Annotated in this window: 852 protein-coding genes, 18 tRNA genes, 2 other RNA genes, 12 pseudogenes and 3 riboswitches (2 of these 887 only partly in view); of the genes and pseudogenes, 499 read left to right on the top strand and 385 right to left on the bottom strand. The window is 59.9% G+C overall.

Annotated features, from left to right (window positions below; all coding sequences use genetic code 11):
- On the top strand, positions 1-10 hold the end of the coding sequence (locus ACMGGK_RS05060; RefSeq protein ID WP_420276735.1) for an ATP-binding protein. It extends 1823 nt beyond the left edge of the window; 10 of the gene's 1833 nt are visible here — the last part of the coding sequence; its start codon lies off the left edge, out of view; its stop codon occupies positions 8-10.
- A 2-nt stretch (positions 11-12) separates the two neighbouring features.
- The gene (locus tag ACMGGK_RS05065) at positions 13-222 is read left to right on the top strand and encodes a KTSC domain-containing protein (RefSeq protein ID WP_038434469.1); all 210 of its coding nucleotides are present in this window, start codon (positions 13-15) and stop codon (positions 220-222) included.
- A 352-nt stretch (positions 223-574) separates the two neighbouring features.
- Here ACMGGK_RS05065 and ACMGGK_RS05070 read toward each other — a convergent pair whose 3' ends face one another.
- Positions 575-949 carry a winged helix-turn-helix transcriptional regulator gene (locus ACMGGK_RS05070; protein ID WP_420276736.1) on the bottom strand — a complete coding sequence of 125 codons (375 nt, stop codon included), beginning with the start codon at positions 947-949 and terminating at the stop codon, positions 575-577.
- 122 nt (positions 950-1071) lie between these two features.
- On the opposite strand from ACMGGK_RS05070, the gene ACMGGK_RS05075 reads away from it, so the two are divergent.
- Entirely contained in the window at positions 1072-1905 is an 834-nt protein-coding gene (locus ACMGGK_RS05075; protein ID WP_164053226.1) for an enoyl-CoA hydratase/isomerase family protein, read from the top strand.
- A 14-nt stretch (positions 1906-1919) separates the two neighbouring features.
- Here ACMGGK_RS05075 and ACMGGK_RS05080 read toward each other — a convergent pair whose 3' ends face one another.
- Both ACMGGK_RS05080 and ACMGGK_RS05085 read right to left on the bottom strand, forming a co-directional pair.
- On the bottom strand, positions 1920-3701 hold the full coding sequence (locus ACMGGK_RS05080) for an ATP-binding protein (RefSeq protein WP_420276737.1): 1782 nt from the start codon (positions 3699-3701) through the stop codon (positions 1920-1922).
- Complete coding sequence (locus ACMGGK_RS05085; protein WP_016929736.1) at positions 3698-4330, bottom strand: response regulator transcription factor; 633 nt, start codon at positions 4328-4330, stop codon at positions 3698-3700. Before ACMGGK_RS05085 ends, ACMGGK_RS05080 begins: the two co-directional genes overlap by 4 nt.
- 175 nt (positions 4331-4505) lie before the next feature.
- Between ACMGGK_RS05085 and ACMGGK_RS05090 the strand changes: the two genes are divergently transcribed.
- Both ACMGGK_RS05090 and ACMGGK_RS05095 read left to right on the top strand, forming a co-directional pair.
- Entirely contained in the window at positions 4506-4820 is a 315-nt protein-coding gene (locus ACMGGK_RS05090) for a lipoprotein (RefSeq protein ID WP_004941478.1), read from the top strand.
- A gap of 195 nt (positions 4821-5015) precedes the next feature.
- A pseudogene (locus ACMGGK_RS05095) lies at positions 5016-8107 on the top strand (autotransporter outer membrane beta-barrel domain-containing protein).
- Between the two features lie 138 nt (positions 8108-8245).
- Here ACMGGK_RS05095 and rluF read toward each other — a convergent pair.
- The 3 genes and pseudogenes from rluF to ACMGGK_RS05110 all read right to left on the bottom strand — a co-directional run.
- A complete protein-coding gene (gene rluF, locus ACMGGK_RS05100) occupies positions 8246-9115 on the bottom strand; it encodes a 23S rRNA pseudouridine(2604) synthase RluF (protein WP_420276739.1) in 870 nt (289 codons plus the stop codon).
- 125 nt (positions 9116-9240) lie between these two features.
- Positions 9241-10044 (bottom strand): aminoglycoside adenylyltransferase family protein, encoded by an 804-nt coding sequence (locus ACMGGK_RS05105; RefSeq protein ID WP_420277432.1) that lies wholly within the window; start codon positions 10042-10044, stop codon positions 9241-9243.
- A 42-nt stretch (positions 10045-10086) separates the two neighbouring features.
- Positions 10087-10524: pseudogene (locus ACMGGK_RS05110) on the bottom strand (winged helix-turn-helix transcriptional regulator); the annotation flags it as partial.
- 95 nt (positions 10525-10619) lie between these two features.
- On the opposite strand from ACMGGK_RS05110, the gene ACMGGK_RS05115 reads away from it, so the two are divergent.
- A complete protein-coding gene (locus tag ACMGGK_RS05115) occupies positions 10620-11843 on the top strand; it encodes an MFS transporter (RefSeq protein WP_420276740.1) in 1224 nt (407 codons plus the stop codon).
- On the opposite strand, the gene ACMGGK_RS05120 is transcribed toward ACMGGK_RS05115, so the two are convergent.
- From ACMGGK_RS05120 to ACMGGK_RS05135, 4 genes are all read right to left on the bottom strand, one after another.
- The gene (locus ACMGGK_RS05120; RefSeq protein ID WP_016926687.1) at positions 11840-12265 is read right to left on the bottom strand and encodes a GNAT family N-acetyltransferase; all 426 of its coding nucleotides are present in this window, start codon (positions 12263-12265) and stop codon (positions 11840-11842) included. The genes ACMGGK_RS05115 and ACMGGK_RS05120 overlap by 4 nt on opposite strands.
- Positions 12266-12335: 70 nt before the next feature.
- Positions 12336-14300: an FUSC family protein gene (locus tag ACMGGK_RS05125; RefSeq protein WP_420276741.1), complete on the bottom strand. Its 1965-nt coding sequence runs from the start codon at positions 14298-14300 to the stop codon at positions 12336-12338.
- A 4-nt stretch (positions 14301-14304) separates the two neighbouring features.
- A complete protein-coding gene (gene mdtN, locus ACMGGK_RS05130) occupies positions 14305-15342 on the bottom strand; it encodes a multidrug transporter subunit MdtN (RefSeq protein WP_420276742.1) in 1038 nt (345 codons plus the stop codon).
- Positions 15343-15352: 10 nt separating this feature from the next.
- Positions 15353-15616, bottom strand: coding sequence for a YtcA family lipoprotein (locus ACMGGK_RS05135; protein WP_004941494.1), 264 nt, complete (start codon positions 15614-15616; stop codon positions 15353-15355).
- 217 nt (positions 15617-15833) lie between these two features.
- Here ACMGGK_RS05135 and ACMGGK_RS05140 point away from each other — a divergent pair, with 217 nt between their 5' ends.
- The 4 genes from ACMGGK_RS05140 (at position 15834) to ACMGGK_RS05155 (ending at position 18806) form a co-directional block, all read left to right on the top strand.
- Positions 15834-16448, top strand: a complete 615-nt coding sequence (locus ACMGGK_RS05140; protein ID WP_033639635.1) for a TetR/AcrR family transcriptional regulator — start codon at positions 15834-15836, stop codon at positions 16446-16448.
- 91 nt (positions 16449-16539) lie between these two features.
- A riboswitch (TPP riboswitch) is annotated at positions 16540-16636 on the top strand.
- Between the two features lie 35 nt (positions 16637-16671).
- The gene (gene thiM, locus ACMGGK_RS05145) at positions 16672-17463 is read left to right on the top strand and encodes a hydroxyethylthiazole kinase (RefSeq protein ID WP_028128367.1); all 792 of its coding nucleotides are present in this window, start codon (positions 16672-16674) and stop codon (positions 17461-17463) included.
- The gene (gene thiD, locus ACMGGK_RS05150; protein ID WP_016926689.1) at positions 17463-18263 is read left to right on the top strand and encodes a bifunctional hydroxymethylpyrimidine kinase/phosphomethylpyrimidine kinase; all 801 of its coding nucleotides are present in this window, start codon (positions 17463-17465) and stop codon (positions 18261-18263) included. The genes thiM and thiD overlap by 1 nt, the downstream gene beginning before the upstream one ends.
- Before the next feature lie 84 nt (positions 18264-18347).
- Complete coding sequence (locus ACMGGK_RS05155) at positions 18348-18806, top strand: inhibitor of vertebrate lysozyme family protein (protein ID WP_016926690.1); 459 nt, start codon at positions 18348-18350, stop codon at positions 18804-18806.
- A 39-nt stretch (positions 18807-18845) separates the two neighbouring features.
- Here the strand turns inward: ACMGGK_RS05155 and gutQ are convergent, their stop codons facing one another.
- The 15 genes from gutQ to yegS all read right to left on the bottom strand — a co-directional run bounded on the left by gutQ (position 18846) and on the right by yegS (position 33630).
- Positions 18846-19817, bottom strand: coding sequence for an arabinose-5-phosphate isomerase GutQ (gene gutQ / locus ACMGGK_RS05160; protein WP_016926691.1), 972 nt, complete (start codon positions 19815-19817; stop codon positions 18846-18848).
- On the bottom strand, positions 19810-20583 hold the full coding sequence (gene srlR, locus ACMGGK_RS05165) for a glucitol operon DNA-binding transcriptional repressor SrlR (protein ID WP_016926692.1): 774 nt from the start codon (positions 20581-20583) through the stop codon (positions 19810-19812). Before srlR ends, gutQ begins: the two co-directional genes overlap by 8 nt.
- An 83-nt stretch (positions 20584-20666) precedes the next feature.
- Entirely contained in the window at positions 20667-21023 is a 357-nt protein-coding gene (gene gutM, locus ACMGGK_RS05170) for a transcriptional regulator GutM (RefSeq protein WP_164053248.1), read from the bottom strand.
- 46 nt (positions 21024-21069) lie between these two features.
- Positions 21070-21849 carry a sorbitol-6-phosphate dehydrogenase gene (srlD, locus tag ACMGGK_RS05175; RefSeq protein ID WP_028127783.1) on the bottom strand — a complete coding sequence of 260 codons (780 nt, stop codon included), beginning with the start codon at positions 21847-21849 and terminating at the stop codon, positions 21070-21072.
- Positions 21850-21859: 10 nt separating this feature from the next.
- The gene (srlB, locus tag ACMGGK_RS05180) at positions 21860-22222 is read right to left on the bottom strand and encodes a PTS glucitol/sorbitol transporter subunit IIA (RefSeq protein ID WP_033639642.1); all 363 of its coding nucleotides are present in this window, start codon (positions 22220-22222) and stop codon (positions 21860-21862) included.
- A 22-nt stretch (positions 22223-22244) separates the two neighbouring features.
- A complete protein-coding gene (srlE, locus tag ACMGGK_RS05185; RefSeq protein WP_016926695.1) occupies positions 22245-23225 on the bottom strand; it encodes a PTS glucitol/sorbitol transporter subunit IIB in 981 nt (326 codons plus the stop codon).
- A gap of 15 nt (positions 23226-23240) precedes the next feature.
- A complete protein-coding gene (srlA, locus tag ACMGGK_RS05190; RefSeq protein WP_004941528.1) occupies positions 23241-23789 on the bottom strand; it encodes a PTS glucitol/sorbitol transporter subunit IIC in 549 nt (182 codons plus the stop codon).
- A gap of 236 nt (positions 23790-24025) precedes the next feature.
- The gene (fbaB, locus tag ACMGGK_RS05195) at positions 24026-25075 is read right to left on the bottom strand and encodes a class I fructose-bisphosphate aldolase (RefSeq protein ID WP_015378749.1); all 1050 of its coding nucleotides are present in this window, start codon (positions 25073-25075) and stop codon (positions 24026-24028) included.
- A 206-nt stretch (positions 25076-25281) separates the two neighbouring features.
- A complete protein-coding gene (locus ACMGGK_RS05200; protein ID WP_016926696.1) occupies positions 25282-25968 on the bottom strand; it encodes a GntR family transcriptional regulator in 687 nt (228 codons plus the stop codon).
- A gap of 98 nt (positions 25969-26066) precedes the next feature.
- Complete coding sequence (locus ACMGGK_RS05205; RefSeq protein WP_048325252.1) at positions 26067-27398, bottom strand: MFS transporter; 1332 nt, start codon at positions 27396-27398, stop codon at positions 26067-26069.
- Positions 27379-28884 (bottom strand): mannitol dehydrogenase family protein, encoded by a 1506-nt coding sequence (locus tag ACMGGK_RS05210; RefSeq protein ID WP_197759098.1) that lies wholly within the window; start codon positions 28882-28884, stop codon positions 27379-27381. The genes ACMGGK_RS05205 and ACMGGK_RS05210 overlap by 20 nt, the downstream gene beginning before the upstream one ends.
- Before the next feature lie 54 nt (positions 28885-28938).
- Complete coding sequence (locus ACMGGK_RS05215) at positions 28939-30228, bottom strand: MFS transporter (RefSeq protein WP_015378745.1); 1290 nt, start codon at positions 30226-30228, stop codon at positions 28939-28941.
- 91 nt (positions 30229-30319) lie between these two features.
- Positions 30320-31336 carry a Zn-dependent oxidoreductase gene (locus ACMGGK_RS05220; RefSeq protein WP_110147594.1) on the bottom strand — a complete coding sequence of 339 codons (1017 nt, stop codon included), beginning with the start codon at positions 31334-31336 and terminating at the stop codon, positions 30320-30322.
- A gap of 5 nt (positions 31337-31341) precedes the next feature.
- Positions 31342-32556 (bottom strand): D-mannonate dehydratase ManD, encoded by a 1215-nt coding sequence (gene manD / locus ACMGGK_RS05225; protein ID WP_016926700.1) that lies wholly within the window; start codon positions 32554-32556, stop codon positions 31342-31344.
- 168 nt (positions 32557-32724) lie between these two features.
- Positions 32725-33630: a lipid kinase YegS gene (yegS, locus tag ACMGGK_RS05230; protein WP_143779312.1), complete on the bottom strand. Its 906-nt coding sequence runs from the start codon at positions 33628-33630 to the stop codon at positions 32725-32727.
- 249 nt (positions 33631-33879) lie between these two features.
- On the opposite strand from yegS, the gene ACMGGK_RS05235 reads away from it, so the two are divergent.
- Positions 33880-34041 (top strand): hypothetical protein, encoded by a 162-nt coding sequence (locus ACMGGK_RS05235; RefSeq protein WP_162838157.1) that lies wholly within the window; start codon positions 33880-33882, stop codon positions 34039-34041.
- Between the two features lie 56 nt (positions 34042-34097).
- Here ACMGGK_RS05235 and yegQ read toward each other — a convergent pair whose 3' ends face one another.
- Together yegQ and ACMGGK_RS05245 are read right to left on the bottom strand one after the other, a co-directional pair.
- The gene (gene yegQ / locus ACMGGK_RS05240) at positions 34098-35450 is read right to left on the bottom strand and encodes a tRNA 5-hydroxyuridine modification protein YegQ (RefSeq protein ID WP_420276743.1); all 1353 of its coding nucleotides are present in this window, start codon (positions 35448-35450) and stop codon (positions 34098-34100) included.
- Positions 35451-35628: 178 nt separating this feature from the next.
- Positions 35629-35967, bottom strand: coding sequence for a YegP family protein (locus ACMGGK_RS05245; protein ID WP_004941561.1), 339 nt, complete (start codon positions 35965-35967; stop codon positions 35629-35631).
- 337 nt (positions 35968-36304) lie between these two features.
- Between ACMGGK_RS05245 and ACMGGK_RS05250 the strand changes: the two genes are divergently transcribed.
- Entirely contained in the window at positions 36305-36568 is a 264-nt protein-coding gene (locus ACMGGK_RS05250; protein ID WP_004941563.1) for an antitoxin, read from the top strand.
- 3 nt (positions 36569-36571) lie between these two features.
- Positions 36572-36961 carry a type II toxin-antitoxin system VapC family toxin gene (locus ACMGGK_RS05255; protein WP_016926704.1) on the top strand — a complete coding sequence of 130 codons (390 nt, stop codon included), beginning with the start codon at positions 36572-36574 and terminating at the stop codon, positions 36959-36961.
- A 6-nt stretch (positions 36962-36967) separates the two neighbouring features.
- Here the strand turns inward: ACMGGK_RS05255 and baeR are convergent, their stop codons facing one another.
- The 6 genes from baeR to ACMGGK_RS05285 are packed head-to-tail and all read right to left on the bottom strand — an operon-like array spanning position 36968 to position 47953.
- Positions 36968-37684, bottom strand: coding sequence for a two-component system response regulator BaeR (gene baeR / locus ACMGGK_RS05260; protein ID WP_004941568.1), 717 nt, complete (start codon positions 37682-37684; stop codon positions 36968-36970).
- On the bottom strand, positions 37684-39066 hold the full coding sequence (gene baeS / locus ACMGGK_RS05265; protein ID WP_016926705.1) for a two-component system sensor histidine kinase BaeS: 1383 nt from the start codon (positions 39064-39066) through the stop codon (positions 37684-37686). The genes baeR and baeS overlap by 1 nt, the downstream gene beginning before the upstream one ends.
- Complete coding sequence (gene mdtD, locus ACMGGK_RS05270; protein ID WP_193843016.1) at positions 39063-40493, bottom strand: multidrug transporter subunit MdtD; 1431 nt, start codon at positions 40491-40493, stop codon at positions 39063-39065. The genes baeS and mdtD overlap by 4 nt, the downstream gene beginning before the upstream one ends.
- 10 nt (positions 40494-40503) lie before the next feature.
- The gene (mdtC, locus tag ACMGGK_RS05275) at positions 40504-43584 is read right to left on the bottom strand and encodes a multidrug efflux RND transporter permease subunit MdtC (protein ID WP_016926707.1); all 3081 of its coding nucleotides are present in this window, start codon (positions 43582-43584) and stop codon (positions 40504-40506) included.
- Entirely contained in the window at positions 43581-46700 is a 3120-nt protein-coding gene (locus ACMGGK_RS05280; protein ID WP_110147268.1) for an MdtB/MuxB family multidrug efflux RND transporter permease subunit, read from the bottom strand. The genes mdtC and ACMGGK_RS05280 overlap by 4 nt, the downstream gene beginning before the upstream one ends.
- Entirely contained in the window at positions 46700-47953 is a 1254-nt protein-coding gene (locus ACMGGK_RS05285) for an MdtA/MuxA family multidrug efflux RND transporter periplasmic adaptor subunit (RefSeq protein ID WP_193843015.1), read from the bottom strand. Before ACMGGK_RS05285 ends, ACMGGK_RS05280 begins: the two co-directional genes overlap by 1 nt.
- A 272-nt stretch (positions 47954-48225) precedes the next feature.
- Here ACMGGK_RS05285 and ACMGGK_RS05290 point away from each other — a divergent pair, with 272 nt between their 5' ends.
- Both ACMGGK_RS05290 and ACMGGK_RS05295 read left to right on the top strand, forming a co-directional pair.
- Complete coding sequence (locus ACMGGK_RS05290; protein WP_033632388.1) at positions 48226-49179, top strand: aldo/keto reductase; 954 nt, start codon at positions 48226-48228, stop codon at positions 49177-49179.
- 61 nt (positions 49180-49240) lie between these two features.
- Positions 49241-49858 (top strand): pyridoxamine 5'-phosphate oxidase family protein, encoded by a 618-nt coding sequence (locus tag ACMGGK_RS05295; protein ID WP_016926711.1) that lies wholly within the window; start codon positions 49241-49243, stop codon positions 49856-49858.
- On the opposite strand, the gene ACMGGK_RS05300 is transcribed toward ACMGGK_RS05295, so the two are convergent.
- Together ACMGGK_RS05300 and yegD are read right to left on the bottom strand one after the other, a co-directional pair.
- Entirely contained in the window at positions 49855-50421 is a 567-nt protein-coding gene (locus ACMGGK_RS05300; protein ID WP_151254627.1) for a GNAT family N-acetyltransferase, read from the bottom strand. The genes ACMGGK_RS05295 and ACMGGK_RS05300 overlap by 4 nt on opposite strands.
- Positions 50422-50472: 51 nt before the next feature.
- Positions 50473-51825, bottom strand: a complete 1353-nt coding sequence (yegD, locus tag ACMGGK_RS05305; RefSeq protein WP_033639655.1) for a molecular chaperone — start codon at positions 51823-51825, stop codon at positions 50473-50475.
- A 164-nt stretch (positions 51826-51989) separates the two neighbouring features.
- On the opposite strand from yegD, the gene alkA reads away from it, so the two are divergent.
- Positions 51990-53480, top strand: a complete 1491-nt coding sequence (gene alkA, locus ACMGGK_RS05310) for a DNA-3-methyladenine glycosylase 2 (RefSeq protein ID WP_420276744.1) — start codon at positions 51990-51992, stop codon at positions 53478-53480.
- An 8-nt stretch (positions 53481-53488) separates the two neighbouring features.
- Here the strand turns inward: alkA and ACMGGK_RS05315 are convergent, their stop codons facing one another.
- The 6 genes from ACMGGK_RS05315 to ppk1 all read right to left on the bottom strand — a co-directional run bounded on the left by ACMGGK_RS05315 (position 53489) and on the right by ppk1 (position 63078).
- Positions 53489-53842 (bottom strand): DNA-binding protein, encoded by a 354-nt coding sequence (locus ACMGGK_RS05315; protein ID WP_143779304.1) that lies wholly within the window; start codon positions 53840-53842, stop codon positions 53489-53491.
- A 195-nt stretch (positions 53843-54037) separates the two neighbouring features.
- On the bottom strand, positions 54038-57367 hold the full coding sequence (locus tag ACMGGK_RS05320) for a diguanylate cyclase (protein ID WP_049299956.1): 3330 nt from the start codon (positions 57365-57367) through the stop codon (positions 54038-54040).
- A 185-nt stretch (positions 57368-57552) separates the two neighbouring features.
- Positions 57553-58986, bottom strand: coding sequence for a magnesium transporter (gene mgtE / locus ACMGGK_RS05325; protein ID WP_016926718.1), 1434 nt, complete (start codon positions 58984-58986; stop codon positions 57553-57555).
- A 103-nt stretch (positions 58987-59089) separates the two neighbouring features.
- The gene (locus tag ACMGGK_RS05330; RefSeq protein ID WP_049299954.1) at positions 59090-59272 is read right to left on the bottom strand and encodes a YfgG family protein; all 183 of its coding nucleotides are present in this window, start codon (positions 59270-59272) and stop codon (positions 59090-59092) included.
- Between the two features lie 181 nt (positions 59273-59453).
- On the bottom strand, positions 59454-61004 hold the full coding sequence (ppx, locus tag ACMGGK_RS05335; protein WP_016926719.1) for an exopolyphosphatase: 1551 nt from the start codon (positions 61002-61004) through the stop codon (positions 59454-59456).
- Between the two features lie 10 nt (positions 61005-61014).
- Positions 61015-63078: a polyphosphate kinase 1 gene (gene ppk1 / locus ACMGGK_RS05340; RefSeq protein ID WP_004941606.1), complete on the bottom strand. Its 2064-nt coding sequence runs from the start codon at positions 63076-63078 to the stop codon at positions 61015-61017.
- A 396-nt stretch (positions 63079-63474) separates the two neighbouring features.
- On the opposite strand from ppk1, the gene ACMGGK_RS05345 reads away from it, so the two are divergent.
- Genes ACMGGK_RS05345 through pstB form a run of 3 tightly spaced genes read left to right on the top strand, consistent with a single transcriptional unit; the run spans position 63475 to position 68133 of the window.
- Positions 63475-65646, top strand: coding sequence for an ABC transporter permease subunit (locus ACMGGK_RS05345; RefSeq protein WP_420276745.1), 2172 nt, complete (start codon positions 63475-63477; stop codon positions 65644-65646).
- Entirely contained in the window at positions 65643-67292 is a 1650-nt protein-coding gene (gene pstA / locus ACMGGK_RS05350) for a phosphate ABC transporter permease PstA (protein WP_193843009.1), read from the top strand. The genes ACMGGK_RS05345 and pstA overlap by 4 nt, the downstream gene beginning before the upstream one ends.
- A gap of 28 nt (positions 67293-67320) precedes the next feature.
- The gene (gene pstB, locus ACMGGK_RS05355) at positions 67321-68133 is read left to right on the top strand and encodes a phosphate ABC transporter ATP-binding protein PstB (protein ID WP_019452422.1); all 813 of its coding nucleotides are present in this window, start codon (positions 67321-67323) and stop codon (positions 68131-68133) included.
- A 65-nt stretch (positions 68134-68198) separates the two neighbouring features.
- Here the strand turns inward: pstB and ACMGGK_RS05360 are convergent, their stop codons facing one another.
- Both ACMGGK_RS05360 and ACMGGK_RS05365 read right to left on the bottom strand, forming a co-directional pair.
- A complete protein-coding gene (locus ACMGGK_RS05360) occupies positions 68199-68690 on the bottom strand; it encodes a TIR domain-containing protein (protein ID WP_048795067.1) in 492 nt (163 codons plus the stop codon).
- Positions 68687-70141 (bottom strand): SIR2 family protein, encoded by a 1455-nt coding sequence (locus ACMGGK_RS05365; RefSeq protein ID WP_420276746.1) that lies wholly within the window; start codon positions 70139-70141, stop codon positions 68687-68689. Before ACMGGK_RS05365 ends, ACMGGK_RS05360 begins: the two co-directional genes overlap by 4 nt.
- A gap of 369 nt (positions 70142-70510) precedes the next feature.
- Here ACMGGK_RS05365 and ACMGGK_RS05370 point away from each other — a divergent pair, with 369 nt between their 5' ends.
- From ACMGGK_RS05370 to ACMGGK_RS05390, 5 genes and pseudogenes are all read left to right on the top strand, one after another.
- Positions 70511-72178 (top strand): ShlB/FhaC/HecB family hemolysin secretion/activation protein, encoded by a 1668-nt coding sequence (locus ACMGGK_RS05370; protein WP_212562940.1) that lies wholly within the window; start codon positions 70511-70513, stop codon positions 72176-72178.
- Positions 72179-73063: 885 nt separating this feature from the next.
- Positions 73064-73519, top strand: a complete 456-nt coding sequence (locus ACMGGK_RS05375) for a polymorphic toxin type 17 domain-containing protein (RefSeq protein ID WP_420277434.1) — start codon at positions 73064-73066, stop codon at positions 73517-73519.
- Positions 73516-73743, top strand: coding sequence for an Imm31 family immunity protein (locus ACMGGK_RS05380; protein ID WP_151254632.1), 228 nt, complete (start codon positions 73516-73518; stop codon positions 73741-73743). The genes ACMGGK_RS05375 and ACMGGK_RS05380 overlap by 4 nt, the downstream gene beginning before the upstream one ends.
- Before the next feature lie 168 nt (positions 73744-73911).
- A pseudogene (locus ACMGGK_RS05385) lies at positions 73912-75750 on the top strand (DUF637 domain-containing protein); the annotation flags it as partial.
- Positions 75751-75759: 9 nt separating this feature from the next.
- Positions 75760-76125, top strand: a complete 366-nt coding sequence (locus ACMGGK_RS05390) for a DUF596 domain-containing protein (RefSeq protein WP_164053807.1) — start codon at positions 75760-75762, stop codon at positions 76123-76125.
- A 208-nt stretch (positions 76126-76333) separates the two neighbouring features.
- Here ACMGGK_RS05390 and ACMGGK_RS05395 read toward each other — a convergent pair whose 3' ends face one another.
- From ACMGGK_RS05395 to purM, 4 genes are all read right to left on the bottom strand, one after another.
- Complete coding sequence (locus tag ACMGGK_RS05395; RefSeq protein ID WP_164053805.1) at positions 76334-76549, bottom strand: hypothetical protein; 216 nt, start codon at positions 76547-76549, stop codon at positions 76334-76336.
- A gap of 201 nt (positions 76550-76750) precedes the next feature.
- Positions 76751-77302 (bottom strand): spermidine N1-acetyltransferase, encoded by a 552-nt coding sequence (gene speG / locus ACMGGK_RS05400; RefSeq protein ID WP_004941631.1) that lies wholly within the window; start codon positions 77300-77302, stop codon positions 76751-76753.
- Between the two features lie 113 nt (positions 77303-77415).
- A complete protein-coding gene (purN, locus tag ACMGGK_RS05405; RefSeq protein WP_004941635.1) occupies positions 77416-78054 on the bottom strand; it encodes a phosphoribosylglycinamide formyltransferase in 639 nt (212 codons plus the stop codon).
- Positions 78054-79091, bottom strand: coding sequence for a phosphoribosylformylglycinamidine cyclo-ligase (purM, locus tag ACMGGK_RS05410; RefSeq protein ID WP_016926726.1), 1038 nt, complete (start codon positions 79089-79091; stop codon positions 78054-78056). Before purM ends, purN begins: the two co-directional genes overlap by 1 nt.
- A 255-nt stretch (positions 79092-79346) precedes the next feature.
- Between purM and upp the strand changes: the two genes are divergently transcribed.
- Both upp and uraA read left to right on the top strand, forming a co-directional pair.
- Positions 79347-79973, top strand: coding sequence for a uracil phosphoribosyltransferase (gene upp / locus ACMGGK_RS05415; RefSeq protein ID WP_004941642.1), 627 nt, complete (start codon positions 79347-79349; stop codon positions 79971-79973).
- A gap of 207 nt (positions 79974-80180) precedes the next feature.
- On the top strand, positions 80181-81470 hold the full coding sequence (gene uraA, locus ACMGGK_RS05420; RefSeq protein WP_004941645.1) for a uracil permease: 1290 nt from the start codon (positions 80181-80183) through the stop codon (positions 81468-81470).
- 47 nt (positions 81471-81517) lie between these two features.
- Here uraA and ACMGGK_RS05425 read toward each other — a convergent pair whose 3' ends face one another.
- The gene (locus ACMGGK_RS05425) at positions 81518-81766 is read right to left on the bottom strand and encodes a GlsB/YeaQ/YmgE family stress response membrane protein (RefSeq protein WP_016926728.1); all 249 of its coding nucleotides are present in this window, start codon (positions 81764-81766) and stop codon (positions 81518-81520) included.
- Between the two features lie 33 nt (positions 81767-81799).
- The gene (locus ACMGGK_RS05430; protein WP_016926729.1) at positions 81800-82315 is read right to left on the bottom strand and encodes a hypothetical protein; all 516 of its coding nucleotides are present in this window, start codon (positions 82313-82315) and stop codon (positions 81800-81802) included.
- A gap of 272 nt (positions 82316-82587) precedes the next feature.
- Here ACMGGK_RS05430 and hda point away from each other — a divergent pair, with 272 nt between their 5' ends.
- A complete protein-coding gene (gene hda, locus ACMGGK_RS05435) occupies positions 82588-83289 on the top strand; it encodes a DnaA inactivator Hda (protein ID WP_025159568.1) in 702 nt (233 codons plus the stop codon).
- A gap of 48 nt (positions 83290-83337) precedes the next feature.
- Here hda and arsC (ACMGGK_RS05440) read toward each other — a convergent pair whose 3' ends face one another.
- Both arsC (ACMGGK_RS05440) and ACMGGK_RS05445 read right to left on the bottom strand, forming a co-directional pair.
- Positions 83338-83691, bottom strand: a complete 354-nt coding sequence (gene arsC, locus ACMGGK_RS05440; protein WP_015378717.1) for an arsenate reductase (glutaredoxin) — start codon at positions 83689-83691, stop codon at positions 83338-83340.
- Between the two features lie 20 nt (positions 83692-83711).
- Positions 83712-85181, bottom strand: a complete 1470-nt coding sequence (locus ACMGGK_RS05445) for a tetratricopeptide repeat protein (protein WP_004941664.1) — start codon at positions 85179-85181, stop codon at positions 83712-83714.
- A 339-nt stretch (positions 85182-85520) separates the two neighbouring features.
- Here ACMGGK_RS05445 and ACMGGK_RS05450 point away from each other — a divergent pair, with 339 nt between their 5' ends.
- Positions 85521-86060 (top strand): RrF2 family transcriptional regulator, encoded by a 540-nt coding sequence (locus tag ACMGGK_RS05450; RefSeq protein WP_004941666.1) that lies wholly within the window; start codon positions 85521-85523, stop codon positions 86058-86060.
- A gap of 164 nt (positions 86061-86224) precedes the next feature.
- Complete coding sequence (locus ACMGGK_RS05455; protein ID WP_143779303.1) at positions 86225-87433, top strand: NAD(P)/FAD-dependent oxidoreductase; 1209 nt, start codon at positions 86225-86227, stop codon at positions 87431-87433.
- 34 nt (positions 87434-87467) lie between these two features.
- On the opposite strand, the gene ACMGGK_RS05460 is transcribed toward ACMGGK_RS05455, so the two are convergent.
- Complete coding sequence (locus ACMGGK_RS05460; RefSeq protein ID WP_004941672.1) at positions 87468-87929, bottom strand: Lrp/AsnC family transcriptional regulator; 462 nt, start codon at positions 87927-87929, stop codon at positions 87468-87470.
- 193 nt (positions 87930-88122) lie between these two features.
- On the opposite strand from ACMGGK_RS05460, the gene ACMGGK_RS05465 reads away from it, so the two are divergent.
- The gene (locus tag ACMGGK_RS05465; RefSeq protein ID WP_420276747.1) at positions 88123-88740 is read left to right on the top strand and encodes a LysE family translocator; all 618 of its coding nucleotides are present in this window, start codon (positions 88123-88125) and stop codon (positions 88738-88740) included.
- Between the two features lie 2 nt (positions 88741-88742).
- Here the strand turns inward: ACMGGK_RS05465 and ACMGGK_RS05470 are convergent, their stop codons facing one another.
- A complete protein-coding gene (locus ACMGGK_RS05470; RefSeq protein ID WP_016926733.1) occupies positions 88743-89195 on the bottom strand; it encodes a GNAT family N-acetyltransferase in 453 nt (150 codons plus the stop codon).
- A 43-nt stretch (positions 89196-89238) separates the two neighbouring features.
- Positions 89239-89841 (bottom strand): XRE family transcriptional regulator, encoded by a 603-nt coding sequence (locus ACMGGK_RS05475; RefSeq protein WP_049299948.1) that lies wholly within the window; start codon positions 89839-89841, stop codon positions 89239-89241.
- A 43-nt stretch (positions 89842-89884) separates the two neighbouring features.
- On the opposite strand from ACMGGK_RS05475, the gene ACMGGK_RS05480 reads away from it, so the two are divergent.
- On the top strand, positions 89885-90577 hold the full coding sequence (locus ACMGGK_RS05480) for a B3/4 domain-containing protein (protein ID WP_033639670.1): 693 nt from the start codon (positions 89885-89887) through the stop codon (positions 90575-90577).
- Between the two features lie 6 nt (positions 90578-90583).
- Here the strand turns inward: ACMGGK_RS05480 and ACMGGK_RS05485 are convergent, their stop codons facing one another.
- Positions 90584-90799 (bottom strand): hypothetical protein, encoded by a 216-nt coding sequence (locus tag ACMGGK_RS05485; RefSeq protein ID WP_420276748.1) that lies wholly within the window; start codon positions 90797-90799, stop codon positions 90584-90586.
- Positions 90800-91651: 852 nt separating this feature from the next.
- Between ACMGGK_RS05485 and ACMGGK_RS05490 the strand changes: the two genes are divergently transcribed.
- Positions 91652-92728 carry an AI-2E family transporter gene (locus ACMGGK_RS05490; RefSeq protein WP_016926738.1) on the top strand — a complete coding sequence of 359 codons (1077 nt, stop codon included), beginning with the start codon at positions 91652-91654 and terminating at the stop codon, positions 92726-92728.
- Positions 92729-92772: 44 nt separating this feature from the next.
- Here ACMGGK_RS05490 and bcp read toward each other — a convergent pair whose 3' ends face one another.
- Together bcp and ACMGGK_RS05500 are read right to left on the bottom strand one after the other, a co-directional pair.
- Positions 92773-93237: a thioredoxin-dependent thiol peroxidase gene (bcp, locus tag ACMGGK_RS05495; protein ID WP_015378709.1), complete on the bottom strand. Its 465-nt coding sequence runs from the start codon at positions 93235-93237 to the stop codon at positions 92773-92775.
- 2 nt (positions 93238-93239) lie between these two features.
- A complete protein-coding gene (locus ACMGGK_RS05500; RefSeq protein ID WP_369783268.1) occupies positions 93240-93845 on the bottom strand; it encodes a glycine cleavage system transcriptional repressor in 606 nt (201 codons plus the stop codon).
- A 110-nt stretch (positions 93846-93955) separates the two neighbouring features.
- Between ACMGGK_RS05500 and dapA the strand changes: the two genes are divergently transcribed.
- The 6 genes from dapA to ypfH all read left to right on the top strand — a co-directional run bounded on the left by dapA (position 93956) and on the right by ypfH (position 100748).
- A complete protein-coding gene (gene dapA / locus ACMGGK_RS05505; protein ID WP_029988781.1) occupies positions 93956-94837 on the top strand; it encodes a 4-hydroxy-tetrahydrodipicolinate synthase in 882 nt (293 codons plus the stop codon).
- Between the two features lie 16 nt (positions 94838-94853).
- Positions 94854-95906: an outer membrane protein assembly factor BamC gene (gene bamC / locus ACMGGK_RS05510; RefSeq protein WP_015378707.1), complete on the top strand. Its 1053-nt coding sequence runs from the start codon at positions 94854-94856 to the stop codon at positions 95904-95906.
- A gap of 170 nt (positions 95907-96076) precedes the next feature.
- Entirely contained in the window at positions 96077-96790 is a 714-nt protein-coding gene (gene purC / locus ACMGGK_RS05515) for a phosphoribosylaminoimidazolesuccinocarboxamide synthase (RefSeq protein WP_004941708.1), read from the top strand.
- 209 nt (positions 96791-96999) lie between these two features.
- Positions 97000-97869, top strand: coding sequence for a neutral zinc metallopeptidase (locus ACMGGK_RS05520; RefSeq protein ID WP_048325299.1), 870 nt, complete (start codon positions 97000-97002; stop codon positions 97867-97869).
- Between the two features lie 56 nt (positions 97870-97925).
- Positions 97926-99938 carry a tRNA(Met) cytidine acetyltransferase TmcA gene (locus tag ACMGGK_RS05525; protein WP_049299946.1) on the top strand — a complete coding sequence of 671 codons (2013 nt, stop codon included), beginning with the start codon at positions 97926-97928 and terminating at the stop codon, positions 99936-99938.
- 120 nt (positions 99939-100058) lie between these two features.
- Positions 100059-100748 carry an esterase gene (gene ypfH, locus ACMGGK_RS05530; RefSeq protein WP_016926743.1) on the top strand — a complete coding sequence of 230 codons (690 nt, stop codon included), beginning with the start codon at positions 100059-100061 and terminating at the stop codon, positions 100746-100748.
- Between the two features lie 30 nt (positions 100749-100778).
- Here ypfH and ACMGGK_RS05535 read toward each other — a convergent pair whose 3' ends face one another.
- From ACMGGK_RS05535 to ACMGGK_RS05555, 5 genes are all read right to left on the bottom strand, one after another.
- The gene (locus ACMGGK_RS05535; RefSeq protein WP_004941720.1) at positions 100779-100964 is read right to left on the bottom strand and encodes a YpfN family protein; all 186 of its coding nucleotides are present in this window, start codon (positions 100962-100964) and stop codon (positions 100779-100781) included.
- A gap of 2 nt (positions 100965-100966) precedes the next feature.
- Entirely contained in the window at positions 100967-101641 is a 675-nt protein-coding gene (locus tag ACMGGK_RS05540; RefSeq protein ID WP_016926744.1) for a M15 family metallopeptidase, read from the bottom strand.
- Positions 101638-102765, bottom strand: coding sequence for a succinyl-diaminopimelate desuccinylase (gene dapE / locus ACMGGK_RS05545; protein ID WP_016926745.1), 1128 nt, complete (start codon positions 102763-102765; stop codon positions 101638-101640). Before dapE ends, ACMGGK_RS05540 begins: the two co-directional genes overlap by 4 nt.
- Positions 102762-103148, bottom strand: coding sequence for an ArsC family reductase (locus ACMGGK_RS05550; RefSeq protein WP_004941730.1), 387 nt, complete (start codon positions 103146-103148; stop codon positions 102762-102764). The genes dapE and ACMGGK_RS05550 overlap by 4 nt, the downstream gene beginning before the upstream one ends.
- Positions 103149-103401: 253 nt before the next feature.
- Positions 103402-103953 (bottom strand): LuxR C-terminal-related transcriptional regulator, encoded by a 552-nt coding sequence (locus tag ACMGGK_RS05555; protein ID WP_004941733.1) that lies wholly within the window; start codon positions 103951-103953, stop codon positions 103402-103404.
- 546 nt (positions 103954-104499) lie between these two features.
- Here ACMGGK_RS05555 and ACMGGK_RS05560 point away from each other — a divergent pair.
- Positions 104500-104910, top strand: a complete 411-nt coding sequence (locus ACMGGK_RS05560; protein ID WP_049300039.1) for a GNAT family N-acetyltransferase — start codon at positions 104500-104502, stop codon at positions 104908-104910.
- Between the two features lie 7 nt (positions 104911-104917).
- Here the strand turns inward: ACMGGK_RS05560 and ACMGGK_RS05565 are convergent, their stop codons facing one another.
- Positions 104918-105349 carry a GNAT family N-acetyltransferase gene (locus ACMGGK_RS05565; protein WP_004941740.1) on the bottom strand — a complete coding sequence of 144 codons (432 nt, stop codon included), beginning with the start codon at positions 105347-105349 and terminating at the stop codon, positions 104918-104920.
- Positions 105350-105358: 9 nt separating this feature from the next.
- Complete coding sequence (locus tag ACMGGK_RS05570) at positions 105359-105838, bottom strand: tetratricopeptide repeat protein (protein ID WP_016926749.1); 480 nt, start codon at positions 105836-105838, stop codon at positions 105359-105361.
- Between the two features lie 216 nt (positions 105839-106054).
- Here ACMGGK_RS05570 and ypfM point away from each other — a divergent pair, with 216 nt between their 5' ends.
- Positions 106055-106114, top strand: a complete 60-nt coding sequence (gene ypfM / locus ACMGGK_RS05575) for a protein YpfM (RefSeq protein ID WP_100396732.1) — start codon at positions 106055-106057, stop codon at positions 106112-106114.
- 126 nt (positions 106115-106240) lie between these two features.
- Here the strand turns inward: ypfM and acrD are convergent, their stop codons facing one another.
- A complete protein-coding gene (acrD, locus tag ACMGGK_RS05580) occupies positions 106241-109378 on the bottom strand; it encodes a multidrug efflux RND transporter permease AcrD (RefSeq protein ID WP_420276749.1) in 3138 nt (1045 codons plus the stop codon).
- 292 nt (positions 109379-109670) lie between these two features.
- On the opposite strand from acrD, the gene ACMGGK_RS05585 reads away from it, so the two are divergent.
- Positions 109671-109949, top strand: coding sequence for a winged helix-turn-helix domain-containing protein (locus tag ACMGGK_RS05585; RefSeq protein ID WP_016926751.1), 279 nt, complete (start codon positions 109671-109673; stop codon positions 109947-109949).
- Between the two features lie 32 nt (positions 109950-109981).
- On the opposite strand, the gene ACMGGK_RS05590 is transcribed toward ACMGGK_RS05585, so the two are convergent.
- Positions 109982-110614 carry a response regulator gene (locus ACMGGK_RS05590; RefSeq protein WP_004941753.1) on the bottom strand — a complete coding sequence of 211 codons (633 nt, stop codon included), beginning with the start codon at positions 110612-110614 and terminating at the stop codon, positions 109982-109984.
- Positions 110615-110775: 161 nt separating this feature from the next.
- Positions 110776-112452: a nitrate/nitrite two-component system sensor histidine kinase NarQ gene (gene narQ / locus ACMGGK_RS05595; protein WP_016926752.1), complete on the bottom strand. Its 1677-nt coding sequence runs from the start codon at positions 112450-112452 to the stop codon at positions 110776-110778.
- 358 nt (positions 112453-112810) lie between these two features.
- Between narQ and nudK the strand changes: the two genes are divergently transcribed.
- Entirely contained in the window at positions 112811-113386 is a 576-nt protein-coding gene (gene nudK / locus ACMGGK_RS05600) for a GDP-mannose pyrophosphatase NudK (RefSeq protein ID WP_016926753.1), read from the top strand.
- 50 nt (positions 113387-113436) lie between these two features.
- On the opposite strand, the gene tkt is transcribed toward nudK, so the two are convergent.
- The 3 genes from tkt to rpiB all read right to left on the bottom strand — a co-directional run bounded on the left by tkt (position 113437) and on the right by rpiB (position 117052).
- The gene (tkt, locus tag ACMGGK_RS05605; protein ID WP_154870965.1) at positions 113437-115431 is read right to left on the bottom strand and encodes a transketolase; all 1995 of its coding nucleotides are present in this window, start codon (positions 115429-115431) and stop codon (positions 113437-113439) included.
- A gap of 18 nt (positions 115432-115449) precedes the next feature.
- A complete protein-coding gene (gene tal, locus ACMGGK_RS05610; RefSeq protein ID WP_016926754.1) occupies positions 115450-116400 on the bottom strand; it encodes a transaldolase in 951 nt (316 codons plus the stop codon).
- 193 nt (positions 116401-116593) lie between these two features.
- A complete protein-coding gene (gene rpiB / locus ACMGGK_RS05615; protein ID WP_004936593.1) occupies positions 116594-117052 on the bottom strand; it encodes a ribose 5-phosphate isomerase B in 459 nt (152 codons plus the stop codon).
- Between the two features lie 318 nt (positions 117053-117370).
- Between rpiB and ACMGGK_RS05620 the strand changes: the two genes are divergently transcribed.
- From ACMGGK_RS05620 to ACMGGK_RS05645, 6 genes are all read left to right on the top strand, one after another.
- On the top strand, positions 117371-118483 hold the full coding sequence (locus ACMGGK_RS05620) for an MDR/zinc-dependent alcohol dehydrogenase-like family protein (protein WP_028127773.1): 1113 nt from the start codon (positions 117371-117373) through the stop codon (positions 118481-118483).
- A 66-nt stretch (positions 118484-118549) separates the two neighbouring features.
- Positions 118550-119818, top strand: a complete 1269-nt coding sequence (locus ACMGGK_RS05625) for an MFS transporter (RefSeq protein WP_004936588.1) — start codon at positions 118550-118552, stop codon at positions 119816-119818.
- A 35-nt stretch (positions 119819-119853) separates the two neighbouring features.
- A complete protein-coding gene (locus tag ACMGGK_RS05630) occupies positions 119854-120624 on the top strand; it encodes an SDR family oxidoreductase (protein ID WP_042705973.1) in 771 nt (256 codons plus the stop codon).
- Positions 120625-120653: 29 nt separating this feature from the next.
- Positions 120654-121655 carry a dihydroxyacetone kinase subunit DhaK gene (locus tag ACMGGK_RS05635; RefSeq protein ID WP_033639686.1) on the top strand — a complete coding sequence of 334 codons (1002 nt, stop codon included), beginning with the start codon at positions 120654-120656 and terminating at the stop codon, positions 121653-121655.
- Positions 121656-121658: 3 nt separating this feature from the next.
- Positions 121659-122315 carry a dihydroxyacetone kinase subunit DhaL gene (gene dhaL, locus ACMGGK_RS05640; protein WP_033639687.1) on the top strand — a complete coding sequence of 219 codons (657 nt, stop codon included), beginning with the start codon at positions 121659-121661 and terminating at the stop codon, positions 122313-122315.
- Positions 122316-122410: 95 nt separating this feature from the next.
- The gene (locus ACMGGK_RS05645) at positions 122411-123373 is read left to right on the top strand and encodes a sugar-binding transcriptional regulator (protein WP_004936575.1); all 963 of its coding nucleotides are present in this window, start codon (positions 122411-122413) and stop codon (positions 123371-123373) included.
- A gap of 66 nt (positions 123374-123439) precedes the next feature.
- Here ACMGGK_RS05645 and ACMGGK_RS05650 read toward each other — a convergent pair whose 3' ends face one another.
- Positions 123440-124033, bottom strand: a complete 594-nt coding sequence (locus ACMGGK_RS05650; protein ID WP_004936574.1) for a lytic polysaccharide monooxygenase — start codon at positions 124031-124033, stop codon at positions 123440-123442.
- Positions 124034-124437: 404 nt separating this feature from the next.
- Between ACMGGK_RS05650 and ACMGGK_RS05655 the strand changes: the two genes are divergently transcribed.
- On the top strand, positions 124438-125379 hold the full coding sequence (locus ACMGGK_RS05655) for a LysR family transcriptional regulator (protein WP_033639688.1): 942 nt from the start codon (positions 124438-124440) through the stop codon (positions 125377-125379).
- An 85-nt stretch (positions 125380-125464) separates the two neighbouring features.
- On the opposite strand, the gene ACMGGK_RS05660 is transcribed toward ACMGGK_RS05655, so the two are convergent.
- Positions 125465-126964 (bottom strand): glycosyl hydrolase family 18 protein, encoded by a 1500-nt coding sequence (locus ACMGGK_RS05660; RefSeq protein ID WP_049299552.1) that lies wholly within the window; start codon positions 126962-126964, stop codon positions 125465-125467.
- A gap of 292 nt (positions 126965-127256) precedes the next feature.
- Between ACMGGK_RS05660 and ACMGGK_RS05665 the strand changes: the two genes are divergently transcribed.
- From ACMGGK_RS05665 to ACMGGK_RS05695, 7 genes are all read left to right on the top strand, one after another.
- On the top strand, positions 127257-127583 hold the full coding sequence (locus ACMGGK_RS05665; protein WP_004936551.1) for a phage holin, lambda family: 327 nt from the start codon (positions 127257-127259) through the stop codon (positions 127581-127583).
- Complete coding sequence (locus ACMGGK_RS05670) at positions 127573-127974, top strand: M15 family metallopeptidase (RefSeq protein WP_049299551.1); 402 nt, start codon at positions 127573-127575, stop codon at positions 127972-127974. The genes ACMGGK_RS05665 and ACMGGK_RS05670 overlap by 11 nt, the downstream gene beginning before the upstream one ends.
- Positions 127971-128348, top strand: a complete 378-nt coding sequence (locus ACMGGK_RS05675) for a DUF2570 family protein (RefSeq protein ID WP_197758841.1) — start codon at positions 127971-127973, stop codon at positions 128346-128348. The genes ACMGGK_RS05670 and ACMGGK_RS05675 overlap by 4 nt, the downstream gene beginning before the upstream one ends.
- The gene (gene lysC, locus ACMGGK_RS05680) at positions 128242-128502 is read left to right on the top strand and encodes an Rz1-like lysis system protein LysC (protein WP_420276750.1); all 261 of its coding nucleotides are present in this window, start codon (positions 128242-128244) and stop codon (positions 128500-128502) included. The genes ACMGGK_RS05675 and lysC overlap by 107 nt, the downstream gene beginning before the upstream one ends.
- 214 nt (positions 128503-128716) lie before the next feature.
- Positions 128717-130996, top strand: coding sequence for an NADP-dependent oxaloacetate-decarboxylating malate dehydrogenase (gene maeB / locus ACMGGK_RS05685; protein WP_016926766.1), 2280 nt, complete (start codon positions 128717-128719; stop codon positions 130994-130996).
- Between the two features lie 109 nt (positions 130997-131105).
- On the top strand, positions 131106-131315 hold the full coding sequence (locus ACMGGK_RS05690) for a type II toxin-antitoxin system Phd/YefM family antitoxin (RefSeq protein WP_004936539.1): 210 nt from the start codon (positions 131106-131108) through the stop codon (positions 131313-131315).
- Complete coding sequence (locus tag ACMGGK_RS05695; RefSeq protein WP_044030725.1) at positions 131312-131668, top strand: type II toxin-antitoxin system death-on-curing family toxin; 357 nt, start codon at positions 131312-131314, stop codon at positions 131666-131668. The genes ACMGGK_RS05690 and ACMGGK_RS05695 overlap by 4 nt, the downstream gene beginning before the upstream one ends.
- Before the next feature lie 9 nt (positions 131669-131677).
- Here ACMGGK_RS05695 and mmuM read toward each other — a convergent pair whose 3' ends face one another.
- Together mmuM and mmuP are read right to left on the bottom strand one after the other, a co-directional pair.
- Positions 131678-132616: a homocysteine S-methyltransferase gene (mmuM, locus tag ACMGGK_RS05700; protein ID WP_420276751.1), complete on the bottom strand. Its 939-nt coding sequence runs from the start codon at positions 132614-132616 to the stop codon at positions 131678-131680.
- The gene (gene mmuP / locus ACMGGK_RS05705) at positions 132606-134015 is read right to left on the bottom strand and encodes an S-methylmethionine permease (protein ID WP_420276752.1); all 1410 of its coding nucleotides are present in this window, start codon (positions 134013-134015) and stop codon (positions 132606-132608) included. The genes mmuM and mmuP overlap by 11 nt, the downstream gene beginning before the upstream one ends.
- Before the next feature lie 177 nt (positions 134016-134192).
- Between mmuP and ACMGGK_RS05710 the strand changes: the two genes are divergently transcribed.
- From ACMGGK_RS05710 to ACMGGK_RS05725, 4 genes are all read left to right on the top strand, one after another.
- Positions 134193-135032 carry a ChaN family lipoprotein gene (locus tag ACMGGK_RS05710; protein WP_164053732.1) on the top strand — a complete coding sequence of 280 codons (840 nt, stop codon included), beginning with the start codon at positions 134193-134195 and terminating at the stop codon, positions 135030-135032.
- A 102-nt stretch (positions 135033-135134) separates the two neighbouring features.
- The gene (locus ACMGGK_RS05715; RefSeq protein ID WP_143778435.1) at positions 135135-135932 is read left to right on the top strand and encodes a TonB family protein; all 798 of its coding nucleotides are present in this window, start codon (positions 135135-135137) and stop codon (positions 135930-135932) included.
- 54 nt (positions 135933-135986) lie between these two features.
- Entirely contained in the window at positions 135987-138113 is a 2127-nt protein-coding gene (locus ACMGGK_RS05720; RefSeq protein ID WP_143778434.1) for a S9 family peptidase, read from the top strand.
- Between the two features lie 120 nt (positions 138114-138233).
- Positions 138234-140474, top strand: coding sequence for a TonB-dependent receptor domain-containing protein (locus tag ACMGGK_RS05725; protein ID WP_016926772.1), 2241 nt, complete (start codon positions 138234-138236; stop codon positions 140472-140474).
- A gap of 22 nt (positions 140475-140496) precedes the next feature.
- Here the strand turns inward: ACMGGK_RS05725 and ACMGGK_RS05730 are convergent, their stop codons facing one another.
- The 3 genes from ACMGGK_RS05730 to amiA all read right to left on the bottom strand — a co-directional run bounded on the left by ACMGGK_RS05730 (position 140497) and on the right by amiA (position 142819).
- Positions 140497-140952 (bottom strand): YaiI/YqxD family protein, encoded by a 456-nt coding sequence (locus ACMGGK_RS05730; protein ID WP_028127767.1) that lies wholly within the window; start codon positions 140950-140952, stop codon positions 140497-140499.
- Positions 140952-141872 carry an oxygen-dependent coproporphyrinogen oxidase gene (hemF, locus tag ACMGGK_RS05735; RefSeq protein WP_016926774.1) on the bottom strand — a complete coding sequence of 307 codons (921 nt, stop codon included), beginning with the start codon at positions 141870-141872 and terminating at the stop codon, positions 140952-140954. Before hemF ends, ACMGGK_RS05730 begins: the two co-directional genes overlap by 1 nt.
- A 65-nt stretch (positions 141873-141937) precedes the next feature.
- A complete protein-coding gene (amiA, locus tag ACMGGK_RS05740; protein WP_049299544.1) occupies positions 141938-142819 on the bottom strand; it encodes an N-acetylmuramoyl-L-alanine amidase AmiA in 882 nt (293 codons plus the stop codon).
- Positions 142820-143024: 205 nt separating this feature from the next.
- Here amiA and ACMGGK_RS05745 point away from each other — a divergent pair, with 205 nt between their 5' ends.
- Entirely contained in the window at positions 143025-143450 is a 426-nt protein-coding gene (locus ACMGGK_RS05745; protein WP_004936504.1) for a GNAT family acetyltransferase, read from the top strand.
- A 41-nt stretch (positions 143451-143491) separates the two neighbouring features.
- Here ACMGGK_RS05745 and ACMGGK_RS05750 read toward each other — a convergent pair whose 3' ends face one another.
- Positions 143492-143890, bottom strand: coding sequence for a YgiW/YdeI family stress tolerance OB fold protein (locus tag ACMGGK_RS05750; protein ID WP_016926776.1), 399 nt, complete (start codon positions 143888-143890; stop codon positions 143492-143494).
- Positions 143891-144064: 174 nt separating this feature from the next.
- Between ACMGGK_RS05750 and ACMGGK_RS05755 the strand changes: the two genes are divergently transcribed.
- The 10 genes from ACMGGK_RS05755 to ACMGGK_RS05800 all read left to right on the top strand — a co-directional run bounded on the left by ACMGGK_RS05755 (position 144065) and on the right by ACMGGK_RS05800 (position 153589).
- Positions 144065-144529 carry a DUF2919 domain-containing protein gene (locus tag ACMGGK_RS05755; protein ID WP_016926777.1) on the top strand — a complete coding sequence of 155 codons (465 nt, stop codon included), beginning with the start codon at positions 144065-144067 and terminating at the stop codon, positions 144527-144529.
- 156 nt (positions 144530-144685) lie between these two features.
- Positions 144686-145273 (top strand): RpoE-regulated lipoprotein, encoded by a 588-nt coding sequence (locus ACMGGK_RS05760; RefSeq protein WP_004936494.1) that lies wholly within the window; start codon positions 144686-144688, stop codon positions 145271-145273.
- A 177-nt stretch (positions 145274-145450) separates the two neighbouring features.
- Positions 145451-146350, top strand: a complete 900-nt coding sequence (locus ACMGGK_RS05765) for a Dyp-type peroxidase (protein WP_016926778.1) — start codon at positions 145451-145453, stop codon at positions 146348-146350.
- Positions 146351-146551: 201 nt separating this feature from the next.
- The gene (locus tag ACMGGK_RS05770) at positions 146552-147574 is read left to right on the top strand and encodes a sulfate ABC transporter substrate-binding protein (RefSeq protein ID WP_033632428.1); all 1023 of its coding nucleotides are present in this window, start codon (positions 146552-146554) and stop codon (positions 147572-147574) included.
- Entirely contained in the window at positions 147575-148414 is an 840-nt protein-coding gene (gene cysT, locus ACMGGK_RS05775) for a sulfate/thiosulfate ABC transporter permease CysT (protein ID WP_004936486.1), read from the top strand.
- A complete protein-coding gene (gene cysW / locus ACMGGK_RS05780) occupies positions 148414-149289 on the top strand; it encodes a sulfate/thiosulfate ABC transporter permease CysW (RefSeq protein WP_164053723.1) in 876 nt (291 codons plus the stop codon). Before cysT ends, cysW begins: the two co-directional genes overlap by 1 nt.
- Positions 149279-150367, top strand: a complete 1089-nt coding sequence (cysA, locus tag ACMGGK_RS05785; protein ID WP_025303786.1) for a sulfate/thiosulfate ABC transporter ATP-binding protein CysA — start codon at positions 149279-149281, stop codon at positions 150365-150367. The genes cysW and cysA overlap by 11 nt, the downstream gene beginning before the upstream one ends.
- An 81-nt stretch (positions 150368-150448) precedes the next feature.
- Positions 150449-151330 carry a cysteine synthase CysM gene (gene cysM, locus ACMGGK_RS05790; protein ID WP_028127766.1) on the top strand — a complete coding sequence of 294 codons (882 nt, stop codon included), beginning with the start codon at positions 150449-150451 and terminating at the stop codon, positions 151328-151330.
- 252 nt (positions 151331-151582) lie between these two features.
- On the top strand, positions 151583-152263 hold the full coding sequence (locus ACMGGK_RS05795) for a response regulator transcription factor (RefSeq protein WP_016926783.1): 681 nt from the start codon (positions 151583-151585) through the stop codon (positions 152261-152263).
- Between the two features lie 6 nt (positions 152264-152269).
- The gene (locus ACMGGK_RS05800) at positions 152270-153589 is read left to right on the top strand and encodes an ATP-binding protein (protein WP_143778433.1); all 1320 of its coding nucleotides are present in this window, start codon (positions 152270-152272) and stop codon (positions 153587-153589) included.
- Positions 153590-153887: 298 nt separating this feature from the next.
- On the opposite strand, the gene crr is transcribed toward ACMGGK_RS05800, so the two are convergent.
- The 5 genes from crr to cysZ all read right to left on the bottom strand — a co-directional run bounded on the left by crr (position 153888) and on the right by cysZ (position 158790).
- Positions 153888-154397, bottom strand: a complete 510-nt coding sequence (gene crr / locus ACMGGK_RS05805; RefSeq protein ID WP_004936467.1) for a PTS glucose transporter subunit IIA — start codon at positions 154395-154397, stop codon at positions 153888-153890.
- 49 nt (positions 154398-154446) lie between these two features.
- Entirely contained in the window at positions 154447-156174 is a 1728-nt protein-coding gene (ptsI, locus tag ACMGGK_RS05810) for a phosphoenolpyruvate-protein phosphotransferase PtsI (protein WP_015378671.1), read from the bottom strand.
- A gap of 46 nt (positions 156175-156220) precedes the next feature.
- Complete coding sequence (gene ptsH / locus ACMGGK_RS05815) at positions 156221-156478, bottom strand: phosphocarrier protein Hpr (RefSeq protein ID WP_004936458.1); 258 nt, start codon at positions 156476-156478, stop codon at positions 156221-156223.
- Between the two features lie 399 nt (positions 156479-156877).
- Positions 156878-157846: a cysteine synthase A gene (gene cysK, locus ACMGGK_RS05820; RefSeq protein WP_016926786.1), complete on the bottom strand. Its 969-nt coding sequence runs from the start codon at positions 157844-157846 to the stop codon at positions 156878-156880.
- A 185-nt stretch (positions 157847-158031) separates the two neighbouring features.
- Entirely contained in the window at positions 158032-158790 is a 759-nt protein-coding gene (gene cysZ, locus ACMGGK_RS05825) for a sulfate transporter CysZ (RefSeq protein WP_033639704.1), read from the bottom strand.
- A 221-nt stretch (positions 158791-159011) separates the two neighbouring features.
- Between cysZ and zipA the strand changes: the two genes are divergently transcribed.
- From zipA to ACMGGK_RS05840, 3 genes are all read left to right on the top strand, one after another.
- The gene (gene zipA / locus ACMGGK_RS05830; protein ID WP_420276753.1) at positions 159012-160037 is read left to right on the top strand and encodes a cell division protein ZipA; all 1026 of its coding nucleotides are present in this window, start codon (positions 159012-159014) and stop codon (positions 160035-160037) included.
- A gap of 79 nt (positions 160038-160116) precedes the next feature.
- Complete coding sequence (gene ligA, locus ACMGGK_RS05835) at positions 160117-162138, top strand: NAD-dependent DNA ligase LigA (protein WP_115436371.1); 2022 nt, start codon at positions 160117-160119, stop codon at positions 162136-162138.
- Positions 162138-162353, top strand: a complete 216-nt coding sequence (locus ACMGGK_RS05840; protein ID WP_004936441.1) for a DUF3820 family protein — start codon at positions 162138-162140, stop codon at positions 162351-162353. Before ligA ends, ACMGGK_RS05840 begins: the two co-directional genes overlap by 1 nt.
- A 26-nt stretch (positions 162354-162379) precedes the next feature.
- Here the strand turns inward: ACMGGK_RS05840 and ACMGGK_RS05845 are convergent, their stop codons facing one another.
- On the bottom strand, positions 162380-163372 hold the full coding sequence (locus ACMGGK_RS05845; protein WP_049299539.1) for a bile acid:sodium symporter family protein: 993 nt from the start codon (positions 163370-163372) through the stop codon (positions 162380-162382).
- 96 nt (positions 163373-163468) lie between these two features.
- Between ACMGGK_RS05845 and ACMGGK_RS05850 the strand changes: the two genes are divergently transcribed.
- Positions 163469-164389 (top strand): LysR family transcriptional regulator, encoded by a 921-nt coding sequence (locus ACMGGK_RS05850; protein WP_016926791.1) that lies wholly within the window; start codon positions 163469-163471, stop codon positions 164387-164389.
- Position 164390: 1 nt separating this feature from the next.
- Here the strand turns inward: ACMGGK_RS05850 and ACMGGK_RS05855 are convergent, their stop codons facing one another.
- Together ACMGGK_RS05855 and ACMGGK_RS05860 are read right to left on the bottom strand one after the other, a co-directional pair.
- On the bottom strand, positions 164391-164858 hold the full coding sequence (locus ACMGGK_RS05855) for a FlxA-like family protein (protein WP_239043730.1): 468 nt from the start codon (positions 164856-164858) through the stop codon (positions 164391-164393).
- Between the two features lie 52 nt (positions 164859-164910).
- A complete protein-coding gene (locus ACMGGK_RS05860) occupies positions 164911-165459 on the bottom strand; it encodes a nucleotidyltransferase family protein (protein ID WP_049299538.1) in 549 nt (182 codons plus the stop codon).
- Between the two features lie 159 nt (positions 165460-165618).
- On the opposite strand from ACMGGK_RS05860, the gene ACMGGK_RS05865 reads away from it, so the two are divergent.
- Both ACMGGK_RS05865 and eutC read left to right on the top strand, forming a co-directional pair.
- Positions 165619-167004, top strand: a complete 1386-nt coding sequence (locus ACMGGK_RS05865; protein WP_420276754.1) for an ethanolamine ammonia-lyase subunit EutB — start codon at positions 165619-165621, stop codon at positions 167002-167004.
- Positions 167001-167792: an ethanolamine ammonia-lyase subunit EutC gene (gene eutC / locus ACMGGK_RS05870; RefSeq protein ID WP_206194860.1), complete on the top strand. Its 792-nt coding sequence runs from the start codon at positions 167001-167003 to the stop codon at positions 167790-167792. Before ACMGGK_RS05865 ends, eutC begins: the two co-directional genes overlap by 4 nt.
- On the opposite strand, the gene ACMGGK_RS05875 is transcribed toward eutC, so the two are convergent.
- Positions 167771-168673: a LysR family transcriptional regulator gene (locus ACMGGK_RS05875; RefSeq protein ID WP_151254460.1), complete on the bottom strand. Its 903-nt coding sequence runs from the start codon at positions 168671-168673 to the stop codon at positions 167771-167773. The two genes, eutC and ACMGGK_RS05875, sit on opposite strands and share 22 nt — an antisense overlap.
- 451 nt (positions 168674-169124) lie before the next feature.
- Between ACMGGK_RS05875 and budA the strand changes: the two genes are divergently transcribed.
- From budA to ACMGGK_RS05890, 3 genes are all read left to right on the top strand, one after another.
- Positions 169125-169904, top strand: a complete 780-nt coding sequence (budA, locus tag ACMGGK_RS05880; protein WP_004936416.1) for an acetolactate decarboxylase — start codon at positions 169125-169127, stop codon at positions 169902-169904.
- A 32-nt stretch (positions 169905-169936) separates the two neighbouring features.
- On the top strand, positions 169937-171622 hold the full coding sequence (gene alsS, locus ACMGGK_RS05885) for an acetolactate synthase AlsS (RefSeq protein WP_197758851.1): 1686 nt from the start codon (positions 169937-169939) through the stop codon (positions 171620-171622).
- A gap of 140 nt (positions 171623-171762) precedes the next feature.
- On the top strand, positions 171763-173349 hold the full coding sequence (locus tag ACMGGK_RS05890; RefSeq protein WP_016926798.1) for an ABC transporter substrate-binding protein: 1587 nt from the start codon (positions 171763-171765) through the stop codon (positions 173347-173349).
- 28 nt (positions 173350-173377) lie between these two features.
- On the opposite strand, the gene ACMGGK_RS05895 is transcribed toward ACMGGK_RS05890, so the two are convergent.
- The 9 genes from ACMGGK_RS05895 to ACMGGK_RS05935 form a co-directional block, all read right to left on the bottom strand.
- Positions 173378-174184, bottom strand: a complete 807-nt coding sequence (locus ACMGGK_RS05895) for an ABC transporter ATP-binding protein (RefSeq protein ID WP_016926799.1) — start codon at positions 174182-174184, stop codon at positions 173378-173380.
- A 17-nt stretch (positions 174185-174201) separates the two neighbouring features.
- The gene (gene fepG / locus ACMGGK_RS05900; RefSeq protein WP_016926800.1) at positions 174202-175239 is read right to left on the bottom strand and encodes an iron-enterobactin ABC transporter permease; all 1038 of its coding nucleotides are present in this window, start codon (positions 175237-175239) and stop codon (positions 174202-174204) included.
- Positions 175239-176294, bottom strand: coding sequence for a Fe(3+)-siderophore ABC transporter permease (fepD, locus tag ACMGGK_RS05905; protein ID WP_143778427.1), 1056 nt, complete (start codon positions 176292-176294; stop codon positions 175239-175241). The genes fepG and fepD overlap by 1 nt, the downstream gene beginning before the upstream one ends.
- A 212-nt stretch (positions 176295-176506) precedes the next feature.
- Positions 176507-177514 carry a Fe2+-enterobactin ABC transporter substrate-binding protein gene (gene fepB / locus ACMGGK_RS05910; protein ID WP_033639716.1) on the bottom strand — a complete coding sequence of 336 codons (1008 nt, stop codon included), beginning with the start codon at positions 177512-177514 and terminating at the stop codon, positions 176507-176509.
- Between the two features lie 207 nt (positions 177515-177721).
- Positions 177722-177846: non-coding RNA, RtT sRNA (locus ACMGGK_RS05915), on the bottom strand.
- Positions 177847-177921: 75 nt separating this feature from the next.
- Positions 177922-177997, bottom strand: a tRNA-Lys gene (locus ACMGGK_RS05920).
- Between the two features lie 7 nt (positions 177998-178004).
- Positions 178005-178080: transfer RNA gene (locus ACMGGK_RS05925), tRNA-Val, on the bottom strand.
- 39 nt (positions 178081-178119) lie between these two features.
- Positions 178120-178195 (bottom strand) — tRNA-Val (locus tag ACMGGK_RS05930).
- A gap of 29 nt (positions 178196-178224) precedes the next feature.
- Positions 178225-178300 (bottom strand) — tRNA-Val (locus tag ACMGGK_RS05935).
- Between the two features lie 294 nt (positions 178301-178594).
- Here ACMGGK_RS05935 and gltX point away from each other — a divergent pair.
- Positions 178595-180010, top strand: coding sequence for a glutamate--tRNA ligase (gene gltX / locus ACMGGK_RS05940; RefSeq protein ID WP_176062837.1), 1416 nt, complete (start codon positions 178595-178597; stop codon positions 180008-180010).
- Positions 180011-180075: 65 nt separating this feature from the next.
- Here the strand turns inward: gltX and ACMGGK_RS05945 are convergent, their stop codons facing one another.
- Positions 180076-180861, bottom strand: coding sequence for a formate/nitrite transporter family protein (locus tag ACMGGK_RS05945; protein WP_420276755.1), 786 nt, complete (start codon positions 180859-180861; stop codon positions 180076-180078).
- Between the two features lie 308 nt (positions 180862-181169).
- On the opposite strand from ACMGGK_RS05945, the gene ACMGGK_RS05950 reads away from it, so the two are divergent.
- Positions 181170-181245, top strand: a tRNA-Ala gene (locus tag ACMGGK_RS05950).
- Positions 181246-181304: 59 nt separating this feature from the next.
- Positions 181305-181380: transfer RNA gene (locus ACMGGK_RS05955), tRNA-Ala, on the top strand.
- 118 nt (positions 181381-181498) lie between these two features.
- On the opposite strand, the gene ACMGGK_RS05960 is transcribed toward ACMGGK_RS05955, so the two are convergent.
- A complete protein-coding gene (locus tag ACMGGK_RS05960) occupies positions 181499-182686 on the bottom strand; it encodes a NupC/NupG family nucleoside CNT transporter (protein ID WP_004936373.1) in 1188 nt (395 codons plus the stop codon).
- Positions 182687-183063: 377 nt separating this feature from the next.
- On the opposite strand from ACMGGK_RS05960, the gene ACMGGK_RS05965 reads away from it, so the two are divergent.
- Complete coding sequence (locus ACMGGK_RS05965; protein WP_004936371.1) at positions 183064-184299, top strand: Nramp family divalent metal transporter; 1236 nt, start codon at positions 183064-183066, stop codon at positions 184297-184299.
- Between the two features lie 41 nt (positions 184300-184340).
- Here the strand turns inward: ACMGGK_RS05965 and ACMGGK_RS05970 are convergent, their stop codons facing one another.
- Complete coding sequence (locus ACMGGK_RS05970) at positions 184341-184751, bottom strand: DUF2502 domain-containing protein (RefSeq protein WP_004936369.1); 411 nt, start codon at positions 184749-184751, stop codon at positions 184341-184343.
- A gap of 222 nt (positions 184752-184973) precedes the next feature.
- Positions 184974-185963 (bottom strand): L-glyceraldehyde 3-phosphate reductase, encoded by a 990-nt coding sequence (gene mgrA, locus ACMGGK_RS05975; RefSeq protein WP_016926806.1) that lies wholly within the window; start codon positions 185961-185963, stop codon positions 184974-184976.
- 188 nt (positions 185964-186151) lie between these two features.
- On the opposite strand from mgrA, the gene ACMGGK_RS05980 reads away from it, so the two are divergent.
- Positions 186152-187813 (top strand): alpha-keto acid decarboxylase family protein, encoded by a 1662-nt coding sequence (locus ACMGGK_RS05980; RefSeq protein WP_028127763.1) that lies wholly within the window; start codon positions 186152-186154, stop codon positions 187811-187813.
- Here the strand turns inward: ACMGGK_RS05980 and ACMGGK_RS05985 are convergent.
- Positions 187810-188679, bottom strand: coding sequence for a LysR family transcriptional regulator (locus ACMGGK_RS05985; protein WP_049300107.1), 870 nt, complete (start codon positions 188677-188679; stop codon positions 187810-187812). The genes ACMGGK_RS05980 and ACMGGK_RS05985 overlap by 4 nt on opposite strands.
- 98 nt (positions 188680-188777) lie before the next feature.
- Here ACMGGK_RS05985 and ACMGGK_RS05990 point away from each other — a divergent pair, with 98 nt between their 5' ends.
- Positions 188778-189230: a multidrug/biocide efflux PACE transporter gene (locus ACMGGK_RS05990; protein ID WP_049300106.1), complete on the top strand. Its 453-nt coding sequence runs from the start codon at positions 188778-188780 to the stop codon at positions 189228-189230.
- Between the two features lie 66 nt (positions 189231-189296).
- Positions 189297-189989 carry an aspartate/glutamate racemase family protein gene (locus ACMGGK_RS05995; RefSeq protein ID WP_016926810.1) on the top strand — a complete coding sequence of 231 codons (693 nt, stop codon included), beginning with the start codon at positions 189297-189299 and terminating at the stop codon, positions 189987-189989.
- On the opposite strand, the gene ACMGGK_RS06000 is transcribed toward ACMGGK_RS05995, so the two are convergent.
- Positions 189986-191233, bottom strand: a complete 1248-nt coding sequence (locus ACMGGK_RS06000) for an ion channel protein (RefSeq protein WP_049190183.1) — start codon at positions 191231-191233, stop codon at positions 189986-189988. The genes ACMGGK_RS05995 and ACMGGK_RS06000 overlap by 4 nt on opposite strands.
- A gap of 310 nt (positions 191234-191543) precedes the next feature.
- On the opposite strand from ACMGGK_RS06000, the gene glk reads away from it, so the two are divergent.
- Positions 191544-192506, top strand: a complete 963-nt coding sequence (gene glk / locus ACMGGK_RS06005) for a glucokinase (RefSeq protein ID WP_164053311.1) — start codon at positions 191544-191546, stop codon at positions 192504-192506.
- 69 nt (positions 192507-192575) lie between these two features.
- On the opposite strand, the gene ACMGGK_RS06010 is transcribed toward glk, so the two are convergent.
- The gene (locus ACMGGK_RS06010; protein ID WP_164053309.1) at positions 192576-193805 is read right to left on the bottom strand and encodes an OFA family MFS transporter; all 1230 of its coding nucleotides are present in this window, start codon (positions 193803-193805) and stop codon (positions 192576-192578) included.
- A gap of 397 nt (positions 193806-194202) precedes the next feature.
- Here ACMGGK_RS06010 and ACMGGK_RS06015 point away from each other — a divergent pair, with 397 nt between their 5' ends.
- Positions 194203-194535 carry a DUF2502 domain-containing protein gene (locus ACMGGK_RS06015; RefSeq protein ID WP_016926814.1) on the top strand — a complete coding sequence of 111 codons (333 nt, stop codon included), beginning with the start codon at positions 194203-194205 and terminating at the stop codon, positions 194533-194535.
- Positions 194536-194539: 4 nt separating this feature from the next.
- Here ACMGGK_RS06015 and ACMGGK_RS06020 read toward each other — a convergent pair whose 3' ends face one another.
- From ACMGGK_RS06020 to ACMGGK_RS06030, 3 genes are all read right to left on the bottom strand, one after another.
- Positions 194540-195274 (bottom strand): LytR/AlgR family response regulator transcription factor, encoded by a 735-nt coding sequence (locus ACMGGK_RS06020; protein WP_004936341.1) that lies wholly within the window; start codon positions 195272-195274, stop codon positions 194540-194542.
- On the bottom strand, positions 195271-196962 hold the full coding sequence (locus tag ACMGGK_RS06025; protein WP_016926815.1) for a sensor histidine kinase: 1692 nt from the start codon (positions 196960-196962) through the stop codon (positions 195271-195273). The genes ACMGGK_RS06020 and ACMGGK_RS06025 overlap by 4 nt, the downstream gene beginning before the upstream one ends.
- 91 nt (positions 196963-197053) lie before the next feature.
- The gene (locus ACMGGK_RS06030; protein WP_346403334.1) at positions 197054-198298 is read right to left on the bottom strand and encodes a DUF1479 domain-containing protein; all 1245 of its coding nucleotides are present in this window, start codon (positions 198296-198298) and stop codon (positions 197054-197056) included.
- A 168-nt stretch (positions 198299-198466) separates the two neighbouring features.
- On the opposite strand from ACMGGK_RS06030, the gene ACMGGK_RS06035 reads away from it, so the two are divergent.
- The 3 genes from ACMGGK_RS06035 (at position 198467) to ACMGGK_RS06045 (ending at position 200991) form a co-directional block, all read left to right on the top strand.
- Positions 198467-199006 (top strand): GNAT family N-acetyltransferase, encoded by a 540-nt coding sequence (locus ACMGGK_RS06035; protein ID WP_016926817.1) that lies wholly within the window; start codon positions 198467-198469, stop codon positions 199004-199006.
- Between the two features lie 119 nt (positions 199007-199125).
- Positions 199126-200355 carry an alanine transaminase gene (gene alaC / locus ACMGGK_RS06040; RefSeq protein ID WP_016926818.1) on the top strand — a complete coding sequence of 410 codons (1230 nt, stop codon included), beginning with the start codon at positions 199126-199128 and terminating at the stop codon, positions 200353-200355.
- Between the two features lie 111 nt (positions 200356-200466).
- A complete protein-coding gene (locus tag ACMGGK_RS06045; RefSeq protein ID WP_016926819.1) occupies positions 200467-200991 on the top strand; it encodes a cytochrome b in 525 nt (174 codons plus the stop codon).
- Positions 200992-201057: 66 nt separating this feature from the next.
- On the opposite strand, the gene ypdK is transcribed toward ACMGGK_RS06045, so the two are convergent.
- The 3 genes from ypdK to ACMGGK_RS06060 all read right to left on the bottom strand — a co-directional run bounded on the left by ypdK (position 201058) and on the right by ACMGGK_RS06060 (position 202664).
- Positions 201058-201132, bottom strand: coding sequence for a membrane protein YpdK (gene ypdK / locus ACMGGK_RS06050; protein WP_099782600.1), 75 nt, complete (start codon positions 201130-201132; stop codon positions 201058-201060).
- 558 nt (positions 201133-201690) lie between these two features.
- The gene (locus ACMGGK_RS06055; RefSeq protein ID WP_004936322.1) at positions 201691-202128 is read right to left on the bottom strand and encodes a hypothetical protein; all 438 of its coding nucleotides are present in this window, start codon (positions 202126-202128) and stop codon (positions 201691-201693) included.
- Between the two features lie 83 nt (positions 202129-202211).
- Positions 202212-202664, bottom strand: coding sequence for a DUF805 domain-containing protein (locus tag ACMGGK_RS06060; RefSeq protein WP_164053304.1), 453 nt, complete (start codon positions 202662-202664; stop codon positions 202212-202214).
- A gap of 285 nt (positions 202665-202949) precedes the next feature.
- Here ACMGGK_RS06060 and mltB point away from each other — a divergent pair, with 285 nt between their 5' ends.
- Positions 202950-204038, top strand: a complete 1089-nt coding sequence (mltB, locus tag ACMGGK_RS06065; protein WP_015378637.1) for a lytic murein transglycosylase B — start codon at positions 202950-202952, stop codon at positions 204036-204038.
- A 57-nt stretch (positions 204039-204095) separates the two neighbouring features.
- On the opposite strand, the gene ACMGGK_RS06070 is transcribed toward mltB, so the two are convergent.
- Positions 204096-205247 carry a porin gene (locus ACMGGK_RS06070; protein ID WP_015378636.1) on the bottom strand — a complete coding sequence of 384 codons (1152 nt, stop codon included), beginning with the start codon at positions 205245-205247 and terminating at the stop codon, positions 204096-204098.
- Between the two features lie 397 nt (positions 205248-205644).
- Here ACMGGK_RS06070 and ACMGGK_RS06075 point away from each other — a divergent pair, with 397 nt between their 5' ends.
- From ACMGGK_RS06075 to ACMGGK_RS06085, 3 genes are read left to right on the top strand one after another with little or no spacing between them, the layout of a single operon-like run.
- A complete protein-coding gene (locus tag ACMGGK_RS06075; RefSeq protein ID WP_028127760.1) occupies positions 205645-205935 on the top strand; it encodes a hypothetical protein in 291 nt (96 codons plus the stop codon).
- Between the two features lie 46 nt (positions 205936-205981).
- Positions 205982-206905 (top strand): DMT family transporter, encoded by a 924-nt coding sequence (locus ACMGGK_RS06080; RefSeq protein ID WP_033639733.1) that lies wholly within the window; start codon positions 205982-205984, stop codon positions 206903-206905.
- 3 nt (positions 206906-206908) lie between these two features.
- Entirely contained in the window at positions 206909-207211 is a 303-nt protein-coding gene (locus ACMGGK_RS06085) for a hypothetical protein (protein WP_033639734.1), read from the top strand.
- A gap of 11 nt (positions 207212-207222) precedes the next feature.
- Here the strand turns inward: ACMGGK_RS06085 and dsdC are convergent, their stop codons facing one another.
- From dsdC to ACMGGK_RS06100, 3 genes are all read right to left on the bottom strand, one after another.
- On the bottom strand, positions 207223-208152 hold the full coding sequence (gene dsdC / locus ACMGGK_RS06090; protein ID WP_151254455.1) for a DNA-binding transcriptional regulator DsdC: 930 nt from the start codon (positions 208150-208152) through the stop codon (positions 207223-207225).
- A gap of 465 nt (positions 208153-208617) precedes the next feature.
- Positions 208618-208869 carry a CsbD family protein gene (locus tag ACMGGK_RS06095; RefSeq protein WP_016926832.1) on the bottom strand — a complete coding sequence of 84 codons (252 nt, stop codon included), beginning with the start codon at positions 208867-208869 and terminating at the stop codon, positions 208618-208620.
- 134 nt (positions 208870-209003) lie between these two features.
- Entirely contained in the window at positions 209004-210500 is a 1497-nt protein-coding gene (locus tag ACMGGK_RS06100) for a helix-turn-helix transcriptional regulator (protein ID WP_151254454.1), read from the bottom strand.
- 228 nt (positions 210501-210728) lie between these two features.
- On the opposite strand from ACMGGK_RS06100, the gene ACMGGK_RS06105 reads away from it, so the two are divergent.
- The 4 genes from ACMGGK_RS06105 (at position 210729) to ACMGGK_RS06120 (ending at position 214724) form a co-directional block, all read left to right on the top strand.
- Positions 210729-211697 carry a DUF4013 domain-containing protein gene (locus ACMGGK_RS06105; protein ID WP_028127757.1) on the top strand — a complete coding sequence of 323 codons (969 nt, stop codon included), beginning with the start codon at positions 210729-210731 and terminating at the stop codon, positions 211695-211697.
- 6 nt (positions 211698-211703) lie between these two features.
- Positions 211704-211925 (top strand): hypothetical protein, encoded by a 222-nt coding sequence (locus tag ACMGGK_RS06110; RefSeq protein WP_004936288.1) that lies wholly within the window; start codon positions 211704-211706, stop codon positions 211923-211925.
- A gap of 703 nt (positions 211926-212628) precedes the next feature.
- Positions 212629-213429 (top strand): helix-turn-helix domain-containing protein, encoded by an 801-nt coding sequence (locus ACMGGK_RS06115; RefSeq protein ID WP_420276756.1) that lies wholly within the window; start codon positions 212629-212631, stop codon positions 213427-213429.
- 20 nt (positions 213430-213449) lie between these two features.
- Positions 213450-214724: a lactonase family protein gene (locus ACMGGK_RS06120; protein WP_228009737.1), complete on the top strand. Its 1275-nt coding sequence runs from the start codon at positions 213450-213452 to the stop codon at positions 214722-214724.
- Positions 214725-214817: 93 nt separating this feature from the next.
- Here ACMGGK_RS06120 and ACMGGK_RS06125 read toward each other — a convergent pair.
- Positions 214818-214892 (bottom strand) — tRNA-Arg (locus ACMGGK_RS06125).
- 129 nt (positions 214893-215021) lie between these two features.
- Positions 215022-215948: a formate/nitrite transporter family protein gene (locus ACMGGK_RS06130; RefSeq protein ID WP_049300086.1), complete on the bottom strand. Its 927-nt coding sequence runs from the start codon at positions 215946-215948 to the stop codon at positions 215022-215024.
- Between the two features lie 229 nt (positions 215949-216177).
- Between ACMGGK_RS06130 and ccmA the strand changes: the two genes are divergently transcribed.
- The 10 genes from ccmA to mlaA all read left to right on the top strand — a co-directional run bounded on the left by ccmA (position 216178) and on the right by mlaA (position 224031).
- Complete coding sequence (gene ccmA / locus ACMGGK_RS06135; protein WP_048795088.1) at positions 216178-216810, top strand: cytochrome c biogenesis heme-transporting ATPase CcmA; 633 nt, start codon at positions 216178-216180, stop codon at positions 216808-216810.
- A complete protein-coding gene (gene ccmB / locus ACMGGK_RS06140; RefSeq protein WP_016926839.1) occupies positions 216810-217469 on the top strand; it encodes a heme exporter protein CcmB in 660 nt (219 codons plus the stop codon). Before ccmA ends, ccmB begins: the two co-directional genes overlap by 1 nt.
- Before the next feature lie 120 nt (positions 217470-217589).
- Positions 217590-218327 (top strand): heme ABC transporter permease, encoded by a 738-nt coding sequence (locus tag ACMGGK_RS06145; protein WP_004936270.1) that lies wholly within the window; start codon positions 217590-217592, stop codon positions 218325-218327.
- Complete coding sequence (gene ccmD / locus ACMGGK_RS06150) at positions 218324-218560, top strand: heme exporter protein CcmD (RefSeq protein ID WP_016926840.1); 237 nt, start codon at positions 218324-218326, stop codon at positions 218558-218560. Before ACMGGK_RS06145 ends, ccmD begins: the two co-directional genes overlap by 4 nt.
- Positions 218557-219051, top strand: a complete 495-nt coding sequence (ccmE, locus tag ACMGGK_RS06155; RefSeq protein WP_197758878.1) for a cytochrome c maturation protein CcmE — start codon at positions 218557-218559, stop codon at positions 219049-219051. Before ccmD ends, ccmE begins: the two co-directional genes overlap by 4 nt.
- Positions 219048-221018 carry a heme lyase CcmF/NrfE family subunit gene (locus ACMGGK_RS06160; RefSeq protein WP_420276757.1) on the top strand — a complete coding sequence of 657 codons (1971 nt, stop codon included), beginning with the start codon at positions 219048-219050 and terminating at the stop codon, positions 221016-221018. Before ccmE ends, ACMGGK_RS06160 begins: the two co-directional genes overlap by 4 nt.
- A complete protein-coding gene (locus ACMGGK_RS06165; protein WP_016926842.1) occupies positions 221015-221566 on the top strand; it encodes a DsbE family thiol:disulfide interchange protein in 552 nt (183 codons plus the stop codon). Before ACMGGK_RS06160 ends, ACMGGK_RS06165 begins: the two co-directional genes overlap by 4 nt.
- Positions 221563-222030, top strand: coding sequence for a cytochrome c-type biogenesis protein (locus ACMGGK_RS06170; RefSeq protein WP_049300083.1), 468 nt, complete (start codon positions 221563-221565; stop codon positions 222028-222030). The genes ACMGGK_RS06165 and ACMGGK_RS06170 overlap by 4 nt, the downstream gene beginning before the upstream one ends.
- Positions 222030-223244 (top strand): c-type cytochrome biogenesis protein CcmI, encoded by a 1215-nt coding sequence (gene ccmI, locus ACMGGK_RS06175; RefSeq protein WP_420276758.1) that lies wholly within the window; start codon positions 222030-222032, stop codon positions 223242-223244. Before ACMGGK_RS06170 ends, ccmI begins: the two co-directional genes overlap by 1 nt.
- 28 nt (positions 223245-223272) lie before the next feature.
- Positions 223273-224031 (top strand): phospholipid-binding lipoprotein MlaA, encoded by a 759-nt coding sequence (gene mlaA, locus ACMGGK_RS06180; protein ID WP_033639746.1) that lies wholly within the window; start codon positions 223273-223275, stop codon positions 224029-224031.
- 118 nt (positions 224032-224149) lie between these two features.
- Here the strand turns inward: mlaA and fadL are convergent, their stop codons facing one another.
- Positions 224150-225472 carry a long-chain fatty acid transporter FadL gene (gene fadL, locus ACMGGK_RS06185; protein WP_033634181.1) on the bottom strand — a complete coding sequence of 441 codons (1323 nt, stop codon included), beginning with the start codon at positions 225470-225472 and terminating at the stop codon, positions 224150-224152.
- Positions 225473-225877: 405 nt separating this feature from the next.
- On the opposite strand from fadL, the gene ACMGGK_RS06190 reads away from it, so the two are divergent.
- The 4 genes from ACMGGK_RS06190 (at position 225878) to sixA (ending at position 230717) form a co-directional block, all read left to right on the top strand.
- On the top strand, positions 225878-226174 hold the full coding sequence (locus ACMGGK_RS06190) for a YfcZ/YiiS family protein (protein WP_072270911.1): 297 nt from the start codon (positions 225878-225880) through the stop codon (positions 226172-226174).
- A 196-nt stretch (positions 226175-226370) separates the two neighbouring features.
- Positions 226371-227681, top strand: coding sequence for an acetyl-CoA C-acyltransferase FadI (gene fadI, locus ACMGGK_RS06195; RefSeq protein ID WP_420276759.1), 1311 nt, complete (start codon positions 226371-226373; stop codon positions 227679-227681).
- Positions 227681-229846: a fatty acid oxidation complex subunit alpha FadJ gene (gene fadJ / locus ACMGGK_RS06200; protein ID WP_016926849.1), complete on the top strand. Its 2166-nt coding sequence runs from the start codon at positions 227681-227683 to the stop codon at positions 229844-229846. The genes fadI and fadJ overlap by 1 nt, the downstream gene beginning before the upstream one ends.
- Positions 229847-230234: 388 nt before the next feature.
- Positions 230235-230717: a phosphohistidine phosphatase SixA gene (gene sixA / locus ACMGGK_RS06205; RefSeq protein WP_004936230.1), complete on the top strand. Its 483-nt coding sequence runs from the start codon at positions 230235-230237 to the stop codon at positions 230715-230717.
- 68 nt (positions 230718-230785) lie between these two features.
- On the opposite strand, the gene smrB is transcribed toward sixA, so the two are convergent.
- Positions 230786-231316, bottom strand: a complete 531-nt coding sequence (gene smrB / locus ACMGGK_RS06210) for an endonuclease SmrB (RefSeq protein WP_420276760.1) — start codon at positions 231314-231316, stop codon at positions 230786-230788.
- Between the two features lie 170 nt (positions 231317-231486).
- On the opposite strand from smrB, the gene prmB reads away from it, so the two are divergent.
- From prmB to ACMGGK_RS06240, 6 genes are all read left to right on the top strand, one after another.
- Positions 231487-232419: a 50S ribosomal protein L3 N(5)-glutamine methyltransferase gene (gene prmB / locus ACMGGK_RS06215; RefSeq protein ID WP_028127753.1), complete on the top strand. Its 933-nt coding sequence runs from the start codon at positions 231487-231489 to the stop codon at positions 232417-232419.
- Between the two features lie 65 nt (positions 232420-232484).
- On the top strand, positions 232485-233570 hold the full coding sequence (gene aroC, locus ACMGGK_RS06220) for a chorismate synthase (RefSeq protein ID WP_004936219.1): 1086 nt from the start codon (positions 232485-232487) through the stop codon (positions 233568-233570).
- Between the two features lie 5 nt (positions 233571-233575).
- Positions 233576-234403 (top strand): penicillin-insensitive murein endopeptidase, encoded by an 828-nt coding sequence (gene mepA / locus ACMGGK_RS06225; protein WP_033639752.1) that lies wholly within the window; start codon positions 233576-233578, stop codon positions 234401-234403.
- A gap of 3 nt (positions 234404-234406) precedes the next feature.
- Positions 234407-235213, top strand: coding sequence for a sulfite exporter TauE/SafE family protein (locus ACMGGK_RS06230; protein WP_016926853.1), 807 nt, complete (start codon positions 234407-234409; stop codon positions 235211-235213).
- Between the two features lie 80 nt (positions 235214-235293).
- Complete coding sequence (locus tag ACMGGK_RS06235; RefSeq protein ID WP_151254452.1) at positions 235294-235851, top strand: elongation factor P hydroxylase; 558 nt, start codon at positions 235294-235296, stop codon at positions 235849-235851.
- 32 nt (positions 235852-235883) lie between these two features.
- On the top strand, positions 235884-236165 hold the full coding sequence (locus ACMGGK_RS06240) for a YfcL family protein (RefSeq protein ID WP_016926855.1): 282 nt from the start codon (positions 235884-235886) through the stop codon (positions 236163-236165).
- A gap of 41 nt (positions 236166-236206) precedes the next feature.
- On the opposite strand, the gene mnmC is transcribed toward ACMGGK_RS06240, so the two are convergent.
- Entirely contained in the window at positions 236207-238228 is a 2022-nt protein-coding gene (mnmC, locus tag ACMGGK_RS06245; protein ID WP_079450348.1) for a bifunctional tRNA (5-methylaminomethyl-2-thiouridine)(34)-methyltransferase MnmD/FAD-dependent 5-carboxymethylaminomethyl-2-thiouridine(34) oxidoreductase MnmC, read from the bottom strand.
- Between the two features lie 170 nt (positions 238229-238398).
- Between mnmC and fabB the strand changes: the two genes are divergently transcribed.
- On the top strand, positions 238399-239619 hold the full coding sequence (fabB, locus tag ACMGGK_RS06250) for a beta-ketoacyl-ACP synthase I (RefSeq protein ID WP_004936203.1): 1221 nt from the start codon (positions 238399-238401) through the stop codon (positions 239617-239619).
- 212 nt (positions 239620-239831) lie between these two features.
- Positions 239832-240053 (top strand): hypothetical protein, encoded by a 222-nt coding sequence (locus ACMGGK_RS06255; RefSeq protein ID WP_004936201.1) that lies wholly within the window; start codon positions 239832-239834, stop codon positions 240051-240053.
- A gap of 52 nt (positions 240054-240105) precedes the next feature.
- Here ACMGGK_RS06255 and apbE read toward each other — a convergent pair whose 3' ends face one another.
- On the bottom strand, positions 240106-241140 hold the full coding sequence (apbE, locus tag ACMGGK_RS06260; RefSeq protein WP_115436331.1) for an FAD:protein FMN transferase ApbE: 1035 nt from the start codon (positions 241138-241140) through the stop codon (positions 240106-240108).
- A gap of 152 nt (positions 241141-241292) precedes the next feature.
- Here apbE and ACMGGK_RS06265 point away from each other — a divergent pair, with 152 nt between their 5' ends.
- The gene (locus ACMGGK_RS06265) at positions 241293-242405 is read left to right on the top strand and encodes an SLC13 family permease (RefSeq protein ID WP_079450310.1); all 1113 of its coding nucleotides are present in this window, start codon (positions 241293-241295) and stop codon (positions 242403-242405) included.
- Here ACMGGK_RS06265 and pepT read toward each other — a convergent pair.
- Positions 242402-243649: a peptidase T gene (pepT, locus tag ACMGGK_RS06270; protein WP_079450309.1), complete on the bottom strand. Its 1248-nt coding sequence runs from the start codon at positions 243647-243649 to the stop codon at positions 242402-242404. The two genes, ACMGGK_RS06265 and pepT, sit on opposite strands and share 4 nt — an antisense overlap.
- A gap of 217 nt (positions 243650-243866) precedes the next feature.
- Between pepT and ACMGGK_RS06275 the strand changes: the two genes are divergently transcribed.
- Positions 243867-244763 (top strand): endonuclease/exonuclease/phosphatase family protein, encoded by an 897-nt coding sequence (locus tag ACMGGK_RS06275; protein WP_016926861.1) that lies wholly within the window; start codon positions 243867-243869, stop codon positions 244761-244763.
- Positions 244764-244790: 27 nt separating this feature from the next.
- On the opposite strand, the gene ACMGGK_RS06280 is transcribed toward ACMGGK_RS06275, so the two are convergent.
- The gene (locus tag ACMGGK_RS06280) at positions 244791-246224 is read right to left on the bottom strand and encodes a PLP-dependent aminotransferase family protein (RefSeq protein ID WP_420276761.1); all 1434 of its coding nucleotides are present in this window, start codon (positions 246222-246224) and stop codon (positions 244791-244793) included.
- Between the two features lie 93 nt (positions 246225-246317).
- On the opposite strand from ACMGGK_RS06280, the gene ACMGGK_RS06285 reads away from it, so the two are divergent.
- A complete protein-coding gene (locus tag ACMGGK_RS06285; protein WP_016926863.1) occupies positions 246318-246773 on the top strand; it encodes a rhodanese-like domain-containing protein in 456 nt (151 codons plus the stop codon).
- A 4-nt stretch (positions 246774-246777) separates the two neighbouring features.
- On the opposite strand, the gene flk is transcribed toward ACMGGK_RS06285, so the two are convergent.
- Positions 246778-247806 carry a flagella biosynthesis regulator Flk gene (gene flk / locus ACMGGK_RS06290; protein ID WP_164053294.1) on the bottom strand — a complete coding sequence of 343 codons (1029 nt, stop codon included), beginning with the start codon at positions 247804-247806 and terminating at the stop codon, positions 246778-246780.
- 205 nt (positions 247807-248011) lie between these two features.
- Here flk and ACMGGK_RS06295 point away from each other — a divergent pair, with 205 nt between their 5' ends.
- From ACMGGK_RS06295 to ACMGGK_RS06310, 4 genes are read left to right on the top strand one after another with little or no spacing between them, the layout of a single operon-like run.
- Positions 248012-248374, top strand: coding sequence for a hypothetical protein (locus ACMGGK_RS06295; RefSeq protein WP_033639760.1), 363 nt, complete (start codon positions 248012-248014; stop codon positions 248372-248374).
- 49 nt (positions 248375-248423) lie between these two features.
- A complete protein-coding gene (locus tag ACMGGK_RS06300) occupies positions 248424-250460 on the top strand; it encodes a protein-disulfide reductase DsbD family protein (RefSeq protein WP_420276762.1) in 2037 nt (678 codons plus the stop codon).
- On the top strand, positions 250457-251173 hold the full coding sequence (locus ACMGGK_RS06305; protein ID WP_049300074.1) for a DsbA family protein: 717 nt from the start codon (positions 250457-250459) through the stop codon (positions 251171-251173). The genes ACMGGK_RS06300 and ACMGGK_RS06305 overlap by 4 nt, the downstream gene beginning before the upstream one ends.
- A complete protein-coding gene (locus ACMGGK_RS06310) occupies positions 251166-251666 on the top strand; it encodes a protein disulfide oxidoreductase (protein ID WP_016926868.1) in 501 nt (166 codons plus the stop codon). The genes ACMGGK_RS06305 and ACMGGK_RS06310 overlap by 8 nt, the downstream gene beginning before the upstream one ends.
- On the opposite strand, the gene ACMGGK_RS06315 is transcribed toward ACMGGK_RS06310, so the two are convergent.
- On the bottom strand, positions 251663-253129 hold the full coding sequence (locus tag ACMGGK_RS06315; RefSeq protein WP_016926869.1) for a PLP-dependent aminotransferase family protein: 1467 nt from the start codon (positions 253127-253129) through the stop codon (positions 251663-251665). The genes ACMGGK_RS06310 and ACMGGK_RS06315 overlap by 4 nt on opposite strands.
- A gap of 172 nt (positions 253130-253301) precedes the next feature.
- On the opposite strand from ACMGGK_RS06315, the gene ACMGGK_RS06320 reads away from it, so the two are divergent.
- Together ACMGGK_RS06320 and ACMGGK_RS06325 are read left to right on the top strand one after the other, a co-directional pair.
- Complete coding sequence (locus ACMGGK_RS06320; RefSeq protein ID WP_079452187.1) at positions 253302-254297, top strand: DMT family transporter; 996 nt, start codon at positions 253302-253304, stop codon at positions 254295-254297.
- A gap of 156 nt (positions 254298-254453) precedes the next feature.
- Positions 254454-255083 carry a CatB-related O-acetyltransferase gene (locus ACMGGK_RS06325; RefSeq protein WP_049300072.1) on the top strand — a complete coding sequence of 210 codons (630 nt, stop codon included), beginning with the start codon at positions 254454-254456 and terminating at the stop codon, positions 255081-255083.
- Positions 255084-255117: 34 nt separating this feature from the next.
- Here ACMGGK_RS06325 and ACMGGK_RS06330 read toward each other — a convergent pair whose 3' ends face one another.
- The 3 genes from ACMGGK_RS06330 to ACMGGK_RS06340 are packed head-to-tail and all read right to left on the bottom strand — an operon-like array spanning position 255118 to position 258074.
- A complete protein-coding gene (locus ACMGGK_RS06330) occupies positions 255118-256635 on the bottom strand; it encodes a tripartite tricarboxylate transporter permease (protein WP_079450301.1) in 1518 nt (505 codons plus the stop codon).
- Between the two features lie 11 nt (positions 256636-256646).
- Entirely contained in the window at positions 256647-257078 is a 432-nt protein-coding gene (locus tag ACMGGK_RS06335) for a tripartite tricarboxylate transporter TctB family protein (RefSeq protein WP_420276763.1), read from the bottom strand.
- A gap of 15 nt (positions 257079-257093) precedes the next feature.
- On the bottom strand, positions 257094-258074 hold the full coding sequence (locus tag ACMGGK_RS06340; RefSeq protein ID WP_028127751.1) for a Bug family tripartite tricarboxylate transporter substrate binding protein: 981 nt from the start codon (positions 258072-258074) through the stop codon (positions 257094-257096).
- Positions 258075-258460: 386 nt separating this feature from the next.
- Here ACMGGK_RS06340 and ACMGGK_RS06345 point away from each other — a divergent pair, with 386 nt between their 5' ends.
- From ACMGGK_RS06345 to ACMGGK_RS06355, 3 genes are all read left to right on the top strand, one after another.
- Positions 258461-258679, top strand: a complete 219-nt coding sequence (locus ACMGGK_RS06345; RefSeq protein ID WP_228009735.1) for a hypothetical protein — start codon at positions 258461-258463, stop codon at positions 258677-258679.
- Between the two features lie 167 nt (positions 258680-258846).
- Entirely contained in the window at positions 258847-259521 is a 675-nt protein-coding gene (tctD, locus tag ACMGGK_RS06350; RefSeq protein ID WP_420276764.1) for a transcriptional regulator TctD, read from the top strand.
- Positions 259508-260926: a sensor histidine kinase N-terminal domain-containing protein gene (locus ACMGGK_RS06355; protein ID WP_420276765.1), complete on the top strand. Its 1419-nt coding sequence runs from the start codon at positions 259508-259510 to the stop codon at positions 260924-260926. Before tctD ends, ACMGGK_RS06355 begins: the two co-directional genes overlap by 14 nt.
- On the opposite strand, the gene ACMGGK_RS06360 is transcribed toward ACMGGK_RS06355, so the two are convergent.
- Positions 260923-261843 (bottom strand): DMT family transporter, encoded by a 921-nt coding sequence (locus tag ACMGGK_RS06360; RefSeq protein ID WP_049300070.1) that lies wholly within the window; start codon positions 261841-261843, stop codon positions 260923-260925. The genes ACMGGK_RS06355 and ACMGGK_RS06360 overlap by 4 nt on opposite strands.
- 117 nt (positions 261844-261960) lie before the next feature.
- On the opposite strand from ACMGGK_RS06360, the gene ACMGGK_RS06365 reads away from it, so the two are divergent.
- The 15 genes from ACMGGK_RS06365 to hisP all read left to right on the top strand — a co-directional run bounded on the left by ACMGGK_RS06365 (position 261961) and on the right by hisP (position 276270).
- On the top strand, positions 261961-262734 hold the full coding sequence (locus tag ACMGGK_RS06365) for an AraC family transcriptional regulator (protein ID WP_015378596.1): 774 nt from the start codon (positions 261961-261963) through the stop codon (positions 262732-262734).
- Positions 262735-262787: 53 nt separating this feature from the next.
- Entirely contained in the window at positions 262788-263909 is a 1122-nt protein-coding gene (gene pdxB / locus ACMGGK_RS06370; protein ID WP_193842986.1) for a 4-phosphoerythronate dehydrogenase PdxB, read from the top strand.
- A gap of 108 nt (positions 263910-264017) precedes the next feature.
- Positions 264018-265028: an aspartate-semialdehyde dehydrogenase gene (locus ACMGGK_RS06375; RefSeq protein ID WP_420276766.1), complete on the top strand. Its 1011-nt coding sequence runs from the start codon at positions 264018-264020 to the stop codon at positions 265026-265028.
- Positions 265028-265849: a tRNA pseudouridine(38-40) synthase TruA gene (gene truA / locus ACMGGK_RS06380; RefSeq protein WP_004936132.1), complete on the top strand. Its 822-nt coding sequence runs from the start codon at positions 265028-265030 to the stop codon at positions 265847-265849. Before ACMGGK_RS06375 ends, truA begins: the two co-directional genes overlap by 1 nt.
- Positions 265850-265927: 78 nt before the next feature.
- Positions 265928-266590: a DedA family protein gene (locus ACMGGK_RS06385; RefSeq protein ID WP_004936130.1), complete on the top strand. Its 663-nt coding sequence runs from the start codon at positions 265928-265930 to the stop codon at positions 266588-266590.
- Between the two features lie 232 nt (positions 266591-266822).
- Entirely contained in the window at positions 266823-267731 is a 909-nt protein-coding gene (accD, locus tag ACMGGK_RS06390; RefSeq protein ID WP_028127750.1) for an acetyl-CoA carboxylase, carboxyltransferase subunit beta, read from the top strand.
- Between the two features lie 190 nt (positions 267732-267921).
- On the top strand, positions 267922-269187 hold the full coding sequence (folC, locus tag ACMGGK_RS06395) for a bifunctional tetrahydrofolate synthase/dihydrofolate synthase (protein ID WP_420276767.1): 1266 nt from the start codon (positions 267922-267924) through the stop codon (positions 269185-269187).
- A complete protein-coding gene (dedD, locus tag ACMGGK_RS06400; protein ID WP_143778406.1) occupies positions 269188-269940 on the top strand; it encodes a cell division protein DedD in 753 nt (250 codons plus the stop codon).
- Between the two features lie 234 nt (positions 269941-270174).
- Complete coding sequence (cvpA, locus tag ACMGGK_RS06405) at positions 270175-270675, top strand: colicin V production protein (protein WP_004936119.1); 501 nt, start codon at positions 270175-270177, stop codon at positions 270673-270675.
- 21 nt (positions 270676-270696) lie between these two features.
- A complete protein-coding gene (purF, locus tag ACMGGK_RS06410; protein ID WP_004936117.1) occupies positions 270697-272214 on the top strand; it encodes an amidophosphoribosyltransferase in 1518 nt (505 codons plus the stop codon).
- Positions 272215-272347: 133 nt separating this feature from the next.
- Positions 272348-272920 carry a UbiX family flavin prenyltransferase gene (locus ACMGGK_RS06415; protein ID WP_016926883.1) on the top strand — a complete coding sequence of 191 codons (573 nt, stop codon included), beginning with the start codon at positions 272348-272350 and terminating at the stop codon, positions 272918-272920.
- A 303-nt stretch (positions 272921-273223) separates the two neighbouring features.
- Positions 273224-274006, top strand: coding sequence for a histidine ABC transporter substrate-binding protein HisJ (gene hisJ, locus ACMGGK_RS06420; protein WP_004936109.1), 783 nt, complete (start codon positions 273224-273226; stop codon positions 274004-274006).
- 82 nt (positions 274007-274088) lie between these two features.
- A complete protein-coding gene (locus tag ACMGGK_RS06425; protein WP_016926884.1) occupies positions 274089-274775 on the top strand; it encodes a histidine ABC transporter permease HisQ in 687 nt (228 codons plus the stop codon).
- Positions 274772-275476: an ABC transporter permease gene (locus ACMGGK_RS06430; RefSeq protein WP_004936100.1), complete on the top strand. Its 705-nt coding sequence runs from the start codon at positions 274772-274774 to the stop codon at positions 275474-275476. Before ACMGGK_RS06425 ends, ACMGGK_RS06430 begins: the two co-directional genes overlap by 4 nt.
- 20 nt (positions 275477-275496) lie before the next feature.
- A complete protein-coding gene (gene hisP, locus ACMGGK_RS06435; RefSeq protein ID WP_004936098.1) occupies positions 275497-276270 on the top strand; it encodes a histidine ABC transporter ATP-binding protein HisP in 774 nt (257 codons plus the stop codon).
- Between the two features lie 7 nt (positions 276271-276277).
- Here the strand turns inward: hisP and ACMGGK_RS06440 are convergent, their stop codons facing one another.
- From ACMGGK_RS06440 to yfcG, 3 genes are all read right to left on the bottom strand, one after another.
- Positions 276278-277192, bottom strand: coding sequence for a TIGR01777 family oxidoreductase (locus tag ACMGGK_RS06440; RefSeq protein ID WP_016926885.1), 915 nt, complete (start codon positions 277190-277192; stop codon positions 276278-276280).
- Between the two features lie 16 nt (positions 277193-277208).
- Positions 277209-277580, bottom strand: coding sequence for a dihydroneopterin triphosphate 2'-epimerase (folX, locus tag ACMGGK_RS06445; RefSeq protein ID WP_004936094.1), 372 nt, complete (start codon positions 277578-277580; stop codon positions 277209-277211).
- A gap of 111 nt (positions 277581-277691) precedes the next feature.
- Complete coding sequence (gene yfcG, locus ACMGGK_RS06450) at positions 277692-278321, bottom strand: GSH-dependent disulfide bond oxidoreductase (RefSeq protein WP_016926886.1); 630 nt, start codon at positions 278319-278321, stop codon at positions 277692-277694.
- A 233-nt stretch (positions 278322-278554) separates the two neighbouring features.
- Between yfcG and yfcE the strand changes: the two genes are divergently transcribed.
- Together yfcE and yfcD are read left to right on the top strand one after the other, a co-directional pair.
- Complete coding sequence (gene yfcE / locus ACMGGK_RS06455) at positions 278555-279106, top strand: phosphodiesterase (RefSeq protein WP_016926887.1); 552 nt, start codon at positions 278555-278557, stop codon at positions 279104-279106.
- Between the two features lie 99 nt (positions 279107-279205).
- Entirely contained in the window at positions 279206-279751 is a 546-nt protein-coding gene (yfcD, locus tag ACMGGK_RS06460) for an NUDIX hydrolase YfcD (RefSeq protein WP_004936086.1), read from the top strand.
- 54 nt (positions 279752-279805) lie between these two features.
- Here yfcD and ACMGGK_RS06465 read toward each other — a convergent pair whose 3' ends face one another.
- On the bottom strand, positions 279806-280825 hold the full coding sequence (locus tag ACMGGK_RS06465) for a LacI family DNA-binding transcriptional regulator (protein ID WP_016926888.1): 1020 nt from the start codon (positions 280823-280825) through the stop codon (positions 279806-279808).
- Between the two features lie 310 nt (positions 280826-281135).
- Here ACMGGK_RS06465 and ACMGGK_RS06470 point away from each other — a divergent pair, with 310 nt between their 5' ends.
- The 7 genes from ACMGGK_RS06470 to ACMGGK_RS06500 all read left to right on the top strand — a co-directional run bounded on the left by ACMGGK_RS06470 (position 281136) and on the right by ACMGGK_RS06500 (position 286354).
- Positions 281136-281579, top strand: a complete 444-nt coding sequence (locus tag ACMGGK_RS06470) for a PTS sugar transporter subunit IIA (protein WP_016926889.1) — start codon at positions 281136-281138, stop codon at positions 281577-281579.
- A 92-nt stretch (positions 281580-281671) separates the two neighbouring features.
- The gene (locus ACMGGK_RS06475; protein ID WP_015378585.1) at positions 281672-281953 is read left to right on the top strand and encodes a PTS sugar transporter subunit IIB; all 282 of its coding nucleotides are present in this window, start codon (positions 281672-281674) and stop codon (positions 281951-281953) included.
- Between the two features lie 23 nt (positions 281954-281976).
- Positions 281977-283356, top strand: a complete 1380-nt coding sequence (locus ACMGGK_RS06480; RefSeq protein WP_016926891.1) for a PTS ascorbate transporter subunit IIC — start codon at positions 281977-281979, stop codon at positions 283354-283356.
- Between the two features lie 13 nt (positions 283357-283369).
- Positions 283370-284221, top strand: a complete 852-nt coding sequence (locus ACMGGK_RS06485) for a transketolase (RefSeq protein ID WP_176062853.1) — start codon at positions 283370-283372, stop codon at positions 284219-284221.
- Positions 284214-285173, top strand: coding sequence for a transketolase family protein (locus ACMGGK_RS06490; protein WP_016926893.1), 960 nt, complete (start codon positions 284214-284216; stop codon positions 285171-285173). The genes ACMGGK_RS06485 and ACMGGK_RS06490 overlap by 8 nt, the downstream gene beginning before the upstream one ends.
- A gap of 222 nt (positions 285174-285395) precedes the next feature.
- The gene (locus ACMGGK_RS06495; protein WP_016926894.1) at positions 285396-285935 is read left to right on the top strand and encodes a hypothetical protein; all 540 of its coding nucleotides are present in this window, start codon (positions 285396-285398) and stop codon (positions 285933-285935) included.
- The gene (locus tag ACMGGK_RS06500; RefSeq protein WP_016926895.1) at positions 285932-286354 is read left to right on the top strand and encodes a putative T6SS immunity periplasmic lipoprotein; all 423 of its coding nucleotides are present in this window, start codon (positions 285932-285934) and stop codon (positions 286352-286354) included. Before ACMGGK_RS06495 ends, ACMGGK_RS06500 begins: the two co-directional genes overlap by 4 nt.
- Positions 286355-286427: 73 nt before the next feature.
- On the opposite strand, the gene pta is transcribed toward ACMGGK_RS06500, so the two are convergent.
- Complete coding sequence (gene pta, locus ACMGGK_RS06505) at positions 286428-288584, bottom strand: phosphate acetyltransferase (RefSeq protein ID WP_028127748.1); 2157 nt, start codon at positions 288582-288584, stop codon at positions 286428-286430.
- A 74-nt stretch (positions 288585-288658) separates the two neighbouring features.
- The gene (gene ackA / locus ACMGGK_RS06510) at positions 288659-289861 is read right to left on the bottom strand and encodes an acetate kinase (protein ID WP_004936063.1); all 1203 of its coding nucleotides are present in this window, start codon (positions 289859-289861) and stop codon (positions 288659-288661) included.
- A gap of 358 nt (positions 289862-290219) precedes the next feature.
- Between ackA and yfbV the strand changes: the two genes are divergently transcribed.
- From yfbV to ACMGGK_RS06530, 4 genes are all read left to right on the top strand, one after another.
- On the top strand, positions 290220-290675 hold the full coding sequence (gene yfbV, locus ACMGGK_RS06515) for a terminus macrodomain insulation protein YfbV (RefSeq protein ID WP_004936061.1): 456 nt from the start codon (positions 290220-290222) through the stop codon (positions 290673-290675).
- Positions 290676-290817: 142 nt separating this feature from the next.
- A complete protein-coding gene (locus ACMGGK_RS06520; protein ID WP_016926898.1) occupies positions 290818-291312 on the top strand; it encodes a YfbU family protein in 495 nt (164 codons plus the stop codon).
- A 17-nt stretch (positions 291313-291329) separates the two neighbouring features.
- Entirely contained in the window at positions 291330-291986 is a 657-nt protein-coding gene (locus ACMGGK_RS06525; protein WP_016926899.1) for a sugar phosphatase, read from the top strand.
- A gap of 79 nt (positions 291987-292065) precedes the next feature.
- Positions 292066-293916: an SLC13 family permease gene (locus tag ACMGGK_RS06530; protein WP_197766405.1), complete on the top strand. Its 1851-nt coding sequence runs from the start codon at positions 292066-292068 to the stop codon at positions 293914-293916.
- A 27-nt stretch (positions 293917-293943) separates the two neighbouring features.
- Here ACMGGK_RS06530 and yfbR read toward each other — a convergent pair whose 3' ends face one another.
- Together yfbR and ACMGGK_RS06540 are read right to left on the bottom strand one after the other, a co-directional pair.
- Positions 293944-294543: a 5'-deoxynucleotidase gene (gene yfbR, locus ACMGGK_RS06535; RefSeq protein ID WP_015378582.1), complete on the bottom strand. Its 600-nt coding sequence runs from the start codon at positions 294541-294543 to the stop codon at positions 293944-293946.
- Between the two features lie 107 nt (positions 294544-294650).
- Positions 294651-295865, bottom strand: a complete 1215-nt coding sequence (locus ACMGGK_RS06540) for a pyridoxal phosphate-dependent aminotransferase (RefSeq protein WP_004936047.1) — start codon at positions 295863-295865, stop codon at positions 294651-294653.
- A gap of 855 nt (positions 295866-296720) precedes the next feature.
- Here ACMGGK_RS06540 and lrhA point away from each other — a divergent pair.
- The 14 genes from lrhA to nuoN all read left to right on the top strand — a co-directional run bounded on the left by lrhA (position 296721) and on the right by nuoN (position 313440).
- Complete coding sequence (gene lrhA, locus ACMGGK_RS06545) at positions 296721-297665, top strand: transcriptional regulator LrhA (protein ID WP_049300063.1); 945 nt, start codon at positions 296721-296723, stop codon at positions 297663-297665.
- A 708-nt stretch (positions 297666-298373) separates the two neighbouring features.
- A complete protein-coding gene (nuoA, locus tag ACMGGK_RS06550) occupies positions 298374-298811 on the top strand; it encodes an NADH-quinone oxidoreductase subunit NuoA (RefSeq protein WP_004936040.1) in 438 nt (145 codons plus the stop codon).
- A 15-nt stretch (positions 298812-298826) separates the two neighbouring features.
- On the top strand, positions 298827-299501 hold the full coding sequence (locus tag ACMGGK_RS06555; RefSeq protein WP_004936039.1) for a NuoB/complex I 20 kDa subunit family protein: 675 nt from the start codon (positions 298827-298829) through the stop codon (positions 299499-299501).
- Positions 299502-299597: 96 nt separating this feature from the next.
- Positions 299598-301394, top strand: a complete 1797-nt coding sequence (gene nuoC / locus ACMGGK_RS06560; RefSeq protein WP_004936036.1) for an NADH-quinone oxidoreductase subunit C/D — start codon at positions 299598-299600, stop codon at positions 301392-301394.
- 2 nt (positions 301395-301396) lie between these two features.
- Positions 301397-301948 (top strand): NADH-quinone oxidoreductase subunit NuoE, encoded by a 552-nt coding sequence (gene nuoE, locus ACMGGK_RS06565; RefSeq protein ID WP_004936034.1) that lies wholly within the window; start codon positions 301397-301399, stop codon positions 301946-301948.
- Positions 301945-303291: an NADH-quinone oxidoreductase subunit NuoF gene (gene nuoF, locus ACMGGK_RS06570; protein ID WP_004936030.1), complete on the top strand. Its 1347-nt coding sequence runs from the start codon at positions 301945-301947 to the stop codon at positions 303289-303291. Before nuoE ends, nuoF begins: the two co-directional genes overlap by 4 nt.
- A gap of 76 nt (positions 303292-303367) precedes the next feature.
- Positions 303368-306106 carry an NADH-quinone oxidoreductase subunit NuoG gene (gene nuoG / locus ACMGGK_RS06575; protein WP_176062855.1) on the top strand — a complete coding sequence of 913 codons (2739 nt, stop codon included), beginning with the start codon at positions 303368-303370 and terminating at the stop codon, positions 306104-306106.
- Positions 306103-307080, top strand: coding sequence for an NADH-quinone oxidoreductase subunit NuoH (nuoH, locus tag ACMGGK_RS06580; protein WP_004936022.1), 978 nt, complete (start codon positions 306103-306105; stop codon positions 307078-307080). Before nuoG ends, nuoH begins: the two co-directional genes overlap by 4 nt.
- Positions 307081-307094: 14 nt before the next feature.
- On the top strand, positions 307095-307637 hold the full coding sequence (gene nuoI, locus ACMGGK_RS06585; protein ID WP_025160170.1) for an NADH-quinone oxidoreductase subunit NuoI: 543 nt from the start codon (positions 307095-307097) through the stop codon (positions 307635-307637).
- A 13-nt stretch (positions 307638-307650) separates the two neighbouring features.
- Positions 307651-308208 carry an NADH-quinone oxidoreductase subunit J gene (gene nuoJ, locus ACMGGK_RS06590; RefSeq protein ID WP_004936018.1) on the top strand — a complete coding sequence of 186 codons (558 nt, stop codon included), beginning with the start codon at positions 307651-307653 and terminating at the stop codon, positions 308206-308208.
- Positions 308205-308507 carry an NADH-quinone oxidoreductase subunit NuoK gene (nuoK, locus tag ACMGGK_RS06595; protein WP_004936014.1) on the top strand — a complete coding sequence of 101 codons (303 nt, stop codon included), beginning with the start codon at positions 308205-308207 and terminating at the stop codon, positions 308505-308507. The genes nuoJ and nuoK overlap by 4 nt, the downstream gene beginning before the upstream one ends.
- Positions 308504-310351 (top strand): NADH-quinone oxidoreductase subunit L, encoded by a 1848-nt coding sequence (gene nuoL, locus ACMGGK_RS06600; RefSeq protein ID WP_015378577.1) that lies wholly within the window; start codon positions 308504-308506, stop codon positions 310349-310351. The genes nuoK and nuoL overlap by 4 nt, the downstream gene beginning before the upstream one ends.
- A 95-nt stretch (positions 310352-310446) precedes the next feature.
- The gene (gene nuoM / locus ACMGGK_RS06605) at positions 310447-311976 is read left to right on the top strand and encodes an NADH-quinone oxidoreductase subunit M (protein WP_004936002.1); all 1530 of its coding nucleotides are present in this window, start codon (positions 310447-310449) and stop codon (positions 311974-311976) included.
- A 6-nt stretch (positions 311977-311982) separates the two neighbouring features.
- A complete protein-coding gene (gene nuoN / locus ACMGGK_RS06610; protein ID WP_025303659.1) occupies positions 311983-313440 on the top strand; it encodes an NADH-quinone oxidoreductase subunit NuoN in 1458 nt (485 codons plus the stop codon).
- 60 nt (positions 313441-313500) lie between these two features.
- Here the strand turns inward: nuoN and ACMGGK_RS06615 are convergent.
- Positions 313501-314366, bottom strand: a pseudogene (locus ACMGGK_RS06615) (LysR family transcriptional regulator).
- A 347-nt stretch (positions 314367-314713) separates the two neighbouring features.
- Here ACMGGK_RS06615 and ACMGGK_RS06620 point away from each other — a divergent pair.
- The 14 genes from ACMGGK_RS06620 (at position 314714) to menE (ending at position 329264) form a co-directional block, all read left to right on the top strand.
- Complete coding sequence (locus tag ACMGGK_RS06620) at positions 314714-316543, top strand: thiamine pyrophosphate-binding protein (protein ID WP_028127746.1); 1830 nt, start codon at positions 314714-314716, stop codon at positions 316541-316543.
- Between the two features lie 82 nt (positions 316544-316625).
- Positions 316626-317051, top strand: coding sequence for a cupin domain-containing protein (locus tag ACMGGK_RS06625; protein ID WP_420276768.1), 426 nt, complete (start codon positions 316626-316628; stop codon positions 317049-317051).
- Between the two features lie 43 nt (positions 317052-317094).
- A complete protein-coding gene (locus tag ACMGGK_RS06630; RefSeq protein WP_016926911.1) occupies positions 317095-317958 on the top strand; it encodes a DMT family transporter in 864 nt (287 codons plus the stop codon).
- Between the two features lie 19 nt (positions 317959-317977).
- The gene (locus ACMGGK_RS06635; protein ID WP_079450290.1) at positions 317978-318514 is read left to right on the top strand and encodes a DUF2938 family protein; all 537 of its coding nucleotides are present in this window, start codon (positions 317978-317980) and stop codon (positions 318512-318514) included.
- Between the two features lie 137 nt (positions 318515-318651).
- Complete coding sequence (locus ACMGGK_RS06640) at positions 318652-319896, top strand: MFS transporter (protein ID WP_016926913.1); 1245 nt, start codon at positions 318652-318654, stop codon at positions 319894-319896.
- A gap of 234 nt (positions 319897-320130) precedes the next feature.
- On the top strand, positions 320131-320640 hold the full coding sequence (locus ACMGGK_RS06645) for a DUF1097 domain-containing protein (protein ID WP_016926914.1): 510 nt from the start codon (positions 320131-320133) through the stop codon (positions 320638-320640).
- A gap of 363 nt (positions 320641-321003) precedes the next feature.
- Entirely contained in the window at positions 321004-321768 is a 765-nt protein-coding gene (gene idnO, locus ACMGGK_RS06650) for a gluconate 5-dehydrogenase (protein ID WP_016926915.1), read from the top strand.
- Positions 321769-321790: 22 nt separating this feature from the next.
- Entirely contained in the window at positions 321791-322822 is a 1032-nt protein-coding gene (idnD, locus tag ACMGGK_RS06655) for an L-idonate 5-dehydrogenase (RefSeq protein ID WP_033639792.1), read from the top strand.
- 81 nt (positions 322823-322903) lie between these two features.
- Positions 322904-323215, top strand: coding sequence for a stress response protein ElaB (gene elaB, locus ACMGGK_RS06660; RefSeq protein WP_028127745.1), 312 nt, complete (start codon positions 322904-322906; stop codon positions 323213-323215).
- A 380-nt stretch (positions 323216-323595) separates the two neighbouring features.
- Positions 323596-325272, top strand: a complete 1677-nt coding sequence (gene menD / locus ACMGGK_RS06665) for a 2-succinyl-5-enolpyruvyl-6-hydroxy-3-cyclohexene-1-carboxylic-acid synthase (RefSeq protein WP_049300060.1) — start codon at positions 323596-323598, stop codon at positions 325270-325272.
- The gene (menH, locus tag ACMGGK_RS06670; protein WP_049300059.1) at positions 325269-326039 is read left to right on the top strand and encodes a 2-succinyl-6-hydroxy-2,4-cyclohexadiene-1-carboxylate synthase; all 771 of its coding nucleotides are present in this window, start codon (positions 325269-325271) and stop codon (positions 326037-326039) included. Before menD ends, menH begins: the two co-directional genes overlap by 4 nt.
- A gap of 11 nt (positions 326040-326050) precedes the next feature.
- On the top strand, positions 326051-326908 hold the full coding sequence (gene menB, locus ACMGGK_RS06675; protein WP_016926920.1) for a 1,4-dihydroxy-2-naphthoyl-CoA synthase: 858 nt from the start codon (positions 326051-326053) through the stop codon (positions 326906-326908).
- Positions 326908-327891 (top strand): o-succinylbenzoate synthase, encoded by a 984-nt coding sequence (menC, locus tag ACMGGK_RS06680; RefSeq protein ID WP_016926921.1) that lies wholly within the window; start codon positions 326908-326910, stop codon positions 327889-327891. The genes menB and menC overlap by 1 nt, the downstream gene beginning before the upstream one ends.
- Entirely contained in the window at positions 327879-329264 is a 1386-nt protein-coding gene (menE, locus tag ACMGGK_RS06685; RefSeq protein ID WP_164053657.1) for an o-succinylbenzoate--CoA ligase, read from the top strand. The genes menC and menE overlap by 13 nt, the downstream gene beginning before the upstream one ends.
- A gap of 44 nt (positions 329265-329308) precedes the next feature.
- Here the strand turns inward: menE and katA are convergent, their stop codons facing one another.
- On the bottom strand, positions 329309-330745 hold the full coding sequence (katA, locus tag ACMGGK_RS06690) for a catalase KatA (protein WP_015378563.1): 1437 nt from the start codon (positions 330743-330745) through the stop codon (positions 329309-329311).
- Between the two features lie 338 nt (positions 330746-331083).
- On the opposite strand from katA, the gene ACMGGK_RS06695 reads away from it, so the two are divergent.
- Positions 331084-331623, top strand: coding sequence for a YfaZ family outer membrane protein (locus ACMGGK_RS06695; protein ID WP_004935943.1), 540 nt, complete (start codon positions 331084-331086; stop codon positions 331621-331623).
- Positions 331624-331684: 61 nt separating this feature from the next.
- Here the strand turns inward: ACMGGK_RS06695 and tyrP are convergent, their stop codons facing one another.
- Entirely contained in the window at positions 331685-332893 is a 1209-nt protein-coding gene (tyrP, locus tag ACMGGK_RS06700; RefSeq protein ID WP_015378562.1) for a tyrosine transporter TyrP, read from the bottom strand.
- A gap of 245 nt (positions 332894-333138) precedes the next feature.
- On the opposite strand from tyrP, the gene ACMGGK_RS06705 reads away from it, so the two are divergent.
- Positions 333139-334335, top strand: a complete 1197-nt coding sequence (locus ACMGGK_RS06705; RefSeq protein WP_049300056.1) for a nicotinamide mononucleotide deamidase-related protein YfaY — start codon at positions 333139-333141, stop codon at positions 334333-334335.
- On the opposite strand, the gene ACMGGK_RS06710 is transcribed toward ACMGGK_RS06705, so the two are convergent.
- Complete coding sequence (locus tag ACMGGK_RS06710) at positions 334325-334747, bottom strand: FAD-dependent oxidoreductase (protein ID WP_420276769.1); 423 nt, start codon at positions 334745-334747, stop codon at positions 334325-334327. The genes ACMGGK_RS06705 and ACMGGK_RS06710 overlap by 11 nt on opposite strands.
- 253 nt (positions 334748-335000) lie before the next feature.
- Here ACMGGK_RS06710 and ACMGGK_RS06715 point away from each other — a divergent pair, with 253 nt between their 5' ends.
- Positions 335001-335153 carry a Hok/Gef family protein gene (locus tag ACMGGK_RS06715; RefSeq protein WP_004935921.1) on the top strand — a complete coding sequence of 51 codons (153 nt, stop codon included), beginning with the start codon at positions 335001-335003 and terminating at the stop codon, positions 335151-335153.
- A gap of 59 nt (positions 335154-335212) precedes the next feature.
- Here ACMGGK_RS06715 and yfaE read toward each other — a convergent pair whose 3' ends face one another.
- The 4 genes from yfaE to ubiG all read right to left on the bottom strand — a co-directional run bounded on the left by yfaE (position 335213) and on the right by ubiG (position 340127).
- Entirely contained in the window at positions 335213-335473 is a 261-nt protein-coding gene (gene yfaE / locus ACMGGK_RS06720) for a class I ribonucleotide reductase maintenance protein YfaE (RefSeq protein WP_016926927.1), read from the bottom strand.
- Between the two features lie 3 nt (positions 335474-335476).
- A complete protein-coding gene (nrdB, locus tag ACMGGK_RS06725) occupies positions 335477-336607 on the bottom strand; it encodes a class Ia ribonucleoside-diphosphate reductase subunit beta (protein WP_004935915.1) in 1131 nt (376 codons plus the stop codon).
- Between the two features lie 67 nt (positions 336608-336674).
- On the bottom strand, positions 336675-338963 hold the full coding sequence (nrdA, locus tag ACMGGK_RS06730; RefSeq protein ID WP_016926928.1) for a class 1a ribonucleoside-diphosphate reductase subunit alpha: 2289 nt from the start codon (positions 338961-338963) through the stop codon (positions 336675-336677).
- A gap of 438 nt (positions 338964-339401) precedes the next feature.
- Positions 339402-340127 (bottom strand): bifunctional 2-polyprenyl-6-hydroxyphenol methylase/3-demethylubiquinol 3-O-methyltransferase UbiG, encoded by a 726-nt coding sequence (gene ubiG, locus ACMGGK_RS06735; RefSeq protein WP_004935909.1) that lies wholly within the window; start codon positions 340125-340127, stop codon positions 339402-339404.
- A 212-nt stretch (positions 340128-340339) separates the two neighbouring features.
- Between ubiG and gyrA the strand changes: the two genes are divergently transcribed.
- Together gyrA and rcsC are read left to right on the top strand one after the other, a co-directional pair.
- Positions 340340-342982, top strand: a complete 2643-nt coding sequence (gene gyrA, locus ACMGGK_RS06740; RefSeq protein WP_028127742.1) for a DNA topoisomerase (ATP-hydrolyzing) subunit A — start codon at positions 340340-340342, stop codon at positions 342980-342982.
- A gap of 166 nt (positions 342983-343148) precedes the next feature.
- Positions 343149-346010, top strand: coding sequence for a two-component system sensor histidine kinase RcsC (gene rcsC, locus ACMGGK_RS06745; protein ID WP_143778397.1), 2862 nt, complete (start codon positions 343149-343151; stop codon positions 346008-346010).
- Positions 346011-346071: 61 nt separating this feature from the next.
- Here rcsC and rcsB read toward each other — a convergent pair whose 3' ends face one another.
- The 4 genes from rcsB to ACMGGK_RS06765 are packed head-to-tail and all read right to left on the bottom strand — an operon-like array spanning position 346072 to position 351054.
- On the bottom strand, positions 346072-346722 hold the full coding sequence (rcsB, locus tag ACMGGK_RS06750) for a response regulator transcription factor RcsB (protein WP_004935900.1): 651 nt from the start codon (positions 346720-346722) through the stop codon (positions 346072-346074).
- Positions 346715-349417, bottom strand: a complete 2703-nt coding sequence (rcsD, locus tag ACMGGK_RS06755; protein ID WP_420276770.1) for a phosphotransferase RcsD — start codon at positions 349415-349417, stop codon at positions 346715-346717. Before rcsD ends, rcsB begins: the two co-directional genes overlap by 8 nt.
- A 20-nt stretch (positions 349418-349437) precedes the next feature.
- A complete protein-coding gene (locus ACMGGK_RS06760) occupies positions 349438-350592 on the bottom strand; it encodes an MFS transporter (RefSeq protein ID WP_048324445.1) in 1155 nt (384 codons plus the stop codon).
- Positions 350593-350646: 54 nt separating this feature from the next.
- Positions 350647-351054 carry a DUF4186 domain-containing protein gene (locus ACMGGK_RS06765; RefSeq protein ID WP_028127740.1) on the bottom strand — a complete coding sequence of 136 codons (408 nt, stop codon included), beginning with the start codon at positions 351052-351054 and terminating at the stop codon, positions 350647-350649.
- A gap of 695 nt (positions 351055-351749) precedes the next feature.
- Here ACMGGK_RS06765 and ompC (ACMGGK_RS06770) point away from each other — a divergent pair.
- Together ompC (ACMGGK_RS06770) and ACMGGK_RS06775 are read left to right on the top strand one after the other, a co-directional pair.
- Positions 351750-352880 (top strand): porin OmpC, encoded by a 1131-nt coding sequence (ompC, locus tag ACMGGK_RS06770; RefSeq protein WP_028127739.1) that lies wholly within the window; start codon positions 351750-351752, stop codon positions 352878-352880.
- Between the two features lie 151 nt (positions 352881-353031).
- Positions 353032-353448: a VOC family protein gene (locus ACMGGK_RS06775; protein WP_079450283.1), complete on the top strand. Its 417-nt coding sequence runs from the start codon at positions 353032-353034 to the stop codon at positions 353446-353448.
- Here ACMGGK_RS06775 and ACMGGK_RS06780 read toward each other — a convergent pair.
- Positions 353442-354020, bottom strand: coding sequence for a TetR/AcrR family transcriptional regulator (locus ACMGGK_RS06780; protein WP_097101627.1), 579 nt, complete (start codon positions 354018-354020; stop codon positions 353442-353444). The genes ACMGGK_RS06775 and ACMGGK_RS06780 overlap by 7 nt on opposite strands.
- Before the next feature lie 106 nt (positions 354021-354126).
- Here ACMGGK_RS06780 and ACMGGK_RS06785 point away from each other — a divergent pair, with 106 nt between their 5' ends.
- The 4 genes from ACMGGK_RS06785 (at position 354127) to ACMGGK_RS06800 (ending at position 355378) form a co-directional block, all read left to right on the top strand.
- Complete coding sequence (locus ACMGGK_RS06785) at positions 354127-354594, top strand: DUF1348 family protein (RefSeq protein WP_197817739.1); 468 nt, start codon at positions 354127-354129, stop codon at positions 354592-354594.
- A gap of 127 nt (positions 354595-354721) precedes the next feature.
- Positions 354722-355051, top strand: a complete 330-nt coding sequence (gene osmE / locus ACMGGK_RS06790) for an osmotically-inducible lipoprotein OsmE (protein WP_004935874.1) — start codon at positions 354722-354724, stop codon at positions 355049-355051.
- A 157-nt stretch (positions 355052-355208) separates the two neighbouring features.
- A tRNA-Ser gene (locus ACMGGK_RS06795) sits at positions 355209-355296 on the top strand.
- A gap of 6 nt (positions 355297-355302) precedes the next feature.
- A tRNA-Thr gene (locus ACMGGK_RS06800) sits at positions 355303-355378 on the top strand.
- Between the two features lie 75 nt (positions 355379-355453).
- Here ACMGGK_RS06800 and ACMGGK_RS06805 read toward each other — a convergent pair.
- Complete coding sequence (locus ACMGGK_RS06805) at positions 355454-356131, bottom strand: S24 family peptidase (RefSeq protein ID WP_049299858.1); 678 nt, start codon at positions 356129-356131, stop codon at positions 355454-355456.
- 242 nt (positions 356132-356373) lie between these two features.
- On the opposite strand from ACMGGK_RS06805, the gene ACMGGK_RS06810 reads away from it, so the two are divergent.
- From ACMGGK_RS06810 to ACMGGK_RS06885, 16 genes are all read left to right on the top strand, one after another.
- Entirely contained in the window at positions 356374-356736 is a 363-nt protein-coding gene (locus tag ACMGGK_RS06810) for an antiterminator Q family protein (RefSeq protein ID WP_016926941.1), read from the top strand.
- A 573-nt stretch (positions 356737-357309) separates the two neighbouring features.
- Positions 357310-357621 carry a phage holin family protein gene (locus tag ACMGGK_RS06815; protein ID WP_028127738.1) on the top strand — a complete coding sequence of 104 codons (312 nt, stop codon included), beginning with the start codon at positions 357310-357312 and terminating at the stop codon, positions 357619-357621.
- Positions 357618-358058, top strand: a complete 441-nt coding sequence (locus ACMGGK_RS06820; RefSeq protein ID WP_016926943.1) for a lysozyme — start codon at positions 357618-357620, stop codon at positions 358056-358058. The genes ACMGGK_RS06815 and ACMGGK_RS06820 overlap by 4 nt, the downstream gene beginning before the upstream one ends.
- Positions 358059-358114: 56 nt before the next feature.
- Positions 358115-358504, top strand: coding sequence for a hypothetical protein (locus ACMGGK_RS06825; protein ID WP_048796965.1), 390 nt, complete (start codon positions 358115-358117; stop codon positions 358502-358504).
- The gene (locus tag ACMGGK_RS06830) at positions 358501-358893 is read left to right on the top strand and encodes an HK97-gp10 family putative phage morphogenesis protein (RefSeq protein WP_016926945.1); all 393 of its coding nucleotides are present in this window, start codon (positions 358501-358503) and stop codon (positions 358891-358893) included. The genes ACMGGK_RS06825 and ACMGGK_RS06830 overlap by 4 nt, the downstream gene beginning before the upstream one ends.
- 41 nt (positions 358894-358934) lie before the next feature.
- Complete coding sequence (locus ACMGGK_RS06835; protein WP_016926946.1) at positions 358935-359390, top strand: major tail shaft subunit; 456 nt, start codon at positions 358935-358937, stop codon at positions 359388-359390.
- 116 nt (positions 359391-359506) lie between these two features.
- Complete coding sequence (locus tag ACMGGK_RS06840; protein ID WP_016926947.1) at positions 359507-359872, top strand: phage tail protein; 366 nt, start codon at positions 359507-359509, stop codon at positions 359870-359872.
- Positions 359873-360103: 231 nt separating this feature from the next.
- Entirely contained in the window at positions 360104-362281 is a 2178-nt protein-coding gene (locus ACMGGK_RS06845; protein ID WP_143778339.1) for a phage tail tape measure protein, read from the top strand.
- Positions 362281-362619, top strand: coding sequence for a phage tail protein (locus ACMGGK_RS06850; protein ID WP_420276771.1), 339 nt, complete (start codon positions 362281-362283; stop codon positions 362617-362619). Before ACMGGK_RS06845 ends, ACMGGK_RS06850 begins: the two co-directional genes overlap by 1 nt.
- Positions 362620-362628: 9 nt before the next feature.
- A complete protein-coding gene (locus ACMGGK_RS06855; protein ID WP_162807762.1) occupies positions 362629-363381 on the top strand; it encodes a phage minor tail protein L in 753 nt (250 codons plus the stop codon).
- A 9-nt stretch (positions 363382-363390) separates the two neighbouring features.
- Complete coding sequence (locus ACMGGK_RS06860; RefSeq protein WP_115436311.1) at positions 363391-364095, top strand: C40 family peptidase; 705 nt, start codon at positions 363391-363393, stop codon at positions 364093-364095.
- A gap of 39 nt (positions 364096-364134) precedes the next feature.
- On the top strand, positions 364135-364494 hold the full coding sequence (locus ACMGGK_RS06865; protein WP_143778336.1) for a hypothetical protein: 360 nt from the start codon (positions 364135-364137) through the stop codon (positions 364492-364494).
- A gap of 56 nt (positions 364495-364550) precedes the next feature.
- Positions 364551-365177 (top strand): tail assembly protein, encoded by a 627-nt coding sequence (locus ACMGGK_RS06870; protein ID WP_049300461.1) that lies wholly within the window; start codon positions 364551-364553, stop codon positions 365175-365177.
- 53 nt (positions 365178-365230) lie between these two features.
- Entirely contained in the window at positions 365231-368818 is a 3588-nt protein-coding gene (gene gpJ, locus ACMGGK_RS06875) for a TipJ family phage tail tip protein (RefSeq protein ID WP_049300462.1), read from the top strand.
- A gap of 49 nt (positions 368819-368867) precedes the next feature.
- Positions 368868-370025 (top strand): tail fiber domain-containing protein, encoded by a 1158-nt coding sequence (locus ACMGGK_RS06880; RefSeq protein WP_049300463.1) that lies wholly within the window; start codon positions 368868-368870, stop codon positions 370023-370025.
- On the top strand, positions 370022-372043 hold the full coding sequence (locus tag ACMGGK_RS06885) for a prophage tail fiber N-terminal domain-containing protein (RefSeq protein ID WP_075205920.1): 2022 nt from the start codon (positions 370022-370024) through the stop codon (positions 372041-372043). The genes ACMGGK_RS06880 and ACMGGK_RS06885 overlap by 4 nt, the downstream gene beginning before the upstream one ends.
- A gap of 154 nt (positions 372044-372197) precedes the next feature.
- On the opposite strand, the gene ACMGGK_RS06890 is transcribed toward ACMGGK_RS06885, so the two are convergent.
- From ACMGGK_RS06890 to ttrS, 3 genes are all read right to left on the bottom strand, one after another.
- A complete protein-coding gene (locus ACMGGK_RS06890; RefSeq protein WP_004935803.1) occupies positions 372198-372440 on the bottom strand; it encodes a DinI family protein in 243 nt (80 codons plus the stop codon).
- A gap of 91 nt (positions 372441-372531) precedes the next feature.
- A complete protein-coding gene (gene ttrR, locus ACMGGK_RS06895) occupies positions 372532-373131 on the bottom strand; it encodes a tetrathionate respiration response regulator TtrR (protein WP_049300465.1) in 600 nt (199 codons plus the stop codon).
- Positions 373106-374824 (bottom strand): tetrathionate respiration histidine kinase TtrS, encoded by a 1719-nt coding sequence (gene ttrS, locus ACMGGK_RS06900; protein WP_239044589.1) that lies wholly within the window; start codon positions 374822-374824, stop codon positions 373106-373108. Before ttrS ends, ttrR begins: the two co-directional genes overlap by 26 nt.
- Positions 374825-375053: 229 nt before the next feature.
- On the opposite strand from ttrS, the gene ttrB reads away from it, so the two are divergent.
- From ttrB to ttrA, 3 genes are read left to right on the top strand one after another with little or no spacing between them, the layout of a single operon-like run.
- On the top strand, positions 375054-375791 hold the full coding sequence (ttrB, locus tag ACMGGK_RS06905) for a tetrathionate reductase subunit TtrB (protein ID WP_143778331.1): 738 nt from the start codon (positions 375054-375056) through the stop codon (positions 375789-375791).
- Positions 375788-376813, top strand: a complete 1026-nt coding sequence (gene ttrC / locus ACMGGK_RS06910; RefSeq protein ID WP_420276772.1) for a tetrathionate reductase subunit TtrC — start codon at positions 375788-375790, stop codon at positions 376811-376813. The genes ttrB and ttrC overlap by 4 nt, the downstream gene beginning before the upstream one ends.
- Positions 376806-379877 (top strand): tetrathionate reductase subunit TtrA, encoded by a 3072-nt coding sequence (gene ttrA / locus ACMGGK_RS06915; protein ID WP_420276773.1) that lies wholly within the window; start codon positions 376806-376808, stop codon positions 379875-379877. Before ttrC ends, ttrA begins: the two co-directional genes overlap by 8 nt.
- Before the next feature lie 38 nt (positions 379878-379915).
- Here ttrA and ACMGGK_RS06920 read toward each other — a convergent pair whose 3' ends face one another.
- Positions 379916-380824, bottom strand: a complete 909-nt coding sequence (locus ACMGGK_RS06920; protein ID WP_033639826.1) for a LysR family transcriptional regulator — start codon at positions 380822-380824, stop codon at positions 379916-379918.
- Positions 380825-380949: 125 nt separating this feature from the next.
- Here ACMGGK_RS06920 and ACMGGK_RS06925 point away from each other — a divergent pair, with 125 nt between their 5' ends.
- The 4 genes from ACMGGK_RS06925 to maiA are packed head-to-tail and all read left to right on the top strand — an operon-like array spanning position 380950 to position 384737.
- Entirely contained in the window at positions 380950-382299 is a 1350-nt protein-coding gene (locus ACMGGK_RS06925; RefSeq protein ID WP_033639827.1) for an MFS transporter, read from the top strand.
- 18 nt (positions 382300-382317) lie between these two features.
- A complete protein-coding gene (gene gtdA / locus ACMGGK_RS06930; protein ID WP_143778327.1) occupies positions 382318-383355 on the top strand; it encodes a gentisate 1,2-dioxygenase in 1038 nt (345 codons plus the stop codon).
- Between the two features lie 15 nt (positions 383356-383370).
- Positions 383371-384072 (top strand): fumarylacetoacetate hydrolase family protein, encoded by a 702-nt coding sequence (locus tag ACMGGK_RS06935; protein WP_025303616.1) that lies wholly within the window; start codon positions 383371-383373, stop codon positions 384070-384072.
- A gap of 20 nt (positions 384073-384092) precedes the next feature.
- The gene (gene maiA, locus ACMGGK_RS06940; RefSeq protein WP_028127735.1) at positions 384093-384737 is read left to right on the top strand and encodes a maleylacetoacetate isomerase; all 645 of its coding nucleotides are present in this window, start codon (positions 384093-384095) and stop codon (positions 384735-384737) included.
- Between the two features lie 139 nt (positions 384738-384876).
- Here maiA and ACMGGK_RS06945 read toward each other — a convergent pair.
- The 4 genes from ACMGGK_RS06945 to ACMGGK_RS06960 all read right to left on the bottom strand — a co-directional run bounded on the left by ACMGGK_RS06945 (position 384877) and on the right by ACMGGK_RS06960 (position 387215).
- Positions 384877-385005: non-coding RNA, RtT sRNA (locus ACMGGK_RS06945), on the bottom strand.
- 36 nt (positions 385006-385041) lie between these two features.
- Positions 385042-385118 (bottom strand) — tRNA-Pro (locus ACMGGK_RS06950).
- A gap of 78 nt (positions 385119-385196) precedes the next feature.
- A complete protein-coding gene (gene yejM, locus ACMGGK_RS06955) occupies positions 385197-386978 on the bottom strand; it encodes an LPS biosynthesis-modulating metalloenzyme YejM (RefSeq protein ID WP_016926966.1) in 1782 nt (593 codons plus the stop codon).
- A gap of 9 nt (positions 386979-386987) precedes the next feature.
- Positions 386988-387215, bottom strand: coding sequence for a YejL family protein (locus ACMGGK_RS06960; protein WP_004935782.1), 228 nt, complete (start codon positions 387213-387215; stop codon positions 386988-386990).
- Positions 387216-387426: 211 nt separating this feature from the next.
- Between ACMGGK_RS06960 and yejK the strand changes: the two genes are divergently transcribed.
- Complete coding sequence (gene yejK / locus ACMGGK_RS06965; RefSeq protein WP_004935779.1) at positions 387427-388434, top strand: nucleoid-associated protein YejK; 1008 nt, start codon at positions 387427-387429, stop codon at positions 388432-388434.
- Positions 388435-388518: 84 nt separating this feature from the next.
- On the opposite strand, the gene rplY is transcribed toward yejK, so the two are convergent.
- Both rplY and ACMGGK_RS06975 read right to left on the bottom strand, forming a co-directional pair.
- The gene (rplY, locus tag ACMGGK_RS06970; protein ID WP_004935776.1) at positions 388519-388803 is read right to left on the bottom strand and encodes a 50S ribosomal protein L25; all 285 of its coding nucleotides are present in this window, start codon (positions 388801-388803) and stop codon (positions 388519-388521) included.
- Positions 388804-388965: 162 nt separating this feature from the next.
- Positions 388966-390723: a DEAD/DEAH box helicase gene (locus ACMGGK_RS06975; RefSeq protein WP_049300470.1), complete on the bottom strand. Its 1758-nt coding sequence runs from the start codon at positions 390721-390723 to the stop codon at positions 388966-388968.
- Between the two features lie 319 nt (positions 390724-391042).
- Between ACMGGK_RS06975 and rsuA the strand changes: the two genes are divergently transcribed.
- The 3 genes from rsuA (at position 391043) to ACMGGK_RS06990 (ending at position 393933) form a co-directional block, all read left to right on the top strand.
- A complete protein-coding gene (rsuA, locus tag ACMGGK_RS06980; protein WP_016926969.1) occupies positions 391043-391756 on the top strand; it encodes a 16S rRNA pseudouridine(516) synthase RsuA in 714 nt (237 codons plus the stop codon).
- Positions 391757-391797: 41 nt separating this feature from the next.
- The gene (locus ACMGGK_RS06985; RefSeq protein WP_015378537.1) at positions 391798-392994 is read left to right on the top strand and encodes a Bcr/CflA family multidrug efflux MFS transporter; all 1197 of its coding nucleotides are present in this window, start codon (positions 391798-391800) and stop codon (positions 392992-392994) included.
- 594 nt (positions 392995-393588) lie between these two features.
- Positions 393589-393933 carry a YejG family protein gene (locus ACMGGK_RS06990; protein WP_004935763.1) on the top strand — a complete coding sequence of 115 codons (345 nt, stop codon included), beginning with the start codon at positions 393589-393591 and terminating at the stop codon, positions 393931-393933.
- Positions 393934-393941: 8 nt separating this feature from the next.
- Here the strand turns inward: ACMGGK_RS06990 and yejF are convergent, their stop codons facing one another.
- The 8 genes from yejF to ACMGGK_RS07030 form a co-directional block, all read right to left on the bottom strand.
- A complete protein-coding gene (gene yejF, locus ACMGGK_RS06995; RefSeq protein WP_016926971.1) occupies positions 393942-395552 on the bottom strand; it encodes a microcin C ABC transporter ATP-binding protein YejF in 1611 nt (536 codons plus the stop codon).
- Position 395553: 1 nt separating this feature from the next.
- Positions 395554-396579 (bottom strand): ABC transporter permease, encoded by a 1026-nt coding sequence (locus tag ACMGGK_RS07000; protein WP_420276774.1) that lies wholly within the window; start codon positions 396577-396579, stop codon positions 395554-395556.
- On the bottom strand, positions 396576-397667 hold the full coding sequence (locus ACMGGK_RS07005; RefSeq protein ID WP_164053371.1) for a microcin C ABC transporter permease YejB: 1092 nt from the start codon (positions 397665-397667) through the stop codon (positions 396576-396578). The genes ACMGGK_RS07000 and ACMGGK_RS07005 overlap by 4 nt, the downstream gene beginning before the upstream one ends.
- 9 nt (positions 397668-397676) lie before the next feature.
- Positions 397677-399485: an extracellular solute-binding protein gene (locus tag ACMGGK_RS07010; RefSeq protein ID WP_016926974.1), complete on the bottom strand. Its 1809-nt coding sequence runs from the start codon at positions 399483-399485 to the stop codon at positions 397677-397679.
- Between the two features lie 89 nt (positions 399486-399574).
- Complete coding sequence (locus tag ACMGGK_RS07015) at positions 399575-401161, bottom strand: cyclic di-GMP phosphodiesterase (protein WP_420276775.1); 1587 nt, start codon at positions 401159-401161, stop codon at positions 399575-399577.
- A 413-nt stretch (positions 401162-401574) separates the two neighbouring features.
- The gene (gene mepS / locus ACMGGK_RS07020; RefSeq protein WP_025303553.1) at positions 401575-402150 is read right to left on the bottom strand and encodes a bifunctional murein DD-endopeptidase/murein LD-carboxypeptidase; all 576 of its coding nucleotides are present in this window, start codon (positions 402148-402150) and stop codon (positions 401575-401577) included.
- A 410-nt stretch (positions 402151-402560) separates the two neighbouring features.
- Positions 402561-403271, bottom strand: coding sequence for a phosphatase PAP2 family protein (locus ACMGGK_RS07025; RefSeq protein WP_049300473.1), 711 nt, complete (start codon positions 403269-403271; stop codon positions 402561-402563).
- 77 nt (positions 403272-403348) lie between these two features.
- Positions 403349-404323: a CobW family GTP-binding protein gene (locus tag ACMGGK_RS07030; protein WP_049300474.1), complete on the bottom strand. Its 975-nt coding sequence runs from the start codon at positions 404321-404323 to the stop codon at positions 403349-403351.
- Positions 404324-404641: 318 nt separating this feature from the next.
- On the opposite strand from ACMGGK_RS07030, the gene ACMGGK_RS07035 reads away from it, so the two are divergent.
- Positions 404642-404950, top strand: a complete 309-nt coding sequence (locus ACMGGK_RS07035; RefSeq protein ID WP_016926977.1) for a type 1 fimbrial protein — start codon at positions 404642-404644, stop codon at positions 404948-404950.
- 62 nt (positions 404951-405012) lie between these two features.
- Here ACMGGK_RS07035 and ACMGGK_RS07040 read toward each other — a convergent pair whose 3' ends face one another.
- Positions 405013-406485 carry a mannitol dehydrogenase family protein gene (locus ACMGGK_RS07040; protein WP_049300475.1) on the bottom strand — a complete coding sequence of 491 codons (1473 nt, stop codon included), beginning with the start codon at positions 406483-406485 and terminating at the stop codon, positions 405013-405015.
- Positions 406486-406778: 293 nt separating this feature from the next.
- Here ACMGGK_RS07040 and uxuA point away from each other — a divergent pair, with 293 nt between their 5' ends.
- Positions 406779-407969 (top strand): mannonate dehydratase, encoded by a 1191-nt coding sequence (gene uxuA / locus ACMGGK_RS07045; protein ID WP_049300476.1) that lies wholly within the window; start codon positions 406779-406781, stop codon positions 407967-407969.
- A gap of 42 nt (positions 407970-408011) precedes the next feature.
- On the opposite strand, the gene yeiP is transcribed toward uxuA, so the two are convergent.
- The gene (gene yeiP / locus ACMGGK_RS07050; protein WP_004935725.1) at positions 408012-408584 is read right to left on the bottom strand and encodes an elongation factor P-like protein YeiP; all 573 of its coding nucleotides are present in this window, start codon (positions 408582-408584) and stop codon (positions 408012-408014) included.
- 126 nt (positions 408585-408710) lie between these two features.
- Complete coding sequence (mtr, locus tag ACMGGK_RS07055) at positions 408711-409955, bottom strand: tryptophan permease (protein ID WP_420276776.1); 1245 nt, start codon at positions 409953-409955, stop codon at positions 408711-408713.
- Positions 409956-410226: 271 nt separating this feature from the next.
- On the opposite strand from mtr, the gene ACMGGK_RS07060 reads away from it, so the two are divergent.
- A complete protein-coding gene (locus ACMGGK_RS07060) occupies positions 410227-410481 on the top strand; it encodes a YkgJ family cysteine cluster protein (protein WP_015378527.1) in 255 nt (84 codons plus the stop codon).
- On the opposite strand, the gene ACMGGK_RS07065 is transcribed toward ACMGGK_RS07060, so the two are convergent.
- From ACMGGK_RS07065 to ACMGGK_RS07080, 4 genes are all read right to left on the bottom strand, one after another.
- On the bottom strand, positions 410478-411653 hold the full coding sequence (locus tag ACMGGK_RS07065; RefSeq protein WP_016926982.1) for a sugar efflux transporter: 1176 nt from the start codon (positions 411651-411653) through the stop codon (positions 410478-410480). The two genes, ACMGGK_RS07060 and ACMGGK_RS07065, sit on opposite strands and share 4 nt — an antisense overlap.
- A 155-nt stretch (positions 411654-411808) precedes the next feature.
- The gene (torA, locus tag ACMGGK_RS07070; protein WP_016926983.1) at positions 411809-414283 is read right to left on the bottom strand and encodes a trimethylamine-N-oxide reductase TorA; all 2475 of its coding nucleotides are present in this window, start codon (positions 414281-414283) and stop codon (positions 411809-411811) included.
- Positions 414284-414295: 12 nt separating this feature from the next.
- Positions 414296-415456 carry a NapC/NirT family cytochrome c gene (locus tag ACMGGK_RS07075; RefSeq protein ID WP_016926984.1) on the bottom strand — a complete coding sequence of 387 codons (1161 nt, stop codon included), beginning with the start codon at positions 415454-415456 and terminating at the stop codon, positions 414296-414298.
- Positions 415457-415670: 214 nt separating this feature from the next.
- Positions 415671-416093: a nucleotide triphosphate diphosphatase NUDT15 gene (locus tag ACMGGK_RS07080; protein ID WP_016926985.1), complete on the bottom strand. Its 423-nt coding sequence runs from the start codon at positions 416091-416093 to the stop codon at positions 415671-415673.
- Between the two features lie 247 nt (positions 416094-416340).
- Here ACMGGK_RS07080 and fruB point away from each other — a divergent pair, with 247 nt between their 5' ends.
- The 3 genes from fruB to fruA are packed head-to-tail and all read left to right on the top strand — an operon-like array spanning position 416341 to position 420109.
- Entirely contained in the window at positions 416341-417474 is a 1134-nt protein-coding gene (fruB, locus tag ACMGGK_RS07085) for a fused PTS fructose transporter subunit IIA/HPr protein (RefSeq protein ID WP_033639846.1), read from the top strand.
- Complete coding sequence (gene fruK, locus ACMGGK_RS07090) at positions 417471-418412, top strand: 1-phosphofructokinase (RefSeq protein ID WP_015378523.1); 942 nt, start codon at positions 417471-417473, stop codon at positions 418410-418412. Before fruB ends, fruK begins: the two co-directional genes overlap by 4 nt.
- Before the next feature lie 11 nt (positions 418413-418423).
- Positions 418424-420109, top strand: coding sequence for a PTS fructose transporter subunit IIBC (gene fruA, locus ACMGGK_RS07095; RefSeq protein ID WP_420276777.1), 1686 nt, complete (start codon positions 418424-418426; stop codon positions 420107-420109).
- Positions 420110-420170: 61 nt separating this feature from the next.
- Here the strand turns inward: fruA and nfo are convergent, their stop codons facing one another.
- Positions 420171-421010 (bottom strand): deoxyribonuclease IV, encoded by an 840-nt coding sequence (gene nfo / locus ACMGGK_RS07100; RefSeq protein WP_049205268.1) that lies wholly within the window; start codon positions 421008-421010, stop codon positions 420171-420173.
- Between the two features lie 98 nt (positions 421011-421108).
- Entirely contained in the window at positions 421109-422182 is a 1074-nt protein-coding gene (locus ACMGGK_RS07105) for a YeiH family putative sulfate export transporter (RefSeq protein WP_097101661.1), read from the bottom strand.
- A gap of 292 nt (positions 422183-422474) precedes the next feature.
- Here ACMGGK_RS07105 and ACMGGK_RS07110 point away from each other — a divergent pair, with 292 nt between their 5' ends.
- On the top strand, positions 422475-423704 hold the full coding sequence (locus ACMGGK_RS07110; protein ID WP_420276778.1) for a tyrosine-type recombinase/integrase: 1230 nt from the start codon (positions 422475-422477) through the stop codon (positions 423702-423704).
- Positions 423705-424086: 382 nt separating this feature from the next.
- Here ACMGGK_RS07110 and ACMGGK_RS07115 read toward each other — a convergent pair whose 3' ends face one another.
- From ACMGGK_RS07115 to ACMGGK_RS07130, 4 genes are all read right to left on the bottom strand, one after another.
- Entirely contained in the window at positions 424087-424470 is a 384-nt protein-coding gene (locus ACMGGK_RS07115) for a hypothetical protein (RefSeq protein ID WP_197763168.1), read from the bottom strand.
- A 1-nt stretch (position 424471) separates the two neighbouring features.
- Complete coding sequence (locus ACMGGK_RS07120; protein ID WP_420276779.1) at positions 424472-424681, bottom strand: hypothetical protein; 210 nt, start codon at positions 424679-424681, stop codon at positions 424472-424474.
- A gap of 76 nt (positions 424682-424757) precedes the next feature.
- A complete protein-coding gene (locus tag ACMGGK_RS07125) occupies positions 424758-425291 on the bottom strand; it encodes an antA/AntB antirepressor family protein (RefSeq protein ID WP_420276780.1) in 534 nt (177 codons plus the stop codon).
- Positions 425288-425590, bottom strand: coding sequence for an ash family protein (locus tag ACMGGK_RS07130; RefSeq protein ID WP_366812216.1), 303 nt, complete (start codon positions 425588-425590; stop codon positions 425288-425290). Before ACMGGK_RS07130 ends, ACMGGK_RS07125 begins: the two co-directional genes overlap by 4 nt.
- A 431-nt stretch (positions 425591-426021) precedes the next feature.
- Between ACMGGK_RS07130 and ACMGGK_RS07135 the strand changes: the two genes are divergently transcribed.
- Both ACMGGK_RS07135 and ACMGGK_RS07140 read left to right on the top strand, forming a co-directional pair.
- Positions 426022-426291, top strand: coding sequence for a hypothetical protein (locus ACMGGK_RS07135; protein WP_197763166.1), 270 nt, complete (start codon positions 426022-426024; stop codon positions 426289-426291).
- Positions 426292-426293: 2 nt separating this feature from the next.
- Positions 426294-426710 carry a hypothetical protein gene (locus ACMGGK_RS07140; RefSeq protein WP_197763165.1) on the top strand — a complete coding sequence of 139 codons (417 nt, stop codon included), beginning with the start codon at positions 426294-426296 and terminating at the stop codon, positions 426708-426710.
- 152 nt (positions 426711-426862) lie between these two features.
- Here the strand turns inward: ACMGGK_RS07140 and ACMGGK_RS07145 are convergent, their stop codons facing one another.
- Both ACMGGK_RS07145 and ACMGGK_RS07150 read right to left on the bottom strand, forming a co-directional pair.
- Entirely contained in the window at positions 426863-427324 is a 462-nt protein-coding gene (locus tag ACMGGK_RS07145) for a hypothetical protein (protein WP_420276781.1), read from the bottom strand.
- Positions 427325-427523: 199 nt separating this feature from the next.
- Positions 427524-427838 (bottom strand): annotated as a pseudogene (locus tag ACMGGK_RS07150) (hypothetical protein); the annotation flags it as partial.
- Here ACMGGK_RS07150 and ACMGGK_RS07155 point away from each other — a divergent pair.
- From ACMGGK_RS07155 to ACMGGK_RS07210, 12 genes are all read left to right on the top strand, one after another.
- Positions 427734-427961 (top strand): Cro/CI family transcriptional regulator, encoded by a 228-nt coding sequence (locus ACMGGK_RS07155; RefSeq protein WP_420276782.1) that lies wholly within the window; start codon positions 427734-427736, stop codon positions 427959-427961. The pseudogene ACMGGK_RS07150 and the gene ACMGGK_RS07155 overlap by 105 nt on opposite strands.
- Positions 427962-427979: 18 nt before the next feature.
- Positions 427980-428270, top strand: a complete 291-nt coding sequence (locus tag ACMGGK_RS07160; RefSeq protein WP_420276783.1) for a CII family transcriptional regulator — start codon at positions 427980-427982, stop codon at positions 428268-428270.
- A gap of 15 nt (positions 428271-428285) precedes the next feature.
- On the top strand, positions 428286-428531 hold the full coding sequence (locus ACMGGK_RS07165) for a DUF4222 domain-containing protein (protein WP_420276784.1): 246 nt from the start codon (positions 428286-428288) through the stop codon (positions 428529-428531).
- Positions 428528-429322 (top strand): Rha family transcriptional regulator, encoded by a 795-nt coding sequence (locus ACMGGK_RS07170; protein ID WP_420276785.1) that lies wholly within the window; start codon positions 428528-428530, stop codon positions 429320-429322. The genes ACMGGK_RS07165 and ACMGGK_RS07170 overlap by 4 nt, the downstream gene beginning before the upstream one ends.
- Positions 429277-429384 carry a hypothetical protein gene (locus tag ACMGGK_RS07175; RefSeq protein WP_420276786.1) on the top strand — a complete coding sequence of 36 codons (108 nt, stop codon included), beginning with the start codon at positions 429277-429279 and terminating at the stop codon, positions 429382-429384. The genes ACMGGK_RS07170 and ACMGGK_RS07175 overlap by 46 nt, the downstream gene beginning before the upstream one ends.
- A 227-nt stretch (positions 429385-429611) precedes the next feature.
- Positions 429612-429848, top strand: coding sequence for a ParD-like family protein (locus tag ACMGGK_RS07180; RefSeq protein WP_420276787.1), 237 nt, complete (start codon positions 429612-429614; stop codon positions 429846-429848).
- Positions 429817-430152: a type II toxin-antitoxin system RelE/ParE family toxin gene (locus tag ACMGGK_RS07185; RefSeq protein WP_420276788.1), complete on the top strand. Its 336-nt coding sequence runs from the start codon at positions 429817-429819 to the stop codon at positions 430150-430152. The genes ACMGGK_RS07180 and ACMGGK_RS07185 overlap by 32 nt, the downstream gene beginning before the upstream one ends.
- 248 nt (positions 430153-430400) lie before the next feature.
- Positions 430401-430477 (top strand) — tRNA-Ile (locus tag ACMGGK_RS07190).
- Positions 430478-430479: 2 nt separating this feature from the next.
- Positions 430480-430558 (top strand) — tRNA-His (locus tag ACMGGK_RS07195).
- 2 nt (positions 430559-430560) lie between these two features.
- Positions 430561-430635 (top strand) — tRNA-Gly (locus ACMGGK_RS07200).
- 460 nt (positions 430636-431095) lie between these two features.
- Positions 431096-431290: a hypothetical protein gene (locus ACMGGK_RS07205; protein ID WP_420278066.1), complete on the top strand. Its 195-nt coding sequence runs from the start codon at positions 431096-431098 to the stop codon at positions 431288-431290.
- A 139-nt stretch (positions 431291-431429) separates the two neighbouring features.
- Positions 431430-432026: a tail fiber assembly protein gene (locus ACMGGK_RS07210; protein ID WP_420276789.1), complete on the top strand. Its 597-nt coding sequence runs from the start codon at positions 431430-431432 to the stop codon at positions 432024-432026.
- A 1282-nt stretch (positions 432027-433308) separates the two neighbouring features.
- Here the strand turns inward: ACMGGK_RS07210 and ACMGGK_RS07215 are convergent.
- Both ACMGGK_RS07215 and ACMGGK_RS07220 read right to left on the bottom strand, forming a co-directional pair.
- Positions 433309-434190: a hypothetical protein gene (locus ACMGGK_RS07215; protein ID WP_420276790.1), complete on the bottom strand. Its 882-nt coding sequence runs from the start codon at positions 434188-434190 to the stop codon at positions 433309-433311.
- Positions 434183-434920 (bottom strand): hypothetical protein, encoded by a 738-nt coding sequence (locus ACMGGK_RS07220; RefSeq protein WP_420276791.1) that lies wholly within the window; start codon positions 434918-434920, stop codon positions 434183-434185. Before ACMGGK_RS07220 ends, ACMGGK_RS07215 begins: the two co-directional genes overlap by 8 nt.
- A 1343-nt stretch (positions 434921-436263) precedes the next feature.
- Here ACMGGK_RS07220 and ACMGGK_RS07225 point away from each other — a divergent pair.
- The 5 genes from ACMGGK_RS07225 to ACMGGK_RS07245 all read left to right on the top strand — a co-directional run bounded on the left by ACMGGK_RS07225 (position 436264) and on the right by ACMGGK_RS07245 (position 440796).
- Positions 436264-436776 (top strand): DUF2165 family protein, encoded by a 513-nt coding sequence (locus ACMGGK_RS07225; RefSeq protein WP_420276792.1) that lies wholly within the window; start codon positions 436264-436266, stop codon positions 436774-436776.
- Positions 436777-437010: 234 nt separating this feature from the next.
- The gene (locus tag ACMGGK_RS07230) at positions 437011-437298 is read left to right on the top strand and encodes a hypothetical protein (RefSeq protein WP_420276793.1); all 288 of its coding nucleotides are present in this window, start codon (positions 437011-437013) and stop codon (positions 437296-437298) included.
- Between the two features lie 626 nt (positions 437299-437924).
- Positions 437925-438122, top strand: coding sequence for a hypothetical protein (locus ACMGGK_RS07235; RefSeq protein ID WP_016926990.1), 198 nt, complete (start codon positions 437925-437927; stop codon positions 438120-438122).
- Positions 438123-438229: 107 nt separating this feature from the next.
- A complete protein-coding gene (yieE, locus tag ACMGGK_RS07240) occupies positions 438230-439096 on the top strand; it encodes a DNA-binding transcriptional regulator YeiE (protein WP_016926991.1) in 867 nt (288 codons plus the stop codon).
- A 221-nt stretch (positions 439097-439317) separates the two neighbouring features.
- Positions 439318-440796 (top strand): amino acid permease, encoded by a 1479-nt coding sequence (locus ACMGGK_RS07245; RefSeq protein ID WP_028127733.1) that lies wholly within the window; start codon positions 439318-439320, stop codon positions 440794-440796.
- A 45-nt stretch (positions 440797-440841) separates the two neighbouring features.
- Here the strand turns inward: ACMGGK_RS07245 and ACMGGK_RS07250 are convergent, their stop codons facing one another.
- Complete coding sequence (locus ACMGGK_RS07250) at positions 440842-441942, bottom strand: GGDEF domain-containing protein (protein ID WP_016926993.1); 1101 nt, start codon at positions 441940-441942, stop codon at positions 440842-440844.
- A gap of 364 nt (positions 441943-442306) precedes the next feature.
- Between ACMGGK_RS07250 and ACMGGK_RS07255 the strand changes: the two genes are divergently transcribed.
- A complete protein-coding gene (locus ACMGGK_RS07255; protein ID WP_004935667.1) occupies positions 442307-443389 on the top strand; it encodes a FecCD family ABC transporter permease in 1083 nt (360 codons plus the stop codon).
- Positions 443386-444174 carry an ABC transporter ATP-binding protein gene (locus ACMGGK_RS07260; RefSeq protein ID WP_060444535.1) on the top strand — a complete coding sequence of 263 codons (789 nt, stop codon included), beginning with the start codon at positions 443386-443388 and terminating at the stop codon, positions 444172-444174. Before ACMGGK_RS07255 ends, ACMGGK_RS07260 begins: the two co-directional genes overlap by 4 nt.
- Positions 444175-444207: 33 nt before the next feature.
- Here ACMGGK_RS07260 and ACMGGK_RS07265 read toward each other — a convergent pair whose 3' ends face one another.
- The 5 genes from ACMGGK_RS07265 to puuR form a co-directional block, all read right to left on the bottom strand.
- Positions 444208-445161 carry a siderophore ABC transporter substrate-binding protein gene (locus ACMGGK_RS07265; RefSeq protein WP_176062898.1) on the bottom strand — a complete coding sequence of 318 codons (954 nt, stop codon included), beginning with the start codon at positions 445159-445161 and terminating at the stop codon, positions 444208-444210.
- Positions 445162-445216: 55 nt separating this feature from the next.
- Positions 445217-447205, bottom strand: a complete 1989-nt coding sequence (locus tag ACMGGK_RS07270; RefSeq protein WP_420276794.1) for a ligand-gated channel protein — start codon at positions 447203-447205, stop codon at positions 445217-445219.
- Positions 447206-447449: 244 nt separating this feature from the next.
- Positions 447450-448445 carry an ABC transporter permease gene (locus ACMGGK_RS07275; RefSeq protein WP_240430009.1) on the bottom strand — a complete coding sequence of 332 codons (996 nt, stop codon included), beginning with the start codon at positions 448443-448445 and terminating at the stop codon, positions 447450-447452.
- Complete coding sequence (locus ACMGGK_RS07280) at positions 448442-449953, bottom strand: sugar ABC transporter ATP-binding protein (protein WP_028128354.1); 1512 nt, start codon at positions 449951-449953, stop codon at positions 448442-448444. Before ACMGGK_RS07280 ends, ACMGGK_RS07275 begins: the two co-directional genes overlap by 4 nt.
- Positions 449954-450108: 155 nt before the next feature.
- Positions 450109-450666, bottom strand: a complete 558-nt coding sequence (gene puuR, locus ACMGGK_RS07285; RefSeq protein ID WP_016927000.1) for an HTH-type transcriptional regulator PuuR — start codon at positions 450664-450666, stop codon at positions 450109-450111.
- Positions 450667-451061: 395 nt separating this feature from the next.
- Between puuR and ACMGGK_RS07290 the strand changes: the two genes are divergently transcribed.
- Entirely contained in the window at positions 451062-452480 is a 1419-nt protein-coding gene (locus tag ACMGGK_RS07290) for a glutamine synthetase family protein (protein ID WP_028127730.1), read from the top strand.
- A 535-nt stretch (positions 452481-453015) separates the two neighbouring features.
- Positions 453016-454383, top strand: a complete 1368-nt coding sequence (locus ACMGGK_RS07295; RefSeq protein ID WP_004935642.1) for an APC family permease — start codon at positions 453016-453018, stop codon at positions 454381-454383.
- A gap of 71 nt (positions 454384-454454) precedes the next feature.
- Here ACMGGK_RS07295 and sbcB read toward each other — a convergent pair whose 3' ends face one another.
- The 3 genes from sbcB to ACMGGK_RS07310 all read right to left on the bottom strand — a co-directional run bounded on the left by sbcB (position 454455) and on the right by ACMGGK_RS07310 (position 456422).
- Positions 454455-455882 (bottom strand): exodeoxyribonuclease I, encoded by a 1428-nt coding sequence (sbcB, locus tag ACMGGK_RS07300; RefSeq protein ID WP_016927002.1) that lies wholly within the window; start codon positions 455880-455882, stop codon positions 454455-454457.
- Between the two features lie 90 nt (positions 455883-455972).
- Positions 455973-456161 carry a DNA polymerase III subunit theta gene (locus tag ACMGGK_RS07305; protein WP_016927003.1) on the bottom strand — a complete coding sequence of 63 codons (189 nt, stop codon included), beginning with the start codon at positions 456159-456161 and terminating at the stop codon, positions 455973-455975.
- 54 nt (positions 456162-456215) lie between these two features.
- Entirely contained in the window at positions 456216-456422 is a 207-nt protein-coding gene (locus ACMGGK_RS07310) for a hypothetical protein (RefSeq protein WP_016927004.1), read from the bottom strand.
- A 258-nt stretch (positions 456423-456680) separates the two neighbouring features.
- Between ACMGGK_RS07310 and ACMGGK_RS07315 the strand changes: the two genes are divergently transcribed.
- On the top strand, positions 456681-457790 hold the full coding sequence (locus ACMGGK_RS07315; protein ID WP_049298904.1) for an SDR family oxidoreductase: 1110 nt from the start codon (positions 456681-456683) through the stop codon (positions 457788-457790).
- A 34-nt stretch (positions 457791-457824) separates the two neighbouring features.
- On the opposite strand, the gene ACMGGK_RS07320 is transcribed toward ACMGGK_RS07315, so the two are convergent.
- Positions 457825-458571 (bottom strand): S24 family peptidase, encoded by a 747-nt coding sequence (locus tag ACMGGK_RS07320; RefSeq protein ID WP_019453597.1) that lies wholly within the window; start codon positions 458569-458571, stop codon positions 457825-457827.
- A gap of 175 nt (positions 458572-458746) precedes the next feature.
- Here ACMGGK_RS07320 and ACMGGK_RS07325 point away from each other — a divergent pair, with 175 nt between their 5' ends.
- The 10 genes from ACMGGK_RS07325 to araD all read left to right on the top strand — a co-directional run bounded on the left by ACMGGK_RS07325 (position 458747) and on the right by araD (position 468684).
- A complete protein-coding gene (locus tag ACMGGK_RS07325) occupies positions 458747-459514 on the top strand; it encodes an N-acetylmuramoyl-L-alanine amidase (protein WP_197834823.1) in 768 nt (255 codons plus the stop codon).
- 94 nt (positions 459515-459608) lie between these two features.
- Positions 459609-460676 (top strand): FUSC family protein, encoded by a 1068-nt coding sequence (locus ACMGGK_RS07330; protein WP_016927008.1) that lies wholly within the window; start codon positions 459609-459611, stop codon positions 460674-460676.
- Positions 460677-460836: 160 nt separating this feature from the next.
- Positions 460837-461154, top strand: coding sequence for a PTS system regulator TmaR (gene tmaR, locus ACMGGK_RS07335; protein ID WP_004935612.1), 318 nt, complete (start codon positions 460837-460839; stop codon positions 461152-461154).
- A 354-nt stretch (positions 461155-461508) separates the two neighbouring features.
- Positions 461509-462576, top strand: a complete 1068-nt coding sequence (locus ACMGGK_RS07340; protein ID WP_016927009.1) for an erythritol/L-threitol dehydrogenase — start codon at positions 461509-461511, stop codon at positions 462574-462576.
- 135 nt (positions 462577-462711) lie between these two features.
- The gene (locus ACMGGK_RS07345) at positions 462712-463629 is read left to right on the top strand and encodes an ABC transporter substrate-binding protein (RefSeq protein ID WP_016927010.1); all 918 of its coding nucleotides are present in this window, start codon (positions 462712-462714) and stop codon (positions 463627-463629) included.
- A 53-nt stretch (positions 463630-463682) separates the two neighbouring features.
- Positions 463683-464660: an ATP-binding cassette domain-containing protein gene (locus tag ACMGGK_RS07350; RefSeq protein WP_420276795.1), complete on the top strand. Its 978-nt coding sequence runs from the start codon at positions 463683-463685 to the stop codon at positions 464658-464660.
- Positions 464657-465646, top strand: a complete 990-nt coding sequence (locus ACMGGK_RS07355; protein ID WP_079452223.1) for an ABC transporter permease — start codon at positions 464657-464659, stop codon at positions 465644-465646. Before ACMGGK_RS07350 ends, ACMGGK_RS07355 begins: the two co-directional genes overlap by 4 nt.
- A gap of 8 nt (positions 465647-465654) precedes the next feature.
- Positions 465655-467142, top strand: a complete 1488-nt coding sequence (locus ACMGGK_RS07360; protein WP_197817567.1) for an FGGY-family carbohydrate kinase — start codon at positions 465655-465657, stop codon at positions 467140-467142.
- Positions 467129-467998 carry an L-ribulose-5-phosphate 3-epimerase gene (locus ACMGGK_RS07365; protein ID WP_420276796.1) on the top strand — a complete coding sequence of 290 codons (870 nt, stop codon included), beginning with the start codon at positions 467129-467131 and terminating at the stop codon, positions 467996-467998. Before ACMGGK_RS07360 ends, ACMGGK_RS07365 begins: the two co-directional genes overlap by 14 nt.
- Positions 467992-468684, top strand: a complete 693-nt coding sequence (gene araD, locus ACMGGK_RS07370) for an L-ribulose-5-phosphate 4-epimerase (protein ID WP_228009729.1) — start codon at positions 467992-467994, stop codon at positions 468682-468684. Before ACMGGK_RS07365 ends, araD begins: the two co-directional genes overlap by 7 nt.
- Before the next feature lie 6 nt (positions 468685-468690).
- Here the strand turns inward: araD and ACMGGK_RS07375 are convergent, their stop codons facing one another.
- A complete protein-coding gene (locus tag ACMGGK_RS07375; RefSeq protein ID WP_021505897.1) occupies positions 468691-469695 on the bottom strand; it encodes a LacI family DNA-binding transcriptional regulator in 1005 nt (334 codons plus the stop codon).
- Positions 469696-470046: 351 nt separating this feature from the next.
- On the opposite strand from ACMGGK_RS07375, the gene ACMGGK_RS07380 reads away from it, so the two are divergent.
- The gene (locus tag ACMGGK_RS07380) at positions 470047-470973 is read left to right on the top strand and encodes a hypothetical protein (protein ID WP_420276797.1); all 927 of its coding nucleotides are present in this window, start codon (positions 470047-470049) and stop codon (positions 470971-470973) included.
- A gap of 76 nt (positions 470974-471049) precedes the next feature.
- A complete protein-coding gene (locus ACMGGK_RS07385) occupies positions 471050-471667 on the top strand; it encodes a hypothetical protein (protein ID WP_420276798.1) in 618 nt (205 codons plus the stop codon).
- A 46-nt stretch (positions 471668-471713) separates the two neighbouring features.
- On the opposite strand, the pseudogene ACMGGK_RS07390 reads toward ACMGGK_RS07385, so the two are convergent.
- Together ACMGGK_RS07390 and ACMGGK_RS07395 are read right to left on the bottom strand one after the other, a co-directional pair.
- Positions 471714-471952, bottom strand: a pseudogene (locus ACMGGK_RS07390) (transposase); the annotation flags it as partial.
- Positions 471953-472173: 221 nt separating this feature from the next.
- Positions 472174-473085, bottom strand: coding sequence for a LysR family transcriptional regulator (locus tag ACMGGK_RS07395; RefSeq protein ID WP_420276799.1), 912 nt, complete (start codon positions 473083-473085; stop codon positions 472174-472176).
- A gap of 107 nt (positions 473086-473192) precedes the next feature.
- Here ACMGGK_RS07395 and ACMGGK_RS07400 point away from each other — a divergent pair, with 107 nt between their 5' ends.
- Positions 473193-474500 (top strand): serine hydrolase domain-containing protein, encoded by a 1308-nt coding sequence (locus ACMGGK_RS07400; protein WP_420276800.1) that lies wholly within the window; start codon positions 473193-473195, stop codon positions 474498-474500.
- Between the two features lie 108 nt (positions 474501-474608).
- Here ACMGGK_RS07400 and ACMGGK_RS07405 read toward each other — a convergent pair whose 3' ends face one another.
- From ACMGGK_RS07405 to ACMGGK_RS07445, 9 genes are all read right to left on the bottom strand, one after another.
- Positions 474609-475382, bottom strand: coding sequence for an ankyrin repeat domain-containing protein (locus ACMGGK_RS07405; RefSeq protein ID WP_420276801.1), 774 nt, complete (start codon positions 475380-475382; stop codon positions 474609-474611).
- A 136-nt stretch (positions 475383-475518) separates the two neighbouring features.
- Positions 475519-476277, bottom strand: coding sequence for an ankyrin repeat domain-containing protein (locus tag ACMGGK_RS07410; RefSeq protein ID WP_420276802.1), 759 nt, complete (start codon positions 476275-476277; stop codon positions 475519-475521).
- 325 nt (positions 476278-476602) lie between these two features.
- Entirely contained in the window at positions 476603-477682 is a 1080-nt protein-coding gene (gene lptG, locus ACMGGK_RS07415) for an LPS export ABC transporter permease LptG (RefSeq protein WP_049298864.1), read from the bottom strand.
- Entirely contained in the window at positions 477679-478749 is a 1071-nt protein-coding gene (gene lptF, locus ACMGGK_RS07420) for an LPS export ABC transporter permease LptF (RefSeq protein WP_016927022.1), read from the bottom strand. The genes lptG and lptF overlap by 4 nt, the downstream gene beginning before the upstream one ends.
- Positions 478750-478777: 28 nt before the next feature.
- Complete coding sequence (locus ACMGGK_RS07425; protein WP_028127727.1) at positions 478778-479344, bottom strand: YtfJ family protein; 567 nt, start codon at positions 479342-479344, stop codon at positions 478778-478780.
- Between the two features lie 20 nt (positions 479345-479364).
- The gene (locus tag ACMGGK_RS07430; protein ID WP_016927024.1) at positions 479365-480234 is read right to left on the bottom strand and encodes a hypothetical protein; all 870 of its coding nucleotides are present in this window, start codon (positions 480232-480234) and stop codon (positions 479365-479367) included.
- Positions 480231-481568 (bottom strand): lipopolysaccharide biosynthesis protein, encoded by a 1338-nt coding sequence (locus tag ACMGGK_RS07435; protein ID WP_004935553.1) that lies wholly within the window; start codon positions 481566-481568, stop codon positions 480231-480233. Before ACMGGK_RS07435 ends, ACMGGK_RS07430 begins: the two co-directional genes overlap by 4 nt.
- Before the next feature lie 72 nt (positions 481569-481640).
- Complete coding sequence (locus ACMGGK_RS07440; RefSeq protein ID WP_048794863.1) at positions 481641-482435, bottom strand: hypothetical protein; 795 nt, start codon at positions 482433-482435, stop codon at positions 481641-481643.
- Positions 482436-482465: 30 nt separating this feature from the next.
- The gene (locus tag ACMGGK_RS07445) at positions 482466-483191 is read right to left on the bottom strand and encodes a lipoprotein (RefSeq protein ID WP_033632594.1); all 726 of its coding nucleotides are present in this window, start codon (positions 483189-483191) and stop codon (positions 482466-482468) included.
- Positions 483192-483563: 372 nt separating this feature from the next.
- Between ACMGGK_RS07445 and ACMGGK_RS07450 the strand changes: the two genes are divergently transcribed.
- Positions 483564-484295 carry an ATP-binding protein gene (locus ACMGGK_RS07450; RefSeq protein WP_015378484.1) on the top strand — a complete coding sequence of 244 codons (732 nt, stop codon included), beginning with the start codon at positions 483564-483566 and terminating at the stop codon, positions 484293-484295.
- Positions 484296-484365: 70 nt separating this feature from the next.
- Here the strand turns inward: ACMGGK_RS07450 and spt are convergent, their stop codons facing one another.
- Genes spt through ACMGGK_RS07470 form a run of 4 tightly spaced genes read right to left on the bottom strand, consistent with a single transcriptional unit; the run spans position 484366 to position 488467 of the window.
- Positions 484366-485538, bottom strand: a complete 1173-nt coding sequence (gene spt, locus ACMGGK_RS07455; protein ID WP_004935542.1) for a serine palmitoyltransferase — start codon at positions 485536-485538, stop codon at positions 484366-484368.
- Entirely contained in the window at positions 485525-485785 is a 261-nt protein-coding gene (locus tag ACMGGK_RS07460; RefSeq protein WP_004935539.1) for an acyl carrier protein, read from the bottom strand. Before ACMGGK_RS07460 ends, spt begins: the two co-directional genes overlap by 14 nt.
- Before the next feature lie 31 nt (positions 485786-485816).
- Positions 485817-486731, bottom strand: a complete 915-nt coding sequence (locus ACMGGK_RS07465; RefSeq protein ID WP_420276803.1) for an NAD-dependent epimerase/dehydratase family protein — start codon at positions 486729-486731, stop codon at positions 485817-485819.
- On the bottom strand, positions 486728-488467 hold the full coding sequence (locus ACMGGK_RS07470) for a fatty acyl-AMP ligase (RefSeq protein ID WP_033645743.1): 1740 nt from the start codon (positions 488465-488467) through the stop codon (positions 486728-486730). Before ACMGGK_RS07470 ends, ACMGGK_RS07465 begins: the two co-directional genes overlap by 4 nt.
- Before the next feature lie 738 nt (positions 488468-489205).
- Between ACMGGK_RS07470 and ACMGGK_RS07475 the strand changes: the two genes are divergently transcribed.
- The 3 genes from ACMGGK_RS07475 (at position 489206) to ACMGGK_RS07485 (ending at position 491918) form a co-directional block, all read left to right on the top strand.
- Positions 489206-490330, top strand: a complete 1125-nt coding sequence (locus ACMGGK_RS07475) for a hypothetical protein (protein ID WP_016927031.1) — start codon at positions 489206-489208, stop codon at positions 490328-490330.
- Between the two features lie 219 nt (positions 490331-490549).
- Positions 490550-490915 (top strand): diacylglycerol kinase, encoded by a 366-nt coding sequence (locus ACMGGK_RS07480; protein WP_004935528.1) that lies wholly within the window; start codon positions 490550-490552, stop codon positions 490913-490915.
- A 103-nt stretch (positions 490916-491018) separates the two neighbouring features.
- On the top strand, positions 491019-491918 hold the full coding sequence (locus ACMGGK_RS07485) for a LysR family transcriptional regulator (RefSeq protein ID WP_420276804.1): 900 nt from the start codon (positions 491019-491021) through the stop codon (positions 491916-491918).
- Here the strand turns inward: ACMGGK_RS07485 and ACMGGK_RS07490 are convergent.
- Together ACMGGK_RS07490 and ACMGGK_RS07495 are read right to left on the bottom strand one after the other, a co-directional pair.
- Positions 491893-492699 carry a substrate-binding domain-containing protein gene (locus tag ACMGGK_RS07490; protein ID WP_151254638.1) on the bottom strand — a complete coding sequence of 269 codons (807 nt, stop codon included), beginning with the start codon at positions 492697-492699 and terminating at the stop codon, positions 491893-491895. The two genes, ACMGGK_RS07485 and ACMGGK_RS07490, sit on opposite strands and share 26 nt — an antisense overlap.
- Before the next feature lie 27 nt (positions 492700-492726).
- Positions 492727-494022 (bottom strand): MFS transporter, encoded by a 1296-nt coding sequence (locus ACMGGK_RS07495; RefSeq protein ID WP_028127724.1) that lies wholly within the window; start codon positions 494020-494022, stop codon positions 492727-492729.
- A gap of 438 nt (positions 494023-494460) precedes the next feature.
- Here ACMGGK_RS07495 and ACMGGK_RS07500 point away from each other — a divergent pair, with 438 nt between their 5' ends.
- From ACMGGK_RS07500 to ACMGGK_RS07510, 3 genes are all read left to right on the top strand, one after another.
- On the top strand, positions 494461-494814 hold the full coding sequence (locus tag ACMGGK_RS07500) for a type II toxin-antitoxin system RelE/ParE family toxin (RefSeq protein WP_420276805.1): 354 nt from the start codon (positions 494461-494463) through the stop codon (positions 494812-494814).
- Between the two features lie 4 nt (positions 494815-494818).
- Positions 494819-495121, top strand: a complete 303-nt coding sequence (locus tag ACMGGK_RS07505) for an XRE family transcriptional regulator (protein WP_016927038.1) — start codon at positions 494819-494821, stop codon at positions 495119-495121.
- Positions 495122-495535: 414 nt separating this feature from the next.
- Entirely contained in the window at positions 495536-496744 is a 1209-nt protein-coding gene (locus tag ACMGGK_RS07510; protein ID WP_420276806.1) for an aldose 1-epimerase family protein, read from the top strand.
- Between the two features lie 73 nt (positions 496745-496817).
- Here the strand turns inward: ACMGGK_RS07510 and ACMGGK_RS07515 are convergent.
- Positions 496818-496893: transfer RNA gene (locus ACMGGK_RS07515), tRNA-Asn, on the bottom strand.
- Between the two features lie 455 nt (positions 496894-497348).
- Between ACMGGK_RS07515 and ACMGGK_RS07520 the strand changes: the two genes are divergently transcribed.
- The 5 genes from ACMGGK_RS07520 to ACMGGK_RS07540 all read left to right on the top strand — a co-directional run bounded on the left by ACMGGK_RS07520 (position 497349) and on the right by ACMGGK_RS07540 (position 502387).
- Positions 497349-498467: a branched-chain amino acid ABC transporter substrate-binding protein gene (locus ACMGGK_RS07520; protein ID WP_016927040.1), complete on the top strand. Its 1119-nt coding sequence runs from the start codon at positions 497349-497351 to the stop codon at positions 498465-498467.
- Positions 498468-498590: 123 nt separating this feature from the next.
- Positions 498591-499505 carry an ABC transporter permease subunit gene (locus ACMGGK_RS07525; protein WP_016927041.1) on the top strand — a complete coding sequence of 305 codons (915 nt, stop codon included), beginning with the start codon at positions 498591-498593 and terminating at the stop codon, positions 499503-499505.
- Between the two features lie 10 nt (positions 499506-499515).
- Positions 499516-500802, top strand: coding sequence for a high-affinity branched-chain amino acid ABC transporter permease LivM (livM, locus tag ACMGGK_RS07530; protein WP_016927042.1), 1287 nt, complete (start codon positions 499516-499518; stop codon positions 500800-500802).
- Positions 500799-501674: an ABC transporter ATP-binding protein gene (locus tag ACMGGK_RS07535; protein ID WP_016927043.1), complete on the top strand. Its 876-nt coding sequence runs from the start codon at positions 500799-500801 to the stop codon at positions 501672-501674. Before livM ends, ACMGGK_RS07535 begins: the two co-directional genes overlap by 4 nt.
- On the top strand, positions 501671-502387 hold the full coding sequence (locus ACMGGK_RS07540) for an ABC transporter ATP-binding protein (protein WP_151254639.1): 717 nt from the start codon (positions 501671-501673) through the stop codon (positions 502385-502387). The genes ACMGGK_RS07535 and ACMGGK_RS07540 overlap by 4 nt, the downstream gene beginning before the upstream one ends.
- A 30-nt stretch (positions 502388-502417) precedes the next feature.
- Here the strand turns inward: ACMGGK_RS07540 and ACMGGK_RS07545 are convergent, their stop codons facing one another.
- Positions 502418-502840, bottom strand: a complete 423-nt coding sequence (locus tag ACMGGK_RS07545; protein WP_016927044.1) for a winged helix-turn-helix transcriptional regulator — start codon at positions 502838-502840, stop codon at positions 502418-502420.
- An 86-nt stretch (positions 502841-502926) separates the two neighbouring features.
- Between ACMGGK_RS07545 and ACMGGK_RS07550 the strand changes: the two genes are divergently transcribed.
- Positions 502927-503874 (top strand): aromatic alcohol reductase, encoded by a 948-nt coding sequence (locus ACMGGK_RS07550; protein WP_164053044.1) that lies wholly within the window; start codon positions 502927-502929, stop codon positions 503872-503874.
- Positions 503875-503891: 17 nt separating this feature from the next.
- Here the strand turns inward: ACMGGK_RS07550 and ACMGGK_RS07555 are convergent, their stop codons facing one another.
- Positions 503892-504578: an aspartyl/asparaginyl beta-hydroxylase domain-containing protein gene (locus tag ACMGGK_RS07555; protein WP_420277439.1), complete on the bottom strand. Its 687-nt coding sequence runs from the start codon at positions 504576-504578 to the stop codon at positions 503892-503894.
- A gap of 260 nt (positions 504579-504838) precedes the next feature.
- Here ACMGGK_RS07555 and ACMGGK_RS07560 point away from each other — a divergent pair, with 260 nt between their 5' ends.
- From ACMGGK_RS07560 to ACMGGK_RS07585, 6 genes are all read left to right on the top strand, one after another.
- The gene (locus ACMGGK_RS07560) at positions 504839-506029 is read left to right on the top strand and encodes a sugar transporter (protein WP_028128352.1); all 1191 of its coding nucleotides are present in this window, start codon (positions 504839-504841) and stop codon (positions 506027-506029) included.
- Between the two features lie 174 nt (positions 506030-506203).
- The gene (locus ACMGGK_RS07565; RefSeq protein WP_420276807.1) at positions 506204-507598 is read left to right on the top strand and encodes an MFS transporter; all 1395 of its coding nucleotides are present in this window, start codon (positions 506204-506206) and stop codon (positions 507596-507598) included.
- Between the two features lie 142 nt (positions 507599-507740).
- The gene (locus ACMGGK_RS07570; protein ID WP_016927049.1) at positions 507741-508571 is read left to right on the top strand and encodes an alpha/beta fold hydrolase; all 831 of its coding nucleotides are present in this window, start codon (positions 507741-507743) and stop codon (positions 508569-508571) included.
- A 9-nt stretch (positions 508572-508580) separates the two neighbouring features.
- Positions 508581-509006, top strand: coding sequence for a DoxX family protein (locus tag ACMGGK_RS07575; protein WP_016927050.1), 426 nt, complete (start codon positions 508581-508583; stop codon positions 509004-509006).
- A complete protein-coding gene (locus ACMGGK_RS07580; RefSeq protein ID WP_420276808.1) occupies positions 508999-510609 on the top strand; it encodes an MFS transporter in 1611 nt (536 codons plus the stop codon). Before ACMGGK_RS07575 ends, ACMGGK_RS07580 begins: the two co-directional genes overlap by 8 nt.
- 96 nt (positions 510610-510705) lie before the next feature.
- The gene (locus ACMGGK_RS07585) at positions 510706-511758 is read left to right on the top strand and encodes an NAD(P)H-dependent flavin oxidoreductase (protein WP_420276809.1); all 1053 of its coding nucleotides are present in this window, start codon (positions 510706-510708) and stop codon (positions 511756-511758) included.
- A gap of 107 nt (positions 511759-511865) precedes the next feature.
- Here the strand turns inward: ACMGGK_RS07585 and ACMGGK_RS07590 are convergent, their stop codons facing one another.
- From ACMGGK_RS07590 to ACMGGK_RS07615, 6 genes are all read right to left on the bottom strand, one after another.
- Positions 511866-513248 (bottom strand): serralysin family metalloprotease, encoded by a 1383-nt coding sequence (locus ACMGGK_RS07590; protein ID WP_049299778.1) that lies wholly within the window; start codon positions 513246-513248, stop codon positions 511866-511868.
- Positions 513249-513750: 502 nt separating this feature from the next.
- Complete coding sequence (locus ACMGGK_RS07595; RefSeq protein ID WP_420278068.1) at positions 513751-515037, bottom strand: alginate export family protein; 1287 nt, start codon at positions 515035-515037, stop codon at positions 513751-513753.
- Between the two features lie 44 nt (positions 515038-515081).
- Complete coding sequence (locus ACMGGK_RS07600) at positions 515082-515879, bottom strand: VOC family protein (protein ID WP_162835078.1); 798 nt, start codon at positions 515877-515879, stop codon at positions 515082-515084.
- Positions 515880-516463: 584 nt separating this feature from the next.
- Positions 516464-516823, bottom strand: coding sequence for a DUF805 domain-containing protein (locus tag ACMGGK_RS07605; protein WP_049299776.1), 360 nt, complete (start codon positions 516821-516823; stop codon positions 516464-516466).
- A gap of 113 nt (positions 516824-516936) precedes the next feature.
- Positions 516937-519132, bottom strand: coding sequence for a catalase/peroxidase HPI (katG, locus tag ACMGGK_RS07610; RefSeq protein ID WP_016927059.1), 2196 nt, complete (start codon positions 519130-519132; stop codon positions 516937-516939).
- A gap of 259 nt (positions 519133-519391) precedes the next feature.
- On the bottom strand, positions 519392-520816 hold the full coding sequence (locus ACMGGK_RS07615; protein ID WP_260967179.1) for a coniferyl aldehyde dehydrogenase: 1425 nt from the start codon (positions 520814-520816) through the stop codon (positions 519392-519394).
- Between the two features lie 204 nt (positions 520817-521020).
- Between ACMGGK_RS07615 and ACMGGK_RS07620 the strand changes: the two genes are divergently transcribed.
- The 4 genes from ACMGGK_RS07620 to ACMGGK_RS07635 all read left to right on the top strand — a co-directional run bounded on the left by ACMGGK_RS07620 (position 521021) and on the right by ACMGGK_RS07635 (position 524695).
- The gene (locus ACMGGK_RS07620; RefSeq protein ID WP_049299773.1) at positions 521021-521851 is read left to right on the top strand and encodes an alpha/beta fold hydrolase; all 831 of its coding nucleotides are present in this window, start codon (positions 521021-521023) and stop codon (positions 521849-521851) included.
- A 67-nt stretch (positions 521852-521918) separates the two neighbouring features.
- Positions 521919-522863: an NAD-dependent epimerase/dehydratase family protein gene (locus ACMGGK_RS07625; protein WP_016927062.1), complete on the top strand. Its 945-nt coding sequence runs from the start codon at positions 521919-521921 to the stop codon at positions 522861-522863.
- 231 nt (positions 522864-523094) lie between these two features.
- Positions 523095-523970, top strand: a complete 876-nt coding sequence (hchA, locus tag ACMGGK_RS07630) for a glyoxalase III HchA (protein WP_049299772.1) — start codon at positions 523095-523097, stop codon at positions 523968-523970.
- A complete protein-coding gene (locus ACMGGK_RS07635; RefSeq protein ID WP_420276810.1) occupies positions 523967-524695 on the top strand; it encodes a PA1136 family autoinducer-binding transcriptional regulator in 729 nt (242 codons plus the stop codon). Before hchA ends, ACMGGK_RS07635 begins: the two co-directional genes overlap by 4 nt.
- Here the strand turns inward: ACMGGK_RS07635 and ACMGGK_RS07640 are convergent.
- Complete coding sequence (locus ACMGGK_RS07640) at positions 524692-525582, bottom strand: LysR substrate-binding domain-containing protein (protein ID WP_049299770.1); 891 nt, start codon at positions 525580-525582, stop codon at positions 524692-524694. The two genes, ACMGGK_RS07635 and ACMGGK_RS07640, sit on opposite strands and share 4 nt — an antisense overlap.
- A 128-nt stretch (positions 525583-525710) precedes the next feature.
- On the opposite strand from ACMGGK_RS07640, the gene ACMGGK_RS07645 reads away from it, so the two are divergent.
- Together ACMGGK_RS07645 and ACMGGK_RS07650 are read left to right on the top strand one after the other, a co-directional pair.
- Positions 525711-526283: a hypothetical protein gene (locus ACMGGK_RS07645; RefSeq protein ID WP_420276811.1), complete on the top strand. Its 573-nt coding sequence runs from the start codon at positions 525711-525713 to the stop codon at positions 526281-526283.
- Positions 526284-526813: 530 nt separating this feature from the next.
- Positions 526814-528508 carry an AAA family ATPase gene (locus ACMGGK_RS07650; protein WP_420276812.1) on the top strand — a complete coding sequence of 565 codons (1695 nt, stop codon included), beginning with the start codon at positions 526814-526816 and terminating at the stop codon, positions 528506-528508.
- A 221-nt stretch (positions 528509-528729) separates the two neighbouring features.
- Here ACMGGK_RS07650 and ACMGGK_RS07655 read toward each other — a convergent pair whose 3' ends face one another.
- Positions 528730-529650: an AraC family transcriptional regulator gene (locus ACMGGK_RS07655; RefSeq protein WP_049299768.1), complete on the bottom strand. Its 921-nt coding sequence runs from the start codon at positions 529648-529650 to the stop codon at positions 528730-528732.
- A gap of 105 nt (positions 529651-529755) precedes the next feature.
- Between ACMGGK_RS07655 and ACMGGK_RS07660 the strand changes: the two genes are divergently transcribed.
- A complete protein-coding gene (locus ACMGGK_RS07660) occupies positions 529756-530589 on the top strand; it encodes an oxidoreductase (protein ID WP_049299767.1) in 834 nt (277 codons plus the stop codon).
- Between the two features lie 95 nt (positions 530590-530684).
- On the opposite strand, the gene ACMGGK_RS07665 is transcribed toward ACMGGK_RS07660, so the two are convergent.
- The 3 genes from ACMGGK_RS07665 to dpiA all read right to left on the bottom strand — a co-directional run bounded on the left by ACMGGK_RS07665 (position 530685) and on the right by dpiA (position 534753).
- A tRNA-Asn gene (locus ACMGGK_RS07665) sits at positions 530685-530760 on the bottom strand.
- A 114-nt stretch (positions 530761-530874) separates the two neighbouring features.
- Positions 530875-533964, bottom strand: a complete 3090-nt coding sequence (locus tag ACMGGK_RS07670) for a beta-galactosidase (RefSeq protein ID WP_420276813.1) — start codon at positions 533962-533964, stop codon at positions 530875-530877.
- A gap of 102 nt (positions 533965-534066) precedes the next feature.
- Positions 534067-534753, bottom strand: coding sequence for a two-component response regulator DpiA (gene dpiA / locus ACMGGK_RS07675; protein ID WP_004940807.1), 687 nt, complete (start codon positions 534751-534753; stop codon positions 534067-534069).
- A gap of 313 nt (positions 534754-535066) precedes the next feature.
- Between dpiA and citC the strand changes: the two genes are divergently transcribed.
- From citC to dhbA, 11 genes are all read left to right on the top strand, one after another.
- Complete coding sequence (gene citC / locus ACMGGK_RS07680) at positions 535067-536137, top strand: [citrate (pro-3S)-lyase] ligase (protein WP_028127715.1); 1071 nt, start codon at positions 535067-535069, stop codon at positions 536135-536137.
- Positions 536137-536445 carry a citrate lyase acyl carrier protein gene (gene citD / locus ACMGGK_RS07685; protein WP_046687418.1) on the top strand — a complete coding sequence of 103 codons (309 nt, stop codon included), beginning with the start codon at positions 536137-536139 and terminating at the stop codon, positions 536443-536445. Before citC ends, citD begins: the two co-directional genes overlap by 1 nt.
- Positions 536429-537349, top strand: a complete 921-nt coding sequence (gene citE / locus ACMGGK_RS07690; RefSeq protein WP_016927085.1) for a citrate (pro-3S)-lyase subunit beta — start codon at positions 536429-536431, stop codon at positions 537347-537349. The genes citD and citE overlap by 17 nt, the downstream gene beginning before the upstream one ends.
- Positions 537349-538854, top strand: coding sequence for a citrate lyase subunit alpha (gene citF, locus ACMGGK_RS07695; RefSeq protein ID WP_028130661.1), 1506 nt, complete (start codon positions 537349-537351; stop codon positions 538852-538854). Before citE ends, citF begins: the two co-directional genes overlap by 1 nt.
- A gap of 3 nt (positions 538855-538857) precedes the next feature.
- The gene (gene citX, locus ACMGGK_RS07700; RefSeq protein WP_143778296.1) at positions 538858-539406 is read left to right on the top strand and encodes a citrate lyase holo-[acyl-carrier protein] synthase; all 549 of its coding nucleotides are present in this window, start codon (positions 538858-538860) and stop codon (positions 539404-539406) included.
- A complete protein-coding gene (gene citG, locus ACMGGK_RS07705) occupies positions 539387-540271 on the top strand; it encodes a triphosphoribosyl-dephospho-CoA synthase CitG (RefSeq protein ID WP_420276814.1) in 885 nt (294 codons plus the stop codon). Before citX ends, citG begins: the two co-directional genes overlap by 20 nt.
- A gap of 25 nt (positions 540272-540296) precedes the next feature.
- Positions 540297-541760, top strand: coding sequence for an anion permease (locus tag ACMGGK_RS07710; protein WP_016927089.1), 1464 nt, complete (start codon positions 540297-540299; stop codon positions 541758-541760).
- 146 nt (positions 541761-541906) lie between these two features.
- A complete protein-coding gene (agp, locus tag ACMGGK_RS07715) occupies positions 541907-543136 on the top strand; it encodes a bifunctional glucose-1-phosphatase/inositol phosphatase (RefSeq protein ID WP_420276815.1) in 1230 nt (409 codons plus the stop codon).
- Positions 543137-543297: 161 nt separating this feature from the next.
- Positions 543298-543990 (top strand): 4'-phosphopantetheinyl transferase family protein, encoded by a 693-nt coding sequence (locus ACMGGK_RS07720; RefSeq protein WP_337060983.1) that lies wholly within the window; start codon positions 543298-543300, stop codon positions 543988-543990.
- 188 nt (positions 543991-544178) lie between these two features.
- The gene (locus ACMGGK_RS07725; protein WP_048796519.1) at positions 544179-545369 is read left to right on the top strand and encodes an isochorismate synthase; all 1191 of its coding nucleotides are present in this window, start codon (positions 544179-544181) and stop codon (positions 545367-545369) included.
- A gap of 102 nt (positions 545370-545471) precedes the next feature.
- Positions 545472-546230: a 2,3-dihydro-2,3-dihydroxybenzoate dehydrogenase gene (gene dhbA, locus ACMGGK_RS07730; protein WP_025303452.1), complete on the top strand. Its 759-nt coding sequence runs from the start codon at positions 545472-545474 to the stop codon at positions 546228-546230.
- Position 546231: 1 nt separating this feature from the next.
- Here dhbA and rarD read toward each other — a convergent pair whose 3' ends face one another.
- Positions 546232-547110: an EamA family transporter RarD gene (gene rarD / locus ACMGGK_RS07735; protein WP_164053028.1), complete on the bottom strand. Its 879-nt coding sequence runs from the start codon at positions 547108-547110 to the stop codon at positions 546232-546234.
- A gap of 139 nt (positions 547111-547249) precedes the next feature.
- Between rarD and alkB the strand changes: the two genes are divergently transcribed.
- The gene (gene alkB, locus ACMGGK_RS07740; RefSeq protein WP_033635177.1) at positions 547250-547897 is read left to right on the top strand and encodes a DNA oxidative demethylase AlkB; all 648 of its coding nucleotides are present in this window, start codon (positions 547250-547252) and stop codon (positions 547895-547897) included.
- Here the strand turns inward: alkB and ACMGGK_RS07745 are convergent.
- Complete coding sequence (locus ACMGGK_RS07745; RefSeq protein ID WP_151254644.1) at positions 547880-548815, bottom strand: LysR family transcriptional regulator; 936 nt, start codon at positions 548813-548815, stop codon at positions 547880-547882. The genes alkB and ACMGGK_RS07745 overlap by 18 nt on opposite strands.
- A gap of 85 nt (positions 548816-548900) precedes the next feature.
- Between ACMGGK_RS07745 and ACMGGK_RS07750 the strand changes: the two genes are divergently transcribed.
- The 3 genes from ACMGGK_RS07750 to nadS all read left to right on the top strand — a co-directional run bounded on the left by ACMGGK_RS07750 (position 548901) and on the right by nadS (position 550252).
- Positions 548901-549530: an alanyl-tRNA editing protein gene (locus ACMGGK_RS07750; RefSeq protein WP_420277440.1), complete on the top strand. Its 630-nt coding sequence runs from the start codon at positions 548901-548903 to the stop codon at positions 549528-549530.
- 64 nt (positions 549531-549594) lie between these two features.
- Complete coding sequence (locus tag ACMGGK_RS07755; protein ID WP_173890115.1) at positions 549595-549918, top strand: type II toxin-antitoxin system RelE/ParE family toxin; 324 nt, start codon at positions 549595-549597, stop codon at positions 549916-549918.
- Between the two features lie 37 nt (positions 549919-549955).
- On the top strand, positions 549956-550252 hold the full coding sequence (nadS, locus tag ACMGGK_RS07760) for a NadS family protein (RefSeq protein WP_060420390.1): 297 nt from the start codon (positions 549956-549958) through the stop codon (positions 550250-550252).
- Positions 550253-550259: 7 nt separating this feature from the next.
- On the opposite strand, the gene ACMGGK_RS07765 is transcribed toward nadS, so the two are convergent.
- A complete protein-coding gene (locus tag ACMGGK_RS07765; protein WP_004940831.1) occupies positions 550260-550502 on the bottom strand; it encodes a hypothetical protein in 243 nt (80 codons plus the stop codon).
- 304 nt (positions 550503-550806) lie between these two features.
- On the opposite strand from ACMGGK_RS07765, the pseudogene ACMGGK_RS07770 reads away from it, so the two are divergent.
- The 6 genes and pseudogenes from ACMGGK_RS07770 to ACMGGK_RS07795 all read left to right on the top strand — a co-directional run.
- Positions 550807-551469 (top strand): annotated as a pseudogene (locus ACMGGK_RS07770) (ABC transporter substrate-binding protein); the annotation flags it as partial.
- Positions 551470-551478: 9 nt separating this feature from the next.
- A complete protein-coding gene (locus ACMGGK_RS07775) occupies positions 551479-552423 on the top strand; it encodes an ABC transporter permease (protein ID WP_176062943.1) in 945 nt (314 codons plus the stop codon).
- Complete coding sequence (locus ACMGGK_RS07780) at positions 552420-553310, top strand: ABC transporter permease (protein ID WP_049242395.1); 891 nt, start codon at positions 552420-552422, stop codon at positions 553308-553310. The genes ACMGGK_RS07775 and ACMGGK_RS07780 overlap by 4 nt, the downstream gene beginning before the upstream one ends.
- Positions 553307-554965, top strand: a complete 1659-nt coding sequence (locus tag ACMGGK_RS07785; protein ID WP_420276816.1) for a dipeptide ABC transporter ATP-binding protein — start codon at positions 553307-553309, stop codon at positions 554963-554965. Before ACMGGK_RS07780 ends, ACMGGK_RS07785 begins: the two co-directional genes overlap by 4 nt.
- Positions 554962-556005 (top strand): putative FMN-dependent luciferase-like monooxygenase, encoded by a 1044-nt coding sequence (locus ACMGGK_RS07790; protein WP_420276817.1) that lies wholly within the window; start codon positions 554962-554964, stop codon positions 556003-556005. The genes ACMGGK_RS07785 and ACMGGK_RS07790 overlap by 4 nt, the downstream gene beginning before the upstream one ends.
- Positions 556002-557114, top strand: a complete 1113-nt coding sequence (locus ACMGGK_RS07795) for an alkylhydroperoxidase domain protein (RefSeq protein WP_143778290.1) — start codon at positions 556002-556004, stop codon at positions 557112-557114. The genes ACMGGK_RS07790 and ACMGGK_RS07795 overlap by 4 nt, the downstream gene beginning before the upstream one ends.
- A gap of 84 nt (positions 557115-557198) precedes the next feature.
- On the opposite strand, the gene ACMGGK_RS07800 is transcribed toward ACMGGK_RS07795, so the two are convergent.
- Positions 557199-559115 (bottom strand): sigma-54-dependent Fis family transcriptional regulator, encoded by a 1917-nt coding sequence (locus tag ACMGGK_RS07800; RefSeq protein ID WP_143778289.1) that lies wholly within the window; start codon positions 559113-559115, stop codon positions 557199-557201.
- A gap of 277 nt (positions 559116-559392) precedes the next feature.
- Between ACMGGK_RS07800 and ssuD the strand changes: the two genes are divergently transcribed.
- The 8 genes from ssuD (at position 559393) to ACMGGK_RS07840 (ending at position 568893) form a co-directional block, all read left to right on the top strand.
- On the top strand, positions 559393-560565 hold the full coding sequence (gene ssuD / locus ACMGGK_RS07805; protein ID WP_197829818.1) for an FMNH2-dependent alkanesulfonate monooxygenase: 1173 nt from the start codon (positions 559393-559395) through the stop codon (positions 560563-560565).
- A complete protein-coding gene (locus ACMGGK_RS07810; protein WP_420276818.1) occupies positions 560565-561944 on the top strand; it encodes an FAD/NAD(P)-binding protein in 1380 nt (459 codons plus the stop codon). Before ssuD ends, ACMGGK_RS07810 begins: the two co-directional genes overlap by 1 nt.
- A gap of 84 nt (positions 561945-562028) precedes the next feature.
- Positions 562029-563435 (top strand): LLM class flavin-dependent oxidoreductase, encoded by a 1407-nt coding sequence (locus ACMGGK_RS07815; protein ID WP_049300268.1) that lies wholly within the window; start codon positions 562029-562031, stop codon positions 563433-563435.
- Between the two features lie 7 nt (positions 563436-563442).
- The gene (locus ACMGGK_RS07820) at positions 563443-564462 is read left to right on the top strand and encodes a methionine ABC transporter ATP-binding protein (RefSeq protein ID WP_060444572.1); all 1020 of its coding nucleotides are present in this window, start codon (positions 563443-563445) and stop codon (positions 564460-564462) included.
- Positions 564459-565163 (top strand): methionine ABC transporter permease, encoded by a 705-nt coding sequence (locus ACMGGK_RS07825; protein WP_016927110.1) that lies wholly within the window; start codon positions 564459-564461, stop codon positions 565161-565163. Before ACMGGK_RS07820 ends, ACMGGK_RS07825 begins: the two co-directional genes overlap by 4 nt.
- A gap of 2 nt (positions 565164-565165) precedes the next feature.
- A complete protein-coding gene (locus tag ACMGGK_RS07830) occupies positions 565166-566041 on the top strand; it encodes a MetQ/NlpA family ABC transporter substrate-binding protein (RefSeq protein ID WP_079449906.1) in 876 nt (291 codons plus the stop codon).
- Between the two features lie 183 nt (positions 566042-566224).
- Positions 566225-567658, top strand: coding sequence for an MFS transporter (locus ACMGGK_RS07835; RefSeq protein ID WP_143778284.1), 1434 nt, complete (start codon positions 566225-566227; stop codon positions 567656-567658).
- 17 nt (positions 567659-567675) lie between these two features.
- A complete protein-coding gene (locus ACMGGK_RS07840) occupies positions 567676-568893 on the top strand; it encodes an acyl-CoA dehydrogenase family protein (protein WP_197817572.1) in 1218 nt (405 codons plus the stop codon).
- 8 nt (positions 568894-568901) lie between these two features.
- On the opposite strand, the gene ACMGGK_RS07845 is transcribed toward ACMGGK_RS07840, so the two are convergent.
- Positions 568902-569537: a flavodoxin family protein gene (locus ACMGGK_RS07845; RefSeq protein ID WP_143778283.1), complete on the bottom strand. Its 636-nt coding sequence runs from the start codon at positions 569535-569537 to the stop codon at positions 568902-568904.
- Between the two features lie 115 nt (positions 569538-569652).
- On the opposite strand from ACMGGK_RS07845, the gene ACMGGK_RS07850 reads away from it, so the two are divergent.
- The 3 genes from ACMGGK_RS07850 to ACMGGK_RS07860 all read left to right on the top strand — a co-directional run bounded on the left by ACMGGK_RS07850 (position 569653) and on the right by ACMGGK_RS07860 (position 571630).
- A complete protein-coding gene (locus ACMGGK_RS07850; RefSeq protein WP_420276819.1) occupies positions 569653-570549 on the top strand; it encodes a LysR substrate-binding domain-containing protein in 897 nt (298 codons plus the stop codon).
- A gap of 69 nt (positions 570550-570618) precedes the next feature.
- Entirely contained in the window at positions 570619-571206 is a 588-nt protein-coding gene (locus ACMGGK_RS07855; protein ID WP_015378412.1) for a nitroreductase family protein, read from the top strand.
- A 130-nt stretch (positions 571207-571336) separates the two neighbouring features.
- Positions 571337-571630: a DUF2623 family protein gene (locus ACMGGK_RS07860; RefSeq protein WP_016927116.1), complete on the top strand. Its 294-nt coding sequence runs from the start codon at positions 571337-571339 to the stop codon at positions 571628-571630.
- Positions 571631-571643: 13 nt separating this feature from the next.
- On the opposite strand, the gene ACMGGK_RS07865 is transcribed toward ACMGGK_RS07860, so the two are convergent.
- Positions 571644-572213 (bottom strand): helix-turn-helix domain-containing protein, encoded by a 570-nt coding sequence (locus ACMGGK_RS07865; RefSeq protein ID WP_115436245.1) that lies wholly within the window; start codon positions 572211-572213, stop codon positions 571644-571646.
- A 38-nt stretch (positions 572214-572251) separates the two neighbouring features.
- Between ACMGGK_RS07865 and ACMGGK_RS07870 the strand changes: the two genes are divergently transcribed.
- The gene (locus ACMGGK_RS07870; protein WP_016927117.1) at positions 572252-572770 is read left to right on the top strand and encodes a GNAT family N-acetyltransferase; all 519 of its coding nucleotides are present in this window, start codon (positions 572252-572254) and stop codon (positions 572768-572770) included.
- A gap of 17 nt (positions 572771-572787) precedes the next feature.
- Positions 572788-573228 (top strand): DMT family transporter, encoded by a 441-nt coding sequence (locus tag ACMGGK_RS07875; RefSeq protein WP_044030891.1) that lies wholly within the window; start codon positions 572788-572790, stop codon positions 573226-573228.
- 85 nt (positions 573229-573313) lie between these two features.
- Here the strand turns inward: ACMGGK_RS07875 and ACMGGK_RS07880 are convergent, their stop codons facing one another.
- Positions 573314-574177 carry a hypothetical protein gene (locus tag ACMGGK_RS07880; protein ID WP_228009718.1) on the bottom strand — a complete coding sequence of 288 codons (864 nt, stop codon included), beginning with the start codon at positions 574175-574177 and terminating at the stop codon, positions 573314-573316.
- Positions 574178-574419: 242 nt separating this feature from the next.
- Between ACMGGK_RS07880 and ACMGGK_RS07885 the strand changes: the two genes are divergently transcribed.
- The 3 genes and pseudogenes from ACMGGK_RS07885 to ACMGGK_RS07895 all read left to right on the top strand — a co-directional run.
- On the top strand, positions 574420-575151 hold the full coding sequence (locus ACMGGK_RS07885; protein ID WP_143778281.1) for a hypothetical protein: 732 nt from the start codon (positions 574420-574422) through the stop codon (positions 575149-575151).
- Positions 575152-575376: 225 nt separating this feature from the next.
- Positions 575377-575958, top strand: a pseudogene (locus ACMGGK_RS07890) (transposase); the annotation flags it as partial.
- A gap of 81 nt (positions 575959-576039) precedes the next feature.
- Positions 576040-576261 (top strand): annotated as a pseudogene (locus ACMGGK_RS07895) (MFS transporter TsgA); the annotation flags it as partial.
- Positions 576262-576323: 62 nt separating this feature from the next.
- On the opposite strand, the gene ACMGGK_RS07900 reads toward ACMGGK_RS07895, so the two are convergent.
- Positions 576324-576399: transfer RNA gene (locus ACMGGK_RS07900), tRNA-Asn, on the bottom strand.
- Positions 576400-576461: 62 nt separating this feature from the next.
- Between ACMGGK_RS07900 and ACMGGK_RS07905 the strand changes: the two genes are divergently transcribed.
- Both ACMGGK_RS07905 and nac read left to right on the top strand, forming a co-directional pair.
- A complete protein-coding gene (locus ACMGGK_RS07905) occupies positions 576462-576686 on the top strand; it encodes a hypothetical protein (RefSeq protein ID WP_126186879.1) in 225 nt (74 codons plus the stop codon).
- A 51-nt stretch (positions 576687-576737) separates the two neighbouring features.
- Entirely contained in the window at positions 576738-577661 is a 924-nt protein-coding gene (gene nac, locus ACMGGK_RS07910; RefSeq protein WP_016927119.1) for a nitrogen assimilation transcriptional regulator NAC, read from the top strand.
- Between the two features lie 36 nt (positions 577662-577697).
- Here the strand turns inward: nac and ACMGGK_RS07915 are convergent, their stop codons facing one another.
- Positions 577698-579161: an AMP nucleosidase gene (locus tag ACMGGK_RS07915; RefSeq protein WP_015378406.1), complete on the bottom strand. Its 1464-nt coding sequence runs from the start codon at positions 579159-579161 to the stop codon at positions 577698-577700.
- Positions 579162-579298: 137 nt separating this feature from the next.
- The gene (gene opgB / locus ACMGGK_RS07920; RefSeq protein WP_420278070.1) at positions 579299-581602 is read right to left on the bottom strand and encodes a phosphatidylglycerol--membrane-oligosaccharide glycerophosphotransferase; all 2304 of its coding nucleotides are present in this window, start codon (positions 581600-581602) and stop codon (positions 579299-579301) included.
- A 286-nt stretch (positions 581603-581888) separates the two neighbouring features.
- Between opgB and ACMGGK_RS07925 the strand changes: the two genes are divergently transcribed.
- Complete coding sequence (locus tag ACMGGK_RS07925; RefSeq protein WP_350024243.1) at positions 581889-582629, top strand: transporter substrate-binding domain-containing protein; 741 nt, start codon at positions 581889-581891, stop codon at positions 582627-582629.
- On the opposite strand, the gene ACMGGK_RS07930 is transcribed toward ACMGGK_RS07925, so the two are convergent.
- The 4 genes from ACMGGK_RS07930 to ACMGGK_RS07945 are packed head-to-tail and all read right to left on the bottom strand — an operon-like array spanning position 582630 to position 585785.
- Positions 582630-583565, bottom strand: coding sequence for an ABC transporter substrate-binding protein (locus tag ACMGGK_RS07930; protein ID WP_420276821.1), 936 nt, complete (start codon positions 583563-583565; stop codon positions 582630-582632).
- A gap of 35 nt (positions 583566-583600) precedes the next feature.
- Positions 583601-584368 (bottom strand): ABC transporter permease, encoded by a 768-nt coding sequence (locus ACMGGK_RS07935; protein WP_049299639.1) that lies wholly within the window; start codon positions 584366-584368, stop codon positions 583601-583603.
- Positions 584365-585105: an ABC transporter ATP-binding protein gene (locus tag ACMGGK_RS07940; protein WP_049299638.1), complete on the bottom strand. Its 741-nt coding sequence runs from the start codon at positions 585103-585105 to the stop codon at positions 584365-584367. Before ACMGGK_RS07940 ends, ACMGGK_RS07935 begins: the two co-directional genes overlap by 4 nt.
- The gene (locus tag ACMGGK_RS07945) at positions 585102-585785 is read right to left on the bottom strand and encodes a TenA family protein (protein WP_016927125.1); all 684 of its coding nucleotides are present in this window, start codon (positions 585783-585785) and stop codon (positions 585102-585104) included. Before ACMGGK_RS07945 ends, ACMGGK_RS07940 begins: the two co-directional genes overlap by 4 nt.
- A gap of 62 nt (positions 585786-585847) precedes the next feature.
- A riboswitch (TPP riboswitch) is annotated at positions 585848-585950 on the bottom strand.
- Positions 585951-586099: 149 nt separating this feature from the next.
- On the opposite strand from ACMGGK_RS07945, the gene ACMGGK_RS07950 reads away from it, so the two are divergent.
- From ACMGGK_RS07950 to gap, 4 genes are all read left to right on the top strand, one after another.
- A complete protein-coding gene (locus ACMGGK_RS07950; protein ID WP_049299637.1) occupies positions 586100-587122 on the top strand; it encodes an LLM class flavin-dependent oxidoreductase in 1023 nt (340 codons plus the stop codon).
- Positions 587123-587135: 13 nt separating this feature from the next.
- Positions 587136-587870 (top strand): SDR family NAD(P)-dependent oxidoreductase, encoded by a 735-nt coding sequence (locus ACMGGK_RS07955; protein ID WP_420276822.1) that lies wholly within the window; start codon positions 587136-587138, stop codon positions 587868-587870.
- A gap of 126 nt (positions 587871-587996) precedes the next feature.
- The gene (locus tag ACMGGK_RS07960; protein WP_115436733.1) at positions 587997-588971 is read left to right on the top strand and encodes a GlxA family transcriptional regulator; all 975 of its coding nucleotides are present in this window, start codon (positions 587997-587999) and stop codon (positions 588969-588971) included.
- A gap of 78 nt (positions 588972-589049) precedes the next feature.
- Positions 589050-590051 (top strand): type I glyceraldehyde-3-phosphate dehydrogenase, encoded by a 1002-nt coding sequence (gap, locus tag ACMGGK_RS07965; protein ID WP_420276823.1) that lies wholly within the window; start codon positions 589050-589052, stop codon positions 590049-590051.
- Positions 590052-590201: 150 nt separating this feature from the next.
- On the opposite strand, the gene ACMGGK_RS07970 is transcribed toward gap, so the two are convergent.
- The 3 genes from ACMGGK_RS07970 to mtfA all read right to left on the bottom strand — a co-directional run bounded on the left by ACMGGK_RS07970 (position 590202) and on the right by mtfA (position 595779).
- Complete coding sequence (locus tag ACMGGK_RS07970; RefSeq protein WP_282676949.1) at positions 590202-594254, bottom strand: NACHT domain-containing protein; 4053 nt, start codon at positions 594252-594254, stop codon at positions 590202-590204.
- A 549-nt stretch (positions 594255-594803) separates the two neighbouring features.
- A tRNA-Asn gene (locus tag ACMGGK_RS07975) sits at positions 594804-594879 on the bottom strand.
- A gap of 99 nt (positions 594880-594978) precedes the next feature.
- Positions 594979-595779, bottom strand: coding sequence for a DgsA anti-repressor MtfA (gene mtfA, locus ACMGGK_RS07980; RefSeq protein WP_048795162.1), 801 nt, complete (start codon positions 595777-595779; stop codon positions 594979-594981).
- Between the two features lie 92 nt (positions 595780-595871).
- Between mtfA and ACMGGK_RS07985 the strand changes: the two genes are divergently transcribed.
- The 5 genes from ACMGGK_RS07985 (at position 595872) to ACMGGK_RS08005 (ending at position 600358) form a co-directional block, all read left to right on the top strand.
- Positions 595872-595961 (top strand) — tRNA-Ser (locus ACMGGK_RS07985).
- Between the two features lie 471 nt (positions 595962-596432).
- On the top strand, positions 596433-597920 hold the full coding sequence (locus tag ACMGGK_RS07990; RefSeq protein ID WP_420276824.1) for a UbiD family decarboxylase: 1488 nt from the start codon (positions 596433-596435) through the stop codon (positions 597918-597920).
- Positions 597910-598380, top strand: coding sequence for a MarR family winged helix-turn-helix transcriptional regulator (locus tag ACMGGK_RS07995; protein ID WP_420276825.1), 471 nt, complete (start codon positions 597910-597912; stop codon positions 598378-598380). The genes ACMGGK_RS07990 and ACMGGK_RS07995 overlap by 11 nt, the downstream gene beginning before the upstream one ends.
- A 119-nt stretch (positions 598381-598499) precedes the next feature.
- A complete protein-coding gene (locus ACMGGK_RS08000) occupies positions 598500-599132 on the top strand; it encodes a helix-turn-helix domain-containing protein (protein WP_016927167.1) in 633 nt (210 codons plus the stop codon).
- 263 nt (positions 599133-599395) lie between these two features.
- Positions 599396-600358, top strand: a complete 963-nt coding sequence (locus ACMGGK_RS08005; protein WP_420276826.1) for a hypothetical protein — start codon at positions 599396-599398, stop codon at positions 600356-600358.
- A 51-nt stretch (positions 600359-600409) separates the two neighbouring features.
- On the opposite strand, the gene ACMGGK_RS08010 is transcribed toward ACMGGK_RS08005, so the two are convergent.
- A complete protein-coding gene (locus ACMGGK_RS08010; RefSeq protein WP_016927169.1) occupies positions 600410-600844 on the bottom strand; it encodes a DoxX family protein in 435 nt (144 codons plus the stop codon).
- Between the two features lie 217 nt (positions 600845-601061).
- On the opposite strand from ACMGGK_RS08010, the gene ACMGGK_RS08015 reads away from it, so the two are divergent.
- The 3 genes from ACMGGK_RS08015 to ACMGGK_RS08025 all read left to right on the top strand — a co-directional run bounded on the left by ACMGGK_RS08015 (position 601062) and on the right by ACMGGK_RS08025 (position 603285).
- A complete protein-coding gene (locus ACMGGK_RS08015; protein ID WP_016927170.1) occupies positions 601062-601262 on the top strand; it encodes a hypothetical protein in 201 nt (66 codons plus the stop codon).
- Positions 601263-601338: 76 nt separating this feature from the next.
- Positions 601339-601737: a type II secretion system pilot lipoprotein GspS gene (gspS, locus tag ACMGGK_RS08020; RefSeq protein WP_016927171.1), complete on the top strand. Its 399-nt coding sequence runs from the start codon at positions 601339-601341 to the stop codon at positions 601735-601737.
- 114 nt (positions 601738-601851) lie between these two features.
- Positions 601852-603285: an EmmdR/YeeO family multidrug/toxin efflux MATE transporter gene (locus ACMGGK_RS08025; RefSeq protein WP_049300304.1), complete on the top strand. Its 1434-nt coding sequence runs from the start codon at positions 601852-601854 to the stop codon at positions 603283-603285.
- A 28-nt stretch (positions 603286-603313) separates the two neighbouring features.
- On the opposite strand, the gene ACMGGK_RS08030 is transcribed toward ACMGGK_RS08025, so the two are convergent.
- From ACMGGK_RS08030 to gabD, 4 genes are all read right to left on the bottom strand, one after another.
- Positions 603314-603493: a hypothetical protein gene (locus ACMGGK_RS08030; protein WP_015378373.1), complete on the bottom strand. Its 180-nt coding sequence runs from the start codon at positions 603491-603493 to the stop codon at positions 603314-603316.
- Positions 603494-603890: 397 nt separating this feature from the next.
- Positions 603891-606263, bottom strand: a complete 2373-nt coding sequence (locus tag ACMGGK_RS08035) for a glucose/quinate/shikimate family membrane-bound PQQ-dependent dehydrogenase (protein WP_049300302.1) — start codon at positions 606261-606263, stop codon at positions 603891-603893.
- A gap of 147 nt (positions 606264-606410) precedes the next feature.
- Positions 606411-608549, bottom strand: coding sequence for a TonB-dependent receptor PqqU (pqqU, locus tag ACMGGK_RS08040; RefSeq protein WP_176062978.1), 2139 nt, complete (start codon positions 608547-608549; stop codon positions 606411-606413).
- 518 nt (positions 608550-609067) lie between these two features.
- Positions 609068-610543 (bottom strand): NADP-dependent succinate-semialdehyde dehydrogenase, encoded by a 1476-nt coding sequence (gabD, locus tag ACMGGK_RS08045; RefSeq protein WP_176062980.1) that lies wholly within the window; start codon positions 610541-610543, stop codon positions 609068-609070.
- Positions 610544-610757: 214 nt separating this feature from the next.
- Here gabD and ACMGGK_RS08050 point away from each other — a divergent pair, with 214 nt between their 5' ends.
- Positions 610758-610973 carry a glycogen synthase gene (locus tag ACMGGK_RS08050; protein WP_004935234.1) on the top strand — a complete coding sequence of 72 codons (216 nt, stop codon included), beginning with the start codon at positions 610758-610760 and terminating at the stop codon, positions 610971-610973.
- A 37-nt stretch (positions 610974-611010) separates the two neighbouring features.
- Here ACMGGK_RS08050 and ACMGGK_RS08055 read toward each other — a convergent pair whose 3' ends face one another.
- A complete protein-coding gene (locus tag ACMGGK_RS08055) occupies positions 611011-611925 on the bottom strand; it encodes a pyridoxamine 5'-phosphate oxidase family protein (protein ID WP_049300299.1) in 915 nt (304 codons plus the stop codon).
- 4 nt (positions 611926-611929) lie between these two features.
- Complete coding sequence (locus ACMGGK_RS08060; protein WP_143778272.1) at positions 611930-612547, bottom strand: glutathione S-transferase family protein; 618 nt, start codon at positions 612545-612547, stop codon at positions 611930-611932.
- Positions 612548-612645: 98 nt separating this feature from the next.
- Here ACMGGK_RS08060 and ACMGGK_RS08065 point away from each other — a divergent pair, with 98 nt between their 5' ends.
- From ACMGGK_RS08065 to ACMGGK_RS08085, 5 genes are all read left to right on the top strand, one after another.
- Entirely contained in the window at positions 612646-613557 is a 912-nt protein-coding gene (locus ACMGGK_RS08065) for a LysR family transcriptional regulator (RefSeq protein ID WP_115436221.1), read from the top strand.
- A gap of 147 nt (positions 613558-613704) precedes the next feature.
- Positions 613705-614502 (top strand): alpha/beta hydrolase, encoded by a 798-nt coding sequence (locus tag ACMGGK_RS08070; protein WP_193842885.1) that lies wholly within the window; start codon positions 613705-613707, stop codon positions 614500-614502.
- A gap of 1 nt (position 614503) precedes the next feature.
- Complete coding sequence (locus ACMGGK_RS08075; RefSeq protein WP_033639957.1) at positions 614504-614875, top strand: RidA family protein; 372 nt, start codon at positions 614504-614506, stop codon at positions 614873-614875.
- Between the two features lie 58 nt (positions 614876-614933).
- On the top strand, positions 614934-616121 hold the full coding sequence (locus tag ACMGGK_RS08080; protein ID WP_110147141.1) for an aromatic amino acid transaminase: 1188 nt from the start codon (positions 614934-614936) through the stop codon (positions 616119-616121).
- Positions 616122-616141: 20 nt separating this feature from the next.
- Positions 616142-617539 (top strand): amino acid permease, encoded by a 1398-nt coding sequence (locus tag ACMGGK_RS08085; RefSeq protein WP_049300295.1) that lies wholly within the window; start codon positions 616142-616144, stop codon positions 617537-617539.
- 39 nt (positions 617540-617578) lie between these two features.
- Here ACMGGK_RS08085 and paaY read toward each other — a convergent pair whose 3' ends face one another.
- From paaY to paaA, 13 genes are all read right to left on the bottom strand, one after another.
- Positions 617579-618175, bottom strand: a complete 597-nt coding sequence (paaY, locus tag ACMGGK_RS08090; RefSeq protein ID WP_016927186.1) for a phenylacetic acid degradation protein PaaY — start codon at positions 618173-618175, stop codon at positions 617579-617581.
- Between the two features lie 12 nt (positions 618176-618187).
- Positions 618188-619126 (bottom strand): phenylacetic acid degradation operon negative regulatory protein PaaX, encoded by a 939-nt coding sequence (gene paaX, locus ACMGGK_RS08095; protein ID WP_016927187.1) that lies wholly within the window; start codon positions 619124-619126, stop codon positions 618188-618190.
- A gap of 79 nt (positions 619127-619205) precedes the next feature.
- Positions 619206-620513 carry a phenylacetate--CoA ligase PaaK gene (paaK, locus tag ACMGGK_RS08100; protein ID WP_016927188.1) on the bottom strand — a complete coding sequence of 436 codons (1308 nt, stop codon included), beginning with the start codon at positions 620511-620513 and terminating at the stop codon, positions 619206-619208.
- 15 nt (positions 620514-620528) lie between these two features.
- On the bottom strand, positions 620529-621734 hold the full coding sequence (gene pcaF / locus ACMGGK_RS08105; RefSeq protein WP_143778268.1) for a 3-oxoadipyl-CoA thiolase: 1206 nt from the start codon (positions 621732-621734) through the stop codon (positions 620529-620531).
- On the bottom strand, positions 621731-622171 hold the full coding sequence (paaI, locus tag ACMGGK_RS08110) for a hydroxyphenylacetyl-CoA thioesterase PaaI (RefSeq protein WP_079449876.1): 441 nt from the start codon (positions 622169-622171) through the stop codon (positions 621731-621733). Before paaI ends, pcaF begins: the two co-directional genes overlap by 4 nt.
- A complete protein-coding gene (locus ACMGGK_RS08115; RefSeq protein WP_143778267.1) occupies positions 622168-623700 on the bottom strand; it encodes a 3-hydroxyacyl-CoA dehydrogenase in 1533 nt (510 codons plus the stop codon). Before ACMGGK_RS08115 ends, paaI begins: the two co-directional genes overlap by 4 nt.
- Before the next feature lie 2 nt (positions 623701-623702).
- Positions 623703-624494 carry a 2-(1,2-epoxy-1,2-dihydrophenyl)acetyl-CoA isomerase PaaG gene (paaG, locus tag ACMGGK_RS08120; RefSeq protein ID WP_015378353.1) on the bottom strand — a complete coding sequence of 264 codons (792 nt, stop codon included), beginning with the start codon at positions 624492-624494 and terminating at the stop codon, positions 623703-623705.
- 3 nt (positions 624495-624497) lie between these two features.
- Positions 624498-625271, bottom strand: a complete 774-nt coding sequence (gene paaF, locus ACMGGK_RS08125) for a 2,3-dehydroadipyl-CoA hydratase PaaF (protein WP_115436216.1) — start codon at positions 625269-625271, stop codon at positions 624498-624500.
- An 8-nt stretch (positions 625272-625279) separates the two neighbouring features.
- Positions 625280-626338, bottom strand: a complete 1059-nt coding sequence (gene paaE / locus ACMGGK_RS08130) for a 1,2-phenylacetyl-CoA epoxidase subunit PaaE (protein ID WP_049300292.1) — start codon at positions 626336-626338, stop codon at positions 625280-625282.
- Between the two features lie 13 nt (positions 626339-626351).
- Complete coding sequence (gene paaD, locus ACMGGK_RS08135; RefSeq protein ID WP_060444593.1) at positions 626352-626849, bottom strand: 1,2-phenylacetyl-CoA epoxidase subunit PaaD; 498 nt, start codon at positions 626847-626849, stop codon at positions 626352-626354.
- 9 nt (positions 626850-626858) lie between these two features.
- The gene (paaC, locus tag ACMGGK_RS08140; protein WP_016927195.1) at positions 626859-627617 is read right to left on the bottom strand and encodes a 1,2-phenylacetyl-CoA epoxidase subunit PaaC; all 759 of its coding nucleotides are present in this window, start codon (positions 627615-627617) and stop codon (positions 626859-626861) included.
- An 8-nt stretch (positions 627618-627625) separates the two neighbouring features.
- Entirely contained in the window at positions 627626-627913 is a 288-nt protein-coding gene (gene paaB / locus ACMGGK_RS08145; protein ID WP_004935173.1) for a 1,2-phenylacetyl-CoA epoxidase subunit PaaB, read from the bottom strand.
- 21 nt (positions 627914-627934) lie between these two features.
- On the bottom strand, positions 627935-628873 hold the full coding sequence (paaA, locus tag ACMGGK_RS08150; protein ID WP_049300290.1) for a 1,2-phenylacetyl-CoA epoxidase subunit PaaA: 939 nt from the start codon (positions 628871-628873) through the stop codon (positions 627935-627937).
- A gap of 316 nt (positions 628874-629189) precedes the next feature.
- On the opposite strand from paaA, the gene paaZ reads away from it, so the two are divergent.
- Complete coding sequence (gene paaZ / locus ACMGGK_RS08155; RefSeq protein ID WP_016927196.1) at positions 629190-631256, top strand: phenylacetic acid degradation bifunctional protein PaaZ; 2067 nt, start codon at positions 629190-629192, stop codon at positions 631254-631256.
- 49 nt (positions 631257-631305) lie between these two features.
- Here the strand turns inward: paaZ and ACMGGK_RS08160 are convergent, their stop codons facing one another.
- A complete protein-coding gene (locus ACMGGK_RS08160) occupies positions 631306-632199 on the bottom strand; it encodes a Kdo hydroxylase family protein (protein WP_028128136.1) in 894 nt (297 codons plus the stop codon).
- Positions 632200-632678: 479 nt separating this feature from the next.
- Positions 632679-634232, bottom strand: a complete 1554-nt coding sequence (locus tag ACMGGK_RS08165) for a sensor domain-containing diguanylate cyclase (RefSeq protein WP_033639975.1) — start codon at positions 634230-634232, stop codon at positions 632679-632681.
- 160 nt (positions 634233-634392) lie between these two features.
- Between ACMGGK_RS08165 and ACMGGK_RS08170 the strand changes: the two genes are divergently transcribed.
- Positions 634393-634587: a hypothetical protein gene (locus ACMGGK_RS08170; protein WP_016927199.1), complete on the top strand. Its 195-nt coding sequence runs from the start codon at positions 634393-634395 to the stop codon at positions 634585-634587.
- 15 nt (positions 634588-634602) lie between these two features.
- On the opposite strand, the gene yjdN is transcribed toward ACMGGK_RS08170, so the two are convergent.
- Together yjdN and ACMGGK_RS08180 are read right to left on the bottom strand one after the other, a co-directional pair.
- Positions 634603-635022: a VOC family metalloprotein YjdN gene (yjdN, locus tag ACMGGK_RS08175; RefSeq protein WP_016927200.1), complete on the bottom strand. Its 420-nt coding sequence runs from the start codon at positions 635020-635022 to the stop codon at positions 634603-634605.
- Between the two features lie 176 nt (positions 635023-635198).
- Entirely contained in the window at positions 635199-636119 is a 921-nt protein-coding gene (locus ACMGGK_RS08180) for a Kdo(2)-lipid IV(A) acyltransferase (RefSeq protein ID WP_028128135.1), read from the bottom strand.
- Positions 636120-636747: 628 nt separating this feature from the next.
- On the opposite strand from ACMGGK_RS08180, the gene ACMGGK_RS08185 reads away from it, so the two are divergent.
- From ACMGGK_RS08185 to ACMGGK_RS08195, 3 genes are all read left to right on the top strand, one after another.
- Positions 636748-636945: a glycine zipper domain-containing protein gene (locus ACMGGK_RS08185; RefSeq protein WP_004935148.1), complete on the top strand. Its 198-nt coding sequence runs from the start codon at positions 636748-636750 to the stop codon at positions 636943-636945.
- 14 nt (positions 636946-636959) lie between these two features.
- Entirely contained in the window at positions 636960-637208 is a 249-nt protein-coding gene (locus ACMGGK_RS08190; RefSeq protein ID WP_004935146.1) for a GlsB/YeaQ/YmgE family stress response membrane protein, read from the top strand.
- Positions 637209-637303: 95 nt separating this feature from the next.
- Positions 637304-637696, top strand: coding sequence for a YidB family protein (locus tag ACMGGK_RS08195; protein ID WP_016927203.1), 393 nt, complete (start codon positions 637304-637306; stop codon positions 637694-637696).
- Between the two features lie 3 nt (positions 637697-637699).
- Here the strand turns inward: ACMGGK_RS08195 and ACMGGK_RS08200 are convergent, their stop codons facing one another.
- Positions 637700-638632, bottom strand: a complete 933-nt coding sequence (locus ACMGGK_RS08200) for a LysR family transcriptional regulator (RefSeq protein WP_033639977.1) — start codon at positions 638630-638632, stop codon at positions 637700-637702.
- Positions 638633-638742: 110 nt separating this feature from the next.
- Here ACMGGK_RS08200 and ACMGGK_RS08205 point away from each other — a divergent pair, with 110 nt between their 5' ends.
- Positions 638743-639795, top strand: coding sequence for an SDR family oxidoreductase (locus ACMGGK_RS08205; protein WP_206194792.1), 1053 nt, complete (start codon positions 638743-638745; stop codon positions 639793-639795).
- 44 nt (positions 639796-639839) lie between these two features.
- Here ACMGGK_RS08205 and ACMGGK_RS08210 read toward each other — a convergent pair whose 3' ends face one another.
- From ACMGGK_RS08210 to ACMGGK_RS08220, 3 genes are all read right to left on the bottom strand, one after another.
- A complete protein-coding gene (locus tag ACMGGK_RS08210; protein WP_176062993.1) occupies positions 639840-640847 on the bottom strand; it encodes an NAD(P)H-quinone oxidoreductase in 1008 nt (335 codons plus the stop codon).
- Between the two features lie 153 nt (positions 640848-641000).
- Positions 641001-641210 (bottom strand): hypothetical protein, encoded by a 210-nt coding sequence (locus ACMGGK_RS08215; RefSeq protein WP_004935132.1) that lies wholly within the window; start codon positions 641208-641210, stop codon positions 641001-641003.
- A 512-nt stretch (positions 641211-641722) separates the two neighbouring features.
- The gene (locus ACMGGK_RS08220; protein ID WP_033639980.1) at positions 641723-642100 is read right to left on the bottom strand and encodes a hypothetical protein; all 378 of its coding nucleotides are present in this window, start codon (positions 642098-642100) and stop codon (positions 641723-641725) included.
- 377 nt (positions 642101-642477) lie between these two features.
- Here ACMGGK_RS08220 and cspE (ACMGGK_RS08225) point away from each other — a divergent pair, with 377 nt between their 5' ends.
- Complete coding sequence (gene cspE, locus ACMGGK_RS08225) at positions 642478-642690, top strand: transcription antiterminator/RNA stability regulator CspE (RefSeq protein WP_004935122.1); 213 nt, start codon at positions 642478-642480, stop codon at positions 642688-642690.
- Positions 642691-643010: 320 nt separating this feature from the next.
- Complete coding sequence (gene dsrB, locus ACMGGK_RS08230; protein ID WP_004935117.1) at positions 643011-643211, top strand: protein DsrB; 201 nt, start codon at positions 643011-643013, stop codon at positions 643209-643211.
- A 217-nt stretch (positions 643212-643428) separates the two neighbouring features.
- Here the strand turns inward: dsrB and rcsA are convergent, their stop codons facing one another.
- Entirely contained in the window at positions 643429-644058 is a 630-nt protein-coding gene (rcsA, locus tag ACMGGK_RS08235) for a transcriptional regulator RcsA (RefSeq protein WP_004935115.1), read from the bottom strand.
- A 797-nt stretch (positions 644059-644855) separates the two neighbouring features.
- On the opposite strand from rcsA, the gene ACMGGK_RS08240 reads away from it, so the two are divergent.
- Positions 644856-645497, top strand: coding sequence for a GNAT family N-acetyltransferase (locus ACMGGK_RS08240; RefSeq protein ID WP_016927209.1), 642 nt, complete (start codon positions 644856-644858; stop codon positions 645495-645497).
- Positions 645498-645510: 13 nt separating this feature from the next.
- Here the strand turns inward: ACMGGK_RS08240 and ACMGGK_RS08245 are convergent, their stop codons facing one another.
- Positions 645511-646926, bottom strand: a complete 1416-nt coding sequence (locus ACMGGK_RS08245) for a pyridoxal phosphate-dependent decarboxylase family protein (protein WP_420276828.1) — start codon at positions 646924-646926, stop codon at positions 645511-645513.
- A 101-nt stretch (positions 646927-647027) separates the two neighbouring features.
- Here ACMGGK_RS08245 and ACMGGK_RS08250 point away from each other — a divergent pair, with 101 nt between their 5' ends.
- Positions 647028-647903, top strand: coding sequence for a LysR substrate-binding domain-containing protein (locus ACMGGK_RS08250; RefSeq protein ID WP_016927211.1), 876 nt, complete (start codon positions 647028-647030; stop codon positions 647901-647903).
- On the opposite strand, the gene ACMGGK_RS08255 is transcribed toward ACMGGK_RS08250, so the two are convergent.
- Together ACMGGK_RS08255 and ACMGGK_RS08260 are read right to left on the bottom strand one after the other, a co-directional pair.
- Positions 647900-649285 carry a CoA transferase gene (locus tag ACMGGK_RS08255; protein WP_143778263.1) on the bottom strand — a complete coding sequence of 462 codons (1386 nt, stop codon included), beginning with the start codon at positions 649283-649285 and terminating at the stop codon, positions 647900-647902. The genes ACMGGK_RS08250 and ACMGGK_RS08255 overlap by 4 nt on opposite strands.
- 61 nt (positions 649286-649346) lie before the next feature.
- The gene (locus ACMGGK_RS08260) at positions 649347-649508 is read right to left on the bottom strand and encodes a hypothetical protein (RefSeq protein ID WP_176062997.1); all 162 of its coding nucleotides are present in this window, start codon (positions 649506-649508) and stop codon (positions 649347-649349) included.
- A gap of 432 nt (positions 649509-649940) precedes the next feature.
- On the opposite strand from ACMGGK_RS08260, the gene ACMGGK_RS08265 reads away from it, so the two are divergent.
- On the top strand, positions 649941-650639 hold the full coding sequence (locus tag ACMGGK_RS08265) for an MgtC family protein (protein ID WP_028128127.1): 699 nt from the start codon (positions 649941-649943) through the stop codon (positions 650637-650639).
- Between the two features lie 243 nt (positions 650640-650882).
- Positions 650883-653582, top strand: a complete 2700-nt coding sequence (gene mgtA, locus ACMGGK_RS08270; RefSeq protein ID WP_420276829.1) for a magnesium-translocating P-type ATPase — start codon at positions 650883-650885, stop codon at positions 653580-653582.
- Between the two features lie 48 nt (positions 653583-653630).
- Here the strand turns inward: mgtA and ACMGGK_RS08275 are convergent, their stop codons facing one another.
- From ACMGGK_RS08275 to ACMGGK_RS08290, 4 genes are all read right to left on the bottom strand, one after another.
- Positions 653631-654404, bottom strand: a complete 774-nt coding sequence (locus ACMGGK_RS08275) for a DUF3307 domain-containing protein (protein ID WP_016927216.1) — start codon at positions 654402-654404, stop codon at positions 653631-653633.
- Between the two features lie 2 nt (positions 654405-654406).
- Complete coding sequence (locus ACMGGK_RS08280; protein WP_015378329.1) at positions 654407-655003, bottom strand: hypothetical protein; 597 nt, start codon at positions 655001-655003, stop codon at positions 654407-654409.
- Between the two features lie 213 nt (positions 655004-655216).
- Positions 655217-655396 (bottom strand): hypothetical protein, encoded by a 180-nt coding sequence (locus ACMGGK_RS08285; protein WP_004935085.1) that lies wholly within the window; start codon positions 655394-655396, stop codon positions 655217-655219.
- 95 nt (positions 655397-655491) lie between these two features.
- Complete coding sequence (locus tag ACMGGK_RS08290) at positions 655492-656601, bottom strand: YbdK family carboxylate-amine ligase (protein WP_420276830.1); 1110 nt, start codon at positions 656599-656601, stop codon at positions 655492-655494.
- A gap of 151 nt (positions 656602-656752) precedes the next feature.
- On the opposite strand from ACMGGK_RS08290, the gene ACMGGK_RS08295 reads away from it, so the two are divergent.
- From ACMGGK_RS08295 to arsC (ACMGGK_RS08305), 3 genes are all read left to right on the top strand, one after another.
- Complete coding sequence (locus tag ACMGGK_RS08295) at positions 656753-657079, top strand: metalloregulator ArsR/SmtB family transcription factor (RefSeq protein WP_049300280.1); 327 nt, start codon at positions 656753-656755, stop codon at positions 657077-657079.
- A 69-nt stretch (positions 657080-657148) separates the two neighbouring features.
- Positions 657149-658438, top strand: coding sequence for an arsenic transporter (locus ACMGGK_RS08300; protein ID WP_049300279.1), 1290 nt, complete (start codon positions 657149-657151; stop codon positions 658436-658438).
- 14 nt (positions 658439-658452) lie between these two features.
- Positions 658453-658878, top strand: a complete 426-nt coding sequence (gene arsC / locus ACMGGK_RS08305; RefSeq protein ID WP_016927221.1) for a glutaredoxin-dependent arsenate reductase — start codon at positions 658453-658455, stop codon at positions 658876-658878.
- A gap of 32 nt (positions 658879-658910) precedes the next feature.
- Here the strand turns inward: arsC (ACMGGK_RS08305) and ACMGGK_RS08310 are convergent, their stop codons facing one another.
- From ACMGGK_RS08310 to fdhD, 3 genes are read right to left on the bottom strand one after another with little or no spacing between them, the layout of a single operon-like run.
- Positions 658911-659873, bottom strand: coding sequence for a Dyp-type peroxidase (locus ACMGGK_RS08310; RefSeq protein WP_016927222.1), 963 nt, complete (start codon positions 659871-659873; stop codon positions 658911-658913).
- A gap of 34 nt (positions 659874-659907) precedes the next feature.
- Positions 659908-660825 carry a bestrophin family protein gene (locus ACMGGK_RS08315; RefSeq protein ID WP_016927223.1) on the bottom strand — a complete coding sequence of 306 codons (918 nt, stop codon included), beginning with the start codon at positions 660823-660825 and terminating at the stop codon, positions 659908-659910.
- A gap of 58 nt (positions 660826-660883) precedes the next feature.
- A complete protein-coding gene (gene fdhD / locus ACMGGK_RS08320; protein ID WP_420276831.1) occupies positions 660884-661726 on the bottom strand; it encodes a formate dehydrogenase accessory sulfurtransferase FdhD in 843 nt (280 codons plus the stop codon).
- A 294-nt stretch (positions 661727-662020) separates the two neighbouring features.
- On the opposite strand from fdhD, the pseudogene ACMGGK_RS08325 reads away from it, so the two are divergent.
- The 3 genes and pseudogenes from ACMGGK_RS08325 to ACMGGK_RS08335 all read left to right on the top strand — a co-directional run.
- Positions 662021-662206: pseudogene (locus ACMGGK_RS08325) on the top strand (DNA polymerase V); the annotation flags it as partial.
- 152 nt (positions 662207-662358) lie between these two features.
- The gene (locus tag ACMGGK_RS08330; RefSeq protein ID WP_239505763.1) at positions 662359-662868 is read left to right on the top strand and encodes a recombinase family protein; all 510 of its coding nucleotides are present in this window, start codon (positions 662359-662361) and stop codon (positions 662866-662868) included.
- A 75-nt stretch (positions 662869-662943) separates the two neighbouring features.
- Positions 662944-663315: a hypothetical protein gene (locus ACMGGK_RS08335; RefSeq protein ID WP_126502249.1), complete on the top strand. Its 372-nt coding sequence runs from the start codon at positions 662944-662946 to the stop codon at positions 663313-663315.
- Positions 663316-663373: 58 nt separating this feature from the next.
- On the opposite strand, the pseudogene ACMGGK_RS08340 reads toward ACMGGK_RS08335, so the two are convergent.
- Positions 663374-663607, bottom strand: a pseudogene (locus ACMGGK_RS08340) (resolvase); the annotation flags it as partial.
- Between the two features lie 21 nt (positions 663608-663628).
- Here ACMGGK_RS08340 and ACMGGK_RS08345 point away from each other — a divergent pair.
- From ACMGGK_RS08345 to umuC, 3 genes and pseudogenes are all read left to right on the top strand, one after another.
- A pseudogene (locus ACMGGK_RS08345) lies at positions 663629-663808 on the top strand (hypothetical protein); the annotation flags it as partial.
- A 188-nt stretch (positions 663809-663996) separates the two neighbouring features.
- Entirely contained in the window at positions 663997-664431 is a 435-nt protein-coding gene (umuD, locus tag ACMGGK_RS08350) for a translesion error-prone DNA polymerase V autoproteolytic subunit (protein WP_047574693.1), read from the top strand.
- A 2-nt stretch (positions 664432-664433) separates the two neighbouring features.
- The gene (gene umuC, locus ACMGGK_RS08355; RefSeq protein ID WP_049299075.1) at positions 664434-665750 is read left to right on the top strand and encodes a translesion error-prone DNA polymerase V subunit UmuC; all 1317 of its coding nucleotides are present in this window, start codon (positions 664434-664436) and stop codon (positions 665748-665750) included.
- A gap of 27 nt (positions 665751-665777) precedes the next feature.
- Here the strand turns inward: umuC and aceE are convergent, their stop codons facing one another.
- Entirely contained in the window at positions 665778-668453 is a 2676-nt protein-coding gene (gene aceE, locus ACMGGK_RS08360) for a pyruvate dehydrogenase (acetyl-transferring), homodimeric type (protein WP_049299077.1), read from the bottom strand.
- 154 nt (positions 668454-668607) lie between these two features.
- On the opposite strand from aceE, the gene ACMGGK_RS08365 reads away from it, so the two are divergent.
- Entirely contained in the window at positions 668608-669045 is a 438-nt protein-coding gene (locus ACMGGK_RS08365; RefSeq protein ID WP_028128123.1) for a MarR family winged helix-turn-helix transcriptional regulator, read from the top strand.
- On the opposite strand, the gene ACMGGK_RS08370 is transcribed toward ACMGGK_RS08365, so the two are convergent.
- The 5 genes from ACMGGK_RS08370 to ACMGGK_RS08390 all read right to left on the bottom strand — a co-directional run bounded on the left by ACMGGK_RS08370 (position 669046) and on the right by ACMGGK_RS08390 (position 674059).
- Complete coding sequence (locus ACMGGK_RS08370) at positions 669046-670125, bottom strand: transketolase-like TK C-terminal-containing protein (protein ID WP_164053861.1); 1080 nt, start codon at positions 670123-670125, stop codon at positions 669046-669048.
- 141 nt (positions 670126-670266) lie between these two features.
- Complete coding sequence (locus tag ACMGGK_RS08375) at positions 670267-670683, bottom strand: RbsD/FucU domain-containing protein (RefSeq protein ID WP_049299083.1); 417 nt, start codon at positions 670681-670683, stop codon at positions 670267-670269.
- Positions 670684-670732: 49 nt separating this feature from the next.
- Positions 670733-671497: an SDR family NAD(P)-dependent oxidoreductase gene (locus ACMGGK_RS08380; RefSeq protein ID WP_016927235.1), complete on the bottom strand. Its 765-nt coding sequence runs from the start codon at positions 671495-671497 to the stop codon at positions 670733-670735.
- Between the two features lie 21 nt (positions 671498-671518).
- Positions 671519-672754 (bottom strand): MFS transporter, encoded by a 1236-nt coding sequence (locus ACMGGK_RS08385; RefSeq protein ID WP_016927236.1) that lies wholly within the window; start codon positions 672752-672754, stop codon positions 671519-671521.
- Positions 672755-673024: 270 nt separating this feature from the next.
- Positions 673025-674059, bottom strand: a complete 1035-nt coding sequence (locus ACMGGK_RS08390; RefSeq protein ID WP_016927238.1) for a LacI family DNA-binding transcriptional regulator — start codon at positions 674057-674059, stop codon at positions 673025-673027.
- Between the two features lie 295 nt (positions 674060-674354).
- Here ACMGGK_RS08390 and kynA point away from each other — a divergent pair, with 295 nt between their 5' ends.
- Entirely contained in the window at positions 674355-675197 is an 843-nt protein-coding gene (gene kynA, locus ACMGGK_RS08395; protein ID WP_016927239.1) for a tryptophan 2,3-dioxygenase, read from the top strand.
- Between the two features lie 23 nt (positions 675198-675220).
- Positions 675221-675688 carry a DNA gyrase inhibitor SbmC gene (sbmC, locus tag ACMGGK_RS08400; protein ID WP_049299086.1) on the top strand — a complete coding sequence of 156 codons (468 nt, stop codon included), beginning with the start codon at positions 675221-675223 and terminating at the stop codon, positions 675686-675688.
- Between the two features lie 181 nt (positions 675689-675869).
- Here sbmC and ACMGGK_RS08405 read toward each other — a convergent pair whose 3' ends face one another.
- From ACMGGK_RS08405 to ACMGGK_RS08570, 34 genes are all read right to left on the bottom strand, one after another.
- Entirely contained in the window at positions 675870-676244 is a 375-nt protein-coding gene (locus ACMGGK_RS08405; RefSeq protein ID WP_016927241.1) for a hypothetical protein, read from the bottom strand.
- 6 nt (positions 676245-676250) lie between these two features.
- Positions 676251-680711: a glycohydrolase toxin TNT-related protein gene (locus ACMGGK_RS08410; RefSeq protein ID WP_420276832.1), complete on the bottom strand. Its 4461-nt coding sequence runs from the start codon at positions 680709-680711 to the stop codon at positions 676251-676253.
- Positions 680712-680713: 2 nt separating this feature from the next.
- On the bottom strand, positions 680714-681154 hold the full coding sequence (locus tag ACMGGK_RS08415) for a DcrB-related protein (RefSeq protein ID WP_016927243.1): 441 nt from the start codon (positions 681152-681154) through the stop codon (positions 680714-680716).
- Positions 681155-681209: 55 nt separating this feature from the next.
- Positions 681210-683138 carry a type VI secretion system Vgr family protein gene (locus tag ACMGGK_RS08420; RefSeq protein WP_420276833.1) on the bottom strand — a complete coding sequence of 643 codons (1929 nt, stop codon included), beginning with the start codon at positions 683136-683138 and terminating at the stop codon, positions 681210-681212.
- Between the two features lie 81 nt (positions 683139-683219).
- Positions 683220-684665: a serine/threonine protein kinase gene (locus ACMGGK_RS08425; protein WP_240429982.1), complete on the bottom strand. Its 1446-nt coding sequence runs from the start codon at positions 684663-684665 to the stop codon at positions 683220-683222.
- A gap of 49 nt (positions 684666-684714) precedes the next feature.
- Positions 684715-687369 carry a type VI secretion system ATPase TssH gene (tssH, locus tag ACMGGK_RS08430; RefSeq protein WP_143778253.1) on the bottom strand — a complete coding sequence of 885 codons (2655 nt, stop codon included), beginning with the start codon at positions 687367-687369 and terminating at the stop codon, positions 684715-684717.
- A gap of 56 nt (positions 687370-687425) precedes the next feature.
- Entirely contained in the window at positions 687426-688496 is a 1071-nt protein-coding gene (tssG, locus tag ACMGGK_RS08435) for a type VI secretion system baseplate subunit TssG (protein WP_143778252.1), read from the bottom strand.
- On the bottom strand, positions 688493-690379 hold the full coding sequence (gene tssF, locus ACMGGK_RS08440) for a type VI secretion system baseplate subunit TssF (RefSeq protein ID WP_049188373.1): 1887 nt from the start codon (positions 690377-690379) through the stop codon (positions 688493-688495). The genes tssG and tssF overlap by 4 nt, the downstream gene beginning before the upstream one ends.
- Positions 690380-690383: 4 nt before the next feature.
- A complete protein-coding gene (locus ACMGGK_RS08445; protein ID WP_049299094.1) occupies positions 690384-690959 on the bottom strand; it encodes a type VI secretion system baseplate subunit TssE in 576 nt (191 codons plus the stop codon).
- A gap of 2 nt (positions 690960-690961) precedes the next feature.
- Positions 690962-691783, bottom strand: coding sequence for a type VI secretion system accessory protein TagJ (locus ACMGGK_RS08450; RefSeq protein WP_265094711.1), 822 nt, complete (start codon positions 691781-691783; stop codon positions 690962-690964).
- 15 nt (positions 691784-691798) lie between these two features.
- A complete protein-coding gene (locus ACMGGK_RS08455) occupies positions 691799-692785 on the bottom strand; it encodes a type VI secretion system-associated protein (protein ID WP_206194789.1) in 987 nt (328 codons plus the stop codon).
- 28 nt (positions 692786-692813) lie between these two features.
- Positions 692814-693587 carry a PP2C family protein-serine/threonine phosphatase gene (locus ACMGGK_RS08460; RefSeq protein WP_015378289.1) on the bottom strand — a complete coding sequence of 258 codons (774 nt, stop codon included), beginning with the start codon at positions 693585-693587 and terminating at the stop codon, positions 692814-692816.
- Positions 693587-695308 (bottom strand): type VI secretion system-associated FHA domain protein TagH, encoded by a 1722-nt coding sequence (tagH, locus tag ACMGGK_RS08465; protein WP_176063003.1) that lies wholly within the window; start codon positions 695306-695308, stop codon positions 693587-693589. The genes ACMGGK_RS08460 and tagH overlap by 1 nt, the downstream gene beginning before the upstream one ends.
- Before the next feature lie 480 nt (positions 695309-695788).
- Positions 695789-696124 carry a T6SS amidase immunity protein Tai4 family protein gene (locus ACMGGK_RS08470; RefSeq protein ID WP_227255704.1) on the bottom strand — a complete coding sequence of 112 codons (336 nt, stop codon included), beginning with the start codon at positions 696122-696124 and terminating at the stop codon, positions 695789-695791.
- A gap of 69 nt (positions 696125-696193) precedes the next feature.
- Positions 696194-696532, bottom strand: coding sequence for a T6SS amidase immunity protein Tai4 family protein (locus ACMGGK_RS08475; protein ID WP_227255705.1), 339 nt, complete (start codon positions 696530-696532; stop codon positions 696194-696196).
- Between the two features lie 20 nt (positions 696533-696552).
- Complete coding sequence (locus ACMGGK_RS08480; RefSeq protein ID WP_089180537.1) at positions 696553-697032, bottom strand: type VI secretion system amidase effector protein Tae4; 480 nt, start codon at positions 697030-697032, stop codon at positions 696553-696555.
- 51 nt (positions 697033-697083) lie between these two features.
- Positions 697084-697566 (bottom strand): Hcp family type VI secretion system effector, encoded by a 483-nt coding sequence (locus tag ACMGGK_RS08485; protein WP_004961372.1) that lies wholly within the window; start codon positions 697564-697566, stop codon positions 697084-697086.
- Between the two features lie 304 nt (positions 697567-697870).
- Entirely contained in the window at positions 697871-699376 is a 1506-nt protein-coding gene (tssC, locus tag ACMGGK_RS08490) for a type VI secretion system contractile sheath large subunit (protein WP_016927259.1), read from the bottom strand.
- Positions 699377-699379: 3 nt separating this feature from the next.
- On the bottom strand, positions 699380-699916 hold the full coding sequence (gene tssB / locus ACMGGK_RS08495) for a type VI secretion system contractile sheath small subunit (protein ID WP_016927260.1): 537 nt from the start codon (positions 699914-699916) through the stop codon (positions 699380-699382).
- A 121-nt stretch (positions 699917-700037) separates the two neighbouring features.
- A complete protein-coding gene (gene tssA, locus ACMGGK_RS08500) occupies positions 700038-701069 on the bottom strand; it encodes a type VI secretion system protein TssA (RefSeq protein WP_049299100.1) in 1032 nt (343 codons plus the stop codon).
- Between the two features lie 23 nt (positions 701070-701092).
- Complete coding sequence (gene tagF / locus ACMGGK_RS08505) at positions 701093-701812, bottom strand: type VI secretion system-associated protein TagF (protein WP_028128112.1); 720 nt, start codon at positions 701810-701812, stop codon at positions 701093-701095.
- Between the two features lie 18 nt (positions 701813-701830).
- Positions 701831-705466, bottom strand: a complete 3636-nt coding sequence (gene tssM / locus ACMGGK_RS08510; RefSeq protein WP_420276834.1) for a type VI secretion system membrane subunit TssM — start codon at positions 705464-705466, stop codon at positions 701831-701833.
- The gene (locus tag ACMGGK_RS08515; protein ID WP_016927264.1) at positions 705466-706668 is read right to left on the bottom strand and encodes a DotU family type VI secretion system protein; all 1203 of its coding nucleotides are present in this window, start codon (positions 706666-706668) and stop codon (positions 705466-705468) included. The genes tssM and ACMGGK_RS08515 overlap by 1 nt, the downstream gene beginning before the upstream one ends.
- A 21-nt stretch (positions 706669-706689) precedes the next feature.
- Positions 706690-708036: a type VI secretion system baseplate subunit TssK gene (gene tssK / locus ACMGGK_RS08520; RefSeq protein ID WP_049278152.1), complete on the bottom strand. Its 1347-nt coding sequence runs from the start codon at positions 708034-708036 to the stop codon at positions 706690-706692.
- Positions 708037-708076: 40 nt separating this feature from the next.
- The gene (gene tssJ, locus ACMGGK_RS08525; RefSeq protein WP_042705419.1) at positions 708077-708607 is read right to left on the bottom strand and encodes a type VI secretion system lipoprotein TssJ; all 531 of its coding nucleotides are present in this window, start codon (positions 708605-708607) and stop codon (positions 708077-708079) included.
- 29 nt (positions 708608-708636) lie between these two features.
- Positions 708637-709137, bottom strand: coding sequence for a type VI secretion system accessory protein TagV (gene tagV, locus ACMGGK_RS08530; RefSeq protein ID WP_033632731.1), 501 nt, complete (start codon positions 709135-709137; stop codon positions 708637-708639).
- Positions 709138-709185: 48 nt separating this feature from the next.
- The gene (locus tag ACMGGK_RS08535; protein ID WP_004934933.1) at positions 709186-709578 is read right to left on the bottom strand and encodes a DUF4150 domain-containing protein; all 393 of its coding nucleotides are present in this window, start codon (positions 709576-709578) and stop codon (positions 709186-709188) included.
- A 16-nt stretch (positions 709579-709594) separates the two neighbouring features.
- Positions 709595-710230 (bottom strand): DUF3540 domain-containing protein, encoded by a 636-nt coding sequence (locus ACMGGK_RS08540; protein ID WP_049299104.1) that lies wholly within the window; start codon positions 710228-710230, stop codon positions 709595-709597.
- A 30-nt stretch (positions 710231-710260) separates the two neighbouring features.
- Positions 710261-711328: a pentapeptide repeat-containing protein gene (locus tag ACMGGK_RS08545; protein ID WP_164052549.1), complete on the bottom strand. Its 1068-nt coding sequence runs from the start codon at positions 711326-711328 to the stop codon at positions 710261-710263.
- Entirely contained in the window at positions 711325-713877 is a 2553-nt protein-coding gene (locus ACMGGK_RS08550; protein WP_420276835.1) for a DUF2169 domain-containing protein, read from the bottom strand. Before ACMGGK_RS08550 ends, ACMGGK_RS08545 begins: the two co-directional genes overlap by 4 nt.
- 260 nt (positions 713878-714137) lie before the next feature.
- On the bottom strand, positions 714138-714548 hold the full coding sequence (locus ACMGGK_RS08555) for a hypothetical protein (protein ID WP_420276836.1): 411 nt from the start codon (positions 714546-714548) through the stop codon (positions 714138-714140).
- Positions 714549-714634: 86 nt separating this feature from the next.
- Positions 714635-715024, bottom strand: coding sequence for a DUF3592 domain-containing protein (locus tag ACMGGK_RS08560; RefSeq protein ID WP_016927272.1), 390 nt, complete (start codon positions 715022-715024; stop codon positions 714635-714637).
- Positions 715025-715034: 10 nt separating this feature from the next.
- Positions 715035-717374, bottom strand: coding sequence for a type VI secretion system Vgr family protein (locus tag ACMGGK_RS08565; RefSeq protein ID WP_016927273.1), 2340 nt, complete (start codon positions 717372-717374; stop codon positions 715035-715037).
- Positions 717375-717886: 512 nt separating this feature from the next.
- Positions 717887-718819 (bottom strand): LysR family transcriptional regulator, encoded by a 933-nt coding sequence (locus tag ACMGGK_RS08570; RefSeq protein ID WP_049299114.1) that lies wholly within the window; start codon positions 718817-718819, stop codon positions 717887-717889.
- A 97-nt stretch (positions 718820-718916) separates the two neighbouring features.
- Here ACMGGK_RS08570 and pcp point away from each other — a divergent pair, with 97 nt between their 5' ends.
- Entirely contained in the window at positions 718917-719564 is a 648-nt protein-coding gene (gene pcp / locus ACMGGK_RS08575) for a pyroglutamyl-peptidase I (protein ID WP_033641394.1), read from the top strand.
- A gap of 45 nt (positions 719565-719609) precedes the next feature.
- Here the strand turns inward: pcp and ACMGGK_RS08580 are convergent, their stop codons facing one another.
- The 3 genes from ACMGGK_RS08580 to ydgT form a co-directional block, all read right to left on the bottom strand.
- Entirely contained in the window at positions 719610-720641 is a 1032-nt protein-coding gene (locus ACMGGK_RS08580) for a zinc-binding dehydrogenase (protein ID WP_197829086.1), read from the bottom strand.
- An 84-nt stretch (positions 720642-720725) separates the two neighbouring features.
- Positions 720726-721145, bottom strand: a complete 420-nt coding sequence (gene uspC / locus ACMGGK_RS08585; RefSeq protein ID WP_016927278.1) for a universal stress protein UspC — start codon at positions 721143-721145, stop codon at positions 720726-720728.
- A gap of 197 nt (positions 721146-721342) precedes the next feature.
- Complete coding sequence (ydgT, locus tag ACMGGK_RS08590; protein ID WP_004934895.1) at positions 721343-721558, bottom strand: transcription modulator YdgT; 216 nt, start codon at positions 721556-721558, stop codon at positions 721343-721345.
- 1343 nt (positions 721559-722901) lie between these two features.
- Here ydgT and flhD point away from each other — a divergent pair.
- From flhD to ACMGGK_RS08665, 15 genes are all read left to right on the top strand, one after another.
- Complete coding sequence (flhD, locus tag ACMGGK_RS08595) at positions 722902-723252, top strand: flagellar transcriptional regulator FlhD (protein WP_004934891.1); 351 nt, start codon at positions 722902-722904, stop codon at positions 723250-723252.
- Entirely contained in the window at positions 723252-723836 is a 585-nt protein-coding gene (gene flhC, locus ACMGGK_RS08600) for a flagellar transcriptional regulator FlhC (protein WP_016927281.1), read from the top strand. Before flhD ends, flhC begins: the two co-directional genes overlap by 1 nt.
- Before the next feature lie 145 nt (positions 723837-723981).
- Complete coding sequence (motA, locus tag ACMGGK_RS08605) at positions 723982-724872, top strand: flagellar motor stator protein MotA (RefSeq protein ID WP_015378266.1); 891 nt, start codon at positions 723982-723984, stop codon at positions 724870-724872.
- Positions 724869-725933, top strand: coding sequence for a flagellar motor protein MotB (motB, locus tag ACMGGK_RS08610; protein ID WP_016927283.1), 1065 nt, complete (start codon positions 724869-724871; stop codon positions 725931-725933). Before motA ends, motB begins: the two co-directional genes overlap by 4 nt.
- Positions 725930-727951, top strand: coding sequence for a chemotaxis protein CheA (cheA, locus tag ACMGGK_RS08615; protein WP_049299119.1), 2022 nt, complete (start codon positions 725930-725932; stop codon positions 727949-727951). The genes motB and cheA overlap by 4 nt, the downstream gene beginning before the upstream one ends.
- Before the next feature lie 32 nt (positions 727952-727983).
- On the top strand, positions 727984-728484 hold the full coding sequence (gene cheW / locus ACMGGK_RS08620) for a chemotaxis protein CheW (protein WP_004934876.1): 501 nt from the start codon (positions 727984-727986) through the stop codon (positions 728482-728484).
- A gap of 194 nt (positions 728485-728678) precedes the next feature.
- Positions 728679-730349, top strand: a complete 1671-nt coding sequence (locus ACMGGK_RS08625) for a methyl-accepting chemotaxis protein (RefSeq protein WP_004934873.1) — start codon at positions 728679-728681, stop codon at positions 730347-730349.
- Between the two features lie 76 nt (positions 730350-730425).
- On the top strand, positions 730426-732042 hold the full coding sequence (locus tag ACMGGK_RS08630; protein ID WP_016927287.1) for a methyl-accepting chemotaxis protein: 1617 nt from the start codon (positions 730426-730428) through the stop codon (positions 732040-732042).
- 37 nt (positions 732043-732079) lie between these two features.
- The gene (gene cheR / locus ACMGGK_RS08635) at positions 732080-732952 is read left to right on the top strand and encodes a protein-glutamate O-methyltransferase CheR (RefSeq protein ID WP_025159837.1); all 873 of its coding nucleotides are present in this window, start codon (positions 732080-732082) and stop codon (positions 732950-732952) included.
- Positions 732952-734001: a protein-glutamate methylesterase/protein-glutamine glutaminase gene (locus tag ACMGGK_RS08640; RefSeq protein WP_015378262.1), complete on the top strand. Its 1050-nt coding sequence runs from the start codon at positions 732952-732954 to the stop codon at positions 733999-734001. Before cheR ends, ACMGGK_RS08640 begins: the two co-directional genes overlap by 1 nt.
- Before the next feature lie 102 nt (positions 734002-734103).
- Complete coding sequence (gene cheY, locus ACMGGK_RS08645; RefSeq protein ID WP_004934862.1) at positions 734104-734493, top strand: chemotaxis response regulator CheY; 390 nt, start codon at positions 734104-734106, stop codon at positions 734491-734493.
- A gap of 10 nt (positions 734494-734503) precedes the next feature.
- Positions 734504-735148 (top strand): protein phosphatase CheZ, encoded by a 645-nt coding sequence (gene cheZ / locus ACMGGK_RS08650; protein ID WP_004934858.1) that lies wholly within the window; start codon positions 734504-734506, stop codon positions 735146-735148.
- A gap of 165 nt (positions 735149-735313) precedes the next feature.
- Positions 735314-736465 carry a flagellar biosynthesis protein FlhB gene (gene flhB / locus ACMGGK_RS08655; protein WP_016927290.1) on the top strand — a complete coding sequence of 384 codons (1152 nt, stop codon included), beginning with the start codon at positions 735314-735316 and terminating at the stop codon, positions 736463-736465.
- Positions 736458-738536, top strand: coding sequence for a flagellar biosynthesis protein FlhA (flhA, locus tag ACMGGK_RS08660; RefSeq protein WP_049299120.1), 2079 nt, complete (start codon positions 736458-736460; stop codon positions 738534-738536). Before flhB ends, flhA begins: the two co-directional genes overlap by 8 nt.
- Entirely contained in the window at positions 738536-738940 is a 405-nt protein-coding gene (locus ACMGGK_RS08665) for a flagellar protein FlhE (protein WP_206194783.1), read from the top strand. The genes flhA and ACMGGK_RS08665 overlap by 1 nt, the downstream gene beginning before the upstream one ends.
- 2 nt (positions 738941-738942) lie before the next feature.
- On the opposite strand, the gene ACMGGK_RS08670 is transcribed toward ACMGGK_RS08665, so the two are convergent.
- The 5 genes from ACMGGK_RS08670 to flgA form a co-directional block, all read right to left on the bottom strand.
- Positions 738943-739245 carry a helix-turn-helix domain-containing protein gene (locus tag ACMGGK_RS08670; protein WP_015378258.1) on the bottom strand — a complete coding sequence of 101 codons (303 nt, stop codon included), beginning with the start codon at positions 739243-739245 and terminating at the stop codon, positions 738943-738945.
- Complete coding sequence (locus tag ACMGGK_RS08675; RefSeq protein ID WP_049299123.1) at positions 739238-739612, bottom strand: type II toxin-antitoxin system RelE/ParE family toxin; 375 nt, start codon at positions 739610-739612, stop codon at positions 739238-739240. The genes ACMGGK_RS08670 and ACMGGK_RS08675 overlap by 8 nt, the downstream gene beginning before the upstream one ends.
- A gap of 229 nt (positions 739613-739841) precedes the next feature.
- Positions 739842-740276 carry a flagella synthesis protein FlgN gene (locus ACMGGK_RS08680; protein ID WP_016927294.1) on the bottom strand — a complete coding sequence of 145 codons (435 nt, stop codon included), beginning with the start codon at positions 740274-740276 and terminating at the stop codon, positions 739842-739844.
- Positions 740277-740315: 39 nt separating this feature from the next.
- Positions 740316-740627, bottom strand: a complete 312-nt coding sequence (gene flgM, locus ACMGGK_RS08685) for a flagellar biosynthesis anti-sigma factor FlgM (RefSeq protein ID WP_016927295.1) — start codon at positions 740625-740627, stop codon at positions 740316-740318.
- Between the two features lie 129 nt (positions 740628-740756).
- A complete protein-coding gene (gene flgA / locus ACMGGK_RS08690) occupies positions 740757-741410 on the bottom strand; it encodes a flagellar basal body P-ring formation chaperone FlgA (RefSeq protein ID WP_049299124.1) in 654 nt (217 codons plus the stop codon).
- Between the two features lie 160 nt (positions 741411-741570).
- Between flgA and flgB the strand changes: the two genes are divergently transcribed.
- The 11 genes from flgB (at position 741571) to flgL (ending at position 751726) form a co-directional block, all read left to right on the top strand.
- Entirely contained in the window at positions 741571-741984 is a 414-nt protein-coding gene (flgB, locus tag ACMGGK_RS08695) for a flagellar basal body rod protein FlgB (protein WP_015378256.1), read from the top strand.
- Positions 741985-741989: 5 nt separating this feature from the next.
- A complete protein-coding gene (gene flgC, locus ACMGGK_RS08700; protein WP_004934826.1) occupies positions 741990-742394 on the top strand; it encodes a flagellar basal body rod protein FlgC in 405 nt (134 codons plus the stop codon).
- 12 nt (positions 742395-742406) lie between these two features.
- Positions 742407-743084, top strand: coding sequence for a flagellar hook assembly protein FlgD (gene flgD, locus ACMGGK_RS08705; RefSeq protein WP_016927297.1), 678 nt, complete (start codon positions 742407-742409; stop codon positions 743082-743084).
- A 54-nt stretch (positions 743085-743138) separates the two neighbouring features.
- Positions 743139-744362 (top strand): flagellar hook protein FlgE, encoded by a 1224-nt coding sequence (flgE, locus tag ACMGGK_RS08710; protein ID WP_143778241.1) that lies wholly within the window; start codon positions 743139-743141, stop codon positions 744360-744362.
- A gap of 12 nt (positions 744363-744374) precedes the next feature.
- Complete coding sequence (locus tag ACMGGK_RS08715; RefSeq protein ID WP_049240622.1) at positions 744375-745130, top strand: flagellar basal body rod protein FlgF; 756 nt, start codon at positions 744375-744377, stop codon at positions 745128-745130.
- 18 nt (positions 745131-745148) lie between these two features.
- The gene (flgG, locus tag ACMGGK_RS08720; RefSeq protein WP_004934819.1) at positions 745149-745931 is read left to right on the top strand and encodes a flagellar basal-body rod protein FlgG; all 783 of its coding nucleotides are present in this window, start codon (positions 745149-745151) and stop codon (positions 745929-745931) included.
- 83 nt (positions 745932-746014) lie between these two features.
- Positions 746015-746716 carry a flagellar basal body L-ring protein FlgH gene (flgH, locus tag ACMGGK_RS08725; RefSeq protein ID WP_004934817.1) on the top strand — a complete coding sequence of 234 codons (702 nt, stop codon included), beginning with the start codon at positions 746015-746017 and terminating at the stop codon, positions 746714-746716.
- Positions 746717-746726: 10 nt separating this feature from the next.
- Entirely contained in the window at positions 746727-747827 is a 1101-nt protein-coding gene (locus ACMGGK_RS08730) for a flagellar basal body P-ring protein FlgI (RefSeq protein ID WP_004934816.1), read from the top strand.
- Positions 747827-748771 carry a flagellar assembly peptidoglycan hydrolase FlgJ gene (flgJ, locus tag ACMGGK_RS08735; protein WP_049299127.1) on the top strand — a complete coding sequence of 315 codons (945 nt, stop codon included), beginning with the start codon at positions 747827-747829 and terminating at the stop codon, positions 748769-748771. The genes ACMGGK_RS08730 and flgJ overlap by 1 nt, the downstream gene beginning before the upstream one ends.
- Before the next feature lie 286 nt (positions 748772-749057).
- Entirely contained in the window at positions 749058-750707 is a 1650-nt protein-coding gene (gene flgK / locus ACMGGK_RS08740; RefSeq protein WP_016927301.1) for a flagellar hook-associated protein FlgK, read from the top strand.
- Positions 750708-750766: 59 nt separating this feature from the next.
- The gene (gene flgL, locus ACMGGK_RS08745; RefSeq protein ID WP_016927302.1) at positions 750767-751726 is read left to right on the top strand and encodes a flagellar hook-associated protein FlgL; all 960 of its coding nucleotides are present in this window, start codon (positions 750767-750769) and stop codon (positions 751724-751726) included.
- Between the two features lie 272 nt (positions 751727-751998).
- Here flgL and sra read toward each other — a convergent pair whose 3' ends face one another.
- The 14 genes from sra to fliF all read right to left on the bottom strand — a co-directional run bounded on the left by sra (position 751999) and on the right by fliF (position 763229).
- Positions 751999-752133, bottom strand: a complete 135-nt coding sequence (sra, locus tag ACMGGK_RS08750; protein ID WP_087763075.1) for a stationary-phase-induced ribosome-associated protein — start codon at positions 752131-752133, stop codon at positions 751999-752001.
- Positions 752134-752485: 352 nt separating this feature from the next.
- The gene (fliR, locus tag ACMGGK_RS08755; protein WP_033640028.1) at positions 752486-753268 is read right to left on the bottom strand and encodes a flagellar biosynthetic protein FliR; all 783 of its coding nucleotides are present in this window, start codon (positions 753266-753268) and stop codon (positions 752486-752488) included.
- Positions 753269-753270: 2 nt separating this feature from the next.
- Positions 753271-753540, bottom strand: a complete 270-nt coding sequence (gene fliQ, locus ACMGGK_RS08760; RefSeq protein ID WP_004934803.1) for a flagellar biosynthesis protein FliQ — start codon at positions 753538-753540, stop codon at positions 753271-753273.
- A gap of 21 nt (positions 753541-753561) precedes the next feature.
- Positions 753562-754323, bottom strand: coding sequence for a flagellar type III secretion system pore protein FliP (gene fliP, locus ACMGGK_RS08765; RefSeq protein WP_004934802.1), 762 nt, complete (start codon positions 754321-754323; stop codon positions 753562-753564).
- On the bottom strand, positions 754320-754724 hold the full coding sequence (gene fliO / locus ACMGGK_RS08770; RefSeq protein WP_049299130.1) for a flagellar biosynthetic protein FliO: 405 nt from the start codon (positions 754722-754724) through the stop codon (positions 754320-754322). Before fliO ends, fliP begins: the two co-directional genes overlap by 4 nt.
- Complete coding sequence (gene fliN, locus ACMGGK_RS08775; RefSeq protein ID WP_004934799.1) at positions 754724-755140, bottom strand: flagellar motor switch protein FliN; 417 nt, start codon at positions 755138-755140, stop codon at positions 754724-754726. Before fliN ends, fliO begins: the two co-directional genes overlap by 1 nt.
- Positions 755133-756137, bottom strand: a complete 1005-nt coding sequence (gene fliM / locus ACMGGK_RS08780) for a flagellar motor switch protein FliM (RefSeq protein ID WP_004934798.1) — start codon at positions 756135-756137, stop codon at positions 755133-755135. Before fliM ends, fliN begins: the two co-directional genes overlap by 8 nt.
- A 5-nt stretch (positions 756138-756142) precedes the next feature.
- Complete coding sequence (gene fliL, locus ACMGGK_RS08785) at positions 756143-756628, bottom strand: flagellar basal body-associated protein FliL (protein ID WP_016927307.1); 486 nt, start codon at positions 756626-756628, stop codon at positions 756143-756145.
- A 165-nt stretch (positions 756629-756793) separates the two neighbouring features.
- Positions 756794-758023, bottom strand: coding sequence for a flagellar hook-length control protein FliK (locus ACMGGK_RS08790; RefSeq protein WP_016927308.1), 1230 nt, complete (start codon positions 758021-758023; stop codon positions 756794-756796).
- Positions 758020-758466: a flagellar export protein FliJ gene (fliJ, locus tag ACMGGK_RS08795; protein ID WP_016927309.1), complete on the bottom strand. Its 447-nt coding sequence runs from the start codon at positions 758464-758466 to the stop codon at positions 758020-758022. The genes ACMGGK_RS08790 and fliJ overlap by 4 nt, the downstream gene beginning before the upstream one ends.
- Positions 758467-758487: 21 nt before the next feature.
- Positions 758488-759849 (bottom strand): flagellar protein export ATPase FliI, encoded by a 1362-nt coding sequence (fliI, locus tag ACMGGK_RS08800; RefSeq protein WP_004934781.1) that lies wholly within the window; start codon positions 759847-759849, stop codon positions 758488-758490.
- Complete coding sequence (gene fliH / locus ACMGGK_RS08805; RefSeq protein WP_016927310.1) at positions 759849-760553, bottom strand: flagellar assembly protein FliH; 705 nt, start codon at positions 760551-760553, stop codon at positions 759849-759851. Before fliH ends, fliI begins: the two co-directional genes overlap by 1 nt.
- The gene (fliG, locus tag ACMGGK_RS08810; RefSeq protein WP_004934775.1) at positions 760546-761538 is read right to left on the bottom strand and encodes a flagellar motor switch protein FliG; all 993 of its coding nucleotides are present in this window, start codon (positions 761536-761538) and stop codon (positions 760546-760548) included. The genes fliH and fliG overlap by 8 nt, the downstream gene beginning before the upstream one ends.
- Positions 761535-763229, bottom strand: a complete 1695-nt coding sequence (gene fliF / locus ACMGGK_RS08815; protein ID WP_049299132.1) for a flagellar basal-body MS-ring/collar protein FliF — start codon at positions 763227-763229, stop codon at positions 761535-761537. Before fliF ends, fliG begins: the two co-directional genes overlap by 4 nt.
- 315 nt (positions 763230-763544) lie before the next feature.
- Between fliF and fliE the strand changes: the two genes are divergently transcribed.
- Positions 763545-763859, top strand: coding sequence for a flagellar hook-basal body complex protein FliE (gene fliE, locus ACMGGK_RS08820; RefSeq protein WP_004934773.1), 315 nt, complete (start codon positions 763545-763547; stop codon positions 763857-763859).
- 244 nt (positions 763860-764103) lie between these two features.
- On the opposite strand, the gene ACMGGK_RS08825 is transcribed toward fliE, so the two are convergent.
- Positions 764104-764703, bottom strand: a complete 600-nt coding sequence (locus tag ACMGGK_RS08825) for an FMN-dependent NADH-azoreductase (RefSeq protein ID WP_048794698.1) — start codon at positions 764701-764703, stop codon at positions 764104-764106.
- Between the two features lie 128 nt (positions 764704-764831).
- Here ACMGGK_RS08825 and ACMGGK_RS08830 point away from each other — a divergent pair, with 128 nt between their 5' ends.
- Positions 764832-765749, top strand: coding sequence for a LysR family transcriptional regulator (locus ACMGGK_RS08830; protein ID WP_164052459.1), 918 nt, complete (start codon positions 764832-764834; stop codon positions 765747-765749).
- A gap of 43 nt (positions 765750-765792) precedes the next feature.
- Here ACMGGK_RS08830 and ACMGGK_RS08835 read toward each other — a convergent pair whose 3' ends face one another.
- From ACMGGK_RS08835 to fliD, 5 genes are all read right to left on the bottom strand, one after another.
- Complete coding sequence (locus ACMGGK_RS08835) at positions 765793-767088, bottom strand: hypothetical protein (protein ID WP_049299135.1); 1296 nt, start codon at positions 767086-767088, stop codon at positions 765793-765795.
- A 707-nt stretch (positions 767089-767795) separates the two neighbouring features.
- Positions 767796-768644 carry a helix-turn-helix transcriptional regulator gene (locus ACMGGK_RS08840; RefSeq protein WP_028128106.1) on the bottom strand — a complete coding sequence of 283 codons (849 nt, stop codon included), beginning with the start codon at positions 768642-768644 and terminating at the stop codon, positions 767796-767798.
- Positions 768645-768952: 308 nt separating this feature from the next.
- Positions 768953-769321: a flagella biosynthesis regulatory protein FliT gene (gene fliT, locus ACMGGK_RS08845; protein ID WP_016927319.1), complete on the bottom strand. Its 369-nt coding sequence runs from the start codon at positions 769319-769321 to the stop codon at positions 768953-768955.
- Positions 769321-769731: a flagellar export chaperone FliS gene (fliS, locus tag ACMGGK_RS08850; RefSeq protein WP_004934758.1), complete on the bottom strand. Its 411-nt coding sequence runs from the start codon at positions 769729-769731 to the stop codon at positions 769321-769323. Before fliS ends, fliT begins: the two co-directional genes overlap by 1 nt.
- A 26-nt stretch (positions 769732-769757) precedes the next feature.
- A complete protein-coding gene (fliD, locus tag ACMGGK_RS08855; RefSeq protein ID WP_015378237.1) occupies positions 769758-771158 on the bottom strand; it encodes a flagellar filament capping protein FliD in 1401 nt (466 codons plus the stop codon).
- Between the two features lie 281 nt (positions 771159-771439).
- On the opposite strand from fliD, the gene ACMGGK_RS08860 reads away from it, so the two are divergent.
- The 7 genes from ACMGGK_RS08860 to tcyN all read left to right on the top strand — a co-directional run bounded on the left by ACMGGK_RS08860 (position 771440) and on the right by tcyN (position 777443).
- Positions 771440-772522, top strand: coding sequence for a flagellin FliC (locus tag ACMGGK_RS08860; RefSeq protein ID WP_021504080.1), 1083 nt, complete (start codon positions 771440-771442; stop codon positions 772520-772522).
- Positions 772523-772704: 182 nt separating this feature from the next.
- Positions 772705-773427 (top strand): RNA polymerase sigma factor FliA, encoded by a 723-nt coding sequence (locus ACMGGK_RS08865; RefSeq protein WP_016927322.1) that lies wholly within the window; start codon positions 772705-772707, stop codon positions 773425-773427.
- Between the two features lie 54 nt (positions 773428-773481).
- Positions 773482-773991, top strand: coding sequence for a flagella biosynthesis regulatory protein FliZ (gene fliZ / locus ACMGGK_RS08870; protein ID WP_004934751.1), 510 nt, complete (start codon positions 773482-773484; stop codon positions 773989-773991).
- Between the two features lie 125 nt (positions 773992-774116).
- Positions 774117-775109 carry a D-cysteine desulfhydrase gene (locus ACMGGK_RS08875; protein ID WP_420276838.1) on the top strand — a complete coding sequence of 331 codons (993 nt, stop codon included), beginning with the start codon at positions 774117-774119 and terminating at the stop codon, positions 775107-775109.
- 115 nt (positions 775110-775224) lie between these two features.
- Complete coding sequence (gene tcyJ / locus ACMGGK_RS08880; protein ID WP_016927325.1) at positions 775225-776025, top strand: cystine ABC transporter substrate-binding protein; 801 nt, start codon at positions 775225-775227, stop codon at positions 776023-776025.
- Positions 776025-776687, top strand: coding sequence for a cystine ABC transporter permease (gene tcyL, locus ACMGGK_RS08885; protein ID WP_016927326.1), 663 nt, complete (start codon positions 776025-776027; stop codon positions 776685-776687). Before tcyJ ends, tcyL begins: the two co-directional genes overlap by 1 nt.
- Before the next feature lie 3 nt (positions 776688-776690).
- Positions 776691-777443 (top strand): L-cystine ABC transporter ATP-binding protein TcyN, encoded by a 753-nt coding sequence (gene tcyN, locus ACMGGK_RS08890; protein ID WP_049299137.1) that lies wholly within the window; start codon positions 776691-776693, stop codon positions 777441-777443.
- Positions 777444-777767: 324 nt separating this feature from the next.
- Here tcyN and putA read toward each other — a convergent pair whose 3' ends face one another.
- Positions 777768-781739, bottom strand: coding sequence for a trifunctional transcriptional regulator/proline dehydrogenase/L-glutamate gamma-semialdehyde dehydrogenase (gene putA / locus ACMGGK_RS08895; protein WP_049299138.1), 3972 nt, complete (start codon positions 781737-781739; stop codon positions 777768-777770).
- Between the two features lie 570 nt (positions 781740-782309).
- Here putA and putP point away from each other — a divergent pair.
- The 6 genes from putP (at position 782310) to lpxO (ending at position 789993) form a co-directional block, all read left to right on the top strand.
- The gene (putP, locus tag ACMGGK_RS08900) at positions 782310-783794 is read left to right on the top strand and encodes a sodium/proline symporter PutP (RefSeq protein ID WP_015378228.1); all 1485 of its coding nucleotides are present in this window, start codon (positions 782310-782312) and stop codon (positions 783792-783794) included.
- Positions 783795-784037: 243 nt separating this feature from the next.
- A complete protein-coding gene (gene efeU, locus ACMGGK_RS08905; protein WP_016927330.1) occupies positions 784038-784883 on the top strand; it encodes an iron uptake transporter permease EfeU in 846 nt (281 codons plus the stop codon).
- Positions 784884-784903: 20 nt separating this feature from the next.
- Positions 784904-786040, top strand: coding sequence for an iron uptake system protein EfeO (gene efeO, locus ACMGGK_RS08910; protein ID WP_016927331.1), 1137 nt, complete (start codon positions 784904-784906; stop codon positions 786038-786040).
- Between the two features lie 11 nt (positions 786041-786051).
- The gene (efeB, locus tag ACMGGK_RS08915; RefSeq protein ID WP_420276839.1) at positions 786052-787350 is read left to right on the top strand and encodes an iron uptake transporter deferrochelatase/peroxidase subunit; all 1299 of its coding nucleotides are present in this window, start codon (positions 786052-786054) and stop codon (positions 787348-787350) included.
- Between the two features lie 717 nt (positions 787351-788067).
- A complete protein-coding gene (gene phoH / locus ACMGGK_RS08920; RefSeq protein WP_015378226.1) occupies positions 788068-788856 on the top strand; it encodes a phosphate starvation-inducible protein PhoH in 789 nt (262 codons plus the stop codon).
- Between the two features lie 234 nt (positions 788857-789090).
- Positions 789091-789993 carry a lipid A hydroxylase LpxO gene (lpxO, locus tag ACMGGK_RS08925; protein ID WP_015378219.1) on the top strand — a complete coding sequence of 301 codons (903 nt, stop codon included), beginning with the start codon at positions 789091-789093 and terminating at the stop codon, positions 789991-789993.
- 36 nt (positions 789994-790029) lie between these two features.
- Here the strand turns inward: lpxO and chaA are convergent, their stop codons facing one another.
- Together chaA and ACMGGK_RS08935 are read right to left on the bottom strand one after the other, a co-directional pair.
- Positions 790030-791133: a sodium-potassium/proton antiporter ChaA gene (chaA, locus tag ACMGGK_RS08930; protein ID WP_004934723.1), complete on the bottom strand. Its 1104-nt coding sequence runs from the start codon at positions 791131-791133 to the stop codon at positions 790030-790032.
- A 294-nt stretch (positions 791134-791427) separates the two neighbouring features.
- Complete coding sequence (locus tag ACMGGK_RS08935) at positions 791428-792246, bottom strand: siderophore-interacting protein (protein WP_033640040.1); 819 nt, start codon at positions 792244-792246, stop codon at positions 791428-791430.
- A gap of 130 nt (positions 792247-792376) precedes the next feature.
- Between ACMGGK_RS08935 and chaB the strand changes: the two genes are divergently transcribed.
- From chaB to ACMGGK_RS08985, 10 genes are all read left to right on the top strand, one after another.
- The gene (gene chaB / locus ACMGGK_RS08940) at positions 792377-792604 is read left to right on the top strand and encodes a putative cation transport regulator ChaB (RefSeq protein ID WP_016927335.1); all 228 of its coding nucleotides are present in this window, start codon (positions 792377-792379) and stop codon (positions 792602-792604) included.
- 252 nt (positions 792605-792856) lie between these two features.
- Positions 792857-793552: a gamma-glutamylcyclotransferase gene (locus ACMGGK_RS08945; protein ID WP_016927336.1), complete on the top strand. Its 696-nt coding sequence runs from the start codon at positions 792857-792859 to the stop codon at positions 793550-793552.
- Positions 793553-793852: 300 nt separating this feature from the next.
- Positions 793853-794806 (top strand): HTH-type transcriptional regulator Cbl, encoded by a 954-nt coding sequence (gene cbl / locus ACMGGK_RS08950; protein WP_004934716.1) that lies wholly within the window; start codon positions 793853-793855, stop codon positions 794804-794806.
- A gap of 174 nt (positions 794807-794980) precedes the next feature.
- Positions 794981-796549, top strand: coding sequence for an ABC transporter substrate-binding protein (locus tag ACMGGK_RS08955; protein ID WP_016927337.1), 1569 nt, complete (start codon positions 794981-794983; stop codon positions 796547-796549).
- The gene (locus ACMGGK_RS08960; RefSeq protein WP_420276840.1) at positions 796549-797598 is read left to right on the top strand and encodes an ABC transporter permease; all 1050 of its coding nucleotides are present in this window, start codon (positions 796549-796551) and stop codon (positions 797596-797598) included. The genes ACMGGK_RS08955 and ACMGGK_RS08960 overlap by 1 nt, the downstream gene beginning before the upstream one ends.
- A complete protein-coding gene (locus ACMGGK_RS08965) occupies positions 797595-798464 on the top strand; it encodes an ABC transporter permease (RefSeq protein WP_016927339.1) in 870 nt (289 codons plus the stop codon). Before ACMGGK_RS08960 ends, ACMGGK_RS08965 begins: the two co-directional genes overlap by 4 nt.
- Entirely contained in the window at positions 798454-799296 is an 843-nt protein-coding gene (locus ACMGGK_RS08970; protein WP_016927340.1) for an ABC transporter ATP-binding protein, read from the top strand. The genes ACMGGK_RS08965 and ACMGGK_RS08970 overlap by 11 nt, the downstream gene beginning before the upstream one ends.
- Positions 799293-799964: an ABC transporter ATP-binding protein gene (locus tag ACMGGK_RS08975; RefSeq protein WP_016927341.1), complete on the top strand. Its 672-nt coding sequence runs from the start codon at positions 799293-799295 to the stop codon at positions 799962-799964. The genes ACMGGK_RS08970 and ACMGGK_RS08975 overlap by 4 nt, the downstream gene beginning before the upstream one ends.
- A gap of 132 nt (positions 799965-800096) precedes the next feature.
- The gene (locus ACMGGK_RS08980; RefSeq protein ID WP_337039702.1) at positions 800097-801671 is read left to right on the top strand and encodes an ABC transporter substrate-binding protein; all 1575 of its coding nucleotides are present in this window, start codon (positions 800097-800099) and stop codon (positions 801669-801671) included.
- Between the two features lie 231 nt (positions 801672-801902).
- The gene (locus ACMGGK_RS08985; protein ID WP_049299143.1) at positions 801903-803513 is read left to right on the top strand and encodes a hypothetical protein; all 1611 of its coding nucleotides are present in this window, start codon (positions 801903-801905) and stop codon (positions 803511-803513) included.
- Here the strand turns inward: ACMGGK_RS08985 and ACMGGK_RS08990 are convergent.
- Positions 803510-804178, bottom strand: coding sequence for a prepilin peptidase (locus ACMGGK_RS08990; protein WP_420276841.1), 669 nt, complete (start codon positions 804176-804178; stop codon positions 803510-803512). The two genes, ACMGGK_RS08985 and ACMGGK_RS08990, sit on opposite strands and share 4 nt — an antisense overlap.
- A gap of 429 nt (positions 804179-804607) precedes the next feature.
- On the opposite strand from ACMGGK_RS08990, the gene ACMGGK_RS08995 reads away from it, so the two are divergent.
- Positions 804608-806119 carry a YchO/YchP family invasin gene (locus ACMGGK_RS08995; protein ID WP_164052452.1) on the top strand — a complete coding sequence of 504 codons (1512 nt, stop codon included), beginning with the start codon at positions 804608-804610 and terminating at the stop codon, positions 806117-806119.
- Here the strand turns inward: ACMGGK_RS08995 and narL are convergent.
- Positions 806116-806766 (bottom strand): two-component system response regulator NarL, encoded by a 651-nt coding sequence (narL, locus tag ACMGGK_RS09000; RefSeq protein WP_004934684.1) that lies wholly within the window; start codon positions 806764-806766, stop codon positions 806116-806118. The two genes, ACMGGK_RS08995 and narL, sit on opposite strands and share 4 nt — an antisense overlap.
- A 10-nt stretch (positions 806767-806776) precedes the next feature.
- Positions 806777-808561 (bottom strand): nitrate/nitrite two-component system sensor histidine kinase NarX, encoded by a 1785-nt coding sequence (gene narX, locus ACMGGK_RS09005; RefSeq protein ID WP_420276842.1) that lies wholly within the window; start codon positions 808559-808561, stop codon positions 806777-806779.
- A gap of 349 nt (positions 808562-808910) precedes the next feature.
- On the opposite strand from narX, the gene ACMGGK_RS09010 reads away from it, so the two are divergent.
- From ACMGGK_RS09010 to ACMGGK_RS09140, 27 genes are all read left to right on the top strand, one after another.
- Positions 808911-810305 (top strand): NarK family nitrate/nitrite MFS transporter, encoded by a 1395-nt coding sequence (locus tag ACMGGK_RS09010; protein ID WP_016927348.1) that lies wholly within the window; start codon positions 808911-808913, stop codon positions 810303-810305.
- A gap of 771 nt (positions 810306-811076) precedes the next feature.
- A complete protein-coding gene (locus tag ACMGGK_RS09015) occupies positions 811077-811976 on the top strand; it encodes a winged helix-turn-helix domain-containing protein (RefSeq protein WP_028127498.1) in 900 nt (299 codons plus the stop codon).
- Positions 811977-812155: 179 nt separating this feature from the next.
- Positions 812156-813118: an NAD-dependent epimerase/dehydratase family protein gene (locus ACMGGK_RS09020; RefSeq protein ID WP_016927350.1), complete on the top strand. Its 963-nt coding sequence runs from the start codon at positions 812156-812158 to the stop codon at positions 813116-813118.
- Positions 813119-813292: 174 nt separating this feature from the next.
- Positions 813293-814342, top strand: a complete 1050-nt coding sequence (gene wecA, locus ACMGGK_RS09025) for a UDP-N-acetylglucosamine--undecaprenyl-phosphate N-acetylglucosaminephosphotransferase (protein ID WP_049299146.1) — start codon at positions 813293-813295, stop codon at positions 814340-814342.
- Between the two features lie 45 nt (positions 814343-814387).
- Positions 814388-815521 (top strand): polysaccharide export protein, encoded by a 1134-nt coding sequence (locus ACMGGK_RS09030; RefSeq protein ID WP_049299147.1) that lies wholly within the window; start codon positions 814388-814390, stop codon positions 815519-815521.
- Positions 815522-815548: 27 nt separating this feature from the next.
- Entirely contained in the window at positions 815549-817729 is a 2181-nt protein-coding gene (locus ACMGGK_RS09035; protein ID WP_049299148.1) for a polysaccharide biosynthesis tyrosine autokinase, read from the top strand.
- 4 nt (positions 817730-817733) lie between these two features.
- Entirely contained in the window at positions 817734-819032 is a 1299-nt protein-coding gene (locus ACMGGK_RS09040; RefSeq protein WP_048795031.1) for a flippase, read from the top strand.
- Entirely contained in the window at positions 819013-819861 is an 849-nt protein-coding gene (locus tag ACMGGK_RS09045) for an ATP-grasp fold amidoligase family protein (RefSeq protein WP_028127496.1), read from the top strand. The genes ACMGGK_RS09040 and ACMGGK_RS09045 overlap by 20 nt, the downstream gene beginning before the upstream one ends.
- A 6-nt stretch (positions 819862-819867) precedes the next feature.
- Positions 819868-821022, top strand: a complete 1155-nt coding sequence (locus ACMGGK_RS09050) for a hypothetical protein (protein WP_028127495.1) — start codon at positions 819868-819870, stop codon at positions 821020-821022.
- Positions 821023-821025: 3 nt separating this feature from the next.
- On the top strand, positions 821026-821931 hold the full coding sequence (locus tag ACMGGK_RS09055; RefSeq protein WP_016927357.1) for a glycosyltransferase family 2 protein: 906 nt from the start codon (positions 821026-821028) through the stop codon (positions 821929-821931).
- 1 nt (position 821932) lies between these two features.
- Complete coding sequence (locus tag ACMGGK_RS09060; RefSeq protein WP_164052448.1) at positions 821933-822988, top strand: glycosyltransferase family 4 protein; 1056 nt, start codon at positions 821933-821935, stop codon at positions 822986-822988.
- 7 nt (positions 822989-822995) lie between these two features.
- Entirely contained in the window at positions 822996-823739 is a 744-nt protein-coding gene (locus ACMGGK_RS09065; protein WP_015378195.1) for a glycosyltransferase family 2 protein, read from the top strand.
- 11 nt (positions 823740-823750) lie between these two features.
- The gene (locus ACMGGK_RS09070; protein ID WP_053090353.1) at positions 823751-825610 is read left to right on the top strand and encodes a carbohydrate-binding protein CenC; all 1860 of its coding nucleotides are present in this window, start codon (positions 823751-823753) and stop codon (positions 825608-825610) included.
- A 292-nt stretch (positions 825611-825902) separates the two neighbouring features.
- Complete coding sequence (locus ACMGGK_RS09075) at positions 825903-829664, top strand: nitrate reductase subunit alpha (protein ID WP_143778229.1); 3762 nt, start codon at positions 825903-825905, stop codon at positions 829662-829664.
- Complete coding sequence (gene narH / locus ACMGGK_RS09080; protein ID WP_420276843.1) at positions 829661-831205, top strand: nitrate reductase subunit beta; 1545 nt, start codon at positions 829661-829663, stop codon at positions 831203-831205. The genes ACMGGK_RS09075 and narH overlap by 4 nt, the downstream gene beginning before the upstream one ends.
- Positions 831202-831924 carry a nitrate reductase molybdenum cofactor assembly chaperone gene (gene narJ / locus ACMGGK_RS09085; protein ID WP_420276844.1) on the top strand — a complete coding sequence of 241 codons (723 nt, stop codon included), beginning with the start codon at positions 831202-831204 and terminating at the stop codon, positions 831922-831924. The genes narH and narJ overlap by 4 nt, the downstream gene beginning before the upstream one ends.
- Before the next feature lie 2 nt (positions 831925-831926).
- Complete coding sequence (gene narI, locus ACMGGK_RS09090) at positions 831927-832604, top strand: respiratory nitrate reductase subunit gamma (protein ID WP_049299152.1); 678 nt, start codon at positions 831927-831929, stop codon at positions 832602-832604.
- A 273-nt stretch (positions 832605-832877) separates the two neighbouring features.
- Entirely contained in the window at positions 832878-833885 is a 1008-nt protein-coding gene (locus ACMGGK_RS09095; RefSeq protein WP_197758348.1) for a 3-oxoacyl-[acyl-carrier-protein] synthase III C-terminal domain-containing protein, read from the top strand.
- Entirely contained in the window at positions 833882-834898 is a 1017-nt protein-coding gene (locus tag ACMGGK_RS09100) for an NAD-dependent epimerase/dehydratase family protein (protein ID WP_016927365.1), read from the top strand. Before ACMGGK_RS09095 ends, ACMGGK_RS09100 begins: the two co-directional genes overlap by 4 nt.
- Complete coding sequence (locus ACMGGK_RS09105; RefSeq protein ID WP_049299153.1) at positions 834891-835697, top strand: MBL fold metallo-hydrolase; 807 nt, start codon at positions 834891-834893, stop codon at positions 835695-835697. Before ACMGGK_RS09100 ends, ACMGGK_RS09105 begins: the two co-directional genes overlap by 8 nt.
- A complete protein-coding gene (locus ACMGGK_RS09110) occupies positions 835694-836980 on the top strand; it encodes a F390 synthetase-related protein (RefSeq protein ID WP_033640061.1) in 1287 nt (428 codons plus the stop codon). Before ACMGGK_RS09105 ends, ACMGGK_RS09110 begins: the two co-directional genes overlap by 4 nt.
- Positions 836977-837594, top strand: a complete 618-nt coding sequence (locus tag ACMGGK_RS09115) for a phosphatase PAP2 family protein (protein WP_420276845.1) — start codon at positions 836977-836979, stop codon at positions 837592-837594. Before ACMGGK_RS09110 ends, ACMGGK_RS09115 begins: the two co-directional genes overlap by 4 nt.
- Positions 837591-838724: a sterol desaturase family protein gene (locus ACMGGK_RS09120; RefSeq protein WP_016927369.1), complete on the top strand. Its 1134-nt coding sequence runs from the start codon at positions 837591-837593 to the stop codon at positions 838722-838724. Before ACMGGK_RS09115 ends, ACMGGK_RS09120 begins: the two co-directional genes overlap by 4 nt.
- Positions 838717-839799, top strand: coding sequence for a fatty acid desaturase family protein (locus tag ACMGGK_RS09125; protein ID WP_016927370.1), 1083 nt, complete (start codon positions 838717-838719; stop codon positions 839797-839799). Before ACMGGK_RS09120 ends, ACMGGK_RS09125 begins: the two co-directional genes overlap by 8 nt.
- Positions 839796-840881: an acyl-CoA desaturase gene (locus tag ACMGGK_RS09130; protein WP_049299155.1), complete on the top strand. Its 1086-nt coding sequence runs from the start codon at positions 839796-839798 to the stop codon at positions 840879-840881. Before ACMGGK_RS09125 ends, ACMGGK_RS09130 begins: the two co-directional genes overlap by 4 nt.
- Before the next feature lie 106 nt (positions 840882-840987).
- Positions 840988-841212, top strand: coding sequence for a hypothetical protein (locus tag ACMGGK_RS09135; protein WP_016927372.1), 225 nt, complete (start codon positions 840988-840990; stop codon positions 841210-841212).
- Positions 841209-841439: a hypothetical protein gene (locus ACMGGK_RS09140; protein ID WP_143778225.1), complete on the top strand. Its 231-nt coding sequence runs from the start codon at positions 841209-841211 to the stop codon at positions 841437-841439. The genes ACMGGK_RS09135 and ACMGGK_RS09140 overlap by 4 nt, the downstream gene beginning before the upstream one ends.
- Before the next feature lie 9 nt (positions 841440-841448).
- Here ACMGGK_RS09140 and ACMGGK_RS09145 read toward each other — a convergent pair whose 3' ends face one another.
- From ACMGGK_RS09145 to ACMGGK_RS09155, 3 genes are read right to left on the bottom strand one after another with little or no spacing between them, the layout of a single operon-like run.
- Positions 841449-841601 carry a DUF2474 domain-containing protein gene (locus tag ACMGGK_RS09145; protein ID WP_016927374.1) on the bottom strand — a complete coding sequence of 51 codons (153 nt, stop codon included), beginning with the start codon at positions 841599-841601 and terminating at the stop codon, positions 841449-841451.
- Between the two features lie 14 nt (positions 841602-841615).
- Entirely contained in the window at positions 841616-842623 is a 1008-nt protein-coding gene (gene cydB / locus ACMGGK_RS09150) for a cytochrome d ubiquinol oxidase subunit II (protein ID WP_016927375.1), read from the bottom strand.
- A gap of 2 nt (positions 842624-842625) precedes the next feature.
- Positions 842626-844026, bottom strand: a complete 1401-nt coding sequence (locus ACMGGK_RS09155; protein WP_016927376.1) for a cytochrome ubiquinol oxidase subunit I — start codon at positions 844024-844026, stop codon at positions 842626-842628.
- A gap of 144 nt (positions 844027-844170) precedes the next feature.
- Here ACMGGK_RS09155 and ACMGGK_RS09160 point away from each other — a divergent pair, with 144 nt between their 5' ends.
- The 6 genes from ACMGGK_RS09160 to ACMGGK_RS09185 all read left to right on the top strand — a co-directional run bounded on the left by ACMGGK_RS09160 (position 844171) and on the right by ACMGGK_RS09185 (position 851333).
- Positions 844171-845589 (top strand): PLP-dependent aminotransferase family protein, encoded by a 1419-nt coding sequence (locus ACMGGK_RS09160; RefSeq protein ID WP_420276846.1) that lies wholly within the window; start codon positions 844171-844173, stop codon positions 845587-845589.
- Positions 845590-845776: 187 nt separating this feature from the next.
- Positions 845777-847432: an ABC transporter substrate-binding protein gene (locus ACMGGK_RS09165; protein ID WP_016927378.1), complete on the top strand. Its 1656-nt coding sequence runs from the start codon at positions 845777-845779 to the stop codon at positions 847430-847432.
- A gap of 48 nt (positions 847433-847480) precedes the next feature.
- Entirely contained in the window at positions 847481-848437 is a 957-nt protein-coding gene (locus tag ACMGGK_RS09170) for an ABC transporter permease (RefSeq protein WP_420276847.1), read from the top strand.
- Positions 848438-848441: 4 nt separating this feature from the next.
- Positions 848442-849392: an oligopeptide ABC transporter permease gene (opp4C, locus tag ACMGGK_RS09175; RefSeq protein ID WP_049299156.1), complete on the top strand. Its 951-nt coding sequence runs from the start codon at positions 848442-848444 to the stop codon at positions 849390-849392.
- A complete protein-coding gene (locus ACMGGK_RS09180; RefSeq protein WP_033640070.1) occupies positions 849389-850375 on the top strand; it encodes an ABC transporter ATP-binding protein in 987 nt (328 codons plus the stop codon). The genes opp4C and ACMGGK_RS09180 overlap by 4 nt, the downstream gene beginning before the upstream one ends.
- Positions 850365-851333: an ABC transporter ATP-binding protein gene (locus tag ACMGGK_RS09185; protein WP_016927381.1), complete on the top strand. Its 969-nt coding sequence runs from the start codon at positions 850365-850367 to the stop codon at positions 851331-851333. The genes ACMGGK_RS09180 and ACMGGK_RS09185 overlap by 11 nt, the downstream gene beginning before the upstream one ends.
- A 2-nt stretch (positions 851334-851335) precedes the next feature.
- On the opposite strand, the gene ACMGGK_RS09190 is transcribed toward ACMGGK_RS09185, so the two are convergent.
- The gene (locus tag ACMGGK_RS09190; RefSeq protein ID WP_016927382.1) at positions 851336-852310 is read right to left on the bottom strand and encodes an alpha/beta hydrolase; all 975 of its coding nucleotides are present in this window, start codon (positions 852308-852310) and stop codon (positions 851336-851338) included.
- Between the two features lie 647 nt (positions 852311-852957).
- Between ACMGGK_RS09190 and ACMGGK_RS09195 the strand changes: the two genes are divergently transcribed.
- The 6 genes from ACMGGK_RS09195 (at position 852958) to ompC (ACMGGK_RS09220) (ending at position 860769) form a co-directional block, all read left to right on the top strand.
- Complete coding sequence (locus ACMGGK_RS09195; protein ID WP_015378175.1) at positions 852958-854172, top strand: aspartate aminotransferase family protein; 1215 nt, start codon at positions 852958-852960, stop codon at positions 854170-854172.
- A gap of 52 nt (positions 854173-854224) precedes the next feature.
- The gene (gene astA, locus ACMGGK_RS09200) at positions 854225-855259 is read left to right on the top strand and encodes an arginine N-succinyltransferase (protein ID WP_004934585.1); all 1035 of its coding nucleotides are present in this window, start codon (positions 854225-854227) and stop codon (positions 855257-855259) included.
- Positions 855259-856731, top strand: coding sequence for a succinylglutamate-semialdehyde dehydrogenase (gene astD, locus ACMGGK_RS09205; RefSeq protein WP_049299188.1), 1473 nt, complete (start codon positions 855259-855261; stop codon positions 856729-856731). The genes astA and astD overlap by 1 nt, the downstream gene beginning before the upstream one ends.
- Before the next feature lie 52 nt (positions 856732-856783).
- Positions 856784-858124 carry an N-succinylarginine dihydrolase gene (gene astB / locus ACMGGK_RS09210; RefSeq protein WP_049299161.1) on the top strand — a complete coding sequence of 447 codons (1341 nt, stop codon included), beginning with the start codon at positions 856784-856786 and terminating at the stop codon, positions 858122-858124.
- Between the two features lie 10 nt (positions 858125-858134).
- Entirely contained in the window at positions 858135-859118 is a 984-nt protein-coding gene (astE, locus tag ACMGGK_RS09215) for a succinylglutamate desuccinylase (protein WP_049299162.1), read from the top strand.
- A 568-nt stretch (positions 859119-859686) separates the two neighbouring features.
- On the top strand, positions 859687-860769 hold the full coding sequence (ompC, locus tag ACMGGK_RS09220; RefSeq protein WP_016927387.1) for a porin OmpC: 1083 nt from the start codon (positions 859687-859689) through the stop codon (positions 860767-860769).
- Between the two features lie 82 nt (positions 860770-860851).
- On the opposite strand, the gene ACMGGK_RS09225 is transcribed toward ompC (ACMGGK_RS09220), so the two are convergent.
- Positions 860852-861076, bottom strand: a complete 225-nt coding sequence (locus ACMGGK_RS09225) for a biofilm development regulator YmgB/AriR family protein (protein ID WP_016927388.1) — start codon at positions 861074-861076, stop codon at positions 860852-860854.
- Positions 861077-861199: 123 nt separating this feature from the next.
- On the bottom strand, positions 861200-861391 hold the full coding sequence (locus ACMGGK_RS09230; RefSeq protein ID WP_004934567.1) for a YebW family protein: 192 nt from the start codon (positions 861389-861391) through the stop codon (positions 861200-861202).
- Between the two features lie 228 nt (positions 861392-861619).
- On the opposite strand from ACMGGK_RS09230, the gene lysM reads away from it, so the two are divergent.
- The 5 genes from lysM (at position 861620) to ACMGGK_RS09255 (ending at position 864504) form a co-directional block, all read left to right on the top strand.
- A complete protein-coding gene (gene lysM, locus ACMGGK_RS09235) occupies positions 861620-862066 on the top strand; it encodes a peptidoglycan-binding protein LysM (protein WP_016927389.1) in 447 nt (148 codons plus the stop codon).
- 266 nt (positions 862067-862332) lie between these two features.
- The gene (locus ACMGGK_RS09240) at positions 862333-862488 is read left to right on the top strand and encodes a hypothetical protein (protein ID WP_016927390.1); all 156 of its coding nucleotides are present in this window, start codon (positions 862333-862335) and stop codon (positions 862486-862488) included.
- A gap of 23 nt (positions 862489-862511) precedes the next feature.
- Positions 862512-862676, top strand: coding sequence for a hypothetical protein (locus ACMGGK_RS09245; protein ID WP_004934557.1), 165 nt, complete (start codon positions 862512-862514; stop codon positions 862674-862676).
- Between the two features lie 105 nt (positions 862677-862781).
- Positions 862782-863723 (top strand): pirin family protein, encoded by a 942-nt coding sequence (locus ACMGGK_RS09250; RefSeq protein ID WP_049299163.1) that lies wholly within the window; start codon positions 862782-862784, stop codon positions 863721-863723.
- A 427-nt stretch (positions 863724-864150) separates the two neighbouring features.
- Complete coding sequence (locus tag ACMGGK_RS09255; RefSeq protein WP_016927392.1) at positions 864151-864504, top strand: DUF1304 domain-containing protein; 354 nt, start codon at positions 864151-864153, stop codon at positions 864502-864504.
- 21 nt (positions 864505-864525) lie between these two features.
- Here ACMGGK_RS09255 and ACMGGK_RS09260 read toward each other — a convergent pair whose 3' ends face one another.
- Entirely contained in the window at positions 864526-864912 is a 387-nt protein-coding gene (locus ACMGGK_RS09260; RefSeq protein WP_004927697.1) for a helix-turn-helix domain-containing protein, read from the bottom strand.
- Positions 864913-865357: 445 nt separating this feature from the next.
- Positions 865358-865570: a YccJ family protein gene (locus ACMGGK_RS09265; protein ID WP_049299165.1), complete on the bottom strand. Its 213-nt coding sequence runs from the start codon at positions 865568-865570 to the stop codon at positions 865358-865360.
- Positions 865571-865754: 184 nt separating this feature from the next.
- Here ACMGGK_RS09265 and ACMGGK_RS09270 point away from each other — a divergent pair, with 184 nt between their 5' ends.
- Positions 865755-865994 (top strand): DUF2766 family protein, encoded by a 240-nt coding sequence (locus tag ACMGGK_RS09270; RefSeq protein ID WP_004927692.1) that lies wholly within the window; start codon positions 865755-865757, stop codon positions 865992-865994.
- Between the two features lie 40 nt (positions 865995-866034).
- Here the strand turns inward: ACMGGK_RS09270 and ACMGGK_RS09275 are convergent, their stop codons facing one another.
- Positions 866035-866268, bottom strand: coding sequence for a YobH family protein (locus tag ACMGGK_RS09275; protein ID WP_004927690.1), 234 nt, complete (start codon positions 866266-866268; stop codon positions 866035-866037).
- A 161-nt stretch (positions 866269-866429) separates the two neighbouring features.
- Between ACMGGK_RS09275 and ACMGGK_RS09280 the strand changes: the two genes are divergently transcribed.
- Both ACMGGK_RS09280 and ACMGGK_RS09285 read left to right on the top strand, forming a co-directional pair.
- Positions 866430-866588: a PhoP/PhoQ regulator MgrB gene (locus tag ACMGGK_RS09280; RefSeq protein WP_004927688.1), complete on the top strand. Its 159-nt coding sequence runs from the start codon at positions 866430-866432 to the stop codon at positions 866586-866588.
- Between the two features lie 81 nt (positions 866589-866669).
- Positions 866670-866945, top strand: a complete 276-nt coding sequence (locus tag ACMGGK_RS09285; RefSeq protein ID WP_033640075.1) for a YebO family protein — start codon at positions 866670-866672, stop codon at positions 866943-866945.
- Between the two features lie 39 nt (positions 866946-866984).
- Here ACMGGK_RS09285 and fos read toward each other — a convergent pair whose 3' ends face one another.
- Positions 866985-867392 carry a fosfomycin resistance glutathione transferase gene (gene fos, locus ACMGGK_RS09290; protein WP_049299166.1) on the bottom strand — a complete coding sequence of 136 codons (408 nt, stop codon included), beginning with the start codon at positions 867390-867392 and terminating at the stop codon, positions 866985-866987.
- A 170-nt stretch (positions 867393-867562) separates the two neighbouring features.
- Here fos and ACMGGK_RS09295 point away from each other — a divergent pair, with 170 nt between their 5' ends.
- The 3 genes from ACMGGK_RS09295 to ACMGGK_RS09305 all read left to right on the top strand — a co-directional run bounded on the left by ACMGGK_RS09295 (position 867563) and on the right by ACMGGK_RS09305 (position 869713).
- On the top strand, positions 867563-867865 hold the full coding sequence (locus ACMGGK_RS09295; protein WP_016927397.1) for a phage protein NinX family protein: 303 nt from the start codon (positions 867563-867565) through the stop codon (positions 867863-867865).
- Positions 867866-867939: 74 nt separating this feature from the next.
- Positions 867940-868176 carry a DUF4060 family protein gene (locus ACMGGK_RS09300; RefSeq protein WP_004927680.1) on the top strand — a complete coding sequence of 79 codons (237 nt, stop codon included), beginning with the start codon at positions 867940-867942 and terminating at the stop codon, positions 868174-868176.
- Positions 868177-868351: 175 nt separating this feature from the next.
- Positions 868352-869713, top strand: a complete 1362-nt coding sequence (locus tag ACMGGK_RS09305; protein ID WP_016927398.1) for an amino acid permease — start codon at positions 868352-868354, stop codon at positions 869711-869713.
- A gap of 46 nt (positions 869714-869759) precedes the next feature.
- On the opposite strand, the gene ACMGGK_RS09310 is transcribed toward ACMGGK_RS09305, so the two are convergent.
- Entirely contained in the window at positions 869760-870050 is a 291-nt protein-coding gene (locus ACMGGK_RS09310) for a hypothetical protein (protein WP_033640076.1), read from the bottom strand.
- 219 nt (positions 870051-870269) lie between these two features.
- Here ACMGGK_RS09310 and ACMGGK_RS09315 point away from each other — a divergent pair, with 219 nt between their 5' ends.
- A complete protein-coding gene (locus ACMGGK_RS09315) occupies positions 870270-871304 on the top strand; it encodes an MBL fold metallo-hydrolase (RefSeq protein ID WP_151254518.1) in 1035 nt (344 codons plus the stop codon).
- A 151-nt stretch (positions 871305-871455) separates the two neighbouring features.
- Here the strand turns inward: ACMGGK_RS09315 and ACMGGK_RS09320 are convergent, their stop codons facing one another.
- A complete protein-coding gene (locus ACMGGK_RS09320; protein WP_131818046.1) occupies positions 871456-871680 on the bottom strand; it encodes a hypothetical protein in 225 nt (74 codons plus the stop codon).
- A 306-nt stretch (positions 871681-871986) separates the two neighbouring features.
- On the opposite strand from ACMGGK_RS09320, the gene ACMGGK_RS09325 reads away from it, so the two are divergent.
- The gene (locus ACMGGK_RS09325) at positions 871987-872103 is read left to right on the top strand and encodes a DUF2627 domain-containing protein (RefSeq protein ID WP_002211058.1); all 117 of its coding nucleotides are present in this window, start codon (positions 871987-871989) and stop codon (positions 872101-872103) included.
- 41 nt (positions 872104-872144) lie between these two features.
- Positions 872145-872354, top strand: a complete 210-nt coding sequence (gene cspE, locus ACMGGK_RS09330) for a transcription antiterminator/RNA stability regulator CspE (RefSeq protein WP_002221949.1) — start codon at positions 872145-872147, stop codon at positions 872352-872354.
- Between the two features lie 52 nt (positions 872355-872406).
- Here cspE (ACMGGK_RS09330) and pgeF read toward each other — a convergent pair whose 3' ends face one another.
- Complete coding sequence (pgeF, locus tag ACMGGK_RS09335; protein ID WP_004927619.1) at positions 872407-873123, bottom strand: peptidoglycan editing factor PgeF; 717 nt, start codon at positions 873121-873123, stop codon at positions 872407-872409.
- 161 nt (positions 873124-873284) lie between these two features.
- Between pgeF and rlmA the strand changes: the two genes are divergently transcribed.
- The gene (rlmA, locus tag ACMGGK_RS09340; protein ID WP_033640078.1) at positions 873285-874103 is read left to right on the top strand and encodes a 23S rRNA (guanine(745)-N(1))-methyltransferase; all 819 of its coding nucleotides are present in this window, start codon (positions 873285-873287) and stop codon (positions 874101-874103) included.
- 62 nt (positions 874104-874165) lie between these two features.
- On the opposite strand, the gene mntP is transcribed toward rlmA, so the two are convergent.
- The 5 genes from mntP to manX all read right to left on the bottom strand — a co-directional run bounded on the left by mntP (position 874166) and on the right by manX (position 878334).
- Positions 874166-874735: a manganese efflux pump MntP gene (mntP, locus tag ACMGGK_RS09345; RefSeq protein ID WP_025159822.1), complete on the bottom strand. Its 570-nt coding sequence runs from the start codon at positions 874733-874735 to the stop codon at positions 874166-874168.
- 7 nt (positions 874736-874742) lie between these two features.
- A riboswitch (yybP-ykoY riboswitch) is annotated at positions 874743-874929 on the bottom strand.
- A 217-nt stretch (positions 874930-875146) separates the two neighbouring features.
- Positions 875147-875605 (bottom strand): DUF986 family protein, encoded by a 459-nt coding sequence (locus ACMGGK_RS09350; RefSeq protein WP_016927403.1) that lies wholly within the window; start codon positions 875603-875605, stop codon positions 875147-875149.
- Between the two features lie 54 nt (positions 875606-875659).
- Positions 875660-876502 carry a PTS mannose transporter subunit IID gene (locus ACMGGK_RS09355; RefSeq protein ID WP_015378157.1) on the bottom strand — a complete coding sequence of 281 codons (843 nt, stop codon included), beginning with the start codon at positions 876500-876502 and terminating at the stop codon, positions 875660-875662.
- A gap of 15 nt (positions 876503-876517) precedes the next feature.
- A complete protein-coding gene (locus tag ACMGGK_RS09360) occupies positions 876518-877318 on the bottom strand; it encodes a PTS mannose/fructose/sorbose transporter subunit IIC (protein WP_015378156.1) in 801 nt (266 codons plus the stop codon).
- Between the two features lie 56 nt (positions 877319-877374).
- Positions 877375-878334, bottom strand: a complete 960-nt coding sequence (gene manX, locus ACMGGK_RS09365; protein ID WP_004927601.1) for a PTS mannose transporter subunit IIAB — start codon at positions 878332-878334, stop codon at positions 877375-877377.
- Between the two features lie 562 nt (positions 878335-878896).
- On the opposite strand from manX, the gene ACMGGK_RS09370 reads away from it, so the two are divergent.
- Positions 878897-880441 carry a TerC family protein gene (locus tag ACMGGK_RS09370; RefSeq protein ID WP_016927405.1) on the top strand — a complete coding sequence of 515 codons (1545 nt, stop codon included), beginning with the start codon at positions 878897-878899 and terminating at the stop codon, positions 880439-880441.
- A gap of 16 nt (positions 880442-880457) precedes the next feature.
- On the opposite strand, the gene ACMGGK_RS09375 is transcribed toward ACMGGK_RS09370, so the two are convergent.
- The 4 genes from ACMGGK_RS09375 to pabB form a co-directional block, all read right to left on the bottom strand.
- A complete protein-coding gene (locus ACMGGK_RS09375; protein ID WP_049299168.1) occupies positions 880458-882044 on the bottom strand; it encodes an EAL domain-containing protein in 1587 nt (528 codons plus the stop codon).
- Positions 882045-882312: 268 nt separating this feature from the next.
- Positions 882313-883677 carry an L-serine ammonia-lyase gene (gene sdaA, locus ACMGGK_RS09380; RefSeq protein WP_004927589.1) on the bottom strand — a complete coding sequence of 455 codons (1365 nt, stop codon included), beginning with the start codon at positions 883675-883677 and terminating at the stop codon, positions 882313-882315.
- Between the two features lie 446 nt (positions 883678-884123).
- Positions 884124-884702: a CoA pyrophosphatase gene (locus ACMGGK_RS09385; protein WP_049299169.1), complete on the bottom strand. Its 579-nt coding sequence runs from the start codon at positions 884700-884702 to the stop codon at positions 884124-884126.
- Positions 884699-886072 carry an aminodeoxychorismate synthase component 1 gene (gene pabB, locus ACMGGK_RS09390; protein WP_049299170.1) on the bottom strand — a complete coding sequence of 458 codons (1374 nt, stop codon included), beginning with the start codon at positions 886070-886072 and terminating at the stop codon, positions 884699-884701. The genes ACMGGK_RS09385 and pabB overlap by 4 nt, the downstream gene beginning before the upstream one ends.
- A gap of 522 nt (positions 886073-886594) precedes the next feature.
- On the opposite strand from pabB, the gene ACMGGK_RS09395 reads away from it, so the two are divergent.
- Both ACMGGK_RS09395 and ACMGGK_RS09400 read left to right on the top strand, forming a co-directional pair.
- Positions 886595-887596 (top strand): glycosyltransferase, encoded by a 1002-nt coding sequence (locus tag ACMGGK_RS09395; protein ID WP_028127489.1) that lies wholly within the window; start codon positions 886595-886597, stop codon positions 887594-887596.
- 70 nt (positions 887597-887666) lie between these two features.
- Entirely contained in the window at positions 887667-887906 is a 240-nt protein-coding gene (locus ACMGGK_RS09400; RefSeq protein WP_028127488.1) for a YoaH family protein, read from the top strand.
- Positions 887907-887940: 34 nt separating this feature from the next.
- On the opposite strand, the gene purT is transcribed toward ACMGGK_RS09400, so the two are convergent.
- A complete protein-coding gene (gene purT, locus ACMGGK_RS09405; protein WP_049299172.1) occupies positions 887941-889119 on the bottom strand; it encodes a formate-dependent phosphoribosylglycinamide formyltransferase in 1179 nt (392 codons plus the stop codon).
- 246 nt (positions 889120-889365) lie between these two features.
- Between purT and cspE (ACMGGK_RS09410) the strand changes: the two genes are divergently transcribed.
- The 5 genes from cspE (ACMGGK_RS09410) (at position 889366) to yebF (ending at position 892295) form a co-directional block, all read left to right on the top strand.
- On the top strand, positions 889366-889575 hold the full coding sequence (gene cspE / locus ACMGGK_RS09410; protein WP_004927572.1) for a cold shock-like protein CspC: 210 nt from the start codon (positions 889366-889368) through the stop codon (positions 889573-889575).
- Positions 889576-889722: 147 nt separating this feature from the next.
- Positions 889723-891105, top strand: a complete 1383-nt coding sequence (gene dbpA / locus ACMGGK_RS09415) for an ATP-dependent RNA helicase DbpA (RefSeq protein ID WP_350024215.1) — start codon at positions 889723-889725, stop codon at positions 891103-891105.
- A gap of 88 nt (positions 891106-891193) precedes the next feature.
- A complete protein-coding gene (locus tag ACMGGK_RS09420; RefSeq protein WP_016927414.1) occupies positions 891194-891517 on the top strand; it encodes a YebG family protein in 324 nt (107 codons plus the stop codon).
- A 39-nt stretch (positions 891518-891556) separates the two neighbouring features.
- Positions 891557-891865 (top strand): N(4)-acetylcytidine aminohydrolase, encoded by a 309-nt coding sequence (yqfB, locus tag ACMGGK_RS09425; protein WP_004927562.1) that lies wholly within the window; start codon positions 891557-891559, stop codon positions 891863-891865.
- Positions 891866-891935: 70 nt separating this feature from the next.
- A complete protein-coding gene (gene yebF, locus ACMGGK_RS09430) occupies positions 891936-892295 on the top strand; it encodes a protein YebF (protein ID WP_016927415.1) in 360 nt (119 codons plus the stop codon).
- Between the two features lie 57 nt (positions 892296-892352).
- Here the strand turns inward: yebF and ACMGGK_RS09435 are convergent, their stop codons facing one another.
- The 5 genes from ACMGGK_RS09435 to mdtH form a co-directional block, all read right to left on the bottom strand.
- Positions 892353-892916 (bottom strand): lipoprotein, encoded by a 564-nt coding sequence (locus ACMGGK_RS09435; protein ID WP_016927416.1) that lies wholly within the window; start codon positions 892914-892916, stop codon positions 892353-892355.
- A 152-nt stretch (positions 892917-893068) separates the two neighbouring features.
- Complete coding sequence (locus ACMGGK_RS09440; protein ID WP_143778213.1) at positions 893069-894709, bottom strand: ABC1 kinase family protein; 1641 nt, start codon at positions 894707-894709, stop codon at positions 893069-893071.
- 32 nt (positions 894710-894741) lie between these two features.
- Entirely contained in the window at positions 894742-895389 is a 648-nt protein-coding gene (grxB, locus tag ACMGGK_RS09445; protein WP_049299174.1) for a glutaredoxin 2, read from the bottom strand.
- 127 nt (positions 895390-895516) lie between these two features.
- Positions 895517-895765, bottom strand: coding sequence for a hypothetical protein (locus ACMGGK_RS09450; RefSeq protein ID WP_016927419.1), 249 nt, complete (start codon positions 895763-895765; stop codon positions 895517-895519).
- Positions 895766-895838: 73 nt separating this feature from the next.
- Complete coding sequence (gene mdtH / locus ACMGGK_RS09455; protein ID WP_143778212.1) at positions 895839-897044, bottom strand: multidrug efflux MFS transporter MdtH; 1206 nt, start codon at positions 897042-897044, stop codon at positions 895839-895841.
- A 346-nt stretch (positions 897045-897390) separates the two neighbouring features.
- On the opposite strand from mdtH, the gene rimJ reads away from it, so the two are divergent.
- From rimJ to murJ, 4 genes are all read left to right on the top strand, one after another.
- Positions 897391-897975, top strand: coding sequence for a ribosomal protein S5-alanine N-acetyltransferase (rimJ, locus tag ACMGGK_RS09460; protein ID WP_028127485.1), 585 nt, complete (start codon positions 897391-897393; stop codon positions 897973-897975).
- A gap of 9 nt (positions 897976-897984) precedes the next feature.
- A complete protein-coding gene (locus ACMGGK_RS09465) occupies positions 897985-898632 on the top strand; it encodes a YceH family protein (protein WP_016927422.1) in 648 nt (215 codons plus the stop codon).
- Positions 898625-899545 carry a Gfo/Idh/MocA family protein gene (locus ACMGGK_RS09470; RefSeq protein WP_420276848.1) on the top strand — a complete coding sequence of 307 codons (921 nt, stop codon included), beginning with the start codon at positions 898625-898627 and terminating at the stop codon, positions 899543-899545. Before ACMGGK_RS09465 ends, ACMGGK_RS09470 begins: the two co-directional genes overlap by 8 nt.
- Positions 899546-899651: 106 nt before the next feature.
- Positions 899652-899797 carry the start of a murein biosynthesis integral membrane protein MurJ gene (gene murJ, locus ACMGGK_RS09475; protein ID WP_028127483.1) on the top strand. The gene runs 1390 nt beyond the window's last position, so 146 of the gene's 1536 nt are visible here — the first part of the coding sequence; its start codon is at positions 899652-899654; the stop codon falls past the right edge of the window.

Here is an 899797-nt window from a genome sequence, read left to right on the forward strand (position 1 = left end):
GGAGGGCTAAATATGCACCGCGACGCCGTATCATCGTCAAATATTATGTCAGCTGGTTATGACTCAGCCAGTGAAACCATGGAAATCGAATTCAAGGATGGAGCCGTTTACCAATACTATAATGTTAACGAGCATCTTTACGAGCAATTTAAATCAGCTCCCTCTAAAGGGCAGTTCTTTAATATATATATAAAAAATGCGGTTCCCTTCTCGAGAGTTTGATTAACCAAATCGGGCTGCCTCATACGCAGCCCGATCTACGTCAGCGCTACAAAGACGGTGAGCGCAGCCTCGGAAACCTGCTGCACAAATTTGGTATTGAAAGCGTTTGGCGGTGGTAACTCTTAGCAGCAATCCCATGTCCCATGAGGAAATGGAATTTCTGCATGGAGTTGTTCGCCCAGCGCCGTAACTCTTGTTAATAAGACCACTGCACCAACATCGCCAGCTCCAGCGGCTTTCTCAATACAAGTAGCCTTCCTGTTCTGCCTCTTGCAGAATCGGCGTGTTGAATTCCCCACTGACTATGGCGCCGCTGGTGCTTGGTGAGTCCGCGCAATAGTCACAGCCAGCCTCAATTTTCACCCTGTAGGTTATGCTCATCGTATCTTTTCTGGCACTTCTGAATCGCCTCGATATTCCCCAACGTCCAGTCGAACAGTATCGAGAACGGCCCCTGCAGGGATTTGCCGAGCGGCGTCAGCGAATACTCGACGCCAAGCACCCGCCCATCCAACACTTTGCGATGCACCATGCCGTTGCGTTCCAGTTTGCGCAGGGTCTGGGTCAGCACGCGTTGCGTAACGCCATCCAGACGGCGCTTGATGGCGTTGAAACGCTGCGGCTCGCGCAGCACTTCCAGCACCATCATGGACCATTTATCGGCAATCTGATCGAGCACGATGCGGCTTGGGCAGTCGGCGCGGTAAACAAGGTCGGTCGTATCCATCGGTATCCTCCTGCATCCCTGGGATGCTTAAGGTGCGTAATTGACGCCAAGTATGCAAAGTATACCATTCGAAACACGGCGCGAATAACCCGCACTTGTACCCCAGATAAAAGGATATCGAGATGACAGATACAGATTTCAGCAAACTCAGGCTGTCTCATGCGTACGGCGTGATGACGATCGCTATCGATAACCCACCGGTAAACGTACTTGATGTGGCGCTGATGTCGGAAATCAGCCGTTTATTGCTCGCGGTGCGTGACGATCCGGATACGCGGGTGTTGGTGTTCCAGAGCGCAAACCCAGAATTCTTTATTGCTCATGTCGACATGACCTTGATCGATGAGCCGCACGCTTTCGACGAACTGGCGAGCAACGCGCCGGAGGGGCTTAATCCGTTCCAGGCGTTTGGCGAACTGCTGCGCAGCCAGCCGCAGGTCACTCTCGTTAAGCTGGCCGGGCTGGCGCGCGGCGGTGGCGCCGAGTTTGTGGCGGCGGCCGATATGGCTTTCGCTGCACGGGAAGCGGCGGGGCTGGCCCAGTGCGAGGCTTTGATGGGCATTACGCCCGGCGGCGGCGCGACGCAGTATCTGACGAGCCGAATGACGCGCGGCCGCGCTCTGGAAGTGATCCTGGGCGCCGATCTCATCGATGCCGCTACCGCAGAGCGTTATGGCTGGATTAACCGCGCCTTGCCTGCTGCCGAGCTTGATGATTTCGTCGATCGGTTAGCGCGCAATATCGCGGCATTGCCTGCGGGGGTGATTGCGGCGGCCAAGCAGGCGATGCCTGCACCGGATCTGCAGGCCGGTTTTTATCGCGAGCACGACGCCTGGGCGGGATTGTTCGCACGCCCGGCCGCGGAGCAGTTGATTCGCGGCGGGCTGAAGGCCGGTGCGCAAACCCCGGAAGGGGAGCGCAACCTTGAAGGCCTGCTGCGGCATCTTGCCCGCTAAGGCACCGCCTCGCGCTAGCCCGCCCCCCACTGCGTCAGCAGCGCATGCAGCCTGGCCGGTTCCAGCGGCTTGCGCAGCACCAGATAGCCTTCCTGCTCGGCCTCTTGCAATATTTGCGAATTGAACTCGCCGCTGACCATCGCGCCGCTTACGTTCGGCAGGCGTTCGAACAATGCCTGCAGGATGTCGAAGCCGCTCTCGCCGGAGCGCAGCCGCTGGTCGCACAGCACGGCGAACGGCGTGAAGCCGCCGTCGACAATGGCGAAGGCTTCCTCGGCGGAGGCCGCGCAGCGCACGGTGATGCCCCAGGTACTCATCAGGCTCTCCCAGGCGGAGGTCACCAAGGGATCGTCGTCCACCACCAGGCAGGCGCCGCGCAGCGGTGCATAGCGGGTAGGCGTGGCGGTGTTGTCGTAGGCGGCGGCGGTTTCCGGCGCTTTATCTTCGCCGATGTATTGCGTGAAGCGCATCCAGAAGCGTGAGCCTTTGCCTTCGACGGAGTGCATGCCGTACTTCACCTTCATCAGCTTGGCGCAGCGCGCCACCACCGCCAGCCCCAGCCCGTGGCCGGCGCTGTCGATTTTCCACGCCAGCTCGGGGCGGTAGTAAGGGGAGAAGATTTTGCTTTTCTCTTCGTCGGCGATGCCCACGCCGGTGTCCCACACTTCCACCAGGCACTCGGCGCCGCGCGGGCGGATGGCGATCAGCACGCCTCCCCGTTGCGTGTAGCGCAGGGCGTTCTGGATCAGGTTGATCAGCGATTGCCGCACCAGCAGCGGATCGCCCATCACGCTGATGCGCCGTCTGGGGCGCCAGGTGCGCAGCGCCAGGGCGCGGCTGTTGGCCTCTTCGCGGAACAGGGTGACCACCGAGTCGAGCAGGGCGCCGATATCCACATGGGTGGCGGCGGTGCGCACGTTGCCGGATTCGATCTTGCTGAGATCGAGCAGCGAATTGAACATCAAATGCACCGAACGCACGCTCTGTTGCAGATCCAGCAGCTGCGGCGTCAGGCTGTCGTCGCGGTTTTTGTGGATGATGGCCTCGATCAGAAAGCCCATGGCGTGCACCGGCTGGCGCAGGTCGTGGCTGGCGGTGGTCAGGAATTGGTTCTTATCCAGCAGCGCCTGTTCAGCCTCTTCTTTGGCCTGACGGAACTGCTCCGCCAGGCGCGAGCTTTGTTCTTCGAGCAGCGCCTGCTGAATAAAGAACGCATGCGAGGTTAACGCGTGGCGGTAAATAGCGAAGCCGTACAGCAAGTTCAGCATCAGCACGATGAACATCACGTCTTCCAGCCGCCAGATGATGCCGAGGTTCAGCAGCCCCCAGGAGGCGAAGAAAAAGCGGGTAAAGGTGCTGATGACGGGCGTCAGGTGCGTTGCGTTGGCGGCGACGATCGCGGCGATGCTGATATTGAGCAGCAGGAAAAAGTCAAAGTTATGGGTCTGCGGCGTAATTAAATAGAGTGATGAGATCCCCAACCCGTGAATAAAGGCCACCTTATTAATACGCGGCAGCCAGCGGCGCAGCACGGCGTCTTCATCATTTTCTTTGGCTTCGCGCTGGTAGCGCCGATGCCCTATTCGGATCGCCACGGCGCATAGCAGGTAAACGATGATCCAGGCAATGGTTGGGCCGAGCTTGTCGCCCAGCAAATAAATCCAGATGGCGAAAGGGATGCCGACAAAAGGCACGGCGGTGAAGCTGAACACCAGCCGCATGAAGGTGTTGTCCAGCAGGCGGATCTGCGCGCTCGGGGAGATGCCATCATTTTGTAAATGCTGGAAAAACCTCATGACGACGGATCCCGTTTGCCGTGCAACAGCGTGATGGCTTCCACCCGGCTGTTGACGCCTATCTTTTTCAATATATTGCTGATATGTTCTTTGACGGTGGGTTCGGAAATAGACAGCTGCGTCGCAATTCTTTTATTTGGCAGGCCGCGCAGCATCATAGTTAATACGTCGATTTGCCTCGGCGTTAAATTGAATTTATTTAAGTGTTCATGGTGGCTTTTAACGGTGGCTTCATTACCGTCAGGGAACCATTCCTGATTATTATTCAGCGCAAAAACCGCCCTGGCGAATAATTCCGGCGGTTCGTTTTTTAACACGAATCCATGCCCGCCGGCATTGTTAACTTTCTGCCAGATATCGTTATTCTCGTCGCCGCTGACCACCAAAATCCGCACCTGCGGATAACGTTGTTTTACTTCTTTGAGTAATTTCAACGCGGTACCGGAAGAGAGCCAAAAATCGATCACCAGTAAACGCGGTGGGCCATTTTCCCTAATATGGCGGTAGCAACTCTCTTCATTGGTCACCACATGCGCCTGTTTGAATCGGCAATGCGTGCTGAGAAAATTGGCGATGCCGCTTGCTACCAATGGATGGTCATCAACGACCAACGCATAATCCTGCCCCAAAGGATTCTCCTTTCGCCTTCAAATATCAGATAGGTCTGATGAATTATTATCAACCCTCCCTACTTTAGGAGGGTTTTTTCGTTTAGGAAAGGGAAATATATTATTCGAGGATTTGGATAAGAGAAAACATAAAGCCAATCGGTAATTTTAACTGATTGGTTATAAAGGATAATTTATGAAGAAACCACTTATCGCTTTAACCGTTACGATGATGCTAGCCGGTTGTTCCACCCTGAAAACCGATCAGGCCATTCCATTGCTGCAGGCGGAAACCGCCAAAATGCTGGGGCTGGGATCGTCGGACGAAATTACCGTGACCAACGTCAATGGCGCGCAGCCGGATGCGCTGGGCGGCCAAAAACTTTCTTATCGCGCCACCACGGAAAAAGGCCGCATTTTCGATTGCTCGTCGCTGATGATGCCGGGAATTTTAGGTTCATCGCCGTCGCTGAGCGCGCCGACCTGTACGCCGGTGGTCACGCATAAATAATTCGTTTTGGGGGGCGGTATTACCGCTTCCTGGTTTTTCATCGTCGGAGCGTCAGCGCCGGGGGGCAATAAGCTTTTGCTTCGACGATCACTAAACCGGCGTGCGCGAAATAACGCCTCACACCTCCTCTAGTGTATTGAGTTCCCTATAACAATAAATTTCGCGACATCACGCTAACGAGTACGGAGATAGCCCGTGAATGACAAGACATCGCACCCTTTAGCGGTTAGAACACCGCTTTCCAAACTTTACCTCGCTCTATTTTCTGCGCCGTTGTTGATGCTGGCGTCTGCCGATATCGCTCGCGCAGACGATGCCATTTTTGACGGCGACTCAAAAATTACCGAATCATTGGCCTACACCGGGGACGTTTACGTCGGCCGTAATCAAAGCGGCAACCTGCTGATCGAGAATGGCAAGATCAGCGCCTATAACATCAATATCGGCCGGATGTTCAACGGCCAAATTCATGACAGCCTGGTCACGGTCCGCGGGCCGAACGCCGAGCTGAACGCGGTGAACGATCAGTTCGTGCTGCGCGGCGGCCTGAATCTGGGGCGGGGCACTTTGCGGGTTGAAGACGGCGCGCTGGCCAGCGCGAAAGAGATCGTGGTCGGCACCACCCGCGGCTACGACAGCCACCTTATCGCCACCGGCGCCGGTTCTCGCGTCACCAGCAATTTTCTCAGCGTCGGCACCGACTTAGGGGCGCGATCCACGCTGGCGATTGAAGACGGCGCGGTGCTGAACACCGCCTTTGACGCGCGCATCGGCAATGGCAGCGGACCGGGTGAGACCGATACGCTGAGCCCGAAAGCCACGGTCACCGGGGCCAATGCCCAGTGGAACGTCGGCCGTGCGCTCACGCTGTACGGCGATCTGGACGTGCTGAACGGCGCTGCGGTCAATGTCGGCAACATCCAGGTGGCGGGCGTCTCGGGCGCGCGTAAAACCGCTGAGCTGGTGGTCGCCGGCAACGGCTCGCGCTTTACCAGCGGCAGCAGCGTCAACGTCGGCGATTACGGCAACGGCGTGTTGGCGGTCATGGACGGCGGGACATTCTCCGCCAGCGGCAACGAAGTGGTGCTGGGCAAGACCGGTTCCGGCTCGAACCGCGGCGCGCTGATTATCGGCAGCCGCGGCCATATGGACACCGGCACCGGGTTGACCGAGCCGACGCTCGGCGCGGCGGGCGCCGCAGGCACCATCGATGCCCAGACGGCGATCGCCCTGCGGGGCGGATTGTTCCGCAGCTATGTGTACTTTAACCATACCGACGGCAATTACGTTTTCAGCAACAAGATGAGCGGCGAAGGCGAGGTGATCAACACCGCCGGGCACACGACGCTGAACGGCGATCTCTCTGGGCTGCAGGCGAACGTCACCGCGCGCGGCGGCAAGCTCATCATCGCCAGCGACATCAATACCCAGAAAGAAGACGACATCTTCGAGATCCAAACCCTCGGCGCCGAGAACGGCGGCACGCTGATCCTGAACGCGACGGCGGGTACCGACGTCAATAACGGGCAGGGTTACAGCAGCGCAGCGTCGATCAAGGCCGGCGGCACGCTGGGCGGCAACGGCACGCTGGGCCAGACCGAGATCCTGTCCGGCGGCCATATCTCGCCCGGCGACGGCAATATCGGCACGCTGACGCTGAAACGCTACCTGAACTTTATCGGCGAATCCTTCTATGACGTCGATATCGCCGGCGACGGACGCAGCGATCAACTGCTGGTGGCGGGCAAAACCACCATCAGCGATCAGGCCAAAGTGCAGGTGACGGCGCTGGATCCGCAAACCAGCTATAAAACTGGCCAAAGCTACCGCATTCTGACCTCGGACGGCGGCATTGAAGGCCAGTTCGCGGCGGCGGTCTCCAAGTCTGCCTTCCTCGATGTGGCGTTGAAGCACAGCGCCAACGCCGTGGATCTGACCATCGCACAGAAAGACACGGGGGGGAAAACCCTGGCGGCGAGAATCCGGGCGGGGAAAACCCAGGCGGTGAGAATCCGGGCGGGGAAAACCCGGGCGGGGAAAACCCGGGCGGTGAGAATCCGGGCGGGGAAAACCCGGGCGGTGAAAATCCGGGCGGAGAAAACCCGGGCGGTGAGAATCCTGGGGGCGAGAACCCGGGGGGCGAGAACCCAGGCAGCGGCAAGCCGGGCATTTTCCAAACGGTGGCCGAAAGCGGCAACCAGTGGAATACCGCCGGCGCGCTCTCGACGCTGACGCAGAGCGGCCCTTCGCTGGCGCTGTACAACTCGCTGCTGCTGCTGAGCGCGCCGGAAGCGCGCGAGGCGTTCAATCAGCTGTCCGGCGAAGTCTATCCGTCGATGCAGTCTAACCTGATCGCCGGCAGCACCCAGCTGTTCAACGTGCTGAACCAGCGCATGCTGCGCCTGTTCGACAACGACAGCCTGCCGGTACCGCCGTTGGCGATGTCGTTGGTGCAACCGGCGCAGGCGCAAAACAGCGGCGTCTGGGGGCAGACCTTCAGTTCCTGGGGCAGAAACAGCGGCAACGGCAACGTGGGCAAGCTGGATGGCAATACCACCGGCTTCCTGTTGGGGGCTGATCGCAAACTGGCGGACCATAACGTGCGCATCGGCGGTTACTTCGGTTACAGCCGCGGCGACTACGACGTTGACAGCCGCCGCTCCAAGGCCGATACCGACAACTACCACCTCGGTCTGTATGCGGCCGGGCAGCAGGATGCGTTCTCACTGCGCGGCGCGCTGGGTTACACCTGGCACAAGATTGAAGGCAAGCGCAACGTCGATTTCAGCGGCTTCTCGGATCGGCTGAAGTCAGATTACGACGCGAACTCGCTGCTGGCGTTCACCGAAGCGGGTTACCGTTTCGGCCAGCCGGAGATGAACGTCGAACCGTTCATCAACCTGAGCTATATCCGCCTGCATACCGACAGCTTCCAGGAGTCGGGCGGCGCGGCGGCGTTGAGCGTGCGCAATGAAACGATGAATACCTTCTACTCCACGCTCGGGGTGCGCGGCGTGACCGAACTGCCGAAGAACGTCAGCCTCTACGGCTCGCTCGGATGGCAACATGCTTACGGCGATAAGAACACCTCATCGCGCATGGCGTTTGCCGGCAGCGACGCGTTCGTCACGCAGGGCCAGGCCGTGGATGACAACGTGATGGTGGGCGATATCGGCGTGAGCGTGAAACTGTCGCGCGCCGCGACGCTGGATGTCGGCTATCAGGGGCAATTCGGCGCCGATACCCGCGTTAATTCGGTCAACGCCAACCTGCGCTGGTCGTTCTGATTTTCCCTCTAGACTTCTCTGGTACCGACGGGCCCGCTTGATGCGGGCCTTTTTTATGGTGAGAACTCAGTGGCGGCCTGTGGTTGACTTTCACGATAAAAAAGCCCGCGCAACGGCGGGCTGAACGGGGGAAGGCGTTTAACGCCCTTTTTTCTTGCGCCCCGGCTGGGTAAAGCGCTTGCGGCCGGCCGGCGCAGTGGCTTTGTCGGCGCTTTTCGGCCCGCCGGCGCTCGGCTTTTTCGCCGCGGCGGATTTGGCCGGGGCCTTCTTCGCCGGCTTGGCCTCGGACGAGGAGCCTTCAATCAGTTTGAACAGTTCAATCAGCTCGTCATCGGTCAGATCGCGCCACTCGCCCAGCGGCAACCCTTTCAGGCTGACGTTCATGATGCGCGTGCGTTCCAGCTTGGTGACCTCGTAGCCGAAGTGTTCGCACATGCGGCGGATCTGGCGGTTCAGCCCCTGCACCAGCGTGATGCGGAACACGAACGGCGCCTCTTTCTTCACCTTACATTTTTTGGTCACCGTGCCAAGCATCGGCACGCCAGCGCCCATGCCGCGAATAAACTCGTCGGTCACTGGCTTGTTGACCGTCACCAGATACTCTTTCTCGTGATTGTTGCCGGCGCGCAGGATCTTGTTGACCAGGTCACCGTGGTTGGTCAGAAAGATCAGCCCCTGCGAATCCTTGTCCAAACGGCCGATCGGGAAGATGCGCTTGCTGTGGTTGACGAAGTCAGCGATGTTGTCGCGCTCGCCGTCCTCGGTGGTGGTGACGATGCCGACCGGTTTGTTCAGCGCGATCAGCACCAGATCTTCTTCATTGCGCGGTTCGATCAGCTGACCGTTAACCTTCACGACATCGCCGGCAAATACCTGGGCGCCAACGGTGGCGCGTTTACCGTTGATGAAAACGTTGCCCTGTTCGATGTATCGATCGGCGTCGCGGCGTGAGCAGATACCGCTCTCGCTAATGTATTTGTTCAGACGAATGGATGAGTTAGTCAGCATGGGTTCTCCGTAAAACGCGGACTATACATTACCCGGATGGCGCTGCGAAGTGAATCATGCAGGGGGCGGCGGCCATGAACAAAATCCGTCCCTGCATCAATAAGTGGTGTCGACAGGCTTGCGTCTTATTGCGATGCTGTTGTCGTCAATAGACTTGCGATCGTCGTTTTGGCATAGCCGATGAATGCCGCCAACGGCTGCTGATGCTGAGGCAGATCATCTATCGCTTGTCCGAGATAAATTCGCCGCGCGGTGCTGAGTACCGGCTGGTGTTCAGATGGCAAGCGTTCCAGCAGCCATTCGGCGGCCACATCTTTGGGGGCGATCCGACCGGTCGCCGCGCTGAACCAGATGCGCGCCAGCGCCAGCACAATGTTGCATTCGTCGCCATGCCAGTCATCAGGCTCGTTCCATTGACTCAGGGTATCGGTGAGCGCGGCGATAAAGTCGCTGCGAGGGACGCTGTCATACAGGAGTTCAAAGGAGGCGCCGAACAGATGTCGATGATGCTGCCGGGCTTTGGTAAGCAGGATCGCCACATCAGGATCCAAGGTGGCGGGGGAGACAATTCCCACCAGCAACTCTTCACGCAGCCATTCGCCAAACTGTAACTCACGTCGTGGCGGATAGCGCCAGGGTTTGATGTCGGTCTGTACCAGCACGGTGACTTCCAGCGGGCGAAAAATACTGTCGGCACCTGGCGGAGCCGACACGGTCAGCAAAGCTTTCATGAGGGCGGCCCGAGTGGTTGACGTCAGCGGCTTGCTGATGACGACCAAGATGTCGATATCGCTGTTGGGTTTAAGACCGCCGTCGACCGCGGATCCATACAGATGGATGCCCAAGAGTGTCTCGCCGAGTTGCTCTGTCAGCACGTTGCATGCGGCGTCGATCTGTGCGGCGATTTCGGTTGGAAGTGTTTCTTTTATCGCTAATTGGGGATTGTTAAAAGACGGCTCAAACCGTTCCCCCACCTTCACCACCCGGGTATGCAGCGGGGTGAGCGTCTGCCCGGCGCTGCCGATCGGCGTCAGGCGCGGGACGGGGCGGCCGCTGTCGCTTTCCACCAGCGTTGAGTGCGCCTCTCCCTCGGCGAACAAATGATCTTCCCCCCACTGGCGCAGGCCGACGAGCACCGGAAACAATGCGCGGCCTTTCTCGGTCAGCACATACTCCTGATAGGCGCTGCCGTCCGCGGCGGGCACGATCTCCAGCACGCCGTGCGTCACCAGGGCGCGCAGCCGGGTGGCGAGGATATTCTTCGCCATCCCCAGCCCTTTTTGAAACTCGCTGAAACGGGTGACGCCGTCGAAGGCGTCGCGCACGATCAGCAGCGACCACCAGTCGCCAATCACATCCAGCGTGCGCGCCACCGGGCACGGCGCGTCTTCCAGGCTTTTACGTTTCACGGCGTTTATCTCCAGCGACATATTCTGGTTGCATTATAAAACCTCTACATCTAAAGTTCATTGGGTTTAATTATGAAACCAGATTGAGGTGTGCGATGAGCGACAAACTGCTGGATCCTCCCTGTGCGGCGCTGGGGCGTCTGCCGGCAGCCCTGGTGCTGCTGTTGGCCGCCGCCAGCGCCTTTAGCGTGGCCAACGTTTACTATGCGCAGCCGCTGCTGGACGCCATCGCCCGCGATTTTTCCATCAGCCTGGCGGCGGTCGGCATGGTGATCACCGTGACTCAGTTGGGCTGCGCGCTGGCGTTGCTGTTGGTGGTGCCGCTGGGGGATCGGTTGAACCGGCATCGATTGCTGGCGGGGCAACAGCTGGGGCTGATCGGCGCGCTGCTGCTGGTGGGCTGGGCGCACAGCGCGGCCTGGCTGCTGGCGGGGATGTTGCTGGTGGGGCTACTGGGCACCGCCATGACGCAGGGGCTGATCGCATTCGCCGCTGCCCTGGCGGTGCCGCAGGAGCGCGGGCGGGTGGTCGGCGCGGCGCAGGGCGGGGTGGTGCTGGGGTTGCTGCTGGCGCGCACCTTGTCCGGCGCGCTGGCGGACGTTGGCGGCTGGCGCACGGTGTACTTCTTCTCCGCCGGAGTGACGCTGGTATTGCTGCCGATCCTGTCGCGCCTGCTGCCTGCGCCGCGCACCGCTCCCAGCACGCTGAGTTATCCCGCGCTGCTGCGTTCAATGCTGAGCCTGTTGCTGCATGACCGCACGCTGCAAATTCGCGGCATGTTGGCGCTGCTGATGTTCGGCGCTTTCAGCCTCTTTTGGAGTTCGCTGGTGTTGCCGCTGAGCCAGGCGCCGTTCAACTTCACCCATGCCGCGGTGGGAGCGTTCGGCCTGGTCGGCGCGGTGGGCGCGCTGGCGGCGGTGCGCGCCGGGCATCTGGCGGATCGCGGGCTGGGGCAGGCGGCCAGCGGCGCGTGTCTGCTGCTGTTGACACTGGCCTGGCTGCCGCTCGGTTTGCTCGGCAGCGGCCTGATTTGGCTGGTGGCGGGCATCGTGCTGCTGGATCTGGCGGGCCAGGCGATCCACGTGCTGAACCAGAGCATGATCTTCCGCGCGCACCCGCAGTCGCATAGCCGGCTGGTGGGCTGCTACATGCTGTTTTACGCCGTCGGCAGCGGGCTGGGCGCCTTTGCCGGCACCCATATGTACGCCTGGGCGGGGTGGAGCGGCGTCTGCTGGCTGGGGGCGGGCGTCAGCCTGAGCGCACTGCTGTTTTGGCGGCTGACGCTGCGCGGGATGCCGGATGCCGCGGGTAAGAGCTAGCGGGCCGGCGAATGCATCAGGTAATAATCTTCTTCGCCGTCGTTGCCGGTAGAGATAATACGCCAACCGTGTTTGCGGTAGAACGTCAGCGCCTTTTCATTCTTCACCAGGCATTTCAGCGAGCCGGTGGCGGTGAAGGTGGCTTGCGCCGCTTGCAGCAGCGCACTGCCGACGCCGCGCGGCGGCTGATGGGGATCGACATACAGGTTATGAATGAAGTTGTCTTCGCGGTAGATGGAGACGAATCCCAGCAGCACGCCGCCGTCTTCCGCCACCCAAATCGCTTCGCCCAGCGTCGCGCGGTCGAAATCTTCCAACTGGTAGTTTGAGGTATTGCGCCAACCGAACGCCGCCTTGCGCGACGCCAGGTACAGCGTGCGCAGGAAGGGGCGATCGGCCTCTTGGTAAGGTCTTATTTGCATGACATCTCCCGGTGGTTTGTGCTCACTATAGCGCATGGCGCCGGGCGTGCATGGCCACAAACGGAAAATGCTAGGCGTCGCCCCAGGCGGGCAGGCGATTGACTCCGTCGCTCAGCTCCTGAGCAAGATGGCGCACGGTGTCGGCGTGCAGGGCGGCCGACGGTGGATGAAAGTCGGGCGCCCGCAACGCTTGCGGCGCGCGGGAAAGCTGCGCCGCATACTCGGCGAGAACGCGCCCGCCCTGACGTTGCACCTCGATCAGCGCCTGGCGTTCCTGCGCGGACAGCGCCGCGCCGCCGCCTGCCAGATAGGTGTTGAGCTTTTCGCTGGTCAGCAACAGGCTGCGCGTCTGGTTAAAGATCAGTTGGATATGCCGGGTGAAGCTTTCATGATTATCGTCCGCCAGCTGCCAGGTGGGCTCCAGCGTCACCCGGGCCACCACTGCTTCGCAGCCCTCGATCTTTTGCCAGATGCCGATGGCGTTTGTGTTCTCGCCGCCGAGGAAGCGCGACAGTTCCCGCAGCACGTTGGCAACCTGCTGCCGCAGTGACTCCCCTTCGTATTCCGGCCACAGCGTGGCGTGAATGAAGGTGGCGAACCCTACCCCCAGCACGATGCCGATCAGGCGATCGCGGATCTCGGTCAGCTCGGTGACCGGGCCGAAGCTTTCCAGCAGCGCCAGGGAAAAGGTGAACAGGATCTGTACCCCGGCATAGCTTATTTTCTCGGAGCCGGCGGCGATCCAGGCGGAGAGGGCGATCACCGGCAGCGTCAGCAGCAGCAAGCCGACGAGGCTGTCGAGGTGAGGCATGATCCACACCACCGAGATCAGCGCCAGCAGGCTGCCGATCGCCGCGCCGCCGAGACGCAGCCGCGCCCGCCGCTGTGTGGCGCCGAGGCTGGGCTGCGCCACGATCAGGCAGCTCAGCATGATGGTATGAATGCCGGACCAATCGACGGCGGTATAAAACACGTAGGCGACCAGCACGGTCAGCAGCGTTTTCAACGAAAACTGGATGTAAACCGGGTTGGTCAGGGCATCAGGGGTAAAGAAGGGCACTTTTTGCGGCGGCGCGGCCTGCAGGGCGTCGGCGTAGTCGCTGCGGTTGGCGTAGACCTGCAGGAGGCCGGCCATTTCATTGAGCGGCGCCGGCACCTGCGGATCGTCGCTGCCGGCGATCGCGACGGAAAATCGCAGCGCGCTGTCGTGGCTGATCGCGGTTTGCAGCGCGCGGCAGGCGGCGTCTATCTCTTGCGCCAATTGACGCGCGGCCGCGCCGAAAGCCGGCGGCAGCTGGTAGGCCAGAATATTGAGCTGCAACACCAAGGTGATCAGCGCCAGATAACCGGGCTCGTTGGCGCGGCAGCGATCGCTGCGCATCACCGAAAAGCGCAGCAGCTTGTGCAGCTCGGTGGCGTGCTGCGAGATGGCGCTCAGATCGCGCGTCTCGCCGCCGTTGGCCAACATAGCGCGGGTTTCGTCCAACACCGCGTTCATCCGGCCCTTTAGCTGTTTCAGCGGTTCAGCCGGCAGCAGCAGGGTATTGACGATCAGGGTGAGCAGGATGGCGTAGTTGATCGCCACCCATACCCACAGCACCAGCCGTATCACCACTTCCGCCTGCGGAGTGAGATCGACAAAGCTTTGCGTGTAGATCACCACCAGCGCCATCAGGAAGAACAGCACCCCAACCTTGGTCACCCGCATCAGGAACACGCTGAGGAAAAACAGCGCGCTGGAGAGCAGGATGCGCAGCATCGGGTAGTCGTAGGTGAATTTCAGCACCAGGATAGCGGCGCCGATCGCCAGCGTGGAGCTGACGAAAAACAGGATGCCGATTGCGCGGGTGATCACGATATTGGACTGTGTGATAAAGAAGACAGCGATCAGTGACAGCGCCAGCCACGGCACCTGCAGCGTCTGCGAGATCACGATGGCGATCGCGCTGGAGAGCAGGGCGCGGATCACCAGGTTGATGCGGCTGTCCGAAGGGCGCAGCTCGTCGATCAACTGGGACAGCCAGCCGTGAGACATCGTTTTATTCTTCATGGCGCAGGTTCAGCTTGGCCACCGCCGAAGCGCCCACGCGGAACAGCGCCGGGTTGGGGGCCTCTACCGCGATCTTGACCGGGAAGCGCTGCGAAACGTGCACCCAGTTGATGTTGCGCGACACGTTGGGCAGCCCGCCCAGCACTGTGCCGCCGTCGTCAGGCTGCACGCCGTAGCTGATCGATTCCACCTTGCCGCTGAAGGTCTGGCCGGCGTCGCTCATTAAATACAGCGTGGCCGGCACGCCGGGATGCACGCCTTTCAGGTCGGTTTCGCGGAAGTTGGCGACCACGTACCAGTGGCGGGTGTCGATCAGCGTGAACACCGGTTTGGCGCTGGAGGCATATTGGCCGACGGTGGTTTTCAGGGAGGCGATGCGGCCGTCGAACGGCGCTCTCACCTCGGTGAACTCCAGGTTCAGTTTGGCGATGGCGATGTCGGCCTGCACTTCGGCACGCTGCGCGACCAGGGCTTCGACGCCGCTGACGGCGGCTTCCGCCTGTTTCGCCTGCAGCAATGCGGCCTGCAGTTCCGCCTGCGCCGAGCGCTGGGAGGTGCGGGCGGTTTCCACTTCTTCCGCCGAAACGTAGTTCTTGCCGAGCAGCTTCTGCCGGCGGTTGAGGGTGTCGGTCGCCTGTGCCACCAGCGCCTGCGAGCGTTTGACGATGGCGTTCATCGATTCGGCGTTGTACTGCTGCGCGTTGACCGAACGCTGCGTCAGCTTGATCTGTTCATTCAGCATGATCAGGCGCGCTTCGCTGGCCGCCAGCGCGTCCTGGTAAGGGCGCGGATCGATGCGGAACAGCAGATCGCCTTGCCGCACTTCCTGGTTGTCGCGGATCGGCATCTCGATGATGCGGCCGTTCACCTCCGGCACTACGTCGATGGTGTCGGCATAGGCGTAGGCATCGTCGGTAGTGGGGGCGTTTTCCACCCGCCAGACGACGGTGGCGGCCACGATGAGCGTCAACGCCAGGATGGTAAGCACCAGCAGTCTGCGCTTGTTGGAGGTTTGTGGTTGGGTCATGGCGTCAGTCTCAGTGGGGGAAAACCAGTAACCAGGTCAGCATGGCGATCAGCGCGGTCAGCGCCGGATACGTCAGCAGCTGCGGCGCCAGCCAGGCGCGTTTTTCCGGGGTGCGCAGCAGCAGGTGGATCGCCACCATGCCCGCCACGCCGCCGCACAGGCAAAACAGCCAGTCGGGGAACGAAGCGCCGAACACCACCATGGACGGTGCCGGCGAGCACCCGGTGAGCAACAGCGCGGTCAGGCAGGTGATAAGCAGTTTTTTGTCGGGCATAGGGCGTTCTCTGGCGATTGGCTTGGTCGACGGGCCGAATGAAATGACTCTTTTTCAGTGAGTGAGGTCACTGTTTGTCACCCTCATGCTTGCGCAAGGGTAAACTAGAATAAATACTCTACTCTAAACTAGAGGAGTTAATCTAGTTTTTTGTGTCACCCTGCCTTCGCGGCGGCAAATGGGTATAATGCGTTGATGACAGCGGGCAGAAACGAATATGCAAATCGACGAACACATCACCGGGCGAGAGCCGCAGCAGGAAAGAGGGCGGCAACGCGTACAAACCATTCTGGATTCAGCGGCGGCGATCGTGGCGCAGGATGGCCTGGCGGCGCTCAGCATGCAGCGGCTGGCCAAGCACGCCAAAACCTCCATCGGCTCGATGTATCACTTTTTCCCCGATCGCCACGCGGTGATCAAGGCGCTGGCGGATCGGCACACTGAATCGATCGAGGCGCTGGTGCGCGACATGGCGTTGGCCAGCGACGACGAGTGGCGGCGCCTCTCCGCTGAAGCGGTGATCCAGCGGCTGTTTTCTCCCTATGCGCAGTACCTGCGCGAGCACGCCGACTACCTGCCGGTGATGCGGGAAATGAACCTGCCGGACGAAAAGTCCAGCTTCCTGGCGCTGATCGCCCGAGTGCTGCAGCTGCGCCGCCCCGAGACCGCCGAAGCGGAGATCCTGCAGCAAACCCGGCTGTTGCAAAGCCTGGTGGCCGGCACCTTGCATCACATCTTCAAAACGGCGCCGCAGAGCGTGGCGTTTACGTTGGCGGAGCTGCCCGGCGTGCTGAGCCTGTATCTGGCGGGAAAAGAGGGCAACATCGCTTAGGCGCGAGCGAATTTATTCGCTTGTTTGTCCGCGCCGCCGCTGGCATGATCCCGCTCAGGGATTAACGCAACGTTGATCACAACCTATTGATTTTCATGACTCGGGGTGCCCTTCTGCATGAAGGCTGAGAAATACCCGTATTACCTGATCTGGATAATGCCAGCGTAGGGAAGTCACGGCCGCCCAACCGGCGCCGCCTTCTTGAACGCCGGTTGGGAGGAATATGATCGCTCGACCTGATGCACTACCCGGCGCTCGCGCCGCGGCCTGCCTGACTCAATTCCAACAGCGGCCTCCGCTGATCCACTGCCTGACCAACGAAGTGGTGCAATCGCTGACCGCCAACGTGCTGCTGGCGCTCGGCGCCTCCCCGGCGATGGTGGTGGAGCCGCAAGAGGCGGCGCAGTTCAGCGCGCTGGCCGACGGCCTGCTGATCAACGTCGGCACCCTCAACGCGCTGCGCGCCGAATCGATGCGCGCGGCGGTGGCCGCCGCCAATCGGGCCGGCAAGCCCTGGACGCTGGATCCGGTGGCGGTCGGCGCGCTCTCCTACCGCACCGCCTTCGCCAAACAGCTGCTGGACGAGAAACCGGCGGCGATACGCGGCAACGCCTCGGAAATCATGGCGCTCAGCGGGTTGCTGGCCAGCGGCCGCGGCGTGGACAGCGGCGACGATTCCTTGGCGGCATTGCCCGCCGCGCGTGAGCTGGCGCAGCGCAGCGGCGCGGTAGTCGCGGTCACCGGCGCGGTGGATTACGTCACCGACGGCCAACGCGATTGGGCGATCGAAGGCGGCTCCCCGCTGATGACACGGGTGGTGGGCACCGGCTGCGCGCTGTCGGCGGTGGCGGCGGCGTTTTGCGCCCTGCCGGGCGATCGCCTGGACAACGTGGCGGCCGCCTGCCGGGTGATGTCCCACTGCGGCGGCCTCGCGGCCAGGCAGGCCGCCGGGCCGGGCAGCTTTACGCCGGCGTTCCTCGACGCCCTGTATCAGCTGCGCGGGGAGGATCTGTGATGAAACGCATTAACGCGCTGACCATCGCCGGCACCGATCCCAGCGGGGGCGCCGGCATTCAGGCCGATCTGAAGGCCTTCTCGGCGCTTGGTGCCTATGGCACCTCGGTGATCACCGCGCTGGTGGCGCAGAATACCCGCGGCGTGCAGTCGGTGTATTACATCGATCCGGCGTTTGTCGCCGCGCAGCTGGACTCGGTGTTCAGCGACGTGCGCATCGACAGCGTCAAGATCGGCATGCTGGCCAACGCCGATATCGTGCAGGCGGTGGCCGAACGGCTGCGCCATTACCGGCCGGAATTCGTGGTGCTGGACACCGTGATGCTGGCGAAAAGCGGCGATCCGTTGCTGGCCCCGGAGGCGGTAGAGTCTATCCGGCGCGAGCTGTTGCCGCTGGTGTCGATCATTACGCCAAACCTGCCGGAAGCGGCGGCGCTGCTGGCGTGCGCGCCGGCGGAAGATGAAGCGCAGATGCGCGAGCAGGGGCGGGCGCTGCTGGCGATGGGCTGCCGAGCGGTGCTGATGAAGGGCGGCCACCTGAGCGAAAGCGAGAGCCCGGACTGGCTGTTTACCGCCGAAGGCGAGCAGCGTTTTACCGCGCCGCGCGTCGCCACCCGCCATACCCACGGCACCGGTTGCACGCTCTCGGCCGCGCTGGCGGCGCTGCGTCCGCGCCATGCCGACTGGGCGGCCACGGTGGCCGCCGCCAAGGGCTACCTGCAACAAGCGCTGCAACAGGCGGATACGCTGGAAGTGGGGCACGGCATCGGGCCGGTGCATCATTTTCACGCCTGGTGGTGAGTCAACTTTTTGCCGCAATCGTGGTCTGACTAGTTCAGGCCCGGTTTTATGGGCGAAACCTGATTTAACCTAGGGAGAAGGACTATGACGGGACACCAGGCGCTGCGTTGCGCCCTCTTTGGCGCACTGCTCAGCTTCAGCGCGGGCAGCTTTGCCCAACAAATCGTCACCACATCGGATTTGATTCAGCTGCCGGGGTATCAGGCCAGCTGGCAAAACATGGTGAAAGGCCAGGCGCGGATGCCGGGTTGGGCGCGCAAGGGCGTCGGCACCTCTACGCCGGCGCAGAATCTGAACTGGAAGGGCAAAGAGTATCTGGTCGGCAACCTGTGCAAGCCCCACGACTGCGGCAATAACTTTTTGATCGTGGCGTTCAGCGCGGACAAATCCCAGGCCTGGGGCGTGCGGGTGGAAGTGGAAGATCGGCCGGAAGCCGTCGATCATCCGAAGAAGTATGCCAAGTACCAGTGGCTCGGCAAGCCGAATGACGACATGAAAGCGCTGCTGAAGCAGCAGTTCGAGAACAATCCCGATTGGAAATGATCTGTCCGGGGGCGCCGGTGATGGCGCCCCCGGCGTTGATCAGCCGATGCCGGCCTGATGCAGATCGTGCAGGTTGAGCGCCCCCACCAGCACGCCGTCCATATCGACCACCGGAGCCGCGCTGATGTGTTGTTCGTGCAGCGCTTCCAGCGCCTCCCCGGCGCGCCACTGCTCTGGCAGCCGATAGCCGGGGCGGGTGATCGCCGGGCTGAGCGGATCCTGCAGGCTGTTGCCCTTCACCAGCCAGCGGCGCAGGTCGCCGTCGGTAAATACGCCCACCACCCGCTGCTGCGCGTCGCAGACCGCCACCAACCCCAGCCCGGTGCGGCTCAGTTCCAGCATCGCCTCCATCACGTTGGCGCTTTCGCTCACGCGCGGCAGGCGATCGCCGGTGCGCATCAGGTGATGCACGCGGTTCAGCAGACGCGCGCCCAGGCTGCCGCCCGGGTGCGATCGGGCGAAGTCTTCCGCGTTGAAGCCGCGCTGGCGCATCAGCGCCATCGCCAGGGCGTCGCCCATCATCAGGGTGTTGACCGCGCTGGAGGTGGGCGCCAGCCCCATCGGGCAGGCTTCGCGCTCGACGCCGATATCCAGCACGCAGGCCGCGGCCTGCGCCAGCGGCGACTCTTTGCCGCCGGTAACGGCGATCACCGGAATGCCGTTCTCCGCCAGCAGCGGCAGGATCAGATCCAGCTCTTTGGCGCGGCCGGAGTAGGAGATGAACACCACCACGTCGTCGGCGCCGATCATGCCGAGATCGCCGTGCAGCGCCTCCGCCGGATGCACGAAGAATGACGGCGTGCCGGTGCTGGCCAGCGACGCGGCGATTTTTTTGCCGATATGGCCGGACTTGCCGATGCCGGAAATCACCGCTTTGCCGCGGCAGTTCAGCAGCAGCTCGCAGGCGCAGACGAAGTTGTCATCCAGGCGCGCCAGCAGGCGCTGCGCTTCGGTCAACTCGATCTCCAGCGTTTCGCGGGCGAAGGCGAGCAGGGCGTTGGCGTTACTCATCGGGGTCTCCTACCAGAATGATATTGATGCCTTTCGCCTGCAGGGCGGCGAGGTAATCAGGGTTGATGTCTCGGTCGGTGATCAGCGTGTCGACGGCGCTGAGTTCGCACACCACGTTCGGGCTCTTGCGGCCGAATTTCGAGGAGTCCACCAACAGAATAATGCGGCCGGCGGCTTCGCACATCGCTTTGCTGACGTTGTGCACTTCGTTGAAGGTGGTGACGCCGGCGTTGAGATCGACGCCGTCCGCGCCGATAAACAGCTTGTCGAAGCTGAATTGCTGGAACGCCGATTCCGCCAGGCTGCCGTGGAACGAGGCCGATTTTTTGCGGTAGGTGCCGCCGGGCATCAGGATGGTCTGATCGTTGTCCAGTTCCACCAGCGCGTTGACGATGGTCAGGCTGTTGGTCATCACCGTGATGTTATTGAACTGCGCCAGGTGCGGCACCATCTGCAGCACCGTGCTGCCGGCGTCGAAGATCAGCGAGTCGCCGTCGGCGATCAGCGCCACGGCGGCGCTGGCGATGCGGCGCTTTTTCTCGGTGTTGATATGGGTTTTACGGTCGATTGGCTGATCGCCGTCGTCGCGGCTGAGCACCACGCCGCCGTAGGTGCGGATCACCTCGCCTTCTTCTTCCAGCAGGGTGAGATCCTTGCGGATGGTGGTGCCGGTGGTGGAGAAATGCTCGGCCAGGGCGTCCACCGCCGTTTTGCCATGCCGCTGCAGATATTCAAGGATAGCGGCCTGCCGCTGCTTTGGTTTCATCGCGATTCCCGTTCACAAGAGTTGGGCATTTCCCCTCGCTGAATAATTCACTATGAAAGGTAATGTCTTTTAATGTGAAAATATCACGATTTGGGGTCAATCGCTAACGATAGTGCAGACTGGCATGCGCGATCCTCGGGGAAGATCACATCCGGGCGCAAATCCTGCTGATGCAATCCGTGTAAATGAGGCAGCGGGCGGGGCCGGGCGAAGACGGTCAGGCCGCGCAGCAACAGGCTGCCGCATACCCGCCGATCGTCGTCGAAGGCCAGCGCCAGCACCACCCGTGGGCGAAAACGGCCGCCGGAACGGCCGACGCCCACGGCGCCCAGCCGGCATAAACCGTCGAAGGCGCGGTTGAAACGTTGCAGTTGCCACCAGCCGAAGGCGATTTGCAGCAGCCAGGCCAGCAGCGCGAAGGCGATCAAAGCTTGTGTCATGGGGTTCTCCTTAGGCCCCCTTCCGCGGAAGGGGGCGTCGGTGGCGTCAGAACATCACCTGGCCGCCGGTGATGTTGATCGATTGGCCGGTGCAGTAAGAGGCCTTATCGCTGGCGTAGAACAGCAGGGTGTTCAGTACGTCCTGATAGTCGCAACCGCGCTTCAGCGGCACCTTGTCGATGTAGTACTGCTCCACCTGGTCCGGTGCGATGCCCAGTTTTTGCGCGTACTGCGGCAGCAGCGACTGGAACATCGGCGATTTCAGCAGGTTGCCGAGCATCAGCGAATGCACGGTAATGCCGTATTCCGCCAGATCGAGCGCCAGCGACTGCGTCAGCCCCACGCCGCCGAACTTGGCGGCGCTGTAGCCGGAGTTGTGCTTGCTGCCGACCTTGCCGGACTTGGAGTTGATCTGGATGATGCGCCCGGCGATGCCGTCGCGGATCATCAGGCGCGAGAACTCGCGGGCGCAGAGGAAATAGCCCACCAGGTTCACCTGCAGCGAGCGGTCGAAGTCGCCCAGCGGGAAATCGGTGATTGGCGCCGCCTTGGCGATGCCGGCGCTGTACACCAGCAGGTTGGCCTGGCCGAACGCTCGGTCAACCGCCGTCGCCAGCGCGATCACGCTCTGCTCGTCGGTGGCGTCGGCTTGAAAACCGCAGGCGCTGCCTGTGCCGTACTCTTCGTTGATCTGCTGTGCCACCCGATTGGCGTTGTCGGCGTTCAGATCGGCCACCGCCACCCGATAACCGGCCTGCGCCAGCCCGTGGGACAAAAAGGCGCCTAACGTTTGGCCGCCGCCAATCACTACAGCTACTTCAGACATGGTCTACTCCTTATGCGATAAATGACAGCGTGCTGCCCAACGGGATATCAGTCGGCGTCGGGCCGGATACGTGGATCGAGCCGGGGAATTCGGCCTCGGCTTCGCCGTCGAAGCGCACGGTTACGTGGCCCAGCTCGCGCAGATTCTGCGTGGCGACGCTGCCGACGGCGGTGATGGCGTAGCGCTGCTGCGCCAGTTCCATCACGCCGCCGACCTGCAGCTCGCCGGCGGTTGCGCCGTGGCGGTGGATGAAGCAGAACTCTTCGATATCCGCCGGGGCGCCTTCACGGAAGGTGATCAGCATGTTGTCCAGCAACGCGTCGCGGGCGCAGCCGCCGATCTGCGTGATGGTGGTGTGAAAAATGGTGTGCATAAACGTCTCCCTGGGGATCACATTATTGATAAATGAAGGCCGAGGCGGCCCAGGCGATTAACACCGTCGGCGCGCCGGTCAGGAAGCGGCCGACCAGCACTGAAGGCACGCCGACCCGCACGGTGTCCTGTTTGGCTTCCGCCAGCGACAGGCCGACCGGAATGAAGTCGCAGGCGGCCTGCGCGTTGATGGCGAACAGCGCGGGCAGCGCCAGCTGCGGCGGAATATGGCCGAGGCCGATCTGTACCCCGACCAGCACGCCGATCACTTGGGCGATGACCGCGCCGGGGCCGAGGAACGGCGACAGCAGCGGGAATGAGCAGATCAGCGCCAGCGTCACCAGGCCGATCGGGCTGTTGGCGAGCGGCGTCAGGCCGTGAGCGATAAAGTCTCCGAGGCCGGAGGCCATGATGATGCCGATCAAGGCCGAGACGAACGCCATAAACGGCAGAATGGTCTTCAGCACGGTGTCGATGGTGTCGCGTCCGGCCTGGAAGAACACCGCCACCACCGATCCCATGCCCATGCCGACCTTCGCCAGCAGCCCGTCGCTTTGTTCGGTGATCTTCTTGCTGGTGTCGTAGTCGCGCGCCTTGGGCGGCGCTGCAACCGCGGCGGCGGGTGGGTTCTCCGTCGCGTCGATTCGGCTGATGTTGTGGTCACGCACGCCGGAGACATAGATGTCTTCGAGGATAAACTGCGCCAGCGGGCCGGACTGGCCGGTGGCATGGATGTTGACCGTCGGAATGCGGCGTTTCGGGTACAGGCCGCAGCGCAGGGTGCCGCCGCAGTCGATCACCGCCACGCCGATCTCTTCCGCCGGCGGTTCGCCCTCTTTGAAACCGTCGACGGCGGGCCAGCCGGTCAATTCGCTGAGGCGATCGACGATGGAAGGCCGGGTGCCGGCGGTGATGTACACCACTTTTTTGCCGGGCTCTATCGGCAGCTCCAGGGGGCCGCCCCAGCCGCTGGCGCCTTTTTCAATACGGATATAAGCACTCATGCTGCACTCCACGAATTAAAGTTGCACCTGGCGATCCAGACGGATGCCCATCTTGCGTTCAAACAGACTGGTGGTGAGATCGGTGACCCAGCCGCGGAAGAAGTTGGTGAACAGCCCCACCAGGAAATAGCTCACCGCCAACGGGCCGAGCGGCAGGCCGAGGGTGGTCAGGCCGCTGGCGATGCCGAGGTAAACGAACAGTTCGCCGGGGTTGATGTGCGGAAACAGGCCGTTCATCGAGTGGCAGCTGTAGGAGGCCGCCGCGTAGTAACTCGGCTTGTATTTCTCCGGCATGAAGCGCCCCAGGCTGAGGGTCATCGGGTTGCAGAAGACAAAGGTGCCGATCAGCGGCAGCAGCAGATAACGCGAAACGGGGTTGCCCGCGCAGCGCTGCGCCAATCGTTCGATACGTTCCTGGCCAACAAATTTGATCAGCGCGTTCATGATAACCAACAGGCTGATCAACAAGGGCAAAATGCCGGTCACCATGCCGACAAACACTTCACCGCCTTTCTGAAACAGGCCGATAAACCACTCGGCGCCGTGGGTGATTAGCTCAATCATTATGTTCTCCTGTAATGGACTGATATGGCCTGGAGCGAACGGCGGCTCTGTCGCCATGGGCCTTACAGTAGTCACTTTGTTGGGCTATTTGTTTTAAATGGATCACAATTTGAAAGATAAATATTTTATTTTGAAAGTTTAAAGTGAAAGAAAGAGAAGGTTAACGGTGCGTGAGGCGGGATAACGGGCACAAAAAAGCCCGGCGAACCGGGCTTTGGGACAGGCGGTCCGTCACATCAGGCGATGGTGACCTTCTTGTCCAGATAGGCGTCTTGCACGGCGTTGATCAGCGCCACGCCGTCTTTCATCGATTTCTTGAAGGCTTTACGCCCCAGGATCAGGCCCATGCCGCCGGCGCGTTTGTTGATCACCGCGGTGCGCACCGATTCCTGCAGATCGTTCTCACCGGCGGCGCCGCCGGAGTTGATCAGCCCGGCGCGGCCCATGTAGCAGTTGGCTAACTGGTAACGCACCAGATCGATCGGGTGATCGGTGGTCAGCTTGGTGTAGACGCGATCGTCGGTATAGCCGAATTTCACTGCGCGGTAACCGCCGTTGTTTTCGGCCATTTTCTGTTTGACGATGTCGGCGCCGATGGTGGCGGCGATGTGGTTGGCCTGGCCGGTCAGATCGGCGCTGGAGTGGTAGTCCACGCCGTCCTTGTTGAACGCCGGGTTACGCAGATAGGCCCACAGCACCGTGACCATGCCCAGCTCATGCGCGCGCTCGAAGGCGATCGAGATCTCTTCGATCTGGCGGCGCGACTGTTCGGAGCCGAAGTAAATGGTGGCGCCAACCGCCACTGCGCCCATGTTGAACGCCTGCTCGACGCTGGCGTACAGGGTCTGGTCGTACTGGGTCGGGTAGCTCAGCGTTTCGTTGTGGTTGAGTTTGACCAGGAACGGAATTTTATGCGCGTAGCGGCGCGATACCGACGCCAGCACGCCGTAGGTGGAGGCGACGCAGTTACAGCCGGCTTCAATCGCCAGCTCGACGATGTTCTTCGGATCGAAATACAGCGGGTTGGCGGCGAACGAGGCGGCGGCGGAGTGCTCGATGCCCTGATCGACCGGCAGGATAGACAGATAACCGGTGCCGCCCAGGCGGCCGTGGTTGAACAGGGTTTGCATCGAACGCAGCACGCTGTTGGGGCGGTTGTTATCGATCATTACGCGGTCGACGAAGTCGGCGCCCGGCAGGTAGAGATTCTCGGCGGGGATAGTGGTACAGCGGTGTTGCAGCAGATCTTCCGCTTCCTTTCCTAGCAACTGCACAATATCAGTCATGATTCACTCCCGATTAAGCTTCTTCATACACCGGCAATACAAGGGTTTTTGACCACCGGCGTAGTAAAAAAGCGGTGATTGAAGCTGTAAAGCGATGCTACCGAACTTGATCCGGCAAGGACAAACAATAGATGCGATTGAGAGGAAATGCCATTGGCGTGGCCAAATACGCGGGGGCGATCGCCCCCGGCTTGCTAAGCGGTTGATTATTCGATCTCGAACCACTCGGTGTTCTGCAGGGCGATCGGGGTGATGGAGTAGATCATCTCCTGCAGATGATCGTGGATGGCGCGCTCCGCCGCCTCGGCATCGCGCGCTTTCAGCGCTTCGTAGATGCGGTAGTGCTGCTTGATCAGGCTCTCAGGCGGCGAGACTTCGCTCAGGCTGAGGAAACGCACCCGATCCATGGTGGCCTTGATGGTTTCGATGGTCTCCCACGCCAGCGGGCAGTCGGCAAACTGGGTCAACAGCTGGTGGAACTCGTCGTCCAGCGCCAAAAATTCGCGCGTTTGCCCGTTCTGCGCCGCCAGCTCTTGACGGTGCAGGTTATGCTCCAGCGTCATCAGCTGCGCCGGAGTGGCGCGCTCAGCCGCGCGGCGCACGATGGCGCATTCCACCGCTTGACGGATAAAGCGCCCGTCGGCCACGCGCTTGGCGGAAATCTTCATCACGAAGGTGCCGCGCTGCGGCAGGATCTGCACCAGACCGGCCTCCGCCAGCTTGATGAAGGCTTCGCGCACCGGCTGGCGCGAAACGCAAAAGCGGGTGGAGATCTCTTTCTCGGACAGCAGGGTGCCGGGGGGGATGGTGCAGTCGACGATATCTTTGCGCAGGAAGCGATAGATCTGCTGGTTGACCGGGACGTTGTTGGTGAGACTGTACGTTTCAGACATGGCGACAATCAGGCATCTGGCTGGAATTCGAATGCCACCATACTAGCAGATTATTGGTTGAGGGCGGGGGGATAAATCCACCCGCCGGGCAGGGTAACTCAGTGATGCCAATCCTGATACTCCTGCTTGCGCCGCTCTGGCGCGGTTTCCGGCATCAGGCTCAGGCCGAGGGCCGACACCACGCCCAGCACCATCATGTAGCCGGCCAGCCCGTAGTAATGGCCGCCGGTCACCTGCAGGATCTTCACCGCCAGCAGCCCGAGAATGCCGCTGCCGATCAGCGAGCCGATCTGCCAGATCAGCGCGATGCCGCTGCAGCGCACGCGGGTGGGGAACAGTTCCGGGAAGTAGGAAGCCTGCGGCGCGTAGCACATGCTGTGGCCGAAGGTCAGCACTACAATCATGGCGATCTGCGTCACCCAGAAATTATCGAGGTTGATCGCCATAAAGAACGGCACGATGCACACCACCTGCAGCAGCGCGCCGGCGATGTAAACCGGTTTGCGCCCCAGCCGATCGGAGAGGCGGCCCATCAGCGGAATGGCGAAAATCTCCAGCAGCACCGCCACGATCATCGCCTCCAGCAGAATGCTTTCGTTGAGGTGGTTGGCCTTACCGTAGGCCAGCACGATCACCGTGAACATGGCGAAGGCGCAGGCTTCGATCAGCTTGGCGCACACCCCTTTGGCGATAAGGCCGGGATAGCGGCGGGCCACTTCCACCACCGGCCGGCTCTCCACCGCTTTGGTGGCGCGGATCTGGGTAAACACCGGCGATTCGTCGATCTTCAGGCGAATAAACAGCCCGACCAGCACCAGCAGCAGGCTGAGCAGGAACGGAATGCGCCAGCCCCAGTCCAGCATTTGCGCCGGTGACAGCACGGCGGTCAGCAGCGCGAACAGCCCGGACGGCAGCAGGAAGCCGGCCGGCGCGCCGATCTGCACCCAGCTGGCGTAGAAGCCGCGCCGCGGCGGCGGCGCATATTCGGCGGTCATCAGCACCGCGCCGGCCTGTTCGCCGCCGACGCCGAAGCCCTGCAGCACGCGGATAAAGATCAACGCGATCGGCGCCCAGATGCCGATCTGCTCATAGGTGGGCAGCAGGCCGATGCAAAAGGTGCCGAGGCCGACGATCAGGATGGTGATCACCAGCGCCTTCTTGCGGCCGACTTTGTCGCCGATATGGCCGAACACGATGCCGCCCAGCGGGCGCGCCAGGAAACCGACCGCGTAGGTGGCGAAGGCCGCCAGCGTGCTGATCAGCGGATCGGCGCTGGGGAAAAACAGCTGGCCGAAGAACAGCACCGCGGCGGTGCCGTAGGCGAAGAAATCATAGTATTCGGCGGCGGTGCCGATGGCCGAAGCACTGGCGACGCGCCGCAGCAGCGGTTGATTGCCGGTATTGACGGCATTATGCGTGGTGACGGTCATCGGAAACCTCCCGGTCGGTAAGCGGCAGAGCGGCGACGGCGGCTTTGGCCCCCAGGCTCAGCAGTTGGTGATAAGCGTGGCTGACGGCGTGGACGAAGTCAGGCGAATCGGGCAGATCGCGGCCGAAGACGCTGTCGAGTTGCAGCAGCGCCAGGACGCGGGGCCGCCCTTCCTCGCTGCCGGCGACCAACGCGGCGAGGCGTTCGCGCAGCGGATCGCTGATGGCGATCGGCTCGCCTTGTTCATCGCGGCCGCCGACGTAGCGCATCCAGCCGGCGACGCCCAGCGCCAGGCAGTCGAAGCGGCTGCCGCGCGCCAGATGCCAGCGGATCGCGTCCAGCAGCCGTTGCGGCAACTTCTGCGTGCCGTCCATGGCGATCTGCGCGGTGCGGTGCTTCAACGCGCGGTTGCGGTAACGCTGCAGCAGCGAGTCGGCATACTGCGCCAAATCGACGTTCGGCACCTGCAGGGTCGGCGCCTGTTCCGACAGCATCAGGTGACGGGCGGCGCGGACAAAATCCGCATCCTGCATGCAATCGCCGACGTGCTGATAACCGGCCAGATAGCCGAGATAGGCGAGGAACGAATGGCTGCCGTTCAGCATGCGCAGCTTCATCTCCTCGTACGGCAGCACGTCGCTCACCAGTTCGGCGCCGACCTTTTCCCAGGCCGGGCGCCCCTGGGGAAATCGGTCCTCAATGACCCACTGGCTGAACGGCTCGCAGGCCACGCCGACCTCATCCTCGACGCCGCCCAGCCAGACAAACAGTTGTTCGCGGGCCTCCGGTGTTACCGCCGGCACAATGCGATCCACCATGGTGGAAGGGAAGGCGACCTCTTGACGCACCCAGTCGGCCAACGCCGGATCCTGCCGCTGCGCCAGTTCGACCAGCACCTGGCGCGTGACCTGGCCGTTGGCCGGCATGTTATCGCAGGACATCACGGCGAACGGCGGCAGCCCGCGTTCACGGCGCAGGCGCAGCGCCGCCAGCAGCAGCCCCGGCGCCGACTGCGGCTGTGCCGGGTGGGCGATATCATGCGCGATCGCCGGGTGTTCCGCCATCAGCCGGCCGCTGGCGGGGTGGTGGCAATAGCCCTTTTCGCTGATGGTCAGCGAGACGATGGCGATCTCGGGCTGCGTCAGGGCCGCCAGCACCGCCGCCAGCCCGTCGGTTTGCAGGTGCAGCGCCTGGCGCACCACGCCGATGACCCGGCCCCGCCAGCCGTCGTCGTCCATCTCCGCCACCGAGAACAGCAGGTCCTGTTGCCGTAGATCGGCGATCTTTTGCTGGCCGTGCTGCATGCTGATTTCGCAGTAGCCCCAGTCACTGCCGTGCTCGCTGGCCAGCCTGTCGGCGTACATCGCCTGGTGCGCGCGGTGAAACGCGCCGAAGCCGATATGCGCCATGCGCGGTTTCACGCGCTCACGTGCGTAGCCGGGCCGGATAACGGCGGCCGGCAGCGCGCTGTGGTCGGAAAGTCTCATGTTCAATGTCCCTGGAGAGGTAAGCAAAAAGGGGCGAAGCCGCCCCGTCTGGCGTTAGGGTTTTAAGATTTGCACGCCCGCCGTTGCGCGCGGCGCCTTGATCACCAGCAGCACCAGCAGCGCGCCCAGCGCGGCGACGCCGCCCGCCAGCATAAAGGCGCTGTCGAATTTGCCGGTGTTCTGCACGATGTAGCCGGTGGCGATCGGCCCGATGATGCCGGAGACGCTGCCGATCAAATGAATGAACCCGCTGGCGCCGCCGACCCGGGATTTATGCACCACGTCCTGGATGATCGCCCAGTAGAGAGCGCCGGTAATGTAGAGGAAGAAGATCGACACCGACATCAGCATCACCGCCGGCACCACGCTGCTGACGGTGCCCGCCAACGCCACGCACACCGCCGCCGCCAGCAGGCTGGTGACCAGCACGATCTTGCGTGACAGCAGCAATTTGCCGGTGATGTTGAAGATCTTGTCGGAAATATAGCCGCCGAGCGCCAGCCCGACGAAGCCGACGATCCACGGGATCATCGTGGTCAGGCTCATCTCTTTGATGTTCAGGTTGTGCGCCTGCACCAGATACGAGGGGAACCAGCTCAGGAAGAAGAACAGGATGTAGTTGTAGCAGAAGAAGGCGAAGGCGGTGACCAGAATGATCGGCTGCTTCAGGTAGTAACCCAGCCCGTGCGGAGCGTCGCTCAAGGCGCTTTCCTCGCCGAGATTTTCCTGTTTCAACCGTGCGATCAGCGCCCGTTCTTCGTTGCTGACGCGTTGGCTTTTCGCCGGGTTATCCGCCACCACGAAGAACCACACCAGCATCCAGACGATGCCGATGGCGCAGATGATCATAAACGCCGGCCGCCAGCCGAACGCCAGCGCCAGATAGCCGACGATCGGCCCGGCCACCGCGCCGCCCAAGGGCGAACCGGCGCTGAGCAGGCCCACGGCGGTCGCCGCCTGTTTCTTCGGGAACCAGCCGTTAATCATCTTGTTGGCCGAGGCGCAGATCGGCCCTTCGGCCATGCCGAACAGGACGCGCAGGATCAGCATTGAGTAAAAACCGGTGGCGATCGCCGTCATGCCGCAGAAGATGGACCACAGGCCGACCGCCACGCCCAGCACCAGCGTCGGGCCGAAGCGGTCGACCGCCAGCCCGCCGACGAAGTTGAAAATGGCGTAGCCGAAGAAGAAGCTGCCGAAGATCAGACCGAACTGTTCGGCGTTCAGCATCAGATCCTGTTCGATCATCGGCACGGTGATCGACAGCGCCACGCGATCGAGGTAGTTGATCATGTAGACCATGAACAGCAGGAACACGATGGTCCAACGCAGGTTTTTAAACATAAAGCACTCCACTGGGTGTCGTTTTAATCGTGATGCTTCGTTGTTTGCACGGGCGGCGGGCGCCGCCCCATGCCCCGATGCCGCCTTGGCGTTACTCGAACTGCAGCAGCACCTTGCAGCAGGTGCGCTGATCCCGCTCGAACATCTGCATCGCCCGTTCGACGTCGTCGGCGGGCACGCAGTGGGTGAGCAGCCGCTGCGGGTCCAGTTTGCCGTCCGCCATCCAGGCGATCACCTGCGGGAAGCGCGCGCTGTTCAGGCGCGAAGAGAAGATCGACAGCTCCTTGCTGGTGATGCTCTGCTGGGTCAGGGTGCAGGCGTCGCCGGAAAAGCCCATGATGCCGATACGCGCCGCCGGCGAAGCCAGCGCGATCGCCTCCGGTAAAATGGCGGGGTGGCAAGCGGCATCGACGATCAGCGTCGGCTGAACGCCGCGCTGCTGCAGCGCCTGCGGCAATGCGGCCTCGGCGTTGTTGAATGTTTCGTCGGCGCCGTTGGCGCGCGCCATGTCCAGCCGCTCGGCGATGCGATCGACGACCCATACCTGCTTGACGCCATACACCCCTTTCAGCGTCTGGATCACCGTGAGCCCCATCGGCCCGGCGCCGTAGATCAGCGCGATGTCGTCGGGGCGCGGTTGCAGATGGGCGGTAATGTTGGCGGCGATGCTGAAGGGTTCGATCATCGCGGCGTGGCGATCGCTGATGGCCGACGGAACCGGGTAGGCATTGCGCGCCGGTACGCAGGCGTAGTCGCTGAAGCCGCCGTCGCAGTGCACGCCGATCACCTGCAGCGAGGTGCAGACGTTGGGGCGGCCGACCGAACAGGGATAGCAGTGGCCGCAGCTCACCACCGGGTCTACCGAGACGCGTTCACCGAGGCGCGCCGGATCGACGCCTTCGCCCAGCGCATCGATCAGGCCGAAGAACTCGTGGCCGATCACCCGCGGGTAGCGGGCGAACGGGTTATGGCCGTGATAGATATGGACGTCGGAGCCGCAGATGCCGGCGAATTTCACCTTGACCCGCACTTCGCCGGCCGCCGGTAGCGGCAGCGCGCGCGTCTGGATCGCCAGGCGCCCGGGCTGTTCGATCACGACGCTGCGCATGGTGTTTACCAGTTCCATAAGGTGCCATCCTCCAGACGCGCGACCGGCAGGTAGGCCGGTTCATACGGGTAACGGGCCGCCAGCTTCTCATCGAACTCGATGCCGATGCCCGGCTTGTCGCCCGGATGCATATAGCCGTCGTCGAACGTCCAGCTGTGCGGGAACACTTCGAGCATTTGCTCGGAATAGCCCATGTATTCCTGCACGCCGAAGTTTGGCACCCACAGATCGAAGTGCAGCGCCGCCGCCATGCAGATCGGCGACAGATCGGAAGGGCCATGTGAACCGGTACGCACCTGATACAGTGAGGCGAAGTCGGCGATGCGCCGCATGCCGGTAATGCCGCCCGCGTGCGTCAGGGTGGTGCGGATGTAGTCGATCAGCTGTTCTTCGATCAGCTGTTTGCAGTCCCAGATGCTGTTGAACACCTCGCCGACGGCGATCGGCGTGACGGTATGCTGGCGGATGAGGCGGAAGCAGGCCTGATTTTCCGCCGGCGTCGGATCTTCCATCCAGAACAGGCGATACGGCTCGGCGCTTTTACCGAAGCGCGCCGCTTCGATCGGCGTCAGGCGGTGGTGCATGTCGTGCAGCAGGTGCTCGTTGAAACCGAACTTGGTGCGCACCGCGTCGAACAGTTTGGGGGTGAAATCGAGGTACTTTTCCGTCGACCACAGCTGCTCTTCCGGCCAGTCGCCCTTGGTGGCCGGCTCATAAGCCTGGCCTTTGCCCTTGGCCATGCCGTAAGTGGTTTTCATGCCCGGCACGCCGCATTGAACGCGGATCGCCTTGAAGCCTTGCTCTTTATGTTTGGCGTAGTCGTCGAGCACCTCGTCGATCGAGTGGCCGGTGGTGTGGCAATACACCATCACTCCCGAGCGCGAGGCGCCGCCCAACAGCTGATACAGCGGCATATTGGCGGCCTTGGCCTTGATGTCCCATAGCGCCATGTCGACGGCGGAAATGGCTGACATGGTCACCGGGCCGCGCCGCCAGTAAGCGCCTTTGTAGAAGAATTGCCAGAGGTCTTCGATCCGCTGCGCGTCGCGGCCGATCAACTGCGGGCAGAGGTGATCTTTCAGGTAAGAGGCCACCGGCAATTCGCGCCCGTTCAGCGTGGCGTCACCGAGGCCGATGATGCCGTCATCGGTGGTGATTTTCAGCGTGACAAAGTTGCGCCCCGGGCAGGTGACGAACACCTCGGCGTTGACGATTTTCATAACCTTCACATCCTGTAGCTGCGGAGAGATAGCGCGAAAATACGCCATGAACTAACTACCATACAAGTATGAATTAATGAATTTGCCGGAGAGGATCACATTTGATCGCGAGTGGAAGCGGATGAGCGGAGGGGAAGAAGCGGGGCGCAGCGGCTGCGCCCGACAAGGTCAGCCCAGCAGGGCGCAGTTAGGCGGCAGGCGGCATTCGATGGCCTGTGGCAACACTTCGATGCGAAAATGGCGGCCTTTGAGCGGTTCGCCGTCGAGGTTGAAAGTCATCTCATGCGGCGCGTCGATCTCGAGCCACGGCAGCGCCGCGCTGAGGATGCTGTTGCTCTCTTCGTCGTTGAACAGGGCGGCGACCAGCGCCGGCAGCAGTTCATCGGCGATCAGCAGGCGCAGCTGCAGCAGGCCGTCGTTGATCAGCGCGCTGGGGCACAGTTCCTGGCCGCCGCCGGCCTGTTTGCCGTTGCCGATGCCGATCACCAGCGCCTCGCCGGCCCAGCGAAAGTCCGGCCCGCGGATTTCACAGCGGTCGGCCTGCAGCGTATCCATGCGCAGCAGGCCGTGCACAAAGTAGGACACGCCGCCCAGCGCCGCCTTCAGCTTCTCCGGCGTTTCGGTGGTGATGCGGGTGCCGAAGCCGCCGGTGGCCATGTTGATGAAATAGCGCTCGCCGTTGACCTTCGCCAGATCGATAGGCACCGAGCGGCCCTTGATCGCCAGCTGCAGCGCCAGTTCGGGGGACGGAGGGATATTGCACGCCATGGCGAAGTCGTTGGCGGTGCCGAGCGGCAGGATGCCCAGCGCCGGCCGGTTGTGCGCCGGCAGCTGCACCAGCGCGGCGGCCACTTCGTTGATGGTGCCGTCACCGCCGCCGGCGACGACGGTGCCGACGCCGAGCTGCGCGGCTTCCGCGACATAGCGCGCGGCATCGCCGTGCTCCCAGGTGACGCGCACGTGCAACGTTATCTGTTCTTCGCGCAGCCGGTTGACCGCCTGACGCAGCTCTTCGTTACCGGCGCCTTTGCCGTTGATGATAAGCAGGGCGGACGTATGTGAGTGTTGAGGCATTGCCGATATCCTCCGGCGGAAAACCAAGAATGCCTCAAGATAAACCAGCTGCCGCCACCAGGCCATCAGAATATTCAGCTAATTCCGGTTATTTCCCGGCGCTCAGTGAATATGAAGCAATGCGAATTTATCTGAATTTTACGCGGAAATAAGCAAAGTGTTAAAGAAGCGAGGATTAATCGCTGTAGCGTTATTTATATATCGAAGCGGCGTGATTATTATTATTAAAACGGATAATGGGAATAAGTTATGGAAATTGGCGTGGTGGAAAAAAATAGGCGCACCCATAAAGAAAAAGCCAGCCCAAGGGAGATTGGGCCGGCTAAGGAGGTGGTTCCTAGTATTGCTATGCAAATATTTTCGTTGTTCGTTTTAAGCAGCGTGATAGTAACCAAGCTGCGCGCACATTGATGTGATCCAATTCTAATATTTGCTAAAAATCGCCGCCGAATGACGGCGATTCATTTTTATACCCCGGCGCTATTTTCTTCCGCCAAATTGCGGATCAGCAACGCATAATTGAGATCGATATCCTGCGGGATCGGCAAATAAACGATATGGCCGTTGCCCGGCGCCACCTCAATCGATTCGCCTTTCTTATTTTTCATGCTCTCGAGGGTGAACACCACGTTGCCGCCCGGTGTCATCATTTCGACGCTGTCGCCGAGCGCGAACTTATTCTTCACGTCGACTTCCGCCCAGCCATCACGGCGCACGCCGGTGAATTCGCCGACGAACTGCTGGCGCTCGGAGAGCGAGGAGCCGTAGTCGTAATTCTGCTGCGCTTCGTGCACGTGGCGGCGCAGGAAGCCTTCGGTATAGCCGCGGTGCGCCAAGCCTTCCAGCGTGGTGAGCAGGGTCGGATCGAACGGTTTGCCGGCGGCCGCGTCGTCGATGGCGCGGCGATAGACCTGAGCGGTGCGGGCGCAGTAGTAGAAGGACTTGGTGCGCCCTTCGATCTTCAGCGAATGCACGCCGAGCTGCGTCAGACGCTCCACGTGCTGGATGGCGCGCAGATCCTTGGAGTTCATGATATAGGTGCCGTGTTCGTCCTCGAAGGCGCTCATATATTCGCCTGGCTTTTGCGCTTCAGACAGCATGAACACCTTGTCGGTGGGCGCGCCGATGCCCAGCGTCGGCTCGACGGTTTGCACCGGGATCGGTTCGTGCAGGTGCACGATATTGCCGGTGTCGTCCTCTTTGCCTTCTTCCGCTTTGTACTGCCAGCGGCAGGCATTGGTGCAGGTGCCCTGATTGGGATCGCGCTTGTTGATGTAGCCGGACAGCAGGCAGCGGCCGGAGTAGGCCATGCACAGCGCGCCGTGGACGAAGATCTCCAGCTCCATGTCCGGCACTTCGGCGCGGATCTCGGCGATCTCTTCCAGCGACAGTTCGCGCGACAGGATCACGCGGGTCAGGCCCATTTGCTTCCAGAACTTCACCGTCGCCCAGTTAACGGCGTTGGCCTGCACCGACAGGTGGATGTCCATCTGCGGGAAGGCTTCGCGCACCATCATGATAAGGCCGGGATCGGACATGATCAGCGCATCCGGGCCCATATCGATAACCGGCTTCAGATCGCGCAGGAAGGTTTTCAACTTGGCGTTGTGCGGGGCGATGTTCACCACCACGTAGAACTTTTTGCCCAGCGCATGCGCTTCGTTGATGCCCTGCGCCAGATTCTCGTGGTTGAACTCGTTGTTGCGCACCCGCAGGCTGTAGCGCGGCTGGCCGGCGTAAACCGCATCGGCGCCGTAGGCGAAGGCGTAACGCATATTTTTCAGCGTGCCGGCCGGGGAGAGAAGTTCTGATGTAAACATAGTGTGTCTCGGTCTGATTTCAGGTCAGCACCACGCCACCTGATGGCGCAGTAAAAGCGGGGGATTGTAGCCGCAGCGCGGCAAGAAATCAGCAGTTAACCGGATTTATTCAAGGGAGATTGATCCCGGTCAAACGGAAAACGCGCGGTGGCCGCCACCGCGCGGGTGAAACGGGGGATCAGGCGCTCAAATCGCGGATATCGGTGGTCGGGCCGTTTTTTATCACCGACTGGATACCGTTTTTGGCCGCGCTTTCGGAGCTGTACATTTCGCTGACGCCGATCACCTGATGGTTCTTGGCCTTCAGCACAAAGTAGGGCTGATTGCTGGCGCTGTGCTTCAGTTCGTACTGCGCTTCGTGCGGTGAATTGGTCTGCACCGAGGCGATGCCGTTCTCCGCCGAGGCTTTGCTGGCATACATCTCGCTGGCCAGAATGATCTCGCCGTTACTGGCTTTCAGGTTGAAGTGGTACTGTCCGTTCTTTGCTTTTTTCAGCTCGTAATGACCGATTGCCATGGTTCTTCTCCTGTAGGTTCCGATTCGTGATGTAAGTGTAGCCAATCGCTTGAAAATCGGCGGCTAAACCTCACAGCAGCTTAGTTGAAAAAATGCGCAGTTTTTTTGCGCCGGCGCGGAGTTTTCGCCCGAGAGGCACAGCGCCGCACGGGAAGCTAAGGGAGAAGGCGTGATTGCGCAGTGCGCCGCATAACGAGGGGAACAGGGTGTCACCCCGTGAGATTGTGCGTTACTGTTTGGCCGTTTCGTCAATGTGGATGAAAAATGAGCGATACATCTTGGCATCGACACGCTACAGGCATATGCTTTGGCCTATGCCTGCTGTGGAGGTGTCGAGATGGAAAGGATCGCAAAGCTGTTTAAAAACGGCAGAAATCAGGCGGTGAGGTTACCGGTGGAATTTGAATTTGATACGGATCGTGTCTATATCCGTCGCGATCGGGAGGGCAACGTGATTTTATCCAAATATCCGGCAAAGCCGGACAGCTGGGCACCGCTGCTGAGCATTATCGCCCAAACGCCGGTGCCGCAAGAGTTTCTTGGCGCGGAAGATCGTCAGCAAGGGGTTGCCGACCGCGATCCCTTCTCAGAGGAAGAGTAGGCGATGTACATGTTTGATACCAACACCGTCAGCCACTTGTTTCGGCAGCATCCGCAGGTGCTTAACGTCATGGAAAAGCTCCCGCCTTCTGCCGTATGTATTTCCAGCGTCACGGAGGCGGAACTGCTTTACGGTGTGGCTAAACGGCGGAACAAGGCGTTGCAAAGCATGGTCGAGGCCTTTCTTGCTGCAGTGACGGTCTATGCATGGGATAGCGAGGCCGCCCGTTGCTACGGTGAAATGCGGGCAACCATGGAGAGAAAGGGCAAAATCATGGGCGCGATGGATCAACTGATCGCCGCTCACGCGCAGAGCCGTGGTGCGACGCTGGTGACCAACGATCGCGCATTCGCCATGGTGCCCGGGTTGGCGGTTGAAGACTGGACGCGCTGATTTCCCCTAAACCCCATTCATCAGCCGGCAGGGCTCGGCTTCCCAGCGGTAGCCCACGCCGTATACCGAGCGGATGAAGGATTTTTCCCCGTCGATCAGTTCCAGTTTGCGGCGCAGGTTTTTGATGTGGCTGTCGATGGTGCGGTCGGTGACCACCCGGTAGTCGTCGTACAGGTTGTTCAGCAGCTGCTCGCGTGAAAACACGTTGCCCGGCTGGCTGGCCAGCGTTTTCAGCAGGCGGAACTCCGCCGGCGTCAGATCCAATAACTGCCCCTGATAGCTGGCCTGGAAGCGCGGTTCATCGATGTGCAGCAGGTCATCTTCCCGCGCGTTCTCCTGCGGCCGATAGCTGCGGCGCAGGATGGTTTTCACCCGCGCCACCACTTCGCGCGGGCTGTAGGGTTTGCAGATGTAATCGTCGGCGCCGATCTCCAGCCCCAACAGGCGGTCAATCTCTTCAATTTTCGCCGTCACCATCACGATGGGCACGTCGCTGAAGCGGCGCAGCTCGCGGCACACCGTCAGGCCGTCGGCCCCCGGCAACATCAGGTCGAGCAAGATCAGCGCCGGCGGATGCTGGTGCACGGTCGGCACCACCTCATTGCCGTTGGTCAGCCAGCGGGTGGCGTAGCCCGCCGCCTGGAGATAATCCACCAGCAGTTGGCCCAGCTTGGGCTCATCTTCAACAATCATGATCTGCACGGGTTGATTCTGAATGTCCATCAGGGCGCCTTATTTTTTATCGGGGTAGCAAATTCTACTGTAATGCGCACGCCGCCTAAAGGCGAATGCTCGGCGCGGATTTTCCCGTCGTGCGCTTCCACGATGTTGTGGCAGATCGCCAACCCCAGCCCGGAACCGCCGCTGGCGCGGTTGCGTGAACCTTCCGCCCGGTAGAAACGTTCGAAAATGCGCGTCAGTTGCTGATCGCTGATGCCCGGCGCGCTGTCCTGCCAGTAAAGGAGCAGCCGCCCCGGCTGCTGCTCGACGCCGATCTCCAACCGGCCGCCGGCGTCGGTGTAACGCAGGCTGTTTTCCAGCAGGTTATTGAACAGTTGGTTCAGGCGATCGGGATCGCCGAACAGCGGCGCTTGCGCCGGCAGATGGGTGACGATCTCCAGCCCTTTGGCGCGGAAGCGTTCGCGGAAGGCGGCGACGGCGATCTGCACCAGGTGCACGCAGTCCACCGACGCCTTGCGATAGGCCAGCGCGCCGAGATCGGAGAGCGACAGCTGGTGCAGATCGTCGACCAGTTTGGTCAGGGTGGATACCTCGGCCTGCAGCGAGCTGAGCGACGCCGGCGTCGGCTGGCGCACGCCGTCCTGCAGCGCCTCCAGCTCGCCGCGCAGCACCGCCAGCGGCGTGCGCAGCTCGTGCGACACGTCGGCCATAAAGGCGCGACGCATCTGCTCGTTTTTTTCCAGCGAGGTGGCCAACTGATTGAAGTCGTGCGCCAGCCTGCCCAGTTCATCCTGGCTGCTGACCGCCACGCGGGTGGTGAAATCGCCGGCCGCCAGGCGGTGGGTGCCCGCCACCAGGCGCTTGACCGGGGCCAGCATGCCGCGCGACAGCAGCCAGGTCACCGCCGCCGCCAACAGGGTGGAGAGCGCGACGATAATCCAGCTGGTGCGCCGCTGCTGGCGATCGAAGTTGATGTCGGTATTGCGCGTCAGGCGCTCGACCGGGGTGGTGAGCACCCAGCCGACGATCTCGTTGTTGTAGCGGATCGGGTGGCGAGGCCCTTCCTTCGGCAACGGGCCGGAATGCCCGACCAGCCGATTGAACTGGCTGTCCACCACCCAAAACTGGGTGCGCCACCCCTTGGGCGGCAGATTGTGGCTGCTGTCGCTATTCTGCTCGAACGAACGCATGATTTGGTAGACCACCTGATCGTTGTTGCGCAGGAATATCCAGTTGCCATGATGGCTGTACTGTTCCTCCAGCGCTTCGCTAAGCATGTTGATGCGCTGCTCGTTGCTGCTCTTGATGTAATCGATAAAGCCGCGCTCAAAGCTGACACGGACCCCCCAATGCATGGTGATCAACACCAGCATGCAGGTAGCGAAAATGGCCAGGAACAGTTTTCCGGTAATGCCTATCCTCATTGCAACCTCGTTGAGCCGGTACCCGGCTCTTTGGTCAGCGTGCGGTTGGGCGCGCTATCGGCCGGCACGCGCGCGAAGGCGAGCGCGGGCAGAGCGATAATCAACGCCATACAGCAGTAGCTGTAAATGAATGCGCTGTGGATGGCCGGGCTATCGGCCACCACCTGGTGATGGGCGAAGCTGCCGATCAAGATGCCGGCGACGCTGACGCCGAGGCTCATCGACAGCTGCATGACCATCGACAGCAGGCTGTTGCCGCTGCTGGCCAACCGGTCCGGCAGATCTTTCAGCGTCAGAGTGTTCATCGCCGAGAAGCGCAGTGAGTTGATCATCCCCTGGAAGAACAGCACCACCGGCAGCAGCCACAGCCAGCCGAGCATCGCCGCCAGCAGGAAGCTCAGGCTGACCAGCGCCAGCAGCAGCGTGGCGGCCACCAGCACGTTGCGGTAGCCAAAGCGGTTGACTACCTGCACCACGATGCGCTTCATGCCCATGCTGCCGATGATCATCGGGATCATCATCAGCCCGGCGTGGAACGGCGTGAAACCCATGCCCACCTGCAGGAACAGCGGCGTCATGAACGGCAGCATGCCGCTGCCGATGCGCCCCAGCAGGCTGGCCAGCAGCCCGATTTTGTAGGTCGGGGTGCGAAGCAGCCGCAGCGAGAACAGGGCGCGGCTATTGCCGTAGGCATGCCAAACATACCCCAACAGCGCCGCTGCGCCCAGCGCCACCAGGCCGGCGATGGCGCTGCCGGACAGCCCCATGCCTTTATGGCCGTCGAGCGCCAGCGTCAGCGACGCCATGCCGATCGCCAGCAGGATAAAGCCGCTGAGATCGAAGCGGCGGGTCTGCATTTGGTAGTTGGGCATCAGCAGCAGCGTGGCGATGGCGCCCACGATGCCCACCGGAATATTGATCAGGAAAATCCAGTGCCAGCTGGCGTATTGCACCAGGAAACCGCCCAGCGCCGGCCCCATCAGCGGGCCGATCTGGCCCGGCAGCGTCACGAAGGTCATCGCCGCCATGTACTGCTCGCGCGGCACGATCTTCATCACCGTCAGGCGCCCGACCGGCACCATCATCGCGCCGCCGACGCCCTGAAGCACGCGCGAGGCGATCAGCTCGTTCAGGGTTTCCGAACGGGCGCAGAGGAGGGAGCCGAGGGTGAACAGCACGATGGCGCTGAAAAACACCCGCTGTACGCCGACTTTGTCCGCTAGCCAGCCGCTGGCCGGCAGCGTCACCGCCACCGTCAGCACATAGGAGACGATCACCGACTGCATGCGCAGCGGGTTCTCCCCCAGGCTGGCGGCCATTGAGGGCAGGGCGGTGTTGACGATAGTGGTATCCAGCGTCTGCATAAAGAAGCCGAATGCCACTATCCAGAGTTGCCAGCGTACCGTGGCGGCGTGTTTCATCAGCATCAGTCGGCCATTAATGGGGCAGCGGAGCCAGTTGCTTGTTGCGGCGGAACTTCGCCTGCAGCCGGTCGAAGTAAAGGTAGACCACCGGGGTGGTGTACAGCGTCAGCAGCTGGCTCATCACCAGGCCGCCGGCGATGGTGATGCCGAGCGGCTGGCGCAGCTCCGCGCCGTCGCCGCTGGTCAGCACCAACGGCAGCGCACCGAACAACGCCGCCAGCGTGGTCATCATGATCGGCCGGAAACGCAGCAGGCTGGCCTGGAAAATCGCCTCGCGGGCGCTGATGCCGCCGTTGCGCTGCGCTTCGAGCGCGAAGTCGACCATCATGATGGCATTTTTCTTCACGATGCCGATCAACAGCATGATGCCGATCAGCGCGATCAGGCTGAACGGCGCGCCGAACAGCTCAAGCGCCAGCAGCGCCCCCACGCCGGCGGAAGGCAGCGTGGAAAGGATGGTCAGCGGATGGATATAGCTCTCATACAGCACGCCGAGCACGATATACACCGTGGCGATCGCCGCCAGGATCAGGATCAGCTGCGACTTCAGGGTGTCCTGGAACACCTGGGCGGTGCCGGCGAACGCGCCGCGCACCGTGGACGGCACGCCGAGCTGAGTCATGGTGCGCTCTATCGCCGCGGTGGCGTCCGACAGGCTGCCGCCGTCCGGCAGGTTAAAGGAGACGGTCGAGGCGGCGGACAGCCCCTGATGGTTGACCGACAGCGGCGCGTTGGCCGGCCGCCAACTGGCGAAGTAGGAGAGCGGTATCGCTTTGCCTTCGTTGTTGATGATGAACATTTTGTCCAGCGAGCTCACGTCCTGGGTGTAGGGCGGCGCCACTTCCATCACGACTTTATATTGGTTGAGCGGTTGGTAGATGGTCGAAATCTGTCGCTGGCCGAAGGCGTTGTTCAACAGGTTGTTGGCGTCGGACACCGAAATGCCGAGGCGCGCCATGGTTTCGCGATCGTAGACCAGATCCATCTCCGAGCCTTTATCCTGCTGATCCGAGTTGACGTCCGCCAGCTCGGGCAATGCGGCCAGCGCGGTGCGGATCTTCGGCTCCCATTCGCGCAGCGCGGCGAGATCGTCCGCCAGCAACGTATATTGGTAGCTGGCGTTGGCCTGCCGGCCGCCGACGCGGATATCCTGCACCGCCATCAAAAACAGGCTGGCGCCCGGTTCTTTGGCCAGGCGGGCGCGCAGGCGGGCGATCACTTTCTGCGCGTCGTCGCTGCGTACCGACAGGGGTTTCAGTGAGATGAACATCGAACCGCTGTTGGTGCGCGAACCGCCGGTAAAACCGGTGACGTTTTCCACGTCCGGATCTTCGCGCACGATTTTCATGAAGTCTTCCAGTTTGCCGCGCATTGCCTGGAACGAAATGCTTTGGTCGGCCTGAATAAAGCCCATCAGACGCCCGGTATCCTGTTCCGGGAAGAAGGTTTTCGGGATGCTGATATACAGCCAGACGTTGAGCGCAACGGTGGCGAGGAACACCGCCAGCACCCAGCGAGAGTGGCCGAGCACCCAGTTCAGCGAGCGCCCGTAGCCCTGCTGCAGCGCCAGCAGCATTTTGCCGAAGCCGCGCGCCCGCCGCTGCGAACGCGGCGGCTGGTGGCGCAACAGGTAGGCGCACATCATCGGCGTGAGCGTCAGCGAGACGATCAGCGACAGCCCGATCGACACCGACAGGGTGACGGCGAACTCGCGGAATAGCCGGCCGGGCAGGCCTTCCATCAGCAGCAGCGGGATAAACACCGCCACCAGCGAAACGCTCATCGACAGCACGGTGAAACCGACCTCCCGCGCGCCCAGCAGCGCGGCGTTGATCGGTTTCATGCCGGCCTCGACGTGGCGGGAAATGTTTTCCAGCACTACGATGGCGTCGTCCACCACAAAGCCGGTGGCGATGGTCAGCGCCATCAGCGACAGGTTGTTGAGGCTGAACCCGCACAGATACATGGCGGCGAACGAGCCGATCAGCGATACCGGTACGGCGACCGCCGGGATCAGCGTGGCGCGCCCGGAGCGCAGGAAGATGAACACCACCAGGATCACCAGCCCGATGGCGATCGCCAGCGACTGTTCCACCTCGGCCAGCGACGCGCGGATGGTCGGCGAACGATCCTGCGCGACGTTGAGTTGAATCGAGGCCGGGATATTCTCCTGCAGGGCGGGCAGCTCGGCGCGAATGCGATCGACGGTTTCGATGATGTTGGCGTCCGGAGCGCGGCTGATGGCCAGAATGATCGCCGGTTTGGCGTCGGTCATCCCGGCGTTGCGCACGTCTTGCACCGAGTCTTTGACCTCGGCCACGTCGGCTAAACGCACCGCCGAGCCGTTGTTGTAATGAACGATCAGCGGGCGGTAGGCGTCGGCGGTTTTCAGCGCGTCATTGGCCTGGATCTGCCAGCGCTGCTGCGGGTTTTCCACGGCGCCCTGCGGGCGGCGCACGTTGGCGTTGGCGATGGCCTGCCGTACGGTGTCCAGCGACACGCCCTGATTGAACAGCGCCGAAGGGTTCAGCTCCACCCGCACCGCCGGCAGCGAGCTGCCGCCGACGGAAACGTCGCCGACGCCCTCAGTCTGGCTGATCTTCTGCGCCAGCTGGGTGGAGGCGAAATCGTAAAGTTGCCCCTGGCTGTAGGTGTCCGAGGTCAGCGTCAGGATCATGATCGGCGCGTCGGAAGGGTTGACCTTGCGGTAGCTGGGGCGGCTCGGCATGCCGGTCGGCAGCAGGCTTTGCGCGGCGTTAATCGCCGCCTGCACGTCGCGCGCGGCGCCGTTGATGTCGCGATCGAGATCGAACTGCAAAATGACCCGGGTACTGCCGAGCGAGCTCATCGACGTCATTTCGTTAACCCCGGCGATGCGGCCCAGCGCGCGCTCCAGCGGCGTCGCCACCGAAGACGCCATGGTTTCCGGCGAGGCGCCCGGCAGCGACGCGCTGATCGAAATCACCGGAAAATCCACCTGCGGCAGTGGCGATACCGGCAACAGGCGAAAGCCGATCGCGCCGCTGATGGCGATGGCCAGCGTCAGCAGGGTGGTGGCCACCGGCCGGTGAATGAACAGGGCGAAGAATCTCACGGCAACTCCTGCGTATCCGGCTGGCGATGCGTGTTGCGCGCCAGTTTGTCAAACAGCAGGTAGATCACCGGCGTGGTGAACAGCGTCAGGATCTGGCTCATGATCAAACCGCCGACCATACAGACGCCGAGCGGATGCCGCAGCTCCGCGCCGACGCCGGTGCTCAGCATCAGCGGCAGCGCGCCGAGCAGGGCCGCCAGCGTGGTCATCAGGATCGGCCGGAAACGCAGCAGGCAGGCCTGATAGATGGCGTCGCGCGGCGATAAGCCCTGCTCGCGTTCCGCCGCCAGCGCGAAGTCGATCATCATGATGGCGTTCTTCTTCACGATGCCGATCAGCAGGATGATGCCGATGATGGCGATCACGTCCAGCTCGCTGCCGGCCATCATCAGCGCGAGCAGCGCGCCGACCCCGGCGGTCGGCAGGGTGGAGAGGATGGTGACCGGATGAATGAAGCTTTCATACAGCACGCCCAGCACGATGTACATCGCCACCACCGCCGCCAAAATCAGCCACAGCGTGCTGCCGAGCGCCGCCTGGAAGGCCAGGGTCGCCCCCTGGAATTGGGTAGTGATGTCCCTTGGCATGTTGAGATTTTTTTCCGCCTGGGTGACCGCGTCCACCGCCTCGCCGAGCGAGTAGCCGTCGGCGACGTTGAACGAAACGGTGGCCGACGGGAACTGGTCGAGATGGTTGACCGACAGCGGGCCGAAGCGCTCTTCGATTTTGGCGATGGCGCTCAGCGGCACCACGGCGCCATCGTTGCCGCTCAGACGGATCTCATTGAGCGCCGCCAACCCCGGTGTCGCGCTGACGTCGTGCTCCAGCACCACGCGGTATTGGTTGGCCTGGGTGTAGATGGTGGAGATCAGGCGCTGGCCGAACGCGTTGTACAGCGCATTGTCCACGTCGCTCATGGTGACGCCGAGGCGGGAGGCCGAATCGCGATCGACGTTGACGTAGGCCACCAACCCCTGATCCTGCCAGTCGCTGGTGACGTCCGCCAACTGCGGGGTTTGTTTCAGCTCATCCATCAGCTGCGGCACCCACAGGCTGAGATCGTCCAGCGACATCGCCTGCAGGGTGAATTGGTACTGGGTGCGGCTGACCTGGGTATCGATGGTCAGATCCTGCACCGGCTGCAGGTACAGCTTCACGCCGGGAAACTGCGCCGTTTGCTGCTGCAGGCGGCTGATGATCGCCGGAATGCGGTCGCTGCGTTCGCTCAGCGGCTTCAGGTTGATCTGCAACCGGCCGCTGTTGAGCGTGGCGTTGCTGCCGTCGACGCCAACGAACGAGGTCAGGCTTTCCACCGCCGGATCCTTGAGGATCTGCGCTGCGACCTGCTGCTGGCGCTCGGCCATGTTGCTGAACGAGACGCTCTGCGGCGCTTCCAGCGTGCCCTGAATGATGCCGTTGTCCTGCACCGGGAAGAAACCTTTCGGGATCAGCAGATACAGCAATACCGTCAGCGCCAGGGTGCCCACGGCCACGCCGAGCGTCAGCCAGGGATGGTTAAGCACCGTTTTCAGCCACTGGCCGTATCGCGCGATCACCCGCTCGAAAAAGCGTTCGGAGGCGGCGGAAAAACGGTTCTGCTTGCGCAGCGATTCGTGGCTGAGCATGCGCGCGCACATCATCGGCGTCAGCGTCAGCGACACCACGGCGGAAATCAAAATCGCCACCGCCAGCGTGACGGCGAACTCGCGGAACAGGCGGCCGACGATGTCGCCCATGAACAGCAGCGGGATCAGCACCGCCACCAGCGAGAAGGTCAGCGAGATGATGGTGAAGCCGATCTCGCCGGCCCCTTTCAGCGCGGCGTCGAGCGGTTTTTCCCCTTTCTCGATGTAGCGCGAGATGTTCTCGATCACCACGATGGCGTCGTCCACCACGAAGCCGGTGGCGATGGTCAGCGCCATCAGCGTCAGGTTGTTGATGGAGAAGCCGAGGAAGTACATGGCGGCGAAGGTGCCCACCAGCGACAGCGGCACCGCCACGCTGGGGATAATGGTCGCCGGCACGTTGCGCAGGAACACGTAGATCACCATCACCACCAGCGCGACTGCCAGCAGCAGCTCGAACTGCACGTCGCTGACCGAGGCGCGGATGGTGGTGGTGCGATCGGTCAGCACCTTGACGTCGACCGACTTGGGCAGGCTTTTAATCAGCGTCGGCAGCATTTCGCGGATGCTGTCGGCGGTGGTGATGACGTTGACGCCGGGCTGGCGTTGGATGTTCAGCACGATCGCCTGCTGCTTGTTGGCCCAGGCCGCCAGCCGGGTGTTTTCCGCCCCTTGTTCGATGGTGGCGATATCCTGCAGGCGGATCGCCGCGCCGTTCTGATAGGCGACGATCAGCTGGCGATAGTCGTCGGCAGATTTCATTTGGTCGTTGGCGGACAAGGTGACCGATCGGGTCGGGCCGTCAAGGCTGCCTTTCGCCGAGTTGACGTTGGCGTTGCTGATGGCGGCGCGGATGGTTTCACTGTCCAGGCCATAGGCGGCGACCGCCGCGGCGTTCAATTTTACGCGCACCGCCGGGCGTTGGCCGCCGGCCAGGGTCACCAGGCCGACGCCGGTCACCTGAGAAATTTTTTGCGCCACGCGGGTTTCCACCATGTCTTCCACCTGCGTCATCGGCATGGCGGTGGAGGTCACGGCCAGCGTCAGGATCGGCGGATCGGCGGGGTTAACCTTGCTGTAGATCGGCGGGTAGGGCAGATCGTTCGGCAGCAGGTTGGTGGCGGCGTTGATCGCCGCCTGCACTTCCTGCTCCGCGACGTCGAGCGGCAGCGCCAGCTGGAACTGCAGCGTCACCACCGAGGCGCCTCCGGCGCTTTGCGACGCCATTTGCTTCAGGCCGGACATCTGGCCGAACTGGCGTTCCAGCGGCGCGGTAATGGCGGAGGTCACCACGTCCGGGCTGGCGCCGGGGTATAGCGTCACCACCTGGATGGTGGGGTAATCCACCTCCGGCAGGGCGGACACCGGCAGCGCGCGATAGCCGATAATCCCCGCCAGCAATATCGCCACCATCAGCAGCGTGGTGGCGACCGGGCGCAGAATAAACAGGCGGGACGGACCGCCGCCGGCGTTGGGAGGCATCACCTGCATCAGGACTTCCTCTGAACGTCAGGTTCGCGCTTGGGGTTGGCCGCCGTAGGCGCTTCGCTCGGCGCGAGCACTTCCACCTGCATGCCTTCGGTCAGGCGATCGATGCCGTCGGTCACCACCCGATCGCCGGCGTTGAGGCCGGCGCTGATCACCACCTGCCGGCTGTCCTGCACGCCGGCGGTGACCCGATGTTTGCTGACCTTGTTGTCTTCGCCGAGCGTCCAGACGAAGTTGCCCTCGTTGCCCATCTGCAGCGCGGCGGTCGGGATCACCACCGCGTCGTGCAGGGTATCCACCTGCAGCCGCGCGTTGACGAACTGGTTGGGGAACAGCGCGTCATCTTCGTTGGTGAAACGCGCTTTCAGCTTGATGGTGCCGGTGGCGGTATCAATTTGGTTGTCCAGGCTCAGCAGCGAACCGGTCGTCAGCTTGTTCTGGTTGGTGCGATCCCAGGCTTCGACGCTCACCGGCCCGGCTTTTTGCGCCTTGAGCAGATCGGCGATGTTGCCTTCAGGCAGCGTGAACACTACGTCGATCGGGTGCGTCTGCGTGATGACCACCAGACCGGTGGTGCTGCCGCTGGTGACATAGTTGCCGACGTCGACCAGTTTCAGGCCGACGCGGCCGTCGATTGGCGCAGTGATGCGGCTGTAGGTGATCTGCAGTTTGGCGCTGTCGACCGCGCCCTGATCGGCCTTGATCGCGCCTTCGGTCTGCTGCACCAGCGAGGCCTGCGTATCCAGCTCCTGACGGGAAACCAGATTGGTTTTCACCAACTGCTGATAGCGCGCCAGATCGCGCCGGGCGTTGGCCAGCGTGGCCTGATCTTTTGCCAACTGCCCCTGAGCCTGGGTCAGCTGCACCTGGAACGGCCGGGGATCGATCTCCGCCAGCAGATCGCCGGCTTTGACCTGCTGGCCTTCGGTAAAGTGGATCGCCATCAGTTGGCCATCGACCCGGCTGGTGACGGTCACGGTATTGGCGGCGGTGGCGGTGCCCAAGCCGGAAAGATAGCGCGGCACGGTTTGTTGCGTGGCTGTCGCCGCCTGCACCGGCGACATCGGCGCGCCGCGTCTGCCGCCCGCCGCGCGGCCCGCTCCCGTTTTACCGGCGGCCTGGTGCGCGCCCGGCGTCGTCCCGGCGGTCGGTTGAACGGCGCTGAAATGGCGCCAGGCCAGAACGGCGACGATGATCGCAATCGCCGCAGCCAGCAGGCGCAGCAGCAGGGAACGACGTTGGGGTTTTGCATTCATGGTGGTGAAAATTCTCTCCAAAAGGCAGGGGCGCGGGCACTCATTGCCACAAAAATGACACTCCTTACAGGATACTAGTTTAGCCAGCGAAGACGGCATAAAAATGAAGGAAATATGGAGGAACCGTCAGCATTGTCTTAATAAGTGGGTGATTTGCGCGTGCTATGTTTATAAGTGATTTATTCCGGCTTATAGCCAATACGTTTTAACGATTTCCTGCATTTGGCGCTAATAATTAACAGGCAAATCATTTAACCCATGGAGCCTTTGTGATGAGCAAGAAACAACTGGGCCGTTCGGGCATTCAGGTGCCGGCGTTGACCTTTGGCGGCAACGTGTTCGGCTGGACGGCGGATCAAGCGACCTCGTTCAGTCTGCTGGATGCGCTGGTGGACAATCAGCTCAACTTTATCGATACCGCCGATGTCTATTCCAGCTGGGCGCCGGGCAACCGGGGCGGCGAATCGGAAACCGTCATCGGCGAATGGCTGAAGAAGAGCGGCAAGCGCGACCAGGTGATCATCGCCACCAAGGTGGGCAAACCGATGGGCGAAGGCAAACAGGGGCTGTCGCCGCGCTATATTCAGCAGGCGGTGGAAGATTCGCTGCGCCGTCTGCAAACCGATTATATCGATCTCTACCAGTCGCACGACGATGACCGCGATACGCCGCTGGAAGAGACGCTGGCGGCGTTCGATGCGCTGATCAAAGCCGGCAAGGTGCGGGCGATCGGCGCCTCCAACTATCAGGCGGATCGCTTGGAAGAAGCGCTGCGGGTGAGCGAGAACAACGGATTGGCGCGCTACGAAACCCTGCAGCCGGAGTACAATCTGTATGCGCGCGAAGGGTATGAAGCCGAGCTGGAAGGCGTGGCGCAGCGCCACGGGCTCGGGGTGATCAATTTCTTCGCGCTGGCCAGTGGTTTTCTGACCGGCAAATACCGCAGCAAAGCGGACGAGGGCAAAAGCCAGCGCGGCGATCGCATCGTCGAACGCTACCTGAACCCGCGCGGTTTCCGCATTCTGGCGGCGCTGGATCAGGTGGCGGGCAAACACGGCAGCTCCCCGGCGCAGGTCTCGCTGGCCTGGCTGATTGCGCGCCCGAGCATCACCGCGCCGATCGTCAGCGCCACCTCGTTGCCGCAGTTGGATGAGTTGGTCAGCGCCACCCGCCTGACGCTGGATGCGGACGACATTCAGACGCTGAACCACGCCAGCGCTGAGTAAAAGCCGCCGGCGATTTTGCTCTATGCTGAAGGGGTCAATATGACTTATTCAGGAAACTGCAATGTCTGGCGATATCATCAACGACCTCGCGGCGCTGGAACAGCTTTACGGCAAACCCGCCGCGCCCTCGGTTTTTAAAGAAGTCAGCTATATCCACCCGGCGTACCGTCCGTTTATCGAGGCGGCGCCGTTTGCCGCCCTCTCGACCGTCGGGCCGGACGGCATGGATGTCTCCCCGCGCGGCGATCCGGCCGGTTTTATCCAGATCGAAGACGAGAAAACCCTGCTGCTGCCGGACCGGCGCGGCAATAATCGCATCGATAGCCTGCGCAATATCCTGCACGATAACCGGGTGGCGCTGCTGTTGCTGATCCCCGGCATCGGCGAAACGCTGCGGATTAACGGGCGGGCGGAGATCGTGGTGGCGCCGGCGGTGCTGCAGCGCTTCGCTCACCGCAACCAGTTGCCGCGTTCGGTGCTGCGCATTCGGGTGGAGGCGGTGTTCTTCCAGTGCAGCCGGGCGATCTTGCGTTCGGGATTGTGGGAAGAGGGCAGCCGCCTCGAACGTTCGGCGCTGCCCAGCCCCGGCCATATTTTGGCCGCGGTGAGCCAAACGCGCTTCGACGGTGAGGAGTACGACAGCGCGCTGCCGCAGCGGCTGAAGGATACGCTGTATTAATCGCCGTGGCGTTCGCGCCACGTTTGCCGGTTCAGCCGGTACAAGACGTGCTGTTGCAGCGGATGGCCCGCCGGCAGACGCGGGTGCAGGAAGGTTTCGCCGTCGAAGCGCATGCCGATGCGCGTCATCACCCGGCGCGACGGCTGGTTATCTTCGGCGGTGAAGGACACCACTTCCGGCAAGTGCAGCGTGTCGAAGGCGCACGCCAGCGCGGCGCGCGCCGCCTCAGCGGCGTAGCCGTTGCCCCAGTGGGCCGCCGCCAACCGCCAGCCAATCTCCACGCAGGGGGCGCAAGGCAGGTCGTCGCCCGGCCGCGCCAGCCCGACAAAACCGATAAAGGGCGCGCCGCTTTTCACTTCCACCGCCCACAGCCCCCAGCCGTGTTGTTGCATGAAGGCGCGGATGCGTTCGGCCTGCGCGCGGCTTCCCTCGGCCGTCATCGGCGCCGGGAAATAGCGCATCACCTGCGGATCGGCGTTGAGCGCGGCGAAGGCCGGCAGATCGTCATCACGCCAGGGGCGCAGCCGCAGCCTGGCGCTGTCGAGGGTAAGGATGGTAGACATGATGCATAGCCTCCAATGAACAAGGGCGCGGCGAGCCGCGCCCGTGGGCAGTCAACGGAACAGCGTTTGCGCCCAGCGCGCCAGCCCGGCGGTGACCGAGCCGAAGTCGTTGCCGCCGACGATCGGAATGCCCGGCAGCTGCTGTTGCAGCGCGGCGCGCAGCAGGGGTGAGCGCGCGCTGCCGCCGGTCAGGTAGATCACCTGCGGCGCGGTCTGGCTGCTGGCCAGCGCGGCGCTGACCTGCTCCTGAATGCGCATCAACGGCTGCGAGATGGCGTCGGCGAGCTGAGCCTGGCTGATGTTCTCCGCCAGATCGGCCTGCACGAAATTGAGCGGCGCGCTGATGGCCGTTTGGCCGGACAGGGCGATCTTACTCTCTTCTGCCGCCCGCACCAATCGGTAGCTCAGGCGCTGCTGGTACACTTTCAGCAGGCGCTTGACCTTTTCCGGCTCCGCCGCGTCGAGGATCAGATCGCGCAGCACGCGGCCGTTGGCGGCGCTGTAGAAATCGTTTTGCGCCGGCACGTCGTTGGTCGCCACCGCATTCCAGTAAGGCAGCGCCGGCAGGGCGATGCCTTTCGCGGTTTCGCCGCCTAGGCCGAACAGCGGCATCAGCTGTTTGAAGGCCAGCATGATGTCCAGATCGTTACCGCCGACCCGGCAGCCGCTGTGGCCCAGCAGGCTCTGCTGGCGATCGGCGCGGTCGCGCCACTGCGGCCCCATCAGCAGCACCGAGCAGTCGGTGGTGCCGCCGCCGATGTCCACCACCAGCACGGTTTGCTCTTCGCTCAGCGTCGCCTCGAAGTCCAGCCCCGCCGCCACCGGCTCGAACTGGAATTCAATGTCCTTGAAACCGGCGCGTTCGGCGGCGCGCTGCAAAATGCCCTGCGCCTGCCGGTTGGCTTCGTCGCCGCCGATGCCCTGGAAGTTGATCGGCCGGCCGATCACCGCCTGATCGATGCCGGTCTGCAGCACATTTTCCGCCTGGCGTTTGATGTGGAACATCATGGCGCACACCAGGTCTTCGAACAGCGCGATCTGCTGCGGCTTCAGGCCGTTGGCGCCGAGGAAGGATTTCGGCGAGCGCACGAAGTACACCTCTTCCGGATCTTCCATGTAGTGCGCCAGCGCCTGCAGGCCGAACAGCACGCTGTCGCCGTTGACCGGAATGTCTTCTTCGCGGTTGTAACTGATGGCGCGGCGCAGCAACTGCTGGTTTTCTTCGCTGCCGGTTGGGATCTGCCAATGGCGGTGCAGGCATTCGCTCACCGCTTCGCGGGTCGGCGCACACAGCATCGAAGGCAGATAGGGCGCGTTGTTTTCCAGCGTCAACAGCTCGGGGCCGTGGTCGCGCATCACTGCAACGGAACAGTTGGCTGTCCCGTAATCGAATCCAATAAACATCTCTTTTTTGTCCCCATGCCAATGAAGGGGGGCGACTTTACCCGAGACGGGGCCGGCGGGCAATGCGCCAATGCGCGAGTGTCGAAAAATTTAGCGGGCGCGGCGGCGGCGTGCTTAACTTAATGTCCGAATTCCGCACGTCAGCACGCCAGCCGAGCCCCATAATGCAGAAAAAACCGAACCCGAGCGTTGCCATGAATACCCAACAGCAAGCGTTGTACGACGCGCTGCGCGCGCGTGACCGCAAATTCGACGGACGCTTTTTCGTCGGCGTCTCTTCAACCGGTATCTATTGCCGTCCGGTGTGCAGCGCCCGCACGCCGAAGCGGGAAAATTGCACCTTTTATCCGAGCGCGGCGGCGGCTGAACTGGCGGGGTTTCGCCCCTGCCTCAAATGCCGGCCGGAGCTGGCGCCCGGCCTGGCGCTGATCGACCTGGGCAACCGCTATGCGCAGGTGGCGGTGCAGCTCATCGAGCAGGGCTATCTGTCCGAACACAGTTGCGAAGCGCTGGCGGCGCGGCTGGGCATTTCCGATCGCCATCTGCGGCGCATCTTCGCCGAACAGTTTGGCGCTTCGCCGATCGATTACGCGCAGTCGCACCGGCTGCTGCAAGCCAAGCGCCTGCTGGCGGATACCGATCTGCCGCTCAGCGAGGTGGCGTTCGCCGCCGGCTTCGGCAGCCTGCGGCGTTTCAACGAGCTGTTCAAGGCGCGCTACCGCCTGATCCCGTCAGCGCTGCGCAGCGGCGGCGCGCGCGGTGAACGGGCCGCCGCCAGCGGGCTGGTGTTTCACCTGGGCTATCGGCCGCCCTATGACTGGGAGCGCATGCTGAATTTCTTGCAGGCGCGCGCCGTGCAGGGCGTGGAGCGGGTCGACGGACGCCGCTACCTGCGCTCGATCGCCGTCAGCCAGGGCGGCACGGAACACCGCGGCTGGGTCAGCGTGCAGCCGGAAGAAACGCGCAATCGGGTTCGGGTCGAGATCGCGCCTGCGCTCAGTCTGGTGACGACGGAGGTGTTGCGCCGGGTGCGCCTGCTGTTTGATCTGGATGCCGCGCCGGATCGCATCAATGAGGCGCTGGGCTCGCTGGCGGCCGATGCGCCGGGGCTGCGCCTGCCGGGCTGCGTGAACAGTTTCGAGCAGGCGGCGCGGGCGGTGCTGGGGCAGTTGGTCAGCGTGAAAATGGCGGCGACCTTCGCCGGGCGGATGGCTGAACGCTGGGGGGAAGCCCTGGCGACGCCGCATGAGGGCATCACCCATGTCTTCCCCACCGCAGAACGGGTGGCGCAGCTGCAGCCCGAAGAACTGCGCCCGCTCGGGGTGCAGCTGAAGCGCGCGGCGGCGCTGATCGAGATCGCCCGCGCGCTGGGCGAAGGGCGGCTGCAGCTCGACAACGTGCTGGATATCGAGCGGGGCATCAAGGCGCTGACCGCGCTGCCGGGCATCGGCAGCTGGACCGCCAGCTATATCGCGATGCGCGCCTGGTCGTGGCCGGACGTGTTCCTGGCCGGCGATTATCTGATCAAACAGCGTTTTCCCGGCATGACGCCGCGCCAGATAGAACGCTACGCCGAACGTTGGCGCCCGTGGCGTTCTTACGCCACGCTGCATCTGTGGCACAACGACGGCTGGGCGCCGGAAGGGGAGAGTTGAACGCAGAGCTAGCGAGGGGCGTCGATCAGCTGCAGCAGGCGGCTCATGCCCTCGCGCATCAGGAACGCCAGCAGCTTTTCCCGCTCGGCCGGCGTCAGGTGGTAGTAATACTCGATCCAGACCCGTATCGGATCCTGGCGTTTGACGTCGTAATCCGGATGGTCGGTTTCGCGCAACGCCGACAGGCTGCGCGCGCCGAACGGCAGACTGTCGATATGGTATTCCAGCGCTTTGCCCTGTACGCCGCTGCGGCGGCGGCTGACCCAGCCTTCACGCCGGGCCATCAAATTGACCCCTTGCGGAGTTGAAGGCAACCCCGCCTTACCCATCAGTTCCCTGGCGGAAAACCATTTCTTTTCCATAGTCCCTTATCCCTGAGCCATCACCTGCCGAGGAAAATCAACGGAAACGCTGATAGTCGCATGGGCGCTTCATCTTACTTAATCGTTTAAGCTTCAGGTGTTATTTATATCACTAATCTTGTCTTGGTTAATATCATGTAACGAACGAGATGCGAGGCGCCGCCCGGGAGACGGCGCCTGAGAGGGGGGAGAAGGTTAACGGATGCCGAAATAGCCGTCGCTGAGCAACACCGCCAGCGGCTGCTCCAGCGCCACTTGGTCGCCGTCCGCCAGATCGACGCCGATATCGCGCAGCGCCTGCAGCGTCACCGGCTGGTGAGCCGGCCCGGCGAAGGTCTGCGCTTTAATGCGATGCGCCGCGCCGTTGAGCATCGAGACCATCAGCTCGTCCATCTGGTTGCAGTGCACGTTGGTGATAAAGCGCTCATCGATGCGAATGATGTCGATCTTCTGATCGCTGAGCTCATCGAACGCATTGATGTTATGTCCGAAGCCGTTGACGATCAGCCGGCAGCCCTGCTGCTGCAGTTCGCGAAGAAATGCCCGACACTGCGCGGCGTGCTCCAGTATCGCGGCCTCATCGACGCTGAACAGCAGCGCCTGCGGCGGCAGCGAGGAAGCGAGCACCGTTTCTGTCAGGTAGCGCTGGAAGTCGGCGCTCAGCAGGCTGTCGATGGCCAGCGGCAGCGCGAGCGACAGCCCTTTGCGTTTGATGTCGTCGGCATATTTCACCAGCAGTTGCGCCGCCGTCCAGCGGTCGATGTCCGGCATCAGGCCGTACAGCTGCGCGGCGGCGATGAACGCCTCGTGCGACAGCGGGCGGTCGTCCGGCGCCATCACCTGCAGTGTTACCTGGTGAAACGCGGCCGACAGCGGCGTCGCCGGCGGCGCGACCGCGTGAGTCAGCAGCCGCAGTTGCCCCTCGCTGATGATCGTCTGCACTTCCTGCAGGCTCAGCACCTCGTGCTGCCGCTCCAGCAGCTGTTTCTGCCGCGTTTCGTACAGATAAACCTGGCCGCGCCCCTGGTGCTTGGCGGTGTAGCAGGCGATATCGGCCTGCGCCAGCAGTTCGCTGCTTTTGGCGTCGGCGCTGATGCGCGTGATGCCGGCGCTGGCGCCGACGCGGTAAATCTTCCCTTCCCAGTAGAACGGGTGCTGGCTGATTTGATTAACCACTTGCTGCACCAGCGATTTGGCCTGTTCCAGCCGGCAGTCGTACAGGATCAGACCGAACTCGTCGCCGCCCAGCCGGGCCAGGCAATCGCTATGGCGCAGCTGATGCCGCATCAGCTGGGCGATGTCCCGCAGCAGGGCATCGCCCGCCGCATGGCCGGCGGTGTCGTTCACCGCCTTGAACCGATCCAGATCGAGGAACACCAGCGAATGTGGCGACGACGGTTCCCCGCCGGCGACGATCGCCGCTTTCAGCTGTTTCTCGAAGCGGGTGCGGTTCGGCAATCCGGTCAGCGCATCGTGCGAGGCGCTGTAGCTGAGTTTTTTCATCAGTTCGCGCGAGGCGGTGACGTCCTGCAGCACCATCACCGCACCCATGGTTTCCCCGTCGAGGGTTTTCAGCGGTGAGACCGACTGCTGTACGTCGAAATAACGCCCGTCGCGGCTGTGCAGCACCAGCGCATAATCCGCCGGCCATTGCCGTGGGTATTGCGTGAGGTTTTCGATTTCCGGGCCGTCTTTGCCGTTGGTCAGGCGCACCACGCCGGCGACGGGCATACCGATCGCCAGGTCGAGCGGCCAGCCGCACATCTGTTCCGCCACCGGATTCATAAAGGTGATGCGCAGGTGGCTGTCGGTGGAGATCACCCCTTCGCCGATGGCGTCGAGGGTGATGTGCAGGCGCTCTTTCTCTTCGTGCAGCGCCTCGGCGAGGCTCTTGAGCTCGGTCATGTCGATATTGGTGCCGATCAGGCGCAGCGGCCGGCCCTGATCGTCGAGGATCACGTTGCCCTGGCCGCGGATATGGCGCACTTTGCCGCTGCGCGTAGTGATGCGAAATTCCATGACGAACGGTCGCGGCTGCGCCAGGATCTCGGCCAGCTCGCGATCGGTACGCTCGCGATCTTCCGGCACCAGCAGGGTGCGCCACAACGCCAGCGTCGGCGTTTGGTCGGGGGGGAGATCGTAGAGTTCGAACATGCGCTGATCCCAGGTGAAGTTTTCCTGGCTCATCACCCATTCCCAGATGCCGACGCCGCCCACCTGGTTGGCCAGCGTGATGCGCTCCACCAACCGGTTGTTCTCCGCCTCGCTGCGCTTAAGGTCGCTGATGTCCTCCACCTGAGAGATGAAGTACAACGGCCGGCCTTCGCCGTCGCGCACCAGCGAGACCGCCAGCAGCGCCCAGACCGTCTGCCCGTCGCTGCGGATATAACGCTTCTCCATGGTGTAGCTGCTGATATGGCCGTCGAGCAGTTCGTGCAGTTGGGTCAGGTCGGCGTTCAGATCGTCCGGGTGGGTGATCTCTTGAAAGGTCAGGCGATAAAGTCTTTCGGGCGGATAGCCGAGCAGCTTGCACAGCGCCTGGTTAACCTGCAGCCATTTGCCCTCCGGCGACACCAGTGCCATGCCGATGGCGGAATACTCCAGCGCGCTGCGAAAGCGGCTTTCGCTCTCGACGATATGTTGCTTTTCCACCCGGAAGGTGTGCATCACCATCGCCATGGCGTGCGCCGGGATCAGGATCAGCAACATCGGCAGATAGAGGCCGAGTTCGCCCAGGAAAGTGTGCTGGGAAGACTGAAGGCGCAGCAGGCCCAGCGACAGCAGGACGGTGATCAGCAGGAGAGTGCAGAAACAGACGGTGAAGGTTTCGAAGCGCGACAGGGCGATAGCCGCCCACAGCAGCGGCAGGATGACGAAGGTAAAGGGGAAGGGCAGATGCGTCAGCGCCAGATAGCTGAAGGCCAGCGAGCCCATCAGGGTCAACAGCAGCGGATACGGATTCAGCCCGGCCAACAGACGGCGGTGATAGGTGAGCCCGAGCGGCGCCAGCGACAGCACCCCTATCGCTTCAGAGATGAACCAGGTGCCGAACGATTGCCAAAACGTCAGGTCCGGCGTGGGGGTCAGTCCGGCGGCCAGCAGCGCGCTGAACAACGGGGTAAAGATCACCGCGCAGACCACGAAGCGCAGCCAACAGCCCAGATCGCTCAGCGGATCGATCGCCGGCAGCGTGCGGCGCAGCAGCAGAGCGCACACTGCCGCTTCCAGCAGGTTGATGGCGGCCAGCTTGACCGGAATGGCGCTGAAGCCGAACAGCAGGAAGCTGGCGAGCACGATGCCTGTGCCGCTGGCCAGCAGCGGCAAACCCCAATGACGCGGAGGATGACGATACAGCACGGCGATCGCGGCAGCGGTCGGGAACCACAGCGGCGTGAAGTGATGAGCCTCACTGGATAACGACAGGCTCAGCAAGGCGAGCAAAAATGTCGCCAGCGCCACGAACAGAGAATGTGTCAGCATAACGCCTTTGTGTGTGCCGAACGCGTTCGGCGCGCTGATATCCATAGACATCCTTACCGATGACCTCTGCCTGTGATTGGATTCATGACGTGGATGAATCAAGATGATTTATTGAAAAAGGGTAGTACAGCGCGGGAGGAAAACCTATCGGGAGGGCCGACTTTACTGCGTTAGCGCAAACCCGGCGACAGAATGACGAAAAAGCCGGCGCGGGGCCGGCTTTGAGCGTCTTACAGCAGGAACAGGGTGGCGAGGCCGAGGAAGATGAAAAAGCCGCCGGTATCGGTCAGCGCGGTGATGAGCACGCTCGAGCCGACCGCCGGATCGCGGCCCAGTTTGAGCATGGTCATCGGGATCACCACGCCCATCAGCGCCGCCAGCAGCAGGTTGAGCAGCATCGCCAACGTCATCACGCCGCCCATCGCCGCGTCGCCGTACAGCAGCCAGGTGACCACGCCCATGATGCCGCCCCACACCACGCCGTTGATGATGGCGACGCCCAGCTCTCTGAGCATCAGGCGCGAGATGTTGCCGACTTCAATCTGGTGCAGCGCCAGCGCGCGCACGATCATGGTGATGGTCTGGTTGCCGGTGTTGCCGCCGATGCCGGCGACGATCGGCATCAGCGCCGCCAGCGCCACCAGCTGGGAAATGGTGTGTTCGAACAGACCGATCACGCGCGAGGCGACGAACGCGGTGCAGAGGTTGATCGCCAGCCAGGCCCAGCGGGTTTTGACCGCTTTGCTGACCGGGGCGAACACGTCTTCTTCCGGGCTTAAACCGCCCATGCGGCGCAGGTTGGTGTCGCTCTCTTCGTTGACGGCGTCGACGATCTCTTCGATGGTCAGGCGGCCCATCAGTTTACCTTTGGCGTCAACCACCGGGGCGCTGATCAGGTCATAACGTTCGAACGCGCCGGCCGCTTCATCGGCCTTGTCCTCAGGCTGAAAGGTGGCGGGATCGCTGTCCATCACTTCGCGCACCGGGATTTCCGGGTCGTTCAGCAGCACCGCGGTGAGCGGCAGTTCGCCCAGCAGGGTGTTTTTGCGATCGGTGACGAACAGTTTATCGGTGGCGTCGGGAATGGTTTTGCGCATGCGCAAAAAACGGTGCACCGCGCCGAGCGTGACGTCCGGCCGCACCGTCACCAGTTCGAAATCCATCATCCAGCCGACGCTGTCTTTGGCGTACTGGCTCATCTCGCGCACCTGGGCGCGCTGTTCCGGCTCCAGCGAGGTCAGCAACCGGCCCATCAGGTTGCGCGGCAGGTATTGAGCCAGGTAGGCCTGTTCGTCGACGTCCAGCGTTTTGATCGCTTTGAGCAGGTCTTTGTCGCTCATTTCCTCGATCAGGCTGTCCCAGACCGGTTCTGCGACTTCCACCAGCGTCTGGCCGCGCTTGCTGTTGCCCACCAGCCGCCACAGCGCCATACGTTCGTCCTGCGGCAGCGCCTCCAGCAGGTCCGCAAGGTCGGCGGCGTGCATGTCGTCCAGCAGGCCGGTGATTTCCGCCGTCTGGTTCAGCAGTTCGCTTTGGCTGAGGGCGTGTTCATCCCCTGGCCGGCCGAGAATGCCGTCGACCAATTCCTTATTGTTCAACAACAGAGTGAGAATGCGCTGGCGGTGTTCAGCGACTTTTTTGACGTTATGGGTTGCGGCTGACATGGTGTTCCTTAACGGGCGCTCGGCGTTCCTGACGCAGGCTCATTAAAAGATAGAGCATAGCGAGTGCCGGAGTCATTTTTATGAAACGGACGGGGCGCGGCGGTTATTCAGAGGAGGCGTCCTGTTGCAGCGCGCTGACTTCGGCGGCGTTTTGCGCAGCGGCCTGCTTTTTTTCCTGATGATGAGGCACCGCCACCACGGCGGCGTACAGCAGTCGGCCGACTAAAATGATAAAGCTGATAAACAACACTATCTTCGTCATCTGTCCGGTGGTTTTCTTGCGCATATATCACCCGGTATGCCGGTGTCCTGTGTTATTCGCTCGAGAATTTGTAACCGGATTTTAGGCGCTGATGACAAAAGTTGTCCATTTTTTTCCGGCGAGCGGCGCGCCGTATTAGGGTTTCGTTTAGGTTGGCGGAGCGGGGGCGGAAAGAAAAACCCCCTGGCTGGCAGGGGGCGGGGGATCAGGCGGAGCGCTGTTCGTCTTGCGAACCTTCTTCGTCGATCAGCAGCTTCCAGCCGACGACGTCGTTCCAGTAGGCCTGCTCGCGCTCGAAGTCCAGCTGCACCAGGTTGTTTTGCGCCAGGTAGCCGGCCGGGAAGCGCAGCGTCCAGTGGTTGTCGTCGGTGGTCAGGCGCAGCGTTTCCGGCGTGGTGGTCGACTGGCGCTGGTTGTTGAGCAGGGTGCTCAGACGCAGCAGCTGGATCAGCGGCAGGTAGTGTTTCTTTTTGAACAGGTTGAGGCGCGGCAGCTCTTCCAGCTTGATCGCTTTGCGGTGGAAACGCACCAGCGCCGCCAGCAGCAGCTGCTGTTCCTGGTTGAAGCCGGGCAGGTTGGAGTTTTGCAGAATGTAGGCCGAATGGCGGTGCATGCCGCTGTGGTTGATGCTCAGCCCCACCTCGTGCAGCATGGCGGCCCATTTCAGCAGGGCCTCCAGCTGCGGATGCACCAGCTTGGTGTTTTGCGCCATCCACTGCGAGTAGAGCAGCTCGGTGGTTTCCAGCACCCGCTTGGCCTGTTCGCGGTCGATGTTGTAGTGATCGGCCAGACTTTTGGCGGTGCGGCTGCGGATGTCCTGGTGGCGGAAGCGGCCTTCCATTTCATACAGCACGCCTTCGCGCAGCGCGCCGTCGGACAGGCGCAGATCGCGGATCGCCAGCGCGTCGAACACGCCGCACAGGATAGCCAGCCCCGGCACGAACACCGATTGGCGATCCTCCGACAGCCCCGGCAGGCTCAACGAGCCGAAGCTTTTGAACTGCAGCACCTGTTCGGCGAGCATTTCCAGACGATCCAGGGTGATGAGACCGTCTTTTTCGCCCATCGCCACCAGCACTTCGTGGGCGGCCTTGATGGTGCCCGAGGCGCCCAGCGCGTACTGCCAGCCCTGAATGCGGTACTGCCAGGCCAGCGTTTCCAGCTTCTGCGCCGCCGCCAGCCGCGCGCGGCGGAAGTTGTTTTTGCTGATCTCGCCGCCCGGGAAGAACAGCTGGGCGAAGCTGACGCAGCCCATGCGGCGGCTTTCCGCCAGCAGCGGCTCGAAGTCTTCGCCGATCACCAGCTCGGTGGAGCCGCCGCCGATGTCGATCACCAGCTTGCGGCCCTTCTCCGGTTGGGTGTGTTCCACGCCCATGAAGATCAGACGCGCCTCTTCCTGGCCGGCGATGATTTCGATCGGGTAGGGGATCACTTTGGCGGCGCGCTTGAGGAACACTTCAGCGTTCACCGCCTGACGCAGGGTGTGGGTCCCGACGATGGTGACGTTATCCGCCGGGAAGCCCTGCAGCCGTTCGGCAAACAGCGCCAGGCAGGCCAGGCCGCGTTCTATCGCCTCTTCACTGAGTACGTTGTTGCTGTCCAATCCGTCGGCGAGATGCACCCGCTGTTTTAAACGGCCCAATACCTGTAAGGCGCCGTTGACGACGCGGGCGATCACCATGTGGAAACTGTTCGACCCGAGGTCGATGGCGGCGATTTCCTGCGGTTTGTTCGTTGCAGTGTTTTTTAGCGGCATAGTTGCTGGCCTACTGTCCTGGTTGTTCCAGAGCTTTTAAATACTCGTAAATAGCCACCTGGGCGCGCACTTTGCGGCGGTTGCCGCGCGGCACGTACTGGTTGCTCAGTTCTTTATCCACATAACGGGCCTTGACCGTATCGCTGAACAGGATCTCCAGAATGTCCAGAACGCGCTGTTTCAGCGCCGGATCCAGCAGCGATACCGCCACTTCGATACGGTAATCTATGTTGCGGGTCATCCAGTCGGCGGAGGACAGATACACCCGTTTGTCACCTTTGTTGTCGAAAACGTAAACCCGATCGTGTTCCAAAAAGCGATCGACGATGCTGATCACCTGAATATTGTCGCTGATCCCCGGCAGGTTGGGAATCAGGGAACACATGCCCCGCACCAGCAGGCGGATCTTCACGCCGGCGCCGGACGCGGTATATAACCGATCTACCAGCCCTTTATCCACCAGATTATTTATTTTCAACATAATGCCGGCCTGTTCCCCGGCCTGGGCGTTGGCGATTTCGTTGTCGATCAGCTCATACAACTTCAGGCGCGAGTTCTGCGGCGACACCATCAGGTTGTCGAAGGTGACCGGCCGGTAGGGGTTCTCAATAAAGTTGAATACCCGGCGTACCTCGTTGGTGATGCGCGAATCGGCGGTCAACAGCGAATAGTCGGTGTAGATGCGCGCGGTTTTTTCGTTAAAGTTGCCGGTACCGATATGAGCATAGCGCACAATTTCATCGCCTTCACGGCGCGAAATCAGGAACAGTTTGGCGTGGATTTTCAGCCCCGGCGCCGAGAAGATCACGTGCACGCCGGCTTCGGTCAGGCGCTTCGCCCAATGAATGTTGGCCTCTTCGTCGAAGCGCGCCTGCAGCTCGACCACCACCGTGACCTTTTTGCCGTTGTGCGCGGCGTGGATCATCGATTCGATGATGCGCGAGTCTTTCGCCACCCGGTAGATGTTGATTTTGATCGCCAGCACGCTCGGATCGAACGACGCCTGGCGCAGCAGCTCCAGCACGTGTTCAAAGGTGTGGTACGGGTAGTAGAGCAGCACGTCCTTTTCGCGAATGGCGTCGAAGCCGTTGCGGAAACCGTCGAACCAGATGTGGCGCAGGCGCGGCAGCGGCTTGTTGACCAGATTGGCCTTGCCGACGTTCGGGAAGCTGATGAAGTCTTTGAAGTTGTGATAGCGGCCGCCGGCGATCACCGAATCGTAGTTGGAGATGCCCAGCTTGCCGCGCAGCAGCTCCACCATCTCGTTCGGCATGTCGCGCTGATAAACGAAGCGCACCGGCTCGGCGGTGAGGCGCTGTTTCAGGCTGGAGGACATCAGTTCCAGCAGGCTGGATTCCATTTCGGTGACCAGATCGTACTCGGCGTCACGGGTCATCTTCATCGAATAGGCGTTGAGCGCGTCGTAGTCGAAGAAGCCCTTGAAGATATCGTCCAGGCAGTAACGCAGGATGTTGTCGAGCAGGATCATCGGCTTGCGGCGGCGCGGCGCTTCCGGCGGCAGATTGACGAAGCGCGGCACCTTGTCGGACGGGATCTCCAGCAGCGCATAGTCGATGCGCGCGCCGCGGATGATCTCCACCGCCAGATAGGTGTAATCGTCTTTCAGGAACTGCACCAGGTTGGTGTCGTGGTTGATCAGGATCGGCGTGATGTGCTGGCGCAGGTGCTGTTTGAAATATTGCCGCAGCCAGATTTGCTGGTTCTCGGACACCTGGCGTTCGTTGATCAGGAAGATCTGGTTGCGCGCCATTTCCAGCAGCAGATCGTTGTACAGACCGTCGAACTCCTGATCGGTCTTCAGCACCTTGGCCTGGATCTTTTTCAGCAGATGGCGTGAGGAACCGGCGGAGCCTTGCTCTTCGCTGATCAGGATGCGCCGTTTGAGATCGGCGAAGCGGACTTTATAGAACTCGTCGAGGTTGTTGGAGTAAATGCCCAGAAAACGCATACGTTCAATCAGGGGATTGCTCTTATCTGCGGCTTCCTGCAACACGCGCTCATTAAAGGATAACCAGCTTAGTTCTTTTTCGATGTAGAGCTTTTCCTGACCCATTGCCACTCCAGTTCAAATTTAGAATAGGATCCGGGACGCAGCGCCCGGATGCCGCTCTAGTGTCCTTCATCATTATTGCGAGAGATTGACAGGAAAGTCCAACATATCCATTGCGTTGGCGCGCGGCGTTTTTCGGCGGCAATAAATTTTCCCCGCGGCGGGATGCCCGGCAGTGAAACGATCAGCATGAAATGACGGTTAGCAGGCTTATTCTTGGCGTTATAAAGCGTATTTATGGTCATTTTTCAGCAATATATCAAATTCATATTGTCTGATGGCAGTGTAAAAAACCTGAGTTATGACGGGTAACTTTGTCATGCAAACGTCATAAAACTGACATAAGATGCCCGGTTATCTTACGGCGCAAGCCCGATTACATCAGCGACAGCGAGACACATGACACAGACGACGGCCAATCAACATCCCCGAGATCGCATGCGCGGGCGCATCGACCGCGGCGTGCAGGCGGCAGTGACCGCCAGCGGGCTGATGGTGCTGATGACGTTGATGCTGATCTTCGTTTATCTGCTGTTTGCGGTGCTGCCGTTGTTCAAACCGGCCTCGCTCGGCCAGGCGCAGCCGCTGCCGCTCACGGTATCGGCCCCGGCGCTGGCGCTGGGCATGGACGTGCAGCAGCGCGTCGGTTATCGCATCGACGCGCAGGGCTCGGGGCAATTTTATCGCCTGACGCCGGCGCCGAGCGGCCAGGCTCAGACGCCGCTGGCGCAGCAGACGCTGTTGGCCAAACCGACGCTGCTCGCGCAGGCCGCCGGCGAGCGCGATCTGTTTGCGTTGGCGCAGGCTGACGGCCGGTTGGTGGTGGCGCGCGCGGATTTCGCCACGGCGGAAAACGGCCGGCCGCAGTGGCAGTTCCCGCTCGGGCAGCAGCCATTGGCGCTGGATCCACAGCGCAAGCCGCTGAAACTGCTGTCGCTGGCGGATGCGCATCGCGGGCAGTATCTGCTGGCCGGAGTGACCGACGATCGGCGGCTGGTGTTCGGCCGCTTCAGCCCCGACCGGCCGCCACAGTTTAGCGAGCGGCCGCTGGAGCACGACGGGGAGCAGCTGGTGCTGACGCCGGATGGCCGCCAGCTTTATCTGCTGACCGGCAACCGGCTGGCGCGTTATCAGATCGACGGCGCACAGCTGCAGCTGCGTGAAACGCGTACCCTTGGCGAACACGCCCCGTATCAGATGACGGCGCTGCCCGGCGGCAGCGCGCTGCTGATCAAGGGCGCCGACGGCAACCTGCGCGAGTGGTTCGAGGTGGAAAAAGAGCAGCGCTGGCGACTGACGCCGGTGCAGCATTTCGACCACGGCGCCGACGGGCAGGAGCTGACGGTGGCTGAGCCTTACCGCCGGGTGTTCGCCACCCTGCGGCCCGATGGCGGCTTCTCGCTGTTCTCCGCCATTCAACCGCAGCCGCTGCTGAATACCCGTTTGGGCGCCGAGGTGCGGCAGATGGCGTTCGCGCCGCGCGGCGATGGCCTGCTGCTGGAGAGCGCGCAGGGCTGGCAGCGCTATGCGCTCGACAACCCGTATCCGGACGTCACCTGGCGTTCGTTGTGGGGCAAGGTGTGGTATGAGAACTACCCGCAGCCGGCCTATGTCTGGCAGTCCACCTCCGGCGAAGACAGTTACCAACCCAAATTCAGCCTGATGCCGGTGATCTTCGGCACCTTTAAGGCGGCGGCTTACGCGATGCTGTTCGCCATCCCGCTGGCCTTGGCCGGCGCCATCTATACCGCTTACTTTATGACGCCGGGGCTGCGGCGGGTGATCAAACCGGCTATCGAAGTGATGGGCGCGCTGCCGACGGTGGTGATCGGGCTGGTGGCCGGCATTTGGCTGGCGCCGATCATCGAGCAGTATCTGTTGGCGGTGCTGGCGTTGCCGCTGCTGTTGGCGGCGGCGGTGTTGCTGTGCGGCGCGTTGACCCATCGCTTTATGCCGCGCTGCCGGCCGGGCGTCGATCTGCTGTTGCTATTACCGCTGCTGGCGTTGACGGTGTGGCTGGCGCTCAGCCTGGGGCCGCGGCTGGAGGTGGCGTTGTTCGGTGAGCCGCTGCATTTCTGGCTGGGGGATAATTATGATCAGCGCAATGCGCTGGTGGTGGGCGTGGCGATGGGCTTCGCGCTGGTGCCGATCATCTTCTCGCTGGCGGAGGACGCGCTGTTCAGCGTGCCGGCAACCTTGAGCCAGGGCTCTTTGGCGCTGGGCGCCACCCAGTGGCAGACGGTGATCAAGGTGGTGCTGCCATCCGCCAGCGCCGGCATTTTCTCCGCGCTGATGATCGGCTTTGGCCGCGCGGTGGGGGAAACCATGATCGTGCTGATGGCCACCGGCAACACGCCGATTATCGACGGCAGCCTGTTCCAGGGGCTGCGCGCGCTGGCGGCCAACATCGCCATTGAAATGCCGGAGGCGGTCTCCGGCAGCAGCCATTACCGCGTGCTGTTCCTGACCGCGCTGGTGCTGTTTGTCTTCACCTTCGTGTTCAACACGCTGGCGGAGGCGGTGCGCCTGCGGTTGCGCAAGCGTTACACGCCGAATCAGGAGGCGCCATGAAGAGCTGGGTGAAGAGCGGGTCGCCGTGGATATGGCTGACCGCCGGTTCGGTGGCCGTCAGCCTGCTGGCGCTGATCGGCATTCTGTTGCTGCTGGCCGGGCAGGGGATGCGCTATTTCTGGCCGAGCCCGGTTTATCAGTTCGAACTGAATCAGAACGGCGCCGGGCCGGTGACGGTGATCGGTGAGTTGTACCAGCAACAAAGCATTTCCCGGCGCCAACTGGCCGAGGCGGGCGTCACGCCGCCGGGCGAGGCGCAGAGCGTCGAACGCTATCTGATTAAGGTCGGCAACCGCGAGCGCGAGGGGCAGGATTTCCGCACGCTGCTGGCCAGAGACATCCGCAGCCAAAGCACGCCGCGCAGCCTGCTGGTGCTGGAGCGTGATAGCCATGGCACCGCCTACGGCTATCTGGCAGGGCTGCTGGAGGATGGGCAACCGCTGACCGGCCGCAATCTGGGGCAGGCGCTGCAGCAGCGGCTGCCGCAAATCGCCGCGCTCTCGCGCCAGGCGCACGACATTCAATTCCGCGACATGGCGCGCATCAATCAGCAGTTTGACGCGCTGCGGCTGCGGGAAAAGCGCCTGCAGCGCGACGATAAGCTGGACGCCCGCGCGCAGGACGCCATCAAGGCCGAACGGCTGGAGCTGCAGCGGCAGTATCAGCTGCTGTCCGAACGTCTGGCGGGGCTGAACCGCGATCGCCAGCGCGACGCGCTGCTGCTGCGCGACATGCACGGGCAGACGTTGACCATTCCGCTCAGTCAGGTGCGCGATGCCTGGTACCCGAACGCCATGAACACCGTCGAGAAGCTGGCGCACTGGGGCGAGCAGGTGAAGAAGTTCCTCACCGACAGCCCGCGCGAAGCGAATACCGAAGGCGGGGTGTTCCCGGCCATTTTCGGCACGGTGTTGATGGTGATCCTGATGTCGATCGTGGTGATGCCGTTTGGCGTGATCGCGGCGGTATATCTGCACGAGTATGCCGGCAACAATCTGCTGACGCGGGTGATCCGCATCGCGGTGGTCAACCTGGCCGGCGTGCCCTCGATCGTCTACGGCGTCTTCGGCCTCGGCTTCTTCGTTTATATGATCGGCGGCACGCTCGATCAGCTGTTCTATCCTGAATCCTTGCCCAACCCGACTTTCGGCACGCCCGGCGTGCTGTGGGCGGCGCTGACGCTGGCGCTGCTGACGCTGCCGGTGGTGATCGTCGCCACCGAGGAAGGGCTGTCGCGCATTCCCACCTCGCTGCGGCAGGGCTCGATGGCGTTGGGCGCCAGCCGGGCCGAGACGCTGTGGCGCATCGTGCTGCCGATGGCGGCGCCGGCGATGATGACCGGCCTGATCCTGGCGGTGGCGCGCGCCGCCGGGGAGACCGCGCCGCTGATGTTGGTGGGGGTCGTGAAATCGGTGCCGGTGCTGCCGGTGGACGAGATTTTCCCGTATCTGCACCTGGAGCGGAAGTTTATGCATTTGAGCTTCCAGATCTACGATATGGCATTCCAGAGCCCGAGCGTAGAGGCGGCGCGGCCGCTGGTGTTCGCCACCGCCTTCCTGCTGGTGACGATCGTGGTGAGTTTGAATCTGGCGGCGATGGGTATCCGCCATTCGTTGAGGGAGCGGTACCGAGCATGGTCGCAGTAACAATGACGCTATTTTTGGGGAGTGCGTAATGGGTTTGATGACGCCAGGCAGTTTGCCCCGGCTGGATGTCCAGCATCTCGACGATGAACAGACCGCGCTGGCGGTCAACGGCCTGAACCTGTTTTATGGTGACAAGCAGGTGTTGCACGATATCTCGTTACGTATCCCGAAGCACCGGGTGACGGCTTTGATTGGTCCCTCGGGCTGCGGCAAATCGACGCTGCTGCGCTGTTTCAACCGCATGAACGATCTGGTGGACAACTGCCGCATCGAGGGCGATCTGCAGCTGAACGGCGCGGCGATCTCCGGCGCGCAGATCGACGTGGCGGCGCTGCGGCGGCGGGTGGGCATGGTGTTCCAGCGGCCGAACCCGTTCCCGAAATCGATCTATGAAAACGTGGTGTACGGCCTGCGGCTGCAGGGCGTGCGCGACCGGCGCTTGCTGGATGAAGCGGTGGAGCGTTCGCTGCGCGCCGCCGCGCTGTGGCATGAGGTGAAGGACCGGCTGCGCGAAAATGCGTTCCGCTTGTCCAGCGGCCAGCAGCAGCGCCTGGTGATCGCGCGCGCCATCGCCATCGAGCCGGAAGTATTGCTGCTCGACGAGCCGACCTCGGCGCTCGATCCGATCTCCACGCTGACCATCGAAGAGCTGATTTCCGCACTCAAGCAGCGCTACAGCGTGGTGCTGGTGACGCACAACATGCAGCAGGCGGCGCGGGTCTCCGACTACACCGCCTTTATTCATCAGGGCCGGCTGGTGGAGTACAACGACACCGACGCCATTTTCACCTCGCCGCGCCAGCGCCGCACCGAGGATTATATTACCGGGCGGTATGGGTGAGGCCGTTTGGGCTATGAACAAACGAAAGGCTGCACAACCGTGCAGCCTTTTGTCTATCAGGGGCGTCAGTAATTTTTGCGAATGCGGATCGCTTCTTCTACCCACTCAGCCAAATTGTCTTTTATATGGTTATAGACATTGGTGCTGGTCGAATAAGGCGGATCGTAGGCTTTGGCGATTGTGGAAAGCTTTGCGTCACCCAGCTTAATGTAATCCAACGGGTTTTTACCTTTCGTGGTTTGGTCGCCGGCGCTGTCTTTCAAATTGTGTATATACACCACCAGCACGCCCATGCCTTTTTTCCAAGCCTCGCATATTTCGAAATTAATCCATTTGCGATCAGCGGTATCTTTACCAGCGAGAATCACGGCGCAGCTGCGATTGTCCAACTGGCCCTTGATCCAAGCGGCGATGGCGGCGTCACCGCCTTTTTTCACTTCCTCCCAATCGTTATCCGTGGCTGGCCGGTTACCTTCCAGCGAGCCCATTTCGCGTACCTGAGAAGCGCGCCAGTTGTCCGGCTCATAATGGAAACTGTAAAAACATTTTCTGGTCATCGGGGGTTATCCTTAGTAATGATATCGATAAGCGCCAACAGGCTTTTTTTCTTCTCCGCCAGGCCGCCCGGTTCGTTAAGCTGATCCAGCAGATTCATGGCGGCGGGGTTGCGGTGGTAGAGGGTTTCTTTCATTTCCTCCTTGATTTTCCGGTAGATCTCGGCAGATGCGCTGCCGGTACAACCGATAGGAATGCAGACGCAGCCTTGTTCCGTGGCAATCTGGAACTCTTTCAATAAACCGTCGGCCTGCACGTATTCGCCCTCGGCGTTGCGTTTGTTGCCGAACAAAAAGATTGCGATGCCGCTGAGCGAAATCATGTTCTGACGGTATTCGTGCCAAAGAGCCGGTAGGGTAATGCCGCCGCTGGCGAATTGGGGGAAAGGACGCAACACCAACTGGCTTTCGCTGATTTTTCCTTGGCTGTCGTAAATGGCTTCCAGTGCGCCGTTGATCACCGCCGTGCCTACGCCCCAGCCGAAACCGTTGACGATGCGATACTGTTTGCGGATAAGCAGGCGCGCCAGACGATGTATGAACTGGATGGACTCTTCACGGGCATAGGGCTGGTAGTTGTCGGCGCTGCCGGAGATAAACACCGTGCTTTTCTTGAACTGCGTTTCGATGGCATACAGCAGGTCAGTGATTTGCCGATAGTCATCCACTAACAGCGTTTGAATGCCGTAACGGCGCAGATCGTTAATCATCAAGCCTTGTTTGCGGCTGTTGTAGTCACAGGACGCCTGATCCTCGCTGCCGCTGTCGCCGAGCTGGACGCGCCGCATGATGCAGTAGTGGTTTCTCTGCCCTTCGCCGTACTGCGCGTAAAGGCGGCTCAACACATATTGCAGATTGGGATCTTCGAAGCTGAAACCGATAAACAGGAAGGTTTTAGCGGTCAGCTCCGCCATCAGCATGTTGATAAAAGGAAGGTGTGTACGGGAGTAAGTTTCGTATTGTTCGCGGGTGATAATCGCCTGGTTGGGATTTCTATAGTCACCATGCATTTTATATAAAACAACATCACGTTTGTGAATGTTATTGGTCAGGCTTTCCGGTGTGGTTTTAACGTCGCATACGCGATTATAGCGGGCATAGGTTTTTTCAATCAGGTCGTCGTAGTTGGTGGTCCAAAGTGACGCTATCGGTAATCTGGCGATAATCCGGTGGTTTTCTGTTTCTTCCGCCTGTTCAGCGAATTCTGTAATTATTTTTTGATTTATCTTATGTCTGTTGCCCTTTTCATTGAGGTGATACTGCGCCAGGGAAATAAGATCGCTCTCTTTTTCGATATCCAGCCCCAGTTCATAAGCGATATCGCCGATAAGCTCTTTCCAGCTAACGAAACCGGCGGGGATGGACAGCCCGGCGCCGGCGAACAGTGCGGCGCTGCCAGCTTTAATATCATTAACGTAATCACGAATAAACAGTTCTATATCACGGTTAAACATGAGGCTATTCCCGATATTGTTTTTCTTTATTGGTTAATTAATAACTATGTTTCTTATGAATTAATTATGCGAATAGAACTACCAAGATAAAAGGGTGAATTAACTTTGTAAACTCTGCTTGTTTGTTTTTGTCGATGTTGAACGTGTTATTTTTATATTGAATTTATTTGTTTTTACTATTCATTTTTTTAATTTTAATATTAATTAAATGCACTCTGGGTAATAAGCCGCAGTAGCTGTGGCATATGCGCATTTTTTCCGCATTGTGATTTAGATTAAACAAAATTAATTATCATTATCATTGATTGGTGGCATAAAATGTATATACTCCGCTAAGGTATGTAAATTAACGTAAATTGATGTATTTAAATGTGTGCATGGAAGCCGAGGATTTGGCCTGTGCTTTTGGCGTTTTGCAGCTCGGCGTGGTGCGCAGAAATCACCAGCCCTGCCGATCGCGACAGCATTACCCAACAGCAGAAAACGTTGCTGGAACAGGCCCAGCAACAGCGCGAGGCGCTGCAAAATAACGTTGAATTGCCGGCGTTACCGCTGCCTGTGCCAGCCGCCGCAGGAGCGGTTTGCCAGCCGGTGCGGCAGATTGTTTTTGAGGGTGCCGAGCATCTTTCCTGGTCGGTGAAAGAAAGCCTGGCGCGCCCGTATCAGGGAAGCTGTCTGACGCTGGAGCACATCAACCGCCTGGTGCGTGAAACCACCAATGCTTATCTGCAACGCGGCTATGTCACTTCGCAGGCCTGGCTGCAGGAGCAGGATATCTCCCGTGGCGTGTTGGTCGTCAGCGTCAGCGAAGGGCGAATCGAGTCCATCACGCAGAGCGGCGAGCAGACGCCGGCGTTGAAGATGGCGTTCCCCGGCCTGGTCGGCGACGTATTGAATCTGCGCGATATCGAGCAGGGCATGGAGCAGCTCAACCGGCTGGCTTCGCAGCAGGTGACCATCGATATTCAACCTGGCGAGCAACCCGGCTTTTCCAAAGTGGTTTTGCTGCGTGGCGCCACGCACGCGCCGGTCTCTTTCTCTTTCGGCGCCGATAACAGCGGCCAGAAAAGCACCGGCACCGGGCAGATGAATGCCGGCGTGGTGCTGGACAACCCGCTGCGCCTGGCCGACCAGTGGTCGCTCTCCGCAGCGCGCAATAACGATTTCAGCCCACATCATCGCAGCCGCAGCCTGAACGGCAGCGTCACCTTACCCTATGGCTATTGGCTGTTCAGCTACCAGTACGCCTGGAACGATTTTTTCCAGCAGGTGCCATTCAACGGCGCGGCTTACCGCTATCAGGGCAATAACCAGACCCAGCGTTTGGGCGCCAACCGCACGTTGCTGCGGGATGGCAAACGCAAGCTGGCCGTCGATATCGGCCTGGCGCGGCGCACCACGGAAAATAAGCTGGCGGGTGAACGGTTGGGCGTCAGCAGCCCGACGCTCAGCATTGCCAGCCTGGGTCTCAATTACAGCGCGGTCGCGGGCGGCGGCTATATGACGTTGAACCCGACGGTAAGCCGCGGGCTGCGCATGCTGGGCGCCACCGCCGACGATCCGGAGCGCGACGGAGCGCCGCGCAGCGAGTTCCGTAAGCTTGGCCTCAGCGCCAGTTATTTCTATCCGCTCGCACCCTCCCTCTACTACCTGACCTCGGCCTATGGGCAAACCAGCGCAGACAACCTGTATGCCGGGGAGCGCATTTCCATCGGCGGGCAATACTCGGTGCGTGGCTTTAAAGAGCAGTACCTGACCGGTAATCGCGGCGCCTACTGGCGCAATGAACTCAACTGGCAATGGCAGACCTTGCCGAGGCTGGGGGAGCTTTCTTTGACCGGCGCGTTAGACGCCGGCTGGCTGCAGGGGCGCGCCGGGCAGATAGACGGCGGCAGCGTCGTCGGGGCGGCGCTGGGCGCCACGCTAAGCGGCCGTTGGTTCAATCAGGCGGTCACCATCGGTAAACCGCTGACGCACCCAGACAGCCTGCAACCGGATCGTTGGGTGGCCTACTGGCAAGCCACCGTCACGTTATAACGCCAGCACACAGCAGGAGCGCCTCGGCGTTCAAAACAACATCCTTTCGAAGGAATGAATATGGATAAGCTCAATCATCCGCTGGCGCGGGGCGCCAGCTATTTGCTGATCTACCTGACGGCTTTCCAGCCGTTGCACCCGGCGTTCGCTGCCGGCATTACCGCCGCTAACGGCAATACGCAGGTGGTTATCAAGCCGGGCAACGTAGGGGATAACGGGGAGATACTGGGGTTGCCGGGCCGGAGCGTCAGCCATGCGGTACTGGCGGGCATCAGTGCGGAAATCGGCAGAGGCGACGGCAAAGGCGCAGCGGCCGGGGCACTGGCGGCGGAGCTGGCCGGGGTGATTCTGGGCGACAACATTATCAAGCCGGAGGAATGGCAGAAAAAATCGGAACAACAGGCGCAGATGGCACGGGTGTTGGGCGCGGCTGCCGGTGCAGTCTTCACCGGCAAGTCTGATGGTGCCTATAGCGGCGCCACCGGCGGTGAGAATGCGTTCCGATACAACTACCTCAGTCACAAACAACAGGAGCTGATGGAGAAGGATTTGGCGGCCGCGAAAACGCCGTTGGATAAAGCGTTGGTATTGGCAAACTGGGGTATCACGAGCCACACCCAGGATGGTGCTTTTGTGGCCGGCGTCGTGTCGGGTATCCCGGTTGAAATCAGCGATACGGTGGATGGTCTGGTCGCTGTGGCCAGCAATCCACGTGAGGCCGCGGATGCATTAATCGCCCTGATAAAGAACGATGATCGCTTCTCGATTATTGGCGAGAGTGTGAAACAGGAATACCTGGGGCGAGTCGAGGCGTTCAAGGCGAAGTATGAACACGCGGGCGTGGATGGTGCTTACGGTGCCGGTCTGGAGTTTGGTAAACTGACGATGGCCGGGCTGGGGCTGGTTGCAGGGGCAGCCGGTGCCGGTAAACTGGGTGTTAAGATCACCACCAACGCCATTAAAGCATCGGAAAAAGCTGCGTTAAAAGGCCCATTAGCTTATGTAGATGAGCCTTTTTTCAACCCTTATGGGACATTGAGTTCCGGACAGGTCTGGTCGATTAAGGGCCGAATGAAACATGTTCAGTTACCTAATGAAGGGAAAATTAGATTCGTACCCGACTCTAATTACAAACCAACAAACCCATTACCAAGAGGTCCAAACAAAGGATATATAGATAAATTTGGTAATGAATGGACCAAAGGTCCATCAAGAACGAAAGGTCAAGAGTTTGAATGGGACGTCCAACTTTCACCAACTGGGAAAGCTCAGTTGGGGTGGGCGAGCCGAGATGGTAAGCACTTGAATGTATCGCTTGATGGGAAAATTACGCACAAATGAATGCAAAAATAGAATTTTATCAAGAAGTTGAAATTTCCAATCCACGTAACGACCGAAATGCAAAATATTTAGGAAAGAAAGGTGGTGTTATGGGAATCAGCGAAGAGAACGGCGTAATATACGCCTATACAATTAAACTCTATGAAGAAAGTTTCCTTTTATCCTTTGATATTGACGAGGTAGCACCAACAGGAAAGCAAGGGAAACAAGAAGATTATTTCTAGATTTTATGCACAACGCGCATGGAAGCGCCAGCTGCGGAAGACCCACTTTCGCACCGTTGGTAACATTTAGGACTGGATCATGAAAATAATGGGTACCTTTTCCGCGCTCGAGCACTTGATACAAATTTATTTCGGGCAGGACTACTACGAAATCACAGGGGCGATACCCGCAAGGATGTGCAGTGGAATACCGTCAGGGATGCGTACAGCAGTTGGGACTACAAAAGCCAGCATTTAAACCCGGCGGTGGCGGCGGTGATTGCCATCGCGGCGGCGGCGGTGACTGCAGGAGCCGGGCTTGCCGCAGCGGCCGGCCAAAGTGCCGTGACCGCCACCGGCGTGGCCGGTGCGACCGCTTCGTCGGCAGTGTACGGTTCGGCTTATGCCGGCATGACGTTGCTGGCTTCCCAAGTGGCGGTGGCGCTGGTCGACAATCAGGGTAATTTGTCGAAAACGCTGCAGGCGCTCGGCAATTCTCAGACGGTCAAGGCGACGGCGACCGCGATGGCCATTGGCGGTGCGCTGGCTGGCTTTGACCAGGTGCTGGACGCCAATGTGCCGGCTGATAAGGCACGGCTGCCGGTTCTTATCAAGGATGAGGACTGGAGCAAGATTGCGCAGCGCGTGGCCGGCCAATCGGTCATCAGTTCGAGCCTCAACACCACCATCAACGGCGGCAGCTTCAAAGACAACCTGACCAACGCGCTGCTGGCGAATGTCGGCAGCCAAATCCAGGCAGAGGGTGCCAATCTTATAGGGGATAACGGGGAGATACTGGGGTTGCCGGGCCGGAGCGTCAGCCATGCGGTACTGGCGGGCATCAGTGCGGAAATCGGCAGAGGCGATGGCAAAGGCGCGGCGGCCGGGGCGCTGGCAGCGGAACTGGCCGGCGTCGTTATGCAGAGCACGTTGTTCGAACCGGCCAATCTCAACGAAAAGGAACGCCAGCTCTATCGTCTGCAGGAAGCGTTAAACGGCAACGAAGCCAAGGAGCAGACGGCACGCGTCATCGGTGCACTGACCGGGGCGTTGACAACGCATACGCGGGAAGGCGCCTACAGTGCTGCGGACAGCGCGCAGTCGGTTTATCGCTACAACATGACCGAACATATGTTGATGCAGTATGCGCTGGATAATCAGAAAGACATTTTGGCCGCTGATAAAGGCGATGTTGCTGCGGCAAAACGTGTTGTGGCTCGCCGAGAAGCTGCCGCAATAGTGGCGACCGTAGGTGGCGGCGGTCTGGTACTTACTGCGGGGGGAATGACGCTGGTGGGAGCTGCGCCAGAATTGGTTCTGGCTGCACGATTGGCAATTGCCGGCTGTAAAACCAACCCCGCGCTTTGCCTGAACCAAGCCGGTATTTATGCGGCAGATATTGTGGCACCAGAGGCGATTATTGGTACTGGCGCCGTAACCACCGGCAGCACATTGATTCTAGGTAAAACCGAAGACAGCGTGAGGAAGTTGAGCCGACAGCTGGTGAGCGCTTCCGACGAATTATATAAAACAAAAACGTTCAACACTCAGCCGGTTGCCGATTTTATCAAAGGAGAAACGGCAGCCGGGGCGAATCTGTCGACTAAAACGGCAGATTATCTGCGAGACATGCAGAAGGTTAACACTAACCAGTTGGTTAAACTTTTCGACAAAACGCAGCCAGATGGTAATGTAACTGTTTTTGGTAAGTCCATAGCTCAAGTTTTAGGCGATGGAGGGAGTAATAGAAAAGGAACAACAAAAGTTTTTGCTTCTGAATCACTTAGTGATAAGGATATCTATGATTATGCGCAATCACTTGCTGGAGGCCTCCCTCTTAACGAGGTGAGAAACGCGAAAGGTATTGTGTACTATGCAAAGTTTGAAGGGAAAATAATAAACCTGAGAAACTATTCTACAAGTGCACAAGAGTCGAAAGCTCGGTGGACGATTGATATTATTGGGAATAAAGATATAAACAAAGTATCGAATCTCTCCGATAACAAGTTTGAAATCAAGTTTAGATAGGTGATCTATATGCTTACAATAGAGCAATATGAAAATAGGAAGGAAGCTCTTGTGGGAGCATCGATGGTGACTATTTGGGAAAATATTCATCCGGATAGTCTATCAGGTAAGATCTGCCTTTCTTTTTATGAGGAAAAAGAGTTATTCCTCTGGTTTATCGAGCATTTGATGAATGAGGGGATAGTAAAACTTGGCAACGGGGGCGAGTTCTTGAAGGGAACAGTGAAAGAGCAGGTCGATAAATTTAGAACCAGTTTTCCTAATACTCCTGAAGAGATGGAGTATGGCGCTTTTAATGGATACTGGTTTTTATCTGATGCATGCCCCGCTGGCCTTGTCTGGATTCACGAAAACGGCTATCAAGATTGGACTTAGATGCTGTTGTTATAAATAGTGCGTAATATTATTGTTTGACTACTAAAAGCCCGCTGTTGCGGGTTTTTAGTTTTTTTAAACTTGTATCTATTCCATCTCAGTTGTTATAAGTGATTCTGTTAGAGTGCAGATGCGTTACAAAGTGCTCTTTTTGATAATATGTCTCCCGCATAACTTGTTCTGCAATATCTACGATGAAATTGGGTTTTTATCGTCCCCGCCCCGAAACCCGCAGCACCAACCCCACCAGCAGCAACGCGGCCCCCGAGGCATAGAGCGGGAACCAGCGCGTCCACCAGAGCGGGGAAAACAGCGGGGTGCTATTGGGATCTGCGGAGGCGTAGCCGCTATAGGTATTCAGGCCGGCGGCGATGGCGAGCATCGCCAGGCCGATAAAAAGCAGCAGGTTTGAGACGGTCGTCATGGCATTTTTCCTTTGTAGAGGCAGAGGGTAACTCTTACTATCACTATTAATTATTGTTCGATTAATTATCTCGATTAAATATTATTTATTTCCACATTCATCAGGCTATTTCCTGACGATAAATAGCATCCCTTAATACTAGCCACTTATTTCCCAATAAAAAACCCGCCTGGGCGGGTTTTCACTTTTTCTCGCTAAGTATCACTTCACCAGCGGCTTATCATTGGGCGTTTTGAACTTCGCCAGATATTGCGGCTGGAAGATGCACATGCGCAGCACGGTGCGGTATTCGCCGTTGACGAAGAACTCGTCGATCAGCTCGCCTTCCACGTTGAAGCCCAGCTTGCTGTAGATGTGGATTGCCTTCGGGTTCTCCTTGTCGACGATCAGGTACAGCTTGTACAGGTTCAGCACCGAGAAACCGTAGTCCATCGCCAGGCGGGCGGCGGTGCTGGCATAGCCTTTACCCTGGTGGGCGGGATCGATGATGATCTGGAACTCAGCGCGGCGGTGGATGTGATCGATCTCCACCAGCTCTACCAGGCCGACCTTGGCGCCTTCGTGCTCGATGATAAAGCGGCGCTCGCTCTGATCGTGGATGTGTTTGTCGTAGAGATCGGAAAGCTCGACAAAGGCTTCGTAGGGTTCTTCAAACCAATAGCGCATAACGCTGGCGTTGTTGTCCATCTGGTGGACGAACGACAGATCGTCCCGTTCCAATGGGCGTAACCTGACGCTGGCAGTGCTGGACATGTGGGCTCCTCTGTGCCGTGAAATTGTGCAAAGTATAACTTCACAGAATGGATGAAGGCGAAAAAAAACGGCGCCGCGCGGGCGCCGTTTAGGCAAGGTTCAGGCTGCGCGCATCAGTCGGCGGCGTGACCCTGTTCAGGCAGGCGTTCGCCGTCCAGCCAGGCGGCGCCGTCGCGCATCGCCAGGCGGCCGTCGACGAACCAGCTCACCACCAGCGGATAGATCGTGTGTTCCTGGGTTTGCACCCGTTCAACCACGTCATCCTCTTCGTCGTCAGCGAAAATCGGCACCTTGGCCTGCAAGATCACCGGGCCGCCGTCGAGCTGTTCGGTCACGAAGTGCACCGAGGTGCCGTGTTCGCTGTCGCCGTTGTCAATGGCCTGACGGTGGGTATGCAGCCCCGGGTATTTCGGCAGCAGGGAAGGGTGGATGTTCAGCATGCGGCCGGCATAGCGCTGCACGAACTGCGGGCTGAGGATGCGCATGTAGCCGGCCAGCACCACCAGATCGGGCTGGTACTGGTCGATGGCGTCCGCCAACGCGGCGTCGAACGCCGTGCGATCGGCGTAGGCCTTGGCATCCAGCGCTTGGGCGGCGATGCCCGCCGCTTCGGCGCGTTGCAGGCCATAAGCCTGCGCCTTGTTGCTGAACACCGCCACGATTTCGGCGGCGATGCGGCCCTGCTGGCAGGCGTCAATCAGCGCCTGGAGATTGCTCCCCTGGCCGGAGACCAACACCACGATCTTTTTCATCAGTTGATGACCACTTGTTGTTCGTCGGAAGAGGCGGTCAGTTTACCGATTTTCCACGCTTTTTCACCTGCCGCGGTCAGCAGCGCGATGGCCGCTTCCACTTCGGCTTCCGGCAGGGCGATGACCATGCCTACGCCGCAGTTGAAGGTGCGGTACATTTCATGACGGCTGACGTTGCCGGCCTGCTGCAGCCAGGTGAACACCGCCGGCCACTGCCAGCTGGCTTCGTCGATCACCGCCTGCATGCCTTCCGGCAGCACGCGCGGAATGTTTTCCCAGAAGCCGCCGCCGGTGAGGTGAGCGATGGCGTGTACGTCAACCTTCTCGATCAGCTCCAGCACGGACTTCACGTAAATTTTGGTCGGCGCCAGCAGGTGGTCGGCCAGCGGCTTGCCTTCCAGCTGAGTGGCGGTCGGATCGGTGTTGCTCACTTCCAGGATCTTGCGCACCAGCGAGTAGCCGTTGGAGTGCGGGCCGGAAGCGCCCAGGGCGATCAGCGCATCGCCGGACTGCACTTTGCTGCCGTCGATGATCTCGGATTTTTCGACCACGCCGACGCAGAAACCGGCCACGTCGTAGTCTTCGCCGTGGTACATGCCCGGCATTTCAGCGGTTTCGCCGCCGACCAGCGCACAGCCGGACTGCTTGCAGCCTTCGGCGATGCCGGTGATCACGCTGGCCGCGGTGTCCACATCCAGCTTGCCGGTGGCGTAGTAGTCGAGGAAGAACAACGGCTCGGCGCCCTGAACCACCAGATCGTTGACGCACATCGCCACCAGATCGATGCCGATGGTGTCGTGGCGTTTCAAATCCATCGCCAGACGCAGCTTGGTGCCCACGCCGTCGGTACCGGAAACCAGCACCGGCTCGCGGTATTTCTGCGGCAACGCACACAGGGCGCCAAACCCGCCCAGACCGCCCATCACTTCCGGGCGACGGGTCTGTTTAACTACACCTTTGATGCGATCTACCAATGCGTTGCCTGCATCGATATCGACACCTGCGTCTTTATAGCTGAGAGAGGTTTTGTCGGTCACTGCGCGATTCCCCACGACGGTTTGCGGTTTGAAAACTGTGCTTCCGATGTTGATTCCGGAATAAGGCGCGGCAATTCTAACAGCGCAGGCAAACGTTTGCGAGCGGCTTATGAACCGGCTCCGCTTTTTCGTCATCTATACTGATATTCAAACTTTTGTTGATCCCGATCGGGCTATTGTGGGTGGCGCGGCGAAAAAAAGGAGGTATAATCCCGCGATTTTTTTGGCCGCAACCACCTTAATAGGAGAAAAATGATGAAGATCGTTGAGGTGAAACACCCGCTGGTAAAACACAAGCTTGGCCTGATGCGCGAAAATGACATCAGCACCAAACGCTTCCGTGAGCTGGCCTCAGAAGTGGGTAGTTTACTGACCTATGAAGCGACCGCCGATCTGGAGACGGAAAAAGTCACCATCGAAGGCTGGTGCGGGCCAGTTGAAGTGGATCAGATCAAAGGGAAAAAGATTACCGTAGTGCCAATCCTGCGCGCAGGTCTGGGCATGATGGAAGGGGTGCTGGAGCACGTGCCGAGCGCGCGCATCAGCGTGGTGGGCGTATACCGCGACGAAGAAACCCTGGAGCCGGTGCCGTACTTCCAGAAGCTGGTTTCCAACATCGAAGAGCGCATGGCGCTGGTCGTCGACCCGATGCTGGCCACCGGCGGTTCGATGATCGCCACTATCGATCTGCTGAAGAAAGCCGGCTGCCACAGCATCAAGGTGCTGGTCCTGGTCGCGGCGCCGGAAGGCATCGCCGCGCTGGAGAAAGCGCATCCGGACGTTGAGCTGTACACTGCCTCCATCGATCAGTGTCTGAACGACAAGGGCTACATCGTGCCGGGCCTGGGCGATGCGGGCGACAAGATATTTGGTACCAAGTAAACATTTGAGCCGACTTAACGAGTCGGCTTTTTTATGTTCTTCGTCTTTCAAGCTACAGCGTTGTTGGCTGCAGGCAATAACCCCAGTCACTTATTTGATATAAGCTCCTGGGGATTATTGCCCTGGCCGCCTGGCTGTAACTTGAAATCCATTGAGCATAGACAATTCAGCTTGCATAACGATTAATGACTCAGAGGAAAAGCACACATGACCCGTCGCGCCATCGGCGTCAGCGAGCGCCCGCCGCTGCTCCAGACCATTCCGCTCAGCTTCCAGCACCTGTTCGCCATGTTCGGCGCCACCGTGCTGGTGCCTATCCTGTTCAAGATCAACCCGGCGACCGTGCTGTTGTTCAACGGCATCGGCACGCTGCTGTATCTGTTCATCTGTAAAGGCAAGATCCCGGCCTACCTCGGTTCCAGTTTCGCGTTTATCTCGCCGGTGTTGCTGCTGTTGCCGCTCGGTTACGAAGTGGCGTTGGGCGGTTTCATCATGTGCGGCGTGCTGTTCTGCCTGGTGGCGCTGATCGTGAAAAAGGCCGGCACCGGTTGGCTGGACGTGATGTTCCCGCCGGCGGCGATGGGGGCGATCGTCGCCGTCATCGGCCTGGAGCTGGCGGGCGTGGCGGCCAACATGGCGGGGCTGCTGCCGGCGGAAGGCGCCAGCGCCGACTCGACCACCATCACCATTTCGCTGGTGACGCTGGCGGTCACGGTGCTCGGCTCGGTGCTGTTCCGCGGCTTCCTGGCGATTATCCCGATCCTGATCGGCGTGCTGGTGGGCTATGCGCTGTCGTTCTTCATGGGCGTGGTGGATTTGACTCCGATCCGCGAGGCGCACTGGTTCGCGCTGCCGACCTTTTACACCCCGCGCTTTGAGTGGTTCGCCATCTTCACCATTCTGCCGGCGGCGCTGGTGGTGATCGCCGAGCACGTCGGCCACCTGGTGGTGACCGCCAACATCGTGAAGAAAGACCTGATCCGCGATCCGGGCCTGCACCGCTCGATGTTCGCCAACGGCATCTCGACGGTATTCTCGGGCTTCTTCGGCTCCACGCCGAACACTACCTACGGCGAGAACATCGGCGTGATGGCCATCACCAAGGTCTACAGCACCTGGGTGATCGGCGGCGCGGCGGTGCTGGCGATCCTGCTGTCCTGCATCGGCAAGCTGGCGGCGGCGATCCAGGCGGTGCCGGTGCCGGTGATGGGCGGCGTTTCCCTGCTGCTGTACGGCGTGATCGGCGCCTCGGGCATTCGCGTGCTGATCGAATCCAAAGTGGATTACAACAAAGCGCAAAACCTGATTTTAACCTCGGTGATCCTGATTATCGGCGTGAGCGGCGCCAAGGTGCATATCGGCGCGGCGGAGCTGAAAGGCATGGCGCTGGCGACCATCGTCGGCATTGGCTTGAGCCTGCTGTTCAAGGTCATCAGCCTGTTCCGCAAGGAAGAAGAGGTGCTCGACGCGCCGGACGAACCGGCGGAGCAGAAGTAACGAAAAGGGCAGCCCAAGGGCTGCCCTTTTGACTTATGGCATTCGCCTTAGCTGCGAATTTTGCGGTACACGAACAGCACCACGATGGCGCCGATAACCGCCACCACGAAGCTGCCGAAGTTGAAGCCGTCAACCTTGCCGTAGCCGAAGAAGGTGCTGATATAGCCGCCGACCACGGCGCCGATGATCCCCAGCACGACGGTCAGAATAAAGCCGCCGCCGTCTTTGCCGGGCATGATCCACTTAGCCAAAATACCGGCGATCAGGCCGAAGATAATCCAGGAAATAATCCCCATTTACTGCTCCTTTCTTTTGTGGCTGAGAATAGCTTACTGCTGGGTGGCCGGCTGAGTATTGCCGTTCACCGCCGCATCGGTTTCTTGTTTCAACTCTTGCGCTTTGTTTTCGGCGCTGTTCTTGATGGCTTCGGTCTTCGCCTTGGCCTGCTCGGTCAGATCGTTGGCGCCGTTGATGGCGTCGTTTTTGATGGCCTTGGCCTGATCCACCAACTGCTGGCTCTGTTTGCCTGCGTCGTCTTTGATCGCGGCGGCCTTGGCCTTGGCGTCGTTGGTGATGGCGTCCGCCTGCTTGGCGGCGTCTTCTTTAATCGCCGAAGCTTTGTCTTTCAGCTGATCCGCCTGAGTGGCGGCCTCTTTTTTGATTTCATCCGCCGTCGCTTTCGCCTTGTCCGTCAGATCGTCCGCTTTTTTCTGGGCGGCGTCTTTCATCTGCTCGGCGCTGTCTTTGGCTTTATCCAGGTTGGCGTCAACCTTGGACGAGTCATCACAGCCGGCAACCAACAACCCGATAAAGGAGGCCAACAGCACTTTATTCCATACTTTCATCGTCTATATCCTTGCAGAAACCTTGTTGATGGTGATTGCGTTTAGCCTACCTATACTAGGCCAGATTTGGCTTAAATGACAAATTTAACCTGCGCAGGCATGGGGTTAGGGAATTAACTCGGATAATTCTTGCCTTGGCGGGGGCCGCAGCCAATCAAGCGGCGCTTAGGCATTGTTCACTATTGCGGCATAAGATCCAGCCGGTTCAACAGCGCCCGTTTTCTGTGTTAAACTGCCCACGTTTTTCTGCCAGTTTTGGTTGAGGTGCTTCTCTGAATACGCCGGCACAGCTTTCACTGCCACTTTATCTTCCCGATGATGAAACTTTCGCCAGTTTTTATCCGGGCGAGAACCCATCCCTATTAGCCGCGATCCAATCCGCCGTCCGTCAGGAACATGGCAGCTATATCTATTTCTGGTCGCGTGAAGGCGGCGGGCGCAGCCATTTGCTGCATGCGGCCTGCGCCGAGCTTTCGCAGAAGGGGGAAGCGGTGGGCTATGTGCCGCTCGACAAGCGCGCTTACTTCGTGCCTGAAGTGTTGGACGGCATGGAACAGCTGGCGCTGGTCTGCATCGACAATATCGAATGCATCGCCGGCGACGAAGAGTGGGAGATGGCGATCTTCAACCTTTACAACCGCATCCTGGAAACCGGCCGCACCCGTTTGTTCATCACCGGGGATCGCCCGCCGCGTCAGCTGAACCTGCGTTTGCCGGATCTGGCTTCGCGTCTGGACTGGGGGCAGATCTACAAGCTGCAGCCGCTGTCGGACGAAGAGAAGCTGCTGGCGCTGCAGCTGCGCGGCAAACTGCGCGGCTTCGAGCTGCCGGAAGACGTGGGCCGCTTCCTGCTGAAACGGCTGGATCGCGAGATGCGCACGCTGTTTATGACTCTCGATCAGCTCGATCGCGCCTCGATCACTGCCCAACGAAAGCTCACCATTCCGTTCGTTAAAGAAATTCTGGGGCTGTAGCCGCTACCGTAAAAGAAAGGGCGCAATAGTCCGCGCCCGAATTCGAATTTACAAAATCTCCAGCACCTGCTCCGGCGGCCGGCCGATGCGCGCCTTGCTGCCTTTCACCACGATGGGGCGTTCGATCAGTTTCGGGTTCGCCGTCATCGCCGCCAACAGTTGCTCTTCGCTCAGGCTGTCGTCCGCCAGCTTCAATTCCTTATACAGATCTTCTTTTTTGCGCATCAGATCGCGCGCCGATGTGAAGCCCAGTTCCTTCAACAGCTTTTTCAGCTCATCGACCGTAGGGGGCGTATCGAGGTACAGCACCACCTTTGGATCGACGCCGTGCTGTTCCAGCAGCGCCAGGGTTTCACGGCTCTTGGAGCAGCGTGGGTTGTGGTAAATCGTGACGTTTTTCATGGCGTTCATTCCTTGTTGAATCAGCTGCGCTGGTATTGGCGGAAGCGCTGTTGCAGTTGGCGCAGCTGGTCGATGCGCGCATCGTAACGCGCCTGTTTCAGGCTGCCGAGTTTTTGCAGCGAGCTGGCATTGCTGAGCAGGCCGATGGCCTGATCGAGCCGGCCGGTCAGCGCCAGGCTTTCGGCGCGGGCCGACAGCTCTTCATCGCGCAGCCCCTGAGCGGCGCTGGCTTGCGCCAGCAGATCCCAGCCGTTCGGATCGTCCGGATGGGCAAAGGTGTAGCGGTTCAGGATCTTCGACGCCTGCGCCGGTTGGTTGCCTTCGACATAGGCGTTGGCCAGGTTGAGCTGCAGCACCGGGTTGTTGTTCTGGGCGGCATTGGCCGCCTGCAGGCGTGCGATCGCCTGCGGCGCGCGTTTCTGGCCGAGATCGATGTCGGTCATCAGGTCGATCAGCCAGACGTTTTTCGCATCCTGCGCCAGCATCGGCTGAATGATGTTGCGCGCGTCGTCGTATTTTTTCGCTTCATAGAACAGAATGGCGCGGCCGTATTTGGCGGCCGCCTGTTCGCGCACGTTGCCCTTGCTGAGCGAGCCGAGCAGCTCTTCGTTCAGGCCATAGCCTTCCGAACTGTACATGCCCAGTGCGCGCACCTTGGCCATCAGGTAATCCTGCGAAGACTGCACGATGTGTTTCGGCATCTGGTTGGCGCGGTTGCGCGCGTCTGAGAGGCGGCTGTCCGGCAACGGGTGCGTCAGCAGCATTTCCGGCGGCTTGGAGGCGTAGCGCGACTGATCCGAGAGTTTCTGCAGGAAGTCGGGCATGGCTTCCGGATCGAAACCGGCGCGTTGCAGCACCTGAATGCCGATGCGGTCGGCTTCCTGTTCATTCGATTGGGTAAAGCTGATCATGCCCTGCTGGGTGCCGGCCATGGTGCCGCTCAGCGCCGCCATGCCCATGGTCGGGTTGGCCATCGCCAGCAGAATGGAACCGAGCGCGCCCACCCAGGTCAGCGGGGCGTTGCGCTGTTGATCTTCCATTGCGCGCGCCAGGTGGCGCTGGGTGACGTGCGAGATTTCGTGCGCCAGCACCGAAGCTAGCTGGCTTTCGTTGTCGCTGACGCGGAACAGCGCGGAGTGCAGCACCACGTTGCCGCCGAAGAAGGCGAAGGCGTTGATCTCGTCGTTGCGCACCAGATAGAAATGGAACGGCGTGCGCACCGAATAGGCGCTGGCCACCAGCCGGTTGCCCAGCTGATTGATGTATTGGCTCAGCAGCGGATCGTTGATCAGCGGGGCGCTGGCGCGCAGTTGGCGCACATAGAAATCGCCCATCGCCAGTTCTTGTCCGATGCTCAGGGTGCCGCCGGCGGAGGTGCCCATATCCGGCAACTGGTCCTGGCTTTCCGCCTGTGCTGGCGCCAGGGCGGTGGCGTTCAGCGTGCTGAGCAGCAGCACCGCTAACGCGGTTTTGGTCAACCGGTTGGTCATAGTCAGGCGTTTCCCTTAAATAATCATTTCTAAGACGTCAGCAGCAGACAAGAGTTCTTTATTCCCGCGGCGCAATCCGCGCGAAAGTGCGGCGGCTCACAAAACGCGGCGGCGGCACCCATCACATCATAGTCAGCCGCAGGCGACAAGGAAACGTTAGCCGAGCGCGAATCGAGCAAAAAAGTTTTATTTTTCATTTTGAAGGGCGCTTTTTTGTCGCTGGCGACATGCATTTTTAATAAAACGCAGACAAAGTTAGTCTGTGTTTTATTGACAAGATAAACGCAGACTCATATAGTCTGCGTTATTGAAGATTCACTGACGGTCGAAAACGGACATATGGCGTACATCACAACCAGCGTTGAATATGGCATTCACTGCCTGCTGTGGCTGGTCGGCGATAACCAGCGCGCGCTCAGCAGCCGCGAACTCGCCGAGCTGCAAGGCATCTCCCCCAGCTTTCTCGCCAAGATTTTTCCCAAGCTGGAAAAGGCGGGGATCGTCGCCGCCAGCGAAGGGGTGCGCGGCGGTTACCGGCTGGCCCGTCCGGCGGACGAGATCAGTTTTCTGGAAATTATCGACGCCATCGAGGGGCACAAGCCGCTGTTCGATTGCCAAGAGGTGCGCGGGCGCTGTGCGGTGTTCGATGATTCCCCGCCGGATTGGGCGGTCTCCGGCAAATGCGCTATCCATGCGGTGATGCTGCAGGCGGAGAAGGCGATGCGCGATGCACTGGCGGCGCAGACCCTCGGCGCCGTCGCAGCCCGCTTTGGCCGCAAAGCGCCGCAGGGCTTTTTCGGTGAGGTCAACCTCTGGCTCGACGAGCGCATGACGGAACGCACCGCGCGCAGCGGCAAAACGGCGCGCGCCAAGACCTAAGCTCCGCCTTTCCTTAAAAAAGCGAAACACACTTTTTCCCGCCTCTTCGGAAGGGGCGGGCGGGCCTTCTGCACCTTGTTACGGGAGCGGAACGGCATCGTTCATCCGAAAACACTGCGGGCAAGCCTTATCGCCCGGTTAACCCTGTATGAAGGAGTCATCCCATGACGCAGAAAATAGTGATTGCCGGTTCCGGTTTTGCCGGTTTTTGGGCCGCCGTGTCCGCCATGCGCGCCATTACCCTCGCCGGTAAGCATGACGATATCGAGGTGCTCATGGTTTCACCGACGCCAACCGTTACCATCCGGCCGCGCCTGTATGAAGCCGTGTTGGAAAACATGAACCCGGACATTTCCGCGCAGCTCGCCGCCGTCGGCGTGCGGCACCTGGCCGGGGTTGTAGAGCGTATCGATGCCGCTGCTAAAACGCTCACGGTGGCGCCGGCGGCGGGGGAACCCCTGGAGTTGGCCTACGATCGTTTGGTGTGGGCCACCGGCAGTCGGCTGTCCGTGCCTGCGGTGCCGGGCTTTGCCGAATACGGCTTCAACGTCGATACGCTGGAAAGCGCGCAGCGTTTGGATGCCCATATTAAAGCGCTGGCGGCCAAACCGTCGACGCCGGCGCGCAACACCGCCGTGGTGGTGGGGGCGGGGCTGACCGGCCTGGAGAGTGCAGCAGAGATGCCGCAGCGGCTGCGTGATGCACTGGGCAAAGACGAGAATGTGCGCGTGGTGATCGTCGATAGCGCGCCGGAAGTGGGCGCCGGAATGGGCGCGGAGCCGGGGGCGGTGATTCGCCAGGCGCTGGCGGAGTGCGGCGTGGAAGCGCGGGCCGGCCTGCGCGTCTCGGCTATCGACGCTGAGGGAGTGATGCTGTCGAACGGTGAGCGCATCGCCGCCAACACGGTGATCCTGGCGGCGGGCGTGCGTGCACACCCGCTGACCGAGCAAATCCCCGGCGAGCGCGACGGCAGCGGCCGGGTGATCGGCGACGCCTTCCTGCGCGCGCCGGCGGCGGCGGGCATTTTCGTGACCGGCGATACGGTGAAGGCGGCGACCGACGATCTCGGTAACCACAACCTGATGACCTGCCAGCATGCGCTGAGCCTTGGCCGCGTGGCCGGCCACAATGCGGCGGCGGAGCTGGCGGGGTTGCCGACGCACCCGTACAGCCAGCCGAAGTATGTGACCTGTCTGGATCTGGGCCCCTGGGGGGCGCTGTATACCGAAGGCTGGGAGCGCCAGGTGCGCTTTACCCGTCAGGCAGGCAAAAAGATTAAGCAGGAGATCAACACGCAGTGGATTTATCCACCGGCGGCGGATCGCGAGGCGCTGTTCGCCATCGCCAATCCGGATTTCGTGATTGTGCCTTAAGGTCGTCAAAACGGGAGCGGCAACGTTCCCGTCGTCATTTTCCCAACGGCAGGAATGAACGCTCCGGCACCACGGTTTTCATCACCAGCGTGGAGCTCAGGCGTTGCACGCCCGGCAGGGCGGAGAGTTTCTCGTCATAAAGCTGCTGAAAGGCGGGCAGATCGCGAGCGATCACGTGCAACAGATAGTCGGGGTCGCCAAACAGCCGCTGTGCCTGCACCACCTGCGGAATGTCCACCATGGCGTTTTCGAAGGTTTCAACGGCGCGGCGATCGCCTTCGCGCATGGTGACGAACACCAGGGCGGAAAAATTATAGCCCAGGCTGCCGGGATCGAGCTGGGCGCGGTAACCCCTGATCACCCCGGACTCCTCTAATGCCCGCACCCGGCGGTGGCAGGGGGACACGCTCAAACCGATCCGCTCGGCCAGCTCGGTCACCGACAAACGGCCGTCGGCCTGCAGTTCAGCAAGAATCTTGCGATCAATCTTATCCATTTGGAAAAATTTCCCCGTTTACGCCGATTTCAGGCAAGTAATTGAAAGCACATTTTAACGTCATGAGGATATTCTTGCCATCTGTTGAACGGTTTTACGGCCGCCGCGGCAGGCGGAGGCCGTTCTTCTTCCACGAGGAAAGCGCAATGGTTCTCTGTTCGATGTGGCGCGGCGCGTTTGAGAGGGCGCTGGCATGACGCTCGCTCTTTTCGCCGCGTTTTGGGGGGTGTCGATTTTGTTGGTGATCACGCCAGGTATGGATTGGGCCTATGTGATCTCGGCGGGCATTCGCGGCCGGGTGGTGGTGCCCGCCGTCGCCGGCTTGCTGTTTGGCCACCTGCTGATGATTGCGATCGTGGTGGCGGGCGTCGGCGCGCTGCTGGTCGGCAACCCGCTGGCGCTGATGGCGCTCACCTTGCTGGGGGCGGCTTATCTGTTGTGGATCGGTTTCAACATGCTGCTGCACCCGCCAGTGCCTGGCGCCGGTGAAGATCAGCGTTCCGATTCCTGGCTGCGCTGGGCCGGCAAGGGCGTGTGCGTCAGCGGCTTGAACCCCAAGGTGTTTCTGCTGTTTCTGGCGCTGCTGCCGCAGTTTACCGACGCCCGAGCCGAATGGTCGGTGCCGATGCAGATGCTGGCGTTGGGCGTCGTGCATTTGATCAGCTGCGGCCTGGTGTATCTGCTGGTGGGGTTTGGTTCGCAGTCGGTGCTGCGCACGCGCCCGCAGGCCGCGAAGGTAGTGGGGCGCATTTCCGGCGCGGCGATGATCGTCATCGCCCTCGGGCTGCTGGCCGAGCAGGCGCTGAAATAGCGCTACCGTCGGTAAATGTCCGGCCGGGCGATCTGCCAGACAAAGTCGGGGCGGTTGATGGCGCTATAGCCCACTTTTTCGTAGAGCCAGGGGGCGGTGCTCGTGACCAGCATGACTCGCCGCAGCGTCGCCATCAGCGGATGGGCCTGGCAGCATTCTGCCAGCCATAGGCCCAGCCCGCTCTTTTGGTACGTTTCCAGCACGTACACGTCGCACAGATAGCCGAAAGTGGCGTAATCGGTGACCAGCCGGGCGAAACCGATCTGCCTGGCCTCGTGATACAAACCGAAGCACAGGCTGTGGGCGAGCGACTGGCGGACGGTTTCTTTATCGATTCCCTCCGCCCATGACGAACGGGTCAGAAAAGCGTGGATGGCATCGAGATCCAGCAGAACGGGATCGGTGCTGACGAGATAGTCCGCACGCCGCCACTCCCGTGGGGCAGGGGTTGTCATGATGGTTCTTCTCCTGTGCAAGCGTTCAGGTCAGGGCTGCCGTTCAGGCGTGCAATTCGGCGACCGTCATGGTGAAAATCAGCGTGTCTTCGCCTTCGTTGGCGTACCGGTGCGGGCCGTCCGTTTTGGCGACCGCCGAACAGCCCGGCGCAATCATGAGCTCGGTCTGTTCGACGGCCAGGCTCAAGACGCCTTGCTCAACGTGCAGCAGCTCGAAGGTGCCCGTCGGGTGGCCGCCCGATGCATAGGCTTCCCCCGGCGCCATTTCCCACCGCCACAGTTCTATCATGTTCGGGCCTTGGGTGCCCGCGAGCAAACGGGCCGAGCCGCCGCGATCGCCATGCCACAGCGTGGGAATATCTTGGCTTTCAATCAGGTAGGCGGCGGGCGCGCGGGTGACGTTGACGATGTCCGCCACCGACAGACCCAGCGCCGCTGCGAGCTTGCACAGGATGGCGATGCTGGGATTGGCGGCGCCTTTCTCGATCTCCACCAGCATGCCTTTGCTGACGCCCGCCCGGCGCGACAGCTCATCCAGCGATAGCTTTTGGCTTTTTCTTTGTTGCTTGATGCGGTGCGACACCGCTTCGCTGACGGTTTGCACGTCGGCGCCGAACTCGGTCGGTCTGTTGACTTTGGCGTTCATCGGTCAATATTATGAAATAAAATGGTCAATATAGGATTATTCAATGATTTTAGTCGATCCGTCAATCGATCCGGCCGTCGCTGCGCTGGCACCCGGTTTCCGGGCGTTAAGCATTACCGCGGTTGCGGCTCCCATAACCCATCCGGACGTGGGGGCATTGGCGTTGGCGCAAGCCTGTCGCGCCCTCGGCGAGGAAGACGCACCCTGGGCAGAGGCGCATCTCACGGCCTGGCGCGAGGTGTTCATGCAGTTTGGCGCCAAACCCAAGCGTACGCCCTGTTCCGCCGACGCCCTGCGCAAGCGCGCGCTGCGCGACGGCACGATGCCCAGCATCGATCCGGTCGTCGATCTCTATAACGCCGTCAGCATTCGTTATGCAGTGCCGGTGGGGGGCGAGAATATCGCGGCCTATGTCGGCGAGCCGCGGCTGATCGTCGCGGATGGCAGCGAACTGTTTGATACCGTCAAAGAGGGGGCGCTGATCCATGAATCGCCGGAGGCGGGGGAGGTGGTTTGGCGCGACGATCGCGGCGTGACCTGCCGCCGCTGGAATTGGCGCCAGGGGGTCAGAACCCGGTTGAGCGCCGAGGCCGAGCGGATGTGGTTCATCCTGGAGAGCCTGCCGGCGATGCCGTTGGCGGCGCTGCACGAGGCGGGCGACGAATTGATTGCCGGTTTACGGCAAATGATGCCCGGCGTCACGGTAGAGCAACGGCTCATCGGCTGCGCCTCGTAACAGGCGTCAGCACTGGCGGCGGACCAAACCGCTGATCAAATCCAGCGCGTCGTCCGCCGCCGCGATTTCGCTTTTGCTGAGCGCCTGCCGTTCGATGAAGCTCTCGATGGCTTCCAACAGGGAGAAGACGCTGATTTCATCTCCTATCTTTACGACTTCGCAAACGCCACGCCCGATCGCCAGACAGATGGCTTCATCAAATTCACACGGTTTGCTGTTCATTTTTCCCCCTACGGCATTTGGGATTATATCGGCCATGCTACCGGTTTTTTCCCGGTGGCTGTCTGACGAAAATCCCATTTTTTCGTTGATGCTGACGGGCGCACGATCGCGGGCATTGGCGAAATTCTGATTTCCTCACCGTGGCCAAATTTCCCTTGTGACCACCGTGCCGGCGCGGTATTGTCGCCAAATGACGACAATACCGCCTCATTGTCCGCATAAAAAATTCATGACGTTATCATCCCTTCATCCCGCTGCCGTGCGGGATTTTTTTATGAGGTTTATCCCAAAGTGCGGATAACCTCGACGCGATCGCTTGCCATGTTCTGGGAATAATCCTAGCTTGAAATAGTCATTTAGGGTTAGCAATCCCTCATGACCTCCTTGTAACACTTGATGCACCAGAACGTTTTCTCCCCCGCTTAGGCGGGGGTTTTTAATGACGTGCATCAGAAAAGGCCGTGAACGTAGAACCGACAGAGTTCGTGACGATAACCAGTTTAAGCATCAGGGGACGGGACAATGAAAAATGATCTGGCGGCGGCGATCGCGATTGGCTGTGTGTTGTTGTTCGCATTGGCGGTCGGTTCGCCCCTTTCTATCGTTACTTCGCTGTAATCTTCCGCGGCCCCGTTCGGGGCCGCTCATCGCGCCAGTCGCCGCGTCTGCGGATTTTTGCGTCGATCGCCTGCCCGCGCGATAAAATCAGCCAGTTCGCTGTTGATGTATGGCGAACTTTGAGTACTCTGAGTGCTTTGCACATCCCGCGTGCGCCCATTCTATCTATGCTTTAATCAGGCCTATCACAGGAATCGCCATGCCCGCCCGCCAAATCTCAAGGAGCCCGCTCTGATGCTGGAGATGTTATTACAGTGGTACCGCCGCCGCTTCACCGATCCTCAGGCCATCGCGCTGCTGGTGATCCTGGTTGCCGGGTTCCTTATTCTCTATTTTTTGCATGGCATTCTGACCCCGTTGCTGGTCGCCATCGTGCTGGCGTATCTGCTGGAGTGGCCGACCGCGCGCCTGCAGCGCATCGGCTGTTCGCGCACCTGGGCGGCGAGCGTCATGCTGCTGGTGTTCGCGGGCGTCGCCATGCTGCTGGTGTTCGTCGTCGCGCCGACCGCCTGGCAGCAGGGCATCAATCTGATGAGCGATCTGCCGGGCATGCTCAACCAGTTCTATAACTTCGCCGCGACGCTGCCGAAGCGTTATCCGGCGCTGGTGGATGCCGGCATCATCGACATGATGGCGGAAAACCTGCGCAGCCGGTTGTCCGGCATGGGCGAATCGGTGGTGAAATTCTCGCTGGCGTCGCTGGTCGGCCTGCTGACGTTGGCTATCTATCTGATCCTGGTGCCGATGATGATGTTCTTCCTGCTGAAGGACAAAGAGCAGCTGCTGAACGCGGTGCGCCGCGTGCTGCCGCGCAATCGCGGCCTGGCGGGGCAGGTCTGGAACGAGATGAATCAGCAGATCACCAACTATATTCGCGGCAAAGTGCTGGAGATGGTGATTGTCGGCGTGGCGACTTACCTGGTGTTCGCCGTGCTGGACATGCGCTACTCGCTGCTGCTGGCGGTGCTGGTGGGGTTCTCGGTGCTGATCCCCTACATCGGCGCGGTGCTGGTCACCATACCGGTGGTAGTGGTGGCGCTGTTCCAGTGGGGCGTCGGCGCCGATTTCTGGACGCTGATCGTCGCCTATCTGGTGGTGCAGGGGCTGGACGGCAACCTGTTGGTGCCCATTTTGTTCTCCGAAGCGGTCAACCTGCATCCGCTGGTGATTATCCTGTCGGTGATCGTGTTCGGCGGGATGTGGGGCTTTTGGGGCGTGTTTTTTGCCATACCTCTGGCGACGCTGGTGAAGGCGGTGATCCATGCCTGGCCGGATGAACTGCGGGTCGAGGTGGAAGACAAGGCCGACTGACAGGGAAGAAACGAAGCGCAGCAGGCCGCTGCGCTTCGTGAGAATTACTGCTGCAGGTAGTTCAGAACGATGTCGTGGTGATTGGTGGTTTTGAAATCATCAAACACTTTTTCAATCTTGCCGTTGGCATCGATCAGGAAGCTGATGCGGTGAATGCCGTCGTAGGTCTTGCCCATGAAGGTTTTCTCGCCCCACACGCCAAACTGTTGTGACACCTGATGATCTTCATCAGACAACAGCGTGAAGTTGAGCAGCTCCTTTTCGGCGAAGCGCGACAGTTTTTCCGGTTTGTCGGTGCTGATGCCCAGCACTTCGACGCCGACCTTTTTTAATTCGTCCATGTTGTCCCGCAGGCCGCAGGCTTGCACGGTGCAGCCCGGCGTCATCGCCTTCGGATAGAAATAGACCAATACTCGCTGTCCCTGGAAGTCGGCCAAATTAATTTCCTCACCGTCCTGGTCAGGCAAACTAAATTTCGGCGCTGTGTCACCGGCTTTCAATGGGCTCATCACTACTCTCCATCTTTCTCGTCATGCTGTGGATAGTTCACCACGCTAATACTGCCTTGCGCGTTCAATTCTGTACATAGGCGATGGAAGGCTTGCTCAATATTTGAGGCGTCCCGATCGCCGGAGCTGTGGGCGGTAATTTGGATATACAGCTGCGGCGGCAGGTCGCCGTCCGCCGGCTGCGTGCGCGAGACCAGTTCGGCGATATTCATCTGGCTGGAGTCGAACAAATCGGTAAAGCGTTCGATGATGTGCGGCGAGTCCTTCACTTCCACCTGCACCCACACCGTGGCCGGCATCGGCGGCCTTTCGTGCGAGTTTGTGCGCTTCATCACGATCAGCAGATCCAGCTCCGCGCCTTTTTGCGGCAGGGTGGATTCGATCAGGGTGATGGCGTTCCAACTGCCGGACAGCAGCATGATGAACGTGAACTCCTCTCCCAGCATGGCCAGACGGCTATCTTCGATATTGCATCCGCAACTGCTGACGTGGCGGGTGATGGTATTGACGATACCGGGGCGGTCGGCGCCGAGCGCGGTAATCACGAGATAGTGTTCGTCTGACTGAGGCAAAATAGCGCTTCCTGTCGTGCTTAATGGGGTTACCATGGTAAACATAAAAAAAACCGCCTGCCAAGCGCTTACAACGCGGTTGTGCGCTTGCTTTTGGATAGGCAGCAAAAGTACCATGAGTGACTTGTTTGTGGAGGGGACGGCCAATGTTTACGGGAAGTATTGTTGCACTGGTTACGCCGATGGACGACAAAGGTGCTGTCGATCGCGCGAGCCTGAAAAAATTGATCGATTATCATGTAGCCAGTGGCACCGCGGCGATCGTTTCCGTAGGGACCACCGGCGAGTCCGCAACGCTTGCCCATGACGAGCACGTTGACGTGGTGCTGCAGACGCTGGAGTTGGCCGACGGCCGCATTCCGGTGATCGCCGGCACCGGCGCCAACGCCACCGCCGAAGCCATCGCGCTCACCACTCGCTTCGCCAACACCGGCGTGGTGGGCTGCCTGACGGTAACGCCGTACTACAATAAGCCGACGCAGGAAGGGCTGTATCAGCACTTCAAGGCGATCGCCGAGAGCACCGAACTGCCGCAGATCCTGTATAACGTGCCTTCGCGCACCGGCTGCGACATGCTGCCGCCGACCATCGCTCGGCTGGCGAAAATCAAGAATATTGTTGCTGTAAAAGAAGCGACGGGGAACTTAAGTCGCGTTAGTCAGATCCAAGTGCTGGTTGACGATGAAGATTTCATTTTGCTGAGCGGCGACGACGCCAGCGGGCTGGACTTCATGCAACTGGGCGGCAAAGGGGTGATCTCCGTGACGGCCAACGTGGCCGCGCGCGAGATGGCGCAACTTTGCGCGCTGGCGGCGCAGGGCAAATTTGCCGAAGCGCGCCGCTTAAATCAGCGCTTGATGCCGTTGCATCAGGATCTATTTGTAGAAGCAAACCCAATTCCGGTGAAGTGGGCCTGTAAGGCGTTGGGATTGATGGCAACCGATACGCTGCGTCTGCCGATGACGCCGTTGAGCGAAGCCGCCCGCCCGGTGGTGGAGCGCGCGCTGAAAAGCGTCGGTTTGCTGTAACTCTAAGGGAAATTTGATGGCTTATTCATTGCAAAAGTCGACGGTAGCAAAAGTAGTGGGCATCTCATTGGTGATGATGCTGGCAGCCTGCAGCAGCGATCAGCGCTACAAGCGCCAGGTCAGCGGCGACGAGGCCTACCTCGACGCGGCTCCGCTCAAGGCGCTGAACGCGCCGTCCGGCATGATCCTGCCGGTGCAGAGCGGCAACTATGACGTGCCGGCCACAACGGTGCAAGGCAACGTCGGCAAGCAGCTGGACATTCGTCCGCCGGTGCAGCCGTTGGCGCTGCTGAGCGGTTCACGCGCGCAATACGCCGGCGACAGCGGCACGCTGCTGCTGGAAAACAGCCCGCAGAACCAGAACCTGTGGTCGCGCGTGGTCAGCCTGCTGCAGGCGAAGAACATCGCGATCGCTTCCCGTCAGGACGCCGGTCAGACCCTGACCACCGACTGGGTGAAGTGGAACCGTCTGGACGAAGACAACCAGTACGAAGGCCGTTATCAGATCAGCGTGCAGCAGCAGGGCTATCAGCAGGCGCTGGTGGTGAAAAGCGTTGGCCTGCAGCAGCAGGGCAAGACCGAACAGGTGACCGATCAGTCTGAGATCCAGCGCTACAACGGCATGATGATCAACACCCTGATCGAAGGCCTGGACAAGCAGGATAACCTGGCGAGCTCCCAGACGGCCAGCCGTTTCGGCGCGCTGGACGTGCAGAGCGGTGCCGATGATACCGGCCTGCCGATGCTGGTGGTGCGCGGCCCGTACACCGTCGTGTGGGATCGCCTGCCGCCGGCGCTCGAAAAACTGGGGATGAAAGTGGGTGACCGCAGCCGTCCGCAGGGCACCGTCGCCGTGACCTATAAGTCCCTGAGCAGCAGCGATTGGGATGCGTTGGGCGTCAAGGATCCTGAACTGACGGAAGGCGATTACAAACTGCAGGTCGGCGATCTCAACAACCGCACCAGCCTGCAATTCATCGATCCGAAAGGCAAACCGCTCACCCAGTCGAAAAACGACGCACTGGTGGCGGCATTCCAGTCAGCCTTCAGCAAAACCAGCGTTAACTAATCAAAAAGGGGCTTCGGCCCCTTTTTGTTTTGTCTATACGGTATCGTTTGCGTCGCAGGTTTGGCACAATAGTGTCCGGCACGCCAAAGAATTCATTAGGTCAATTCTATACCCCCTAATTTCGGGCCGCGCTCGGGAGACAACGGGGATACATCACTGGAGTAAGTAAGATGCAAAAGCTAGCTGAGCTGTATCGCGGAAAGGCAAAAACCGTTTACACCACCGAGAATCCCGATCTGTTGGTGTTGGAGTTCCGCAACGATACGTCAGCACTGGATGGTCAGCGCATTGAGCAGTTCGATCGCAAAGGCATGGTGAACAACAAGTTTAACCATTTCATCATGAGCAAACTGGAAGAAGCCGGCATCCCGACCCAGATGGAGCGTCTGCTGTCCGACAACGAAGTGCTGGTGAAGAAGCTGGACATGGTGCCGGTGGAGTGCGTGATCCGCAACCGCGCCGCCGGTTCGCTGGTGAAGCGTCTGGGCATCGAAGAAGGCCTGGTGCTGAACCCGCCGCTGTTCGATCTGTTCCTGAAAAACGACGCCATGCACGATCCGATGGTGAACGAATCCTACTGCGAAACCTTTGGCTGGGTGAGCAAAGAGCATCTGGCGCGCATGCGCGAGCTGAGCTACCGCGCCAACGACGTGTTGACCCAGCTGTTCGACGACGCCGGCCTGATCCTGGTCGACTTCAAACTGGAGTTCGGTCTGTTCAACGGCGAAGTGGTGCTGGGCGATGAGTTCTCGCCGGACGGCAGCCGCCTGTGGGACAAAAACACCCTGGACAAGATGGATAAAGACCGTTTCCGTCAAAGCCTGGGCGGCCTGATCGAAGCCTACGAAGAAGTGGCGCGCCGCATCGGCGTGAAACTCGACTAAGCGTCGGCACCGCCATTCGGGGCGATCCGGCCGGATCGTCCCGCTATTCTGCGTTTTTCCAGAAAATTTCTACATTTCCTCCGCGGCAGACCATTTATAATGATGGATGCGAGATGACTAAAACCTATCCCACTCAGGCTTGAAGCTGCCTTTGCGCTTACGATCGCGGCGCAACTTCAACGAGCAGGGGAAATATCTGGAGTGTATTTATGCGTTGGCAAGGGCGTCGGGAAAGTGACAATGTTGAGGATCGTCGCGGGCAGTCTTCAGGTTTGGGCGGCGGTGGCGGCGGTTTCCGCGTGCCGGTGGGCGGCAAGGGCGGCATCGTCATTCTGGTGGTGGTGCTGGTGGCCGGTTATTACGGCATCGATCTGTCGCCGCTGTTGAACGGCGGTAACGTCGCGCCGCAGGGTCAACAACAGAGCGCCAGCATCAGTCCGAAAGACGATGAGCTGGCCAAATTCACCTCGGTGGTGCTGGCTTCGACCGAGGACAACTGGAAAGAGATTTTCCAGCGCATGGGCAAAACCTATCAACCGCCGAAGCTGGTGATGTATCGCGGCGTGACGCGCACCAGCTGCGGCACCGGTCAGTCGGCGATGGGGCCGTTCTACTGCCCGGGCGACAGAACGGTGTATATCGATCTGTCTTTCTATCAGGACATGAAGACCAAACTGGGCGCCGGCGGTGATTTCGCTCAGGCCTATGTGGTGGCGCACGAAGTCGGCCACCACGTGCAGAACCTGTTGGGCATCGAGCCGAAGGTGCGCCAGATGCAGCAAGGCGCCAGCCAGGCGGAAGTGAACCGCCTGTCGGTGAAAATGGAGCTGCAGGCGGACTGCTTCGCCGGCGTGTGGGGTAAATACGCCGAGAAGCAGCAGATGCTGGAAGAGGGCGACCTGCAGGCGGCGCTGAACGCCGCGCAGGCGATTGGCGACGATCGGTTGCAGCAGCAGAGCCAGGGCCGCGTTGTGCCGGACAGCTTCACTCACGGCACCTCGCAGCAGCGCTACACCTGGTTTAAACAAGGCTTCGACAGCGGCGATCCCAATACCTGCAACACCTTTGCATCCCGTTAACGCCTCAAGTGCCGGAGCCTGACTCCGGCATTTTTTTCGGATTGAGATACAGCCTTATGTTACAGGCAGCGCAACAACTCATGCGGCGGCAGGGCATCCGGCGCCTGCTGGTGCTCAGCGGTGAACCTGACTGGTGCCGCGAACAGGCGCAGCGGCTGGCGGCGACGCTACCGGGCGACTGGCCGTGGGTGGGGGAAAACCCGCCGCCCGGCCTGACGGCTTTGCCGAGCCGCGCGGTGCGCCAATTGCTGGGGCAGGAGCGGCTGCACGCAGTGTTCGACGCCGGTCAGTCGCTGGACGTGGAGGCGTTGGCGGCGCTGTGCGGCGCATTGCGCGCCGGCAGTTGGCTGCTGCTGTTGACGCCGCCCTGGCGGCAATGGCCTCAGTTGCCGGACGGCGACAGTCTGCGCTGGAGCGATTGTCCGCAGCCGATCACCACGCCGCATTTCATTCATCATCTGCAGCAGCATCTGGCCGATGACAGCGAAGTGACGATCTGGCGGCAGGATGAGCCCCTGACGCTGGCCGCGCTGCCGGCGCGTGAGGGGTGGCAGCCGCCGGATGGCCGCCCGACCGAGGAACAACAGGCGATCTTGACGGCGCTGCTGCAGGCCGAGTCCGGCGTGTGGGTGCTGACCGCCGCCCGTGGCCGCGGCAAATCGACGCTGGCCGGCATGCTGGTGGCGCAGTCGCCGCTGACTTGCTGGATCACCGGGCCGAGCCGCGCCGCCACTGAGGTGGCCGGGGAATGGGCGCAGGGGCGCGCGCAGTTTTGGGCGCCCGATGCCTTGCTGGCGCAGTGCCGGGAAGGCGACGTCAGTGAGGTGGGCTGGCTGCTGGTGGATGAGGCGGCGGCGATCCCCGCGCCGCTGTTGCAGCAGTTGATCGGTTATTTTCCTCGCGTGCTGTTGACCACCACGGTGCAGGGCTATGAAGGCACCGGCCGCGGTTTTCTGCTGAAGTTTTGCGCCGGGCTGCCGTCCTATCAGGCGTTGAGCCTGCAACAGCCGATGCGCTGGGCGCAGGGGGATGCGCTGGAACGGATAACGGACAATGCGCTGTTGTTCAACGAGCTGCCCGCCTGGCCGGCGGACGGCCAGGCGATCGATTACAGCCAGGCGGAACAGCGTGAACTGTGCGCCGATCCGCAGCGGCTGGCGCGTTTCTATGCTCTGCTGAGCAGCGCGCATTACCGCACCTCGCCGCTGGACTTACGCCGGCTGATGGATGCGCCAGGCATGCATTTCGGGCTGGCGCAGGCCGGACAGGAAGTGGTCGGCGCCGTGTGGCTGGCGGAAGAAGGCGGCTTGAGCGCCGAGTTGGCGCACGACGTGTGGGCCGGCCGCCGCCGGCCGCGCGGCAACCTGGTGGCGCAGTCGCTGGCGGCGCATGGCGGCCAGTGGTGGGCGCCGACGCTGCGGTCACGGCGCATTACCCGCATCGCGACGCTGCCGGCGCTGCGGCGGCAGGGTATCGCGCGTCAGCTGGTCGAGCGGCAACGCTGCCAGGCGCAGGGTCTGGACTTCCTGTCGGTCAGCTTCGGCTATACCGAGCCGCTGTGGCGCTTTTGGCAATCCTGCGGTTTCGAGCTGGTGCGCATCGGCAGCAAGCCGGAGGCCAGCAGCGGCTGCTATACCGCGATGGCTATCTTGCCCCTGAGCGAGCAAGGGGAGGCGCTGCGGCATGCGGCGCACAAGCACCTGGCGCGTGACTGGCCCTGGCTGCGGCAGCGTATCGAGCTGACGCTGGCGATCCCGGGCGACGACGGCGATACGTCGCTCGGCGAAGAGGACTGGCGCGAGCTTGCCGGGTTCGCTTTCGCCCATCGGCCGCTGGAGGCCAGCCTGGGGGCATTGCAGCGTTTGCTGTTGGCCAGCAGTCTGCCGCTGTCCGCGCTGCGCGGCCATCTGCAGCGGCGGCAATCCCCGGCGGCCTGCGTGGAGCAGGCGGGCGTAAGCGGCCAGAAAGCCTTGCTGCGCTACTGGCGGCACGAAACGGCGCAGGCGCTGGAACAGCTGAATGCGCAGCACTGCCGCTACTGGCGCGACTGGGCGCAGTCGTTGCAATAAATTGAATAACTCGCTCAATAAAACCCGATTTTCCCGATTTCTCAACGGCGTATAGTCACTGTCAGCGGTGCGGCGGCGACTGTCGCCGCACCAGGTCTGGTTACAACTAAGGAGTCATCGATGAAACATGAGCATTTCGTTGTCCAAAGCCCGGCGACCCCGGCGGCGCAGCTGATCTTGCTGTTTCACGGTGTCGGCGACAACCCGGTGGCGATGGGGGAGATCGGCAGTTACTTCGCCAAAGAGTTTCCTCAGGCACAGGTGGTAAGCATCGGTGGCCCCGAAGCGTTTGGCAACGGCGCCGGGCGCCAGTGGTTTTCGGTGCAGGACGTGACCGAAGAGAACCGCGCGGCCCGCATCGCAGCCGTGATGCCGCAGTTTGTGGCGGTGGTGCGCCATTGGCAGCAGTTGAGCGGCGTAGGCTATGCCGGCACGGCGCTGGTGGGGTTCTCGCAGGGGGCGATCATGGCGCTGGAAGCGTTAAAAGCGGAAACCCGACTGGCCGGGCGCGTGGTCGCGTTCAGCGGGCGTTTCGCCCAGTTGCCTGAGCAGGCTTTCGGCGACAGCGTGGTGCATTTGATCCACGGTGAAGAGGACGCGGTGATCGCGGTGCAGCACGCTCACGCGGCGGCGGAAGCGTTACGGGCCGGCGGCGCCGATTTCACGCTGGACGTGGAGGAAAACGTCGGGCACGCAATCAACCAGGGCATGATGAACGCCGCGCTGGAAAGGCTGCATTATTACGTGCCGCAGCGCTACTGGGACGAGGCATTGTCCGGCAAGCGCGGCGAGCTGATCGCCTTTCGCTGAAAACTCAGGGCGCCGATGAGCGCCCTGATGTCATTTCTTTTTCGGCCAGTCGTCTTCGTCATCCCACTGGGCGTTGTTGTCGCGGTGCGGCGGTATCTCCGGCTTGTTGGCCAGATAGCTTTTCACGTCGACGCGGCGCAGTTCCTTGATGCCGCTGACGACCATCCCCACCAGAACCAGCAGGATAATCCACCAGTAATCAGCTAACCATTGCATAGCTACTCCTTTCCTTCACTGCGTATAAAACGCGAAAAAATCGAGGGCAGATGGCGTTCGAGCCATTCGGCACCGGCGACCTCCTTATCATGCCAGGCCGCCAGCAACAGCGCCGGGGTCAGCAAATGTTCGGCCTCTTGCGCCAGCGGCCGGTAGCTCAGATGCCACGGCTCCACCGCCACGCCGCCGCTGTCTTCGGTAAAGGGGCGATAGAAACCGAACTCGGCCATATGCGCCGTCAGCCACTGGTTGAGTGGCGCAAAGTACCCGCCTTCTTCATATTCCCACGGCTCCAGCTGCAGCTTTTGCCCTTCCGGCAACAGCGACGGATCGTACACGTCCAAATCGCTGCCCCAGTGATGGCGGCTGGCGCCAGGCAAGGCTGACCAGCGCAGGATCGCCTCACAGCGCTCGGCGGCGGACAGCGGCGCGACGTCGATCGGTTGGCTGTCCTTATCTAATACTGGCCGCTGGCCGCAGAATTTGCCATTCCAAATCGCCAACTGACGGTCGAAATCGCGGAAGGTACTGGCGGGCTGGAGATCGAATCCCGCCTCACGCGCCGCCTGCTGCATCGCCAGGAAGGCGTTGACCGCCTGCGGCTGCAGGCGGTGGTTGCCGCTCAGCGGCGCCAGGTGTTCGGTTGAGCGGCCGGTGAGCATCTCTGCGTTGATCATGCGACCAATTGCTCCATGATGCGTTGATACATGCGGCTCAGCAGCTGCAGATCCGCGGCGTTGACACATTCGTTGACCTTGTGGATGGTGGCGTTAACCGGCCCCAGTTCCACCACCTGCGCGCCCATCTGCGCGATGAAGCGGCCGTCGGAGGTGCCGCCGGTGGTCAGCAGCTGCGGCGTCAATTCAGAATAGTGCTCGACGGCGTTGACCACCGCATCCACCAGCGCGCCGCGCGAGGTGAGGAACGGTTGACCGGACAGCCGCCATTCGATGCTGTAATTCAACTGATGGCGTTCCAGCAGCTCTTCCACGCGCTGCTTGATCATCGCGTCGGTCAGTTCGGTGCTGAACCGGAAGTTGAACTGCACGTAGAGATCGCCCGGGATCACGTTGTTGCTGCCGGTGCCGGCCTGCACGTTGGCGATCTGCATGCTGGTCGGCGGGAAGAACTCGTTGCCGCGATCCCATTCGATCGCCACCAGTTCATTCAGCGCCGGCATGGCGCGGTGCACCGGGTTGTCCGCCAAATGCGGATAGGCGACGTGCCCCTGTACGCCGTGGATATGCAGGTTGGCGGTGATGGAGCCGCGACGGCCGTTTTTCACCACGTCGCCGACGCGTTCGGTGCTGGACGGCTCGCCGACCAGGCAGTAATCCAGCCGCTCGTTGCGCGCCATCAGCGCTTCGACCACTTTAACCGTGCCGTGAGTGGCGCTGGCTTCTTCATCTGAAGTGATCAGAAATGCCAGGCGGCCCCGGTGATTCGGGTTGGCGGCGACAAAGCGTTCCGCGGCCACCACCATTGCGGCCAATGAGCCTTTCATGTCCGCCGCGCCACGGCCATACAGCATGCCGTCGCGGATCGCCGGTTCAAACGGCGGGTTTTCCCAGCGTGTTTCATCGCCGGTCGGCACCACGTCGGTGTGCCCGGCAAACGCCAGGGTTTGCCCTTCGCCGCGCCAGGCCCAGAAGTTTTGGGTGTCTTCGAAGTCCATGGCTTCGACGGTGAAACCGATCGCCTGCAGACGGTCGATCATCAGCTGCTGGCAGCCTTCGTCATTCGGGCTGAGGGAAGGGCGTTTGATCAACTGCTGGGCCAGTTCGATAACCGGGCAAGTCATACGGCAACCTCGGCGATAAATTGTTGGTAAGCGTCGGCGTTGAAACCGAGCAGAGCGTGGCCGTTGCCGTCGTCCAGCAGCGGACGTTTAATGATTGCCGGCTGCGCCAGCATCAGCGCGATGGCGGCGTCGGCGTTATCACAGGCGTTGCGCTGAGCTTCATCCAGCTTGCGCCAGGTGGTGCCGCGGGTATTGAGCAGCGGCTCCCAACCCAGTTGCGCGACGAAACCGCGCAGTTGCTGTTCGGTCAGGCCGTCGGCGCGGTAGTCGTGAAAATGATAGGCTATGCCTTGATCTTCCAGCCAGCGGCGGGCTTTTTTGATGGTGTCGCAGTTTTTGATGCCGTACATCGTCAGCGTTGTCTGTTGCGGTTTATTTGCCATGGCGTAAAGCTACCTGTCTCGTCGAGTCGATACTGAGCGGCGGGCGCGGTCTTAGGCCTTCTCGCCGCCCGGCGATAGCAGAGATAATGCCAGTAAAGCGGCGGCGAGATCCAGACAACGATGCGCGCGAGAGACGATTGGGCGCCAGGGAGAGAGGTTGGCAAATTGATGAAACGGCGATCTTCGCCGGCGGCGCTGTTAAAAGACGCCGGCGAACGCGTTCTGCCGCCAATGCGGCGCGGGGGAGAGAGAACTAATCTTTATTGATTCTTATGTTTAAACGCTCGGTCAAACACCGTACGCGGGTAATATGCAACAGTGGTTTTATCCTGCTGGTGCCGAGTTTTTTCATGATTCGTGATTTGTAATGATTGGCGGTTTTATTTCTGATATTCATGGCATTGCTGATGTCGGCCAGCGATTTTCCCGTCGACCACTCCGAGAGAAAATGCGATTCGCGCTGAGAGAGTTGCGGCGGCTCGGTATAGTGACTGTAACGCTTATATAAGTCGCCGATCAGGTGGCTGAAGCGGCTCAATGATATAAGGTTTGATAATATAATGGTCTTATTGTCGACAATCACCATCTCATGCAGACAGTCGGTGATAATGATTATTTTGTAGGTATTGGGGTTGGCATATTCATCGCGGTAACGCGCTTCAAAGTTGGCGATGGTGACATCGATAAAGCAGACCCTTCTGCGGCTAAAGCCGGCCGGCGCGCGTTTTTCCGCCCAGGTTTGGTTAATGAGTTGTCGGATGCCGACGGTGGTATAAGCACACTCGCTGAAAATATCAATTTCCATTTTATTATAATCCTTTACTTTTTATTTCCCGGTGAGGATGGCTATCTTAAAACATAAAAAAAGAAATAATCCAAATAATTGCATGTTGAACTTTTCTTGCGCCGCAAATGAATGAGCGTTATCTGGGCGCGAGCTTTGAAGGGAAGGTTATATACTAGCATGATTTATAAAGAGTAAATCTTTTTTTCAACCGAATTTTTAAGCAAGGTAAGGTTAATAGAATAGACATCTTCTATTAATACCGCGGTAATTAAAAGGAATTAACATAGATAAAGGCTATCAAAATATGTAAAATGATCGGTTTTGACGATCATTTAAGGGTGGCTGTTTGGGCTTAACGAATTAATAACTAAGATTTTTCTTGGTTTTATCACGATGAGTGGCTTTATTTTGAACGTCACCAGAGTCGGCGCTGAGGTCATGAAAAAATTAACGTTGAAATTGAGACAAAGATAATTCTAAACAAAGAAACTGCGATGTTTTAAGCTGTAATCAGAGTGTGAACATGGATGATTGATCCGGAGAGCCGGCGAGAAAAAATGTCATATCGAAATTTCCGAGCGGGTAACGCAGGAAATAACGTCCTGTATCGCGGAGGGATTGGATCGTTTTAACGATCAACATATCGGCTACGGCGATCGTCTGCCGCTGGCGGTGGTGGTAAGAGATCCCGACAGTGGGGAAGTTCTGGGAGGGATTACCGGACGCTCATCGTTAGGGCTGCTGTTTCTCGAGCTCTTTTATCTGCCGGAAGCGCTGCGCGGCGCGGGGTTGGGCAGCGAACTGTTGCGCCGTTTCGAGCAGGAAGGCCGCCGGCGCGGTTGCCTTTCCGCCGTGTTGTACACTATCAGCTTTCAGGCGCCGGATTTTTATCAACGGCATGGCTGGCAGCGTATGGGTGAAGTGCCTTGCTTGCCGCCGGGAACTCGCCGTATCTTTATGAGCAAAACCTTGTGATGCGCGTTTAACGCACGTAGCCTCCTTGTTGCAGGCGCTGCAGCGCAGCGCCGTCCGCATACACCATGCCGGTGGTCAAATCGTGAAAGCCGTACTTTTTATAGAAGGCCAGCTTTTCCGGCACCGAATAGATGAAAATCTTGCCGAGCGGCGCCAGATCTTGCATCACCCGATCCATCAACCTGCGCCCCAGCCCTTGTCCCTGAAAGCGCGGATCGATCGCCACGTCCGCCAGGTAGGCGACCGATGTCAGATCGCTGATGGCATGTGCAGTGGCGATCAACTCGTCGCCGATAAAACCCCAATAGCAAAACTGGCTGTGTTGGTAAACGCGCCGCAAGGTGTGCGGATCGCGCTTGCCCAGCCCGGCGGCCTCCAGCAATTCACACAGCCGCTGCCAGTCGATGGCGCGGCGGCTCGGATCGGTGATAATTTCCATCGTTTTCCTCTAACCGATAAGACTGAGATCGGCGGCATAGTGCCGAATGGCGCGTTGATAACCGCGGATGTCGGGGTCTGACGAGGTGTCCGCCAGCAGCAGCAACAGATCGGTCACGGCCCGTTTATTTTCACCCAGGTTGTACAGCGCCATGGCGCGAAACAGCATCAGCTCGTTGGCCTGCGGGAACTCGGCCAGGCCGTCGTCGAAAGCCCGTAGCGACGCCGAATATTCTCCCAGGGCGCGGTAGGTGCTGCCGAGACCCAGCCAGGCCTCGCGGCGCTGGGCGGGCGGCAAATCGCGAGCCAACGCCGCGAGGTAGCAGGGAATGGCCTGTTGCTCCAGGCCCTGTACGTCATACAGGCAGGCCAGCTGAAAGTGCAACATCGCCGCTTCCGGCTCTGCCGTCAGTTGCCTTAGCGCCAGCGCGGTCGCCTCCTGATAGCGGCCCTGCGTTTTCAACTGCGAGAGAGACAAAGAGCTGGACATGATCGACGCTCCATTGGCGTATTTTTATACCTTTTACACGCTACCGCGGAGAAATTGATATCACAAGGGAATAGCGGCACTAAACATTGATCAGATAAATACGAAAATGTGCGCTAAGCCCGGTTTCAGGGCCCGGCATCGTTCCCGTTTCCCTTCACATGGTCAAAAAACAGGCGTAGAATCCGCTTCGTCAAATAATTGAGGTTGTAAAGTATTATGGTTGATCGTGAATTAGGAAACTGGAAAGACTTCATTGATGAGATGTTGGGCAACTGACACAGCGTTGAAGCAGATGGCAAGGTTGAGTCATTGGAACGTCACTGAAACGCCTTGGGAACGAGATTTTCGTTCGAAATAAAGCAGCATCGGTAACCCGACGCTGCTTTTTTTATATCCCGCGGATCAGTCCCCGCTGGCCGGCGTATTGCCTGCCGGATGCGCTTTACCCGGGAAGCGGCGCCGTACCAGCACGAAGAACAGCGGCACGAAGAAAATCGCCAGCAGGGTGGCGGAGATCATGCCGCCCATCACCCCGGTGCCGACCGCATGCTGGCTGCCGGAACCGGCGCCGCTGCTGGTGGCCATCGGCAGCACGCCGAAGATGAACGCCAGCGAGGTCATCAGGATCGGCCGCAGGCGCATGCGGGACGCGTCGAGCGTCGCCGACATCAGATCTTGGCCTTTATGGTTCAGCTCATTGGCGAACTCGACGATCAGAATGGCGTTTTTCGCCGACAGCCCAATGATGGTCAACAGGCCAACCTGGAAATAGACGTCGTTCTCCAGACCGCGCAGCCAGGTGGCGGCGACCGCGCCGATCACCCCCAGCGGCACCACCAGCATCACAGAGAACGGTATCGACCAGCTCTCGTACAGCGCCGCCAGGCACAGGAACACCACCAGCAGCGAAATGGCGTACAGCGCCGGCGCCTGCGAGCCGGACAGCCGTTCCTGATAGGACATCGCCGTCCATTCCAGCCCGAAACCGGTCGGCAGTTGGCTGACCAGTTTTTCCATTTCCGCCATGGCGGTGCCGGTGCTGACGCCGTTGGCCGCCTCGCCGACGATCTCCAGCGCCGAGCTGCCGTTATAGCGCTCCAGCCGCGGCGAGCCGTACTCCCAGTGCGAGGTGGCGAAGGCCGAGAACGGCACCATGCCGCCCGCGCTGTTGCGCACATACCATTTATTGATGTCATCCGGCAGCATGCGGAACGGCGCCGCGGCCTGCACGTAGACTTTTTTCACCCGCCCGCGGTCGACGAAGTCGTTGACGTAGGTCGAGCCCCAGGCGGTGGAGAGGGTATTGTTGATGTCGTCGATCGATACGCCCAGCGCCTGAGCCTTGCGCTGATCGATATCGATTTGCAGCTGCGGGCTGTCGTCCAGGCCGTTGTGGCGCACGCGCGACAGCAGCGGATTTTGCCCGGCCAGCTGCAGCAATTGATCGCGCGCCGCCATCAGTTTGGCGTGGCCGAGCCCGGCGTGGTCTTCCAACTCCATGTCGAAGCCGGAGGAGTTGCCGAGACCGGTGATCGCCGGCGGGCTGCTGGCGATCACCCGGGCTTCGTTAATCTTGTTGAATGCCAGCGTGGCGCGATCGATGATGTCGAACGAGCTGTTGGCGCCCGAGGTGCGCAGGTCCCAGTCTTTCAGCCGCACGAATAGGCGCGCCACGTTTTGGCCGTTGCCGCCGGGCCCGGAGCCGATGATGGCGAACACCGACAATACGTCCTGTTTCTCTTCGGTGAGGAAGTACCGCTCGACCTTTTCCACCACTTTGGAGGTTTGCTGTAGGGTCGAGCCCGCCGGCAGTTGCACCTGCACGGTGAAGATGCCGCGGTCTTCCTGCGGCAGGAACGAGGTCGGCAGCTTGATGAACAGCAGCGCCATGCCGCCGAGCAACAGCAGATAAATCACCATGTAGCGGCCGCTGGCGTGCAGAATGCGCCCCACGCCGTGCTCATAGCGTTCGGCGTTGCGGTTGAACATGCGGTTGAACCAGCCGAAGAAGCCGCGCTTGCCGTGATGGTGCCCTTTGGCGATCGGTTTGAGCAGCGTGGCGCACAGAGCCGGGGTCAGGATCATCGCCACCAGCACCGACAGCACCATGGCGGAGACGATGGTGATGGAGAACTGGCGATAGATGGCGCCGGTGGTGCCGCCGAAGAACGCCATCGGCACGAACACCGCCGACAGCACCAGGGCGATGCCGACCAGCGCGCTCTGGATCTGCCCCATGGATTTGCGCGTGGCTTCACGCGGCGGCAGGCCTTCCTCGCTCATCACGCGTTCGACGTTCTCCACCACCACGATGGCGTCGTCCACCAGCAGGCCGATCGCCAGCACCATGGCGAACATGGTGAGGGTGTTGATGCTGAAGCCGCAGGCGGAAAGGATGGCGAAGGTGCCCATCAGCACCACCGGCACGGCGATGGTGGGGATCAGCGTGGCGCGGAAGTTCTGCAGGAACAGATACATCACCAGGAACACCAGCAGGATGGCTTCCAGCAGCGTTTTCACCACGTCCTTGATCGAGGCTTTGACGAACGGGGTGGTTTCATAGGCCACTTTGGCCTCCAGCCCGTGCGGGAAGTATTGCGACAGCTCGGCGATCTTGTCCTTCACCAACTGGTCGGTTTGCAGTTCGTTGGCGCCGGAGGCCAGCTTGATGTTCATGCCCGCGGCCTGCATGCCGTTGTAGCGGCTGAGGTAGTTGTAGTTCTCGCCGCCCAGTTCGACGGTGGCGACGTTGCCCAGCGTCACCAGCGAGCCGTCCTGATTGACCCGCAGGGTGATCTGGCGGAACTGTTCCGGCGTCTGGAGCTGCGACTGGGCGTTGATGGTGGCGTTCAACGCCTGTTTATCGACCGATGGCGTACCGCCCAACTGGCCGACCGCCACCTGGGCGTTCTGGGATTGAATGGCCTTGACCACGTCCTGGGTCGTGAGCTGGTAGCTGTTGAGCTTGTTGGGATCGAGCCAGATGCGCATGGCGTATTGCGAGCCATACACGTCCATGCTGCCGACGCCGTTGATGCGGCTGAGCGGATCCTGCAGGTTGGAGACGATGTAATCGGCGATGTCCTGCTTGTCCATGCTGTTGTCGGTGGAGACGAACGCCACCATCATCAGCGTGGTGTCGCCGGATTTCGAGACCGTGACCCCCTGATTCTGCACCGCCTGCGGCAAACGTTTGATCGCCGCCTGCAGCTGGTTTTGCACCTGCTGCATCGCCTCGTTGGGATCGGTGCCGGCTTCGAATGTCAGCGTGACGGTCGCCTGGCCGGTATTGGTGCTCTGCGACGACATATACATCATGTTGTCGAGGCCGGTCATATTTTGCTCAATGATTTGGGTGACGGTGTTTTCCAGCGTTTGCGCCGAAGCGCCTGGGTAAGTTGCGCTGATGCGCACGTTCGGCGGCGCCAAATTCGGGTATTGTTCTACCGGTAAAGAAAAAATCGCCAATGCCCCGGTCAGGCAAAGAATAATTGCCAGCACCCAGGCGAAAATCGGGCGATCAATAAAAAAATTGGCCATGCAGCGCGAACCTCGTTATGACTTGTTCTATCTTTAAAACGCATCGGAAATATGCATTTCAGCGGCAGGGAAGGATTCCGGCGCTATTGCACTTTACTCGGGATAGTCGAGGAAAGCGTGGAGAAAAAAAGGAGATAGTGTAAATAACGGTAGCGGAAAACGGCGCGGATGCACCGACGCCGATAATTGGACGCTATTAAGACATTTTTATTACTATCAAAGGCCTTGCGCATCTCTTCGCCGCAGGCAACCGAAAGTAAAAACTGGATTCACCTTACAGCAGGAGCTTGGCATGGGAATTAACCCGGTATTTGCCCGTCGGCTTTATTTATGCTGGCTGATCAGCCACAGTGAACGGCCCAATGTGCCGCGGTTGATGGCGCTGACCGGTTGGCCGCGCCGCACGTTGCAGGATGTGCTGAAGGCGCTGCCCGGCATGGGCGTCGAGCTGCAGTTCGTGCAGCAGGGCGTGCGCAACAACGACGGTTTTTATCAGTTGGAAAGCTGGGGGCCGTTCAACAAGAGCTGGGTGCATCAGCATCATCAGGCGCTGCTCGGCGCCATCGAGTAGGCGGCCCCGGCGTATTGGCCGGGGCGGGGCGATCAGTGGCTTTTGTACTCCAGGTACATCACCGTCGCCGCCACGCGAGAACGCACGTCCAGCTTGCGCAGTATGTTGCGGATGTGCACCTTCACGGTTTCTTCAGAGATATGCAACTGCGCCGCCACCTGTTTGTTGGACAGGCCGCGCGCCACCTCTTGCAAGACGTCCAGTTCGCGTTCGGTCAAGGCGGTGAAGGGATCGCGCTGCTCGCTGCGCGCCAGCAAATAGTCGGCCATGGCGTCGCTGATCACGTTTTGCCCCTCGGCGGCGGCGCTGATGTGTTCCAGCAGCTGCTCCGGTTCACTGTCTTTCAGCAGATAGCCGTCGGCGCCGGCGTCGATCAGCGCATACAGATCGCTGCGCGCGTCGGAGACCGTCAGCACGATGATGCGTGCGTCCACGCCTTCGTCGCGCAGAGCCCGCAGCGTATCCAGCCCGGACATGCCCTTCATGTTCAGATCCAACAAGATCACGTCCGGCGCGTGCTGCAGCGCCAGCGCAACCGCCTCGCTGCCGTTGCCGGCCTCCGCCACCACGCCAAATCGCGCATCCAGTCCCAGCAGTTGTTTGATGCCGCGCCGCATCAACGGATGATCGTCAACGATCATGACTCGGTATTGCTTCATCACCATGAAAAATGCTCCCTGTAGCAAGTAAAGCCACTCAAACGCGCCCGGAGGCGTGCTTCACAGTGGGACTGTCTCTTCAAAAATAGCGGCATTCTGCACCGCAAACCTCTCCGGGCGGCCTTCTGCCCGGCGGCAACCGTAACGCAGAGTGAACAGCCGCAAGGTCAGGGCGAGAATGTCAGGCAGACCGCCGTGCCGCCGCGGCTTCTGCGCCGGATGCGCAGCGTTCCTCCCAGTCGCGCCGCGCGTTCGCTCATGATGGTCAAGCCGTAATGCCCTTCCGGTTCTTCCAGACTGGCGATGCCGCAACCGTCGTCGGTAATGCTGAATACGTTGTCGCCTGCGGCGTTGACCTCGCAACACACCGCGATCTCGCTCGCTCCTGCGTGCTTGACGGCATTGAGCACCGCCTCGCGCACGATCTGCAGCGCGTGCACCTGCTGCTGGGCGTTGAGCGCCTGCGAGGGCAGCCGACAGTGTAACTGAATCCGCGCGGGGGTTAGCGCCTTTAATGGCTGCAACAGTTGCTCCAGCGCGGCATTCAGATCCGCCTCCTGAATGTTGAGGCGGAAGGTGGCCAGCAATTCCCTCAGCTGGCGATAGGCATCGGCCAGCGTGCGATCGAAATCGTCGATAATCGTCTGCGCCGCCGGATCGTCGGCGGCGCGCCGGAGCAGCGTCAGCTGGATGCGCAGGAACGACAGCGTCTGCGCCAGCGAATCGTGCAGCTCGCGGGCGATGGTCCCACGCTCTTCCATCAACAGCAGATATTGGTGCTGCTTTTGCGCCCGGTTGAAGTAGACGCCGCGCCCCAGCATGTTGGCCAGGCTCTGCATCAGGTGAGGATGCGGCGGCTGCGCTTCGGGCTGCCATCGCAATTCACCCAACAGTTTATCGCCTTGGGTGATCGGCAGCGCGCTCCAGGTTTGCGCCGGCGCCGGCTCTCCTTCGTTCAGTTGCCACTGACCATGATCGTCCGCCACGTTCAACCGGATGCAGCGCAGTCGTTCGCTTTGGCGCACGATGCGCAGCACATTCTCGAATGCCTGCTGATCGATCTGGCGCACGCTCAGCGCCTGTGAACAGCGATACAGCACCTCCAGCGTTTCGTTGGCCTGCTGCAGGCGCTGGGTTTTTTCCTGCACTTTCAGCTCCAGCGACTGATAGAGCCGGGCCAGCTCGTCCGACATGGCGCTGAAGGTTTGCGACAGCACGCCGAGCTCGTTCGGCAGCGCCACGTCCAGCTGCGGGTGGCGAAAGTCGCGCTGTTGCACGCGCTGGCTGGCGTCGACCAGGTGCTGCAGCGGCGTGACCACCTGGCGGCGCATAAAGCGGATGCAGAACAGCACCAGGCCGATGATGGCGGCGTAGCCCAGTACGCTGACGGCGGCCACCAGGGTGAGTTTCAACTCGGAATAACGCTGCAGAGCGGAAACAAAATGATCGACGCGGTTGACGTAGCCGGCGACCTCCGCCCGGTAGGCGGCGGCCTGCCCGTCGCGGATCTGCCGCTCCATCGCTTGCCATGTTCGTTGCAGCGCCAGATAGTGGTTGCGCACCTCGGCCGGGACGTAAAAGCGCGCCAGCTTTTGCAGCGCCGGCGCCTGCAAAGATTGCCGATACTGCTGCAGGTGCAGCTCCAGCTCCGGGCTCTGTCGATCGAGATCAAAGGCCAGGCGGTAGCTTTGCATGCGCAGCGAACCGGCGATGTTGATCGCCTCGGCATCGCTCTGGCTGCCGGCGACGGTCGTCAACGCCAACCCGGTGGCGAGCACCGACAGTATCACGATGCCGAACAGCGCCCTGGCCAGGCTGCCGGTCACGGAACGTTTAACAAGCAATCACGGAATCCTTTTCTCTCAGGTGAGGGCTGCGCCAGTTTCATTCGAAAGCAAAACTATAACTTTTGCAACTAAATTGCACCGCGATTTGTATCAAGTTGTCAACAAAACGGGAACAATTGTCGTCGTGTAATCAAATGAATAGCGAAATGCCCGCCGATGTTCAGCCGCCGCCCGGTTTCCACTGAGGATTTGTCTTTGCGGATGCGATTCGTCTGTCAGATTATGCGTCTGCCCACGATGTCTTTTTAATCCTGGTTTGCCCGGAGAGGCATTGTGATTTTTGTTGCAAATCGTCTGCTGCGGCGCAGCGTAATCGCGGTATGATTTTCACGTTGCAACTCAAGGAAAAAGGGTCATGTCGTCGAAAATTGAGAATGTGAAGAAAGAGCTGTTGTCGGACAACTGGTATGTGCTGCACAAGTACACGTTCGATCTGAAACGCAAAAACGGCGGTTCGGTGCAACAGATGCGCGAGGTTTACGATCGCGGCAACGGCGCCACCATTTTGCTGTACAACCGCGCCAAGGGCACGGTGGTGCTGACCAACCAGTTCCGCATGCCGACCTACGTCAACGGCAACGAAAGCGGCATGCTGCTCGAGGCCTGCGCCGGCCTGCTGGACGCCGATTCGCCGGAGCAGTGTGCGCGCCGCGAAGCGGTGGAAGAGACCGGTTTTCAGGTGGGCGAGGTCAAAAAAATCTTCGAAGCCTACATGTCGCCGGGCGGCGTGACCGAGATCGTGCACTTCTTTATCGCCGAATACCATGACGATGAGCGGCGCGCGGCCGGCGGCGGCATTGAAGATGAAGATATCGAAGTGATCGAACTGCCGTTCAGCGACGCGGTGGCGATGATTGCCGATGGCCGCATTAAAGACGGCAAGACCATCATGCTGCTGCAGTATTTGCAGATTCATCGGGTGATGGAATAAAAAAAGCCGGTCATGATGACCGGCTTTTTTATCGGCTGGCGCCAGACCGCTTACTTCAGCAGCGCCTGCGCCTTCGCCACCACGTTGTCCACGGTGAAGCCGAACTCGGCGAACAGCTGCTCCGCCGGCGCCGACTCACCGAAGGTGGTCATGCCCACGATGGCGCCGTTCAGCCCCACGTACTTGTACCAGTAGTCCGCGATACCCGCTTCCACCGCCACACGCGCCGTCACCGCCGCCGGCAGCACCGACTCGCGGTACGCCGCATCCTGCTTGTCGAACGCGTCGGTCGACGGCATCGACACCACCCGCACCTTGCGGCCCGCTGCGGTCAGCTTGTCCGCCGCTTCCACCGTGATGCCCACTTCGGAGCCGGTGGCAATCAGGATGACGTCCGGCGTGCCCGCGCAGTCTTTCAGCACGTAGCCGCCGCGGTACACGTTCGCCAGCTGCTCTGCGGTGCGCGGCTGCTGGGTCAGGTTCTGGCGCGAGAACACCAGGGTGGTCGGGCCGTCGTTGCGCTCGATGCCGTACTGCCACGCCACCGCCGATTCCACCTGGTCACACGGGCGCCAGGTGCTCATGTTCGGGGTCACGCGCAGGCTCGCCAGCTGCTCCACCGGCTGGTGGGTCGGGCCGTCTTCGCCCAGACCGATGGAGTCGTGGGTGTAGACGAACACGTTGCGCAGCTTCATCAGCGCCGCCATGCGCACCGCGTTGCGGGCGTATTCCACGAACATCAGGAAGGTCGCCGAGTACGGCAGGAAGCCGCCGTGCAGCGCGATGCCGTTGGTGATGGCGGTCATGCCGAACTCGCGCACGCCGTAATGAATGTAGTTGCCCGCCGGGTCAACGTTCAGCGCTTTCGAGCCGGACCATAGGGTCAGGTTGCTCGGCGCCAGGTCGGCGGAGCCGCCCAGGAACTCCGGCAGCACCTTGCCGAACGCTTCCAGCGCGTTCTGCGACGCCTTGCGGCTGGCGATGTTGGCCGGGTTGGCCTGCAGTTTTTCCACGAACGCCTTGGCGTCGGCTTTCCAGTCGGCCGGCAGCTCGCCGTTCATGCGGCGCTTGAACTCGGCGGCCAGTTCCGGGAAGGCCCTGGCGTAGGCGGCGAACTTGTCGTTCCAGGCCGCTTCCTTGGCCTGACCGGCTTCTTTGGCGTCCCACTGGGCGTAGATGTCCTGCGGGATTTCAAAGGCGGCGTATTTCCAGCCCAGTGCTTCGCGGGTGGCGGCCACTTCGGCGGCGCCCAGCGCAGCGCCGTGCACGTCATGGGTGCCGGCCTTGTTCGGCGAACCAAAGCCGATAACGGTCTTGCACATCAGCAGCGACGGCTTGTCGGTCACCTTGCGGGCTTCTTCAATCGCGGCCTTGATGGCGTCCGGGTTGTGGCCGTCGACGTTGCGCACCACGTGCCAGCCGTAGGCTTCGAAGCGCAGGGCGGTGTCGTCGGTGAACCAGCCGTCGACGTGGCCGTCGATGGAGATGCCGTTGTCATCGTAGAAGGCGGTCAGCTTGCCGAGCTTGAGGGTGCCGGCCAGGGAGCAGACTTCGTGCGAGATGCCTTCCATCATGCAGCCGTCGCCCATGAAGGCGTAGGTGTGGTGGTCGACGATGTCGTGGCCGGGGCGGTTGAACTGCGCCGCCAGGGTGCGTTCGGCGATGGCGAAGCCGACGGCGTTGGCGATGCCCTGGCCCAGCGGGCCGGTGGTGGTTTCAACGCCCGGGGTGTAGCCGTACTCCGGGTGGCCCGGGGTTTTGGAATGCAACTGACGGAAGTTCTCCAGCTCGCGCATCGGCAGGTCGTAGCCGGTGAGGTGCAGGAGGCTGTAAATCAACATGGAGCCGTGGCCGTTGGAGAGCACGAAACGGTCGCGGTCAGCCCAGTGCGGGTTAGTCGGGTTGTGGTTGAGGTAGTCACGCCACAGGACTTCGGCGATGTCCGCCATGCCCATAGGGGCCCCCGGGTGGCCGGAATTTGCTTTTTGTACGGCGTCCATGCTGAGTGCGCGGATAGCGTTGGCAAGCTCTTTACGAGAAGACATAACGAAACTCCAGTGCGATTACAGTTGAGCGGCCAACATGTCTTCCAGCTTCTGCTGGTCGACGGCGAACAGGCGAATGCCTTCGGCGAGTTTTTCCACCGCCATGGCGTCCTGGTTGTGCAGCCAGCGGAACTCCGCTTCGGCCAGCGGGGCAGGTTGGTGGAAGCCCTCGGTCGACGGGGTCAGCTTGCGCTCGACCGGCTGTTCGCTGTTTTTCAGCTGTTCCAGCAGGTTCGGCGCGATGGTCAGGCGATCGCAGCCGGCCAGCGCCAGGATTTGCTCAACCTTGCGGAAGCTGGCGCCCATGATCACCGTCTGGTAACGATGACGCTTGTAGTATTCATAGATGGTGCGCACCGATTTCACGCCCGGATCCTGATCGGCGTCGTAGTCGGCGGCAGGCTGTTTGGCCTGATACCAGTCATAGATGCGGCCGACGAACGGCGAGATCAGATACACGCCGGCTTCGGCGCAGGCGCGGGCCTGGGCGAAGGAGAACAGCAGCGTCAGGTTGGTGTTGATGCCTTCTTTTTCCAGCTCTTCGGCGGCTTTGATGCCTTCCCAGGTGGAAGCCAGTTTGATCAGGATGCGCGATTTGTCGATGCCCTGTTCCTGATACATGCCGATCAGTTTGCGCGCTTTGGCGACGCACATGCCGCGATCGAACGACAGGCGGGCGTCCACTTCGGTGGAGATGCGGCCCGGCACGCTTTTGAGGATCTCGACGCCGATGTTGACCGCCAGTTTATCGCTGGCGTTGATCAGCTGGGTTTCCTTGCTGCCGCCCTGGCGGCGGGCATACTCCAGCGCTTCGGTGATCAGCGCTTTGTACTGCGGCAGCGCGGCGGCTTTCAGGATCAGCGAAGGGTTGGTGGTGGCGTCCTGGGGTTCGAACTGGCGGATGGATTCGATATCGCCGCTGTCGGCGACCACCGTGGTCAGCTGCTTGAGTGCGTCTAATTGATTCATTGATAAGCTCCTTGACCAAGCTCAATGTAGGGAAATGAGAACCTTTTTCATCATAGGGGGAACACACTGCATCATCGGATCGAGAATGAAAATGCGCTTTTTCTGATTGTTGCGATGGATAATAACAATGAATGCCGAATAAACCCAGGCGGAGCGCGGCTTGCGCGCGACCGCCATCGAGACTGCAGGCGGTTTAACGCCGTCCGGCCGCGTTTTCGTAATAGCCGATTCGCTCGACTTTCGGCGCCGATCCTCCCCCTTCAAACTCCGATTCCAGCCAGGCATCGACGATGGTTTTCGCCAGTTCGGCACCGATGACCCGCGCGCCCAGCGTGATGATCTGAGCATCATTGCTTTTGCGCGCCCGTTGGGCGGAGTAGGTATCGTGACATTGCGCCGCACGAATGCCGGGCACTTTATTGGCCACGATGCTCATACCGATGCCGGTGCCGCACAGCAGGATGCCCCGCCGATGTTTTTCCTCCCGTATCGCCTGCGCGACGCGATAGGCGATATCGGGATAGATCCCCGTTTCTGCGGCGCGATCCGTCGTGTAGTCAATGACGGGGATGTCCCGTTGTTGCAGGTGGGCAACGATCAGATCCTTCAGTTCAATGGCGGCATCATCGGCGCCGATGGCGATAGGCAGCATAGCGGTCTCCTGATTGGTAACGAAAAGGGTGGCGATCCTCGGTGGCGCCACGTTCATTACCGTATCCCTGTTTAATCAAATGTTCAATTGATGTTCTTTTGTTTTTTGCTGGATTTTTCAGTTTGCCACTGTAAAAGGTGATATCAGTCACTAAAAAAGGGCTTTCAATCGTTGTTTACCCTAGTTGAGACGGGTTTTTGAGCGATATCACACTTTGATAAGTTCACTGTGGGCAAATTGAACGCGCGGCGTTAGTGTTCATTTGTTCTTTGTTTGTATTAATGATCAAAATAAGTTCCCCTACCAGAGGAGAGTGCTATGTGTCAGACCTGCATAACAGAGGCGAAAATGGCGGCCGGTATCCCCGAGATCATGAAGGCGGTTGTGGCGTACGCCCCGAAAGATTACCGCCTGGAACAGGTGCCGGTACCGAAGATCGGCCCGAAAGAGATCCTGGTGAAGATCGAGGCCTGCGGCATCTGCGCCGGTGATGTTAAAGCGTTCGAAGGGGCGCCCAGCTTCTGGGGCGATGAAAAACAACCGGCATACATCAAGGCGCCGATGATCCCCGGCCATGAATTTATCGGCCATGTCGTGGGGTACGGCGAAGGCGTCGAGGGCTTCAATCTCGGCGATCGCGTGATATCAGAACAAATCGTTCCCTGCTGGCAATGCCGCTTCTGCAACCGCGGTCAGTATTGGATGTGCGAAAAGCATGACCTGTACGGTTTCCAGAAAAACGTTAACGGCGGCATGGCCGAGTACATGAAGTTCACCAAAGAGGCGATTAACTACCATGTGCCGGCCGACCTGCCGATCGAAAAAGCCATTCTGATCGAACCCTATGCTTGCTCCTTCCATGCGGTGCAACGCGCCAATATCAAACTGGGCGATGTGGTGGTGTTGGCCGGCGCCGGCACCCTGGGGCTGGGCATGATCGGGGCGATCAAAAAGTCCGGGCCTTCGAAGCTGGTGGTGCTGGATCTGTCCGACGAACGTCTGGCCTTGGCGAAGCGCTTCGGCGCGGATGTGACGCTGAATCCCACCCGTGACGACGTGCCCGCCGCGGTTAAAGCGATGACCGACGGCTACGGCTGCGACATCTACATCGAGGCGACCGGCGCACAGAAGTCCGTGGAACAGGGCCTGACGCTGATCCGCAAGCTCGGCACCTTCGTCGAATTTTCCGTGTTCAAGGATCCGGTGACCGTCGATTGGAGCATCATCAGCGACCGCAAGGAGCTGGACGTGCTCGGTTCGCACCTCGGCCCTTACTGCTACCCGCTGGTGATCGAAGGCATCGCCAATGGCGATCTGCCGACCGAAGGCGTGGTGACGCATACGTTGCCGCTGGAACAGTTCGCCGAAGGTTTCGAGCTGATGAAGCGCGGCATCGGTTCAATCAAAGTGGTGCTTAATCCAAACCTCTGAAACCTGCGTCGTTCCTCGGGTGCGGGCGAGCCTGCGCCTCCATAATCACATGTGCTGGGGTGTTCTATGTTGCATGGACTGATTCATCGCATTGGTCTGTCACCGAAACTGCTGCTGGGCTATGCCGGCGTGTTGGTGTTCATGATGGGCGAAGGGCTGGAACAAGGATGGCTGTCACCTTATTTGATTGGCAAAGGGCTTAGCATTCAGGAATCGGCGCTGCTGTTCAGCGTTTATGGCTTTGCGGCCGCGATCGCCGCCTGGTTTTCCGGCGTGCTGGCGGAAATCTTTACCGCCCGGCGGGTGATGTTGGCCGGCCTGCTGCTGTTTCTATTCGGTTCGGTGTGTTTTTTGACGTTCGGCCTGCCGAGCAACAACCTGGCGATCATGGTGCCGACCTATGCGCTGCGCGGCCTGGGCTATCCGCTATTTGCCTACGGTTTTCTGGTGTGGGTGGCGTATGAGGCGCCGCCGGAAAGGCTGGGGTCGGCGGTGGGGATTTTCTGGTTCGTCTACAGCGGCGGGCTCAGCGTGCTGGGCGTGCTGTATTCCAGCATCATGCTGCCTTATCTCGGCGAGATCCACACGCTGTGGAGCGCGCTGATTTTCGTCGTGCTGGGCGCGGTGATTGCGCTGATGCTCAATCGCGACGACGGCGCGGCACAGAGCGGCAACCGGGAAAAAGCGTCGCTGGGTTACGTCTTGAAGGGCATCACCATCGCGTTTGAAAACCCGAAGATTGGCCTGGGCGGCATCGTGCGCACCATTAATACCTCTGCGGCTTACGGCTTCGTCGTATTCATGCCCATGTACATGATGGATATGGGGTTCACCCGCACGCATTGGCTGCAGATGTACGCCGCGCTGTGGACGGTCAACATCATTTTCAATCTGATTTTCGGCGTGATCAGCGACGGGCTCGGCTGGCGCAATGTGGTGATGTGGTTTGGCTGCGTCGGCTGCGCCTTGACCACGCTGATGTTCTACTACGTGCCGCAATTCTTCGGCGCCAATTATCTGCTGACCGTGTGCGCCGCCGGGTTGTTCGGCGCCTGTCTGGCGGCGTTTGTGCCGTTGTCGGCCATCATGCCGTCGCTGGCGCCGGATAATAAGGGCGCGGCGATGTCGATTCTCAATCTGGGCGCCGGCCTGAGCACCTTCGTCGGCCCGGCGGTGGTGGGGCTGTTTATCGGCAGTCTCGGCACCGTTGGCGTGATCTGGATCTTTACCGGCTTGTACCTGTTCAGCGGCGTGCTGATGAAATTTGTCACGCTGCCGAAAGAAAGCGCGACGGCGCAGGAGGAACGCGGCGCGAGTTTGGCGAAAATATCCTGACCGATCGTGAAGTTCACAGTTTTAAGGGGAAATTTATGATTAATCATCAAACTACGGCGCCGCGCGAGCTCTCGCTGCAGGGCAAGGTGGCGCTGATTACCGGCGGCGCTGCAGGGATCGGTCTCGCGATTGCCGAACGCTATCTGCAAAACGGCGCGCGCGTGGCGCTGCTCGATCGGGCGCCGCAGGTTGCGGAAGTGGCGCGACAGCTGGACGCCGAGGCGGCGTTGGGCGTCGTGGCCGACGTCACCGATGCCGCGTCGGTGGAGCGGGCGGTGGCGCAGATTGAGGCGCATTTCGGGCGGCTGGACGTGCTGGTCAACAGCGCCGGCATCGTCGCGCTGCATCCGGCCGAGGAGCTGCCGGAAACGGCGTGGGATGCAACCCTGGCGGTCAATCTGAAAGGCGTGTTTCTTACCTGCCAGGCGGTAGGGCGCCGTTTCATTAGTCAGCGCGGCGGCAGCATCATCAATCTCGCCTCGCAGGCCGGGGTGGTGGCTTTGCCTAATCACCTGGCCTATTGCGCCAGCAAAGCGGGCGTTATCGGGTTGACCCAGGTGCTGGCGCTGGAGTGGGGACCACACAACGTGCGGGTCAACGCCATTTCACCCACCGTGGTTTTGACGGAGCTGGGCCGTAAGGCCTGGTCTGGCGAGGTGGCTGAGCAGATGAAGCAGAAAATTCCGCTGCGGCGCTTTGCTGAGCCGCAAGATATCGCCGCCAGCGCCCTGTTTTTGGCCGGTGACGCGGCAGCGATGATCACCGGCGCCAACCTGGTGGTCGACGGCGGTTACACCATTCAATAATTTCTTATTCAGGCGACAGAGAGGCCGCGATGAACAGAATCATTAACGATCCCGATCACGTAGTGGAAGACGCCATCCAGGGCTACAGGCTGGCCCACCCGAACTATTACGCCGCCACCGACAATGCGCGGGTGTTGAAATATCCGCCTGCGCCGATCGCCGGCAAAGTGGGCATCGTCACCGGCGGCGGCTCCGGCCATGAGCCGGCGTTCCTGGGCTATGTCGGCAAAAACATGCTGGATGCCGTCGCGATTGGCGAGATTTTTTCATCGCCTACGGCGGGGGCTTTTCTCGACGCCTTCAAGGCGGCGGACAGCGGTGCGGGTGTCGCTTGCCTGTACGGCAACTACGCCGGCGACAACATGAACGTCAAGATGGCGATCAAGAAGGCGACGGCGGCCGGCATACGGGTGAAAACCGTGGTGGCCAACGATGACGTCGCCTCGGCGCCGGCCAGTGAGAGGGATAAGCGACGCGGCGTGGCCGGCGAAATTCTGATGTGGAAGGTCGGCGCGGCGGCGGCGGCCAAGGGATACGATCTGGACGGCGTGATCGGCGCGGCGCAAAAAGCCATCGACCGGTGTCGTTCGATCGGCGTCGGCCTCAGTTCCTGCACCATTCCCGCGGTCGGCAAACCCAATTTTCATATCGAAGACGGCAAGATGGAGATCGGCATCGGCCATCACGGCGAACCGGGCATTGAGGTATCGCCGATCCAGTCGGCGTCGGCGATGGCCGGCACCATGCTCGATTTTGTGCTCAACGATATGCCGTTGGAACAAGGCCAGGAGGTGGCGTTGCTGATCTCCGGGCTTGGCGCCACGCCGGTGATGGAGCTGTATATCTATTATGCCGAAATAGAGCGCCGGTTGACGGCGAAAGGCGTGCGGGTGCATCGGCGCTACGTCGGCAATTACTTCACGTCGCTGGAAATGATGGGCGTGACGCTGACGCTGATGACGCTGGATGACGAACTGAAAACGCTGCTGGACATGCCGGCGCAATCTTTAGGCTTAACCCAGGTGGAGTGAATCATGACGGAACAAATTTCAACCCGGTACGGCAGTGAGATCGTTACGGGGCTGATAGAAACCATTGTCAGCAACCGCGAATACCTGAGCGAAATCGACGGCGCCATCGGCGACGGTGACCATGGCATTAATATGTCGAAGGGATTCGCGATGTGCGGCGATGCCATTCGCGGCCGCGAGCTCACGCTGGCGCAGGCGTTCGATGCGGTATCGGATGCGCTGATGGAGGGCATCGGCGGTTCGATGGGGCCGCTGTACGGCAGCCTGTTCATGGGCATGGCGGAGAGCGTCCGTGAGCGCAGCGTGCTGGATAAGCAGGCATTTTTGGCGATGTTGCACGGCGGATTGAGCGAACTGCAGGACATCAGCAGCGCGGGCGTGGGCGACAAGTGTCTGATGGATACGCTGATACCGGCGGTGGCGGCGTTTGAGCAGGCGGCCGGGCGCGGTGACGACTTCGCCGCAGCGCTGGAAAAGATGAGGATCGCCGCGGAACGCGGGCGCGATTCCACGCGCGAGCTGGTGGCGAAAATCGGCCGCGCCAGCCGTCTGGGCGAGCGTTCGCGCGGCGTACTGGACGCCGGCGCGGTATCTTGCTGCCTGCTCTTGACCCGATTGGCGGACGAGGTGGAACAACGACTGAATACCGTTGCCGCTTGAACGCGTTATACTAGCGGGCATTCAGCCTTGTCGGAGGGGCGTGTATCGTCCCTCCGCCATCATCAACCGGCCTGCCGTGGGGAAACGTCTAACGGATGGAAAAACAAACTGTGTCCCAGGATAACGAACTGCTGACCGAAATCGCCGTTGCTTATTATCAGGATGAGATCACGCAGGAAGAGATCGCCAAAAAATTCGGCATCTCACGGATCAAAGTCGGTCGTTTGCTCAAGCGCGCCAAGGAAGAAGGCATCGTCGAGATCAACGTGCGTTATCACCCGGTATTCAGCACCCGGCTGGAACAGCAGATGATGGAACGTTTTCCCATCAGCCGCGCGTTGATCGCGCTCGACCATCAGGACGAAGAGGAACAGCGTCGGCAGGTGGCGGCGCTGGTGTCCAACTATCTGGCGATGTCGCTGAAAGACGATATGGTGTTGGCGGTCGGCCAGGGACGCAACGTGGCGGCGATCGCCGATCACGTCGGCAGCGTGACGGAACGCAACTGCAAGTTCATCTGCGGCATCGGCGGCACCCACCGTCCGGGCGATGCGATCAACGCCGACCATATCAGTCGGCGCTTGGCGAAGAAGTTCGGCGGCAGCAGCGAGACGCTTTACGCGCCGGCCTACGTCGAAAATCGCGCGCTGAAAGACGCCTTCATGCAGAACGGCACGATCAAGGAAACGCTGGACCGCGCGCGTAAGGCCGATGTGGCGTTAGTCGGTATTGGCGACATGAATGAAAACAGCTATATGGTGAAATTGGGGTGGTTTACGCCGCACGAGATTATCGACGCCAGCCTTAATCAGGGCGTGATCGGCGACATCGCCGGCTATGACTTTTTCAATGCTCAGGGGCAGCATGTCGACACGGTGATGAATGACAGAGTGATCGGGCTGAGCATTGATGAGCTGCGCAAAATCCCTTGCGTGATCGCCATTGCTTCCGAGAATACCAAGGCGTTGGCGATTTTGGGCGCTTTGCGCACCGGCGCCATCGACATTATCGCCACCAGCGCGCTCAATGTGCGCACTATCCTCAACATGTCGCAATAGCGGCACCTGCAAAAAAAAAGGGTTCAGCGCCAGGCTGAACCCTCAACGATCTCCTCATTTGACCGATTATTTGCTCAGGTTGACGTCGATCGCCTGATAGAAGGCGTTGGCGGTGTCGGCTATGTCCCACACGGCAAGGATCACGTGCGAACCGCTGCGATCTGCCGGTATGTTGCACTGGTGGGTGACCTGTGCGGCAGGGATGGCGCCGCCGTCGTTGAACTGGCAGAACGGCGTCAGGTCAAAGGAAGCGCGGGTCAGCGGCTGCGAAGCGTCCCAGTTCGGCTTGGTGATGAAATAGCGCCAGCTGGTGGTGCTGTGACGGGCGGTCAGCTTCCAGGTAAAGGAGTTCGGGCCGGTTTTCAGGTTGAGCTTGTTCCAGCGCGTCGGCGTTTGCTGATCCAGTTCGAAGAAGGTGGACTTGTCGGCGCTGGCGATGTGGCCGTCAGCCGGGCCGGCCTGTGGGAAGCCTTTCAGGCCTTCGACGCTCTGCGGTTCGTACTGCACGCTGCCGCACTGTGTGTTGAGCTGCAGTTTGCACTGATAGGCGCGGCTGGCCGGCGATTCGACATAACCGTGAGCATTCGCCTGTTGCGAAACGCCGAACATGGCCGCGCTCAGCAGGCCCAGAGAGAGCAGGGTACGGGAAGTTTTGTTCATAAGTCACTCCTGACTGAAATTATGTTGTAAGTTGAGCGTATTTCACCGACAAAATGAGAGACTAATAACGCAATTGGAAATAACCCTTCTTGTCGGCTTGTTTTATTTTTACCATTCTGGTTTGGCCGTAGATTGGAATGTTTTACCGGCTATTAACGAAAAATATTATGATGACGATCTTTGATCGTTAGGCCGAATTTATTTAACTGTCACAGTGTAAAAGCACGGCGCTATGATGAAATTTATATCAAGTAGTGATGAATAGTATTTAAGATAGCGCTCTCATTTATGAAGTATATTGCTTGTTGCGTTGAGTACCCTTGTTTGATTTGATCGATTTTTGTGCGCCACCACCTTGGGAATTTAGTGTCATTTTTCTTATTTTATTTTAAAGAGGAATTTGTATGACTAGATTATCCCTGGACGCGATTAAAATAATCAGCACCATCAAGAACACCGGATCTTTCTCTATGGCGGCGGAGGCGCTGCATAAAACGCCTTCGGCGATCTCTTATCGGGTTTCCAATATTGAAAGCAAACTCTGCGTGAAACTTTTTCATCGTAATGGCCCCATGATTACCCTGACGGATGAAGGGGAGTTTCTCCTGCAGGAGGGCAGCTGGATATTAAATGCGGTGCAGGATCTGGAAAGCCGGGTGCGCAACATTCCCAAGCTAGACAATAATATCCGCCTGGCGGTAGACACCTTCTTCCCGCTGGAAACGCTGACGCAGGATATCCGCGACTATATTCAGCATTGCCCGAACGCCAATATCTCGGTGCAGCGGGAAGCGTTGAACGGCACCTGGGATGCGCTGAAGAACAACCGGGCGGACCTGATCATCGCCATCGGCCAAATCCCCGACAGCGTGCAGGCCAAAACCCTGATGCTCGGCAAGCTCGACTTTGTGCTGTGCGTGTCGCCTTCCCACCCGTTCGCGGCGCAGAGAACGCCGGTATGCAAGAAGCAGCGGCTGAACGACATCGTGGTCGCGATCGCCGACAGCAGCCATGAGCTGCCTAAACGCAATCACGGCACGCTGCCCTTGCAGCGTCAGTTGGTGGTATGCGATGTGGAAAGCAATCTGGCGCTGCTCAAGCGCGGCATCGGCCACGCTTTTCTGCCGCCTGCGTTGATTGAAAAGGAACTGGCCAGCGGTGAACTGGTGACGGTGCCGGTGGAGATGCAAAAGGGGGACGAAATGATTTGGCTGGCGTGGCATCCGGCCAGCAAGGGCGCCGGGTTTAACTGGTGGCATGAGCGGCTGACGCGCAAAAGCGATGTCTACAGCCTGATGGGCCGCGAAGTGGTACGGGATGGCGGCTATCCGTGGTGCCACAACTGATGGAATAGAGACGAAGGGACGCGAAAATCAAACGGTTAACTCAATGAAAACCCCGCAGCATTCGGCTACGGGGTTTTTTTACGGCTTACGCCACGCGGCCCACCTTCAGCCAGGCGCTGTCTGAGCCGGGCGCCGAGGTGATGTAACCCCACTTGGTCTGCCAGACGTAGCCTTGGTAGGACACCAGCGCGCCCTGGGCGTAAGTGGTGCCCGGCACATAGGCCGGCGCGGTCATGATCGGCAGGTTGCCGGGGCCGACGCCGGTGTATCGCAGGCCGGTGCCCATATCCAGCTGGCTGTCGTCGTAGTCTGCGGCGTTGAAATAGCGATCCAGCGCGGCCAGCAGATCGCCGTTGCGGTTGTCTTGCCCCAAATGCCAGAACATTACGCCGCCCAGCTGCTGCTGCTTGATGTACTTCGCTTTGTATTTGAAGCTCTCGGCATCGTCATAGGTGACAAACAGCCCGTTCTGCGCATGATACAGATACGGGGTTTTGGTCTTATCGTTCCACAACCGCTGATAGCCGTAGTTGCCCTGCAGCATCTGCTCCAGCTGGCGATAGGAGGCGATGCGCGGATCCTTGTCGCGCACGCACTCGTCGCAGCCCACCAGCCAGTAATCGGCGTTCGGATACGGATCTTCGCCCGGCGTGCTGTGGCTGCTGTACTGGCCGCCGTTGCCGCCGCTGACGCCCTTGAAGGCGCGGCCGTAGAAGGGCACGCCCATGACGATTTTGGCGCTCGGCACGCCTTCCATCATCAGGTGCTGCTGCACGGCGGCGTCGACCGTCAGGCTGAACGGGCTGGGGAAGGCGCGGGTCAGCTCTTCCCAGCTCCAGCCCAGATTGGCTTCGCGCAGCGCGTTGTAGAAGGTCGGCCCGGCCGCGTCGCCGAACAGCGCCGCCTGGTGGTTGGTGATCTTCTCCCAGGGGCCGGCCAGATCGTAGGTCATCAGGTTGATGTAATCGAGTGGCGCGACGATTTGCGCCAGCTTGCTGTAATAGCGCGACAGGAAGAAGGCGCCGCCAGCGCCGGCGATGGTCAACTGATACGGCAACGCCTGGCGGCCGTCCGCGATGGTTTGCTGGTTCAGCAAGGTGCGGATCTCCTGCAGCGCGGCGATGAAACCGTCCACTTCCGCCGCCTGCGGATACTCCCAGTCGATGTCCACGCCGTCGAAGCCGTAATCCTTCATGATGCGCACGCAGGATTGGGCGAACTTGGTGCGCGCCGCCGGGGTTTTCACCGCGTTGACGTAGTTGGCGTGCGACACGCCCAGATCGTTGGAGTAGTACCAGCCGCCGATGGAGAACATGATGCGCAGGCTGGGGTTGTGCGCTTTGAGCGCGGTTAAACGGTTGACCACATCGCGCGCTTTGGCGTCGTTGGTGGCCGGATCCCAGGCGCATTCCAGGTTGCTGTTGATATCCAGGAACGAGAAGTTAATGTGCGTCAGCTGTTTGGCTTTGGCCGGCGTGATGTTGGAAACCGGGAACGGCACGACAGACGTATCGGTCTCGGTGTAATTATTGATTTGGTTGGTCGGAATAAAATAATACCCAATAACGGCTTTGCGTGTGGACATGGCATTTCTCCAGAGTGGATGTTTTTCAATGGGGGAATATTCCCCGTCGCCATTAATGTTTATTTTCCTCGAGAATAAAAGTCGAAATAAATCACCATAAGAATGAATTTTTATTAACTGCCGCATGCATTGGCGTTTTATGTGTTGTGCCAACGTTCAGCGTGAATGAATTCGACCATAGGGCCTGTATTTATTCATTTGCTTTGTAATAGCATCCTTAACTAGATTCTGAGTATCCGATGTCCCGCCGGCCATGATTGGCATTTAATTAAAAATAAAAAGGAGATGAGCTATGTCCAGCATAGAGCCTGACGCTGTTGGCTTAATAGTCCAGCGAGTATGTGAATATCTTCAGCCGGTATTGAACGCCATTCTGGCCGGCGTGATGGCGCTATTACATGGCGCTTACCGCAACGTGGGCATTCGGCGCCGTTTATTGAATGCGGCGATGTGCGCGTTATTGGCCTGGACGGTGCGCGATGCGCTGGCGCTGATGGGCCTGGAATTAAAGTGGGCGAATTTGGCCAGCGTACTGATTGGTTTTATGGGGGCGGATTACATCAACGCCTTAATTAAAAAATTCATCGGAAAAAAGACGGGGTTTAAAAATGTTAAATGACATTGAAGAGATTCGTTTTACCGCCCGCAGCGAAGAGAACCTGCGCGGCGTGCACCCGGATCTGGTGCGCGTTATTCGCCTGGCGCTGCGTTATTCGCTGGTGCCGTTTTCCGTCAGCGAGGGGCTGCGCAGCATGGCGCGCCAGCGGGAAATGGTGCGCGCCGGCAGCAGCCAAACGCTGCGCAGCCGCCACCTGACCGGGCACGCGGTGGACGTGGTGGCGATGCCGGCGGGTGTGGCCTCCTGGGAGTGGGATTACTACGCGCAGATTGCGGTGGCGGTGCGGCGCGCGGCGCGTGAATGCGGCATCAACGTCGAATGGGGCGGCGAGTGGAAAACCCTCAAGGATGGCCCGCACTTCCAACTGCCGTTCCGGGACTATCCGGCATGAGCGGCTGGCTGCAAAAACTGATGCAGGGCGGCTTGCTGCTGTTGTTGCTGGCGGCCATCTGCCTGGGCGGCTATAGCTCGCTGCTGTCGCACCAGTTGGCGTCCGCGCGGCAACAGGCGGCGGAACTGCAAAAAAGCCTGGCGCAGCAGGCGGGGCTTATCGCCACCTTGCAGACACAGGATGCGCAAAATCGCGCGCTGATGGCGGCGCAGCAGCGGCAGGAACGGCAGTTGCGCCAACAACACGAGGCTTATCAGAGGAAATACCGTGAAGCGATTAAAAACGATCCCTGCGCCGCTCAGCCTCTGCCTGGCGCTGTGCTTGAGCTCCTGCGCCCGGCTGCCGCCGCAGGCCGTACCGCTGTTGCCCCCTGAGTCGGTGTTCGCTCCCTGTGAACAACCGCAGTTAGAGGGAGAGACCTGGGGGGATGCGGTGAGCTATGTCCTGGCGTTACAAACCTCGTTACACATTTGCGCCGGCCAGCTGGAGACGCTCAACGCCTGGCGCGCCACGCTGCCGCCGCGCTGACGGCGGCGTTTCTCTGCTCGTCTCGCAGATCTTCTTTTTTTACTTTTAAAACGCTCTTTCGACCAAGGTTATGGCGCGCTTCAAAGTTTGTGATGTTTCTCTCACTATACTTCAAGGCTGTGCCCTGTCATTGTAATTGGGCGCCATGGCCCACGGCAGGGCGCAGCCTCAAAGCCTTACCTCAACATAAAAGCAAAAAACAAAGGAATCCATAATGGACGAACAGCTCAAACAGAGTGCCCTTGATTTCCATCAGTTTCCTGTCCCAGGGAAGATCCAGGTTTCCCCTACCAAACCGTTGGCGACCCAGCGCGATCTGGCGCTGGCCTATTCGCCGGGCGTCGCCGCGCCTTGCCTCGAGATCGCCGAAGATCCGCTGGCGGCCTACAAATACACCGCGCGTGGCAATCTGGTGGCGGTGATTTCCAACGGCACGGCGGTACTGGGTCTGGGCAATATCGGCGCGTTGGCCGGTAAGCCGGTGATGGAAGGCAAGGGCGTTTTGTTCAAGAAGTTTTCCGGTATCGATGTATTTGATATCGAAGTGGATGAGCATAACCCTGACAAGTTAATCGACATTATCGCCGCGCTGGAACCGACCTTCGGCGGCATCAACCTGGAAGACATCAAGGCGCCGGAGTGTTTCTACATCGAACAGAAACTGCGTGAGCGCATGAAGATCCCGGTATTCCACGACGACCAGCACGGCACGGCGATCATTACCACCGCTGCGGTGCTCAACGGCCTGCGCGTGGTGAAGAAGAATATCTCCGACGTGCGGCTGGTGGTGTCCGGCGCCGGCGCGGCCTCCATCGCCTGCCTGAACCTGCTGGTGGCGCTGGGGCTGCGTCAGCAGAACATCACCGTCTGCGATTCCAAGGGCGTCATCTATAAAGGCCGCGACGCCAATATGGAACAGACCAAAGCCGCCTACGCCATCGAGGATAACGGCCAGCGCACGCTGGGCGACGCCATCCCGAATGCCGACATCTTCCTCGGCTGCTCCGGGCCGGGCGTCCTGACGCAGGATATGGTGAAAACCATGGCGCGCGATCCGCTGATCATGGCGCTGGCCAACCCGGAACCGGAAATTCTGCCGCCACTGGCCAAAGCGGTGCGCCCGGACGCCATCATCTGTACCGGCCGTTCCGACTACCCGAACCAGGTGAACAACGTCCTGTGCTTCCCGTTCATTTTCCGCGGCGCGCTGGACGTGGGCGCCACCACCATCAACGAGGAGATGAAGCTGGCCTGCGTGCATGCCATCGCCGATCTGGCGCTGGCGGAGCAGAGCGACGTGGTGGCTTCCGCGTATGACGATCAGGATCTCTCCTTCGGGCCGGAATACATCATTCCGAAACCGTTCGATCCGCGCCTGATCGTCAAGATCGCGCCGGCGGTGGCCAAGGCGGCGATGGATTCCGGCGTGGCGACGCGCCCGATCGAAGACTTCGACGCCTATGTGGAGAAGCTGGCGGAGTTCGTCTACAAAACCAACCTGTTCATGAAACCGATCTTCTCGCAGGCGCGCAAAGAGGTGAAGCGGGTGGTGCTGGCGGAAGGCGAGGAAGAGCGCGTGCTGCACGCCACGCAGGAGCTGGTGTCGCAGGGGCTGGCCTTCCCGATCCTGGTCGGCCGGCCGAGCGTGATCGAGATGCGCCTGAAAAAGCTGGGCCTGCAGCTGACGCCAGGCAAAGATTTCGAAGTGGTGAACAACGAGTCGGATCCGCGCTTCAACGAATACTGGGGAGAGTACTACCAGATCATGAAACGCCGCGGCGTTTCGCAAGAGCAGGCGCGCCGCGCGGTGATCGGCAACCCGACGCTGATCGCCGCCATCATGCTGCATCGCGGCGAAGCGGATGCGATGATCTGCGGCACCATCGGCAGCTACCACGAGCATTACGACGTGGTGAAGAACGTGTTCGGCTTCCGTGAAGGCGCGCACGTCGCCGGCGCGATGAACGCGTTGCTGCTGCCGAGCGGCAACACTTTCATCGCCGACACCTACGTCAACGACGATCCGACGCCGGAACAGCTGGCGGAGATCACCCTGATGGCGGCGGAAACCGTGCGCCGCTTCGGCATCGAACCGAAGGTGGCGCTGCTGTCTCATTCCAGCTTCGGCTCGTCTGACTGCCCGGCGGCGCGCAAGATGCGCAAAACGTTGGAGCTGGTGAACGAGCTGGCGCCGGAGCTGGAGATCGACGGCGAAATGCACGGCGACGCCGCGCTGGTGGAGAGCATCCGCCACGATCTGATGCCGGACAGCCCGCTGAAAGGCTCGGCCAACCTGCTGATCATGCCGAACATGGAAGCGGCGCGCATCAGCTACAACCTGCTGCGCGTCTCCTGCTCGGAAGGGGTGACCGTCGGGCCGGTGCTGATGGGGGTCGCCAAACCGGTGCACATCCTGACGCCGATCGCCTCGGTGCGCCGCATCGTCAACATGGTGGCGCTGGCGGTGGTGGAAGCCCAGACCGAACCGCTGTAAGCCCGGGTTGAGTGACTGGCCCCCTGTGCCGTTGGCGCCGGGGGCTTTTTTATTTCCAGCGGGCGTGGTACAAATAATCGTCAAATATGTACATGTACAGGTAAAGAAAATGACTACGATTAGCTATACGGCGGCGAGAAACAATTTGGCCGAGGTGCTTTTGGAAGCGCAAAAACAGCCGGTGGAAGTGACGCGCCGCGGACACGATGAGGTTTACATCATTAGTAAGGCCGACTATGAGGTTTTGGTCAAAGCCAAAGTGAAAGCGCGCATTCAGGCTAAACACGCGGATACGATAAAGGCGCTGGCGAATAGATGATCTTTTTGACCGCAGAGGATATTGCGGAGTTCAATGCTGAAATTGTGCCTCACGGCCGCCAGGAAGGCAGCAAAGTTGAGGCTGTAGCCAACCGCGTGCTCAATGCTTACCACTACGAGAACGTCACAGACGTATACCGGTTGGCCGCGCTCTATCTCATCGCCATCAGCCACGGTCACATTTTTCTTGATGGCAACAAACGTACGGCCTTCCAAAGCATGGCGCTATTTCTCGGTATTAATGGCATTGCACTGCGGGAAGACGCAGAACTGGTCGAAATTACGGTTGAAGCAGCTCAAGGCCGCCTCAACGTTGAACAAGCCGCGGAGCAACTGCGCCGGCTAACCGAGTAACTCCCATTCTCATGCCTTGCAGCGCGCGGCGATGGCGCGGATATCCTGCGGGGTGGTGCGGCAACAGCCGCCGATCAATTGCGCGCCGAGCGCACGCCACTCTACCGCCTGATCGGCCAGGCTGCCGTGTTCGCCGCCGCAGGCGTGCCAGGTTTTGCTCACCGCATCGTAATGCTCCCCGGAGTTCGGGTAGACCAGCAGCGGTTTGTCGGCCAGCGCGCTCAGCTGACGCAGCGCCGGGGCGACCTTGTCCAGCGCGATGCAGTTGATGCCGATCGCCAGCACCTGCGGGTTGCCGCGCAGTGCGGACATGACCTCCGTCAGCGGCGTGCCGTCGCTGAGGTGTTGGCTGTCGCGCAGGGTGAAGGCGAACCAGGCGCCGAGCGTCGGGAACTCCTGCAACAGCGTCAGCAGCGCCTGTAGTTCAGCGAACGACGGCAGCGTTTCGCAGGCCAGCAGATCGACGCCGGCGGCGGCCAGCGCGGCGAGGCGAGGGCGGTGGAAGGCAATGAAGTCATCCTGCGCCAGCCGATAGTCGCCGCGGTATTCCGAGCCGTCGGCCAGATAGGCGCCGTACGGGCCCACCGAGCCGGCGATCAGCAGCGGCGCCGCTTGCGGGTGTGCGGCCAGATAATCGCGGCGCGCCCGCTGCGCCAGCTGCACGCTTTTGGCGATCAGCGCCAGCGACTGATCCTGATCCAGGCCGCGGCGCAAGAAGCCCTGCGGTGTGGCCTGATAGCTGGCGGTGATGGCGCACTGGGCGCCGGCGTTGAAATAATCGAGATGCACCTGATAGATAAGCTCGGGATTTTCAATCAGCACCTTGGCCGACCACAGCGGATCGGTCAGGTCGCAGCCGCGCGCTTCCAGTTCGGTGGCCAGCGCGCCGTCCAGGATCAGCGTCGACTGTTCGGCCAGCAGGCGGGCGACGGGGTTGTTAACCGACATGTTGTTCTCCCAAAGCATTTTTTTGCCCGGCGCGCCGGGTCAGGAAATAGGTGAGGTAGCACAGGGCGACGAACGGCAGCCCGCAGTAGAGCGCAATGCGCTGCTCCGGATCGAACGCCAGCCCGATGCAGGCCAGCAGGCACAGCGCAAAGCCGAGGATCGGCGTCAATGGATAGCCGGGCGCGCGGTATTTCAGGCCGCTTATCGGCTGGCCGCTGCGCAGGTAGGCGCGGCGGAAAGCATAGTGGGCCGCGCAGATGCTCAGCCACACCGTCACTACCGCAAAGCCGGAGATCGCCGACAGGGCGACGAACACCGTGTCCGGCGCGATCACGCTGGTCAACAGCGCCAGCACGCCGCCGAGCATGCTGAAGGTCAGGGCGTTGATCGGAATGCCGCGCGCATTGACGCGCGCAAAGTAGGCCGGCAGGGTGCGCTGGTGGGCCAGCGACCACAGCATGCGCCCCGAGGCGTACAGGCCGGAGTTGGCCGCCGACAGGATGGCGGTCAGGATCACGAAGTTGAAGATATCGGCGGCGTAAGGCACACCGATGCGTTCAAACACCAGCACGAACGGGCTTTTGACGATCCCCGCCTGATCCATCGGGATCAGCGCCGCCAGCACGAAGACCGTGCCGATAAAGAACAGCATCAGGCGGATCACCGTGGTGCGGATCGCCAGCGGTACGACTTTTTCCGGGTTCTCGGTTTCACCGGCGGCGATGCCGATCAGCTCCGTGCCGGAGAAGGCAAAGTTCACCGCCACCATGGTCATCAGGATCGGCAGCGTGCCGTGCGGCAGCCAGCCGGAAGCGGTCAGGTTATGCAGGAACGGCGCCGGGGTGCCGTCTTTCATCGGCAGCAGGCCGAACATGGCGGCACCGCCCAGTATGATGAACGCCAGAATGGTCACCACTTTGATCAGCGAAAACCAGAATTCGCTTTCGGCAAAAAAACGGGTGGTCACCACGTTAAGCAGGAAAATGGCCGCACAGAAGAGCAGGCACCACAGCCACACCGGCGACTGCGGGAACCAGTACTGCATGCAGAATCCGGCGGCGGTCAGGCTGGAGCCGAGCGCCACCGTCCAGGTGAGCCAATACAGCCAGGCGACGGCATAGCCGGTGGCCGGCCCCAGATAGCGCGAAGCATAGACGTGAAAGGCGCCGGTTTCCGGCATCGCTACCGACAACTCACCCAGGCACAGCATCACCAGATACACCACCAGCGCGCCGATCAGGTAGGCCAGCAGCGTGCCGAGCGCGCCGGTGGTGGAGATGATGTAGCCGGTGTTGAAAAACAGCCCGGTGCCGATCACGCCGCCCAGCGACAACATCACCAGGTGCCGGGCCTTCATGCTGCGTTTGAACTGCCCTGCGGCGGGCGCCGATGCGTGCATAATAATCTATCCGTATAGACGTCTAAATATCTGAATGGCTATTGGTTATACCCGTAATGCCTTTTTAACGCAATGCGCCACCGGCGATCGCCGCGTAAAAAAATCGTTAAGCCGGATCTATATGCAAATGATAATTATTATCTATAATGTCGCCATTTTCGATAATGGGGCAACATGATGAGATATTTGATTTTATTGGCGGCCTTGGCGCTCGGCGCCTGCAGCCAAACGTCGGTGAAGGCGCCGGCCAATGACGTCGCGAGTTTGGGAAGCATCACCGATCTGCACAGCGGCGCGGCCCTGACGCCGGAGCAGCTGTTGACGCGATTGGCGCAGCAGCCGCGGGTGATCGTTGGGGAAAAGCATGACAATCCTTGCCACCATCAGATTGAGCAATGGCTGGTGCAGCAACTGCCGCAGCGGCGGCCGCAGGGCAGCGTGCTGATGGAGATGATCAACCCGAACCAGCAGGCGCAGGTAGACAAGGTCAAACAGTGGTTGCAGAGCGACCCCACGGTGCGTGACGGCCGCGTGGCGGAGCTGATCGCCTGGCAGCCGGGCTGGAAGTGGGAACTGTATGGCGGGGTGACGATGGCGGCGATGCGCGCGCCTTACCCGCTGTGGTCGGCCAACCTGGATCGCAGCGAGATTACGGCGTTCTATCAGCAGCCGCAGTTCCCGGCGGGGCAGCTATCGGCGCAGCCGGCGGTGCGCAAGGCGCTGGAAGAGACCATCCGCACTTCGCACGGCGGCAAGATTGAGGCCGATCAACTGCATGCGATGTTGGCGATCCAGCAGCAGCGCGATCGGCGCATGGCTGAGCGCTTGCTGGCGGCACCGACGCCCGCGCTGTTGATCGCCGGTGGTTATCACGCCGCCAAATCGGTGGGGGTGCCGCTGCACGTGCGGGATCTGCAACCGGCGGCGGTGCCGACGGTGCTGATGCTGGCGGAACCGGGCGTACAGGTCGATGCGAACACCGCAGACTACCTGTGGATCACACCATCAGTGAAATGAATACGTTAAGAGAGTGAAAAGGGGTGTTAATTATAGTTGCAAATGATTGTCATTAGTAAATGTGATCTGCAATCATTCGCAATTAAGCAAGCTAATGCCCCTATGTTAAGTCAGTCTTACTCCCTCCCGGCCTTTGAACTGCCGCAGCCGCGCTGGGCGCGCGGCCTGCTGCTCGCCCTGGCGGCTCACGCGGCGTTGGTGCTGCTGTTTTATTGGCCGCAGACGGCGCTGGAGCCGGTGGCGCTGCCGCCGCCGGCGGTGATGATGAGCTGGGCGGCGCAGATTGAAGCGCCGGAAAGCAAGCCGCTGCCGCTGGGCGTGCAGCAGGCGGAGTCCGCCGCAGCGCAGCCCGCTGAGCAGCAGCAACAGCCGGATCTGCCCAAGCTGGCGCGCGCCGATAAAGCGAAAATCGTGACGGCGCAGAAGAAGCGCGCCGAACACCGTCCCCCGCAAAAAGCGCAGCCGAAGCCGCAGGAACAGGCCAAAGAGACGCGCAATGCCGCCGCGTCCAGCGCCGCCGCGCCGCAGGCGCAGACGCTCTCCCACCACACCGCCGCCCCGATCAACAGCGACGCCAACAGCAACGCGCAGGCCAAGCTGTCGTGGGAGAGCCTGGTGAAAGGCAAGCTGAACCGCATCAAGGATTACCCTTTGGATGCCCGCAGCCGCCGGCGCAGCGGCATGCCGCAGGTCAGTTTCAGCGTCGATGCGCAGGGGCGGGTATCGAACGTGATCCTGCTGGCGCGTTCCGGCACCGCGTCGCTGGATCGGGAAGCGGTGGCGGTGGTATCGCGCGCGCAGCCGTTGCCGCCGCCGCCGCCGGAGATGCTGCAGCAGGGGGCCGTCAGGGTGACGATGCCGATCGATTTCAATCTGGCGGAGCTGAACGCCCGCCGTTAATGCCTGCAGACGCCGCCTCGCCGCCGTCCGCCTTTTCAAACTTCGTGAGGGATTATGAATCCGCTGTTATTCACCCCGCGTCGCCGCATTGCGGCCGCGCTCTGGCTTTCTTTAGGCGTCGCCGGCGCCGCGCTGGCGCAACCGCAGCCGCCGTTGGCGGAACGCGCGCCGAAAGCGCTGACGGCGCATGGCGAGACGCGTACCGACGATTATTACTGGCTGCGCGACGACAGCCGAAAAGAGCAAAAGGTACTGAATTACCTGAAGGCGGAGAACCGCTACACCGAGCAGATGATGGCGCCGTACCAGAAGCTGCGCGCCACGCTGTATCAGGAGATGCTGGGCCGCATGAGTCCTGACGATCGTTCGGTGCCGTATCAGCTCAACGGTTATCGCTACCAGGAAAGCTACGCCGCCGGTAAAGAGTTCGCGCGGTATCAGCGCCAGGCGCTCACCGCCGACGCGCCGTGGCAAACCCTGCTGGACGCCAACCAGCGCGCCGCCGGCCACGCTTACTATCGCCTGGGGGCGATGGACATTAGCCGGGACAACCGCCGTCTGGCGGTGGCCGAAGATCTGCAGGGCCGCCGCCAATACCGCATCTCCCTGCGCGAGTTAGGCAGCGAACGCTGGTCGCCGGAAACGCTGGAAAATACCTCCGGCAACATGGTGTGGGCCAACGACAACCAAACCCTGTTCTACGTGCGCAACCACCCGCAAACGCTGCTGCCATACCAGGTTTATCGCCATCAGTACGGCACGCCGACAGCGGAAGATAAGCTGGTGTACCAGGAAAACGACCCGGCGTTCTACCTCAGCCTCGGCCGCTCGTCCTCGCGCGATTACCTGATTCTGACCATCAGCGGCAACACCACCTCCGAGGTGCGCCTGATCGACGCCAACCAGCCGCAGCGCGAGCCGCAGCTGTTCGCCGCCCGGCAGAACGGCCGCGAGTATTATCTCGATCACTACCGCGGCGAGTTCTACCTGCGCTCTAACCATCAGGACCCGAACTTCGGCCTGTACCACACGGCGGCGGCGGGTAAACCCTGGCAGACGCTGATCGCGCCGCAGGCGCAGCACGAGGTGGAGAGCTTCAGCCTGTTCCGCGACTGGCTGGTGGTGCAGGAGCGCGCCAACGGGCTGGTGCAGCTGCGGCAAATCAGCTGGGACGGCAAAACCGAGCGCGCCATCCCGTTCGACGACGCCAGCTACATGGCCTGGCTGGGCTATAACCCGGAGCCGGACAGCGATCGGTTGCGCTACGGTTATTCGGCGATGACCACGCCGACCCGCACCTATGAGTGGGATCTGAACAAGGGCGAGCGCACCCTGCTCAAGCAACAGGAAGTGAAAGGCGTCGATCCCAGCCTGTATCACAGCGAACGCATTTGGATCGCGGCGCGCGACGGCGTGAAGGTGCCGGTCTCGCTGGTGTACCGCACATCGCTGTTCAAAAACGGGCATAACCCGCTGCTGGTGTATGGCTATGGCGCTTACGGCATGAGCATGGATCCGGCGTTCAGCGCCAACCGCATCAGCCTGTTGGATCGCGGCTTCGTCTATGCGCTGATCCACGTGCGCGGCGGCGGCGAGCTGGGGCAGCGCTGGTACAAACAGGGCAAACTGACGCACAAACCGAACAGCTTCAACGATTTCATCGACGCTACCCAAGCGCTGATCAACGACGGCTACGGCCAACCGGGGCGCATCTACGCCATGGGCGGCAGCGCCGGCGGCTTGCTGATGGGGGCGGTGATCAATCAGGCGCCGCAGCTGTACAACGCGGTGGTGGCGCAGGTGCCGTTCGTCGACGTGGTGACCACCATGCTGGACGACAGCATTCCGCTCACCACCGGGGAATACGAGGAGTGGGGCAACCCGCACCAGCCGGCCGCCTATGCGCTGATGAAGTCCTACAGCCCGTACGACAACGTGCGCAGGCAGCGTTACCCGAACCTGCTGGTTACCAGCGGCTTGTACGACTCGCAGGTGCAGTATTGGGAACCGGCCAAATGGGTGGCGAAGCTGCGGCGCTTCAAGCAGGGCGATTCGCTGCTGCTGCTTTCCACCGACATGACCGCCGGCCACGGCGGCAAATCGGGCCGCCTGGCGCGGCTGGAAAACGGCGCGCTGGAGTACGCCTTTATTCTGGCGGCGGATCGGCAGGCGCAGAAATAACCTTCAGCGCCGCGGCACGCTGCGGCGCAATAAAACAATAACAACTTTTACCGCGCTTTCGGCGGGCTTTTTGCTGGGCATTGTCGGCCATCAAACCTTATTGGCTATTTCTGGGGATATATGAAAATCAAAATGATAGCGAGCCTGATCGGCGCGGGACTGGCGCTGTACGGGCCGGCTGCGGCCGCGCAGGAACAGGCGGAAAATAATAAAGGCAGCGTGGCGTTCAGCCCGCTCAACGTCTCGGCCGCCGACGGCGGCAAGAGCAGCGAAAAAGAGGCGTTGGCCAGGCCGGGCGCGTTCAGCTCGCGCGACGAAAACAAAAATCTGGAGTCGGTGGACAGCATTCTGCGCAGCATGCCGGGCACCTATACCCAGATCGATCCCGGCCAGGGATCGGTCAGCGTCAATATTCGCGGCCTGAGCGGCTTTGGCCGGGTCAACACCATGGTCGACGGCATCACGCAAAACTACTACGGCAACTCGCCGAGCGACGCGGCGCACGGGGGATTGCCCACCAGCCAGTTCGGGGCGCTGATCGATCCTAACTTTATCGTCGGCGTCGACGTGGCGCGCGGCAACGCCACCGGTTCCGACGGGGTGAACGCCCTGGCGGGCAGCGCCAACTTCCGCACCATCGGCGTGGACGATGTGGTGTTTTCCGATAACCCGTTCGGCGTGCGCACCAAATTCTCGGTGGGCAATAACGGCATCGGCCGCAGCGGCATGATCGCCGTGGGCGCCAAAACCGCCGCTTTTGCCGACGGCGGCAGTCTGGGGGCGATGGCGGCGATCAGCGGCAGCTCCATCACCTCCAACTACAAAAACGGCGCCGGTTTCGACAGCGAGATGTTCAACGTCGATAAAACCTACCGCCAGAACCCGAAATCCCAGCTGTTCAAGGTGGACATCAAGCCGGATGCCTTCAACAGCATCGAACTGTCGGCGCGCAGCTACCAGAATAAAATCACCCGCCGGCACATCGACAGCGACGATTTCTACCTTAAATACCACTACGCGCCGTTCTCCGAACTGATCGATTTCAACCTGACCGCCAGCACCAGCCGCGGCGAGCAGAAGTTCATGTCCGACAACATGGCGGGATTCAGCGACAGCACGGCGAAAAACATCTCCGATGCGCTAGATATCAACAACACCAGCCGTTTCAGCCTGCAGGACGTCGATTTCGCGTTCAGCTACGGCGGCAAGCTGGTGCGCAACGAGTATAAGAAAAAGGCCTCCGGTTTGGTGACGGATGACAATCAGGCGGAAAGCATGCCGGTGGGAATGTCGGGCAAGCAGGATATCTCCAGCCTGTACAGCGGCCTGCAGGCCAACTACGGCATCTGGCAGGGGAATTTCGATCTGAACTACACCGCCTATCGCCTCTCCGGCTATAAGCCGGCCTGTGACGAGCGCGTAGAGTGCTTCCCGCAGGGCGCCGGCAATATCAACCGTAACGAACACGGCTTCAACCCGTCGGTCATGCTGTCGGCGCAGGTGACGCCGTGGCTGCAGCCGTTCGTCAGCTACAGCAAGTCGATGCGCGGGCCGAATATCCAGGAGGTGTTCTTCGCCAACAGCGGCGGCCAGTCGATGAACCCGTTCCTCAAGGGCGAAAAAGCGGAGACCTGGCAGGGCGGGTTCAACGCCAATGCCCACGATCTGTTGTTCAAGCAGGACAGCTTCCAACTGAAAGCGGTCTATTTCGAAACCAGGATCAAAAACTACATCTCCAGCCAAACCTACCTGGTGTGTAAAGACCGCCAGAAGTGCAACCGTTCGCAGGCGACGCAGGAAGAGTGGGATAACGCGGACGTCAACGTCAGCATGACCATGTACAGCAACGCCCCCGAACCGGTCAAAATGCGCGGTGTGGAGATCGAAGCGCTGTACGACGCCGGTTTCGCGTTTACCAAACTGTCGTTAAGCAAGGAGCATACTTCCCAGCCGACCAACCAGGCCAGCAACGTGTTCGGCGCGGGTGATGTCAGCGAACTGCCGGAATTCTACTTCACGCTGGACAGCGGGGTGCGCCTGCTGGACGAGACGTTGACGCTGGGCGGGGTGGTGAAATACACCGGCAAAGCGGTGCGCCTGTCGCCTGATTCCACTCTCGATGAAAACGAACAGTTGATGAAGGAGCCGGCGCCGCATATTCCGACCATTATCGATCTGTACGGCACCTATCAGGTGAATCGCAATCTGCTGCTGAAGCTCAGCGTGCAAAACCTGATGGACAAGGACTACTCGGACGCGCTGAACAAGATGAATTCGCTGCCTTCGCAGTCACAAGATTTCACGCCGACCAACACCGCCCGTGGGCGGACTTATATCTTCGGGGGGGAGTTGCGCTTCTAAACCGCAGCAGAGCAGGGCGCAGTCACTGCGCCCGTTTCGCCTGCAGCAGCCATTTGTCCAGCTCGTTGGCGAACTGCTGGCGGTCGCGCTGGTTCAGGGCGTTCGGGCCGCCGGTCTGAATGCCGCTGGCGCGCAGGGTATCCATAAAATCGCGCATGTTGAGGCGCTCGCGGATGGTGTCCGGCGTGTAGCGTTCGCCGCGCGGGTTCAGCGCCACCGCACCTTTCTCGATCACCTCCGCCGCCAGCGGGATGTCGGCGGTGATCACCAGATCGCCCGCTTCGCAGCGGCGCACGATCTCGTTATCGGCCACGTCGAAGCCGGCCGCCACCTGCAGCGAACGGATGTGCTTCGACGGCGGCGTGCGCAATGGCTGGTTCGCCACCAGCGTGACGGTGATGGCGGTGCGATCGGCGGCGCGGAACAGCACCTCTTTGATCACGTTCGGACAGGCGTCCGCATCGACCCAAATCTGCATCATTTCGACTCCTGCAGCCAGTCGCGCACCGGCAGGAAATCGCGCGCCAGCGCCGCTTCCGGGCTGTCGGCCTCCGGCTGGTAGTTATATTCCCAACGCACCAGCGGCGGCATCGACATCAGGATGGACTCGGTGCGCCCGCCGGTTTGCAGCCCGAACAGCGTGCCGCGATCCCACACCAGGTTGAACTCCACATAGCGGCCGCGGCGATACAGCTGGAACTGGCGCTCGCGCTCGCCCCAGGTCAAGGCCTTGCGTTTTTCGACGATCGGCAGATAAGCGTCGAGGAAGCCCTGGCCCACCGCGCGGGTGAAGGCGAAACAATGGTCGAAATCCGGGGTGTTCAGATCGTCGTAGAACAGGCCGCCGATGCCGCGCGCTTCGTTGCGATGCTTGATGAAGAAGTAATCGTCGCACCACTGTTTATATTTGGGGTAGACCTCGTCGCCGAACGGCGCGCACAGCTCGGCCGCGGTGCGGTGCCAGTGCACGGCATCCTCTGCGAAACCGTAGAACGGCGTCAGGTCAAAACCGCCGCCGAACCACCACACCGGGGCTTCGCCCGGTTTTTCGGCGATGAAGAAGCGCACGTTGGCGTGGCTGGTGGGCACGTAGGGGCTGAGCGGGTGGATAACCAATGAGACGCCCATCGCCTGGAAGCTGCGTCCGGCCAGTTCCGGACGGTGCGCGGTCGCCGAGGCCGGCAGGGTGGCGCCGGAGACGTGCGAGAAGTTGACTCCTGCCTGTTCGAACACCGCGCCGTTGGTCAGCACGCGGCTGCGGCCACCGCCGCCTTCTTCACGCGTCCATTGGTCTTCGGTGAACACGGCGCCGCCGTCGGCCTGGGCGAGCTGCGCGCAGATGTGATCCTGCAGCGCCAGCAGGAAGGATTTTACTTCAGCGATGTTAGGTAAACTCATGCGGGGTCTTTATAGCGTCTGGCTGAACAAGGCGCTGAGTATACTCTTATTCGCCGCCCGCGGCATCAGCGGGGTTTGCGTTGGTGTGCGTCGAAATAGTCGAAGAAGTTGACGATGCCGTCCGCGATGGCGCGGGCGATTTTCTCGCGAAACGCGGTGGTGCCCAGCAGCCGTTCTTCGTTCGGGTTGGTGATGAACGAGGTTTCCACCAACACCGAGGGGATGGACGGGGATTTCAGCACCGCGAACGCCGCCTGTTCGGTGCTGTCGCTGTGCAGATGGTGCACCGGGCGAATTTGACCGAGCACGTGGCGGCCGAGCGTCAGGCTGTTGTTGATGGTGTCGGTTTGCACCAGATCGAACAGCACCTGCTGCAGGTAGTTGTCCTGATCCTTGTACTTGCCGCCCGCCACGTCGTCGGCGGCGTTTTCACGGTTGGACAGGTAGCGCGCCATGGCGCTGCTGGCGCCGCGGTTGGAGAGGGCGAACACCGAAGCGCCGGAGGCCGACGGGCTGGTAAAGCCGTCGGCGTGAATCGAAATGAACAGGTCGGCCTGGTGCTGGTGGGCGATCTCGACCCGCTGGAACAGCGGAATGAACTCATCTTCTTCGCGCGTCAGGCGCGCCTCGACGTGATCGTGCTCATGCAGGAAACGGCGCACGTGGTTGGCGATTTCCAGCACGATGTGTTTTTCCTGCGAGCCTTCGTGGCCGACCGCGCCGGAGTCGATGCCGCCGTGGCCGGGATCGATCATCACCCGCTTTTTGCCGCCGGCCGGTTTCGCCGCCGGTTTGCTGTGCTGATTGCGCAGCAGGCCCTCCGCCTTGGCGCTGTGGTTTTTCACGCCGAACAGCGCCACCGCCAGGCCGGAAAGCAACAGTTGGCGTCGCGTCGGGGAAACGGCAAGCGGCTTAAAATTGAGGAATTGTTTACCCTGCTTTTTCATTACGCAACGCTCCGTCGACGTTTCTATTTTGCGACGTTATATCGTATTGATAATCATTAATCGACCCGATAACTATTTCCATTTATTACGCCTGTTACCGGCGATTTCCGGGCAAAATAGCGCGCTAAATCGCAGTTTGATATTGCGTAAGTGAATAATCACGCGATAATCAGATAAACACCTTAATTAACAGCGGCCAACATCGATGGAAATTCGCGTATTTCGACAAGACGACTTTGAAGAAGTCATTACCCTGTGGGAGCGCTGCGATCTGCTGCGGCCCTGGAACGATCCGGAAATGGACATCGAGCGCAAGCTGAACCACGATCCGGAGCTGTTCCTGGTGGCGGAAGTCGGCGGCGAAGTGGTCGGTTCGGTGATGGGCGGCTATGACGGCCACCGCGGCTCGGCGTATTACCTCGGGGTGCATCCCGACTATCGCGGGCGCGGCATCGCCAATGCGTTGATCAACCGTCTGGAGAAGAAGCTGATCGCCCGCGGCTGCCCGAAGATCCAGATTATGGTGCGCGAAGACAACGACACGGTGGTTGAGATGTACGAGAAGCTCGGCTACGAAATCCAGGGCATCACCAGCCTGGGCAAGCGGCTGATCGAAGATCAGGAATATTGATCGAGCGGCGGACGGCGGTATAGCCCGCCCGCCGCATCGCATTACGGCAGCTTTTTGACGGTTTTCACGTCCACTTCCACGCTGCTCCAGTCTTTATCCACTTTCCCTTCCAACTGCACCTTGTCTTTCGGCGTGACGGTTTGGCCGTTCCAGCGCTTGCGATCGATCTCGACCGTCAGGGTGCCGGTGGCGTCGCGGAAGGTGTAGGTATCGTCGCCGATGCGCTGTTCGATGTTGCCCTGCAGCATCACCCAGGTGTCGTCGCTCAGCGATTTCACCTTGTCCACGGTGGTCAGCGCCGCGCTGGGGCCGGAGAAACCACCTTGTGCGGTGGTTTGCGTTTGAGCCTGCGGCGCGGCCGGATCGAGGAACCCGCCTTGTTGCGCCAGTACCGGTGCGCTGCACAGCGCGATCAGAGCGGCCAGAGTCAGTTTTTTCATGTTGCGCTTCCTTATCGTTATTGAAAATCACATCCCGCTGATATCGGGGGCTTGCTTAGTGATAGGGATTAAAACACGCCGATCTTAAGAGCTTCTTAAGCCGACGCATTGAAATTCCCATCGCCGGCGCCCATCTGTAGCCATAGTCTTTATTCTGTTGGCAAGGAACGATCGTTGAAGCCATTCTCACCCCGGTTTTCCCCGGATGATTACGACCAGCACGGCGCGCTGCGGCTGCCGCTGGGATTTTGGGCCGTGCTGATTTTGCAGGCGCGCACCTGGCTATTGTTCGTGATGGCCGGCGTTTCGCATGAGCAGGGCGAAAGCTTGCTGGCGCTGTTTTATCCGGATACCCAACGCTTTTGGTACGGCATGCTGCTCGGTCTGCCGGCGGCGCTGGCGTTTTTGCTGAGCGGCCGTCGCCACCAATGGCCGCGGCTGTGGCGCGGTTGGCGCTGGGGGCTGGCTGTCTCGCTGCTGGCGTCGCTCGGCGGCTCGCTGTTCAGCCTGTGGCGCCAGGACGGCGATGCGCCGGGGCTGGAGCTGACGTTGGCGCTGCTCGACGCGCTGGCGCTGAGCTATCTGTTGCTGAATGCGCGTCTGAAAGCCTGTTTCGCACCGGCGGAGCACGCCGACTAATTGCCGAGAAGTGCGGCACTTTTCGCATTTTCCGCACTCCAAGCTGGCAACCGTTGGCGTAGTGCGGGCCGTTGTGAGAGGCTGGCATGCAGCAAAACGCCGAGTGCGGCAGGGGCGGGTTACCGCCCCGTGCCATTGATGTTTAAGGAGCTAGAGATGAATATTCGCCCCCTGTTGTTAGGGCTTCCGTTGTTACTGACCGGCTGTTCGAGCATGTCCAATTTCTCTTGGTCCAGCCTGTCGCCGTTCAACTGGTTCGGCAGCAGCCTGGAGGTCGGCGCCAAGGGCGTCGGCAAGCTCAACGCCGGCACGCCGATGTCGGAAAGCGCCATCAATGACGGGCTGGACGGCAACTACCGCCTGCGCGGCGGCATGGCGACCAACAACGGCCAGATCGTCTCTTATTACCAGGCGCTGTCCGGCGACGAAGTGAAACTGGTGATCACCGGCGAACCGAAAGGGCGCCTGCAGCGCGTGGACGTGCTGGATCCGAAAGTGGCGACGGAGTGGGGCAACAAGCTCGGCACGCCGTTCGGCGATATGTACAGCAAGGCGTTCGGCTCCTGTAAGCCGGGCAGCGGCGAAGACGCCGGTAAAGTGGAGTGCGTGGCGGAGCAGAGCAAGTACGTCACCTACATCTTCAGCGGCAAGTGGGCCGGGGCGCAGGATATCATTCCGCCGGACGACACCCTGAAAAGCTGGACGGTCAGCAAAATCATCTGGCACGCCAAGCCGCAGCAGTAACGCGTTCAACGGGCGCCGGTTCGCGGCGCCTGCCTTTTCAAGCCATTACCCCTATTTTCTTTGCGCTGCTGCAAGGCAATCGCCCGCGCTTGCGGTATGATAGCGCGCGTTTGTAACAGGGAACCCGCGCGTCAACCGCCATACCTGTTGCCTGGTTTTGGTATTGAGGATAACAACATGACACAGGTTCAGAGCGGCATTCTGCTGGAGCACTGCCGTTTCGCCATTTTTATGGAAGCCAGCGTACAGGGCGAATTCGCCGACTTGCGCCAGGGCTGCAAGCAGTTTTGTCAGACCCTGAGCGAGCTGCAGCAGCAGTTCCCCGATGCGCGCCTCGGCGCGGTGATCGCTTTCGGTTACGACGTCTGGCACGATCTCTCCAGCGGCCAGGGCGCGAAAGAGTTGAAGCCGTTCACACCGCTCGGCAAAGGGCTGGCGCCGGCCACCCAGCGCGATATGCTGATCCACATCCAGTCGCTGCGTCACGACGTCAACTTCACGCTGGCGCAGGCGGCGTTGGCGGCGTTCGGCAACGTCATCAAGATTGAAGAAGAAACACACGGTTTCCGCTGGGTGGAAGAGCGCGATCTGAGCGGCTTCGTCGACGGCACCGAAAATCCGCAGGGCGATCAGCGCCCGGCAGTGGCGACGATCGCCGAAGGCGAAGAGGACGCAGGCGGCAGCTACGTGCTGGTGCAACGCTACGAGCACAACCTGCGCCAGTGGCAGCGCTTTACCACCGAACAGCAGGAGCAGATCATCGGCCGCACCAAGCACGATAGCGAAGAGCTGCCGGCCGATCAGCGCCCGGATACCTCGCACGTCAGCCGCGTCGATTTGAAAGAGAACGGCAAGGGCCTGAAAATTCTGCGTCAGAGCCTGCCTTACGGCACCGCCAGCGGCAAGCACGGCCTGTTCTTCATCGCCTATTGCGCGCGCCTGCACAATATCGAGCAGCAACTGCTGAGCATGTTCGGCGATCTGGACGGCAAACGTGACGCGATGTTGCGCTTCAGCCGTGCAGTGACCGGCAGCTACTACTTTGCGCCATCGCTGACGCGCCTGCTGTCACTTTGACGCCGTCGCCGAAGCCGGCGCGTCCGGCTTCGGTCCGTTTTCCCGTCCCGAAAACGCCTCGCATTCCCTGCCTTATAGCGTTTGATGCTTGTAAATCACTAAACGGTATATAAAAGCGTTACAGCTCCGCACCGAGTTATAAATACACTGGTCGTCAATAAGGCGAAAGCCTGAAGGAATGACTCAGTGATAAGGTGCAGAATGAAACAAAACCGGGTTAAAAATCTCGTGCTGAAAGGTTGGCTGGCGGCTGCGCTGTTGGCGAGCGGCGCCGCGTCGGCGGCGGAATTGCTGAACAGCTCTTATGACGTTTCCCGTGAATTGTTCGTCGCGCTGAATCCCGGCTTTGAACAGCAGTGGAATCAACAGCATCCGAACGACAAGTTGACCATCAAACAATCGCACGCCGGCTCGTCGAAGCAGGCGCTGGCGATCCTGCAGGGCCTGCGGGCCGACGTAGTGACCTACAACCAGGTCACCGACGTGCAGATCCTGCACGATCGCGGGCAGCTGATCCCGGCTGACTGGCAGGCGCGCCTGCCGAACAACAGCTCGCCGTTCTATTCCACCATGGCGTTTCTGGTGCGCAAGGACAACCCGAAGGGTATCCACACCTGGAACGATCTGGTGCGCGACGACGTGAAACTGGTGTTCCCGAACCCGAAAACCTCCGGCAACGGCCGTTACACCTATCTGGCCGCCTGGGGCGCCGCCAGCCAGGCTGACGGCAACGATGCGGCCAAGACCCGCGCCTTCATGACCCGCTTCCTGAAAAATGTGCTGGTGTTCGATACCGGCGGCCGCGGCGCGACCACCACCTTCGTCGAGCGCGGTTTGGGCGACGTGCTGATCAGCTTCGAGTCCGAAGTGAACAATATCCGCAAGCAATACGGTGAAGACAAGTACGAAGTGATCGTGCCGCCGGTCGATATTCTGGCGGAGTTCCCGGTGGCCTGGGTCGACAAAAATGTAGAGCGCAACGGCACCGAGCAGGCGGCCAAAGCCTATCTGAACTACCTCTACAGCCCGGCGGCACAGCAGGTGATCACCAGCTTCTACTACCGCGTCTATGACCAGAAAGCGATGGCTGCCGCGAAGGGGCAATTCCCGGACACCCAACTGTTCCGGGTGGAAGACCAGTTCGGCGGCTGGCCGCAGGTGATGAAAACCCACTTCGCCACCGGCGGCGAGCTGGATCAGCTGTTAGCGGCAGGGCGCAAGTAAATGTTGGCGTTGTCGTCCAGTAAGCGGGTGCTGCCCGGATTTGGCCTCAGCCTCGGCAGCAGCCTGTTTTATACCTGTTTGATCTTGCTGCTGCCGCTCAGTGCGCTGGTGATGCAGCTGGCGCAGATGAGCCTGGCGCAGTACTGGGAAGTGATTTCCAACCCGCAGGTGGTGGCGGCGTACAAAGTGACGCTGTTGGCCGCCGGCGTCGCCAGCCTGTTCAACGCGGTGTTCGGCATGCTGATGGCCTGGATCTTGACGCGCTACCGTTTTCCCGGCCGTTCGCTGCTGGACGGCCTGATCGATTTGCCGTTCGCGCTGCCGACGGCGGTGGCCGGCCTGACGCTGGCCGGTCTGTTTTCCACCACGGGCTGGTACGGTCAGTGGCTGGCGCACTTTGACATTAAGGTCACCTTCACCTGGCTTGGGATCGCGGTGGCGATGGCGTTCACCAGCCTGCCGTTTGTGGTGCGCACCGTGCAGCCGGTTTTGGAAGAGCTGGGGCCGGAGTACGAAGAGGCGGCCGAGACGCTGGGCGCCACGCGCTGGCAGAGTTTTCGCCGCGTCGTGCTGCCTGAAGTGGCGCCGGCGCTGCTGGCCGGCACCGCCATTTCCTTTACCCGCAGCCTGGGCGAGTTTGGCGCGGTGATTTTCATCGCCGGCAACATCGCCTGGAAGACGGAAGTGACCTCGCTGATGATTTTTGTGCGTTTGCAGGAGTTCGACTACCCGGCGGCCAGCGCCATCGCCTCGGTGATCCTGGCGGCATCGCTGCTGCTGCTGTTCAGCATTAACGTCTTGCAAAGCCGCTTCGGCAGACGTTTGGGAGGAGGGCACTGATGGCTGATATTTCCGCCTTCAACGGCGCCGAGCGCCCGCGCGTCAACTGGGGCAAGTGGACGCTGATCGCTATCGGTACGCTGTTTTCGGCGCTGCTGCTGGTGGTGCCGATGATGTCGATTTTCGCCGAGGCCTTTTCCAAAGGATTCGGCGCGATGTGGAGCAATTTGCTCGATCCGGACATGCTGCACGCCATCTGGCTGACGGTCTTGATCGCGCTGATCACCGTGCCGTTCAACCTGGTGTTCGGCACGTTGCTGGCGTGGCTGGTGACGCGTTTCACCTTCCCCGGCCGCCAGCTGCTGCTGACGCTGATCGACATCCCGTTCGCCGTTTCACCGGTGGTGGCGGGGCTGATTTATCTGCTGTTTTACGGCAGCAACGGCCTGCTGGGCGGCTGGCTGGATGCGCATAACATCCAGATCATGTTCTCCTGGCCGGGCATGGTGCTGGTGACCATCTTCGTCACCTGTCCTTTCGTGGTGCGCGAGCTGGTGCCGATGATGCTCAGCCAGGGCAGCCAGGAAGATGAGGCCGCCATTCTGCTGGGGGCGTCCGGTTGGCAGATGTTCCGCCGCGTGACGCTGCCCAACATTCGCTGGGCGTTGCTGTACGGCGTGGTGCTGACCAACGCGCGCGCCATCGGCGAGTTCGGCGCGGTGTCGGTGGTGTCCGGTTCGATTCGCGGCGAAACCTACAGTTTGCCGCTGCAGGTCGAGCTGTTGCAGCAGGATTACAACACCGTCGGCGCTTTTACCGCTGCCGCGCTGCTGACCCTGATGGCGATCGTTACCCTATTTTTGAAGAGCGCGCTGCAGTGGCGTCTGGAACGTCAAAATGCGCGTCTTGAGCGGGAGGAAAATCATGAGCATTGAGATTAACGGCATCAACAAGTACTTCGGTCGCACCAAGGTATTGAACGATATCTCGCTCGATATTGCTTCCGGCGAGATGGTGGCGCTGCTTGGGCCATCCGGTTCCGGCAAGACCACGCTGCTGCGCATCATCGCCGGGCTGGAAAGCCAGAGCGGCGGCAAGCTGGGTTTTCACGGCACCGACGTCAGCCACATGCATGCGCGCGACAGACGTGTCGGCTTCGTGTTTCAGCACTATGCGCTGTTCCGCCACATGACGGTGTTCGACAATATCGCCTTTGGCCTGACCGTGCTGCCGCGCCGCGAGCGGCCGAACGCTGCGGCGATCAAACAGAAAGTCACTCAGTTGCTGGACATGGTGCAGCTTGGCCATTTGGCCAATCGCTACCCGTCGCAGCTGTCCGGCGGCCAGAAACAACGCGTGGCGCTGGCGCGCGCCCTGGCGGTGGAACCGCAAATTCTGCTGCTGGACGAGCCGTTTGGCGCGCTGGATGCGCAGGTGCGTAAAGAGCTGCGTCGCTGGCTGCGCCAGCTGCACGAAGAGCTGAAGTTCACCAGCGTATTCGTCACCCACGATCAGGAAGAGGCGATGGAAGTGGCCGACCGCATCGTGGTGATGAGCCAGGGCAATATTGAACAGGTTGGCTCGCCGGAGGAGATTATGCGCGAGCCGGCCAGCCGTTTCGTGCTGGAGTTTATGGGGGAAGTGAACCGTCTGAACGGCGAAATTCGCGGCTCCCAGCTGTTCGTCGGCGCGCACCAGTGGCCGCTGTCGTTCCAGCCGATGCACCAGGGCAGCGTCGATCTGTTCCTGCGCCCGTGGGAAATGGAAGTGGCGACCGAGAGCAGCGAGCGCTGCCCACTGCCGGTTCAGGTATTGGAAGTCAGCCCGCGCGGCCATTTCTGGCAACTGACGGTGCAGCCGATCGGCTGGCATCAGGAACCGATAAGCATAGTGTTGCCGGAAGGCAACGCCACGCCGGTGCGCGGCGGCCGTTATTACGTCGGCAGCCTCAATGCGCGGCTGTATGCCGGCGATCAACTGCTGCAACCTGTTGCGTTAGCCAAAAGCGCCTGATAGGTTTTAGCCGTCCTTTTCTTCAAGGCAACCCCGGGGTTGCCTTTTTACTTTACGCACACCAACACACAGGCAAAGATCGTGACAACGCTCGAACAATGCATCGGGAATACCCCGCTGGTACAACTGCAACGGCTGGCCGCCCAGGCGGGCAGCGAGGTATGGGTCAAACTGGAAGGCAATAACCCGGCGGGATCGGTGAAGGATCGCGCCGCGTTGGCGATGATCCAGCAGGCGGAGCTGCGCGGGGAGATCAAGCCCGGCGACGTGCTGATCGAGGCTACCAGCGGCAACACCGGCATTGCACTGGCGATGATCGCTGCATTGAAAGGCTATGCGCTGAAGCTGCTGATGCCGGAGAACATGAGCCTGGAGCGGCAGGCGGCGATGCGCGCCTACGGTGCGGAACTGATCCTGGTCAGCCGTGAGCAGGGGATGGAAGGGGCGCGCGATCTGGCGCTGGAGATGCAGCGCCAGGGGCAGGGCAAGGTGCTGGATCAGTTTAACAATCTCGACAATCCCTATGCCCACTTCACCACCACCGGCCCGGAGATCTGGCGCCAGACCGAAGGGCGCATCACGCACTTCGTTTCCAGCATGGGCACCACCGGCACCATTACCGGCGTGGGCGGTTATCTGAAAAGCCAGAACCCGCAGGTGCAGATCGTCGGCCTGCAGCCTGCGGAGGGCAGCAGCATCCCCGGCATTCGCCGTTGGTCGCCCGCTTACCTGCCGGGGATTTTCCGCCCGGAGCTGGTGGATCAGGTGTTGGATATCGAACAGGGCGATGCCGAGCAGACCATGCGCCAGTTGGCGCAGCGTGAAGGCATTTTCTGCGGCGTCAGCTCCGGCGGTGCCGTAGCCGGCGCCTTGCGCATCGCGGCGGCCCATCCTGGCAGCGTGGTGGTGGCGATCGTCTGCGATCGCGGCGACCGTTACCTCTCTACCGGCGTGTTCGACTGATCGCTCCTTCCCGGCGGTGTGTTCCGTCGGGAGAATCTTTCCCACTTTCCTTCCGACAGACGGCAGCCCCGCTTGCGTGGTAGCTGCCGCTTGCTCGTGCGCCAATGCCATGACTGAAGTAGAGAAATTGCGCGGCAGCGACCACAATAACGGTGGCGAGACGCAAAGAGCGATGTGTAAGGATTGAGTAAAACCGGCTGCGGGCCGGCGGAATTGGCGGGAAAATAACGAAAATCGGTGAAGGAGCAAGGCATGAAAATTTTACTGGTCGACGATGACCTGGAGCTTGGCACCATGCTGAGCGAATACCTGACGGGCGAAGGCTTCGACGCCACGCTGGTGCTGACCGGCAAGGCGGGGGTTGAGGGCGCGCTGTCGGGCGACTATACCGCGATGATCCTCGACATCATGCTGCCGGACATGAGCGGCATCGACGTGCTGCGCGATGTGCGTAAAAAGAGCCGGCTGCCGATCATCATGCTGACCGCCAAAGGCGACAACATCGATCGGGTGATTGGCCTGGAGATGGGCGCTGACGATTACATGCCCAAACCGTGCTACCCGCGCGAATTGGTGGCGCGTCTGCGCGCGGTGCTGCGCCGTTTCGAAGAGCGGCCGCAAGAGGCGGACGAGGAGGCCGCCATCAGCTTCGGCGAGCTGACGCTGAACCCTTCAACCCGCAGCAGCGAATGGCGCGGTAAGGCGTTTGATCTGACCGCTTCGGAATTCAATCTGTTGGAGCTGTTGCTGCGCGCGCCGGATCGCGTGGTATCGAAGGACGAACTGTCCGAGAAGGGGCTGGGGCGCCCGCGCGAGGCCTATGATCGCAGCGTGGACGTGCATATCAGCAATATCCGCCAGAAGCTGAGCGCGCTGGCCGGCAGTAAGCTCAGCATCGAGACGGTGCGCAGCATCGGCTATCGCATTCGGTAACCTGACATGCGTGGAAGACTGTTCTGGAAAATTTTACTCGGCTTTTGGCTGACCTTTCTCATCATGACGCAGGCGCTGTGGGTGGCGTTTTCTCTCTATGGCGATCGCTATGTGCCGCCGGAGAACGCCATGGCGCGGCGGGTCATCGGCCTGCAGCTGACCTCGGCCGCCGCTCAGTTGCGCCGCGGCGGCATGCCGGCGCTGGAAGCCTTGATGCGCGACTGGCCCGAGGACGATCGGCGTCTGCTGTCGGTGACGCCAATGACCCAACCGCCGCCTGCACCGGAAGAATCGGTGTTTGAAGGGCGGCGGATGCCGAAAGCGATTTCCGCCTGGGTGCAGACCGGGGAAGGGCAGGGTTACTGGCTGAGCTATGACGTGCGCGGGCTGCGGGAAGAGTATCGGCCGGAGCGGCGTTCCCACTTCTTCAACATTCCTGCGCCGATGCTGTGGGTCGGCGGGCTGGGCGGTTTGCTGTTCAGCGCCGTGCTGGCCTGGAACCTGACCCGGCCGATGCGTCAGCTGCGTGGCGGCCTGGATCGGGTGGCGCAGGGCGATCTCTCGGTGCGGCTGTTTCCGACGATGCGGCGCCGCCATGACGAGCTGTCCGACGTGGCGCGCGATTTCGACACTATGGCCGAACGCCTGGAGCTGTTGGTCAGCGCCCGCGAGCAGCTGTTGCACGACGTCTCGCACGAGCTGCGTTCACCGCTGGCGCGCCTGCAGCTGGCGATCGGACTGGCGCGACAGAATGCCGGCAACGTCGAAACCTCACTCAAGCGCATCGAACATGAGTCGGGGCGGCTGGACAAAATGATCGGCGAGCTGCTGGCGCTGTCGCGTACCGAACACAGCAGCCTGCCGGACGAAGAGTATTTCGATCTGTACGGCCTGGTGGATGCGGTGGTGAGCGATGCGCGCTACGAGGCGCAGGTGCCCGGCGTGGATATCGTGCTGCAGGCCGAATCGGACGTGGAGTATACCGTCAAGGGCAATGCGGAGCTGATGCGGCGCGCGGTGGACAACATCGTGCGCAATGCGCTGCGCTTTTCCATCCACGGGCAGCGGGTGACGGTGGCGCTGTCGCGCGTCGATAACCAGTTCCAGATCGCCGTCAGCGATCAGGGGCCGGGGGTCGAAGAGGCGAAGCTGTCGAGCATCTTCGATCCGTTCGTGCGCGTGAAGTCGGCGCAGTCGGGCAAGGGCTACGGCCTGGGGCTGGCGATTACCCGCAAGGTGGTGTTGGCGCACGGTGGCCAGGTTGAGGCGCGCAACGGCGACAAAGAGGGGCTGGTCATTACCCTGCGTATCCCGCGCTGGCAATAATAGACTATCTTACTTGCCATTTTGAACTAGGGCAGTGCTCGCCTTCGTCACGTACTGCGTGTACGCTCCGAAGGTTGCGCGCTGTCCATGTTCAAACTGCCTGCGCCGATAACGTCTATTATCCGCGGCATACCCAAAGGATTTCGAATTGCAGCTAGGCGGCAAGCGGGGGAATCTCCGGGAGCTTACTCCGGTAAGTGACCGGGGTGAGCACGTGCGGCCAACAACGCTGCGGTTCGAAAGACGAAGGGGATAAAAAAACGGCGCCGAGGGCGCCGTTTTTCTTGCTCATCCGCGATTACTTCTTGATGCGGATGATCGGGGTTTCGCCAACGGTCACGCTGCCCGACAGTTTGATCAACTCTTTGATCTCGTCCATGTTGGAGATAACGACCGGCGTCAGGGTAGACTTGGCTTTCTCTTCCAGCAGTGGCAGGTTGAACTCGATAACGACGTCGCCTTTCTTGACGCGCTGGCCTTCTTCGGCGATGCGTTTGAAGCCTTCGCCTTTCAGTTCTACGGTATCGATGCCGAAGTGGACGAACAGCTCAATGCCGCTGTCGGATTCGATAGAGAATGCATGGTTGGTTTCGAAAATCTTGCCGATGGTGCCGTCAACCGGAGCAACCATTTTGTTGCCGGCCGGTTTGATGGCGATACCGTCGCCAACGATTTTTTCAGCGAACACTACGTCCGGCACATCTTCGATATTGACGATTTCGCCAGAAAGGGGAGCGACGATCTCGATAGTGCCCGTGTCTTTCTTGTCATCAGAAACCAGAGATTTCAGTTTATCGAACAAACCCATGATCTTCTCCTAAGCATTAAATTGGGCGGCGTTCCAGTGTCGTGGAAGTTTAGCAGAGCGTTTTTTCTTCGATGAATTTATTGACGCAATTCATCAGGTCTTGTGCCGTTGGCTGTGCCAAGGCCTGCGCTGCCAACGCCTTCACATCTTCGAAATTCGTGTTACGAATAATTTTCTTGATGCGCGGGATTGAAATCGCACTCATGCTGAACTCATCCAGCCCCATGCCCAATAACAACAGTGTAGCACGCTCATCGCCAGCCAGTTCGCCGCACATGCCGGTCCACTTGCCTTCCGCGTGAGATGCATCAATAACCTGTTTGATCAGGCCAAGCACTGATGGGGACATCGGGTTATAGAGATGAGAAATCAGCTCGTTGCCGCGATCTACCGCCAGAGTATACTGGGTTAGATCGTTTGTCCCAATACTAAAGAAGTCGACTTCTTTCGCCAGGTGGTGAGCGATGACCGCCGCAGCCGGTGTTTCCACCATCACGCCCACTTCGATGCTCTCGTCAAACGCCTTGCCTTCTTCGCGCAGTTGCGCCTTCAGCGTCTCGATTTCGCCTTTCAGATCGCGCACTTCTTCCACGGAGATGATCATCGGGAACATGATGCGCAGTTTGCCGAACGCCGAGGCGCGCAGGATGGCGCGCAGCTGGGCGTGCAGGATTTCACGGCGGTCCATCGCGATGCGGATGGCGCGCCAGCCGAGGAACGGGTTCTCTTCCTTCGGCAGGTTCATGTACGGCAGGTCTTTGTCGCCGCCGATGTCCATGGTGCGGACGATCACAGCCTGCGAGCCCATGGCTTCCGCCACGGCTTTATAAGCCTGGAACTGCTCGTCTTCGGTCGGCAGCGAGTCGCGATCCATGAACAGGAATTCGGTACGATACAGGCCGACGCCTTCCGCGCCGTTGCGCTCTGCACCCGCGACGTCGCGCACGGTGCCGATGTTGGCGCAGACTTCAACCTGATGGCCGTCCAGCGTAATCGCCGGCAGGTCCTTCAGCTTGGCCAGATCGTTTTTCTCGGTGATGTATTGGTTCTGGGCGGCTTTCAGCTGATCGATCACATCAGCGGTCGGGTTAACGTAAATTTTGTTGTTAACCGCATCCAGAATCAGGTAGTCGTCGTTCTTCACCTGCTTGGTCACGTCGCTGGTGCCGACGATCGCCGGCAGCTCCAGGGAGCGCGCCATGATAGAGGTGTGGGAGGTGCGGCCGCCGAGATCGGTGATGAAGCCCAGCACTTTGTCCAGGTTCAGCTGCGCGGTCTCGGACGGGGTCAGATCGGTGGCCACCAGGATCACTTCGTCCTGAATGGAACCCAGATCGACGATCGGCATGCCCAGAATGTTCTGCAGCAGGCGTTTGCCGATGTCGCGCACGTCGGCGGCGCGTTCTTTCAGGTATTCGTCGTCCAGCTCTTCCAGCGCTTTCGCCTGACCTTCGATCACGGTGTAGGCGGCGGCGTCTGCGGAGGCCAGATCGTCTTTGATTAGGGCTATGATTTCCTGCTCAAGCTCTTCGTCTTCCAGCAACATGATGTGGCCTTCGAAGATAGCTTCCTTCTCTTCGCCGAAGGTTTCGCCAGCTTTGGTCTTGATCGCTTCCAGCTGTTCGGACGCTTTCGCGCGGCCAGCCAGAAAACGCGAGACTTCCTGCTCTACTTGATCAGCAGAGATTTTCTTCCGGTTGATGACGATGTCGTCTTCTTTCAGCAAGAGAGCCTTACCAAAAGCGATGCCCGGTGATACTAAAATGCCTGAAATCATAACCCTACCTTACTCTTGACTGGTGTTAACTAAAAAGACGGGCCGATTACTCAAGCTCTGCCATCAGTTTTACCAAGTGCTCAACGGCTTTCTGCTCGTCTTCACCTTCAGCTGAGATGGTCACTACGGTCCCTTGAGTCAGCCCCAGAGTTTGCAGTTTGAACAGGCTTTTAGCGCTGGCGCTTTTGCCGTTGGAGGTCACGGTGATGTCAGACGTGAAGCCTTTGGCTTCTTTAACGAACTGAGCGGCAGGGCGAGTATGCAGACCATTCGGAGCGGTAATAGTAACTTCTTGCTGGAACATTGATGTTTCCCCAACTTATTGGATTAATGTTGTGGAGTTAAAGTTTAGCCCAGGGGCCTGACTTTAACTTGTCTGGTTATAGCGCCTGACTATGGACAGGGGCGAACGTTGATGCAACAGAAAACGACGCGTTAGGCACTTCAGATCAAAAAACTCGGCTTTAGACGTCGTTCCAATCCGCTCCCCATTATGCCCGATTCGCCGCGTCGGCGACAGATGAGTAAATCGATTCAGCCTCGACCAGGCTCGGAGAGTGATTAATTTTGCGCATCGAAATAATGCACCGTTAAATACTAAAGGCGACGGGCAAAAGCAATCTTGGACTGCTATAAAGTTTGATCCAGTCCACAAAAAAGCACCCCGCAGGGTGCTTTTTTAGCGATTTGTGCAGTGGCGGAATTACTGCTGCAATTCCTGCTCGGTGAACAGATCGGCGAACAGCGCGGTGCTGAGATAACGTTCGCCGGAAGAGGGCAGGATGACCACAATGGTCTTGTCGGCGAACGCCGGTTCTTCGGCCAGTTTTACCGCCGCTGCGACCGCTGCGCCGGAGGAGATGCCTGCCAGGATGCCTTCTTCGTCCATCAGGCGGCGTGCCATGCTGATGGCTTCGTCGTTGGAGATTTTTTCGACGCGATCCACCAGGTCAAGATCGAGGTTGCCCGGTATGAAGCCGGCGCCGATGCCCTGGATCTTGTGCGGGCCCGGTTTCAGCTCTTCACCGGCCAGTGCCTGGCTGATGACCGGCGAGTCGGTCGGCTCGACCGCCACGGTGGTGATGGCCTTGCCTTTGGTGTTCTTGATGTAGCGGCTGACGCCGGTCAATGTGCCGCCGGTGCCGACGCCGGAGATGAACACGTCGACTTCCCCATCGGTGTCTTCCCAGATTTCCGGGCCGGTGGTTTTTTCATGGATGGCCGGGTTGGCCGGGTTGCTGAATTGTTGCAGGATCAGGTAACGGTTTGGATCGGTGGCGACGATCTCCTCCGCTTTGGCGATGGCGCCTTTCATGCCTTTCGCCCCTTCGGTCAGCACCAGATTGGCGCCCAGTGCCTTGAGCAGCTTGCGGCGTTCGATGCTCATGGTTTCCGGCATGGTCAGCGTCAGCTTGTAACCGCGCGCGGCGGCGACGAAGGCCAGCGCGATGCCGGTGTTGCCGCTGGTCGGCTCCACCAGTTCCTTGCCGGCGGTCAGCACACCGCGTTGTTCCGCATCCCAAATCATATTGGCACCGATGCGGCATTTGACGCTGAAGCTCGGGTTGCGTGATTCAACCTTGGCCAGAATGCGTCCGTTGCCGATACGGTTCAGACGAACCAGCGGCGTATGGCCGATTGTTAATGAGTTGTCTTCATATATCTTGCTCATAGCCCGTCCTTTAACTCTATGAAAATGTGGGGAACATCGAAAGCATACGCTAACAGTACCGGCAGGGAAGTAAAGAATTGGTATATCTATATGTTATTAGGAAATAAGTTTTAAGCACAATGATAAGGGCGCGAAATGCGCGCCCTGTCGAAAATTTCCGCGCTGTCGGCGGCAAAAAACGGCGGTTATCGGACGAATTGCGAGCGGTAGCGATCGACCCACATCGCGGTGGCGCCGCAGACGGCGACCGGCAGGATCACCAGGTTGAGGATCGGGATCATGGTGAACAGGCTGACCAGCGCGCCGAACTGCAGGTTGTCGGTTTTGTGCTGGCGCAGTGCGCGGCGCATGTCGGCAAAGCTCACCTTGTGGTTATCGAACGGATAGTCGCAATACTGAATCGCCAGCATCCAGGCGCTGAACAGGAACCACAGCACCGGCGCCACCGTCTGGCCGATGCCGGGCACGAAGTACAGCGCCAGCAGCAGCAGCGCGCGCGGCAGGTAATACATCAGTTTGCGCCATTCGCGCGCCATGATGCGCGGCAGATCTTTGGCGATGCCGAGCAGGCCGGTGTCCGGCAGCGGTTTGCCGGTCAGGCTGCCTTCGAGCTGTTCGGCCAGCAGACCGCAGAACGGCGCGGCGATCAGATTGGTGATGGTGCTGAACAGATAGCTGAACACCAGCAGCACCGAAATGACCGCCAGCGGCCACAGCAGGTAGCTCAACCATTGCAGCCAGTCGGGAACGTGGCTCATCATCGCCGGGATCCAGTCGCCGAGGCGGCTGAACAGCCACCAGAAAGCGGAACCCATCAGCAGCACGTTGACCAGCAACGGCAGGACCACATAGCGTTTAATCCCCGGGCGTGAAATCAGGCGCCAGCCTTCGGCGAAATAGTGAATGCCGCTGGTCGATCGGGGAGGGGGCTGCGTATAGGACATATCTTAAGTTATCTCGTTGTCTGAACAGGCATCATTATCATATAGGGATGATTTTCCACTGGCTAGGGTAGGGTTGGCTGAAAAACCAGCAGAAAAAGGCAGTATAATCATCTTTATTGGCATAAAGTTCAGCACGGACTTGCACTTGTGTGCGCGGGCAAATAGAGTTAAAGAGTGAATGTTTGCCGCGGTGGCAATGTATTGGAACAACAGAGATAGCAATGATGCAGGATTTGCGTCTGATATTAATCGTTGTTGGCGCGATCGCCATAATAGCGCTGTTATTGCACGGTCTGTGGACCAGTCGCAAAGAACGGTCAGCGCTCTTCCGCGATCGCCCAGCCAAACGTTCCCAAAAGGAACGTGAACAAACTCCGATCGACGATCTCGAAGAAGGCGTCGGTGAGGTGCGCGTACGCGCCGCTCACCCGCAAGACGAGCCGTCATTCGGCCATTTCGATGCCGCACGCGAAGAACCCGTGGCCGCGCCGAAGCCCGCTCCGGCGGCTGCGCCTGCGCCCCGCGCCGTTCAGCCGGCCGCTCATCAGACGCCGCCTCCGCTGTCTCAGCGGCCGGAGTATGATGACATCCTGCTGAACAACTACGCGCCGGACGAAGAACCGGCCGAGCCGCAGCAATCGCAACCGGCCGCGCGCCGCGAGCCGCGCGTTGACGATCTGCCGCATGAACATGAGGCGCCGCTGGCGGCGGAACCGGCATTCCACGCCGAACCCGCCCCTGTGCAGCCAGCGCCGGAAGTCAAGCCTGCGTCGGAACCTGCACCGCAGCCGCAACAGCCGGCCGCTGCGCCAGTTCAGGCTAAACTGAAAGAGACCGTGCTGGTGCTGCATGTCGCGGCCCATCAGGGCGGCGTGATCGGCGGCGAAGTGCTGCTGCAGAGCGTGTTGCAAGCGGGCTTCCAGTTTGGCGAGAGGGGCATCTTCCACCGCCATATCAGCCCGGCCGGCAGCGGCCCGGTGCTGTTCAGCCTGGCGAACATGGTCAAGCCGGGGTCGTTCGATCCTGACATGATGTCCGACTTCTCCACGCCGGGCGTGTCGATGTTCATGATGGTGCCGTCTTATGGCGACGCCAATCAGAACTTCAAGCTGATGCTGCAGTCGGCGCAGCGCATCGCCGACGACGTGGGCGGCGTGGTGCTGGACGACGAGCGCCGCATGATGACGCCGCAGAAGCTGGAAACCTACAAAGCGCGTATCCGTGAAGTGTTGGAAAACAACGCCTGACCGGGTTGCCGCGCGCACTGAACATCCGTAACAACAAAGCCCCCGCTAGCCGGGGGTTTTTTATCTTTGATGGTGAGCCATGGAATCGATAATCCAACAAATCAATCAACTACGAGCCACACTGCGCCATCATGAATACCAGTATCATGTACTGGATGCGCCGGAAGTGCCGGATGCGGAATATGACCGCCTGATGCGCGAACTGCGCGAGCTGGAGAGCGCGCATCCGGAACTGATCACCGCCGATTCACCGACCCAGCGCGTGGGCGCGGCGCCGCTGGCGGCGTTCGACCAGGTGCGTCACGAAGTGCCGATGCTGTCGCTGGACAACGTATTCGACGAAGAAAGCTTCCTGGCGTTTTACAAGCGCGTGCAGGACAGGCTCAAAAGCAGCGATCCGCTGACCTTCTGCTGCGAACTGAAGCTGGATGGCCTGGCGGTCAGCCTGCTGTATGAAGACGGCGAACTGGTGCGCGCGGCGACGCGCGGCGACGGCACCACCGGCGAGAACATCACTACCAACGTGCGCACCATTCGCGCCATCCCGTTGCGCCTGACCGGCGACAATATCCCGCGCCGGCTGGAAGTGCGCGGTGAAGTGTTCATGCCGCAGGCCGGTTTTGAACAGATGAACGAAGAGGCGCGGCGCAAAGACGGCAAGGTATTCGCCAACCCGCGCAACGCCGCCGCCGGCTCGCTGCGCCAGCTCGATCCGCGCATTACCGCCAAACGCCCGCTGACCTTCTTCTGCTACGGCGTCGGCCTGCTGGAAGGCGGCGAGCTGCCGCGCAGCCACTTTGAGCGCCTGATGCAGTTCAAGGCCTGGGGCCTGCCGGTCAGCGATCGCGCCCAGCGCCGCACCGGCAGCGAGGAAGTGCTGGCGTTCTATCGCCAGGTCGAGCAGGACCGCGCACAGCTCGGTTTCGACATCGACGGCGTAGTGATCAAGATTGACGATATCGATCTGCAGGAAACGCTGGGCTTCGTGGCGCGTGCGCCGCGCTGGGCGACGGCGTTCAAATTCCCGGCGCAGGAGCAGATCACCGTGGTGCGCGAAGTGGAGTTTCAGGTTGGCCGCACCGGCGCGATTACGCCGGTGGCCCGCCTTGAGCCGGTGCTGGTGGCCGGGGTGACCGTCAGCAATGCGACCTTGCACAACGCCGATGAAATTGAGCGGTTGGGGCTGCGCATCGGCGATACGGTGATCGTGCGCCGCGCCGGCGACGTGATCCCGCAGGTGGTGGGGGTGCTGGAAGACCGTCGGCCGCAGGATGCGCGCGAAGTGGTGTTCCCGCTGCACTGTCCGGTGTGCGGCTCCGACGTTGAGCGCGTGGAAGGCGAAGCCGTGGCGCGCTGTACCGGCGGGCTGATCTGCGGCGCGCAGCGCAAAGAGGCGTTGAAGCACTTCGTTTCCCGTCGCGCGCTGGACGTCGAGGGCATGGGTGACAAGATCATCGAGCAGCTGGTGGACAAGGAGTACGTGAAGAACCCGGCCGATCTGTTCCGCCTGTCCGCCGGCATTCTGACCGGTCTGGATCGCATGGGGCCGAAATCGGCGCAGAATCTGGTCAACGCGTTGGAGAAATCCAAGCAGACCACCTTCGCCCGTTTCCTGTATGCGCTCGGCATTCGCGAGGTCGGTGAAGCGACCGCCGCCAACCTGGCTGCGCATTTCGGTTCGCTGGAGAAGCTGTTCACCGCCGATATCGAGGCGCTGAAAGAAGTGCCGGACGTCGGCGAAGTGGTGGCCAAACACACCCGCAATTTCCTCGATGAAGCGCTCAATCAGCAGGTGATCAACGAGTTGGTGGGCGCCGAGATCGGCATCCGCTGGCCGGCGCCCGTGGTGGTGGTAGCGGAAGAGATAGACAGCCCGTTCGCCGGCAAAACCGTGGTGCTGACCGGCTCGCTGAGCCAGCTGTCGCGCGACGAAGCCAAAGATCGCCTGACGGCGCTGGGCGCCAAGGTCAGCGGCAGCGTGTCGAAGAAAACCGATCTGGTGATCGCCGGCGAAGCGGCCGGCTCCAAGCTGGCGAAGGCGCAGGAGCTGGGTATCGCCGTGATCGACGAAGCGGAAATGATCCGCCTGCTGGGTGACTGATGGAAAAGGAAAACCTGCTGGAGATCGCCAACACCGTGATGCCGTTCGGCAAGTACCAGGGGCGGGTGCTGATCGACCTGCCCGAAGAGTACCTGCTGTGGTTCGCCCGTAAGGGCGAATTCCCCAAAGGCAAGCTCGGCATGCTGATGGAGATGACGCTGGCGATTAAAATCGAAGGGCTTGACCACCTGGTCAAGCCGCTGAAGAAAAGCTGATCTGACGGGCCTCGGCCCGTCTTTTTTTACCCGCGCGACGCCTGCGCGTTGGGCACCGCCTGCTGCGTCTGCTGCTTTCGTTGATACCTTTTGGCCAGCACTGCGCAGGTCATCAACTGCACCTGATGAAACACCATCAGCGGCAGCACCATGATCCCCACCGTCGCCGCCGGGAACAGGATATTGGCCATCGGAATGCCGTTCGCCAGGCTCTTCTTCGATCCGCAGAACACGATGGTGATTTCGTCCGCTTTGCTGAACCCCAGCCAGCGCGCCATGTAAGTGTTCACCACCAGCACGATCGCCAGCAGCACGATGCTGCCGCCGACGATAAACGCCAGTGAGCCCATCCCTACCTGATGCCAGATGCCGTGCGTCACCGCCTCGCTGAAGGCGGCGTACACCACCAGCAGAATCGAGGTCTGGTCGGTTTTGCCGATAAGCGGGCGATGGCGCTCGATCCAACCGCCGATCAGCGGCCGCAGCAGGTGGCCGGCGACGAACGGCACCAGCAGCTGCAGCACGATCGAGCCCACCTGCCGCAGGCTGCCGGTATCGCCGTGCACGTTCATCAGCAGGCCGACCAACAGCGGCGACACGAAGATCCCCAGCAGGCTGGAGGCGGAGGCGCTGCACACCGCCGCCGCCACGTTGCCGCCCGCCAGCGAGGTGAAGGCGATGGCTGACTGCACGGTGGCGGGCAGGATGCACAGGTAGATGAAACCGGCGTACAGCTCAGGGCTGACGTCGATCGGCGCCCACCAGGCGAACAGCATCCCCAGCGCCGGAAAAATGATGAAGGTGCTGAACATCACCCACAGATGCAGCCGCCAGTTGTTGCTGCCGGCCAGGATGGCCTCGCGCGACAGCTTGGCGCCGTGCATGAAGAACAGCAGGGCGATGGCGGCGATGGTCAGGGCGTTGAGCCAGCCGACGAACTCGCCGCGCGCCGGCAGGAACGACGCCAGCAGCACGGTGGCGATCAGCGTCAGGGTAAAACGATCGGGCAGGAATCTCATGGCGATGCGCTCGGGTAGAAAATCGATGGGGCTATTCTCCCGCGCGGGGATATAATAATTAAATTGATTTATTTAATTCATCTATGAATAAAACACATGAATTACTCACTCAAACAGCTGCGGGTGTTCGTCGTTGTCGCCCGCCACGGCAGCTTCAGCCGCGCCGGCGAGGCGATCGGCCTGACGCAATCGGCGGTCAGCCACAGCGTGAAAGAGCTGGAGGCGGAGGTCGGCGTGCGTTTGCTGGATCGCACCACGCGTGAAGTGGTGTTGACCGACGCCGGCCTGCGGCTGGCCAACCGGGTTGAACGGTTGCTGGACGAACTGCAGGCTGCTTTGCTGGATGCGCGCAGCTTTGGCGTACAGCGCAGCGGCACGGTGCGGGTGGCGACGAGCCAGACCATTTCCGCCCATCTGATGCCGCAGTGCATCGCCGCCGGCGAGCGCCAATACCCGGAGATCCGCATCATGCTGCGCGATCAGGCGCAGCAGCAGGTGCTGCACAGCGTGCGTAACGCCGAGGTGGATTTCGGCATCGTGGTCGATCCGGTGCAAGCGGTGGATCTGGAGTGCGAAGCGGTGCTGCATGAACCGTTCCTGTTGCTGTGCCGCGACGATCACCCGTTTGCTGCGCAGCAGGCGGTACGTTGGTCGGCATTGAACGGCTGCCGTCTGGTGCTGCAGGATTATGCGTCGGGCAGCCGGCCGCTGATCGACAGCGCGCTGAGGCAGCAGGGGGTGGAAGCGCAGGTGGTGCAGGAAATCGGCCATCCGGCGACGCTGTTCCCGATGGTGGCGGAGGGGATCGGCATCAGCATTTTCCCGGCGTTGGCGCTGCCGCTGCCGGAAGGGGGGCGGCTTCGGGTACGGCGGCTGGTGCCGGAAATTAACCGCGCGCTGATGCTGGTGCGGCGCAAGAACCGCTCGCTGACGCCGGCGGCGGAGGCCATCTGGCAGGTGGCGCGTCAGCAGGCGGCGCTGCTGCAACAGCGCCGGCGGGAAAACGCGGAATATTGACTCAGATATAGACGTCCACCGCGTTGAGCGGCGTTGGGCGGTTTACGCCGTCGCCGGCTCGCGCCGCGGCTTTTTCCATTTGCTCCTGCTGCTGCTTTTCCATTTCTTCTTTCTGGATGCGCGCGATCTCGGCTTGCAACATCTTGATCTGCGCTTCGATCAGCTGTTTCTGCTTTTCGATTTCCTTAGGATCGGCGTTGGAGTCCTTCAGTTCCACCAGCTTTTGCTGCAGCGCCTGAATCTGCCGGTTCAGCGCCTTGATGCGCGCCGAGGCGCGGCTTTCGTTGAGATTAACCGGTTCGTCATTGCCGTTGGCGCGTTCGTTTTTCTCCATCTTGCCGCCTTGCGGCTGGTTGTTGACCGGCTTGGCCATCAGCAATTCGCCCTGATGGCCCGGCGCGCTGAAGACGTTGCTGACGCCGGGGACGGTATTCTTGATCGGTACGATCATGGTGATGGTGGTCGACATGGTTGCTCTCCCTGAGTCTGGATCTCGCTGTTCAGGGTATCGGCAGCGGCGGCTAAATCTTTACCTGCCGCAGACGCGGCCAACGCTGCAGCCAGCCTTTGTCGACCACGCGCTGGGCATAGGCCGCGCGATCGCCGTTTTTCGCGTTGAAGGTGATGGTGTCGTCGAACAGCGCCGCGAGCCCGAAGGGGGCCACCAGCGTGATGCTGTCGTCGGCGTTCAGGCGCGCGCCGATCGCCGTTTCCACTTCGGTCCAGAAGCTGATGGCCTCTTCGCTGTCGCGGTAAGGCGCCCGGCCGCCGCGCAGGTGCATCCGCGCCTGGTTCTTGACCGACCAAGGCCGCGGCAGCCACTGTTGCAGCCGCGCCTCCAGCATGCGATCGCGCTCAGCGTCCGCACGCTCCGCATCGAAGTGGATCACGTCGATATCGTTGAGCGGCGTGGGCTCCGTATAGCCATGGCGCCGATCCCACACCAGATTGCGCACAAAGCCGGCGCCGAGGCACCAGTCATTCAGGCCGAGCCGGCGCACGGTGCGCAGGGCGGCCATGCGTGCGTTATCCTGTTGCAGCCAGTTGATAATTTGACGTTGCGGATCCATCACCCCTCCTGTTTTCGCGGCTACTGTAACCCGAAGCGGCAACGGGTGAAATGGGGGAAAGCGCGATGGCGGCGATAGCAGGCAAATTAATTTTCTTGCTTCACTGACTACACTTGGTGCAGGGCTGTTATCTCGTCACGCAGGGCAAGGGAGGGGGCTATGTTTCAGGCAACGGTGGGCCAACGCGGCTATCGCTTTGGCGATCTGCGGCAGCTGATGGCGAAAGCATCGCCGGCGCGTTCCGGCGATTATCTGGCGGAGGTGGCGGCGGAAAGCGCCGAAGAGCGCATGGCGGCGCGCATCGCGCTGGCGGATGTGCCGCTCAAGGCGTTCCTGCAGCAGGCTCTGGTGCCGTACGAACAGGACGAGGTGACGCGCCTGATCATCGACAGCCACGACGCCGCCGCCTTTGAGCCCATCTCGCACCTCACGGTCGGCGATTTTCGCGACTGGCTGCTGAGCGAGCAGGCGGACAGCGCCATGCTGGCGCAGGTGGCCGCCGGCATTACGCCGGAGATGGCGGCGGCGGTAAGCAAGATCATGCGCAATCAGGATCTGATCCTGGTGGCGAAGAAATGCCGAGTGGTGACGCGCTTTCGCAACACGATCGGTCTGCCGGGCCACCTCAGCGTGCGGCTGCAGCCCAATCACCCGACCGACAGCCTGCAGGGCATCGCCGCCAGCATGCTGGACGGTCTGCTGTACGGCAGCGGCGACGCGGTGGTCGGCATCAACCCGGCCAGCGACAGCCTGCCGCTGCTGGAAAAGCTCAACTATATGCTGGACGAGGTGATCCAGCGCTTCGCCATTCCCACCCAATCCTGCGTGCTGACCCATGTGACCAACACGCTGCGGCTGATGGAGCGCGGCGCGCCGGTGGATCTGGTGTTTCAGTCGATCGCCGGCACCGAGACGGCCAACCGTGGTTTCGGCATCAGCCTGGCGCTGCTGGCGGAGGCGCAGCAGGCGGCGCTGAGCCTTAGGCGCGGCACATTGGGCGATAACGTGATGTATTTCGAAACCGGGCAGGGCAGTTGCCTGTCGGCCAACGCGCATCACGGCGTCGATCAGCAGACCTGCGAGGCGCGCGCCTATGCGGTGGCGCGCCATTTCTCGCCGCTGCTGATCAACACCGTGGTGGGGTTTATCGGCCCCGAATACCTGTATGACGGCAAGCAAATTATCCGCGCCGGGCTGGAGGACCACTTCTGCGGCAAGCTGCTCGGCCTGCCGCTGGGCTGCGACGTCTGCTACACCAACCATGCCGAAGCCGATCAGGACGACATGGACACGCTGCTGACGCTGTTGGCCGCCGCCGGGTTGACGTTCCTGATCGGCGTGCCGGGCGCGGACGACATCATGCTCAACTACCAAAGCACCTCGTTCCATGACGCGCTCTATATCCGCGAGCTGCTGGGGCTGAAGCATGCGCCGGAGTTCGCCGCCTGGCTGGCGGCGATGAACATCACCGACGAACGCGGGCGGCTGCGCGACGCCGCCGCCAATCACCCGTTGTTGCTGGCGCTGCAGGGAGAACGGACATGAGCAAACCGGTTCACGTCAACAGTTGGAACGCGCTGCGCGCCTTTACCGACGCGCGCATCGCGCTGGGGCGCACCGGCGCCAGCCTGCCGACCGACGAGCTGCTGCGCTTCGGCCTGGCCCATGCCCAGGCGCGCGACGCGGTGCATCAGCCTTTCGACAGCGAGCGGCTGGCGGCGGATTTGCACGAGGCCGGTTGGCCCACGCTGGCGGTGCACAGCCAGGCCGCCGACCGCGCCGCCTACCTGCGCCGACCGGATCTGGGGCGGCGATTGGCGCCGGACAGCCGCAGCCTGCTGCTCGGCTTACCATCGCGCCGTGTCGATCTGCTGCTGGTGGTGGCGGACGGCCTCTCCTCCAAGGCGGTGCACCGTCAGGCGCTGCCGCTGCTGCAGGCGCTGCGACCTTATCTCGATACGCTGGGATTGAGCGTGACGCCGGTGGTGCTGGCGCATCAGGCGCGGGTGGCGCTGGGGGATGAGATCGGCGAATGCCTGCAGGCCCGGGCGGTGGCGGTGCTGATCGGCGAACGGCCGGGGCTGTCGTCGCCGGACAGCCTGGGCATTTATTTAACCTGGGAGCCGAATGCGCGCAGAACGGACGCCGAGCGTAACTGCATCTCCAACGTGCGGCCGGAGGGGCTGGATTACCCGCAGGCGGCGTTCCGTCTGGCCTGGTTGCTGGAGCAGGCGTTCCAGCGGCGGCTGAGCGGCATCGAGCTGAAGGACGAGAGCGACAATCCGGCGCTGCACAACCGGGTGACACCGCTTTACCCCCAATTGGGCGGCTGACCGAGGGTTTGCTGCAGCAGGGCGGTGAAGGCCGCCAGCCGGGCGGACACCTTCGCCATCGGGCGCAGCAGATAGATGCCTTGCTGCTCATGGCGCGGATCTTCGAGCATCTGAACCAGTTGCCCATTCTGCACGTCTGGCCCCACCACCCAGTTGGGCAGAAAGGCGATGCCGAGGCCGAGCAGCGCCGCCTGGCGCTGCGCGGTGAAGTCGTCGCAGCGCAGCGCCATGGTGCAGCGGCTCATCAGCGCCGCGTCGAGGATCTGCGCCCAGCAGGCCGGCTGCTGTTTGTGGTAGCGGGCGATCAGCCGATGCTGCGGCAACGCTTCCAGATCGCTCGGCAGGCCATAGCGGGCGACGTAGGCGGGGCTGGCGCACATCACCCAGCGTTGCGTGGCGATACGGCTGGCGTATAGCGCGCTGTCCTTCTGTTCGCCGATGCGGAGGGCGGCGTCCAGCCGTTCCTGGGTCGGATCGGTCTGGCGTTCGGTCAGATCGAGATCGACAGACAGCTGCGGATGGCGTTCCGCCAGCGTCGGCAGCAGCGGCAGCACATAGGTTTTGCCGAAGGTCGGCAGGCAGCTGATGCGCAGCGTGCCCTGCGGCGTTTCGTTTAACGCGCTCAGCTCGGCGTGAATACCGGTAATGTCCGCCATCAGCGCGGCGGCGCGCGTTAGCAGCAGCTCGCCGGCGTCGGTCAGCAGCAGCCCACGGGTGGAGCGGACGAACAGCGCGGCGCCGAGCGCGCTTTCCAATGCGTCGATATGGCGCACCAGCGAGGAGGGCACCATGCCCAGCCGGCGAGCGGCGGCGGAAAAGCTGCCCAGGCGGGCCACGTCGAGAAAGATCGGCAGATGTTCAACATAACGGGCGTCATTCATTTTTGCATTATATGCAAAAGCGTTTCTTATGAATACCCGCTTCTCTGTCGGCGGCGCTGCGGCTACTCTGGCTGCGGGTTGACGGCGGGCTTCAACGCCGCCGCATCCCGGCCGTATAGAGAAAAAACGCATAAACCTCGCGGCGCTTAGCACTAAATAACAGATGTTTTTCCCAGGCTGCATGAGCCGCCTGCGGAGTTGATTGTCGCTCCAACACCAGATTAACCGTTCAATTTGATATCCGACACAGCATTAATGATTAGTGAGCCTTTACTTTCACACATCATGCCGTGGGTTCTGGATATCGGCCGGCCAGCCGTGCCGGTTTTTTTGTCGCCTCAGGCTGAATCGTTCCAACTGATGAACGCGCCTTAGGGGGCATCTTGGCCCGCCGTCGGTGGGTCTTTTGAACGCGCGGAATCGCGATCCCGCGCTGGTGGAGGAGTGAGTCATGAACGAAAAACACGGGTGTTCCTGTGCGCGCCATTTGGCGCAGGGTTTTGCCAGGCAGTCGATCAACGCCGGGGAGGGCGAAATCTATCAAATCTCGCTGATGAGCGCGCTCATCGACGGGGTCTACGAGGGTGAAACCACCATTGCCGAGTTGCTCAAACACGGCGATTTCGGCCTCGGCACCTTCAATCACCTGGACGGCGAACTGATCGCTTTCGACCAGGAAATACACCAGCTGCGCGCCGACGGCAGCGCCCGCCCAGCCGGTTTGCAACAGAAAACTCCTTTCGCCGTCGTCACCTTTTTCCAGCCCAGCATCAGCCAACAGTTCGACCGGCCGATTACCAAGGCGCAACTGCATCAGTGCATCGACGAACAGGTCGCCTCGCCGAACCTGTTCTGCGCGGTACGGGTCGACGGTGAGTTCAGTCACGTGGAAACCCGCACCGTGCCGCGCCAGGAGCGGCCCTACCGCCCGATGTTGGAAGCGATAGAAGAGCAGCCGACCTTCTCGTTTCATCAACGGCGCGGCACGCTGGTCGGTTTCCGCTCGCCGGATTACATGCAGGGCATCGGCGTGGCCGGCTATCACGAACACTTCGTTACCGACGACCGCAGCGGCGGCGGCCACGTGCTGGACTACCAGCTCGATCATGGCCGCCTGCAGTTCGGCGTCATCACCCGTCTCAATCTTCAGTTGCCGCATGATGCGGATTTCTTGCGCGCTAACCTCTGCCCAGAGGATTTGGATCGCGCGATTCGTTCCGCCGAGGGCTAACCCCGGCGATCGTTTTCTTAGGAGGTGGAACCATGGCACAGGAAAAAACAGGCAATGACTGGCAATGCGGCGCCGATTTGGTGGTGAAAAACCTGGAAGCGCAGGGCGTCAAACACGTTTTCGGCATTCCGGGCGCCAAGATCGATCGGGTGTTCGACTCGCTGGAGGATGCGCCATCGATCGACACGGTGGTGGTGCGGCATGAGGCCAACGCGGCCTTTATGGCGGCGGCGGTCGGCCGCCTGACCGGCAAGGCCGGGGTGGCGCTGGTCACCTCCGGGCCGGGCAGCTCCAACCTGATCACCGGGCTGGCCACCGCCACCTCGGAGGGGGACGCGGTAGTGGCCTTTGGCGGGGCGGTGAAGCGCGCCGACAGCCTGAAGCAGACGCACCAGAGCATGGATACCGTCAGCATGTTCCGGCCAGTGACCAAGTATTGCGCCGAAGTGCATGCCGGTTCGGCGATTTCCGAGGTGATCGCCAACGCCTTCCGCCGCGCCGAGTTTGGCCGGCCGGGAGCATCATTCGTCAGCCTGCCGATGGATATCGTCAATGAACCGGTCAGCGCGCCGGTGCTGGCCGGCTGCCGCTTGCCGCGCATGGGGGCCGCGGCGGCGGACGACATCCAGGCGGCGGTGAAGCTGATTCGCCAGGCCAAATGCCCGGTATTGCTGCTCGGTTTGCAGGCCAGCCGGCCGGAGAACAGCGAGGCGGTGCGCCATCTGCTGTACCGCACCCATATGCCGGTGGTCGGCACCTATCAGGCGGCGGGGGTGATCGACGTCAACCACTTCGCCCGTTTCGCCGGCCGCGTCGGCCTGTTCAACAACCAGCCGGCCGATCAGCTGTTGCAGAAGGCCGATCTGGTGGTGAGCGTCGGCTATGATCCGATCGAATACGATCCCTGCATGTGGAACAGCCACGGGCGGCTGAGGCTGGTGCACATCGACGTGCTGCCGGCGGATATCGACACCTGCTATCGGCCGGATGTCGAACTGGTGGGCAACATCAGCGCCACGTTGAACATGATGACCGAAGCGTTCAATGAGGCGGTCTGCGTGCCGCCGGAGGTGGAGCTGATCCTCTCCGATCTCGGCCGTCAGCGCACAGAACTGGCGGAACGCGCCGCGCGCCGCGGCGGCATGCCGATCCATCCGCTGCGCATCGTCAAGGAGCTGCAGGACATCGTCAGCGACGACGTGACGCTGTGCGTGGACATGGGCAGCTTCCACATCTGGATCGCCCGTTACCTTTACAGCTTCCGCGCCCGCCAGCTGTTGATCTCCAACGGCCAGCAAACCATGGGGGTGGCGCTGCCGTGGGCCATCGGCGCGGCGCTGGTGCGCCCCGGCGATAAGGTGGTGTCGATCTCCGGCGATGGCGGCTTCATGCAGTCGAGCATGGAACTGGAGACCGCGGTGCGGTTGAAAAATAACATCGTGCACGTGATCTGGGTCGATAACGCCTACAACATGGTGGAGATGCAGGAAGTGAACAAATACCAGCGCAAATCCGGCGTGGAGTTTGGGCCGATTGACTTCAAGGCCTATGCGGAATCCTGCGGCGCGGTCGGTTTCGCCGTGCAGTCGGTGGACGACCTGCGGCCGATGCTGCGCAAGGCGATGGCGATCCAGGGACCGGTGGTGGTGGCCATTCCGGTCGACTACGCCGACAACTATAAGCTGATGGCGCAGATGAACTTCAGCCAGATGATTTAATTTCATCATCGCGCTGTTTCACCGGGGCAGGCCGCTTGCGCGCCTGCCCGTTTTTATGCGCGGAATTTATCCTTTACATCGCTAACTGCATGATTTATTGCTATCCGTTGGGCTGTTTTTTCACCACTGGGGATAGCGCAATGAAAAGAAAAGCAATAACGATCGGGCTGCTGGCGTTGGCGATTGCCGGCGGCGCGCGGGCCAATACGCTGGTCTACTGTTCCGAAGGTTCACCGGAAGGCTTCAACCCGCAGCTGTTCACCTCCGGCACCACGGTAGACGCCAGTTCGGCGGCGATCTACAACCGGCTGGTGGATTTCAAACCCGGCACCGTCGAGCTGCAACCCAGCCTGGCGGAAAGCTGGGAGGTGAGCGAAGACGGCAAGCGCTATACCTTCCATCTGCGCAAGGGCGTGGCATTCCAGAGCAATAAATATTTTACGCCCACCCGCGATTTCAACGCCGATGACGTCATCTTCTCGTTTATGCGCCAGAAGGACGCCAACAACCCGTATCACAAGGTCTCCAACGGCGCCTACACCAACTTCGAGTCGATGGAGTTCGGCACGCTGATTGACCGGATCGTCAAGGTGGATGACCACACCGTGCGCTTTGAGCTCTCCCGCGCCGAGGCGCCGTTCGTCGCCGATCTGGGCATGTACTTCGCCACCCTATTATCGGCGGAATATGCCGACGCGATGCTGAAGGCCGGCACGCCGCAGCGGGTGGACAACGATCCGATCGGCACCGGGCCGTTCCAGCTGGTGCAGTACCAGAAGGATGCGAAAATCCTCTACAAGGCGTTCGATCGTTACTGGGAAGGCAAACCGAAGATCGACCGGCTGGTGTTTTCGATCACGCCGGATGCGACGGTGCGTTACGCCAAGCTGCAAAAGAACGAGTGCCAGGTGATGCCGTTCCCCAACCCGGCGGATCTGGCGCGCATGCGGCAGGACGGCAACCTTCAGGTGATGGAAAAATCTGGTTTGAATATCGGTTTCCTGGCGTTCAATACCCAGAAGAAGCCGTTGGATAACGTCAAGGTGCGCCAGGCGTTGGCGCTGGCGGTCAACAAACCGGCGATCATCGACGCGGTGTTCCACGGCGCCGGCCAGCCGGCCAAGAACCTGCTGCCGCCGACCCAATGGGGCAGCAACGCGCAGCTTGAAGACTACCCGTATTCGCCGGAGCGGGCGAAGCAGCTGTTGCAGGAGGCCGGGCTGGGGCAGGGTTTCGACATCGATCTGTGGGCGATGCCGGTGCAGCGGCCCTATAACCCCAACGCCAAGCGCATGGCGGAGATGATCCAGGCCGACTGGGCCAAGATCGGCGTGCGCGCCAAAATCGTCACCTTCGAGTGGGGCGAGTATTTACAGCGGATTAAAAACGGCGAGCACCAGACCGCGCTGATGGGCTGGACCACCGCCAACGGCGATCCGGACAACTTTTTCGGCCCGCTGTTCACCTGCGCTTCGCTCGGCGGCTCCAACTCGGCGAAATGGTGCTATAAACCGTTCGACCAGCTGATCCTGCAGGCGCGTGAAGAGAACGATCACGCCAAACGGGTGGCGATGTACCAGCAGGCGCAGGTGATGATGCACGATCAGATGCCGGCGCTGATGATCGCGCACTCGACCATCTTCGAACCGGTGCGCAAGGAAGTGAAAGGCTACGAGATAGACCCGTTCGGCAAACACATCTTCAAACAGGTGTCGCTGGAGAAGTAACCAAAAGGCCGGGGTAACCCGGCCTTTTTCATGCCTGCGGCGTGTCGCAGTGGTAGCGGCCGCGCGGGATCACCAGCGGCGTGTGGGACAGCGGATCGTCGATGATCATGCACGGCATGCCGAACACTCGCTCCACCAGTTCGGCGGTGATGATCTCCGCCGGTTTCCCCTCCGCCACGATCTTGCCGTCGCGCATGGCGATGATGTGATCGGCATAGCGGCAGGCGTGGTTGAGATCGTGCAGCACCGCGATCATGGTTTGACCGCGCTCGCGGTTAAGCTGGCGGAACAGATCCAGCAGCTCAATCTGGTGCGCGATGTCGAGGTAGGTGGTCGGCTCATCCAGCAGCAGCAGCGGGGTTTGCTGCGCCAGCGCCATCGCCACCCAGACGCGCTGACGCTGCCCGCCGGACAGTTCGTCGACGCTGCGGTCCGCTAATTGGCTGACGTTGGTGGCCGCCATGGCGGCTTCCACCGCCTGTTTGTCGGCCTGCGTCCACTGTTTCAGCAGGCTCTGATGCGGATAGCGGCCGCGCGACACCAGATCCGCCACGGTGATGCTGTCCGGCGCGATTGAAGTTTGCGGCAGCAGGCCAAGCTCGCGCGCCAGCGCCTTGGTGGCGAAGCTGCTGATGTTCTTGCCGTCCAGCATCACCTCGCCGGCGCTGGGTTTCAGCAGGCGGCACAGGGCGCGCAACAGCGTCGATTTGCCGCAGGCGTTCGGCCCGACGATCACCGTGAAGGCGCCGTCGGGGATCGCCACGCTCAGATCGTCAGCGATGATTTTATTGTCGTAGCCCAGCTTCAGGTGCGAGGCGTGCAGGCGGTGGCTCATGGCATTATCACTCTTCATTATCTGCGGGCCTCTCGGATGAGCAGCCAAATCAGGTACAGGCCGCCGATGCAGACGGTCACGACCCCGACCGGCAGTTGGATCGGCGCGAAAAGATGTTGGGACACCACGTCGGCGCCGAGCAGCAACGCTGCGCCCATCAGCGCCGAGGAGGTCAGGGTGACCGAGGATTGTCCGGCCAGGCGACGGGCGATCTGCGGCGCCGCCAGCGCGATAAAGGAAATCGGCCCGGCGGTGGCGGTGACGGCGGCGGTGAGGGTAACGCCAAACAGCATCAGCCACAGCCGGCTGCCTTCGGCGTTGACGCCCAGCGCGCGCGCCGTGTCGTCGCCCATTTCCAGCAGCTGCAGCCGTTTGCCCATCAGCAGCGCGGCCGCGGCCGCCAGCACGATGAACGCCGTGGCGGGCTGGGCTTTTTGCCAGGTCATGCCGTTGAGCGAACCGGCCTGCCACATGGCGGCGTCCATGGCGCGCTCAAGCGAAGCGGTGATGATCAGCCAGGTGTTGGTGGAAACCAGCACTGCGCTGATGGCGATGCCGACGATGATCAACCGGAAACCGGCGATGCCTTGCCGCCAGGCCAGCAGATAGATGGCCAGCGCCGAGAGAATGCCGCCGGCCAGCGCGCCGCCGGCGATGTAATAGTAGCCGCCGTTGAACAGGGTGATGGCGATCAGCGCGCCGGTGTAGGCCCCCATGTTAAAGCCGATCACGTCCGGGCTGCCGAGCGGGTTGCGGATAATCGACTGGAAAATGGCGCCGCTCATGCCGAGCGCGGCGCCTAACAACAGCGCCATGGCGATGCGGGGCAAGCGCCATTGGGTGACCACGGTCACCAGATTTTTCGGCGCCTCGCCGCTGAGCGCGGCAAAGACTTGCTCCAGCGAGAGCTGCAGCGTGCCGTAGCACAGAGCGGCAACCGCCATCGCCAGGCATAACGCCAGCAGCGAAAGGTTGACCAACAGCAGGCGCAGCGGCACGCGCCAGTTGATGACGCCGTCCGGACGGCCGATATGCAGCGTGTGCGGCAGACTCATCACAAGCCCCCCAGCGTTTTCTTGCGGCGCACCAGCCAGATCAGTACCGGCGCGCCGATAAAGGCGGCGACGATGGAAACCCGCAGTTCACCGGCCGCCAGCAAGCGGCCGACCACGTCGGCGCACAGCAGTAAAATCGGCGCCAGCAGCATGGAATAGGGCAGGATCCAGCGTTGGTCGGGGCCGACCCACCAACGGGCGATATGCGGCACCATCAGGCCGATGAAACTGATCGGACCGACGGTGGCGGTCGCCGCGCCGCACAGCAGCGTGATGGCGATCACCGCGACGATCTGAGTCAGCACCACGCGCGCGCCGAGCGCGATAGCCAAATCTTCCCCCATGCCGATGGTATTCAGCGGCCGGGCGATGAGCAGCGTCAGCAGGCAGCCGAGCAAAATGGCGGGGGCGGTGACCGGCAGCGTGGACAGCGTGCGGATATCCAGCGTGCCGGCCTGCCAGAAGCGCAGTTGGTCAAAGGTTTGCGGATCGATCAGCGACAGCCCGGTGGTGATGCCGAGCAGCACCGCGCCGATCGCCACGCCAGCCAGCGTCAGTCGCACCGGGTTGATGCGCCCGCCCGCCAGCGTGCCGATCAGGTAGACCAGCAGGGTGGTGAGGGCCGCGCCGACAAAGGCATAGGCCATATAGCTTTCGGTGGTGGCGGCGCCGAAAAACATGATGCCGATGACTACGGCGAAGCTGGCGCCGGCGTTGATGCCGAGCACGCCGGGATCGGCCAGCGGGTTGCGCGTCAGCGCTTGAATCAGCGCGCCGGCGGCGCCGAGCGCCATGCCGGCCAGGATGCCCGCCAGCGTACGGGGTACCCGGGCATTGAGAATGATGGTGCTGTCGGAACCGCTCGCGGCGCCCTGCAGGCTGAGCCAGACGGTATGGAAGGGGATGGCTTTGGAACCCAGCATCAGGCTGGCCATGATGCATAGCAGCAACAGCGCCAAACCGATACCGAACCCGGCGATGCGTTTGAAGCCACTGGCGTAAGCTGCGTGCGGTGCGGACGAAAGCGTCCGCTCAGTCGGAGTGGGTATGTTCACACCGGTAACTCCTGTATGATTTTTATTCTCATTGTTATTTGCGTTCATGCGGGGGCAATAGTAGCACGAGTTTACGCCCGCATGCACCCGCCGGTTGGCGGCGCAGGTGCAATGATGATGTTAATAACTATTGATATTTCAATTGATTGAATGTGAATGCTTGCCCGCTTGCGGAAAGCGTCGGCAGGGGGCTGGCCTGCCGACGGCGTGATTCAGGGCTTTTTGAACAACCGTTCGATTTGGTTCAGCATGTTGGTGGCGCTGTAGTAATCGAGGCGGAAGGTGTCGTTGCCGACGGCGTAGACGTGCCGCTGTTCCACCGGCTCCAGATGTTTGAGGAACGGGTTGGTCAGCACCTCTTGCACTTTGCGCTCATTGGTGGCGAACAGGATCAGGGTTTTGCCATTCAGGCCTTCGGCCATTTTTTCGCCGGAGATCTGGATGATGTCATGGCGTTTCCCCATGCTGGTGTTGCCTTTGGCGCTTTCCGGCGGGGTGGCCAGTTGGAAACCGAGCTGGGTCAGCAGTTTGCCCTGGGCAGAACCCGGCGTCCACAGCATGGCCTCGCGGCCGTTGTCGGCATACACCAGCGGAGTGGTGGGCTGCGGCGGCAGCGCGATCGCCTGCTTCACTTGCTCCACGCGCTGTTCGAAACGATCTTCCGCCTGTTTGGCGCCGGCTTCATGACCGGTGATCTCGCCGAGCTCGCTGGCCAGCTGCTGCCAGCTTTTGTCGCCATAATCGAGCACCAGCGTCGGCGCAATGGCGGACAGCTGGTCATACAGTTTCAACGCCGAATCCCCGCCGGTCGCGGCGACGACGATCAAATCCGGCGCGGCGGCGGCGACGGCTTCGGCATTGGGCTCCACCTGGTACAGCCGCTCGACGTGGCGCTGCTTGGCCACCTCGCTCCATTGGGTAAAGAAACCTTGTTTATCGGCCACCAGGGGATTTGGGCTGGTGGCGGCGCTGGCGACCACCGGGGCGTCGATAGCCAGCAGCGTGCCGGTGATGGTGACGCTGGTGGACACGATGCGCTGCGGCGGTTTTTCCAGCGTGAATTTCCCTTTGACGCTGTCGATGGTGCGCGGCCAACTGCTGTCGGTTGCGGGAGCGGACGGTTTCTGCCCGTCGCTCTTGTCGTCCGGGCCGCAGCCACTGAGCAGCAGGCTGGAAGTGGCGATAAATGCAATGAACAGCTGGCGTAAGGATAGGGTCATGAGCGGGCTCTTTCTTTCCTTGAACTAAGGCGTATCAATCCGGCGGCGGATTGGCTGCGTGGTGGATGCCCGCTAATTTACCATTCAAGCCGCCAAAATGATAACCATTCGTATCTCAGCGCGTAGTGAATACAGAAAGAATAAGGAGATAGGGGCAGTGAGTGAGGCAGAAACGAAAAAAGCGCCAAAAGGCGCTTTTTTCTGAATGGGTGGGTCGTGCAGGATTGATTCGGCCTGTGGCCTCACCCTGCGGGCAACGCTGCGCGTTGTCGTATCGCTGCGCGATGCTCGAACCTGAACGCAGGATCTCACCCGCACGACTCAGTGGGCCATGTCAGTAAGAAGATAGAAGCAGATTCAGATGGCGCAGAAACGAAAAAAGCGCCCAAAGGCGCTTTTTTCTGAATTGGTGGGTCGTGCAGGATTCGAACCTGCGACCAATTGATTAAAAGTCAACTGCTCTACCAACTGAGCTAACGACCCGCAGAAGTGGTGGGTGATGACGGGCTCGAACCGCCGACCCCCTCCGTGTAAAGGAGATGCTCTACCAACTGAGCTAATCACCCACTTCAGGACTTCCAGGTTACTGCTAAACGAGAGAATGATGGTGGGTGATGACGGGCTCGAACCGCCGACCCCCTCCGTGTAAAGGAGATGCTCTACCAACTGAGCTAATCACCCTCATTCGTTCTCATTTTTTCTCAACAAGATGGTGGGCGATGACGGGCTCGAACCGCCGACCCCCTCCGTGTAAAGGAGATGCTCTACCAACTGAGCTAATCGCCCCGTCTTGTTGGAGTCGCATTATAGGGATAGTTCAAAGTGAGTCAACGGTTTTTAAAATGATTTCAATCGTTCGCCGCAAATTTAGGCAGGGCGCGATAATAATCGCCAGCAGCGCCGATTCTTTGCGCGATGCTATGCGAAACTCGCCGCAAAACGCGCGAAATCGACCGGTGCAACATCGTGTCGGCGTTGAGGAATTAGCGCGTGGTGATACAATGTCGTCCACTCTTTTTTCAATTCCGAGCAATCGTCGGCAACCGCCGACACGCGTTGCGTAATAAGGCAGTGAACCCAATGAAAATCAAAACCCGTTTTGCACCGAGCCCGACCGGCTATCTTCACGTCGGCGGCGCGCGTACCGCACTTTATTCCTGGTTGTTCAGCCGCCATGCGGGCGGTGAGTTCGTTCTGCGTATCGAAGATACCGATCTGGAACGTTCTACCCAGGACGCGATCGACGCAATTATGGATGGCATGAACTGGTTGAACCTGGATTGGGATGAAGGCCCGTATTTCCAGACCAAGCGTTTCGATCGCTACAACGCGGTCATCGACGAGATGCTGGAGCAGGGCACGGCGTATAAATGCTATTGCTCCAGGGAACGTCTGGAAGCGCTGCGCGAGAAGCAGATGGAAAACGGCGAGAAGCCGCGTTACGACGGCCACTGCCGCGACAGCCAGTGCAGCCACACCGACGACGAGCCGCACGTGGTGCGCTTCCGTAACCCGCAGGAAGGCTCGGTGATCTTCGACGACAAAATTCGCGGCCCGATCGAATTCAGCAACCAGGAGCTGGACGATCTGATCATCCGCCGCACCGACGGTTCGCCAACCTATAACTTCTGCGTCGTCGTCGATGACTGGGACATGGAAATCACCCATGTGATCCGCGGTGAAGACCACATCAACAACACCCCGCGCCAGATCAACATTCTCAAAGCGCTGGGCGCGCCGGTGCCGGAATACGCGCACGTGTCGATGATCCTCGGCGACGACGGTAAAAAACTGTCCAAGCGCCACGGCGCGGTGGGCGTCATGCAGTATCGCGACGACGGCTATCTGCCGCAGGCGCTGCTGAACTACCTGGTGCGTCTGGGCTGGTCCCACGGCGATCAGGAGATCTTCTCCATCGATGAGATGAAAGAGTTCTTCACGCTGGAAGCGATCAACAAATCCGCCAGCGCCTTCAACACCGAGAAGCTGCAGTGGCTGAACCACCATTACATCAACCATATGCCGGCGGAAGAAGTGGCGGTGCATCTGGCATGGCACGTTGAGCAACTGGGCATTGAAACCCGCAACGGCCCGGAACTGAAAGACATCGTCAAGCTGCTGGGCGAGCGCTGCAAGACGCTGAAAGAGATGGCGGAGTCTTGCCGTTACTTCTACGCAGACTTCAGCGAGTTCGACGCCGACGCGGCCAAGAAGCACCTGCGCCCGGTGGCGCGTCAGCCGCTGGAAGCGGTGCGCGCCAAGCTGGCCGCCATCACCGTCTGGACGCCGGAAAACGTGCATGACGCCATTCAGGGCACGGCGGATGAGTTGGGTGTTGGCATGGGCAAAGTCGGCATGCCGCTGCGCGTCGCGGTGACCGGCGCCGGCCAGTCGCCGGGTATGGACGTGACCGTGCATGCGATCGGCCAGAAGCGTTCGCTGCAGCGCATCGACATGGCGCTGGCTTATATCGCCGAGCGCGAAGCGCAAGCCTGATTCGCTGCTACGCCATAAAGCAAAAGCCCCGAGGAGCAATCCCGGGGCTTTTTTCATGGCGGTTGTCAGGCGTGTTCGCTGGCCGGCAAACCGGGGCGATAGGCGAGGAAATACATCAGCCCGACAAAGCCGGCGCCGCCCAGCGCATTGCCGAGAAATACCGCGACGAAATTAGGCAGGTACTGCTCCCAGCCCATGCCGCCGGCGAAGATGGCCGCCGGGATGATGAACATGTTCGCCACCACGTGCTGGAAACCGATGGCGACAAAAGCCATGACCGGGAACCACATGCCGATCACTTTGCCCGGCACATCCTTGCTGGCGAAGGCTAACCACACCGCCAGGCACACCAGCCAGTTGCAGCCGACGCCGGAGATGAAGGCGTGCAGGAAGTCCGCATCCACTTTGGCCTGCGCGATCGCCAGCGTCTTATGCAAAAACGCGCCTTCGGTCAGGCCCAGCAGGTGGCCGAAAAAGTAGGCGACGGCCACGCTGCCGGCCAGGTTGGCCAGGGTGACCCAAAACCAGTTGCGCAGCACGGCGATGGCGGGGATTTCACGAGCGAACCAGGCCATTGGCAAGGTCATCATGTTGCCGGTCAGCAGTTCGCCGCCGGCCAGAATGGTCAGGATCAGGCCGATCGGGAACACCGCTGCGCCCAACAGCGCGCCGAAAGAGCCCCATTCGGCCGGCAGGGTGCCGATGACGTGAATATCCAGCAGGAAGCCGGTGGCGATAAAGGCGCCGGCGAGAAAGCCCAGAATCAGCAGATTAGCGAGCGGGGCGTGGCTTTTGTTTACCCCGGCCTGAACGGCGAGGGCGGCGATTTCTTTTGGTGAATGCAAAGACATGACGGACTCGGTTTATAGTAATGAAATTTATGGCGCGGGCAGTCTATGCCGCTCGGGAGTCCGACTCAAGCGCATTTCGCTAACATTCCGTTAATTAAAAATCAACGTGATATGCAGGGTCTTTCGCCATTTTGAGATGTAGCGCGCAAAATGGATGAACTCTGCACAAAGTGATGATTTTTTGGCGCCAAAGATGCTGATTTGGCGGCTTTTTCAACGCTTGATTCAGTAATTCAATTTAGCCGTTGACAGCTTTGAGCGGGTTTCATATTATGCGCCCCGTTCACAGCACAAAGTGATTGTGGAACGGGGCTATAGCTCAGCTGGGAGAGCGCTTGCATGGCATGCAAGAGGTCGACGGTTCGATCCCGTCTAGCTCCACCAACCTTCTTCTCAGAAAGGTTGAGGATACCGTAACGCCGGTCAACGCGTACCACTTTTGTGGGGCTATAGCTCAGCTGGGAGAGCGCTTGCATGGCATGCAAGAGGTCGACGGTTCGATCCCGTCTAGCTCCACCACCATTTAAAAAGCCGACCTTAGGGTCGGATTTTTGCTTTGCGTCATTTAACCTTCGCCGAATGCCGGCCAATAAAAAAGGCGCCCGCAGGCGCCTTGTTATCGCAGTCGGTTCGAGGCTTAGCCCAGCACCAGACCCGCGATGGAAGCGGACAGGATGCTGACCAGCGTAGAGCCGTACACCAGCTTCAGGCCAAAGCGTGACACCACGTTGCCCTGGTGTTCGTTCAGGCCCTTGATCGCACCGGCCACGATGCCGATGGAAGAGAAGTTGGCGAAGGACACCAGGAACACCGACAGGATCCCCAGGCTGCGCGGCGACAGCTCGGCAGAGACTTTCTGCAGTTCCATCATGGCCACGAATTCGTTGGAAACCAGCTTGGTGGCCATGATGCTGCCAACCTGCAGGGCTTCGTGCTTAGGAATGCCCATGATCCAAGCGAATGGATAGAAGAAGTAGCCGAGGATTTCCTGGAAGCTCAGGCCGAAAATGGCGCTGAACACACCGTTGAGCGCGGCGATCAGGGCGATGAAGCCAATCAGCATCGCGGCGACGATAATCGCTACTTTGAAGCCCGCCAGGATGTATTCACCCAGCATTTCAAAGAAGCTCTGGCCTTCGTGCAGGTTGCCGAGGTGCAGCTCTTCTTCTTTATTGGTGTCGTACGGGTTGACCAGCGACAGCACGATAAAGGTGCTGAACATGTTCAATACCAGCGCCGCCACCACGAACTTGGCGTCCAGCATGGTCATATAGGCGCCGACGATGGACATGGAAACCGTAGACATCGCGGTCGCCGCCATGGTGTACATGCGCTTTTCCGACATCTTGCCCAGGATATCCTTGTAGGCGATGAAGTTTTCGGATTGCCCCAGGATCAGCGAGCTGACGGCGTTAAACGACTCCAGCTTGCCCATGCCGTTCACTTTCGACAGCACGGTGCCGATAATGCGGATGATGAACGGCAGCACCTTGATGTACTGCAGAATACCGATCAGCGCCGAAATGAAGACGATTGGGCACAGCACCTTCAGGAAGAAGAACGCCAGGCCTTTGTCGCCCATGCCGCCGAACACGAAATCAGTCCCTTGTCCCGCAAACCCGAGCAGTTTGTCAAACAGCGCGGCGAATCCTTTTACGAAGCCCAAACCCGCTTCCGAATGCAGGAAAAAGTAGGCCAGCAGTACTTCGATAACCAGTAGTTGAATAACATAGCGAATGCGGATGCTTTTACGATCGCGGCACACCAACAGGGCCAGGATCGCCACCACCACTATCGCCAACGCAAAGTGCGCAATATGGGACATGTTTGCTCCAAATTTGAGGCAGGCTGAATTTCGGCTGTCATTTTATGTAACGCTACGTTTAAAAACGAGACTTCTATTGCAAATATGGAAAATCATAGTGGGAGTTCTCCTAAAGTGTTGCGCAAAAGCATAAAAAATCAAGATGTTAAAGCAGCAATAGGAAATTCGTATTCTTGTGCTAACCTGTCTTTCAGGGGTATTGCAGCCAAAATCCCATCCCAAAAGCACGGAAATCGGCAAGCTCCGCGCTGAACCCTTCGATAAAACCGTTAATGTTGGCTATTACAGAGATAAGTTTTACCGCTCTAAATGCGCTTGATAATTATTATCATTTATATAGAGTGGAGATAAACGTAATTTCAGTAAGGGTTCAACATATGCTGAACAGTCGCGTGGTTGAAACCACCTCCGGTCGCTCCGCCAGAAAAATCAAACTCTCGCTCATGGGGCCCGCCTTCATCGCCGCTATCGGCTATATCGATCCCGGCAACTTCGCCACCAACATCCAGGCCGGCGCCTCATTCGGCTACAGCCTGCTGTGGGTGGTGGTTTGGGCCAACGTGATGGCGATGCTGATCCAGCTGTTGTCCGCCAAGCTGGGCATCGCCACCGGGAAAAATCTGGCCGAGCATATTCGCGATCGCTTTCCGCGGCCGGCGGTGTGGGCCTATTGGGTACAGGCGGAGATCATCGCCATGGCGACCGATCTGGCTGAGTTTATCGGCGCGGCGATCGGCTTCAAGCTGCTGCTCGGTGTCTCTCTGTTGCAGGGCGCAGTGCTGACCGGCATCGCCACCTTTTTAATTCTGATGCTGCAAAAACGCGGGCAAAAGCCGCTGGAGCTGGTGATCGGCGGGCTGTTGTTGTTCGTCGCCGCCGCTTACATCGTCGAGCTGGCGTTCTCCCAGCCGCAGTTGGCGCCGCTGCTGAAGGGGATGGCGCTGCCCGATTTGCCTAATGGCGATGCGGTATTCCTGGCTGCCGGGGTATTGGGCGCCACCATCATGCCGCACGTGATCTATCTGCATTCGTCGCTCACCCAAATCGGCGGCGAGCACGACAAGGCGGAACGCTATGCCGCCACCAAAGTCGACGTCGCCGTGGCTATGACCATCGCCGGTTTCGTTAATCTGGCGATGATGGCCACCGCCGCCGCCGCGTTTCATTTCAGCGGCCACAGCGGCATCGCCGATCTCGACGTGGCTTACCTGACGCTGCAACCGCTGCTCGGGCACGCCGCCGCCACCGTGTTCGGCCTGAGCCTGGTGGCCGCCGGCCTCTCTTCTACCGTGGTGGGCACGCTGGCGGGGCAGGTGGTGATGCAGGGGTTCGTGCGTTTCCATATTCCGCTGTGGCTGCGGCGCGCGGTGACCATGCTGCCGTCGTTTATCGTCATCATGTTGGGGATGGATGCGACGCGCATTCTGGTGCTGAGTCAGGTGCTGCTCAGCTTCGGCATTGCGCTGGCGTTGGTGCCGCTGCTGGCTTTCACCGGCAATCGGGCGCTGATGGGGGAAATGGTCAACGGCCCGCTGGTGCAAAACCTGGGCAAGCTGATCGTGCTGGTGGTGGTGGGATTGAACGGCTACCTGCTGATCGGCAGCGTGCTGTAAGCAAAAACAGTGCGGGCCGGCGTTGCGCCGGCCCGTCGTCGTTAATCGCGGTCGTCATCGCCGTGGCGGCGCCAGCGATCGCGGTCATGATCGTGGTGGTGCTTTTTCTCTTTCTTCCAGTGGTGCTTATCGTAGTGTTTGTCGTATTTACGATAGCGTCCTTCATGGTAGTAATAGTGTTTACGCCAGTAGTCGCCATCGCGCCAGCGATAGCCGTCCCAGTAGTAACCGCGACGGCTGCGGTCGCCGAGATAACGCCCCTGATGGCCTTGCCACCAGTCGCGATCCCGCCAATCGTAACCATCCCAATAGCGGCCGCGGTTATCCTGATCGCCGATGCGCAATGAAACGCCCGGCATCAGATCGATGCTGATCCCTTCGGCATGCGCCTGCTGTGCGGCGGGCAGTACCGTCGCCGCCAAAATGGCGGCCAAGAGCAGAGGTTTAAACATGGCTTCTCCTTCCCGCTTGCGCGGCCTGGCCGTTTGTCACTTTATGAAGCGCGTTCATCAGTTTAAAAGCGGCCTTATCGTTATTTTTGCTGCAATATCGGCATCATAGCGCCGGCGCATAGGGTTGAATCTGAGAGCCACTCTGAAAATGATACAGGAGGTTAAGATTTGAGATTTTTCTGGGGTAGCGCCGCTCGATTGAACGGCGGAATTTGTAAACGATTACAATAAGATTGTCTCGATCTGCGCGAGCTCTTCTTCACTAAAGTGACGATTGGCCAGCATGCCCACCGCGTCTTCTATCTGCGCATTCTTGCTGGCGCCGATCAGCACTGAGGTAACGCGATCGCCGCGCAGCACCCAGGCCAGCGCCATCTGCGACAGCTTCTGCCCGCGTTGCCGCGCCAGCGCATCGAGGCGGCGCACCTTGTCCAGTCGCTCGGCGGTCAGCTGCTCCGGCTGCAGGAAGCGGCTGCCGCTGGCGGCGCGAGAATCTTGCGGTATGCCGTGCAGGTAGCGATCGGTCAGCAGTCCGCCCGCCAGCGGCGAGAAGGCGATAGATCCGACGCCATGTTCCTCCAGCGTATCCAGCAACGCCGTCTCCGGCCCGCGTTCCAACATCGAATACTTTGGCTGGTGGATCACGCACGGCGTGCCGAGCCGCTGCAGAATGTCGAACGCCTGTCGCGCGCGCTCGGCTGGGTAGTTGGACAAACCGACATACAGCGCTTTGCCCTGGCGCACCAGCAGATCCAGCGCCGCCATGGTTTCTTCCAGCGGCGTGTCCGGATCCGGCCGATGATGATAAAAGATATCCACATACTCCAACCCCATGCGCTTCAGGCTCTGATCGAGGCTGGCGACCAGGTACTTTTTCGAGCCCCAATCGCCGTAGGGGCCGGGCCACATGGTGTAACCGGCTTTGGATGAGACGATCAGCTCATCGCGCCAGGCCCGTAGATCGGCGTTGAGAATGCGGCCAAAGTTCTCCTCGGCGGCGCCGGGCGGCGGGCCGTAGTTATTGGCCAGATCGAAATGGGTAATGCCGCGATCGAAGGCGCAGCGGATCAGGCCGCGGGCGTTGTCGTACAGCGTGGCGTCGCCGAAGTTGTGCCACAGCCCGAGTGAGACGGCGGGCAGCTTCAGCCCGCTGCGGCCGCAGCGCCGGTATTCCATATCTTGATAACGCGAGGGGGAGGCTGGGTAAGACATAGTTATCCTTGTCGGCGAGAGGTGAAGTGCTTTGAGTGTATACGTTTTCACCTCGCGCTGCCGCGGGAGGGATCACGGCGCCGGCATGTAACGCCAGGTTGCCGTTCGACGCAGGGGGGATTGTTCGAAATTCGAACGGCATCTTCGATACTTAAGATAATCGCTCCAGTTGCAGACAGGTGATGATCATGACTCAGACCTATACGGTGGCCGATTATCTGCTCGATCGTCTGGCCCAAATCGGCATCCGTCATTTCTTCGGCGTGCCGGGGGATTACAACCTGCAATTTCTCGATCACGTCCTCGCTCATCCGCAAATCACCTGGGTAGGCTGCGCCAACGAACTGAACGCCGCCTACGCAGCCGATGGCTATGCGCGCTGCAAACCGGCGGCCGCGCTGCTCACCACCTTTGGCGTCGGCGAGCTGAGCGCGCTGAACGGCGTGGCCGGCAGCTACGCCGAATACCTGCCGGTGATCCACGTGGTCGGCACACCGGCGCAGCGCGCCCAGCGCGCCGGTGATTTGCTGCACCATTCGCTGGGGGATGGCGACTTCACCCACTTCGCCCGGATAGCCAAAGAGGTGACCGTCGCGCAGGCCGACCTGACCGCCGACAACGCCGCGCTGGAGATAGACCGCCTGATCGGCGCCGCCTTGCTGGAGCATCGCCCGGTTTACCTGATGTTGCCCAGCGACGTCGCGCAGGCGCCGCTGCCGAATAAACCGGCGCCGCTGATGCTGCGTCAGGCCAAACTGTCGCAGAGCGCATTGCAGGCGTTTATCGCCGCAGCGCGCGAAAAGCTGCTGTCGGCGCGGCGGGTGTCGCTGCTGGCGGACTTCCTCGCCGATCGCTTCGGCGCTGAAGCGGCGTTGGACGAGTGGCTGCAGGAGGTCGATATGCCGCACGCGACGCTGCTGCTCGGCAAGGGTGTGCTGGACGAGAACCGCGCCGGTTTCGTTGGTACCTACTGCGGCGGCGCCAGCGATCCGGCGGTGAAACAATTGATCGAAAACGCCGATGTGGTGATCAACGTCGGCGTACGCTTGACCGACACCATTACCGCCGGTTTCACGCATCATCTGCCGGTGGAAAAATGCATCGATATTCAACCGTTCGAAGCCTGGGTCGGGCGGCGGCGCTTTAGCCGCATTCCGATGCGCGAGGCGGTGCAGGCATTGCACCGCCTGAGCCTGTCGCTGGCGTCGCGTTGGCCGTTGCCGCCGATCGTCCGCCCGGCGCTGCCGGAAGGCGATGGGGAACGGCTGGATCAGCACGCCTTCTGGCGGCAGATACAGGATTTCCTGCGGCCGGGGGATATCGTGCTGGCCGATCAGGGCACCGCCTGTTTCGGCGCGGCGGCGCTGAGGTTGCCGCGTGGCTGCCGCCTGATCGTGCAGTCGCTCTGGGGATCGATCGGCTATACCCTGCCGGCGACGTTCGGCGTGCAGACCGCCGAACCGCAGCGCCGGGCAGTATTGCTGATCGGTGACGGCGCCGCGCAGTTAACCGTGCAGGAACTGGGATCGATGCTGCGCGACGGGCTTAAACCGGTGATCTTCGTGTTGAACAATCAGGGGTATACCGTTGAGCGCGCGATCCACGGGCCGGAGCAAAGTTATAACGACATCGCGCGCTGGAACTGGACGCAGTTGCCGACGGCGCTGGCCGGTGAGCGGCCGGTGAAGGCGTTGCGGGTCAGCGATCCGGACGGATTGCGTCAGGCGTTGCGCGAGGTAGCGGACGACGAGCGGCTGGCCTTCATCGAAGTGATGCTGCCGAAGATGGACATTCCGGAACTCCTCGATACCGTCTCTCGCGCTATTCAGGCGCGCAACGCCGCCGCTTAGGGCAGGGTGTCGCCCAGCAGGCGCTCCAGCATCCAGAACCCCGCCGGGCCCGGCGGGGTCAGTTTGGACCATACCGCATCCACCGAAATCAGCTTTGGCCAGCCGCGCGGCCGCAGCTGGGTGAGTCTGCCGTGGCCGTATTGCTGCACCAGCCAGTGCGGCAACACCGCCCAACCGAATCCTTGTTCCGCCATCTCCAGCAACAGCAGATAGCTGGGCGCCGACCAGACCAGTCCACCCTGTCTGGCCGCCTCGGCGCCGGTGTAGGTATTCAGGATCAGCTGGCGGGTGCTGGACAACTGCTCCGGCGTCGGCGCGGCGACCTGGGCCAGCGGATGCTGATGGGCGACGAACAGCCCCATTTCGGTCTGCTCAGGCAGCCGGGAGAAGGCGATATCCGGCGGATAACTTTTTTGCACTTCCACCATGCCCAAATGCGCGCGGCCGCTTTGCAGCAGATCGATGACGTCGCCTTCCTCGGCGATCATCCATTCCAGCTCAATTTCCGGGTAGCGCTGTTCGAACAGCTGCATCAACCGATCGTGATGCTTGGGCTGGTAGGTATCGGAAAACACCATGCTCAGGCGCGGTTCAACCTCGCCCGCCAGCTGAATGCTCAGGGCGTCGAGCCGTTCGCTGGCGGCGAGGATCTCCTGCACGTGCCCCAGTACCTTGCGGCCGGCGGCGGTGAGCACCGGTTGGCGCGCGCTGCGATCGAACAGCGTCAATGCCAGGTCGGCTTCCAGATTGGCGATGGCGGTGCTGACGGTGGATTGGCTTTTGCGCAGCTTGCGCGCGGCGGCGGAAAATGAGCCGAGGGCGGCGGCTTCCACGAACGCCTGCAACGCTTCCGGGGAATAGTGCATGATATATCTACTTTATCGATGGAACCTATTTTTAATCTACCCAAAAAAGCGATGATAATCACCTGGCTTTCGCAACAACTGTTGAAAAAAGGTGATGTATGCAACTGCAAAACAAGTCTCTCATTGAACGTATCGTCCACGCCGTCGGTTTCGAGGCCATCGCCGTGATGGTTTGCGCCCCGCTGGGCGCGTGGCTGCTGAACCGCTCAATGGTGCAGGTCGGTGCGTTGGCGGTGATGCTGTCCACCGTCGCTATGCTGTGGAACATGGTTTACAACACGGTGTTCGACCGCCTGTGGCCGGCCAGCCGGGTGGTGCGTAACCTGAAGGTGCGTGCGCTGCACGCCGTCGGCTTTGAAGCCGGTTTTATCCTGATCGGCGTGCCGATCGCCGCCTGGATGCTGAGTATCTCCTGGGCGCAGGCGTTTATGCTGGAAATCGGTTTCTTCCTGTTCTTCCTGCCGTACACCATGGCCTATAACTGGCTGTACGACACGCTGCGCCAGCGCTGGTTCGAGGCGCGCCAGCCGATCAATTCCGGCGCCAAATAAGGCGTCGTCAGACTGACGATTCTCAGGTAAGGTCAGAGGATCGTCGGAAATGCTGAGGAACGAAGGATGAAAGTGTTGGGTCTGCTGGGCGGCATGAGCTGGGAATCCACCATTCCGTATTACCGCACCATCAACGAGCAGGTAAAGGCGCGCCTCGGCGGGCTGCATTCGGCCAAAATCGTGCTCTACAGCGTCGATTTCCAGGAGATTGAGCGCTTGCAGCACCAGGGCGATTGGGACGGCGCCGGCCGGCTGTTGGCCGAGGCCGCGGTGGCGTTGCGCGCCGCCGGCGCCGAAGCCATCGTGATCTGCACCAACACCATGCACAAGGTGGCGGAGGCGGTCGAGCAGGCCAGCGGCCTGCCGCTGATTCACATCGCCGACGCCACGGCGCTGCAGGTGCGGGAGAAAAACATTCGCCGCGTCGGGCTGCTGGGCACGCGTTTTACCATGGAGCAGACCTTCTACCGCGGCCGCCTGCAGGAATTGCACGGCATCGACGTGGTGACGCCGGTCAGCGCCGATCGTGACATCGTGCACCGCATCATCTATGACGAACTCTGCCTCGGCAAAATTCGCGACGCCTCGCGCGACGAGTATCGCCGGATCATCAGCGATCTGGAACAGCAGGGGGCGCAGGGGATTATTTTCGGCTGCACCGAAATAGGCTTGCTGGTGAGCGAGCGGGATGCGTCGGTGCCGGTGTTCGACACCACCGCGATCCACGCCCGCGCCGCCGCGGCGTTCGCGCTGGCCTAATCGTCGTGCGGCGGTTGCCGGCGGTTTACCAGCATCAGCGGTTTGCCCGCCAGCGCCAGCCAGGCGGGCAGCATCACGATGCACAAGACCGGCAGCAGGTGCAGATCCGGCACTACCGCCACCGCCATAAACAGGCTGAGCCAGCCGTCGCGCGTTACCACCAGCACCAGCCCCATGATGGCGCAGGAGACGGTGATCGCCGCCGGCACCGCCGGAACGTGCTGATGCAGCATCAGGCCCAGCGCCGCGCCGACGAACACCGCCGGGAAGATGCGCCCGCCGCGAAAACCGCAGGCGGCGGCGATCACCAGCGCCGCCAGCTTGGTCAGGGTAATGGTCAACAGCGCCGGCACCGAATAGCTGTCGTCCACCGCCAGGCGTTTCATCTCATCCAGCCCCTTGAACAGGGTAATCTCTCCGCCCAACAGCGCCAGCAGCCCCAGCACAAAGCCGCCCAGTCCTAACATCAACACCGGATTCTTCATTGAATGGAACAGGCGGTGAACGTGCGGGAAACACCACAGCGCCACCATGCCGAGCGCGATGGCGATCAGCGCCACGATGGCGCCGCTGAAGATGTCCGGCAGCCGCGTCACGTCGTAGGCGTCGAGCTGCAGGGCGAAATTGGGCACGAAGAACATCTGGGTGGTGACCGCGCCGGCGGCGGCGGCCACCAGCGGGGCGAACAGCCGATCCCACAGCGGCGTTTCGTTATTGCCGGCCAGGGTTTGCGAAAAGATCAGCGCGGCGGCGACCGGTGTGCCGAACATTGCGCCGATGGTGCCTGCCGCGGCCAGGATGATCCAGTCCATGCGCGGCACTTTCGGCAGCAGGCGCGCGCCGGCCGCCGCCGCCAGTGCGATGTTGATGGCGGTGATCGGGTTCTCCGGCCCCAGACTGACGCCGCCGGCCAGGCCGACGATCAGCGCCAACCCCAACCCCGGCAGGGCGGAGAGCGGCAGCGGCATGCCGATCAGCGATTCCGTCGCCGGATCCGGCCCGGCGTGACCCGGCATATAACGCACGATCAGGCCGACCGCCACGCCGGTCAGCGTCAGCATCGCAACCGGCCACCAGGGCGACTGGGCGTCCAGGCTCAGCGCATCGGGCAGCGTCACCCACAGTAATTGCTGCAATGCGGCGGCAATTTTCATCACCAACAGCAGCACCAGACTGGAAGCGGAACCGATAATCAGCGCAGGCAAAGCAAAGGCCAACATGGCATTGGCGCGCGGATGCAGCATGAATAATCCCTTGTCGATGCCTCCCTGCGGGGCAGGGAGAGCGGGTGGTTGGGCAGTGGCCACAGCTTGCCAGACTATCGGCGCGCAGGCACGCATTGATATTGCCCGGCGGCGATGGCGGTTAACAGTCGCCGGGGGGCATTTTTTGCCGCAATTTGTTTCAAATCGCGGCATAGCGGGCAAGCTGAAACGTTTTTTGTGATCCGGATCGCTATTGAGGTGCAGATCCGAGGCGGGTGATTGTTGTTTTCGCAGCAGGATTTTACAGTGTGGGCAGCGTGTTATTTTTCATTTTGCGGAGACGAAATCAATGACCTATGCCCTCGTGGGTGATGTTGGCGGCACCAATGCCCGCCTGGCGTTGTGCACTGTTGCGACGGGTGAGATTACCCAGGCGAAAACCTATTCCGGCCTGGAGTTCGACAGCCTGGAGGCGGTGATCCGCCACTATCTGAAAGCGTGCGATATCGAGGTGCAGGATGCCTGCATCGCGATCGCCTGCCCGGTGACGGAAGACTGGGTCGCGATGACCAACCACAGCTGGGCGTTCTCGATCAAAGAAATGAAGGCCAATCTGGGGTTGAATCATCTGGAAGTGATCAACGATTTCACCGCCGTCTCGATGGCGATCCCGATGCTCTCGCCGGACGACGTGCTGCAGTTTGGCGGCGGCGATGCGCAGCCGGGCAAACCGATCGCGGTGTACGGCGCCGGCACCGGGCTGGGTGTTGCCCACCTGGTGCAGGTCGATCGCCGCTGGGTCAGCCTGCCGGGCGAGGGCGGCCATGTCGATTTCGCGCCGAACAGCGAAGAAGAAGACATTATTCTGGAGGTGCTGCGCGGTGAAGTGGGGCACGTTTCCGCCGAGCGCGTGCTGTCCGGGCCGGGCCTGGTCAACCTGTATCGCGCCATCGTCAAGGCGGACAACCGCCTGCCGGAGAAACTGGCGCCGAAGGACATTACCGAGCGGGCGCTGGCCGACAGCTGCATCGACTGCCGCCGTGCGCTGTCGCTGTTTTGCGTGATCATGGGGCGCTTCGGCGGCAACCTGGCGCTGAATCTGGGCACCTTTGGCGGCGTGTACATCGCCGGCGGCATCGTGCCGCGCTTTATGGAATTCTTCAAGGCCTCGGGCTTCCGCGCCGCCTTCGAAGACAAAGGGCGTTTCCGTGACTATGTGCGAGACATTCCGGTGTTCATGATAACCCATGGTCAACCGGGCCTGTTGGGGGCCGGCGCGCATCTGCGCCAGACGCTGGGCATGCGGCTGTAAGCCGCGCGGCAGGGCAATAAAAAAGGGGCGCAACCCGCAGGTTGCGCCCCTTGTCGTTTTCGCGGGGTATCAGGCTTTGGCCAGCTCCGCCGCCTGTGCGGTTTCTTCGCTTTCCATTTCCACCGCCTTCGGCGCTTTGATGAACAGCGTAATCAGCAAAGAAGCGGCGGACAGGACGCCAATCACCATGAAGGTGGCGTGGAAGCCGCCGAAGTATTTGGCGACGAACGAACCGGCCAGCGCGCCCAGGCCGAAGCCCTGGTAGATGATGCCGTAGTTTTTGCTGTGGTTTTTCAGGCCGAAGAAGTCGCCGACAATCGCCGGGAACACGGTGATGTTGCCGCCGAAGCAGAAGGCCACCGCGCCGACGCAGATGAAGAACAGCGTGTGGTTCAGGGTCATGAAGCTCAGGGCGACAATCGCCAGCACGGTAACCAGCATGGTGAAGCTGATGACGCGCATACGGCCCACTTTATCGGACAGCGTCCCCAGGATGATGCGGCCGGCGGTGTTGAAGATGGCGACGGCGGACACGGTGTTGGCGGCGGTGGCCAAGTCCATCCCGGCCAGTTGAACGCCCATGTCTTTCACGATGCCAATCAGATACAGACCGCTCATGCAGGCGGCAAAGAAGATGGTGAACAGCAGGTAGGCTTCTTTGGTGGCCAGCATCTGGCGCACGCTGAAGTCGTTGCCCAGACCATTGGCGCCTTGCTGTGCGGCGTTGGTCGCCAGCACCGGCTCTTTCAGCAACAGGGAACCGACGACGATCAGGCCCATCACGATGGCACCCCAGTAGAAGAAGGCGCCGGAAACGCCGACGTCAGCGATCAGGGCGGCGTTGACGTATTTGAACAGCAGGCTGCCGCTGCCGAAGGCGCCGACGGAGATGCCGGAAATCAGGCCTTTGTTGGCGGGGAACCACTTAATCAGGTTGGACAGGGTGGAGATGTAGGCGATACCGACCGCAAAGCCCACCACCACGCCAGCCAGCAGGTAAATCATGTCGAGCGAGCTGACGTGGGCGCTGGCGATGAGACCCAGGCCGACCAGAATGCCGGAACACAGCGTCAGATTGCGGATGCCGAAGCGTTCTTGCAGCTTGCCGGCGAACAGCGTGGCGAAGGCCAGGAAGAAGCTGGTGATGGAGAAGGTGGTGGCGACGTCCGCCAGCCCCCAGTGGAACTTGTCGACCAGCGGCTGGTTGAACAGGCTCCAGGTGTAGATGGTGCCCAGACCCATCTGACAGATGATGGTGCCGAGAACGATTAAGCTGCGATTTGCCGGTTTGGTGTTCATGGCCGGTCTCCTTCCTGTGTGTGCGTTGCCGGGCGTGAGCCGTTGGCTGAAATTTGCGGGGTGAATCTGTGTTCCCGCGGTATGGGCTTATTATATGGCCGGCGCCCCCGGCGGGCGGCGGATAGGGAATGAGTTGCACGATGGAAGGAATGAAATGCATTTTATACGGCGTGAGTTGCCGTTTTTGCGCCGAAAAGCGCGTGAAATGCCGGGGGTGACACGTGATCTACATCAAAGATATCAACGATTTATTGTTAATCACCGGTGAACGATTGTGGTGAAATTGTGAAGGATGCGTCTGCAAGGCGTAAATCGGCATTGCGCCTATAGAGCGGCGGCGAGCGCGGGACTATGTTATCTGCGATCGGACGAGGTCCGCTCTGCAGGAGTCCATGAAATGAAAAAAACGCTGTTGTTACTGGCCGCGCTGCTGGCGCTGCCGCTGGCGAGCCAGGCCGACGTGTCCATCGGCGTGAACGTGCCGGGCCTGTCGTTGCATATCGGCGATCGCGATCATCGCGGCCACTACTGGGACGGCTATCGCTGGCGCGATCCGCGTTGGTGGGCCGATCATCACCGGTATGAACGCCCGCGCGGGTACTATTACGGCCCGCCGCCACGGGTGATTTACTACGGGCCGCCGCGGCGCGACTGGCGAGATCGGCCGCATTACCGCATGCCGCCACCGCCGCCGCCCGGCTATTACTACCGTCCGGGCCCGCGCTGGTAAGCGCTTACAGGCGCATCAGCTTGCGAAACTCTTTCACCTTGCTGCGGCTGACCGGCACTTCAAACTCAAGATCGCTCAGCCGCAGAATGTAGGTATTGTTGAACCAGGGCACGATCTCGCGGATCTTGGCCAGGTTAACGCAGTAAGAGCGGTGGCAGCGGAAGAAATGTTCTTCCGGCAGCCGGCCGTAAAACTCGGTGAGGTTCATCGGCATCACGAACTCTTCCCGGCGAGTGTAGACCCGCGTCACCTTTTCATCGGCGGCGGCGTAATAGATGTCGTTGATGTCGGTAACGATGATCCGCTCGTCTTTGATCAGGTTGATGCTGTGGCTGCCGCGGCTCGGCGCGCTGGTCGGTTCCGCCGCGCCGGCGGGGCGATGATGCAGCGCCTCCAGCTTTTGCAGCATGGTGACGATGCGCGCCTCGTGATAGGGCTTGAGGATATAGTCGAACGCTTCGATCTCGAACGCTTCCACCGCGTGCTCTTTATAGGCGGTGATGAACACGATAGACGGGCGATGCGCGAATTTGCTGATGTTTTGCGCCAGCAACACGCCGTCCAGCGACGGGATGTTGATGTCGAGGAAAATGGCGTCGACCTGGTGGGTCTGCAGGTATTTGAGGACGTCGAGGCCATCCTCGAAGGTGGCGACGATATCGATATTGCTGTGTTTCTTGATCAGGTAGCTGAGTTCTTCCTGCGCGAGGAATTCGTCTTCCACGATGATGGCTTTCATGAGGCCTCCCCGATCGGCGGCGCGCTCGATTCCTGATGCAGCTTGCCGCCGTTTTTGCTGATGTAGAACGCGATTTCGGTGCCCGGCTCCAGGCGGCGGATATGCAGCCCTTCACCGTACAGCAGCGACACGCGGTGGTGTACGTTGAGCAGGCCGATATTGTGGCCCGGCATCTCGTTGCGCGCCACCCGATCGATGGTTTCCTGATTGATGCCGTGGCCGGTATCCTTCACCGATATTTTCACCCGGTCGCCCTGATCTTTCACCGCGATCACGACTACCCCTTTGCCCTTGCAGGGCTGGATGCCGTGCACGATGGCGTTCTCCACCAGCGGCTGGATCAGCAGGCTCGGAATGCGCACCGAGACGTCGTCGTCGATGTCGTAAATCACCGTCAGCTTGGCGCCGAAGCGCGCCTGTTCGATGGCGATGTAATCCTGGATCTGATGCAGTTCCTTGCGGATATCGATCAGTTCGTCGTTCAGCTCCAGGTTGTAGCGCAGGTAGCGCGACAGATTGATGATCAGCTGGCGAGCGGTGTCCGGATTCAGGCGGATGGAGGAAGAGATGGCGTTCAGCGCGTTGAACAGGAAGTGCGGGTTAATCTTGCTCTGCAGCGCGCGCATTTCAGCTTTATCCGCCATCTGGCGCAGGTGCTCGATGCGCGAAACCTCCATCTGCGTGGAGATGATCTGCGACAGCCCGACCGCCATCACCTTCAGCGTGTTGGTGATCTGGTGCGCGTGGCAGTAGTAAATTTTCAACGCACCGGTCACTTCTCCTTTTTCCCACAGCGGCACCACCAGCTGCGAATGGATCTGCGGCGCGGCCGGGTTTTCCAGGTTGTTTTTGATGATGATTTTGCCGTGGCGAATGCTTTCGCGGGTGACGCGGCTCAGCCCTTCGCGGCCGATCGGGTAGGCTTCGCGCCCTACGCCGACGTAAGCCAGCACCTGATGGGTATCAGTGATCGCCACCGCGTCGGCGCGGATATCCTGGCGGATGATATCGCAGATGGTGGCCAGCGATTCGCTGTTGATGTTGCGGAAATAGGGCAGCGTCTTGTGGGCGATATCCAGCGCCAGCTTGGCCTGGCGTGCGGCGATCACCTCTTTTTCATCTTCGACGCTCTGCACCAGCAGCACGATCAGGCCGATGCACACCGTGCCGAGGATCATCGGCAGCGCGATCTGCGACACGATATCCAGCCCAAGCTCGGTCGGCTTGGCCCACAGCACGATCAGCAGCATGGTGAGGGATTCGCACAGCATGCCGCCGACGATGCCGGCGCGCCAGCGCTGCTCTTTTCTCACCTTGAGGTTGATGTAGCCGGCGCTGATGCCGGCGATGATGCTGGTGATGAGGCAGGGCACCGAGGTGATGCCGCCGATGTCGATCAGATAGCGGTGCACCCCGGCGATGATGCCGGTGACGATCCCCACCCAGGGGCCGAACAGGATGCCGCCGGCCATGATGGCGATGACGCGCACGTTGACCAGCGAGCCCTCAACGTTGATGCCGGAGTAGGTGCTGAACAGCGCGAACAGCGAGAAGATCGCCGTGACGATGCCGAGCTCGAGCGGCGTATGGTCTTCTTTTTGCAGCAGTTGGCGGAACAGCCGGGTGCGGGTCAGGAAAAACAGACAGATCAACATCAGCGCGGCGCGATCAAACACCGCCAACAGCATTTCAAAAAAAGGGTGCACGACGGGTTCTCGCTGCGGCCTACGGATGACGGCAGTATACCACAGCGAGAGAGGCCCGTGGCTGGGGCGGCGGTCAGCGCATGCCGAGCTGCGCTTTGCCCATCGGCGTCAGCAGCTCGACGGTGGCGCGGCCCTCGAAATCCACTTCGAAATCGTCGGGGGCGAAGTCCGGCGGCGTTCTGCCGTCGATAAAGCTCGGCAGTTGGCGCTGCAGATAGGCGTCGTTTTTCTCGCAGCCCGGCGCGGCGGCGATGTACATCACGTTGCTGTCGAACTCGCCGTTATGTTCGTTCTCCACCGCGTGGATCACGTCGCAATGCCAAAATACCGTGTCGCCCGGCTCCAGATCGGGAATAGGGGAAATCCCGCTTAATAAAAGGGGATGCCATTTTTCCGAGATCGACAGCGCGCGGCCCGGCGCCGCATCGCACAGATCGTCGTCGGCGACGTCGTCCTGCAGCGCGCGCAGCAACACATAGGCCATGGCGTTGGCGATCGGCACCAGGTTCAGCGTGCCGGCGTTGGTGCGTTGCGGCGTCAGCGCCGTCCAGCCCTGGAAGGTGCGGAACATCGAGCAGACCGCCGGGGAGGCTATTTCGCGCACCTCGGTGCGGCCGTCGGCGGCAAAGGGATCGTACTGCCGCCAGTCGCCGGAGAAGACGTGGCGATACACATAGCGGAAATTCTCGTCCAGCCAGCGCTCGATGGTGCCGCTGTCGACGTGCGGTGACAGGCCCAGTGATGAGGAGTTCGGCGGGCGGCGGCGGGTGCGATCGGCGTAGGTGGCGACGCGGGTCGGATCGAAATGCTGCTTGCCGTTGCTTTCGGTGGCCCACAGGCTGTTGAGGAACACCTGTACCGCATGCATGCGCGCATCCTGCCGCGCTTCGACCTGCGGTTTTGACCAATAGATGCCGTAAATTTGCGGCTTGCTGGCGGCCAGCTTGCCGAAATAGTTGTCTTCGGCGGCGTTCTTCAACCGCTCGACGAAGTTGTTGCGCTCGAGATAGTCGCCGATTTCCCGGTTCCAGCCTTCGGCCTTGGCGCGGGGAAACACACCGCGAATGGCGCAGGCGCCGCGCTGTTTGATCAGCGCTATCTGTTGATCGCTGACGCGCTGCTGCAGGATATCTTCCGCGTCGATCTGCGGCACCGGATTATGGCCGGCGGCCAGTTCGCGGCGGATCTGGTCGACCTGGCCGCGGATGTTCTCCTCCAGCGCCAGAAAAACGTCGCGGTAGTTCGGCAATGCCTGGCGCAGCTGGCGCTTGACGTTAACGATCGTCTGCGGAATATCGTCGATGACTAAAGAGGCCATGGTGTTCTCCTGATGCCGCGTGGGTAACGGCGGCGGACAGTTGTAGGGAATCGGGCAAGACGTTATGGTTTTGTGGTTTTAACGTAAATGATTATCGGCAACCAATCGGGGAAAATAAAGAGATATCTTTCATTCGTAAGTTACTCTTTTTCGTTTTTCGGAGATTTTATGAAGCTGGTCACTGAACGTCTGCACTTACAGTCGATAACCGCCGAGGATTGGCCGCTGTTTCTGCGCCTGTACCAAGATCCCGAGGTGATCCGTTACATCTCCGATCCGCGCAGCGAAGCGGAGATCCGTGCACGGTTCGAGGAACGCCTGCCGGTCTGGGACAAACACGGCGAGCAGTGGCTGTGCCTGGTGATGCGTGAGAAGCACAGCGGAGAGGCGGTGGGTATTACCGGCTTTCGTCCGCACTGGGCGCCGTATCGGCAGGCGGAAGTGGGATACGGGAGTTTGCCTTCCGGGCAGGGCAAGGGCTATGGCAAGGAGTCACTGCGGGCGGTGCTGGATTTTGCGGTGAACGCCTGCGGTTTTCACAAGCTGACCGCCACCGTGACCGCCGGCAACCTCGCCTCGCGCGGCCTGCTGGAGTCGTGCGGTTTCCAACTGGAGGGCACGCTGCGCGACAACTACCGTCTGGCGGATCAGTGGTGCGACGACTGGCTGTTCGGGCTGCTGGCGGCGGAGTTTCAGGGCGCTAAATAAAAATATCGCGCCGGGTATCGACAAGCTCGTCGGCGCTGCGCTATGTTCGATATTCGGTCAGTTCGCTGGCCAGCGTCGCTCGGACGGTCCGGGCGCTAACGTCTATCGAGGAATCCCCTATGGCTGATAACAGTCCACAGCGCCGTTTCACGCGCATTGAACGCCTTCCCCCTTACGTATTCAACATCACCGCCGAACTGAAGATGGCCGCACGCCGTCGCGGCGAGGATATTATCGACTTCAGCATGGGTAACCCCGACGGCCCGACGCCGCCGCACATCGTGGAAAAACTGTGCGCCGTCGCCCAGCGCGACGACACCCACGGTTATTCCACCTCGCGCGGCATTCCGCGCCTGCGCCGCGCCATTTCGCGCTGGTATGCCGATCGTTATCAGGTGGATATCGATCCGGAAAGCGAAGCCATCGTCACTATCGGTTCGAAAGAGGGGCTGGCGCACCTGATGCTGGCGACCCTCGATCACGGCGATACCGTGCTGGTGCCGAACCCCAGCTACCCGATCCACATTTACGGCGCGGTGATCGCCGGCGCTCAGGTGCGCTCGGTGCCGCTGGTGGACGGCGTGGATTTCTTCGGCGAGCTGGAGCGTGCCATTCGGGAAACCATTCCGCGCCCGAAAATGATGATCCTCGGCTTCCCGTCCAACCCGACCGCGCAGTGCGTGGAGCTGGATTTCTTCGAGCGGGTGGTGGCGCTGGCCAAACAGTACAACGTGCTGGTGATCCACGATCTGGCCTATGCCGATATCGTCTATGACGGCTGGAAAGCGCCGTCGATCATGCAGGTGCCGGGGGCGAAAGACATTGCGGTGGAGTTCTTCACCCTGTCGAAAAGCTACAACATGGCCGGCTGGCGCATCGGTTTCATGGTCGGCAACCCTGAGCTGGTCAGTGCGCTGGCGCGCATCAAGAGTTATCACGACTACGGCACCTTTACGCCGCTGCAGGTGGCGGCCATCGCCGCGCTGGAAGGCGATCAGCAGTGCGTGCGCGATATCGCCGAGCAGTATCGGCAGCGCCGCAACGTGTTGGTGAAGGGGCTGCACGAGGCCGGCTGGATGGTGGAAAATCCGAAGGCGTCGATGTACGTGTGGGCGAAAATTCCCGAGCCTTATGCCCACCTCGGTTCGCTGGAGTTTGCCAAACGCCTGCTGGCGGAAGCCAAGGTCTGCGTCTCGCCGGGCATTGGCTTTGGCGACTACGGCGACACCCACGTGCGCTTCGCGCTGATCGAGAATCAGGATCGTATCCGCCAGGCGGTGCGCGGCATCAAGGCGATGTTCCGCGCGGACGGGCTGCTGAAGCCGGGCAAAGCCGGCAGCGCCAAATAATCCTGTCAGGCCGGGCGTTCGCCCGGCCTTATTTTTTTCCGTCCCAAGGTTTTCTTCATTATTTCCCCATTATGCTCAACTACGCTGAATTTTATTTTTTGGACAGAGTGAATGAGCAACCGCTACGCGCGATCGCAAATCGTTTTACATTGGCTGACGTTGCTGATGGTGATCCTCACCTATGCGGCGATGTTGCTAAAAGATTCGGTGCCGGAGGCGTGGGCGCCGATGGTCAAAAATCTGCATTTCAACTTTGGGGTATCGGTCTTTGTCCTGATGCTGATTCGGTTGGCGGTGCGTTCTTTCCACGCTGCGCCGCCGACCACGCCCCCGCTGGAAGAATGGCAGGAGGTAGGCGCGAAGATTTTCCATTGGCTGCTGTACGTGGTCTTCCTGATGTTGCCGTTGCTGGGCATGTTAACCCTGGCCTACGGCGGGAAATCGTGGTCTTTGCTGGGCTGGCCGGTGCCGCACTGGGTGACGCCGGAGCCGGTGATGCGCAAGCTGGTTAAAACGGTGCATGAGACGCTGGCAAACGTTGGCTACTTTATCATTGGCGCGCATGCGCTGGCGGCGCTGTATCACCACTACCTGCGCAAGGACGACACCCTGCGCCGCATGATGCCGGGCAAATGATCGCTAGCCGAAACGACAAAGGGACGCTTGCGCGTCCCTTTGTCTGTGTTCCTGGTGTGGCTGCTGTCAGGCAACCATCAACATGAAGGTGCCAACCCAGGCAACCAGCATGAATGACACGCCCATCAAAAAATATTTCACTGAACAACTCCTGTCTGGAGTCCTCGCCAGCAATGATCCCGATTGTTGTGCTGAGTGTTTTATGGACAACCGGCTTGTCGGGCGGATTCTTCCAAGCGAAAGAACAACGTCCTCGAGCGCCGGGTGTCCGGTTGTCGCGCCTCATGCTCCGTGAGGTAAAATCCGAACCGCGACAGGATCGGCGCTAATGTACTCTCAATACTGGTCTGATTTCAATACTGTGTTTTTGATCACAATTTTAGGCTGTTTTTTAAACAGTGCGGGCTGTTTTATAACGCTTTTTATAAGCAAGCGACAGAAAGTAGCCCGCCGTGTGGCGGGCTTTAAAATCGGGTATTGCAATACGGTGGCAGGCGCTCAGGCGACGGCGTTGATGCCGGTCGCCAAAATGACCCAAAAAACGAGACAAGACAGCAGAATAACGGCCCAAATATGACGGCGACTCCACTCCATTTTTAGCCTTCGTTGTTGCGACAAGTGATTAGGTAGCCATCATATCGGCGCAAAACGGGGGAAATTTAGCCCCCTTGGATAATATTTCGCTTACCTGCCGCTAACTTATTGGCAAACTTCACTTATCGTCACGCGCACTTCGTAGCCCAGCAGATACAACGCCTGCTCCAGCGCTTCCACTTTTGAGGCGTAGCCGATATCCAGCAACCGCTCCATTTGCCCGCCGTTGAAACCCAGCTTGCGCGCCAGCGCCGCTTTACCGGTGTTTTTGCGCAGCATCGCGTTGTGCAGTTCGATCTTCAGCGCCACCAGCGCCGGCAGATGTACCCTCAAGTCATCGGTTTGCGAAGGAGAAGGGGCGGGCAGGGGCAGCCCTTCATCCATCGCGGCGGCGATGGCGGCCAGCAGGCTTTCCTGCGCTTCCAGCTCGATGTCTTCGCGTTTATAGCAGGCAGATTGCCACTCGGGGAAGTCGTGGAAACCGATCTGCCAGGCGTCGCTGTCGCTATCGAAGGTGTAATGGGCGGGGTAGTGGCTGTACATGGCAATCCCTGATTGAAACCAGAATGAGGCGCTATTGTGACGGCGCGGCCGGCGGATAGCCATAGCCTTGAGCAGAATGGCGCTCAATCGGCATGTTCACGCGGCTTGCGACGCCGCACATCGGGCGGCAACAGCAGGGCGCAGATCATGACGGCCAGACTGAACAGCGGCAGCCAGCGCGCCACCGGGCCGGGAGAGTAATTGTTCAGCACCGAACACACATAGCACGCCACGGCCAGCGCCCAACCGGGCAGGCCGATATCGTTGAGCCGAAACGCGGTTTTGGCCATAAACCACGCCACCAGGCCAAAACAGAACAGCGCCCACACCATGATGCACAGCAGATACAGCAGCACCGAGACGAATTCCTCGGTGTCGCCGTGCGCATGGGCGCGAAAATGGTTTTTATCCAGGTAGGTCGACAGAAACGACAACAGCACGATGCCAACGGCGAAGATCGCCAGCGAGAAAACAAAGGGTTTGCGCGAGATGCGCCCGCGGTAAAGGTCTTTGGCGAGTTGTCCGAGAGATTCCATCACAGTCCGTTGTCGTAATCATTGACCGCCCGGCGGCGGCCGGATGGCAAGCAGCCGGGCATTTTAACGGGGCAAACGGGGGCGTCAAGGTGATAACTTTTCTCATTTAGTCGCGGTTGAGATTCCACGCGGTCGCACCGGGCGTCCTTTCACCGTGCAAAACGTCACAATTTGGCACGTTTGGCTACCTGGCGCGGTAATTGGCGGCATAATCCTGTTTGTTCGCGTTGAACAATGCATTAACATAACTCCCACTTATCTCTTGCATGGCTATATGGATATCCGATGCGTCACCTGGTTGCGCTTTTACCGCTGATTACCTTGCTTGCTGCCTGTAGCAGCACGCCGAAACCCAGTACCACCGCTACGCCGCAGAGCACCCCGGTAAAGGGCGGCTTTTTGCTGAGCCCGGCGCACAGCGGCGCGCCGCTGGGAGGGGATTTCGCCAATAACCCGAATACCGCGCGCTTCATCGATAAGATGGTGCAGGAACACGGGTTTGACCGGCAGCAGCTGCACGACGTGCTGGCGCAGGCTCGGCGATTGGACTCGGTGCTGCGGCTGATGGACAGGCAGGCGCCGACGCCGTCTACCCAGGGCCCAACCGGGCCGAACGGTTCCTGGCTGCGCTACCGCAACAAGTTCATCACTCCGGATAACGTGCAAAACGGCGTAGTGTTCTGGAATCAATATCAGGATGCGCTGCAGCGCGCCTGGCAGGTATACGGCGTGCCGCCGGAGATCATCGTGGGGATTATCGGCGTGGAGACCCGCTGGGGCCGCGTAATGGGTAAAACCCGCATTATCGACGCGCTGGCGACGCTGGCCTTCAACTACCCGCGCCGCGCCGATTACTTCGCCGGTGAGCTGGAAACCTTCCTGCTGATGTCGCGCACTGAAGGCGACGATCCGCTCGAACTGCGCGGCTCCTTTGCCGGCGCGATGGGCTATGGGCAGTTCATGCCTTCTTCCTTCAAAAGCTACGCGGTCGACTTCAACGGCGATGGGCATATCAACCTGTGGGATCCGGTCGATGCCATCGGCAGCGTGGCCAATTACTTCAAGGCGCACGGCTGGTCCAAAGGCGAGCCGGTCGCCATTCAGGCCAACGGCCAGGCGCCGGGGCTGGAAAACGGCTTCAAGACGCGCTACTCGGTCGCCGCGCTGGCGGAAGCCGGCCTAAGCCCGCAGGGCTCGCTCGGCGATAATCAGGAAGCCAGCCTGCTGCGGCTGGACATCGGCACCGGCTACCAGTATTGGTACGGCCTGCCGAACTTCTACGTCATCACCCGCTATAACCACAGCACCCATTACGCCATGGCGGTATGGCAACTGGGCGAAGCGGTCGGGCGCTCGGCGCGCGGCGGCTTCTGACGCTGCGTCAATAAACGAAAAAGGCCGCTTGCGCGGCCTTTTTTGCGTTCTGAGCAATCAGAAATCGTAGCGCAGGCGCACCACGGTCATATCGCCGAGGTTGTCGGTGCTCGATGTCAGCACATGCTCCACGTCAACGCGGAAACCGTAGTCAAACTGCACGGTAACCCCGAGGCCGTTGTCGATGCGCTGGTAGTTGCGGCCGGTGATGTATTCCAGGCGGTCGCCCATGAAGTACGGCATCACCGATTTCACCGCGTACTGGCCAACCGGCACGGTATAACCGGCCAGGTATTCGATACCCCATGCGTCGCCGGCGAAGTAATTATTGATGTCGGCTTTCTTGGTGGTCAGGAAGTCGTTGTAGTAACCGCCGCCGAAGGTGAGGGTCCAGTTGTCCGGTTTCCAACTGATGGCGGTACCGAAAATGTTCTGGTCATAGCTCTTGCTGCCGCTGGTGGACGGATTGCGCATTTCGGCGCGGGTGTAGTTCCAGGCGGTGCCCCAGGTCAGATCCGGCGTAATGTGGTAATCCACGCCCAGTGAGCCGCCGCCTTTGCGCTTGTAGCGCAGGCCGTTGCCCGGCAGATAGTCGCTGTCGCTGAATAGGTACGAAGCGTAAACGTCCGCATCGCCGAAGCGGTTCTTGTACTTCAGCATTTTGCGTGAGCGATAAGAGCCGTCGTAGTCGCCGTTGATGCCGTTGCCCGGTGCCTGGGCCAGCATGTCGTAGTCCCAGATATCGGTTTTGGCGCCAACCACATCGTAGTAAACGCTGTTCTGCTGACCGAAGGTCATCTGGCCCCAGGTGTTGCTTTTCAGGCCGGTGTACAGCATGCGGCGGCTGGTGTTTCTCGCGCCGTCGGCATAGTGGTGATCCCAGTCGAACAGCGCCGGAATGTTCACGCCCAGCTCGTAGTAGCTGATCCAGCTGATATCGTCGAACAGGTAGTAGTCCGCCGCGAAACGGAAGCGGGTGCCGCCGTCGAAGCCGTTACGCTTGTAGGAGCCCTTGTCACCGTCGCCCGTCATGTTGTTGAACTGCGGACGGATACTGCCGCCAACGGTGAAGTTCAGGCGGCTGAGCGGATCGCCAGCCTGCGGATCCTGCTTCAGCAGGGTGATTTCCGCCTGAGCGGCGAACGACGCGCTGCCGATCGCCAGACCCAGCGCCACCGCTTGAGTCAATACGCGCAATTTCATTGCCATGTGTTATCCCTGTTTTATGTATGACCGCCCCCATCAGCGCCGCCATGCCGATGTTTTGCGCAGAACGCTGCGTTTTCACGCATTTTGACGGTTTTTTTGGTGTTTTAGCGGCGGGCGGCATTTGTAACATAAACGGTGACATAAATAATTACTTTTCTTGCTAATTGTTGGCCGGTTTTTGACCATTTCGTGCGGTGAAAAGGGCCGTTTTTCATGCCTTTCGATTCGGATGAATTCATCTAACGCCAAGGTTTATATTTTTCATTTGTCAGTCATCGGCGTCAGCCTGTAATTTTATCCGTGCAAGAGATAATTAATTTCAGCCTGTCACCGCCGTATTAACGTTAGCCTTTTTCTGCGTAATCGGTCGGCAGGAATAAGCGATTGGGAGGTCGCCATGAGAAATCTGTTCATGTTGTTGGTGGGGGTGTTTTCATTACCGGCGATGGCGGCGGAATCGCACGTTTGTCATTCTCAAGCTTATGATTATGCAGAGGTTAGTAAGGTCAGGTTGTCTGACGACACCCAGTTTTCCTGCCGCGGCATAGGGCGCCTGACGATCCCGGAACTGGCGCGAAAAGGATGGAAGGTGATTCATTTGGCGCAGCAAACCGAATATACCGACTCCGTCGACAGCGATGGTGAGGTTATTAAAATTTATCAGGAAATCGTGGTGTATAAAGAATAACGCGACGGCAGCCTGTGATTATTTCAACGGCGGCGAGAATCCTATTATGAATGCAAGAATCGGTATTGACGGCAGGGCTGCGGCCGCCATGGTGGTGCTTTGCGCCATCTGGGGAATGCAGCAGGTGGCGATCAAGGCTGCCGAGGCGGATGTGTCGGCGGTACTGCAAATTGCCATTCGCTCGGGTCTCGCCGCGTTGGGGGTATACCTGCTGGCGCGTTGCCGCGGCGAGTGTTTCACCTGGGATCGCGCCACGCTGAGCGCCGGTTTGAGCGTAGGGGCATTGTTCGCGCTGGAGTTCTTTTTTGTCTCCGAAGGGTTGCGCTATACCAGCGCCTCGCATATGGCGGTGTTTTTGTACACCGCGCCGCTGTTTTCCGCCCTTGGCCTGCATTTCCTGATCCGTCAGGAGCGCCTGTCGCCGGTGCAGTGGCTGGGCATGCTCATCGCCTTTGGCGGCGTGGTGCTGGCCATATCGGGCATGGCCGAGGGAAGCGGCGGGGCCGATCGGCTGAAAGGCGATTTCTATGGCCTGCTGGCGGGGATCGCCTGGGGCGGTTCTACCCTGGTGATCCGTACCACGCGCCTGGCGGAGTGCCCGGCCAAACAGACGCTGCTGTTCCAGTTGACGGGCGCCTGCGTACTGCTGTCGCTGCTGGCGCTGGCGACGGACAATTTGCACGTCGTCCTGAGCCCCGTGGCCTGGAGCAGCCTGTTGTTCCAAACGGTGATCGTGTCGTTTTTCAGCTACCTGATCTGGTTTTCACTGTTGCGCCGTTATCAGGCTTCCTCGCTGGGCATTCTCACCTTTATGACGCCGGTATTCGGCATCCTGGCGGGGGCCGTCATTCTCGGCGAACCATTGCAAATTGAATTTGTATTGGGTGCCGTGCTGATCGTACTGGGGTTAATCGTAGTGAGTTGTTCATATCTTATTTATGTTGACCGAAGGGTGGCACCAAAAATATAAATTATGGATGTTGATGTACAGAACTACCAAATAAGCTGCGAAAGCCAATTCATTATTCAGCTGCAAATATCTCGCTATGCTTGGGGCGTGCCGTTGATTACGCTCAGCGATAACGGTGATTTTACCGTAATAAGAAGCCGGGGTTGGGCGAGGTTGGCTAATGGGATGCAATTGGAGGTTTATTATTTTGCCAATAATACCCTGCTGGCCTGGGATAAAAACCGCAAATATATCTCTTATTCAAAGGCTGGCCGGCTCTACGCCTGCGCGCTGCATTTTTCTTATTCTCCCAAAATAGAGCGCTAACCCTCCGGCCATCAGACCAGAGGGGAGATTTTCATGATCCACTGCTTAAACGCGAGGATCTTGGGCCACTGCCGTTCGGAAATGGTCGAGATAAAATAGCAGTGCTCGCAGGGCACGGTCATGTCGGTGAACGGAATGATCAGCTCGCCGCTTTTGATCCAGTCCTGCACCAGATTGAGCCGCCCCATGGCGACGCCAAGGTGCCGCGTGGCGGCCAGCACTGCAAGATCGGAACGGTCGAACTCCATGCTTTTACTGTCGGTATCCAGTCCCAGCGCAAAGTGTTGTGACCAGGTTTGCCACTCATCTTCGCCGGAGTTGTAGCGATCGTGCAGCAGCGTACAGTGAGCCAGGTTTTCCGGCGCACCATACAGATTGTGTGCGGCGGCGTACTGCGGCGTGCAGATCGGCACCATCGATTCCTGCATAAAGGCCTCTTCCAGATGCCGCCCCGAGCGCAGTTTGCCGAAGTACATCGCCAGATCCACGCCGCGGTTGGCCAGGTTGATGATTTCCTGCCCGGTCAGAATGTTGAGGTGAATGGTGGGGTGTTGGGCGATAAAGTCGCCGATGCGCGGCAGCAGCAGACATTGCACCAGGGACGGGTGCGAGTAGAGGGTCAAGGTCCCCGTCAACTCGCGATTTTTAATGTCCAGGATTTCCTGATTCAAGGTGTTGAAGGAACTGTCCAGCGCCCATTGCATGCGCTCGCCCTCCGGCGTCAGCGTAATTCGGCGATGAAAGCGTTGGAATAGCAGAAAACCCAATTCCTTTTCGAGCAAATTAATGCGGTGGCTCACGGCGCTGGGGGTGATCGACAATTCTTGCGCCGCCAGCGCAAAAGATAAATGACGGGCGACGCATTCGAAAGTATGCAGCCGGGAAAATTGATAGCTGGTCAGCGGGGTTGCCCGCTGCGAATGTTTTTTACTGGGGAACATGCTATTTCTCCATGCGCATAATACGGCAATATTAACATTTAATGGCGCGGAGGATAAACCCAGATTGATTGATATATTCAGTTTTTACGCTGAGAGATATCGTTATGTTGAAGGGAAATTAACTTGCTTGCATAACAACCGGAAATAACAGGCAGTGGGCGCACTGAGTGAGAGGGTTATGATAATCAGCAATAGGACGAATATAATAAAAAGACGTGCCGTTAAGCAGCGAGTAAAGACGGTGTGCGCAGCCTGAACGATAAAGGCTCATGTTCCCTGCGGGATATAACGTTTTCGCCGCAATAATTTGTCGCATGGCGACACAGAATACGCGTTAATCCCAGCGGCAAACGAGCGGAGGCATCAATCGATAATACTACGCCCCCTCAGGCCGATAGAACTGCGCCCGGTGGTTACCCTCCGGGCGCGACATTCAGGGAAAAGCGGTTTGCTCGCCGGCGCGTATCAACGGCGGCGCAGCAGCAGGCCGGCCAACAAACCTGCGCCGGCAACGAGTGCCAACGCGGCGAGGGGGTTTTTCTTCATCATACCGCCGGCGCAGCTCAGGGCGTCGCCGTATTTTTCTTGCAGCGCGCCCACTGCCTGGCGCGTGACGCCTTCGGCCTGCCAACGTTCGTTACCGCTGACGTCACCTGCGATTTCCTGCGCTTTGCCCGCCACTTTGTCCATCATGCCATTGGCTTTTTCGCTGTTCATTATGATGTGCTCCTAAGGTTCGATCCGTTTGGCGTTCGCACAGAGCGAAAGCCTGCATTTGCACCGCCATGTTATGCACTTCACTTTTGGCCTATAAGGGGCGTTTGCATCTGTTTGGGTAGTGCATTTGCAGGCTACTTGCCGTTCCTGGAGGCCGCTCCGCCGGTAAACAGCCCGCGCTCTCTGGCCCAGACGATGGCTTCGCTGCGGCTGTGCACGCCGAGTTTGGAATAGACCGTCGCGACATGATTGCGGATGGTGTTGAGCGCCAGATTGAGGCGCGCCGCGATTTTCTTGTCCGGCAGCCCCTCGCAAATCAATTCCAGCACATCGCGCTCGCGTGGCGTGAGATCGCTGGCGGTGAATCCAGCCTGGTCGGGCCGGTTGATGCTTTTCACGTTGGCCAGTTTTTCGATCAGGGTTTGGCTGAACCAGGAGGCGTCCTGCATCACTTCTTCGATGGCGCTTACCAGCTCCAGCTCCGAGCGTTTGCGTTCGGTAATGTCCATGAGCACCAGCAGATAACAGGGCGCATTGTGGATGCTGACGGCATCCGCCGAGGCCACACAGTCAATCGACTCGCTCCCCTTCTTGCGCACCCGGATGTCCAGCCCTTCGACGTTGCCGCTTTTTTCCAGGGCGGCAAACAAACGGCGGCTCGCCTCCGGATCGTCAATAAACGGGATCTCTCCGACCGTCTTGCCGATCAAGTCTTCGGCGGCGTACTCGGTGGCGCGGGTGAAGGCTTCGTTGACATCCAGCACGCGCCGTTCGTGCGCGGTACATAACAACGTCGGCACCGGGCTCAGGCGAAATGCCTTGGCGAACCGCTCTTCACTTTCTCGCAGCGCCGATTCCGCCTGGCGTCGGGGTTCGAGATCGGTAAACGTGAACAGCATGCAGTCGTCTTCATTGATATCCAGCGGTTGGCCGGCAACCACCACCAGCTTGCTTCCTCCGCCGGGCAGTTTCAGCTCGGCCTCCATCTGCGGGATGGTGGCGCCTTCCCCCAGGCGCTGCACCGCCAGCTCTTTGTGCTCCGCCTGTTCCAAAACGTCGAGTTCATAAACCGAACGCCCCATGACCTGTTCACGCTGATAACCCGTCATATCAAGGAACCCCTGGTTGACCTTGACGTAGCGCAGGTCGCTGAGCCGACAAATGACCGCCGGCGCCGGATTGGCGTTGAAGGTTTTTTCAAAACGCTGTTCGGCGCTGGCCCACTCCGTCGCGTCGCTCAGGATCAGCGCCAGCAGCTCCGGCTGCCCCTGCGCATCGGTGATAATCAGGCTCCGCAGGCGGTGCACCCAGAAGCTGTCCGGATCGTCGACCTGCCGAACCTCCACCACCACATCGGTGAAGGTTTCGCCTTCGGCAACCCGGTTCAGCGGGTACTGTTCCAAAACCAGCGGATGATTGTTGCGATAGCGCAGGGCAAAACGCGCCGCGTACTCGCCGGCATCGGCCCCCAGAGCTTTCTGATGACTCACGCCATGCATGGCCAACGCGGCCTCGTTGGCCCATAGCAAGGTTTGATCGGTATCCGTCAGGATCACGCCGTCGGACAAGCCGGAGATGATTTGCTGCAGGTGGCCGCGGTGGGTTTCGCTGGCCAAAACGGATTGGCTCATGTGTTCTCCGCTAGACAGAAGGGGGACGGCCGCTTAAGGGGGCCGCGGGTTACGCTACTCGCTGAGCAGCTTAGTGCATAACGTGCGTATTCGCAGGGTGTGAATGCACTAGGCATTCTGATGCAAATGAACCGGGACGGCCGACAACGCCACGCGGCAGACTGAATTTGTCTGCGCGGTTATCCGCCGTGCGTGCAATCACTTGTCCAGAAAATATAAGGAACAACGATGACCACTGTCTATGAATCAAATCGCTTAGCGTTTCAGGTGTCATGGGGCTCGATATTGGCCGGGAGTGCCGTGGCGCTGGTGACTTATCTGACCTTCAGCGTGCTGGGCACGGCTATTGGCGCTCAGGCCGTGGATATGATGCAACAGGGCAACCCGCTGAGCGGCTTTGGCACCGGCACCGGGATCTGGCTGCTGGTTTCAACGTTGGCATCGCTGGCCGCAGGCGCGTTCGTCGCCGGCCGCGCCGCACCGAATCGCGGTGGCTTGCATGGTTTGCTGAGCTGGGCGATCACCACCTTGCTGACCACCTGGCTGATGGTTTCATTGGCGAGCGGCGTGGTGGGGCTGGCGGGCAGCGCGGTGGGCAAAGGGCTTTCGCTGGCGGGCAGCGGCCTGGCGGCGGCGGCGCCAAACGTGGGCGAAGGCCTCAAGCAGCAGCTGGATAAAAAGGGCATCAGCCTTGACTGGGGAAGCCTGGAAAATCAGTTGAACGCCACGCTCAAGCAGACCGGCAAACCGGAACTGGATCCATCTCGGTTAGAACAGAAGGCCGATAGAGCGACCGCCGATGGCAAACAATCGGCCATGGACGCGGCTGCCGATCCGGCGCAGGCCGCCTCTGAGCTTAAGCAGTGGTTCGACCGCGTCAAGCAGTCCGGTGAGCCGACGTTGAGCGCGGCCGACAAGGATGCGTTGGTGAATATCGTTGCGGCGCGCACCGGCAAGAGCCGCGATGAAGCGAGCCAAATCGTCGATAACTACGCTCAGGCTTACCAGCAGGCGGTGCAGAAAGTGGAAAAACTCAAGGCCGAGGCCGAACAGAAAGCGCGTGAAGCGGCCGATGAAGCGGCCAAACAGCTGTCTCGCGCCGCGTGGGGGTCGTTGTTGGTGCTGCTGTTGGGCGCTGCGTTGAGCGCCGGCGTGGGGCGGATTGCCGAATCAACCCGCCGCACTGTCGCGCGGTAAGTTGAGATGAAAAAAAATCTGTCGTGCATCTCGCTGAATTATCGAAAAGTAGCGGGGGCCTCAGCTCCCGTGCTCGTCATCGATTTCTGCAACGAGAACAACGAGCGTTATACCCTGCGCTACAACCTGCCGCCGGATACTCCGGAGCGCACCGAGCGGCGGGTGTCTTTGCTGCTGTACCTGTTGCGCAAGCACAGGTCCGCAGAGATCGACAACCTGGCTGATTAATCAGGCCGTTAATGAAAAGCCCTGCCTCGCGAGCCGGGCTTTTTGTTTGCGGCCGCCGGCCGTTCTGACAACAAGGCGCGGGCGAGTCGGCTCGGTATTTTGCCGGGGGAGATATGGGCGATTCATGGGCGTAGACAGGGTTCCCAATGGGCGCGGTTTGTAAAATAGGGCATCGAGCAAGGTTTGTTAAGATATCCGTTTTCTCTGCGCAGGAACGATAAAAAAGAAACGCGCTATTGCGACGCGAGATTATAGAGACCGATGTTCAGCCTTGAGCTTATCCCTCCCGTCTTCTTTGACTGCTGGCCATACTTTTATATCTCTTCCGCAGTACGTTTTATCGGCGGGCCAAGCATATAAAATGCGTTTTCATTTGTGATGATGAAATTCCTATTCGGCCATGAAATCTGGCTGTAAAAAACACTTTAAGGTAAAACAATTAGCAAAAAGTGTGATTCTACCTGGTGTGGCAAGTGCATCTTTGATGAGTGCACTTTACGCGAGTTGATTTTGTTTTATGGGTTTCTTGCGGAGAGATTTATATAACATGATCATTTTCAGTTATTTATGCGATAGTTTTTCCTATGCCGAAAAAAATGAATTGACAGGCTGGTTTTTTTTAGGATTAATCTTAATGACTTGGTTTGGTTGGTTAACGATTTTAATAAAAAGGACGCGAATCTTATAAAAGCAAGGAGCACATATGGATTACAGAAAAGATATTCTTTTGCAGGTATTGGAATATATGGAAAAGAATATTGTCGAGGGGCTGTCAGTTGAAAAGGTTTCCATTATCTCAGGTTACTCTAAATGGCATTTGCAACGGCTGTTTAAGCATTATTTTGGTATAACGCTAGGGACTTATATAAGAAATAGAAAACTGAGTCGCTCTGCTATTCTGCTCAAACAGCACCAAGGGAACATATTGGATGTCGCCCTGGCATCCGGGTTTGCCTCACAACAATGTTACACGCGGGCATTCAAACGTTTCTTTGGCGAAACGCCCAACAGCTTTAGAAACAGCCGGGGGTGGGATTTTTCCACGCAGATCCCCCCGTATGGCAACGATAAGAAACCCTATTTCTACCACACGGTCATGCCGGATGACATTGAGATGTTAAAGCATTACAAATCGCTGATTTTTCATTCTATAAGAAAATTCAGAGATGCCGGCGACATTGCCCAGACCAATGAAAAATGGTTAAGCAAGCAGCGGGGGGCATGTAATGTGGAAAAGAAAAGGAGTAATAAATGGCATTCCAACAGCAAGGGGCAAGAGGTTTTCCATTCCATTTTTAACTTCTATATCCCTATGGGTAAATATATTGTCATTCCCTTTGCGGGGGAGTTGTCAGAATATATTGACTTTTTCGATGTAATGTATGACGCTTATCTGCCAGCTATCAATGTCAAAATGCGGGAGAGCTTTTTTATAGAGTTATACAGGCAAGAGGATCTAAATGGGAAGGTTGTCAATGTCGATATACTTATTCCTGTGACATAGTGATGAGGCAAGAAAACATCATGAATAGAGAAAAACCTCTCGACTCGATTAATAAGCGGCCTCAAGCTCGCTTTATGCTATCTTCTATATTGTCTGCACCTGGCCGAACAATCGTTGCCGGCTTAGGCCGGCCGGGCATTCAATTAACTGCGGTGTTAATTTTTCTCATGTTTTCAGGAAATGCGATGGCCAATAATCGGGAACATCAGCAAATAGCGTTAGTCGGTACCTGGACCCATATTCCGGATGCGCCTGCGGTGCAGAAACCGGCAAGACCCAGCGAAGGGCTCTATCGCCTGACGGTTAATGGCGACGGCACGTTAACGCTGCTCGACGTGGTTAAAATGAACAGCCCATCGTGGATCGTAAAATCTCGCGATGGCCGTTTCGCCTATGCCACCAATGAGGAGAACGCGGGAACGGTGACCGCCTTGGCAATAGACGACGCTGGCAGCGTGCGGGTGCTGAATACGGTGAACAGTGCGGGCCAGCAGCCGACGCACGCCACCCTCAGTCCGGATGGCAAGTTTCTGTTTGTCGCCAACTACTCCGTCGCCAAAGGCGGCGCGGGGATGACGGTATTGCCAATTGGCAGTGACGGCAAACTGGGTGAACGGGTGCAGCATTATCCGTTTATATCAGGTTCTGGCGTCGTGCAGGGGCGCCAGGAAGGGGGCCATGCGCACTCAACCACCTTCAGCCGCGATGGTAAATATCTGTATGTGGCGGATCTCGGCGGGGACAAGCTGCACGCCTATCGCTATCGCTCGGATAGCGCACAGCCGTTACAGGCGGATGCATCGCGCGATGTCAGCTTTGCGCCAGGCGCCGGCCCAAGGCACATGGTGTTCTCGCCGAAAGGCGAGTATGCCTATGTCATCACCGAAATGGCGGGTGAAATCGAGGCGTTTACCGTCAGTGACCATCGATTGACGCTACAAGGAAAAGTGAAACTGAACGGCGGGCAGGATTCCGCGGAGGCGAAAAGCGGCGGAGCCATTATCCTCAGCCCGAGCGGGAGATATCTTATTGCCACCAATCGCGGTGCCGATAACCATTTGCTGGTATTAAAAATTGGTGGGGATGGGCTGCCAGGGGAGACGACGCGCTATGAGGCCGGCGGCATTGAGCCGCGTGCGCTCGCTTTCGATGCCACCGGCAACCATCTTTATGTCACGAACGTGTTCACCAATACCGTTACGCTGTTCGATTTCGATGATGAGACGGGCGAGTTGAAGGCCAAAGGTGAGGCGGCGACGATTTCTACGCCGACGGATATCAAGTTTTTTAATTGATGCCAATTATAACGCGCGGAGGAAATCGGGTCTGAGGCGTGGAGAAGGGGGATTGCGGGTGCTGATGATGGGGAATGGCTTGATAATAAATAATGGTGTCCCCGACTGGAATCGAACCAGTAACTAGCCCTTAGGAGGGGCTTGTTATATCCGTTTAACTACGGGGACGCTGCGGGCTGGCAACCGAAGCTGCCGAGGCATTATACCTTTTTTTACCCGCAGAATAAGCGCTTAGCGGCGCGTTTGCTCAATACCTCGCCAGTTAGCGCCGAAATTTCCTCGCCTAACCGACGGCGATCACGGTTTTTCCCCGCCGTGGCGCCGTTTTTCCTGTTGCTGACGCGCCGCCCGTTTTTGGGCGCTCAAATCGTTGCGGATCTGCGCATGGCTTATCAACGCAAAGATAAAGGTGCCGCCGATGATGTTGCCCGCCAGCGTCGGCAGGGCGAACGGATAGACGAATTCCTGCCACCCAATCGCGCCGTTGAACACCAGATAGAGGATCTCTACCGAACCGACCACGATATGGGTCAGATCGCAAATCGCCACCAGGTAGGTCATCAGCACGATCACCCAGATTTTCGCTCCGCCGGCGGCCGGGATCATCCATACCATGGTGGCGATGATCCAGCCGGCCAGGATGCCGTTGGCGAACATTTCTCCCGGCGTATGGCGCATCACCTCTTCGCCCAGGCTGATGAAGGCGCCGCGCGTTTCGGCGTCGAACAGCGGCATATGGGTAAACGCCAGCGCCGCCAGCCCGGTGCCGATCAGGTTGCCGAGCAGCACCACGCCCCACAGGCGCAGCAGGATCAGCAGGTTGCGCGGCGTGGGTTTGTGCATGATGGGCAATACCGCCGTGACGGTGTTTTCGGTAAACAGCTGCTGGCGCGCCATAATGACAATGATAAAACCGAAGGTGTAGCCGAGGTTCTCGATGAAAAAGCGGCTGGGATCGTCCGGCAAGCGGGCGTGGAAAATGCCTTTCGCCGCCAGCGAGGCGCCCATCGACAGCCCGGCGGCGATCGCCGACCACAGCAATGCCAGCCCGTCGCGCTCCAGCTCCTTTTCGCCTTCCATCCGGATCTGTTCATGCACCGCCGCCGCGCGCGACGGCAGATTCTCTTCCCTGACTTCGATTTCGCGCTTGCCCTGTTCCTGTTCTTCGCTCTCTACCCGCATCGTCTCATCCTGCTCGTGCTCCTGGCGTTGCTGTTCGTTCATGCTGTCGCTCCTGCTCAATAAGGGTGAGGTCACGTCATTAAGCGTAGTTGCCCGGCCTAAATGCGGCGAAATACAGAAAAAGGTAACAAGAGTTAAAATCCGCCGCTTTTTTCCGCGCATTCTTGATCCTGCTCGCCATATTGGCCCCTCGGCGCGCCCCCCGCGGGCTGCGTGTGGGGAAAGGCTTATGCTATGATTCGCTATCCCAAAGAAAAATATGAGTTCCCCGATGCTGGAAGCCAAAAGTCTGAGTTGCGTGCGTGATGAACGCATCCTGTTTAGCGAGCTAAGCTTTTCAGTTCAGCCGGGCGATATCATTCAGGTAGAGGGGCCGAACGGCGCGGGCAAGACCAGTTTGCTGCGCATCCTCGCCGGTCTGGCGCGGCCGGACGGCGGTGAGGTGTGCTGGCGCGGGCGTGACACGCTGCGCGCTCGCGCGGATTACCAGCAAGATTTGCTGTTTATCGGCCATCAACCGGGCATAAAAGCCGTATTGACACCCTTCGAAAACCTGCAGTTTTATCAGGCGGTGCGCGGCGCGGTCGAGCATCAGGCTATCTGGCGCGCGCTGGAGCAGGTGGGGTTGGTGGGCTACGAAGATCTGCCGGTGGCGCAGCTTTCCGCCGGGCAGCAGCGGCGCGTGGCGTTGGCGCGCCTGTGGCTCAGCGCGGCGCCGCTGTGGATCCTCGATGAGCCGCTAACGGCGATCGATAAACAGGGCGTGGCCGAGTTGATTAGCCTTTTTGAGCAACATGCGCAGCGGGGCGGCATGGTATTGTTGACCACCCATCAGGATTTGGCCGGCGTCAGCCAAACGGTGGGCAAAATTCGTTTGGCGGAACACGACGCGGGGAGTTTGTGATGTTTTTGACCCTGGTGCGTCGCGAACTGAAAATCGCCTGCCGTAAAGGTTCGGAGATCGTCAACCCGCTGTGGTTTTTCCTGATTGTGATCACGCTGTTCCCGTTGGGGATTGGCCCGGAGCCGCAGTTGCTGGCGCGCATTGCGCCGGGCATCGTATGGGTGGCGGCGCTGTTGGCCTCGCTGCTGTCGCTGGAGCGGCTGTTTCGCGACGATTTTCTCGATGGCTCGCTGGAGCAACTGTTGCTGCTGCCGACGCCGCTGCCGATGACGGTGCTGGGCAAAGTGTGTGCTCACTGGGTCGTGACGGGATTGCCGCTGCTGATCCTGTCGCCGCTGGTGGCGCTGCTGTTGTCGCTTGATATGCAAACCTGGCTGGCGGTGGCGGGTACGCTGCTGCTCGGCACGCCGACGCTGAGCCTGATCGGCGCTATCGGCGTGGGGCTGACCGTCGGCCTGCGCAAAGGGGGCGTGCTGCTCAGCCTGCTGGTGCTGCCGCTGTATATCCCGGTGCTGATCTTCGCCACCGGCGCGATCGACGCCGCCGCGATGGGCATGCCGATCGACGGTTACCTAGCGATACTCGGCGCGATGCTGGCGGGCAGCGTGACATTGGCGCCGTTTGCTGCCGCAGCGGCGCTGCGAGTGAGCGTGCACTAGCTAACAAATTGAATGAACAGACGGGGCAAGGCCGGCAAGAGCGTACCCCGCAGAAGATTTTCGCCGTTTCGAACGCTCGAGGCGGCCGACGCATAAAAATTACCGTGAGCACTGACGACAATGTGGAAATGGTTACATCAACTGGCGCGGCCTGAACGGCTGTATCATGTCTGCGGCCGCTTTATCCCCTGGCTGGGGCTGGCGGCGGCGGCCTGCCTGCTGCTTGGCTGGGCATGGGGCTTTGGCTTCGCGCCGAAGGATTATCAGCAGGGCGACAGCTTCCGCATCATTTATATTCACGTGCCGGCGGCCATGTGGTCGATGGGCATCTATGCCTCGATGGCGGTGGCGGCGTTTATCGGCCTGGTGTGGCAGATGAAAATGTCCGATACCGTGGTGGCGGCGATGGCGCCGATCGGCGCGGTGTTCACCTTTATCGCGCTGGTGACCGGCTCCGCCTGGGGCAAGCCGATGTGGGGCACCTGGTGGGTATGGGATGCGCGGCTGACCTCCGAGCTGGTGCTGCTGTTCCTTTATATGGGCGTCATCGCGCTGTATAACGCTTTCGAAGACCGCCGCCTGGCGGGCCGGGCCGCCGGCATTCTGGTGCTGGTGGGCGTGGTGAACATTCCGATCATCCATTTCTCCGTCGAATGGTGGAACACGCTGCATCAGGGCTCGACCAACATGCAGCAATCCATCGCGCCCAGCATGCGCACCCCGCTGCGCTGGGCGATCCTCGGCTACCTGCTGTTGTTCGTCACGCTGACGCTGATGCGCCTGCGCAATCTGATTCTGTTCCAGGAGCGCCAGCGCCCGTGGGTCGCCGGGCTGGTGAACAAGGAGCGTCAGTCATGAATGCCGCATTCGATTCCTGGCCGGCGTTTTTCGCCATGGGCGGTTATGCCTTCTATGTCTGGCTGGCGGTCGCCGCCACGCTGATTTCGCTGTTGGGGCTGGTGGCGCACACCGTCTGGCAGCGGCGGCAGTTGCTCGCCGAGATCGGCCGCCGTCAGGCGCGCGAGCGGCGCATTCGCCATGCGCAACAATCAAAACAAAAATCCGCCGCACCGCGGGAGAAATCATTGTGAATCCACGTCGTAAAAGCCGCCTTTATCTGGCGATCGTTGTGCTGATCGGTATTGCGCTGACCGCGACCCTGATGCTGTACGCGTTGCGCTCCAACATCGATCTGTTCTATACCCCGGGTGAGATCCTGCAGGGCAAGGGCGAAAATCATGAGAAGCCCGAGGTCGGCCAACGGCTGCGCATCGGCGGCATGGTGATGCCGGGCTCGGTGAAACGCGATCCCAATACGCTGCAGGTCAGCTTCAAGATTTACGACGCGCGCGGCGCGATCGGCGTGACCTACACCGGCATTCTGCCGGATCTGTTCCGCGAAGGGCAGGGCGTGGTGGCGCAGGGCGTGCTGGGCGAGGGCAACGTGGTCAACGCGCGCGAAGTGCTGGCCAAGCACGACGAGAAATATACGCCGCCGGAAGTGGCCGACGCGATGCAAGAGAATCACAAAGGGCCGGCGGAAGCGTATAACGCGCCGCAGGCGGAGGGCGCCAAGTCATGATGCCGGAACTGGGCAGTTTTCTGCTGTGCCTGGCGCTGGCGATCGCGCTGCTGCTGAGCATTTACCCGCAGTGGGGCGCGGCGCGGCAGGACAGCCGCATGATGGCGGTGGCCCGCCCGCTGACCTACGGCATGTTCGCGGCGATTGCGCTGGCGTTCCTGTGCCTGGTGCATGCCTTCGTGGTCAATGACTTTACCGTCGCCTACGTGGCCACCAACTCCAATACCCAACTGCCGGTGTATTACCGCATCGCCGCCACCTGGGGGGCGCACGAAGGTTCGCTGCTGCTGTGGGTGCTGCTGCTGAGCTGCTGGTCGCTGGCGGTGGCGTTGTGCAGCCGGGCGATGCCGCAGGACGCGGTGGCGCGGGTGCTGTCGGTGATGGGCATGATCACCGCCGGCTTCCTGCTGTTCATCATCATGACCTCCAACCCGTTCACCCGCACGTTGCCTAACTTCCCGATCGACGGCAGCGATCTCAACCCGCTGCTGCAGGATATCGGCCTGATCTTCCACCCGCCGCTGCTGTACATGGGCTATGTCGGCTTCTCGGTCGCCTTCGCGTTCGCCATCGCCTCGCTGATGGCCGGCCGGCTCGACACCGCCTGGTCGCGCTGGTCGCGCCCGTGGACCACCGCCGCCTGGGTGTTCCTCACGCTGGGCATCGTGCTCGGATCGGCCTGGGCCTACTATGAGCTGGGCTGGGGCGGCTGGTGGTTCTGGGATCCGGTGGAGAACGCTTCCTTTATGCCGTGGCTGGCCGGCACCGCGCTGATGCATTCGCTGGCGGTGACCGAGAAACGCGGCACGTTCAAAGCCTGGACGGTATTGCTGGCGATCACCGCTTTCTCGCTGTGCCTGCTGGGCACCTTCCTGGTGCGCTCCGGCGTGCTGGTCTCGGTGCACTCCTTCGCCTCCGATCCGGCGCGCGGCATGTTTATTCTCGCCTATCTGGTGATCGTCATCGGCGGTTCGCTGCTGCTGTACGCGGTCAAGGGCGGCCAGGTGCGCAGCCGGGTGCAGCACGAGACTTTCTCGCGCGAGACCTTCCTGCTGGGCAATAACGTGTTGCTGATCGCCGCCATGCTGGTGGTGCTATTGGGCACGCTGCTGCCGCTGGTGCACAAACAGTTGGGGCTGGGCAGCATTTCGATCGGCGAGCCGTTCTTCAACACCATGTTCACCTGGCTGATGGCGCCGTTGGCGCTGCTGTTGGGCATCGGGCCGCTGGTGCGCTGGCGCCGCGATGAGCCGCGCAAGCTGTGGCGCCGCCTCGGCGTGGCGCTGCTGGTGACGCTGGTGCTGTCGATTCTGCTGCCGTGGCTGCTGCAGGACAGCATCGCCGGCATGACGGTGGTGGGCCTGATCATGGCGCTGTGGGTGATCATCCTGACGCTGATGGAGCTGCATGAGCGCGCCACCCACCGCCACGGTTTCTGGCGCGGTCTGCGGCAGCTGTCTCGCAGCCATTGGGGCATGGTGCTCGGCCACCTCGGCGTGGCGGTGACGGTGATCGGCATCGCCTTCAGCCAGAACTACAGCGTGGAGCGCGACGTGCGGATGAAGGCCGGCGACAGCGTGGATATCCACAATTATCACTTCGTGTTCCGCGACGTGCACGACATTCGCGGCCCGAACTACAGCGGCGGCGTCGGCATTATCGACGTGACGCGCAACGGCAAGCCGGAGGCGACGCTGCATGCGGAGAAACGCTACTACAGCGTGGCGCGTAGTATGATGACCGAGGCGGCGATCGACGGCGGGTTCAGCCGCGATCTGTACGCGGCGCTGGGCGAGGAGCTGGAAGACGGATCTTGGGCGGTGCGTCTGTATTACAAACCCTTCGTGCGCTGGATCTGGTTCGGCGGCGTCTTTATGGCGATCGGCGGCCTGCTGTGCATTCTCGACCCGCGTTATCGCATGAGCAAAAAGCTCAAGCGCGAAGGCAAGCTGGAGGCGCAATCATGAAGCGTAAGCTGCTGTTTATCCCATTGATACTTTTCCTGCTGTTGGTGGCGGCCCTGATGGTGCAGCTGACGCGCAACGCGGGCGGCGAAGATCCGACCATGCTGGAGTCGGCGCTGATCGGCAAACCGGTGCCGACCTTCAAGCTGGAATCGCTGGATCAGCCCGGCAAAACCTACGATCAGGCGGTGCTGCGCGACGGCAAGCCGATCTTGCTCAACGTCTGGGCCACCTGGTGCCCGACCTGCCGCGCGGAACATCAGTATCTCAATACGCTGGCGGCGCGCGGCGTACGGGTGGTCGGCCTGAACTATAAAGACGATCGCGCCAAGGCGGTGGCCTGGCTGAATTCCCTGGGCAATCCCTATGCGCTCAGCCTGTACGACGGCGACGGCATGCTGGGGTTGGATCTCGGGGTGTACGGCGCGCCTGAGACCTTTCTTATCGACGGCCAGGGGATCATTCGCTATCGCCACGCCGGCGACATGAATGAGCGCGTCTGGCAGCAGGAAGTGCTGCCGCTGTATAAAAAGTACGGGGGTGAGGCATGAGGTTGATTGTTCTGCTGTGCGCCGCGCTGCTGAGCTGGAGCGCCGCCGCGGCGATCGATACCTATCGCTTCAACTCCGTCGAGCAGGAGCAGCAGTATCGCGAGTTGACCGAACAGCTGCGCTGCCCGAAATGCCAGAACAACAGCATTGCCGATTCCAACGCCATTATCGCCGCCGACATGCGCACCAAAGTGTACGAGCTGATGATGCAGGGGCAAAGCAAGCAGCAGATCATCGATTACATGGTGGCGCGTTATGGCAACTTCGTCACCTACGAGCCGCCGGTAACGCCGGCGACGCTGATCTTGTGGATCGGCCCGCTGCTGTTCGTATTGATCGGCGGGGCGGTGGTGATCCTGCGCACCCGTCGCAAGCCCGAGGCGGCGGTGGACGATGCATTCTCCGAACGGGAACGGCAGCGCCTGGCGGCGCTGTTGCAAGAGACTGACAGGAAGAAACCCTAATGGTTTTTTGGCTGATTATTTGCGTGTTGCTGGCCGGCGCCGCCGCGTTGCTGGTGGTGCCGGCGATGCGCCACGGCAAGCAGAGCGCCGCCACGCGCGATGCGTTGAACAAGGCGTTTTATCAGGATCGCCTCAGCGAGTTGGAGCAGGATGAGCTGCAGGGCGTGGTAGCCGAGCGTCCGGAACTGGTCAAAGAGTTGCAACAGAACCTGTTGAACGACATCCCGGCCGAGCAGATGGCGCAGGCGAAACCGATCAACCGCTGGGCGCTGGTGCCGGGCGTGCTGTTATTGCTGGCGGTGACCGTTGGCTTTTATCTGAAAACCGGCGGGCTGGCGCAGGTGCTGGACTGGCGCATGGTGCAGGCGCAAATGCCGGAATTGCGCGAGCGCGTCGCCAATGAGCGCGCCAAACCGCTGAGCATGGAAGAGATTGCCCGTCTCGGGCTGGGGCTGCGCACCGCGCTGCAGCAGGACGATCGCAATATCAACGACTGGATGATGCTGGGGCGCGTCGGCATGGCGTTGAACAATGCCACTACCGCCACGCAGGCCTTTGCTCATGCTTATCAATTGGATCCGAATAGTCTGGAAGTGCGGCTCGGCTATGCCGAGGTCTTGACGCGATCCAACGATCCGGAGGATAACAAGCAGGCGACGCAGCTGTTGCGGCGCATGATCGCGGAAAACCACAGCGATCCGCGGGTGCTGAGCCTGCTGGCGTTCAATGCCTTCGAACAGGGCGATTTCAAACAGGCGATCGGCGCCTGGCAAGTGATGCTGCAGCTGCTGCCGGCTAACGATCCGCGCGCGGAAGTGATAAAGCGCAGTATTGCACAAGCAAAAGCCCAGGCCGGCGGAGAAACTGTTAAACTGAATGTGACTGTTTCACTGTCACCGCAGGCGGCGAAAGCCATGCCGCCGCAGGGGACGCTGGTTATCTCGGTGACCGACGGCGTCAGCCCGGTGCCGGTCGCGGTAAAACAATTGCCGTTGAGCCGTTTTCCGCTGTCTTTCTCTCTGGACGACAGCAACGCCATGATGCCCGAGCGTCTACTCTCGGCACAGCATCAGGTGCAGGTGCGTGTGCGCCTCTCACAGGACGGATTGGCCACGCCGCAGCCGGGGGACTGGTTCGGCGAAAGCTCGCTGCAGACATTCAGCGGTAAAGAGCAGGTTAGCGTTCAGATAAACAAGCAGGTCCCTGAAAAATAAGACCGAACGTGTTTTTATGGAGAAAAATATGAACTTTCGCCTGACTGGGGTGGCATTCGCAGCGGCATTACTGGTGGGCTGTGCCAGCGCGCCAGACAATGAGCCGCAAGGGCGTTCCGATCCTCTGGAAGGATTTAACCGGACGATGTTCGACTTCAACTACAACGTCCTGGATCCTTATATTCTGCGTCCGGTAGCGGTGGCCTGGCGCGACTACGTGCCGATGCCGGCGCGTAACGGCATCAGCAACTTCACCTCCAACCTGGAAGAGCCGGCCAGCATGGTCAACGCCTTCCTCAAGGGCGATCCCTACCGCGGGATGATCCACTTCAACCGTTTCTTCCTGAACACCCTGCTTGGGATGGGCGGTCTGATCGACGTGGCCGGCATGGCCAACCCGAAACTGGCGCGCGAAGAACCGAACCGCTTCGGCAGTACGCTGGGCCATTACGATGTGGGTTACGGCCCGTACGTGATGTTGCCGGGCTACGGCAGCTTCACGCTGCGTGACGAAGGCGGCGACTTTGCGGATACGCTGTATCCGATGCTGAGCTACCTGACCTTCTGGATGTCGGCGGGCAAATGGGTGGTCGAGGGTATCGAAACCCGCGCTCAACTGCTGGATTCCGACGGCCTGCTGCGCAACTCTTCCGATCCTTATGTCATGGTGCGCGAGGCTTACTTCCAGCGCCACGATTTCATCGCCAACGGCGGCTCGCTCAAGCCGGAAGAGAACCCGAACGCCAAGGCGATTCAGGGCGAACTGGACGAGATCGACTCGCAGTAATCCCGGGCATTATGCCAATGAAAACCCGCCGTCAGGCGGGTTTTTTTTATGCCGGCGGCAAGCGGCAGGCAAAGAAAAAGCGCCCCAGGGGGCGCTTTGGCATCCATCTCAGGCGAGATTAGAAGCGGTAGTTGAAGTTGGCGCCGTACAGCCAGGCTTTACCCACCGAGTTGAAGGTGTAAGGGCCTTCGTTGATGGTGACTTTCTGGCCGTGCATGTAGGACACGCCGACATCAACCGAGGCGTCTTTGTTGAACGCATAGGTAGTACCGGCACTCAGCCAGAAACGGTCCTGATCGGGAATGGAGATCGAACGGTTTTGGGCGGGCACCGGGCTGTCATCGAAGGCGATACCGGTCCGGAAGGTCCAGTTGTCGTCGTAGAAGTAGGTGGTGCCCAGCGCGATACGGTAGGCATCGCGGAAGCCTTCATGCTTCTCGAACAGGGTCTGGCCGTTGTTGCCGGTGGCTCTCAGCTCCTGGAACTGGCTCCAGCTGGTGTAAGCCAGGCTGTAGTGGATAGCCCACTGCGGCGCCACTTTGTTGTAACCGGACAGCTCCCACATTTCCGGCAGGTTCAGATCCAGAGAGCCCGGAATGGTGCTGCCGTTGGTGCCCAAAGGCAGGCCGAGGGAACCCAGAATTGGGTTATAGGCCGATGGCAGGCTGCTCTTGTAATCGCCGTCAAACTTGATTTTCACTTCGGAGCGATAGGTGAAGCCGTAACGGTTGTTTTCGTCCACTTCGTACAGAATGCCGGCGTTCCAGCCGTAACCCCATTTATCGCCTTTCAGATGCGAAATCTGGGTATCAGCCGGGATCTGTGATACCGGACCGGCCAGCTGCGGCGGTAATTGGCCGGAACCTGCGATCAGTTTCGGCAATTCACCGGCGTAGCGTTCCAGTTTGGCTTTGGCGTACACCGCATCGAAGCCCAGACCGAAGCTGAAGTGTTGATTCAGACGGTAGGCGCCGCTCAGGTTGAGGTTAACGGTAGTCAGATCGGTCTTACCGCCGTAAGCGCCGGCGGTATAACCGTCGTTGAATTCGGTCGCCAAACCGAAGTTGCTGGTGACCGAGCCGCCTACGGCGAACTGATCGTTAATCGGGTGAACATAATGCAGGTTCGGCACCCAGGCGACAGGGGCGATATTTTTGGAGTCCAGGCTGGCGCCGGAAGGCGATTTGCCGGTGATGTCAACGTCCGGGTCGATGAAGACTGCGCCGATGGACAGCTCGGGACGGGTATACATCATCAACAACGCCGGGTTGCGGCTTGCGGAAGCCGCCGTATCCGCCATGGCGCCTTCGCCAGAATACGAACGTCCTAAACCAGCTGATGAGAACTCATTCAGCTGGAATCCTGCGGCAGACACGTTTGAAGAAATAATTGCCACTGCAGCTGCGAGAGCTGATTTAGTCAATAGGTTTTTCTGGCTCATGACCAAAACCTCATTATGTGTTTATTATTTAAACTATTGTTACACGAAGTAACAAGGAGCGCGGGATTGTAGGGTCCGTTATCGTTCAGACAAATCAGACCAGTGGCTGAAGTATAGGTCTGACCTGTGAAATTGTTGCAAGTTTGTTTTTGAAATATTTCCAACCTGATATCAAAAAAGAGATCTGCTTAACAAAAAGACAGCGGTAAATAACAAAATTCTTACCGTTCCTTAGCAGACGCTCATTTTTATTTGTGATTTCCATCACTTAAAACACCCAGTAAAAGTAAGTGCTAGTGATTGCCGGCGTGGAAGCGTAAAATACCCGCAGAATTTTGTGGCTTTGTGCCGGTGAGTGAAACGGCAATTTGGGCTGATAACAGAGGCCCTTGAGGAGAACCAATCATGTCAGATGCAATTAATAAATGCAGCGCCCAGGAAACCGCCGCGTGTTGCTGCGTGGATGTCGGCACCGTGATGGATAACACCGATTGCACCGCGTCCTACAGCCAGGTGTTCGGTAATCAACAAGATGCGGAGGCGATGCTGGCGGCCCTGAGCGAAAAGGCGCGCGCGGTCGAGTCCGATCCTTGTGACATCAGCAGTAGCATTAAACCGGTTGACGGCGGCGTGCAGTTGGAGGCCGATTTCACCTTCGCCTGCCAGGCGGAAACCCTGATCTTCCAGCTCGGCCTGCGTTAATCCCCGCTTTACCCCCGGCGCCGCCTGCTGCGCGCCGGGGATTTCCTTCTCCGCCTCGTTCCCCATAGAAAGTGCGCCTGCTCGCAGTTTTGATCTCTGCCGGTTTGCCAAATGTAACCGTTTGGTTAACAATGACCTCATCAGGTCAGACCTCTTTCTGCCCATTGCGCTGACGTTATTTTCTTCAGGAGCATTTATGAGTAAGGCACTGCCGTTGGTGACCCGTCATGGTGACCGCATTGCGATTGTGAATGGATTGCGTACCCCCTTTGCCAAACAGGCGACTGCCTATCACGGCATTCCGGCGGTGGATTTAGGGAAAACGGCGGTGAGCGAGCTATTGGCGCGCAGCGGCATCGATCCAAAACTGATCGAACAGCTGGTGTTCGGCCAGGTGGTGCAAATGCCCGAGGCGCCGAACATCGCGCGTGAAATCGTGCTTGGCACCGGTATGAGCGTTCATACCGACGCTTACAGCGTGTCGCGCACCTGCGCCACCAGCTTCCAGGCGATCGCCAACGTGGCGGAGAGCATCATGGCCGGCAGCATCAGCGTCGGCATCGCCGGTGGGGCAGACTCTTCTTCCGTCTTGCCGATCGGGGTCAGCAAGGCGTTGGCGCGCACGCTGGTGGACGTCAACAAGGCGCGCACGCTGTCGCAGCGTCTCAAACTGTTCAGCCGGCTGAAATTCCGCGATCTGATGCCGGTGCCGCCGGCGGTAGCGGAGTATTCCACCGGTCTACGCATGGGCGATACCGCTGAGCAGATGGCGAAAAGCCACGGCATCACCCGCGAAGCGCAGGATGCGCTGGCGCACCGTTCCCACGAACTGGCGGCCAGAGCCTGGCGTGAGGGGTGGCTGCGCGATGAGGTGATGACGGCCTACGTGCCGCCTTACCGCGCGCAGCTTTCCGAAGACAACAATATCCGCAAAGACTCCAGCCTGGCTTCCTACGCCAAGCTGAAACCGGCGTTCGATCGCAAGCATGGCAGCGTCACCGCGGCCAACAGCACGCCGTTGACCGACGGCGCGGCGGCGGTATTGATGATGAGCGAATCGCGCGCCAAAGCGCTGGGGCTGCAGCCGCTCGGCTATCTGCGCAGTTTCGCCTTCGCCGCCATCGACGTGTGGGAAGACATGCTGCTGGGGCCTTCTTACGCCACGCCGCTGGCGCTGGATCGCGCCGGCATCGGTCTGGCCGATCTGACGCTCATCGACATGCATGAAGCTTTCGCCGCGCAAACGCTGGCTAACCTGAAGATGTTCGCCAGCGAAGCGTTCGCCCGCGAGAAGCTTGGCCGCAGCCAGGCGATCGGCGAGGTGGACATGGACAAATTCAACGTCTTGGGCGGTTCCATCGCCTATGGCCACCCGTTCGCCGCCACCGGCGCGCGCATGATCACCCAGACGCTGCGCGAGCTGAAACGCCGCGGCGGCGGGTTGGGCCTGACCACCGCCTGCGCCGCCGGCGGGTTAGGCGCCGCGATGATCGTGGAGGTGGAATAATGAGTGCCGAAAACGCATTGCACGAACAGCGGGCCAAACCGTCGGCCTTTCAGCTGACGATTCGCCCCGACAATATCGGCGTGATCACCATCGACGTGCCGGGCGACAAGGTCAATACACTCAAGGCCGAGTTCGTCGAACAGGTGAATGACGTGCTGATCCGGGCGCAGCAGCATACCGCGCTGGAAGGGCTGGTGATCGTTTCCGGCAAGCCGGACTCGTTTATCGCCGGCGCCGACATCACCATGATCGCCGCCTGCACCAGCGCCAAAGAGGCGGAAACGCTGGCCAAGAAAGGGCAGAGCACGCTGGCGCAGATCGCCGCGTTCCCGGTGCCGGTGGTGGCCGCTATCCACGGCGCCTGCCTTGGCGGCGGCCTGGAGTTGGCGCTGGCCTGCCACGGCCGCGTCTGTTCGCTGGATGACAAAACCGCGCTCGGTCTGCCGGAAGTGCAGCTGGGCCTGCTGCCGGGCTCTGGCGGCACTCAGCGCCTGCCGCGCCTGATCGGCGCCGCCAAGGCGCTGGACATGATCCTGACCGGCAAGCACATTCGCGCCCGCCAGGCGCTGCGCATGGGGCTGGTGGACGACGCCGTGCCGCAGTCGATCCTGTTGCAGACCGCCATCGAGCGGGTGAAACAGGGCTGGAAGCATCAGCGCGAGCTGCCGTGGCAGGATCGCCTGCTCAATGGCCCGCTGGGCAGAAATCTGTTGTTCAGCATCGTGCGCAAAAAAACGCTGGCGAAAACCCACGGCAACTACCCGGCGGCGGAGCGCATTATTCAGGTGGTGCGCACCGGGCTGGATCACGGCAGCGCCAGCGGTTATGAGGCCGAAGCGCGCGCCTTTGGCGAGCTGGCGATGACGCCTCAGTCGGCGGCGTTGCGCAGCCTGTTCTTCGCCTCCACCGCGCTGAAAAAAGAGCGGGGCGGCAATGCCAAGCCGCATGCCCTGCATCGCGTCGGCATTCTCGGCGGCGGCCTGATGGGCGGCGGCATCGCCTGTGTCACCGCCACGCGCGGCGGTTTGCCGGTTCGCATCAAAGACATCAATGAAACCGGCATCAATCACGCGCTGAAATACAGCTGGGATGTGCTCGGCAAACGGGTACGCAGCAAGCGCATGCGCCCGGCGGAGCGGCAAAAACAGATGATGCTGATCTCCGGCTCTACCGATTACACCGGCTTTGAGCAGGCGGATATCGTGGTCGAGGCGGTGTTTGAGGATCTGGCGCTGAAACAGCAGATGGTGGCCGAGGTCGAAGCAAACTGCGCGCCGCATACCGTGTTCGCCTCCAACACCTCTTCGCTGCCTATCGGCCACATCGCCGAAAAGGCGCAGCGGCCGCAGCAGGTGATTGGTCTGCACTACTTCAGCCCGGTGGATAAAATGCCGCTGGTGGAAGTGATCCCGCACGCCGGCACCAGCGAAGAGACCATCGCCACCACCGTGGCGCTGGCGCACAAGCAGGGCAAGACCGCCATCGTGGTGGGCGACAGCGCCGGTTTTTACGTCAACCGCATCCTGGCGCCGTACATCAACGAAGCGGCGCGCTGCCTGCTGGAAGGCGAGCCGATGGAGTCGCTGGACAAGGCGCTGGTGGACTTCGGTTTCCCGGTCGGCCCGATTACCCTGCTGGATGAAGTGGGCATCGACGTTGGCACCAAAATCATTCCCGTGCTGGTCGAGGCGCTGGGGCCGCGTTTCGCCGCGCCGGCTGCGTTCGATGCGGTGCTGAAGGACGGGCGTAAAGGGCGCAAGAACGGCCGCGGCTTCTATCTCTACCCGAGCGAAGGGCAGCAGCGGCAGCGGCGTAAACGTGCGGATACCTCATTGTATACGTTGCTCGGCGTCACGCCGAAGTCGCACATGCTGCCGGCGACCGTCGCCCAGCGCTGCGTGATGATGATGCTGAACGAAGCGGCGCGCTGCCTGGATGAAGGCGTGATCCGCAGCGCGCGCGACGGCGATATCGGTGCGGTGTTCGGCATCGGCTTCCCGCCGTTCCTCGGCGGCCCGTTCCGCTATATGGACGAGCTCGGCGCCGAAAAAGTGGTGAAAACGTTGGAATACCTGCGCCAGCAGCACGGCGAGCACTTTGCGCCGTGCGAACGCTTGCAGCGCATGGCGCAGCAGGGCGAGCGTTTTTACCCGCAGGGGAGCTGAACGCAGGACGGCCCGATTTGCACTATAGTTGCAACAGGGTCGCGTTGTGATCGCCATCACTCCTTGCAACAGCGTCAGCCGGTGAGGCTGTACAGCAAGGCGCAGGCAGCGGTAAGTTAGCTTGACCGTCATCAATAAATTTCATGGCGGCAAGGTTAAAATTTAACCCGTTGAATTGATTGTTCTGTGAGCAATCGAGGTTTGCCAGGGGAGGGTTGCTGTAAAAAACAGCATTTTCTTTAGGCAAACTTTCAGGCAAAATGCCCGGCCGCCATAAAGAGACGGCGCGTTATCGTTTTAAAGCTTTGGCTTTGGGTTGGAAAACTCGGCGGTACAGCACGCACGGCGTTTCTGTATAGCGTTACTTTGTCAACAACAGCGGTGCAATATGCAAGTTTTGATTATGCGTCACGGAGAGGCGGCGCTCGAGGCAGCTAGCGATGCGGTAAGGCCCCTTACCCTGTGTGGCCGCGACGAGTCCCGTCAGATGGCGGCCTGGTTGAACACCAAGTCTGTGGATATTGAACGCGTGCTGGTCAGCCCCTATCTGCGGGCCGAACAGACGCTGGCGACGGTGCGTGAAGCCTTGACGCTGCCGGAGGGCGAAGAAGTGCTGCCCGAGCTGACGCCGGGCGGCAACGCCGAACAGGTTGGCAGCTATCTTCAGGCGCTTGCGATGCAAGGGGTGAGCTCGGTGCTGATCGTGTCGCACCTGCCGCTGGTGGGGTATCTGGTGGCTGAACTGTGCCCGGGCGAGTGCCCGCCGATGTTCGCGACCTCGGCGATTGCCAACGTCGATCTGCCGGCCGACGGCAGCTACGGCAAGTTTGAATGGCAGGTCAGCCCGTCGCAGGTGATGGCCAAAGTGTGAACCGCGGATGCGGTGCGGAATAAACTCAGGGCGATGTCTGACATCGCCCTGAGTCGTTTTTGCAGGAACTACTCGGCCAGTTCCACCAACAGCAGGATGGCGGCGTTGCCGCCCCATTCCTTCGGCGCCTGGTGGAACGCCAGCACGTCGGGATGTTGCGCCAGCCACAGCGGCGTTTGCTGTTTGAGGATGTGCTTGCCGTGCCCGTGCATCACGCAGGCGCAGTGCACGTGCTCGCGTTTGCAGGCGGCGATCAGCGCCCCCAGCTCCTGCTTGGCCTGCAGCTGGGTCAGGCCGTGCAAATCAAGAAACAGTTCCGGCGAATAATCGCCGCGTCGCAGCTTCTTCAGCTCATACGGGCTGCTGCCGGGGCGCACGTAGCGCGTCGGGCCTTCCTCTTCCAACTGCGGCTGGTATTCATCTGAAAAATAATAGCTGGCATCGACCTGCTCCTGCAGCAATCGCTGCGGCGCAATCTGTTTGACCTTGGGCTTCGACGGGCGGTGGACGATGGTGTCCTGGCGCAGCTTTTTCGCGCCCGCCACCGACTCTCTGAAGAGCTGTTGTTCGTCTTTGCTCAGAGGGGGCTTGTTCTTCATGCTTCATTCACCGGAAATCGTTTATTTCGCTAGTTTACCTTGTGAATGAGCGCTGTCGACGCAAAACTCGGGCCAGAGTGAAAAGCGCGAGGGGCAAGCGTGATTTGTCGCGGGCTTCATGGCAAACTATGCGGCTAAATCATGAAACACAGCGCCTGCCGGAGGGCAAATTGGACAAAATTTTCGTCGACGAAGCAGTGAACGAACTGCACACCATTCAAGATATGCTGCGCTGGACGGTAAGCCGCTTCAACGCCGCCAATATCTATTATGGTCACGGAACCGATAATCCGTGGGACGAAGCGGTGCAATTGGTGCTGCCAAGCCTGTTCCTGCCGTTGGACATTCCGGAGGATATGCACACCGCCCGTCTGACTTCCAGCGAGCGCCATCGCATCGTTGAGCGCGTGATCCGCCGCGTCAACGAACGCATCCCGGTCGCTTACCTGACCAACAAGGCCTGGTTCTGCGGCATGGAATTCTACGTCGACGAGCGCGTGCTGGTGCCGCGTTCGCCGATCGGCGAGCTGATCAACGATCGTTTCAGCGCGCTGATCCCGCACCCGCCGCGCCATATCCTCGACATGTGCACCGGCAGCGGCTGCATCGCCATCGCCTGCGGCTACGCTTTCCCGGAAGCGGAAGTGGACGCGGTGGACATCTCCAGCGAAGTGCTGGCGGTAACCGAGCGCAATATTCAGGCGCACGGCGTCGAACATCAGGTGATCCCGATCCGTTCCGATCTGTTCCGCGATGTTCCCGCGATCCAGTACGATCTGATCGTCACCAACCCGCCGTACGTCGATGCGGAAGACATGTCGGATCTGCCGCAGGAGTTCCGCTTTGAGCCGGAACTGGGCCTGGCGGCGGGCAGCGATGGCCTGAAGCTGGTGCGCCGCATCCTGGCCTGCGCGCCGGACTACCTGACCGACGACGGCGTGCTGATTTGTGAAGTGGGCAACAGCATGGTACATCTGATGGAACAATATCCGGACATTCCGTTCACCTGGCTGGAGTTCGAAAACGGCGGCGACGGCGTGTTCATGCTGACCAAACAGCAGTTGGTGGATTGCAAGGAACACTTCAGCCTCTATCGCAGCTAAGCCGCATTTCCAAGGCCCGTATGGCGGGCCTCATAACGATAAAAGACTAACGGTAAGGAGCCGTGATGGCAGGAAACAGTATTGGGCAGATTTTCCGCGTCACCACCTTCGGTGAATCTCACGGGGTGGCGCTGGGTTGTATCGTCGACGGCGTGCCGCCAGGCATCCCGCTTACCGAAGCCGATTTGCAACACGATCTGGACCGCCGTCGTCCGGGCACCTCGCGTTACACCACCCAGCGTCGCGAACCGGATCAGGTGCGTATTCTCTCCGGCGTATTCGAAGGCGTGACCACCGGTACCAGCATCGGTCTGATCATTGAAAACACCGATCAGCGCTCGCAAGACTACAGCGCCATCAAAGACGTGTTCCGTCCGGGGCATGCCGACTACACCTACGAACAGAAATACGGTCTGCGCGACTATCGTGGCGGCGGCCGCTCTTCGGCGCGTGAAACCGCCATGCGCGTCGCGGCGGGCGCTATCGCCAAGAAATACCTGCAGCAGAAGTTCGGCGTGCAGGTGCGCGGCTATCTGGCGCAGATCGGCGACGTGACCTGTGAGCTGAAAGACTGGGATCAGGTCGAGCAGAACCCGTTCTTCTGCCCGGATCCGGACAAGCTGGAAGCGCTGGACGAACTGATGCGCGCGCTGAAAAAAGAGGGCGACTCCATCGGCGCCAAGGTCAGCGTGATCGCTGAAAACGTGCCGGTTGGCCTGGGTGAGCCGGTGTTTGACCGCCTCGACGCCGATCTGGCGCACGCGCTGATGAGCATCAACGCGGTGAAAGGCGTGGAGATCGGCGACGGGTTCGCCGTGGTGACCAAACGCGGCAGCGAAAACCGCGATGAAATCACCCCGGAAGGCTTCCAGAGCAACCATGCCGGCGGCATTCTCGGCGGCATCAGCAGCGGCCAACCGGTGATCGCGCATCTGGCGCTGAAACCGACCTCCAGCATCATGGTGCCGGGGCGCACCATCAATCGCCAGGGCGAAGCGGTGGAAATGGTGACCCGCGGTCGCCACGATCCGTGCGTGGGCATCCGCGCCGTGCCGATCGCCGAAGCGATGATGGCGATCGTGTTGATGGATCACCTGCTGCGCCAGCGTGCGCAAAACGGTGATGTGGTTTCCGACGTGCCGCGCTGGTAATCGCCATGAAAAACTGGATGTTGGGCCTGCTGGCCCTGACGGCCTCCGCTTCCGCCATGGCGCTGACGCCGTGGCAGAAAATCGACCATCCGGTGGCCGGCGCGCCGCAGGCGGTGGGCGGTTTCGCCAACGGTTGCGTCATCGGCGCGCAGCCGCTGCCGCTGAACTCACCGAACTACCAGGTGATGCGTACCGACCAGCGCCGCTATTTTGGCCACCCGGATCTGCTGGCGTTCATTCAGCGTCTCAGCAGCCAGGCGAATCAGAAAGCGCTGGGCACGGTGCTGATCGGCGACATGGCGATGCCGGCCGGCGGGCGCTTCAGCAGCGGCCACGCCAGCCACCAGTCGGGGCTCGATGTCGACATCTGGCTGCAGTTGCCGCGCCAACGCTGGAGCGCGCAGCAATTGCTGAAGCCGCAGCCGATCGACCTGGTGTCGGGCGACGGCAAGCAGGTGGTGGCGCGCCAATGGCAACCGCAAATTGAGTCGCTGATTAAGCTGGCGGCACAGGATGCGGAGGTGACGCGCATCTTCGTCAATCCGGCGATCAAGCAGCGCCTGTGCCTGGATGCCGGCGCCGATCGGGCCTGGTTGCACAAGGTGCGGCCGTGGTTCGGCCACCGTGCGCACATGCACGTGCGTCTGCGTTGTCCGGCCGGCAGCCTGGAGTGCCAGGAGCAGGATACGCCGCCGCCGGGCGACGGCTGCGGCGCCGAACTGGCGAGCTGGTTCGTACCGCATCAGCCGAACGCGAAGCCGGGCAAACCCGTGCCGCCGCCGTTACCGCCGACCTGTCAGGCATTGCTGGATCACCATTTCTCAGCGGAATAACACATGGACTGGTTCGTCATTGGCCCCGAGATGCTCGGGGTGTTGTTTGCGGTAGCGCTGCTGGCGGGGTTTATCGACTCCATTGCCGGCGGCGGCGGGTTGCTGACGGTGCCGGCCCTGCTGGCGGTGGGGGTTCCTCCGGCGCAGGCGCTGGCGACCAATAAGTTGCAGTCGGTCGGCGGCTCCTTCTCCGCCAGTCTGTACTTCATTCGTCGGCGAGCGGTGAATCTCAACGACCAGAAGCTGACGATTTTTCTGACGCTGATCGGCTCGATCGCCGGCGCCATTTTGGTGCAGCATATGCGCGCCGATTTGCTGCGGCAGATGTTGCCGCTGCTGGTGATCGGCATCGGTCTCTATTTCTTGTTGATGCCGCGACTGGGGGAGGAAGATCGTCAACGCCGCCTTGGCGCCTTGCCGTTCGGGCTGGTGGCCGGTGGTTGCGTCGGGTTTTACGACGGCTTTTTCGGCCCCGGCGCCGGTTCATTCTACGCGTTGGCCTACGTGACGCTGTGCGGTTTCAACCTCGCCAAGTCCACGGCGCACGCCAAAGTGCTGAACTTTACCTCCAACGTCGGCGGGTTGGCGCTGTTCATCATCGGCGGCAAGGTGGTGTGGAGCATCGGTCTGGTGATGTTGGTGGGGCAGGTGCTGGGGGCGCGTCTGGGCGCGCACATGGTGCTGACCCGCGGCCAGAAATTGATTCGGCCGATGATCGTGATCGTTTCGCTGGTGATGAGCCTCAAGCTGCTGTACGACAATCACGGCGCGGAAATTCAGCAGTGGTTGACCGCCTTGATGCACGGTTAAAGATGAAAAGGGGGCGTTGCTTACGCGCCCTGTCTTATCGGGTATAATGGCCTCTTTATTTTTGTGGTTATAGAGTTTTTATGTCAGACACGCAGACCCGTCATCGCTATGAACATCTGATTGAGATCTTCAATCGCTGCTTCAGCGATGACTACAACACTCGCCTGGTGAAGGGCGACGACGAACCCATTTACCTGCCGGCCGACGATGAACTGCCGTATCACCGCATCGTGTTCGCCCACGGTTTTTACGCCAGCGGCCTGCACGAAATCTCGCACTGGTGCATCGCCGGTGAAGCGCGCCGTCAATTGGTGGACTTCGGTTATTGGTATTGCCCGGACGGGCGCGACGCGCAGACCCAGAGCGAATTCGAAGCCGTGGAGATAAAACCACAGGCGCTGGAATGGATGTTCTGTGTGGCGGCCGGTTTCCCGTTTAACGTCAGCTGCGACAACCTGAATGGCGACTGCGAGCCGGATCGCATTGCGTTCCAACGCAAGGTGCGCGACCGGGTATTGACGCTGCTGGAGCAGGGAATACCCACAAGGCCTGCGCGCTTTATTCAGGCGCTGCAATCGTTCTACAATACGCCACCGTTGGCGGCCGAGCATTTTCCGTACCCGGAAGATCTCAACTGACGCCACAGTCCGTTATTTAATGAGGAAATTTGATGATCGCAGAATTTGAAGCGCGCATTTTGGCGCTGATTGATGACATGGTAGAGCACGCCAGCGATGATGAACTGTTTGCCGGTGGCTACCTGCGCGGTCATCTGACGCTGGCGGTGGCCGAAGCGGAAGAGCAGGGCGAACACACCGCTGAAGCGCTGAAAGCGCGGGTGGAGGAGAGCCTGCACAAGGCGATCGCCGCCGGTGAACTTTCGCCGCCGGATCAGATCCTGGTGCGCGGCATGTGGGAAAACCTCTATCAGGCTGCCACCCCTGCCGCCTGACCGCTATGCCGGGGCGCGATCGCCGCGCCCCTCCGGGTTGATTAAACCGCACGTCCCTTCAGTAATTTCCGCACCCACATCCGATTCGGATTCAACGCCGCCAGCAGGCGCGCATCGCCCGGCAACGGCTCGCCGAACAGCTGCGCCGCCAAAATTTCCGCCGCCAGCGGCGCCGAGCTCAGCCCGCGCGAGCCTAATCCGCCGATAGCGAACAGGCCGGGATAGACCGGCGCATCGGCGACGGTTTCGCCGCGCTGATTTTGCCGCTGCAAATCCTGATACTGCGTCAGCGTGGCCTGATAGTCCGGCAGCGCGCCGACCATCGGCAGATGATCGCGGGTGGCGCTGCGCACGCCGCAGCGCGCCTGGCGTGCGCTGACGTCCACCTGCTGCGGCCAGGCTTGCTCCGGCAGGCAGCGCAGCAGGCGCTCGCGGTTTTCCTGTTGCTCCTGCTCGCGGTAGTCGGTGGCGATGTCGCCGCGCTGATAGCTGGCGCCAATGCAGTGCTGGCCGTTGTTGGCATTAATCGGCGTCAGGTAGCCGTCGTAGCACAAGACTTGCTTCAGTTGACCGAGGGCCGGCGAGGTCGGGATATGCGACACCTGCCCGCGTACCGAATACAGCGGCAGGGCTTCCGTCGGCGCCAGCTCGGCCAACCGATGGCCGTTGGCCAGGATCACCGTCGCATGGCGCCGGCTGTCGCCGTTGGCGAAATCGATGCGCCAGCCGTTTTCTTCCTGCGTCAGCATCTTTGCATCGTGCCGGTAGCAGCAGACCAAGCCCTGGCGCTGCGCCAGCGCGATAGCGCCGCGCGTCAGCTCGGCCGGGCACAGCCAGCCGCCTAGCGGGTAGGTGATGCCGCCAAAGCCGGTATCGACGCCGCAGCGTTCGCTGAGCGTCTCGCGGTCGGCCGCCATCGCCAAGGCCTGCGGCCAGTCGGTTTTCAGCATATTGGCGATCTTGGCGCTGCTCTTTTCGTCATAGGCCAACTGGCTGACGCCGCACCACTGGTGATCGAAGGCGACGCCTTGTTGCAACAGGGCGTCGTATTGGCGGCGGGCGAAGGGAAACGCGGCGCTGAAGAAACTCTCCAGCGCGTCGCCGCTGCCGTTCAGCAAAGGATAAATCGCGCCCTGGCGGTTGCCGGATGCGCCTTCGGCCGCCTGTTCATCGGCGCAGTACAGCGTGACGGTGGCGCCGCGCCGCAGCAAGGCCAGCGCAGTGAGCGCGCTGGCGACGCCGCCGCCGATCAGGGCGATGTCGGCGGTGTTGTCCGCCGCCGGGCGTCGATACCAGGGCGCTGGGTGTGCGGCGGGCTGCGCATCGGCCGGGAGCTCGCCGGCGAGCATTTCACGTTTTTGGCCGAAGCCTTTGCAGCGGTTGACCTGAAAACCGGCCTGCTGCAAGCCGCGGCGCACGAAGCCGGCGGCGGTAAAGGTGGCGAAGCTGCCTCCCGGCCGGGCGAAACGCGCCATGGCGGCGAACAGTTGATCGGTCCACATGTCGGGATTTTTTGCCGGCGCGAAGCCGTCGAGGAACCAGGCATCCACCTGGTTATTCATGCTGGCGTCAAACTGCGGCAGCAAATCGTTGACGTCGCCGAACCACAGATCGAGCGTAATGCGGCCTTCGGCTAACAGCAGGCGATGGCAACCCGGCAACGGCAGCGGCCATTGGGCGCGTAGTTCGTCGGCGTAAGGCGCCAGCTCCGGCCAGCGCGCATGCGCCGCCGCTAGGTCAGCCTGCTGCAGGGGAAATTTTTCGAAGCTGATAAAGTGCAGGCGCTGCAGCGTTGCGTCCGGCTCGGCCTGGCGAAAGCCGGCGAAGGCCTGCCATAGCGTGAGGAAATTGAGCCCGGTGCCAAACCCGGTTTCCGCCACGACAAACAGCGAGCGCGGGTGGACGGCGAAACGCTGCGGCAGCCGATTGCCGTGCAGGAAGACATAACGGGTTTCTTCCAGCCCATCCTGATTGGAAAAATAGACGTCATCAAACTGTTTCGAAACAGGTGTACCCTGTTCGTTCCAGGTTAGCGTTGCGGTTTGGATGGGGGCATGGTTCACGGTCAATGGCTCGAAATTCAAGGGATGCCGCGAATTCTAACGGCGCTGGCGCCTTGGCGCAAACTGGACAACAATAAAGCTGAAAAACGCTGATCGGACTTGTTCGGCTTACATCTGTACGCTAAAGTGCGATGCAAAATCCCGTAGGTAAATAGTGGAAGAGGTATTGAATGAAACGTGCAGTGATTACTGGCCTGGGAGTTGTCTCCAGCATTGGTAATAACCAGCAGGAGGTCCTGGCGAGCCTGCAGGAAGGACGTTCTGGGATCACTTTCTCCCAGGAACTGAAAGATTCCGGCATGCGTAGTCACGTATGGGGGCAAGTTAAGCTCGACACGACCGGCCTGATCGACCGCAAGGCGGTGCGTTTCATGAGCGATGCTTCCATTTATGCCTTCCTGGCGATGCAAGAAGCGATCGCGTCTTCCGGTTTGAAGGAAGAAGAGTATCAAAACAACCCGCGCGTAGGCCTGATCGCCGGTTCCGGCGGCGGTTCTCCGCGCTTCCAGGTGTTCGGCGCCGATGCGATGCGCAGCCCACGCGGCTTGAAAGCGGTTGGCCCGTACGTGGTCACCAAAGCCATGGCTTCCGGCGTTTCCGCCTGCCTGGCGACGCCATTCAAAATCCACGGCGTGAACTACTCCATCAGCTCCGCTTGCGCGACCTCCGCACACTGCATCGGCAACGCGGTTGAGCAAATCCAGCTGGGCAAACAGGACATCGTGTTCGCCGGCGGCGGCGAAGAGCTGTGCTGGGAAATGGCCTGCGAGTTCGATGCGATGGGCGCGCTGTCCACCAAGTACAACGACACGCCGGAAAAAGCCTCCCGCACCTACGACGCCGATCGTGACGGTTTCGTCATCGCCGGCGGCGGCGGCATGGTGGTGGTTGAAGAACTGGAGCACGCGCTGGCGCGCGGCGCGCACATCTACGCAGAAATCGTCGGCTACGGCGCAACGTCTGACGGCGCCGACATGGTTGCACCTTCGGGCGAAGGCGCAGTGCGCTGCATGAAGATGGCGATGCAGGATCTGGACGCGCCGATCGACTACATCAACGTGCACGGCACCTCCACACCGGTGGGCGACGTGAAAGAACTGGGCGCCATTCGCGAAGTGTTCGGCGACAATACCCCGGCTATCTCCTCCACCAAGGCGATGACCGGTCACTCGCTGGGCGCCGCGGGCGTGCAGGAAGCGATCTACAGCCTGTTGATGCTGGAGCACGGCTTTATCGCACCGAGCATCAACATCGAAACGCTGGATGAGCAGGCGGTCGGCATGAACATCGTGACTCAGCCGACTCAGCGCGAGCTGACCACCGTGATGTCCAACAGCTTCGGCTTCGGCGGCACCAACGCCACCCTGGTGATGCGCAAACTGGCGAAATAATCCCGCCTGAGCCTCACCTCGCCATCAAGCCCGCGTTTTCGCGGGCTTTTTATTGCTCAAAGCCCACTTGCCGGGCGCTCGGAGTTTTCCCAAATCACATCCCCTGACACATCATTACCTCGTCATTACACGCGTTGGGCATACAATAGCCTGGTAGCGTGATTATCGCTCGGCGTAGCTTTATAAAGTGATCGAACATTGAGGCAAGAAGTATGAAAAAGTTAATTGCGGTTGGGTTACTGTCGGCCGTGTTGGCCGGATGCGCCACCGATTCTCCCTGCGTACCGGTCTACGATGACCAGGGGCGTCTGGTGCATACCAACACCTGTATGAAGGGCACCACTCAGGATAACTGGGAAACCGCGGGCGCGATCGCCGGCGGCGCGGCGGCGGTTGCCGGTCTGACCCTCGGCATCATCGCGCTGACCAAGTGATCGGCGCGGAACAGGACTAAGCCCGGCCATGGCGTGCCGGGCTTTTTTTATCTCACTGCACCAAAAACGCTTTGAACTGCGGCGTCATCACGGCGCTGAAACCGTCGTCGGTTTTACTGATCAGGTAGACCGCCAGCCCTTTCTCTTCCGCGAGCTGCAACGCTTTCTCCGTGCCCAGCACCATCAGACCGGTATCCCAGCCGTCGGCCTCGAGCGCGGTCGGGGCGATCACCGTGGCGGAAACCAGCCGGTGGTTGATCGGCCTGCCGGTGGTCGGATCGATGACATGGGAGTAGCGCTGGCCGTTTTGTTCAAAGTAGTTGCGGTAGCTGCCGGCGGTGCTGATGCCGTAACCGTGCAGATCAACCAGCGCCTGCACCGCATTTTCACGATCGGTCGGCTTTTGGATCGCCACCCGCCAGGGTTTGCCCTGGCCGTTGACGCCGCGCGAAGAGACCGCGCCACCGACCGATACCAGGTAGTTGGTAATGCCGTTGCGGTTCATCAGGCGCACCAACTCATCCGCGCCATAGCCTTCGCCCAGCGTTGAGAGATCGACATACATATCCGGCAGATCTTTTTGCAGCCACTCCCCGCGGTTGTCGCTGATCAGCTTCAGGTGCTGCAGGCCGGTGCGCTGCTTCGCCGCGTCGATCTGCGCCTGTTCCGGCACCTTGACCGGATGTTTGTCTGGGCCGAATCCCCACAGGTTCACCAGCGGGCCGACGGTGATATCCATGGCGCCGCCGGTATCGCGGCCGATGCGTTGAGCCATCAACACGATGTCCGCCATGCCGCGTGGGATCGGCTGCGCCCCGAGGCTGGCGCTGCGGTTAAACCGCGACAGCACCGAATCGGCGCGGTAGGTAGAGATATCGTCGTTGGCCCGTTCGAGCACCGTGTCGATCTGCCGCTGCAGCTCTTGTTTGCCGATCGCGACGTCACCGCTGACCTTAACGCTGTAGAAGGTGCCCATGGTCTTGCCGTCGATATCGATTTGCGGGCGGGAGGAGGAGGCATTGTCGCAGGCGGCGAGCAGGGCGCATAAGGCACTCAGCAACGCCCCTTTGGCGAACAGGGAAGCCATAACATGTCCTTTGAAAACGAGAAAGCCGCTACAAATAAAGTAAAGCGCGGCAAATGAAAAGCGGATAAAGGTAAAATAGCATTTTGCTGGCGCTGAAGCCGCGTCTGAGCTAACGTCTGCCCATTCTTTTCGGTGAGGTTCACGCAGCCACCATGAGTTCAACCGCCATTTCTCGGCTTATCCACCCCTTTATCAAAGATCGCTTCTTGCATGCATTGCTGCTGGCCGGCGTGGCGATGTTCGCTTTTCATCCGCAACCGCTGACAGCGCTGGGTGGTTTTATCGACGGCCGTACCCTCATCACCCTGTTGGGGCTGATGCTGCTGACCAAAGGCGTGGAGGTCAGCGGTTACTTCGATTTTGTCGGCCGCAAGATTATCAACCGCTTGCTCAGCGAACGGCGGCTGGCGCTGTTCCTGGTGTTTTCCGCCGCGCTGCTGTCGTCGTTTCTTACCAACGATGTGGCGCTGTTTATCGTCATTCCGCTCACCATCACGCTGAAAAAGCTGTCGGCGCTGCCGGTTGGCCGCTTGATCATCTTCCAGGCGCTGGCGGTGAACGCCGGTTCGTTGCTGACGCCGATCGGTAACCCGCAAAATATCCTGCTGTGGAGCCGCTCCGGCCTCTCTTTCCTCGGTTTCATCGGCCAGATGGCGCCGTTTGGCGCCGCAATGATGTTGAGCTTGCTGGCGCTGACCTGGTTAAGCTTCCCGGCGCGCGACATTGTGAAAGCGCCGAATACCGAGGGGTATCCCTACCAGCGGCCGCTGTTGCTGAGCTGCGTAGGGCTGTATGCGGTTTTCCTGCTGAGTCTCGATTTCGATCTGCCGTTGTATGGGCTGTTGGCGGTGTTCGCCGGTTTCTTGCTGCTGGCGCGCCGGGTGCTGTTGCAGATCGACTGGAGCCTGATTTTCGTGTTCGCCGCCATGTTCATCGATGTCGGCCTGTTTACCCGTTTGCCGCCGCTTCAGCCGGCGTTCGCCGCCATCGCCGGGCTGAGCGAGGGCGGCGTGTATGCGTTGGGCGTTGGGCTGTCGCAGATCGTCAGCAACGTGCCGGCCACCATACTGTTGCTCAACTATGTGCCTTCCAGCGCTCAGCTGGCCTATGCGGTCAACGCCGGCGGCTTCGGGTTGGCGATCGGATCGCTCGCCAACCTGATTGCGCTGCGCATGGCGGGGGAGCGCATGATCTGGTTGCGCTTCCACTATTATTCGCTGCCGCTGTTGGTATGGGCCGCGTTGCTCGGCTGGCTGTTGAGCTAACTCTGATTACCGCTTTGCCGCGCGGCCAGCAGGCAAATGCTGCGGGTCACCTGATAGGATTTCACGAAGGCGCTGACGGGTAAAAACTCGAAGCGCGAGTGGAAGTTATGCGCGCCGGTGAAGTAATTGGGCGTCAGGATGCCGCGGCTGGAGAGCGCCGCGCCGTCGGTGCCGCCGCGCATCGGGATCACCTTCGGCGGGATACCGTGGGCGGCGAGGGCGCCGAAGATCAGATCGATAGCGCGCCGGTCCTCGCCGATGGCGTTGCTGATGTTGCTGTAGATGTCGCTGACGCTGCAGCTGACGTTGGCGCGCGGATAGTTGGCCGCCACCTGGCACACCGTCTCCTCAAGGCGGGCCTTGCGCGTCTCGAACGCCGCGCGATCGAAGTCGCGAATCGACACCTTCAGCGTCGCCTGATTGGCGTTGGCGGCCAGATCGGTGAACCAGAAATAACCCTCGCGCCCCTCGGTGTGCTCCGGGGTATCCTGCACGTCGAATCGGTTTATGATGTCGTTGGCGATGCGTATTGGGTTGATTAACACGTTTTTCGCCGACATCGGGTGGGCGGTCACTCCCTCGATGCGGATCTCTGCCGCCGCCGCGTTGAAATTCTCGTATACCACTTCACCCAGTTCGCAGCAGTCGATGGTGTAGGCGAAATCGACGGGGAAGCGCTGCAGATCCAGCGCCTTGGCGCCGCGCAGGCCGATTTCTTCGTCCGGCACGAACGCCACCACGATATCGCCGTGGCGATCGGCCGCGGTCAGGTTGGCCAGCAGCGTCATCACCACGGTGACCGCCGCCTTATTGTCGGCGCCCAGCACGCTGGTGCCGTCGCTGAACAGGATCTCTTCGTTCCGGTAGGGCAGGATCTCCGGATGCTCGGCGACCCGCAGCCAGATGTCTTGCTCGGCGTTCAGACATAAATCTTCGCCGGTGAAGCGCAGGCGCTGCGGGCGAATCTCGGGCGAGAGGCCAACGTCCACGGTGTCGATATGCGTGATGAAGCCGATGCGCGGCGCGCCGGGTTGGGTGCCGGGCTTGCGCGCGGTCACGGTGGCGTGCTCGTCGATTTGCACGTCGGCCAGGCCGAGCCGGCGCAGCTCGTCCGCCAACAGTTGCGCCATCTCATGCTGCCCCGGCGTGCTGGGCAGGGTGGCTGCGGCGGCGTTACTCTGGCTGGTCACCGCCAGATAGCGGAAGAAACGTTCGGTAAGCTGTTCGGCAATCGGGCTGGTCATCGGAACTCCTCGCGGTTGGCAATCTACCGGTTTTAAAACGAAATCAGCCGTTTGTCCAACGGTGCAATGCGTAAACCGCCAGAATGCGAAGTATCGCGCAGAAACGAAAAATAGCGGTGCAACTAGGAAATAGTCGCAGGTTTCTGCGGCAAAATCGGTGTTAGCTGTGGGCCGGGATGCGCCCACATAACACTTATCTGTCCCTCAAGGAGAATTCATGCACACCGGTCACGCTCTGCTTATCACCTTACTGTCCCTGGGTATCTCTCACAGCGCCTGGTCGTCTGCCGATACCGGGCACGCCAACAGCAACGCCAACAGCCGCGAGGTGGCCAGCGCGTTGGGCGGCCTGAAGAACAAAACCTACGAACTGGAACAGGCGCCGAAGATCCGCGTAGCCAGCTTCAATATCGCCGCCGGCAAGGTCAGCGACATGACCGCCATCGCCAAGGCGATTCGCGCGATGAACGTCGACGTGGTGGCGCTGCAGGAGGTGGATAAACTCACCGCCCGCAGCGGGCGGGTCGATCAGGCGGCGGAACTGGCGAAGCTGACCGGCATGCAGGCGGTGTTCGGCCGGGCGATCGATTTCGACGGCGGTGAATACGGCCTGGCGTTTCTCTCGAAGTATCCGCTGCACGATGCCGTGATCTATCCGTTGCCGTCCGGCCAGCGCGAGCAGCGCATCGCCTTCAGCGCCAAGGTCGATGTGCCGGAGTTCCCGACGCCGATCACCCTGTTCAACACCCACCTCGATACCAAGGAAGATCCGACGATGCGTCTGGATCAGGTACGGGAGCTGAACGATCGCACCATCGAAGTGCGCGGCATCAAACTGCTGTTCGGCGACATGAACGACGTACCGGGCAGCGTCACCTGGCTGGAGCTGAGCCGCTATTGGAACGATATCATGCCCAACGGGCAGGACGGCCGCAGCTGGCCGGCGGAAAACGCCGAAATCAAGGTGGATTACATCTTTAGCGGCAATGCGCAGCGTTGGCATCTGGACAGCCTGACGGTGCCGAACGCTAGCGGCGATTGGAACGGCGTGCACTGGCCGGCGGTGAGCGATCACCTGCCGCTGGTTGCGGAGATGCGCCTGACCGAGCAATAAGCCGGCCGGCGTCTCTCCGGGGCAGGGCTAAGCCGCGGCGATCCGCGCCAGCCGCTCGACGGCGCTGCGGATCTCGCCCGGCGTCAGGGCCGAAAAGCCCAGCAGCCATCCGTCGCGCTGGGCCTGAACCGTTTGGTATTGCGCAGTTAACCCGGGCGTAAGGACGCCGAGCCGCCGCGCCTGCCGGCTGAGCGCCGCCTCCTGGCCGGGCGGCAGCCAGACGCTGAGCTGCAGGCCGCCGGCGGCGGGAGCGGGTGTGGCGAAGTGGCCGAGTTTTTCGCGCACTGCCGCCAGCAACACATCGCGCCGGCTATGGTAGAGTTGGCGCATGTAGCGGATATGCGCGGCGAAGTGCCCCTGGCGGATGAATTCGGCGGTGACCGCCTGCATCAGCTGCGCGCTGTGGCCGTCATACACCGTGCGCGCGGTGACGAACGCTTCAACCAGCGTGGGCGGTACGATCAGGTACGCCAACCGCAACGAAGGGAACAGCGATTTGGAGAAGGTGCCGAGGTACAGTACGCGGCCACGGCGATCCAGGCCCTGCATCGCCGGTATCGGCAGGCCGTCGTAATGAAACTCGCTGTCGTAATCGTCCTCAATGATCCAGGCCTGCTGCCTTTCCGCCAGCATCAGCAATGCCAATCGGCGCGCCAGGCTGAGCGCTGCGCCGGTTGGGTATTGGTGCGAGGGCGTCAGATAAATCAAACGCGGCTCGGGCAAGGAGGGTTCAGCGTGCAGGCCGTCGCCGTCTACCGCCACCGGCGTCAGGGCGGCGCCGGCGCTGATAAAGGCGTTTCTCGCCCCGGCGTAACCCGGTTCTTCCATCCAGACGCTGTCGCCGCTGTCCAGCAGCAACGTGGCGAGCAGCTGCAGCGCCTGCTGCGAACTGGTCAGCACGATAACCTGGTTTGCATCGCAGATTACGCCGCGCGTTTGGTTGACGTGGGCGGCAATCGCTTCACGCAGCGGCAAATAGCCCTGCGGGTCGCCGTAGCGCAGCAGGCTTTCCCCCTGTAGCCGCAGGCGCTGCGCGGTCAACTGCTTCCACAAGGCCAGCGGAAACGCGCGCAGATCCGGCGAGCCGGCGGCAAACGCCTGTGGCTGCTGCGGATCGCGGCAGCCGCCGGTTTGCACGATCTGTTGGCCGCGCTGCGAAAGGCGCGGCAAGCCGGAGCCGGCTGCCGGCGGCGGTGATTTGGCGATGGTAATCGCCACAAAGGTGCCCTGGCCGACGCGGCGCAGCAAATATCCTTCCGCCTCCAACTGGCCGTAGGCTGCTTCGACGGTCACCCTTGAGAGGCTCAGATCCCCAGCCAGCACTCGGCTGGAGGGCAGGCGTTGCCCAATGCTCAATGCGCCGTGGTGGATGGCTTGCCGCAATGCCGCGCACAAACGATCGCGCAGTGTGCCGACGGCCTGGGGCGATTGCTGAAACAGCGTGATCAGCGTGTGCCGCATAATGGGTCTTATCATCTGTGGATAATGGGTATCAATCATAAGACCAAAATGGGGCACTATTGTCATCTGTCTTGATGCACGGGAGTAAGTGATATGTCGAAAGAATCATTGGTGCTGGCTTTTCCGCCGGCGGCGCCGGAAGAGAGTTTGGCCTACCTGGCGGCCAAACTGAGCCGCTATGCGGATGCCTGGGATGTGGCGGAAGATCTGCGCAAAGGCGTGGACGGGATAGTGGTGATCGATACCCGCGCGGAGGCGCTGTACGCCGCCGGGCATATTCCCGGCGCGTTCAGCTTGCCGCATCGCCTGATGGATGAAGCCGGCACGGCGCATCTGGATCGTAAAAAGGTGTATGTGACCTACTGCGACGGCATTGGCTGCAACGGATCCACCAAAGGCGCTTACAAGCTGGCGAAACTGGGATTCAGGGTGAAGGAGCTGATCGGCGGGCTGGACTTCTGGCTGCGCGATGGCCATCCATTGGCCATCGGAGAACAGCCGGGATCGCTGCGCGATCGGGCGGCTGCTGAGGACTGCGGCTGCGCCTGAGGCGTTAAAACACCAGCGCCAGCACGACCGCCAACGCCAACAGCAACAGGATCAGCGCCACGGCCGGCTTGCTGAGCGCTTTCTGCAGCGGCAGAGGCAGAGCGGCGATCAGCGGGTTGAGCAGCGGCTGCGGTTCGACAGGGTGGCTGGCGATCGGCTGCGCCTGGCCGGCTTTATCCAGACGGCGGGCAAACAGCTGATGAATGGCGTCGCTCATTTGCGGGTGCGTCAGCGGTGCATTGGCGCCGCAGTTGAAGCGCGTCTGGCAATAGTCGTTCATCTGCTGCAGTTCTTGCTCATCCGCCGGCTGTTTTAGCGCCGCCAGCAGGTTGTTCAGCGTCGGCGCGTTCTGCGGGCTGAGCGCCACCTTCACCTGTAAAAACTGGTTCAGCAGCTGGAAGTGGCGCGCCGGCAGCGGATCGTTGGTTTTCACGCCCGCCAGATCGAACAGCGTTTGCCAGATTTTAGCCGGCGCTTCGCCGGTCGCGGCGCTGAGTTTGGTGATCTGCTGCTGCAGGCTTTGATGCTCTGCGGGCAGCAGCGGGCGATCGCTGGTGGTGGTTTGCTGCGGCTGGGGAATGGTCAGGCCGCCGGTCTGCAACAGATTCAGCACCTGTTGCAATTGCGGTGGGCTCAGCTGGCTCAACACCGTATGGCCGAACTGCTGGCGAATAAAGTCGCTGACCGCCTGGCGGTTATTGCCCTGCGGCAGCAATTCGGCCAGCTGTTGCAGCAGTTGGCGCCCGGCATGGTTTTGTTGCGCCTGCGTCAGGCGCGTTTGCAGCAGCTGTTCCGCCGGTTGAAAATGGCGCGCCAGCAGTTCGCCGCCTTTGTCGGCGCCGAGATCGTGACGCAGAGACGCCCAGATCTCCGCCGATTTGGCCGGGCTGAGCGTCATGATTTTCACGATCAGTTTTTCCAGCGTCGTGCGCTGCGCCGGAGAGAGAGGTTGATCGTCAGTGGCCGCCGTTTTGCCCGGGGAGGGGGGGCGTTCGCCGGCGATTGGGGTGCCCGGCCCACTCAAAGGTTGCATATCACCAGTCCTTCGCTGTGTATCCCCGCAGTGTGCCTGGAGGAGAGAATCGTCATCGTACCCGGCGAAAAGCGCAGGCTTACCGTCTATGATACCTGTAAATCGCCGCCATCAATACCGCCGCTCAGACATTTCTTTACCGACAAAACGTTGCTAAACGCGTCTGCGTCGCTAAGATAACCCCAGATCTGAACATGAGGATGGCATGGTTAAACGGCAGCGGATTGCAAAATGGTTTTTATGCCTGGCTTGCCTGGTGGTGCTGACGTGCATGACCCAGCGCATGGCGGGCTTGCATGCGCTGCAGCAAACGCTGGGGATCCCGGCCGCCACTGCCGTGCAATCCAGCGACGCCGCCGCCGAAGCGCAGCCGACGCCCTGTGAGCTGAGCGCCAAATCATTGCTGGCCGCGCCGCCGGTAATGTTCGAAACCGTGCTGTTCGGGCTGGGTCTGCTGCTGGCGCTGTTGGCGCCGACCATTGCCGCGCGTCTGCGCATTCCTCCTCCCCGCGCCATTTCACCGCCCACCCTCAGGGTGCACCTTCGATTATGCGTCTTCCGTGAATGAGTTAATCGCCCGTTTTTCGCGGTGAATTAATCATTTATGGAGAATTAACATGTTGAAAATTATCAGGCTGGCCTGCGCTTGCCTGTTTATGCTGTGGCTGCCTGCCTTGCAGGCGGCGGACAGCGGCTGGCTGCAAAATCCGGCCAACGATCATGCCAAGGTGCGGCTGCGCGCCGACACGTCACAGCCGGGAGAGATCCGCCTGCTGCTGTCGGTCGAGCTGCAAAAAGGCTGGAAAACTTACTGGCGCTCTCCAGGCGAAGGCGGCATCGCGCCGGCTATCGTCTGGCAGGGTAACCCGCCGCCGGCGACCTGGCACTGGCCGACGCCGCAGCGTTTCGAGGTGGCCGGCATTTCCACCCAGGGCTATCACGATCGGGTCACGCTGCCGATCGTGATGCCAGGCCAGGTGTCCGGCCCGCTGGCGGGTACGCTGACGCTGTCCACCTGCAGCAACGTCTGCATTCTGACCGACTACCCGTTCAGTCTGGATCTGACCACGCCGAACGATCCGCAGTTTAACCATGACTTCGCGCAGGCAATGGGGCAGGTGCCGATCGCCGCCGGGTTGGCGGAAAGCGTCAAGGCCGGGTATCGCAGCGGCGAGCTGCAGATTTCCGCCGAACGCGCCGCCGGCTGGCAACAGCCTGCGCTGTTCTTCGATACGCTGGCGGATGCCGATCTCGGCAAGCCGCAGGTCGAGACCGACGGCGCTCAGCTGTTGGCGCGAGTGCCGGTCAGCGATGGCTGGGGCGATGCGGCGCCGGACCTGCGCGGCAAAACGCTGACGTTGGTGATCGACGACGGCGGTATGGCGCAGCAGATAACGCTGCCGATCGGCCAGCCGCTGGCCGCGCCGACCGGTGCGGCGTTCCCGCTATGGCAGGCGGTATTGATGGCGCTGGCGGGCGGGTTGATCCTCAACCTGATGCCGTGCGTGCTGCCGGTGCTGGGCATCAAGCTCGGCTCCATCCTGCAGGTGGAGCGGCGCGATCGGCGCAGCGTTCGTCTGCAGTTTCTGGCGTCGTCGCTGGGCATCGTCGCCTCGTTTATGGCGTTGGCCCTGTTGATGACGCTGCTGCGGCTCGGCAACCACGCGCTCGGCTGGGGCATTCAGTTCCAGAATCCGTGGTTTATCGGCTTTATGGTGCTGGTGACGCTGCTGTTCAGCGCCAACCTGTTCGGCCTGTTCCATCTGCGACTCTCATCCGATCTGAATACCTCGCTGGCGACCCATAACGGGCACGGTCTGAGCGGCCATTTCTGGCAGGGCGCGTTCGCCACGCTGCTGGCGACGCCGTGCTCGGCGCCGTTTCTCGGCACGGCGGTGGCCTTCGCGCTGGCGGCGTCGCTGCCGGTGCTGTGGGGCATGTTCATCGCGCTCGGCATCGGCATGAGTCTGCCGTGGCTGCTGATCGCCGCCTGGCCGTCGCTGGCGCTGCGGTTGCCGCGCCCCGGCCGCTGGATGAATACCGTCAAGCTGGCGATGGGATTACTGATGCTGGCGTCGTCGCTGTGGTTGCTGAGCCTGCTGAGCAATCATATCGGCGCGCAGGCCACGCTGTGGCTGGGGGCGCTGGCGTTGCTGGCATTACTGCTGGCGGTGTGGCGCCAGCAAGGGGCACGGTTGGCGGCCAAGCTGGCGGCGGGCACGTTGGTGCTGGCGGGCGCGGCCTTGCTGGCCGGCTCGCTGACCGCCGGTCTGTGGCGTCAACCCTTGCAGGATCGGGTGCAGTGGCAACCGCTGAGCGAACAGGCGATCGCCGAGGCGCTGGCGCAGCATAAGCGGGTGTTCGTCGACGTGACCGCCGACTGGTGCGTGACCTGCAAAGCCAACAAATTCAATGTGCTGCTGCGCGATGACATACAGCGGGCGTTGAGCGCCGATGATGTGGTCGCGCTGCGCGGCGACTGGAGCCGCCCGTCGGCCGACATCAGCGCCTTCCTGCAAAAGCGCGGCAGCGTCGCCGTGCCTTTCAACCAAATCTATGGCCCCGGCAGCCCGGACGGCGAGGTGTTATCCCCGCTGTTGACCCGTGACGCCGTGCTGCAAACGCTTTCCCATGCCAAAGGAACCGAACAATGAAAAAACTACTGATTTTACTGATGATCATCGCCGCCCCGGTGTGGGCCGCCGAGCCTTTCACCCCGGCGCAAGAGGCGCGTATCAAAGAGATGATCCGCGAAACGCTGGTGTCCAACCCGGACATTCTGGCGCAGGCGGTGGACGCCTGGCAGCAGCAAACCGCCAGCCAGCAAATCAGCCAGGCTATCAAGCAGAACGCCAAAACGCTGTATCAGGATCCGGCCAGCCCGCGGCTGGGCGCCGCCAACGCCAAACTGACGCTGGTGACCTTTACCGATTATAACTGCCCGTACTGCAAGCGGTTTGATCCGATGCTGGAGAAGATCGTCAAGCAATACCCGGATGTGGCGCTGGTGGTGAAGCTGCTGCCGTTCAAGGGCGAAAGTTCGGTCAGCTCGGCGCGCGTGGCGCTCACCACCTGGCAGCAGCACCCGGAGCAATTCTGGGCCTTGCATCAGCGGCTGATGGCGAAAAAGGGCTTCCACGACAATGCCAGCATCGCCGCCGCGCAGGAGAAAACCGGCGTCAAGGCGGTGGCGCCGAGCGAACAGAGCATGACCACGCTGCGCAGCAATATGGCGTTGGCGGAGCAACTGGGCGTACAAGGAACGCCGGCGACGCTGATCGGCGATCGGATGCTGCCGGGGGCGGTGTCGTATGAAGAGCTGGAAACGATGGTGAAGCAGCAGCTGGCGAAGGCCAACAATGGCTAAGCTCAAGCGCTGGGGGCGCGAGTTGCTGCTGCTGGCGCTGATCGCATTGGCGGTGGTCACGGTGATGGATTGGCTGAACGCGCCGCAGGCGCCGCCGGCCTTCGATGCCCAGACGCTGACCTCGCTGGACGGCGAGCGCGTGTCGTTGGCGCAGCTTAGCCATGAGCGGCCGCTGCTGGTTTACTTTTGGGCCAGCTGGTGCGGCGTTTGCCGTTTCACCACGCCGGACGTCGCCCGCTTGCAGGCGGAGGGCGGCAACGTGCTGACCGTCGCGCTGCGCTCGGGCGACGATACCCAGGTGAAACAGTGGCTGGCGCGTAAACGGCTGGCGCTGCCGGTGGTCAACGATCCGGCCGGCGCGCTGTCGGCGCAGTGGCGGATTGGCGTGACGCCGACCTTCGTGGTGATCTCGCAGGGCAAGGTGGTGCAGAGCACCACCGGCTGGACCAGCTACTGGGGGATGAAGCTGCGGCTGTGGTGGGCCGCCGTCTAACCGGCGCTTTTCTCCGCTATCACTTCCTCAATCGCCCGGCACAGCCGGGCGATACCTTCTTCAATCTGCGGCGGCGAGTTGGCGGCGAAGTTTAGCCGCAGGCCGTGTGCGCCCAGCTGTTCCTGCGCATAGAAGCATTCACCGCGGGCAAAGGTGACACCGTGCCGCCAGGCCGCCGGCATCAGTTCGGCGGTGGTCACCGTCGCGGGCAGCGTCAGCCAGATAAACAAGCCGCCTTGCGGCGTTTCGAAACGGCACCCCGGCGGCAGCCGCCGTTGCAACGCGTCGATCATCACTTCCAGATGCAGGCGATAGACGCGCCCGGCGCGCCGCAGCTGCTTATCGTAACGGCCGACGGTGACGAACGCGTCCAGCGCCCGCTGGATCAGGCTGGAACTGGTGAAGCTGTCGACGTGCTTCAGCCTGGCGAAACGCTGATAGTGTTCGCTGTCCGCCACCAGATAGCCGATGCGCATGCTGGGCAGCAGCATTTTGGAGAAGGTGCTGACGTAGATCACCGCGCCCGGCTGCGCCAGCGCGCGCAGCGACGGCAGTTGTTTGCCTTGATAACGCAGATCGCCGACGAAGTCGTCTTCCAGGATCACCACGCCGGCCTGTTGGGCGATCGCCAGCAGACGTCGCCGGCGCGTCTCGCTCAGGCAACGGCCGGTCGGGTTGTGGAAGTTGGGGATGGTGTAGATCAGTTTGGGGCGGTGGCGTTCCAACAACTCCGGCAGCAAATCCACCCGCATGCCGTGGCGGTCGCCGGGCACGGTGACGATATTGATGCGGTGCTGGCGCAGCAGACCCAGCGCTTCGGCGTAGGTCGGCTCTTCGACGATCACCGTATCACCCGGCGCCAGCAGGCTTTGCACCACCAGACTGATGGCATGCTGCGAACCGTTGGTGATCAGCACCTGTTCCGCCTGCGTGGGGATGCCCTGGGCGCTGAGGATGCGGCTCAGCGTATCGCGCAGCGGATAGTAGCCGCAGTATTCGCCGTAGCTGAAGGCCTCTTCCGCGTGGCGGCTGAGCACCGACAGCAGCACTTTGCGAAACGCCTCCAGCGGAAATATTTTGGGGCTGCCGACGCCGGCGGCGAAGTTGATCAGCCCCTCCGGCAGCGGAGCGTCGGCGTAGCCGTCCAGACGCGAGGTGAGGGTGGTGAAGCTCTCCAGCGGGAAAGGGGCGTCGCTGGTCGGGCGGGCCGGGCGCGTTTGCGCCTGCGGGTGCGCGACATAGGCGCCGCTGCCGCGCCGCTGATGCAAAAAGCCCTTGGCCGCCAGCTCGGCGTAGGCGTTATCCACCGTTAAACGGCTGACCGCCAGCTCGGTCGCCAGCGTGCGCGTCGAGGGCAGCTTGTCGCCATCGACGAACACGCCGGTGAGGATGGCGCGCCGCAGCGCTTCTTCGATCTGTAAATAGAGCGGAACGTCCTGCTCGCGATCTAACGGGATGTGCATGCGAAATTGGCCCGGTTAGGGAGAGATATTTTCACTATACCCCATGTCAGCAGGGCTTCAAGCGCACAAAAGTGGCCTGCATGACAACGCTGCAAAGTGGCTATAGTGAGAAAAAATGGCCGCGTTACACTCTGTGCCTGAGTATTTATGTCGCCATTTCTCCGAGGATCTCATGTCATTACCGTCAGGCGTTTCCGCCCGGCCGGCGCTGCCCGGCGCGCGCCTCTTTCAGGGCAGCAGCCAGGGGTACGTCATCGCCATTATCAGCGCCATGCTGCTGGCCTTTACCGCCATCATCATCCGCGCGCTGACCGAGTATTACCACCTGCCGACCTTCGTGCTGGCGTTCTGGCGCGCGGCGCTGGTGGCGTTGGTGTTGTTGCCGCTGCTGTTGCTGGTGAAACCGCAGTGGGCGCGTCTGCGCCGTGAGCAGGTGGTGTTCTACGCGCTTTACGGGCTGCTGCTGGCGCTGTTCAACAGCCTGTGGACGCTGTCGGTGGCGCTGAACGGCGCGTCGGTGGCGACCATTCTGACCTACTGTTCGGTGGGCTTTACCGTATTCCTCGGCTGGGTGATGTACAGCGAACGCCTGACGCTGCGCCAATTGCTGGTGATCGCCATCAGCCTGGGCGGCTGCTTCCTGGTCAGCAACGGCGACAGCATGGGGAACAGCCACTTCGATCTGCTGGGGCTGCTGGTGGGGATGCTGTCGGGCATCGGTTATACCCTGTATACCCTCGGCGGGCGGGTGGCCAGCGAACGCGGCTATCCGGTGTGGAACACCATCCTGTACGTGTTCGGGTTTTCGGCGCTGTATCAGCTGGCGTTCAATGCGGCGCTGACGGCGTTCCCGTTGGCGGCGTTCCACGGCATGGCCGGCGATCTGTGGTTCCTGTCGCACAGCGCGCAGGGCATTCAGTGGAGCGGCTGGCTGTTGCTGCTGGCGTTGGCCGCCGGGCCGACGCTGCTGGGTTTCGGGTTGTATAACATCAGCCTGAAAACGCTGCCGCTGGCGGTAGCCAACCTGATCCTGTCGCTGGAGCTGGTGTTCACCGCGGTGATCGCCTATTTCCTGCTGGGGGAGAACATGAATCAGCTGCAGCTGCTGGGCAGCGCGTTGGTGATGGGCGGGGTGCTGCTGTTGAAAAGCAAGACCGCCGAGGCGTGATCGGTTAGCATTACGCCTCGCAAGAGAGGCGGTAATGATGAATAACCCGAGATTGAAACGAGCGCTTATCGCTTGAATGGCCGTGTTGAGTGAACGACAACACGGCCACAGACACTCCGTTCCGTGGCTTTTATTCCCGTAACAAGAGAATACGCCATGTCCGAAAAACACTGGTCCAACACTGAGCTTCTGCATCAGACGGTGACCAACCCGAATATTATCGTCAAAGGCACCCACAGCTACTACAGCGATTGCTGGGACAACGGCTTCGAACGCTCGGTGGTGCGCTATCTGCACGGCGACGCGGTCAGCCGGCAATGGCAGCCGCTGGGCGAAATAGACCGTTTGCTGATCGGCGATTACGTGTGCATCGCGGCCGAAGCGGTGATCCTGATGGGCGGTAATCACACCCACCGCATCGACTGGCTGAGCCTGTACCCGTTTATGGCAACCATCAAGCAGGCATACCGTCCCAAAGGCGATACCCGGCTGGGTGACGGTTGCTGGATCGGCATGCGGGCGATGTTGATGCCGGGGATATCGATAGGCGAAGGGGCGATCGTCGCCGCCGGCAGCGTGGTGGCCGGCGATGTTGAACCTTATGCCATCGTCGGCGGTAACCCGGCGACGTTTATCCGTTGGCGATTCACGCCGGAAATCATCGCGCGGTTGCTTGCGTTGCGCCTCTATGACTTGTCCGAGGCGGACTTTGCGGTGATCCAGCCTCTGCTTGCCGATGACGATATCGGGGCGCTGGAAAAGGGAATTGCGGCCTTGCGCCGTTAAACACCACGGGCGGGGGATCCCTGCCCGTTTCGCGTTATTCGGCCTTGGCCTCGGCCGCCGGTTGGCGGCGTTTGCGCATCAGGCGCAGCAGCGGCGGCAACGCCAGTACCGCGACCGCCAATACCAGCAGCGTTTGCGCGATGCTGCTGCTCCACAGAATGCCGAACTCGCCGTTGCTGATCGACAGCGCGCGGCGCAGGTTTTGTTCCAGCATCTCACCCAGCACAAAGCCCAGAATCAGCGGCGACATCGGGAAATGCATTTTCCGCAGAATGTAGCCGAACACGCCCAACCCGACCATCAACAGCAGGTCGAAGGTGGTGCTGTGCACCGCATAAACCCCTACCGCCGACACCGCGGCGATCGCCGGCACCAGGAACCACAGCGGGATGGTCAGCATGCGGGTGAACAGGCCGACCAGCGGCAGGTTCATGATCAGCAAAATGACGTTAGCGATCAGCAGCGCGGCGATCAGCCCCCAGACGATATCCGGCTGTTCGGTGAACATCGCCGGGCCGGGGGTGATGTTGTACAGCGTCAGCGCGCCCATCATCACCGCCGTGGTGCCGGAACCCGGCACCCCCAGCGTCAGCATTGGAATGAACGAGCCGCAGGCCGAGGCGTTGTTGGCCGCTTCCGGTGCCGCTACGCCGCGAATGTCGCCCTTGCCGAAGGTGTCGCTGTTGCCGCTGATTTTCTTCTCGGTCATGTAGGTCAACGCGCTGGCGATGGTGGCGCCGGCGCCCGGCAGAATGCCGACGAAGAAACCGATCACCGACGAGCGCAGGGTCGGGCCTGCGCACTGCGCCGCCTCTTTGCGGTTGAACAGCAGGCGGCCGGTTTTACGCACCAGCTTTTGCCCGGCGCTGGTGCTTTCCAGCATCAGCAGGATTTCGCTGACCGAGAACAGGCCGATCACCACCACGATAAACTGCACGCCGTCGGAGAGATGCACGCTGTCGAAGGTAAAGCGGTAAACGCCGGTGTTGGCGTCGACGCCCACCGTCGCCAATCCCAGGCCGATCAGCGCCGCCAGCAGCGATTTTAGCGGGTTCTGGCTCATCATGCTGCCGAGGCAGGCGATGGCGAACACCATCAGGGCGAAATACTCGGCCGGGCCGAAGGCCAGCGACCAGCGGGCCAGCAGCGGCGCGAACAGAATGATGCCGCCGATGGCGATCATCGAGCCGATGAACGAGCTGACCGCCGAGATGGACAGCGCCACGCCGGCGCGCCCCTGCTGCGCCATCGGGTAGCCGTCCAGCGCGGTCATGATCGCCGCCGCGTCGCCCGGCACGTTGAGCAGAATCGACGAGATGCGCCCGCCGTATTCGCAGCCGATATATACCGTCGCCAGCAGGATCAGCGCCGATTCTGCCGGCAGTTTGAGGGCGAACGCCAGCGGCAGCAGGATCGCCACGCCGTTGATCGGCCCCAGCCCCGGCAACAGGCCGACGATGGTGCCGACGAAGCAGCCGATCAGGGCGATAATCAGGTTCTGCGGCACCAGCGCCACTTCAAACCCTTGGGTCAAATACATCCAGGTATCCATCATCGCTCCCGTTAGCTCAGCCAGATGCCGAGCGGCTGTGTGACATCGAGAAGTTGGTCAAAGGCGTAGTACAGCGCTGCGCCCATGACGACGCCGGAGATGGCCGCCGCCGGCAGGCTGGCCTGAAACAACAGGCCGATGCTGAACGTCAGCAGCGCGGTCGCCAGCGGAAAGCCCAGCCATTCAAAGCCCCAGGCATACAGCACCAGGGTGATCACCAGCACCAGCAGCCGTTGCAGCACCTTGTGGTGCGGCCATTCCACCGCCTGTGGGCGGCGCAGCAGCAACAGGGCCGCGCACAGCGCCATCAGGCTGAGGATCGCCAGCGGGAACGGGCGCGGCCCCAGCGGTTCATAGCTGTATTCGCTTTGAATGCCCCAGCCGATGAACAGCCCGCCGATACACAGCAGCAGCCAAAAGCCGGCAAAAATACGATCGCTCATGGTTTTCCCCTGCGGTTATTTGGCCAGGCCGAACACTTTCGCCTGCTCACGGTATTGGGCAACCTGATTCTTCACGTAGGCGTCCAGCTCTTTGCCGGTCATATTGAATTCGAACAGGCCGCGCAGATCGCGCTGCTGCTTGAATTCGTCTGTCGCCATCATTTTCTGGAAGGTGTCGATCCACCACTGATACTCTTCATCGCTGACTTTCGGCCCGACGTAGAAGCCGCGAATGATCGGCCACACCAGGCTGTACCCCTGTTCTTTGGCGGTCGGAATGTCGGCCAACTGGCCCGGCAAACGTTGCTCGGCATACACCGCCAGCACGCGGATTTTGTCGCCCTGCAGGTAAGGCACCATCTCGCTCAGGTCACCGGAAACCGCCTGAATATGGTTGCCCAACAGCGCGGTGACCGGCTCGCCGCCGCCTTCGAACGCCACGTAGCGCATCTTGCGCGGATCCACGCCGACTTCGCGCGCCAGCAGCGCGGTTTTCATCCAGTCCTGGCTGCCGATGGAGGCGCCGGCGCCGAACACCACGCTGTTGGGATCTTTTTGGAAGGCGTCCATCAGGTCTTTCAGGGTTTTGTAAGGCGAGTCGGCGCGCACCGCGATCATGCCGTAGTCGGTTCCGACCGCCGCCAGCCATTTCACGTCGTCCACGTTATAGCGGCCGAACTTGCCCTGAGCCAGATTGAGCAGCGAACCGCCGGAGAAGGCCACCACGGTGCCGAACTCCGCCGGGCGCTGCGCGACGATGGCGTTGTAGGCCACCGCGCCGACGCCGCCGGGCATATAGGTGACGCGCATCGGTTTATCGATGGCCTTAGTGTCCTGCAACGACACCTGAATCAGCTTGCAGGTCAGATCGAAGCCGCCGCCGGGCTTGGCCGGCGCAATGCATTCGGTGCGTTTGGGCGCTTCCCCGGCAAAGGCCTGAGAGGCCGCCAGCAACAGTGCGGCGGCGGTCAAGGTACGGGTCATTATTTTTTTCATTGTGGCTTGCCCTCGGTATTGTTCTGGTTGTGAATCCCGCTGAGCGCGGTTGCGGGATTGTTAAAACAACAACCTTTCATTTACCTTTCAGTGGCCGGAAAAGTTTCCAGTCTGTGATTAGGGTCTCTTGTCGCTAGCGAATCACGGGTGCGCTACCATAGAAATGCTGGCAGGAACAGGGCGCAAAACCGGCCAAAATCCTGCGTAATATCAGGTTTGCCGTTTTGCTTTCGCGATAAAATCATGATCAGTGAAATGAATAGAGACGCAGTGATATGTTTTCGTTAGGGAAATTGTTTAGCGGCAGGGACAGCGCCAAAGTATGCGCGATTAAACGGTTGCCTGAGGTCTACGCGGAGATGGTCGGTGGAACCGGGCAGTGCCGTTTGAAGCGACTGCGCGCCGAGGTTGGCGTGTTTGAGCTGCATTTCGTCAACGCCGCCGGTGAAAGATATGCCTGCCAGATGACCGCCTGCGTGACCGGCATCGATCTGGTATTTGCCGTCAACAATCGCTCCGTGCTGGTTTCTGCACCGTTTACCGCCGACAAGCTGCGCTCGGTGCTGGACATTGCCGTGGCCGATAGCCCCATTCCGCTGATCTGACGCCGCCCTGCGATCGCGCTCCATACGCATAATTGTGTGCCAGCTCCCAAAACTGGCGGCGCGGCGCTCTTTTATCCCCTTATTTTCCATGCCATTCTCTGTTATCAGCCTGTTAACGGACGCCGTGTCGGAGCCAGGTTGTTCAGATAAATCAATGGAATGGGAACATGCGACTGTTATTGGTTGAAGATCACCCCGAGCTGTCTCACTGGTTGCAAAAGGCGCTGACCGGCGCCGGGTTTGCCGTCGACGTCGCCCCGGACGGCGTGGCGGCCGATCATCTGTTGCTCAACGAGCGTTATGCGCTGGCGGTGTTGGATGTGGCGCTGCCGCGTTTGAACGGCCTGGATTTGCTGGCGCGCCTGCGCAAGCGCGGGCAGGATCTGCCGGTGTTGCTGCTGACGGCGCACACCGACGTGGCCGATCGGGTAAAGGGCCTGAATCTGGGGGCGGACGATTACCTCACCAAGCCGTTCGAACTGGACGAGCTGGAAGCGCGTATTCGGGCGCTGCTGCGCCGCAGCGTCGGCGCCCCGCAGCCGGCGTTGCAGTACGGCGCGTTGACCTACCATGACGAAGGCTATTTTCTGCTGGAGAGCAAGCCGCTGGCGCTGACGCCGCGCGAACTGGCGGTGTTGACCGCGCTGATGCATCGGCGCGGCCGCCCGGTGGCCAAACAACAGCTGTTCGAGCAGGTGTTTACGCTGTCCGACGAGGCCAATCCCGAGAGCATCGAGCTTTACGTACACCGCCTGCGGAAAAAGCTGCAGGGCAGCGACGTGGCGATCGTCACGCTGCGCGGTCTGGGCTACAGCCTGGAGCTCTGCAATGCGGTGGTTTAATGCGCCGCGTTCGCTGTTCTATCAACTGCTGCTGTTTTTTGGCCTGCCGCTGCTGGCGTTGGGCGGTATCTCTATCTACACCCACTATTTCAGCGCCATGAGCGCCGCCATATTGGCTTACGATCGCACGCTGCTGGCGTCGGCGCGCACCGTGGCGGAGCGACTGGTGGTGCGCGAAGGCAAGCTGGCGGTCGATGTGCCCTATGTAGTGCTCGACAGCTTCGAGCGCAACATGAACGATCAGCTGTATTACGAGGTGATTTCGCCGCAGGGAAAAAGCATCTCGGGCTATGACGATTTGCCGTCGCTGCCGCCCCATATCCCGCGCTCCACGCTCTACCCGGCGCTGGTGCATTTTTATGATGCGGAATACCTCGGCCGGCCGATCCGCGTGGCGGCGCTGTTTCAACCGGTCAACGAGTCGGGGGTGAGCGGCATGGCGACCATTTTGGTGGCGGAAACCCTGGAATCGCGCCGTTACCTGGCGCGGCAGATGATGATCGCGGCGCTGCTGAGCCAGGGCACGGTGGTGGTGTTGACCCTGATCCTGGCGTTCGCGCTGCTCAAGCGGGTGTTGAAGCCGATGCGTAAACTCTCCGGCATCATGCTGCGGCGCGATCCGGGCGAGCTGACGCCCTTGCCGCGGGTATTGCCGTGGTCGGAGATGCAGCCGCTGCTGGTGGCGTTCAATCGCTATATCGAACGGCTGCGGCTGATGGTGGCGCGTCAGGAACGCTTCAGCGCCGACGCTTCCCACCAGCTGCGCACGCCGCTGGCGGTGTTGAAGACGCAGGTCGGGGTGGCGCTGGCCAGCGATCGGCCGCAGCAGTGGCGTGAAAGCCTGCAGGCGATGAGCGCGACGCTGGACAATACCGTGGCACTGACCGACCGCCTGCTGTATCTCTCACGCCTGAAGGCCAGCGAGCACCAGGCCGAGCGCAAGCTGCAGCCGGTCAACCTGGCGCAGGTGCTGCGCGACGCCTGTTTTTCGCGCTTGCCGCAGGCGCGCAGCAAACAGATCGATCTCGGTTTCGAAGGTGAAGCGGCGTGTCAGGTGGCAGGGGAACCGCTGCTGTTGGCCGAACTGTGCGCCAACTTGTTGGACAATGCGTTGAAATACACACCGCGTCAGGGCGTGGTCACCGCTCGCCTCACGCAGGGAAAGGAGACGGGGGAAGGCGTGCTGGAGATTGAAGACAGCGGCCCCGGCATCGCCTTACAGGACAAGGCACTGGCGCTGCAGCCGTTTCACCGGCTGGACAACGTGGGCGATCAGCCGGGCGCCGGCCTGGGGCTGGCGCTGGTGAAGGATATCACCGCGTATCACGGCACCCGCCCGGAGCTGTTGAGCTCCGCCGCGCTGGGCGGCCTGTTGGTGCGGGTGCGTTTCAGGCTGTTGTCTTAAGCCTGTTCTTTGCAGGACTCGACGTCAGCCGCCGGGACTTTGGCTTTACGCGTCAGCGGCGTGCGCAGCCGCTGCGACAGGATAACGCCCAGCAGGGTAATGCCGCCGCCGATCAGGTGGTAACCGTGCAACTGCTCATGCAGGAACAGCACGGCGATAGCGGCGGTAAACACCGGCGCCAGGTTCATGAAGATCGAGGCGGTGTTGGCGCCCAGGCGCATCACGCCCTGGATCCACAGGAACGGGGCGATGATCGAAGCCGGAATGCCGGCGAACAGCACCAGCGGCAGGTTATGGCCGTTCAAGCCGACATCCTGCGCCATCAGGAAATTAGGCAGCAGCAGCAGCACGCCGAACAGGATCTGCACGTACAGCGATTGCCAGTTCGGCAGCGCGATGGCCCAGCGTTTGGTCAACACGCCATACAGCGCGTAAGAGGCGGTGGCGAGCAGCATCATCAATTCCCCCTTGCCGATACCGTGCTGCAGCAGTACGCCGGGCTGGCCGCCGCTGACCAGCCAGATCAAACCGCCGAAGGAGAGAATACTGCCGAGCAGCACGCCGACGGTCGGCGCAATGCGCAGCAGGACGATGCTGATCAGGATGGTCAGCAGCGGGATCAGCGACACGATGATGCCCATAAACAGCGCGCTGACGCTGTGCGCCGCGTAATAGGCCAGGCTTTGATACAGCACCATGCCCAGCAGGCCGAGGATCATCAACTTCCACCAGTTGGCGCGCACCTGCGCCCAATTGCGCAGCACGCCCGGCAGCACGAACGGCGTCAGGGCAATCAACGCCAGCAGCCAGCGGTAGAGCGAGATGGCCGCCGGATCGATGGCGGTGGCGGAGAGTTTGCTGACGACGGCGTTAATCGACCAAATCAGCACGGCCAACAGCGGGAAGAGCATATTCATGATAATTATTCTCAATAACGTCCAACATGCTGGCTAGTCTACGCGTGTCCGGTTTATCATATATAGCGATATCCAGACAAAAATCGGCGTAAACAAGACAAATCACGGGACGAAACCATGCCAGAAATCCGCCATTTCCCCGAGTCGCTGATCCCGGCGCCCAACCCGGTGCAGTTCCGCTGCGAAGAGTTTAACGCGCGCACCGAATTCCAGCCGCACAGCCACACCTGGGGCCAGTTGATGTGGGTCAAGGCCGGGGTGATGGTGCTGCGCATCGGCGGGCAGCGCTTTCTGGCGCCGCCGGAGTTCGTGTTGTGGGCGCCGGCGGGCATCGAACACTCCTGCTACAACCAGCGACTGGCGCAGTGCCGCATGGTGGACATCACGCCGGCGCTGTGCGCCGGTATGCCGGCCGACCCCTGTCTGGTGAGCGTCACGCCCATCTTCCGCGCCATCGCCGAGGATTTCTATGCGCGCAAGCAGTACATTCCGCAGGCGGAGGAGGATTTGCGCCTGTGCCAGGTGCTGATCGATCAGCTGCGCCTGTCGCCGCGTCAGCAAACCTATCTGCCGTCGTCGGACGACAAATTTTTGGCGCCGGTGCTGGAAGCGCTGGAGCATTGTCCGGCGGACAACACCTCGCTGGCGACGTGGGCGGCGCGGGTCTACACCACCGAGCGCACGCTGTCGCGCCGCTGCCAGCAGGATCTGGGCATGTCGTTCAGCGAGTGGCGCCAGCGCCTGCGTTTTCTGCATGCAGTGTCGTTGCTCGAGCAGGGCAAAACCGTGCAGGACGTGGCGTTGGACGTCGGCTACAGCTCCGCGTCGGCCTTTATCGTCATGTTCCAGCAGATCGCCGGCACCACCCCTGAACGCTTTCGCCGTGCCTGATTCAGTGGCACACTATTTCGCAGACAAATAGCCGTAAACCGTCGGAGAACGCAGTGAAAATTCTGGTTGATGAAAATATGCCGTACGCGGCCGAGCTGTTCAGCCGCCTGGGCGACGTGCAGGCGGTGCCGGGGCGTCCGATCCCGCGCGAGGCGCTGGCGGATGCCGATGCGCTGATGGTGCGTTCGGTCACCAAGGTCAATGAAGCCTTGTTGGCCGGCAGCCGCATTGGCTTTGTCGGCACCGCCACCGCCGGCACCGATCACGTTGATGACGCCTGGCTGCAACGGCAGGGCATCGGGTTTTCCGCCGCGCCGGGCTGCAACGCCATCGCGGTGGTCGAGTATGTGTTCTCCGCCTTGATGCTGCTGGCCGAACGCGACGGCTTCCAACTGCGGGATAAAACCGTCGGCATCGTCGGCGTGGGCAACGTCGGTTCCCGCCTGGACGCGCGCCTCAAAGCGCTGGGCGTGCGCACGCTGCTGTGCGATCCGCCGCGTGCCGATCGCGGCGACGCCGGGGAGTTTTGGCCGTTGGAGAAGCTGGTGGCCGAGGCCGATGTGCTGACCTTCCATACGCCGCTGAATAAATCCGGCCCTTACCATTCGCTGCATCTGGCGGATGCGGATCTGTTGGCGGCGCTGCCGGACAAGCGCATTCTGATCAACGCCTGTCGCGGGCCGGTGGTGGATAACACCGCGCTGCTGCAGGCGTTGGAAAAGGGCAAAAAGCTGAGCACGGTGCTGGACGTGTGGGAACCCGAGCCGGATCTCGCCTTGCCGCTGCTGGCGCGGGTGGATATCGGCACCGCGCATATCGCCGGGTATACGCTGGAAGGCAAGGCGCGCGGCACCACCCAGGTGTTCGAAGCGTTCAGCCGCCATCTGGGGCAGCCGCAGCAGGTGGCGCTGGCCTCGCTGCTGCCGGTGCCGGAGTTCAGCCTGATCCGCCTCAACGGCCCGCTGGATGAAGCGCGGTTAAAACGATTGATGCACTTGGTGTATGATGTGCGCCGCGATGATGCGCCACTGCGCAAAGTCGCCGGGCAACCGGGCGAATTCGATCGCCTGCGCAAGCACTACCAGGAGCGCCGCGAGTGGTCTTCGCTGGCCGTGCAATGCGATGACAGCGCCAGCGCCGAGCTGCTCGGCAAGCTGGGCTTCAGCGTGGCGTAGTGTAAGGTTGTCTTAAGCCAACGCCGCTACAGTGAGCGGTAAAGATTATCGGGCGGTGATTGCACTGCCCGTGTGCTTTTATGAATGAAATACTCTGGAGAAAACCCGATGTCTGACGGCTGGAATATCGCGCTGCTCGGCGCCACTGGCGCGGTAGGTGAAGCGTTGCTGGAATTGTTGCAGGAACGCCAGTTCCCGGTGGGTGAACTCTATCCTCTGGCAAGCGAACGCAGCGCGGGCGCCAATGTGCGCTTCAACGGCAAGTCTCTTCTGGTGCAAAACGCCGAAGAGTTCGACTGGTCGCAGGCGCAGCTGGCCTTCTTCGTCGCCGGCAGCGACGCTTCCGCGCGCTATGCCGAAGAAGCCGGCAACATGGGCTGCCTGGTGATCGACACCAGCGGCCTGTTCGCCATGGAGCCGGATGTGCCGCTGGTGGTGCCGGGCGTGAACCCGCAGGTGCTGGCGGATTACCGCAACCGCAATATCGTGGCGGTGGCCGACAGCATGGTCAGCCAACTGCTGACGGCGATCAAACCGCTGACCGAACAGGCGGGGCTGTCGCGTCTGCACGTCACCACGCTGATGTCGGTATCGTCGCGCGGCAAGGTGGCTGTGGACGACTTGGCCGGCCAGAGCGCGCGCCTGCTGAACGGCATTCCGGCCGAGGAAGGCGTCTTCGGTAAACAGCTGGCGTTCAACCTGCTGCCGCTTGTCGCCGACGAGCAGGGCAGCGTGCGCGAAGAGCGCCGGATCGTCGATCAGGTGCGCAAGGTGCTGCAGGATGAAGGGCTGCCGATTTCGGTGAGCTGCGTTCAGTCGCCGGTGTTTTACGGCCACGCGCAGGTGGTGCACCTGGAAGCGCTGCGCCCGCTGTCCGCCGAAGAGGCGCGCAGCGAGCTCGAAGAGGTCGAAGACATTCAGCTGAGCGAAGAGGACGATTACCCGACCCAGGTCACCGACGCTTCCGGCAGCGATGCGCTCAGCATCGGTTGCCTGCGTAACGATTACGGCATCCCCGAGCTGCTGCAGTTCTGGACGGTAGCGGACAATGTGCGCTTCGGCGGCGCGTTGATGGCTATCGAAACCGCCGAGCGTCTGGTGCAGGAGCAGATGTACTGATGTCTGAGGTGGTCTCGCCCGCTCAGCCGACGCTGAAGGTAGCGCTGGGCATCGAATATGACGGCAGCCGGTACTACGGCTGGCAGCGGCAGCAAGAAGTGGCCAGCGTGCAGGAACGCCTGGAGCAGGCGTTGAGCAAGGTGGCGGATGCGCCGATTACCGTGCTGTGCGCCGGGCGCACCGACGCCGGGGTGCACGCCACCGGGCAGGTGGTGCATTTCGAAACCACTGCGCGCCGCAAGGACGCCGCCTGGACGATGGGGGTGAATACCCATTTGCCGCCGGACATCGCGGTGCGTTGGGTGAGCCCCGTCGCCGACGATTTTCACGCGCGTTTCAGCGCCACCGCGCGCCGCTACCGCTATATCATTTTCAACCATCGCTACCGGCCGGCGGTGCTGCAGCAAGGGGTGACGCATTTTTATCACCCGCTGGACGCCGATCGCATGCACCGGGCGGCGCAGGCGCTGCTGGGCGAGAACGACTTCACGTCGTTCCGCGCGGTGCAATGTCAGTCGCGCACCCCGTGGCGTTGCGTAAAACACGTTAAGGTTACGCGCTACGGCGAATATATTGTGGTAGATATCAAGGCGAATGCCTTTGTGCATCATATGGTTCGCAACATCGTCGGCAGCCTGATGGAGATCGGCTGCGGCAATCAGGGTGAGAACTGGATGGCCGAGTTGCTGGCGCTGAAGGATCGCAATCTGGCGGCGGCGACGGCGCGAGCCGAGGGGCTGTATCTGGTTGCCGTGGATTACCCTGACCACTTTGGTCTACCGCGGCCGCCGATGGGGCCGCTGTTTTTGCCCGACGATTAAACGCCGGCACGCCTGAAAGCGTTGCTCCCTTGTGCTTCTGCCGGGTGATTGAAACGCCCGGCATCAATGAGAGAATTTATGGACATCATCAAGTTTATTATTGATTTTATTCTGCATATTGATGTGCACTTGGCCGAACTGGTCGCACAATACGGCATGTGGGTCTACGCTATTCTGTTCCTGATCCTGTTTTGCGAAACCGGTCTGGTGGTGACGCCGTTCCTGCCGGGGGATTCTTTGCTGTTCGTCGCCGGCGCGCTGGCGGCGTTGCCGACCAACGATCTGAACGTGCATACCATGGTGGCGTTGATGGCCGTGGCGGCGATCATCGGCGATGCGGTGAACTACACTATCGGGCGGTTGTTCGGCGAGAAGCTGTTCAGCAACCCGAATTCGAAAATCTTCCGCCGCAGCTACCTGGACAAGACGCATCAGTTCTATGAGAAGCACGGTGGGAAAACGATTATTCTGGCGCGATTCGTGCCGATCGTGCGTACTTTTGCGCCGTTCGTCGCGGGCATGGGGCATATGTCCTATCGCCACTTCGCCGCCTACAACGTGATTGGCGCACTGGTTTGGGTGCTGCTCTTCACTTATGCTGGCTATCTGTTCGGCGATCTGCCGGTGGTGCAGGAGAACCTGAAGCTGTTGATCGTCGGGATCATCATCGTTTCGATTCTGCCGGGCGTGATTGAAATTTGGCGCCACAAGCGCGCGGCCGCCCGCCAGCAAAAACAGTAAAAACATCGCTTAACCTGTCGGTTCGACCAGTTTTTTGTCCACAGCGTCGGGCCGATATGGTTTAATGAGCGACATTATGGTCTGTTCCTGCGAACAACCCTGAAGCCGATGCCTCAGTCGCCGCGCTTGCCGCGCCGCGAACGGGCATTTTTTCATTGGGGTGTTTTCGGGGGGATTGTTAAAGCATGAACAGCGGACTGGCGTGTGCCAGGTTCAAACAGAAAGGTCATCGATGAGCTGGATTGAACGAATTCTTAACAAGAGCAATATCACACAAACCCGTAAGGCGAGCATTCCTGAAGGGGTCTGGACTAAATGCGACAGCTGCGGCCAGGTTCTCTACCGCGCCGAGCTGGAGCGGAATCTGGAAGTGTGCCCGAAGTGCGACCACCACATGCGTATGAGCGCGCGCGCGCGTCTGCATACCCTGCTGGACGAAGGCAGCGAAGTGGAGCTGGGCAGCGATCTGGAGCCGAAGGACGTTCTGAAATTCAAGGATTCCAAGCGCTATAAAGATCGTCTGGTCGCTGCACAGAAAGCGACTGGCGAGAAAGACGCGCTGGTGGTGATGAAGGGCACGCTGTACGGCATGCCGATCGTCGCCGCGTCCTTCGAATTCGCCTTCATCGGCGGCTCGATGTCTTCCGTGGTCGGCGCGCGTTTCGTGCGTGCGGTTGAGCAGGCGCTGGAGGACAACTGTCCGCTGGTGTGCTTCTCCGCCAGCGGCGGCGCGCGCATGCAGGAAGCGCTGATGTCGCTGATGCAGATGGCGAAAACCAGCGCGGCGTTGGCCAAAATGCAGGAGCGCGGCTTGCCGTATATCTCCGTGCTGACCGACCCGACCATGGGCGGTGTCTCCGCCAGCCTGGCGATGCTGGGCGACATCAATATCGCCGAGCCGAAAGCGCTGATCGGTTTTGCCGGCCCGCGCGTTATCGAGCAAACCGTGCGCGAGAAACTGCCACCAGGCTTCCAGCGCAGCGAGTTCCTGATCGAAAAAGGCGCGATCGACATGATCGTTCGCCGTCCGGAAATGCGCCAAACGTTGGCGAGCATTCTGTCCAAGCTGACCAACCAGCCGCAGCCGCATTTCGATGAGGCCGCGCCGGTCATTGAGCCGGAGCCGCAGGCCGACGCCTGAGGCAAAGACAGATCCCGCCCGGGTTCAGCCGCCACTTTGTGGCTAAGTGACGGCTGATGCCCGCTCCCTGCCGGCCGTAGCCTTTCCGCTGCGGTTTGCAGGCTGGCGGCAGTCACGAAGCGCATCGCCTTTACCGCGGTGAGGGTGGTGCCCTGATGGATTAATGAACCCAAGTTCAGTGATGGGACTCATGCAAAACCACCAAATTCCCCAAGCCACGTCGCCATTGAGCTCGTGGCTTTACTATCTGGAACGTCTGCACAGCCAGGCGATCGAACTCGGCCTTGAGCGCGTACAGCGCGTCGCGGCGCATCTGGATTTACTGACCCCCGCACCCACGGTGTTCATCGTTGCCGGCACCAACGGCAAAGGCACCACCTGTCGCACCCTTGAAGCTATTCTGCTGGCCGCCGGCCTGCGCGTCGGCGTCTACAGTTCACCGCATCTGGTGCGCTATACCGAACGCGTGCGCATTCAGGGCGAAGAGCTGAGCGAAGCGGAGCACAGCCGCTCGTTCGCCGCCATTGAAGCCGGCCGCGGCGAAACGTCGCTGACCTATTTCGAATTCGGCACCCTGTCGGCGCTGCAGCTGTTCAAACAGGCGCGACTCGACGTGGTGATCCTGGAAGTGGGGCTGGGCGGGCGTCTCGACGCCACTAACATCGTCGATCCGAGCGTGGCGGTGATCACCAGCATTGCGCTCGATCACACCGACTGGCTGGGCAACGATCGCGAAAGCATCGGCCGTGAAAAGGCCGGCATTTTCCGCAGCGGCAAACCGGCGGTGGTCGGTGAACCCGATATGCCGGACAGCATTCGTCAGGTTGCCGAAACGCTGGGCGCGCCGCTGTCTCGCCGTGGTGAAGCCTGGCGCTTCAGCGAGCAGGGCGATCGCTGGCAGTGGCAGGGCGGCGACACGCTGCTGACCGATCTGCCGACGCCGAACGTACCGCTGGCCAACGCCGCTACCGCGCTGGCGGCGCTCAACTGCAGCCCGCTGGAAATCGACGAACGCGCGATTTTCACCGGGCTGCAGCAGGCGACGTTGCCGGGGCGTTTCCAGATCGTGCGGCGGGAGCCGACGCTGATCCTCGATGTGGCGCACAACCCGCATGCCGCCGGCTATCTGGCCGGGCGTCTGGCCCAACTGCCGCGCAACGGCGGCAAGGTGCGCGCGGTGGTGGGCATGCTGTCGGACAAGGATATCGCCGGCACGCTGGCCTGCCTCAGCGAGCAGGTGGATGAATGGTACTGCGCGCCGCTCGACGGGCCGCGCGGCGCCAGCGTCGAACAGCTGGCGCAGCATCTGACGGAACCGCGCCGCTTTAATGATGTCGAAACTGCCTGGCGGCAGGCTATGCAGGATGCTGATAAACAGGATATTGTGATCGTCTGTGGATCGTTCCACACCGTGGCGCAGGTGATGGCGGCGTTAGACGAGATGCGGGGAGTGTGAGTGGCGAGTAAATTTCAGAACCGACTGGTCGGAACCGTGATTCTGGTGGCGCTGGGGGTGATCATCCTGCCAGGGTTGCTGGACGGCAAAAAGAAGCATTACGAGGATGAATTCGCGGCCATTCCGTTGGTGCCGAAGGCGGGCGACGTCGAAGAGAACGACGTGCTGCCACCGGTGACGCAACCGTTGCCGGCGCAGCCGCCGGAAGGGGCGGGCGCGCTGGTCGAACAGCAGGCGGCCAACGAAGCGGCGGCGCAACAGGCGGTGCGGCAAGGTGCTCAGCAGCCAGCGCAGGTGGCGCCGCCACCGGTCGAGACGCGTCCTCAGCCGGTGCCGCAGCCCAAGCCGAAACCGGTAGAAACCAAACCGGTAGAAACCAAACCGGTGGAAGTGAAACCGAAACCGGTGCCGCAACCGAAACCGGTGGAAGTGAAGCCGGTACCGAAGCCGGAGCCGACGCCGAAACCTGAACCGACGCCGCAGCCGAAACCGGCGGAAGAAAAAGCGCCGGCCGGGCAAGCCTACGTCGTGCAGCTCGGGGCGTTGAAAAATGCCGCCAAGGCGAACGAGATTGTCGCCTCGCTGCGCCTCTCGGGCTATCGCGCCTTTACCGTGCCGTCAACGCCGGTGCAGGGGCAGATCACCCGTATCTACGTCGGCCCGGACGCTTCCAAGCAGAAGCTGCAGGCGGCGCTGCCGTCGCTGAACTCGATCAGCGGGCTGAGCGGGCAGGTGAAGCCGTACGGCCGTTAAACCCCGCAGGGGCGCAGCACGATGCGCCCCTGAATTAAGGAGTGGTGGAGATAAAGCGAGAAAAACCGCGCCTTTTACAGGCGAAATCACCTATGTAGGCGCGGCGATTGGGAATTTTTTGATCGCCGCTTTTTATTTGTAACGTGGTAGGAAATCCCCTACGCAAACGTTTTCTTTTTCTGTTAGAATTCGCCGCGAATTGGATGCAGGGGCGATTCATCATTGGAATAGTTCATGGTCTGGATTGATTACGTCATTATAGCGGTGATTGGATTTTCGGCTCTGGTGAGCCTGATCCGAGGGTTTGTTCGCGAAGCATTGTCACTTGTGACATGGGGATGTGCGTTTTTTGTTGCCAGCCATTTCTACTCTTACCTTGCGGTCTATTTCACTCGTTTTGAAGATGAACTGGTGCGAAACGGCATCGCGATCGCGATTTTGTTCATCGCGACCTTGATCGTAGGGGCTATTGTTAACTATGTGATTAGCTCACTGGTAGAGAAAACCGGGTTGTCGGGCACCGACCGGGTGTTGGGCATCTGCTTCGGCGCGCTGCGCGGAGTATTGATCGTCGCAGCGATCCTGTTCTTCCTGGATACCTTTACCGGCTTTTCACAGAGTGCCGACTGGAAACAGTCACAGCTCATTCCCCAGTTCAGTTACGTCATCAGGTGGTTCTTTGACTACCTGCAGAGCACGTCGAGTTTCTTGCCGACCCAATTGCCGGGGCGGTAGCGCTGATGAGGAAAAGACAACATGTGCGGTATTGTCGGTATCGCCGGTTTCATGCCGGTAAACCAGTCGATTTATGATGCGCTGACGGTGCTTCAGCACCGTGGCCAGGATGCCGCAGGCATCGTCACCATTGACGCCCACAACGGGTTCCGTTTGCGTAAAGCCAACGGCCTGGTGAAAGATGTGTTTGAGGCGCGCCATATGCAACGCTTGCAGGGCAACATGGGCATTGGCCATGTGCGTTACCCGACGGCCGGCAGCTCGAGCGCCTCTGAGGCCCAGCCTTTCTACGTCAACTCGCCGTTCGGCATTACGCTGGCCCACAACGGCAATCTGACCAACGCCCATGAGCTGCGCCAAAAGCTGTTCGAAAGCGGCCGCCGCCATGTCAACACCACCTCCGACTCGGAAATCCTGCTGAACGTGCTGGCCAGCGAGCTGGATCGCTTCCCGCATTATCCGCTGGAGGCCGACAACATTTTTACCGCGGTCGCCGCCATGCATCAGCAACTGCGCGGCGCTTACGCCTGCGTGGCGATGATCATCGGCCATGGCCTGCTGGCGTTCCGCGATCCGAACGGTATTCGTCCGCTGGTGATCGGCAAACGCACGCTGGAGGATGGCCGCAGCGAGTACATGGTGGCTTCCGAGAGCGTGGCGCTGGATACCCTGGGCTTTGAGTTCCTGCGCGACGTGGCGCCGGGCGAAGCGGTGTATATCACCACCAAGGGCCAGCTGTTCACCCGCCAGTGCGCAGAGAACCCGAAAACCAACCCGTGCCTGTTCGAATACGTCTATTTCGCGCGCCCGGACTCCTTTATGGACAAGATCTCGGTCTACAGCGCCCGCGTGCGCATGGGCCAGAAGCTGGGTGAGAAGATTGCCCGCGAATGGGAAGATCTGGACATCGACGTGGTGATCCCGATCCCGGAAACCTCCTGCGACATCGCGCTGGAGATCGCGCGCATTCTCGAGAAACCCTACCGCCAGGGCTTTGTGAAGAACCGCTACGTCGGCCGCACCTTTATCATGCCGGGCCAGCAGGCGCGTCGTCAGTCGGTGCGCCGCAAGCTGAACGCCAACCGCGCCGAGTTCCGCGACAAGAACGTGCTGCTGGTGGATGACTCCATCGTGCGCGGCACCACGTCGGAACAGATCGTCGAGATGGCGCGCGAAGCGGGCGCCAAGCGTGTGTACCTGGCTTCCGCCGCGCCGGAAGTGCGTTTCCCGAATGTCTACGGCATCGACATGCCGAGCGCCAACGAACTGATCGCCCACGGGCGTGAAGTGGATGAAATCCGCCAGATTATCGGCGCCGACGGGCTGATCTTCCAGGACCTGGACGATCTGATCGAAGCGGTGCGCGAAGAGAACCCGGACATCACCCAGTTCGAATGCTCGGTGTTCAACGGCATCTACGTGACCAAAGACGTCGATCAAAGCTATCTGGAATATCTGGAGTCGCTGCGCAGCGACGACGCCAAGGCGCTGCGAGGGCAAACCGAAGCGGAAAATCTGGAACTGCACAACGAAGGCTAACCGGCCGCGTTGATTACTCGGGGGGGCATCGCCGCGTCTGCGGCGGTGCGCCTTGCTCCTGTGAACTTGCTTATCCCTCGCCATTGCGGCAAAGTCTGCCTGATCTTACTTTTTACGGCAGAGGCCATTTTCCATGAAACGACTCATCATCGGCATTTCCGGCGCCAGCGGCGCGATCTACGGCGTGCGCCTGTTACAGGTTTTGCGCGACGTCGCAGAGGTGGAAACCCATCTGGTGATGAGCAACGCTGCACGGCAGACGCTGGCGCTGGAAACGCCGTACAGCCTGCGTGAAGTGCAGGCGTTGGCCGACGTGGTGCACGATGCGCGCGATATCGCCGCCGCCATCTCTTCCGGTTCCTTCAAAACCCTGGGCATGGCGATCCTGCCATGCTCGATCAAAACCCTGTCCGGCATCGTCAACAGCTACAGCGACGGGCTGCTGACCCGCGCCGCCGACGTGGTGCTCAAAGAGCGTCGCCGTTTGGTGCTGTGCGTGCGGGAAACGCCGCTGCATCTGGGACACCTGCGGTTGATGACGCAGGCGGCGGAGATGGGCGCGGCGATCATGCCGCCGGTGCCGGCGTTTTACCACCAGCCGAAAAGCGTGGAAGACATCATCGATCAGACCGTCAATCGGGTGATCGATCAGTTTGATATCGAACTGCCGGCCGATCTGTTCACCCGCTGGCAGGGTGCTGATTAACATTTTCATCCCCAAATTGGCACATTTGTGCAACACCGCACTGAATTAGGGCGGCGTATGCACCATAATGATCCCACTTCATCACGTTCACTGTTTCATGGCGCCGCCTTATCGCGGCTGCCAGTGGCGCGGCCCCGAGCGGCCGATTTAATTTTGCGGTTATCGTCCCAGGAAACAGTATTGTGAAGGCCGGAGCCGTTCCCTCCGCCCGTAGCACCTAATGTGGCACGATTACTGCAAATTGATTTGGTGGGGAAAAGTAATGCCCGTAGTGGCATCAAAAAATCAATTTGAGGGTAATTTATGAAAAAGCGGGTTTTGATTTTGCCGTTAGTTCTGGCTTTGAGCGCCGCCAGCAGCGCCTTTGCCGCCATTCCTTCCACGCTGAAGATTGGCACCGATCCGACTTACGCACCGTTTGAATCCAAAAACGCCAAAGGCGAATTGGTTGGCTTTGACATCGATTTGGCCAAAGAGCTGTGCAAACGCATCAATACCCAATGCACCTTCGTGGAGAGCGACTTCGACGCGCTGATCCCATCCCTCAAGGCGAAGAAAATCGACGCCATCATCTCTTCGCTGTCCATCACCGAAAAACGCCAGCAGGAAATCGCCTTTACCGACAAGCTGTATGCCGCCAACGCGCGTCTGATCGCGCCGAAAGGGTCCAAGCTGTTGCCTACCGTGGACGCCCTGAAAGGCAAGAGTGTGGGCGTGTTGCAGGGCACCACCCAGGAAGCCTACGCCAACGCCATGTGGCAGCCGAAGGGCATCACCGTCGTGCCTTACCAGAACCAGGATCTGGTTTACGCCGATTTGGCTTCCGGCCGTATCGACGCCGCCTTCCAGGATGAAGTGGCGGGCAGCGACGGCTTCCTGAAACAGCCGCCGGGCAAAGACTATGCGTTCGCCGGCGAATCGGTGAAGGATGACAAGTTCTTCGGCGTCGGCACCGGCATGGGGCTGCGCAAGACCGATACCGAGCTGAAAGCGGCGCTGGACAAAGCCTTCGCCGAGATGCGCAAAGACGGCACCTACGACAAATACGCGAAAAAGTACTTCGACTTTGACGTCTACGGCGGGTAATCCGCTTACCGTTCCATGCTGTGACTGCGGGGCCGGCGTGCCGGCCCCGATGGTTCGGATCCTAGACCACAGGGTGAAGTAGATGCTGCAAGGCTATTCCCAACTGATTTTCGAGGGGGCTCTGGTGACGTTGGAGCTGGCCCTCAGTTCCGTGTTGCTGGCGGTGGTGATCGGCCTGATCGGCGCCGGTGGCAAACTGTCTCATAACCCCTTTATCTCCGGCCTGTTCGGCGCCTATACCACGCTGATCCGCGGCGTGCCCGATCTGGTGCTGATGCTGCTGATTTTTTACGGTCTGCAAATCGCGCTGAACAATATCACTACGCTGCTGGGCTTCGCGCAGATCGATATCGATCCGCTCGGCGCCGGCATCATTACCCTCGGCTTTATCTACGGCGCTTATTTTACCGAGACCTTCCGCGGCGCTTATCTGGCGGTGCCGAAAGGGCAGATCGAAGCGGCGACGGCCTATGGCTTCAGCGGCGCGCAGATCTTCCGGCGCATTCTGTTCCCGGCGATGATGCGTTTCGCCCTGCCGGGCATCGGCAATAACTGGCAGGTGATCCTGAAGGCGACGGCGCTGGTGTCGATTCTCGGCCTGAACGATGTGGTCAAAGCCACGCAGCTGGCGGGAAAAGGCACCTATCAGCCGTTCTTCTTCGCCATCGTGGCCGGCGTGGTGTATCTGATCTTCACTACCGTTTCCAACGGCGTGCTGCTGTGGCTTGAACGGCGTTACTCACTGGGCGTCAAGAGGGCCGAACTATGATCGAGATCCTGCAACAGTATTGGCAGTCGCTGCTGTGGAGTGACGGCTACCGCTTCACCGGCGTGGCGATCACGCTGTGGCTGCTGATTGCCTCGGTGGTGATGGGCGGGCTGCTGGCGATCCCGATGGCGGTGGCGCGCGTTTCTTCCCTTCGCTGGGTGCGTTTCCCGGTGTGGCTCTACACCTATGTGTTTCGCGGTACGCCGCTGTACGTGCAACTGCTGGTGTTCTACTCCGGCATGTATAGCCTCGAGATCGTGCGCGGCAGCGAGTTTCTCAATGCGTTTTTCCGCAGCGGGCTCAACTGCACCATCCTGGCGCTGACGCTCAACACCTGCGCTTATACCACCGAGATCTTCGCCGGGGCGATCCGCTCGGTGCCGCACGGTGAAATCGAGGCCGCCAACGCCTACGGTTTCTCGCGTTTCAAGATGTATCGCTGCATCATTTTGCCTTCGGCGCTGCGCACCGCGCTGCCGGCTTACAGCAACGAAGTGATCCTGATGCTGCACTCCACCGCGCTGGCGTTTACCGCCACCGTGCCGGATCTGTTGAAGATCGCGCGCGACATCAACGCCGCGACCTATCAGCCGTTTTACGCCTTCGGCATTGCGGCGGTGCTGTATCTGATCATCTCCTACGTGTTAATCAGCCTGTTCCGCAAAGCTGAGAAACGCTGGATGGCACACGTTAGTCACTGATAAATGACGGGAAGAAAACCATGTCTGAGAATAAATTAGCCGTCACGGAACTGCACAAACGCTATGGCGACCACGAAGTGCTGAAGGGCGTCTCGCTGGCGGCCAACGCCGGGGATGTGATCAGCATCATCGGCTCCTCCGGCTCCGGCAAAAGCACCTTTCTGCGCTGCATCAACTTCCTTGAGAAGCCGAGCGAAGGTTCGATCAGTCTGAACAACGAAGATATTCGCATGGTGCGCGACAAGGACGGCCAACTGAAGGTATTCGACAAGAAGCAGCTGCAGCTGTTGCGCACCCGCCTGACCATGGTATTTCAGCACTTTAACCTGTGGAGCCACATGACGGTGCTGGAGAACGTGATGGAAGCGCCGGTGCAGGTGCTGGGGCTGAGCAAGGCCGACGCGCACGAGCGCGCGGTGCGCTACCTGGACAAAGTGGGCATCGACGAGCGGGCGCGCGGCAAATACCCGGTGCACCTGTCGGGCGGCCAGCAGCAGCGCGTCTCTATCGCCCGCGCATTGGCGATGGAGCCGGAGGTGCTGCTGTTTGACGAACCGACGTCGGCACTGGATCCCGAACTGGTGGGCGAGGTGCTGCGCATCATGCAGAAGCTGGCGGAGGAGGGGAAGACCATGGTGGTGGTGACGCACGAAATGGAGTTTGCGCGCCACGTTTCCAACCACGTGATCTTCCTGCACAAAGGGTTGATTGAAGAACAGGGGCCGCCGGCCGAGCTGTTCGGCAACCCCAAAAGCCCGCGCCTGCAGCAGTTCCTGTCCGGCGCGTTGAAGTAACGTCAGATCAGCGGGCTTCGGCCCGCTGATTGATCACGTCATCCAACGCCTGTTCCAACTCCAGATAGCGAAAGTGGAAGCCGGCTTCTTCCAGCCGTTTCGGCACCGCCCGCTGGCCGCCGAGCACCAGCACCGCCGCTTCCCCCATCAACAAGCGCATGACGAACGCCGGCACCCGCAGAAACGCCGGGCGATCGAGCACGTTGGCCAGTTGGGCGGCGAACTGTTCGTTATGCACCGGGTAGGGGGCGACCATGTTGAACGGGCCGGTCAGCGTGGCGTGATCCAGCAGATAAATAATGCCGTTGACCATGTCGTCGAGATGGATCCACGGCAGATATTGGCGGCCGTCGCCGATCGGGCCGCCCAGCCCGAAGCGGAACGGCGGCAGCATTTTGGCCAGCGCGCCGCCTTGTGGCGCCAGCACCACGCCGGTGCGCAGCAGGCAGACGCGGGTGGCGTCGCTCTGCGCCTGCAGCGCCAGCGTTTCCCAGCGTTGGCACAGCTGGTGGGTGAATTCGTCGTGCGGCGGCTCCTCTTCGGTGACCACCGCCTGCCCCTGATCGCCGTAGTAGCCGACGGCGGAACCGGAAATCAGCACGCCGGGCGGCGTGCTGCCGGCCTTGATCAGCTGCGCCAACCGTTCGGTCAGATCCCAGCGGCTGCGGCACAGGCGCTCTTTCTGCTGCGCGCTCCAGCGCTTGTCGGCGATAGGTTCGCCGGCGAGGTTGATCACTGCGTCGAAGTCATCCAGCGACTGCCGGTCGTCCAGCGTTTGCCAATAGCTCGGCCGGTCGCCCAGCCTGGCTCGGGCGCGCCGCTCGTCGCGGGTCAGTACCGTAATGTGGTGAGAAAGCGCCAGCAGTCTTGCCGTCAGGCTGCTGCCTATCAATCCCGTTGCGCCGGTGATCAGGATCCGCATGGTCGACCTCCCTGAGTTAGCCCCGGCGGTAGCTCATGGTCATGGAGACCGAATCGGCGTAGCGCAGAGCCAGAAGTTTATCTATCTCCACTTCAGCATAGGTTACCCAGGCGTGTTCTTTTACGATGTCGAGCACATCCTGCGTTAATTTTTCCAGCAATGCGAAACGGTTATCTTCCACATGGCGGATGATCGCTTTGGTGATGGTGCGGTAGTTGAGCGCGTCGGCGATGTCTTCGCTGTTGCGCGCCTTATCCGCCGGGTAGTGGATCACCACGTTGATCAGAACGTCCTGTCGGTTGTTGATTTCCTCTTCCTTGATACCGATGAACGTGCGCAGCCGCAGATTTTTAATGCGAATAACGGCGTCGGGTTGACTGAAAGACATCAGAGATTCTCCATAGGTCTGATTATTAGCGTTCAGAATACACGGAAAGTAAGGAAATGATAACGTGAGGACGATGTGACTCCCCGGCCGACGGGGAGTCGGGGGAGGCGCTTAGGCTTGTTCGGCCAGTTTGTAGGCGCGCTCGGTCGCCGGGCGGTTGCTGATGCGCTCGAACCAGTTGCGCACCGCCGGGTAATCTGCCAGATCGATGCGCTGGCGCGGATGCGACACCACCCACGGGTAGGTGGCGATATCGGCGATGCTGTAGTTGTCGCCGCCCAGGTACGGGTGTTTTTGCAGTTCAGCTTCCAGCACGCCGTACAGCCGCTTGGTCTCCAGATGGTAACGCTCGATGGCGTAAGGCACCGGCTGCGGCGCGTAGTGATTAAAGTGATGATTCTGCCCGAGCATCGGCCCGAACCCGGCCACCTGCCAGAACAGCCACTGCAGGGTGGCGGCGCGTTCGCGCAGGCCCTTGCTCAGCAGCTTGCCGGTCTTCTCCGCCAGATACAGCAGGATTTCCCCGGACTCGAACAGGCTGATTGGCGCGCCGCCGTCCACCGGTTGCTGATCGACGATCGCCGGGATTTTGTTGTTGGGAGAAATGCTCAGAAAGTCCGGTTTGAACTGCTCGCCGGCGCTGATGTTTACGCGATGGATACGGTAGGGCAAGCCGACCTCTTCCAGAAACAAGGTGATCTTGTGACCATTGGGAGTAGGCGCGTAATACAGGTCAATCATGTTGCCTCCTGCGGTAAGGTGATCTGTAATTCATTACACGTTGCTGCGGTCTTCGCCGCGCACAAAGGTATATCAGAGATCCAACAATAGCAGCTAAGGATAGCAGGCTATGTGGGATTCGTCCGATGCTATCTGCGCAGTTGGATCACAATTCTCCACCGGGGCGGTCGGCGGTTTGCCGCACGGCGCCGGCGCGGTAAAATGGCGCTTATTTCCCTCTATAGGACAAGGTTATGAAGCTGATGTTCGCCTCGGATATCCACGGATCGCTGCCGGCTACCGAACGCGTGCTGGAATTGTTCGCACAACACGGCGCCGACTGGCTGATTCTTCTGGGTGATTTGCTGAATCACGGCCCGCGCAACGCGCTGCCCGCCGGGTATCAGCCCGCTCAGGTTGCCGAACGATTGAATCGCTATAGCGACAAGATCATCGCCGTTCGCGGCAATTGCGACAGCGAGGTCGATCAGATGCTGCTGACGTTTCCCATCGAGGCGCCCTGGCAACAGGTTTTACTGCAAAAAAGACGATTGTTTTTGACCCACGGTCACCTTTATCATCCCTCGGCACTGCCGCCGTTATCCCGCGGTGACGTCCTGGCCTACGGCCATACGCATCTGCCGCAGGCGGAGCGGCAGGGTGAGATCTATTGCTTCAATCCAGGCTCGGTCAGCATCCCGAAAGGGGGCTTTCCGGCCAGCTACGGCATGTTGGATCGGGGCACTTTGCGCGTGCTGGCGCTCGACGACGGCAAGGTCGTCGCGGAGGTGGCGTTAACACGCTAAACGCACTAATTTATACACACACAATAAAAATCTTTGAAAAACACTCATTGATTAACCAGCGCGCGGGATGCATCGCGCCAAAATAGAAGGTTTTAGAGGATGGCGGAACAGGGTCAGGCTGCAGATACCGAATGGGTTGATATCGTCGACGAGCAAAACGAGGTGATTGCGCAATCCAGTCGTCAACAGATGCGGGCGGAGCGGCTGCGTCATCGTGCTACCTATATTGTGGTGCATGATGGGATGGGAAAAATTCTGGTGCAGCGTCGCACCGAGATCAAGGACTTCTACCCGGGCTGGCTTGACGCGACGGCGGGTGGCGTAGTGCAAAGCGGTGAAAACGTACTGGATTCGGCGCGCCGCGAGGCGGAAGAAGAGCTGGGCATCGCCGGCGTGCCCTTCGCCGAACACGGTCTGTTCTACTTCGAAGAAGAGCAGTGCCGGGTGTGGGGGGCGCTGTTCAGCTGCGTATCGCACGGCCCGTTCGCGCTGCAGGAAGAAGAAGTGGCTGAAGTGTGCTGGCTGACGCCGGAAGAGATCACCGCGCGCTGCGACGAGTTTACCCCGGATTCGCTGAAGGCGCTGTCGCTGTGGCTGACGCGCAACAACGAACAGGATTACGGTAAGCCGCTCGACAACCACTGAGACGCCAACGCGTGAGAAAGCCGGTCATCGACCGGCTTTTTTTATGCTGTGGATTCAGCAACTGTCGCGGCGGCACAGCGTGGCGGGCAGGGAGCCCGCCGGTTGCCAGGGTTGCTCGTTCAGCCGCGCCAGCAGCGCCTGGCCGGCCTGAATGCCGATGTCGCGATGCGGAATGGTCATGGTGGTCAGCGGCGGCTGGCACACCCGGCTGAACTCGCTGTTGCCGAACCCCACCACCGCCAGATTGTCCGGCACCTTGATGCGCCGCCGCTGGCATTCATACAGCGCGCCACCGGCCAGTTCGTCCGAGGCGCACACCAGCGCGTCCAGCTCCGGCCAGGCCAGCAAAAATTCCGGCAGCTGCTGCGCGCCGGTGCTGAAGCTGGCGGGCTGCGCGGCGTTGATCACCCGATGCGGCGACATATGGTTGCGCAGAAGCGCCTTGTGCCAACCCTGCAGGTGCTGCTGGAAAATCCACTGTTCCTGATTGGCGCACAGCAGCCCGATATTCTGATAGCCGCCGGCGATCACCGTTTGCGTCAGCTGATACATGGCCGCCACGTAATCGATGCCGATGCTCATGTCGATCGGATCGGCGCGCACGGCGCCGATCTCCACCACCGGAATGTTGGCGGCGATCAACGCGTTGCGGGCATTTTGCGAATGCTCGACGCTGAGCAGCACCGCCGCCGCCAGGTTGTAAGAGAGCAGGGTCTCCAGCAGTCTCTCCTCGCGTTCCAGGTGGTGCTGCGACTCCGCCAGCATGATGTGATAGCCGGCGGGCTGCAGCACTTTCTGCAGACCGGCGAACATCTCGGCGCAGCCGGATTCGGACAGGCTGGGCACCACCATGGCGATGGTGTAGGAGGAGGCCGACGCCAGCGAACTGGCGGCCAGGTTGGGCAGATACCCTAACTCGCTCACCGCGGCTTCAATCTTCTCGCGCAGTTTGTCTGAAACCTGCTCCGGCGTGCGCAGCGCGCGCGACACCGTCATGGTGCCGACGCCCGCCAGCTGCGCTACGTCAGCCAACGTCACCCTGCCCGTGCTGCGTCGTTTTTTACCGATCGACATGCCAAATCCCGACTGAAATGCGCGCGCGGCGCATAAAAATGGTGAGGGTGGGAAGCCGACGGCGCGGCTTCGACGATCCCCGTATGTGGCACATTCTACCCCGTTACCCGAAAGAGCGAGAAAAAATTGTGGTTAACGTCATGCCGCGGCGCGGCGTTTTGATAGCGCTATCACAGATCTGCATGATAGCGCTTTGGTAGCGCTATCTTTGTGATATCCATCACTGTGTGGCCGGGAGGGGTTGATTAAAGTTTTACCGTCGTCGGTGAATTAATCACCGGCCGCAATCATCGATTCTCGGGAGGATAACGTGCTGAAAGAGTGGCTGACCGCCGATCATATACAGCTGTGCGAACGGGTGGAGGACTGGCGCCAGGCGGTAACGCTGAGCGCGCAGCCGCTGCTGCAAGACGGCGTGATTACGCCGAATTATCTGACGGCCATCTTTCATCAGCAGGAGAAGCTCGGCCCTTACTTCGTCCTGGCGCCGGGCATCGCCATGCCACACGCCCGGCCCGAGGAGGGCGCCAACGCGCTGGGGTTATCGCTGTTGAAGATCCATCAGGGGGTGAACTTTCATTCCGCGGATAACGATCCGGTTCAGGTGGTGGTGACGCTTTCCGCGCCTGACGGCAACAGCCACATCGAATTGATTTCGCAACTGGCTGAATTATTTTCAGACAATCAGGCAATGGAGGCGTTATTTCACGCCAAAGATAAACGACAAATCGAGGATATTATCGCCCGCTATTAACGTTTAATCACCAGGAGCACGATTAATGCTAACAACGCCGGGAATATGACCGGCGGCGCTACCCTACACGCTAAATTCAACAGGTGGATATCATGAAAATCATGGCGATTTGCGGTTCTGGTCTCGGCAGCAGTTTTATGGTGGAAATGAATATTAAAAAGGTGCTGAAAAAAATGGGCGTGGAGGCCGAGGTCGAACACTCCGATCTGTCGTCGGCCACCCCCGGCGCAGCCGACGTGTTCGTGATGGCGAAAGACATTGCCGACAGCGCCAGCGTGCCGGCCGAGCAGCTGGTGGTGATCAGCAACATCATCGACATCAATGAGCTGGAAGCCAAGCTGCGCGCTTACTTCGAAGCCCACTCAATCCTCTGAATAAAACGATTGGCGAGGTGGATATGTTTATCCAGGAAACGCTTAAGTTTGTGGTGGATATATTAAAGGTGCCTTCGGTGCTGGTCGGGCTTATTGCGCTGATCGGTTTGCTGGCGCAAAAGAAATCCTTTTCCGACGTGGTGAAAGGCACGGTAAAAACCATTCTCGGCTTTATCGTTTTGGGCGGCGGCGCCACGGTATTGGTCGGGTCGCTCAATCCGTTGGGCGGCATGTTCGAACACGCATTTAATATTCAGGGCATCATTCCGAACAACGAAGCGATCGTCTCTATCGCGCTGGAGAAATACGGCGCTTCCACCGCCTTGATCATGGCGTTCGGCATGGTGGCGAACATCGTGGTGGCGCGCTTCACCCGGCTGAAATACATCTTCCTCACCGGCCACCACACCTTCTACATGGCCTGCATGATCGGCATCATCCTGACGGTGGCGGGCTTCGAGGGCGTTCAACTGGTGTTTACCGGCGCGTTGACCCTGGGGCTGGTGATGGCGTTCTTCCCGGCGATCGCCCAGCGCTATATGCGCCGCATCACCGGCAACGACGATATCGCTTTCGGCCACTTCGGCACCCTGGGCTATGTGCTGTCCGGCTGGATCGGCTCGAAGGTGGGTAAGAACTCGCGCTCGACCGAGGAGATGAACCTGCCGAAAAACCTCAGCTTCCTGCGTGACAGTTCCATTTCGATCTCGATGACCATGATCGTCATCTACCTGATCCTGGCGATCTGCGCCGGGCGGGCCTATGTGGAAAGCGAGCTCAGTGGCGGCCAGAACTACCTGGTGTATTCGATTATCCAGGCCATCACCTTCGCCGCCGGGGTGTTCATCATTCTGCAGGGCGTGCGCTTGATTCTGGCGGAGATCGTGCCGGCGTTCACCGGCTTCTCGGAAAAACTGGTGCCTAACGCGCGGCCGGCGCTGGATTGCCCGGTGGTTTATCCCTATGCCCCCAACGCGGTGCTGATCGGCTTCCTGTTCAGCTTCCTTGGCGGGTTGGCCGGGCTGTTCCTGCTGGGGCAACTGAAGATGGTGCTGATCCTGCCCGGCGTGGTGCCGCATTTCTTCACCGGCGCTACCGCCGGGGTGTTCGGCAACGCGACCGGCGGGCGGCGCGGCGCGATGCTGGGCGCCTTCGCCAACGGACTGCTGATCACCTTCCTGCCGGTGCTGCTGTTGCCGGTGCTGGGGGCGCTTGGCTTTGCCAACACCACCTTCTCCGACGCCGATTTCGGCGTGATCGGCATCCTGCTGGGCAATATGGCGCGCTTTATGTCGAAGGAGATGATCATGCTGGCGATCGTCGCCGTGTTCGCGCTGCTGGTGGCGCATAACTTCTTGAGAAAACGCAAAGGCGCGCCGGCCGCTGACCGCGTCGAGAAATAACGAGGGCAGACTGATGAACGACACAACGAGCGAAACGGAAATTGAAGAGCTGCGTGCCCTGGCGCGCGCGATCCGCCTGGAAACGCTGAAAGCGCTGACCGGGCTGGGCTTCGGCCACTATGGCGGCTGCATGTCGGTGGTGGAGACGCTGGCGGTGCTGTACGGCGGCGTGATGCGCATCGATCCGGCGGATCCGGACTGGCCGGAGCGCGATGACTTTGTGCTGTCGAAAGGGCACGCCGGCCCGGCGCTGTACAGCACGCTGGCGATCAAGGGCTACTTCCCGCTGGCGGAACTGAAGACCCTCAATCAGAACGGCACGCGCCTGCCGAGCCACCCGGACCGGCTGCGCACGCGCGGCGTGGACGCCACCACCGGCTCACTGGGGCAGGGCGTGTCGATCGCCGCCGGCATGGCGTTATCCCATCGGCTGGCGGGGCGGCGCAATCGGGTGTTCAGCATCCTCGGCGACGGAGAGCTGAATGAAGGGCAGTGCTGGGAGGCGTTCCAGTTTATCGCCCACCACAACCTGAACAACCTGACGCTGTTTATCGATTACAACAAGCAACAGCTGGACGGCGCGCTGGACGAGGTGATCCAACCGTTCGATCTGGCCGCCAAGTTCCGCGCCTTCGGCTTTGAGGTGCAAACCATCAAGGGCGACGACATCGCGGCGCTGCTGGCGGCGGTAGCGCCGGCGCGCGGCGGCGAACAGCGGCCGCTGGCGATCGTGCTCGACAGCATCAAGGGACAGGGCGTGACCTATCTGGAAAACCTGTCGAACTCACACCACCTGCGCCTGACGCCGGACGTGCAGCTGGAGATCGAAAAAGCCATCGCCGAACTGGAGGCCGCCCATGTTTAACGTAGTGACGCAGTTGGAAAACGACGCCGTCGAAATGCGCAAAGTCTACGCCGGCGCGGTGCGGCGGCAGATTGAGGCGGGCGCGCCGATCATCGCGCTGGAGGCGGATTTGATGAGCTCGATGGCGATGGACGGCGTGCACAAGGATCACCCGCAGCACGTGATCAACTGCGGCATCATGGAGGCCAACGTGATCGGCGTCGCCGCCGGGCTGTCGCTTACCGGCCGGGTGCCGTTCGTGCATACCTTCACCGCCTTCGCCAGCCGCCGCTGTTTCGATCAGCTGTTCATGTCGCTGGATTACCAGCGCAACAACGTCAAGGTGATCGCTTCCGACGCCGGGGTAAGCGCCTGCCACAACGGCGGCACCCACATGTCGTTCGAGGACATGGGCATTGTGCGCGGGCTGGCGCATTCGGTGGTGCTGGAAGTGACCGACGCCACCATGTTCGCCGACATTCTGCGCCAACTGATGGATCTGCGCGGCTTCTACTGGGTGCGCACCATTCGCAAGCAGGCGACGCGCATCTACCAGGAAGGCTCGCGCTTTACCATCGGCAAGGGCAACCTGCTGCGCGATGGCGACGACGTCACGCTGATCGCCAACGGCATCATGGTGGCGGAGGCGTTGAAAGCGGCGGAGATGCTGGCGCGGCAGGGCGTCAGCGCGGCGGTGATCGATATGTTCACCCTCAAACCTATCGACCGTGAACTGATCAAAACCTACGCGGCCAAGACCGGACGCATCGTCACCTGTGAGAACCACAGCATTCATAACGGGCTGGGATCGGCGGTGGCGGAGGTGCTGGCGGAAGAGTGCCCGACGCCGATGCGGCGCGTGGGAGTGAAGGAGCGTTACGGCCAGGTGGGCACCCAGGCGTTTTTACAGCAGGAGTATGGCCTGACCGCCGAACATATTCTGGAGGCTGCCGGGCAGTTGCTGCAAAAGTAGTTCTTGAGTCAATAACAACTGCTGTAACGAATGAGGCTCGGTGCTCTGGATAAAGCATATACCTTCCCCCGGAATTTTGAGTCATGACTCACGTATTATTAACGGATAAGCCCCTTAGGGGGCTTTTTGTTTTCGGTGAATAATAGGTGGTCAATGCTTGGATAAAAATAGATAATAAAAATAAATCAATAAATACAATAAATTATATTCATGGAGTGAATAATGATAACAGCAAGAGGCTCATTCAGAAGGCTGACGCTAGGCGAGATCACGCTATCCCGCTCTCTCTATAAAAATGCCATCGACTACAGTCTTGTTAAAGTGCATAACGCGAGCTATTTCCCGTTTGGTTTGCAGAATGAGGAAACGGCCGTTACGCCTAATGGTGAACTTTATTGGCCTGAAAAACACTTCAGGGAAGATTTTTCCACAGAAACAACGCGCTATCTATGGTGGTTCATGCATGAAATGGCCCACGTATGGCAGTATCAGATGGGGATGAACGTCCGGCTACGGGGAATAATGAGCTGGGCGGTAACTTATAAATACTCGCTGCCCGATTACTACTCATTAGCTGATTATGGTATGGAGGCGCAAGCCAGCCTTCTTGCAGATTACTTCATCCTTTCTCGTTATGGAAAAGAACGGTGGTTTGAGGTGAAGCTGATGCAGGGTATTATAGGTCCAGATTTGAAAAGCCGTTATGAGCATGTTTTGAAAAGATTTCTTAATGCTCCTACCGACAGGAAAAACCTGAAATGAGAAGAATCTATACCCTCATCATGATGATGTTGCTCAGTGGTTGTATGCTTGAAAAGCAACGTTTTTACACTGCGGATATTACGCTACGGGGAAATGATCTCTGTTTCTCTTTGCCGCAGACCTACCAAACACAGAGTGGCAGGGTCAGTCTGGTCAGTATCGCTATTGAACAACGGTTGGGTAGCCAAACGCATGAACTCTGGCGCAGGACCATTCTACCGCCAAAGCCCGCTGAGACGATCACGCCCGGCCGGTGTATCCCATACTCGTTCAAAGCATTTGAGAGCAATATGCCATACACCGTAGCAATCAGTACCGTGGATCCTCAGGATGCGGATTCGAAACGTTTCTGGCAGCGCAGTTTCTCGCTGAAAATCAGTGACGGCCAGATTTCGCAGGTTATTGCCAGCGCGGAGTAATAAAAAGTCAGAGAAGGGATGAATGAAATAACAAGGGCCGGCAATGCCGGCCCTTGTTTCGTTTGGCGATGAATTACGCCTTGGCGGCAGCGTCAGCCTGGGAAGACTGGATCGCCGTCAGCGCGACGGTGTAGACGATATCGTCAACCAGTGCGCCGCGCGACAGGTCGTTCACCGGCTTGCGCATGCCTTGCAGCATCGGGCCGATGGAGACCAGGTCAGCGGAGCGCTGTACCGCTTTGTAGGTGGTATTGCCGGTGTTCAGATCCGGGAAGATGAACACGGTCGCCTGGCCGGCCACCGGCGAGTTCGGCGCCTTGGACTTGGCAACGTCGGCCATGATGGCGGCGTCGTACTGCAGAGGGCCGTCGATGATCAGATCCGGGCGTTTTTCCTGCGCCAGACGGGTCGCTTCGCGCACTTTCTCGACGTCGCTGCCCGCACCGGAGTTGCCGGTGGAGTAGGAGATCATCGCCACGCGCGGCTCGATGCCGAAGGCCGCGGCGGAATCCGCAGACTGGATGGCGATTTCAGACAGCTGCTCGGCGGTCGGATCCGGGTTGATCGCGCAGTCGCCGTAGACCAGTACCTGGTCAGGCAACAGCATGAAGAACACGGAGGACACCAGCGAGCTGCCCGGCGCGGTTTTGATCAGCTGCAACGGCGGACGAATGGTGTTGGCGGTGGTGTGAACCGCGCCGGAGACCAGACCGTCGACTTCGCCCTGTTCCAGCATCAGGGTGCCGAGCACCACGTTGTCTTCCAACTGCTCGCGCGCGACCACTTCGGTCATGCCCTTGCTCTTGCGCAGCTCAACCAGACGCGGCACGTAGTTTTCACGCACGGCGACCGGATCGACGATTTCGATGCCTTTGCCCAACTCAACGCCTTGCGCCGCCGCGACGCGCTGGATCTCGTCCGGGTTGCCGAGCAGCACGCATTCCGCGATGCCGCGTTCGGCACAGATGGCCGCCGCTTTCACGGTGCGCGGCTCGTCGCCTTCCGGCAGCACGATGCGCTTGCCGGCTTTACGCGCCAGCTCGGTCAGCTCGTAACGGAACGCCGGTGGAGACAGGCGACGTGAACGTTCGGAGGTGGCGGTCAGCGAATCGATCCACTCGGTGCTGATGTGGCTGGCCACGTAGTTCTGCACTTTCTCGATGCGCTGGTGGTCGTCCGCCGGCACTTCGAGGTTGAAGCTCTGCAGGCTCAGCGAGGTCTGCCAGGTGTTGGTGTCGACCATGAACACCGGCAGGCCGGTCTGGAAGGCGCGTTCGCACAGCTTCTTGATCGGCTCATCGATGGCGTAGCCGCCGGTCAGCAGGATGGCGCCGATTTCCACGCCGTTCATCGCCGCCAGGCAGGCGGAGACCAGCACGTCAGGACGGTCTGCGGAGGTCACCAGCAGGGAGCCTGGGCGGAAGTGTTCCAGCATGTGCGGGATGCTGCGCGCACAGAAGGTCACGGACTTCACGCGGCGGGTCATGATGTCGCCTTCGTTGACCACGCGGGCCTTCAGGTGGCGAGCCATGTCGATGGCGCGGGTGGCGATCAGATCGAAACTCCACGGCACGCAGCCCAGAACCGGCAGCGGGCTGTTGGCGAACAGCTGCGCAGGATCGACGTGGGCGATGCTGGCTTTGGTGGAGTCGTCGAAGATTTCGGACAGGTCAGGACGGGTGCGGCCCTGATCGTCGACCGGCGCGTTCAGCTTGTTGATGATAACGCCGGTGATGTTTTTGTTCTTGCTGCCGCCGAAGCTGGTGCGCGCCAGTTCGATGCGCTCTTTCAGCTGCGCCGGGGAGTCGTTACCCAGCGCCAGTACGAAGACGATCTCGGCGTTCAGGGTTTTGGCGATCTCGTAGTTCAGCGCGTTGGCGAACTGGTGTTTGCGGGTCGGCACCAGGCCTTCGATCAGCACCACTTCCGCGTCTTTGGTGTTCTCGTGGTAGCGCGCCACGATCTCTTCCATCAGCACGTCTTGCTGGTTGGAGCTCAGTAGGCCTTCAACGTAATCCATGCGCAGCGGTTCGGCCGCCGGGATGGTGGAGTTGCTGCGGATGATGGTGGTGGTCTGGTCGAGCGCGTTGTCGCCGGTGCGCGGTTGAGCGATAGGCTTGAACACGCTCAGACGAACGCCTTTTTGCTCCATGGAGCGGATGACACCCAGGCTGACGCTGGTCAGGCCGACGCTGGTGCCGGTGGGGATCAACATAATAGTACGTGACACAGAATAGTCCTCTTCACGATTAACATGAGGCTAAAACAACACCGTCAGCCTGGGCTGACGGTGTTTTGAGAGCATTACGCGGTCAGGCGGGATGCGTCCTGCGCGATGACCAACTCTTCGTTGGTCGGGATCACCAGCGCCAGGCGGCTGCCGTCTTTGGTGATGGCGCCGGATTTGCCGAAGCGAGCGGCCATGTTGCGGTCGTGGTCGATTTCGAAGCCCAGCAGACCCAGTTTGTTCAGGGTCAGCTCACGCACCATGCCGGCGTTCTCGCCGATGCCGCCGGTGAAGATCACCGCGTCCAGACGGCCTTCCATCAGCGCGCTGTAGGCGCCGACGTATTTGGCCAGACGGTGGCAGAACACGTCCATGGCGCGTTTGGCATCGGCTTTGCTGTCGTAGTTGTCTTCAACGTAACGGCAGTCGCTGGTGACTTCGGTCAGGCCCAGCAGGCCGGATTCTTTGGTCAGCATCTTGTTGATCTGGTCAACGCTCATGCCCAGAGAATCGTGCAGGTGGAAGATGATAGCCGGATCGATATCACCGCTGCGGGTGCCCATTACCAGGCCTTCCAGCGGGGTCAGACCCATGGAGGTGTCAACGCACTGGCCGTTGCGCACTGCGGTGACGGAACCGCCGTTGCCCAGGTGGCAAGTGATCACGTTCACTTCTTCCACCGGCTTGTTCAGCATCTTCGCGGCTTCCTGAGTCACGTAGAAGTGGCTGGTGCCGTGTGCGCCGTAGCGGCGAACGCCATGGTCGCGGTACAGGCTGTACGGCAGGGCGTACAGGTAAGATTCTTCCGGCATGGTCTGGTGGAACGCGGTGTCGAACACGGCAACGTTCTTGTCAGCCAGGTGAGGGAAGGATTTCAGCGCTTCCGCGATGCCGATCAGGTGAGCTGGGTTGTGCAGTGGTGCAAACGGCACGGAATCTTTGATACCCTGCAGAACTTCGTCGTTGATCACGGCGGAGGCGGTGAACTTCTCGCCGCCGTGCACGATGCGGTGGCCGATAGCGGTCAGCTGCGCGGAAAGCTCTGGTTTTTGTGCCAGAATAGTATTAACAATGAAGTTCAGCGCTTCGCTGTGTGCAGCGCCGGCCCCCAAGGCAGCTTCGTGTTTGGCGCCGTCCATTTTCCACTTGATGCGAGCTTCAGGCAGGTGGAAACACTCGGCCAAACCGGAGAGGAATTCGTCGCCGTTAACGGCATCGATGATGGCGAATTTCAGAGAAGAACTGCCGCAGTTAAGAACCAGTACTAGCTTACTCGACATGGAAGTACCTACTTAAATAGTCGTGTTGTTAAAAGAAAATCGAACACACGTGGTGAATTAATCGTCAATCAGACAACAAGCGTAGCGCATAGTGCCGATGACATTTATGATTAACATCATGTGAAGTGCACAAATCACAGGATGATGGAAAAACCGATGATTTCTCTGCGGTTTAAATAATCTTGATTTTTATAGGGCTAAAAGTTGACAAAATTTACGTCATCTTCTACCGGCCACAAGGCCGGCTTAGGATACCGATAGCCCGGTGCAAACACAAAATAAATTTAAAGCTTCAAATTTTTTAGTATGGGCTCTGGCAGCACGCTTTTAGTTTCTTTACGTGACGTTGAGGTACGCAATGACGAGCAAACCGTCCGGTTCCGTAAGCTGGTTTCAGGTCTTCCAGCGCGGGCAGCATTATATGAAAACCTGGCCGTCAGACAAACGTCTGGCACCGGTCTTTCCGGAGAACCGCGTTGCGCGTGCCACCCGTTTCGCTATCCGTTTCATGCCGCCGTTGGCGATTTTCACGCTGACCTGGCAGATCGCGCTCGGCGGCCAACTGGGCCCGGCGATCGCCACCGCGCTGTTCGCCTGCAGCCTGCCGATGCAGGGCTTGTGGTGGCTGGGGCGCCGTTCGGTCACGCCGCTGCCGCCGACGCTGCTGCAATGGTTCCATGAGGTGCGCAACAAGCTGACGGAAGCCGGACAGGCGGTGGCGCCGCTCGAAGGCACGCCGACCTATCAGACGTTGGCTGATTTGCTCAAGCGCGCCTTCAAGCAGCTGGACAAAACCTTCCTCGACGATCTGTAAATGAAAAAAGGCCGCGTTGTGCGGCCTTTTTCGTCTAAGCGCCAATAACCCCGGTTTAAATCAAAGAACGGTCGAGTTGTGATTTCCTGCGTTCTTGCGCTGTGCGATGCTCCCGCCATCACACAGAAATGAGGAAATCCTGATGGAAATGACCAACGCCCAGCGGCTGATCCTGTCGAATCAGTACAAGATGATGACCTTGCTCGATCCGGACAACGGCGATCGTTATCGCCGGTTGCAAACCATCGTCGAACGCGGCTTCGGTTTGCAAATGCGCGAGCTGGATCGCGACTTCGGCGAACTGAGCGAAGAGGTGTGCCGAACCATCATCAACGTGATGGAAATGCATCATGCGCTGCAGGTTTCCTGGGGCAACCTGAAAGAGAAGCAGGATCTGGACGAGCGCCGCCTGGCGTTCCTCGGCTTCGACGCCGCGACCGAGGCGCGCTACCTGAGTTACGTGCGTTTCCTGGTCAGCACCGAGGGGCGCTATACTCACTTTGATTCCGGCAGCCACGGTTTTAACGCCCAGACCAAAATGTGGGAAAAATACCAGCGCATGCTGGCGATCTGGTTGGCCTGTCCGCGCCAGTATCACTTGAGCGCCGTTGAGATAGCGCAAATCATCAATGCTTGATTAAGAAGAGGTTTTCTGTGGAGTGTAAGGGTTTTCTGTTCGATCTTGATGGCACCCTGGTGGATTCGCTGCCGGCGGTAGAGCGTGCCTGGACGCACTGGGCCGAGCGCCGCGGCGTCGACCCGCAAGCGGTGCTGGACTTCATTCACGGTAAACAGGCCATTACTTCTCTGCGCCATTTTATGCCGGGCGAAAGCGAAGCGGAAATTCAGCGCGAATTCCAATTGCTGGAGCAGGTGGAAGCGCAGGATACCGATGGCGTTCGCGCGCTGCCGGGCGCGATTGCGTTGCTGGAGCGCCTGAACGCGCTCGGCATCCCTTGGGCGATCGTCACCTCCGGTTCGGTGCCGGTGGCCGGCGCTCGCCGCCAGGCCGGCGGTTTGCCGCAACCGGCGGTGTTCATCACCGCCGAGCAGGTTAAACATGGCAAGCCGCAGCCCGACGCCTATCTGCTGGGCGCCGAGCGCCTGGGGCTGGCGCCGCACGAGTGCGTAGTGGTCGAAGACGCGCCGGCCGGCATTCTCTCCGGCCTGGCGGCGGGTTGCCAGGTGATTGCGGTCAACGCCCCGGCCGATGCGCCGAAGCTGGAGCAGGTCGACCTGCGGCTGGATTCGCTGGCGCAGATCGCCGTCGATAAAACGGCGCAGGGCGCGATCGTTCGCCGGCTGGTTTAAGCGGCATGATCTTCACCCTAATTGATTAGACCCCGCTTCGGCGGGGTTTTTTTATGCTATTTTTTAGACCCTTGGACATTTGCCGGATGAGGCCGTTTTGAACAGCGAATTACTGTGGGTGCTGAGTTTACTGCTGATTGCCATCGTGCTGTTTACCACCAACAAGCTGCGGATGGACGTGGTGGCGCTGTTGGTGATCATCGCTTTCGTGCTGAGCGGCACGCTCAGCTTGCAGGAGGCGACGGTCGGTTTCAGCGATCCCAATGTGATTTTGATCGCCGCGCTGTTCGTGATCGGCGAAGGGCTGGTGCGCACCGGCGTGGCTTATCAGGTGGGCGACTGGCTGGTGAAAGTGGCCGGCAGCAGCGAAACCAAAATGTTGATGCTGCTGATGGTGACGGTCGCCGGATTGGGGGCATTTATGAGCTCGACCGGCGTGGTGGCGATCTTTATCCCGGTGGTGCTCAGCGTGACGGCGAGAATGAAGATCGCGCCGGGGCGGCTGATGATGCCGCTCAGCTTCGCCGGGCTGATCAGCGGCATGATGACGCTGGTGGCCACGCCGCCCAACATGGTGGTCAACAGCGAACTGGTGCGTGAAGGCATCCATGGTTTCGGTTTCTTCAGCGTGACGCCCATTGGCCTGGCGGTGCTGGCGCTGGGCGTCGGTTACATGCTGATTGCCCGGCGTTGGCTGGGCAGCGGCGACACGGGCAAAGCCGGCGACGACTGGCAGCGCCGCACCTTCCGTGACCTGATCCGCGATTACAAGCTGACCGGCCGCGCGCGGCGGTTGGCTGTCCGTAGCGCTTCGCCGCTGATCGGGCGTTCGCTGGACGAGCTGCACCTGCGCGCGCGCTATGGCGCCAACGTGGTGGGCATCGAGCGCTGGAAACGCTTCCGGCGGGTGATGGTCAGCGCCTCCGGCAACACCGAACTGCGCGAGGGCGACGTCCTCTTGATCGACATGTCGGACAGCCAGGTCGATCTGCGCGAATTCTGCGGCGAGCAGCGGCTGGAGCCGATGGTGCTGCGCGGCGATTACTTCTCGGAACAGTCGCGCAACGTCGGCATGGCGGAGGTGTCGCTGATCCCGGACTCGGCGCTGCTGGGCAAAAGCCTGCGCGAAGCGGCGTTCCGCAGCCGTTACGATCTGAACGTGGTGGGCATCCGCCGCCACGGCGAGACGCTGGGCGGCAAGTTGGTGGACGAGCCGCTGGAACTGGGCGACATCTTGCTGGTGATCGGCGATTGGAAGGCGATTCGTCAGCTGCAGGCCAAAACCCACGACTTTATCGTGCTCAATCTGCCGGCCGAGGTGGACGAAGTGGCGCCGGCCATCACGCAGGCGCCGCATGCGCTGTTTTGCCTGGCGCTGATGGTGGCGATGATGCTGACCGACGAAATCCCCAACCCGATCGCGGCGCTGATCGCCTGTTTGCTGATGGGCAAGTTCCGCTGCATCGATATGGAGAGCGCCTATAAATCGATCCATTGGCCGAGCATTATTTTGATCGTCGGCATGATGCCGTTCGCGCAGGCGCTGCAAAAGACCGGCGGGGTGGATCTGATCGTCAGCGGGCTGATGGACATCGCCGGCGGCGCGGGGCCGCGCGTGATGCTGCTGTGCCTGTTCGTCTTGTGCGCCACCATCGGCCTGTTTATTTCCAATACCGCGACGGCAGTGCTGATGGCGCCGATCGCCATCGCCGCCGCGCGCGAAATGGGGGTATCGCCATACCCGTTCGCGATGATTATCGCCGTCGCCGCGTCCGCCGCCTTTATGACGCCGGTTTCTTCACCGGTCAATACGCTGGTGCTGGGGCCGGGCAATTACAAGTTCGGCGATTTCGTGCGGCTCGGCGTGCCGTTCACCCTGTTGGTGATGGCGGTCAGCGTGATTGTGGTGCCGTGGCTCTACGGTTTTTAACGGCGCAACGAGGCTGCGCCGGCGGGGTTACAGCGAGCTGTCGAGGCTGATTTCGTCCAATGACAGACTGAAACTGGGAATGAACACTTCCATGAAGTAGTCCATTTCCGGGCTGCGGCGCTGTTCCAGGGTTTTATCCAGCCGCGCCTTGGCCAGGGTAAATTCGTTGTTACCGGCAGACAGCTCCTCCAGGCATTTCAGGTAGGCGCATAATGCGTCCGCCTGCTTTACCACCTGCTTTTCATCTTCGCTGTAATAGTGCTCATCGAGAATGGTGCGGAAATCGTTGCGCAGTTCCGCGGGGATCATGTCCAGCAGCTTTTGCTGGGCGATCTTTTCGATCTTCTTGTACTCGTGGGCGATCTGCGGATTGTAGTACTTGATCGGCGTCGGCATGTCGCCGGTGATCACTTCGCTGGCGTCGTGATACATCGCCAGCAGCGCAACCCGGTCGGCGTTGAGATTGCCGTTGAACTTGCGGTTCTTGATCACCGCCAACGCGTGGGCGACAAAAGCCACCTGCAGACTGTGTTCGGAGACGTTCTCGGTGCGCACGTTGCGCATCAGTGGCCAGCGGTTGATCAGTTTCAAGCGGGACAGATGGGCGAAGAAATGGCTCTGGCTCATGGTGCTCTCTTTAACGGCAAGTGAGGCCCCCATTGTGAAGCAGTGACGGCGAATTTTGCAACCGGGCAATGAGAGAAGGGCGCAGCAAGGCGCTGCGCCCCAGGCGATTACTGATGGTAGCCTTCAAGGAAGCGGCCCAGCTTGCCGACCGCCATTTCCAGCTCGTCTACGCGCGGCAGGGTGACGATGCGCACATGATCCGGGTAGGGCCAGTTGAATGCGGTCCCCTGCACCAGCAGCACTTTTTCCTGCAGCAACAGATCCAGCACCAGCTTCTGGTCGTCATGGATATTGAAGCGTTTGGCATCGATGCGCGGGAACATGTACAGCGCGCCCTGCGGCTTCACGCATGAGACGCCCGGAATGTCATTGAGCAGTTCCCAGGTGCGGTTGCGCTGTTCGTACAGACGGCCGCCGGGCTGAATGAATTCGCTGATGCTTTGATAACCGCCCAGCGCGGTCTGAATGGCGTGCTGCATCGGCACGTTGGCGCACAGGCGCATCGAAGCCAGCATCTCCAGCCCTTCGATATAGCCTTTGGCGTGCTTCTTCGGCCCGTTCAGCACCATCCAGCCCTGGCGGAAGCCCGCCACGCGGTAGGTTTTCGACAGGCCGTTGAAGGTCACAGTCAGCAGATCCGGTGCCAGCGCAGCGATCGAATGATGCTCCGCTTCGTCATACAGGATCTTGTCGTAGATCTCGTCGGCGAAGATGATCAGGTTGTGTTGACGGGCGATCTCGACGATCTGTTCCAGCAGCGCTTTGCTGTAGACCGCGCCGGTTGGGTTGTTCGGGTTGATGATCACGATGCCGCGGGTGCGCGGGGTGATCTTGCTGATGATGTCGTCCAGATCCGGGAACCAGCCGGCCTGCTCATCGCACAGATAGTGCACGGCTTTGCCGCCGGACAGCGAGACCGCGGCGGTCCACAACGGGTAGTCCGGCGCCGGCACCAGCATTTCGTCGCCGCTGTTGAGCAGCGCCTGCATGGATTGAACGATCAGCTCCGAGACGCCGTTGCCAATGTAGATATCCTCAACGGTCACGTCACGCATGTTGCGCGCCTGATAGTGCTGCATGATCGCTTTACGCGCCGAGAAGAGGCCCTTGGAGTCGGAGTAGCCTTGCGCCGTGGGCAGATTGCGGATCACGTCGACCAGGATTTCGTCCGGGGCGTCGAAACCGAACGGGGCAGGGTTGCCGATGTTCAGTTTCAGGACTTTGTTGCCTTCTTCTTCAAGACGTTTAGCTTCTTTAAGCACCGGGCCGCGAATGTCATAGCAGACGTTGTCCAGTTTGCTGGATTTCTCAATGGGGGACATAAAAAGTTGAGCCTTTTGCTGGGATAGGGGCGCTCCTACCGTGGGACGCCGCAACCCGCCCAATGTACTCCTGGCGTAGTTGCTTTTGAAGGGTTTTGCACGCCTTTGGTGCAAATGCATGTCGTAACGGGGGATTTTAGTTATGATAAGCAAAGGTAAAGTTATTTTGTGGTTCATAATTTCATGAACTATAATTTTACTAGGGTTTTGTTCTGTAAAATCACGTGTCGATAAACGAGACGTGTCGGCGATCGCGGCCGGCAGCAGTGAACTGATAAGCCGAAAGTGAGAATAGGCTTCAATAAACTGTAAAGGAACGATAATACCGGAGTTGTCTGATAGCGGGTTGCCGGTTAGCGCACCACACTAAAAAAATGGCATATTTACATTAGCTTTACTTTATATTTCAGCTTAAGCATTGTTTATGTGGTTATAGGATTATTATTTAAAGTAAAAATCTTACTGATTGAATTTATTAAATTCATTGAGTGATAACACGACGTTGGTGCCGTTAATTATTTATTTTTCTTACTCTGTAATGCAGCCTGAACGCCGGTTGATAAGGATTCTCAGTAGCACGAATGGAGTGGAAATTAGGCAGTATCAATGAGTAAAATCTCAGGTTCGGTGGGGGTTTTCCCTTCCCACCGGTATTCAGTCCCCCGCGTTCTATAAGCACCATCGATAGATCGCATTTTAAAAAGCGATAGAGGTAACGAATCATAAGTAATTTTTTTGCCCTCCACTTATGAGTGGGGTACTGTCATAACAGGCTCCGTCCTTTTCAACGGCGTCTGAGAAACACACCAGGGTAGTAGTTCGTAAATTAGAATTTAAAAAAGTGAAGAATACACTATGACAACTGCAAATCGTCCGATACTTAATCTCGACCTCGATCTGCTAAGAACCTTTGTTGCGGTTGCTGATTTGAATACCTTCGCGGCGGCGGCTGTTGCCGTTTGCCGTACGCAATCAGCCGTCAGCCAACAAATGCAGCGATTAGAGCAACTGGTCGGCAAAGAACTGTTTGCCCGCCATGGGCGCAACAAACTCCTGACTGAGCATGGTATTCAGCTTCTCGGTTATGCCAGGAAGATCCTGCGCTTTAACGACGAAGCCTGTACCTCGCTGATGTACAACAATATTAAAGGTGTTCTGACCATCGGCGCTTCCGACGACACCGCCGATACCATTCTGCCTTTCTTGTTGAACCGCGTGACCGCCATTTATCCGAAGCTGGCCATTGATGTGCGCGTAAAGCGCAGCACGACGATGGTCGATCTGCTGGAAGAGGGGGAGATCGATCTGGCGGTGACCACGGCCGATCCGGCCGGGCACCCGCACATCGTGCTGCGCACGTCGCCGACGCTGTGGTACTGCGCTGCCGATTATCACTATCAGGCCGGCGAACCTATCCCGCTGGTGGTGATGGATGAACCAAGCCCGTTCCGCGCGTTGGCGATCAAACAGTTGGACGAAGCCGGTATCCCGTGGCGTATCGCCTACGTCGCCTCCACGCTGTCCGCGGTGCGGGCGGCCTGTAAGGCCGGCCTGGGCGTGACCGCGCGGCCGATCGAGATGATGAGCCCCGATCTGCGGGTGCTGGGCGCGGTGGAAGGTTTGCCGCCGCTGCCGGATACCCAGTATGTGCTGTGCAAAAACGCGCAGTGCAGCAACGAACTGGCCATGGCCATCTTCAGCGCGATGCAGGGCGGCGATGACAGCTATGGCTTCAACGGCGCGGAAGCCGGTCTCCAGAGCGATCAGGATGATGCCAGCCTGGTGGACGAAGAAGAATAACGCCGCGGCGTGATATCTGATGAAAAACCTCTGCTTCGGCGGAGGTTTTTTTTGGCCGTTTTTTGATGATTTCTACTGTTATAGAGGTTTAAGTATGATTTTGTTATGAGTCGTCTGTTTTATTAACTTTTAAGCGTTGCTGAAAAGAGAGTTTGACCGGATTTAAGATGCTGGGTTCGTTTTTTGCACAATAAGATTGAATGAGTTAAAGGCATGGTAATAGCATGGTTATTTTGTTAGCTTATGGCGGTCGTTTTTGCGGCTTAATTTGAGGAAAATTGTTAAAGGGCCACACTTTTTTTGAGGATTTATGCTGAAAACGTGTCCTGGATCAAAAAAATACCCCTAGGTAGTGAGTGGAAGAACAGGGAATTCCTGAGACAATGGTATAGTAAAACTGAAATGTGCATGTTGGTTTATATCTATCTGTTTCTACACAAAAATTAACTGACACGATTTAGCCTGTCCCTGGCGCATCAAATGTTAATCAAATGATACGTATGTAAACTAGTGTGTAGATACTTTTGTCAAAGTTGACAAAAGGTTATAGAAAGGAGTAAAAAGCCCACAGAAAAACGCTGCCTAACTCGCTGTAAAAGCAGTTTGTTTGTGTGGTTATTTATCCTTCCCTTAAATCGATGTGGCGCACTAACTGCCGGTGACAAGAGCAGTGCGATCGACGCCACTTTTGATGAGTAAGCATAGAGTATGTCAACAACCACTGAAGTTATCGCTCATCACTGGGCGCTCGCCGTATTTCTCGTCGTGGCTATCGGGCTTTGCGGCTTAATGCTGCTGGGTGCGTTCTTCTTGGGCGGGAGAGCCCGGGCGCGCGCCAAACACACCCCGTTTGAATCAGGCATCGACTCGGTCGGCACGGCGCGCATGCGCTTGTCCGCCAAGTTCTACCTGGTGGCCATGTTCTTCGTTATTTTCGACGTTGAAGCCTTATACCTGTATGCCTGGTCGGTCTCGATTCGCGAGAGCGGCTGGGTGGGCTTTATCGAAGCCGCCATTTTCATTTTGGTGCTATTGGCCGGTCTGGTTTATCTGGTGCGCATCGGCGCGTTGGATTGGACTCCGGCGCGTTCCCAACGCCGCAGCAAACCGAGCACGATCACTAACACCAACAGTCATCCGCAGTAACAGCGAGGCATTAAGATGGACTATACGCTCACCCGCATAGACCCGAACGGTGAGAACGACCGTTATCCCCTGCAAAAACAGGAGATCGTCGCCGATCCCCTGGAACAACAGGTTCACCGCACGGTTTACATGGGTAAACTCGAACATGCGCTGCATGACATGGTGAACTGGGGGCGTAAAAACTCTATTTGGCCGTATAACTTCGGCCTTTCGTGTTGTTACGTGGAGATGGTGACGTCGTTTACCGCCGTTCACGACGTGGCGCGTTTCGGTGCGGAAGTGTTGCGCGCCTCCCCGCGTCAGGCTGACCTGATGGTGGTAGCCGGGACCTGCTTCACCAAAATGGCCCCGGTCATCCAGCGCCTGTACGAGCAGATGCTGGAGCCTAAGTGGGTGATCTCGATGGGCGCCTGCGCCAACTCCGGCGGCATGTACGACATCTATTCCGTGGTGCAGGGCGTGGACAAGTTCCTGCCGGTCGACGTGTATATTCCCGGCTGCCCACCGCGTCCGGAAGCCTACATGCAAGCGCTGATGCTGCTGCAGGAATCCATCGGCAAAGAACGTCGCCCGCTGTCGTGGGTTGTCGGCGATCAGGGCGTTTACCGCGCCAATATGCAGTCTGAAAGAGAGCGTAAACACGGCGAGCGCATCGCGGTGACCAACCTCCGGACGCCTGACGAGATTTAAGACGTTCATTTAACGTCCATCTTAGTGCGCTATTGGTTAACACAGCGAAAAGTGAAACTTGCGGCGAATAACCCTTTAGTGTGGTGAAAAAAAATTATGACAGATTTGACGACGCACGACGCCTTGCCTGCCTGGCAGACCCGAGATCACCTTGACGACCCGGTGATCGGCGAACTGCGCAACCGTTTTGGGCCGGAAGCCTTTACTGTTCAGGCCACTCGTACCGGCATGCCCGTGGTATGGGTTAAACCTGACCAGTTACTGGAAGTAATGACGTTCCTGAGAAAACAGCCGAAGCCGTATGTCATGCTGTTCGATCTGCATGGCGTGGATGAACGCCTTCGCACCCACCGCGACGGCCTGCCCGCTGCGGATTTCTCCGTTTTCTACCATCTGATCTCCATCGAGCGCAACCGCGACATCATGCTGAAGGTGGCGCTGTCTGAAAAAGACCTGCACGTGCCGACGGCGACCAAGGTGTTCCCGAACGCCAACTGGTACGAGCGCGAAACCTGGGAAATGTTCGGCATCACCTTCGACGGCCACCCGCACCTGTCGCGCATCATGATGCCGCAGACCTGGGAAGGGCACCCGCTGCGCAAGGACTACCCGGCGCGCGCCACTGAATTCGATCCTTTCGTGCTGACCAAGCAGAAAGAAGATCTGGAAATGGAAGCGCTGACCTTCAAGCCGGAAGACTGGGGCATGAAGCGCGGCACCGAGAACGAAGACTTCATGTTCCTCAACCTCGGCCCGAACCACCCGTCCGCGCACGGTGCGTTCCGCATCATTCTGCAGCTGGACGGCGAAGAGATCGTCGACTGCGTGCCGGATATCGGCTATCACCACCGCGGCGCCGAGAAGATGGGCGAGCGTCAATCCTGGCACAGCTACATCCCGTACACCGACCGCATCGAGTACCTCGGCGGCTGCGTGAACGAAATGCCTTACGTGTTGGCGGTCGAGAAGCTGGCCGGCATCAAGGTGCCCGAGCGCGTCGACACCATCCGCGTGATGCTGTCCGAGCTGTTCCGCATCAACAGCCATCTGCTGTACATCTCCACCTTCATTCAGGACGTCGGCGCGATGACCCCGGTGTTCTTCGCCTTTACCGATCGTCAGAAAATCTACGATCTGGTGGAAGCGATCACCGGTTTCCGTATGCACCCGGCCTGGTTCCGCATCGGCGGCGTCGCGCACGATCTGCCGCGCGGCTGGGATCGCCTGCTGCGTGAATTCCTCGACTGGATGCCGAAGCGTCTGGACTCCTACGTGAAAGCGGCGCTGAAGAACAGTATCCTGAAAGGCCGCTCCATCGGCGTCGCGTCTTACAACGCCAAAGAAGCGCTGGAGTGGGGCGTGACCGGCGCCGGCCTGCGCGCGACCGGCGTGGAGTTCGACGTGCGTAAATGGCGTCCGTACTCCGGCTACGAGAACTTCGACTTCGAAGTGCCGGTCGGCGACGGCACCAGCGACTGCTACACCCGCGTGATGCTGAAGGTGGAAGAGCTGCGCCAGAGCCTGCGCATCCTCGAACAGTGCCTGAACAACATGCCGGAAGGCCCGTTCAAGGCCGATCACCCGCTGACTACGCCGCCGCCGAAAGAGCGCACGCTGCAGCACATTGAAACGCTGATCACCCACTTCCTGCAGGTTTCCTGGGGCCCGGTGATGCCAGCCAACGAATCATTCCAGATGATTGAAGCCACCAAAGGGATCAACAGCTACTACCTGACCAGCGACGGCAGCACCATGAGCTATCGCACCCGGGTACGTACGCCGAGCTTTGCGCACCTGCAGCAGATCCCATCGGTCATCCGTGGCAGCCTGGTTTCAGACCTGATCGTCTATCTGGGTAGTATCGATTTTGTAATGTCAGATGTGGACCGCTAACTATGCATGATCAAAAAGACAATCACGCAGTCAATGATGCGCTCGAGCCCATCAACGCAGCCGCTCCTCAGAGCGGCGTTGATGCATTTGTACTGAGCGCGGAAGAACGTGATGCGATCGAGCACGAAAAGCACCATTACGAGGATCCGCGCGCCGCGTCCATCGAAGCACTGAAAATTGTGCAGAAGCAGCGCGGTTGGGTTCCGGACGGTGCGATTTACGCCATCGCGGAAGTGCTGGGCATCCCCGCCAGCGACGTAGAAGGCGTGGCCACGTTCTACAGCCAGATTTTCCGTCAGCCAGTAGGACGTCACGTGATCCGTTATTGTGACAGCGTTGTTTGTCACATCACCGGTTACCAGGGCATTCAGGCCGCTATCGAGAAGAAGCTGAACATCAAGCCGGGTCAAACCACCTTTGATGGCCGCTTCACGCTGTTGCCGACCTGCTGTCTGGGCAACTGCGATAAAGGGCCGACCATGATGATTGACGAGGACACTCACAGTCAGCTGAAGCCTGAAGATATCGAGACGCTACTGGAGCAGTATCAATGACCAAGCACATTGTACGCACTCCCGAAACGCATCCGCTGACCTGGCGTCTGCGCGATGACAAGCAGCCGCTGTGGCTGGACGAATACCGCAGCAAAAACGGCTATGCCGGCGCAGAGAAGGCCCTCAAAGGCCTGGCCCCGGACGAGATCGTCAGCCTGGTGAAAGATTCCGGGCTGAAGGGCCGCGGCGGCGCGGGCTTCTCCACCGGTTTGAAGTGGAGCCTGATGCCGAAGGACGAATCCATGAACATCCGTTACCTGCTGTGTAACGCCGATGAGATGGAGCCGGGCACTTACAAAGACCGCCTGCTGATGGAGCAGCTGCCGCACCTGCTGGTGGAAGGCATGCTGATCTCCGCGTTCGCGCTGAAAGCCTACCGCGGGTACATCTTCCTGCGCGGCGAGTACATCGAAGCGGCGGCGCACCTGCGTCGCGCTATCGCGGAAGCCACCGAAGCCGGCTATCTGGGCAAGAACATTCTCGGCACCGGATTTGATTTCGAGCTGATCGTGCACACCGGCGCCGGCCGTTACATCTGCGGCGAAGAAACCGCGCTGATCAACTCGCTGGAAGGCCGCCGCGCCAACCCGCGCTCCAAGCCGCCATTCCCGGCCAGCGCCGGCGTCTGGGGCAAGCCGACCTGCGTCAACAACGTCGAAACGCTGTGCAACGTGCCGGCCATTTTGGCGAACGGCGTAGAGTGGTACACCGGCATCTCTGGCAGTGAAGACAAAGGCACCAAGCTGATGGGCTTCTCCGGCCGGGTGAAAAATCCGGGCGTCTGGGAACTGCCGTTCGGCACCACCGCGCGCGAAATCCTGGAAGACTACGCCGGCGGCATGCGCGACGGTCTGCGTTTCAAAGCCTGGCAGCCGGGCGGCGCGGGCACCGACTTCCTGACCGCCGATCACCTCGATCTGCCGATGGAATACGGCGCGATCGGCAAAGCCGGCAGCCGTCTCGGCACCGCGTTGGCGATGGCGGTTGACCACGAGATCGGCATGGTGCCGCTGGTGCGCAACCTGGAAGAGTTCTTCGCCCGCGAGTCCTGCGGCTGGTGTACGCCTTGCCGCGATGGCCTGCCGTGGAGCGTGAAGATCCTGCGCGCGTTGGAAAACGGCGAAGGGCAGCCGGGGGATATCGAAACCCTCGAACAGCTGTGCCGTTCCCTCGGCCCGGGCAAAACCTTCTGCGCCCACGCGCCAGGTGCCGTAGAGCCACTGCAAAGCGCGATTAAATATTTCCGTGAAGAGTTCGAGGCGGGTATCGCCGTGCAGCACTTCGGCAACGCGCATGCGATTGGCGGCATTCAGCCGAACAACCTGCTGAAGCAGCGCTGGTAAGCCGACTCGCCCGAACACGGCCAGAATTTTTGATTAACGCCTGCCGCAAGGCAGGCCACTTGGAAGCATGCTGACTATGGCTACGATTCATGTAGACGGCAAAGAGTATGAGGTAGACGGGGCGGACAACCTGCTGCAGGCTTGTCTCTCCCTCGGCCTTGATATTCCTTACTTTTGCTGGCATCCGGCGCTGGGAAGCGTCGGCGCTTGCCGCCAATGTGCGGTAAAGCAATACCAAAACGCGGAAGATACGCGCGGCCGTTTGGTGATGTCCTGTATGACCCCGGCATCCGATGGCACCTTTATCTCTATCGATGACGGCGAAGCGAAGCAGTTCCGTGAAAGCGTGGTTGAGTGGTTGATGACCAACCACCCGCACGATTGCCCGGTGTGTGAGGAAGGCGGTAACTGTCACCTGCAGGATATGACGGTAATGACCGGCCACAGCTTCCGTCGCTACCGCTTCACCAAGCGTACCCACAACAACCAGGAGCTGGGGCCGTTTATCTCGCACGAGATGAACCGCTGCATCGCCTGCTACCGCTGCGTGCGTTACTACAAAGACTATGCGGACGGCACCGACTTCGGCGTGTACGGCGCACACGACAACGTCTACTTCGGTCGCCCGGAAAGCGGCACGCTGGAAAGCGAGTTCTCCGGCAACCTGGTGGAAGTGTGCCCGACCGGCGTATTCACCGACAAAACGCACTCCGAGCGCTACAACCGTAAATGGGACATGCAGTTCGCGCCGAGCATTTGCCAGCAGTGCAGCATCGGCTGTAACACCAGCCCGGGCGAGCGCTATGGCGAGCTGCGTCGTATCGAAAACCGTTACAACGGCAGCGTGAACCACTACTTCCTGTGCGACCGCGGCCGTTTCGGTTACGGCTACGTCAACCAGAAAGATCGTCCGCGTCAACCGCAGCAGCTGCGCGGCGACGACTGGATCACACTGAACGCCGAGCAGGCGATGCAGGGCGCGGCGGACATCCTGCGTCAGGCGAAGAAAACCATCGGCATCGGCTCCCCGCGCGCCAGCCTGGAAAGCAACTTCGCACTGCGCGAGCTGGTCGGCGCCGAGAACTACTACACCGGTATCGCTCAGGCGGAGCAATCACGCCTGGCGCTGATGCTGAACGTGCTGAAGAACGGCGGCGTTCATACGCCGGCGCTGCGTGAGATCGAAGATTACGACGCGGTGCTGGTGCTGGGCGAAGACCTGACGCAAACCGGCGCGCGCATCGCGCTGTCCGTGCGTCAGGCCGTCAAGGGCAAAGCCCGCGCGATGGCGGCGGCGCAACGCGTGGCCGACTGGCAGATCGCGGCGGTGCAGAATATCGGCCAACACGCCAAGTATCCGTTGTTCACCACCAACGTCGACAACACCCGTCTGGATGACATCGCCGCCTGGAACTACCGCGCGCCGGTAGACGAGCAGGCGCGCCTCGGCTTCGCCATCGCTCACGCGCTGGATAACGCCGCGCCGGCGGTGAACGATCTGGCAGAAGGCCTGAACAAGAAAGTCGATATCATCGTGCAGGCGCTGACCGGCGCACGCAAACCGCTGATCGTGACCGGCAGCAACGCCGGCAGCGAAGCCATCATCGAAGCGGCGGCCAACATCGCCAAAGCGTTGAAGGGCCGCGGTTCCGATGTCGGCATCACCTTCGTGGCGGGCGCAGCCAACAGCATGGGCCTGGCGATGATCGGCGGCGGTTCGCTCGATCAGGCGCTGGAACAGCTGGCGAGCGGCGCAGCCGACACCGCCATCGTGATGGAAAACGATCTCTATCGCCATGCGCCGGCGGCGCAGGTGGACGCGGCGTTGGCCAAGGTCAATAACCTGATCGTCGCCGACCACCAGCGCACCGCGATCATGGACAAAGCCAACCTGATCCTCTCTTCGGCCAGCTTCGCCGAGAGCGACGGCACGCTGATCAACCAGGAAGGCCGCGCGCAGCGCTTCTTCCAGGTATACGATCCGGCTTATTACGACGACGCCAAGAAGAATCAGTTCACCGTGATGCTGGAAAGCTGGCGCTGGATGCACTCGCTGCACTCCACCTACACCAGCCGCCACGTGGACTGGACCCAGCTCGATGACGTGATCGCCGCTTGCGTCGCCGCGTTGCCGCAGCTGCAGGGCATCGTCGATGCCGCGCCGGACGCGACGTTCCGCATTCGCGGTCAGAAGCTGGCGCGTTCGCCGCACCGCTCCAGCGGCCGTACCGCCATGCGCGCCAACATCAGCGTGCACGAGCCGCGTCAGCCGCAGGATAAAGACACCATGTTCGCCTTCTCGATGGAAGGGAACAACAGCCCGCTGGCCGATCGTCAGCAGATCCCGTTCGCCTGGGCGCCAGGCTGGAACTCACCGCAGGCATGGAACAAGTTCCAGGCCGAAGTGGGCGGCAAACTGCGCCACGGCGATCCGGGCGTGCGCCTGATCGAAGCGGGGGAGGGCAGCCTCGGTTACTTCGACCGCGTGCCAGCCGCCTTCAATCCGAACGACGGCTGGCGTGTCGCGCCGTACTACCACCTGTTCGGCAGCGATGAAATGTCGCAGCGCTCGCACGTGATCCAGCAGCGCATGCCGGAAGCCTACGTGATGGTCAACCCGGCCGATGCGGCGACGCTTGGCGTCAACGCGGGCAGCCTGGTGGAGTTCAACTGCGCGGGCCAGACCCTGCGTCTGCCGGTGCGTCTGAGTGAAACCCTGACCCAGGGCCAGGTTGGTTTGCCGCTCGGCTTGCCAGGGATCCCGCCGATCTTGGTGGGTGCTAAGGTAGACAATCTGCGGGAGGCGGCACGATGAGCTGGTTTACCCCTGAGGTGATCGACATCTTGATCGCCATTCTTAAAGCGGTCGTGATCCTGTTGGTGGTCGTGGCGTGCGGGGCGTTCATGAGCTTCGGCGAACGCCGTCTGCTCGGCCTGTTCCAGAACCGCTACGGACCGAACCGCGTAGGCTGGGGCGGCTCGCTGCAGCTGGTCGCCGACATGATCAAAATGTTCTTCAAGGAAGACTGGGTGCCGAGATTCTCCGACCGGGTGATCTTCACCCTGGCGCCGATGATCGCCTTTACTTCCCTGTTGCTGGCATTTGCCATCGTGCCGGTCAGCCCGACCTGGGCGGTGTCCGATCTCAACATCGGTATTCTGTTCTTCCTGATGATGGCCGGCCTGGCGGTGTACGCCGTGCTGTTCGCCGGATGGTCGAGCAACAACAAATACTCGCTGTTGGGCGCGATGCGTGCCTCCGCGCAAACCCTGAGCTACGAAGTGTTCATCGGCCTGTCGCTGATGGGCGTGGTGATGCAGGCGGATTCATTCAACATGCAGGCCATCGTTGAATCTCAGGCGCACGTCTGGAACGTCATTCCGCAGTTCTTCGGCTTCGTGACCTTCGCGATCGCCGGCGTGGCGGTGTGTCACCGTCACCCGTTTGACCAGCCGGAAGCCGAGCAGGAACTGGCTGACGGTTACCACATCGAATATTCCGGCATGAAGTTCGGTCTGTTCTTCGTGGGGGAATACATCGGTATCGTCACCGTGTCCGCCCTGATTGTGACGTTGTTCTTCGGCGGCTGGCAGGGTCCGTTCCTGCCGCCATTCATCTGGTTCGCATTGAAAACGGCCTTCTTCATGATGATGTTCATCCTGATCCGCGCCGCGCTGCCGCGTCCGCGTTATGACCAGGTGATGTCCTTCGGCTGGAAAGTGTGCCTGCCGCTGACGCTGCTGAACCTGCTGGCAACCGCCGCGGTCATTTTGTACAACGCTCAATAAGGGGTGAATAAACCATGACATTGAAAGAGTTAGTGGTTGGTTTCGGCACCCAGGTGCGCAGCATTTGGATGATTGGCATGCATGCCTTCGCCAAGCGCGAAACCCAGATGTATCCGGAAGAACCGGTTTACCTGCCGCCGCGCTACCGCGGCCGCATCGTGCTGACGCGCGATCCGGACGGCGAAGAGCGCTGCGTCGCCTGTAACCTGTGTGCGGTTGCCTGCCCGGTCGGCTGTATCTCGCTGCAAAAGGCAGAACAGAAAGACGGCCGTTGGTATCCGGAGTTCTTCCGCATCAACTTCTCGCGCTGCATCTTCTGCGGCCTGTGCGAAGAGGCTTGCCCAACTACCGCTATCCAGCTGACGCCGGATTTCGAACTGGGCGAGTACAAGCGTCAGGATCTGGTGTACGAAAAAGAGGATCTGTTGATCTCGGGGCCGGGTAAATATCCGGAATATAACTTCTACCGGATGGCCGGTATGGCGATTGACGGCAAAGCCAAAGGCGAAGCCGAAAACGAAGCCAAACCGATCGACGTCAAAGGTCTGTTGCCCTAAGGAGCCAGCAAGCATGGAAATTGCATTTTATCTGGCAGGTTTGATTGCGGTGGCCGCGACGATTCGCGTGATCACCCATACCAACCCTGTGCATGCGCTGCTGTATCTGATCGTCTCGTTATTGGCGATCTCGGCAGTCTTCTTCTCTCTCGGCGCCTACTTTGCCGCCGCGTTGGAAATCATCGTTTATGCGGGCGCCATCATGGTGCTGTTCGTGTTCGTGGTGATGATGCTGAACCTCGGCAACGTGCAGCAGCAAGAGCGCGACTGGATGAAGCCGACGGTGTGGATCGGGCCTGGCCTGCTGTCGCTGGCGCTGCTGGTGGTATTGATCGTTGCGATCCGCAGCGTATCCGATCAGGGCATCAGCGGTGAGATGGTCGACGCGAAGGCGGTGGGCATCAGCCTGTTCGGGCCTTACGTACTGGCGGTTGAGCTGGCTTCAATGCTGCTGTTGGCGGGTCTGGTTGTCGCCTTCCATATCGGCCGCGAGCACAAGCCTGGCGAGGTGCTGAGCAACGCGCCGGTGGGTGGCGAAATGGCGAGAAGAAAATCGGAGGAGCAAGCATGATCCCTCTTCAACACGGCCTGATCCTGGCGGCTATCCTGTTTGTGCTCGGGTTGACCGGGCTGCTGGTGCGCCGCAACCTGCTGTTTATGCTGATCAGCCTGGAAGTGATGATCAACGCTGCGGCGTTGGCGTTTATCGTGGCGGGAAGCTACTGGGGCCAGGCGGACGGGCAGGTGATGTACATCCTGGCGATCAGCCTGGCGGCAGCCGAGGCCAGTATCGGCCTGGCGCTGCTGCTGCAGCTCTACCGTCGTCGTCATACCCTGAATATTGATACTGTCAGTGAGATGCGCGGATGAACCTATTATATTTAACAATTCTGCTACCGCTGATCGGGTTCCTGCTGTTGGCATTTTCCCGCGGTCGTTGGTCTGAAAACACGGCGGCCACCGTCGGCGTGGGTTCTATTGGCCTGGCTGCGCTGGTCACGGTGTATGTGGCGATGGATTTCTTCGCCCAGAAAGCCGCCGGCGTGCAGCTGTTCGAGCAAAGCCTGTGGACCTGGATGGCCGTCGGCAACTTCAATATCGGCGTGACCCTGGTGCTGGACGGCCTGTCGCTGACCATGCTGTCGGTGGTCACCGGCGTCGGCTTCTTCATCCACATGTTCGCTTCCTGGTACATGCGCGGTGAAGAGGGCTATTCGCGCTTCTTCGCTTACACCAACCTGTTTATCGCCAGCATGGTGGTATTGGTGCTGGCGGACAACCTGCTGCTGATGTATCTGGGTTGGGAAGGCGTGGGCCTGTGCAGCTACCTGTTGATCGGTTTCTACTACAAAGATCCGGCCAACGGCGCGGCGGCGATGAAAGCCTTTATCGTCACCCGCGTGGGCGACGTGTTCCTGGCGTTCGCGCTGTTCATCCTCTACAACGAGCTGGGCACGCTGAACATCCGCGAACTGATGATCCTGGCGCCGCAGAAACTGGCGGTGGGCGATACGGCCATCACCTGGGCGACCCTGATGCTGCTGGGCGGCGCGGTCGGTAAATCGGCGCAGCTGCCGTTGCAAACCTGGTTGGCGGACGCGATGGCGGGCCCAACCCCGGTTTCCGCACTGATCCACGCGGCGACCATGGTGACCGCGGGCGTCTATCTGATCGCCCGCACGCACGGCCTGTTCCTGATGGCGCCGGAAGTGCTGCACCTGGTGGGCATCGTCGGTGCGGTCACTCTGCTGCTGGCCGGCTTCGCCGCGCTGGTGCAGACCGACATCAAGCGCGTGCTCGCTTACTCCACCATGAGCCAGATCGGTTACATGTTCCTGGCGCTGGGCGTGCAGGCATGGGACGCGGCGATCTTCCACCTGATGACCCACGCGTTCTTCAAGGCGCTGCTGTTCCTGTCGTCCGGTTCGGTGATCCTGGCTTGCCACCACGAGCAAAACATCTTCAAGATGGGCGGTCTGCGCAAGAGCATCCCGCTGGTGTACGTCTGCTTCCTGGTGGGTGGCGCGGCGCTGTCCGCGTTGCCGCTGGTCACGGCCGGCTTCTTCAGTAAGGACGAGATCCTGGCGGGCGCGATGGCTAACGGCCACATCAACCTGATGGTTGCCGGCCTGGTCGGTGCGTTCATGACCTCGCTGTACACCTTCCGAATGATTTTCATCGTGTTCCATGGCGAAGAGAAAATCAAAGCGCATGCCGGTAAAGGCATCACTCACCACCTGCCGCTGCTGGTTCTGCTGGTGCTGTCCACCTTCGTCGGCGCGATGATCGTGCCGCCGTTGCAGGGCGTGCTGCCGGAGACGACCGAACTGGCGCACGGCAGCGTGCTGACGCTGGAAATCACCTCCGGCGTGGTGGCTATCGTCGGCATTCTGCTGGCGGCCGCGCTGTGGCTGGGCAAACGCAGCCTGGTCAACAGCATCGCCAACAGCGCGCCGGGTCGTTTCTTCTCGACCTGGTGGTTCCATGCCTGGGGCTTCGACTGGCTGTATGACAAAGTGTTCGTCAAGCCGTACCTGGGCATTGCGAAGCTGCTGCAGCGCGATCCGCTGAACTCGCTGATGAACCTGCCGGCCGTCTTCTCCCGCTGGGGGAACCGCGGTCTGACGGTGAGCGAGAACGGCCAGGTGCGTTGGTATATAGCGTCTATGGGTGTGGGTGCAGTGGTCGTATTGGCTCTGTTGATTTTGGTTTAATTGAATAATTTAAACAGACGCATTTTTCGGGCGTAGCGCCGGGCAGGCGCTACGTACAAAGTTTGAAATTATTCGTATAAGGGACACAAAACGCCATGCTATTACCTTGGCTAATTCTTATCCCCTTTATCGGCGGTCTGCTGTGCTGGCAGCTTGAGCGCTTCGGTACTAAGGTGCCGCGCTGGATAGCGCTGATCGCAATGGGGCTGACGTTGGCGCTCTCTCTGCAGCTGTGGATGCAGGGCGGCTATACATTGACCACGCCGAAAGGCATTCCGCAGTGGCAGAGCGAATTCCTGCTGCCGTGGATCCCGCGCTTCGGCATCTCCATCCACCTGGCGCTGGACGGTCTGTCGCTGCTGATGGTGGTGTTGACCGGTCTGCTGGGCGTGCTGGCGATCCTCTGTTCCTGGCGTGAAATCCAGAAATATCAGGGCTTCTTCCACCTCAACCTGCTGTGGATCCTGGGCGGCGTTATCGGCGTGTTCCTCGCCATCGACATGTTCCTGTTCTTCTTCTTCTGGGAAATGATGTTGGTGCCGATGTACTTCCTGATCGCGCTGTGGGGCCACAAGGCGTCGGACGGTAAAACCCGCATCACCGCGGCGACCAAGTTCTTCATCTACACCCAGGCCAGCGGTCTGGTGATGCTGATTGCGATCCTGGGCCTGGTGTTCGTGCACTACAACGCCACCGGCGTGTGGACCTTTGATTACGAAGACCTGCTGCAAACGCCGATGTCCCACAATGTGCAATATCTGCTGATGCTGGGCTTCTTCATCGCCTTCGCGGTGAAAATGCCGGTGGTGCCGCTGCACGGCTGGTTGCCGGATGCGCACAGCCAGGCGCCGACCGCAGGTTCCGTCGACCTGGCGGGCATCTTGCTGAAAACCGCGGCCTATGGCCTGTTGCGTTTCAGCCTGCCGCTGTTCCCTGAGGCTTCGCACGAGTTTGCGCCAATCGCCATGTGGCTGGGCGTGGTCGGCATCTTCTACGGCGCCTGGATGGCGTTCGCGCAGACCGACATCAAGCGTCTTATCGCCTACACCTCGGTATCGCACATGGGCTTCGTGCTGATCGCCATCTACACCGGCAGCCAGCTGGCTTACCAGGGCGCCGTGATCCAGATGATCGCGCACGGTCTGTCCGCCGCCGGTATGTTTATCATCTGCGGCCAGCTGTATGAGCGTCTGCACACCCGCGACATGCGTCAGATGGGCGGCCTGTGGGGGCGTATCAAGTTCATCCCTGCGCTGTCGCTGTTCTTCGCCGTGGCTACGCTGGGGATGCCGGGTACCGGTAACTTCGTCGGCGAATTCATGATTCTGTTCGGCAGCTACCAGGTGGTGCCGGTGATCACCGTGATCTCCACCTTCGGTCTGGTGTTCGCTTCGGTTTACTCGCTGATCATGATGCAGCGCGCTTACTACGGTGCGCCTAAGTCAGACCAGCCGCTGCAGGGCATGACCGCGCGCGAATTGTTCATCATTCTGCTGCTGGTGGTGTTGCTGGTTCTGCTGGGGGTTTACCCGCAGCCGATTCTGGATACTTCCAACGCGGCGATGAGCAACGTGCAACACTGGTTTGGTTCGTCAGTTTCAGCAATTTCAACAACAAGGCCGTAATTCGCCATGACAATAACTCCTCAACAACTGATCGCACTGCTGCCGCTGTTGATCGTCGGATTGACGGTGGTGGTTGTGATGCTAGGCATTGCGTGGCGACGCGACCACTTTATCAACGCCACCCTGACCGTGATCGGTCTCAACCTGGCGCTGCTTTCGCTGTACTTTGTCGGCCAGGCAGGCCCAATGGACGTCACCCCGCTGCTGCGGGTTGACGGCTACTCGATGTTCTACACCGGGCTGGTGCTGCTGGCGAGTCTGGCGACCTGCACCTTCGCCTATCCGTGGCTGGTCGGCTATCCGGATAACCGCGAAGAGTTCTACCTGCTGGTGCTGATCGCCGCCATGGGCGGCATCCTGCTGGCGAGCGCCAACCATCTGGCTTCGCTGTTCATCGGCATTGAGCTTATCTCGCTGCCGCTGTTCGGCCTGGTGGGCTACGCCTATCGCCAGAAGCGCCCGCTGGAAGCCGCCATCAAGTACATGCTGCTGTCCGCCGCCGCGTCGTCGTTCTTGCTGTTCGGCATGGCGCTGCTGTACGCCGAATCCGGCGATCTGTCGCTGGCCGGCCTCGGCAAGAGCCTGCAGGAAAACATGATGCACCAGCCGCTGATCCTGGCCGGCATGGGCATGATGATCGTCGGTCTGGGCTTCAAGCTGTCGCTGGTGCCGTTCCAACTGTGGACGCCGGACGTGTATCAGGGCGCGCCTGCGCCGGTTTCGACCTTCCTGGCGACCGCCAGCAAGATCGCGATCTTCGCGGTCGTGATGCGTCTGTTCCTGTATGCCCCGGCCGCCGACAACGAAGCGCTGCGCCTGGTGCTGTCGATCATCGCGTTCTGTTCTATCTTGTTCGGCAACCTGATGGCCATCAGCCAGACCAACATCAAGCGTCTGCTGGGTTACTCGTCGATCGCTCACCTGGGCTACCTGCTGGTGGCGCTGATTGCGGTGCAAACCCATCAGCTGTCGCTGGAAACCGCCGGCGTTTATCTGGCCGGTTACCTGTTCAGCAGCCTGGGCGCCTTCGGCGTGGTCAGCCTGATGTCCAGCCCATACCGCGGCCCGGATGCGGATTCGCTGTTCTCTTACCGCGGCCTGTTCTGGCATAAGCCAATCTTGTCTGCGGTGATGACGGTGATGATGCTGTCGCTGGCCGGTATTCCGATGACGCTGGGCTTTATCGGTAAGTTCTTCGTGATCGCGATGGGCGTCAGCGCACACCTGTGGTGGCTGACCGGCGCAGTCGTGGTAGGCAGCGCCATCGGCCTGTACTACTACCTGCGCGTGACCGTCAGCCTGTTCCTCAGCGCGCCGGAATCGCTGCAGCGCGACACCCCGAACAACTGGGCGTTGACCGCCGGTGGCGTCGTGGTGCTGATCTCCGCCGCGCTGGTGCTGCTGTTGGGTGTTTATCCGCAGCCGCTGATTTCGCTGGTGCAGATGGCGCAGCCGACGTTCTGATAACGCTTCAGACAGTAAAAAGGTCGCTTCGGCGGCCTTTTTTTATGGGCGAAACGGCACTCAGCCGTAATGGGCGCTAAACGACGTTTCCAGCGCCTGCACCACCGCCCGCACGCGGGCGGCGCGTTGCAAATCGGGGTGCAACACCAGCCAGATATCCACCCAGTCTTTGTTCTCCGGGAACAGGCGCACCAGCTCCGGGTCTTTGTCCGCCAAAAAAGCGGAGAGCAGGCCGATGCCCAGCCCGCTGCGAGTGGCGGAACGCAGCAGTAGCTGCGAATTGCATTGCAGCACGACGTTGGGCTCATGCAGAGCCTCGCCGCAGAAATTGTTCCAGTGGCGCGGCACCAGCTCGCGCGGGAACATCAGCAGATCGTGGCCGCGCAACTGCTCGCCCTTGACCGGCATGCCGCGCCGCGCCAAATAGTGCTGAGTGGCATACAGGCCCATTTCGATGGTGGCTAACCGTTTGATGATTAGCTCATCGTCATCGGGACGGGCGCCGCGGATCGCCAGATCTGCGCCGTGGTAAGAAATATCGGCGATGTTGACCGCCGTCAGCAGCGTGACGGTGATGGCCGGATAGCGTTCCCGCAGATCTTGCAGCGCCGGCATCACGAAGGCTTCGGCCAAGGTATCGGTAGTGGCGATGCGCACGTTGCCGCACAGGCTTTCGTCACCGCTGGCGGCTTTACGGTTGATCGCCTGCACCGCATTTTCCATCTTCATCACGTCCGCCAGCATTTCTTCCCCCAGCGGGCTGAGGGCGAAGGATTTCGGCGTGCGGATAAACAGCTTGGAGCCGAGCGCGTCTTCGAAAGCTGAGAGCCGTCGGCCGCCTGATCGACATGCAGCTGGCTGGCGGCTTTGCGTAGCGTGCCGCAGCGCGCAACGGCGAGAAAAAATCGGGCGTCGTCCCAGTTCATTGCGCACCTCCTCTGTACAAACTGGCGGGAGGGGGAAGGAAGCGGTGTGATGCGGTGTTTATTCTGGTGTGGAGACCGAAAAAAATGCTTCGTATCATCATTATTTATAATGTTTCAGGATATGTATAAATGCATCACCGTGAAGCGGTTTTGCACCTTTATTTTTGTCTGGTAATGCTTATTCTTATCGGCGCTTATGCTGCGACCCGACGCATATTTTACACCAAGGCTACCCTAATGCATAAGCAATACGAATAAGAGCCGGTTCCCGTTATTTCTGGGCGACCGCCAAGTGGGATCGACTCTGAATCAAGTTAGCTCACGATGATATGACTGGATATAAAAAAATGGAGTCTCACGCAGAGATGCTGTGCCCCCCCGTTGCGCTGGCGACGGAGGACGGAGTCAGAGTTACCGTGGCGCCAGGCGCCGAGAAGATGGAACGCAACAACGCCGATATCATTATTCAAGGCCTTGCAGCGCGCGGCATTCAACATATCTTTTTGGTCCCCGGCAAACTGGTTTACCCGTTAATCACTTCTATTGACCGTTCCGAGATTGTCGGCATCGTCGGTGCCCATGAAACCGCATGCGGATTTATGGCCGATGGCTATGCCCGCGCCAGCCGAAAGTTTGGCGTCTGCTTGGGCATTTCAGGCCCCGGCACCATGAATTTCCTGCCGGCGATGGCCGCCGCGCAAGCCGATAAGATCCCCGTGCTGTACCTGGCCGGCAGCATCGCCACCTATCACGAGGCGCAGGGCGCTTTTCAGGACGGCAGCAACAGCGGCATCGATGAGCTGACCATCGTCAAACCGTTGCTTTGCGCCGCGATAGAAACGAAAAACAACCTGACCTTGCAGCATGAGCTGCGCCGCAGCCTCTCCAGTCTGAACCCACAGCGGAAAGGGCGCGCCTATCTGAGCGTGCCGGTCGACATGCAGAAGAAAACCGCGTTCGGCGATCGTCGCGACCAGCCTGAGCGAGTGCCACAGCACCGTGAAGCGGCCGTGGATGTGCAAGCGGTGGAACAGCTGCTGCATGATTATCTGCTGCGCGGCCTCAACGTCGCCTGCCTGGTGGGCAACCGGATGAACAATCCGCAGGATGCCGCGCTGTTGTTGCGGGTAGCGGAAAAATACCGCTTGCCTGTCGCCACGACGTTGTCCGGCAAGGGCGCGTTTCCCGAAGGGCACGCCCTGGCATTAGGGGTCTACGGTTTTGCCGGGCATGCCCGCGCGGTAGAAACCCTCAACGGTGAAGGCGTCGACGTGCTGCTGGTGCTGGGCTGCGATCTCAGCCAGCGCGACAGTCTGAACTGGAACCCGAGACTGCACGGCAATAAAACGCTGGTGGCGATCGACGAAGACTTCGACAAAGTGAGCTCGCATTACCAGCCGGATCTGCAGATATTTTCCAGCCTGAGCGGTACGTTGCACTGTTTGTTGGCCGCGGTTGGCGATGAGGACGCGCGGCTTGGCGACGCGGCTCACTTGCGTGACGCCTGGTTGGAAGGGGTTCGCGCACTGCCGCTGGAACAGCCGCAGCCGACGTTGCAGGCGCGCATCGCCCAGGGCGAAAGCCGGCTGTATCCCGGCGATGCGATTAAACACATTCGCAGCCGCATGAATCCGGATACCAACGTCGTGGTCGATTCGGGCGCACACCGCATCTTCATGGCGCATCACTGGCTGGCGGCCGGGCGGGGAGATTATCACACCTCCAGCTCCCTGGCGCCGATGGGGTGGGCCATTTGCGCGGGCATCGGCATCAAGCTGGCGGCACCGCAGCGGGATTGCGTCGTGGTGACAGGCGACGGTTGCATGCTGATGCACGGCATCGAAATTCAGACCGCCGCGCGTTATGGCGTGAAGGTGGTGTTCGTGGTGATGAACAACAACGCGCACGGCGCCATGCACATCGACACGCTGCAAAATCGCGGCATTTCCGCTGACTATACCGCCTTGCCCAGCCATGACTGGAAAGCGTTTGCCAACAGCCTGGGGGTCGCCTCCGCGAAGGCGGAGACGCTGGAGGATCTGGACGAAGCCCTCGACGCCGCGGCGAAACATCCGGGGCCGTACCTCATCGAAGTGATGGTGGGCAACTTTGCGGCGCCTAACCGCTACTACGCCGAGAGCATCGCGGAATACGAGCAGCGCATCAAAGGACTGTAGCGCAACGCTGTTTTTTCAACTCGCCAGGTTCACCGCGCGCGGCGCCTGGCATTTTTACTCGCGGCAGTCATGGAGCGATCAGATGGTTAAGTGGAGCATTTTGGCATTGTTGGCCGTATTTCAGGGGCCGGTTCAGGCTGCCGAGGGGCATGGCGAAGGCATCGTCAAAACGACGTTGCTCAAGACCGACAGCGCGTGGGAGGGCTCGGCATATCATCAGTATCCCGCCGGCGCACCGCAGATCACCATGCTGAAGGTGACGGTAGAGCCGAACAAGGTACTGGCCTGGCATACGCATCCTTGCATCAGCGCAGTGTACATGAGCGGCGGCAGCGTTTCGCTCACCGTCAGGACAACCGGTGAACGCCGCACGTTCCGGCAGGGGGATTCGTTTACCGATACCGTGGATATCGTGCACCAGGGCGTTTCCGGCGAGCAAGGCGCCGAAATGCTGGTGTTCTTCGCTTGCGCGGACGATAAACCGTTGACGGTGAAAGCCGCCGGGTAGTGTTGATACGGCCCAGACCAAAGGCCGTTAATAAGAGAAGATCATGGTAGCTTTGTGGATGGTCGTCGCCAGCGGGTTCTTTGCGCTGATGGGTGCTTGCATCAAGTTGGCGTCGACGACGGTCGGATTTTTCGACATCATTTTTTATCGTTCTCTCATCAATGTGCTGATCGTCGCGGCGCTGATCAAGATCCAGCGCCTCGGTTTTCGCACCCGTCATCTCGGATTGCATATGAAGCGGGCGGCGATAGGCAATGCGGCGATGTACTGCGGTTTTTATTCGCTGATACATCTGCCGATCGCCACCGCCACCACGTTGGGTTATACCAATCCCCTCTTTCAGTCGGCGATCGCGTTTATCACGACCCGAGGGCAACTGACCGGTCGGCTGTTGTTTTCCGTGCTGTTGGGCTTTGCCGGCATTTTGGTATTGCTGCGCCCCGACGCCCCCAACGGGGAGTACGTTGCCACGCTGGTCGGGCTGGCGGCCGGTCTGTTGACCGCGCTGGCTTACTTTAACGTCGGCAAGCTGGTGCGGCGCGGAGAGCCGGAACTGCGCGTGGTGTTCTATTTCTCGCTGGTGGGAACGCTGGTTGGCGGCCTGATGACTGCGTTACTGGGCTTTTCCTTGCTGGACGGCGCAATGCTGCTGTGCGTCTGCGCCATCGGCGTCTTCGGCAGCCTGGGGCAGATCGCCATGACTCGCGCCTACGGGGGCGGCAATGCGGTGATTGTCAGCATTCTCTCTTACAGCACCATTATTTTCTCTACGCTGCTTGGCTATCTGATATTTGGCGAACAGCAGTCTTATATCGCCGCCGCCGGTATGGCGCTGATCGTGTTGTCCGGCGCGTTGGCGGTGCGCAAGCGTGCTTCGGCCAAGTCCGAGCAGGCGGCGGTGGCATAACGTGATAAGGAACGAAACAATGAACATGCGTCCGGTTGGCGGCATGGCGATGGCGGTCTTGTTTGGCATGGTGGCGACGTTGGTGATGGATGGGGTGAACAGTGTCGCCTCCAGCGTCGGTCTCATCGGCAAGCTCAACCTGGCCTTCATCGGCAAACTGATGAATCAATGGCTGCAGGGGCAATTTTGGTTTTTGCGGCCTGGCGACATTCCCGATGTGCCAGAGGCTCTGATGATGGGCTACGGCGCGCACTATTTTGCCGGCATTAGCCTGGCGATCCCGTTCTATCGCCTGATCTGCCCGCGCATTAAGTCCGGGGGCGGCCTGTTCGTCGGGGCGCTGACGTATGGCCTGGCCTGCTCGCTGATCTCGCTGTGCTTCATTTATCCCTCGGTGGGGTTGGGGCTTTGGGGAATGGCCGGTAAAAATCCGGCTTTGCTGATCGCCAGCCTGGCCAACCATGCAGTGTATGGCGTGGCATTGGGCGGTTGCGCCATCGCCTGGCGGCGTCGCATGCTGCAGAAATGCATGCCTGACGCTGCGATGCTGCATTAATGAATCACGATGATGCATTCTTGGCTATTTTGGGCGTGATAGCCCAACGCTATGATAAGCGCGCTTCCTTAAGCCGCGTGGCCTACGGGAAGGCGCATTTATTTAGGGCGAATGCCTGATCGATTCGGGAGTTGAACATGTCAGAAAGTATCGCCGTTGAAGAAACGGCTAAAGCGAAGGCGGGTACATCGCATTTCGCTATCTTGCTGTTTCTGGCGTTGGCATTGATGTCAGCGCTGTTGAACAGCAGCGCGCCGACGCCGCTTTATCCGCTTTATCAACATGAGCTGGCGTTGAGCTCGGTCAGCCTGACGATCATCTACGGCGCTTATGCCGCCGGCGTGCTGATTTCGCTATTCGGCGTAGGCAATATGGCGGGGAAAGTAAAAGACCTGCGCAGCATGATCGTGCCGGCGCTGTTGGTGGTGTTGCTTGGCGCGCTGCTGTTTTCGGTGGCGTCATCGTTCTTCATGATGTTTATGGCACGGCTGCTGGCCGGCGTCGGCACCGGCGCCCTGACCGGTGCGGCGAATATCGCGTTGGTGCGTTTCGGGCCGCAGGACGGCGGAAAAAATGCGGCGTTGATCGCGACGCTGTCCTTTACCACCGGATTGGCCCTGGGCCCGATCTTTAGCGGCGTCGCCCTGCAAACCGGTTTTCATACCACGTCATTGCCGTTCATCATCATCATGGCCATCGCCGCCGTCGCCGCACTGGGCGTGATGCTGCGTTGGCCGCGAGAGGCGGTGGCGGCGCAGGCCGATAGCGCAGCGGCGGATAACGCGCCGGTGGCGAAGAGCTCTCTGGCGGATGGCCTGCGCGCGACCGGCGGCAAATTCTTCCTGTGCGCCGGGGCGTTGTTCATTTGTTGGGCGGTTGCCGCCAGCATTCTGGCGATAGGGCCGAGCGTCGCCGAAAAGCTGTTGGATATGCAGAGCCGTGGCGTCTTTGGCTATGTGGTCGCCGTCTATCTGGTGATTGCCGGCATCAGCCAGATTTTGAGTCGTCGCATCAACGCCCGCCATTCGCTGTTGTTCGGTTGCCTGGCTCAGGCTTTGTCGGTCGGGGTGTTCGCCGTGGCGATTCAGATCCATTCGCTGGCGCTGGCCGCCGCAGGCATGGTGATCGCCGGTTACGCCTATGGCGCGATCTTCGTCGGCAGCGCCACGCTGGTGAATCTGATTTCACCGAAAGCCAGCCATGCGCGTTTGATCTCCCTGTTCTACGTGATCGCTTATATTGCTAACTGGGTGCCGATCCTGTTGGGCGTTGTGATCGACCACGCCGATTTGCATTTGGCGACCCACTTGTTATTCCTGAGCAGCGCCGTGATTTGTTTGACGTTGAGCGTCATGGTAACGCGTGCGGGCTTCCCACGCTGAAACCGGCGTTCGGGAGGGGGCGACAGGCGTCGCATGTAGGCATTTCATTTGAGATCGTGATTTCCCTGGTGTTGTGTTATTCCAGCGTGCTCGTCACGCTGGCTTTTTTTTGTGATACACATTGATTTTTTGATATTTACATTTCCTTAGTTGCATTTTTTTCGTGATTTTAGTCACGAAAAAATCACTCGCTTCGGGTAAACTGCGCGCTTTATTTTTGCCGCGGGTCACTTTATGAACGTTCTTTTCGCCATTGCCGTTACTACCGGGATCCTCTCCGGCGTTTGGGGCTGGGTTGCCGTCAGCCTGGGGCTGATCGGTTGGGCCGGTTTTCTGGGCTGCACGGCGTATTTCGCCTGCCCGCAGGGCGGGCTGAAAGGGCTGTTGATTAGCGCGTTGACCTGCTGCAGCGGCGTCTTCTGGGCAATGGCGATCATCCGCGGCAGCGAACTGGCCCCGCAGTGGAATCTGCTGGGGTATCTGCTGACCGGCGTCGTGGCGTTCCTGATGTGCATTCAGGCCAAACAGCAGTGGTTGGGGTTCGTGCCCGGCACCTTTATCGGTGCCTGCGCGACCTTCGCCGGCGGCGGCGATTGGCCGCTGGTGACGCTTTCCCTGCTGGTGGGGCTGCTATTCGGCTATGCGATGAAAAACAGCGGTCTGTGGTGGGCGGCGCGCAGCGAAAAAGCCCGCGCTACGCCGCCGGTTGGCCCGAATGTCGGCTCAAACGGTGCCGCCGAGTGAGAGACGGCAGTTCACCACCAGCGTTTGGTCACCCGGCGTTTGGGTTACGCCGGCCCATTGTGTGATGTCCTGTCGCGTAACGCGGAGGTGTTTCATTCGGTGGCCTTCACGGGCGGCGCGGCAAGGGGGATAGCGGTATGTTAACCCATCGATTTGGCGATAAAAATGAAAGCACTTCTATTGGAAATAGCCATTTTTCAATCGGATAGATGATCTTTCCCCTCTTGCTGCCTGCGTGAGATCACGTTAAGGGTAACAGGGTTTCGTAACATGATTTTCAGTGATTTCCATCACGTTTTTACCGGTAACAATCGGCTGAGATAGAGGCCTGTCCGATTGGAGGCCTGATGGCCGGGAATCACCATGAACAATCTGTTTTCACTGGATAACAAGACCGTCTTGATCACCGGCGCCTCGCGCGGCATCGGTTTTCTGCTGGCACGCGGCCTGGCGCAGCAAGGCGCGCATATTCTGATCAACGCCACCACCGAAGAACATGCCCGGCACGCCGCCGATCGTTTGCGCGAAGAGGGGCTGCGCGCCGAGGCGGCGGCGTTCGACGTCACCGACTCTCAGGCGGTGCATGCCGCCATCGACCGTATCGAAGCGGACATCGGCGCGATAGACGTTTTGATCAACAACGCCGGCATCCAGCGCCGCCACCCGTTCACCGAGTTTCCGGAGCAAGACTGGGACGACATCATCGCCGTCAACCAGAAGGCGGTCTTCATCGTGTCACAGACCGTGGCGCGTTACATGGTGCCGCGCCGGCGCGGCAAGATAGTCAACATCGGCTCGATGCAAAGTGAGCTGGGCCGCGACACCATCACCCCTTATGCGGCGTCCAAAGGGGCGGTGAAAATGCTCACGCGCGGCATGTGCGTGGAGCTGGCGCGCTACAATATTCAGGTCAACGGCATCGCCCCCGGCTACTTCAAAACCGAGATGACGCAGGCGCTGGCCGACGATCCGGCCTTCACCGCCTGGCTGACCCAACGCACGCCCGCCGCGCGCTGGGGCGATCCGCAGGAGCTGATCGGTGCGGCGGTGTTCCTGGCCGCCGACGCCTCCGCCTTCGTCAACGGGCAACTGCTGTTTGTCGATGGCGGCATGTCGGCGGCGGTGTAACCTTTTCCCGTGGAGTCTGGAGATGAAAATTCAAACCCAGTCCTGCGTGGTCAACGGCAAGCGAGACGTGGCGGTGATCGCGCAAGAAGTGGATTATCGGGGGCAGGGAACGCTGGTGAAAATCAGCCGCGGCGGCATCTGCGGCTCGGATCTGCATTACTTCCAGGAAGGCAAGGTCGGCAATTTTCAGGTGCGTCAGCCGATGGTGCTGGGCCATGAGGTGATCGGTGAGGTGGTCGCCAGCGATTCGCCGCAGCTGCCGGTCGGGCAGAAGGTGGCGCTCAATCCCAGCAAACCCTGTGGGCAGTGCAAATACTGTCTGGCGCAGCAAAGCAATCAATGCGTCGAGATGCGTTTTTTCGGCAGCGCGATGTATTTTCCGCACGTCGACGGCGCTTTTACCCAATACAAAGTGGTGGATAGCGCGCAGTGCATTCCTTACGCCGCCGATCGCGACGACAGGGTGATGGTGTTCGCCGAACCGCTGGCGGTGGCTGTCCACGCGGCGAAGCAGCCCGGCGATGTGACGGGGAAAAAGATTTTCGTGTCCGGCGTTGGCCCGATCGGCTGTCTGCTGGTGGCGGCGCTGAAAGCGCTGGGCGCCGCCGAGATTGTCTGCGCCGATCTCAGTCCGCGCTGCCTGGCGATCGCGAGGCAAATGGGGGCGAATCGTTGCCTGCATGCTGCGGACGACGATTTTAGCGACTATCAGCAGGACAAGGGCTATTTCGACGTCGCCTTCGAAGTGGCGGGACATCCGCTGTCGCTGCAGCGCTGCCTGGAGCTCACCCGCGCCAAAGGCACTGTGGTGCAGGTGGGCATGGGCGGCAGCTTCCCCGATTTTCCGCTGATGTTGTTGATTGCCAAGGAACTGAATCTGCTTGGATCGTTCCGCTTCGTGGCGGAGTTCGCGTTGGCGGTGGCCTGGCTGGCCGACGGCGTGATCGATCCGCTGCCGTTGCTGTCGGCGGAATTCGCCAGCGGGCAGTTGGCGCAGGCGCTGACGTTTGCCGGCGATAAACGCCAGGCCGCCAAGGTGCAATTGGTGTTTTAGGGTAAAAGTCCGATGGCCGCAGGCGGTGATCCTTGTCTATAGTGTAGGAACGCTTAATTTTTCAACCACGGAGATCTCACGATGGCAAGACATACGGATGCTGAGCAAACTACGCTGGATGACGATCTGAGAATGCTGACCGAGACGCTGGAAGAAGTGCTGCAATACACCGGCGATCGTGCGGATCAGGCCTATATCGACATCAAGTCGCACGCCGAGCAGGCGCTGAGTGAGGTCAAGGCGCGCTGGGCGAACACGGGCGAATCCTACTATGCGCGCGCCAAAGAAGCGGTGCACCGCACCGACGACTACGTGCGGGACAAACCCTGGCACGGCGTGGGCATCGGCGCCACCGTCGGGCTGGTGTTGGGGCTGCTGCTGGCCCGCAAATAAATCATGTCATCGGGGCGGCGCAGGCCGCCTCGTGCTTTTCTGCAGACTGTGTCGTTCATCCCGCCGTTTCCCCGATCGCTTGCCCTTATCCCGCCTATACTTCCCGCTAGCCGCCGTTGGAGCGCCTCTATTTCCCTTGTTTTTGTATGGACGGATTGAGCCGGCGTCGCCGCAAGTGTAAAGTATTTGTGTTTTAATTGTTTATTTTTTGTTCTAAATCAAATAATTATCTGGTGTAAACACTCAGGGATATACGGCGTTTTTGCGCTGGCGCAAAAGCCGTGAAAATAACACCTCATATAATACAGAGCGTAACTACAGGCGCGGCGTCCGTCGGCTGCGCCGGAGACGATCTCTGCTAACTGACTTGTGAGCGAACTATGTCGACAAGTGTTTTTAATCGCCGGTGGGCGGCTGTGCTGCTCGAGGCGCTGGCCCGCCATGGGGTGCGGCATGTTTGTATCGCTCCGGGATCGCGCTCCACGCCGCTGACGCTGGCCGCTGCGGCCAACCGATCGTTTATCTGCCATACCCATTTTGATGAGCGCGGGCTCGGCCATTTGGCGCTCGGTCTGGCGAAGGCGGCGCATGAGCCGGTGGCGGTGATCGTCACGTCCGGCACCGCGGCGGCGAACCTTTATCCCGCGTTGATCGAAGCCGGCCTGACCGGTGAACGGCTGGTGTTTCTCACCGCCGATCGGCCGCCGGAACTGATCGACTGCGGCGCCAATCAGGCGATCCGTCAAAACGGTCTCTACAGCAGCCACCCGACGTTGGCGATCGATCTGCCGCGTCCGACGCCGGATATTCCGGCCGCGTGGCTGGCCTCCAGCGTCGACAGCGCGATGGCGCGCCTGCAGCATGGCGCTTTGCATATCAACTGCCCGTTCGCCGAACCGCTGTACGGCGGCGATGAGCGTCAGTATGCCGATTGGTCCGCCGCGCTGGGCGACTGGTGGCAGGGCGATCGTCCGTGGCTGCAGGAAAGCGAGACGCGTGCGGCGCCGTCGCCGCAGCCGGACTGGTTCTTCTGGCGGCAAAAACGCGGCGTGGTGCTGGCCGGCCGCATGAGCGCGGAAGAGGGCGCGCGGCTGGCCGACTGGGCCGAGACGCTGGGCTGGCCGCTGATCGGCGATGTGCTGTCGCAGACCGGGCAACCGCTGCCCTGCGCCGATTTATGGCTCGCGCATCCGCAGGCGCAGCGCCTGTTGCAAGACGCGCAGCTGGTGGTGCAGTTCGGCGGCAGCTTGACCGGCAAACGCCTGCTGCAGTGGCAGACGCAGTGCCGGCCGGAAGAGTATTGGGTTATCGACGAGCTGCCGGGGCGGCTCGATCCGGCCCAGCACCGGGGGCGGCGCTTGCGCGCCGGGGTGGCGCAGTGGTTGGCGCAGCATCCGGCGCAACCGCGCGCACCGTGGGCCGCCGGGCTGGCGGCCTTGGCGGATAAGGCGCTGACGGCGGCGTCCACGCATCTGCACGATAACTTTGGCGAAGCGCAGCTGGCGCACCGCCTGCCGGAGCTGCTGCCGGAGAACGGCCAGCTGTTTCTCGGCAACAGCCTGGTGGTGCGACTGATCGACGCGTTAACGACGCTGCCTGCCGCTTACCCGGTATTCAGCAACCGCGGCGCCAGCGGCATCGACGGTCTGATTTCCACCGCCGCTGGCGTACAGCGCGCCACCGCGAGGCCGACGTTGGCGGTGGTGGGCGACCTTTCCGCGTTGTATGACCTCAATGCGCTGGCGTTGTTGCGCCACGGTTCGGCGCCGACGGTGCTGATCGTCGTCAATAACAACGGCGGCCAAATTTTCTCGCTGTTGCCGACGCCGGACGAGGAGCGCCAACGCTTTTACTGCATGCCGCAGAACGTCGAGTTCAGCCACGCGGCGGCGATGTTCCAGCTTGACTACGCGCGGCCGGAAAACTGGAGCCAGCTGCAACAGGCGGTTGAGCAAGGCTGGCGGCGCGGCGGCGCCACGCTGATAGAACTGCAGGTGCCACCGAGCGCAGGAGCCGAAAGCCTGCAATACCTGGTGCAACAGATGGCGGTGCAATGATGCTGGCGACGCGAATTTTGCAACAGGGCGAAGCGGGCCGCCCGTGGCTGGTGTGGCTGCACGGCCTGCTCGGCAACAACAACGAATGGCGGGTGATCGCCGCGCGCTGCCCGGAATGGCCGTCGCTGGCCATCGATCTGCCCGGCCACGGCGATTCCGTGGCGGTGACCTGCCGCGGCTTCGACGACATCAGCGCGCAAATCGCCGCTACGCTGCAGCTGCGCAATATTGAACGTTATTGGCTGGTGGGCTATTCGCTCGGCGGGCGCATCGCCATGTATCACGCTTGCCACGGCCGCCATGCCGGGCTGCAAGGCGTGATCGTCGAGGGCGGCAATCCGGGGCTGGAGGACGAAAAACAGCGCCGCCATCGCTGCGAGCAGGATGCACTGTGGGCGGCGCGTTTTCGCAGTGAACCGATCGCCGAGGTGCTGGCGGACTGGTATCAGCAGCCGGTGTTCAAAGAGCTTAGCCATGTGCACCGTCAGGCGTTGATCGCCGCGCGTTCGGTCAACAGCGGCCCGGCGATTGCCGACATGCTCGAAGCCACGTCGCTCGGGCGGCAGCCCTATCTGGCGCCGCAGCTGCGCCAACTGACCGTGCCGCTGCGGGTGCTGTGCGGTGAGAACGACCCCAAATTTCAACGGCTGGCGCGCGACGCCGGGTTGCCGTTGCGCATCGTGCCGCAGGCCGGCCACAACGCGCATCTGGCCAATCCGCAGGATTTCGTCGCCGAGCTGCAGACCTTTCTCGTTAACCCTGGTTAAAGGAACCGAACATGCTTTATCCGAATGAAGAACACCTGTATGCCGCCATTGCCTGGCAGGATTGCACCGGCGATTTCGAAGACATTCTGTATCACAAGTCCGCCGACGGCATCGCCAAAATCACCATCAACCGGCCGCAGGTGCGCAACGCGTTTCGTCCGCAAACGGTCAAAGAGATGATCGACGCGCTGGCCAACGCCCGTTACGACGACGGCATCGGCGTCATTATTCTGACCGGCGCCGGCGATAGGGCCTTCTGCTCCGGCGGCGACCAGAAAGTGCGCGGCGACTACGGCGGCTATCGCGACGACAGCGGCGTACATCACCTCAACGTGCTGGACTTTCAGCGCCAGATCCGCACCTGCCCGAAACCGGTGGTGGCGATGGTGGCCGGCTATTCGATCGGCGGCGGCCACGTGCTGCACATGATGTGCGATCTGACCATCGCGGCGGATAACGCCATCTTCGGCCAGACCGGCCCGAAAGTGGGCTCGTTTGACGGCGGCTGGGGGGCGTCTTACATGGCGCGCATCGTCGGCCAGAAGAAGGCGCGCGAAATCTGGTTCCTGTGCCGTCAGTACGACGCCGCCGCCGCGCTGGACATGGGCCTGGTCAATACCGTGGTGCCGCTGGCCGATCTGGAAAAAGAGACGGTGCGCTGGTGCCGCGAAATGCTGCAGAACAGCCCGATGGCGCTGCGCTGCCTGAAGGCGGCGCTGAATGCCGACTGCGACGGCCAGGCCGGTTTGCAGGAGCTGGCGGGCAACGCCACCATGTTGTTCTACATGACCGACGAAGGGCAGGAAGGGCGCAACGCGTTCAACGAGAAGCGCCAACCGGACTTCAGCAAATTCAAGCGTAACCCGTAATGAGCGGAGCAAACCGCAGCGCGGCGCTATACCGTTACAGCCTGCCGATGGAGGCGGGCGTGGTGCTGCGCAATCAGCGGTTGAAAACGCGTGACGGATGGGTGGTGCAACTGTGCCAGGGCGAGCGTGAGGGGTGGGGCGAGATCGCGCCGCTGCCGGAATTCAGTCGGGAAACGTTGGCGCAGGCCGAACAGGCCGCGTTGGGCTGGCTGCAGGCCTGGTTGGCGGGCAACGAACCGGATGACAGCGCGCTGCCCTCGGTGGCCTTTGGGCTCAGCTGTGCGCAGGCCGAGCTGGAGCAGCGCTTGCCGATGCAGGCGGATTTTCGCAAGGCGCCGCTGTGTACCGGCGATCCGGACGAGCTGTTCGAGACATTGAGCGCTTTGCCGGGCGAGAAAGTCGCCAAGGTGAAAGTAGGGCTGTATGAGGCGGTGCGCGACGGCATGATCGTCAACGTGCTGCTGGAGGCGCTGCCGGATCTGCGGCTGCGGCTGGATGCCAACCGCAGTTGGACCCGCGCCAAAGCCGACGGCTTCGCCAAATACGTCAACCCGGCGTGGCGCGATCGCATCGCCTTTTTGGAAGAGCCCTGCAAGACCCGTGATGAATCGCGCGATTTCGCCCGGGCGACCGGCATCGCCATCGCCTGGGATGAGAGCGTGCGCGAGGCGGATTTTGTGGTGCAGGCCGAGCCGGGCGTGGCGGCCATTGTGATCAAGCCGACGTTGGTCGGCAGTTTGACGCGCTGCCAGGCGCTGGTAGCGCAGGCGCACGCGGCGGGGCTGACGGCGGTGATCAGCGCCAGCATCGAGTCCAGCCTGGGGTTGACCCAGCTGGCGCGCATCGCCCATTGGCTGACGCCGGACACCGTGCCGGGCCTGGACACGCTGGGGTTGATGCAGGCGCAGGTGCTGCGCCCGTGGCCGGGCAGCGCGTTGCCGCTGCTGGATGTCTCGGCGCTGGAGTGTCTATGGCGCGGTTAAGCGATTGGCCGTGGCGGCATTGGGCGCGCCTTCAGCCGCAGGCGACGGCGCTGTTGCTCGGCGAACGGCCGCTGAGCTGGCTGGCGTTGCAAAGCCAGGTGGATGAACTGGCGGCGGACTTTCAGCATCAGGGCGTAGAACCGGGCTGCGGCGTGGCGCTCTGCGGCAAAAACAGCTATCCGTTGCTGTTGGCCTATCTGGCGCTGCTGCAATGCGGCGCGCGCCTGTTGCCGCTCAATCCCGCCTTGCCGACGCCGCTGTTGGCGCAGCTGTTGCCGGAATTGGATATGACCTTTGTCTTCGGCCCGGACTCGTTGCCGGCGTTGCCGGAAGAGGTGATTCGGTTGACGCCGCCCTCGACCGAGCCGCGTTGGCCAGACCTGCCGACGTGGGATGCGCAGCGTCTGGCGACGCTGACGCTGACCTCGGGTTCCAGCGGCATGCCGAAAGCGGCGGCGCACAGCTACGCCAATCATCTGGCCAGCGCCGCCGGGGTGTTGCGGTTGATGGATTTTCAACGTGAGGATTGCTGGCTGTTGTCACTGCCGCTGTTTCACGTCTCCGGCCAGGGCATCGTCTGGCGCTGGTTGGCGGCGGGCGCCCGATTGGCGGTGCGCGAGATGCAGCCGCTGGCGGAGGCATTGGCGGGATGCACGCATGCTTCGCTGGTGCCGACGCAGCTCTGGCGGCTGCTGGAGCAACCCCTGACGGGCATGACGTTGAAAGCGGTGCTGCTCGGCGGCGCGATGATCCCGGTGGAGCTGACCGAACGGGCGGAGGCGGCGGGGATCCGCTGCTGGTGCGGCTACGGGCTGACCGAACTGGCCTCCACGGTGTGCGCCAAGCGCGCCGATGCGCGGCCGGGCGTCGGCCTGCCGCTCGGCGGCCGCGAAGTAAAACTGGTGGGCGAAGAGGTCTGGATCCGCGCTGACAGCCTGGCGCTCGGCTACTGGCGTCATGGCTATCTGCAGCCGTTGGCCGATGAACAGGGCTGGTTCGCGACCCGCGATCGCGGCGTGATGGCTGAGGGAGAACTGCGTATTCTCGGCCGGCTGGACAACCTGTTTTTCAGCGGCGGCGAAGGGGTGCAGCCCGAGGATATCGAACGCGTGCTGGCGGCGCACCCGCAGATCACGCAGGCGTTTGTGGTGCCGATGGCGGACGCCGAGTTCGGCCAGCGGCCGGTGGCGGTGATCGACGGCGATCCGTCGCTGTCGCTGGCGACGCTGCTCGCCTGGTCGCAGGACCAGCTGGCCAATTTCCAACGCCCGGCGGCGTTGCTCCCGTTGCCTGACGAGCTGAAAAACGGCGGCATCAAGATTTCGCGCCGCCAGTTGCAGCAGTGGGTGGCGCAGCGTCTCTCCCAGGCATAAAAAAGCCGCCCGAAAGGGCGGCTGAGTGGATGGCTGCAGGAGGGTTATTTCAGCCCCAACGCCTTGGCGACGCCGGCGCCGTAGTCCGGATGCACCTTGGTGAACAGCTCGACCTGACGGCGCTGGATCTGTTCCGGCACCTGCGACAGTTCGCCGGCGATGCGGGTGAACATGCGCTGGTGCTCTTCGGCGCTCAGCAGGTTGAACAGCGCGCGCGGCTGGCTGTAGTAATCGTCGTCTTCACGATGGTTCCAGTGATCGGCCGCGCCCTCAATGCTCAGCGGCGGCTCGCTGAAGTCCGGCTGCTCCTGGAACAGGCCGAAGCTGTTCGGTTCGTAGGTGGCGCCGTTGCCGCTGTTGCCGTCCACGCGCATCGCACCGTCGCGATGATAGTTGTGGAACGGGCATTTGGCGCCGTTCACCGGGATCTGGTGATGGTTGACGCCCAGGCGGTAGCGGTGCGCATCGCCATAGGAGAACAGACGGCCCTGCAGCATTTTATCCGGCGAGAAACTGATGCCCGGCACCACGTTGGCGGGGTTCATCGCCACCTGTTCGACTTCGGAGAAGTAGTTGTCGGGATTGCGGTTCAACTCGAAATAACCGACGTCGATCAGCGGGTAGTCGCCGTGCGGCCATACCTTGGTCAGATCGAATGGGTTATATGGCGTCTGAGAGGCTTCGTGTTCCGGCATGATCTGAATTTGCAGCTTCCAGCGCGGGAAGTCGCCGCGTTTGATCGCCTCGAACAAATCGCGCTGTGAGCTTTCGCGATCCTTGGCGATGATCGCTTCCGCCTCTTCATCCATCAGGTTTTCAATACCCTGTTCGCAGCGGAAGTGGAATTTCACCCAGAAACGTTCGTTGGCGGCATTGATAAAGCTGAAGGTGTGGCTGCCGAAGCCGTGCATGTGGCGGTAGGACTTCGGAATGCCGCGATCGCTGAAGTCGATGGTCAGCTGGTGCAGTGATTCCGGCAGGTGGGAGAAGAAGTCCCACTTGTAGACCGGATTGCGCAGGTTGGTATGCGGATCGCGTTTCACCACGTGGTTGAGATCGGGGAATTTCAGCGGATCGCGCAGATAGAACACCGGCGTATCGTTACCCACCAGATCCCAGTTGCCTTCTTCGGTATAGAACTTCATGGCGAAGCCGCGAATGTCGCGTTCGGCGTCGGCGGCGCCGCGTTCACCGGCGACGGTGGAGAAGCGGATAAACATGTCGGTCTGCTTACCGATTTCGGAGAAGATCTTGGCGCGGGTGTAGCGGGTGATGTCGTGGGTGACGGTAAAGGTGCCGTAGGCGCCGGATCCCTTGGCGTGCATGCGACGCTCGGGGATGACTTCACGGTCGAAGTGGGCCAGTTTTTCCAGGAACCACACGTCCTGCAACAGCATCGGGCCGCGTTTGCCCGCGGTGATCACGTTATTGTTATCGACAACCGGGGCGCCGGCTGCGGTGGTCAGTCCTTTCTTGCTCATCACTTGCTCCTTATCGTAGTGCAGTTAAGTAAAGACTCGGGCGGTTTAAGCGTTCATCAGCATAGTCCTTTGGCGGGGCTTCTTCCCCTGACCTTGGTCAAAGCCACTACTAGTTGTAGCCCTATTGCCGAGCGACGGCAAATAGGTCTCGGTTATCGTTGGCATCGCCTTGACGAATATGGATTTTTGTTTGCAAATTTTTACATTTATTTGATTATTGAAGAATTTTTTCGCTTTTATCCCTTAAATACTCATTGCGCTTTGGTATAGACTCGTGACGTTATTATTATGCGTTGATTCGATCATTCGGTACGGATGACAAACCAGAGGGAAAGATGATGAAAAAGACTTGGGTCGCGTGCGCGGCAGGATTGCTGTTGGTGACCGGCGCGGCGAACGCCATCAGCGTGTCGGGCGAAGCCGGGCAACACTACACCAACCTGGGCGTCGGCATGAGCACCGGCTCTTCAGGTCTTGGCCTGACCGGCAACTGGGCGCGCAGCGACCACGACGGCAACGTCGGCAGCGTGGGGTTGAACTTCGGCGTGCCGCTGGGGCCGTTGACGGCGACCGTGGGCGCCAAAGCGCTGTACCTCAGCCCGAAAGATGGGAAGAGCGGCGGGGCGGTGGCGCTGGGCGGCGGCCTGGAGTGGGAAATTAACCGTTACTTCAGCCTGCACGGCGAAGGGTACTTTGCCCCTGAGTCTTTCACCAGCGGCGTGAAGGCCTATAACGAAGCCAGCGGCGGCCTGCGCTGGAAGTTCCGTCCGCTGAGCGTGGACGTGGGCTACCGTTACATGCAAATGGAAGGCAAAGACGGGCGTCGCGACAATACGCTGGCCGATGGCCCTTATGTCGGCGTGGGCCTGAGCTTCTGACGCTCAGCAAAAAGGGGCCATTGCGGCCCCTTTCTCTTTATCATTTCTTGTCTTTCGTCGCTTACCCGACCGCCGGCAGCATGCCGCTGGCGATGCCCAGTTGGATGGCGATCACCGTCACCCCGCAGACAAACACCAACGCCAGCGCCGGCGTACCGCCCCAGACGCGATACTGCGCCTGATGCTTTTGGCGGGTTTTCCACACCAGCAGTGAAGGCAACAGCAGCGCCAACACCGACAAGGCGATGGCGGCGAATCCCAGCGCCAGCACGAAGCCGCGCGGGTAGAACAGCGCGAAGGCCAGCGGCGGCAGGAAGGTGATGGCGCCGGTTTGCAGGCGGCCGCGCACGTTATCTTGCCGCTTGAACAGGTCGGCCAGGAAATCGAACAGCCCGAGCGCCACGCCGAGGAACGAGGTCGCCAGCGCCAGATCGGCGAACAGGTGTACCGCCAGTTCAACGTGCGGCGAAGCCACCGCGTCGCGCACCGCCTGCAACAGGCCGTTCAGCCCGGCCTGCTGCGCCAGAATGCCGACGAAGGTGTCGGAGCTGATGCTGCCCAGCGTCGCCAACTGCCAGAAGATATAGGCCATCAGCGGGATGGCGCTGCCGATGATAAATACCCAGCGCAGTTTGCGAATGTTGCCGCCCATGTAGTTGACAATGCTCGGCACGCTGCCGTGGAAGCCGAAAGAAGTGAAGATCACCGGAATGGCCGACAGCGCCAGGCCTTGCTCCAGCGGCAATGTCATCAGATTGGTTTGGTGGATATTCGGCAACATCAGGCCGAGCATCACCACCAGAAATACCACTTTGGCGCTGAACAGGATGCGGTTGAACAAGTCGACCGAGTGGGTGCCGATGCACACCACGCCGCCGGCCACCAGGGTGAACAGCAGGACGCCGAGCGACACAGGGAAGTCCTGCGATGTCCATTGGCTGATGCTGGTGGCGAGCAGTTCGCCGGCGCCGCTGATATAGGCGGCGGTGAGGGCGTACATCAGGAACATCATGCTAAAGCTGGTCAGCCACTGGCCGCCGCCGCCGAGATAACGTTTGGCGAGCGTGCCCAGACCGGTATCCGCCTGCTCATGCTGGTAAACCTCCACCAGCAGCAGCGCGGTGTAACACATCAACAGCCACAGCCCGACCAGTAAGGCCAGCGTGACGCCGAAGCCGACGCCGGCCGCAGCCAGCGGCATCGCCAGCATCCCGGCGCCAATGGTGGTGCCCGCCACGATAAAAACACTGCCAAGAGTGCGATTCTTCACGTTTTTTCTCTACCAGCCGAAAGATTTTGAAAATTATAGGTAACGATTTATGAGGATGGCAGGATAGTGGAAGCCCTAATTCGTGTCAAACCGGCGTTACGCATGATGTAAATAAATATTTACATTGCGGCGACCGGCATGGCACATGAGAAACGGACCCAAGGCTGAAATTATCCGAAGGCGGCTAGTGAAAAGTTATTTACGGGCTTCTATAGTGGAATGACCAAAAAATGTGGGAGAGATCAATGTTAAGGGTGGAGATGCTCAGCACCGGCGATGAGGTGCTGCACGGGCAAATTATTGATACCAACGCCGCCTGGCTGGCGGACTACCTGTTCCAGCAGGGGGTGCCGATGAGCGGGCGTGAAACGGTCGGGGACAGCCTCTCTGCGTTGATCGAGATCCTGCAGGAACGCAGCCATATCGCCGATGTGTTGATCGTCAACGGCGGCCTGGGGCCGACCAGCGACGATCTCAGCGCGCTGGCCGCCGCGAAAGCCAGCGGCGTAGAGCTGGTCGAACGGGTTGACTGGTTGGCGCGCATGGAAGCCTATTTCGCCGAGCGCGGGCGGCCGATGGCCCCTTCCAATCGCAAGCAGGCGCAGATCCCGGCCAACGCGGAAATGCTGGATAACCCGGTGGGCACCGCCTGCGGGTTCGCATTGCAGCTGAACCAATGCCTGATGTTCTTCACCCCCGGCGTGCCGTCGGAATTCAAAGTGATGGTCGAGCAGCAGATCGTACCGCGTCTGCGCCAGCGCTTCACCTTGCCGGCGCCGCCGCTGTGCCTGCGCCTGACGACCTTCGGCACCTCCGAGAGCGATCTGGCCGCCGAGCTGGATGGCATGCCGCTGCCGCCGGATGTGGTATTGGGTTACCGTTCCTCCAGCCCGATCATCGAACTGAAGCTGACCGGGCCGGAAAGCCGGCGTGCGGAAATGGAGCTGGCCTGGCGACGCGTGCGCGAAGTGGCGGGGGACAACTGCATTTTTGAAGGCACCGACGGGTTGCCGGCGACGCTGACGCAGCGCCTGAATCAGCAAGGGCTGAAGCTGGCGTTGAGCGAGCAGTTCAGTGGCGGTTTGATCAATCTGCAGCTGCAGAGCGAAGGGGCGCCGCTGGCGGGTGGCGAGCTGCTGCCGGCACACTGCATCGAAACGCTGGAAACGACGCTGGCGCGCGCCCGCTCGCTGGCGGAATTGACCGGCGCGCCGTTGGCGTTGGCGGTCAGCGCCATGCGCGATGAGCAGGTGAGCATTGCGCTGCACACGCCGCGCGGCGGCATTGGCCAGACCGTGCGTTATCGCGCGTCGCGCCACGGTCTGCGGTTGCGTCAGGAGTCGGTGGCGATGCTGGCGTTGGATATGCTGCGCCGCTGGCTGAATGGGAGCCAGGCGTGCGGTAAAAACGCCTGGCTGGAAGTGGTGGAAATTATCGAGTGACGGGCATCGGCGTTGCTGAGTCTCCCGTCTTGTCGGCCTCATCGCGCTGCATCAGCCGTTCGGACGCCAGGCGTGAAAGACGTATTGCGGCCGCGCCTCGCGTTTGCAGTTCTGTACCGTAGTTCCTGAGTACCTGCCCGGCGCTGTCTGAGTGCGCCAGATGCGCCGCCAGGCTGGCGGCGTCTACCAGCGCGGTGTTGGCGCCGAGCCCACCCGCCGGGCTCATGGCGTGCACGGCGTCGCCGAGAAAGGCGATGCGTTCGCTGTGCCATTCCGGCATCGCCGCCGTAACCTGCACCGTCCGCACGCTGAGCGACAGGGGATCCGCCAACGCTAACGCCGTTTGCAAGGCGGGCGCCCATCCTTGCGAGATATGCCGTACGCGCGCCCGCAACGCGGTGCTTTTTTCCACATCGGCGGGAAAGGGGCGCTAAGCGAAATACTGTGAGGATAGTTATATATCCCTGATTAATCATAATTTTATAGGGGACATTCGCGGTGAGGGAATGCTGTTACTCTCTTGACGGGTGCTTGAGACTGTTCGTCTTGGGCATTGTGTGACAAGGCGGATAGATGAAAGCCCCAGACTGACTCTCAAATCAGAATGGGGCTGCCCTAACGCCTAGACACCGTTATGGTAGCCCCTTCACAGCAAGGAGGCAAGCATGCGCTTAAGGCATGTGTTTCACTCGCTAACCGTTGTATGTATTACGGTTTTGTTATTTATCTGGATGATAAGAGACTCGCTGTGCGAGCTGAAAATCTACCAGGAAAATATCACTATCCTGATCAGGTTGGCGTGTGAGGTGAAGCGGTAATCCTAGGGCGGGGGCAACCCCGCCTTCTGGTCTTCAGGCGCGGTTTCCGGCACCCGACTTTACATTTCCAGCTCGATATCCGTCAGCGGCATGCAGCAGCAGGGCAGGATTTCGCCGGCGTTGATAAACGCCAGCGGCTGTTGGCGGTAGGCCACTTCGCCTTTCACCAGCTTCAGGCGGCAGGCGCCGCAATAGCCGGAGCGGCATTGGTACTCCACCTGCACGTCGTGCAGTTCCAGCACGTCGAGCAGGCAGTTTTCACTGTTAGGGCAAGAGAGCTGCGTGCCGGCGGCGCGCAGCGTCACGGTTGGCGTCGTCATCGCTTACAGTTCGAAGTCGCTCAGGTCGTCGGCGTTGATCTCCGAGTCGATCTGGCCAACCAGGTAGGAGCTCACTTCCACTTCCTGCGGCGCTACCTGCACGTTGTCGGACACCAGCCAGGCGTTGATCCACGGGATCGGGTTGGAGCGGGTTTCGAACGGCAGACCGAGGCCGACCGCCTGCATGCGGATATTGGTGATGTATTCCACATACTGGCACAGGATGTCTTTGTTCAGGCCAATCATCGAGCCGTCGCGGAACAGGTATTCCGCCCACTCTTTCTCCTGCTGGGCGGCCAGCACGAACAGATCGTAGCACTCTTGCTGGCACTCTTCGGCGATCTCCGCCATTTCAGGATCGTCAGCACCTGAACGCATCAGGTTCAGCATGTGCTGGGTGCCGGTCAGGTGCAGCGCTTCGTCGCGAGCGATCAGCTTGATGATCTTGGCGTTGCCTTCCATCAATTCGCGCTCGGCGAACGCGAAGGAGCAGGCAAAGCTGACGTAGAAACGGATCGCTTCCAGCGCGTTCACGCTCATCAGGCACAGGTACAGCTGCTTCTTCAGCGCACGCAGATTGACGGTGACGGTTTTACCGTTCACCTGGTGGGTGCCTTCACCCAGCAGGTGATAGTAGCTGGTCATCTCGATCAGATCGTCGTAGTAGCCGGAAATGTCTTTCGCGCGCTTCTTGATCTCTTCGTTGGTGACGATGTCGTCGAACACCAGCGCCGGATCGTTGACGATGTTGCGGATGATGTGGGTGTAGGAACGGGAGTGGATGGTCTCGGAGAACGACCAGGTTTCCACCCAGGTTTCCAGCTCAGGGATCGAGATCAGCGGCAGCAGGGCGACGTTCGGGCTGCGGCCCTGGATGGAGTCCAGCAGCGTCTGATACTTCAGGTTGCTGATGAAGATGTGCTTCTCGTGCTCCGGCAGCGCCTGATAATCGATGCGATCGCGGGAAACGTCAACCTCTTCCGGGCGCCAGAAGAAGGAGAGCTGTTTTTCGATCAGCTTTTCGAAGATTTCATGCTTTTGCTGGTCGAAACGCGCAACGTTTACCGACTGGCCGAAGAACATCGGCTCTTGCAGCTGGTCGTTTTTGGTCTGAGAAAAAGTGGTGTAAGCCATAAGCCTGAATCCATCGTAACGTGGCTAAATGAAGGGGCCGGAAAACTCCGGCCCGCTAGGTCAAACTTTAGATCTTGCAGGCGCCGCTTTCGCAGTCGTCATCGCCGGCCTTGGCAGGCTGCAAATCTTCCTGGGCGTCTTCCGCGCCGTCGCGGGTGTTTTGGTAGTACAGCGTTTTCACGCCGAACTTGTAGGTGGTGAGCAGGTCTTTCAACAGCTGCTTCATCGGCACCTTGCCGCCCGGGAAGCGGGTCGGATCGTAGTTGGTGTTGGCCGAAATCGACTGGTCGATGAATTTCTGCATCAGCCCCACCAGCTGCAGATAGCCGTCGTTGCTTGGCATTTCCCACAGCAGCTCGTAGTTGTCTTTCAGACGCTCATACTCCGGCACCACCTGGCGCAGGATGCCGTCTTTCGACGCCTTGATGCTGATGTGGCCGCGCGGCGGCTCGATGCCGTTGGTGGCGTTGGAAATCTGCGAAGAGGTTTCCGACGGCATCAGGGCGGACAGCGTCGAGTTGCGCAGACCGGTTTCCTGGATCTCTTTGCGCAGGGTTTCCCAGTCGTAGTGCAGCGGCTCGTTGCAGATCGCATCCAGGTCTTTCTTGTAGGTGTCGATCGGCAGGATGCCCTGCGAATAGGTGGTTTCGTTGAACCACGGGCAAGCGCCTTGTTCCTGAGCCAGGCGGTTGGAGGCTTTCAGCAGGTAGTACTGAATGGCTTCGAACGTTTTGTGGGTCAGGTTGTTGGCGCTGCCGTCGGAGTAGCGCACGCCGTTTTTCGCCAGGTAATAGGCGAAGTTGATCACGCCAATGCCCAGGGTGCGACGACCCATCGCGCCACGGTGCGCGGCCTTGATCGGATAATCCTGATAATCCAGCAGGGCGTCGAGTGAACGCACCGCCAGGGTCGCCAGCTCTTCCAGATCGTCCAGGCTGTCGATCGCGCCCAGGTTGAAGGCGGACAGGGTGCACAGCGCAATTTCGCCGTTCTCGTCGTTGACGTCTTCCAGCGGCTTGGTCGGCAGGGCGATTTCCAGGCACAGGTTGGACTGACGCACCGGCGCGATCTGCGGATCGAACGGGCTGTGGGTGTTGCAGTGGTCGACGTTCTGGATGTAGATGCGGCCGGTAGAGGCGCGCTCTTGCATCATCAGCGAGAACAGCTCAACCGCTTTCACGCGCTTCTGGCGAATGCTGTCGTCTTTTTCGTACTGGGTGTACAGACGTTCGAATTCGTCCTGATCGGCGAAGAATGCGTCATACAGCCCCGGCACGTCGGACGGGCTGAACAGGGTGATGTCTTCGCCCTTGATCAGACGCTGGTACATCAGGCGGTTCAGCTGCACGCCGTAGTCCATGTGGCGCACGCGGTTGCCTTCAACGCCGCGGTTGTTTTTCAGCACCAGCAGGCTTTCCACTTCCAGGTGCCACATCGGGTAGAACAGCGTTGCCGCGCCACCGCGCACGCCGCCCTGCGAGCAGGATTTGACGGCGGTCTGGAAGTGTTTGTAGAACGGAATGCAGCCGGTATGGAAAGCTTCCCCGCCACGGATCGGGCTGCCCAGCGCGCGAATGCGGCCGGCGTTGATGCCGATGCCGGCGCGTTGCGAAACGTATTTCACAATGGCGCTGGAGGTGGCGTTGATGGAGTCCAGGCTGTCGCCGCACTCGATCAGCACGCAGGAGCTGAACTGACGGGTTGGGGTGCGCACGCCGGACATGATCGGCGTTGGCAGCGAAATCTTGAAGGTGGAAATCGCGTCGTAGAAACGTTTGACGTAGTCCAGACGAGTTTCACGCGGGTAGTTGGAGAACAGGCAAGCGGACACCAGCATGTACAGGAACTGGGCGCTTTCGTAGATCTCGCCGCTGACGCGGTTCTGCACCAGATACTTGCCTTCCAGCTGCTTGACGGCGGCATAAGAGAAGTTCATGTCGCGCCAGTGATCGATAAAGGAGTCCATCTGCTCGAACTCTTCAGCGCTGTAGTCTTCCAGCAGATGTTTATCGTATTTGCCCATCTCGACCATGCGCGTCACGTGAGCGTGCAGCTTCGGCGGTTCGAACTGGCCGTAAGCCTTTTTGCGCAGGTGGAAGATCGCCAGGCGAGCGGCCAGGTACTGATAGTCCGGCGCATCGCGGGAGATCAGATCGGCAGCGGCTTTGATGATGGTTTCGTGAATATCGGCGGTTTTGATGCCGTCATAAAACTGAATGTGGGAACGCAACTCTACTTGAGAAACCGAGACGTTGTGTAATCCTTCTGCGGCCCAATCGATGACCCGGTGGATTTTGTCGAGGTTGATGCGCTCTTTACGGCCATCGCGTTTAGTTACAAGCAGACTTTGGTTCATGTGGTGTTTTACCTGTCCGTATGGTGCCCCTAAGCAGAAGTGTAGTCGCTCTGCTCAGTATGTAAACACTATATATAGGGGTTGTATGTCGGTGAGGTAACAAGATAGTGAGAAAAAACGGCGTTTGCAAGTGAACAAAACCCGCCTAATTTGTGGATAACTTGGGGGTGAAATGTCACTTGCCTTTCGCAGTGCGCGCCGTGACTGGCGCGACAAGCTTGTCAATAAGCGAGATCAGATTTTCCTTAAAAACTGAAAAAACCGATCGTTTGGCGCTTTATTAAACGTTAGAAAAAAACGGCATATTGATCTGATTTAATATTCTAAAAAACTGTTTACAACCGCTATTTTGATCGAAGTCGCGAAAATTAGGTATTTTTCCGAATACGTCAATGGCGCCGCCCCCCGGTAATGCAGGGCCGGCGCGGTTTACCGCGTTTAACCTTCGTGCTGGGTGTGCACCATGTAGTTCACGTCAACGTTGCGCCCAAGCTTGAAATGATCGGTGATCGGGTTGTAATGCAGGCCGATCATGTGTTTTTCGCGCAGCGGCGTGCCGTCGACCCAGCCGATCAGTTCGGAAGGGCGAATGAACTTCTTATGATCGTGGGTGCCCTGCGGCACCATCTTCAGCACGTACTCCGCGCCGATCACCGCCATCAGCCAGGCTTTGGTGTTGCGGTTGATGGTGGAGAAGAACACGTGGCCGCCCGGTTTCACCAGTTGGGCGCAGGCGCGTACCACCGAGGCCGGATCCGGCACGTGCTCCAGCATCTCCATGCAGGTGACCACGTCGTAGCGCTGCGGGTTGGCCTGAGCGTGGCTTTCCACTGTCTCTTGCACATAGGTGACGTCCATGCCGCTTTCCAGGGCGTGCAGCCGAGCGACCTGCAGCGGCTCCGCGCCCATGTCCAGCCCGGTTACCTTGGCGCCTTCGCGCGCCATGCTCTCCGCCAGAATGCCGCCGCCGCAGCCCACGTCGAGCACCTGCTTGTCAAAAATGCCGCCGGCGCGCTGCATGATGTAGTTCAGGCGCAGCGGGTTGATGCGGTGCAGCGGTTTGAACTCGCCTTCCAGATCCCACCAGCGGGAGGCGACGGCCTCGAACTTGGCGATTTCCTGGTGGTCAACGTTTTGCACTCGGCTGGATGATTCTGCGTTCATGGGCTTGTCTGGCTCCTTGTTCTCGTTGCGCGGATTATACATGTTCCGGCGCGGCATCGTCTGTGCCGATGCGTTTTTAGCGCACTTATCTGCACAATTTCCGTGAAACAGCGGCGGTTATTTTCCCGTAAAGCGTGCTTTGTGATATAGTTTTACACCTTTGCCACTATGGCAGCGGGCAGATGAATCATTAGTAGAGGGATAGCAGCTCCATGAGCGACCTTGCCAGAGAAATCACACCGGTAAACATCGAAGACGAGTTGAAAAACTCGTATCTGGACTATGCGATGTCCGTTATTGTCGGACGTGCCCTGCCAGATGTTCGTGATGGACTGAAGCCGGTTCACCGCCGCGTTCTGTACGCGATGAGCGTATTGGGTAACGACTGGAATAAACCATACAAGAAATCGGCCCGTGTCGTCGGGGACGTGATCGGTAAATATCACCCGCACGGTGACAGCGCGGTTTACGACACTATCGTGCGTATGGCTCAGCCGTTTTCACTGCGCTACATGCTGGTGGACGGTCAGGGTAACTTCGGCTCCGTCGACGGCGACTCCGCGGCGGCGATGCGTTATACCGAAGTGCGCATGTCCAAGATTGCTCACGAACTGTTGGCGGATCTGGAAAAAGAAACCGTTGACTTCGTGCCTAACTATGATGGCACCGAGCAGATCCCGGCCGTCATGCCGACCAAGATCCCGAACCTGCTGGTCAACGGCTCGTCGGGCATCGCCGTGGGCATGGCTACCAATATTCCGCCGCACAACCTGGCGGAAGTCGTCAACGGCTGCCTGGCCTATATCGACGATGAAAACATCAGCATCGAAGGGCTGATGGAACACATCCCGGGGCCGGACTTCCCGACGGCGGCGATCATCAACGGTCGCCGCGGCATTGAAGAGGCCTACCGCACCGGGCGCGGCAAAGTCTACCTGCGCGCGCGCGCGGAAGTGGAAGCCGACGCCAAGACCGGGCGCGAAACCATCATCGTTCACGAGATCCCGTATCAGGTGAACAAGGCGCGTCTGATCGAGAAGATCGCCGAGCTGGTGAAAGAAAAACGCGTGGAAGGCATCAGCGCACTGCGCGACGAGTCCGATAAAGACGGCATGCGCATCGTGATCGAAGTCAAACGTGACGCGGTCGGCGAAGTGGTGCTGAACAACCTGTATGCGCTGACGCAACTGCAGGTCACCTTCGGCATCAACATGGTCGCGCTGCATCAGGGGCAGCCTAAACTGCTGAACCTGAAAGACATCCTCGAAGCCTTCGTGCGCCACCGCCGCGAAGTGGTCACCCGCCGCACCATCTTCGAACTGCGCAAGGCCCGCGACCGCGCCCATATTCTGGAAGCGCTGGCTATCGCGTTGGCTAACATCGACCCGATCATCGAGCTGATTCGCCGTGCGCCGACCCCGGCGGAAGCGAAAGTCGCGCTGGTGGCGCAGCCTTGGGATCTGGGCAACGTCAGCGCCATGCTGGAACGCGCCGGTGACGACGCCGCTCGCCCTGAGTGGCTGGAGCCGGAGTTCGGCATCCGCGACGGCAAATACTACCTGACCGAGCAGCAGGCTCAGGCGATTCTGGATCTGCGCCTGCAGAAACTGACCGGCCTGGAGCACGAGAAGCTGCTGGACGAATATAAAGAGCTGCTCAACTTTATCGCCGAGCTGATCTTTATTCTGGAAAGCCCAGAGCGCCTGATGGAAGTGATCCGCGAAGAGCTGGTGGCGGTCAAAGAGCTGTACAACGACGGCCGCCGCACCGAGATCACCGCCAATACTTCCGACATCAACATCGAAGACCTGATCAACCAGGAAGACGTGGTGGTGACCCTGTCTCACCAGGGCTATGTGAAGTATCAGCCGCTGTCCGACTATGAAGCGCAGCGCCGCGGCGGCAAAGGCAAGTCCGCCGCGCGTATTAAAGAAGAAGACTTTATCGATCGCCTGCTGGTGGCCAACACCCACGATACGATCCTGTGCTTCTCCAGCCGTGGCCGCCTGTACTGGATGAAGGTGTACCAACTGCCTGAAGCCAGCCGCGGCGCGCGCGGCCGCCCAATCGTCAACCTGCTGCCGCTGGAAGCCGACGAGCGTATCACCGCCATTCTGCCAGTGCGCGAGTATGAAGAAGGGCGCCACGTGTTCATGGCCACCGCCAGCGGTACCGTGAAGAAAACCGCGCTGACCGAGTTCAGCCGCCCACGCAGCGCCGGCATCATCGCCGTCAACCTCAACGAGGGCGATGAGCTGATCGGCGTCGATCTGACCGACGGCAGCAACGAAGTGATGCTGTTCTCCGCTAACGGTAAAGTCGTGCGCTTCCCGGAAACGCAGGTGCGTTCGATGGGCCGTACCGCGACCGGCGTGCGCGGCATCAACCTCGGCGAAGGCGATAGCGTGATCTCACTGATCGTGCCGCGCGGCGAGGGCGACATCCTGACCGTCACGCAAAACGGCTTCGGTAAACGTACTGCAGTCACCGAGTACCCGACCAAGTCACGCGCCACCCAGGGGGTTATCTCCATCAAGGTGAGCGAGCGTAACGGCCAGGTGGTCGGCGCGGTGCAGGTGGAAACCAGCGACCAGATCATGATGATCACCGATGCCGGCACGCTGGTGCGTACCCGCGTTTCGGAAGTCAGCGTGGTCGGTCGTAACACCCAGGGCGTGACGCTGATCCGCACGGCGGAAGACGAAAATGTCGTCGGTCTGCAGCGGGTGGCCGAACCGGTGGAAGACGAAGAGCTGGACAGCCTGGAACCGGGCGCGGAAGCGGTGGAAGAAGACACCACGCCGCTGGACGATGGCGACGACGCGGCTGAGCCGGTGGACGACGACAACGTTTAAGCAAGGTGAGGGCGTCGGCATGCCGACAGCGTAATGCACTGAGACAAAAGGGCCTGGCAGCGATGCTAGGCCCTTTTTCAGTTATATGGTTTAATTGGCGCACCGAGCCGCCGGCCGCCGCGCCGGCGACAACGCGCGCCGTCACTGACTTTCGTATGGTATCCGATTGAAATACTTAGCCTCTTTTCGAACTACGCTGAAAATATCCCGCTACTTGTTCCGGGTGCTGGCGATTTTGCTGTGGTCGTTGGGGGCGCTGCTCACCACCTTTTATATTCTGAATATCCTGCATCAGAAAGAATCTGACATCCGCCAGGAGTACAACCTCAACTTCGATCAGGCGCAGGGCTACATCCGCCATTCCGCCGACATCATCCGCGACATCAAGTATATGGCGGAGAATCGCCTCAACGGTTCGGTCAGCAGCCTGGACATGTTCAGCGGCGTGTTTCCCGGCAAAGGCAGCCCGCCGCAATTCTTTCCGCTGTACCCGGAGTCCAACTGCACGCTGAGCACCACCTACCGCAGTTCGCTCGATTCGCTGAGCGGCCTGATCCAGTATTGGAAAGAGAACTTCGTGGCGGCCTACGATCTTAACCGGGTGTTCTTCATCGGCGGCGACAGCCTGTGTATGGCGGAATTCGGCGGCGGCAATGCGAGCGCCAATCGGGAAAACGTGCTGAAGTCCCTGCATGAGCGCATTCTGAAATACCGCAACGCCAAGAATCTGGACAAAGACAACAACCTGTATTGGATCAGCCCCAGCGCGCAGCGGCCCGACATCGGTTATCTGTATGTGCTGACCCCTCTCTATATCGGTAATAAGCTGGAGGCGCTGCTGGGCATCGAGCAAACCGTCCGGCTGGAAGATTTCGTCACCGCCGGCAGCCTGCCGATCGGCGTCACGCTGTTGGATGAGAACAACGAGCCGGTGCTGCGTCTGGCGGACGGCGATCGCTATGCCGCTGCGCTCAATAGCTACCCCGAAGAGCATGCTTACTTCGGTTATGTCGACAATTACCGCGACCTGATCCTGAAGAAAGCGTTGCCGCCTTCATCGCTGAGCATCGTTTATGCGCTGCCGGTGAAAAGCGTGGTGGAACGCTTCAAGATGCTGATCCTCAACGCGCTGTTGCTGAACCTGTTATCGGCTATCGTGCTGTTCACGCTGGCCTGGCTGTTTGAGCGCAAGATGTTCTTGCCGGCGGAGGAGAACGCCTTCCGTCTGGAAGAACACGAGCAGTTCAACCGCAAGATTGTCGCCTCGGCGCCGGTGGGCATCTGCATCCTGCGTATCAGCGACGGCACCAATATCCTGAGTAACGAACTGGCGCATAACTACATCAACCTGTTGACCCACGAAGATCGCGATCGCATTACGCGCATCATTTGCGAACAGCAGGCGAATTTCGTCGATGTGATGACCAGCAACAACAACAACCTGCAGATCAGCTTTGTCCACTCGCGCTACCGCAACGAAGAGGTGGCGATCTGCGTGCTGGTGGACGTCAGCGCGCGCGTGAAGATGGAAGAGTCGCTGCAGGAGATGGCGGCGGCAGCGGAGCAGGCCAGCCAGTCCAAATCGATGTTCCTGGCCACCGTCAGCCATGAGTTGCGCACGCCGCTGTACGGCATTATCGGCAACCTCGATTTGCTGCAGACCAAGGCGCTGCCGCAAGGGGTCGATCGGCTGGTCAACGCGATGAATAACTCTTCCGGCCTGCTGCTGAAAATCATCAGCGATATTCTCGATTTCTCCAAAATCGAGTCCGAACAGCTGAAGATCGAACCGCGCGAGTTCTCCTGCCTGGAGGTGATCACCCATATCGCCGGCAACTATTTGCCGCTGGTGGTGAAGAAACGTCTGGGGCTGTACTGCTTTATCGAACAGAACGTGCCGGAGCGCATTTTCGGCGATCCGGTGCGGCTGCAGCAGGTGCTCTCCAACCTGGTGAACAACGCCATCAAGTTCACCGATACCGGCTGTATCGTGCTGCAGGTCTGCACCCGCGGCAGCTACCTGGAGTTCAGCGTGCGCGATACCGGCGTCGGCATCCCGGAGAAGGAAATCTCGCGCCTGTTCGATCCGTTCTTCCAGGTGGGGACCGGCGTGCAGCGCCACTTCCAGGGAACTGGCTTGGGGCTGGCGATCTGCGAGAAGTTGGTCAACCTGATGGACGGCGACGTCTTCGTCGAGTCCGAACCGGGGCTGGGCAGCTTGTTCAGCATTCGCATTCCATTGTTTAACGCCCAGTTCCCGATCCCGCAGGCCAGCGATACCTGGCAGGGCCGGCGGCTGTGGCTGGATATCCGCAATCAGCGCCTGGAAAGTTACCTGATGGCGATTCTGGGCGGCTACGGCGCCGATATCCAGCGCTATGACGGGCAGGATACCGCCGCCGGCGAGGTGATGCTCAGCGATTACCCGCTGATGATGAACACGCCGCTGCTGGCTCAGATCCAATTCTCCACCGAACATATCGGTCCATCGCAGGAAACCCGGCCGGGCTATTGGATGCACAGCACCTCTACGCCGCGTGAAACGCTGACCTTAATCAACCGGTTGTTCGGCGTCGGCAACGGCGCGGCAGAGGCGCTGGTGCAACTGCCGGTGCCCGCCAAGGCCAGTGCGGCGGACAACGGCGATATTTATCTGCTGGTGGTTGACGATCATCCGATCAACCGTCGCCTGCTTTCCGATCAGCTGGGGTCGCTGGGGTATCAGGTGGTGACCGCCAATGATGGCGTCGACGCGCTCGGCGTGCTGAAACAGCACCACGTCGATATTGTGCTGACCGACGTCAATATGCCGAACATGGACGGCTATCGTCTGACGCAGACCCTGCGGCAGATGCAGTTCAGTGCGCCGGTGATTGGCGTGACGGCGAACGCGTTGGCGGAAGAGAAACAGCGCTGCCTCGAGGCGGGCATGGATAATTGCCTGTCGAAGCCGGTCACGCTGGAGACGCTGGAGCAGACGCTGGCATATTACAGCCAACGGGTACGCTACAACCGCAGCGAGGTCTGAAAAGCAAACAGGCACGGCGGATGCCGTGCCTGTTTGGCGTTAACCTGCCGTGAGGCGGGCTTTAGTCTTTGTCCAACGGCGTCATGCTGACGGACGAGAGGTAGTTGAGCAGGGCGATGTCGTTTTCGACGCCCAGCTTCATCATCGCCGATTTCTTCTGGCTGCTGATGGTTTTGATGCTGCGGTTGAGTTTCTTGGCGATTTCGGTCACCAGGAAACCTTCGGCGAACAGACGCAGCACTTCGCTCTCTTTCGGCGACAGGCGTTTGTCGCCATAGCCGCTGGCGCTGATCTTCTCCAGCAGTTTGGAGACGCTTTCCGGCGTGAACTTCTTGCCTTTTTGCAGGGCGGCCAGCGCCTTCGGCAGATCGGTCGGCGCGCCTTGTTTCAGCACGATGCCTTCGATATCCAGATCCAATACCGCGCTCAGGATCGCCGGGTTGTTGTTCATGGTCAGCACGATGATCGACAACTGCGGATAGTGGCGCTTGATGTATTTAATCAGCGTGATGCCGTCGCCATACTTGTCACCCGGCATCGACAGATCGGTGATCAGCACGTTGGCGTCCAGCTTGGACAGATTGTTGATCAGTGCGGTTGAGTCTTCGAACTCCCCAACGACATTCACCCATTCAATTTGCTCAAGTGACTTCCGGATGCCAAACAGTACGATAGGATGGTCATCAGCAATAATTACGTTCAGGTTATTCATGTTGTTGGCTACCTTGCTTCAGCAGTCTGCTGACGAAAAAATCAATCTGACTGATGTTATTCTCGATCTCGGGCGCATCACCTTCTGCGATGCGCTGTTCTAACGATTCGCACAGCTGCTTGCCGGGAAGCAGATTTAACATGGCAAACACGCCTTTCAGGCGGTGTGCGGTTTGTGACAGCGCATTGAAATCACTGCTGCCCGCCTCAGTATACAGTTTTTTGACATCGTCGGGTACTGTATCGACAAACAGCCCATAGTAATCACTTGATTTCAATTGTTTTTCATAGAGTTGGATATCTTCTGAGCTCAATGAAAGCGGGCTTTCTTCCTGTTCCAGCGCGGCCATTTGCTGTTCGATCAGCATCAGCACGGCGTCGATTAAAGCGCCGTTCAGATTATAGTTCACCCGAATGTAGCGTTTATCCAGCGCTTGCCAGCCCGGTTCATCGGTCGCCAGCAACAGGGTGTAATCATCGGCGCGCTGCGGGTTATCGGTCAGCAGCACGTCATAATCGCGGTTGACCGCGCGATCTTCGGCGACGAGGCAGTCGGCGCCGTAGGCCTGCAGCAGACGAGTCGCGATGCCGCGCACTTCATCCGACGTAACGTCCAGCAAGGCGGTGACGCCGTCGAGCAGCTTTTCCTGCTCCTTCGACTCTTTTTTCTCCATCTCCATGGCGACGCGAATGGTGTAGCGAGTGCCGATATCCACCTTGCTGCGAATGTCCAACTGGCCGTTAAGCTTCTTGCACAGCTGATTGCACAGGAAGAACGTGAGGCCGGAACCGTGGTTGAAGCGATCCACCAGCGTCTGGCTGAGGAACGGATAGTTAAGGTTGCTGATCTCTTCGTTGGAGATGCCGGAGCCGGTGTCGTTGATTTGGAAAATCAGGCGGTCAGGGTGCTCGGGCTCATGGTCGATAACCAGAGAAACCTTGCCGCAGGCGGTGGTGATAATGGCGTAATGCACCAGCAGCGAGATCACCTTGCGCAGCGCGTTGGCGTCGCCGATATAGTTCTGCTCGACGTCCAGCTGGAAATGCTTGAACAGCGCCAGCCCCTTCTGATTAAGGGCAGGCAGGGCCTCCAGCAGCAACTCGTCGATCATCGCCGTCGGGTTGAACGGCTCGCGCGTGGGTTGCCAGTCCTGGGTTTCCAGCCGGGTCAGCAGGGTGATGTTATCGATCAACTCCAGCACCGAAGCCGACGCCGCCGTCAGCTGGCCCAGCAGCGCTTGCTGTTGTTCCTCATCCGGCCGGCTGTGCAGACGGTCGACCAGATCGTGCATCTTGCGTACCGGCTGATTCAGCTCGATGCCAAGATTGTGCAGCATCAGCTTGCGCGCCTGAACGTTTTTGTCGTATTCGCGCCGCGCCTGCTGCAGCCGCTTATTCACCATCACCTCTTTATCCTGATCGTGCATCAGGAACAGGTAGGTGTCCGGCGACAGCTGGCTGCGGAAAATGCGGATTTCATACACCTCGTTGTTGACCGTCGCCTGGATCACCCCGTGATGCTGTTCGGCCATATGGGCGATCTTTTGCAGGCTGAGGTGCGGCAGCAGGTGCTCGGCGATTTTGTTGCTGGCGATCACCGTATTGTTGGCGAAGCTGTAGACCAGCAGGCCGGAGGGCAGGCTGGAGATGATCTCCTGATTCAGCGCGCGCTCGGCCTCCAGCTCTACCGCCATGTTTTCGCTCGGGCGAATGTACTGGCGGCGGATAAAGTAGATGCTCAGCATCGACAGCGCCAGCAGCAGCAAGTTGACTGCGATCAGCCAGATGTTGTTGCGCAGCAGATCGATGGCCAGATTGATGGCCGAAACGCGATACACCACCTTCAGCGGCGCATTGGGCAGAGCGGCGCTGAACTCCACCCAGCCACCGCTCATCGTCGCATGGGTACCGAGGACGGTGTCCGCCGGGATGGCGCTATCGTCGAGATCGACATCGTCCGGCAGCAGCAGGAAATTGGCGCGGGCCAGATTGGCCGGAATGATGTCGTTGATTGGCAAATCGAAGGCGATCACCGTCGCCAGATGCCCCGGCTGATTGAACGTGGTGCGAATCGAGAACGAATAGGCGTTCTGGAAGCGCTGCTTGCGCAGGTCGGAAAAGCTCTCGCGTTCGTCGAGCATATTGGCCTGTTGCAGCATCTCGGCGCGGCGTTCATCCGCCGAGGTGGTCAGGTAGCTTTCCCGAAAGCGCGAAGCCAGCTCTTTGAGCGGCTGGGTGGTGATCAGGCTGAGGCTATTGTCCTGACCATTGAGGTAATACATGGCGTAGTTCTCGGTCTTGGCGCCCCAGCGGGTGTCCAGGTAGTCCGAGATATTGGCGATCATCGCCAGCGTGTTTTCGTCATGGCTGCCGAAGATCACCGCGTCGGTTTTCTTGTGCGGTTTCTCGACATAATAGACATCGGGCCGCAGGCGGGTTTCCTGCAAACCGGGATCGACATTCTGCGCCGGCGCATTGCCGAATTTGTCATAGACCTGATAGGTCATATAGCGGTAGGCATCGATACGCTTTTGCAGCGAACCGGCGATGCTGTTCAGCGTGTACTTCTTTTCCGCCAGCCAGGCGTTGGTGTAGTTGTAGCCATACAGGCCGATGCCGATCGTCAGCAGCACGATAAACAGCAGGAAGCAGCGGGTAATGTTGCTGGAGCTTATGGTCAATTGTTTATTTTGCATAGTGGCTGCGCATTCCTGAATCAGCGAGTGACGGCCCTGGCGCTGGCGGCCACCGCCAACAGCAGAACGGCTACGCAAGCGAAGGCCGCCGTCAGGCTGGAAAACTGAGCGATGAAGCCGATCAACGCCGGGCCGGCCAGAATACCGGCATAGCCGACGGTAGTGACGGAGGCGATCGCCAAATTGGCCGGCATGTCGCGCTGGTTGCCTGCGGCGCTGAACAGGATCGGTACGACGTTCGAGGCGCCCAGCCCGACCAGCATGAAACCGACCAGCGAAACGGTCGCGTGATTGAAGGCGATGGCCAGGCTCAGGCCGAGAGCGGCGCACAGGCTGCCCAGCAGCAGCACCCGGTAGCGGCCCAGCGAGTTCACCACCCGATCGCCATTGAGCCGGCCGAGCGTCATGGTGATGGAAAACAGCGCATAGCCCAGACCGGCCTGACTGTGTTCGACGCCGCGCAATGTGGTGAGAAACAGCGCGCTCCAGTCGAGCATCGATCCTTCCGCCAGAAACATGATAAAGCACAGAATGCCGATGAACATCACCCAGCCGCGCGGCAAGACGAACATCGGCCCGCCGTCATCGGCGCCGCTCTCACGCAGCAGATGGCGGCTGGCCAGCGTCAGCAGCGCGATCACCGCCAGCACGGTGAGCAGGGTGGATTGCAGCGGCGTCAGCCCCAGCCACAGCAGCGCGCTGACGCCGCCGGCGCCGGCAATGCCGCCGATGCTGAAGAAACCGTGAAAACCGGACATCATCGCCTTGCCGCTGGCGCGTTCGACGATCACCGCCTGCACGTTCATCGCTACGTCGATCATGCCGATCGCCGCACCGAACAGCAGCAGCGCCGCGGCCATGCCGCCGAGGGAATCCATTAGCGCCAATAGCGGCAGATCGATGCACAACCCGAGCCCGGCCATCAGGATCACCGCACGGCAACCCAGTTTGCCGGTCAGGAAACCGGTCAGCGGCATCGCCAGCATGGAGCCGGCGCCGATACAGAGCAGCAACAGGCCGAGCGAGCCATCATCGATACCGATGCGCGCTTTGGCGAAGGGGACCAGCGGCGCCCAGGCGGCCATGCCGAGACCGGCGACGAAAAAGGCCAGACGGGTGGCGATCTGTTGAGGAACGCCGGGCGTTTGCTGTTCATTGCACAAGGTGGCTGTCATGTAAGCGTCAGGATCTTGGGTCAAAAGAATGGTGAAAGTTACTGACAGTTTTTATCACAATCCGCGATCCGGGTCGAAAATATTCGTGCCCGACACATCCCCGGCGCCGCCTCTGCGCACCAGCCACAGCGCGATAACCTGGACAATATAGTCCTTTTGCTGCTCGTCCAGTGCGACGCCTTGCGCTATGCCGTGCCACTTTTCCAGACAGCCGCGGCAGCAGGTGGCAGTGGCATGCTGGGCGACGAACACCGGGTGGCCACGCATCGGGGTTTGCTTGCCGTCGTTTTTAGGATGGGCGGCGGCCAGGCGGCGGTCGATAAAATCGCGGGCATGGCTGAGGATCAGCGGCAATCCCTTGCCATCGAGATAAGTCTGGTCTTTGGCATTTAAACGGAAGCGAGCGCGGAAGGGGGAACTTTGCAGCCGCCGCCACAGCACGTCGGGTTGAAAGGGCATCATGAATTTTACTCGCGGAAGGTGCGCTTTTTTCAGATTACCAGAACTGAAACTCGGCGGCTAATGGTGCCTGCGGCGGGAAATAATTGATGCGATAAAGCACGAAATGAAAAGCAAGTTCAATTTGTAGACTAAAATAAGGAAAAAGATTAGCAATTAGTGCGAAAGTGAATTAATGAAACTATATCATTAGGTTATTTATTTGCGTGCTATTTGTACGGGCTGAAATTGTGAGGAGAGTATGGAGGAAAATAAAAAACCGGCCAGAAGCCGGTTAAAGGAATGCAGAAATTATCTTCGGATAATGAAGGTAATAATGAAAATAATGATGATAGCGAGGTGATTATAGCGGCTGCGTGTGGGCTGCGTTTTGGCACAATGTGCTTATTGTCTGGCTCAATTGTATGGTTGGCTTTTTTTTCTTAAAGATATGTATAACTACATGATTTTTTATCAATTAATCTATTCTTTGTCTTTAAGTGCTTTATTTTGTTTGTCTGTAATGTTTTGTGAAAGTTCGCGCGCATTTACATTTTGAAACCTTTATTAATTACAATGAAACACTATCGGATACTTGGTATCATTTTCTTTCTGGATTAATATAACCCTTGTTACCAGAATGGTAATGCACAGTCGTGCTAATAATGCTCGAAAAGGGCAGTGGCCGTAGCTCGACATAATTAACGAGGATAATAACGATGAAACTTCGAGTACTCTCTCTGATGGTACCCGCACTGCTGGTTGCAGGCACAGCAGGCGCGGCGGAAATCTACAACAAAGACGGTAATAAACTGGATTTGTACGGTAAAGTCGACGGTCTTCACTATTTCTCCAGCGACAACGGCGTGGACGGCGATCAGTCTTATATGCGTTTTGGCCTGCGCGGCGAAACGCAAATCAGCGATCAGCTGACCGGTTACGGCCAGTGGGAATATCAGGCGAACCTGAATCACGCTGAAAGCCAGGACAACAAGAACTTCACCCGTTACGGCTTCGCCGGTCTGAAATTCGGCGACTACGGCTCCTTCGACTACGGCCGTAACACCGGCGTGCTGTACGACGTCGCGGCGTATACCGACTTGCAGCCTGAGTTCGACGGTATGACCTACGGCGCCGACCAGTTCATGTTCCAGCGTTCCAGCGGCCTGGCGACCTACCGTAACAACGACTTCTTCGGTCTGGTTGACGGCCTGAACTTCGCCCTGCAGTACCAGGGTAAAAACGGCAACGGCGAAGAGACCAACAACGGTCGTGACGTTCTGGGCCAAAACGGCGAAGGCTACGGCATGTCCATGAGCTATGACATGGGCTACGGCATCAGCGCGGCTGGCGCCTTCTTTAACTCTCGCCGCACCAGCGAGCAGAACGGCGCCGGCGCGTACCGCAATATTATGGGCCGCGGCGACAAGGCCGAAGGCTACTCCGGCGGTCTGAAATATGACGCCAACGACGTCTATCTGGCGGTGATGTTCACCCAGTCCTACAACGCGGCGCGTTTCGGCAGCTCCGACAGCAGCGTTTACGGCTACGCCAACAAGGCGCAGAGCTTCGAAGCCTATGCGCACTACCAGTTCGACTTCGGTCTGCGTCCGTTCGTCGGCTATAACCAGACCAAAGGTAAAGACCTGGGCCGCGCCGGTAACGGCAAGGACTACGGCGATCAAGATCTGGTCAAATTCGTCGACCTGGGTGCGACCTACTTCTTCAACAAAAACATGTCCACCTATGTTGATTACAAAATCAACCTGGTGGACAACAACGATTTCACCGACGCTGCCGGCATCAACACCGACAACGTGGTTGCCGTGGGCCTGGTTTACCAGTTCTAAGCACCAGCGTGTGAATGACACAGCGCGGCCTTTGGGCCGCGTTTTTTTTGCTGGTAAAAAGCACGGATTGATCCGTTGTCGGCTCGGGAAGCGCTTCGGAGCGCCTCTGTTCGACCTACGCTGTCAGAACGGAAAACAGAGCGGAGGTGATATGGAACTCAAGATCGACAAGGTGATCGAAACGGTGCTGTACGTCAGCGATATTGAACGCGCGGACGCTTTTTACCGGGAGGTGCTGAAGCTGCCGACGATGGCCGCCAATGAACGGTTTCGCGCCTACAACGTCGGCGATCGGAGCGTACTGTTGCTGTTTATCGAAGGTGATTCGCTGCGCGGGGCGCACTATCCGACCGGGTTTATTCCTGCGCACGATGGCGTGGGGCCGGCGCATATCGGGCTGGCGGTGACGAAAGAGCAACTGCCGCATTGGGAACGGCATCTGGTGGACAACGGCGTGGAGATTGAGGGGCGGATGCGCTGGGAACACGGCGGGGAGAGCATTTATTTTCGCGATCCCGACGCCCACCTGTTGGAACTGGTGACGCCGGGCATTTGGGCCAATTACTGATCGAACCCGCCTTGCGCCAACATGTCCAACGCGGCATTCAGCACCTGCAGCGCGGCCTGCGGTTGCCGCTCTATCTGCACTCTGACGATGGCGCCGTCGATCAGCATCGCCAGCATTGCCGCCCGCTGTTCCCGCTGTGGGCCGGCGGGCAGGTGACGCGCCAGTTCATCCGCCATTTGCCGCTTATGCCGGCCGGCGATTTGCAGGCTTTCCGGCAGCAGGTCGGCGATTTCTACCGCCGTATTGATAAACGCGCAGCCGCGAAAGCGCGGATCGTCGAACCATTCCGCCAGGCAGGGCGCCAGCGCCGGCAGCAACCCGCCGGTTTGTGCCACATGGCGATCCAGCGCTGTGCTGAACCAGGTGAGCCACTGCTGGTGGCGATAGGCCAAAAACGCCGTAATCAAATCGTTCTTGCTGGGAAAGTGGCGGTAAAACGTCACCTTAGTGACGCCTGATTCTTTGATGATGCGATCGATGCCGGTGGCGCGGATCCCTTCCTGATAAAACAGATCGTGAGCCGTCAGCAGGATGCGCTGGCGGGCGGGTAAGGTATTGCGATCGACGGTCATCATTTTCTCCAAGCTATTTTCGAGTGATTGTAGACAACTCTGTCTACATGCGCTAGCGTAATGATGTAGACAGAATTGTCTACATGCCTTCACTCAGGAGATAAGCATGAGCATTAAACCCCCATTGCCGCCTTTTACCCGCGAATCCGCTATCGAGAAGGTGCGGCTGGCGGAGGATGCCTGGAACAGCCGCGATCCTGAGCGGGTGTCGCAGGTGTATTCCCTCGATACCCACTGGCGTAACCGCGCGGAATTTGTCGACGGCCGCGCGGCGGTGGTCGCATTTTTGCAACGTAAGTGGGCGAAAGAGCTGGAGTATCGGCTGATTAAGGAACTGTGGGCGTTTGACGGCGCGCGCATCGCGGTGCGTTTCGCCTATGAGTGGCGCGACGATTCCGGCAACTGGTATCGCAGCTTCGGCAATGAAAACTGGGGGTTCAATCAGGAGGGGCTGATGATTAACCGCCATGCCTGCATCAACGACATGCCGATTCGCGAACAGGATCGGCGTTTTCATTGGCCACTCGGTCGGCGCCCGGACGATGTCCCGTCGCTGAGCGATTTCGGCTTTTGAATCCGATGTCGTGCCCGCGCCGGCCGATCGCGAGAAAAAGCGCACCGATCGACAAACGGGAATTTGTAGAAAAGCCTTTCCGCTTCTAGACTTAGGGGACAACAAACGTACTCCAAGAGGACAAGCTATGACGAAGAAGTTGGTTTTGGCCGTCGGTACTGCGGCGGTATTTTCCATTCTTGCCGGCTGCACCGCCTATGACCGTGCAACCAGTTATGTCAATGAGCCGGTGGTCAGCGATGTCAAAGTAGGGATGACCAAGCAGCAGGTGCGGGCGATTGCCGGTCCGCCGTCGACGTCCGCCACGCTGATTCATGCGCAAGGCACTTGCGATACCTATGCGGTCGCGCCGCGCGATGGCAAAGTGCAAACGTACTTTGTCAGCTACAACGACACGGGCCATGTCATGAACAAGGGCTATCAAACCTGTTCCGACTACGATTCGCAGCCGAAGTAAACGCGTTTCAGCCGAACATAAAAGCCTCGCTTTCGCGGGGCTTTTCATTTTTTAAGCGTTTAAGGCTTGAAGTTTAGGCAACCGCACCGCCCATGCCATTTTTTTGCATCAAAATGATAGACATTTCATAACGGTATCGCTAATATCAGCGCCCATTGGAAGGATGGCCGAGTGGTTTAAGGCAACGGTCTTGAAAACCGTCGAGTGTAACAGCTCCCAGAGTTCGAATCTCTGTCCTTCCGCCAAATTCAGCCGGCTTAGCTCAGTAGGTAGAGCAACTGACTTGTAATCAGTAGGTCACCAGTTCGATTCCGGTAGCCGGCACCATGAGTGCCAAAAAACCGCCAGCCGCAAGGTTGGCGGTTTTTTGCTTTACGCGGTTCTCAACGCGGCGCGCAGGGACTAGGGCAGCCAGGCGCCAAGCACCACCCCGATAATCGCGTACTCATCGGCATTCTGCGCCGGGCAACCCGGCATGCTTCCCTTAAGCCATCGATGCCCGGCTTCCTCGACATACCTTCTAAAGACGAGCTCCGCGCTGTCACAGCGTTTCGCTATCACCTTATCGCCGGACACGAGCTCGGTTATGCCGGCAGTAACGGGTTCGACAAGTATCAAGGCGCCCTTTGGGTAATTGGCGCCGGCAGAGCCGTTCATCGTGTTATCCCGCACCGGCAACCAGTAGGCCTGAGCGCTGCATTGCACCATCGCCGGGTAGTGGACGGTCGTTCCTTTGCGCAGCTGTTCATGAGACAACGGCAATGTCCACGTTAGCAGCGGCAGCGTTTTACCCAAGGCCTGCGAAGTCTTCTGCCTGACGGGGCGTAGCCCGATTTGCTCCAGGCCATCCAGCCAGCCGATTTGCACGGCGAAGTACTGTTCAATCCTTCGCGCCATGTCGCCACTGATGCCCTTTTTGCCTTTCTTGCCCGGCGGGTAGAGCAGGCGAGAGACATAGTCAGCGGCAATACCGAGCGCCTCCGCAAGGCGCTTTTGCCCCCCGACGCCGAGGTTATCGATCAGGATGATCAGGCGCTCTCGCCGCATCTCCTGGAGGTGCATTTTTTGCTCGTTTTTCATGAGGCCATCGTACCTAAATTTACCTGCAGGTAAATGGATTTTCGCTATTGAAAAAAAGATACCTCTGGGTATACTTGGATACTGTTTATTTATACAGTATTTGGTGTAATGCCCTCGGCGAGCACGCCGGGCGGAGCGGTTGTTGCGTGTTGGCGCACGCCGAGCAGAAGAGCGGCTCGACCGACGTCGGTCAACGACATGGAGCCCTGGCGATGTGGCAAACGCCCAAAGGAGGTGGAAGCATGAGAGATATGAATGAAGTGTTGGAGCGGTGGGGCGTATGGGCCAGGGATAATAGCGGCATCGATTATTCCCCCATTGCTGCCGGGTTCAGAGGGCTGTTGTCCTATAAATCGAAAGGCGAGCGTTCCTGTTGCGATGATGATGGCCTGGTGATCGACGGTTGCGTGGGCAGATTGAAGAAATACAAACCCGAAGAGTTCGATCTCATCATTGCCCACCATGTTTATGGTATATCTCTGCGTAAGATCGCCCTGAAAAGGAAATGTTCAGACGGTACGATACGCAAAGAGATGCAAACGGCGGAAGGGTTCATCGGGGGATGCCTGGCGATGTTGGATATAAAGTTGACTATGGATCGCTGAAACTGCTGCCGTTGAAGTTGATGAGGGTTTATTTCTCGTTTCATTGTGACATCAGGAATAATAATAGCGTATGCGCGTTGCAATAATTTAAAAAAAGACTCACGCGTACGCAAATAAGCGCGTAACCTGATAAAACTGAGTCGTTACCGGCGCCGCCGCACGATAGCCAAACCTCGCTCCAGCGGGGTTTTGTTTTTTTATAATAAAAGACTCACGCGTACGCAAATAAACGCGTAATCTGATAAAACTGAGTCGTTGCCGGCGCCGCCGCATGATAACTAAACCTCGCTCCGGCGGGGTTTTTCATTTTTAGCCTCCTTGTCAAAACGGTCAATCACTCACTGAATAATGACTATCGTTGAATGATCACGGCCGGAGGCTAATCCTTCTCATTTATAAAACGGCGCAATCCTTATTTCTCTTCTCAGGTTGAGCAGAACGGATAAGCCATTTTCGACAGCGTAAATGGCCGCTTATTTAAATGGAACAGGAATGACGGAGAGGGGCGCCGCATTTAGCCGCTCTTTTCCATGACTCCCGACGATCGGGCTATGCCCCGGTAAGGGGAGGGTGATGATTATGCCTTGGAAAAATGAACCAAACATCCTTTCAATGCTGCTTGCTTTCGGCATGACGCTGCTGGGGGCGATCGCCAGCTATTCCTTCAAGGTTTTGAACGGCGAAACCTTTAGCTGGAGGACGCTGTTTTTGCAGTTGTTCGTCTCTATTTTCGCCGGCTTGACCATGGTGATGATTGCGCTGCATTACGACTGGCCTTCGGAGGTGATGGGCGGCGTATGCGGCATGGCGGGGTGGTCGGGAGCATCGCTGATCAAGGCATTGGAACGCCGATTTCTCAATAAAGCGTCAGGAGGAAACCAATGAAGATAAGTGATGATGGCATGGCGCTGATTAAGCGTTTCGAAGGCCTGCGTTTGCAGGCTTATCAGGACTCGGTCGGCGTTTGGACCATCGGCTACGGGTGGACTCAACCGGTAGCGGGACGAAAAGTTGGGGCCGGCATGGCGATCGATGTCGCAACGGCCGAGCGTTTGCTGGTGTGCGGTGTCGCCCAATTCGAACGGGGCGTCGAACGGCTGGTGGCGGTGACGATCACGCAGGGGCAGTTCGATGCGCTGGTGAGCTTCGCCTATAACCTGGGTCTGCGCGCGCTGGAGAACTCGACGCTGCTGCGCCGGCTGAACGCCGGCGATCGGCAGGGTGCGGCCGACCAGTTCGGCCGATGGGTGAATGCGGGCGGTGTGCGGCTCGATGGGCTGGTTGCTCGGCGTGCGGCGGAACGCGCGCTGTTCCTTACCTGATGCCTGAATGCGTCTGTAAAACGATTCCCCCTCAAAACGACGGAGACCTTGCCCAAATGATTGAAGATGAAATCCAACGCTCGCTGGCCGCGCTAACCCATCTGGCGGTTCATCCGCTGATCCTGCCGGATCCGCAGCAAGAAGGCGTGACCTATCAGAAGATCAGCGATCTGAAAGTGAACACCGGTCTGGTTGACAGCTCGCTGGTGCAGAGCCGTTTTCAGATCGTGCTGTACGTGATCGACGATTACTCCCGGCTGATCGCTCTGGATAAAGCGGTTTTGAACGCTTGGGAAGGGGTTCGACATGGTCATATCGGCGAATGGCCGGTACAGGCGGTTACGCGCAGCACCCTTTTGCAGAGCGCCACGCCCCTGGCGGATAACCGCGTCCAGTATCGGATGGCGCGCGATTACCTCATCACCCATTCCGAGGTGGCGGCGTGATCGCCATAAACGTTACCGGCATGGCGGAATTGACTCGCCGCTTGGAAGCGATTCGGCGCGAGGTCGCCAGTCACATTCTGCCGGAGGCCGGCCACGCCGCGCTGGCGCCGCTACTTAGCACGATGCGGCAGTGCGCCGAGCGGGGGGCGTCAAACAGCGAACCCTCGCTGAGCGCCGGCATCGCGATACGCCCGGCCGTTACCGGATGGAACGCGGTGACGTTGCGTGTCGGCCCCAGTAAACAGCATTACCACAGAGCTCTGGCGCAGGAGTACGGCACGGCAACGCAAGCCGCCGCCCCGTTTATTCGCCCTGCGCTGGATCACCATAAGCACCAAGTGTTACGCATCCTGGCGGCTAACGTCCGCTATGGCATCGAAAACCGGTAGCGACCGCTACCATCCTTCATCAAAAAAGAGAGAGAAAAACTATGGCTGATAAAACCTCGCCAGAATACGCCATGCTGCCTGCCGGCACTATCGTCAAATGGGGCACCGTTGGGGCTGCACCGACGGCCATGAAGGCGCTGACCAACTGTAAAGCGGTAGGTGAAATGGGGCAAACCGGCGGTTTTGTCGATTGCACCACGCTGCTGGATACCGCCAAGCAGTTTATTTCCGACCTGCCGGAGGGCGCGGAGAAGTCCATCGGTTTCATCGACGATCCGTCCAACGCCGATTTCGCGGCGCTGCTGAATGCGGCGGACAAGCGCGAAACGGTGCAGTTCTACGTCGAGCTGCCAAATGGCCGCACCTCCACCTCCATCCTGTCGCTGTCCGGCTGGAAAATGAATGAGATCACCGCCCCGGCGAGCGAAGTCATTCAGATTACCGTCCAGGGCAAGCAAAACAGTAACACCTGGGGCTCGGTCACCCCGAAAGTGTGATCCATTGGCGGTTTGCCGCAGGTTAACGCCTGAAGGCGAACGCTTCCGCCGCGGGCCATGTGGCCTGCGGCAACCTGCTTATTACAGAGTAAACCGAATTGAACAAGGAAAAACCGATGAGTGAGAAATACGATCTGAAAGCGCTGAAAGCGGCGCTGCTGAAATCCGACGATCACGTGATTGAAACGCAGATCTTTGGCGCCAAAGCCTTTATCCGTCGCCTGAAAGCCGCGGAACTGCAGGAAAACGAAGACGGCATGAAGGCCGCCATCGACAGCGGTGACATGAACAAAGCCGCGCAGCTCAACGTGCAGCTTCTGCTGTCTTGCCTGATGACGCCGGACGGCAAACGCATCCCGGCCGGCGCCTTGCCGAGCGTAGACGATCTGCTGGCGGCGCACGACAACCCGACGCTGGTCGAAGCCATCGGCGCCGTCAAGCGCCATGCGGTCGGCAGCCTGGAGGAAGCGGAAAAAAACTGACTGACTCGCCCTGGCTGATGTTGGTGTTCCAACTGGCCGATCGCTGGGGTGAGTCGGATCCTCGCAAGATCGCCGCGATGCCGGCGCACATCCTGAATCACTGGCGGGCATACTTCAAACTGCAAGGCATGACGGCCGATGCGGCGGAGAGTGCCCCCGTTCATCAATCCGGTCAGCCCGCTCAAAGCAGTATTGATATGCAGTGTGCTGACGTTATGCGAGTGCTGGGAAATGGCTGATACCGCACAGTTGGTCGTCGGGTTGCAACTGAATGACACCAACTTTAAAAACAAACTGACGGCGGCTTACCGTACCGCCGGGGAACAATCCGCCAAATTTAACCGCCAGGCTCAGCAGGACGCGAAGAAGACCGACGAGTCGTATCAACGCATCGGTGGCACGCTTGGCGGCCTGGCGGGGAAACTGGCGGGGCTGGCCGGCGTTGAGCTGTCGCTGCAGGGCCTCGCAGCCACCTCGCGCCAGTATGGGCAGGCGCTCACCGAACTCGCGTCCATCACCGTCGCCGCGACGGCGCAGATGAAACAGTTGGACGACGCGGCTCGCCAGGCGAGCAGCGCTTCCGGCGAAGGTGGCAGCCGGGCGGAGGAGATGCTGAAACTGGCCGGTGGCCTGAATGACAGCGCGGCGGCCTGGCGCGATCAGGCGGCGGCGGCGCGCGGGGCGGCTCAGGCCACATCGGGCGTCGGCGCGGCGTCTCGTGTCGCCAATGTCGCGCTGGGTGTGCTTGGCGGCCCGATCGGTGTCGCCATACAGGCGGGATTGGCGATGCTGTACTTCCATGAGCAAAACAAATTAGCACGTCAATCGGCTTTGGCATTGAAAGATGCTGTAATAGAGACCGTCCCGACATTGGCTAAGATGTCTAATAAACAATTAGCTGTAAAGCAACTGGATTATAGAGATCAGCTTCAGAAGCTTTTTGATGAAAAAAAGCAGCTGCAACGTAATGAAACATATCTGAAAACACGGATAGAGCAGGCTAATAAAGCAGGGTGGATTGGCAGTGTCTTGTTTGGTAAGCCGGAGGATCGGAAGGACGAATTGACCAGAACGGCGGCGGAAATGGAGTCGATGGATAAGGCCATCGAAAAAGCTAAACGCAATCTTGACAATGTAAATGATGCTCGCTTTTTGGCTTATACAGAGCTTGGTCAACGTATTAGCCAGTTTCAATCTGATGTTAATGCAATGATAGCTCCCGATCAGCCTAAAGATGATCCAGCTGCTGTCACTCCTGCTGGTAGGTCAGGGGCAGATAAGAGTAGACAAGAAAAGCAGCAGGAGCAGTACATGCAGCTGCTTCAACAACTCGCGGAACAGTACGCTCCTGGGCAGACGACGGTACGTAAAGAGCAGGAGGCCAGCGAAGAACTGAAAACGCTTTATGGTAAGCGTCTGTCGAACGAACGCGAATATCAGATCGCCAGTCTGGCACAGCAGCAAGAAAATATGCGCCAGCGTTTGAAAGTCGAAACCGACGCGAAACAGCTGGAGTACTCTAACCGGAACGCACAAATGACTTTGTCGCCTGAAGCTTATGATCAAATGGTCGCAGAGCAGCAGATCAGAGAGTCGTTCCATCAACGTCGCTTGCAGTTGGACAAGGAAGTGGCAGATAAAAACTCCGAGCAATATGTGCAACAGGCAGACATTCTCGCGAGTGAACAGCAACGCCAACTGGATATTGTTCGCGATGCCGAACAGAAAAAAGCGGCGATTAAAGGGGATTATGTCGCCGGGTTGAAAAAGGGCCTGTTTGCCTGGACGGGTGATAGCGGTAACGTTTTTGAGCAAGTCAAAAACATAACGACCCAAACGTTTGATGGCATGGCCAACGCCTTGACTAACTTTGTCACCGTCGGTAAAGCCAGTTTCGGTGATTTTGCCAAATCCATCCTGACCGACCTAACCGGTATGATGATTAAGATGGCGATGTTTAACGCCCTTAAAACCGGTATGAGTTTCTTTTTGCCTACCGGTAACGATCCGGGGCCTGTGCCGATGTTCCCCAACGCCAAGGGCGGCGTATACGCCTCGCCTTCGCTGAGCGCATTCAGCGGCCAGATCGTCAGCAATCCCACGTTGTTCGCGTTCGCCAGAGGTGCCGGCTTGATGGGCGAAGCCGGGCCGGAGGCCATTATGCCGCTCAAACGCGGCGCGGACGGTTCGCTCGGCGTGCGGGCGATCGGCGGTGGCCAACAGTCTGCGGCGGCGCCGAATGTCTACATCACCATCGAGAACGGCGGCAACGTCAGTTCGCAGGCCGATCCGGGATGGGGCGAGTTCGGTAAACGGATGGGCAATATCGCCGCGCAGGAAAGCCAGAAGGTGATCAACCGCAACCTGATGCCGGGCCAGCCGATTTGGAAAGCAATCAAGGGGATGTAATGGGCATTCAGACATTTGAATTTCCGGCGCGCGTCAATGCCGCCGGCGATACGCGCTTTCGCGTCAGAAAGGCGCAGTTCGGCGACGGCTATGCGCAGGTCTCCGGCGACGGCATTAACCCGATCGTGCGCTCCTGGGATCTGACCTTTGTCGGCAAGTATGACTACATCACGCCGATCATCGTCTTTCTGGAAAATCATCATGGGGTGAAGTCCTTCCAATGGACGCCACCGACGCAGGTTCCCGGCCTTTACCGCTGCGAGGGTTATAAGCCGGTCGCGATGGGCGGGGGCAACTATTCACTGACGGCCACGTTTACCGAGGCCTTTCACGTTTAATCGGGGGAGATGATGCTGAATTCAGATTTGCAAAAGCTGGAGCCGGGCAACCGCATCCGCCTGATTGAGGTGGACGGCACCCGGTTTGGCGCCGATATTCTGCGCTTTCATTGCGATACCCTGCCGTTTACGCCGCAAGAGCTGGCCGCTGCGGGCGGTGATGAAAGCAAACTGCCGGCGAAATCGGTCTGGTGGCAGGGGCAGGAGTACGGCCCGTGGCCGTTTAGCATTGAAGGGCTGGAGATTTCCGCCGACAGCCAGGGCAACGCGCCCAAGCTGTCGGTCGCCAATATCAACGGCCTGATCAGCGCGCTCTGCCTGCAGTTTGAGGACATGGCGCAGGCCAAGGTGCGGATCCACGACACGCTGGTGCACTACCTTGACGCCCGTAATTTCCCGCAGGGAAACTCTTCGGCCGATCCGCTGCAGGAAAAGCTGCAGGTGTTCTACATCGATCGCAAGGCGACGGAAAGCGACGAGGCGGTGGAGTTCGAACTCTCCAGCCCGGCGGATCTGCGGGGGTTGCGCATTCCGACCCGGCAAATCCACAGCCTGTGCACCTGGTGCTCGCGCGGCGACTATCGCACCGGCAAGGGCTGCGATTACGCCGGTAGCCGTTACTTTGACGACAAAGGCAACCCGGTGGAGGACCCGAGTCAAGATCGCTGCGGCGGGCTGCTGAGCGACTGTCAGAAACGCTTTGGCGAGCATGAGCCGCTGCCGTTTGGCGGCTTCCCGGGCGCGGCGTTAATCCGGCAGTAGGGGGCGAGTATGAAAGAAAAAACCGCGGCGGCCATTATGGCGCACGCCAAGGCCGAGTACCCGCGCGAATGCTGCGGCGTGGTGGCGCAAAAATCCCGCGTGGAGCGCTATTTCCCGTGTCGCAACCTGGCGGACAACCCCACCGAGCAGTTTCATCTGGCGCCGGAAGACTACGTGGCCGCCGCCGAATGGGGCACCATCACCCTCATTGTGCACAGCCACCCGGACGCCACCACGCAGCCGAGTGAGCTGGACAAGGCGCAGTGCGACGCGATGGAGTTGCCCTGGGCGATAGCCAGCTGGCCGGAGGGGGATTTGCGCACCATTTTGCCGCGCGGCGAACTGCCGCTGGTGGGTCGCCAGTTCGTGCTGGGGCATACCGACTGTTGGGGGCTGGTCATGAGCTATTTCCGCCAGGAACACGGCATAACGCTCCAGGATTACCGCGTTGATTACCCGTGGTGGGAGCGGGGTGAAAACCGCTATCTGGATAACTGGCATGCCTGCGGCTTTCGCGAGTTCGATGGCCCGCCGCGCCCAGGCGACATGGCGATCATGCAGGTTTCGGCGCCGGTGGCCAACCACGCCGGCATTCTGCTGGCAGATGGCCTGTTGCTGCACCATATGTACGGCATGCTTAGCCAGCGGGTGCCTTATGGTGGTTATTGGAAGGAGCGGACGGTGAAGGTGTTGCGGCATAGAAAAATGATGTAATTCTCTGTTAAGATGAAAAAAATAACAGAGGGATTACTGATGAAAAAACTCCTATTACTCATCACGTTGCTGATGCTGACAGGTTGCGCAAATCCAGAACTAACAAAAAAGGTTACTGCTGAGTTTACATCTAAAAAGGATGTAAAGAATTTATCCGTTTGCATCGCTGATAAATCAGACATGAGAACGTTTAATATGCTACGAATTGAAACAACAGAAAAGCCAGCCAGGGACGGTGGTGTTTCTTTAGCTCTGATTAATGGCGGTGACTATATTGACATTATACCAGAGACATTAGGCAGCAAGGTTATATATCGTGGTGAAGGTTCGAGACCAATGCTCGGAATGCTAACGTATAGAAATGATGAAGTAATAGCAGATATTAAATCATGTTTGTAAAAACGAACATAGTAATCAAAGCCATCAATTGATGGCTTTTTTATGGGGATAATTACATGTCGTTAATTGAAATTCCACTCAGAACGGTAAGATTTCACGGACCGTTGATCAACGCTTTTGGGAGAGAGTTCAAATATCGGGCTACGACGGTACCCAAGGCTATTGATGCAATGAAGAACTTATTGCCAGGTTTCGAACGCTACATGCTTGAAGCGCACAAACGCGGCCTGACATTTTCTATTTTCGTTGGTAAACGCAATGTCGGACAGGATGAGTTGGAGTTCACCAAAGGCTCGGAAGATATTCACCTTGTTCCCGTCGTGATTGGCAGCAAGCGCGCAGGCTTATTCCAGACCGTGTTGGGCGTGGCGCTGGTTGCCGTGGCTATGTATGTTTCAGCGGGGACTGCGGCTGGTGCCATGGGGGCATTTACGGCGGGTGGGGGAACTGGCATGGCGGCGATGGCCGGTGCTTCCATGGCCCTCGGCGGCATCCTCCAAATGCTTTCCCCGCAAATGGGCGGGCTGCGCATGCGGCAAGGCCCGGAAAATAAACCGAGCTATGCCTTTGGCGGGCCGGTCAACACCACGGCGCAGGGCAATCCCGTCGGCGTGCTGTACGGCACGCGTGAAATTGGCGGGGCGATTATCTCCGCAGGCATTTATACCGAAGACCAGCAATAACGACATCCGTTTGAACAGACAGCCGCAATAGCGGCTTTTTTTATGGGCGAAATATGGCACAGAACATGATCCGTGGGCGAAAAGGCGGCGGCGGTGGCGGCCACACGCCGGTAGAATCGCCGGACAGCATTCAGTCGATCGCCAGAGCGAAGATGTTGTTCGCATTGGGCGAAGGAGAATTTGCCGGCGGGCTGGATGGCACAAACATTTTTGTTGACGGTACGCCGGTGCTGAGCAGCGACGGAACGGAAAACTTTCCCGGTTTCCGCTGGGAGTTCCGCCCTGGCTCGCAGGCGCAGGAATATATCCAGGGCATTCCCGCCGTTGAAAATGAGATCTCGGTCGGCAGCGAACTGAAAAGCGGCGCGCCGTGGGTGCGCTCCGTCTCTAACCTGCAACTTTCCGCCGTCCGCCTGCGCCTGGGGTGGCCCATGCTGCAAAAGCAGGCGGACAACGGCGACGTCAACGGCTATCGCATCGAGTACGCCATCGACGTGGCGACCGACGGCGGCAGTTACCAGGAGGTGTTAACGGCGGCGATCGACGATAAAACCACCTCGCTGTATGAACGCTCGCATCGCATCAATTTGCCGAAGGCCACCACGGGATGGCAGCTGCGCGTGCGCCGGTTGACGCCTAACGCCAACAGCGCCCGGATCGCCGACCGCATGAACATCGAGGCGCTGACCGAAATCATTGACGCCAAGCTGCGCTATCCGAACACTGCGCTGCTTTACGTGGAGTTCGACTCAAAGCAGTTCCCCAACATCCCGAAGATCAGCTGCAAACCGCGCGGCCGCCTGATCCGCGTGCCGGACAATTACGATCCGCAAACGCGCAGCTATACCGGCATCTGGAGCGGCGGCTTTAAGTGGGCCTACAGCGACAACCCGGCGTGGGTGTTTTACGACATTATTTTGGCCGAGCGTTTCGGCCTGGGCGACCGCATCGACGCTTCCCAGGTCTCGGAGTCCGAGCTGTATCGCATCGCGCAGTATTGCGATCAGCCGGTGCCGGACGGGCGCGGCGGCGAGGGCATGGAGCCGCGCTTTACCTGCAACGTTTATCTGCAGTCGCGGGAAGAGGCCTGGACGGTGCTGAGCGATTTGGCCGGCATCTTCCGCGGCATGACCTATTGGGGGCAAAACCAAATGGTCGCCCTGGCGGACATGCCGCGCGATATGGACTTCACCTACACCCGCGCCAACGTGATCGACGGCAAGTTTACCTACTCGTCCGCCAGCGAGCGCACCCGCTACAGCACCGCGATGGTCAGTTGGTCCGATCCGGGCAACCATTACGCCGATGCGATAGAGGCGGTATTCGACAGCGATCTGGTGCGCCGCTACGACGTGAACCAGACCGAACTGACGGCCATTGGCTGCACCACGCCGAGCGAAGCGAACCGCCGCGGCCGCTGGGCGCTGTTGACCAACAGCAAGGATCGTACGGTCAGCTTCTCCGTGGGGCTGGACGGTATGATCCCCATGCCGGGGCATATCGTCGGCGTGGCGGACCAGATGCTGGCCGGACGAGTGATTGGCGGGCGCCTCAGCGGCGTGGACGGACGTAAACTGACGTTGGACAGGAGGCCGGGCGCTAAAGCCGGCGATCGCCTGATCGTTAACCTGCCTTCAGGTAAAGCGCAGGCGCGCACCGTGCAGGCGGTGAATGATCGCGTAGTGACCGTCACTACCGCCTATAGCGAGACGCCGGCGCCGGAAGCGGCCTGGTCCATCGATGCGGACGATCTGGCGGTGCAGCTTTACCGCGTGGTGGGCATCGCCGACAACGGCGATAACACCTATACCGTCAACGCCGCGGAACACGATCCGAACAAGTACGCCCGCATCGATACCGGCGCGCGTATCGACGATCGTCCGATCTCCATCATTCCGCCCGGCGTGCAGGCGCCGCCGAAAAACATCACCATCGACAGCTACTCCTCGGTGAGTCAGGGTATCGCCATTACCACCCTGCGCGCCGCCTGGGGCGCGGTTGAAAATGCCATCGCCTATGAGGCGGAATGGCGCAAAGATAACGGCAACTGGGTGTCGGTGCCGCGCACCTCGGCGCTCGGCTTTGAAGTGCCGGGGATTTACGCCGGTCGTTATCGGGTGCGGGTGCGGGCCATCAACGCCAGTGACGTATCGTCTATCTGGGCGACGTCGATGGAAACCTACCTCAAGGGCAAAGAGGGTAAACCGCCGATGCCGGTCGGCTTCAAGGCATCGCCTTTGCTGTGGGGCATCCAGCTCGACTGGGCGTTCCCTACCGGCGCTGAAGATACGCTCAAGACCGAAATTCAGTATGCGGACAACGCGGCCGGAAATAACGCGATGCTGCTGGCTGATATCCCGTATCCGCTGCACACCCACGCTATGGCCGGGCTGAAGGCGGGACAGGGCTTCTGGTTCCGCGCGCGGCTGCAAGACCGCACGGGCAATCAGGGCGACTGGACTGGCTGGAGCGCCGGGCAGGCGAACGCGGACGCCGGCGATTATCTCGAGAACATCGGCGACGATCTTCTGACCTCGAAAGACGGCGAGCGGCTAGTGGGCGATATCGACACCAACATCGACGCCATCTTGCAGAATGCGCTGGCAAACAATGCGACGGTGGATCACCAGTGGGCGCAGTACGGCACGGTGCGCGCCGATATCATGGTGGTGAAAACCACCATCGCGGAGGTCGATCGCGGGCTGGCCGAGATGAAAACCCAAGTGCAGGCGCAGATTGACGACGTGGCGGCGGTGCTGGAAGACAAACTGACGGCGACGGTAGACGCCGACGGCGCCACGGCCATCCATACGCTGAAAGCGGGCGTGCGGGTGAACGGCACCTTCTATAACGCCGGCATGTCGATCGCGGTATTGGCGGAAAACGGCAGGCCTGTCACGACTCGCGTCGGCTTTAACGCCAATCAGTTCGTGCTGATGAGCGGCAACAACAGCAATCAGTATTCGCCGTTTGCCGTGGTGGATGGGCAGGTGTTTATTAGCGACGCGTTTATTCGCAATGGCACTATCGATAGCGCAAAGATCGCACAGCATATCCAGTCTTCTAATTGGATAAGTGGGCAGCGTGGCTGGGCGATAAATAAAGATGGTGGGGCACAATTCAATAACATTAGCGCCCGTGGAGCAATATATGCCGACACCGGTGAGTTTAAAAATGGTGTGATTGGCAATTGTCGAATTCTTGAAAACTGTTCCATTGAGGGAAAACTTTCCGCCGCAAATATCGAGGGCGCGATCATGGATGGCTCGATGTTAAGCTGGACGGGTTATCATACTAATGAGAGTCGGTTATTACGTTTTGGCGGTAATAATGTTATTCCCGTTCGTGTTTTTGGACAGATTCAAATTAGAAGAAGCGGACGCGGCTATCCTCACGGTTATGGCGGGGTTAGGCAAAATGCAACCGATGGAGGCTATATGCCAGAGGTTCCCGTTAGTTCCAGTTCAGGTAGCGGACAACCTTCGGTATCCATCGTTTATGTCGATGCATTAATTGGGAAGTCTTCGACTGCCTTTTGGCAGCTTGCTTCAGGAGAACTCGATCAAGGACAAGGACATTCAACGACCTTCATTGTGAACATTTTTGCCACGCCACAATATACGGCCTTTGCGCTGGAGTAATCATCACCTCCGTAACGAGGTTTTATCTGGCTAATTCAGGAGGATACTTATGCCAGCAGGCACTCTCACCCTAACGAGTAATTCCATAATAGTAAAAGGTACCGGAACGGCCTTTAATACCGAATTAAAATCCGGTGATTTCATCGTGAGCGTGGTCGGCGGCGTCACCTATACGCTGCCGGTGAAAACCGTTGATAACGCCACGCAGGCCACGCTGATTAAAGCCTATGATGGCCCAACGCAGGCGGGCGCAGCATGGTATGCCGTTCCGCGCGACGCGATGAACGTCATCACCGCCCAACTGGCCGCTGAGACGGCCAAAGCCCTGCGTGGGCTGAACCTCGATAAAGAGAACTGGCAGCAGGTCTTCAGCAATACCGGAAATATTACCGTTAAGTTGCCGGATGGCAGCACCTATAGCGGCCCGGCCTGGAATAATATTTCAGCTTCACTCAATAATAAGTTAGACAAGACGATTAGCGCTGCCCAGGAAATTAAAGGTTCACTGTCTTTACAGGGTTCTTTGGTGACAGGGCAAACGGCAAACCTTGACGTTGGGGGATATTCACGCTTCCGTAAGTCAACGACATTTGATGATACAATTTTTTCTCCTAAAGGACTCATTGCTGATGGGGGAAATAATGAATCTCCCTCAGTCATCTGTCATCGCACATCGACCGCCATGGCTGGGCAAGTAACAGGAGGGACTTTTTTATCAACGCTGAAGCAAAACGGTTTGAAAACCGCGATGGTCATGGCGTTACGTCGCGAGATTGGCATTGAAGACTATGGGTATATTTCATATCAGGACTATGTCGGGAATTGGCATGAGGCTCGCTGGTTGGCTAGCGGGAACATTAATAACATGACAGGAAGTTGGGTGACCGGGTCCGATCTTCGAATAAAAACTGACATTGAAGTTATTAATGATCCTATTTCCCTTGTTCGAGGCTTGAAGCTTTATTCTTTCAATCGTGATGGCAAGCCACAGATAGGTGGAATTGCTCAGGAAATTGAAAAGACGATGCCGTTATTAATCAGTGATGGCGGATCTATCACATTAAAAGATGGTAGAAATATCGAAAAAGTAAAATCCGTCGATTATTCAACGCTGGGATATGTGGCCCTGGCCGCATTGAATCAGGCTCTGGATAGAATCGATCGCCAGGATGAATTAATCAAAGAACTTATGGAGAAAGTACAATGACATTAATCAGCGGCGTATTAAAAGGCCCTTACGGCGATCCTCGCTCCGGCGTAACCATTACCCTGCGCGCAGTCAGAACCTCGTCAACGGTCCTGAGCTTGGCTAAATCACAATCAGTGACGGATGATAGCGGTAAATATTCCCTACCCGTGGAGCCGGGCGCTTACGAGGTCATCATCTCGGTGTATGGCGCGCAGCCGGAGCGAGTGGGGGCTATCGAGGTTTATAACGATTCGCTGCCCGGCACGCTCAATGATTTCCTGCGTCGGCCAGGGGAAAGCGATATCACGCCGGAGATTGTGCAGACCGTCGATCGTCTGCGTGCTGAAGCGGCAGCGTCCGCCGACAAGGCTTCTTCCTCTGCTGCTGCGGCAAAAGTGAGCGAGCAAAATGCGGCGAAGAGCGCCGCTCAGGTGGTGACCGCCTTTGATAATGTGCGCTTTAAGCTGCCGGAGAACAATACCAGTACCTCTGCCTGGTTCCTGCTGGGGCAGTTTAAAAATGCGGGGCAAAATGGCGTAGGCGTCGCCCTCAATTTTTATGGTTCAAATGGTTTTAACGGTTTTACTTATAACGCGGGCATGTCACGTCTGATGTTGAGAACGGGCAATCAGAGCGCCAGCGATTCGACCAACAAGGTCAACCGTATCGGTGGCACCTTTATTAACGATACCGGAACGGCGATCTTGGATATTCAGGTTATTGAATCTAGCCGAGATAATTATGATATCTATTTGAAAATTAATGCGTTTTCACTCAACTGCTGGTATACGGTTGAGCAAATCACCTACGCGAACGCTGCCGGCCTGCGCTGGGAGCATAAGGCGGTAAAACAATCGGTGGAACCGGTCGGGGTGATGAAAGTTGATATGCGTACGGGCGTTTCGTTCTCGCAATCCCAGGCGTTGCCCGAATATGCCACGGTCGCCCAATCTGCTATCGCCGGTTTTGGGATCGGGCCGGTTCATACTGAGGATGCATTCGCGAAGGATAATAAATCTTCCATTCAGCGCTACACGGTGGCGACGGCCAATCGGCCGGGCAATGTGTCTGGGGGGCTATTAACGCTGCCGGTGGATGGCGGACCGTCGTGCGCATATTTTGCCACATCGGTTTCGCGGCAGGCCTGGGTGGGGAGTTCCTCTACCGCATTGCCTTCGACCATCACGTGGTCGCGGTTATTCAGCTCGTCCGATCAACCCACTGTCGCAGACATTCCAAACCTGAAGGACTGGGGGTTGAGTAAAGGCGTGACGGCGGCGAGTAAAGGCAACTTCAATGCGCAAATGCAAAGCCGGCGCGGTTATGTGAGCACGGATCCCATTGGCAACCCCTTCAAAGACGTTGGCACATATTTCCTCGATACGCGCTCATGGGCGGTGACGCAGGCGGGAACCGACGACAGCTATCGAACGGTGCAAACCTGTTACGGCTATGGCGTGAGTGCTGCACAGACGGGAAAAATTGCCGTGCGCAGCTGGAATGGCACCGCGTTTACCCCCTGGGTTTGGATGTGGTCGGAAGCCAACACCACGGTTGACGGCAACGGCTTTATCAAGAAAGCCTCGCCGATCGCGAGATTGTCCGCGGCGCCCGAGCATATGCAGGCTGACTATCTGGACGGCGGCTTTGCGCTGGCCGGCTGTGTCGCCGTTAACGGTGAGGCGACGGGGGTGAGCGCAGAGCGAATCTCTACCGGCGTTTATCAGTTGAGTGGTTCGCTGGGGTTGGCAAAGGAGGGCTGGACCATCGAAGTACCGCAGGACGTGAACGGCAACCGCCTGTGCTTTGTAGAAACCGCCACCGACAGCGACGGCGTTATTACGGTGAAAATCAGCAAACGCCGTTTTGACATCGATACCGCGACGGTCGTGGCCGGCGAAGCGATGGATATTCCTGAAGGGCGCTGGATCGATTTGCGCCTCGCCATGCCGGCGCGTGAAGAGGTGGAGGTGTTGCCGCCGGACGCGCTGGTATCAAACGATGACGTGTCATCGGAAACCAACGCGGTTTCATAAATAAAGTGGATGCCAGGTAAAATGCCGGTGCAGTAGGTTATTGGCCGCCTATTGCATCGGCGCCGGCATTATCACCGAGAGGCTCGGGCAAACACGCTGCCCGTTCTGCCCGGCAAGGTTCCCGCTGAGTGGGAATCAATAGCGTTGCTGCCCGTCAAATATCAGTGACCAGCCACTGATCCGCTTCTTCGAACATCTCTTCCAACATTCGGTTCAGCTTCTCACGATCGCTTTTGCTGGCGTCGGAGTTCAGGCCGTTGGCCTGCATCGGTTTTACGCGCACGTCAGCTTCCGGAAACAGCGCATGCACGCGTTTTTCCAGCTCGTTGCGAATAATCTCGGCGGCGTTGGGCAGCCCAGCGACGTTGCGTTTGTCGTACACCAATTCTACAAACATGACTCACCTGTAAACACTGATTTAATGTACAGTATTCTGGCCTGAGGAAGACCGGTTGGCAAGAGGGCGCGCGGAATTTTGCCTGATGCGATCATTCTTGCGCGGCGTGCGCTAAAACCTGCAGCTGAATCACCAATTCCGCCAGGCTGGCGGCCTGCATTTTCTCCATCACTTTTGCCCGGTGAACCTCTACGGTGCGCAGAGCGATATTCAACCGTTCCGCCATTTCTCTGTTCATCATGCCTCGCACCACCAACTGCGCGATGTCGCGTTCTTTCGGCGTGAGCGTGCGGTAACGGCCGCAAGTTTCATGGCGTCGCCAGGCTTTGGCCGAGACTTGCTGCGCCCGTTCGAGGGCGGCGATCAGCGGTTCAGCGGCGATCGGTTTTTGCAGGAAATCCACCGCGCCGTACTTCATCTGCTCCACCGCCATCGGCACGTCGCCATGGCCGGACAGGAACACCACCGCCAGCGTGCTGCCACGGCGGCGCAGCTCAGCGTAGGCCTGATGCCCATCGAGTATCGGCATCCGCATGTCCAGCAAGACGATCCCGGTCTGAAACAGATCGGCCTGCGCCAAAAAGCCGGCGCTGTCATTCCAGCATTGCACGTAGTGGCCGAGGCTGGTCAGCAAAAAATGGCAGGCGTCGGTGACGGCGACGTCATCATCCACCAGATGAATTAGCGACATGGTTTTCCTCATCGTTCAATATGAAATGCAGGGTTACGCACAGCCCCTTGCGGCTGTCGGGGGCGAGGCGGTTAGCCAGCAGGATCTCGCCGCCGCCATAGCGGGCCAGGCGCCGGCAAATGGCCAACCCCAGCCCCATGCCGCCGGCTTTGGTGGTGTTGAAGGGGCGAAAAGCCTGTTCCAGCCCGGCCGCACTCATCCCACCCGCGTTGTCCTGCAGATGCAACTCGATCGCCCGTTCGCTCTGGACGGCGGAAAGCCAGACGGCGTTGGCCCCGGCCTGCGCCGCATTCAGCAGCAGGTTCGCCAGCAGCTGTTCCAGCAGCGCCGGCGGCAGGATTAGCGTCAGCGAAGGTGCCACATTGTTGAACAACGTCAGGTCGGGATAGCGCTGCGTCAGGCGCAACAGTGTCCACACCCGCTCGGCGGTTTCGCTCACCGCGATGGGGCGCCAGCTCGCTCTGTCTCCCTTCTCGCTGGGGGACTGGACCCACTGGCGCAGGTTATGAATTGTCTCGCCGCCGCGCTGCGCCTGCCGGTCGATATTTTCCAGCGGCGTCAGCAGCGGGTGCCCGGCGTCCGTTTTGCGCAGTTGGATCAGGCACCCCTGCGCATAGTGGCGAATAGCCGCCAGCGGTTGATTGAGCTCGTGTGCGAAGCCGGAGGCCATTTCCCCCAATACGTTCAGCTGTCTGGCATTCTCCAGCGCCTGCTCCTGTCGCCGCAGTTGCTCTCCGGCATGAAGCAACTGCCGCCCGCGCCGGCGTACCAGCAGCGCGATCCAGATATGGTTGACGATCAACAGCGCCAGCACCGCCAGCGACAGGCCGACGGCCGTCTGATGCTGGATCAGCCAGCTCTTGATGTCCAGCCACAGCCGCCGCTGTTCCGGGTGTTGGTTGACGGCGCGCAGCAAGGCTTCCACCTCGCTGGTCGAGGCCGGGGCGCCCCACAGGAAGGGAGATTGCGGTGGGGCGGTCAGCAAGGCTCTTGCCACCGCATCCACCAGTGAGTTATCCAGACCGGGCAGGGCGGCGAACGACCAGTTGGGGTAAAGCGGCGTGCTGGTGACGCAGGGAACCGATGTGGGCCGTTGCAACAGCGGGCGAAAATCCGCCGGGTTGATCAGGCCTTCCCGATCCATTTTCTCCAGCAAACAGACGGGAACGATGGCGGCCTGAATGGCGCGCTCGCGCAGCAGATAGAGCAGGGCATCGGCAGGGAAACCGGTAAAGCGCAGGTGAAAATCGCGCTCGGGCCGTATGCCGGCGTCGCTGAGCGCCTTATAACCGGTCAGATAGCCGCCGAAGGCCTGCGGATCGATGGCGCCCACCGTTTTGCCCATCAGCGCCTGCGGCGTCGTAATGCCGCTGTCGCGCCGCACCAAAATCACGCTGCCGATGATGTTACCCGTTGCCCGATCGCCGTTGGCGGCGCGCAACGACGCCAGCCAGCGCAGATGATAGTGGTTGTTCAACTGCACGAACTGCGCCGGATTAGTGACCACGAACTGCACGCTGCCCCGATTGACCGCTTCGCGCATCTGCGCCAGATCGAGCGGCTGCAGGCGGAAGCGTTCACCGCCGACGCTGCCGTTGAGACTGTCGATCAGCGGCTGCCAGTCACGCGCGGTCGCCGCATCGCCGCGCATCGCCAGCACGCCGACCGACCACTCTCCCGCCTGTGCCGCCATACCCCAGCCGAGACTGAACAGCAGTAATAACACGACCCTCACAGCCCCTCCTGATGGGCAATCTGCCTGCCGTCACTTGTTTTAGATCAACGTTAGGTTCGGTATGTGGTTAACCACAATAGAGCTGAGCCCAATGTCATTTTTACACTGTAAATCATCGACATTGTTTATTCATCTAACGGGCATCAATAGCGTGATCGGGGTGATGCCCAGGACGTGGGAGAGGCGCATGGATTTCGGTAAACGGCAGTTTTTACAGCGGCTGGGCGTGTTGACGGCGGGGGCTTCGCTGATCCCCGTGGCGGAGGCCGGGCTGACGTTAGCGCCGACGCGGCGCGAGGGGGATGCGAGCCGCCGTTACGCGATGCTGATCGATCTGCGGCGCTGCGTAGGGTGCCAGGCTTGTACCGTGAGCTGCGCCATTGAAAACCAGACGCCGCACGGTGAGTTCCGCACCACGGTAAACCAGTACCAGGTCAGCCTCGAAGGCGAATCCGGCGCGACCAACGTGCTGCTGCCCAGGCTGTGCAACCACTGCGACAACCCGCCCTGCGTGCCGGTATGCCCGGTACAGGCCACCTTCCAGCGCGAGGACGGGATCGTGGTGGTCGACAACAAACGCTGCGTGGGTTGCGCCTATTGCGTGCAGGCCTGCCCGTACGATGCCCGTTTTATCAATCACGCCACCCAAACGGCGGACAAATGCACCTTCTGCGCGCACCGGCTGGAAGCGGGATTGCTGCCGGCGTGCGTGGAGTCGTGCGTGGGTGGGGCGCGGATCATCGGCGATATGCGCGATCCGCACAGCACGCTGAGCAAGCTGCTGCGGCGCCACGAGGCCGAGATCAAGGTCCTCAAGCCGGAGAACCAAACCGCGCCCCACGTGTTTTATCTGGGGCTGGATGACGCCTTTGTCACGCCGCTGCCGGGGCGGGCGCAGGTCGCCTTATGGGGGGAGGGACGATGAGCCGCCAACTGATGATCGCAGAAGTGCTGAGCCAGCCGCAGGCGGTGAGCTGGCTGCCGTGGGCCGTGCAATATTTCTTCTTTATCGGCATCGCCGCCTGCGCCGCGCTGCTGGCCTGCGTGTGGCGCTGGCGCGGAGGGGACAACGCCGCACGCCTGGAGCGCGCGGCGCTGTTTATCGGGCTGACGTGCGCCATCACCGCGCCGCTGGCGTTGACCGCCGACCTGCATCAAACCGCCCGCTTTTGGCATTTCTACGCCTACCCGACGCCCTGGTCGTGGATGCCGTGGGGCGCGCTGTTCTTGCCGCTGTTTACCCTGCTGATCGGCCTGTGGTTTATCGCGATTGAATTTACGCGGCTGACGGGCAGACCGGTTGCGCTGCTGCGTGGGATCGCGCCCGCCTGCGCGCTGGTGGCTATCGGCCTGCTGTTGTACACCGGGCGAGAGGTTTCCATCGTGCGCGCCCGCCCAATCTGGTTCAGCTACGGATTTCCGATCGTGATGTTCCTCAGCGCGCTGCAGGCGCTCTTGGCTTTGCTGCTGCTGACATTGCGCGAACGGCCCGATCTGCAAGCGCCGCTGGCGCGTGCGATGTTGCTGACGTTGCTGCTGCTTGGCGGGGCGATCCTGCTGTGGGGATGCGGCGATACGTTATCCGGCGCGGCGGTACGCCACTGGCTGCAGACGCAGGCGATGGCGCGCCGGTATGCCGCGGGATGGATTGCGCTGTGGGGGCTGACGCTGGCCTGCGCCGCCTGGACCGGCTATCGGCGCTTGCCGCGCAGCGGCGCGCCGCTGCTGGTGGCCGGCGCACTGGGGCTGAGCTGGCTGATGCGCTGGACGCTGTTGATCGAGGTACAAACCATTCCGAAATACAACGCGTCTAACTCCCCTTATAGCCTGCCGCTCGGCACCGACGGTTTGCTGGCGATCGTCGGCACCTTCGGGTTGTGGCTGGCGTTAATGATCATGGTGCGTGAAGCACAGGCGTTTTTACTGCGGAGAAAACAACATGGCTAAATTCACCCGGCGTCAGTGGTTGAAAGTGGGCCTGGCCTTCGGCGGATTGTCCGCTTTCGGCCTGAGCTATCGCGAAGTCGCCAAACGGGCGATTGACGGCTTGATTCACGGCACTTCAGGGCGGGTGACTCTGGATCGTATCAACGGCAACTCCCTGCCGCCCGAAGGACGGGCAATGCCGGAGTGGCAAGGCAATCCGCAGCAGGCCATCTCGATGACCCAATGTTTCGGTTGCTGGACGCAATGCGGCGTGCGGGTACGGGTGGACAGGCAGACCGACCGGGTATTGCGCATTGCCGGCAACCCGTATCATCCGCTGTCTCAGGAACGGCACGTCGACTCTGCGTTGCCGCTGCAGGACGCGTTGGCGCAGCTGGGCGGCGAAAGCGGCCTCGACGCCCGCTCCACCGCCTGCGCGCGCGGCGCCACGTTGCTGGAGGGGCTTTACAGCCCGCTGCGCGTGCTGGAGCCGATGAAGCGCGTCGGCAAACGCGGCGAGGGCAAGTGGCAACGCATCAGCTTTGAGCAGTTGATCGCCGACGTGGTGGAAGGCGGCGATCTGTTCGGCGAGGGGCATGTGGACGGCCTGCGGGCGATCCGCGATCTGGAGACGCCGATCGATGCCCGACGGCCGGGGCTGGGGCCGAAAGCCAACCAGCTATTGGTGACCAACGCCGGTGACGACGGGCGCGATAGCTTCCTGCGGCGCTTTGCCCAGAACAGTTTCGGCAGCAAAAACTTCGGCGCGCACGGCGCTTACTGCGGGCTGGCCTACCGTGCCGGTTCCGGCGCGTTGATGAACGATCTGGACAAGAACCCGCATGTGAAACCCGACTGGGAACAGGTCGAATTCGCACTGTTTATGGGGACTTCGCCGGCGCAGTCCGGCAACCCGTTCAAGCGCCAGGCTCGGCAACTGGCCAGCGCCAGATTGCGCAGCGAGTTCCGTTATGCGGTGGTGGCGCCGGCGCTGCCGCTGACCACCACGTTGGCGGACGATCATGGCCATTGGATCCCGATATTGCCGGGTACCGACTCGGCGCTGGCGATGGCGATGATCCGTTGGATCCTCGACAACCGGCGTTATCAGGCCGCTTATCTCGCCATCCCGTCGGAGGCCGCCATGCAACGCGCCGGCGAGAAGAGCTGGACCAACGCCACGCATCTGGTGATCGCCGAGAACGAGCATCCGCGCGCGGGGCAGCATTTGACGCTGGCCGATCTGAACGGCGCCGGGTCGGCGTCGCCGCTGGTGGTCAACGGCGCGGGTGAGCTGGTGGCGGCCGAGACGTGCGACAGCGCCGAGCTGTGGGTAAGCCGTACGGTGACGCTGCACGATGGCGCGCAGGTGGGGGTGAAAAGCGGCTTCCAGTGTTTGAAAGAGGCCGCCGATAAGCTGTCGCCGGAGGCGTACAGCCGGCAATGCGGCGTGCCGGTGGCACGCATCGCGGCGCTGGCCGAGGCTTTTACCGCCCACGGGCGCAAGGCGGCGGTGATCGCCCATGGCGGGATGATGGCGGCGAACGGGTTTTACAATACTTGGTCGGTGATGATGCTTAACGTGCTGATCGGCAACCTGAGCCTGGCGGGGGGCGTGTTCGTTGGCGGCGGTAAATTCAATGGCTTCGCCGAGGGGCCGCGCTATAACCTGGTCGAGTTTCCCGGCCTGGTAAAACCGAAGGGGCTGAATATCGCGCGCAGCAAGGCCGCCTATGAAACCTCTGACGAATACCGCGAAAAAGTGGCGGCGGGCGTTTCCCCCTGGCCGGCCAGGGCGCCCTGGTATCCGTTCGTCGCCGGGCAACTGACCGAACTGCTGACATCGGCGTTGGCGGGGTATCCGTACGGGCTGAAAGCCTGGATTTCGAACATGACCAACCCCTTGTACGGTATCGCCGGGTTGCGCGGCGTGGCAGAGGAACGATTGAAAGATCCGGCGCGTTTGCCGCTGTTTATCGCCATCGATGCGTTTATCAACGAAACGACGGCGCTGGCCGACTATATCGTCCCGGACACCCATAATTTTGAGAGCTGGGGGTTCAGCGCCCCCTGGGGCGGCGTCGCCAGCAAGGCCACTACCGCGCGCTGGCCGATAGTGACGCCGGCGACCGCGAAAACGGCGCAAGGGCAGCCGATTTCCATGGAGGCGTTTTGCATCGCCGTCGCTAAACGCCTGGCGCTGCCGGGGTTCGGCGATCGCGCTATCGGCGACGGTCAGGGCGGGCTGCTGCCGCTCAACCGCGCCGAGGATTATTATCTGCGCGCCGCCGCCAACGTGGCGTTTGCCGGCAAGGCGCCGGTGCCGGCCGCGAGGGCGGACGAACTGACGCTGAGCGGCGTCGATCGCTTGTTGCCGCAGCTTGCGCAGACGCTGCGCGCCGATGAAATCGACCGCGTGGCGTTTATTTACAGCCGCGGCGGCCGATTCGCGGATCATGACAGCGGCCGCCGCGACGGCAGCGTGGGCAACCGCTGGGAGAAACCGCTGCAGATCTGGAATGCGGAGGTGGCGAAGCACCGGCATGCGATCACCGGCGAGCGTTTCAGCGGCTGCCCCACCTGCTATCCGGCGCGTTTGTCGGACGGCCGCGCGGTGGAAGCGCTCTACCCTGAACGGCAGTGGCCACTGCGCCTGATGTCCTTCAAATCCAATGTGATGAGCAGCTCCACCGCGGTGATCCGGCGCCTGCACGACGTGAAGTCGGTGAACCTGGTGGCGCTGAATCCGGCGGACGGGGCGCGTTTCGGCATTCAACACGGCGACCGGGTGCGCATCAGCACGCCGGGCGGCAGCCGCGAGGCGCAGATCAGTTTACTGGCGGGCGTGATGCCCGGCGTGATCGCGGTGGAACACGGCTACGGCCACCGGGAGATGGGGGCCAGTCAGCACTACCTGGACGGCGAACCGCTGGCGATGGATGAGCGCATCGCCGCCGGCATCAACCTCAACGATTTGGGCTTTGCCGATCCGACGCGCGAAGTGCCGAATACCTGGCTGGATTGGGTGACCGGTGCGGCGGTGCGTCAGGGGATCCCTGCGACCATCGTCAAGCTTTCCGCGTAGGCGCAGCCGTAAATCTGCTGTGGCTGCAGGTGGGGGTATTAAGCCTGCGTCAGCAGCTGCAAAAAGCGGCTCAGCGCGGCAAAAGGCGGTTCGCTGTTGCGCCAGAAGACGCCCACGCTGCCTTTCTGCTCTATCTTCGGCAGATTCAGGATCGCCAACTGCCCCTGGCTGGCATAACGCTGCGCCAGCCGTAGGGAAAGAATGGAGATCATATCGCTGCTTTGCAGCAGGTTGGTACTGACGTTCATGGATGCCGATTCAACCGTGTTTTCGGGCAGCATCACGCCGTTATCCGCCAGCGCATTATCAATGCTGAGGCGGATGGGCGTGCCGGTCGGCCAGACAATCCAGCGCCAGTGGGTGAGATCGTGCCAGGTGAGGGAGGCGGATTTTGCCAGCGGATGGTGAGGGCGGGCAACAAAGCATACCGGTTCGGTGTAGAGCACTTGATAGTTGAGCGGCAGTTGCAGCGCCCGCCCGCCAACGCGGCCCACGACGACGTCCACCGCGCCCGCGAGCAGATCGTGCAGCAGCGGGGTCATCACCTTTTCCTCAATATTGAGATGCAGCGTTGGCATTTCTTGCAGCAGGCTCAATATGGCCTGCGAAACGCAGTCGGTGGCGACCGGCGAACAGCCGATTTTCAGGCTTCCCACCAGCCCGCCTTGCTTAAAGCGGGCGATTTCAGACTGCGAACGCTCCAGATCATTGATCAAACGCTGCGCATGCTGAAGCAGCAATTTCCCCCCCTCGGAGGGGCGCAGCCCTTTGCTATGCCGCTCAAACAGCGTGATCCCAATCTCATCTTCGAGCTGTGACAACCATTTTGACAGAGCGGGTTGGGAGATGTTCATCATCCGGGCAACGTGGGTCAGATTTCCCTGCTCGCCCAACGCCACCAACATTTGCAGATGGTGAAGTTTCATTTTCTGCGCCCAGTTCGCCATTTGCTATAACCCTCCGGTTATGTCTCCGCCTGAAAAGCCATTGTACATTTTATCGCTAAGGATACAAATTCGTAACATACCTAAAACAAGACAGACATCTCCCTACCCGCACCGAGGCGCTCACTATGACTCAATGGCGTGATTTACAAGCTCTGATCGATGCTGCTCCCATCGGTAAGACGCAGTGGCGCGTTATCATCTGCTGCTTTTTGGTGGTGATGCTGGATGGTTTTGACACCGCCGCCATTGGTTTCATCGCACCCGACATCCGCGCCCAGTGGCAACTGACCGCCGGTGAACTGGCGCCGCTGTTTGGCGCGGGGCTGCTGGGGTTGACAGCGGGTGCACTGCTTTGCGGCCCGCTTGCTGATCGCTTTGGCCGCAAGCGTGTCATCGAGCTTTGCGTGGCGCTGTTTGGCGCGCTGAGCCTGATTTCGGCCTTCTCCCCCGATCTGTCAACGCTGGTCGTTTTGCGTTTTCTCACCGGCCTGGGGTTGGGGGGCGCGATGCCGAACACCATCACGATGACCTCTGAATATCTGCCCGCTCGCCGCCGTGGCGCGCTGGTCACGCTGATGTTCTGCGGTTTCACGCTCGGTTCAGCCCTGGGCGGGATCGTCAGCGCCCAACTGGTGCCGGTGATGGGGTGGCACGGCATTTTGGTGCTCGGTGGCGTTTTGCCGCTGATGCTCTTTGTGGTGCTGCTGTTTGCCCTGCCGGAATCCCCGCGCTGGCAGGTTCGCCGCCAACTGCCGCACAAGGTGATTGCCAAAACGGTCAGCGCCATCACCCGAGAGTGCGATGAAGAAACCCATTTTTATCTGAGCGAAGCCGCCACGGCGGCCAAAGGCAGCATCAGCCCGCTGTTTGCCGGCCGCCAGTTGCGTATCACCCTCATGCTCTGGGCGGTTTTTTTTATGAGCATGCTGATCATCTACCTGCTCTCCAGTTGGTTGCCGACGCTGCTTAACCACCGCGGTATTGATCTGCAGCATGCCTCCTGGGTGACCGCCGCTTTCCAGATGGGGGGCACGGTGGGGGCGCTGGGGCTGGGCGCGTTGATGGACAAATACAATCCCTTCCGGGTCTTGGCGGTGAGCTACGCCTTAGGCGCCGTCTGTATCGCCATGATTGGCCTGAGCGAGAACGGCCTATGGCCGATGGCGCTGGCGATCTTCGGCACCGGCATCGGCATCAGCGGTTCGCAGGTTGGGCTGAATGCCTTGACCGCCACGCTCTATCCGACGCAAAGCCGGGCGACCGGCGTCAGCTGGTCCAATGCCATTGGCCGCTGCGGCGCGATTGTCGGCTCGCTTGCCGGCGGCGTGATGATGGCGATGAATTTCTCATTCGATACGCTATTTTTCATTATTGCCGTGCCGGCGGCGATCAGTACGGTGATGTTAATGCTGCTGACGGCTGTCGTTCGCCAGTCTGCCCCAGCCCCTGATACGTTGCCTCGCGCAGCGTCGTGAATGAAAAGGAGAATCCCTATGCCTGAACGCAATCAGGATGTTAATCCCAGCCGCCAGCAGTTCTACCGGCATATTTCAGGGCAGAACCTGACCCCATTGTGGGAGTCGCTGCACCATTTGGTGCCGCCGACGCCGAGTGCAAACTGCGCCCCGGCTTACTGGAACTATCAGGCGATTCGCCCGCATCTGCTGGCCAGCGGCGAGTTGATTGGCGCCAAAGAGGCGGTTCGCCGCGTGCTGGTGCTGGAAAACCCGATGCTGCGCGGACAGTCCTCCATTACCCCGACGCTGTATGCCGGATTGCAGTTGATCATGCCGGGCGAAGTCGCGCCGAGCCATCGCCATAATCAGTCGGCATTGCGGTTTATCGTCGAAGGGAAAGGGGCATTTACCGCCGTTGACGGTGAACGTACGCAAATGCATGAAGGCGACTTCATTTTGACGCCGCAGTGGCGCTGGCACGATCACGGTAATCCCGGCGAGGAGCCGGTGGTATGGCTGGACGGGCTGGATTTGCCGCTGGTGAACCTGCTGGGTTGCGGTTTCGCGGAAGATTATCCGCAAGAGCAGCAGCCCGTGACGCGCCAGGAGGGGGATTATTTACCGCGCTATGCGGCCAATATGCTGCCGCTGCGCCACCAGAAAGGCAACTCATCGCCCATTTTCAACTACCGCTACGATCGCAGCCGGGAAGCGCTGCATGACCTCACCCGCATGGGGGACGCCGACGAATGGGAAGGGTACAAGATGCGCTACGCCAACCCGGTGACCGGCGGCTACCCCATGCCCTCGATGGGCGCCTTCCTGCAGCTGCTGCCGAAAGGCTTTTCCTCACGGAAAGCGCGAACCACGGACAGCACCATTTATCACGTGGTGGAAGGGCGCGGTCAGGTCAGCATCGGCAGCGAAACCCTTCACTTTTCGGCAAAAGATATCTTCGTGGCGCCGACCTGGTTCGACGTGTCGTTCCTGGCGGACGAAGACACCGTGTTATTCAGTTTTTCGGACCGGCCGGTTCAGGAAGCCCTGGGACTGTTCCGTGAAGCACGTTATTAATTTGGGAGAGACAAAATGACGCAATACGTATTTGCACCGCAAGCCCCCGTGACGGTTCCTGTCGTGGGGAGTGATAAACAGTTTCCCGTGCGCCGTGTCTACTGCGTCGGGCGCAACTATGCCGCGCATGCCCGCGAAATGGGTTTTGACCCGGATCGTGAGCCGCCGTTTTTCTTCTGCAAGCCTGCCGATGCGGTGGTGCCGGTGGCGGCCGGCGAAACGCTGGCGTTGCCGTATCCGTCGCAAACCGACAACTATCACTACGAAATCGAACTGGTGGTGGCGATTGGTAAACGGGGGAGCGATATTCCGCTGGAAAAGGCGCATGAATACATTTGGGGATATGCCACAGGCCTGGACATGACCCGCCGCGATCGGCAGATGGACATGCGTCAGATGGGGCGCCCATGGGAAATCGGCAAGTCGTTCGATCTTTCTGCGCCCATCGCGCCATTGCATAAAGCCGGCGACAGCGCAGACGTGAACAACGCGCCTATCTGGCTGCAGGTCAACGGCAGCGATCGCCAGCGCAGCGATATCCGCCATCTGATCTGGTCGGTGAATGAAACCATCAGCTATCTGTCCGGCTTTTTTGAGCTGCAGCCCGGCGATCTGATTTTTACCGGCACGCCGGAAGGGGTAGGCGCGGTGGTGAAAGGCGATGTGATTACCGGCAATGTAGAGGGGCTAACCCCTATCGCCGTGAAGATTGTCTGAGGCCGATTCAGAGGTGAATGATGAAGCTGTACAGTTTTTTTAATAGCTCAGCCTCCTATCGCGTGCGCATTGCGCTGGCGCTGAAAGGCCTCCATTACCAGACGGTGGGGGTCAATATTCGCATCGGGCAGCAGAATGAGCTGGCTTATCGGCGCATGAACCCGGTCGGGCTGGTGCCGACGCTGCTCACGGACGACGGCGAGTCTCTCAGCCAGTCGCTGGCGATTACCGACTGGCTGGATCGCCATTTCCCTCAGTCGCCGCTGTTGCCGGCGGCCGATCCGGCGCGCAGCAGGGTACTGGAAATCGTCTATGTCATTGCCTGTGATATTCACCCGGTCAATAACCTACGGGTGTTACGCTACCTGAGTGAAGAGCTGAAGGTGGGCGATGAAGAGAAAAAACGCTGGTATGCGCACTGGATCCGCCAAGGGCTGAGCGCCGTAGAACAGCTGTTGCTCCAGAGGCCGCCAGGCCCCTTCTGCGTTGGCGATACCCCGACGTTGGCGGATTGCTGCCTGATCCCTCAGTGGGCGAATGCCCTGCGGATGGGGTGCGATCTGAGCGGGTATCCGCGCTGTAAGGCGGTTTACGACGCCTGTACTCAGCTCCCGGCGTTCATCGCCGCGGCGCCCGAAAACCAACAAGACAAAATTTCAGCCTGAGCTTGATAAGGCGAAAGGCCGTCGCGAAAGCGAGGCGCGCAATGATCGTTGGGGGAGACAGTGGCGCAGCGGTTGCGCTCTCATCCTCTCGACGTGCAGACGAAAAAAAACCTGCTGTTACAGCAGGTTTTCTTAAATTTGATCGGCATGAGAGGATTATGCGCATCTTCGATGCTTGCCCTGCGGGCCGTTGCTAAAGCAACGTGGTCTCACTACGTTCGGCTCAAACCTCCTTCGGAGATTCTCATCCTCTCGACGTGCAGACGAAAAAAAAACCTGCTGTTACAGCAGGTTTTCTTAAATTTGGTCGGCATGAGAGGATTCGAACCTCCGACCCCCGACACCCCATGACGGTGCGCTACCAGGCTGCGCTACATGCCGACGCTATGAAAAATCATACTACCGATTCCCGATGTTAATGCAAGCGCCTCGCCACTTGATTGCTTTAGTTTTAAGCAGTTAGTTGGCGATAAAGCGTTTTACATCGGTCAACACCTGCAACAGCAGAGCAAGCTGCGGTTTCTCGTCCTTTATCTCTTCGCCGTTCTGATCGTAGACGCGATAGTTACCGCTGTTGTCCAGCATCAGCGTTTGTGTCGGCGTGGTTATCACCAGCTGGTTGCCATCGCCGGTGGCGATCCAGTTGTTGCGGCGCTGGGCGGTGAACAGATCCTCGCCTTGCGAATAGTCTTTCGGCGCGGTTTTCACGTGCAACAGGCGTTGCATCAAGGTGCGCATGACGTCGTTATGGCCGGTCAGCTTGCTGATGGTCTGCGCCGGGGTGCCCGGCCAGTGGATCACCAACGGCACCTGTAGCTGCGCCTGGTTGAAGGCGGTGCCGGCGCCCCATTGGCCTTTGCCGCTGTCGTTGAACTCGACGCCGTGCTCGGCGGTGATTACCACCACGGTTTTATCCAGCAGGCCGCGCTGTTTCAGCGTGTCCAGCACCTGGGCTATCTGGGTATCCACATCTTGTGCGCCGGCGCGATAGCGCCGAATAAAGTCGGCCGGGACCGGTTTTTTGTCGCCTTCGGTCGGCTCGGCGCCGCTGAAGTTGATATAGGAGAACCACGGCTCTTTGCTACCCTGGTCTGCCAGCCAACGCTGCCATTGCTGGGTGGTCTGGGCGTCGCTTTGCGGCGCCGGCGTCGGCAGCGAGAAGTCGGTCAACAGGGCCTGGCGGTACAGGCTGGCATTGAAGCCATCGGAGGAGAACAGCCCCAGCTGGTAGCCCCGATCGCCGAGCGCATTGATCAGTGCTGACGGCTTGCGGCCGGCGAGCACGCTGTCCAGATAGGTCGGGGAAATGCCGTAGAACAGGCCGAACAGCCCGGTATCGGCATGGTTGCCCGAACTGTAATGATCGCTGAAACGCACGTTTTCCTGGGCGAAGCGGGTCAGGGTTGGCATGTCCTGCGCCACGTCTTTGGCGCGAATGCCGTCCACTACGATCATCAGCAGGTTATAGCCGCTGCCTTTATCGCCGTAGCTGAGATCGCTGAGCGGATACTCCACCGACACTGCTTCCGGGTTGCCCTGTTGCACCAGACGGCGCTCATACTCTTGCTGGTCGAGCAGGCCGTGTTTTTCGAGGAACTTGCGCGCGGTCATCGGGTACGAGAGCGGCAGGTTGGCCCGCTGCATGGTGATCGGGCGATAGAAGTTGGCGTCGGCCCAGATATAAATCAGGTGCGACGCGAAAAAGGCGCTGATAAACAGCGCCGCCAGCGGCTTGCCGAAGCGGCGGCGGTTCAGGCTGCGCAGCTTCTGCCAGCTCCAGGTGCCGAACAGCATCTCCACCAGGAAGATCACCGGCACGCAGATAAACATCAGCTGCCAGTCACGCGACAGTTCGCTTTGATCCGGGTTGACCACCAGATCCCACACCACCGGATTGAGGTGCAGGTGGAAATGGGAGAACACTTCGCTGTCGACCAGCAACAGCGTGAGCCCGATGGTGGCCAGCGCGGCGGAAATAAATCGCAGCAGCCGCTGCGACATCACCACGAAGGTGAGCGGGAAGATCACCAGCAAATAGCCGGCGAACACGATAAAGCTGAAATGCCCCAGCAGGCTGACAAAGGCATAGACCCGGCCCAGCAGGGATGCGGGCCAGTCGGTGACAAACAGGTAGCGGCTGCCCAGCCCAAGGGCGAGCAGGATGTTGAATAAGGCGAACCAGTGCCCCCAGCTGATCATCTGGGAGACTTTTTCACGATAACGCTGACGGTTTGTCACCATAAGTCAATATTAATGTGCTTTATCTTCACGGACAGAAGCCTGCAGGGCTTCCGCGAACGATCTCGCCAGGGTTTTCCGCTGCGCGGGGGCAACGCTGGTGTTGATCAAATTAGTGACCATGTTGCCCAGCACCATCAGGGAAAGATCGGTGGGGGTATGGTGTTTTTCCAGAACATTGACCAGCTCTGAGAGCAGTTGTTCAACGTGTTCGTCACTGTAACGGGATGATTGTGGCATAAAATTGCGCTTAGTAATCTGCAAAGTGCCCTATCTTACCGTATAGGGCAGTGATTTTCCGCTCTTTTATCACTTCCTGTCATTTGGGGAAGGGGGCGCCCGTGGCGGGGCTGCTCCTCGCAGCGCCTTTCCGGTTTGCCGCGGCTTTTTAGTATTGCAGGGCGGGGTCTTCAGTGTTTGAATACGCGCCTAAAGAACAGGAGGATTTATCATGAGTCTGGATATCGACCAGATCGCTCTGCACCAATTGGTGAAACGCGACGAGCAAACGCTGGACGTGGTGTTGCGCGATACCTTGCTTCCCACCAACGCGGCGGTGGAAGAAATGATGACGGAACTGCATCGCGTCTACAGCGCCAAGAGCAAGGCCTTGGGCCTGTTCAACGAAGGCAGCGAGCTGGCGGAAGCGCTGCGCACTTGCCGCAAGGACGATAAGGACTTTCTGGCCTTCAGCCGCGCGGCGACCGGCCGCCTGCGCGACGAACTGGCGAAGTATCCGTTTGCCGAAGGCGGCGTGGTGCTGTTCGGCCAATACCGTTATCTGGCGGTGGAGTACTTGCTGATCGCGGTGCTGAACAGCCGTAACAGCATGCGCGTCAACGAAGAGCTGGATATCAACACCACGCACTATCTGGACATCAACAACGCCGATATCGTCGCGCGCATCGATCTGACCGAATGGGAAACCAACCCGGAATCGACCCGCTATCTGACCTTCCTGCGCGGGCGCGTAGGTCGCAAGGTCGCCGACTTCTTCATGGATTTCCTGGCGGCGTCCGAAGGGTTGGACACCAAGGCGCAAAACCGTGGGCTGCTGCAGGCGGTGGACGACTACTGCGCCGATGCGCAGTTGGACAAGAACGAGCGCCAGTCGGTGCGCCAACAGGTGTACAGCTACTGCAACGAACAGCTGCAGGCGGGCGAAGAGATTGAACTGCAGGCCCTGTCGCAGGAGCTGTCGCCGGTCGGCGAGAAAGACTTCATGCAGTTCTCCAGCGAGCAAGGGTATGAGTTGGAGGAAAGCTTCCCGGCGGATCGCGGCACGCTGCGCCAGCTGACCAAATTTGCCGGCAGCGGCGGCGGCATCAGCCTGAATTTCGACGCCATGCTGCTGGGCGAGCGCATTTTCTGGGATGCGGCCACCGACACGCTGACCATCAGAGGCACGCCGCCGAACCTGCGCGATCAGCTGCAACGCCGGACCGGCAGCGGCAAGTAAGCGTGCCGAATCGCAGACAATAAAAAACGCCGCAATTGCGGCGTTCTTTATTTCGGCGTCCCGAAAGGTTCGAAAACGTAGCGATTAAACGCGAACGAAGTCGATGTGAGCCAGTTTTGGCTTGAACGGGTGACGCTGTACAGCCTGAACCTTAACTTTGGTTTCTTTACCGTCGATAACCAGAGTTACTGCTTCGCTGTAGAATTCTGGTTTAGCTTCCATGTTCTTAACAGAATCATGGTCCAATTCGATGGAAACTGCAGCTTCTTTGCCACCGTAAACGATAGCTGGGAATTTGTTTGCTGCACGCAGGCGGCGGCTCGCACCTTTACCCTGGTCTTTACGTACTTCTGCATTGATAGTGAACATTGTTTTTTCTCTTAAAAGAAAATTTACCCTGCTACAGGCGACCCAAGTAGCAAGTTCGGAATTCCGCTTTAACGCTGGGCAGGCCCAGGTAAAGCGCGCGGCATTTTAACGGAAAGCCGCCCGCAGGGCAACGAAAACCTGCCCAGATTGAGGGCCGTTCGCTCAGGCCAACTGATTGGCGCGGCGGAAACGGCCTTGATAATCGAACACTTTCTCGCGCACCTGCCAAAACTGGCCGCGTTTGCGCGCCACCACGAAATCCGGATGGCGCAGCGCCTGCTGTTGCGCCAGCACGTCGGCGGCGGTGTGCCAGGCGAACGGCACGCCCGGCGCGCGCTGGTGCGGGCGCAGGAACAGCATCTCGAACGCTTTGCGCTGCGCCGGCGTCTGCAGGCGGAAACGCTCGCTGGTGCTGGTGCCGTCCTCGTCGTAATAGGTGGCCTTCAGCCATTCGCCCTTGTCATCGCGGCCGCTCTGCAGCTCCATGCCGCCGCAGCGCAGCACCAGCGCGTCTTTCAGCTTCAGCGCCGCCTTCAGCATGTCGTCGGGATCGACCAGCACCTCCTGACACTGATGGCAGCGGCGTGCGGCGATGTCGTTCTCCGCGCCGCAGTGCGGGCAGCTCTTGAACCGGAAGCGGTAATCGCACTGTTCGCGGTGGCCGTCGTCGTCTTCCAGCCACCCCTGGCAGCGGCGGCCGTAGTGCTCGATAATGTCGCCGTTCTCGGTGCACTTGCCCCAGAACAGATTGGCGAAGCCGCAGGCCGGGCAGAACACCTGCACCGGCTGGCTGTCGCCGTGCGGCTTGCTGACGCCGACCTCCGGCGTAAACAGATCGTGCGGGTTGCCGGCGTAGTCGAGGATCAGACAATCTTCCTTGCCGGGCGCCAGCCGCAGCCCGCGGCCGACGATCTGCTGATACAGACTGACGGACTCGGTCGGGCGCAGGATCGCGATCAGATCGACGTGCGGCGCGTCGAAACCGGTGGTCAATACCGCGACGTTGACCAGATAGCGCAGCCGCTGCTGTTTGAACGCCTCGATCAGCGCATCGCGCTCGGCGGGTGGCGTTTCGGCGCTGACCAGCGCGGCTTCGCCATTCGGCAGCAGGCCGTGGATTTCGCGGGCGTGTTCGACGGTGGCGGCGAAGATCATCACGCCTTTGCGATCCTCTGCGTATTCCACAATCTGGCTGATGATGTGCGGCGTGACGCGGTTTTGCCGCTTCAGCTCGCGGTTCAGATCCGCTTCGCTGAACAGGCCGTTGCTTCTGGCCTCCAGCCGGCTGAAATCGTACTGCACAATCGGCATGTCCAGCCGCTCAGGCGGCACCAGGAAGCCGTTCTTAATCATATAGCGCAGCGGCAGCTCATAGATGCAGTCGCGAAACAGGCTGGCGCCGTCGCCACGGGTGAAACCGTGGTAGTGATACTGGTAAATCCAGCCCTTGCCCAGACGATAGGGCGTGGCGGTCAACCCCAGCAGCCGCAGCTGCGGGTTGGTTTTCTGCAAATGCTGGATGATTTGTTGGTACTGGCTGTCGTCGTCATCGCTGATGCGGTGGCATTCATCGACGATCAGCAGCGAAAAGGCGCCGTTGAACAGCGGCAGGTTGCGCGCCACCGACTGCACGCTGCCGAACACCACTTTGCCGGCGCTTTCTTTTTGTTGCAGGCCGGCGGCGAAGATGTCCGCCTCCAGGCCGTAGGCGCAGTATTTGGCGTGGTTTTGCGCCACCAGTTCCTTGACGTGCGCCAACACCAGCACCCGCCCACGGGCGCGCTTCGCCAGTTCGGCGATCACCAGGCTTTTGCCGGCGCCGGTCGGCAGCACGATCAGCGCCGGTTCGGGACGCTGCCGGAAATGGTTGATGGTGGCTTCGACCGCTTCCAGTTGGTAGGGGCGTAGGGTAAAGGCCATAAAATGAACGCCGTAGAGTGGAATGGGCCGCCGGGTACAGATCTTGTCGCCTCCGTTCCCACAGAAATAGCGACATTTTACGCCCCGGGCGGCCGAAAAATTTCTACTATTATGCCTTCTGCGCACGCGCGGTGCGAGAAGCGTGAAAATTACCTCTGTCGGGCAACGCGTAGTGTCGCTATACTTGTGTGACAGCAATCGCTGTTCCCCCACGCGATTTCCCCCCTGAACCTGCTATTTGCACCCGGTGCAACGGCGGGCGTCATATTTTGGCAATACGATCAATGCGATCATAACAACGACAGGCAAAGCAGATCCCATGCGATTGGACAAGTTTTTATCTCAGCAGTTAGGCATCAGCCGTGCGCTGGTCGCGCGCGAACTTCGGGCTAAACGCGTCACCGTGGACGGTGAGGTGGTGAAGAGCGGGGCGATTAAACTGACCCCGGAGCAAGAAGTGGCGTTCGACGGCAATCCGCTGCAGCAGCAGAACGGCCCGCGCTATTTCATGCTCAACAAACCGCAGGGCTACGTCTGCTCTACCGACGATCCCGATCATCCGACGGTGCTGTATTTCCTCGATGAGCCGGTCGCGTACAAGCTGCACGCCGCCGGGCGGCTGGATATCGACACCACCGGGCTGGTGCTGATGACCGACGACGGTCAATGGTCGCACCGCGTCACGTCGCCGCGCCACCACTGCGAGAAAACCTATTTGGTCACGCTGGAGCACCCGTTGGCGGAAGACACTGCGCAGCGTTTCGCTGAAGGGGTGCAACTGCACAACGAGAAAGATCTGACGCGGCCGGCGACGCTGGAGCAGGTCGACGAGCACGTGGTGCGCCTGACCATCAGCGAAGGGCGCTACCACCAGGTGAAGCGGATGTTCGCCGCCGTCGGCAACCGGGTGATCGCGTTGCACCGTGAGCGCATCGGCGCCATCGCGCTGGATGACGATCTGGCGCCGGGCGAATACCGCCCATTGACGGAAGAAGAGATCGCCAGCGTGGGCGCGCCGCACCTGCAGGACTGATAACCGATCATTGATTGCGGCCGATTAAGGAGTCGTGGAACGTGCAACAGAACCGAACCTCTCATCTCGGTTTGATTTTCATTCTGGGCCTGTTGTCCATGTTGATGCCGTTGGCCATCGACATGTACCTGCCCAGCATGCCGGTGATCGCCGCCCAGTTTGGCGTCGAGTCCGGCAGCGTGCAGATGACGCTCAGCGCCTATATGCTCGGCTTCGCCTTCGGGCAGCTGTTCTATGGGCCGATGTCGGACAGCATCGGCCGCAAGCCGGTGATCCTGTGGGGAACGCTGATCTTCGCCATCGCCGGCTGCGCCTGTGCCATGGCGCAGTCTATCGATCAGTTGATCGGGCTGCGTTTCCTGCACGGTTTGGCGGCGGCGGCCGCCAGCGTGGTGATCAACGCCCTGATGCGCGATATGTTCACCAAGGATGAGTTCTCGCGCATGATGTCGTTCGTCATTCTGGTGATGACCATTGCGCCGCTGCTGGCACCGATGATCGGCGGTGCGCTGTTGCTGTGGTTCAGCTGGCACGCCATCTTCTGGACCATGGGCGCCGCGGCGCTGATCGGTTCGCTGCTGGTAGCCTTGTTCATCAAGGAGACGTTGCCGAAAGAGCGGCGACAACGGTTCCACCTGCGCACCACGCTGGGCAACTTCGGTTCGCTGTTCCGCCATAAGCGGGTGCTGAGTTATATGTTGGCCAGCGCCTTCTCGTTTGCGGGCATGTTCTCGTTCCTCAGCGCCGGGCCGTTCGTCTACATCGAACTGAACCACGTTTCGCCGCAGCATTTCGGTTACTATTTTGCGCTGAACATCGTCTTCCTGTTCCTGACGACGCTGATCAACAGCCGCAACGTGCGGCGCTTCGGTGCGGTCAAGATGTTCAAGCTGGGGCTGCTGGTACAGCTGGCGATGGGGCTGTGGCTGATGGCGGTGAGCACCGTGGGCCTGGGATTCTGGGCGCTGGTGATCGGCGTTGCGGTCTATCTGGGGTGCATCGCGATGATCTCCTCCAACGCCATGGCGGTGATCCTGGATGATTTTCCGCATATGGCGGGCACCGCTTCTTCCCTGGCCGGCACGTTGCGCTTCAGCATCGGTGCGCTGGTGGGGGCGGTGCTGTCGATGGCGCCGGGCAAAAGCGCTTGGCCAATGGTCACCTCGATGGCGCTGTGCAGCATCGTGGCGGTGCTGTTCTATGTTTACGCGAGCCGGCCGCGCGATCGCGCAGCCTGATGTTCTCCCGATGCGGGGCGTGTCGCTCCGCATCGTCACGGGGTTGCGCCCTGCCATTTCAGGGGGCAACCGGCAATGAAAAATTTGTTGCTAAATATACGCAAGCTAATTAATTGGCCGTTTTCCCATCTGTGTGCTTTTTGTTAAAAAAATCCGCCAGCGTGCCGCCCAATATTCCCCGAGTAGCGCGGCGCGCTGTTGGCTGAGCCGCGCGGGGGGTTTGTATTAGGGTTGATGTAAATCAAGGTATTAGCAACAGTGCCTGCGCTAACGTGACGGGTAAGATGTTTCTTCATTGTAAAAATATGGCGACGAAAAAGTAGTCGCATTGCAAGAAAAAAGAGTTGAGATCGCTGCGGGAAAGGGTTACATATAACGCAAAAATGCGAGCTGAGTCGCAAAATGCCGTGAAATAACACCGCACGGCGCGCCAAAAAGTGGCACGGCATCGGCAAGCACGGGGTCAGGTTAATGGCTTGCGGCAAAATTTACATTTAAATAACATTTGTGCGCGGCAGAGTCGGGAGTCAACGGCTATAACTTAGTAACCCTGTCAGGTAAAAGTGTTTCACCTTTTCAAACTAGGGATTTCATGTGGAGAGTATCCAACTTTCGGTAGTGCATCGCTTGCCGCAAAGTTATCGTTGGCTATCCGGTTTCACCGGCGTGAAGGTCGAACCGATTCCGTTTAACGGAATAGACGAAGATAACAACCTGATTGGGCTGAAGTTGCTCAGCCATGAAGGAGCCGAGGCCTGGCAGGTCATGCAACAGCTCAATCTGTCGTTGCAGGAGATTCAGGTCGACTGTGCGATCGTCGAATGGGAAGGGGAACCTTGCCTGTTCGTGCAGCGCAGCGACGAGAGCGCCACCATGTGCCGCCTGAAAAACGTCGGTGCCGCGATCGCCGAACCGCTCAGCGCGCAATACCCCTTCTGAATTCGCCGCTAATCCGCCAACTGCAGCAGTTGACGGGTATAGTCGGCCGCGGGCGCCGCGAAAATCGCCCGGCAGTCTCCCTGTTCAACCACTTCCCCCTGTCGCAGTACGATGACCTGGTGACATAGCGAACGCACCACCTGCAGGTCATGGCTGATGAACAGATATGCCAACCGATGGCGTTGCTGCAGCGATTTCAGCAGCGTCAGGATCTGCGCCTGCACCGATTTATCCAGTGAAGAGGTCGGCTCGTCGAGGATCAGCAGCTGCGGCTGCAGGATCAGCGCGCGCGCGATGGCGATGCGCTGGCGTTGGCCGCCGGAGAACTCGGTGGGATAGCGGTGGCGAAGCTGAGGATCCAGGCCGACTTCCCGCAACACCTCGATCACGCGTTGTTCCCGCTGCTCGGGGCTAAGTCGCTGGTGCACCTCCAGCCCCTCGGCGATGATCTGCTGCACGCTCAGGCGCGGATTCAGTGCGGAATAAGGATCCTGGAAGACGATTTGCATTCGGCTGCGGTAGGGCAGCATCTGTTTCATCGTGAGCGGGTGCAGCGGTTCGCCGTCGAACCAGATGGCGCCCTGCGAGGCCAGCAGACGCAATAGCGCAAGCCCGGTGGTGCTTTTACCCGAGCCGGATTCTCCTACCAGCCCGACGCTTTCCCCGGCGCGCAGCTCGAAACTCAATGATTTCAATGCATAATGATAATCCACCGTGCGGCGCAGCAGGCCACGCCGAATGGGGAAGCGCACCTGCAGATCTTCCACCTTGAGCAGCGGCCGCTCGTCACCGGAGCGCGCGTTGGCCGCGGCAGGCAACGGCAGCGGCTCACCGACGTCTTCGGCGGCCAGCAGCTGCTGCGTGTAGGGATGCTGCGGCCGGCTGAACAACTGCGCGCGGCCGTTTTGCTCTACGCAGCGCCCCTGGCGCATCACCGCCACGTTGTCCGCCAGGCGGCGCACGATATTCAGATTATGGGTGATGAACAGCAACCCCATGCCCATCTCTTGCTTCAGCTCTTGCAGCAGCGTCAGGATCTGCGCCTGGATAGTCACGTCGAGCGCGGTGGTGGGCTCGTCGGCGATCAGCAGTTTCGGGCGGGTCAACACCGCCATGGCGATCATCACCCGCTGGCGTTCGCCGCCGGACAGCTGATGCGGGTAATCCTGCAGCCGGCTCTTGGCCTGACGGATGCCGACGCGCTCCAGGCATTCGACGATCTCTGCGCGCGCGGCTTCGCGCCGCAGGCCGCGGTGCAGCATCAGCACTTCCGCCAGTTGCTTCTCGATGGTGTGCAGCGGATTGAGCGACACCATCGGTTCCTGAAAGATCATCGCGATCTGATTGCCGCGCACCTTGCGCAGTGCCGCTTCCGGCGCATGCAACAACGACTCGCCGTTGAACAGAATATCGCCGGCAGGGTAAACCACCGGCGGCGCGGGCAGCAGACGCAGTATCGACAGGGCGGTGACGCTTTTGCCGGAGCCGGATTCCCCTACCAGCGCCAGCGTTTCCGCCGGCGCTATTTGCAGCGAGAGTTCGTTGACCACCGGCGTGACGGTGTCGCCCTGGCGGAAGGCGATGCTGAGATCCTGAATAGCGAGCAAAGGAGTGGCCATATCAATGCGCCTTGCTGGGGTCAAAGGCGTCGCGCACCGCTTCGCCGATAAAGATTAATAACGACAGCAGCACTGCCAATACCAGGAAGGCGGTGATGCCGAGCCACGGCGCCTGCAGATTGTTTTTGCCTTGCAGCAGCAATTCGCCGAGCGACGGCGAGCCTATCGGCAGACCGAAACCGAGGAAATCGAGCGACGTCAGGGTGGTGATCGAGCCGCAGAGGATAAACGGCAGGAAGGTCAGCGTCGCCACCATGGCGTTGGGCAGCATATGGCGGGACATGATTACCCGATCCGGCACGCCCATGGCGAGCGCGGCGCGGATATAGTCAAAATTGCGGGTGCGCAGGAATTCGGCGCGCACCACGCCCACCAGGCTCATCCAGCCGAACAGGATGGTGATGCCGAGCAGCCACCAGAAATTGGGCTGGACGATGCTCGACAGCAGAATGATCAGAAACAGCGTCGGCATGCCCGACCACACTTCGATAAAGCGCTGCCCCCACAGATCGAAACGCCCGCCGTAATACCCCTGCGTCGCGCCGACGCACACGCCGATCAGGCTGGAAAACAGCGTCAGCGCCAGGCCGAAAAGCATCGAAATGCGAAAACCGTACAGCACCCGGGCCAGCACGTCGCCGCCGTTGCTGTCGGTGCCCAGCAGGTTGTGCCGCGAAGGCGGCGAAGGGAAGGGCACCTCGGTGGCGAAGTTGATGGTGTCGTAACTGAAGCGGATCGGTGCCCAGACCGCCCAGCCGTGCCGTTCGATCTGCCGCTGCACGAACGGATCCTGATAGTCGGCTTCGGTATTCAGTTCGCCGCCGAAGGTGGTTTCGCTGTAGCTAATCATAAACGGCAGGTACAACCGGCCTTCATAACGCACCAACAGCGGTTTGTCGTTGGCGATCAGATCGGCGGCCAGGCTCAGGGTGAATAGCACCAAAAAGATCCACAGCGACCAGTAGCCGCGGCGGTTGCGGCGAAAACGCGCCCAGCGCGCCTGGTTGATCGGGCTAAGGCGGCTCATTGGCGGGCCTCGAAGTCAATGCGCGGATCGACCAGGGTGTAGGTGATATCGCTGAGGATATTCAACAGCAGGCCGATCAGGGTGAAGATATACAGCGTGCCGAACATCACCGGGTAGTCGCGCTGCAGCGTGGCGTCGTAACCCAGCAGCCCCAGGCCGTTGAGCGAGAACATCACCTCAATCAGCAGTGAGCCGGTGAAGAACATGCTGATAAAGGTGGCTGGAAAACCGGCGATCACCAGCAGCATGGCGTTGCGGAACACGTGGCGGTACAAGATTTTTTTCTCGTCCAGCCCTTTGGCACGGGCGGTGATGACGTACTGTTTGCGGATCTCGTCGAGGAACGCGTTTTTGGTCAGCATGGTCAGGGTGGCGAAGCCGCCGATCACCGTCGCCAGCACCGGCAGGGTGATATGCCACAGATAGTCGGCGATCTTCGCCGGCCATGAGAGGGTGTCGAAGTTGCTCGATACCAGGCCGCGCAGCGGGAACCAGTCCAGGTAGCTGCCGCCGGCGAACAGCACGATCATCAGAATGGCGAACAGAAAAGCCGGAATGGCGTAGCCGATGATAATCAGCGTGCTGCTCCAGGTATCGAACGCGCTGCCGTTGTGGACGGCCTTGCGGATGCCGAGCGGGATCGACACCAGATAGATGATCAGCGTGCTCCAGAGGCCCAACGTGATGGAGACCGGCAGGCTCTGGCCGATCAGCTGCATCACCGAAGCGCCGCGAAACAGGCTGTCGCCGAAGTCGAAGCGCATATAGTTCCACAGCATGGTGAAGTAGCGCTCGTGCAGCGGTTTGTCGAAACCGTAACGTTGGGTGATCTCGGCGATCACCTCCGGATCCAGACCGCGCGAACCGCGATATTGGCCGTCGCCAGCCGCGATGCCCGTCCGGGCGTGGCCCAGGCCTTCGCCGACACCGCCGCTGCCAAACCCGCTGCCGTGCCCGAGCTCGATGGCGGCGATGGCCTGATCGACCGGACCGCCGGGGGCGATTTGCACGATAAAAAAGTTGATGGTGATGATCGCCCACAGCGTGGGGATCACCAATAACAGTCTGCGTATCAGATAGGCCGCCATTCCGACTCCTTATTGCCGCTGAGCCGGTAAGCGCGCCGCCTTGTTGACGTCGTACCACCAGTTGTCGAAGCCGATCGCATAGGCCGGGCGAATCGACGGCGTGGAGAATTTGTCCCAATAGGCGTAGCGGTCGTGGTTGGAGTACCACATCGGCAGCATGTAGTTGTTCCAGGTCAGCACCCGGTCCAGCGCGCGGCCGAGCGGCAAGAGGGCTTTTTCGTCGCCCTGATGGGCGGCGATTTGCCTGACCAGGCTGTCGACCGCCGGATCTTTGACGCCGGGGGTGTTATAGCTGGAATCAATGTACTGCGAATCCCACAGAATTTGCAGATCGGCGCTGGGGAACGGCATCGCCATATACACCGTCGACATCATGTCGAAATCGCGCTCGCGCATGCGGCGGGTGTACTGAGAGGCGTCAATCTCGCGGATTTGCATATCGATGCCCAACCGTTGCAGGTTGTGGCGGAACGGCAGCACGTACTGGAAGTTGCTGCCGCTCAGCAACATCAGTTCAAAGGTGAACGGCTGGCCGGTTTTGGCGTTGACCAGCTTTTGATTTTTGACCACCCAACCGGCTTCTTTCAGCAGTTGGGTCGCCTTCAGCAGGTTTTGTCGATCGTTGCCGCTACCGTCGGAGGAGGGCGGTTGGTAGATGCTGGTAAATACCTCCGGCGGTATCTGGCCCTTGAGCGGTGCCAGCAAGGCCAGTTCAGCGGCGTCCGGGTAGCCGCGGGCGGCGTAGGCGGTGTTTTGGAAATAGCTGTCGGCGCGCTGATAGGCGTTGTAATACAGCGCCTTGTTCATCCAGTTAAAATCGAAAGCCAGGCCGATCGCTTCCCGTATCCGACGATCGGCGAACAGCGGTTTTTGCAGATTGAACGCCAGCCAGCGGGTATTCTGCGCCGCCTGGTTGGTCTCGTCTTGCTTGATGATGTAGTTGCGCGCGAAGTTGCCGCCCTGATATTGGGTGGCCCAGCTTTTGGGCGACGGCTCGATGCGGAAATCGTAAGCGCCGGCCTTGAAGGCTTCCAGCGATACCTTATCGTCCAGGTAATAATCGTAACGAATGCTGTCGAAGTTGTAGCGGCCGCGGTTCACCGGCAGATTGGCGGCCCAGTAGTCGCGCACCCGCTGATAGATGATGTACTGGCCGAGGCGGTAATCGCCGATTTTATACGGGCCGCTGGCGAGCGGCGGGGTGCTGAGCGGTTCGTTGAGCTTATGGTTTTTCCAGAAGCTTTCCGGCAATACGCGCAGGCTGAGCAGACTGAGGATTTGCTCACGGTTCGCCTTAGGCAGCTCGATGCGCACCGTCAGCCGGGAAATGGCCTTGACCGTGACGCCTTTGTAATAGGAGCGAAACTGCGGCACGCCTTCGGCCATGAATTTATTGAAGGTAAAGGCCACGTCGGCGGCGGTGATCGGGCTGCCGTCCTGGAAGCGGGCGCGGGCGTTGATATCCAATTCCATCCAGCGCATGTCGGCCGGGAAACGGGCCGATTCGGCAATCAGCGGGTAATAGCTGCCGGGTTCGTCGTCGGAGTTGGTGAACAGCGTATCGTACAGCTCCATCGTGCGCTCGCCGGGCACGCCGCGGGTAGCGAAGCGGTTGAAGTTGTCGTAGGTGCCGATGGCCGCCAGCCGCACGTCGCCGCCCTTGGGCGCCGCCGGGTTGACGTAGTCGAAATGGCTGAAGTCGGTGGCGTATTTCGGTTCACCGAGAAGGGCGAAAGCGTAGCTTTCGTTGAGGGCTTCGGCCCGCAGACCGAAGCTCAGTGCCGAGAGCACCAGAGCAGCGAAAATGCGCACGGACATCAGACGGTAAGCTCCTGCTGTGGAATAAAGTACAGCCTGCGCCCAGCATAACATTCTTCGGGCGGGCGCAGGGTAAAGATGCTTAAAGATTAACTATTTTTTTCCTGATAATCAAAGACCTGACGAGCATTGCAGTAAGCGACGAAATCATCGATGCTCAGCGGCTTGCTGAAGTAGTACCCCTGCATGAAGTTGACGCCGTGCTCTTGCAGGAACTGCATCTGCTCGGCGGTTTCCACGCCCTCGGCCACTGTCAGCATTTTCAGCTTTTTCGCCAGCGAGATCACCGCATCCAGCACCGGCGCGGTGACCGTATCCTGGCCGATGGTGTTGACGAAGCCACGGTCAATCTTCAGATAATCCATGGTGAAGCGCTCAAGATAGATCAACGCGCTGTGCCCGGTGCCAAAATCGTCCACTGCGATCTCGATGCCCTGTTTGTGCAGCCAGTCAAACTCCGCCAGCGCGCTCTCTTCTTCCACCATGCCGCGTTCGGTGATTTCAAACACCAGCGTAAAGTAATCGCCCGGCAGCTGCGTCAACAGTTCATACACGTCCTGGTGGAACGACGGCGCGCTGAGGTGGGCGGGGGAAATGTTGAGGCCAACTTTACCTCCCCGTGGCAGCGCTTTGGCGAGCTGTGGCACATCTTCGGCGATCAGCCTGAACAGGTGGCGGGTAAGCGGCACGATCAGCCCGTTGCTTTCGGCGTAGGGGATAAAGACATCGGGCGGAATACGGCCCTCGATCGGATGCTGCCAGCGGATCAGCGCTTCCAGCCCGCCGATGCTGTTGCTGTCGGTGTGGAACACCGGCTGGTATTCGATAAAGAACTCGTTGCGCTTGATGCCACGCAGCAGCGCGCGTTCCGGGCTTTGCCGCAGCAGCAGCATGTAGTAGCAGAGTACGCCGGTCATCAATGACAGCACCAAGCTGCCCAGCAGCGTCAGGCGAATGTCGTTGGGGGTCAGTTTCTCGTTGTAGAACAGGATGGTCAGCGGCAGATTGGGCAGCGTCAGGTTATCCGCCTTGCCCTTCGGCAGCTGATTGACCGGCATCAGGTTCGGGCTGAAAGTGGTCAGCGCGCGGTTGCCCATCACGATGGCGATGCCCGGCGCCTGTTCGTCGTGCGAGGTGAACAGCAGGTAGGGCATCAGATCGATGTCCAGCGTAGCGAGGATGCCGGTGGCCTTTTCGCCGGGATGCCGCAGCCAAACCGCAACCGCCGGTTTGTTTGGCACCATCGGCGTACCCTGCTGCAGCTTGAGATCCAGAGGCAGATCCCAGTCGATATCCTGGTAGATATTTTTCATCGGCAACATCATGTCGCCCGTGGCGGAGGAGCAATAGGCGTAACCGTCCTTCACCAACAGGAAGGTGCGCACGCCGCTGGTAAAGGCCGCCTGGTAGGTAATGTCCGACTGGCTGGAGAGGCAAGGCTTGTCCAGCAGCGGCATCATTTGCCGCATCACCGCCGTCAGATGCGAGATATAACCCAGCGTGAACTTTTGCGTGCGCGCTTCGACCTTATGTTGATATTGCGTGCGCTGGTGATTGATCAAAGAAAGCGTGACCGCGGTGAATAGCGTAAAAAATACCAGGGCGGCGACACCGCTTTTGGCCAGGCTGCGTTGTCGGTGAGACACGCTGCGGGCGAAAGCTCTTTTCAAGCCCATAACCGAGCCCTCTGCAACAGGGCGTCAGGCGTGTCGCGCAGCCAGTTAATGGATTGTGCCAGCGGCTTTTTTTTCATTTTTGCCTTTTTATCCCGTACCAACCGGCGGCGCCGTTTAAATATGCGGCGTCGCCGACAGAAATATCATGCGCATAATATCAGCGGAAACGTTTTAAATAACGCCGGGGCGCCGTTGCCGTCATCTGACGATAATAGGCGAGTTTTTCCTCGACGGCGCGATTTCCTGCCAACAGTTTATCAAAATAACGACGTGCGGCAGTGTTAAGTGGGGAACGGTGACGATAAGGCAGGGATCAATCTTGATGATACCCGTTCGACAGCCCAAAAAAAACGCCGCCCGTGGGCGGCGCTTATCGCTCGTTTGGTATTCAGGATCTTCAGGGCGTTGCGCCGTCAGCCGTTGGTCAGCACCCGGCGCGCTTCTCGATAACGTTTATTCCAATAGTTATCGGTCAGCTTGGAAATCATGACCCCACTGCTGGTGGAGGCGTGAACGAACTGATCGTTGCCTAAATAGATGCCGACATGGCGCCCGGTAGAACCGGCGCGGAACAGCACCAAATCGCCGGCGCGCAGCTTGGTGCGCTGGATTTTCTTGCCGAGATCTTCCTGTTCATAGGTTGAACGCGGTAAATCCATGCCGAACTGTTCGCGGAAGGTGCGCTGCACAAACGCCGAGCAATCGATGCCGCGCTTGGTGTCACCGCCTAAGCGGTAGCGAACGCCTTTCCAGTCCGCGTACTGATCCATAATCTTTGACTTGACGTCAACGTTGCGGACCATCGCTTCGAATTCATCCTGAGAGGCTTGCAGTAAAAGACCGTCTTTGTCATTAACTGCACGCATCTCAGTTTGTGCGTTATTCAAGTTCGAAGTGTGAGTCGAGCTGCACGCTGACAGCATAACCGCAGCGGCAATTGCAGGGACTACCCGCAAAAAATATCTCAGAAACGGTTGAGATTTGACCATTGTTGTTGTTTTCCCTTGAAGTCCTTAACGACGAAAGTCGCTACCTGAAAAATGCCAAACGAAACGAGCCTAGTCCGCACCTGTTGCATCGACAACCAGTTACCGTTGAAAACGTGCGAGAACGCACATTTTTATCGGATTTCATACTGATTCGACTTAAACCAGGCACAAACGCATCTGAGATTACCGGAACCAATAGGGGATTGCGAGCCTTTTTCCCGTCTTTTTTATATGAATTTGTGATGTAACATAATGTAAATCTTCATATAAAAAACGCCAATTGTCCGATGTATGAATCTGGCGTGAAATCAGGTTGCAAAAGCGTTAACGAACGGCGGGGAAATTTTTGCGCGCGGCGAGGGGGAGAGGACGGGAGGCGGGCGCCTCCCGGAATGAGTCATAGACACAAATTATGGTTGGCCGGGGCGGTGCTTGCCGGGCAACAGGCGATTCAACCGATCGACGATCCAGTCGCTGCAAGGCGTCATCAGCACCCAGCTGGCGCCAACCAGCACTACGGACAATGAGCCGACGGCGATATCGGTAAACCAGTGGGCGCCAATCATCACGCGCGGCAATGAGAAGACCACCGTAATCAGCAGGGCGACGGCGAAGGCGCCGCGGCCGAAATAGCGCAGCATAAAGCAGGAAAAAATAATCAGCATCATGCCGTGGTCGCCGGGGAAGCTGTCGCCAGAAGCGTCCTTGGTGGGGATGCCGGTCAGCTCGCTGACGCGATGGATATTGTCAAAGGTCAGGGTGGGGCTTGGATGTTTCACCGGCAGCAGGTGGCCAAGCTGGTTCAGCACCACGGCGGTCAGCAGCATCACCACGCCGGTGATCACCAGGCGGCGGCGGCCGGCGGCGTCCTGCTTCAGATAAAAGTACAGATACAGCAGCCCCATGGCGAGCAGCGAGATCGCGTCGAACGCGCGGTTGTTGGTGATGGCGACCAGATGCAAAAACGCCGGGTCGGTGGCCAGATGGCGGTTAAAGAAGAAGAAGATCGCCGAATCCAGGGTAAACCAGCCGCCGTGATTGGCCGGCAGGAACCAGGACAGAAACAGCGCAACGCCCAGTAAATTGAAGAAGAGAATGAAGGGTAAATTGCGGCGTGTCATGACATAACCTGTTGGAAAAATGAAAACGAAATAAAACCCGGCTACCCTGCGGCAACCGGGGGGCAACGGTACGGGGTCTAACTTAAACGAATCTTAAACAAGGCGGATTGCAGGGCATTCCAATCGGCATTTTCGCTGTGGATAAGCTCAATTCGGCTGTCGAGCGGCGCGACCGGGCGGGTTTCGATGTTGAGATCCTGCCCCTGACGATTGATCAGCAATGTGCCTTCGGGGATGCGCACCACGCCTTTGGCGCGTTCGACCGGCGCGAGTCGCACCCATTCCATGAAACCGACGGTGTCGAACCGGGTATCGCCGTCAAAAATCCAGCCGCAGCTGGTGAAGCCTTGCCCTTCATTCAACGCTCGCCGCCAGCGGGCGTGCTCCGGCAGCCGCAGCGCCGCCAGCCCCTGCTTTTTCGCCTGACCATGATGATGCTGTGCGTCCGGCAATTCTGTACGATTCGTGCGCGGAAGTGACAACAGCGCGACATCCGTTTCGCCTTGCGCGATGGCGTAGCAGGGCCGCTGCAGCGGGTCTTGCGCCCTCCAGGCCTCCAGCGCCCGCCTGTCTTCCGGCTGATAGGTGTCGCTTTTGCTGGCCAAAATAACGTCGGCCGCGGCCAGCTGATCGCGGAAGTTTTCGTTGTCGCGGTAGCGGGGCTGGCTGAGCTGGCGGGCATCCAGCAGGCACAGGGTGGCCTGCAGATCGATCCAGCCGGCATAACTCTCCTGGGTCAGCAGCGACAGGATTTGTTTCGGATGCCCGAGCCCGGTCGGCTCGATCAGCAGCCGGTCCGGTTTGGCCTGCTGCAACAGCATATTCAAGCCCACCTGCATCGGCAGGCCGTTGACGCAGCACATGCAGCCACCGGGGATCTCTTTGAGCACCGCGCCGCTGTCCGCCAGCAGCGCGCCGTCGATGCCAATCTCGCCGAATTCATTGACCAATACCGCCCAGCGTTCATGTTCGGGTTTATGAGCCAGCAAATGGCGGATAGTGGTGGTTTTACCGCTGCCGAGGAAACCGGTAATCAAATTGGTTTTGGTCATTAATCATTCCTGGCGCAAAAATTAACCTGCTTAATAAATGAGTTACGCAGCCGTATCGGTGAAACGACCGCGATTTAATTTGTGCTCTATCTCGCAAATTTTGCACGTCACCCTGCGCTTTTCAACCGATAAAATCCACCTTTCTTTGCAAGAAAATTCTTAGATAAAACCCTGTATTAGATACGGTTAACTTTTGTTAGTAGCTTGTTTTTACATTGTTAATGACGCGATTAACGATCAAATCCTGTCCCTTTCCTTGCGATTATTCCTAACAAGATCCTCTATGGTTAAATTGGCTTAACTAAAAATGAGGTTGCCATGAATGCCTTTCGGTTATTTTTGATCGTAGGAATGTTGTTTTCATGGACGGCAGTGAGTCATGCAGGCGTGGCCGGTGGGGTAATTCGCTTCGTCGGTTCTATCGTTGAAAGTCCTTGCACGGTCAAGATTGCAGATTCTAAGGCGAATACGCAATGTTACCGCAACGGCCAGCGTTATCAGGCCCAGCAAGCGTTGTCAGGTTTTGATGCTACACGCAAAGAACTTCCGCTAAATCTAGGCACAACCGAAATGAAGTGGGTGGACCAACAGAAGAAACTCGCTGTTATGACGGTCGTTTATCGTTAAGTCGTTCCGCCATGCCGGCGTAACGTTACGCCGGCATGGTTATTCTCGGCCCTGCAGGCTCCTCACCGCATCACCCACTCCTTCACCGTTTCACGCGCGCCGCGATCGCGCAGCGATAAATAGGCTTGCGTCACCGCGTCGGTAAATGCCGCATGCGCCGCCAGCGCTTCGCCGAATACCGATTTCAACGCCAACAGCGCCGCTACGCGCCGCCGATCGTCCGGCGTTGCGGCGATCGTCTGCTTCAGCACGTCTGCCAGCGGATCGCGAATGTCGATCGGCTCACCGGCGTCATCGACGCCGCCGACGTAACGCATCCAGCCCGCCACGCCCAGCGCCAGCCCGCTATAGTCGCCACCGTGCCGCAGATGCCAGCGCACGGCGTCCAGCAGGCGCTGCGGCAGCTTTTGCGTGCCGTCCATGGCGATCTGCCAGGTGAGGTGTTGCAGCGCCGGATTGCTGAAGCGCGCGATGAGCTGCGCGGCGTAGTCGGGCAGGCTGATGCCGGTGACGCTCAGCGTCGGCGCCTGTTCGTCCAGCATCAACCGCAGGGCGGCGCGGCGGTAGTGCTCATCCGCCATGCACTCGTTGATATAGCGGTAGCCGCCCAGGTAGCCTAAGTAAGCCAGGAACGAGTGGCTGCCGTTCAGCATGCGCAGTTTCATGTGTTCAAACGGCAGCACATCGCTGACCAACTGGGCGCCGGCCAGCTCCCACGCCGGGCGTCCGGCGGTGAAGTTGTCTTCCACTACCCATTGAATGAAGGGCTCACAGGCGATGGCGCATTCGTCGCGCACGCCGCCCAGCGCGGCGGCGATCTCATCCAGCGTGGCCGGCGTGGCGGCCGGCACGATGCGATCCACCATGGTGCAGGGGAAGGTGGCGGCGGTGGCGATCCAGTCGGCGAGCGACGGATCCCGCGCCTGCGCCAGATCGAGCACCGCCCGGCGCAACACGTGGCCGTTCTCCGGAATATTGTCGCAGGAAAGCAGGGAGAAGGCGGGCAGGCCGCGTTCGCGCCGCAACCGCAGCGCTTCCACCAAAATGCCGGGCGCGGTCTGCGGCTGATGCGGCCACGCCAGATCGGCGACGATCCCCGAATGCTGTCGATCCAACCGTCCGCTGCCGGGTTCGATGCAGTAGCCTTTTTCGGTGATGGTCATCGAGACGATCGCCACCTGCGGTTCGGCCAGCTTCTCCAGCACCGCGGCGATGCCCTCCAGCTTGCGGTGCAGGCTCTCATGCACCGCGCCGACCACGATGGCCTGATGGCCGTCCGCGCCTTTCTCCAGCACGCTGTACAGATGATCCTGTTGCCGCAGCGCCTCAAACAGCGGCACGCCGCCGGAAAGACTGATCTCGCAAATGCCCCAGTCGCCGCCGTGGGCGTTCAGCACCCGATCGGTCAGCAGCGCCTGATGCGCGCGGTGGAACGCGCCGAAGCCAAGGTGCACGATGCGGCTGCGCAGGGCCCGGCGGTCATAGCCCGGCTGCCGGACGGCGCCGGGCAGCGGGGTGTTGGCGATCGTTTTCATCTCATCTCCAAAGCGTGTAAGACAGCTGGCGGGCCACTTGCGCCAAGTTAGCAGACCAGTTTTCTGCCACATAGACAGGGTGGCGCCGGCGATAAAAAACTGCGACCAGTGTAAGGATGTCGGCCGGTTAAAGGAATTGGTCAGCCCAAAATAAGCCAGAAGCGTGAAGTGGATCAACCAATGAGGGGTTCGGTTTTGACAGCGCGTGGCGAAAGAGTAAGTTAAAGATAACTGACATCTAAATTAAACTGGTATAACAGCATTGCGGTGCGAGACAGGCATAAGGACAATACATGGAACAAACATGGCGTTGGTATGGCCCGAACGATCCGGTTTCTTTGGACGACGTGCGTCAGGCCGGGGCGACCGGGGTGGTGACGGCGCTGCATCATATCGCGAACGGCGAAGTCTGGCCGATCGATGAGATCCGCGCGCGCCAGACGTTACTGGCGGAAAAAGGACTGGTGTGGTCGGTGGTCGAGAGCGTGCCGGTGCATGAGGAAATCAAAACTCACAGCGGTGACTGGCAGCGGCATATCGCCCATTACCAGCAGACGCTGCGCAACCTGGCGGCCTGCGGCATCGATACCGTCTGCTACAACTTCATGCCGATCCTCGACTGGACGCGCACCGATCTGGCCTATTCGCTGCCGGACGGCGCCAAAGCGCTGCGTTTCGATCAGATCGCCTTCGCCGCGTTCGAGCTGCATATCCTGCAGCGCGCCGGCGCCGAGGCCGACTATACGCCGCAAGAGCGCAGTCAGGCGGCAGCCTATTTCGCCGCCATGAGCGAGGAGGAGAAAGCCACGCTGACGGGCAATATCATCGCCGGGCTGCCTGGGGCGGAAGAAGGTTATACGCTGGAGCAGTTCCGCCGCCGCCTGGCGGAATACGACGGCATCGACAAGGCGCAGCTGCGCGAAAACATGGCGGCCTTTCTGCGCGCCATCGTGCCGGTGGCGGAAGAGGCCGGCATCCGGCTGGCGGTGCATCCCGACGATCCGCCGCGGCCGATCCTCGGCCTGCCGCGCATCGTCTCCACGATTGAAGACATGCAGTGGCTGAAGCAGACCGTCGACAGCATTCATAACGGCTTCACCCTGTGCACCGGTTCCTACGGCGTGCGCGCCGACAACGATCTGGTGCGGATGATTGAAACCTTCGGCGATCGCATTCACTTTACCCACCTGCGCGCCACCTGCCGCGAGGAGAACCCGAAAAGCTTCCACGAGGGGGCGCATCTGCAGGGCGATGTGGACATGGTGGCGGTGATCGAAGCGATCCTGACCGAAGAACTGCGTCGGCAGCGGGCGGGCGATCGGCGGCCGATCCCGATGCGCCCCGATCATGGGCATCAGATGCTGGACGATTTGAAAAAGAAAACCAATCCGGGCTATTCGGCCATCGGGCGGTTGAAAGGGCTGGCGGAGCTGCGCGGCGTCGAGCTGGCGCTCAAGCGGCGCTTTTTCCCGGAATTGCCGTAGCGGAAAATGAAACGGGGCCGAGCATCGGCCCCGCTGGCGCGACTAGTCGGCGCGGCTCATGTAGCGGCGTTCGGCGATATGAATGCGGATCTTGTCGCCGGCGCTGAGGTATTCCGGCACATGGATCACCAGACCGGTCGCCATGGTGGCCGGTTTGTTGCGGGCGCTGGCGGAAGCGCCTTTGATGCCCGGCGCGGTCTCGACGATTTCCATATCCACGGTCTGCGGCAGCTCCAGCGCCAGCACCTGGCCATCCAGCGTCAGCACCTGCATGCCCGGCAGGCCGCCTTCCGGAATGAACAGCAGCTCGTCTTCGATCTGGTCTTTCTTGAAGATGTACGGCGTGTAATCTTCGTCATCCATGAACACGTATTCTTCGCCGTCGATATAGGAGAAGTTCACCTTGCGGCGCGACAGGGAAATGGTGTCCAGGATATCGTCGCCCTTGAAGCGTTCTTCCACTTTCAGGCCGGTGCGCACGTCGGAGAAGCGCATTTTGTACAGGGTGCTGGCGCCGCGGGCGCTCGGGCTCTGCACGTCGATATCTTTTACCAGCAGCAGCTTGCCGTTGTAGCTGATCGCCATGCCGCGCTTAATTTCGTTAGCTCTTGCCATTTCAATTCATCCGCAATGAAGAGTATTAGAGAAGTTGCGACAAGGTACTCGCGCCGCCGATTTCAGGCAATAGCCCGGCGTAAAAACAGTGCGGGAAAGGGAGGGCGGCCGCCCTCCCGTCGGGGATTAGTGGAAGACCGGCAGCAGGCCGAACAGCGACAGAATATGCGCGGCGGCGTTGATCAACCCGAACAGGATGACGAACAGGATCACGCCGTTGCCGCCCGGCGCGCGGTAACCGGCCTGCGGATAGCGGCGGCGGCTGGCGCGCGCCATCAGCGCCGGCACGATCACCGCCCAGACGGTGGCCGCCAGCCCGGCGAAGCCGATGGCGTACAGGAAACCGTTCGGGAACAGCAGCGCGGCCAGGGTCGGCGGCACAAAGGTCACCAGCGCGGTCTTGCTGCGCCCGACGGCGTCGTCCTTGAACTTGCAGAAGTCCGCCAGGTAGTCGAACAGGCCCAGCGACACGCCGAGGAACGAGCTGGCCAGCGCCATATAGGAGAAGGCGTTCAGCAGTTGGCTGACGGTTTGGCTGCTGGAGACGTTGCCCATTTGCTTGAGCAGGCTGCCGATATTGCCGCCCTCGGCGATCACCTGCTTAAAGGCGTCGCGCGCGATATTGCCCTGAATCACATACTGCCACAGGATGTAGATAGCCAATGCCAGCAGGGTGCCGTACACCAGGCTGCGCACCACGGAGCCGCTGTCCTTGTGGTAGTACTTCACCAGCCCGGGAATGTTGCCGTGGTAGCCGAACGAGGTCAGCAGGTAAGGCAACGCCGCCAGGGCGTAAGGCAGATAGCTGGCCTGGCTATCGCCGGTGTTGAACAGCACCGCGGGCTGCACGTGGGTAAACATGTCGCCCACCGACATCACGAAGGTGATCACCATACCGCCGATCAGAATGGTGCTCAGGCGGTCGACCGCGCGGGTGGAGAGCCAGACGATAAACGCCACGACCAGCGCGAACACCAGGCCGGCGGTGGTCTGGCCGACGCCGACGATGCCCTCCAGCGTGTGCGCGATGATCGAGCCGCCGGCGGAGATATAGGCGTAGGTCAGGATGTACAGCACGAACGCCACCGACAGGCCGTTCACGGCGTTCCAGCCTTTGCCCAGCAGATCCTTGACCATGGTGTTGAAGCTGGCGCCGCTCGGGTAGTGCAGCGTGGCTTCGAGGATCATCAGGCCGGAAAGCAGCATGCAGGCCCAGGTATACACCAGCAGCGCGACGGAGCCGCTGAACCAGACACCGGAAGTGACGATCGGAATGGAAAACATGCCGGCGCCAACGGCGGTTCCGGCAATGATCATCGCGCCGCCGAGGACGGAAGGGCGGGCCAGCTTCTGGATGGTGTCCGTAGACATGCGTGCTCCTGAGGGAAGAGGTTCTTTTGTACTAGCTCAATGGTACGTGTGTGTATGGCGCATGTAAAGCGTGGGAATTGCACGCTTCACGCGTTTTTGTCTTTAAATTGCGGCTTTTTGGGCGTTTATTCGCCATGCGGTGAATCGGCCGGGGTAAGAGGGTTGCGGGACGAGTGTAAAGATCGCCAAGGCGCAGGGATTCTGCTGGCGGCCACCGCGCGCGGCTGCTATTGTCGCGCTTCTTTTCCCCAGCCCGCCAGGAGTAGCGCTGATGGACTGTCGCAGCGACTGCGGCGCCTGCTGTATCGCGCCGTCAATATCCAGCCCGATCCCCGGCATGCCGAACGGCAAGCCCGCCAATACCCGCTGCATTCATCTGGATGAACGGCTGCGCTGCGGCCTGTTTCATTCGCCGTTGCGGCCGAAGGTGTGCGGCAGCCTGCAGCCGAGCCGCGACATGTGCCACGATCACCGCGATCAGGCGCTGATTTATCTCGCCAGGCTGGAAGCGGACACCGCGCCTTAAGCGTCTTTCAACCGCCACAGACACAGCGTCGCGCCTGCCGCCATCGCCAGCGCGGCGTAAAACACCGCATGGTAGCTCCAGATTTCCGCCACCGCGCCGGCGAGGGCGCCGGCGATGATCCAACCCACCCGAATGGTATTGGTGAACAGCGTGGTGGCCGTGCCGGCCTGACCGGGCATCAAATCCTGGAAATAGAGCATGCCTATCCCCGCCAGCACGCCGATAAACGCCGCATTCAGCAGCTGCAGAGCGATGAGTTGCCCACTGCCGGTGATAAGCAGCAGACCAGCGTAGAACAGCACGCCGGCGGCCGCCGCCACGCGCATCAGGAAACGCTTGCCGCAGCGTTTCGCCGCCAGCCCGGCGAGCAGCATGATGGGGATCTCCAGCCCGGCGGCGGCGCCCATCAATATCCCGGCCAGCCGCTCCGGCAGCCGCAGTTCGTGCACTACATACAGCGGCATAGTGATCAGGTACATGCTGTTGGCGGTCCACATCAGGGTGCAGGCGGCGAACAGCAGCAGCGCATCGCGGCGATGCTGCCGCGGCGCGGCCAGCGGGGCGCCCGTCGCCACGGCTTTCGGCATCGAAGGCAACCGCTGCCACACCAGCAGGCCGCACAACACAAAGGCCGCCGCGCCCGCCAGATACAGGGTCTTGAAGCCGAATCCCAGCGCCAGCGCGAAGGCGATCGGCGGGCCGATTACCCAGGCGAGCGAGACCTGGGCGCGCATGATAGAGGTGAACATCACCGCCTCGCGCCCGGTGCGATCGGCGTGTTCGCGCGCCAGCGCGAACATTTGCGGGTTAGCGGTGGAGCCGAAGCTGGTGAGCAGCACGCCGACGAGCAGCAGCAGGTAATAGTTGCGGCTCCAGGCGAACAGGGTGAACCCCAACGCGCCCAGCATGCAGCAGAGGAAGATCAGTGATTTGCGGTCGCCTTTTTTATCCGAACGGCCGGCGAGAAACTGGCTGACCAGAATGCCGATCACCGCGCTGCCGGTAAAGAACAACCCAACCAGCGCCGGCCGCACCTTGACTTCGGTTTCCAGAAACAGGCTCAGCGTCGGGGTTTGCAACGCGCCGGCGATACCGGTCAGGAAGGCCACCGCCAAAAAGGCCAGTGAAGTGAGATCGGGCGTGCGTCGCGTTACTGCGGATGAAGTCGGCATGGCGGTTGATAATTCGTCGAAAAAGGGAGGTCGCGCGCATCATACGCCCGTTGAAAAGAAACGCAAACCGCTATCCCTCGGCGCAGAGTCAGCGACTCTGTCGCGCGGCGACGAGGAAAACAGGGGCGCGCCGCGCCCCCTTGCTTGCCGGTAAATCAGGCGCCTTGCGGCACCGCGTGTGCGGTATTTTTCAGCGCCGGCCCCTGATATTTCTCGATCTGCAGCTGCGCCATCTGCCCGCAGTTGCCCTGCGCCAGGCTGGAAGAGCCGATGTCGAAGGTCAGGCAGTTGACGTTGCCGTTCTTGCACAGCGAGCCGGGCTGCGCCGGATCGGCCGGATCGAACCAGGCGCCTTCGCTGATGCGCACCACGCCGGGCCGCACGTCTTCGCTGACCACCGCCCCCACCAGGATCTGGCCGCGATCGTTAAACGCCCGCACCAGATCGCCGCCGGTGATGCCGCGCGGCTGCGCGTCCTGCGGGTGGATCAGGATCGCCTCACGATCCGCCACCGCGTATTTCTTGCGCAGCGGCGTATTGTCGAGCTGGGAATGCAGCCGATTGGTCGGGTGCGCGGTATTGAGCGACAGCGGATACTTGGCCGCTTCCGGCCCGCGATACCACTCGTGCGGCGGCATCCAGGTCGGGATGCCGGGGCAATCCGCATAATGCATTTTGGCGATGGCGTCGGAGTAGATTTCGATCTTGCCCGACGGCGTGCCCAGCGGGTTAAGCAGCGGGTTGTCGCGATAGTCGGCAAAGCGCACCCACTGCTTATTGGCCTCCGGCACCGGGAAACGCACGTAGTTGTTGGATTGCCAGAACATGTCGAACGGCGGCAGCGCCACCCGCGCGGCGCGCGCCTGGTTTTTCATGTCGTCGTACATGCCTTTCAGCCACTGGGTTTCGTCCTTGCCTTCGGTAAAGGCTTCCTGCACGCCCAGCCTGGCCGCCATCGCCGAGAAGATGTCGAAGTCGCTGCGCGATTCGTGCTGCGGCGGCACGCATTGATGCATCGGGAACACGTAGAGCTGCGAATAGTCGCCGCCCATTTCCAGATCGTTGCGCTCGTAGCTGGTGGTGGCCGGCAGCACGATATCGGCATGCTTGGCGGTGGCGGTCCAGTAAGGCTCGTTGACCACGATGGTGTCCGGCCGCTGCCAGGCTTTGACCAGGTTATTGGTGTCCTGATGCTGGTGGAAGGTGTTGCCGCCCGCCACATACACCATTTTCACCTCGGGGTAGGTGACCTTGGCGCCGTTGAAGTCGATGGTTTTGCCCGGATTGCTCAGGCATTCGGCGATGCGCGCCACCGGGATCGGCGCCGGCGAGTTCTTCGGCGCATTGCCGGCGGAGATGCCGGCGATGATGCCGCCCTTGGCGGTCGGGCTGCCGCCGGACGAATAGTGGTAGCTGAAGCCGAAGCCGCCGCCCGGCAGGCCGATTTGGCCGAGCATCGCCGCCACCGTCACCAACAGCCAGTGCTGCTGTTCGCCGTGGTGCTGACGCTGAATGCCCCAGCCGCCCATGATCATGGTGCGGCTCTTCGCCATCTCGCGCGCCAACGCGCGCAGCGTGTCGGCATCGACGCCGCTGATGTCGGCCGCCCATTCGGCGGTTTTCGCCACGCCGTCGTTCTCGCCCAGCAGGTAGGCCTGGAACTTGTCGAAGCCGACGGTATAGGTTTTCAGGAAGTCCGGGTTATGCAGCTTCTCGGTCAGCAGCGTGTGGGCGATGCCGATCAGCATGGCGCCGTCGGTGTAAGGGCGCGGGGCGATCCACTGCGCATTGACGAACTTGGCGCTGTCATTGTGCACTGGATCGATGCTGATCACCCGGGTGCCTTTCTTCTTCAGCGCTTCGAAGCCGGTCTGGCCGACGTGATCCGGCACGTTCCAACTGTTCTTCAGCGTGACCATCGGGTTGCAGCCCCACAGGATCACCAACTCGCTGTTCTCGATCACGTTCGGCCAGGCGGTCTGCTGTTCGTAGACCTCCATCGAACCGACCACGTGCGACATGATCACCTGCGCCGCGCCGGTGGAGTAGTCGCCGGCGTAGCCGAGGAAACCACCGGTCAGGTTCATCAGGCGCTGCAGCAGCGTGCGGCTGTTGTGCAGCATGCCGACGCTTTTCCAGCCGTAGGAACCGGCGTAGATCGACTGCGGGCCGTGATCTTTCTGCAGGCGAACGATCTCATTGCACACCAGCTCGGTCGCTTTGTCCCAGCTGACGCGCACCCACTCATCGCGGCCGCGCAGCTCGGTGCGGCTGCCGGGGCCGCCTTCCAGCCAGCTTTTGCGCACCATCGGATATTTGATGCGGTTCTCGGCGTGCACCTGATAAGGCGCCATGGTGATCAGCTCATTGGGATACGGATCGTCCTGCACCGGCTGCACGCCGACCATCTTGCCGTCCTGCACGATGGCCTCAAACGCGCCCCAGTGGGCGCCGGTCAGGATGCCTTTTTGCGCCTGACGCAAGACGATGAACTGCGGCAGCGCTTCGCTGATGGCCTGCGCCAGTGCCGCTTTGGGCCATAAGCCCGCCAGCAGCGGGGCGGCGGTCAGCGCGGCGGCGCCGGTCAGGAAGCGGCGGCGGCTCATTTTTAACGGTTGTTGGTTGCTCATTGCGCTTCTCCCTTAAAGCTTGGCCGGTGCGGCAGGTGGCATGTCGCTGGCGTGTTTTTGTACGTATTGCGTCAGCACGCGCAGCTGTTCCTGCGTCAGCGAGGTGCGCGGCGCCATGCCTTTGATGACGCCGATCCATTGGTTGGCGTTGAAGCGATCGAGCGCGGTCAGCCCGTGGCAGCCGGTGCAGTTGGCCGACATCATGTCCGCGGCGTAACGCCAGATTTTTTGCTGATCGTCGATCAGCTGCTTGCGCGGCAGCCACACCTGCAAAGAAACCTGATGCCAGACCAGGCCGGTTTCCGCATCGGTCTGAGTCGACGCGGTCTTCAGCTGTTGGCGCGCGTCCTCACCCAGCAGCACGCTGAGGATGCGCTTGCCCTGCGCGGCGTAAAACACTTCGCTGACGCCGTCTTGCTGCCAGCCGCTCACGGTGGCCAGCACCTTGTCGCCCTCCTGTTTCACCACCTGCACTTCGGTGGACGGCATCAGGTTGCCGGCGTTATGGCTGTCGTCCGCGCCGAGGAAGAACGGTTCGGTGGCGATGGTGTAGAGGGTGGTGGCGCCCGGGGCGGTCAACGCCGCGGCCTTCGCCAGCTCGGCGGCGCCGGCCTGGGTTTCGCCGCTCATGTCCGGCAGGATGTGGGCCACGCCCTTGTGGCAGTCGATGCAGGTTTCGCCCTGTTTGATCGCCACCGGGTGTTGCAGGCGCGCCTCAGGGCGCTGGGCGGTGATGTCCATGGCGTCGTAGCTGTGGCAGGAACGGCAGGTGGCCGAGTCGTTCTCTTTCAGCGTTTTCCAGACCGACTGCGCCATCGCCAGCTTGTGCGCTTCGTATTTTTCCGGCGTATCGATGGTGCCGACCATCTCGCCGTAAATGTCTTTCACCGCGCGGATCTTGGTCCACAGGTAGTCGATCGGCTGGTGCGGCACGTGGCAGTCGGCGCACTCGGCGCGGATGCCCTTGGTGTTTTGGAAGTGGACGCTGCCCTGATATTCGGCCAGCGGCTGTTGCATGGTGTGGCAGGAAACGCAGAAGGTGGTATCGCTGGTTTTATGGAAGACGGTGGCGGTCCCGGCCAACAGCGCCGCGCCGAGGATAATCCCCAGCAGCAAAAGCCATAGCCATCCCCACCGGCGCTTTTTTTCAAAGCCAGTCAGTTTTTTGCTCATGGTAAACCCGCTTATAATTATGAATTTAAAATAAAATCTTGCCAAAAGGCCACCGACCGGAGGTCAGAATGCCACGTCGATTGCAGGGGTAATGATAGAAGAGGGTTAACCCTATAGGGTTATCCGTAGTCAAAAAAATGGCATATATCGCAAAAAATAGCGTTATATTCTATTTTGTATAGCGGTGGGCGGCGCAGCGCGCGCTCGCGATGGGTCAGGCCGTGGGCAGATAGGCCTGGCCGCTCAGCCACAGGCGGATCGCCGTGCGGCTGGCTTCGAAATGGGGTTCCGGCAGGGCGTCCGGCGCGCACCAGCGCCATTCGGCGCATTTCTCGGGCTCTTTCAGCTCGGCGTTGCCGCCGGGGTGATCCACCTGCAGGCAGATAGACACGGTGTGTTTGCCTTCGGCGCGCCAGGTTTGCAGATTGTTGCTGACGCCAACGAAGCGCGGCGGATCGATAAGCAACCCGGTTTCTTCGGCGATTTCGCGCTGGGCGCACTGCTCGAAGGTTTCACCGGCATCCAGATGCCCGCCGGGGATCGACCAAAAGGGCGCGTGGGAGCCGCAGCGTTTACCCAACAAAATCTCGCCTTGAGGGTTGACGATGATCACCCCGACGCCCGTCACTACGTTCATGCTTTTCTCCGTCAGCAAAGTTTCAGCACAGTATGTCATTTTGCTCCGGCGCTGACCAATGAGCCGATGAAAGTGTGCGTAAGCTCAAAAATCTGCAATGGCGAAAGGGAGAAAGCTTGCTTTCGTCTTGTGCAGCTCACACACTCCTTGAAACGTTTCAGCGTTGTCCGGCCGCTTGTGGCGAACGGGTAACGCTCCTTTTTCTCAATAAAGCTGAAACGATTCAATTCAGCAGGAGAGGAGAATCATGTTCCAGTTGTCACCGCAAGACATTCATCTGGGCGCCGTTGCCGACGGTAAGCAAGAGGCCATCCGCCTGGTGGCCGCCGCCCTGACCGACGCCGGCTGCGTCAGCGCCGGTTACGTGGACGGCATGCTGCAGCGCGAACTGCAGACGTCCACCTATCTGGGTAACGGCATCGCCATTCCGCACGGCACCACCGATACTCGCGATCTGGTGTTGAAAACCGGCGTGCAGGTGTTCCAGTTCCCGCAGGGCATTGCGTGGGGCGAAGGCCAGACCGCCTATGTGGCGATCGGCATCGCCGCCCGCTCCGACGAGCATTTGGCGCTGCTGCGCCAGCTCACTCACGTCCTGAGCGATGACAGCGTGGCGGAGCGGCTGGCGCAAACCACCTCTGCGGAGGAACTGCGCAGCCTGCTGATGGGCGAACAGCAGAGCGCCGAATTCCAGTTCGACGTCTCGCTGATTGCGCTCGACGTCGCCGCCGACAGCCTGATGACGCTGCAGGCGCTGAACGCCGGCCGGCTGCAAAAGGCCGGCGCGGTCAACGCGCAGTTCGTCAGTGATGTCATCACCCGCAAGCCGCTGAACCTGGGGCAGGGCATCTGGCTGAGCGACAGCGTCGAAGGCAACCTGGCCAGCGCGGCCACCGTCAGCCGCCCGGCGCAGGCTTTCGTGGAAGACGGCGAGCCGGTGGCGCTGCTGCTGACGGTGTCGGTCGCCGACGCGCAGCCGCTGGCGGTGCTCAACTACCTCAGCGATCTGCTGCTGGCCAGTAAAGCTGAACGTTTGCTGAAGGCGGATGCCGCCGGGGTGCTGGCGCTGCTGACCAGTGAAGTGGCTGAGGAAAGCAGCGTGCTGAGCGCCGAATTCGTGATCCGCAACGAGCATGGTCTGCACGCGCGGCCGGGCACGGCGCTGGTCAACGTGATCAAAAGTTTCAACAGTGACATCACCGTCACCAACCTGGACGGCAGCGGCAAGCCGGCCAACGGACGCAGTCTGATGAAGGTGGTGGCGCTGGGCGTGAAGAAAGGGCATCACCTGCGCTTTACCGCCAATGGAGAAGATGCTGAAGCCGCGCTGAAGGCGATAGGCGAAGCGATTAATGAAGGACTGGGCGAGGGCGCAGCATGAGCAGAAGAGTAGCAACGATCACCCTGAACCCGGCGTACGATCTGGTGGGTTTCTGCCCGCAGATCGAGCGCGGGGAAGTCAACCGGGTAAAAACCGCCGGCCTGCACGCCGCCGGTAAGGGCATCAACGTCGCCAAGGTGTTGAAGGATTTGGGCATCGACGTCACCGTCGGCGGCTTCCTGGGCAAAGACAATCAGGACGGTTTCCAGCTGCTGTTCAGCGATCTGGGGATCGCCAACCGCTTTCAGGTGGTGCCGGGGCGCACCCGCATCAACGTCAAGCTGACGGAAAAAGACGGCGAAGTGACCGATTTCAACTTCTCCGGCTTCGAAGTGACGCCGCAGGACTGGGATCGCTTCGTCAGCGACTCGCTGAGCTGGCTGGGCCAATTTGACATGGTGGCGGTGAGCGGCAGCCTGCCGGCCGGCGTCGATCCCGACGCCTTTACCGACTGGATGACCCAGCTGCGCGCCAAGTGCCCGTGCATCATTTTCGACAGCAGCCGCGAAGCGCTGGTCGCCGGGCTGAAGGCCTCGCCGTGGCTGGTCAAACCGAACCGCCGCGAGCTGGAAATCTGGGCCGGTCGCCCGCTGCCGACGCTGGCGGACGTGGTCGAGGCCGCGCATGCGCTGCGCGAGCAGGGCATCGCCCACGTGGTTATCTCCCTTGGCGCGGAAGGCGCGCTGTGGGTTAACGCATCCGGCGCCTGGATCGCCAAACCGCCGTCCTGTGAGGTGGTCAGCACCGTGGGCGCCGGCGATTCGATGGTAGGCGGTCTGATTTACGGCCTGCTGATGCGCGAATCCAGCGAACACACTCTGCGTCTGGCCACGGCGGTAGCGGCGCTGGCGGTCAGCCAGAGCAACGTCGGCGTGACCGATCGTCCCCAGTTGGCCGCGATGATGGCGCGCGTCGATCTGAAACCTTTCAATCAATAGCAGGAGGCAGAATGAAAACGCTGCTGATGGTAGACAGTTCGCTGGGGCAGGCCCGTGGCCACCTGGCGAAACGCATGCTGGAGGCCGCCGCGGCCAAAACCGGCCTGACGCTGGTCGAGTCGCTGCAGGACGCCGAACTGGTGGCGGTGGCGGGGCAGGCTGCCCCTGCTGACGCCGGGCTGAACGGCAAATTGGTGTATGTGGGCGATGTAGAACAGGCGGTGCGTGAACCGGACGCTTTTCTGGCGCGCGCCAGGGCCGAAGCTGAAACCTATCAGGCACGGCAGGCGGCGCCGCCGGTGAAAGCCGATGGGCAAAAACGCATCGTGGCGATCACCGCTTGCCCAACCGGCGTGGCGCACACCTTTATGGCGGCCGAAGCCATTGAAAGTGAAGCGAAGAAACGCGGCTGGTGGGTGAAAGTGGAAACGCGCGGCTCCGTGGGCGCCGGTAACGCCATCACCCCGGAAGAAGTGGCGGCGGCGGATCTGGTGATCGTCGCGGCGGACATCGAGGTGGATCTGGACAAGTTTGCCGGTAAACCGATGTATCGTACTTCCACCGGTCTGGCGCTGAAGAAAACCGCGCAGGAACTGGACAAGGCGCTGGCCGAAGCTGAAGTGTTCCAGCCGCAGCAGCGCGGCGGCGCGGCGCTGGCGGCGAAGAAGAAAGAGGGCAACGGCCCGTATCGTCACCTGCTGACCGGCGTGTCCTACATGCTGCCGATGGTGGTGGCCGGCGGCCTGTGTATCGCGCTGTCTTTCGTGTTCGGCATCAAGGCGTTTGAAGTCAAAGGCACGTTGGCGGCGGCGCTGATGCAGATCGGCGGCGGCTCCGCCTTCGCGCTGATGGTGCCGGTATTGGCCGGTTTCATCGCCTTTTCCATCGCGGATCGTCCGGGCCTGACGCCGGGCCTGATCGGCGGCATGCTGGCGGTGAGCACCGGCGCCGGGTTCCTCGGTGGCATCATCGCCGGTTTCCTGGCGGGTTACGTCGCCAAGGCGATCAGCAGCAAGCTGCGTCTGCCGCAGAGTATGGAAGCGCTGAAACCTATCTTGATCATTCCGCTGGTGGCCAGCCTGATCACCGGTCTCATCATGATTTACGTGGTCGGCACGCCGGTGGCGAAAATCATGGAAGGCCTGACCCATTGGCTGCAATCGCTGGGCACCGCCAACGCCGTACTGCTGGGGGCAATCCTCGGCGGCATGATGTGCACCGACATGGGCGGCCCGGTGAACAAAGCGGCCTATGCATTCGGCGTGGCGCTGCTCAGTTCCTCGGTGTATGCGCCGATGGCGGCAATCATGGCGGCGGGCATGGTACCACCGCTGGCGATGGGTCTGGCGACGCTGCTGGCGCGCCGCAAGTTCCCGAAATCCGAACAGGAAGGCGGCAAGGCGGCGTTGGTGCTGGGGCTGTGCTTCATCACCGAAGGGGCGATTCCGTTCGCCGCCCGCGATCCGATGCGCGTGCTGCCGTGCTGCATCGCCGGCGGGGCGCTGACCGGCGCGCTGTCGATGGCGTTCGGCGCCAAACTGATGGCGCCGCACGGCGGGCTGTTCGTGCTGCTGATCCCGGGCGCGATTTCGCCGGTGCTGCTGTACCTGGTAGCGATCGCCGCCGGCACGCTGTTGGCCGGGGTGGCTTATGCCCTGCTGAAACGTGCTGAAGTACCGGCGGCCAGCGTGGCGTAACGGCGATCCAGCCATAAAAAAACCGGAGCCCAGGCTCCGGTTTTGTCGTTTGGGCGCCGCGTTACTGCTGCGCTTTCAGCCAGGCGATCTCTTCCGCCCAGATGTCCGGGTTTACCGTTTCCAGAATCAGCGGGATATTGTCGAAACGCGGATCGCGCATGATGTAGCTGAACACCGTTTTGCCGATGTTGCCTTCCCCCAGGCTGTGGTGGCGGTCGACGCGGCTGTTGAACTCGCTCTTGGCATCGTTCAGGTGCATGCCGCGCAGGTAATTGAAGCCGACGATGTCGCCCAACTGCTTGAAGGTATGCTCGCAGTCTTCTTCGGTACGCAGATCGTACCCGGCGGCGAAGGCGTGGCAGGTGTCGATGCAGACGCCGACGCGGCTTTTGTCTTCCACGCCGTCGATGATCGCCGCCAGGTGTTCGAATTTGAAGCCCAGGTTGCTGCCCTGGCCGGCGGTGTTCTCGATCACCGCCGTCACGCCGGCGGTTTTATCCAGCGCGATATTGATCGATTCGGCGATGCGCGCCAGGCACTTGTCTTCATCGATTTGCAGCAGGTGGCTGCCGGGGTGGAAGTTCAGCAGCGTCAGCCCCAGCTGTTCGCAGCGCTGCAGCTCGTCGATAAACGCCTCGCGCGATTTTTCCAACGCCTCGGCCACCGGGTGGCCCAGGTTGATCAGGTAGCTGTCGTGCGGCAGGATCTGCCCCGGCCCGAAGCCGTACTGGGCGCAGGCGCTCTTGAACTTATCGATAACGTCGGCGGCCAGCGGCGCGGCCTTCCATTGACGCTGATTTTTGGTGAACAGGGCGAACGCGGTCGCCTCCAATTCGTGCGCGCGGATAACCGCCTGATCCACGCCGCCTGACGCGCTGACATGTGCACCGACAAACTTCATCTTCATTCTCCTGTGTTATCGGTGACATTATGGCATTGATGGCGGGCGGATTGAATGGCGAAAAGCGGCGGCCCGCCGAAGCGGGCCGCCGAGGGCGATTACAGCAGGTGTTGCACCAGTTGGTTTATCGCGCCGCCGCCGACCAGCAGCCAGACGAACAGCAGCGTCGCCAACAGAATCGGTTTCACCCCGGCCTGGCGCACGGCGCTGATGTGGGTGGTCAACCCCAGCGCCGCCATCGCCATCGCCAGCATCCAGGTGTCGGCGGTGATCAGATGGCGCACCAGCGTGGCCGGCAGCAGGTTGAAGGAGTTCAGCCCGGCGACGGCGATAAACAGCACGGCGAACCACGGAATGGTGATGGCGGATTTTTCCGCCTTGCCTGCGCTGCCGCGGCTGATGTAGCCCGACAGCAGCAGCAGGAACGGCGCCAGCATCATCACGCGGATCATCTTGGCGATCACCGCCGCATTTTCGGCGTCCGGCCCGATGGCGTGCCCGGCGGCGACCACCTGAGCCACTTCGTGAATGGTGGAGCCGGCGTAGATGCCGAAGGTTTCCTGGCTGAACGGCAGCCACTGGAAGTGTTCATTCAACTGATACAGCCACGGATAGACGAAGATAGCCAGGGTGCCGAACACCACCACGGTCGAAACCGCCACCGCCACTTTGCTGGAGTCGGCCTTCAGCACCGGCTCGGTGGCCATCACCGCCGCCGCGCCGCAAATGCTGCTGCCGGCGCCGATCAGTATCGCGGTCTGGCTGTCGATGCCGAACACTTTCTTGCCGAGCCAACAGGCCAGCAGGAAGGTGGTGATCAGGGTCAGCGCGTCGATGATAATGCCGCTGGCGCCCACGTCGGCGATCTGCTGAAAGGTCAGCCGGAAGCCGTAAAGAATAATCCCCAAACGCAGCAGGCGCTGTTTGGCCAGCTGCACGCCGCCGTGACAAACGGTTTGCCAGCGGGGGTACAGCGTGTTGCCCACCAGAATGCCGATCAGGATCGCCAGCGTCAACGCCCCCAGCCCCAGCTCCGCCACCCAGGGAATATCGCCGGCCCAGACGGCCAGCGCGGTGAGCGCGCCGGTCAGCGCCAGCCCCGGCACCAGCCGCGGCAGGCCGAACAGCGGAAAGCGTCGCTCGGGGTAAGTGTGAGTGGTATCAGTCGCCATAAAAGTCAGTCCTTCAGTCTGTTTCTTGCTGCTAAGAGTACGTTTGGGCTGAATAAAAGAGAAATTGATTATATATTTATAACCTATCTATATAAGTGGTATGGGGACTCTTTGGGACTTGTTGGGGCGATTTTTCCAGTAACCATGCGGCCTTAAGAGGTAAAACCACCTAATTAGAAAAATTGATTGGGCAACGTTGTCCAACGTTGGGACATAAAATCTTTGCCCATATTTGTGTCCATAATGCTGTATCCTTCTTCTCGGTGTGTCCATCTGGTGGCTTGAGGGGGCTATGGCGTTATCTGATACGTACTTAAAATCCAACTTGGGGCGAGGGCGTCTGAAGGTTGAAGAAAAGGCCGATCGTGATGGTTTGTGGGTTCGCTTATCCATCAAGGGTGCGGTCACTTTCTTCTATCGCTACCGATTCATGGGTAAGCAAGACAAGATGACCATCGGTTCATATCCCGCCATATCGTTAAAGCAAGCCAGAGAGGAGGTTGCAAAGCATGCTGCTGTGTTGGCTATAGGAAAGAACCCTAAAATCCACCGCGAGCTGGAGTTGGCTCGGTTAAATTCCTCTATGACGTTTGAACGGATGTTCCGCGATTGGTTCGAAATGGTCGAGAGCGGGAAAAAATGCGCGGATCAGGTGATGCGATCGTTCGAGCTGCATGTATTCCCTAAGGTTGGCAAATACCCGGCTTCTGAGATATCCCTACAGCGCTGGATAGAGCTATTGGATGCGCTGGCGGCTGTGTATACCGGCGTAACAAAGCGGATCCTTAACAAAACCAAAAATAGCTATGCCTGGGCGCACAAAAGGGGAGCTGTTGAGCATAATCCAGTCGTTACGCTTACATCTTCCGATTTTGGCATCAAAACCAATGTTGGTGAGCGTACCTTGGAGAGGAAGGAGATCGCTTTTATCTGGAAAGCCTGTGACCAATCCAGGATGAGTAATAGGAATAAATCGATAATTAAGCTATGTCTTTTCTTTGGTTGTCGAGTTAGCGAGTTAAGATTAGCGGAAAAAGATCACTTTGATTTCGAAAATATGGTGTGGGTCGTACCGCCACAGAACCATAAAACAGGCTCAAGTACAGGAAAACCCATCATTAGGCCAATTATCCCTGGTGTTGTGCCACTTATTAAGTCAGCTATGGATTTAGCGCCGGGGAAATATGCTTTCTCAAATCGGACGGAACCGATGCCGAGTGGAAATCATCTGAGTATTACGGGGATGTTATGTAAATTTATGCTGAAGGTGTACAAGGAGAGCGTGCCCCATTTCACTGTTCATGATTTAAGACGGACAGCAAGAACCAATTGGTCGGAGCTCGCCGAGCCTCATATTTCTGAAATGATGTTGGGGCACAAATTGCCTGGCGTCTGGGGCGTGTATGATAAACACAAATACCTAGACGAGATGAGAACGGCATATAGCCTTTGGTGGGCAAGACTAATGGGGATTGTTGACCCGCAGGTTGCGGAGTTCAAGCGGCCTTCTGTCGCGTCTTGATATTACGATTCCCCCATGCGATGACCTCTTCACTTATCCAACGATTACCTTCCCTGAATGCTTGTTGTATAGGTTCAGGGAACGGCTCTTTAACGCCTTTCCCTTGACGCCAACGATGAATAGTGCGTCGATTAACTTCAAAATGTTTACACACTGATGATGTGCGCCAAAAACCACTATTTTCTATATTCATTGTTTCCTCTGCTTTTTAACTGTATCAATCCGCATGCAGGCACAGCTGAGTCGCATCCATGCTGGCGGCTTTGCCGGCCAGTAAGGAGCGATCTTAGCTGCGTGCTTGTCGAGGATTTCGCGATATGTGAGATTATTGGTAGGGGAGCGGTATTCGTTTAAAACCTCTTGTGCCGTGCTTCGCAGATTATCATCGCGGGCTTTGTCCACGGCATTCACTCAGTAACCGATCGAACGTTTGACGCCGTAAGATGGCGTTTACGGTTTCTTGATGCTCTCCCTCAAGATAGGTCCATTTCGGCGCTGCGCGTTTTCTACCAATCCCAATCGCTGCCTTGGAGTAATTGGCATATTTGGGGGAGACGTAAACAACCTTAATTTTCATTGAGCGTTCCGCCCAGCGCCGTTCGAAAGCGATGGATGTTGAACGAGTGATGATGTTTCGCAGGTTTTTAATGTCTATGTCATCGAACCCAGCATCAGGGAATGTGCTTTTGAGCAGGTCAATGTGCCCTTTGACGTCATAAAAACCGCCATCTTCTTGAAGAAAACAGAGAAGTTGATAGTTAGTCATCTCATTTCCTTAATTCTGTGTTGTATTCAGAATGGGACATTAACCGCCATGTAGTGCCTTCGTCTTTCGACAGGTAGCGCCACCAGGGCGTGACAGATAGCGTTAAATATTTGTTCTGATAGGTGCGGCGTGGCCTTTGCTGCCCAGCTCTATACGCGCGCAGAACTGCCTCAGCTTTAGCGCTGATTTTTTCAGGAATTCTTGGCTTCATATTGGTAACCGGTTATGCAAATAAAAACCCCAGCGAATGGCTGGGGCAATTAAGCAGTTATTGATGGGTAATGGTTTTAATTAAATTTCTCGCTTTTTAGGCTGTCAATGCGAACCATCACCCAACCTCGTTTGCGTAAAACATTGGCGACGTTTTCAGGACTGGTGAGGTCTTCATTATTCTTCGCCATTCTGGATTTCACAATTACACCTAACTCATTGTAGGTGTGAAGAACCCTGCAATTTCGGTAATCAAGAGCGTTGCTTTGTTGCGTGGCCGCGACGTTATTACGCAGCTGTTTTTCGCAGTTGATAAAGTAGCGTCTAACCTGCCGGCCTTTCTCGTTACGTTCGACCATGGCGAGCTCTTTGGCGGTGTCGAGGGTGAGGTGGTAATCAATCCTTCCCCGTCCATGACCTATTTCCCGGATTTGGGAAATAGCTATATAGTCTTGATTTTCAACAAAACCATACTCAGAGATACGCTCTTTAATCCAGGAGGCAAAGCGCTTGCCTACCTCTAAGTGCCGATGAAGTTCACGGGCATCACAAAGCAGGGTCGGTTCATTGCTTATGTCGCCATCGAAGACGGGGATGAGTTGACTATTCATGGCTGAACTCCTTTGGTGTTTTGGGAGTCACCACCGGGAGCTGCAAGTCTCTGATTGGTGGTGAGACGTACAGGGCTTGCAGGACCGGTCACCAAAGAACCCGGCGAGCCTTTCGGCTCCCCTGTACGCCCCACCATTGAAAGGTGTAGCCGTACGCCGCACACAAAAAAACCGCTTGGCGCGGTTGTGCGCTTTGGTAATGTCCGAGCTGCAAGACCCGGCAACCGATTTTGCGGCTGCACAGGCATGATAGACCGAACAACAAGGTTGTTGCCACTGAAAATGCGAATTTTGCTCATCGACTCACCCTAATTGGTTGAAATTAAGTCATTAATCGTCCTTGGCTCAGTGCGCACCATAGGTAGTGTGGTAAAGATTTTCTGATTAACAAATAGGTTTCGTAGATCAATAATTAAAAACCGATCGTTTTGAGCGATCGGTTGGGTTTTTTTATGAGAAAGTTCTTAATGATCTGATTTGAAAAAGAAAAACCACAAAGTGTGGTTTGATGGTGAGCATCATTATGTTCCGTTCATGAAAGGGCGAAGTGAGCTATTGCTCAGGGAAGGTTTTAGCTAACTTAGGTGTTGTTCACCTGGTGTTTTTCTGTGCGCTGATTTGCGCCCCTGCTCACACTAAAAATTGTTAACTAATGACTTAGCAGTTAAGATGTGAACACTATGTTCATGGAAAACACTCGGATACCCACCGACATAAATGGAGAAAAATCATGACTGTCTTTGCTGTGATAGCGACAGACGACCAAGAAAACATGAAGAAAGCCGTCTCGGAAAAATTCTCTACTCAGCAATTTCTTGAAGTTGGCGACAGTCTTTGGTTGATTGATAGCCAATGTGCCACAACCAGAGACTTAACCATGCTGCTGTGTGGTGAGGATAACTCAGCGGAACTTAGCTCTTTCATTGTACTGCCAGTCACCTCGTACTTTGGACTGCATAATAAACTTGTTTGGGAATGGTTGAACGCTAAAGGACTATAATCATGAGTAAGCGGATTCCTCTTGATGGCGATCAGGTTGCCCCTAGAGACGACACCCAAGTAGCGGGTGGCGGAGAGTCGAGGCATACTCAGCACCAGTGGATCGTCCAATCTTTCAACGAATTGAAAGAGGACAGTAAGCATATGAATGATCGAATCGACCAGGTTTATACGCACCTCTCGGATGCTAAGAACGACGCTTCGCTCGCATGCGCTGTTTCTCGCATGGAGATGACTCTATCAGGCATAGAGAAGAAGATGGAGTCCCTGGATGCAATCGAAAAGACAATCGACAAAACGAAAATTGCAGTTGGCATTGGCACGACTGTAATCGTCGCTTGTGCTGGCATAACTTGGTTTGTGTTCGGCAACTACCTGGGGAAAATCCTCGAGGTTCTAAACTCTATGGTACTGAAGTAATCGACCCGTTATAGCCAACATCACTTCCTCTTCCTGAAGCCAGCCCAGATAGGGCTGGTTAGTCGTGAATAACCTTCAACATAATCCATGCGAATGCCAGGATGCAGCCTACGAAACTGAACAAGGCAATCAGGAGCGCGAGGGTAAACCAATCAATCACAGCTTCCCTCCGGCGGCACCGGTGGGGAATCGTACAGCACACGAAACTCGTAATCGTTGCTCGTAGCGTGTTGCACGCTCATCTCTGCATGCTGTTCTGCTGTGATGCGCTCCCAGTCGTGCCACATGTTGTAGCCGCTGTTCCAGTAGCGCATTTCCCATGCCACGGCGCGCGCGTTTGCAGGCGCTGGCGGGGCGGTGTATAGCTTTACGTTCACATACCCATGCTTAGTGATTGCGTCGCTGCAATCGCTCTGTGGTGCTGCCTTTAACCAGCTTCCAAATTCATCACGCTCAGCATGGTAAAGCCCATAACCTGCAAACTTACCCGTTGGCACCAGCTGCGCCTCCCGGTTAGCCAGGAGTTCGCGAGCCATTGCCTCTACAGCCGAGGGCGCCACCCCAAAACCTTGTCCTGCGATGAAATCATTGAGTGTCTCAGTCGTTAGTGTCATGCATCCCCCTTAATTCACCCGTCTTTTCAAATTCATCGAGCGCCGCTAGATAGCTGGTGTCGCACAAAGAAACTGCGTTTGTACTGCTGCCGTGCTTGTCTATTCGCCGCAAACTCTCTTTGTTAATGCGCAGCAGCGTCAACCTGTAGTGTTCAGGGACTATTTCGCCGCCCGCATCCTCTCTAACTTTGACCACTCGTACTCCTTCAGCCTTGGCATCCTCTTCGCTGATATCGTTCAGGCGCTCAACGCGCACTGCGGTGATTCCCAGCGTGATTCTGCTGGCCCAGCGCGGCATGTGGATTGATGGACGCCATGCGCCTTCGTATTGGGTGTCTCGATCAGGTATCGACCACAGTCCGTAGTTTCCCGGCTCTTGCCAGCACGAAGCCTTATAAATCCGCGCTGCTTGCTTCTCGTCCCCCTTAATCAGGTTCCCATCCCAATCGATAGGGCATCCGTCTTCGTTGCCGAGAACGGCGAAGGTTTCGCGCACCCACAGTCGATCGCCTATCAGAGCGCCATTAGCAAGGCATTAAAAAGTAAACGGAATATCACCGTTTTGGTGCACGACAGCGGGATGGTTGAGGCAGAGGAGCTGCGGCCTTTCCCGAGCCTAAGTGCAAAACGCAAATGACGAAGGGAACTATTACAGATGCATGACGCAACCACGCGCAAGAAAGCGCGGGATATCGAAAGTGAAATTATGGGCCGCATCGCAGTACGTGGCGCAAACAAAGTGGCGGCAAAGATTGGCATTGATGAGTCGCGGATTAGCCACTGGAAAAAGCCAGGTGGGCTTGTTGAGCGAGCGAGTTTATTGCTGGCGGCCATCGACTACCAAAAGCCGGAAGGAATGGTGCTGTTCAGTGGTGACGAAACGGCCGATTTGGCCCGTGGGCTAATCGCAATGCTTGAACACATCAGGGAGCCGACGAAACGTTAATCGAAGGGGGTAATTATGCGCACAGAAGAGTTACAGGAGCGTTTTCGCCGGATGTTGCAGCGAAACACCTCGGTTATTAGCCAGGGTGCCGGTCCGCGTATTCCGATGATAGGTGAGCGCTACCGCGATGAGCGCGGGCGCATGATTACTGTTACAGCTTCCAGTTCGCTGGAAGTGACCTTTGAGCGCGACTTTTACCCGGAGCCTTGCGTAGTGCCGCTTTGGCAGTTTGATAAGCAGTTTAAGAGAGTGGGTGTATGAATACATCAACGGTTGATTCCAAGAGTTTTGGGCGCTACACTGCTCAGACAGCTCCTCAATGGGCTGTCGGGCCTGCAAACCCGGAACTCACAATAGCGCACAGCCGCGCCAGCGGTTTTTTTGTGCCGAAAAGTTGTACGTACCTGTCAATGGTGGGGCGTACAGGGGAGCCGAAAGGCTCGCCGGGTTCTATTGTGACCGGTTTTTGCAGCCCTGTACGTCTCACCACCAATGAGCCTGCAAACTCTGGTGGTGAGTTATCAAAACTCACAATAGAGGTTGCCTCCATGGCTACTACCCTTACCCAGACTCAACCTGAAGTTACCCTCGTCGACGGTCACGCCGTTACCACCTCAATTGCCATCGCTGATTACTTTACCAAGCGTCATGATGACGTTCTGAAGAAAATCCGCTCTCTGGAATGCTCCCCTGAATTTAACGCCCGCAATTTTGCGGCGGTCGAATATACCGATTCTAAGGGCGAACAGCGGCCGGCCTATCAAATCACCCGCGACGGTTTCGCGTTCCTCGCTATGGGCTTCACTGGCAAACGTGCAGCCATCTTCAAAGAAAACTACATCACAGCATTTAATCGTATGGAAGAAGCGCTGCAACTTAAGTATCCACGTAATTGTCGGGTGCTGCATACCTATGATGCCAATGGTGGCATTGTCCGCTCTCAGATAAGCGCATACCTGCATCGCACGCCTTTGAGGCAATTCAGCAACACACTCAAAGCATTTCCTTGGCCTCATGGGAAAAAACCGTCAAACCATTTTACGATGGACTGATCCGCAACCTGGATGAGGAGGAGTCCATCGCCGGTGACGCGTTGAGGAACGTAACCAGATAGTGAGAAATATAATCGTGAGCTATTTTATAGTGAGCTATTTACTTTTTCCGGAAACTGGGATAATTTTGCCCTAACGATGGGTGTTGTGTGCCTGGCGTTGATTGGCCCGCCTTTGTGCGGGCTTTGTTGTTTTCGACATACGGAAACCTTGCTGCGCGACCATTTGTTGCTTCTTGCGTTTCTTTGTGGCACTGTTTCATCACCTATAGATGAGAAAGGCTAGTGATATGGCTACAAGCATTCGTTTAGATGACGACTTCGTTACTGATGTCAAAGTCTATGCAGAGGCTTCAAGTCGAAGTGTACCAAAGCAGATTGAGCACTGGGCCAAAATAGGTCGTATCGCCGAAGATAACCCTGATCTGCCATATAGCTTCATACTTGAAACTTTGCTGGCTAAAAGCGAGGTCGAAAACAAAAAGGTGTCGCGTTATGTCAGAAGGACCGAACGGTCAGCAGATTGATGTGTATGAAACCAGTCGTTTTTCTAAAGCGTTGGCAAGATTACCCGAGCAATTGTTAAAAGTCGTTGAAGATGAAATTGAACGGATAATCGCTGATCCAGAAATAGGTGAGTTGAAGAAGGGTGATCTTAACTATCTCCGTGTGCATAAGTTTCAGCTCAATAATCAGCTTACGCTTTTAGGGTACAGTTGGGTTGAAGGCAAGCTGGAGCTTTATCTCTTGAGTTTGGGGTCACATGAAAACTTCTACCAAGAACAGAAGCGACAGCGTAAAACTGACCTGAAGCTGATTGATTCCCGCTAACAGCTCCAGAAGGGCGCACTTGGTATTGATACGCACTATCGCATCCCTTGGTGGGGGTATCTGAGTGCGTCCTTCTGATGTGAAGTGACACCGGGAAAGACCGGCATCCAACGGCAAGAGTATTTGCGGCGAGAAAAAACGCTTGCAGTATTATTCTTCCGTTCATATTTTCTGCGCGAGCTGGTTTATGGCCGGTTCTCACTTGTTATTCTGGTGTTGAATTGACAGCCGGGAAAGACCGGCACCTCAGCCCTTTAGCTCAGTTGGTTAGAGCGCGCGACTCATAATCGCTCGGTCGCTGGTTCAAGCCCAGCAAGGGCTACCAAACCGCCATTAGCTTAGCAGGAAGAGCGGTTATCCCTAATGGAGATAACGGTACGGGGTTCGAGGCCTCGATGGCGGACCAGCGCGGTCATCGTATAATGGCTATTACCTCAGCCTTCCAAGCTGATGATGCGGGTTCGATTCCCGCTGACCGCTCCAGACAATGGCGGAGCGCTTATGATTATTGGGCTTACCAACATCGAACAATGGCAACCTAATACCGTGAGCGCTCCTTCATTGTGATGCACACTGAAAGTCGGAAAATCGGCTCCATTTCTAACCCTGGCTAACCGCGAGTTTATGGCGATTGACTGCACTGAGCTGCCTATCTGAAACTATTTTAGTTGCAGTGAATCCCACTATGCGTCGGGGTGAAACAGCGGAATTTCAAATCGGGAATTTGCTTGACAGAATCACGAGTCATGGTGACTGCTGGCCAACGGCTCACTGGGAGGCACCCAGCACTGCAACACTGATTTAGGCCCTGGCTAATTGCCGGGGCTTTTGCTGTTCTATCGATTATTGCCTGGTGACGTCATAGTCATAGATTATGAACAGGAACCAGCCTGTAATAAGAGCCAGTATGGCAAACCAGTAGATTATTAATCCCAGGAATTTCATGCTCCCCCCCTTGATTGTTGTGGTATTGATAGCAACGGCAGAGAGGATAGGCCAAGCGATTTTGGCATTGATTTCAGCCGCTGGTGGTATCCAACGCCAAGTAAAAAAAAGCCAGCAGGAAAGCGCTGGCTATAAATTGGAACAATGTAACATCAGTAATAACACTACTGTTAGCCCTGCCTCAGGAGAGTGAGGAGGCAGGACTAACGATAATGGGTATCATCATGATTTCAATATAATTCATAATGTGAATTATTTCGTCATGTTACCGATTTTAGGCGACAACTACAGGCCCATGCATACGCGTGGGCTTTTTGCTACCTGGAGACGCTATGAGTGATAAAACCAGCATCAATGTAGCCAGCCTGAACGATTTTCAGGCAGGGGAATGGTTAGAATATATGGCGAAAGCTGCGCGCGAAATTAGCTCAGGAGGAACGCTTGGTTCCACGAGGACGCATTTGCGTACAATTGCAGGCGGTTTGCGCGACGCACTTAGCGGTAGGGTATTAATCATGAACCAATATAAATTCAGTGCGACAACGACGAGCTTCTACCCAGTGGACCTGCTCGATATGTACGAGAACGCAGGAACGCTACCGGCAGACCTGGTAGACGTCAGCGATGAAGATTACACCACCTTCACCGGACAGCCCCCGGAAGGCAAGACGCGCGGCAGCAAGGGAGACAAGCCAGCCTGGGTCGATATTCCGCCGTTATCGGTCGAGGAAGCCCGCCAGGGCATGGTATCAAGGAAATCGCGGTTACTGAGCGAAGCGGAAGACGTGATAAGGCCACTTGAACGCGCCGTGAAACTCGACATGGCCACGGACGAAGAAAAGGCCAAGTTGGACGCCTGGGAGCGCTACAGCGTGGAATTGAGCCGGGTTGATGTCGATAATCCGGTGTGGCCGGATACAGCAGAGTAATTCCATTGATAAGTGATAGTCTGCCATAAGGTGTGTTTTGTACTCGAAAATGCTCCAAACTGATTGCAGCGGTCGGCTTTTCCTTTTTTCTGCAATACTGATACAGCAGGATTTCATCGATGAGTTAAAAGCGAATTTCACCTGAACTGATGATAGTAAATGGTCGGGGAATTCATGCGTCGCTCATGAAGGAAATATGTCGCTGTATATTCTTGTTTTATATGCAGCAAGATGCTTTGTATCAGAAATACAGTGACTACTTATTGAGCTTGCGAACTGAACGGTGGTAGCCAATGCAAATTGCAATAATAAAAACAGCATTAAAACCTAGCCAGAAGAAGAGAATTACTTTCCAAATCATGCAGGAAAACTCCTTTTTCCATATGTTACTTTTTTCTTTTCGGGTTATTGATAATAATTCGTCTTTTCATTTTTTGTTGAAAATTTTTGTAAAACGAGAAAATCGATAAGTTGAGTAATGCCAGCGCTGTGAGAATTATTATTTTTTCGTGCATTTTCATTTCCAGTCCATAAATGATGCTTTAAAATTTACCCGAAAATATGCACGGCTGGGGGGGGGTGTCAATCAATAAGGTGGGGGTGATTGTTACACATAATTGGAAAGATGAGCGAGAAATGTGCGAACATGGCACGCTTTATTCTGGCAGCCAGCGTTGCTATTTCAATGTTGATTGCTTCGGAGGGGGTTGCTATTGCGGTGATTATTTATGCATTGCGATGAAATCAGGAGGGCGTGATATTGGCGGCGGTGATGTATGCGGCAAAGTGGTGATGAGGTTACTTTTTGTCGTCATCGCCCCGTTTTATGTAATCCGCAATCCATGCGCTTAGTGCTGCTAAAAAGAAAACTAGGTAACATATCATCCACATGTATACAAGAAAATCCCAAACCATAATCATGTCCTTGCATATGGGACTGCAGCCCCATTTCCGAACACATCCCTGCTTCTGGAGCTGCCTTTTTGGGTGGCGATGACGAAAGCCCCGACACAGGAAGCGCAACACTAACTAACTTTCGTCACTGCCATTGTTTGGCGGTAATGCCCGGCACTAAAAAGGCAGTGGCACATAGCGATAAAATTGCAGGGCATTACCATTGATTGGGTGGTGCAGCATCAGGCTGACAACAAGGTACTGGCGCTGCACCGTTGCTCCCTTGAAGAGTGATTTGAATATATGGGTGGGAGATTTGGGGTGTCAACTGAGTAAATGATTTCGTGTGGTGCGGAGAGAGAAAACCTAGCGTAGTGGTTGGGCGGTTCTATACCGCCTTTTGTTCTGCTTTAATCAAACGTAATGCCGCTTGTTGAACAGTAGTTACCGGAACTACTCTAATTGAGTGCTTATCTCCAACCTCTTGTATGGCGTGGAGGGCTTCATGCAATTTCGCAAATTGAGACTTCCCGTAAGTTGCGTCATTATCTGGTGGGCGATACACAATAAGTTCGAAACAATCCCGATCAAAGATATCGTGATCTTTAACAGACAAAAGGTCAAGTATTCTTGCTTTATTCCTGTCAAGGTGTGCAGCGAGATTAGTTGGTATCAGACGATCTGTGTTAACAGCTACTTTAGTGCTCAAATAAAATATTTTTGCAGCTCTTGCATGCCCGTCTACTTTGAATTCTCTGTTGAAATATTGCTCATAATAAGGTGATTTATTAATTATTGTTGCTCTTAGCTGATTTGCCCAGGTGTTTTCTGATGAATATTTCTCATCATTCTCATCTTCTGAAGAGAAAAAATCTAGAGAAGATAGGCTGGCAGTTAATTGAACCGCCTGTCTTAAAATACCAGTCATATCACTTGATTGGGCTGATGTAATTCCGCCTAAGACGGCTCCAACTATTGGGGACTTCCAGCCAGAAAAGCTTTTATGCATCTTCAGGTGGTTTTCTAAGTTTTGTATGATAATTTCAATTATTGAGTGAAACTGTGAGTGCTTATTACCATACATTGCTTTTACTACATGAGGACGTATCGCATTACATACTCTTACCACACCATCCTCTGAGTATGCAGCAATAATCACAGTGAATTTTTCTCCTGAACCCATCACGGGTTCAAGATACACTGGCGCCCAAGTCGCTCTGAAGCTTGGTGGGCGAGGTGCTGACTTGAGAAGTTTGTTATAATCAAGCATTTATGAAATCCGATTGTGCGGAACCTACCCGTATATTTATCATCGATTTTAGCAGGTTTTGTCTAATAGACAAGAAATTACAAAGAGATTTTATAATATTAGAATCACCACTTATAGAGTTTGTTGTGATGTGTATCGCGTTACGGTTAATTAATTCATCCGTCCAAATACTACCATTGTTTGATATTTTTGTTTTTTCTAAATCATTTTTGCAAATGCTTATTGCAAGTGAAAATAACTTATTGTTCCATGCACTAGGTGGTGTTTCAGGAGGGAATGATTCATGCAATGTGAGCCCATGGTCTATTAAGTGGAATTCTTCACCATCGTAAAGTAAATTTCCTGGGTGCCTGTCAGCATTGAAAATAAGTTCGTCAAAAAATGAAGCTGATTGTAAATGAACCCATTTCTTTAATTTTGACATGACAGCTTCACTTTCCGAATCCTTATCAAGGTAATGGAGTAAATTAGGATACCCAATATCAATGCTACCAAACATTGGCTTCCCATCTGCATCAAATATTAAAAGTGGCTCAGGGATAGGAAGGCTAAGTTCTCGCCCTAGTTGTGCGCACAAGATCTCACAAAGAAGTTCCCGATCAGAAAGATATTTCGCGATGACCTGAATTTCATTATCACCAACTATGGCAAAGCCACGAAGAGCGCCATTGATACCTTGTCCTACAGGCCTCGCTCCAGCAAGCAATATACCGACCTGAATACTCTCCATTAAAAAAATCCTTGTAAAGTTGAAGGGCGCCATTGTATGGAGGCAGGGCATAGTCAGTATGTTTTTGAGCACTGAGGTCGTTACTGACAAGCCCTGCCATTGGGTGGCGCAGTGTTACCAATCCTGTGAATAACGCTGCGACATGCTTATGCAAGCAGCCGAAAAGTAAAAAAGGGAGTTGAGTTGTGTCAATAGGGTCGGCAACGTCTGGGCTGCAGGACCGGGTCGGGGCACGACGAATAAGAACCCTGCAGTTTGTTCAGACGTCACCAACCTATGTTTACGTTGAACTCTTCGGGGGGGCCCATATCTACTGGTGGTTCCCAATCGGGAGCACCACTAGCCCAAAGAGACCTTCCATGGCCGTCAGTGACGCTTGTTATCCAATGCCATTGTGGAACTTGTGGATCTCCTGGCCATGTAAACACAGGTTGTGTTGAGTCTGTCACCCAGTATCCATGGTACTTATAGTGTCTAAATACAATTTTGTTAGTGCCAGGTCTAGAACCAGTAAGATCGGCAACGTCAATGACCCATGTATCAGACTTCATTTCATCATGGCAGCCTGTGAATACACCGTTTATATCGGTTATTGTGAATGAGTAACTTCCACCTGGAGAAATATATACAGAGCCACTTGGTAAGTTCCATTGAGACATGCAAGTACTCAGTGTGTCCCATTTCTGCTTGGTTCGTGCCTGGATACCACCCGGTCCTGTGAGTTTCACAGACCAGTCGGTTTTATTATAAAACGTGACCTTATAACTCTCCTCCGCCAGGCATCCAAGCGATGTAAGAGTCAATGACATGCCAATTATAACTTTGTATATCCGCAACGACCGCAATGTACCCGAATAAGAACCCATGTTAAATATCTCCTAATATGATTTTCAATAGATAAAAATATAACTACTTCACTTACACCGATGAAGGGTTGCGGCACACTGCATGTTTTCACTGAATCTTCGGACTGCCAAAGGGTTCATCATGCGTGTGCCGCCATTGGGTGGCAACCAAAGCCCCTAAAGTGAACGCCTGCGGAGCGGACAATAATTTTGGCCTTGGCTGCCATTGAGTGGCGCGACCTGGAAGTTGCTGAGAAAACCAAGCCGCGCCGTGCCTGTCGAAGAACACGCAGTTATAACTTGTTAACGATAGAGGGTGACTGTCAAGGTGAAAGGAATGAGCGGATTGTAGCCGAGGATTCATGTTAAACACTGGTTGCTCAATCACCCGCAGTCAGCGCACGTTGCACGTTGACAGGAGATACCTCCCTGCAATTGCATAGTGTTTTTAAGTTGTTAGGTTGACATCCTATCTCCATTTGCTAATCGAGGTATTTCATGAACGAAATAAAAATCTCTCGCTTTGTTTGTTTGGTTATGTCTCTATTCCCAGCTCTTTGGGGGATTTTTAGCTTCATGAATAATATCACTGATTTTTCCGATACTGCGCAACACGCGGTGGCACCTTTGCTATCAATGCAAGATACTTATAACGTTCCTGGGCAAATGTGGCGAGCCATAAACGTTAGCTGGGCCCCGTTTATTGGTATGGCTGCAATTACAACAATGGAGACACTCGCGGGAATATTTGCCACTATCGGGATAGTAGTGATGTTGAAAAACTTTCGTAATCCTTACCATGACTTTGCGAAAGGCAAGGCTTGGTCCATGATGGGCGCTTCATTCGCCATCTTGGTGTGGGGGATTGGTTTTATGGTGGTTGCTGGTGATTGGTTTTTGGCGTGGCAAGCTAAAGAAAATCCGCTGGCAACGCAAATGGGGGCTATGATGTACACGCTTCCTTGTGTATTGACGCTGATTATTTTGATGTTGCAACGTGAGCCTCAGTAGTTACTGCGCCGGGGTAACCCCGGCTTTAACTCTCCAGCTAACCTCCTCGCTTCTCGACGTGCCCTGAAGTATTTTCCTCGATAGCTTATCAGCCCGCTGGCGTAATGTTGCACACTGACGACCTGTCCATACCTGTCATCCGAACGGTTAGTGGGGCTGGTGCGCAGAAGACATATTGACGACCATGACCTCCCAGCAACACGCTATAACCTCATCTAACAAGGGAGTTAAGATATGCGTCAATTATCAATCGGTGTGCTGGTGGCGTCACTGCTGGGATTTGGGGGGACTGCTACTGTGGCAGCTCCAATGCCGACGGTTAGTGCTGATACATCCCCCGCGATCGCGCCACTTGTTGCGCGCGGTCCTGGCCCAGTCATTAACCCGGAAGGCTCGAAATACATGGAAGATAAAAAAGCGGCGATGGAAAAACAAATACCACAGCACACCAAGCAGGGTAAGCCGGTTAAACACCACAGCAAGAAAAAACATCACAGTAAAAAGCATCACAGTAAAAAGTAGTAATTGACGGCGGGCGCGGCGTGGTGGCTAATTTTTGTGCTGCGCCTGCATCGCATGACCTAAATTCAGGTTGGCCTATATCATGAATATATCCATCAGTCCGCACCGCGCAGCACACTTCCACACTTATCAAATATCGGTAACCAGCCACTGATCAGATTCTTCAAACATTTCCTCAACAAGCATTTTGACGATTTTTTGCTGGACTTCTTGCATGACGTCGAACTTAAGGCCATTGGTTGAAGCGAAAGACAGTAGGCAATACGCGTTATAAAGGTGTGCCGAGGGATGCGGCCGCGTTGGTGCGGGAGAAGTAGGGGAATTCTTATTAGTAGAGCTGATAGGGCGGGGTTCGTGAGTGAATTTCAACAGCAAGCTACAGTTTTGTATGGTGGTTAAAATATAGTCACACTGAGCTATTCGCCCATCAATGTGTCCATTGTCCTCATTAATAAGTTTAATACCCTTATATTTATTAAATAAAATCAAAGAGTTGTTAATTATTATAATTATAACCTATCTGAATAAGTGGTATTGCGTCAGGCATTGGCATAAAGTCGCATTGCGGCTAGGGTGAGGTGGAGCGGCAAGCCGCCGTCAACTTTCCAACTGAACAGGAGCAGGCGATGGATACCGACGATCAACGCAGAGAGCAGGTAGATCAGGAAGTGGGGCGCGCGGTGCGGCGGTTGATTGAAGAAAACAAGGCGATCGACCGCGACCATCTCGTGGCGATGCTGCAATTGATACAGCGGGACGAAGCCGGCACGCCGCGCGAGGCGGCGCTGGCCGCGGCGGCGCAGCTGGTCGCCTTGGGCAAGTAGCGCGCCGAACTGGCCGCAAACGGGGTAGCCTGGCCGGGCTACCCACATCATGTTGACATTAATTTTGCGGTTCTCTGGCAGAACCCTTTTTCAATACCGGGACGGCTATGCATATCACGTTGCGTCAACTGGAAGTCTTCACCGAAGTGCTGAAAAGCGGTTCGACCACTCAGGCCTCGGTGGTGCTGGCGCTGTCGCAGTCGGCGGTCAGCGCGGCGCTGGCGGATCTGGAGGGGCAACTGGGCGTGCAGCTGTTCGATCGCGTCGGCAAACGGCTGGTGATCAACGAACACGGCCGGTTGCTGTATCCCAAGGCGCTGGCGCTGCTGGAGCAGGCGGGGGAGATCGAGCAGCTGTTTCGCCATGACGGGGGGGCGTTGCGCATCGCCGCCAGCAGCACCATCGGCAACTACATGCTGCCGGAGATGATCGCCCGTTACCGCCGGGACTTTCCGGCCACGCCGCTGGAGCTGAACGTTGGCAACAGCCAGGACGTGATCGTGGCGGTGGCGGATTTCCGCGTCGATCTGGGGCTGATCGAAGGGCCTTGCCATATGCCGGAGCTGGTGACGCAGCCGTGGCTGGAGGATGAGCTGGTGGTGTTCGCCGCGCCGGATAATCCCTTGACCCGCCAGCCGCCGACGCTGGAGGCGCTGGCGAATGCGCCTTGGATCCTGCGCGAGCGCGGTTCGGGCACCCGCGAGGTGCTGGATCATCTGCTGCTGGCGCACCTGCCGCACTTCCAGCTGGTGATGGAGCTCGGCAACTCGGAGGCGATCAAGCATGCGGTGCGGCACGGTATCGGCATCAGTTGCCTGTCACGGCGCGTGGTGGCGGAGCAGTTGGCCAGCGGCGCGCTGGTGGAACTGCCGGTGCCGCTGCCGCCGCTGCGGCGCACCCTGTACCTGATCCGCCATCGGCAAAAGCACATTTCCAACGCCTTGCAGCGTTTTCTCAGCTATTGCGCGTTGTAATCGACAGCGCGTCACGTCTTCTATCGCCACGCAGGCAAAAGAAAGCATAAAAACCTGCGCGCGCTCACATTAATGAGCGTAAGTAAGGCCATAAGGGCCGCGGCTAATAATTGCCTCTGAATTATGAAGCTATCTTATATCGGTGCAATGTTGCTAGTTCACCGGCGGGTATTTGTTACAATCCGCCCTCATTTTTCGAAGAGCAGATAGATAGGGAACGAATGGCTCAGCAGGATATAAAAACATCGGGGCAGCAAGCTCCCGGATTGCGCCGCGAGCTGAAAGCCCGGCATTTGACCATGATCGCCATCGGCGGCTCCATCGGCACCGGCCTGTTCGTCGCCTCGGGCGCCACGGTTTCTCAGGCCGGCCCCGGCGGGGCGCTGCTGTCTTACGCTCTGATCGGTTTGATGGTGTACTTCCTGATGACCAGTCTGGGCGAACTGGCGGCCTTTATGCCGGTCTCCGGTTCATTCTCCACCTACGGCGCCAAATACGTGGAAGAAGGCTTTGGCTTCGCACTGGGCTGGAACTACTGGTACAACTGGGCGGTGACCATCGCCGTTGACCTGGTGGCTTCGCAATTGGTGATGAGCTACTGGTTCCCGGACACTCCCGGCTGGGTTTGGAGCGCGCTGTTCCTCGGCCTGATGTTCCTGCTGAACTACATTTCGGTGAAAGGGTTCGGCGAGGCGGAATACTGGTTCGCGCTGATCAAGGTCAGCACCGTGATTATTTTCATCGCCGTCGGCGTGCTGATGATTGTCGGCATTCTGAAAGGCGGCGAGCATGCCGGCTGGCAGAACTGGACCATTGGGGATGCGCCGTTCGCCGGCGGCTTCTCGGCGATGATCGGCGTGGCCATGATCGTCGGCTTCTCGTTCCAGGGCACAGAACTTATCGGCATCGCGGCCGGCGAATCGGAAAATCCGGGTAAAAACATCCCGCGCGCGGTGCGTCAGGTGTTTTGGCGTATCCTGCTGTTCTATATCTTCGCCATTCTGATCATCAGCCTGATCATTCCGTATACCGATCCGAGCCTGCTGCGCAATGATGTGAAAGACATCAGCGTCAGCCCGTTCACCCTGGTGTTCCAGCATGCCGGCCTGCTGTCGGCGGCGGCGGTGATGAACGCGGTGATCCTGACGGCGGTGTTGTCCGCCGGTAACTCGGGCATGTACGCATCGACCCGCATGCTGTTCACCCTGGCGTCCGAAGGCAAAGCGCCGCGCATCTTCGCCAAGCTGTCGAAAGGCGGCGTGCCGCGCAACGCGCTGTACGCGACCTGCGTGGTGGCCGGGCTGTGCTTCCTGACCTCGATGTTCGGCAACCAGTCGGTTTACCTGTGGCTGCTGAATACCTCGGGCATGACCGGCTTCATCGCCTGGTTGGGCATCGCCATCAGCCACTACCGTTTCCGTCGCGGTTACATGCTGCAGGGGCGCGATCTCAACGACTTACCGTACCGTTCCGGGTTCTTCCCGCTGGGGCCGATCTTCGCCTTCGTGCTGTGCCTGATCATTACCCTGGGCCAGAATTACCAGGCTTTCCTGCAAGACAAGATTGACTGGTACGGCGTGACCGCGACCTACATCGGCATTCCGCTGTTCCTGCTGATTTGGTTCGGTTACAAGCTGTCGCAAGGCACCCGTGTCGTGAAGTACAGCGAAATGGAATTCCCGAAGATGGACGTGAAGTAATCTTCGGTGAGTGACACGCGGCGGGAGTTCCCGCCGCGTTTGGGTTTACTTTTTCCCGCCTTTGGCTTCCGCCAGCGCCTGCTGCGCCGAGCTCATCAAACTCTCTACCGTCGCGTAATTCTGCGTCAGCGCCAAAATGCCGGCGTTAAGCCGCATGTTCACCTCGCCGAACGCGCCAAAATCGTAGGGCGCCTCCAGCGGCGGCACAATGCGCGCCAGAAACTCGCTTTCCGCGCCGTAGGGCAGATCGTGCACCAGAATCAGAAACAGACCGCCGGTATAGCGGCAGACGTAATCGCTCGGGCGGATCAGTGTCTTGAGGCGCTCGCCGACGGTGCGCAGCACGTCGTCGCCGATCTGGACGCCGTGACTTTGGTAGAGCGCCGCCAGCGGGCCGAATTCGAGAATGAACAGGTGGGAGATCGGCTGCGCCGCTGCGGGGCGGCAGATGCTGCGCATCACCACCTCGCCGCCCGCGCGGTTGAGAAAGCCGGTCAGGCGATCGCGGTGCGATGCCTGCTGCTTCTCCCAGGCCAGCGTGACGTGCTGCACCAATTGGCGATGGTAGCGCGCGATCATGCCATGGGCCAGCACCAGCCACAGCGGCGCGAGATCCGCCAGGACAAACAGATTTTGCACGCGCGACAGCGGCGCCGCCAGCAGGTAGGGCAGCGTCAGCGCGATCACCTCAAGCAGCGCGAAGCGCGGCGCGGCGGCATGGCGCTGCATCAGCCAGCAGGCCAGGGCGGTAATGGTCAGGCCGGCGAACAGGATCAGCACGAAGCGGCCCGACAGCATCGCCAGCGCGGCGCTGGCGCCAACCAGCAGCGCCCACAACAACACTGTCACCAGCATGGCGTTCGGCCAGGCGGGTTGGCGCCTTTGCGCCAACCTGGCGCGCCCGGCGGTCAACAGCAGCAACAGCAGCAACAGGCCGATACCGACCAGCGGTTGGTTCAGCCAGGCGTACCCCGCCAACAGCGCGGCCGGCCCCACGGCATTCAGCCAGGGGGTGAGAGGTGAGGGCGTCAGCGTGAGACGCAGCTGGCGTTGAAACGGTTCGTCATCGGCGTGCAGCGGGCTGTGCAACAGCCAGTTCAGCAGCGCCGGGCGTTTGGGCGTTACCGCCGGAGATGGACTTCTCATTACAGCCTCGTCAATAAGGCCGCTCTTGCGGCGGCCTGAAAGTTTTTTGCACGCGCGGTGCTGTGGTTTTGGATTCTATGTGGTTTTGCCGCTATTTGTCAGAGTCTGGTCGGATCAGGAATAATTTTCAGAATAATTAACCTACTGGCCGTTGGCGGGGGAAAGCGTGGTGGTTTGAAAAATGGCGAGAAAAAACAAATTATTACATTTCGACAACGCTGTTTTCACCTATTGATATGATTGATAAGTATTATCGTTTGCTTTATTGTGGGCGGCTGCGCGCAGGCGGTCGCCGCGCGCTTTCCGGTTTACGGCGGACGCCTTCGCGCCGCTGTCATGATGGTTGTAACAGGTATCTTAACGAATGAGCGTATCCACCGATCCCATGACTGACGCCAAGGGGCAACCCAACGCCGGCGTGATGGGGCGTTATCAGCATATTCTTCGCCATCGCCTGTTGATGATGGGCGTGTTGGCACTGGCGATCCTGGGCTCGCTGCTGCTGGATTTCACCATGGGGCCGTCCGGCCTGTCGCTATCCTCCTTATGGCAAACGCTGCTTGACCCCGCCGCGGCCGATGCCGGCACGCGGGTGATCGTCTGGGACATCCGCTTGCCCTATGCGCTGATGGCGGTGGTGGTGGGCTTTGCGCTCGGCCTGGCCGGGGCGGAAATGCAGACCATCCTGAATAACCCGCTGGCCAGTCCCTTCACCCTCGGGGTGTCTTCTGCCGCGGCCTTTGGCGCCGCGCTGGCGATCGTGCTCGGCATCGGCATTCCGGGCATTCCCGATCAGTGGTTCATCTCCGCCAACGCTTTTATCTTCGCGCTGTTCGCCGCGCTGATGCTCGACGGCATCACGCGCTGGACGCGGGTCGCCACCTCCGGCGTAGTGCTGTTCGGCATCGCGCTGGTGTTTACCTTCAACGCGCTGGTCTCGATGATGCAATTCATCGCCAGCGAGGACACGCTGCAGGGGCTGGTGTTCTGGACCATGGGCAGCCTGGCGCGCGCCTCGTGGGACAAGCTGGGCATTCTGTTCGGGGTGTTCGCCGTGCTGCTGCCGCTGTCGATGATGAGCTCGTGGAAACTGACCGCGCTGCGTCTGGGCGAAGACCGGGCGGTGAGCTTCGGCATCGACGTGCGTCGTCTGCGGCTGACCACGCTGCTGCGCATCAGCATGCTCTCGGCGCTGGCGGTGGCTTTCGTCGGGCCGATCGGCTTTATCGGCCTGGTGGCGCCGCACATCGCCCGCATGATCTTCGGCGAAGATCACCGTTTCTACCTGCCGGCCAGCGCGCTGATTGGCGCGCTGGTGCTGTCGATGGCCTCGGTGGCGTCGAAAAATCTGGTGCCCGGCGTGATCATTCCGGTGGGCATCGTCACCTCGCTGGTCGGGGTGCCGTTCTTCCTGAGCATTATTCTGCGCCATCGGGGGAACGTATGAACCAGGGCTTGCGCATAGAACACTTCTCGGCGGGCTACCCGAAACGTCAGGTGATCGACGATCTCTCGGTGCCGATGCTGCCGCGCGGGCAAATCACCGTGCTGCTGGGGCCGAACGGCAGCGGCAAATCGACGCTGCTGCGCTCGCTGGCCGGGCTGAACCCGGCGCAGGGCAAGCTGTGGCTGGACGACGGCGATCTGATGCAGATGCCGTTCGCCCGTCGCGCGGAGAAAGTGGTGTATCTGCCGCAGTCGCTGCCCGCCGGGGTGCACCTGCACGTGCTGGAGTCGATCATCGTGGCGCAGCGCGCCTCGGGCGGCCGCAGCAACGCCGGCAGCGAAGCGGAGGTGATGGCCCTGCTGGAGCAACTGGGCATCGCCCATCTGGCGTTGAGTTATCTCGATCAGCTGTCCGGCGGCCAGAAACAGCTGGTGGGGTTGGCGCAGTCGCTGATCCGTCAGCCGTCGCTGCTGCTGCTGGATGAGCCGCTGAGCGCGCTCGATCTCAACTATCAGTTCCACGTGATGGATTTGGTGCGCCGTGAAACCCGCAAGCGCAATATCGTGACGGTGGTGGTGGTGCATGACATCAACATCGCGCTGCGTCACGGCGACCACGTGCTGATGCTGCAGGATGGCGATCTGATCGCCGATGGCGCGCCGGAGCAGGTGATTACGCCGCAGAGCCTGGCGCGGGTCTACGGCGTGCGCGGGCGCATCGAACGTTGCTCGCAGGGCACGCCGCAGGTGCTGATAGACGGTTTGGTAAACCAGCCGACGATTTAACCCAAGAAAAAGCCCGGCATCGCCGGGCTTTCTTTATCGCGCAGTGTGATTCAGCGCCTCGCTCACGCGTTCGACGACGTGTTGGGCGGTGACGATGCCGCCGGACAGATAGACCTCGGCCGCCGGCAGGTAAACCACCTGGCCTTTTTTCACCGCCGTGGTTTTCTTCAGTGCGGTGCCGGTGAGGATTTTCTGCGGCGCCACCGCGTTCGGCCGCCCGGTCGCGGCGTCTCTGTCGATGACGAACAGCCAGTCCGGATTCAGCTTGGCCACCTGCTCAGGCGTCAGCTTGTTGCCGCGCACGTCTTTTTCATCGGACTGCAACGCGGACGCGAAGCCGAGGGCGTCATAGACGAAGCTGAAACGGCTCTTGGGGGCGTAAGCGCTGATCTTGCCGCCGGAGAACAGCACCACCAACCCGCGTCCGGCCTGGGCGGCCTGCGGTTTGACCGCCGCGATCTGCGTATCCAGCTTGTCGATCGCCGCCTGCGCCTGTTGCTGCTTATCGAACAGCTCGCCCAGCTGCAGGGTGCGCTGTTTCAGGCTGCCCAACTGATCCTGCTGATCGACGGACATGTTCAACGTCGGCGCCAGCGTGTTCAGCTCGTCATAGGCTTTGGACGCCCGGCCGGCGATCAGGATAAGATCCGGTTTGGCGGCGCGCAGCACGGCCATATCCGGTTGGAACAGGGTGCCGGCATTGAGGTATTTGTCGTCCTGATAGCGCTTCAGGCTATCCGGCAAGTTCTTGCGGTTGCCGGGCAGCGCCAGCGGCTCGACGTCCAGCAGCTGCAGCGTTTCCAGCGAGGCGTAATCCAGCACCACGATGCGCTGCGGGTGCTTCTTCACCTCGGTGCTGCCGTTCAGGTGCTGGACGTTGACGGTGGCCGGGGTAGCGGCTACCTGCGTATCGGTTTTGCTGTGGCAACCCGCCAGCGCCATCGCGGCCAGCAGGGCGATCATCAGGGGGGAGCGGCGTAATTTCATGGAGCTTCCTCACGGTGATGGAATGAAAAGGGCGCGCAGCGCGCGCCCGGGGGCATCAGAAGTTGTAGGTCATGCCGACGGTGTAACGGCGGCCGTCCAGCGTGGTGTTGTAGTGATCGTAATCCACGGTCTTGTCGAGGATGTTGTAGACCCCGCCGGTCAGCTGCAGGTTTTTCGCCGCCTGGTAGCTCAGGCCCGCATCGACGAAGGTGTAGGACGGCGTGCTCTTGGCCATCGAGGTACGGCTCAGATACTCAGACGTTTTGCTGCGGAAATTAACGCGCGACCACAGGCTGAGGTCCTGCGTGGCGCGCCAATCCAGCACGGTGTTAACCATGTGCTTCGGCATCTGGTTGAGCGCCTTGCCCTGGAACTCGCCGCTCTTCTGCTCGGAAGCGGTGTAGGTGTAGTTGGTGTTCCACTTCCAGTCTTTGTTGATCTGCCAGCCGAAGGTGGCTTCTACGCCGCGCATATTGGCTTTGTCGACGTTGACGCGATCGCTGATAAAGTCGTAGACGTCATTGCCGATCTTACAGTCCGGCGTGTCTTCGCAGCGGCGCACTTCGGTGATCTTGTTCTTGAAGTCGGTGTTGAAGACGGTCACCCCGGCGTTGACGCCTTTCAGGCTATCCCACATCAGGCCGATCTCTTCGCTCAGGCTCTTCTCCGGCTGCAGATCCGGGTTGCCGACGATGATGCCTTTACGCACGCCGCCGCCGGTGACCTGGCCCCAGTTGGCGGAGGATTGGCGCAGATCCGGCGATTTGTAGCCGGCGGAGACGCCGCCTTTCAGCGTCCACTGTTCGGTCAGGTGCCAGACCCCGTACATGCGCGGCGTCCAGTGGCTGCCGAAGTTTTCGTCCTGATCCATGCGGATGCCGGTCGTCAGACTGAAGTCGTTGGTCAATGCCCACTCATCTTCGGCGAACAGCGCCCAGCTCCAGCGCGTCAGCTTGCTGAGACCTTGTGCCGATTCAAGCTGGTTGCCGCTGTCGCTCAGTTTTTCATAGCGATACTGACCGCCGAGGTTCAGCATGTGTGAACCCAGCTCGAACTGGTTCTGGGTGTTGAAGATGGTGTTGTACATCTTCATTTTGCGGCCCGGGTTGTTGGTCTCTTCCCGCTGAACGTAGCTGGTGGAGTTGCCGAAGTCGTAATAGCCGTTGTGGGTCAGCGCGTAGTTGGTGCGCGTATACAGGCTTTCGCTGCGCGATGTCGGCGTGCATTTGCCTTTGCTGCAGCGTTCCGCTACCACCGATTTGCCCGGCGTGCTGTTGCGATCCTGCAGCGAGCGGCCGATTTCAAAGTCGAATTCGTTTTTCTCGTCCGGGGTCAGGGTGAACACCGCGGTGCCGCTGCGCATGCGCTGCTCGTTGTAACCGTTGGTGATTTTATCTTCCGCGCGGCGCGACAGCAGGCCGTTGACCCGCAGGCCGAGCAGGCCTTCAACCAGCGGGCCGGAGGCGTAGGCGTTGGTCTGGAACAGATCGCCGGAATCGCGGTTTTCCTGAAGGGTGGCGTCGCCGTGCAGCGAGCCTTTCCACTCGGTGCGCGAGGTTTTGCGGGTGATGACGTTGATCACGCCGCCCATGGCGTCGGAACCGTACAGCGAAGACATCGGCCCGCGCACCACTTCGATGCGCTCAATGGCTTCCATCGGCGGCAGCCAGCCCTGTTCGATGCCGGCGTTATCGCTGTTCGGCCGGGTGTCGCGGGTGTCGACGCGCTTGCCGTCCACCAGGATCAGCGTGTACTTGGAAGACATGCCGCGAATGCTGATGTCGCTGCTGCTGGCGCCGCCGGTGACCACTACGCCCGGTACGTCTTTCAGTGCATCGGTCACGTCGCGATAGGCTTTATCTTCGATCTGCTGGCGCGGGATCACCGAGATGGAAGCGGCAGAGTCCTGAATTTTTTGCTGAAAGCCGGAGGCGGTGACGACCATGGTGTCCTGGGTGTCGTCCTGCGGCGCGGCCAGTGCGGCGGTGGCGCTGAGTGAGGCGATCACCAGAGCGGCGAGCTTGCTGTAACGTGGCGTTTCCATGAGGTAAACCTTTCCTGGATTGAAGTGAAAGTAATTAACCAATTGAATTTCTAATGAAATTATTCATCGTTCGCTGAGAAATACTTCGCTTCGTCAGCGTTGCGTGAGGGTATTGTAAGGATTTTTTTCTTAATGTAAACGCTAATGATAATTCATATCATTTGTATGCTTGTTCTGCTGACGGAAAAGGGTAACCGGATGAATTAAAGGGAAAAGCGGCGCAGCGGGCGTGCGCCGGGAAGGATCAGCGTTTCTGGATGTAGGTGATGGCCAGCGCCAGCGCCAGCACCAGGCCTTTGATAATGTCCATGGCGTAGTAGGGCACCGACAGCATCACCAGGCCGTTTTGCAGCACGCCGAGGATCACCGCGCCGATCAGGGTGCCGAGCGCATTGGGTTTACCGGCGCCGGCCAGCGAGAAGCCGATATAGGCCGCCGCCACCGCGTCCATCAGATAACCGCCGCCGGCATTGACCTGCGAAGAGCCAATACGTGACGCCAGTAAGATGCCGCCAAGCGCCGCCAGCCAGGAGGAAATGACGTAAGCGGCAACCCTGTAACGCACGGTGCGGATGCCCGACAGACGCGCAGCCTCGGGGTTGCCGCCGATGGCGTACATGCGGCGGCCGTGCTTGGTCAACGACAGGAACAGCTGCACCGCCACGGTGACCGCCAGCATGATCAGCACGATCACCGGCACCTGGCCGAGGGCGGAAAACACCTCCGGGATCGGGCCTTCCGCCATGTCGCCATTCGGCAGCACCATGTTTTGGGTGATGGAACCGCCGTAGCTGTAGGTCATCGCCACGCCCTGGATCACGAACAGGCTGGCCAGCGTCGCCAGCATATCGGGAATTCTGAACACCACGATCAGCAGGGCGTTGAACAGGCCGACCAGTGTGCACAGCAGCAGCGTCACCACGATGGCGCCGGTGGTGCCGAACCCGTGCCAGACGAACAGCGAAATCACCAGCGCGTTGGCCAGTGAGGCGGTTGAGCCGACTGACAGATCGAAACCGCCGACCGACAGCGAGATAGAGACGCCGATGGCGATCACTGTCACGATGGCGATCGAACGCAGGATATTGATGATGTTGTTGGCATCGAGAAAATTGTCCGACGCCAGGCCAAACAGGGCGATCAGCGCCGCCACGGTCAGCAGCATGCCCCACTTGTAGAGGAAATCGAACAGCTGTTGGCGCCAGGGCAGCGCCGGCCGCAAGGCAAATTCTTTACTCACGCAGGGGTTCCTCCGGTGGAATAGAGTAATAAGGTTTCTTCGTCGATGTCGGCGGCGTTCAACTCCGCCACGATGCGGCCGTCCCACAGCACGCAGATGCGATCGCACAGGCCAATCAGCTCGGCGAACTCGCCGGAGGCGTAAATCACGCCTTTGCCGGCGCGGGCCAGGCCGTCGATCAGGCTGAACAGCTCCTGTTTGGCCTTGATGTCCACGCCCTTGGTCGGCTCATCGAAGATCAGCACCTCGGCGTCGCCGCGCAGCCATTTGCCGATCGCCACTTTTTGCTGATTGCCGCCTGACAAGCGCGCCAGCCGCTGTTGCGGGCCGGAGGCGCGAATGTTCAGACGCTGCATGATCTCGCGCGCCCAGCGCAGTTCTTGCCGCCGGTTGAACAGGCTCCAGCGCGAGAAGCTGTCGTCGGCGCTGACGCTCAGGTTCATCGGGATCGCCTCGTCGATGAAAATGCCTTCTTTGCGGCGTTCTTCCGGCACCAGCGCCAATCCTTGTTCGACCGACAGGTGCGGCGCGCGTGGCGCCCAGGGCTGCCCGCGCAGTTCGCCGCGCTCGAGCTGCACGGCGCCGGCGCCGAACAATGCCTTGCACAGTTCGGTTTTGCCCGCCCCGGCCAGCCCGGCGATGCCGAGGATCTCGCCCTCATGCAACCGCAGCGAAACGTCGCGCAGCTTATGGCGATCGCGCAAGCCCTCCACCTGCAGCAGCGTTCGCTCTGGGTGCGGCGGGCGCGGCGGCGGGAAAATGTCGTCCAGCCGATGGCCGAGCATCTTCTCGACGACCTGTTCGCCGCTCAGCCCGCGCATGGCGTCTTCGCTGACGCGCCGGCCGTCGCGCAGCACCGTCAGCCGATCGCAAATGTCGCTCAGTTCATGGATGCGGTGGGAAATAAACACGATGCCGATGCCTTCGGATTGCAGGCGGCGCACCACGTTAAACAGGCGCTCGCTCTCGGCGCGATCGAGCGGCGCGGTCGGCTCGTCGAGCACCAGAAAACGGCAGCGGTGCGACAGCGCGCGCGCCAGCAGCACCTGCTGTTTTTCCGCCAGCGTGCAGTCCGCCAGGCGTCTGCGCGGGTTGAGCGGCAGCGCCCATTGCTGCAGCAGCTGCGCGGCGCGGCGGTGCAGCTCCGCCCAGTTCAGCCAGTGGCCCGGCTCGTTCAGCCAGTCAAGCATGATGTTTTCCGCTACCGACAGCGTGGGGATCAGCGCGACGTCGACCTCTTGCTGCACCACGTGAATACCGTGACGGCGCGCCTGCAGCGGGGAGTGGATCGCCACCGGCTGGCCGTCGATCAGGATCTCGCCGCGATAATGATCGTGGGCGCCGGAGAGGATCGCCATCAACGTCGACTTACCCGCGCCGTTGGCGCCGACCAGCGCATGGATTGATCCGCCCTGCAGCGTGAAGTCCACGTCCTGCAGCGCGTTGAAGCCGGCGAAGGCGATCGAGATATTGCGCATCTCGAGGCGTGAAGGCGTTGCGGTTGACATAGGGTAGTAAGGCCGTTTAGATGTTTAGATGGCTGTTTTGCTCTGTTGTAACACAGATTGCGCCGTTGGCAACCAACAAAATGGCATAACGGCGATGAAAAACGTGGAGAGGCAGGGGCGCAACCCGCGTCAGGCTGCGCCGGTGCGAGAAGCGGTCAGAAGGTGGTAGGGGTGTGTGCGCTGACGATGCGGCAAATGCGCGCCGACGTATTGCTGAAGCTGTGCGGAATGCCGGTGTTGATGGCGTAACTCTGACCGGCGGTCAGGCAATAGCTCTGGCCGTTGATGGTCAGCACGATCTCGCCCTCCAGCAGGGTGCCGATTTCTTCGCCCTGATGCTTGATCTTTTCGCCGGTGGTGGTGCCGGGCTGGTAGGTTTCCAGCATCATCGCCAGGTTGCGCGTCGGGCTGCCGTTGTGCACCAGCTTCATCGACACCCCCTGGCTGCCGATCTCAATCAGATCTTCGGCGTCGATCACCACGCGCGGTTCGTCGACGGCCTCCGGTTCGGCAAAGAATTCAGACAGCGACAGGCCATACACCTTCAGCAGCTTTTGCAGCGTGCTGATGGCCGGGCTGACCTTGTCCTGTTCGATGGTGCTGATCGCACTGTGGGTTAACCCGGACAGTTCGGCGACCCGGCGCTGCGACAAACCCAATTGCTGACGGATCTGTGACAGGCGTTTGCCCGGTGCCAAGCTGGCTTCGCTCATAGCGGTACTTCCTTCTGGTAGGGGCGACAGGCAGACATGAATATCGTTATCGGGCGCCTGTCTGGGCGATAACGATGCTGCATGATATCGATAGTTAGGGCAGGTTTGGAAAATATATTGCCCATGTTCACTCTCGGTGCGTTGGACGAAATAGTTGACGTAAAAATGGCAGCAAGGCCTTTTCGGTCAATATTTTATCAATTTAGCAGCCGGTGGTGAATAATCAAACAGGATTGTAACATTTGCAAACCCATTCTGTTAATACTATGTTTCATATTGTGGATGTTATTTTGAGCGCCCGGCAGCGGCGCGACCTGGCGAGAAATCCAATCATGTGTTGAATCGAACGGCGGACGGGCGCTAACGCGCCTTAAGAGCATAATGGCGGGTGACGTATGCAAACCAATAGCGCAGCAGTTGAACATTTTGCACAGCATCATGAAGAGAGGCGAAGTAGCGCGTTCCAAAATGAGGTTGCTCATTATTTGGAACGCCATCCCGCCACGCAGTATGTCGATATCCTTCTCACCGATCTCAATGGTTCCTTCCGCGGCAAGCGCATACCCGTCTCAGGGTTGAAAAAACTGGAAAAAGGCAGCTACTTCCCCGCGTCGGTGTTCGCCATGGACATCCTCGGCAACGTGGTGGAGGAGACCGGTCTTGGGCAGGAGCTCGGCGAGCCTGATCGCATTTGTCTGCCGGTGCCCGGCTCGCTGACGCCGTCGGCCGCCGATCCGGAGCATATCGGCCAGGTGTTGCTGACCATGCTGGATGAAGATGGCACTCCCTTTGACGTTGAACCCCGTAATGTGCTGAACCGCGTGTGGCAGGCGCTGCGACAGCGCGGCTTGTTCCCGGTGGCAGCGGTAGAGCTGGAGTTTTATCTCATCGATAGGCTGCGCGACGCGGAAGGCGATTTGCAGCCGCCGTGTGCGCCCGGCACCCAGGAGCGCAACACCCAAAGCCAGGTGTATTCCGTCGATAACCTGAACCATTTCGCTGAGGTGCTGAACGATATCGACGCGCTGGCGAAGCTGCAGGGGCTGCCGGCGGACGGCGCGGTGGCGGAGGCGTCGCCGGGGCAGTTCGAGGTCAACCTGCGTCATACCGACGATATTTTGCTGGCCTGCGATCACGCGCTGGCGCTGAAGCGGCTGGTGCGGCTAGTGGCCGAGAACCACGGTATGCACGCCACCTTTATGGCCAAACCCTATGAGGATTACGCCGGCAGCGGCATGCACGTGCATGTCAGCATGCAGGACGGGGCGGGTAACAACCTGTTCGCCGACGGCGAAGGCGAGGATTCACCGTTGCTGAAACAGGCGCTGGCCGGAATGATCACCCTGATGCCGGCGTCGATGGCGCTGCTGGCGCCGAACGTCAATGCCTATCGGCGTTTCCAGCCGGGGATGTATGTGCCGATCCAGGCCGCCTGGGGCCACAACAATCGCACCGTGGCGCTGCGCATCCCCTGCGGCGAACCGGAGAATCATCGGGTGGAGTACCGCGTGGCCGGCGCCGACGCCAATCCGTATCTGGTGATGGCGGCGATCCTGGCCGGCATGCTGTACGGGTTGGACAACGCGCTGCCGTTGCCTGAGCCGGTGACCGGCAACGGGCTGGAGCAGGAGGGGCTGCCGCTGCCGATCCGCCAGAGCGATGCGCTGTACGAGTTTGAACATCAGCACGCGTTGACCCACTATCTGGGCGAGCGTTTCACCCAAGTTTATCACGCCTGCAAGACGGACGAATTGCTGCAGTTTGAACGGCGGGTGACGGAAACAGAGATCGACTGGATGTTGAAAAATGCCTGAATGGGCGTATAAAGTAAGAAGTATGTGCGGGCGACCGGCCTGCCGGTAGCGGATTAATTCGCCTGCCGGGCTGGTTTTCCGTTCGATCGACAAAAAGAATTTGTATTTGAGGGCTTCCGGATCTTGTCATCCGGAGGCATTCTGGTGCAAAATATCTCAAATGCAGATAGCCGACGTTTTGAAAGCGTCGGTTATTTTTTTTGCATTTAGTTTTACCAACGTAGCGTTTCATACACCAAGCGAGGCCGGACACCGATCCGGATAGATAAATAGTTTCGTGCACGATCAAACAAAACTTTATGGTCGTGACTCATGAGGATTAGAAAGATGGGGCAATTTTTCACTTTAGCGCCGGTGCCCGCCGGTTTCCGCTGTGGCCGCAGCGACTATGGAGCAGCCGAGGTTACCTCGACCCGTTATCCAGCTTACAATCCCCTTCTTTTAGAATTAAGTCGCTCGTTGCGAAGTTTCCCCGCAACCTTAAGTCTTGGCGTGTCCGCCATCCGCAAGGCTCAAGGTAAGGGGGGGCTGAACAATGTCCGATAACACCCTTAACGCCGCTCCGGCTCAGCGCACTCAGCTGCGTAAAACCCTGACATTGGTTCCGGTAGTGATGATGGGTCTGGCTTATCTGCAGCCAATGACCATCTTCGATACCTTCGGCATCGTATCCGGCCTGACCGATGGTCACGTCGCGACCGCGTACGCCTTCGCTCTGCTGGCGATCCTGTTTACCGCCCTGAGCTACGGCAAGCTGGTGAAGAAGTTCCCTTCCGCCGGTTCCGCCTACACCTACGCCCAGAAAGCCATCAGTCCGCACGTCGGCTTTATGGTGGGCTGGTCATCGCTGCTGGACTACCTGTTCATGCCGATGATCAACATTTTGCTGGCCAAGATTTACCTGGAAGCGATCTTCCCGGGCGTCCCGTCCTGGATCTTCGTGGCGGTGCTGGTCGGGTTGATGACGATTTTCAACCTGCGCGGCATCAAGTTGGTGGCTAACCTGAACTCCATCATCGTGGTGGTGCAGGTGGCGATCATGATCGTATTTCTGGGCCTGGTGATCAACGGCGTTTACCACGGCGAAGGCGCCGGTACGCTGGTCAGCAGCCGCCCGTTCTGGTCCGATAACGCTCACGTGGTGCCGATGATTACCGGCGCGACCATCCTGTGCTTCTCGTTCCTGGGCTTCGACGGCATCAGCTCGCTGTCCGAAGAAACCAAAGACGCAGAGAAAGTGATCCCGAAAGCCATCTTCCTGACGGCGCTGATCGGCGGCATCATCTTTATCGTGGTGTCTTACTTCGTGCAGCTGTATTTCCCGGACATCTCGCGCTTCAAGGATCCTGACGCGTCGCAGCCTGAAATCATGCTGTACGTGGCGGGCAAGTTCTTCCAGTCGGTGATCCTGGTGTTCTCCTGCGTGACGGTATTGGCGTCAGGCATGGCGGCGCACGCGGGCGTTTCGCGTCTGATGTATGTAATGGGCCGCGATGGCGTGTTCCCGACTCGCTTCTTCGGCTATGTGCATCCGAAGTGGCGTACCCCGGCGCTGAACGTGCTGCTGGTTGGCGCCATCGCGCTGTCCGCAGTGTCGTTTGACCTGGTGACCGCGACTGCGCTGATCAACTTCGGTGCGCTGGTGGCCTTCACCTTCGTCAACCTGTCGGTGATCTCGCAGTTCTATATTCGCGACAAGATGAACCGCACCGTGAAGGACACGTTCAACTACCTGATCTTGCCGGTGATGGGCGCACTGACCGTCGGCGCGCTGTGGATCAACCTGGAAGCCAGCTCGATGACGCTGGGCCTGGTTTGGGCGGCCATCGGTCTGATCTACCTGGCCTTCGTCACCCGCAGCTTCCGTCTGCCGGTGCCGCAAGCGAGCGAAGACGCCGCCTAAGCGCGAGTCGTCTCCTCAGCCACAAAAAAGGCCGCTTTCGCGGCCTTTTCCTTTTCTGCTTGCTGCGGGTTTTATCCCACCAACTCTTTGCCGTAATCGAACAGCGCTTTCAGCAGGGCGGTTTTCTCTTTGTCGCCTTCGTGCAGGTTATACAGCGATTCGAGCTGCAGCAGATAGCTCTGCACGCGCTCCGCGCTCAAGGCTTCCTGACGATGTTGCAGCCAGCGGCGCTGCTCGGCGTCGTCCAGCGTATTCGGGTAGTTGCGCGCGCGGAAGCGGAACAGCAGCTCTTTCATGCGGCCGTCGCTGAAGGCCAGATCCAGCGCCGGCAGGTTCTGCGGCTTGGTCTGCTGGATAATCCTCATCGCCGCCTTGTCGGCGTCGCTGAAGAAACCGTCGTACAAGCGGGCGTCGACGTCGTCGGCGCCTTTGAACGGCTCGGCTTCGGCGAACAGCGCGACCACTTTCTCGCGCACTTCCGGATGCTGTTTCAGCAGCTGCAGATTTTGCAGACACGCCTGACGATCGATGCCCAGCCGCTCGGCGTTCTCCGGCAGCAAGGTTTTGGCCGGCGCCAGCACCGGACATTTGTTGATGTGCACCAGCTTGATCGGCACCGGCGCCTGATCCGGCGCCAGATCGTCGCGGCGGGTGTACAGCCGTTCACGCAGTTGCTCGGCGCTCAGCGTCAACAGCGGCGTCATGTCGCCGGCCAGATCGCACATGATCACCGCGTTCTTGTTGTCCGGGTGCCAGGCCAACGGCGACACCCAGCTGGTGTTGCCGCGCGCCGCGCCGAACATGCCGGAGACGTGCACCAGCGGCGTCATGTCAGCGACGTCGATCAGGGCGTTCAGCTTGTGTTTGTTACGGTGCTGCAGCAGGAAATCGAACAGCCGCGGCTGCGCCTGCTTGACCAGCTTGGCCATCGCGATGGTGGCGTAAACGTCCGACATCGCATCGTGAGCCTGCGTGTGTTCGACGCCGTTGGCGCGCGTGAGGTGTTCGAGGCGGAAGCTGGGGAAACCGTCTTCGTTTTCCGGCCAGACGATGCCGTCCGGACGCAGAGCGTAGCAGGCGCGCATCACATCCAGCAGATCCCAACGCGAGTTGCCGTTTTGCCAGCTGTAGGCATAGGGATCGTAGAAGTTGCGATAGAAGATATTGCGGCTCACTTCGTCATCGAAACGGATGTTGTTGTAACCGAGAATGCAGGTGCCGGCCACGCTGAAGGCCTGATGGATTTGGCGGGTGAACTCGGCCTCGTTAACGCCTTTGGCTCGCGCCACCTGCGGCGTGATGCCGGTGATCATCACCGCCTCGGGTTCCGGCAGGTAGTCGTCGGCCGGGGCGCAGTAGATGACCAGCGGCTCTTCGATAATGTTGAAATCCATATCGGTGCGCACGCCGGCGAACTGCGCCGGGCGGTCCAGCGACGGGCTCTTGCCGAAGGTCTCATAGTCGTGAATGTAAAATGTGGCCGTTGCCTTGCTGCTCAAAATCGCGTCTCTTCAGTGGCGGATACAATATGCCCCTATTGTAACGGCGTGGGGAGCGATGCCAAGCGGCGGTTAGCGAAATGCGCGCAATTACGCACGGCGATAGAAATCCAGCCGCTGATGAAAGTAGGGGAGCAGGTGGTCGGGGATCTGTCGTTCTGTTTCCGCCTGGGTCGAGGCGATGCCGTAGCGCTCGTTGTAGATCACGCTGATGGCCAGCAAATCGGTTTCTATTTTCTCGCGTTGCGCCTGCGGTAAGCTATCCAGCTTTCGAACCATCGTTATCTCCCTGTTAACCTTAGGGTATAATAGGATCGTTAGCGGGTCTTGTCCCTACCCATTCCGAGGGGAGGTGGACGCCTGAGCGCTTTGCTGTGAGCTGGAAGTCAGACTGTGACGCGCGGCGAACTCGCTCTGCGCCTGGTGCGCATTGAGGCGATCCGCCCGGTTATACAGCGAACAGGCGCCGCTTATCACCGCCCCCCAAAACAGGGTGCACAGCAGTAAAACCCCCAACCAGATTTTTTGGTTATAGGTCATAAGTCCTCCACGGACGAAAAGAGAAATAACATTGACCGTTAAATTAAATCAGGCACTACATCAATGGTATTTAAACGGCGGAGATTAATCATGGAATCTACGCGGTTCTTTTGTTACTAAACCCAGGGTGGATGTTTCAAAAGATTCCTTAAGATAATATTAAGAAAAGTGAGTCTGGGCGCCGTAATTCTATTTAATATTTGTTTAAATATCCGCAGATACAATCTCCCACATTCAATGCCAATGTGGGTGACAATGATGAAAACGCTACTGTTGACCGGCGCTACCGGCTTTCTCGGTGGTGCAGTTCTTGAAAAATTATTGATTGAAAATCAGTCTATTAATTATCTTTTGCTGGTGCGCGCCGATGATGCGCAGCAAGGGCTGGCCCGTATTCGCGCGAATATGGAAAAGTTTAATATCGACGCGAATCTGCTGTCTAAAATTACGATGGAAAATATATTGTTGGGCGATCTTTCCGAGCCGGCCGACTTTTTAACTGACGCACGTATTAACAATGTCACGCACGTTATTAACTGCGCGGCCGTTGCTTCATTTGGTAATAACCCGCTCATTTGGAAGGTAAACGTAGAAGGCACTCTGACTTTTGCTGAAAGAATGGCGCAGGTGCCGGGATTAAAACGCTTCCTGCACGTTGGCACCGCCATGTCCTGTTCGCCGGAGCCGGGTTCGCTGGTGGCGGAGAGCGGCGAGTTTGAGGAGGACGCCGAGCACCTGGTGGAATATACCCGTTCCAAATCCACCATCGAACAGCTGATGCGCCAGCGCTGCCCGCAAATGCCGTTGACCATCGCTCGTCCGTCGATTGTGGTGGGGCACACCCGGCTGGGCTGCCAGCCTTCCAGCAGCATTTTCTGGGTGTTTGGCATGGCGCTGATGCTGCGCAAGTTCATGTGCTCGCTGCAGGACAATATCGACGTGATTCCGGCGGATTACTGCGCGGATGCGCTGGTGATGCTGATGAACAGCGAAACGCTGGAGAACGACGTTTATCACATCTCCGCCGGTGAGGAGAGCAGCGTCAGCTTTGCTGAAATTGACAACGCCATGGCGGCGGCCCTGGAAAAAGCGCCGGTGGGCGATGAGTATGCGCAGGTGACCTATGACGCGCTGGTGAAAATGCGCCGTCAGCTGAAAGACATTTTCGGCCCGTGCAACGAGCGGCTGATGCTCAAAGCGATGCGCCTGTACGGCTCGTTCGCCATGCTCAACGTGCGTTTCAGCAACGAGAAGATCCTCAAGCTGGGCATGCCGAAACCGCCGCGTTTCACCGACTACATCGCCGGCTGCGTGCAGTCGACGCGCGGGCTGTCTATCCAGCAGCAGATGGTGGTGGACTTCAAATAACCGCCGGGCGCAACAGGCGCCCGAGGTTGCTCTGCTACCAGGACGAAGACGACCAGAAGACGCGGCCGAGCACCACCAGTTGCTCCTTGCGCTGTTGATAGCTGAGATGCTCGTCCTGGTACTCTTCCCGGTTGAGGGAGCGGATGATGACGCCGCCGTCCGGCTGCTCGATCAGCACCTTCACCCGCAGCAAATTGCCGTGGCGGATGGCGTAGGTCTTGCCCTCGCGGATGCGCGTGTCGTCGGTGTTGATGCCGACCACGTCGCCGTCCTGCAGGCGCGGTTCCATGCTGGAGCCGGAGATGCGGATAATGCGCGCGGCGTTGACCGCCACCCCCATCTTGTGCAGATAGTAACGGCGGAAGATCAGCGAAAACTCCTCGCGATCGACGATTTCGTAGCAGCCGTCGCCGGCGGAAAAATCAATATCCAGCAGCGGGATCTCCACAAACTCTTCCTTGTCTTGTTCGGTATCTTCCCATACCACCGGTTTCAAACGGGCGGGCTGGAAGTCCGACTCCGCCGCCACGTTGTCAAACGGGCGCACCAGCTGCTTTTCGTGAAACACGTCGAACCAGCCCTTGGGCAAATTCAGCCTGGCCTCGATCCGCCTGGCCAGATTGTCGCCAAGATTGCGGGAGGATTTTTCCCCGATGATTTGGCTCAGCGTCGGCGCGGAAGACTCAACCAGCGTGGCGAACTCATTCTGGTTGACGCCTTGCCGGGCGTAGCGGGCCATCAATTCGCGCAGATTGTTGCGCCTGATTTCTTTAGTTTCCATCGTGCAATGATCGCACTCTTTAGCAAAAAGGTAAATAACTATTTTGCTAAAAAACACTTGCGCATAATTTAGCAATTAGCTAAAACAAAAGGGTGGGCCAAGGGTTCACCCGTGCGGGGCGGCCTGTCATGATGAGGAGCCGCTCAGTGAAATCAAACGAGAGAGGGACTTTACGATGTACAAGATTGATTACAATAGCTACCGATCGGTCGCCAGCTTCGGCCACCGCGTGCGTTTTCTGGTGCTGCACTACACGGCGCAAAACTTCGCCGACTCGGTGACGTCGTTGACCGGAAAATCGGTCAGCGCGCACTACCTGGTGCCGGATCCGACCGAGGTGACCTATCAGGCGGCCGGCTTCAGCGGCGTGCGCATCTTCAACCTGGTGGACGAGAACGAGCGCGCCTGGCATGCCGGCACCAGCCAGTGGGGCACCCGCAGCAATATCAACGACACCTCGATCGGCATCGAGATCGTCAATCTGGCGAGCGGCGACGGTGAAAACATCACCTTCCCGCCGTTCAATCCGCAGCAGATTGAGGCGGTCACCCAGCTGGCGCAGAACATCCTGCAGCGTTATCCGGACATCTCGCCGGTGAACGTGGTGGCGCACTCCGACATCGCGCCGGGCCGCAAGAGCGATCCGGGCCCGCAGTTCCCGTGGCAGCAGCTGTATCAGGCCGGCGTCGGCGCCTGGTATGACGAAGCGACCAAGCAGCAGCGCCAGCAGGAATACTGCAGCCAGGGCCTGCCGGCGCAGGCCGATCTGCTGAAACTGTTCGCCCAATACGGCTATGACACCTCGGCGGCGAACACCGCAGAAGGCTATCGCCAGCTGGTGCGCGCGTTCCAGCTGCACTTCCGTCCGCAGAAGTATGACGGCGTGATGGATGTCGAAACCGCCGCCGTTCTGCGCGCGCTGGTCGACAAGTACGCCGCCTGAGCCTGACCGCGAATGGGGGACGCCTCATTCGCCTTTTCCTCGCCGGGCTTCCTCCGCTAAAATAGCGGCCTGGCTGGTCTTTATCGGAGGCATCGTGCGCCTCGATCGAAAAATCTCTCCCCTTGAACTGCTGACCTATCGCCACTATCGCGTCGTTCACGGCGTGCGCATCGGGCTGGCGTTTATCCTGACCTTTCTGCTGATCCGCCTGCTGGCGGTGCCCGAAGGCACCTGGCCGCTGATCACCCTGGTGGTGGTGATGGGGCCGATCTCGTTTTGGGGCAACGTGCTGCAGCGGGCGCTGCAACGCATTGCCGGCACGGTGTTCGGCGCCGCGTCCGGCCTGATCGCCCTGTATCTGGAACTCTATTCGCTGCCGCTGATGCTGGTCTGGTGCGGCGTGGTGATGTTCGTCTGCGGTTACCTGACGCTCGGCAAACGGCCGTATATGGCGCTGCTGGTGGGGATCACGCTGGCGGTGGTGTGCGGCGCGGGCGCCGGCGACATGCACACTGCGCTTTGGCGCAGCGGCGACGTGATCTTCGGCTCGCTGCTGGCGCTGCTGTTCACCAGCATCTACCCGCAGCGCGCCTACATTCTGTGGCGCATGCAAATGGCGGACTGCCTGCAAACCGCCGCCCGAATTTACGGCGCCTACTTTTCGCCGAACGTCATTGAGCGGCCGCGGCTGGAGCCGCAGCTCAAGGATCTGTTGAATCAGGTGGTGAAGCTGCGCAGCCTGATCGTGCCCGCCAGCAAGGAAACCCGCATCCCCAAAGCGGTGTTCGAGGCGGTGCAAACCCTCAGCCGCAATCTGGTGTGCACGCTGGAACTGATGGCCGACGCCTACTGGGCTTCGCGCGAAACGCACTTCATCATGCTAAACGCCCGCACGCTGCGCAGCACCCAACTGCTGACGCTGAGCTCGCTGGAATCGCTGGCGCTGCTGATGCGCGAAGGGCCACAGGCGCAGCGGCAGGCGGCGGCGGGGCAGCTGGCGGAGATCGCCGGCGAGCTGAAAACGCTGATGCAGGAGGTCAGCCTCGGTCAGCACGGCGAAGCGCCGATTTACGGCTATGTCTGGCTCAGCATGGAGCTGGCGCAGCAGCTGGAAGAGTTGGGGGATCTGCTCCAGGTCTGCACCGCCGCCGGGCGTGAATAAGGGGTCAGATCATGAAGGCGGCGCTTTGGGTTTTGGCCGCCGGGGCAAAGTGGGTAAGATAAGGCAATCACTGTTGTGCCGGACCGCCACAAACCTGTATCTTGGTGCCATGTGGCCGTAAGCAAATGAATCTGTGTATTACTAAAGCAAGGGTATAAAGATGGATAATGCAAATAAGCCGAGTTTCCAGGACGTGCTGGAGTTTGTGCGTATGTTCCGCCGCAAAAACAAACTGCAACGCGAGATCGTCGACAACGAAAAGAAAATTCGTGATAACCAGAAGCGCGTGCTGCTGCTCGACAACCTGAGCGAGTACATCAAGCCCGGCATGAGCATTGAAGACATTCAGGGCATCATCGCCAACATGCGCAGCGACTACGAAGATCGCGTTGATGACTACATCATCAAAAATGCCGATCTGTCCAAAGAGCGCCGCGAGCTGTCCAAAAAGCTGAAAGCGATGGGTGAAGTGAAGTAACCCGCTTTATCGGGCCGGGCGCGATGCCTGGCCCGCATTCCTGCCAATCATCTTCTTCCTGCCGTTTCGATCATCTCCCGATCCTCATCGATCCCGTAAATGGGATCGCGATCCGCATTTGTAGCATTTTTAGCCGCAATGTTAACGAACTGTGATTTTGCTCAAACAATTATTTTTGCAGCTTTGGTTATATGTCTATCAATGTTCACGTTGTCATTTTGAGTTTTCGAGATGTTTTATGATTAATTTATTGAAATTTAACATGTTGTTTCGTTGCTCGTTTTTTGTTGAATAAAAATGACAACGTCAACATTTAGAATTTTCAAGCGTTTAACGAGTGTATTGGAGGAAGAGATGAGCCAGTTGCCGGAAAAAATGCGCGCGGTCGTTTGCCACGGCCCGCAGGACTACCGTTTCGAACAGGTGCCCACGCCGCTGCCGAAAGCGCGCGAGCTGGTGATCAAGGTGGAAGGCTGCGGCATCTGCGCCGGCGACTGCAAGTGCAAGAACGGCGCGCAGATGTTTTGGGGGGAGAACCCGTGGGTCAAACCGCCGGTGGTGCCGGGACATGAGTTCTACGGCCGCATCGCCGCGCTGGGCGAGGGCGCGGAAGGCAAATACCGGATCGGTGAGCGGGTGATCGCCGAGCAGATCGTGCCGTGCTGGGAGTGCCGTTACTGCAAATCCGGCAGTTACTGGATGTGTGAGACGCATAACATTTACGGCTTCCAGAAAGACGTGGCGGAGGGCGGCATGGCGGAATACATGCGCTTTTCCGAGAACGCTATCGTGCACAAGATCCCGGAAAGCCTGAGCCATGAAGACGCGGTGCTGATCGAACCGATGGCCTGCGCCATCCACACCGTGGCGCGCGGCGACATCCAGCTGGACGACGTGGTGGTGTTGGCCGGCGCCGGGCCGCTCGGGCTGTGCATGGTGCAGGTGGCGCGCCTGAAGACGCCGAAGAAACTGATCGTGATCGACGCCATCGACGAGCGGCTGGCGCTGGCGAAGGAATTCGGCGCCGACGTGGTGATCAACCCGCTGAAGGAAGACGCCGACCAGATTGTCAAATCGCTGACCGGCGGCTACGGCTGCGACGTGTATATCGAGGCCACCGGCGCGCCGATCGGCGTCACCCAGGGGCTGCAGATGATCCGCAAGCTGGGCCGCTTCGTGGAGTTCAGCGTATTTGGCAAGGAAACCACCGTCGACTGGTCCATCATCGGCGATCGCAAAGAGCTGGACATTCGCGGCGCGCACCTGGCGCCCTACAGCTATGAAATCGCCATCGATCTGTTCGAGCGCGGGCTGGTGACCTCAAACGGCGTGGTCACCCACAGCTATTCATTGAACGACTGGGACGAAGCCTTCGCCCTGGCGGACTCGACCGATTCCATCAAGGTGATCCTGGTTCCCTGATTTTCCCGCCGTACCGCTGTTGCAGTCACGACCGCCGGCCCATCCGCAATGGGGGGCCGGCCGGTCGGCCAAACGTAAAGACATGCTGTTGCTCTGATAACCACAACAAGAAGCTTCCCTACAGGAGAATTGGCTATGTTTTCATTATTCAAAAAGACCCTGCCTTTTATCGTCGCCGGTGGAATGTTGGCGGCCAGCCAGGTGGCGCTGGCCAAGCAAATCACGATCGGTATGTCGTTCCAGGAAATGAACAACGACTACTTCGTCACCATGAAGCAGGCGTTGGATCAGGCGGCGGCGGATATCGGCGCCAAGGTGTACGTGGCCGATGCGCGCCATGACGTTGCCAAACAGATCGGCGACGTGGAAGACATGCTGCAGAAGAAGGTGGATATCCTGCTGATCAACCCGACCGATTCGGTGGGGGTGCAGTCGGCGGTGATCTCCGCCCATAAGGCCGGCGCGGTGGTGGTGGCGATCGACGCCCAGGCGGAAGGGCCGCTGGATTCATTCGTCGGCTCGGAAAATTACGACGCCGGCTTCCAGGCGGGCGAGTACCTGGCGAAAGCGCTGGGCGGCAAAGGCAAGGTGGCGATCCTCGACGGTATCCCGGTGGTGCCGATCCTGGAGCGCGTGCGCGGCTTTGAAGCGGCGATGAAAAAATACCCCGACATCAAGATCGTCACCAAGCAAAACGGTAAGCAGGAGCGCGACACCGCGCTGACCGTGACCGAAAACATGCTGCAGTCGGCGCCGGATCTGGCGGGCATCTTCAGCGTCAACGACGTCGGCGCGCTCGGCGCCCTGGCGGCGATCGAAAGCAACGGCGCCAAGGTCAAGCTGGTGAGCGTCGATGGCCAGCCGGAAGCCATCAAAGAGATCCTCAAGCCGAACTCGCCGTTTATCGCCACTTCGGCGCAGTTCCCGCGCGACCAGCTGCGCATTGCGCTCGGCATTGCGCTGGCCCGCTACTGGGGCGCAACGGTGCCGAAAACCGTGCCGGTCAAAGTGAAGCTGATCGACCGCAGCAATGCGGCCGGCTTTAGCTGGTAACAGCGGCCGGTTCGCCCCGCTGCGGCGGGGCGTTCGGCGCGGAGGGCAATGCGGTGACACCTTTACTGGAACTGAAGCGAATCAAGAAAAGCTTTCCTGGCGTAAAGGCGCTGGACGGCATCGATCTGGCCATTCAACGCGGCGAGGTGCACGCCCTGCTGGGCGAAAACGGCGCCGGCAAATCGACGCTGGTGAAAATCATGTGCGGCATCTATCAGCCGGACGAGGGCGATATTTTTATCGACGGCGAGCAGCGCCGCTTTAACAACTATCGCCAGGCGATCGAGGCCGGGGTCGGCATTATTTTTCAGGAATTCTCGTTGATTCCCTATATGAGCGCCATCGACAACATCTTCCTCAACCGGGAGATCAGGAACCGCTGGGGCCTGCTGGATCGGCGGGCGATGCGGCGCAAGGCCGAGGCGATCTTCAAGCGGCTGACGGTGGCTATCGATCTCGATTGCCCGGTGGAGCAGTTGAGCGTGGCGCAGCAGCAGTTCGTTGAGATCGCCAAGGCGCTGGCGCAGGGCATCGGCCTGCTGCCGGAGAGCCGCAAAACCGAGGGTCTGGTGCTGCCGTTTTCGGTGGCGCAGAACATCACCCTCAACCGACACCACCGGCGCGGCAAGATCTTCGTCAGCGCCCGCAAGGATCGCGACGTGGTGCAGCGGCTGATCCGCGCCGTGGGCGTGAAAACCCCGGACGCCGAGACCGCCGTCAGCACCCTGAGCGGCGGCAACCAGCAGAAAGTGGTGATCGCCCGCTGGCTCAACAACGACTGCAACATCCTGATCTTCGACGAGCCGACGCGCGGCATCGACGTGGGCGCCAAGGCCGAGATCTACCAGCTGATGCAGCAACTGACCCAGCAGGGCATCTCCATCATCATGATTTCCTCCGAACTGCCGGAGATCATCGGCGTGTGCGACCGCGTGCTGGTGTTTCGCGGCGGCCACATCGTCGCCGAGCTGACCGGCGACGACATCGAATCCAACCACATCATGCTTCACGCGACCGGGAGTGCCTTATGATCGGAATTGAACAACCCGCCGTGGCGCGCCGCGCCGCCGGCCCCAGCCTCGGCAAGCGCTGGGAAAAACTGCTGCATCACCCGGCGGTCTTGCCGTTTATCGGCTTTGTGATCCTGTTCGTGCTGATGAGCCTGTTGAACGACAGCTTCCTCAGCGTTAACAACCTGACCAACGTGGCGCGCCAGGTGTCGATCAACGCCATTATCGCGGTGGGCATGACCTGCGCCATCCTGACCGGCGGCATCGATCTCTCGGTGGGGCCGGTGATGGCGCTGGCCGGCTCGGTCGCCGCCGGGCTGATGCTGGCGGCGGTGCCCATCCCGCTGGCGATGGTGGCGGCGCTGGCGCTCGGCGCGCTGTTCGGCCTGGCCAACGGCGCCTGCATCGCCTACCTGCGCATGCCGCCGATCATTGTCACCCTGGCGTCGATGGGCATCGCCCGCGGCCTGGCGCTGCTCTATACCGGCGGCTACCCGATCTCCGGCCTGCCCGACGTATTCTCCTTCTTCGGCCGCGGCACGCTGCTGGGCATTCAGGTGCCGATCCTGATCATGCTCGGCGTGTACGTGCTGGCCTGGCTGATGCTCAATCAGCTGCCGTTCGGCCGCTACGTCTACGCGATGGGCGGCAACGAAGAGGCGGCGCGCCTGAGCGGCATCCGTGTGCCGCGTTACAAGATGCTGGTGTACGTGATCAGCGGCCTGACCGCCGCGCTGGCCGGGCTGGTGCTGACCTCGCGCCTGATGAGCGGGCAGCCCAACGCCGGCGAAGGCTTCGAGCTGGACGCCATCGCCGCCGTAGTGCTGGGCGGGGCGGCGATCTCCGGCGGGCGCGGCGCCATCGTCGGCACGCTGGTGGGGGCGATGATGCTCGGGGTGCTCAACAACGGCCTCAATCTGATGAACGTATCGCCGTATATCCAGAATGTGGTGAAGGGCGGCATCATCCTGGCCGCCATCTACCTCAGCTCCGTGCGGCGCAAATAGGAGGCGCGATGTCAGTCTTTCTTGGCATAGACGTCGGCGGCACGGTGATCAAGGCCGGGCTGTACCGGTCAAGCGGCGAAGAGCTGGCGATCGCCGAGCGCGATGGCGCGGCGATTGCCGCCCAGCCGGGCTTCAGCGAACGCAATATGGACGCGCTGTGGGATGACGTTTGCGCGGCGATCCGCCAGACGCTGCACGCGGCGGGGCTGGCGGCCGGGCAGGTGCGCGGCGTCAGCTTCTCGGCGCACGGCAAAGGGCTGTACGCCATCGACCGCCACGGCAAACCAGTCGGCAACGGCATCCTCTCTTCGGACAACCGCGCGGCGGCCACGGCGGCTGAGCTGCGCCGCGCCGGCGTGGACGCGCAGACCTACCCGCGCAGCCTGCAGCCGCTGTGGCCCAGCCACCCGGCGCTGCTGCTGCGCTGGCTGAAGCAGCGGCAGCCGGCGCAGTACGCCGCCGTCGATCGCATCCTGATGGCGCACGACTACCTGCGCTTTCGCCTCACCGGCGAGGCGGCGGCCGAGGTGACCAACATCTCCGGCAGCAACCTGTTTAACCAGCACAGCGGCGCTTACGATCCGGCGCTGATGGCGGCCTTCGGCATCGAAGAGGCGCAGGAGAAGACCGCGCCGGTGATCGGCTCGGCGCAGCTGGCCGGGCGGGTGACGGCCGCTGCGGCGGCGCAGTGCGGCCTGCGAACGGGCACCGCGGTATACGGCGGCCTGTTCGACGTGGTGGGCGCGGCGCTCAGCTCCGGCGTGGCCGACGATCGCACGCTCAGCGCGGTGGCGGGCACCTGGTCGATCGCCACCTGCGTAACCGAGCGCATCATTCCCGCCGATTATCCCTACGCCTGGGGGCGCTACTGCATCGACGGCCGCTATTTCGTGCACGAAGGCAGCCCGACCTCGGCCGGCAATTTGGCCTGGTTTCTGCGCCAGTTCTGCGCCGACGACCGGCAGCGCTACGCCCAGTTCAACGCCTGGGTGGCCGAGCGCCGCGAGCAGCCGAGCGGGCTGCTGTTCCTGCCTTATCTGTACGGCTCCAACCTCGGCGGCAACACGCCGGGCGGGCTGATCGGCCTGAGCGCTCACCACGAGATGGCGGACGTGGTGCAGGCGATCTACCAGGGCATCGTGTTTTCGCACCTGATCCATCAGGAGCGCATGGTGCAGCTGAACCCGCGCATCGAACGGGTGCGCATGACCGGCGGGCCGACGCAGTCCGAGGTGTGGATGCAGATGTACGCCGACGCCGGCAACCTGCCGCTTGAGGTGGTGGAAACGCGCCAGAGCGGTTGCCGCGCCGCCGCCCTGTGCGCCGCCGTCGGCGCCGGGGAGTACGCCGGGTTCGCCGAGGCGATCGCCGCCGCGCCGCCCAAACTGCGCTGTTATTATCCCGCGACCGCCGCCCATCGGCGCCTGCGCGCCCAGCAGGCGCGCTATCTGGCGGTCGCTCAGGCTTTGAGTGAGGTGACTGATGCAAACGACTAACGCCGCCTGTCTGGGGCTGTATGAAAAGGCGCTGCCCGCCGATCTGAGCTGGCCGCAGCGGCTGACCACCGCCGCCGAGCTGGGCTTTGAATTTGTGGAGATGTCGATCGACGAACAGCCGGCGCGCCAGCAGCGGCTGGATTGGGATCGCCGCCAGCGGCTGGCGTTTATCCAGGCGCGGCTCGACAGCGGGGTGACGGTGCCGAGCCTGTGCCTGTCGGCGCACCGGCGCGATCCGTTCGGCAGCGCCGAGGCCGCCACCCGCGAACGGGCGCGGGGGCTGATGAGCAAGGCGCTGGAACTGGCGACGGATCTCGGCATCCGCAACATCCAGCTGGCGGGCTACGACGTCTATTACGAACCCGCCGATCGCCACAGCCGCGAACGCTTTATCGAGGGCATGCAGTGGGCAGCTACGCAGGCCGCCAGGGCGCAGGTGATGCTGTCGGTGGAGGTGATGGACACGCCATTCATCAACAGCATCAGCAAATGGCGCGACATCGCGCGCCACGTCAACAGCCCGTGGTTCACGGTGTATCCCGATCTCGGCAACCTCAGCGCCTGGGGCAACGACGTCGCCGCCGAGCTGGCGCTGGGCATCGGCAGCATCACCGCTGTGCACCTCAAAGACACCGTGGCGGTGGGGCCGGGCAGCGCCGGGCAGTTCCGCGACGTGCCGTTCGGCGAAGGCTGCGTGGATTTCGCCCACGCCTTTTCCGTGCTCAATGCGCTCGGCTATCGCGGCCCCTACCTGCTGGAGATGTGGGCGCGTGAAGACGGGCAGGATAAGCAACGCATCGCCCAGGCCAAGGCCTGGATCGAACAACAGATGAATGAGGGAGGCATCGCATGCTGAACGAACTCAAGCGGCAGGTGCTGGCGGCCAACCTCAGCCTGCCGGCATACGGGCTGGTGACCTTTACCTGGGGCAACGTCTCGGCGATCGACCGCCAAAGCGGGCTGGTGGTGATCAAGCCTTCGGGCATCACCTACGAGGTGATGACGCTGGAGGATCTGGTGGTGGTGGATCTGGAGGGCAAGGTGCGCGAAGGGCACCGCAAACCCTCATCCGACACCGCCACCCACCTGGCGCTGTACCGCGCCTTCGCCGATATCGGCGGCGTGGTGCACACCCACAGCCGCAACGCCACCATCTGGGCGCAGGCCGGGCAGCCGATCCCGGCGCTGGGCACCACCCACGCCGACTACTTTTACGGCGACATTCCCTGCACCCGGCCGATGAGCGAGGCGGAGATCGCCGGCGATTACGAGGGGGAAACCGGTAAGGTGATTATCGAGACCTTCAATCAGGCGGGGCGCGATCCGCAGCAGGTGCCGGGAGTGCTGGTCTATTCCCACGGCCCGTTCGCCTGGGGCAAGGACGCGGCGGATGCGGTGCACAACGCGGTGGTGCTGGAGGAGGTGGCGATCATGGCGATGGCGACCCGCCAGCTGGCGCCGGCCATCGCCCCGATGCAGCCGGAGCTGCTGGACAAACATTTCCTGCGCAAGCACGGTAAACACGCCTACTACGGGCAATAGCGTCCGTCAGCGATTCAACAGCGAGCCGGTGAAGAATTCTCTGCGCACCGGCAACTCGCCGCGCGGGCTGTGAATGGCGCTGAACAGCAGCTCCGCGGCGATCTCCCCCAGTTTCTGCGTATCGTGATACACCCCCGGAATGTGCAGGCCGTAAGCGCCGGCGCGCGGCGGTTCGTCTATCGAGAAGAACTTCACCTGCTGATAGAGCCCCATTTCGTGGCAGATGGCGATGGCGCCCAGCGTGATGATGCCGTTCAGGCCGATGATGTAATCCGGGCGGTTCTCCGGCTGCGCCAGATAGGCGCGCACCTCGCTCTCTTGCGAGGTGAAATCGTAGTCGCCGTTGATGATATGAATCTCACGCCCGCTGCCCTGCAAGGCCGCGACGATGCCGGCGGTGCGCGTTAAGGTAATTTCCGAATCCGCCGGGCCGCCGATAATCAAAAGCTTCTGCTCCGGCTGCTCCGCCAGATAGCGCCCGGCCAGCACGCCGATCTCGCGATTATCGAGAAACACGCCGCTCAGCTGCTGATCGTAGAGATCGCGGTCGATCAGGATCAGCGGCACGCCGTACACCTCGGCCAGCTCGAGATAGGCGGGGCGGTAGCGCTTGTCGTCGCGCACCGCCGACAGCAGGATGCCGCGCGCCTTGTAGCCGAACAGCGCCTGAATGGCGCGCATTTCCGCCTCTTCGCTGCCGTCGGTGTCGAACAGCATGATCTGATAGCCCTGCTGACGCGCAATGCGCGACACGGTCTTGATCAGGCCGGAATAGAACGGGTTGTACATGCTGCTGGTGACGATGCCGATAATCTGGCTGCTGCTGCTTTTCAGCCCCTGCGCGAACGCGTTGGGCACATAATTCAGCTCTTTGGCGATGGCGTGAATGCGCTCGCGGGTTTCCGGCTTGACCAGCTCGGGCTTATTGAAGGCGCGGGAAACGGTGATATTGGTCACCCTGGCGCGGCGGGCGATATCCACGATAGTGGCGTTGGGATTGGCTTTCGACACCGTCTTTCCTTGCGTTATGCCTCAACAGATCCCTTATTGTAGGGAAAGGGCGGGGGCGGTGCTAGGGGGGAGTTGGGGGGGCTGGAGTGGGGGAGAGAAAATAATGGAATAAAAATAGATGTAATAATGTTGTTGGTTTATTAATTGTGAATTTAATCATTTTATGTCGCTATATTTTGTTGGCGGGGAGTTTGGTAAGGTGTATCGCATGGTCGAGATTAGGTGTTAATGGCGGCTTTGTGCCAGGAGCGGACGTTCTAGCTGTATGATATGTTTTTGAATGGGGCTGACCATTGTGACTTTAAACTAAGAGTTTTTATCTAAATATCAAAAACATTGGATTGATAGACTATGAAAGAGACTGTTTACAATATATTTATATTTTCACAAGATGGTGTTCATATTACTCACGCAGGCATCGTGCCACATCAATTAGATAATGATGATGATTACAAACTTGAATTCCTGTTAAAAAACTTAGAAATTGATTTGGCTTCTTGCCGTTCTTTCCACCCCATTCATCCATCAGTATTGGATTCAGATGGAAAACTTTCTCTAACAAGGTATAATTCAAATATGAGAGTAAATAACTCTCTTACACCTTTCGAAATAGCTTTAGCCAATCATAATGCTTCACAAAACCCCTTGGTAATTGTGACTCCTGTAATTGATGGGAAGATACAATATGATATCCAACTTTCAGTTAGCGAGAAGTTAAGACATAAACACATGCCCCATCAACATATTGAAGGTGTTAAAAGCCTCCCGGACTATCTTGACCAGTATATAAAAGATGATGAGTTTCATGTGAAGCAACTTTTAAATGATGACCAAATGAAGCCTATTAAATTACTCTTTAATAATAAGCATTACTTGGCAAGCTTTAAACTTTTAATGTCTTTTATTGATACTATAGCATACATTGAATTCGGTAACGTACAGCGGGGGTTTCAAAATTGGCTTGATACTTACTCAGCACTGAATAGCCTTGAGGTTACTTCAGATGAACTTTATGGTCTTAGAAGTTCTATGCTACACATGACAAATCTGAATTCACATAAAGTGATGCAAGGTAAAATACGCCGCCTTAGTATCGCTATTTGCAAGAAGGGCCATCCAACTCAAGTACATGACAATATTGCTTACTTAAATTTTACTGATTTCCTTTTTATTTTTGATGAGGCTGTTGATAGATGGTTGGATACATACAAAGATAACAAGAAGCAGTTAACACTGATTGAACGATACGATGAGATAATTAGAGATGGCTACTGGTAATAGAAAACGGTAAAGTGCTTACCGTATGAGCATGGCGGTTTTTATTGAAACATTTAACAAAATATGGTGGTAATTAATGAACTATCTAGATAGAGAAGCATCAGTATTATACTTCAAATTGTCACAAATATACTTTCACGGAGAAAGACTCAGTTGGGATCATTACAAGGATAGAATGCTGGCACTAAAAAACATGTGTGAATCAACCGATCCAATTTATGAGAGGGCTAATCGAATTCTTTTGGTGGAAGAATGGAGCGACGAAGACTTTTGGTCCCCCGAAAATGACGATCATGATTGCACTCCATCCGTATCCACTACAGATGAGCCTGCTTATAAAGTCGACATTCAGCCAGGTATAAGCAGAGATGAAAAAGGGGATATTCACTTTTTATCGAAGAGAAAAGGCTTAAATGATTGGGTCTTTCATCAGTATGACGTAGACTTTCACCCTTCAATTCCTCACGGTCATTATAAAGGAAAAAATCAACCTAAATTAGACTCTTATTTAGGTTGGGTATATCAGGGTTCTAAACAAATTAGACGACTTAGTAGAGATATAATAATTGATCTTTGGAATGATGATGAATTCCGGATTTTCGCCAGAGTCGCAATCGAGTGGTATATGGATAAATTCCCAGCTTACAACTGGCGGGTAGATTATCCATTAATGTTACCAAAACATAGAAAATAATTAACAAATTCGAGCTTGTGAGTAATTTTGTGTAACTGCCAGCGTATTAAAGGTGACCGCTCAGGCGGCCACCGAACTCGATAATAAAACGGCTCATCGCCAGCCGCCAGTTCTGGATCGGCATACACCATTTTTTCGATGCATCCTTTATCGCCAGATAAATAACCTTCCGTACTGAGTCGTCTATTGGGAGCACTTTGTGCTTTTGATAGCTGTACGAAGAACACTATTCAGCGATTCGATAGCATTTGTGGTGTAGACGGCCCTGCGAATATCGGGTCGATATCCACGCTGACTAAACTGAGATGAAACACTTTAATCAAAGGTCCGTTGTTCGCTCAAAGCTGCCCCTTAATGCTACCGTTCAAAGCAATAAACCAGCACCAGTAGCTGTGGAACGGAAGCGTTGTGGGGCTCATTGAGGAAAACAGAAATCCCCGCTTAAGAGCGAACGGACCAATAACGCAGGCGATGCTCCCCACGCTCGACTACCGGCAACAACACCGCTAATCTAGCCGCGACTTTTCACCCCCAACTCCCCGCCACAACCCCGGCAACAGCGCCAGCGTCTCATCAATCAGCGCCCGTCGGTCATTGCCCGGTTTCCAGATAGTCACCATGGTTTGGCTGATACCCTGGCTGCCCACTTCGGTGCGCAGCGTGTTGACGTTTTTCCACCGTTCCGCATGCATGTGCGTCGGCAAGAATCCCCAGCCGCAGCCCTGTTCGAGCAGGGCGCGCAGCATTTCCAGCTCGTTGGTGAAGATAGTGTGCCCGGAAATTTGCAGGCGGCGCGCCACCGGTTCGTCAGAGTCCGGGTGCATGATCACCTGCGGCGTGAGCGAGAGCTCCAGCAGCGAAAGCGGCTGTTCCGCGCCGGGGAAAAGCATTTTAGCGGCGTAAAAATCCATCTCTATCGCCCCTAAGGCGCGCCACTCCATGGCGTCGCCCACGCTGCGGTGGCGCGCCTGGCAGATGCCCAGATCGGCCTGGCCGCTTGCCAGCAGGCTTTCCGCTTCGTCGCGCGAGGCGTTAATCAGGCTCAGGCGCGTATTGCGCTGGGCCATGGCGGCAATCAGCGCTTGCAGCAATGCACGGGGCGTGAAGGGATCGTAAACCAGCGAGATTTCCTGCGCTGCGCTCTTCGGCACGTCTTTGGCAAATGCCTCAAAGGCTTTCACCTGGCGCATCAGCAGGTGTGCCTGGCGCTGCAGCTGTTCGCCTTCCGGCGTCAGGTGCAGGCTGCGTCCCTCGCGCAGGAACAGCGCATAGCCCAAGCCATCCTCGAGAAAATCAATCAAATCGCGCAGCGTCGTGCGGTCTTTGCCGAGCTTGAGCGCGGCTTTCGCCAGGCTGCCGTGCTCGGCCACGGCGGTGAAGGCTTCCAATTGGGCAAAGGAATAAATCAGGCTCGGCACGCAGTTCCCCCGTCGATTTTGCGGGGGATTTTCCCCCATCAGGCGTTTTTTATTATAGGTCGCGTTTTTTTAAGCTGAACGCCTTCCTGAGCTAAGCGAGAAAAAATATGAAAAGCAAAGTGTTTAACCGCAGCCTGCTGGCGGGCGTTGTCATCAGTCTCTGCAGCGGCCTGCTGGCACCCGCTGCGCTGGCCGCCTGTGCGGGCACCGAACTCAGCGCCTGTCCCGCGCCTTTTGATGCGCAATTGCCGGACACGCACAAGATGCTCACCTGGAGCCAGAGCGACCGGGTGATCGGTTTTCGTAACGACTACCGCAACTATGCCGGGGATGTGTTTCACCACGGCGACGCCGCGCCGTTGGTGGCCTCCGCTAAACCGCTAACGGACGCCAGCTATCGGGTGAATGGCAAAACCTACAGCCTGCAGGACTACCTGCAGCGCCAGAACGTCAGCGGCATGCTGGTATTGAAAGACGGCAAAATCGCCTGGAAATATCTGGGGCAGGGCAATACCGACGCCACCCTGTGGACGTCGCGCTCGGTGGGCAAATCCGTGGTCGCCACGCTGGTGGGCGTGGCGATTAAACAGGGCAAAATCCGCTCGCTCGACGATCTCATCACGCAATACGAACCCGATCTGAAAGGCATCGCGTGGGACGGCGTGACCCTCAGGCAGCTGATCACCCACACCTCCGGCGTGGCGTGGAATGAGGATTACACCAACCCGAAATCGGACTTCGCGCAGCTGACCGAGTGTGAGGCCAGGCCCGGCGCCTATGCCTGCGTGCGCAAGCTGGTGGCCGGTTTGCAGCGTGCGCATCCGGCCGGGCAGAACTGGTCTTACTCCTCCGGCGGCGCGTGGCTGCTGGGCGACGTGCTGGAACGCGCCACCGGCATGCCGCTGGCGGCCTATCTTGAGCAAAGCATCTGGCAGCCCTACGGCATGGCGAGCGACGGCGTGTGGCATGCCTACGCCAAAGGCCAGCACGACGTGGGTGCGCACGGCTTTAACGCCACGCTGGAAGACTGGGGGCGTTTCGGTGAGTTCATTCTGCATAACGGGACGCTGCCGAACGGCAAACAGATCTTGCCGGCTGATTGGGTAGCCCAGTCGGCTAACTGGACGCGGGCGGCGGGCTCGGTATCGGCGGCGCATCCCAACGGCATTTACGGCTACCAGTGGTGGAACAACGAAGTGCCGGCCAATGCGACTAACGTTGAGCCTGCTCCGCAGACCTCCCTCAAGCATTCCCTGTGGGCGCTGGGGATCTTCGGCCAGATGATCATGGTCAATCAGGCGGAGAATCTGGTGATCGTCCAATGGTCCACCTGGCCGCAGGCGGAGCCTTCTTTCAGCGCGCAACCGCTGGAGGCGTCGCTGATGTTTAGCGCGATAGCGAAGGAATTGCGTTAACCCCGGCAACTATCGACAGAGCGGGCAGGGGCGGTTGCCATTTCGCCCCTGAGCGGCATATTACATGTTTTCGACGTCGACCTATTCATGCCGTAGGGGAGGGGAGTATCAATTCTCTATAGGTAGTGGAGGCCAGTCTCCACCGTTTTTAATTAATAACTCTTTTATCTTGTTAATTTTCTCTTTATCCTCGGCATCGCCTACCCCTCTATCTATAAAGCGCTGAAGCTGATTGCCCATAGTCCAACCAAACTTACCCTTGATTTTATTATCTGCACCTCTCTCCAACAGAAGTATAGTATGATCAAACGAACGAGAATCCAGAGAGCTTATTAATATGGTATTCCCCAATGAATCCATTGTATTTATATCCGCACCATAATCCAGCATCACCTTTAACGTTTCAGGGTTTTTCGCTTCTAAAGCTTCGAATATAATGGGTTGATTGAATACCTTATCTTTTGCGTTTGGCGGCAAACCGCCGTCGAGCATGGCCTTGATCCAAATTCCCTTGTCGGCTTTCATGACAAACTCCGCCGGGCTGCTTCCCCCTTCCGGTCTGGGCTGCAACGGGTCTGCACCCGCTTTAACCAACTCAGTAATAATCCTCAGTCTTTTTGGCGTATTTTTATCGTAGATTGCGTTTAGCACCGACCAAAACAGCAGGGTCATGTCTGCTTTCACTGGTCGATTCAGTTCTTCCTTGCTTATAGAGGGAAGCTTCTCTTTCAGTTTCACTTCATCGCCATCATAAATCAGCTGTGCGATGTCCAGCTGCCGGCCTTCAAAAAAATCCTGTGGCTCATATTCCATGTTTTTGTTGCATCCTTGCACCATGAGGACAGTAAACAGTAGCGCTATTGCCATTATCAATTTGCTCATACTCTCCCCCTGAGAATGGTGGCATCCTCGTCTCTTCAATCAGTTTTTTTGTCTATAGCGTGTTTATCGAAAGCCAGATGTAACCTGACAGATTCAGTATAAATAACCGGCAGCTGTCAGATCCGAGTTAGTGAAATTACTGCGTTTCCTTTGCTCCTTTTAAAAGCATGAGCTCGAGTATTTTCTTACACTGTTCATTGTATTCTGAGCCATCTTGGCTGTCTTTTATTTGCCGATTCACTGCTGTTAACAGCGAAAGATTGTTTATATTTACCGGGTTAGGATTCGCACCCCGATTGAGCAGTAGGGTCATGTGCTCAAAGGCTGAGCTAAAAAAAGCATCCATTAATAAGGTTTGTTGCAAGGAGTCTCTGATATTTATATCCGCGCCATAATCCAGCATCACCTTTAACGTTTCTGTGTTCTTGGCTTTGATTGTTTGGAATACAATGGGCTCATTGAATACCTTATCTTTTGCGTTTGGCGGTAAACCGCCGTCGAGCATGGCTTTGACCCAAATCCCCTTGTCGGCTTTCATGACGAATTCCGCTGGGCTGCTTCCTCCCTCCGATCTGGGCTGCAACGGGTCTGCGCCAGCTTTTACCAAGTCGGTTATTATTTTCAGCCTTTCTGGCGTGTTTTTATCATAGATTGAGTTTAGCGCCGACCAAAACAGCAGGGTCATGTCTGCCTTAACCGGTCGATTCAGTTCTTCCTTGCTGACAGAGGGAAGTTTCTCTTTCAGTTTCACTTCATCGCCATCATAAATCAGCTGTGCGATGTCCAGTTGACGGCCTTCAAAAAAATCCTGTGGTTCATATTCCATGTTTTTTTTGCATCCTTGCATCATGAGAACAGTAAACAGTAACGCCATTGCCATTATCAATTTGCTCATATTCTCCCCCTGATAGTGGCGACATCCTCGTCTTTCTGATCTTCAATCATCAGGTGAAATAATATCATCGGCGATATACAGCAGTTTCAAACTGGAAAACATAGTGTGTCTCTTCCTTTGCTTGCTGCGTCTCGGCCTGTTCAGGCGGGCGCTCGCACTCCTTGCACTCGATGGGCCCTGAGTGGGCATGTTATCGAACGGCAGTCAGCGGTAGCTAACGGCGCATAGGACACCAGATAAGGGATGATAACGGCTCAAGCCAATTTGTAAAGCCGGCCAAAGGTTAACCGGAAAGTTCTTGTTTTCCAAAGGCTGTTGCGGGTTTTTAACCCCGCCGATCAAACCGATGAACCAGCGCCAGCGCCAACGCCAGGAGCAACAGGGGCGGAGCGAGGGCGGTGAAGGGCGCGTTGAGGGCGAACAGCAACCCCAGATTGAGGACGATTTGGTAAGCGATGTAGGTCAGCAGCCCAATGATGACGCCGAGCGCTAATCGGCTGCCCATGCCGGGCGCACGTGGGGCGGTGAAGGTAAACGGGATGGCCAGCAAAATCATCGCCAGCACCAGCAGAGGCTGGCCGAGTTTTTTCCACAGCGCCAGGCGGTATTCGGTGCTGGGTTGCCCAGAGCCCTGCAGATAATCGATATAGCGATCCAGCTGTTGGAGCGAGAAACTGCCCGCCGGCAGGGTCAGCTCTTTCAGGCTCGGCACCGCGAACAGCGAGCGCCAGAGCAGGCTGTCTTGCCGCGCAATCGTCTCCTTTCTGCCTTGCCAGCTTTTCTGCATCACGTTGTGCAGCAGCCAGTTGCCGTCGGCGGCGGTGCTGGCGCTGTCGGCGTAAATGTAAGATTCCAGCGCGCGGTTGGCCTGATAACGGAAGATCTCAATGCCGTGGGGCTGGTCGTTCTCATCGACGGTCTTTACCGTCACAAACTCGTTGCCGCGCCGCGCCCACAGCGGGTTCACGGTGACGTCGTTACTGTTCGACTGCGCCAGAGCGTTGTTTTTCATCTGCAGCGCGCGTTGTTGCAGCGGCGAGGCGGCCCATTCATCGAGGGCGCCGAGCGAGAGGTTCATCAGCAGCCCGGCGGCGAGCATCACCAGCGCGATGCGGAATATCGACATCCCGGCGGAACGGATCGCCGTCAGCTCCAGGCTTTTAGACAGCTGCCCCAGCCCGACGATGCCGCCGAGCAGCGCGATAAACGGCCCCAGATCGACCAGGCTGCGCGGCAGCGTCATCACGGTCACCAGCAGCGCCTGCTGCCAGCGGTAGCCGCCCGGAGTGACGTCCTCCAGCTCGTTGATCAGCGTAAAGGTGGTGAACAGCGGGATGAGCAGCCCGGCCGCGGCGGCGAAGCCGATGAACACGTTGCGGATCAGGTAACGGCTAAAAATAGTCATCGGGAGGGTTTCCGCAGCAGGGATAAGTCGCGCGCCAGCAGCAGGGCGATGCCGACAGCCATCGCCAGCGGCACCAGCCAAACGCCGGGGATCGTCGGCAGAGAGCCGTTGGCCACCAGCGTGCGGCAAATGTTGCCGCCATAGAAAATCACGGTAAACAGCACCGTCAGGGGCAGCAGCGCGGCGTAGCGCCCCTGCCGCGGCTTGATGCGGCTAAAGGGGATCGCCAGCAGCACCATCAGCACGGTGGTCAGCCCACGGCTCTCGCGCCATTGCAGTTCGGCGGCGTCGCCCGGATCGGCGGAGCGCGCCAGTTCCGCCGGCGAGGCCGACTTGTGCCGGCTCTCGGCGCTGGGCACGAACGGTTTGAGCGCGATGTCAAAGTTGTCGTAATTCTGGCCGTTGTCGTCGGCGCCCTGGCGATCCAGCACATAGGCGGTGCCGGTTTTCAGCCGCACGGCGGGGCTGGCGGGAGAGGCGTCGAGCACTTCCACCGACTGCGCGCGGTACAGGTTGGTGTGATGGCCGCCGCGCACATAAATCAGGGCGTCCGTCAGGTGGTTGGCCGTTTTGTCGACGTGATTGGCGAGGATCATGCGGCCGTTGCCGCTGACGTTGAATTTGTCGGCCTGCAGGTGGCTCACGTCCAGCACCGATTGCGACTGTTGCTGCAGCTGATAAATATTGGCGTACGCCCAGGGCCTGCCATACAGCGACAGCAGCGTGACCGCGATCGCCAGCGGCACGGCGAGCAGCAGCACCGCCTTGTACAGCCGCAGCGGGCTGGCGCCGGCGGCCAGCATGGCGGTGATCTCCGCATCGCTGTACATCTGGCTCAGCGCGACCGCTACCGAAACATACAGCGCGACGGGCAATATCATCTCCAGCGCGATCAGCGATTTATAGAAAACCACGTCGGCCACCACCCGCAGCGCCAGCGTGCCGTTGGCGGCGTCGGTCAGGTAGCGCTGGGCGGAGTAGCTGGCGAACATGAAGATCAGAAACCCGGCGATCATCATCACCAGACGGCGGATCTCAACCGTGATATAGCGTTCAATCAAAGACATGCGTTATCAGTTCCCGGCGGCGTGCGCTTCATGGCGTCTCCTGCGCGATCAGCGCGCGCAGCAGGGCGATCACCTGGTCAACTTCCTGCGGGGTGAGTGCGCCGTCCTTCGCCCACTGCACGCGCCCGGCCTTGTCCAGCACTACGATGGTGGAGCTTTCCTCCGGCAGCCGCCAGGCCATGCGCCCCAGCCCGTCGCTGTCGACGATGAATTGCGCCCAGGGATAATGCCGCTTGTTTTTCTCGATCTTGCCGCGCACGAAGAAGCCGGAGCCCGGAATCGCATCGTCGGTGTTGACGATGGTGGTCGGCTGGAAGCGATCGCCCGGCAGGTTCGCGTCCTTAACGGCGTTGATCAGCAACGAGTTCTTCTTTTTGGCGGAGGTGCGCCCGGCGATGTACTGGATCACCCGCACCTTGCCCGCCAGTTTTGCGCTGTTCCACGGCCGGTAGCTGAAATCGCCGTTGCGCAGCAGCAGCTCGCCGCGATCGGCGATGGCGATCGGCGCCACCGGCCGGCCATGCACGAAGTTATGCGCGGATGCCGCCAGCGGCGTCAGCAGCAGGGCGAGGGCCAGCAAGCGAGGTAACGTCATCATGGCTACGGGCAATGCGCTTATCTGCCCGCCGCGATGGCCGGCTGGGAAAACGACAGGGGAAAGCGCGCCAGCAGCAGCTCCAGGCGCTGGCGGATGTCGATATCCAGGATCGCCGGCCGATCATAGATATCGCCGCCGGCCAGCTTGTCCGCCACCATCACGTCATGCCGGTCACCCATCAGGCCGTTAATCGCCGCCAGGAAGCGCGAGATCTGCCGGGCCTCGCGGTTGTCGGGATCGATCGATCTCAGCGTGTCGTAGAACGAGACCTGGCGGCTGACGATTTTGCGCACGTCATGGAACTGATGCCCGGTCAGCGCCGGGCCGGCGATCAGCGTTTGCAGCTGGCGCATTTGCTCCTGACGGTAGGTGATAAAGCCCTGTGCGCTTTCCAGCCGGGTGTGGCGCAGCGCATAGCGCACGTAAGACCACACCGGCTTGCTGAGCAGCAGCCGCAGCAGGTTGCCGTACAGCGTCAGGTTCTTCTGGTTGCCGTTGCGAAACGCGTCCTGAAAATGGCCGAGCACCACGGTGGTGGTGTGGAACAGGCGGTTGGCGCGGTGGGGGGCGCCGTACAGCTGCTGGGCGAAGCGCAGGTGCTTATAGCGGGCGCGGATATATTTGTAGCGCATGCGGGTCGCCGCCGCCAACTGCGGGTCTTGCAGGAAACCGTTCACCAATTGCAGCAGCTCGCGGCGGGAAAAGCCGTCTTCCCAAAACTGCAGGCACAGCGCGTAGTTGTCCCGAATGCTCTCGGGGGAGCATTCCAGATCGATCTGCTGCGGCAGGCTGATATTCGCCTCAACCAGGTCGTCCTCTTCCACCGCGACAAACAGCGCCTGGGTGGTTTCGGCGGAGAACTTTTTCCAATTATTGCTAGCGGTCATTGATTACTCTCTTTGGGCACATTCAGCCCCAACATAAAGCGATTGCGGTAGGCGCCGATCGTCGGTATCAGGGATAACAGAACGTCTAAACATTGCCCAAGTAAATAAGCGAAGGCGGCGCCCTGCACGCCGAAGGCATACGCCATCGACACCAGCAGCGCAATGTAGGCCGCCGAGGCCGTCGCCTGCGCGATCAGGAAAGCGCGCTGCTTGCCCGCCATAAACAGTAAGGATTCCTGCGGGAAGCCCATCATGGAGACGATGATCGCGCCCAGCATGATTTGAATCAGGTCATAGGCTTCCAGGTATTGCTGCCCGAAGACCGCGGAAATAAGCGGCTTGCCCACCAGCAACATCAACACCGCGACGGCCAGGCCGATGCCGCCGGCCAGCAGCGAGGAGCGCAGGCCGAGCAGCCACGGGGTCTTGGTGCGCGGATCCAGGCGCATGATCTCGGGATAGAAGCTTTTCTCCAGCAGCTTGGCCGGGGTGCCCGTCGCATCGAAGAAGGTCATGGCGATCTTGAACAGCCCGGCGGCGGCCGGCCCGAGCACCACGCCCACCAGCACGGTGGTGCAGGAGTTGCGCGCGGCCCAGATGGTATGGGCGATGTTGGTGGTCCAGACGAAGTTCCAGGCGCCCTCGATGCGGCGCGCGACGTTGAACAGGCGCGGCCTCAGCGCGCCGTGGATATCGCGGCGGCGCAGTTCGCGCGCAGTGAACCACCAAAACAGCGTGCCGCCGATCAGGTTCGAGGCGTACCAGGTGACGATAAAGCCGGGGAACCCCAGATCGAAATAATAGGAGATGACGCTGCCCACCGCCTGCAGAAACGGCTTGATCGCCTGCTGGATGGCGATGAGATCGAAGCGGTTGAAGGCGCGCAGCACGCCGGTCGGCGTGGACGAGGTCATCGATGGGATCAGGGTGCAGTACAGCATGGCGAGCCAGAAGCTTTCGCTGTCCAGCCCCAGGGCGTGAGACAAGAACGGCAGCATGATCATGCCGCCCAGCACGGCGATGACGCCGCTGGCGATATCCAGGCCGAAGGAGAAGGCGACGACGTCGCGGAAGCGCCCGGTATTTTGATGCTCCAGCGCCGGAGTGCCGAATTGCACCACAAACTGCCAGGTCTGGAATTTGATGAAATCGCTGACCGCTTTGGTATAGGCCTGGATCACCACCAGCACGCCGAACATTTCAGGCGACATGCCTTTACCGGCGCAGGAGAGCGCCAGCAGGCCGAGCAGCGCGCTGGCGACGCTGCCGGAGCCCAGGTAGGCGGCATTACGTAAAATGGAACGAAACGCGCCGTCGGAAAACCACCGTTTCATAGCCCAAACCAGCCGTTATCGTTGTTTTGCTGCATTTTGTGTTCCGCAGTCATGCGCTTGCCCTGTATTCGTTTAATAAACCTGAGTTTCTTTACCGGCGTTCTCGCCGGGTTGCCCGAGATCGCTCTGCGGGCGCTTCGCGGGGTTCACCACGGCGGAAATGGCGTTGAGCGCATTGCTCAGCACCTCGTCGTAAGGGGCTCTGGCGTCCAGTTCGATGATGCGCGAGCCGTTGTATTGCAGGCGCACCATGGCGGCGATCTTGTCTTTCAGCTCTTCGTAACTGTGATCGGGCTTGCGGGAAAAGGCCGTATCGACGTCGATATCAAGACGAATGATCAGCGCCGGCCGATAGACGGCCATGCGTTGATATAAACGGCGTTCGCGCGCCGCCAGGCGGCTCAATAGCCACCCTTTTGCGCGCTCCACGCCGATGCCGGGCCCATCGTAGTAAAAGCCTGAGATTTCCGCCTGCGGGTAGCGATCGCTGATCACCAGAACGCCGCTCTGCGCCAGCCGCCGCACCTTGCGCAGGTTGGATGCGCGCCACAGCGAAAAACCGTACATGATCAGCGCCGCCCACAGCGCCGGCGGCCTGTTGCTCATGCGCTGGGTTTTGTCGGATTTCGCCGCCAGGCGCCGTTCCAGCCACACGCCGATGAACGGCAACTTTTTGATTTTGTCGCCGTCTTCGCCGGAGATCAGCCCCAAATAGCGCCGCTCCGTGGGGCGATGTTGCTGCAGGTTTTTCACCAGGTCGGCGGTCAGCGTGGACTTGCCCGTGCCGTCGCTGCCCACCACGGCAATCAGCCCGGTGATGCAGACGGGAGAGGTATCCTGTTCGGCGGTGAGTTTATTTTTTTTCATCTGTTTCGGTACGAAAAGGTTATTTGTCGGCTAGGCATTGGCGGCCCTCAGCGATATTTTAACGGCGCGCAGCGATGCGTCGAAAATACGGTCGGCGGGTTCGCGGCCGTCTAAATCCAATATGTTAGCGCCGTTAAACGTCAGGTGCGGGATGACGGCGATCTTTTCACGCAACGCCGCCAGCGAGTGATCGGGTTTGCGTGAATAGGCCGTTTGTTCGTCAATATCCAGCCGAATTAATAATAAGGGCTGATAAGACGCCATCCATTGGTACAGGTTTTGTTCGCGCTTTCTCAACCAGCGGATCCAGCGATTGCCGCCAGCGGTTTTCGCCAACTGCGGGCCATCGAAACGAAACCCCGCCACTTCGGCCTGCGGATAACGATCGGTGATCAGTAATGCGCCGCTGCGGCTTTTCTTCAGCATGCGACGGAATTTATAAACGCGCCAATAGGAGAGTAAAAATATCACCAGCGCCGTGGCATTATCCGGCGGTGTGGAAGGGCGCTCATGCACGCGTTCCGATTTCTTCAGCAAATAACGCCCGAAGGGCGCGCCAATAATGGGCAGCGAACTGATCCATTCGCCGATGCGCCCGGAAGACTGGCCGAGATACAGCAGTTCGGCAGGTTCTTGTGCCGATAACGCGTTGACCAGGCTGGCGGCTAATGTGGATTTTCCCGAGCCGTCACAGCCGGTTATCGCTATTACGCGCACGGGCGAGCGATCAGATGAAGGTCTTATCTGCTGACTCACAATAATTGATCCAATGCGAAAAAAACTATTGTATTCCAATACGCCTTGGGTTCAAGATATTTATTGTGCTTTGCTGCGATAAAATAATGAGATCGGTATTCTTTTTCGTTATTTGAATTGATATTCATGGCGTTTGTTCTTGTTATTTTGTGCTAATTGTTCGTGCGTGGGCCGGTTTCGCTTTTTATGTTAATTCTCGGCATGGCTCACGACGAAAAAAGAGCAGAGGTTTTCAATTTTCGCTTAATCTTTTGTGCTTTTTGGCGCTGCGTATGGCAAATTTTTTTTCACGCAGCCACCGCGGCAATGATAAGCGATCGTTCGCTTCAAATATGGCACGCCGTTTCTGGTGTATTGAAAGAGAGTCTTATTATGAGTGCAAAATTTCCGCCGCTGATTGCGGTTATCGGCAGCGACGGATCGGGTAAGTCCACCGTTTGTGAACATCTGATCGAGTATGTGAAACATTATGGCCCGGCGGTGCAGGTGCATCTGGGCAAACAGGCGGGCAACGTCGGGCGCGCGGCGGCGAAATTGCCGCTGCTCGGGCGCTCGGTGGGCAAGGCTATCGAGAGCAATACCAAAAAAGTCAAAACGAAAAAATCCCGCATCGGCCTGTTGCCGTCGGCGGTGATCATCGCTTTCGTGGGGCGGCGGCTGCTGCGTTTTCGCCGCATGCTGGCGTATCGCCGGCAAGGGTTCATCGTGTTGACCGACCGTTTTCCGCAGGCGCAGATCCCTGGCGCTTACGACGGCACGGTTTTTCCCGTCGACGTTGAAGGCAGCCGTTTCGTCCGTTGGCTGGCGGCGCGTGAACGGGCGGCGTTTCAATGGATGGCGGGGCAAAAACCGGATCTGGTGCTCAAGCTGAATGTCAGTCTGGACGTGGCCTGCGCGCGCAAACCCGATCACCGCAAAGCGGCGCTGGAGAAGAAGATCGCCGTCACGCCGCTATTGACGTTCGAAGGCGCCGACATCGTGGATCTCGATGCCGATCGGCCGATCGAGGAGGTGCTTTCGGCGGCGGAAAAAGCCATCGCGGAATTTATGGCGGCGCAGGGGTATCGCTATTCGGCTGATGGGGTATCAACGGCTGCGCACTGAGGTGCGCATCGGTTCGGCAGGGCGGCGTGGCCATTTTCGGCACCGCCGCCGCGGCCGAGAAGGAAAGGCTTTATTTTTTCAGCGCCGCAAAGGCGCGCACGATGGTGTCGATTTCTTCATCGCTGTGCGCGGCATTGACGCTGCAGCGCAGCAGGGTCACGCCCGCCGGCGCGGCCGGTGGCAGCACCAGGTTCACATAGACGCCGTGGGCGATCAGCTCGCGCCAGAAACGCAACCCTTCTTCCTTTGAACCGATCATCACCGGCACCACCGGGCTGATGCGCGGCCCCAGGGTATAACCCAGCTCGGCGAGGCCGTGGTACAGGCGGTGCGCATTGCTCCACAGTTTTTCCCGCAGCTCGGGATGGCGGGCGATTTTTTGCAGCGCCGTGCGCACCGAAGCGATGCTGGACGGCGACGGCGAAGCGGTAAAGATATACGGCCGGCTGCTGTAGCGCAGCACGTCCATCCCCTTGCCGCCGACGGCGAAGCCGCCGATCGAAGCCAGGCTTTTGCTGAAGGTGCCCAGGATGATATCCACGTCTTGCTCGACGCCCAGCGCTTCGGCCAGGCCGCGGCCGTGCTCGCCCATTACGCCGAAGGAGTGCGCTTCGTCGACCAGCAGATACCCGCCCAATCGCCGTTTGATGTCGACGATTTCCACCAGCGGGGCGACGTCGCCCAGCATGCTGTAGATGCCTTCCACGATAATGATCGCCTCGCGGGCGCGTTCGCCCAGGCGCACCATGCGGCGCTCCAGATCGGCGGCGTCATTGTGGCGGAAGCGAATAATTTCCGCGCCGCCGAGGGCGCAGGCGTCGTAAATGCTCGCGTGGCTGTCCGCGTCGATCAGCACTACGGCACCCGGCCCCGCCAGCGTGCTGATGACGCCCAGGTTGGCGGTATAGCCGGTGGAGAACACGATGGCGCTCGGGCGATCGAAGAATTCCGCCAGCTCCCGTTCCAGCGTCAGGTGCGATCCGTAACTGCCGTTCGCCATGCGCGAGCCGGTGGTGCCGGTGCCGAGCGCGGCCAGAGCCGCCTGGCCGGCGGCGATCGCCTGCGCATCGAACGTCAGGCCAAGGTAATTATTGGTGCCGGCGAGGACAATCTTTTGATCGCCGATGCGCCCCTGGGTGGCGGAATACACTTCGTCGATACAGGTGCCGAACGGATTCAGACCGGACGTTTGAAATTGTTCACGGTCATTGGCGAGCCGCGCAAACTTATCATACAGTCCCATGGTGTTTCTCCAGATAAGGGCGCAGCGCGTCAAGCAGTTGCTCAGGCGTTCTGACATCAAGCAATATATTGATAGGAATGGAGATATCTAATTCATCTTCCAGCATCATCAGCAGATCCAAGACTCTGATGGATTCCAGGCCAAGATCATTGACGAGATCGCTATCAGGTTTTATTTCCACTCCGCCTTCGACGATACCTTGCAAACACGTCAGGATATAATCCATTACAGCATCGCGATTTAGCATAAGAACGTTGACACACCTCTACTTGGAATAATTAAAACAGCCCTTCACGCAACGCGCGTTCCAAACTCACCTGTGGAAACCAATTAATCTGTTGCGACAGCGCCTGATTACTGGCGGACCAGTCGCGATGCGTTAATTCGCGTATTTTGCTGCGCGTCAGCATCGGCTCTTTTTTTACCAGGCGGTTCCACACCACGCTGATATCCGCCAGGGCTTTCAGCAGCGGCAGCGGAATGCCCACCAGACGCACCGGCCCGTGACGCACGGCGGCGCCGATGTCCCGCAGGCGCAGCCAGTTATAGCCTTCGGCTACGCCGTCGCACAGTTCGTAAATATTCGGCTGCGCGGGTTCGGTTTGCACCCATTGGCTGACCGCCTTTGCCAAATCGCTCACGTGCAGAAAAGAGAGCCTGGCGTCAGGCGCGCCCAGCCGGGGCAGCACGCCGCGCAGCAGGCCGTTGAACAGCGGTTTCAGCTCTTTATCGCCGGGCCCGTAAACCGCCGTCGGGCGGAAAATCCCCAGCGCGATATCGCCCGTGGCGGCGATGAGTTGCTGCTCGGCGGCCTGTTTTGAATGGGCGTACCAGGACAGCGCCGGATGGCGGGCCGCCAGCGACGACATGAACAAGAAGCGATTGCAGCGGCCGTTCTGTTTGGCAGCCTGCATCAAATTCAGGCTGCCGGTGACGTTGCAGCGGGTGAACACCGCTTCCGCATGCCCGCGCACCTGGCCCGCACAATGCACGACGCACTCCGCGCCGCGCACCAGTTCGGTGAGCGAGGGCCGATCTTCCAGCGCGCCGGGGATCCACTGCAGGTTGTCTGCGGCGGCTTTTCCGGTTTGCCGCGTCAGGGCGCGCACGCTAAACCCTTGCGCCAGCAGTTCCTGGACGATATGCCGGCCGATAAAGCCGGTCGCGCCCGTCACTGCCACGGTGCCGCTCATTGCGCGAAACCGGCCAGCTGCGGCATTTGCGGGTAGAGCGAAGCGCTCAGCCAGCGTTTCTTGGCCTCCGCGCGTGCGGGTTTACCCGACGACGTGCGGGGAATGCTGTGCGGCGGCAGCAGCTCGATGTCCACCGCGATGCCGAACTCGCTTTGAATGCGCGCGCTCAGCGAATGCACGATTTGTTCACGGCGTTCTTCCGAACTGACTCGACACTGGATCTGCAAAATGATCCTGGCCGCTTCGTCGTGTTCTTCGGTCACGAAGGCAATCGCATCGCCGGAACGGATTTCCGGTTCGGATTCCGCGACGTACTCAATATCCTGCGGCCAGATATTGCGGCCGCGAATAATGATCAAATCCTTCTTGCGGCCGGTGACGTACAGATAGCCGTCCAGCAGATAGCCGAGATCGCCGGTGTCCATCCAGCCGGTCACCTGGATCTGCTGCTGGGACTCATCGTCGCAGAAATAGCCGTTCATCAGGCTGGGGCCGGAAATCGTGATATGGCCGACCTGACGTTCCGGCAGCGGTTGCCCGGTTTCGCTGCGGATCTCGATGCGGTGGCCGGGCAGCGCACGGCCGCAGTTGACGAAGGTCGAGACGGCGCGGGTTTTCTTGCCCGGCGCGACCGCTTTACCCTCGTATTCCAAAATATCGCGGTCGACTTCGTTGGTTTGCGGGCCGGAGCAAGGGTCGGAAAAACTCACCGCCAGGGTGTTCTCGGCCAGGCCATAGCACGGCATGAAGGCTTTGCTGTCGAAGTTGATGCTGCTGAAGTGTTCGCCAAACTGGGCGAGCAGCTCGGCCGGGATCGGCTCGGCGCCCACGCCCGCAACCCGCCAGCTGGAAAGATCCAGATCGGCCAGCTCTTTGGCGTTGCTGCGGCGCAGACACAGATCGTAGCCGAACGGCGGGGCGACGGACACCGTGCCGCGATTCTTGGCGATCAGTTTCAGCCACTGCATCGGGCGCATGGCGAAATCTTGCGTGCGCAGGTAGTCGACGGACAGCTGGGTCGCCACCGGCGTAAGCAGGAAACCGACCAGGCCCATATCGTGATAGAAAGGCAGCCACGAAACGCAGCGGTCGCCGGCGCGCAACTTGATCCCGTCGCGACTGATCGCGTTCAGGTTCGCCATGGCCGCCCGCTGGGTAATGATCACGCCGCGCGGAAAGCGGGTGCTGCCCGAGGTGTATTGGAGATAGGCGATATCGTCGGGCGAAGGCGCCGGCAACGCGATCTCCGGCTCTGGCAAGGCGTTAAAGTCCGCGTCGCTGAGGATGTGCATCGCCGACGTGTTTTCCGTGGCCGACGCGATGAGCGGTGTCCACTCTTCGCTGCTGATGATCGCCGCGGGGTTGCAGCTGGCGATCAGCCCTTTCAGTTTGGCGGTGTAGGAGTCGCGCTGGCCAACGCCCATCGGGATTGCCAACGGCACCGCCACCAGGCCGGCATATTGGCAAGCGAAAAAGGCTTCGACGAAGCCCGGGCTGGTTTCGGCGATAAGCGCCACGCGATCGCCTTTCTTGAGCTTCAGGGACAATAAACGCCGCGCGCCCGCGATCGCTTTTTGCTGCAGCGTGCGATAGTCGAGAACGGTCACGAGTTGATTGCGACGGTCGTAAAAATTCATTCCCGTATTACCGAGTGCCGCGTAATCCAACGCGTCCACTAACGTGGGGAAGTCCGCATAGCGCATGGGAAGAGAATGAACGGAACTTGTTTCAGACATAGACAAACTTAGCCATAGATTAAAAATCACCAAAAGAGAGAAATCACTCTTGGCGAGGTAATTGATGTTTTACTATGAATAGGTTTTGAATAAGTTTGTTATTCAACCATCTTCATTCCGCGAACAGCGTATATTGCCGTGCTCGAGCGGCATGCCGGTTATTAACCGGGCAGAGCGTAAGTAGCCCGAGTCATCAGCCTTGAGCGGCACCCTGGCGAGATATGAGAGACTATTGTAATATCCGGACTTCGCCGTTCTTTAGTCTGCATCTGTCGGGCAGGAAATAACTGTCGGCTCATAGGTTATGACCTCATGCATGGCTATCTTGGAACTTAAACACTTCCTAAACAGTATGCCGCAAGAAATTCAAAAGTGAACGATTCATTTAAGGCTAATCTTAAAAATAGCATTAAGTGGTAAAAATGGCGGCGCACCTCCTGATTAAAGTCGGTACACTAAAAGCGGCGAGTTTCTTTTACCATAACAGCACGAAATAATAAAAGAGCACTATTAGCGTAGCCTGGCTGCGCCGCTTTCTGTTTCCTTTTTTTATCAATTATGGACATCACAGGGTGAATGTCAGGCAACACGTTGCTGATTCGCCGAGGGGGAATATTCGGTTTTTCTTATCAGTGAGCCGGAGGCAATACACAATTCAATAAAAGGCAACAGCATAAAAAATGCTAAAGGCGTTGTCGCGTGCTTATTTAATTATTTTATTAAAACGTAAGGCTATTTATGATCCGTATTGAGAAAGTTCTGGATAAACGCGAACTTAAAGAATTTATTGCTTTCCCCTCGCAACTGTTTCGCGATGATCCGAACTGGATTGAGCCGCTGCATGTAGAGCGCGAAGAGCACCTGTCAAAGAAGAATCCCGGGACCGACCATATTGAATGGCAGGCATGGGTGGCCAAAAAACAGGGCAAAGTGGTTGGACGCATCACTGCGCAAATCGATTCTCTGCACCGGGAGCTGCATGGTGAGGATACCGGCCATTTCGGCATGATTGACGCCGTTGACGATCCCGCCGTGTTCAGCACCTTATTCACGGTAGCGGAGGAGTGGCTGAGGTCGAAAGGCGCGCGTAAAATCACCGGGCCATTCAGCCTCAATATCAATCAGGAAAGCGGCCTGTTGGTCGAAGGGTTCGATACCCCGCCTTCCGCCCTGATGACGCACGCGAAACCTTACTACGCGGCCCAGATAGCGCAGCAGGGCTACAGCGAAGGGATTGATTTGCTTGCCTATTGGATGAAAAGAACCGACCTGCATTTTTCGCCGTCGTTAACCCGGATGATGGATCAGGTGCGTAAAAAGGTGACCGTTCGCCGTCTCAATCGCAAGCGCTTTCGCGAGGAGATGCAGGTGCTGCGCGAGGTGTTCAACTCCGGGTGGCAACATAACTGGGGGTTTGTCCCGTTCACCGAGCACGAGTTCGCCACCATGGGGGATCAGCTGAAGTTCCTGGTGCCTGACGATATGATCCATATCGCTGAGGTGGATGGCGCCCCCTGCGCCTTTATCGTCGGTCTGCCAAACATTAACGAAGCGATTGCCGATCTGCAGGGGCGTTTATTGCCGTTCGGCTGGGCGAAGCTATTGTGGCGCCTGAAAGTCAGCGGCGTGCGCACCGCGCGCGTGCCGTTGATGGGCGTACGCCAGGAATATCAATTCAGCCGCATCGGGCCCATTATTGCGCTGCTGCTGATTGAGGCGCTGCGCGAGCCTTTCGCGAAGCGCAATATCGACGCGCTGGAAATGTCGTGGATCCTGGAAACCAATACCGGCATGCGGACGATTTTAGAACGCATCGGCGCGGTGCCGTACAAGCGTTACCGCTTGTACGAGAAAACGCTTTAAGCGGCTGATATCGCGTCCCCTTTTTACGCTCCCAGAATAATAACCGCGCCAGGGCATTTTCGGGCGGTGGCGTTTCAGGAGCAGGGGGACGGCGAGTGAGTGAATGCATCGTTTCCTGAAAGAGAACGGTTAAGGTTTTTAATTAATAAACTCGAGATAAATTCACGTTGCGTGATTTATTTGCGAGTGACTGTCGCAGTTTTGACGAGAGCTGATTGTATGCCTGTGGAAAAGAAAAAAGGAATAAGCCGATTAACCTACAGCATTAGGAATTCCTGGGCCGGGTTTATTGATGCCGTGCTTACCGAAGATGCGTTCCGCCAATTATTGGTTATTAACGCCATTTTACTGGTTGTTACATTTGGTTTAGATATTACAAATATAGAAAGGCTGTTATTAATCACCTGCAGTTTTCTGCTATTGGTGGTTGAGCTGCTTAATACGGCGATTGAAACCGTGGTCGATCGCATTTCGCTGGAATTGCATCCGTTATCCAAACGCGCCAAAGATTTGGGCGGCGCAGCGCAGCTGGTGGCCGTGGTGATGACTATCATTATTTGGGGAATGGTGCTGCTGGGGCGATAGGGGCTTTGGTGGCTCAACCAGCAAGCCGGTTGCCGTGGCGATATAAGCGGTTATCATCGTTGGTTTGCGTTTTATGCCATTTCAGCAAGGAGAGTTGGCCGTTATGCCCGTAAATTTTGATCTCAACGATCTCTATGCGTTTCGCGCGCTGGTGGAGTACGGCAATTTTCGGCTGGCCGCAGAGTCTATCTGCCTGTCGCAGTCGGCATTGAGCCGCAGGATTGAGAAACTGGAAAACGCGCTGGGCAGCAAACTGTTCGATCGCACCACCCGGCGCGTGACCTTGACGCTGTACGGGCAGGCCTTTGCCGAACGTTCTGAGCAGTTGCTGATGAACGTCGAAGCGGTGATGGCCGATATCGATAAGGTCAGTCAAGAGCGGGTGGGGCTGGTTACCGTCGCCACGGTGCCCTCGGCGGCCTACTATTTCATGCCCGACGTGATACGCCGTTTCCGGCTGCGCTATCCGCGCGTGCGCGTCAAGCTGATCGACGGCAGCGCAGGCAATGTGATTGAGGCGGTCACCGGCGGCCAGGCCGATTTCGGCATCTGCTTTGCCGGGCGGCTGCAGCCTAATCTTGAATTTGTGCCGCTGGTGGGGGACGTCTACGTGGCCGCCTGCCGACGTGACCATCCGCTCGCCGGTAAAAAGAGCCTCACCTGGCGGGAATTTTATCAGCAGGATTACGTCTCGCTGGATAAAACCTCCGGCAATCGCAATCTGCTCGATCAGCGCCTGGAACACCTCGTGCCGGAACGCCCCAGCGTGTGTGAAACTCGCCATGTGACAACCATGCTGGGCATGGTTGAGGCGGGCATCGGCATTGCCGCCGTGCCCGCCATGTCGATGCCCGCTTCAGAACATTCGGTGTTGACGTCGGTGTCGCTGGTTGATCCGGTGGTGAAACGCACCGTCGGTCTGATCCGGCGCCGCGGCCGCATGCAGTCTTTTGTCGCCGCCGAGCTGGAAAAGCTGATTACTGAACAGTATCACTCTGCCTGACTGGCTGCTGCGCCGGCACGGTTCGCATGCCGGTCGTGCGAATGGTCGGCTGCGCCTGAGAGGAGGCGAGGAAGTTCAGCAGCGCTTTGCCTTCGCGGCGGTGCTCCGCCTTAGCGGTCACCGCGCCGGCGAAGCGGGTGATGTACTGCACGTTTTCCGGCAGCTCGCCGATAAAGGTGACGCCCGCCACGGGCAGCAATTCGCTGACCTGCTGGAAGCCCAGCGCGTATTTCCCTTGCGCCACTTCAGAGGCCACCGGGATGCGCTCAACCTTATGCGCCTTTCCTTTCACCTGTTCCTCGATGCCGAGCTTTTTGAACAGTTGGCCGCTGACGTAGCGGCCGCTGGCGCTGTCGGAATAGGCGAAAGAGTCAGCTTGCAGCAAGACATTGCGCAGCTCGGCATCCGTTTTTATCGCCGGTTTGGGCGCGCCCTGTTTCACCACCATGCCGATCGGCGAGTCGGCCAGCTCCACGCGCGAACCCGGCTGGATCCAGCCGCCTGTGTCCAGTTGGGCCAGCGCGTCGCCCACCATGATTACCACATCGGCTTGCTCTCCACGCGCCAGCCGCGCGGGGATCGCCTGCGGCGTTTTACCCATCGAGGGGCCGGACACCAGAATGATTTTGTCGCCGCTTTGGGCTTCATATTCCGGAGCCAGTTTTTCCAGCGCGGCTTTGAAGCCGCCGGAGATCATCACGGTCACGTCTTTGGCCAGCGCCGCCGTACTGCAGGAGGCGCACACCAGCGCGGCGAGGATCGAACGAGTGAGTTTCTGCATGACATGATTCCCTGTTGCGATTGCGGGTTAGCGTGCGGTTTGCAGCGGCATGGCGATGCGGCGATACAGATACAGCGTCGCCAGCAAGGCGCACAGCGCGGCGAAGCTCATCCAATAGCCCGGTGAAGCCTTATCGCCGGTGTATTCGATCAGGGCGGTGGAGATCACCGGCGTAAAGCCGCCGAACACCGCCGTCGCCAGGCTGTAGGCCAGCGAGAACCCGGCCACCCGCACTTCCGTTGGCATGATCTCCGTCAGGGCCGGGATCATGGCGCCGTTATAGAGGCCGTAAATGAAGGACAGCCACAGCAGCACGGCCAGCATCATGCCGAAGCTGGGGGCGGCGGCGAGCAGGCTCAGCGCCGGGTAGGCGGTGGCCAGCGTCAGCAGCGTCATGGCGACCAGCACCGGTTTGCGGCCGAAGCGGTCCGACAGCGCGCCGCCGATGGGCAGCCAGATGAAGTTGGAGATCGCCACCAGCAGGGTGACCAGCAAGCTGTCGGAAGCGCTGAGCAGCAGCACCTTTTTGCCGAAGGTCGGCGCATAGACGGTGATCAGATAAAACGCGGTGGTGGTCATGGCGACCATCAGCATGCCGGCGATCACCACCGGCCAATTTTTCAGCAGGGTTTTAAACACGTCGCGCATCGCCAGGTGGTGACGGCGGGCGGTAAACTCCTGCGTTTCTTCCAGCTTGCGGCGCAGGAGGAAGATGAAGGGAACGATCAGGCAGCCGAACAGGAAAGGAATGCGCCAGCCCCATTCGCGAATGGCGCTTTCTTCCAGCGCCGCATTGAGCGCGAAGCCCATGGCCGCCGCCACCATAATCGCCACCTGCTGGCTGCCGGACTGCCAACTGGTGTAGAAGCCTTTACGGCCCGGCGTGGCGATTTCGGCCAGATAGACGGACACGCCGCCCAGCTCCGCACCCGCCGAGAAGCCTTGCAACAGGCGCCCGCACAGCACCAGCAGCGGCGCCCAAAGCCCGATGCTGTGGTAAGAGGGGATCAGCACAATCAGGAAGGTGCCCGCGGCCATGATCGACAGGGTCACGATCAGCCCTTTGCGGCGGCCGACTTTATCGATGTAAGCGCCCAGCACGATGGCGCCGATCGGGCGCATCAAAAAGCCCGCGCCGAACACCGCAAAGGTCATCATCAGTGAGGCGAACTCGCTGCTGGCCGGAAAAAAGGTGTGTGCGATGTAGGTGGCGTAAAAGCCGAACAGGAAAAAATCGAACTGCTCTAAAAAGTTGCCGGAGGTGACGCGCAATATCGCGCCGGCTCTGGCCCGGGGAGTCATGGGTGAGGTAGAGGAATGCATCTTTATCTCCAGTTTGTTATTGGCGCCTGACGCCGCGCCTGTTGCTGAAGACTCGCTCAGGAAAATAAAGTAAATAAGCGCAATAAACGCATGGCGCGATGCGTTTGGCGCATCAATCGGCGTTAACAATGTTGCCTAACCCGATGTAACGTGGCGTTAACAAGTTTGCCGCTCATCGCCCGCTGCGTAGAACGTCGAAAACGTTATGCGCTTTTTGTGACAGGGTTCATAAAGGGGCGGCGGGGAAACGTTCCGTGCCTCTGAACGATTGTTCGATACCGCGCGTAAAAAGCTGAATGCCTCGCACTGCGTTTGCAAAATGCGTGGATGTACGTTCAGCCTTGCAGTATCCACGCATGCCTTTGCATGCTATCCCAGCGCCTCTCTGCTATAGCTTTACATCTATATAGTTACTGATCTATATTTTAGGGAGGTCCCGTGTGGGAAATTAAAACAACGGATGCATTTGATCATTGGTTCAGATCACTCAGCGATGCCGATCGGGCCGGCGTACTTACCGCATTGATGGTCCTGCGGGAAAAGGGGCCGGGGCTGCCCAGACCCTATGCCGATACGGTTAAAGGCTCACGTTACAGCAATATGAAAGAGTTGCGCATTCAGCGCCGAGGCGAACCGTTGCGGGCATTCTTCGCTTTCGATCCGTACCGTATTGGCATTGTGCTTTGCGCGGGCAATAAAGCCGGTAATGAAAAGCGTTTTTACGATGGGATGATCCAGGTTGCCGATCGGGAATTCACGAACTGGCTGAACACATTAAACGAGAAGGAGTGACGCGATGGGCAGAACGTTGGAACAGCTTATTGCGGATGAAAAGCCCGAGGTCGTGGCCAAAGCGCAGGCGCTGGCGGCGGACATCATGCTGAACATTCACCTTGCCGAGCTGCGTGAAAAAGTACAGAAAACGCAGGTTGAAATGGCGCAGGCGCTGGGGATCAGGCAGCCGACCGTTGCCGTGATGGAAAAACCTGGCCGCGATCTGAAACTGTCTTCGCTTAAACGCTATGTTGAGGCGGCCGGCGGCAAACTGCGCCTGGACATTGAACTGCCGGACGGCTCTCACTACGAGTTTGTGCTGTAAGCGCTAACGGCAGAAAGGCACAAAGCACGCTCAGATTCCCCGGTGCGGGCTTTGTGCTTTGACACAAGCAGGCGGCCGTGAAAGCAACGAGGCTCAAGACGGGCAGGCTGTCTGAGCACTTTCGTTTGGGCCGGATAGCGTTAAACAAGCCACCCGCACTCCCTTCGCGATGTCTTGCTTGCCCGTAACTGTCTCCTTGCTCCTTAGCTGAAACGATACAAATTATGTTGATAAGTAGCTCGTTTCATGTGCAAAAACTCAACGTCTTTCATTAAAACTGCGATGAAATTCGTATTTTTGTCGCACTATTTCTTCAAATACTCACCCGGTGAAGCTCATCACATTTCTTTAACCTGCTTAACAGTAGATTTTCCCTTGTTTATAAAAAATCGATTCAGCTAAAGGGGAAGGGAAATGAAAAAGACATGGGTGATGGCGGTGTTTTCGGCCCTGATTTCAAGACAGGCGGCGGCGCAGAGTTGGGTGCTGACCAGCGCTGAAGATGGCGTGGAGAAAGGAAACTGGAAGATTTCGAGCGAGGCGCTGAAGATTAAGGATAAAACGTTCAGCATTGAGCAGAAGGTATTGCACGGCGGTAAGCAAGAAGGCAGCAAAGTCGTGATTATCCGCAGCGAGGATGGCCTGACCATCACGCTGAGTCCCACCCGCGGCATGAACCTCCTGCGGGCAGAAGGATTTGGCGCGAAAATGGGATGGGATTCCCCGGTCAAAGAGGTGGTCAACCCCGCCTTTATCAACCTGGAAAGCCGCAATGGGCTCGGCTGGCTGGAAGGTTTCAATGAGATGATGGTGCGTTGTGGCTATGAGTGGACCGGTCATCCAGTGACCGAAGGAGGGCAAATTTACACGTTGCACGGCAAAGCGGGCAATACGCCGGCCTCGCGGGTTGAGGTTGAGGTCGCGGATACGGCGCCGTATGAAATTCGTGTTCGCGGCCTGATCAAAGAGAGCACATTCAAAAAAGCCGATCTGCAAACCCTGACCGAATTGCGCTATGTGCCCGGCAGCAACAGTTTCCGCCTGCATGATGTGTTAACCAACCGGGCGGATTATCCCCATGACTACCAGATTATTTATCACAGCAATTTCGGCGCGCCGATTCTGGAAAATGGCGCTCGCTTCCTGGCGCCGATGGCCAGCATCAGTCCGTTTAACGACTATGCCAAAGCCGGGCTGAAGACCTGGGGAACCTATGCCGGTCCAACCAAAGGGTTCGATGAAATGGTCTTTAACATTAAGCCATTATCGGATCCGAATCATCAGACACTGGCGGCGCTGGTCAATAACGCGGGCGACAAAGGGGTGGCGATTCAGTTCGATACCCGCCAGTTGCCCGTCCTGACGCTGTGGAAGAATACCGATACGTTAAAACAGGGGTATGTAACGGGGATTGAGCCGGGCACCAGCTATGCCTACCCGGTCACTGTCGAGCGCGAACAAAAACGCGTTAAGCAGTTGCAGCCTGGCGCCAGTGCGCAGTTTGATCTGACCTATACCTTGCTGCACAGCAAAGCGCAGGTAGCGGGTCTGGCGCAGAAGATTGCGGATATTCAGGGCAAGGTAAAAATTGATGAGAATGACGCGCCGATAGCCACAGAGTAACGCTGCCTGTCGATGCATTTAGCGTTAAAGCAAAAAGCCCGCTTAAGTTTCCTTAAGCGGGCTTCTCTAAATATGGCTCCTCTGACTGGACTCGAACCAGTGACATACGGATTAACAGTCCGCCGTTCTACCGACTGAACTACAGAGGAATCGTGTGAACGGGGCGAATAATAGCGGGGCGCCTGGGGTTTGTCAAAGCGCTAAACTGCAAAAAAAGCGCGTTTGCTGAGGGAATGAGCACCTTGCGCTGTTTTTCGGCATTTTCCATCGCGATGCGTTGATTTTTGCATCCCAAATCGTTTTGACGCCGCTTGCACACGCCTTTGCACGGCGATGGTGCAGGGTCACTCTCGCTATCCTGCACCTTCCCATCTTGGCCGTACGGCTCAGCCCCTGTTATCCCCGCCACACGCCGCGCCGCAACTGATATGTAGGATGAATAAGCAAACAATATGTATTCGTCGTCACAATGGCTGGATTTTTGCTTACCCATTTTTGGGGAATGCGACTGCGCTCTCAAGAAAATTATTTTCCCCGTCTACACATAAAGTGACTGATCCGCGCCCCAGGGCGTTTCGCTACAACAGTGCTGAGGAAGATAACAATGTCATCGAAATTGATAAAAAGTCCGCTCGCTGCTTTGCTCATCGGTTGTTTAGGTACGGCGTTTTCCGCGCAGGCCGATATCGTCATCGGCGTCGCCGGGCCGTTCTCCGGGCCGAACGCCACTTACGGCGATCAGTATTGGCGCGGGGCTTCGCAGGCGGCGGCGGACATCAACGCCGCCGGCGGCATCAAAGGGGAAAAAATCAAACTGGTGCAGGGGGATGACGCCTGCGAACCGAAACAGGCGGTCGCGGTCGCCAACCGGCTGGTGGATCAGGACAAGGTCTCGGCGGTGGTCGGCCACTTCTGTTCCTCATCCACCATGCCCGCCTCCGAGGTGTATGACGAGGCCGGCATCATCGCCATTACCCCCGGCTCCACCAACCCGCAGATCACCGAGCGCGGCATGAAGACCATGTTCCGCATGTGCGGGCGCGACGATCAGCAGGGCGTCATCGCCACCAACTACATGCTGGATACCCTGAAGGCCAAACGCATCGCGGTGATCCACGATAAAGACACCTACGGCCAGGGGCTGGCGGACGCCGCCAAGGCGGCGATGAACAAGCGCGGGGTTAAAGAGGTGCTGTATGAGGGGCTGTCGCGCGGCGAGAAAGACTTCAACGCGCTGGTGACCAAGATCGCCTCGGTCAAACCTGACGTGGTCTACTTCGGCGGCTGCCATCCCGAAGCCGGGCCGCTGGTGCGCCAGATGCGCGAGCAGGGCGTGACCGCCAAGTTCTTCTCCGGCGACTGCGTGGTGACCGAAGAGCTGGTGACCGCCGCCGGCGGGCCGCAGTACACCAACGGCGTGCTGATGACCTTCGGCAACGATCCGCGCCAGATCGCGGAAGGCAAGGCGGTGATCGCCAAGTTCCGCGCCAGCGGCTTTGAGCCGGAAGGCTACACCCTTTACTCCTACGCTTCGATCCAGGCGATCGCCGCCGCCTTCAACGCCACCGGCGGCAAAGACAGCGCCAAGGCCGCCGAATGGCTGAAGTCGCACGACGTGGACACCGTGATGGGCAAAAAAGCCTGGGATCAGAAGGGCGATCTGAAGGTCTCGGACTACGTGGTCTATCAATGGGATGACAAGGGCAAATATCACCAGCTGTAAACGGCCGAACCGTGAAGTTATGACCCTATGACCGACGGGCCGCCGCCCTGGCGCGCCCGTTCCGCGACTACCTTTGGCCGCGTCGGACTGCGTTGGCGGCCTTACCAGGCGAGACTGCTCATTATGGATGTATTCTTTCTGCAACAGCTGATCAACGGCCTGACCCTCGGCGCGGTGTATGGCCTGATCGCCATCGGCTACACCATGGTTTACGGCATCATCGGCATGATCAACTTCGCCCACGGCGAGGTGTACATGATCTCCGCCTACCTGTGCGCCATCGGTCTGGCGCTGCTGTCGTTCTTCGGGCTGCACTCGTTCCCGCTGCTGATCCTCGGCACGCTGGTATTCACCATCGTCATCACCGGGGTGTACGGCTGGGTGATCGAGCGCATCGCCTACAGGCCGCTGCGCAACTCCACCCGCCTGGCGCCGCTGATCTCCGCCATCGGCATGTCGTTAATCCTGCAAAACTACGCGCAGATCAGCCAGGGGCCGCGCCAGCAGGGCATCCCGACGCTGCTGAGCGGCGTGTTCCGCCTGGAGTTCGACGGCGGCGTGGTGCAGATCACCTACACCAAGGTGTTCATTCTGGTGGCGTCGCTGCTCGGCATGGCGATCCTCACCTACATCATTCAGCGCACCCGGCTGGGGCGCATCTGCCGCGCCACCCAGCAGGATCGCAAAATGGCCTCGATTCTCGGCATCAATACCGATCGGGTGATCTCGCTGGTGTTCGTGATCGGCGCCGCCATGGCCGGGCTGGCCGGGGTGCTGATCACCATGAACTACGGCACCTTCGATTTTTACGTCGGCTTTATCATCGGCATCAAGGCCTTCACCGCCGCGGTGCTGGGCGGCATCGGTTCGCTGCCGGGCGCGATGCTCGGCGGGCTGCTGCTCGGGGTCGCGGAGGCGCAGTTCGCCGGCATGGTGAATTCGGATTACAAGGACGTGTTCTCCTTCGGGTTGCTGGTGGCGATCCTGATCTTCCGCCCGCAGGGCCTGCTCGGCCGGCCGCTGGTCGCCAAGGTTTAAGGAGAACGCCATGTCGCAATCCGTAATCAACGGCGGGCTGGACGTTAAACGCAGCCTGCTGGATGCCGTTTTGGCCGGGCTGATCGCCCTGATCGTGTTCGGGCCGATCGTCGGCATCGTGCTGAACGGCTACAGCTTTAACTTCGAGCCGCACCGGCTGGTGTGGATCATCGTCGCGGTGATGGCCGGGCGGCTGCTGCTGAGCCTGTTCCTGCAAACCGCGCCGGGCCGCAAGGTGCTGGCGCGCTTCGACGGCGGCAACGACGGCGTTTACGTGCGCCCGCTGGGCTATAAATCCAATCTGCGCTGGTTCCTGCCGCTGATGGCGGCGATCGCGCTGTTGTTCCCGTTCGTCGCCACCAAGTACCTGCTGACGGTGGCGATCCTCGGCCTGATCTATGTGCTGCTCGGGCTGGGGCTGAATATCGTGGTCGGGTTGGCGGGGCTGCTGGATCTGGGGTACGTGGCGTTTTACGCCATCGGCGCCTACGGGCTGGCATTGGGCTACCAGTATCTCGGGCTCGGTTTTTGGGCGATGCTGCCGCTCGGGGCGCTGATGGCGGCGCTGGCCGGCGCGCTGCTGGGCTTTCCGGTGCTGCGTATGCACGGCGACTATCTCGCCATCGTCACGCTCGGGTTCGGCGAGATCATCCGGCTGGTGCTGAACAACTGGATGTCGCTCACCGGCGGGCCGAACGGCATTTCGGTGCCGGCGCCGACGGTGTTCGGTCTGGAGTTCGGCCGGCGCGCCAAGGACGGCGGGGTGCCGATCCACGAGTTTCTCGGCATCGATTACAATCCCAACCTCAAGTTCATCTTCATCTACGCGATGCTGTTTTTGGTGGTGCTGCTGGTGCTGTACATCAAGCACCGGCTGACGCGCATGCCGATCGGCCGCGCCTGGGAGGCGCTGCGCGAGGACGAGATCGCCTGCCGTTCTTTGGGGCTGAATCACGTGCTGGTGAAGCTGTCGGCGTTTATGCTCGGCGCCTCCACCGCCGGGCTGGCGGGGGTGTTTTTCGCCACTTACCAGGGGTTCGTCAACCCGACTTCGTTCACCTTCTTCGAGTCGGCCCTGATCCTGGCGATCGTGGTGCTGGGCGGCATGGGCTCCACCCTCGGCGTGGTGCTGGCGGCCTTCGTGCTGACGGTGGCGCCGGAGCTGCTGCGCAGCTTCGCCGAATACCGGGTGCTGCTGTTTGGCGTGCTGATGGTGGCGATGATGATCTGGCGGCCGCGCGGGCTGGTGCGCATCAGCCGATCCAGCTTCGCCGAACGCAAGGGGGTGGCGCCATGAGCGACGCCATTTTGCGGGTGGAACACCTGATGATGCGCTTTGGCGGCATCAAGGCGCTGAACGACGTCAATCTGGAGGTGGAGCGCGGTTCCATCACCGCCCTGATCGGCCCCAACGGCGCCGGCAAGACCACGGTGTTCAATTGCCTGACCGGCTTTTACCGCGCCAGCGGCGGTGCGATCCTGCTCAATACCCACAAGCGGCCGACCGACGTGATCCAAGTGCTGGGGCAGAAGTTCCGCGCCGGCGACTGGATACGCCCGAAGCGGCTCGGTTCGCGCCTCTATTACAAGATGTTCGGCGGCACCCACCTGGTCAACCGCGCCGGGCTGGCGCGCACCTTCCAGAATATCCGCCTGTTCCGCGAAATGTCGGTGGTGGAGAACCTGCTGGTGGCGCAGCACATGCAGAGCAACCGCAACCTGATCGCCGGGGTGCTGAATACGCCGGGCTACCGCCGGGCGGAAAGCGCCGCGCTCGATCACGCCTTCTATTGGTTGGAGGTGGTGGATCTGGCGGACTGCGCCAACCGGCTGGCGGGGGAGATGTCCTACGGCCAGCAGCGGCGGCTGGAGATCGCGCGCGCCATGTGCACCGCGCCGGAGATGATCTGCCTCGACGAACCGGCCGCCGGGCTGAACCCGGTGGAGACGGCCGCGCTGAGCCGCATCATCCGCTTCCTGCGCCAGCATCACGGCATCACGGTGCTGCTGATCGAGCATGACATGGGCATGGTAATGGAGATCTCCGATCGGGTGATCGTGCTCGATCACGGCGATGTGATCGCCCGCGGCACGCCGCAAGAGATCCAGCACAACGAGGCGGTGATCGCCGCCTACCTGGGCGCGGACGAAGAGGAGCTGGCGGGATGAGCGAAGCGATGTTGGAATTTCGCGAAGTGGACGTGTTTTACGGGCCGATCCAGGCGCTGCGCCAGGTGTCGCTGCAGGTGAAGGCCGGGGAGACGGTGGCGCTGATCGGCGCCAACGGCGCGGGCAAGTCCACGCTGTTGATGTCGATCTTCGGCCAGCCGCGCATCGCCGGCGGGCAGATCCTGTTTGGCGGCGAGGACATCAGCCGCCGCTCCACGCACTTTGTTGCCAGCAGCGGCATCGCGCAGGCGCCGGAGGGGCGGCGCATCTTTCCGGACATGAGCGTGGAGGAGAACCTGTTGATGGGCACCATCACCGTCGGCAATCGCTACCTGGAGGAGGATTTGCCGCGCATGTTCGAGCTGTTTCCGCGCCTCAAGGAGCGGCGCAACCAGCGGGCGATGACCATGTCCGGCGGCGAGCAGCAGATGCTGGCGATCGCCCGCGCGCTGATGAGCCGGCCGAAGCTGCTGCTGTTGGACGAGCCGAGCCTGGGGCTGGCGCCGATCGTGGTGCGGCAGATCTTCGGGGTGCTGCGCGAGCTGACCCGCAGCGGCATGACGCTGTTTCTGGTGGAGCAGAACGCCAACCACGCGTTGAAACTGTCCGATCGCGGCTATGTGATGGTCAACGGCCAGATCCGCCTCACCGGCAGCGGCCAGGAGCTGTTGAACGATCCGGAGGTGAGAAAGGCCTATCTGGGCGGCGGCTGAACGCCGCCTCACGGGCAGGGATGCCCGCGTTCATCCCTCGATGGCGTTTCGCTCTTGATCATCGTAGTGCGAGCGGGCCGCTCTGAAGGCGTCGGCGGAGGCGATAATCCACGACCAGAGCGGCAGCATGTTGAGCAGCATCTCTTCCCCCGCGTCGGTGATGGTGTAAACCACGCGGGGCAGTTTTTCCTGATAATCGCAGCGCGATATCAACCCATCCCGCTCGAGATGGCGCAGTGTCCGCGTCAGCATTCTCTGCGTCACGCCCGCTAATTGGCGGCTTATTTCGCCGTGGCGCAGCGGCCCGTGGGTGCCCAGGATATGCAATACCCCCAGCGACCAACGGTTGCCCGCATGTGCGAGGATCTCGCGCTTCAGCCCTTCATCGTCGTTGCTCAATGCTTCACAGAACGCCTGCGAAAATTGCAGCAGCGCTTCCCGATCGCTCGTCATATTCCTCTCCGGTATCACGCGTGTACCTAATTGAACCCGTTTTTGTCAGCTGTCAGGATGACGCAGTGTCAAGACAGGAGGCAAGCATGAAATCCACAAATCCATCCATCAATACCGTGCTCATACTCGGCGCCGGTGAACTGGGGCTGCCGGTATTGCGTGCGATGAGCCGGCAGGCTCGGCTATATCCATCTTTAAAAATCAGCGTGCTGCTCCGGCCGGAGGCCGCCCGCGCCGTCAACGGCCCGCTCCGGGCGCGGCGGGATGCGCTGGCGCGGCTCGGCATCGCCGTGGTGGAAGGCGATCTGCAGCAAAACGGCGTGGAGGCGCTGAGTGCGCTATTCCGTTCCTTCGACGCGGTGATCAACTGCAGCGGCTTTGTCGGCGGGGCGGGCACGCAGATAAAGATCACCCAGGCCGTCTTGCAAGCGGGCGTGGCGCGCTACTTCCCGTGGCAGTTCGGCGTGGACTACGATGTTGTCGGCAAAGGCAGCGGGCAACAGGTGTGGGATGAACAGCTCGAGGTGCGTCACCTGCTGCGTGCGCAGCGTGCGACGGAGTGGGTGATTGTTTCCACGGGCATTTTCACCAGCTACCTGTTTGACCCCGACTTTGGCGTGGTGGACGCGGCAACCAAAACGGTGCGCGCGCTGGGCGACTGGCGCTACGCGGTGACGCTGACCACCCCCGAGGACATTGGCCGGCTGACGGCCGCGATTTTTTTCCATCGGCCCGCGTTTCGCAACCAGGTGGTCTATATCGCCGGCGACACGCTGACCTACCGCGAGCTTGCCGATGTCATGCAGGCGCGCTGGGGCGTGGAGGTCAACAGGATCCTGTTGGACAAAGAGCGGCTGCGGGAAGATGTGCGGAACCATCCGCGTGACGTCGGCGCCAAATACCGGTTGGCTTTCGCCCGGCCCGACGGCGTGGCGTGGGATAAGGCGAAAACCTTCAATGCGCGCCAGGGCATAGCCACCACCACCGCCGAACAGTGGCTGGCGCAGCAATGGCCGATCCCTCAGGACGGTTAATCGCCTGAGCGCCGCAGTCAGAACTGGCGCTGCATCCAGCGCACGTTCAGCCGCACCAGCGCGATGATGGCGCTGGAGAGCAGCCGCAGCCCGCCGGGCATGTCGCGGCGGCGAATGTCCAGCAGCAGCACGGTGCGCACCTGCGGGCTGTCGTTCCATACCTCGTGCTCGAAGGTATCGTCCCAGAGCATGAACTCCCCCTCGTGCAGCCGGTATTCGCGGCCGTCCACCTTCAGCACCGCCGCCGGCGCGCTGTCGGCGCGTTTGGGCATGTCCAGCACCAGATAGCCGCGCAGAATGCCGCGGAACGGACCGCGATGGGGCGGCACCTGTTTGCCGGGCGCCAGGAAGGAGAGCGACGCGGACAGCACGTCCGGCGAGGAGGCGATCAGCGCCGCCAGCGTCGGACAGCGCGCCAGGTTGCGGGGGATGGGCTGGCCATAGGCCTTCATGATGAACATGCGCCAGTCGCGCGCGTCGTTGGCGGAGATGGACGCCTGCTGGCTCATGATCTCGTGAAAGCGCGGGATATTGTGCAGATCGTGGGCGACCGTCAGCGCCTCTTCGCGGATCTGCCGCCATTGGGCGGTGAAGCGTTCGGCGTCGGGGAAGAGGGCCGCGCTGTCGAGCACCGGCTGGCCCTGGATGCGGCGATCGTAAACATTGCGCAGGGCAAGTACGGACCAATCATAAATCGCGGACATCATAATGACCTCGCCTCAGGAAACGCCAAAGGGACACTGCGCGCTTCTTCGGCGCGGCGCGTGGACGGCCGGGGAGAAACGGCAGGAAAAATTGGTACGCTTCAATAGATTAGCACAGCATTTGTGCAACCGTGTGTCTGCGAATGTGTCGAAATGCGGCGAAAAAAACCACACAATTAAAGTGTGACGCGTATCGCATTTAGCGGGCCGGTTGGTTAAAATATCGCGACTTGCCCGCACCTGTCCGGATTTCTTTTACCATGGAACACGCTCCCGTTTCGCGCTCAACCGCCTGGTTGCGCGTGGTCATCCTCGCCGTCTCGGCCTTTATTTTCAACACCACCGAGTTTATTCCGGTCGGTCTGCTGAGCGATATCGCCGCCAGCTTCTCGATGCAAACCGAACAGGTCGGCCTGATCATCACCATTTACGCCTGGATCGTCGCCGCCGCCTCGCTGGCGTGCATGCTGCTGACCAGCAAAATTGAGCGCCGCAAACTGTTGATCGGCGTGTTCATGCTGTTTATCGCCAGCCACGTGCTGACCGCCGTGGCCTGGAACTTCACCACGCTGGTTATCTCGCGCGCCGGCGTGGCGCTGGCGCACTCGGTGTTCTGGTCGATCACCGCCTCGCTGGCGATCCGCGTGGCGCCGCCGGGCAAGAAAGCCCAGGCGCTGAGCCTGCTGGCGGGCGGCACCGCACTGGCGATGGTGCTCGGGTTGCCGCTCGGGCGGGTGGTCGGGCAACTGCTCGGCTGGCGCATGACCTTTATCGGCATCGCGGTGTGCGCCACGCTGGCGCTGGTGCTGCTGTGGCGCCTGCTGCCGGTGCTGAAAAGCGAGCACTCCGGTTCGCTGGCCAGCGTGCCGCTGCTGTTCAAACGCCCGGCGCTGGTGGCGCTGTACATGCTGACCATCATTGTGGTGACGGCGCACTTCACCGCCTACAGCTACATCGAGCCGTTTATCCAGACCGTGGCCGGGCTGTCGGAGAACTTCACCACGCTGATGCTGCTGCTGTTCGGCGCCGCCGGCATCGTCGGCAGCTTGCTGTTCAGCCGCTACAGCGAGCGGTTTCCTTCCAGCTTCTTCATCGGCGCCATCACGCTGCTGGCCTTGAGCCTGCTGCTGCTGTTGCCGGCGGCCGGCAGCGAAAGCCACCTGACGGTGCTGTGCATCTTCTGGGGGATGGCGATCATGGCGATCGGCCTGTCGATGCAGGCCAAAGTGCTGAGCCTGGCGCCGGACGCTACCGACGTGGCGATGGCGATTTTCTCCGGCCTGTACAACTTCGGCATCGGCAGCGGCGCGCTGCTGGGCAACCAGGTGAGTCTGCATCTGGGCATGGGCAACATCGGCTTCGTCGCCGCGCCGCTGGCGCTGATCGCCCTCGGCTGGTGCCTGTTGAGCGTCTACCGCAGCGAACGGCTGCAGCAGCACCACAGCCGTTAACCTGCGGATTCGGGATGCCGCTGCGGCATCCCGCACTGCATTTTCCTGCTATAAAACAGGCTGCTGCAGCGTTTTATGCTTAACTTTTTTTCATAGTCTGCTAATTAAAAATTTAACTCCGACGCCGCTTCGCTAGCATAGAAAGTCATTAAAAATGTTAATGCGAGGTTAACGGTGAGTGACTCTGTAGCGGCGTCGCCGATCCATGCGCGGGATTTGGCGGCCAGAATCGACGCCTTGCCCGCGTCGGCCGGCCTGTGGCGCTTTATCATTCTGCTGTCGCTGGGCGGCTTTTTCGAACTCTACGATCTGTTCCAGACCGGCTATATCAGCACCGGCCTTATCGCCGACGGCATTTTCCACACCGGCGCGCAGGGCGTCTTCGGCGTGTCGGATCAGGCGGCCTTCGCCTCCGCCACCTTTCTCGGCCTGTTCGTCGGCGCCAGCCTGCTGAGCCCGTACGCCGATCGCTTCGGCCGGCGCGCCACCTTTATGTTCGCCCTGATCTGGTATGGCGCCTTCTCGCTGCTGTTGGCGTTTCAACAGCAGGCGGAATGGGTGATCTTTCTGCGTTTTCTGGTGGGCGTCGGGCTCGGCATCGAGTTGGTGACCATCGATACCTACCTGACGGAGTGGGTGCCCGCGCATCTGCGTACCCGGGCTTTCGCCTTCGCGTTCTTCGTGCAGTTTCTGTCGGTGCCGGCGGTGGCGCTGATGTCCTGGTGGCTGGTGCCGCAGACGATTTGGGGCCTGAGCGGCTGGCGCTATGTGGTGATCGCCGGCGCGCTGGCTTCGCTGGTGATCTGGCTGGTGCGCAAGGGGCTGCCGGAGTCGCCGCGCTGGCTGGTGCAACAGCGGCGCTATGCGCAGGCCCGGCAGGTGATGCGGGACATGGAACGGCGCTGCGGCGTGGCGGCCGCAGACTTCCCGTCGCGCCCGGTTGACGATGCCGAGGGGGCGCCGCTGCGCGGCCGCTTTCGCGACATCTGGGCGCCGCAATATCGCGATCGCACGCTGATGCTGGTAGTGATGAATTTCTTTCAGGCCATCGGCTTCTTCGGCTTCGGCAACTGGTTGCCGGCGCTGCTGTCGGGCAAGGGCGCTTCGGTCACCCACAGCCTGCTGTACGCTTTCTTCATCACGCTGGCCTACCCGTTTGGCTCGCTGCTGTGCAGCTTCTACGCCGACAAGATGGAGAACAAGTGGCAGATCGTGTTGTCCTGCCTGGTGACGGTGATCTTCGGCTCGCTGTTCGCACTGCAGAACAATCCACTGTGGCTGATCCTGTGCGGTTTCTTCATCACCTGGTCCAACGCCTGGCTGACCTACAGCTACCACTCGTATCAATCCGAGATCTTCCCGACCCATATCCGCGCCCGCGCCGTCGGTTTCTGCTACTCCTTCAGCCGCCTGTCGACGGTATTCAGCAGCATCATCATCGGCATTATCTTGCAGTACGGTGGTTCGCTGGGGGTGATCGCGTTTATCGTCGCCAGCATGCTGATCGTGATGCTGGTGATCGGGCTGTTCGGCCCAAAAACGCGCGGTATCGATCTGGAAAACATCTGACGTTTTGCGCCGGCGGCGACGCCGGCTTCTTCAGCAAAAAAACTCGCGATCATGCGAAAATTATTCCGTTATCACTGCCTTTACGCCTGCCGTACTGTTAACCCGTACAAAATCCAATTCGATACCGAGCGGGGAACACGTCATGAGCACCCTTACCGCGCCCGATGGCGCACGCATTTTCTATAAGGATTGGGGCCGCGGCCAGCCGATCCTGTTCTCCCACGGTTGGCCGCTGTCCGCCGACGCCTGGGACAACCAGCTGCTGTTTTTCGGCCAGAGCGGATTCCGCGTGATCGCCCACGATCGCCGCGGCCACGGCCGTTCCGATCAAACCTGGCACGGCAACGACATCAATCAATACGCTGACGATCTGGCCCTGCTGATCGAAACGCTGGATCTGCGCGATCTGATCCTGGTCGGCCATTCCACCGGCGGCGGCGAAGTGGCGCGCTACATCGGCCGTCACGGCAGCGATCGGGTGGCGAAGGTGGTGCTGGTCGGCGCCGTACCGCCGCTGATGCTGCAAACGCCGGTCAACCCAGAGGGTACGCCGATGGCGGCCTTCGACGGCATTCGCAGCGGCGTGGCGGGCAACCGCTCGCAGTTCTTCAAAGATTTGGCGGTGCCGTTCTATGGCCTCCACTGCGACGAGGTGGAGAGCAATGCGGGGCTGATCGACCACTTCTGGCTGATGGGCATGCAGGGCGGCGTGAAAGGGCAGTACGAGTGTGTGCGCGCGTTCTCCGAAGTGGATTACACCGCCGACCTGCTGGCGATCGACAAGCCGACGCTGCTGGTGCACGGCGACGCCGATCAGATCGTGCCGATCGGCGCCTCGGCGCTGAAAGCCGCTAAGCTTATGCAACAGGCGGAGCTGAATGTTTACGCTGGCGGTTCTCACGGTTTGGCGCAGGTCGATCCCGATCGCTTCAACGCCGATCTGCTGGCCTTCATCCAAAATTCGCCGTTTTAAGGGGGCGCGATGAACCTGACTGCTATCGCCGCCCGCTGCGCACAGCGGCTGCATGCGCCCGCTGTGCGCTGGCTGCTGCTGCTCGCCATTTGCGCCGCCTATATTCAGGGCGGGTTGGTCAAAGCGCTGAACGTCGAAGGCGCGATCGCCGAGATGAGCCACTTCGGCCTGCAGCCGTCGGCGCTGTTCGCCGTGCTGGTGACGCTGCTCGAACTGGCGGCGTCGGCGCTGATCCTGAGCGGCTTTTATCGCTGGCTCGGCGCGTTGGCGCTGGCCGGTTTTACCCTGATGGCGACGCTGATGGCCAATCCGTTCTGGCAGTTCGACGGGGCGGAGCGCGGCCAGATGATGAACGGATTTTTTGAACACCTCGGGCTGGCCGGCGCGCTGTTGCTGGTGGCATTTAACGATTTGAAGGAGCGAACGGATGGCTGAACAGACGGAAAACAAGGCGGCGGCGGGCGGCTTCGCGCCGCTGAAAATCCCATTATTTGCGGTGCTGTGGGGCGCCACGGTGCTCGGCAACGTCGGCAGCTTTATGCGCGACGTCGCCAGCTCGTGGCTGATCACTGACCTGTCGAGCAACCCTTCGGCGGTGGCGCTGATGCAAACCGCCGCTACGCTGCCGGTGTTCCTGCTGGCGATCCCGGCCGGGGTGCTGTCGGACATTCTCGATCGGCGGCGCTTTCTGATCTTCGTGCAAATTCTGCTGGCCTGCGTGAGCGGCAGCCTGCTGGTGCTGTCGCAGACCGGTTCACTGACGGTGGAATATTTGCTGGCGCTGACGTTCGTCGGCGGCATCGGCGCGGCGCTGATGGGGCCGACCTGGCAGGCGATCGTGCCGGAGCTGGTGCCGCGCGCCGAGCTGAAAAACGCCGTGGCGCTGAACTCGCTGGGCATCAACATCGCCCGTTCCATCGGCCCGGCGGCCGGCGGTCTGCTGCTGGCCAGTTTCGGCGCCGGCGCGGCCTACGGCGCGGACGTGATGAGCTATGTGCTGGTGATCGCGGCGCTGCTGTGGTGGAAGCGGCCGAAGGCCGAGGACAGCGGCCTGTCGGAGCACTTTTTCGGCGCCTTCCGCGCCGGCCTGCGCTATGCCCGTTCCAGCCGCGAGCTGCACGTGGTGCTGCTGCGGGCGGCGGTGTTCTTCGCCTTCTCCAGCTCGGTCTGGGCGCTGCTGCCGCTGGTGGCGCGCCGCATGCTGGGCGGCAGCGCCGGTTTCTACGGCGTTCTGCTGGGAGCGGTAGGCGCCGGGGCGATCCTCGGGGCGATTGTGCTGCCGCGCCTGCGCCAGCGGCTGAATGCCGACGGGCTGGTGTTGCTGGCGGCGGTGTTGACGGCGGCGGTGATGGCGGCCCTGTCGCTGGCGCCGCCGCAGTGGCTGGCGGTGGTGCTGCTGTTGGTGCTGGGCGCAGGCTGGATTATCGCGCTGACCACGCTCAACGGTGCGGCGCAGGGCGTGCTGCCCAACTGGGTGCGCGGCCGCGGCCTGGCCATCTACCTGATGGTGTTCAACGGCGCGATGGCGGCGGGCAGCCTGCTGTGGGGGCTGGTGGCGCAGGAGCTGGGCGTGGCCGCCACGCTGCTGGTCGGCGGCGTCGGCCTGTTGGCGGCGGGGCTGCTGTTCCACCGCCTGCGTCTGCCGACCGGTGAGGCCGATCTGCAGCCGTCGAACCATTGGCCGGAACCGTTGGTCAACACGCCGGTCGAAAACGATCGCGGCCCGGTAATGATTCAGGTGGAGTACCGCATCCGCGAACAGGATCGCCCGCAGTTCTTGCGCACGCTGCTGATGCTGGAGCGGGCGCGCCGCCGCGATGGCGCTTACGCCTGGGGCATCACCGAGCATACCGGCGATCCGGAATGCATCATGGAGTGGTTCCTGGTGGAGTCCTGGGCGGAGCATCTGCGGCAGCACCAGCGGGTGTCGCACGCCGACGCCGATCTGCAGCAGGAGGCGCTGCGCTTCCATATCGGCCCGGAGAAACCGGTGGTGCATCACTTCCTGTCGTTGGACAGGCGGAAGGTGAAGCATTAACTGCACGGCCAGGCGGTGAGAAGGTGCTATGCTTTTGGTCGGTTCGGCGGCGCGGCCGCCGTAAGACGAATGTAGTCAGTACAGGGAGACACATTGATGACGGCACCTTCTGCTTTTGCCCGCGAGCTTGGGCTGCGCTATCCGATCGTTCAGGGGCCGATGAACGGCGCGTCACCGCCGGCGTTGGCGGTGGCGGTGAGCACCGCCGGGGCGCTGGGATCGTGCGCGGCGGCGCTGTTTTCACCGGCGCTGATCCTCGAACGTGTGCAGCAGATCCGCGCGCAGACCGCCGCGCCGTTCAACATCAATCTGTTTCTGCTCAATGAGCAGCACCCGGATCTCGCCGAACTGAAGCGCGCCCAGCACCTGCTGCGGCCGTTCCGCGAAGCGCTGGGGCTGAGCGAGCCGCCGCTCCCCACTCAATTCGCCGAAAACAACCTCGACCAGATCGCAGCCTTGCTGGAGGCTGCGCCGCCGGTGGTCAGCTTCACCTTCGGTGTGCTGCCGCGCGCCACGGTCACGCAGTTCAAGAAGGCCGGTTCACGGGTGATCGGCACCGCCACCACGGTGGCGGAAGCCCGCGCCTGGGAAGAGGCGGGCGCCGACTTCGTTTGCGTCTCAGGCTCGGAGGCGGGCGGCCACCGCCCGACCTTCCTCGGCGATATCGAACAATCCTGCGTCGGGCTGATGGCCCTGCTGCCGCAGGTGGCGGCGGCGGTGAAAATCCCGGTGATCGCTGCAGGTGGCATCATGAACGGGCGCGGCATCGCGGCGGCGCAATTGCTGGGCGCGCAGGCGGCGCAGCTCGGCACCGCGTTTCTGTGCAGCCCGGAATCGGGCATCGCCGAAGCCTGGCGGGCGGCGCTGAGCAACGCCGGCGATGACAGCACGCGCCTGACGCGCGCCTTCAGCGGCCGCCCGGCGCGCGGCATCGTCAATGACTTCATGCGGCAGATGCGCGCGGAAGAGGCGCAGATCCTGCCCTATCCGGTGCAGAACGCGCTCACCGGCGATATCCGCCAGGCGGCGGCCAAGGCCGGGCGCGGGGAGTTTATGTCGCTGTGGGCCGGGCAGGGCGTGGGCCTGGCGCGGCCGATGCCGGCGGCGGAGCTGGTCGCCACCCTGGCGGCGGAGCTGGAAGCGGTGTGAGCTCGTCTGCGCGATTTATTGCTGTGGCAATGTAAAAAGACGCCGGGGTGAGGCCTGAGAAGAGATGAACAGCCCGGCGTTCACGCCGGGCTGCGGGTTTACCCCTGCTAGACGAGAATATCGGCGGAAGCGTCGACATGCCCAACGATTTTGACAAGGAAATCAGGTAATTGATTGCCGGAGAGATTGATGGCCAGATCGGTGACATTCTGCTGCGCGTCATAATTCAGCGCCGCTTCATACAACGAGCCGCTTAAACTATCCACGAAGTGCAGCTCGCTCCCATCGGCCTTAGCCGTCTGGTTGAGCCACGACAGATCGATTTTATCCACCGCCGTCTGGAAATCGCGGATCCAATCCGGTGCGGCGGCTTGGCTGTCGCCGGCTTCGCGGAAGACGAAGGTGTCCGCGCCTGCATTGCCCCAGAGCTGATCGGCGCCGCCGGCACCGTAAATGATGTCGTTGCCTGCACCGCCTTTTAGCGTATTGTTCAGCGCGTTGCCCACTAAAATGTCTGCGCCGCTGCCGCCGATGATATTTTCAATCTGCGCGCCGTAGGCGATGGCGATATTTGCCTTCAAGCCGCCCACATCAGAGAATGCGCCTTCGTTAATGTTGATGCGCTGATCCTGGCTGTAGCCTGAAAAATCCAGCGTGTCATTGCCGCCAGCATCCCAGATAGCCGCCACGATTTTGTCCGTGGACGCCTTAACGCTCAGAAAGTCTCTGTCCGTATTCGAGTTGAAACCATAGGTGGTATCACCGGTGCGCGTGGTGGTATTCGCGCCGTAAAGCTTCTGTATGGCGGTAATATCATCCAGCTGCGGCCCTGATGGCCAAACGCCTTTATAGTCAGCGCTGGTGTATTGTTCGTTAAAATAGCTCATCAAAGAATATTGATGGTCGTCTTCATAATACTTCGCCGAGTTGGCGTAGGTGGGGTAGGTGGCATTTGACGCATCATAATTGCCGGGATGAGAAAGCCCTAACGCATGCCCTATTTCATGAGTCAGCGTATCCCTGGCGTAGTTATTGGTTTGCGGATTGGAGGCGTCGTAGCCGTTATTGCCGCTGATCCAAATGGTGCTTTTGAGATTGCTCTGCGTACTTTCATACGAGGTGTAATTGCCCCCGCTGGCCGCCTTATAAAAACCAAACTTTATATCTGCATTTTTCGCGTCGTTGCCTTTAACCTCGGTGAACGTGATGTTGGCCACATCCGACCAGGATTGCAATGAAAGCTTGGTTTGGGCTTGCTGGGCGGCGGTAAGCTGCGCGGCGCCCGTCTTGTCGCTGCCGGTATAGACGGGGAAAGAGTAGGTCAAGGTAGCCGCATGGTCGGTCACGCCTTTGCCATTGGCGGAATAATGGCTCCTCAGCAGCAGATCTGAAACTTCTTGCGTGGTATATGACGGTTTACTGCTCCCCGCGTGATCGCCTCTTTCATAACTGGTTAAATAACCGGAAATCTTATCGGTCGCTAATGACATATCAAACTCCTTTGGACGTTGACAATATTGCACCTAACGCTCTATATGCTCGTACACAGGTTTGAAAATCAGGGGTAATTAATGTGATATCATTGGCTTGCCTCCTTGGTCCGGCTTGAATATTGCGTTCAAGCAGAATATATCCTTATCATTAATCACGGTGAGGAATTAATTGTGCACTGTGATTGAGTTAAAGCAGTATAAACACAATTATTTTATTAATGAGTTATTCTTATATGAATCTTTTACATAAGATATGCGTAAAAGGCGTGCTTAAATAACCAGGTGGAATTAAATATTTATTTAATATTACACTGTAATTGGCTCGCGGAGTTTACGTGATTGATTTATCTTTTTGCTTTTATTTGGCTTTTGTCTGTGAATGGCGGCGAGTAGCCGCCATTGCCGCAATGCATATGGGCGGCTACTCGCCGGCGATCGTCATTAATTGAGTACGGGATTATTAAGGGCGCCCGCGTACACCGATTAACTTACCTGATACTTAAAAACTGTAGGTGCCCTGCGCCAGCACGAAGTTCATGTTTTTCAGCCCGGCATGTTGCTGCAGGCTGTTGCTGACGTCGAAGTAGACGTAGGCCACCTTGAACTGGAGATCGCTTCTCGGCATCCAGGTGGTTTCGACCTGGTACTGGTTGCCGATAAAGCGCGAGCCCTGTCCGCTGCCTTTCACCGGGCGCATTGGCCCGAGGTAGAAGGCGTCCTCGCGGCGTTGCCGCCATAAGGCGTCCCAGCTGAAGTCGATGGCCAGGGTTTGCCACGGCGTAATCGTGACCGAAGGATGGATAGCGATCAGGTTAGCCGGCGCCACCAGCCCGTTCTCGGTCAGGTAGGGCAGCTTGGGGTACATGGCGTTAAAGGTGTTAAGCTGCCCATCGTGACCGTTTTTATCGCCGCTGGCGATGCCAATCTTGCCGCCAAAGCGCGGCTGCCAGCGCCAGTCGCTCACCGTATAGCCGGCGTGCGCCGACGCCGACCAGGCGCGGATATCACGCTGCTCTGCGCTGCCGAACTGCCAGGCGGCTTCATTATCCCAGTCGAACCCCTGCGCCGCGCCGAAAATGCGCGCGCCGACGGTATAGCGCCGCTCTTGTCCGCTGAGCTGCGCGTAGTGGGCATCGTTATCCTCAAAGCCAAAGGTGTAGAGATCGAGCGAGGACGCCAGCGGCGTCAGCGGCGTGGTGCCGTACAGCCCCCACACCTTTTGGCTGTTGTCGGTATCGTCGTCGAAACTGCCGGTTTTAAGGGTGACAGGATGGCCGATAAAGGCGTCGAGGCGGTTTTTATCCTTGACCCAGCTGGCGCGGATAGCATCGAAGGAACGGCGCACGTTGGGGCCGTCGCGGGTGCCCAGCAGGTGCAGCGAGCCCAGCGCAATCTCCTGGCGGCCGACCCGCAGGGTGCCGAGGCCGTAGGCAGTGGGCAGTTTCATATCCACATAGCCCTGGCCGAGGTAGGCATGATCTTCGTCGGTCGGCTTGCGCCCGCGATCGCGCGGCGTGGCCAGCGACGATCCCACTTGCACATAGGCGCCGAAATAGTCGCCGTAGTCGAGGCGCGCGCCAACCAGCAAGCGCTGCATGAAAGTGTCGTCGCGTCCGCCATTCAGATCCCGTTGATCCGTCCATTCATAGCGCTCGCGCAGTGAACCGTCGAAAGATAAGGTGGCCGCATCGCCCAACGGGATGTTTTTCCAGGGGGAAGCGACGGGCTCCGCCGCCAGCGCGGGGAGCGTGGAAAACAGCAACAGTGCGGGTAGCGTGCGTTTCATCATGAATATCCGAAGAAAAAAGCGCGCCGCAGCGCGCCTTGGGTTTATTTAGCCGTCTGGTGAATTTCGGCGATGTAGCCGCCGGGGAAACGCACCAGCGCCGAGGCGCGGCGTTCCGCCGCCGTCGAACGCCACAGCACCTGCGCGCCAGTGGCCGTCGCTTTGGCCAGCGTGGCCTGCAGATCCTCGACGCCATAGCCGGTGCGCTCATGGCCGAACGGATAAGGCAGATGCCCATCGGTGACGAAAATGCGCGTTTTGCCAAAGCGCGAGTCCAGTTCGATCTGGCGGATTTTGCCGTTATCGTTGCGGCCGATCGCCGCATCGCTGACCTGTTCGTCGCTCACCACGTTGCCGTGCGAGAACGTCTGATAGCTTTTCAGGAAGTCATCGATGCGGTAAGCGGAGAGGTACAGGCGGTTTTCCGGCAGGCTCAGCAGCGGTTTGTAGTTGGGCGCTTTGGTGTGCCAATAGAGCTGCATGTTGACGCCGCCGGGCCACTGGATCACTGCGTCGCGCCCAATCGGATCGTCGAAGGGTTCGACCAGCACATCGGCGCCGGCGGCCCTGGCCTGCCGGATGGCGGCGTCCATATCCCTGACCAGAAAACCGTTGCGCTCGGCGCCGAACGGGTACGGGATCGGCGTTTTGAAATCGAACACCGAGAAGCTGCCGGCCGGCGTCAGTATCAGCTGGGAGTAAGTTTCGCTGGGGGTGGGCGTGACGTTGACCAGCACGCGTTCGGTACTGGTGCCGCCGAAGGTTTTCAGGATGCTGTCGACAAAGGCGTCCATTTTGCCGCGTTCGACGTAGACATGGGTGGTGTCATATTGCGGCCCCACGGCAAGAGACGCCGTATCGGCCGCCCATGATACGGCAGGGAGCAGCAGAGCAAGGGCCGATATCCTCAGCCGACGAGAAGAAATACCGATAGTATGTTGCATGTTGACCTCCAGGTAGCGGTTATTTTCCTGAGTGAAACGTCATTTCCTATGAGCTTTCCCGTCGGCTGAAAAATAAAAGCTAAAAACGCAACGTGCGCCGTGAAACATTAACGAAGGGCGAACGTCAGACGCCTGAACGAATATCGCGCAGGTGCAGATCATCTATTTTTATGGCGTAAAACGATAGGGCGCCTTTGCCGGCCAAACCCGCTGCCGCTAAGGAATGGCGATGGTCATTAGGCCCGCCTCGCCGCGTGTTGAGGTGAGTCGAGGATAATCCATAACGGTGTTCTCCTTGATGGGATATATCGTATTAGCGCGCTGAAGTTACGTTCTTCATTGCCCTCTAAATATAAATACAGCATTAAAAGAATTGCCGCCCATCAAATTTTTATATGACTTGTTGAGTAAATGCGAATAAGCGAGAAAAGAGAATATCGCAGCGCCAGCCATGGCTCGCCGAAGCAGGCCGTTGAGGAGGCTTACGCCAGGTTTGGGCGATCGTCGTAAGGGTTATTGATGTTCTTAGCAGGAAGGAACAGCGCGAAGATCAGCATTACATAGGGTGTGAAGCAGAACCAGGTCAGGCACCAACCACCGGAGTAACCCGCATCATGCAAACGGCGCACATTGGCCGCTAGCAAAGGCAGCAAAAACGCCGCAAGCGCGAAAATGGAAATCTCATTCATCTTGCTGGCGATAACGGCGAGATAAAGCAGAAACCAAACGTGCTGGCACAAAAGCAGCATTGAATAAGGCCCACGGCTTTCGCGGCCTGAGTAGGTGAAGGTCTTTTTGTAACTGCTGAAGAGCGGGTGAGCGTTGTCCGATGTCTGTATCATGCCATCTCCTTGGCTGCGGTTAGCCAACGTTAGCACGAAATTGCGATAAAGATATGCATCAATGATTAAAAAGCCCGCCGACTTACCGTGGCGGGCTTTGTGCTGTCGCTAAGTTACGCCAGATCGAAGCGATCGAGGTTCATCACTTTGTTCCAGGCGGCGACGAAGTCGTGGGCGAACTTCTCTTGCGCGTCGGCGCTGCCGTAGACCTCGGCCAACGCGCGCAGCTGCGCGTGCGAACCGAACACCAGATCGACGCGGGTGCCGGTCCACTTGACCGCGCCGCTGCGGCGATCGCGGCCTTCGAACAGGCCGTCTTCACCGACCGGGTGCCAGGTGGTGCCCATGTCGAGCAGGTTGACGAAGAAGTCGTTGGTCAGCGCCTGCGGCCGCTGGGTGAACACGCCGTGCTGCGTGCCGCCGACGTTGGCGCCGAGCACGCGCAGCCCGCCGACCAGCACCGTCATTTCCGGCGCGGTCAGGGTCAACAGCTGCGCCTTGTCGACCAGCAGCGTTTCGGCCGGCACGCGGTATTTGCCCTTCAGGAAGTTGCGGAAACCGTCGGCGAGCGGCTCCATCGCCTCGAAGGAGTCCACGTCGGTCTGTTCCTGTGAAGCGTCCATGCGGCCCGGCGCGAACGGCACCGTCAGGGCGAAACCGGCGTTCTTCGCCGCCTGTTCCACGCCCGCCGCGCCGGCCAGCACGATCAGATCCGCCAGCGAGATGCGCTTGCCGCCGGTCTGCGCGTCGTTGAAGGCGCGTTGAATGCTCTCCAGCTTGGCCAGCGTCGCGGCGAGCTGCGCAGGTTGGTTGACCGCCCAGTCCTTTTGCGGCGCCAGGCGAATGCGCGCGCCGTTGGCGCCGCCGCGTTTGTCTGAACCGCGGAAGCTGGAAGCCGAAGCCCAGGCGGTGGAGACTAGCGCGGACACCGACAGGCCGGAAGCCAGCACGGCGTTTTTCAGCGCGGCGATGTCCTGCTCGTCGATCAGCGGATGATCGACGGCCGGGATCGGATCCTGCCAAATCAGCTCTTCCTGCGGCACTTCCGGGCCAAGGTAGCGCGCGCGCGGCCCCATGTCGCGGTGGGTCAGCTTGAACCAGGCGCGGGCGAAGGCGTCGGCCAGTTCCTCCGGGTGTTCATAGAAGCGGCGCGAAATCTTCTCGTAGGCCGGATCGAAACGCAGCGACAGATCGGTGGTCAGCATGGTCGGGCGGCGCTTCTTGTTCGGATCGAAGGCGTCGGGAATGGTTTCACCGATGTCTTTCGCCACCCACTGGTGCGCGCCGGCCGGGCTTTGGCTCAGCTCCCATTCGTATTCGAACAGGTGGCGGAAGAAGTCGTGGTTCCACTGGGTCGGGGTGGTGGTCCAGGTGACCTCCAGGCCGCTGGTGATGGCGTCTTTGCCGACGCCGGTGCCGAAGGTGCTGTGCCAGCCGAGGCCCTGCGCTTCCAGCCCGGCCGCTTCCGGATCGGCGCCGACGTGAGACGCCGGGCCGGCGCCGTGGGTCTTGCCGAAGGTGTGGCCGCCGGCGATCAGCGCCACGGTTTCTTCGTCGTTCATCGCCATGCGGGCGAAAGTTTCACGGATGTCGCGCGCGGCGGCTACCGGATCGGGATTGCCGTCCGGGCCTTCCGGGTTAACATAGATCAGGCCCATCTGCACCGCCGCCAGCGGGTTTTCCAGATCGCGGTCGCCCGAGTAGCGGCTGTTCGGCCCGCCGCTCAGTTCCAGCCAGATCTTCTCAGAACCCCAGTAGACGTCGTCCGGCTCCCAGGTGTCGGCGCGGCCGCCGGCGTAGCCGAAGGTTTTGAAGCCCATCGATTCCAGCGCCACGTTGCCGGTCAGGATCAGCAGATCGGCCCAGGAGATGTTGCGGCCGTATTTCTGCTTGATTGGCCACAGCAGGCGGCGCGCCTTGTCGAGGCTGACGTTGTCCGGCCAGCTGTTGAGCGGGGCGAAGCGCTGCTGGCCTTCGCCCGCGCCGCCGCGGCCGTCGCCGATGCGGTAGGTGCCGGCGCTGTGCCAGGCCATGCGGATGAACAGGCCGCCGTAGTGGCCGAAGTCCGCCGGCCACCATTCCTGCGAGTCGGTCATCAGGGCGTGCAGATCCTGTTTGACCGCCGCCAGATCGAGGCTGTTGAAGGCATCGGCGTAGTTGAAGTCTTTATCCATCGGATCGGACAGGGGGGAATGCTGATGCAGCGGTTTCAGGCTGAGCTGATTAGGCCACCAATCCTGATTGGTGGGGCCGTTCTGCGGTGCGGGCTGCTTGCCGCCCGAAAACGGGCATTTGCTTTCAGTTGTCATAATGCGCTCTCTGCTTCCGTAAAGATGCTCCAGCCGCCGGGCGTGGAGCGGTTAACAAGGCATGCGGGTAAGGCTTGCGTCGGGTATTGCGCTAAATAACTGAACTCAATCGATTTACGTCATCCTCGCCGCCAACGGGCAAAGGGTGACTCATGGCTAAGCTTAGTCAGCGGCGGCGGAGAGATAAAATAGGAATGAGTGAATATTGTGATAGCTTGCGGCGATTTATGGGTGTGCTATTGATAGTCAACACGCCGCGTTATCGGCGCCGCAACATGAACGCGAGCACTGCGTCCGCCAGCTTGCCGAACGGCGCGCGCAGCAGGTCGGTAAAGCGCCAGCGGCTCTGGATGAAAACGCCTTTGGCGTGGCTCAGCGCCCGAAATCCTTCGATGCCGTGACAGGCTCCCATGCCGCTGGGGCCGATGCCGCCGAACGGCAGGTCGTCCTGAGCGAAGTGCAGCAGGGTGGCGTTGATGCTGACGTTGCCGGAGGCGGTGCGCGCCAGCAGCCGATCCTGCTGCGCGTCTGCCGGGCCAAAGTAGTACAGCGCCAGCGGGCGCGGCCCGGCGTTGATAATGTCGATCGTTTCATCAAAGGCGGCGTAGGTGCGCACCGGCAGCAGCGGCCCGAAGATCTCTTCTTGCATGATCCGGCTGTCGTCGGGGGCGCCGACGACAAGCGTGGGGGCCAGGGTTTTCGGCCGTTCAGACGCCGAGTCCGGGCGATGGCCGACCGGAATGATTTGCGCGCCTCGCGCCTGGGCATCGGCGAGCAGATCGTGCAAGCGGTGGTAGTGCCTGTCGTTGATGATGGCGCCGTAGTCGTCGCCGGTTGGCCCGTCGGGATAAAAGGTTTTGACCGCCGCGTCGTAGAGCGCCATGAAGCTTGCCAGATCGTCCTGATGAACCAGCAGGTAATCGGGCGCGATACAGGTTTGGCCCGCGTTCGACAGCTTGCCGAACGCCACGCTCTTGACGTTTCTGGCGTTAACCGCGCCGCGCGCCATGACGGCGGGGCTTTTGCCGCCCAGTTCGAGCGTTAACGGCACCAGATGTTTGCCGGCCGCCTGCATGACCTGACGGCCGATTGCCGTGCTGCCGGTGAACACCAGATGGTCGAACGCCAGCTCGCTGAATCTGGTCCCGACGTCCGGCCCGCCGGTCACGACGGCGACCTCATCGGCGGGAAACCGCGCCGCCAGCATCGTTTGGATGAGGCGGCTGGTATGCGGCGTGAGCTCCGAAGGTTTCAGCATCACGCGGTTGCCGGCGGCCAGGGCGGTGGCCAGCGGGATGAAGGTCAACGAGAAGGGATAGTTCCACGGAGCCATGATGCCAATCACGCCCTTGGGCTGATATTGCACATAGGCGCGTGCGGCCTGATACGGCAGGGCGACGTGGCGGCGCTCCGGCTTCATGAAGCGTTTCAGGTTGCGCAGCAGGTAATCGATCGCCTGAACGGTGACCAGAATCTCCAGAATGTCGGTTTCGTAAGGCGAACGGTGGCCGAAGTCCGCGCTGACGGCCGCCGCCAGCGCGGCGCGCTGAGCCAGAATGGCGCTCCGCAAGCGGCGCAGGGCGGCCTTGCGCTGTTGCAGCGTCGGCGCGCCGTCGCGCAGGAAGGCGTGGCGCTGGGCGGCAAGCCGTTGCTCCATCGTCGTGGCGGTGTCATCTCCTTGCACTTGAATACTCCTGATGCCGATCGCGTTACTGAGGGAAATACCGCTTGCCGGGCCACTATTGACCTTAAAGTGAACTTTAAACCTATACTCGTTAAACGATCAACGCAAGATCGTCGGCCAACCGGGATGAGGGAGCCAGAGATCCCGGCGCCGTGCGCAGTATAAACCTTCTTTTTTAACCATAGTGTAAATGGGAGAAACGACATGGGTTATGTAACGACCAGCGATGGCGTCGAGATTTTCTACAAGGATTGGGGCCCCAAAAACGGCAAGGTTATCTATTTCCACCACGGCTGGCCGCTGTCGAGCGATGACTGGGATGCCCAGATGCTGTTCTTCGTGAACAAAGGATTCCGCGTGATTGCGCACGATCGCCGCGGCCACGGCCGCTCCAGCCAGGTGTGGGAAGGGCACGACATGGATCACTATGCCGATGACGTCGCCGCGGTGGTAAAACACCTCGGCGTACAGGGTGCCATGCACGTGGGCCACTCGACGGGCGGCGGCGAGGTGGTGCGCTATATCGTGCGCCACGGCGAGGACAAGGTGTCCAAAGCGGTGTTGATCAGCGCGGTGCCGCCGCTGATGGTAAAAACCGACGCCAATCCGCAGGGCACCCCAAAATCGGTATTCGATGATTTCCAGGCGCAGCTGGCCGCCAACCGGGCGCAGTTCTATTACGACGTGCCGGCCGGCCCGTTCTACGGCTATAACCGCCCGGGCGCCAAGCCGTCGGAGGCGATTATCTGGAACTGGTGGCGCCAGGGCATGATGGGCGGCGCCAAGGCGCACTATGACGGCATCGTCGCCTTCTCGCAGACCGATTTCACCGAAGATCTCAAGAAGATCGCCATTCCGGTGCTGGTGATCCACGGCGACGACGATCAGGTGGTGCCTTATCAGGATTCCGGTGTGCTCTCGGCCAAGCTGGTGCAAAACGGCACGCTCCATACCTATAAGGGCGCGCCGCACGGCATCCCGACCACCCATGCCGATCAGGTCAACGCCGATCTGCTGGCGTTCGTGAACAGCTAAGCGCGAAAAAGCACCTTTGCTCCGCCCTGAGTGGGTGGAGCTTTTTTCATTGCGATGAGGAACGCCAATGCAAACGATCCTGGGCGCCAGTGGCCAGATCGCCCAAGAGCTGGCGCGTGAACTGAAGCGCGCGCACACCGATGATTTAAGATTGGTCAGCCGCCACCCGAAGAAGATCAACGACAGCGATACGCTGGTTGCGGCCGACCTGCTCGACGCGCAGCAGACCCTGGCGGCGGTGAAGGGCAGCGAGGTGGTGTATTTCGCCGCCGGCTTGCCGCCGGATTCGGCGCTGTGGGAGCGACAATTTCCGACCATGCTGCAGAATGCGCTGGACGCCAGCCGTACCGCGGGCGTGCCCTTTGTCTATTTCGACAATACCTATATGTATCCGCAGAACGGCGAGCCGCAGACGGAATCGACGCCGTTCGCGCCTCGGGGGCGCAAGGGACGGGTGCGCGCTCTGATGACCGAGAAGGTGCTCGACGAGATGAAGCGCAAGCAGATCCCCGTGCTGATCGGCCGTGCGCCCGAGTTTTATGGGCCGGGGAAAACGCAGAGCTTCACCAATGCGTTGATCGTCGACAGGTTGAAAGCGGGGGAAAAACCGCGCGTGCCGGTTCGCGATGACAGGCTGCGCACGCTGATTTGGACGCCCGACGCCAGCCGCGGGTTAGCTCGGCTCGGCAATACGCCCGACGCGTTCGGCCAGACGTGGCATCTCCCGTGCTGCGACGAGCGGCTCACCTATGCGCAGTTCGCCGCGTTGGCCTGCGAGGTGTTTGGGAAGGACATTTCATATTCCGTTATCGGCAAATGGGCGTTGATCGCCGCAGGGCTGTTTTCATCCGGGGCGCGAGAGATGCGCGAGCTGCTGCCGCGCTACGAGCACGATAACCTGTTCGACTCGACCAAGTTCAAACAGCGTTTTCCCGACTTCGCCGTCACGACGTATCGCGCCGGGCTGGAAACGATTTGGCGGGAGTGGAAGAACGCGCAAGCGCGACGTTAAGGCGTCTGTCGCGCCATGAGCAGGCGCATTCGGCACCCTGTCATCACTCTGCCCACCGTCTCGATCGGCGCGAGCGAGCCTCGACCTTCACCGGGCGGGGCTTTTTATTGGCTATGGCACCCCGCTTGAGCGCTGCCAGCGCGAGGGTGATTGAGGGATATCCCTCATTGCGGCCCCGCCGGCGGTTATTTAAGCTGAAAGGGCAATGCAACGGTGAATATGGAGATAATCATGACTGATTCAGTGTCCAACGATCGTAATCCCACCCCGGATGTGGCGGAAGACAACGCGTTCTTCCCATCGCCTTACTCCCTCAGCCAGTACACCTCGTCCAAAACCGACTTCGCGGGCGCCAGCTACCCGAACGCCTATCGCGGCGGCAAGTGGAAGGTGCTGATGATCGCCTCGCAGGAGCGCTACCTGCTGATGCAAAACGGCAAGTTCTTCTCCACCGGCAACCACCCGGTCGAGATGCTGTTGCCGATGTATCACCTGGATCTGGCCGGTTTCGAGATCGACATCGCCACGCCGTCCGGCGATCCGGTGAAGCTGGAGATGTGGGCGTTCCCGCATGAAGATGAAGCGGTCAAGGCCACCTACGAGAAGTACCGCAGCCAACTCAAGCAGCCGAAAAAGCTGGCGGAAGTGGTGAAGGATCTGGATGGCGGCAACTATCTCGGTGTTTTCATCCCCGGCGGCCACGGCGTGCTCAATGATATCCCGTTCAGTGAAGAGGTGAAAAAGACGCTGCACTGGGCCCATGACAACGATCGCTACGTGATCTCGCTGTGCCACGGGCCCGCCGGTTTGCTGGCGGCGGGCATTGGCGAGAGCAAAGACGATTTCCTCTATCGCGGCTATGAGATGTGCGTGTTCCCGGATGCTCTCGATACCGGCGCCAACATCGACATCGGCTATATCCCCGGCCCGATGCCCTGGCTGGTGGGCGAACGCCTGCGTGAGCTGGGCGTGAAGATCGTCAATGCCGACATCACCGGCAAGGTGCATAAAGATCGGCGCCTGCTGACCGGCGACAGCCCGCTGGCTTCCAACAACCTCGGCAAACTGGCGGCGGAGACGCTGCTGGCCGACGTCGCCGCGCGATGAGCGATGAGATCGCGCAGCGCGCTTTCCAGACGGCGTTGGCGATGGACCACGAGCGAACCCTGTCCGCCATTCAGAGGCGGGTTCGCGCCTTCGCCGCGCCGTTCGGCTTCGATCGCTTTGTGCTGTTTTCCGCTTCCGCCACGGCGGAGGCGGGGATCGAGCATATCTATTGGGTCGAAGGCGACTGGTTCGGCGAGGGGGAGGCGGTCGATGCGCTGACCTACGTGCGGCACTGCCCGGTGACTCGCCACATGCTGCGGGCCAGCGAGCCGTTCTTCTGGACCAAGACCCGGGCGCAGCAGGGAGAGCGCTACCGGATTGTGCGCACGCCGCGCGGCGCGGGCCTGCACGGCGTGCAAATCCCGGTGTTCGGCCCCGCAGGCCTGGAGGGCGCCGTCAGCCTGGGAGGCGAGCGCATCGACGCCTCGCCGCCGGTGCGGTTGGCGCTGTCGCTCGTGGGCTCGGCGGCCTTTCTGGCGGCGCGGCGGCTGTTCGAACCGGCAGCCGGCAAAGAAGAAGGCCGGCTGTCGGCGCGCGAGCGCGAGGTGCTGAGCTGGACCGCCATTGGCCGGCGGCAGGCGGATATCGCCGCGATGCTCGGCCTGTCTGAACGCACGGTGGAAAACCACCTGCGCCGCATTCGCCAGCGTCTCGGCGCCGCCACTACCGCGCAGGCGATCAGCGTGGCGATCCGCCTGGGCGAAATCGCCCCCGAGAGCCGTTAGCCCGCCGCCATTTGCCGCAGCAGCCACGCGCGCAGCGCCATGATATCGGGACGCTGTGCGGTCTCCTCGGTGGTCATCAGATAGTAGTTGGCGCCGGGCAACGACATCTCGAACGGCGCGGCCAGCACGCCGCGCTGCAACAAATCGCGCGCCAGCAGCCGGCTGGCGATCACCACCCCTTGGCCCGCCACCGCCGCCTGCAGCGCATGGGTTTCGTCACTGAAGGTCAGCCCGGCTTCCACGTTCAATCCTTCCGGCCCGTAGCGCCGTCGCCAGTTCTCCCAGGTCGGCGAGTCGGCGGGCACCTGCCGATGCTCCACGTGAAACAGCGTCACCCGCTGCAAATCTTCGATGCGCTCCAGCGCCAGCGCCGGGCTAGCCACCACGATAAAACGATCCTCATGCAGCAGGGTGCAGTGCAGATCGCTTTCCGGCATTTCGCGGTAGCGGATGGCGACGTCCACGGTGCGCTGGCTGAGATCGACGCGCTCGACGCTGGTGTGCAGGCGCAGATCGATGGCGGGAAACTCCGCCTTGAAATCCGCCAGGCGCGGCACCAGCCAGTGGGTGAGAAAGTTGGAGGTGGTGGTGACGGTCAGCGCCGGCGGCTGCCGGGCGCGGGTGATTTGGGCGACGGACTGCGCCAGCGCGGCAAAGGCGCGCTGGGTGCCGGCATACAGGATCTCGCCGGTCTCGGTCAGGCTGACGCCCTGCGCGCTGCGCTCGCACACCCGGCATTCCAGCACCGACTCCAGCAGCTTGATCTGGTGGCTGACTGCCGTCGCGCTGACGCCCAGCTCCTCGGCGGCATGTTTAAAGCTGCGGCAGCCGGCCACGGCGTGGAAAGCGCGCAGCGCGCCCAGCGGCGGCAAACGGGTTTTTCTCATGGCTGAATTATTCTCATCCAAGGCTGAAAACTATGAGTTTGTCTGACCGATTATACAAGAGATAGGCTACTGACATGTGAACAGGGAAATGAATTTATTTCATCATTTCCATCATGTCGGAGTGAACGATGAGCCTCTATATCAACAACGGCGCCCTGGGCGCCATGGAACACCCGGGAACGGCGGCGAGCGCCCTGGCGCTCAGCGTGCCGGTCGCGGCGGGCGCTTTGCTGCTGAAGACCGAAAATCTGCTGGGCATCGGCGCGACCCTGATGCTGCTGATGGCATTGGCGCTGGCGTTTCTCGGCGGCGCCGCGCTGGCCCGTCTACGGCCGCTGCGGAACCGGCCTGCGCTGGCGATTCTCCGCTACGGCTTTTTGCTGGCGGCGGCGGGATGGCTATTGATGCTGCTAATGCTGTTCGGCGGCCACGGCTGGCCGGCCCTGCTGCCGGGCATCGCCCTCGGCGGCCTGGGGCAGGGCGTCGCCTACCGCACGGCAGTGGGGGAGCAAGCGGGGTTGGCCGTGGCGTGCAGGCTGACGACGGTGGTGACTATCGTGGCCGTAGTAGTTGCCGCTTCGCTGGTGCAAACCTATGCCGCACCGGGGATAAAGGGAGCCTGTTTCGCGCTGGCATTGCTGGTCGATCTGGCGCTGCTGGGGGCATTGATGGCGCGGGTTGCGGAGCGGGATGGGGGCTGAGAAATGGCTGAAGGTTAAAGGCCTGCGTGGGGGACGAGGCGGGCCTTTAGGTGTTTGTGGGGATTGTTGAGTAGGTGATCCGCCGGGGCAGTTTTGTGCCAGAAGCGGAAGTTGCTTACATCGTGCTATGTGGGTTTACTTGAAGAAATCAGAAACTTAATATTGGAATATTAATATGAATATCATATAGTTATACTTGAAAGCAATGAGAAATTAGGTTAAGTAACAATGAGAATAGACATTCCTACTAGGCGTGATTTTTTTACAATGGCTGAGCATATAGTAAATGAAGCTTGGGAAAAAATTGCTCATTTAGCTTATGATTTTAGAGAACCCGACATATGGAATAGTTGCTATAAAGAATCCGAATATTTCTCAGATTCAGATGTAAGAAAAATACCTAACACTATCTTTACTCTGATAGGGCTGCTATCCATTAGTAAAATAGAAAATCAGTTTATGATTTTGAATGTTAACACCTAAAATGATGAATTAAAGTTTTGCACCTTTCATTAAAAAAGGAAAAGAAAATGTTCATTAAGTCTTTGTCTGTTAGTAAATTCAAAAAAATTGACACAGCAGAAATCACCCTTAGTGATATAAATGTATTAGTAGGAGCAAATGGCTCAGGTAAGAGCAGTATTCTGCAAGCTATACATTTTTCAATATGCGCAGCTATTGCCGCTCGGCAACAAAGTCAACAAACATTCTCCACTGAGCTTTTAATGTATAATATCACCCCGGACTTCACTGTTTTAAAGAACGGCGAGCCTTATAAAAATTCGAGGTCACCTGGCAATCAAAGTGTGTTGAGTCTTTTTGGATATGATGATCTTGCTGATCGACAATTAGAATACAATATAATTATATCTAAGGGTCGAAATCATGGAAATATGTCATGTGAAAGGACCGGTGATTATACCGGATTCGGTTCAGTAATCACCGATGAAAAAAATCTCTTTAGTATATATGTCCCTGGCCTGGCTGGTATATCACAGAAGGAAGAATTAAAATCTCCAGCAATAGTTAGAAGAGGAGTGGCAAGTGGTGATGCAAATTTATACTTAAGGAATGTAATATATTATCTGAACAAAGACAACCGCTTGGTAAATCTCAATAGCATGCTGCAAGTTGTATTTCCAGATATAGAAATCGAAGTGGATTTCAAAGAGGATAAAGATACTTATCTAACCGTTAACTTTAAAGAAAATGTAAGTGGGAAAAATTACCCTATCGAGTTAGCGGGAACTGGATTACTCCAAACATTACAGATATTTGCATATATAGTATATTTTAAACCTAAATTATTACTCTTGGATGAACCGGATTCTCATCTTCATCCGGATAATCAATATATTCTCACTGACTCATTAAATTTAATATCAGAAAGTAACAAATCAGAAACTCAAGTTATACTTTCCACTCATAGCAAACATATAATTGATTCATTGTATGGTGAGGCGAATTTTATTTGGATGAAAGATGGTAATGTTCAGAATCAAGGTATGAACTTGGACAAAATATCAATGTTCTTAGATTTAGGAGCTTTAAATGACTTGGATAGAGTAACTGAGGGGGTTGTGGATAATATATTCCTCACTGAAGATAGAGATAAAAAATATTTCAAGGCCCTTCTGCAACATAATGGTTTTGATATGGAGAGAACTGCAGTCTATAGCTACAAAACATGCACAAATGTGCAAGGGGCAATTGTATCTGCTGACCTTCTTAAGGAAATGTCCCCTAATTGCAAAGTTATAATTCATCGTGACCGCGATTTTATGACTGATGATGAAGTAGACATAGTAAAAGCAGAAATTCAAAGAGGCGGCGCCATTCCATTCATTACTGAAGGTAGTGATATTGAGAGTTATTTTACTAGAATAGAGCATTTATCTCATATTACAGGCTCTTCTGTGCAAGATATACAAACATGGATTTCTGATATAGCCACACAAAATCATGTTGTCATCCAGTCTGATTTTCAATCCAAAAGAGATGTGATTAAATATAATTTATACAAGGGGAGATTGGAAGCATGCCCTCGACACCTAACATTATTTGGAAACCAAGTTCCGACATCAATTGATAACATTAAAGGAAAATATTTATTAAGGAAAATACGAGGAGGAATGCAAGAGAAATTGGGGAGGCAGTATGATTTAACTCAAATGAGCCCTCACCTGCTCATTAACGAATTAAGCTCAATTATAGAGACCGATTAGCAGACCTACTGTTCTGGTGGAATTTCTGTTAAAAGGGGGCAATCCCTTGAATATCCCCCTTCAAATATAAGTAAAAACACAATGATGTTGATAATGTCTTCAATAGCACCAAGACGTCGTTATCAATAAAAATTGTATTTAAGGACCGCTTTTCGCTCATAGCAGACCTTCGTCTGCCCTGCGCCAGAAGCGAACTATCGTTTCGCCAGACCAAATCAGCCTCAGTGCGATGAAACAAATACCGAGGCAGGCTGCGCGGGCGGAATGGCGAAGTGACGCTGCATGCGTTTTATCTCCTCTGCCGGTGGCAGGCCAAACAGACGTTTGAATTCGCGGTTAAATTGCGATGGGCTTTCATAGCCAACGGCGTAACTCGCAGCAGCGGCGGTGATTTGTTGGCGCACCATCAGCATCCGTGCCTGGTGCAGTCGTACCGATTTCACATACTGCATCGGCGGCATCTGCGTTATCGCTTTGAAATGGCTATGAAAGGTCGGCACGCTCATGCCGGCCAGCATCGCCAGCTGCGTCAGCGTTAACGGCTCCGCGTAAGTGGCGTGAATGTGCTGCAACGCTTTACCGATTTTGCCAAACTGGCCCTGTAAGGCCAGCGCGGCACGCATCGCGTTACCCTGTGCGCCTGTCAGCACGCGGAAATAGAGCTCTCGCACCCGCGCCGGGCCGAGGATCGCCGCCTCAAGCGGGTTGGCCAGGACGTCAAGTAAGCGAAGTACGGCCATTTTTACCGTGTCGTCCATGGGGCTCGACATCATGCTTTGCGGCGCGGCGGGAGGATGCGGGGCGCCATGTTGTTCAATCTGCAACATCAGTTCCGCGGCAAGCTGAAAATCCAGATGCATGTAAATCGCCAGCAGCGGATGTGCTGCCGACGCGTCAGTTTCCATCACAAACGGCACCGGCACCGAAACCGCCAGGTAGTGCTGCTCATCATATAAATAGGTCTGTTGACCGAAATAGCCGCGTTTGCTGCCCTGGCAGACAATCACGATCCCCGGATCGTACAGCACCGGCGTTCTGGCAAGCGGGCGATCGGAACGCAAAATTCGCACATCAGGTAGGGCAGTGAGGTTGTATCCCTCTTGCACCGCAAGTCTATTCATCAGGGCAATCATGTCGGACATCCCACCACCTCATAAAATCAGGCAAGAAAAAGAGAAGATACGGCCTAAAAATGCGGCAGAGCAGAGAATACCATGCAACCTTCATGGTTCATGGGAGTTCTTTTTATGGCATCTGCAAAAACGATTTTAATTACCGGCGTCAGCAGTGGCTTTGGTCAGGCGCTGGCGCGGGAAGCCCTCGCCGTGGGGCATCGGGTTATAGGGACGGTGCGCAACAGCGAAGCGCTACAGGCTTTCGGCGCGCTCGATACGCAGCGGGCTTTTGGCTATCTGCTTGATGTCACGGACGTTGAGCGTATTGATGAGGTGGTTGGAGAGATTGAGTCCGCCGTCGGTCCGATAGATGTGCTGGTGAACAATGCCGGTTACGGCCACGAAGGCATTCTGGAAGAATCCCCGCTTGCAGAGCTGCGCCGCCAGTTTGACGTCAATGTGTTTGGCGCGGTGGCGATGATCAAAGCCGTGCTGCCGGGCATGCGCCAGCGCCGTCGCGGCCACATTATCAATATCACCTCAATGGGCAGTTTCATTACCTTGCCCGGTATCAGCTATTACTGCGGCAGCAAATTTGCACTGGAAGGGATATCAGAAGCGTTAAGTCAGGAGCTTACCCCGTTCAACATACGCGTGACCGCAGTGGCGCCCGGTTCGTTTCGAACGGACTGGGCCGGGCGTTCAATGGTACGCAGCCCTCGCCGTCTCCCGGACTATGACGCGTTATTTGAACCTGTTCGTCAGGCGCGCCAGGAAAAAAGCGGCAAGCAACTCGGCGATCCGGTGAAGGCGGCTCACGCCATACTGGCATTGATCGAGAGCCAGACCCCACCCACGCATCTGTTGTTAGGCAGTGACGCATTAAGTTTGGTGCGGCAAAAGCTCGAGGCGTTAGGTCAGGAAATTGAACAATGGGAGAAACTGACCCGTTCAACGGATGGCTGAACGGTGTCGGGTAGGGAGGGCGTAGGGATCACCGATTATGACCGCCTGACAGCAAAAAGCCCGCTTAAGTTTCCTTAAGCGGGCTTCTCTAAATATGGCTCCTCTGACTGGACTCGAACCAGTGACATACGGATTAACAGTCCGCCGTTCTACCGACTGAACTACAGAGGAATCGTGTGAACGGGGCGAATAATAGCGAGGCGCCGTCGGCATGTCAAAGGCGGATTACACATTCTGTGACTGTTTGCTTACAGAATGCGCAACCCGTTGAGTTTTTTGGCAGATTTAGCCCTCTGGCGCTCGCTGCAGGCGCAGCTGATAGCGGTAAACGCCGGCGGTGAGCAGGTAATCCCGGTGCACGCTCGGGCTCCAGGAGTCGTCGCCGCCCACTCCCATATGGAAGCCGTCCAGATGCAGCCAGGTGCCCGCTTCCGGCTGCAGCAGATGCTGGTGGCTGCAGGCCATCAGCTGTTGCAGGCCGTAACGGCTGAGCGAGAAGTGGAAGCGGCCGTCGATGCGCCAGCCGCCGTAGCGCAGGCTGCGGGTGTCACAGCGCAGGCCGTTCTCGCCGGGGAAAATATACGGCGTATGCAGGTCCGCCAGCGGCAGGCGCCAGCGCCCGTGCTGCGCGGCCAGGCGGCGATCCGGGTAGTTTTCGTGCGGGCCCAGGCCCAGCCATTCCGCCTGCGGCTGCACCGTCGCCAGTTGGCAGTGCAGGCCGATGCGCGCCGGCGGCGGCAGGGCGTCGGCCACCTCGACCTCCACGTTCACGCTCACCGCGCCCAGCGCGTCGAACAGCCACTGTTTGCGGCTGATCAGCAAAATCTCCCCGTCCACGCCGAACTGGTGTTCGCTCACCACCCGCACGCCGTTTTGCAGCGCATCCGCCTGCAGCCGCGTGCAGCGCTCTTCCAGCCGGTACAGGCCTGCCAGCTTCCAGCGTTCGACCCAGGCGTTGGGATCGATATGGTTCGCCTCGCTGACGCCGATGTCGTTATCGATCGGCGCGCGCGCAAAACCGTCGCGCAGCGGCGTCAGCAGCTGCGGCTGCTCATTCTGCCACCACTGCGTCAGATGGCCGCTGCTGCGCTCGAAGCGCCAGCGCTGGTCGCCATGGGTAAGCGTCAGCCCTTCATCATTTTCAATAAGCGTTGGCGGCACGCCCTGCGCCGGCGGCGGCGCGGGATGCAGCGCGCGCGGCACCCGCCACTGATCCCAGGCGCAGCGGTGGTGCGCTTCAGACCAGTCGGTGGCCTGCGGTTGCACCACCTCCACGTTCAGCCACAGTTCGCCGGGCTGATGCAGCATCGGCAGCCGGTCGAGCAGGGTGAAGCTAGCGCTGCCCTGCGGCGGCAGCGCCAGATCGAGGCTGCCGCTGGCGCGCTCCACGCCGTCCAGCTCCAGCCGCCAGTTGAGCTGCTCGTTGTCGGTGTGGCGGAACAGGTAGTCGCTGGTGACGGTCAGCGTCAGCGAGGCAGCGTCGAAGGCGAAGCGGAACAGCTGCTGCGCCCGCTGCGCTTCGAACAGCGCCGGGTGCGGGGTGCGATCCGCGAACATCAGCCCGTTCAGGCAGAACTGGCGATCGTTGGGGGTGTCGCCGAAGTCGCCGCCGTAGGCCCAAAATTCTTCGCCGCGTTCGTCGCGCCGGATCAGCGCCTGATCGACCCAGTCCCAGACAAAGCCGCCCTGCAGGCGCGGATGTGCGTGGAACGCGCGCCAGTAGCGCTCAAAGCCGCCGAAGCTGTTGCCCATCGCATGGGCGTATTCGCACAGGATCAGCGGGCGCTGTTCCTCCGGCAGGCCGATCCACTTGCCGATCGCCCATTTGGGCACCGCCGGGAACGGCTGATCCTGATCCACCCGCGCATACATCGGGCAGATGATGTCGGTGGCGGCAGTGTCGGCGCCGCCGCCTTCATATTGCACCGGGCGGGTCGGATCCTGGCTTTTCACCCAGCGGTACAGCGCGTCGTGGTTTACGCCGTGGCCGGACTCGTTGCCCAGCGACCAGATGATGATGCAAGGGTGGTTGCGATCGCGCTGCACCATGCGGGTGACGCGCTCGCTCATCGCCGGCAGCCACAGCGGATCGTCAGCCAGGCGGTTCATCGGCTGCATGCCGTGGGTCTCGATATTGGCTTCGTCCACCACGTACAGCCCGTAGCGGTCGCACAACCGATACCACAGCGGGTGGTTGGGATAGTGCGAGCAGCGCACCGCGTTGAAGTTGTGCTGCTTCATCAGCAGGATATCGTGGCGCATCGTCGCCTCGTCCATCACCTGGCCGTGGCGCGGGTGATGCTCGTGGCGGTTAACGCCGCGGATCAGCAGCGGCTGCCCGTTGAGCTTCAACAGCCCGCCGCTGATTTCCACCTGGCGAAAGCCGACGTCATAGGCTTCCACCTCGATAATCTCCCCTTCGGGCGAGAGCAGGGCGACGGTAGCGCGATACAGCGCGGGCGTTTCGGCGCTCCACAGCGCCGGGCGTTCCACCGGCAGGCGCAGCGTGACGCGATCGTCATAGGCGCCGCGTTCGTCCACTATCTCGCTGCCGAGTGGCTGGGTGCGCTCGGCCACCCGCGCGCCATCGCGCCACAGCTGAACCTGCACCAGCAGCGGGCCGGGCCGGCTGGCGCGCGCCGTCACCACCAGTTCGCCGCGGGTAAAGCCGTCATGCAGCGGGGTGGTGATGCGCACATCGCTCAGGTGCGCGGCGGGTTTGTGCAGCAGGCTGACGTCGCGGAAGATGCCGCTCATGCGCCACATGTCCTGATCTTCCAGATAGCTGCCGTCGCACCAGCGCAGCACCATCACCGCCAGCCGATTTTCACCCGGCTGCAGCCACGGGCCGAGATCGAACTCCGCCGGCAGGCGGCTGTCCTGCGAATAGCCGACCCAGTGGCCGTTGCACCATAAATAGAACGCCGAGTTGACGCCGTCGAAGATGACGCGCGTCTGGCCGGCGGCCAGCCAGGCCGGATCGACGTTGAAGGTGCGTGAATAGCAGCCGGTCGGATTGTCTTCCGGCACGCGCGGCGGATCGACCGGGAACGGGTAGCGCACGTTGGTGTAAATCGGCGCGTCGTAGCCGGCGAGCTGCCAGTTGCTCGGCACCGCCAGCGGGGCGGCGTCCGGCAGATCCTGCTGCAGCCAGCACTCCGGCGCCGCCTCTGGGCGCGGGAAATAGCTGAAGCGCCACTCGCCGTTCAGCGACCGGCGGCTGGCGCTGGGGGCGTCATCGCGCGCGTCTTCCACCGTGCGCCAGCTGGCGAACGGCGGGTGAGCGTCCAGTCGGCGGTAGTGGGTGCAGGCCGGGTTTTGCCAGTCACGGCGGGCGAGGATTTCGGTCAGGGAAGCATGGGGCGCAGCAGGCATCGGCGATCGTCCAGTCGTCTAGGTGATGCTCACCAAGATGCTGACCGTCGCATAAAAAGTAAAGCGGTTACACGCAACCTTGCAAGGGCGATCAAATAACCGTTAATGCGGTTCGCCGGCGCGGTAGATCCGCTGTGGGCGGCCGACCTTGCCGTAAATGATCTCGGCGCGCAGCTGCTGTGCGGCGGTGCAAAACTCCAGATAACGGCGCGCGGTGGTGCGGCTGAGCCCCATTTTTTGCGCAACGCTTTCAGCGGTGTGGCGCGCGGCGGGTTCGGCGAACAGCGCGCGGATCTTGCCCAGCGTCAGCTCGTCGATGCCGGCGGGCAGCGCCGCCTGCTGCTCGCCGCGGGCATAGGTGTTGAACATCTCGTCGATGCGGCGCTGGTTGAGGCGCGCTTTGTCCTTCAACGCTTCGCGGCGCTGGCTGAAGCGCTGCAATGTCTGGCTCAGCCGGTCATAGGCCAGCGGTTTGATCAGGTAGTCGAACACGCCGTAGCGCAACGCCTCGGCCACGGTGGCCATGTCGCTGGCGGCGGTGATGAACACGATGCCGCCGCGATACCCGCTCAGCGTCAGTTCGCGCAGCAGGGTGATGCCCTGGCCGTCGGGCAGAAAGTTGTCCAGCAGGATCAGGTCCGGCTTGAAGCGCTCGGTCATGGCGCGCGCCTGCGCCAGGGTGCCGGCCAGCCAAATCTGGCGGCAGCCGCCGTTCTGGCGGATAAACTCCGCGTGCATCTCCGCCAGCGGCGTTTCGTCTTCAACGATCAGGATGTTCAGCCATTCCATAATGAAACCTACTATTGCAATCAAGATGCTAAATGAATGTAAGTAAATTGCGGCGCTAAATAAAGATTATCTCAATAATAAACACCATAAGATTAATTAAGCAAATAAAGAACATTAAATAACTTATTAACCGGGAACGGTTTGTGAAATAGGTCAATAATTGGCGTTTTTTTTCTGTTTACCATTGATTTATCGAACGCGAAGCGGCGTTTATCTTCATGGTTTTTAAGGTTTTAATTGCCGTCATTGATGTTAATTAAAATGCCTTTTTGTATTTAACTTGTTGTGTGCCAGTTAACCCAGAGAGCGTGTTATGTTAGGCGATGCCGTATTTAATCGGGTAAAGCGATCGGATCATAAAGCGATTTCGGAAATAAGTGCCTTCTTGCGCAGTAACGATCTGAATATCGACACCACGGTTGAAATATTTATTACTGTTACCCAGCACGACAAATTGGTCGCCTGCGGCGGCATCGCCGACAATATTATCAAATGCGTCGCCATCAGTCCGCTGATGCGCGGCGAAGGGTTGGCGCTGGCGCTGGCGACCGAGCTGGTGAACCTGGCCTACGAGCGCCACCACACCCAGCTGTTTATCTACACCAAGGTGCAGAACGAGCCGCTGTTCCGCCAGTGCGGTTTCTACCCGATCGCCACCGTGCCGGGCATCGTGGTGCTGATGGAAAACAGCCCGTGCCGCCTGAAGCGCTACGCCGCCCAGCTGGCGAGCCAGCGCCGGCCGGGCGAGACCATCGGCAGCATCGTGATGAACGCCAACCCCTTCACACGCGGGCATCAGTATCTGGTGCGTCAGGCGGCCAAACGCTGCGACTGGCTGCACCTGTTTCTGGTGAAGGAAAACACCTCGCGCTTCAGCTATGAAGACCGCCGCCGGCTGGTGCTGGCCGGCACCGCCGATATCCCCAACCTCACGGTACACGAAGGCTCGCAGTACGTGATCTCGCGCGCCACCTTCCCCTGTTACTTCATCAAGGATCAGGGCGTGGCCGACGACTGTTACACCGAAATCGATCTGAAGATCTTCCGCCAGTATCTGGCGCCCGCGCTGGGCATTACCCACCGTTTCGTCGGCAACGAGCCGTTCTGCGCGGTGACCGCGAAATACAACCGCGACATGCGCTACTGGCTGGAAACGCCGGCGCTGCCCAGCCCACCGATCGCGCTGGTGGAAATCGAGCGTTTGCAATATCAGGGCACGGCGATCTCCGCCTCCTGGGTACGCAAGCTGCTGGCGGCGGGGGACTTCCACGCCGCCGCGCCGCTGGTGCCGCCGGACACCCTGTACTACCTGCAGGATCTGCAAACGCAGCGCCGGGCCAAGGCGGCCCCGCATCCTTTTGAGTCCGCACAATCAGGTGAATGATGAAAATTATCCGAGAAGCAATGGCCGGCACGCTGGAATCCAGCGATGTCATGGTGCGCATCGCGCCCGCCGAGGGGCCGCAGCACGATCTGTTGATCGCCAGCAGCGTGGAAAAACAGTTCGGCGCGGCGATCCGCCGCACCCTGCTGGAGGTGCTGCAGCGTTATGAGGTGGAGCCGGTGCAGGTGATCGTCGACGACAAAGGGGCGCTGGACTGCGTGCTGCGCGCCCGGCTGGAAACCGCGCTGATGCGCGCCTGCGAGAGCGGCCAACTGCCGTGGGAGGCGAAAGATGAAAACGCTGAATAAAACCCGGCTACGCCGCAGCATGCTGTTCGTTCCCGGCGCCAACGCGGCGATGGTCAGCAACGCCTTTATCTATCAGGCCGATGCGCTGATGTTCGATCTGGAAGACTCGGTGATCCTGCGTGAAAAAGACGCGGCGCGCCGGCTGGTGTACCACGCGCTGCAGCACCCGCTGTACCAGGAGGTGGAAACCATCGTGCGCGTCAATGCGCTCGACTCCGCCTACGGCCTGGCGGACCTGCAGGCGGTGGTACGCGGCGGCGCGGACATCGTGCGCCTGCCGAAGACCGACAGCGCGCAGGACGTTGTCGACATGGAGCGCGAGATTGCCGCCATCGAGGCGGCCTGCGGCCGGCCGGTCGGCAGCACCGGGCTGCTGGCGGCGATCGAATCGGCGCAGGGCATCACCAACGCGGTGGCGATCGCGCACGCTTCGCCGCGTCTTATCGGCATCGCGCTGGGTGCGGAAGACTATGTGCGCAACCTGCGCACCGAACGCTCGCCGGAGGGTATCGAGCTGCTGTTCGCCCGCTGCTCGCTGCTGCAGGCGGCGCGCGCCGCCGGCATTCAGGCGTTCGACACCGTCTACTCCGACGCCAACAACGAAGCCGGCTTCCTGCAGGAAGCGGCGCTGATCAAACAGCTCGGCTTCGACGGCAAATCGCTGATTAACCCGCGCCAGATTGAGCTGCTGCACAACCTGTATGCGCCGACCGCCAAAGAGGTGGCGCACGCGCAGCGGGTGGTGGACGCCGCCGAGGCGGCGGAGCGGGAAGGGCGCGGCGTGGTGTCGCTCAACGGAAAAATGGTCGACAGCCCGGTGATTGAACGCGCCCGGCTGGTGCTGGAGCGCGCCGCGCTGTCCGGCTTACGGGAAGAACCGGCGCAGCACGGGGAGGAAGCATGATGAACCGCCAACAACGATTGATGACCTTCGCCAACCCGGCGGATCTGCCGGGCTATCAGGACGTGTCCAAAGCCAACCTGCAGGCGCGCAAACCGCGCGATCTCAAGCTGTGCGACTCCTTGCAGGAAGCGGTGCGCCGCAGCGGGCTGCAGGACGGCATGACCATCTCCTTCCACCATGCGTTTCGCGGCGGCGATCTGGCGCTCAATCAGGTGATGGAGACGCTGGCGGCGATGGGGTTCCGCAACCTGACGCTGGCCTCCAGCTCGCTGACCGACTGCCATGCGCCGTTGGTTGAGCATATCCGCCACGGCGTGGTGAGCCGCATTTACACCTCCGGGCTGCGCGGCCCGCTGGCGGACGCCGTTTCGCGCGGCCTGCTGGCGGAGCCGGTGCAAATTCACTCGCACGGCGGCCGGGTCAACCTGATTGAATCCGGCGAGCTGAAGATAGACGTGGCCTTCCTCGGCGTGCCGGCCTGCGATGAGTTCGGCAACGCCAACGGCTACAGCGGTGAAGCCTGCTGCGGCTCGCTCGGCTATGCGCGGGTGGACGCCGAGGCGGCGGGCACCGTGGTGCTGCTGACCGAGCAGCTGGTGCCGTATCCGCATCATCCCGCCAGCCTGGCGCAGGATCGGGTGGATCTGATCGTGCAGCTGGAGCGGGTGGGCGACGCCGACAAGATCGGCGCCGACGCCACGCGCATGACCTCGAACCCGCGCGAGCTGCTGATCGCCCGCCGCGCCGCCGAGGTGATCGCCGGTTCAGGTTACTTCACCGAAGGGTTTTCGCTGCAAACCGGCACCGGCGGCGCCTCGCTGGCGGTGACCCGTTTCCTGGAGGACAAGATGCGCGCCCGCGGCATTCGCGCCGCGTTCGCCCTCGGCGGCATCACCTCGACCATGGTGGATCTGCACGAGAAAGGGTTGATCGGCAAGCTGCTGGACGTGCAGAGCTTCGATCGGGCGGCGGCGACCTCGCTGGCGCGCAACCCGCGCCATATCGAAATCAGCGCCAACCAGTACGCCAACTTCAGCTCCAAGGGCGCGTCGGTCGATCGGCTCGACGTGGTGGTGCTGAGCGCGCTGGAAATCGACACCGGCTTCAACGTTAACGTGCTGACCGGCTCCGACGGCGTGCTGCGCGGCGCGTCCGGCGGCCACTGCGACACCGCCGCCGCCGCGCGGCTGGCGATCATCGTCGCGCCGCTGGTGCGCGGGCGCATCCCGACGCTGGTGGAGCAGGTGACCACCTGCGTCACGCCGGGTTCCAGCATCGACATTCTGGTGACCGACCACGGCATCGCCGTCAACCCGGCGCGGCCGGAGCTGGCGCAGCGCCTGCGGGAGGCCGGGCTCGAGGTGGTGAGCATCGACTGGCTGCGCGCCCGCGCGCTGCAGCTGACCGGCGAACCGCAGCCGATCGCCTTTACAGACAAGGTGGTGGCGGTGGTGCGCTACCGCGACGGCTCGGTGATCGACGTGGTGCATCAGGTGGCGGAGTAACCGATGGCCGCCGTCGATCCTCAACTGGCCGCCGAACGCGCGGTCAGCCTGCCGGAGCTGCTCACCAGCCGCGAATGCCGCCAGGCGCGCCAGCAGGCGTGGCTGGCGCAGCACCAGTGCACGCTGCTGGTGCTGACGCTGGTCGTCCCCGGCCCGGTGAAGGACAGCGCGCTGACGCGCGGCATCTTCAACCTGGGGTGGGCGGCGCTGCTGCGGCTGTGCGCCGAACAGGGCTGGCCCAGCCCGCAGGCCGAGGCGCTGGCGCTTTCCACCGGCTGCGAAGGGTTTGTGGCGCTGCGCGCCGACGCCCAGCGGGTGAAAGATTGCGCCATGCAGCTGGAGGTGAGCCGCCCGATCGGCCGGCTGTGGGATATCGACGTGCTGGATGCGCAGGGGCGCATTTTGTCGCGCCGCGACATCGGCCTGCCGGAACGGCGCTGCCTGCTGTGCGGCCAACCGGCCAAGATCTGCGCCCGCCAGCGGCGGCATGGCAGCGAGCAGCTGCTGCAAGAAATGGAAAGGATGTTCAACGATGCGATCTCTGCCGATTAATCCACCCGCCCGTCGCACCGAGCCGGCCTGCGACTTCGCCCGCGCCGCTTTCCGCGCGCTGCTGGTGGAGGTTAACCTCACGCCCAAACCGGGGCTGGTGGATCGTCATAACACCGGCGCCCACCGCGACATGGATCTCGGGCACTTCTACCGCAGCGCCCGCGCCATCGGCGTGTGGCTGCCGCGCTTTATCCAACGCGGACGGGAAGACGCGGCTTTGCCGGCAGAGCAGCAGCTGGCGCGGCTGCGGCCGCTCGGCATGGCCTGCGAAAACCAGATGTTTCGCGCCACCGGCGGCATTAACACCCACAAGGGCAGCGTGTTCTCACTCGGGTTGCTGTGCACCGCCTTCGGCCGCCTGCAGCAGCAGAGCCGTGACATCGGCGCGGAGGCGCTGTGCGGCGAGGTAGCGGCGATGTGTCGGGGGCTGGTGGACCGTGAGCTGCGGCGCAACAACGCCGGGCAGACCGCCGGCCAGCGCTTGTTCGCTGCGTATGGCCTCAGCGGCGCGCGCGGCGAGGCGGAGTCCGGTTTTCGGTTGGTGCTTGACGGCGCGCTGCCGCTGTATCGGCAACGGCTGGCCGCCGGCGGCGACGAACAGCGGGCGCTGCTGGACAGCCTGCTGTGGCTGATGGCCCACAACGATGACACCAACGTCGCCTCGCGCGGCGGCCTGCGCGGGCTGCGCTGGCTGCGGTGCCGGGCGGCCTGGCTGCTGGCGCAGGGCGGCTCGGCGGGGGAAACGGGCCTGGCGCGCCTGCGGCGCTTCGATGCCGACTGCATTGCCCGCAACCTCAGCCCCGGCGGCAGCGCCGACTTGTTGATAGTGACCTGGCTGCTGGCGCAGCTGGGTGCCCAAGAATAATAACCAAGCCTTCAGGAGAGTCCCTATGTCCCAAACCCAGGAAAAGATCTGGAAAGCGATAGCGCCGCTGGCGGTGCTCGCGATCCTGTTATTGATACCGGTGCCCGACGGCATGCCGCCGCAGGCGTGGCACTATTTCGCCATCTTCGTGGCGATGATCGTCGGCATGATTCTGGAGCCGATCCCGGCCACCGCCATCAGCTTTATCGCGGTGACCGTCAGCGTGCTCAGCGCCAACTGGGTGCTGTTCGGCGCGCAGGAACTGGCGGAGCCAGGCTTCAAGGCCGGTAAAGAGGCGCTGAAATGGGGGCTGGCGGGCTTCTCCAGCACCACCGTCTGGCTGGTGTTCGGCGCCTTTATCTTCGCGCTGGGCTACGAGGCCACCGGGCTGGGGCGGCGCATCGCGCTGTTCCTGGTGAAGTTCATGGGCAAGCGCACGCTGACGCTGGGCTATGCGGTGGTGATCATCGATATTCTGCTGGCGCCATTCACGCCGTCCAACACCGCGCGCACCGGCGGCACGGTGTTCCCGGTGGTGAAAAACCTGCCGCCGCTGTTCGATTCCTTCCCTAACGATCCCTCTTCGCGCCGCATCGGCGGCTACCTGATGTGGATGATGGTGGTCGGCACCAGCATCAGCTCCTCGATGTTCGTCACCGGCGCCGCGCCGAACGTGCTGGGCATCGAGTTCGTCGGCAAGATAGCCGGGGTGCACATCAGCTGGATGCAGTGGTTCCTGGCGTTCCTGCCGGTCGGCCTGCTGCTGCTGATCATCGCGCCGCTGATCTCCTACTATCTGTACAAACCGGGCGTGACCCACAGCAGCGAAGTGGCCGCCTGGGCGAATACCGCGCTGGGGGAAATGGGCAAGCTGACGCGCAAGGAGTACACCCTGATCGGCCTGGTGCTGCTCAGCCTATGCCTGTGGGTGTTCGGCGGCAAGGTGCTGGACGCCACCGCGGTGTGCCTGTTGGCGGTGTCGCTGATGCTGGCGCTGCACGTGGTGTCGTGGAAAGAGATCACCAAATACTCCAGCGCCTGGAATACGCTGGTTAACCTGGCGACGCTGGTGGTGATGGCCAACGGCCTGACGCGCTCCGGCTTTATCGACTGGTTCGCCCAGACCATGAGCACCCACCTGGACGGCTTCTCGCCGAACATGACGGTGGTGGCGCTGGTGCTGGTGTTCTACTTCGCCCACTACCTGTTCGCCAGCCTGTCGGCGCACACCGCCACCATGCTGCCGGTGATTCTGGCGGTCGGCAAAGGGTTGCCGGGCGTGCCGATGGAGCAGCTGTCGATGCTGCTGGTGCTGTCGATCGGCATCATGGGCGTGCTGACGCCGTACGCCACCGGGCCGGGGGTGATCATCTACGGCTGCGGCTACGTGAAATCGAAAGACTACTGGCGCCTGGGCGGCATTCTCGGCGTGGTGTACATCGCCGCGCTGCTGCTGATCGGCTGGCCGATCATGAGCCTGTGGTACTGAGTTGACGCACAGCGGCCGCCGCCCGGTGGCCGCTGGTACGATCTTTTCCCGTGAACCCTGTCACACACTTGTCACACTAACCCCGCCATCATACGCAGGCAAACGCTAACACCTTAAAAATAATCATTTTCCGGGAGCCTCTGCGGATGAGAAAAAAAACGTTATTGCTGTGCCTGCCCTTGTCATTCACCGGGAACGCGCTGGCGGACGCCGGCGGTTATCAACTGGAACAGGTGCTGGTGATGAGCCGCCATAACCTGCGCGCGCCGCTGGCCAACAACGGCAGCGTGCTGGCGCAGTCCACGCCGAAGGACTGGCCGGCCTGGGAAACGCCGGGCGGCCAGTTGACCACCAAGGGCGGGGTGCTGGAAGTGTATATGGGGCACTATTTCAACGCCTGGCTGAAGCAGACCGGCCTGTTGCCGCAAGAGGGCTGCCCGACCGCCGGCAGCGTGTACGTCTACGCCAACAGCCTGCAGCGCACGGTGGCCACCGCGCAGTTCTTCAGCAACGGCGCGTTCCCCGGCTGCGACGTCAGCGTGCACCATCAGGACAAGATGGGCGAGATGGATCCGACCTTCAACCCGATCATCACCGATACCAGCGAAGCCTTCAACCAGCAGGCGCTGGCGGCGATGAACGCCGCGCTGGGCTCGCTTAAGCTGGACGCCTCTTACCAACAGCTGGCGAAGATCATCGACTACAAGGATTCCGCCGCCTGCAAGACCGACAAACACTGCGACCTGACCAAAGAAGCCAGCGTGATGAGCGCGGTGCCGGGCAAAGAGCCGGGCGTCTCCGGCCCGCTGCGGGTGGGCAACTCGCTGGTGGACGCCTTTATGCTGCAGTATTACGAAGGTTTCCCGATGAAAGAGGTGGCCTGGGGCAAAATCGTCACCCCGCAGCAGTGGAAGCAGCTGGCGCAGTTGAAAGACGGCTATCAGGATTCGCTGTTCACCTCGCCGGTGGTGGCGCAGAACGTCGCCAAACCGCTGCTGACCTACATCAACAACGCGCTGCTCGGCGAGCGCAAACCGGACGCGCCGAAGCTGACGGTGCTGGTCGGCCACGACTCCAATATCGCCTCGCTGCTGTCGGCCATGCAGTTCCAGCCGTATCAGCTGCCGCAGCAGTACGAGAAAACGCCGATAGGCGGCAAACTGGTGTTCCAGCGCTGGCGCGACGCGCAGAACAGCCGTGAATTGCTGAAGATTGAGTACGTCTATCAGTCCACCGAACAGCTGCGCAAGGCGACGCCGCTGACGCTGCAAACCCCGCCGCAGCGCGTGACGCTGGCGCTGAAAGGCTGCCCGATCGACAAAGACGGTTTCTGCGCCTGGAGCGATTTCGAAAAGACCATGAAAGGCATCTTGTAATGCCCAGCCTCTCTCCCGACCGCGGGGGAGAGGCCTCTCCCCATCCCGGCTAACGTGCCGCCGTACGAGCCTTATCGTCATTTATTTTGCCCAGGGTCATTGTTGCAGGCGGTTTCGGGGGCTAACATCATCAGCCTGCCTGCTTATCATGGATACCGCCGTTGCCCACTTTTATCCGCAATATCGAATTTTTCACGCCGGACGGCTATCCGGGCCAGGTGGCGCGCTGCCATTTTGCGCTGGCAGAGTATCGCGACGAGAGTTTTCCCGAGGCGGGCTTTGCGCTGCCGGACCACCTGGCGCGCGCGGTACCGAAACGCCGTGCGGAGTATCTGGCCGGGCGTGTGCTGGCGCGACAGCTGCTGGCGCCGCTCGGTTTCGCCGACTTCACCCTGGCGCGCGGCGAAGATCGCGCGCCGCAGTGGCCGCCGGGCATCGCCGGGGCGCTGAGCCATAATTCGGATACCGCGCTGTGCGCCGTACACCGCGAGAGCGGGCTGGGCGGCGTTGGGTTGGATGTGGAGACGCTGCTCTCCGACGTGCGGGCGGAGGAGCTGTGGGGGGCGATCGTTTCGGCGGGGGAGCGCGAGACGTTGCTGCGCGAAACGCTGCCGTTCAACGAGCTGCTGACGCTGACGTTTTCCGCCAAAGAGAGCCTGTTCAAGGCGCTTTATCCGCAGGTGCGTTGTTACTTCGATTTTCTCGATGCGCGCATGGTCGCCGTGGATACGCAGCGGCAGACGTTCGTATTAGCGTTGCTTAAGACCTTGACGCCAAATTGCCCCGCCGGCCGCCGGTTCAGCGGGCATTTTTGGCGTGAAGGTGACGACGTCACGACCTTTATTTTTTGCTAAAACACAATAATAACAGTGTGTTATTTCTTGCTGCGCCGTAACGTGGATTTGCCGCAGCGAGCGGAAAGATTCATTCATCGGAGATTGACCCTCGGTGGGGAATCGGTGTAATTTATCCTCCTTTTACAGCTAATGATAATTATTCGCATAAACATTATCATTGGTGAGGCGCAACAAAGGAGTGGTCTGTGGCGACACTGACGACAGAAAACCAAACCTTCCCCGGGTTTGCGTACGCCGAACAATCGACCTTTTTGTACCGGTCCGAATTCCGTTCCCTCTCCGCCAGCGGCGTGTTCGAACGGATTGAGACGCCGGCGTTCGGCGGCGAGCAGGAAGGCAGCGCGCTGGCGCAGCATATTCGCCAGGCGCTGGCGCGAGCCAACGCCGCCGGCCAGGAGACGCCGGTGGTGGTGGGCGCCATTCCGTTCGACACGCGCCGGCCTTCCTGCCTGTATGTGCCTGAAAGTTACGAGTTTGTCGCCAACGACAGCTTTACCCGCGCCGCGCGCCCGATGCTGCAACAGCCGCATCGCCTGGCCGCCTGCACCAGCATTCCGGACGAGCCGCGCTTCAAGCACGCGGTGGCGGAAGCGGTCAGCCGCTTTAAACAAGGCAAGCTGGACAAGGCGGTGCTGTCGCGCATCCTCGACATCGAGCTGGAGCAGCCGGTGGCGGGCCACCAGATCCTCAATAACCTGATGGTGCAGAACCCGACCGGTTACCACTTTTCCCTGCCGCTGGCCGATGGCGGCGTGTTGATCGGCGCCAGCCCGGAACTGCTGATCCGCAAGCAGGGCGGCGAGATCCACACCAACCCGCTGGCGGGCTCGGCGCGCCGTCAGGACGATCCGCAGCAGGATCGCCTCGGCAGCGAGCGCCTGATGCGCTCGACCAAAGACAAATACGAACACAAGCTGGTGATCGACGACATCCGTCGGCACCTGGCGCCGCTGTGCGCCAGCCTGAGCGTGCCCAGCGGCCCGTCGCTGCTCAGTACCGGCACCATGTGGCATTTGTCCACCCGCATTCGCGGCGAGCTGCTGAACCCGAATCTCAACGTGATGCAGCTGGCCTGCCTGCTGCATCCGACGCCGGCGCTGTGCGGTTTCCCGACCGAGAGCGCCCGCCAGCTGATCGCCGATCTGGAGCCGCACGATCGCGGCCTGTTCAGCGGCATCGTCGGCTGGTGCGACGCCAACGGCGACGGCGAGTGGGCGATCGTCATCCGCAGCGGCCTGCTGCGCGGCAACCGGGTGCGGCTGTTCGCCGGCGCGGGGATCGTCGCCGCCTCGACGCCGCAGTCCGAGTGGCTGGAAACCGCCGCTAAACTGGGCACCATGCTCAACGCTTTCGGCCTGAACAGCGGTGCGCTGTAGGGCCACTTTGCGGCGCAGCGCGCGCCGCATCCTATCCTTTTCGCAGGAGACAACGATGAACAACAACATGACCCGGTTGTGCGCCCGGATGGCGGTGCGCGCATGAGCATTCAGATGGATTTCACCGGCAAACGCGTGTGGGTGACCGGCGCGGCGCGCGGCATCGGCGAGCAGATCGCCCGGCATTTTTTGACGCAGGGCGCCGAGGTGGTGGGGTTTGACCGCGAGTTCGCCAACCCGGATTTGCCTTACCCTTGCGTGACGCTGGACATCAGCCGGCCGGAGCAGGTGGAGGCGGTGTGCCGCCAACAGCTGGCGGAAAACCCGCAACTGGACGTGTTGGTCAACGCCGCCGGCATTCTGCGCATGGGCAATACCGAAGATCTGAGCGTGGATGACTGGCACCAGTGCATCAACGTCAACGCCTCGGGGGCGTTTTACCTGTTCCGCGCCGTGCTGCCGCACTTCAAGGCGCAGCGCAGCGGGGCGATCGTCAGCATCGGCTCCAACGCCGCGCACGTGCCGCGCGCGCAGATGGCGGCTTACTGCGCCTCCAAGGCGGCGTTGACCAGCCTGAACCACTGCGTGGGGCTGGAGATGGCGCCGTTCGGCGTGCGGTGCAATCTGGTGTCGCCGGGCTCGACCGACACGCCGATGCAGCGCGGCATGTGGCAGACCGATGATGCGCAGCAACGCACCATCGCCGGCTTCCCCGAGATGTTCAAGTTGGGGATCCCGCTGGGCAAAATCGCTCGCCCGGACGAGATCGCCAACGCGGTGTTGTTCCTGGCCTCCGACTTGGCCAGCCACATCACCATGCAGGACATCGTGATCGACGGCGGCGCGACGCTGGCCGCCTGAGTCAGACCCGCTGGCGGCGCAGCAGGTGCCGCGCGCCTTCCGCCGCCAGCAGCAGCACCGCCAGCCAGATCGCCAGATAGGTCGGCCATTCGCTTTGGCCGATGCTTTCGCCGAGCAGCAGCGCGACGATCACCAGCAGCACCGGTTCCACATAGCTCAGCAGGCCGAACAGGCTGAACGGCAGCAGGCGGCTGGCGAGGATGTAACACACCAATGCCACGGCGCTGATGACGCCGAGCAGCGGAATGCGCCAATACAGCTCGGCATTGATCGGCAGCGCCGCCGCGCCGCCGTCGCCGAAGGCGAACCAGGCCGCCGCCGGCAGCATCAGCGCCAGCTCGCACCACAGCCCGCCGAGATTGTCGGTGCCGAAACGCCGCCGCAAAATAAAGTAGAGCGGATACCCCAGTGCTACCACCAGCGTCGGCCACGATACGCCGCCCGCCTGATACAGCTCATTGCCCACCCCCGCCACGGCGCACGCCACCGCCAGTTTTTGCAGCAGCGACAGCCGATCGCGGTAGATCAAACGGCCCGCCAGCACCATGGTCAGCGGCAGCAGAAAATAACCGAGCGATACGTCGAGCGCCTTGCCGTGCAGCGGCGCCCACAGGAACAGCCACAGCTGCACCCCCAGCAGCGCCGAGGTGAGCAGCAGGCCCAGCAGGCGCCGCGGCCGTTGGCCGATCCCGACCAGCGTGTCGCCCACCTTGCGCCAATCGCCGGACAGCGCCATGAACAGCGTCAGGAACGGCAGCGTCAGCAGCGTGCGCCAGCCGTAGACCTGCTCGCCGTTCAGCGGGGTGAGGGTAGAGGTGAAGTAATACATCGCGCCGAACAAGATGGAGGCGACGACTGAAAGAGTGATGCCCTTAATCACACGCATTCCTGGTGAGTGATTGATTTTATGGCGGCTACTGTAGAGAAATTTGCCGCCAACGACAATGGCGCCGCCGGGCGCTGGACAATCGGCGGCGGCGGGTTACAATGGGTACTGTGTATTCATACAGGCTTTGGCGATGACAATCGATCTTTTTGAAGACGCGCTGCCGCCGCCGTGGCGCGAAGAGATCGCCCCCGGCGCGGTGGTGATGCACGGCTTTGTGCGCGATCACGGGCCGGAACTGCTGGCGGCGGTGCAGGGCGTGGTGGCCCAGGTGCCGTGGCGGCATTTGACCACCCCCGGCGGGCACGTGATGTCGGTGGCGATGAGCTGGTGCGGCAACGGCTGGACCAGCGACAGCCGGGGCTACCGCTATTCGGAACGCGACGCGCGCAGCGGCAAACGCTGGCCGGCCATTCCGCCGATCCTGATGGCGCTGGCGGACGAAGCTGCGCAGCAGGCGGGCTTCGGCCCCTTCGTGCCGGATTCCTGCCTGATGAACCGTTACGATCCGGGCAGCAAGCTGTCGCTGCATCAGGATAAAGACGAACACGACTTCGGCGCGCCGATCGTCTCGGTGTCGCTCGGGCTGCCGGCGGTGTTTCAGTTCGGCGGCCTGCAACGCAGCGACCGGGCGCGGCGCATTCCGCTGGCGCACGGCGATGTGGTGGTGTGGGGCGGCCCATCGCGGCTCTGTTTTCACGGCATCCTGCCGGTCAAGGAAGGCTACCACTCGCTGGTGGGGCCGCACCGCATCAACATCACGCTACGCAAGGCGCTTTAACTGCGGCTCCTGCGCCAGGCAGGCGACGAGATAGTCGATAAACACCCGCAGTTTGGGCGGCAGATACTGGTTGGGCGCATAGAGCAGCCACAGGCCGCCGTGATAGCTGCTGAGGAAATCCCATTCTGGCAACACCTGCACGATCTCGCCCTCGTCGAGCGCCTGGCGGGCGGTAAAGTACGGCAGGCTGCCGATGCCGATATGCCGTTTCACCGCGTCCAGCCGCACGCCGGTGTGGTTGGCGGCGTAGCGGCCGCGCACGCTGACCGTCACCGTTTTGCCGCTGCGGCGGAATTTCCATTGCGCGTCGCTCGGCGTTTCTCCCAGATAGATGCAGCTGTGCGCCGCCAGATCGTGCGGGTGCAGCGGCGTGCCGTGTTGCGCCAGGTAGTGCGGCGTGGCGCACAGCAGATGGTCTATTCTCATCAACTGGCGGCCGATCAACCCGGGCGACGGGCGATCGGTAATGCGCAGCGCCAGATCGACCCGATCGTCGATCAAATCCATGTAACGATCTTCCAGCCGCAGCCTCACGTCCACCTTCGGGTAGCGGCGCAGGAACTCCGGCATGTGCGGATGCAGCACGAAGCGGCCCACCGCTTTGGGTACGCTGACGCTGACCAGCCCTTCGGGCTCCGCGGCGCCGCGCCCGCCGATCGCCATGACCGCGTCGGCCGCCGCCAGCAGGGTGCGGCAGTGCGCAAACGCCTCTTCGCCGCTTTCGCTCAGCCGCAGTTTGCGGGTGGTGCGGTGCAGCAACTGCAGCGCCAGCGCCTGCTCGAGCTTCGCCACGCTGCGGCTGACGGCGGAAGGCGAAGCGCCCAGCTTGCGGGCGGCGGCGGAAAAACTGCCGCTCTCTACCACCTGAACGAAAACGGCCATTTCGGCCAACAGCGCGTAAGAAAGATTTGTGCTCATGACGCAAAGGTCCATTGTGATGGCGGCGGATTATGCTCCGATTATGACATGAATATAATGGCTCTTCGAACCGAGGAGAAAAATGATGACCGAACGACGTTATTACTACAGCGACGATTTACAGGGCCAGGCGCAGGTGTTGAGCTGTGCGCCGGCCGAGGCGGGCGCTTACGCCGTGGAGCTGGACGCCACGCTGTTCCACCCGCAGGGCGGCGGCCAACCTTCCGATGTGGGGTCGTTAGGCGGCGTCACCGTGCTGCGGGTGCAGCAGCAGGGGGATACCGTGGTGCACTTTACCGCCGCGCCGCTGCCGAACGGGCCGGTTACGATGCAAATCGATGAAGCGCAGCGTCGGCTGCACGCCCGCTGGCACTCCGCTGGGCATCTGATCGGCTGGTTGGGCGAAACCCGGGGCTGGCGGCCGGTCAAGGCGCATCATTGGCCGGGGGAAGGGCGCATCACTTTCGCGCCGGGACCGGATGCGCAGACGATAGAAGCGGACTTTTTGCAGGAGGAGCTGATGCGTTTGATCGCCGCCGATCTGCCGCGCCGCCAGCAGGCGGTGGACGGTTTGCGCCAGGTCGGTTTCGGCGAGTTGCCCGCCTACGGCTGTGGCGGCACCCATGTCGCCGCGCTGGGCGAGGTGGGCGCGATCGCGATTACCGGCCTAAAGATGAAGAAAGGGCAGTTGAACGTGCAATATGAGCTGGGTTGAACACTCTTGATCGTCGTACCTTGTACGAGTATCCTGAAAAGAAAGATCGCAGGAGGCGACGGTAATGGACTATCTGGAGTTTATCGAAACGACCGTTTTCAGCAGAAAGCGAGCCGAATTGATGAAGGATGATGACTTTCAGGCTTTCCAAAGCTATTTGCTGTTGAATCACCATGACGGGGATACGATCAGCCACACGGGCGGATGCAGAAAGATACGCTGGGGGCTGGACGGAAAGGGAAAACGCGGGGGCGTTAGAGTGATTTATTATCTGACGGCGGCCAGCGGCCGAGTGTACTTATTGTTGATATACCGTAAAAGTGAAAAGGATGATTTATCCGAACAGGAAAAGGCGATATTGAGATCCATCGTTCAACAACTTGATTAACGATGGCGAAATTGTGTGACGAAGGAATCAGGGCATTATGAAAAAAGAACTTTTCGACGATTTGGTCAGCAGCATGAACGAAATGGTGGCGATCGAAAAGGGTAAGATGACGCCAAAGTCCGAGCATGTTCACCGTCATGCTATTCCTGACGTCAAGCTGCTGCGCAAATCCCGTGGGATGAAGCAGGCGGAGTTTGCCAAGGCTGTGGGGGCCAGTGTGGGATTGGTGCAAAGCTGGGAGCAAGAACGCCGCATTCCCTCGGGATCGGCACTGAAACTTCTGTTGCTGATTGAGCGTAACCCGGCGCTGCTTGATGAGTTGCTGGTGATTTAAATCCTACTCAACGCCCGGCCTGTCGCAACTGGGTGCAGAATGCGCATTGGCACCCCGCCACCGGCACCGCCGCGCAGCTGCCGATGCTCACCGGCTGGGCGTCCATGGCGTGAAAGCCGTAAAACAGATTTTCGATGTTTTGTTCCGCCACCCGCGCCTGCTCCGGTCGCGGTTCGGGCACTTTCGACTGAAACGCTGCGGCCTTGCCGGCCAGCAGGCTGAGAAATAACAGCGACAGCTGGATTTTCATCGTCGTCTTCCTTTGGCTGAGGTTTTGATACTTTATAACAGATTGCATTCGCCGCCAAGCGACGCGTCTTGTGCGATTTACACCATTGGTTAGCGAAATTAGTTCGTTCAATTCCCCGCCGATTTGGTTTGTTATCTAACCCATAACTTTCAGAAATAATATGGGTGCGGCACTAATGTTTAAGTTTTCTTTCAAGGTATTAACCGGTGGAATAGCGGTGGCGTTAGGAGGGGCGGCGGCGATGAGCCCGGCGTTGGCGGCGGTGCAGGGCGGCACGCTGATCTACCTCGAACAACAGGCGCACACCAATCTTTATCCGCCTTCCGGCGGGTTTTACCCCAACGGCGGTATTCTCAATCAGATCACCGACAAGCTGAAATTTGACCCGCAGCAGGCCAACCGGCTGTTGGATGAAGCGGGTTGGAAAAAGGGCGGTGACGGGCTGCGGGAAAAGGACGGCAAGAAGCTGGTGCTGACGGTGTATGAATCGTTGCCGCAGCCGCAGAACAAGGCGGTGTTGCAGCTGGTTTCTCAGCAGTGGGGGAAAGTCGGCGCGCGGCTGAACATTCTGGCGGGCGACGCCGGCAGCCGGGTGGCGGATAATCTCGACCCACAGAAAACCCCGGCGACGGTGGTGGAGGTGGGGCGCGCCGATCCGGACGTGATTAAAAGTCAGTTTTACCCAACCAACCGCGACGGGCTGCTGCAGAAGGGCGGCACCAGCAGCAACAGCAACTTTAGCGATGACAAGCTGAATGCCCTGCTGCTCGGCATTGCCTCCGAGGTTGATGCGCAACAACGCCTGCAGATCGCCGGCGAGGCGCAAAACTACCTGATTGACCAGGCCTACGTGATCCCGTTTTTTGAGGAGCCGCAGGTGTTCGCTGGTGCGCCTTATTTGAAGGGGGTGAGTTTCGAAGCGGTCGGTCGCCCGAGCTTCTACGGCGCCTGGTTAGAGAAACATTAAGGGGGCGCAATGAAGCGATATCTGGCGGGGCGCATCGGGCAGGCGGCATTGGTGCTGTGGGCGGCCTTTACCCTGTCGTTCATCCTGCTGCAGGTGCTGCCGGGCGATGCGATCCTGATCAAATTCCAGAACCCGGACATGGGGCTGAGTCCGGCGCAGATCGCCGACATGCGCGCGGCCTATGGCGCGGATGTCCCCCTGTGGCGGCAGTATCTGCATGCCCTGGGCAGCGTGCTGCATGGCGATCTGGGCTTCTCAATGCAGGCCGGGGTGCCGGTTACCGCGCTGCTGGCGGCTAATCTGCCCGCCACGCTGCAGTTGGCGGTGCTGGGCTTTGCGGTGGCGTTGCTGCTGGCGCTGATTATCGCTTTTGTTTCCAACCTGACCGGCTTCGGCTGGCTGCGTTCGGCGCTGCAGATGCTGCCGTCGCTGTTCGTTTCAGTGCCCACCTTCTGGCTGGGCATTGTGCTGATTCAGCTCTTTTCGTTCCGCCTGAAGCTGATCCCGATCATTAACCCCGGCGAGTGGCAGGGGGTGATTTTGCCGATCGCGACGCTGGCGCTGCCGATCTCCGCGCCGCTGGCGCAAATTCTGATCCGCAGCATCGATGCGGTGCAAACCCAGCCGTTCGTCGCGGTGGCGCGGGCCAAGGGCGCCAGCCGCAGCGGGGTGCTGTGGCGGCATGTGGCGCGCAACGCCATGCTGCCGGCGCTGACCATCGCCGGCATGCTGTTCGGCGAACTGATCGCCGGGGCGCTGATCACCGAAACCGTGTTTGGCCGCAGCGGCCTGGGGCAATTGACCCAGCAAGCGGTGGTCAATCAGGACGTTGCGGTGCTGCAGGCGATAGTGCTGATCTCGGCCGCCGCTTTCGTCATCATCAACTTGCTGGTGGATCTGCTGTTCCCGCTGCTGGATCCGCGGCTGAAAACCCAGGCAGGAGCATCCCTATGAGCAGTATCTCCTTTGAAAAAGCCACGGTTCCGGAGCGCGATCTGTCCGGCGCTGAAAGTGAAGGCGCGCTGCCCGCCAGTCGTTCGAGCCGCCGCCGTGTCCCCCTGACGCTTTTGCTGGCCTGGGCGGTCATTGCGCTGGTGGTGCTGTGGGCGTTGGCGCCGCAGCTGTTTACCGCCTACAGCGGAACCGAAGGCATTGCCGGCGCGCAGCGACTGACGCCCGGCGGTGAGCATTGGCTTGGCACCGATCAACTGGGACGCGACCTGTATGCGCGCATGGTGTACGGCGCGTCGCAAACCCTGGCCGGCGCGGTAGTGGCGGTGGCGCTGGGGTTGGTGTTCGGCACCGCGCTCGGCCTGATCGCCGGCGCGTTGGGCGGCGTGGCGGACGACGCGGTGATGCGCGTCGTCGATGTGCTGCTGTCGATCCCCGGCCTGCTGCTGTCGCTGAGCATTATCATCCTGCTTGGTTTCGGTACGGTCAACGCCGCTATCGCCGTGGGCGTCACTTCGGTTGCCAACTTTGCCCGTCTGGCACGGGCGGAAGTGGTGCGAGTGCGGCACAGCGATTACGTTGAAGCGGCTTACGGCAGCGGCGGCAGCTTTTGGGCGGTGCTGTGGCGGCATATCCTGCCGAACTCGCTGACTTCGGTGATCGCCTTCTCGGCGCTGCAGTTCGGCAGTGCGATCCTGGCGATCGCCACCCTGAGCTTCCTCGGTTACGGCACTCCGCCGCCAACCCCGGAATGGGGGCTGCTGATCGCCGAAGGGCGCAACTACATTTCCACCGCCTGGTGGCTGACCACCTTCCCGGGCATGGTGGTGGTGGCGGTGGTGTTGGCGGCTAACCGCATCAGCCGTTCGCTGGGAGGAAAAGCGCGATGAGCATGCAAGCGGCATGGCAACGGGCGGCGCGGCCGCCGGTACTGGCGCTGGACAAGGTTTCCATCGCCTATCAGGGCAACGAAGGCAGGCGAAGGGTGGTGCATGAGGTGTCGTTCACGATTGAGCCGGGGGAAGTGGTGGCGCTGGTTGGCGAATCCGGTTCCGGCAAAACCACCACGGCGCAGGCGATCATCGGCTTGCTGGCCGACAACGGCCACCTTGAACAGGGCGCCATCCGGCTGCACGGCACCGATATCGCCGGCTGGTCATCGCGGCGGCTGGATGCGGTGAGAGGGGCGCAAATCAGCCTGATCCCGCAAGATCCCGCCAGCTCGCTCAACCCGGTAAAAACCATCGGCGAGCAGGTGGCGGAGATCGTCAATATTCACCGCCGGTTGCCGCGCGGGCAGGTACAACAGCGGGTGACGGAACTGCTGACCCGCGTCGGGCTGACGCACCCGGAACTGCGGGCGCGCCAGTTTCCGCATCAACTTTCCGGCGGCATGAAGCAGCGGGTATTGATCGCCATCGCCATTGCGCTGCAGCCGGCGTTGATCATTGCCGACGAACCGAGCAGCGCGCTGGACGTGACGGTGCAAAAACGCATTCTCGATCTGATCGACGAGCTGCGGCGCGAATTCGGCACTGCAGTGCTGCTGGTGACGCACGATTTGGGCGTGGCGGCGGAACGCGCCGATCGGCTGCTGGTGTTCCGCCACGGCCGGGTGCAGGAACAGGGGGCTACCGCCGAGGTACTGCGCGCGCCTGCCAGCGCATACACCCGTAAACTGTTAGCCGATGCGCCTTCATTGAGCGGCGCCGTTGCGCCGCCGCCGAAACGCAGCGGGCAGCCGCCGGCGATCGTGGTTCAGGCGCTGGTTAAGGATTTTCGGCTGTCCGGCGGCCAGGGGTTCCGCGCGCTGGATCGCGTGTCATTCAGCGTGCCGCGCGGCACCACCCATGCGTTGGTGGGAGAGTCCGGGTCGGGCAAAAGCACGCTGGCGCGTTGCCTGCTGGGTTTCGAGCGGCCGGATGCCGGGCAGGTCCTGATCGACGGCGTCAATATTATCGGTCTCAGGGGCGAAGCGCTGCGTCAGTTTCGGCAGCGCATTCAGCTGGTTTATCAGAATCCGTTCGGCTCGCTCGATCCCAAACAGACTCTTTATCGGGTGATTGAAGAACCGCTGCTGAATTTCGCGCCGATCGGCAAACCTGAGCGCGATCGGCGGGTGCGTGAGCTGTTCGAACGGGTCGCGCTGCCGCCCGATTTGCTGAACCGCAGGCCGCACGAACTGTCCGGCGGCCAGCGTCAGCGGGTGGCGATTGCCCGCGCGCTGGTGCTGCAACCGCGAATATTGGTATTGGATGAGGCCACGTCGGCGCTCGACGTCACGGTGCAGGCGCAGATCCTGCATTTGTTGCAAGAGTTGCAGCAGGAGCGGGACCTGACCTACCTGTTTATTTCTCACGATCTGGCGACGGTGCGGCGGATTTCGCACAGCGTTTCGGTATTGCACCGCGGTGAACGGGTAGACGGCGGTGCCACCGCCGAGTTGTTCGCCATGCCGGGGAGCGATTACACCCGCCAATTGATCGCCGCCATTCCCGGCCGCGCATCGCATGTCGGACAGCCAAAATTCGAGGAGGCGATATGAGCGGAAAAAGACTCGGTTTCTTCACCCGATTGCTGGATCAGGGCAGCGCGCAGGAGCGCTACCGGCTGGCGACCGAACAGATCGTGCACGCCGAACGAGCCGGGTTCGACACCGCCTGGGTGGCGCAGCACCACTTTCATGCCGATGAGGGCGGTCTGCCATCACCGCTGGTGTTTTTGGCGCAGGTGGCGGCACGCACCCGCCGTATCCGGCTGGGCACCGGGGTGATCACGTTGCCGATGGAGTCGGCGCTGCGGGTGGCGGAAGACACTGCGGTATTGGATCTGTTGTCCGACGGCAGACTGGAGGTGGGCGTGGCAGGCGGCGGCACGCCGTCTTCTTTCGCCGCTTTCGGTCTCGACGCCGGGCAGCGCAACACGGCATTCGCCGAGAATTTACGCACGTTGCTGAGCGCCTGGCGCGGAGAGGCGTTGGGCGGCGAAGACAACCGGCTGTACCCGGCGGCGCCGCAGCTGGCGCAGCGCGTCTGGCAGGCCACGTTCTCGGTGGAAGGGGGCGAACGGGCCGGCCGCGCCGGTGACGGCCTGATGCTGTCGCGCACGCAGCCGCGCCCGGCGGACGCGCCTGACCTGCCGCTGGACGAACTGCAGAATCCGATCATTGACGCTTATCTGGCGGCGCTGCCGCCAGGGGTGGCGCCGCGCATCATGGGGTCGCGCACTGCGTTTGTCAGCGAGAACGGCCAGCAGGCACGCGACTTCGCCACGGCCGGGTTGAGCCGTGGGCTGGAGCGGATGCGCGCCAGCGGCCACCGGTTGGCCGATACGTCGCTCGACGGCCTGATCCGCGCTTTCGACGTGCACTTGGGCACGCCAGATCAGGTAATAGCCTCGCTGCAACGGGACAGCGCGCTGGCGCGCGTCACCGATCTGGCGTTTCAGGTGCACTCCATCGACCCGCCGCACGCCCATATTCTGCGTTCTATCGATCTTATCGCCCGCCACGTGGCCCCTGAACTGGGCTGGCGGCGCGGCACGTCCGCCGTTGCTTATGAATATCACGTTGAGGAAAAGCTATGACGACATTACCGCACCAGGTCGATCTGCTGGCCGAACTGGCCGAGATTGCGCCGGATTCCACGCTGGCGCAGGCCAGAGCCACCCGGCAGGCGGCGACCGATGCCGTTCAGTCCAGCTATCTGGCGCTGTTTGCGCCTGCGGACGCCGGCGATTTCCCGCTGGCGCAGCGGCTGCGGTTGGCTCAGCGCATCAGTGAATGGCATGGCGAGCCGCGCTTGGCCGCGCATTACGCTGCTCTGCTGGAACGTCAGGGCGACGCGCCGGAAGACGAGCGGCTGCCGGCGGCGTTGGCGCATGCAGAACGTTTGGCGTTTCAACCGGCCAACGCCAACGCCCAGCACTTGCAGGCGCTGCGGCAGGCCGGCTGGTCGCTGGACGCCATCGTCACATTGTCGCAGTTAATCGCCTTTGTCAGTTTCCAAAGCCGCTTGCTGCGGGGCTACCGGTTGTTGGGCGGCAAGACGGACGACGCTGCGGCGCATCAGCCGGTAACGGCCGGCCGCTGGCGAACGGGGAGCTCGACGCGGGGCGGCCGTCACGCGCCGCCGGCGTTTACCCGGCAAGAACTGGGGTGGGAGCCGTGGATCGCCGCCAAGCCGTTGGCGGAATTCGATGACGCCGGCCGGGCGTTGCTAGAGCGGTTTGGCCACGCCGATTCCGATTACTTCCGCCTGTTGGCGCGCAACCATCCGGTGCTGGAACAACGCACGCTGGCGGACCGGGCGATTTTTTATACCCCCGGCGGGCTGTCGCGGCAGGATCGCGAGTTGGCGGCGACGGTCGCCAGCAAGGTGAACGGCTGCATCTACTGCGCCTCGGTGCATGCGCGCAAGGCGGCGCAGCTGTCGAAGCGCGAAGCCGAGATAGATCGGTTGCTGGCGGTGGCGCCGGGCGGCGCGTTGAGCCAGGGGCAGGATGACGCCTGGCAAGCGCAGATAACCTTTGCCGCCGCGCTATCCGCCACGCCGCCGCAGGCTGACGCCGGGCAACTGGCGGCGTTGCGCGCTCAGGGCCTGGATGAGCTGGCGCTGTTGGATTTGGTGCAGGCGACGGCGTTTTTCGCCTGGGCCAACCGGTTGATGTTGACGCTGGGCGAACCTTATCTCTGATCTCTGCCCTCTTTCAGGCGGCGGCATTGTCGGCTGCCGCCCGGGATCCGCCGGACATCTGGCGTCGGCGCTTTCGGCAGGGGATCACAGCGGCCAGACCGCCTCGCGCACGGCGATCGCTCTGGGCAGCAGCCCGAGGGCGTAGAAGCGGTCGGCGATGCTTTGCTGCTGGCGGATCACCTGCAAATCCATGGCGCGGATCTCGTGGCTGCGGCGCGACAGCGCGAGTTCCAGCGAGGCGCTCGCCAGCCCCAGTTCGTTGGAAAGGTGACGAGCGGCTTCTCTCGGCTGCGCAGTGATGTAGCGGCCGGTGTGCTGCAATGCTTGCATCAATGGCTGCAACAGATCGCCCGAACGCTCGGCGAAGTCGCGGCGCGCCAGGTAGAATTGCTGATTGAGCACCCGCTGGGTGCCGTCGGCGATCACGCGCAGTTCCCCGTTGCGTTGCGCGTCGCTGAGCAGCGGATCCCACATCATCCAGGCGTCCACCGCCTGCAGATCGGTCGCCGACAGCGGATACTTCGGCGGCGCGTAGACGATACGCACGTCGTTCAACGTCAATCCCTGTTCGTCCAGCATCTGCAGCAATAAATAGTGCACGTTGGAGCCTTTGTTGAGCGCGATGCGTTTGCCGCGCAGATCGGCGGCGCTGCGTATCGGGCTGTCTTGCGGCACCACCATCGCCACGCTCTGCGGCGCCGGCGGCTCAAAACCGACGTACACCAGCGCATTGCCCTGTGCCTGGGCGAAGATCGGCGGCACTTCGCCGGTGGTGCCGAAGTCTATCTCATCGCCGTCGAGCGCGTGCAGCAGCTGCGGCCCGGCGGGAAACTCGCTCCACAGCACGCTGATGCGCTGTGTGGCGAAGAGCTGTTCCAGGCTTTGCCGCGCCTTGAGCACCCCGAGGTTGCCGAACTTTTGATAGCCGATGCGCAGTTCGCGTTCGGGCAGCGGCGCTGCGCTGATGGCCGGTGAATGTGAGGGGGCGCCGGCGCTGCGGCGGCGCGGTTTGATCAGACCAAGATGCGCCAAATGGGTGCGCAGGGTATTGCGGCTGACGCCGAGCAACGACGCCGCTTGCAGCTGGTTGCCGCCGCTGCGTTCGAAGGCGTTGCGCACCAGCGCATCCAGCACCCGTTGGTAAAGCTGCGCGCTGTCGCCTTGCAACTGCTGCTGCACAAAGCGATCGATGGCGTCGTCGCCGCCGCCGCCGCCGTTATCCGTCAGGCGATGGGTGAGCTGCAGTTGCTGCGGGGCGATCGCCCCCTCCTGGCTCAGCAAGACCGCATTATGCAGCGTGTTCTCCAGCTCGCGCACGTTGCCGGGCCAGGGGTAGTCCAGCAGCACCTGCTGCGCTTCCGCCGTCAACCGCGGCAGTGGCCGTTCCAGACGACGGGCGTACAGCGCAAGAAAATGTCTGGCCAGCACCGGAATATCGTCCGGCCGCTGGCGCAAGGGCGGTAAAGTCACCGCCGCCACGTTCAGGCGGTAATAGAGATCTTCACGGAACCGCCGTTGGCGAATCGCGCCGGCCAGATCGACGTGGGTGGCGGCGATGACCCGCACATCGATCTTCAGCGGTTTGCGCGAACCGACACGGGTGATCTCCCGTTCCTGCAGCACGCGCAGCAGCTTGACCTGCAGCGACAGGTTCAGCTCGCCGATCTCGTCCAGCAGCAGGGTGCCGCCTTCCGCCGCTTCGAACCAGCCCTGATGAGTGCCGACGGCGCCGGTGAAGGCGCCTTTCTCATGGCCGAACAGTTCGGCTTCCGCCAGGCTTTCCGTCAGCGCGCCGCAGTTGACCGCCAGGAAAGGTTGATGGCGGCGCGCGCTGTGGTGGTGCAGATAGCGCGCCACCACTTCTTTGCCGGTGCCGGTTTCACCGACGATCAGCACGGTGGCATCGGTGGGAGCCAGCCGATCGAGCACGCTTTGCAGAGCGAGCGACGCCGGATCGATCAGCACCGGCTTGTCGGCGGCGAACGGTTGGGGATCGTACATGGGCGTCTCCTGTCTACGACGATGGGAAAAAAATCTTATCCCAGCCAATGGGCAGCCGCGAGAGGATAAAAGGCGCACGGTGCTGCATTGGCAACAGCCTTCCGCCGCCGCCTGCTGCCAATGCAGCAGTGTTTTTACGTCGATATCTCATCAATATATTGATATTTATTGGTTTTTTAAAATCTGCAATGTGGCATGCATCCTGCTTTTCTTTTTATAACCAAGCAAAGTTTTTCTATCGATAAATACTGAAAATAGTTATATAGGAAAGGCATAAATGACTGAGTCAGTGAAAGATCGCATCAACGTTTTCTGGTTTCTGCCGACCCACGGCGACGGTCGCTATCTGGGCACGGCGCAGGGCGGGCGCCCGGTGGACCTGCCTTATTTGCAGCAGGTGGCGCTGGCCGCCGACAACCTCGGCTATTACGGCGTGCTGATCCCAACCGGTAAAAGCTGCGAGGATTCCTGGCTGGTGGCGGCGGCGCTGGCGCCGATCACCCGCCGGTTGCGCTACCTGGTGGCGGTGCGCCCCGGTCTGCAGCCGCCGAGCCTGGCGGCGCGCATGGCGGCGACGCTGGATCGGCTGTCGGACGGACGCCTGCTGATCAATGTGGTAACCGGCGGCGATCCGGTGGAAAACAAAGGGGATGGCATCTTCCTCAGCCATGCCGAACGCTACGAGGTGACACAGGAATTTCTCACGGTGTATCAACGGCTGTTGAAAGGAGAGAAGGTGGACTTCAGCGGTAAGCATATTCGCGTCGAAGGCGCCGAATTGCTGTTCCCGCCGGTGCAGGAAAACGGCCCGCCGCTCTATTTCGGCGGCTCATCGCCGGAAGCGATCGATATCGCCGCCGGGCAGATCGACACCTACCTGACCTGGGGTGAGCCGCTGGCTCAGGTGGCGGAAAAGCTGGCGGCGGTGCGCCAGCGCGCCGAGCGGCAGGGGCGTAAACTCAGCTATGGCATTCGCCTGCACGTTATCGTGCGCGAAACTGAAGACGAAGCCTGGGCGGCGGCCGAGCGACTGATCGCGCATCTGGATGACGACACCATCGCGGCGGCGCAGCAGATCTTTGCTCGCATGGACTCCACCGGCCAGCGCCGCATGAGCGAGCTGCACGGCGGCTCGCGCGAGAGTCTGCGCATCGGCCCCAACCTGTGGGCCGGCGTCGGCCTGGTGCGCGGCGGCGCCGGCACCGCATTGGTGGGCAACCCGCAGCAGGTGGCGGCGCGCATACGCGAGTATCAGGCGCTGGGCATCGACAATTTCATCCTTTCCGGCTATCCGCATCTGGAAGAGGCTCACCGCTTCGCCGAGCTGGTGATGCCGCTGCTGCCGCTGGCGCAGTCGGCTCATCAGACGGCTCGCACGATCAATACCGGCCCGTTTGGCGAAACCATCGGCGGCGATCGTCGTCCCGCCCCGGCGCAGCGGGAGGGCTGATGGCGAAGCGTGCCCATATTATCGTTATCGGCGGCGGTTTCACCGGCGCGGCGCTGGCGATCCAGCTGGCGCGCGGAGCGGTGGATGTCACGGTGATCGAACCGCGCGCCGCGCCGGGCTATGGCGTGGCGTATTCGACCACGGATCCGACCCACCGCATCAACGTCCCGGCCGATAGGATGCAGCTGGCGGATGAACCGGCGGGGGATTTTGACCGCTGGTTCCGTCAGGGCGGCTGGCTGGCGGCCGATCCGCAGGCGTTATGGCGCGACGGTAAGGCCTATCCGCAGCGCGGCGCCTTCGGCCGCTATGTCGAGGAACGTTTTCATCAGGCGGCGCAGACGGGCCAGGCCCGCGTGCGGCACCTGCGCGATCGGGCGCAGCACCTGCAGCCGCAGGCGCAGGGCGCGTCCGTCATCACCGCCGGCGGCGAACGGCTGTGGGGCGATTATGTGGTGTTGGCGACCAGCCATCCGCCGCCCGCGCTGCCGCGGCAAATCGCCCCGGAACTGGCGCGCGACGCGCGGTTGATCGCCAATCCCTGGGCGGAGGGGGCGCTGAATGAGATTGAGCCCGATGAATCGTTGGCGATCGTCGGCAGCGGGCTGACGATGGCCGATGCGGTGGCGGCGTTGCACCGCCGCGGGCATCGCGGGCCGATTACCGCGTTCTCTCGTCACGGCCTGTTGCCGCGTGCCAATGCCGAAGGGGAGTACCCGACGTGGTCGTTTACCCCGCCATCCGGACTGCGTGACGGGGTGCGGCAGGTGCGCCTTGAGGTGGCGCGCGCCGCTGGGCAACGGGTGCCGTGGCAGGCGGTGTTGGACGCGGTGCGCGCCCAGGGCCAGCGTCTGTGGCAAGCGTTGACGCTGACCGAACAGCAGCGCTTTCTGCGGCATCTGCGCGCCTATTGGGACGTGCACCGCTATCGCCTTGCGCCGCAGGTGAGCACGCTGCTGGCGGAGCAACAGGCAGCGGGCACGCTGCAGGTATTGGCCGCTCGTCTGCGGCGGGCGGAACCCACGCCGCAGGGCGTGCGCTTGACGATTCTGCCGCGCCAGGGCGCAGAGCGGGCGCTGCAGGCGCAGCGGTTGCTGATCGCTACGGGGCCGGCTCATGCCGGCCTGATCGCCGCCAGCCCGTTGCTCAGTTCGCTGGCGGAGCAGGGGGCGCTGCGCGCCGATCCGCTGGGATTGGGGCTGTGGGTCAATGCCGACAGCCAGGCGATCGGCGGCGACGGCCTTGCCAACCCGCGCCTGCTGGTGGCCGGCCCGGCGGCGCGCGGCCGCTTCGGCGAACTGATGGGGCTGCCGCAGGTGGCGGAACACGCCCAAAGCGTCGCGCAATACCTGTTGGCGCGATGTCCGGCTGCAAACTGATCGTCCATTCCCGTTTTTAACACCCTAAGACCCCCCATCCGGCCCGGCTCCGCCCGTGGCCGGCAGATAATTGTGGAGCTCGCTATGTCATCGCAACGTGAAATTCGTCTTAACGCTTTTGATATGAACTGCGTCGGCCATCAGTCGCCGGGGCTGTGGGCGCACCCGCGCGACCGTTCCTGGCAGTATAAGGATCTCGAATATTGGACCGATCTGGCGCGCCTGCTGGAACGCGGCAAGTTCGATGGATTGTTTATCGCCGACGTGCTGGGGATTTACGACGTGCTTAACGGCAGCGGCGACGCGGCGATCCGCCAGGCGACGCAGGTGCCGGTTAACGATCCGCTGGCGCTGGTGACGCCGATGGCGCTGGTTACCGAACATCTCGGCTTCGGGCTGACCGCCTCGCTGTCATTCGAGCACCCTTATCCTTTCGCCCGCAGATTGTCGACGCTTGATCACCTGACCAAGGGGCGCATCGGTTGGAATATCGTCACCTCTTACCTGGAGAGCGGCGCGCGCAATATTGGCCACCGGGCGCAGACCGATCACGATGCGCGCTACGACTACGCCGATGAATACCTGCAGGTGGTTTACAAGCTGCTGGAGGGCAGTTGGGAAGACGGCGCGATTTTGCGCGATCGTCAGCGGCGCATCTTCAGCGATCCGGCGAAAATTCATCCGATCAACCACAAAGGCGAGTTCTTCCAGGTGCCGGGCATTCACCTGAGCGAGCCTTCGCCGCAGCGCACGCCGGTGCTGTATCAGGCCGGCGCTTCCAGCCGCGGCAAGCAGTTTGCCGCGGAGCACGCCGAATGCGTGTTTGTCGCTTCTCCTTCGAAAACATTGCTGAAAAAAACCGTGGCCGATATCCGCCGCCGCGCCGCCGAGGCCGGGCGCGACCCGCGCAGCATCCTGATCTTCAACCTGCAGACGGTGATCGTCGGTGAAACTGACCGACAGGCGCAGGAAAAATGGCGGGAATACAAATCCTATACCAGCTACGAAGGCGCGCTGGCGCTGGTGTCCGGCTGGACCGGCATCGATTTCGGTCAGTATCAGCCGGATCAGGTGCTGAAGCATCTGCACACCAATGCCATTCAGTCGGCGGTGGAAACTTTCTCCAGCGCCGATCCCAGCCGTGAATGGACCGTACAGGGCATCGCCGAATGGGTCGGCATCGGCGGTTTCGGCCCGCTGTTGGTGGGCGGCCCGCAAACCGTGGCCGACGAACTGCAGGCGTGGGTGGAGGAAACGGATGTTGACGGTTTCAATTTGGCCTACGCCGTTACCCATGAAACCTTCACCGACGTGGTGGAACTGCTTGTCCCCGAGCTGCAAAAACGCGGAGCGTACAAGCGCGACTACACGGCGGGCACTCTGCGAGAAAAATTGTTCAATCAGGGGCCGCGCCTGGCGGAGCCGCATCCGGCGGTGGGCTACCGCTGGCCGGCCGGCGCGCCCTTGGCCGATGCACTGAGCGTCAAGTGAGGATGCGATGATAGAGATTGAAGGATTGCACAAGGCTTACCGCGCGCCGGACGGGCGACGGATTGAGGTGCTGAAGGGCGTTTCGCTGCAGGTGCCGGCCGGATCGATTACCGCCGTGGTCGGCCCCAGCGGGGCGGGCAAATCGACGCTGGCGAAATGCATCAGCCTGCTGGAACGGCCGAGCAGCGGCAGTATCCGGGTGAACGGCCAGGACTTGTCGCGGCTTGCGGGCGAGGCGCTGCGCAGGGAGCGGCGGGCGATAGGCACGGTGTTCCAGTCTTCCGCGCTGCTGCAGCGCAAAACCGCCTGGCAGAATGTGGCGCTGCCGTTGACCTATCTGGGCGTGGTGCCGCGCGATATCGACAAGCGGGTAAAGAGCCTGCTGGCGGCGGTGGGGTTGGCGGACAAGGCGGCGTTTTACCCGGCGCAGCTGTCCGGCGGCCAGCGCCAAAGGGTCGGCATCGCCCGCGCGCTGGCGCTGAATCCGTCGGTGCTGCTGGCGGATGAGGCCACCTCCGGGCTGGATCCGGACGCCACCGGGGCCATTCTCAGCCTGCTTAAACAGCTGCGCGATCGGTATGGCCTGTCGATCATCCTGATCACCCACGAGATGGATGCGGTGCGCGACGCCGCCGACGCGGTGGCCGAGATCCGCGACGGCGTGATTGTGCAGCAAGGGCCGGTGCGCGAGCTGTTGGCGGCGCCCGATTCCTCGCTGGGCCGCCGGTTGTTCCCGCTGAAGACGCTGGCGTCCGACGCCGCGCTGCGGCTGCAGGTAACCTATTCCGCCCGTCAGCCGGCGGCCACCGACTGGATCAGCCGCATCAGCCGCCAACTCGACCTGCAGATCGATCTGCTGGGCGGCCACGTTGAAGTGGTGGGCGGCAGCCTGGCCGGGCGGTTGGAGATTGCGGTGCGTTTTGGCGGCGTTTCGCGTTCGGCGGCTGAACTGCAGGGCGAGCTGCGGCGGTTGGGCATTCTCGCCGAGGTGCTGGAACAGCCGGCGGCCTTGCGGGAGGCGGTATGAAAAATCTGTCTGACAGCGTGATGAGCCAGGACACACCCTGGCGCGAGATCCATCGGTTGATGCTGCCGGCCTACGGCGAAACCTGGCTGATGGTCGGCATCGTGATGCTGTTTGTGGTGGCGATCGGCGGCGCCGTCGGCGTGGTGTTGTTCAACACCTCATCGCGCGGCTTGTTTCCGCGCCCGGCGCTGAATCGCGCGCTGAGCTGGTTGGTGAATATGGGCCGTTCGCTGCCGTTTCTGGTGCTGATGGCGGCGATTATTCCGTTCACCTTCTGGTTGACCGGCACCACCATCGGCATTCCGGCGGCGGTGATCCCGATGATCGTCGCCGGCATTCCATTCTTCGGCCGGCTGGTGGAGAACGCGCTGCGCGAACTGCCGCCGGAGGTGACGGCGGTGGGGCTGGTGTCCGGCGGTTCGATCTGGCAGATAGTCACCCGCGCGCAGCTCAGCGAGGCGCTGCCGGCGATCGTCGCCGCCATCACGCTGAACGTCATCTCGATGATCGAGTATTCGGCCATCGCCGGCACCATTGGCGCGGGCGGCATCGGCTATCTGGCAGTGGTGTACGGCTACCAGCGTTTCGACAATCACATCATGATCGCCACCATTGTGGTGCTGATCGCCACGATTCAACTGATTCAGTTTATTGGTGACCGCCTGGTCGCCGCGTTGCGTCATCATCAGGAAACCTTTTAATCATGCCTAATCACGATTTTGAGATAGTGAAGAAGAAACGCTGGCCGTGGCCGGTGGGTATCGCGGCGGTGGCGATTATCGCCGCCGCGGTTTGGCACTTCAGCGCCCGCCAGCAGCAGACGGTGCAGTTCGGCAGCACGCTGAAAGTGCACTTTGAGCCGGCGATGGCCGGAGAGCAGCGGGTGATCGAGTACGTCGGCGAACATATCGCGCCGGATTACGGCCTCAGGCTGGAGGCGGTTGGCCTGCAGGATCCGGTGCAGGCCGATCGTGCGGTGGCGCAGGGGCAGTACGCCGCCACGATCTACCAGCACCAGTGGTGGCTAAAGCAGGTGGTGGATGCCAACGGTTTTAAGCTGACCCCGACGCTGCCGGTGTTTCAGTGGGCGTTTGGCATTTATTCCGACCGCTATACGTCGATCGCCGAGTTGCCGGACGGCGCGGAGATCGTGGTGCCCAACGACGGCGCCAATCAGGGGCAGGCGTTGTGGCTGCTGCAGCGCATTGGACTGATCGGGCTGGATCCGGCGATCGAGGCGCGCACCGCCAGGCTGAAAGACATTCGCGAGAACAAGCGCCATTTTAACTTCAAGGAGTTGGATTTGCTGACCATGCCGCGCGCGCTGAATTCGGTAGATGCGGCCATTGGCTATGTGTCGCAGTTCGACGCTGGCAAGGTGCCGCGTGAGAAGGGCATCTTGTTCCCACCGGCGCCGAAAACCTTCGCTTCGCAGCTGGTGATTGGCACGCCCTATCTGCAGGACGAAAATATTCGCAAGCTGCAGCGGGCGTTTGCCGATCCCAGGTTGCAGGCGTGGCTGAAAAGCACCGACGACCCGCGGGTGAAAGGCGTGCTGGTGCCGGTCTCGGCAGAATAATCCCCGCCCGAAATGACCGTGATAAAGACCGGATTAACGCGCGTTAATCCGGCGTTTTTGTTACGCCGTAACTGTATTTAATTTATTGATATTAATGATATTTATAGAAGAAATTGTTGTTTGTCGGCGTAATTTTTTCACCCTATAAACGAGGTGTCACCTGCCAATTACAACGAGGAAGCTATGAGTACCTTAAATATCGATACCGCGCCGCCGTTATCTGCGCCCATCGGCTCGGCCAGCGATGTGGCGCGTTTGATTAACCAGCGCAGCGAGAAAAATACCCATGCGCGCATGATCGTGCTGTTGGCGCTGGGCGGTGTTTTTCTCGATGCCTATGACCTGACCACATTGTCTTACGGCATCGATGACGTGGTGCGCGAATTCAGCCTCAGCCCGCTGCTGACCGGGGTGGTAACTTCTTCGATCATGGTCGGGACCATTCTCGGCAACCTGGTCGGCGGCTGGTTGACCGATAAGTACGGCCGCTATCAGGTGTTTATGGCCGATATGCTGTTTTTTGTGGTTTCCGCCATCGCCGCCGGGCTGGCGCCCAACGTCTGGGTGCTGATCGGCGCGCGCTTTTTGATGGGTATCGGCGTCGGCATTGATTTGCCGGTGGCGATGGCCTATCTGGCCGAATTCTCCAAATTCACCGGCAAGGCCAACAAGGCGTCGCGCCTGGCGGCCTGGTGCCCGATGTGGTACGCCGCTTCGTCGGTGTGTTTTCTGATCATCTTTGCGCTCTATTTTCTATTGCCGGCCGAATATGCGAACTGGCTGTGGCGCGCCTCGTTGATTTTCGGCGCCGTGCCGGCGTTGCTGATCATCATGGTGCGCAGCAAGTTTATGAACGAGTCGCCGCTGTGGGCCGCTAACCAGGGCGATCTGAAAGAGGCGGCGCGCATCCTGCGCGAGTCATACGGCATTGCCGCCCATGAGGCGGAACCTGACGCCGCCCAACCGGCGGCGCCGCCGAAGGTCAGCTTCCGCGTGCTGTTCCGCAAGCCGTACCGCGAGCGCACTCTGGTCGCCAGCGTGATGAACGTTTGCATTTCCTTTGAATACACCGCCATCGCCTTCTTTCTGCCGTCGATTCTGGCGCAGTTTCTCGGCGCCGGGGTGTTTGAAACTATCTCCGCTTCGCTTGGGCTGAACGTGCTGTTCGCTTTTACCGGTGGCCTGCTCGGCATGCGTCTGGCATGGAAGTATCCGTCGCGCCACGTGGCGATCGCCGGATTCGCGCTGCAGTTTATCGCGCTGATTGCCCTGGCGTTGATCGGGCATCCGCAGGCGGCGTTCGGCGTTGGGCTGGCGATCCTGATGTTGGGCCTATGGCTGTTCGCCGAAGGATTCGGCCCCGGCGCGCAGATGATGATTTACCCGGCGCTCTCTTACCCGACGCCGATCCGCGCCACCGGCGTCGGTTTCGGCCGTTCGCTGTCCGGTATCGGCAGCGCGCTGGCGCTGTTTATTCTGCCGATTTTGCAGGCGCGCTTCGGCACCGACATGTTTTGGATTGTTTCACTGGCGGCGGCGATCCCCATCGTCTTCCTGCTGATCATTCGCTTTGAACCGACGGCGCGCGATATCGACGATCTGGCCGATCGCGCTTAACCACAGAGGACACTGACATGACGCAACACCTGTTATCCACCGGAGCAGACTACGCACAGCTGGCCGCGCGTTTTCGGCCGATCTTCGCCGAAATCGCCGCCGGGGCGGTGGAGCGCGAGCTGTCGCGCACGCTGCCGCATGAACCGATCCGTTGGCTGAAAGAGGCGGGGTTCGGCAGGGTGCGCCTCCCGCGTGAAAAGGGCGGCGACGGCGCTTCGTTGCCGCAGCTGTTCGAACTGCTGGCCGAACTGGCGGAGGCGGACTCTAACCTGCCGCAGGCGCTGCGGGCGCATTTCGCCTTCGTGGAAGATCGGCTGAACGCGCCGGACGGCCCGGAGCGCGATCGCTGGTTCGAACGCTTTCTCGACGGCGAGCTGGTCGGCAGCGGTTGGACCGAGATCGGCGGCGTGAAGCTGGGGCAGGTCAATACCCGGATAACGCCGCAGGCCGACGGCTGGTCGCTCAACGGCGAGAAATTTTACAGCACCGGCAGTCTGTTTGCCGATTGGATCGACGTGTATGCCGAGCGCAGCGACAGCGGCGGCCCGGTGATCGCTTTGGTGAACGTCGCCCAGCCGGGCGTAGAGCGCGACGACGACTGGGACGGATTTGGCCAACGCACTACCGGCAGCGGCACCACGCGTTTTATTGATGCGCGGGTCGAGCAGGCGCACGTCTATGACTTTGCCGAGCGCTTCCGCTACCAAACTGCGTTCTATCAGCATGTGTTGCTGGCGACGCTGGCGGGGATCGGCCGCGCGGTGCTGCGAGACGTCGGCGAGGGCGTGAGGCAACGTAAAAGGATCTATAGCCACGGCAACGCCGGTTGGGTGAAGGACGACGTGCAGATCCAGCAGGTGGTGGGGCAAATCAGCGCCTGGGCCTATGCGGTTGAGGCGACGGTGCTAAAAGCGACTTCCTCGCTGCAGCAGGCTTACGAGGCGCATCGATCCGGCGATGAAGCGCTGCTGCAGGCGCTTAACGTGACGGCGGAGCTGGACGCCGCCAGGGCGCAGGTCATCGCCGGGGAGTGGGTGCAGCGCGCCGCCGGTGAATTGTTCAATGCGCTCGGCGCTTCAGATACCCGTACCGGCAAGGCGTTGGATCGCCACTGGCGCAATGCGCGCACGCTCTCTTCACATAATCCGGTGATCTACAAGGCGCGCAATATCGGTGACTGGGAAATTAACCGCCATACGCCGACCTTTATCTGGCAAATCGGCAGTGGCGGTTGAGGCCGAGGCTATTCCGTCCAAACCTGCGTGCTGCGCGGGCTGTCCATCTGATAATCCGAGTAGGGGCGGGTGAAGAACTCGCGCCCCAACTCGCGGGCGGCCCGCAGCGGGTTGCGCGGATCGCGGGCGATCTCGCCGCGCTGGTTGCCGGCGCCGTGCACCAGCCCGACGAAGGCGGAATGGGTGTAGCGGCTGAACTCCTGGATCTGATGCACGATGCCCAGCGCCGCGCCGGGATAAGTTTCTTCCGACGCCACCGCCAGCCCGATGCGTTTGCCGCTCATGCGTTGGTGCACCTGTTCCGCCTGAGGGTAGACGTTGGAATAAAAGCTGAACGAGCGATCGAAAAAGGCCTTGGTTTGTGCCGACATGCCGTACCAGTAAATCGGCGTGCAAAATACCGCGCCGTCGGCCGGCAGGAAGTGCTCCAGGAACAGCTCGGCGTAGCGATCGGTCGGCGGCGGCGTATGGCGTTCATCGCTCAGGAAACCGCTCAGGTAATCGTCGAGAAAATGCAGGCTGGCGGAAGTGCCGGCTTCGGCGGCGCCCGCCATGATCGCCTGCGCCAGCGTGGCGCTGTTGCCGTCGCGGCGCGGGCTGCCGACCAGCACCACCAGGCGTTTGGATTGATGAGTTGTATTCATGTCATGTTCCTTGGTGTGAAGTGAACTCAGCCTTAATTTAGAGGCAAGCGTCCGCAGGCGACAAATGACGGTTTTTCTGCCAGGATGAACTCAACTCATCCCAAGAGGCTTCGCCATGTTCGCCACGCTGCCCGTCAACGCGTTACGCACCTTTGAATCCGCCGCTCGTCTGCGCAGCTTCAAGCTGGCGGCGGCCGAGCAGGCGGTGACGCCGACGGCGATTTCGCACCAGATCAAGGCGCTGGAACAGCAGCTGGGTTTTGCGCTGTTCGAGCGGGTGCCGCGCGGCGTGCGGCTGACGGCGAAGGGCGAAACGCTGTTTACCGGAGTGCATGGCGCGCTGCTGGACGTCGCCGCCACGCTTGAGGGCCTGCGGCCGCAGCCTAGCAGCGGCTCGCTGTGCGTCTCGGTCACGCACTCTTTCGCGGCGCTGTGGCTGGTGCCGCGCCTGGGGCGTTTCTACCAGGCGCATCCGCACTATCTGGTGCGCCTGGAGGCCTGCGCCGAGGTGATCGACCTGCAGCAGGACGCCAGCGTGGATGTGGCGGTGCGCTACAGCCGCGCGCATTATCCCGCGCTGCATCAGGCGGCGCGGCTGGAGGAAAGCTTTGGCGTCTACGCCGCGCCGGGGCTGGCCGCCGCCGAACCGGAAAACCCGGTGCTGATCACCGTCAAGTGGGGGGATTCGGCGCTGTACGACAGCGGCTGGCATGACTGGTGCCGGGCCGCCGGCGTGGACTGGTGGCAGAGCCATGCGGCGATGCGCAGCTATCACGAGGAGCATTACGCCCTGCAGGCGGCGGTGGCCGGGCAGGGATGGGTGCTCGCCAGCTCGGTGATGGTGTCCGAGATGGTGGACAACGGTCTGCTGGTGGCGTACCGGCCGGAGGTGCGCGTACCGGGCGCCGCATACAGCGTGCTGTGCGCCCCGGGGCGCGAGCGGCATCCGCCGGTCAGGGCGTTTCTGGCCTGGCTGCGGCAGGAATTGCCGCAGGACAATGGCACGAAATAAAAGTTTTACCGTCCTAAGCTGTGGGAATATCAGCGAACTTTTGTTTTTACTTCACTGCGAGAACCTATCATGAGCCAGCCAAGAATCTCCGATTACCCGATTGACGCGCAATTTATCGAGCGCTGGTCGCCGCGCGCGATGACCAACGACGCCATCGACGATCAAACGCTGCTGAGCTTCTTTGAAGCAGCGCGCTGGTCGCCTTCGGCCTACAACATTCAGCCGTGGCGCTTTGCCTACAGCAAGCACGGCTCCGACAGCTGGGAGAACTACCTGGAGTTCCTGATCGACTTCAACCGCGGCTGGGCGCAACACGCCTCGGCGCTGGTGGTGATCGTCTCCAAAACCACCAGCCTGAACGGCGAGCGCCTGGTGGACAACCCGACCCATGCGTTCGACACCGGCGCGGCCTGGGCCAACCTGGCGCATCAGGCGCATCTGAAAGGCTGGCTGACCCACTGCATGAGCGGCATTCACCACGATAAGATCAAAGCGGCGTTGCAGCTGCCGGACGACTATGCGGTGCACGCCATGGTAGCGATCGGCAAACCGGGCGACAAAGCCCGCCTGCCGGATTTCCTGCAGGAGAAAGAAGCGCCGTCGGGCCGCCTGCCGCTGGGCAAGACCGTCAGCGAAGGGCTGAATTTCACGCTGTGATTGCCCGCTTTCTCGCAGGCCCGCTTGGCGGGCCTTTTTTATGCGGCGAGTAAAACTTAGGGAGTATGTTCTCGTTCGCTCATTCGATATATATTTTGTTATATAGCGATTGCGTGGTGAGGAGGAACCCGTGGGAGATCATTTTGGCAAAGGGCTGTTGGCGGGGTTAAAGGCGGAGAACCTGAAGCCGGAGGCGGAGCTGTCGCGCTTTTGCTCCGACTACAAGCGCGGCTTCGTGCTCGGCTATGCCCACCATTTGGCGCAGCGCTGCGGCGACGAGAACCGGGCGGCGTTCGAGGCCGGGCAGCTCAGCCGCGCCTATGGCCTCGGCAGCGAGCCGATGAGCGAGTTCTTCTCCGGCGGCGACAGCCGGTTGGCGGAGAAGTTTTTCCACGCCGGCTATAACCAGCCGACGCAGGGGTAGCGCCGGCGAGCCGTCAGGCGGCGCTCAGCACCGCCACCAAATACACGCATGCCTCATCGCTTTGGTTTTCAAAGCGGCAGTCCGCCGGTGGGCCGAGCTCCAGGCAGTCGCCCTCGGCCATTTCATGGCGCGCGTCGCCCTCAAGAAAGACCAGCTCGCCGGATAAAACCCAGATCAGCTGACGCTTGAAGGCGTACACCGACGCCGGCATCGGGATCGCCGCGCCGGCCGGCAGTTCGATGCGCACCAGATCGAGCGGCAGATCGGTGCGCGGCGACACGTGGCGCCGCACGTAGCCGCTCTCAGGATCGACCCACACCGGTTGATCTTCCCGGCGCAGCAGCCGGCCTTCTTGCGTTTCCGCCCGGGCGATCAGTTTGGACATGCTGAGGCCGAACGCCCCCGCCAGTCTGCCCAACAGCATCGCCGTCGGGCTGCTCTCGCCGCGCTCGATCTTATGCACCATCGCCCGTGAGACGCCCGCCCGTTCGGCCAGATCGGACAGCGACCAGTGGCGCGCCTCGCGTTCAATGCGAATGCGCGCGCCGATCAGCTGATTTAGATTGTCTAATTTAATATTCATATCGTAGTATTATAGTGGACAATTGGCCGGGGTAAACCATGATTATACGAAATGCGACGCTCAACGATAGCGCGGCGATTGCCGCTATCTATAACGACGCGGTGTTGAACAGCACCGCCATCTGGAATGAACAAACCGTGGATGCGGCCAACCGTGCGGCGTGGATCGGCGAACGCCAGGCGGCGGGCTACCCGGTGCTGGTGGCGGTGAACGCCGCGGACGAGGCGATCGGCTATGCGTCGTTCGGCGACTGGCGCGCCTGGGATGGCTATCGCCATACCGTGGAACATTCGGTGTATGTTCATCAGGCGCATCGCGGCGCAGGGATTGGCAAGACGTTGCTGCTGGCGCTGATCGCACGGGCGCGGGAAATCGGCAAGCACGTGATGGTGGCCGGCATCGAATCCGGCAATCAGGCCTCGATTGAGCTGCATCTGGCGCTGGGGTTCCGCGAGGTGGGGCGCATGGAACAGGTGGGCGCCAAATTCGGCCAATGGCTGGATCTGACGTTCCTGCAGCTGACGCTCGACGAACGGGCGACGCCGCCCGCGCGCTGATCCCGGGAGACAGGGCGATGAATATGCTGTTACTGCTGATCGCGGCCGGGATGGGGCTGGTGGTGCAGAATCTGCTGATGGTGCGCATTACCGAAAGCGTTTCGACCATCCTCATTACGCTGGTGATCAACTCCAGCGTCGGTTTGTTGTTGCTGGTGGGGTTGCTGCTGGCCAAAAACGGCCTCGGCGCGGTGGCGGAAGTGACCGGCGCCGCCAGGTGGTGGATGCTGTTGCCGGGGCTGCTGGGATCGCTGTTCGTGTTCGCCGGCATCCTGGGCTACCAAAAACTGGGCGCGGCGGCCACCATCTCGATCCTGGTCGCCAGCCAGCTGTGCATGGGGCTGTTGGCGGACGTCTACCGCGCCGGCCCGGCGGCGCTGCGCGAGAATCTGCCGGCGCTGTTCGGCGCTCTGCTGCTGGTGGCGGGCGCCTATCTGGTGGCGAAACGCAGCTTTTGAGGGAACGGCTTTCTATCGCCGGTAAGTTTCTGCGTCTTGAGCTACGCCGCATGTTATAGGGGGAAACTATTCCCCCTATAACAATCTAGTAAACATAGTCATACTTTATTTCTGCAACGTGGTTGTAGACGTTATCCCGGTTTTTCTTCATGTCTTTAATTAAAATTGAAATGTTTTGCTGAGCATTAATGCATCTTCCAAACTTATCCCAGCTTTTACAGGTAGTTGTGGTCGTTTCTGTGGTGAAGGACTTCATCACTTCTTTGCTGGTTAACTCTCTATCGTCGTTATCATAAGTAAAATCTCCGGTGGTTGTACCTGATAGTGTTCTTATTAAACGGTTTTTAGCGTCATGACTATAAACGGTGTTGCCACTGTCATTGCCCAGCGTACTAATGCGTTTTGCCTCGGACAACCTCCCGGCGTCATCGGCTAAAAATATTGTTACCGCCTTGCTTGACTGGTGCTTTTGCTTGATAAGCAGGTCGGATGCCTCTTCCGATCGGACGATTCGGCCACCTTCATCGGTGAGCACGGTGCCGCTGATTTCTTGCGCCATCAGCTCATGGCGGGCATTGCCATTCTCAATCATAAACATGTTAAATGTTGAGCTGTAATCCCAGTTGTTATGGTTTTTATCAAGCGTGCTGCTGAACTGGATCACTAAAGTACTCTTGTTAATTTGTGACCTGACGGTTTTTTTAGCGCGTGAATGCAGCAGGGTACCGCAGTCATCAAATTCTAACTGGGAATCAGCCGAGATATAGTCATCCTTGCTGGTTATACGCATGCTGATTTTTTTAGGCGTTTTCTTAGCTGACCACTCTTGAGCCAAGATGGCATTGTTAAAGGCGTTGTTGGCTGAGGTTTTTTCAGAGCAGAGGTTTTTATTTGCATATACATTGCATGAATAAATAAGTGGCAAACAGAACAACATTGACTTTTTCAAAGTGAACACTCCATGTCATAGCACATTGATGTGGTATGATTATATCTACGTATTGCCATATGTCGCAACTTTTGTCAGCCTGGCCAACAGGCCATCTGTTTTTGCAAAGATAACGGAAAACAGGCCAGAGCGTTTATAAATCTGTACCTGTCGTTACGTTACACAATATATACTATGGTATTGTAATTTTAGAGCATGTACTATTATCTAACTATACGACTGTAGTGATGGATATTTATGCTATGCTGACATCTGACCCACGTTATCAACTTCTAGCAGTATATAGTGCACAACATCTCCGTGCTGTTGCTGGCAGAGTCATTGCTCGTGCTGAGCTGACACCTCTGAATTTTTCTACGCTGCTCTGGCGCTCAATGTGGCAATCACCAATTCCACCTCTTTTACACCCTGAATCAGGTCACGAATTTTTACAGGAAAACGGCTGCCCCTATCCACGACCTTATGGCCTTAAGTCGTGGATCACGAACAACAATAAAGGTATTCTTGATTTCCAGTCTGCTAATAAGATTATTTATTTAGCTAGTTTTATTGAAAAAGACTGGAGTCTTAGCAGGCAAATTCCAATATGGAGAAAACACGCAACGAGTCGGATCAATGGCTATGCATATAATATTGTTCAGATGTTTATGTGTGACGGGCTTTCGGATGCTTATCCAACTGAATACTATGTTACGTTCGACTACGATCTTTTGAGTGACGAGTTGAAAAACACAAGGCTTAATCGCTGGGTGTCTACATACCAAAAAAAATCGAAAGACCCCTTTGTCGTTGCATCAATGGAAATTACTCGGATATCTAATATGAGATCAATATTTCTATGGCAAATTACGCTTGAGACAGTTAAAGGGTTATGTACATCTTTAACGGTGGAGGCTACACCGGGTAATTCATATTTAAGCTATGTTCATCCCGTCAGACAAAAGCGAGTTCATCCATTTATTGGCTATATTTGAATGCTTAAAGGATATAGTATTAAAGGGAGGAGGTTTATATGTGCTATACGATAAGATAACCATGTAAACTATATGGATATAAGCGTGAGGCAAGAGGGTGAAATATAATGCCACTCGGTCGCCGTAGAATTTCTCGGCCAAAGTCGTACGAATAGAGGCTGTAATTTAAATTGTGTATCTACCTGTTTTTGATATGTTCATTCCCACAACGGAGACAGGCAAATTATGGATGAAAATAAACTCAAAGCACTGGCTGCTGAACTGGCCAAAGGCCTTAAAACCGAAGCCGACCTCAACCAGTTTTTCCGGATGCTGACGAAGCTTACCGTCGAAACGGCGCTCAATGCAGAACTGAGCGAGCACCTCGGACACGAGAAAAACGCGCCCCAAAAAGCTCAAATACCCGCAATGGCTACTCGTTAAAAACGCTGCTGAGTGATGACGGCGAGAGCGAGTTGAACACCCCGCGTGACTGTGAAAATACCTTTGAACCTCAGTCACCAGACGCGTATTAAGCAGATGGACATCCAGATTTGGTCCCTCTATGCCAAAGGCATGACCACCCGCGAAATCGTCGCCACGTTCAAGGAAATGTACGATACGGACGTGTCTCCCACGCTGATATCTAAAGTCACCGATGCAGTTAAAGAACAGGTGACAAAGTGGTAAAACGGGCCTCTTGAAGCACTGTATCTCATGGTTTATCTTGGCTGTATCGTGGTGAGGGTTCGTCAGGCTGGCAGCGTGATTAACAGAGCCGTATTCCTCGCTCTGGGCATTAATACAGAAGGTGATCTTGACCCGCTATCTCCAAACAGCTTTTGTATCTTAAGTTAACAATGCCCGCAGGCGCCGGTATTCTCTCGGGGAGTGATATCCCAGTGCGAAACGAGGGTTTCCTCACCCAAGCTGGTGAATTTCATTCTGACCTGTGGAACAGTCGGCACCATGTTGACCTTTGTGGTCACCGGGCCATTTGTGACCACTTAGGCGTACATGCGGCGCTGGTTATGGCGGATGTGCTGTATTTTTTTGGTCTTTATTCTCTGCTTTGCCCTGGGGTTCTGCACTCGGCACCACTTGCACGGCGGCAACGCCGAAAATATCTGACTCGCGCCGTGCCGAATAGCAAAAAACCCGCTCGGGTTTCCCTGAGCGGGCTTCTCTAAATATGGCTCCTCTGACTGGACTCGAACCAGTGACATACGGATTAACAGTCCGCCGTTCTACCGACTGAACTACAGAGGAATCGTGTGAACGGGGCGAATAATAGCGGGGCGGTTGCGGCTTGTAAAGCGTGAAGACGTCCGATGCGTTCGTTTGCTGCAAGATTGCCCAACCTGCTGCTTTTTCTCGCTTTTGTCGCTTATCCCGCGCGCAGCGTCGCCGAATTGCCCGTTGATCGGCGCCGTTGCCTGCCGATGGTGCAACGGTTGCCCTGCGCGGTGGCGCGCGCCGCCCGGCGAACGGCCATTTACCGCCTTGTACCCCGCTTCCACGGCCGTTTACCTACTCTGGCCTGGATCTTGCTGTGATTGCATGACCGGATTTCGGCATTCTCAATTTAGCGGCTCGCTGGAGGCACTATGAATTTCAGACGTCTGAAGTACTTCGTGAAAATCGTCGATATCGGCAGCCTGACCCAGGCGGCGGAGGTGTTGCACATCGCCCAACCGGCGCTCAGCCAGCAGTTGGCGACGCTGGAAGGAGAGCTGAAGCAACAGCTGCTGATCCGCACCAAGCGCGGGGTGCAGCCGACCGAGGCCGGCAACATTCTGTATGCCCACGCGCAGACCATTCTGCGCCAGTGCGAGCAGGCGCAGAGCGCGGTCAACAGCGCCGGACAGGCGATGAGCGGTCAGGTGTCGCTCGGGCTGGCGTCGGGCAGCACCGCGGCGCAGCTGGCGCTGCCGCTGTTGCAGACCCTGCGCGATCAGCAGCCGGGCATCCTGCTCAGCCTGCATGAAAACGGCGGCGCGGCGTTGGCCGGGCAGGTGGCTAACCAGACGCTGGACATGGCGATGGTCTACGGCGCCAAAATGCCCGCCGGGCTGCACGCTATCGCATTGATGCGGGAAGATCTTTATCTGGTGGCGACGCGCGCGGTGCCGCATCCCGGCAACAGCGTCGAGCTGCTGGACGTGGCGCGGCTGAACCTGTTCCTGCCGCGCGAGGGCGATGCGGTGCGCAACCAACTGGAGGAGGCGATGGCGCTGCGCAAGCTGGCTGCCAACGTGGTGGGGGAGATCGAATCCTCGGGCGCGCTGAGCGCCGCGATCGCCAGCGGGTTAGGGGCGACCGTGCTGCCGGAATCGGTGGCGCGCGCGATGATCGGCCCGGCCAAGGCCTGGATGGCGCGCATCAATGCGCCGACGATGTCGGTGCCGCTGTCACTGTGCATGTCGAGCCAACAGGCGCTGTCCGCCCCGGCGCTGCTGGTGAAAGACCTGTTGCTGTCGATCGCCGGCGGCCGCAGCCAGGAGAAGCGCGCGTTGGCGCTGGTGCGTTGAGGAAAAAACGGCCCGCCGCAGCGGGCCTGAGCACCGTTACCGGAACGGCGGTTCGTTGAAGGTGCGCAGCTTGCGCGAGTGCAGACGATCGCCCTCGGCGCGCAACAAATCGATGGCGCAGATGCCGATCTGCAGGTGTTCGGAGATCGCCCCTTCGTAGAAGCGGTTGGCCTGGCCCGGCAGTTTGATCTCGCCGTGCAGCGGTTTGTCGGAGACACACAGCAGCGTGCCGTACGGCACCCGGAAGCGATAACCCTGAGCGGCGATGGTGGCGCTCTCCATGTCGACCGCCACCGCGCGGCTGAGATTGAAGCGGCGCGCCGAAGCGGAGTAGCGCAGCTCCCAGTTGCGGTCGTCGGTGGTGACCACGGTGCCGGTGCGCAAACGCTGTTTAACCTCTTCGCCGGGCATGCCGCTGACCATCTTGGTGGCGTCGTACAGGGCGCGCTGCACCTCGGCGATGCTCGGGATCGGGATATCCGGCGGCAGCACCGCATCCAGCACGTGATCGTCGCGCAGATAGGCATGGGCCAGCACGTAATCGCCGATCTTCTGGCTTTCGCGCAGGCCGCCGCAGTGGCCGATCATCAGCCAGGCGCTCGGGCGCAGCACCGCCAGGTGATCGCAGATGGTTTTGGCGTTGGACGGGCCGACGCCGATGTTGATCAGCGTGATGCCCTGGCCGGTGCGCGAGATCAGGTGATAGGCCGGCATCTGGTGGTTTTTCCACGCCAGATCGGACACCGCTTGCTCGGGCGCGCTGGTTTCCGGCGTGATGTAGGTGCCGCCGGCGCTGGAGAGCGCGATGTACGGGCTGGCCGGATCGGCGATCTGGGCGCAGGCCCAGCGCACGAACTCATCCACATAGCGGGTGTAGTTGGTGAACAGCACGAACGGCTGGAAATGCTCCACCGGCGTGCCGGTGTAGTGTCGCAGACGCGCCAGCGAGAAATCCGCGCGCAGCGCATCGAAATGCGACAGCGGGAAATGGTTGTCGGTGGCGTGGTACAGGCCGTCGGCGGTCTCGTCACCGATCTGCGCCAGCTCGGTGGTGGGGAAATGCTGCGCGATGCCGGCGCTCATTGAACGATCGAGCGCCAGGCTGGAGCCGTCGATGACATAAGGGAACGGGATCTCCTGCTGCGACGGCGCCACTTCGATATGGGCGGCGTAGTCGTGTTCCAGCATCGCCAGCTGTTCGGCCAGATAGTGGCGGAACAGCTGCGGCCGGGTCACGGTGGTGCTGTAGCTGCCGGGATGGGTAAAGCGGCCGAAGGCGCGGGTTTTGCTCGGGCCGGATTGCTGCCCGTCCCAGCTGACGCGCAGTTCGGGATACACGAACAGTCCGGCGGCGCGCGCTTGCGCATCCGGCAGGGTGCCGTGGCTGATAAAGTCACTGACCGCCTGCCGCAGCGCGTCTACCGCGGCGTCATACAGGGCTTCCAGTTGATCGAGTGCCTGATCGGCGCTGAGGCCGCTGCGAGGTGGGGCATAGCTCATACTTTCTCCTTCGATGTCCCGGCTCTGGCGGGATTGGCGGCGTTTCACCGTCACAGGTTAGCCGAAGAAGGGCGTAAAAGCTTGGTCGAAATGACGGGCGCGGCAAAGAAATTACCGCGCCCGTGAAGGCGGGGGGATCAGGAGGCGGGAGCGGCCGCTTCGACCTTCAGCGACACCAGGCCGATGCCCAGCTTCTTCGGCGTGAAGCCGCCGCTGGCGTTCTCTTTCGGCTCGGTCGGCGCCGGCGGGGTAATGCTGATCTTCTGCGCGCCGCGCGGGTTATCGAAGCGCAGGGTGACGGTGCTGTCCTGTTCGCCGAGCGACACGAAGCGCTCTTCGTCGCCGACGCGCACCGAAATCGGTTCGCCGACGTTGTTGCCGTAGGCGCGGGCGCGCAGCACCAGATCGAAGCTTTTCGGCAGCGGGTCGACGTAATCGATGTCGACCGCCGGCGCCAGATTGGCGTCGGACCAGCGGCCCCATTCCTCGACGGCGGAGACGCCGGTGATGGCCTTCACCTGTTCCGGCATGCCGGGCAGCATGAACTCGATGGCGTCCGCCCGGTATTTCACCGCCGCGTCGTCCACCTGCAGGCGGGCGACGGCGTTTTGGTAATCGGCGACGCTGTCCGCCGCCGGGCCGGTGAAGTTCACCTTGCCGTTGAAGCGTTCGCCGCTGGCCTGCGCGATCTGCGGCGGCGAGGCGAGGGTGCCGGAGGCCACGCAGATGTCGGTGCTCAGCGCCAGCTGCGGCGCCCAGACCCGGCCGATCTCGTAGCATTTATCGACCCAGACGAATTTCTCCCCCGCCCCCAGTCCGGCCAGCTGTTTGCGCAGCGGGGTGGAGAGGTAGACGTTGAACATCGGTTCGATGCGGTTATCGCCCACCCGCAGGATGAACGGCACCTTGTAGGTGACGCCGGAGAAGCTGAAGCTGCGCTGGCGCGTGTCCACGCTGTAGTCGCTGATGCGGTTCGGCAGGCCCCACTGGTTGATCACCGCCGGTTTCCAGCCATTGATCTTCTCTTCGATATTCAGGAACACCGTAGACAGCGACGGCGCCGACAGGCTGCTGCGGCCAAGGCCGATGTAGTTGTCGCCGCCCATCACGTCCAGCACCGTGGCGCCGTTGTCCAGCGTGCTGCGTTTCTCGTTGCGCTGTTCCGCCAGCGGCCGGGTGCCGTCGATGATGAAGAACAGATTGCGGCGCTTCTGTTTGGTCAGGATGTCGTAGGCGGTGTTGTTCATCGCCAGATGATCGGAGGACACCACGATCACGGTGTTGCTGAAATAGGGCGAGCGTTTGATCTTGTCGATCAGCGCGGCGATGTGTTGCTGGCTGCAGGCTACCGCGCTCAGCGAGCGGTTTTCCTTGTTCTGCCAGGCGTAGCTTTTCTTGCTGCAGCCGGCGGAGATAAAACCGTCCGGGTGATGGGTATCGACGGTCAGGGTGAACAGCGAGAACGGCTGGCGCTGTTTGGACAGCTCGACGAACTTGCCGTACACCACGTCCAGCACGCTGTCGTCGTACCAGCCCCAGTCGTTTTTGTAGCTCAGATCGGCGACCTGATCGCGCAGCTCTTTGAAGCCGTAAACGTGGTCGAAGCCGTGGGATTTCAGGAAGGTGTCTTTACCGGCGAACGCCAGCTCGGCGCCCTGATAGAAATAGTTGCTGTAGCCGGCGGCCTTCAGCACGTCGCCCAGGCAGACGTTCTCCGGGTAGAAGGTGGAGACCGCGCTGGAGGCGTTGCCGTCGAAGGGCGCGAACAGCGGAATGCCGCACTGTGAGGCGACCATGCCGGCGATGGTGTAGCCGGTGCCTGGCAATTGCTGGGTATTGCTGAAATCGATGCTGTCCGCGCGCAGGGCGTTCAGCTCGTCGGCCAGGCCGGGAAACAGCTCGGTATCGAAGTAGGTGCGTTCCAGGCTCTCGGCATAGATGTACACCAGGTTCGGCCGCTTGCCCTGTACGGTTTTTTTCGGCGCTTTGTAGTAGGTGGTGAAATCGGCGGTATCGCCGACGATCTGGCTTTTGACCAGCAGCGAGATGTCCTGAAATGCCGGGGTGGTGCCGACCGAAAACAGCGCCAGCAGCACGGCGACGACGCTGTAGGCCACGCTGCTGCCTTTGGCCTTGCGGCGCAGCAGGCTGCGGGCCAGCACCGCGAAGATAAGCCCCAACGCCGCCAGCAGGCCGATAAACGGCAGCACATATTTGCTGATGCCCGCGCCTTTGAGGCTGCTGGTGACGGTGTAGATCACCGCATCGGTGATGCCGTCGCCGGTGAAGTAGTTGCTGGCGATCAGGATGACGTTCAGCACCAGATAGCTGCCGAGCAGCGTCAGCAGAATGGCGAACCACCAGCGGTTGGCGGCGGCCCGGGTGCGATAAATCAAAATCGACGCCAAAAAGAGAACAAAAGAAACGACTGCTAAAACCATCCGCCAAACCTTGTCTGATTGAAATAAAACCGTTGCTGCCCTGGTTTGCGCCGCCGAGCGTGCCGCGGTGCGAAAAGTGAAGGGTATAGCCTATTGCCGGCGGCGGAACAACGTGCGATCTCCCGCTACGGCCGACGAGCGGCGGCTATTGTACATTTTTATGACAATAGTGTGACGTTAATCACGCCGACGGCGGCCGCGGCGGCGAAAGCTTGCTGGTCGGAGGTTTCGCTCTACGCTTAATGAGCGCCACGACGGTGCGCCTATCAGCCATTCAGGAGGAAGTATGCAGACAATCCCCGCAGCGGTACTCGACGATCTGGCCCCGCAAGGCGTGTTGCGCGCGGCGATCAACTACGGCAATCCGGTGCTGGCGCAGGCCGGGGCTGATGGCAAACCGCAAGGCGCTTCGGTGGAGCTGGCCGCCGCGCTGGCTCGCGAACTGGGCGTGGCGCTGGAGCTGGTGACCTATGACGCGGCCGGCAAGGTGTTCGCCGATCTGGACAGCGGCGCCTGGAACCTGGCGTTTATGGCCATCGAGCCGGTGCGCGCGGCGCAGATCGCCTTCAGCGAACCCTACGTGATCATTGAGGGGACTTATCTGGTGGCGAACGACGCGCCTTACTTTGAGGCGGCGCAGCTCGACCGGCCGGAGGTGCGCATCGCGGTCGGCCAGGGGGCGGCGTACGATCTGTTTTTATCGCGCACGCTGCAGCAGGCGCAGCTGGTGCGGGCGGCAACCTCCGCCGAGGCGATCGCGCTGTTTTTCGAACGGGGGCTGGAGGCGGCGGCCGGCGTGCGTCAACCGCTGTTGGCCGCCGCGGCCGCCCATCCCGGCTACCGGGTGCTGGACGGGCATTTCACCGCTATCCGCCAGGCGATGGCGGTGCCGCGGCAAAAAACGCAGGGCGCCGCCTACGTGAACGCGTTTATCGAACGCTGCAAGGCCAACGGGTTGGTGAAGGCGGCCTTGCAGCGCAGTGGCCAGGGCGAGGTGACGGTGGCGCCGCCGGCCGCCTCGGCATGATCAGTCGAGCTCCACCGCGTACTGTTCCACCGGGGTGATTTTCTTGATCAGCTTGTTGTCGAACAGGAACTGTTCGTAAGCCTGGTAGCGGGCGCGATCCAGCCTGGTCGGGTCACGCGCGAACAGCGGCAGGCTGGCTTGCCACGCCTGTTTGTTCAGCTCGGTATTCAGCTCCGGGTGCGCCTTGGCGAACGCCAGCCAGGTGTCCTGCGGGTGCGCATGCAGGTAGTCGCTGCCTTGCTTCAACGCGGCGAGGAATTTGCGGATTTTCGGCTCGTTCACCGCATCGCGGTTGGCGACGATGATCAGCTCGTCATAGGCCGGCACGCCGTAATCTTCGACGTTGAACACCACCGGCGTCTTGCCCTGCAGCTTCAGCTCCAGCGCTTCGATGTTGCGGTAGCCGCCGATCACCGCATCGATCTGGCCCGCCAGCAGGGCGCTGGTCAGCTGGAAGTTGACGTTGATAAGCTTGATGTCCTGCGGCTTGAGGCGCTCGTGTTCGACCATGGTGGCCAGCGTCGCCTGTTCGATGCCGCTGACCGAGTAACCTACCGTTTTGCCCTTGAGATCCGCCGGCGAGGTGATGTTTTCATCCAGCGCGATCACCGTATTCAGCGGCGTGTTGATCAGCGTGCCGACGCGCATCAACGGCAGACCCTGATCGGCGAAGAAATGCAGCTGCGGTTGATAGGTGATGGCAAGGTCGGCCTGTTTGGCGGCCACCAGCCGCGGCGGCAGCGCCGGATCGGACGGCGGCACGATCTTGACGTCCAGCCCTGCGGCCTTGAAGGCGCCGATCTGCTCGGCCACCATAATCGGCGCGTGATCCGGGTTGATGTACCAGTCGAGCACCAGCGTCAGCTTTTCGGCCGCGCCGGCCTGGCCGGTGATGGCGGCGCCCAGCAGCAGCCCGCAAACGGTTTGTTTGATCATGGTCGTTCCTTTATCCCTGGTTATGGTTGCAATCATCAGTCGTTTTCCGGCGCCCAGGCGATCAGGCGCCGCAGCAGCGCATCCACCGCGGCCCACAGCAGCACGGTCATCAGCACCAAAATAAACAGCGCGGCGAAGCAGACGTCGGTCTGCATGCGCGCGTTGGCGTTCAGCATCACGTAGCCCAGCCCTTCGGCCGAGCCGACCCATTCGCCGATGATGGCGCCGATCGGCGCGACGGCGGCGGCCATGCGCAGGCCGGAGCCGAAGGCCGGCAACGCCGCCATCAGCCGCACGTGCCGCAGCTGCGCCCAGCGCGAAGCGCGCATCGTGCGCGCCAGATCGAGATAATCGTTGTTGACCCGGCGCAGCCCGTCGAAAAAGGCCGACACCACCGGGAAGAAAATCACCAGCACCGCCATCGCCACCTTGGCGCTCATGCCGAAGCCGAACCACAGCACCAGCAGCGGGGCCAGGGCGAACACCGGTATCGCCTGACTGGTGAGCACCAGCGGCATCAGCCAGCGTTGCAGGCGCGGCGAGAAAATCATGCACAGCGCCAGCGCCGCGCCGAGCAACACGCCGAGCACCAGCCCGCTGACGATCTCCGAAGCGGTGACCAGCGTGTGCCAGGCGAGATAGCCGCGCCCGTCCCACAGCGCCTGCGCCACCGCGCCCGGCGTGGGCAGCAGAAAGGCCGGAATGCCGCTTTGCGCCGCCAGCCACCACAGCAGTAGCAGGCCGGCAAACACCGTCAGCCCGCGCCGCAGGCGGGTGAGTCCACGCTCTTTGGCGATATTCATTGCGCCGCCCTCACCAGTTGCTGCAGCAGCTCGGCCTGGCTTTTCAGCAGGCCGGCGTCATCCGGCGCGCGTGGCGGTAGCCCGCTGATGCGGTGAGTATCGTCGAGGCCCAGCGGCCAGGGAGACAGCACCAGCAACCGGTGGCTCAGGCGGCAGGCTTCCATCGGATCGTGGGTGATCAACAGCACGGTATTTTGCGCCAGCAGCTCGGCGGCCAGGCTCTGGATCTCGGCGCGGGTGATGGCGTCCAGCGCGGAAAAGGGTTCGTCCATCAGTACGATCGGCTGGCGTTCGTAGAGCGTGCGGGCGATGGCGGCGCGCTGGCGCATGCCGCCGGACAGCGCGGCGGGCAGGCTGTGGCCATGCGCGGCCAGGCCTACGCGCTCCAGCAGATGCGCCACCCACGCCCGGTCCGGCGTCTCGCCGCGCAGCCGCGAGCCGAGGGCGACGTTCTCTTCGACGGTCAGCCACGGGTAGAGCAGGTCTTTTTGCCCCATGTAGGCGATGCGCCCGGCGATCGGCAAACCGTCGCTGCCGATCACCGTACCCGAACTGGCCTGCGCCAGGCCGGCGATGATCTTCAACAGGCTGGTTTTGCCGGCGCCGCTGGCGCCGAGCAGGGCGACGAAGCTGCCGCCGGCGATGTCGAAGCTCAGCCGGTCGAAGACGATTTGCTGACCGAAACGCAGGCTGAGATCCCGCACCTGGATGCCGGGCGGGAGACGCGGGGAGGTCATGAGGCGTTCAGCCCCATCTGCCAAAATGCCGACTCCAGCTGGGTGGCGGTGGTGAAAATCTGCGCCAGCTCGGTGAAGCGGCCCTGTGCGCCGCGCTGCTGACCAACGGTTTCCAGCAGTTCGATGGCGGCGCGCACGCCGGCCAGATAGCCCTCGTCGCCGTAGTTGCGGATCCAGGAGGCGTAAGGATTGCCCTCCATCTGAGTGGCGGGATCGTGCAGCAGCCGCAGGCCGATTTCGGCATAGCCAGCCACGCAGGGCAGCAGGCCGGCCAGCAGATCGAGGGCGTCGCCGGCATGGCCGATATCCAGCACGTAACGGGTGTAGTTCATGGTTTCCGCCGCTTCCGGCTGGGCGGCGATCTGCGCTTCGTTCAGCCCCCATTCGGCGCAGTAGGCCACGTGCAGCGGCAGTTCGGCGACGATGCCGTTGAGCGAGGCGGTGGCGGCGCGCATCTCCGGCAGAGTGCGCAGCTTGCTGACCAGCAGCGCGTAGGCGCGGGCGAAGTGCAGCAGAAACAGATAGTCCTGGGTCAGGTAGCGGCGAAAAGCGCGTTCAGGCAAGGTGCCGGCGGCCAGCTGCTGCAGAAACGGATGATCGACGTAATCTTGCCAGTGGCTGCCGGCATGGTGGCGCAGCCGGCCGTAAAGACCGCTTTCGAACAGGGTAGTGATGGACATGGGACCTCCTTGAGTCAGTGGAGATCCGGGCACGCTGGGGTATGAACAGGCAACGGGTGATCGCGTTGTTGCCTAACCGTCCCTTCGCTGGCATGACCCAGATCAGGTTCAAAGGGTTCGGCTTGCGCCATCTCAGCCCGTAACAGGACACCCCTCGGAGCTGCTTGTTATACGACATTTGTTTTTTGATTACAATCGCCGGGCGGCGCGGCGGCAATCGGTTCGTTTAGTGCGATCGGGGGCGATTTTGCTGGCGCAGAGCGCGCGGTTTTTGTCACTGTAGGCCCATGTTTTGCCTCTGAGGATGATGCCCGATGAAAAAAATTGGTTTTCTCTCGTTTGGCCACTGGTCGCCTTCCGCCCAGTCCGGCACCCGTTCCGCAGCGGATGCGCTGCTGCAGTCCATCGATCTGGCGGTCGCCGCCGAAGATCTGGGGGCGGACGGCGCCTATTTTCGCGTGCACCACTTCGCGCGCCAGCTGGGATCGCCGTTCCCGCTGTTGGCCGCCATCGGCGCCAAAACCCAACGCATCGAGATCGGCACCGGCGTGATCGACATGCGTTATGAAAACCCGCTGTACATGGTGGAGGACGCCGGCGCGGCGGATCTGATCGCCGGCGGGCGGCTGCAGCTCGGCATCAGCCGCGGTTCGCCGGAGCAGGTGATCGACGGCTGGCGTTATTTCGGCTATGCCCCGGCCGACGGCGAGACCGACGCGGACATGGCCCGCCGCCATACCGAAGTGTTCCTGGAAGCGCTGCGCGGTGAAGGGTTCGCCGAACCCAATCCGCAGCCGATGTTCCCGAATCCGCCTGGGCTGCTGCGGCCGGAGCCGTTTTCCGCCGGGCTGCGCGATCGCATCTGGTGGGGCGCCGGTTCGAACGCCACCGCTGTCTGGGCGGCGAAGCTGGGCATGCATCTGCAAAGCTCGACGCTCAAGAACGACGAGACCGGCGAGCCCTTCCACATCCAGCAGGCCAAGCAGATCCGCGCCTATCGCGCGGCCTGGCAAGAGGCGGGCCATGCGCGCGAGCCGCGGGTTTCCGTGAGCCGCAGCATCTTCGCGCTGGTGGATCAGCGGGATCGCAACTACTTCGGCGGCGGCGGCAAGGAGGGCGATCAGCTGGGGTATATCGACGCGCAGACCCGGGCGATCTTCGGCCGCAGTTACGCCGCAGAACCTGACGCGCTGATCGAGCAGCTGGCGCAGGACGAGGCCATCGCCGAAGCGGATACCTTGCTGCTGACCGTGCCTAACCAACTGGGCGTGGATTACAACGCGCACGTCATCGAATCGATTTTAACCCATGTCGCGCCGGCGCTCGGCTGGCGCTAAACGGAGGAGTGGCATGTCACGCATTTTCATTACCGGCTCGGTCGACGGGCTGGGCCGCGCCGCCGCGCAAACGCTGTTGGACGAAGGGCATCAGGTGATCCTGCATGCGCGTGAGCCTGGCCGTTTGGCCGCGGTGCGCGATTTGCTGGATCGGGGCGCGCAGGCGGCGATCGGCGATCTGTCCGATGTGCAACAGATCCGGCAGCTTGCCGAGCAGGTCAATCGCCTCGGCCGCCCGGACGCGGTGATCCACAATGCCGGCATGTTTACCGGGCCGCAGGTGATGCCGGTGAACGTCATGGCGCCCTACCTGCTGACGGCCCTGATCGAACGCCCCAAGCGTGTCGTCTACCTGAGCAGCAGCATGCATTTTGACGGCGTGGCGGAACTGAACGGCGTGGATTGGCTTGGCGGCACTGCCGGTTCTTATTCGGACAGCAAGCTGTTCGTCACCGCGCTGGCCGCCGCCGTGGCGCGCCTGTGGCCTGACGTGATCAGCAGCGCGGTCGATCCCGGTTGGGTGCCGACCAAAATGGGCGGCGCGGACGCGCCCGACGATCTGGCGCTGGGGCATGTGACGCAGGCGTGGTTGGTGACCAGCGATGAACCGCAGGCCCTGGCGTCCGGCGGCTATTGGCACCACCAGCAGCGGCTTGAACCTCACGCGGCGGTGCACGATGAGACGTTTCAAACGGCGCTGTTGGCGCAATTGGCGCGCGCCGGCGGGGCGCACCTGCCGCAGGCTTGATGGCCGTTCCTTCCTGGCCCGCCGGTGATTATCGGCGGGCTTTTTTATGCCCGCAGGGTGAACCGACGGGGCTTTTCTTATACAGTGGTCGCCTGGCCTGTTTTGATTGTTATTTATATTATCGCCATGCACTCATTCCTGATTATCGTCCCTGAAGGGGGCATGCTGTTCGAAGCGGCGGGCATCGCCGATATCCTGATGCAGGCTAATCGCCTGAGCCCTGCCGAGACGCCGCTGTATCAGATCGCGGTCGCCACCACGCAATCTCACCGGGTGGTGCACGGCCTGTCCGGGCTGAGCCTGTTGGCCGATCATCGCCTGGCGGATCTCGATCCGGCCCAGCCGCGCGATACCGTGATCGTCGCCGGCAAGGGGGCGACCGAAGAAGAGGGCGCCCTGGTCGCCGATTGGCTGCGTCGCGCGGCGCCGCAGGCGCGCCGTATCGCTTCGGTTTGCGGCGGGGCTCTGCTGCTGGCCGAAGCCGGGTTGCTGGACGGGCGGCGGGCGACCACCCACTGGCGGCTGGCGGAGACGCTGCGGGCGCGCTTCCCGCGAGTGCAGGTCGAAAACGGCCCAATCTACGTGCAGGACGGGCCGATCTGGACCTCCGGCGGCGTCAGCTCCGGCTTCGATCTGACGCTGGCGCTGGTGGAGGATGATTACGGCTTCGTGCAGGCGCGCGAAGTGGCGCAGGATCTGGTGATGTTTCTGCGTCGCCCCGGCGGGCAGGCGCAGTTCAGCCGCTATCCGCTCAACCAGGCCAAATCGCCGGGGCCGATCCGTGACCTGCAATCCTGGATCCTGGAAAACCTCGCCGACGATCTCAGCGTCGATCGGTTGGCCGAGCGCGTGGCGATGAGCCCGCGCAACTTTACCCGGGTGTTCACCCGCGAGACGGGCATTTCTCCCGCCAAATTCGTCGAAGAGGGGCGGTTGCATACCGCCAGGCAGCGCCTCGAACAGAGCGCGGAAGGCATCGAGCAGATTGCCTTAGCCACCGGCTTCGGCAACGGCCTTAACCTGCGGCGGGTGTTTGAACGCAAACTGCAATTGACCCCGAGCGAATACCGCGAGCGTTTTCATGCGCGCAATTTGGCGTAAATTGATTGGTAAACGTCATTTACGCCGTTTCTGGTCGGCGCTAGATTTTAGGCAAAGCCCAAAAACGAGGAGTGCATCATGGTGAGAGTAGGCATTAACGGCTTCGGCAGGATCGGGCGCAACGTGCTGCGCGCGGCGCTGGGGCGCAGCGATTTTGAAGTGGTGGCGATCAACGATCTGACGGACAGCAAGACGCTGGCGCACCTGCTGAAATACGACACGCTTTCCGGCACGCTGGCGGCCAGGGTGGAAGCCGGCGACAACCAGCTGCTGCTGGACGGCCGGCCGATTCAGGTGTTTTCGCAGCGCGATCCCGCCGAGATCCCCTGGCGCAGCGCGGGCGTTGACGTGGTGATCGAAGCGACGGGCTTCTTTACCGACAAGGCCAAGGCGGAAGTGCACATCACGCACGGCGGCGCCAAGCGGGTGATTATCTCGGCGCCGGCCAAGAATGACGACATCACGCTGGTGATGGGGGTTAACGATCACCTCTACGATCCGGCTCTGCATAAGGTGGTCAGCAACGGCAGCTGCACCACCAACGGGCTGGCGCCCGCCGCGCAGGTATTGCATCAGGCGTTCGGCATCGAATACGGGTTGATGAATACCACGCATGCCTATACCAACAGCCAGGCGCTGCACGATCAGCCGGAAAAAGATCTGCGCGGCGCGCGGGCGGCGGCGGAATCGATCGTGCCTTACTCCAGCGGCGCGGCCAAGGCGCTCGGCAAGGTGATCCCCGAACTGGACGGCCGCCTGACCGGTTATTCGCTGCGGGTGCCGGTGCCGGTGGTTTCCATCGTCGATCTGACGGTGACGCTGAAACGCCCGGCTACGGTGGAGGAGATCAACGCCGCTTTCCGCGCGGCGGCGGCGTCCGGCCCGCTGAAAGGGATCCTGGGGTACAGCGATGAACCGCTGGTGTCGAGCGACTATCGGGGCGATGCGCGTTCGTCGATCATCGACGGCCTGTCCACGCTGGTGATCGGCGGCAACCTGGTGAAAGTGCTCGCCTGGTATGACAACGAGTGGGGCTTCTCTAAATATGGCTCCTCTGACAGGGATCGCTTTTACTATTAACTGGTCGATAATTAATCTAGGCAAGAATTTGTTTTTCTAGAGAGGCCATCAGGATGACCACTAATTTTTAACAACCTCTCTGTGCCAGTGGTAAACGCCAGATCTTACACCTGCGGTGATATCGGATATTTATGTTCGATGTAACTCATGCTAATTTTTACTGCACCGAGAGACATCTAAAATGAAAACATCAATTAAACCGCGGAGATCAATTGGCAAGACTGCTTCAATGCTGATTTTGAGTTCCTGAGCGGTTTTGATACCGTGGAGCTTGCGGCCTGCAACAGTCTCACTCTCTCCAAACCATATGACGAGAAAGATACCTTGCTGCTCGGCATCTGGATGGATGGAATAACGCTCATAGAGTTGGGCTGAAGCGGCAGAGTATAACTCTCTGTGCCACTGGCCTTTGACTTCCGTAACGAGCAGCCGTCTTCTTCCGCCAATCAATTTAGATGCCGTGAAATCACTCCTGTTTTTTCCTTTCAACTGATGTTCAGGTGTTATTGATATGCCCTGAGGTTCGAGTTTTAAATTGAGACGTTCAGCAATGATCTCCGTAGACTTCACCTCATCAAGGCGTTCATTTTTTTCATAAAAGCGATCTGCCGAGTTAAACTCCCCGCCATCAATCGCTTTCTGGAAATCATGAAGCTCCTGAAGAACTAACTGACGCAGGCCTTCAACAGTAACCACTGAATCACAATCCAGATGTTGGACTATTTCATCTGGCGTCGGTGGTTCAAAATCCCTGAGCGTTTTTTTCCTGAGCTGACCAGCATATATACTTTGCAGCTCTTTATATAGGCTCGTAAAACGTGGATCAGTAAGAAGGCGACCCAGTACAGGTATTGCATTGTCAGGAATATCTGATTCAATTGACCAAATTAAATCAGTCAAAAAGCGGTAGGCTTTTTCCTCTTCAGGGCTATCGCTGCTCCAATGACTTGGCAGTTCAACACGCGGCCATTGGTCAAAGAAAGCGTCTAAAATGGCTTCAACCTTAATTGAGGTAAGTTCCGGCCAGGCACGGTGCTCACTCCGATTCATGCGCCCAGAACGTTCATAAAAATGCAGTAAATTATCTTTATTAGATTTTAACCATGCCCAATAAGTAGCTGTAATGTTCTCGAGAAAGTAGAACTCCCGTACCAGCCAGAAAATTCGCTTGAGTTCAAAAGCCTCATCTTCTGTCGGATTGGGCCAGCCTGATATTATCGCTGAACAACGCTCTGCAATAATCTCTTTTAAATTCTCACGATCGCCGTATTGAGCAGCAATTTCAAAAAGTGTATCTACTGAGTTAAGTGATAAATCAGTAAAACGACGAAGCCATTCAATGGAAAGTTTAGCGCGTGAATGATGAAAGACCTCTTCTCCACTTAACATCCAAATTTCAGGGTGAGAGCATGGCTGAGCCAGTTGGGGTTCAACATACTGTCGGAGATATTTTTCCGCACTTTCACTATCAGGGAAAATGAGGCGATCGATTTCAGTCTGTAGGGCGTCACGTTCTTCCGTCGAAACTGAGTTGTATCCCATGTGAATGTTAGTTCTTAAGGCTGTAAGCAACTCGATATTGACGCATTCAAGGTTGCCTTCTGCACGTAGAATCTCTAGACAGGCTGCATATAAAACCGTCTCAGAATGCCTGTGTTTAGATTCGCATTGCAGGGCCGCCAGTTCAGGTAGGGTGGGAATCACGGGAGTAATAAAATCCAGACAATTTCGCAACGCAGTCCGAACCAGTTTTTCGTCCCCAAACTCTAATTCAATTCTTTCCGGATGCATGAGCACAAGGTCTGCAAAACGAACAAGACACCCCCAGTGACGACCTTGCTCTACAATCTCTCTGTTTTCATTAACGAAATTTATATTTCTAGTGTAGATCTCCCGTCGCTTTCTATCATGACGTTTCCTGCTTCGGCTATGTCTGAACCTCCAGAACTGGTGTTCCTGCTTGGATAATTTCATTGCATTATTGTATCTGGCCCATTCGCGCATAAACGCGGGTTTGGAAAGGGCGTGCTGACGCATTCGTGTCCGCAAGTCATCAGAACCTTGTTCTTCCTTGTTTTTGTAATGTTGATGGTTGACAAGGAAACTTGCCCAAAGATCAACGTTATCTGTTCTAAACGCCAGATCGAGGATAAATTTATAGTCATTCCGCCATAAATGAAGGCCTGAATGTGAGTGCAAGTGTCCGTTGAATTTTTCTACTTTTATGTTGAATATTGCTTTACGATCCGTTAATGACCCGAATACATGAGCAATGATCCCCTGACGAAGCGTGTCATTTTCTCGAAGTATCTGTACCGATTTGCTTTGATCGGGCTGGCATTGATGATGAAAATTGAGATTACCTATCCATTGCCAGATCCTCACAGGATCAAACGGAGCTTGGGCTAATTCAAAATAGCGATCTACCATTGAACCGACGATCTTACTTATCCCATTGCGACAATCACATTCATAGGATTTTTTCCCACAATGGCAGTAAAGGTTATGGGTTAATTCATCCAGAAGAGATTCGAGAGTATTCTGTGAAAAACAGGAAATGAGCCTCTTAATGAAATAACGAGTTCCTACCACTCTTTCAAATTTTTCTTTGTGGCTTGGATAGAGGTTTGCACAGACTCGTAAGAATCCAGAGAGATATTTTCGGTTAAATTTTTCTGGCCCTACGACTTGGATGAATTTTGCTGAAATATTGAGTGAAATATTACTGGCTTCAAAAATTAAAACGGCTAAAGCACTAATGAAATCGTATTCTTTTACATTGAGCAAGCATCTGCTTGCTAATGTACGAATATGTTCAGACTCGCTGGGGTTTAAAATAATCAAGCTCAATTCAGGCATCAACTGGTTATTAACCGGAGAGTCTGCTAGAAGTTCTAAAATTAAGTCACGTAAATGCCCCTCATCGCCCATAGCTAAAAGAGGTTTTATTTCTTCAACAACGTCTCGTGTGAAAAAACCGGCCGCGCTGAACCGTCGCCAGAAATCGCTCCGACGAAAGTAAGGGTCTGCGGCTTCAATCTCTTTAAGCCGATGAAGAAGCTGTCGTTTCGATGAGCGTTCAAGCTGCGATGGATCGCCGTTTGCGAGTACCGCATAGGCGTCAAGCTCAATAATAGCTCCCTGTACCGACCTGTTGCCTAGTGCCGCCATCCATCCTAGCAGACCTCTCAACTCATCTCTGGCAGTATCGTTCGGTGCAATAATAGACAAGCACTTTGATAAAGTGAGGTCATCCGCAGGATCGGCTATTCGTTTAATGAGATAATCCGCTGCACAGTATTCAGCGACGATCTTGTGGACCGGGCGGTGTTGATCTTCATTATCGCCGGGTTTGAAAAGCTGTGTTGACAATATGTCGTAACAGGCAGTACTGCCGTTAAACAACGCTGGCAGCATGGGATACATCCGATTTGCAGTCGTGTCGATGGTGCTTATGCCTTCTGCGCCCGACAACAGAAGTTTGGCATAAACCTCGGCAGAAAATGCAATCTTTTGTGCAACGGGAAGAGATACGGAGGCTTTCGGAATTCCTGGATTGACTTCTTTGGCCAGTCGTTCGACCGCTAAAGCAAAGATTGAACGTTTGTCAGCAAATCGTCGGTCACTTTCTAAATAGGCATCGGTGAACATTTTCAGAAACTGAGGGTTTGGTAACAACATGTCTAAACTAAACCGAGTGACTTCGGTCTGGAATGCAAAGAAATCTTCTGCTGGTGCATGGTGCTTAAAGATGGAGTGTTGTTCGTCTAGATCGAATTCTCTCAGTCTCACAATCATAGGGGAGACACCAAGAAATTTTTCAAAAATACTGGTGAAAGCAAGTCCCCATTCGCTTGACCTGCTCGACATGATTACGCGATTTGGCTTTGATGCCCTGGCGAGCGCAAGGAGTTTATGGATACCTGATTGATCGATTCTGGCGACTTCATCAACAGCGTCGATTATCAGTGAGCTATTTTCTTTATCTGTTCCCACGTAAGCAAATACGCTGGCATTTAAGACAGAGGTGTTCAGTTTCTGAGCGATACTTTTCATCAGCTCTGTTTTCCCGCCGCCGGGTTCTGCTAACACAACAATGTGCGTTGATTCAGCCAGCAACTCTGTCTCTGTGTACGTCCTGTCATTGCGTGTAAAATTACGTTCAAGATAGAAGGTTGAATTCATAGTTACATAGTGCATCATGTTGAATTGCCAAAATATTCCAGCAGAAAAGAAAGCTGTGCCTAGTTTCCTTGCTTCTATCAGAGATAATACGGCATTTTTTCTTTATTGAGGGGCTATTTTATTAACTTCTGGACGGGTTATACAACTCATTGACATACATAACATTTTTCAATCGCGATATGTAGGTAACAGACATTAAGTCTTTCTTATATGGGGGACTTATCTGTGGGATTTTTACTTTCAGTGCTCTGGTTCCAGAACTCCTCACTTGCTGCTACTAGCTAATTGCGACACCATTAAATCAGTTCATACTGCCACCTTTTGTTGTTCCCATCATCAGTGGTAGAAACCGGGTTTTACCGTTTCGCATCGATGATGCAAGAACAAAATGGGCGCTATTCGCTGTGAGCAGCTCAGAACCATTGATATAGAAGCCTTGAACAACGTATACCTCCTGCTATTGTGAATGAAGTGATAAGCCATCCTGAACCGATGTTTTGATGTAATTGATAAACTCAAAAAAGCAAAAAGCCCGCTTAAGTTTCCTTAAGCGTGCTTCTCTAAATATGGCTCCTCTGACTGGACTCGAACCAGTGACATACGGATTAACAGTCCGCCGTTCTACCGACTGAACTACAGAGGAATCGTGTGAACGGGGCGCATGATATCCAGCGGCCCCGGGTGTGTCAACGCTAAATTGCCCCGGGCGGTGCGACTGCTCGGTATCTGAGCAATAAGCTCGTCAATCCGCCCATTGCGCGTCGTTTTCCGCCTGGCCGCGCAGCAGGCGCGCCAGCGGATCCTGGCGGTAGAAGCGGCAAAAGTGCTGATACAGCGCCGGGAAGCGTTCGGCCAGCAGTTCGGGAGCGCTGAAGAAATACTCCGACAGCACGGCGAAGCACTCGGCCGCATCGGTGGCGGCGTAGGCATCCATGCTGGCGGCCTCTTCGCCGACCATGTCGATCTCGTCCTGCAGGCTTTCCATCGCGGCGTGCAGATCATGTTCCCAGGCGGCCACCTCGCGCAGCGGGATCGGCGGCACGCCGGTGGCGACGCCGCCGTTGCGCATATCCAGTTTGTGCACCGCTTCGTGGATCACCAGATTGAAACCGGAGAGGTCAAAAGAGTCCTGCACGTCTTGCCAGTTGAGCACGATCGGCCCCTGTTCCCAGCTTTGGCCCGACTGCACCACCGGCCCCGAGTGCACCAGACCGATCTCGTCCTGCCATTCGTCTTCCACCACGAACGGGGTGGGGTAGAGCAGAATTTCGTTGAAGCCGTCGAGGCATTCCGCGCCGAGTTCCAGCACCGGCAAGGCGAACAGCAGGGCGATGCGCGCCTGCATTTGCGAGGTGAGTTGCAGCCCCTGCAGCGGCACGATGCGCTTTTGCTGCAAGATCTGCCCGGCGACGGCCACCAGCCGCTGCCGCTCCTGCTCATTCAGCGGCGAGAGCAGCGGGATCGCCAGCGCGTCCTGCCACTGGGCCTCGATGTCTGCCTGGGGTTGAGAGGGTTGAGTCGCTTTCCACGGCCATTTAATCATCAGGTTGCTCGTAAAGTCGTCACTTGAACGTTCAGCGGTATGCTAATGCTGTAAAAATGCCGCAAAAGCGGGCATGATAGCAAGCGTTGTCAGGAGAGATGCCGGAGCGGCTGAACGGACCAGTCTCGAAAACTGGAGTAGGGGCAACTCTACCGGGGGTTCAAATCCCCCTCTCTCCGCCACTTTACCCCTCGTTGTTCCCCATCGAATCAAAATCCTTTTCTTTCGCTAATGCTTGTAAACCGTTCGATCTGAAACCGGTTTGCGTTGGCAGAGATCCTTTTCCGCATTATAACCCGTGCAATATCAACGAATAGCATTTTGCGATTATGTTCTTCATTTTGTGAGCCATGTTGTGCTTGAACCCGGCGCGGCGCTTGCGGCAAGCCCAGTGCTATGCCGATCATGCTGAAGGTGTGAAACCGTCACGGCGATAATGTCTGCCGGCAGGGGCGTGCATGGCCCGAGTCCGCTATTCCTTGAAGAGTTTGCCAGACTGACAACATGCCCAACGTCTCCAGGATAGCGTGTATTTACACGCGATTTTCCGTGCACTAATATGTGTGCACATGCACATGCACATAAATGTCAGTCTATTCCCTGAAACGATGGGAAGAGCAGGGACTGAACGCCTGGAAACCGGAGGACTTGCCATGAGTTTGCTCGATTGCGCACTGGATTTTCGTCACTTCATTGAGGAATTGCGTCGCCGAAACGATTTGGTCGACGTGCATCAGGCAGTTTCCGCCGACCTGGAGATAGCGGCTGTCTGCCGCCGGGTCTATGAGCAACGGCTTTCGGCTCCGCTATTTCATCATGTGGCGGGCGCGATGCCGGGAGCCCGCATCCTCGGCGCGCCGGCCGGCATGCTCGCTTCTGCGGAACATGCCTATTCTCGCCTCGCCCTCCATTTTGGGCTGCCGCCAGAAAGCTCCCCGCGGGATATTGTGGCGGCGATTCGCCGGGCGGTGAAGGCGGAGCCGTTTGCGCCGGATTATTGCTCGACCGGCCCGGTGAAAGAGAATATTTGGCGTGGTGACGAGGTTGATCTGAAACGTTTCCCGGTGCCGCTGTTGCATGAACGGGATGGCGGGCGCTATTTCGGCACCTACGGGTTCCATGTCGTGCAATCCCCGGACGGAAAGTGGCATAGCTGGGGCGTCGGCAGACTCATGATGCTCGATCGCAATCGTCTCACCGGCCCGGCAATCCCCACCCAGCACATCGGCATGATCCGTGAAATGTGGCGCCGAGAAGGGAAACCTACGCCGTGGGCGATGGTGCTCGGGGCGCCGCCTGCCGCGGTGGCGGTCGCGGGGATGCCGTTGCCGGCCGGCGTCAGTGAGCCTGACTATGTCGGCGCGCTGCTCGGTAAAAGCGTCACGCTCACCCAAGCGGAAACCAACGATCTCTGGGTGCCGGCCAATGCGGAAATTGTGCTGGAAGGTGAAATCAGCCTGACGGAGACGGCGCTGGAAGGGCCGATGGGGGAGTATCACGGCTATCAACACCAGCAAGGCCATGAACAGCCGGTGTTCCATGTGCGTGCGGTAACGTTTCGCGATGACCCCATTTTGCCGATTTGCGTCGCCGGCACGCCGCCGGAAGAAAATCATACGATCTGGGGCACCATGATATCAGCTCAGCTGCTGGAAACCCTGCAGAGCGCGGCCTTGCCCGTTGACTTTGTCTGGTGTTCCTATGAGGCGGCGACCTGCTGGGCGGTGGTCTCCGTCGATATCGAAAAACTGGCCGGAATGAATACCACCGCGGCGGATTTTGCCGGCAAGGTGGCGGAGGTGGTCTTCGGCTCGCATGCGGGCTACCTGATCCCCAAACTGATCCTGGTCGGCAATGACATTGATATTGTCGATATCGATCAGGTGGTTTGGGCGTTGGCCACGCGCTCACATCCCGCGCGCGATCATTTTATTTTCCCGGACGTACGTGAGTTCCCGATGGTGCCGTACCTGACGGAAGAAGACAAGGCGCGCGGTAGCGGCGGCAAAGCCATCATCAACTGCCTGTTCCCTGAGCAGTTCAGCGGCGTAACACGTGCGGGGACCGCCTCTTTCAGGCACTCTTATCCGGAACCGGTCAGGGCAAAAGTCGAGGCTAATTGGAAACAGTATGGATTCTGAAAAAAAAGGCGCGCAGAGCGGCAGACGGGGAATGGGATTGCCCAATGGTGCGCTTTACAGGATGACGGAGGTGGTGCGTCACCGCGAAAAACGGCTGTCTGCGTTACTCGCTTTGCAAGGACTCAGCCTCCATGAGTGGCGCGCGTTGCGCATTCTCTACAGTTTTCCGGGCGACGTGGCCATGAGCGAGGTGATAGCGCATTCGCAGACCGATCGCACCGCGCTAGGCCGCACGATCACCCAACTGGTTAATCGGGGATGGGTCGCGCGCTTCCCCGATCCGGAAGATAAGCGCGCGGTATATCTGCGCGTCATGCCGGCGTCTCGTTCCATTTTTGACCAGGCGAGGCAATGGGTGGCGGATTATGACGCACAGCTGATGGCCTGTCTGGATGATGCCGGGCTCAGTGCCCTGGATGACGCACTGCAACGCATGATGCAGTTCATCGAGCCCGCGTAGTCCGTTCCGGCGAAAGCCAGCGCCGTATTTCCCGAGTGACCTCATCGCGGTGTTGTACTGTTGCCTGCGGGTAAGGTAATTTGCTGAGGGCATGATGACTGAGGCAGGGGCCAACGGACATGAATGAAAGGATCGACTACCACATCGAGAAATACCACTTCGCGCCGCTGGATGAAGCCCCGCGGCTCGCGCGCCAGTGGAGCGAGGTGTTGAACGAGTGTCGCCAGACGCAGGCCGGGGCGGAACAGCGTCTGCGCATTGCGCTGCTCAACGTGGACTATGTGACCAGTTTCGAATTGCCGTTTCGTTTATTGCTGGTGCGGGCGCCGCAGCTGATTGCCGGCCTGCGCGATGAGTTGTCGATCAGTCAAAAAAATGTGGTGTTCAACGGCAAGCGCTTTGGCTGCGTTTACAGCCTGAAAAGCGATTTAAGCGACGTGCCTGAGGCCTTCCAATACGGCCTGTCGACCCGTATTCACCGCACTTCGGCGTCGGGCGTAGACGCGCTGCCTTACCGGGAAATCGCCAAAGCGCTCAAGGCGCCGCGTGAGCGACTTAAGCTGGCGCTGGAGCAGGGGCTGCGGGTCACGGCGTTGGACGGACTGTTCTGGTTCGGCATACAGCGCATTGCCGCCGAGGTGCGCAGACTAAGAAAAACCGGCATGGCGATCGTGACGGCGGAAACGGAGATCTTCGACACCCTGACCGGCACCACGCGCAAGGTTCCGGTATACCGCCTGGCCGAGAGTTGATGACCGATAGTCGGCGGTTCAGCTTATGAAGCGCGATTCCCGCCGGGCTCCTCTACGGTTCTTTTTTACCCGCATCTCCTTGCCGCTCAGCAAGAAAACCGACGTGACATATTCCTAAAATCTGACCTGTGTTCGTTCTGCCGTAGCACAACGCAAACGACGGGCCACCGCCGATAGCCGGTGCCACGATGGTGTTTCCGGTTGGCGGCGCCGTTTGCCGCCCACCTTTGGCTAACATCGACGAGGGTTTGAAGGAGAAGAGTATGTTGAAACGTTTCGCACTGTTGTGCTGGTGCCTGATCGGCGCCAATGCGCTGGCGGCGGGCCCCAACGCCAATATCAAGTATTACGGCTATGACTGGCTGGACTTTTATGAAACCGCCACGCCGTCTTTCAGCGCCACAGAGGCGCTTAAGGCGATTACCGGCACCGGCTTCAGTATGACCAATCTGAATGTGGTGCACACGTTGGCAAGTCTCAATCTGCCCGTTTGCGCCGGGGGGACTTGCGCCGTGAACATTCAGGCTGGTTCGGGGGCGGTATCGGGCTCGCCGTTTATCGATATCTGCCCTGGGGCGGTCTCGAACAGCAACTGCCAGGCCGCAGGTTCCTGGAACGCCATCTGGACGGTGGTCAAGAAGATCGCCGAAGCCAAATATAAGCCCGGCGCCATTTATTTTATCGATGAGCCGTTCGACGTTCCTGCCTTACAGACCGGGGGAAAATATGACGCTTACCAATACTCCAGCTATGTTTGCACCCTGCGACAGGCCATGCAGGAGTACGGGGTCGCGATCCCCCTCTACACCATCTTGTCCTACCGACATGCCAACAACGCCGAATGGATCCGTGAAATACAGCAGGGCGCGCCCGCGACCGCGTGTCCGGCCAATGTAAAAAGCACGCCAGATTGGGTTGGGGTGGATAACTACAACTGGTCGGTGGCGGATATGTGGAGTACCTACAATCGCCTGGCGCCGATAAGCGCAGCCGGACAAAAGTGGGTGTTGGTACCGCCTTCTACGGCATCGTTAGGAATGAACGACCAGCAACTGCATGCGCAAATTCAACTGTATTGGGATTTTATTAATCAATATCCGACTGCGCCCGTGGTTTACATCATGAACTGGCGGTTTGATCGCGCGGTCACCGAGAATCGCGCGGCCTTCCCCGAATCGACCGCCTTATTGTCTTTCATGGCGAACACGCTGCTCACCCAACCTTAAGCGTGCAAAAAGGAGGTTCGCCATCAGGAACCTCCTTATGGATTGCACGGCTTACCGATAGGCTTCATTGCGCGCGATCGCGTATTTGCCGCTGCCCAGCAGCAGGATGGCGAGCCCGCCCATAAAGAACACCAGCTCGTTTTCAATGCCCCAGGCGCCGACGTCGGTGACGCTGAACACCTTGCCGGTGCCCACCATCAAAAACGCCACCACCAGCGTAAAGGCGTAAACCAGCGCGGCGGGGCGGGTGAACAGCCCCAAAATGATCAGTATCGGCGCCAGGATCTCCCCCACATACACGCCATAGGCGATGAAGGCGGGCAGCCCGTGATCCTGCAACGCACCGGCGATCCAACCGACGCCGTGCTGAATCTTCGCCACGCCGTGAAACAGCATCAGCCCGCCGAAGGTCAGCCTGAGCGCCAACTTGCCGGCGTCCGGGCGATCAAAAAGGCGCGTGAATGCCGCATTCAATGACTTAACCATGGCCCTTCCTCCTGAATAGGAATGATTTTTAATCAATATATCTGCAAGATAAATACAAAAGATGTCCTGGATCAGTAAAACGGCGGGCTTTACGCTGAATCACCGGGTGAGGTTTAGCGGACGCTTCGCACGGCAACGCAGGCTGTCCCCGCAACCCAAATCGCGGTAAAATGCAACAGTTCACCTTATCGCACGTCATCAGGCCGTCGTACTCGCTATGAAAATGCGCAAACCGCGCCGTCCGCCCGGGCGGTGGATCTATTACATCCTGCATGAAGACATGCTGTGGCCCTGCCCGGTCAAATGGGAGTGGGAGAGCGGCTATAACGCCTGGCTGCCGTTTTACTATTCCCCCACGCTGGAATTTGTCGCCGGCAACCCCGCCCGCGCCACCAAGGTCAGCAGCGGCCGGCGCTAAGCGTGCTGCCCGCCTTGCCGCCCGGCATCCGCTCACCTAAGATCATTGCATCACCCACAGGTTTCCGGGAGCGACCATGTCTACTCTGTTTCGCACGTCTCTTTGCGGCGCGGCGGCGTTGCTGCTGCTTGCGGGTTGTCAGCAGACGGCGCATCAACCGGCGCCGCCGCTGCAGGCGCAATTGGATCACATCGCTCTGATGCTGGCCGGCGGGCATTTCCTGCGCGTGGACTGCGGGCGCAGCGACGTGCCGGACGACGTGAAATTGCAACGCACTGCGATGCGTGCAGCGCAGCACCGCGGCTGGGATACGCATGCGGCAGGGTATCGGCAGTTGCCGGCGCTCACCCAGGCGCGTTACCTGACTCTGCAACAGGGTGATCAGCTGCTGACGGACAAATGCGCCACGCTCAGCCGCAGCACCGCGCGCTTTATTGCGGCGGCGCAGGCCGATCAGGAAGACTACATGGAGTAGCGCTACGGTGTGCCTGTCGGGCGCTCGCCACGGGCGCCCAAAAATTCTTTGCAGGATAACGATTTATCGCTCATCATTTGAAATGATGTTTCACTTTTATCCATCGAGCCCACCTTGAACCTGTATGCCGCACTGCGTCAGCGCGTGGAAAATACGCCTTGGTACGCCAAACGGAAAAGCTACCGCGTGCTGTTCTGGCGCGAAATCACGCCGCTGGCGGTGCCGATCTTTCTGGAGAACGCCTGCGTTCTGTTGATGGGGGTGCTGAGCACCTTTCTGGTGAGTTGGCTCGGCAAAGAGGCGATGGCCGGGGTGGGGCTGGCGGACAGCTTCAACATGGTGATCATCGCCTTTTTCGCCGCGGTGGATCTCGGCACCACCGTGGTGGTGGCCTTCAGCCTCGGCAAGCGGGATCGCCGGCGCGCGCGGGCGGCGGCGCGTCAGTCGCTGGTCCTGATGATCGGTGTGGCGTTGCTGTTGGCGGCGGGCATTCATCTGGCGGGTGAGCCTATCATTGATGTGATCGCCGGTGCGGCCTCGCCGGAAGTGAAAGCGCTGGCGCTCTCTTACCTGCAAACCACGGTGTGGAGCTACCCGGCGGCGGCGATTGCGTTGATCGGCAGCGGCGCCCTGCGCGGCGCGGGCAACACCAAGATCCCGCTGCTTATCAATGGCGGCATGAATATCCTCAATATCATCATCAGCAGCATCCTGATTTACGGCATGCTGGGCTGGCATGGCCTGGGGTTCGTCGGCGCCGGGCTGGGGCTGACGATTTCCCGCTATATCGGCGCCATCGCCATCCTCTACGTGCTGGCGATCGGCTTTAATCCGGCGCTGCACATCACGTTGAAAAGCTATTTCACGCCGCTCAAGATGAGCATCCTGTGGGAAGTGTTGGGGATCGGCATTCCCGCCAGCGTCGAGTCGGTACTGTTTAACGGCGGCAAGCTGTTGACGCAGATGTTTGTCGCCGGCATGGGCACCAACGTGATCGCCGGCAACTTTATCGCTTTCTCCATCGCTTCGTTGATCAACCTGCCGGGCAACGCGTTGGGATCGGCTTCGACCATTATCGTCGGCCGGCGGCTCGGCAAAGGCGAGATCGGCCAGGCGGAGCGGCAGCTGCGCCATATTTTCTGGCTGTCTACCCTTGGGTTGACCGCTATCGCCTGGGGCACGGCGCCGTTGGCCGGGGTATTCGCCGCGTTTTATACCTCGCAGGATGACGTGAAAACGGTGGTGAAAACCCTGATTTGGCTCAACGCCGCCTTTATGCCGATCTGGGCCGCTTCCTGGGTGTTGCCCGCCGGGCTGAAAGGCGCGCGCGACGCCCGCTTTGCCATGTGGGTGACGATGCTCGGCATGTGGGGCTGCCGCGTGGTGGCGGGCTACGCGCTGGGTATCGAACTGGGCATGGGCGTGGTGGGGGTCTGGTTGGGGATGTTCCTCGATTGGGCGGTGCGCGGCGCCTTGTTCTACTGGCGCATGGTCAGCGGACGCTGGCTGTGGAAATATCCGCGGGCCAAACGCCGGGAGGCCGGGTAACCGGCCGCGGGGCACCGGCGAGGTGGACTCAGTATAAAAGCGTCATCGCGCTGAAGAACAACAGCGTCAAGGCGATGATGATGAGGTTTTGCGTGGCTTTGCGCACCAGTTTACTGGCGCTCAGGCGGCTGTCGATGACGTAGAGCAGCGGCACCATCAGCAGCACGTAGGCGAACATCAGCATGGCGGTAAAGGGTTGCAGGTTCATTCTCGCCCCTCCTGTGCGCCATCATGGCCGACCAGGTGCACCAGCACGGCCTTCGGCGGATGGGGCAACGTAATAAAGGGCGGGGTGGCTGGGGAGTCCGCCGCGAACGGCAGACCGGCGCGCCGCGTCCTCACCGCCGCTTGCAGAATTTTCTTTCGATGCTTCCGAGTATGGTCGACCATGCGCCTCCGAATAAGGCCGCCGGCAGGCGGCCGATCGCTGTATTGCAAGGATTACAGGCCGCTGCCGGGGCCATGCATTCATAATATTGCGAATGATAACCATTATCAATGGTGGGGGTGAAAAAATTAAGGGTATTGCAAGGTGGCATCGGGCGGTGGCGTAAAAAGAAAAAGCACGCCTTGCGGCGTGCTTCGCGGGGTACTAACGGCGGTAGTTACTTCTGATCGGGCAGAGCGTAAGCGACCACGTAGTCGCCCAGCTTGGTGCCGAAGGAACCGTGGCCGCCGGCGTAGATCAGCACGTACTGCTTGCCATTGACCTCATAGGTCATCGGCGTCGCCTGGCCGCCGGCCGGCAAGCGCGCTTCCCACAGTTTTTCACCGTTGGTCACGCTGAAGGCGCGCAGGTAGTTGTCTGCGGTGGCGCCGATGAAGAACACGTTACCGGCGGTGGTCACCGGGCCGCCCAGCATTGGCATGCCCATTTTGAACGGCAGCGGCAACGGTGAGCTGTCGCGCACGGTGCCGATGCGTTTTTTCCACACGATGTCGTTGGTTTTCAGATCCACGGCGGAAATGTAACCCCAGGCCGGCTGTTTGCATGGCAGACCAAACGGTGACAGGAACGGGTTCAGGGTGACGCCGAACGGCACGCCATACTGCGGCTGTACGCCGGATTCGGTGCCGCTGCCGCCTTTGTCGCCTTCCGGCGGCTCAATCGGGTTGCCTGGGCCGCGCGGGATCAGTTTGGAGACGAACGGCAGCGCGATCGGGTTGGCGATGGCGATTTCGCGATCGGTATCGACGGCCAGGCCGCCCCACTCGAACATGCCCAGGTTGCCCGGGAACACCAGCGTGCCCTGCTCGGATGGCGGGGTGAAGGTGCCTTCGTAGCGCAGGCTGTGGAACATCACGCGGCAGACCAGCTGATCATAGATGGTCGCGCCCCACATGTCGGCGCCGGTCAGTTTCTTCTCAGGACGGAAGGTCAGCTCGGAGAACGGCTGGGTCGGTGACAGGCGATCGCCTTTGGCCGGGCCCTGCGGTACCGGTTTCTCCGGCGCCGGCACCACCAGTTCGCCGTTGGTGCGGTTCAGCACGAAGATGTTGCCGGTTTTGGTCGGCACGTAGATGACCGGCACTTTTTTACCGCTCTTGTCGGTAATGTCCGCCAGGGTCGGCTGCGCCGGCACGTCCATATCCCACAGGTCGTGGTGGACGGTCTGATAGAACCAGGCCAGTTTGCCGGTGGAGGCGTTCAGCGCCAACAGGCCGCTGGCGTAGCGTTCCATTTCCGGGGTGCGATCGCCGCCCCAGATGTCCGGAGTGGAAACGCCCATCGGCAGGTAAACGATATCCAGCTTGGCGTCATAGGCGGCAGGCGCCCAGGAGTTAGGCGAGTTCGGCACGAAGTGGTGCTCGTCCGCCGGGATGGCGTTCGGATCTTTCGCGCCCGGATCGAAGGCCCACAGCAGCTTGCCGCTGTTGACGTCGAAGCCGCGGATCACGCCGGAAGGCTCGCGGTTGGAGTAGTTGTCGGTCACGGCACCGGCGACGACGATCACTTTATCGGTGATCACCGGCGGCGAGGTCGGCTCGTAGTGGCCCGGCGTCGCATACGGCATATTGCTCTGCAGGTTCAGCTCACCGTTGTTGGCGAAGTCCGGGCAGGGTTTACCGGTTTCGGCGTCCAGTGCGAACAGACGGCCGTCGTTGACCGGCAGAATGATGCGGCGTGCGCACATCGCCGGTGCGGCATCGCCGGCGGCGCCCGCGGCTGCAGCGGTTTCGTGGTAAGACACGCCGCGGCAGGTGATGTGCTGGAAGGTCGGGTTGTACTTCAGCTGCGGATCAAATTTCCACTTTTCTTTACCGGTGGCGGCATCCAGCGCAAACAGCTTCTGGTGCGGCGTACACATGTAAAGGGTATCGCGGATTTTGATCGGCGTGACTTCGTTGGTGATCTCACCCGGATCGTTGGCGGTCTTCAGATCGCCGGTCTGGAAGCGCCAGGCTTCTTGCAACTGGCCAACGTTTTTGTCGTTGATCTGGCTCAGCGGCGAGTAACGGGTGCCTTCCTGGGTGCGGCCATAGGCCGGCCAGTCGGACCCGGTGGCGTCTTTCGGCTGTACCTGAGCGGCGTCGAGCGTGCCGTTGATCTCTTGCGGATCGTTGAATACGGCATAGGCCAGCGCGATGACGGTGATCGCCAGCGCCGCGCTCAGCGCGCCGTAGGCGAACTTGCCGTTGGCCACCAGCTTACGGTAGATAAACGGCAGCACCAGCCACAGACCGAAGAAGAAGGTGACGTCCAGGCGCGGCGTCAGCGCCCAGAAGTCCGGGCCCACTTCCCACAGGGCCCAAATGGTGGTGCCCAGCAGGAATACCGCGTACAGCAGCAGCGCGGTGGCGCGGCGGCGGAACAGCAGCCAGGAGGTCGCCAGCAGCACCAGCCCGGCGATGATGTAATACAGCGAACCGCCCAACTTGGCCAGCCAGATGCCGCCGCCGAGCAGATAAAGCCCGCTCAGCGCGGCAAACAGCGCCGTTATGACGATAAGCGGCGATAGTGACGCTTTATTTTGCATAGCAATACCCTTACCAAAAATGAAAGTCCCCGATTTAGAGATTAAGCCAAATCGGAAAAAACACGCGGTTTCTCCCTACTATTTCAGCGAGAAGCCGCTAGGGTGACGTAAAACCCATCCCGTTTTTTAACCTTAAGGTGCTTTGCCTTATTCAAAGCGATAAGACAAGGTGGCGCCGCCACCCCAGTTGCGCCCCGGCGCCGGCTCGAAATAGCGGCCGTTGCCTTCGTTGACGATCACCGAACCGACGTATCGGCGATCGAAAACATTGTCCACCCGGCTGAACACGTCCAGCGCCCAGCGGTCCCAGGTAAAGCGATAGCCGGCGTTTACGCCGGCCACGGTGTAAGTGGGGGCCTGCGCGCTGTTGGCGTCATTGGCCTGAATGTCGCTCATGTAGCGCAGTTCCGCGCCGGCGTGCCAGCCTTCCGGCGGCGCAAACGCCAGCGAGGCGTAGCCCATGTTGCGGGCGATGCCCGGCAGGCGATTGCCGGCGGGGGTGCAGCCGGCTTTGCCGCACATTTCGCTGCGGTAGGTGGCGTCCAGCAGCGTCCAGGCCATATGCAGCCGCCAGTCCAGCGCAAACTCCTGATCCAGCGCCAGCTCCAGGCCGCGCCGCCGGGTTTTGCCGGCGTTGGCGTAGCTGGTGCGTCCGCCGCTGCTTTCTGCCACCACCAGCTCGTTGTCGGTATCGGTCTGGAACAGCGCAGCGCTCACCAGGCCGTTGCCGAGGCGCAGTTTGCTGCCCAGTTCGACGGTGTCGCTGGTGGATGGCTGCAGGCCGATATTGAGGCCCGCCTGGCCGTCGGGGCGGTAGGAGAGTTCGTTGATGGTCGGGGTTTCAAAGCCGCGGCCGGCGGAGAGATAAACGTTCCACGCCGGGTTGATCTTGTAGTTGAGCGAGCCCATCGGCAGCCACTGGTGGTAGCGTTTGCTGCCGCTGTCGTCGCCGTTGCGCGGCGTGATGTAGTAATCGGTCGAGTCGAAGCTGACCGTGCTGTAGCGCAGGCCGGCGTCCAGCGTCCAGTGTGGCGTCAGTTGCCAGGAGGTTTGCAGGTAAGGATCCAGGTTCCAGATGCGGTTCTTCTCGTTGCGCCGCTGGTCGCCTTTCTCGCCGTAGTCCACTGTGCCGTCTCGCAGAATAAAGTTTTCGAACCCCTGGCGGCGTTCGGTCATGGTTTCATAATCCAGACCGCCGATCAGTGTTACCGGTAACGATGCGAGAGTATCCTCATGCTTCCAGCGAGTGTCAATGCCCTGATATTTTCTTTCCAGCACGATCACCCCGCCGGCGTGGGTGGGGTTGAGCTGCGGCCCCATCGGGATCGATTGGTACTGCGTGGTATGGCGTTCGCCGTGGTAAGCGGTCAGCGTCAGTTCGTCGCGCTCGCTCATCTGGCGTTGATAGCGCAGGCCGGCCTGGGTTTGATCGAGCGATTTGCGGGTGTTGTATTGATCCGCGCGCGGCGCCTGGCGTGGGTTTTCCTTCCATTCCGCTTCGGTCAGGCCGCCCGGATCGCCGGCGTCAATCGAGACGCTGTTGAACATCAGCGTCAGGGTGCTGACGTCGTCCAGCCGCACGCCGAGCTTGCCGTTGCCGAGGTTTTTCCGCGCGGCGCTGTGATCGCGGTAGCCCTGAGTGGTGAAGCGGGTGCCCGAAATGGCGTAGTTGACGTCGCCGGCCTGGGTGCCGTCGCCGGTGGCGCCGGTCGCTTTCACCCCGTAGCGCCAGGTGTTGTCGCTGCCGAAATAGCCGCCGGCCTCCAGCGTCGGCGGCTGGGTGCCGGTAATCGTATCAACATTGATCACCCCGCCCGAGGCGTTGCCGTACAGCGCGGAATAGGGGCCGCGCAGCACCTCGATGCGTTCGACGGAATTGATGTCGATGTTGGAGGTTTGTCCCTGGCCGTCGGGCATGGTGGCGGGAATGCCGTCGACGTACATGCGCACGCCGCGCACGCCGAACATCGAACGGCTGCCGAACCCGCGTATCGACAGCTGCAGATCCTGCGCATAGTTTTGCCGGTTTTGAAGCTGCAGGCCCGGCACGCTGCCGAGGTTTTCCGACAGGTTAATCTGCGGGGCGGCGTTGCGCAGGTCCTGGCCGTCGATCACGCTGACGGACACCGGCGATCCCAGCTCGGTCAATCCGGTGGGTTGCGCCATCACCACCAGGGTGTCGCTTTTCTCTTTATTATTTTCTGCCGCCAGCGCCTGGCTGGCAAACATGGGATGTAGCAATAGCATTGCAGCCGGGGTCAGCACGGCGCTTTTCTTATTGGTCATGGGATAAATCTGCCACTGGTATTGAAAGGGAATCGCAGGTCGATTCAGAGTTAGCCATCTGTCGCTCCATCTACATGACGCTAAACGAAAAGGGTAAGGCATCCTGACATCAGTATAGAGTATCTCGGGCAGGAACGTTCCCGCAAAAACTCCGCTCCCAGCGACGGTTAACGGATTCATGAGCCTGGCTCATAAGCCCAAGCGTATTTCGCCCCATAGTCATGGCGGCAGTCGCGTTTTACAGTCACCACACCGGAGCGGCTCCGCGTCAGGCGGGGCCGGTATCAATCAGCGGGAGAGTGAAGATGCAAACACGCAAGTTGGGGCGCGAAGGACTGGAAGTATCGGCGTTGGGCCTGGGCTGCATGGGGCTGAGCTTTGGTTACGGCCCGGCGATGTAAAAACCGGGCAGATGTACCGAGATGGGCCGCATAGAGACAATCCCTTTTAACCGCAGAAAGATGCCTAAAGGTAGCAAACGCCAGGCAGGGCCCCCGCAGGCGCGGGGGCCCCTCACATCAGGCATCCACGCCGCCAAGGCACAGGTATTTGATCTCGAGATAGTCCTCGATGCCGTATTTTGAGCCTTCGCGGCCCAAACCGGAGTGTTTCATGCCGCCGAACGGCGCCACCTCGGTGGAAATCAGCCCTTCGTTGATGCCGACGATACCGTACTCCAGCGCTTCGGCCACGCGCATCACCCGGCCGATGTCGCGGCTGTAGAAGTAAGCGGCCAGGCCGAACGGCGTGTCGTTGGCCATCTCGACGGCGTCGGTCTCCTGGCTGAAGCGGATCAGGGGCGCCACCGGGCCGAAGGTTTCCTCGCGGAAGATTTTTGCCGTGCGCGGCACGTCGGTCAGGATGGTCGGGGTGAAGAAATTGCCGCCCAGCGCGTCAGGCTTGCCGCCCAGCAGCACCGAGGCGCCGTGCTCGACGGCGTCGGCGATATGCTCGCGCACTTTCTCCACCGCGTCCGGGTTAATCAACGGGCCGATGGTGACGCCGTCATCCAGGCCGTTGCCGACTTTCAGCTTGGCGACGGCGGCTTTCAGTTTGGCGGCGAAGGCGTCGTACACGCCGTCCTGCACCAGAAAACGGTTGGTGCAGACGCAGGTCTGGCCGGCATTGCGGTATTTCGAGGCGACCGCGCCGGCCACGGCGGCGTCCAGATCGGCGTCGTCGAACACGATAAACGGCGCGTTGCCGCCCAGCTCCATGCTGGTTTTCTTGATGGTGGGCGCACACTGGGCCAGCAGCTGCGCGCCGACTTCGGTGCTGCCGGTGAAGGAGAGTTTACGCACGTCCGGGTTGGCGGTGAGCTCGCCGCCGATGCCTTTGCTGGGGCCGGTGATCACGTTGCACACCCCGGCGGGCAGCCCGGCGCGCTCCGCCAGCACGGCGATCGCCAGCGCCGAGAACGGGGTCTGGCTGGCGGGGCGGATCACCCCGGTACAGCCCGCCGCCCAGCCGGGGCCGGCTTTGCGGGTGATCATCGCCGCCGGGAAGTTCCACGGGGTGATGGCGGCGAACACGCCGATCGGCTCTTTCTGCACGATGATGCGGCGGCCCGTCTGGGGCTGCGGAATGGTGTCGCCGTAGACCCGCTTGCCTTCCTCGGCGAACCATTCGATAAAGGAGGCGGCATAGGCGATCTCACCGCGGCTTTCAGCCAGCGGTTTACCCTGTTCCGCCGTCATGATGCGCGCCAGATCTTCCTGATTTTCCATCATCAGCTCAAACAGCCGCCGCAGTTTGCCGGCGCGCTCTTTGGCGGTCAGCGCACGCCAGGCGGGCAGCGCCTTCTTGGCGGCGGCGATGGCGCGCGCGGTTTCTTCGGCGCCGAAGGCCGGCACATGGCCAACCAGCTCGCCGTTGGCGGGGTTATGGATGGCGATCGCGTGGCCTGCTTTGGCCGGCAACCATTGCCCGTCGATGTAATTGGCCTCGCGGAACAGCGTGGGGTCCTTGAGGGTAGCGCAGATGCTGGTGCTCATGAGTCTCTTCCTTCTTTGCTGAGTTCAACAGAGTGGTCTATCCCATACGGCTACCCTTTACCCTAGCAAATTTTGCCGCCGCCGTTTGCCCGCGCGGCAACAAGATGATCGTTTTCTTTATGCGCACCTTCTGTACAAAAAATATCCTCCGCCGGGCCGATACTGAAAGAGCAGGCATATGACCCTTTTCGATGTAATTAAAAGGAGTGTGCGAATGATGAAATCAGTGGACAGACATCTCGCGGCCTACGGCAGCGAAATGGATTTTTTGGCGTCGAGCATCGCTCTGATGGAATGGCAAGGGCGGCAGATTGACGCCGGGCAGGTGGCCGGCAATATGTCGGAGCAGCAAAGCCGCCTGTTCTTTGCGCGGTTGAATTATTTTCGTCAGCTTTATCAGGCCGCATCGGCGGCCGAACACAGCCTGTAATTTCCGATCCAGCCCCGCCGCAGCGGGGCTTTTCATTTCAGCGCTGCCACACCCCGGTCGCCAGCGTCGCCGGCGAATACTCCAGATTGCGCCCCCGCCACGGCAACGCTGCCGTAAAACGCCAGGCGCGACGAACGTCAAACCGCCAATAGCGTTCTGCGCCTTCAACGGCGGGATGCCCCTCCGCTTGCCAGAGGATTTGCGTTTCCCCCTGCAGATGCAGCACGTCGCCGCGTTCAAAATCGATGAACAGCAGCGCCGCCCGCGGTTCGGCCAGCAGATTGCCCAGCGTGTTCATATAGCGGTTGCCGCGAAAGTCCGGCATCCACAGCGTGTCACCTTCCAGGTGGATAAAGCCGGGGCGGCCGCCGCGATGAGAAATATCGACGCCGCCCTGCGTCAGTGCCAGGTGCGCGCAGCTGGCAACGAAGCTGGTATCCGCGGCGCGGATCAGCGCCTGCGCCGCCGCATCCAGCGAGGCTAAATGCTCAACCGGCTGTGGCCGGCTGTCCACCGGGTAGAGTTCGCGGCGCTGAATGTACTGCGGGCAGTTACCGAAGCTTTGTTGAACGACGATCTCCACCCGGTTTTTGTCGGTGCGGCCGACGGTGCCGTTGGCGCGGTTGCGTCGCCGGTTGCTGAAGTCGAGCCCGAGCGCGCCGATCGGTTTGCCGGGCAGCAACAGCGCCTGGGCGGGATCGTCGCTGCGACGCGGCGCGCTGATGCGTAAATGCGTGTCGTCCGGCGCGCGTAAAAATCCGGGCGGGCCGGTGAACAGGGTGGCGATCGGCCAGCCTTGTTCATCCAGCGTGGCGACGAACAGGTAGGGCAGCGCGGCGAAAAACGCGCGGTGCTGATCCGGCATCGCGGGATAGATGCCGCCGCCTACGCCGCTAAACCCGGCCAGCGTCTGCGCGCGCAGCTCGTCGGGATGGAACAGTTGCGGGATCATGGCGTCAGCTCCCCGCCGGCGCCGGCAGGGCCGGCATGGCGAAGAAACCGGGAAGCGCCGCGATGCGCGCCGTCCAGCGGCGTATCGCAGGGTAAGGCGCCAGCGAAATGCCGCCTTCGGCCGCGACCGCCACGTAGCTGTGGCAGGCCAGATCGGCGATGGTCGGGTGTTCGGTTGCCAGGTAGTCGCGCTCGCTCAGGTGCTGTTCCATCTGCGGCAGGAAACGATCGCTGATCGCCCGCGCCGCCTGATAATCCTCCGGCACGGCGAATTGGGCGATCAGTCGGCAAGAGGCCGGGCCGTAGCGAACTTCACCGGCGGCTTTGGAAAGCCAGGCTTGCACTCGCGCCGCCGCGGCCGGCTGTTCCGGCAGCCAGTGGCTGTCCGGCGCATAGCGTTTCACCAGATAGACCAGAATGGCGTTGCTGTCGGCCAGCGTCAGATCGCCGTCCTGCAAGACCGGGATCTGGCCTAACGGGTTGAGCCGGCGAAAGGCTGCGCTCTGCCGCACCTCCGCCGAGGCTTCGACCCATTCATAGGGCAGCGCCAGCATGCGCAGCAGCAACGCTACGCGGTGAACGTGGCCGGAAAGCGGGGTGCCGTAGAGAGTGATGGCGGACATGGCGTTTCTCCTCAGTGCTTTTTGTCAGCATACTCTTGCGCTGAGTGAGCGGAATACGGCAATGTGGAAATTGATAATTTCACTTTTCGGAATAATCTATGGATCGGCTAGACGAGTTGGCCATCTTCGTGGCGGTGGTGCAGCAGGGCAGCCTGGCGGCGGCCGGGCGCAAACTGCGGCGTTCGGCGCCGGCGATCACCCGGGCGATCGCCGCACTGGAACAGCGTTTTGGCACCCGGCTGGTGGAGCGCACCACCCGACGGCTGGCCCCCACCGAAGCGGGTATGCGGCTGTTGGAACGCGCGCAACAGCTGCTGCAGGATTATCAGGCGGTGGTGCAGGATACCGCAGAAGCGCAGCTGAGCGGCTTGCTGCGCGTTACCTCGCCGGTGCAGTTCGGCCGCCGGTACGTGGCGCCGGTGGTGATGGCATTTCTCGATGACTACCCGCAGATGCAGATCGAAATGGTGTTGAACGATCGCAATCTCGATCTGATTGACGAAGGGTTGGATATCGCGGTGCGCATCGGTCATCTGCAGGACTCTTCCCGCGTGGCGCGGCGGCTGGGGCAGGTCAGCCGGATGACGGTCGCCAGCCCGGATTACCTGGCGCGCTGCGGCGAGCCGCGATCGCCGGCGCAGCTGGCGGAGCACGCCACCATCGTCGGCACCCAGCGGCCGTCGCTGCGCGAATGGCGCTTCGGCCCGCAGGAAAACGGCGAACGGGTGCGATTGGCTCCCCGACTGTTGCTCAACGACGTGGAAGCGCAACTGCTGGCGGTGCGCGCCGGCAAGGGCATCGCCCGGTTGCTCTCTTATCAGGTAGCGGACGATTTGGCCGCCGGTACGCTGGTGCGGCTGTTGACGGATCATGAGCCGTTGCCAATGCCGGTACAGCTGGTGGCGCAGCAGGCGCAACGCATGCCGCTGAAGGTGCGCGCCTTTTGGGATTATGCATTTGAACGGCTCAGCGCCTTGCCGCAAATTCAGCCGGACGGGCGGGGGAAATAAACGCAAAAAGTTTCATGGGTTAAACTTTTTCATTATTCTGCAGGTTTTATTTTACCGGGCGCGCATTGCTGGTGCGCCCGTCTTGACAATAATTTTGGCGGTGCTAATAGTTAATTTACATCTTAAATAATAAACGAAGTTTAATATATGAAACCACTTGCGGGGAGTTATGACAACGGCGCCACGGTGGATAATGAAGCGGCTATTTTGACTTCATTTCAAACTCGCAGCGCGGCTGTTTATAAACAGACGCGCCATGAAAATAATATTGCTTATGGCAACGGCGAACGCGAAACATTTGATTGGCTCTATTCTGCAAAGCAGCACCAGGGGACGTTAATTTTTATTCACGGCGGCTATTGGCAATTCTGCGATAAGGCGGATTTTGCCTTTATCGCCGCCGAACCGTTGGCGTTGGGTTTTGACGTGGTGCTGGTGGAATATGCGCTCGCGCCGGCGGTGGATCTTGACGAAATATGCCGACAGATCGGGGTGGCGTTGAATGCCATTCAGCGCCGCCTGCCGCCGCACTATGCCCATCCGGTTTATCTGTGCGGCCATTCTGCTGGCGGGCATCTGGCGGCTTTCTGGCAGCAGCATGCGTTGGTGGATGCTGTCTTTCCCATCAGCGGCCTGTTCGAGCTGGCGCCGCTGCAACAAAGCTATGTCAATCGGGCGCTGCAGCTGAGCGCGCGGCAAATTGAAACGCTCAGCCCGGCGCGCCGCCTGCCGACGAGCGGCAAGCCGCTTACGCTGTATTACGGCGCATTGGAGCTGCCGGAACTGAGAGGTCAGTCGCAACACTATCATGCGGCGCTGCGCCAACGCGGGCTGCCGGCCGACCTGGTCGCGGTGCCCGGCGCCAATCATTTTACCATTCTGGATGCGTTGTTCGCCGCCGATGGCGCGCTGCTTCGCCAACTTAACCACCACGGGAACCACTGACATGCGCGAGATCGTAGAAACCGGGCTGCCGGAGATCGGCCAGCCTTTTTCCTGGGCCACCCGGGGCGGCGGCATGCTGTTTACCGCTCACGGCCCGGTGCGGGCGGACGGCAGCATCGACACCGGCGCACCGGAGCGACAGATTACGTTGACCTTCGATAATCTGGCGCAGACGCTGAAGGCGGCGGGCAGCCACAGCGATAAGGTTCTGCAGGTGATCGTGTATCTCACCGACGTCAATGACGTTAAATTACTCGATGATATTTACCGGAAATACTTTAATTATCCTTATCCCAATCGCTCCACGGTCATTGTCGAAAAATTGGTGGTGCCGGGAATGAAAATAGAAATTACCGTCAGCGCCATCGCCTGATTTAATTTCTTCTTAAGTCAGTCTTAATATTAATTCAATGACGAGTTAAGGATGAGTCATGTTTAAACAGATTACACCTTCCGCCGCCGACCCTATTATGTCGCTCATGGAGGCCTATTTGCAGGATCCCAATCCGAAAAAAGTGAATTTAGGCATTGGGCTGTATTACGACCGACAGGGGAATATTCCGCTGATGCAGGCGGTTGAGGCCGCCGAGCAGCGGTTGCTGGCGCTGCGTCGCCCGCACGGTTATCCTCCGATCGAAGGTTCGCCGCAGTTCGCTCGCCAGGTGCAGACGCTGCTGTTCGGTGAGCAACAGGCGGCCGAGATCGCCACGGTGCAGACCGTCGGCGGCTCCGGCGCGTTGAAGCTGGCGGCGGATTTTTTGCGCCACTTTCTGGCGCGCGGTGAAATTTGGGTGTCCGATCCCACCTGGGCCAATCACTGGGCGATTTTCGAAGGCGCCGGGCTGCGGGTGAATACCTATCCCTACTTTGATGAAGCGGCGGGCGGCCTGCGTTTCGCCGCTATGCTCGACGCGTTGGACAGTCTGCCGCCCGGCAGCGTAGTCCTGCTGCATCCTTGCTGCCATAACCCGACCGGCACCGATCTGACGGCGGAGCAGTGGCGCGCCACGCTCGCCGTGCTGCAGCGGCGTAACCTGCTGCCGCTGTTCGACATCGCCTATCAGGGCTTCGGCGACGGGCTGGAGGAGGACTGCTTTGCGTTGCGCGAAGCGCTGAAAACCGATCTGCCATTTTTGGTCTGCAACTCGTTTTCCAAAAACGTCGCGCTGTACGGCCAGCGTCTGGGCGCGCTGTCGGTGCGCTGCGCCGATGCGGAAAACGCTGTCAACGTCAAAGGGGCGTTAAAAACGCTGATCCGCCGCAGCTATTCCTGCCCGCCGACGCACGGCAGCCAGATCGTGGAAACCCTGCTTGGCGATGCCGAACTCGGCGAGCTTTGGCGCGATGAGCTGGCGGAAATGCGCGTGCGCATCAAGCAAATGCGTGAACAGCTGGCCGCCGGCCTGGCGCAGGGCGGTTCTTCGCTGGATCATCGGCGCATACGCGATCAGCGCGGCATGTTCAGCTATACCGGCCTGAATGAAGCGCAGCTGCAGACTCTGCGACAGCGCTACGCCATCTATCTGGTCTCACCCGGCCGCATGTGCTTGCCGGGGCTCAATCCCGGCAACATTGACTACGTGACCGCCGCCATTCTCGACGTCACCCGTACCGCCTAACTCCGCCCGGGAGCACAGCCATGCCACAGATGAATGATTTTGAGCATATCGCCCGCCGTCAGGGCGGGTTGAACAAGCATCTTACCGCCGGACAGATGTCGATGCTGGCGATCGGCGGCGCCATCGGCACCGGGCTGTTTCTTGGCAGCGCCTACGCCATTCAGATGGCGGGGCCGTCGGTATTGCTGAGCTACCTGATCGGTGGCGTCATTGCGCTGCTGCTGATGGGCAGCCTGGCGGAAATGACCTCCGAACACCCGACGCCCGGCTCGTTCGGCGACTATGCCGAATTCTATCTCGGCCCGCTGTTCGGTTTTCTGGTGCGTTATTCTTACTGGTCTTGCGTGGTGCTGGCGGTGGGCACCGAAGTCACCGCCATCGGCATGTACATGCAGTTCTGGTTCCCGGCGACGCCGACCTGGCCGTGGGTGCTGCTGTTCTCGGCGGCGGTGATCGTTGTTAACGTGATCGGCGTGAAATCGTTCGGCCAGGTGGAATACGCGCTGTCCACCGTCAAAGTGACGGCGATCGTGGCGTTTATTCTGATCGGCATCGGCATTCTGGCGTTCTCGGGCAACCCGGCCTATGGCCTGCGCAACCTGACCGCCGGCGGCTTTATGCCGTTTGGCGTCAAGGGCATGTGGTTCGCGGTGATCGTGTCCATCTTCAGCTACCTGAGCATTGAAATGATCGCGGTGGCCGCCGGCGAGGCGAAGAATCCGGTGATTGCGGTGAAGGCGGCGTTCAAGGGCACCATCGTGCGGCTGTTCATCTTCTACATGCTGTCGATCGCCCTGATGCTGGCCATCGTGCCCTGGCGCCAGTCCGGCACCGGCGAAAGCCCGTTCCTGATGGCGATGAACGTGATCCATCTGCCCGCCGCCGCCGGTATTTTCAACTTTATCGTGCTGGTGGCGGCGCTGTCGGCAATGAACAGCCAGCTGTATATCACCACCCGCATGATGTTCTCGCTGTCGCGCGCCGGGCAGGCGCCGGCGGCGTTGGGGCGCGTCAGCCGGCGCGGTATTCCGGTCAATGCACTGGCGATGTCGTGCATCGGTATCGTGGTGTCTATCGTGCTGAGCCTGGTGGCGCCGAAAACCTCGTTCGCCGCCATGATGTCTATCTCGGTGTATGGCGCCTGCTTTACCTGGCTGATGATTTTCGTCACCCACCTGTTCTTCCGCCGCCGGCATCGGCAGACCCACCTGAAATTTCGCATGTGGGGCTTTCCTTATACCACCTTGCTCGGCGCCGGGCTGATGGCGGCGTTGATGATCTCGACCGCGTTTACCGAATTTTTCCGCATGACGTTGTGGTTCGGTATTCCGTTCACCCTGTTGCTGGTGGTGGCTTATCACTTCCAGAGCCGCCGCGCGGCTGTGCCGTCGCCGCTCAAGGCGCCGGAAGTGAAGTAATGCGGGGGAGGGGCTGAGGCGCGCCTTCAGCCCTTGCGACTACAGCTGGCTTTTCGGGATCAGGTGGTCGCCGAAACTCAGGCGTTGGCGGCCCGGTTCGATTTCGGCCAGCGGCGCCACTTCGTGCAGCGAGGATTTGCAGCGCTGCACCAGATCCTGATACTCGCGGGTGCCGGCGATCTTCCAGGCCAGCTCCTGTTCGGTCAGATCGCGCAGCACGCGCGCCGGGCTGCCGACCACCAGCTTGTTGGCTTCGATCACCGCCGCGGCTTTGACGAACGCCATCGCGCCGACGATGGTGTTCTCGCCGATCTCCGCACCGTCCATCACCACCGCGTTCATGCCCACCATCGCGTTGCGGCGAATGCGGCAGCCATGCAGGATGGCGCCGTGGCCGATATGGCCGTCTTCTTCCACCACCGTGTCCTGCTGCGGGAAGCCGTGCATCACGCAGTTGTCCTGAATGTTGGCGCCGTCGCAGATCACCAGGCGGCCAAAATCGCCGCGCAGGCTGGCGTTCGGGCCGATATACACGTGCTTGCCGACGATCACGTCGCCGATCAGCACCGCGGTCGGGTGCACGTAACTGCTGGGGTCAACGACCGGCGTCAGGCCGTCAATCTGATACACAGGCATAGCGTGAGTTCCTTAATATGTAGGGTCGCGCGGCAGGCCGCCGAAGCGCCGATAGTAGCCGGCGGCCGGCGCGGGCAGGGCGCCGATGGTGGTCTCCGCCAGCGCGCTGACGTACTCCGTCGCGGCGCGATCGACCTGCTGATAGAGATTGATGCACAGATTGCGGGCGATCTGGCCCTCCCATTGGGCGGGCAGCAGCGCGTCCGGCAGCAACGGATCTTTCAACACCACGCGACGGAAGAAGTGAATCAATAATAGCTTAATCTGGAAGCAGCGCAGCGGCGTCAGCGCCGCCGGGTCGACTTCGCGCAGCAGCGCCATCAGCGGCCGGAAGGAGACGATAAACTCGTGATAGCCGGCCGCCACGTCGCTGAGCGACCAACAGTCGGCCACCAGTTTCTGCAGGGTTTGCTCGGAGCGGTTATAGGGGTAATCGGCGCGAAAGTAGATCACCTGCTCGCTGGCGTTCAGTTCGCCGAGCAGCGCCGTCACGTCGGTCTGCGCATGGGTGGGGGCGGCCATCAGGTTGTTGGCGATCTGCCCGAACCCGAGCCAGCCCAGCTCTTTTTTCAGCCGCGCGCGCGCGTTTTTTTCGGCGCATTCCAGCAGCAACAGCTCCCACTTGCCGTCCCAAGCGGGCTGCTCGCGCAGATAGATCTTCGATTCGGCGTGGCGGAACTGGCGCATTCCCTGCTCGGTCACGCGGTAGAAGCTGCGGCGGCCGATTTTCTCCACCGCCAGCCAACCTTCTTTTTGCAGGCGGAACACCGAGGTGCGCACGAAACGATCGCCGAAACCGAAGGCCTCCAGCAGCGCGCTCAGGCTGCCGAGCCACACTTCGCCGCCGCGGTGGCTGAGCGCGTCGCCGTACAGCGAAATGATCAGCGAGGTGCCGCTGATCGGCTGCGCGTCGACGGCATGGCGAATGAACTCATCCAGTTTATGTTCCATATTTTTCCATGGGTTAGCCTTCGATGAGCCACAACATTACGCCTAATTTGGGGCGGCGTCATCCGTGACGCCGCGCGCCTCAGCGCGGCCGCAGATCGACCACGCGCTGCGCCTTGCCTTCCGAGCGAGGAATATCGCCGCAGTTGGCGATGCTGACGTCGGTGCTGACGCCCACGATCGATTTAATGTGATGGCGCAGCTGGTGGCAGATATCGCAACGCTGTTGATGGCTGAGGCTGAGCGCCGATTCTTTCAGTTCGACGCGCACCGCCAGCGTGTCCAGATGCCCGCTGCGGCTGACCTGCAGCTGATAGTGCGGCGACAGCTGCTCGAACTGCATGATCTGTTCTTCCACCTGCGACGGGAAGACGTTGACGCCGCGAATGATCAGCATGTCGTCGGAGCGGCCGGTGATCTTGCCCATGCGGCGCATCTGGCGCGCGTCGCCCGGCAGCAGCCGGGTGAGATCGCGGGTGCGGTAGCGGATCACCGGCAGCGCCTCTTTGGTCAGGGTGGTGAACACCAGTTCGCCGTGTTCGCCGTCCGGCAGGGCGATGCCGGTCTCCGGACAGATGATCTCCGGCAGGAAGTGGTCTTCCCAGATGGTGGGGCCGCCGCCGCTTTCCAGACACTCCATCGCCACGCCCGGCCCCATCACTTCCGACAGGCCGTAAATATCCAGCGCCTTGATGCCCATGCGGGTTTCGATTTCGTGGCGCAGGGCTTCGGTCCAGGGTTCGGCGCCGAACACGCCGAGCCGCAGCGAGCAGCCGCGTGCGTCGCCGCCCATTTTGCGTTCCAGTTCGTCGATCAGCGTCAGGCAATAGGACGGCGTCACCATGATGATGTCGGGTTTGAAGTCGAGGATCAGCTGCGCCTGGCGTTCCGTCTGGCCGCCGGACATCGGGATCACCGTCGCGCCGAGCCGCTCCGCGCCGTAGTGCGCGCCCAGGCCGCCGGTGAACAGGCCGTAGCCGTAGGCGACGTGCACCTTGTCTTTGGCGGTGGCGCCGCCGGCGCGCAGGCAGCGGGCGACGATATCGGCCCAATTATCGATGTCGCGCTGGGTGTAACCGACCACCGTCGGGCGGCCGGTGGTACCCGAGGAGGCGTGGATGCGCACCACCTGCTCCATCGGCACTGCGAAGGTGTCGAACGGGTAGTTGTCGCGCAGATCCTGCTTGGTGGTGTAGGGGAAGCGCGCCAGATCGCTTAGCTGTTTGAGATCGTCGGGGTGTACGCCGGCCTGGTCGAATTTGCGTTTGTACATCGGCACATTGTCGTAGGCGTGGTGCAGCGTCCACTTCAGACGCGCCAACTGCAACGCTTCAATCTCATCGCGCGAGGCGAATTCGATCGTTTCGAGGGGCTGTGGATTTATTGTCATGGTTAGCCTCAGGGGTCAGACACGCTCAATGATCATGGCGATGCCTTGGCCGACGCCGATGCACATGGTGCAAAGCGCATAGCGGCCGGCTCGCCGTTCCAGTTCAAACAGGGCGGCCAGCGCCAGGCGCGCGCCGCTCATGCCCAGCGGGTGCCCCAGAGCGATCGCGCCGCCGTTGGGGTTAACCTGCGGGGCATCGTCCGGCAGGCCAAGCTGGCGCATCACCGCCAACGCCTGGGCGGCGAACGCTTCGTTCAGTTCGATGACGTCCATCTGCGCCAGGCTCAGCCCGGCGATCTCCAGCACCTTGCGGGTGGCCGGCAGCGGGCCGATGCCCATCAGGCGCGGCTCCACGCCGCAGGTGGCGGTGGCAAGGATGCGTGCGCGCGGCGTCAGGCCCTGGCGCGCCGCCATCGCTTCGGAGGCGACGATCAGCGCCGCCGCGCCGTCGTTCAGGCCCGAGGCGTTGCCGGCGGTGACGCTGCCGGGCTGACGGAACGGGGTTTTCAGCGCCTGCAGCTGCTCGAAGGTGGTGTCGGCGCGCGGGTGTTCATCCTGGCTGAACAGGGTGACCGCGCCTTTTTTACCGGTGAGGCTGACCGGGGCTATCTCCTGCGCCAGGTGGCCCAGCGCCTGCGCCCGGGCGGCGCGCTGCTGGCTGCGCAGCGCAAAGGCGTCCTGATCGGCGCGGCTGATATTGAACTGCGCCGCGACGTTTTCGGCGGTCTCCGGCATCGAATCGGTGCCGAACTCGGCCTGCATCCGCGGATTGACGAAGCGCCAGCCGAGGGTGGTGTCGTACAGCTGCGCCTGGCGGCTGAAGGCGCTGTCGGCTTTGCCCATCACCAGCGGCGCGCGGGTCATCGATTCCGCGCCGCCGGCCAGCAGCAGCCCGGCGTCGCCGGCCCTGATGCTGCGCGCCGCCATCGCCAGCGCATCCAGGCCCGAACCGCACAGGCGGTTCACCGTAGTGCCGGAAACGCCGACCGGCAATCCGGCCAGCAGCAGCGCCATGCGCGCCAGATTGCGGTTGTCTTCCCCGGCCTGGTTGGCGCAGCCGAGGATCACATCGTCCAACTGCGCCCAATCCACCTGCGGATGGCGCTCCAGCAGCACGCGCAGCGGCAGGGCGGCGAGGTCGTCGGCGCGCACCTGGGCCAGCGCGCCGCCATAGCGGCCGATCGGGGTGCGCACGCCGTCGCAGATAAATGCCTGATTCATGCCCGATCTCCTAAAATGCTGTGACCGAGGCGGTGCGCGCGGCCACGGAACCAGGCGACGGTTTTGCCCAGTTGGTTAACGATCTCGACGTCGTACAGCCCGGTGGCTTTGCCCTGGTGGCGCACCGCCGCGCTGGCGGTGAGGCGATCGCCGGCCAGCGCCGGGCGGACGAAGTCGATGCTGCAGCCGGAGGCCACCGCCGCCAACCCCTGGCTGTTGCAGGCGTAGGCGAAGGCGGTGTCCGCCAGGCTGAACAGCTGGCCGCCGTGGCAGGTCTGGTGGCCATTGAGCATCTGCGGGCCGACGGTCATGCTGACCTGAGCGTACCCGGCGTCGACGGCGTCGATATGCATCCCCATCGCCTGAGCGCAGGTATCTTGCTGGAACATCTGTTCGGCGCAGCGCTGAGCCAGCGCGCGCGGCGTATTGGCGTTCATCGTTCGGCTCCTGAGAAAGAGGCGGGGGAAGCGAAGCGGCGCAGCAGCGGCATCGGGCGATAGCGCGCTTCGCCGTAATAGCGTTGCAGGTTTTCCAGCGTCGTCAGAATGTGGCGCCAGCCGAGTGCGGCGCCCCAGGCCAGCGGGCCGCGCGGATAGTTGACGCCGCGCAGCATCGCCAGATCGGTATCTTCGGCGCCGGCGACGCCTTTGTTCACCACGTCGAGCGCTTCGTTGGCCAGCATGGCCAGAGTGCGCATCGTCAGCAGGCCGGGATAATCCGGCAGTTGAATGACCTGCTTGCCGAGGGACTGCAGCAGGCGAATCGCGTTGGCATTGTGTTGCGCGCCGTTTTGCGCCGCGCAGCTGATGGCGATGGCGGAGGCATGCGCATAGTCGGCACAGAGATCGAACAGCACCACGGGCGTTCCACGTTCGTCGGCCAGTTGGCCGGCGGTTTTACCATTGGTTAACATCAGTGTAACGTCATCGATCGTGAGGTACGGGCTGGTCTGGCCAGGTTGTTTGATCGCCCCCGCATTTTCGATCAACAGTTCCGCCAAATCGGCCAGCGAAGACCAGTCGCCGTGCAGCGTGACGCGTTGCGGCGGCGCGGCCTGCGCCGGCGGCGCAAAGGCGATCATCTCTGCGGCGGGGCGTTGCGCGTCGTAGCGGTAGAAGCCGCGGCCGGATTTGCGGCCGAGATGTCCGGCGGCCACCAGCTCCTGCTGCACCAGTGAGGGGGTGAAGCGCGGATCCTGGTAGAAGGCCTGATACACCGAGTCGGTCACGGCGTAATTGACGTCCTGGCCGATCAGATCGGTCAACTGCAGCGGGCCCATGGCGAAGCCGCCGGCGTCGCGCATGACTGCATCCAGGGTGGCCGCGTCGGCCACCCGTTCTTCCAGCGCGCGCAGGGTTTCGGCGTAGAATGGCCGCGCCACGCGGTTGACGATGAATCCCGGCGTCGAGCGGCACACGACGCTCTGCTTACCCCAGCGCTGCGCCAGGGCCTGCAGCGCGGCGAGGGTCTCGGCCCCGGTTTCCAGACCGCTGACGATCTCCACCAGCTTCATCAGCGGCGCCGGGTTGAAGAAGTGCAGCCCGGCCATGCGCGCCGGGTGTTGCAAGGCGCCGGCGATGGCGGTGATTGACAGCGAGGAGGTATTGCTGGCGAACAGCGCCGTGGGCGAGCAGACCGCTTCCAGATCGCGGAACAGGCTCTGCTTGATCGCCAGATTTTCCGCCACCGCTTCAATCACCAGCGCGCAGTCGGCCAGTTGCTCGAGCGAGTCGGCGCGTTCGAGGCGCGCCAGCAGCGCCTCGGTGGCGTTTGCGTCGGCCTTGCCGCCGTCGACCCGCTGCCGCAGGCGGCGAGCGAGTTCGTCGATCGCGCGCTGGGCGGCGGCGGGCGCGATATCGAACAGCCGTACCGGGTGGCCGGCGGCGGCGGCCACCTGGGCGATGCCGATGCCCATGGTGCCGGCGCCGATCACCGCCACCTGGCCATTAAGAAGGGGCGCGTTCATGGCTATTTCCCGCTGAAATTTGGCGTGCGTTTGGCGAAGAATGCGCTGACGCCTTCGCGATAGTCGTCGCTGCGGCCCCCCAATCGCTGCAGATCGCGTTCCAGATCGAGCTGTTGATCGAGGCTGTTGGTGGCCGAGCTGTAGATGGCTTTCTTGATTAGCCCCAAACCGTAGGTCGGCTGGGTGGCCAGATGGCGCGCCAGCGTTTGCGTGCGGTCGGCCAATTCATCCGCCGGCACCACCTGCCAGATCATGCCCCACTCCAGCGCCTGTTGAGCGCTGATTTTGTCACCCAGCAAGGCCATGCCCATCGCGCGGGCGTGGCCGGCCAGCCGCGGCAGGAACCAACTGCCGCCGGAATCAGGCACCAACCCCAGACGGCAGAACGACTGAATAAAGCCGGCGTTGTCGGCGGCGATGACGATATCGCACGCCAGGGCCAGCGCGGCGCCGGCGCCGGCCGCCACGCCGTTGACCGCGCACACCACCGGTTTGGGCAGGGCGGTCAGGCGGCGGATCAGGGGGTTGTAGAAGCGTTCGACCGACAGGCCGAGATCCGGCGCCTGTTGATCGGCGCTGACGTTGCGATCGTTGAGATCCTGCCCGGCGCAGAAACCGCGCCCGGCACCGGCGATCAGCAGGCAGCGCACGCTGTCGTCGCGCTCGGCTTGCGTCAGCGCTTCGCTCAGCTGGCGATGCATCTCGTCGTTAAAGCTGTTGAGCCGATCCGGCCGGTTGAGGGTCAGCGTCAACACGCCGGCGTCGAGATGGCTGAGAATCAATGCGTTATCCATAAATCAGCGCCCCTGATAGTTTGGCGTACGTTTTTCGAAAAAGGCGGCGATGCCTTCGCGGCGATCGTCGGTGGCGGCCAGGGTGACAAATTGCTGACGCTCCATCGCCAGCCCCTGGCTAAGGCCGATTTCCTCGGCCTGTTTCAGCGCCTGTTTGGCGGCGCGCAGCGCCAGCGGCGCCTGGCGGCTGATGCGATCGGCAATCTGCTGCGTGCGCTCCAGCGTCAGGGCATCGACACATACTTCGCTGATCAGGCCGGCCTGCAGCGCGGTGCGGGCGTCGATGGCTTCGCCGGTCAGCACCATCTGGCTGGCGCGCGCCTTGCCGACGCAGCGGATCAGACGCTGGGTGCCCCCGGCGCCCGGCATCAGGCCGAGGGTGATCTCCGGCAGGCCGAAGCGGGCGCTTTCGCCGCCGATGACGATGTCGCAGGCCAGCGCCAGCTCGCAGCCGGCGCCCAGGGCATAACCGTTCACCGCCGCCAGCAGCGGTTTGCTGAACTGCGTCAGCCGCTGCCACAGGTGCGGACGGCGATCCGCCAGCGTGGCCGGCAGATCCTGCTGTTGCAGTTCGCGCAGATCGGCGCCGGCGGCGAAGAAGCGCGCCGCGCCGGCGATCACCACGGCGCCCACGCCGCTGTCGGCGTCGGCCTGCTCCAGCCGGGCAACCAGCTGTTCCAGACACGGCGTGCTTAGGGCGTTACGCGCCTCCGGGCGATGCAGCGTCAGCGTGACCACGCGGTGTTGCTGCTGATGCAAAATAAAGGGGGTGTCCATCGCGGCTCCTAGACGTCGAAGTCCAACACCACGCCGTCGCCTTTCGGCCACGACTGGCAGCTCAATACATAGCCCGCCGCCAACTGATCCGGCTCCAGGCTGTAGTTGACGCCCATCTCCACCTGGCCGGCCTTGAGACGGCATTTGCAGGTGGCGCACACGCCGCCTTTGCAGGCGTAGGGCAGATCGGCGCCCTGGCGCAGCGCGGCATCGAGAATGCTGTCGTCCTGTTCGCCGACCTCGATATCCAACCGGCGGCCGTCGAGCAGGATCGCCACCCGGGTGGCGTTGCGATCGCCGCTGTGGCGCGGGCGGGTGACCAGGCCGCTGGTGTTGAAGCGTTCGCTGTGGATGTGATTGGCCGGTACGCCGGCCTGCTCCAGCACGGTCTGCGCGTCGTCCATCATCGATTCCGGCCCGCAGATAAAGGCGTGGTCATAGTCGCGGAAATCCAGCAGCGCGCCGCCGATCGCCGCCAGGCGTTCACGGTCTATGCGGCCGCTGAGCAGCGGGCTGTCGAGGCTCTCCTGGCTGAACAGGTACAGCGGCTGAAAACGCTGCGGGTAGCGGTTTTTCAGATCCGACAGCGCCTCTTTGAACATCATCGAACGGCTGTTGCGGTTGCCGTAGATCAGGGTGAAACTGCTGCCCGGTTCGAACTGCAGCGTTGCCTTGATGATCGACAGCATCGGTGTGATGCCGGAGCCGGCGGCGATCGCCAGGTAGTTGCCGTGGCGCTCCGCCTGCGGCTGATAGCCGAAGCGCCCCTGCGGCACCATCACTTCCAGCGCATCGCCGACTTTCAGCATGCGGTTGACGAAGCCGGAGAAACGGCCCTGATCAATCGCTTTTACGCCGATCTGCAGCAGGCCTTCCTGCGGCGAACTGCAGATGGAATAGCAACGCCGCAGTTCTTCGCCGTTGACTAGCGCCTTGAGCGTCAGGTGCTGGCCGGGGGTATAGCGGTATTGGTTTTGCAGCTCTTCGGGCACCCGCAGGGTGATGGCTACGGCGTCCGGCGTTTCGCGCTCGATGGCGGCGACGCTCAGGCGATGAAAGACCGTCATGGTGTCAGCGCTCCTATATGCATTTGAAATAGTCGAACGGTTCCCGGCAGTCGCAACAGCGGTACAGCGCTTTACAGGCGGTGGAGCCGAACTCGCTGATCTTCTCGCTGTGGGTGCTGCCGCAGCGTGGGCAGGCTACCGGGCCGTGGGCATGCGGCCGATCGCAGGTGTGGCCCTGCGGCGGCGCTACGCCGTATTGCCGCAGCCGCTCGCGGGCGTCGGCGTTCATCCAATCAGTGGTCCAGGCCGGGCTGAGACGGATGTCCACCTGCACCGGGCTGAAGCCGGCGGCCGTCAGCCGCTGCTCAATGGCGTTGAGCAGAAATTCGGTGGCCGGGCAGCCGGAATAGGTTGGGGTGAAGGTCACGCGCCAGCCGCTGCCGTCGCGGGCCACGTCGCGCACCATGCCCAAATCGGTGATGGACAGCACCGGCAGCTCGGGATCGCTGATCTGTTGCAGACAGTGCCAAATCTGCGGGATTTCAGCGGGTTGCAAACGAGTGACGTTCATCGCAGCCTCCTACCATTGGCCGTTTGGATAGGCGCGTTGCAGGAACTGCATCTCCGCCAGCAGCGGGCCGAGGTGTTCACTGTGTCGGCCTTGTTTGCCGCCGTGCCGGAACGCCTGCTCGGCGGGCAGCGTCAACGTCGCCTGGCGCAGCGTCTCCTCCACCTGCGCTTGCCAGGGAGCCTGCAGCTGGCGCGGATCGACGGCGATGCCCTGTTCCGCCAGCTCAAGCTCCAGCGCGTCGGCGTGGAACAGCTCGGCGGTGAAGCGCCACAGGTTATCCAGCGACTGCTGGATCTTGCGGTGGCTGATGTCGTTGCCGTCGCCGAGGCGGATCATCCAGCCGCGGCTGAAGCGCAGGTGGTAATCGGCCTCCTTCAATGACTTGGCGGCGATGGCGGCGATCTGCGCATCGCCGCTGCGGCTCAACGCCTGATGCAGCTGCACGTGGTAGACGTCGAGCAGGAACTGGCGCACCAACGTGTCGTTGAAACCGCCGTTCGGCTGTTCCGCCAGCAACAGGTTATGAAACTGGCGTTCGTCGCGGCCGAAGGCCAGGCTGTCTTCGCTGCAGGGCGGCCCGGCCAGTTCGGCGGCGTAGCTCAGGAAGTTGCGCGCCTGGCCGAGCAGATCGAGCCCGATGTTGGCCAACGCCAGATCGATTTCCAGCTCGGGCGCGTGGCCGCACCAGGCGCACAGACGCTGGGCGAGGATCAAAGGCGTGTCGCCCTGGCGGAGCAAATAGCTGATGCGCGGATCGTTAACCGTCATGGTCGCCTCTACATGTTCTTGATGCCGTCGGGAATGGTGTAAAACGTCGGATGACGGTAGATCTTGTCTTCGGACGGATCGAAGAAGGCGCCGCGGTCTTCCGGCTGCGAGGCGATCAGATGGCGGGATTGCACCACCCAAATCGAGCAGCCTTCATTACGGCGCGTGTAGGCGTCGCGGGCGTTTTCCAGCGCCATTTGGTCGTCGGCGGCGTGCAGGCTGCCGACGTGGCGATGCGCCAGCCCTTGTTTGCTGCGGATAAACACTTCATACAGCGGCCATTCAACGTGGCTCATGATCTCGGTTCCTTATGTTGGCTATGCGGCGGAAGCGGCGTTTTTCGCGGCGTGAGCCATGGCGCCGTCACGCACCCAGGCGCCGTCTTCCCAGGCGCGGCGTTTGGCCTGCAGGCGTTCGTGGTTACATTGGCCACGCCCTTTGATCACCTCATGCAGCTCGCTCCAGTCGATCTCGCCGAAGTGATAGTGGCCGGCGGCGGCATCCCAGTGCAGATCCGGATCCGGCGCCGTCATGCCCAGCGCTTCCAGCTGCGGTACGGTGTTGTCGACGAACTTCTGCCGCAGCTCATCGTTGCTGTGGCGTTTGATCTTCCACGCCATGCTCTGGGCGCTGTGGGGGGAGTCGGCGTCGCTCGGGCCGAACATCATCAGCACCGGCCACCAGAAGCGATCGATGGCGTCCTGCAGCATGGCGCGCTGCGTGTCGCTGCCGTTGGCCATCGCCATTACCGCCTCGTAGCCCTGGCGCTGGTGGAAGCTTTCCTCTTTGCAGATCTTCACCATCGCCCGCGCATAGGGGCCGTAGGACGCGCGGCACAGCGCCACCTGGTTGACGATGGCGGCGCCGTCGACCAGCCAGCCGATCACGCCGATATCCGCCCAGTTGAGCGTGGGGTAATTGAAGATAGAGGAGTACTTCATCTTGCCGTCGAGCATCTTTTGGTAGATGTCCTGGCGCGAACAGCCGAGGGTCTCGGCGGCGCTGTAGAGGTACAGACCGTGGCCGGCCTCATCCTGCACTTTGGCCAGCAGCACCGCCTTGCGGCGCAGCGTGGGGGCGCGCGTCAGCCAGTTGGCTTCCGGCAGCATGCCGATGACTTCCGAGTGGGCGTGTTGGCCGATTTGCCGAATCAGGTTCTGACGATAGGCGTCCGGCATCCAGTCTTTGGCCTCAATGGCGATATCCGCCGCGATCTTGTCGTCGAAATGCTGCTGATACTGTGCGTCAGTTGTCATGCTTGCCTCTTGGTGATTCGTATTTTTCACATTAAATATAAAAATGTGAATCACTTTAACTAACCATGAGGCTACAAACTGATAACAAAAAGATCAAACGAGATTTATGTGGTTTTGCGAGCTCACTCACAAGTGTTTGTGTTAATTCTTTGATTTTATTTAATAAATAAAAGCAATGACTCCGTATTAACGCCGGAAAATCGGCTTGAAAGCGCTTCTTGTTCTTTTTTTGTTAAAATTGAGTTTGGCGTCGACTGGCATTTATGTGATACGTAATTAAGCTGTATGGTGAAAATTTATGAATTCCGGAGGGCACATGCAGCAGTTACACAGTTATCTTTCTGGCGCCTGGGTGTACGGGCAGGGAGAGGCGCGCGAGATCCGTCACGCCGTGACCGGCGAAGCGTTGTACCAGGTCTGCTCCGACGGCCTGCCGTTAGCGGCGAGCCTGAGCTATGCGCGCAGCCACGGCGGCCCGGCGCTGGCGCACATGACATTCCAGCAGCGCGCCCAGATGCTGAAAGCGGTGGCGAAACACCTGCTGGCGCATAAAGAGGCGCTGTATCAGATTTCCTATCAAACCGGCGCGACGCGCGGCGACGGCTGGGTCGATATCGAAGGCGGCATCGCCACGCTGTTCGCCTATGCCGGCATGGCCGGCCGCGATCTGCCGGATGATACGCTGTGGCCGGAAGATGAGCTGATCCCGCTGTCGAAGCAGGCGCAGTTCGCCGCCCGCCACGTATTGACCTCGCGCCCCGGCGTGGCGCTGCATATCAACGCCTTCAACTTCCCTTGCTGGGGCATGCTGGAAAAACTGGCGCCGACCTGGCTGGCGGGCATGCCAGCCATCATCAAGCCGGCCACCGCCACCGCGCAACTGACGCAGGCGATGGTCAGGCTGATTGTCGACAGCGGGCTGGTGCCGGAAGGGGCGCTGCAGTTGGTATGCGGCGGCGTCGGCGACATGTTTGCGCACCTGGATTACCAGGATGCGGTGACCTTTACCGGCTCGGCGCAGACCGGGCAGCGGCTGCGGGCGCATCCGCGCCTGTTGGAAAAATCGATCGCGTTCACCATGGAGGCGGATTCGCTCAACTGCTGCGTGCTGGCGGAAGACGTGACGCCGGAGATGCCGGAATTTGCGCTGTTTATCAAAGAAGTGTGCCGTGAAATGACTGCCAAGGCGGGGCAGAAATGCACCGCGATCCGCCGCATCATCGTGCCGGCGGCGCAGGTGGCGGCGGTACGTCAGGCCTTGCTGCAGCGTCTGGCGGGAGTGACGGTGGGCGACCCGCAGTTGGAGCAGGTGCGCATGGGGGCGCTGGTCAGCCACGAGCAGCGTGATGATGTGCAAAGCAAGGTGGAGTTCCTGCTGCGCAACGGCTGCGAACCGCTGTGCGGCGCGTCGCTGGATAAGCTGGAAGTCATGGGCGACGGCGCGCGCGGCGGGGCGTTTTATCCGCCGACCCTGCTGTATTGCGCCGATCCGTTCACCCATCAGGCGGTGCACGGCACTGAGGCCTTCGGCCCGGTGGCGACGCTGATGCCGTATGCGGATACCGAGCAGGCGATCGCGTTGGCGTTGCTGGGGCAGGGCAGCCTGGCGGGATCGCTGGTGACCGCCGATCCGGCATTGGCCAAGCGATTCATTCGCGCGGCGGCGTGCGCCCATGGCCGCATGTTGATTTTGGATGAACAGGCGGCGGCGGAGTCCACCGGCCACGGTTCGCCGCTGCCGATGCTGGTGCACGGCGGCCCGGGGCGCGCCGGCGGCGGTGAAGAGCTGGGTGGACTGCGCGCGGTGAAGCACTATATGCAGCGCACGGCGATCCAGGGCAGCCCGGCGATGCTGGCGGCCATCGGCGGCGAATGGGTGCGCGGCGCGCCGGTCGCCGAACACCCGGTGCACCCGTTCCGGAAATACTTCGAGCAGCTGCAGCTGGGCGACAGCCTGTTGACCGCGCGCCGCACCGTGACCGAAGCGGATATCGTCAACTTCGCCTGCCTGAGCGGCGACCACTTTTACGCGCACATGGACAAGATCGGCGCTGCCGATTCGCTGTTCGGCGAGCGGGTGGCGCACGGTTACTTTGTGGTGTCCGCCGCGGCTGGGCTGTTTGTCGACGCCGCCGTCGGGCCGGTGATCGCCAACTATGGCATGGAGAATCTGCGCTTTATCGAACCGGTGAAGATCGGCGACACCATTCAGGTGCGGCTGACCTGCAAAAAGAAAATCCGCAAGCCGCAAAAAACCGCCGAAGATCGGCCGCACGGCGTGGTGGTGTGGGATGTTCAGGTGTTGAATCAGGAGCAGCAACCGGTGGCGCTGTACAGCATCCTGACGCTGGTGGCGCGCCAGCAAGGGGACTTCGAGGCATAATGCGCGTTTCGCCGCCGCCGCCGCCGGCATCCCGGCGGCGGCGAGTCATTCAGATCAGCGGCTGCCCGCGCAGCTGTTCCAACACTTTCAGCGGCGAACGCTGCGGATCCTGCATCTTGTTCACCGGCAACAGGAAGGTCTGTTCCAACATAAACTGGCCGCCCATCGCGGCGTGCGGCGTTTGATCCGAGAAGCAAATCCAGCTGCTGCCCGGCGGGAATTCCAGCGCCAGCTGCGGACCCCGTTGCTGATAATCACCGTCGGCCTTCATGGCGTCATGCAACTGCAGCATCAGGTGGTCATAATGGCTGCGCCGGGTTTTGGTGATGCGCACCTGGTGCTGCAGCCAGCTGCTGAAGGCGGAATAGCGCGCGAGGCGCGGCATAAAGCGTTGCGCAAGTTCAGGAAACGGCTCGCCGACGCGCCATTGGCGACGCTCGCCGTGCGGGTTGATGTTGGTGAAAATGCGCAGAATGCGTTCGCCGTAGTTCGGGCGCGACGGGAAAGCGTCAACGTGCAGGCGGCTGTCGTCTTTGCGCCAGGAACTGGTCGCCCGCCAGGCGGAAACCGGGTGCAAACGCAGGCTGCCGGTGGGGTGGTGCAGCGCCTCCTGATACTCGGGCAACAGCCCGGCGATCAGCTGGCGGCAAGATTGATAATAGCGCTCCAGCAGTTGCTGAACCTGTTGCCGGCGTTCCGCGACGGCGACGCCGCTCAGTTTGCCGGACAGCGGTTGATAGCTGATGTTTTTGCGCTTCGGATCGACCAACGTCGGATCCAGCAGCGGCATTTCCTGCTCAGATAGAGTGAAGGCCAGCTCGGGCAGAAACAGCACCTTGCCCTGTTCCAGTTCGCTGACCGCGCTGGATGCTTCCGCTGCCGCCCATTGTCGCAACGGCAGCGTCAGGACGGCCTGTTCACGCATAATATCGCCAGTAGGCATGAGATCTCCTCGCAAATCTATATCGCTTTATTCCCGCTTTCAGGTTGCCGCGTGGTTGGCTGCACTGGCTTGCGCCGTGGCTGGCTGGAGCGGCGTCAACAGGCCGCCCAATTGCAACGTGAAATTTGTGGGTTCTATTATGGATGTATCAGCAGGGCGCAGTGCGCCGAAGCGTGCGATGGCTTCCTGATATAGAGAATAGTCCTGATAAGAGTATCACCGGCAATACCAATGAAAAGTAAACGAGGGCTAAACGGAGCTACGTGTAGGCACGAATAATCAAAAATGGCACGAATTGTCTGCGGAATGGCGAGTTTTTTATCTCATTGAATTTTAATATAAATAAATATTGCGCTTATTATTGGCGTTATTTTATCCAGAGCGCAGGGTAAACCGGGGAAATAATGTTGCGGAGGGGAATTATTTCATTTGGGTTAGTAATAAATCGGGCCGCCAAATTTTGGTGGCCCGATTAATGATTAAGCGCCGTAAATGCAGTTTTTGCCTTTTTTCTTGGCCTGATACAACGCACTGTCCGCCTCATTGATAAAGCTGATCGGCGTATCGTTATACATATGCGGCACTTTGGCGCAGATACCGATGCTGATGGTGACGATGCCGTGCGGATTACCCTGATGCGGAATTTTCAGATCGCGCACCGCGTTGATGACGCGTTCGGCGAAAATCAGTGCGCCCTGGACGTCGGTATCCGGCAGGATAATCCCCATCTCTTCGCCGCCGTAACGCGCCAGAACGTCGTTGCTGCGGCACGCCAACCCTTTGAGCGTTTGGCCGATCTGCTGCAGGCATTGGTCACCGGCGACGTGGCCATAGCTGTCGTTGTACTGTTTGAAATAGTCGATATCCAGCATCAGCAGCGCCACGCTGCGGTAGTTGCGCGAAGCCCGCGCCAGCTCGTTCTTCAGCGCGATATCAAACTGGCGGCGGTTGGCCAGCCCGGTCAGGCCGTCCAGCAGCGCCAGCTCTTCGAGCATCTGGTTGATGCTGGTCAACTGATCGCGGGTACGCATCAGCTCAGCTTCGGTTTGCATGCTGTGCTTGATTTGCCGCAGCAGCACCATGCCCATCGCCAACAGGATCACCAGCAGCGAGAGGCCGCCGGCGGCGAACAGCCCGGCGTCGGTGCGCCAGTCCGCCAGCGCGTCGCGTTTCGACAGCCCGGCGGCGATCACCAGCGGAAAGCGGTTGACCCGCGAATAGCCGTAGATGCGCTCTACTTTATCGTACAGCGAGGTGATGGTGGCGTTACCGAATTCCGAATGCGGCAAAATTTCGCTGAACAGCACGCCCTTGGCGATGTTTTTACCGATCGACGCCGCCGAGTAAGGGCGGCGGTAAAGGATGGTGCCGTCCGCCAGCAGCAGGTTCAGTGAGGCGTCGGTGTTGAGGGCGAAGCTGTCGTAAAACTGGCGGAAATAATCGATGTACAACGTCGCCAGCACTACGCCGCCAAAGCTGCCGTCCGGGTTGTTGAAACGCCGCGAAACGGGAATGATCAGATCGCCGGTGGTGCGGCTGCGGATCACCTTGCCGATGTACAGGCCGCCGTCGTCGCGGTTTTGATGGTATATGAAGTAATCGCGATCGGCATTGTTGGCGTTCTTGATGAATTTGCCCGAGGAGGTCGCCAGCCAGCGGCCGCGCGCATCGTAGAGAAACAGCCCATGCAGCTGCGGCAGGTTGCCGACCTGCGTTTGCATCACCCGCTGCAGCCGGGTCAATTGCGAGGGCCCCAATCCGTCGTTCTGGAGACGTTCGGTCAGATCGAGCAGATTGCCGTCCACCTGCATGAAAGTATCGTCGGCATGCTGCGCCAGCGAGCGGGCGAGGTTGGCGGATTCATGCTCGGCGCTGCGCAGATCGCGCTGGTGTGCGTTCCAGATTTGCCAGCTGTTAAAGAGGATCAGCGTGGCGGCAACGATGATGACAAACACGCCGGCCTGAAATAATAATGGGGAGCTTTTAACGCTGCGCGCCGGCACGGCATCCTGTATGGGTTGCTGCTGAGTCATGTCACCCTTGTTGTGTGATTACTATTCAGTTTGAGTTAAGAGCAATCTTATATTTTATGCATAAATGCGCCAGACCTCTAGCCTTTAACGAGGCGATAAGGCGAAAGGTCGATCGCAGCCCGCATCAGCGGCGGTGTGAGCACCTCGGAGTGAAAGAGCAATGTCTGATTACATCATTATCGCTTTACTGACGCTGGCGGTGTATTACCCCCTTACGCTGGGAACGCTGGCGGTGATGATGTACTTCGCCTGGCGCCGCCGCCGGTCGCCCTATTGGCGGTTGGGATTGGCGCTGTTGGCGCTGCTGTTCGCGCTGTTCGCCAAAGCGGCGTATGACTGGCACCGCTACAGCTAGCGGCGCCATGCGGGGTTATTCGACGTTGATCATCCAGTTGACGCCGAATTTGTCGGTCAGCATGCCAAAACCTTTGGCCCAGAAGGTGGCTTGGTAAGGCATCGTCACCTGGCCGCCCTGCGCCAGATTGTCGAACAGTTTGCGTCCTTGTTCCGCATCGCTGGGGTTCAGCGACAGCGAGAAACCTTTGTGGGAAGCACCGCCGCTGTCATCTTGCGGACAGCCGTCGGAGGCCATCAGTACGCCGTCGCCGATCAGCAGGCGCGCATGCATGATCGCTTCAGGATTGACGTCCTCCGGCCCGCCTTGGCGGGCTTCTTCGGGCATGTCTTTGAAGCGCATGACCATTTCAATTTTGGCATTCAACTGCTGTACATAGAAGTTAATCGCTTGCTCACAGTTGCCGCTGAAGAACAAATAGGGTTGTACCAGCATGACATTGACCTCGGTTGTGGCCCGACAGGCAACGACCGGCCCTCGGGCGGGAAGAAATGATTGCTGGCGGCAATAATTGCCGTCGGTGACTTATTAGTGTAGTCCCCCTGACGTAGAATGCTCGTGCGAGGTGAGCGCCTTCGCCGCCGGTAGGACGGGCAAAGGCGCGAACGCGGTTAATACAGCGACGGCTCGCCGGGTGGGCGGGTTTTAAAGCGGCGGTGCAACCACATGTATTGATCGGGCGCCAGCAGCACCTGTTCTTCCACCACGCGGTTCATCATGGCCGCCGCGCGCGTTTCATCATCCAGCGGGAAGTCCGTCAACGGCGGCTGCACGATCAGCTCATAGCCCTGAGCGTTTGGCAGGCGGCGCGGCACGAAAGGCACGATCGACGGCCGCCCCATGCGCGCTAGGATAAAGGTGCCGGTGGTCGTGGCGGCATTTTCCACGGCGAAGAACGGTGTGAATACGCTACTTTGCGGCCCATAATCGTGATCCGGCGCGTACCACAGGATTTCGCCCTGTTTCAGGTTGCGGATCATGCCTTTGATATCTTTACGATCGATCATGAATTTATTCGAGCGCAGCCGGCCGCGGGTCTGTACCCATTCCATCAGCTTGTTGTTGTGCGGGCGGTGCACGCCGATGCCGGGGTTTTGCATGCCGAAAATGCGCGCGCCCAGTTCCAGCGTCAGGAAATGCAGACCGATCAGCAGAACGCCTTTGCCGTCCTGACGCGCCAACCGCATGTTTTCCATGCCGCTCACCTTGAACCAGCGGGCGATGCGCCAGTCGGGCCAGAACCAGGCCATGCCGACTTCGAACAGCCCCATGCCGACGGACTCAAAATTTTTGACGATCAGCGCCTCGCGCTCGGCGGCGGGCATCGCGGGGAAGCAGAGTTCTAAATTGCGGCGCGCTATTTTTACCCGGCGTTTCATTAGGCGCATGGCTATTCTGCCAAGGCCGTGTCCGAGCCGATAAATGAGCGGGTAGGGCAGTAATACCAAGAGATAGAGTATTCCCAGTCCTATCCACAACAACCAATAACGAGGGCGCAAGAATTCGCGCTCAAAGCGTTGGTTAGAAAGCATTTTTCCTGTTATTCCTTTTCTTTCCCAATGGGACCTTAACCCAAATTTCCATAAGGAAGATGATAGAATATTTTGTGCTAAACAGGATTTTCCATTAATGCTTTTTTTACGCTTTATTTAAACGCAGGCGAAAAACGAAGCGAAATAGGATTTTTACCGAGGGAGGAGGGGATATTTTCCGCTATTTCAACCGGCTGGCGAAATTGAAAAATAAAGACACAATTAAGCGCATCGCAAAAGTGACAACGGCTATGTAACCTCAATGAAACAGTAACGCCGCGGAACCGTCCCAAGCGGCGGCCAGTGCGTACAGTAGCGCGAGGATCAGGACTACGGGGGCATTGAACATTGGCGTTTCCTCCAGGAGGATGTGTTTAAAGTTTAGCCTTGCAAGATGACAGTGGGATGAAATCAGATCGTTTTTTGTATGGTGAAATTCAGACGGACGGAAATGGGTAAACCGCTGATTTTTTACTATAGTCATAGTGTGAAGTTGTGCGTTTGCCGCCGGACGCCTCCGCATTGAGCGGCAGCGGGCAGATTGCCCAGAGCAAGATCGCGGAGCGGACGGCGCCTGGCGCGAAACATGTGACGAAATTCTCAGAGAGTTGGTCTGTAAGGGTTTGACATGTCATATGAAAATGACGATCTAAACGGTGTTGAGCAACCGAGCGACTACGTGAAAACCACCGCCTGCGAAGTGAGCAGCGGTGTAAAAGCAGCGCTCGAGCAATCATGTGCCTGCCTTAAGGATAACCCTTGGGCGGGGATAGGCGCCGGCGCCGTCGTGGGCCTGGTAATAGGATTTCTGTTAGGCAAAAGGTAATAGGGAGAGTAAAGATGGGCATCATTTCCTGGATCATTTTTGGTTTAATCGCCGGTATCCTGGCCAAGTGGATTATGCCGGGCAAAGACGGCGGCGGCTTTATTGTGACCGTTATATTGGGGATCGTGGGCGCCGTCGTCGGCGGCTATATCAGCACCTTCTTCGGTATGGGCCGCGTTGACGGTTTTAACCTGGGCAGCTTTGTGGTGGCGGTAATCGGTGCTCTGGTGGTGCTTTTTGTCTACAGGAAGATCAAAGGCTAAGCAGCCGTTGCTCAACAGGGTCGCCGCGGCGGCCCTTTTTCGTGAAATCAATCCGGCGGTGCGGCGCGGGCCGTACCCGCTGAAAGGGGAATATCATGGGTCTGTTCGATAGCGTATTGGGTAACATTCTGGGCGGCGGCGCCAACGGTGGTAAAGGTATCGACTACATCGCCATTATGCAGTGGGTCGAGCAACAAGGCGGCCTGCAGGCCATTTTGGACAAGTTCCGTCAGGGGCAGTTCGGCGATATCGTCGGTTCCTGGCTCGGCAATGGCGAAAATCAGTCGATTACCGGCGACCATGTGCAGCAGGCGTTGGGTAGCGACGCCATCAACCAACTGGCTGAAAAGCTGGGCATCGATCCGGCACAGGCGTCCAGCACCATTGCGCAGTTCTTGCCAACGGTCGCGGATGCCGCCTCACCAAACGGTGAAGTTCAGCAAGACAGCAACGAGCTGGGCGATATGGTCGGTAAACTGTTCAAATAATGATTAGGCTCCCGGCGCCTGGCCGGGAGCCTTCACTCCGCTAATTCCCTCGATCGCCGTCAACGCCTGCTGCAGATGCGCCACCCAGGCGCGCACTTTCTCCGGAATAAAACGTAAGGCGGGATAGACCGCGTGCAGCGCCATGGGCGGGTAGCGGTATTCCGGCAAAACGGGCACCAGCGCCCCCGTCGCCAGCTGCTCGGCGATTAACGGTCGTTGGGCGCCGCCGATACCGGCTCCAGCCTCAATGGCGGCCAGCAGCGATAGCGTATTGTTGGCGCGGAACGTGGGCCGCACTGCAACCATCTCGGGGCCGTGCGGCCCGAACAGAGTGAGCGTATCGCCGTCGTTCAAACCGCTGTAACGAATGTGCGCATGTTTAGCCAGCTCCGCCGGCGAACGGGGCGTGCCATGTTTGTCCAGATAGGCCGGTGACGCCACCAGCAGGCGTTGCAGCTCGCCCAAACGTTTCGCCACCATGCCGGGCGCATGCAGTTCACCGAAACGCAGCGCTACGTCGATGCCTTCGCCGATCACGTCGGCGCGACGATCGTCCAGCAGCAGCTCGATGGCGAGGCTCGGATGACGTTGCTGGAAAGCGATGGCCAGCGGCGTGACGTGCAACTGCCCGAACCCGGTCGGGGCATGAATGCGCAGATTGCCCTGTAACTGGTGGCGCTGGCCGCGCAGCGCTTCTTCCGCTTCGTCGACCGCCGCCAGAATCGGTTTGAGGCGCTGATAATAACTGCTGCCGGCATCGGTCAGGGTGACCGCCCGGGTGCTGCGAAACAGCAGTTGGGCCCCGAGTTGCTGCTCCAGGCCGGCGATTTGCTGACTGACCGCCGGCTGCGTCAAACGCAGATCGCGAGCGGCGGCCGACAGGCTGCCCAGCTCCGCCACCCGCATAAAGGTTTTCATGGCGTTCAGCTTATCCATGTCGATCTTGCCTCTAGATTTTTCTTATAAGTGTTAGTGGAAAGTCTCTTCTACCGCAAGCATTACTAATCAATGACACTCAGGGCATCGATAACCCGAGGAGTGACAAGATGAATGCAAAGCGGCAGGCATTGGTGATCGGCGCCAATGGCGTGATTGGGCGCCGATTGATTGAGGAACTGGCCGGACAGGGCTGGCCAGTGGTGGGCGTCTCGCGGCGGGGTGGGCAACCGGCGCCGGGAGTGCGCCACCTTCAGGTTGATCTGCTGGATGCGGCGGCGACGCGCGACGCGCTGCGGCCGCTGAGCGCGATTAGCCACGTTTTCTATGCCGCCTATCAGGATGCGCCGGACTGGGCGGGGCTGGTGGCGCCGAACCTGCAGATGCTGCAACACGTCGTCGAGGAGCTGGAGCCGGTCGCGCCGGCGTTGGAACATATCAGCCTGATGCAGGGCTATAAGGTGTATGGCGCGCATTTGGGGCCGTTTAAAACGCCGGCGCGCGAAAGCGACGCCGGGCATATGCCGCCGGAGTTTAACGTGGCGCAGCAGCAGTATCTGGCGCAGCGGCAGGCCGGCAAGCGCTGGCGTTGGAGCGCCATCCGTCCAAGCGTGGTGGGGGGCTTCTCCCTCGGCAATCCGATGAATCTGGCGTTAAGCATCGCGGTTTACGCCTCGATCAGCAAAGCGCTCGGGCTGCCGTTGCGCTTCCCGGGTAAACCGGGCGCTTACCACAGCCTGCTGGAAATGACCGAGGCCGGGCTGTTGGCGCGCGCCACGCTGTGGGCGGCGACCGAGCCGGCGGCGGCCAATCAGGCGTTTAATATCAACAACGGCGATCTGTTTCGCTGGAGCGAGATGTGGCCGAAAATCGCCGCTTACTTTGGGCTGGAATGTGCGCCGCCGCTGCCGATGCCGCTGGAGAGCATGATGGCGGACAAAGCGTCGCTGTGGCGGGAGTTGGCGCAGCGGCACCAATTGGCCGAACCGGACTATCGCGCGGTGGCCGGCTGGCGTTTCGCCGATTTCGTCTTTTCCTGGGACTATGACATGTTCGCGGATGGCAGCAAGGCGCGGCGCTTCGGTTTCCACCAGTTTGTCGAAACCGAAGCCATGTTTTTCTCGCTGTTCGATGAGTTCCGCCGCCGCGGCATCATTCCCTGAGTGCGGCATCGGTTTCCCCGCAGCACCGGCCGCGGGGAATAGGCTCAGAACGTCAGCATGATCTTGCCGATGTGCTCGCTGGACTCCATCAGCGTATGCGCGGCGGCGGCCTGCTCAAGCGGGAAGGTTTTAAAAATTTGCGGTTTCAGCACGCCGCGCTCCAGCAGCGGCCAAACCTTTTCGCGCAGCTCGGCGGCAATCTGCGCTTTGTCCGCCACGCTGCGCGAGCGTAACGTCGACCCGGTATGGGTCAGGCGTTTCAGCAGCAGCGGCATCAGATTGAGCTCTTTCACCACGCCGTTTTGCGTGCCGATTTGCACGATGCGGCCTTCCATCGCTGCGGCCTGATAGTTTTTGGCGACATAATCGCCAGCGATCAGGTCGACGATGACGTCGGCGCCTTTACCGTTGGTGGCGTCTTTGGTGCGTGCGACAAAGTCTTCGCTGCGGTAATTAATCGCCACGTCGGCGCCCAGCGCCAGGCTGGCCTGACGTTTCTCTTCGGAGCCGACGGTGGTGATCACCTGGGCGCAGAAGGCCTTCGCCAGCATGGTGGCGACCGTGCCGATGCCGGAGGTGCCGCCATGGATCAACACGGTTTCGCCGGCTTTGAGATGACCGCGCTGGAACACGTTGACCCAGACGGTGAAGAAGGTTTCCGGCAGCGCGGCGGCCTCGGTCAGGCTCAGCCCCGCCGGCACCGGCAACGCATTGCTTTCATGCACGGTGCAGTATTCCGCATAGCCACCGCCGGCGATAAGGGCGCAAACCCGATCGCCGAGCGCGAAGTGGGTCACGCCTTCACCGATGGCCACCACTTCGCCGGCAATTTCCAGGCCGGGGATATCTGAGGCGCCGGGCGGCGGGGCATAGTTCCCCTGGCGCTGCAGCACGTCGGGGCGGTTAACGCCGGCGGCGGCGATTTTCACCAGCAGTTCGCCCGCTTGCGGAACGGGCACCGGGCGTTCGGTAACGACCAGAACGTCGGGAGCGCCCGGTTGGCTGATTTCAATCGCTTTCATCGTGTCGGGCAGCGCTGCATTTGTTGACATGGTTACTCTCCTCATCGTGGCGGACGTGATTATCAGGCGAAACGTCCGCAATAAAGTCTGCTGTTAGCTTAGCGAAATCGAATGAGGCGCGCGTGGTTGAATAGAGCGGTTTTGCGAGGAAGGGGCGAAGCCGCCGCGATGGGCGGCAGGGCATTAATCGTTAGGCGGGATGCGGAACCCTTTCAACGAGACGATGAAGTGTTCTTTTCCTTTGGAGATTTTGGCGCCTTTATCGCACCACAGGCTGGCAAGCTGGAAGAAGTCGTCGCTGCCGATATCGTAGGCCAGTTCGATTTTCTTGGCGGTGCCGGCGCGGATGAGTTTTTCTGCTTCCTGATGGTTTGCAGCTTTAATTATGGTCATGGGCGAAATCCTTGGTGTTAAGCCAGAGCGGATAAACGCGAATCATCATATGGCCATAATGTGACAATTTTGTGATGAAAGCATGACAGCCCGCGAAGGCGCGGCGTGCGATGTGCCGGGCCTTCGCGGTGAAAGCGCGTTGTCGGTTACCGATCGTGCGGGCGGACGAGTGTGCTTTTTTTCTGAGATTTTAAATGCTTGTAGAGGGCGAAGCCCGCAATGCCGGCCAAGACGGCCAGGAGGGCAAGGGATCCTGTGGCCATGAACGTTACCTCCGAATAAGAATGGCAAGGAGGCGTATTTGTGACATTCATCACTTTGTGGGGCAATGAGAGCAATCTGTAATCGGAAGACGCTTTGAGGGATAGGCCCCAAAAAAAAGCGCCTATAGGGAGGCGCATAAAGATTTGCAACACAGCTTGTTGTGTTCAACACCAGGAGGAGTGGTGAACTGAGGCATATTCTATGCAGCGGCAAAGGAGGCTGATATAGGCATTACTCCGAAAGCGCCACTACCACTCATAGCCCAACTGAATGTTGTAATCGGGATCCTGATTGGTGGAATAAGGATCAGACTGGCGGCGGCGATCGGTTTTCTTCACCGGGCCTTCATACGCGGGATAAGGTTTGGCGCGCGGTTTGCTGCAGCCAGGATGATCGCACTCAATATCGACGCGAAAACCGCTTTTATCTCTCGCCTCTGTCCAGGCGATCGGCGGTTTTCCCGTTTTGGGGGCCGGCTCAGAGGAGGCAGGCGGCTTGGGCGCGGGAGCCATGCTGGGGTCGGGGGCTTGATAATTGAGCTCCAGTGCACTCTGCGGAGCGCTGTAAGCGGCAAAGGCCAGCAGGGCGGCGGTACTGACAGCCGGTAATGTAAGCCATCTCGGCATGGTGAATCTCCCTGAATGATTTCGTCAGGCAACTATAAAACAGCAGAACGAGAATTACTATCATTTGCCTTGGGCGTTACGGGCGAGTCAGGCGGCGGCCCTATCGGCAGACAGGGTCAATTCCTGTGCGTTTAGCCGAGATTAGCGCCCCATTGCGGCGAAAAAGGTTGCTATTGCCGCTCGCTCATGAGTTAATGATGTCGGCCTGTGGTACAGACCTATTTATGCACGACATTTTGAGTAAAGTAGTTCAAATTTAAAGCGTTATCCCGGATAGCCCTTCTCTGACGAATTTCCTTTCCAGTGCCTCCATAAGTAACTGATGACCGGCTACCTCGCCCATGGCGGCTTACATTTATTATTGAAGGAAATTAGACATGTCTAACATGATCAAAGGTCAAGTGAAGTGGTTCAACGAAGCTAAAGGTTTTGGTTTCATCACCCCAGCAGACGGCAGCAAAGACGTATTCGTACACTTCTCTGCTATCCAGGATCAAGGCTTCAAGACCCTGGCTGAAGGCCAGAACGTACAGTTCTCTATCGAGAACGGTGCGAAAGGTCCATCTGCGGCTAACGTTACCGCTATCTAATTGGCGCCTGGCGCTGATTGAGAAAAACCCGCCGCGGCGGGTTTTTTTATGCCTGCAATTCAGCGGTGCGCAAAAAAAAGCCCGCAAGTCTGCGGGCAAAAGTTCCTTGTTACTTCTTCATTTGCGAGCGCTTCTCTGGGGGGGAAACGCCTGAAGACAGGCTACGCGAGACCGGCTTAAGATTCTGCGGCCAAACCGTTAAGAAAGTGAAAATCCAGGCGGCTGCTACGCTGATAGCAGAGGCCGGCAGGGCTGGAGCGGTGTCCATCACCTCCGGTTTTGTAATACACTGACGGCAATCGCAAATAATGGAGAAGGGTATGCAGGTTAACGATCGAGTGACGGTAAAAACAGACGGCGGCCCGCGGCGTGAAGGCGTCATTCTGGCCGTAGAGGTGTTCAACGAAGGCACCATGTATCTGGTTTCTCTTGACGACTATCCGGCGGGCGTCTGGTTTTTTAATGAAATCGACAGCCGTGACGGCACGTTTGTGGAGCCCTGTCGCGAGCACGGGCAGTAACTTAGGCTAATCTCATTAATTTGCTAATGAAATTGTCCATTTTGAGATTATTTCATTGCGGTAAGATTTTTTTTATCGACGGCAAAAAAATACCCGTTGCGCTAGCGGGGGATAACGCAGCAGGTATTTTTTTGTGGTTCCAGCGGCGGCTATCCAGATGACATTATCACCGGGTATTTAACGGCTGGTAAAACAGAGCGGGGGCGTTCTCTGTGGTTCAGCGGCTATTGACGAATATTCCACTGGTCAATGTATCGGTCAAACGAACAACGTGATAAATGATCTGCTTGTTGTGCGTTTTTATTTTCCGCTTGATGTTTCCCTTGTGGGAAGAGACCGTTTTGGCCTTTATTTGCATCTGGTCTGATATCTGGATGGTGCCTTGACCGGACATCCACATGCGTAACATGTTTGATTCAGTCTGGCTCAGCGTTACCGGCGTTTGATCCAGAGAGGATTTCTCCGTACGCAGAGACGTTCTCTCGAGATAGTGACTAAGTAGCTGATTCATAGTCTCTGGCTTGATGGATTTTGACGATATGATGACGTTCTTGCGAACATATAAATAATCGTCGAAATGTACGTTGGTAATGGCCATGAAGATGAAGAATAACGTATCCGGGTGCAGTGAAATGACCCGTTTTATTCGCTCGGTGGCGTTTGCTTCGTGGATGAAGCAGTCCTCGTTAATAAACACCAGGCTCGGATTCAACTTGCTGCATTTTTCATGCAGGCTGTCAATGTCCTCGATGGCATTAATATGGCGCTTCTTCACGCCATGCGAAGTCAGATAGTCGGTTAACCCCAATCTGGTATAGCTACATGAATCCATGATAATCGTTGGCATATCGCACCCCCACTTAAATCCGTTTTACTGCGGTAATATGAGAAAAAGCCTAAAAAGCCGAAAGGCAAAATGGAGCAATAATTCAGTGTAGCGAGTGTTCTATCAATAAACACGGCGTCACTCAATGATATTTTCATACTAAACTTATTAATTGCATGAATCTATAAGTTTGGCTTAAGTCAGAGCGATCTGCTGCTCGTCCAGCTTCGGCATGTTGAGCCTGATCTGCGCTTGGCGCCCGTGCCTGTCTGCATTGCTTGCCGCGAATCTGTTCATCATGTCACGAAACAAAATTTTAGTTTGCTAGGAAAAGTCTTAAAAAAAATTCATGTGTCGTTTTTTTGACGTCTTTCAGCGCATTTTTCGAGTGGACAAAAAACGCTCCATCTGGTGTTTTTCGTTTTTTTTATTTAAAAATCATTAAGTTATGGTGTTTTTCTGCTTTCCATGCTAATGATTAGCACTTCTTTTTTTATCATAACGGCAAACGAAAGTTAACATTATGGCCGGAATGTGTAGCTTATTTGTTGCTATAAATCACCGTTTTACAATGAGTTATCTGGATATTTATTTTACATGAAATAGTTTTCGTGAATGTTTAACGGTGATTCAGTGATTTCTCTAAACTATCATCCTGCGGCCCGATCCGCAGGGGAGGAATGGCAGGTCGGAGTTGTCTCTGGCTCGCGTTGGTTTTAACTTGCCTCTCCACCTTTCAAAAACAGGATGTCGCGGTGAGACGGAATCAGTATGGGCAGCCGATAGGCGAAGCCCTCCCTCATTGGCAGCCGGCAGGCATGCCCGGGCACTCGCCGTTGCAAGGGCGGTTTTGCCGCCTCGAACCGCTTAACCTCGCGCGCTGGGGGGAGGCGCTTTATCAGGCTTATCAATCCGCCGAGGACGATCGCGACTGGACTTATCTGTTTTGGGAACGGCCGCAGTCGCGCGCAGATTTCCAGCGTTATCTTCAGGCTCAGGCGTCCAGCGCTGACAGAAACACGATGGTAGTGATCGATCAGTCAAACGGGTGCGCGGTGGGAAGCTGCGCTTTTTTGCGCATCGATCCTGCCAACGGCGTGGCCGAACTCGGCACCATCAACTGGTCGCCGCTGATGAAGCGCAGCGCGCTGGGCAGCGAGGCGATTTTCCTGATGCTGCGGCATCTGTTCGACGATCTTGGCTACCGGCGCTGCGAATGGAAATGCGATAGCCTCAATCTGCCTTCACGCCAGGCCGCCGAGCGCTTGGGTTTCCGCTATGAAGGCACGTTCCGCCAGGCCGTCGTCGTCAAAGGACGCACGCGCGACACCGACTGGCTGTCGATCGTCGACGGGGAATGGCCGGCGCGGCGCGCGGCGTTTGCCGCCTGGCTGTCGCCGGATAACATCGGCGATGACGGGCGGCAAGAACGGCGTTTGCAGGCCTTCCAACTCGGGTAATACGCCGCGCGCGCTAGGCCGTTTCCGCCAGGCAATGGCGCAGCGAGTCCAACGCCAGCCGGATGTCCTGTTCCTCGGTCATCCAGTTGACCAGCGCGGCGCGGATCCCCGGCTGACCGCTATAACGCGTAGGGGTGCAGCGCACCACGCCGTGCCGGCTCAGGCGCTCGAGAAAGCGATCGCGCGCCGCCTCGCTGTCGCCCAGTGGATGGCTGAGTGCGAAGCACACCACGTTCAAATTCACCGGCGCCAGCAGCTGGAAACCGTCATCGGCTGCCAGTGCCGCCCCCAGCGCCTGCGCCAATCGGACGTTGCGCTCGACGATATCCCGTATGCCGCTGCGGCCATAGGCTTTCAGCGTCAGCCAAAGCGGCAGGGCGCGGAAGCGGCGCGAATTTTCCGGCGTCAGATGCAGATAGTTGTCTGGCCGCAATGTCGGTGCTTCCAGGTAGGCCGAATGGTTCTGAAATACCTGCATTTGCAGATCCAAATGGCGGGTAAATTGGATCGCGCTGTCATAAGGCACGTTCAGCCATTTGTGCGCGTCGACAGTGATGGAATTGGCATGCTGCCAGCCCTCAAGTCTTGGAGCGTAGAGCGGCGAGCAGGCCGCCACGCCGCCAAATGCCGCATCGACATGCAGCCAAAACGGATAACGCTCCCGCAGCGCCAGCAGACGCGGCAGGTCGTCGAAAGCGTCGGTGTTGACCGTACCGGCGCTGGCCAGTACCAACGTTGGCTGGCCGGCGCCGGCGGCGAGCTGCCGTTCCAGTGCTTCCATATCCATGGCTTCAGACTCCGGCAGGCTGGCGACGGTCGTCAGCGCCTCGCGGCCGATACCGAGCATGCTGAGCGCCTTCACGCTGCTGGAATGTGGATTGGCCGACAATACCCGGATGGAACCCAGCGCCGCCAGGCCCTGTTGGGCGATATCCACGCCGTGCTGTTGTCCCAGCCACTGCCGGCCAATGGCCAGCCCGGTGAAATTGGCCATGGTCGCGCCGCTGACCAGGCTGCCGCTGAACGTTTCCGGCAGGCCCAGCAGGGATTTCAACTGCGTCACGGCCGCCAGCTCGATCGTGGCTGCGATGGTATCATGGCTGAGCAAGCTATTTTGGTCTGTCACGCTAACCAGCCAGTCCGCTGCGACCGCCGCCGGGGTGCCGCCGCCGGTGACGAAGCCGAAATAACGCGGGCCGGCGCTGGCGGAAATGCCGGCCTGATAACGTTGCCAAAAGCGCTCCAGCGCCGCCAGGGCGCCTTCGCCGTTTTCATCTAGTCGATCGTCGCCCGGTTGCAGCTGCTGATGCTCGAGCGGCGGGCAGACCGAGCGTTGCTGCAGCCCGGTCAGGAAATCTTCCGCCAACTGGCGGGTGTGGTCGAGGATCTGCGGAAACTGCGCGAGATCCTGTTGTAAACGTGGGTGCATGGTGGCTCCGAAAGCGTCAGGGATGATGGGGTAAACATAGAACATTTGCCTGCCGGTCAAAATCGATGAAAAATAACCTTTTTGGATAGCCTGGTTAACCAATGATGAATGAACGCATTCCCCTGCATGTCTTGCCGACCTTTGCGATCGCCGCCAGGTTGGAAAATTTGCGCGCTACGGCGGAACAGGTGCATTTGACGCACGGTGCGGTCAGCCAGCAAATTCAGCTGCTGGAGCAGGCGGTCGGCTATCCGCTGTTTGAACGGCGCGGGCGCGGCGTGCGCCTGAATGCGGCCGGGAAAGAGATGCTGGCGGCGGTGGAACCGGCGCTGCAGGCGCTGCAGCAGGGCGTCGCCCGCGCCCGGCGTGCGGCGACAAGCCAGACGCTGCGCATCAGCGTGTTGCCGTCTTTTGCCCATTATTGGCTGTTGCCGCGTCTGCCTGCTTTTCATGAGGCCTGCGCCGATATTGCGCTGGATATCGATGCGTCGCTGGCGCTGCAGGATCTGTCGCAGCGAGGGTTCGATGCGGCGATCCGCATCGGCAGCGGTCAATGGGCGGGACTGCAGGCGCAGCGTATCGCGTCGGGTGACGTGCTGCCTGTCGCTTCGCCGGATATGGCGCGAGAATGGGGGGCGGCGTTCGAGAACGGTGGCGATATTCCGTTGCTCGAGCACGACGTCAGTCCCTGGCGCGACTGGTTCAACGCGCAGGGGCGGCCGTTATGCGGGCGGCAACAGGCGTTGTTCAACGATGCCGGATTGTTGATTCGCGCGGCGGAGCAAGGGTTTGGCATCGCGTTGGCGAAAAAGCTGCTGGTCCAGGATGCTCTCGACGCGGGGAGACTGGTGGCGTTGGCCGCGCCCCGTCGTCTGAGCGATGACGACGTTTATCTGGTGTGGCCGCAGACCGCCGGGTTGACGCCGGCGGTCACCCGCTTGCTGCAGTGGCTGCAGCAACAGTTGGCGGCGATTTAGCGGCGTAGCCATTCCGGTTGCGAGGTGCCGAGCGTAGTCGCCGGCAGCGCCCATTGCAGCGCCGTGCCCTGCAGGCTTAACGGGGCGCGCAGGCGTTGCGCGGCCCCCCAGTAAGTCAATTCCGTTTCCGGGTTCTCGTCGGCGGTTCCGGCCGGTGCCAGCGGTTCCGGCCGGTAGTCTGCCGAACAGGGATGCGCCAGCAGCAACTGCGCCGTGCGCGCCAGCGACAGCCGCGCGTGGTAGCCGGTGCCGCGGCTCAGGCGCTGCGCCATACCGGTCAGCACCGCCGCCGCCATCAAATAGCCGGTGGCGTGATCCAGCGCCTGTACCGGCAACGGCACCGGCAAACTGGCGCTGCGCCAAACCATGCCCGCCTCCGCCAACCCACAGCTCATCTGTACCAGGCTGTCGAAACCGCGCCGGGTGCGCCACGGCCCGCTCCAGCCGTAGGCATTCAGGCAGACGTCTATCAGGCCCGGCGCCAGCGCGCGTCTTTCCTCCGCTCCATAGCCCAACTTCTCCAGCGCACCGGCACGGTAGCCGTGCACGATCACGTCGGTGTTTCTCAGCAGATGTTCAAACGTATGGCGATCGTGCGCATTGGTCAGGTTGAGGCGCGTGCTGCGTTTGCCCAGCATGACTTCATGTTCAACGCCAGGCTCATCCCAACCGTAGGGATCGATGCGCAGCACGTCGGCGCCCAAACCGGCAAGAAAACGCGTGGCGATCGGCCCGGCGAGAATGCGCGTCAGGTCCAGCACCCGCACGCCGTGCAGCGGCCGGGCGACGGGTAGCGCCCAGCCCGGCGGTGGCGCTTCCGGCTGCAGCGAGGCGTGGATCAGCGGTTCGAGCGCCACGCTTTTGCCCTGAATATGTTGTCGCCACGCGGCCGCCGAGCGCATTTGGGCCGCGCAGCCGCCGGCCTCGATCACCGCTTCCTCCAGCTCGCTTTTTTTCCAGCCCAGCACGCGTTCCGCCAGCGTGCCTTTATCCGATGCCGAACCCAGCACCTGCTCCACCGCTCGCCGATGGTGCGGCGCATTGGTATGCAGGCGTATCCAGCCATCCGCCGTCGCATAGTCGCCGGCCAGTGCATCCCAGGCCGCAGGCAGCGTCCACCCCAGCGGACGCAGCGTCCAGCCGAACCAGAGCGAGGCCAGGCGTTGATCGATCCAGACCTGCGGCGCGTCGGCCGCCTCGCGGCGAAGCAACTCGGCGCAGGCCAAACCGGCGGCGCCCCAGGCGGCGGTAGCCAATTCGGTCACGGGAAACGCCGAAGGCAATGCGCCGGTGCCGCTTACGGTTAGCCGGTCGGCGGGGGCGGGGCGCTGCCCCAGGCTTTGCCAAATTTCGTCGAGCAGAGTGTGGATCAGAGGCGTCATCGGCCACTCCTTGCGGGTCGTCGGAAATATAGCCTAGCGTAGCCCACTGCCGGCGACCTTGCTAAGGCGCAACGTCGAACGTGCGGCCGTCGGCCAGTGTGGCGCGCAGGCTGTGGGCCGCGATGCCGGCGAAAGGCTGCGCGCTGAAATTGGCGGTCAGCGCTTTGTCCCATAGGGCCTGATGCAGCGGCCGGAAGGCGGTGTCGGCGCCCAATGTCGCCATCTTCTATTTGTGACATCGAAATATCATCGCCGTATTCCAGTTTATTTTTCGTTTAATAAATTAGCCTTTACTTCATTATCCGACGTCACTATACTCAGCCAAAATTTCGGTGGAGAAACCCAATTGGACAGTTGTAGTTGTAATAAAACAAATAAGGCAAGCTGACCAATTCTCTTCTGATTTGTTGCTTGCCGTTATCGGCGGGCAGCACCCCTCTCCAGTTATTTCTGAGCTGTGCATACCCGAGTAATAAACGTTTCCTGATGCCTGACGGTTTCAGGTGAATCGAGTTGGACGTTATTATGGTATTTTGCAGCCACAGCCTTTTCCCTCCAGGCACGACACGCTGATTCGCTGATTTATTTTCAGCGCGCTTTCGCGTGTGCTAAACAGCACATGATTTTATCTCCTGCGGTTATTAAGGGGACAGTCATGGCGATGACTCCTTTCGTTTTAAATTTATTGCTGGCGATGTGCCTGGGCGCGGTAATTGGCGCTGAGCGCCAGTGGCGCCAGCGCATGGCTGGCCTGCGCACCAATGCGCTGGTGGCGACCGGTGCGGCGGTCTTTATTCTCAGCGCCATGTCCACCGATCCGGCCAGCGCCGGCCGGGTGGCCGCGCAGATCGTATCCGGTATCGGTTTCCTCGGCGCCGGCGTTATCATGCGTGAAGGGCTGAACATTCGCGGCCTCAACACCGCCGCCACGCTGTGGTGTTCGGCGGGGATTGGCGTCCTGTGCGGCCTGGGCCAGCATTGGGATGCGGTGGTCGCTACGCTGGTGATCCTGTGCGCCAATATCCTGCTGCGCGAAGCCGCGCAGCGCATCAATCTGCAGCCGCATCAGCAGGCGACCGATCTGGAATTGTGCTACCGCATTCAGGTGACCTGCGGCGAGCAGGACGAAATTCTGGTGCGCACCCTGATCTTGCAGGCGCTGAACGGCGTCGCCTTGCGGCTGCAATCCTTGCGCAGCGCCGATATTTCCAGTCCGGGGCAATTGGAAGTGTGCGCGGAAATTACCGCCACTCCGGCCGCGCAAAAAGAAATCGAAGGTATTGTTTGCCGCGTCAGTCTGGAAAAAAGCGTGAGTGCCGTTCGCTGGCGCGTCGCGTCCGAATTACCAGTCTGAATAATAATATAAATATTGATTAACTTGATTATATGTTCGGTTTTATTCATGAGCACCTTGAATAACGTGGGGCATTAAGGAGGCGTTATGGACGATGACCCCGGAAGGGAAATGATTCTTGCGTGGCTGACAGGGTAATTCCGCCATTTAGTCACGCTAATTAAAAATTCCACTCTGCGCAGAGTCACCTGTTTATCGGGCGGGATATCCCTGTGCGTAGAAAGAAAATAAGAGAATAGCGTTATGACTCAGATTAATGAAAGAATGCCTCGCCGTGATAAAGATGCGGCGGCCTACGCCATTGCGCAAGAGGCGACCAACAGCATCGCCCAAACGCTGGCGAACCTGAAGTGCAACCGCAACGGCTTGACCCAGGACGACGCCGATGAGCGGCTGGAGCAGTTCGGCGCCAACCAGGTCGCCCACGACAAGGCGCCGCATGCCTTGATTCAGCTGATCAAGGCCTTCAACAACCCGTTTATCTTCGTACTGATGGTGCTGGCTGCGATCAGTTTCTTTACCGATTATTGGCTGCCGCGCCAGAACGGTGAAGAAACTGAACTCACCGGCGTCATTATCATCCTGACCATGGTCACGCTGAGCGGGCTGCTGCGTTTTTGGCAGGAATACCGCACCAACAAAGCGGCGGAAGCGTTGAAGTCGATGGTGCGCACCACCGCCACGGTGCTGCGCCGCAGCAGCTACAGCGCGCATCCGCTGACGCTGGAAGTGCCGATCCGTGAACTGGTGCCGGGGGATATCATTCAGCTCTCCGCCGGTGACATGGTGCCGGCCGACGTGCGTCTTATCGCCTCGCGCGATCTGTTCATCAGCCAGGCGATTTTGACCGGCGAAGCGATCCCGATCGAGAAATACGATGCCATGGGCAACGTGGCGCAGAAGTCGAGCGAAGGGGAAGTATCCAGCGAGAACGCGCTGCTTGAGCTGTCCAATATCTGCCTGATGGGCACCAACGTCGCCAGCGGCACCGCCACGGCGGTGGTGGTGGCGACCGGCGGGCGCACTTACTTCGGCTCGCTGGCCAAGTCGATCGTCGGTTCGCGGGCGCAAACCGCGTTCGATCGCGGGGTGAACAGCGTCAGCTGGCTGCTGATTCGCTTCATGCTGGTGATGGTGCCGGTGGTGTTGCTGATCAACGGTTTCACCAAAGGCGACTGGAGCGAGGCGGCGCTGTTCGCACTGGCGGTGGCGGTCGGTCTGACGCCGGAAATGCTGCCGATGATCGTCAGCTCCAACCTGGCGAAAGGGGCGATCGCCATGTCGCGCCGCAAGGTGGTGGTGAAGCGCCTGAACGCCATTCAGAACTTCGGCGCCATGGACGTCCTCTGCACCGACAAGACCGGCACGCTGACCCAGGATCGCATCATTCTCGAGCACCACATCGACGTCACTGGCGCCAGAGATAACGAGGTGCTGCACCTGGCCTGGCTGAACAGCTTCCATCAAAGCGGCATGAAGAACCTGATGGATCAGGCGGTGATCCGCTTTGGCCGCGGCAAACCGGGGATTGAAGCCCTGGGGCGTTTCAGCAAGGTGGATGAGCTGCCGTTCGATTTCGTGCGCCGCCGTTTGTCGATCGTGGTGGCGGACGAAAATGGCAAGCAGCAGCTGATCTGTAAGGGCGCGGTAGAGGAGATGCTTGAGATCGCCACCCACGTGCGCGAAGGCGACAAAACGCTGGAACTGGACGACGCGCGCCGTGCGGCGCTGCAGGCGTTGGCTCGCGAGTATAACGAAGACGGTTTCCGCGTGCTGGTGCTGGCGACGCGCGAACTGGATGCGAAGCGCCCGGCCGAACCGTTGAGCGTGGCCGACGAGCGCGACATGGTGGTGCAAGGGCTGCTGACTTTCCTTGACCCGCCGAAGGAGAGCGCGCAGCAGGCGATCGCCGCGCTGCAGGAAAACGGTGTGACGGTGAAGGTGCTGACCGGCGACAACCCGGTGATCACCTGTAAGATTTGCCGCGATGTCGGCCTGGAGCCGGGCGAGCCGCTCTCCGGGCTGCAGATTGAACAGATGGATGACGAAGAGCTGGCGCGCGAAGTGGAACAGCGTACGGTCTTCACCAAGCTGACGCCGCTGCAGAAATCGCGGGTGCTGAAAATGTTGCAGAGCAACGGCCATACCGTCGGCTTCCTCGGCGACGGCATCAACGATGCGCCGGCGCTGCGCGACGCCGACGTCGGCATCTCGGTCGACACCGGCACCGACATCGCCAAGGAATCGGCGGACATCATCCTGTTGGAAAAGAACCTGATGGTGCTGGAAGAGGGGGTGATCAAAGGGCGCGAAACCTTCGGCAATATCATCAAGTACCTGAACATGACCGCCAGCTCCAACTTCGGCAACGTGTTCTCGGTGCTGGTGGCGAGCGCTTTCATCCCGTTCCTGCCGATGCTGGCGATCCACCTGTTGATTCAAAACCTGATGTACGACATTTCCCAGCTGTCGCTGCCGTGGGACAAGATGGACAAAGAGTTCCTGCGCAAGCCGCGCAAGTGGGATTCCAAAAACATCGGGCGCTTTATGCTGTGGATTGGGCCGACCTCGTCGATCTTCGATATTACGACCTATGCGCTGATGTGGTACGTCTTCGCCGCCAACAGCGTAGAACACCAGGCGCTGTTCCAGTCCGGCTGGTTCATTGAGGGGCTGCTGTCGCAAACGCTGGTGGTGCATATGCTGCGCACCCAGAAGATCCCGTTCATTCAGAGCACCGCGGCGCTGCCGGTGTTGCTGACCACCGGGTTGGTGATGGCGCTCGGCATCTACATTCCGTTCTCGCCGCTCGGCGCCCTGGTTGGCCTGCAGCCGCTGCCGTGGGAATACTTCCCGTGGTTGGCCGCTACGCTGGTCAGCTACTGCGTGGTCGCCCAGTTGATGAAGCGTTTCTATATCCGCCGCTTCGGCGAGTGGCTGTAAGCCGCCTCGGCGTTCGCTCCAGGGGCGAAATTCTTCGCCCCTGCACCGCTACAGCAGTTTGTTGACCAGCAGGCCGAGCATGATGGTCAGCGTGAAGGAAAACAACGTGCCGAGCAGCACATACTCGGTACGCATCTTATCGTCGCTCTGGCGCAGATCGCCGAAACGGAAGATAGATTTGGCCGCCAGCAAAAAGCCGATCGCCGGGATTTGCCCCAGCAGCACGAAGGTCAGGATCAGCGTTCTCTCCAGATAGCCAATCTGTTTGCCCGCGCGCAGCAGCGAGTCGTTGTCGGCCTTGGCCGAAGGCGGCATTTGCGGCGTCCAGTGCGCCAGCAGTTGCCCGATCAGCAGGCTCATCGGCAGATAAATCAGGCTGTAGGCCACCAGCACCAGCCCGGTTTGCCAACGCCCCAGCTGCCGCCCCAGCGCGGCGAGCAGTTCACCGGCGTTCGGCGTTAGCCCCAGCCACAGCAAGGCGATCACCGCCAGATGCAATCCCTGATCGAGCAGGAAACTGCGGGCCGGGCTCAGGCGGTTCATCGCGGTGACTTTCAGCAAATCGATCAGGTAGTGGCTGACGGCGATGACCAGCAGGCTGGCCAGCACCTGCAGTGAAGAAAGCCCGCCATGCAGCAGGCCGAAACCGGCCACCGCCCAGGCGGCCAGCACCCCGTGCAGCAACGCGTGCAACACCAGAAAACGCGAACGCGCGCGATGCCGAATTTTATCTTCCACCCAACTCAGCGGCTGCAGCGGAAAATCCGCCAGCAGATGGACGAGCAACAGCCAGGCCAGCAAAGGCGCATAGGTCAGATCCATGGTCAGACGATCCTGTTAATGGCGTGAATAAACCGCATGATTTCCTCGTAGGCCGCGCGTTTCAGCGCGGCGGAGACCGTGGAGGCGGCTTTTTGCAGCTGGTCCGCCACGGCGGCGCCGCTGTCGGCGAACATTCTCGCCTGAACGATGCGCGCTTCGGCCTGTGACAGGCGGCCAATCACATGATCTAACATCGGCAGCAGATCGCTGACAATGGCGTTTGTCCGATCGTTGTCGGTTTTCAGAGCCAGCCGGCAATTTTTTGCCATGGCGTCCAGCGCGCTGCCGGAGTTGATAAAGGCGCTGCCGTAACCGGCGGCGTCGGGCCGTTGGCTACCCAGCCCGACGGCGATGCGCGCATCCCAGTGCGCGGCGCCCATCGCCCGCAGCGCGAGGCGAATGTACACCGCCAGCAACAGCCCGTCCTCCGGGGCGGCCTGCGCCTGGAAGGCATCGCCGCGAAAGATTTCCACCTGATGCAGCCGCCCGTCACGCCGCAGCCGATCGAGCAGGTTATGCAGCCCATTGAGGTAGTTGACGGTGTCTGATCGGCGGGAATCGACCAGATCGCCGCTGATTACGCTGATTGGCGTCGGCATGGCGTGTTCCATTATTTGCAGTAGGATGACTATAAATTCGCACCTGGATACGAATATGTCAATAATTCGCCTCTAGGTGCGAATTTATGGGGTTTTCGCCTGTGAGGGCGAAACGAGGCAGGATGAGGAACGTGGGATGAACGGCCGGGAATGCGCGGGCCTGCCAGGCTCGCCACCGGCGGCGTAGAGGGAAAATGGCCGGCAACCGGCTGTTCAGAAGCTTTTAACCAGCACGTCACGCGGCATTTCGCTGCCGTGTTTCAGCAGATGCTCAAACGATCGCTCGCTGCTTTTCAGCTGCTGCAAAAATTCCTGCGGCGACAGATCGTGTTTTTTGCCGCTCATGTAAGCCAGCGCCAGTTCTTTTGCCTGATAGCGGGAGAAGTTGTACATGGTGTCCTCGATACGGTGAATGTCAGTGCTCACGATTGTAGCGAAAGAGCACATAATGAACAGCGGCTTTGGCGTATGGAATCGATAGCCGAAACTTAACTTGCAGGCTGCAACAGCTCATCGCACAGGCGCTTGATCACCTGAGCTTGCGGCAGGCCGTTGTGCAACATCTGGCGGATATGCTCCGAATCGCTGATGCCCTGGCGGACATGGCGCTCGACGGCCTGCAGCAGGGCACGATCCTCCCGTCGCTCGGCAAAACCGCTCAGCGCTTCGAGAGTGTGCAGGATGTGGGCGGTCAGGCTGCTGCGGCGCAGCGTCGCGGGATCGACGTATTCGGCGGCAAAACCGCTGCGATAGGCGTTGATCTTGTTGTAATTGGTGAAGGCATCGTATTCCGGCGCGATCGGTGAGCGGTGCTGCAACAGAAAATCGGCCAGCAGGCGGCAGTAACCGACCAGCAGCACGGCGTGGGTGAGGCGCAGCGGCGTATCGCAGATGCGGATCTCCACCGTGCCCAGCTCCGGTTTTGGCCGCGCATCCCAGTAAATATCCTTGACGCTTTCAATCACGCCGGCGGCATTCAACCGTTCGTAGTAGGCGTTGAATTCATGCCAGCTGTAGATGTGTTCCAGGCATCCGTAGTTGGGGAAGGAGTTCTGGGCGCTGAAGCGGGAACTGGCAAAGCACGTGTCGACCCCTTGATACAGCGGCGACGAGGCGCTGAGCGCGATCAACTGCGGAAAGTAGGGCGTCAGCGCATGGCACAGGTACATCGCTTCGTCCCCGTCGTTGACGCCGAGGTGAATGTGTTGGCCGAACACGCAGGCCAGCTTGGAGAGATAGCCAAAACGGCTGGCCAGCTGCCTGTAGCGCGCGTTGTCGCTGATGACCTGCTTGCGCCAGTCGTTGCTCAGGTGGCGGCCACCGCCGCAGACGTCACAGCCCAGGCGCTGCGCGCAGCGCCGGACGGTATGGGTCAGGGCGCGCAGCTCGGTGTGCAGCTCATCGAGATCGCGGTGCACCGAGCTGTTCAGTTCCACCATCGATTTGGTGAGCTCATGCTTGACGCGCCGGCGGTCGCCGACCGCGCCGACCACCCGATCGGCTCGATCCGTAAGATCGTAGTGTTCGGCATCGACCAGCTGTAACTCTATTTCGGTGCCGATGGAGAGCCTTTCCGAACGTTTGAATGTGAGCGGCATGGTACCTCCTTCCTGCAAGAACGGCATAAAGATAAGTATATGTCTCGGTGAGGAGGGCAACGTTTTGCATTTTATATTTGTTTTTTCGCATATGAAGCTGGTATCTTCACGAGCGAGTTGTGGTGAAGAGAAAGGTTAACGGGAGTGTGACATGCCGTCATTGACGCCGCTGAAGCTGTTTAAAAACCTGTCTGACGAGACGCGTCTGACCTTGGTGCTGCTGTTGCGCCACGCCGGTGAACTGTGCGTGTGCGAGCTGTCGGGCGCACTGGCGCTGCCGCAACCCAAGATTTCAAGGCATCTGGCGATGCTGCGTGAAAGCGGGCTGCTGCTCGATCGGCGCGATGGTAAATGGATACATTATCGCCTGTCGCCGCATATGCCGGCCTGGGCGGCGGCGATTATTGAGCAGGCTTATCAGTGCCGGCCAGAACAGATGACGGAGTTAGCGCAACGCGTGGCGAAAGGTTGCCCGTAACGGTAAAAAATTTACGCAAACACGTATGAAAAATCGAATATGTAAACTTAAAAGGGCGGAAGGGCAGCGATGATAGTGGCAGGGGCGATCTTTATTCTGACGTTGATCTTGGTCATCTGGCAACCGAAAGGGCTGGGTATTGGCTGGAGTGCGTCGATCGGGGCGGGATTGGCATTATTGAGCGGCGTGGTGCACGTCGGCGACATCCCCGTGGTATGGCAGATAGTCTGGAATGCGACTGCGACCTTTATCGCCGTCATCATCATCAGCCTGTTGCTGGATGAAAGCGGCTTTTTCGCCTGGGCCGCCTTGCACGTCGCGCGCTGGGGCAACGGCAGGGGCCGCTGGCTGTTTACCTATATGCTCCTGTTGGGCGCGGCTGTGGCGGCGCTGTTCGCCAATGATGGCGCCGCGTTAATCCTCACGCCGATCGTGATCGCCATGCTGTCGGCGCTCGGTTTTCGTCCTGCTGCGGTGCTGGCTTTCGTCATGGCGGCGGGCTTTATCGCCGATACCGCCAGCCTGCCGCTGGTGGTGTCCAACCTGGTGAATATCGTTTCGGCGGATTTCTTTCACTTGGGCTTTACGGAGTATGCGGCGGTGATGGTGCCGGTCAACCTCGTCGCCGTGGCGGCGACGCTGGTGATGTTGCATCTGTTCTTCCGCAAGGATATTCCGCCGGGCTATGCGCTGACGCGTTTACCGGTGCCGCGGGAAGCGATTCGCGATCGCGCGACGTTTCGAGCCGGTTGGGCGGTATTGGCGCTGTTGCTGATTGGCTTTTTCGCCCTGGAACCGCTCGGCGTGCCGGTGAGTTTGGTCGCCGCCAGCGGCGCGCTGGTGCTGCTGGCGGTTGCGAAACGCGGGCGGGCGATCGATACCGGTAAAGTACTGCGCGGGGCGCCCTGGCAGATCGTGATTTTCTCGCTGGGCATGTATCTGGTGGTCTATGGGCTGCGCAATGCCGGCTTGACCGATCTGCTGTCCGGTGTGCTGGATGCGCTGGCGCGGCAGGGGCTGTGGGCGGCGACGCTCGGCACCGGCTTCCTGAGTGCGTTTCTCTCTTCCGTCATGAATAACATGCCGACGGTGCTGGTGGGGGCGCTGTCGATCGACGGCAGCGGCGCGGAAGGCGTCATCAGGCAGGCGATGATTTACGCTAACGTCATCGGCAGCGATCTCGGCCCTAAAATCACCCCGATCGGCAGCCTGGCCACGTTGCTGTGGCTGCATGTGTTGGCAAGGAAAAACATCGTCATTACCTGGGGCTATTATTTCCGCGCAGGACTGGTGATGACGCTGCCAATTCTGTTCGTCACCCTGGCAGCGCTGGCGCTGCGGCTGTCCGTTTTATCCTAACCGGAGAAACCGTCATGAGCAGTATCAAGATTTATCACAACCCGGCCTGCGGCACGTCGCGCAATACGTTGGCGCTGATCCGCAACAGCGGCGTTGAGCCGGAGGTGATTCTGTATCTGGAAACGCCTCCCAGCCGCGAACGGTTGATTGCGTTGCTGGCCGACATGAACATGCCGCCGCGCGCGTTGTTGCGAAAAAACGTCGAGCCTTACGCCGAGCTGCAGCTGGACGACAGCGCCTGGAGCGACGAACAACTGATCGACTTCATGGTGCAACAGCCGATCCTGATCAATCGCCCCATCGTGGTGACGCCGCTTGGCACGCGCCTATGCCGTCCGTCGGAGGCGGTGTTGGAGATTCTGCCGGATCCGCAGCGCGGCGCCTTCAGCAAAGAAGACGGCGAGCCGGTGATCGACGCGCAGGGCCGCAGGATAACCTAAGGCTGATCGCTGCGGCCCCGCATTTCGGCCAATCAGTGCAGTTCGGCGCCGCTGCGATCGGCCAGCGCTTCCAGCAGCGGGGCGGAAGGCACAAAGAACAGGGTGCCGGTCACCGCGCGGCTAAAATCGAGCAGCCGATCGTAGTTGCCGGCCGGGCGGCCGATAAACATGTTTTCCAGCATCTGCTCGATCGGCTGCGGGGAGCGCGCATAGCCGATAAAGTAGGTGCCGAACTCGCGCAGGCCGGGGCGGCCGAACGGCATGTTGTCGCGCAGAATTTTCACCTCGTTGCCTTGCTCGTCGGTGATGGTGGTCAGCGAACTGTGCGACGACGACGGTTTGACCGCTTCATCCAGCTCGATGTTGGACTGCTTATGGCGGCCGATGATCTTCTCCTGCGTTTCCACGCTGAGCGAATTCCAGCCCTGCATGTCGTGCAGGTATTTCTGCACCAGCACATAGCTGCCGCCGCTGAACGCCGCGTCTTCGTCGCCGATCACCGTGTAGTCGAAGGCTTCGTGCCCTTCCGGGTTCTCCGTGCCGTCGACGAAGCCGATCATGGCGCGCTGATCGAAGTAACGGAAGCCGTGCACCTCCTCGATCACCGTCACGGCGTCGCCGAGCTTGGCGGTCAACTGAGAGGCCAGTTCAAAACACAGATCCATTTCATCGGCGCGGATATGCAGCAGGATGTCGCCAGGCGTGGCGACGGCGACGCGTTCCCCGCTGCCGATCGGGCTGAACGGATGCAGCTGGCGAGGGCGCGGTGCGCCGAACAGCGTATCCCAGGCCTCGGAGCCGAAGCCGCAGACGCAGGTGAGGTTGCCCGCCGGCGCGCGTTTGCCGACCGAACGCACCACGGCGGCGATGTCGCCGCACCAGGCGCGCACCGCCGCCAGATGGGCGGGAACGGGCGACAGGGTGGCGACGATAAAGATGGCATGGCGCGTCACCGGCGTGAATACGGCTTGCGGCAGGGGGGTATTTGCATTCATTGCATTCGGCTCCAGTGTGTTCGGGTGAAATAGCTCAGATCAAATTAAAGTGCTCGTCGGGTTTCATCGGCGGCGGCAGCGGGCTTTGGTCATTCATTTCCAGCAGGTTGCGCTCGATGGTGTTGCAGATGGCGTTTAACGGCAGATGGTTGGCCGACACGCCAAACGGATCCTCCAGCTCTTCGGCCAGTGAGTCCCAGGATAAGAAGGTATAGGAAATGAACACCGAAACAAACGGTGTCATGTAATGCAGGTCGGTCACCAGGGCAAAAGGCAACAGGCTGCAGAACAGGTAAACGGTGCGCTGCAGGATCAGGGTATAGGCGAACGGCACCGGCGTGCTGGCGAGCCGTTCGCAGCCGCCGAGGGCGTGGGACAGTTCGCTCAGCTTGTTGTCGAGCAGCTCGAAAGTGATGTCGCTCAGCAGCCCCTGTCGGCGCAGCTTGCCGATCTCCTGGCCCAGCATCAGCAGGATGCGGTTGGTCGGCATCGGGCTGGCGATCACCTCGGCCAGCTCTTTGCTGCTGAGATTGTGGTACAGATCGGCGGTGGGATCGGTGGCGCGCAGTTGATGCTTCAGGCTCCAGCTGAAGGCGATCAGCAGCTTGGCGACCTTTTGCTGCACCGCCGGTTCGTCCGGCAGCAGGCTTTTGATCTGTCGCAGCAGGGATCGCTCGGTAATCAGCAACGAGCCCCACAGGTTGCGCGCTTCGACAAAGCGGCTGTAGCCGGCATTATTGCGAAAGCCGAGAAAAATCGCGATGGCGATGCCCAGCAGGCTGAACGGCGCGATGGTTAAATGCACGCCGAGCTGTTCGTACCATTGGTAGCTGATCACCGCCACTATCGACATCAGCACGTTCAGCGACAGACGAAAGGTGATCTTTGACAGCACGGAACCGTGCCAGGCGAACAGGCGAAAAAACCAGTTCTGGTGCGGGCGAATTATCATGACGTGGATGCTTCCTGGTGTCCTGCTATTGAGAATAGTCGATTCTTATCCGGCGGCGTTAGGCCGCCGTTGTCGATTGCCAGAGCCGCTGCGGGTGCGTATAGACGGTGGCGCGCCCCGGCTTGCTGAAGCCCACCAGCGTCAGGTTGCTGCGCTCGGCCACCTCCACCGCCAGGCGGGTGGCGGCGGAAACGGCGAACAGGATCTCGACGCCGCACATGGCGGATTTTTGCACCATTTCATAGCTGGCGCGGCTCGACACGAGCGCCGCACCCTGCAGCCACGCCTGTTGGCGGCGGTAGCCCAGCAGCTTATCGAGCGCCACGTGGCGGCCGACGTCTTCACATCCGCCGCTGAGCGCGCCGTCCGGCTGGATCCAGGCCGCCGCGTGGGTGCAGCCGGTCAGTTTACCCACCGTTTGCACGTCCTGCAGCTGCGCCAATGCCCGGTCGAGCAGCGCCAAATCGAAACGTTGCGTGAAAGGCAGCGGCGCGATGGGCTGAGCAACCTCCTGCAGCTGCTCGACCCCGCAGACGCCGCAGCCGGTGCGGCCGGCCAGGCTGCGGCGCTTCTCTTTCAGCTGCATAAAGCGGCGGCTCGAGAGTTCCACATGCACTTCAATGCCGTTGCAGGCCGGTTGCTGGCGGATGTCGTAGATGTCGTCGGGGGAGGCGATGATGCCTTCGGACAGCGAAAAACCGATGGCGAAGGCCGCCAGATCTTTCGGCGTCGCCATCATCACCACGTGGGAAATGCCGTTGTACACCAGGGCGACCGGCACTTCTTCCGCCAGCCAATCCTGATGCACCTGTGCCAGATCGTTGCGCTGCCAGACCGCGTGGCGCGACAGGCATTCCTGTTTGATATCGTCGGTTTCTGCGAGGAGTAGGTGCTTGTTCATAACGTTCTCGTGACCGTCGGTGACGAGGCGCCGACGAGGATGAATTCTTATTAGCAGGTGTGGGGATTATACAGGATTCTGATCCCGCTCGCGTAGGGAATCACGCCCTGCAGGTTATCCACAGTTTTGGTGGATAACGTGTGTGCAAGGGGCAGTGAAACACTTAGCAGGCGTAAAAAAAAATCGCTCAGAAAATTATTATATTACGCGACAAAGCGCGATCCGCAGGGGGATAGGGGGTTGCACGCGTTCGCGTTTTGTTTATGCTTTACTGTATAAATATACAGCTTGGTTATGATTATGCTGAGCAATTCAAGGTTGTATGCTTTTTCACCAGGTGAGCCCCTGACGTTACCGCTGTTTGCAGATCGCGTGGCCTGCGGTTTTCCCTCCCCGGCGCAGGACTATGTCGAGAGCCGGCTGGATATCGGCAAACTGCTGGTGCGGCATCCTAATGCCACTTATTTCGTGCGTGGCGCGCGGACGGAACGTTCATAAAGCTGGAAGGTGACGCGCTGCAGGTCGCCGGCGGGTATCAGGCCGCGTATGATGCCGGACTGCCGGTGCAGATCCAGGTGAATGACGGCCGTATCCGGGCAAAGGAATAGACGCTGGGGTTGGAGCCTGTCCTCATCGGCGCTCTGCTGGAGACTGATGCGGAAGTATGCCGCCCCCAAACGGTAACTGATATTTTGCTGGTTGAGCAGATAGACCGCCTGACCCGTCTCAGCAACAGTGACTGGATGACGTTGAAAAAGCAGATTGAGCAGCATGAGTTACGGATTGTCAGCCTGGATGTCCCTACCTCATGGCAGGCGCTGTCAGAGAAAGATCCTTCACAGGCGGACCCGATCACCTGTGCAGTAATAACCGCCATCAATAACATGCTAATCGACCTGATGGCCGCGATGTCACATAAGGACTGGTTGAGTCGCCGCCAACGGCAAAAGCAGGGAATTGAACGGGCGCATACGTTGGGTAGATACCGGGGAAAGCAGGCAGATCAGGAACGACATCAGAAAGTCCTGTACTACCGACAGATTAAGAAACTGAGCATCCGAGAAACAGCAGACGCGACAGGCTACAGTACTTCCCAAGTTTGTCGCATTCAGGCCTTCTATAAAGAAGTTGAGACTGATTAAAAAGCAGCCTTAATGTACAATAATTTTCGATATCCAAACTGACCCCATGAACAATCAATGAGTTAGAGGTGAAAGATGATTTCATACAAAAAAATCATACCTGCTCTTGTCATATTCGCTTTATCTAATGCTGTGGCATATGCGAATGATTTCGACAAATCAAATGAAGCGATGGCAATTTCAGCAATAGGTTTTTCTGGCTCAAATGCTCGTGTTGCACATGATGTTTGTGGGGCAACCAATGAGAAAATTGATAAATATAAAAAACAAATAAAAGACTCATTAACTAGAACATTAAAGTATGAACAGTCAGGATTCGATACGCATTGGGATAATGGTTGGAAAAATGCTGATTTTTTGGTTAAGTCATTAAGTAATGATGAAGCCTATAAAAAAGAATATTGCCGAGAGGTTTTAGATGGAATTAATAATCCGGAAATGAATTAAGGATTATTCCTTATTCGGGGTTCTACGCCGGAACCCCAGATTTTTCCGTCCGCTAAAATTATCCCCGGTTGAGCAGCTTTATACCGTCAGCTCGCAGTGGACCATCAGGGGAAATGTGGCGGTACAGCGTTTGTCGGGTTATCCCAAGCTCCTGGCATAACGTACTGACTTTCGTCTCTGGCCGTCCCATTGATGCCATTGCCAGTCGCAATTTTATTGGCGTCATTTTGTAAGGCCGTCCGCCGTTCCTCCCGTGGGCTCTTGTTGAGGCAAGGCCTGCCGCTGTTCTTTGCGGCGCTGTACGCAGCAGAGACCGACGGCCGCGCGCGACTGGCTCGACACCCGCTTAGTCCCGCCCTCTGGTCAAATGCAGGCTGACGTGTACAGCCTGCAGGCAGAGGATTTCGTCTGGCAACCGGTATCGCCCGCCGTCGGCGCCGTTCGCAATGACAATCCCTCACTCATCCTGCCCATCGATACGCCAACGGTCTGAGTGCCGCATTATCCACAGTTTTGGTGGATATCATGTGTGCAAACACACGTGAAGAACGCCAAAAGCTGCAGGAAAAATCGCTCAGAAAATTATTATATTACGCGGGAAAGCGCGATCCGCAGGGGGATTGGGGGTTGCACGCGTTCGCGTTTTGTTTATGCTTAACTGTATAAATATACAGTTTTGTTATGATTATGCTGAGCAATTCAAGGTTGTATGCTTTTTCACCAGGTGAACCCCTAACGTTACCGCTGTTTGCCGATCGCGTGGCCTGCGGCTTTCCTTCCCCGGCGCAGGACTATGTCGAAGGCCGGCTGGACATCGGCAAGCTGTTGGTGCGGCACCCCAACGCCACCTATTTCGTGCGCGCCAGCGGCGAGTCGATGATCGACGGCAATATTCAGGATGGCGATCTGCTGATTGTCGACAGCGCCCTGACGCCGGAGCATGGCAATATCGTGATCGCCGCGGTGGATGGCGAATTCACCGTCAAAAAACTGCAGCGTCACCCCGACGTGCGGCTGTTGCCGATGAACCCCGCCTACGCGCCGATCGTGTTCGACGACGAAGCGCAGCTGGAGATCTTCGGCGTGGTGACCTTTATCGTCTACGCGGCGCTGTAACCATGTTCGCCCTGGTAGACGTCAACAGCTTCTACGCTTCCTGCGAGACCATTTTCCGGCCCGACCTGCGGGGGCGACCGGTGATAGTGCTGTCCAACAACGACGGCTGCGTGATCGCCCGCAGCGCCGAGGCGAAGGCGTTGGGCGTGCCGATGGGCGCGCCTTATTTCAAAATCAAAGAGGAGATGCGCCGTCGCAACGTTGCGGTGTTCTCCTCCAACTACGCGCTGTACGCCGATATGTCCCGCCGGGTGATGGACACGCTGGAGGAGATGGCGCCGGCGGTGGAGATTTATTCGCTGGACGAAGCCTTTCTGCGGCTGGACGGTGTGGCCCACTGCGAGGCGCTGGAGCCGTTCGGCCAGCGGGTGCGCGATCGCATCCGGCGCGAGCTGCATTTGACGGTCGGGGTCGGCATTGCGCCGAGCAAAACGCTGGCCAAGCTGGCCAACTTCGCTGCCAAGAAATGGCGCGGCACCGGCGGCGTGGTGGATTTATCCGATCCGGTGCGCCAGCGTAAACTGCTGGCGCTGCTTCCGGTGGAAGAGGTGTGGGGCGTGGGGCGCCGCCTGACTCGCCAGCTGCAGGCGATGGGTATTCACACCGCGCTACAGCTGGCGGACTGCGATACCCGGCTGGCGCGTAAAACCTTCAGCGTAGTGCTGGAGCGCACGATACGCGAGCTGCGCGGCGAATCGTGCCTGCAGTGGGAAGATGAGGCGGCGGCGAAAGAGCAGATCATCTGTTCCCGTTCGTTCGGCCAGCGGTTGACGCATTATCCGCACATGCGCGAGGCGATCTGCAGCTACGCCGAACGCGCCGCCGAAAAGCTGCGGCAGGAAAAGCGCTACTGCCGCAACGTCTCGGTGTTTATCAAAACCAGCCCGCATTCGGCGGGCGAAGGGTATTACAGCAATATGGGCACCGCCCGGCTGCAAACGCCGAGCAACGACAGCCGTGACATCATCGCCATGGCGGTGCGCGCGCTGGAGAGCATCTGGCAGGAAGGGCGGCGTTACCTGAAGGGCGGCGTGGTGCTGGGGGATTTCAGCGCCGCCGCCATGGCGCAGATCGACCTGTTCGACGACTGCCCGCCGCGCCGCAACAGCGAACGGCTGATGGCGACTCTCGATCGCCTGAATCAGGAAGGGCGCGGGCGCGTATGGTTCGCCGGGCAAGGGATCGTCAAGCCGTGGCAAATGAAGCGCGACATGCTGTCGCCGGCCTACACCACCCGGCTGGCGGATATCCCGGTGGCGCGGCTGGGGGAGCGGGCGCCGCGCACCGCTGAATCGAAGGAAGAAAAACGCCGCGGGTGACAACCGGCGGCGTGGGTAGGCCGAGTGTTACTTCACCGTCGCCGGATCCGGCTTATCGGGGGCGATGCCATACAGTACCATGGCGCGATTGACCTCGCTGCGGGCGATACGGCCTTCGTCAGCCAGCAGCTTCAGGGCGGCGAGCGCGATGAAATGGCGATTGACCTCGAAGAACTCACGCAGCGCCTCGCGGGTGTCCGAGCGGCCAAAGCCGTCGGTGCCCAAGGCGATAAAGGCGCGGTCGGGCAAGAACGGTTTGATCTGATCGCCGACGATCTTCATATAGTCCGTTACCACCACCACCGGGCCGGGATGCGCCGCCAGCAGGCTCTGAATATAAGGAACTTTCGGCGGATCTTCCGGATGCAGCAGGTTCCAGCGTTCGGCCGCCATGCCGTTGCGGCGCAGCTCGCTCAGGCTGGTGGCGCTCCAGATATCGCTGGCGACGCCAAAGTCCGCCGCCAACAGCTCCGCCGCCGCCAGCGCCTCGCGCATGATGGCGCCGCTGGCGACCAGTTGAGCGCGCGGGCTCTCTTGGTTTGCCGCTTCGTTCCGTTTGAGCAAATAGGCGCCCTGGATAATCCCGTCCTCCACGCCCGCCGGCATCGACGGCTGCGGGTAGCCCTCGTTGAGCAAGGTGATGTAGTAGTAAATATCCTCTTGTTCAACGAACATTCTGCGCATGCCGCTCTGGACGATCACCGCGAGTTCATAGGCATAGGTCGGATCGTAGGAGACGCAGCTGGGGATCACCGAAGACAGCACGTGGCTGTGGCCGTCGTCATGCTGCAAGCCTTCGCCCATCAGGGTGGTTCTGCCGGAGGTGGCGCCGAGCAGGAAACCCTTGGTGCGCGCGTCGGCCGCCGCCCAGGCGAGATCGCCCACCCGCTGCAGCCCGAACATGGAGTAGAAGATATAGAACGGGATCGTTGCGACATCGTGGTTGCTGTAGGCGGTGCCGGCGGCGATCCAGGTCGATATTGCGCCGGATTCGTTGATGCCTTCCTGCAAAATCTGGCCGTCTTTGGCCTCTTTGTAGTAGCTGAGCTGCCCGGCGTCTTGCGGGGTATACAGCTGGCCGAGCCAGGAATGGATGCCAATCTGGCGGAACAGGCCTTCCATGCCGAACGTGCGCGACTCGTCCGGCACGATGGGCACGATCAGTTTGCCGATGTTGGCGTCTTTGAGCAGCACGCCGAGGATATTGACGAAAGCCATGGTGGTCGACATGTTGCGTTCGCCGCTGCCTTTCAGGAGGCCGTCGAAGCGCGATAGTTCCGGTATCGCCAGCGGAGTGGATTGGCCGAAGCGGGTAGGGATGTAGCCGCCCAGCGCGGTGCGCGTCGCGGTGATGTACTTCGCCGCCGCGCTGTCGGGTTCGGGCTTCAGGTAAGGGATCTCTGCCAGTTGGGCGTCGGAGATGGTCAGCCCTAAACGGTCGCGGAAGGCTTTCACCGCATCCTGGCTCATTTTTTTCAGCTGGTGGTTGATGTTCTGCCCTTCACCGGCTTCCCCCATGCCAAACCCTTTGACGGTTTTGGCCAGCACCACCGTCGGCCTGCCCGTGGTATGCACCGCCTGATGGTAGGCGGCGTACACCTTTTGCGGATCGTGGCCGCCGCGGTGCAGCGCCCAGATCTCATCGTCGCTCAGGTCGGCGACCAGCTCGAGCAATTCCGGGTACTTGCCGAAGAAATGCTCCCGCACATAGGCGCCGCTTTGCGACTTGAAGGTTTGGTAATCGCCGTCGACGCACTCCATCATGCGCTGCATCAGCAATCCGGAGCGGTCTTTTTGCAGCAGTTTGTCCCAGCCGCTGCCCCAAATTACCTTGATCACCTGCCAGCCGGCGGCTTTGAAGGTGCCTTCCAGCTCCTGAATAATCTTGCCGTTGCCGCGCACGGGGCCATCCAGCCGTTGCAGGTTGCAGTTCACGACGAAGATCAGGTTATCGAGTTTTTCTCGCCCGCCCAGCGCAATCGCCGCCAGTGATTCCGGCTGATCCATCTCGCCGTCGCCGAGAAACGCCCATACCTTTCTCCCCTGGTGCGGTTTCAGTTCGCGGTATTCCAGATAGCGCATGTAGCGCGCCTGGTAGGCGGCGGTCAGCGGCCCCAGCCCCATCGAAACGGTGGGATATTGCCAGAAATCCGGCATCAGCCGCGGGTGCGGGTAGGAGGAGAGGCCGCGGCGTGTGGATTCGCGGCGAAAGTTGTCGAGCAGTTCCTCGTCGATGCGGCCTTCGAGATAGGCGCGGCCATAAATGCCGGGGGCGGAGTGGCCCTGGATATACACCATGTCGCCGGCAAACTCATCGGTGCGCCCGCGGAAAAAGTGCGTGAATCCCACATCGTAAAGCACCGCGGCCGACTGATAGGTGGCGATATGCCCGCCGACGTTGGAATGTTTGCCGGCGCGCAGCACCATCGCCATGGCGTTCCAGCGAATAAACGCATTGATGCGCGCTTCAGCGGCCAGATCGCCGGGATACGTCGGTTGCTTATAGGCCGGGATCGTATTCACGTAGGGCGTGGTGACCAGGCTGAAGAAATCACCGTGTTTTCGCTGATCGGCTTCGGCCATTCTTTCCAACAAAAAATGCGCGCGTTCACGGCCGTCGATGTCAGTGACACCTTCAAATGCCTCAAGCCATTCAGCCGTCTCCTGTGGGTCAAGATCTGCTTTTACCGCGGGTTGGTTCATAAAGGCTCCAAATGTACTTACCTGATAAGGCGCTGAGCGATACAGGGATTTAGTGAGTTGCAAGTGCAATAATTGCAAATGCAACAATGGCGAAAGCCACTCTATCCCTTTACAATTGCAATTGCAACTCACCGGTTTTGACGAGAAAAATGACATGACAGATAAACAACCCGACCTGTGGTTCTCCTTTGTGCGCGCGCATCGGGCGATGATCAGAAAGATAGAGGCGAAGTTGTCGGAAGCGGGGCTGCCGGTTTACGCCTGGTATGACGTGTTATGGGGATTGGAAAGCGGGGAAAACGGCACACGCCGCATGCATGAGCTGGCGGACGTGTTGGTGATTGAGCGTTACAACCTGACCCGCCTGATGGATCGCCTGGAAAAAGAGCGGCTGGTCACGCGTTTTCGATCGGATGACGATCGCCGGGCCTCCTTCGCGACTATCACCGAGGAAGGCAAGGCCCTGCGGAAAAAGATGTGGGAGATCTACCGTTCGGTGGTCAACACCCACTTTCTCAACCAGTTCAGCGAAGAAGAGATCGCACGCTTCTCCGACGCGTTGAACAATGCGATGCAGCTGGCCAGAGAATGATCAGGCATCGGGCGTGATGTGCAGAACGCGCAGCGCATCGGCGATCAGCGCCGAAGGGATTTTCTGCTCGTCGGCCAGCAGTTTGAGGGCGCAGAGCGCAATCCATTCCGCCTGCGGGTAGTAGATTTCGCCGCGCACCCGTGAATCTGAGCCCACCGCGGCAAAGCGTGCGGGAATGAACCGCTTGAGCTGGTTGGCGAGCAGATGCGAATAGTCGGTGACGGCGACGACGGGGGCATTCCCGGCGCCCAGGCACGTTTTCAGATGGCATTCGCCGCCGCTGTCCTGGCGCTGCATGTCGGCGAGTTCGGCGTCCTGCGCCAACCGCGTGTAGCTGGGGCAGCTCCAGATTTCGGCCGCGATACCCCAATTTTTCAACACCTCAGCCGCCTGCTGAACGCGGGCGAGCGCACGGCCGGCGCCGCACAGGCGAACCTGCAACGGCGAGTCCGCCGCCGCCGCGACACGATACATCCCCTTGAACGCCTGTTCTGCGACAAACGGCTCCCCTGAAGAGAGGGGGCCATTGTCTGCGTTGGTCGCGAGATACACCATCTTCCTCGTTCCCTCCAGATAGAGCGCGCGCAGGGCGTGATGGAGTATCGCGCCGGTTTCTCTTGCATTGGCCGGATCGAAAGGCAACCAGCCCGGCATGGCCGTGAGCTGAAGCGGGAACCAGGCCTGAACGCCTTTCGGCAAATCGGCACTGCCGGTATCTGCATCGCTGATGAAAATCCCCTTGCGATTGGTTTCCGGCTCAAGCCCGCGGAGCATGTCCACCGAGGGCGTGTTGACGCAGTAAAACAACGGCTTCTCATAACGCTCTGATTGATGGCCAAACCAGAGCGGCCAGGCGGTGGCGTAGCGGGAACTCGGCGGCTCGGCGCGCCTTCTGCCGTCGATAAGCCAGATGTCGCCGCTGGCGTTGAGTTCGCTCAAGGCTTCCGCCGTCCAGGCGGTGGAAGAGGGAAGCGACGCGCCGGCGTTCTGGCTGACGGAGGCCATCTTGCGGATACAGGCTTCGGCCAGAGTTCTGGTCCTGGCGGAGGCGGCAGGCATTGTTATACGTTGAGGCGACATGCGGTGCTCTCTTTTTTGATTGCAATTGCAAGAATTGTAATTGCAATCCAATGCGTATGCCAACGGCTTTCTTTGGGTAAATCACGCCGTAGGGGTGAGCTGGCTTTATGCGCCGAAGTATAAGGAAGCCCCTCGCGCCTTTCACACCACCGGCGCCACCGTCAGCAGCAGGTTGGCGAAACGGCGTTGTTCGCCGGAGGCGATCACCAGCAGCGTCCGATCCGATTTGACCGCGGCGTAAAATGCCTCGCGCGGCAGGTATTCTATCGGGCAATGCTCTGGCAGCAGCTGCCGGTATTCGGCTTCGATGGTGTTGGTGAAGTCCGGCGGGCAGGCCATCAGCGCCGCGCTTTCCACGTTGATGCAGGCCAGCATTTTTTCCAGGATCGGCGGGGCGGCGAGCGTGCCGGGCGCCAGGTTCAGATAGACCACGGTGGCGTCTTTCGGCGCGTGGGTCACGCAGGCGTAGTTGCCGTCGGCGATCAACACCTGGGTTTTATGCCCGCATTGCGCCAGCGCGGCAAGCAGCGGCGGGTGAGTGATGGCGGATTTGATCATAAAGCGATTCCTGAATGGGCGGGCGGCAAGCGCGCCGCCCGCAGCTGAATTACATGCGGTAGATGCCGCCGTTGATGTCGAGAGTCGCGCCGGAGATGAAGCCGTCGTATTCCGCCGCCAGGAAGGCGATGGCGCGCGCCACGTCGTCCGGTGCGCCTGCGCGGCCCAGCGGGATGGCGCGAACGGTTTCCTCCGCCGATGCCTGGGTAGTGTGGCGATTGTGGAAACGGGTGCCGAGGATCAGGCCGGGCGCGACCGCATTCACCCGGATGCCGTGCTCGCCCAGCTCCGCCGCCAGCGAGCGCGTCCAGGTGAGTACCGCGCCCTTGGTGGCGGAATAGACCAGCGAGCCGGAGTGCCCGCCGGCGCGGCCCGCCTGTGAGGCCAGGTTAACGATGCTGGCGCCGTCCGGCGCCGCTTTCAGATGCGGCAGCGCGCTCTGGGTGACGTTCAGCATGGTGGTCATGTTCACGTCGATCACGGTTTGCCAGAAGGCGCGGTCGATCTCGCCCAGCCATTTGCGCCCGACGATGCCGCCGACGTTATTGATCAGGATATCGATGCCGCCGAGAAACTCGGCGCCGGCCGAGACGCAGCGCTGCGTTTCGTCGGTATCGATGAGATCGGCGTAGCCGTAGGCGGCCTTTTGCCCCAATGAATGGGCCAGCGCCACCAGCGCCTTGGGGCCGCTTTCGTCGCTGTGATAGTGAAAATAGATGTCGCACCCGGCCTTGATCAGCCGCTCCGCGGTGGCGCGGCCGATGCCCTGTTCCGCCCCGGTGATAAAGACCTTTTTGCCCGCAAGATCGCCCATGATTGACTCCTTATTGGTTCGTTAAGAATTGATGACGCCTTCACGCTGTTTGGCGCAGTAGAAAATGCAGATCAGCCCGGTGGCCAGCAGGCACGAGGCCAGGAAAAACAGCCCCGGCGCGCTGCTGCCGGTCAGATCGTTCAGCACGCCCACCGCATAGGGGGCGACGAAACCGCCGATATTGCCGATGCAGCTGACCACCGCCAGCCCGGCGGCCGCGGCCGCGCCGGTGGAGATATTGGCGGGCATGGATAAAAACGGCGGCACGGCGGTGTAGATGCCGATGGCGGCGATGCACAGGAACGACAGCGCGACGAGCGGGTCGTATTTAAAAAACGTCACCGCCCCCATCAGGCCGATGGCGGCGACCACCATGCTGAGGCCGGCAAACACGCCGAGTTTTTTGGTTTTGCTGGCCCACAGGCTCCACGGATACACCAACAGCGCAGCCAGGCCGTAGGGAATGAGCGCCAGCAGGCTGACGCGGAAGATATCGCCGCCGGAGAGGGCGCTGATGATCGACGGCAGCCAGGTGCCGAAGCCGTAAATGCCGCACACCATGCCGAAGTTGAGCAGCGCGTAGAGCAGGTATTTCTTGTTTTTAATCCCTTTCAGGAAGTCGGCCAGCGTGATTTTAGAGCCGGATTTGGAGCGGCCGGCGTTGCTCATCAGCCAGGCCTTTTCCTCCACGTTCAGATAGCCGACATCCTTGGGCGAGTTCTTGATCAGGAACGGGATCAGCAGGCCGATGACGATCGGCGGCAACCCTTCGAGGATGAACAGCAACTGCCAGGGGGCGAAGCCGAACCAGTCATGCTGAATATTGAGAATAAAGCCGGAAATCGGCGAGCCGACGGCGTTGGACAGCGGCTGGACGATGATAAACATGCCGAGAATTTTAGTGCGGTACTTTTCCGGGAAGAAGACCGTGAAGTAATACACCACCGAGGGAAAGAAACCGGCTTCGCACACGCCCAGCATAAAACGGCAAATATACAGCTCCAGCGGCGTGCGCACAAAACCGAGCAGGGTCGCGAAGATGCCCCAGGAAATTAATATTCTGGCGAACCAGATGCGCGGGCCAAATTTAATGGTGCCGGCGTTGCTGGGTATTTCAAACAGGAAATAGCCGATAAAGAAAATTCCGGAGGCGAAGCCGAAAGCCGAGGCGGTCAATCCCAAATTATCTTCCAGCGCTTTGGCGGCGTAGGCCATATTGTTGCGGTCGAGAAAGGCCAAGAAATACAACAATATCATGAGGGGCACAATATGCAGCGTCAATTTCCTGATGGCGCTGCGTTCAATATCCTTTGGCATTGTTTTTTTCATCATGGTTTTTCCCATGTGGTTAATCGGAATAATAGCGTCCCGGCCCAAAGCCATGAGCGGAGAGCTGAATAACAACGTTGCGTGCATAAAAGCGTCGCGCCGTTTATTTATTGCGACGATTCTATTTTTTCTGCTTTTAGCTGTGGCGATCCGGACGATGCCGACTGCGCATCGTCTGGGAAAGTCGTTTTTACCGTATTAACCGGCGGCTTTGACCGAGCGCCGGCTGATGACCGTCGGCGGAAAGAGAAACTCGCCGGGCGGTTTCGAATCATTGTTGATGCGGCCGATCAGGCGTTCGACCATCAGCTGCGCCATCTCCGCCAGCGGCGGGCCAATCGACGTCAACCCCGGTTCGGCCAGGCCGGCCAGCGCGATATTGTCGATGCCGATCACCGAGATGTCTGCGGGCACCTGGACGCCGGCGGCGCGCAGGCCCACCATCAGGCCGATGCCCAACGCATCGTTAATCGCCACGATGCCGTCCGGGCGCGGCGCCAACGCGAGAACGCGCGGCGCCAGCGTCAGCCCCAATTCGAACATTTCCGTGTCGCCGTAGGCGCTGGTGGCTTTGCCTTCGATCACCCGTTGGCGTTCGCTTAGGCTGTGCCCCAGCGCGCTCAGAAAACCGTCGATCTTGTGGCTGCGCCCGACGGTCAGCGTCGCTTCGGTGGCGAACACGATGTGTCGGCAGCCGCGCTCGAGCAGGTGCTGCGCGGCCAGGCGCCCGGCGGCGATATTGTCCATCGACACGCTGTCGAACAACCGGGTATCGGTGGCCATCGGCTCGGCGAACGGGCTGTCGTAGCTGACAATCTTCATGCCTCGCTCGGCGGCCCGAACAAAATGAGTCTGGCGAATGTCGCTCGCCGCCACGATGATGCCGCGCACGCCGTGCAGGAACATATCGTCGATAAACGCGGCTTCTTCCTGTTCCTGGCGGTAGGCGTTGCCGAGCAAGACGCGGTAACGGTGAGCCCGCGCCGCGCCGTCGACCGCATGCGCCAGCGCCGAAAAGCTCGGGTTGACGATCGACGGCAGCAGCAGGCCGATGATCTTCGCCTGCGGCGCGGGCGCAGCCGCTCGGGCCGGCCGGTATCCCAGGGTTTCCATCGCCCGTTCGATGCGCTCACGGGTCTGCGCGCTCATCTGGTGGCTGCGATTGTTCAGCAGGTTCGACACGCTGCTGATGGACACGCCGGCCAACCGCGCCACATCACGAATATTTGCCATTTGCCGATACCTTGCTGCCTGCCGTTAGCCTGCAATCTATAAGGGAAGCCGGCCGCAGGCAAGCCGCAACCGGGGCGCCGCGCGCATGGGATTGCGCATTTGTGAGAGTCGTCAGGCGGCAGCCGTGTTGTTTACTAAACAACAAAGGGGCAGGGGGCATGTGTTAACGCAGATGAGTGAGATCTGCGAAGCACCTCTCGTTTATCGTCCTTCGGGGCGGCGGGTTCTGTACTATTGTTTTCTCTTTGCGGCACGTTCCAGGCCGATGGGGCGCTGGGCGCAACGGAGATCACAGATGAACAAACGGGACTTAGAAAGCGCGATTGTCACCGATTTTTCCAAACGCATGAGCTATGGCGACTACCTGTGCCTGGACTCGCTGCTGGACTGCCAGCACCCGCTCTCCAACCCGCCGCATCATGACGAAATGCTGTTCGTGATACAGCACCAAACCTCCGAACTGTGGATGAAGCTGATGCTACACGAGCTGCAGGCGGCGTTGCGGCTGGTGCAGCAGGACAAACTCAGCCACTGTTTCAAAATCCTCGCGCGCGTCAAACAGATCCAGCGGCTGCTGTTCGAGCAGTGGGCGGTGCTGGAAACGCTGACGCCGTCGGAGTACGTCGAGTTTCGCGACGTGCTGGGCAGCTCATCGGGCTTCCAGTCGCACCAATACCGGTCGATCGAGTTCCTGCTCGGCAACAAGAATGCGGCGATGCTGGCGGTGTTCAGCAACGACGCGGAAAAGCACGCCGCGCTGAAGGCGATCCTCGAAGCGCCGAGCCTGTACGACGAATACTTGCTGTACCTGGCGCGCCACGGCCTGCCGATCCCGCAGGAGTGCCTCAAGCGCGACTGGACGCAGCCCTACCAGCGCAACCCGGATCTGCTGCCGGCGTTTAAAGTGATCTACGACAACCCGCAGACCTACTGGGAAGCCTATGAAATGGCGGAGAAGCTGGTGGATATCGAAGAGAGTTTTCACCTGTGGCGTTTCCGCCATATGAAAACGGTGGAGCGGATCATCGGCTTTAAGTCGGGCACCGGCGGTTCCAGCGGCGTCAGCTTCCTGAAAAAGGCGTTGGATCTGACCTTTTTCCCCGAGCTGCTGGATGTGCGCACCGAAATCGGCGCCTGAGATAACGAAAGAGGATAAGGGCGATGAGCGTGAGGATTATCGATAAGGCGGCGGAGAGGGTGGTGGGTGTCAGAGTCGTGGGGCCGTATCCGCAGACGATCCCGCAGGGCTCGCAGCAACTGCTGGCATGGCGGCAGCGCCACGGCGTGCCGTTTGGCAAATGGCTAGTGCTGTATTGGGACGATCCGGCGGAAGTGGCGCCGGAAAAGCTGCGCGCCGACGTGGTGATGAGCGTGGCGGACGATTTCGCGCTGCCGGCGGGCAGCGAGGGCGTTACCGTGCAGACGCTGCCCGCCGGGCAGTACGCGGTCTACCACGTGCGCATCAGCGATGGCGATTTCGAGCGGGTGTGGGGCGAGTTTTACCAGAAGCTGCTGCCGGCCAGCGGCTACCAGCCGGTTGAGGGGGTGAGCTACGAACACTATCTCAACGACTGCGAAGCCGACGGCTATTTCGACCTCGATATTTACCAGACGGTGAAGAAGTGGTGAGGGGGCTAACGGCGCGGTAGCGTATCAAAAGGCTCTTTGGGAGCCTTTTGATGGGGTATTTAAAGACTCATTTAAAAGAGGAAAAGTCATAAGAATAATTATTCCATGTCTATATCATAGAATGTATGTTTAAGGTTTTTTATAAAATCTATTGTTTGCAGTAAGCGAACTTAATAGAATGCTAGTGAAAAATGAAACCCAGCAACTTTATCTTATATCTTGCTGGTTGTGATTCACCCGTCGCCGTGATTATTGTTATTCTTTTTTTGTGCATGTCCGACTCTACTGGTTGAACATAGATATCCAGATTTTCATTTTTATATGAAGGTATTGGGTCATATGGGTACTCTATGACTTTTATTCCGCTTATTTTTTCTGCGATCGCCTTCCTGATGTTTTCATCTATATCCCATATGGGTATCGCAGAGCTGTTATCATAAAGTACTTTTTCGTTAGAGTTAGGGATGGATACTTCTTTTTTAAATAAGCGAAACTGCTCTTCGTTACCATCAAACAGTTGCTTATCTTTCTTCACGCTAACGTATTTTTCGCTCATAATTCCTCAAATTGGCCGGATTCGGCCTTCTGCAAGAAGTTGACTGATGGATTTGGACAGTTCAAATTGTGTTCCTCCACCAGCTTGGTTAAACCACGGTATAGCAGGCCCCATATCTGCTTGGATTGGTTTAACCACCTCATATACTCGATACGGTTTTTCCAGTGTATCTAACGGTAATGCCCGGCTGCCAAAAGAGGCTCCAGCAGGAGAGACAAAGGTACCTCGGTCGTTGAATACGCCATTATTTGTCCAGCCACCGTATCTATCAATTTTTGCTCCAGGCATAAGAGTAGTAGGCGTTGCTTGTACAAAACCTCTATTGGGAGGCCATGAGCCATGCCCCATGAATTTTTCTAAGGCCGCCCAATCTTGTTTTTTCCACAGATTATAAGCTTTAGATGCCTGGCTTCTGGATGCAAAAACACCTTTCGACTTCGATTGAAAATTATTCCAGGAATTGCCGCAACTCAACCCCAACGGATCCACCCAACCCAGCGAGTTCGGCGCGTATTGGTACAGGTTGATCCCGCCGGCCAAACCTATCGGATCGTGCTGGGTAAATCTGCCGATATCCGGATCGTAATAGCGGAACAAATTGTAGTGCAATCCCGTTTCCCGATCCAGGTATTGACCCTGCAGGCGCAGGTTTTGGGAGTAATCCAGATCTTGCTGATTTTCCTCATACTTTATGCGGCCCCAGGCGCTGCTGTGGCTCTGCCAGCGCAGCGTTCCGTCGCTGTCGGTCAGGCTTTCCGGTTCGCCGTTCGGCGCCGTGTGGAAGTAAAATACTTGGGCCGGCGCGTGGCCGTCGATGCGCGCCAAAGGTTCATAGCTGCCCTGATCGGCATAGACATAGGTGAGGGGCATGCCGTCGCGAGTTTCCTGCAGCAGCCGGAAACCTTCCCACAAAAACGTGGTGGTTTGGCATTTGCCGGCCGGTTGGCGCAGATCCTGACTTTGCTGCCACACCCGCTTTTGCGTGCGCCGCCCGAGCGGATCATAGTGGAACTGCACATGCTGCTGTGCTTCGCTGCGATGCTGGCTGTAGCGCACCACCTCGCAGAGGCGATGATCGGCGTCGTAGAGATATTGCCAACGGTAGTGGCCTTTGCGTTTTTCCACCGTGCGGCCAAAGACATCGTACCGATAATCAACGCCCTGATAATGCAGTACGCGGTTGTGCCGCTGGCGGAATTGCCCCTCATCCAGCAGGTTGGATGCCGGATCGTACCGGTAGCGCTCGGTATCCGGCAGCGTGCCGTCCCGGTTCAGCAATCGACCGGAGGCATCGTACTGATAACGCTGGTAGGAGAACGGGTTGGCGTTGTGTTCTTCGCGCGTCAGGTTGTTTTGATAGTCGTAGGTCCATTGGCGCGAGCTGCTGGCCGGCGCCGGGCGCTGGCGGTTGTCATTGAAGATCTCCCGCCGGTCTTTGCGCCCCAGCCGGTCATAATGCACTCGGCTGGTCAGGCGACCCTGCGTACGGCTCAGCTCGCGGTGCAGATTGTCGCGTTCGAACTCGCTGAGGGTGATATCGTCCAGCGCCAGCTGCAGCAGGTGGCCGCTGCCATAGTACAGCGCGCGCAGCGCGCGTCCGTCGGGCAATGTGGTTTGCGTGCGGTTACCCATCGGATCGTAATCATAGCGCAGCGTACCGTTGGCACCTTGTTCACGGGTTACCCGCCCCAGCAAGTCATAGTCAAAACTGACCTCGCTCTGAGCCGTTGTCGGCTCGTCATGCCATGCGTTGCCGCGGTCACTGGCGGCATGCAGCAGTTGGCCGATCGGGCTGTAGCGGTAGCGGGTTTCTCCATCGGGCGTTTGTTTGCTCACCAGTTGGCCGGCGGCGTCATGGCTGAAATAGTGCGAGAAGGAGGCGGAGGTATTGGCGGCGAAGCGGCGCTCGACGACCCGGCGGCATTCGTCGTAACGATAACGGGTGCTGACGCCGTCCAATCCGATTTCTTCCTGCAACAAGTTGCAGGCCGTCCAATGGAACAGGTAGCTTTCGGCATTCTCGTTGCGCAGCGCCGTTAATCTGCCGCGGGCGTCGTAGTGGCGCACCACCTCGCCATCGAGCGGATTGCGCGTGGCCAGCAGGCGGCCGGCTGCGTCATAGCGATAATGCGTCAGGCGCCCATTGGCCCCCTGATAGCGATCCAACTGGCCCTGCGCGTTCCAGCTCAGCGTCTCTTGCCAGCCCTCGGCGCGCTGCAGCTGTGTCAGGCGACCGGCGGCATCGTAGCGGTAATGAACGCGTTCGCCGGCGGCGTCGGTTACCTCGCTGAGCCAGCCTTGAGCCGTATATTTGTAGAGGGTTTGTTTGCCGGAGCAATCGCGGGCGCGCAATAATTGCCCGTGCTCATCATAAGTGAAATGGCTGATGCCGCCGTTGGCGTCGACGGCTTGCACCACCTGGCCATAGCCATCGCGCAGGTAGCGCTGGGTATGGCCGAGCGCATCGATCTCGGCAATCAAGGCATGGCGCTCGTCGTAGTAGAAATGCTGTGTGGCGCCGTTGGGCTCCTTGACGCTGATCGGCAGCGCGCGCTGCGGTAGCCAACCGGTGAGGCGAATATGGCCGAGCGGATCCTCTTCCTCGACCAGATTGCCGGCTTCATCGTAGCGGAAATGCCAGCCGTGGCCGAGCGGATCGCGCGTGGCGATCAGCATGTCTTCGTCATTCCATTGATAATGCCAGACCTCACCACGCTCGTCGGTATATTCGACGATCAGCCGTTGGGCGTTCCAGCGGTGCTGGTGCCGCAAGCCGTCATACTCGGTGACCGTCGTTAACCCGGTGGCCAAATCGTAGTCGATTGTGCAGCCGCCGCCGGCGCTGTCGCGGTGTTCCACCACGCGCCAGTCGTCGAACATCGCCCAGCGATACTCGAAGCTGGGCCCACCGGCCTGTTGGTGGCGGGTCAACAGATGTTGGGCGTTATAGTGAAATTCACGCGTGACCAAGCCGCCGGCGTCGATCACCTGATGCAGATCGCCGCCGTCGTCATAACGGTAGCGTACGCGTGCTTCGTCGTTATGCCGCAAGGCGGTGACGCGATCGTCGAAGCGCGGATCGCCGTATTCCAGCCGCAATGTCATGGCGCCGGCGCTATCGGTGATACTGCTCAGGCGCTGTCGTTCGTCGTAGTTCAGCAGCAGCGCGTTATCGTACTCATCGCTCAACGACACTAGCCGCAGGCGGGAAGGGTTCTGCGGCAGCGGCACGAACAGGCGCCAGACGCTGCCGTCGGTGTCGGCGATCAGCAGCTGTCCCTCTTCACCGCGGCGGAACATCAGCCCTTCACCGGCGCTGAAGCTCGGCTGGTTCACCTCAGGCAGCGGGAAGCGTAGCTCACGACCGGTTTCATCATGCAGGCAACACTCAACGACGCCGTCCCGGTCGTTAAGATCGACCCAAATTTCAAAAGGCGTGCGCCAGCCGTGGCCAAACAGTCCCTGATAGCCATTGCGGCTGTTGTAATTGCGCTGCCAGACCAGCGGAAAGCGCGCCGGCAGCAACAGGTCCAGATCTTCTTCGCCGTTCAATACCTTGGCGCCGGTGGCGGCATGCACCGGGTTAAAGGCGGCGTGGATCGCTTCGCCGAGGGCGTTAACGCCCGCCGCCGCCAGACCGCCGCCGATCATGCAAGGCAGGTTCTTAACCAGCTTGGCCGGATTACCGAGCAGCAGCGGCAGCACGGTCAGCGCCAAACCGATACCCGGCAGCTTGCCGCTCTTGATGTCGCGTACCACCGCCGTGCCGCCGCTGATCTGCACATTTTTGGAGACGTCGGTCGAGACTTTCGCCTCGCAGGTTGAACGGTCATTGCTGCGTACGGCCGGTTGGCCGTTGATAAATACTTTACGGGAGCCTTCCGCCAGGTATTGCGGAAGCGGGTGTTTGTCGCAGCTGATTTTATCTTCTTCCAGCGGTTGGCTGGGCTGGCTGGGGCCGGCGACACCGGGCTGCCATAGCTGCGAGAGGATATTACCGCCGGCGGCCAGCAGCTCGGCGCCATAATCCCAGAAGCTTTGCGGCGGCTGTGGCGCCGGTAACGCTTTGATCTCTGCGGGCGTGAGTAAGCGACCGGCGGCGCGTGCCGCCGGTTTGGCGTTGGTGAAGACGTTGGGGGAGCCCGTGAGAATGACGCCGGAGACGGAAGGCGGGAAGAGCCAGTTGGCCACGGCGTCGCAGCCGTTGCTGATATGTTCTCCGACGCCGGTCAGGCTGGTGACAAAACCGACGATTAGCCCGGCGCCGACGCAGCCGGAGGCCGCCGTCGCCGCTGCGCCGAGCACCGCCACCCCTGCCAATGCCGGCGCTGCGGCGGCGGCTGCTGCGGACACGGCGGCGGTCGCTACCGCATATACCGCGACTTCCGCGACGGCACTGGCGATGTCCGCCAACGCGCTGGTGTGGATCAGTTCGTCATCCTTTCTTGCTGCCCAGATCTCAGCCATGGCTATCGTTCACTGTGTTCGGTCAAGACCAGCGACGCTTTCACCTGCTGCCAGTGAGCGTCATCCTCGGGGGTGAAGGGGCGCATGGCGGCATAGGTGACGATCAGTAACGTCTGGCTCTCGTCCGGCTGCACCGTCAACTGATGCTGATGATGGTGGTGTCCGGCGCGGATAAAGCGACTGGTGACTTCAATCGCCTTGAGATGGCCCTGCGGCCCGGCGCTGATGCGCCGGCGCGGCGACTGTTGCAAATCGCTGATCTGTGGCAGCAGTGCTTGCCACTGCTTCTCGAATTCGTCCTCCAGCGTGGCACCTTGTGGAATGATGCCGCGGGTGATGACCAGCGAGGCGCCGGTTTGCGGGTTTTTGAGAATATTGACCGTGCAGTCCTGCCAGGCGATGGCGGGTAGGGTGAAATAGCCTTCCTGGAAAAGGTAATCCATGGATGTCCTTGCAAGTAATCAGGGGGAAAGGACGCGGCGCAGGGCCGCGTCGGCATCAGGATTTCGGGAACAGCTGATCGACGGCGCTCTGGATTGCCGCCTGATGGCCGCCACCCGGTGCGGCGGTGCGCGCGGCGCCGCCAGGCTGGTTGAGATCCAGCTGGCCGCCGGTGTTGATCTCCCCGTCCTCTTTCACCGTGATATTGAAGCTGGTGCCGGTGATGTTGATTTGGCCGTTCGCCAGTAGCTCGATCACGCTTTCGCCGCACTCCAGCCGCAGCGATTCGCCGGAGCCGAGGGTAAAGGCGTTGACTACGGCGTCGCTGCGCGTTTTGCCGGTCAGCGCGGAGGATTCGCCTTTGACGCCGGTCGCCTGATTGAGCACCACCCGTTTGATCTGGTTACCGCCCACCAGATGCGTGTGGTCGTTAGCGATGGTGTGGCTTTCATCGTTTTTCACCTGGGTGTCCATGTTGCGTTCCGCCTGGATCCACACCTGTTCGGCGCCGGCCTTGTCTTCGAAACGCAGGGCGTTGGCGTTGTCGGCTGTGCCGTCCTTGGTGCGGCTCATAAAGCCCATCTGGGTGGCGGCGGCCGGCAGCGCCCACGGCGGCATGCTGGCTTCGTTATAGACGCGCCCGGTGACGATCGGCCGATCCGGATCGCCGTTGATAAAGTCCACCACCACTTCGTCGTTGACGCGCGGGATCTGCACGCCGCCGTAGCCCTGGCCGGCCCAGGCGCTGGAGACACGCACCCAGCAGGAGCTGCCGTCGTCTTTCGGCCCGAAGCGATCCCAGTGGAATTTCACCTTGATGCGGCCGTATTTATCGGTCCAGATCGATTCGCCGGCCGGACCGACCACCCGGGCGGTCTGCGGCCCGTGGGTTTTCGGCCAGATGGCCTGCTGCGGCGGGTGCCAGGGCACGTCCGCCGGCAGCACGGTGAAGTCAATGCGGTGTTCACTGCTCTGATCGTCGCCGCTGGCGTAGCGGTTCTCTTTCAGATGGTAGTTGGCCTGCAGCGTCAGGTACTCGCGGTTGTCGTCGGCGTGCGAGGCGTTATACAACGTAAAGGTGCTGCCGGGAGCGATGCCCAACGCGGTGGCGGTGCCCCGGATCTGCTGATGCTCGGCCTGCCAGGCCTCCTGGCGCACGCGGGCGTAGAACTCCCCCTGCTGATGCTCGGTGTAGCGGCCTGGCCAGTCGTAAACGTCGATCTGCCCCGGCGTGGGGGAGACCGGGTTTTGCCGCGCCTGGAACAGCCAGGCGTTCGGTTTGCGAAAATCGTAGTCGTCCAGGCTGTAGATGCCCGGCGTGACGCGATCGGACAACGTCCACTGGCTGATGCCTTCCTCGCTGGTGCTGCCGCCGGACGGCGTCAGGTGGTAGGGGATCATCTCGTAGCCGGGATAGGGCTGGTGGTGGTGGGGCGCATCCCCGAGCACCAGCGTGTGTTTGCCCATCTCGTGTTTGAAATAGTAATAGATGCCCTCCAGCTCCATCAGGCGGCTGATGAAGTTGAAGCTGCTTTCGTTGTACTGCACGCAGTAGCCCCACAGGCGATAGTCGCCGGTCAGCTGATCTTCCAGCTGCACGTTGTGCTCCGCCAGCAGGGTCTTGACGATCTGCGGCACCGTCTGTTCCTGGAAGATGCGGAAGTTGCGGTCTTTGGTCATCGGCCACAGATCCGGCTGCACGTGCAGGTTATACACCGCGTAGCGCGTACCGCCGATCTCTTCGCTGCTGACGGCGATGGCGGTGATCTTGCCGTTCAGGTAGCGCGGGGCGCTGAGAAAGCCCTGGGTCGGGATCTCCAGCGTCAGCGGTTGGCCGAGCAGCGCTTTGCGATCGAGCCGCGCGTCGGTGCTCAGCAATTCAATAGAGAAGTCGAAAGGAGTGGAAAGCGCTTCGATGCCGTCCAGCGAGCGGAACAGCAGTTGCTCCTGGCCCAGCGGCGTGTGCGCAATAATGCGATCCAACATGAGAACGTCCTCTGTGATTGACGCATGCGTCAGTCTCATGAAATAGGGAGAAACCCGCCACGGCGGGCTTCAAATCCGGCATCAGCCGGCGGTGGCCGGGTTGACCAGCCAGGTGCCGGCGGTGTCGATGCTGATCTGTTGGCGGCGCAGCCGATCGTTGTGGCGGATCTCCAACTGATAACGGCCCGGCGCCAGGTTCAGGCTGGCGAAGCCGTTTTCGCCCGGCGTCACCTGCTGCGGCTTGCCGTCGAGGCTGACCTGCTCACCCGGCTGCAGTTTGAAGTACACCAGCGCCACCGGCTGCGGTGGTGGCGCCGCTTTTTCAGGTTCCGCCGCTGCAGGCTGCGCGGTTTGCGGCGCGCTCGGCTGCTCCGTCAGGGTTTTCTGTGCCGGTGACGCCACGGTGTTTTGGGCGACGGCCTGGGCATCGTCCTTGCCGCCGCTCAGCCAGGCGATCGCGCCGATCACCAGCAACGCGGCGACGCCGGCGCCGGCCATCATCGGGCGCGAGAATTGGGTGCCGCGTGCGGTAACGGCGCCGGCGGCGGCCGCAGCGGCAGCCGGGTTGGCGGCGACCAGCAAGTTCTCCGGCGCGGCGGCCGGGGTGCTGATGATTTCGTTTTCATCGGCGATCGGCAGATGCAACAGCTCGGCCATTTCATCGATGGTCTGCGGGCGGTCTTCCGGCTTCAGCGCCAGCGCGCGATCGACGGTGCGCAACAGCTCCGGCGAGTAGCCGGCGGGGCGGCGCTCGGCCAGCGGCTGGTAGCTGTCTTCGATGCTGCGCACCACGCTGACCGGCGGCGGCGAACCGACGATCAGCGTGTGCAGCACGGCGCCCAGCGCATAGATATCGGTCCACGGCCCCTGTTCGCCGTCGCTGTTCTCGGTGTACTGCTCGATCGGCGCGAAGCCCGGTTTGAGCATGATTTCCGTTTCGTCCGACAGGTTGCCGATCTCTTTGCGCGCCGATCCAAAGTCCAGCAGCACCGGCAGCTGGCTCTCCTGGATCTGGATGTTATCCAGCGAAATGTCGCGGTGCAGATAGCCTTCCTGATGGATGGTGTTGATGGCGCTGAACAGCGGCGGCAGCAGCCGCCGGATCCACGCCTCGTCGATTTTCTCCGGCTGCTGCGCCTGCAGGTTTTTCAGCGTGGTGCCGCTGTAAAACTGGGTGCCCATGTAGGCGGTGCCGTTCTCTTCCCAGAAGCGCAACACGTGCAGCAGGCCGGGATGCGAGAAGCGCGCCAGCAGACGCGCCTCCTGAATAAAGCTGTTCAGCCCGGCCTGGAAGGTTTTGCCGAAGCGCTCGCCGCGCAGCCCGATGCTGAGATCGTCGTTGCGTTTCGCCAGCGAGGTCGGCATGTACTCCTTGATGGCGATGGTGCGTTCCAGTTGGTGATCGTAGGCGCGGTAGACGATGCCGAAGCCGCCTTCGCCGATCGCTTCCTGGATCTCGAATTCGTTGAATCGATAGCCGCTCGGCAGGCTGTTCGAATTCGGTTTGGTTATCCCGGTTCCCGACATAGTGATGACTCTCTGTATTCAAAGGGCCGCCGTCTCGGCGGCCGCGGCGTTATGCCTGAAATTGACAAATGAATTCGTGGTTCTGCAGCGCGATGTGCAGCTGGCGATAGCGCTGGTCGTTGGCGCTGCCGGTCAGCAGGGTGTGGCTGATCTGCGGCAGCAGGGTGTTGGTCAGGATGGCGTCGACCATGCGGCCGCCGGACTCCACTTCGGTGCAGCGGCTGACGATCTGCTCGATGACCGCGTCGTCGAAGGTGCAGACGATGTCGTGATTCTCCGCCAGGCGACGCTGGATGCGGCCCAGCTGCAGGCGCACGATGTTGCCCAGCGTGGCGTCGGTCAGCGGGTAATACGGCACCACCAGCAGACGGCCGAGCAAGGCGGCCGGAAACACCGACAGCAGCGGCTGGCGCAGCGCGCCGCTCAGCGCCTCCGGCTCCGGCAGCAGCTCCGGATCGCTGCACAGCCCGGCGATCAGATCGGTGCCGACGTTGGAGGTCAGGATGATGATGGTGTTGCGGAAATCGATATGGCGGCCTTCGCCGTCCTCCATCCAGCCCTTGTCGAACACCTGGAAGAAGATTTCATGCACGTCCGGGTGCGCCTTCTCGATCTCGTCCAACAGCACCACGCTGTATGGACGGCGGCGCACCGCCTCGGTCAGCACGCCGCCTTCGCCGTAGCCGACATAGCCGGGGGGCGCGCCTTTCAGCGTCGAAACGGTGTGCGACTCCTGGAATTCGCTCATGTTGATGGTGATGACGTTCTGCTCGCCGCCGTACAGGGTTTCCGCCAGCGCCAGCGCGGTTTCGGTCTTGCCGACGCCGGATGGCCCGGCCAGCAGGAACACCCCGACCGGCTTGTTCGGATCGTCCAGCCGCGCCCGCGAAGTGCGCACCCGGCGGGCGATCAGATCCAGCGCATGGCGTTGGCCGATCACGCGCTGATTCAGGGTGTCGGAGAGCTGCAGCACCGCTTCAATCTCGTTTTTCACCATGCGGCCCAGCGGGATGCCGGTCCAGTCGGCCACCACCGCCGCCACGATGTTGGCGTCGACGGCGGCGAAGATCAGCGGCGCTTCACCCTGCAGCGCGCTCAGCTGCTGCTGCAGTTCGCCCAGCTGGGTGCGCAGCGCGTCGGCGTCAGGGGCCGCCTCCGTTTCTTCGCCGGCAGGCTCCGCTTCCTGCCGGTGCAACTGCGCGCGCAGCGTGATGATCTCTTGGATCAGCGCCAGCTCCTGCTGCCAGCGGTCGGTCAGCTGTTCCAACTCCTGGCGCAGCGCGGTCAGCTGGGTTTCAATCTCCTGCGGGCGCAGGGGATCGCCAATGCCGACCTTGGCTTCGCGGCGGGCGATATCCAATTCGATCTGCAGCGCATCGATGCGGTGGCGGCAGTCTTCGACCTGGGCGGGCTCGGCGTGTTGGCTGACCGCCACGCGCGCACAGGCGGTATCCAGCAGCGCTACCGCCTTGTCCGGCAACTGGCGGGCTGGAATATAGCGATGGGACAGCCGCACCGCGGCGTCCACCGCTTCATCCAGCAGCAGCACGCGGTGGTGTTGCTCCAGCGGGCTGACGGTACTGCGCAGCATCAACAGCGCTTTGTCTTCGCTCGGTTCGTGTACCTGCACCACCTGGAAACGGCGGGTGAGCGCCGGGTCTTTCTCGATGTATTTCTTGTATTCCGACCAGGTGGTGGCGCCAATGGTGCGCAGTTGGCCGCGCGCCAGCGCCGGTTTCAGCAGGTTGGCCGCGTCGCCGGTGCCCTGGGCGCCGCCGGCGCCGATCAGGGTGTGAATTTCGTCGATAAATAGGATGATTGGCGTCGGGCTGGACTGCACTTCGTCGATCACCGCCTGCAGCCGTTTTTCAAACTCACCCTTAACGCCGGCGCCGGCCTGCAGCATGCCGATGTCCAGCAGGCACAGCTTCACGTCGCGCAGCTGCGGCGGCACGTCGCCGGCCACGATGCGCAGCGCCAGGCCTTCCACCACCGCGGTTTTGCCGACGCCGGCCTCGCCGGTCAGCAGCGGGTTGTTCTGGCGGCGGCGCATCAGGATATCGATGATTTGCCGGATCTCCTCATCGCGGCCGGCCACCGGGTCGATCTCGCCGTCACGCGCTCTGGCGGTCAGATCCTGGGCATACTGCGCCAGCACGCTTTCACCGCTGCGCGCCGCGCCGGATGCGTTCTCGGCGTGGCTTTCCGCCGGCGCATCCTGGGCGTTTTCCGCCGAGTGAGCGGTAATGGCGGCGAACTGCTCCATCAACAGATCGGCGTTGATGCGCTCGAACTGCGGGGAAATGGCCTTCAGCAGATGGCGCAGGCTGTAGGTTTTCAGAATGCCGAGCAGCAGGTGGCCGCCGCGGATGCGCGACGCGCCGAATTTCAATGAGCCATAGACCCAGGCGCGCTCTACCGCGCTGTCGATGTGCTCGGACAGATCGGAGATGGCGCTGGCGCCGCGCGGCAGGCGATCGAGCGCCTCGACGATGTCGCGCGCCAGCTGCGCCTCGTCCAACGCGAAGTGGCGAACGATCTGCTGCAGATCGCCGTCCGGCGATTGCATCAGCTGATGCAGCCAGTGCGCCAATTCGACGTAGGGGTTACCGCGCAGCTTGCAAAACGCCGTCGCACTTTCCAGAGAGGTGAATAACAGGCTATCCAGTTTGCCAAATAATACCGAGCGGCTGATTTCAGACATGGTTTTCCTCAGGTCTCAGGGTGGCCTGACGCCACGGGGCGTCGGCCGAAATAGGGTCAGAACGGATTTTCCAGCGGTTCAGGGCTGAAGATCAGATCGTCGAGATCGCGCTGTCGCCGATGGTTGGCCAGCCAACTGCTCAGGCCCAATCGCTGCGCGCCGCCGAGCTGGATGCCGTGCGCCTGTTCCTTCGCCAGGATCAGGCGCACTTCCCAGACGAACTCGATGCCCAGATATTGGCGCACCCAGTCGCGCAGTTGCCGGCACAGGTCTGCGCCCGGCAAGAAACGGTCATAGTCCTGCTGCGGCATCGGCCCCAGCTCGATGCGGAATTTGTGCTGAATATCGCGCACCGCGATGCCGAGAAAGGCCGACTCGCCGAGCCGCGGCGCACCGCGCCCGGCCTTGAGCCGCGCCTGCTCGCGCGGCTCCACCCGCAGCCAGTGCGGCACGTTTTCGACGATGCGCACCGGCACCTTGAAATACTGCTGCAAAATTTTGCTCAGGCCTTCCGGATCGCGGCTGTGGCGAATCAGATGACCGGCCATAAAATGCTTGGCGTGGGCGTTGATGCTGTCGCGCTCCTGCTGCGCCGGCTGGCCGATGCCGATCAGGCTCGACAGGTACTCGTCGAAGCGCCGGTTGTCCGGGCGATCCAGCGATACCGTCGGCTGTGCGTCGGCCCAGGCGCGATAAAACAGCAGCGTCAGGCGGTGATGGAACAGGTTGGTGAACGCCAGCAGGGTGGTGTCCTGATGGTGGTATACCCGTTCGCGCACGTATTCGGTCAGGTGCAGCGGCAGCGGCCCGTTGGGGCCGAACAGGCCGAAACTGAAGATCGAAACGTCGTGCAGCGGGCCGTTGGCGCGCGGCGTCACCTGCGCCAGCGTGGAGGGCGCGAACGACAGCGACGGCTCCTGGCCCAGGCGCAGCATCTCGTGGCGCGGCAGCGGCGCGCGCCCCAGCAGGTAGGGCTGGCCGCCCTGGGCGTCGATGCGGCGCAGCAGCTGAAACAGATCGTGCTTGTAAGGCGCGCTGCGCAGCCGCGGCCAGAAGTCGTCCGGCAGGCGATACAGTGCGTTGATCTGCGGCGGCGCCAGTTCGGTGGCGATCATCTCCGCGCTCATATCAGCGTCCTTTTGCCCATGCGCGCTTGCCAGTGGGCGATCTCGCCGCGCTGCTGGCTGGAGAGCGTCATCTCGGTGAAGGTGTTCATCGCCACCAGGCGCGAGAACAGGCGCTCCAGCACGCTGCCGAGCAGGTAAGGGCTGTTGCCGGAGAACGCCTGCTCATCGACCGTCAGATCGATGGCGATGCCGCGCGCGAATACGATGGGGCCGGGTTCAGGCACTCGCCGATAGACCGGCCGCAGGTTGCAGTGGCGCACGCCCTGGATCTGTTTGGCGATCGCCGGCTCGCTCAGGTTGCCGTACAGCCCCAGCAGCTGGCGCAGGCTGGCGGCGCCCTGTTCCGGATCGCCGTCCATCATGCTGAGGTAATTCAGCTGCAGCTGACTGATCAACCGCCAGGTGATCATCCCTTCGGCCAGCGCCGGGCGTGGCGGGGTGGGGCCTTTGCGCAGCGAGACCTGCTTAATCGGGATCGAATCGGGCATCACGAAGTTGCCCTGATCCTGCTGCAGCAACATCAATGGCAGGTCGCGGCTGGTGCACAGCACGTCGGCGGTGAGGTATTTCAGATCGCTGTGCCACGGCGATTGCCGCTCGTCCACCAGCGACACGAACACTTCCGAACCGGCGTAGCCGGTGCGGGTGCCGTAGCGGCGGGCGTGCTCCGACAGCGTGCGCTGTTCGCGCCGCAGCGAGAAGTAGGCGCCATAGTTGCCGTCGTCCGCGCTCAGGGTGCTGTAAAACGGCCGAAACTCTTGCTCGTAGCGTTTTTCGCTGGCGCTGCCGCCGAGCCGCTGCACTGAAAACACTTCGTAATCCAGCGGCCGGATATTGTCGACCACCAGATGGTATTCGTGGTTTTTTTCGTTGATCGCGATGCGTTCGGCGACCTTCGGAAACAGGTTGATCACCGGCGTGCAGTGCAGCGCCAAATGGGCGGCGTCGACCACCCGTTCCAGCGCGGCGTCGTGTCGATCCAGCAGCACCACGATCTCGAACTGGCGCAGCCCCTTTTTCCCTTCGCGCACGCTCTGCAGCAGCGGACGCAGGCCGTTGACGCTGAAGAACTGGAAGCGCGCCGGGAAGGCGAAATACTCCTGCAGCAGCCGGTAGCCTTCGAAGTTGCGCAGATCGTTGGGCAGCAGCGCCTGATCGGCAGCGAAGCCCTCCTGTCGCAGCCCGTCCAACGCCAGCGCCCGCCGCTGCGGCTGAGCCTCCACCGTTTGGCAGACAAGCCCGACGCTGTGCTGCATCAGCAACTCCAGCAACTGCTGCGCCTGCATGTCCGGCCCGGCCAGGTAAAACATCAATTGATCCAGCTGCAGATTGTTGAGCGTCACGCTTTCGTAGCACTCAAGACGAATGCGCAGCGCGCTGACGCAGCCGCTGTGCTGCAGCCCCAGCGAGGCCAGCGGGATATCGGCCGGAATGCCGCCCAGTTCGACGCCGGCGATGCGCACCGGCTGCAGCGTGACGTCATGCGCCGTGGTGTAACTGCAGGTGATGCCGCTTTTCTTCAGCGTCTGGCTGTCCATCATGGTACCGCGCGGCACCACGAAGCCGTTGCTGATGTCGCCTTTGCTGCTGTCCGGCTGCAGCTCGGCGATCGCCATCGACGGCGTCGGTGACAGGTAGTTGGGGTAGATGATCTCCAGCAAGCGCTGAGAAAAGCGGGGGAACTCGGCGTCCATTTTCAGCTGCACGCGCGAGGTGAGGAAGGCAAAGCCTTCCATCAGGCGCTCGATATAAGGGTCCGCCACGTCGATGCCGCGCATGCCGAGGCGGCCCGCAACCTTCGGGTACTGTTCGGCGAACTCGGCGCCCATCTCACGCAGATAGGCCAGCTCGCGGTTGTAATAATCTAACAGTTTACTGTCCATCGCCTTACCCTATGTCTTTCAGATCGAAGTGGCCATTTTCCAGATCCACGTCGGTACGGAACAGAAACTCCAGCGGATAGGGCACGCACCACAGGCGGCCCTTGATTTCGATCGACAGCACGTTGTGCAGCTCCAGCGAGCCGGTATCCGAGATGCAGCGCACCTGCAGCCCCTCGGGCAAAATGCGCGGCTCGAAATGCAGAATGGATTCGGTCAGCGCGCGCTGAATGTCGAGCCATTCGATGTCCGACATGCGCTTGCCCGCCAGCGAGGCGATGCCGTAATTCAGGGTGGAGCGCCGCACCTGCGGAAAATCGCCGAGATCCAGATTGGATTCGCTGTTGACGCAGTTGAACAGCCACTGCAGATCGCGCAATACCCGGCGGCGCAGCTCGCTGTGCGACACCAGGTTGCGCGCCTGCGCCTCCTGCTTTTTCTGCGGTTCGTCGTCGGTCAGCATATCGAGCAGCACCGGCTGCATTTTGTCGCGCGAGGTCAGGCGTTCGCTGTCCTGACGATAGCGATAGCCCTGGTGGCGTAGATCGCTGCCGTCGTAGTGGGGTGGGCGCTTATCGTTCATGGTCAGGCGCTCGCGTCGAAGCTCAGCTGCCGCAGGCTGTGCAGTGGGAATTCATCGCTTTCGCTGAGCCAGGTTTTCAGGCCCAGCCCCGCATAGTGGGTGCCGTCGCCCAGCGGTTGCCATTCGGTGCGCTTGCCGAGCAGCAGCGCGTCGTCGCTGCCTTCTGCCAGCGGGTAACGGGCGGGCAGTTGACACACCTGTTCGCGGCCATCGGTCAGGCGCACCAGCGCATGGCTCCACACCAGGTCGATGGCGCTCTGCGGCGCCTGGAACTGGATCGCGGCGATGTCGGCAAACGGCAGCCAGTAGTAAACGCCGTTCAGCGCCAGTTCGCATACCGGCCCGAGGCGGCCGTCACCGTCGGTCAGCCAGTCGAAACGCAGCTGCCGTTCTTGTTCGCCTTCGGCCAGCGTTAACCGCCCGGCGCCGGCCGGGGCGGCCTCCAGCGCTTCATCACGCAGCGCCTGGGCCTGTTCGGCCGCCCCTTGCGCATCCTGATGCAGCGCCTGCACCATCAGTTTCAGCCAAGGCTGATCCTGCCGCAGCAGCGCCGGCGCGGCCGTGCCGGCAAACACCGCCTGGCGTTGCAGCTCGGCGTTGACTGACTGCATCAGCAGCAGCGTGGTCGGTTGGGCGATCGGTTTCAGCGCCTGCCAGGATTTCAGCTGCGCGTTGGCGCGCGTCCAGTTGCCGCTCAGGCACAGCAGTTGCACCAGCGCGGCGCGCAGGTCGGCATCCGCCGGTTTCGCCTTGATATCGTTTTCGACGGTGGTGATGGCCGCGCCGATCGACTGGCCTTGCAGCATGCTTGCTAATGATTTCACAGGCTTTCCTTATAATCAGTGAGGGGCGCCGTTAACCGACAGGTAGCTGCCGCTGGCGGGATCAACGCGGTCTGTGGCCAGCTTTTCCACCAGCTTGAAAGTCAGCGGGGAGGGGGCGCTCAGCAGCGGCTGCCAGGCGGTTTGCGCCTGCTGCACGCGCTGTTTGATCTTGTTCTCATCGGCGGCGTCGACGCGCGGCATTTCAACGATCGCTTCACCGTTGAACGCCCAGGCGTGCAGCTTCGGTTCGAAGCTCAGCAGCAGGAAGCTGCCCGGCGCCTGCGGGTTGCCGCCCAGAACCAGACGTTGGGCGTTGGCGCTGACGACGGTCAGCGCGCGATCGCCGCCGTTAACCTGCGCCAGCGGGTAACCTTGCAGGAACCACAGCGTCGGCGAGAGGGTTTGGCCGCCTTGTTGCAACGTGACCGCGCTGCGGCCCTGCAGCCAGCCGTCCTCGCCGCAGCGCAGCGCAGCGCCGGCGGGAATGAACAGCGCGCCGCCGTTGGCCTCGTCACTCCAGTAGGTGCGGAAGTGGCAGCCCTGCGGCAGGCTGAAACGCTGAGCCGGCGCGCTGTCTGCCTGCGGAGACGTCACGGCCACCGCCGCAGGGATCGCCGGTTGCGGTGGGGTTTCCGGCGGCTCGGAGGCCTCTTGTTTGACCACCGGTTTCCAGCCGCGCGCTTTGGCGGCTTCGCCGCTGGCCAGTTTCTCTCCGCGCTTGTCGGTCAGCGTCCAGGGCAGGTGGCCGGCTTTCGGACACTGCTTTTCCAACAGATTGCCGACGCGCGGCAGAAAGTCGTTCAGCACCGCCGGATCCTGGCTTTGCGCCGAGACGATACGCAGCGGGATGCTTTTGCCGCACCAGCTTGCCGGATTGCTGTTTTTGACGTCATCGATAAACACTTCCAGCTTCTGGCTGGGGGAGTAAACCAGGCGATAGTTCATCGCCTGCGCGGTCGGTACCGCCATCAGGGCGACGAGCCCTGGCATCCAATATTTCATAGTGAACCTTGCTGTGAATGTGCGCTGCTCAGTCGCGGCTCAGAAACCGCTCCGCATCCGCCAGCGAATGCAGCAGGGTGGTTTCCTGCGGTGAGCCAATCCAGACGGCGATAGCGCTGTAGTTATCGCTGTTATTGTTTTTCTTCCATGCCTGTTGCATCAGGGCGATCCACTCGCTGGGGGAGTTGACCATATGCAGCGACTGTTCCAGTTCGGCCTGGCTGAAGCTGTGCCAGAAGCCGTCGGTGCACAGCAGGAAAACGTCGCCGTCCTCCAGCTGCAGCACGTCGCTGTAGGTGGCGTCGCGCTCTTCGTTGAGCCCCAGCGCGAAATACAGCAGGTTGCTGTTGATGCCGTTGGTCTGATAGCCGGCGTCCTGCATCTGTTGGATCAGGCTGTGGTCGGTGGTGACGGCATGCAGGTAGCCGCGGCGGAACAGGTACAGGCGGCTGTCGCCGGCGTGCGCCCAGTAGGCCAGCTGGTAATCGCGATCGATAAACAGACTGACCAGCGTGGTGCCCATCTTGCTGTATTCGTCCGACTGCCGCTGCTGCTGGTGGATGGCGGCGTTGGCGCGCGTGATGTGCTGACGAATGCTCTGGGCGTTCAGGTGCTTTTCGCCGTCAAAGTTTTGCAAAATGGTGTCGCGCGCCAGTTTGGCGGCGATATCGCCGCCCGGAAAACCGGCGATGCCGTCGCACACCACGAAGCAGGCGGCGCGGTTGCCGAGCACCTCGCCGGTCTGATCCTGGTTGGAGGCGCGGCCGCCCTGGTTGGAAGTAGAGGCTATGGTGATATTCATTACGCGTCCGGTTTGGTCTGTGAGTCTTTGTATTGATTCACTTCAACGTCATAGGCGTGCAGGAAAGCTTCGCCAAACAGGGTGTGGAAATCGTCCTCGATCTCGCCGGAGGTTTGCTGATAGTTCTTCACGAAGTAGTCCCACAGCGCAGCCTTGCGGTTGGCGGGCAGCGACAGGCGCGGCGCCACGCCTTCCTTGCGCGCTTCCTCTTCGAGGCGCTCCGGGTTGAACGACTGCAGCATGGCGGCGATGATGGCGCGAATACCGGCGATCATCCCCAGCTGGTGCGCCTGCAGGTCGATCAGCGCGTCGCGCACCGCTTGCTCCGGCGGCATAAAGCCCGGCATCTGGCTGCCGAACATCTGCATCAGCACCGTTTTTCCCGAAGGCAGCAGCTTGAACGGGTTGTTGGCTTCGTCGAGGATCATGGTCATCTCGGCCTTTACGCCGCGCTTGAGGATCGAGCGGGATGAGAGCAGGGCGACGGTGCCTTGCGAGAACAGGCTCAGCAGGCGACCGGCCAGGCGGATCTGCTGTTCGTCAAAGTGCGGCTGCGGTTGCAGATCGTCGAGACCGATGCCTTGCAGCAGCGCCGCCAGCAACGGCCCCTCCAATGCGTCGCCACTCGGCGCGGCGGCGTGCTGCCGCTGAGCGGACTGGTAGGCGACCGGATCGATGCCCAGGCGGTTGCCCTGGCGCGGGCGCGGCGGCTGCGCAGGCGGTTCCTGCTGGCTGAACTGCGGTGCAGGTTGGGGCTGTGGCTCAGGCGTCTGCACGGGTGGCGGCGTCGGCTGCGGGCGCGGCGCTTGCGGTTGTGCGGCCATCGGTGGCGGAGACGGCGGCGCGGGCGGCTCCTCCGGCTGGGCCAGCGGCACGGCGCCGCCCATCAGCAGACCCAGCGGATCGTTGCTGTTTAACGTCTCTGGCGAAGCGGGCGCGGATGAACCGCCGAACAGCGCCAGCGGATCCAACTCCTGCTCCGGTTGCTGCGCATTCCGGGCCGGAGTTGCCGGACGCGGCGGCGCAGCCTGCTCCGCCAGCAGCGCGCTGGGGGTGGTATCGGCCAGAATGTGTTCGCGTTCAAAAGTGGTGTCGGTGTTGAACAGCGCCGCCGGATCGGTTTGTTGCTGTTGCAGCTGGCGCAGATCGACCTCGCCCGCCAGCTGCGCCAGCGGATCGGCCGGGTTCAGCTCGCGAGCGGGGGTGTCCAACAGCGGATGGCTGTCTGGATTGGCGGCCGGCGGCGGCGTGACGGCGGCCGGCGCATTCGGCGTAAATTCTTCCACCAGGCTGTCCCAGATTTCGTTGGGGATTGGCGCGGCGGATTTTTCTTTGGCGGTGGCAGCAGGGGTCGCAGCAGCGGCAACAGCCTTGGCCACCGGTTGAGCCTGCGGCGCGGCGTGCTGTTGCAGCGCGCTGACTTCAATCTGGTAATCGTCGATACCGAGCACGTCGCCATCCTGCAGTTCAACCTGGCGGCCACGTTCCAGCGGAATGTCATTCAGCAGCACGCGGGTAACGTTGCCGCGGTTGGTGATGCGGCATTCGCCGTCAGCGGAAATATGCACAATCGCCTGCAGGCGGGAAATGGCGCGCTCTTCGTCCGGCAGCACCAGGTTGTTGTCCACGCTGCGGCCGATGGTGCCGCCCGGCGGCAGAAAATCGCAACTGCTCTGCGGCGGAACCTGGCCGCTTTTGTTTTTTACAATGGAAAATCGCATAAGGCATTCCTGCTGATGGGGATTGTAGACTGCTTTGGGCGTATGTTGATTTAGTCATCTAATCTGATGGCTAACTTCTATTCTTTTCTTTTTTGTAATAGGTGTTTTTTGGTAGTTGAGTTAAGTAGATAAAGGTAAATATCAAACTGCCATAATGTATAGAGTCATAGTCATTGTTGCCTAGTGGGTAGAAGAGATTAAGGAAATCATTCCCGTATGCAAAAATTGAGAGCTGTATGACACCCATAAAAACCACAATGAGACAGTTGAAAACAAAAAATGGATAATTGTGTTTGCGAGCCGATAATTTTTTTAAGTAATATAATGCCACTAACGTGATGAGTGACAATGAAAAATAGGAAAGTAAGAATCCATATGAGTAAGTTGATAGCGTGACGTCTGGAGTCATGTTAATAATCAATAAGTTTTAATTCTCTTGAGTTGATAACTTTATGAAATTGGATTCAACAATCCTGACTATTACTTAGAGTAACGTTCAAAAATGGTTTCAGCTTCACTGGCGTTCTGCAGTGAAAGACAATCTAAAGTATGGTAAGTCCCTTGAACTGAGCCTTGGCTATTTTTATTTGCGTACTGTTCAGCCAGTTTTTCACCTTGTTCAAATGCATCCATCGGCAGTTTACTCAATTCTAAATAGGCGGAAGCGGAACGGAAGGCGTCTTGCTTGGTTCTTTCTGAGTCAGTGGACTTCCCAATGCAGCGGCTGGTTAACCAATTTTTATAAAGTGCCTCTTGCGATAAAGCATTGAGCGAGTTTTCAGCAAGGACTACATGGCTTCCGAGCAGCAGAGACATTAAAAAGTACGTGTATCTTCTCATCCGAGATAACCTTTGATATGAGCCGTCGTTTGAGCAACTCTGATATCAGTTGTCGTCTTTTCCTTGGTATTTCTTGATGATGGCTTGCAGCTCTTGGCTGTGTACAAGATCGATGCACTTGGCCATCGTCATCGGCTCCCCTGACATACTGTCATAGGGCTTTGCCAGAAATTCTTTTGCCAGCGCCCTGACGGCGGTATGCGCTTCCAGAGAATAATCGCCGAATTCCGTGTAACCCCGAGCGGCGGCGGCGGCATCGTTTTTGACTTCTTTTGCTGAGTACCCCTCGGCGATGCAAACGCTAAGCGCGTAGTTTTTTAGGTACTCTTCGGGGGTATAGGTTTCTTTGGCTTGAGCCGATTGAATACATCCCAAAAATATCATGCTTGCAACACACAGGGATTTTATTTTAGTAACCATATAGATGCCTCGCTGGATTTTGGAAAGTAACAATGATCTGAGCAGGTTGTACCGTTCCATAATGTTGCGTGTCCGCTGGCATCATTCCATCCTGGAACAGTGAAAACCAATATCCCTTTGTCTTTTGAAAAATCACTAGGGGTAGGGTTTTTAATCGTTTTATCAGGTTTGCCGAACTTATAATTCAAAAAGTTAATAATATCTCTGACGCGATAAATGTACCAATTTTTATCTTTGCCTGAAACGGTCTTCCACGCTCCTCGTTCAACTTTAAAACCAGAATAATTGAGCGTGTAACTCATGCGTATTGCGCAGGCATTGGTGAATCCTTGCAATGGGTCATTGACGCCAAGCTCAATGTTAAGACCTACATTTCCACCTATCTTTTTGCCAACGTCAGTAATATCTACGTTGATTTCGCTAAATCGTTGCCACGCTTGCTGGAATGAAGGGCGACTCATTATAACGTCCTCTGTTGATAGATGCCCCTAATCAGGGGCATCTGTGCGGGAAGATTAAGCTTCGCGGTTTTCCTTGATGTTCCAACCTGCGCTGCTTTCGGCGCCTTTGCCGCCTTTGTCGCTCTGCTCCCAGTATTGCTGTTTCACTTTCGCCGCCTGGAAGGAGTAGGTGACGCCCACGGTGTCTTCGCCGCCTGCACCAGTGTACTGCACGGCGGTGACCAGCACGTCGTCCAGGGTGATTTTAACGTACTCAACCTGAGTACCGCCCGCCTTGCAGACAGACAACTCAACCTTGGTCAGGTGCTTACCGCTGGAGCAGTGCTTCAGCAGCGCCGGGGTTGACTTGTCGACCAGCGCGTTGACGTGCAGATCGTTGAAGCACACTTTACCGGCGCCGCCGCCGCCGCCAACGCCCATATTGCCCGGTTGAGAAGCGCCCCAGGAGAAAGAAGTAATGTCGGTCCAGCCTTTGTGATTCGAATCTTTAGATTCGCCGCTGGCACCTTCAACTTTCAGGAACATATCAATAGCCATAGTTTCTTCACTCTTTATTAAGGGTTAACAGTAGTATTAACGTTACGTTGAAAAACTCAGGTAATAGCAGCAGGAATTGCAAGTGTGGTAATGCATTACCAATTTATATCCTTGTGCCATGCACCTTCTTAAATACCGAAAACTATCGGTACGGGTTACCGAGCCACTATTAAGTGCTAATGGCTCAATGCTTAATTATTTCGCGCTATCTTGATTCCACGTGCGATCCGGGTTTTCTGCGATAGGCTGACGATGAGGTTGATGTATCAGCCAGGCCGCACTACCGCGGCCTGACTTCAGCCCATCAGGACGCGTCGTTTTGTTTCAGCGAAGGCAGCTTCGACACCAGGCGCAGGGAGACGGTCAGACCTTCCAGCTGGTAGTGCGGGCGCAGGAAGAACTTGGCGCTGTAATAGCCTGGGTTGTCTTCGATCTCTTCCACCTGCACTTCCGCCGCGGCCAGCGGTTTGCGCGACTTGGTTTCCTGCGAGGAGTTGGCCGGATCGCCGTCCACGTAGTTCATGATCCAGTCGTTCAGCCAGCGCTCCATGTCGTCGCGCTCGCGGAAGGAACCAATTTTGTCGCGCACGATGCACTTCAGGTAATGCGCAAAGCGGCAGCAGGCGAACAGATACGGCAGGCGCGCGGAAAGCTGGGCGTTGGCGGAGGCGTCGGCGTCGTAGTATTCCGCCGGCTTCTGCAGCGACTGCGCGCCGATAAAGGCGGCGAAGTCGGAGTTTTTGCGGTGCACCAGCGGCATAAAGCCGTTTTTGGCCAGCTCGGCTTCGCGGCGGTCGCTGATGGCGATCTCGGTCGGGCACTTCATGTCCACGCCGCCGTCGTCGCTCGGGAAGGTGTGGCACGGCAGGTTTTCCACCGCGCCGCCGGACTCCACCCCGCGAATGGCGGTGCACCAGCCGAACTCTTTGAACGAACGGTTGATGTTGGCGGCCATGGCGTAGGCGGCGTTGGTCCAGGTGTAGTTGCCGTGAGTCGCGCCGTCGGTGTCTTCTTCGAAGTCAAACTCGTCCACCGGGTTGGTGCGGATGCCGTACGGCAGGCGCGCCAGGAAGCGCGGCATCACCAGCCCCAGGTAGCGCGCGTCTTCCGACTCACGCAGGCTGCGCCAGGCGGCGTACTCGGTGTTCTGGAAAATCTTGGTCAGATCGCGCGGGTTGGAGAGCTCCTGCCAGGACTCCATCTGCATCACGCTCGGCGCGGTGCCGGCGATGAACGGGCAGTGCGAGGCGGCGCCGATCTTGGCCATTTCGCCCAGCAGCTCCACGTCCTGCGGGCTGTGATCGAAGTAGTAGTCGCCCACCAGGCAGCCGAACGGTTCGCCGCCGAACTGGCCATACTCTTCTTCGTAGACTTTCTTGAAGATCGGGCTCTGATCCCAGCCCACACCTTTATAGCGCTTCAGCGTGCGGCCCAGCTCCTGCTTGGAAATGCTCATGAAGCGGATCTTCAGCATCTCGTCGGTTTCAGAGTTGTTGACCAGGTAGTGCAGGCCGTGCCACGCGCCTTCCAGCTTCTGGAAATCGTCGTGGTGAATGATCTGGTTGATCTGCTGCGACAGCTTTTCGTCGATTTCCGCGATCAGCGCCTGGATGGTGCGGTAGGCGTCGGAAGAAACGGTGACGGTATTTTCCAGCGCCTGCTGCGCCAGGGTTTTCACCGCGTTCTCAACTGCTTCTTTGGCCTGATCGGTCTTTGGCCGGAACTCTTTGTTCAACAGCGCGCTGAATTCATCGCTGGAAAAAGTCTCGGTGGTTTGCAACGCATTCTGTTGCTGAGGCGAGTTGCTCATCGATTAATCCTCACGCTCGTTGTTGTCATCGTTAACCGCCGGCTTCGGCGCGTCGGTCAGGGATTGCAGCAGCGCCGGGTTTTGCAGGATCTTGGAGATCAGCTCTTCGGCGCCGTTCTTGCCGTCCATGTAGGACAGCAGGTTGGAAAGCTGGGTGCGCGCATCCAGCAGATTGTCCAGCGCGTCGACCTTGCGGGCGATAGCGGCGGGGGAGAAGTCTTCCATGCTTTCGAAGGTCAGATCGATGTTCAGCTTGCCTTCGCCGGTCAGGGTATTGTCAACCTGGTAAGCGACGCGCGGTTTCAGCGACTTCATACGCTCGTCGAAGTTGTCGACGTCGATTTCCATGAATTTGCGTTCTTCCACGCTGGCTTGCGGATCGACCGCTTTCCCCACCAGATCCGCCATCACGCCCATTACGAACGGCAGCTGGATTTTGCGCTCTGCGCCATAAATTTCGACATCGTATTCAATCTGTACGCGCGGCGCGCGGTTGCGGGCGATGAATTTCTGCCCGCTGCGGGATTTCGAGTTTGACATGATTTACTCCATCTAATGGCGATTGGGAACGCGCCTCGTCCGGCTGGGAGAGTCAGGTTCTGATTCGGGTCTGCGCAGGGGCAGACGGTATCGGATGCGTCAAGAGAACAAAGGTCGGCGGCTAGCTGTTCTCCTCGTTGTCGGGGCGACCGAGAATGGTCTCCAGTTGGTTAAGCCCATCGGGTGCCAAATCGCGGACGATTTGCATAAAGTCCAGCGTAATCAACCGCTGGACCCGATCGATCATCAGCGGCGCCGGGTGGCTCGGCTCATGAAGACGAAAATAATTTTTCACCTTATCCAGCATCAACTGGGCATCGTCGCGCGACTGGATCTGCGCGCTGCGCCAGTTGAGCGGGGCAGTGGCGCTCTGTACGGCGGCAGGTTGCTGCATGGCCGCCGTTTCAGGCGTCGCGTCCGCTTCGGCGGCGGCGGGCGCCTCGCTCTGGCCGGCGAGCGCCACCAGAGAAAACACCTTGGTCAGCGCGCTCATTTCCGGCAGCGCGCTTTCCCCCAGATGGCGGGTCACTTCGCTGCGGATGGCGCTCAGGGTGTTGGCGATGCGCGTCACCAAGGCGCCCTCGGGGCGATCCTGCTGCGCCAGTTCATCCTGCAGCCGCGCGCGGCCGCCGGGAAAGTTGGGGCACTCCTGCTTGCTGCCGTCGAGCAGGGCGCCGGCATCGCGCAGCGAGATTTCTCCGGCGGCGCTTTTCAGCAGCGGGGCGGCGCGCACGCTGGCGGCCAGCGCGGCCTTGTCGCCAAGGTCGGCCAGCGCGTTGATGCGAAACAGCGGGTCGGCTTCCCCATCGAACTCCAGCGGCGGCTGCAGGGTGTCCCAGTAACGGGTCATCGACTGATGGACCAGCGTCAGCCCGTCGGCGTAGCCCGGCAACCCGCGCAGCTGGGTCCAGGCGCGGGTGAGATACAGCATGACGCGCAGGTCTTTGGTGCGCGTCAGCAGCGAGGTCGCGAGGCGCTCGACCTGCACCCAGTCCGGCGCTTCTTCCGGAATGATGGTGCTGCCGAACTGTTGTTCGGCCTTGCCGGTGGCGGCTTGTTCCATCGCCAGAAAGTCGGCGTCGTATTCCAGGTTGTCGCCGCAGGGATTGTCCGCGTCAACCGGGGCCAGCAGGGTATCGGTATCGATAGCCATAAAATTTCCTTCAACGAACGATGTTAATCAAACATTTGCGGGTACTGGCCGCCGCGGCCGGGGCGCGCCCAGCCGTTGGGCTCGAACAGCAGTGAAAACAGCTGCACGGTGAGGTTGCCGCTGTGCACGTGGGTGTAGAGCGGGTGTCCGTCTGCCTGATTGGTCCACCAGAAGCTGGTGTACTGCGCCGGATCGAAGCAGTCGGCGGCCTGTTGCCAGCCGAGGCCCGGCACGTCCGGATGCTGGAAACCGATAATCGACAATATTTCGGAATCCGCTTCCGCCGGCGGGCTGGGTAGCGCCGGGATCGCCTGCAACGCGCGGTCAATTTGCTCGGCGGAGAAACCGTTGCGCACGCCGTTCAGCAGGGTATGACCGAGCTGTTGGTACCAACTCGCCGCCATGTTCAACTGTTGCGATCGCCAATCCTGCTGGCTGAACAGGCGCAGCGCGCAGATCGGGTAGCGCCGCCCGACGCGGTCGCGCGCCGGCAGCAGGCAGCCCATCTGCACGTACTGGCTGCCGAGCGTGGCGGGGATCACGAAGTTCCACACCGGCGCGTTGCTGAATGGGTGATCGTTAGGCCCTTGCGCATCGCGCTGCAAATTCACCAGCCCGTTATGGAACCAGTGGGCCCAGTTGTTGACCACCGGATCGGGCAAGCGGCGTTGCAGGAAATCGCCGGCGGAGGGGAGTTTGCCGTACCAGCCAATGCTCGTCGGGGCGCTTGAATCAGTGCTCATGGTCATGTCCTTTCGGGGCTACGGGCACGAGAAGGCCGGCAGTTGGAACGGATTGCGGATGCTGTTGGGCGTAAACTCCAGCGTGACGCGGTGGCCGTCGAGATTGAAGGTCGCCTGACGGCCGAGGCCGGCGGTGCCCGACGATTGCGCCATGTCCACCAGACGGTTCAGCGCCCACGGCCCGCTGGTCACCAGACTGGCCGTGGTGCCGTTGGCCAGCGCCAGCTGCAGATGCACCTGGTTGGTATTGCGGGTGCCCGGCCAACTGACCACCAGCGGCACCTGTGGGCCGTGGCTGTATTTGAACAGCTGCCCGTCGATATCCAGCGTCAGGTTGAGGATGTCGTTATCCATCCGCACCGGCCGCACGGTCACGCGGTAAGAGGGCGTCGCGGTGCCGTTGGCGAAAAAGGCGTCGCGGATGCGCTGCGCCTGCTGGAACGAGCGCAGGATGCCTTCGCCGCCGGGCAGCGTCTTGCCGTCCACGCCGGGGGTGAAACGCCAGTTGGCGCGGGTGGTGTCGACCTTGCCCTGCAGGTTGTCGCGGAAGAAGCTGTCCATCAGCCCGCTGTTCGGTGCGAACATGCGCGCCAGATCGTCCGGCGTCACTTCCTGGCGCGCCCGGGCCACCAGCGGATAACGCCCGGCGATCGCCTGGCGGCAGAAGCTGCCGACCTCGAAGCTGATGCGTTTTTTCACGTTCTCCATCTCTTTGCGCTGGGTGTCGCTGCTGGCGCCGATCGCCAGCGACAGCAGCATCTGTTTGAACGGCACCGGCAAGCGGCCGGACTCGGCCTGCAGGCGCGGGATGATGTCGCTCGGCGGCGCCGACATGCCGCTGTTGGCCGCGCCCTGAACCGCCGTCAGATAGCTGTACAGCTCATCGACCTGCTTCAGCACGCTGTCGAAAGGGATCGCCTTATTGCCTTCGCCCTGGCTTTGCGCCAGCTCCAGCAGCGGCGCGAAGTGCGCCATCACCAGCTGTTCCGGCTGGGCCGACACGTTGCCGTCGGCGTTGGCCGGCCGGTTGGTGAACAGCGCCTCCAGCGTGCGGTTGGCGTTTTGGTTCAGCCTGTCTTCGGTTTTGGCCAGCAGCGAGCGGGAGTCGGCGTCGCTTTTCTCGTCGCGCAGGGTGACGTTTTTGCTGACGTTGACCAGCAGGTTGCGCATCGGCGACGGATTGCCGGACAACAGGCGCGCGCTGCTGATGCGCTGAGTCAGGTTGCCGATGTTGGCCAGTTGGATATCCCCCAGCAGCTCATCCCAGGCGCTGATGAAGTCCTGCATGTACAGCTGGCGGATGGTCTTGGTCAAATCGGCGCTCTTCTGCTCCGGCGTCTGGCTGTTCAACACCCAGACGTCTTCCTTGCGCAGGGTGTCGGTCACCGGGTCGATGTTGTCGTTGAACGCTTTCCAGTACCCTTGTGAGGTGAACAGGCCCGGCACGCCGTCGGTGACCGGCTTGCCGCTTTTGCGGCTGAACGCCAGCTCGGTTTGCGGGCCGGCCAAATCGACCAGGCTGACCGGCTTGATGTCGGTCTGTTTCAGCAGCAGGCGCTTGAGGCGGCCATAGACGCGCTGCGACAGCGGCGCCCGGTTGATGGCGGCCTGCGCCTGCGCCACCAGCTGTTCGTCTTTGGCGTAGGGCGAGGCCTGGATCTGCGCATCCAGCAGTTGGCTCAGGTGCCATTCGATCTGTTGCAGCTGTTTTTGGGTGCTGCCCTGCGGCAGGTTGCGCTGCAGGTTGAGCATCACCCAGGCGCGCAGGAATTTGCCGTCGTACTGCTTCGGCAGATACAGCATCTGGTAGGCCTTCAAAGCTTCATAGCTGAAGTCCGCGTCGCCGTGGTTGTCGTTGCGCAGCGTGGTGGCGATCTGTTGCGCTACCTGCGGCAGCAGCAGCTCTTTCAGCGCTTTTTGGTACAGGGCATTGCCGGCGTCACCGACCTGATCGCCGCGGAACAGCCCCATGCGGTAAGTGAACGGCGGATCGTCCAGCGAAAAGTTCTGGCTGTCCGGCAGGTGCAGCAGGCTGTTGAGGAACGGCAGCAGCGAGAACATGTCGCCGTTGCCCACCTGCGTCAGGTTTTGCCCCTGGCGCTCGACGCCGGGCACCTTGGCGGCCACTTCCGCCAGGTAGGCCTTGTTGTTGCCGTAGCTGGTGAACCAGAGCATCGCCAGCACCGCCAGGACCACCGCCAGCGCGATGTAACCCGCCCAGTGCAGGGCGCGGTTGCGGTATTCCCACCAGCGGTTGCTGCCCGCCAGCCCGGACTCCTGGAAGACCACCGATTCCAGCGTCTCTTTCAGGAAGAAGCTCTGGCCCTTGGCCGCCGGGATCGGCGTTTCCTGGCCCACGCTGTCCCAGGCCGCGTTGGCCTGCGCCCCTGAGTTTGCCGTCGGCAGCTGCAGGTAGCGGTTCAGTTCGCCCATCACCCGGTCGAACGGCAGCCCCTCTTGGGTGCCGCTGGTGAAATAGATGCCGCGCGGGGTAAAGCGGGTTTCAAAACTGGAGGTGGCGAACACCTGTTCCAGATAGTGGCCGAGCAGCGGGCGCAGCGCGGCGAATTCTTGCGGGAACAGGTAGCTTTCGGCGCGCTGGCGCGCGTCGTGTTCCATCAGCAGCGTATCCGGCAGCGCCGCGTCCAACCGCTGTTGCAACAGGGCGTAGTGCTGTTCGAAGGCGGCGTTCAGGTTGAAGTCCGGCTGCCGCGAGCGCTCGTAAGGGAAGGTGAACCCCCAGATCTGGTCGCGCTGCGCTTTGTCGAAGCTGCCGAAATAGGCCATAAAGCCGTTGAGCAGGTCGGTTTTGGTCACCAGCACATAGACCGGGAAGTGAATGCCCAGCTGTTCATGCAGTTCGATCAGGCGTTTGCGCAGCGCGCTGGCCTGGGCGGCGCGCGCTTCGGCGCTGTCGCTCAGCAGATCGGCGACGCTGATGGTGACCATCACGCCGTTGATTGGCTGGCGGGTGCGATATTTTTTCAGCAGCGCGACGAAGCTTTGCCATTCGCCGGCGTCTTCTTCGCGCTGGCTTTCCTGGGTGGTGTAGCGGCCAGCGGTGTCGAGCAGCACGGCGTCGTTGGTAAACCACCAGTCGCAGTTGCGGGTGCCGCCCACGCCGCGCAGCGCGGATTTGCCGAAGCGATCCGCCAGCGGGAAGTGCAGGCCGGAATTGACCAGCGCGGTGGTTTTGCCGGCGCCGGGCGCGCCGATGATCACATACCACGGCAGCTGGTAGAGGTATTGGCGGCTAAAGCGGGTCATCCAGCGGTGTTTGCCGTCGCCCTGGCCCGGTGCGAAGCGCGCCTTTTTCAGCAGCTGCGCCGCTTCGTCGAAGCGCTGCGCTAGCTGATCGTCTTGTTTAACCTCGGGCTTGCCGTCTTCCGCCGGCACCGTTTCGGCGGCGCGCAGGTTGCTCAGCAGGCGACTGTTGAACCAGGCGCTGTAAAGGCGCGGGATCAGGCGGCACAGGAACCAGATCAGGTAGATGACGCCAATGGCGATCTGGCGGTTGAGTTCCGGCTCCAGCGGGCGATAGTCGCCGATGGCCACCAGCGGGCCGATCATCCAGATGATGAACGCCAGCGCGGTAATGCCGACAAAGCCCCACAGCAGGCGGCTGGTGATGATGGAGAATAACGTACTGAGCATTACTTTCCGGTTCCTTGCGGCAAGCCGTTGATTTCCGCCTGGGTGTTTTCCGGGGCGACCAACAGCGTAATTTCTACCCGGCGGTTCAACGCGCGGTTCACTTTGTTATCGTTCGGCGCGACGGGGTTGCTCTCGCCGCGGCCCTCGGCCTTGACCCGCTGCGGGTTGGCGAGGTGTTTTTGCAAGCGGGCGCTGACCGCTTCGGCGCGCGCCAGCGACAGCTCCCAGTTGGAGGCGAAACGGGCGCTGCGGATCGGCACGTTGTCGCTGTAGCCGGTGACCAGGATCTTGCCGCTGACGCCGTTCATGGCGGCGGCGATGCGGTCGATGACCGGGATATAGTTGGCGCGCACCGTGGTGGCGGCGGAGTCGAACAGCCCGTCGCCTTTCAGGATCACCACGCTTTGCTGCGCTTCGTCGCGCACCACCACCAGCCCTTCGGCGATCTCTTTGCGCAGGAAGCTTTTCAGGCTCAGCGTCGGCGGCGCGGCCGGCGCCGGGTTACCGATCGCCACCTGCGGCAGATTGGTTTGGTAAATCGCCGCCAGCACCGGGCTGGTGTTGTCGCCCAGCCGCCAGTTGAGGGCGATGAACAGCAGCGAAGCCAGGAAGCCGGTCAGCGCCACGCAGGCCCACAGCGGCACCAGCGGCCGCCACAGTTTTTGCTGTACCGGCAGATCCAGCGCATGAGGCGACAGCGGCGGGGCGTAGCCGCCGCGCACCGTCCGGATCAGCTGCAGCAGGCGCTGCTTCATGGTTTCCAGCTGAGAACGGCCGTTTTCCATGACCCGATAGCGGCCTTCAAAGCCCAGCAGCAGGCAATAATTGATCAGTTCCAGCAGGTTGATGTGCTCACGCGGGCTCTGCGACAGCTTGGCCAGCAGCTGGAAAAACTTTTCGCCGCCCCAGGTTTCGTTATGGAAGGTCACCAGCAGCCCGCTGCCGGACCACACGCTGTTGCTGCCCCACGGGGTCAGCGCCGCCGCTTCATCCAGCGCGGTGCACAGGCAATAACGCGCGCCGATGATCACTTCGTACGGCAGATTGGCGCGTTGGCCGCGGATCTCGAAGCGGCGCATTTCGTCGATCAGCTGTTGGCGCAGCTGCGCCGGGTTGGCGTGCGTGGCCGACTGGCGGATCTGCGAAATGGCGTTCAGCAGCGGGTTGGCGGCGTCCACCAGCGGATTGGCCGCCGGCGCCATGCTATTTTCCTGAGTCATAGGTTACCGGTCCGTATGGCTGCGAATCGCCCAAAATTCCATGTCCAGCCCCGGGAACTCACCGGCCAGATGCAGGGCGAAGGCGCTGGATTTTTCCATCTGTTTCCACAGGTCGCCGCCTTTTTCCAGCTCGAAATAGGTATAGCCGGCGTGATAGGGGATCTGACGCGGCGCGGCGGGCATGGTGCGCAGGCCGATGCCCGGTAGCTGCAGCTGCACCAGATCGCGGATGCGCGTGACCGGTGCGATCTTCATCTGCGCCGGGAAGTGGGTCAGCAACACCTCGGCGGCCACGTCGGCGCGCACTGCCAAGACGAAACCGAAGTCGCGCATCATTTTGGTGTCCTGCACGGTGGCGACGTTCAACCCGTGGGATCGTTCGACCAGCGTCAGCTGAATGGCGTTGTCTTCCAGCACCACCGACAATCCTTGACGCAGCAACAGCATCAGCTTGCCGAAGCACAGCGCCAGGTTGTCGTGGTCGTACACCGGCAGGCGGCCTTCCGGGGTACGCTGCGCCGAGAAGCTGGCGAGCTCGGTGGCGAACTGCAGCCAATCGGCGAACAGGCGCTCCGGGTGCAGATGGTCGAGGTGATAGGCGTGACTCACCTGGCCGAGATGGCGGTTGATCAGCTGCAGCAGCATGAAATCGACCATTTCGGAACTGCCGCCGCGCCCCGGCTGCAGCAGGCGCTGGCTCATCTGCTGGCTGCGCTGTTGCAGCAGGCCCTGCAGATCGTTGATGAAGGTCTTCAGTACCGGGTTGCCCTGGCAGTTCAGCATCGGCGGGATCTGTGCGGTATCGAGACGCAGGCTGTTGTCGCCGCGCTTTTCCAGCACGCGGGTAACGCCGAGCGCCGTCCATTCGGCGTTGAGTTCACTCTCCAGCATCAGCCGCAGGCGCAGGCGGCCAAATTGCAGCGCCGCGCTGCCCACCGAGACGGCATTAAGATCGTCGACTTCGTTCTCGTAAGCCAGATAGCGCGCCAGCGCCTCCGGGCTTTCCTGAAAGATCACGTCTTCACGCCCTGCGCGGTAAGTCGGCAGGGCCAGCACCACGTTCTCACCGGTCTTGTTTTCGGCGATGCTCAGCGGCGCGGGCGCCTGCTGGGCGCCGGCAAAGCGAAACGGCGTGCCGTCCGGCATGATGCCGCTGGCGGCGTTGAGCGCAATCTTGCCCTGGCGCAGCAGCGTTTGGTCCAGATCCAGGGTGAGGAACCCCCAGAAACAGCCGCTGTGGGCCTGACCCCAGTTGCGCATATAGCCTTCGAGATAGTTTTCCGCCTGCTGGAAATGGTGAGGGCGCAAAAACATCCCCTCAGTCCAGACAACCTTATGAGCATCTTTCATCATCACACCTATAGTTACTTCGCTTCAGCGCAGCGGTAGGTCAGTCGACCTTTTTTACGGGACGCAGGCCATTCACGCCCGCGACGATATGCGCTTCCAGCTCATCCGGCGAGAATTGCCATACCTTGTAGAAATTGGTTTCGGTGGGCTCCGGCAGCGGCAGCGAAATGCGCCAGGTCTTGCCGTCCAGGTTTTGATACTCGGCGATTACGCCGATGTAACGTGCGTCCAACGCGCTTTGCCCGCCGAGCGTCTTGCCGGTCTGGCCCGGCGTCAGGAAGAACTGATCGCTGTCCAGCAGGCTATTGCCGAGCACGCTTTTGGCGTCGTTTTGCAGACTGAAGAAGTCGGCATCCATGAATTCCGCATCCGAACGCAGCAGCAGCACGCGAATTTTTATCGGCGCCGGTTGCGCGCCGGCGGCGGCGTTGACCTGGCGATCGGCATCGAACACCAGGCTGTAGCGCGACGGCACGCTTTTGGCGGAAGACATGCAGCCGCCGAGCGCCAACGCGCCCAGCAGCAGAAACAGCATCCCGCACCAGCGGGAAGCGATAGGGGTCGTCATCATGGGAATCTCGTCGCCCGCAGGCGTACTGACTACTGGAGGATCCAGGTGGCTGAGCCGGCGTTTTTACACGCCTTGCTGTCGCCGCCGACTTTGACGCAGTCCTGTTTGGCGGCGCGCGCGCGGCGCGGCAGATCTTTGCGCAGCGTCGATTTGTAGCGCGCTTCCGGCACGCCGGCGTTGGCCTGGATATAACCCACCAGATCGCCGCCGCGGATGGCGGAGATCGCCAGCCAATTGTTTTCCACTTCGCCCAGCGCGTAGAACGCGGCGGCGTTGTCCAGGCTGCCGACGGCGGTGCCGGTATAATCGGGGCTGCTCATGATGCTGGCGGCGTACAGACTGCGGTATTCCTCACCGATCGGTTTGAACTGTTTCGGCGCGCTCACCGCGGCGCGGTGCTTTAGCGTGACGCCATTGACTTCACTGCTGACGATGGCGTCGTTATTGAGCGCCGGCGGCGGTGGCGGCGGGGTGGAGCAACCGGCAAGCGTCAGGGCGGTCAGCAGCGTCAGGGTAATCCGTGTTTTCACAATGTCCTCTTCTTCTTGATTGAATGGCTGTGTAATAAGGCGCCGTCATCAGGGCGCAAGCAGCAACACTTTTAATTGGCTCGGCACGATGCGCATGCCGAGCGCGTTGGTGGAATTCTGCAGGCTGAGGCTGGTCAGCCGGGTGGCCGGGGTGCCTTTGAGCAGCACGGTAAAGGCGCCGGTCAGGTGGCGGGACGGCCCCATCACCGTCCCGGAAGCGACCCCGGTGGCCACGCCGGGGTTGTCGCCGTTGGTCAGCGGCGTCACCGTCGCCATGTTGTGCGCCGGGGTGCCGACGAACAGAATATTGAATGCGTTCGGGATGGCGGTCGGCGCGAGGGCGATATCCGGGTAGGGCACGGGCACCGGCGCCGGGCTTGGCGTCAGACAGACGTCGGGAAACGCCAGGTCCACGCCGATCATTTGGCTGTTGGCAAACATAAAAGGCCTCCGCAGGTTATCCGACGTGGATTTGTTCCGAATCCAGCTTGGTGATGTCTTTCGAGGTAATCAGCGTGTTGCGGGCATGAATGCGGGCGTAATCTTCCGCCTGGTAATCCAGCTGCCCGGCGCGCACGTGCTCGGTTTGGCGCACTTTGCGGAACAGCGAATGGCTGATCTGGCTGACTGAATGCCACAGCGACTCGCAGCGTTTGCCGACCAGGCGGCTGAGGCTGACGAAGGCCGACAGCTCTTCGCCGCTGTATTTCATCTTGTCGACGTGGCAGTCGCCGCTGTTCGCCTGCAGCGTCATGGCGTCGCCGCTCAGGTTCAGCGCCTGCGCGCCGTGCAGCGACAGCGAACCGTTCGGCGTTTCAATCTGCAGATCGCCTTCGACGCAGAGCCGCGCCGCGTTTTGCGGTTCCGCACGTTCGAGGACGGCGATCGCCCACAGCTGGTGGCCGCAGCCGGCGACCAGCACGTTATCGCCGAGGGCCGGCGTCAGCAGGCAGCTCGCCGCCCGGCGGCAATGCCAGCCGCGGCCTTCGCACTCCACCACCAGGCTGCCGTCCGGCAACAGATTGACGATCTGGCCGGCGGCCTGCTGGGGCGGTGCGATGTTGACGGCGCGAGTTGTGTTGGCAACGCTCATGGTGATCCCCTCGTGAAGTGGTCAATGCATTCAGATTCGGCTCTGGCGCTGTGCGCTCCAGGTTTCAGCGGCGTACAGCTCTTCGTCGCTCTCGAGGATCCCGCTGCGATCGCCCCAGCGTGTTTGCTGCTGGTGGGCGCGGTGCATGCGGGTGCGCATAAAACGCGCGCGCCGGAAATCGGCGGCGCCGATGTCGGCGTAACAGAAGTCGGCGTAGGTCAGGTCGCTGTCGCTGAAATCACAGCGCGCCGCGCGGCTGCGCTGGAACAGGCATTGATACAGGCGCGCCTGGCTAAAGTTGGCGGCGTCCAGCGTCGCTTCGCTGAAGATCGCCTGATCGAACTGCCCGCTGCGGCACTGCGCGTGGGTCAGATTGGCCTCCAGCCACAGTGACTGCTGCGCTTGCACACCCGTCAGGTTGGCGCGCCGCAGCGAAGCGCCCTTGAAATTGCTCTGGCGCAACGTCGCCTGGCTGAAATCGACGTCGTCCAGTTGGTTATCGGTAAACTGGCAGGCGATGAGGCGCTGCCCGGCGTAACTTTTGCCGCGGTGGTCACATTCGAAAAACGTGACGCGGTCGAAATCAACCCCTTCAAACCTTGTTTCACAGAGATTTAATCGAAAGAATGTGACAAGTGACAGCCTCGTATGGCTTAAATCTGCGCCGTCGAGCGGGCTTTCGTAAAAGGTGGTGCGATCGTGCTGAGTGGCGGAAAAATTCGCGCCGGCCAATTGGCATGACATCCAGTGGCTTTGGTTGAGCGACAGCCGGCTGAAGTCGCTCTGTTCAATCCGGCAGTCGTTGAACATCGTCAGTTCGATATGGCTCTCGCTGAAGCGGCCGCCCGCCATGACGCACTGATTGAAGGCCGTTTGCTTCAGGTTCGCCCGCGCAAATTGAGCGTGTTCGAGCCGGCAATCGCTGAAGACGCTGTCGCGCAGATCGCAATCGGAGAAGTTCACGCCGTTCAGGTTCAGTTCGTTGAACATGCCGCCGGCTAAATCCATACCGGCGAATGACAGGCCGTGCAAATCCTCACCGGCAATCAGCTCGCCGCGTTTCACGCGCTGGCGTATCTGCTCAGGTTTTGACGTCATACTTCCTTCCCGTTATGGCGAGGCAATGTTTTCACCCTGGCGGTATAGGCACCGTCGAGCCGTGTCGCCTGATCCACTTGCGACTGCGACAAATCGGCCCGGAACAGATTGGCGCCCTGCAGGTCGGCGCCTGACAGCACGCATTTTTGCAGGATCGCCGCGATGAAATTGGCGTCGCGCAGGTGGGCCTGGGACAGATCGCAGCGAATGAACAGGCTGCCGCTGCCGTTGGCCTGACGGAAATCGGCCTCGTTCAGCCGGGCTTCCGACAGGTCGCAGTTGTCGAGGCGCGCGCGGTTGAAATTCGCCCGCTGCAACGGCATCTGGCGCAAATTGCACTGGTTCAGCGTCGCGTCGCTGAAATCCGCCTGCGGCAACAGCGTCTTGGCCGCGAAGGCGCAGGCGGTGAGGCGTGCGGCGCGGAAGCTGAGGCTTTGTGTCTCGGTATCAACCCAGGCGCAGCTCTCTAGCCGCGCCCGATCGAAGTTCACCGCCAGCAGCCGGCATTTGACGAAGCTGACTTTGTCGAGCCGGGCGTGGCTGAATTTCAGCTGCTCCAGTTGCAGCTCCATCAGCGTAATGTTGGCCAGCGTGGCGCGGTTGAAGTCACACTGCCCGAGCAGGGTTTCGTATCCCAGCAAGTCGCGTAACGACGCCATCGTGAAATCGCAGCGTTGAAACAACGTTTGCTGAATGTTGGTTTCGTGCAACCGCGCGCCGCCGAAATCCGTCGCTTCGCATTTCGCCAGGGCCAAGGAGGCGTGGCTCAAATCGGCCTGCTGTAAGACGGCGCCGCTGAGATCGGCGCGCGCCAACATCGCCTCGCGAAGATCGCAACCCACCAATTGGGTTTGGCGCAGATCGGCGTTTTCCAGCAAAGCGCCGCGCAAGTTAGCCTGGCAGAGATCCATGCCGGACAGATCGGCGCCGGTGAGATCAAGACCGCTGAGATCTTTATCGCGCAGCATGGCGGCGGCGACGCGTTGGCGAATGATTTTCGCCAGATCGCCACGCAAACGCAGTGCAGGGCTTTGCGCCTGCGCCGACATTAAATACATTTGATGCAGCGCGCGCTCGCTTTCCCCACGCTGTTTAGCGCTAAACGCGTCGGGATGGCGGCGCGCCTCCTGGAACAGCAGATCGCGTTGCTGCTGGTAGCTTTCCGCACCGGATGGCGGCACGTGATCCCCACCGGGGTTGAGCGGATCGATGCCCTCGGCTTGCGTCAGCTTGAGCATGTCCTGATACTGCGCCTCGGCCTGGTTTTCCAGACGCTCGACGAATTCGGCGAGCTGGTCAAGCTTCGGCGGCGCCTCTTGCGACGGGCGCGGGAAAAGTTCATCGATGTCTTGCCCCTCGCGCAGCAGACGCTGGCGATGCTCTTCGCGTTGCTGGTGCTCGTAGGCGGCGATATTTTCCGCCATCGGGCTTTGCTGCGTCGGCGTTTCCGTATCCAGCCAGGCGCCGATGCACGCCTCCGGCAGCAACTCTTGTTCACGAAAAGCGTGCAGAGCACCCCGTTCTTTATCCAGCCGCTGGGCCAACACCTGCCGATAATGCGCGGCGGAGCGGGGCTCGCCTTCGGTTTCCAGGGCCGGCATCAGCTGCATCACGTCGGCGGCATCGTCTTCATTGATGCGTGTGCTGCCCTGATAAATCAGCAGCATCTGTTCCCGATGTGGGAAGAACCAGACGGTGGTGTGGCGCATCGCGATCTCTTCGAAATGCGTTTCGCCGCCGCGCAGCCGGTTGATGAAGCAGCGCGCGCGCCACGGCGGCAAATGCCCTTGCTGCACCGGTTCTGAAGGGTGCATGTTCCAAATCCGATAGGCGGCCCGGGGCGGCAAGCTGTCGCGTTGAGGAAACTGCTGATCGCTTTCCGCCATGTTGAACAGGCGCCAGTCGATATCGTTGGCGAAGCCGGGAAAGCCGTTTTTCAACCAGTCGGCGTCGTAGTTTTTGCCGATGCGGGAGAAGCGGCGCGGCCAGGTGATATCCAACGCGTCAAAGCTTGCCGGTTGCGCGCTTTGCCGAGAAGACGCAAGGCGCCCCTGCAGGGGTTCAACATTGGGTAGGCGATGGATGCGGCCTTGCGGAAATGTTTCTGGGGTGGCGCCGATGCCGTGCGGATTATCGGCGAACTGTGCGCCGCCGTAAGCCCGGCGCCAGTCCAGACGCATCTCTGCAAAAGGGAGGGGAGTAGAGGGGCGATCGTTGATCCAATGGCGATCGCCGAAAACCACCAGCGTTTTTTCCAGCGAATCAAGCTGGATCTTCACGGCGCAAGCGGTTTTGTCTTGTTGATGATGGGTGTAGGCGTTGCCGGTGGCGAGAAACTCCGCGCAGGCTTTTGGGATAGCCAAATCGAGCACGCCGCCGCTCAACGTGAGTTCGTCGGCGGCCAACTGCCACAACTCCGGTTCGGGACGCAGGCGCGGGGCTGCCCCCATGTCGGCCAAGGCCAAAACGGAAACGCCCAGATGGTTTTGCCCTTGCCAAGAGAAGGGTCGATGAAGCGCGCTGAGGCGCAGAGGTTTTACGACTTTCATTGTGTGTGTAAAGCTTCCTGTGGATATCAGCCGGCAGCCAGGCTGCTTGCTCAAAAACAATCCGTTTTTCGGTTTAATAGATATCAGGCTATGTCACAACAGATGAAGAAAACGATACGGCGTTCAGAGCCGATCGCCAATGCGGGGAGCGCCCCGCTTCGAAATGGATGATCAAGAGGACAGTGCGTTGTCCTTTCCGCTTATTCCACGAGCCAGCAGCACGGCCGCCACGGACAACGCCGCGGCGATCGCCTTGGCGATCAATTGGCCGGGCTCTCCAGGTGATAGGGCGCAAAGAAGCCGACGTCGGCGGTGCCCAGGATCAGCAGCGCGGCGAGCGCCGCAAAACAGGGCAGCTCTATCGCCAGCGCCAGGCGGCCGGTGGGCGCCGCACCCAGGTAACTCATCAAAAAGCCGGGAAAAATCAGCAATCCGATCAGTTCTGCGGGGGCATTCACCGCAGACATCACCTGCTGGTTGTATTTCAGGAGCGCCAGCATCAGCGCGACAAAGATCAGCAGCCGCAAAGGCAACGTGACCGCTCGGTTGGCCGACAAGAAGGTTTTGCCGATCGCAGCGAGCAATACGCAGCCAACCAGGATGCCAAAGAAGGTAAACAGGATTTGTCCCCAGAGGCTGTCCTGCGTCGAAAAGGCAATGAACGTGCCCATCGTGACACTTCCTTATGCAAGGTGATTTCGCGAACTGATGAACGATAAGCCGTTTCGGATCGCGTGATTGAAGGGATGCTTTTCGCTCAAAGCCGGGAAAGCTCTTCGATCACCGCTTTTTTGGGATTCTTCGGATCGTACTTTATCGCGATGAAATGGCCCGGCTGATAACGCGGCAGATCCACGACGCTGATCGGGCCTTTCGCCACGGCCGTACGGTTTTTCCCGTCTTGGGCGATGTACTTGACTTCGACTTCGCAGACCGGCCGATTCCCGTCCCACAGGTTGGTCTGGCGAATGCTGACGATTTGCCCTGAGGCGGAAATACCGTTCTCCATCACGCTGAGGGAAGAACCGATATGTTTGAAATAACCCCAGATATCGACCGTGATGAATTTGAAAAAGCCCACCAGGCTGAGAATAGGAGCCAATAAAATCAAACCGATAACGGTGAAAACATTTTTGGCCTTCGACATGGGTGTCCCTTTACAAGAAGATCGCCAGCGCCTTGGTGCTCAATCGTAAGGCACCGTTGGTCACCAGCGCGCCAAGCTGTGTGAACGTCATGGGATCATTACTGAGCTTGAAATTGGTTTTGCTGATCGACAGCGGGTTGTGCGAAATATCGAGCATCGTGTGTTTCAGGCTGGCCCCTGTCAACGCAAGATTTGAACCGTAAAAGGCGAAGTTGGCCCCGGTCGCCACCCATTTCAAGCCGTGGCAGTTGTCTTTCCAGCTCGGTGTTTGCACCGATACGCCGTCGCTGCTGGTGATATTGATCGTTTTCGCTTTGATGGTCAGCGTGCCGGTGATCGTTGTGCTCTGATCGTTTTTGTAGGTCTCGGTGACATTCCCGGTTACGGTGGCGGTTTGGCCGCCGCCTTTAATCGTCAATTCCTGCCCGCCGGCGGAGATGGTGGTGTGCTGCCCGCCGGAAGTGATGTTGACCGTTTGCCCTTGTTTGATGGTGCTGGTTTGTTGCCCCTCGGTAATGTCGAGGGTCTGGTTGCCTTTGACCGTGACATGCTGGGTTTGCGTAATGTTTTGCGTCTGCGCGCCGTCGAGCTTGAAGGACTGATTGCCGGTGATGTCGATTTTATCGCCGCCGTCGATAATCGTCAGGTCGCGGCCGCCTTTGATGTTCACCGTCTGATGAGCGTTCAGGTTGGCGGTTTCCAGCCCATTGACCGTCGTGGTGCGTTTCGCTTTGTACAGGAACGTGGCGTCGCCGGTGACGGTGTCGTCCTGCTGGCGACCGATGATGGTGGTGCGACTGCCGTCAATATTGACGTTCTTGTCGTTTTCCACCGTCATGTTCATGTTGCGTTCGGCGTGCATGTCGAAAGATTCGTTGCCGGGCGCATCTTCCAGGAACAGGAAGCTGGCATTGTCGGCGCCGCCGCCTTTACTGCGGCTCATAAAGCCCATTTTGGTGGCGTCGCCGGGCAGATCCCACGGCGGCATGCTGTCTTCGTTGTAAACGCGGCCGGTGATGATGGGGCGATCCGGATCGCCGTTGATAAAGTCGACCACCACTTCTTCACCGACGCGCGGGATCTGGATCCCGCCGTATTTCCAGCCGGCCCAGGCGCTGGAGACGCGCACCCAGCAGGAGCTGGTTTCGTTGCCGCTGCCGTGGCGATCCCAACGGAACTTGAGTTTCACCCGGCCATATTTATCGGTCCAGATGCTTTCGCCTTCCGGGCCCACCACTTCGGCGGTTTGCGGGCCATGGGTTTTCGGCCAGGGCGTGGTGCGCGCCGGGCGCCAATTGATGTCCGCCGGAACGACCTGAAATTCGGTTCGCTGCTCGCCGACGTCGTTATCGTTGCTGGCGTAGCTGTTTTCCTGCATGAAGTAATGCGCGCTGACCACCAGGTAGGCGCGGTTGTCTTCCATACGCGGCGCCTGGGTCAGTTGAAAACGGTAGCCGGGCGCAATGCCCTGCGAATTGCCTTCGCCGCTCATCTGCTCATGCTGCGCTTCGAACTCCTGTTGGCGAACCTTGACGTAAAACTGGCCATGGGCGTGATCGGTATAACGGCCGGGCCAGTCGAACACCTCGGCTTTGTCCTGCGCGAACGAGGCGGGATTTTGCCGGGCTTCCAGCAACCGCGCGCGCGGCTTGCGAAAATCGTAGTCATCCAGGCTATACAGGCTGGGCGTGATGGCGTCAGAAACGCTCCAGCTATTGATGCTGTCTTTGTTTTCCACCAGGCCGCCTTCCGCGAGCTGATAGGGAATGCTGGCGTAGCCGGCGAGTTCCTGATGCGCCGCCGGCGCGTCAGCCAGCACCAGCGTATGGCCGTCTTGCTGGTGCGTGAAATAGTAATAGATGCCTTCGTGTTCCATCAGACGGCTGATGAAATCGAAATCGCTCTCTTGGTACTGCACGCAGTACCCCCAGATGCGGTAGTCGTAACTCAGGCGGTTATCGATTTTCACCTGATACTGCCCCAGCACCTGAGTCAGGATGTCGGGAACGGTCTTTTCCTGGTAGATGCGAAAATCGCGGTTTTGCGTCAGATACCACAGCGTGGGGCGCAGCACGGCGCGGTAGATATAGTAACGGTTGCCGCCGGCTTCTCGTCCAGAGAGGGTCATGCGCGTGATATTGCCGTTGAGATAACGCGGCGCCAACGGATTGCCCCGCAGCTCCAGTGTGATTTTTTGTCCCAGCAGCGCTTTCAGATCGAGCCGATTGTCGGGGCTGAGCAGCTCGACGTCGAATTCGAACAGGCCGGCCAGTTTTTCCTCACCGGAAAGGCTTCTGAACAACAGCTGATGGGCGGGCAAAGGCGTGTGCGCAATGATAAGACGATCCATACTATTCCCCGGTTTAGGCATAGCTACCGCACGAGAATTGACGCGCGATCCCGATGGCGTATCTGTCACGAATGGAGACAGGAACTGACGAAAGATTTAACAAAGTTTACACAAAGGCACGATTTGTGCAGTCTACAATAGAGCACTGCATTTGCAAAATAGCCTTGTGGATCAATGCTCAATTCGTTAACTTGCTCACGATCTTGTTTTTTATCATTTAAAACATATGGATGCTGGTAGATCATTTTTTATCTCAAATTATTGGGTAATTGGTCATACCAAAAAATAAATGTGTAACACATAAGTCAACGTGCTTATAAAACAACTCTTTTTTTACGTAAAAAAAGTCACTGACTGTTTTTTATCCTTACCATTTGCCAGTTAAAGATGATCAAATATATAAATTTGGCGAATGTTAATTCGGATGATTCCTATTTGGTGGGCGTCCCAGGGCCCGCCGACGGGCCTGGGAACATGCGTTTGAACGGTTGAAAATGCAGCGAATGCCGCCGTTAGCGTGGAGAGGAGGCGAAGGAGAGTTGACCGATCAGCTCGCAGAGCCAGATTAAAGCCGGGTCGCGTTGCGCCTGCCGGCCGGCGATCAGCTCAATGGGGAAAGGTGCGATGGCCAACTCGTCAGGCAGCGGGAGAATGCGTACGCGTTGCGGATCGGAAAAATGCCGGGCCGCGCTGGCGGCCAGCGTGGCGATCAGATCGCTGTCGGCGACCACGGCCGGCAGAGCGGCAATGTGTGAAAAGGTCACGGCAACGCGCCGTTGACCGCCGATTTCCGCCAGACGCCGGTCGACCAATCCTCTGGCAGAGCCGTCGTCTGCCGGTGCATACAGCCCATGCGGCAGGCTGAGGTAGCGCGCCAGATCCCAGCGGCCGTCCGCCAGCTGTGGGTGTGAACGGCTGGCGATACACACCAGATGTTCTTCAAACAACGTGCGCACATAGTGGCTTTCCGCACCGGAAAGGTGCCCTCCCAGCGCGATATCCACCTCGCCGCGATCCAGCTGCCGGTAAATATTGTGGCGATCCAGGCGCGAAACGCGAATATCGATGCCGGGTGCAGTCTGACGCAATCGACTGATGATGGCGGGCAGCAGCAAGATATCGGCATAGTCGCCGGCTGCCAGCGTAAAACGCCGCTGCCCGGCGGTGGCCGGGTCGAAACGGGCAGGGGGCGCCAACGCCAGATGGATCTGTTCAAGCACCCGCTGTATTTGCGGCATCAGCTGGTGGGCGCGCGGCGTGGGCGCCATGGCGCCGCCGCTGCGAATAAACAGCGGATCGTTCAGAAGAATGCGCAGCCGCGCCAATGCATTGCTGACGGAAGGTTGCGCGCGGTTAAGACGCCGGCCTGCGGCGGTGACGTTGCGCGTCTGATACAACGCCTCAAACACCACCAGCAAGTTGAGATCGACGCTGGATAAATTCATTTCATGAATACCATATATAAAGATAATCCATTTCCAGAATCATACTGCGTTCTTTAGGCTGGAAGTACACGAATTTAGCCTTCAATCAGGGGAAATGATGAACAAAGTCTTGATCACCGGCATTGAGCCGTTCGATGGTGATGCGGTGAATCCTTCCTGGCAGATTGCGCAGGCGTTGGCCGGTGAACATATTGCCGGCGCGGAGATCGTGGTGCTCGAGCTGCCCTGCGTATTGGGCGTGGCCAATCAGCAGTTGATCGCGGCGATTGAGGCATTGCAGCCGCTGGCGGTGATTTGTCTGGGGCTGGCCGGCGGCCGGGCCGAGATATCCCTGGAACGGGTGGCCATCAATCTGATCGATGCCCGCATTCCCGACAATGCCGGTAAACAGCCGATTGACGTGCCGGTGGTGGCCGGCGGGCCGGTGGGCTATTTCAGTACGCTGCCCGTCAAGGCCGCGGTGCAGCAACTGCGCCGGCAGGGGATCCCCGCGGCGGTCTCTTATACGGCAGGCACCTACAACTGCAACCATATTTTTTATGGTCTGCGTCACTATCTGGAGACGCATCATTCGCGGGTCAGGGGCGGGTTCGTGCATATTCCGTACAGCCATGAACTGGCGGCAGCGCACCCGGGCAAGCCGAGCATGGCGCTGGCGACGATGGTGGAAGCGGTGCGCACTGTCGTGCAGGTGACGCTGACGGTAGAGGAAGATGTGCGATTCGGCGATGGCGCCGTACATTAGCCGTACATTAAAAGCAGGGCGTGGCGTACCACGCCCTGCTGCGGGTTATTCGTCGGCGACGCGGATCACCAGTTTGCCGAAATTTTTGCCCTGTAGCAGGCCGATAAACGCCTGCGGTGCCTGCTCCAGCCCGTCGACGATGTCTTCGCGGAACTTGATTTTCCCCTGTTCGACCCAACTGCTCATTTGTTGCAAGAACTCGTCAAAGCGAGCGCCGTAGTCGTCAAAGATGATAAAGCCCTGCATGCGGATGCGTTTGCGCAGGATCAGTCCCTCCAGCAGCGGCAAGCGGTCCGGCCCCGCGGGTAATCCGGTGGCATTGTAATGGGCGATGATGCCGCATACCGGAATGCGCGCTTTGGTGTTCAACAGCGGCAGTACGGCGTCGAACACCGCCCCGCCGACATTCTCGTAATAGATGTCGATACCCTGTGGGCAGACAGCGGCCAACCGTTCGGCAAAGTCTGGGGCGCGGTGATCGATACAGGCGTCGAAACCCAACTCTTCCACCACATAGCGGCATTTTTCCGCACCGCCGGCGACGCCGACGACGCGGCAGCCTTTCAGTTTGCCGATTTGGCCGACCACCGAACCAACCGCACCGCTGGCGGCGGCCACCACCAGCGTTTCACCCGTCTGCGGTTGGCCGATGTCGAGCAGCCCCATGTATGCGGTAAATCCCGGCATGCCGAGCACGCCCAGCAGGCGGGAAGGGTGCGGCAAATGCGGGCCGAGGTTGCGCAGACCGCTGCCGTCGGACAGCGCATATTCCTGCCAGCCGTCATATCCCAACACCCAATCGCCGACGTTGAAATCGGGATGCTGTGAGGCCGCCACGCGCGATACCGTACCGCCCACCATCACCTGACCGATCTCCACCGGCGGCGCATAGGAGGGGGCATCGCTCATGCGTCCGCGCATATAAGGATCCAACGACAGATAGACGGTGCGCAGCAGCAGTTGGCCGGCACCGGGTTGCGGTGCGGGGACGGTATCGAGACGGAAGTTCGCCGCCGTCGGTTCGCCGTGCGGACGCGAGGCCAGCAGGAAGCGGCGGTTCTGTTGAGAAGGGGACATCGAAAGCTCCTTTGTGTTGCGGCAAACAAGGTCCGTTAAGCCTAGTCCAGGGGCGCTAAGGGGACGTGACCGAATGTGCTTAGCTCAGAGCGGAACGATCAGCACGTCGATATGACTGATATTGATAAAGCGGGCGGCGGAACAGGAGACTTTGTTCATCATGCTGTCGCGGTGATTGCCGCAGAGCAGCAGGTCGAACGGCTGACGGCGGCTGGCGAATGCCAGGCTGTCACCCAGCTCGCCATGCACGATCAGCGTATCGGCGATAGGGTAGCCGGCGCGTTGGCGCAGTTCTTCCATAAACAGCCGGGTTTCCTCTTCCATCAGCGAGCGCAAATCGCCCAGCATCGGCCCGGCGAAATTATTGTACATTTCCGGATTAGCTAGGGTGCTTAACAGGGTGATGCTGCCGCCGTAAGGGCGAACGATGGAGACGGCCTTTTCCACCAGGCGGTGGCTGTCAGGGGCAACGGCGACGGTGACCAGAACGTTTTGATACCCCATATCCGACTCCTTGTTGTATCCATCGTGTTTCAGGCTGCCGCATCGGCGGCCTTGGTGGAAGCACTGCGTCGGATAAAGGGTAGAACCTGGTGAGCCTAATAAATGTGTTTCATATCACGCGCGGCAATAAAAGCTGAATTTGCCCCGGTTATATAGCAATAAAAGATAAAACCGTTGCCGCACGTAATTTCACTGAATTAAAGCACCTGTGCCCACAGCGTTTTCGGCACCTTGCCCAGATCGAACAATTTACCGGCAACCAGCTCGGCGCGACGGTGGTCGGCGGCACGGTACATATTGCTCATTTCCGTATCGTTTTCAATGGAGTAGTTCAGTTTGTCGTACACCTTTTCCAGGCTGTCCAAAGAGGAGCATTTACGAAATGTCAGCAGATATTCGAGCGTATCGGTCATGATTAAAATATAGCCTGTTAATAGTTAAAGCCGGGTGAATAACACATGGCGACTCACGGCGACGCCGTCGAGGCAGCGATGTACGACCTGACAAAAATCATTTCAATTAGATAAATTGCACTGGGTAATGATGTCACGCCGCCCGTAGCGGCGCTTTGATAAATCATAATATGCCAGTGCGCCGTCAGCAATCTCAGCCTGCTGATTAATGGAGAAATAGGGAAAGTCTCAGGGCGGTTGACGGCCGACGCGTCGTCATTCGTGCTGTGCACCAGCGCGCGGTGCCGTGCCGGCCTCTTTTGCGGTGATTTTTTCACCCGGCCGTGGCGCCGTCGCGGCATTGGGCGGTGTTTGTCGCCGCTGCCTGCGTTGAAAAACCGTTTTTTCGATGACGAAATATCAACAGTAAAACAAAACTGCGTTTTATTTTATGACAATGAAGTGATGAAAGCCAAAGCCATGTAAATAATCTCTGGGGTGAGGGGGAATTATCTCGGCGTCAGAAAAAGAAATAAAAAGCATTAAAGTTTTATGAATTGCCGCCGATATAACGTTTTGGGGAAATTTAGCTCAAAAAAAGCATTCTTGCATCGTGCTAATACGGAAACATATCGTTACGTCTGTTAGCTTGTTCACTACGCCTGCGAATCATTGATAAGCCATAATCACCTGATGTTGAAAATTAGAACAGCCTCAGGCGGAGGGCTTAAGTCAAATCCGATAGCTAATAACCTTATAGTTTACATTGGTTATTTTTCAGCTTGGATATTTTTTAGTAACTCAAATGGTTATTTATACTGAGTTTGTTGCCTATATGCAGATTTTTGTTCTGTTATTTTGGTTTGGTGATGCTTTTGTTCGAATTGATCTAAAAAAGATAATTTTTTGGCGGATAAACATTGTTTTTAAGACGTTTTTTTACCTATGGCTGTTTTATGAGCAAATTGACGGTCAATAAATGAACGTATTTGGGTGTATTTGGCTTAATTATTTTTTATTTTTGTGATCTATGTCACATTGTATTTAAAATTGCCTCTCACTTACATTGTGTGTGCTAATGGTTCAGGGGTAGAGTTGCGCTGCTTTAGGAATAATCTTATTAAATTTGTAAAAATAGTTTCATGGTGACTAAACACTATCGAAGCAGAATGCTGTACATCCATACACGTTGGTTTACGCTCGTAGCAAATACTGAACAGTGGTCGAATTTAGCGATTGTCGAAAATTATAGCAGTCGTTTTTGAGAGATTAATTTGCCAACTTTGGGAAACAACCCAAGTCACGGGCGATAAAATTTATCACCCAGCGTATGTTTTTAAACATAGTCTGTCGGGATGGGGAATATGGGTACGTCTGAATTACTTAAGCATATTTATGACATCAATCTGTCATATTTACTTTTAGCACAGCGTTTGATCAACGATGAAAAAGCGTCCGCAATGTTTCGCCTGGGTATTGATGAAACCATGGCCGATGCGCTGGCGCAGCTGACTTTGCCGCAAATGGTTAAACTGGCCGAGACCAACCAGCTGGTTTGCCACTTCCGCTTTAACGAAAGCCAGACCATCGAGCGCCTGACCAAAGAGTCGCGCGTCGACGATCTGCAACAAATCCATACCGGCATTTTGCTATCAAGCCATTTACTGCAAGAGCTATCGAGTAAAGACGCTAGCCCGACGAAGAAAAGAGCCTGATGATGGTTGAGAAAAGTATCGTTCAAGAAGCCAAGGACATTCAGCTCGCCATGGAGCTGATTTCGCTGGGAGCCCGATTGCAGATGCTGGAGAGTGAAACCCAGCTTAGCCGCGGGCGCTTGATTAAACTTTACAAGGAGTTACGCGGCAGCCCGCCGCCAAAAGGAATGTTACCGTTCTCAACCGACTGGTTTATGACCTGGGAACAAAATATTCACTCGTCGATGTTTTACAACGCTTACCTGTTTTTGATGAAAAGCGGGCAGTGCAGCGGAGTGGAGGCGGTGATCAAAGCCTATCGCCTCTATCTCGAGCAGTGTCCGCAGCAGGCCGGCGAGGCGCCGTTGCTGGCGCTGACCCGTGCCTGGACGCTGGTGCGCTTCGTCGATAGCGGCATGTTGCAGCTTTCCGCCTGCAGCTGCTGCGGCGGCGCATTTATCACCCACGCGCACCAGCCGCTGAATGGTTTCATCTGCAGTTTATGCCAACCCCCATCCCGCGCCGTAAAAAGACGTAAACTTTCGCCGCAACTGGCCGATATTATTCCTCAACTGCTGGACGAGCAGGTCAAACGCGCCATTTGAGCCGCCACATTGCCGGCTCTCGGCAATGAATACCGACGTGTGATACGCAGGGGCGGCATGCCGCCCCCAGACATGCAGCCTGGTCTGTCGCGCCAGGGCGCGTTTGCCCCACCTTCCATCCACATTGTTAATTTAAGGAATGCGTGTGCTAGTTATTTTGGGTTATCTCGTGGTATTGGGCGCGGTGTTTGGCGGCTACCTGATCGTGGGCGGTCATCTCGGTGCGCTCTATCAGCCGGCGGAGTTTCTGATTATCGGCGGGGCGGGGGTCGGCGCTTTCATCGTCGGCAACAACGGCAAAGCGATCAAAGCCACGCTGCGCGCCCTGCCGCGCCTGATGCGCCGTTCCAAATACAACAAAGATCTGTATATGGATCTGATGGCGTTGCTGTTCCGTCTGCTGGCCAAATCGCGTCAGCAGGGCATGCTGTCGCTCGAGTTCGATATCGATAATCCGCAAGAAAGTGAAATTTTCTCTAATTATCCGCGCATCCTTGCCGATAACACCCTGGTGGAGTTCATTACCGACTATTTACGGCTGATGGTGAGCGGCAATATGAATGCGTTCGAGATCGAAGCGCTGATGGACGAAGAGATCGAAACCTACGAGCAGGAAAGCGAAGTGCCCGCCGGCAGTCTGGCGATGGTGGGCGACTCCTTGCCGGCGTTCGGCATCGTCGCGGCGGTGATGGGGGTGGTGCACGCCCTGGCTTCGGCTGACCGTCCGGCCGCTGAACTGGGCGCGCTGATCGCTAACGCCATGGTCGGTACTTTCCTCGGCATTTTGTTGGCCTACGGCTTCATCTCGCCGCTGGCGACGTTGCTGCGCCAGAAGAGCGCCGAAAACGTCAAGATGATGCAATGTATCAAGGTCACGCTGTTGTCGAGTCTGAACGGTTACGCGCCGCAGATCGCAGTCGAGTTTGGCCGCAAAACGCTGTATACCACCGAACGTCCTTCTTTCGTTGAGCTGGAAGAACACGTGCGCCGCGTGAAAGCGCCGGCGCAGCAGGCGACGGAAGAAGAAGAAGCATGAAACAGAATCATCCGGTCGTTCTGGTCAGAAAGCGCAAATCGCATCATGCCGCTCATCACGGCGGCTCCTGGAAGATCGCTTATGCCGACTTTATGACGGCGATGATGGCGTTCTTCCTGGTGATGTGGCTGCTGGCGATCGCCAGCCCGCAGGAGCTGACGCAAATCGCCGAATATTTCCGTACGCCGCTCAAGGTCGCCCTGACCAGCGGCGACAAGAGCAGCTCCGAGAGCAGCCCAATTCCGGGCGGCGGCGACGATCCCACGCAGCAGCACGGCCTGGTGAGAAAACAGGTCGATTCGCCGGACGCGCGCGCCGAAGAGCTGCGCCTGAACAAGCTGCGCGAAAAGCTGGATGAGTTGATTGAGTCCGATCCGCGCCTGAAGGCGCTGCGCCCGCATCTGCTGATCAACATGATGGACGAGGGGTTGCGCATTCAGATTATCGATAGCCAAAACCGGCCGATGTTCAAAACCGGCAGCGCGCAGGTCGAGAGCTATATGCGCGATATTCTGCGGGCGATAGCGCCGATCCTCAACGACTTGCCGAACAAGATCAGCCTGTCCGGCCACACCGATGATATCCCTTACGCCACCGGCGAGCGCGGCTACAGCAACTGGGAACTGTCGGCCGATCGCGCCAACGCCTCCCGACGCGAGCTGATCGCCGGCGGCCTGGCGGAAGGCAAGGTGCTGCGGGTGGTGGGCATGGCGGCCACCATGAGCCTGAAACAGCATGGCGCCGATGACGCGATTAACCGACGCATCACCGTGTTGGTGCTGAACAAGCAAACGCAAGAGGGCATTGAGCACGAAAATGCCGAAAGCAACGCGCTGGATATCGCCCAACCGGACAGTCTGAAGCAGCTGGCGCCGTCGGCGACCGCACCGGCCAGCCAAACGCCGGAACCCTCGGCGACAGCCCCGGAACCGGTGGCGCCAACGCCAAGCGCTCCACCGCAGGCATCCCCGGCGATAGCACCGGCCGATCAGGCGCCGGAACAACCGGCTTCCGCACCCGCACCGACTAACCGCGACTCACAGCCAGAGGTGACCCCGTGAGCATGGACATTAGCGATTTTTATCAGACCTTCTTTGATGAGGCAGACGAGTTGCTGGCCGACATGGAGCAACACCTGCTGGAGCTGGATCCGCTGGCCCCCGATATCGAGCCGTTGAACGCCATCTTCCGCGCGGCGCATTCGATCAAGGGCGGCGCGGCGACCTTTGGTTTTTCGGTGCTGCAGGAAACCACCCACCTGCTGGAGAACCTGCTGGACGGTGCAAGACGCCAGGAAATGAGCCTGAGCACCGAGATTATCAACCTGTTTCTGGAAACCAAAGACATTATGCAGGAGCAACTGGACGCCTATAAAACCTCGCAACAGCCTGACGCTGAAAGCTTTGAATACATTTGTCAGGCGCTGCGCCAGCTGGCGTTGGAAGCGCAACAGCAGCAGGGGGCGCCTGCGGCTCAACCGGCCGTTCAGCAGCCTGTCGTTAAGCCATCGGCCGCGCCGGCGGCGATCGAGGGCGGCATGCGCATCAGCCTGAACGGGCTGAAAGCCAGTGAAATCCCCTTGATGTTGGAAGAGCTGGGCAACCTCGGCGAGGTTAAAGATCCGCATCAAACGGAACACAGTCTGGACGTGACGTTGCTCACCTCCGCCAGCGAAGACGACATCAGCGCCGTGTTGTGCTTCGTGCTGGAACCGGAACAAATCAGCTTCTCGACGCCGCCCCAGAGCGAACCGGCCATCGCAGAAGCGAGCTTACCGGAAGCGGTCGACGTGCCGGAGCCTGCGCCTGCGGCGGTCGCGAACGCCGCGCCGCCTGCCGCCAAACCGGCCGCCGCAGCGGCCGAAGCGCCAAAAGCGCGCGCCAAGGCGAGCGAGTCCACCAGCATTCGCGTGGCGGTGGAAAAGGTGGATCAGCTGATCAACCTGGTGGGCGAGCTGGTGATCACCCAGTCGATGCTGGCGCAACGCTCCGGCACGCTCGATCCGGTGAACCACGGCGATCTGCTGAACAGCATGAGCCAGCTGGAGCGTAACGCGCGCGATCTTCAGGAGTCGGTGATGTCGATCCGCATGATGCCGATGGAATACGTCTTCAGCCGCTATCCGCGCCTGGTGCGCGATCTGGCCGGCAAGCTGAACAAGCAGGTGGAGTTGACGCTGCAAGGCAGTTCCACCGAACTGGACAAGAGCCTGATCGAACGCATTATCGATCCGTTGACCCACCTGGTGCGCAACAGCCTCGATCACGGCATCGAAGAGCCGGCCACCCGCATCGCCGCCGGCAAGTCGGCGGTGGGCAATCTGGTGCTGTCGGCCGAACACCAGGGCGGCAACATTTGTATTGAAGTCATCGACGACGGCGCCGGCCTGAACCGCGAAAAAATTCTCGCCAAGGCGGCTTCGCAAGGGCTGGCGGTCAGCGACAGCATGAGCGACGAAGAGGTCGGCATGCTGATCTTTGCGCCGGGCTTCTCTACCGCCGAACAGGTGACCGACGTTTCCGGCCGCGGCGTCGGCATGGACGTGGTGAAAAGGAACATTCAGGAGATGGGGGGCCACGTCGAGATCCGTTCGCAGGCCGGTAAAGGCACCACCATCCGCATCCTGTTGCCGCTGACGCTGGCGATCCTCGACGGCATGTCGGTCAAGGTGAACGACGAAGTCTTTATCCTGCCGCTGAACGCGGTGATGGAATCGCTGCAGCCGCAGGCGGAAGATCTGCATCCGTTGGCCGGGGGCGAACGCGTGCTGCAGGTGCGCGGCGAATACCTGCCGCTGGTGGAGCTGTATCGGGTATTCGAAGTGGACGGCGCCAAAACCGACGCCACGCAGGGCATCGTGGTGATCCTGCAAAGCGCCGGCCGCCGCTATGCGTTGCTGGTAGATCAACTGATTGGCCAGCATCAGGTGGTGGTGAAGAACCTGGAAAGCAACTACCGCAAAGTGCCGGGCATCTCCGCCGCGACCATTCTGGGCGACGGCAGCGTGGCCTTGATCGTCGATGTCTCGGCGTTGCAAACCTTGAACCGTGAAAAGCGTCTGACGGACGCCGCCGCATAATAATGAGTTTATTGATTTAAAAGGTGAATGATATGGCAGGATTGGCAGCCGTCAGCAAATTGGCTGGCGAAACGGTAGGGCAAGAGTTTCTGATTTTTACCCTGGGCAACGAGGAGTATGGCATCGATATCCTCAAGGTGCAGGAAATTCGCGGCTACGATCAGGTGACCCGCATCGCCAACACCCCGGCGTTCATCAAGGGCGTCACCAACCTGCGCGGCGTGATTGTTCCCATCATCGATCTGCGGGTGAAGTTTTCGCAGCAGAGTGTTTCCTACGATGAGAACACCGTGGTGATCGTGTTGAACTTTGGCCAGCGCGTGGTGGGCATCGTGGTTGACGGCGTCTCCGACGTGCTGTCGCTCACCGCCGATCAGATCCGTCCGGCGCCGGAGTTCGCGGTGACGCTGGCGACCGAATATCTCACCGGCCTCGGTTCGCTGGGCGAGCGCATGCTGATCCTGGTGGATATCGAAAAGCTGCTGAGCAGCGAAGAGATGTCGCTGGTCGACAGCGTGGCGAAAAGCGTCTGATTTCAGACTCAAGGGGCGGGGCGCCGCCCCCTTTAACCTTCACTTTCCCTGATCTGTCGCGATGGCCTCAGCCGCGCCCGGAACCCCCACTAAAAATAGTTACTTTCCCGCATAAAGTTTTGCCGCACGGCGCCGATAACTCTCACATTCAACGTCATCAGAGCCTGTCTGCGCGGGCTTCAACAAGGGAAATCATGTTAAATCGTATGAAGGTGGTCACCAGCCTGTTGCTGGTGTTGGTGCTGTTTGGCGCCTTGCAGTTGATTTCGGGCGGACTCTTTTTCTCCTCGCTGAAAAGCGATAAGGAAAACTTTACCGTCCTGCAAACGATCCGCCAGCAGCAGCTGCAGCTGAGTGAAAGCCGCGTTGACCTGCTGCAGGCGCGTAACTCCCTGAACCGCGCCGGTATTCGCTACATGATGGATACCAACAAGATCGGCAGCGGCGCCACCATTGATGAACTGCTGGCCAAAGCGAAGGAAGAGCTGGGTGAAGCGGAAAGACACTACGCCGCGTACGAGAAAATTCCTCAGGACCCGCGCCAGGATCCTCAGTCGGCGGAACGCCTCAAGCAGCAGTACGATGTGCTGTACGGCGCGCTCTCCGAGCTGATCCAACTGCTGGGCGAAGGCAAAATCAACGCTTTCTTCGATCAGCCTACGCAGAGTTACCAGGACAACTTTGAGCAGAGCTACAACGTTTATCTGGAGCAAAACGGCAAGCTGTACCAAATCGCGGTCGACGGCAGCAACAGCTCCTACAACTCGGCCATTTGGACGCTGATCGTGGTGCTGGTGGTGGTGCTGGCGGTGATCGTACTGGTCTGGACCGGTATCCATCACATCCTGGTGCGCCCGCTGAACCGCATGATCGATCACATCAAACAGATCGCCGCCGGCGACCTGACTCAGCAGATCGTCGTCAACAGCCGCAACGAAATGGGCGTGCTGGCGGCCAGCCTGAAACATATGCAAAGCGAACTGATCGAAACCGTCAGCGGCGTGCGTCAGGGCGCGGACGCCATCTACAGCGGCGCGTCAGAAATCGCCGCGGGCAACAACGATCTCTCCTCCCGCACCGAGCAGCAGGCCGCGTCGCTGGAAGAGACCGCCGCCAGCATGGAACAGCTGACCGCGACGGTGAAACAGAACGCCGAAAACGCCCGTCAGGCTTCACAGCTGGCGCTGAGCGCCTCCGAAACCGCGCAGAAAGGCGGCAAGGTGGTGGCCAACGTGGTGCAGACCATGCACGACATCGCCGGCAGTTCGCAGAAGATCGCCGATATTACCGGCGTGATCGACGGCATCGCCTTCCAGACCAACATCCTGGCGTTGAACGCCGCAGTGGAAGCGGCGCGCGCCGGCGAACAGGGCCGCGGCTTCGCGGTGGTGGCCGGTGAAGTGCGCAACCTGGCGCAGCGCAGCGCACAGGCGGCGAAAGAGATCAAAGGCCTGATCGAAGACTCGGTCAGCCGCGTCGATATGGGCTCCGTGCTGGTGGAAAGCGCCGGGGAAACCATGGGTGACATCGTCAACGCCGTCACCCGCGTGACCGACATCATGGGCGAAATCGCCTCGGCTTCGGACGAGCAGAGCCGCGGCATCGATCAGGTTGGCCAGGCGGTAGCGGAAATGGACCGCGTCACCCAGCAGAACGCCTCGTTGGTGGAAGAATCCGCCTCGGCGGCGGCGGCGCTGGAAGAACAGGCCAGCATGCTGACCCAGTCGGTAGCGGTATTCCGCTTGAGGTCGGAAGGCCAGGAAGAGTTTAAGGCGCCTGTCACCAGCAAGGCGCCGGTAACACCGGTAATCAATCATAAGAAAATGAACGCCAGCGATCTGCAGGATAACTGGGAAACGTTCTGACCGGTATCGGGCCTCTCTCGCAGAGGCCCTTTTCCCTACGTAGGCCGGTCGCCGGCCGGCTGCAAGGAGGTTCACAGTGTTTAACCGAATCCGTATCTCTACCAGCTTGTTCCTGTTGTTGATGACCTTCTGCGTTCTGCAGTTGGCCAGCAGCGGCCTGTCGTATTCCGCGTTTCGCTCCGATAACCACAACCTCGACATCATCACCCTCGGCAGCCAGCAGCGCGATTCGCTCAGCCTGAGCTGGGTGTCGCTGTTGCAGGCCCGCAATACGCTGAACCGCGCCGGCACCCGCGCGGCGCTGAAACTGCCGCAGGAGCAGGTGAACGAATTGATGAGCAGCGCCCGCAGTTCGCTGCAGAAGGCCGACCTCTATTTCAATCAGTTCATGGCGGTTGAACGCAGCAGTGAACAGCAGAACCAGCAGACGGCCACCACCAAGGCCAGCTACGAGCGGCTGCGCGGCGCGCTGCGTGAACTGATCGGTTTCCTGGAAAAGGGCGAGCTGCAGGCGTTTATGGATCAGCCGACGCAGAAAACCCAGGACCTGTTTGAGGCTGACTTCGTGCAGTATTTGCAGTTGGTCAATGGCGACATCAGCGAGGCTCGAGACGCCAACCAATTCTCCTTCACGCTGGCGGGCCTGATGCTGGCGGGGGCGGTCTTGATGCTGATCGTGGTGACCGGCAGCGCCATGTGGTGGTTGCGCACCATGTTGGTACAGCCGCTGAACCAAATCCGCAGCCACTTTGAACGCATCGCCGCCGGCGATTTGGCGACGCCGATTCAAGTGTATGGCCGCAATGAAATCAGCATGTTGTTCGCCAGCCTGCAACGCACGCAGCAGTCGCTGATCGGTACCGTCGGCGCGGTGCGCGACGGTGCGGAGTCGATTCTGATCGGCCTGCAGGAGATCGCCGAAGGCAATAACGATCTCTCTTCCCGTACCGAGCAGCAGGCCGCTTCGCTGGAAGAAACCGCCGCCAGCATGGAACAGCTGACCGCGACGGTGAAGCAGAACGCCGACAATGCGCGGCAGGCCTCTCAGCTGGCGCGCGACGCTTCGGCCACCGCGGCCAAGGGCGGCGAACTGGCCGGGGACGTGGTCACCACCATGCACGATATCGCCAACAGTTCGCAGAAAATCGGCGCCATCACCAGCGTGATCGACGGCATCGCCTTCCAGACCAACATTCTGGCGCTCAATGCGGCGGTGGAAGCGGCGCGCGCCGGCGAACAGGGGCGGGGTTTCGCCGTGGTCGCCGGCGAGGTGCGCAACCTGGCGAGCCGCAGCGCGCAGGCGGCGAAAGAGATCAAGGTGCTGATCGACGAATCGGTCAGCCGCGTCAAACACGGCTCGGTGCTGGTGGAAAATTCCGGCGCCACCATGCAGGACATCGTGCGTTCGGTGACGCGCGTAACCGACATCATGGGCGAGATCGCCTCGGCATCGGATGAACAGAGCCGCGGCATCGAGCAGGTGACGCAGGCGGTGACCCAGATGGATCAGGTCACCCAGCAGAACGCCGCGCTGGTGGAAGAATCCGCTTCTGCCGCCACCGCGCTGGAAGAGCAGGCCATTACCCTGGCCGACGCGGTCGCGGTATTCCGTCTGGCGGACGATAACGTCGTCGCGTCAGGTAACAGCAGCAACGCAGTTTCACCCGTGGTAAAGGAAGCCCAAGATTGTTAAACCGCATAAGCAGCACGTTTTTCTCCGGTGAGGTGGCATGAAACAGGCGCCGTCAACTTCTAACCGGGATACAGCGTCGATGTTGACGCAAATGGTGCAGCGTCTGCCGCTGTCGGACGTGCATTTTCGCCGTATCAGCCAGTTGATTTATCAACGCGCCGGCATCGTGCTGGCGGAGCATAAGCGCGAGATGGTTTACAACCGCCTGGTGCGCCGGCTGCGGCTGTTGGGATTGCACGATTTCGGCGACTACCTGGCGCTGCTGGAAAGCGATCCGAACAGCGCGGAATGGCAGGCGTTCATCAACGCGCTGACCACCAACCTGACGGCATTTTTCCGCGAGGCGCATCACTTCCCGATCCTGGCGGAACATGCGCGCTCGCGGCCGAACGGCTACAGCGTCTGGAGCACTGCGGCCTCGACCGGCGAAGAGCCGTATTCGATCGCCATCACGCTGAGCGATGCCCTGGGTCAGCGGGCCGGCAGTTGCCAGGTCTGGGCCAGCGACATCGATACGCAGGTGCTGGAAAAAGCGGAGGCGGGCGTTTACCGCCAGGAAGATCTGCGCACCCTGACGCCGACCCAAATGCAGCGCTATTTTCTGCGCGGCACCGGGCCGCATCAGGGATTGGTGCGCGTGCGGCCGGAGTTGGCGGCGCGAGTGAACTTTCAGCCGCTGAATCTGCTGGCGCCGGAGTGGGCGCTGCCGGGGCAATTCGACGCCATTTTTTGCCGCAACGTCATGATCTATTTCGATAAGGCGACGCAGGAGCGCATCCTGCGCCGCTTCGTTCCCTTGCTTAAGCCGGGGGGGCTGATGTTCGCCGGCCACTCCGAGAATTTCAGCCAGATCAGCCGGGATTTCTACTTGCGTGGGCAGACCGTGTATGGGCTGACCAAGGAGAGGTAATGAGTAAAATCAGAGTGTTATGCGTAGACGATTCGGCACTGATGCGCCAGCTGATGACGGAAATCGTGAACGGCCATGCCGACATGGAAATGGTGGCGACCGCGCCGGATCCGCTGGTGGCGCGCGATCTGATCAAAAAATTTAATCCTCAGGTGCTGACGCTGGACGTCGAGATGCCGCGCATGGATGGGCTGGATTTCCTCGAGAAGCTGATGCGCCTGCGGCCGATGCCGGTGGTGATGGTCTCTTCGCTGACCGGCAAAGGCTCGGAAATCACGCTGCGCGCGCTGGAGCTGGGCGCGGTGGACTTCGTCACCAAACCGCAGCTCGGCATTCGCGAGGGCATGTTGGCCTACAGCGAGCTGATTGCCGAGAAGATCCGCACCGCCGCCAGAGCGCGCCTGCCGCAGCGCTCCAGCAGCCCGGCGCCGGCGATCCTCAGCCATGCGCCGCTGCTGAGCAGTGAAAAACTGATCGCCATCGGCGCTTCCACCGGCGGCACCGAAGCGATTCGCCAAGTGCTGCAGCCGCTGCCGGCCACCAGCCCGGCGCTGTTGATCACTCAACACATGCCGCCGGGATTCACCCGTTCGTTCGCCGAGCGGCTGAACAAGCTGTGCCAGATCACGGTGAAAGAAGCGGAGGACGGCGAGCGCGTGCTGCCGGGCCACGCCTACATCGCACCGGGGGATCGCCACCTGGAGCTGACGCGCAGCGGCGCCAACTATCAGGTGAAGCTGCATGACGGCCCGGCGGTCAACCGTCATCGCCCGTCGGTCGACGTGCTGTTCCGCTCGGTGGCGCAATACGCCGGCCGCAATGCGGTGGGGGTGATCCTCACCGGCATGGGCAACGACGGGGCGGCGGGGATGCTGGAGATGCACCGCGCCGGGGCCTATACCCTGGCGCAGAACGAGGCGAGCTGCGTGGTGTTCGGCATGCCGCGCGAGGCGATCGCCAGCGGCGGCGTCAGCGAAGTGGTCGAGCTGGACAGAATGAGCCAGCGCATGCTGGCGCAGATCGCCGGCGGCCAGGCATTGCGCATTTGATTTTAGTCCGCAGGGTCTACCCGGCGGCGATATGACCCAGGTTCGCCGCGCGGTGGCCTGCGGTGTTGCATCATTAAACGGTTAACTATTTCAGGAGTAATAATGGCAGACAAAAACCTCAGATTTCTGGTTGTGGACGACTTCTCCACCATGCGCCGCATCGTCAGAAATCTGCTCAAAGAGTTGGGCTTCAACAACGTCGAAGAGGCTGAAGACGGCGCGGATGCGCTGAACAAGCTGCGCGCCGGCGGTTTCGACTTCGTGGTGTCCGATTGGAACATGCCGAACATGGACGGACTTGAGCTGTTGCAAACCATCCGCGCCGACAGCGCGCTGGCCGCGATGCCGGTACTGATGGTGACGGCGGAAGCCAAGAAAGAAAATATCATCGCGGCGGCGCAGGCCGGCGCCAGCGGTTATGTAGTGAAACCATTTACGGCGGCGACGCTGGAAGAAAAGCTCAACAAGATTTTTGAAAAATTGGGCATGTAAGGAGAGGGCGATGAGAGACATTCCAATGCCTGCCAGCGATGCAGCGACCGCGGGAGAGATCATCTCCCGCATCGGCCAACTGACCCGAATGCTGCGCGACAGCATGCGCGAACTGGGGCTCGATCAGGCGATCGCCCAGGCGGCAGAGGCGATCCCGGATGCGCGCGACCGTCTTGACTATGTCGTAACCATGACGGCGCAGGCGGCGGAACGGGCGTTGAACTGCGTGGAGGCGGCGCAACCGCGCCAGGCGGAGCTGGAATCCGGCGCCAACGCGTTGAAAGGGCGCTGGGACGAGTGGTTCGCCAATCCCATCGAACTGGACGACGCGCGTTCTCTGGTCAACGACACGCGTCAGTATCTGGATCAGGTGCCGGGCCATACGGCCTTCACCAACGCCCAGCTGCTGGAAATCATGATGGCGCAGGACTTCCAGGATCTGACCGGTCAGGTGATCAAGCGCATGATGGACGTGGTGCAGGAGATCGAAAAGCAGCTGCTGATGGTGCTGATGGAAAACATGCCGGAGCAGCCGGTGAAGGAAAAACGGCCGAACGACAGCCTGCTGAACGGCCCGCAGCTCGACCAGAACGGCGTCGGCGTGATCGCCAACCAGGCGCAGGTCGACGATCTGCTCGACAGCCTCGGTTTCTGAGGCCTTTCGGGGCGCGCGACGGCGCGCCCCGACAACAAGCCACGCAGTTTTCGTCTCATCCCCTAAATAACCCGCCTTTTTCCCCGTTGTTCCGCCAATGACATCGCCAATTTTTTGGCATGCTGACCGCCATTCTTTACCCTCCCGATACAGGAACGGCGTTTCGTGGCTGAAGACAGCGATCTGGAAAAAAGCGAGGCCCCCACGCCCCACAGGCTGGAGAAGGCGCGTGAAGACGGCCAGATCCCGCGCTCCCGCGAGCTGACCTCGGTACTGATGCTGCTCTCGGGCCTTGCGATTATCCTGATGTCCGGCAGCAACATGGCGCAACAGCTGGCGGCGATGCTCACGCAAGGGCTGAACTTTGACCACGGCATGGTCAGTAACGACAAGCAGATGCTTCGCCAGCTCGGCATGCTGTTGCGACAGGCGGTGCTGGCGCTGCTGCCGATCATGGCGGGGCTGGTGCTGGTGGCGCTCGCCGCGCCAATGCTGTTGGGGGGCATTCTGTTCAGCGGCAAGTCGATTAAATTCGACGTGAAGCGGCTGAACCCGCTGTCCGGGTTGAAGCGCATCTTTTCCAGCCAGGTGTTGGCCGAGCTGCTGAAAGGGATCCTGAAAGCGACGTTGGTCGGCTGGGTGACCGGCCTCTATCTGTGGCACAACTGGGCGGCGATGCTGCATCTGATGACCCAGCAGCCGCTCGATGCGCTGGGCAATGCGCTGCAGATGATCCTGTTCTGCGGTTTTCTGGTGGTGCTGGGGCTGACGCCGATGGTGGCGTTCGACGTGTTCTATCAGCTGTGGAGCCACTTCAAAAAGCTGAAGATGACCAAGCAGGATATCCGCGACGAATTCAAGGATCAGGAAGGGGACCCGCACGTCAAGGGACGCATTCGCCAGCAGCAGCGGGCGATCGCCCGGCGCCGCATGATGGCCGACGTGCCCAAGGCGGACGTGATCGTCACCAACCCGACGCACTACGCCGTCGCGTTGCAGTACAACGACAAGAAAATGAGTGCGCCGAAGGTGCTGGCCAAGGGGGCCGGCGAAATCGCCTTGCGCATTCGTGAGCTCGGTGCGGAGCACCGCATCCCGATGCTGGAAGCGCCGCCGCTGGCGCGTGCGCTGTATCGGCACAGCGAGATCGGCCAGCATATTCCGGCCACCCTGTATGCCGCGGTCGCCGAAGTGTTGGCCTGGGTATACCAGCTGCGCCGCTGGCGGCGCGAGGGCGGCCTGATCCCGAAAAAACCTGAACGTTTACCGGTGCCGGAAGCACTGGATTTTGCAAGAGAGAGTGACTCTGATGGCTAATTTGGCCTCCCTGCTTCGTTTGCCGGGCAATTTTAAAGATACGCAGTGGCAGGTGCTGGCCGGCCCGGTGCTGATCCTGCTGATTCTGTCGATGATGGTGTTGCCGTTGCCGGCGTTTATCCTCGACCTGCTGTTTACCTTCAACATTGCGCTGTCGATCATGGTGCTGCTGGTGGCGATGTTCACCCAGCGCACGCTCGAATTCGCCGCTTTCCCGACCATCCTGCTGTTCTCCACGTTGTTGCGTTTGTCGCTCAACGTCGCGTCGACGCGCATCATCTTGCTGGAGGGGCATACCGGTTCCGCCGCCGCCGGCCGCGTGGTGGAAGCCTTCGGCCACTTCCTGGTGGGCGGCAACTTCGCCATCGGCATCGTGGTGTTCATCATCCTGGTGTTAATCAACTTCATGGTGATCACCAAGGGGGCGGGGCGTATCGCCGAAGTGGGCGCGCGCTTCGTGCTGGACGGCATGCCGGGTAAACAGATGGCGATCGACGCCGATTTGAACGCCGGATTGATTGGCGAAGACGAAGCGAAGAAACGCCGCGCCGAAGTGACCCAGGAGGCCGATTTTTACGGCTCGATGGACGGTGCCAGTAAATTCGTGCGCGGCGACGCCATCGCCGGCCTGATGATCATGGTGCTGAACGTGGTCGGCGGCCTGTTGGTCGGCGTGGTGCAACACGGCATGGAACTGGGGGCGGCGGCGGAAAGCTATACGCTGCTGACCATTGGTGACGGCCTGGTGGCGCAGATCCCGGCATTGGTGATCTCCACCGCCGCCGGTGTCATCGTCACCCGCGTCGCGACCGATCAGGATGTCGGCGAGCAGATGGTGGGCCAGCTGTTCAACAATCCGCGCGTGATGCTGCTGAGCGCCGGGGTGCTGGGCCTGCTGGGCCTGGTGCCGGGCATGCCGAACCTGGTGTTCCTGCTGTTTACCGCGGCTCTGCTGGGCCTCGCCTGGTGGCTGCGCGGCCGTGAACAGCAGGCGCCGAAAACGGTGGAAGATCCGGTGATGCCGGAGAATCCGCAGGCCACCGAGGCCAGTTGGGCCGACGTGCAGTTGGAAGATCCGCTGGGGATGGAAGTGGGCTACCGGTTGATTCCGATGGTCGACTTTCAACAGAACGGCGAGCTGCTTGGGCGTATCCGCGGGATCCGCAAGAAATTCGCCCAGGACATGGGTTATCTGCCGCCGGTGGTGCACATTCGCGACAACCTGGAACTGCCGCCAGCCAGCTATCGCATCCTGATGAAAGGCGTCGAGATCGGCAGCGGTGAAGCGCAGCCGGGCCGCTGGCTGGCGATCAACCCCGGCAATGCCGTTGGGGAGCTGGCGGGAGACAAAACCGTCGATCCGGCCTTTGGGCTCGAGGCGGTGTGGATCGACAGCGCCTTGCGCGAGCAGGCGCAGATCCAGGGCTTTACCGTGGTGGAGGCCAGCACCGTGGTGGCGACACACCTCAATCACCTGATCGGCCAGTTCGCCAGCGAGCTGTTCGGCCGCCAGGAGACCCAGCAGTTGCTGGATCGCGTGTCGCAGGAGATGCCTAAACTGACCGAAGACTTCGTGCCGGGCGTGGTGTCACTGACGACGCTGCACAAGGTGCTGCAAAATCTGCTCGCCGAGCGCGTGTCCATCCGCGATATGCGCACCATCGTCGAAACGCTGGCGGAACATGCCCCGGCGCAGAGCGATCCTTATGAGCTGACGACCGTGGTGCGGGTGGCGCTGGGCCGGGCGATCACGCAGCAGTGGTTCCCGGGCAACGGCGAGATTCAGGTTATCGGGCTGGATACCCAGTTGGAGCGCTTGTTGTTGCAGGCGTTGCAGGGCGGCGGCGGCCTGGAGCCGGGGCTGGCCGATCGCTTGCTGGATCAGGCGCGCCAGGCGCTGCAGCGGCAAGAGATGCTCAGCGCGCCACCGGTGCTGTTGGTTAACCATGCGTTGCGTCCTTTACTGGCGCGCTTCCTGCGTCGCAGCCTGCCGCAGCTCGTGGTGCTGTCCAACCTGGAGATTAACGACGATCGCCAGATTCGCATGACCTCGACCATTGGAGCCGCCTGATGAAACGCTGTCTGTTCGTATTTTGTTTGCTGGCGCCGCTCGCCGCCTATGCGGTGTCCGGCTCCTGGGTGGCCGAAGGGGCGGGCGTGACGCTGGAACAGGGCGGCATGCGTGATGAATCCGCCGCTTTGCGGCCGCCGAACGCGCTGCCGGATGCCAATGCGCGCATCACCCGCGTCAGCTGGCGCTACCGTTTGCTGGGGCCAGAGCCCGTGGGGCTGCAGGCGCAGCTCTGCACGGTGAACCGCTGCATTCCACTGGGCGGCGGCAGCGGCAGCAGTGACGGTCTGCAGGGCGAGCCGGCCAATGCGGAATTGCGCTTTATCTATTACGTGCAGTCGCAAGGCGGGTTGAACCCGCCGCTGCGGGTGATTGGCAATCAGGTGATCGTCAATTATCAGTAACATCAGGCCAGAATTTGCAGGCCGTTGCGTTCCACCAGCGTCAGCAGTTTCATCGCGGCGGAGTTCGGTTGCGCTTCGCCGCGCTCCCATTTCTGCACCGCCTTTTTGCTGACGTTGAGATACAGCGCAAACACCGGCTGACTGACGTTTTCCCGTTCGCGCAGCGCGCGGATCTCGGCCGGCCCGAACTGCTTCACCGGCCGCAGGCACAGCATGTCGAAGGTGCGCATGGTCACGTCGTCGACGAAACCGGCGCGGTGCAGCCCCTGAACTTCCTGGTGGATCTCGGCAAGAATTTTACTCATCGCTTAGCCTCCGTAACTCCCTGTTGTTGACCAGCTGGTAGAGTCTGAATGGCGAATAATCCAGATACAGCGCAGCCAGATGTTTCAATCCCTGTAACTCATCCGTACTGATGTTTTCTCTCTCACTTTTGGCAAAGCCGCGCATAAAAAACAGGCGTTCTTCATCGCGAAAAACGATCAGTACCCGATAGCCGCCACGTTTGCCCGCACCAGCCCGAGCGATGCGCTTTTTGTATACGCAACCGCCAAGATTGGCGTCGTACAGCTGATGTTGCATCTCTCGCGCCGCTTTCACTATCCTGGCATCACTGATGCGCTCGCGTGCGGCAAAACCCTGAAAGGTTTTGGTGAGATAAATGTCGACCATTCGCTCTCCCTGCGAATCTATACCCGTTAAGGGTATATTTCAAGTGGTTTAAAAATAACCACAGGGTGACAAGCGGCCAAAGGGAAAGAAACAGCCAAATTCACGCCATGCGCAGCCTGGCGCAAAGTCTTAAGTGAATTCAAAGAGTGATAGGGAGAAAATGCGACGGGATGCGCAGAAGCCGGTTAACGCATGCCCGGTGATAGGCTCACCGGGCAAATGAGTCAGGTCAGACGCCGATTTTTCTGCCGAGCAGGCTGCCGGCGTGCGACTGGCCATCTGGGCCATACAGCGATTTGTTGTTTTTGCTGAGGATGGCCAGCGCCTGCGCGTTATGGTCGATCTGCTGATTGAGCAGCAGACCGTTGTGCTGGTTCTTTTCGCGCAGCGTTTGGCTCAGCAACTGAACGCGCTGCCAACGATCGGCCAGGGGCGCTTGGCTGGCATAGGGGGCGCGTTGCCCGCAGGTTTTTTCCTGCCCCAGGCGCTGTTGCTCGAGGTAAGCGACCGTCGCCAGCAGTTGGCTTTTGGCATCGGTGACGCGCTGCAAGGCCACGCCCGGCAACTGGCCGGAACACAGCAAGTCGTGCTCTTCCTCCAGCACGCCGTTGAGCGCCTGCAGCGTTTCCAACAGTTTGTCCAGCAGTTGTGCCAGGTTTTCCATAGTAATGACTTATCCTTTACCGCTACTCGCCGCGCGCTGTCAGTCGCGTCCGGCGATCCATTGAACATCGCTCTGCGCGTCTTGCAGCAGCGCATCGGCGATTTTGCCGGCGTCCATCTTCAGTTCGCCGTTGCGGATCGCCTGCTTGATGGCCTCGACCCGACCCATATCGATATCCTGGGTGCCCGGCTGCATCAGGCGCGCCTGCGCCTCGCTCAGTTTGACCTGCGTGCCGCTGACGGCGGTTTCCGCCACGGCGGCCTTGCGCGATTGGAGCGGGTTGTCGGCCGGGGTTTCTCGCGGTTGCACAGTGGAAACCGGCTGTAACCGCTGGGTGCGATCGATACTCATGGTCCATCTCCGTTTACGCCGTGACCGCTCGCGGGCGACGACGCTGCAATGAAAGTTTTGCGGCCCTGGTGGCCAATAAAATGCTGCTTGATTTGTCTTATCGGCAAGGTTTGCGGAACCTTTACTTTTTTATAACGTAATGCGGATCGCGCCGTCGTCCCCGACCACGCCGCTGACGATCTGCCCGGAGGCCATGCGCACCCGCACGCTGTCTTCGGCGGCGGCGTTGTTCATCGCCTTGCCCGCACCGCTGATGCTGAATCCTTCGCCCTGTGCGTTGACCTGCACCGGTTGCCCTGCCTTGATAATCCAGGCGCGGCGCAGCATGGCGAGGGTCAGCGGCTGACCGGGGCTGATGTTGCGCAGGCTGACGGCGCCCACCGCTTTGCCCGCTTCGGTCAGCGCGCGCGGCGGCAGGGTATCGAGCCGGCCTGCTTTCAACGCCAGATCCGCCGCCGTCAACCGGCTGCCGGCGCTGATGCCGCGCGCCGAAACGAGATAGCGGCCGAACACCTGCACCTGCGTCTGGATAAAACGCCGCTCCTGCCCACAGCGCGCCGAAATGCTGACGTTGCCGCCGATCCGCGCGTTGGGTGGCAGCGACAGCTGCGGCAGTTCGCAAGCGGGCCATTGGTTCGGCGGCGTGCGCACCCGCACTTTTACCTGTACCGGTTCACCGCTGAACTTGCCCTGGATGAAGCTTTCGATTTGCGTCGCCAGATCGTCGGCGCGCGCGTTCAGACTGCACAGCAGGCCGATAAGCAGCAGCATTTTACCTTTCATCGTCATCTTCTCAAGCTTCATCGGGATACGCGTAAGTGTACCCGCAGCGCGCGCAGGCTAAGCAGATAAATAGCGCCCCATTTTGCGTTTATTCCCGCGATAGGGTGGCGCAGGGGGCGTTTATGCTGTCGACTCCAAATTCTAACCTCGCGGAGGGAGCATGCTCGACAAACTGGACGCGGCTCTGCGCTTTGGCCAAGAGGCGCTGAACTTGCGCGCCCAGCGGCAGGAAATTCTGGCCGCCAACATCGCCAACGCAGACACGCCGGGTTATCAGGCGCGGGATATCGATTTCGCCAGCCAATTGAACAAGGTGCTGGAGCAGGGGCGCGTCAGCGGCAACGGCATGGCGCTCAACCTGACGGCGGCGCGCCACATCCCGGCGCAGACCCTGCAGCCGCCACAGCTCGATCTGCTGTTCCGAGTGCCGGACCAGCCGTCGATGGACGGCAACACGGTGGACATGGATCGCGAACGCACCAACTTTGCCGATAACAGCCTGAAATATCAGACCGACCTGACGCTGCTCAATGGGCAGATCAAAGGGATGATGTCCGTGCTGCAACAAGGATAAGGCGCATGTCTTTACTGAATATTTTTGATATCTCCGGCTCGGCGTTATCGGCGCAATCCCAGCGCATGAACGTCAGCGCCAGCAACATGGCCAACGCCGACAGCGTGACCGGCCCGGACGGCGAGCCTTACCGCGCCAAGCAGGTGGTGTTCCAGGTCGCGGCGGCGCCGGGGCAACCGACCGGCGGCGTGCGCGTCGCCCAGGTGGTGGACGATCCGGCGCCCGAGCGCCTGGTGTATCAGCCGGGCAACCCGCTGGCGGACGCCAAGGGGTATGTGCGCATGCCGAACGTCGACGTGGTGGGGGAAATGGTCAACACCATCTCTGCTTCCCGCAGCTACCAGGCCAACGTCGAGGTGCTCAACACCACCAAGTCGATGATGATGAAGACCCTGACGCTGGGTCAGTAACCGGAGCTTCCCATGGCTATTGCCGCAACCACCAACGAGTCGTTGGATAACACCGTCATCGGTAACAACAGCAAAAATACCAACAGCCAGGATCTGCACAACAGCTTCCTGACGCTGCTGGTGGCGCAGTTGAAAAACCAGGATCCGACCAATCCGATGCAGAACAACGAGCTGACGTCGCAGCTGGCGCAGATCAACACCGTTCAGGGTATCGAAAAGCTTAACACCACGCTGGGGTCGATCTCCGGCCAGATCAACAGCAACCAGTCGCTGCAAGCCACCGCGCTGATCGGTCATGGCGTGATGGTGCCAGGCAACAACATTCTGGTCGGCAGCAAGGATGGCAAGGTCAGCACCACGCCGTTCGGCGTGGAACTGGAGCGCGCCGCCGATCAGGTGACCGCCACCATCACCAACGCCAGCGGGCAGGTGGTGCGCACCATTGAAATCGGCGGCCTGACCGCCGGCGTGCACGCCTTCACCTGGGACGGCTCGCTGGATGACGGCTCCACCGCGCCCGACGGCGCCTACAAAGTGGCGATTAACGCCAAAGGCAACGGCGAGCAACTGGTGGCGCGCAGCCTGCACTTCGGGCTGGTGAACGGCGTGATCCGCGACGGCAACGGCGCCAAGCTGGATCTCGGCCTGGCGGGCAACGCCACCCTGGAAGACGTGCGACAGATCTTATAACCCCAAGCATCAGGCTCAATCGGACGATAGCCTGACCACTATTCGGAGAATAACATGGCCTTTTCTCAGGCAGTCAGCGGCTTGAACGCGGCAGCAACCAACCTGGACGTGATCGGTAACAACATCGCCAACTCCGCGACTGCGGGCTTCAAATCCGGCAGCGTCTCCTTCGCCGACATGTTCGCCGGTTCGCAGGTCGGGCTGGGCGTCAAAGTGTCCGGCATCACCCAGAACTTCAAGGGCGGCACCACCACCGGCACCAGCCGCGCGCTGGATGTGGCCATCAACGGCAACGGCTTTTTCCGCATGCAGGATAAAGATGGCGGCATCTTCTATACCCGCAATGGCCAGTTCAAGCTGGACGAGAACCGCAACCTGACCAACATGCAGGGCCTGCAGCTGACCGGCTACCCGGCGGCCGGTTCCCCGCCGACCATCCAGCAGGGCGCCAACCCGGTGCCGCTGAGCATTCCCGAAGGCATGATGAACGCCAAGGCGTCCACCTCCGGCGAGATGGTGGCCAACCTGAAGTCCACCCATAAGGTGCCGGATGATCATAAGTTCGATCCGGCCAAGCAGGACAGCTACAACTACGTCAACACCATCACCGCTTACGACTCGCTGGGCAACGCGCACAATATCAACGCCTACTTCGTCAAGACAGAAGACAACAAGTGGCAGGTGTACACCCAGGACGGCAGCGCAGCTCCGGTGGATGCCGGCACCATGGAGTTCAGCACCAGCGGCAACCTGGTGAAAACCACCAGCACCAACGGCGCGCCGGGCGAGTTCAGCATGGTGATCCCGATGGCCGCCAAAGACGGCGCGCCGGCGCAAAACTTCACCCTGAGCTTCGCCGGCAGCATGCAGCAGAACGTGGGCAGCGACTCGGTGAGCAAAGTGGCGCAGGACGGCTATGCCGCCGGCGAATACACCAACTTCCAGATCAACAACGACGGCACGGTGGTGGGCATCTACTCCAACCAACAGACCCAGGTGCTGGGCCAGATCGTCATGGCCAACTTCTCCAACCCGGAAGGGCTGGCGTCGCAGGGTGATAACGTGTGGCAGGAAACCGGCGCGTCCGGCCAGCCGCGCGTCGGTCTGTCGGGCGGTGGCGGCTTCGGTAAGCTGACCAGCGGCGCGCTGGAATCTTCCAACGTCGATCTGAGCCAGGAGCTGGTGAACATGATCGTCGCGCAGCGTAACTACCAGTCCAACGCCCAGACCATCAAGACGCAGGACTCCATCCTGCAGACGCTGGTTAGCCTGCGCTGATAGGGCCGAGTTATGGATCACGCGATTTATACCGCGATGGGCGCGGCGCGCCAAACGCTGGAACAGCAATCCATTACCGCCAACAACCTGGCCAACGCGTCGACGCCGGGCTTTCGCGCCCAGCTTGCCGCGTTGCGCGCGGTGCCGGTCGACGGGCCGAGTATGGCGACCCGCACCTTGGTGACTGCCTCGACGCCGGGCGCCGACATGAGCCAGGGCGCGCTGAACTACACGGCGCGTCCGCTGGACGTGGCGCTGCAGCAGGACGGTTTCCTGGCGGTGAGTCTGCCGGGCGGCGGTGAAGCTTACACCCGCAACGGCAACATTCAGATCTCCTCCACCGGGCAGTTGACGGTGCAGGGGATGCCGCTGATGGGCGACGGCGGCCCGATCGAGGTGCCGCCGTCTGCGGAGATCACCATCGCGGCCGACGGCACCATTTCGGCGCTGAACGCCGGCGATCCGCCGAACACCATCGCGCAGATTGGCCGCCTGAAGCTGGTGAAAGCCGACGCGCGCGAAGTGATGCGCGGTGACGACGGGCTGTTCCGCCTGACGCCGGAAACCCAACAGCTGCGCGGCAATCAGTTGCAAAACGATCCGCAGGTGCGGGTGATGCCCGGGGTGCTGGAAGGCAGCAACGTCAAGCCGATGGAGACCATGGTCGACATGATCGCCAACGCCCGCCGTTTTGAAATGCAAATGAAGGTCATCCACAGCGTGGATGAAAACGAACAGCGTGCCAACTCACTGCTCTCAGTGAGCTAAGCAGCAAGGAAATAACCGATGATTCCATCCTTATGGATTGCCAAAACCGGTCTGGACGCGCAGCAGACCAACATGGACGTGATCGCCAACAACCTGGCGAACGTCAGCACCAACGGCTTCAAGCGCCAGCGTGCGGTATTTGAAGATCTGCTGTACCAGACCATGCGTCAGCCGGGCGCGCAGTCCTCCGAGCAGACTACGCTGCCTTCCGGTCTGCAGATCGGCACCGGCGTGCGTCCGGTGGCGACCGAGCGGCTGCACAGCCAGGGCAACCTGTCGCAGACCAACAACAGCAAAGACGTTGCCATCAAGGGGCAGGGTTTCTTCCAGGTGATGCTGCCGGACGGCACCCAGGCCTACACCCGCGACGGGTCGTTCCAGATCGATCAGAACGGCCAGTTGGTCACCTCCAGCGGTTTCCAGGTGCAGCCGGCGATCACCATTCCGGCGAACGCGCTGTCCATCACCGTCGGCCGCGATGGCATCGTCAGCGTCACCCAGCAGGGGCAAACCGCCGCCCAGCAGGTGGGCCAACTGACGCTGACGACCTTTGTCAACGACAGCGGTCTGGAGAGCGTGGGCGAGAATCTGTATCAGGAAACCGAAAGCTCGGGCGCGCCGAACGAGAGCACGCCGGGGCTGAACGGCGCCGGTCTGCTGTATCAGGGCTACGTGGAAACCTCCAACGTCAACGTGGCGGAAGAGCTGGTCAACATGATCCAGACTCAGCGCGCTTATGAGATCAACAGCAAAGCGGTATCGACCTCCGATCAGATGCTGCAAAAGCTGACGCAACTGTAATCTGTCCTTGACGGGCCCGGCATGCCGCGCCCGTCATTCTCTTTCGTGAAACAAAGGCGATACCCGTGGTAACCACATATTCGATGGCAATCCTGCCGCGGCAGGGACAACGCTGGCTGGCGGGAATGGTGATGCTGACGCTGAGCGGCTGCGCTTATATTCCGCACAAACCGCTGGTGGACGGCGCGACCACGGCGCAACCCGCGCCGGCCAGCGCGCCGATGCCGAACGGCTCGATCTTCCAGACGGTGCAGCCGATGAACTACGGCTATCAGCCGCTGTTCGAAGACCGCCGGCCGCGCAACGTCGGCGACACCCTGACCATCGTGCTGCAGGAAAACGTCAGCGCCAGCAAAAGCTCCTCCGCCAATGCCAGCCGCAACGGCGCCAGCAAGTTCGGCGTCGCCACCTCGCCGCGTTACCTCGACGGCCTGTTGGGCAATGCGCGCGCCGATATGGACATTTCCGGCGACAGCACCTTCGGCGGCAAGGGCGGCGCCAACGCCAACAACACCTTCAACGGCACCATCACGGTGACGGTCAACCAGGTGCTGGCCAACGGCAACCTGCACGTGGTGGGGGAAAAGCAGATCGCCATCAACCAGGGCACCGAATTCATCCGCTTCTCCGGCGTCGTCAACCCGCGCACCATCAGCGGCAACAACTCGGTGACCTCGACGCAGGTGGCGGACGCGCGTATCGAATACGTCGGCAATGGCTATATCAACGAAGCGCAGACCATGGGCTGGCTGCAGCGCTTCTTCTTAAATGTTTCACCGTTCTAAGGATTGACTGATGCTGAAAAAATGGTTTATCGCGCTGTGCGTCGGGCTGGTGTGCTTGCCGGCGGCGGCGGAGCGCATCCGCGATCTGGTGACGGTGCAGGGCGTGCGAGACAACGCCCTGATCGGCTACGGCCTGGTGGTGGGGCTGGACGGCTCCGGCGACCAGACCATGCAGACGCCGTTCACCACCCAAAGCTTGAGCAACATGCTGTCGCAGCTGGGCATCACCGTGCCGCCGGGCACCAACATGCAGCTGAAAAACGTGGCGGCGGTGATGGTGACCGCCAAACTGCCGCCGTTCTCACGCGCCGGGCAGAATATCGACGTGGTGGTTTCTTCGATGGGCAACGCCAAGAGCCTGCGCGGCGGCACTTTGCTGATGACGCCGCTCAAAGGCGTGGATAATCAGGTCTATGCCCTGGCGCAGGGCAACGTGCTGGTCGGCGGCGCGGGCGCGGCGGCCGGCGGCAGCAGCGTGCAGGTCAACCAGCTGGCGGGCGGGCGCATCAGCAACGGCGCCACCATCGAGCGCGAGCTGCCGACCACCTTCGGCAGCGGCGGCGTTCTCAACCTTCAGCTGAACGACGAGGATTTCACGCTGGCGCAGCAGATCAGCGACGCCATCAACCGCCAACGCGGCGGCGGCACCGCGACGCCGCTCGACGCCCGCACGATCCAGGTGCTGGTGCCGCAGGGCAACAGCTCTCAGGTGCGCTTCCTGGCGGAGATTCAAAACATCACCGTCAACGTCGGGGCGATGGACGCCAAAGTGATCATCAACTCGCGCACCGGGTCGGTGGTGATGAACCGCGATGTGATCCTCGATTCTTGCGCCGTCGCCCAGGGCAATCTGTCGGTGGTGGTCGATCGGCAGAACACCGTCAGCCAACCGACGACGCCGTTCGGCGGCGGCCAGACGGTGGTGACGCCTAACACCCAGATCTCGGTGCAACAGCAGGGCGGATCGCTGCAGAAAGTGAACGCCAGCGCCAACCTGAACAACGTGATCCGGGCGCTGAACGCGCTGGGCGCCACGCCGATCGATCTGATGTCGATCTTGCAGGCGATGCAGAGCGCCGGCTGCCTGCGCGCCAAGCTGGAAATCATCTGATGGCCGGCGATCTGATGGCGATGTCGGGCGCGGCCTATGACGCCCAGGCGCTGAACGGCCTGAAGCGCGACGCGGCGGCCGACCCGCAGGGCAACCTCAAGCAGGTGGCGCAGCAGGTAGAAGGCATGTTCGTGCAGATGATGCTGAAAAGCATGCGTTCCGCCTTGCCGCAGGACGGGGTGTTGAGCAGCGACCAAACGCGGCTGTATACCTCGATGTACGACCAGCAAATCGCCCAGCAGATGTCGCAAAAAGGGCTGGGGCTGGCCGACATGATGGTCAAGCAGATGAGCAACGCCAACGCGGTGCCGAGCGAAACGGCGGGCCTGTCGCCGATGGCGCTGGACAACGAGGTGCTGCAAACGCTGCCGAACCAGGCGCTGGAGCAAATGGTGCGCCGGGCGATGCCGAAGGCCCCGCCGGCCGCCGCGCCGCTGTCGCTCAACAACGGCAACTTCGTCGCTCGCCTGTCGATACCGGCGAAGGTCGCCAGCCAGCAGAGCGGCATTCCGCATCAGCTGATCGTCGCGCAGGCGGCGCTGGAGTCCGGTTGGGGGCAGCGCGAGATCCCGACATCAGACGGCACGCCGAGCTACAACCTGTTCGGCATCAAGGCCGGCGGCAGCTGGAGCGGACCGGTGACGGAGATCACCACCACCGAGTTCGAACAGGGTGCGGCGAAGAAGGTGAAGGCGAAGTTCCGCGTCTACGGTTCCTATGTGGAAGCGATCGCCGATTACGTCAAGCTGTTGACCAACAACCCGCGCTACGCCGATGTGGCCGCTGCGCGCAGCCCGGAGCAGGCGGCGCATGCGCTGCAACGCGCCGGGTACGCCACCGACCCGCAGTACGCCAGCAAACTGGTCAGCGTGATTCAGCAGATGAAGAACGCGGGGGAGCAGGCGGTGAAAGCCTATACCCACGATCTGAACGATTTGTTCTAAATCCCCCGTCATTCTTGACGCTGCAGCGGCGTTGATTGCACAAGCTCGCCCCGGTCACTTGGCTTAATCAAGCTCCCGGGGGCTCCCTTGCTTGTCGTCTTGCTGCGGCGCCAATTATTTAGGGGATAGGCGGTAATGGAGGCTCGCTGGATGCTGACCGCATTGCCGCTTTTTTTCCTCAAGTTCTTCTCATTTTTGCCGATAACCGAAACAGGCTGAGCGAACAGGCTCAGCAGCTCAATTAAGAACCCTGTGGGCCACCGGCGCCGCAGCATAAGGAATTCCGATGTCCAATAGCTTAATCAATACCGCGATGAGCGGGCTGAATGCGGCTCAGGTGGCGCTCAGTACCGTCAGCAACAACATCTCCAACTACAACGTGGCGGGCTACAACCGCCAGACCGCGATCCTGGCGCAGAATGGCGGCATGGCCACCATGAGCGGCTTTATCGGCAACGGCGTGACCGTCACCAGCGTCAACCGCGAATACAACCAGTTCATCACCAACCAGCTGCGCGGCGCACAAAGCGCGTTCGGGGCGCAAAACGCCTATTACGAGAAGATTTCACAGATCGACAACCTGTTGGCGAGCAAGACCAACCCGCTGTCGACCAACATGCAGGACTTCTTCACCAACCTGCAGAACCTGGTGAGCAACGCCGGTGACGACGCCGCGCGCCAGACGGTGCTGGGCAAGGCTAACGGCCTGGTGAACCAGTTCAACAACACCGATAAATTCCTGCGCGATATGGATAACGGCGTTAATCAACAGATCAGCGATACGGCGCAGCAGATCAACAGCTACGGCCAACAGATCGCCAAGCTGAACGACGAGATCACCCGTTTGCGCGGCAGCGCCGCCGGCGAGCCGAATGCGTTGCTGGATCAGCGCGATCAGCTGGTCACAGAATTGAACCAGCTGGTGGGCGTACAGGTCACGCAGCAGGACGGCGACGCTTATACCGTCTCCTTCGCCAACGGCTTGACGTTGGTGCAGGGCAGCAACACCTATCAGGTGGAAGCCGTGCCTTCCAGCAGCGATCCTTCCCGTCTGACCATCGGCTATAACCGCGGCAACGGCGCCAGCGAAGTGCCGGAAGGCCAGATCACCAGCGGCACGCTGAGCGGCGTGCTGAAATTCCGCAGCGAAACGCTGGACGGCGTGCGCAATCAACTGGGCCAGTTGGCGCTGGCGATGGCGGACAGCTTTAACCAACAGCATCGCGCCGGCTTCGATCTGAACGGCGATGCGGGCGGCGACTTCTTCAGCTTCAGCGGCGGCCGGGTGGTGGATAACACCCGCAACACCGGCGACGCGTCGCTGTCGGTCGCTTACACCGATACCGGCAAGGTGAAAGCCAACGATTATCGCGTCGAGTTCGACGGCAGCAACTGGCAGGTCAGCCGCCTGCCGGACAACGTGAAAGTCAACGCGACGCCGGGCACCAGCGCTGACGGCAAACCGACGCTGAACTTCGACGGGTTGGAAGTGAGCATCGACGGCAATGCGCAAGCCAAAGACAGCTTCACCGTGAAGCCGGTCAGCGACGTGGCGGGCAACCTGAAAGTGGCCATCACCGATTCGTCCAAGATCGCCGCCGCCGGTAAAGACGACAGCGGGCGCGGCGATAACGAAAACGCCAAGAAGCTGCTGGATCTGCAGACCAAAAACCTGGTGGACGGCAAGGCGACCCTGAGCGGCGCTTACGCCGGCATCGTCAGCGGCGTCGGCAACCAGACCGCTGCCGCCAAGGCCATCGCCACGTCGCAGGCCAAGATCGTCACGCAACTGGGCGCGCAACAGCAGTCGATGTCCGGCGTCAACCTTGACGAAGAGTATGGCGAGCTGCTGCGTTTCCAGCAGTACTACATGGCCAACGCGCAGGTGATTCAGACCGCCAGCTCGCTGTTCGACGCGCTGCTGAATATTCGTTGATTTCATTGTTAATCGGCGCCGATAACGGCGCCGGTCGCTCAGAGTAAGGAACCCACAGCATGCGCATGAGCACCAGCATGATGTACCAACAGAACATGAACGGCATCACGGGCAACCAGTCGCTGTTCATGAAGGCGGCCGAGCAGCTTTCTTCGGGCAAGCGGGTGATCAACCCGTCCGACGATCCGCTGGCGGCGTCGCGCGCGGTGATGTTGTCGCAATCGCAGGCGGAAAACAGCCAGTACACGCTGGCGCGCACCTTCGCTCGTCAGAACGTGTCGATGGAAGAAACGGTATTGGCCGGCGCGACCTCCACCATCGCGGACATGAAGGCGCTGATCGTCAACGCCGGCGGCACCGAAAGCGATAACGATCGCCAGTCGCTGGCCACCCAGCTGCAGGGGCTGAAAGATCAGCTGCTGAATCAGGCCAACAGCACCGACGGCAACGGCCGCTATATGTTCGGCGGGTATGTGAACGACAAGGCGCCGTTCGTCGATAACGGCGGCACCGTCAGCTATCAGGGCGGCGACAAGACGGTTCAGCAGAAAGTGGACGCCAACCGCACCATGACCATCGGCCATACCGGCAACGCGGTGTTCATGTCGTTGACCAGCAACCCTAAGCCCGAGCCGGACGGCAGCGCGCCGGTCAGCAACGTATTCGAGAGCATCGATATCGCGCTGAACGCGCTGAAAACCCCGCTGCAGGGCGCCGACGAGGCCACCAAGCAGCAGGTGAACGATGCGCTGGCGAAAGCCAACCGCGGCCTGGACAACTCTTACAACAACGTGCTGAGCGTGCGCGCCGAGCTGGGCAGCCAGCTGCAGGAGATGGATCAGCTGGACAGCATCGGTAAAGAGCGTGACATGACCAACCAGATCCAGATGAGCGCGTTGACGGATGCCGACCTGGCCGAGTCTATCTCGTCTTATTTCATGCAGCAGGCGGCGCTGCAGGCGTCGTATAAAACCTTCAGCGATATGCAGGGCATGTCGCTGTTCCAGATGAATCGTTAAGAGCAATACCCCGTTGCCTGACCGCGACGGGTTTCCCTTTAGTGCGCTTAGAAAACGCCTTCTCCGCCCCGCGGGGAGGGAGGCTTCTTGAAACCGGGCGCACTCGTTTGGCGCGTTACTCGTTCTCCCACTACTGACTGAGTGACGCGCCTTTTTTTCATCAGGAAAGTAATAATAAGATTGTCACCCCTGTTTAATGCGTAACGGCATTATTGAAATCAGTGGCGGAAAAATCGCGATAGATATTATTTCCCTGACGATAAATAGCGCTGCTATTTCTTTTTCTTCTCCACTTTCCATTTTCCGCCGTCGGCCGTCTCGGTAAACGAAACTCTAAACTTGTTGCTTTTCCAGTGGGTCAAACCGAATAACCGGCGTGCTTTTCGGTTGCTTTTCGCTTTAATCATGAATTCGCTCCTGTGGTTAGCAAAGGTCGATGCTGCGCCCTGCAGCCGGCGGGCGCCGGACGCATTTATTCAGGGTGTAAGTTATCTGTCGCGCATTTAACCCTGCGTGACTGCGTTATTTTTTATTTTCACTTGGGAGTCAACGTTTTTATCGCCGCTGATGGCTAGCGTGGTACAAGCGATATTTCTGTTGCCGGGTCTATTCTAGGTCGGGGTTTTATTTATTCAAGCCGCCGGAGACATTTGAACCTTAATCCGGATAAAAGCCGTTTCTCAGGCTTTTGTCCCAAGAAAGCGTTTTTATTGCCATTTTGTCTTAGGCGGAAGAGGGGGAAGGAAGGGGCCGCCGGATTCAGAAGGTCATGCCGCCGATCACCGCCGCCAATCGATCGAACACTTCGCCGAACAGGTGTTCGCAGAACGGCGCCAGCATCGGCATCATCATGCCCAGCGTCATGATGCCGAAGGTCATGGTGACCGGGAAGCCGATCACGAAGACCGACAGCTGCGGCGTCATGCGGTTGAGCAGGCCGAGCGCCATGTTGAGCGTCAGCAGCAGGCAGATCAGCGGCAGCGCCAGCATCATGCCGTTGATGAAGATCAGCGAGCCGACCTGAGTCAGCACCAGGAAGCCGTTGCCGTTCAGCGGCTGCGTTTGGACAGGCAGGGTGTGGAAGCTGTCCGCCAGCAGCGAAATCAGCCACAGATGGCCGTCAAAGCTGAGGAACAGCAGCATCGCCAGCAGGTTGAGCAGGCGCGCCAGCACCGGCATGTTCGGGCCGCCGCTGGGATCGAAGAAGGTGGCGAACGACAGGCCCATCTGCATGCCGATCACTTCGCCCGCCAGGCGCACCGCCGCGAAGGCGAACTGCATGGTCAATCCCAGCGCCACGCCGATCAGAATCTGTTGGATCGCCAGCCACAGGCCGGCGGCGGAGAAGATCGGGATATTGCTGGCGGGCAGCGTCGGCGCGATCAGGATGACGATCAGCCCGCCAAGGCCGATTTTGACCTTTTTGCTGATCTGCTTTTCGCTGAATATCGGCGCGGTGCCGATCAGCGCCAGAATGCGCAGCAGCGGCCAAAAATAGTGGCTGAGCCAAACGGTGAGTTGGGCGCTGTCGAAGGCGAGCACGGTCAGCCGATCAGGGTTGGCAGGTTGCTGAACAGGGTGCGCATGTAGTCCAGCAGCAGGTTCAACATCCAGGGGCCGGCGATGATGATGGTGGCCACCACCGCCAGAATTTTAGGGATGAACGACAGCGTCATTTCGTTGATCTGGGTGGCGGCCTGCAGCAGGCTGACGACCAGGCCGCTGATCAGCGCCGCCAGCAGCAGCGGGGCGGCCAGCGCCAGCGCGACTTTCATCGCCTCGGTGCCGAGCGCCATAACCGATTCAGGTGTCATCTCGCTTTCTCCGGTCAGGGGTTACGAATAGAAGCTCTGCGCCAGCGAGCCGAGCAGCAGCTGCCAGCCATCGACCAGCACGAACAGCATCAGCTTGAACGGCAGCGAGATAGTGGCCGGCGGCACCATCATCATCCCCAGCGCCATCAGCACGCTGGCGACCACCAGGTCGATGATCAAGAACGGAATAAACACCGTAAAGCCGATCTGGAAGGCGGTTTTCAGTTCACTGGTGACGTAGGCGGGCAGCAGGATGCGCATCGGCACCGCTTCCGGGCCGGCCAGCGGCGGCTGATTGGCCAGTCTGGCGTACAGCGCCAGGTCGGTTTCGCGCGTTTGCCGCAGCATGAATTCGCGCAGCGGCTGCGCGCCTTTATCCAGTGCGACCTCCAGCCCGATCTTGTCCTGGCTGAACGGCAGATAGGCGTCCTGATAAACCTTGTCGAACACCGGCGACATGATGAAGAAGGTCAGGAACAGCGCCAGCCCCAGCATCACCTGGTTCGGCGGCGCCGAAGGCGTGCCCAGCGCGTTGCGCAGCAGGCCGAGCACGATGATGATGCGGGTGAAGCTGGTCATCATCAGCAGCATGGCCGGCAGGAAGGTCAGTGAAGTCAACAGCACCAGCGTCTGCACCGGCAGCGACCAGCTTTGGCCGCCATTGGCCAGCGGTTGGCTGATCAGCCCCGGCAGTTGTGCAAAAGCCGCCGGGCTGATCAGCAGCAGGGCGGCGGGGAGCCAAACCGCCGGGCGGCGGACGAGGGTATGAAGAGTCGAGGTCATGCCGATTTTTCCGGGCGTTTCATAACTTTTTGCATCAGTTGACGGAAGTCCGCCGGTGTCGCCGCGTCGGCCGCGCCCTCGTCTTTCGGCGGGGCGGGCAGGGTGTGCAGCGGGGTGATCTGCTGGGCGGTGACGCCCAATACCAGCAAGGTGTCGTCGACTTCCACCACCACCACGCGTTCGCGCTGCCCGACCTGGCAACTGGCGCGCAGGTTGAGCAGTTTGTTGTTGCGCGCCTGCGGGGCGAAACCCAGCCGACGGAACAGCCAACCGGCCAGCAGGATCAGCAGCAGAATGCCGCCGAGCGCGCTGCTGACCTGCATCAACACCGAACCGGCCGGCAAGGCCGGCGCGGCGGGGGGTTGGGTGCTTTGGACGGTAACGGGCGCCGCGGCGGTCATCAGCGGCTCAGTCGACGCATGCGTTCGGAGGGGGTGATGATGTCGGTGATGCGCACGCCGAACTTGTCGGCCACCACCACCACTTCACCTTGCGCGATCAGGTAACCGTTGATCAGGATATCCAGCGGTTCGCCGGCCAGGCCGTCCAGCGCCACCACCGAGCCTTGCGACAGGCGCAGCAGCTCTTTGATGGTCATCTTGGTGCGCCCCAGTTCCACGGTCAGCTTGACCGGAATATCCAGGATCAGGTCGATATCCTGCAGGCTGCCGAGCGCATCCTGAGCTTCCAGCGACTTGAACACCCCTTCGGTGCTCGCGCCGGATTTCTCTGAAGACTGCTGCTCGTTAAACGCATCAGCCCACAGATCGTCTACGGATTCCTTTCCTTCGCCAGACGGTTGCTTAGGATCACTCATTGGGCTGTTCCTCACTCAGAGCATTCAAAATAGGGTTAATCAAATGTTCAACACGCAGGGCGTATTGCCCGTTCAACGTGCCGTATTGGCTGGTCAGAACCGGTACGCCGTCCACATGGGCGATCAGGCGTTCCGGCTTGTCTATCGGTAATACATCGCCCGGTTGCAGCTTCAGAACTTTCGACAGCCGCATCGGGATATCGACGAAGTTGGCGATCAGTTCCAGTTCGGAATGCTGCACCTGCTTCACCAGGGTTTCGCGCCAGTGGCTGTCTTCCTGCCGCGAGTTTTCCAGCGGCGGGTTGGTCAACAGCTCGCGCAGCGGTTCGATCATCGCGAACGGAATGCAGATGTTGAACTCGCCGGTCAGCGCGCCGATCTCCACCTGGAACGGCGTGGTGACCACGATGTCGTTCGGCGAGGTGGTGATGTTGGTGAACTTCACCTGCATTTCGGCGCGCACGTATTCCACGTCGATTTTGTAGATGGCGCTCCAGGCGTCGCCATAGGCGTCCAGCGCCAGGCGCAGCATGCGTTTGATCACCCGCTGTTCGGTCGGAGTGAATTCGCGGCCTTCGACCTTAGTCGGGAAGCGGCCGTCGCCGCCGAACAGGTTGTCGACGGCGATGAACACCAGACTCGGCGCGAACACGAACAGGGCAGTGCCGCGCAGCGGATTCAGATGCACCAGGTTCAGGTTGGTCGGCACCGGCAGGTTGCGGGCGAACTCGTGATACGGCTGGATTTTGATCGGGCCGACGGTAATGTCCGGGCTGCGGCGCAGCAGGTTGAACAACCCCATGCGGAACTGCCGGGCAAAACGTTCGTTGATGATTTCCAGCGCGTGCAGACGCTCGCGCACCACGCGGCGCTGGGTGTTCGGATCGTAAGGCTTGACCTCGCTCTCTTTGCCGACCACCGCCTCGGGTTCATCACCCGCGCTGTCGCCGTTGAGCAAGGCGTCGATCTCTGCCTGTGAAAGAATGCTATCGCCCATAGTGATTACCGCAGTATGAAGGCGGTGAACAGCACGTCGCTGACCACCTGCTTCGGTTGTCCCTTAACCAGCGGCGGGCTGAGCACGTCCTTAATCTGCGCCACCAGCTGTTGCTTCCCTTGTTCATTGGCCAACTGGCTCGCTTCCTGGCGGGAGAGCAGCATCAGCAAGCGGCTGCGCACTTCCGGCAGAAAATCGTTCAGCTGACGGCGGGTACTTTCGTCCGGCAGACGCAGCGTGAGGCCGATGTACAGCACGCGATCCGGGTTGTTGTCCGGCGTCACCAGGTTGACGGTAAAGGTGTCGAGCGGCATGAACACCGGCGCGGCCGGCGGTTGCTGTTTGGCGGCGGCCGGTTCGGCGCCGTTTTTATGCTGTTGCAGCAGCCACCAGCTGTAGCCCGCGGCGCCACAGGCGACGACGCTGATCAACACCAGCAGGATGACCAGAAGGGAGCGTTTCGGTGCTGCCGGAAGGGTGTTCTGAGACATAGCCAAATCTAATTCCTGTTGTTCCACCCGCGGCCGGCGAGGCGGCGGGCATGGCGCGCGGCAAAGCCGCACGCATGACATGTAAAGGTATTATCGCGTCTATCGCGGCGTGCAATAGCCTGAATAGACGCGCAAATGGGTGCCAGCTTGGGCGTTTGCGGCGGCTCAGGCGAAAATATCGACGCCGTTGACCGCGCTGGCCATGCGCTGCAGCGCCATCGGCGCGCTGACGCCATCGGCGGCCGCAGCCTCATCGCCAGGGTGTTCAGCATAGCTGGAACGCCCCTGGCTGTTGGAGGCCTGCTGCTGCGCCTGTTGCCATTGTGGCGTGGACTCGCCGCCCACGCTGCTCTGCCCCAGGTTGATGCCGCTCTCCGCCAGCGCGTGGCGCAGCTGCGGCATCGCCGCTTCCACCGCCGCGCGCACCTGGCCGTGAGCGGAGGCGATGTGCAGTTGCGCCTGCTGATCGTCCAGTTTCAACGTGATCTGCAAGGCGCCCAGCTCCTGCGGATGCAGACGCAGCTCGGCGCTTTGCTGGCCGTTGCGATGGAACATCAGCACCTGTTGGTTCAACGCCTGCTGCCATTCCGGGCTACCCAACTGCGCGTTTAACTGCGGCGTAGGCGGCGCCGTCACTAGTGAGCCGGCCGGGGCGGCCGTTTGCGTTGGGCTGGCGGCGGCCAGGGCGACGGCGTGATTGAGCGTCGGCTGCTGCTGGGTATCGCCCGCCGGCAGCGGCTGTGCGGCACTTGCGCGCTCGCCGCTGGTCGATTGCGGGAGCGCCGCCGTGGCATTATCGCCATCGGCTGCAGGCGTTTTCGTGCCTGTTCCTGTCGGAGCAGGGGATGCCGATGAACGCGCGGCGGTGTTATCACCGGCCGCCGCAATGTTCAGCAGGCCATTGCCGGTCTGCAGCGCGGCCGCATCGTCAGCGTTTTCCACCGGCAGCGGCCGTTGGCCATCGGCTGGCTGAGGCTGGGCGACGATCGCGGCCGGCAGCATGGCATACAGCGCCTGCAGCGTCGCGGCATCCAGCTCTTTGGCGGCGGCGATCGGCGGCTGCGCCGGTTTATCGCCGGCCACGAGCGTTTCGCTCTCGGCGCCTTCAGGTGAAAGCGCGTCGGCTGGGGTTGCCAGACCCGGCAGCAGGCCGCCGCGCTCGCCGAAGGTGGCCAGCAGTTGATTGAGCTGATTGCGGCTCAGGGCCGGGGCGCGTTCATCGTCCGCGCTCAGCGCGACCGGCGGCTGTTTGCCGTCGGCGGCGGGCGCGAAACGTGCGCCGAGCAGTTGGGCGAAAGCGGATGACAGCTGGCTCTCATCCAGCGCCGACGTCAGTTCGGCCAGACCGCCGGCATCGCCGGGTAAGGCCAGGCCGGGCAGGGCGTTCAGATTCATGGGTTGATATTCCTTTGTGCACTGCGTTGAGCGAACTCATCCATCAGTTTTTGATCCCGTTTATTCTCCTGCTGCTGCTCCGCATTTATGGCGCGGGTATGCAGAGTCTCGAAAGCATTCAGCCGCTGTTGTTTGTCTTGCCATTGCTTCACCGCATGATCCACTTTCTGCCCCCACTGCAGCAGCTGCTGGCGGTGCTGGTCGATGGCCTGTTCCAGCGTGCCGATAAACTGCTGGTAGTTTTGCCAGCGAGAGCTGTCCATGCCGTCGCAAAGCGTATGATTCAGCTTCTGGCGATATTCGTCCTGATAGTTGAGCAGCATCGACAGCTGTTGCTCCGCCGCCTGCTGCGCCTGCCGCACCTGGCCAAGCTGTTGCGCGGCCTGTTCCACCGCATCCTGCGCCAGATCGCGCAGGGTAATCAGGGGGGATTGTGATTTCATCGCTGTGCGCCTCTGGTGACGTTAAACAATCAACTGCTGCAGCTGTTGACAGGCTTCATCGTAGCCGCTGCGTTCAAAGATGCCCTGTTGCAGGTACGCTTCCATCTGCGGGTACAGCGTCATCGCTTTGTCCAGCAACGGATCGCTGCCCGCCGCGTAGGCGCCGACGCTGATCAGATCGCGGTTGCGCTGATAGCTGGCCAGCATCTGCTTGAAGGTGCGTACCCGGCGGTAATGCTCTTCGTCGATCAGCGATGTCATGGCGCGGCTGATTGACGCTTCGATGTCGATCGCCGGGTAGTGGCCGGCCTCCGCCAGCCGCCGCGACAGCACCACGTGGCCGTCGAGGATGGCGCGCGCCGAGTCGGCGATCGGATCTTGCTGATCGTCCCCTTCGGTCAACACGGTGTAGAAGGCGGTGATGGAGCCGCCGCCGCTGATGCCGTTGCCCGCGCGTTCCACCAGCGCAGGCAGCTTGGCGAAGACTGAAGGCGGATAGCCTTTGGTCGCCGGCGGTTCGCCGATGGCCAGGGCGATCTCACGCTGCGCCATGGCGTAGCGGGTAAGGGAGTCCATGATCAGCAACACGTGCTGCCCGCGATCGCGGAAATCTTCGGCGATGCGGGTGGCGTAGGCCGCCCCCTGCATGCGCAGCAGCGGCGACACGTCCGCCGGCGCAGCGATCACCACCGAGCGCGCCCGGCCTTCGGCGCCGAGAATGTTCTCGATAAAGTCTTTGACCTCGCGGCCGCGCTCGCCGATCAGGCCAACGACGATCACATCCGCCTGGGTATAACGGGCCATCATGCCGAGCAACACGCTCTTGCCGACGCCGGAGCCGGCGAACAGGCCCATGCGCTGGCCGCGACCGACGGTCAGCAGACCGTTGATGGTGCGCACCCCCACGTCCAGCACCTGCTCGATCGGCGTGCGCTGCAAGGGGTTGAACGGCGCGGTGATCAGCGGCGCGCGGTAACCGGTTTCCGGCGAAGGCAGGCCGTCGAGCGGTTTGGCGCTGCCGTCCAGCACGCGCCCCAGCAGCGCCGGGCCGAGCGGCAGCTGTTTGCCGGCGCTTTGGCCTTCCGGCGCGATGCGGGCGTAAACCCGCGCGCCCGGCACGATGCCTTCGACTTCTTCCAGCGGCATCAGGAACAGCCGTTGGCCGTTGAAGCCGACCACTTCGCTTTCCACTTCCTGCACCTCACCGGCGTCGTGCCGTTCGATGAGGCAGGTCGCCCCGAGCGGCAGCTGCAGGCCGGTAGCCTCCAGCACCAACCCGGTGGCGCGGGTCAGGCGACCGTAGCGGCGCACCGTCGGCGCGCGGGCGATGCGTTTTTCCAGCGTATCCAGAGAACTCAGCCAGCGGCCGAGACGCGCGGTCATCAGACTTCTCCCGGTGCCGCCAGGCGGCACAGTTCATGCCAGCGCGTCGCCAGGCTGGCGTCGAGATCGCCTTCCTCGGCGCTGACCTTGCAGCCGCCCGGATGCAGTTCGCCGTCCGCCAACAGGCGCCAGCCGTGCAGGCTGAGGGTAACCCCCAACTGCTGCTCGACGCGTGGATAGTCGTCCGGGTGGACCCGCAGCTGCGGCTTGCCGTTGAACATCGGCTCCTGTTGAATCAGCTGTTGGATCTGCGCGAGCAGGGCGGTGCCGTCGCACACCGGCGGCTGGCCCAGCACCTGTTTGGCGGCGGTCAACGCCAGTTGCATCAGCCGCGAAGCGATCACGCTGTCGAGCGCGTCCAGCGTGTGCTGGAATTCGGTAACCAACTGCTGCCAGTGGGCGGTCAGCGGCTGTTGCTGCTGCTGCGCTTCCAGCAGCCCTTGCTGACGGCCTTCTTCCAGACCGGACTGAAAACCGGCTTCATAGCCTTTTTGCTGGCCGTCGGCATAGCCCAACTGCTGGCCCTGTTGCTCGGCCTGCAGCCGCAGCGTCGCCAACTGCTGCTGCAATTCGGCCTGCGCGTCCGGCGACGGATCGCTTTGTTCGAGATCCGGCAGCGGCGGCAGTTCGAACGCCGGTTTCTGTTCGCCCAAATCGTTGAGCGACCAGGGCTGCCAGGGCAGGGTGTTAATGCGATCAGACATAGGTGTCCTCGCCGCCGCCGATGATCATTTCGCCGGTTTCCGCCAGGCGTCTTACCACCAACAGGATGGCTTTCTGCTCGTTCTCCACCTGCGACATGCGCACCGGCCCACGGTTGGCCAGATCGTCGCGCAGGATGTCGGCGGCGCGTTGCGACATGTTCTTGAGGAACTTCTCGCGCAGCGGCTGTTCGGCGCCTTTCAACGCGATCAGCAGCGACTCGCCTTCCACTTCCTGCAGCAGGCGCTGGATGCTGCGATCGTCGACTTCCACCAGGTTTTCGAACAGGAACATCTCGTCGATGATCTTCTGCGCCAGCTCGCCGTCGTATTCGCGCATCGCGTCGATGACCGCTTCTTCCTGCTGGGTTTTCATCAGGTTGATGATCTCGGCGGCGGTGCGCACCCCGCCCATTTTGCTGCGCTTGAGGTTCTGGCCGTCGAGCAGGTTGTTCAGCACTTCGGTCAGCTCTGCCAACGCCGCCGGCTGCACGCCGCCGAAGGTGGCGATACGCAGCATCACGTCGTTGCGCAGGCGCTCGTCGAACAGGGCCAGGATGTCCGCCGCCTGGCCGCGTTTGAGGTGCACCAAAATAGTGGCGATGATCTGCGGGTGTTCGTCGCGGATCAGATCGGCGGCGCTCTGCGGCTCCATAAAGTTGAGCGTTTCCATGCCGGTGGTGGTCTCGCGCGATTCGAGAATGTCTTCCAGCAGGCTGGCGGCGCGCTCTTCGCCCAGCGCCTTGACCAGCACCGAGCGCAGGTAGTCGCTGGCGTTGACGCTCAGCGCCGCGTATTGCTCGGCGTCGTCTTCAAACTCGGTCAGTATTTCGCCGAGCTGTTTGTGTGAAACCTGGCTCATGCCGGCCATGGTGCCGCTCAGCAGCTGTACTTCGCGCGAGGAGAGGTGTTTGAACACCTCCGCCGCGCGATCTTCACCCAGCGTCATCAGCAAGATGGCGCTTTTGTCGGTTCCGGTCAGGCTCATATCTCGTTACTCATCCATTGGCGGATTACCAGAGCGACCACGCGCGGGTCTTTGTCAGCCAGATCGCGGATCCGCTGGCTCTGGACTTCTGCGCTGACGCGCTGCTGCGATTTGCGACGCTGCGCCAGCTCCTCGTTGCTCGGTTTGTTGCTGTCGACCGCTTTGGCGGCAGGGGCGTTGGCGGCGGCGATGGCGGCCTGTTGCGCAGCCTGGCGCTGTTGCAGCTGCGGCCGCACCAGTTTGCGCCACAGCAGCCAGGCCACCAGCAGCACCAGCAGATAGCGGCCCGCGTCGATCAGGCGATCGATAAACGACTGGCTTTGCCAGAACGGCAGTTCGCCACCGGTCACCTGAGTGTCGGTAAACGGCGTATTGACCACGTTCAGGGTATCGCCACGGCTGCTGGAGTAGCCCATCGCTTCACGCACTAGCGCTTCGATCTGCGCCAACTGCTCTTTGCCCATCGGCTGCGGTTTGCCGTCTTTACCGGTGTCCAGGTAGTTGACCACCACGGCGACCGACAGACGCTGCACGGTGCCGGCTTTGTGCTGGGTATGGCGGATGGTGCGATCGAGCTCGTAGTTGGTGGTCGCGTCGCGTCGGGTATTTTGCGGCACGCCGCTGGCCGCCGCGCTGCGGGTGGTTGCGGCGTTTTGCGCGGTGGCGTTGGCATTGTTGCCTGCCGCGGGCTTGGCGGTTTCAATCGGCGCGGTGGCCGGCGCGCTCGGTTGGTTGGACAGCGCGCCTGGCACGCCACCCACCTGCGGCCCGCCGATCTGTTCGCTCAGGCTGGTTTGCTGGGAGCGGATAGCGGCTTTGTCCGGCTGCTGGTTCGGCTGGTATTGTTCATCGGTTTGCTCGCGCGTGGCGAAGTCGATCTGCGCTGTGACCTGCGCACGCACGTTGGCGCTGCCGACCACCGGAGCGAGGATCGCTTCGATGCGGCGCTGGAAACCGTTTTCCACTTCGTTGGCGTATTTCAGCTGCGAAGCGTTGAGATCGCGCCCGGTGCCGTCGGACTGGGTCAGCAGGCGGCCGGCCTGATCGACCACGGTCACGTTGCCCGGCGGCAGGCCGGCGACGCTGCTCGACACCATATAAACGATGGCGTTGATCTGGCCGTCGTCCAGCGCACGGCCGGGTTGCAGGGTGAGCGTTACCGAGGCGGAAGGGGATTTCTGTTCGCGCACGAACAGCGAAGGTTTAGGCAGCGCCAAGTGAACGCGGGCGTTTTGCACCGGCCCCAGCGATTCGATGGTGCGCGACAGCTCGCCCTCGAGGGCGCGCTGATAGTTAATCTGCTCGCTGAACTGGCTGATGCCGAATTTTTCTTGGTCCAGCAGTTCGAAGCCGACGGCGCCGCCTTTCGGCAGCCCTTGCTGCGCCAGACGCAGACGGGTTTCATGCACCTTTTCCGCCGGGATCAGCAGCGCCGCGCCATTCTCGGCAAAGCGGTAAGGGATGTTCATCTGCGTCAGTTGGGTGACGATGGCGCCGCCGTCGCGGTCGTTCAGATTGCTGTACAGCACGCGGTAGTCGGGGCTTTTCACCCACAACAGCAGCGCGACGACGATCGCGATCGCGGCGGAAGCGGCGACCAGCAACGGAATTTTCGGGTTGGCGCGCAGACGGTTCCAGATGGCTTGCAGGCCGTTGTCGCGGCTTTCGCCGGCGGTTATCGAAGCACTCATTTTAGGTCTCGTCCTTCAATGGCGCTCACGATCCCGTACGGGCCGCTGAGCAGCTCCCTGCCAGGCTGATGAACGGTATGGTTAGCGTTGTGTGACAAAACAGACTCCCTGATACACATATCTTCTAAATAGCGGCGCTCCCATTTCTGGGCAGGCCATTATTCGCCTTATCAGACAATTCCGATTGCCCGATAAGCCGGGTTTTTTGCAGTTAATTAACCGCTTTAGGTCCGAAAACGCTGTGCTAGGGTGTGCATCATTGGAGAAGTGCAGGGTGAAAACGTCACCCGGCGAGACGAGATGATTGAGGACCAGATGGCGATTCAGGGCATTGAAGGGGTGCTGCAGCAGATGCAGACCATGGCGGTTCAGGCCGGCAAGATGGGGCAGAATGCGGCGCCGCAGGGCGTCAGCTTCGCCAGCGAACTGACTGCGGCGCTCGGCAAGATCAGCGAGACCCAGCAAACGGCGCGCAAGCAGGCGCAGGATTTCGAGCTGGGCGCGCCAGGCATCAGCCTGAACGATGTGATGGTCGATCTGCAGAAATCGTCGGTGTCTTTGCAGCTGGGCGTGCAGGTGCGCAACAAGCTGGTGGCGGCCTACCAGGATATTATGAATATGCCGGTGTGATGAACGTGCCGACTATTTTTCAGTGAAATTTGGCTCGGCGCTGTTACCTTAGAGTGACGGCCAGTCCGACAATGCTGAAGCCGCAGCGCCAGCCGAGGAAAAAAAACCAGCTATCGAAATAGCTGGTTGAAGGTGCGATAAAACATTTATGTCATGTAGGAGCGTCGACAGCCGCTCGAGGGGGCGTCAACGCGATTATCATATTTGTTATGTTATAACAAATCAATGCTGCCGTGCGTTTGCTTCAGCCCGCCAATTCTGCGATCCGCTGGTGGGCATTCGCCAGCCCCTGCGCGAGGCCGTGCGGTCTCATATCCAGCCCTTCGGCATAGATAAATTGCACGTCGCCGATCCCCATCAACCCCAGCACCGAACGCAGGTAGGGCGTTACGGCATCGGTCGGATGCCCGGCGTGCATGCCGCCGCGTGAACTGAATACCAGCGCATTGACGCCTTCCACCAGCCCCACCGGGTAGGTGGCGGTATAGTTGAAGGTCATCCGGGCGCGGGCCACCAGATCGAACCAGTTTTTCAGCTGGGTCGGGACGTTGAGGTTGTACATTGGCGCGCCGAGCAGCAGCAGATCGCTCTCTTTCAGTTCGGCAATCAGCCGGTCGGAGAGCGCCACCGCCGCTTTGGCGCGTGGGCTGATGTTTTCCGCGCCGCGCAGCGCACCGAACAGCTCGCCGTCCAATACCGGCAGATCCAACGCCGTCAGATCGTGTTCGACGATCCGATCTTCGTGTCCTTTCGCCTTACGCGCCGCCAGATAGCGGTCAATCAGGTTATTGGTCTGCGAGTCATTTCCCATAATGCTGGATTTGAGTACCAGTATTTTTTTCATGCTGTTGTCCTCTGACGGTCATCTGTGGTTTTCACCGGGGATTCGGAATGACTGCAGGTTATCATTGCTTGATGTTCACCAGTGGTGATAGGTTTTCACTAAATTGATTCCAATTTGGAAGCATTAAGATGAAAAGCGATCTCAGCGCACTGCCGGCGTTTGTCGCCGTGGCGGAAGGCGGCAGTTTCGCCGCCGCCGCAGAGAAACTGCATCTGACGCGCTCTGCGGTCAGCAAAATCGTATCGCGTCTCGAGGCTCGGCTTGGCGTGATGTTGTTTATGCGCACCACGCGCAGCCTGAGCCTGACGGATGAAGGGGCGCTGTACTATGAGCACTGCCGGCAGGCGTTGGCAAACGTTCAGGCGGCGGAAAACCAGCTCGACAGCGGCAAGATGCAGGTCAGCGGCCGGCTCAGAGTCTCGGTGCCGGTGCTGTTCGGCCATTTGTGCATTGCGCCCGTGTTGACGGCGCTGGCGAATGAACATCCCTTGCTGACGCTGGAAATTTCATTCAGCGACCGCAGGATCGATCTGATCGACGAGGGGTTCGATCTGGCGGTTCGCATTGGCGAGCTGGCGGACAGCGGCAGCCTGGTTGCCCGGCGCTTGGGCGAACACGGCATGCTGCTGTGCGCCTCGCCCGATTATCTGCAGCGCTGCGGCGAGCCGAGAACGGTAGAGACGTTAAGCCGACATCAGGCGGTGGGGTATCTGCACGCCGGCGCCGTGCTGCCCTGGCAGCTTCGCGGCGAAAACGGCGAGCTGCAGCCGTTCAGGCCACCGGCCAAGATGATGATGGATGACATGCAGGGGATTGTCGATGCGGTGTCCGCCGGCGCCGGTATTGCCTGGCTGCCAGAGTGGCTGGTGCGCGAGCGCTTGATGGCGGGGACGTTGGTGGAGATCATGCGCGGTGGGTCCAGCCTCAGTTTCCCGGTGAACGTCGTGTGGCCCTATATGCCTTACCAGCCGCTCAAGGTGCGGCTGGCGGTAGACAAACTGGTGGCGGAGCTGCCTGGCAGGCTGACGCGGTTCGCGTCGGCCTGAGCGTGTATGTGGTGGCAAGCGGTCCAAGGGACGCTTGCCGATGTCAGAGCGCGCGCTGTTGCGTTGATCGTGGCAGTGACGGCTGTGTTTTCCCTGTCAACAGGCAACTGAAAATAAGAACCCAAATGAACCCGTAAGAGTAATCGGGGTTGGCGGCGCAGGAGCCCAAAAATGCGGAGAAAAGCATAAATTTAAGCATGGAATGGGCTTCGTTGCCGGCGACGTTATATTGCGAACGAATAAGCTTGGATACGATAAAACCGACTAACAGTATCGTCCCCAATATTCCGAAGTTAGCAAGTAGGGACAGAGGCAGAGAAGATATTCTTGCGCTACCGATACCGACGCCCAAGCCAAAGGTATTATACATAATTTCAAGGGCATTGTAGTTGGAGGCGGAGCGCACGAGGTGAGAGATCGTTTGCGCTTTTTTATCCGCGTAATCGGTTATTTTCTCCAGGAAAAAGATAAATGTGAGCTTTGATACGATGACCAAAGCCAGAGAAAATAGAGCTTTCTGTATCAGGCTAAAACGCGTACTGAAAATGAATGTGCCGCACAGCGACGTAAGCAGGGTGAAATAGCCCGATGTAGAGCCGTTTTTAACCAAGAGCAGCACCATCAATAGGGCCACTAGCTTCAGTCGCAACCCCTTGGCAACCAAAAGAGGCACGATGGTTGCGCCAATAAAGATACCGGCGAATGACGGTTCACCGAAGGTACCGCTCAGTCTGGATTCAAAAATGGCATTGGCGTTATGCATGCTGTTATACATCAAAATCTGAATCGCATTCGCCAGCGGCCTGGCAAGGAGCCAAATCAGACAGTAAGCGGAGAAAACCAGCGTCGTGAAAATGATGGTTTTCAGTGCATATTCAGGCGTGATTTCACGCCGCTTGACGTAAATGACATACAGCGTTATCAGGTTCAGCGTGATTAGAATCAGTTGCTTGATGTTGTTATTGCCCCACACAAGCGAGATACCTTTTTTGGCGTAATTATTTTCAAAGCTATAAGCCGGTGAATAAACTCTTACCCCTTCAAATAGGTGGGTTAACGCATAGGTGAAGAACCAAAAAAGAACAATTATTACCAGCGATTGCAGAAATACCCGGTGTTTTAAGTTCCAGACGGATGTGCTGTTTTTTGAAGTGAAAAAAAACCGGGTTATTAAAACCAGCTCGATAAAGTAAAATATAGGTAGGCTATTACTCCCTGTGTTAATAATAGCGCTTGATTGAAAGATGGATGCGAGAATCAACAGGGCGAAAATGGTTCTGTGGTGTAGGAAAAAAGTGGCGAAAGCGAGAGCTAGCCAAACAAAACTTAATATATTCACATTATATTCCCTAAGTTACTTATCCTATATGGCATCGTCTGGCTTCAGATTAAAGTAGTTATAAAAAACCAGCGCATTTCCGCGCGCTATCATACAATAAGAAGGTGGGATGGTCTAGCTGCAAGGGTAGTATATTCATGGGGTTATAGAATTAGACTGCAAGTATATGCCATTCTTATAATTAACGAGCTAATTAAGTCGCGCGGGTTTTGCGTTTGGGATAGTGACGATTGGCCCTCGGAATTTGCCGTGGCAGCAGGAAACAGGCCACCGGTGCAATTAATTCAGCAATAAAATAAATAAATAAAATTAATTAAAAATCACCGAGGAGCAACGACCATTGCAATGCGTAATAAAGCAGCAACAAGAGACAGCTGGCAAGCACCAGCTTTTCACCAGCTTGCTTAAGCTTGGCTTTAACGTTGTTTCTTTGCCGCATTTTTACGTTCTCGCTTTAGACAGTCAGATAGAAAAGCAGTATAGCAAGCAAATTTTAGGCGTCGGTCAAAATAGGAAAATACTTAATGCTTTGGTGGAGAACCGAGCAGTGGGTTGTGCGGGATAAATAGCCAGCGGCAGGAAGAGAACAACCAGGAAAAGGTGCCAGCGGTCGCTGGCGGATACGTCAAGATAGGTTGCTCGGCACGCCCACATCATTGCGATGCCATCGTTTATCCGGGCTAAATTGCAGTGTTTGCCGCCATTGATTAGCCGGAACCGTAATGCTGTTCAAAGGCAGGTTCCATTATTCTCTGATGACCGCGAATGGCGGTAGGGGCGAAACCGAAGCGTTTGCGAAAACGTTCGGCGAAACGCGAGGCGCTTTCATAACCCACATGTTGCGCGATGGCGGAGATCGGCCAGTCGGTCGACTGCAGCAGGGCCAGCGCGCTGCTCATGCGCACGTCAATCATCAGGTTGCGCAACGCGGTGTTTTCCATCGACAGTTTGCGGCGCAACATCACTTCACTCATCGACAGGCTCTCCGCGACTTTGGCCGCCGTCCAAATGCTGTGCGGATCGGTCGCCAGGCAGCGGCGCACGCGCTGCGTCAGATCCTTGGCTTCGTTGTGAATAAAGCGAATGCCGAATTGGGCCAGCCACAACAGAATTTCCAGCATTTTGTGCCGCACGATGATGGTGGGAAAGCGTTGCCGCAGCGTCAGCGCCAGGCCGGTGGTTTCAAAACTGTGCTTTAGGGCGCAGGGCAGGTTGCGCAGCGCCAGGACGGCATCGAACGGCATCGGCGCCGGCGTTTCCTCGGCCGGAGGTTGGACGGTGAGCAACAGGGGATCGCAGGTTAGCAGCTGGCAACTGAATACGCCGTCTTCGGACGGGCCGTTAATAATGTCCACCGTTTGCCCGCCGTCGATAATCAACAGCTCGCCGGGATGAGCGACCACTTCGTGTTGTTGCCAGCGTACGCGCTTATGGCCTTGTTGTATCAGATACAGATGTGGTTGCTCAAAATAGACTGAAGGGAATAATAATTCAGTATACTGAATGATGTGCGCTGAGGCGCCAATTCCAGGACAGAGATTAATTGTACGTTCCATCGATATTCATTTCGCAGCCATTATCTGGGAATATCTTTACGCTTTGATCCGCGCTGGAGCAACATTTTTCCATGGGCCGTGAAACACAGCGGCGAGTTTTATCTATCAAAAATCAATTTCCTGCTGAACAGAAAACGTCCGTGTCGGGATGATGTTTATCCATTAAAGTGAGAGCCAGGCTCGAAGCGCGCATTTTACCAATTACCCATAAGCTGAATAATTCAAATGCCATAGATTAATATCCTAACGTAACCCGAGAGTAATAGCGCATAGTGCTATTTAATCCATTTTCGTCAGTATTGTCGATCTTATCGGACCTGTGGTTCCCCCAGCAACAGCGCACGATCATGAAACTGGCCGTAGGCATTGTTGACCACGTTCTGGCGCGTGGACTGTTCGATCAACATTTTCAGCTCATCCATACGCTGCTGTAACAGACGTTTGAGTTCGGTTTCGTTGTCGAGGATCTGTTGCAGCTTATTGCGCAACATCTCCTGCAGCGCCATGGACGGGCCGGCTTGCCCGGTAAAGGCGGCGGTTTTTTCCACCGCCGTCACGTAAGCGAATTCGAGCTCGACGAGCTCCTCCCAGCGCCCGGTTTGCGCCAGCGCGATCATCTGGCTGCTCAGGCTGTAAATTTGTTGATAAGCGGCTAACAGCTGCTGTTGACGTTCCATTACACGGCGTCCTGCGAAGGTTGGTAGTTAGGGCCGATCTGGCGCCAGGCGTCGGCGATGTTTTCCAGCAGTTTAACCACTTCGGCGATCGCCGCTTCGTCGTTGTGCAGATTGGCCTGCATCAGCCGACGCTTCATGTAGTCGTACAATGCCGCCAGATTTTCGGCGATCTCGCCGCCCTGTTGAGGGTCGAGGCCGCTTTTCAGGCCGTTGTCGATGATATTGATGGCTTTGGACAGCGCCATGCCTTTGCCGGCGATATCGCCCTGGTTCATCAGGATGCGTGCGCGAAGCAGGGCGCTGAGCGCCCCGTCGAACAACATCACGATTAACTGGTGCGGGCTGGCGCTCATGGCGCCGCTTTCCAGACTGACCTGTGCATAGGCCTGAGTGCCGCTACGGTTATACATGCTGTTTTCTTTACCTTGTTAAAGGGTTACTTGAACTGTTGAGCCAAATAGTTACTGGTGCCGTTCATTTTCGACATCATGGTATCCAGCTGAACGAACTGTTGTTTATAACGATCGATAGTGTTCTGAATGCTGGCGGTGACCGTCGTGATCTGGCTGTTCAGGCGATCGAGGTTGGTGTTGATGCTTTTGGTCGAGTTTTCGATGATGCCGCCGGATTTGATGTAGCTCTGGATCTCGTTGTGGATCTCGGTGGCCATGCCGGTGTCTTTGCCGTTACCGACGAAGAAGTTGCTGACTTGATCCGGCTTCTCATCCATCGCTTTCTTCAGCTTGGCGCTGTCGATTTCCAACTTGCCGGTTTTGGTGTTGGTGGAAATGCCGAGGTTGCCCAGGCCTTTCAACTCCGGGTTGTCCTGGGCTGCGCTCAGCGCGCTTTTGATCGACGACTGAATGCCGCGCAGGGTGTTGTCGCCCAGCAGCGGGCCGTTGGTTGGGTTTGGCGCTTCGCCGGTTTTCACCGGGGTGAACTTGGACAATGCGTTGAAGGTGTCCAGCAGGGAGTTATAGCTGTCGACCCACTCTTTGATCTTGTCGGTGGTGCCGGCGGTGTTGGTGCTGATCACCAGGTGTTGCGGTTCATCGGTTTTGGTTTTGGTTTTCAGATCGATGGTGACGCCCTGCAGGGCATCGCTGATCGAGTTGGTGCTGCGCTTGATAGCGGTGCCGTTCACCGTCAGCTCCGCATCCTGCGGCGCGACCGTCTGCTTCATGGCGGTGCCGGTGCCGCGGGTGGCGTTGTAGTTCAGGATATCGCCCAGTTGGTCGTCGTTATCGACCTGCAGAGAAATCTTGTTGTTTTCGCCGGTGGTGGAAGAGCTGACCGCCAACTGATAGTCGTTGTCGCCAACGCGCATGATGCTGGCGGTGACGCCGGCTTTGGCGCCGTTGATGGCGTCACGCAGCTCAACCAGCGAGGTTTGATCGTCGCTGAGCGGGATTTTGGTTTCTTTCGGCGGGTTGCCGGCGGTGATGGTCAGGGAGCGGTCGGTGACGCCTTCAGCGCCTAATTTAGCGCCTTGATCGCTGACTTTCGCCTGCGTGGTCAGCGTTTGCGCCTGCGCCAGTTTGTTCACTTCCACCACGTAGTTGCCCGGCACCGCCTTGGCGTTGGTGGTGATCTTGAAGGCGTCGTGTTCGGTGGCGGTGGTGGCCTTGAAGAAATCTTCTTTCGCCATCTCTTTGCTGAGATTGTCGAATTTTTCCAGTGCGCCTTTCAACGTGCCGTAACCGGTCAGCTGGGCGTTGTAGCTGGATTGCTTGGTGGTGTAAGGGGTCAGACGCTGTTGTTCCGCTTTGGTCAGCTTATCCAGCAAGCCATTGAGGTCGAGCCCTGAGCCGAGACCTAATGAACTGATCGTTGCCATGAGTAATTCTCCTTGATGATGACTTTATTCGCTTTACGCGTTATCGGCCCAGTGGTGAAAAAGTTTACCGAAAAAAACAAAAAAACGATGGCGCAATAGAGGAGGGAAAAACCGCGTTATTTCCGCCATTGCAGCGGGCGCAAAAAATTTTAAAAAATTGCTAAAGGTTGTTAGGGGAGGGCCGATACCTGAGGGGACGGTGGTTGACGCCGTGGGCAAACAAGCCCGAACCTTTTAACCGTGTTGCGAAGAACGCAACTGACTCGTAAGGAAAGCAAACAATGGCACAAGTAATCAACACTAACAGCCTGTCTCTGATGGCGCAGAACAACCTGAACAAATCTCAGTCTTCTCTGGGCACTGCGATTGAGCGTCTGTCTTCCGGTCTGCGTATCAACAGCGCGAAAGACGATGCTGCGGGTCAGGCGATCTCCAACCGTTTCACCGCTAACATCAAAGGCCTGACTCAGGCTTCCCGCAACGCCAACGACGGTATCTCTCTGGCGCAGACCACTGAAGGCGCACTGAACGAAGTTAACGACAACCTGCAGAACATCCGTCGTCTGACCGTACAGGCGCAGAACGGTTCCAACTCCACCAGCGACCTGAAATCCATCCAGGACGAAATCACTCAGCGTCTGTCTGAAATCAACCGTATCTCCGAGCAGACTGACTTCAACGGCGTGAAAGTGCTGAGCAGCGATCAGAAACTGACCATCCAGGTTGGCGCTAACGACGGTGAAACCATCGATATCGATCTGAAAAAGATCGACGCTAAAGAGCTGGGTCTGGATACCTTTAATGTGACGACCAAAGGCAACAAAGTTGGTTCTCAGATCGCTGATGGCGCAACTATCAAGTATGACAACGCAGGTACCGTTGGCGATGCTAAAGTTGACGCATCTGGTCTGAAGGCGAATGAGAAGCTGGTATCAGGTTCTGATAAAGATGGCAAAACCATCTACATGGTCGAAACCACTGCCACCGACGGTAAAAAATCTTACGTTTCAGCGACTCCAACCTTCACTGCAGGTACTGGCGGTGCAGCTGATACCGTGAAATTTGCTGCAAGCACCACTGCAGTGGACATTCCTGATCCGCTGGCTACCCTGGACAAAGCGCTGTCTCAGGTTGACGGCCTGCGTTCTTCCCTGGGTGCGGTACAGAACCGTTTCGATTCTGTTATCAACAACCTGAACAGCACCGTGAACAACCTGTCCGCTTCTCAGTCCCGTATCCAGGATGCTGACTACGCGACCGAAGTGTCCAACATGAGCCGTGCCAACATCCTGCAACAGGCTGGCACCTCTGTTCTGGCACAGGCTAACCAGTCTACTCAGAACGTTCTGTCCCTGCTGCGTTAATCGTCTCTCCCGATTAACTGTCGCAAAGAAACCCCGCTTCGGCGGGGTTTTTTTATGCTCGCGCACCGCGCGGTTATTACATGGCGCAAATAAAGCCCGTTTTGTGCGACTGTTCTGCCGATTGGCATTTCGCCCCCTACGCATAATAGCGCTGACTCTCTTATCCGCAGGTTTAAGACATAGTGAGCGATCTGTATACCGCCGAAGGCGTGATGGACAAAAATTCTCTCTGGTTGCGCTACGTGCCGTTAGTGCGCCACGAGGCGTTGCGCCTGCAGGTCAGGCTGCCCGCCAGCGTGGAGCTTGACGACCTGCTGCAGGCCGGGGGAATCGGGCTATTAAACGCCGTTGAGCGTTATGACGCCCTACAGGGAACCGCCTTTACCACCTATGCGGTGCAGCGCATTCGCGGCGCGATGCTCGACGAGTTGCGCAGCCGCGACTGGGTGCCGCGCAGCGTGCGGCGCCACGCGCGCGAGGTCGCGCAGGTGATGCGGCAACTGGAACAGCGTTACGGCCGCCCGGCGAGCGAAACGGAAGTGGCGCAGACGCTGAACATCTCGCTGGATGAGTACCGTCAAATTCTGTTGGACACCAATAACAGCCAGCTTTTCTCCTACGACGAATGGCGCGAGGAGCATGGCGAGAGCGCGGAACCGATGCTGGAAGGGCATGAGGAGGCCAACCCGCTGCATCACCTGTTGGAAGGCAGCCTGCGCCAGCGGGTGATCGACGCCATCGAGGCGTTGCCGGAGCGCGAAAAAATGGTGCTGACGCTGTATTACCAGGAAGAGTTGAATCTCAAAGAGATCGGCGCCGTGCTGGACGTCGGGGAATCCCGCGTCAGCCAACTGCACAGTCAGGCGATCAAACGGCTGCGTGCGCGGCTGGCGAACGATACCTGACGGCGGAGCGCCGCCCCCAACTCGATGACTTATGCGACAATCGGACTGCCCCTTATGCCAGGAATACTGTTGAAGAAACGGCCGCTTAGCCGTTACCTGAAAGATTACAAGCACAGCCAGACCCATTGCTCCCAGTGCGGCAAACTGTTGGACCGCATGGCGCTGGTGTTTCGCGGCAAGATAATCAATAAAGAAGCCATCGCGCGCATGGATCAGCCGATCGACGATGCGGTCTGGCAAAACGTGCAGCACGAACTGACCGCGCTGTGCCGCTTTTGCAGTGAGATTTCCTGCAACAGCCACCCGAGTTATTTCGACATTATGGCGTTCAAGCAGTATCTGTTCGAACAGACCGAGATGAGCCACAGCACCATTCGCGAGTACGTGGTGCGGTTGCGCCGGCTGGATGAAATGCTGGTGGCGCGGAATTACCCGGCGGACAAATTCGCCAACAGCGCCAGTCATCAGCGCATCATCGACGATCTGCCTACCGCGGCGCACAACAACTACCGCATTGCGCTGCGCAAGTACGATCAGTATCTCGCCTGGCAGCGCAGCTACTGAGATTTTCCCCGGCCGCTGGGCCGGGGTCTGCCGTATCCCCCCGTGATAAAGGATGATTATTCAGTTCACATCTGCTAAATCTATCGGTTATCAGATGTTGATATTCGATTCCCTGGGGGGAAGTAGTGAACCTGCAACAACAACTGGCGCAATTTCCGCGTCTGGATCTGGTTGGCGTCGCCACACCGCTGGAAAAACTGTCCCGTCTCTCCGATTACCTCGGCCGTGAAATTTACCTTAAACGTGACGATGTCACGCCTATGGCGATGGGCGGCAACAAGCTGAGAAAGCTTGAGTTTTTGGCCGCCGATGCGCTGCGACAAGGCGCCGATACGCTGGTCACCGCCGGCGCCATTCAATCCAACCACGTGCGCCAGACGGCGGCGGTGGCGGCGAAACTGGGCCTGCACTGCGTCGCGCTGCTGGAAAACCCCATCGATACCCGTGCGGAAAACTACCTGACCAACGGCAACCGCCTGTTGCTCGGCCTGTTCAACGCCGAGGTGGTGATGTGCGAAGCGCTGCACGATCCGCAGCAGCAACTGGCGGAACTGGCGACGCGCCTCGAGGCGCAGGGCTTCCGGCCTTACGTGGTGCCGGTGGGCGGCTCCAATGCCCTGGGCGCGCTGGGATACGTGCAGTGCGCATTGGAAATCGCCGAACAGAGCCGGCGCAGCAACGTGGCGTTCAGTTCGGTGGTGGTGGCGTCCGGCAGCGCCGGCACTCACGCTGGGCTGGCGGTGGGGCTGCAACAGCTGCTGCCGGAAACCGAGCTGATTGGCGTGACGGTCTCGCGCACCGTGATCGATCAACTGCCGAAGGTGGAGCAGATCCAGAAAGCCCTGGCCTGTTCGCTGAATATCGACGAACTGGCGCCGATCGCGCTGTGGGACGATTATTTCGCGCCGCAGTACGGCATGCCGAACGAAGAGGGCATGGCGGCGGTGCAGCTGCTGGCGCAGCAGGAGGGCGTGTTGCTGGATCCGGTATACACCGGCAAAGCGATGGCCGGTTTGATCGACGGCATTGCCCGGCGGCGTTTCCGCGACGAAGGGCCCATCCTGTTCGTTCACACCGGCGGTGCGCCGGCGCTGTTCGCCTACCATCCGCAGGTGTAAATACCGCTTGTTATTCCATTTTGAACTATATTTATAAGGTTATATTCCTTTATGCGGGCGGTTGCACTGTTAAAGTGCTGATATCAAAAAAGATAAACAACATACAGGGGTGTTTATGATGTTTGCAAAAGTTCGTCGCCAATGGTTGTTGGGCGTGGTGGGCGTTGCGTTGGCCGCCGGTTTGACGACTCAAACCTACGCCGCCGACAATCTGCTGCAGCAGGTGAAGCAGCGCGGCACGCTGATCGTCGGGCTGGAAGGCACCTATCCGCCGTTCAGTTTCCAGGGGGAAGACGGTAAATTGACCGGTTTCGAAGTGGATTTCGCCAACGCGCTGGCGGAACATCTGGGCGTGAAAGCCAAGCTGAACCCGACCAAGTGGGACGGTATGCTGGCTTCGCTGGATTCGAAGCGCATCGACGTGGTCATCAATCAGGTGACGCTCTCCGATGAGCGCAAGAAGAAATATGACTTCTCCACCCCTTACACCGTTTCCGGTATTCAGGCGCTGGTGAAAAAAGGCAACGAAGGCACCATTACCAAGCCGGAAGACCTGAAGGGCAAAAAGGTCGGCGTTGGCCTGGGCACCAACTATGAGCAATGGCTGCGCGAGAATGTGCAGGGCGTGGACGTGCGTACCTACGACGACGACCCGACAAAGTATCAGGATCTGCGCGTCGGCCGCATCAATGCCATCCTGGTGGATCGCCTGGCGGCGTTGGATCTGGTGAAGAAAACCGGCGATACGCTGGCGGTGGCCGGCCCGGCATTCTCCCGCCAGGAGTCCGGTGTGGCGCTGCGCAAAAATAACCCAGAACTGCTGGCCGCGATTGACCAGGCGATCGCCGAGATGCAAAAAGACGGCACGCTGGCGAAGATCTCCGAAAAATGGTTTGGCGCGGACGTAACTAAATAATGCACGAAAGTATTCAACTGGCGCTGGATTCAGCGCCATTTTTATTGAAGGGCGCCATACTGACGCTGCAGCTTAGCCTGGGCGGTATGGCGCTAGGCTTGTTGCTCGGTTTTCTGTTGGCGCTGATGCGCCTTTCGCCGCTGTGGCCGCTGTCGTGGCTGTCGCGCATTTACGTGTCGCTGTTCCGCGGCACGCCGTTGATCGCCCAGCTGTTTATGATCTACTACGGTCTGCCGCAGTTCGGCGTTGAATTCGATCCCTTCCCGGCGGCGCTGATTGGCCTGTCGCTCAATACCGCCGCCTACACCTCAGAAACGCTGCGCGCGGCGATTTCGTCGATCGACAAAGGGCAGTGGGAAGCCGCCGCCAGCATCGGCATGACCCGTTGGCAAACCCTGCGCCGGGTGATCCTGCCGCAGGCGGCGCGCACCGCCTTGCCGCCGCTGGGCAACAGTTTTATCGGCCTGGTGAAGGACACCTCGCTGGCCGCCACCATTCAGGTGCCGGAACTGTTCCGCCAGGCGCAGCTCATCACCTCGCGCACGCTGGAAGTGTTCACCATGTACCTGGCGGCATCGCTGATTTACTGGGTGATGGCGACCCTGCTTTCCGCACTGCAAAACCGTCTGGAAGCCCACGTTAATCGCCAGGATCAGGAGTAACGCATGAGTGCCATTGAAGTTAAGCAATTGACCAAGCAGTTCAAAGGTCAGACGGTGCTGCATGGGATCGATCTGGCGGTGGACGCCGGTGAAGTGGTGGCGATCATCGGCCCGAGCGGTTCCGGGAAAACCACCTTGTTGCGCTGCATCAACCTGCTGGAGGAGCCGGATTCCGGCACCATTCGCGTTGGCGATATCCTGATCGACGGCAGCAAGCCGCTGAGCAAACAGAAAAGTCAGGTGCGCGCGCTGCGCCAGCAGGTCGGTTTCGTGTTCCAGAACTTCAACCTGTTTCCGCACCGTTCGGTGCTGGAAAACATCATCGAAGGGCCGGTTATCGTTAAAGGCGAGGCGAAAGCCAGCGCCGAACAGCGCGCTCGTGCGTTGCTGGCCAAGGTGGGGCTGAGCGGCAAAGAGGCGGCTTATCCGCGTCGGCTGTCCGGCGGGCAGCAGCAGCGGGTGGCGATCGCGCGCGCGCTGGCGATGCAGCCGGAGGTGATTTTGTTCGATGAGCCGACGTCGGCGCTCGATCCCGAGCTGGTGGGGGAAGTGCTCAATACCATGCGTTCACTGGCGGAAGAGAAACGCACCATGGTGATCGTCACCCATGAGATGAGCTTCGCTCGCGACGTGGCCGATCGGGTTATCTTTATGGATCACGGCCGCATCGTCGAACAGGGCCCGGCCAAAGCGCTGTTCGCCAATCCGCAGCATCAGCGTACCCAGCAATTCCTCGATAAGTTCCGGAATCAATAAGGCGTCGGGGGCGTTTCCCCCGACCGCATTCACTGCGCTTTCAACAATTCATTGCGCGCGGCGGCGGCGAGAAATCCGCTGCGGCTGCCGTATCCCGGATATTACCGAACCCGAAAGTCAATGCGTCTCGTAGCGCTCTGACGCGGCTTTCAAGCAGAGTAATCCGTCTATGTTGTTATCGTCCATGAGCGACGCCCCACCCTGTAAGGATAATAAGGCGCTAACGGCCGATCGGCCTGCGGACAATAAAAAACCCTGCACTCGTGCAGGGTTTGCGTAGCGGTAAGCCCATCAGGCTGCAACGCGTGCAGCCTTGAGGATGCGTTAACCGATGGTCATCAGGCTGGCGTTACCGCCGGCGGCGGCGGTGTTGACGCTCAGCGAACGTTCGATCAGCAGGCGTTCCAACAGGATGTTGGTTTCACCGTGGGCGAAGCCCTGCACCGAGACGATGGCGCCGCCGCGCTGCGCGATCTGCTCGCACAGGGTGCGCAACTGGTCGGCATCGCCGTGGTAGATGGCGGCGTCGAACTCGACCTTGTCCTGCTGCCAGTCTTTGCTGAAGGCGATGCGCGCCTGCACATCGTTCGGCAAGCGGCGGAACAGATTGCGTTGCAGTTCCGCTTCCGGCCACAGCGCGCAGCTGCCAACCGCCAGCACGGCGGCCAGCTGGATCAGCGCGTCGGTTTCGTTATCCGCCAGGCACAGCACGCGTTCACGCGGCAGCAGGGCATAGGTGTTGCGCTCGCCGGTCGGGCCCGGCAGCGGACGTACGGTGCCGCCCTGGCCCAGTTCCGCATAACGTTGCGCCAATGCCGCCAGTTCGCCGTGCTGGCTGGTGACCGCCCACTTCTCCAGCGATTGCAACGCGCCCAGCAGCTGCGGCCGCGCGGTGGCTTCCATCGGGCGCTCTTCGTCCTGGCGGTGCAGCGTACGTTGCAGCGCGTCGTCCGGACGGTTGGCCAGCAGACGGTACAGGTACAGCGGGCCGCCGGCTTTCGGGCCGGTGCCCGACAGGCCTTCGCCGCCGAACGGCTGCACGCCGACCACTGCGCCGACCATGTTGCGGTTGACGTACAGGTTGCCGACCTTGGCGCGTTCGGTCACCCGGGCGATGGTTTCATCGATACGGGTGTGAATGCCCAGCGTCAGGCCGTAACCGGCGGCGTTGATCTGATCGACCAGCGCGTCCAGATTGTTGCGCTGGAAGCGCACCACGTGCAGCACCGGCCCGAAGATCTCTTTCTGCAGCTCGTCGAAGCTGTCGAGCTCGATCAGCGTCGGCTTGATGAAGGTGCCGCGCGCCCACTCTTTTTCATCCTGCGCGCTGCCTTTGGCGGCCTGGTACACCTTGCGGCCTTTGGCGCGCATTGCCTGGATGTGGCGTTCGATGCCGGTTTTGGCTTCGGCGTCGATCACCGGGCCCACGTCGGTGGACAGGCGCTCCGGGTTGCCCATGCGGCATTCGGCCATCGCGCCGCGCAGCATTTGCAGCGTGTGCTCGGCCACGTCTTCCTGAATGCACAGGATACGCAGCGCGGAGCAACGCTGCCCGGCGCTGTCGAAGGCGGAAGCCACCACATCGGTCACCACCTGTTCGGTCAGGGCGGAAGAGTCGACGATCATGGCGTTCAGGCCGCCGGTTTCGGCGATCAGCGGCGTCGGCCGGCCTTGCGGATCGAGACGACCGGCGATGCTGCGCTGCAGAATGCCGGCGACGTCGGTGGAGCCGGTGAACATCACGCCGCGGACGCGGGCGTCGTTGACCAGCGTCGAGCCGACGGTTTCACCCTGGCCCGGCAGCAGCTGCAGCACGCCTTGCGGAATGCCGGCCTCCAGCAGGATGCGCACCGCCTGCGCGGCCACCAGCGGCGTTTGCTCGGCCGGTTTGGCCAGCACGCTGTTGCCCGCCGCCAGCGCGGCGGCGATTTGGCCGGTGAAGATCGCCAGCGGGAAGTTCCACGGGCTGATGCAGACCACCGGGCCCAGCGGGCGGTGGCTGTCGTTGGCGAAGTCGTCGCGCACCTGGCCGGCGTAGTAGTGCAGGAAGTCGACCGCTTCACGCACTTCGGCGATGGCGTTGTTGAAGGTTTTACCCGCTTCACGCACCAGAATGCCCAGCAGGCTTTGCAGCTGGCTTTCCATCAGTTCGGCGGCGCGTTCGAGGATCGCGGCGCGTTCCGTCGGCGGCGTAGCGAACCAAATTGGGCCGGCGGCCGCGGCGGCGTCGAGCGCGCGGCTGACTTCGCCTTCGGTGGCTTCACGCACGTAGCCGACCACATCGCCCGGCTCGGCCGGGTTGATCACCGGCTGCTCCACGCCCTGATCCAATTCGGCGTCGATAATCGGTTCCGCGCGCCACGGATGGCTGGCGCTGGTGAGCAGGGCGCTGGAGAGCGAGGCCAGACGCTGTTCGTTGGACAGATCCAGACCGCTGGAGTTAACGCGTTTCTCGCCGTACAGCTCGCGCGGCAGCGGGATGCGCGGATGCGGCAGGCCAATCTGGCCTTCGTTGGCCGCCAGCGCTTCCACGGCGCTGACCGGATCGGCCACCAGTTCGTCGAGCGGCAGGGTGGCGTCGGCGATGCGGTTGACGAACGAGGTGTTGGCGCCGTTTTCCAGCAGGCGGCGCACCAGGTAAGCCAGCAGCGTTTCATGGGTGCCGACCGGTGCGTAGATGCGGCAAGGGCGGTTCAGTTTGCCGTCGGCCACTTTACCCACCACCTGTTCGTACAACGGCTCACCCATGCCGTGCAGGCACTGGAATTCATACTGGCCAGGGTAGTAGTTGTTGCCGGCCAGGTGATAGATGGCGCTCAGGGTATGGGCGTTGTGGGTCGCGAACTGCGGATAGATCAGGTTCGGCACCGACAGCAGTTTGCGGGCGCAGGCCAGGTAGGAAACGTCGGTGTACACCTTGCGGGTGTAAACCGGATAACCTTCCAGGCCGTCCATCTGGGCGCGTTTGATTTCGCTGTCCCAGTAGGCGCCTTTCACCAGACGGATCATCAGGCGGCGGCGGCTGCGTTGCGCCATGTCGATCACCGCGTCGATGGCGAACGGGCAACGTTTCTGATAGGCCTGGATCACGAAGCCGATGCCGTTCCAGCCGGCCAACTGCGGCTCGAAGCACAGCTTCTCCAGCAGATCGAGCGAGATTTCCAGGCGGTCGGCCTCTTCGGCGTCGATGTTGATGCCGATATCATACTGGCGTGCTTGCAGGGTCAGCGACAGCAGGCGCGGATAAAGCTCTTCCATCACGCGTTCGTACTGCGCGCGGCTGTAGCGCGGGTGCAGGGCGGACAGCTTGATGGAGATGCCGGGGCCTTCATAGATGCCGCGGCCGTTGGAGGCTTTGCCGATGGCGTGGATCGCCTGCTGGTAGGAAACCAGGTAGGCCTGCGCGTCGGCTTCGGTCAGGGCGGCTTCGCCCAGCATGTCGTAGGAATAGCGGAACCCTTTTTCTTCCAGCTTGCGCGCGTTGGCCAGCGCTTCGGCGATGGTTTCGCCGGTCACGAACTGCTCACCCATCAGGCGCATCGCCATGTCCACGCCTTTGCGGATCAGCGGTTCGCCGCTCTTGCTGATAATGCGGTTCAGCGAACGGGACAGATTGGCTTCGTTATGCGTGGACACCAGCTTGCCGGTAAACAGCAGACCCCAGGTCGCGGCGTTGACGAACAGCGACGGGCTGCGCCCCAGGTGCGAATGCCAGTTGCCGTTGCTGATCTTGTCGCGGATCAGGGCATCGCGGGTCGGTTTGTCCGGAATGCGCAGCAGCGCTTCCGCCAGGCACATCAGCGCCACGCCTTCCTGCGAGGAGAGGGAGAACTCTTGCAGCAGGCCTTGCACCATGCCGGCGCGGCCGTTTGCACTTTTTTGGTTACGCAATTTCTCGGCGATGCCATAGGCCATTTTGTGAGTGGCCTGCGCAAGATCGGCGGGTAATCGCGCCTGTTCGAGCAACATCGGCACCGCTTCGGTCTCTGGGCGGCGATAGGCGGCGGTGATGGCGGCGCGGGTCACCGACTGAGGCAGAATTTGTTCGGCGAAATCGAGGAATGGCTGGTGTGACTCTTCCTGCGCTTGCGGCATAATGTCGTCCGCTTCAGGCTGGCCCGCTGCGGCCAGCGCTGGAATTTCAGGAATATCGGTACCGCTCTCGAGACGCTCGAGGTAATTAAAGATGGCCTGCTTGATGAGCCAGTGCGGCGTGCGATCGATGCGCTGCGCGGCGCTCTTGATCCGGTCGCGTGTTGCCTCGTCGAGTTTCACGCCCATTGTGGTAGTGCCCATGCCTGTCCAACTCCTGTGTTTAGAACCTATCCCATCAGGCTAGACAAACAGCAGGCCGGAAAGCCTGTTGGGATAGGTTCGTGAGATGTGTGGGTTAAGAATGCAGACAATATCCTGCATGTTGCAACTTTGTGCAACCTTGTTAAATCAGGCTGATGAGCGAAGTGTGAGTTTCATCGATTTTTTAACACGGGCAGTTGGCATGAATGTTGCGTTATTGAGCGAATGCGGCGGGGTTTATGATGCCGCAGGCGCTTTACCTTGCGGTATATAAGGGTAATAGCAAGGTGCAACTCATTTTGCTTGTCGTGAGTGCAACCTTTGAGCCCGGTAAATGTGACGCAGGGTAAACTTTGTGTAACTTTGTTGTTAAATATCTTGTTGGTTGATGAAAGGCTCATCTAGGATAACCGACGGTCAACAATTACGGGCAGAAACTATTTTACCTGCACTCGCTAGCAGGCTGCGCCACGTTCCGGCGCGGCGGCCAGTGAAATGCATTGCGCGTGGGTTTACCGGCGCCGGCATGGCCGGAGCGAAACGCGAATAATAATGAAAGTGGAGAATTAAATGACAATGAGCACACCTATGCTGGTGACCTTCCTGGTGTACATTTTCGGGATGGTGCTGATCGGCCTGCTTGCCTACCGGGCAACCAATAACTTTGATGACTATATTCTCGGCGGCCGCAGTTTGGGCAGCGTGGTGACCGCGCTGTCCGCCGGCGCTTCCGACATGAGCGGCTGGTTGCTGATGGGCCTTCCGGGCGCCATCTTCCTCTCCGGCATCTCTGAAAGCTGGATCGCCATCGGCCTGACCATCGGCGCTTACCTGAACTGGAAGCTGGTGGCAGGAAGGCTGCGCGTGCATACCGAAGCCAACAATAACGCCCTGACGCTGCCGGACTATTTCACCAGCCGTTTTGAAGACAACAGCAAGCTGCTGCGGGTGATCTCGGCCATCGTCATTCTGGTGTTCTTCACCATTTACTGCGCCTCCGGCATCGTGGCCGGCGCGCGCCTGTTCGAAAGCACCTTCGGCATGAGCTACGAAACCGCCCTGTGGGCCGGCGCCGCGGCGACCATCCTGTATACCTTTATCGGCGGTTTCCTGGCGGTGAGCTGGACCGACACCGTACAGGCCAGCCTGATGATTTTCGCGCTGATCCTGACGCCGGTGATCGTGATCTTCGCCGTCGGCGGCATCGATACGTCGATGCTGGTGATCCAGGCGAAGAACCCGGCCAACCTCGATATGCTGAAGGGGCTGAACTTCGTCGCCATCCTGTCGCTGCTGGGTTGGGGCCTGGGCTACTTCGGCCAGCCGCACATCCTGGCGCGCTTCATGGCGGCGGATTCTCACCGCACCATCCGCAGCGCGCGCCGCATCAGCATGACCTGGATGATCCTGTGTCTGGCCGGGACCATCGCCGTCGGTTTCTTCGGCATCGCTTACTTCGCCAATAACCCGGATCAGGCCGGCAACGTATCGCAGAACGGCGAGCGCGTGTTCATCGAACTGGCGATGTTGCTGTTCAACCCATGGGTGGCGGGCGTGCTGCTGTCGGCGATTCTGGCGGCGGTCATGAGCACCCTGAGCTGCCAACTGCTGGTGTGCTCCAGCGCGATCACCGAAGACCTGTACAAGGCGTTCCTGCGCAAGGGCGCCAGCCAGCGTGAGCTGGTGTGGGTCGGCCGCGTGATGGTGCTGGTGGTGGCGTTGATCGCCATCGCCTTGGCGGCCAACCCGGAGAACCGCGTACTGGGCCTGGTGAGCTATGCCTGGGCCGGTTTCGGCGCCGCCTTCGGCCCGGTTGTGCTGATCTCGGTAATGTGGTCGCGCATGACCCGCAACGGCGCGTTGGCCGGTATGCTGGTCGGTGCGGTGACGGTGATCGTCTGGAAACAGTACGAATGGTTGGGCCTGTACGAAATCATCCCTGGCTTCATCCTGGGTTGCCTGGCTATCGTGGTGGTGAGCCTGATGGGCCGCCAGCCATCCTCAACCATGACCGAACGTTTCGATCAGGCGGAAGCCGAATACAAAACGGTATAACGCCGTTCGATGTCAGTCGGCAAGGGGCGCGCAGAGCGCCCCTTCTTTTTGCCTGTTTGCCCGTCATTCGGCTGTAACACCTGGCGACATTTGATTAGAAAAAATCACGCTTGCGCCTCTTGTATTTCTTTTTGCCAGAATGATAATCACTCTCGTTGTATTTTACGTTTCTTTACATACTCGCCGCGGCTCATTTCGAGCCGGTTTGCTCTGCCGCCGCGGTCTTTTCAGGGGTGATTAGTTATGTTCGTTCCCTTTCTTATCATGTTCCGTGAGGGGTTGGAGGCCGCGCTGATCGTCAGCCTGATCGCCAGCTACCTGAAGCGCACGCAGCGCAGCCAATGGCTGGGCGCGGTGTGGATCGGCGTAATTGTCGCTGCGGCGCTGTGTCTGGCGCTCGGCATCTTCATCAATGAAACCACCGGCGAGTTCCCGCAGAAGCAGCAGGAGCTGTTCGAAGGCATCGTGGCGGTGGTGGCGGTGCTGATCCTCACCTATATGGTGTTCTGGATGCGTAAGGTGTCCAAATCGGTCAAGGTGCATCTGGAAGGGGCTATCGATCAGGCGCTCAGCGCCGGTAAAGGGCAGGGATGGGCGCTGGTGGCGATGGTGTTCTTCGCCGTGGCGCGCGAAGGGCTGGAGTCGGTGTTCTTCCTGCTGGCGGCGTTTCAGCAAGACGTGGGCGCCGCGGCGCCGATCGGCGCGGTGCTCGGCCTGGTGGCCGCCATCGTGCTGGGCATGATGATTTACTGGGGCGGGGTGAAGCTGCACCTGGCCAAATTCTTCAAATGGACCAGCCTGTTCATTCTGTTCGTCGCCGCCGGCCTGGCCGCCGGGGCGATCCGCGCCTTCCACGAAGCCGGTCTATGGAACCACTTCCAGGACATCGCCTTCGATTTCAGCAGCACCCTGTCGACCCATTCGCTGTTCGGCACCCTGCTGGAAGGCATTCTCGGTTACCAGGAAGCGCCGACGGTCAGCGAAGTGGCGGTCTACTTCCTGTATCTGATCCCGGCGCTGATTTTCTTTTTCCTGCCGCAGCGCGCGGAGCCGGCAGCGGCCCCGGCGCAACGTAAAATCAATCATTAATGTTTAATAGGGAATCTCGTATGTCTACTCCGTTATTTCGCCGCAAGGCGTTGCACGCAGCATTACTGGCTATCCCGGCGTTTGCGCTGAGCCTCGACGCCTTGGCGGCGGACGTGCCGCAGGTCAAGGTTACGGTTAACGACAAGCAGTGCGAACCGATGCAGCTGACGGTCCCGGCCGGCAAGACGCAGTTTGTGGTGCACAACACCAGCCAGAAAAACGTCGAATGGGAAATCCTGAAAGGGGTGATGGTGGTGGAAGAGCGCGAGAACATCGCGCCGGGCTTTACTCAGAAAATGACCGCCACGCTGGAAGCGGGCGAATATGACATGACCTGCGGGCTGCTGAGCAATCCGAAAGGCAAACTGATCGTCACCGCAGCGGCCAACGGCGCCACCGACGGCAAGCCGAACGCGCTGGACTTGGTTGGCCCGATCGCCGAATACAAGGTTTACGTCACCAAAGAAGTCGATGGGTTGGTGAAACAGACCAAGCTGTTTACCGACGCGGTGAAGGCCGGCAACGTGGAGCAGGCGCGCAAGCTGTATGCGCCGACCCGCCAGCACTATGAGCGCATCGAGCCGATCGCCGAGCTGTTCTCCGATCTGGACGGCAGCATCGACGCCCGCGAAGACGACTACGAGAAGAAAGCGGCGGACCCGAACTTCACCGGCTTCCACCGTCTGGAGAAGGCGCTGTTTGCCGACAACTCGACCAAAGACATGGGCAAATATGCCGATCGTCTGTATCACGACACCGTTGAGCTGCAAAAACGCGTGAGTGAACTGACCTTCCCGCCGAGCAAGGTGGTGGGCGGCGCAGCCGGGCTGATCGAAGAAGTGGCGGCCAGCAAGATCAGCGGTGAAGAAGACCGTTACAGCCGCACCGATTTGTGGGACTTCCAGGCCAACGTCGACGGCGCGCAAAAGATAGTCAATCTGCTGCGCCCGCTGCTGGTTAAGGCCAATAAGCCGCTGCTGGACAAGATCGACGCCAACTTCAAAACCGTGGACACCATTTTGGCGAAGTACCAAACCAAAGAGGGTTATGAGTCCTATGAGAAGCTGACCGATGCCGATCGCAATGCGTTGAAAGGGCCGATCACCACGCTGGCGGAAGATCTTTCCCAGCTGCGCGGCGTATTGGGTCTGGACTGAGGCATACGGTTATGAGCAACAAGGCAGGCCCGCATAACGGGCCGCATCCGCAATCGCAGGGGGCGGCATCGCCTTCGCGACGCCGTTTGCTGCAAGGGCTGGGGCTGGGCGCGCTGGCGCTGGGCGGCAGCCGCCTGGCGCAGGCGGCGGGCAACGCGGCGGAGCCGTTGGCGACGCCGCAGGATGAGCGCTGGCAGAAACAGCCGTTTTATGGCCGCCATCAGGCTGGGGTGCTGACGCCGCAACAGGCGGCGATGATGCTGGTGGCGTTCGATGTGCTGGCGACCGACAAAGCGGGGCTGGAGCGCCTGTTCCGGCTGCTGACCGATCGCATCGCCTTCCTGACTCACGGTGGCAAGGCGCCGGAGGTGGACGCCAAGCTGCCGCCGCTCGATTCCGGCATCATGGGGCCGGAGATTTACCCGGACAACCTGACCATCACCGTCTCGGTCGGCGCATCGCTGTTCGATGAACGCTTTGGTCTGCAGGCGCAAAAACCGCTGCGGTTGCAGAAAATGACCCGCTTCCCCAACGATGCGTTGGACGCCGCGTTTTGCCACGGCGACCTGCTGTTGCAGATCTGCGCCAACACCAACGAAACGGTGATTCACGCGCTGCGCGACATCATTAAGCATTCGCCGGATCTGCTCAGCGTGCGCTGGAAGCGGGAGGGGTTCATCTCCGCGCACGCGGCGCGCAGCAAAGGCAAAGAGACGCCGATCAACCTGTTGGGTTTCAAAGACGGCACCGCCAACCCGAAAACCGACGACAAACCGCTGATGGATAAGGTGGTGTGGGTCGGCGACAACGTCGGCGAGCCGGCGTGGACGGCCGGCGGCAGCTATCAGGCGGCGCGCATTATTCGTTTTCGCGTCGAGTTTTGGGATCGCACGCCGCTGCAGGAGCAGGAAACCATCTTCGGCCGCGAGAAGCACAGCGGGGCGCCGCTGGGCATGAAGCATGAACATGACGAGCCGGACTACGCGAACGATCCCGACGGCAAGGTGATCCCGATGGATGCGCACATCCGGCTGGCTAACCCTCGCACGCCGGAAAGCCAAAGCAACCTGATGCTACGGCGCGGCTACAGTTATTCCCTTGGCGTCTCCAATGCCGGGCAGCTGGAAATGGGGCTGCTGTTCGTCTGCTATCAGGCCGATCTGGAGAAAGGCTTCCTGACGGTGCAAAAAAGGCTGAACGGCGAAGCGCTGGAGGAATACATCAAGCCGATTGGCGGCGGGTATTTCTTCGTGTTGCCGGGCGTGAAAGAGGGCGGCGATTATCTGGCCAGCGGCCTGCTCAAGGCCTGAAGCAGGAATGACGAGGCGGGATCTTCCGCCTCGTTTTACGTTTGTCTTACCCGCTACAGGGGGCAGTGAACGATGAAACGCAATTCAATGCTTTGCCGGTAGATTAAAAAACACGCAGTCATGCTGTTTTTGATTGCGCAAAATTTAATCGGGAAACTAAAGTGTCATTCGCGGGTTTTAATTTTAATGCATTGATATTTATTGATTATAATTTTCTATGGAATGATGTCTTGGGCGTGATATAGTGTTTTTGCGTTAACTGAAAACAAAAAATATTAAATTTTTTTACATTTTAGTAACGCCGTGGGATTGAATGTCATTATACTGTAATCATCTGGCGGTAGTTTTCACACGGTGCACAGCTTGAAGCTGTAAATATCACTGCGGGGATCGCTAATGGTAAAGTCCTTGGTTGGGCTGGAAAGAAAAAATAACACATCTCCCCTGATTTCTCGTTGTAACGAGGGTTCTCTCTCCGACTCTCTTTTACCGGCAACTCCGCACTCTTATCGCTACCGAATCTCATCGCTTTTTACTCCACGTTTATTGATGCAGTCCGCGTTGTCCCGTGAAGACACGGCGCTTAAGCGTTGCCGTCGATTCACTTTGTCCCTTGGCTCTTATTGGCTCGGAGGAGGCCAAAACCTAATACGTGTGTGAAACATAATCGCGCGGCCTGGCCGTTGCGGTAGGTGAAACAAACTGTAAGGTGCCACTATGGGTAGACAGAAAGCAGTGATCAAAGCACGTCGTGAAGCGAAACGCGTTATTCGTCGTGACGCTCGTAGTCATCGCCAGCTGGAAGAAGAGTCTGTGACCTCGCTGGTGCAAATGGGGGGAGTCGAGTCTATCGGCATGGCGCGAGACAAGCGCGATAGCTCACCCATCGAGGCTAGAACCGAAGCTCAGGGTCATTACTTATCAGCCATAGAGAATAAGCAGCTGATCTTCGCCACTGGCGAAGCCGGCTGCGGCAAAACATTTATCAGCGCCGCCAAGGCGGCGGAGGCGCTGATCCATAAAGAGGTGGATCGGATTATCGTTACCCGTCCTGTTTTGCAGGCGGATGAAGACCTCGGTTTCTTGCCGGGGGATATCTCCGAGAAGTTCGCGCCTTATTTCCGCCCGGTGTATGACATTCTGGTGCGCCGTTTAGGATCTTCCTTTATGCAGTACTGCCTGCGCCCGGAAATCGGCAAGGTAGAGATTGCGCCGTTCGCTTACATGCGCGGGCGCACCTTCGAAAATGCGGTCGTTATCCTGGATGAAGCCCAGAACGTGACCGCCAGCCAGATGAAAATGTTCCTGACCCGCCTGGGAGAAAACGTGACGGTTATCGTTAACGGTGATGTGACCCAGTGCGACCTGCCGCGCGGCGTGAAATCCGGCCTCAGCGATGCCCTGGAGCGCTTCGAGGAGGACGAGATGATTGGCGTTATCCGCTTTGAAAAACAGGACTGCGTGCGTTCCGCTCTGTGCCAGCGCACGCTCAACGCTTACAGTTAACCTATCCGCTAATGGAAAGGCCGCTTCGGCGGCCTTTTTTATCTCCGCAATTTCCCCTCTCGTTTAACCTTTGTGTAAATTATTGTGGTTTTCTGTATAGATTTTCGTTGAGTTAGCGTTAATGATTAATGGGTTCCAGATTGGCGCGCAATTTGCCTGTGCCGCCAAAAGGACATTCTCTGGGGTGTGCGCCGCGCGGCGCATAGCGTGTGGGTTCCTTGATGCGATTCAAACATGAAATACATCATTCTGCTTTTGCTTATTTTATGCGTCGTCTATGTGCATTACCGCGGGCGGGTGCGCTACAACGTGTGGCGTCAGCTGTCTGACCATTCCACCTTTACCGCACCGCTGAACGTCTTCATGTATCTGTTTTCCCGTGTGCCGACCACGCCGTACCTGAAGCCGGAGCAGTTTCCTGAGCTGGCGGTACTGCGGGAGAACTGGGAAACCATCCGCGACGAAGGACAGAAGCTGATGGAGATCCAGCAGATCAAGGCGTCCGATCAATTCAACGACGCCGGCTTCAACTCGTTTTTCAAGACCGGTTGGAAACGCTTTTATCTGAAATGGTATGAGGACAGCCATCCCTCCGCCATGACCCTGTGCCCGCAGACCACGGAACTGCTGCGCAGCTTGCCTTCGGTCAAGGCGGCGATGTTCGCCGAACTGCCGGACGGCAGCCGGTTGCCGCGCCACCGTGACCCTTACGCCGGTTCGCTGCGTTATCACCTGGGGCTGATTACCCCCAATGATGACCGCTGCTTCATTGAGGTGGACGGTGAGCGCTACAGCTGGCGTGATGGTGAAGGCGTGATGTTCGATGAAACCTATCTGCACTACGCGGAAAATCAGAGCGGGCAGAATCGTCTGATCCTGTTCTGCGATATCGAACGGCCGATGCGCTACCGCTGGGCGCAGGCGGTTAACCACTGGCTGGGGCGCAATCTGATGAGCGCCGCCACCGCGCCGAATGAAGAGGGCGATCGCACCGGCGGCGTCAACAAGATGTTCAAATACATCTATGCGATACGCCGGGTGGGGAAACGCCTGAAGGCCTGGAATCGCACCGGCTATTACATCATCAAGTGGATTTTGTTCGGGGGGATCGCCGCGGCGATATTCTTCTCGGTATAACGCAGGCAGGGGCGCACAGAGTGCGCCCCTTTTTGATCAGGCGAAGATCGTCATCATGTAGGCGGCGAACAGCGCCAGGTGAGCGGTGCCGTTCAGCACGTTGGTGCGGCCGGTCGAGAACGACAGCTGGCACAGCAGCAACACCGTCAGCATCACCACGATATGCGGCGTTTGCAGGCCGAAGATCAGCGTCTGCCCGGTCAGGGTAGCGATGATGGTGACCGCCGGCACCGTCAGGGAGATGGTCGCCAGCACCGAACCGAAGAACAGGTTCATGGCGCGTTGCACCTGGTTGTTCAACACGGCGCGCAGCGCGCCCAGGCCTTCCGGCGACAGGATAAGCAGCGCCACCAGGAAACCGGTGAACTGCGCCGGTGCATTCATTTTGGTCAGCAGGCCTTCCAGCGGATTGGCGTTGAACTTGGTGACGGCGATAACCGCGATCAGGTGCACGATGAGCCAGGCGGCGTGCCAGGCGCTGCTGTGCGAAGAAGGCTTGCCGTGGTGCGGGTCGCCATCGTCGTCTTCATGCTCGTACACGAATAGGCTCTGGTGGGTTTTGGTCTGGATCACCAGGAACACGCCATACATGGCGGCGGAGATCAACGCCACCAGCAGTGCTTGCCCGGTGCTGAAGTTGCCGCCTGGCAGCGCGCTCGGGAACACCAGCACGATCACCGCCAGCGGGAAAATCGCCATCAGGTACTGTTTGATGCCGCCCAGGTTGACGTACTGGGTGGCGAACTTGCGCCCGCCGAGCAGCAGCGCGAAGCCGACCAGGCCGGCGGAAACGATCATGATGATGGAGTACAGCGTGTCGCGCATCAGCGCCGGCGCGGCGTCGCCGGTGGCCATCAACGCCGAGATCAGGCTGACTTCGAGGATCACCACCGACAGGCTGAGGATCAGCGAGCCGTAGGGTTCGCCCAATCGGTGGGCCAGCACGTCGGCGTGGCGCACCACGCTGAAGGCGCTGCTGAGGATCCCCACCAGCGCGAGAATATTGATGCCGACAATCAGCGGAAAGTTAGCGGTGCTGCCCCATAAATTCAACACCACCAGCGCGGCGATGGGGAAGATCAGCGAGTATTCGGTGTGGCGAGACTTGGTGGATCGGCCAGGATCGTGTTGCGACTTCATGAGGGTGGCACTCCTTCTCAAACAGCGTAGCCCGTCAGCGCCGGTCGCCGTGATGCGGCAACTCTGCGTTTCCAGTAGGTATTTTATATTAGGATACACCCGCGGCGCCGGTGTGATGTTGTTTTTATCTGAGAAAGCAATTGCTTGCTTTATGTGATCAGGGTAACAAAAAAACCGCACGGGGTGCGGTTTTATTTACTTACTTTTACGCAATAACGCTAATTTTTAACGTTAGATTTGAGAAAAGTCGTGTTTACTTGTTTACTGCTCGGTTAATCAAGGAGAATGAGACGGTCAGTCGTCAATATTATCCATGATTTCATGCCGTTTATTGTGGTAACCCTCTTCATTTAGCCCCTCACGCCAGTAAGGCACGGCATAAAGACGATTACGATCGCATTGACGTTCGCGCCGTAGGTAACGGCGCAACTCTACTACCAGGCGATCTTCACCGGCGAGCCAGAAATGCGCTTCACCCTGCGGCACGGACTGCGCGCGGAACCGAGCGACCAATTCGTCGGTTTTCTCTGTGCCGCCGACGACCCAATTCACCTCAACGCCGGCAGGCTTTTTCAGGTCAATCACGTCGGCAGTGCTATCGACGCGGACGAAAGCGCGCCCGGCGCCGTGCGGCGGCAGGTTTTCCAGCAGCGCGGCCAACGCCGGCAGCGAAGAAGGATCGCCCGCCAGGCAGTAGAAGTCGGCGGCCGGCAGCATCGGTTTGGGGCCGCCTGGATTGCTGATGCCGATTTTATCGCCGATTTTCGCCTGGCGCGCGAAGTCGACCGCCGGTCCCTGGTGATCGTGAATGGCGAATTCGATGTCCACTTCCGCCTGTTCCGGGCGCACGGCGCGAATGGAATAGGTGCGCACGATCGGGCGCACGGCATCGGCAGCCCAGCGCGGGCCGTTTTCGGTCAGCGTCGGCAGATCCGGCTGCGTTTGGCCGGCGAGCGGCAAAAAGACCTTGATGTGCGCGGCGGCGGCGTTGGCCGGGTAGTAGCGCAGATCGGGCGCGGTAAAGGTGATGCGGCGCAGGTGCGGCGTAATGTCCTGTACGGCGCTGACGGCGATCAGGTAGGGGGCGCGTGAGCGAGGGGCTTCGGTAGTCACGGGGATCTCCTTATAGGTCGTTTGGCGGTGAGTATACCATGCCGTTTGATAATGAGAATTGTTTGCTCATTGAGGCGTAACCGCGTGTGGGCTAGGCTTAAGGTTCACGCAATACGCACGGGAGGATGTGATGCCATACCAAGACACGAACGACTTGCCGGACAATGTGAAGCATGTGCTGCCGGAACATGCGCAGGCGATCTATAAAGAAGCGTTTAACAGCGCCTGGCAACAATACCGGGATCCCGACGATCGGCGTGGTGACGACAGCCGAGAGGAGACGGCGCACAAAGTGGCCTGGGCGGCGGTCAAGCAAAGCTATCGCAAGGGCGACGACGAACGCTGGCATAAAAAGTAACGCCTCTATGCCCCGGTAAGAATCGCGCAGACGTTATGCTGACCTCGGCAATTAATATTGTTGCTGCTCAGTACAAATACTTTTCCACGTTAACGCCGCTTTGCAACTTGATTGCGCGGCGGGAAAAGAATATGGTCATTATTAATCGGCGCGGTTATTGAATTAATAAAATTCCGCACCAAAAAATAAAATTGCAAAGGTTCAGTAGTGGCGAGGGAGGACGAGAAATCGTATTCCCGGGAGGTTGTAACAGTGTTAACGCGAGATTTTCTGCAAAAAGCGGATTGCAAAACCGCCTTTGGCGCTATTGAGGAGTCGCTGTTGCTGACGCCTGAACAGCGCGCAGCCTCGTTGGAATGCACGCTATCGCGCCGGCCGGATCACAGCCCGGTATGGGTATTCGGTTACGGTTCGCTGATGTGGAATCCGGTTTTCGAATCTGAAGAAGTGCGGCCCGCCATGCTGCAGGGCTGGCATCGGGCGTTCTGCATGCGTTTGACCGCCGGGCGCGGCACGCTGCATCAGCCGGGGCGCATGCTGGCGCTGAAAGAGGGCGGCCAGACCACCGGATTGGCGTTTCGTCTGCCGGAAGGCAAGCTGCGAGAAGAGCTGGAGCTGCTTTGGAAGCGCGAAATGGTGACCGATTGCTACGTGCCGACCTGGTGTGAACTGCAGTTGGATGGCGGAGAGACCGTCACGGCGCTGGTGTTCGTGATGAACGCGCAGCACCCGCTGTTTGAAGCAGACACCAGCCACCAGGTGATCGCGCCATTGATCGCCAGCGCCAGCGGCCCGCTGGGCACCAACGCGCAATACCTGTTTGCGCTGGATAACGAGCTGAAGCACCACGGCATGCAGGATGATTGCATCGGCGATCTGGTGCGCTATGTACAGCAATGGTTGCAGCAGAACCGCACCGGCGGCATCGGCAGCGAGGCCACCGCCTGAGGCTGCTGCGGGAATGCGAACGGTGAGGGGCTCAGCATGCTGGGCCCTTTTTTATATCTAATGCCTCTATTTAATAACTTTATTCTGCATGATAACTTAAGTTGCTTTATTTGTGTGGTTATTTATCTCTTTATTTTTAAAGCCATTCATCATTTTCCCCCGTCCTCATCCCCCGAGAGCCACGATAAATAATTCACTTAGTATTAAATTGCATAAGTAAAGGTTATTTCTTATTTGTTCAGCCCCGCAGGACTCCGTATCAATATGGCAGACGCTACTGCAAGAAACAGGGAGACGGGGATGAACTTTCAACAATTAAAAATTATTCGCGAATCGGCGCGCTGCAACTACAACCTGACCGAGGTCGCCAATACCTTATTTACTTCGCAGTCCGGCGTTAGCCGGCATATTCGCGAGTTGGAAGAAGAGCTGGGCATCGAAATATTCATTCGCCGCGGCAAACGGCTGCTGGGCATGACCGAGCCCGGCAAAGAGCTGTTGGTGGTGGCGGAGCGCATTCTTAACGACGCGAACAACATCCGTCGCCTGGCGGATGTCTTCAGCAGCAACGATTCGGGGCAGCTGCATATCGCGACGACGCACACCCAGGCGCGCTATAGCCTGCCGGGGGTGATCAAAGAGTTTCGCGCGCTTTACCCACGGGTGCGGGTGGTGCTCAATCAGGGCAGCCCGGAGGAGATCGTCTCGATGCTGGCCGCCGGTGAAGCCGATATCGGCATTGCCAGCGAACGGCTGATGAGCGACGAGTCGCTGGCGGCGTTCCCTTACTACCGCTGGCATCACACCATTCTGGTGCCGGAAGGGCACGAGTTGACGCGGCAGCCGCAGGTGACGCTGGAGATGCTCAGCACCTTGCCGCTGATCACTTACCGCCAGGGCATTACCGGCCGCGCGAAGCTGGATGCGGCGTTCAAATCGGCGGGCCTGACGCCGGACATCGCGCTCAGCGCGCAAGATTCCGACGTGATTAAAACCTATGTCGAGCTGGGGTTGGGCGTGGGCGTGCTGGCGGACATGTCGTATGAAAAAGAGCGCGATCGCGGCTTGGTCAGCCTCAACGCCGAGCATTTGTTTGAACCCAATACTGTCTGGCTGGGCCTGAAACGCAGCCAGCTGCAGCGCAACTATGCCTGGCGCTTTATTCAGCTGTGCAACCCGACGCTGTCGCTGACCGAAATCAAAGACAAGGTCTTCTCGTCGCAGCTGGATGCGGTGATTGACTACCAGATTTAATCGATAGCGGCAGGCAATGCCTGCCGCACATGCTGCATCGCCTGCCTAATAATCAAAATCCCATCTATATACATAAAAAGAATATCTATAGTGATTTAAGTACCTTCAGCTGCCGATCGTGCTCGCATACACTCGCAAAATTATTATAAATTCCATCCGCTTGGAGAGTTTCAGATGAAAGCGCTCGTTCCTTCTTTGCTGTTTTTGGCCGTGGCGGCCAGCGTAAACGCACAGGCGGCGACGCCGGCCAACACGCTGGTGATCGCGCAATCTATCGATGACGTGGTCAGCTTTGACCCGGCCCAGGGATTTGAGTTAACCACGGTGCAGTCGTTCAACAGCCTGTATCAACGTCTGATCCAGTCAGATCCGCACAATCCCATCGATCTTAAACCAACCCTGGCCAGCAGCTGGCAGGCCGGCGCCGACGACCGCAGCCTGACTTTCAGCCTGCGCCCGGACGCCACGTTCGCCAGCGGCAATCCGCTGCGGCCGGAAGACGTGATCTTCTCGCTTTCACGGGTGGTTAAACTCAATCTCGAACCGTCGTTTATCCTGACGCAGCTGGGCTGGAACGCGAAGAACGTGGAGCAACACCTGAGCAAGGTGGACGAGCACACGGTAAAAATCAGCTGGAGTGAGAACGTCAGCCCGGCTTTCGTGCTCAGCCTGCTGTCGGCGCCGGTATCCTCGATCGTCGACGCTAAAGAGGCGCTGGCGCACCAGCAGGGCGACGATCTGGGGCACCAATGGTTGAACAGCCACTCCGCCGGCAGCGGCCCTTACAAAATCCGCACCTATGTGCCGCATGAAGTGGTGGTGCTGGACGCCAATCCCGGCTCGCCGGAAGGGGCGCCGACGCTGAAAACCATCCTGATCAAAAACGTGCCCGATCCGGCGGCGCGGCGTTTGCTGATCGAGCAGGGCGATGCCGATATCGCCCGCAACCTGGGGGCGGACCAGATGGCGGCCCTGAAGGGCAAGCCGGGCGTCAAACCGTTGGCCATTCCTTACGCCTCGCTTTATTTCCTGCAGTTCAACGCCAAGGCGTCGCCGGCGCTCGGCAATCCGGCGTTCTGGGAGGCGGCGCGCTGGCTGTTCGATTACCAAGGCATCGCCGACGATCTGCTGAAAGGGCAATTCCAGAGCCATCAGGCATTCCTGCCGGACGGTTATCTGGGCGCGCTCAAGGATCAGCCGTACAGCTTCAATCCGCAGAAAGCCAAAGAAATACTGGCCAAAGCGGGGCTGAGCAACGTCAGTTTCCGCCTGGACGTCAACAACCAGCCGCCGTATCTGGATATCGCCCAGGCGCTGCAGGCCAGTTTTGCCCAGGGCGGCGTGAAGGTCGAACTGGTGCCGGGCATCAGTTCGCAGGTCTCCACCAAGGTGAAAGCGCTTAACTACGATGCGACGCTGACCTCCTGGGGGCCGGATTACTTCGACCCTAACACCAACGCCGCCGCCTTCGCCTACAACCCGGAAGACGGCAGCAAGACGCTGGCCTGGCGCGCCAACTGGCAGATCCCGGCGCTGAGCAAGCTGACGCTGGCCGCCACCGCGGAAAATGACACCGCCAAACGGGTGGCAGACTACCAGCAACTGCAAAAACAGGTGCAGCAAAGCTCGCCGTTTGTCATCGGCCTGCAGGCGCGCAGCCTGATTGCGGTGCGTGACAACCTCAAGGGCTATGTGCAGGGCATCAACCCTGACATGGTGTTCTACAGCAAGGTCAGCAAGTAATGGCCGCTGACCTGTCCGCCGGGGCGGCCCGGCGGTATTGGCGCTGGGGCGGGCGGCTGCTCGGCGGCGCGCTGTCTCTGGCACTGACGTTGCTTGGCCTGCTGCTGTTCACCTTCATGCTGTCGCACCTGGCGCCGATCGATCCGGCGCTGCAGGTGGCGGGCGATCACGCCAGCGAAGCCACCTATGCACAGGTGCGGCACGAGCTGGGGTTGGATCAGCCGCTGCCGGTGCAATTTTGGCGTTACCTGGTGCACCTGGCGCACGGCGATTTGGGCATTTCGCGTATTACCGCGCAGCCGGTGTTGAGCGATCTGTTGCGCACCTTCCCGGCGACGGTGGAGCTGGCCACCTGCGCCATTATCCTCGGCGCCCTCGGCGGCATTACGCTGGCGTTTCTGGCGGTGCTCAGACCGGGCAGCTGGCTGGATAACGCGGCGCGTCTGCTGTCGCTGATCGGTTATTCGGTGCCGATTTTCTGGCTGAGCCTGCTCGGGCTGTTGCTGTTCTACGCCACGCTGCATTGGTCGGCGGGGCCGGGGCGGCTGGACGACATTTACTTGTACAGCATGGAGCCGCGCAGCGGTTTCGTGTTGATCGACAGCTGGCTGTCCGGCGATCGTGAAATGTTCTACAACGCCATCGGCCACCTGTGGCTGCCGGTGGTGGCGTTGGCGCTGCTGTCGATGGCGGGCATCACCCGGCTGCTGCGGGCGGCGATGCTGGAAGAGTGCAACAAGGAATACGTGACGCTGGCGCGTTCCAAGGGCGCCGGCCGCCTGCGCATTCTGCTGCGCCATGTGTTCCCCAACGTGTTGGGCACGCTGATCACCGTACTGTCTCTCTCCTACGCCAGCCTGCTGGAGGGCGCGGTATTGACCGAAACGGTGTTCGCCTGGCCCGGCGTCGGGCGTTACCTGACCTCGGCGCTGTTTGCCGCCGACACGCCGGCGATCCTCGGCGCCACGCTGCTGATCGGCACCTGTTTCGTGCTGTTGAATGCGCTGGCCGACGCCTTGACCTATTTAGTGGATCCGCGAACCCGATGAGCCAATATCTCTCTGAACACGAACCGCAAAGCGAGCCGGCCGTCGGTTACCGCCGCGGTCGACGTCTGACCACGCTGACGCTGGGCGCGGCGCTGGTGGCGATCCTGATCGTCACCGCGCTGCTGGCTCCGTGGCTGGCGCCTTTCGATCCCAATCTGCAGCATATCGAGCTGCGGTTACTGCCGCCTTCGGCTGCACATTGGCTGGGCACCGACGGCTTTGGCCGCGATTTGCTCTCCCGCGTGATTTACGGCGCGCGGCCGACGCTGATCCTGGTGTCGCTGATTCTGGTGTTGACCATTCCCATCGGCCTGCTGGTCGGCATTTGCGCCGGTTACCTCGGCGGCTGGGTCGAGCGCATTTTGATGCGTCTGACCGACATTTTCCTGTCGCTGCCGAGTCTGGTGATCGCGCTGGCGTTCGTGGCGGTCATGGGACCGGGGCTGATGAACGGCGCGCTGGCGCTGGCATTGACCAGCTGGCCGGCCTTTGCCCGCCAGGCGCGGGCCGAAACCCTGGCGCTGCGCCGCAGTGACTACCTGGCGGCGGCGCGCATGCAGGGCATCAATGGGTTGCGGCTGATGGTCGGCCACATTTTGCCTTTATGCCTGCCGAGCGCGGTGGTGCGTGCGGCGCTGAGCCTGGGCGGCATCATCCTGTCCGCCGCCGGTCTGGGGTTCCTCGGCATGGGCGTCGCGCCGCCGACCGCCGAATGGGGGTCGATGGTGGCCGAAGGCAGTAAAGTGATTTTCGACCAATGGTGGGTCGCCGCCGCACCAGGCGGGGCGATCCTGTTCGCCAGCCTGGCGTTTAACCTGCTGGGCGATGGCCTGCGCGACAAAATGGATCCTCGTCATGGGCACTGATAACACGTTATTGACCGTTGAACGGCTGGCGATCGGCGTGCCGGGGCCGCAGCCGGCGGCGCTGGTGAAGAATATCTCGTTCAGCATGGGGCGGGAGCGGCTGGCGCTGGTCGGCGAGTCCGGCTCTGGCAAATCGTTGACCGCGCGCGCGCTGATGGGGCTATTGCCGCCGCCGTTGCAGCTGCAGGCGCAGCGCCTGACGCTGGGCGACGAAGACTTGACGCGCCTGAGCGAGCGCCAGTGGAGCCGCCTGCGCGGCGACCGGGTGGCGATGGTGATGCAAGATCCCAAGCATGCGTTGAATCCCAATCAGCCGATCGGCCGTCAGGTGGAGGAACCGCTGGTGTTGCATGCCAAGCTGAGCCGCGCCGAGCGGCGTGAAAAAGTGCTGGAGATGCTGGCGGCGGTGGGATTGCCCGATCCGGCGGCGCTGTGCGGCCGTTATCCGCATCAGCTCTCCGGCGGCATGGGGCAGCGGGTGATGCTGGCCATTGCGTTGATCAACGATCCGCAGCTGTTGATTGCCGATGAACCGACTTCGGCGCTGGATCACCAAATGCGCGATCAGGTGCTGCAACTGATAGACAATCTGGTGGCGCAACGCAACATGGGGCTGATCCTGATCAGCCACGATTTGCAGCAGGTGGCGCACCACTGCGAGCGGGTGCTGGTGATGTACAAAGGCGAGCTGTTGGATCAACTGCCGGCAGCAGAGCTGGCGCAGGCCACGCATCCTTATACTCGCACGCTGTGGGCGTGCCGGCCGAGCCGCGAGACGCGCGGCAAACCGCTGCCGGTGCTGGACCGCGCGCTGTTGGAGACGTTGAAATGAGCGTAATTGCACTGGAGAACCTGAGCGTCAGTCACCGCCAGGGCTACGAGCTGCGCACCGTGGTGCATGAGGTTAACCTGCACATCGAACCGGGTGAGTGTTTCGGGCTGGTGGGGCCTTCCGGCTGCGGCAAGTCCTCCTTGCTGTGGGTGCTGGCCGGGCTGAATGGCAGCTGGCAGGGCGGTTTTGAGCTGCTGGGGCGGCGGCTGCAACCGGGGCAGGCATTTACCGGCGAGCTGCGGCGCGAGGTGCAGATGGTGTTTCAGGATCCCTATGCTTCGCTACACCCCAAGCACCGGCTGTTGCGTACGCTGTCGGAACCGCTCAAATTGATGCAGGAAAGCGACATCGAACGCAAGATCAGCGCGGGCTTTCGCCAGGTGGGGTTGGATCCGCGCCTGCTGGATCGCTACCCGCATCAGCTGTCGGGCGGCCAGCGGCAGCGCGTGGCGATCGTGCGCGCATTGTTGCTGCGGCCGAAGTTGCTGCTGCTGGATGAACCGACTTCGGCGTTGGACATGTCGGTGCAGGCGGAGATCCTCAATCTGCTCAACGAGCTGAAACAGGCGGGCGATCTGACTATGGTGCTGGTCAGCCACGATGCGGACGTGATTGACCACATGTGCGATCGTTCGGTGGCAATGGCGCACGGCCGCATCATCGTTTGACCCAATGCCCGTCAATGCGGCGGGCATATCCATCTTGGTAATAAATAAAGCAATTTATCGTCGTTCTTCTGTCAATTCTTACCCCCTACACTCGAAAAACAACGCAACCGCGTGATTATGGAGAGTGTATCGATGAAACGGTTAATCCCAACCTTATTGTATGGCGCGCTGGCGGCCGCTTTCGGTGCGCAGGCTGCCACCCCGCAGGATACCTTGGTGGTGGTCAGTTCGTTGGAGGGCATTATCAGCCTCGATCCGGCGGAGAGCTTTGAAACCGTCAGCTCGGCCAATCTGGTCAACCTCTATCAACGCCTGGTGGCGCCGGATCGCGCCGCGCCGCAAAAGCTGGCGCCGGACGCCGCAGGCAGTTGGCAAGCGGGCGCCGATGGCCGCAGCCTGACCTTTACCCTGAAATCGCAGCAGCGTTTCGCTTCCGGCAATCCGCTGCGGCCAGAAGATGTGATTTTTTCGCTGGTTCGCGCGGTGAAGCTGAACAAGGCGCCGTCGTTTATTCTCGGCGAGTTTGGCTGGACGCCGGATAACGTTGAGCAGCAGTTGAAGAAGGTGGGAGATAACCAGGTGCAACTCAGTTGGCCCGCCAACATCGGCAGCGAATTGGCGCTGCGGCTGCTGACGGCGAATGTGGCTTCGATCGTGGATGAAAAGCTGTTGAACGAGCACGCGCAGCAGGGGGACTACGGTAACGCCTGGCTGCGCAGCCATTCCGCCGGCGGCGGCCCGTATCGGGTGAATAACTATGTGCCGCATGAAGCGCTGCTGTTTGGCCGCAATGAGTACGCCCCGTCGCCGGCAAGGTTGAAAACGGTGTTGTTCAAGAACGTCAGCGACGCCGGCACCCGCCGTTTGCTGTTGCTGAAAGGCGATGCCGACGTGGCCTACGATCTGGGCGCCGACCAGTTCGACTCACTGCGCAACGCGTCTGGCGTGCGCATCGAGCAGGCCGATGCGCCCCGGATCTATTACCTCGGTTTCAACACCGGCAGCAAAGACAATCCGGCGCTGGGCAATCCGGCGTTGTGGCAGGCGGCGCGCTGGCTGGTCGATTATCAGAGCATCGCCGAGCAACTGCTGAAAGGGCAATATCGCGTGCATCAGGCCTTCTTGCCACAGGGATTGGACGGGGCACTCGACGATCGGCCGTTTAAGCTCGACGTGGACAAAGCCAAACAGATCCTGCGCGATGCCGGCATCGCTGAAGGTACGCGCATCGATCTTATCGTCATCAACCAACCGCCGTATACCGACATCGCGCAGGCGCTGCAGGCCAGTTTTGCGCAGGCCGGGCTGCGGTTGGATATCCATCCGGTGGTAGAAAGCGATCTGTGGGGCAAGATGCGCGGCCGCGATTTTCAGGCGATCTTCACCTACTGGGGCGCCGACTACCTGGATCCGAACACCAACGCCAGCGCCTTTGCCTATAACGTGCCCGGTGGGCCGAAAACCCTGGCCTGGCGCACCCAGTGGGGCATTCCCGCCATCAGCGCGGAAACGCGCGCCGCGGCTGCGGAGGGGAACAGCGCCGCGCGCAGCGCACGTTACGTCACGTTGCAACGGGAATTGCAGGCCAGCTCGCCCTATGTGGTGGCGCTGCAGGGGCAAACGCTGGTGGCATTGCGGGACAACGTCGAAGGTGCCCGGCTGGATATCGCCAACAGCATGCTGTATCTGGATCGGGTCAGCAAGTAGCGGCAACGCCGCGCGCCAGGCCGAGCTTTCTGTCGCACCAAAGGCCAACAGCGAGTGAAATCGCTGGCTGTTGCCACCTCGAATCGCGAGATGTTGTGTCAGGGTGAAATAAAATGAAATTTCATAACGCGCTCATATGACGGTGATAGATTGGCACTGAAAGGCGGCGTTGTTTACGCCTTTCACCGCGGCCGTCCGCAATGATGCGGACACATCACGTCAGGAGATATTATGGACAATAACGAAAACGCTTCAGGAGCGCGCGCAGCAACCTTGCTCGCCACCGGTGAGGTTGTTACGCCGGAACAGTTTTATCAGGACAGCGACGGAAGCAACTGGGGGCCGGCGATCAACAAAGCGGCGGCAGCGGCGCTGCAAGCCGGCGGTACGCTGTCCCTTGGGAAGCGGGTGTATACGGTCGCCGGACACGTAGTCATTCAGACGACAACGGACATCTACGGCGGCATCGGGTTGCGGGTGGTCGGATTGGGACGGGCGACCAAAATTGTCAAGACGACGGACAGCAGTTACACCAACGAACAGGGCGAAACGAAGAAAGCGGTGATCGTGGTGAAAGGCTTCGCTAATCTGACGCTGCACGGCTTGACGCTGCGGGATGATACCGGCGTAGATGACACCCACGGCGTGTGGTTCAGCGATCGCAACATGACGAAGTTTGATATTCGCGACATCTACACCAAGGTCGGCGGTTATTCGCTGTTTGTCTCGGGCGACATGTTCATTAACTGGCTGGTGAACGTGCAGATGGAGGCAAACGCCAATCGCCCGGGCGATGGGGTGCTGTGGATGGACAAGTCCGGCACCACCAATTTTATAGACGGCCTCTACGCCGCTCGCGCCAAGGGGACTGCGTTCAGAATTTCAGGGTTTTACTCTACTATCGGCTCGTTGGCTGCGGATGACTGCATCGGCGATATCTACTCTTTCAAAGATTTTAACGGCACGATCAATTCGTTGGGTTGCGAGAACCGCAATACGCAGCGCGCCGCCAATGTCAGCGTGTTGTCCACCAACTTTGCCCAAGGCACGATAGGCAATATCAATATCCAGGACGCGCAGAATGTGGAGAGCGGGGGCGTGTTGTGCCGATTCATCAACGAATCTCGTTGGGATATCGGTCAGTTGACTCTTTACAGCGGTTCTAAGACGCCGTTCCCGGCGGCGATCGCCGCCTGCAGCAACAATACCGAGGTAACCTTCAGTAACGTATACAACGGCGGCGTCCCGGTGGCCGGCAAAAGCACCGTCGATGTGACGTCGTTTTTAAGCGGGGTCGAAGCGATGTACAGTCTGGGCGAGCGGGGAATTGCCCCTTCCGCCACCAGCAACCATTTGCCGCGCAATATCTCGAAACAGCAATCGTGGACTTTTTTAGGCACCCTGACCGCGCCAGATCGGCAACCTACAACGCGCATTACTCTTCAACAGGGCGTAAGCACCAAGGTGCTGGCGTGCGATTTATATATCACGTTCGATCTGTCTTCGCAGGCGACCGCCTTTGTCGTCAATAAAGGCAGCTATAGCGCGAAAGGCGCCTTTATGTTGCGGCGCACCGGGCCGTTAAGCTGCGAAATATATTACCGCGTCGAGAAAGATTTCGGCTTTGGCAGTTATCAGGTGCAGACTACGCGCGGCAGCTACTGGCGGCCGGACGGCGTTTCATTGAGCACGCCACCCGCCGATGCGTTGGAAATCCGCAGCGATGAGGTGTTATCCACCACCAGGCTCGCCGTGATCCAGCCACTGGCCAATCCGACAACGGCCAGCACGGCGGAAGTGGCCGGATTGCTCAATCGGCTGATCGAGACACTGAAGAACTAACCGAATAACGCCGGTGCGTTCTGGCCGGCGTCCATCAAGAGCAACAGCCAGCCGGCGGCCGCCAAGGCGATGCCGAAAGGTTGCCGCGTTCGCCAGGCGCGGCGGTTGCGGCGGCCGCGCGTCAATGCCATGCCTAATCCGAACATGGCCGCCAGACAGACCAACAGCGGCAGCATCGTCCAACCGAGCCAGGCGCCCAGCGCCGCCAGCAGTTTGAAATCACCCTGGCCGATGCCGTCACGCCGCCGCACTTGCCGATAAAGCGCGTTGAGCAGCCACAACCCCCCGTAGCCGGCGGCGGCGCCGATAACCGCGTCGCTCAGCGTCGCCCAGCGAGCGTCAAGATTGCACAGCATCCCGCCCCACAGCAGCGGCTGGGTCAACCGGTCCGGCAGCCACCGGTGGCGCCCGTCTAGCCAGGCCAGGGCGATCAGCAGCGCCGCGGCCGGCGGCAACCACAGCCGGTGCGCTGCCGGCAGGTCGAAGGGCAGCGCCGTCAACGCCAAACCGAAGGCCGTCAGCAGCAGGCTGCGGCGGCGCAATTTCGGTGGGCTGGCGCGCACGGCCGCCGTTCGCTCCAATCGGGTGATGAGCGTGAAGGCGACCGCACCTGCCGACAGCAGCGCGGTGAAAAACAGCGCAGGCCACAGTAAGGAAAGAAACATCGGGGCTCCGTCAGTCGTGAAATAGATGTTTAAAATAACGGCAAAATGCGTATTTCATCGGGGTGAAATGCGGTGGGCTGTGAGGAATGCGCAGTTGTATGCATCGCCACTTCACGTATTGCAGAGTGAGGCAATGTCATGCGCGGAGGCGCGCAGCAGTGGGGTGTTGCGCTTTTTATCGGCAAAACCGGTGCTGAAATGGTGTGAATTCACCTGGCGGCCGGAATGGATCGGTAAAGGGCGTAAGTGACGGCGTCACTTGGGAGTGATTGGGGTTTATCCTATTGTTTCTGTTCGTCAAGCCGTTAGACTTTAAGGGAGAGGCGCCCCGGCCTGGACGGGGCGTAGGGTTTCCAGATCTGCCGCGGGAAAGGCGACAGCAAAGCAGTGGGTTGGCCCGCTCCAGGAGGGAGGGGGGCCAACGGTGCCATGAAAGACGAAATTCAGGCGGGACTCATCAAAACCAAAAAACGACGCTGGCACAGCCGCCAGGCGGTGTGGCTGGCCGGGGCGCTGGTGTGGCTGGCCGGCGCGGCGCCCGCCTGCGCCGAATCCCCGCCGGCGCCGGAGAGCGTTGTCTCTTCCGCACAGGCCGTCGCAGATCCGGCCGCGAATTTGCCCGAACTGGGCGGCGCGCCCGATGACGCCGCGCGCGAGAAGCAGTGGGCCGAGATGGCCAAGCAGTTCGGCGAAAAAGATCTGAATAACGTTTCCCGTCAGCAGATGCGCAGCCGCGCCGAGGATTATCTGCTGGGCCAGGCGACCGGCGCGCTGCAACAGCAGGCGCAGGAACTGTTGTCGCCGCTGGGCACCGCCCGATTATCGCTGGAGATGACCGGTGAGGGGGACTTTACCGGCAGCAACGGGCAGTTATTCAGCCCGCTGTACGACGTCGACGGATTGCTGACCTACAGCCAGATCGGCTGGCTACAGCAAAGCGCCGGGGCGCTCGGTAATTTCGCGCTGGGGCAGCGCTGGATCGCCGGTGACTGGCTGCTGGGGTACAACACGGCGCTCGACAGCGATTTCGCCCGGCAGCGCAATCGCGGCAGCGTCGGCGCGGAGGCCTGGGGAGACTACCTGCGTTTCTCCACCAACTATTACTACCCGCTGTCGGCGCTGGCGCAACAGCCTGGCGATGGCGTGTTTTTCAGCCGCCCGGCGCGCGGTTACGACATTACGACGCAAGGCTATCTGCCGTTTTATCGCCAGATCGGCGGTTCGCTCAGCTATGAGCAGTATCTCGGCGATAATGTCGATCTGTTCGGCAGCGGCAAAAAACAAAACGATCCGCGCGCGATGCAGCTGGGGCTCAATTACACCCCGGTGCCGCTGGTGACGATGAAGGCGCTGCATAAGATTGGCGCGGGCGGGCAGAGCCAGGATCAGATCGAGCTGGCGCTGAGCTATCGGCTCGGGGTGCCGTTGGTGAAGCAGATTTCGCCGGAGTATGTGGCGCAGGCCAAGTCGCTGCGCGGCAGCCGCTACGATCCTATCGAACGCAAGAACGTGCCGGTGCTGGAGTTCCGCCAGCGCAAAACGCTGCAGGTGTTCCTGGCCACGCCGCCGTGGAGCCTGCAGGCGGGGGAAACCGTGCCGCTGGTGCTGGAAATCAAGGCGCTCAACGGCATCGCTCACGTCAGTTGGCAGGGGGATACCCAGGCGCTGAGCCTGACGCCGCCGCACAACGCCAACGATCCGCAGGGCTGGACGGCGATCGTGCCGCCGTGGGACGATGCGCCGGGCGCCGCCAACAGCTACCGGCTATCGGTCACGCTGGAGGACGATAAACAGCAGCGCGTGACGTCCAACTGGATAGAGCTGAAAGTGGCGCCGCCGCTGACGGCGACCGCCGGTGATGACGCGGGCCTGCCGCCGATCAAAACCCTGACGCCGCCGCCGATCCCGGCGCAAACCGGGCCGCTGTACGGCGGCGATTAACCGTTTTTACCCTGCAGCACCCACACGGCGGCCTCGACGCGGGATTTGAGCTTCATCTTTTTCAGCAGGTGTTTGACGTGCACCTTGACGGTGCTTTCGGTGATGGTCAGGCGGCGGGCGATCAGCTTGTTCGGCAGCCCTTGGGCGATCAGCTTCAGGATATCCCGTTCGCGCGGCGTCAATTGCTGAATATCGCGATCGGCGCTGGGGCGGTTTTCCCGCAGGCTGGCGGCGAGGATCGGCGTCAGCGTTTCGCTGAGCACCATCTGCCCGGCCGCCGCCTGATGCAGCGCCTTCAGCAGATCCTCCGGCTCCATGTCTTTCAACAGATAGCCGTCGGCGCCGCGTTTGAGCGCGCTGACGACGTCGTCTTCATGGTTGGATACGCTGAACACCACAACGCGCCCCGACAGGTCGGTCTGGCGCAGGCGATCCAGCGTTTCCAGCCCGTTGATGCCAGGCATGTTGAGGTCGAGCAGGATCAGATCCGGATCGTGCTGCTCCGCCAGCGCGACCCCTTGCTCACCGTTGCTGGCTTCGGCGATGACCTGCAGGCGAGCGTCCATGCCAATCAGCTGTTTTACGCCGTTGCGCAGCATCGGGTGGTCGTCGATCAGTAAGATGGTGGCGGCGGTTTCTGTCGTCATGGTGTCTCCGTTAGTCGATGGCGTGGTTATCCGGCGTGAAGCTGACTCGCACCTCGGTGCCGCCGCCGCTGCGCGGTAAAATGTCGCAACAGCCGTGCAGGCTCTTGGCGCGATCGCGCATGATGATCAAGCCGTAATGGTCGGGGCGGGATGTTTCGGCCGGCAGGCCGCGTCCGTTGTCGCATACGCTCAGGGTCACTTCGCCCCGTTTGTTGATGACCTGAATGCTCACCTCGCTGGCTGCGGCATGCTTAAGGATGTTACTGAGCGCCTCGCGGGCGATCTGCAGCAGATGAATGGCCTGATAGGCGGGCACCGTGCGCGGCCCCAGTTGGTAATCGAGGCTGATGGTCAGGCCCAGTTTGGGATTGAACTCCGCTACCGTCGATTGCAGCGCCGCCAGCAGGCCCGGTTCGGTCAGCTGCAGGCGGAAGGTGGTCAGCAGCTCGCGCAGCTGGCGATAGGCGCCGTTCAGCTCTTCGCGCATCTGCTGCACCAGCGCCTGGCTGGCGGGCGAGAGCGTTTCGCCCTGCATCTGCAGGCAGGCGATCTGCATTTTCAGGCAGGAGAGCGATTGGGCGATGGAGTCGTGCAGCTCGCGGGCGATCGCCGCCCGTTCTTCCATCAACATCAGCTGCTGCTGGTGGTCTACCTGACGTTCGATGGCCAGCACGCTGGTCAGTTGCTCCACCAGAGTGTTGACCAGCTGGCGGTGCTCATCGTTCAGCGGCTGTTGCGGCGCATGTTGCGCCACGATCACGCCGTAGTCGCCAAGCTTGTCGCTCAGGCTCCAGCTCAGCGACGGGCTGTCGGGATGCTGGCGGTCGCTGTCGTGCAGGCAGGCGCTGCACACCGGATTATGGCAATGCTCCGGCCGCAACGGCTGGTTGCCGCTCAGCTGCAGCAGCGGCTCCCGGCTGTCGTTTTCATACAGCCGCACCTGAATGGCGCGCAGCGGCGTCAGGATTTGCAGTTGGTTGAGCAGCGGCGTCAGGCGGCTGCACAGCGGCTCGCTGGCGTGCAGCAGGCGGCTGGCGCGATAGAGAAAACTCAGCATCTGATTTTTTTGCTGCAGGTCCGCGGTCTTCTCGGCCACGCGCTGCTCCAGCCCGCTGTAGGTGGCCGACAGTTCGTCGGACATGGTGTTCAACGCGCCGCCGAGCGACGCCATTTCATCCTGATGGCCGCGCTGCGCGAAGCGGCGGCTAAAGTCGCCGCGGCCCACCGCCAACGCCATTTCCACCAGCTGCCGCCACGGATGCAGCAACCGGCGGCGCAGGTAGCAGGTGGTGCCGATCAGCAGCAGCAGGGTCAGCGCGATAAAGCCGGCCTGCACCAGCGTCACCATCAGCAGGCGGCGCTCGGTTTGCCTGTCGATATCCGACACCAGCTTATCCAACAGCTGCACGAAGTGCGCCACCTGCGGCGCGGCGTCGGCCGGGCGCTGCGCGCTGCGCAGGCGAGGTTGCAGGGTCTGTTGCCAGTAGTCGCGCAAGGCGTCGAAAGGTTGCGTCAACCCTTCCTGTTCCACCGAACGCTGCAGGTCGGGGCTGTTTTCGTCGCGCTCCAGTTCGCGGATCAACGCTTCATGCCGTTCATCCAGCGGCACCTGCGCCAGCAGACGGTAGCTTTGCATACGCAGCGAGCCGGCCTTGTTGATGGCATGCGCGTTGCCCTGAATGCTTTGCGACATCCAGGCGGAAATCCCCATGCCGGCCACGCCCAGAATGCCCGACAGCAACATCAGCAGGGCGACCTGATTCACGATCGAAAGCGGGGCCAACAGGCGTTTCATAAGCGCGGGTTCCTGGCATTTGGCGCCGCTGAAGCTCAGGGGCGAAGGCGGCGACGGGGTAAACAAGTAACGATTCAGCCGTATTTTTGATTATCCCTGAGCATAACCCCATACCTCGAATGAAGTACCCATTAGTTTCCAGGGGGGCGGCGAAGCGGTGAGGATGACGAAGTGATTTATTCTAATTCATTGATTGTAAATGATTTAATTTTTATCCAGAACGTACCCCTAAGGGGATGAAGGCGCTATTTGTGCCGCCAACTACTTGCATTCGGGTTGATATACATCAACTTTGCCGCCGGAGCCGCCCCCTAGGGTGTCGGAATAATCCCCCGTGTCTGAGGTTTTTATGTCGCAACTTGCAACGCCTTCATCAAAGAAAACCGGTGCGCTGATTCAGGATTGGCATCCTGAAGACAGCGCCTTTTGGCTGCAGCGTGGCCATCGCATCGCCACCCGCAACCTGTGGATTTCCATTCCCTGTCTGCTGCTGGCCTTCTGCGTCTGGATGCTGTTCAGCGCCGTGGCGGTCAACCTGAACAAGGTTGGCTTCAACTTTTCCACTGACCAATTGTTCCTGTTGACAGCGCTGCCGTCGGTCTCGGGCGCTATTTTACGCGTGCCGTATTCCTTCGTGATCCCGCTGTTTGGCGGCCGCCGCTGGACCGCTATCAGCACCTGCTTCCTGCTGGTGCCGTGCCTGTGGCTGGGATTCGCGGTGCAGGACAGCAGCACGCCGTACAGTGTATTCGTCATCATTTCCCTGCTATGCGGTTTTGCGGGCGCCAACTTTGCCTCCAGCATGGCCAATATCAGCTTCTTCTTCCCGAAAGCGCGTCAGGGTGGCGCGTTGGGTCTCAACGGCGGGTTGGGGAATCTGGGCGTCAGCGTCATGCAACTGGTCGCGCCGTTGGCGATCTCTTTCAGCCTGTTTGGTCTGTTTGGCGGCACGGCGCAAGATCAGGCAGAAGGGGGACAGCTGTGGCTGGAAAATGCCGCCTGGATCTGGGTACCGTTCCTGCTGGTCGCCACCTTGGCGGCCTGGTTCGGCATGAACGATCTGGCGGCGGCCAAGGCATCGCTGCGCCAGCAACTGCCAGTGCTCAAACGTGGGCATTTGTGGATGCTGAGTTTGCTGTACCTCGCGACCTTCGGTTCTTTCATCGGTTTCTCCGCCGGTTTCGCCATGCTGTCGAAGACGCAATTTCCGGAGGTCGTGATCCTGCATTACGCTTTCTTCGGGCCGTTCCTCGGTGCGCTGGCACGGCCGGTCGGCGGCGCGCTGTCTGACCGTTTCGGCGGCGTGCGGGTGACGTTGATCAACTTTGTGGTGATGGCCGTGTTCGCCGCGCTGTTGTTCCTGACCTTGCCGGCAGCGGGCGAGGGCGGTTCGTTTATCGCCTTCTACGGCATCTTTATGGTGTTGTTCCTCACGGCGGGGCTGGGCAGCGGATCGACTTTCCAAATGATCGCCGTCATTTTCCGTAAAATCACTGTCGATCGCGTGAAAGCGGCCGGCGGCAGTGACGAGAGCGCACAGCGTGAAGCGGTGACGGACTCCGCCGCCGCATTGGGCTTTATCTCGGCGATCGGCGCCGCAGGCGGTTTCTTTATTCCCCAGGCATTCGGCACCTCGCTGGCGCTGACCGGTTCGCCGGCGGGGGCAATGAAAGTATTCTTGGTGTTCTATATCTTGTGTGTGGTCATCACCTGGGCGGTGTATGGCCGCAAGAAAAAGGCCTGAGTATCAAACCGCTTTCTCAATCCCTCCCGACAGGGGAGGGATATTTCTCTCATTCCGAGTCATCTCTCCTCGCCTCCTCAGTGAAATTTTCTGCCTTTAGGTAAAATTCTCATCTTCGCTTGCCGTTTTTTTCTTTTTTTATAGCACTATCTCTCAATGTGGGAATATTTTCGCCAAAACGGATTATATTATTTGCACGTTTTTTTCGTTTTATTGAGAGTATTCTTACATTAAGGCGTTAATGTCTTTTCGCAGATTAAATGAAATTTCCGGGAGGGGAAGGCATAATTAGTGCGATTGTTATAAAATCAGTAATAGGGTTTTGTCTTAGATGCTGCACACGCCGAGTGGAATGTGTGACGGGGTTAAATCAGATAACTCTCATTCTGTTTTTTTCGGCTTTTTGTAGTCTATCTGACAATCAGATTAGGTGGGAAAACACAATGAATTCACGGATAGGAATGAAATTTCACAATTTCATTCGATTAACAATCGAACAACATGGTTAGTTTTTCCTTTTTAAATCAATGAGGTGTTCATTTGAATTTTACGGTGACCATGAAAGAAATCCATGTTGCCAGCAGGGAAAAAGAGTCATTTGGATAAACGGAACATCCTTAATATGGCCTAATGTAAAAAATGAAATCAGAAAATTTTTATAAAGGCCAATATCCGATGAATGCAACCTGTTGAGTTTACATTTAATTTCTTGAACATTTTTTGATATTTCTATACAAAGTGTGCAGGACAGGCACGCTAAGGAAATTAAAAGTGAATCTTGATAAAAGAATAAAGATTAGGAATCTCGATGTTCTGACTCCTGCCGGGGAGAAATTTCGTCTGCGTTGGAAGGAGTATCAAATTCTTTCGCTGCTTGTCGCCAGATCACCAGAACTGGTTACCCGAACGGAAATTATAGAAAATATCTGGAAAGGAACCTATTGCTCAGATTCAACGATAAATCAAACAATTAAATCTATTCGCCAAAAGATTAGCGACACGGAACACACGCTTATCAGAACCATTCCTCGTTTGGGTTACAAGGTGGAAAATCAAGCGGCTTTTCACTTTATATCCGAGGATGAAGACTACGCTGATGATGATATATTAAATGGCGGTGAAGATATTGGTGTTGATATTCAAGCGGAACTTTCTGAAAGTGAAAGTGAGTCGTCTGAAACAAACGATGAAAAAATAGATAAGCCGCATAAATCGACGCTGGTTGCTGCGCCTGTTGCAACGGTGGAGTCATCCAAAGAACCGGTGCGTGAAAAAAAGTCGGCGGCGGTGCGTCGCTTTTTCAGCATACCCGCCAGCCGTGTAGTGAAATACCTGACGGTATTCGCCTCTTTGCTGGTTATTTCACATTTTTCATATGTGCTCGGCAACCAAACCCGCCCCCCGGTGATCAATGATATTCAGAACAACACGCGCGTGGTGTTGACGCTGACGCTGAATAACCCCCATACCAACAGCCCGCAAACTCTGCTCTGTCTTTACCAGGGAGAGAACATGGATCAAGCCACCATCGAATGTGTCGATCCTAAGCAAGGGCAGCTTAAATTGCCGGTAAAATATGAGACCTCTTCGACGCCCGGCAAAGGTCGGATTAATCTCATATTGCCGAATAAAACCTTGCAATATCAAGTTGCTTACGATGTTAAAAATTAGCGCTGAATGAGGTTTTATCTTTAGCGATAATTTTACATTTGATGAAATCTTTTATTTCATTATTTGTTATTTGAAAGCCAGGTTCGATTTGTCCAGTCTGGAACTCATTACCTAACGCGTATTAGCGTCCTGTCCCAATGGGGCGACAGGAATAATGAGAACCTGCTGAGTGACAAATTATGGATAAGCGTAAAGTAGCTATTATCGGGGGTTCCGGTTTTATCGGAACACGCCTGGCGAAACGTCTCAGTGCGCGCGATGATCTGACGTTGGTCATCGTGGATAAGCAACCCAGCGCACATTTTCCCGCGCTCTATCAGTATGGCGATGTGACGCAACCTCAGACTTTGCAAGAACCGCTGACGGGCTGCGACGCCATCATTAATCTGGCGGCGGAACATCAGGACAACGTCGATCCCATTTCGCTCTATTATCAGGTCAATGTCGAAGGCGCGCGGCATGTCTGCATGACCGCCTCCGCTCTGAATATCCGCCAAATCATTTTCACCTCCTCCGTCGCTGTTTACGGCTTCGTTAAACAGGAAACCGGCGAAGAAGGAAGTTTCGAGCCTTTCAACCATTACGGCAAGTCCAAGCTCGAGGCGGAATACGTTTATGAAGCCTGGCGCAAGGCCGATGTGGAAAATCGGTTGACTATCATCCGTCCAACGGTGGTATTCGGCGAAGGCAACCGCGGCAACGTGTATAACCTGTTCCGTCAGATCGCCAGCGGACGTTTCGTGATGATTGGCAGCGGCAATAATATGAAGTCGATGGCCTACGTTGAAAATATTGCCGCGCGGCTGGAACATGCGCTGGATCAACAGTCAAGTTATCAGGTCAGCAACTACGTCGATAAACCGGACTTTACGATGAATCAATTGGTCGACGTCATTTCCTCTTCATTGGGGAGAAAAAATAAGACAATTCGCATTCCTTATGCCGTAGGCATATGCGGCGCAACCGCATTGGATGTTGTGAGTAAAATAAGTCGAAAGAAATTCCCAATAAGCCGCGTCAGAGTACAGAAATTCTGCGCCAGAACGCAGTTTAAAAGTAATGTGCAAAATAATTTCGTGGCGCCTGTTGAACTTGATTCGGCAATCGAAAGAACCATTAAACATGAGTTTTCTGATAGATAACTTAACCGCACGCTGACGTTATTTACTTATTTCCGCCGACAAGCGGATAAATCTGTATTTTTCAGGATTAATTCATGCTGACTTATATCCTGGCAGGATCAATTTTGTTTTTGTTAATAGCGCATTGGGAGCTGTAACTCAAGGGCGGTAGCGTGCTTATTCGCTGGAGGAACGATGTTATATCAACTGAGCGTGATATTTGTGCTGGCGGTCGCGTGGATCCTTATTGCCCGCCGGGTCGCCTTGACGGTGGGATTAGTGGATAAGCCCAATGCGCGCAAGCAACATCTGGGACATATTCCGTTGGTCGGCGGCATCGCCGTGTACCTGACGCTGATGCTGATGGCGCTGTGGCAACCCGCCTGGCTGCCCGACAGCACCGTCTATCTGCTGTGCATTACGGCGCTGGTGGTGTTGGGCGTGCTGGATGACCGCTTTGATCTGCCCGTGGCGCCGCGCGTCATGGTGCAGGGAGGGATCGCGCTGGCGATGATGCTGGCGGCAGGGATGCAACTTTCCTCATTGGGCCATGCCTGGGGCCATCAGGAAGTGATGCTCGGTTATGGCGCGTTGCTGCTCACGCCGCTGGCGGTATGGGGGGCGATCAACGCCTACAACATGGTGGATGGCATCGACGGGCAACTGGGCGCCTTGTCCTGCGTGACCTTCGTTGCGCTGGCCATCGTGTTCGGACTGGGTGGCCGGGGAGATCTGGCGCTGTGGTGCCTGGGCGTGATCGTCGCGCTGGCGGCTTATCTGCTGTTCAACCTGAGCCTGTTCGGCGCGCGTAACAAAATCTTTATGGGGGACGCCGGCAGCATGGTGATCGGCTTCAGCGTGCTGTGGCTGGTGTTACTGGCGACGCAGGGGCAGCAGGCGGTAATGCGCCCGGTCACCGCGCTGTGGCTGATCGCCATTCCGCTGATGGACATGGTGACCGTGATGGTGCGCCGCCTGTTGCGCCGCCAAAGCCCCTTCAAAGCGGGCCGCGATCATTTGCACCATATTCTGATGCGTCGCGGACTCAATGCGCGCCAGGCACTGGCGATGAGCACCATGCTGGCGGTGACGCTGGCCTGCATCGGCATTTGCAGTGAAGTGTTGCAACTGCAGGAAAGCCTGATGCTGGTGGCGTTTCTGTTCTGTTTTTGCGGTTATTTCGCCATGTTGCGCGAACCGCGTCAGGCGACGATGCTCAGCGATAATCCAACCGTCGGGCGTTAATCCTCTCACGGGCTGCGGCAGCAGCCCGTTTATCACGGTACTTCCATGAATTTTCATTTGCCTCTTTTGATGCCGTTGGCCTTCACCTCCGCGTTATTGAGCGGTTGTACGGTGGTTCCCGGCTCACATTTACCGACCAGCGGAAAAGCCATCGTCGTGCAACAAGACGACGATTTCGATTTGAACAGCCAGGTACAGGTCTACCGCATGTCACCGATGCTGCTGCAGAAAATGCGGCGCGTTGAACCGGTCGCCCAGCCGAATCCGGCGCTGGACCAGCGGTTGCAGAGCTACCAATACCGTATCGGCGTCGGCGACGTGTTGAACGTCACCGTCTGGGATCACCCCGAGTTGACCACGCCGGCCGGGCAATATCGCAGCGCCAGCGACACCGGTAACTGGGTGCATGCGGATGGCACGATCTTTTACCCCTATATCGGGCGCGTGGCGGTGGTGGGTAAAACCGTCACCGAAGTGCGCAGCCTGATCGCCGGCCGTCTGGCGCAGTATGTGGAAAGCCCGCAGGTGGATGTCAGCATCGCCGCGTTCCGCTCGCAGAAGGCTTATGTGACCGGTGAGGTGAAAACCTCCGGTCAGCAGGCGATCACCAACGTACCGCTGACCATTCTGGATGCGATCAACGCCGCCGGCGGCCTGACGGACAATGCCGACTGGCGCAACGTGGTGCTGACGCATCAGGGCAAAGAGCGGGCCATCTCGCTGCAGGCGCTGATGCAGCGTGGCGACATCAGCCAGAACGCGCTGCTGCAGCCGGGCGACATCCTCTACATTCCGCGCAATGACAACTTGAAAGTGTTCGTGATGGGCGAGGTGGGCAAGCAAGCGACGCTGAAGATGGATCGCAGCGGCATGACCCTGACCGAAGCCCTCGGATCTTCCGAAGGGATCAGCCAGACGGTGGCGGATGCGACCGGGGTGTTCGTGATCCGGCCGAGCGGCGGCAACCCCCCGCAGCGGCTGGCGACGCTGTATCAGTTCGATCTCTCCGACGCCAGCGCGCTGGCGATGGGCGCTGAATTTCAGCTGCACCCTTACGACGTCGTGTACGTCACCGCGGCGCCTATCGCGCGCTGGAACCGTTTGATCAGCCAGCTGGTGCCGACCATCAGCAGTTTTAACGATCTCAGCGAGGCTACCTTGCGCGTGCGCAACTGGTAACTCCGCAGGGTGAATAAGGAACAGAAGATGAAAAACAATGCGCTGTCCGTGATGGTGGCCGAACAAGATGAAAAGCTGGAGTGGGAGCGTCTGGTAGGGCCGCTGTGGGATAACCGCTGGCGGATCGCCGTCGTGACCGGCGTGGCCGGTGCGCTGGGCGTCGCCTACGCCCTGTTGGCTACCCCGGTGTATCAGGCCACGGCGGTGGTGCAGGTGGAGAATCAGCTGTCCGGCGATTCGCTGCTGCGTGAAACGCTGGACAGTTCGCTGGGGCAAAATTCGACGACGCAGGATGAGGTGACGCTGGTCAAGTCGCGCTACGTGCTCGGCAAAACGGTGGATGCCCTCGGCCTGACGGTGCGCGTCGAACCGGACTATTTCCCGGTGTTCGGTAAAGGTTTCGCCCGACTGAGCGGTGAAAAGACGCCGGTATTGGACATCGGTACGCTGACAACGCCGGCGGACATGCAGGGCGAAGCGCTGACGCTGACGGTGCGCGATGGGCAACATTACGAGCTGAGCCATGACGGCGCCAAATTGTTCAGCGGCGTGGTTGGCCAACCGGTGGCGCAGGGCGAGTGGAGCATGACCGTTTCGGCGCTGGATGCGGCGCCGGGCACCAGTTTCACCGTGGTTAAAGTCGCGCGTCAAGAAGCGGTGGACGATCTGCGTAAATACCTGGGCGTAGTGCCGAGCGGCAAGGACAGCGGCATCATGACGTTTACGCTGCCGAGTGAAGATCCGCAGCGTGCCGAGGCGGTGCTGAAGAACATCACCGATAACTACCTGCAGCAGAACGTGGATCGCAAAACGGAAGAGGCGCAGAGAATGCTGGCCTTCCTGCAGGAGCAGCTGCCGCAAACGCAAACCTCGTTGAACAACGCCGAAAACCAGCTCAACCAGTTCCGCCAGCAAAACGATTCGGTGGATCTGTCGCTGGAAGCCAAGTCGGTGCTGGACACTCAGGTGCAGCTCGAAGCCCAGCTCAACGAGCTGACCTTCAAGGAGGCGGAGATTTCCAAGCTTTATACCCGCGTGCACCCGGCTTACCGGGCGCTGATGGAAAAGCGCGCCACGCTGGAGGCGGAAAAGGCGCGGCTCGGCAAACAGGTACAGACGCTGCCGAAAATGCAGCAGGAGATCCTGCGTCTCACCCGCGACGTGCAGGTGGATCAGCAGGTTTACATGCAACTGATGAACAAACAGCAGGAGCTGAGCATCAGCAAGGCCGGCACGGTGGGCAATATTCGCATCGTCGACGAGGCGGAAACCGCTATCCGACCGATTCAGCCGCAAAAGATGCTAATCGTGTTGTTGGCGTTGATACTGGGCGCTGCGGGCACCGCGGCCGTGGTGCTGCTGCGCACGGCCTTCCATCGCGGCATCAATGATATCGATACGCTGGAGAAGCGAGGCATCAACGTCTACGCCACCGTGCCGCTGTCGCCATGGCAGGCGAAACGCAATCGCGAACAACGCCTGCTGTTGCCCAAATCCGGCGGTCGTCGCCTGCCGATCCTGGCGGTGGTCGAGCCGGCGGATCTGTCGGTGGAGGCCATTCGCAGCCTGCGCACCAGCCTGCATTTCGCCATGCTGGAGGCCAAAAACAACATTTTGATGGTCTCCGGTGCCAGTCCGGAAAGCGGCAAGAGTTTTACCAGCACCAACCTGGCGGTGGTGGTGGCGCAGGCCGGGCAGCGGGTGCTGTTGATCGACGCGGATATGCGTAAAGGATTTTTGCATCGTTGGTTATCGGACGACGCTCATCAAGGGCTGTCCGACATGCTGGTGGGCAAAGTGATGACGGAACAGGCGGTGCGGAAAACCGCCATCGCCAATCTGGACTTCGTGCCACGTGGTCAGGTGCCGCCGAACCCGTCCGAGCTGCTGATGCATCGCCGTTTCGCCGATTTCCTGCGCTGGGCCGGGCAAAACTACGATCTGGTGCTGATCGATACGCCGCCGATTCTGGCGGTGACGGACGCGGCCATCGTCGGCAATCACGCCGGTACGTCACTGTTGGTGGTGCGTTTTGAGGTGAACACCGTCAAGCAGATCGAAACCAGCATGCGCCGTTTCGAACAGAATGGCGTGGCGATCAGAGGCGTAATCCTCAACGGCATCGTGAAAAGGGCGGCGACCGACATGAGCTATTACAACTTCGCCTATCCAAGCCATCGGGAAGATCAGCGGCAGGCAGAGGAATAAGCGGGTGAAGGCCATTATCACCAATGCCCTGTGGCTGATGCTGGAACGCGTTTCGCTTAGCCTGTCCGGCATCTTCGTCTCCATTTACGTTGCGCGCTATCTGGGGCCCGCCCAGTTTGGCGCTCTCAACTATCTGTTGGCGACGATCGCCATCGTGGTGCCGCTGGTGCAGCTGGGCGCCGACAGCATCATTTTCAACCGCGTCGCCCGCCGCCCGCCGAGCGGCATTCGCCTGATGTTGGCTTCGATGCGTTTGCGCCGCCGGCTGTTCCTGGTGGTGGCGCTGCCGATGCTGATATGGAGCTATTTCAGCCAGCCGCCAGCCGGTCAACTGATGACGCTGTTGCTGCTTATCAGCGCCTATTTCTCGATTCAGGACGTGTACAAAATTTATTACGATGCCCGCCTGCAGTCGAAACGCAATACGCTGATCAACAACCTGGCGCTGCTGTTGTCGATCGGACTGCGGCTGGCGCTGGTGAGCGCCGCGCTGCCGCTGGTGTGGTTCGCGGTACCCTACATCCTCAGCAGCGCCGTACCTTATCTGGTGCGCCTCTGGCTATTTCGTGGGGAAGCTGCGGCCTCGCCGCGGGTTACGCCGCGCCAGGCCGGGCGCTATGGCCGTTATTTGCTGAAAGTGGGCCTGCCGTTGGCCATCTCCAGTCTGGCGATAGTGATTTATACCCGCATCGATCAAATCATGCTGGGCAATCTGGTCGGCGAGCAGGCGGTGGGCTGGTTCAGCGCCGCGACCACCCTCAGCCAGGGGTGGGTTTTTGTGCCGATGGCGCTGATCACCTCGTTGATGCCGGGTATTGCCAACTGTCGCGACCCGTTGGAGCAGGAGTACCGCATCCGGGTGCTTTATCTGGTGGTATTGGGCCTGTCGTTGCCGGTGCTGCTGGGTCTGTGGTGGTTCGCCCACCCGGCTATTGCGCTGCTGTATGGCGCCGCTTTTCAACCGGCCGCCGACATCCTGGCTATTTGTACGCTGACCTCGCTGTTCTCAGTGATGGGGACGGTTTCGTATCGCAGCATCGTGCTGTTCGCCGGTTATCGCTTTATCGCCATCAAGATGCCGTTGGTGGCTCTGCTGAACGTGGCGATGAATCTGCTGCTGATCCCGCGTTACGGCCTGACCGGCGCTGCGGTGTCTACGCTACTGGCGGAATTCATTTCGTTCTTCGTTCTGAACAGTTTATTCCGTGGCGGGAAAATTACCCGACTGCAGCTGACCTGTTTTTACTGCCTGCCGCGTCTTGTCAGCAAATTAAGGAGAGAGCATGTTAAACACCCTGGTTAAAAGCATTTCCAAGCGCCTGCCCGATGCCTGGCACCATCAGGTTAAATACGCGCTCTATTTCAAAAAATTGCCGCACCTGTCAAAACCGACCGGCTTCAGCGAAAAGATCATGCGCCGCAAAATTTATCCGCGCAGCATCTACACCACCTTGTCGGACAAATACAAGGTCCGCGAATTTATTGCCGGCCTGTGGGGCGAAGAGTATCTGGTGGAGCTGTATGCGCATGGCACTGAACTCAGCTACGACACGTTCAGGCAGTTGCCAGACGCCTTCGTGCTGAAGGCCAACCATGGCAGCGGCTATAACCGGTTGGTGTTCGACAAGCAACAGGTTAGCTACGCGGAATTGTACGATCTCAGCAGTTCGTGGATGCGCAGCAACTTTTACGAGCAGAGTCGCGAAAAGCATTATCTGGACATCGAACCCTGCATCATGGTGGAACGCATGTTGCTGGATGGTGAGCAGGTGCCGAACGATATCAAATTTCATTGTTTCAACGACAACCATGAAATTCGCATGTTTATCCAGGTGGATTACCAGCGTTTCGGCACCCATCGGCGCGATATTTTTGATCTCGACTGGAACCGCACCGAAATCCGCATCAACTTGCCGAATGCCGACGAACCGATGCCGCGACCTACGCGGCTGGAAGAAATGACGCGTTTGGCTCGCCAGGTTGCGCAGCAGTTCTCTTATGTCCGCGTGGATTTCTACCAGGTCGGTGAGAAGGTCTATTTCGGTGAATTGACGTTTACGCCTGGTGCGGGATTAAGCAAGCTTAAGCCGGAAAACATCGAGCAGGAATGGGGCAGTTATTTTACTGAGTAAACGCTTATGCAGAGAGTCGCCTCCAATTTTCACATGCATGCCAATGTTGGTTATAATCAGTCGCGGGATTTGGTCAATCAATCAATCATATTGACCTTCCTGTTGATCTTTTTCGTGAAAACTTTCCTGACCTCGGGATCGTTCAACAGCGAGCTGATTAATAAAACTGTGATGGGGCTCAATGCCCTGATGTTGCTCTATGTCGGCTATGCATTTTTCATCGCTACGATGGCGGAAAAAGCGGTTGCGGGTTTTTTGGTTCTGCTGTTTCTGGTTAATATCGCCACCGGACATGGCGATTACCTTTTTGGCGCGGTATTCAGCTCTGCGGTGATAATTTTATTCCGCCGCATCGAGATGGTGCGCGGCGCTGAAATGTTCGCTATCGCTTTTGTGGTTGCCGGGCTGTTGATGGTTATCCCTTATACCTTTTACACCAATGGATTTGTTTACCTTGATGAGCGCTATGGCAACAGATTAACGCTGGGTTTCGATAACCCGAATACCTTGGCGTATTATTCTTTTGCCTTGTTCGCTATGCTGCTGTGCCTGATCGACCATGCGAAATTAACGCGTGGAATGAAAAATATCGCCTCACTGGCGGTGTCGGCGTTAATTATCCCGGTGCTGATGTATTCCTATTCCCGCACCTGTTTTATGTTGGCACTGTTGATGTTGTTGCTGTTTTGGCTGGCGCCGCTGTTGCGTTTTACCCCCAATAGAAAAGTCTGCATTGCGCTGACGTTGGCCATCGTAGGCTTCCAGTTCGCCAGCGTTATACGCTGGGGGAGCAATCCGGCATTGGATGCGCTGTTGAACCAAGCGTTGACCGGGCGCATCTGGTTCTCCTGGCAGATGTTTCAGGCGGTGGGGCTACCCAATCCGCTGTTCGGCATGAATATCGAACCCTATAAGCCGGTCGATTTCTTCTTCATCGCCATGTTTTATTCGGCTGGTGGGATCGCCTCTGTTGTCATGCTTTTTTGTTATTTTCACCTGTTGGGTAATATGCGCAGGCTGAGTCGATTCATGCGCTGGGTGGTGGTTGTTTTTCTGCTGACAACTTTTACGGAAACCTATTTTTTGGTCCCGGTATTTAACGTGTCGTTATTGCTGCTTTGCCGTGGAAAAGAAATGATAAATTCTAAGTTGGAGGGTTAAGAAATGGATTTCTCGATCGTGATCCCTATTTATAATAGTGCGCGTTACCTGCCTAAAACTCTGAAGCGGATTTTCAGCGCTTGCCAAGGGTTCGACTATCAGGTGATTTTGGTTGATGATTGCTCTGACGAGGATGATATCAAATATATTCGCCAGATGGCGGCGACTAATAGCAACGTGATGCTACATGAGAAAAAACAGAAGAGCAATGCGGCGGTATCGCGCAACCTGGGCGCCAATTTAGCGCAATCGGAGATCGTGTTTTTTCTCGATTCGGATGATTACTTTACTACCAACTATATTATTCGCCGCATGAAGAAGCATGAAGATCGCCATATTGATATTATCTTCGGTAATTATGCAGAGGTGAGCGGCGATTCGGTACGCGACTTCAACTTTCACTACAAATCCGGTTCTTCCGGCGAGGATTTTCTTTTTCTGGAAATGGGCGATATTCGGTCATCTACCATCAGCATGCGTAAAAAAAGCGATCGCCGCTTTTTATTTCCCGAGTTTCTCAACAAGCATCAGGATTGGGGCTTTCTGGTCAACGCCACCAATTTGGGCGCGCAAGTGGCGTATGACGCCGGTGGCGGGGTGTTTCTCGACGTGGGGCGTTACGGACGCATGACGGCGAAACTTAATCTGGAGGCCAGCGACCGCTTTATCAATACCTTCCTCAGCCCCAGCGATCGCCATATCAGCGGATTCGCCTGCAAGCACCTGCTGGCCTCGCTGTATTCGGAAAACGCCCAGGCGTTCAATTATTACTCGTCGCGCATCGTGCGGCACAGCCTGAGCGGCAAGTTCAAGATGATCAAATGGTATGGCGATTGTCTGACGCGGCTGGGGTTGTTCTCGGTTGGCGGCCGGCTGTTGCGCAATGTGCGCCAGGGATTCAGGAGATGATATGCAAGCACGCAAGGTAATCATCGTCATCGAAAATATGGCGGGCAAGGGCGGCACTGAACGGGTCGCCAGCGGTTTGGCCAATGCGCTGGCGCGTCTGCCGAATTACGAGGTGGTGGTGTTTTCGCTGTGTGGCGAGCGGAGCTTCTTTCCGCTGGCGAGCGACGTCCGGCTACGCTGTGGCGGCGGCGATTCGCTGTTCTGGCCATGGCGGCTGGCGTTGGCACTGCGGCGTGAACGCGCGGACGCGATCATTACCGTTTCCATGGGAAAACTGTCGGTGGTGATGACGCCTTTTCTACGTTTGTTCTGTGCCCGCAGCCGGCTGTTATTGAGCGAGCACGTCAGCTTTCACCAGTATCCGCGCGTATTTAAATGGCTGAAGTTGTTGGTTTACCGGTTGGGCGATCGCGTGATTTTCCTGACGCGGCAAGATCGCGACGCCATCGCTCGCTGGGTGGGCGCCGGGAAATGCCGGGTGATCGAGAACGTTTCGCCGTTCGGCGCACAGGCGCCGACGCCGGCGCTGCAGGAAAAGGTGGCGCTGGCGGTGGGGCGGTTGAGCAATCAGAAAGGCTTCGATCGTCTGATCGCGCTGTGGCGCGGGGTGGCGGCGCAAATGCCGGATTGGCGGCTGTTGATTATTGGCGACGGCCCTGAGCGTGACGCACTGCGGCGGCAGATTAAAGGCGCCGGGCTGGAGCGGCAGGTGAGCCTGCTGCCGGCCACCGCCGACGTGGCGGCCTATTATCGCCAGGCCAGTCTGTATTTGATGACGTCGCGCTATGAGGGGTTGCCGATGGTGCTGATCGAAGCCATGAGTTTCGGCCTGCCGTTGGTGGCCTACGATTGCAAGACCGGCCCGGCCGAGCTGATAGACAACGGCGTCAACGGCTATCTGGTGCCCGATGACGATGCCGCCGCCTTCAGCGAAGGCGTGCTCGAACTGATGCGCGACCCGGACTTGCGCGATCGCTTTTCTGTCGCCGCGCTAGATAAGTCTCGCCGTTTTTCTCCCGAACGTATTTATCCCCAGTGGCAACAGCTCATTGAGTGAGGACAGAATGGAAAAGATATCCGTGATAATGCCCGCCTACAACGCGGCAAACTCTATCAAAGAATCGATCCTTGGCGTGCTGAATCAGCAATTTACCGACTATCACCTGTATGTGATCGATGATGCGTCCACCGACAACACCGCCGAGGTGGTGCGGCCGTTTATCCACGATCGCCTCACCTATATACGCAATGAGCATAACCAGGGCGTGGCGGAAACGCGCAACATCGGCATTGAGGCGGCGAGCGGGGACTATATCGCCTTCTGCGACAGTGATGACGTATGGCTCCCCAACAAGCTGTCGCGCCAGGCGAGCATTTTGCAAACCCGCCGCTATGACGTGGTGTGTTCCCATTATTACACCTTCGAAGACGACCTGAAATTGATCAAAAACACCCGTGGTGCGGATGAGCTTATCGGCTATCAGGACATGTTGAAAAGCAACTGGATCGGCAATCTCACCGGCATCTATAACCAGAAGCGCATCGGTAAGGTATATCAGCAAAAAGTGGGGCATGAGGACTACTTGATGTGGCTGGCGGTGCTGCAGAAGGCGCGTAACGGCCTGGCCTACTGCATTCCCGAACCGCTGGCCTGTTACCGGTTGTCTACCCATTCGCTGTCGGGCAACAAAATCCGCGCTGCGGACTGGCAATGGCGGATTTACCGTCAGCATTTGGGGCTGTCTTACCAGAAATCCTGCTATTTGTTCGCCACCTATCTGTTCAATGCCGTGGTGAAAAGGAAATGACCATAAGGGGGATGTATCAGCGGGCGGCTCTGGGCTGTTGCGCCTTGTGGGGCGCAGCGGCTCTGGCGCAGAACTGCCAACCCAATCTGTTGACCAACCCCGGCTTTGAGCAGGGGCTCAGCGGCTGGCGAGCGCAGGGCGCGCAGGCCGACGGCGATACGCACAGTGGCAGGGGGAGTCTGCGTTATGACAATGCAGATATAGCGCGATACCGTACCTTCAACCAGGCGCTGCAGGTTGAGCCCGGACAGACGATAGATTTCGGCGTCTGGCTCAAGACCCGCGGCGTGCGCGGGCAAAGCCGCGACGGCGGGGCTGGGGTTTATCTGCAGAGCTTTGATGCGCAGGGGCGCTTTCTGGAAGGCAGTTATCCGGCTGGGGTGACCGGCGACAGCGGCTGGCGGCAGGTGAACGCCAGCTATACCGTGCCGCCGCAGGCGGCGCGAATCACTTTTGGCGTTTATCTGCGTAAGGGGAGCACCGGTACCGCCTGGTTTGACGACGCCTATGCGTGTGCTCGCGCGTCTATGCCGGCGTTGTATCAGCTCGGCGCGTCGGCGCAGGGAAAGGTCGACACGTTGGTCGTCACTGCGCAGCCGCAGCATTTGCAGGTCGACAGCGAATTGCTCAATGCCGAGGGGCAGGTTGTTCACCGTAGCCGCGACCGTTATCAGGTTGAAGGGCAGCGCCGTATCGAATACCAACCGCCGGCCGGCCTGGCACAGGGGGAATACCGCCTGCGTCAGCAGGTCACCGGTCAGCAATCCCAGCCGGCACAGGGCAGCGAGCTGTCTTTTCGCGTCGGGCAGCCTGCGGCCAAAGTCGCGATCGACAGCGAAGGCTTTACCCTGCGCGATGGTCAACGGCTTTTCCCGTTGGGCATTTACGCCAACGTGGCTACCGATGAGCATTTGGCGCGCATCGCCTCGGCGGGATTCAACACGGTGCTGAATTATGATTATGGGGAAAAGAAAGATCCTTACGCCTTTTTCCGCAACGCAGGCAAGCGCGGGCTGCTGGTCATTTACTCCGTCAAAGATCAGTACCGCGGCAGCCGCTTCGCGCCGGCCGCGCGCGGTGGCGACTACGCGGCGATGACGGCCTGGTACGTGCAGCGCTTGCGCTCTCAGCCCAACCTGCTCGCCTGGTACATCAACGATGAACTGGGGCCGGAATATCTCGATAAGATCGAGGAAAAAAACCTGCAAATAAAGCGGCTTGACGGCGATCATCCCACCTTCCAGGTGTTGAACAAAACCGGGGAGTTGGACGCCTACTTTAACAGCAGCGACATTTTGGCGACCGACCCTTACCCTGTGGGGAACGATCGCGATCTGACGCGCACGACGCGTTATACCGAACTGACGGTGCAGGCCGCCCGCCAGGCACGCGGAGCCTGGGTGGTGATGCAAATCATGGATCACGCCGCTTATGACGCCAGCCGCAAGCCACATCCGCCGTCAGAGGCGGAAATTCGCAATCAGGCCTGGCAGGCGCTGATCGGCGGCGCCAAGGGGCTGTTGTTTTATTCTTATACCGATCTGTTTTATAAGCGTAAAACCGGCCGCTTCGACCAACGGGAGTTTGACGCCACCTGGCGTGGCGTGGCTGCCGTGTCGCAGCAAATCGCCGCCTTCACCCCTTATCTGCTGACGGGAAAATCGACGCCGCTGGCGGGAAGCGACCCGCAAATGCCGGCGCGGATGTTTATTCTGGGCGATCGCGCCTTGCTGTTGGTAGCCAATCCTTACTATCGAGAGGGAAGCACCCGCTTGCGCCTTCCGGCGGGTTGGCGGCAGCAGGGAGAGGGCACGGAGGTCAAGCTGACGTTGCCCGCCGTGGGTACCGCGACGCTGTGGCTTCAACGCTGAAAGCGACGAGTCAGCATCACGCGGGAGGTTTCTCCCGCGTCCTACCCCCAAATACCCCGCCTTGCCTCCCAGCTGTCCGCCTTCATCTTGATATTCTCCTTTATTCATTTTAATTCAATTAATTAACCTAATTTATCGCACCTATACTTTGGTGGTATTTCACCCCCGACGCGCGCGTCGCCTCCCGCTTTCTCTTGATCGCAATCAATTTGCCGCCGGTTGGCCGTCAGTAGGCTGGCGGCAGATTGAGCATGTCTTCTTATAACGACAAGAGCCTTCAGGAGCATTCCGGATGAGCAAATTTTTAGACCGTTTCCGCTATTTCAAGCAGTTGGCGGAGCCTTTTTCTGGCGAGCACGGCCAGACCTTGAACACTAACCGCGACTGGGAAGACGGCTACCGCAGCCGTTGGCAGCACGACAAAGTGGTGCGTTCCACCCACGGCGTGAACTGCACCGGTTCCTGCAGTTGGAAAATCTACGTGAAGAATGGTCTGGTGACCTGGGAAACCCAGCAAACCGACTATCCGCGCACCCGTCCCGATCTGCCCAACCATGAACCGCGCGGCTGCCCGCGCGGCGCCAGTTACTCCTGGTACCTGTACAGCGCCAACCGGCTGAAATACCCGCTGATGCGCAAGCGTCTGCTCAAACTGTGGCGCGAAGCGAAAGCGCAGCACAGCGATCCGGTCGCGGCCTGGGGCTCTATCGTCGGCGATGCGGAAAAAGCCAAAAGTTACAAGGTGGCGCGCGGCCGCGGCGGTTTCGTCCGCTCCAGCTGGCAAGAGGTCAATGAACTGATCGCCGCCGCCAACGTCTATACCGCTAAAACCTTCGGCCCTGACCGCATTATCGGCTTCTCGCCGATCCCGGCGATGTCGATGGTGTCCTACGCCGCCGGCGCCCGCTACCTGTCGCTGATCGGCGGCGCCTGCCTGAGCTTCTACGACTGGTATTGCGATTTGCCGCCGGCCTCGCCGATGACCTGGGGCGAGCAGACCGACGTGCCGGAATCCGCCGACTGGTACAACTCCTCCTACATTATCGCCTGGGGCTCCAACGTGCCGCAGACGCGCACCCCGGACGCCCACTTCTTTACCGAAGTGCGTTACAAGGGCACCAAAACCGTGGCGGTGACGCCGGACTATGCCGAAGTCGCCAAGCTGTGCGACCACTGGCTGAATCCGAAGCAGGGCACCGACAGCGCGATGGCGCTGGCGATGGGTCACGTGATGCTGAAAGAGTTCCATCTCGATCGCGAAGTCGGCTACTTCCGCGACTATGTGCGCCGTTATACCGACATGCCGATGCTGGTGCTGCTGGAGCCGCGTGAAGGCGGCCACTACGCCGCCGGCCGCCTGCTGCGCGCCGCCGATCTGGTGGACGGATTGGGCCAGGAAAACAACCCCGAGTGGAAAACCGTCGCTATCGACAGCCGCAGCGGCGATCTGGTGGCGCCGCAGGGCTCCATCGGTTTCCGCTGGGGCGAGAAGGGCAAGTGGAACCTGGAACAGCGTGAAGGCAAGGCGCAACAGGAAGTCGAGTTGCAGCTCAGCCTGTTGGGCATGCATGACGACGTCGCCGAGGTGGGTTTCCCGTACTTCGGCGGCGCCGACAGCGAGCATTTCAACAGCGTGGCGCTGGACGAGATCCTGCTGCACAAGCTGCCGGTGAAACGCCTGCGGCTGGCGGACGGCAGCGAAGCGCTGGTGACCAGCGTGTACGATCTGACGCTGGCCAATTACGGCCTGGAGCGCGGGTTGGGCGACGCCAACTGCGCCGCCGACTATGACGAGGTCAAGGCTTACAGCCCGGCCTGGGCCGAGCAGATCACCGGCGTATCGCGCCACAACATCATCCGCATTGCCCGCGAGTTCGCGGAAAACGCCGAGAAGACCCACGGCCGTTCGATGATCATCGTCGGCGCCGGCGTCAACCACTGGTATCACATGGACATGACCTACCGCGGCCTGATCAATATGCTGATCTTCTGCGGTTGCGTCGGCCAGAGCGGCGGCGGCTGGGCGCACTACGTCGGCCAGGAAAAACTGCGGCCGCAAACCGGCTGGCTGCCGCTGGCGTTCGGCCTCGACTGGCAGCGCCCGCCGCGCCACATGAACAGCACCTCGTTCTTCTACAACCATTCCAGTCAATGGCGCTATGAAACCGTCGGCACCGACGAGCTGCTGTCGCCGCTGGCGGACAAGTCGCGCTTCGGCGGCAGCCTGATCGACTTTAACGTGCGCGCCGAACGCATGGGCTGGCTGCCGTCTGCGCCGCAGCTGGGCGCTAACCCGCTGCGCCTGGCGGAGCAGGCACGCGCGGCCGGCCAATCGCCGGTCGAATTTACCGTCGACAGCCTGAAGAACGGCTCGCTGGGCTTCGCCGCCGAGCAGCCGGACAATCCGCAGAACTTCCCGCGTAATCTGTTCGTCTGGCGATCCAACCTGCTGGGCTCCTCCGGCAAGGGCCATGAGTACATGCTCAAATACCTGTTGGGCACCGAAAATGGCATCCAGGGGAAAGATCTCGGCCAGCAGGGCGGCGTGATGCCGCAGGAAGTGGAATGGCGCGAGCAGGGCGGCGAAGGCAAGCTGGATCTGGTGGTGACGCTCGATTTCCGCATGTCGAGCACCTGCCTGTACTCCGACGTGGTGCTGCCGACCGCCACCTGGTACGAAAAAGACGACATGAACACCTCCGACATGCACCCGTTCATTCATCCGCTGTCGGCGGCGGTCGATCCGGCCTGGGACTCGAAGAGCGACTGGGAAATCTACAAGGGCATCGCCAAGGCCTTCTCCGAGGTGTGCGTCGGCCATCTGGGCCAGGAAACCGACGTGGTGACCCTGCCTATCCAGCACGACTCCGCCGCCGAGCTGGCGCAGCCTTACGGCGTACAGGACTGGAAGAAGGGCGAATGCGATCTGATCCCCGGTAAAACCGCGCCGCACATCATCGCGGTGGAGCGTGATTACCCGGCCACCTACGAGCGCTTTACCTCACTGGGGCCGCTGCTGGACAAACTGGGCAACGGCGGCAAGGGCATCAGTTGGAACACCCAAACCGAGGTCGACTTCCTCAAGCAGCTTAACTACGTCAAGGCCGACGGCCCGGCGGCGGGGCGGCCGAAGATCGAGAGCGCGATAGACGCGGCGGAAGTGATCCTGTCGCTGGCGCCGGAAACCAACGGCCAGGTGGCGGTGAAAGCCTGGGAAGCCCTGAGCAACGTCACCGGCCGCGATCACCGGCATCTGGCGCTGAACAAGGAAGACGAGAAAATTCGCTTCCGCGACATTCAGGCGCAGCCGCGCAAAATCATCTCCAGCCCGACCTGGTCCGGTCTGGAGGACGAACACGTTTCCTATAACGCCTGCTACACCAACGTGCACGAGCTGATCCCGTGGCGCACCCTCAGCGGCCGTCAACAGCTGTATCAGGACCATGAGTGGATGCGTGCCTTCGGTGAAAGCCTGCTGGTATACCGGCCGCCGATCGACACCCGCGCCGCGCAGCCGCTGCTGAACAGCAAGCCGAACGGCAACAAGGAGAAGGCGCTGAACTTCCTGACGCCGCACCAGAAGTGGGGCATTCACTCCACCTACAGCGACAACCTGCTGATGCTGACGCTGTCGCGCGGCGGCCCGATCGTCTGGCTGAGCGAAGACGACGCCAAAGATCTGGGCATTGCGGACAACGACTGGATCGAGGCCTTCAACGCCAACGGCGCGCTGACGGCGCGCGCGGTGGTGAGCCAGCGTATCCCGGCCGGCATGACCATGATGTACCACGCACAGGAGCGCATTGTGAATCTGCCGGGCTCGGAGATCACTTGCCAACGCGGCGGCATCCACAACTCGGTGACCCGCGCCTGTCCGAAGCCGACCCACATGATCGGCGGCTATGCGCAGTTGGCCTACGGCTTCAACTACTACGGCACCGTCGGTTCCAACCGCGACGAGTTCGTGGTGGTGCGCAAGATGAACCGCATTGATTGGTTGGACGACGAAGGCAACGACTACGCGCAGGGCAGTCAGCAGGAGAACAGCAAATGAAAATTCGTTCGCAAGTCGGCATGGTGCTGAATCTGGACAAGTGCATCGGTTGCCACACCTGTTCGGTCACCTGCAAAAACGTCTGGACCAGCCGCGAGGGTATGGAGTACGCCTGGTTCAATAACGTGGAAAGCAAGCCCGGCGTCGGGTATCCGCACGCCTGGGAAGATCAGGAAAAATGGAAGGGCGGCTGGATCCGTAAAATCAACGGCAAGCTGGAGCCGCACATGGGCAGCCGCGTCGGCGTATTGTCGAAAATCTTCGCCAACCCGGACGTGCCGGCGCTGGACGACTACTACGAGCCGTTCGATTACGACTACCAGCATCTGCACACCGCCAAACAGGGCAAGCACCAGCCGGTGGCGCGCCCGCGCTCGCTGATCACCGGGCAGCGCATGAACAAGATCGAAAGCGGCCCGAACTGGGAAGAGATCCTCGGCGGGGAGTTCGAAAAACGTTCGCAGGACAAGAACTTCGACAACCTGCAGAAGGCGATGTACGGCCAGTTCGAAAACACCTTCATGATGTATCTGCCGCGCCTGTGCGAACACTGCCTCAACCCGGCCTGCGTCGCCACCTGCCCGAGCGGGGCGATCTACAAGCGCGGCGAAGACGGCATCGTGCTGATCGACCAGGACAAGTGCCGCGGCTGGCGCATGTGCCTGACTGGCTGCCCGTACAAGAAAATCTATTTCAACTGGAAAAGCGGCAAGTCCGAGAAGTGCATCTTCTGTTACCCGCGTATCGAAGCCGGCCAGCCGACGGTTTGTTCGGAGACCTGCGTGGGCCGCATCCGCTATCTCGGCGTGCTGCTGTACGACGCCGATCGCATCGAGCAGGCGGCGGCGGTGGAGAACGACAAGGATCTGTACCAGAGTCAGCTCGATATTTTCCTCGATCCGCATGATCCGAAGGTGATTGCTCAGGCGCTGGCGGACGGCGTGCCGCAGGGCGTCATTGAAGCCGCTCAGCAGTCGCCGGTGTACAAAATGGCGATGGACTGGAAGCTGGCGCTGCCGCTGCACCCGGAATACCGCACGTTGCCGATGGTGTGGTACGTGCCGCCGTTGTCACCGATTCAATCGGCCGCCGACGCCGGCGAGCTGGCGCACAGCGGCGTATTGCCGGACGTCGAGAGCCTGCGCATCCCGGTGCAGTATCTGGCGAACCTATTGACCGCCGGCGATACCGAGCCGGTGCTGCTGGCGCTGAAACGCATGCTGGCGATGCGCCACTACAAGCGGGCGGAAACCGTCGACGGCGTGGTGGACACCAGCGCGCTGGAGCAGGTCGGTCTGAGTGAAGCGCAGGCGCAGGAGATGTATCGCTACCTGGCGATCGCCAACTATGAAGATCGCTTCGTGGTGCCGTCGAGCCACCGCGAGCTGGCGCGCGAAGCCTTCCCGGAAAGCAAGGGGTGCGGCTTCAGCTTCGGCGACGGCTGCCACGGCAGCGATGGCAAGTTCAATCTGTTCAACAGCCGCCGTATCGATGCCATCGACGTGACCGCGAAAACCGCGCGGCCGGAGGATGCCTCATGATCAGCCTGAAAGTGATCGCCCGCCTGCTGGATTACCCGGAGCAGGCGCTGTTTGACCATCAGCAGGCGCTGATCGAAGCGCTGGAGCCGGCCAGCGAGCTGGATCTGCACCACAGCGCGCAGCTGATTCTGTTTATCCGCCGCCTGTGCGCGCGCCCGTTGCTGGACGCGCAGGCTGACTATTGCGAACTGTTCGATCGCGGCCGCGCCACCTCGCTGCTGCTGTTTGAGCATGTGCACGGCGAGTCGCGCGATCGCGGCCAGGCGATGGTTGACCTGATGGCGCAGTACCGCGCCGCCGGGCTGGAGATCGACAGCCGTGAGCTGCCGGACTTCCTGCCGCTGTACCTGGAGTATTTGGCCAGCCGCAGCGCGGCGCAGGCGCGGGAAGGGCTGCGGGACATCGCGCCGATCCTGGCGCTGCTGGGCGCGCGTCTGCAGCAGCGCGAAAGCCCGTACGCGGTGCTGTTTGATCTGCTGCTGGCGCTGTCCGGCAGCGAGGTGCAGGCCCAGGCGCTGGAGACGCAGGTGGCGCAAGAGGCGCGCGACGATACGCCGCAGGCGCTGGATGAGGTGTGGGAAGAGGAGCAGATCAAGTTTCTCGGCGAACAAGGCTGCGCCTCCGCCCAGCAGACGGCGCACCAGCGGCGCTTCGCCGGCGCGGTGGCGCCACAGTATCTGGACCTGACGGATGCGTTAACCGGAACCAAAGGACGCTAATCATGCAATTTTTGAATCAGTTCTTCTTCGATATCTACCCTTATCTGGCCGGCGCGGTGTTCCTGATCGGCAGCTGGCTGCGTTACGACTACGGGCAGTACAGCTGGCGCGCCGGCTCCAGCCAGATGCTGGATAAAAAGGGCATGCGGCTGGCGTCCAACCTGTTCCACATTGGCATTATCGGCATCTTCGCGGGCCACTTCCTCGGCATGCTGACGCCGCACTGGATGTATGAGGCCTTCCTGCCGATCGACGTGAAGCAGAAGCTGGCGATGATCGCCGGCGGCGCCTGTGGCCTGATGACGCTGATCGGCGGCGCGCTGTTGCTGAAGCGCCGGTTGACCAACCCGCGGGTACGCGCCACCAGCAGCTTCGCCGACATCATGATCCTGACGTTGTTGTTGGTGCAGGTGTGTCTGGGGCTGCTGACCATTCCGTTCTCCGCCCAGCATATGGACGGCAGCGAAATGATGAAGCTGGTGGCCTGGGCGCAGGCGGTAGTGACCTTCCACGCCGGCGCCTCTGCGCACCTGGCAGGGGTGGCGCTGATCTTCAAACTGCACATGGTGCTGGGGATGACGCTGTTCGTGCTGTTCCCGTTCTGCCGCCTGGTGCATATCTGGAGCGCGCCGGTAGAGTACCTGACCCGCCGTTATCAGCTGGTGCGCAACCGCCGCTGAGCCTGACCCCGCCGCCGCCGATCGCCAGCGGCGGCGCTATTCCGATAATTCCCCCGCCGTCTGCCCATTCTCGCCGCCTTGTCGTAAACTCACTATCTCAGTTATGTTACGCTTATGCTTCCGCCGGCGGACGTCGGCCCGTGGTAGTCGATAACAAGAGATACCGCCTTGATGAAAGGCATTTTGGGACATAAAAACCGGGGATGATCCGCGTGGCCTTCGTGCCGTGCGGGAGAATCGCTTTATGGATAGTCAGGTTAATCAATAACAATAATGACCACACAATGTCGCTCACCCGAGCTGTTGCCTCTGAAAATCATCGCCACCGGGGCCGCATTGCCGCCCAACCGCGTGGCCTCCTCTACGCTCGACGCTCGCCTGGGGAAACCGGCCGGTTACGTTGAAAAACGCTCGGGCATCGTTTACCGCTATCACGCCGCCGACGACGCCAGCCAGGCCGAGCTCGCCGCCGCTGCGCTGCAAGATGCGCTGGCTCGCCGCGCCATTCCGGCAGACTCGATCGATCTGCTGATCTCCGCCTCGGCGATTTCGGTGCAGGCATTGCCGTGCACCGCCGCGCATATTCTCAAGGTGGCGGGGCTGGCGGCGGGCACGCCAGGCTTCGACATCAACAGCAGCTGCGTCAGCTTTATCTCTGCGCTGCAGGTGGCGGCGGGGCTGCTGAACGCCGGAACGTATCAGCGTATTGCCATCGTCTCAGCGGATCTCGCTTCACGCGGCATCGACTGGCAGCATGAAGAGTCGTCGCTGATCTTCGGCGACGGCGCCGCCTGCGCTATCGTAGAGCGCGGCGACGGCGCCAGCGGCATCCTCGCCAGCCTGGTGGAAACCTACCCCGGCGGCAGCGAACTTTGCGAGATCCGCGCCGGCGGCACGCGCCGCAACCCGCGCGCCGGCATGTGCGAGCAAGACTTCCTGTTTCATATGCAGGGCAAGCCGCTGTTCCGTCAGGCGTCGGCGCTGATTGAGGGCTACCTCGATCGGCTGCTGAGCGCCAGCGGCTTGACCCTGGCGCAGATCGCCACCGTGGTGCCACACCAGGCCAGCCATTTGTCGCTCGAACACATGCGCAAGCGGCTGCACGTTTCGAGCGAGGCGCTGGTAGATATCTACCGCCACCACGGCAACCAGGTGGCGGCGTCCATCCCGACGGCGCTGCATGCCGCCGTGACCACCGGGCGCTTCAACCCCGGCCAGCCGGTGATGCTGATCGGCACCGCCGCGGGGCTGGCGTTGGCCGGCATGGTGTTGCTGCCATGAGGGTGCTGGTCACCGGGGCGACCAGCGGGCTGGGGCGCAACGCGGCGCAGTGGCTGCTGGAGGCCGGACATCAGGTGCGCGCCACCGGCCGCGATGAACGGGCCGGCGAAGCGTTGCGTCAGCTGGGCGCCGAGTTTTGTGCGCTCGATCTGGCGCAGGCGACGCCGCAGCAGTGCCGGCAGCTGGTGACCGACTGCGAGTGGGTGTGGCACTGCGCGGCCAAGTCTTCCCCCTGGGGCGGCAAAGCGGAGTTTCACCGCATCAACGCCGCGGCGACGGAGAAGCTGGCGGAGGCGGCGGGGCGCTGCGGCGTGCGGCGCTTCGTGCATATCTCCACGCCGGCAATCTACTTCGATTTTCAGCCGCATTACGATCTTGACGAGGGTTACCGCGCCCGGCGCTTCGCCAATCACTATGCCGCCAGCAAGCACGCCGCCGAACAACGCCTGTTGGCGCAGGCGAAGATCTATCCGCAAACCACCTACATTATGCTGCGGCCACGCGGCCTGTTTGGCCCGCACGATCGGGTGATCGTGCCGCGGCTGTTGCAGCAGCTCGAACGCGATCGCGGCGTATTGCGATTGCCCGGCGGCGGACAAGCGCTGCTGGATCTGACCTTTGCCCCCAACGTGGTGCACGCGATGGATCTGGCCAGTCGGCAGCGCGGATTGCCGTCCGGCGCCGTGTACAACATCACCAACCACCAACCGCAGCGGCTGGCGGAGATGCTGGATGCGCTGCTGCGTCAGGAGCTGGGGCTGAGTTACCGGCTGCAGGCCGTGCCCTATCCGCTGCTGCATACGCTGGCCGGCGGCATGGAGCTGTGGGCGACGTTGAGCGGCAAGGAACCGCTGCTGACGCGCTACAGCGTGGCGGCGGTGCATTTTGACATGACGCTGAACCAGACTCGTGCGATCGAAGAGTTGGGCTATCGGCCACGTTATTCGATGGAAGAGGGCATTCGTCTGACCGGCGAGTGGCTGCGGCGGCAAGGAGGCGGACAGCATGGCTAAGGTCACCGTTTTTGACGTGGGCTATTGCACGCATATCGGCTGCATGGCGCTGCGCGGCGCCGGGTTCCGGGTATGCAAATTCCCGGCGCGCGCCTATCTGCTGGAGGTGGGGGAGCGCCGCTGGCTGTGGGATACCGGCTACGCGCGTTATTTTCAGCAGCACACGCAGTCGGGGGTGTTCAGCCTTTATCGCCGCATGACGCCGGTCTATTTCGATCCCGCCGAGTCGCTGGCGCATCAACTGCGCGAAGCCGGTTACGCCGAGGGCGATATTCAGGCGCTGATCGTCTCGCATTTTCACGCGGACCACATCGCCGGGCTGCAGGATTTCAGCCAACTCGACTTTATTTGCTCCGGCGAAGGCTGGCGGCAAACCCGTGGATTGCGCGGTTTCGCGGCGCTGAAGCGCGCCTTTATTCCCGGCCTGATCCCGGCGGATTTCGAGAGCCGCCTGCAGTTTATGGAGGCTTTTCCCTCGGTGGCGTTGCCCGCGCTGCTGGCGCCGTTCGATCGCGGTTACGCGCTGCCGGGCAGCGAAGGGCAGATCGTGTTGGTGCCGCTGCCGGGGCATGCGGCCGGCCATATCGGCGCCTTTATTCTCACCGATGCCGGCTGGACGCTGCTGGCCAGCGACGCCGCCTGGTCGCCGCAGAGTTACCAGACGCTGCGCGGGCCTTCGCGCCTGGCCAATCTGGTGATGGACGATGCGGCGGCGTACACCCGCACGCTGGAGCGGCTCAACCAGCTGTGGGCGGGCGGGCAGGTCAACATTTTGCTGTGCCACGAGGGGGATCTGTGATCCCTTTCATGACCCTTTGGCACTATTTCCGCGCCCGGCGCCTGCGCTTTGGCGATCGTGCGGCGCTGGAGGCGCATCAGGCCCGGCAGCTTGAGAGCTTTGCCCGCCGGGTGCTGAGCAAGAGCCCCTATTTTCAGCGTTTCAGCCGCCGGCCGTTCGCCGAATGGCCGCAGATGGACAAGGCGCTGATGATGGCGCAGTTCGACCGGATGAACACCGCCGGGCTGCAGCGCGATGCGGTGCTGGCCTGCGCGCAGCGCAGCGAGGCGGATCGCGATTTCACGCCGAAGATCGGGCGCTACAGCGTCGGATTGTCGTCCGGCACCTCCGGGCAGCGCGGCGTGTTTGTCGTCAGCCCGCGCGAGCAGCAGGTGTGGGCCGGCGGCATGCTGGCGAAGATGCTGCCGGACGGGCTGTTGGCCGGCGAGCGCGTTGCGCTGTTTCTGCGGGCGGACAATAATCTCTATCACAGCGTGAACAACCGTTGGCTGAGCCTGGCGTTTTACGATCTGCTTGCGCCGTTCAGCGAGCATTTGCCCGCATTGGAACGGCAGGCGCCCAGCATCATCGTGGCCCCGGCGCAGGTGCTGCGCGCCTTGGCGCTGGCGGTGCTGGCCGGGCAGGTGAAATTGCCGGTCAAAAAAGCGATCTCGGTGGCCGAGGTGTTGGAAGAGCAGGACCGCCGCCTGCTGCTGCAGGTATTTCCGGCGGTCGGCGAAGTGTATCAGGCCACCGAAGGATTTCTTGCCGCGACCTGCGCGCACGGTACGCTGCATCTGAACGAAGAGTTTTTGCATATCGAACCGCAGTGGATCGACGAACGGCGTTTTACGCCGTTGATCACCGACTTTACCCGCAGCACGCAGCCGATCGTGCGTTATCGGCTGGACGATGTACTGGTGCTGCGCAAGGAACCCTGCCCGTGCGGGCAACCGACGCGGGCGATCGCCCGTATCGAGGGGCGGCGCGACGATCAGCTGATGCTGCCCGATGCGCAGCGGCAACCGCAGGCGGTGTTCGCCGATGCCTGCAGCCGAACGATCGCCAATGCGTTGCCGCTGACCAGCGATTACCGCCTGATCCAGCGCGGCGAACGGCGGTTGGAATTGATTGCCGATTGCAGCCCGGCGGCGTTGGCGCATTGTCAGGCGCAGCTGATCGCGCTGTTCGCTCGCCAGGGCATCGCCACTGAGCGCCTCGAATGGCGGCTGACGGCGCAGACGGTACTGCCGCAGTTCGATCGCAAGCGGCGGCGCATCGTTCGCCAGGCGGAGGAAACATGAAAAATACGCTGTTCAGACTAGGGCACATGTTGCTCGGCTGGGGCACGGTCGGGGTGGTGTATAGCCTGACCGATCGCTTGCAGGGAGCGGGAACCTTGCTGCCGCCGTCGGCGCTTGACCGGGCGATCCCGTTCAGCCCCACGGCCATCTGGCTCTATCTCTCTTTCTTCCTCATCGTTCCGGCGGGCTATCTGCTGGCGCCGCTGCAGCGGGTCACATGGCTGACGCGGGCGATGCAGCTCACCGCGCTGGGCGCCGGGGCGGTTTATCTGCTGTGGCCGACCACCATGGCGTATCCGCAGAACGATGGCGTCGGGATCAGCGCGCAACTGCTGGCGGCGTTAACCCAGGTGGACTCGCCGCAGAACTGCCTGCCTTCGCTGCATATGGCGCTGACGGTGCTGGCGGTGTGGGCGCTGAGCGACGGCAAGCGCAAAGTGCGCGCGGCGCTGTGGATGCTGTGGGGCGTGGCGATCGCGTTCTCGATTCTGCAACTGCGCCGGCATTTGTTTGTCGATTTGGCCGGCGGTGCGCTGCTGGCGCTGTTCGCCGGCTGGCTGGCCCTGCGCATGAACACCCTGCGCCGGCGCGCGGTTAAAGGAGAAGTGGGATGAGCGATCTGGCATTGCCGATAGTGTTCATGCTGTTCATCGTGGTGGCCGAGGCGGTGGCGCTGCAGTGGGGGCGTCGCGAGCCGGTCAACTGGCACGATCTGGTGTTCAACCTGAACTCCGGCCATATCATGCTGTGGCTGTTCCGCGGGCTGGAGATCACCTGCTACGGCTACGTGGCCGCGCATTTCAGCCTGGGGCTGCTGGACGCCTGGCCGCCGCTGTTGATGTGGCTGTTTGCTTTGCTGGCGTGGGACTTCGGTTTCTACTGGCTGCACCGTCTGCATCATCGTTTCCGCCTGCTGTGGGCGGTGCATGTGGTGCACCATCAGGGCGAGCATTTCAATCTGTCGCTGGGGGTGCGCAACTCCTGGTATTCGTCACTGACGTCGATCCCGTTCTTTTTGCTGCTGGCGCTGGCGGGCGTGCCATTGCCGGTGTTCGTTGCGGTCTCGATTTTTCACTACAGCATTCAGCTGTTCAATCACAACGCGCTGACGCCGAAGCTTGGCGTGCTGGAGAAAGTCCTGGTCACGCCGGCGCATCACCGAGTGCATCACGTCAAGGACATGGCGTATTCCAATAAGAATTTCGGCGGCAGCTTTATCTTCTGGGACAAGCTGTTCGGCACCTTCTGCCCGGCATTGCCGACCACGCCGTTCAGCTACGGCGTCAGCGGCGACAGGCCATCCGCCAACCCGTTCTGGGCGAGCAATCTGCCGTTCCTGCGCTATTTCCGTATGGCATGGCGCCCGGCGCCGGGCCGGCTACGCGACCGCCGTTCGGCGCTCAGCGTATTCAGCGGCGCCATGCTGCTGTTCTCGCTGGTGGTCGGTTACGTCTACCAATACGGTTACGGCTACGGCGACATCAGCTGGCCGCAAATGGCGCTGCTGGTGCTGCTGGCGTTGGGCTCGGTGGCGCTGGGCGGCATGACGGAAGGGCGATCTTGGGCGAGCGCCGTCTGGTTGCTGGTCGCGTTGGGCATGCCGCTGCTGTTTATCGGCTACCTCGGCTGGCCGCAGCGTTATTGGCATATCGCCATGGCCGCCGTGGCGTTGCATGCCCTGTGCGTCGCGCTGGGCTGGGGACGGGGGGCCGCACCGGCCGCCGTGGAGGAACCGCATGGCTGAAACATTGCCGCCGCTGCGTTTTCCCGCCGATGGCGAACAGGCATTCCACCGCGATCTCAAGCGCGCGGCGCACGCCTGCCTGGCGGGCGATCATCGCTATGCCGATGCCGCGCGATTGGCCAAGGCTGCGCTGTTGCTGGCGCTGTGTGCCGGGTTTTACGCGCTGAGCCTGCTGCAGCATCAGCCCTGGGCGTTTTTCCTCTGCTATTTCCTGTTCGTGGCCATGGGCATGCTGCTCAACGTCAACGTCAACCACGATGCTTCGCATAACGCCTTCTTGCGCGCGCCCTGGGCGAATCGCCTGGTGGGGCGACTGGTGACGCTGCCGCTGGGCGTCGATCCGGACTATTGGCGCACGCGGCACGTGGATTACCACCACGTCTACGCCAACGTCGAACACTACGATCTGGACACCGAAGAGAATGGCTTTTTCCGCCAGACGCCGTTCCAGCGCTGGCGACCGCATATGCGCTATCAGCATCTGTACTGGCCGCTGATCGCCGCGCTCTCTTTGCCTTACATCGCGTGGATTTTCGATTGGTCCGATCGGCTCGATAAAACGCCGCTGCGGGAAAAACGCGTGCTGGCGGGACGCGGCGGTTGGGCGTTGTTCGTGCTGAGCAAGTTGCTTCATGTGGCGCTGGTGCTGGTGGTGCCGCTGATCGTGGGCCACCAGCACGGCATCGGTTGGGGCTGGGTGTTGCTGGCCTATGCGGTCGGCCAGATGTGCGCCTCGCTGCTGGTGGTGTTCCTGCTGCTGGGCACCCACTGGGCGCAGGCCGAGTTTTACCCGGCGCCGACGGGTGACAGCATGCCGCAAGGCTGGTACCGGCACAATTTCGCCACCGCCTGCGACTGGCAACCCGAGCCGCACTGGCTGGAGCACCTGACCGGCGGGCTGAACTATCACCTGACGCATCACCTGTTCCCCGGCTGGAATCACCGCCACTACCCGGCGTTGGCCGCGGCGCTGGCGGAGGTGGCGCAGCGGCACGGCATGGCGTATCGCTGCATCGGCTATCGTGAATTGCTGGCGCAACAACAGCGCTTTTTGCGCCGGATGGGGCAGCCGTGAAACCGCTGCGTCCGTTAGCCTATCGGCGCGACGACAGCGGGTTGCACCGCGCGCTGATGCAGGCCGCCCAGCACTATCTGGCGGCCAACGGCGATCACCGTTTCGCCGACGGCGGCATGTTGGCGAAGGTGGCGCTGCTGCTGGCGCTGTGTGGCCTGTGTTACGGGCTGGGCCTGCAACAGCAGAACGGCTGGGCATTTTTCGCCTGCTATTTCGGTTTTATCTTTATCGGCATGTTCCTGACGGTGAACGTGGTGCACGACGCCTCGCACAACGCGTTTTTCCGTCGGCCCTGGGCCAACCGCGGGCTGAATGCCCTGGTGAGCGTGCCGCTGGGGCTGGATCCCGACTGCTGGCGCGTGCGGCACGTGCTGTTCCATCATGCCCATAACAACATCGAACATTACGATCCCGACATCGACGCCAATGGCGTGCTGCGGCAAACGCCGTTCCAGCGCTGGCGGCCCTTTATGCGCGCGCAGCGTTATTATTGGCCGCTGGTGGCGGCGCTGACGTTCCCGTACTACATCTGGCTGTTCGATTGGCTGGACAGGGCGGGCCGCACCCGCGTGGCGGCGCGCATGGCGCAGCAGGGCGCGCGCGGCTGGTGCGCGTTTCTGGCGGGTAAGGCGGCGCACCTGCTGCTGGCGCTGGCGATCCCGTGCTGGCTGCTGCCGCCAGCTATCGGCATCGGGCAAATTCTGCTGGTCTACTTGCTGAGCCAGATGCTTTCTTCCTTGCTGTTCGTGATGTTGATCATCGGCACCCACTGGGCCAAGGCCAACTTTTATCAGGCGCCGGCGCAGGGCGCGATGCCGCACGGCTGGTATCACCACGTGTTCGCCACCACCTTCGACTGGCTGACCCGGCCGCGCTGGCTGGGATACTGGCTCGGCGGGGCGAACCTGCATTTGACGCATCATCTGTTTCCGCACTGGAGCCACCGCCATTACCCGGCGCTGAGCCGCATCATCGGCGAGGTGGCGCCGCGTTTCGGCATCGACTACCGCCTGCTGGAACTGGAGGAGCTGCTGCGCCTGCAGCAACGTTTCCTCAGCGCGATGGGGCGCAAGCCGCAATAGCGTTGCATGCGGATTGTGCGAGGCGTTACGTAGTTCACTAATTGAACGATATTTGGCGTTCCAGTAGACTTTCCCTCGGTGAATCAACGACCACAGGAGGTGGAGTATGCGCAGCTTGCCGATTCGGTTATCGAATAAAATTGATGATGATCTGAACGATATTGCCCGGCGTCACGGGATGGAAAAAACCGAGGTAATTAAAATGGCGTTTGCACTGATCGCCATTGCCGATAAGTACTGGATGAAACAGGATGGCACTTCTCTTGGCATTGTACGGGAGAATGGTGAACAGCTTGAAGCGGTGGGGCGGGTGGTGGAGATCTTCCCATGAACATCGAAAGCCGTAATCTGCGCGATGAGGCCAGCCAGGTTTATCTGGAGCAGGTCTTGGTCTTACTGTGCGGGATATTCGCCGTCAGCGTGGGCGTATTCGCCGCCCACGCCTATTGGGACAAAAACGAAGCGCTCGGTCAAGTGTTCGAACTGGTCAAGATCGGCGCCTTGCCGCTGGTCACGCTGGTGGTCTCTTTTTACTTTCCCAACAGCGCGTCCAGATAAGGCGCCGCGTCAATGCGACTTCATGCCTGCCGCGGTCATCAGCAGGCGGAACAGCGAGGCGACCACGAACAGCCCCAGCACGCTGGCGCTCCAGATGATCACCAGCCAACCGATGCGTTTCCACCAGGGGGCCGGAGCGGTTGCCGCCGTTTTATCTTGCATAGCGTCCTCCCTCCTCAGTGATAGCCGTGTTCATGGCTGATCTTGCCGCGGAACACGTAGTAGCTCCAGAAGGTGTAGACCAGAATGATCGGGATGATGAACAGCGCGCCCACCAGCATAAAACCGAGGCTCTGCGGCGGCGCGGCGGCGTCCCACAGGCTGATGGCCGGCGGGATCAGGTGCGGCCAGATGCTGATGCCAAGCCCGCTCAGGCCGAGGAACACCAGCAACAGCGTCAGCATGAACGGCGAGTAGTGCGCGCCGCGTTTCACCCCGCGGTGAATGCCCCAGGCGCTGAGCAGCACCAGCAGCGGCACCGGCAGCAGCCAGAACAGGTTCGGCAGCGTAAACCAGCGGGCGGCGATTTCCGGATGGGCGATCGGCGTCCAGACACTGACCGCAGCCAGCACCAGCAACAGGATCGCCAGCAGCGGCGTCGCCAGGTGATACATGCGCGCCTGCAGATCACCGGCGGTTTTCATCACCAGCCAGGTGCAACCGAGCAGGGCGTAGGTCACCACCAGCCCCAGCCCGCAGAACAGCGCGAACGGCGTCAGCCAGTCCAGCGCGCCGCCGGCGTAGGTGCGGCCTTCGACCGGGAAGCCGTTGATCACGGCGCCCACCACCACACCCTGGCTGAAGGTGGCGAACAGTGAGCCCCAGATAAACGCCTTGTCCCAGATATGGCGCTTCTCCGGCGTCGCCTTGAAGCGAAACTCGAAGGCCACGCCGCGGAAAATCAGCCCGATCAGCATCAGCGTCAGCGGGATCGCCAGCGCGTCGAGGATCACCGAATAGGCCAGCGGGAAGGCGCCGAACAGCGCCGCGCCGCCCAGCACCAGCCAGGTCTCATTGCCGTCCCACACCGGGGCGACGGTGTTCATCATCAGATCGCGGTCGCCGCTCTCTTTCACCCACGGAAACAGGATGCCGATGCCCAGGTCGAAACCGTCCATCACCACGTACATCATGGTGCTGAACACGATGATGACAAACCAAATCAGCGGAAGATCGATACCCATGTTCAGCTCCTGTCGTCCAGAGTGTCGTTGACCGCGGACAGCGGACGCGCCGGGCGGCCCTCGGTATTGTCTTCTTGGTGTTCATGCGGCTGCGGCCCTTTGCGGATCAGGCGCATCATGTAGGAATACCCCACGCCGAACACCGAGCAGTAGACGATAATGAACGCCAGCAGGCTGATGCTCATGTGCAGATCGCCGTGCGCGGAGACCGCATCCTTGGTGCGCAGCAGGCCATACACCACCCACGGCTGGCGGCCTATCTCGGTGGTGAACCAGCCCGCCAGCAGCGCCAGCAGTCCGGATGGACCCATCCACAGAATGAAGTACAGGAACGGGCGCGACTGATACAGCCCGCCGCGCCAGCGCAGCCACAGGCTCCACACCCCGGCCAGAATCATCAGCATGCCCAGCCCGACCATGATGCGGAACGACCAGAACACCACGGTGGAGTTGGGGCGGTCCTCCGGCGGGAACGATTTGAGAGCCGGCACCTGCTCGGTCAGGCTGTGCGTCAGGATCAAGCTGCCGAGGTAGGGCACCTCCAGCTTGAAGCGGGTCTCTTCACGCTGCATGTCCGGCCAACCGACCAGGATCAGCGGCGTGGCTTCGCCCGGCGGGTTTTCCCAGTGGCCTTCGATGGCGGCGATCTTCGCCGGCTGATGTTTCAGCGTATTCAGGCCGTGCGCATCGCCGATCATCGCCTGCACCGGCGCGACGATCAGCGCCATCCACATCGCCATCGACAGCATTTTGCGCATCGCCGGGGTATCGCGGCCGCGCAGCAGATGCCAGGCGGCAGAGGCGCCGACGAAGAACGCCGAGGAGAGGAAGGCGGCGGTGGACATGTGCAACAGGCGGTACGGGAAGGACGGGTTGAAGATCACCTTCAGCCAGTCGACCGGCACCACCTGGCCATTGATGATTTCATGCCCCTGCGGCGTCTGCATCCAGCTGTTGGAGGCCAGGATCCAGAAGGTGGAGATCAGTGTGCCGAGCGCGACCATGCAGGTGGCGAAGAAGTGCAGCCCTGGGCCGACGCGGTTCCAGCCGAACAACATCACGCCGAGGAAACCGGCTTCGAGGAAGAAGGCGGTCAGCACTTCATAAGTCAGCAGCGGCCCGGTAATGCTGCCGGCAAACTCGGAGAAGAAGCTCCAGTTGGTGCCGAACTGATAGGCCATCACCAGCCCGGACACCACGCCCATGCCGAAGTTAACGGCGAAAATCTTTGACCAGAAATGGTAAAGCTCACGGTAGGCTTCATTGTGCGTTTTCAACCATAACCCTTCCAGCACCGCCAGATAGCTGGCTAAACCGATGGTGATGGCGGGGAAGATGATATGGAAAGACACGGTGAAGGCGAACTGTATTCTGGCGAGTTCCAGTGCATCAAGACCCAGCATGGCGCCTCCTAGGGTTGAACATAAATTAACCTCTTGAGTATAGCTGTCATTTTTATGTGAAAAGCTTGGCGTTAAGTTAATCACGAAGTACAGTGACTATAATAGTGACAGTTATTTTACTTTTTCATATAACAGTTAATGGTTATGACCCGATACGAGCAGCTTGCGCAGCAGATTAGAGAACAGATCCAGAACCGGGTGTGGCGGGCGGGCGACAAGCTGCCTTCGCTGCGCGAGAGCGGCAAACGCGCCGGATTAAGCCTGATGACGGTGGTGCAGTCTTACCAACTGCTGGAGAGCCAGGGGTGGATCGTCGCCCGGCCGCAGTCGGGCTACTATGTGGCGGCGCGTCCGCAGCCGCTGCCTCAGCCTTCGCGCGGCGAGAAACTGCTGCTGAGTGAGCAGGTGGACATCAACGCCTTTATTTTCGACGTGCTGCAGGCCTGCAAGGATCCGGATATCGTGCCTTTCGGTTCGGCGTTTCCCGACGCCACGCTGTTCGCCCAGCCGAAGCTGGCGCGGGCGCTGAGCAGCGTAGCGCGCAAGTTCACGCCGCACAGTTCGCTGGCCAACCTGCCGCCGGGCAACGACGCGCTGCGGCGGCACATTGCCCAACGCTATGCGCTGAGCGGCATGCAGGTTGCGCCGGACGAAATTGTCATCACCGCCGGGGCGATGGAGTCGCTCAGCCTCAGCCTGCAGGCGGTGACCCAACCGGGCGACTATGTGGCGATCGAGTCGCCGGCGTTTTACGGCGCGTTGCAGGCGCTGGAACGGCTGCGGTTGAAGGCGGTGGCGATCGCCACCCATCCGCAGGACGGCATCGATCTGGACGCGCTGCAGCAGGCGGTGGAACAGTATCCGATCAAAGCCTGCTGGTTGATGACCCACTTCCAGAACCCGCAGGGCGCCACCCTGCCGGAAGCCAACAAACAGCGTCTGGTGGCGCTGCTGCGCGAACGGCAGATCTCGTTGATCGAAGACGATGTCTACGGCGAGCTGTACTTCAGCGCCGAACGGCCATTGCCGGCCAAGGCGCTCGACAGCGGCGGCCAAATTCTGCACTGTTCGTCGTTTTCCAAATGCCTGGCGCCGGGCTTTCGCGTCGGCTGGGTGGCGGCGGGGCGTTATGCGCAGCAGATCCAGCGTTTGCAGCTGATGAGCACCGTTTCCACCAGCGTGCCGACCCAGATGGCGCTGGCGGATTATCTGCTGCACGGCGGCTACGACACCCACCTGCGGCGGTTGCGCCGCCTGCTGGCCCAGCGCCAAAGCGCGATGCGTCAGGCGATCGCCCACCATTTCCCGCCGACGGTGAAGGTCAGCCAGCCCGACGGCGGTTACTTCCTGTGGCTGGAGCTCGATCCGGCGCTGTCGTCGATGGAGCTGTACCGGCGGGCCCTTTCCCGGGGCATCAGCATCGCGCCGGGGCGCATGTTCACCACCAGCGACCATTTCAACCACTGCTTCCGTCTCAACGCCTCTTTTGAATGGAATGACCGCTTTGAAGAGGCGATAAAAACCTTAGCCAAACTTATTCGGGGGCTGGCGGCGGCCGGCTGAACCGCATTTTCCCCGCCGCTTCGCCCCAGAAAAATTCATAATGCTTTTTTCGGCAATGGAATGCCGGTTTCGTTGTTAGACAGCCCTCCAGCCGCCCATTACTCTGCGATAAATTTTGTCACATTTTTATCAACGGGTAGACGAGGGGCAGTGGGTGAGTAGAATAAAAAACAAGCTAAACAAACTGTTGCGTTATCGGTTGACGCCGCTGGCGTTGATCTGCGCGCTGGGATTGAGCGCCGGCGCGCAGGCGGAAACGCTGGCCGAAGGCATCACGCCGGCCAGCGACGTCAGCCGGGTGCCGGCCGCCGCCAAGCTGCGCAAAGACACCGTGGTGGCGGGCATCTCGGAACCGCAGGGGATTTTCAACCCGTATCTGTTCACCAACGGCTGGGACGAGAACGTGACCGACGTGATCTTCAGCCGCCTGATCGGCCTGGACAGCCAGGGCAAGCCGGAAGGGCGCCTGGCGGAATCCTGGCAGGTCAGCCCCGATAATCTGACCTATACCATCAAGCTGCGGCCGAATCTGGTCTACAGCGACGGCTCGCCGCTGAAAGCCGACGATATCGCCTTTACCCTGACGCTGCTGCACGATCCGGCCTATGACGGCGACACCGATATCACGCCGGCGCACATCCAGGGCGGCGCCGAGTATAAAAACGGTACCGCCGCCGGCATCAGCGGGCTGAAGGTGATCGACGATCGCACCATTCAGATCGTCACCACCCAACCGGGCGCGACCACGTTGCAACTGATTGGCGGGCCGGTATTGTCGCGGGCTTACTACGGCAAAGACTATCAGCGCGGCAAGCTCGACAGCGTGCGCGCTTTCAACGGCAAGCCGCTCGGCAACGGCCCCTATATTTACGACAAGTACGTGCCGGGGCAGGAGATCCGCTTCCACGCCAACCCGAACTTCTACCTCGGCCCGCCGCCGATGGCGCGCTTTATCTACCGCGTCACCAACCCGGCCACCAACTTCCAGTTGTTCCAGACCGGTGAGACCGACTACGACGCCTTTACCGCCAAGCCGGACGATATCGAACAGCTCAAGCTGCTCGGCTTCGCCAATATCAACCTTTACAGCTCAAGCGATTACAGCCGCGTTGATTTCAACCTCAGACGCCCGGCGCTGCAGGACAAGCGGGTGCGTCAGGCGCTGATTTACGGCCTGGATCGGCAAAAATTGATCGCCGTGGTGTACCAAGGGTATGGCAAGGTCGCCAACCAGCCGATTTCGCCGATCTCCTGGGCTTACGACGCCAACGGCATCAATCCTTACGCTTACGATCTCGATAAGGCCAAAAAGCTGTTGGACGAGGCTGGCTGGCAGGTGGGCGCTGACGGCATCCGGCAGAAAGACGGTAAAAAGCTGGAGCTGACGCTGCTGGTGACCAAAAAGCTGATCAACGACGCGCTGGTGCCGATCGCCAAGGATAACTACCGCCGGCTCGGCGTGGTGCTGAAACCGCAGGTATTGGATTTCAACGCGCTGCTGGCGCAGCGCAAGGCGGGCAATTACGACCTGGCGTCCCTCAGCACCAGTACGCTGAACGATCCGCACGACGGCGTGCGCGATTTCATCAGCCGCGAGAGCGAGACCGGCTACCATAACCCACAGGTGGATGCGCTGATCGCCAGGGCCAACGCCACGCTGGATATCGCCCAGCGCAAGCCGCTGTACCACCAGTTGTATCAGGCGCTGTCGGACGATCCGCCGGTGATCCTGCTTGGCAACCGCGAGATTTTGAGCGCCAGCAGCGCGCGCGTCACCGGCTTTAAACCGGATATCTATAACGGATTGGTCGGCAGCCTGCCGAACGTCAAACCGGCGCCGTAACGCCCTGACGCCGCCGCGCTATTCCGGGCGGCGGCGATGGAACCCGCGATGAGAAACTTTATCTTGCGCCGTCTGTTGCAGACTATCCCGATGCTGTTGTTGGCTTCCTTGCTGATTTTTTGCATTTTCGCCCTGGCGCCCGGCGACTTTATCGACGGCAACATCAACCTGACCGCGCAACGCGCCGCCGAGCTGCGGGCGCTGTACGGGCTGGATCAGCCGCTGTTCAGCCGCTATCTGCACTGGTTTGGCCGGCTGCTGCAGGGCGACCTCGGCTTTTCACTGCAGTACCAGATCCCGGTCAGCACGCTGCTGAACCAATACATCTGGAACTCGTTCCTGCTGGCGGCGGTGGCGATGGTGTTGTATTGGGGCATCGCGCTGGCGGTGGGGGTGATCTCGGCGATGAAACCCTATTCGCTGTTCGATCATCTGATCACCGTGGCGGTGTTCGCCGCCATGTCGTTTCCGACGTTCTTCCTGTGCCTGTTGCTGATCAAATGGTTCGCCGTCGATCTGCACTGGCTGCCGGCGGGCGGCATGCTGCGCACCGGTAGCGAGGCGAGCGGGCTGGCCTGGGCGCTGGAGGTGGCGGCGCACCTGCTGTTGCCGGTGCTGGCGCTGGTGATGCTGCAGGCCGGCAGCCTGACGCGCTATTTCCGCGCCAGCATGCTGGAGGTGATCCGCATGGACTATATTCGCACCGCGCGCGCCAAAGGGCTCAGGGAGAAAACGGTGATCCTCAAACACGCGCTGCGCAATGCGCTGTTGCCGATCATCACCCTGCTGGGGTTCGAGCTGCCGGGATTGTTCTCCGGCGCGCTGATCACCGAAAAAATCTTCAACTGGCCGGGCGCCGGACATATCCATATCGATTCGCTGGCGGCGCGTGATTACCCGGTATTGATGGGGTTCACGCTGTTTCTGGCCGCCTTGACCATTCTCGGCAATCTGCTGGCGGACATTCTGTACGCCTACGCCGATCCACGCATTCGCTTGAGGTAACACGATGTTGGCTACGTTGTTTTCCGGCCGCCGTCGCCGCTGGCGCCAGGCGCAACTGCCGGCGCTGGCGCAACTGTCGCCACCGCCCGCGGCGCAGGCCTGGCGACGGCTGCGCCGCCACCGGCCGGCGATGATTTCGCTGGCGTTGCTGGTGCTGTTGGCGTTGCTGTGCCTGATTGGGCCGTCGTTGTCGCCGTGGCGCGACGATGCCGGCGATGTGCTGAATATCAATCAGGCGCCCAGCGGCGCGCACTGGTTGGGCACCGACTTTCTCGGCCGCGATATCTGCACCCGGCTGCTGCTGGCGGGGCGGATATCGCTGACCATCGGCCTGGTGTCGATGCTGCTGTCGGTGACGCTGGGCTACGTGCTGGGGGCGCTTTCCGGTTATCTGGGCGGCGTGGCGGATCGGCTGATCATGCGCTTCGCCGATCTGCTGATGACCATTCCCGGCCTGCCGCTGTTGATCATCATGGGCGCGATGCTGACCGAACTCGATGTGTCGCCGGACTACCGCATCTACATGGTGATGATCATGCTGAGCCTGCTGGGCTGGCCGTCACTGGCGCGGCTGGTGCGCGGCCAGATCCTGTCGCTGCGCGAGCGGGATTTCATGTTGGCCACCGAAGTGCTGGGGCTCTCCACCCGGCGGCGCCTCTTCGGCCATCTGTTGCCCAATACCGTGCCGATTTTGGTGGTGGTCGCCACCATGGCGGTGGCCAACGCCATCCTCAGCGAGTCGGCGTTGAGCTACCTTGGGCTGGGCGTGGTGCCGCCGACGCCGTCGTGGGGCAACATGATGGACGCCGCCAACAGCCTGATCGACTTTCAGCGCCGCCCTTGGCTGTGGATGCCGCCGGGGCTGGCGATCTTCGTCACCGTGGTGGCGATCAATATCTTGGGCGACGGCCTGCGGGACGCGCTCGATCCGAAAATGAGCGGGGTAAAACGATGAGTCAACCGCTGGTGGCGTTCGACCGACTGTCGGTGTCGTTTCAGGGCGAGCAGGGGCCGGTGCGGGCGGTGCAGCAGGTCAGCCTGGAACTGCAGGCCGGGCAAACGCTGGGGATCGTCGGCGAATCGGGCTGCGGCAAAAGCGTGACCGCCATGGCGCTGATGGGGCTGTTGCCGCAGCCGCTGGCGCAGGTAGACGGCGGTGAGATTCGCTTTGAAGGGCAAAACCTGCTGTCGCTACGGGCATCCAAGATGGCGGATCTGCGCGGCAACCGGCTGGCGATGATTTTTCAAGAGCCGATGAGCGCGCTTAATCCGGTGTTGACCCTCGGCGAACAACTGGTGGAGCCGCTGATCAGGCACTTGCTTCTGTCGCCGAAAGCGGCCTGGCGTCAGGCGGTGCAACGGCTGGAGGAGGTGGGGTTGGCGCGCGCGGAGGCGCTGATGCGCTGCTACCCGCACCAGCTTTCCGGCGGCATGCTGCAGCGCGTGATGATCGCCATGGCGATAGGGTGCCGGCCGGCGCTGCTGATCGCCGATGAACCGACCACGGCGCTCGACGTCACGGTACAGGCGCAAATCCTGGCGTTGCTGCGCGAGCAGAGCCGGCGACACAATATGGCGATGATCTTGATCACCCACGATCTGGGGGTGATCGCACAAATGGCGGATCGGTTGGCGGTGATGTACGCCGGGCGCGTCGTCGAGCAGGGCACGACGCGGGAAGTGCTGGCCGAACCGCGGCACCCTTATACTCAAGGGCTGATCGCCTCGCGGCCGGTGCCGGGACAGCGGCGTCGCCGTTTGTACTCCATTCCCGGCCAGGTGCCGGATCTGGCGCGGCTGCCTGAACACTGCGCGTTTGCCGAGCGCTGCGCGCAGGCCACCGCGCGCTGCCGCGATGGCATTCCGCCGCTGTACGGGACTCAGCAGCGCCAATCCGCCTGCTTCCTCAACGCCGGAGGGCGCCCGCATGTCGACTGAACCCTTGGTGGAAGTGAAAGGGTTAAAGAAATATTTCCCGCTGCGCGACGGGCTGTTCGGGCGCACCACCGGCCAACTGAAGGCGGTGGACGACGTCAGCTTCAGCATCCGCAAGGGCCGCGTTTTCGGACTGGTGGGCGAGTCCGGCAGTGGCAAAACCACCGTCGGCCGCACGCTGCTCGGCCTGCACGATAAAACCGCCGGCGAGGTGCTGTTCAAAGGGCAGGCGCTGGATAGCCTCAACAAAGACGCGCTGCGCGCCCTGCGGCCGAAAATGCAGCTGGTGTTTCAGGATCCGTACAGCTCGCTGAACCCGCGTCTGCGCGTGGGCGACGCCATCGGCGAAGCGCTGTTGCAGCACGGCCTGGCAAGCAAGGCGGAACTGCGCGAACGGGTGCTCGATACCCTGGCGATCTGCGGGCTGTCGCCGCAGCATTACGGGCGGTTTCCACATGAGTTTTCCGGCGGCCAGCGGCAGCGCATCGGCATCGCGCGCGCGCTGATCCTGCAACCGGAATTTATCGTCGCCGATGAACCGATATCGGCGCTCGACGTGTCGATCCAGGCGCAGATCATCAATCTGTTTTCCGATTTGCAGGAACGGCAGGGGGTGACGCTGCTGTTTATTTCGCACGATCTCGGCGTGGTGGAGCATCTGTGCCAGGACGTGGCGGTGATGTATCTGGGGCAGATCGTCGAGAGCGCCGACCGCGATTCGCTGTTTCGCCAGCCGCTGCATCCCTACACGCAGGCCTTGTTGGCGGCGGTGCCGACGTTGGATGCGCAACGTTCGCCGGCGTGGGCGGCCGGCGGCGAGCCGCCGAACCCCGCCAACCCGCCGCGCGGCTGCCGTTTCCATCCCCGCTGCCCGCTGGCCACGGCGCAATGCCGTGAACAGGCGCCGCATCTGCGCAGCGTGGCTCCCGGCCATCAGGTGGCTTGCCACGTGGTTGGCTAGCGTCAGGACAGATAGTGCTTCAACGCGCGCCCGGCCTGGTGGATCGCCGAATGCACCGCCGGGACGTGGGCGAGCGGATTCAACAGGCCGTAATCGTGGATCAGGCCGTTGTAGCGGGTGGCGGTGACCTCGACGCCGGCGGCGTCAAGCAGACGCGCGTAAGCTTCCCCTTCATCGCGCAACACGTCCAGCTCGGCGGTTTGCACCAGCGCCGGCGGCAAGCCCCGCAGCTGTTCCGACGTGGCGTTGAGCGGCGAGGCGTAGATGTTTTTGCGCTGCGCCTTATCGGGCGCATAGCTGTCCCAAAACCACTTCATCATGTTGCGGGTCAGGAAATGGCCTTCGGCGAACTGATGATAGGAATCGGTATCAAAATGGGCGTGCGTGACGGGCCACAGCAGGATCTGGCAACGCAGCGCCGGTATGCCTTTCTCTTTGGCCATCAGGCTGACCACCGCCGCCATATTGCCGCCGACGCTGTTGCCGACCACCGCCAGCCGTGACCCATCGACGTTGATTTTTTCGCCGTACTCGGCCACCCATTCCGTGGCGGCATAGGCCAGATTGATCGCCTGTGGGTAATGCGCTTCCGGGGAACGGGGGTAGTTGACGAACACCGCCGCCGCGCCGGAGCTGTAAACCAGATCGCGCACCAGCCGTTCATGGGTGGGAAAATCGCCCAGCACCCAGCCGCCGCCGTGAAAGAACATGAATACCGGCAACGCCTCCTTGACCCTGGCCGGTCGCACCAGATGCAGCAGAATATCCTGGCCCTCAACGTGGATGGTTTTCTCGCTGATTTCCACCTCGCGCAGCGGCACCTCGACGCTGCGTTGCGCGTCCTCCAAAACCCTGCGCGCCTCTTTGGGCTTCATCTGCTCCATGGGTTTACCGCCGGCGGCATTCAGCGCGTCGAGAAACGCGCGGATGTCGTGTTGGGCGTGCGGCTGGCTGAGATCGACGGTTTTCTTGGGCATGGTGGCTCCTTGTGCGCAGAAGAGAAGGGGCGGTCAGGATCACAGTGTAGCCGCTGGCGTACAAAGCAGGAACCGCGGTCAACGCGGCTCCTTTATCGGGTGGCGTCGCTGCCGCGTTGCACCATGCTGGCGCGCCGCCGCACCCGATGGGGGCAAAAAGTGTGATAGCGAGCAAATTGGGTGAAATTATTTTTGCGAGCCCGATCAGAAATCCTGAAGTTTTTCGTAATTGAATAGGATTTCGCACGCAATGATGATTTTAGGCCTTATTTTTTAATTTATGCATTACCAATGCATAGAAAATGAATAAATATTCACTATAAGCCGTTGTTTTAACGTAAAAAATAGCAAAATCCGGCAAAAATCCCGTTTTGGCACGATAGCTGCTCTACACTCTTTATCAAACGACATGTATTTTAACTGCTCGTTAACATTTACTCCCCGCTCAGGGACCGGATATACGCCATAAATAGTGAAAAACCGATTTTATGTAACAGATTTGTTTCTAAATCAGCGGTGAGGGACAGCATTTTCTCCGCCGCGAAAGTCGGTTTTGAACAACGGTTTTTTTGCATTGTGGCGGTCTAACCGGGCTTGAGCGGCCCTTACAGTCAAAATTCAGCCTTTGCTGAGATTATGAGGTCACTATGGAACAGCCAATCGCAGTTACCCGCCAGTCTTTCGACGACTGGATGGTCCCGGTTTATGCCCCTGCCGATTTTATTCTGGTGCGTGGCGAAGGATCGCAGGTGTGGGATCAGCAGGGTAAGTCTTACATCGATTTCGCCGGCGGCATCGCGGTTAACGCGTTGGGCCATGCGCACCCGGCGGTCAAGGCGGCGCTGGTGGAGCAGGCGGGCAAACTGTGGCATCTGGGCAATGGTTATACCAACGAACCGGTACTGCGTCTGGCCAAAAAACTGATCGACGCCACGTTCGCCGACAAGGTGTTTTTCTGTAATTCGGGTGCAGAAGCCAACGAAGCGGCGCTGAAACTGGCGCGCAAGCATGCGCACGACCAGCACGGCGCCGGTAAAGATCAGATTGTGGCGTTCAACAACGCGTTCCACGGCCGTACGCTGTTCACCGTTTCCGCCGGCGGCCAGCCGAAATATTCGCAGGATTTTGCGCCGCTGCCGGGCGGCATCACCCATACGCCGTATAACGATCTGGCCGCAGCGGCCGAGCTTATCAACGATCGCACCTGCGCGGTGATCGTCGAGCCGATCCAGGGCGAGGGCGGCGTGCTGCCGGCGGAGGCCAGTTTCCTGCAGGGGCTGCGTGAACTGTGCGATCGTCATAACGCGCTGCTGATCTTCGACGAAGTGCAGACCGGCGTCGGCCGCACCGGCCACCTGTATGCCTACATGCAGTACGGCGTGGTGCCGGACGTGCTGACGACCGCCAAAGCGCTGGGCGGCGGCTTCCCGATCGGCGCGATGCTGACCACCGATGCGCTGGCGAAAACGCTGGGCGTCGGCACCCACGGCACCACCTACGGCGGCAACCCGCTGGCGACGGCGGTGGCGGGGGAAGTGTTCTCCATCATCAACACGCCGGAAGTGCTGGAAGGCGTCAAGCAACGTCACCAGTGGTTCATCGACGGGTTGAACGACATCAACCGCCAGTACCCGATCTTCGCCGAGATCCGCGGGGGCGGTTTGCTGATCGGCTGCCAATTGAAGAAAGATTATGCCGGCAAAGCGAAGCAGATCACCCAACTGGCCAACGAAGAAGGCGTTATCGCGCTGATCGCCGGCCCGGACGTGGTGCGTTTCACGCCGTCGCTGATCATCCCTGAGCAGGATGTGAAAGAGGGGCTGGCGCGATTCGCGCGCGCCGTGGCGCGCATTTGCAGCTAATCAGCGGGCTGCGCCTTCACCGGCGCAGCCTGATTCAGAAGAGGTTCGCATTATGATGATTATTCGCCCTATAGAGCGTCGCGATCTGGCGGATTTACTGACGCTTGCCGGTAAATCCGGCATCGGTCTCACTTCACTGCCGCAGAATGAAGATACCTTGTCGGCACGCATTGAGCGGGCGTTAAAAACCTGGCAAGGCGAACTTCCGCAAAGTGACCAGTGTTATTTGTTCGTGTTGGAAGACAGCGAGCGCCGGCAGGCGGTGGGGGTCTGCGCGATCGAAGTGGCCGTCGGCCTGGCGGAACCCTGGTACAGCTTCCGCGTCGGCACGCAGGTGCACGCTTCCAAACAGCTGAACGTCTATAAGTCGGTGCCGACGCTGTTCCTGAGCAACGACCATACCGGGCATTCGGAACTGTGCACGCTGTTCCTCGATCCGGATTATCGCCACGGCGAGAACGGCAAACTGCTGTCGAAGGTGCGTTTCCTGTTTATCGCCGCGTTCCGTGAACGCTTCTCCCGCCGTCTGATCGCCGAGATGCGCGGTTTCTCCGATGAAAACGGCCGTTCGCCGTTCTGGGAGAGCGTCGGCCACCGTTTCTTCTCCATCGAGTTCGCCAAGGCGGACTACCTGAGCGGCACCGGGCAAAAGGCGTTTATCGCCGAGCTGATGCCGAAACACCCGTTGTATGTCGATTTTCTGGCCGAAGATGCGCAGAAAGTGATTGGCGAAGTGCACCCGCAAACCCTGCCGGCGCGCCGGTTGCTGGAGGCGGAAGGCCTGAGCTATCAGGGCTACGTCGATATCTTCGACGGCGGTCCGACGCTGGAAGCGGAGATCGACCATATCCGCGCGGTCAAGCAGAGCCGCCTGGTGAAAGTGGTGCTGGATGACACGCCGATGCGCGCCGATGCGCCGGTGCATCTGGTGGCCAACGACAACTATCAGAATTACCGCGCACTGTTGGTCAATGCCGATCTGTATGACGACCGCCTGCATATCAACGCCGCCACCGCTGCGGCGCTGGGCGTCGAACAGGGCAGCCCGGTGCGGGTGCTCCCCCTTATTGCACAGGAGAAAGCATGATGTCCCATCCTGCTCTGTTGATTAACGGCGTCTGGCGGCAGGGCCGCGGCGCCGAGTTCGGCAAGGCCGATCCGGTCGGCAACCAGCCGCTGTGGCGCGCTAACGCCGCCGACGCCGACGACGTCGCCGCCGCCTGCGAAGCCGCGCGCGCCGCGTTCCCCGCTTGGGCGCGCACGCCGTTCGAGCAGCGCGAACAGCTGGTGAAACGCTTCGCCGCCTTGCTGGAAGAACACAAGCAGTCGCTGGCGGAAACCATCAGCCGCGAGACAGGCAAGCCGCGTTGGGAAACGCTGACTGAAATTCAGGCGATGATCGGCAAAGTGGGCATTTCGCTGCAGGCCTATCAGACGCGCACCGGTTTTAGCCAGACGGCGATGGCCGACGGCGCTTCGGTGCTGCGCCACCGTCCGCACGGCGTGCTGGCGGTGTTTGGGCCTTACAATTTCCCCGGCCATCTGCCGAACGGCCATATCGTGCCGGCGCTGTTGGCCGGTAACTGCGTGGTATTCAAACCGAGCGAGCTGACGCCGTTGACCGCCGAGGAGACCCTGAAACTGTGGCTGCGGGCCGGTCTGCCGGACGGGGTGATCAATCTGGTGCAAGGCGGCCGCGAAACCGGCGAAGCGTTGGCGGCCAGTGCGGATATCGACGGTCTGCTGTTCACCGGCAGCGCCGGCACCGGCTATCACCTGCATCGCCAATTGGCGGGGCAGCCGGAGAAGATCCTGGCGCTGGAGATGGGCGGCAACAATGCGCTGATCGTCGACGGCTTCGAGGATCGCGACGCGGCGGTCAACCTGGCTATCCAGTCGGCGTTTATCTCCGCCGGCCAACGCTGCACCTGTTCGCGTCGGATTCTGGTGAAGCAAGGGGCGGAAGGCGACGCTTTTATCGCGCGTTTGGTTCAGGTGGCGGGCGAACTGCGCGTCGGCCGTTGGGATGCCGAACCGCAGCCGTTCATGGGCGGGGTGGTGTCGGCGGCCGCGGCGGAAAACATGCTGAAAGCGCAGCAACGTTTGCTGGCGCTGGGCGGCAAATCGCTGCTGAGCATGCGTCTGCTGGAGCCGGGCAGTTCGCTGCTCAGCCCGGGCATCGTCGATCTGACCGGCGTGGCCGGCGTACCGGACGAAGAGTATTTCGGGCCGTTGACCACCATCGTGCGTTATCGCGATTTTGACGAGGCGCTGCAGCTCGCCAACCGGACGCGCTACGGCCTGTCGGTGGGGCTGGTATCGCCGCAGCGCGAGCTGTTCGAGCGGCTGTTGCTGGAAGCGCGCGCCGGCATCGTCAACTGGAACAAGCCGCTGACCGGGGCGTCTAGCGCGGCGCCGTTCGGTGGCGTGGGGGCCTCCGGCAACCATCGCCCAAGCGCCTTCTATGCGGCGGACTATTGCGCCTGGCCGATGGCTTCGCTGGAAAGCGAAAGCCTGTCGCTGCCGGCCACGCTCTCGCCGGGCTTGTCGTTCCGTTAATCGTCTGCGGCGGCGCGATGGCGCTGCCGCACGCTATCCCCAGGGGATAAACATGTCAGGATATGAAGTCAATTTCGACGGTTTGGTGGGGCCGACGCACCACTATGCCGGGCTGTCGTTCGGCAACGAGGCGTCAACGCTGCATCAAAACAGCGTATCGAACCCGAAGCTGGCGGCGAAACAAGGTTTGCTGAAAATGAAGGCGCTGGCCGATCTCGGTTTCCAGCAAGGGGTCTTGCCGCCGCAGGAGCGGCCGCATTTGCCGATGCTGCGTCGCCTGGGTTTCAGCGGCAGCGATGAGGCGGTGCTGGCGCAGGCGATGCGTCAGTCGCCGCGCCTGCTGTCGGCGCTCAGCTCGGCGTCGTGCATGTGGACCGCCAATGCGGCCACCGTGTCGCCTTCGGCGGACAGCGCCGACGGCAAGGTGCACTTCACCGCCGCCAACCTGAACAACAAATTCCACCGCGCCATCGAAGCGGAGACCACCACCGCCGTATTGCGGGCGATGTTCAGCGACGATCGGCATTTCGCCCACCACGAGGCGCTGCCGCAGGTGGCGTTGTTCGGCGACGAAGGGGCGGCCAACCATAACCGTTTGGGCGGTGATTACGCCAAGCGCAGCGTGCAGGTGTTCGTCTATGGTCGTCAGGAATTCGGCGGCGAAACGGCGCCGGCGCGTTATCCGGCGCGCCAGACGCGCGAAGCCGGCGAGGCGATCGCTCGCCTGCACCAGTTGGATGAACAGCATACGGTCTTCGTGCAGCAAAACCCGGCGGTGATCGATCAGGGCGTGTTCCATAACGACGTGATTGCGGTCAGCAACCAGAACGTGCTGTTCCATCATCAGCAGGCGTTCTACCGCCAGCAACAGGCGCTGGATGAAGTGCGCCGCAAGATGGCGACGCTGGACAGCGAGCTGGTGGCGATCGAAGTGCCGACAGAGCGCGTCTCGGTAGCGGACGCGGTGGCGACCTATCTGTTCAACAGCCAAATTCTTACCAAACCGAACGGCAAGATGATGATCGTCGTGCCGGAGGAGTCGCGTCAGCACGCCGGCGTGTGGCGTTACCTCAACGACATGGTCGGCAGCGGCGGCCCGATCGATGAAATCCGCGTGTTCGACCTGCGTGAAAGCATGCGCAACGGCGGCGGCCCTGCCTGCCTGCGGTTGCGGGTGGCGCTCAACGAACAAGAGTTGAGAGCGGTCAATCCGCGCGTGATGATGAACGATCGGCTGTTCGCAACATTGAACGAGTGGGTCGATCGTCATTACCGCGACCGCCTGACGCAGGATGACCTGGCCGATCCGCTGCTGCTGCGCGAAGGGCGCGAGGCGCTGGATGCGTTGACGTCGATCCTCGGTCTCGGCGCCATTTATCCGTTCCAACGCTAAGGGAGGCAGCATGATCGATCTACTGCCCCTGACGCTGGAAGGGAACGAACCCGTCGAATGGCAAGGTGAAACACCGCAGCTGCGGTGGCGCTGGCAGGGGGAAGGGGTGCTGGAGCTTACGCCGCGACAGCCTTACCGCCAGGCGATGGTGATGTCGGCGGGCGTGCACGGCAATGAAACCGCGCCGATTGAACTGCTCAATCAACTGGTCGGCGATCTCCTTGCCGGCCGGTTGCCGCTGACGGCGCGACTGTTGGTGGTGCTGGGCAACCCGGCGGCGATGCGGGCCGGCAAGCGTTATCTGCACAGCGATATGAACCGCATGTTCGGCGGCCGCTACCGCAACTTCGCCGCCAGCGGCGAAACCGTGCGCGCGCAACAGTTGGAGCGTGCGCTCGCCGCCTTTTTCGATGGGGAGCAGGCGGCGCGTTTCCATTACGATTTGCACACCGCCATCCGCGAATCGCGTTTGCCGCGTTTCGGCATTCTGCCCTTTCAGAAACGCCCGTACAGTGAGCCGATGTTGAAGCTGCTGGATGCCGCCGATCTGGATGCGTTGGTGGTACACAGTGCGCCGGGCGGGACGTTTAGCCATTACTCCAGCGAACATCTCAATGCGGCGAGCTGTACGCTCGAGCTGGGCAAGGCGCGGCCGTTCGGCAGCAACGATCTGCAGCAGTTCGCCGCCATCGATCGCGCTCTGCGGGCGGCGGTCAGCGAAGGGGCGCTGCCGGTGCGTGCGGGCGCCGAGATTCGGGTTTTCCGTGTGATGCACTCGTTGATCAAGCACAGCGAAGATTTCAAACTGCATCTGGACGATGACACGGCCAACTTCACCGAGCTGGAACCGGGCATGTTGCTGTGCGAGCAGCCGCAGGAGGACTATCGCGTCGGCCAGGAGGGGGCGTGGATACTGTTCCCTAACCCCAGCGTGGCGTTGGGCCTGCGTGCCGGCATGTTGTTGAGCGAAGTTTCCCGCTCTACGCTGTATTGATTTATCCACGGTGGCGCCGTCAGCGCGCCGCCGTTATTCCTTTCATTATTTTAATCTGCTATTTCCCGCTATTTTTATTCCCGTAAGGCGAGTTTTATTCGTCACGAATCCGTGTCTTTATGCGAATGAATAGAAGGCAGTGTCAGGTCGTTATCTGAAAGCCTTAATTGCCTGGTGAGTTTGTTAAGATAAAAATGTGAAATAAGTAACGTTTTTAATAACCATGCTAATTTTGTTGTTACTTTTGAATCGCGCAGAAAGCACGCAAAACGAAACTGAATTGCACCATAATAGTGCATTGCACCGTTTTGGTTATAACTTATGTGATAAAAAATTCTTATATTCAATGAGTTGAGTGATTTCTTTTTTGTAGTATTTAGTTACACATAAACATGCTTTCTCCTCGTTGTTTCATGAACTTTTTGATTTTAAGTTTTGATTCATGATGCTAATGTCATATCACCCCAGCATTAGGGGAGCTCATAAAATACCAAAAGATAAAATCACAGCCCAAATTATAAATTGGGCGTGACGGGCAGGGTTCTAATTATAATATCTAGGAAAATAAATGATGAAACGCAGTGTATTAGCCTTAGCTGTCGCCCTCGGGGCGATCACCTCCTTCGCCAACGCGGCTGAAATCTACAATAAGGATGGTAATAAACTCGACCTGTACGGCCGCGTTAACGCCAAGCATTATTTCAGCGACAGTAAGTCCAACGACGGTGATATGACCTATGTTCGCCTGGGCTTCAAAGGCGAAACGCAAATCAATGACCAGTTGACCGGCTACGGCCAGTGGGAATACAACGTCCAGGCCAATCACGACGAAGCGCAAGGCACCGCCGGCACCAAAACGCGTCTGGGCTTCGCGGGGCTGAAATTCGGCAACTACGGTTCTTTCGACTACGGCCGTAACTACGGCGTGGTGTATGACGCCGAGGCTTACACCGACATGCTGCCGGAATTCGGCGGCGACTCCTACAGCTATACCGATAACTTTATGACCGCCCGTTCCAACGGTTTGGCCACCTACCGCAACCGTGATTTCTTCGGTTTGGTGGAAGGCCTGAACCTGGCGGTGCAGTATCAGGGTAAAAACGACGGTGACGGCCGCAGCGTGACCAAGCAAAACGGCGACGGTTACGGCCTGTCTCTGGACTATCAGGACATCGGCGGCACCGGCATCGGCGTAGCGGCGGCGTTCTCTGATTCCAACCGCACCAGCAAGCAAAAAGAGCTGCAGTATGGCAAGGGTGACAGCGCTACCGCCTGGACCACCGCGGTGAAATACGACGCCAACCAGGTTTACCTGGCCGCGATGTATGCCGAAACCCGTAACATGACGCCGATCAGCGTCAACGGCACTTCCGGCTTCGCCAATAAAACGCAAAACTTCGAAGTGGTGGCTCAGTATCAATTTGAGAACGGCCTGCGTCCTTCCGTGGCTTACGTGCAGTCCAAAGGCAAGGATATCGAAGGGATCGGTGATGCCGACCTGGTGAAATACGTGGAAGTGGGGGCGACTTACTACTTCAACAAAAATATGTACACCTACGTCGATTATCAAATCAACCAACTGAGCGACGATAACAAACTGAAACTGGCCAACGATGATATCGTTGCCGTCAGCCTGACGTATCGTTTCTAATTCTGCAATTTCATTACCTTCATCCTGTGTCGGGATTGGTAATCAGGCAGGGCGCAAGCCCTGCCTTTGTTTTATCGGGAACTCAGCCTTTTGGCGCCAACCCGACCAGCTCAATGGCGGAACGCAGCGCGGCGAAACGTTGCTGATCCTGCTCCCGCTCTATTTCGGTCACCAGCTGTGAAAGAATATTGCCGCCGGATACCTTTTTATGGTTTTTGATTAACTGCAACACTGCGTCGCCTAACGCCAGGCTGACGTCGCGCAGCAGAGTTTCATATTGCTCGTTGGAATGAGCCGATGCTGGCATGACCTTTCTCTGTCTCTCTCTTCTTCGGGAGCCGCAATTTAGCAAAACAGCGGCCTTATGCCTCGGAGGAAGACGAAGTTTCCGATGAAATCAGAAATTCCTCAGCATCGCGCGGGGAGGAGGTTAAAAATCGGAATATTCGCTGGCTGGCAACCAGAAGCCGTCGATAAACTCTTCCATGGGATAACAGCCGGCGTGTCGCAAGTTCTGTTCCTTCATCGCGACCAGGCATTGCGGCTCGTCGCGCAATATATCGACCACCATTTCACTGCAGCCGCCATCCAGATAACAGACAAACATCACCAATGCGTACATCGTTGCACGCCTCCTTCGTCGAGTTGCCTTGTCTGCAACAGTGTAGGTAGAAAAGCGCGATTTTTCAGCATCATTGCGCGATTAATCGCCATGGAAACGCCGCTGACGACACTTTCGGAATACTCTACCCGTTTCTGACGCCGTAAGCGGATGGCATATCCTTTTGTCGATGCTAAGCTTAACAAGCCTTACTTAAACGCATTACTGCAACCATCAAAAGGAGTGAATATGGGCTTGTTTAACTTCGTCAAAGAAGCGGGCGAAAAACTGTGGGATACAGTCACCGGCAATGCCTCCGCCGAAGATCAAAGCGCCAAACTCAAGGAACATCTCGATAAGAGCGGCCTGCCGGGCACCGACAAAGTTGATGTGCAGGTGGTCGATGGTAAAGCCGTAGTGACCGGCGACGCCGTCAGCCAGGAGTTAAAAGAGAAGATCCTGGTGGCTATCGGCAACGTGGCGGGGATCAGCGGCGTGGAAGACAAGGTGGCGGTAGCGCAATCCGACGCCGAGAGCCGCTTCTATACCGTGAAGAAGGGCGATACGCTGAGCGCGATCTCTAAAGAGATGTACGGCAACGCCAATCTGTACAACAAGATTTTCGAAGCCAACAAGCCGATGCTGTCGAGCCCGGACAAGATTTATCCGGGGCAGGTGTTGCGTATCCCGCAATAACGCATCGGTCTACCCAGGCCCGGTTACGTACCGGGCTTTTTTTTTGTCCTCTGCAATAGGCGTCTCTTATTTCCCTGCGATCTCCATTCCAGTTACATCTCCCCTGTGTACCTGCTCGCTCGCCGGCAGGCGCGGTGTTGACCCTGATGGGGAAAATTGATAGCGTCATCCCCCGGTTGAGGCCGGAGCGACCAAGTCAGCGACGTTGGCGCCTTATTCTGAGGGGATGTTTCGCCCCGTCAAACAGCAATGCAGCAGTTGAACGAGTGAAAACCGATTTAGTGAAACAACAGCGTAACGCCTCAACGGATAAAAATTATCGAGAAACCTTGGGTGATGCGCAATTTGCGATCGTCGTGTTGGCGGTGGCGTCCTGCTCACTGATTATCTTTACGCTGGCGGTCACGCTGTGGGTGACCTGACGCGATTAACTAGGGGAGATAAAATGGAGCCTAATCTCCATGATGAAACCAAACTGCTGGCGATCATCGGCCTGTTGGTGTCCGTGCTGCTGGTGGTATCAATTCTCTTTGGCGTGACCTATTTCTCCGATCTCAGGCACGCGCATGACGATATAGACATCAAGAGCTGCTATATCAAAGCACCCTGAACCGCGCGGACGTGCCTGCACGTCGTCGCTCTGCGGGGGAGCTGTCCTGTGTTAAGCTTGGGCGGTTACCCTTGGCGAATCGGCGCCATTCAGGAGGTCTTTGCGATGAGTCAGCCACGTCCTACGCTCTCTTCACCTTCACGCGAGTGCCCCGTCGTTGACGGCGTGCGCCAGATACAACGTATTGCCGTGCGTAACGCCGAAGTGGGGGGCATTCCGATCAACCGCGCGTTGCCAACCCGGGAGCGGCGCACCGTCGGCGCCTGGTGTTTTCTCGATCACGCCGGGCCGACGGTATTCAACGGCACTTCGCTCGGCATGGATGTGGGGCCGCATCCGCACACCGGGCTGCAAACGTTCACCTGGATGATAGAGGGTGAGGTGCTGCACCGAGACAGCCTCGGCAGTGAGCAGGTAATTCGCCCGGGGCAGGTTAACCTGATGACCGCGGGGCACGGCATTGCGCATACGGAACAGTCGGTGGGCGAGCAGCGGCGGTTGCATGCTGCGCAATTATGGATCGCGCTGCCGGCCGAACATGCCGACATGGCGCCACGCTTCGATCATTATCCTGACTTGCCGCAATGGCAGAATAACGGCGTGAATCATCGTTTGTTGGTCGGGGAATTTGGCGCTTATCGTTCACCGGTGTTTACTCTTTCGCCATTAATCGCCATTGATCTGGAATGGGAAGAAGCGGCAAGAATCGAATTGCCGTTGCGCGATGATTATGAAATCGGCTTTTTGCCCCTTATTGGTGCATTTGAACTTAATGGTGAAATCTTTTCACCTGATGAATTCGCCTATTTGGGCATGAAGAATAACTCTATTGGGTTAAATGCACAGAAGGGGAGCCGGGGATTACTCATCGGTGGGGCGCCATTAAACGAAGAGATCCTTATCTGGTGGAATTTCGTTGGCCATACCAAGGCTGAAATTACTCGGGCTCAGCATGATTGGGAACAAGGCGCGCCGCGTTTCCCGACGGTTAGCGGTTATTCTGGTGAGCGCATGGCCGCACCACGCCTGCCTTGGAACGATGTTTGATAGCGTTAGGATATAATCGCCGCGATTATTCGGCTTATTTCGCTCTAATAAGGCGTAATTAATGTGATCGCGGCTCCAGCTTTACGACAATATAAGGGTTCTCGGCGGAAAAGTGATCTGGCGCATATAACGACAGTGGGAAGAAGTTTAGGATAATCCTCAGGAAGTCAGGTTGTCTCCCGTTAGTCAGATGTCAGTGAGGTCATTATGAGCCAAGTACTTTATCGTGCAAGATTGTCCCATGTCGTGGTTGCCACGGCGCTGTTTTGGGTCTCTGTCGCGGCATTGTTGGTCGCCGTATTAAACTAACCTCAAAAAATGACTCCTGCATAAACCCGCTTCGGCGGGTTTTTTTATCTCCGCCGATGGGATGGTGAGCGAAGGAGTTTATAATTGATGACATCTTCAATAAACGACTGGAACCACCATGAAGTTCTTTGCCGATATTTTGCTGCTGCTCATCGCAGCGCTCCATCTTTATATCCTGGTGCTGGAAATGTTCCTGTGGCGTACGCCACTCGGCAGGCGCGCATTCGGCACAACGGCGGATTTCGCCGCAGCCACGCGGGTGTTAGCCGCCAATCAGGGGCTGTACAACGGCTTTCTGGCCTTGGGGTTGGCATGGAGCTACTGGCGTGAGGATATGGCACTGCAGCTGTTCTTTCTCGGGTGTGTGCTGGCGGCCGGGGTGTTCGGCGGGTTGAGCGCCAGCCGCAAAATTCTGTGGGTGCAGGCGCTGCCGGCCGCGATCGCGATGCTGGCGGTCTGGGGGGCGCGTTAACCCGCCGATTTGCGGCGGGCTTCAGGCGGATTTTTGGTGAATGACGTGCAGCGGCGGATCGATGTGCAGATCAACGCTCAAATCCTGGCGGAAATCATAGGGTGTGATATTAAAACGCTTTCTGAACATGTAGGTGAAGTGGGACTGAGAACCGAAGCCAAAGTCCAGGGCGATGTCGAAGATCGACGCTTCACTGCTGCGCAGTTGATAGACCGCGCCGGCCAGACGGCGTTCGCGAATGTATTTACCGAGCGAAATCCCTGTCGCTTCTTTGAACAGCTTCTGCATGTGCCACAGCGAGTAGCCGGAGTACTCGGCCAGCTCTTCGAGATGGATCACTCGTCCGAGGTGAGTTTCGACCCATTTGCTGAGGGCGCAGACCAACGAGAGGTGGTGTTCTTGTATCATCAGTGCGTCAGTGTGAGACCTACATAGCGGTGAAGTATACACAACTTGCCGCCGTGGACAAAAATGCCGCCCGTGACGGGGGGCAATTATTCGGAAAAACCGTTTGACCGCCGCTTGTCAGCCGAAAGGAAAAACGGCTAATCTGGGACTGTCGCCGCCGCGGTGGGGGATGCAAAGAAAGCCGCAGCAAGAACCGCCAAAACAGAGTCAGCCGTAACAACTCAACGTTGATGGGGTGATCGCATGTTAATGACAGTGATTATTACTCTGGTTGTAATCGTGGGCGTCGGCGCTTTTATGGCGACGCCGGTGATGAGCATGAAAAATGCGGAAGGTGTGGGAGGTGAAGAACCGTGAGAGCAAGAGACATGCACGCCGCTGAGCGGGGCGAGCGCTAATCGGGAAAGCCTGGGTCAGAAACCCGGGCTTTTTGTTGCGTAACCGCTCAAACGTTTTTCCGCTCGACGGTTTCCTCTCCCCAATAAAGCTGGTCGGCGGTGGTTTTGGCAAAGGCCTTCACCAGCGCTTCATCACTGCCTTCTTCCCAGATTTTCTGCGCCAACACTTCATCGTTCCCTGCCAGCTCAAAAATGGCTTCGGCGATTTCCACCGAAGTTTCACGCACTGTCGCCCAGGATTTCACATTGTGATTCGCCATAACTTTCTCCTGTTGGTTGTGGCTTGCGAGTGGTTTTTACCACCGCCATGCAGCAAGTATAGGCCAATCCGCCGCAGGCTTTTGCCCGCCGGTGCGCAGAATGGGGAAAAAGACGGGGAGAGCGGGCAATGGCGCGGACGCCATGCTATTCTGTGCGGCGTTTGAATCAAGAAGGAAATTTATTATGTCTGACATGCTGAGCAACGAGCAGGAACTGGCTTCCGATCTGGTCGCTTGCCAACTGGTCATCAAACAGATTCTGGACGTTATCGACGTGATTGCGCCGACCGAAGTGCGCGACAAGATGGCGGGTCAGCTCAAAAGCATCGATTTCTCCACGCATCCTGCCGGCGCCGATCCGGTGACCCGCCGAGCGATTGACAAGGCGATTGCGCTGATCGAGATGAAGTTTACCCGCAACTGAGGCGGGGCCGCCGCAGAGCGGCGGCGTCGGGCGGTGGCGGTTAATCCACCACCGTTTCGATTTTCTTGAACAGCGGGCAGTCGGCTACGCCGATGAAACCGTTGTCGCCATTCACGTACTGGGCGATCGCCACGTTGCGCGCCGTCAGGTATTTGCACTGCAATCCCAACCCGCCAACGTTTTTGTTGCTGCCGATCAGCACGCCGTAGCCCGAGATCAAAAAGCCGCCGTAAATGACCGCCAACACCAATACCCACTTAATCAATTTGCTCATCGTATTTCCTCGTTATCCCTGAGGGTTCATCTAGCCACGGCGCCTATGCGAGGGCAAGGGTAACAGTCTGAAAACCGGGCGATAGCCAGAAATCTAAACGGAAAGTTAAACTTCGTTTAACTTCGCTGTGATAACATGCGCGATAGATTACCAAGATAACAATGAGGCTGCTAAATTTGTTGCGAAAAAAAATCCTCGTGATAATGACGGCCGTCGCTGCCTGCCTGTTTTTCTACCTGCTGGCGCTGGACAGCTATTGCGACGATGGTGGAAATTTTGCGTTGGGCATCTGTTCGGTGACCCGCTTCGTGCCCTGGTAAGCAATTTTTGGCAGGGATGTTCGCACGGTCGCCGCGAGTGTTAAGATGGCGGCCTGAATTTCGCAGTAGATAGGGTTGTCCATGTACGATTTAGGTTTTGGCCAGAACGGCCTGTTGTCGCTGGCCCTCGCCGCCGTGGCGTTGCTGGCCGGGCTGTGGGTCTGGTTCCTGGTGAACCGCGCCAGCGTGCGCGCCAACGAGCAGATTCGCCTGTTGCAGGAGATTGCCGAGCAACAACGCCAGCAAACGGCGCTGTTGAAGCGTATGGCGCACCGCGCCGGCGCAGACGGCGCCGCTGCTGCTGACGACGATCTCAACCCCGCGCTGGATTTCAAAGGTTTCATCCCCGAACGTTGAGCATGATGCCCCGGCCGACGGCTGCGTCGCCGGGGCGCCTCAGTAAAACACCATGCCCTGATACGGCTTTTTCCGGCATGCCGCCAGGCGGCTGGCCAAATCGCCGGCATGGATCTCCAATTGATGCCCATCGGGATCGAGAAAATAGAGTGATTCGCCTTCGCTGCGATTGCTTTTCCACTCTTCGACGCCGGCCTGGCGCAACCGCTCGCTGACCTGCTCAATGTGTTCCGGCGCGACGCTGAAGGCGTAATGGGTGTAATCGCGCTCGCGTTGTTGCATGCGCGTTTCATCCAGCGACAGGCATAGCCACAACGGCCCTAACGAAAGATAGGCGCCGCCTTGCCAGCGGGCGTGCGGGATAAATCCCAACAGATGACGATAAAAATCGAAGCTGCGATCGAGATTGCTGACGGCGAGCGTCAGATGGTTAAGGCCGGTCAACATGCATGCGTTCTCTGGGCGCTGAACAGGGAGAAAAGTTTACGCAGGCGCTAAGGAAAGATAAAGGGGACAAAGCATTAGTAGAGATAATGTGAAAACCGGCGGCGCTGTCATAAAACTGTCGTACAGACATCGTAATGTAGCGCGAACCTTACGAAAGATGGATGAAGCCGATGATTAAATGGTACGAAGAAAGCGATGCCGAAGTGAACCGCAGCATTGCGCTGCTGACCGGCGAGAACCCGGACAAGTGGTATCCCTACGGTGGTGTGAAAGGTAAAGATTACTGCAAGAATCCCTCCGATGCCTGGCCGATCATTTGCGCCAACAAAATCAGTCTGAACCCCGACAACCAAAGCGACAGCCCGCAGTGGCAGGCGCGCATGAGCACTCAGGGCGGTGAATGGCAGGCGGACAGCGCCAGCCCGCTGCGCGCGGCGATGATCTGCTTCCTGATGAGCCGACAGGTTAACTGAGTCGAACAATACCGGTGATTGGTAAGAGTTTCTCCTTTTTCTAATAACAGAGCTGTCGTTGGCGGAGGCTGTTTATGAAGCGCATTATCAAAGGTGATAAAAACTTGTCTCATCTGGTGATTGCCCATGCGGCGATCGATCGTCATGCCGAAAGCTTCGGCCAGCGCCGTCAGGGCTGGCCCTCGACCTACCTGATAAAATATCAAAACGATCGCGTGGCGGTGGAAGTGGTCACGCGTAGCCAATCTTATGTCGCCACGCTGATGATCGGCGCGCGCAATCTGACCAAACTGTGCGGTATGCCTGGCTGAACGCTGCCGTTATCCGCTTTCTCGCGGTAAAAAAATCGCGCTCCGGCCTGCCGCCTCGGGGCGCTTCTCCTTGATGCTCACGGGGTTAAGTGTTAAAAAGCCGCCCGCAGATACATTTATTGATTGGTGAAATCTTGGCCGATAGCGGCAAGGGTATACGCCATATGAGGATAAGATGGGCGGTCAGCATCAGGATACTCCGCTAAAACGCGGTTTAAAAAACAGACACATACAGCTTATTGCCCTCGGGGGCGCCATTGGTACCGGTTTATTTCTCGGCATTGCGCAAACCATTAAAATGGCCGGCCCCGCCGTGCTGCTGGGCTACGCCATCGGCGGTTTTATCGCATTTTTGATCATGCGCCAGCTGGGCGAAATGGTGGTGGAGGAGCCGGTCGCCGGCTCTTTCAGTCACTTTGCCTATAAATACTGGGGCGATTTCGCCGGCTTCCTTTCCGGCTGGAACTACTGGGCAATGTTCATTCTGGTCGGCATGGCGGAATTGACCGCCGTCGGCATCTACATTCAGTACTGGTGGCCGGAGATCCCCACCTGGGCCTCCGCCGCGCTGTTTTTCGTGCTGATCAATCTGATTAACCTGGTGAACGTGCGCCTGTACGGCGAAACCGAGTTCTGGTTCGCCATCATCAAGGTGGTGGCGATTGTCGGCATGATCGTCTTCGGCGCCTGGCTGTTGGCCAGCGGTAACGGCGGGCCGCAGGCCAGCATCACCAACCTGTGGCAGCAGGGCGGCTTTATGCCGCACGGCTTCTCGGGGCTGGTGATGGCGATGGCGGTGATCATGTTCTCGTTTGGCGGCCTGGAAATGGTCGGCATCACCGCGGCGGAAGCCGCCGATCCGCGTCGCAGCATTCCCAAAGCCACCAATCAGGTGGTGTACCGCATCCTGATCTTCTATATCGGCTCGCTGACCGTGCTGCTGTCGCTCTATCCGTGGGGGCAAGTGGTGGAGGGCGGCAGCCCGTTCGTGCTGATCTTCCATGCGCTGAACAGCAATCTGGTGGCAACGGTGCTCAACGTAGTGGTATTGACCGCCGCGCTGTCGGTCTACAACAGCGGCGTTTATGCCAACAGCCGCATGCTGTTCGGGCTGGCCAGCCAGGGCAATGCGCCGAAGGCGCTGACGCGCGTGAATAAACGCGGCGTGCCGGTGCTGTCCATCGCGCTGTCGGCGTTGATTACTTCGATCGGCGTGCTGATCAACTACCTGATGCCCGGCAAGGCGTTTGAGCTGCTGATGGCGCTGGTGGTTTCAACGTTGGTGATCAACTGGGTGATGATCTGCCTAGCGCACCTGAAATTCCGCGCCGCCAAGAACCGCCAGGGCGTCATTCCCAGCTTTAAGGCGCTGTGGTATCCGTTCGGCAACTACCTGTGTCTGGCGTTCCTCGGCCTGATTCTGGTGATCATGTATTTCAGCGAGGGGATCCGCATTTCGGTGTTGCTGATGCCGGTGTGGGTTGCGGTGCTGTGGTGCGGGTTTATGCTGACGCGCCGCAAAGGCGGCAAGCGTTAATCCGTGTGCTGCGGAGGCGTATGGCACGCCTCCGCTCCTTTTCTCGTTAGCCGCGCGGCATAAAGGCGCGGCCCTCACCGTGACCCCGCCCCAGCAGTTTCCGGCACAGCAGCAGTAGAGTGCTGATCACGTCGATGGCGACTACGCTGAGCATCAGCAGAGTCAACATGAAGAATCCAAGCAGCGAACCGCCCAGCAGCACCAACGGTGCAGGCACGCGCAGCCGGCGCAACTTCATGGCGAAATACATTTTCCAGTATTGCTTCTGCGCCAGCAGCGCGCTGCGAATACGGCGCCCCAGGCTTGAGCCTGATTTGCGGGATGTAGAACGACTCATAACTTCTCCTTTTCTGTATGCCCTACAAGTCAATCACAAAGATCTTAAGAGAGTCTTAACGGGCTCTTGGCGGCCCTGGCTTTCCACCGGAGTGAGACAACAGCATACGGCAAAAGGTCCCGAGATGCAGCGCACGGCTGACAAAGTGCGAGCTTCATCGGGTTTGTTACACTGAAAGTCATGCCCGCGCAGGGCGCAGTGGTCGGGAGAAAAGGCAGGATGAAAAGAATCAACCGTTATTACGACGCGGCCAAGGCGCATCATACGCCGGAGGGATTTCGCAACCTGGAACCTTCGCGGCGTCAGGAGGGCGATCTTCAGCGTTGGCAAGATGAACGCAAGCGGCAGGGGCTGCCCAGACCGCCGCAGCAGGGCTACGCACAATTTACCGAACGCTGGTGGCAACCTGCCGATCTCAGCGGCAGCGACGACTGCGTTTGGTGGTTGGGGCATGCCTCGATGCTGCTGCGGTTGAGCGGGCGTTATATCCTGATCGATCCGGTGTTGTCCGAACGCGCATCGCCACTGAGCTTTTACGGCCCGAAGCGCAGAACGCCGCCGCCGCTGACGGTGGAGCAGCTGCCGGCGGTGGATGCGGTGCTGATCTCCCATAACCATTATGACCACCTTGACAGGCGCACGGTGCGGCAATTGGCGCGGCGTTTCCCTCAGGCCGAGTTCATCGTGCCGCTTGGCTTGAAGCGCTGGTTCCGCCGTTATCGGCTGAAGGCGCATGAGCTGGACTGGTGGCAGAGTCTGCCGTTGGGCGAGCTGAGGGTCTACGCCACGCCGGCGCGGCACTGGAGCATGCGCACGCTGTGGGATCGCAATCGCTCGCTGTGGTGCGGGTGGGTGATCCACCATCCGGCGCTGCGGTTTTATTTTTCCGGCGACAGCGGTTATTCGGAACGGCTGGCGGAGATCGGTCAACGGCTGGGGCCGTTCGACGTGGCTGCGCTGCCGATTGGCGCCTATGCGCCGCGCTGGTTTATGCAGGAGCAGCATATGGATCCGCAGCAGTCGGTGGCGCTGTATCGCGAGCTGAATCAGCCGCGCGCCATTCCCATCCATTGGGGGGTATTCGAACTGGCGGATGAATCGCTGGACGAACCGCCGCAGCAGTTGAACCTGGCCCTGAGCGAGGCGGGGTTGGAGCAGCATCAATTCCTCCCGCTGAAGATTGGCGAGCGCATCGCGTTGCAGGATGCTCAGCAAGCGTTGTCTCTTCGCCCTGCGGTACAGAGGAAAGAATAAGAGCAACGGTTTGAAAGCGCGGCAGTAATTAGCAAAATTGATAAGATCGGGTGGTGATTCAAATAACCACCCGATCTTCAGGATTTAATTCAACGCCACACTTTCGCTATTCATAAGATTATTCCGGCTATTGGGGATAATGACCTTCGGATTATTTATGATGGAACCGCAGGCAAGCGGGATATGTGCCGGCGCTTTGCATGCTTATGCATCCGTTGCGCAGGGCGGAGACGTCGCCGCCGACCCGCGCGCCGTTGTCGCCCGCGCCGTTTGGCGGCAGGGCTGAAAGCCGATGATGAATGGGCTTTCCGGCGGTAAATGGTCGGAGGAGCGATGAATAAATTGGCCCCCGTTCATCGATATTCAGATGTTGCATATCAAATTCCATAAAGATTCAAATTTTTTAACGCTATAAGCGGCCAAAAAGCGGAAATGATGAGACGGAAAGGCGTCAATACGATGAAAGTTTTGTTAAAACTCCAGCAGAATGCGGGGTCTGGCGCAGTGATTTTGGCAAGCAGAAAATAGCCGATGCTTCAACATCTTTTGGCCTATTTAAGCAAATGTGGCGCTCGACCGTTTCAAATATGTGCGACATGTCGTTCAGTGATTAAAAATGGCTTGCCATCGCATACAGAGTATGTGATAACGCATCTGGGTAAAACGAGGTACAGTTCTGTATATGTGTGGCATTTTCAGTAAAGAAGTTCTGAGTAAAGACGTTAGCGTTGAATACCGCTTCTCTGCCGATCCTTATCTTAGTGCCTCAAGCAGTAACGACTCTAGTTTGTCTATGTAACGCCCTCGGGCGGTTTAAACAATCCAAAGGAAATACTCAAGATGGCAAAGATCAAAGGTCAAGTTAAGTGGTTCAACGAGTCTAAAGGTTTCGGTTTCATCACCCCGGCTGACGGCAGCAAAGACGTGTTCGTACACTTCTCTGCAATCCAGGGTAACGGCTTCAAAACCCTGGCTGAAGGCCAGAACGTTGAGTTCGAAATCCAAGATGGCCAGAAAGGCCCATCTGCAGTAAACGTTACTGCTATCTAATCAGCGTCAGCTGTACAAAAAGCCCGCCTTCGCGCGGGCTTTTTCGTTTCCGTCATCCGGCGGCGATGATGATGCCGGCGTACTGGTTGCGGCCTTTGATCCCCGGATGCGTCGGATCCTGCGCGCGCCGGTGGCTGTTGCGGCGATAGCTGGTGTATTTGAAGCGCTGCGGCCGCTGCGGGTCGACGTCCGGCGTGCAGATGGTGCAACTGCCGGCGCGGTCAACGGCGGCGAAGCCGAGCGCCGCCAGCTTGTATTCGGCAATTGCGGCCAGATCCAGATGCCGGTAATGCGGGCTGATCAGCGTGGCGGGCAGCGGCAGGCGCTGTTTAAAACTCTCCACCAGCGCTTCATCGACTTCGTAGCAGCACGGGCCGGCGGCAGGGCCGATGGAGACGACCCAATCGGCGGTGTCGCCGTCCTGGCGAATGCGCGCTGCCATCTGTTCCAGAATGCCGTCAAGCAGTCCGCGCCAGCCGGCGTGAACCGCTGCGATGGCGCCGCCGTCACGGCGGCTGAACAGCACCGGCAGGCAATCCGCCGTCAGTACGCTGAGCAGAATGCCGGGCTGGCGAGTGTAGAAACCATCGGCCTCGCCGCACGCCTGCGCCGGCTGCAGCACGTCGACGATGCGGGTGCCGTGCACCTGTTTTTTTTCCGGCAGCGTGGCGCTGTAGGGCAGCAGGTGCCCGGGCAGCAGCGCGAGTTTGCTGCCGAAGCCGTGCTGAATATGGGGCACCGCATCGAGCAGCGCGGAACGATCGCTCATAAGTTATGTTCACCTGCGTGAGAAAACAGACTCTCAGTGTAGCCAGCTTTTTCCCCGCTTGGCCAGGTGTTGTTGGCGGTGAAAGCGAGCGGGGATGCGCCTTGCATCAAGCCGACGCCTTCTTTAGACTAGCCGCGCCCTGTCTTTCTGGAAGCCCATTCATGTCTTATCAATGCCCTCTGTGTCATCAACCGCTGTATTTTTCATCACAACACTGGCGTTGTGACGGCAATCATCAGTTCGATCAAGCCAAAGAAGGCTACGTGAATCTGCTGCCGGTGCAGCACAAACGATCGAAGCAGCCGGGAGACAGCGCGGAAATGATGCAGGCGCGGCGCGCGTTTCTCGACGGTGGATATTATCAGCCGTTGCAAGCGCAGGTGGCCGAGTGGCTGGATTTGGCGCTGGCGGCCGATGCAGGCACGTTATTGGACATCGGCTGTGGGGAAGGGTATTACACCGCCGCCGTGGCCGCCAGGCTGGCGCAAGAGCGCACTATGGCGGTCTATGGGCTGGATGTCGCCAAGGTGGCGATCCGCTATGCCGCTAAACGTTATCCGGCGGTCTCGTTCTGCGTTGCCTCCAGTCACCGTTTGCCGTTCGCCGACGGGGCGCTGGATGCGGTCTTGCGCATTTATGCACCCTGCAAGGCGGAGGAGCTGGCGCGAGTAGTGAAGCCGGGCGGCGTGGTGCTGACGGTGTCGCCGGGCCCGCGTCATTTGTACCAGCTGAAAGAGCAGGTGTACCAGCAGGTGCAGCTGCATGCCGAACAGGATGAACAGTTCGACGGATTCGACTGCGAGCGCAAAGAGGCGCTGGCCTATACGATGACCCTACCGGGCGCGCAGGCCGCCAATCTGCTGCAGATGACGCCGTTCGCCTGGCGCGCTACGCCGGAGGTGCAACAGCGGTTGGCCGAGGGCGGCGAGTTTGTGTGCGAGACGGATTTCGTGCTGGCGTTGTACCGACGTCGCGCTTAAGGGGCCTTGAACTCAGAAACAAAAAAACCTGCCGCGGCAGGTTTTTTTGCAGTTCGGTCACCTCAGGCCAGGTAGCCGAGGTGCTCCAGCAGGATGTTGACGCCGATACCGATCAACACCACGCCGCCGAGGATTTCGGCGCGTTTGCCCAGCAGCGGGCCGATAAAGCGGCCGATCATCATGCCCAGGGTCGCCATGATCATGGTGGCGCAGCCGATGGCCATCGCGGTGTGCACGATGTTCACCTGCAGGAAGGCCAGACCGACGCCGATCGCCATGGCGTCGAGGCTGGTGGCGATGGCGGTGGCCACCAGCAACCAGAAACCATGACGTTTGACCTTCTCTTCTTCGTCGGGCCTGTTGCGCACCCCTTCGACGATCATGCGCATGCCGAGAATAAACAGCAGCGAGAAGGCGACCCAGTGATCCCATTCCATGATGTATTGGCTGGCGAACAGGCCGATGGCCCAACCGATGAGTGGGGTGATCGCTTCGACCACGCCGAAGATCAGGCCGGTGCGGATCGCTTCGCGAAAGCGCGGTTGATGCAGACTGGCACCTTTGCCGATCGAAGCGGCGAAAGCATCCATGGACATGCCGAAAGCGAGAATAAGCGTTGCTGAAAGGTTCATGTGAAATAGCCTCGGCCGGGTGGCTCCATATACACGTAACCCACCCCCAACCAAACGACGGAATTACGTGTCTATGGTCTCGCCAACCTTACCTGGCTGCCCGCACCACGTTTCATACGGCGAAACGAGTATGTTGATACGGGCGTTTCTGGTTTTTATTCTCCAGAAACCGGCTACTCCCCAATGACGGCGCAACCATACCATATTATTTCCGGTGCCGACAACTTTATTCTGGCGTGATTTTTGTTCTTAATTGAGACTCGTTTTCATTAATCTGAGTTCATGTGGGAATATAATGTAGACGCGGGTAACAATGTTGCGGAAATAATAGTCAGAAAGGAAATGGCGCTGCCGATTAATTATCCACAAGCAGCGCAAGGTTTGAGCGAAAGTAAAATGAGTTTTCTTTATTTATTGATTATCAATGAAAAAGTGGTAAATCTTCTCCAGGTCGTCCAAGTGCGTCACCTGAACCAACAGCCGGCGCTGTTCCAGGTCGACGGCCAGAATGCCGTCCTCCGATAAATTCATGGCTTTAATGCGGTTATATTCGACAAACACATTGGCGAAGAAAAATCCGTGCGCTTTAAACACCATCTTGGGCGCGCGAATATAAGAAACATAGATAGCGAGCAGCGCCAAAGAAATAAGCAGATAGGTGGTTAATACCGCGCCGTTGTCGGTGACATTGCGGTAAATCAGAATGGCGATCAGGCCGACGAAAATCAGGCTGTCGAGGCGGTTACGGCGTTTGAGCGGCACTTTGAGCCGCGTTTTGCCTTTCAGCAGATCCATGCCGAATTCGTCATACAGCGAATACAGCAACAGCAGGGCGATAAACAGCATCAGTACGGCGTCGGTCAGTGACATCTCTTGCTCCACACATAAAAAAGCCGGGGGTTGCCCCCCGGCCGTTTCGAACGATTACAGGCCCAGCAGGCCAATCCAATAGCCAAAGATGCCAATGACGAAGAAGCCGATAATGATCCACAGCGCGTTGACTTTCTTGCGCAGCAGCCACATACAGGCGAAGGTCAGCAGCAACGGCACCAGGCCCGGCATCAGCTGGTCGAGGATGGTCTGCACCGTGGTGACGTTGGTATGCCCGGTCTGGTCGGTTATCTTGGACACCACCAGCGGGATATTCACGTGCGTCCACTTGTTGACCAGCGCCCCCATGACAAACAGGCCGAGAATGGACGCTCCTTCCGTCAGTTTCTGCAGGAAGCCGCCGCCCATGTCGTTGACGATATCGACCCCTTTGCGGTAACCGTAGGCCACGCCGTAGTAGCGGGTCAGCAGGCGCACCAGGTTGAACAGCACGAAGAACAGGATCGGTCCAAGCAGGCTGCCGCTCATGGCGATGCCCGCCCCAAGCGCGGCGAATACCGGCCGCACGGTGCCCCAGAAGATCGGGTCACCGACGCCCGCTAGAGGCCCCATCAAACCGACCTTGATGCCGTTGATTGCGGCGTCGTCGATCGGCGCGCCGTTGGCGCGTTGTTCTTCCATCGCCATGGTCACGCCGAGCACCGGCGCCGCCACGTAAGGGTGGGTGTTGAAGAACTCCAGGTGACGCTTGATCGCCTGTTTGCGATCGTCATTGTTTTCCGGATACAGGCGACGGATCACCGGCACCATCGAGAAACAAAAACCCAGCGCCTGCATGCGTTCGAAGTTCCATGAACCCTGGAACAGGTTCGAACGCAGGAATACGCCGCGAATATCGGCCGGCGTGAGTTTCTTTTGAGCAGTTGTATCAACCATTTCTCTCACCTATTCCTAGTCGAGTTCGTTATCGAGATCGTTCGCGTTAGCCGGGCCGGCCTGGACAACCTGAGACTTGTTGTATTTCGGGCTGAGCTGGATATACAGCACGGCCATCACCACGCCGATGACGCCGAGCGCCACCAGGTTGAAGTTGGTGAAGGCGGCGGTAACGAAACCGAGATAGAAGAACGGCATCAGGTAGCCGGCGCGCATCATGTTAATCACCATTGCGTAACCGACCACCACGATCATGCCGCCGGCGATGTTTAGGCCGCTGGTGACCACTTCCGGGATCGAGTTGAGCAGGGCGTGCACTCCGGCGGTGCCCACCGAGATGGCGACGATGACCGCCGGGATGGCGATACGCATCGCCTGCAGCAGCAGGGCACCGACATGGATCCAGCTAATGGCGCGCAGGCTGCCGCGCTCCGCCGCGCTGTCGGCTGCGTGCTGGAAGGCCACGGTGAGGGTTCGCACGATGATGGTTAACACCTGGCCGGCCGCCGCCAGCGGAATGGCCAGGGCGATACCGGCGCCGACGCTTTGCCCACCGGCAATGACCAGGATGGTCGAGATGATGGACGCCAGGGCGGCATCCGGCGCGACCGCCGCGCCGATGTTCATCCAGCCGAGCGCGATCATTTCCAGCGTACCGCCGATGATGATGCCGGTTTTCATATCGCCGAGAATGAAGCCGATCAGGGTACAGGCGACCAGCGGACGGTGGAACTGGAACTCGTCGAGGACGGAACCCATCCCGGCGATACAGGCAACGATAAATATCAGCACAATCTGAAGAGTGGTGATCTCCATTGCACTTCTCCTATGACCAAAAAAGCTCTGAGTAAAATAATCAGCGGCTGGCGCCACTAATTGAGTTTGTTAATCAGGTCCATCATTTTTAGCCGGCTGTCGGACGAGACCTTACGCACCTCCAGCTCGATACCGCGATCGTTCAGTTTCTTAAACGCTTCGATATCTTTTTCATCGACGGAAACGGCGTTGTTCACTTGGGTTTTCCCCTGGCGGAACGCCATGCCGCCGATATTGACGGATTGAATATCCACGCCGCCCTCCACCAGACGCCAGACGTCGGTCGGATTGGTAAACAACAGCATCACGCGGTCGTTGGCGTATTTGGGGTTGTTCCAGACGCGGATAGCCTTCGCCACGTCCACCACGTGGGCGGTGACGCCCGGCGGGGCAACCTGAGTCAGCAGGGTTTTGCGCACATGGTCGGCGGCGACTTCATCGCTGACGACGATAATACGGCTGACGTTGGTCTCTTTGGTCCAGCGGGTAGCGACCTGGCCGTGGATTAAGCGATCATCGATGCGCGCCAGGCCGATTTTCATGTGGTCGTTAGGCCCCAACGGCGCCTGAGGGGCAGCGGCTTTGGCGACGGGCGCTGCGGGTTTTGCGGGTTCTTCCTGCGGTTTTTTCAGCGCTTTCACGCCTTCTCGGCCGGTTTCCAACGCCAGCGCCACCAGTTCATCGAAAGCGGGGTTGTCGTCCCGCGCCATGAAGGTTTCCACCAGCATCGGGATGTTGACCCCGGTGACGACCTCATAGTTTTCTTTGTCGACCGCAATGCGGCTGGCGGCGTTGAACGGGCTGCCGCCCCAGGTATCCACCAGGAACAGCACGCCGCCGCTGGTATCCAATCCACTGATTTTCTCGTTGTACTTGACGATTAACGTTTCGGCATTCTCACCGGGAACGAAGTCTATAAAGGCGACGTTGTCCTGCTCGCCCAATAGCATCTCCGCCGTTTTCAGCAGTTGTTCCGCTGCAGCCCCGTGTGTGCCGATGATAATAGCTATTGCCACTCGCTACCTCCTCGTTGAACTCCAGACGCGGTTTGTGTCGTTTCTCCGCGCCGTCTTGGCAGTCACTTCCGCGGTTCAGATACATTATGGTAGAAAAAAAGAAACGCACGCCTAACATTTCTCACGCAGTTTCAAATGCCTGTGCGTGATACTTCACGAACGCGAGATTTATTTTAGTGAGTGAAAAAATATTTTTTGTGACGCTGCTCCGCTATTGAATGCTCGGAGAAATCTTAGCTGTCGCAGACGATATGGCGTGGCGTCACCCTAAACCGCCGTTGAAAAAGCCGCTTTGTCCCCCAGAAAAATCCTGATACAGTAATTTCCTCTTTCATCACTAAGGAGTGAAGGGCCTCAGCCCTCCCTATGGACTGTCACCGAAGTAACTGTTTTTCCAGGTTTCACCCGCCACCTGCTGGCGTTGCATATGCTGTTCGGCCCTTCGGCCATCTCCCGGTAATCCCATCCCGTCACTTTGCTATTGTCGACTGCGCCCATGCAGCGGCGGCATCGTCACGTTTGAGCGGCGTGCGCTCATTCCCACTTTTCTCTGGAGTCTGATATGGAATTTTTAATGGACCCCTCTATTTGGGCGGGGTTGCTTACGCTGGTGGTGCTGGAAATCGTGTTGGGCATCGACAACCTGGTGTTCATCGCCATTTTGGCCGACAAACTGCCGCCTAAGCAGCGCGATAAGGCGCGCGTCATCGGCCTGTCGCTGGCATTGCTGATGCGTTTGGGCCTGCTGTCGGTGATCTCCTGGATGGTAACCCTGACCACGCCGCTGTTCAGCGTCGGCGATTTCAGCTTCTCCGGCCGCGATCTTATCCTGCTGTTCGGCGGGGTATTCCTGCTGTTCAAGGCCACCATGGAGCTGCATGAACGGCTGGAAGGGCAGACGCACCAGGATGGCGCCAACCGCGGTTACGCCAAGTTCTGGGCGGTGGTGGTGCAAATCGTGATCCTTGACGCGGTGTTTTCGCTCGATGCGGTGATTACCGCCGTGGGCATGGTGAACGATCTGCCGGTGATGATGGCGGCGGTGGTGATCGCGATGGCGGTGATGCTGCTGGCGTCCAAACCGTTGACCAACTTCGTCAACGCGCACCCGACCATTGTGGTGCTGTGCCTGAGCTTCCTGTTGATGATCGGTCTGAGCCTGATCGCCGAAGGCTTCGGCTTGCATATTCCTAAAGGCTATCTGTACGCCGCGATCGGCTTCTCGATCCTGATTGAATTGTTCAATCAGATCGCGCGTCGCAACTTCATCAAGCATCAGGCGCGTCGCCCGATGCGCGAGCGCACCGCGGAAGCGATCATGCGCCTGATGGGGCAGCAGCGCGCGCAGCAGGCGGACGATGAGGTCGCCTTGCCGCGGGATGAAACCTTTGCGGCGGAAGAGCGTTATATGATCAGCGGCGTGCTGACGCTGGCCTCGCGCTCATTGCGCAGCGTGATGACGCCGCGCACGGATATCTCCTGGGTCGACTGCGAGCGCTCCCGTGAGGAGGTGCGCGCACAGTTGCTGGATACGCCGCACAGCCTGTTCCCGGTGTGTCGCGACTCTGTGGATGAGATCGTCGGCGTGGTACGCGCCAAGGATCTGCTGGTGGCGCTGGAGCAAGGGGAAGATATCGCCGAGTTTGCCGCGCGCACGCCGCCGATCGTGGTGCCGGAAACCATGGATGTCATCAAGCTGCTGGCGGTGCTGCGCCGCGCCAAAGGGCGCCTGGTGGTGGTCACCAACGAGTTCGGCGTGGTGCAGGGGCTGGTGACGCCGCTGGACGTGCTGGAAGCGATCGCCGGCGAGTTTCCGGACGAAGATGAAACGCCGGACATCGTGGCGGAAGGCGACGGCTGGCTGGTCAAAGGCGGGACCGACCTGCACTCGCTGGAACAGGCGCTGGCCTGTGACGACCTGGTCAGCCCAACCGCAGACTACGCCACTCTGGCGGGGCTGCTGTTAGCCCACTACGGCCAGATGCCGGTGGTGGGGGACACCATTGAACTGAACCACCTGCGCTTCGATATTGTCGAGGTCTCCGACTATCGCATCGAGTTGGTGCGTGTCACCCGCGCCGTCTTCGACGAACCGGCGCATTCGTAACCCACCCGCCGGAGGCTCAGGCCTCCGGCGGATGATCTTCCGCTTTCCTGACGCGCGATTCGTACTGCTGCAACCACAGCGGGAAAACGTGGATCGGCATCGGCTTGGCGAAATAATACCCCTGCAGGGCATTGACCTCGCGTGAGCGCAGATAGTCGGCCTGTTCCGCCGTTTCTACCCCCTCAGCCACCAGCTTCAGTTTCAGCCGCTGCGCCAGCGTAATGATGGTATCGGTCACCGTGGCGTTGACCGCGTCGGTGCCGATGGCCGCGGTAAACCCGCGGTCGATCTTTAACACGTCCGGGCTAAGGTTCTTCAGGTAGCTCAGCGAGCTGTGGCCGGTGCCGAAATCGTCGATGGCCAGCATGATCCCCATGTCTTTCAGCGTCCGGATCTGGTCATGCTGGATCGCCGACAGCGCGGTGCGCTCGGTCAGCTCCAGCATCAGTGACGGCATCGGATGCGCCGGCAGCCAAATCCGGCGGATATCGTCGATGATGTTGAGCGTTTTAAAGTGTTCGGCGGCGACGTTGATGCTGATGTAGAACGACGGTCGCGGCGGGAACAGCTGCAGATTTTCCGTCACGGTGTTCATCAGATAACGGGTCAGCGGAATGATCAGCTCATGCTGCTCGGCCAGCGGAATAAACACGTCGGGGGAGATCCACCCTTGACGCTTCTTTTTCCAGCGCAGCAGCATTTCGACGCCGGCGCAGCGCCCGGTGTCGCTATGAATGATGGGCTGGCAATAGACGCGGAACTCACGATGGGTGATGGCATGGCCGATGTGATAAGACAGGCTCATACGGTTAGCGGTGAGCAGATAGACCACATAGGCGGCCAACAGGCTGATCAGCAGCGCCAGCGGGATATGGCGCGGCAGTGCGGAAAGCGCCAGCATGCCGATCTGCGGGCCGAACAGCGAAATCGAGAACGGGTATAGCGCAGAGCCGGCGGTGTAGCGCAGATCGTTGGTCAGGGTGTCGCGGCTCAGGATTTCGCGTCGGCCGTATTCCAGGCTGCTGTCAGCCACGTTCAGCACCACGCGCTGAACGTAAGGCTCCTGCGGCTCGAGTAAAAAATTGGACAACAGCTCGATATTAAACACGTGCAGCACGCCACTGGTTTTATCGCGTGGGGATGGCGTCCACATCACCAGCGTGGGCAGGCCTTTGCTCACCGCCAGCGAGGGGCGCAGCGCCAGCCTGGCGTTGCTGTTGACGAAGGTAGGCATGACCGCGGCCAGCTGATAATGACGGGAACCAAACAGGCTGGAGCAGTAAATAATGCCGTTTTTTACCAGCAACATGGCGCGTAGCGCCTGATTCTGCGCGGCGCGAAAGCGCAGGGTCGACGAAACGTTCTCGCAGGGCTGGTCCAGCATGTCCATGCTGCGCTCCGCCTGCAGCTGAGCCGGTGTCAGCAACTGGTTGAGCTTGCCGACGGTGCGGGTGGCCAATGTCTGTTGGCTCAGCTCGATACTTTTGACCTCTTGATAATAACGGGTATACAGCGATACCAACAGAATAGCCGCGCCCACCGCTCCGGCCAGCAGCCAACGGTAATAACGATATCGGGACGCGGCGAGGTGGGTCATCAACATCCGGTAAATCCTTGTTCGGTAATCCAGCCCCGAGTCACGGTCAGGTCATAGATCCTTAAGTTGCGCTCGGCTAATTCTAGCCTGAGGTTATACAAGATTGATGGTAACTCAGTAAATTATTTCGATTTGGCAAAACAGAAGGTCAATTTGCAGGCTAACCGCCGGATCGATGAGAGAAATGCAGGATTTTTTCTGGTGACATTGTCACAAAAAGCGGCCAATGAATTGATTACCCATAAAAAACCCCGCCGGATGGCGGGGTTGTCTGTCAGTCGCATTGCACCTTGATTGCCAGGCCGCCGCGTGACGTTTCGCGGTACTTGGCGTTCATGTCTTTGCCGGTTTCGTACATGGTCTCGATCACCTTATCCAGCGAAACGCGCGGCTCGCTGGTGCGGCGCAGGGCCATGCGGGCGGCGTTGATCGCCTTGACCGAGGCGATGGCGTTGCGCTCGATGCACGGCACCTGCACCTGGCCGGCGACCGGGTCACAGGTCAGACCCAGGTTGTGTTCCATGCCGATCTCCGCCGCCACACAGACCTGCTCAGGGCTGCCGCCCAGCAGTTCGGCCAGACCGGCCGCCGCCATGGAGCAGGCAACGCCGACTTCACCCTGGCAACCGACTTCGGCGCCGGAAATGGAGGCGTTCATCTTGTACAACGCGCCGATGGCGCCCGCCGCCATAAAGTAGCGGATGTAGATATCCGGGCTGACGGACTCGATGAAGTGATCGTAGTAAGCCAGCACCGCAGGCACGATGCCGCAGGCGCCGTTGGTCGGCGCAGTGACCACGCGGCCGCCGGCGGCGTTTTCTTCGTTAACCGCCAGCGCGAACATATTGACCCAGTCGATCACGTTCATCGGATCGCTGGACAGTTTGTCCGACGCCACCAGCATGCGGCGCAGCGCGGAGGCACGGCGCGGTACGCGCAGCGGCCCCGGCAGTACGCCTTCGGTGTTCAGACCGCGATCGATACAGGCGCGCATGGTTTGCCACACGTTGCCGAAGTAGGTCTCGATCTCTTGCTTGCTGTGCAGCGCCAGTTCGTTCTGCATCACCATGCCGGACAGCGACAGGCCGGTCTCGCGGCAGTGGTCGAGCATTTCGCGCGCGGAGTTGAACGGATATGGCATTTGCAGTTCTTGCTCGGCGGCCTTGCCGAAATTCTCCTCGTCGACGATGAAACCGCCGCCGATAGAGTAATAGGTCTTGCTGTACACTTCTTTATCGCCGGCGAAGGCGTGGATCTGCATGCCGTTTTCGTGCAGCGGCAGGTTGTCGCTGCGGAAGACCATGCCGCCGTCGCGAGGGAAATCGACTTCATGCAGGCCGTTGGCCAGCATCAGGCGTTGACGTTGTTCTACATCGCGAATAAAACCCGGAATGCTATCGATATCGACGGTGTCCGGCATGTTGCCGGCCAGGCCGAGAATGATGGCGATATCGGTATGGTGACCTTTGCCGGTCAATGAGAGTGAGCCGTAAACGTCTACGGCAACACGCGTGATAGAAGGCATCAGGCCTTTATTTACCAGATCGTCGACAAACTGTTTGCCGGCTTTCATCGGTCCAACCGTATGAGAGCTGGACGGGCCGATGCCGATCTTAAACATGTCGAAAACGCTAATCACGCTAAAACTCCTTAAAGAGACGTATTGTTATGGCTGCGGCGGTCAAAAACCGCGCAGGGAACAGCGATATTGTAAAAGGGCCGTGCGGGTTCAGCTGCCTTTTTCGCATGAAATTAAATAATCCTTGGTGTCGCTTTTTTTACTGATTACCCGGGGCGAACCCTTGTGCGGGGTATCCGCTTTCGCCCAAGCTCCATTAACGGTAATCGCGCCAGCTTTCCGTGCTGAACGCCGCCGGCTTAATCCCTGTTTCTACAGTGGTTTATCTCGGACGGTGGTATTTTACAGGTATTTCGTAAGGTTTAAGAGAGGGTTTACAGTTTTTTTAAAACCATTCAAACGGAACGGTAGTTGAAAAAGCGATCAAATGAAGTGATATCGATCGCTTTACCCGCCGCGGAGGCCGGCAACCGTGCCAGATTGCGAGTCAGATCACGTAATGCGGGCTAAATACTGACCTGTTGCGCCAGGCGCCGAATGATGGCGGCGGTCAGCCCCCAGATAAACTGGCTGTGATACCAGGAGAGGTAGATGCGGTGGGTATGGCCGGCGCGATGAATATCCAGCGGATAGTAACGCGACAGGGTCAGCGCTTCCCGCAGGGGCATCTCGAACACATCCGCCACTTCGCCTTCATTGGCGTGGAACTGCACGTCCGGCGGGATGAGGCCGACGATAGGGGTAACCTGAAATCCGGTGCTGCTGTCGAGCGGCGCCATTTGGCCGAGGACAGTCACCGCTTGCGGCGGTATCGCCACTTCTTCCTGCGCTTCTCGCAGCGCCGTGACGATCGCCGATCCGTCTTCGGCGTCGGTTTTTCCGCCGGGGAAGGCCACTTGACCGGCATGTTTGCGCAGCGAGTCGGCACGGCGGGTCAACAGCAGCGTCGGCTCGGCGCGGCAGACGATCGGGATCAGCACCGCCGCCGGGCGCACATTGTGCGAAATCTGCGTCGCCTGCGGCAGCTGCAGTTGAAAGCGGCTGATAAAGGCGCGCAGTGAGGCCGGTGAGTTCGATGGGATCACGACAGGGCATACTCCCCTAGCTGCGGTAAAATGCGGCCAACCTTGTCGAAGGTCTCCTGGTATTCCGCCTGCTCCTGGCTGTCCGCCACGATGCCGCCGCCGGCGGAGCAGTGGATGCGACCGTTTTCGGTGACGAGCGTGCGAATGGTGATATTGGTGTCCATGGTGCCGCAGGCGCTCAGGTAACCGATGCTGCCGCAATAGGCGTTGCGGCGCTGCGGCTCCAGCTCTTCGATGATTTCCATCGCTCGCACCTTGGGCGCGCCGGTGATCGAACCGCCGGGGAAGCAGGCGCGCAGCAGTTCGGCCGCCGAGGTATGGTTTGGCAGGGTCGCGGTGATGGTGCTCACCAGGTGATGCACAGCGGGGAACGGCTCCACGGCGAACAGTTCCGGCACCCGTACGCTGCCTGGTTGGGCGACGCGGCCGATATCGTTGCGCAGCAGATCGACGATCATCAGATTTTCAGCGCGATCCTTGGGTGAATCGGCCAAACGGCGAGCCTGCGCGGCGTCCTGTTCCGCGTCCGCCAACCGCGGCAGCGTGCCCTTGATCGGGCGGGTTTGGATGCGTTGCTGCTCCAGCCACAGGAAGCGCTCGGGAGAGACGCTCAGTACGCTGTTGTGCGGCAAGCGCAGGAAGGCCGAGAATGGCGCGCGGTTGCAGGCGCTCAGGCGGCAGAACGCCTGCCATTCATCCCCCAGATAGTCGGCGGAGAACCGTTGTGCCAGATTAATTTGGTAACAGTCGCCGCTGCGCAGGTAGTGCTGAATACGTTGGAACTTCTCGCCGTATTGCCGCCGGCTCATATTGGCGCGCCAGTCGCTCAGCAGCGTGAAAGGGCGTTCTGTAGGCGCAGTTTGGCTATTGAGCCAGCGCCAGCGCTGCTCGACATCGCCATAGCTGAGCAGCGTCAGGGTTTGCAATTGGTGGTCGGCGATCACTGCCCAGTCATAAATGCCCACTGCCATATCCGGCAAGGCGAGGTCGGCTTCGGCCAACTGCGGCAGGGTTTCCACCCGGCGCCCGAGATCGTAGCCGAACAGCCCCAGAGCTCCGCCCTGAAACGGCAGGTCCGGATTAAACGCCGGCTGCCAGCCTTGCGCCGCCAGTTGCTGCTGCAGCAGGGAGAACGGATCTTCCTGGGACTGAATAGTGACGCTGTCACTTTCAATTGTCGTGCCGGCACCGTGGGTGGTGAGTGTAACGCGCGGTTGTGCGACCAGGATATCGAAACGGTTATGCGAATGGTCGGCGAAGCCCGAATGCAGCAGCATCGCCCAAGGTTGCGATGAAAGCGGGGCGAAAAGCGTCATCAGGGCACGGCGGCTGTAGGGCAAAGATTTTATGTTTGGGGCGGTTACGCTCATGAACGTCAATAAACCTGGCTGTGAGGACGGCGATATCTGGCGGCTAGTGTGCCATAGACGGTCACGTCATGCATGTTTTGCCATGCGCGACATGTAGCACAGTTCACATAAACGGCAGTTCAATAAACCTGAAATAAGGCATTTTTTGCGCCATTGATTATACTTCGATATGTTAAAAATTTAACATCAAATGCACTGGAAGCCTATTTATCGAGGGCGCAATACCCGAGAAATATAAAAAAAGATTCGTTAATTTCATAAATTTATTATTTCTGCTTGTTATTAGAAGCGGGAGGGATGTTGTTATGCCCGATTTTAGCCAACGTCGCCGCCCTTTGGAATTAATGGCTTAATTACTCAGCGCTTTTCTGGCGCTGGTTTGAGAAAGAAAGGCCGGTTCGGTCCCATTAGTCACCGCGGGAATTTGCAGGTTTCACGCCTATCCCAAGCGTACGCTGACCGAATGAGTCTTTTAGAAAAATAAAATTATTATTTTGTTACATTATCATTGAAGAGCTGACTATGTCGTTAATGCTGAGCGTGATCGTCCCGATGCACAATGCGGGGGAGTTATTGGAGCCTTTCCTGGCCTCGCTGCTGGCCCAGCGTGAGCAACGGTTGGAGGTGATCATCGTCAATGATGGTTCCACTGACGGTTCGGGAGAGATCGCACACCGTTACGCGGCGGTACATCCGCATATTCGTGTGATCGATCAGGCCAATGCCGGTGTTTCTAACGCGCGTAATGCCGGGCTTGCCGTTGCCCAAGGCAAATATGTGGCGTTTCCCGATGCCGACGACTTGCTGGCGCCGGAGATGTATTCCACGCTGCTGGAACAGGCGGAACAACATCAATTAGACGTGATGCAATGTAATGGCGAACGCTATTTTACCAGCCAAGATGAATTGCAGCTGATTTTTCCTGAGGCGCGTTTGCGCACCACCGACGTTATCACCGGCGTGCAGTGGTTTGAACGTGCGCTGAAATCGCGAAAGTTTATTCACGTTGTATGGCTGGCAATATATCGCCTCGACTTTATTCGCCAGCATCGGCTTTATTTCGAGCCGGGATTACATCACCAGGATATTCCCTGGACGACGGAAGTCATGTTTAATGCCAAACGGGTCAAATATTTAAGTACGCCGCTGTACCGTCAACGGGTGCACGACAAGTCGATCAGTAACCGTCGCCGCATCGGTAAGGCGAACGTGGAGTATCAACGCCACTATATGAAAATCGTCGAAATGCTGGAGCGGCTCAACCAGCGCTATGCGGGCACTGTCGCCATTCGTCCGGCTTTCCATTGGCAAATCACACGCGAAGCGCTGGGCATTTGCCACAGCATTCGTCGTGAGCCGGAACCGGCCGCTCAGAGTCAGATCACCGAAGAGTTCTATCAGCGCGGCATCGACAGAGCGATGTTCGCCAACGCGCGCGGCCTGAAGCAGGGGTGGCATGTCATGCTGTGGCGGCATCGCCTAAAGCAGTGGCGCAACGATAACGGCTGTTCGCAACCGGCCTGAGGCACCAGACGTTGGGATCCGCCGCGTTAGCGCGTATACTCCTTCTCCCTTTTGCCGGAGAGAACGACACATGCATGCAGGTATGCCATTACTGAATCACGCGGAGCAGCAGGAAGCGGCGGATCGCATCCATCAACTGATGGAGCAGGGCATGAGCAGCGGTGAGGCCATTGCTCGCGTTGCGCAGGAAATTCGCGAGAAGCATCAGGGCGCTCAGGTTGCGGTACTGTTCGATGATGAAGACGAGCAGCATGAGGCCGCACCGGAGGCGTCACAGGATGACGATGCTGAAGAAGACGAAGACTATTGACGTTATCGGGGCCGCGCAAGCGGCCCCGTGAGTATCAGCCGTTGACCGCCACGGCGGCGGCGGCTTGTTTCGCTTGCTCCACCGCCAGTTCCGTCGTGCTCGCCGTCGCCAGCGCCACGCCCAGGCGACGCTGCCCGGCGATCTCCGGTTTGCCGAACAGGCGCAGCTGGTTGTGCCCGCGCAGCGCATTTTCCAGGCTGCTGAAACGCACATCGCTGCTGGTGAGCTGCGGCAGGATCACCGCTGAAGCGGAAGGGCCGAACTGGCGGATGGCGCCAATCGGCAACCCGAGAAACGCGCGAACGTGCAGGGCGAACTCGGACAGATCCTGTGAGATCAACGTAACCATGCCGGTATCGTGCGGCCGCGGAGACACTTCGCTGAAGATCACGTCGTCGCCGCAGACGAACAGCTCCACGCCGAACAGTCCGAACCCGCCCAGGGCTTTCACCACCTTCTCCGCGATAGCCTGAGCACGGCTCAACGCCGTGGCTGACATGCGCTGCGGTTGCCAGGATTCGCGATAATCTCCGTCTTCCTGACGATGGCCGATCGGCTCGCAGAAATGTACGCCGTCCACGGCGCTGATGGTCAGCAACGTAATTTCAAAATCAAATCTTACCAACCCTTCGACGATCACCCGGCCGCCGCCGGCGCGTCCGCCCTGTTGCGCGTAATCCCAGGCGCTTTGCAGCTGCTCAGGCGTGCGGATCAGGCTTTGTCCTTTGCCGGAAGAACTCATCACCGGTTTGACGATGCACGGGTAGCCGATGTGTTCGACCGCTTGCCGGAAAGTCGCTTCGCTGTCGGCAAAGCGGTAGCTGGAGGTGGGCAGGCCAAGTTCTTCCGCCGCCAGACGGCGGATGCCTTCGCGGTTCATGGTCAGGCGCGTGGCTTCGGCGCAGGGCACCACGCGGTGGCCCTGACGTTCAAGTTCGACCAGCATGGCGGTGGCGATCGCTTCGATTTCGGGAACGATATAGTCCGGCCGCTCTTGTTCGATAACGGCTTTCAGCGCGTCACCGTCCAGCATATTGATGACGTGACTGCGGTGCGCCACATGCATGGCGGGGGCGTCGGCATAGCGATCGACGGCGATCACTTCCAGACCGAGGCGCTGGCATTCAATGGCGACTTCTTTACCCAGCTCCCCGGAGCCGAGCAACATGACGCGGGTGGCGGAAGGACGCAGGGCGGTTCCAATCGTTAACATAGTTTCGTACCTGGATCGGTGAAAGTAAGCGGATTGATGATCGGCGGGCAGTATATACGAAAACGATTGCGTTCACAGCCGCCACGCCAGGTTTGTTGCTAACTTACTGTTTTTATAACAAGCAGAAATATTTGCCCTGCCTGGGCGATTGTGCGTTAATAAGCGACGGCGAAAGAAGGCCTATATATAGCAAGGTTTTCGCGTCTCGTGCCGTCAAGGCAGGTTTATCAAGTAAAGGAAACACAAATGAGCAAGATCACTGGTCACGTTAAATGGTTCAACGAAAGCAAAGGCTTCGGCTTCATTACGCCTGCCGACGGTTCTAAAGACGTTTTCGTTCATTTTTCCGCTATCGTTAGCGATGGTTTCAAGACCCTGGCTGAAGGCCAGCAGGTTGAATTCTCCATCCAGGACAGCCAACGTGGCCCTGCCGCAGCCAACGTCGTTGCGATTTAACGACTGCGTTGCCAAGAAACCCGCCGCCGGCGGGTTTTTTTATGCCCGCAGCCCGTAACGCCGCCCATCTCTGTTATCATTTACCGCTGATTCGGCGCCAACCTGCGGGCGCGCCGCCATTCCATTCGTCATATAAGAGTTATCGCCGTGAGCACAGTTTCTTTTTCTTCCCTGCCGCTGCCAGCCGAACAGTTGGCCAACCTCAACGAACTGGGGTACGCCGAAATGACGCCGGTGCAGGCCGCCGCGTTGCCCGCTATCCTGCAAGGGCGAGACGTGCGCGCCAAGGCGAAAACCGGCAGCGGCAAAACGGCGGCATTTGGCATTGGCTTGCTGAATAACATCGTCGTTACTCAGGTTGCCACACAGGCGCTGGTGCTCTGTCCCACCCGCGAGTTGGCCGATCAGGTGAGCAAAGAGCTGCGTCGCTTGGCGCGTTTCACGCAAAACATCAAAATTCTGACGCTGTGTGGCGGCCAACCGATGGGGCCGCAGCTCGATTCGCTGGTGCATGCGCCGCACATCGTGGTGGGGACGCCGGGCCGTATCCAGGAACACCTGCGCAAGAAAACGCTGCAGCTGGACGAGCTGAAGGTGCTGGTGTTGGATGAGGCCGATCGCATGCTGGACATGGGGTTCGCCGACGACATCGACGATGTGATCAGCTATACGCCGCCGCAACGTCAGACGTTGCTGTTTTCCGCCACGTACCCGGCAGGCATCGAGCGCATCAGCGCGCGCGTTCAACGCCAGCCGCTAAGCGTCGAGGTGGACGATGGCGAAGCGCAGACCTCCATTGAACAACGCTTTTATGAGACTACGCGCGATCAGCGCCCAGCGCTGCTGGTGTCGGCCATTCGCTATCATCAACCTGCGTCTTGCGTGGTGTTCTGCAATACCAAACGCGACTGTCAGACGGTGCTTGAGGCCCTGGAGGCCCGCGGCATCAGCGCGCTGGCGCTGCATGGCGATCTGGAACAGCGCGACCGCGACCAGGTGTTGGTGCGTTTCGCCAACCGCAGTTGCCGGGTATTGGTGGCGACCGACGTCGCCGCACGCGGGCTGGATATTAAAGAGCTGGAGCTGGTGGTCAACTACGAACTGGCGTTCGATCCCGAAGTGCATGTGCACCGTATCGGCCGCACCGGCCGCGCCGGCATGAGCGGGCTGGCGATCAGCCTGTGCACGCCGCAGGAAATGGCGCGTGCGCACGCGATTGAAGACTATCTGCAGATGAGCGTCCACTGGTCGCCGGTGTCCGAGCTGAGCGGGGCGGCCAACGGCTCGCTGGAGGCGGAAATGGTGACGCTGTGCATCGACGGCGGCCGCAAGGCGAAGATTCGTCCCGGCGATATCCTTGGCGCGCTGACCGGCGACGCCGGGCTGACGGCGGCGGAAGTGGGCAAGATAGACATGTTCCCGGTGCATGCCTACGTCGCGATCCGCAAAGCCAGCGCGCGCAAGGCGCTGCAACAGTTGCAGCAGGGCAAAATCAAAGGCAAAAGCTGCAAGGTGCGGCTGCTGAAATAAGCCGAAGGCGGGCGGCGGTTTGCCTTCCCGCCACGATCTATTTATACTGTACATAATTACAGTGATTTGAGTATTTGAGGACGCACGCATGGCGGTTGAAGTTAAATATGTGGTGGTGAGAAACGGTGAGGAAAAAATGACTTTCGCGAGCAAGAAAGAAGCCGACGCCTACGACAAAATGCTGGATCTGGCGGACAACCTTGGGGAGTGGCTGCTGCAGGCGCCGCTGAACCTGGATGACGAACAGCGCGAAGGGCTGAGCTTCTTCCTGGCGGAAAATAAAGATGCGCTGGGTCTGATTCTGCGCGGCGCATCGCCGGCGGAAACCCTCAAGAAACCGGCGGAAAGCAAAGCGAAAAAAGCGGCCTCTAACCCAAAAGAGGGATCTGCGTCAGAAAAGCAGGCGGCATAATGACTTATGTTGCGGTGTTGTGATGAAAAAGGATCTAAAATGAGCCGTGAAATAACTTTCTTCAGCCGCTTTGAGCAAGACATTCTGGCCGGGCGCAAAACCATCACCATTCGGGATGCCAGTGAGTCGCACTTCGAACCGGGCGAGGTATTGCGCGTCAGTCGCAATGAGGACGGCGTATTTTTCTGCTTTATCGAAGTGCTGTCGGTAACGCCGGTGCGCCTGGATGCGCTGACCGAACGCCACGCGCAGCAGGAGAACATGTCGCTCGGCGAACTGAAGCAGGTGATCAAGGAAATCTATCCGGGCCTGGATGCGCTGTTTGTCATTGAGTTCGTCAAACGGTAACTCTTTGCCGACGCCCTGTTGTGAGCCAGGGATGGGCGCCCGGATAGCGCTAATCACAACGGGAGGACATATGAAAAAAACGGGTTTGGCTATCGCCTTGTTGGCCATGATGGGAGCATCGACGGCGGTGTGGGCGCAGGATCACGAACAGCGCGCCGCCAAGGTAGGCCAGTGTGCGGGTCTGCAACCGGCGGATATCGCCGCCCAGGTCAAGCGCGACTTCTTGCAGAACCGCATTACGCGCTGGGAGTCGGACAAAAAGCTGCTGGGCACCGCAACGCCGATCGCCTGGGTTAGCCCGGATGCCATCAGCGGCAAGGATCAGATATGGCAGGTGCCGTTGACGGTGCGTGGCACCAAGGCAGATAAAACCTACAACGTGACGCTCAACTGCAACACCGGTGAAATCGCCTACAGCGCCCCGCAGTAACGCTTTCCCGGCAATAAAAAGCCCGCCGAGCGGCGGGCTTAATGTCCTCAGACGGTGTCAGTCGCTGAATGGGATCACCAATTCACCCGGTTTCACTTCCAACCCTTTCGCCAGTTTTTTCGCCAGCGCTTCGGTTTTGCTGTTGTCAGGATTCAGCACATAAGCCGGCTTTTGGTCGAAGTAGGATTTCAGCGACTGGTTCAGATACGGCGTCAGCGCTTTCATTACCGTCTGCATTTTTTCCGGCTGCACGCTGTAATCGGTCAGCTCCATGTCCTTCAGGAAAATGGCGCCCTGCGCCCGGTCGTAGACCGGCTGCGCCTTCAGCGTCAGCTTCAGATCCGCGGTCTGCGGGCCGAGAATCGACGTGATGTTGACCTTGGCGTCACCGGAAAGGGTGACTTTACCCGGTTCGCTGCGGCCGATTTGGCTTTGCAACTGAGTCAGCACGATGTTGGCGTCCAGCAGGCCGGGCACGCCGATCTGCTTCTGGTAGTCGTTATGTTTCTGCAGGTAATCATTCACTTCCTGCTCGCTCAGGGTGTACTGGGTCAGTTGATTGCAACCGGCCAATACGCCGGCGAACAGCAGGGCGGCTGCGCCCATCAGGATCTTCTTCATTAATGCCTCATTGCGACTGCTGGCGAAAAGTGCTGCAGATAATTGATTAATCATTATAAACGTTCCGCCTGCGCGTGAAAACGGCAGGCGGCGATGTGCAGAGGATAGTGCGCGCAAAAGCGGGCGACACCTATCGGATAACGCCGAAAGCGTCAGCGCCGCAATCGCAGCGCCAAGAGGATCACGCCGGCCAGGCAGGCCGCTCCCCCCAACAGCGGGAACAGCGGAATGCCCCACAGCTGCAGTGAGGAGTGCATCAGATAAGGCGCCAGGCCCAGGGCAAAAGCGGCGGTGACAATGGCGATAGCCAGGGTGACGGCGGCGCGTTCCAACGCCTTGCTCAACTGGCCGAGATTACTGACGTTGATATCGGCATTGAGCTGCCCGCGTTTTAGGCGGCGCACCAACAGCCGCAGGGTTTGTGGCAGTTCTTCCCCGGCGTCGAGCGCTTCCCCGCCCAGGGCCAACAACCGCTGGCGCACGGCGTCAGGGGCATAGCGTTGCAGCACCGTTTGTTGCAGCATCGGTTTGAGGGTGGCGACGATGTCGAAGGCCGGATCCAATCGGTGCAGCACGCCGTCGGCGGTGATTAACGCCTTGAACAGCAGCACCAGATCGGGCGGCAGCGCCAACTGGTGTTCACGCGCCATCACCAGCAGGTCGGTCAGAGCCTTGCCCAACGTCAGGGTGGTGGCGGCCTGTTTGTCGAGAAAGTTTTGCGCCGCCAGCTCCAGATCCATCAGATCCAGCGGCTCGCTGTCCGACCAGGCGATCAGCGTGTTGACGATGCCTTCGGACTGACGTTCGGCAATGGCCTGCAGCAGCAGGAGCAGCTGGTTGCGCCGCCGTTCGGACAGCTGGCCCACCATGCCGAAGTCGATGAAGCCGACGCGGTCGCCGCTCAGCGCCATCACGTTGCCGGGGTGCGGATCGGCGTGATACAGCCGGTGCTCCAGCACCATGCTCATAAAGGCGCGGGCGCCGCGCTGCGCCAGCAGCGGGCCGTCAAAGCCCGCTTCCGCCAACTGCCGGGGGTTCTCCGGCGCGGTGCCGGGCAAGTACTCCTGCACTAACAGACGTGGGGAAGACCATTGCCAATAGATTTTGGGCACGACCACGTCGGGTTCACGCGCGAACATGCCGGCGACGCGATCGCAGTTATGCCCTTCATGGGTCAAATCCAGTTCATGATTGAGCGCCGTCGCTAGCGCTCTGACCATCTGCCGTGGTCGATAGCGCGCCAGCGCCTGACTCTGCTGCTCTACGGTTTCCGCCAGCGAGGCCAGCAGCCGCAGATCGGCGTGAATGGTTTTCGCCAGGCCGGGCCGCAGCACTTTCACCACCACTTGTTCGCCGCTGTGCAGGCGCGCACGGTAGATTTGCGCCATCGACGCCGCCGCCAGCGGTGTGCGATCGAATTCAGCAAACAGTTGCTCGGGATCATCGCCGAGATCGGCAACGATCTGCGGCGCCAGCGTTTCCCATGGCAGCACCGCCGCCTGGCTGTGCAGGCGATCCAGTTCGTCGGTCCAGGCCGGATCCAACAGGTCAGAACGCGTGGCCAGGATCTGGCCGAATTTGACGAAGGTTGGGCCTAGCGCCTCGAGCGCTTCGCGCAGCCGCTCGGGCAGGGTTTGTGCGTCCAATTGGGCGGGTTCAGCGCGGGCGCCGCGCAGCAAAGCCCCCAGGCCTAGCAGACGCAGAACGTCTTGCAGGCCGTAACGAATCAGAACGGAGGTAATTTCCTTCAGCCGCGCCCGATCGCGAGCGGTGGCGAGCACCATTTTCAGCATCAGTACGCCATATCCTTTGGGTTATTCAAACGTTATTGTTCCATGTCCAGCAGCAACGGCACTTCGCTGCGTTGCGCCATGCGGTTGCGGTAGGTTTCCACGTTGTCCGGCAGAGCAACCCCGGCGACGATCGACAACGAGCGCAGCAGCGGGAACAGGTGGATATCGTCCTCGGACAGCTCGCCGTTTACCGCTTCGGCGGAGACGATCAGCGGTGACAGGGTTTGCAGATCGGCCTCCAGCTGGGCGATCAGATCGGCGCTGTTGGCGAGATGCTCGGCGAAATCACCGATTGACGCCTGCTTTTTATCGATAAAATAACGGCGGGCGCTGTCGGTGGCGAACTCTTCGAAATCGGCATGCGCAATACGCGGCAACAGCAATTTTGCGCTGTACTCGCCGACCCGCTGCAGCCACTCGGCAATGGCGGGGTTGGTGCGGCCGGTCAGCACCGGCTTGCCGTCCAGGTTATCGACATAGCGTACGATATCCAGGCTTTCCGGCATCGCTTCGCCGTTGTCTTTGACCAGGATAGGCACCATTTTTTGGCCGATCAGGTTGAGCGGGGTCGTCTCATCGTCGTTGAGCAACGTGACCAGGCGAATCGGCAGACGTTTCAGGCCGAAAATCATGCGGGCTTTAACGCAGAATGGGCAATGATCGTAAATGAACAGTTTCATGCTTGCTCCGGGTTGTCAGGTTTTAACAGCAATAGTTACCACAGCTTATCGAGGCTGTCTTGACGTGCGTGTGTTGGATGGTGCGTTATTGCGATATTGCCCGCGCACCGGCGCGGGCTAGGGGGCGTTATTTCTTGGCCGGTACCGAGTTGAGCACATCGATCAGGTGAATGCGAGCTTCTTCCAAGTCGATTTTGTCACGTTCGTTGGTGGCAGTGACGACCTGCAGCTGTTTGATAATATCGTTTTTCAGGCCGGCGTCGCTGGCGAGGATATGGGCCAGAGCCTTTTCCACCAGGGTGGAACGCGCATAAATCATGCGCAAGTTCAGTATCATATGTTCGAGTAGTTGCGGTAATTTTGCTTCTTCGTTCATGCCGACGGGCTCCTGTGGGTGTTTTTACTAACAGGATAGCAGCTGTTGCCGATTCGGCCGGATTTCTATGGCGTTAACCGCCGCGCAGCATCATCGATGCACTGCGCCGCGGGCTGAACTGCCAGTACAGCGCCAGCAACGTAGCGAAGCCCACGGCTCCAAGCAGCAACCAGGGTAACTCCGGCATGTTCATCGTCCGTCCGGTATCGTACATCCAGCCGCCGCCGGTGTAACCTAACGCGCCACCCAGCGCCAGACCAAGGCGGCTGAAGCCCATATAGCTGCCACGCGCACGTGGATCGGCCAGCGAAGCGCTCAGCGTCTCGCGCGCCGGTTCGGCGATGATCGATCCCAGATAGAAGCAGCAGATCAGCGTGAACACGCCCTGCAAGCTGGTGGCGAGACCGATCGGCAACAGGCTGAGCGTCATCAGCAACAGGCCCGCCATCAGGCGCTGCTCAAGCCGGAAGTGTTTTTCTCCCCAACGCGCCAGCGGATAGAGTAGCGACAACGACAGCGCCGCTTCAATCGCATACATCCATTTCACCGCCGCCGGTGAGCCGGCGATTTCGTTAACCACGATCGGCATCATCAGCATCACCTGTACCGCCAACATGTAATAACCGGTCAGCGTCAGGACATAGGTGAGGAAGCGGCGATCGCGCACGACCCGCAGCATGCCTTCCTTCATCGGTATACGCACGGTAGAGATGCGGTAAGCCGGCAGTAGCCAAGCGTTCCAGCCAGCGGCGAGCACGAAGATCGCCGCCCCCATCCAGCAGACAAAGTGGAAATCGTACTGCAGCAGCCAACTGCCGAGCAGCGCGCCGACCACCGCACCCGCGCTGTCCTGCATCATCAGCAGCGAGAAAAAACGGCCGCGTTCATGCGGGCGGGTCAACTTGATTACCAAAGCGGTGCGCGGCGGATCGAATAACGTGCCGCCCAGGGCGGACAGCGCGCAGGAGAACCACAGGATCCAAGGCTCATCCGCCATCGCCATGGTAGCGAAACCGGCGGCGCGCAGCAGCATGCCGGTGACGATCATCGGCTTGGCGCCGAAGCGATCGGCGATGGCGCCGCCAAAGATGCCGAGCCCTTGTTGCAGCAGCTGGCGCAAACCCAGCGCGATGCCGACGATCAGCGCCGCCCATCCTAATTGATCGACAAAGCGGATCGAAATAAGCGGGAACACGACAAAGAAGCCTAAAACCACCAGCAGGTTGTCGAGCAACAGAAAATATTTACCCAAGCTGCGCGCTTGCGACACCAGAGACATGCATCACCATGAGCAATTAAGAGAGAGGGGGAAGGCAACCCCACCATTCTCTACCCAATTGCCGGACGGCGACAGGGGCGGAGTAGATAATATTTTTTTATCGTCAAGGTGTTACTTGCGCTGCAAAATAGGCGGAAAAACGCTGTAAAACGCGTATTCGGTGATTTACTGAGCGACCGGGATTTTACCTCGAGGGCGGGCTACGGTTATATTGAATGCAGGGAAGTGCGGTTCTGAGGCGCTATTGGCTAAATAAAGTCATGGCATTAGATCGGCACCGGATAATTAACCATGCGACTTCCCAATAAATACTTCTTATCGAACCGTTTTGACTGCGGGGGAAATGATGTTCGGCTACCGCTCTGCATCGCCAAAAGTACGTCTTACTACCGACCGGATGGTGGTCCGTTTAGTGCATGAACGGGACGCCTATCGTCTGGCGGATTATTATGCCGAGAACCGAGCCTTTCTCAAACCCTGGGAGCCGGTGCGCGACGAAAGCCACTGTTATCCTTCCGGCTGGCAGGCGCGTCTGGGCATGATCGCTGAAATGCAAAAGCAGGGCAGCGCCTACTATTTTATCCTGCTCGATCCGCAAGAGCAGGAAGTGCGCGGCGTGGCGAACTTCAGCAACGTGCTGCGCGGTTCGTTTCACGCCTGTTTCCTCGGTTATTCGCTGGGGGAGAAATGGCAGGGACAGGGGCTGATGTTCGAAGCCTTGCAGTCCGCCATCCGCTATATGCTGCGCCAACAGCGCATGCACCGCATCATGGCCAACTATATGCCGCACAACCAGCGCAGCGGCGCATTGCTGACGCGTCTGGGATTCGAACGCGAAGGTTACGCCAAGGATTACCTGCTGATCGACGGCCAGTGGCAAGACCACGTTTTGACGGCATACACCAATAAAGAGTGGCTCCCCCCACGTTGAGGCCAAACGATGAAATATGAATTGAACGCCAGAGAGGCTCGGGTTATCGGCTGCCTGTTGGAAAAACAGGTCACGACCCCGGATCAATACCCGCTTTCGCTGAATGCCATTACGCTGGCATGTAACCAAAAAACCAACCGTGAACCGGTGATGGATCTGAGCGAAAGCGAAGTGCAGCAGCTCCTCGATCTGTTGCTGCGCAAACATTTCCTGCGCACCCTCAGCGGGTTCGGCAACCGGGTAGTGAAGTACGAACAGCGGTTTTGCAACTCCGAGTTCGGCCAACTGAAACTTTCGCCCGCCGAACTGGCGGTGATCGCCACCTTACTGCTACGCGGCGCGCAAACGCCCGGCGAGCTGCGCACCCGTACCAATCGGATGCACGAGTTCAGCGATGTCAGCGAAGTCGAACAGGTGTTGCAACAGCTGGCCACGCGAGAAGATGGCCCGTTCGTGGTGCGCCTGGCGCGTGAGCCGGGCAAGCGCGAAAGCCGATTCATGCATCTGTTCAGCGGCCAGATTGATGAAGCGCCGCCCGCGGCGTTCGAACCCGAGGACGACGGCGAACTGAGCGCCAGGGTTAGCGCATTGGAAAGCGAAGTGGCGGAACTGAAACGGCAGTTGCAACACCTGTTGGTGAGGGATGCGAATGACTAAATTGCGTGTAGGCGTGGTGGGATTGGGCAGTATCGCGCAGAAGGCTTACCTGCCAATCCTCGGTCAGGCGGCGGATTGGACTCTGGTGGGCGGTTTTTCGCCCAATCAGCAAAAAGCGCAGCCGCTGTGCGACAGCTACCGCATGGCCTGTTTCTCTCGGTTGGACAGCCTGGCCGAACAGTGCGACGCGGTCTTTGTTCACAGCAGCACCGCCAGCCATTTTTCGGTAATAGGCGAGCTGCTGAACCGCGGTGTGCACGTTTACGTCGATAAACCGCTGGCGGAGACGCTGGAGCAGGGCGAGCAGTTGCTTGAGTTGGCCGAGCGGCGGGGCAAAACGCTGATGGTGGGGTTCAACCGCCGTTTCGCACCGCTTTACCGGCAGCTCAAGCAGCAAATGAATCAGCCGGCCTCCATTCGCATGGATAAACATCGGGCGGACAGCGTCGGCCCGCGCGATCTGCGTTTTACCCTGTTGGATGATTACCTGCATGTGGTGGACACGGCGCTGTGGCTGGCGGGCGGAGGCGAGCAACTGCTGAGCGGCAGCGTGCGCGCCAACGCCGCAGGCAAAATGCTGTACGCCGAGCACCACTTCGCCTGCGGCGACACGCAGGTGACGACCAGCATGCATCGCCGCGGCGGCAGCCAGCGCGAAAGCGTGCAGGCGGTGACCGACGGCGCGCTGTATCAGTTGACCGATATGCGCCACTGGCTGCGTGAAGATGCGCAGGGCGAGTTGGAACAACCTGTGCCGGGCTGGCAAAGTACGCTGGTGCAACGCGGCTTCGACGGTGCGGTGCGGCATTTCCTTGATGCCGTCGCCAATCAGAGCGCGCCGGAAACCGGCGGCGAACAGGCGCTGTTTGCCCAGCGGGTGGTCGAGCGTTTGCTACGGGATAACTCTATGTAACATATGGCGGTAGCTATTCTTTTCCGGATGCGTAAACTGAGCCGATTGTTTCACTGACGCCTGCTGTTGCAGGCGTTGATATTTACGGTACCTATCAGACAACCACATGAACCTACTCAAATCCTTGGCTGCCGTCAGCTCGATGACGATGTTTTCGCGGGTGTTGGGCTTTGCCCGCGATGCGATCGTCGCGCGGGTGTTCGGGGCCGGCATGGCAACGGACGCCTTCTTCGTGGCGTTCAAACTCCCGAA

Source organism: Serratia sp. BNK-33-b, from assembly GCF_048684565.1.
In the GTDB taxonomy this organism is placed as follows: domain Bacteria; phylum Pseudomonadota; class Gammaproteobacteria; order Enterobacterales; family Enterobacteriaceae; genus Serratia; species Serratia marcescens.

Coding starts and splice junctions, on each gene's coding strand:
- nuoK (WP_004936014.1), top strand. CDS start 308,205: ATGATCCCTCTTCAACACGGCCTGATCCTGGCGGCTATCCTGTTTGTG.
- ACMGGK_RS08565 (WP_016927273.1), bottom strand. CDS start 717,374: ATGGATCGTCTTATCATTGCGCACACGCCTTTGCCCGCCCATCAGCTG.
- maiA (WP_028127735.1), top strand. CDS start 384,093: ATGAAGCTGTACAGTTTTTTTAATAGCTCAGCCTCCTATCGCGTGCGC.
- ACMGGK_RS07040 (WP_049300475.1), bottom strand. CDS start 406,485: ATGAAAACGATCGCCAACACCCCGCTGCCCGGCGCCGTCCGGCAGCCG.
- ACMGGK_RS07865 (WP_115436245.1), bottom strand. CDS start 572,213: ATGAATATTAAATTAGACAATCTAAATCAGCTGATCGGCGCGCGCATT.
- ACMGGK_RS07575 (WP_016927050.1), top strand. CDS start 508,581: ATGAACCTGACTGCTATCGCCGCCCGCTGCGCACAGCGGCTGCATGCG.
- mgrA (WP_016926806.1), bottom strand. CDS start 185,963: ATGTCTTACCCAGCCTCCCCCTCGCGTTATCAAGATATGGAATACCGG.
- ACMGGK_RS06085 (WP_033639734.1), top strand. CDS start 206,909: ATGGATGTTGATGTACAGAACTACCAAATAAGCTGCGAAAGCCAATTC.
- idnD (WP_033639792.1), top strand. CDS start 321,791: ATGAAAATTCAAACCCAGTCCTGCGTGGTCAACGGCAAGCGAGACGTG.
- baeR (WP_004941568.1), bottom strand. CDS start 37,684: ATGGACATTCAGAATCAACCCGTGCAGATCATGATTGTTGAAGATGAG.
- ACMGGK_RS09300 (WP_004927680.1), top strand. CDS start 867,940: ATGAAGCGCATTATCAAAGGTGATAAAAACTTGTCTCATCTGGTGATT.
- ACMGGK_RS05765 (WP_016926778.1), top strand. CDS start 145,451: ATGACACAGGTTCAGAGCGGCATTCTGCTGGAGCACTGCCGTTTCGCC.
- ACMGGK_RS08260 (WP_176062997.1), bottom strand. CDS start 649,508: ATGGCGACATTGGGCGCCGACACCGCCTTCCGGCCGCTGCATCAGGCC.
- ACMGGK_RS07950 (WP_049299637.1), top strand. CDS start 586,100: ATGAAAAAAATTGGTTTTCTCTCGTTTGGCCACTGGTCGCCTTCCGCC.
- nuoL (WP_015378577.1), top strand. CDS start 308,504: ATGAACCTATTATATTTAACAATTCTGCTACCGCTGATCGGGTTCCTG.
- yeiP (WP_004935725.1), bottom strand. CDS start 408,584: ATGGCAAGAGCTAACGAAATTAAGCGCGGCATGGCGATCAGCTACAAC.
- ACMGGK_RS08825 (WP_048794698.1), bottom strand. CDS start 764,703: ATGAAAAAAATACTGGTACTCAAATCCAGCATTATGGGAAATGACTCG.
- gutM (WP_164053248.1), bottom strand. CDS start 21,023: ATGACACAAGCTTTGATCGCCTTCGCGCTGCTGGCCTGGCTGCTGCAA.
- ACMGGK_RS05250 (WP_004941563.1), top strand. CDS start 36,305: ATGGAAAGGATCGCAAAGCTGTTTAAAAACGGCAGAAATCAGGCGGTG.
- ACMGGK_RS06480 (WP_016926891.1), top strand. CDS start 281,977: ATGTTTATCCAGGAAACGCTTAAGTTTGTGGTGGATATATTAAAGGTG.
- ACMGGK_RS05995 (WP_016926810.1), top strand. CDS start 189,297: ATGAAAGTGTTGGGTCTGCTGGGCGGCATGAGCTGGGAATCCACCATT.
- ACMGGK_RS08955 (WP_016927337.1), top strand. CDS start 794,981: ATGAAAGCGCTCGTTCCTTCTTTGCTGTTTTTGGCCGTGGCGGCCAGC.
- ACMGGK_RS07215 (WP_420276790.1), bottom strand. CDS start 434,190: ATGCTTGATTATAACAAACTTCTCAAGTCAGCACCTCGCCCACCAAGC.
- yqfB (WP_004927562.1), top strand. CDS start 891,557: ATGAGCCGTGAAATAACTTTCTTCAGCCGCTTTGAGCAAGACATTCTG.
- ACMGGK_RS07130 (WP_366812216.1), bottom strand. CDS start 425,590: ATGAGCAAAATTCGCATTTTCAGTGGCAACAACCTTGTTGTTCGGTCT.
- nuoA (WP_004936040.1), top strand. CDS start 298,374: ATGTCAACAACCACTGAAGTTATCGCTCATCACTGGGCGCTCGCCGTA.
- ACMGGK_RS05855 (WP_239043730.1), bottom strand. CDS start 164,858: ATGTCGACCACCATCACCATGATCGTACCGATCAAGAATACCGTCCCC.
- ACMGGK_RS06865 (WP_143778336.1), top strand. CDS start 364,135: ATGAAAAAACTCCTATTACTCATCACGTTGCTGATGCTGACAGGTTGC.
- ACMGGK_RS07605 (WP_049299776.1), bottom strand. CDS start 516,823: ATGATACAGACATCGGACAACGCTCACCCGCTCTTCAGCAGTTACAAA.
- hisP (WP_004936098.1), top strand. CDS start 275,497: ATGTCTGAGAATAAATTAGCCGTCACGGAACTGCACAAACGCTATGGC.
- rimJ (WP_028127485.1), top strand. CDS start 897,391: ATGTTCGGCTACCGCTCTGCATCGCCAAAAGTACGTCTTACTACCGAC.
- ACMGGK_RS07870 (WP_016927117.1), top strand. CDS start 572,252: ATGATTATACGAAATGCGACGCTCAACGATAGCGCGGCGATTGCCGCT.
- nuoM (WP_004936002.1), top strand. CDS start 310,447: ATGCTATTACCTTGGCTAATTCTTATCCCCTTTATCGGCGGTCTGCTG.
- apbE (WP_115436331.1), bottom strand. CDS start 241,140: ATGGCTTCCCTGTTCGCCAAAGGGGCGTTGCTGAGTGCCTTATGCGCC.
- ACMGGK_RS05245 (WP_004941561.1), bottom strand. CDS start 35,967: ATGGCAATCGGTCATTACGAGCTGAAAAAAGCAAAGAACGGACAGTAC.
- ACMGGK_RS07160 (WP_420276783.1), top strand. CDS start 427,980: ATGCATGACGCAACCACGCGCAAGAAAGCGCGGGATATCGAAAGTGAA.
- sixA (WP_004936230.1), top strand. CDS start 230,235: ATGCAAGTTTTGATTATGCGTCACGGAGAGGCGGCGCTCGAGGCAGCT.
- ACMGGK_RS06430 (WP_004936100.1), top strand. CDS start 274,772: ATGATCGAGATCCTGCAACAGTATTGGCAGTCGCTGCTGTGGAGTGAC.
- bamC (WP_015378707.1), top strand. CDS start 94,854: ATGGCTTATTCATTGCAAAAGTCGACGGTAGCAAAAGTAGTGGGCATC.
- thiD (WP_016926689.1), top strand. CDS start 17,463: ATGAAACGCATTAACGCGCTGACCATCGCCGGCACCGATCCCAGCGGG.
- yieE (WP_016926991.1), top strand. CDS start 438,230: ATGCATATCACGTTGCGTCAACTGGAAGTCTTCACCGAAGTGCTGAAA.
- ACMGGK_RS07290 (WP_028127730.1), top strand. CDS start 451,062: ATGCAAACCAATAGCGCAGCAGTTGAACATTTTGCACAGCATCATGAA.
- tssG (WP_143778252.1), bottom strand. CDS start 688,496: ATGAGCGCGGAGATGATCGCCACCGAACTGGCGCCGCCGCAGATCAAC.
- ACMGGK_RS06030 (WP_346403334.1), bottom strand. CDS start 198,298: ATGGCCTCTTTAGTCATCGACGATATTCCGCAGACGATCGTTAACGTC.
- srlR (WP_016926692.1), bottom strand. CDS start 20,583: ATGAAACCAAAGCAGCGGCAGGCCGCTATCCTTGAATATCTGCAGCGG.
- ACMGGK_RS05445 (WP_004941664.1), bottom strand. CDS start 85,181: ATGACCAACCGGTTGACCAAAACCGCGTTAGCGGTGCTGCTGCTCAGC.
- ACMGGK_RS07505 (WP_016927038.1), top strand. CDS start 494,819: ATGGGCAGAACGTTGGAACAGCTTATTGCGGATGAAAAGCCCGAGGTC.
- ACMGGK_RS08265 (WP_028128127.1), top strand. CDS start 649,941: ATGGCGATGACTCCTTTCGTTTTAAATTTATTGCTGGCGATGTGCCTG.
- flgB (WP_015378256.1), top strand. CDS start 741,571: ATGCTCGACAAACTGGACGCGGCTCTGCGCTTTGGCCAAGAGGCGCTG.
- menB (WP_016926920.1), top strand. CDS start 326,051: ATGCTTTATCCGAATGAAGAACACCTGTATGCCGCCATTGCCTGGCAG.
- rplY (WP_004935776.1), bottom strand. CDS start 388,803: ATGTTCACTATCAATGCAGAAGTACGTAAAGACCAGGGTAAAGGTGCG.
- ACMGGK_RS07385 (WP_420276798.1), top strand. CDS start 471,050: ATGAACTATCTAGATAGAGAAGCATCAGTATTATACTTCAAATTGTCA.
- cheW (WP_004934876.1), top strand. CDS start 727,984: ATGGCAGGATTGGCAGCCGTCAGCAAATTGGCTGGCGAAACGGTAGGG.
- cysK (WP_016926786.1), bottom strand. CDS start 157,846: ATGAGCAAGATATATGAAGACAACTCATTAACAATCGGCCATACGCCG.
- ACMGGK_RS09320 (WP_131818046.1), bottom strand. CDS start 871,680: ATGCAACATCTGAATATCGATGAACGGGGGCCAATTTATTCATCGCTC.
- ACMGGK_RS09035 (WP_049299148.1), top strand. CDS start 815,549: ATGAAAAACAATGCGCTGTCCGTGATGGTGGCCGAACAAGATGAAAAG.
- yegD (WP_033639655.1), bottom strand. CDS start 51,825: ATGTTTATTGGATTCGATTACGGGACAGCCAACTGTTCCGTTGCAGTG.
- ACMGGK_RS08970 (WP_016927340.1), top strand. CDS start 798,454: ATGGGCACTGATAACACGTTATTGACCGTTGAACGGCTGGCGATCGGC.
- ACMGGK_RS09030 (WP_049299147.1), top strand. CDS start 814,388: ATGAATTTTCATTTGCCTCTTTTGATGCCGTTGGCCTTCACCTCCGCG.
- fliT (WP_016927319.1), bottom strand. CDS start 769,321: ATGGAACGTCAACAGCAGCTGTTAGCCGCTTATCAACAAATTTACAGC.
- citD (WP_046687418.1), top strand. CDS start 536,137: ATGAAAATTATCCGAGAAGCAATGGCCGGCACGCTGGAATCCAGCGAT.
- flgA (WP_049299124.1), bottom strand. CDS start 741,410: ATGAAAGGTAAAATGCTGCTGCTTATCGGCCTGCTGTGCAGTCTGAAC.
- ACMGGK_RS07065 (WP_016926982.1), bottom strand. CDS start 411,653: ATGCCGACTTCATCCGCAGTAACGCGACGCACGCCCGATCTCACTTCA.
- ACMGGK_RS08840 (WP_028128106.1), bottom strand. CDS start 768,644: ATGGAACGTACAATTAATCTCTGTCCTGGAATTGGCGCCTCAGCGCAC.
- umuD (WP_047574693.1), top strand. CDS start 663,997: ATGATTATGCTGAGCAATTCAAGGTTGTATGCTTTTTCACCAGGTGAA.
- paaX (WP_016927187.1), bottom strand. CDS start 619,126: ATGGAACATAAACTGGATGAGTTCATTCGCCATGCCGTCGACGCGCAG.
- yfbR (WP_015378582.1), bottom strand. CDS start 294,543: ATGAGCCAGAGCCATTTCTTCGCCCATCTGTCCCGCTTGAAACTGATC.
- ACMGGK_RS05965 (WP_004936371.1), top strand. CDS start 183,064: ATGCTGAACAGTCGCGTGGTTGAAACCACCTCCGGTCGCTCCGCCAGA.
- ACMGGK_RS06490 (WP_016926893.1), top strand. CDS start 284,214: ATGTTTAACGTAGTGACGCAGTTGGAAAACGACGCCGTCGAAATGCGC.
- tmaR (WP_004935612.1), top strand. CDS start 460,837: ATGGATAATGCAAATAAGCCGAGTTTCCAGGACGTGCTGGAGTTTGTG.
- ppx (WP_016926719.1), bottom strand. CDS start 61,004: ATGCCGCTAAAAAACACTGCAACGAACAAACCGCAGGAAATCGCCGCC.
- fruA (WP_420276777.1), top strand. CDS start 418,424: ATGAAAACGCTGCTGATGGTAGACAGTTCGCTGGGGCAGGCCCGTGGC.
- ACMGGK_RS07560 (WP_028128352.1), top strand. CDS start 504,839: ATGGAACACGCTCCCGTTTCGCGCTCAACCGCCTGGTTGCGCGTGGTC.
- nuoH (WP_004936022.1), top strand. CDS start 306,103: ATGAGCTGGTTTACCCCTGAGGTGATCGACATCTTGATCGCCATTCTT.
- ypfH (WP_016926743.1), top strand. CDS start 100,059: ATGAAACATGAGCATTTCGTTGTCCAAAGCCCGGCGACCCCGGCGGCG.
- ACMGGK_RS05370 (WP_212562940.1), top strand. CDS start 70,511: ATGTGTGCATGGAAGCCGAGGATTTGGCCTGTGCTTTTGGCGTTTTGC.
- ACMGGK_RS08415 (WP_016927243.1), bottom strand. CDS start 681,154: ATGGATTACCTTTTCCAGGAAGGCTATTTCACCCTACCCGCCATCGCC.
- rsuA (WP_016926969.1), top strand. CDS start 391,043: ATGCGATTGGACAAGTTTTTATCTCAGCAGTTAGGCATCAGCCGTGCG.
- ACMGGK_RS07670 (WP_420276813.1), bottom strand. CDS start 533,964: ATGCCTGCTGCGCCCCATGCTTCCCTGACCGAAATCCTCGCCCGCCGT.
- astA (WP_004934585.1), top strand. CDS start 854,225: ATGATGATTATTCGCCCTATAGAGCGTCGCGATCTGGCGGATTTACTG.
- ACMGGK_RS07875 (WP_044030891.1), top strand. CDS start 572,788: ATGAATATGCTGTTACTGCTGATCGCGGCCGGGATGGGGCTGGTGGTG.
- ACMGGK_RS05750 (WP_016926776.1), bottom strand. CDS start 143,890: ATGAAAAAACTGACTCTGGCCGCTCTGATCGCGCTGTGCAGCGCACCG.
- ACMGGK_RS08580 (WP_197829086.1), bottom strand. CDS start 720,641: ATGTCCCCTTCTCAACAGAACCGCCGCTTCCTGCTGGCCTCGCGTCCG.
- ACMGGK_RS07785 (WP_420276816.1), top strand. CDS start 553,307: ATGAGCATGCAAGCGGCATGGCAACGGGCGGCGCGGCCGCCGGTACTG.
- ACMGGK_RS08115 (WP_143778267.1), bottom strand. CDS start 623,700: ATGAACGCGCCCCTTCTTAATGGCCAGGTGGCGGTGATCGGCGCCGGC.
- ACMGGK_RS07940 (WP_049299638.1), bottom strand. CDS start 585,105: ATGACCTCCCCGCGTCTCCCGCCCGGCATCCAGGTGCGGGATCTCAGC.
- eutC (WP_206194860.1), top strand. CDS start 167,001: ATGAGCAAACCGGTTCACGTCAACAGTTGGAACGCGCTGCGCGCCTTT.
- ACMGGK_RS08060 (WP_143778272.1), bottom strand. CDS start 612,547: ATGTCCGCCATCACTCTCTACGGCACCCCGCTTTCCGGCCACGTTCAC.
- fliG (WP_004934775.1), bottom strand. CDS start 761,538: ATGAGCCTGACCGGAACCGACAAAAGCGCCATCTTGCTGATGACGCTG.
- ACMGGK_RS09230 (WP_004934567.1), bottom strand. CDS start 861,391: ATGTACGCATTGGTGATGTTTGTCTGTTATCTGGATGGCGGCTGCAGT.
- alkB (WP_033635177.1), top strand. CDS start 547,250: ATGACAATCGATCTTTTTGAAGACGCGCTGCCGCCGCCGTGGCGCGAA.
- tkt (WP_154870965.1), bottom strand. CDS start 115,431: ATGTCTTCTCGTAAAGAGCTTGCCAACGCTATCCGCGCACTCAGCATG.
- mgtE (WP_016926718.1), bottom strand. CDS start 58,986: ATGTCAGCCGCAACCCATAACGTCAAAAAAGTCGCTGAACACCGCCAG.
- dpiA (WP_004940807.1), bottom strand. CDS start 534,753: ATGGAATGGCTGAACATCCTGATCGTTGAAGACGAAACGCCGCTGGCG.
- ACMGGK_RS06920 (WP_033639826.1), bottom strand. CDS start 380,824: ATGGCGAACTGGGCGCAGAAAATGAAACTTCACCATCTGCAAATGTTG.
- ACMGGK_RS05360 (WP_048795067.1), bottom strand. CDS start 68,690: ATGACCAGAAAATGTTTTTACAGTTTCCATTATGAGCCGGACAACTGG.
- ACMGGK_RS09070 (WP_053090353.1), top strand. CDS start 823,751: ATGTATCAGCGGGCGGCTCTGGGCTGTTGCGCCTTGTGGGGCGCAGCG.
- ACMGGK_RS09195 (WP_015378175.1), top strand. CDS start 852,958: ATGGAACAGCCAATCGCAGTTACCCGCCAGTCTTTCGACGACTGGATG.
- ACMGGK_RS05200 (WP_016926696.1), bottom strand. CDS start 25,968: ATGTCTGAAACGTACAGTCTCACCAACAACGTCCCGGTCAACCAGCAG.
- tcyN (WP_049299137.1), top strand. CDS start 776,691: ATGAGTGCCATTGAAGTTAAGCAATTGACCAAGCAGTTCAAAGGTCAG.
- spt (WP_004935542.1), bottom strand. CDS start 485,538: ATGGGACTGTATGATAAGTTTGCGCGGCTCGCCAATGACCGTGAACAA.
- ACMGGK_RS06060 (WP_164053304.1), bottom strand. CDS start 202,664: ATGGAATCTCTCGGACAACTCGCCAAAGACCTTTACCGCGGGCGCATC.
- ssuD (WP_197829818.1), top strand. CDS start 559,393: ATGACTGAGTCAGTGAAAGATCGCATCAACGTTTTCTGGTTTCTGCCG.
- ACMGGK_RS06620 (WP_028127746.1), top strand. CDS start 314,714: ATGGAGTCTCACGCAGAGATGCTGTGCCCCCCCGTTGCGCTGGCGACG.
- mmuP (WP_420276752.1), bottom strand. CDS start 134,015: ATGCACGCATCGGCGCCCGCCGCAGGGCAGTTCAAACGCAGCATGAAG.
- baeS (WP_016926705.1), bottom strand. CDS start 39,066: ATGAGGATAGGCATTACCGGAAAACTGTTCCTGGCCATTTTCGCTACC.
- ACMGGK_RS07540 (WP_151254639.1), top strand. CDS start 501,671: ATGAGCGAAGCGATGTTGGAATTTCGCGAAGTGGACGTGTTTTACGGG.
- flgL (WP_016927302.1), top strand. CDS start 750,767: ATGCGCATGAGCACCAGCATGATGTACCAACAGAACATGAACGGCATC.
- yegQ (WP_420276743.1), bottom strand. CDS start 35,450: ATGTTTACATCAGAACTTCTCTCCCCGGCCGGCACGCTGAAAAATATG.
- fdhD (WP_420276831.1), bottom strand. CDS start 661,726: ATGAACAAGCACCTACTCCTCGCAGAAACCGACGATATCAAACAGGAA.
- ACMGGK_RS07820 (WP_060444572.1), top strand. CDS start 563,443: ATGATAGAGATTGAAGGATTGCACAAGGCTTACCGCGCGCCGGACGGG.
- ACMGGK_RS09125 (WP_016927370.1), top strand. CDS start 838,717: ATGGCTGAAACATTGCCGCCGCTGCGTTTTCCCGCCGATGGCGAACAG.
- purC (WP_004941708.1), top strand. CDS start 96,077: ATGCAAAAGCTAGCTGAGCTGTATCGCGGAAAGGCAAAAACCGTTTAC.
- ACMGGK_RS09100 (WP_016927365.1), top strand. CDS start 833,882: ATGAGGGTGCTGGTCACCGGGGCGACCAGCGGGCTGGGGCGCAACGCG.
- ACMGGK_RS07745 (WP_151254644.1), bottom strand. CDS start 548,815: ATGAGCACAAATCTTTCTTACGCGCTGTTGGCCGAAATGGCCGTTTTC.
- ACMGGK_RS08285 (WP_004935085.1), bottom strand. CDS start 655,396: ATGTACAACTTCTCCCGCTATCAGGCAAAAGAACTGGCGCTGGCTTAC.
- ACMGGK_RS07405 (WP_420276801.1), bottom strand. CDS start 475,382: ATGAGCAAATTGATAATGGCAATAGCGCTACTGTTTACTGTCCTCATG.
- srlB (WP_033639642.1), bottom strand. CDS start 22,222: ATGCACACCATTTTTCACACCACCATCACGCAGATCGGCGGCTGCGCC.
- nuoI (WP_025160170.1), top strand. CDS start 307,095: ATGACATTGAAAGAGTTAGTGGTTGGTTTCGGCACCCAGGTGCGCAGC.
- fliH (WP_016927310.1), bottom strand. CDS start 760,553: ATGTCTGATCGCATTAACACCCTGCCCTGGCAGCCCTGGTCGCTCAAC.
- ACMGGK_RS07945 (WP_016927125.1), bottom strand. CDS start 585,785: ATGTCCATCACTACCCTGTTCGAAAGCGGTCTTTACGGCCGGCTGCGC.
- ACMGGK_RS09395 (WP_028127489.1), top strand. CDS start 886,595: ATGTCGTTAATGCTGAGCGTGATCGTCCCGATGCACAATGCGGGGGAG.
- ACMGGK_RS06805 (WP_049299858.1), bottom strand. CDS start 356,131: ATGAAAAACGAGCAAAAAATGCACCTCCAGGAGATGCGGCGAGAGCGC.
- flgK (WP_016927301.1), top strand. CDS start 749,058: ATGTCCAATAGCTTAATCAATACCGCGATGAGCGGGCTGAATGCGGCT.
- ACMGGK_RS05655 (WP_033639688.1), top strand. CDS start 124,438: ATGACTAGATTATCCCTGGACGCGATTAAAATAATCAGCACCATCAAG.
- truA (WP_004936132.1), top strand. CDS start 265,028: ATGTCTGAGGTGGTCTCGCCCGCTCAGCCGACGCTGAAGGTAGCGCTG.
- ACMGGK_RS06325 (WP_049300072.1), top strand. CDS start 254,454: ATGTCCGAAAAACACTGGTCCAACACTGAGCTTCTGCATCAGACGGTG.
- ACMGGK_RS06415 (WP_016926883.1), top strand. CDS start 272,348: ATGAAACGACTCATCATCGGCATTTCCGGCGCCAGCGGCGCGATCTAC.
- ACMGGK_RS06925 (WP_033639827.1), top strand. CDS start 380,950: ATGACTCAATGGCGTGATTTACAAGCTCTGATCGATGCTGCTCCCATC.
- ACMGGK_RS07360 (WP_197817567.1), top strand. CDS start 465,655: ATGTCAGTCTTTCTTGGCATAGACGTCGGCGGCACGGTGATCAAGGCC.
- ACMGGK_RS08545 (WP_164052549.1), bottom strand. CDS start 711,328: ATGACGTCAAAACCTGAGCAGATACGCCAGCGCGTGAAACGCGGCGAG.
- ACMGGK_RS05535 (WP_004941720.1), bottom strand. CDS start 100,964: ATGCAATGGTTAGCTGATTACTGGTGGATTATCCTGCTGGTTCTGGTG.
- ACMGGK_RS07655 (WP_049299768.1), bottom strand. CDS start 529,650: ATGTCCGACATGATTGCCCTGATGAATAGACTTGCGGTGCAAGAGGGA.
- ACMGGK_RS08275 (WP_016927216.1), bottom strand. CDS start 654,404: ATGGATCTGACCTATGCGCCTTTGCTGGCCTGGCTGTTGCTCGTCCAT.
- ACMGGK_RS09225 (WP_016927388.1), bottom strand. CDS start 861,076: ATGCCAGCATCGGCTCATTCCAACGAGCAATATGAAACTCTGCTGCGC.
- narI (WP_049299152.1), top strand. CDS start 831,927: ATGCAATTTTTGAATCAGTTCTTCTTCGATATCTACCCTTATCTGGCC.
- ACMGGK_RS06385 (WP_004936130.1), top strand. CDS start 265,928: ATGGACATCATCAAGTTTATTATTGATTTTATTCTGCATATTGATGTG.
- ttrC (WP_420276772.1), top strand. CDS start 375,788: ATGAGCCGCCAACTGATGATCGCAGAAGTGCTGAGCCAGCCGCAGGCG.
- ACMGGK_RS05375 (WP_420277434.1), top strand. CDS start 73,064: ATGGCCGGGCTGGGGCTGGTTGCAGGGGCAGCCGGTGCCGGTAAACTG.
- ACMGGK_RS09050 (WP_028127495.1), top strand. CDS start 819,868: ATGCAGAGAGTCGCCTCCAATTTTCACATGCATGCCAATGTTGGTTAT.
- citF (WP_028130661.1), top strand. CDS start 537,349: ATGAACCGCCAACAACGATTGATGACCTTCGCCAACCCGGCGGATCTG.
- ACMGGK_RS07935 (WP_049299639.1), bottom strand. CDS start 584,368: ATGAATATCGCCAAAGAGCGTGGACTCACCCGCCTGCGGCGCGGGCTG.
- mtr (WP_420276776.1), bottom strand. CDS start 409,955: ATGTCTACGGACACCATCCAGAAGCTGGCCCGCCCTTCCGTCCTCGGC.
- gap (WP_420276823.1), top strand. CDS start 589,050: ATGGTGAGAGTAGGCATTAACGGCTTCGGCAGGATCGGGCGCAACGTG.
- ACMGGK_RS05675 (WP_197758841.1), top strand. CDS start 127,971: ATGAGCGGCTGGCTGCAAAAACTGATGCAGGGCGGCTTGCTGCTGTTG.
- ACMGGK_RS09075 (WP_143778229.1), top strand. CDS start 825,903: ATGAGCAAATTTTTAGACCGTTTCCGCTATTTCAAGCAGTTGGCGGAG.
- ACMGGK_RS06365 (WP_015378596.1), top strand. CDS start 261,961: ATGCCAGAAATCCGCCATTTCCCCGAGTCGCTGATCCCGGCGCCCAAC.
- ACMGGK_RS07170 (WP_420276785.1), top strand. CDS start 428,528: ATGAATACATCAACGGTTGATTCCAAGAGTTTTGGGCGCTACACTGCT.
- ACMGGK_RS05080 (WP_420276737.1), bottom strand. CDS start 3,701: ATGAGGTTTTTCCAGCATTTACAAAATGATGGCATCTCCCCGAGCGCG.
- ACMGGK_RS06255 (WP_004936201.1), top strand. CDS start 239,832: ATGAAAAAGTTAATTGCGGTTGGGTTACTGTCGGCCGTGTTGGCCGGA.
- ccmI (WP_420276758.1), top strand. CDS start 222,030: ATGGTTTTTTGGCTGATTATTTGCGTGTTGCTGGCCGGCGCCGCCGCG.
- ACMGGK_RS06165 (WP_016926842.1), top strand. CDS start 221,015: ATGAAGCGTAAGCTGCTGTTTATCCCATTGATACTTTTCCTGCTGTTG.
- ACMGGK_RS07110 (WP_420276778.1), top strand. CDS start 422,475: ATGGCGTTATCTGATACGTACTTAAAATCCAACTTGGGGCGAGGGCGT.
- dhbA (WP_025303452.1), top strand. CDS start 545,472: ATGAGCATTCAGATGGATTTCACCGGCAAACGCGTGTGGGTGACCGGC.
- ACMGGK_RS08000 (WP_016927167.1), top strand. CDS start 598,500: ATGAATGAAAGGATCGACTACCACATCGAGAAATACCACTTCGCGCCG.
- ACMGGK_RS09465 (WP_016927422.1), top strand. CDS start 897,985: ATGAAATATGAATTGAACGCCAGAGAGGCTCGGGTTATCGGCTGCCTG.
- ACMGGK_RS07650 (WP_420276812.1), top strand. CDS start 526,814: ATGTTCATTAAGTCTTTGTCTGTTAGTAAATTCAAAAAAATTGACACA.
- ACMGGK_RS05635 (WP_033639686.1), top strand. CDS start 120,654: ATGAACAGAATCATTAACGATCCCGATCACGTAGTGGAAGACGCCATC.
- paaF (WP_115436216.1), bottom strand. CDS start 625,271: ATGGACACCCCCTTTATTTTGCATCAGCAGCAACACCGCGTGGTCACG.
- ACMGGK_RS08455 (WP_206194789.1), bottom strand. CDS start 692,785: ATGAAATATTGGATGCCAGGGCTCGTCGCCCTGATGGCGGTACCGACC.
- arsC (WP_016927221.1), top strand. CDS start 658,453: ATGAGCAGTATCAAGATTTATCACAACCCGGCCTGCGGCACGTCGCGC.
- ACMGGK_RS07295 (WP_004935642.1), top strand. CDS start 453,016: ATGTCCGATAACACCCTTAACGCCGCTCCGGCTCAGCGCACTCAGCTG.
- fliJ (WP_016927309.1), bottom strand. CDS start 758,466: ATGAAATCACAATCCCCCCTGATTACCCTGCGCGATCTGGCGCAGGAT.
- speG (WP_004941631.1), bottom strand. CDS start 77,302: ATGTCCAGCACTGCCAGCGTCAGGTTACGCCCATTGGAACGGGACGAT.
- ACMGGK_RS07905 (WP_126186879.1), top strand. CDS start 576,462: ATGCGTTCGTTTGCTGCAAGATTGCCCAACCTGCTGCTTTTTCTCGCT.
- ACMGGK_RS05390 (WP_164053807.1), top strand. CDS start 75,760: ATGCTTACAATAGAGCAATATGAAAATAGGAAGGAAGCTCTTGTGGGA.
- citC (WP_028127715.1), top strand. CDS start 535,067: ATGTTAGGCGATGCCGTATTTAATCGGGTAAAGCGATCGGATCATAAA.
- ACMGGK_RS05840 (WP_004936441.1), top strand. CDS start 162,138: ATGGAAAAGGAAAACCTGCTGGAGATCGCCAACACCGTGATGCCGTTC.
- ACMGGK_RS05135 (WP_004941494.1), bottom strand. CDS start 15,616: ATGCCCGACAAAAAACTGCTTATCACCTGCCTGACCGCGCTGTTGCTC.
- ACMGGK_RS05285 (WP_193843015.1), bottom strand. CDS start 47,953: ATGAATGCAAAACCCCAACGTCGTTCCCTGCTGCTGCGCCTGCTGGCT.
- folC (WP_420276767.1), top strand. CDS start 267,922: ATGCAAAACCACCAAATTCCCCAAGCCACGTCGCCATTGAGCTCGTGG.
- ompC (WP_028127739.1), top strand. CDS start 351,750: ATGAAACTTCGAGTACTCTCTCTGATGGTACCCGCACTGCTGGTTGCA.
- ACMGGK_RS06320 (WP_079452187.1), top strand. CDS start 253,302: ATGTCATTACCGTCAGGCGTTTCCGCCCGGCCGGCGCTGCCCGGCGCG.
- lpxO (WP_015378219.1), top strand. CDS start 789,091: ATGAAATACATCATTCTGCTTTTGCTTATTTTATGCGTCGTCTATGTG.
- mntP (WP_025159822.1), bottom strand. CDS start 874,735: ATGAACCTTTCAGCAACGCTTATTCTCGCTTTCGGCATGTCCATGGAT.
- yejF (WP_016926971.1), bottom strand. CDS start 395,552: ATGGCCACTCCTTTGCTCGCTATTCAGGATCTCAGCATCGCCTTCCGC.
- ACMGGK_RS09185 (WP_016927381.1), top strand. CDS start 850,365: ATGTCGACTGAACCCTTGGTGGAAGTGAAAGGGTTAAAGAAATATTTC.
- ACMGGK_RS06035 (WP_016926817.1), top strand. CDS start 198,467: ATGAAGCTGGTCACTGAACGTCTGCACTTACAGTCGATAACCGCCGAG.
- putA (WP_049299138.1), bottom strand. CDS start 781,739: ATGGGCACTACCACAATGGGCGTGAAACTCGACGAGGCAACACGCGAC.
- ACMGGK_RS05470 (WP_016926733.1), bottom strand. CDS start 89,195: ATGACAACCCCTGCCCCACGGGAGTGGCGGCGTGCGGACTATCTCGTC.
- ACMGGK_RS05725 (WP_016926772.1), top strand. CDS start 138,234: ATGAAAATCAAAATGATAGCGAGCCTGATCGGCGCGGGACTGGCGCTG.
- kynA (WP_016927239.1), top strand. CDS start 674,355: ATGAACAAACGGGACTTAGAAAGCGCGATTGTCACCGATTTTTCCAAA.
- ACMGGK_RS07080 (WP_016926985.1), bottom strand. CDS start 416,093: ATGAACGTAGTGACGGGCGTCGGGGTGATCATCGTCAACCCTCAAGGC.
- ACMGGK_RS05760 (WP_004936494.1), top strand. CDS start 144,686: ATGAATATTCGCCCCCTGTTGTTAGGGCTTCCGTTGTTACTGACCGGC.
- ACMGGK_RS07430 (WP_016927024.1), bottom strand. CDS start 480,234: ATGACCGCTAGCAATAATTGGAAAAAGTTCTCCGCCGAAACCACCCAG.
- paaD (WP_060444593.1), bottom strand. CDS start 626,849: ATGAACGTCACTCGTTTGCAACCCGCTGAAATCCCGCAGATTTGGCAC.
- livM (WP_016927042.1), top strand. CDS start 499,516: ATGTCGCAATCCGTAATCAACGGCGGGCTGGACGTTAAACGCAGCCTG.
- fruK (WP_015378523.1), top strand. CDS start 417,471: ATGAGCAGAAGAGTAGCAACGATCACCCTGAACCCGGCGTACGATCTG.
- ACMGGK_RS05320 (WP_049299956.1), bottom strand. CDS start 57,367: ATGGATATCAGCGCGCCGAACGCGTTCGGCACACACAAAGGCGTTATG.
- ACMGGK_RS05585 (WP_016926751.1), top strand. CDS start 109,671: ATGGGAATTAACCCGGTATTTGCCCGTCGGCTTTATTTATGCTGGCTG.
- ACMGGK_RS09275 (WP_004927690.1), bottom strand. CDS start 866,268: ATGAGCAAATTGATTAAGTGGGTATTGGTGTTGGCGGTCATTTACGGC.
- nuoJ (WP_004936018.1), top strand. CDS start 307,651: ATGGAAATTGCATTTTATCTGGCAGGTTTGATTGCGGTGGCCGCGACG.
- ACMGGK_RS07640 (WP_049299770.1), bottom strand. CDS start 525,582: ATGAGAAAAACCCGTTTGCCGCCGCTGGGCGCGCTGCGCGCTTTCCAC.
- lrhA (WP_049300063.1), top strand. CDS start 296,721: ATGACAACTGCAAATCGTCCGATACTTAATCTCGACCTCGATCTGCTA.
- ACMGGK_RS06935 (WP_025303616.1), top strand. CDS start 383,371: ATGACGCAATACGTATTTGCACCGCAAGCCCCCGTGACGGTTCCTGTC.
- ACMGGK_RS08425 (WP_240429982.1), bottom strand. CDS start 684,665: ATGTCGGGAACCGGGATAACCAAACCGAATTCGAACAGCCTGCCGAGC.
- ACMGGK_RS08290 (WP_420276830.1), bottom strand. CDS start 656,601: ATGCCGCTCACATTCAAACGTTCGGAAAGGCTCTCCATCGGCACCGAA.
- nuoG (WP_176062855.1), top strand. CDS start 303,368: ATGGCTACGATTCATGTAGACGGCAAAGAGTATGAGGTAGACGGGGCG.
- hchA (WP_049299772.1), top strand. CDS start 523,095: ATGACTGATTCAGTGTCCAACGATCGTAATCCCACCCCGGATGTGGCG.
- ACMGGK_RS08030 (WP_015378373.1), bottom strand. CDS start 603,493: ATGAACCTGCAACCCTTTACCGCCATGCTGATGTTCGCCTACGTGCTG.
- paaZ (WP_016927196.1), top strand. CDS start 629,190: ATGCAGCAGTTACACAGTTATCTTTCTGGCGCCTGGGTGTACGGGCAG.
- ACMGGK_RS08475 (WP_227255705.1), bottom strand. CDS start 696,532: ATGATATTTTTGGGATGTATTCAATCGGCTCAAGCCAAAGAAACCTAT.
- flhD (WP_004934891.1), top strand. CDS start 722,902: ATGGGTACGTCTGAATTACTTAAGCATATTTATGACATCAATCTGTCA.
- ACMGGK_RS08680 (WP_016927294.1), bottom strand. CDS start 740,276: ATGGAAAACCTGGCACAACTGCTGGACAAACTGTTGGAAACGCTGCAG.
- nuoF (WP_004936030.1), top strand. CDS start 301,945: ATGACCAAGCACATTGTACGCACTCCCGAAACGCATCCGCTGACCTGG.
- ACMGGK_RS09155 (WP_016927376.1), bottom strand. CDS start 844,026: ATGCTGGGTCTTGATGCACTGGAACTCGCCAGAATACAGTTCGCCTTC.
- tcyJ (WP_016927325.1), top strand. CDS start 775,225: ATGATGTTTGCAAAAGTTCGTCGCCAATGGTTGTTGGGCGTGGTGGGC.
- fliL (WP_016927307.1), bottom strand. CDS start 756,628: ATGTCTCAGAACACCCTTCCGGCAGCACCGAAACGCTCCCTTCTGGTC.
- nrdA (WP_016926928.1), bottom strand. CDS start 338,963: ATGAACCAAAGTCTGCTTGTAACTAAACGCGATGGCCGTAAAGAGCGC.
- ACMGGK_RS06105 (WP_028127757.1), top strand. CDS start 210,729: ATGACCACTGTCTATGAATCAAATCGCTTAGCGTTTCAGGTGTCATGG.
- fliS (WP_004934758.1), bottom strand. CDS start 769,731: ATGTATAACCGTAGCGGCACTCAGGCCTATGCACAGGTCAGTCTGGAA.
- ACMGGK_RS07580 (WP_420276808.1), top strand. CDS start 508,999: ATGGCTGAACAGACGGAAAACAAGGCGGCGGCGGGCGGCTTCGCGCCG.
- ACMGGK_RS06170 (WP_049300083.1), top strand. CDS start 221,563: ATGAGGTTGATTGTTCTGCTGTGCGCCGCGCTGCTGAGCTGGAGCGCC.
- ACMGGK_RS05565 (WP_004941740.1), bottom strand. CDS start 105,349: ATGGAAATTATCACCGATCCGAGCCGCCGCGCCATCGACTGGCAGCGG.
- ACMGGK_RS08960 (WP_420276840.1), top strand. CDS start 796,549: ATGGCCGCTGACCTGTCCGCCGGGGCGGCCCGGCGGTATTGGCGCTGG.
- ACMGGK_RS06465 (WP_016926888.1), bottom strand. CDS start 280,825: ATGTCGATCGGTAAAAAACGACGCAGCACGGGCAGGGTGACGTTGGCT.
- mmuM (WP_420276751.1), bottom strand. CDS start 132,616: ATGTCGGTTAACAACCCCGTCGCCCGCCTGCTGGCCGAACAGTCGACG.
- ACMGGK_RS08535 (WP_004934933.1), bottom strand. CDS start 709,578: ATGTTTGCCAACAGCCAAATGATCGGCGTGGACCTGGCGTTTCCCGAC.
- paaG (WP_015378353.1), bottom strand. CDS start 624,494: ATGGATAACGCATTGATTCTCAGCCATCTCGACGCCGGCGTGTTGACG.
- ACMGGK_RS08715 (WP_049240622.1), top strand. CDS start 744,375: ATGGATCACGCGATTTATACCGCGATGGGCGCGGCGCGCCAAACGCTG.
- ACMGGK_RS08730 (WP_004934816.1), top strand. CDS start 746,727: ATGCTGAAAAAATGGTTTATCGCGCTGTGCGTCGGGCTGGTGTGCTTG.
- ACMGGK_RS09375 (WP_049299168.1), bottom strand. CDS start 882,044: ATGTTGATGACCCACCTCGCCGCGTCCCGATATCGTTATTACCGTTGG.
- ACMGGK_RS09140 (WP_143778225.1), top strand. CDS start 841,209: ATGAACATCGAAAGCCGTAATCTGCGCGATGAGGCCAGCCAGGTTTAT.
- ACMGGK_RS07185 (WP_420276788.1), top strand. CDS start 429,817: ATGTCAGAAGGACCGAACGGTCAGCAGATTGATGTGTATGAAACCAGT.
- ACMGGK_RS05715 (WP_143778435.1), top strand. CDS start 135,135: ATGTTAAGTCAGTCTTACTCCCTCCCGGCCTTTGAACTGCCGCAGCCG.
- ACMGGK_RS09295 (WP_016927397.1), top strand. CDS start 867,563: ATGATTAAATGGTACGAAGAAAGCGATGCCGAAGTGAACCGCAGCATT.
- smrB (WP_420276760.1), bottom strand. CDS start 231,316: ATGAAGAACAAGCCCCCTCTGAGCAAAGACGAACAACAGCTCTTCAGA.
- ACMGGK_RS07480 (WP_004935528.1), top strand. CDS start 490,550: ATGCCTGTGGAAAAGAAAAAAGGAATAAGCCGATTAACCTACAGCATT.
- folX (WP_004936094.1), bottom strand. CDS start 277,580: ATGTCTTTCAGTCAACCCGACGCCGTTATTCGCATTAAAAATCTGCGG.
- ligA (WP_115436371.1), top strand. CDS start 160,117: ATGGAATCGATAATCCAACAAATCAATCAACTACGAGCCACACTGCGC.
- ACMGGK_RS07000 (WP_420276774.1), bottom strand. CDS start 396,579: ATGAGCCGCCTTAGCCCGATCAACCAGGCGCGCTGGGCGCGTTTTCGC.
- fliE (WP_004934773.1), top strand. CDS start 763,545: ATGGCGATTCAGGGCATTGAAGGGGTGCTGCAGCAGATGCAGACCATG.
- torA (WP_016926983.1), bottom strand. CDS start 414,283: ATGAGCAACCAACAACCGTTAAAAATGAGCCGCCGCCGCTTCCTGACC.
- ACMGGK_RS05710 (WP_164053732.1), top strand. CDS start 134,193: ATGAGATATTTGATTTTATTGGCGGCCTTGGCGCTCGGCGCCTGCAGC.
- ACMGGK_RS09010 (WP_016927348.1), top strand. CDS start 808,911: ATGTCGCAACTTGCAACGCCTTCATCAAAGAAAACCGGTGCGCTGATT.
- ACMGGK_RS07230 (WP_420276793.1), top strand. CDS start 437,011: ATGCGTCAATTATCAATCGGTGTGCTGGTGGCGTCACTGCTGGGATTT.
- ACMGGK_RS05365 (WP_420276746.1), bottom strand. CDS start 70,141: ATGTTTAACCGTGATATAGAACTGTTTATTCGTGATTACGTTAATGAT.
- ACMGGK_RS05960 (WP_004936373.1), bottom strand. CDS start 182,686: ATGTCCCATATTGCGCACTTTGCGTTGGCGATAGTGGTGGTGGCGATC.
- purT (WP_049299172.1), bottom strand. CDS start 889,119: ATGTTAACGATTGGAACCGCCCTGCGTCCTTCCGCCACCCGCGTCATG.
- ACMGGK_RS05895 (WP_016926799.1), bottom strand. CDS start 174,184: ATGAGCCACCGCCTGCACGCCTCGCACCTGAAGCTGGGCTACGACAAT.
- wecA (WP_049299146.1), top strand. CDS start 813,293: ATGTTATATCAACTGAGCGTGATATTTGTGCTGGCGGTCGCGTGGATC.
- pstB (WP_019452422.1), top strand. CDS start 67,321: ATGGGTTTGATGACGCCAGGCAGTTTGCCCCGGCTGGATGTCCAGCAT.
- fliO (WP_049299130.1), bottom strand. CDS start 754,724: ATGACCGCCGCGGCGCCCGTTACCGTCCAAAGCACCCAACCCCCCGCC.
- ACMGGK_RS07180 (WP_420276787.1), top strand. CDS start 429,612: ATGGCTACAAGCATTCGTTTAGATGACGACTTCGTTACTGATGTCAAA.
- ACMGGK_RS07425 (WP_028127727.1), bottom strand. CDS start 479,344: ATGACGTTACCTCGCTTGCTGGCCCTCGCCCTGCTGCTGACGCCGCTG.
- ACMGGK_RS08005 (WP_420276826.1), top strand. CDS start 599,396: ATGTTGAAACGTTTCGCACTGTTGTGCTGGTGCCTGATCGGCGCCAAT.
- cysW (WP_164053723.1), top strand. CDS start 148,414: ATGGCTGATATTTCCGCCTTCAACGGCGCCGAGCGCCCGCGCGTCAAC.
- tssB (WP_016927260.1), bottom strand. CDS start 699,916: ATGTCAAACTCGAAATCCCGCAGCGGGCAGAAATTCATCGCCCGCAAC.
- crr (WP_004936467.1), bottom strand. CDS start 154,397: ATGGGTTTGTTCGATAAACTGAAATCTCTGGTTTCTGATGACAAGAAA.
- ACMGGK_RS07250 (WP_016926993.1), bottom strand. CDS start 441,942: ATGAGAAGTCCATCTCCGGCGGTAACGCCCAAACGCCCGGCGCTGCTG.
- ACMGGK_RS08315 (WP_016927223.1), bottom strand. CDS start 660,825: ATGATAATTCGCCCGCACCAGAACTGGTTTTTTCGCCTGTTCGCCTGG.
- ACMGGK_RS08460 (WP_015378289.1), bottom strand. CDS start 693,587: ATGAATATCACCATAGCCTCTACTTCCAACCAGGGCGGCCGCGCCTCC.
- flgE (WP_143778241.1), top strand. CDS start 743,139: ATGGCCTTTTCTCAGGCAGTCAGCGGCTTGAACGCGGCAGCAACCAAC.
- aroC (WP_004936219.1), top strand. CDS start 232,485: ATGGCAGGAAACAGTATTGGGCAGATTTTCCGCGTCACCACCTTCGGT.
- ACMGGK_RS08410 (WP_420276832.1), bottom strand. CDS start 680,711: ATGGCTGAGATCTGGGCAGCAAGAAAGGATGACGAACTGATCCACACC.
- ACMGGK_RS08185 (WP_004935148.1), top strand. CDS start 636,748: ATGTCATATGAAAATGACGATCTAAACGGTGTTGAGCAACCGAGCGAC.
- ACMGGK_RS07105 (WP_097101661.1), bottom strand. CDS start 422,182: ATGGCGACTGATACCACTCACACTTACCCCGAGCGACGCTTTCCGCTG.
- fadL (WP_033634181.1), bottom strand. CDS start 225,472: ATGAGCCAGAAAAACCTATTGACTAAATCAGCTCTCGCAGCTGCAGTG.
- ACMGGK_RS07460 (WP_004935539.1), bottom strand. CDS start 485,785: ATGCTAAATCGCGATGCTGTAATGGATTATATCCTGACGTGTTTGCAA.
- ACMGGK_RS06760 (WP_048324445.1), bottom strand. CDS start 350,592: ATGACAGCCACCTTGTGCAATGAACAGCAAACGCCCGGCGTTCCTCAA.
- mltB (WP_015378637.1), top strand. CDS start 202,950: ATGCGTCACCTGGTTGCGCTTTTACCGCTGATTACCTTGCTTGCTGCC.
- ppk1 (WP_004941606.1), bottom strand. CDS start 63,078: ATGGGTCAGGAAAAGCTCTACATCGAAAAAGAACTAAGCTGGTTATCC.
- paaK (WP_016927188.1), bottom strand. CDS start 620,513: ATGACAATAAATCCACAGCCCCTCGAAACGATCGAATTCGCCTCGCGC.
- ACMGGK_RS09305 (WP_016927398.1), top strand. CDS start 868,352: ATGGGCGGTCAGCATCAGGATACTCCGCTAAAACGCGGTTTAAAAAAC.
- ACMGGK_RS07590 (WP_049299778.1), bottom strand. CDS start 513,248: ATGTCATTAGCGACCGATAAGATTTCCGGTTATTTAACCAGTTATGAA.
- manD (WP_016926700.1), bottom strand. CDS start 32,556: ATGAAAATCGTCAACGCCGAGGTGTTCGTCACCTGCCCGGGGCGCAAC.
- ACMGGK_RS08310 (WP_016927222.1), bottom strand. CDS start 659,873: ATGAATGCAAATACCCCCCTGCCGCAAGCCGTATTCACGCCGGTGACG.
- ACMGGK_RS06440 (WP_016926885.1), bottom strand. CDS start 277,192: ATGCGGATCCTGATCACCGGCGCAACGGGATTGATAGGCAGCAGCCTG.
- ACMGGK_RS09180 (WP_033640070.1), top strand. CDS start 849,389: ATGAGTCAACCGCTGGTGGCGTTCGACCGACTGTCGGTGTCGTTTCAG.
- ACMGGK_RS05395 (WP_164053805.1), bottom strand. CDS start 76,549: ATGACGACCGTCTCAAACCTGCTGCTTTTTATCGGCCTGGCGATGCTC.
- hemF (WP_016926774.1), bottom strand. CDS start 141,872: ATGAGTTTACCTAACATCGCTGAAGTAAAATCCTTCCTGCTGGCGCTG.
- ACMGGK_RS08640 (WP_015378262.1), top strand. CDS start 732,952: ATGAGTAAAATCAGAGTGTTATGCGTAGACGATTCGGCACTGATGCGC.
- ACMGGK_RS08985 (WP_049299143.1), top strand. CDS start 801,903: ATGGACAATAACGAAAACGCTTCAGGAGCGCGCGCAGCAACCTTGCTC.
- ACMGGK_RS07115 (WP_197763168.1), bottom strand. CDS start 424,470: ATGACTAACTATCAACTTCTCTGTTTTCTTCAAGAAGATGGCGGTTTT.
- ACMGGK_RS07915 (WP_015378406.1), bottom strand. CDS start 579,161: ATGAGCTATGCCCCACCTCGCAGCGGCCTCAGCGCCGATCAGGCACTC.
- ACMGGK_RS06315 (WP_016926869.1), bottom strand. CDS start 253,129: ATGCACATCCCGTTAGATCGCGAGCAGGACGTTCCGCTCTATTTACAG.
- ACMGGK_RS08215 (WP_004935132.1), bottom strand. CDS start 641,210: ATGACCATAATTAAAGCTGCAAACCATCAGGAAGCAGAAAAACTCATC.
- tssJ (WP_042705419.1), bottom strand. CDS start 708,607: ATGATGACGACCCCTATCGCTTCCCGCTGGTGCGGGATGCTGTTTCTG.
- ACMGGK_RS09045 (WP_028127496.1), top strand. CDS start 819,013: ATGTTAAACACCCTGGTTAAAAGCATTTCCAAGCGCCTGCCCGATGCC.
- ACMGGK_RS07620 (WP_049299773.1), top strand. CDS start 521,021: ATGGGTTATGTAACGACCAGCGATGGCGTCGAGATTTTCTACAAGGAT.
- ACMGGK_RS08995 (WP_164052452.1), top strand. CDS start 804,608: ATGAAAGACGAAATTCAGGCGGGACTCATCAAAACCAAAAAACGACGC.
- ACMGGK_RS09350 (WP_016927403.1), bottom strand. CDS start 875,605: ATGTCACTGACCGACGCCGTACTGATGCTGTTTATCGCCCTGCTGTTG.
- ACMGGK_RS08280 (WP_015378329.1), bottom strand. CDS start 655,003: ATGCCGACGCCAATCAGCGTAATCAGCGGCGATCTGGTCGATTCCCGC.
- ACMGGK_RS07410 (WP_420276802.1), bottom strand. CDS start 476,277: ATGAGCAAATTGATAATGGCAATGGCGTTACTGTTTACTGTTCTCATG.
- paaY (WP_016927186.1), bottom strand. CDS start 618,175: ATGCCTGTGTATCAGATTGACGGCCTGACGCCGGTCGTTGACCCCAGC.
- opgB (WP_420278070.1), bottom strand. CDS start 581,602: ATGGTTTTAGCAGTCGTTTCTTTTGTTCTCTTTTTGGCGTCGATTTTG.
- ccmA (WP_048795088.1), top strand. CDS start 216,178: ATGCTGGAAGCCAAAAGTCTGAGTTGCGTGCGTGATGAACGCATCCTG.
- ACMGGK_RS07645 (WP_420276811.1), top strand. CDS start 525,711: ATGAGCCTCTATATCAACAACGGCGCCCTGGGCGCCATGGAACACCCG.
- ACMGGK_RS05500 (WP_369783268.1), bottom strand. CDS start 93,845: ATGGTAACCCCATTAAGCACGACAGGAAGCGCTATTTTGCCTCAGTCA.
- ptsH (WP_004936458.1), bottom strand. CDS start 156,478: ATGTTCCAGCAAGAAGTTACTATTACCGCTCCGAATGGTCTGCATACT.
- tctD (WP_420276764.1), top strand. CDS start 258,847: ATGCGACTGTTATTGGTTGAAGATCACCCCGAGCTGTCTCACTGGTTG.
- ACMGGK_RS08180 (WP_028128135.1), bottom strand. CDS start 636,119: ATGCTTTCTAACCAACGCTTTGAGCGCGAATTCTTGCGCCCTCGTTAT.
- ACMGGK_RS07140 (WP_197763165.1), top strand. CDS start 426,294: ATGAGTAAGCGGATTCCTCTTGATGGCGATCAGGTTGCCCCTAGAGAC.
- fliP (WP_004934802.1), bottom strand. CDS start 754,323: ATGACCTCGACTCTTCATACCCTCGTCCGCCGCCCGGCGGTTTGGCTC.
- ACMGGK_RS05850 (WP_016926791.1), top strand. CDS start 163,469: ATGAATTACTCACTCAAACAGCTGCGGGTGTTCGTCGTTGTCGCCCGC.
- araD (WP_228009729.1), top strand. CDS start 467,992: ATGCTGAACGAACTCAAGCGGCAGGTGCTGGCGGCCAACCTCAGCCTG.
- ACMGGK_RS08010 (WP_016927169.1), bottom strand. CDS start 600,844: ATGGTTAAGTCATTGAATGCGGCATTCACGCGCCTTTTTGATCGCCCG.
- ACMGGK_RS05520 (WP_048325299.1), top strand. CDS start 97,000: ATGCGTTGGCAAGGGCGTCGGGAAAGTGACAATGTTGAGGATCGTCGC.
- ACMGGK_RS08065 (WP_115436221.1), top strand. CDS start 612,646: ATGGATCGGCTAGACGAGTTGGCCATCTTCGTGGCGGTGGTGCAGCAG.
- ACMGGK_RS06845 (WP_143778339.1), top strand. CDS start 360,104: ATGGCTGATACCGCACAGTTGGTCGTCGGGTTGCAACTGAATGACACC.
- ACMGGK_RS09020 (WP_016927350.1), top strand. CDS start 812,156: ATGGATAAGCGTAAAGTAGCTATTATCGGGGGTTCCGGTTTTATCGGA.
- ACMGGK_RS08035 (WP_049300302.1), bottom strand. CDS start 606,263: ATGCAAAATAAAGCGTCACTATCGCCGCTTATCGTCATAACGGCGCTG.
- katA (WP_015378563.1), bottom strand. CDS start 330,745: ATGAGCAAGAAAGGACTGACCACCGCAGCCGGCGCCCCGGTTGTCGAT.
- citE (WP_016927085.1), top strand. CDS start 536,429: ATGAAAACGCTGAATAAAACCCGGCTACGCCGCAGCATGCTGTTCGTT.
- ACMGGK_RS05650 (WP_004936574.1), bottom strand. CDS start 124,033: ATGAACAAAACTTCCCGTACCCTGCTCTCTCTGGGCCTGCTGAGCGCG.
- ACMGGK_RS06870 (WP_049300461.1), top strand. CDS start 364,551: ATGTCGTTAATTGAAATTCCACTCAGAACGGTAAGATTTCACGGACCG.
- nrdB (WP_004935915.1), bottom strand. CDS start 336,607: ATGGCTTACACCACTTTTTCTCAGACCAAAAACGACCAGCTGCAAGAG.
- ACMGGK_RS08965 (WP_016927339.1), top strand. CDS start 797,595: ATGAGCCAATATCTCTCTGAACACGAACCGCAAAGCGAGCCGGCCGTC.
- ACMGGK_RS05450 (WP_004941666.1), top strand. CDS start 85,521: ATGGCGTACATCACAACCAGCGTTGAATATGGCATTCACTGCCTGCTG.
- flgD (WP_016927297.1), top strand. CDS start 742,407: ATGGCTATTGCCGCAACCACCAACGAGTCGTTGGATAACACCGTCATC.
- ACMGGK_RS09285 (WP_033640075.1), top strand. CDS start 866,670: ATGTACGATTTAGGTTTTGGCCAGAACGGCCTGTTGTCGCTGGCCCTC.
- ACMGGK_RS07245 (WP_028127733.1), top strand. CDS start 439,318: ATGGCTCAGCAGGATATAAAAACATCGGGGCAGCAAGCTCCCGGATTG.
- ACMGGK_RS06425 (WP_016926884.1), top strand. CDS start 274,089: ATGCTGCAAGGCTATTCCCAACTGATTTTCGAGGGGGCTCTGGTGACG.
- gspS (WP_016927171.1), top strand. CDS start 601,339: ATGTCTACTCTGTTTCGCACGTCTCTTTGCGGCGCGGCGGCGTTGCTG.
- ACMGGK_RS07060 (WP_015378527.1), top strand. CDS start 410,227: ATGGACTGTCGCAGCGACTGCGGCGCCTGCTGTATCGCGCCGTCAATA.
- narX (WP_420276842.1), bottom strand. CDS start 808,561: ATGAAACGCCTGTTGGCCCCGCTTTCGATCGTGAATCAGGTCGCCCTG.
- sra (WP_087763075.1), bottom strand. CDS start 752,133: ATGATTAAAGCGAAAAGCAACCGAAAAGCACGCCGGTTATTCGGTTTG.
- ACMGGK_RS07550 (WP_164053044.1), top strand. CDS start 502,927: ATGAAATCCACAAATCCATCCATCAATACCGTGCTCATACTCGGCGCC.
- ACMGGK_RS08555 (WP_420276836.1), bottom strand. CDS start 714,548: ATGGGCACGTTCATTGCCTTTTCGACGCAGGACAGCCTCTGGGGACAA.
- tssK (WP_049278152.1), bottom strand. CDS start 708,036: ATGAAAGATGCTCATAAGGTTGTCTGGACTGAGGGGATGTTTTTGCGC.
- yfcG (WP_016926886.1), bottom strand. CDS start 278,321: ATGATTGACCTGTATTACGCGCCTACTCCCAATGGTCACAAGATCACC.
- ACMGGK_RS08165 (WP_033639975.1), bottom strand. CDS start 634,232: ATGACTCAGCAGCAACCCATACAGGATGCCGTGCCGGCGCGCAGCGTT.
- ACMGGK_RS06555 (WP_004936039.1), top strand. CDS start 298,827: ATGGACTATACGCTCACCCGCATAGACCCGAACGGTGAGAACGACCGT.
- ACMGGK_RS06850 (WP_420276771.1), top strand. CDS start 362,281: ATGGGCATTCAGACATTTGAATTTCCGGCGCGCGTCAATGCCGCCGGC.
- puuR (WP_016927000.1), bottom strand. CDS start 450,666: ATGAGCGAAGCCAGCTTGGCACCGGGCAAACGCCTGTCACAGATCCGT.
- ACMGGK_RS08245 (WP_420276828.1), bottom strand. CDS start 646,926: ATGCACCCACGTTTACAACAGGATCTCGCGCAGTTTCCGCAGATCCTC.
- ACMGGK_RS07305 (WP_016927003.1), bottom strand. CDS start 456,161: ATGGTTCGAAAGCTGGATAGCTTACCGCAGGCGCAACGCGAGAAAATA.
- ACMGGK_RS07710 (WP_016927089.1), top strand. CDS start 540,297: ATGTCCCAAACCCAGGAAAAGATCTGGAAAGCGATAGCGCCGCTGGCG.
- ACMGGK_RS07015 (WP_420276775.1), bottom strand. CDS start 401,161: ATGGGCTTGAAAAGAGCTTTCGCCCGCAGCGTGTCTCACCGACAACGC.
- ACMGGK_RS07355 (WP_079452223.1), top strand. CDS start 464,657: ATGATCGGAATTGAACAACCCGCCGTGGCGCGCCGCGCCGCCGGCCCC.
- ACMGGK_RS05540 (WP_016926744.1), bottom strand. CDS start 101,641: ATGATCAACGCAGAGATGCTCACCGGCCGCTCAACCGAACACCTGGCG.
- gltX (WP_176062837.1), top strand. CDS start 178,595: ATGAAAATCAAAACCCGTTTTGCACCGAGCCCGACCGGCTATCTTCAC.
- fadI (WP_420276759.1), top strand. CDS start 226,371: ATGAGTAAGGCACTGCCGTTGGTGACCCGTCATGGTGACCGCATTGCG.
- fepB (WP_033639716.1), bottom strand. CDS start 177,514: ATGACCCTATCCTTACGCCAGCTGTTCATTGCATTTATCGCCACTTCC.
- gabD (WP_176062980.1), bottom strand. CDS start 610,543: ATGAGCACCAGCATCTGCGCTACCCTCAAGGACCCCACGCTGTTCCGC.
- zipA (WP_420276753.1), top strand. CDS start 159,012: ATGATGCAGGATTTGCGTCTGATATTAATCGTTGTTGGCGCGATCGCC.
- budA (WP_004936416.1), top strand. CDS start 169,125: ATGAACGAAAAACACGGGTGTTCCTGTGCGCGCCATTTGGCGCAGGGT.
- cspE (WP_004927572.1), top strand. CDS start 889,366: ATGAGCAAGATCACTGGTCACGTTAAATGGTTCAACGAAAGCAAAGGC.
- ACMGGK_RS07435 (WP_004935553.1), bottom strand. CDS start 481,568: ATGAAACGGTGGTTTTCCGACGGCGCGTTTCGTTCCATTTTACGTAAT.
- glk (WP_164053311.1), top strand. CDS start 191,544: ATGACCTATGCCCTCGTGGGTGATGTTGGCGGCACCAATGCCCGCCTG.
- ACMGGK_RS08980 (WP_337039702.1), top strand. CDS start 800,097: ATGAAACGGTTAATCCCAACCTTATTGTATGGCGCGCTGGCGGCCGCT.
- ACMGGK_RS07025 (WP_049300473.1), bottom strand. CDS start 403,271: ATGACACGCCGCAATTTACCCTTCATTCTCTTCTTCAATTTACTGGGC.
- ACMGGK_RS07345 (WP_016927010.1), top strand. CDS start 462,712: ATGTTTTCATTATTCAAAAAGACCCTGCCTTTTATCGTCGCCGGTGGA.
- ACMGGK_RS05315 (WP_143779304.1), bottom strand. CDS start 53,842: ATGGAAAAGAAATGGTTTTCCGCCAGGGAACTGATGGGTAAGGCGGGG.
- mepS (WP_025303553.1), bottom strand. CDS start 402,150: ATGGTCAAATCTCAACCGTTTCTGAGATATTTTTTGCGGGTAGTCCCT.
- ACMGGK_RS05220 (WP_110147594.1), bottom strand. CDS start 31,336: ATGCGCAGCGTCGTGATCGAACAGCCCGGGCGCCTGGCGATCCAGACG.
- flhC (WP_016927281.1), top strand. CDS start 723,252: ATGATGGTTGAGAAAAGTATCGTTCAAGAAGCCAAGGACATTCAGCTC.
- ACMGGK_RS05620 (WP_028127773.1), top strand. CDS start 117,371: ATGTGTCAGACCTGCATAACAGAGGCGAAAATGGCGGCCGGTATCCCC.
- ACMGGK_RS08625 (WP_004934873.1), top strand. CDS start 728,679: ATGTTAAATCGTATGAAGGTGGTCACCAGCCTGTTGCTGGTGTTGGTG.
- ACMGGK_RS07255 (WP_004935667.1), top strand. CDS start 442,307: ATGAGCGTATCCACCGATCCCATGACTGACGCCAAGGGGCAACCCAAC.
- ACMGGK_RS09095 (WP_197758348.1), top strand. CDS start 832,878: ATGACCACACAATGTCGCTCACCCGAGCTGTTGCCTCTGAAAATCATC.
- ACMGGK_RS06145 (WP_004936270.1), top strand. CDS start 217,590: ATGTGGAAATGGTTACATCAACTGGCGCGGCCTGAACGGCTGTATCAT.
- ACMGGK_RS05770 (WP_033632428.1), top strand. CDS start 146,552: ATGAAACAAAACCGGGTTAAAAATCTCGTGCTGAAAGGTTGGCTGGCG.
- ACMGGK_RS05155 (WP_016926690.1), top strand. CDS start 18,348: ATGACGGGACACCAGGCGCTGCGTTGCGCCCTCTTTGGCGCACTGCTC.
- ACMGGK_RS07440 (WP_048794863.1), bottom strand. CDS start 482,435: ATGAAAAAAAATAAACTCACCGCCGAACAGGATACCTCTCCCGTCTGC.
- paaA (WP_049300290.1), bottom strand. CDS start 628,873: ATGACAACTGACGCACAGTATCAGCAGCATTTCGACGACAAGATCGCG.
- fliM (WP_004934798.1), bottom strand. CDS start 756,137: ATGGGCGATAGCATTCTTTCACAGGCAGAGATCGACGCCTTGCTCAAC.
- ttrB (WP_143778331.1), top strand. CDS start 375,054: ATGGATTTCGGTAAACGGCAGTTTTTACAGCGGCTGGGCGTGTTGACG.
- ACMGGK_RS07570 (WP_016927049.1), top strand. CDS start 507,741: ATGAGCACCCTTACCGCGCCCGATGGCGCACGCATTTTCTATAAGGAT.
- ACMGGK_RS09360 (WP_015378156.1), bottom strand. CDS start 877,318: ATGGAGATCACCACTCTTCAGATTGTGCTGATATTTATCGTTGCCTGT.
- ttrR (WP_049300465.1), bottom strand. CDS start 373,131: ATGTCGCTAATTCATCTGGTGGATGATGACGTCGCCGTCACCGACGCC.
- ttrA (WP_420276773.1), top strand. CDS start 376,806: ATGGCTAAATTCACCCGGCGTCAGTGGTTGAAAGTGGGCCTGGCCTTC.
- ACMGGK_RS09055 (WP_016927357.1), top strand. CDS start 821,026: ATGGATTTCTCGATCGTGATCCCTATTTATAATAGTGCGCGTTACCTG.
- ACMGGK_RS06240 (WP_016926855.1), top strand. CDS start 235,884: ATGATCGCAGAATTTGAAGCGCGCATTTTGGCGCTGATTGATGACATG.
- ACMGGK_RS07380 (WP_420276797.1), top strand. CDS start 470,047: ATGAAAGAGACTGTTTACAATATATTTATATTTTCACAAGATGGTGTT.
- tssA (WP_049299100.1), bottom strand. CDS start 701,069: ATGGCTATCGATACCGATACCCTGCTGGCCCCGGTTGACGCGGACAAT.
- ACMGGK_RS07755 (WP_173890115.1), top strand. CDS start 549,595: ATGGACTATCTGGAGTTTATCGAAACGACCGTTTTCAGCAGAAAGCGA.
- cspE (WP_004935122.1), top strand. CDS start 642,478: ATGTCTAACATGATCAAAGGTCAAGTGAAGTGGTTCAACGAAGCTAAA.
- ACMGGK_RS09315 (WP_151254518.1), top strand. CDS start 870,270: ATGAAAAGAATCAACCGTTATTACGACGCGGCCAAGGCGCATCATACG.
- ACMGGK_RS07555 (WP_420277439.1), bottom strand. CDS start 504,578: ATGTCCGCGATTTATGATTGGTCCGTACTTGCCCTGCGCAATGTTTAC.
- ACMGGK_RS06625 (WP_420276768.1), top strand. CDS start 316,626: ATGGTTAAGTGGAGCATTTTGGCATTGTTGGCCGTATTTCAGGGGCCG.
- ACMGGK_RS05990 (WP_049300106.1), top strand. CDS start 188,778: ATGCAACTGCAAAACAAGTCTCTCATTGAACGTATCGTCCACGCCGTC.
- ACMGGK_RS09280 (WP_004927688.1), top strand. CDS start 866,430: ATGAGGCTGCTAAATTTGTTGCGAAAAAAAATCCTCGTGATAATGACG.
- nadS (WP_060420390.1), top strand. CDS start 549,956: ATGAAAAAAGAACTTTTCGACGATTTGGTCAGCAGCATGAACGAAATG.
- ACMGGK_RS06820 (WP_016926943.1), top strand. CDS start 357,618: ATGAAGATAAGTGATGATGGCATGGCGCTGATTAAGCGTTTCGAAGGC.
- dsdC (WP_151254455.1), bottom strand. CDS start 208,152: ATGTTCCCCAGTAAAAAACATTCGCAGCGGGCAACCCCGCTGACCAGC.
- fliN (WP_004934799.1), bottom strand. CDS start 755,140: ATGAGTGATCCTAAGCAACCGTCTGGCGAAGGAAAGGAATCCGTAGAC.
- pstA (WP_193843009.1), top strand. CDS start 65,643: ATGAAGAGCTGGGTGAAGAGCGGGTCGCCGTGGATATGGCTGACCGCC.
- dapA (WP_029988781.1), top strand. CDS start 93,956: ATGTTTACGGGAAGTATTGTTGCACTGGTTACGCCGATGGACGACAAA.
- ACMGGK_RS07595 (WP_420278068.1), bottom strand. CDS start 515,037: ATGAAACGCACGCTACCCGCACTGTTGCTGTTTTCCACGCTCCCCGCG.
- yjdN (WP_016927200.1), bottom strand. CDS start 635,022: ATGCTGGTACAACCCTATTTGTTCTTCAGCGGCAACTGTGAGCAAGCG.
- ptsI (WP_015378671.1), bottom strand. CDS start 156,174: ATGATTTCAGGCATTTTAGTATCACCGGGCATCGCTTTTGGTAAGGCT.
- ACMGGK_RS07810 (WP_420276818.1), top strand. CDS start 560,565: ATGGCGAAGCGTGCCCATATTATCGTTATCGGCGGCGGTTTCACCGGC.
- ACMGGK_RS09355 (WP_015378157.1), bottom strand. CDS start 876,502: ATGGTTGATACAACTGCTCAAAAGAAACTCACGCCGGCCGATATTCGC.
- ACMGGK_RS07835 (WP_143778284.1), top strand. CDS start 566,225: ATGAGTACCTTAAATATCGATACCGCGCCGCCGTTATCTGCGCCCATC.
- opp4C (WP_049299156.1), top strand. CDS start 848,442: ATGTTGGCTACGTTGTTTTCCGGCCGCCGTCGCCGCTGGCGCCAGGCG.
- ACMGGK_RS08080 (WP_110147141.1), top strand. CDS start 614,934: ATGTTTAAACAGATTACACCTTCCGCCGCCGACCCTATTATGTCGCTC.
- ACMGGK_RS08190 (WP_004935146.1), top strand. CDS start 636,960: ATGGGCATCATTTCCTGGATCATTTTTGGTTTAATCGCCGGTATCCTG.
- ACMGGK_RS07930 (WP_420276821.1), bottom strand. CDS start 583,565: ATGATCAAACAAACCGTTTGCGGGCTGCTGCTGGGCGCCGCCATCACC.
- ACMGGK_RS07490 (WP_151254638.1), bottom strand. CDS start 492,699: ATGCAGAAACTCACTCGTTCGATCCTCGCCGCGCTGGTGTGCGCCTCC.
- menC (WP_016926921.1), top strand. CDS start 326,908: ATGAGCGGAGCAAACCGCAGCGCGGCGCTATACCGTTACAGCCTGCCG.
- ACMGGK_RS07265 (WP_176062898.1), bottom strand. CDS start 445,161: ATGAAATTACGCCGCTCCCCCCTGATGATCGCCCTGCTGGCCGCGATG.
- paaC (WP_016927195.1), bottom strand. CDS start 627,617: ATGACGGTTAACGATCCGCGCATCAGCTATTTGCTCCGCCAGGGCGAC.
- fabB (WP_004936203.1), top strand. CDS start 238,399: ATGAAACGTGCAGTGATTACTGGCCTGGGAGTTGTCTCCAGCATTGGT.
- ACMGGK_RS05475 (WP_049299948.1), bottom strand. CDS start 89,841: ATGAACGCCAAAGTCAACAGACCGACCGAGTTCGGCGCCGACGTGCAA.
- ACMGGK_RS06340 (WP_028127751.1), bottom strand. CDS start 258,074: ATGAAAAAAATAATGACCCGTACCTTGACCGCCGCCGCACTGTTGCTG.
- ACMGGK_RS06495 (WP_016926894.1), top strand. CDS start 285,396: ATGATAACAGCAAGAGGCTCATTCAGAAGGCTGACGCTAGGCGAGATC.
- ACMGGK_RS05460 (WP_004941672.1), bottom strand. CDS start 87,929: ATGGATAAGATTGATCGCAAGATTCTTGCTGAACTGCAGGCCGACGGC.
- ACMGGK_RS09265 (WP_049299165.1), bottom strand. CDS start 865,570: ATGGCGAATCACAATGTGAAATCCTGGGCGACAGTGCGTGAAACTTCG.
- ACMGGK_RS07525 (WP_016927041.1), top strand. CDS start 498,591: ATGGATGTATTCTTTCTGCAACAGCTGATCAACGGCCTGACCCTCGGC.
- ACMGGK_RS06785 (WP_197817739.1), top strand. CDS start 354,127: ATGAGCATTAAACCCCCATTGCCGCCTTTTACCCGCGAATCCGCTATC.
- ACMGGK_RS06630 (WP_016926911.1), top strand. CDS start 317,095: ATGGTAGCTTTGTGGATGGTCGTCGCCAGCGGGTTCTTTGCGCTGATG.
- paaI (WP_079449876.1), bottom strand. CDS start 622,171: ATGAACGCCAATACGCCGCGCGCGCTGGCTCAGCGCTGCGCCGAACAG.
- ACMGGK_RS07660 (WP_049299767.1), top strand. CDS start 529,756: ATGGCATCTGCAAAAACGATTTTAATTACCGGCGTCAGCAGTGGCTTT.
- chaA (WP_004934723.1), bottom strand. CDS start 791,133: ATGAAGTCGCAACACGATCCTGGCCGATCCACCAAGTCTCGCCACACC.
- ACMGGK_RS07010 (WP_016926974.1), bottom strand. CDS start 399,485: ATGTCCGTGCGCATTTTCGCTGCTCTGGTGCTCTCGGCACTGAGCTTC.
- ACMGGK_RS07210 (WP_420276789.1), top strand. CDS start 431,430: ATGAGTGATAAAACCAGCATCAATGTAGCCAGCCTGAACGATTTTCAG.
- ACMGGK_RS07120 (WP_420276779.1), bottom strand. CDS start 424,681: ATGAAGCCAAGAATTCCTGAAAAAATCAGCGCTAAAGCTGAGGCAGTT.
- gpJ (WP_049300462.1), top strand. CDS start 365,231: ATGGCACAGAACATGATCCGTGGGCGAAAAGGCGGCGGCGGTGGCGGC.
- nuoC (WP_004936036.1), top strand. CDS start 299,598: ATGACAGATTTGACGACGCACGACGCCTTGCCTGCCTGGCAGACCCGA.
- ACMGGK_RS08420 (WP_420276833.1), bottom strand. CDS start 683,138: ATGTTGGATCGCATTATTGCGCACACGCCGCTGGGCCAGGAGCAACTG.
- dsrB (WP_004935117.1), top strand. CDS start 643,011: ATGCAGGTTAACGATCGAGTGACGGTAAAAACAGACGGCGGCCCGCGG.
- ACMGGK_RS08405 (WP_016927241.1), bottom strand. CDS start 676,244: ATGAGCGAAAAATACGTTAGCGTGAAGAAAGATAAGCAACTGTTTGAT.
- ACMGGK_RS07815 (WP_049300268.1), top strand. CDS start 562,029: ATGTCATCGCAACGTGAAATTCGTCTTAACGCTTTTGATATGAACTGC.
- astE (WP_049299162.1), top strand. CDS start 858,135: ATGATCGATCTACTGCCCCTGACGCTGGAAGGGAACGAACCCGTCGAA.
- fliI (WP_004934781.1), bottom strand. CDS start 759,849: ATGACCGCGCGTCTCGGCCGCTGGCTGAGTTCTCTGGATACGCTGGAA.
- ACMGGK_RS08550 (WP_420276835.1), bottom strand. CDS start 713,877: ATGAAAGTCGTAAAACCTCTGCGCCTCAGCGCGCTTCATCGACCCTTC.
- ACMGGK_RS06075 (WP_028127760.1), top strand. CDS start 205,645: ATGAGAAATCTGTTCATGTTGTTGGTGGGGGTGTTTTCATTACCGGCG.
- ACMGGK_RS07470 (WP_033645743.1), bottom strand. CDS start 488,467: ATGTCTGAAACAAGTTCCGTTCATTCTCTTCCCATGCGCTATGCGGAC.
- ACMGGK_RS09310 (WP_033640076.1), bottom strand. CDS start 870,050: ATGAGTCGTTCTACATCCCGCAAATCAGGCTCAAGCCTGGGGCGCCGT.
- ACMGGK_RS06540 (WP_004936047.1), bottom strand. CDS start 295,865: ATGTCCCCCATTGAGAAATCCAGCAAACTGGACAACGTCTGCTATGAC.
- ACMGGK_RS06230 (WP_016926853.1), top strand. CDS start 234,407: ATGGACTGGTTCGTCATTGGCCCCGAGATGCTCGGGGTGTTGTTTGCG.
- ACMGGK_RS07495 (WP_028127724.1), bottom strand. CDS start 494,022: ATGCATTCCTCTACCTCACCCATGACTCCCCGGGCCAGAGCCGGCGCG.
- uspC (WP_016927278.1), bottom strand. CDS start 721,145: ATGGGGTATCAAAACGTTCTGGTCACCGTCGCCGTTGCCCCTGACAGC.
- osmE (WP_004935874.1), top strand. CDS start 354,722: ATGACGAAGAAGTTGGTTTTGGCCGTCGGTACTGCGGCGGTATTTTCC.
- agp (WP_420276815.1), top strand. CDS start 541,907: ATGAGAAAAAAAACGTTATTGCTGTGCCTGCCCTTGTCATTCACCGGG.
- fbaB (WP_015378749.1), bottom strand. CDS start 25,075: ATGACTGATATTGTGCAGTTGCTAGGAAAGGAAGCGGAAGATCTGCTG.
- ACMGGK_RS09105 (WP_049299153.1), top strand. CDS start 834,891: ATGGCTAAGGTCACCGTTTTTGACGTGGGCTATTGCACGCATATCGGC.
- ACMGGK_RS05215 (WP_015378745.1), bottom strand. CDS start 30,228: ATGTTTAAAAACCTGCGTTGGACCATCGTGTTCCTGCTGTTCATGGTC.
- ACMGGK_RS07220 (WP_420276791.1), bottom strand. CDS start 434,920: ATGGAGAGTATTCAGGTCGGTATATTGCTTGCTGGAGCGAGGCCTGTA.
- ACMGGK_RS05430 (WP_016926729.1), bottom strand. CDS start 82,315: ATGAAAGTATGGAATAAAGTGCTGTTGGCCTCCTTTATCGGGTTGTTG.
- ACMGGK_RS07465 (WP_420276803.1), bottom strand. CDS start 486,731: ATGAGCGGCACCGTGGCAGTGACGGGCGCGACCGGCTTTATCGGCCGG.
- pepT (WP_079450309.1), bottom strand. CDS start 243,649: ATGACCAGCCCGATTGCCGAACAGCTTACCGAACGTTTCTTCCGCTAT.
- ACMGGK_RS07585 (WP_420276809.1), top strand. CDS start 510,706: ATGACGGCACCTTCTGCTTTTGCCCGCGAGCTTGGGCTGCGCTATCCG.
- upp (WP_004941642.1), top strand. CDS start 79,347: ATGAAGATCGTTGAGGTGAAACACCCGCTGGTAAAACACAAGCTTGGC.
- ACMGGK_RS08485 (WP_004961372.1), bottom strand. CDS start 697,566: ATGGCTATTGATATGTTCCTGAAAGTTGAAGGTGCCAGCGGCGAATCT.
- tcyL (WP_016927326.1), top strand. CDS start 776,025: ATGCACGAAAGTATTCAACTGGCGCTGGATTCAGCGCCATTTTTATTG.
- ACMGGK_RS06095 (WP_016926832.1), bottom strand. CDS start 208,869: ATGAACAGCGAAAAAGCCAATGGCATGATGGACAAAGTGGCGGGCAAA.
- ACMGGK_RS06235 (WP_151254452.1), top strand. CDS start 235,294: ATGTCAGACACGCAGACCCGTCATCGCTATGAACATCTGATTGAGATC.
- ACMGGK_RS08390 (WP_016927238.1), bottom strand. CDS start 674,059: ATGGCAAATATTCGTGATGTGGCGCGGTTGGCCGGCGTGTCCATCAGC.
- ACMGGK_RS05280 (WP_110147268.1), bottom strand. CDS start 46,700: ATGCAGGTGATGCCTCCCAACGCCGGCGGCGGTCCGTCCCGCCTGTTT.
- ACMGGK_RS06360 (WP_049300070.1), bottom strand. CDS start 261,843: ATGAATATGCTCTTCCCGCTGTTGGCCGTGCTGATTTGGTCGATTAAC.
- ACMGGK_RS05090 (WP_004941478.1), top strand. CDS start 4,506: ATGAAGAAACCACTTATCGCTTTAACCGTTACGATGATGCTAGCCGGT.
- chaB (WP_016927335.1), top strand. CDS start 792,377: ATGCCATACCAAGACACGAACGACTTGCCGGACAATGTGAAGCATGTG.
- efeU (WP_016927330.1), top strand. CDS start 784,038: ATGTTCGTTCCCTTTCTTATCATGTTCCGTGAGGGGTTGGAGGCCGCG.
- cysA (WP_025303786.1), top strand. CDS start 149,279: ATGAGCATTGAGATTAACGGCATCAACAAGTACTTCGGTCGCACCAAG.
- ACMGGK_RS07535 (WP_016927043.1), top strand. CDS start 500,799: ATGAGCGACGCCATTTTGCGGGTGGAACACCTGATGATGCGCTTTGGC.
- srlA (WP_004941528.1), bottom strand. CDS start 23,789: ATGATTGAGCTAATCACCCACGGCGCCGAGTGGTTTATCGGCCTGTTT.
- ACMGGK_RS06300 (WP_420276762.1), top strand. CDS start 248,424: ATGTTGAAAATTATCAGGCTGGCCTGCGCTTGCCTGTTTATGCTGTGG.
- pqqU (WP_176062978.1), bottom strand. CDS start 608,549: ATGACCAATAAGAAAAGCGCCGTGCTGACCCCGGCTGCAATGCTATTG.
- ACMGGK_RS07635 (WP_420276810.1), top strand. CDS start 523,967: ATGAGCGATGAGATCGCGCAGCGCGCTTTCCAGACGGCGTTGGCGATG.
- ACMGGK_RS06130 (WP_049300086.1), bottom strand. CDS start 215,948: ATGAACGAACAGCAACGCCAGGAGCACGAGCAGGATGAGACGATGCGG.
- purN (WP_004941635.1), bottom strand. CDS start 78,054: ATGAAAAAGATCGTGGTGTTGGTCTCCGGCCAGGGGAGCAATCTCCAG.
- ACMGGK_RS07260 (WP_060444535.1), top strand. CDS start 443,386: ATGAACCAGGGCTTGCGCATAGAACACTTCTCGGCGGGCTACCCGAAA.
- gtdA (WP_143778327.1), top strand. CDS start 382,318: ATGCCTGAACGCAATCAGGATGTTAATCCCAGCCGCCAGCAGTTCTAC.
- ACMGGK_RS07270 (WP_420276794.1), bottom strand. CDS start 447,205: ATGGAAACGCCACGTTACAGCAAGCTCGCCGCTCTGGTGATCGCCTCA.
- citG (WP_420276814.1), top strand. CDS start 539,387: ATGCGATCTCTGCCGATTAATCCACCCGCCCGTCGCACCGAGCCGGCC.
- amiA (WP_049299544.1), bottom strand. CDS start 142,819: ATGAAAAAGCAGGGTAAACAATTCCTCAATTTTAAGCCGCTTGCCGTT.
- yejK (WP_004935779.1), top strand. CDS start 387,427: ATGAGTCTGGATATCGACCAGATCGCTCTGCACCAATTGGTGAAACGC.
- ACMGGK_RS06815 (WP_028127738.1), top strand. CDS start 357,310: ATGATTATGCCTTGGAAAAATGAACCAAACATCCTTTCAATGCTGCTT.
- fruB (WP_033639846.1), top strand. CDS start 416,341: ATGTTCCAGTTGTCACCGCAAGACATTCATCTGGGCGCCGTTGCCGAC.
- flhA (WP_049299120.1), top strand. CDS start 736,458: ATGGCTAATTTGGCCTCCCTGCTTCGTTTGCCGGGCAATTTTAAAGAT.
- ACMGGK_RS06280 (WP_420276761.1), bottom strand. CDS start 246,224: ATGCGGCACACGCTGATCACGCTGTTTCAGCAATCGCCCCAGGCCGTC.
- ACMGGK_RS09435 (WP_016927416.1), bottom strand. CDS start 892,916: ATGAAGAAGATCCTGATGGGCGCAGCCGCCCTGCTGTTCGCCGGCGTA.
- nuoN (WP_025303659.1), top strand. CDS start 311,983: ATGACAATAACTCCTCAACAACTGATCGCACTGCTGCCGCTGTTGATC.
- ACMGGK_RS05860 (WP_049299538.1), bottom strand. CDS start 165,459: ATGGATCCGCAACGTCAAATTATCAACTGGCTGCAACAGGATAACGCA.
- mgtA (WP_420276829.1), top strand. CDS start 650,883: ATGACTCAGATTAATGAAAGAATGCCTCGCCGTGATAAAGATGCGGCG.
- rluF (WP_420276739.1), bottom strand. CDS start 9,115: ATGCTGACTAACTCATCCATTCGTCTGAACAAATACATTAGCGAGAGC.
- ACMGGK_RS09250 (WP_049299163.1), top strand. CDS start 862,782: ATGAGTCAGCCACGTCCTACGCTCTCTTCACCTTCACGCGAGTGCCCC.
- ACMGGK_RS06265 (WP_079450310.1), top strand. CDS start 241,293: ATGAGTTCAACCGCCATTTCTCGGCTTATCCACCCCTTTATCAAAGAT.
- alkA (WP_420276744.1), top strand. CDS start 51,990: ATGCAGAAAAAACCGAACCCGAGCGTTGCCATGAATACCCAACAGCAA.
- yfbV (WP_004936061.1), top strand. CDS start 290,220: ATGACGAGCAAACCGTCCGGTTCCGTAAGCTGGTTTCAGGTCTTCCAG.
- ccmD (WP_016926840.1), top strand. CDS start 218,324: ATGAATGCCGCATTCGATTCCTGGCCGGCGTTTTTCGCCATGGGCGGT.
- ACMGGK_RS06160 (WP_420276757.1), top strand. CDS start 219,048: ATGATGCCGGAACTGGGCAGTTTTCTGCTGTGCCTGGCGCTGGCGATC.
- ACMGGK_RS05380 (WP_151254632.1), top strand. CDS start 73,516: ATGAATGCAAAAATAGAATTTTATCAAGAAGTTGAAATTTCCAATCCA.
- ACMGGK_RS06810 (WP_016926941.1), top strand. CDS start 356,374: ATGAGAGATATGAATGAAGTGTTGGAGCGGTGGGGCGTATGGGCCAGG.
- ACMGGK_RS07320 (WP_019453597.1), bottom strand. CDS start 458,571: ATGGAAACTAAAGAAATCAGGCGCAACAATCTGCGCGAATTGATGGCC.
- flgH (WP_004934817.1), top strand. CDS start 746,015: ATGGCAATCCTGCCGCGGCAGGGACAACGCTGGCTGGCGGGAATGGTG.
- ACMGGK_RS08370 (WP_164053861.1), bottom strand. CDS start 670,125: ATGTCGCCTCAACGTATAACAATGCCTGCCGCCTCCGCCAGGACCAGA.
- alsS (WP_197758851.1), top strand. CDS start 169,937: ATGGCACAGGAAAAAACAGGCAATGACTGGCAATGCGGCGCCGATTTG.
- ACMGGK_RS07030 (WP_049300474.1), bottom strand. CDS start 404,323: ATGACCAAAACCAATTTGATTACCGGTTTCCTCGGCAGCGGTAAAACC.
- ACMGGK_RS06010 (WP_164053309.1), bottom strand. CDS start 193,805: ATGAACACCAAACCGGCAAATCGCAGCTTAATCGTTCTCGGCACCATC.
- ACMGGK_RS08250 (WP_016927211.1), top strand. CDS start 647,028: ATGATGAATGAACGCATTCCCCTGCATGTCTTGCCGACCTTTGCGATC.
- ACMGGK_RS05970 (WP_004936369.1), bottom strand. CDS start 184,751: ATGTTTAAACCTCTGCTCTTGGCCGCCATTTTGGCGGCGACGGTACTG.
- ACMGGK_RS06855 (WP_162807762.1), top strand. CDS start 362,629: ATGATGCTGAATTCAGATTTGCAAAAGCTGGAGCCGGGCAACCGCATC.
- ACMGGK_RS07450 (WP_015378484.1), top strand. CDS start 483,564: ATGAGTGCAAAATTTCCGCCGCTGATTGCGGTTATCGGCAGCGACGGA.
- efeO (WP_016927331.1), top strand. CDS start 784,904: ATGTCTACTCCGTTATTTCGCCGCAAGGCGTTGCACGCAGCATTACTG.
- ACMGGK_RS05625 (WP_004936588.1), top strand. CDS start 118,550: ATGTTGCATGGACTGATTCATCGCATTGGTCTGTCACCGAAACTGCTG.
- ACMGGK_RS06860 (WP_115436311.1), top strand. CDS start 363,391: ATGAAAGAAAAAACCGCGGCGGCCATTATGGCGCACGCCAAGGCCGAG.
- ACMGGK_RS07510 (WP_420276806.1), top strand. CDS start 495,536: ATGAAAAAGACATGGGTGATGGCGGTGTTTTCGGCCCTGATTTCAAGA.
- ACMGGK_RS07310 (WP_016927004.1), bottom strand. CDS start 456,422: ATGACCTATAACCAAAAAATCTGGTTGGGGGTTTTACTGCTGTGCACC.
- ACMGGK_RS05455 (WP_143779303.1), top strand. CDS start 86,225: ATGACGCAGAAAATAGTGATTGCCGGTTCCGGTTTTGCCGGTTTTTGG.
- ACMGGK_RS05555 (WP_004941733.1), bottom strand. CDS start 103,953: ATGGAAATTGATATTTTCAGCGAGTGTGCTTATACCACCGTCGGCATC.
- ACMGGK_RS06500 (WP_016926895.1), top strand. CDS start 285,932: ATGAGAAGAATCTATACCCTCATCATGATGATGTTGCTCAGTGGTTGT.
- ACMGGK_RS05490 (WP_016926738.1), top strand. CDS start 91,652: ATGCTGGAGATGTTATTACAGTGGTACCGCCGCCGCTTCACCGATCCT.
- ACMGGK_RS05295 (WP_016926711.1), top strand. CDS start 49,241: ATGTCTGGCGATATCATCAACGACCTCGCGGCGCTGGAACAGCTTTAC.
- ACMGGK_RS05690 (WP_004936539.1), top strand. CDS start 131,106: ATGACTACGATTAGCTATACGGCGGCGAGAAACAATTTGGCCGAGGTG.
- ACMGGK_RS07995 (WP_420276825.1), top strand. CDS start 597,910: ATGGATTCTGAAAAAAAAGGCGCGCAGAGCGGCAGACGGGGAATGGGA.
- ACMGGK_RS05210 (WP_197759098.1), bottom strand. CDS start 28,884: ATGAGACTTTCCGACCACAGCGCGCTGCCGGCCGCCGTTATCCGGCCC.
- ACMGGK_RS09440 (WP_143778213.1), bottom strand. CDS start 894,709: ATGCTGAAAATGGTGCTCGCCACCGCTCGCGATCGGGCGCGGCTGAAG.
- paaE (WP_049300292.1), bottom strand. CDS start 626,338: ATGACGGTCTTTCATCGCCTGAGCGTCGCCGCCATCGAGCGCGAAACG.
- pgeF (WP_004927619.1), bottom strand. CDS start 873,123: ATGAGCGATCGTTCCGCGCTGCTCGATGCGGTGCCCCATATTCAGCAC.
- ACMGGK_RS06880 (WP_049300463.1), top strand. CDS start 368,868: ATGCCAGCAGGCACTCTCACCCTAACGAGTAATTCCATAATAGTAAAA.
- rlmA (WP_033640078.1), top strand. CDS start 873,285: ATGTCTTATCAATGCCCTCTGTGTCATCAACCGCTGTATTTTTCATCA.
- accD (WP_028127750.1), top strand. CDS start 266,823: ATGAGCTGGATTGAACGAATTCTTAACAAGAGCAATATCACACAAACC.
- ACMGGK_RS08375 (WP_049299083.1), bottom strand. CDS start 670,683: ATGATCAAATCCGCCATCACTCACCCGCCGCTGCTTGCCGCGCTGGCG.
- yebF (WP_016927415.1), top strand. CDS start 891,936: ATGAAAAAAACGGGTTTGGCTATCGCCTTGTTGGCCATGATGGGAGCA.
- efeB (WP_420276839.1), top strand. CDS start 786,052: ATGAGCAACAAGGCAGGCCCGCATAACGGGCCGCATCCGCAATCGCAG.
- ACMGGK_RS07400 (WP_420276800.1), top strand. CDS start 473,193: ATGAAAAGCAAAGTGTTTAACCGCAGCCTGCTGGCGGGCGTTGTCATC.
- ACMGGK_RS06120 (WP_228009737.1), top strand. CDS start 213,450: ATGAATAGAGAAAAACCTCTCGACTCGATTAATAAGCGGCCTCAAGCT.
- yfcE (WP_016926887.1), top strand. CDS start 278,555: ATGAAGCTGATGTTCGCCTCGGATATCCACGGATCGCTGCCGGCTACC.
- tal (WP_016926754.1), bottom strand. CDS start 116,400: ATGAATCAATTAGACGCACTCAAGCAGCTGACCACGGTGGTCGCCGAC.
- grxB (WP_049299174.1), bottom strand. CDS start 895,389: ATGAAACTGTTCATTTACGATCATTGCCCATTCTGCGTTAAAGCCCGC.
- ACMGGK_RS09255 (WP_016927392.1), top strand. CDS start 864,151: ATGAAGTTCTTTGCCGATATTTTGCTGCTGCTCATCGCAGCGCTCCAT.
- ACMGGK_RS09120 (WP_016927369.1), top strand. CDS start 837,591: ATGAGCGATCTGGCATTGCCGATAGTGTTCATGCTGTTCATCGTGGTG.
- ACMGGK_RS07165 (WP_420276784.1), top strand. CDS start 428,286: ATGCGCACAGAAGAGTTACAGGAGCGTTTTCGCCGGATGTTGCAGCGA.
- ACMGGK_RS08570 (WP_049299114.1), bottom strand. CDS start 718,819: ATGAATTTATCCAGCGTCGATCTCAACTTGCTGGTGGTGTTTGAGGCG.
- ACMGGK_RS08255 (WP_143778263.1), bottom strand. CDS start 649,285: ATGACGCCTCTGATCCACACTCTGCTCGACGAAATTTGGCAAAGCCTG.
- astD (WP_049299188.1), top strand. CDS start 855,259: ATGTCCCATCCTGCTCTGTTGATTAACGGCGTCTGGCGGCAGGGCCGC.
- ACMGGK_RS07795 (WP_143778290.1), top strand. CDS start 556,002: ATGACGACATTACCGCACCAGGTCGATCTGCTGGCCGAACTGGCCGAG.
- ACMGGK_RS05665 (WP_004936551.1), top strand. CDS start 127,257: ATGTCCAGCATAGAGCCTGACGCTGTTGGCTTAATAGTCCAGCGAGTA.
- ACMGGK_RS09190 (WP_016927382.1), bottom strand. CDS start 852,310: ATGCCCAAGAAAACCGTCGATCTCAGCCAGCCGCACGCCCAACACGAC.
- ACMGGK_RS07225 (WP_420276792.1), top strand. CDS start 436,264: ATGAACGAAATAAAAATCTCTCGCTTTGTTTGTTTGGTTATGTCTCTA.
- ACMGGK_RS07625 (WP_016927062.1), top strand. CDS start 521,919: ATGCAAACGATCCTGGGCGCCAGTGGCCAGATCGCCCAAGAGCTGGCG.
- ACMGGK_RS08205 (WP_206194792.1), top strand. CDS start 638,743: ATGAATGCAAAGCGGCAGGCATTGGTGATCGGCGCCAATGGCGTGATT.
- ACMGGK_RS05645 (WP_004936575.1), top strand. CDS start 122,411: ATGGAAAAACAAACTGTGTCCCAGGATAACGAACTGCTGACCGAAATC.
- ACMGGK_RS06640 (WP_016926913.1), top strand. CDS start 318,652: ATGTCAGAAAGTATCGCCGTTGAAGAAACGGCTAAAGCGAAGGCGGGT.
- ACMGGK_RS05745 (WP_004936504.1), top strand. CDS start 143,025: ATGGAAATTCGCGTATTTCGACAAGACGACTTTGAAGAAGTCATTACC.
- paaB (WP_004935173.1), bottom strand. CDS start 627,913: ATGAGCCACGTTGAATGGCCGCTGTATGAAGTGTTTATCCGCAGCAAA.
- ACMGGK_RS08860 (WP_021504080.1), top strand. CDS start 771,440: ATGGCACAAGTAATCAACACTAACAGCCTGTCTCTGATGGCGCAGAAC.
- ACMGGK_RS07790 (WP_420276817.1), top strand. CDS start 554,962: ATGAGCGGAAAAAGACTCGGTTTCTTCACCCGATTGCTGGATCAGGGC.
- ACMGGK_RS07960 (WP_115436733.1), top strand. CDS start 587,997: ATGCACTCATTCCTGATTATCGTCCCTGAAGGGGGCATGCTGTTCGAA.
- sbmC (WP_049299086.1), top strand. CDS start 675,221: ATGAGCGTGAGGATTATCGATAAGGCGGCGGAGAGGGTGGTGGGTGTC.
- cbl (WP_004934716.1), top strand. CDS start 793,853: ATGAACTTTCAACAATTAAAAATTATTCGCGAATCGGCGCGCTGCAAC.
- ACMGGK_RS07840 (WP_197817572.1), top strand. CDS start 567,676: ATGACGCAACACCTGTTATCCACCGGAGCAGACTACGCACAGCTGGCC.
- ACMGGK_RS05525 (WP_049299946.1), top strand. CDS start 97,926: ATGTTACAGGCAGCGCAACAACTCATGCGGCGGCAGGGCATCCGGCGC.
- mdtN (WP_420276742.1), bottom strand. CDS start 15,342: ATGACCCAACCACAAACCTCCAACAAGCGCAGACTGCTGGTGCTTACC.
- ACMGGK_RS06000 (WP_049190183.1), bottom strand. CDS start 191,233: ATGCTGCATCCGCGCGCCAATGCCATGTTGGCCTTTGCTTTGCCTGCG.
- katG (WP_016927059.1), bottom strand. CDS start 519,132: ATGACAACTGAAAGCAAATGCCCGTTTTCGGGCGGCAAGCAGCCCGCA.
- ACMGGK_RS09065 (WP_015378195.1), top strand. CDS start 822,996: ATGGAAAAGATATCCGTGATAATGCCCGCCTACAACGCGGCAAACTCT.
- ACMGGK_RS08295 (WP_049300280.1), top strand. CDS start 656,753: ATGCCGTCATTGACGCCGCTGAAGCTGTTTAAAAACCTGTCTGACGAG.
- tagH (WP_176063003.1), bottom strand. CDS start 695,308: ATGCGATTTTCCATTGTAAAAAACAAAAGCGGCCAGGTTCCGCCGCAG.
- ACMGGK_RS05125 (WP_420276741.1), bottom strand. CDS start 14,300: ATGTCTCACGGCTGGCTGTCCCAGTTGATCGACGAGCTGCGCCCTTCG.
- ACMGGK_RS08195 (WP_016927203.1), top strand. CDS start 637,304: ATGGGTCTGTTCGATAGCGTATTGGGTAACATTCTGGGCGGCGGCGCC.
- ACMGGK_RS06190 (WP_072270911.1), top strand. CDS start 225,878: ATGTCAGATGCAATTAATAAATGCAGCGCCCAGGAAACCGCCGCGTGT.
- cvpA (WP_004936119.1), top strand. CDS start 270,175: ATGGTCTGGATTGATTACGTCATTATAGCGGTGATTGGATTTTCGGCT.
- putP (WP_015378228.1), top strand. CDS start 782,310: ATGACAATGAGCACACCTATGCTGGTGACCTTCCTGGTGTACATTTTC.
- ACMGGK_RS05120 (WP_016926687.1), bottom strand. CDS start 12,265: ATGCAAATAAGACCTTACCAAGAGGCCGATCGCCCCTTCCTGCGCACG.
- ACMGGK_RS08675 (WP_049299123.1), bottom strand. CDS start 739,612: ATGGTCGACATTTATCTCACCAAAACCTTTCAGGGTTTTGCCGCACGC.
- ACMGGK_RS06375 (WP_420276766.1), top strand. CDS start 264,018: ATGTCTGACGGCTGGAATATCGCGCTGCTCGGCGCCACTGGCGCGGTA.
- gyrA (WP_028127742.1), top strand. CDS start 340,340: ATGAGCGACCTTGCCAGAGAAATCACACCGGTAAACATCGAAGACGAG.
- umuC (WP_049299075.1), top strand. CDS start 664,434: ATGTTCGCCCTGGTAGACGTCAACAGCTTCTACGCTTCCTGCGAGACC.
- lptG (WP_049298864.1), bottom strand. CDS start 477,682: ATGACTATTTTTAGCCGTTACCTGATCCGCAACGTGTTCATCGGCTTC.
- ACMGGK_RS08830 (WP_164052459.1), top strand. CDS start 764,832: ATGAAAAGCGATCTCAGCGCACTGCCGGCGTTTGTCGCCGTGGCGGAA.
- nac (WP_016927119.1), top strand. CDS start 576,738: ATGAATTTCAGACGTCTGAAGTACTTCGTGAAAATCGTCGATATCGGC.
- menD (WP_049300060.1), top strand. CDS start 323,596: ATGTCGACAAGTGTTTTTAATCGCCGGTGGGCGGCTGTGCTGCTCGAG.
- ACMGGK_RS09325 (WP_002211058.1), top strand. CDS start 871,987: ATGTGTGGCATTTTCAGTAAAGAAGTTCTGAGTAAAGACGTTAGCGTT.
- tssM (WP_420276834.1), bottom strand. CDS start 705,466: ATGCTCAGTACGTTATTCTCCATCATCACCAGCCGCCTGCTGTGGGGC.
- yfaE (WP_016926927.1), bottom strand. CDS start 335,473: ATGACGACGCCAACCGTGACGCTGCGCGCCGCCGGCACGCAGCTCTCT.
- mepA (WP_033639752.1), top strand. CDS start 233,576: ATGAAAAACTGGATGTTGGGCCTGCTGGCCCTGACGGCCTCCGCTTCC.
- mdtD (WP_193843016.1), bottom strand. CDS start 40,493: ATGCTGATGAAACACGCCGCCACGGTACGCTGGCAACTCTGGATAGTG.
- ACMGGK_RS05795 (WP_016926783.1), top strand. CDS start 151,583: ATGAAAATTTTACTGGTCGACGATGACCTGGAGCTTGGCACCATGCTG.
- ACMGGK_RS06885 (WP_075205920.1), top strand. CDS start 370,022: ATGACATTAATCAGCGGCGTATTAAAAGGCCCTTACGGCGATCCTCGC.
- ACMGGK_RS05945 (WP_420276755.1), bottom strand. CDS start 180,861: ATGTCTTTGCATTCACCAAAAGAAATCGCCGCCCTCGCCGTTCAGGCC.
- ACMGGK_RS06520 (WP_016926898.1), top strand. CDS start 290,818: ATGGAAATGACCAACGCCCAGCGGCTGATCCTGTCGAATCAGTACAAG.
- ACMGGK_RS09115 (WP_420276845.1), top strand. CDS start 836,977: ATGAAAAATACGCTGTTCAGACTAGGGCACATGTTGCTCGGCTGGGGC.
- ACMGGK_RS05890 (WP_016926798.1), top strand. CDS start 171,763: ATGAAAAGAAAAGCAATAACGATCGGGCTGCTGGCGTTGGCGATTGCC.
- ubiG (WP_004935909.1), bottom strand. CDS start 340,127: ATGAACGCAGAATCATCCAGCCGAGTGCAAAACGTTGACCACCAGGAA.
- ACMGGK_RS06645 (WP_016926914.1), top strand. CDS start 320,131: ATGAACGTTCTTTTCGCCATTGCCGTTACTACCGGGATCCTCTCCGGC.
- ACMGGK_RS05235 (WP_162838157.1), top strand. CDS start 33,880: ATGGAAATTGGCGTGGTGGAAAAAAATAGGCGCACCCATAAAGAAAAA.
- ACMGGK_RS09420 (WP_016927414.1), top strand. CDS start 891,194: ATGGCGGTTGAAGTTAAATATGTGGTGGTGAGAAACGGTGAGGAAAAA.
- ACMGGK_RS05550 (WP_004941730.1), bottom strand. CDS start 103,148: ATGGCAAATAAACCGCAACAGACAACGCTGACGATGTACGGCATCAAA.
- phoH (WP_015378226.1), top strand. CDS start 788,068: ATGGGTAGACAGAAAGCAGTGATCAAAGCACGTCGTGAAGCGAAACGC.
- ACMGGK_RS05980 (WP_028127763.1), top strand. CDS start 186,152: ATGACTCAGACCTATACGGTGGCCGATTATCTGCTCGATCGTCTGGCC.
- ACMGGK_RS05730 (WP_028127767.1), bottom strand. CDS start 140,952: ATGCAGATTTGGGTCGATGCGGACGCCTGTCCGAACGTGATCAAAGAG.
- ACMGGK_RS08560 (WP_016927272.1), bottom strand. CDS start 715,024: ATGTCGAAGGCCAAAAATGTTTTCACCGTTATCGGTTTGATTTTATTG.
- ACMGGK_RS09145 (WP_016927374.1), bottom strand. CDS start 841,601: ATGCAAGATAAAACGGCGGCAACCGCTCCGGCCCCCTGGTGGAAACGC.
- cheR (WP_025159837.1), top strand. CDS start 732,080: ATGAAACAGGCGCCGTCAACTTCTAACCGGGATACAGCGTCGATGTTG.
- fliQ (WP_004934803.1), bottom strand. CDS start 753,540: ATGACACCTGAATCGGTTATGGCGCTCGGCACCGAGGCGATGAAAGTC.
- ACMGGK_RS06295 (WP_033639760.1), top strand. CDS start 248,012: ATGGTTAAACGGCAGCGGATTGCAAAATGGTTTTTATGCCTGGCTTGC.
- thiM (WP_028128367.1), top strand. CDS start 16,672: ATGATCGCTCGACCTGATGCACTACCCGGCGCTCGCGCCGCGGCCTGC.
- ACMGGK_RS06020 (WP_004936341.1), bottom strand. CDS start 195,274: ATGAAAGCCATCATCGTGGAAGACGAATTCCTCGCGCAGGAAGAACTC.
- cheY (WP_004934862.1), top strand. CDS start 734,104: ATGGCAGACAAAAACCTCAGATTTCTGGTTGTGGACGACTTCTCCACC.
- ACMGGK_RS06890 (WP_004935803.1), bottom strand. CDS start 372,440: ATGTTTGTAGAATTGGTGTACGACAAACGCAACGTCGCTGGGCTGCCC.
- ACMGGK_RS07205 (WP_420278066.1), top strand. CDS start 431,096: ATGCTCCCCCCCTTGATTGTTGTGGTATTGATAGCAACGGCAGAGAGG.
- yegS (WP_143779312.1), bottom strand. CDS start 33,630: ATGCCTCAACACTCACATACGTCCGCCCTGCTTATCATCAACGGCAAA.
- ACMGGK_RS08335 (WP_126502249.1), top strand. CDS start 662,944: ATGATTTCATACAAAAAAATCATACCTGCTCTTGTCATATTCGCTTTA.
- ACMGGK_RS08365 (WP_028128123.1), top strand. CDS start 668,608: ATGACAGATAAACAACCCGACCTGTGGTTCTCCTTTGTGCGCGCGCAT.
- ACMGGK_RS08170 (WP_016927199.1), top strand. CDS start 634,393: ATGTCTGATTACATCATTATCGCTTTACTGACGCTGGCGGTGTATTAC.
- ACMGGK_RS08210 (WP_176062993.1), bottom strand. CDS start 640,847: ATGTCAACAAATGCAGCGCTGCCCGACACGATGAAAGCGATTGAAATC.
- ACMGGK_RS07845 (WP_143778283.1), bottom strand. CDS start 569,537: ATGAATACAACTCATCAATCCAAACGCCTGGTGGTGCTGGTCGGCAGC.
- ACMGGK_RS08055 (WP_049300299.1), bottom strand. CDS start 611,925: ATGATCCCGCAACTGTTCCATCCCGACGAGCTGCGCGCGCAGACGCTG.
- ACMGGK_RS07035 (WP_016926977.1), top strand. CDS start 404,642: ATGAATGCCTTTCGGTTATTTTTGATCGTAGGAATGTTGTTTTCATGG.
- ACMGGK_RS08990 (WP_420276841.1), bottom strand. CDS start 804,178: ATGTTTCTTTCCTTACTGTGGCCTGCGCTGTTTTTCACCGCGCTGCTG.
- uraA (WP_004941645.1), top strand. CDS start 80,181: ATGACCCGTCGCGCCATCGGCGTCAGCGAGCGCCCGCCGCTGCTCCAG.
- ACMGGK_RS06840 (WP_016926947.1), top strand. CDS start 359,507: ATGAGTGAGAAATACGATCTGAAAGCGCTGAAAGCGGCGCTGCTGAAA.
- arsC (WP_015378717.1), bottom strand. CDS start 83,691: ATGAAAAACGTCACGATTTACCACAACCCACGCTGCTCCAAGAGCCGT.
- ACMGGK_RS07545 (WP_016927044.1), bottom strand. CDS start 502,840: ATGACGAGCGATCGGGAAGCGCTGCTGCAATTTTCGCAGGCGTTCTGT.
- ACMGGK_RS07340 (WP_016927009.1), top strand. CDS start 461,509: ATGAGCCAGTTGCCGGAAAAAATGCGCGCGGTCGTTTGCCACGGCCCG.
- cspE (WP_002221949.1), top strand. CDS start 872,145: ATGGCAAAGATCAAAGGTCAAGTTAAGTGGTTCAACGAGTCTAAAGGT.
- uxuA (WP_049300476.1), top strand. CDS start 406,779: ATGGAACAAACATGGCGTTGGTATGGCCCGAACGATCCGGTTTCTTTG.
- ACMGGK_RS06310 (WP_016926868.1), top strand. CDS start 251,166: ATGGCTAAGCTCAAGCGCTGGGGGCGCGAGTTGCTGCTGCTGGCGCTG.
- ACMGGK_RS08075 (WP_033639957.1), top strand. CDS start 614,504: ATGCGCGAGATCGTAGAAACCGGGCTGCCGGAGATCGGCCAGCCTTTT.
- ACMGGK_RS06285 (WP_016926863.1), top strand. CDS start 246,318: ATGTCGAAAGAATCATTGGTGCTGGCTTTTCCGCCGGCGGCGCCGGAA.
- maeB (WP_016926766.1), top strand. CDS start 128,717: ATGGACGAACAGCTCAAACAGAGTGCCCTTGATTTCCATCAGTTTCCT.
- fliZ (WP_004934751.1), top strand. CDS start 773,482: ATGCCAGGAATACTGTTGAAGAAACGGCCGCTTAGCCGTTACCTGAAA.
- hisJ (WP_004936109.1), top strand. CDS start 273,224: ATGAAAAAGCGGGTTTTGATTTTGCCGTTAGTTCTGGCTTTGAGCGCC.
- ACMGGK_RS07825 (WP_016927110.1), top strand. CDS start 564,459: ATGAAAAATCTGTCTGACAGCGTGATGAGCCAGGACACACCCTGGCGC.
- ACMGGK_RS05255 (WP_016926704.1), top strand. CDS start 36,572: ATGTACATGTTTGATACCAACACCGTCAGCCACTTGTTTCGGCAGCAT.
- ACMGGK_RS06275 (WP_016926861.1), top strand. CDS start 243,867: ATGCACACCGGTCACGCTCTGCTTATCACCTTACTGTCCCTGGGTATC.
- ACMGGK_RS06055 (WP_004936322.1), bottom strand. CDS start 202,128: ATGTACAGCCACTACCCCGCCCATTACACCTTCGATAGCGACAGCGAC.
- mtfA (WP_048795162.1), bottom strand. CDS start 595,779: ATGATTAAATGGCCGTGGAAAGCGACTCAACCCTCTCAACCCCAGGCA.
- ACMGGK_RS06070 (WP_015378636.1), bottom strand. CDS start 205,247: ATGGCAATGAAATTGCGCGTATTGACTCAAGCGGTGGCGCTGGGTCTG.
- cysT (WP_004936486.1), top strand. CDS start 147,575: ATGTTGGCGTTGTCGTCCAGTAAGCGGGTGCTGCCCGGATTTGGCCTC.
- ACMGGK_RS08385 (WP_016927236.1), bottom strand. CDS start 672,754: ATGATATTGTTGTATTTCTTGGCCTTTCTCGACCGCAACAATATGGCC.
- ACMGGK_RS07315 (WP_049298904.1), top strand. CDS start 456,681: ATGAAAACGCTACTGTTGACCGGCGCTACCGGCTTTCTCGGTGGTGCA.
- ACMGGK_RS06305 (WP_049300074.1), top strand. CDS start 250,457: ATGAAAAAACTACTGATTTTACTGATGATCATCGCCGCCCCGGTGTGG.
- alaC (WP_016926818.1), top strand. CDS start 199,126: ATGGCTGATAACAGTCCACAGCGCCGTTTCACGCGCATTGAACGCCTT.
- ACMGGK_RS07365 (WP_420276796.1), top strand. CDS start 467,129: ATGCAAACGACTAACGCCGCCTGTCTGGGGCTGTATGAAAAGGCGCTG.
- ACMGGK_RS07750 (WP_420277440.1), top strand. CDS start 548,901: ATGACCGAACGACGTTATTACTACAGCGACGATTTACAGGGCCAGGCG.
- srlE (WP_016926695.1), bottom strand. CDS start 23,225: ATGAGTGCTTATATCCGTATTGAAAAAGGCGCCAGCGGCTGGGGCGGC.
- ACMGGK_RS09270 (WP_004927692.1), top strand. CDS start 865,755: ATGTCTGACATGCTGAGCAACGAGCAGGAACTGGCTTCCGATCTGGTC.
- astB (WP_049299161.1), top strand. CDS start 856,784: ATGTCAGGATATGAAGTCAATTTCGACGGTTTGGTGGGGCCGACGCAC.
- ACMGGK_RS06825 (WP_048796965.1), top strand. CDS start 358,115: ATGATTGAAGATGAAATCCAACGCTCGCTGGCCGCGCTAACCCATCTG.
- ACMGGK_RS05865 (WP_420276754.1), top strand. CDS start 165,619: ATGTTTCAGGCAACGGTGGGCCAACGCGGCTATCGCTTTGGCGATCTG.
- ACMGGK_RS06015 (WP_016926814.1), top strand. CDS start 194,203: ATGAAAAAAACGCTGTTGTTACTGGCCGCGCTGCTGGCGCTGCCGCTG.
- rcsB (WP_004935900.1), bottom strand. CDS start 346,722: ATGAATAACCTGAACGTAATTATTGCTGATGACCATCCTATCGTACTG.
- ACMGGK_RS05485 (WP_420276748.1), bottom strand. CDS start 90,799: ATGAACAGCAAACCGTGTGAATTTGATGAAGCCATCTGTCTGGCGATC.
- ACMGGK_RS08380 (WP_016927235.1), bottom strand. CDS start 671,497: ATGGGCGATCTTGCGGGCAAAAAGGTCTTTATCACCGGGGCGGAACAG.
- tssF (WP_049188373.1), bottom strand. CDS start 690,379: ATGGACAGTAAACTGTTAGATTATTACAACCGCGAGCTGGCCTATCTG.
- ACMGGK_RS08240 (WP_016927209.1), top strand. CDS start 644,856: ATGCCCGGGCACTCGCCGTTGCAAGGGCGGTTTTGCCGCCTCGAACCG.
- ACMGGK_RS07990 (WP_420276824.1), top strand. CDS start 596,433: ATGAGTTTGCTCGATTGCGCACTGGATTTTCGTCACTTCATTGAGGAA.
- ACMGGK_RS09450 (WP_016927419.1), bottom strand. CDS start 895,765: ATGAACGAAGAAGCAAAATTACCGCAACTACTCGAACATATGATACTG.
- ACMGGK_RS06335 (WP_420276763.1), bottom strand. CDS start 257,078: ATGAGCGATCGTATTTTTGCCGGCTTTTGGCTGCTGCTGTGTATCGGC.
- ACMGGK_RS05115 (WP_420276740.1), top strand. CDS start 10,620: ATGAGCGACAAACTGCTGGATCCTCCCTGTGCGGCGCTGGGGCGTCTG.
- rcsD (WP_420276770.1), bottom strand. CDS start 349,417: ATGCAAAATAAACAATTGACCATAAGCTCCAGCAACATTACCCGCTGC.
- ACMGGK_RS06025 (WP_016926815.1), bottom strand. CDS start 196,962: ATGCTGTTGGCGGTGTTTGATCGCGCCGCGCTGATGTTGATCTGTCTG.
- fliF (WP_049299132.1), bottom strand. CDS start 763,229: ATGAGTGCTTCGATAACCGCCGGCGAAAGCCGCGACAACGGCCTGCAA.
- ACMGGK_RS07885 (WP_143778281.1), top strand. CDS start 574,420: ATGCTGACATCTGACCCACGTTATCAACTTCTAGCAGTATATAGTGCA.
- ydgT (WP_004934895.1), bottom strand. CDS start 721,558: ATGACCGATACGCTCGAATATCTGCTGACATTTCGTAAATGCTCCTCT.
- fepG (WP_016926800.1), bottom strand. CDS start 175,239: ATGAGTCTGCCGCACACGCTGCATATCGGCCGTCCGGACGGCGTCATC.
- ACMGGK_RS09260 (WP_004927697.1), bottom strand. CDS start 864,912: ATGATACAAGAACACCACCTCTCGTTGGTCTGCGCCCTCAGCAAATGG.
- ACMGGK_RS08470 (WP_227255704.1), bottom strand. CDS start 696,124: ATGTCTCTGCTGCTCGGAAGCCATGTAGTCCTTGCTGAAAACTCGCTC.
- ACMGGK_RS05845 (WP_049299539.1), bottom strand. CDS start 163,372: ATGAGATTCCTGCCCGATCGTTTTACCCTGACGCTGATCGCCACCGTG.
- ACMGGK_RS07325 (WP_197834823.1), top strand. CDS start 458,747: ATGTACAAGATTGATTACAATAGCTACCGATCGGTCGCCAGCTTCGGC.
- fadJ (WP_016926849.1), top strand. CDS start 227,681: ATGAGTGCCGAAAACGCATTGCACGAACAGCGGGCCAAACCGTCGGCC.
- ccmB (WP_016926839.1), top strand. CDS start 216,810: ATGTTTTTGACCCTGGTGCGTCGCGAACTGAAAATCGCCTGCCGTAAA.
- ACMGGK_RS09245 (WP_004934557.1), top strand. CDS start 862,512: ATGGAGCCTAATCTCCATGATGAAACCAAACTGCTGGCGATCATCGGC.
- ACMGGK_RS09135 (WP_016927372.1), top strand. CDS start 840,988: ATGCGCAGCTTGCCGATTCGGTTATCGAATAAAATTGATGATGATCTG.
- ACMGGK_RS06775 (WP_079450283.1), top strand. CDS start 353,032: ATGGAACTCAAGATCGACAAGGTGATCGAAACGGTGCTGTACGTCAGC.
- citX (WP_143778296.1), top strand. CDS start 538,858: ATGGCCGCCGTCGATCCTCAACTGGCCGCCGAACGCGCGGTCAGCCTG.
- ACMGGK_RS05290 (WP_033632388.1), top strand. CDS start 48,226: ATGAGCAAGAAACAACTGGGCCGTTCGGGCATTCAGGTGCCGGCGTTG.
- ttrS (WP_239044589.1), bottom strand. CDS start 374,824: ATGGCGGCACAGGCGGGAGAGTGGTCGGTCGGCGTGCTGGCGATGCGC.
- fliD (WP_015378237.1), bottom strand. CDS start 771,158: ATGGCAACGATCAGTTCATTAGGTCTCGGCTCAGGGCTCGACCTCAAT.
- ACMGGK_RS08445 (WP_049299094.1), bottom strand. CDS start 690,959: ATGAACGATAAGCGCCCACCCCACTACGACGGCAGCGATCTACGCCAC.
- ACMGGK_RS07520 (WP_016927040.1), top strand. CDS start 497,349: ATGTCATCGAAATTGATAAAAAGTCCGCTCGCTGCTTTGCTCATCGGT.
- flgJ (WP_049299127.1), top strand. CDS start 747,827: ATGGCCGGCGATCTGATGGCGATGTCGGGCGCGGCCTATGACGCCCAG.
- ACMGGK_RS05480 (WP_033639670.1), top strand. CDS start 89,885: ATGATTTTAGTCGATCCGTCAATCGATCCGGCCGTCGCTGCGCTGGCA.
- ACMGGK_RS09400 (WP_028127488.1), top strand. CDS start 887,667: ATGCATGCAGGTATGCCATTACTGAATCACGCGGAGCAGCAGGAAGCG.
- nfo (WP_049205268.1), bottom strand. CDS start 421,010: ATGAAGTTTGTCGGTGCACATGTCAGCGCGTCAGGCGGCGTGGATCAG.
- mlaA (WP_033639746.1), top strand. CDS start 223,273: ATGAACTTTCGCCTGACTGGGGTGGCATTCGCAGCGGCATTACTGGTG.
- ompC (WP_016927387.1), top strand. CDS start 859,687: ATGATGAAACGCAGTGTATTAGCCTTAGCTGTCGCCCTCGGGGCGATC.
- ACMGGK_RS07780 (WP_049242395.1), top strand. CDS start 552,420: ATGAGCAGTATCTCCTTTGAAAAAGCCACGGTTCCGGAGCGCGATCTG.
- ACMGGK_RS07955 (WP_420276822.1), top strand. CDS start 587,136: ATGTCACGCATTTTCATTACCGGCTCGGTCGACGGGCTGGGCCGCGCC.
- ACMGGK_RS05065 (WP_038434469.1), top strand. CDS start 13: ATGCACCGCGACGCCGTATCATCGTCAAATATTATGTCAGCTGGTTAT.
- ACMGGK_RS08200 (WP_033639977.1), bottom strand. CDS start 638,632: ATGGATAAGCTGAACGCCATGAAAACCTTTATGCGGGTGGCGGAGCTG.
- ACMGGK_RS07145 (WP_420276781.1), bottom strand. CDS start 427,324: ATGACACTAACGACTGAGACACTCAATGATTTCATCGCAGGACAAGGT.
- nudK (WP_016926753.1), top strand. CDS start 112,811: ATGTCGTCGAAAATTGAGAATGTGAAGAAAGAGCTGTTGTCGGACAAC.
- tssC (WP_016927259.1), bottom strand. CDS start 699,376: ATGAGCAACTCGCCTCAGCAACAGAATGCGTTGCAAACCACCGAGACT.
- ACMGGK_RS08670 (WP_015378258.1), bottom strand. CDS start 739,245: ATGAGTAAAATTCTTGCCGAGATCCACCAGGAAGTTCAGGGGCTGCAC.
- gutQ (WP_016926691.1), bottom strand. CDS start 19,817: ATGAGTAACGCCAACGCCCTGCTCGCCTTCGCCCGCGAAACGCTGGAG.
- ACMGGK_RS06100 (WP_151254454.1), bottom strand. CDS start 210,500: ATGAGCCAATCCGTTTTGGCCAGCGAAACCCACCGCGGCCACCTGCAG.
- ACMGGK_RS07485 (WP_420276804.1), top strand. CDS start 491,019: ATGCCCGTAAATTTTGATCTCAACGATCTCTATGCGTTTCGCGCGCTG.
- ACMGGK_RS07280 (WP_028128354.1), bottom strand. CDS start 449,953: ATGTCAACCGCAACGCCTTCACGCCTCGAGATGCGCAATATCTCGATC.
- aceE (WP_049299077.1), bottom strand. CDS start 668,453: ATGAACCAACCCGCGGTAAAAGCAGATCTTGACCCACAGGAGACGGCT.
- narL (WP_004934684.1), bottom strand. CDS start 806,766: ATGACGACAGAAACCGCCGCCACCATCTTACTGATCGACGACCACCCG.
- ACMGGK_RS09170 (WP_420276847.1), top strand. CDS start 847,481: ATGAGAAACTTTATCTTGCGCCGTCTGTTGCAGACTATCCCGATGCTG.
- ACMGGK_RS06110 (WP_004936288.1), top strand. CDS start 211,704: ATGAAAAAAAATCTGTCGTGCATCTCGCTGAATTATCGAAAAGTAGCG.
- pabB (WP_049299170.1), bottom strand. CDS start 886,072: ATGAGCGTAACCGCCCCAAACATAAAATCTTTGCCCTACAGCCGCCGT.
- ACMGGK_RS08070 (WP_193842885.1), top strand. CDS start 613,705: ATGAAACCACTTGCGGGGAGTTATGACAACGGCGCCACGGTGGATAAT.
- ACMGGK_RS07135 (WP_197763166.1), top strand. CDS start 426,022: ATGACTGTCTTTGCTGTGATAGCGACAGACGACCAAGAAAACATGAAG.
- ACMGGK_RS05590 (WP_004941753.1), bottom strand. CDS start 110,614: ATGGTGATGAAGCAATACCGAGTCATGATCGTTGACGATCATCCGTTG.
- pcp (WP_033641394.1), top strand. CDS start 718,917: ATGAACAAAGTCTTGATCACCGGCATTGAGCCGTTCGATGGTGATGCG.
- cheZ (WP_004934858.1), top strand. CDS start 734,504: ATGAGAGACATTCCAATGCCTGCCAGCGATGCAGCGACCGCGGGAGAG.
- menE (WP_164053657.1), top strand. CDS start 327,879: ATGGCGCGGTTAAGCGATTGGCCGTGGCGGCATTGGGCGCGCCTTCAG.
- ACMGGK_RS05425 (WP_016926728.1), bottom strand. CDS start 81,766: ATGGGGATTATTTCCTGGATTATCTTCGGCCTGATCGCCGGTATTTTG.
- ACMGGK_RS05075 (WP_164053226.1), top strand. CDS start 1,072: ATGACAGATACAGATTTCAGCAAACTCAGGCTGTCTCATGCGTACGGC.
- narJ (WP_420276844.1), top strand. CDS start 831,202: ATGATCAGCCTGAAAGTGATCGCCCGCCTGCTGGATTACCCGGAGCAG.
- ACMGGK_RS05465 (WP_420276747.1), top strand. CDS start 88,123: ATGACGCTCGCTCTTTTCGCCGCGTTTTGGGGGGTGTCGATTTTGTTG.
- bcp (WP_015378709.1), bottom strand. CDS start 93,237: ATGAGCCCATTGAAAGCCGGTGACACAGCGCCGAAATTTAGTTTGCCT.
- ACMGGK_RS06635 (WP_079450290.1), top strand. CDS start 317,978: ATGAACATGCGTCCGGTTGGCGGCATGGCGATGGCGGTCTTGTTTGGC.
- cydB (WP_016927375.1), bottom strand. CDS start 842,623: ATGGGTATCGATCTTCCGCTGATTTGGTTTGTCATCATCGTGTTCAGC.
- ACMGGK_RS05330 (WP_049299954.1), bottom strand. CDS start 59,272: ATGCGCAAGAAAACCACCGGACAGATGACGAAGATAGTGTTGTTTATC.
- ACMGGK_RS07775 (WP_176062943.1), top strand. CDS start 551,479: ATGAAGCGATATCTGGCGGGGCGCATCGGGCAGGCGGCATTGGTGCTG.
- ACMGGK_RS06485 (WP_176062853.1), top strand. CDS start 283,370: ATGAACGACACAACGAGCGAAACGGAAATTGAAGAGCTGCGTGCCCTG.
- ACMGGK_RS06475 (WP_015378585.1), top strand. CDS start 281,672: ATGAAAATCATGGCGATTTGCGGTTCTGGTCTCGGCAGCAGTTTTATG.
- ACMGGK_RS06835 (WP_016926946.1), top strand. CDS start 358,935: ATGGCTGATAAAACCTCGCCAGAATACGCCATGCTGCCTGCCGGCACT.
- ACMGGK_RS05670 (WP_049299551.1), top strand. CDS start 127,573: ATGTTAAATGACATTGAAGAGATTCGTTTTACCGCCCGCAGCGAAGAG.
- ACMGGK_RS08160 (WP_028128136.1), bottom strand. CDS start 632,199: ATGCCTACTGGCGATATTATGCGTGAACAGGCCGTCCTGACGCTGCCG.
- ACMGGK_RS06045 (WP_016926819.1), top strand. CDS start 200,467: ATGAGCAACCGCTACGCGCGATCGCAAATCGTTTTACATTGGCTGACG.
- ACMGGK_RS08085 (WP_049300295.1), top strand. CDS start 616,142: ATGCCACAGATGAATGATTTTGAGCATATCGCCCGCCGTCAGGGCGGG.
- ACMGGK_RS06715 (WP_004935921.1), top strand. CDS start 335,001: ATGCGCTTAAGGCATGTGTTTCACTCGCTAACCGTTGTATGTATTACG.
- ACMGGK_RS07235 (WP_016926990.1), top strand. CDS start 437,925: ATGGATACCGACGATCAACGCAGAGAGCAGGTAGATCAGGAAGTGGGG.
- ACMGGK_RS05875 (WP_151254460.1), bottom strand. CDS start 168,673: ATGAATGACGCCCGTTATGTTGAACATCTGCCGATCTTTCTCGACGTG.
- menH (WP_049300059.1), top strand. CDS start 325,269: ATGATGCTGGCGACGCGAATTTTGCAACAGGGCGAAGCGGGCCGCCCG.
- ACMGGK_RS08220 (WP_033639980.1), bottom strand. CDS start 642,100: ATGCCGAGATGGCTTACATTACCGGCTGTCAGTACCGCCGCCCTGCTG.
- lysM (WP_016927389.1), top strand. CDS start 861,620: ATGGGCTTGTTTAACTTCGTCAAAGAAGCGGGCGAAAAACTGTGGGAT.
- cysZ (WP_033639704.1), bottom strand. CDS start 158,790: ATGTCCTATACGCAGCCCCCTCCCCGATCGACCAGCGGCATTCACTAT.
- ACMGGK_RS07850 (WP_420276819.1), top strand. CDS start 569,653: ATGTTCGCCACGCTGCCCGTCAACGCGTTACGCACCTTTGAATCCGCC.
- ACMGGK_RS06115 (WP_420276756.1), top strand. CDS start 212,629: ATGGATTACAGAAAAGATATTCTTTTGCAGGTATTGGAATATATGGAA.
- yfcD (WP_004936086.1), top strand. CDS start 279,206: ATGGCGGAACAGGGTCAGGCTGCAGATACCGAATGGGTTGATATCGTC.
- ACMGGK_RS05070 (WP_420276736.1), bottom strand. CDS start 949: ATGGATACGACCGACCTTGTTTACCGCGCCGACTGCCCAAGCCGCATC.
- ACMGGK_RS07830 (WP_079449906.1), top strand. CDS start 565,166: ATGCCTAATCACGATTTTGAGATAGTGAAGAAGAAACGCTGGCCGTGG.
- ACMGGK_RS06355 (WP_420276765.1), top strand. CDS start 259,508: ATGCGGTGGTTTAATGCGCCGCGTTCGCTGTTCTATCAACTGCTGCTG.
- ACMGGK_RS08300 (WP_049300279.1), top strand. CDS start 657,149: ATGATAGTGGCAGGGGCGATCTTTATTCTGACGTTGATCTTGGTCATC.
- elaB (WP_028127745.1), top strand. CDS start 322,904: ATGGCAAGACATACGGATGCTGAGCAAACTACGCTGGATGACGATCTG.
- ACMGGK_RS07765 (WP_004940831.1), bottom strand. CDS start 550,502: ATGAAAATCCAGCTGTCGCTGTTATTTCTCAGCCTGCTGGCCGGCAAG.
- ACMGGK_RS09160 (WP_420276846.1), top strand. CDS start 844,171: ATGACCCGATACGAGCAGCTTGCGCAGCAGATTAGAGAACAGATCCAG.
- ACMGGK_RS05800 (WP_143778433.1), top strand. CDS start 152,270: ATGCGTGGAAGACTGTTCTGGAAAATTTTACTCGGCTTTTGGCTGACC.
- ACMGGK_RS09470 (WP_420276848.1), top strand. CDS start 898,625: ATGACTAAATTGCGTGTAGGCGTGGTGGGATTGGGCAGTATCGCGCAG.
- narH (WP_420276843.1), top strand. CDS start 829,661: ATGAAAATTCGTTCGCAAGTCGGCATGGTGCTGAATCTGGACAAGTGC.
- ACMGGK_RS05205 (WP_048325252.1), bottom strand. CDS start 27,398: ATGACCGTCACCACGCATAATGCCGTCAATACCGGCAATCAACCGCTG.
- ACMGGK_RS05660 (WP_049299552.1), bottom strand. CDS start 126,964: ATGTCCACACGCAAAGCCGTTATTGGGTATTATTTTATTCCGACCAAC.
- ACMGGK_RS08790 (WP_016927308.1), bottom strand. CDS start 758,023: ATGAATCTGAACGCCCTGCCCGGCCTGGCCTTACCCGGCGATGCCGGC.
- ACMGGK_RS07125 (WP_420276780.1), bottom strand. CDS start 425,291: ATGAATAGTCAACTCATCCCCGTCTTCGATGGCGACATAAGCAATGAA.
- ACMGGK_RS08665 (WP_206194783.1), top strand. CDS start 738,536: ATGAAACGCTGTCTGTTCGTATTTTGTTTGCTGGCGCCGCTCGCCGCC.
- ACMGGK_RS06975 (WP_049300470.1), bottom strand. CDS start 390,723: ATGGCCTTTACCCTACGCCCCTACCAACTGGAAGCGGTCGAAGCCACC.
- idnO (WP_016926915.1), top strand. CDS start 321,004: ATGAACAATCTGTTTTCACTGGATAACAAGACCGTCTTGATCACCGGC.
- ACMGGK_RS06960 (WP_004935782.1), bottom strand. CDS start 387,215: ATGCCACAATCATCCCGTTACAGTGACGAACACGTTGAACAACTGCTC.
- ACMGGK_RS08975 (WP_016927341.1), top strand. CDS start 799,293: ATGAGCGTAATTGCACTGGAGAACCTGAGCGTCAGTCACCGCCAGGGC.
- ACMGGK_RS05570 (WP_016926749.1), bottom strand. CDS start 105,838: ATGTCCAGCTCTTTGTCTCTCTCGCAGTTGAAAACGCAGGGCCGCTAT.
- flgM (WP_016927295.1), bottom strand. CDS start 740,627: ATGAGTATCGATCGCACCCAGCGGTTACAGCCGGTTTCCACTGTGCAA.
- ACMGGK_RS05140 (WP_033639635.1), top strand. CDS start 15,834: ATGCAAATCGACGAACACATCACCGGGCGAGAGCCGCAGCAGGAAAGA.
- flgG (WP_004934819.1), top strand. CDS start 745,149: ATGATTCCATCCTTATGGATTGCCAAAACCGGTCTGGACGCGCAGCAG.
- rpiB (WP_004936593.1), bottom strand. CDS start 117,052: ATGCTGCCTATCGCCATCGGCGCCGATGATGCCGCCATTGAACTGAAG.
- ACMGGK_RS06780 (WP_097101627.1), bottom strand. CDS start 354,020: ATGACCGTCGATCGCAATACCTTACCCGCCCGCCAGCGCATCCTGCTG.
- ACMGGK_RS08540 (WP_049299104.1), bottom strand. CDS start 710,230: ATGAGCGTTGCCAACACAACTCGCGCCGTCAACATCGCACCGCCCCAG.
- ACMGGK_RS06330 (WP_079450301.1), bottom strand. CDS start 256,635: ATGGATACCTGGATGTATTTGACCCAAGGGTTTGAAGTGGCGCTGGTG.
- rcsA (WP_004935115.1), bottom strand. CDS start 644,058: ATGCCAACGATTATCATGGATTCATGTAGCTATACCAGATTGGGGTTA.
- mdtH (WP_143778212.1), bottom strand. CDS start 897,044: ATGTCTCTGGTGTCGCAAGCGCGCAGCTTGGGTAAATATTTTCTGTTG.
- pcaF (WP_143778268.1), bottom strand. CDS start 621,734: ATGAATCAGGCATTTATCTGCGACGGCGTGCGCACCCCGATCGGCCGC.
- srlD (WP_028127783.1), bottom strand. CDS start 21,849: ATGTCTGAAGTAGCTGTAGTGATTGGCGGCGGCCAAACGTTAGGCGCC.
- ACMGGK_RS07970 (WP_282676949.1), bottom strand. CDS start 594,254: ATGATGCACTATGTAACTATGAATTCAACCTTCTATCTTGAACGTAAT.
- purF (WP_004936117.1), top strand. CDS start 270,697: ATGTGCGGTATTGTCGGTATCGCCGGTTTCATGCCGGTAAACCAGTCG.
- ACMGGK_RS05300 (WP_151254627.1), bottom strand. CDS start 50,421: ATGTCTACCATCCTTACCCTCGACAGCGCCAGGCTGCGGCTGCGCCCC.
- ACMGGK_RS09060 (WP_164052448.1), top strand. CDS start 821,933: ATGCAAGCACGCAAGGTAATCATCGTCATCGAAAATATGGCGGGCAAG.
- tagF (WP_028128112.1), bottom strand. CDS start 701,812: ATGAGCACTGATTCAAGCGCCCCGACGAGCATTGGCTGGTACGGCAAA.
- yejM (WP_016926966.1), bottom strand. CDS start 386,978: ATGGTGACAAACCGTCAGCGTTATCGTGAAAAAGTCTCCCAGATGATC.
- ACMGGK_RS05720 (WP_143778434.1), top strand. CDS start 135,987: ATGAATCCGCTGTTATTCACCCCGCGTCGCCGCATTGCGGCCGCGCTC.
- ACMGGK_RS05630 (WP_042705973.1), top strand. CDS start 119,854: ATGATTAATCATCAAACTACGGCGCCGCGCGAGCTCTCGCTGCAGGGC.
- ACMGGK_RS07855 (WP_015378412.1), top strand. CDS start 570,619: ATGAGCCAGCCAAGAATCTCCGATTACCCGATTGACGCGCAATTTATC.
- lptF (WP_016927022.1), bottom strand. CDS start 478,749: ATGTCTTTGATTGAACGCTATATCACGGTTGAGATCCGCCGTCTGGTG.
- ACMGGK_RS05345 (WP_420276745.1), top strand. CDS start 63,475: ATGACACAGACGACGGCCAATCAACATCCCCGAGATCGCATGCGCGGG.
- ACMGGK_RS06765 (WP_028127740.1), bottom strand. CDS start 351,054: ATGATGCCCTTTCAACCCGACGTGCTGTGGCGGCGGCTGCAAAGTTCC.
- acrD (WP_420276749.1), bottom strand. CDS start 109,378: ATGGCCAATTTTTTTATTGATCGCCCGATTTTCGCCTGGGTGCTGGCA.
- dapE (WP_016926745.1), bottom strand. CDS start 102,765: ATGACTTGCCCGGTTATCGAACTGGCCCAGCAGTTGATCAAACGCCCT.
- ACMGGK_RS05985 (WP_049300107.1), bottom strand. CDS start 188,679: ATGCACTATTCCCCGGAAGCGTTGCAGGCGTTCGTGGAAGCCGCCGCC.
- ACMGGK_RS06705 (WP_049300056.1), top strand. CDS start 333,139: ATGTTAAGGGTGGAGATGCTCAGCACCGGCGATGAGGTGCTGCACGGG.
- ACMGGK_RS08050 (WP_004935234.1), top strand. CDS start 610,758: ATGATGAAATCAGTGGACAGACATCTCGCGGCCTACGGCAGCGAAATG.
- ACMGGK_RS09370 (WP_016927405.1), top strand. CDS start 878,897: ATGGAATTTTTAATGGACCCCTCTATTTGGGCGGGGTTGCTTACGCTG.
- ACMGGK_RS08515 (WP_016927264.1), bottom strand. CDS start 706,668: ATGGCGCCGGCGGCCAATCCGCTGGTGGACGCCGCCAACCCGCTGCTG.
- ACMGGK_RS06080 (WP_033639733.1), top strand. CDS start 205,982: ATGAATGCAAGAATCGGTATTGACGGCAGGGCTGCGGCCGCCATGGTG.
- ACMGGK_RS07005 (WP_164053371.1), bottom strand. CDS start 397,667: ATGGCGGCCTATCTGATACGCAGACTGTTATTGGTGATCCCCACGCTG.
- nuoE (WP_004936034.1), top strand. CDS start 301,397: ATGCATGATCAAAAAGACAATCACGCAGTCAATGATGCGCTCGAGCCC.
- flk (WP_164053294.1), bottom strand. CDS start 247,806: ATGCAACCTTTGAGTGGGCCGGGCACCCCAATCGCCGGCGAACGCCCC.
- tssH (WP_143778253.1), bottom strand. CDS start 687,369: ATGTCTGAAATCAGCCGCTCGGTATTATTTGGCAAACTGGATAGCCTG.
- ACMGGK_RS07925 (WP_350024243.1), top strand. CDS start 581,889: ATGCAGACAATCCCCGCAGCGGTACTCGACGATCTGGCCCCGCAAGGC.
- ACMGGK_RS08015 (WP_016927170.1), top strand. CDS start 601,062: ATGAAAATGCGCAAACCGCGCCGTCCGCCCGGGCGGTGGATCTATTAC.
- ACMGGK_RS06695 (WP_004935943.1), top strand. CDS start 331,084: ATGAAAAAGACTTGGGTCGCGTGCGCGGCAGGATTGCTGTTGGTGACC.
- ACMGGK_RS07475 (WP_016927031.1), top strand. CDS start 489,206: ATGATCCGTATTGAGAAAGTTCTGGATAAACGCGAACTTAAAGAATTT.
- ACMGGK_RS07075 (WP_016926984.1), bottom strand. CDS start 415,456: ATGAGCAAAAAACTGACTGGCTTTGAAAAAAAGCGCCGGTGGGGATGG.
- motB (WP_016927283.1), top strand. CDS start 724,869: ATGAAACAGAATCATCCGGTCGTTCTGGTCAGAAAGCGCAAATCGCAT.
- ACMGGK_RS07800 (WP_143778289.1), bottom strand. CDS start 559,115: ATGTACGATCCCCAACCGTTCGCCGCCGACAAGCCGGTGCTGATCGAT.
- dhaL (WP_033639687.1), top strand. CDS start 121,659: ATGACGGAACAAATTTCAACCCGGTACGGCAGTGAGATCGTTACGGGG.
- ackA (WP_004936063.1), bottom strand. CDS start 289,861: ATGTCGAGTAAGCTAGTACTGGTTCTTAACTGCGGCAGTTCTTCTCTG.
- fos (WP_049299166.1), bottom strand. CDS start 867,392: ATGTTGACCGGCCTTAACCATCTGACGCTCGCCGTCAGCAATCTCGAT.
- flgC (WP_004934826.1), top strand. CDS start 741,990: ATGTCTTTACTGAATATTTTTGATATCTCCGGCTCGGCGTTATCGGCG.
- ACMGGK_RS05695 (WP_044030725.1), top strand. CDS start 131,312: ATGATCTTTTTGACCGCAGAGGATATTGCGGAGTTCAATGCTGAAATT.